Genomic DNA, 789,421 nt, shown 5'->3' on the forward strand with positions numbered 1-789,421 from the left:
TACCAGAGCCGCAGCCCCTCGCCGATCGGTACGCGGTAGTCCTTGTCGCCGTGCACCACGAGCATCGGCGTCACGATCTTCTCGACGTGCCGGTGCGGCGTGTTCTCGAGCGCCATCTGCTCGGTCATCTCGCGGCCCCAGTAGTACGCGACGTCCGTCGTCGGCCCGAACTGGTCGAGCGCCCACAGGCTCGCGTGCGTGACGATCGCGGAGAACCGGTCCGTGTGGCCGGCCACCCAGTTGGCCATGTAGCCGCCGAACGAGCCACCCATCGCGGCGGTGCGGGTCTCGTCGATGTCGTCGCGAAGCTCCACGGCGTCCGTGATCGCCAGGAGGTCCGTGTACGGCGCCGCGCCCCACGCACCCCAACCGTCCTGGACGAACTGCTGCCCGTAGCCGGTCGACAGGGCAGGGTCGGGAAGGAGCACCGCGTACCCGCGTGCGACGAGGATCCACGGGTTCCACCGCCAGGACCAGGCGTTCCACGAGCTCAGCGGACCGCCGTGGATCCACAGGACGAGCGGGGCCTTCTCGGTGCTGCTGCTCGACGTCGGCCTCGCCAGCCATCCGCGGACACGCCGACCCTCCGTCGTCGACTCGACCTCCTCCAGGACGCCGGGCAGCTCGAGCGGACCCACCGGACCCGGCAGCGGCGTGCTGGCGACCGGGGCGTCCTGGGTCAGGTCGATCCGGACGGGGTGCGAGGGCGCCTCGTAGGACGTCTTGAGCGCGTAGGCGGTGCGACCGTCAGGACTGATGCTCACATCCGTGAAGACGGCGTCATCGCTGGTCACCTTCGTCACGGACCCCGCCTCGAGGTCGATGCGGAAGATCGGCCCCCGACCGTCGTCGTCGGCCGTCACCAGCACGCCGTCCGATCCCGGCAGCCACACCGGGTCGTGCGGCCAGCGGTCCCACCCGTCAGCCAGGATCCTGGGTTCACCCCCGTGCAGCGGTACCACCGCCAACCGCACCACGGGCGCGACGTACGGGGTCGAGTGCGCCTCACGGGTGTACGCGACCCACCGCCCGTCGGGCGACACCACCGGGTTCCAGAGGTCCGCCGCGGGATCGTCGACCAGCACCCGGCGCTCGCCCGTCGAGACGTCGATCGCGACCAGCTGGCTGCGGCTCTCGCCGGCGCGCCCCGGCTCCAGCCAGCCGCTGACCACCGTCGCGCCGTCCGGACTGATCGCCGACGTCTGGTCCATCAGGTGCTGACGCGCGTCCGGCGTCATGTCCTTCACGCTCAGCCGCGGGTCACGAGCACCTGCGAGCGGCTGCGTGACGTCGTCGCTCAGCGTCGCCGTGAACAGGTGCGGGGCAGCAGGGCCGAGGTCGTGGTCCCAGTACCGCACAGGGAACCCGTCGTGCAGGATCGCCGAGACCAACTTGTCCTTGCGCACCTGCCGCAGCCTCGCGTCACCCTCGTCGTCGGCTGCGGACGGAAGCACCTCCGACCCGAGGAGCACGACCGGCGCATCACGGGCCACCCGGACGTCACCCAGACCCGCCGCCCGGTCCGCGACCACCCGAGCCTCGGCACCGTCCCGCGGGAGGAGCCACAGGGCGGGCACGGGGTCGTCGTCGTCGTCCTTGTCCGGGTCAGGTCGTGCGCTCGTGAACAGCAGGTCGCCGTCGTGGGTGAACGCGGCGCTCGCCTCACCCTTGGCGCTGCGGGTGAGCCGCCTGGGCGGGTTCTCACCGACCGGGTCCACCTCCCACAGCGCGGTGACGAACTTGGTGCTCTTGCCGTCCAGCGTCGCGACGCTCGTGACGAGCCTCGTCCCGTCCTTGCTGAGCACCAACCCGCTCAGGCGGGGGATCGCCACGTAGTCGTCGAGGTCATGGAACGAGGTCTCACCCATGGCCTTTGTCCTATCACGGTGGGTCGGCCGCCCGCCCGGAGACCGCGCCCTCAGTCTGGCCCCGCCGTGCAGACCCGCGCGGCGGCTCCGCGGACCCGACTCGTCGCCCGCGAACCAACTGGTCGACATGCACGGTCTTCGGCCGCTTGGCCCGCGCATCGACAGGTTCGGCGCCCGAGGGGGCTCGGATGAGCGCCGCGCGGACCAAGGCAGCCACGGTGCCTGGGCGGCCGATGTCGTGGGCAGTGACACGGATCAGGTCCACCTGGCCGGTCGCGAGCATCGCATTCTGTCGGCTGCGGTCACGCAGCAGTGCTGCCGGCGCCTCGTGGAACTCGTGCCCGTCGACCTCGACGATCAACCACCTGCCCGACGGCAGGCGCCAGCCCATGTCCCCACGGGCGACGAACACGCCCCGGGCATCCCGGATCTCCACCTGGAGCGCGTCCGGAGGGATTCCTGCGTCCACGCACTCCATGCGCGCGAAGGTCTCGAGCGGGGACTCGGCAAGCCGATCGGCCAGCCTGATCCAGCTCCGGACCCTGACTGCTCCGCGACGCCCGACGAGGCGGGCCTCGATCCCGGCCAGCGCCTCGTCGGAGAGCAGCCTGCGGTGGAGCACGTCGTCGAGCACAGCGACGGCGTTTCTCCTGGGCATGTCGGGCAGCGCCTGCACGAGCGCCGGCACCAGCGCCGCGATGTTCCGGGGCCCGTACCGCAGCAGCTCAACCGGATCGGCGTACCGGACACGCATCCCGTCGCGGGCCCGGACCGAGCGCCCCCGGGGCAGCGCGATCTCCGGGGTGACCTGCATCGGCAGGCCAGCGACCCCATGGAGGACGAGCGCGCACTGGCCGACCGCGACCGCCTCCGGTCCGTAGGCAAGCAGACCGAGCCACGCGGCCCGGCGCCGGCGACGATCGATGCCGTTCGGCAGGTGCTGCATCAGAGGGTCGACGTCCACGACGCCCTTCGTCGGGCGCTGCCAGACGCCGGACGCCACGAGGCGCGACCGCTGCCCGCGGGTCACCCCTGCCGCATCGCACTGCGCGGACGACAGCAGTTCGCCCTGCATGTGCGCGAGCGCGAGCAGTGAGGAGGGAACGGCTCGCGGCAGGCGCACAGCAGGAGTCTGCCGACGCCCGCTGCGCTGCCGCGGCACGCGCCGTGCCATCCCGACCCCGCGAGGGATGGGGTCACATCACGTGATCGGCGAACTCGTCCATATGCACGCGATGTGGCCGAGTCCGCTGCACAGAGGCAAGTTCGCGGCGCGTCAGGGAGAGGGAGGCTGGGCCGCGTCGCGGGCGGCCAGGTTCGCGAGCATCGCGTTGTACTCGTCCATCTCCACGTCGCCGTCGCGGTCGACCCGGCGGTCGCGGCGGCGGGCGACGCGCTCGTCGTCGCGCGACCACTGGATGGCGACCACGATCGCGAGCACCAGGGTGGGCAGCTCACCGATGCCCCAGGCGAACGCCCCACCGGCCTGCTGGTCCGCGATCGCCGACGCACCCCACGGGCGCCCCATCAACCCGAACCAGTCGGCGACGAACAGCGCCTCGCCGGTCACCAACGTGACCCCGAAGAAGGCGTGGAACACCATCGTGCCGAACAGCAGGAGCAGCCGCTGCGGGTAGCCCCAGCGGCGTGGACCGGGGTCGACCCCGATGAGGCCGTTGACGAACAGGTACCCGGCGAGCGTGAAGTGCACGACCATCGCGAGGTGCCCCACGTCGCTGCGCAGCGACCACTCGAAGAGCCCCGAGTAGTAGAAGAGCACCATCGAGCCGATGAAGTTCACGGCCGCGACCAGGGGGTTCGCCAGGAACGTGCCGGCATGGCTGTGGACGAGGACGAGGATCCACTCACGGGGCCCACGGGAGTCGTCGGACCGCAGGAGCGACGAGCGGACGGGCAGTGCGCGCAGCGCGAGGGTGACGGGTGCGGACAGCACGATGAACACCGGCACGAGCATCGCCAGCGTCATGTGCTGGATCATGTGCCCGCTGAACAGCACGTGCCCGTACAGGTTCGGGGCACCGTTCGTCGCCCACGCGAACAGGAGGACGCCCGCCGTCCACGACGCGGCGCGGACCCATGACCACTGGTCTCCGCGTCGGCGCAGCCGCAGCACCCAGCGCCAGTAGACGACCAGGCCCGCGCCGGCCGCGAACGCGAGCACCAGGTCCCAGCGCCACTCGGTGATCCAGCGGATCGGTGTCGGCTCGGGCGGCAGCGGGTGCCCGGTGATCAGGTACGCGGGTGACGGGTCGACGGGCGCCTCCTCGGGCACGGGCGGTGCGGTGGCACCGAGCGCGACCGCGACGCCTGAGACGGCACCCATGACGACGAGCTCGACCAGCACGAGACGCCAGAACAGCGCCCCTCCGAGCCGTCGCACCGACCCCGAGGCTCCACCGCCCAGACGCGGCAGGACGCGCCGGCGGTGCGCGAGACCGAGAAGCCCGAGCACCCCGAACAGCGCCGCCTTGGCGAGCAGCAGGACGCCGTAGGTCGTCGTCAGGTCCGACCACCCGCCGGTACGCAGGAGCCCGTTGACCAGGCCGGAGACACCGACGGCCACGAAGCACCAACCGGCGACGACCGAGTAGCGGGCGACCGCCGTCGACAGGTCGGTCCCGACGCGGGCGACCAGCAGGGCGAGCGCCGCGAGCGACCCGATCCACACGGCGGCGCCGACAAGGTGGACCACCATCGACGACGTGGCGATGCTGTGCCCGGACGCGCCCGCCGCGTGCCCGAGCTGTGCCTGCTGGTACAGCGCGACGAGGACGAGCGCCCCGGTCCAGGCGGCGCCGGTCGGCGTGGCGACGACGAGCGACAGGGCTGTGACGACGGCTGCGACGGTCGTGACCAGCAGGAGCGTGCGCCCGAGGTCGATCTCGGTCAGGAACACGCCGAGCTGCTGGCCGAAGTCGTCGGACAAGATCGCCTGCCCGGCGACGTCCGCGTAGGTGAGGACCAGGTGCGCGATCGACAGCAGGGTCCAGACACCCGCGGCGATCCCGGCGACCACGAGGCTGCGCGGGTAGGCCGAACCGTCCGCCGTGCCGACGCCCGCACGGGCGGCGCGGGCCGGACGGTCGCTGGACGTGACCCGCGGCAGGATGCCGACAGCCAGGAACAGCGCCCCGAGGGTCACCGACCCGGCGAGCTCCGAGAGGGTCGACGACGCCGGCAGCGCCCACCGGACGACCGGACCGGGGTCGCGCAGGACCGTCGCCAGGGCCGCGCCGGAGAACCAGATGCCGAGCAGCGCGAACGCCACGGCGGCGAGCGGGAGGACGACGACGCGCGACGGACCCAGGGATCTGGTGGCACCGGTTCCTCCGGCGCTCGTCGCCGGCGCGCTCACCTGCTCAGCCTAGGTTGCCGCGGTCAGTCGAGCGGACGGCGCCGCATCAGCAGCACGGCCGTCAGGCCACCTGCGGCGACGAGCACCGCAGCGATGCCGAGGAGCACTCCCCCCCGCACCTTTCGCGCGTCGGGGAGAGCCGAGCTCGGCTCGGCGGTCGCCGATGGGTTCACGACGGTCGCGCCCGACGCGTGGCCGCTGGTGGAGGCCAGCTCGCTGGGCGGTTCGGCCGGCGGCGACGCGGGCACCATGGTGCCGTTGTCCATGATCATCGGCTGCTCCGCCGCGGGGACACCGGCCACGTCGACCGGGGCGCCCTCACCGAGGATCGTCGTCGGACCCTGCGTGGTGAAGGTGTAAAGGCCGTCGATCGCGTGCCCGTCGTCGGACGTGACCCGGTACATGACCGTGTAGAGCCCCGCCGGCAGGTCACCGGCGATGGCCTGCGTGACCACCGCACCGTCCGTCGTCGGCACCCCGATGTTGACGACGGCCTGGTCCGGCCGGTGCACCATGAGCGCGACACCCACGGGCGAGACGTCCTCGGCGAACGTCAGCGTCAGGTGGTCGGGCATGACCGGCAGCACCGCGTCGGCAGGCGGGTCGGTGCTGAGGAGCTGGTTGTGGGCCTGGGCCGCCGGGGCGCCCAGCGGGACAAGTGCGCAGAGTCCGACGACGACCGCGACCACGCGCCGGACGGCCCTGCGCAGGGCCGTCGTTGGCTCGGACATGCCGGACACCGTAGCCGGTCCACGCGCAGCCGATCTCAAGCGACCGGGAACACATGCGCATCAGCTCGTCGTTGACGCTTGAATGGTTGTCCGGCACAACCCGGCGTGTGTCGTACCGCTCCCGTAGCGTCGTGCCCCGGCGCCCCCGGCCCTCCTCGACCCGTGACAAGAAGGCCCGATGTCCCAGCAGCGCAGCGACGCACCGCCCGCACCAGCCTCAGGTTTCCACGCACCGACGCACCGCGAGATCCTCACGATCCTCGGTGGGCTCATGCTCGGCATGTTCATGGCGGCCCTGGACCAGACGATCGTCGCGACGTCCATCAGGACGATCGGCGACGACCTCAACGGGCTCTCGCTGCAGGCCTGGGTCACCACCGCGTACCTGCTGACCGCCACGATCTCGACGCCCCTGTACGGCAAGCTGTCGGACGTCTACGGGCGCAAGCCGCTCTACATGATCGCGATCTCGCTGTTCGTGCTCGGCTCGCTGCTGTCCGGCACGGCCAACTCGATGTACGAGCTCGCGGGCTACCGCGCGCTGCAGGGCCTCGGCGCAGGCGGCCTCATGGCGTTGGCCATCACGATCCTGGGTGACCTGGTGGCCCCCCGCGAGCGTGCGCGGTACCAGGGGTACTTCCTCGCCGTCTTCGGCGTCTCGAGCGTGCTCGGCCCCGTGGTCGGCGGCTTCTTCGCCGGCACCGAGACCATCCTCGGCATCGCAGGCTGGCGCTGGGTGTTCCTGATCAACGTGCCGATCGGCATCATCGCCCTCATCGTGATCTCCCGGGTGCTGCACCTGCCACCGATGAAGAAGATCCAGCACCGCATCGACTGGCCGGGTGCGCTCCTGCTCATCGTCACGCTCGTGCCGCTGCTGCTCGTCGCCGAGCAGGGCCGCCAGTGGGGCTGGGACTCGCCCGACGCGATCGCCTGCTACGCGATCGGTGTGCTGGGGCTCGTCGGGTTCGTCTTCGCGGAGCGGTTCGCCAAGGGAGACGCGATCCTGCCGCTCTACCTGTTCTCCAACCGCACCTTCTCGATCGGTGCGGGTGCCAACGTCGTCATCGGCCTGGGCATGTTCGGCGGTCTGGCCACGCTTCCGCTCTACCTGCAGATCGTGAAGGGCCAGACGCCCACCTCGGCCGGCCTCACGCTCATCCCGTTCACGCTCGGGATCATGGCGGGCTCGATCATCGCCGGTCAGACGACCTCGCGCACCGGCCGCTACAAGGCGCTGCCCGTGTTCGGCACCATGCTGATGGCCGGCGGTTCGTTGATGTTCTCGCGGATCCAGACCGACACGTCGCTGAACTTCATCTTCGCCTCCTCGGTCGTCTTCGGGCTCGGGCTCGGCTTCACGATGCAGCCGCTCGTGCTCGCCGTGCAGAACGCGGTACCGGTGCGAGACATGGGCGTGGCGACGTCGTCGTCCCTGTTCTTCCGCCAGATGGGCGGCACGCTGGGGACGGCGGTCTTCCTGTCGATCCTGTTCTCGACGGTCGGCGACAACATCACGGCGGCGTTCCGTACGGCCGCCCAGACGCCGGCCTTCCGGGCCGCGGTCGCGGATCCCGCGGTCCAGGGCGACCCAGCCAACGCACCCGTGCTCGGACTGCTGCAGCCCGGTTCGTCGGCAACGCTTCCGTCACTGAACGACTCCTCGTTCATCAGCAACCTCGACCCCCGGCTGGCCAGGCCGTTCCTCGACGGCTTCTCGCAGTCGATCGACCTGGTCCTGCTCGTCGCCGCGTGCATCATCGCCGTCGGCATCGTCCTCACGGCGCTGCTCCCCGAGCTGCCGCTGCGCAACGTGTCCGGCATCCAGGGCCGCATGGACGCCGACGCAGCCGATGCAGCTGCTGCCGATGCGCCCGGCACAGCAGCCGGTGCGGCGGCAACAGCCCAGGCGCCCGTGGCGGCGGCCGGTGCGACCGCGGTGGGCGGTGTGGCGGCAATCGTGGCCGACCAGGCCGCTGTCGAACGTGCCGACTCCGAGCCGGCACAGGACTCCGTCGGCAGCTGATCGCTGCTGCGTGCCGCGGGGCGCGCCGCCCGCCCGGTCGGTCGGCGCTAGCGTCGTAGGAACTGGTGCCTTTGGCGGTGAACTTCCCGGGCCTCCGCCTCGTGTCAACGGGTGACCGCTCGTCCCGGCTCACGCACGGAGGTGCAGATGTCCTCGCTGCTGGATACCTCGAACACACTGGATCCGACGTCAGACCTGCACGCCGCGAGCTGCACCGGCTGTCTCGATCGCCGTCAGGTCCTGGCCCGCGCCGGGCTCGTCACCATGGGGGTCGCGGCGGCCGGCGTCCTCGCGGCGTGCGGCGGCGGTTCGTCAGGCGGCAGCGCGGACGGCGCAGGTGACGCAAGCAGCAGTGGGGCGTCGGGTGGTGCCCTGGCCAAGCTCTCGGACATCCCCGAGGGCGGCGCTCTGGCGGTCGAGGACGCCGACGGGAACCCGCTCATCCTGACCCAGCCGACCGCGGGGACGGTCGTCGCGCTGTCGGCGATCTGCACGCACCAGGGCTGCACGGTCGCCGCGGCCGGCGACCAGCTCGTCTGCCCGTGCCACGGATCGGTGTACGACATGTCAGGCGGCAACATCTCAGGGCCTGCCCCCGACCCGCTGCCCGAGGTCGACGTGCATGTCACCAACGGCGAAGTCCTCGCGGGGAAGGCCTGAACCGTGGAATGGCATCGCGGGCGGCAGGCGACGTCGGACGTGCTGCGCGCGCTCCTCAGCGCGTGCTTGATGATGTCGGCGGTCGTGCACCTGTTCCTGTGGACGGACTGGGCCCAGTCGTTCGACGTGGTCGGTCCGGCGTTCCTGCTCAACGGCTTCGGCGGGATCGTGCTCGGGGTCCTGGTCCTGGTGTGGCGCCACTGGCTGCCGCTGCTCGGGGCGATCGGGTTCGGCGTCGCGACGTTGACGGCCTTCATCATCTCGACGACGCCCGGCGGGTTCTTCCAGGTGCACGAGAAGTGGACGGGCTACCCGGTGTGGCTCGCCGCGATCTCCGAGATCGGCGCGATCGCCCTCGGAGTCGTCGCGATCGTCGTCGAACGGCAACCCGTGGCGGGTCTGCCCACGAGTGACACGACTGCCGAGCGGTCAGTCGTCGCTGAGTAGCCGACGCTCGTACGCCGCAACCACCTGCGCCGGCGTCCAGTCCTCGGTCCCGACCGCCTGTGACCGGCCGACGTACGCCCCGCGGCCACGCTCGGCGCCCAGCCAGCACGCCTCATCGAGGAACACGGCCCGGGCCTGCGCCATCGACCGGGACGCGAACAGCTCGGTTGCGACGCCAGCGTCTCGGTACGAGACGCGGAACCCTTCGCCGGCCGGCTCGAAGGCGATGCACTCGGCACCCACCGATCCGCTCACCCCGACCACTGCGAAGTCGACGCCGTCGAGCAGGTCGTTGTCCAAGGCGTCGTCCCGCAGGTCGCGGAGCTCCTGAGGCACTTTCGCCAGGTCAGGTCCCGACTCGCCGGTCGGCGGCTGGGGCGCTCGGGTCGTCGCCACCGGGGCTCCCGCACGGGCTGCCGCGGGACGGGCGTCGGCGACCTTGAGCAGGATGCGGAACCGACGCAGGTCGCGGACGGTCAACGCGAGCCCGTTGGTGTCGAGGAAGCGCAGACCGGCCTCGGTCGACTCAAGGAGGACGAGTCCGTCGACCACGAGGCTGCTGGACGTGTCGACCCGGTAGCGGTGCGCGAGCGGCCCGCCGTCGTCAGGCTGGAGCACCTCGCCGCGCTCGTACCCGATGCGGCTCAGCGTGAGGTCGTCGTCCACCGTCAGGGTGCGCACTGCGCTCATGCTCGGAGCCTGTCACACGCACACCACCGCAGGATCAGATGCTCCGGCCAGCAGTCCCCAGCGAACCCCTAATCCTGGCCTCAGGTTGACCGGGGACAATGGCGGCAGAAGCTTCGACCGGAAGGGGGGCGGGCCGGCGTGCGGATCATGATCGCGGATGACGACGCAGCCATCCGTGAGTCGCTCGAGCGGGTGCTCCAGGTCGAGGGCTACGACACCAGCACCGTCGCCAACGGTCTCGCCGTGCTCGACGGCGTCGGTGGGGCCGGCAGCGACGCGCTGGACCTGCTGATCCTCGACGTGATGATGCCCCGCCTCGGCGGGATCGAGACCTGCCGGCGGTTGCGGGCCGCAGGTCAGGAGCTGCCGGTGCTGATGCTGACCGCGCGTGACCAGGTCTCCGACCGGGTCGCGGGCCTCGACGCGGGTGCCGACGACTACCTGCCCAAGCCGTTCGCCACCGAGGAGCTGCTGGCCCGGGTGCGGGCCCTGCTGCGCCGGCACATGCCGACCGACGAGGAGTCGCAGATCCTGTCGTTCGCCGACGTCCGGGTGGATCCCGACCGGTTCGAGGCGTGGCGTGGCGAGCGGCCGCTGCACCTGACCCGGACCGAGTTCTCGCTCCTGCAGGTCCTCGTGGCCAACGCGACCCGGGTCCTGACCCGCGACATGCTGTTCGAGGCGATCTGGGGCTTCGACATGAGCGCCACCGCCAACAACCTCCAGGTATACGTGAGCTACCTGCGCCGCAAGATGGAGGCCGAGGGTGAGCCGCGACTGATCTACACGCTGCGCGGCATGGGATACACGTTGCGCGAGACTCCTCCGTGAGCAAGCCCGCCAGCCGGGAACCGCACCGGCTGACCCGATGGTGGCGCCGGTGGTCCCTGCGGACCAGGCTCACCGTGGTCGCGGCGACGGCCATCGCGGTCAGCGTGTTCGTGGCATTCCTGGGGGGCGCCGCCCTGCTGTACTGGCAGCTGCAGGGGACCGCCGAGAACGAGCTGCGCGCCGAGTCCCGCGTCCTCGCGACGAACGCCGAGCGGGCCGGTCTGGCGCAGGTCCAGCTCGCGCCGTATCCCGGATCCGGTCGGCTGGTGCGCGTCATCCTGCCCGACGGCTCTACCCGGACGCCGGCCGGCCAACCTGCGCTGCCCCCGGTCAGTGAGGACGCCGGGCGCGTGGCGGGTGGCGCCTCGGGCGACCTGATGGAGGACGACGACGGCGGCGGCGACGACTACTTCATCTACACGCTGCCGGTGGGCGACGGCGCGGTCCAGGTCGCCCGCGTCGCCGACCAGAGCCCGCTCACCCGGTTCGGGTTGGGCATGCTGCTGATCGGGCTGCTCTGCGTGGTCGGCGGCGCCCTGGCCGGGCGGACCGTGGCGCGGATCGGGCTGGCACCGATCGACCGGCTGACCGCCGCCGCCGTACGTGTCGCGCGCACCCGCGACCTCGCCGCCGACATCCCGGACGAGGGCGGAGGGGAGATCCGGCGGCTGATCCAGTCGATCAACGACATGCTCGCCGCGCTCCGGGACTCCCGGCGGGCTCAGCGGCTGCTCGCCGAGGACGCCGCCCACGAGCTCAAGACCCCGCTCACCAGCCTGCGCCTCAACGTCGAGCTGCTGATCCGGCTCGATCGGCGCGGCACCCTGGACAGCGCACTGCCCGCGGAGAGCAGGACCCGGCTGCTCAACGACCTCGGCGCGCAGGTGGCCGAGCTGAGCACCCTTGCCGCCGAGCTGACCGACCTGGCGCGGGGCGACGTCAGCGACGAGAGCACCGAGCTGCTCGACCTCGCCGACGTGGTGGTGGCAGCCGCGACCCGGGCGCGTTCCCGCGGGCCCGACATCGAGGTCGAGCTCGACGTGACCTCCGTCTGGGTGAGCGGGCGTCCCGCTGCGCTCCAGCGGGCCGTGCTCAACCTCATCGACAACGCCGGAACGTGGTCCCCCGTGGACCACCCGGTCCAGGTCCGGCTCCGAGCCGAGGGCGCGTCCGCAGTGCTCGAGGTCGATGACGCCGGGCCGGGCATCGACGCCGCCGACGTACCGCGCGTGTTCGACCGCTTCTACCGCGCGGACAGCGCCCGCGCGCTACCGGGATCCGGACTGGGGCTGTCGATCGTGCAGCGGGTCGTCGACGCCCACGACGGCCGGGTCACCGTCGCCCGCTCCGCACGCGGTGGCGCGCTGCTTCGGGTCGACCTTCCGGCCGCGGCCCCGCCCGCCCCGATCGCGCGGCTCACAGCCGGCGAGGACACCGCGGTCCGCTGACCCGCCCTGTCGGCGCCGTGCAGGACGAGCGAGACAGCCATCGAGCACGGCGCGCGGGCTGCGCACCTGATTCAGCCCACCGAGCTGAGCGGTGCTCTCACAGGTATCTAAGTTTCGCTCGTTAGGAAGGAGGCCTCAGACCAACGGTGCAACCCGCAGCAGGAGGCTAGTCATGGCAGTCAACGCAGCGCCGTCCGGTTCACGGCGGACACTCTGGGCGGCCACCATGGCGCTGGCGACGGTGATCGCCGTCGCGGCCTGCAGTGCGAACGCGGACAGCCCTGCGGCGCCCGCCGCGACCGGCTCGCACGGCGCGCACGAGCACGCGGGCGGGTTGCCGGCTCCCCAGCAGCCGCTGCGCGCCGGCGAGCGGTTCCTGGACCTGGAGACGGCCGAGGCCTACACGCCGAAGCCGCCGGCGGGCGGCGGCACGGACGAGTACCGGTGCCAGGTGATCGATCCGGGCCTGACCAAGACGGCGTTCCTGACCGGGACCCAGGTCATGCCGGAGAACGTCGCCATCGCGCACCACGGCATCGTGTACGCGGTGCCTCCGGGTGCTGCGGACCTGGTGCGCGCGCAGGACGCGAAGGTTCCCGGACCCGGTTGGCAGTGTTTCGGGGGGACCGGCGTGGCTGGCGCCGACGTGGAGAGCGGCGAGGACGAGGACGCCGACCCCGGCGCGACGTGGGTGGACACCTGGGCGCCCGGCGCCACGGAGGCTCTGTTCACGCAGGACGTCGGCTTCAAGCTGGAGCCGGGCACCCTGCTCATCCTCCAGATGCACTACAACCTGCTCGCGACCGACGGCGAGCCGGCCGGGTCGGACCAGACGGCGGTGCGGCTGCGACTGACGGACGGCACGCCGCAGACCCGGGAGCTCATCACGGTCCCGTTCGACGCGCCGACCGAGCTGCCCTGCACCGCCGACGAGTCCGGTCCGCTCTGCGACCGCGCGGCCTCGATCGCGGACGTCACGAAGCGGTTCGGGGAGGATGTCGGCGGCATGGCGGACGAGCAGGTGGAGGAGTGCAGCCAGGGCACGCCGAAGCCCGGCGACACCCAGACCTGCGATCACGAGGTGCCGGTGCCGATGACGCTGTTCGGCGGTTTCGGCCACATGCACCTGCTCGGGCGGGCGATCAAGGTCGAGCTCAACCCGGGCACGCCGAACGCCCAGGTGGTGCTGGACGTGCCGCAGTTCGACTTCGACAACCAGCGGCTGGTGACGTTGCCGTCGCCGGTGGACGTCGGTCCGGGAGACACGTTGCGGGTGACGTGCACGCACGACGCAGGGCTCCGCAAGGAGCTGCCGGAGCTGAGCAAGCTGCCGCCGCGCTACGTGGTGTGGGGCGACGGCACCAGCGACGAGATGTGCGCGGGCATCATGACGGTCTCCCTCCGCGAGCCCTGACGACGCGTCGGGTGTGACCTCACCAAGGTCAGCAGCCGAAGGCACCGCACGCACGACGCTCGCGTCTCGGCACACAGGTGGAGGTTGCGGTGAGCGTCCTCAACCTCCACCTCGTGACAACTGACAGCTCGTCCCGACGCGCCACGGAGGTGCCGATGTCCTCGCTGCTGGATACCCCGAACACACCGAACCCGAACAACCATGAGCACGCGTCCGGCTGCCTCGGCTGTCTCGATCGCCGCCAGATGCTCAAGCAGGCGGGACTGGTCACCGCCGGCGTTGCCGCAGCCGGCGTGCTCACCGCATGCGGTGGTGGTGGTTCGACAGGCGCCGGAACCCGGAGCGAGACCCCCGGCGGCGGGTCGGGAGCGCTCGCCAAGGTCTCGGATGTCCCCGAGGGTGGCGCGCTCTCCGTCAGGGACGCCGAGGGGAACGAGCTCCTCCTGACGCAGGCGTCGGGGACGATCGTCGCGCTCTCGGCGGTCTGCACGCACCAGGGCTGCACTGTCACGGGGGACGGCGGCGAGCTCGTCTGCCCGTGCCACGGCTCGGTGTTTGACCTGTCCGGCGCGAACGTCTCGGGTCCCGCATCGAAACCCCTGCCCAGGGTCGACGTGCACGTCGTCGATGGTGAAGTCCTCCCGGGCAAGGCCTGAGCCCGTGGAGCGCCGAGGCGGGCGGCAGGTGACGTCGACGTGCTGCGCCCACTCGTGCGTGCCTGCCTCAGGCTGTCCGCGGTGGTGCACCTCGACCTGTGGGCGACCAGCATGAAGCCGGTCGACATCGTGGTCCGGCGTTCCTGCTCGACGGCGTCGCCGGGATCGCGCTCGGCGCCGTCACGATCGTCATCGAACGCCGACCCACGACCCGCTAGCGCTCAGCCCCAGACGAGCCCTTGCGCGGGGTCGTGCAGGACGCGGGCGACGTCCGCGAGCACGCGCGACCCGAGCTCACCGTCGACGAGCCGGTGGTCGAAGCTGAGCGCGAGCTGCGTGACGTGGCGGATCTTGATCTTGCCCTTGTGCACCCACGGCTGCTCACGGATCGCCCCGAACGCGAGGATCGCGGCCTCGCCCGGGTTGAGGATCGGCGTACCGGTGTCGATGCCGAACACCCCGACGTTCGTGATCGTGATCGTCCCGTCGGACATGTCGGCGGGCGTCGTCCGGCCCGCACGCGCGGTGGAGGTCAGCTCCGACAGCGCGACCGCGAGCTCCTTGAGGCTCAGCCGGTGCGCGTCCTTCATGTTCGGCACGACGAGCCCGCGGGGCGTTGCGGCCGCGATCCCGAGGTTGATGTAGTGCTTGTAGACGATCTCCTGCGACTGCTCGTCCCAGGAGCCGTTGATCTCCGGGTGCCGCCGCACGGCGAGCATGAGCGCCTTCGCGGCGATGAGCAGCGGGGTCACCCGGACGTCCGCGAACTCGCGGTCGTTGCGGAGGCGTTCGACCAGCTTCATCGTGGCGGTGACGTCGATGGTCTGGAAGACGGTGACGTGCGGTGCGGTGAACGCGCTGGTCACCATGGCCTCGGCGGTCCGCTTGCGCACCGACTTCACCGGGACCCGGGTCTGCCTGCCGTCGGGCGAGACCGAGCCGCTGGCGAGCCAGGGCGCGTCGTCGCCGGGGTAGGTGGCCAGCGTCCGAGCCTCTGCCTGCGCCGCCCGCGCCAGCACGTCCTCGCGCGTGACGATGCCGCCGGGGCCGGTCGGCGAGATGGAGTCGAGGTCCACGCCCAGCTCACGGGCGAGCTTGCGGACCGGCGGCTTGGCCAGCGCGTGCGGTCGGTTGCCGTGCTCGGCACCGTTCGCTGCACGCTCGCGACGTGCGGTTCCTGCCTCGGCGACGCCGTAGCCGACGAGGACGGCCTCCCGCGCGGCGGGCGCCTGGGCGGGGGTGGTGGTGTCCGGTGAGGCATCCTCGGCGGGTTCCGCTGTCGCGGACCCGCCGGCCGTGCGCGGGGCGCTGACGCCACTGTCCGGGCGTCCTGCTCGACCCGCACGTGCGGCCGCGATCTCGTCGGACCCTCCGGGCTCGACTCCCTCGTGACGGTTGGGGCGTCCGCGGTGCCCGTGCTCGATCGCGCCGCCGCCCTCGTCGGAGATCCTGGCCTTCGACGCGGGGAACTCGGCGCCGTCGTCCGCCGGGGCGCCGGCAGGGTCGGTGTCGACCTCGATGATCGGGGTCCCGACGTCGACCGTCTGGCCGGGCTCGACGAGGATCCGCGTGACCACGCCGGACCACGGGCTCGGCAGGTCGACCAGCGACTTCGCAGTCTCGATCTCGACGATGGTCTGGTTGACCGTGACCTCGTCACCGACGGCCACGTGCCACGCGACGATCTCGGCCTCGGTCAGGCCCTCACCCGCGTCGGGGAGCGGGAACTGCTGGTACGTGGGCACGGCTAGGTCTCCTCGGCAGTTCGTCGAACAAGGCCAGACTAGAAGGCGAGCGAACGGTCCACGGCGTCGAGGACTCGGTCCAGCCCGGGCAGGTAGTCGTGCTCGATCTTGGCCACCGGGTAGGGGGCGTGGAACCCGCCGACGCGGAGCACGGGGGCGTGCAGGTGGTAGAAGCAGTCCTCCGCGATGCGGGCGGCGACCTCGGCGCCGGTGCCGTAGAGCACGGGCGCCTCGTGGACGACGACGCAGCGGCCCGTCTTCTTCACCGACGCCGCGACGGTCGCGGTGTCGAGCGGCGAGAGGGCGCGCAGGTCGACGACCTCGATGGACGTGCCTTCGGCGCCCGCGACCTCGGCGGCCTTGAGCGCCGTCTGGACCGTCGGACCGTAGGCGACGAGCGTGACGTCGGTGCCGGGACGCAGGACCTTCGCGGTGTCCAGGCCGGGGTGCGGTGCGCCGAGCGGGGCGTCGAGATCGACCGGACCCTTCTCCCAGTACCGACCCTTGGGCTCGAAGAACAGCACCGGGTCCGGCGAGGCGATGGCCTGCTGGATCATCGTGAACGCCTCGGCCGGGCTCGACGGGCTGACCACCCGCAGGCCTGCGGTGTGCGCGAAGAGGGCCTCGGGCGACTCGCTGTGGTGCTCGACCGCGCCGATCCCGCCGCCGTAGGGCACGCGGATGACGACGGGGAGGTTCAGCCGCCCCTTGGAGCGGTAGTGCATCTTGGCCAGCTGCGTCGTGATCTGGTCGAACGCCGGGAAGATGAACCCGTCGAACTGGATCTCGCACACCGGGCGGTAGCCGCGCAGCGCCAGGCCGATCGCCGTGCCGACGATGCCCGACTCCGCGAGCGGGGTGTCGACGACCCGGTCGCCGCCGAAGTCCTTCTGCAGCCCGTCGGTCACCCGGAACACTCCGCCGAGCGCGCCGATGTCCTCCCCCATGAGCAGCACCTTGGGGCTGGACTCCAGCGACCGGCGCAGCCCGAGGTTGATCGCCTTCGCGATCGTGAGCGTCTGCACGCCGGTGGTGGAGCTCGTCGTCTGTACGGGCGCGTTCATCGGTGGCTCCCCTCGCCGGACTGGCTGGCGTCCATGAACGACGCCTCGTACTGCTCGAACCAGGCGCGCTCGGACTCGACGACCGAGTGCGGTGCTGCGTACACGTGCTCGAACATCGATGCGGCCGACGGACGCCCCATGGCCTTGACCGTCGCGCGCAGGCGCTCGCCGAGCGCGTCGCCGTCGAACTCCAGCGTCGCGACGAAGTCTGCGGGAAGCTCCCCGCGCTCCTCGAGGTGTGTGCGGAGGCGGTCGATCGGGTCGCGCTGACGCCAGTGGTCCTCCTCGGCGGCCGAGCGGTACCGGCTCGGGTCGTCGGAGGTGGTGTGTGCGCCCATCCGGTAGGTGAACGCCTCGATGAACGTGGGTCCTCCGCCGTTGCGCGCCCGCTCGAGCGCCTCCGCCGTCACGGCGTAGGTGGCGAGGACGTCGTTGCCGTCGACGCGGACGCTCGGGACGCCGAAGCCCCGCCCACGCTCCGACAGGGGCACCCGGGACTGGCGGGTGGTCGGCTCGGAGATGGCCCACTGGTTGTTCTGGCAGAAGAAGACGACCGGGGCGTTGTTCACGGCGGCGAAGACGAGCGCCTCGTTGACGTCGCCCTGCGAGGTCGACCCGTCGCCGAAGTACGCGATGACCGCCGAGTCGCGGTCGGGGTCCCCGGTGCCGACGGCGCCGTCGCGCTGCAGGCCCATGGCGTAGCCGGTCGCGTGCAGGGTGTGCGAGCCGATGACCAGCGTGTACAGGTGGAAGCCGTGCTCCTCGGAGTCCCAGCCGCCGTGGTCGATGCCACGGAACAGGCGAAGGACGTCGGCGAGGTCGACCCCGCGCGTGTAGGCGACGCCGTGCTCGCGGTAGCTCGGGAACACGTGGTCGTGCCTGGCGAGCGCCCGGCCCGAGCCGATCTGCGCTGCTTCCTGACCGAGCCCCTGCGCGAAGAGGGCGAGCTCGCCCTGGCGCTGCAACGAGGTCGCCTCGTTGTCGAACCGGCGGACGAGCACCATGTCGCGGTAGAGGCCACGCAGAGCTTCGGCATCGAGGTGCGCCACACGGGCGTCGTAGTCAGGATGGGCCGTGCGCTGACCTGCGGGGGTCAGCAGCTGGACGAGTCCCTCTTCGGTGACTGGGCCGTTCGAGGCCACGCGGTTCTCCTTCGCGTGCAGCGGTCGGGGGCCGCTCGGGCAGGTCCGTCGCGAGCCACCGGCTCGCAACCTACGACACCGTAGCCTACGGAACCGTAGGTTGTGTCGACAGACTGTCACCAAGGCCCGCCGCGACGTTCCGCGACACGTTCAGGAGAACCGGTCGACCCACCGTCCAGGTGAGGTCCGGGACCGCTTACGGAGCGGGAGTGCTCGTGCCCGGCGCGACCGGGAGCTGCTCGCCATCGAGGATCATCTGGCCAGCACGCGCCTTCGTCTCGAACGGATCGATGCTCCACAGCTCGCTCAGCGCCCCGACGTCCTCGCTGGTGTAGCCGGCGTCCCAGAACGCGTCCCGCGCGTCCTGCTGGTCGTCCGACGGCGGCTCGGCAGGCGCCGACGGGGTCACCGGTGGGGTCTGCCCGTCGAGGATCATCTGCCCTGCGCGCGCCTTCGTCTCGGTGGCGCCGATGTTCCACAGCGCGGACAACGTCTCCATGTCGTCGACCGTGTAGGTGGCCCAGAAGGCCTCGTACTGCTCGCGCGTGTACCCGTCCGGCATCGCCGACCAGTCGATCCCGACGGCGTGCGCGACGTTCTCCACCGTCCGTGCGACCGGTGAGTACGGGTTGGCCGCCGCCGCAGCACCCGCACCCGCGACGACCAGCACGGAGGTAACGACGCCCGCGGCGACGACCTTCGCGCTGCGGCGCACCAGAAGGTTCACCGGTGCCTGCCCGAGCTGGGCGAGCTCCGCCTCGATGCGAGCCGTCACGACCGCCGGGTCGGGCTGCTCCGTAGCGCGCGAGCGCAGCGCTCGGTTGATCCGCTCGATGAGCTCGGCGTCGGCGGGGTCGTGCGCGTCGCGAGAGTGCTCGTTCATGACGTCTCCGGAGGGGTCGTGAGGTCGATCTGTCGCAAGGTCGCCAGCGCGCGGCTGGCATGGGAACGGACGGTGGCGCTCGACGTGCCCAGCACGTCGCCGATCTCCGAGTCGTCGAGCCCCTCGTAGTACCGCAGCACCAGGACGGCGCGCTGCCGCGGCGGCAGCTCGCTGAGGCGCTGCCACATCGCGTCGTCCTCGACCACGTGCTGGGCGTGGTCCGCCTGCGGGGCGATGCGGGCGTCGAGGACGTCGTCGGTCGTCGTGTGGATGGTGCGCACGTGCCACCGGCGACGCCACGACAGGTGCTCGTTGGTCACCATCCGCCGCAGGTACAGGTCGGGCCGCGCCATGAGCGAGATGCGCGTCCAGCGCACGTGCGCGCGCAGCAGAACCTCCTGGACGAGGTCTGCCGCGGTGTGCGGGTCGCCCGTGAGCACCGTCGCGTACCGCAGGAGCCCGGGAAGGTGGTCGCGGACCACGTCGTCGAGGTGTCGGGCGACGACCTCCGGCGCGGCGGCGACGTCGGGGTCGACAGGCGCCGGCCTGACCTGGGGGATCGCGGCACTGTTCGGCCCGCGCGCCGATGCCCACGTCGTCATCGGCGCACCACCGCCAGCAGCTCGTCCAGCGCGGCGTGCGGATCGAGGTCCGCTCCGGCACCGGGCCGGGGCAGCGGGCCATGCTCGAGGCAGCGCCGGAGCACGGCCTCGACCACCGCGGCCGACCCCACGATCGCATCGGTGTCGATCCCGCCGGGCAGGATCCGCACCTCCACCGTCTCCCGCAGGGGGCGCGCGCTGACGAGCTGCGTGAGGTTGACGTCGGCGTACTTGGTCAGCCCTGTGGCCCGTGCCGCGTCCCGCAGCGGTACCCAGCCGCCGTCCTCCCAGGGTTCCTCGACGAGCTCGACGAGTGCCTGCGGCAGCGGGGCGAGCCGCACGCACTCAGGGTTGGTGCCCAGAACCGACCACAGCACCCCACGCCAGTGGCCGAAGAGCCGGACGAGGTTCGCGAAGGCCTGCGGCGCGCGGAACGGAGCTGCGTCCAGGTGCACGTGCACCGCAGCCTCCTTCGGAACCGTGAAGCCGAGGTCCCGGGCCGGCGCGAGGAGCTGCTCCAGGGCGTCCCGGTGCCCGGCGGCCAACGGCGGCGTGATGATCTCGCACGGACGTTCGCGCCCTGGCGGCAGCGGCAGCGCGACGGCGACGGTCGCGCCGGCCGTGTCGTCGACGCGCGCCGCAGCGGGCAGCACGTCGACACCGACCCCGAACAGCTCGGCGACCGGTTCCAGCACGGTGCCCAGCGAGGCCTCCGGGTCCGCGTGCCGCTCGATCAGCCGCAGGAGCCGGGCGTCGTCGGACAGGACCCGGTACCAGCCGCGGTGCCCGGGACGTCCAGGCACCGCGGCGAGGTCGGCCGAGATCGTGATGTCGTCCACCACCCTCGCCACCGGGCGCCCGTCCACGTCGACCACGTCGAACGCCGGGGACAGGTGGCGGAAGACGCCCACGCCCGGCACCGTCGACGGCTCGCTGTCCGCGTGGAACGACCGGCGGACATGTCCGTGCACGCGTGCCGCGATCTCGTCAGCAAGAACCTGCCGGTCGGAACCGGCAGGCGCCAGCAGCTCGACCTCGAAGCCGGTGCGCATGGTCAGGGTGTCCACGTGGGTGCTCGTCTCGTCGGAGGCGTCGTGCGTCGGGGTGCCGGGGCGGTCTCGGGTCAGGACGAGGCGCTCGTGGGCGTGCTGCCCGGCGCCACCGGAGGAGTCTGCCCGTCCAGCAGCATCTGCCCGGCGCGCGCCTTGACCTCGGTGACGTCCGTGCTCCACAGCGTGCCCAACGCCTCCGCGTCCTCGATGGTGTAGCCGGCAGCCCAGAACGCGTCGGCCTGCGCCGGGGTGTAGCTGCCGGACGTCGACGCCGACGACTGCCCGTCGGCGGGTACGGCGCCCGGGTTCGCGGAGCCCGCGTCGGCGGCGCCCGGGTCGGACGGGGCCGACGCGGTGTCATCGACGTCCTGTGTGCCACTCGGAGCGATCGGCAGCGCTTCCCCTTCGATGAGCATCTGGCCTGCCTTGGCCTTGGTGTCGGTGGTGTCGGTGCTCCACAGCGCGCCGAGCGCCTCGACGTCCTCAGGGGTGTACCCGGCGCCCCAGAACGCCTCGTACTGGGCCTGCGTGTACCCCTCCGGCATCGACGACCAGTCGACGCCCGCGTCGTGGAGCGCGCCGGCGACCGCCTTCCCGACGGCGGAGGTCGGTGCGACGGCGAACGCAGCGCCCGAGCCGGCGACCGACAAGCCGGCGGCGAGCACGCCCACGGCGACCAGTCGTCGACGCGAGCGGCGGGCGGCGGGCGTGGTGGTGGTGGGGTTCATCGGGTTCCTCCTGGAGCGTGGCGGTGGTGCCTTGCCCTCTTAGAACGCGGCTCGACGCCCAGGTGTGGAGTCACCTCGCCCTGAAGTTGTGCCCTGGACCTCACAGCCCGACAGCGTCAGCGGGCGAGCCAGTCCGCTGTGACCTCCAGGAGAAGGTCGGTGGCCTCAGGCTCCCCCACGCTGACGCGGACCCCGTCGCCCGCGAACGGCCGGACCAGGACGCCCGCACGACCCGCGCGCTCCGCGAACGACGACGCCTGATCCCCCAGCGGGAGCCACACGAAGTTGGCCTCGCTGTCCGGGACCGACCAGCCCTGCTTGCGCAGGCCGGCGAGCATCCGGGTCCGGTCGACGACGATCTGGTCCACCCGGACCATCAGCTCGTTCGAGGCGCGCAGCGACGCGAGGGCGGCGAGCTGACCGATGTGCGACACCCCGAACGGCGTCGACGCCACCCGGATCCCGGCCGCCAGGCGTGGTCTCGCGACCGCGTAGCCGACGCGCAGCCCCGCCAGGCCGTAGGCCTTGGAGAACGTGCGGAGCAGCACGACGTTCGGGTGGTCCGCGAACACCGCGAGCCCGTCGGCGGCCTGCGCGTCACGGACGAACTCGACGTAGGCCTCGTCCAGCACGACGAGGACGTCGCTCGGCACGGCCGCCAGGAACGTGGCGAGCTCATCGGCGCGGACAGCAGGGCCGGTCGGGTTGTTCGGCGTGCACACGAGCACGGCCTTGGTCCGGCTGGTGACCGCGGCAGCCATCCCCTCCAGGTCGAGCCGCCCGTCCGAACCGACCGGCACGGGGACGCCGACACCCCCCGCGAGCGTGATCGCGATCGGATAGGCCTCGAACGAGCGCCACGGCAGGACGACCTCGTCACCCGGTTCGCACACCGCCGTGAGCACGTGCCCGAGCACCGCGACCGACCCGCACCCCGTGACGACGCTCTCCGACGCGACGCCGAGCGACTCAGCGATCGCGCCCACGAGCTCGGTCGCGTACATGTCGGGATAGCGGTTCACGTCCGCCGCCGCGTCCGAGATCGCCACCAGCACGGACGGCAGCGGGGGGAACGGGTTCTCGTTAGACGAGATCTTGTAGGCCGCCGAACCGACCGGGACGCGAGCCCCCGGCACGTACGGCGGAACGTCGGCGAGGGCCTGGCGAAGCGGGACGCGGCTCACGCGGACAGCATGCCATTGCCCGCCGACGTCACCGCGCCGACGCGGACCACCCGATCCGGGCGAGTTCGCAGCACGGCTCACCACGTGGAGGAACACCGCGCGCAAGGACGGTCACGGATGGCAGGATCGGCACATGGCCTTCGTGCTCCGCGTGATCATCAACGGCATCGCCATCTGGTTCGCGCAGCTGGTCCTGCCCGGCCTGTCGATCGACGGGGGCGACACCCCTCTCCAGCAGCTCCTGATCATCCTGGCGATCGCCCTGGTGTTCGGCATCGTCAACGCGTTCGTCAAGCCGATCGTCGCGTTCCTGTCGATCCCGCTGTACATCCTCACGCTGGGCCTGTTCCACATCATCGTGAACGCGCTCATGCTCATGCTCACCGCGTGGATCACGGAGGCGACCGGCTGGGGCCTGTCGATCGCGAACTTCGGCACGGCGTGCTGGGCCGCGATCATCGTCTCGATCGTCAGCCTGGTGCTCTCGGTGCTCATCCCGGGATCGCGTCCCCAGAGCCAGCAGGTCCAGACCAGCACGTACTACTACCGGAGCGACAGCTAGTCCTCGATGACGTCGAGGGCCTGCTCGCGCAGCTGCGCCAGGTTGTCCAGCATGCCCGCCAGCACCTCCGGGGCGTGGCCTTCCCACTCCTCGAGCTCGGCGAGCACGCGCAGCGGGTCGCGGGTCCGGTAGGACTGCGTGACGTTGCCGGGGAACCGCTTGTCGGTCACGTTCGGGTCGTCCTCGAACGGACCCAAGGGCTCCACCACGTAGATGTGCCCCCGATCCGGGCTGCCAGCCAGCGCGCTCGCCAGCTCCGCTCCCCAGGCCGCGGTCTCCACGAGCGCCGTGAAGTAGATGTTGTTCATCACCCGACCCGACTGGAAGTTCGACCCGAACCCCGGGACGAGCTCGGTGCCGGCCTGGAGCACCGCTTTCGTGCCGTGGTAGAACGGCCCGTCGATGTGGGCACAGTCGTCGAAGGTGACGCGTCGCCGGGTGCTGGCGTTCTCGTCCATCGTCGTGTCCTCCGGTTGGGCGTGGTCGCGCGCGCGGCGGTTCGCCGGGCGGACGGCTCGACTCAGGCTTCGTCGATGGTCATGTCGCCCGTGCCGGGGTCGGCACCCGTCGGGGCGTACCGCAGCTGCACCGCCCCGGAGCTTCCTGACACGGGCGGTTCGAGCAGCCTGAGCCCGGACGCCCGGGCACCGTCCCGGAAGACCTTCTTCCCCTGGCCGAGGACGATCGGGTACACCCACAAGGTCAGCACGTCGAACAACCGCTCGGCGAGCAGCGTCTGGACCAGGTCGACGCTGCCGATCACGTGGGTCCGCTCGTGCCGCTCCCGCACCGCCTGAACCTCCGCGACGAGATCCGGACCGAGCTGAGTGCTTCCTGACCAGTTGAGCTCAGGCGTCCCGCGGCTTGCCACGTACTTCGGGACGGCGTTGAGCTGTCGCCCGATGTCGTTCTCGTGCTGCGGCCAGTACGCGGCGAAGATGTCGTACGTCCGACGGCCGAGCAGCAGCGCATCCATCTCGGCGATGCCGGCACTGACCTCGCGACCGACGACGTCGTCGATCAGCGGTGCCTGCCACCCGCCGAACGGGAAGGCACCCGACGGATCTTCCTCGGGACCGCCCGGCGCCTGCGCGACGCCGTCCAGCGTGACGAACAGATCGATGTGCAGGCGGCCCATGGCTCCCCCTCGGACGGCCCTGGCGGCGGGCTACGACTCGAGCGTAGCCGCGTCGACCACGACACGGGTGTGCGTCCGCGAGCATCCGGTCTGGGACCGGCGAGGCAGCGGCGGGGATCGCGGCGACGCGGACGTCGGACGGGATGACGCCCGTACGACTCCTTGGGCGCCGATGTCATCCCCGCGGACCACACCGCCTGAGGCTCACGGATGACACGGGCTCGGATGACGGCCTCGACGGGTGGACGCGCAGGTCAGCGGTCTGCCGACAGGCTCGGATGCATGAGCGAGAAGCAGAAGGACACTTCCCGGCGGAGCCCGGTTCGACGTCGGTTGCGGTGGGTGCTCGGCGGGCTGCTCGCGTTCGTCGTGGTCGTCGTCGTCGGTGTCAAGGCGACCGACACGGTGATGACGGCCCGAGAACGTGACGCGCACCGGGCACCCGGCGAGCTGGTCGAGGTGGACGGGCACAGGATGCACCTCCTCGTGTCCGGGTCAGGTGACACGACGGTGGTGCTGCTGCCGGGTCTCGGCACCGCCGCACCGGTGCTCGACTTCGAGCCGTTGACCCGCGAGCTGTCGACCTGGGCCACGGTCGTGGTCGTCGAGCCGTTCGGCTACGGCTGGAGCGATGCGACGGACGACCCGATGCTGCCGAGCGATGTCGCGGCTGACGTCCAGCAGGCGCTCGACGCCGCCGGTATCGACGGGCCTGTGGTCATAGCCGCTCACTCGATCGGCAGCCTGTCCGCGCAGGCGTTCGCCGACGCGTACCCGGAGCGCACGGCGGCGGTGGTCGGCCTGGACCCGACGATGCCGCGCACCGACGACTTCCTGCCTGCCGCCGAGAAGGAGGAGGACCCGTTCGCCGACCCCGTCCCGGCGTCGTTCGAGGTGCTGGCCCGCGGCGGATGGGTCCGCGTGGTCCAGGCGATCGCGGGCGACGACCCACAGATGTTCAGCGGCGCGACGCGCGCCCAGGGGTACAGCGCGGAGAACCTCGCGCTGCAGTCGGCGATCGGGAACTGGACAGGGTTGAGCAGCAACGCGGTCTGGCAGGCCGCGCACCTGGAGGACGAGGTGGAGGAGGTGCGCGACCTGAGGTTCTCGCCTGACGTCCCCGCGCTCGTCTTCACGGCGGATCCCGTGCACGAGCGCCCCACGTGGCGCGACGCGGCGTCCGCGGACTACCTGGCCGGTTCAGGCTGTGCGCGCGATGTTCCGCTGGTCGGCGAGCACTACGTGCACCACGAGCACGCCGCGGAGATCTCCGCGCAGCTCGAGTCCTTCCTCGCCGAGTGCCTGCCGTGACACCGGCGCGAAGATCGCTGACGTGATGTCGGTCCCAGACGGTGCGCCAGGTCGAGGCCCTGCCTAGTGCTGTGGCCTGATCGTCGGGGGGATCGTGGCCACGATCGCCGGGTCCCGGGTCGCCTGGAACTGCAGCGTGACAGCGGTGGTGCCCGACGGACCGAGCACGGACGAGACGGCCTGGCTGTACTCGTCGTCGGGCACGGGAAGGGCGGCGGTCGTGATGTAGCGCCTGATGTCGTGTGCCTGGATCGCGTCGGGTGACCCCGGCAGGTCGTGGCGCAGGACCGTCACGTCCGGGCTGGTGACGTCCGGCACGCCATCGGTCTGGGGCACCACGTCCTCGTCGTGGCGGTAGTTGCGGACCTCGACCCCTCGCGGAGGTCGGTTGGGGATGTCCGGGGACCCGGCGGTCGCGACGGCACGCACCGTGTACGCGGTGCCGACCGCAGCCGCGACCGACGTCGCGACCATCCCGCCCTGGCTGTGCCCGGCGAGCATGACGGGCTCGTCGGGACCTATCCCGGCGCGTTCCATGGCCTCGACGACCGAGTCCGTCATGTCGTCCGGAAGGCCGGCCATCAGCCGCAGGTTCGTGGTCGAGTCCATCGGGTTGCTCGAGTTCACGGTCCACACCTCGGTGCCGGGGATCTCGACCACCCACGCGCGGGTGCCATCGGGATGGGTGAGCCGCTGGATCGACACGAGGCCGGGCGGAGTGCCGGGGCTCGCGGTGTCGTAGGACGCCGCGACATTCGCGAGGACGTCCGACGTGTTCCGGGGCGCACGCAGCTGCGGCGGGTTGGTGCGGGGGATCACGACCGTGGGGGCGGCCGCCGCAAGGGCGTCGGCCGCCATCTCGGCTGTGTCGCGCACGGCGTCGAGGGTCGGTGCCTGGTGCCCGGACCGCAGCGCGCGCGCAAAGGACGCCGCACCCAGCAGAGCCAGCTCGGCGCGACCGTCGGCACCTGAGGCGGCGAGTGCTCCGATCGGACCCTGTCGGTGCAGCGCGCGGCTGAGCAGCTCGAACCCGACGAGGGTCGGGGCCAGAGCGGCGAGGGTGGACGCTGCGGCCGCGGAGCCGAGCCCGACCACGGCAGCACCCACGACGGGCCGCTCCCCCAGCTCGTTCCCGCCCGCGCTGACCGCTTGCCGCAGCACCTTGTGCGCGGTGGACTCGGCACCGTCGTAGAGCCTGACGACGGTCCGTAGCTTGCGCACGATCCCCCGGACATCGTCGGCGGCGTGGCCGTGCATCGTGCGGGCCGCGATCAAGGCCCGTTGCGCCTTCACGGCCGCCGGGTCTCCCAGCGGCCGGACCGCACACGCGATCGACCCCCGGTCGAGTGCGGCTCCGGCAGCGTCGAGCCGGTCGGCCGCCCGTTCCAGCACCCGCTCGACGTGCGCGAGCTCCTCGAGGTCTGCCGACGTCGGACCCGTCCCGCCGACGAGCCGGTAGTCGTCGCCGGCGGTCACAGGTGGTCCACCGTGGCGACCGGACCGAGGGCCGACTCCGATGCGGCACGCGCCTGGCGGACGAGCCGGGCGGCGTCCTCCAGGGCTGCTCGGTAGAGGTTCGCGGCGCCCGAGGACCACGACACGTGCTGCGCGGCGGTGAGCGCGACAAGCGCGTCGTCCGCGTCCCAGATCGCCGACCGAACCGAAGGTCCTACCGCGTTGTCATCGAGCATGGGTTCGACGCTAGGTGCGCCTGCGGGAGGGCGGTCGGGGACCGATCAGACCATCGGCGCCGTGGGGCTGGGGGCGGCTCGCCGGCCCCGGACCGAGAGCTAGGACTGCGTGGCTCGCCTCGGCAGCACCAGGACCGTCGCCGCCATCGCACTCACGGCCGCCACCCCGCGCCAGAGGTCCGCCGTACCGAGCGGGCTGACCACCGCCACGGCGACGACCGCAAGTGCCAGCGCGAACACCTGGACGACGGCGACGTCGCGCAGCCCTCGCCCGATCACCGCCCACTCGATCGACGCGCGCCACGAGGTGCGGGCCGCGAGCGCGGCGGTCCACAGGGTCAGGTGGACGAGGACCACGAGCGCCACTACCACCGCCAACGGGGGCGGGTCGAACACGAGCACCCGCACCCCCGCGATGGCGACGACGAGCCCGGCGAGCCCGACCTCGGGGCGGAGCACGACTGCGACGACGAGCGCGAACAGCGCGGCCGCGAACAGGCGGTGCGGGCCAGGCCCTGGTCCGGAGAACGCGACGACGAGGGTCGACAGGCCGAGGGCTCCCAGGGCGAGCCGCACGGCAGCCGCCGGGACGCTCGGTCCGACGGGCACGACGACCTCCCGGTCCGACCGCGGTCGCAGGAACGGGATCCTGCTGTCGAAGAGCCTCATCGCGACGCCCCGGCGCGCCGCTGGACCCGCCGGGCGAGCCCAGCGAGGGCCACGGACGGCGCATCGCGCCACGCGACAAGCTCGACGTCCTGGTCCGTGAGACCCGCGAGGCGGTCCTCGCGCGCGATCCGGATGAGCCGCAGCGCGAGCCTCTCCCGATCCGCCAGGTGGGCCTCCCGGACGGTCGGCAGGACGTCGACCGCCACCACCCGGTGCCCGGCGCGGCGCCAGATCGCGGCCACCTGCGCGGCCTCGTCGTCGAGGAATGTCGAGAACACCAGGACGAGCGCGCCGGACGGGATCTGCGGCGGGCGCAGCCTGCGCAGCGGCTCGCCCTCGGGGTGCGTGAGCGCGAGCGCGTGCCGGATCCGGGACAGCTGCCGGCGCCCACCCCCGGGCGGCAGAGGCCTGCGCACGATGCCGAGGTCGTCCAGACCCACCCGGTCCCCCGCCCCGAGGAACCCTTCCGCGACCGACGCGGCCGCGTGGCGGGCGAGGTCCAGCGAGGTCGGGTCCTGCGGTCGGGGCGGAACCGAGCCGCGCCACGTCATCGGGTCGGGGCCGACCTCGTCGCGCGAGTCCACCACGAGCATCACGACGGCCTCCGCGAGCGCGTGCTCACGCCGGACGTACAGCTCGTGCAGGTCGGGGGCGCGGCGGGCGGTCACGCGCCAGTCGATCCGGCGCAGGCGGTCGCCCGGCGAGAAGGGGTGCACGTCGCGCAGACCGCCACCCTCGCCTGGTCGTCGGGACTCGTGCGCGCCGGTCAGCCCGCGCAGGCGCGGCGGCAGCGGCAGCTCACCGAGCGGGCGGGTCGAGGGCAGCACCAGCGCGGTCCGCGACGCGGGCGCCGACGCCTCCGACACGCTCGCCGCCCCCGGCCCGACGCCCTGGAGGTCGACGACTGCAACCTCCTGCGGGCCGGTGCGGACCGTGTGCACGGAGACCGTCAGGGCCCGGGAGCCGTCGACGGCCACGAGCACCTCGGCGAGGTCCCGGAGTCCTCGTCGGACCCCGACGAGCACGGCGCCGCTGGGCGAGGTGATCTGCGCCCGGACGGTGAGCGTGCCCGCGGCCGGTGGGTCCGGCGAGGCCTCGACGCGCACGCTCGGGCGGCGCGAGGGCCGTCGCTGCCAGTCCCAGAACCCCGCGACCACGGGAGCGGCGCCGAGCACCGCCACGTCCGGACGGCCGGCGAACCCGCCCACGACGACGAGCCCGAGGCCGACGACGACTCCCACGACCGCCGAGTTCGAGCGCTCCCAGGCCACGGTCAGGCCGAGCGTCGCGTCGTCGTCGGACCGGCGACGTGCCTGAGCACGTCGGTGACGACGCCCTCGGGCGCCGCACCCGTCGCCCAGGCCTGTGGCGTCAGGGACAGCCGGTGCGCGAGGGCCGGCACGGCGACCGCCTTGACGTCCTCGGGCGTCACGAAGTCCCGCCCGTTGAGCACCGCGAGCGACCGGGCGACGAGCACGAGCGCCTGCGACCCGCGCGGCGACGCCCCGACCTCGACGGCGTCGTGCGCGCGCGTGGCCGCAGCGAGGTCGACGCAGTACCGCAGGATGTCGCCCTCGACGTTCACGGCCTCGACGCCCGCCTGCATCGCCAGCAACGTCGACGCGTCGACGATCGTGCGGACCGAGCCCACCTCCGTGCGGCGCGCGAGCCTGCGCGACAGCACGTCGACCTCGTCGTTGCGCCCCGGGTAACCGACCGCCAGCCGCACCATGAACCGGTCGAGCTGCGCCTCGGGCAGCGGGTAGGTGCCCTCGTACTCGACAGGGTTGGACGTCGCGACCACGTGGAACGGCTCGGGCAGCGGGTACGTCGTCCCGTCGACCGTGACCTGCCGCTCGGCCATCGCCTCCAGCAGCGCGGACTGCGTCTTGGGGGCGGTCCGGTTGATCTCGTCGGCAAGCAGGAGGCCGGCGAACACCGGCCCGGGCCGGAACGTGAAGCTCGCCGACGAGGGGTCGAACACGCTCGACCCCGTGATGTCGGACGGCAGCAGGTCGGGCGTGCACTGCACCCGCCGGAACGTCAGCCCGAGCGCGGTGGCCAGGCTGCGCGCCGCGAGCGTCTTGCCCAGCCCCGGCACGTCCTCGAACAGCACGTGCCCGCCGGCCAGCACGGCCGCCAGCGCGGCCTTGAGCGGGTCGCGCATGCCCACGACGAGGGTCGCGACCTCGTCGAGGATCGCGCCGCCCTTCTCGGCCACCTGCGCGACGGTCAGGGTCTCGGTCATGTGTCCCCGCTCTTCCTCGTGGTGCCGATCCGCTCGAGCGCGTCGACCGCCTGTCTGACCTCGGACATCTTGGGGCGCGGCGACCTCGTGCGAGTGAGCGTACGGAACGCCTTGCTGCCGACGAGCTCCTGGATGGCGCTCTCGTCCGCGGGGTCCGCGAGGTCGAGCCCGTGGCGCGCCAGCCGGGCAGTCGCGACCTCGCGCACCCGCCGCAGCATCCGCTCGCTCACGCGTCCGTCACGCGCGACCATCGCCCACGCGAGCTCCTGGACCTCGCCACGCGCACCGTGCCGTCGGTCGAACGTCGGCCGGTCGAACCCCGGGTCGGGCCGCGGGTCGAGCCGGGTCAGGACGAGCAGTCCCGCCACCGCCGCGCCCCCGACGAGCGCAACAGTCACGTACGCCAGCCCGGCCACCAGCGCGAAGCCGACGGCGGCGACGAACACGACGTAGACGCGCCAGTCCCTCACGGCCCCAGCCCTTCGGCGATCGTCGTCAGGCTCGACCGCGCCCGGTCGACGTCGTCCTGCGTGAGCCGGTGCTCGCTGTACCGGGCAGCGAGGTAGAGGTCGAGCAGCTCCTGGGCCGCGTGCGGGTCGGCGTGCGTGGTCCGCAGGACGTCCATCGTGAACTCGGTCGCGGTCTGCGCGCGGTCGCGGTGGACGCCGGTCTTCTCGGCCGACGACTCCAGCGCCACCCACGCCGCGATCACCGCGTCCCCGGGGGGCACCTCGTGCTCGAGCACCTGCGCGGCCTGCTTCGCCCCGTCACGCATAGCCGCCGTCGCGGCGTCCACGACGTCACCCTCGAGGCCGATGTCCGGGTCGGCCGCGTCGACGTCCAGCCCCACCCTGTGCTCGCGCAGCTTCTGCGCCAGCTTCCGGAACACGAACGCGAGGACGACGACCACCAGCAGCCCCAGGACCGTGAGGATCACCAGGAGGATCCAGCGCTCCTGCTCGATCGGCATCATCTCGGCGGGCGGTGCGGTGCTGCCCGGCTTGGCAGCCGACGTCTGCGTCGGCAGCTCGACGTCCGGCAGGTCGACCGTCGGCACGAACCGCTGCCCGAACTCCCACGGTCCGGCCAGCGCGGCCATCAGCACCGCCACCGCCACGAGCCCACCGATCAGGAGCACGGGTCCGGGTCTGCGTGCGGACGTCACCTGGCTCCTCGCTGGATGCGGCCGGGTAGGGGGTGGAGCGGTGCCCACAGGCTACGACGACGACACTCCAGGCTGAACGGACCCCAAGAGTCAAGCCGTCCGAGAGCGGTGTAGCGGTCGCGACGACCCGCGGAGGACGATGGCGACATGGGGGGAACGCCCGAGCGATCCGACACCGTCGGCTCGTGGCTGCGTCGACACTGGTTCGCGCTCGTCGCCTGGAGCGGCCTCGTCGTCGTCTTTGGGCTCGAGGTCGCCTACCGCGGTTGGGACGTCTCCGAGTGGGGCTGGTTCTGGCTGTCGGGCATCGTGGCTTTCCTGGTCGCGGCGCAGATCTCCCGGCACCAGGGGGAGCGCGTCGATCGCACCGTCCGCCGACTCGTGGCTCGCGGCGTCCTGACGGGTTCGGATGCCGACGACGCCGTGACCCTCGTGCGGGCCGCGCTGGCGGCACGGGCGCGCTGGGTCCTGCCACCGTTCGTCCTCGGGTTCGCGATGCTCATGCTCGTGTTCTGGGTCAACACCTACGGCGGCCCGTGGGTCCTGGAGACCCTCGGCGTGTGGATCGAGGTGGCCCTCGCTGGGGTCGCCGGCGGGGTCGTCGGCATGCTCGTCACCTACGGCATGCTCAGCTCGGTGATCGGGCAGGTCCAGCTGCGCCTGGAGCCGATCCCCGAGCACGTGGACGGGGCGTCCGGTCTCGCGCCCGTCGGGCAGCTGTTCGGGCGGCAGGCGGCGGTCGTCGGCGTGCTCGTCGTGTACTCGGTCGTCTGGTGGTTCCTGCTCCCGCAGTCCGACTACTCGAGCTGGGCGGTGGCGTACGCGTGGATCATCCTGATCGCCGTGGTGTGCGAGGTGGCGGCGTTCGTCGCGCCCCTGTGGGGCTTCCACCTGTCGATGACCGCCTATCGCGCGCACCTCCTGGACGAGGCCGACGCGCTCGGCACCCGCATAGCCAGGCTGCGTCAGACCCCGTCGGGCGACGACGAGATCGACCGACTGGTGCAGCGGTGGACCGACATCGAGACCATGCCGACCTGGCCCGTGCCACCCAGCCTGCGCCGCCGGTTCACCTGGGTGAACGGGCTCGCGCTCGTCCCGGTCGCGCTCGACGCTCTTGGCGTGCCCGACGCGTGGGGCAGCCTGTTCGCCGCCACGCACTGAGTGTCACCTCTGGGATGATGACCCCATGGCCACCACGAACGTTCCCGTCGTCCCTGCGCGCGTGCGGCTCGCTGACGTCACCCCTGCCATCGCGCTCGGTCCGCTGGACGGGCGCTACCGCACGGCGGTCGCGCCACTGGTCGACCACCTGAGCGAGGCCGCACTCAACCGCGAGCGGGTGCACGTCGAGGTCGAGTGGCTGATCCACCTGGCGAGCCACGGCGTCGTCCCGGGCGCACCGACGCTGACCGACGACGACAAGGCGTACCTGCGGAACGTCGTCGCAACCTTCGGGCCGGACGAGGTCGCCGAGCTGGCCGAGATCGAGCGGGTCACCGTGCACGACGTCAAGGCGGTCGAGTACTTCCTCAAGAAGCGGCTCGCGAACGCACCGGCCGACTCCGCGCTGCAGAGCGTCGGCGAGCTCGTCCACTTCGCCTGCACCAGCGAGGACATCAACAACCTGTCCTACGCGCTCATGGTCCGTGGCGCGGTGACCCAGACGTGGCTGCCCGCCGCCCAGGCGCTCACCGACCAGGTCGCCGCGCTCGCGCACGAGGAGAAGGACCAGGCGCTGCTCGCCCTCACGCACGGGCAGCCCGCCACACCGACGACTCTCGGCAAGGAGCTTGCGGTCCTCGCGCACCGGTTGCAGCGCCAGCTGACCCGCATCGGCAACGACGAGTACCTGGGCAAGCTCAACGGTGCGACAGGCACCTTCGGCGCACACGTCGTCGCGGTCCCGGGAGCCGACTGGGCCGCGGTCTCGAAGGACTTCGTCGAGCACCTCGGCCTGACGTGGAACCCGCTGACCACGCAGATCGAGTCGCACGACTGGCAGGCCGAGCTGTACGCGGACGTCGCGCGGTTCAACCGGGTGCTGCACAACCTGGCCACCGACGTGTGGACGTACATCTCGCGCGGCGTCTTCATCCAGATCCCGGTGGCCGGCGCGACCGGGTCCTCGACCATGCCGCACAAGGTCAACCCGATCCGGTTCGAGAACGCCGAGGCCAACCTCGAGCTGTCGTCGGCCCTCCTGGACACCCTGGCCAGCACCCTGGTCACCAGCCGGCTCCAGCGCGACCTGACGGACTCCACGACGCAGCGCAACATCGGTCCCGCGTTCGGCCACTCGCTGCTCGCCATCGACAACGTCGCTCGGGGTCTGCGCGCGCTGTCCGTCGACCGCGACCTGCTGGCGCGGGAGCTCGATGAGAACTGGGAGGTGCTCGGCGAGCCCGTCCAGTCGGCGATGCGCGCGGCCTCCGTCGCGGGCGTCACCGGTATGGAGAACCCGTACGAGCGGCTCAAGGAGCTGACGCGCGGCCGTCGCCTCACGGCCGACGACATGCGCGAGTTCATCGGGGGCCTCGGGCTTCCCGACGATGTCGCCGCCCGGCTCGTCGAGCTCACGCCGGCGTCCTACACGGGCATCGCGGCGTCGCTCGTGGAGACCTACCTGAAGGCCTGACCGTCAGGGCGCGAGGTCGGCGATTCCCTCGACCACGTCGCCGAGGACCTCGACGCCTTTGCCGGCGACGTCGCCGAGCACGTCGACGCTCTTGCCTGCGACGTCGCCCATGACCCCGACCCCCTTGCCCGCGACCTGGACCACCTGGCCGGCGGCCGACACGACGTCGACGAGGCTGACGACGTTGCTGGCGGCGTCGACGGCGCTCCGAGTCACGTCGGCGACCCCTCGGCCGACCTTGGCCGCGCCGCGACCGACGCTCGACGCCACGTCACCGACCGGACTCAGCGGGGATCGGCGGGTCGGTTCGTCCTGGATCGGCTGATCGTGCACGGCATCGTCCATGGCGAGAACGGTACGGGTCGATGCGGCCGGGAGCTGCGCGATCGGCGGGAGGACCTGCATAGGCGGCGCCGGCCGGTTGTCGAGAGCCTCCCTGCGCATCGCCGCCTTTGTCCGGGTTTGACGGCCACTCGTCACTCTTTAGAGCGTGCGTCGGTGAGATGCGACCGGCGCTGTGGCCTGGTATGTCACCCGGATGCGCAACGCAACCTGGACACGCGCCCTGTTAGGGCTGCACAATCGTGCACGAACCGTCCTAATCATCCGGTTCATCCCCTCTTTCATCCTGTTCATCCCCTCATGGCAAGGATGCCCATCGTGACGCTCATGCAGAAGGCGGTCACGCCAGCGCTGACCCGCGCGCACCTCACGGCGGGCCACGATCGCCTGGCGGGGTACGTCGTGCGCGCCGAGGACGTCGCCTTCGCGACGACGCCGGCACAGCTGTTCGAGGTCCACGGCCTCGGCTACGAAGGCTCGCCGTTCAGCCCGTACGACCGGTCCATCGACGTCCTGCGGTTCGAGAGCTCACCGCAGCTCCAGTACCGGGACGTCCCGGGCTACATCCTTCCGCTGTGGTGGCTCCGCCATTCCCGGATGCCCCCGGGCGCAGAGCTCGTCCGGATCTACGACAACGGCACGTCCACGCTCCTGGCCCGCTACGGCGACGTCGGCGCGGGCTGGACGGTGACGCAGCTGGGCGCTCCACGGCCGTCGCTGGCATCGCTCTCACGCTGCGTGGGCCCCGTGGCCAAGTGGCACGGCGCCTACCTCGAGGCCGACGTGGTCGACAACGGGCACACCGTCGTCCTCGCGCTGGCGAACCCGCCACTCGCCGAGACGGGCTTCCACCAGTCGGCGTCGGGTCGCTGGTTCCGTCGCGTGGCTCGTGACGACGTCAGCGAGCTGTTCGAGCTGGACCTCACCGCCCGGTGGAACGGCCTGCACGTGCGCGTGGTCGACCAGTGGCAGGACGCGCAGCGTTACGTCGTCGCGCGGATCTCCCACCTGGGCGACGACATCGAGCGCGCCGAGCGCCTTCAGCTCAACCGGGTCGAGGCCGGCGTCTACGAGGGCATCGTCTACGCTGCCGAGCTGACCGACATCCAGACCAACCAGGTGGTCCCGCACACCTGGGCTCCGGGGCCTGCAGCGCAGCAGCAGGTCGTGCGCAGCAGCTGACGTATCCCCCTGATCCGGGGTCCCGACGACGACGTCGTGGCTCTGACAGGCGCGTGCCAGGCCAGACCCTCCCCCCCGTTCTGGCCTGGCACGCTCCATCTTCACCGCTCGTACGGGCGGACCTCACAGGGCATCGCGGGTCGGGAGCAGACTCCCGACCCGCGCCCGTGCTGCGTCAGTCCGCGCTCTGCTCGCGGCGGCGCAGCCACGCTCCGCCTGCGGCCATGGCGAACCCGACGGCTGCCAGTGCCGTCGAGACTGCGAGCAACGGCCTCGGGTCGTTCCCCGTCGCCGACAGCTGCCCGTCAGCAGCGAGCACCGCGTTGACCGGCGAGGTCAGGCAGGACGGGCTGGACGGCGGGTAGGCCACCGTGACCGTGGCCTCCGGGTTCACCTGGAACAGCACGTTCACGCTCGGGCGCACCCAGTCGAACTCATCTCCCTGGACCCAGGTCCCGTTCGACAGCTGCCGCCAGCCGGGCCAGTCCACGCCACGTCCGTTGACCGAGACGGCGCCCGGCCAGTTGACCGTGCCGGACAGCGGCTGGTTGGTGAGCACCACGTCCGCACCGCCCGGGTTGATCCACGTGATCGTCACCGTCGTGTTCGTCGTACCGGTCGCCGTGATCTCGTACCGCAGCTTCGGCACGTCGTTGTCGCAGATCGGCGCCAGCACTCCCACGTTCAGCACGGTCGGGGTGGGCGTCGGCGTGGGCGTGGGCGCCGGGGTGAACTGGGTCGGCGTCGGGGTAGGAGTCGACCCCGTGAAGCACGGGGCGGCCGGGTCGGTGGACTGGAAGCCCAACGCACCCTCGACCGTGATGATGCGCGTCTTCGTGGTGGTGCCGTCCGAGAACGTCGCACCGTTCTCCGCCGTGATGGTCAGCTGGTAGACACCTGGGCCGTCATACGCCGGGCTCACGGTCACGGAGACGTTCGGGAAGGTGTCCTCGAAGTCGAACGATCCTGCCGTCTCGCACGTCGGGGGCGTCGGCTCAGCGGCGAACAGCGCCGGGATCGGAATGACAGGCACGGTGGGTGTGGGGGTGGGCGTTGGTGTGGGTGTCGGCGTTGGTGTCGGAGTCGGCGTCGGCGTTGGCGTCGGTGTCGGCGTCGGTGTCGGTGTGTACGTCGGCGTCGGTGTGTACGTCGGTGTCGGCGTGTACGTCGGGGTGAACTGCGTGGGCGTCGGGGTCGGGGTGAACTGCGTCGGCGTCGGTCCGGGGTCGGACGGCGACTCGGTGGGCGGCGGCGGGTCGTACTCACCGGCAGCAGCCCATGACGCTCCACCGAAACCGAGCACGACCGTCGCGCTCGCTGCGATGCAGACCTTGTAGATCGACCTCATGACGTCCCCCCAGCTCTCAAGCCGGCGGGCCTCGACCCGCCGTCGCCCCCCGGGCCGGGTCGGATGCTGGAACTGAACGCACCGTCGACTCGACCGGCTGCGATCGTGTCGTACATGTCAGGGTCATTCACCCGAAAGTGTGACATAGGTCACAGGATGGCGCACCTACGGACATAACGGACGTCACGCGGGCGTCGGCCTGCTGGCGGCATGGGCCGTGAGTGAGGGTGCGACAGACGGGCCGGCGGAGCGTCTCAGCGCGCTCCGGCCGCGTCAGTCCTGTGCGTCGTGGACGTAGCGAGCCACCTGCACGCGGTTGGTGACGCGCAGCTTGGCGAACAGGCTGCCCACGTGGGTCTTGACCGTCGCGACGCCCATGTACAGGTCCCGCGCGATCTCCGAGTTCGTCTTGCCCTCGCTCACCGCGACCGCCACCTCACGCTCGCGGTCCGTCAGCCGCGCCATGGCGGCACGCGCGGTGCGCCGGCGATCGTCGTCCTGCGGCTTCGTCACGGCGGCGATGAGCTGCGTCGTGACGCTCGGCGAGAGGATCGGGTCACCGGCCGCGACGCGACGCACGGCGGCGATGAGCTCCACGGGCGGGGTGTCCTTGAGCAGGAACCCGGACGCTCCGTTCTGGAGCGCCGTGAGCACCATCTCGTCGGTGTCGAACGTGGTCAGGACGATCACACGGGTCGACGACGACCGCAGCGCCCGCGTGGCCTGCAGACCGTCCATCCGTGGCATCCGGATGTCCATCAGAGCCACGTCCGGTCTCACCTTCTCGACCAGCTCGATCCCCGCCTGCCCGTCGGACGCCTCACCGACGACCTCGAGGTCGGGGGCGCCGCCCAGGATCATCCGCAGACCGGCCAGCACCAGGCGGTCGTCGTCGACGAGCACGACACGGATCGCCGGCTCGGACTCGCTCGGGGTCAGTGGCTCCACGGCAACCTCGCTCTCACCAGGAACGACCCATCGGGCTGCTTCCCGTACGTCAGTGCACCACCGGCCAGCTCGGCGCGTTCGGTCATCCCCGTGAGCCCGACGCCGGCCGGCGCACGTGCGATCCCCGGGAGGAACGCCGGGACGCCCGCCCGGTTGCGCACCTCGAGCTCGAGGAAACCGCCGGCCTCGCCGGCAAGGACCACGGACACCGGCTCACCAGGTGCGTGCTTACGAGCATTCGTCAGGGCCTCCTGCACGATCCGGAACGACGTCCTCGACATCGTGGCCGGGATCCTCGCCAGGTCGCACTCCCGGAGCCCGAGCACGTCGAGCTCCACCTGGGAGCCCGTCTCGCGCACGTCGGCGAGCAGCGCGGGCAGCTCGGCGAGAGTCGGCTGGGGCGCTTCCACACCGTCGGCGACCTGCCGGGCGCGCAGGACACCGAGCACCTGCCGCAGCTCGGCGAGCGCCAGCTGCGCGTTCGCCTGGATCGTCGCGGCCGTCTCGGCCGTCTGCTCGCGGGTCAGGTCCTCACGGTAGGCGAGCGCTCCGGCGTGCATGGCGACCAACGAGATCCGGTGGGCGAGCACGTCGTGCATCTCCCGCGCGATGCGCGTCCGCTCGGCGTCCCGCGCCGCCTCCGTCGTCAGGGTCTGCTCCCGCTCCGCCGTCGCCAGCCGCTCGTTCAACGACGCGACGAGCTCACGCCGGGCCCGGACGTAGAAGCCGGTGACGATCACCAGGCCGAAGAGCACCAGGCCGAGGAGCTGGTTCGCCAGCTGGGCGTACAGGTTGTCCTCACCCGGAGCGGCGACGCCGCGGACCTTGATCACGAGCATCGAGGCGAGCCCCGCACCGACCCAGATGGCCCCGGTGACGATCACCCAGTTGCGGCGCCGCCACGTGGCCATCGAGACGACCGCGAGCGTCCCTGCGCCGGCAGCGGACGTCGACAGCACACCGAACGCGACCGTCAGGCAGGCGACGAGGAACGGGTACCGACGCCGCAGCGGCAGCAGCGCCACGGCGACCGCACCGAGAAGAAGGTCGAGCGCGAGCCAGAGTGCGATGACCTCCTGGTCGGACCCGTCGGGAAACGCGCTGAACTGGGTCAACGCGGTCCCCACCCACGCGGCCAGCCCGACGACAACCGCGACCAGGTACCGCCATACCCGCGACCACGGCTGGAGCGCCGGGTGCAGCAGCTCCTCGGGTACGGGGGTGACCCTGATCGGCGCTGCGGGACTGGTCACGTGAGCAGCCTAAGGACCTTCGCGCCGCCGCGGATCCGTCGAGAGGGCGCGGGGAGCCCACCCCACGGTGGAGCCGGGCCGACGTCGCGGGCAGCGCGTCGGGGTGTCGACCGCTACGGCGCACCACCGTGGTGTCGCGCCTGCGTGGCGATGCGGGAGGATCGGGCCAAGCACCGGTCCACGGCTGGGGTCGCGACCCGGCCGGACGGAGGAGCGTCATGAGCGAGGCGACCACCGAGGTCCGCGTCCCGGTGCGCGAGCTGCTGCGCCTGGGCGTGCCCGCGGTGGTGATCGGAGTCTTCTCTGCTCTGACGCTCGTCGCCCTCAGCGAGCTGGCCGCCCTGCTCGAGCACTGGCTGTGGGGCACTCTGCCCGACCGCGTCGGCGTCGACCCCGACTCGGCGCCGTGGATCATCGGCATCCTCACCACGACCGGTCTGGCCGTCGGACTCATCATCCGGTTCGCACCCGGGAACGCCGGTCCGGACCCGGCGACGCACGGCCTGGTCTCGGTCCCGCTCCCACCACGGGTGCTGCCCGGGCTCGCCGCGGCGATGGTCCTGACGCTCGCGGGCGGTGTCAGCCTCGGCCCCGAGAACCCGATCATGGCGATCAACGCGGCCCTCGTCGTCGCCGTCGGTGCGCGGCTCATGCCACGCGTCCACGTACCCGCATGGATCGTGCTGACCACCGCGGGGACCCTCGGGGCGATGTTCGGCACGCCCGTCGCGGCCGCGCTCATGCTCTCGGAGATCAACCCGGGCGACAGGCGGACCCCGCTGTGGGACCGACTGTTCGCGCCGCTCGTCGCCGCGATCGCGGGCGCCCTGACCTCGGCTCGGCTCGAGGACTTCACGTTCGACGTCGAGCTGCCCGCCTACGAGTGGGGCGGGGTGCGGGACGTCGGGCTGGCCGTCGTCATCTCGCTGGGCGCCACCGCGCTCGGGCTCGTCGCTTCCTACGCGTTCACCCCGATGCACCGGCTGGTCCACCGGATCGGGAGCCCGGTGCTGCTGCTCACGCTCGGCGGCCTGGCGCTCGGGGTCCTCGGCGTCGTGGGCGGCCCCGTCACCCTGTTCAAGGGTCTGGACCAGATGAAGGAGCTGCCGGAGCGAGCCGGCAGCACCACGGCTCTCGGGTTCCTCGCCCTGGCCGTCATCAAGCTCCTGGCGATGCTGGTCGCGAGCACGACGGCGTTCCGTGGGGGCCGCATCTTCCCCGTCGTGTTCGTCGGCGTCGCGCTCGGCTTCGCCATCGGCACCGCCTGGCCTGCGGTGCCCATGGCGCTCGCCGTCGGGGCGGCCACCACGGGGATCCTGGTCGCGGCGACCCGCAGCGGCTGGCTCAGCGTCTTCATCGCCGTCGCGATCGTCTCGGACGTCACGCTGCTGCCGGCGCTCATCGCCGCGATGCTCGCAGGGTGGGTGCTCGTCTCGAACCGGCCGGAGCTCGTCGCTCGCGACGAAGCCGTAAGCGACGAACCGGTGAGCGACGGACCGGTACGGGCCGCGCCGTCAGACGGGGGCGCCCCGCCGAACGATCCGCCGGCGACCTGAGGTCAGCCCGCGTCGGTGAGCGAGGGCACGGGGATCGACGCAAGCTCCGCCAGCGCCTGGGCGTACGTGGCGGCGTCTCCTGCCCGGGCCGCCTCGCGTGCGCGGACGGTAGGACCGTGCAGCGTGGCCCGGGTGCGGCGGCGCAGCGCTCTGACGGCCCGCTCGTCCGACAGGTCCACGATCGTGCTCTCGAGCCCGCCGAGCACCCGGGTGCGTTCCGCGACGACGGCCGGGTTCCAGTCGCGCACCCGACGGTCCGCCTCATAGGCCTCTGCCGCGGCCGTGACCACCTCGTGGGCGGCCGCGACGGCCGCGTGCTCGGCCGGGGCGTACTCGCTGACGGTGTGCAGGCTGACCAGGCGGACCCCGGGCAGCGTCCGCACACCGGGGTCGACGTCGTGCCTCAGCGCGAGGTCCACCACCGTCAGCGGGTGCGCCGCGTCCGCCCGGGCAGCGGCCAGGGCGTCGACGCCGAGCACGGCACCGGCGGCACCGCTGCACGCGACGACCAGGTCGACGTCGGACACCTCGGCGGCAAGGTCGGCACCCGTGGGCAGCGAGCGGACCCCGCGGGCCGCCGCGAACGCGCGGGCGCGACCCGTCGTCGAGTAGACCCGGACGTCGGTGCAGCCGCGGGCCTTGAGCTGCGCGAGCGAGGCGCCCGCGTAGGAACCCGTGCCGATGAGCACGCAGCGGACCGCGGACCAGTCCGGCAGCTCGGACTCGGCGATGTCGAGCGCGACCCCGACGACCGAACGGCCGGTCGCGCCCAGGCCGGTGCGTGCCTCGACGTCTCGCGAGACGCGGGACGCGGCCTGGAACAGCGACTCGAGGCCGCCCGTCGTGGTGCCGTCGCGACGGGCCGTGGTCAGTGCCCGACGGACCTGGCCGGCGATCTCGCGCTCACCGACGACCATCGAGTCGAGCCCGCTGGCGACGGAGAACAGGTGCGCCGCGGCGTCGGTGCCCGCACGCACGCGCAGGTGCGCGCTCACCTGGTCGGTGCCGTAGCCGGACCGCTCCGAGACCGTCCTCGCGACCAGCTCGCGGGCCCGTGGGGCGTCGGCCGCATCGTCGACCTCGAGGTACAGCTCGAACCGGTTGCACGTCGCAAGGACGACGGCACCGGTGACGGACGCGGCGGAGTGCACGAGCTCGGACGCGACGGCGTGGACGTCCGACGAGAGACGTTCCAGCACATCGAGGTCGAGGTCGTGGTGACTGGCGGCGAGGGACAGCAGCACCACGCGACCGATTCAATCATCTGTTCATTTGTCCGGCACAATCGCACCTGTGAACCTTCCTTCCTCGCACCCTCTGGTCGACGGACGAACGACGCATTCTTCGCTCGTTCGTGCATATTCCGGTGAGCGCTCCGACCGGCTCCCGGTGTGGTTCATGCGACAGGCCGGCAGGTCGTTGCCGGAGTACCGCGCCGCGCGCGAGGGGACGGCGATGCTCGACGCGTGCCTGACGCCGTCGCTTGCGAGCGAGATCACCCTGCAGCCCGTGCGCCGGCACGACGTCGACGCGGCGATCTTCTTCTCCGACATCGTGGTGCCGCTCAAGCTCGCGGGCGTCGACGTGGAGATCAAGCCGGGCGTCGGTCCCGTCATGGGCTCGGCCGTCCGTACCAAGGACGACGTCGCCCGGCTGCGTGACCTCGGTCCGCTGGCCCCGGAGTCCCTTGCCGCGGTGTCCGACGGCGTCGCGCTCACGGTCGCGGCCCTCGGCGGAACACCGCTGATCGGGTTCGCGGGCGCTCCCTTCACGCTGGCGGCCTACCTCGTCGAGGGCGGGCCGTCGCGGGATCACCTGGCGGCCCGGACGCTCATGCACTCCGACCCCGTCACCTGGGCCGAGCTGACCGACTGGGCGGCGGACGTCACAGGCGCGTTCCTGCGCGCGCAGGTGCTCGCCGGGGCCAGTGCGGCGCAGCTGTTCGACTCGTGGGCGGGGTCGCTCGGGCTCTCCGACTACACGGCGCACGTCGCCCCCGCCTCGGCTCGTGCGCTCGGCCACATCGCGGACCTGGGCGTCAAGAAGGTGCACTTCGGCACCGGCACGAGCGAGCTCCTCGGTGCGATGCGTGACGTGGGGGCGGACGTGATCGGCGTCGACTACCGCCTCCACCTCGACGAGGCGAACCGCCGGCTCGGTGGCACGACGCCGCTGCAGGGCAACATCGACCCGGCGCTGCTCGCCGCCCCGTGGCCGGTTCTGGAGGCGCACGTCCGCGACGTCGTCGCCCGGGGTTCGAGCGCCCCGGCGCACGTGGTGAACCTCGGGCACGGGGTACCCCCCGAGACCGACCCGACCGTGCTGACGCGCATCGTCGAGCTGGTCCACGGGCTCTGAGGTGGCCTGGGACGCGATCGTCGTCGGCGGTGGCGTCGCCGGTCTGGTCGCTGCTCGCACGCTGACCGCCCAGGGCCTGCGCACCCTCGTCCTCGAGGAGCGCGACGAGGCCGGCGGTGCGGTTCGCGGGCACACGGTCGCCGGTCTGCGGCTCGATGCGGGCGCCGAGTCGTTCGCCACCCGCGGAGGGGTCGTCGCCGCGCTCGCCGACGACCTGGGCCTGCGTCTGGAGATCCCCCAGCCCGTCGGCTCGTGGGTCCACCTGGAGTCCGGGGACGGGCCGCTGCCGCGCACAGGGCTGCTCGGCATCCCGTCGCAGCCCTGGTCCACCCGGCGCACCCTCGGTGTCCTGGGCGCGCTGCGCGCCTCGCTCGACCTCGTGATGCCGCCGTCCGACGACCCGGAGACGCTCGGCGCCCTGGTGCGTCGGCGCATGGGAAGCCGCGTGCTCGACCGGCTGGTGCGGCCCATCGTCGGCGGCGTGCACGCGGCCGACCCGGACGACCTGTCCGTCGACGCGGTCGCCCCGGGACTGTCGGCCGCGCGCAACCGCGGGTCGCTCGCACGTGCGGTCGGCTCGATGCGCGCGTCGGCGCCGGCCGGGAGCGCCGTGCAGGGCATCGACGGAGGCATGCACCTGCTCGTCGAGGCGCTCGTCGCTGACCTGGAGGCGCACGGGGGTGAGGTGCGCACGAGGAGCAAGGTGACCTCTGCGCGGCGCTCAGGCGACAGCTGGACCGTCGAGGCCGGCACAAAGCCCACAGGCACGACACCCGAGTCGGCGCCCGAGTCGGCGCCCCGGCTCGTTCTGGCCACGCCGCGAGCGCCGGAGATCCTCGGTCTCACCACGGGTTCGCCCGACCCCGGCGCCGAGGTCACGCTCGTCACGCTGGTCCTGCAGGCACCCGCGCTGGACCGCGCGCCACGCGGGACGGGTGTGCTGGTGGCACCGCAGGCCTCGGACGTCGTCGCCAAGGCCCTCACGCACGGCACCGCCAAGTGGGCGTGGCTGGCGCGGGAGGCGGGACCGAGCACGCACGTCGTGCGCCTCTCGTACGGGCGTGCAGGTGCCGCCGAGGCCGAGCCCGACGTCGCTCAGGCGCTCCGCGACGCGTCCCGGCTGCTGGGCGTCACCCTGGACGAGGGCCACCTGCGAGGTCAAGCGACGGTGCGCTGGACGCAGGCGCTGCCCCGCCCGAGCGCGGCGCATGGCGTGGTCGTGTCGGCGGTCAGGTCCGCTGTCGCGGAGCTCCCTGGCCTCGCTGTCTGCGGCGCGTGGGTGGCCGGCAACGGGCTCGCGTCCGTCGTGCCGGACGCGCAGGCGGCGGCCCGTTCCCTCGTCTGAGCAGGTGTTATCCGTCACGTATTCCTCGCGCATTTTCTGACAACGCGTCCGCAACCCCGGCAAGAATGTCGTGGACCACATTTTCCGCGCATTGTTCTGACAAGTTGTCACTACAACGCCGGGCTGCCTCAACAACACTTCGACATCCCCTCCGCGGAGGGGGAGACTGGTCGCCATGCCTGCGCACGTAGTGGTCGGGACGCGAGCGAGCGCGCTGGCCGTGACCCAGACAGGTCACGTCGCCGACGCCCTCGCCCGACTCGGCGACCTCACGATCGAGACCGTCCACATCCGGACCGACGGAGACCGTCTGACGGGTTCGCTAGCGACCCTCGGAGGCACCGGGCTGTTCGTCGCCGCGCTGCGCGACGCGCTCCTCGAGGGTCGCTGTGACGTGGCCGTCCACTCGCTCAAGGACCTGCCGACGGGCGATGCCGACGGCCTGGTGATCGGCGCCGTACCCGTCCGTGAGGACCCGGCCGACGCCCTGTGCGCGCGCGACGGGCTCAAGCTCTCCGACCTCCCACCGGGCGCACGGGTCGGCACGGGATCACCCCGCCGCAAGGCTCAGCTGCTCGCCGCCCGCCCGGACCTGGACGTCGTCGACATCCGGGGGAACGTCGACACCCGGCTCGGTCGCATCGCCGCCGACCTCGACGCGGTGGTGCTCGCACGCGCCGGCCTCGCGCGACTAGGACGCCTGGACGCCGTCACCGAGGCCTTCGGCACCGACGTCATGGCGCCCGCGCCCGGCCAGGGCGCGCTCGCGATCGAGGTCCGGGAGGGCGTCTCGGGACCCCTTGCGGATGCCCTCCGCGCCCTCGACCACCGCCCGACGCGCCTCGCGGTCGTCGCCGAGCGCGCGCTCCTCGAGCGGCTGGAGGCCGGATGCGCCGCACCGATCGGCGCGTGGGCCGTGCTCAACGGCGAGAACCTGCGACTCGACGCGGTCGTGGCCCGCCCGGATGGTTCGGCCACCCTCAGGCGCGGCGCGTCCGTCCGGGTGGACAGCGAGGACGACGCGCGCCACCTCGGGTCCGCGCTCGCCGACGAGCTCCTCGAGCACGGGGCCGCGGACCTGGCGGGTCTGCGATGACCCCGCTGCCGCTGACCGGCTGGCGCGTCCTGGTCCCCCGGCCCACCGCGGGACGCAGCCCGGCAGTCGTCGCGCTCGCGGCCGCCGGGGCCGAGGCCGTCGTCGTCCCGCTGATCGAGACCGTCCCGCCCGCCGACCTCACACCGCTCGACGACGCGCTGCTCGCGCTGGAGGCCGGCTGGTACTCCTGGCTGGTCGTGACGAGCTCCGCCGCCGTACCGATCCTGGTCGAGCGCGGGCTGCACCTGACCGACGCGCGGGTCGCCGCCGTCGGACCGGGAACCGCCCGCGCCCTGCGCGAGGCGGGGGTCCACGTGGACCTCGTGCCGCTGGGCGAGGCGACCGCACGCTCCCTGGTGGACGGGTTCCCGCCGCCCGGGCCACGACCGCGTGTCCTGTTCCCCCGTGGCGACCTCGCCGCCCCGACGCTCGCCGACGGTCTGCGCGCCCGCGGCTGGCAGGTCGACGACGTGGTCGCGTACCGCACCGTCTCGGCTGACGCCGTGTCGGCCGAGGTCCGCGAGGCGTGGGTGGAGGGGACGATCCGTGGCGCCCTGCTGACCTCGGCCAGCACCGTCCGCGAGCTCAACACGCAGCTCGGCCCGCCGCCCACCAGCACGCTCCTGGTCGGCATCGGCCCCACGACCGCCGCAGAGGCCGCGCGCCTCGGCCTGCCGCTCGCCGGCGTGGCCACCGAGCAGACGATGACCGGGCTCGTCGATGCGCTGGCCAAGGCGGCGAACACAGCGATGCCCGAGCAGATCCCCAGCCCCGAGGAGCTTCCGTGACCGACCGGCGCATCCGCCCCCGCCGCCTGCGCTCCACCCCCGCCCTGCGTCGCCTCACCGCCGAGATCCGTCTGCACCCCTCGCAGCTCGTCCTTCCCGTGTTCGTCAAGGAAGGGCTGACCGAGCCGCACCCGATCGCGTCCATGCCGGGCGTCTACCAGCACACGCGCGACTCGCTGCGCAAGGCTGTCGCCGAGGCCGCGGGTGCGGGACTGGGCGGCGTGATGCTCTTCGCGGTCCCGGCCGTGCGTGACGCGGTCGGCTCCCAGGCCACCGACCCGGCGGGGATCCTCAACGTCGCCATCGCGGACACGGTCGCCGAGGTGGGCGACGCGCTCGTCGTGCAGGCCGACCTGTGCCTCGACGAGTTCACCGACCACGGCCACTGCGGCGTGCTCACCCCTTCGGGTGCCGTCGACAACGACGCCACGCTGGTGCGCTACGCCGACATGGCCCTCGCCCAGGCGGCTGCCGGCGCCCACATGGTGGGCCTGTCCGGGATGATGGACGGCCAGGTCGGTCACGTGCGGGACGCACTGGACGGGGCGGGGCGCGACGACGTCGCGGTGCTGGCGTACGCGGCCAAGTACGCCTCGGCGTTCTACGGTCCCTTCCGGGACGCGGTCGAGTCCCAGCTCGAGGGCGACCGGCGGACGTACCAGATGGACCCCGCGAACCGTCGCGAAGCCGTCCGCGAGGTGACCATCGACATCGCCGAGGGTGCCGACGTCGTGATGGTCAAGCCCGCGCTGGCGTACCTGGACATCCTCGCGGACGTGGCCGCCGTGAGCTCCGTCCCGGTCGCGGCTTACCAGGTGTCGGGCGAGTACGCCATGATCGAGGCTGCCGCCGAACGGGGGTGGATCGAGCGCAGACGGGCGATCCTTGAGTCTGTGCTCAGCATCCGGCGCGCAGGTGCCGATCACGTGCTTACGTACTCTGCGACAGAGCTGGCCGGATGGCTGGCAGAGGAGATCTGATGAGTGTCCACACCACCACCCCGGACCTGACGACGAGCGCCGCGGCCTTCCAGCGCGCGCAGGCCGTCATCCCCGGCGGGGTGAACTCGCCGGTGCGCGCATTCGGCAACGTCGGTGGGACGCCCCTGTTCCTCACCTCGGCCCGGGGCGCGTACGTCACGGACGTCGACGGCAACGAGTACGTCGACCTGGTCGGCTCCTGGGGTCCGGCCCTCCTGGGCCACGCGCACCCCGCCGTGGTCGACGCGGTGCGTGAGGCCGCAGGACGCGGTCTGAGCTTCGGTGCACCGACCGTCACCGAGGTCGAGCTCGTCGACGAGATCCGGTACCGGGTGCCCCCGGCCGAGAAGGTCCGGCTGGTCTCGACCGGCACCGAGGCGACCATGACCGCGCTGCGCCTGGCGCGCGCCTTCACGGGTCGCGACCTGGTCATCAAGTTCGCCGGGCACTACCACGGGCACGTCGACGCGCTGCTGGCCTCGGCCGGCTCGGGCGTCGCGACCCTCGGCCTGCCCGACTCGGCCGGCGTCTCCGCCGCGGTCGCCGCCGAGACGATCGTGCTCCCGTACAACGACGTCGCCGCCGTCGAGGCCGCGTTCGCCTCCTTCGGTGACCGTGTCGCCGCGGTGATCACCGAGGCGTCGCCCGCGAACATGGGCGTCGTCCCGCCGCTGCCCGGGTTCAACGCCGCGCTGCGTCGCCTGACCATCGCCAACGGAGCGCTCCTCATCCAGGACGAGGTGCTCACCGGTTTCCGGGTCGGGTACTCCGGCTGGTGGGGGCTCGAGGGTCTGCGTGAGGGCTGGTCCGCGGACCTGTACACGTTCGGCAAGGTCATCGGCGGCGGCCTGCCCGTCGCTGCGGTCGGTGGTCGGCGCGACGTCATGGCACAGCTCGCCCCGGTCGGACCCGTCTACCAGGCCGGCACGCTGTCCGGGAACCCGGTGGCCACTGCCGCGGGCCTCGCGACGCTGCGGCTGGCCGACAAGGACGTGTACGCCCACGTCGACGCGGTCGCCGCACACCTGCGCAGCGAGCTCAGCAGCGCGCTCGCGCGCGAGGGCCTGCCGCACACCATCCAGTGGGGCGGCAACCTGTTCAGCACGTTCTTCGGGGCCGACTCCGCCCGCGAGGGTGCCCGCGACTACGCCGCCGTGCTGGCCACCGAGTCGTGGCGGTACGCGCCGTTCTTCCACTCGCTGCTGGAGTCCGGCGTCTACGCACCGCCGTCGCCGTTCGAGGCCTGGTTCGTCTCGGCCGCGCACGACGACGCAGCCCTCGACCGCGTGGTCAGCGCCTTCCCGGCCGCAGTCCGAGCCGCCGCGAGCGCCACGGCTCCGTGACCTCGGTCGTCGACCCGCCGCGCTCCCGGGCGTGGCTCCACCTCCTGTGGTCCGTCCCGGTGGCCGTGGGGCTGTCGGTCGTTCCGCTGTTCATGGCGTCGTTCATACTCTGCGGGATCAGCGGCTGCTCGGGCGGCGGATTCGGGGTCAGCGACGGCGGTCGTGAGGCGGTGCCTCTCTTGCTGCTGATCGCCGCGACGCTCGTCGCGGCACCGTTCGTCGCGGTGCCGTGGAGCCGCAGCCGGTGGCGCTGCAGGATTGTCGCCGGCCTGGTCTTCCTCGGCTGGCTCGTGCTGATCAGCGTGCCGATCTACGACCAGTGGCGCAACGCGGCCCCGCCCGTCTGACACCCGAGGACGGCCGCCCGTGGCATCGCCCTACGGGTTGACCCAGGCGTCGTGGCGGGCTGCGAGCTCGTGGACGGTCGGCGGGAGCTCGCCCGAGACCAGCCCCGCGAGGGTCACCCGATCCAGGACGTCGCGGACGCTCACGCGCAGCGCGACCCAGACCTCGAGCAGCGCCTGCGCCGAACCCTCGTACTCCATGGCGGTCGGGCGCTCGTCACGGACGGTGACCAGCGGGCCGTCGACGGCTCGGATGATGTCGGCGAGCGTGATCTCTTCCGCTGGGCGCGCGAGCCGGTAGCCGCCCGAACGCCCCCGCACCGAGACCACGACGTCGCCGCGGCGCAGGTCACCGAGGATCCGCTCCAGGAACGCGACAGGCAGCTGCTGCCCGACCGCCAGGTCGTCGGCACGCACCGGGTCGCCCTGCGGGGACGCCGCGAGCTCGGCGCACGCACGCACGGCATAGTCCGCCTTCGCTGAGACCCGCATGGAGTTGATTGTGCCGCCTGACCGGGTCGGGAATACCCCCTAGGGGTATCGTCGTTGTCAGCGATGAGCAACCTTCACCCACAGGAGACACCGATGCACGGGTACACCGACGCCAAGGACGACTACCTCAAGCGCCTGCGACGCGTCGAGGGCCAGGTCCGCGGCATCGCTCGGATGGTCGACGAGGACGTGTACTGCATCGACGTCCTCACCCAGATCGCGGCCGTGACCAAGGCGCTGCAGGCCGTCTCGATCGGACTGGTCGAGGACCACCTCGCGCACTGCGTCGTCGACGCCGCACGACAGTCCCCCGAGGAGGGCGCGGCCAAGGTCCGCGAGGCCTCCGACGCCATCGCGCGTCTCGTCCGTTCCTAGCAATCCCCCAAGGAGCCAGACCATGAGCACCACCACAACGTTCGGCGTCGACGGCATGACCTGCGGCCACTGCGTCTCCGCCGTCACCTCGGAGCTGTCCGCACTGCCCGGCGTGCAGGATGTCGCCGTTCAGCTGACCGTCGGCGGCTCGTCGACCGTCTCCGTCACGTCGGATGCACCCCTGTCCGACGCCGCCGTGAACGAGGCCGTCGTCGAGGCGGGGTACGCCGTCACGCCCAGGCGGTCCCTGCTGTGACGACCGAGCACACCGTCGAACGCACCGTCGACCTCGCGATCGAGGGCATGACCTGCGCGTCCTGCGTCGCCCGCGTCGAGAAGAAGCTCAACCGCCTCGCCGGCGTCGAGGCCACCGTGAACCTCCCGCTGGAGTCCGCGCACGTCCGGATCGACCTCTCCGACGAGAGCGCCGACACTCCTGACGCCGAGGCGCTCGTCGCCGCCGTCCGCTCGGCGGGCTACGACGCGACCGTCACGCGCACCTCCGCGCCGGCCCGCCCGGCGGACGCCGAGCACGCGCCGGCCGCCCCCACGCTCGACGCCCGCGGGCATGGCCCCACGGACCCCGGGATGTCGGGACACGAGATGTCCGGACCCGGCCACCACATGAGCTCCACCGAGCACGCGCTCTCCGGGCACTCGATGGCGCCGGGCCACGACATGGACCCCGACGAGGACACGTCCGCCCCGACCGACGCGCGCGGTACCGACCTGCGCCGACGCCTGCGGGTGTCCACGGTCCTGACCGTGCCGGTGCTGATGCTCTCGATGATCCCGGCGCTCCAGCTCACCGGCTGGCAGTGGGTCGTCGCAGCCCTCGCGCTGCCCGTCGCCACCTGGGCCGCCTGGCCGTTCCACCGAGCCGCAGCACGGGCCGCCCGGCACCGGGCGTCGACCATGGACACGCTCGTCTCGATCGGCATCATCGCCGCGACCGGCTGGTCGCTCTGGGCGCTGCTGCTGGGGGGCGCCGGCGAGCTCGGGCTCACCATGACACCGTCCCTGTGGCCTGCCGCCGAGACGCAGATGGCCGTCCCCGAGCTCTACTTCGAGGTCGCGGCCGTGGTCACCACGTTCCTGCTGGCCGGCCGGTACGCCGAGCACCGCTCGCGGCGACGGGCCGGTGACGCACTGCGCGCACTGCTCGACCTCGGGGCCAAGGACGTCGCGCTGCTCGTCGGCGGAGCCGAGCAGCGTGTGCCGATCGGACGCCTCGCGGTGGGTGACGAGTTCGTCGTGCGGCCGGGCGAGAAGGTCGCCACCGACGGCGTCGTGGTTCGCGGCACGTCCGCGCTCGACACCAGCCTGCTCACGGGCGAGCCCCTGCCGGTGGACGTCGGCCCCGGCGACGAGGTGACGGGCGCGACGATCAACAGCTCCGGCGCACTCGTGGTCCGGGCCACTCGCATCGGTGAGGAGACCCGCCTGTCGCAGATCGGCCGCCTGGTCGCCGCCGCGCAGACGGGCAAGGCTCCGGTCCAGCGGCTGGCCGACCGTATCTCCGCCGTGTTCGTGCCGGTCGTGCTCGTCCTCGCGTTCGCCACCCTGACCCTCTGGCTCCTGAGCGGCTCCAGCACGCAGGCCGCCTTCACCGCGGCCGTCGCCGTCCTGATCATCGCCTGCCCGTGCGCCCTCGGGCTCGCGACGCCGACCGCACTGCTGGTCGGCACCGGTCGCGGTGCGCAGCTGGGCATCCTCATCAAGGGCCCGGAGGTTCTCGAGCAGACGCGCACCGTGGACACGGTGGTGCTCGACAAGACCGGCACGGTGACCGAAGGTCGCATGAGCCTGGTGGAGGTCCTCGGCGGCGACGACGTGCTGCGCTACGCGGCCGCGGTCGAGCAGCTGGCCGAGCACCCGATCGGTCGCGCGATCGCGTCGGCCGTCACCCACCCGACCGGCGAGACCGGTGCCGACGGTGTGGTCATCGGGTCCGACCAGGTGCTCGAGTTCCGGGCGGAGGCCGGGCACGGCGTCTCCGGCGTCGTCCGCGTCGCCCACTCCGGTGTCGGGCTGGGCCGGCGCGTGCTCGTCGGAAAGCCGACGTGGCTGGAAGCCCAGGGGGTCACGACGACGGACTGGCGGCAGCCGTTCGACGTCGCGGAGGCCGACGGCGCCACCGCGGTCATGGTCGCGTGGGACGGAACCGCGCGCGGGCTCCTGATCCTGCGCGACCCGGTCAAGCGGACGTCCGCTCAGGCCGTCGCGGAGCTCCGGGCTCTCGGACTGCGACCGGTGCTGCTCACGGGCGACAGCCGGGGGGCGGCCCTGACCGCCGCGCGTGCGGTCGGTATCGACGAGTCCGACGTCTACGCGCAGGTGCTCCCGGCCGACAAGGTCGAGGTCGTCGCGCGGCTCCAGGAGCGGGGCGCTCGCGTCGCGATGGTCGGTGACGGGGTCAACGACGCAGCCGCGCTCGCCACCGCCGACCTCGGGTTGGCCATGGGGACGGGAACGGACGTGGCGATCGAGGCGTCCGACGTGACGCTCGTGCGTGGTGACCTGCGCGCTGCCGGGGACGCCATCCGGCTCTCACGCAGGACGCTGCGGGTCATCAAGCAGAACCTGTTCTGGGCGTTCGCGTACAACGTCGCGGCGATCCCGCTGGCCGCGCTCGGGCTGCTGAACCCGATGATCGCGGGGGCAGCGATGGCGTTCTCCTCGGTGCTGGTGGTCGGCAACTCACTGCGGCTGCGCTCGTTCCGGTGAGCCCGACCGTCCAGCGCCCACCCAGCGGACGTCCAGGGACCGGTCCTACCCTCGGACCATGACAGCGCCGTCGACGCCCCCGGGGCCGCCCCCCGCCGCCCGCGAGGACGACCGTGAAGCGTTCGGTTCCTCCCCCGGCACGCTGCTCGCACCACCCCCGGTCAGCGAGAAGGCCTACCGCCGACGCCTAACCACCGAGATCTGGATCGTCCTCGGCCTCTCGCTGGGCCGGTCGGGGATCTACGCACTCGTCGCCATCATCGACAAGGCGACGCGCCAGGAGTCGTTGTCGTCGCAGGTCACCACGCTGAACCCGAGCCGTTCGGCGCGCCCCTGGCTGGACCTGACGTACCAGCTGCTGCAGATCGGCTTCGCGCTCATCCCGGTCGCGCTCGCCTTGTACCTGCTGTCTGCCAACGGTCGCTCGGCGGTGCGACGCATCGGGCTGACGTTCACACGTCCCCTGAGGGACCTCGGGGTGGGCGTCGCGCTGGCGGCGTGCATCGGCATCCCCGGGCTCGCCCTGTACGCGGTCGCGCTCGCCGCCGGGGTGAACACCGAGGTGCACCCCGCCGCACTGAACGCCGCCTGGTGGACCGTCCCCGTCCTGCTGTTCGCGGCGGTCCAGAACGCCCTCCTGGAGGAGGTCATCGTCGTCGGCTACCTCATGGAGCGGCTCCGCGAGCTGCGCTGGAAGGTGCCGTTGATCATCGCAGCGAGCGCCCTGCTGCGCGGCTCCTACCACCTGTACCAGGGCTGGGGCGGCTTCGTCGGCAACGCGATCATGGGCGTGCTGTTCGCGTTCTACTACACGCGCAGGCGGCGGGTCATGCCGTTGGTCGTCGCGCACACGATCATGGACACGGTCGTGTTCGTCGGCTACTCCTTGGTACCCGCCGCCTGGCTGGCGGCGCTGCACTTCACCTAGGCCTCGATGATCTTGCCCTGCGCGCTGACCTGGTTGGCCGCGTTCTTCGCTGCAAACCCGCCGACCACCAGCAGCACGCCCGCGACGAACGCGAACAGACCCAGGATCACCACGACGACCTTGACGGACGTCTGGGGGTGCGTGATGAGCAGCAGGCCGATGAGGAACGACACGAGACCGGACGCGAGCAGCCACATCCACGCCGCGTCCCTCGCGCGGTAGCGCGCGACCGCCCCGATGATCTGCAGGATCCCCACGAGCAGGATCCAGATCGCGATCAACCAGAAGATGAAGGTGGCCGTCTTCTCGGTCCAGAACACGGCAACCAGACCGATCACCAGGCTGACCACGCCGGCGAGCAGCCACCACCCCGCACCCGCCTCTCTGCGGTTGCTGAACCACTCGGCGATCGCCACGATCCCGTCGATCACCGCGAAGATCCCGAAGATCCAGACGAGCGCGGTGACGGACCACAGCGGGTTGGCAAGCATGATCCCGCCGAGGATCAGCAGGAACACGCCGCGCACGACGGGCACCCACCAGATGCGCTTGATGGCGGCGGCGGTCTCGGCGGCAGACGGGTTGGACATCGGGGCCTCCAGTCGGAGCGGCAGCGCCCGTGCGCTGGCTCGTGCGCCACGCTAGTGGAACGTTCCCGACAATTCCCGCCTTCGGGCGTGCGATCCCAGGTCAGAGCAGACGTTCCGCCGGTGCGGACGGCGTCAGGACCTGGCCAACGGGGTCCGGCTGCCTAGACTCGCCCCTATGTCCGCGACGCCGTCCGCAAGTCGCGCGGCGGCCGTCGATCCTGCCGCCGCGGGCGTCGACGAGGCACCTGTCGACGTCGCTGCCCCGGCACGCACCCCCGTCGAGGTCATCGACATCCCGACTGCGCGCGTGCACCACCCGAGCGACCTTCTCGGCACGATCCTGTCGGGACTCGCGATCGTCCTGGTCATGGCCCTGGCGACGTACGCGCACAACACCACGACCGGGGTCGCCGAGGACGTCCAGGGCTTCGCGACGCTCCTGTCCCAGATCCTCTTCGTGCCCGTCCAGGTGCTCGAGGGCTTCGTGACCCTCGTCGTCCCGCTGGCCGTGATCACCGAGCTCGCCTTCCGGCGACTGGGACGGCAGCTGCTCGAGGGCCTGCTTGCGGCGCTCGTCGCAGTGCTGCTCAACGAGATCGTGCGGTACGCGGTGGAGCACCTCGCGCCGGACGCGCTTGCGGTCGGTCTGTCGATCCGGTCCGACGGCGAGTGGCTGGTGACGCTGCCTGGCTACCTCGCGATGCTCGTCGGGCTGCTCACCGTCGTCGGACCTCGCGCACGTCGGCGGACCGTGAAGTGGTCGTGGAACCTGCTCTGGGTCGCGACGGGCGTGCTGCTGATCACCGCGGGAGTCTCACTTCCGGGCCTCATGGTCTCGTTCCTCGTCGGCCGCGTCGCCGGCCTGGGGGTGCGGTACCTGTCCGGGGTCCTCTCGGAGCGCGCCTACGGCGAGAGCCTCGTGTCCGGGGTCCGGCGGGCCGGCTTCGAGCCGGTGCGCCTCGTGCGCGTCGCCGACCCGACCACCGACGCCGAGGCGGCCGACTCCAAGGCCTCGGTGCCGGACCTCGGTACCGACCCCGCTGCGCGTGCCCTGACCCGATCGACCCGCGACCGCGTGTACGCCCTCACCACCGACGCCGGCGACGACCTCGACCTCGTCGTGATCGACGGTGACCGGCAGGTGGTCGGCATGCTCACGCGACTGTGGCGGAGCCTGCGGATGCGAGGGATCGAGGGACGTTCTGTCGTCTCCCTGCGGCAGGCGTCCGAGCGCGCCGCCCTCCTCGCCTACGCCGCGCGAGCGTCCGGCGTGCGCACCCCCAAGCTGCTGAGCATGGCCGAGTCCGAGGACTCGATGCTGCTGGTCCAGGAGCGGCCCGGGCGTGCGGTGCCGCTGGCCGAGCTGCCGCCCGAGGCGTTCACCGACGAGCTGCTCGCGGAGATCTGGGCCCAGCTGCACCTTGCGCACGAGGCCGGGATCGCGCACCGCGCACTGACCAGCGACGTCATCCTCGTCGAGGACATCGTCGGCCGACCGGTCGTGTGGATCACCAGCTGGGAGCTCGGCGACGTGGCGTCGTCCGAGCTGGCCCGGCGCATGGACGTCACCCAGCTCGTCGCGCTCCTGGCCCTGCGGGTCGGAGCCGCCCGAGCGGTCGGATCGGCAGCCGACGTGCTGCCGGACCACGACATCGGCGCGATCGGTCCGCTGCTCCAGACGATCACGCTGCCGCGCCTCACCCGCGACGAGATGCGCGCGCACAAGCAGGTCCTCACCGAGCTGCGGACGGCCCTGATCGCCAGGCTGCCCGAGGCGGACGTGGAACCGCAGCAGCTCGTGAGGTTCGGCGCCCGGACCGTGCTGACCGTCGTCGTCCCGATCGTGGCCGTGCTGTTCGTCATCACGTCCATCAACATCGACGAGATCTCACTGGCCCTGTCGCAGAGCGACTCGCGCTGGACGGCGCTCGCGTTCGCGCTGGGCATGCTCACGCTCGTCGGTGCCGCTCTCGCGTTCGTCGCGTTCTCGCCCGTCAAGCTCCGGCTGTGGACGACGATCCTGGTCCAGACCGCCGCGGCCTTCGTCGCCCTCGCAGCCCCTGCCGGGCTCGGCCCAGCCGCGCTCAACCTGCGGATGCTGACCAAGCGGGGGGTCACCGCCAGCCTCTCGGCCGCGACCGTCGCGCTCGTCCAGGTCAGCCAGCTCATCGTGACGCTCGGGCTGCTTCTCGTCCTGACGCTCGTGTCCGGGAACAAGGAGTCGGCCCTGCCGATCTCGCCCGTGGTGCTCATCGTGATCGGCATCGTCGCCGGTCTCGTCGCCATGTCGCTGCTGATCCCGCGCGTCAGGCAGTGGGTGCTCGCAAAGACCCTTCCGACGCTGCGGCAGACGTGGCCGCGGCTCATCGAGGTCGTCGGTCAGCCGTGGCGGCTGGCCCTGGCGCTCGCGGGCAACCTGATCATGACGCTCGGGTTCATCTTCGCGTTCTACGCCTCGATGGAGGCCTTCGGGCAGCACGCCACCCTGATCCAGGTCGCCCTGGTCTACCTCGCCGGCAACACCGCCGGCGCGCTGATCCCCACCCCCGGCGGCATGGGCACGATCGAGCTGGGACTCGCGACGGCGCTCGCGAGCATCACCGGCATGAACGCCGGTATCGCGACGTCCGTCGCCATCGTGTTCCGCGTCGTGACCTACTGGTTGCGCATCCCCATCGGATGGGTGGCCATGCAGTACCTGCAGAAGCGGGGCGAGCTCTGAGCTCCCGAGCGGGACGCTCGCTCGCGCCGCCCGGACAGACCTCCGGGCCGGTACGACATGCGTACCGGCCCGGAGACTTACTGAGTCGAGCTGACGGTCAGGCGAGCGCCTTGGCCTTGAGTGCCTCGAACTCGGTCTGCGAGATCGTGCCGGCGTCGAGGAGTGCCTTGGCGTCGGTGATGTGCTCGGCGGGAGACTTCCCCGATCCGGCGACCGACCGGATGTAGCTGTCCGTGTTGGCCTGTGCCTCCTGGACCTGCTTGACCTGCCGCTCTGCCATGCTCCGACCGCGGGCGATGATGTAGATCAGCGCCACCAGGAACGGCAGGAAGATCAGGCCGATCATCCAGACGGCCTTCCACCAGCCGCTGAGGGCGTGGTCGCGGAAGAGGTCCCCGATGATCTGGAACAGGATGATCAGGTAGACGACGAACAGGAACCACCAGATCATCAGCCACAACCACTGCGAAAAGTTGTTCATGCGACCCTCTCTCCACCTGGACCAGCCCCGAGTGGCCGGTCCGCTGCCTGAGGCTAACCGACAAAACTCAAAATCTGCACGAGAGCGACACAATTAGTACGCATGGGCAATCAAACGGTCGGCGCCCCGGCCTGCAGTGACGGGTCCGATGGCTGCGGGGGCGGGACATCACGGGCCGACGTCAACGCTTCCGGGACCCGCGTCCGGACATGCCGACGTGCCGCGTCCGGACATGCCGACGTGCCGCGTCCGGACATGCCGACGTGCCGCGTCCGGACATGTCGACGTGCCGCCTCCGGACATGGCAAGACCCCCGGTCGATGTCGACCAGGGGCCTCGGGCGAAGCTGCGGTGATCAGGCGGTGGCGTGCTCGCGCTGCGCCGGGATCAGGTCCATCGCGTTGCCGCGGGCGGCGAGTCCGGCCCAGGCCTGCACGCGGGTGGCGGGAAGCTTGATGGGGAGCGATGCCTCGGACGGGTCGACTGAGTAACCACGCTGGTCCATGTGACTGTCCTGACTGTTCGGTAGCCCGGCTGACCCTGAAGGTCCCGTGGCTTTGCGTCCCCTCCTTGCAGAGGGTTTGCCTTTTCGCTGACAAGTCCGACATTAGACGACAGATGTCCGGGACGGAAGCGATCGGACCCGACCACGTTCGGACACTCGGCCATTTCACTCGTGTGGCGGTATCTGGACCGCTGCGCGAGGGTCGTCCTGGCCTCACCCGGTGCAATCCGGACGGTCGACCATCTCACCAGACGGACCCGCGGGTGTGAGACGCAGCACCTTGTGGGGTCGCCGGCACGGACGCCGGGATAGGCGCCGGTGTACCGCTAAGCCTCTGACCTGCACGAATGCGGTTGGCTGACTCGCCGTCCCGGGTGGTGAGACCGGCCCGTTGGAGTGAACGCCCACCCGGTGATGCTGCCCGAGACGACCGGGATGCGGTCCCTCGTCGGACGGCCCCTGAGACAGGTGCGGCACCCCAGAACAGGTCGTGGTGCACCTGCGGCCGGGCGGGCGGCACGCACCGAGTGCATTCGTGTCCGCTTCAGAAGCCGGCGCCCGCGCGCGTGGCGAGGGCCGTGTCGCGATGGGTCATGCGTCGGCGCTCGGCGGCCTCGAGCTCCGCGGCCTCGAGCTCCGTCCAGGCCCAGTCTGGACGGCGCAGGGCGGGTCGGCGCAGGGCGGGTCGAGGCACACGGCGCAGCCGTTCGCGGCCGGCACCGAGGACGACTCGGGGGACGGGGATGCGCACCGTGCGCACGTCGTACGTCAGCGCGACCATGTCACGCCTCCTCAGGCGAGTTGTGAGAGTTCAGCTTGGGGGCGTCGGACGCCTCCGGACCGGGTGCTTCGGGGTAGCCGAGATCGGGGTGGCTGGTCGAGAACCAGCGCATGAGCCGGGCGCCTGCGGGGCGGGACGACGGGTCCGACGAACGGGCGAGCAACGGTTCGATGAGGGCCGTCACCGCCTCGTTGATACGGTCCGCCTCGTCGGGTGTCGCCCAGTAGGACTCTCGGAGCATGGCGACCGCGGGACGCTGACCGGCGAGCTCGGTCCGGTCGGCTCGTGCGCGCAGGAAGTCCACGAACCGGTCCGCCTCCTGGCGGACCGCGATCTCCGCGAACTCGACCACCGCGTGCACCGAGCCCGGGACCGACTCGTCGGGCGTGAACAGCTGCCGCGCCTCGACGTGCCGCCAGGGACGCTCGCGACCGCGCCGCTCAGCGGGCTCGACGAAGCCGTAGCGCGCGAGCAGTCGCAGGTGGAACGAGCAGTTGGCCACGGTCTCGCCCGTGTGCTTGGCGCACTGGGTGGCCGTGGCCTCGCCGACGCTGTCCAGGTAGTCGAGCAGTGCGAGCCGCAGCGGGTGCGCCAGAGCGCGGATCCGCTCGGGGTCGCTGGTGCGCTCCTGCCCCGCGGGGGCGTGGGCTGCGGTGGTGTCGTCCGTGCTCATGACCCCACCGTAGAACGCGAAACGCACGTTGCGCAAGAGATGTTGCGCAACGTTTATTGCGCGTCAACCGGACTGGGCGACGCCGTCCACACAAGCGAAGGCCCCCACCTCTGGGGGTCCAGAGATGGGGGCCTTCGTGAGCGGGCAGCTCGTTACTTGAACGCGTCCTTGACCTTCTCGCCCGCCTGCTTGAGGTCTGCGCCGGCCTGGTCGGCCTTGCCCTCAGCCTCGAGCCGTTCGTCGTCGGTCGCCTTGCCGGCGGCCTCCTTGACCTTGCCCTTGGCGCTCTGCGCGGTATTGGAGACCTTGTCGTCGAGTCCCATGAGAATCGCTCCCTTCCGGGGGTTGGCAACATCTCGACGTTACGGCCGCCCCGAGGGGTGCGCATCTCGAGCGACCTCGCCCACGAGCGCGTCGGGCACCTGCCGCCGGAGCCCTGGTGCGTGCTCCGCCTCGTCGGTCGACCCTTGCCCGCTGCTCCAGCACGACATCCCTCGCGCCGTCTGTTCAGCCGCGCACGCCCACCCGGTACAGGTCTGTGAGCGTGCAGATCTCCGAGCCGTGATGGATCAGCTCGCGGTTCACGTGCAGCACGAGCTGGGCGAACGGCGCCTGCGCGTCGATGGACGTGGCCTGGCTGAGCCCGACGGTGAAGATGTCGTCGTCGGACATTTCCGAGATCCCCGACCTCCACGCATCTGCCGCTGCCGTCAGTGCGGCGATCGCAGGTCCGACCTCACCGGAGTACGTGAGATCCGGCCGGTGGAGACGGTGCCCACCGAACGTCCAGTCGTACCGCTCGGTGAGCACCTCCGTGAGATGCGCCACGAGCCACGCGACGGTGCGTGCACCGGGCTCGTCAGGTCCGTCCGGCCACTCGACCACCCACTCGCCGACCCCGAACCTGCGAGCAGCGACAGACTCGTTCCGCAGACGCACCGAGAGCGCGCCCGGGACGGGCTCCCATGCGAACTCCTCCTGCGTGATGGTGACGAGACGTGCGCGCAGCTCGAACCAGGAGAACTCGAGCTGGCTGCGGACCGCAGCACGCGTCGTCGGGATCTCCGTCAGCGACCAGTCGAACTCCTCGGAGGACGTCACCCGACCGACGGTAGTGACAGCCACCGACAGACGCAGGTCAGTCGGGCTCGCCTGTCAGGCGGACTCCTCCCGCAGCCGCGGCTCGGTCCGACGGGAAGGCGTGAACCCCGACTTGTCGGCGTAGAACGCACGGACGACGTCCATGTCCGCGGGGATGTCGCCCGTGAGCTCGATCGTCGGGCCGAGGCCCGCAGTCATCGTCGTACGGTCGACGTAGCCGAGCGTGACGGGCAGACCCGTGGCGCGCGCGATCCGGTAGAAGCCCGACTTCCACCCTTGCCCGCTGCGGGTGCCCTCCGGCGTCACGACCAGGTAGAACCGGTCGCCGTCCTGGATCCGTGCGATCAGCTCGTCGACCAGACCCGCAGGGTTGGAGCGGTCGACCGGGATGCCACCGAGGGCGCGCATGACCGGCCCCCCGATCCCGCGGAACAACCCGTTCTTGCCCAACCACCGGTACCGCAGCCCGGCCTCACCGGCGATCGCGAGCATCAGGATGAAGTCCCAGTTCGACGTGTGCGGCGCGCCGATCAGCAGCCCAGCACCGTCCGTCGGCACCCGCTCCGTCTTCAGCGACCAGCGGCTCACACGCCAGAACCCGCGCGCCAAGGCATGTTGCACCCTCATCGTTCGCTCACCCCGGAACGGTAGCCGACCGACCGGACGATCCCGATTCAGTGCACCGGAGCCCTGCCTGCCGGGCGCAGCCCGGGTCCTCGAAGGAGCGCGCCCGGCACCTGGAGGGCCCGCGAACGCGACGGCATGAAGCGCACGAAGAACCCGACCCGCAGGAGCCATGCCAGCCACCCCGTGATGGGCAGCCCGTAGAGGTCCGCGACCGCGTGGCCTACACCGAACGACGCCGCCTGGCCCAGGCCGAGGTAGCGGAACGGCCGGCCACGCCGTCCACGGAGGGCGTGCGCGACGTTCCGACCGATCTGGTCGCCCGCCTTGATCGCCCACAGCGCGTTCGCCGTCACGGGCGTGCCTGACCGCGGGTGCAGCACCCGTGCCGCGTCTCCGCCGGACCAGACGTCGGGTGCGACGAGCAGCTCCCGGGTGGTGACGAGCCGGCCCTGCGGGTCCCGAGGCAGATCGTCGAGGCCCGGCAGCGGCACCGCCCGCTGACCCGTGGTGGCCACGACCACCCGGGCGTCGACCTCCGTACCGTCCGACAGCAGAACGCCGTCCCCGGTCGTCGCGACGGCTCGCACGCCGGTGCGCACCAGCACGCCGAGCCGGTCCAGCTCGCGTTCGCAACGGACCGCGAGCCGCGGTTGCTCCGCTCGCAGCGCAGGCACGACCCGGTCGCCGGAGTGCACGAGCGTCACGGTGGCACCACGCGCGGCGAAGGCCGCTGCCAGCTCGACACCTGCCAGACCGCCGCCGATCACTGCGACCGGCCCGTCGACCGCGTCCTGCACGAGCGCCTCGAGGCCCCCCGGGCTGCGCAGGGTCGCCGCGCCCTCGAGCCGTGCCACAGGCTCCCGAGAACCGGTGCCGACCACGAGCGCGTCGTAGTCGAGGACCGAGCCGTCCCCGCACGTCACCTGGCGGTCATCGAGCGACACCCGGGTCACGGTCGAGTGGATGAACCTGGCCTTCGGCATCGCCTCGGTGAGCGGGGTCCGGGTCAGACCGACGGGCAGCAGTCCGGCGACCACCTCGCCCGTGAACCCGTGGAAGCTGTGGGCGTCGTCCGCGCTGACCACGACGATCTCGACCTCGCCGCGGCGCAGCTCGCCCCGCAGGCGACGGACCATCGCCCCGTACGCGTGCACACTGACGTACCCGCCGCCGAGCAGCACGACCCGCCTCATCGGACGGGCTCCACGCTCGCGACCCGCGCCCGCCCGAAGCTCGTGGACGACGCGGCACCGAAGCCAAGATGCGCGAACCGTCGCGCCAGGTCGCGCACGTGGTCCACCTGGTCGAGGGTCGGGACGCCGATCGAGAAGTGACCCCTGTGCCCGGACAGCCCGAGCAGGAACGTCTCGGCGAAGCACGCGTACGCCTGCCCGTGCGGGAGGCCGATGTCCGCGCCGCGGATCCGCATGGACGGGACGTCGACGACGCCGCCGTCGACCAGCGTGACGTCGGGGCGCTGGACCACGAGGTCCGGATGGGTGTTGCGGGGCTGGGTCGCGTCGAGCACCAGCGCCCCGGGGGCCAGGTGCTCCGCACCGAGCAGCGCGTCGGCGGACGCCGTCAGCAGGACAACGGCGTCGCAGTCCCGCACGTCGTACAGGTCGGTCGAGAACCTCGTCGGGACCCGGCCGCCGACCTCGCGTCCCAGGGCCGCGAGCCTGGGGGCTCCGCGCGCGACGAGGGTCAGCGAGTCCACCGTCCCCGCACGCGCGAGCAGGCGGACCAGGGTGGTCCCGACGCTCCCCGTGGCGCCGACCACCGCGACCCTGCGGTCGCCACGCAGCAGACCGGTGAGCTGGTCCTCGAGGATCGCCGCCGTGTACGCGTTGCCGTTGGTGACGCCGATGTCGGTACGGCCGCGCAGGCTGAGCCCACCCGCAGTGACCGTCGCGGTCAGTGCGCCGAGTCCGACGACCCCCGCACCGTGCGAGGCCGCGTGGTCCACCGCGCGGGACACCCGGACCTTCCCCTCGCCGGGCTGGCTGAGCAGGTGGCGCGCGCCGAAGGGCACGACGACGACCTCACCGACCGCTCGCTCCCCCAACGCCACCCGCGAGCTCGTGAACGGGCGCACCGGCAGCCTGCGCACCGCGGTGTCCCAGAGTCCCTCGGGCACGTGACCCAACGGCCGCCAGATCCTCGCGAGGTCCTCACCGATCCGCGCTCGCGGATGGACCAGGAACGCGAACGGTGCGGTGCCGTCCATGAGGTGGCTCCCCTCGGACCGTGAGAGAGCCGGCCCGCAGCGTCGGTGGAGGTGCGCGACTCTGTCGGCCGCACGCTCACTAGGGGTGCCGCGGCCGGTCCGGGGATACGCCGCCGAGGGTGAAAGGCGGGTCAGCCCGCGTGGTTGCGCCAGGTGTGGGCAGGGTCGAAGCCCAGCAGACGTCGCGCCTTGTCGATCGACAGGAGCGTCTCGGTGCCGCTGACGGGCCTCTTCAGGGGGACGTCCGGGAAGTAGCGCGCCAGCAGGTCGGCCGACGGGGTGCTCATGACCGAGTCCGGGGACGCGACGATGAACGCCTCGAAGCCCGTCAGGTCGGACTCCAGTGCACGCTGCACGGCGAGCGCGCCGTCACGCGCGTCGATGTAGCTCCACAGGTTCCAGATGCGGCGGCGCGGGTCCTGCTCGAACGACGGGAAGTCGGCGTAGTCGTCGACCTCCATCACGTTCGAGAACCGAAGCCCGACCAGCTTCGCGGTGGGGTCCCAGCGGGCGAAGTGCCGAGCCATCTCCTCCTCGACCGCCTTGCCGAGCGAGTACGTGCTCTCGGGCCGCACCGCGTACTCCTCGTCGACCGGTGCGTACGGCGGGGGCGTCTCGAACGGCAGCCCGAGCACGGTCTCGCTCGACGCCCAGACGACATTGCGGATGCCTGCCCGCCTCGCCGCCGAGAAGACGTTGTGGGTGCTCGGCACGTTGTTCGCGAAGGTCGCGCCGCTGGTGCGCAGACCCGGTGCCGGGATCGCCGCGAGGTGCACCACCGCGTCGACGCCGTCGTAGCGGTCGTCGATGCCGGTCAGCGCCTCGGTCACCTGCCCGAGGTCCCTCAGGTCGACCTGCGTGAACAGCGCCGGCTGACCCGCCGGTGGTGGCGCCGTGTCCACGTTGACCACGTCGTACCCCTGCTCGGCGAGGTGCGTGACGACTGCACGCCCGAGCTTCCCGCTGCCACCGGTGACCACGACCCGACTCATACGAGTGACGCTAGCTCGTCGAGCGCGACCATCGGGTCCGACCCGACCGGGATGAGGACCGCGCAGGTGACGCCCGCGGCGTGCAGCTCGGCGATCCGCCTGCGCGCATCCCGCGGGGTTCCGACGACGGCCAGCTGGTCCACCCAGTCCGCCGGCATCCGCTCCAGGAACTCCGCACGGCTGCTCGAGGCCAGCCGCATCGCATGGAAGTCGTCGGCGAAGGGCAGCGGCGCGATGTGGGCGTCCCAGTCGGGCTCCCCGATCCACTCGAGCGCGGGTCGGACGCGGGCGCGGGCCACGTCCGGGTCGTCGTCGACCGCGGCGACGCAGTAGGCGACGACCGGCAGCTGTCTGCCGACGTGCTCGAGCACCCCGGCGAGGTACTCCGGCGTCACAGGCTCGGCCAGCACGACACCGTCGGCGACCCTCCCCGCGAGCGCCAGCGACCTGGGCCCGCGCACACCCGCGAGCACGGGCGGGACGACCGACGGCGGCGAGTGCAGCTGCACGGCGTCCAGCTGCACGTAGCGCCCGTCCACGGTCACGGACGAACCGTGAAGAAGCGCCCGGACCGCGCTGACGTGCTCGTCGAGCATGGTCAGAGGGCTGGCCGGCCAGGCACCGACCTGCCGGACCCAGCCCGTCATGCCGTGGCCGACGCCCAGGACCAGGCGTCCCGGGTACAGCTCCGCGAGCGTCGAGGCCTCCATCGCGGCGAACGCCGGGTTGCGCACCGCAGCGGGCAGGATGCCGACGCCCACCCGGATGCGTTCGGTGCCGGCGAGCACCGCGCCCGCCTGGGCGATCCCGCCTCGGAACGGGAGGTCCTCGACCACCCAGATCTCCGCGAACCCGAGAGCCTCGGCACGCCGCGCGTACGGGACCAGCTGCGCGATCGGGAGGTCCCTGGGGAGCAGAATGCCGACGGTCACCGGGTGCACGATCCGCTGGATGCGGACGTCGGCAGCGAGGGTCCGTACGGCATCAGACCTCCTTGACCACGCGCGCCGGGTTCCCCACGGCGACCACGTTGGCCGGCAGGTCCTTCGTCACGACCGAACCGGCCCCGACCACGGTGTTGTCCCCGATCGTCACTCCTGGGCACACGATGACCCCACCTCCGAGCCACACGTTGTTGCCGATCGTGATCGGCTTGGCGGACTCGAGCTTCGCGCGGCGGCCCTCCGGCTCGACCGGGTGCACGGGCGTCAGGAGCTGGACGTTCGGACCCAGCAGGACGTCGTCACCGATGCGGATCGGGGCGACGTCCAGCGCCACGAGACCGAAGTTCACGAACGAGCGCGCGCCGATGTGGAGGTGCACGCCGTAGTCCACGTACAGCGGCGGGCGGATCATCGTGTCGTCGCCGAGCGAGCCCAGCAACGCGCGCAGCTCCACCTGGGCCGCGTCGGCGTCCCGACGGAACGCGTCCGCGAACCTGTGCGCGCGCTCCTGCGCGTCGTTGGTCATCGTCACGAGGTCCGGGGTCGCCTCGTACCAGTCGCCCGCGACCATGCGCTCGTACTGGCTTCGTGTGTCGTCGTCGCTCACGGTGAGACGCTCCCACAGAGCGGTGACACTCACGCGGGAGGGCGGTCCGTGTGTCGACCGCCGGCAGCGTCGGCCCTACGGCTGGGCAGCCTGCAGGAAGGACTCCAGCAGAGGACCGGCCGTCGTCGAGCCGTACTCGCCCACGTCGACGAAGACCGCGACGGCGAGATCACCCTGGACCGCGATCATCCACACGTGGTTCTGCAGGCTGCCGGCGTCACCGAACTGCGCGGTTCCCGTCTTGGCCGACACCTCAGCCCCCGGCACGTCCTGCAGGAACGTCGCGCCGCCCTCCGTCACGACGCTGCGCATGAGCGACGTGAGCGTCGCAGCCTCGTCCGCGGTCAGGGGCACCTGCGGTCGCTCGCTCGCCGTGGCCTCATCGCTCGGTCCCTCGCTCTCGCTGGGCTCGTCGGTCGGGCTGGGCTCCGGGGCGGACGCCCCCTCGGGGAGCACGACGATGCGCGGGACGACCGTCGACCCGTGCGCGACCGATGCCGCGACGGTGGCCATCCCGAGCGGGGACGCCAGGACGCGGCCCTGGCCGATCATCGAGGCCGCGTGGTCCGTGCCGTCCGAACCACCGGGCACCGCACCCAGGAACGCCGGGAACCCGAGCGACGCGTCCGGGAGGAGCCCGAGTGACCCGGCGGCGTCGATCAGGGCATCCTGCGTGGCGGAGTCGCGTGCCGAGATGAACGCGGTGTTGCAGGAGTTGGCGAACGCCGTCCGCAGCGGGACGTCGCCGAGCTTGTCGGCCGGGTAGCCCGGGAAGTTGTCGAACTCACGCCCGTCGACCGTCACGGTCGGCGGGCAGCTCACCGACGTGTCGGGCGTCAGGCCCGCCCTAAGCAGTGCGAGCGCGCTGACGACCTTGAACGTCGACCCGGGAGCGAACTGACCGAGGGTGGCCGTCGACATCCCCTCTCCCCCGGCACCGCTCGCGGCGGCGAGCACGTCGCCGGTCGACGGTCGGATCGCCACGACGGCGCTCGCCGGTCCGACTCCGACGAGCACGTTCTCGGCGACCAGCTGGAGGTTGATGTCGAGCGTCGTCTGCAGCGGGGTCCCGGGCACCGGTGCGTGCTCGTACAGCTTGCGCACCGCGGTGCCGTCGGGAGAGGTCGCCTCGACGGTCAGGCCCTTGAACCCGCGCAGCTGCGCGTCGTACTGCCGCTCCAGACCCGACAGACCGGCGAGGTCACCGGCCACGACCGCACCGCCGGACTTCTTGATGATCTCGGCGGTGGCCTCGCCGACCCCGCCGAGGATCGGGCGCGCGAACGCCCTGCTCGGCGCGAGCGGGAGCGTGTCGGGGATGGCACTGACGCCGTCGATCAGGTCCAGCTTGCCGACGTCGTACGTCGGGTCGCCGTCCCGCACGACGATCGCCTCGACGAAGGCCTTCGGTCCCGCGGCGGCGACCTTGGCCGCGTACTCGTCCGGGTTGATCTCGAGCGCTGCGGCGAGCTCGCGGGCTGCCGCGTCCTGCGCGGCGGGGTCCGTCACGTGCGTCTTGTCCACACCGATGCGGTAGACGGGGCGCGGCTCGATGATGGCCACACCACCAGCGCCGAGCACCTCCCCCCTCGGAGCCGGGATCCGGCTGACCTTGAGCACCTCGGTCGAGCTCAGGTCGGGTGCGAGGAGCGTCGGCGACCAGGCCGCCGTCCACGCGTCGTCCTCGCCGCGCGTCAGCCGCGCGTGGGTCTCGTACGTCCAGTCGTCGGTGCTGTCGTCGACGTCCCAGGTGAACCGCAGGACGGCTGTCGCGGAGTCCTTGTCCTTCTCGTCCACGGCGGTGGACTCGAGCGCGACGGCAGGCGTCCACGGATCGAGGCCCTCGTAGGCGGCGGCCCACTGTGCCTTCGCCGTGCCCGCGTCGGTGGTCGTCAGCGGCGCAGACGTGAACGTGCCCGACGCGAGCGCCGCCGCGAGCGCCTTGCTGGCCGCCTCGGGACCTGGCGGGTCCGCCGAGCACGCCGTGGCGCCGAGCATCACCCCCAGGGCAGCAGCCAACGTCCCCGCGACGCCCCGTGACGTCATGCCTCGTTCCCCTGCGAACGACATCCGACCTCTTGTCATGTCTCTTGTCATGTCCTGCCTGCCCGCCCGTGACCGGGACGGCCGGGCACAGCCTCGCAGAAGTTCCCGATCACCGGAGGGCGAATTCCGTCGATCGGACGGGCTTTCACACCTCCGCCTCGCCCGGCGACGCCACGGAGAACACCCCAGCGGGGTCGTACCGCCGCCGGACCTCACGGAGGCGGTCGGTCGTGGGCTCGCTCCAACGCGCCGCGCTCATCCCCGCGAAGTTCGGGTTCAGCTCCTCGCTCGTCCACGGCGCGAGCGCCTCGAGGATCGCTGCGGCGGCGCTCGGCAGCACGGTCTCGAACGTCGTGGGGTCCGCGCCTGCGACGCCGAACGTGAAGGCCGGACCGCGACCCGACACGGCCGAGCCGCCCGCCACGTCGTGCGCCGTGGCGCCCGAGACGTGGCGCAGCTCCACGGCCATGAACGGGTGGTCCGCGTCCGGGCCGGAGTGCTCGAGCACCGCGCTCGCCAGGTCGTCGTCAGCGCTCGTGAGCATCAGGCTTCGTCCCCAGCTCGGCCCGGGAACCGGTGCGCCCGCGCCATGGATCCGATCCGTCTGGGCCACCGGCAGCACCCCGACACCGTCCGTCATGACCGGCGCGAGCGCACGCAGAGGCGCAGCAGCGAGCGCGCCGGACTGTGCGTCGCCGGGCCGAGCGAACCGGAGCATCAGGACCGTGCGACCCCGCATGGGTGGCGGCACCGCGTCCACGGAAGGGAACCTGACGATCGCCGCGCTGGTCGTGGTCGACTCGTCCGCGGTCGGGGTCCAGGCCAGCCAGCCCCGCAGCACGGTGGAGACGTGCTCGGTGTCGAACAGGAGCGAGCCCGCGTACAGCTCCGGCACGGACACGAGCCGTACCCGCACCTCGGTGACGACGCCGAGCCCGCCGCGGCCACCCCTCAGCGCCCAGAACAGGTCGGCGTGATCGGTGGCGCTGGCCTCGACGACCTCGCCGGTGCCGGTCACCACCGTGAACGACTCGACCCGGTCCGAGCTGAACCCGTGGCTCCGCGCGAGCGGCCCGAGCCCACCGCCCAGCAGGTAGCCCACGACGCCCACGACCGTGGACGCCCCGGCCACCGCGGCCAGGCCGACGGCGTCGGCCATCGGGACGACGTCCGACCACAGCGCACCTGCGCCGATCGTCGCGACCCGCGACTCGCCGTCCACCACGACTCCCGAGATCCGACGCGTCGTGACGATCAGCCCTGACCGCACCGGGACCGTTGCCCCGTGGCCGGTGGCCAGCACCGTCAACGGCAGCCCGTGCTCAGACGCCCACCGGACGGCCGCCACGACGTCGGCGGTCGTCGTGGCGCCGACCACGAGCTCAGGTGTGTGGACGACGGCCCGGTTGAACGTGAGGACCTCGTCGGCGAACCCCTCGTCCCCCGGCGAGAGCACCGGACCGAGGACGTGTGCGGCAAGGGGGTGCGGGACCATGCGCTGCTCCGTTCCTGAGGTGGACGACAAGGACGAGCGGTGCCCGCCGACGCGGACACCGCCCGACCTTCCCACCAGCCTCCGACACGCGCACGCGGTTAACTCCGCCGGCCCTCACGCTGCCCGCGCGGATCCAGCGCCGGCCTCACCGGCGCGCGGCGAGCAGCTCACGGAGGTGTGATTGACCCATGAGCACCGTCCCTCACCTCACCCTGAACAACGGCGTCCAGATCCCGCAGGTCGGGTTCGGCGTGTTCCAGATCCCGCCGCAGGACACCAAGGACGCGGTGCTGCAGGCGTTCGACGTGGGGTACCGGCACATCGACACCGCGCAGAGCTACCGCAACGAGGAGGGCGTCGGCGAGGCGCTGCGGGAGTCAGGGCTCGAACGCGGCGACGTCTTCGTCACGACCAAGCTGAACAACGGCGCACACGCTCCCGAGGCAGCGCTCGAGGCGTTCGATCGGTCGCTCGAGCGCCTCGGCACCGACTACGTCGACCTGTTCCTCATCCACTGGCCGCTCGCGATGCTGAGCGACTTCGTGGACACCTGGAAGACCCTCGAGGACATCTACAGCTCGGGTCGGGCCCGGGCGATCGGGGTGTCCAACTTCCAGCTCGCCCACCTGAGCCGGTTGCAGGCGCAGACGACGATCCTTCCGGCGGTGAACCAGATCGAGGTGCACCCCTACCTGACACAGACCGCACTGACGCAGTTCGGGCGGGAGCACGGGATCCTCGTCGAGGCATGGTCGCCGCTCGGGCAGGGCGCCGTCCTCGGCGACCCGACGCTCGGTCGGATCGCCCGGAGCCACGACCGGTCCGTCGCCCAGGTGACCCTGCGCTGGCACGTGCAGCGCGGCCACGTCGTGTTCCCCAAGTCGGTCACCCGCGCCCGCGTCGAGGACAACTTCCACATCTTCGACTTCGAGCTGACGGACGTGGACCTCGCCGACATCGACGGCCTGAACCGCGACGAGCGCACGGGACCGGACCCGGACACGTTCGACCGGGTCCCGCCCGCCTGAGCGGACCTGTCGATCGGGCCGTTCCCCGTTCGTACAGGTGGTGAGACGCTGGCCGTCGGCCCGCGACACGCACCCGGGAGGACACCATGACCCACTACCTGCTGAGCGTCATCGAGCCGGACGGCCCGATGCCCTCGCCCGAGTTCCTCGACCCGATCATCAAGGCCGTCGGTGTCGTCGACGACGCCATGCGCGACGCCGGGATCTGGGTGTTCGCGGGAGGGCTGCACGACCCGAGCACATCCACCGTGCTGCGTGCCAAGGACGGGCAGGTGCTCACCACCGACGGTCCGTACCTCGAGGCCAAGGAGCACCTCGGCGGGTTCACCATCATCGACGTCCCGGACCTCGACGACGCCATGTCCTGGGGCGGGCGGCTGGCCCAGGCGACCACGCTCCCGATCGAGGTCCGGCCGTTCCGGGAATGATCTCCGACGACGAGATCGCGGCCGTGTTCCGCACGGAGCACGGCCGTGCGGTCGCGGTGCTGGCGCGGTCGTTCCGGTCGCTGGACGTCGCCGAGGAGGCCGTCCAGGACGCGTTCGTCGCCGCGGTCGCGCGCTGGCCCGTCGAGGGTCTGCCGTCCAGCCCCGCGGGCTGGATCATCACGACCGCCCGACGCAAGGCGATCGACCGTCTGCGACGGGAGGCGTCGCTGCACGACCGGCACGCCGAGGCGGCACTGCTGTACGCCCAGGAGCACGTGGAGGTGGGTCCCGTGCGCGACGACCAGCTCAGGCTCGTCTTCACCTGCTGCCACCCGGCCCTCGCGCCCGAGGCGCAGGTGGCACTCACGCTGCGGATGGTCGGCGGCCTGAGCACCGAGGAGATCGCGCACGCGTTCCTGGTCCCGCTCCCGACGATGCAGCAGCGGCTCGTGCGCGCCAAGGGCAAGATCCGCGACGCACGCATCCCCTACCGCGTGCCGTCGGACGCGGACCTGCCCGACCGGCTGAGCGCGGTCCTGGCGGTCGTCTACCTGGTGTTCACCGAGGGCCACCAGGCCTCGAGCGGGCGCTCGGTGGTCCGTGAGGACCTGTGCGCGGACGCGATCCGGCTGGGCCGGCTGCTGGTCGAGCTGATGCCCGACGAACCCGAGGCGGCGGGCCTGCTGGCACTGATGCTCCTGGTCGACGCACGCCGCCCCGCACGGTCGTCGCACGACCAGCTCGTCCTGCTCGCGGACCAGGACCGCTCGCTGTGGGACAACGCCATGATCGGCGGAGGACTCGCCCTGGTCCGGGAGTCGCTGCGACGCAACCAGCCCGGTCCGTACCAGCTGCAGGCCGCGATCCAGGCGGTGCACGCGTCCTCCCCGACCCTCGACCGGACGCCGTGGTGGCAGGTCGTGGCGCTGTACGACCAGCTGCTGAGCAGCTCGCCGAACCCGGTCGTCGCGCTGAACCGAGCGGTCGCCGTCGCCGAGCTCGACGGGCCGGCCGCCGGGCTCGCACTCGTCGACGACCTGCCGCTTCAGCCGTTCGCGCTGTTCCACTCCGTGCGCGCGGACTTCCTGCGACGGCTCGGCCGTCGCGCTGAGGCGGCCGCGGAGTACGCGTCCGCGCTCGCGCTCACCCAGAACGACGCCGAACGGGCGTTCCTGGAGTCCCGTCGTGACGCCGTGCGCGCCTAGAGGCGTGCTCGCAGGCCGAACGTCGGCGCGAGCGACGCGTCGAGGAACCGCGTGATCCCGCTGATCCCGGCCGGCGTGGTGGTGAGCACGACGACTCCGGTGAACGTCGCTGCGCCGGCCGCGTCCTGGCGGTAGCAGGCGAAGGCCGGCTGCCGGTTGGCCCGGGTGGCCACGAGCTGCTGCGTGGACCCCCGACCGGCAGCACTCGCTGCGAGGAACGCGTGGACCGCGTCCCGGCCCTCGTACACGTGGGCTGCGGGCGGCATCGCGAGCCACGCCTCGTCGGTGAGCAGCGCGACGACGCCCTCGACGTCGTCGGCCGCGTACGCACGGGCGAACCGCACGGCGAGGCCGTCGTCGTCCTGGACCGACCGGGCCGGCTGCGCGGTCGGCCGGGCGGTGACGGCACGCGCACGCTGGAGCACACCCTTGACCGCGGTCGGTGAGGCGTCGAGCATCTTGGCCACCTCACCGAGCGAGAAGCCCAGGACGTCGACGAGGAGCAGCGCCGCCACCTGCCGAGGTGGCATCGCCTGGAGGGCCGAGACGAACGCAAGCGCGATCGACTCGTCGGCAAGGTGACGCGCACCGGGCTCGTGCGTCTCGTCGAGCAGGACGTCCGGGTACGGCTGCAGCCACCGCAGGTCCGAGCGGCGGCTGGGCGGCGGCGGGTCGAAGGGCGGCAAGGGCTCAGTGACCGGGCGGCGGCCGCGCGTGCGCAGGAGGTTGAGGCAGCAGTTCGTCGCGATGCGGTAGAGCCACGTCCGCGCCGAGGACCTTCCGTCGAACCTGTCCAGCCCTCGCCATGCGGCGAGCAGCGTCTCCTGGAGCGCGTCGTCCGCGTCCGCGACCGAGCCCAGCATCCGGTAGCAGTGCACGTGCAGCTCGCGACGGTGCGCGTCGACCATCGCACGCAGGGCGTCGTCGGTCGAGCGTTCCACGACGTCGTCAGCCATCGATCCTCCGCGCACCGTTCCGATCGCCCCCCGATCGGTGTCTACCGGACGACACCGTCGAGGAGAAGGGTTGCACCGATGACTGAGCACGGGACGGCGCTGGAGACCCTGCTGGCCTACCACGACGCATGGAGCGGCGGCGACTTCGACGCCGCGATGACGCACGTGGCCGACGACGTGGTGTGCGACGCACCAGCGGGCCGATTCCAGGGCGCCGACGCGTTCCAGGGCTTCATGGCTCCGTTCGCCGCGATGGTCACCCGGTACGAGCGCCTGGCCGCGTTCGGCGACGACCGCATCGCGGTGATCGTCTACGACACCGACACGCGGGCCGTCGACGGCGCCCCCGGTGCCGAGGTCGTCACCGTGGCCGCCGGCCGCATCCGCACGATGCGGATCATCTTCGACCGACTCCCGTTCGAGGAGGCGCGTCGCGCGGCCGCGGCTCAGCGCGCGTAGGCGCCCAGGCGGGCCACGAGCTGGTCGCGCACGCCGGTCCACTCCGCCGCGACGATCGAGTAGTACGCCGAGTCACGCACGGTCCCGTCGGTCGCCATGGTGTGCGCGCGTCGCACGCCCTCGAACCGGCCACCGATGCGCTCGATCGCCGCGCGGGACGCCGCGTTGCGCGCATCCGTCTTGAGCGTCACGCGCAGCACGCGCCAGACCTCGAAGGCGTGCGTGAGGAGCAACAGCTTGGTCTCGGTGTTGACCGCGGACCGCTGAGCGCCCGCCGAGTACCAGGTGCTCCCTATCTCGGCGACGGACGGAGGCCGGTCGTCGCTCGGTTCGCTGCCGACCGCGACTCCCGGCGGCCACGGCGTCGGGGTCTCGAAGACCTCCAGGTCGAGGAACCGGGTGCTGCCGACGATGGTGTCGTCGGCCAGCCGGCGCACCGCGAACGGCACGGACCGCGCCTGTCGCAGGGCGCTGCGCACGTACGTCTCGGTGTCCTCCAGCCCGTCCGGTACCCAGGTGTAACCGAAGCTGCCGCGTTCGCCGCGGCCGGCAGCGGCCAGCCCGTCCACGTGGTCGAGACTGAGCGGTTCGAGGCGCACGTGGCGGCCCGAGATCGTCGACGGCGTGAGCACGGGCTCATCGTGCCGTGTGCGTGCGGACGATGCGACGCCATTCCCGCACACGCCGCAGAACGGTGCCGGGAACCGTCGCGGACCGGGCGGCCGGCACCCCGCGGTGCGGACCGTCGTCGGGGGGTCCTAGTCCGCAACCGCGGCGGCCGCCCTCTCCAGCAGCAGGTTCCGCTCGCGCTGCGTAGGCGCGAGGTCCGCGGCACGCTCCAGCTCGGCCGCGGCCTCGCCGTGCCGCCCGAGTCGCGTCAGGGCCTCTGCCCGGACCGCGCCGAGCAGGTGGTAGCGGGCCATGCGCGGGTCCGCGGCGATCGCGTCGAGGGCAGCCAGCGCAGCCTCGGGCCCGTCGGCGTGCATGACGGCGACCGCCCGGTTGAGCTCGACGACCGGGCTGGGGGCGAGCTGGGCGAGCGCGTCGTAGAGCGCGACGACGGCCTCCCAGTCGGTGTCCTCGAACGACGGGGCGCGGCTGTGGCACGCGGCGATCGCGGCCTGCACCGTGTACGGACCGAGTGGGCGGCCCAGCGTGATCGACGTCTCGAGCGCCTTGAGCCCGTGCTCGATCAGCGCCCTGTCCCAGAAGCGCCGGTCCTGGTCCTGCAGCAGCGTCCCCGAGCCGCGGGCGTCGAACCGTGAGGCCTGCAGCTCCATGAGCGCGACCAGGCCGTGCACCTCGGGCTCACGCGGCAGCAGTCCGGCGAGCACCCGGCCCAGCCGCGTCGCCTCGTCGGCCAGGTCCCGACGCACCCAGTCGTTTCCTGACGTGGCCGCGTGTCCCTCGGTGAAGACGAGGTAGACCACCTCGAGCACCGAGCCGAGGCGCGCAGGCATCTCATCCGCCTGCGGCACCTCGAACGGGACCCGGGCCTCGGCGAGCGTGCGCTTCGCCCTGGAGATCCGCTGGCCGATCGTCGCGCTCGGCGTGAGGTACGCGCGGGCGATCTCGTCGGTGGTCAGGCCGCCGAACAGGCGCAGGGTGAGCGCGATCCGCGACTCGCGGGGAAGCACCGGGTGGCACGTCAGGAACACCAGCGAGAGCAGGTCGTCGCCGACGGGGTCCTCCACGATCCCGTCGGCCGGCGGCTCGTCGGCCAGCTCGCGCGCGACGACCGCGTACTTGGTCTCGCGGTTCTGCTCGCGCCTGATCAGGTCGATAGCCCGGTGCCTGGCCGTCGTCATGAGCCAGGCGCCGGGCTTGTCCGGGACGCCGTTCGCGGGCCACTGCTCCAGTGCAGCGACGAACGCGTCCTGCGCGAGCTCCTCCGCCAGGCCGACGTCCCGGACGAGACGGGTGAGCGAGGCGACCAGCCGGGGCGCCTCGATCCGCCAGACGACCTCGACGGTCCGCCGTGCGTCAGCCATCGCCCGCCCCGCAGGTCGCCCGCTCAGGCCCTCTGGTTGGCCTTGGACCGCTCGATGATGTCCTTCTCCTTCTCGAGGATCTCCGGCGAGACGACCTGCGCGAAGTCCTCCATCTCGAAGAACGGCCGGATCTCGAGGACCGAATGCAGCTCCGGGGTCGACGGGCAGCGCTTGGCCCACTCGATCGCCTCGTCGAGCGACGTGACCTGCCAGATCCAGTAGCCGGCGATGATCTCCTTGGCCTCCGTGAACGGGCCGTCGACAACCGACGTGCGGCCGCCCTCGAACACCACCTTGGCGCCCTCGGAGCTCGGCTTGAGCCCTTCGCCGCCGAGCATGATGCCGGCGCTCACCAGCTGCTCGTTGTACGCGTTCATGACGGCGAACATCTCGTCGTTCGGGGCGGTCGCAGCCTCGTCCGCACCGTCGCCCTTGATCATGACCAGGACCTTCATGACGCAGCTCCTTCGTTGTGGATGCCCTCTCGACGCTAATGCCGGGACGGGGCCTTCACCACTACGTCGAACGGCTCGGGGACGTCTTCGACACGATCGTGCGACGAGATGTCCAGACACACGGTGACGCCCGGGCCCGCGGTCCTCGACCGCGGGCTCGGGCGTCACTGGTGGAGCAGCTCAGATCACGGCAGCGGCCACTCCTGGACCACGCTCGGACCCTGGTAGGTCGGGGTGACGGCGTCCCCGTACCCGTTGACCACGTGGTCGATCGTTCCGGCCGCGTTGAGCGAGATGGTCTCGATGTTGTGCAGCTTCACCCCGGGGGTCGTCGGGACCTCGAACGCCTGGGTGGCGTGCAGGGTCGGGTCGACGTTGGTGTAGATGTAGCTGCCCATGCCCCAGCCCTCGTGGGTCTTGACCTTGTCGCCGACCTTGTACGCCGCCCAGCCCAGGAGACCGTCGTGCTGCCACGCGGCCTGGTTCGGGGCGTCGTACGGGAGCTCGTTCTGGAAGAAGATCGTCTTGCCACGCTCGCCGTTCCAGACGACGTTGTACTTCTGGTAGTGCTCGGAGAACAGGCCCGTCGCGGTGACGTCGTTGCCGTTGACGAGCACGCCGGTGTCCGCCGTGTTCACCGTCCAGCCGACTCCGTCGCCGTGGTCGGCACGCCAGGCCCACGTGTGGTCGATCAGGGTCTGGTTCGTGTTGACGACGAGGCTCTGGGTCGTCTTGCCCACGTGCTCGCCGCCGATGCGGAAGTAGACGTCCTGCACGGCCGTCGGGTTGCTCGCGCTGCTGAGCAGCGGCTTCTTGAGCTTGCCGTCGAGCGTCGAGACCTTGGTGCCGAGCTGCAGGAGTGCGGGCGAGTTGACCGTGCCGGCGTCGAACATGATCCCGGCGATGTCGATACCCGGGACGTCGAGCGTCTGCATGGCGGTCACGCCGTTGTCCGGGACGATCGTCGCCAGACCCAGGCCGAGCACGACCGAGTTCGGGTACAGGACGTTGATCGTGCGGTTGACGTGGTAGACGCCGGGCGTGAGCAGCAGGTTCTTGCCGACGGCGAGCGCCGCGTTGATCTTCGACGCCGTGTCACCCGGCTTCGCGACGTAGAACGAGCTCAGCGGGAGGGCCTTGCCGGCCGTCGGGCCGTTCGCCCACGACGTGCCGGACGAGTTGGTCTGCGCTGACGGGACGAACACGTTGTACTTCCCGTCGGCCCCGAGGAAGAGGTACGGCTTCTCCTTGGACACCGGGGTGGTCGGCAGGACCGTGTACTTGTTGGTGAGCGGGGTGCCGGTGGGAACGCCCGGTCCGAAGTCGGCCGCCGGGACCGCCCCCGTGGCACCGGAGAACACCTGGTTCCAGACGCTGTTGCTCCAGCCCTCGAGCGAGCTGTTGCGCGTCAGCCACTGCTGCTGGCTACCGCTGACCACGAACGGGAGCTTCGAGTCCCCGATGTAGCCGCCGGACGCGTACTGCGGGCCGGCCGAGCAGTAGTCCATGAGAGACAGGTTGCCGCCCGAGATGGCGACGCGACGCAGCGAGACCGCCTGCGACGTCGCCCAGAAGTTGGCGCTGCCCTTGCAGCCGTCGGTGTCGGCCGCGTTGGTGTGGACGATGCTCAGGTTGGACATGCCGCGCCAGAAGTTGTTCAGGGCCGTGCAGTCCGTCGGGGCGCCGGGCGCCGTCGGGTAGCACCGGTTGAACACCTCGATGGCGCCGTTGATGACGACGTCCCCGGGGTCCTGGCCCAGACCGGCGACCTCGGTGTAGTAGCCCACCTGGAAGCGCAGCGGCTTCTCTGCCGTGCCGTAGGTGCCCGGCTTGAAGAGGATCGCGTAGCGGCCGTCCCCGAAGTGGGCGTCGACCTGCTGTGCGGCGATGGCGTCGACCGTGGCCTGGATCTCGTCGATCGGCTGGCTCGGGTCGAAGATGATCGTGTTCGCGCCGAGGTCTACGGGCGCGTTTCCACCGCCGTGGGCCCCGGCGGGTGCCGCGACCAGCGGGACGAGCACGAGCGCGATGGTGGCACTGACAGCCGCGAGGACCCGGGGACGATGCCGTGACATCGGGTTGGGAGCATTCTCGCGTGGACGCAGGTTCATGGGCGTACCTCTCTCCGCACAGGGGGCACGTCGTCCTGACGGGGGGCCCTGCGGACAGGGGGCACCGTCGTTGGCGCCGTGAACCGACACATGATGCCGGCCGGGACAAAACGTACCGAACGGGCGGCGGCTGTCAACCCTTACAGGGCAGTAACTCTTACCGCTAGGTAGGTGCCGGCGCGTCGGCTCTGCTCGATCCGCCAGGGCTCAGGTCGACCGGGTTCTCGCAAGCTCGTCGATCCAGCCGGGCGTCGCCAGATTCTGGGCCGCATCGGTCACCGAACGCAGGCGTGCTGCCGCGACCTCGTCCCGGCCGACCGTCACCCGGTGGCTCTGGCTCGAGACGCCCTCCACGGTCTGCGAGGCGTCCTCCAGCGAGAAGGGACCCTCACCTCGGGACTGCACGGCCGCCAGCGTGTCGAGCGTCAGGCCTCGAAGGAACTCGACGTCTCCCGCACGCGCGAGGGGCGACTGCGCGAGCAGCGCGAGCGCCTCGAACCCCACGGTCCGCCGTGACCGCTCCTCCTCGAACGACAGGTCGACGGCCCACTGGACCCGCGACCACCACTGCGCCCGTGCGTCGGACTCGGCACGCTGCCGGATCGTGAAGATGCCCACGACGATCGCGCCGATGGCCCCGAGCGCCGCGACGAGCGTGGCGACCGAGGTCACGACCTCGTACCAGGGCTGCGACGCCGCCATCGGCAGCACTGCGCCCGCGAAGCCGTGCACCGCGCCCGTCCCCTGGGCTGCCGCCGCGCCGGTCAGGCCTGCAGTCATCGTCATCACGCCTCTTCCGTCGACACCGCTGGCGAGCGTAATGGCTGCCGCCGACGGCCGGGCGGCGTCACGCCGAGGTGTCGAGCACCTCCGACAGGCGGCGGAGGATCATGCTGCGCCACCCGCCGCCCATGATCCGACGGGAGAGCTGGGCGATCTCGTCGTCCGGGTCGAAGCCCGCGTGCTCGAGGAACAGCCTCGTCCCGTGCCCCTCGGCCTCGAGCGTCCACGTGACCGTCGTCGGGACCAGGTCCTCGGCGGCCGCGTCGGTCCACGTGACCTGGAGCATCCGAGGCGCGTCGATCGCGAGAACGGTGCTCGCGACGGTGCCCGAGAAGCCGGTTGCCTCGACTCGTCGACCGGCCATGGTGAAACGGTGGCCTACCTCGAGCACGAAGTCGTTGGTCATCAGCCACTGCGCCAGCAGGTCCGGCGTGGTGAGGGCACGCCACACCTTCTCGGGCGGGTGCGGGAAGAACTGGTCGACGCGGATCGTCGTCGGGTCCGCCGTCTCGTCCTGCGCCGGCAGCTCCCAGCCCGTCGTTCCCTGCTCACTCATCGTTGCGGCCCTTCGTCGTGGGTTCGTCGTGCGTCGTGGGTTCGTCGTGGTCCATCTGGTCGAGCACCGTTCCGAGCGCCGCCAGCCGGCCGCGCCAGAACCGTTCGTACGGCGTCAGCCATCCGGCAAGGTCCGCCAACGGCTCCGCGGTGACGGTGTAGAACCGGTTGCGGCCTGCGGACCGCTCCGTGACGAGCCCGCTCTCCCGGAGCGCGGCGAGATGCTCGGAGACGCTCGGCCGCGACATCTCGAACGCTGCCGCGAGCTCCGTCACGGTCTTCTCGCCCGTCAGCAGCGCGTCCAGGACGTCGCGCCGGGTCGGGTTCGCCAGCGCGCCGAAGAGCCGGTCGAGGGTCGAGTCCTTGAGCCGTCGTGGCATCAGAGGTCGTCTCCGCTCGGTCGGTTCGGCACGCAGCCAGAATACGTAGGTTTTTTCCTACGCGTCAACCTGGCCCCGTGCCGCCGGCTCGGCCTGACACCGAGCGACCGGGGGCACCGGTGCCGCTCGAGGCTCAGAACGGGGCACTCACCCGAGGGTGTACTCGAACCGCATCCGGTGGGTGCCGTCCGGGTCGACCACGAGAGCTCCGTGCCCCGCGACGCCTGCCAGCTCACCGGTGCCGCTACCCGCCACGATGGTGAAGAACTCGCCGGACCGGTCGCTGCCGCTCGTCGTGGCCGCGTGCGCGAAGTTGAACGTGCCGGATCGCCCGTCCAGTGATCCGTCGAACGACTCCAGTGCGACGTAGGTACCGATGCCGCGCGCGGGATCGAAGGCCGACGTGAACAGGGTGGTCGAACGCCCCTCGACCGCACCCTCGAACCGCTTCTCCATCGTCGCGACTCCGACACCGAGCGCCGTCTGCACCGGATCGGGCACCTCGACCGGTACCCCGGTGAACCCGCTGACCGTGAACGTTCCCTCGGTGATCATCGGTGCACGCTATCGAGCACCACCGACATCGTCCGCGGCGAGCTCGACCTGGCTCCCGGACCGCCGCAGGCCTACTCCGGCAGCAGCGTCCCGACGACCGCGGTCGCCTCGCGGTCCACGTCGACCGCTACCCGGGCCGTGAGCCCTGCCGCCTCGAAGGCCGCGCACGCTTCGTCGGCCTGGCTCTCGCTCGTCTCGACGAACACGTGGCCTCCAGGGACGAGCCACCTCGGCGCCAGCTCGGCGACCCGGCGCAGCACGTCGAGCCCGTCCGGACCACCGTCGAGCGTCACCCGCGGCTCGTGCAGCCGCGCCTCCGGGGGCATGCTCCCGATCACACGGCTGGGCACGTACGGCACGTTGGCCAGGAGCACCTCGACGCGGCCCAGCAGGTGGTCGGGCAGCGGCGCGTCGAGGTCACCCTCGAACACCACCCCGTCGACCGGGGCGACGTTGCGGCGGGCGCACGCGACGGCCACGGGGTCGACATCCACGCTGTAGAGCTCGACGTCGGCATCGAGGGTCTCCGCGAGCGCGACGCCGAGCGCGCCCGACCCGCAGCACAGGTCGAGGACCACGACTGGCTCCTCGGACGGCAGGACGAGCCGCACGAGCTCGACCAGCCGCGCCGCCTCGTCGACCAGGAACTCGGTCCGCAGCCTCGGGACGAACACCCCGGCGTCGATCTCGATCCGCAGGCCGCAGAACGAGGCCCAGCCGACGACGACCTCGAGCGGCTCGCCGGCGACGCGGCGGTCGACCATCGCGGCGAGCTCGGCGGGCGACTGCGCCGACTGGAGGAGCAGTGCGGCCTCGTCCTCGGCGAACACGCAACCGGCCGTGCGCAGCAGCTGCACGACCGCTTCGTACGTCAGGTCCGTCACGGCGTCCTCTCTGGCTCGGGACCGCCCACCCTAGGCCGCAGACGAACGGCCGCACCCCTGGTGAGGTGCGGCCGTCGTGCGGGGACGCGGTCAGGCGGTGGCGTAGCCCAGCGGAGCGGGCAGCCTGGCGCCACCGGGACCTTCGTAGCGGCTCGAGTCGAACGCCAGGACGTACATGAAGATCAGACCGAGGAACACCAGGCCCACGGTGAACCCGGGTCCGTGCCCGAACGACAGCGACAGCCCGTTCAGCATGAAGATGTACAGAACCAGACCCAGGATGGGGACCCAGAAAAGCAGGATCCACCACATCGGCTTACCCGCGATCTTGAGAAGCACGAGGGTGTTCCAGATCGGGATGAGGGCCTGCCACCCGGCCTCGCCGGCCTTGGCGAAGACCACCCAGAGCGGCAGGACGCCGATGGCGTAGCCGATCAGAATGCCCAGGTAGATCGCGGCCCACGGGATGTCCGCGGAGGTCGTGGTCACGGCGACGTCATGGATGAGTGAGTGCATGCGGCGAACAGTAGCCAGAACGCGCGCGCTCGGTGGGCCAATTCATGGATGGATGTGTCGACGTCGCCGAGAATTCGCTTCCGCGCGCCTCCGGGCGTGAATGTGGACGGGTGTCCATATGTGATCGGCTTTATTCTCGGCGGATGTTCCCCGGCACCCGTGCGACGACGACCGCGCGCTCACCGTCCGAGCCGTCCTGCGCGTCCCGGGACGTCTCGTGACCGACCAGTGGGACACCGGCAGGCTCGATCTGGACGCCTACCTCGCCCGCATCGGGCAACCCGCTGCCGGCACGCTCGCCGAGATCCACCGCGCGCACCTGGCCGCCATCCCGTTCGAGAACCTCGACGTCCTGCTCGATCGGGGCGTCAGCGTCGACCTGCCCGACGTCGAGCGCAAGCTGGTCCACGGTCTGCGCGGCGGCTACTGCTACGAGCACGCCCTCCTGCTGGGAGCGGCCCTCGAACGCCTCGGGTACACCGTCCGCCGCAGGCTCGCGCGCATCGGCGACCCGTCCGTCACGCCCAGACCCCGTTCCCACCTTGTCCTCTTCGTGCTGGTCGACGACACCTGGCACCTGGCCGACACGGGATACGGCTCCGGCCTGCTGGTCCCTGTTCCGCTGGTCGACGGGGCAGAGTCGACGCAGGGCGGGTGGACCTTCCGCACCCTCCTGCTCGCTGACGGCGGCTGGCAGCTGCGCGAGAAGCGCTCCGGCCACTGGTTGACGCACTACACCGTCCCGCACGAAGACACGTTCCTCGTCGACGTCGCGGCCGCCAACTGGGTCACGTCCACGTCGCCGACATCCCGGTTCACACCGCAGCTCGTCGTCCAGCGCAAGGACGAGTCGCTGGCGCACATGCTCACGGGCCGGGAGCTGGTCGTCGAGTCGCCTGCCGGACGAGAGTCCGTCACCAAGGTCGCCGACGACGCCCTCGACGGAGTACTGCGAGACATGGGCCTGACCCTGTCTCCGGAGCAGCTCGCCGTATTGGCCGCGCGCTTCTAGGACTGGTCGACACAGACCCACAAGGCGCCCGGCCGCACCGTGACGTCCAGCGTGTCCGACGGCTCGATCACGTCGCCGTCAAGCTGCCGAGGGTGCTGGCGGTCGCTGGTCACGACGATCCGCGAGCCCCTGAGAATCTCCATGTTGGGCACCCGCTTCCTCCGAAGAAGGACCCCGAGGGCCAGCTGAACCCAGTGCCCGAGGTTCCGTGGCGCGAGAACGGCGACCTCCATCTGCCCGCTGTCCGGCTCGGCGTCCGGCAGCAGGTTCACGCCTCCCTGCAGCTGTCCGACGTTAGCGACGAGGACGCTGCTCGCACGTCGCCGCAGCACGGGGAGGTCGTCGACGCGGACCTCGACCCGCATCTCGTTGTCGGCCAGGTGCTTGAGGGCCGAGTAGACGTAGGCCAGGGCACCGACCCGCGCCTTGAGCGCCGTCGGAGCGTCGTCGACCATCGCCGCGTCGAGGCCCATCCCCGCCATGACCGCGAAAACCTGGCCGTCGACCTCCCCGACGTCCACCGCCTGGCGGCCGCCGTCGAGGGCGATCTGCACCCCGTCGGCGGTCTTGCTCGGGATGGCGAGATTGCCCGCCAGCAGGTTCCCCGTGCCGCCCGGCAGGACAGCGAGCGCGGCGTCCGTCCCGGCCAAGCCCTCGATGCACGCGCGGACCGTGCCGTCGCCGCCGGCGACGAACACCACCTCGGCGCCGTCGGCGACCGCCTGCCGCGCCTGGCCGGTGCCCGGGTCCTCGGCAGTCGTCTCGAGCCAGACGGGCACCGGCCAACCGGCGTCGATCACCTGCTGGTCGAGGGCCGCCCGGAGCTCGTCGACCCCTGTCACACGGTTCGGGTTCACGATCACGGCGGACCGCTGGGACTGGTTCGCGCGTGCGGCAGGCTCGGTGGTCACCGGGCGAGTCTGACGGTGAGCCACCGCCGCGGCCACCGGGGCGCGTGTGACGTTATCGCTCACGGCCACAGCGGGCGGGCGCGGGCCGCGGCGGCGCGGATGGACGTCGCGTCGAGGATCGAGCTGGTCTCCGCGACGCCCCGGTCCGGCCACGCGCACACGGCACGCAGGTCGCCCTCGGGTGGGAGCGGCCAGAGCCACACGTCACGCGCCCACCGCTCGGCGTAGTGCATCGGCTGGCTCGCACCGTCCATGATCGGTTCGGTCGGTGTCCAGTCCACCGGATCGGCGTCGGCGGGGACCGCCGACCACGGCGAGCTGTCGAGGGTGGTCACACGGCGCCCGTCTGCGTACTCGAAACCCCAGCGCAGGCCACCGGCCGGCAAGGCGAGATGGAACGAACCCCGCCCGTGCGTGATGTCGAGCTGGCCGAGGACGCGCGAGCGCTCACGCACCGTTGTCCGGCGGATCCGCACGGCGATGCGGAACACCACACCCTCGGAGTAGGCGCGCACATCCTCGAGGTGCACGGCCGTCGAGGCCGACCGGCCGAGCTCGACGACGATCGGGAGTGTCCCCGGAAGCTCGTCGACCGGGTGGCCCGCCCACGCCGGCTCGAGCACCAGGACGTCGTCGAGGTCTTCGGGATCGCCGTGGCGCGGGTCGACAGCTGGAAAGAACGACATCGCTCCATCATGTCGGACCTCGCGTGCCGAGGTGCAGGATGGGTACCGACCCGACCCGGCCCGACTCGAACGGTGGCGTCGTGACCCTCGCGTTCCTGCTGACCTCGCTCGTGATCGTCGCGACGCCCGGAACCGGCGTGATCTACACGCTGAGCGCCGGGCTCAGCCGCGGCACCCGCGCGAGCCTCGTAGCGGCGCTCGGCTGCACGCTGGGCATCGTCCCCCACATGGTCGCCGCGATCACCGGGCTGGCAGCGGTCCTCAACGCGAGCGCGGTCGCGTTCCAGACGCTCAAGCTGCTCGGCGTCGCGTACCTGCTGTTCATGGCAGTGCGGATGTGGCGGGACCGCAGCGAGATCACGGTCCACGAGGGCCCGAGGGAGAGGTCCGCCGGCCGGGTCATCTGGTCGGCGATCCTCCTCAACATCCTCAACCCGAAGCTGACCATCTTCTTCTTCGCGTTCCTGCCGCAGTTCGTGCACCCCGACGAGCCGGGCGCGCTGGCGCACATGGCGCTGCTCAGCGGTGTCTTCATGGCGGAGACGTTCGTCGTGTTCGGCGTGTACGGCGCGCTCGCGGCGGCCGTCCGGTCGCAGGTGGTCAGCCGGCCGCGCGTCGTCCTGTGGATGCGTCGCACGTTCGCCGGCGCCTTCGTCGCGCTCGGCACCAAGCTCGCTCTCACCGACCGCTGACACGGATCACGACCGTGCTTGATGCGGCTCGGGTGGAGCCTGCGACGCAGGTCCTCGGGCCACGCCTCGGCACATCACGTGACTCGCGCCCTTCCCGGGAAGGGCACCTTCACAGCCCCAGCGCGGGACACTCGCCGGGCAGCAGGCCGAAGCGGACGATGTCGTTCCCTGCGCCATCTCCGACCTGTTGGTGGAGCCGCCGGGAGTTCAGTCGCCGGTGCCGCTGGCGACGAAGCGGTATTCGAGGTTCTGCCGAGCCCCCGGACACACACGTCGCCACTCGGCCATCAGGTGGTCCATCTCGTCCTTGCTGACGAAGGGCGCAGCCCGCCCGTGCACGCGGCGCCCGCTGCGTGTCCGCAGGCGCAGCACGGCTTTTCGGTACTTCCGGCTGAAAATCGCCCGTTCCATCTCATCTGAGTCGGAGCCAAGGTCGAACGGAGTGCACACCAGGGTGACCGTCGCGATGGCATCCGGGGTGAACCGGTCCTGGCGACCACCGACCGTCCGGATCCAGATCACCGGCTCGGACTCCTCGACCACGCGAACCTCCACGGCGCTGGTGAGGTCATACACCCACAGAGGCACGGCGATCACCAGCAGCAGCACCGCCAGGCCGGTCAGCGTATAGCCGAGAACGCGCTCTTCTAGGCGGATCACAAGCAGACCGGCCGCACCGATCGCGGTGACGGCGATCAACCACTTAGCCCAGCGTCGCCAGTCTGGCCCCAGCGTGTCGGTTTTCCACAGCGTGCCTTCGGGCATGTCCACCCGCTCATCATCGTTGCCCCAGGTCGGCTTCGACGATCCGCTCCGGGCCGGCCGCGGCGCGGCGGTCGGGCGCCGCTGGGCGGGGACAGATTGTTCTCGGCAGACGCGCGCCCCGGTTTGTCGGCCGTCAACCGGTCACGGGTCCGCGAAGAGAGTGACGTCATGTCCGGCTCGACAGGGTTCGATGGGTGCGCCGTTGTTGCACCATCTGGTTCAGTGTCGTATGGTGAACCGCATGGTTCAGCAACAGCTGCTCGATCGGCTCTACTCGGCGCTGGCCGACTCGACGCGTCGCGACATCCTCGTCCGGCTGGGCGAGGGTCCCGCGACCATCGGCGAGCTCGCCGAACCGCACCAGATGAGCCTGACCGGCATGAAGAAGCACGTTCAGGTGCTCGAGGACGCCGGCCTGGTGAGCACCGAGAAGGTCGGCCGGTCCCGGCAGTGCCGTCTCGGCACCGAGCGACTGGACGACGCCATGGCGTGGATCACCTACTACCAGCGGCTCTGGGAGCGTCGACTCGACGGCCTGGACGCCTACTTCACACTGCAGAAGGGGACGGACGAATGACCACCACCGGATCGACCACAGACGAAGGCACGATCGAGCTGCGCCTCACGCGCGTGCTGCCCGCGACGCCCGCCGAGGTGTTCGACGCCTACACGGACGCAGAGAAGCAGAAGATCTGGTTCTCCATCCTCGACGAGACGCCCGGCATCGTGGAGATCGAGACCGACCTGCGCGTCGGCGGCGTGCAGACCGCCGTCTGGGGACCGGACCGCGACAACCTGTTCCGGGAGACGCAGACGTTCGTCGTGATCGACCGACCGGCGGCCGACGGTGTCGGACGGCTCGTCACCGAGTCGACCGGCAGCAGCCCCGACGGCATGACGATGTCGACGCACATCGACATCACGTTCGAGCCCGTCGACGGCGGCACGCTGATGACCGTCGTGCAGAGCGGCTTCCCGTCCGTCGAGGTGCGCGACTTCTTCGCCTCGATGGCATGGATCGGCGCCTTCGACCGGATCGCCGCGTTCCTGACGCGCTAGACGGGGCCTCATGGCTCGCCTGGAGCCGCACCGAGAGCTCCAGGCGCGCCAGGACCTCTAGGCGGGCGCTTCGGCAGCCGTCGGCGGGCTGTCGTCCGGCACCGCCGATGGACCGCCGTCGATGACCGGGACCGGTCCCTCAGGAACCGCGTCGTCCGGGCTGCTCGGCTCCTTGGGACCCGTCTCGCCGGAAATCCAGAAGTAGAACGCGTTCGTCCCGCTCTTCTGCAGCAGCATCGCGCGGGTCAGCAGCGTCATCGGGACGGCCAGGATCGCGCCCAGCGGACCGATGATGAAGGTCCAGAAGACGACCGAGACGAAGCTGAGCGTGAGGGTGATGTTCACCGCGTCGGACACGAACCGCGGCTGCACCATCACCTGGAGCGTGACGTTCACCAGGCAGTAGACGACCACGACCCCGAGTGCGAGCTGCCAACCGCCCACCACGAACGCCAGCAGCGCGGGCGGGATCAGGCCGATGACGAACCCGATGTTCGGGATGAAGTTGGTGACGAACGCGAGGATCGCCCACACCACCGCGGCGGGGACGCCGAGCCAGTACAGCGCCAGCCCGTCGATCACGGCAACGATCGCGCCGAAGGTCGCGCTGACGACGAAGTAGCTGCGCACCCCGCGGTTGAAGATGGTCGCCCGGTCGAGGATGTCGGACTTGGTCGCCAGGAATACCGGTCGGCCGCGGTCGTAACGGGCCGCGTCGACGCCCATGAAGATCACGTAGGCGAGGACGAAGAAGAACGACCCCGCGATGCTCAGCACGGTGCTCGCCACCGACGTCGCCGCGTCCACCACCTGCGACGGGTTGATCTCGCTGGTGATGGTCGACGCCGTGTCCTCGTTCACGCCGAGCGACGCGAGCCAGTCGGTGAGGTCCGCGAGCGACGTCTGCAGCTCGTCGCTGTAGTCGCCGATCAGGTCCGCGAACCGGATACCGGCGAACACGAGCATCGCGACGAGGATCGCGAGGATCAGGTAGACGGTGACGATGACCGCCGTCGTCGCCATCCAGGGCTTCCAGCCGCGGCGCTCGAGCGGGATCCGGAGCGGGTGGCAGATGATGACCAGCACCGCCGCGAGCATGATCGGCGCGAGGAAGCCACCGGCGGCGTGCAGCCCCGCGAGGGTGACGACGAACGCGGCCAGCGTGAGCAGCGTGCGGGTGGCGGGCGCGAGGCCCTGAGGCGAAGCCATCAGGCGCGCTCCTTCGCGTGGTGCGGGATGTTGACCGGACGGGTCGCTCGCAAGATACAAGATGTCCGGGCCGCGACGCGGGACCTTCCCCCGCGCTCGGCCGATGTCAGCGGCGCGTGGAAGCATGCGAGCGTGACGAGCGAGCACCTCTGGCAGCCCGGCACCGTCCGCGCCGCCGCCGGCGGCATCGTCGCCCTTGCGCTCGCAACCTTCGTCGCGATCACCACCGAGCTCGTCCCCATCGGCCTGCTGCCGCAGATGAGCGACGACCTCGGGGTGACGGAGTCGATCGCCGGCCTGCTCGTCACGGTGTACGCGTTCATGGTCGCGGCCCTCGCCGTCCCGCTCGTGCTGGCCACTCGGCGGCTCCCTCGCAAGGGACTGCTGATCGGCACGCTCGTCGCCTACACGCTGAGCAACGCGCTGGTCGCCGTCGCACCGTCGTTCGGGGTGGTCGCGGGTGCGCGCGCACTCGGGGGCATCGCGCACGCCATCTTCTTCTCCGTCGCCATCGGGTACGCCTCCCGCCTGGTGCGCGACCAGTTCACGGGTCGGGCCCTGGCGCTGGTCACCGCGGGCGCCTCCGCCGGGTTCGTGCTCGGCGTCCCGCTGTCCACCGCGCTCGGCGCCGCCGTCGGGTGGCGTACGGCGTTCGCGGTCCTCGGCGCGGCGTGCGGCGTCGCGATCGTCCTGGTGGCGCTCTTCCTGCCAGCGGTCGCGGGCGGTGGGGCTCCGGCCGCGGACGAGGCACGCAGCACCAACCGCGCACGGCTGGCCGTGGTCGTCTCGACCAACTCGCTGACCTACCTGGGGCACTACACCGTCTACACGTACATCGCGGTGCTCCTGCTTGCCGCGGGACTCGGCAAGGCGGCGGTCGGTCCCGTGCTGCTCGCCCTCGGCGCCCTCGGGCTCATCGGCACCGCCTATGCGGTGGCGGCGCTCGACAGGGACCTGCGGCGCAGCACCATCCTCGTCCTGTCCTCGGTGGCGCTGGGCCTGCTCGCGGTCGGTGTCGCGTATCCCTCCCTCGCCGGGGTGCTGGCCGCTGCGGCGGTCTGGTCCGCAGGCTTCGGAGCAGTCGCGTCGGTGTTCCAGACCGCCGCCATCCGCACCCACGGTGCCTCCCCGGACGTCATCGGAGCGCTCGTGAACAGCACGGCGAACGTCGGGATCGGCGGCGGTGCAGCACTCGGCGGGCTCGTGCTGGCCGGTCCGGGTCTCGGGTGGCTCCCCTACGTGGGGGCAGGCATCACCGCGACCGGGCTGGTCGTCGTCCTGGTGTCCCGGCGAGCCTTCTCGGCAGCCCCGACCCTCGAGCCCGCCGACCAGCCCTCCATCACCTGACGACGCATCGGCGGCGCGTGATGGCCGTGCCGCGACTGCGTCGGACCGCGGGCGTGCCCAGTCAGAGGCCCGAAGTCGCCCGGAGTGCTACGCCGACCCACGTCCGCCACGGCCGCCAGGCCTCGGCCACCTGCGCCAACCGGTCGGCGTCGAGCGGGGCGTCCTCTCCCAGAGCCGTCGCGGCAGCGCCACGGACCATGGGTTCGTTGACCGGGAGCACGTCGGTGTGGCCGAGCGCCCTGACCAGGACCAGCTCCGCGTAGAACGGCCCGATCCCCTCGAACGTCTGAAGCTGAGCCCGGGTCAGGTCGGGATCCTGGTCGCGCAGCGTCGTGGTGTCGAGCGCACCGTCGAGCGCGGCACGGGCGATCGCGTGCATCCGGCGCAGCTTGATCTCCGGGATCGCGTCGAACTCCCGCACGGCGAGCAGCTGCTCCGGCAGCGGGACGGCGGCAGCGTCCTGCCCGGCGACGGCGAACACCCGGCCGTGCGCCCGCGCGAGCTGGTCGCGGACCGCGGCCATCTGCCGCTGAGGCTTGCGCGCCGACAGGACGGACCACAGCAGGGCCTCGTACGCGGAGTGGAACAGCGGCGGGCGCAGTCCGGGGCGCTTGCGCTGCACTGCGCCGACGACCGGATCGCGGGCACCGAGCGCGTCGTACCCGGTGGCGTCGACGTCCACCGAGAGCACGCGTGCGACGTGGTCGGCGACGCGCCGCGGCTCCGCCTCACCGAGCACCTCGACGTGCAGCACCTGCGCCGACGGCTGCGTCACCGCCGCAGCGACCTGCTCGGTGTACCCGTCGAGGCAGAACGCGAGACGCATCACCGACCCTCCACCCGGTTCGCGACCGCCGAACCCGAAGCCGATGCTCTGCTCCAGGTCGAACCGGCCGTGCACGGGGATCTCGGTGCGGAGCGCTGACGACGACATGCTCGAACGCTAGGCCCGACGACCGACAGACCCGTCGGGGCACCCCCACTGTGGCCCGCCGACTCGCTGACCTGTGCTCCTATGGGCACATGACGAGCGAGAACATCGACCCGGATGTGGTCTCCACGGGCACGCTGCCGCGGCGTGAGCTGGTGGAACAGCTCATGCAAGAAGCGCACGACCGGTACGCCCTCGTCGAGGAGGGCGCCGTGGCGGACTACATCCCCGTCCTCGCGCAGGCCGACCCGAACCTGTTCGGACTGAGCATCGTCTCGGTCGCGGGCGCCTCGCACAGCGTCGGCGACGCGCTGCACGAGTTCTCGATCCAGTCGGTCTCCAAGGCCTTCGTGTTCGCTCTGGTGTGCGACGCGCTCGGACCGGAGGCCGTGCTCGAGGCCGTCGGCGTGAACAACACGGGCTTGCCCTTCAACTCTGTCATGGCGCTCGAGCTGAACGGTGGCAGTCCCATGAACCCCCTGGTCAACGCGGGTGCGCTGACCACGACCAGCCTCGCCCCGGGCGAGTCGGCCGACGACAAGTGGTCGTTCGTGCAGGCCGGCCTGTCGGCGTTCGCGGGCCGCCCGCTCGTGCTCGACGAGGACGTGTACGCCTCCGAGGCGGCCCACAACCGACGCAACCAGGCCATCGCCCGCCTGCTGGAGAGCTACGGCCGGATCGTCCACGACCCGCTCGAGGTCACCGACGTCTACACACGGCAGTGCTCACTGCGAGTCTCGGCGCAGGACCTTGCGGTCATGGGCGCGACGCTTGCCGACGGCGGCGTCAACCCGGTCACCGGCGAGCGAGTGGTCGACCCGTCGGTGTGCCGCTATGTGCTCGCCGCTCTGGCGACGAGCGGCCTGTACGAGCGTTCCGGCGAGTGGCTGTTCAGCATCGGCCTGCCGGGCAAGAGCGGGGTGTCAGGAGGCATCGTCACGGTGGTGCCCGGCAAGGGGTCGCTGGCCACGTTCTCGCCCCGCCTCGACGCCGCGGGGAACAGCGTCCGTGGCCAGCTGGCCACCCGGTACCTGTCGGGAGCCCTCGGTCTGAACCTGTTCGCATCGCGTCCAGAACCAGGTGCGGGCTCCCGCTGACCCCCCGGAGACCGCTAGCGTTCCCGGAATGCCCCCTTCGTCCTCGTCAGACGAGACACCGGCGCGAGTGCCGCTCTCGCAGGAGCCGCCTCGCCCGCGGTACGTGCTGCCGGGACCGCCGCCGGGCCCGCAGCACAGCCGGAGCACCGGCTCGACTGCCTGGTACGTCGCGCGGATCGTGTCGTTGTGCGTGCTCGCCGTCGCCCTGATCTCGGTGCCCGTGGCGTGGGTCCAGCGCTCCGAGGCGACGACCCGAGGCGACGGGTCTGAGGCCAGCGGGCCGAACGCGGACCTCACGGCCGACGAGCTCGGGTACTCGCCGGCGACAGCTTCACCCACGACGGAGGCGACCGCCGAGCCCAGCGCGAGCACACCGACTCCCACGGTCGCGACGGACCTCCCGACGACCGGCCCGACGGTGGGCGCGGCCCCCGCGCCGAGCACGTCGCCGACGCCGCAAGCGACCGCCACTGCGACCGCGCCCCCTGCGTCGGCGCCGACGCAGGCCGCCGCCCCACCGCCCGCCGCCGTGCCGGCTGCGCCGCCGGTGGTGGCCGCGCCCCCGCTGTCGCTCAGCGACGAGATCGTCCGGCTGACCAACGTCGAACGGGCCAACCGGGGGCTCCAGCCGCTGACCTCGAACCCGTGCCTCACGAGCCAGTCGGCCGGCCGCACCGCGGTGCTGGTCACCGAGGGACGGTTCGAGCACGACTCGCTCGACCCGGTGATCGCAGCCTGCGGGATGCCGCACTCGATCGGCGAGAACCTCATCCTCGGCTATCCCGACGCCGCGTCGGCGGTCGCGGGCTGGATGGGTTCCGAGGGGCACCGGGCCAACATCCTGAACCCCGGCTTCACCGAGATCGGTGTCGCGTGCACGCTCGGCCCGAAGGGTCAGCTCTGCGGACAGCTCTTCCTCGGCTGACCACCGCTCGACCGCGCTCTACCCCCCAGGCACGTCACGGGGGCGCCGCCGTCGCCACAGCAGCCAGGACGTCGTGACGGCGGCGATCACGACCAGGACGACGACGGGGGCGCCCGATCCACCACCCGAGTCCTGAGCCTCGGCGCCGGGCGGCGACGGTCGTGTCGTGTCGCCGAGGGTGGTCGCCGTGGTCGCCGTGAACGTCAGGTCGCCGGTGATCGGGTGGCCGTCCGCGGACGTGACCCGCCAGCTGACCGTGTAGCGCCCCGCCGGAAGTTCACCGCCGAGCTTCTGCGCGACCGTCACGTCGACGAGCACCGGGTCTCCGTCGCTCGCGAGCGTCCCGTCCGGGCTGCGCACCTCGACCTCAGTTCCGAGCGCGATCGCGGGCTCGTCGAACGTCAGCGTCACCTGCTCGGGCGCTGTCTGCACGGTCGAGCCGTCGGCGGGGTCGGAGCTGCGCAGCACGTCGTGCGCCTGCGCGCTCGAGGCACCCACGACGCCGAGCACCCCGCCGACCATGAGGCCGGTCAGGGCGACAGCGGTGGACCGCCGCGGCACGCCGAACCGCGCCCGTCGCCCGGGCTGGGCCTGCACCGACCCCGGCACCGTCACGCGTCGACCCTACGGCGGCGCGCCGAGACCAGGGCGACCACGAGTGCACCCGCCCCGAGCAGCACACCGGCGAGGCCGAACACGCGGGCCACGGGGTCCGAGGTCTCGGCACCGGCCGAGCCGCTGGACGGTTCCGTCGGGTGGCTCTGTCCCTGCGTCTCGGCGGCCGTCGTCGTGAACGCGGGGGCCGGGTGCCCGGGCTCCTCACCGGACGGCGGCGTCGCGTCAGCCCAATCAACCACCGTGCCGTCCGTGTACGTCTGATGCGTGGGAAGAACCAGCTCGGTGCCCGCCTCGGGCAGCGGACCGACAGAGATCTCGAACTGCTGGAACTGACCGTCCGCGATCTCGTTGCCGGGCTCTGCGGTCCAGGTGACGGTCGCGGGCGCCTCGGTGAGGGTCGTGCCGTAGAAGTCGACCGGCTCGGGCAGCGGCGCCGTGGCGACGCTCGCCGTCCAGCCGGGGACCGGCCGGGTCGAGACGGAGAGCAGGGGGGTGTCGGTGGGCAGGTCGACGACGACCTTGCTGGTGGCGGCGGCGACCGACTCGTTGGGGACGCGGACGGTCAGGACGGTGAACCCGCCCGCGGTCGTCTCGTCGGGATCGATGTGGACGTGGGCCGACGCAGCGGCCGCTGGGAGGACGACGAGGGCGAGGCCGGTGACCGCGATGGACGCGACTCGGGCACGGCGATGGATCGAAGACATGGGGTGCTCCAGGGTGGGTGGTCGGCGTGGCGCGTGTGCGCACGCACCGACCACCCCGTCCTCCGCGGAGGTCAGGCGGCCAGCGCGACGTGCGCGGGCGACGTCGGTGGCCCGCGGAGCGGAAGGACTCCGAGGTCGCGCCGGCCGACGGCGCGGTGCACGGTCGCGTCGCGCACCCGCAGGACCGCGGAGGCGGGCAGCGCCACGGGCGCGAGCAGGGCGACGAGCGGGCGCATCCAGGTACCGATCCAGGACAGCGCACGGTCGATCCCGGCGATCAGCGTGGCGGTGACCAGCGTCGCGACGACGTGCAGGACGAGCATCGGGACGCCATCGCTCGGACCGACCGCGTGCTGCGACGACGCCGTGCAGGCAACCTGCACGGCGTGCGCATGACTCCCCATGTCTGCCGCCGGCGCACAGCCCATGGCACCGGCGAGGCTGTCGAACGACTGGTGCAGCCCGAGCTGTCCGGCACCGAGGAGTGCGACCGCACCGGGAACCCCGATGCGTCGACCGCTGAACGGAACGGTGGCGGCGAGCGTGACGGCCGCCAGCGGCACGAGCACGGTCGTCGTCGGGACGTCACCACCGCCCAGCACGTGCGCGCCGAGGGCCAGAAGCACCGTGCTCACGGCGACGACGAACGCACGCGCGAGGCGCGCAGGTCCGGTCGTGGGTGCGGGCACGGGCGCAACGGTACCGGCGCGCGCCCGGACCCTCCGGACCGGGTCTCTCAGGCCAAGAAGTCCCCGCCGGCGGTCGCGAGGATGAACCGGGTGTCGATGTTGGTGTCGAACCCGATGTCGGACTGCAGGAAGAACGTCAGCCCCATGCCGAAGACGACCGAGTGCGGGGCGGACAGGTCGAACGTGTTGGACGCGTCGAGACCGGTCCGGTGCTCACCCCGGAGGCTGAGCCCGTTGAGCTCCTGCACCTTCCCCGACCCGTCGTACACGTGGACGTTGCGGATCTCGCAGCCCTCCGCGTTGAACAGGAGGAAGAACCGCTGCACGGACGTCCGGACGTCCCCTGTGATGACGGGCGTCGGGAGCGGCACGTGGAGCCAGCTCGCCTTGCCGGGCACCGGTGACACGTCTGCGCCCCAGCCGAAGTGGCCGACCCGGCGGAAGTTCTCCGGACTCTCCACGGTCATCGCGTTTCCGTGCACCCAGCTCGCATGCAGTGACATGGTCGTTCCTTCCCCTGGTCGGCGTCTCGCTCTCCGACTGAGGAACCCCCACCCACCCCGCGTGATACGCGGGCGGCAGGAGATCACCTGCGCTCGTTACGTGTTCGCGGGGTTCGTCGCCTTGCCGTCCAGCCAGAGCTCCTCGGACTCGTCGCGGTGAACGCCGTCCGTGCCGACGTGCTTGGTGCTGATCGTGGGACCCTTCTTGAGCACGTGCACCAGCGCCATGGCGTGGCCGCGGCCGAGGCCGTAGTCCTCCTTGAGCCAGTCGACGATCACGCCGGCCTTCACCGACGGGTCGTCGTAGCCGCGCGCCGTGCCGAGGTCGACGAGCTGTCGCGGGGTCAGGCCCGTCTTGCCCTCGATGGTGTCGAGGTACGCCTGGAACGACATGCGGTCTCCCCTCGGTGCTGCCCGACGACGTCGCCGGGCACGGTGGACGGTGATGGGCGCCTTCGAGGGTATCGGCCAGACCACCAGGAGGCGTCTCACGTTCCGAGACGTGAACCCGGGAGGAATCGCACCGCAGCATGGCGGACCCCGGACCGTCGTGAGACGCTCCGTCCTCGACCACCCCGAGGGAGCCACGACATGACCGCGCTCGCCACACGCCTGACGGCGGCACAGGCGTGAGTGAGACGCCGTCCGTGCCGGACGCCCAGTCCGAGCAGACGCCCGACGAGCACGAGTCCGGGCGGTTCGCCGCGGTGAACCGCACCCTGGACCGGCTCCCCCACCCCGTGCGCGTCGTCGGGGTCGCGCTGTTCGGTGGCGTGCTGGTCCTCGCCGGTCTGGCGATGCTCGTGCTGCCCGGGCCCGGCATCGTCGTCATCCTGGCGGGACTTGCCGTGCTGGCCTCCGAGTTCGTCTGGGCCCGCCGGATCCTCGACCGGACGAAGGCCGCAGCCAAGGCAGGCCTCGACAAGGGCAAAGCGGCGGTCAAGCGCAAGAGCTGATCGGGACGCCTACGGGACGATGTGCCCGGCGGCCCTGAAGAGCTCGTACCACTGCGCCCGGGTCAGCGGGATCTCGGAGCCCAGCGCCGCTGCGCGGACCCGGTCAGGGGTCGTCGTACCGAGCACGACCTGCATGCGCGCGGGGTGCCGGGTGATCCACGCGGTCGCGATCGCGATGGGCGGGACGTCGTACTCCGCGGCGAGACGCTCGATGACCGCGTTGAGCTCCGGGTACTCGGGCGAGTCCAGGAACACACCCGTGAAGAACCCTGCCTGGAACGGCGACCAGGCCTGGATGGTGATGTCGTGGAGCCGGCAGTAGTCGATGATGCCGACGTCACGGGAGACGGACTGGTCCTCGGCGAGCATGTTGGCCGCCACCCCCTGCGCGATCATCGGCGCGTGCGTGATCGACAGCTGCAGCTGGTTGGCGACGATCGGCTGCTGCACGTACTTGCGGAGCAGCTCGATCTGCCCGGGCGTCTGGTTCGAGACGCCGAACGCACGCACCTTGCCGGCCGACGAGAGGTCGTCGAACGCCCTCGCGACCTCCTCGGGCTCGACCAGGGCGTCGGGGCGGTGAAGCAGGAGGATGTCGAGGTAGTCGGTGTCCAGGGCCGCGAGCGAGCCGTCGACCGACTCGATCAGGTGCTCGTAGGAGAAGTCGAAGTACGGGCCGCTGCGCACGATGCCGGCCTTGGTCTGGATGACCAGCTCGGCGCGGTCCGCGGGCGTGAGCCGCAGCGCCTCGGCGAACCGGCGCTCGCACTCGTGCAGCTCCGTGCCGTACACGTCGGCGTGGTCGAGGAAGGCGATCCCCGAGTCGCGCGCGGCCCCGACGAGCGTCCGGATCTCGTCGTCCGACTTGTCCGCGATACGCATGAGGCCGAGCACGACGTTGGGGACGACCAGGTCGGTCCCCGGCAAGGTAAAGGTCTTCACGGCGGTGTGGTCCTCTCGATGGCGTCGTCCACCATCGACACTAGGCACCCGTGACGAGGTCTGCGCGCCCACGCCACCCGCTCAGCCGCGCAGCCGGTATCCCTGCAACCCGTCCGTCGTCGCGACGACCCAGATGCCGTTGCCAGCGTCGACGCCGGCATCCCGGACCGCTTGCGCCGTGACGTCCGCCGGCTCGACGCGAGTGCCGTCCGGGAGGCAGAACTCGGCCATCGTGCCGCCCGGGTACTCGACGCGAGCCCTCGACGGATCCGCGAACTCGGCGAACTGGAAACTCGTCTCCTCGGTGCACGCCAGCACCTCGTCGTCCCCGACGGGCGACACCGACCCGTCGTCGAGCTGCACCCGGACCGCACCCGTGCCGCTGGCGAACACCCCGGAGTCCGTGCCCGAGGCGTACTGCAACCCCGCGTAGAGCACACCCGGGGCGTCACCCAGCGGCGCGCTCCAGACCACCTCACCCGTCGCAGGGTCGAACTTCTCCAGATCGATGTCCGTCGCGCCGACCGGGACCGGTCCGGCCTCACCGGACCAGTCGATGGTCCCGGCCCGGACACGGCACCACAGGTGGGATACCTCGAAGTCGCCCGCAGGCTCGCAGAACGTCGTGGCACCGTCCGCTCGCCACAGGACGTTCCCCGTCGCTCCGTCCAGGGCGACCGTGGACTCCCTCGTGCGGTCACTCGTGTCGCTGATGCCCTGCCACGCGCGCACGGTTCCCAGGACCCGGTCTCCGTCGTCGATCGTCCAGTTCCAGCCGGCGTCGGACGACACGTCGGGGCCGAGCAGCTCGGCGTAGCCGTGGCTCCACACCACCTGGCCGTCCTGGGAGCGCCCCAGGACCTCGGTTCCACCCGGCGGCCGGTCGTTGCTGGACCAGAGATCGCTGACCTTGCGCGAGTTCGCCGGGATCTCGGCACCCTCGGAGTAGCCGACGACGGTCGCCGCACCGGGGTCGACCCGAAGTGTGACCAGACCGGCGCCTCCGGCCGTCACCGCGGCCTGCAGGCAGAAGGCCTGCTCGTCCTCGCACCTCCAGATCCGGGACTGCGAGAAGTAGGCGAGCTCGGGGGCCGTGCTGACCTGGTTCGCCAGCGTGACGGCCTGGCCCGTGGCCACGTCGAGGACCTTGAGGGTGTGCCTGCCGTCCGGAGCCATGCTCTGGACGGCCGTGTACGTGCGGTCGGCCACCGGCAGCGTGACCACGCTGAGCTGGACGCCCGGGGCTCCGCCACCTGGGGAGGCGGGCTCGTCCCAGAGCTGATCGCCGCTGGTGAGGTCCCACGCCCGCAGCCGGAGATCCTCCCCGTCCGTCACGTAGGTGACGGCGACGTCGCCGGCGAGCTTCGGCTCGCTCAGGATCGTGACGTCCTGCGCCGACCAGAGCAGCTCGGGTGCGGCTGGGGCAGCGCCGGCGGTCGGCGTCGCCGTCACGCTCGGAGAGCCGTCGTCGTCGGAGCCCGCCGTGCAGCCCGTCAGGATGATCAGACCGACCGCCAGTCCAGCGGCTCGCCCGTGCACTCTCGACACCGTGTTACCCCCCTCGGCCCGCCCCGGCGACGCGCCGGGCGTTACGGTAACCGCACGGACGCGATGCTGTCCGAGTCGCTCGCGATCCGGCTCCCGCGTGCGCCCGCACGAGTGACTTCGGCCCGTCAGGCTCGGAATCGGACGAACCGGACAGTAACTTTCGGGGATGACCAGCGCCGTTCTTCCCGTCCTCGGTGACCTCACGACGCAGGAGTGGCTGGAGTACCTGCCGCTGGCAGTCTCCGTCCTCACCTTGTTCGCCGCCCTGCTCGCGTGGCGTCAGGCCGCCAAGGCCGCGCGTCGCGCGTCGCGACAGGCCGACGCGACCTACCGGCACGCCGAGGCCACGGCCCGGCAGGCCCAGTCCTTCGAGGACCAGGTGGAGATCGCTCGTGAGGCGCTCGCCCTCGCGCGCAAGGAGGCCCAGGACGCCCGGGGCGACGCGGACCGCCAGCGCCTGGAGACGGGCCACACGCGGCGGATGCTCGAGGAGGTGCGCCTCGACGCGCTCGCACCCACGATCATCGCCCGGGCGCTCCCGAGCATCACGGAGGCAGCGGGACGACCCAGCCTCGAGGTGTCCAAGATCGTCGCCGGCAGGCTCGACCAGTGGCACCCCCTGGTCGGCCAGCTGCAGGTGGGCCGAGACGAGTCGTACGCGTTCCGCACCACGTTGACCTTGTGGTTCGAGAACGTGTCCGACTGCCCGGCCCAGATCGACATCCTGCAGCCGGCGGGTGGCGAGCTCGAGCTGCTGCCCGGGCACCCGCTGGTCATCCCCGCCCACGAGGCCCGCAGCATCGCGTGGGTGCGGATGTGGACGACGCGGGAGCTCGAGAGCGACAGCCAGATCCAGGACCCGTCGGCGTGGCTCTTCGACCTGGCCTTCACGGCGAGCGACCTGGGTCTGCAGGTCCGCGACACCTACGCGTTCGACGGGGACCTGCGGTTCTTCGACCGCGACGGCTCCTGGCTCGTCGTCACGCCCGAGCCGCCGCTGCCCTGGACGTCGGACGTCGCCTCCGTGCTTCCCGGCCGCACGTACCAGCAGCTCGACGTCCCGGTCTCCTGAGCCCGTTCGACGTCCCGCCCGCCGGGTCCGCCGTCACGGCCGCGGTCGCTCGTCGCTCCTGGCGCGCAGGATCGCCTCGTCCAGGGCTGTGCGCGCCCAGTCGTACTGCGACGGGTCGGTGTGGCCGCGGTAGACCGTCTCGATGGTCATGACCAGGAACAGGTACAGGTCGTAGAGGCGACGCCGTCGCGTCTCCGACGGCGTCAGCGGGCCCCGGCCGTACCCGCGCAGGAACGCTGTGCCAGCCGCGGTCCCCGCAGACGTGAAGCCGGACTCGATCAACGGGTCGCCGTAGAGCGCACGCTCGTGGTCGACGATGCCCGCGATCACGCCGTCGCGGACCAGCACGTTCCCGGTCCACAGGTCCCACTCGACGAACCGCGGCTCGACGACCTCGTCGAGGCAGTCGGCGTGCGCCGCGACCACGGCCCGAATGTCGTCGTAGGAGTGCCCGAGGTCCACGCCCAACCGTTCGCCGTCGACGAGGACGTCGTCCAGCATGCCCAGGAACACCGGGCGCCACTGGGTGCCGCCGGGTCCGCCGATCGGGCCGAAGTGGTCACCGACGATCGCGTTGAGCGTGCGGTTGGCCGCGCCGAGCAGATGGTCGTACGCGTCGCGTTCGTCGCGCGTCAGCGAGTCCTGCACGACGGACAGGTTGTCCCCGTCGACGAACGACATGACGAACCAGTCGGCGTCGCACAGCTCGCGGCTGTCGTCGACGAACAGGACGTCCGGCACCGGTACGTCCGTGTGCTCGCGGACGAGTCGAAGCGCGCGGACCTCGGTCGCGAGCATGTCGCGCTCGTAGGTCAGGACGTCCACGCCCGCCGGCGGGGCGACCTTGACCACCACGGTCCTGCCGCTTCGTAGCCGCACGCGGTACACCACGTTGAACCAGCCGTGCGTGATCTCGTGCGCGTCGTCGAGCACCGCGTCCGGCCCGAGCGCCCGCGTCAGCATGGCCTGCAGCACAGCCGTCGGCTGGCGGTTCTTCGTGATGCTCTCGGTCACCGCAGGCACGGGCGCGCTCTCCTTCGACACGGGGTTCTGTACCGCGCCAGGCTAGCGGCCGACCGTGCGGCCCGAGCTGCGGTTCCGGCAGGGGTCAACGCGGGGGGAGCACCGTGAGGCGCACGGTGATGGTGTCGCCGAGCTCGACGCCCTCGGCCTCGCGCACCCACTTCCTGAGCGGCACCACGTAGAGACCGTCCTTGGGCCAGAGCGCCGTCACCCACGACGTGCCGCCGGTGCTCACCTCGACCGGGATCATGCCCCAGCCGTAGGTGACGGCCGACGCGACGCCCTTGATCGCCGCACTCTCAGGCTCCGGGACGGTGACGAAGTGGTACGGCGCGGGCCCCCGCCAGTGCCAGATCTCCCCCGTGACCTCGAGCTGCATCGCGCCAGGATGCCGAGAACGACCGCCCCTGTCGACCGGCCGGCTGACGAAAATCGGCTTGTCCGGGCCGGGCCGGCGCTGCTCGACTGGACCGGTGGACCGCATGCACGTCGACGAGCTCGACATCCCCGTCGACCTCGTCGAGCGGCTGGTGGCCGACCAGCTTCCGCAGTGGTCCGGGCTGCCGCTTCGCCGGGTGGCGTCGACCGGCACCGACAACGCGATGTTCCGGTTGGGCGACGACCTCGTCGTCCGGATGCCGCGCATCCACTGGGCGGCGGGGACCGTGGACCATGAGGCGCGGTGGCTGCCGAAGATCGAGCTGCCCGTGACGATCCCGCGGCTGCTCGCGGTCGGCCGCCCCGGCCGGGGCTACCCGTGGACCTGGTCGGTCCTCACCTGGGTGCCGGGCGACAACCCGGTGCTCGGCGAGCTCGTGGACCCGGTCGGGCTCGCCCGCGACGCGGCGGCCCTCGTCCGCTCGGTGCGATCGCTGGAGCTCTCGGGGGGCGTGACAAAGGCCGGACCGCTCCGCGACCGCGATGTCCAGGTCAGGAAGGACATCGCGGCGCTCTCCCACGACATCGACGTCTCCCTCGTCACCTCGGTCTGGGAGGACGCGCTGGAGACCGCCGAGTGGACCGGCGAGCGGACCTGGGTGCACGGGGACATCGCGCCGGGGAACCTGCTGCTCGTCGACGACCGGCTCACAGGACTGATCGACTTCGCGGGGATCGGCGTCGGCGACCCGACCCTGGACCTGGGCATCGCGTGGAACCTGCTCCCGCCGCCCGCCCGTGCGGTCTTCCGCGACGAGCTCGCCGTCGACGACGTCGCCTGGAAGCGCGGCCGAGCGCGCGCCCTGGCCCAGGCGCTCGTGCAGCTGCCGTACTACCGCGACACCAACCCGGTTCTGGCCGCGAACGCCCGGCACGTCATCGCCGAGGTGACCGCCGACGCCGCCTGAGCGCGTCGAGCCGTCTCGACGCAGCACCGGGCGGGTCCGCAGCGTGACGTCAGGTCTCCAGCGACTCCGCGATGCGAGCGATCGCGGCCAGGCGACGGTCCCACTCGGCACCGATCGCCTCCAGCGCGTGCGCCGTCTGGCTCAGGCGTGAGCCCAGTGCCCGGTACCGGACCTCGCGGCCGACCCGGACGGACTCGACCAGCCCCGCCTCGGCGAGCACGTTGAGGTGCTTGGCGATCGCCTGCCGCGTGACCGGCACGACGGTGGCCAGTGCCGACGCCGACAGGTCGGCGCGTCCGAGCTCGGCCAGGATCGCCCAACGGGTGTCGTCCGCGAGGGCGGCGAACACCGGGACGAGCGTCTGGTTCATGCGGACCCCTCGAGGTAGGCGACCAGCTCGTCGAGCTCGTCGGTCCAGCCCTGCCGGTTGGACCGCATCGCCTCGACCGGGTCACGGCTGAGCAGCCCGAAGCCGGACTCGACGACGGACAGGATCGTCGAGTCGCCGTCAGGCACCAGCGTGTAGCGGACCTGCGTCGAGTTCTGCGGCGTCAGGACGGCCGGTTCTCCGTCACGCGGGGCAGGCGGTGTCCCCCAGGTGAACGCGAAGACGACCGGCTCGTCGTACTCGTCGATCCGGACGGGGAACTCGCCGTAGCCCTCGAACCCGAAGACCCCCATGGCGCCGACGCGCAGCTCGGGCAGGTCGGCCTTGGTGCCGAGCCACTGCGTGATCAGGTCCGGGCGCGTGATCGCGGCCCATACCCGGTCGGGTGTCGCCTTGATGTGGACGGTGCGGGTGACCGTGTAGTTCTCGCTGTCGATGACGGCGGCCGGCTGCTGGGTCATGAGTCGATCTCCTGACGCGGATTGGTTGTGCAATCACAGAGTTGCATAGCGGTCGGCCCGACGGCAACCTGCGGGTTGCACCTAAGGTGGTTCGATGCTCAACGCGATCCTGGCGGCAGCTCTGCACCCCACCTCCGCCACGCTCACCGTCCAGGGCACCGGCGACCTGCCCTCGGCCTTCGCGGTCACCGAGCTTGCGGTGGCGACCATCGGAGCGGCCGGTCTCGCGACGGCCGACCTCCTGGGGACGCACGCGGTCCAGGTGGACCGACGGCTGGCCTCGATGTGGTTCGGGATGTCGATCCGGCCCGACGGCTGGACCCCGCCGCCCCCGTGGGACCCGATCGCCGGCGACTACCGCACCGCTGAAGGCTGGATCAGGTTGCACACCAACGCGCCCGCGCACCGCGACGCCGCGCTCCGGGTGCTCGGGGTTCCGGGCGACCGTGAGGCCGTCGCCGACTCCGTCGCCGGATGGGCCGGAGACGCACTCGAGGACGCCGTCGTCGCGGCCGGAGGCTGCGCCGCGGTCATGCGGACGGCCGACGAATGGGCCGCGAGCCCGGCCGGGAGCAGCGTGCTCGCTGAACCGCTGATCGACTGGGATGTGTCGGGCGCAGCCCCGCTCGACCTCGCGTTGAGGCCCACGCGGCCTCTGGTCGGCCTGCGTGTGCTCGACCTGACGCGGGTGCTGGCAGGGCCGGTCGCGACGAGGTTCCTTGCGCTGCTCGGCGCAGACGTGCTGCGCATCGACCCACCCTGGTGGGACGAGCCTGGCGTCGTCCCGGAGGTCATGCTCGGCAAGCGCACAGCCAGGCTCGACCTCACCACCGACTCGCTCGTCGACCTACTGACCCGCACCGACGTCCTCGTGCACGGCTATCGGCCCGGCGCGCTGGACCGACTGGGTCTCGGAGCGGACGTCCGCCGGCAGCTCAGCCCCGGTCTCGTCGACATCACCCTCGACGCCTACGGGTGGACCGGTCCGTGGCGCGGTCGGCGCGGGTTCGACAGCCTGGTGCAGATGAGCACCGGAATCGCCGAGGCTGGCATGCGGCACTTCGGTCGTGACGTCCCGACACCGCTGCCGGTACAGGCGCTCGACCACGGCACCGGCTATCTCCTGGCGTTCGCCGCCCTCCAGGGAGTCGCGCGGCGGCTCGCGACCGGCGAAGGGACAGCCGCCCGCCTCTCGCTCGCGCGCACGGCCGCCCTCCTCACAGGCCCACCCGCGGTCGGTTCGCTCGACCCCGAACGACCCGACGACGTCGTGACCGACGTCGAGCACACGTCCTGGGGGCCGGCCCGGCGGCTGGTCCCGCCCCTGTCCGTCGAAGGCGTCCGGCTGGCGGCCGACCTACCCGCTCGCGCCTTGGGATCCGACCGACCGGCGTGGTGAGCGTCCCCGGCCGGGTTGGACAGGCGGGCGGGCTCGGCGCATCATCGATGGCGAAGCCGCAGGACGAGCCTGCCGCTCATGAGCTCGGAGCGCACTCGATGCAGCAGGGAAGCGGGGCGGCCGTCAGGGCCTCCTCGGGCACAGTCGCGAAGCCCGCGGCCTGATCAGACGGTCGGCGGGTCTGGTCGTGCTGCCCACTCGTCGTCCCACCCGGAAGATCCCCCATGCTCACCCTGACCGAACCCCAGATCCGCGCGTCCTTCGTGAACTGCTCACGGGGTGAGGCCTCGAAGCTGACGCTCCCCGCCGACCTCGACGAGACACGCTGGGACCGGCTCGACTACTACGGCTGGATCGACCGCAAGGCCCCGCTGCGCGCCTACGTGGTCCTGCCCGTCGACGACACCCTCGTCGGCATCGCCCTGCGGGCCCCGGAGAACTCGGCCAAGCGCAAGCGTGCCGTCTGCGCGTGGTGCGAGGACGTCTACGCCACCGACGAGGTCTCGCTCTACGTGGCCCGCCGTGCCGGGGCGTCCGGACGGAACGGCGACACGATCGGCACGCTGATCTGCACGACGTTCGGGTGCTCGCGCAACGTCCGCCGGATCCCGCGGATCGTCGAAGCGGGCGACGACCCCGAGGGCCTGGTCCTGCGACGCATCGAAGGCCTCCGCGAGCGATCCGCGCGGTTCGCCGACGAGGTCCTGCACGGCACCTGACGACGCTCGGCGCACAGGTGCGGAGGATCGCGCGGCACCGAGCCGGACCGGGGCGGCATGCGCGCACGTCGACCGCTAGCGTTCCTCGGATGGCTGACGAGAGTGACCGTCGTGACGACGTAACCCGCTCAACTGCCCTTCGACGCCGTCCCTCGACGGTGACGGTCCGGCGGGTGCGTGCCGACGAGTGGCCGGCCCTGCGGGGTCTGCGCCTGGACGCGCTGCGTGACCCGGACGCCCGGCTCGCGTTCCTCGACAGCTTCGCCGACGCGGTGCAGCGCCCGGACGAACACTGGCGGGGTCGCGCCGCGGCGTCGGCCGAGGGAGACGCGGCGGTGCAGCTCGTCGCGGTCGACGACCACGAGCTCGCCGGGTCGGTGACGGTGCTCGTGCAGGTCGCCGGCTCGCAGGACCACCATGGCCGGCGGGTCCGGCACAGCCGGGCCGTGCTCGTGGGGGTGTACGTGCGGCCCGCCTACCGCGGAACCGGCGTCACGGACGACCTCATCGACGCCGCCGCGACGTGGTCCCGAGCGCGTGGTTTCCGGGAGCTGACACTCGACGTCCACCGCGACAACGCCCGGGCGCAGGGCGCCTACCGCCGCGCCGGGTTCACGCCCTCGGGCGTGGCGTTCACCAGCGCGATCGGCCCCGAGATCGAGATGGTCCGCGCACTGTGACGCCTGTCTACCTGCCAGGCGCGCGAGGCAACATCGACTTCTGGGAACCGGTCGCCCAACGGCTCGTGGACCTCGGCCCGTCGATCCGGCTCGGCTGGCCGGGCTTCGCCGACGAGCCGCACGACCCCGAGGTCCGGTCGGTCCCCGACCTCGTCGACTGGACGCTCGCACGGATGCCTCCGGGCGCGAGCGACGTCGTCGCACAGTCGATGGGTGGCGTCGTCGCGACACTCCTGGCCCTCGACCACCCCACGCGGGTGCGGCGGCTCGTCCTCTGCGCGACGTCGGGCGGGGTCGACGTGGCGTCGCTCGGCGCCGCGGACTGGCGGCCCGGCTACGACTCGGCGCTGCCCGACTGGTTCGTCGTGGACCGCACCGACGTCACGGACCGTCTGAGCACCCTGACGGCACCGACCCTGGTGCTCTACGGCGACGCCGACCCGCTCGCCCCCGAAGCCGTGGCCCGTGCGCTCGTCGACCGGATCCCCCGTGCCCGCATCGCGTGCGTGCGCGACGGCCGGCACACCATGGCGCACGACCTGCCGGCCGTGGTGGCGCCACTCGTCCGAGAGCACCTCCTGGCCGACTGACTCGCGAGGCGTCAGTCGGTCGAGGTGGGCTCCGGCTCCTCGGGCGTCGGCGACGACGTCGGCTCCAGCACCGCGGCGAGCGCGGCCTCGAACGCGGCGACGGTAGCGGCGTCGACCACGCCCGTCGCCGGCACGCCGAGGTCCGTCTGAGCGGCCGCGACCGCGGCAGTCAGCTCGTCGGTCCACTCGCCGTCGACGGCACCGTCCCAGTAGCCGGCGAGCTTGAGCGTCTGCTGCAGGGCGCTCGTCGCCACCGACGAGGCCTGCGCTGCCGCGCCGCCGGCCGCCTCGAGCTCCGCCCGCAGTGCCGCCTCCGACGCCTTGTCGAGGGTTCCCGTCTGGGGAAGGTCGTTGGCGGCCTGCAGCGCCTCGATCGCCTCGACGGTCAGCGGACCGTAGATTCCGTCGACCGACCCCTTGTAGTAGCCGGCGTCGGTGAGCGACTGCTGCAGCGCCACGGTGTAGTCCCGGATCACGGCGGACGCCTGGGCCTGCCGCTCGTCGGACAGGCAGCCCGTCTGCGCGAACAGCGCGATCCAGCTCATCTCGAGCGCGACGACCGCGGCGTTGAACTGCTCGCTCGCCTGCACCAGCGGCGTCTCGTCGGTGATACCTGCCTTGGTCGAGTCGAAGTCGGTCTCCGCCTGGCGGACACGGTCGATCGTGGACGCGGGAATGGTGGGGGTAGGCGTCGGCTCGTCGGCCTCTACCGGCTCGGGCGGCTCGGACCCTGCCGCAGTGGCCTGCGCTGCCGCGAGCGCAGCCTCGGCGTCCGCGACGGCCTGCTCGGCCGCGACGACGTCCTCGCGAGCACCTGCCGCAGCCTCCGCGGCGGCCTCGGTCTCCTTGCTCGGCTCCTTGAGGTCCGCGCCACCGGTCGTGACGTCACCGACCGTGACGGCCGACTGGTCCAGGAGGTCGCCGTACCGGTCGAGGGCCGTGATGTACGACGAGGCGGACGTGCAGAACGCGGCCGACGCATCGGCCTCGGCCGCGTTCGCGGCGTCGAGCGCCTCCTGCTTCTTCGCCAGGTTGGCCTCGGCGACGGTCAGCGGCGAGTCGTCCTGGGTGTCGTTCCCGTTCGTGCACGCCGCGGTGAGGAGGAGGCTCACGGCGAGCACCACCCCGCCGAGTCGAGCGGATGACGGCAGCTTGTTCTGGGCGTCCACGGAGGCCCTCCCTCTCGCACGGCGTCGACTGGACTGGATGCACGTCCGGGACACGTCCCGGCTCGACAGTAGCGGGGGCCGGGTCCGAATGGCCGGATTTGGGCAACTCGTGCGAGATTCGCCGTTCTGCCTGGTCAGGTGCCCTGTTCGAGCACCGTGAGGTCACGCTCCGCGTACCTGCGGTGCCACCACTCCTCGTTGAGGACCACCCGGAGGCACTGCCGAGGGAGGTACGCCTCGCCCTCGTCGGGCCAGCCCGGACCCTGCAGCGGCTCCGAGCGGCGGTCGAGCTGCTCGTCGGTCAAACCGTCGACCACGCCACGCACCATCGCCATCGCACGCAGCCGGAGAGCCAGCGCCTCGTCGAGCGACGGTCGCGCGTCCCGGTCGTGCGGGACGCCCGACCGTGGCGCCATCTGGTCCCACGGGAGCGACAGGGAGTGCCACGGGTGCGGGTCCCCGAGGACGCCGCGGCCGACCCAGGACTCCGACGCGAACGCGAGATGGCGAAGGGTCTGGATGAACGACCACTCGTCGTCGACGGACTCGTGCAGCTTCTCCGCCGGCAGCCGACGTGCCCGCTCCACCGTCTGGGCCCAGAGCCGCTCGTTGATCGTCCACGCCTCGCGGAACCCGTCGGCGGTCGTCGGACGGAACAGCGGCCGCTCGGGGTGCCGGCGGTCCAGCTCGGCCTCGACGTACGGCGCGACGTCGACACCGTTGACGACGAGGTGCTCGATCTCGCCGTCGATCGTCGTGTTCGAGACCTCGACGTCGCGCATCACGACGCCGTGCAGCCCCACGGACCTGAAGACGGCGCCCGTCAGGTCGACCATCGAGAAGCGCGAGCCACTCAGGTCGACGTCCTCGAACACGGCACTCGCGATGACCTCGTCGTCACCCTGCGCATCAGCCATGCTGCCAGGCTAGGTCTGCAGGCATCGGCCCGTCGCCTGCCGGCCCGTTGTCGGCCCGACGGGTCTACGCTCGGACGATCCGCCGTAGCCGACGGCGCACGAACCGCGGGAGCACCCGTGACCGACCTGGCTGACCCTCTGGCGGACCTCGACGACTGTTTCGAGCGTCCGGTCGTCACCCGCCTGCCCCCGCTGCACCCCGTCGACGACGTGCCGCCCCTGTCCGCCACGGTGCAGTACCCGCCCGGGCGGGTGCCCGACCTCGAGGACGCGACCGCCCCGACACGGGTCCCGAGGCCGCGGCGCGAACCGCGGGTGTGGCTCAGGTCGCGCGTCGTGGCCGGTCTGCTGGGGGTGTTCCTGGGCGGCCTCGGCCTGCACCGGATGTACCTCGGGTACTGGCGACGCGGCCTGACGATGCTCGCGCTCTTCGTCGTCGGCGGGTTCTTCACGCTCGGTCTGGCGACGCTCGCCGTGTGCGTCGTCGGGTTCGCCGAAGGGCTGCTCTACCTGTCGGTGCGACGCGGTCGGTTCTCCCGCGACGCGCGCGGGCGCCCGTTGCGGGGCTGACGTCAGCCGCCGTAGACGCTCTTCAGCAGCTCGTAGACCAGGACACCCGGCCAGATCAGAGCCTTCGGGATGGCCAGGACGAACAGCCAGAACGTGTCCGCAGCCTGGAAGTAGTACACGGCTGCCCCGATGAACCCCAGCCCGTAGACGACCCCACCACCGGCGCCGCTCGCCGAGTCCTTCGCCATGCCCGCTCCCTTGGTCGTCCGCGCTGACACCGTCCCGCGGCCGTAGGGGCCCGGTCAAGGGAGAGGGTCGTCAGGTCGCGTTCGCGTCCATCTCGTCCTGAAGCGCAGTGAAGTCGGCGACGAGCGCGTCGATGCGTGCGCTCTCTGCGGCAGCCGCCGCCTCGGCCGCGGCGATACTCGCGTCCCGTGCGGGCAGGTCGACGTCGTCACGCGCGAGCAGGGCGGCGGCGGCCGCGAGCGTGGCGTCGGCCCGCGCCATCGGGAGCTCGGTGCCGTCCCACCAGACCCCACGACAACCGCAGCCGGGACCTCTGGTCGTCGGACATGGCGGCGACCTCGTCGACCTTGGCCTGGTAGTTCTGGCGATAGATGTCGCGCGACGTCACGTCCGCGACGAGCTGCGCGCGCTCGTGCGCGTTCGCGGCCTGGGCGTCGGCCAGCGCCTGCGACGCGGTGGTGATCGCCAGGGCCAGGCCGTCGACGAGGTCGGTGAGCCCGGTGTTCACCGCGACGAGCGCCACGCGGTCCGTGACGAACCGCGAGTACACCTGCTCGAGCCGCGGGTCGAGGCCGCCGACCTGCGTCCCCAGGTACGCGAACAGCTCGGTGGGCCGGTTCTCCTGGTGCGTTCCGGTCGAGCTGGCGATCTGCTCGTGGATGTCGTCGTCCACCGGGATCGCTGACTCCGCGGCGTCCAGGATCGGTGTGAGCTCGTCGCGCTCCGCCGCGGTGAGCCGCACCCAGGCCGCGTGCATCGTCTCGTGAGCCGCCGTGACCACCGCTTGCCCCGCGAGCCGCGGATCAGCGGGCCGGTACACGACGATCGAGTCCGCACCCGGCTGGTAGCACCCCACGAAGCCGCTCGTCCCGAGCCGCGGTGACACCTCACTGGTGTCGCACCGCCCGGCGAACGCGGCCGCATCGAGGATCTCCGGGCGGGTGGCGTAGAAGACCTCGCGGCCCTCGTCGGACAGGTAGGCGGCGTCCGCGAGCGTGACCACGTCCGCCGACGGGAGTGGCACCTTCACGGCCTGCCCGTCGAGCGCCGCGCGCGCGTCGTCCAGCGCCGTCGTGGCGACGTCCGTGGGGACGCCTCCGGTCAGGAACCAGGCCACGGCCAGGCTCACGACGACGAGCAGCGCCCAGACACCTCGGCCGCGTCGACGGTGGGGCGGGGGTGGCGGACTGGACGGCGGGAGGCTCTCATCGATCACCCACTGAGGAACACGCCCGCTCGGCGAGCGCCTCAGGTCGTCGGGAGCGGGGTGCACCTAGGAGTCATCGGTCGTTCGGGCCGGCGGCTGGAGGCGCAACGCCGCGCCTAGGTGAGCGTCAGGCGGTAGAAGGCGCTGTACGGGTCGGTGCGGTAGTCGGCGAACGGCGGGCACGCGACGAAGCCCGCGCGTTCGTACAGTCGACGGGCCGGCGCGAAGTAGTCCTGCGTGCCCGTCTCCAGGTGCAGCGTGCGGTAGCCACGGTCGCTCGCCTCGGCGACCACGCGCGCCAGCAACGCCGCACCGACGCCTTGCCCCCGCGCATGGGTCGCCGTGCGCATCGACTTGAGCTCGCCGTCCGCCGGTCCCAGCTCTTTGAGCGCCACGCAGCCGAGGAGCGAGCCGTCGTCGCGGCGCGCGGTCCAGAACGTGATCCCCGGCCTGGTCAGTGCGGTCGGGTCCAGGGCGTGCACCGACTCCGCCGGGGACTCGGCGAACATGTCCGTCAGGTGCTCACCGAGCAGGTCCAGGACGTCGGGGCGGTGCGGGTCGTCCTGGTGGATCGTCACGGACGTCCCTTCCAGCACGCGCTTGAGCAGTGCCAGGTCCGCCGAGACCAGCGCGGCGTCGCGGTCCAGGTCGGCATCGGTCATCCCGTCCGCGCGGCGCACCGTGAAGACGACCTCACAGCCGTCCGCGTCCGCGATGGCGCGCATCGGGACATGCACGGTCTCCCCCGACGGCGTCGTCACCTCGTGGTCCAGGACCCCGAAGGTGTTCGGCTGCGCCATCTCGACCCGCGCGCGTCCCTGGGACGTCTCGACGAACCAGCTGCCGTCCTCGTGCACCACCTGCGACCCCAGGCCGGGAGCCCACCGGGGAAGGTTCGCGAGGTCGGAGACGAACGCGTACACCTCCCAGACCGGCCGGTCGATGCGCACGCTGAGATGCCGAGAGCCCGTGTCCACGGCGCGATCGTGCCATGCGCGCCCGGCGCACCGGGGCTGCTGCGACCCACATCACTTCGACGTTCGCGTGCCGGTCGTCCTGCTCGGGTCACACGTCGGCAGCAGGGTTGAGCACCTGCCACATCACGTGGTCCTGCCAACGGCCTGCGATCTTGAGGTACCCGGGCGCCATCCCGAAACGGGTGAACCCGTTGCGTTGCAGGACCGCCTGAGACGCCGAGTTGTGCAGCAAGGTCTCGGCTTGAACTCGGTGCAGCCCGAGCGTCGTGAATGCGACCTGGAGCATCTCGCCGACGGCCGCCGTCGCGAGCCCCCGCCCGTTGTGGGCGCTGCCGACCCAGTAGCCCACCGCGCACGACTGCAGCGCCCCGCGCACGATCCCGCTCAGCGTGATCCGGCCGACCACCGACCCCTCGTCGTCGAGGATCACATGCGCTCGCCCGGAACCGGCGTGCTCCACCTCGACGAGGCCCCGGAGGACCTCACGCTGACCCTCCAGCGAGAAGTAGCCGTCGTCTCGTACGGACTCCCAGGGCGCGAGGAACTCGCGGTTCTCGGCCAGCAGCGCCGTGAGGGCCTCAGCGTCGTCGAGGGATATCGGGCGAGTCACGGGCACCTCGTCATCCTGCCCCAGCGGTGGCTGTGGCGACGCCGACAAGACGGGGGCACCGCGCTGTCGATTCCAGGTCTTCCCGTTCGACGCACCGGCAAGCCAGAGTTGAACCGGCCACCCGGGCCGGTTCTGGGCAGACATGGGGAGTCAGCGATGAGGGTCTTGGTTCTGGGCAAGGCGACCGAGCAGTCCGAGTCCGGCGAGCTCGGTTCCACGGAGGACTTCGTGGCGATGGGCGAGTTCAACGAGAAGCTCGTCGAGGCGGGCGTGGTCCTCGCCGCGGACGGTCTCCAGCCTTCGGGCAAGGGAAAGCGCGTGGCGTTCGACGGCGCGGGCAACGCGACAGTGATCGACGGGCCGTTCGCCGAGACGAAGGAGCTGATCGCCGGCTTCTCGATCTGGGAGGTCGCGTCCATGGACGAGGCGGTCGAGTGGGTCAAGCGCTCGCCGCTGCGCAGCGGCACGGTCGAGCTCCGCAAGATCCTCGACGCCGACGACTTCGGCGCCGAGTTCTCCGCCGAGCTCGCAGCGGCGGAGGACCAGGCGCGCGCGGACGTCGGTGCCGAGAAGTAGTGCCCTCAGCGACCCAGCAGGCGATCGACGCGGTCTGGCGGATCGAGTCCGCCAGGCTGATCGCCGGCCTGGCCCGGATCGTGCGCGATGTGGGGCTGGCCGAGGACCTCGCGCAGGACGCGCTGGTCGCAGCGCTCGAGCAGTGGCCCGAGTCGGGCGTCCCGGACAACCCGGGCGCCTGGCTCATGGCTGTCGCGCGTCGCCGTGGCGTGGACGCGATCCGTCGCGCGGTGACGCTCCAGAAGAAGGTCGAGCTGCTCGGGCGCGAGCTCGATGCGCACGGAAGCCCGGTGGACGACATCGACCTGGACCGCACCATCGACGACGACGTGCTGCGGCTGATGTTCACCGCCTGCCACCCGGTGCTCTCGGTCGACGCGCGGGTGGCGCTCACGTTGAAGATGGTGTCCGGGCTGTCGACCGACGAGATCGCGCGGGCGTTCCTGGTGCAGGCCACCACGATGGCGGCGCGCATCACCCGGGCGAAGAGGGCGCTCACCGCGGCGAAGGTGCCGTTCGAGGTCCCGGTCGGTGACGAGCTCGGCGACCGGTTGGGCTCGGTGCTCGAGGCCGTCTACCTGGTGTTCAACGAGGGCTACACCGCCACCGCCGGCGAGCGGTGGGCACGCGCCGAGCTGTGCCAGGAGGCGATGCGTCTGGGTCGCATGCTCGCGGCGCTGGCGGCCGACGAGTCCGAGGCGCACGCCCTGGTGGCGCTCATGGAGATCCAGGCGTCGCGACTGCGCGCCCGCACGGGTCCTGGCGGCGAGATGGTCACGCTCGACCAGCAGGACCGTGCGCGCTGGGACCGGTTGCTCATCACGCACGGTCTCGCCGCGCTCGCGCGGGCCGAGGAGCTCGACGGCACCGGTTCCTATGCGATCCAGGCGAAGATCGCGGCGTGCCACGCGCGGGCGCCGCACTCTCAGGACACCGACTGGGTCCGCATCGCAGCGCTGTACGGCGACCTCGTGGCGTTGACCGGGTCACCGATCGTCGAGCTGAACCGCGCGGTCGCGGTGGCGATGGCTGAGGGACCGGCCGCGGGGCTCGCCGTGACCGACGAGCTGGTTGACGTCGCCGCCCTGCGCACCTACCACCTGCTCCCGAGCGTGCGGGGCGACCTGCTGGCACGGCTGGGCCGGTCCGCGGAGGCACGAGCCGAGTTCCGGCGTGCTGCGGCACTCACCTCCAACGAGGTCGAACGCTCGCACCTGCTCGCCCGCGCCGACCTCTCCTGAGTCAGCTCCGGGCGCGCCGGCGTGACGCAAAACGCGCACCGGTTCTGATCACCTGTGCCCGCCGACCCCGGGGTTGCGCTAGACATTCCTCGACCGCGGTTGCTGGCCGGCGGAGACGTCGTGCCACGTCCGGGACGCCGAGGGGTGCCCCGGACGAGTGATGAACAGCGCCGCGAACCCCTCGATGGAGGTCCCGATGATTACCCATGTGCGACGCCTCACCGTCGCCGCCCTGAGCGGCGCGGTTCTCCTGGTCGGCGCGTTCGCGTCGGCCGGTTCGGCCGCGTCCTTCGCGCTGCCGCCCGCGAACGGGCAGTTCGACTACCAGATCGGCGGTGCGTACACGCCGTCGTCGAGCGTGCAGATCGTCGACCGCGACCGGCTCGAGGCACCCGCGGCCGGCAAGTACAACATCTGCTACGTCAACGCCTTCCAGACCCAGCCCGGCGATGCGGACTGGTGGAAGACGAACCACAACGACCTGCTGCTGAAGAAGGCGAACGGGTCCTACGTCGTCGACAGCGCCTGGAACGAGATGCTGCTCGACACGTCGACGGCCGCGAAGCGCACGGCGCTGCTGGCGATCGTCGGCGGCTGGATCGACGGCTGCAAGGCGAGCGGGTACAGCGCGATCGAGCCCGACAACCTCGACAGCTACGACCGCAGCGGCAAGCGGCTGACGAAGCAGAACAACATCGACTTCGCCAAGCTGCTGGCAACGCGGGCACACGCCGACGGCCTGGCCATCGCACAGAAGAACGACTCCTCCATGGCGGCGAACGGCAAGGCGATCGGGTTCGACTTCGCGGTCGTCGAGGAGTGCCAGGTCTACGGCGAGTGCGGCGAGTTCACCGACGTGTACGGCGCCCAGGTGTACGAGATCGAGTACACCGACAACGGTGGGACGTCGAACTTCAACAAAGCCTGCACGGCCCGCGGCGCGACGACGAGCGTGATCTACCGCGACCGGGACGTCGTGGCCAAGGGTGCGAGCGGGTACGTCTACAAGTTCTGCTGACGCACACCGAGGCGGGCGGGTCGTGATGACCCGCCCGCCTCTGCACTCGCGCGCCGCCGGTGAATTCGCGTGCACGCCACGTCGCGACGGTGTGTGATCGCGAACGTGGCCATCGAGCTGAGCACACCGCGTGAAGACGAGCTCGGCGACGTCGTACGGGTCCTTCGAGACTGGCAGAACGACGCCTCACCGATGCAGCTGCATCCTGGCGACCTGGGCTGGTACTGGCGGTTCGGTGCGGAGGCCGTGGCGGCGGCCGTTCGGACCTGGCGCCGGCGTGGACACATCGTGGCGATCGGGTTCCTCGATGGTCCCCGAACGTTGCGACTGACCGTCGCACCCCTCGTCTGGCGTGAGAAGGAGCTCGCCGGCCGGGTGCTCTCGGACCTGTCCGAGCCCCGACGTGGCGTCCTGCCCGCGGGAGGGGTTTCCGTCGAGTCCCCCAACGGCACCCGGCTGCAGGAGCTGCTGTCCGAGTCCGGATGGGGTCCCGGCGAGTCGTGGACGCCGCTTCGCCACGACCTCTCGACGGCGGTGCAGGACACGGGGGTGCGGACGGAGGTCGTCGGGTGGGGGCAGGAGCCCGAGTTCACAGCTGTCCACCGGTCCGCATGGGACAGGCCCGCGTTCACTGACGCGCTGTGGCGTGAGATGGCAGCCGGGTTGCCCTTCGCCGACGCCCGGTGCCTGCTCGCGCGTGATGAACACGGCGTTGCGGTGGCGGGCGTGACGGTGTGGTCCGCCGGCCCGGGGAGGCCCGGTCTGGTCGAGCCTCTGGGCGTCCACGCCGAGCATCGTGGGCGCGGCTACGGCCGGATGGTGGGCGTGGCCGCCGCGGCCGAGCTCAAGAAGCTCGGGTCGTCGTGCGCACTGGTCTGCACGCCGAGCGCACGTGCGTCCGCCGTCGCCACCTACGAGTCGGCCGGCTTCCAGCGGCTACCTGTACGGCTGGACAGGTCCCGGACCGGTTGACCTTCAGCACGAGGCCGCCGGTACGGCCGTACCCGTCAGGCCGTCGCCTGGCGGTCCCTCGTGCGAGCGAGGTGCTGCCGTTGCCCTTCGTGCGCATCGGCCACCCACTCCCAGCCGGCCTTGGCGGACGGGCCGATCCGCGGGTCGTCCGGGGTGCGGCCGTCGCGCAGGGCGTGCAGGTAGGCCCGGTCCTGGTCGATCCGTGCCCGGAGCTCGTCGGCGTCTCCGACGGAGCCGTGCCCGGGGACGAGGACCTCGACGCCCGTGGCCGCGGCCTCGATGAGCTGCAGCGCGGCGAGGTAGTCCCCGATCGGGTCCTCGGCGGCGAAGCTGAGCATGGGGACGAGCACGTCCGAGAGCATGTCGCCGCCGACGAGCACGCCGCGCTCCTCGATCAACAGCGCCGCATGACCCGGCGCATGCGCCGAGTGCTCGATGACCCGGACCACAGGACCGTGCCACGGAATCCGCGAGGCCCCCGCGGGCAGGCCGGTGATGCGGCCGAAGACGTCGTCCAGCGGCACCTGCCCCGCGATGTCCTCGGGCAGCATCGCTGCGACGTCGGCCTCCCAGCCCGGGTCCGACAGCTTGGCCTGGATCAGCGCCGCGCAGCGCGCCGTGCCGTACCGGGGTGCGGCACCGAACGCGGCGTGCCAGAGCAGGTGGTCCCAGTGCGGATGCGTCGAGAAACCCGCGGCCACCGGCCTGTCCAGGTCGGCCGAGATGCCGGCGAGCTCGTCGCTGAGCACACCCGGGTCGACCAGCAGGGCGCCTGAGTCGCCGTGCACGACGACGGCATTGCTCTGCAGGAACTCGCTCTCGTGGACGAGCACGCCTTCGGCGACCTGGGTGAGCATCAGCTGTCCTCTCTCTCGTCGCGGATGGAGTAGTGGCGGACCGTGACGCCCGAGTCGAACGACCGGTGCTCGAGCAGGTCGAGCCCGAGGGGCCGGTCGTAGTCGTCGAACAGCGGTCTGCCGAAGCCGAGGATCGCGGGATGGGTGGTGAGCAGCAGCTCGTCGAGGAGTCCCGCCCGGAGCAGCTGGGTGGCGAGCGTCGCGCCACCCACGCCGATGAAGCCGTCGGTCTCTGCCCGGAGCGTCGCGAGCTGTGCGATCGCGTCGTCCCCGGTGATGACCCGCGTGTTGTGGTCGGCAGCGTGCCGGGTGCGGGAGACGAGCACCTTGGGCTTGGCGGTCCAGATCTCGCCGTACTCGCGCAGCGCGTCCGGCAGGGAGGCGTCCTCGTGCGCGTGCGGCCAGAACTCCTCCATCGTCTCGTAGAAGACCCGGCCGTGGACGATCCGCGTGGCCGACTTTGCCCACGCGTTGAGCTCACGGTGCAGCTCCTCATCGATGCGCAGCCAGTCGCCGGCACCGTTGTCCCCGGGGACCTGCTCGATGCGCAGGTCGAGGGACACGTTCATCGCGTAGACGAAGCGGCCCATCATCGCCCTCTCTCGGTGATAGTGATTGCACTTTGCAACCACTATCATCGAGGTGCTATCGAGTGTCAAGGAGGAGTCGTGGAACCACGATCCGGGTGTCCGATCAACGCCGCCGTCGAGGTCTTAGGAGATCGCTGGTCGTTGCTCGTGCTGCGCGACGTCGTCTTCGGCGACCGCCGCTACTTCCGGGCGCTGCTCACCGGCTCGATCGAGGGCATCGCGTCGAACATCCTCGCCGACCGCCTCGTGCGCCTCGTCGAGGCCGGGATCCTCACCCGGGGGACGGCCGCCCGGGGGCAGCGCGCTCGCTACAGCCTCACCGAGGCCGGCATCCAGACGCTCCCGGTCCTCTACGCCCTGGGCAACTGGGGCCTCGACTGGCGGCCCGGGAGCGCCGAGCTCCGCAGCCGGCAGGAGCTGATGCGGGAACAGGGTCCAGCGTTCGTCGACGAGCTCATGGACGAGCTCCGCGTCCGCCACCTCGACGCCCCGCCGAAACCGCACGACGGACCGAGCCCGCTCGAGCGTCTCGACGCCGCCCGCGGCGGAAGTGACCAGGCCGGCACCACGGCTACGCCCTGACGATCCACACCATCTGGAGCATGACCGCCCACAGGCTCGCGGTCGGCCCAGCACGTGGGCCGGTGCGATGCCCGAGCAGGCTCGCCGCATCCCCATCCGGACCGCGACTCCTCACAGGTCCGGGTCGAGTGCCGATAGGCGTACAGACACGTACGGGCACACCCGTGCACCCATCCCTGGAGAACCCCGTGACCACTGAGCTCGTGGTGTGCGCGGAGTTCGACGTGTTCGACGAGCTCGCCGACCTTGCGCACTTCGAGGCGCTCCACGGGGACCCCGCGGGCGCACTCCTGCTGTGCGACGTGGCGTTGGCGGTCACCCGGGGCGTCGGTGCAGCCGGGCTGCAGACCACCCGCTACCTCGAGTTCACGCGCAGCCGGATCCTGGGCGAGCTCGGACGCGCGGCCGAGGCGCTCGAGAGCGCGGAGCGTCTCTACGCGATGTGTGCCGACGACCTGCGCCCGTACTGGCGCGCGAAGGCGCTGGCCATGCAGGCGAACGCCGCGGTCGCCTCGTCCGACGTGAACCGCGCGGTGGAGCTGCTCGGTGAGGCGTGGGTGCTCGTCGGCACCGTCGACGGGGCCTCCTACAACCAGGTCTCCGCGGCAGCGATCATCGCGAACACGCTCGCGCAGGTCGAGCTCTTCGAGAACGCCGACGAGCTGCTGCGGCACGTGCACCGGCTCTTCGGCCCCGAGCTCGCGTCGCAGGTCGTGGTCGACGCGCTGCGCTTCCTCGCCGAGTGGTCCCTGCGGCTGCTCGTCATGGGGGCCAACAAGGAGGCCGGTGAGCGCCTTGTGGAGCTGGCCTCGCGCGCCGCGCTCTTCCGTCGGCTGATGGACGGCTCCACGACCGACCGCAACTCCCACTTCGCGGACGTCGCGGAGGCGTTCGCCCTCAGCGGCCTGGGCGACACGGTCGGTGCGCGGGTGGTTCTCGAGCGGATCTGGCGAGGGCCCGGGATCGACCCCAGGCGCATCGAGTGGCTCATGATGGTCTGCGCGTACGGGTACGTGCTGCTCCGCGAGGGCCGGTACGACGAGGCCGAGGTGGAGTTCCAGCGCGTACGCGCCCAGGCGATCGAGTCACGCAGGGACCTCTGGCTGCAGACCGCCGACGCCGTCCTCGTGATGCTGGACCGCCTCCGGTTCGGGAAGCACCCGGCGCTCGCGCGGTTCGAGGACATGTTCCGACGCGTGGCGCGACAGCTCTGGGCCGAGAGGCAGGGCAGGTTCCTGGCGGTGCGGCGGCAGATGCGCATCCAGGAGCTCGTCGCGCAGTCGGAGCGCGCTGCCGTGCTGTCCACGCTCGACCCGCTCACCGGGGTCGGCAACCGACGCGCGATCCAGAACCTCATCGGCCGCTCCCGCGGGCCGCTCAGTGCCGTGTTCGTCGACGTCGACCTGTTCAAGGAAGTGAACGACGAGCACTCGCACGTGGTGGGGGACGACGTCCTGGTGCGGCTCGCGCGGCTGCTCGGCCGGCAGGTGCGAGGAGGCGACCTGCTGGCCCGGTTCGGCGGTGACGAGTTCATCGTCATCCTGGGCGGCGACGGGCTCGACCTCGAGTCGTCGGCCAGGGTCGCCAGCGGAGCGGAGCTCGTCGCGGAGCGGATCCTCGACGAGGTCCGAGCCGAGGACTGGTCCAGCTACGCGCCCGGGCTCGAGATCACCGTGTCCCTCGGGGTGGCCCACGTCGAGGACCCGCGGACGCTGCTCGACGTGGCGAGCAGGGCACTGCGTCAGGCCAAGCACACGGGACGTGACCGCGTCTCGGTCTCGCAGGCGGCCTGACCTCGACCCTGTGGAACGGCCGCCCTGTCTTACCGCCGGTCGGGCGATGGAGCCGACGCCGCCCACCTCGAGGGTCCCGTCGGAACCCGTGCCGGCACCGCGTACTGTTCCCGGGTGACGCTGGAACGCCGGACCGCACGCCTGCTGATGCGCGGGTGGACGGAAGCCGATCTGCAGCCGTTCGCCGCCATGAACGCCGACCCCGAGGTGATGAGGTATTTCCCGTCCACGCTCACGCGGGAAGCCAGCGACGCTCTCGCGGCACGTGCGCAGGCCGAGCTGGTGGAGAACGGGTGGGGCCGGTGGGCACTGGAGTCGACGGGCGTTTCGCCGGCTTCACGGGGCTTGCTCGACCCGCGTGGAACCCGGCGCTCGTCGAGGTGGGTTGGCGGCTCCCGCGATGGGCCTGGGGGCACGGCTATGCGACAGAAGCGGCGCGCGAGGCACTGGCCGTCGGCTTCGACGAGATCGGCCTGTCGGAGATCGTCTCGTTCACCGCGGTTGCCAACGAGCGGTCCCAGGCCGTGATGCGTCGGCTGGGCATGACGCGTGACCCGGCCGACGACTTCGACTACCCGACGATCGCCGAAGGCCACCCTCTGCGGCGAAGCGTCCTCTTTCGCATCGGTGCAGAGCACGTCGGCCGGGCGGGCGAGCTGAACTGACCCCGACCGTCACCGGTCGTGGAGGGCGGTCGGTGGTGCTTCGCGGTGTCGTTCGTCGTACTGCCGGACGTGCTGACACGCAGAACCGATCAGGCTCCACTGGGCACACATGCTGGCGGTTATCGCTACGGCGCCCCACCACGCTCCGTGGTCGCCGTACGCGACCGACTCGAACGTCGCGAGCGCGATGAAGGATGACGCGACGGCGACGAAGACCACCTTCGCGCGTCGCGGACTGCTCGCCATCCAGCGCTGGTAGCGCGTCGGAGGGAAATCACGGTCTGCGGTCACGAAGGTCATCGTCGCGCGGCATCCGGGAGCACGCACCCAGACGGGTTCGCCTGGAGATCACGACGTCGCCGGCGTGCCCGAGATCGGCGCGCCGCCTAGCGTGGGGACGTGCCCTGCCGACTGGTGGCCCTCGATGTGGACGCCCGTGATCCCGAAGCTCTGGCGGGTTTCTGGGGCGGTGTCCTGGCGCGCGAGCCCCGCAACGACTCCGAGGGTGGCGCACTGCTCCCCGGCTCACAGACCCAGCTGGGCCTGCGGTTCGTGCCGAACCCGACCGAGAAGGCGGGTCGCAACCGGATGCACCTCCACCTCACCAGCGAGAGCCCAGGCGACCAGGAGCGCACCGTCGAGGCGGCGCTCGGGCTCGGCGCGCACCACCTCGACGTCGGACAGCGTCCCGACGAAGGACACGTGGTGCTGGCCGATCCGGAGGGCAACGAGTACTGCGTGATCGAGCCCGGGAACGCCTACCTCGCCGGCTGCGGCCCGCTCGGCGAGCTCACGTGCGACGGCACACGGGACGTCGGCGCGTTCTGGGCCGAGGCGCTGGGGTGGCCGGTGGTCTGGGACGAGGGCCAACAGGTCGCGATCCAGTCGCCGCAGGGAGGCACCAAGCTCTCCTGGGACGCATGGGACGATCCCGCTCCGGCCCAGGCGAGCAGGGACCGGCTGCGGTTCGAGGTCGTCGTGACCACCGGCGACCTGTCCGACGAGATCGAGCGGCTGGTCTCGCTCGGTGCCGCACGCCTCGACGGTCCGAACGACCACGGTGTGACGCTGGCCGACCCCGACGGGAACCCGTTCCACCTGCGTGCTGGTGCGGTCACCGACCCTCACGTATGAGATCCGTGCAGCGGCGTTGCCCGGCGGCAGGTACCCGTCACGGTTGCGGTGCTTTCCGCCGAGGCAGGAGCAGCGCCAGCACAGCGGCGAGGGCTGTGAACCCGGTGGCCCACCAGAACGCGACGTCGAACGCACCGGCAAGGTCGTGCAGGCTCGCGGACCCGGCGACGGAGCTCACGAGGATCACCGCGAGCACCGCGGTGCCGAACGAGCCCCCGATCTGCTGGGCGACGCGCGTGATGATGCTGGCGTGCGGCACCTCGTCGCGCTCGAGACCCAGGAACGCGCCGGTCATGAGCGGGATGATCACAGCACCCAGCCCGAAGCCGCGCACGAGCAGCATCGCCATGAGGAACCAGGTGCTGGTGCGCTCGCTCGACAGGGCGAAGGGGACGGTCGCGATCGTCAGGACGGTGAACCCGGTGACGGCGACCCAGCGCCCGCCGATCGAGTCGGTCAGCCGTCCGGCGACGGTGCGGGAGGCCAGGGCTCCGATGCCCTGCGGGACGAGCAGCAGGCCGGCCCCCAGGGCGTCCTCCCCGCGCACCTGCTGCCAGTACAAGGGGAGCAGGAGCATGGCGCCGTAGAGGGCGAGACCGGTGAGGAACAGCAGCGTCGTCGACATGGCCAGGGCGCGGTGCCGCAGCAGCCGGATGTCGATCAGAGCCTGCGGTCCGCGTCGCAGCGCCCACCAGGTGAAGCCGCCCAGGAGTGCCAGGCCAACGAGCAGCGGTGCGAGGACTCGAGGGTGCCCGAACCCGCCGACGACACCCACCTGGCTCAGGCCGTAGATGACGCCCACCATGCCGGGCGAGGCGAGCAGGAGCCCGACGGCGTCGAGGGGCACCCGCCGCCCGGGCATGTCGGCGGGAAGAAGGCGCACAGCGAGGACGAGTCCGACGATCCCGAGCGGCAGGTTGATCAGGAACAGCCACTGCCACGACAGGACGTTCAGGATCAGGCCGCCGAGCACCGGGCCGAGGATCGGTCCCAGCGCGGCGGGCAGGCTGACGGTGGCCATGAGACGTCCGGTGTTCCGGCCCCGGGCCGCCTGCATGAGGATGGTCGTCATCAGCGGCATGAGGATGCCGCCGCCGAGCCCCTGGACGGCCCGGAACGCGATCAGGCTCTCGGCGTTCCAGGCGGTCGCGCAGAGCGTCGACCCCAGGACGAACGTGGTCAGCGCGAGGATCCACAGGCGCTTGCTGCCGAGCCGGGCCTGCGCCCAGCCGGTCAACGGGATCGTGACGAACATCGCGAGCAGGTAGGCGGTGCTGAACCACTGGATCGTCGAGACCGACGCGTCCAGCGAGGCGCCCAGCTCGTGGAGGCCGACGCTCACGATCGTGGTGTCGAGGATGACGGCGATCCCGCCGACGATGAGCGCGGTCGCGAGCCGCTTGAGCTGCGGGTCGATCTCCGGCTCGGTACGGCTGGGTGAGGCGGTGTCCTGGGCCATCGTCGGTGCTCCAAATAAGATGCGGGGCTGTCTCTTATCCGCACCGTACCGTCGTCGTAATAAGATGCGCAAGTGCATCTTGTGACCTCGCCGCCAGGCGACGACGACGTGGCGCTGCGCTCGAGGACGCGCACAGGCCGGTACGACGCGATCAGCGCCCGGCGTCTACGCCGGGCTGCCGGGTGCGGCCGGGTCGGACGGGCTCAGCGCACCCGCAGGACCTGGCCCAGCCGCTCGCGGCGGCGGGCAGAGGACTCGACCACGACGACCGCCAGCACGGTCGCCGCCAGGACCACGACCGGCGCCGCCGCCCACCACGGCAGCACGACCCCAGGATCCGTCGCCTGCCCGGTGACGAGGCGCAGCGCGAGCGGTGCCACGAGGGTGCCGACCAGCACCATGCCGAGCACGACGCCGCCTACCGCGGCAAGCAGCGTCGGCGGGAGCAGCTCGCCGGCAGCGAGTCGCACCGTGTCTCGCCCGCGCAGCCCTAGGACGCGGGCGGTCGCGAGCGACCGGGCGCGCTCGGGAGCGGACGCAGCCGCGCCCAGGACGACAAGGATGGACGCGAACCCTGCGCACACGACGGCGACCAGGCCGACGAGCGCCAACAGCCCACCCGCCAGCGGGTCCGACCGCCGGTCCGCGAGCCACTGCGTGCGAGGGAGCACGTTCGCCGTGACCGGCGCAGCCGCTGTTCGCGCAGCCGCGGGGGCACCGGGGCCGACCGCCCACACGGTGTCCGGGTCCACCGCCTGCGGCTCGGCGCCGAGCAGATCCGACCCGGTCTGCTCGGCCCGTGCAGCGGCAACGGCTCCGACCACCGCGGTCAGGGCCGCACGATCCACCACCACCGTGGGACCGGCGGGCGAGCCGTCGGGCAGCTGCGCGGGCAGCGCGGAGACCTCGCCCACAGGGTCGAGATCGACCGTCACACCTCCCCACCTGAGCGACGGTCGAGAACCCAGCATCGCGGCGGGCACGAGCGCGGGCACCGGACCGGGTGCGGTGCGGTCGACCGCGACGCCGGACGCGTCGGCCAACGTCGCGAGCGCAGGGTCGGCCCCGAACCGGGTGCGGGCGAGCATCTTTCCGTACGGCACCGGGTCGACCGCCAGCACCCGGACGGTGTCGACCCCGTCGACGTCGAAGAGGTCGGCGCGGTCCTGAACGCGGCCGAAGGCGACGGCGTCGACACCGTCGGCGGCGGCCAGATCGGCCGCGACGTCGGCCAGCGCCGCGTTCGGCGAGTCCGTGCGGACCACGACGTCGGCACCCACGCTGTCCCACGAACCGGCCGTCTGACCGGCGCGTGCTGTGCCCGCCAGCGCGCCGCACAGCGAGACGAGCATCGTGACGACGACGAGCGCGACGAACGGCAGCCCCGCTCCCGTGGAGCGGGCCCGTGCCACGGCGAGCAGCGGTCCGGCGCTGCGGGACCTGCGAGCGACGCGCAGCGCACCGCCCAGCAGAGCGGGGACGGCACGCCACAGCAGCAGCGCGCCGGCAGCGGCAACCAGCACCGGCGCGGCAGCGAGCACCAGGTCGGCAGAACCGGAGATCGACCTCACGCCGCGCCCGCGCAGGACCGCGAGCGCGGCGACTCCGAGCACGAGCAGCGCAGCCTCGAACGACACCCGTCGCACCACGCGTACGCGCTGCGCGAGGCGACGGCGGTGCCGGTCGGTCGGGACACGGCGGGCGTCGCTGCGTGCCGCGGTCACGGTCGCGAACGCGGGCGGTGCAAGGACGCCCACAGCGACCACGACGACCACCCACGGCCAGGTCACCGCGCCCCCCGCGGCGACCGCGCCGAGCGCCAGACCCGCCACGGCACCCACACCGACGACCACCCCCGACTCGGCTGCCGAAGCCGCGGCGATGCCGGCCAGAGAGGCGCCGCGGGCGCGCACGGTGCGCAGTGCGGTGAGACGCCGGCGCGCGAGAAGGTCGGCTGCGACCAGGAGCACCAGCACGGAGCCGCACGCCAGTCCGGCGAGCACCACCATGGCCTGCGTCCACGTGGCCGCCACGCGCGCCCGCACCTGCGTGAGCACGAGGTCGAGCCGAGACGTCACCGTCGGCCCGGGCCCGGGCGCCAGGAGCACCTCGGGCGAGGCCTCGAGCGCGGCGATCTGCGTGCCGAGCGCGCGCGAGTGCGTGTAGTCCACGGTCTGCGGGTCCACCGGGAACCGGAACGTGCGCGTCACGCCGTCCGGCTCGAGAGCGGCTCGGGCCGCGGGCAGCGATGCTGCGGTCAGCAGCCCGCCCACCACGGTCGACGGCTCGCTGCTCAACCCCACCACGCGCGGCCGCAGCACCTCGGGCCGCGCGGTCCACGCCGGGTCCTGCGGATCTGTCGCCTCGAACACGCCGGTGACCAGCACCGGCACGATCGTCCTGTCGGGCATGCGCGCCTGGAACGTGTCGCCTGCACCGACACCGAGGACGCGGGCGACGTCGCGGGACAGCCCGAGCTGCACCGCACCGTCCTCCCCCGGGTGCCCTGGGGCCGCGCCGGTGAGCCAGCGGACGGCAGGCTGGTGCCCCGCCCACAGGTAGGCCATCCACAGCACGCCCCCGGTCGGCAGCCCCGGCGTGCTCAGGGTGAGATCGGTGCTGGTCGCCGCGGCGACGGGCGGCCCGAGAACAGGTTGCAGCGACGGGGGCAGCGCATCGTCGATCCAGCGCGCCGCGTTGTCGACGCTGGCCGTGGTGTCCGAGGAACCGGCCGCGGCGTCCGACGCCCCGGGGCCGTACATGCTGGTGACCACGAGGTCCGTCGGCGGGTCGGCTGCAGCAAGGGCCGCGCGGACGGCGACGTCGGCTCGGCCGATGAGCAGCCGCGGCACCGCGTCGGTGAGCCCGACCGTGAGCGCGACGACCAGGAGGGTCACCAGCAGCGGCCACAGGTCGGCGCGGGCCCGGCGCCATGCGGCCCTCATCCGTTCGGCTCCATCCGCAGACGAGCGATCGTCGAGCGGCGCACCGCACGGGCTGCGAGGGGCACGACGAGCGCGGCGCAGCCGACCAGCAGCACGACGACCGTCGCCAGCTGCGCCTGCCAGGGCCAGCGCACGACGGCGGCCGGCACGGGCGGCAGACCGACGGCGGACACCGCCAGAAGGGGGCCGACGGCCCAGCAGGCGACGGCGCCCAGCAGCGCACCGGCCAGCACGGGTACCGCGATGAGGAAGGCCTGCTCGGTGAGCACCGACACGAGCACGGACCGCCGCGGTGCGCCCAGCCCACGCAGCCGGGCCACGTCGACCTCGCGTGCCTCCAGCGTCGCCGTCGAGTGCAGCGCGGTACCGACCAGCGTCAGCACGAGGGCGGCGACGACCAGGAGCGCGGCCGCTGCCCGCTGCGCAGCGCGCAGGGGACCTTCGGCGCTCTCGTTCGCCACGGCGGTGCGCTCGGTGACGGGGCCGATCCCCTGGGCCTCGAGGGTGGCGGCCGCGCGCGTGGGGATCGCGCCGCCCACCCACCAGGCGTCGGTGAGGGTGTCGAGGTTGCCGTGGCTGATGGCGGCGCGCGACAGCGTGTCCACATCGGCCAGCAGTGCCGCGTCGCGGGGGTGCGACGGCACGTAGGCGGTGACGCCGGCGACCTTCGCCTGCACGGGGGTCAGGCCGAGGGTGAACTGCACGCTGTCGCCTACCTGGAGACCGAGCTCGTCGGCCAGGCGCTCGGAGACCGCGACGGGCACGATGTCCACGGGCTCGAAGGCGAGCGCCGTCAGGACACCGTCCGACCAGAACATGCCGGGGAGGTCCGCCGTGCCCTCGAGCGTCAGCTTGACGCCGTCGGGTACGGCGTCGGCAGTGATGTGGTTGAGCGACGCGACGACGTAGTCCTCCGCAGGTGCGCGCGCCACCGACCACGCGGCACCGGGCGACAGGGTCGCGTCGCGCAGGACCAGGTCGATCCCGAACCCGACCGAGCTCGACTGGTCGGTGTCGGCGGCGTTGCCCGCAGCCGAGAGCCGCGTGTCCACGGCCACCACCTGCACGTCCGGGGGCACGGCCAGGGCCAGGTCGTGAGCAGCGCCGTCGAGCGGCACGACTCCCACGGGCAGAGCCGTACGAGCGCCGTCGGCGTCCTGGACGACCAGGCTGAGGGTTGCGGTGATCTCCACGTCGCCCGCGGCGTGCCCGGACGCGACCAGGTCGGCATTCGTCTGCGTCAGGCGCAGACCCCCGACCGGCCCCGCGGGCGCCAGGCCCGACGCGGCATCGGCCCAGGTTCCGGACGGCAGGCGGCCGCGCAGCAGCCCGTCCGCCTCCCGGGTGTCCGCCGCGACGAGGTGCACCGCTTCGTCGCCCGCCTGCGCTCGAGAGCCGAGCGTGATGACCCGGCTCGTGACCGGGCTGACCCGGCCGCCACCGGTGGCTGTGCGGAGGGCATCTCCCGCACCGAGCGCGTCGAGCTGCGCAGGCACCGACAGGTCGGTCCCGACCGCGGCCGCGGCCTGGTCGCGCTGGGACTGCGTCCAGGTCGCCGCGAACCCGACCCCGAACGTCGCGGACGCCGTCGCCAGCACCACCAGGAACGCCGCCGCCGCGCCCTGCGGTCGACGAGCCACCCCCCAGGCTGCGAGCGGGAGGGTCAGCGAGCGCGTCGACGCCGCGCGTGCGTCGGCCCGTCGCGCGAGCAGCGGGAGCGGGCGCAGGACCAGCGCCGCCCCGGCCACCAGGCACAGCACCGGGGCGACGACGAGCACCGGGTCGGCCGTCGCGCCACCTGCTACCCGGTGGGCCCTCAGCTGCAGGTACGCGAGAGCCGCGAGCGCCAGGAAGAGCAGGTCGGCGCCGGAGCGGGCCACCACTCCCACGCGGTCCTCACGGCCTCGCGGCGCCTCGGTGCGCAGCCACGGCAGCACGAGCAGGGCGCCGAGGGTGAGCGTGACGGCGGTGACGCTCGCGACGAGCGGGAGCAGGCCACCCTCGGGGACACCGACGGGGTCCAGGCCGACGGCGCCGGCGAGCACCCGGTACAGCGCGAGGGCGAGTGCCGTCGCCGGCACGACGGCGAGCACAGCGAGCGCACCGGCCTCGGCAGCGGCCTGGCCGACGAGACGCGTCCGGCCGGCACCGCGAGCGGACAGGAGTGCCGCCTCGGCCGCACGCCGGCCGGCGACCAGCCGTGCAGCCAGGACGACGGTGGTCCCGGCGAGCGCCCCGCCCAGCAGCGCCACCGCGAGCACCCCCGAGCCGGTCACGCCACGCTGCACGCCGGCCGAGTGCATCGTCCGCGCGAACGGCAGGTCCGTGACGACGTTCTGGGTCCGGTCGCCCAATGCGCTGCCGAGCGCACCGGGCAGGGCGTCGACAGCCGCGCCGGCACGAGCCAGCTCGGCGGCGGTGGCGCCCGTCAGGTCGGGCTGGGCACGCAACGTGACCCGGCGCAGCGGGATCTCGCTGGCGGCCAGCGCACCGGGCGCGACGAGCAACGGGCCGTAGGCCGTGATGTAGCCGCGGTAGTTCGGGCTCACCCCGGAACCGAGCAGCGGGTCTTCCTCCCACGCGTCACCGGGTCGCGGGACGAACGTGCCCACGACCGTCAGCCCGGCGCCGGCGCTGCGAGGGTCGGTGGCGAGCGACGTCGAGCTCCCGACGTCGAGACCCAGTGCTCGTGCCGTCGAGGTCGGCAGCGCGACCTCGTCCGCCGCGGCGGGCCAGTGCCCCGACACGATCGTCCCGCGGGAATCGAGGTCGTCGAGCTCGGCGAGGTAGGCCAGGCGCAGGGGGCCGCCGTCGGGAGGCAGGTACCCCATGACGGTCGACGTCCACACGGTCTCGGTCGTCGGGAGGTCACCGAAAGGGGACGTGAGCAGGTCCGACGCCTCGGCGACGGCCCCGGAGGCATCCCGTGCGGTCGCGGCGACGCGCTCGTCCACATCGGGGTCGTCGGGGTCCTCGGGGAAGCCCAGCGCGACGCCGACCTGGACGTCGCCGGCCGGGGCGTCGGCCATCGCGAGCTGCAGCGCACGTTGCGGGGAGGCCGTCATGAGCAGGACGCACGCACCCACCAGACCGGCGCCGGCGACCATGACCGCGAGCACCGCTGCCAGGACGGCGAGCTGGGCACGCCCGCGACGCCAGAGCAGCTCACCCACTCTCGGCTGCCCCGACGAGCCGACCGTCCACCAGGCGAACCGCGCGGTCCGCGAGCGCGATCATCACCGGGTCGTGCGTCGCGACCAGAGCCGTCATGCCCTCGGCCTCGACGACGCCCCGGATCAGCGCCATCACGGACAGTCCGGTCTCGGTGTCGAGCTGTCCGGTCGGCTCGTCGGCAACCAGCAACCGAGGCGAGGCCGCCAGGGCCCGGGCGATCGCGACCCTCTGCTGCTGGCCGCCGGACAGCTCGTCGGGCCGTTGCTGCCCGTGCGCGGACAGCCCGACGAGCTCGAGGAGCATCTCGACCCGGCGTTCGCGCTCGGCGACGGGTGCCTCACGCAGCCGCATCGGCACCCCGACGTTCTCCGCCGCCGTCAGCACCGGTATCAGGCCGAACGTCTGGAAGACGAACGCGACCCGGTCGCGGCGCAGCATGGCCTGCTCGTCCTCGGACAGCGCGGCCACGTCCACACCGTCGACGTGCACAGTTCCCTCGTCGGGCCGGTCCAGGCCGCCCACGACGTTGAGCAGGCTGGTCTTGCCGGAGCCGGAACGTCCGACGAGGGCCACGAGCTCACCGGGGGCGACGTCGAGGTCGACGCCACGCAGAGCGTGCACGGCCGACCGGCCGCTGCCGAACGTGCGGTGGACGTCGCGGACGTGGACCGTCGCACCGGGCTGCGCGCCCACCGCGGGGGCGCTCACCGCGCGCTGCCGTCGGGCCAGACGCTGACGTGGTCGGCCTCCAGCGCCAGGCGCACGCGGCGGGTCAGCGCGAGTGCGTCGCGGTACTCGCGCGGCACCTGCACCCGACCGGCCCGGTCCATCACCGCGTACTCCTCGTGCGTGACGTCCCCACCCGCGTCCCGCCGGAGCACCTCACTGCTCGTGCGCCCGTCCCGGATCGCGACGGTGCGCTCCACCAGCCCGCTGACCGCCGAGTCGTGCGTGACGACCACCACCGTGGTGCCGGCCTCGCGGTTCGCGGTGCGCAGGGCGTCGAACACCTCGCGCGCCGTCGTCGTGTCGAGCTCGCCCGTCGGCTCGTCGGCCAGCAGGAGCTGCGGCTCGTTGGCGAGGGCGGTCGCGATGGCGACACGCTGCTGCTCACCGCCGGACATCTCCTGCGGCCGCCGGTCGGCGACGTGCCCCACACCGACGAGGTCGAGCAGCTCACCCGCCCGCGCAACCCGGTGTCGACGCCCTCCCGCGGTCATCGGCATCGCCACGTTCTGCCGAGCACTCAGGTACGGAAGCAGGTTGCGCGAGGTCTGCTGCCACACGAAGCCGACCATCTGCCGGCGGTAGGCGACCCGGTCCCGCGCGTGCATGGCCATGAGGTCCCAGCGACCCACGCGCACCCGGCCCGCCGTCGGTGCGTCCATCCCGGACAGCACGGACAGGAGCGTGGACTTGCCGGACCCGCTCGCTCCGACGATCGCGACCATCTCGCCCTCGTCGACCAAGAGGTCGAGCCCTTGCAGTGCCTGCACCTCGACGCTTCCCGACTGGAAGATCCGCACGAGGTTGTCGCAGACGACGAGCGCGTCGTGACCGAACTGGGCGGGGGGCGTGGCAGCCCCGCCCAGGGCCTCGAGCGTGGTCTCGGACACCGGCGGCTCCCTTCGTCGACGAACCTCCACCCGGCAGGCTAGAGCCCATCGGCTCGCTCTGGTGGAAATCGTTATACAAGTCCCTTCCGCGGTGCAGAGCGTGAGCGGCGTGCGGCGCCGGTGGCGCCCATCTGTCGGCCGCTACGAGGCCTGGCGCGCGCCGCCGGAGGCTATCGTCGTCGTCTCGACCAGCGACGACGCGTGGAGGTGCGTGATGCGTGACACTGCCGCTCCGCACGTGGTCGTCGTCGGATCCGGGTTCGGTGGGTCCGTCGCGGCGCTGAGGCTCTCCGAGAAGGGCTATCGCGTCACGCTCCTGGAGGCGGGGCGGCGGTTCACCCCCGAGACCCTGCCGCGCACGTCGTGGGACGTGCGGAGGTTCCTGTGGGCGCCCCGCCTGCGGTGCCACGGGATCCAGCGCATCCATGTCCTGCCGGACGTCGTCCTGCTCGCCGGGGCGGGGGTGGGCGGCGGCTCGCTGGTGTACGCCAACACCCTGTACGAGCCTCGCTCGGACGACTTCTACCGCGACCCGCAGTGGGCGTCGATCACCGACTGGCGCAGCGAGCTCGCGCCGCACTACGACCAGGCGCGGCGCATGCTCGGCGTCGTCGACAACCCCACCGTCACGCCTGCCGACGAGGTGGTCCGTGCCGCGGCCCGCGACCTCGGCGTCGAGGACACGTACCGGCAGGCGCCGGTCGGGGTCGTGTTCGGACGCCCCGGCGAGGCGGTGCCGGACCCGTTCTTCGGCGGAGCCGGTCCCGAGCGCCGAGGTTGCCTGGAGTGCGGGGAGTGCATGACCGGCTGCCGGCACGGCGCCAAGAACACCCTCGAGACGAACTACCTGTGGCTCGCCGAGCGCGCGAGCACGACGATCGTCCCGGACACGACGGTGACGTCGCTCGCCCCGCGGCCCGACGGGCGCTGGGACGTCGTCACGGTCCCGACCGGCCGTCGGCGGCCGCCGACCACGCTGATCGCCGACCAGGTCGTGGTCGCGGCCGGCGCCTGGGGTACGCAGGAGCTGCTCCACCGGCTCAAGGCCGACGGCACGTTGCCTCACCTGTCCGACCGGCTCGGTCACCTGACCCGCACCAACTCCGAGGCGCTCGGCGGCGCGACCCGGAGGCCGCGCGCGGCGGGGCCGCGAGTCAACAGCGGCGTGGCGATCACCTCGTCGGTGTGGCTCGACGAGCGCACCCACCTCGAACCGGTGCGGTACGGCCACGGCTCCAACCTCATGGGCCTGCTCGGCACGGTCCTCACCGACGGCGGCGGTCGCGCGCCCCGCTGGGTCCGGTGGCTCGGGCAGATGGCCCGGCACCCGCGCAGGGCGCTCTCGATCCTGACCGGGCTGCGGTCCTTCTCCGACCGGGCGGTCATCGGGCTCGTCATGCAGACCGGCGGCGCGTCGATCACCGTGCGCCCACGCCGGACGTGGACCGGGCGCTGGCGGCTGACGTCGACGCGTGGCGGCGACGAGCCGAACCCCACGTGGATCCCCCAGGCGAACGCCGCCTACCGGCGGATGGCGCACCACCTGGACGGCTTCGCGATGAGCACGCTCTCTGAGGTCGCCGACGTCCCGATGACGGCGCACTTCCTCGGCGGCTGCACCATCGGCACGGACGCCTCGACGGGCGTCGTCGACCCCTATCACCGGGTCTTCGGCTACCGCGGCCTGCACGTCATGGACGGGTCGACCGTCTCCGCGAACCTCGGTGTCAACCCGTCCCTCACCATCACGGCGCAGGCCGAGCGGGCGTGCTCGATGTGGCCGAACGCAGGTCAGCACGATCCCCGACCCGCGCAGGGCCAGCCGTACCGGCGGGTCGCCGCCATCCCACCCTTGCGGCCGGCGGTCCCCGCCCATGCGCGGGCGGCGCTCCCGCTCACGGTGGTGCAGGGACCCCGCTGAGTTGCGTGCTCCCTGCTCAGGCGTCCTCGCGGTCGGGGTTCTCGAGCCGGAAGAAGTTGCTCGCCCGGCCGTCCTTGCGCTCCTCCTGGTAGATGAAGTTGAGCCGTCGGGCGTCGAAGGTGTCGAACCACTCGTCCCAGCTCACGTGTCGAAGACGCTCGTCGTCGCCACCGAAGTCGAAGCGCAGCACCCCGAGGTGATCCCCGTGCTCGGTGCCCTCGACGGTCGCCGGCACCGCGTCGCGTTCCTGGGCCCACTGCCGGATCACGTCGTGGTGCGTGGTGGCCAGGCTGCGGCCGGGGCGCTCCGGCTCGTCGTCCGGCGAGGTGATCTCCTGCGAGTACTTCAGCGAGCCTGACGTGTCCGGTCCTGTGCGCAGCCGTCCGCCGTCCGGGCCTGCTCCGTAGCTCGTGTCGTCGGCAGTCATGTCGGTCCTCCCGGTGTGCTCGTGCGCGCCGGACGGTTCCAGGCCCGGCGTCAGCCGCTGCCGCTGCGCTGGACAGGCTTCTTCGAGGGTGCATCGCCGTCGACGGCGCCGCATCCGGGAGCGCGCGGCCGGGCGACCTGGTCGACTGATCGGCCGCGTCCGGTGCCCGATCGTGCCGTCAGAGCGCGTGGGAGGCCGTCACCAGCGTCGGTCGGCTCCCGACGGTGCTCCGCGATGCCGTCTGCCGTACGCTCAGGAACGCTCGCCGGCGGCGCGCGGGGTGCCGAGCCCGCACAGAGCGGCGTCCAGACGAGCAACGACCTCGGGTCCGGGCGCGAGCAGCGGAGCGGGGAGGCGTCCGGTCCGCAGACCGAGGATCTCGCCGACGGCGTGCACGACTCGGGGGCCACCCTCCGTGAGGGCGATCTCCGCGATCGGTCGGACATCGGCAAGAAGCCTGTCCACGCTGTCACGGTCGCCGAGGACCGCCGCCCGTGCGATCGCGACGTAGGCGGACGGCAGCACCGACGCGAGGCCTGAGTGCCAGCTTCGCGCGCCCGCCAGAAGGCCCTCTACGCCGAGCAGGTCTCCGCTGTATCCCACCTCGATCGTCGGGGCGTCCGCACGGAGCCGACCAGCGCGCCTCTGGATCTCGGCCGCGTCGCTGCCCCGGTCCTTGACTCCGCCGATGCCCGGCAGGGCGGACACCCGCAGCAGAGTCTCGATGCTGAACGCGAATCTGGTGGTCACGGGGTTGTGGTAGACCCAGACCTGCCCGTCCACGGCACGCGTGACGTCCGCATAGAGCCCGACCACCTCGTCGTCCGACAGCGGCAGGTACGACACGGGCGCGAGGAGCAGCGCATCCGCGCCGGCCCGTGAGGCGTCGTCGGCGTGCGCGAGCACGGACTCGGTGGTGGCTGCGCTGATGCCCGCCACAAGCGGTACCCGCCCGGCGACGGCCTCGGCGGCGACCTCCACGACGCGACGGCGCTGGGCCCGGTCCAGGTAGGCCGCCCCACCGGTCGACCCGAGTACCGCGATGCCATCGACGCCCGCACCCACCGCCCTGTCGACCAGCGCTGCGAGCGCTGCCTCCGCCACCCTGCCGGCCGCGTCACGCGGAGTGGGCGGGTACGCCACCAGTGGGCCTAGGAGTGCCATGCGGGAAGATTAACGAGGGGCCGCATCGACGGCGATCACCCTCACCAGATCCTGGTCCGGGACTCGCCGGACGCCAGGGCGGCGACAGGGCCGGCGGCAACGACGGAACCGGCGGCCTTGGGCTCTCCGAGGAGATCGGTGTCCAGGACCAGCCGACTGCCGTCCCGCTCCTCGAAGTCGGCGTCGACGAAGCGCACCCGCTCGAGGTCCTCCCCGGTGACGACCGGGAGCCGCGCGTCGTCGAACCCGGCCGGGAGGCGGGTCTCCAGGAAGCACCCCTCGTCGTCCTCGACGATCGCGACGTGGACGTCACCCTCCGAGAGCACCACAGCGCCGGGCTCGCCGTCGACGGGCTCCGCGCCGCCCACGAAGACGTTGTCGCGCAGGTAGGCCGGCTGCAGCACGCCGGTGAACCGCTCGTGGTCGCCGCGGGACACGTCGTGGACCTGCGCGAGGTAGGCGGCGAGCGTCGGGGGGTGGCCCGTGTACCCGACGGTGCCGTGCCGTGCCGACCGCCCGGTGCCGGCGGTCGCGCTGTAGGCCTCGGTGCCGTCGCCGAGGAAGACGTTCCCGATGTACCGGTCGTCGGCGCCCAGGATCGCGGCATAGCCGGCCACCTGCGTGCTGTGCGGCACGTGGTACGGCGTCGGCCGCTCGACCACGGGTTGCCGCCAGACCGTGCCGCACACCAGGTTGTGCACGTAGGCGCCGCCCTGGCTGAAGTTCTCGAGCGACGCGGCCGAGCCGAAGACGTTGTGGTCCACGACATACGGACCGTGGGACACCTCGACGAACAGGTCCCGGGTGTTGCGGTAGAACACGTTGCGCGAGACGCGGGTGCCCTGGGTCTGCCAGTCCAGCCACGTTCCCAGCGTGCAGTCGTGGATGCGGTTGTGCCGGATCTCGACGTCGATGGCGGCGTGCAGCTTGATGCCGCCGATCTCGTACCCGTAGAACTCCCGCTTCACGGCGATGTTGTAGATGTGGTTGTCCTCGATGGTCGAGAACACGGCGCCGAGGTGACCGACGATCCCGTTCTGGCCGCAGTCGAAGATGGTGTTGCGACGCACGACGTGCGACCCGACGTGCTCCCGGTCCCAGCCGATCTGGCGCGCCGCGAACACCGACTCGAGCTGGTACTGGTACCCCGGCTTGTCCCGTCGCGACGTCGCGTAGTTGTGGCCCGTCGACGCCTCCTTGCCCAGGGAGATCGCCGAGCACTTCGCGTCGTGGATGACGTTGTCCTCGATGATCCAGCCCTTGGCCCAGTTCGGTCCGATGAGGCCCGGCTGGTCCGCGGTCGGCGGGGTCCAGGGGCACGCCGCGTGCGCCAGCTCGAACCCGCGCACGGTGATGTAGTCCAGGTGGTGCTCACTGGGGTAGAACACCGAGCGGCGGACGTTGATCTCGACGAGCTCGGCGTTGGGGTCCGCGCCCTGGAAGTTCGCCCACAGCGTCGTCTCGTCGGGGCCGGCCTCCGCGAACCAGACGTACCTCGTCTGCTCCGGGTCGCGGACCGTCTCGGTGGTCCCGGTCCAGAGGTCGAGGGTGGTCGTCCGCAACGGCGGGTCGGGCAGGGCGGAGCGGTCGAGCACCTCGTAGAAGCTCTTCCCGTTGAGGTACACGTCGCCCAGGTGCGTCCGGGCGGCGCCGGGTCCGTACACCGCCCAGTCGCCGTCGAGCTCCTCGGCGAAGGGGTTGAACGAGCCGAACAGGGCGTTGGGGATCGTCACCCGCCACACCGTCCCGCCCTCCGGAACCCACCCGGTGACCGGTTCGGAGCCCTTGATCACGACGTGCTCGCCGGGCGCGGCCTCGTAGGTGATCCTGCGCCGGTCGCTCAGACCGCCCCGCTGCGGGCGGACCCACTCCCGGTACTCACCGGCGTGCACGACGACGCGGTCGCCCGGTCGGGCGAGAGCGGCGGCCCTGGTGATCGTCCGCAGCGGTGCATCGGCTGAGCCGTCGGCGGCATCCGAGCCGGTGATCGCGACGTGGAGCGCAGCTGCCATGGTTCGTCGGCCTTCCCTGCGTGGTGCGGGGCGCTTACCGCGCCCATCCTCCGCCGCCGGCTCAGCTACCGCCCGGAGAACCGGCCTCCTACTGCGCGATGTCCGGACCGCGGCGCAACCGCCGAGCCTCCGCCAGGAACTCGTCGACCGACTGGTGGTACAGGCCCGGCTGGTCACGCCGGACGCAGTGGCCCGAGTCCGGGACGACGACCGTCCGGACGAGCGGGTTGTGGAGGAGCTCCGGGCTAGGCGCCATGTCCGACACCGGCGGTACGACGAGCAGCGTCGGCACGGTCAGCGCGTTGAACAGCTCCTCCCACGCGGCATCGCCCAGAGTCAGCCCGCGCCGCACGTACTCGAGGTCGACAGCCGGCTTGCAGGCGGCCCACGCCTCGATCTCGGTCCGGCTCCAGCTCGTCTCCGCGAGCATGCGCTCGACGTGCTCGGGGTGTCCGGCAACGTCGCGCATCGAGTGGAGGAAGTCCTCGGTCATGGCGACGAACACCGGGTCCGGCCCCCCTACAGGCGGCTTCGCGGGGTCTTCCAGCACCAACGCCCAGACCTTCTCCGGTCGCGCCAGCGCCGTGCGGAGCGCCAGGTTCCCGCCCAGCGAGTGCCCGATGAGCGCCACCGGCTCGGCGAGTGCATCGACGAGAGCCACGACGTCGGCGAGGTGAACCTCGGACGCGTTCGTGACCTCGTCGTCGGTCAGGTGCGGGGAACGTCCATGACCACGCAGGTCGGGCGCGTAGACGTCCCAGCGATCGCCCCAGTGCGCCACCAGGTCCGGCCACGTCGTCCCTGCGTCGGTCAGCCCGTGGACCAGCACCACCGGCTCGGCGTCCGGGTTGCCGTACCGATGGACGGTGAGTGCCTGCACCGATGCCTCCCTTGGCAGCGCGCCGTCCCACCGGTCCGGGGCAGGGTCGCATCGCGAGACTATCCGGGCCGGCCGGCCGGGACGTGCGGTCCGGCTGAGCGAACGTCACCTCGCGGGTGCGCACCCTGCTGGGCGGAATTGCCGTGAAACAGTCGGCACGCCCGACCTACGCTGCAGTGGATGACCGACCTTGCCGAACCTCAGATCACGGTCGACCTGGTTCGCCGCCTCCTCGCCGAGCAGCATCCCCAGTGGTCCGGGCTCCCGGTGTCACCGGTGCCACGCAGCGGCGTGGACAACCGCACCTTCCGCCTCGGCGACGAGCTGCTCGTCCGCCTGCCCAGTGCCGAGGGGTACGCGCACTCCGTGGTGAAGGAGCAGCGGTGGCTGCCCGTGCTGGCCCAGCACCTTCCGCTTCCCATCCCCGCTCCCGTGGCGCAGGGCGCGCCCGGTCACGGGTACCCGTGGCCCTGGTCCGTGTACCGGTGGCTGCCCGGCGACTCCGCCGACGAGGCCCCGCCTGGGGACCTGACGCGGTTCGCGGTCGATCTCGCGGCCTTCCTCAGGGCGCTGCGACGCGCACCCGGACCGGGCCCGGAGCCGGGTGCGCACAACTGGTGGCGTGGTGGCCCGGTCCGCCACTACGACGACGAGACACGTCAGGCGCTCGAGGTGCTCGCAGGTGAGGTCGACGTACCGGCTGCGACGGAGGTGTGGGAGGCCGCGCTGATGTCGGTCTGGCACGGGCCGGACGTCTGGTTCCACGGTGACATCGCCCCCGGGAACCTCCTGGTCAGCGGCGGCGCCCTGAGCGCCGTCATCGACTTCGGCACGTCCGGCTGGGGCGACCCCTCCTGCGACCTCGTCATCACCTGGACCGTTCTCGAGGGCTCGTCGCGAGACGCCTTCCGGGCAGGGGTCGACGCCGACTCCGGGATGTGGGCCCGAGCGCGGGGGTGGGCGCTGTGGAAGGCGCTGATCACGATGGACCGGCAGCGCGCCGACCCGGTCGCGCACGCGTCTGCTCGGCGCGTTCTGCAGACGGTGCTCGCGGACCACGCCGCACACGGCTGAGGCGCCGACCCGCAGCCGCGACCCGACCTCGGCCGCACTCACGGGTCCCGAACCCGAGCACGGAGGCCGGTGCAGGCCAAGGATGTGGTCGTGACTCTCTACGCACAGACCCCCGGCCGCCGTGCACGCCAGATGGTCGGCGACCTCCTGGTCCTCGGCTGGATCGTGTTCTGGGTGCGCGCAGGGCTGTGGGTGCACCAGGTCGTGGCACGGCTCGCCGCTCCCGGGCGCACCCTCGAAGACGCCGGCTCCTCGCTCTCCGAGAGCATGTCCTCCGCCGGGGACACCGTCGCGCACCTCCCGCTCGTGGGCGACGACGCACGCGCCCCGTTCACCACGGCCGGTGGCGCCGGGGACTCGATCGCACGCGCAGGCGTCGAGGTGCAGCACGGCGCCCTGCACCTCGCGCTGGTCCTCGGGCTCCTGATCGCCGCGGTCCCGATCGTGCTCGTCGCGGCGGGCTGGCTGTACTCCCGCGCGCGGTTCGTCAACCGCGCGCGGGCGGCGACACGCATCCTGGACTCCGCAGCCGACCTGGACCTGTTCGCTCTGCGGGCGCTCGCCACGCAGCCCGTCCGTGCGCTCGCCCGCGTGAGCGACGACCCGGCGAACGCGTGGCGCCGCGGAGATCCCGAGATCATGCGCGCGCTCGCGTCCCTCGAGCTGCACTCGCTCGGTCTCCGCGCTCCCGCGCCGTCGTCGGCGTGACCCGCGCACGCCGTCGCCGTGAGGGGTGCGGTCGGATCAGCGTCGCTCGTAGTCGCTGTCGGTGACGTGCTCGAGCCACGTGACGACCTGGCCGTGCTCGTCGGCCTCCTGGATGGCGACGTGGGCCATGAACCGGTCCTGCGTGGCGCCGTGCCAGTGCTCCTCGCCGGGCTCGATGTAGACGACGTCGCCGGGGCGGATCTCGCGGACCTCGCCGCTACGACTGGCCACATAGCCGATGCCGTCGGTCACGTACAGCGTCTGGCCCTTGGGGTGGTGGTGCCAGGCGGTACGTGCGCCGGGGGTGAACCGCACGTGCGCGCAGCCGACGGCCGACTGGTCGTCGGGGTTGCGGATGCCGTCGATGTATACGGTGCCGGTGAACCAGTCCTCAGGACCGGTGGCCGACTGGCCACCGCTGGTGGTGAGTCGCATGTGATCTCGTCCTTCCGTGGTGGTCAGAGGGTGAGCAGCACCTTGGTGGCGCGCCGCTCGTCCATCGCCCGGTATCCCTCGGCGGCCTGATCGAGGGGCAGGGTGAGGTCGAAGACCTTGCCGGGGTCGATCTGGCGGTCCCAGATCAGCTTGATCAGCTCGGGCAGGAAGCGGCGCACCGGTGCGGGTCCGCCGTGCAGGTGGACGCCGGAGAAGAACAGCTCCTGGCCGGGCAGCGCGACGTCGTGGGAGACGCCGACGTACCCGACGTGCCCGCCGGCCCGGGTGGCGCGGATGGCCTGCATCATCGACTCCTGGGTTCCGACAGCCTCGATCGTGGAGTGCGCGCCGAGGCCGCCCGTGAGCTCCTTGATCCGGGCCACACCGGCGTCGCCGCGCTCCTCGACGATGTCGGTCGCGCCGAAGTCCCGGGCCAGTGCCTGACGGTCGGCGTGCCGGGACATCGCGATGATCCGCTCGGCGCCGAGCTGCTTGGCGGCGAGCACCCCCAGCAGACCGACCGCCCCGTCACCGACGACAGCAACGGTCTTGCCGGGGCCGACCTCGGCGGCGACGGCGGCGAACCAGCCGGTGCCGAGCACGTCGGAAGCGGCCAGCAGCGAGGGGATCAGGTCGTCGTCGGGCATCCCGGGGGTCGCGACGAGGGTGCCGTCGGCGTGCGGGATCCGCGCGTACTCGGCCTGGGCACCGGGGACCGCTCCGGGACCCCGGTGCACGCAGTGGGTCTGGTAGCCCGCCTGGCAGATCTCGCACGTGTTGTCGGAGGAGAAGAACGTGCCGACGACGAAGTCGCCGACCTCGATGGCCGTGACGTCCGTGCCGATCTCCTCGACCACGCCGACGTACTCGTGGCCCATCGGCTGGTGGTCGACGTCGTCCGCGCCGCGGTACGGCCACAGGTCGGAGCCGCAGATGCAGGTCGCGGCCAGCTTGATGATCGCGTCGGTCGGCTCGACGATCGTCGGCCGCTCGGTCTGGTCGACCCGGACGTCGCCCGGGGCGTACATGATGACTGCGCGCATGGTGGTGGTGCCTCTCTGTCGGTGTGTCCACCAGCCAACCCCGGCCGTCGCGCGCCGGGGAGTCCCTGACGAGGGGTGTACCGGCAGTGCACCCCTTCGCACGGACTCCCACGTCGGCATGACCCGGCCTACGGTCGTTCACATGGACAACCGAGCAGACGTACGCGAGTTCCTGATGTCGCGGCGCGCGAAGGTCACCCCGGACACGGCGGGTGTCATCGGGGGGACCAACCGGCGCGTGCCAGGGCTGCGCCGCAGCGAGGTCGCCGCGCTGGCCGGCGTGAGCGTGGAGTACTACGCCAAGCTCGAGCGGGGCTCCATCGGCGGAGCGTCCGCGTCCGTGCTGGACTCCGTCGCCCGGGCGCTGCAGCTGGACGACACCGAGCGTGCGCACCTGTTCGACCTCGCCCGCGCCGCGGACGGCGTGCCCTCGTCGGGACGCGCGCGTCGTCGGAGCACCCGGCCCGCGACACCCCGACCGAGCCTCCAGTGGGCCCTGTCGGCGATCACCGACGGTGTCGCGTTCGTGCGCGACCAGCACCAGGACCTGCTGGCCACCAACGCGCTCGGCCGCGCGTTCTACTCCCCGGTGATCGGCGACGGCGGACGCACCCCGAACCTGGCCCGTTTCCAGTTCCTGGATCCCGCAGCCCACGACTTCTACCCCGACTGGGACCTGTTCGCGCAGATGTGCGTCGCGATCATGCGGGCCGAGGCCGGCCGGGACCCGCACGACAAGGGACTGCAGGACCTCGTCGGCGAGCTCTCCACGCGCAGCGAGACCTTCCGCCGGCTGTGGGGTGCGCACGACGTCCGCACCCACGGCGCCGGGACCAAGCGGTTCCACCACCCCGTGGTCGGCGACCTCACGCTCGCGTACGAGGAGCTGGCCATCACCGCCGAGCCGGGCCAGGTGCTGCTGGTCTACACCGCCGAGCCCGGCTCACCGTCGGCCGACCGGCTGCGCCTGCTCGCGTCGTGGGCCGCCGACGCCCCCGTCGAGTCCCAGGACAGGAGCACCCGGTGAAGCTCGAGGACTTCCTCGACCACGTGCGCAGCGGAGCCGCCATCGAGGGCGGCTCCGCTCACCACGCCTTCCTGCACGAGACGGCGCAGGACGCCCTGCGGACCACCGCCGAGCTCAACAGCGGCTACCGCACCCCGCAGGAGGTCCGGGATCTGCTGTCCCGGCTCACGGGCCGGCCGGTGGCGGAGTCGGTCACGGTCTTCCCGCCGTTCCACTGCGAGTTCGGCAAGAACCTCGTCATCGGCGACGACGTCTTCATCAACATCGGCTGCACCTTCCAGGACGCTGGCGGGATCACTATCGGGGACGGCACGCTCATCGGGCACGGCACCACGGTCGTCACCCTCAACCACGAGGCCGATCCGGAGCGACGCGCCGACATGGTTCCGGCGCCCGTCACCATCGGTCGCAAGGTCTGGATCGGCGCGGGTGTCGCGATCGTCCCCGGCGTGACCATCGGTGACGGCGCCATCGTGGGAGCGGGCGCGGTCGTCACCAGGGACGTCGCCGCGGACACGGTGGTAGCCGGTGTCCCAGCTCGGATGGTCCGAGCCACGGGTTTCGACACCTCCGCCGAGTAAGCCCACCCAGCGGGACCGCGTGCGAGTTCGTTCTCACCACCGGCAGGAAAGCGCGCTACCGCGGTCATCGGCGGAACCCGGGACCGGCGTGGGGGGCCATGACCACGGTGACTCCCTCTCCACTGTTGCGCTCGACCGCGGCCAGCACCATCGGCCCCGGTTCGCCGTAGACCTGGATCCGCACGGTGGGCGCGAGCGCCGTCCCGGCTCCGATCAGCTCGCCCGCCACGCGGACGTGCTCGTCGGCCGAGGCTGCGTCGCGGTGCAGCTGGACCAGCGTGAGCTCCAGGTTGTCCTCGTCGACGTAGCTGTAGTGGGCCATCAGACCCGGTTCGTTGGCTCGGACGTGCTCCGTGTACCGCTCGGTCGCGGCCTTCAGGGTGTCCCCCGCGCCGGGCAGGATCCGGTGGGTGGTGGCGATGATCAGTGCTGATTTCATGGGTACGGCTCCTGTCGGGTCGGGCGGCTGGGTTCGGTCAGTGGTGATGCGTGGGGGCGACGTCGGTACGGATCGTGCGGGGCACCAGGGCGGCCGCTCCCGCCGCGGCCAGCGCTGCCGCGACCGCGGCGACGCCGAACGCACGCGTCAGGTCGGCTTCGGTGGGCACCGCGGCCAACGACGCACCGACGACTGACGCCAGCACGGCCACGCCGAACGCTCCCCCGAGCTCATGGAAGGTGTTCACGAGGGCGGAGCGCAGCCCACCGGTCGTGGCCGTCGCGTCCGCGAGCGCTGCGGTGAACGCCGTGACGAACGTTCCGCCGATGCCGAACGCCGCGACCGTCAGGCCGAGGACGACGGCGACCGCGCTCGTGCCGAGCGCGGCGACCCCGTTCCCTGCGGCGGCGAGGAGCAGCCCGACGACGGCGACGCCGGTGGCGGGCACCCGGCCGAGAAGACGGCCGGCGAGGTGCGCACCGAGGACCACGGCCGCGGCGACCGGCAGGAACGCCAGGCCCACCTGGGCGGCGGTGAGCGAGTCGACGCGCTGGAGCGCGAACGAGCCCAGGAAGAAACCGCCGACCATCAGGGCGGTTCCGACCAGCATCAGGAAGGCGCCTGCGGCGACCGGCCGCCTGCGCAGCAGCGTGACCGTCAGCAGTGGGTCGGGCGTCCGGCGCTCCACCACGGCGAACACGGCGTAGAGCAGCAGCGCCACGGCGAGCGGGGCCGCCGTGCTCATCGACACCCACCCGTGCTGCGCCACCTGCGTGAGGCCGTAGATGGCCGAACCCGTGGCCGCCGTGACGAGGAGGCCTCCCGGCAGGTCCAGTCTCCGACCCCGGGGCGGTCGAGGCGCGTGCGGGACGACGAACGGCATCGAGACGAGGATGGCCACGCCGATGGGCACGTTGATGGTGAAGATCCAGCGCCAGCCTGCGGTGGAGGTGAGGACCCCGCCCACCACCACACCGAGCGCGCCCCCGAGGCCGCTCAAGGCGCCCCAGAGCCCCATGGCACGTGCCCGGTGCTCGCCCGGGTGGACCGAGAGCACGAGCGCGAGCGCCGCGGGCGACAGGATCGCGGCGCCTACCCCTTGCAACGCTCTGCCGGCGAGCAGCATCTCGGGGGTCTGGGCGGCCCCGCTGAGGATCGACGCCCCGACGAACACGAGCAGACCGGTGGTCACGCAGGGACGCGGGCCGACGAGATCGGCGACCCGTCCACCAAGGAGCATCAGTCCGCCGAACGTCACCGTGTAGCTGGTCAGCACCCACGCGATGGACGTCGTCGTGAGTCCGAGCTCTGAGCTGATCGCCGGCAGCGCGACGTTCACCACGGTCATGTCGAGGATCAGCATGAGCTGGGCGGTGGCGAGGAGGCCGAGGACCGTGGCCCGGCCCCTCGATGTCTGAGCGCGGCCCTCGAGCCGTGCGGCGGTCGTGGTGGTCATGCGCATCTCCTTATCTCGTACATTGCTGTACGAGATGTCTACGCTACGCTGATGTCGAACACAAGTGTTTGACTTAGGAGAGTGACGCGTGATGGCCCGACCGACGGACCGTGCACCGCGTGCCGATGCGGTGCGCAACGCCGCAGCGATCCTCGAGGCGGCGCAGACCTGCCTGGCCGAGGATCCCCACGCCACCATGTCGCGCATCGCCGAGGCCGCCGGGGTGGGCCGAGTGACGCTCTACGGGCACTTCGCCACGCGCGCGGAGCTCGTCGACGCGGTCTTCCGGAACGTGAGCGAGCGCTCGGTCGAGCTGCTCCATGATGTCGACACCGCAGGGGATCCCGTCGACGCTCTCGTCCGCATCGTGCGAGCGAGCTGGCGCGTCGTCCACCGGTACCGAGGGCTGCTCGCCGCGGCCGAGACCGAGCTGCCGCCCGAGCGCATCCGATCGCAGCACGACCCGCACCTGACGCGCATGACCGAGCTGATCCACCGAGGACAGGCCTCAGGCGACTTCCGGTCCGACCTGACCGCCGACTGGCTGGTCACCGTGACGTACAGCGTCATGCACGCAGCGGCCCGGGAGTTCAGCACCGGGAACATGGCACTCGAGGAAGGCGAGCGCGCGGTGGTGGCCACCGTGGTCGCCGCCGTCACGCCGACCGGTTCTGGAGGCTCCGTCCGGGTCTAGACACGGATCTGCAGGCAACCCGCCGGCATGACCGACGTGCAGCCCGATTCACCACGGGCCTCACGTTCCGCCCAGCCGGCGCGTCTCCTCGGTGAGGGCGACCTCTCGCCCGCTACGCCGGTCTCGGAGGCCCTGTGATGACGCCGCACGTCTCGATCGACCCGTCGATCCTCTACTTCGGCACACCCGTCGTGCTGGTCAGCACCATCGGTGCGGACGGCAGGCCCAACCTGGCACCGATCTCCTCGGTCTTCTGGCTCGGCCACACCGCGGTGATCGGTCTGGGCAGGCGGTCGCGCACCCTTGCGAACCTCGCCGAGACCGGGCAGTGCGTGCTCAACCTGCCGTCGGTGCACCAGGTCGGTGCTGTGGACCGGCTCGCTCTGACCACCGGGAACGACCCCGTCTCGGCCCGCAAGCGCGCGGTGGGCTACCGCTACGAGCCTGACAAGTTCGGCCGGGCCGGGGTCACCCCGGCGGAGTCCACCACGGTGGCACCGTCCCGCGTCGCCGAGTGCCCCGTGCACCTTGAGGCGACCGTCACCCACATCCATGCGCTCGGTGGCAGCGACGGCGGGACGGCGGCCGTCGAGCTCACGGTCACGCACGTGCACGTCGAGGAGTCCTTGAAGGTCGCCGGCACCGCCAACCGGATCGACCCCGATCGCTGGCGCCCTCTCATCATGAGCTTCCAGCAGTTCTACGGCCTGGGGGACCGTGTGCGGCCGTCCACGCTCTCGTCGATCGCCGAGGAGTGGTACCGCTGACCGCCAACTCCGGATCCTCCGTTGATAAGATCCGTACATGCATCTTGACACCGTCGCACCGGCATCCCGTCGACGCGGTGCGGCGCTCGAGGACGCGCTGCTCAGCTCCGCCTGGCAGGAGCTCGTCAAGCGCGGGTACGGAGCGCTGACCTTCGACTCCGTCGCACATAGTGCCGGGACCAGCCGTCCCGTGATCACCCGACGATGGGCCACCAAGCCCGAGCTCGTCCGCGCCGCCGTCGCGCACGAGCTGCTGCGCCACGTGATCGAGGTCCCGGACACCGGCAGCCTCCGCGACGACACCGTGGCGCTGCTGCGCGAGGCGAACGAGAAGCGCATCGCGATCACGGCGCTGATCACGTCGTACCTGGGTGACTACTTCCTGGAGACGGGAAGCACGCCGGCGGACCTGCGCGCATCGATCGTCGGGGAGCGACAGTCCTCGGTGGACACGATCGTGGACCGGGCCGTCGCCCGCGGCGAGGTGCGCGCCGACCGGCTCACACCGCGGACGCGCACCCTCGCGTTCGACCTGTTCCGGCACGAGGCCCTCATGAGGCTCGGGCGCGTGCCCGACGACGTCATCGACGAGATCGTCGACGACATCTACGTCCCGGTGCTCTGCGGGTGAGCCTGTCGCTGTGGCTCGCGCTCGTCGGCGCCTGCCTGGTGATCTCCTGCACGCCCGGCGCAGGGGCCGTCAACACGATGTCCAACTCGCTGGGTTCCGGGTGGACCCGCTCGATCTGGGGAATCCTCGGCCAGCAGGTCGCGCTCCTGGTGCACATCGCCATCGTCGCCGCGGGCGTGGGTGCACTGGTCAGCCGCTCGCAGCTGGCCTTCGACGCGATCCGCTACGTCGGCGCGGCCTACCTGATCTACCTCGGCGTGCGTCAGCTCCGGGCGTCGTCTGCTGTCGGCGCCGTCACCGAGCCGGTCCGCGAGCCCGCGTCGTCGATGTTCCGCCGCGGCCTCCTGGTGAACCTGACCAACCCCAAGGCGATCGTGTTCTTCCTTGCCTTCCTGCCGCAGTTCGTGCGGCTCGACCGGGCGCTCGTGCCGCAGTACGCCATCGTCGCGGCCACCGTCGTCGCGGTCGACGTCCTCGTCATGTGGTTCCTCTTCGCGAGCGCCGCGCGCGGGCTCGTCCGCCTCACCGCGGAGGAGTCGGGCCGGCGGACCGTGAACCGCGTGTTCGGCTGCTTGTTCATCGCCGTCGGCATCGTCCTCGCGGCCGTGCACTGAGTGGACCGGCCGCTGGTCTGAGGCGAGCGTCAGGTCGATCACGTGCGCGTACGGGTGACCGAGGGCTCGTTCAGCCGTTCCGACGTCGACCGCGACCTAGTCTCGCCCGGGACGGAGGTGATGCGGGTGGTGGATGCGACCGTCTTCTGGTTACTGGTCATCGTCGCGCCGTGGCTGACTGCGTACACGCTGCGGCGGCTCGCCCAGCAGCGGCGGCGGCTCACGGGACGCCCGACGATGTCGCTCCTCCAAGAGCTGCGCTGGCTCCTGGTCCTTCTGCTCCCGTGGGGGATGTTCCTGGCGGCCGGGGCGTACGCCATCGGCCGCAGCTGCTTCGAGGACGACGTCTACGACGCCGAGCTCGCGGCCGGCGTGACCGCGGATGCGTACTGCACCGCCCAGCTTCACCAGCAGTTCCCGGGCACGTTCGTCGCCGTCTCGTGCGCGTTCGTCGGTGCTGCGCTGGTCTGGACCGCGACGGTGCTCGTGGTCCGCGCCCGAGAACGGCGGCACACGCCCGCCGCTGAGGGGTCGCGCCGGCCGGTGGGACCACCTCGATAGGCTTTCGGCCGTGGCACACGGGGGTCTGACCGAGGCACGCGACGTCGCCTCCCGTGGGCGGATGCCGACCGCGCCGCGTCCCGGCGGCCGGAGGGTGTCATGACGCCGCACGAACCGCCCGCGGCGCTCACGGACGAGCTCGACTCCGAGCGGCAGTACCTGGCGGCAGCCCGGGACGCCCTGCGCCGCATGCGCGAACGCGCCGAGAACCTGCTGGACGTCGGCGCCGGGACAGGGGGCGACGCGTACGCCGCCGAGCGGCTCGGCTTCACCCTGACCCGCCGCGTCGCGCAGCTGTCGGACCAGGCGAGCACGCCGCTGTTCTTCGGCCGGCTGGACCTCACGGACGCGCTCGACGACGGCGCCACCCGGTACTACGTCGGTCGCCGGCACGTCACCGATGACGCGAGCCACCCGCTCGTGCTCGACTGGCGCGCACCCGTGTCGAGGGCGTTCTACCGCGCGAGCACCCGGGAGCCTCTCAACGTGGCGGTCCGACGCCGCTTCGGCTCCTCGGGCGGCGAGCTGACGAGCTTCGAGGACGACCACCTCGACCGAGGGCAGGAGTCGGGCCCGTCCAGCCGCATCCTCACGGACGAGATCGAGCGCCCCCGCGTCGGCCCCATGCGGGACATCGTCGCGACGATCCAGCCCGAGCAGGACGAGCTCGTGCGCGCCGACCTGGACGTCTCGTTGTGCGTGCAGGGCGGGCCGGGGACGGGCAAGACCGCCGTCGGGCTGCACCGCGCGGCCTACCTCCTCTTCACGCACCGTCAGCGGCTCGAGCGCGGTGGCGTCCTCGTCGTCGGGCCGAACCGCGCCCTGATCCAGTTCGTGAGCACCGTCCTGCCGGCCCTCGGTGAGCTCGACGTCGAGCAGATCAGCATCGACGAGCTGTACCCGGTCGACGCACGGCGCGTCGACGAGCCGGCCGTCGCCGCGCTCAAGCACGACGTGCGCATGGCGTCCCTGCTGCACCGCGCCCTCTGGAGCCAGGTGGTGCCGGCTCAGGAACCGGTGACCGTGACCTACGGTTCCTACCGCTACACGCTCGGCCCCGCGGCTCTGGACCGGGTGGTGCAGGAGGTGAGGGAGTCCTCCCCCACCTACTCCACGGGCCGCGACCGGCTCCGCGCGCGCGTGGTGGGCCGGCTGCAGCGCCAGATCGAGGTGCGCGACTCGCAGGCTCCCAGCGAGTCCTGGTTCCGCGCGACGAGCCGGAGCCGACCGGTGACGCGGTTCCTCGACGCGGTGTGGCCCGCGGTCACACCCGAGGAGCTCGTGCACCGGCTCCTGTCCGACCGTGCGTTGCTCGCCGAGTCCGCCGAGGCGATCCTGACCGACGCGGAACAAGAGCTGCTGCACCAGGTTCGGCCGGCGCGCTCGTACCGTGCCGCTCGGTGGAGCAGCAGCGACGCGTACCTGCTGGACGAGGTGGCCGGGCTCATCGACCAGCCGCGGCGCTACAGCCACATCGTCGTGGACGAGGCTCAGGACCTGTCGCCCATGCAGTGCCGTGCGCTCGCGCGGCGCAGCACGCACGGATCGCTCACCGTGCTCGGTGACCTGGCGCAGGGCACCACGCCGTGGGCGGCCCGCAGCTGGAGCGAGACGGCGACGCATCTGGGCCGGCCCGAGGCCGCGGTGGTTCACCTGACCACCGGCTTCCGCGTCCCGTCCGTGCTCATGGACTACGCCAACCGGCTCGTCCCCGCGCTGGACCTCGACGTCCCCGTCGCGTCGTCGCTGCGCCACGACGGCTCCCTGCGGGTGCGTCTCGTCCCGGACACCGTCGCGGCCGCGGTCGAGGAGTGCCGTGCTGCCCTCGAGCGAGAGGGATCGGTCGGACTGGTCGTACCCGACTCGCTCGTGGAGGCCGCCGCCCAGGGGCTGTCGCGGGCAGGCCTCGCGTGGGGCACCCCCGAGGACCTGGCCGTCCACCGCCTCACCGTCGTGCCGGCCACGGTGGTGAAGGGGCTGGAGTTCGACACGGTGGTCGCCCTCGAGCCGGCGCGCATCGTCGCAGAGGAGCCGCGAGGGTGGAACCGCCTCTACGTGGTCCTCACCCGAGCGGTGTCCGACCTGGTCGTGCTCCACCAGGAGCCGCTCCCGCGCGAGCTGCGGACCGAACCTGACGTGCCGTCGACCCAGCCGGCGGCGTGAGCGGCGCGCGAAGGGACCGTCTCCTCGCCGGCGCGCCCAGCCGGGGTCAGGGCATGCTGGCCCCGGCCTGGAACCCGGCCTCGAGCTGACCCTCGAGGCGCGCCGTCACGGCCTCGACCTGTGTGGCGCGCGACGTCGCATCCTCCGCGCCGGCCAGCGTGCTCCGGTCGACCGCGGCCGCGACGTCCGTCTCCGCGGTACTGACCTCAGCGTTGTCGTCCATCCACTCGCTCATGGCGTAGTGCGGTGCATCGGCGAAGAGCAGGCGCTGGTCCAGGCACTGGGGAAGGATCTGGAACTGACCGATGGACTTGCAGTACTGGGCCACCTCTTCGAGCTTCGGCACGAACTTGGCGTTCACCATGTCTTCCCAGCGGGTGTGCAGGGCATTCCACTTCACGATGCGGTCGACGAGGACAGCCTCGGCGGCGAGTGGCTCGAGGGCCGTGAAGGTCGCTTCGTCCGTGGCGGTCGCCTTCGCCAGCCGGGCAGCAGCCTCGGTGTTGGCGTCCGTGGCCTCGCGCAGCTCGGTCGTCGAGCCCTTGACGTCCTTGGGTGACTCGCTCGCGTCGGCCTCGACGAGCGTGGCGGGATCGGCGTCGTCGACGAGCGCCAGCTTGGCGTCCAACGCCGTCGCGATCGGGTCGTCGGCCGGGACGCTCGCCCGGGCCTCGGTGGCCGGAGCGACCAGGGCCGCGACCTTGGCGTGCGCCTCGTCGTAGGCCGCGCGCTTCGCCTGGAACTCGTCGACGGACGCGGTGTAGGCCGCCAGGGCCTCCTCGTGGTCCTTGCGGCCCCCGTCGCCGCACGCGGTCAGGCCCGCGACGAGTACGACGACACCGGCCGCCACTGCGAAACCCCTACGCCCGCGTGACGCTGCGTCCGGTCCCCGAGAGATTGTTGCCACGCTGAGCCCCCATCATGTCGGCGCAGCAGAGTCGCCACCCGGCTCTCGCTGCGCTGCTGTCGACGGTCAGAGGCCGCTCCCCTCAACGAGAGAAGGCCTCTGACCTGCTGCTTTCGCGTCGGCTGGACAGAACCCTCGGAGATCCTTCCCGGATCTTCGGGCCTGGATCTCAGTCACGAATGGCTCAAGGCGCCCGCCGACGCGGCAAAACGGTAGCACCGGCATCCGCGAGCACCTGGACCGCCCCGGGTCACTGCGTCACTGCGCACAACACCCGGATCTCGGAGGCCGCCACCGACCGGTGCCATCAGGCTCGGCCGACCGACCGTCAGGCGTTGACCGTGATGTACGACGTCAGGGAGGTCTCGATCGCGCGGAGCCGGGAGGCCTTGTCCCGGATGTCGTCCCGGAGCTGGGCGATCTGGCCGAGCAGCGCCGGGCACGCCGCCTCGGACCGCTCCCCCACGGTGCACGGCAGTGCCTGGGCGACGAGCGCAGTCGACAGACCGATGTCCAGCAGCGCCCGGATCGTCTCGACGGTCGCCACGGCGTTCGGCGGGTACTCCCGGTACCCGTTGGCGCGCCGGGTCGACTCCAGCAGACCCTGCTGCTCGTAGTACCGCAACGACCGCACGCTCGCGCCGGTGCGTTCGCTGAGCTCACCGATCTGCATGCTGCCCTCCTTGACCCTGACGCTGATGTCAGACTTTAACGTCGCCTCATGTCCACCACGAAGCGCATCCGTCTCCCGCATCCCTTCCCTGCCGACGTCGACCTCACGGGCCGACGCACCGTCGTCACCGGCGGCGGGAGCGGGCTCGGCCTGGTCACCGTCCGCACGCTCGCGCGGCTCGGGGCGGCCGTCGTCGTCGGCGTCCGTGACGTCCCCCGCGCGCAGCGCGCCATCCAGCAGGCGGTCAGCGACGACGAGATCCCGGCCGACCGGATCCGGGTCGCTCGTCTCGACCTGCTCGACCTCGACTCCGTGCGGGCGTTCGGGGCGACCGCGTCCGAGTCCGCGCTCGATCTGCTGGTCCTGAACGCCGGCATCAGCAGCGTGCCGCTCCGGCACGATCGCAACGGCATCGAGAGCCAGTTCGCGACGAACCACCTCGGGCACTTCGCGCTCACCGGGTGCGTCCTCGATGCACTGGGCCACGGGACCGACCCTCGTGTGGTGACCGTGTCGTCGGCGCTCTACACACGGGCACGGCTCGACCTGACCGACCTGTCCGACAGCCAGCACTACTCGCCCGGCGGCGCCTACAACCGGTCGAAGCTGGCCAACGTGCTCTTCGCCGTCGAGCTCCAGCACCGGCTCCGGGACAGCGGCAGCCCCATCCGCAGCTTCGCGGCACACCCGGGGATGGCGCGCACCCCGCTGCACGCGACCTACCCGTCCGCCGCGACCAGGGCCGTGACCGCGCTCGTCGCGCGCGCGATCGGCCGCGAACCTGAGCCGGCCGACGTGGGCGTCCTGGCAGCCGCGCTCTCACCGGACGTGTCGACGGACCGTTTCTGGGGCCCGACCGGCTCACGGTCCGCACCCGATGCCCTCGGAGTTCCCTTCGCACCCGTCGCCGCCGACCGCAGCCGTCGCGTCGCGCTGTGGGAGACGTCCGCACGCCTGACCGACGTGCGGGTCCTCGACGTGCCTGCCTGACGGACCGACGGCTGACCGGGACCGTCAGGTGAGCTGGGACGCCCGCGCAGCATCACGCAGATGTCGACGTCGCCTCACGCGATACGGTCGGCAGACGTCGACACGCACGAGTCCCCGGAGGACCGATGAAGCCGCGCACCACCAGCACGGACTCTCCCCGCCGCACGGCAGCCATCGGACTTGTCGCGGTGACCCTCACGGTCGGGGCGACCGGGGCCGCCTATGCGCTCGCAACCAACGAGCGGCCGGCGAAGCAGGTGACCGCGGGCGGCGTGGCCACCCCGGCGCCGGTGGTCCATGTGGTCCCGGCACCCGAACCAGCAACGGCAGACCCCCTCGCCGGGGCGGAGGAGTACACGCAGGAGCGGTCCGACGCGTTCTGGGGTGCCGGCTACTACATGGAGGACGCGTTCGCGCTCGCCGACCTGTGGCACGTCGAGCTCCTCGAGGCGAAGGGACGTGCGGGGCAGCTGCTGCTCGACGGGCAGACCGTGCCGATCGCGCCGGGCGCGTCGCTCGACCTGACGGATCCCGAGACCATCGGGATGTTGGAGTCGATGGCGTACTGGGACGCGGGCTACACGGGTGAGGACGGCATCACGCTCGCAGCGCTGTGGCACGTGGACGTCTTCGAGGCCAAGGCCACCGCCGGCAACATGCTCCGCGCCGGGCAGCCCCTCCCGATCGGCCCGAGCGGCACGCCGGCCCCCTGACCCGTCCGCCGCTGGTCGAGCGGCTGGGACCCACCGCCTACGTGCTCGCGAGCCCCGGTGACTTGCCTTTCGTGCGCGCAGCGTCGACCGACGGGCGGGCCGTTCGTCAGTCGTCGAGGGCGCCCCGGTCGGCGGCGGCCCAGTCTGCTGAGTCGATGGTGCACGCCCCCACCACCACACCGTCGGCGACGAGCCGTGCGTGCGCCGTCCACGCCGGCCCGGCCTCCGCGAGGTCCGCAGCCGGGACGGTCGCGTCGTCGAGGGAGACCCGATCGGACCAGCCGGTGACCACCGCCTGCTGGGTCTCAGCGATCGTCGTCCCGTCGACACGCTGGATCTCGGTCTCGAACCGCAGGTCGGCCGGCTGCGCTCCCGAGGGCTGCCAGAGCCACCGGACCCGGAGCTCCTTGTCCACCGCCTCGTCCGTCGTGCGCTTGACCCACCACCGCTGCTCGCTCCGGCTCCCGCCGGTGCGGCGGGCGTCACCTGAGGCGCTCGTGCCGGACACCGTGCCGTCCTCGTCGCACGGGACAGCGGACTCCCATGAGCTGCCCCACGAGCTCAGCGGCATCGAGAAGCCGACGCCCAGCACGCAGGCTGCCAGCGCCGCGACGCTCACCACGGTGGATCCGAGAGCGGACGGCGCCCGCCGGAAACGCGCGAACCACGGGTGCGGGGCGGGCTCCCGGGTCGTGACGACGATCGTCCCGACGATCGAGTCGGCGAAGGTCTGCCGCTTCGCGTGCCACAACGGGCGCAGGTAGCCGATGAGGAGGATGGCGTCGAGGAGATGGGCGACCCACCGCGCGACCGACGTCAGGAAGCCCGCCGGCAGCCGGTCCGTGGCCCGCAGGACAGCGACTCCGGCCACTCGTTTCCCCGGCGTCGCCCCCGTCCATCCCTGGAGCAGGAGCAGGCCGACCACGAGACCCACCAGCCAGGGGTTCGCGAACCACCAGACCGCGTCGTGCACCTGACCGGCGGGCTGCCTCTGACCGAGGAGGGCGTACGGCGTCAACGACGGCGCGTTCCCGTCGGCCCCGAGGACCAACCAGGTCGCGCCCGAGAGGATCGCACCGTCCAGCAGCGCAGCGACCACGCGCCGCGACCATGCGGCCGGCTCCGGGGCGCCGACGTGCTCGGCGACCTCCGTCGGCAGCGTCGCGGTGTCCGTCACGCCCCGATGCTGGCAGACCCGCGGTCCGCGCGCGGCAGTTTCGGTCCACGACGCGGGACGCCGATCACCGGTGCCGGGCTCGCCGCAGATCCACGACGAGCCAGGTGTCGACGACGACGGTGATGAGGGCGCTCCCGAGGAGGAGCGGCCACATGAACGCGTCACCGGCTTCGACGGCGAGTACCGCGCCGACGATCGTCAACGGTGTGAACATCACCGCGAGCAGCCAGAGGCCTTGCCTGCGGGTCAGCATGACCTGTGGGTTCTCACGTGGGCATTCCGGTGGTGATACCCCCCGGAGCCCGAGCTGGTTCCTACGCCGACCCGTGCGGGCGTCCGGATCCGGACGTGCACCATGGTTCGGTCTTGGACGTCGCTGTCAGTCAGTCGGCTCGAGCGCCGGCGGGTCCTCCACAGGCTCGCCGGGCGTCGGCCGGTCACTGCTGTCTTCGGGAGTCTCGGAACCGACGCCGGCCGAGTCGCCGGACCCGGAACCCGCCTCCAGCGCCTCCGGGGTGACCTCCTGCTCAAGGGTCGGGTAGCCGTAGCCGCCCTCCTGCGTCCCAGCGTCCGGGTCCTGCGGTGTCTCACTCATGCGCGCCCTCCCTGCCGTGCCCGGCCGGCGGACCGGGTCGTTCCCATCGTCGGCGCGTGAGCCGTGTGGCGCCATCCGGACGTCGGCGGACAGATCCTGCGAGCACGAGACGAGGCGCCCCTATCCGGAGAGCGAGGTCCTACGCGGTGCGAGTGAGCCCGTCGTCGATCAGCTTCTCCCACGCCTGCAGGAAGTCGGCGCTCAGCCGGTCGTTGGCGTCGAGCGCGCCCGACACGACCGCGCCCGTCCTGACCATCATGAGCTGCTGCGCGGCCGCGACGGGGTCCCGGTGGTCGAGCCGACGCAGGAGCTCCTCGATCCGCTCGACCACCCAGCGCCGGATCTCGGCGGCGTGCACCCGGGCAGGGTGCGACCCGGTGAACTCGGCGGACGCGTTGATGAACGGGCAGCCGCGACTGATCCCGGCGAAGTCGTCGCGGGTGAGAGCGGTAGCCAGCTCGGTGAGCGCGGTGCGAGGGTCGTCCGGGTGTGCCGCGATGATTCCGTCGACCTGTGCGTGGTCGTGGTCGGCTCGACGCGACAGGTACGCCGAGACGAGATCGTCCTTGGACGGGAAGTGCCGGTACAGGGTCACCCGCGTGACGGCGGCTTCCTCGACGATGCGCTGGATGCCGACGGCGTGGATGCCCTCGTCGTAGAACAGCCGGTCAGCGGTGGTGAGGATGCGCTCCCTGGCGTCGGAGGTGCGGCGGTCAGCCATGCGCCCACTCCTTCGCTCGGACCCCTTCCCCCGGACAGGGGGATGGTTCTACGGTAAGCGCCAGGTAGGTAGATCGATCGGTCTACCTACGACGCGAGGGAGGAACCCCCATGTCCGCGAGCGCTCCCGTCCTGTTCATCCACGGCCTCTGGCTGCACGCCCGGTCCTGGGACGACTGGATCGACCACTTCACCAGCGCGGGGTACGAAGCGTCCGCCGTCGGCTGGCCCGGCGACCCCGAGACGGTCGAGGAGGCGCGGGCACGCCCGGACGACATCGCCGACCACGGCATCGACGACGTCGTGGAGCACGTCGCGTCCGTCATCGCCGGGCTGGGGACCAAGCCGATCCTCGTCGGGCACTCCTTCGGCGGCATGATCGCGCAGAAGCTCCTGGGCGCCGACCTCGCCGCGGCCGCGGTCGCCATCGACGCCGCCCAGATCAAGGGCGTGCTCCCCCTGCCGCTGTCGGCCCTCAAGGCGACGCTTCCCGTGTTCAAGAACCCTGCCAACCGGCACCGCGCCGTCTCCTTGACCGCCGACCAGTTCCGGTTCGCCTTCGGGAACGCGATCCCACCCGAGGAGTCGGACGCGCTCCACGCTCGCTGGACCATCCCTGCCCCCGGCCGCCCGCTGTTCGAGGCCGCGGCCGCCAACTTCGACCCCCACTCGCCCGCCAAGGTCAACACCGGCAACGCGGGGCGCGGGCCGCTGCTGCTGATCTCGGGCGGTCGCGACCACACCGTCCCGGAAGCGGTCACCAAGGCCACGCTCAAGCAGTACCGCCACAGCGAGGCGACCACGGACCTCCTCGACTTCCCGGACCGCGGCCACTCGCTGACCATCGACCACGGCTGGCGCGACGTCGCCGATGCATCCTTGGCCTGGCTCAAGGACCAGGGCATCTGAGGGTGGACCTCCACCTCGAGGGCAGGACGGCCGTCGTCACCGGCGCGAGCAAGGGCATCGGGCTGGCCATCACCCGGGCCCTGGCCGCGGAGGGAGCGTCCGTCGTCGCGGGCGCGCTGCGCGGCAGCAGCGAGCTCGACGAGCTGAGCCGCACGGCCGACGTGCACGCGGTGTCGGTCGACCTGACCGCGCCCGACGGCCCGGCGCAGCTCGTCGCCGCCGCGGTCGACCGGTTCGGCGGCGTCGACCTCCTGGTCAACAACGTCGGCGCGGTCCGCCCCCGGCTCGGCGGCTTCGTGGCCCTCACCGACGACGACTGGGAGTGGGCCCTGACCATCAACTTCCTCGCGGCCGTCCGCACGATGCGCGCCGCCATCCCCGCCATGTCCGGCCGGCCCGGCGCGAACATCGTCACCATCAGCTCCGTGAACGCCTTCCTGCCCGATCCCGGGGTCATCGACTACAGCGCCGCCAAGGGGGCGCTCACCAACCTGTGCAAGTCGCTGTCCAAGGAGCTCGGCCCGGACATCCGCGTCAACACGATCAGCCCCGGCCCGGTGCGGACCGATCTGTGGCTCGGGGCCGGGGGCGTCGCGGCGACCGTCGGGGGCGCCGCCGGGACCGACCCGGCCGATGTCGTGCGTCAGCAGGAGGCCGCCGCGGCGTCCGGCCGGTTCACCACCCCCGCCGAGATCGCCGACCTGGTGCTCTACCTGGCCAGCGACCGGGCGGCGAACATCACGGGGAGCGACGTGGTCATCGACGGGGGGCTGATCACCACGCTGTGACCGTCGGCTGCGCTCTTCCCGCACGTCAGTCGGCGTGCGGGAAGGGCGGAGGCATGGATCGAGGTGAGCGCCGGCACGGAATCAGCCAGCGCGGGCCCCGGTTGAGCACAAGGACACGAAGGAGACCGCGGATGAGCACCACATGGATCGATCCTCGCGAGCAGATGGAGGCCGTCGTGATGATGGCCGACGGACGCCTCGCGCCGAGAGCGTTCGCCGACCGCGCAGCCGCCGAGGCGTGGGCGCAGCCGGAGCTCGGCGACCAGGTGCTCGAACGCAACCTCGTGTGCTCCTGCGACAGCTGAGGCGCGTCAGCTCGCGTCATCCGCTGCTAGCAGAGATAGGGCGGCTTCGCGCCACCCGTCGTCGATGGGTCAGCGAACCGCCGGCAACGGACGCGGTCGTCATGGTTCGACGGGTAACGAGGTGAGCCATGCGCTCCAGATGAACGACGACATCTGCGCCGTGTACGCGCGGCCCTGGTCTACCGGGACCGTCACGGAGGCCGACCCGAACCCGAACAACCTGGCCACCCTCGAGGCCCCTGACCCCGCGAGGCGGGCACGCCCGCTCAGCAGCGACCGGACGATGAGCACGGTGTCCGCACGCGGCACGTCGAAGTCGAGCGCGTCCTCGACCGTGACGACGTCCTTGCAGTCGTCGCCCAGCCGCACGGTGATCGACGGGGAGCCCGCGAAGACCACCACCGCGGCCACGCCGCCCGCCCGGTAGAGGTCGTCGTCGTCGTCCCACGGGTCTACCTCCGGCGTCGGCTCCGGTGGCCGCCCGTGCCGCGCACCCTCCTCCCACAGCTGGCGCACCACGTCACCGATCGTTGCCCGACTCATCGCTCACCCATGCGCCCAGTCTGTCGCTCGCGTCGGTAGCCGAGAGCCGCCGCGCACGGTCACCACCAGTAGTTGTCCTGGGCGGTGTACGGCTGCTCCAGCGTGGCCATCTCGTCGACCGTGAGCTCCAGGTCCAGCGACGCCACGGCGTCCTCGAGATGGTGGGGCTTGGTGGCGCCGACGATGGGGCACGCGACGACCGGCTTGGACAGGACCCAGGCCAGCGCCACCTGCGCCATGGGCACGCCACGGTCCGCGGCGATCTTCTGCACGGCCTCGACGACGGGCCGGTCGGCGTCCTCCCGGTCGAACGCCTTCGCGACCGCGTCGGTGGTAGAGCGAGCCGTCTGCTCACCCCACGGACGAGCGGCACGGCCCTTGGCGAGCGGGGAGTACGGGGTCAGTCCGACGCCCTCGTCCAGGCAGAGCGGGATCATGTCCCGCTCCTCCTCACGCTTGAGCACGTTGTACTGGTCCTCCATCGCGACGAACCGGGTCCAGCCGTGCAGCTCCGCGGTGTGCTGCAGCTTGGCGAACTGCCACGCCCACATGGAGGAGGCGCCGAGGTAGCGCACCTTCCCCGCCTTCACCACGTCGTGCAACGCCTCCATGGTCTCCTCCACGGGGACCGCGTCGTCGAACCGGTGGATGTAGTAGACGTCGACGTAGTCGGTGCCGAGCCGGCGCAGCGATGCGTCGAGCTGCTCGAGGATCGCCGACCGGGACAGCCCGCTGCCGCCCGGGCCGTCGTGCATGGTGCCGTGCACCTTGGTGGCAAGGACGATGTCCTCGCGACGCGAGTAGGTCCGCACGGCGCGGCCGACGAACTCCTCGGAGGTGCCGCCCTGGTAGACGTTGGCGGTGTCCCAGAAGGTGACGCCCGACTCGACCGCCTGCCGGAAGAACGGTGCGGCCTGGTCCTCGTCGAGGGTCCAGCGGTGCAGGCCGGTGGTGGCGCTTCCGTAGCTCATGCAGCCCAGTCCGATGCGGCTCACCCGCAGGCCAGAGCGTCCCAGTCGCGTGTACTCCATGACGTCTCCTCGTGTCGCTCGTCCAGCGTAGGTCGGTGGTGTGAGGCGGGCCCGGGGACGCCGGGCCCGCCTCTGGGCGTGCGTCAGCCGAGCGGCAGGCTCGCCCGGACGTCGCCGAGGCCGCGTGCGACGAGCAGGCGTCCGCCGTCGGCGATCCGCGACCACTGCGCCGACGCGGTGTCCCACGCCCGCCACAGCCGGGGGTCGGTGGTGACCCGCACGCTCGCGGAGCCACCCGCCGGGACCTCGACCGCCGCCCAGCCCACGAGCCGGACCGGCTCGTCCGCCTCCGCGGGCTCCAGGTAGACCTGGACGACCTCGCGGCTGTCGCGGCCCCCGGTGTTCGCCACCGTCACCGACACGACCGGCGAGGGCCCAGCGAGGGACACGGTCGCGTCCGTGTACTCCCAGGTGCCGTACCCGAGCCCGTGACCGAGCCAGAACGCCGGTTCCGGAGCCTGACCGGCCCAGTGCCCGCGGTACCCGATGAACGTGCCCTCGGTGTACTCGACCTTGCCGTCCACCGGAGTCACCGACCACGCCGGGGCCGCGCCCTCCTCCGCCGGGAACGTCGTGACCAGTCGACCCGTGGGCTCGAGGTCGCCGAGCAGCGTCGCGGCCACCGCGTGACCGCCTTCCTGTCCCGGCAGCCCGGCCCACAGGACGGCGTCGACCTCGTCGAGCCACGGCATGAGCACGGGCGTCGCCGCGTTGACGACGACGACCGTCTTGCGGGCTGCGGCCGCCACGGCGCTGACGAGGGCGTCCTGCTGGCCCGGCAGACGGATCGTCGACTTGTCGACCGACTCGGTCTCCTGCTCCTCCGTGAGCCCGACGACCACGACCGCGACCTCCGCGCGGGAGGCCGCCTCGACCGCCGCGGCGATGGTCTCGTCGTGCGCCCGGGGAGCCGGGCGTGCCACCAGCCCGAACAGCCCGACGCCGCCGAACGGCTCGGCCTCGGCGTCGAGCTCGCTGACGTCCTCGACGACCTCCGTGCGGGTCGGCGGGCGCAGCATGGCTACCCCGTCGACGATGTCGTCGCCGGTGACGTCGACCGTGCTCGTCTCGACGGGCGGAGCGAGCAGCTCCTCGCCGAACCCGGCACCCGACGTGCGCAGGTCGTAGCTCAGCGACGAGTCGCCGATGCGCAGGTCCCACGTGCCGGGGCCGATCACCCCGACCTCGACCGGACCCTCCGCAGCCACGCGGGCGCGGAACCGGACGCGCGCGACGGGCTGGTCGAAGTCGTCGTCGAACCCGACGACGACGGTGGCCGGGGCGTCGTGCTGCTCGTCCAGCACCGTCCCGTCGGCGGCCAGGAGCGTGAGGTGCACGCCGGGCCGGCCGGTGTCCGGGTCGAGCACGAAGCCGGGCCGCGCGGGGACGGGTCGCGTGCGGACCTCCACGCCGTCGACCACCTCGACGTCGTCCCCCAGCAGCGCCGTGAGTCCCTCGGCGACGCTCACCTGGTAGGGCGGGTTGACCTGGGCCGAGCCGCCACCCATGTCGATCGTCTCCAGGGCGTGCCGCCCGATGAGAGCGACGGACGTGCCGCGCGAGAGCGGGAGCGTCTCCTGCGCGTTGGTCAGCACGGTGATCCCGGCAGCGGCCAGCCGGGTCAGCTGCTCGCGGCGGACCGCGCTGTCGGGTGCCGGCAGGTCGGCCGGGAACTCCCGCAGCTCACCGAGTGCACCCACGCGGTCGGCCAGGACGAGGAGCCGGCGCAGGTGGTCGTCGATGACCGACTCGTCCAGCTCGCCGGCGCGGACGGCGGCGACCAGCGTCTCGCCCCAAGGGCCGGCCGGACCGGGCATGACGAGGTCGAGGCCACCGGCGGCTGCCGGTGCCGCGGTCTTGGTCGCGAACCAGTCGGACATGATCAGGCCGCTGTAGTCCCACTCACCCTTGACGACCTCGTTGATCACGTGGTCGTGCTCCGTGGCGGCCACACCGTTCACGTCGTTGTACGCGGCCATCATCGACCACGGGTCGGACTCGGCGGTCGCGATCTCGAAGGGCAGGAGGTACAGCTCCCGCAGGGTCTTCTCGTCGACCACGGAGCTCATCGAGTTCCGGTTCGTCTCGGACTCGTTGGCGACGAGGTGCTTGAGGCAGGCGCCCACGGCGAGGGACTGCAGGCCTCGCACGTAGGCCGCCGCGAGCTTCCCCGTGAGCAGCGGGTCCTCCGAGTAGGCCTCGAACAGCCGGCCGCCGAGCACCGAGCGGTGCAGGTTGATCGTCGGGCCGAGGACCACGTGGATCTCCTGCGCGAGCGCCTCCTCGGCGAGGAGCCGGCCCACCTCGGTGGTGGTCTCCTCGTCCCACGCCGAGGCGAGCAGGGTCGCGTTCGGGAACAGGGCGACCGTGCGACCGCCGCTGAACTTCAGGCCACGGACGCCGGTCGGGCCGTCCGACAGGCGGAGCTCGCCCAGCCCGATGGACTCCTCGGGGGCAAGCGTGAACGAGGTCGCGCCGGTGAGGAGCCGGACCTTGGTCTCGAGGTCGAGCGAACGGACCAGGGCAGTGGTGTCGATGTCGGTCTGGGTGGTCATCACTTCACCTTCTTCACAGGGACGATGGCAAGGGCGCCGAGGAACGTCAGCGCCGCAGCGGTCAGGTAGAGCAGGTCGTAGTTCTTCGCGGCACCGCCGATGAGGAATGCGCCGAGGAACGGGGCGAGCGACTGCGGGCCGGCGTTGGCGATGTTGAACACGCCCAGGTCCTTGGCCGCGTCGTCCGGGTTGGGCAGGACGCCGATGACGAGCGCGAGGTCGACGCCCATGTAGATGCCGTAGGCCGCACCGAGGATCGCCTCGACGACGTAGAAGCCGCCGACTGTGTTGACCTGCGTGAGCATCCCCAGGCCGATCGCGAACAGGGCGGTCGACGCGAACACGAACACCTTGCGGCGGGCGAGCTTGTCGGACAGGAACCCGGCCAGCTGCCCGATGACCACCAGGACGATGGTGTAGATGAGGACGCCGGTGAAGACGGTGGAGGTGGCCTCCTCGTTGGACAGACCCAGCTCGTCCTTCATCCAGAAGAACCGGAACGTCGAGAACATGAAGCTGCCGAGGATCAGCAGGAAGCGCGAGATCCACGCCCAGGCGAAGTCCGGGTAGCGGCGGGGGCTGAGCCAGAACGTGTCGAGCCAGGCCTTGAGGGTCATCGCGGGCGGCCGCTTGGGCAGCACCTGGTCCGGCAGGACCACCGCGTAGACGAGCATCCCGAGGACGCCGATCGCGGCCGGCACCATGAACAGCGGGATCATCTGCTCGGTGAACAGGCCGGCGATCCAGATGGACGCCAGGACGCCGACGTTCTGCATGACGCCACCGAGGGCGCTGATCTTCGCCGTCTGGCGGGGCGGCACCTGGTCGGCGATCGTCGCGAGGTAGGCGGCGAAGGCGGCGTTCGCCGCGAGCTGCGCGCAGAACCAGCCGATCAGCAGGGTCGGCACGTTGTTGCCGACCGCGATGACGAAGAGGAACGCCGCCATGGCCAGCGAACCGCCGACCAACCACGGCCGGCGTCGGCCCCACCGCGACATCGTGCGGTCCGAGAGCCGGCCGAAGACCGGGTTGGCGATGAGCGCCGCCAGGGCGCCGACGCCGAGGATCAAGCCCTGCGCGGTCGTGGCGTTGGCCTCGCCGACGACCTGGGTGACCTTGATGGCCATGCTCACCATGACCGGGCCGAGGAGCGCGATGAAGAGCGCGAGCTGGGCGAACGCGAAGGGGACGACGAACTTCGGGCCGACCGGTCGGGTCGGGCGCTCCAAGGTCGGTGGGGGTACTGGGCGCTCGTGGCCCGGGATGCCGGACGACACCAGCGATGCCGGCGACTCGGCGGCGTCCAGGGTGATGGGGCTGTGCTCGACCGCGTCCTTACGCATGGTCGTCTCCGTCCAGGTGAACAGTCACTGGGAGGTGCCGGTTCTCGACGTCCTACTGATGCGTTTCACTGATACGCGTCACTTGCGCGTGTCAGTAAGGTAGCGGCAGAGTTCTCCCGACGCAAGGCATGGATCATCGAGGAGGTCGTGAGCATGACGGTGGCCGGTCGGCCCAAGCGGATCACCAGCGCCGACGTCGCGCGCGAGGCCGGTGTCTCCCGCACCACGGTGAGCTACGTGCTGAACGAGACGCCTCACCAGAAGATCCCCGACGCGACCCGGCAGCGGGTCCTCGATGCGGTGGCGCGGCTCGAGTACGCGCCGTCGGCCGCGGCCCGCGCGCTGCAGAGCGGTCGCTCCGACGTCGTGCTGTGCCTGCTGCCGGACTGGCCCATCGGACCAGCGGTCGGCGCACTGCTCGAGCTCCTGTCGACGGCGCTGGCCAACCAGGGGCTGACGCTGATCGCGCACCCGCGCGCGGCCGGCCGCCCCGTGAACGAGGTCTGGAGAGTTCTGGGGCCGGCCGCCGTCATCGCCTGGGAGAGCCTGGACCCCGCCGACGTCGCCGCCATGCGGGCCGCCGGGGTCACCGTCGCTGTCGCGCTGCTCAGCGGGGACGACGCCCGCGCCGGCGAGCTGGGCATCTCCCAGGAGCGGGTCGGTCGCATGCAGGCCGAGCACCTCGCCGCGACCGGTCACCGCCGGCTCGGCTACGCCTACCCTGACGACGCGCGCGTCCAGGGGTTCGCCGTCCCTCGGCTCGCCGGGGCACGCTCGGCGTGCGCCGAGCTAGGACTCGACGCACCAGAGGTACGGACGATGCCGATGGTCCCCGAGGACGCCGCCACGGTCGTCAAGGCATGGGCGGCCGCCGGCGTCACCGGGGTCTGCGCCTACAACGACGACGTGGCCCTCGCGGTGCTGGCCGGGGCACGCCTCGCCGGGCTGGCCGTGCCGGCAGACCTCGCCGTGGTGGGCGTCGATGACATCCCCGCGGCCGCCCTCTCGGCTCCGCCCCTGACCACGGTGACCACCGAGCAGCGGGCCGTCGCCGAGCACATCGCGCGGCTGGTGGTCAGCGGGCTGGCGGGTGGGCCCTCACCGCGCCACCCCGGCTCGGACATCGTGCACCTGGTCGCGCGCGAGTCCGCCTGACCGTCGGGTCGCCCTCGTTCCCAGCGCGGAGGATGGCGTTCTCGTCAGCGGCGGCGCGCCGCGACGGAGATGACGACCGGCGCCAGCAGGGCGACCGCGGCCGCCACGAACGCAGCCGTCGCGACGGTCTCGTCCAGCAGAGGGCCGTTGGTGCGGCCGAGCCCGATCCACGCCAGACCCCAGGCCATGGCGAGGCCGACCGGGACGATGACCGAGGGACGGGTGCGGCCGAACACCGCATAGGCGACCGCGAGCGCGGCGGCGGCGCCGAGCACGACCACGGACCACGCCGTCGCGCCGAGCCCGAGCTCGCCGACGTCGGCGACGGAGAGGAACGCGGCGATGTTGGCGAGCGTCGCGACACTGACCCAGCCCAGGTACAGGCCCATGGTCGCGTCGGTGATCAGGGAGGTCGCGGACCCGGTGTGCGGGAGGCGGACCAGCCGGACGAAGACCACCGACAGGACCGCGAGCAGCGCGAGGATCACGACGACGCTGCCGCCGACCGAGCCGGCCTGCACGACGCCGATCCACAGTGCGTTGAGCAGCATCGACGCCAGCACCCACCACGACACCGCGCGCAGTCGCGGGTCGGCGCCCTGGCGAGGCAGGGCCTGCACGACGGCGAACGCGGCCAGGCCGAGGTAGATCAGCGACCAGATGGAGAAGGCGGGGGTGTCCGGAGCCAGCGGAGTCGCCGTCGCGGACAGGGCGCCGTCCGCGGCCTCGGCGATGGGCTGCCCGCCGAACGCTCCGGAGCCGACGGCAGCCCCGCCGATCGCGACGACCGCGCCGACGAGCACGGTGACCTGGCGAATCCGGTCGCGGGAGGTGGTCGTGGCGTAGGTGCCAAGTGCGGTCTCCATCCCGCAATCGTGCCAACACCCAGCGGATGAGCATCTTGAGGGACCCACGCGTTCCGCGAGAGGCACGCCGACCGGCACCCAGGCAGGCGACTTGCGGTTACGTTCCTGCGCTCGACGCCGTCATCTCTGCGACGGCCTGATGGGCCGAGATGAGCGAAGGAGCGAACCGTGAACACTGCACTGTGGGTCGTGGCCGGCGTCCTGGCAACGGCCTTCCTCGTGGGCGGAGTCGCCTTCGTCGTGATGCCCAAGGAGCGGTACCGCGCACTCGGCGGCGCGAACGCCCAATGGGTCGACGACTTCAGCGACGGTCAGATGAAGGTCATCGGGACGATCAAGATCGTCGGAGCGCTCGGCCTGGTCCTGCCCGCACTTGTCGACGTCGCTCCGGTGCTGGTTCCGCTGGCCGCGACGGGCCTGATGCTCTTCATGGCCGGCGCTGGCACCACGCGGTTCCGCCGGAAGGAATGGATCTTCCTGGCGGGCGACCTGACCTTCTTGTCCTTGTTCGCCTTCGTCGCCTGGGGACGCTTCATGGAACAGCCGTTCGCGTGATGCCTCAGCTCTCGCGCGGTGGCTCCGGGAGCTCCAGCTGCGCCAGTCGCCGGGGATCGAGGACCGAGACCATGGCGACGATCCTTCCCCCCACGACGGTGCAGGCCATCAGAGCGCGCGGACGCCCCTTCGTGTCCCAGAGCAGGAAACCCGGCTCACCGTTGACGCGGACGGTGCGTGCCCTCAACGCCCCAGCACCGCGCTGGGCGGCGGTCGCGACCTCGGTGGCACCGATCTTCACGAGCACACCGTGTGCGGTGTGGCTGTGCAGCGTGACGTCCGGGTCGAGCACCCGGAGCAGTGCCTCGAAGTCCCCATGGCGCGACGCCATCAGGAACGCGTCCACCACCGTCCGGCCCTGCTGCCGGTCGGTCTGCTGCGGCATGACCCGCACCTTGCGGCGAGCGCGGCTCGCGAGCATCTTCGTGGCATCGGTGGACTTGCCGACGATCTGGCCGATCTGCTCGAACGGCACCGCGAACACGTCGTGCAGCACGAACGCGAGTCGCTCGGTGGGCCGGAGCGTCTCGAGCACCATGAGCAGGGCCAGCCCTACCGAGTCGGCGAGGACGGCGTCGTCCTCGGGGGTCGGGGCGTCGTCCGCAACCACCACCAGGTCCTGCAGCGAGTCGTCGCGCGGGGACCGCGGTCGGCCCTTTCGGGAGCGCAGCATGTCCAGGCACACGCGACCGACGACGGTCGTGAGCCATCCCCGAAGGTTGTCGATCGAGTCCGGCTCCTGGTGCGCGAGCCGGAGCCACGTCTCCTGCACGGCGTCCTCGGCATCAGCCCATGACCCGAGGACTCGGTGCGCCAGCGCCAGGAGACGTGCGCGCTCACCCTCGAACGTCCGCGCCAAGGCGTCCGGTCGTGGATCTGGTTCGGTCACGTCGCCCTCCCGCTCGCGTGTGTGGTCACGGGGATGACGACCGAGAGGTGGCAGACGTAACGCGACGTGGCGCGCGACTCGCCGTCAGGCGAGTGAAGGTGTGATCCCGCGCAGCGTGCCGGTGAGAACCGCCGGAACTGCATGGCAGCCATTGCACCAGAACGAGCCGCCGCTCACTACGTGGCGACTCACTACGTGGCGACCCGGGCCGGCACGGCATGCGCACTGACATCGGCAGCGCGAAAATTCATCGTGACGACATGGCTGCCGTCTCTGGCCGGCGCGGTCGGAGCTGCCGTCGGCGGCCTCGGCGGACTTGTCCTGACCGCGGCCGCCGGACTCGATGGTGTCGCGGCGCTGGCGGTCATCGGCGTCCTGGCGCTGGTGGTCGGCTGCGCCGCGGGCGGCATCGTGAAGCATCGCGTCGCGCCGTGAAAGGCGAGCATCATGTCTCGTGACGTGTGGTGGAAGGTCCCGCTGACCCTGTTCGTCGCGGGCTTCGTCGCGAAGGTCGTTCTCAGCGTGACCATCAGCGACACAGTCGGTTCGTGGGTGGGCGGAGCTCTCGGGTTCCTTGCGTTTGTCACGACCGTGCTGGCGGCCCGAGCTGACCGGCGCAACCGCAGGCGTCACGGCGTAGCTCCGGCCTCGGAGCGCGACGTCTGAGCAGCCGGCCGTCTGGCTGGCGACCGTCGGAGTCGCTGCACAGTCCGATCAGCGACGCTCGTAGTCCCCGTCGGTGACGTGTTCCAGCCAGGCGACGACCTGGCCGTTCTCGTCAACCCCACACGAGGTAGCGAACGGCGAAGCTCACATGCGGGGCACGGTCGTCTCGACGTCTCGTGTCGACCTCCAGGCCCTTGCAGGGCTCAGGTGTGCGCTTGATCGGACTCCGGCTCGTCGTTGTCGGCGGTGGGGTCCTGCAGTTCGCGCACGAGCGCGAGCACGTCGTTCACCGCCGGGCGCAGCGGCCGCAGGCGCGAGAGCCGGACCAGCCGGTCGACCAGCGGGGCGGTCCGGTTCACCAGATGACGGGTCCTGCGCTGGCCGCGGCTCGGGTCGTGCACCCAGAAGAGGGTCACGCCCATGTGCGCGAGCCACAGCAGCTCGGGCAGCTCGGTGAGCAAGCGGGCGTCCGCCTTGATGTCACTGCCCTCGACGACGGCACGGTAGATCGCGATCGAGGCTTCCCGGGGCTTCCTGCTCTCCGCGCTGAACGGGTTGAGCGGGCTCGTGGGCTGGGCGGCGACGGCGAAGAACCGGCCGGCGAAGCGGTGGTACGGGGCGGCCACCTCGAGGAACGACTCCTCGGCGATCCTCAGCCGGGACGGGAAGTCGCGGACGCCCGCCAGGCGCGCGAGGGACCGGTCGCGGTGCTCGTCCTGAATCCGGTCGTAGAAACCCTGGACCAGGTGCTCCTTGGAGGCGAAGTAGTAGTACGCGTTGCCGAGGCTGACGCCCGCCTCCGTCGCGACGGCCCGCATCGTGGTCTTCTCGTAGCCGCGCTCCTGGAACAGCGCGAGCGCAGCCTCGACGATGCGAGCCCTGGTCTCCTCGCCGCGTCGAGACGGAGCAGCGTCTGTGGGGGCAGCGTCCGTCGGAGCGGCGTCCGTCGGAGCGGCATCGGTCGGAGCGGCGTCGGTCGGAGCGCCGCTCGTGGGGTCGGTCGGTGCGACGGTCATGCTCTCAGCACGACCCCTCGGGCCCCGGGTCGATTCGCTCGACCCGCCACTCGCCGTCGGGCCGGTCCTGCATCCTGACCTGCACGAGGCCCACTCCTCGGTACGGGGCGAGGTCGGCGACGGTGTCCATGCTCACGCCGGTCTCGACGAACACGAGGTCCGTGGCGGTGCGGTCCACGCAGGCCGTGAGCGTCACGATGCTGCCTCCGCTCCGGGACGGGTCCCCGACGTGCTCGATCGCCCGTACGGATCTCACCTGGGTGTCCCCGACTTTCGCGACACCATATCTCCGCATGGCAGCGATCCCGGCGACCTGGTGGTCGAGGTCGTCGGACGGCGTCAGCCGGAGCACGGCGTCGTTGAGCGCCGGATCGCTGAAGCCGGCCTGGAATGCCGCGTCGCTCGCTGCGATGAGGGCCTTGAAGCCGGCCTCCGCCGCCACGACCTCCGGGTCCTCGTCGGAGAGCGCGGGGTCCGACGTCGCCGTGGGGGCAGGTGCTTCGTCGCCGAGCGACACGGACGGTGACGACGTGGCAGGTTCGCCGCTGCGGGACGCGCAGCCGGTGAGGAGGAGAGCCGCCACGAGGAAGCCGGCGGCTGCACGGGTGCCGTTCATGTGTCGACTCCTGGATTCCTGCTGGAGAGGGCGTTCGGGATGCCGAGAGAGGCGAGCTCAGGCGCGAGGGGCGTACGGGCTTCCGTAGGCGGGTGGTGCCGGCGGCCGTCCCTGCCCAGGAACCGGGTAGGCGGCCTGCGGCTGGGCGGGGGCGACGCGGTGTCGGCGGACCTGGCTCAGGGCGAGGACGTTGGCCAGGTGCAGGACCCCGAGCAGGAGCGTGACGGCGCCGAGCTTCGAGGCCAGCGCCTCGATTGCCTGCTGGGCGGAGGTGATCGGCTCGCTCACGCGGAGCATGAGCGAGACGAATCCGAGGTTCACGAGGTAGAACCCGACGACGAGCAGCCGGTTGGTCGCGGCGGCGATCTTCTCGTCACCGTGGAAGACCTCGATGAGGAAGATCTCCCCGTTCCGCGTCAGGGTCCTGGCGACCCAGATCGTCAGCGCGACGCTGACCGCGATGTAGACGAGATAGGTGATGACGGTGAGATTCATCGATCGCTCCTCGGCAGGGATGTCAGCCGCGCCATGCACGTCGGCCGGTTGAACGTGTTCAACAATGCCCACGCTAGACGGGCAGTTGAACATGTTCAAGTGATGCCGATCACGGGCCGAGGGGGACATCGGCGCACACCGAAGCGGTCAGGACGTGCTGCGCAGCGCGTCGTCCGAGGTCAGCAGGACGACATGCCCATCGGGATCGTCGACCATCGCGGCGTAGGGCCCTGACGCCTGCTAGGGAGACATCCGCCCGTGGGACCCGGCGGCGGTCAGCTCCGCGTACATGGCGTCGACCGCGGCGTCGTCGCCCAGGAAGAACTCGAACAGCGATCCGTAGCCCGCACCCGTCGGCAGGCGGTGGTCGGCGTCGTACCTGGCGGCGAACACCGTGTCGAAGAAGATCGTCACGCCGCTGCCCATGCGGTGCAGGACGAACGGCTTGGCATCGTCGGACGACGGGATGTCGAGCCCGAGGAGCCGGTAGAAGCGCAGCGCTGTGGGCATGTCCCGCACGATCATCCCGACCATGCTCAGCTGGATCTCCACGGTCACGCCTCCCGGACGAGGGGAACGCGAGCGACCGCCTCGATCGTGACGACGTCGCTCACTGGTGCTACCGCGCGGAACCGATGCGCTGGAGCAGCTGGACGCCTGGCGTCGAGCCGAACCGACGCGTCACCCTGCATCATCCGACGTCCGCCATGGTCCGACCTTGACGGTCGCCCCAGCAAGCACGTCGAGCGGGTCCGTGAGGACGAGATCGACCACCGGGCCGTCCGCGATGGCGCGGACGGTGACCCGCACCGCGACATCCGGGTCCTGCGACGTCGACATCGCACCCCACCGCACCTGCGCCCCGGCGACTCCCCCAGGCTGAAGGAGGATCGCGGGCGGCACGTCAGGGGCGACGAGATCCGGGAGCTGGGTGACGTCCGGCGTGGGGGTTCCCGACCTGCGGGTGAACGCGAGCTCCGGAATCCCGGACAGGACGCACGGGGCGGCGCCGGTGTGCGTCGCGAGCAGTCCCAGGTAGCGCTGGCCGAGCGCCGCGTCGACGCCGGCCACCTCCACGCGAAGCTCGTCGCCCCGGCACGCTGCGACGCCGGCGAGGTCAGCCGGGGGGTCAGCGGCCGGCTCGGGGACAGGGCCGCCGAGCACCCCGTCCCGCGCGACCTGCTGTGCGAGCACGTGGTACGCCACCGGCGGACCGGTGCGCGCGGTCCCGGCCAGGCGGGACGCGACCTCCGCCCGGCGGGCGTCGTCGTCGGCCTCGACGGTCAGGTCCGGCGACGCGGGCTCGCCACCCCGGAGCACGACACGCCAGACCCCCTCCCACCGAGCCACCTCGGCGGCCAGCGCGACCGCGTCACCGTCGGGCCAGGTGCCGGTCTGCACCTGCTGCACCTCGAACCAGTCGTCGCGCGCCTCGACCGTGGTGACCGGCAGGTGCCGCCCGAGGGTCGCGGCCAGCAGGGGCGCGACGTCGTCCGCCGTGGCCACCGAGACGCGGCCGTCGTCGATGCCGAACCAGACCTCCACCACGCCCGGCACCCGGCGCAGTGCCACCGCGTCGTCGACCAGGGCCGTGTCGCCGCCCGGGGTCACGACGACCGCCAGGGTGCGCTCGGTGTCGTGCACCTCGAGGTGCCACCCGAACGGCTCCTCGGGTGCCGCGGCAGCGAGCACGGCGTCGGCAGCCGCAGCCACCGCATCGATGTCGGCCGCCTCGGCATCCACACCGACGACCCACTGAGCGGGGTCGTCCGCCGGGTCCTTCGCAGACGACGGGTCGGCCGGAGGGACCAGGCTGCAGGTCGCCGTCACTGTGGCCGCCGCCTCCGTTGCACGCTCGCGGACCCGAGCCGCGGCGTCCGTCACGGCAGCAGGTGGGCGCACGTCGCGCCCGTCCGCCACGACCGTGCACGCCGTCGACTCCGACCCGCCGCCGAAGAACGTCAGGCGCACGACCACGGCGCCCACGACGACGAGCAGGACCGCCACGACCGCTATCACGCGCCGACGGCGTGACGCCGCGACGTCACCTGCGGCGTCGGGTGCCGGGGCGTCCGGCGTCGCAAGGGTCACGGCGCGACCCTACGGCGCCGACGAGCGGACGGGGACCGCTAGGCGCAGGTATGAAGGGTGTTCGAGGAAACCCTGGTCACCGCACGGAAGGACGTCCCATGCGACTCGTGGTCACCGAGAACATCACTCTCGATGGCGTCGTCGACCTGTCCGACACGTGGTTCCGACCAGCCGGTGCCGGCGGTGCGCACGACGTCGAGCTCGAGGCAGAGCTGCGCCGGCAGGACGAGACCTGCGACGCGATGCTGCTCGGGCGGCGCACGTTCGAGGACTTCCGCGCCTACTGGCCCCGCCAGCTCGACGACACGACGGGCATCACCGCGCAGCTGAACCGGGTCACCAAGTACGTCGTGTCGTCGACGATGGACGACCCCGGCTGGGCCAACAGCGTCGTCCTGCGAGGCCCGCTCGCCGGTGACGTCTCCCGCCTGCGTGCCGCACCGGGTGCCGACGTGGTGGTCACGGGAAGCGTCAGCGTTGTGCGGGAGCTCGTCGGCTCCGGCGTCGTCGACGAGTACCGGCTGGTCGTCCACCCGGCCATCGCGGGGCACGGACGACGCCTGTTCGACGGGTCCGGTGCGCTCGGACTCGATCTCACGGAGTCCCGCCGTTTCGCCTCCGGCGTCCTCCTGCTCCGCTACGTCCCCGCCTGAGGTCCCGACCAGGGCTCACCCCGATGCTGTGCCCGCCGGGCGGGCCTCGTGCCCGGGGCGTCCGTTCGTCCGTTCGCGCTCCTTGAGCTGCGCCTCGAAGACGTGCCGGCGCCCGCCCAGGGTCGCGTCCCGGACGGACCTCTCCGCGTCGGCGAACGCCGTGTAGTACCCGGAGTCGAACTCCTCGACGAGCTGGAACGTCCAGCGCCCGTCGATCACGTTGCGGCCGACGACCTCGCTCCGCAGTGCCTCGGCCAGATCAGGACGCCCCGCCGACTCGAGCTGGTCGAGAGCCTCGGCGAGCTCCTTGTCGGCCCGGCCGACGAGCCGGTGGAACGCGTAGAGCATCCCGCGTGCGTGCTCGATGACCTCGAAGGCGGCGGTGACGCCTCCGACCGCCTCGACCAGCTGGTCCGAGACGCCCGCAGGGGCAGTGTGGCCCTCGTCCGGGACCTCCGTCGATGGAGTCATCGCCCCATCGTCACCTGGACCCGGCGACCTCGCCCGACCGACGAGCGAAGGGCCCGCCGCCGGGCTGCGCCGGGCAGAGGGTGGACGTACCGTCGAGCGGTGCCCCGTCCCGTGCCGGTCCGTCCCGCGCCCGGGCAGGAGTCCGTGTGGGACTACCCGCGCCCCCCGCGCGTCGAGCGCTGCACCGCCGAGCTCGTGATCCTGCTCGGCGGCGAGGTGGTCGCACGGACGTCGTCCGGGTGGCGGGTGCTCGAGACGAGCCACCCGCCGACCTACTACCTGCCCCGCTCGGCGTTCGCCGCGGGGTCGCTGCGCGCCGCCGACGGGGCCTCCTGGTGCGAGTGGAAGGGGCAGGCGGCGTACCTCGACATCGTCGGCGGGACGGCCGTCGCGCCCCGGGCAGGATGGACGTACCCCGAACCGGCGGCCGGCTACGAGGTGCTCGTCGACGCGATCGCCGTGATGCCCGGTGCCATGGACCGCTGCACCGTCGACGGCGAGGTCGTCCGGGCGCAGGACGGCGGCTTCTACGGTGGCTGGATCACCTCGAGCGTCGTCGGACCGTTCAAGGGCGGACCGGGTACCCGCGGCTGGTGAGCGCCTGCACCGGTCCGGCTCAGCGTCCCGGCTCGTCGACCGACCGCACGACCCGGCACGGCGACCCGACGGCGACCACGCGCGCCGGGATGTCGCGCGTGACGACGGAGCCTGCGCCGATCACGCTCCCCGCTCCGACGGTCACGCCGGGCAGGATCACCACGTTCGCGCCGATCCACACGTCGTCCTCGATCCGCACCGGCCGGGAGAACTGCCAGCCACCGACGCGCTCCTCAGGCACGGTCGGGTGGCCGGCGGTCGAGATCGTGACGTTGGGCGCGATCAACACGCGGTCGCCGATGTGGATGTCGGCGTCGTCGACGAGCACGAGGTTGAAGTTGGCGTAGAACCCGTCCCCGATGTGCACGTGCGAGCCGTACGACACGTGGAACGGGGGCTCGATCCAGATCCCGTCCCCCGCACTCGCGAGCAGCCGGTGCAGGATCTCGGTCCGCAGCGCCGCCTCGCCGGGGCGCGAGTGGTTGAAGTCGTAGGTCAGCTCCTTTCCGGCGACGCGCTCGGCTTCGAGCGCCTCAAGCCCAGGGCCGTAGTCCACGTAGAGCGATCCGTCGTTCAGCTTCGCCCGAACTGCGTCGTACTCGTCCGTCATCGCACGCTCCTCCTGAGGTGTCCGCAGACATGATCCTCGAGACGGCCGTCCGGGTGACGCGAGCGCCCGACGCGGGCGCGGCGTCGTGCCGCAGCGGTACGGTGCCGCGACGAGCGGGGGTGCGAGTGCAGATCGACGGCGACTTCACGCTCAACCTCGGCCCAGCCGTCGAGGTGATCTTCACGATCGTGCCGTGGGCTGTGGGCGCGTACGTCCTCCTCCGGGTCGTGCCCGCGTACCAGCGACGACACCCGTCCGTGCCTGCCGACGGTCCGGTGGTCGCCTATCCACCGGCGTCCACCACGTGGGCGGCGGTCGGGACGGACCCGGGCCTGATCGACCGGCTCGGACTCGGCTACGAGGGCTTGCCCGGGCGCATCGTCGCCACGGACGTCCGGACCCGGGTGTTCGAGGGGTACCTCGCTCTGGCTGCCGTCGTCCCCGAGCGCGTGTGGATCGACCGCCCGAAGAAGCCGTTCTTCCGGCTCATGGGGGTGAGCGTGGCAGGGACGCACACGCTGTGCGCACTGACGCTGCCTGGACCTCTGCCCACCTTCAACCTCCTGTCCGAAGGTCGCCTCGGCAAGCTGGCGTCCGGGGCCGGGATGCGGGACCTGGACACCGAGTCGGCCGCGTTCAATGACCGCCGCCGCGTCCTCGCCTATGACGACCGCACAGGTCACGCCCTGCTCGCACCGAACGTCGTGGCCCTCATGCTCGACGGTCCGTCGGACGCGACGTTGCAAATCATGGGCGACCAGCTGGTGAGCTTCCGGCGAGGCGAGCTCGATCCGGTCGAGGTCGAGGCGCGTCTGGAATGGATGGTCCGCATCGCACGCGCCATACCGTCCTTCGTCTACGCCGACTCGAATGCAGCAATCGCCCCGTGATGCTCAGTCCGGGAGCGTCGTCTGCTCTCCCGGACACCCGGTCGGATGCGCGTCCGAGTGCACCCGCTGGGATGGCTTGGAGGAACCGCCGCGGCGAACGCCGTCGACGGCTACCCCCGCTCCCGCTGCCGGCCACCAAACCTCTTGAGGAACCCCGGAGCCGAGAGGACGATCGAATGCTGTCAGGAAGGGAGTCGCGGCTAGGTAAGGGGGAGCCATGCAACCACCCGACATCCTCGGGTTCCGTGAACGTCTTGCCACGCTGACGCCGAGCGCACCCAGGAACGCGAAGAACGCGCGCGTCAAGGTGCCGCAGGTCGATGTGGAGCTCGACGGTGTGAAGGCCGATCCGCGCAAGATCGCGCTGCACCCCGGCCCCCTGGACTACGTCGTCTCCCGCGACGGCGAGACACTGCACGCCTTCTCCTCGTTCGAGCCGTACTCAGAGTTCCTGCTCGATCTCGTGTCGGACTTTCCCGAGGAGCTCGCGGCTGCCAAGCGAGCACCGGCTGTGAACCCGGCCGCGTCCAGCGGCGGCGCGTTCGGATACATGAACCTGTACGCGGATCCGAACCTGCGAGGCTCTCGCTGGCGGTTCGACACCCAGTGGGGCGCGATTCCCGACTTCCGCCGCGTGTTCCCGGTCTTGTGGTGGTACACGAACATCAACGACCAGGTGACCTCGGTCGACCTGAGCGAGCTGTCGTCGATCAACAACCCGTCAGCGTTCTGCGTCCTCTGCTCCGACATCAACATGGGGGGCTCCAGGCTGTCGTGCTGGAGCCTGCACGTCGAAGCCGACTCCCCCTGGCCCGGGTCCTACCCGGATCTTCGCCGGTACGGATGGGACGACATCGCCTCGTCCATGTTCTACATCGGGTGGGCGACATGACGGCCGCGCGCCGCTCGCACCGCCTCGCCCGTTGACCGCTGCGCGGACGTCCATGCCCGATCCCGGCTGACCTCGACGGGTAAGGTCACCGGCCGTGACGTACATCCTCAGCGACTCGCCGGGCCGCATCGACAGGGAGGCCGTCTGGCGCTTCCTGTCCACCGAGGCGTACTGGGGCCGATGGCGCACCCGGACGGACGTCGACCGCCAGATCGACGGCGCCTGGCGCGTCGTCGGCGTCTACCTCGAGACGACGGGAGAGCAGGTCGGGTTCGCCCGGGCGGTCTCCGACGGTGTGGGCATCGCCTACCTCGCCGACGTCTACATCGACGAGGGGCACCGAGGCCAGGGCCTCGGCCACCGGCTGGTCGCGACGATGGTCGACGACGGCCCCGGGGCTAACTTCCGCTGGATCCTGTTCACGGACGACGCCCACGGCGTCTACCGGGACCACGGCTTCGACGCTCCCGACCTGACCGCCATGGTGCGCCCGAGCCGGCTCGGCTAGTTCTCCGCACCCGGCGGCCGCCGAGCGGCGGAGGGCCCTCCCCCTCCACCGCCCGGCCGGTGGGTCAGCCGACCGTGTGCTCCGCGCTGTCCGTGACGTCGAGCCCGTCGGCGAACCTGGCGGCGATCTCGGGGGTCCAGTTGAGCGTCGCGGGAAGCTGGACCTCGAGGTAGTCCCCGCCGCCCTCGGGCACGTAGACCCCGAGCGTGCCGCTCGGGGTGCCGTCCTCGCCGAGGAGGTCGTACACGAGCGTCTCCTGGCCGTCGACGGTGACCGTCTCGGCCGTCAGTGAGGTCGGCATGAAGTCCTCGTTCACGAGGCTCGCCACGATCCGGCCGACGACCATGCTCGGGTCCGCCCCGTCGTCACCCGCGTCCGCCAGGATCAGGCTGCTCGCATCCGACGACAGGACGTGCCACCCCTCGGGAACCTCGGCGATGGTGAACCCGGGCGGCTGCTCGGCGGTGTACTCGACGAGCTCGGCGGCGGCCGCCGGGGACGCCGTGGGCACGAGCGACGCCCCGAGCGCGACCGTGGCGACGGCGACCACCGCCAGGCCGCTGCCGACGAAGCCCCGGCGGCGGCGACGGGCGTGCGCCCCGCGGGTGACGTCGTCGTCGAGGACGGCGGCCGTGGGCGTCGCGTCGATGTCGGCGGCGGCGCGGGACAGCAGGGTGTGGAGGTCGTTCATGACAGGCTCCCAAGGGTCGTGACGGGGTGGACGGAGGGGGTTGTCGCACCCGCAGGGGTACTGGCGCCCACCGGGCGGGGGTCGTCGTCGTGGAGCAGGGGTCCGAGCCGGCGCCCGAGCTTCTCGAGGCCCCGGGCGGTCTGGCTCTTGACGGTTCCCTGCGTGCACCGGAGCGCTCGCGCGGTGTCGGCGACGCTGAGGTCGTGGAAGTACCGGAGCACGACCGTGGCCCGCATGCGCTCGGGCAGCTCGGCCAGGGCCTCGAACACCAGCCGCGTGTCCTCGCCGACCGTCCCGCCGCCGACCGGGCGGTCCGGCAGCTCGGGGCGCAGGTGCTCGCGCTGCCGCCGGGTCGCACGCATCTCGTCGGTGAACGCGTTCACGAGGACCCGACGGGCGTACGCGGTGCGGTTGTCCGCCGCGCGCAGCCGGGGCCACGCGAGGTAGAGCTTGGTCAGGGCAGTCTGGACCACGTCCTCGGCGGTGTGCGGGTCACCCGCCGTCAGCAGGGTCGCGGTGCGGACCAGCATCGGGCGGTGCTGCGCCGCCCACGTCCGGAAGTCCTCGTCCGGTCTCATGTGCGTGCTCTCTGTGTGCTCATACCCGCTAGACGGGTCCGGCAGCGGGAATGGTTGCACGCCGGCAGGCCGTGACCGCGCAGGCTGTCTCACCCTCTGGCGCCAGCGGGTGAATTCACTTACTGTCCTGTTAGTAAGTCACCCAGGACGAGGCAGCGGAGCCTCTTCCTGATGAGTGACACCGGACTCACAAGGTCGTGATCGTCCCGTGCGCGCAGGTTGACCCCTGCGCGCGCATCCCCTCCCCGTCGCAGCAGCGGCGGTGCCTCCGCCAACCTTCTGCGAGCTCCCAAGGAGCATCACCTATGACCCGATCTGCTGGGACCGCCACCCTCATGGCGCCCACACCTCTGCCACGACGTCTGATCATCATTGTGTTGACCGCGGTCGCGATGCTGATGTCGTACGCGACCATCACCCCGCTCGTCCCCACCGCGCACGCCGCGAGCCCACTGGTCTCCCAGGGCAAGCCCGTGACCGCGTCCTCGGTGGAGAACGCAGGAACGGCCGCGGCGAACGCCGTCGACGGCAACGCCGGCACCCGCTGGGCGAGCGCGTTCTCCGACCCGCAGTGGATCCAGGTCGACCTGGGCGCGACGGTCACCATCGACCAGGTGGTTCTCAACTGGGAAGCGGCGTACGCACGCGCCTACCAGATCCAGGTCTCCACGTCGGCGACCGGACCGTGGACGAACGTCTACTCGACCACGACGGGTGACGGCGGCGTCGACACCCTCACGGTGGCCGGCTCCGGCCGCTACGTCCGCATGAACGGCACCCAGCGCGGGACGGCGTACGGCTACTCGCTGTGGGAGTTCCAGGTCTTCGGCGGCGCCGGCGACCCGCCGCCCACCACGTGCAACACGGGCGTGAACTCGGCGCTGAACAAGCCATCGTCGGCGTCGTCGACGGAGAACGCCGGCACGCCCGCCGCGAGCGCCTTCGACGCCAGCACCACGACGCGCTGGTCCAGCGCCGCCTCCGACCCGCAGTGGGTCCAGGTCGACCTCGGCAGCACGCAGAGCATCTGCCGCGTGGTGCTCAACTGGGAGGCGGCGTACGGCCGCTCCTACCAGGTCCAGTCGAGCGACTCCGCCACCGGCCCGTGGACCAACCTCTTCACCACGACGACCGGTGACGGCGGCATCGACACCCTGACCGTCAACGGCAGCGGGCGCTACGTGCGCATGACCGGCACCGTCCGCGGTACGGGCTACGGCTACTCGCTCTGGGACTTCCAGGTCAACCTAGGTGGCACCGTGACTCCTCCCACCACCTGCGCCGCCCAGCCGACCGTTCCCGACTTCGGCCCGAACGTGCGCATCTTCGAGGACAGCACGCCGGACGCCACGATCCAGACGTCGCTGAACGAGGTGTTCGAGGCCCAGAAGGACACGCAGAGCCACCAGTTCCACGACCGGCGTGACGCGCTCCTGTTCAAGCCCGGCTCGTACAACGTGTACGCGAACATCGGCTTCAACACCTCGATCCAGGGCCTCGCGCAGAACCCCGACGGCGTGACCATCAACGGCGCCGTCACGGTCGACGCGTTCAACGCGAGCGACGCCGGCAACGCGACGCAGAACTTCTGGCGCAGCGCCGAGAACATGACGATCAACACGAACGGTGGGCGCAACCGCTGGGGCGTGTCCCAGGCCGCACCGTTCCGCCGGATGAACGTCAACGGCGGCCTCGACCTGTTCCCGGCGTCGTACGGCTGGTCCTCGGGCGGCTACATCTCGGACACCCGCGTCTCGGGGTCCGTCGAGTCGGCGTCCCAGCAGCAGTGGTACAGCAAGGACAGCACGTTCGGCAGCTGGAGCGGTTCCAACTGGAACATGGTCTTCTCCGGCGTGAACGGCGCACCGGCGACGAACTTCTCCACCGCACCGAGCGGCGTGCACCACACGAACGTCGGCTCCACGCCGGCTACGCGTGACGTCCCGTACATCTACTTCGCCAACAACGAGTACCGCCTGTTCCTGCCGAGCCTGCGCACCAACGCGAACGGTCCTAGCTGGGCCGTCGGCGCGCCGACCCCCGGCACGTCCGTCAGCTTCAGCCAGGTGTTCGTGGCACGCCCGTCGGACAGCGTCGCGACGATCAACGACCGCATCGCCGGTGGCTGCCACGTCGTGTTCTCGCCGGGCGTCTACAACCTCACCGCGCCGATCGTCGTCAACCGGCCCGACACCGTCCTGCTCGGCATGGGCTACGCCACGCTGGTCCCGCAGGGGGGCGTCACCGCCATCTCGATCGGTGACGTCGACGGTGTCCGCGTCAAGGGCATGTTCATCGATGCCGGCACCACCAACAGCAGCTCCCTGATGACGGTCGGCACCACCGCGGGGATCGGCACCGACCGTGCCGCCAACCCGGTCACCGTGCAGGACGTCTTCTTCCGCATCGGCGGCCGCGTGGCCGGCAAGGCAACCAACTCGCTGGTCGTCAACAGCAGCAACACGATCGTCGACCACACGTGGATGTGGCGCGCCGACCACGGCAACGGCGGCACCGTCGGCTGGACGATCAACACTGCCGACACCGGTCTCGTCGTCAACGGCAACAACGTCCTGACGACCGGCCTGTTCGTCGAGCACTACCAGAAGAACGAGGTCATCTGGAACGGCCAGGGCGGGCGGATCATCTTCTTCCAGAACGAGAAGCCGTACGACCCGCCGAACCAGGCCGCGTGGATGAACGGCTCGACCCAGGGCTACCCGTCGATCAAGGTCGCGAACAACGTGACCTCGTTCCTGGGTCAGGGTCTCGGCAGCTACGTGTTCTTCCAGGCGGACCCGACGGTCAACCTCTTCAACACGTTCGAGGCGCCCGCGAACGCGAACGTGCGCTTCCAGAACATGGCCGTGGTCTCCCTCGGGGGCGTCGGGAGCATGTCCCACGTCATCAACGGCACCGGCCCGGGGGTGAACAGCGGCACGAACAACGCCTACATGCTGAGCTACCCGTGACGAGAGGCATCACTGTCGTCACGAGACGCAGCAGGTGACGTGCGCCGGCCGGCCCTGACGGGCCGGCCGGCGTTTCCTTGCGTCTGTGCGGAAGCCTCGGGCACAGTCGCATGAGGCGCGGTTCAGCGGCCCGCGCCGGATGCAGGCACCGACGCGGGCTGTGTCCCCCACACCAGGATGCAAGGCCGAGCTGGGCGCCAACTCGCCACGTCCGAGCGTGAACACATTTAGGGAGCGCTCTCTGAATCGGATCCCGACCGCAGACAATCGAGCGGGTGAGAGACCGCGGGTTTGTGCGGCAATCACCGTCTCAGCATTGAGAGAACGCTCCCTGAGCGAGTACGGTGCGCTATGCCCATTTCGTCCGATCTCGGAGGAATCGTGAACAGCACACCCCAGCGGACGGCAGCGTCGCCGGCTGCAACAGGACCCGGCCGGACGTTGCGCGGACGCCGTGCGGTGGCCGTCCTGACGCTCGCCGTTGCCGGCGCGCTCGCCGTGACCGTCGGACCGCTCAACGCAGCCTCCGCAGCGGAGACCGTCACGGTCCAGGCGGAGTCGTACAGCGCGCAGTCGGGCGCCCAGACCGAGGACACGGGCGACGCGGGCGGCGGCAGGAACGTCGGCTGGCTCGCCGACGGCGACTGGCTCCGGTACGACAACGTCAACCTCGGGCTGGCGGGCGCCCACAACGCCACCCTGCGCCTGGCCTCGGCGAGCAGCGCCGGCGGCACCGTGGAGCTGCGCGCGGACTCACAGACCGGCCCCCTGCTGGGCACGTTTGCCGTCTCGTCCACGGGCTCGTGGCAGACGTGGACGACCAAGACCGCGAGCTCGATGACGATGGCCACCGGTGCGCACACCGTCTACCTGGTCATGCACAGCCCGCAGGCCGGCGACTTCGTGAACCTCAACTGGTTCACGATCACTGCCGACGAGTCGCACACGATGCCCCCGATGCCGACGGCGGGCTGGATCTCCGTCGACCCGGTCAAGCAGGCCGCCGACACCAAGGCGTTCTTCGCGCTGACACCCAAGCCCATCACCAACAACCCGGTGCGGGTCCCCGAGTTCCACGCCCTGTGCCAGGTGAGCCACCACCTGAACGACGACCCGATCGTGTTCCCGAACCAGCCCGGCGCCTCGCACAACCACACCTTCCTCGGGGCCACGACGACCAATGCGGCCACGACGCTCGCCTCCCTCAAGGCCGGCGGCACCAACTGCAACCCGGTCGAGGACAAGTCGGCGTACTGGGTCCCGACGCTCTACTCGAACGGAACGGCCGTGGACCCCGTCGGTGGGGTCATCGTCTACTACGGGTCGAGCGTTCCGGACCCGAGCCGTGTGCAGCCCTTCCCTGAGGGCTTCCGGATGATCGTCGGCAACGCCAAGCAGCAGACGGACACCCCGGACAAGCAGGGCAACCACTTCTGGTGCGCGGGCATCGGCGGGGCCACCGGCCGGACCGCGGACGGTGTGATGCCGATCTGTGCGCCGACCGCCCAGCTCACCTACCAGCTGGTGTTCCCCCAGTGCTGGGACGGCATCCACCTCGACAGCCCCGACCACAAGGCCCATGTGGCGAACCCTGTTGCGGGAGGCTGCCCGACGACCCACCCCGTCGCGCTCCCGCACCTGTCGTTCGTGATGTCCTGGCCGCTCGGCATGGACACGACGAACGTCACTCTCGCCTCGGGATCGACGTTCTCGATGCACGGTGACTTCTTCAACGCCTGGGATCCGGCCGCCCTGGCCCAGCGGGTGCGGACCTGCATCAACCAGTCCGCGAAGTGCAACGCTGCGGGCGGCTTCTGACCCGTCGTGACCCTAGGGAGACCCGGTCCGGCCACTGGCCGGGCCGGGTCTTCCGGTGCCGGGCCTCCTCACCGCCCAGCTCATCCGAGGAAGGAGTCGATCGCCGCCCAGGTGGCCGCAGGTGCCTCGAGGTGGGGGAGGTGACCCGCCGCCGCGATCTCGACGAAGGTCGCCCCGGGCACCGCCGCGGCGACGGCCCGCCCGTAGGCCGGGGTGACGACACGGTCGCTGGCACCCCACACCACGAGGGTGGGGACCTTGACCACCACGAGGCGGTCGAGCAAGGTCGGGTCACTCATGCTCGTGCCCGCCACGGCGCGCATGGTCTTCCCGTTCTCCTGCTGCATCGCACGCTGCTCGTCGGTCAGGCGGGCCGGATCCATGAAGCCGCGCTCGGGGTCGTGCCACGCAACCTCTGCGAGACCGCGCGCGTCCAGGGCGAAGAAGTCGGCGATCGGCTCACCGTCGACCACGGCTCCCACGGTGTCGACCACCACGAGGGCGCCGATCACGCCGTCATACCGCTCGTGGGCTGCGGCCTGCACGGCCATCTCGAGGGCGATCCAGCCCCCGATCGACGAGCCCACCACGACGACGTCGCGCTCCCCACGGTCGACGAGCCGCGCCAGGTACGCGTGCGCGAGGTCGGCGACGGAGGCCACGGACTCCGGCCGGGGCGTTCCGTCCCAGCCGGGGTGCGTGGGTGCGAAGGCGTGCAGGGTCGCCGCGAGCTGCCCGACGATCGGCGCGACGGTCCGAGGTCCGCCGCCACCGTGGAGGACCAACGCAGGTCGCGCGCTGGGGTCGCCGGCCTCGAGGAGGGGGACGTCTGCAGGGAGGATGCTGGTCATGATCCGCCTAACTAAACATATTGATGTAAACGTGTTGATACCGTAGCACCATGACGACGGACCTCGCGCTTCTCGGGCACGCGCTCAAACGCGCGCAGTACCGGAACCACCGCACCATGGACGCCGCCCTCCGCGACGTCGGCGTCAGCCTCGTGCAGTGGGATGCCCTCCGGGCCATCGACCGGATGCCCGACGCGTCGAGCCACGACCTCGCCGTCGCCACGTTCCAGAGCGACCAGGCGTTCGGGACGCTCGCCACGCGGCTCGTGGAACGCGAGCTCATCCTGCGCTCGGCGGGACGCGGGCGCCGGCTCGTGCACACCCTCACCGACACCGGTCGGGCCGCACTCAAAGGTGGCCACGAGGTGGCAGCGGGTGTGCTCGAGGAGCTTTTCGCACCGCTGGACGAGGAACAGCGCAGCGATCTGATGCAGGCGCTCGCCGCTCTCACCGCGCAGGAGTAAGGCCCCGGTACGGGGCGGCCCGCTCGTCGTCCTGCCCAACGACACGCGCACGAGCGACCACGGTGCCGACGGAGCGGCGCGTCGTCGTCACGAGCAGGTTGACCTCGGCTACCCCTCGGACCACGGTGTCGGCGCCGGTTCGACGGAGTGTCGTCCTGGGCCGTCAGGGGCGGGGCGCAAGCGGATGGCGAGGATGGCGACGTCGTCCTGGGGGTACGGCGGCAGCATCTCGGTCAAGAGCTGGTCGCAGAGCGTCTCGAGCTCGAGCTCGGCGAGCGGGCCGAGGGTGGAGCTCAGTCGATCGAGGCCGCGCTGAAGTGGCTGGCTGCGGCTCTCGACGAGGCCGTCGGTGTACAGGAGCAACGTCGCCCCCTGGGTGAGCTCGAGGGTGGACTCCTGCCGGTCGGTGTCCGGCTGCACGCCGAGCAGAAGGTCCGAGCGGGCGTTCTCGATCGTTGTGACGGCACCGTCTGGGGCCACCAGCATGGGCGGGGGGTGACCGGCGTTGGACCACCGGATCGTGGCCGAGCCGGTGGGTGAGCCGGCGGCGCGCGGCTCGATCTGGGCGACCACGGCGGTGGCGATCGCGCGCGAGTTCAGGGTGCGCAACGTCTGGTCGACCCGAGTGAGCAGGTCGCCGGGTGCGGCGCCGGTGGCCACGGCGACGGCCCGCAGCTTGGAGCGCAGCTGACCCATGGCGGCGGTCGCGCGCAGGTCATGGCCGACGACGTCGCCGATGACGAGCACGGCGTGCCCGTCGGCCTGCATGAAGGCGTCGTACCAGTCGCCGCCGACGTGGGCGGCCTCGGCGGCGGGCACGTAGCGGACGGCGACCTGGACGTGGTCCGGGTGGGCCGGTGCGCTGAGCAGGGACAGCTGCAGGCCCTCGGCGACCCGGCGCTGCTGCTGGTAGAGGCGAATGTTGTCGAGCGCGAGACCGGCGCGGGTGGAGATCTCCTGGGCGAGGATCAGGTCCTCTGGGCTGATGCCTCCACGGCTGACCGAGTTGAACATGGTGACCAGGCCGGTCGTGCGGCCCCGTCCGCGCAGGCCGAACAGCAGCCCGCTGTCCGGGGCGAGCTCGGCGAGCAGGTCGCGCGCCTCCCCGGGAGGGAGGCTCGCACCGATGCTCTCGGCAGAGCCCGCGGGTACGGCCATGACCTCGCCGGACTGCAGCGCGCGCCTGACGTACGGGGTGTCGACGGCCGCCTCGCCACGAGCCTTGACGTACCGCTCGACGAGGGGCAGAGCGGCCGGGTCCGTGTGGGCGCAGGCCACCTCCTGAACCAGGCGCGCACGGCCGGTGTCGTGCTCGTCCACGGACGTCACCACGCACCAGTCCGCCAGCTCGGGCACCAGCAGCCGGGCCAGGCGCTTCAGGCCCTGCTCGGTGTCGAGAACCTCGGCCAGCTGGGCCGTGACCTCGCCGAGCAGAGCCGCACGTCGCGCCTCACGGGCGTCATGCAGCTGAGCCTGGCGGCGGGCGGTGACGTCCTGGAAGTACACGGCCAGCCCGTCCGGTCCGGGCCAGGCGCGCACCTCGTAGGCCGTCTCACCGTTCAAGGAGCCGGGCGCCTCGAACGTCACCGACTCACCGGTCGCGACCGCAGCGCGGTAGTTCCGCTCGAAGGCGGTTCCGACGACGGCCGGGTAGCGCTGCCACAGGCGCTGGCCCAGCAGTTCCGCGCGCGTCGCGCCCAGGAGCGCCTCCGCGGCGGCGTTGACGTAGCTGAACCGCCAGTCGGCGTCCACGAGGAACATCGCCGCGGGCATCGCCTCCAGCAGACGAGCGACCCGCCCGTCGTGCGCGTGATCGTGATGCACCGTCCACCTCCACCGCACGCCGCCCGAGGTCCGGTCCTGGCGAAAATGCTAGCCCGCGACCTGACTCCACGCCCGAATCGCGTGTGCGAGCCCGGTCAGCTCGACGGACGGCGTGATCGCCGCCGTCGCACGCGTCGCCCATCTCTCGAGAAGTCGTCGTGCGGCAAAGGGCTGAAGGGCTGGGCGCGCGACGAGGGCCGCTGAGAGCCAATGGCCTGGAGTGCTTCGTCGACGGCGGGGCCCGGACCGTCAGAGGCGGCGGATCCAGAGGAAGCCGAACCCGGCCAGCACGAGTGCGAGGCCGACGAACATGGACAGCTCGATCCACTGGAACGTCCAATACCGGTCCGCCGGTTGATGGGTGTACTCGAAGTGCAGGTCCTGCGCGACGACGCAGGCGTCGCCGGCCGCCATGTCCTCGGGAAGGAGGCAAGGCTTCGCGTCCTCGCCCGTGTAGGAGGAGCCGTCCGCCTTGGACAGCGGCGCCGAGAAGTCCAGCGACCAGCTGCCCTCGGCGACGTACCCCTGCAGGTCGAAGGTGTCGTCCTCATTCAGGCGCATCCCGACCCCGCTGTTCAGGACGGCGGCGTCAACGGCGACAGTCGTCGTGACGGCCGGTACGAGGTGCTGTCTCACGGCTGTCGGGACGAGGAGCTGGACGGCCGCGAAGACGACGAGGGTGACCGCCATGGCCGGCAGGGTGCGCCGAAGCACCATGCCGATCACGCTGCCCAGAACGAATGCGAACAGCGCGTACCCGATCGGCACGAGATTGCGCGACGCGAAGCCCAAGGCCGCGAAGCGCCCACCGACCACCTGGTCGTACCGGCTCACGCTCCAGGTCAGCAGGAGGCTGAAAAGGCCGCTCATCGCGGCACCGCACAGGCCGACGACCAGCAGCTTGACCGCCAGCCACCGGCGACGCGTGATGCTCTGGTTCCACACCAACCGCTCGGTGCGCTGCTCGAGCTCCTGGGCCACCAGCGGCGCACCCCAGAAGACGCCGATCAGGCCGGGGACCGCGAGGAGCAGCACCATCGCGACCGACACCCCGTCGTCGAAACCGGCCCGCAGGTCCCACCGTGCGAGGTAACAGGCCTGCCCCTCGCAACCGGCGATCCGCTCGTCGTAGAAGCGCCGGATCGAGCCGCCCAGGCTGACGAGGTAGACCGCGAGCGCTGCCAGCGCGACCGATGCGACGAGAAGCTGCGCACGGGCCTGCCGCCAGGTCAGCCAGGTCATCGGACCGCCCCCGTCACGGCTGCCGGGACCGCCGTCGTGGCCCGGGTCAGGTAGGCAAGGGTCACGTCCTCGAGGTCGACCGGCTCCGACCTCGCAGGCTCCTGCGCGGAGCGGACGATCATGACCGACTCGCCGCCGCTCGTCTCGGCATGGATCACCTCGGCCCCGGCCGGCAGCTGAAGATCCTCGCCCGGGCGACGGGTGATGCGGTGGTGGACGCCGAGCAGGTCGGCGACGTCGCCGGCGAGCTCGGTGCGGCCGCCGGCGAGCACGACGAGGTGGTCGCAGACCTGCTCCACGTCACCGAGCAGGTGCGACGAGAGCACGACACTCACCCCGAGCTCGTCGACGAAGTCGAGCAGGTCACGCAGGAAGGCGCGCCGCGCGAGCGGGTCCAACGCGGCCACCGGCTCGTCGAGCACCAGCAGCTCGCCCCGCTTGGCCGCGGCGATCGTCAGCGCCAGCTGGGCCCGCTGGCCGCCCGAGAGCGAGCCGGCCTTCTTCCCTGGGTCCAGCCCGCGCTCGCGCGTCCGCCGCACTGCGAACGCGTCGTCCCACCGCGGGTTCAACCGTGCGCCGAGCACGAGGTGCTCAGCCACGGTCAGCCGACCGTAGACCGGTGCGTCCTGGGCGACGAACCCGACCCTCGACAGCTGCTCGGCACCGGCGGCGGGCCTACGCCCGAGCACCTCGATGCTCCCGCTCGTCGGCGCGACCATGCCCGACATCAGCCCGAGGAGCGTCGACTTGCCCGCGCCGTTGGGGCCGACCAGGCCGACGATCCGGCCCTGCGGGATGGCCAACGTGCAGTCGTCAAGGGCCAGATGGCGGCCATAGCGCTTGGTGAGCGCGGTCGTACGGATTGCCACAGTCATTGGTCTCCCCGCCTTCTTTCCTGGGCTGGTGCTCTCAGTGACACTTCTTAGGCGGGGCACGGTCACAGCACGGTCCGCGCGGCTGTGACCCGACCGTGACCGGTCGATCGCTAGCGTCGGCCCGAGCAGCCGAGCGGTCACGCGGAGGAGGATTGTGATGCGGGTGCTCGTGGTGGAGGACCAGCCCGACCTGGCCGACTCCGTCGCGCGGGTGCTCCGGCGCGAAGGCATGGCCGTCGACGTGGCCTATGACGGCGGGGCGGCGCTGGAGCGGGTGACGGTGGTCCCGTACGACGTGGTCGTGCTGGACCGTGATCTGCCGGTGGTGCACGGGGATGACGTCTGTCGCACGCTCGTCGACCGCGGATCGACGAGCCGCGTGCTCATGCTGACCGCGTCGGGCACCATCGCGAGCCGGGTGGATGGGCTCGGACTGGGCGCCGACGACTACCTGCCCAAGCCGTTCGCGTACGCCGAGCTGGTCGCCCGGATCCGAGCGCTCGCCAGACGCTCGCAGCCGTCCGCGCCGCCGGTGCTGACCCGCGGTGACCTGCGCCTCGATCCGGCACAGCGGACCGCGTCACGCGCCGGGGCCCGTCTGCCCCTCAGTCCGAAGGAGTTCGCCGTGCTCGAATACCTGATGACCTGTGCCGGCCGGGTCGTGTCTGCCGAGGAGCTGCTCGACCGGGTCTGGGACGAGGCGACCGACCCGTTCACCACGACGGTGAAGGCCACGGTCAACAGGCTCCGAGCCAAGCTCGGCGACCCGCCGGTCATCGAGACGGCGCCCCGAGCCGGGTACCGGATCTGACCATGCGGGCCGAGGAGCGGAAGCGGTCGAGAACACGGTTCGGAAAGCATCCCCTGCGGCTCCGACTGACGCTCCTGTACTGCCTCGTCTCGGTCATGTCGAGCGCGGCCCTTCTGGGGATCATGTGGGCGCTGGCCGAGACCCTGGACGCCTGGGGTCCGCCCGAATCGGCCGACGACAGCCCGCTGCCGCTCCCGGAGCTCTCCGAGCTCGACGCGGGGGGTCAGCTCGCCGACCGGGTGGAGCAGCCCCTGATCGCGCTCGCCCTCATGGCCGTGATCTCGCTGCTGCTCGGTTGGCTGATCGCCGGCCGCGTGCTCCGTCCGGTGCTGACCATGACCCAGGTGCTGCGTCAGATCTCCTTCCGAAGCGTGCACGAGCGGCTGGCCCTTCCCGGTCGCCGCACTGAACTCACGGATCTGGCCGACACCGTCGACGGCCTTCTCGGAAGGCTGGAGACGGCGCTCGACGCGCAGCGCGGGTTCGTCGCCAATGCGGCGCACGAGATGAGGACCCCGCTCACTGTCGAGCGCGCGCTGCTCGAGGAACCGCTGATCGACCCTGCAGCGGGTCTGGAGTCGTTCCGGTCGAACTTTGCCCGGCTGCTGGTGATCAGCGAGCAGCGCGGACAGCTGCTGGAGTCGCTGCTCACGCTGTCCAGCAGCGCGCAGGGCCGCGGTGCCGACGAGCAGGTGGACCTCGCGGCCCTGGTCGAGCTCGCGCTGCGTGAGCGGGTGCCCGAGGCTGCGCTGCACGGCCTAGAGGTGACGACATCGCTGCGGCCGGTGCGGATACCCGGCGATCCGGTGCTGCTCAGCCGGCTGGTGGTCAACCTCTGCGACAACGCCATCCAGCACAACGTGCCAGGCGGCACCGTGGAGGTCGCCCTCCGCCGCACGATCGGCGCCGCGGTGCTCGTCGTCGCCAACACCGGCGAGGCCGTCCCCGCGGACCAGGTCGACCGTCTGTTCGAGCCGTTCCAGCGGCTGCACCGCAGCGTCCACGACGGCCACCACGGCCTCGGCCTGTCGATCGTGAGCGCGATCGCCCGTGCCCACGGTGCGACGGCCACCGCCTTCCCACGGCCCCAGGGCGGTCTTGTCGTGGAGGTGACGTTTCCTCTCGGGACGACGCCACCTGACACCTGAGCAAGCCCGTGAGAACACGTCGGCGGAAGCCTGATCGCCTCGGGGAGGGTCTACCTGACGACGAACTGCCAGATCGCCGGTCACGTTCGTGCAGGCGCCACGGTGACACTCGGTGCGTCGGCGAAGGTCGGCGGCAGGATCGAGTCCTCGGGGGCGGTCGAGCTGGCTGATCATCCCTGTGCTCGTCGCGGTCGCGGTCGACTCCGCGTTCTCCTGGGTCGCCCTGGTGGTCGCAGCCTGCGGCTTCGGCAACTGCCGATCTGACGTCTGGCGACGCCAGGGCCGTACATCAGCCTGCTCGCAGGGCTGGGTGCTGCAGCGGTGAGCGGAGGTCTCCTGGCGTTCGTCCCGTGGGCCGCACGCCGGACCCGGTTTCGTGGGCGGCGCGGTGGCGCTGGCCTGGATCTCCTACACGGTCTGGTTGGCGCTCGCGCAGACCTGATCGTTCGAACCTGACGATTGATGCCAGACGTCTCAGCGAGACGCCGACACCAGGTCCGCCCTCGTACGCGATCATGCCTGCCATGCTTCCCTCCTGGGTGACGTCTCGCCGCCGACGCATCGCGCTCCTCACTGTCGTCGTGCTGCTCGCCGCCTGCGGGGGCATCGCGCTGGTGCGTTCGTCCTCAGCTGCACCTGAGGTCGCATCGCCGGTTCCGCTGAGCCCCAGCGCGTCGGCACGGCCGGCAGCCGCCTCGTCCGGACCCAAGACGGCCCCACCGACGCCGACAGCGACCGCGTCCGAGACCCCTGTCGCGACTCCGGTCCCGTCGCCGACCGCGGGGGCGCCCGCAGCCGTCGGGACGCCCGCGCCGGCACCTCCGCAGCCCTCGACGGCCACGCAGCCCAAGGCTCCCGGCGCCGCCGCGCCCGCCCCCGCAGCGCCGCTGCCCCCCGCGACGCACACCGCGAAGAAGGGCGTCGCGACGTGGGAGTTCTCGGGTGCGACGGCGGCCCTGCAGGACGTCGGCGTCGGCTGGTACTACAACTGGTCGACGTCGAACACCTCGATGCCGGCGCCGCCCGGCGTCGAGTACGTGCCGATGATCTGGGGTGCGGCGAACGTGACGCCGGGCGCGCTCGCGGCACCCGGATCGACGCTGCTCGGCTTCAACGAGCCCGACATGGGTGGCCAGGCCGACATGACGGTCGACCGCGCGCTCGAGCTCTGGCCGCAGCTGCAGGCAACCGGCAAGCGGCTGGGCAGCCCGGCGGTCGCCTGGGGCGCGGACCGTGCGGGTGGTTGGCTGGATCAGTTCATGACCGGCGCCAAGACTCGTGGTCTGCGCGTCGACTTCATCACGTTGCACTGGTACGGCTCGGACTTCGGGCCGGATGCGGTCAACCAGCTGCAGCGGTACGTAGCCGCCGTCCATGCGCGCTACGGGCTGCCCATCTGGGTCACCGAGTACAGCCTGATCGACTTCTCGGGCAGTGGGAGGGTCGCCTCCGACGACCAGATGGTTGCCTTCATCGCCGCGTCCACGGCGATGTTCGAGTCCACCCCGTACGTCGAGCGCTACGCGTGGTTCGGGCTGCCGGCCCTCGAACCCGGGACGGGTCTGTACCGCGACGGGTCTACCCCGACTCCTGCGGGTGTCGCGTACCGCGCCGCGGGCAAGGGCTAGCGGAGCGAGGCGATGCCCAGATTCACTGTGCGGGCCCGGCGGAGCATCGAGGTCGTCGGCCGGCGCCGCTGACCGCTTGACATCGGGGCGCATGCTGAAAGGGTCGTCGGCTCCCTTGAGCCTGCTCCTTCTGAGCGGACCGGCTGCGATGAGCGGCACTACGCCGGGCGATCGCGGCCCGTCAGGAACGGTTCCATGCACACCGACACCCCCCCGGGCCGAACCGTCTCGCTTGGGCGGTGGGCCGCGATGCTTCTTCTTCCTGAGAGCCGACGCGTGCTCGACATGCTCGAGAGCAAGGGCAGCCCTGGGCTAGGCGATGCGTTGCTGGACCGCGCTCAGCTGATCGCCGAGCTCGTGCCCTCGTGCATCGCGATCTGCCTCACGGAGCCGTCATCGGGTGTGACCGTGGCCCTCGCCGACCCAGCCGCTGAGCTCGCGCCGCCTCCCCAGGAGCGCCGGTCGGCCGACCTCGGCGACGTCTTGTCCGAGCGGCGCTGGCGACACGAACGGGCCGCCGACTCCGACGCGCGCTGCGCCGCCAGCATCTCCATGGCGTTCTACGAGCACGAGCGGGTCACCGGGGAGCTGAGCGCCTACGCCACCCGGCCCGACGCCTTCACCTCGCACACCAACGTCCTGCTGGCACTGGTCGGCGCCTCAGCCCAGACCGCCGTGATGAATCACGACCTACCGATGCACGGCCTGCACGACGCCCGCGAAGGTCCTGCCCGTCTCGCCGGGCGTGAAGCTGTCGAGATCGCCGTCGGGTACCTCATGGCGCGCGACGGCATCGATCCCGACACCGCACGCCTCTACCTGACCAGGGCAGCAGCGCACGCCGGCATCGATCCGAGCGCCTACGCCCAAGCCCTTGTCGACGAGCGCTGACCCTCCTGGACACCGCTAGCCGGGTGAGCGGGTCCGGCGCCTCTCGCTCAGGATCACCGTGGTCAAGCACACGGCCCCGACGGCCAACGCCGCGATCACGATCCATCCAGGGCCACCGCCAGTGACGCGTAGCACGCCGATCACCAGGGCGGCCGCGACCAGACCCGCCATCGCGACCTTCCCGACGACGGTCATGTCCGAGGCCGCTCGGTCCGGCTCCCGAGTCGCATCGTCGCGCTGCCCGCTGCGGCGCGCGGGGTCCTTGGTGCTCTGCCGCCGTAGTGCCCACAACCCTGCGAGCAAGGGCAGGACCAGAAGAAGGAGCAGCGCCTCTGGCACGTAGCTCACCTCCCCCGGCGGATGGCTCGGGTTCAGGTTGGCACGCCACCACCCGGGCCGCAGCGGAGAGGTGCGTGGTGACGTCGGCTACCGGTCGACGTCCATCCGCGAGAGCCAGTCGTCGAGAAGAGCTGCGGTGAGCACCGGCTGGTCGAGGTGCACGTTGTGGCCGGCGCGGTCGAGAACCGCGGTCGTGGCGTGCGGGTAGTGCCGCTCGACGAGCGCAGCGGCCGAGCGGTGGCCGACGACGTGGTCCTGGCGCCCGGTGACCAGGAGCGTCGGGCGCAGGAACGGCGGAGAACCGGCCTCGGGCTCTTTCGTGAGCGCGTACCTGGCCTGGAGCCGATCGATGACCTCGGGCCGGAACGCACGCAGGCCCGGCAGTGCGTGGTCCCGGAACAGAGCCCAGCCCTCGGCTGACTGGACGACGGCCATGTCGGCGTATTCACGCGCGTCGTCCGGGTCGAGCGAGGACAGAAGTGTCGGATCCTCGACGAGAACGGTCCGCGGCGGCACGTCACGGGCGGCGGGCTCCGCCTCGACGAGCGGTGCGAGGAGCGCGAGGCCGAGAACCTGGTCACGCAGCTGCGCCACGAGGTCTCGCGCGATCATGCCTCCGTAGGAGCTGCCGAGCACCGCGAAGGGCTCGTCGCCAAGCTCCTCCTGCACGAAACGCACCAACGCCGCGGCGACGGCGTCCGAGCCGTCGATCTCTGGACCGGCATCGGAGCGACCCATCCCCGGAAGGTCGACGTAGATGCGTCGCCACCCCCCATGGGCACCGGCGGCACCATCAAGCGTGAGCAGCAGCCGGTGGTCGACGCAGAATCCGTGGACGAGCAGCAGCGGGGCCCCGGACCCCCTGGTGACGTGGAACATGCGCCGAGGCTAGAGCCGCCCACTGACGTCCGGGCGGTGCGCGAAGCCCGCCGGCTCGGCATCCCCATCCCCCGACTCGAGCGGTGACCCCGCACCTGGTGCGGGCCCAGCGTCCAGTTCCGTCACGACAGGTTCATTGACCGGCGCAGCCACGTCCTGCACAGTGACCGGGTGAACCGGGCGCTCGCCGTTCTCACCGTGATCGCCTACCTCACGCTGCCGTTCGGGTCCGAGCACCCCGCCGAGCTCGTACCGACGCTGCTGGTCGGACTCGCGTACGCCGCGCTCGCGATCCTCGGCTTCCGGGCCGTCGACGGCCGCGGGGTCTGGTGGGCGGCCGGGTACGTCGGCGTGCAGCTGGTGCTCGGATTCGCGGTCTTCTCCCTGTCCGGGGCCGCTGTGGGCGCCGTCCTGCTCCTGGTCGTCCTGGTCGCGCAATCGGTCCTGCTCCTGCCGCTGCCCGCCGCGGTCGCGGTGGCCGCCGTCCTCCCCCTCGTCCACCTCGGCATGCAGTGGCCGCGCGTGCTCGGCGAGGCCCTCGGCACGCTCGCAGTCAGCACGTTCACGCTCATCGTGACCGAGCTGCTGGTGCGAGAGCGCAGCGCGCGAGCAGAGCTCGCTGCCGCGAACGAGCGCCTGCGCGGATACGCCGCACAGGCGGAGCAGCTGGCCACCATTCAGGAGCGCAACCGTCTGGCACGCGACATCCACGACGGGGTGGGCCACCACCTGACGGTCGTGCAGATGCTGCTCGAGGCTGCTCGAGCCGTCATCCCCACGGCAGGTCCCGATCGTCTGGACGCCATGCTCGCGAACGCTCAGGACCAGTCGCGGCAGGCGCTTGCCGAGGTCCGGCGGTCCGTGGCGGCGCTGCGTGAGCACCGCCCCGTCCTTGCCGAGGCGCTGCGGCAGCTCGCCGCCGAGGCGACGGAGGCGGGCGTCCCGACCGAGCTGGACGTCCGGGGCCAGGCCCGCCCGCTGCGCGCCGACGTGGACGAGTCGCTCTTCCGTGCCGCGCAGGAGGGCCTGACGAACGTCAGGAAGCACGCGGACGCCACGCGCACCGCCGTCGTGCTCGACTTCCAGGACGACGACCACGTGCGACTCGAGGTCCGGGACGACGGTCGCGGCCTGGCCGGTCAGCAGGCCGACGGCTTCGGGCTCGCCGGTCTGCGGGAGCGCATGGCGAGCATCGGCGGGGAGCTGACCCTGCGCTCCGCCGCGACCGACGGCGTCACCACCCTCGTCGTGGAGGTGCCGGGATGACCGTCCGGGTCCTCCTCGCCGACGACCAGGCGCTCTTCCGCGAGGCGCTGACGACCCTCCTCGAGGTGCAGCCGGGCATCGAGGTCGTCGGCGAGGCGGCCAACGGGGACGACGCCGTCCGGATCAGTGCCGCGGCCCGACCCGACGTGGTCCTCATGGACCTGCGGATGCCGGTGCTCGACGGCATCGCCGCCACAGCGCGGCTGCGCGCCGAGCAGCCCGACGTCCGTGTGATCGCCCTGACGACCTTCGACGACGACGAGGACGTCTTTGCCGCCCTGCGGGCCGGTGCCGTCGGCTATCTGCTCAAGGACGTGACGTCGTCACGGCTCGTCGAGGCGCTCGTCGCAGCGGCGCGGGGGGAGACCGTCCTGCAGCCGTCGGTCACGGCGAAGCTCGTCGCGCGGGTCGTGCAGATGCCCGCGGACGCGGCACCGGCAGCACCGTCGGCGCATCCGCTGTCCGAGCGCGAGGTCGCCCTGGTGCGGCTGCTGGCCGACGGGCTCAGCAATCGAGAGATCGCCGGCGCCCTGTACCTCGCCGAGGGGACCGTGAAGAACCTCGTCAGCAGCGTGCTGTCGAAGCTCGGGGTGCGCGACCGGACGCAGGCGGCCCTGCGCGCCCGAGACCTTGGCATCCTCCGGCCGTGACCCTCACGGCCCGGGTCACTCCCGGGATGTGACCTCAGGCATGACGATCGGCACCTGACCGCGCCCCGCGGCCCGTCGAGGCTGTCGTGTGTCCAGACGTCGGATACGCGGAGGAGTCACGATGAACCACGACGAGCACACTGTTGGCCGGCACCCGCGGCTGCGTTTCGTGCAGCACGCGGTAGAGATGGTCGTCGCCATGGTGGCGGGCATGGTCCTGCTGGAGCCGGTCTGGTCGTTCGCCTGGCCGGGCCTGCATGAGAGCACCACGGCGCACGTCATGGTGATGGCGACGAACATGTCGCTCGGCATGGCGGTGTGGATGCGCGTCCGAGGGCACGGGCTGGCGTTGATCGCCGAGATGGTCGCCGCGATGTACGTGCCGTTCCTGCTGCTGCTGCCGGTCAGCCTCATGGGGTCCCTGACCACCATGGGGCTCATGACGGTCGGGCACGTGCTGATGGTGCTCGGGATGCTCGCCGTCATGCTGCGTCACCGTCACGCGTACGGGTGGTGAGCCGGGTGCGCGCGTTCCTGCGGATCGTCCTGCTCGTGCTCGCCGCCGTGGCGCTGCCGGTTGCTCTGGGCGCCCCGACCGCCGTCGACACCGTCCTCGGTCTCAATGACCCGCGCACCGACGGCGCGTCCCCGCCGCCGACCCCCGCCGTGTACGACCCGGCCCTGCGGACGGTCGCCGTCGTGGTCGGAGACGAGGGCGCCGTCGCGTCCGACACGCTGGCCCCCTTCGAGATCCTCGCGACCACCGGAGCGTTCAACGTCTACACCGTGGCGTCCGGGAGCGGGCCCGTGCCACTCACCGGCGGTCTCGACCTCGTACCGGACCTCACGTTCGACGGCCTCGAGGACCTGGTGGGAGGACCTGCTGACCTCGTCGTCGTGCCCGCGATGCCGGACGTCGGCCGGCCCAGCACGAAGCCCGTCACCACGTGGCTCACCGACCAGACCGACCGCGGCGCCGTGCTCCTCAGCGTCTGCAACGGCGCGGCCGTGGTCGCCTCGGCGGGGCTCCTCGACGGGCACGTGGCCACCGCTCACTGGCTGCGCCTCGGCGAGTGGGCACGCACCTACCCGGCCGTCGACTGGGTCGCCGGGACGCGCTACGTCGACGACGGCTCCGTCATCAGCACCGCCGGCGTCCTGTCGGGCATCGACGGCACCCTGCACGCCGTCCAACGGCTGGTCAGTGCGGACGCCGCCGTGCGGGCCGCGGAGGCGATCGGCTGGCCGTACGACGCGTCGGGCGGTGCGCCGCGGATGGAGAAGGCGCGGCTCGCGCCGTCGGACGCCGTCGCGGGCGTCAACGCCGCCTTCGGCTGGGACCGACCGCGGATCGGTGTCCCGCTCACCGACGGGGTCGGTGAGATCGAGCTCGCCTCGGTGTTCGACACGTACGCGCAGTCGCTGGCCGCGGACACGGTCGCCGTGGGCGACGGGCCGGTGACGTCCCGCCACGGACTGACGTTCGTGCCGCGCACCGCCTCCATCGCGGGGCTCGACCGGTTGGTCGAACCCGGCACGGCAGAGCACCACGCGATCCCGGGGCCGGCCACGGTGCACCCTCACCGGCGACCCGGCTTCGCGTACGACGCCGTGCTGCAGGACCTGGCGCGGACGACCGATGTGGCCACCGCTCGGTGGACGGCGAAGGTCCTCGAGTACCCCGTCGACGACCTCACGCTCGACGGCCCATCGTGGCCGTGGGCGCTGACACTGCGACCCCTCGCCCTCGCCGTCCTCGGCACGCTCGTCGCACTCGTGGTGCTGAGGCGGGTGCTCCCCAGGACACACGCTCGCGCCGCGCACGGTGACGTCGATGGGAGTGGGCGACGATGAGGGCACCGACCCGAGGAGCTGCCATGCCCGCCGTCATCGTCAGCGCGCCCGGGCCCACCGCGGTGGTGGAGGTCGTCGACGTCCCCGTCGTCGAACCCGGCCCCGGGCAGGTGCGCGTCCGGGTCGAGGCCGCCCCCGTGACCGCCACGGACGTGTCCGCCCTGCGTGGGCACCTTCCCCTACGGCCCGCGAAGCGGTACGTGCTGGGCTGGAGCCTTGCGGGTGTGGTCGACAAAGTCGGCGCGGACATCGAGGACCTTGCGATCGGCGACCCGGTGCTGGCGATGTCGGACTGGTTCGAGACGCTCACGGGCACTCAGGCCTCTTCGGTGGTCCTTCCCCGGGCGTCCGTCGGCCGGCGTCCGGCGTCCCTCGGGTCGGTCGAGGCCTCCGTGGTGGCCCTCAACGCGCTGAGCGCGGCGCGGGCGCTCGACCTCCTCGACCTGCCCGCAGGCTCGACGCTCGCCATCACCGGCGCCGCGGGGAGCGTCGGCGGGTTCGCGACGGAGCTGGCCCGGCACCGCGGTCTGAACGTCCTGGCCGTCGCGCGGGAGGCCGACCGCGCCTTCGTCGAACGGACGGGTGCCCAGCTCGTGGTCCGCGGAACCGACCTCGGGACCCTGCGGGCCGACGGCCTTCTCGACTCGGCGGTCCTCGGCGCGTCGTCCCTCGCCGCGGTGCGCGACGGGGGGACGTTCGTCGCGTTCACGCGCCCGTCGACCCCGGCACCCGAGCGTGGCATCCGCGTCGCCACCTTGGCCGTGGTCAGCGATGGCAGCGCCCTCGAGGCCCTCGCCCTGCTCGCAGCCGACGGCACCATCACCCCGCGCGTGGCCGCCACCTGTCCGCTCCGCCAGGCCTCCGCCGCGTACGCCGCGCTCGAGGCCGGCTCCGGCCGCCGCGGCGGCGTCGTGCTCGTGCCGTAAGACCCATGACTCGGGCGACGCATGAGGTGTGTTGTCGAGATGCAGGGACAGATCCACCACGCTGGAGCGTCTACCTTGGCCGCGGCCGGACCTGGCCCGTCGCCGGTCAAGATGTTCAGCGGGCTCAGCGATGGTCGCGCTTGGCTCCACCCGGCGCGAAACATGGGTCGGGCCACCTGAGAAGACTGCTCGAAGACCCACTCGGCAAGGTTCGGCTCGAAGCGGTCTACGCCTCGGCGGCAGCAGGCTCTACCGACTCAGGTGCCAGCCGAGAGCGTCAGCAACCGTGGTGGCCCGGTGTCTCGGCTCGCCGGCTCCTCAGCGCCGGATGACGATCGCCCAGTCGGCGGGGTCCTTCTGAGCTGAGATGAACTCCTGGACCACCACGAGCGTGCTGTCGAGGTCCGCCTTGAACGACTTCGGCACATCCTGGGTTGAGATCGCGCCCTGCCAGCCGACGGTGATCGGAGTGTCAATGCCCCAGGACATGCGAGCCCCGAACTGGTAGACGACCGCGATCTTCTTGCCCGTGTCGTGCGAGGCGGAGCCTGCGAAGGCGTACGCAGCGTGCAAAGTCGTCTCCGCGGTGTCGAAGCCACCGTCGGCGGTCAGAGGGATGGCCGCCAGGGCGCCCGCCTCGATGGCCGCCTGCACCGGAGCGGGAAGTGGCTGGTCCCTGACGACTGCGACGAACGTGCCGTCGGGCAGGGCGTACGCCGTCGTCCGCTCCGGCAGGACCTGGTCGGCCGTCACGGGCGCGCCAGCCTCGACCGCCATCGGTGGGACCGAGGTAGCGGGCGCGGACGCTGCGGGCTGTGCACCAGAGGCGTTGCCGTCGTGGGCCGAGGCGGTGCAACCGCTGAGGATGCCGATCGTCAGGCCGGCCATCGTCGCTGCGGTTGCGGTGGTCAGCACTGACCGCTTCGCGTCTGTGATCTTGAGCATGAGGTGTTTCCTTATCCGCGACGCCACCCGGTACGGGTGTGTGAACGCTGCGTCCGCTTGGGCCACAGGGGGTGCACACACCGCGAGGTCGACGACGCGCACGCACCACCGACGTGATCGGCATCTGCGGCATCGCTCGGGAGGTCACGTTCGTCACACGACGGAAGCGATGCACCTCGCGGCGTGGGGCGCCGGGCTCGGATATGTCGGGTAGTCAAGCTCGGTGGCTGTCGACATGCGCACCAGATCGACGGACGCTGAGCGTCGTACCTTGACCGCCGCGGCGCGGCCGGCGCCGACGGTCGCAGCACGTGGCCGACGGCTCGCGAGCCGCCCGCTCACCTTCCCTACACTCACCGCATGGGTCTCTTCTCGCGTCCGGCCCCTGTGCCGGACCCTTCGCTGCCAATGCTCTCGATCGACGATGCCGAGTGGCTCCGGGGCGCGGCTGTCGAGGCGTTCGCGCGTGCAGGTGCGCCCGAGCCGCGAGCGATGGCCGACCACCTCGTCGACACGGCCGGCGCCGTTTACGGCCTGGGGAATCTTGCGGCACTGGTCGCGGCGACCCCGAAGCGGCAGCGCGCCGCCCTGGTGCGGGAGCACGCGACGGTCATCGTCACGGCCCAGCACCGCGCCACACCGACGACGATCGAGGAGATCTCCGACATCGTGTACGCCCGCGTCATGAGCGACGAGGTGGTGGGCGATGGCCTCGACCTCGCTCCTGGACTCGTCGTACGGGCCTGTGTCGACTACCCCGACAGTGTCGCGACGCTGTCCAACCTCGAGTCGTTCGGCGGCTGGGCTGCGGTCGGCCCGACCGCTCTCGCGAACCTGCGCCGCCTGCCCCCGCCGGAGCATCGCACCATCACTGCGCGCGGTGGCGGCGTGATCCACCTGCTCACCTGCGAGGACCTGTTCGGCGCCAGCCGGCTGCTGCTGCTCGATGAGCTGTTCGGATCGCTCCTGGGCATCGAGCGCCCCGACTACGGCGTGCTGGTCGCCGTCCCGCACCGGCACACGGTCGCGGTGCACATCATCGAGGACGCGACCGTGGTGACCGCGCTGGACGCCATGGTCGGGCTGGCCCGCTCGGGCGAGGACGCAGCTGGCCCGGTCAGCCCTGACGTCTACTACCGGGACCCGTCGGGCGTGCTGCAGCGGGTGTCGCGGAACGAGCCGGACGGCTCCGTCCAGGTCGAGGTCAGCGGCCTGTTCGAGGTCGCGATGTCGAGGATCGCTCTCCCGGGGTAGCAGCAGCTCCCACGTCCCGATGGTCAGCCACCCGGGACGCCCCCGAGTACGAGGGCCATTCGACGGGGATGACGACGACGGTCGGCGGGGCTCAGATGCGGCACCGGCTCTGCCTGCGCCGATGAGCGCCGGGGGCCGCGGACCCCCGGCGCTGTGCAACCGTGAAGATCGACGACGGCTGGACCGCGCCGAAGGGGCGTCGCCGACCTTCGCTACCTGAGGGTCCGCAGCGCTCGCGCCCAGCCGATGACGTCGTCAAGGACGGTCGTCATGACCGCGCTGTGGTGCTCCCGCGGAGCGAACTCAGCGAAACCGACGAAGTCATCTCGCATGCTGAGGGCCACCTGCGGTCCGACGTCGGCGATCTTCAGGGTTGCCATCACCTGTCGCAGCTGTTCGACGGCGCGTGTGCCGCCGTCGACGCCGTACGAGACGAATCCGGCGGCCTTGGTGTTCCACTCGGCATAGACGCGGTCGAGTGCGTTCTTGAGGCTTCCGGGATAGCCGTGGTTGTACTCCGGGGTCACGAACACGTATCCGTCGAATCGGTCGACGGTGTCCGCCCACGCGCGGGTGTGCGCCTGGCTGTAGCGGCCCGTCGCGGGCGGGACGGGTTCATCCAGCGCAGGCAGGGCCACGTCGGCCAGGTCGACCAGCTCGAAGGTGGCGTCGGTCCGGGTCGATGCCTGGTCGAGGACCCATCGGGCGACACCTTCTCCCTTGCGCCCCGGTCGGGTGCTCGCCAGGACCACCGCGATCACGGGCACGCCCGCCGTCACGGCGCCACCACCTCGGCACCCTCCGCCTGAGCGTCGAAGGCCGCGAACATCTCCACCAGTGCGCGCGGCGAGCCCTCGCTGAACATCAGGTCCAGGCTGCTCGCCGACTCGCCCGCGGCCTCTGCCGAGCGCGGGAACAGCGCGGACTCGTAGGCCGCCACCGCCGCCTCGACGTCGCCGGGGTGCTCGACGAGGGCCAGGGCGAGAAGAGCACCGTCGTACATGGCGAGGTTCGCGCCCTCACCGGCGAACGGCGACATGACGTGCGCGGCGTCACCCAGCAGCGTCACGCCAGGCACCGGCTGCCACGAGTGGTCAGCGGGCAGGGCGTGGATGCGCCGAGGCTGCAGCGGACCGTCGGCGTGGGCGACCAGTCCACGCAGCTCGTCGGACCAACCGTCGAGCATCGCGAGGACGCTCGACCGGGACGCGGACGCATCCGTGAAATCGATCGTGTCGACCCAGTCTTCAGGGGCCCGCACGCCGAGGTAGAAGTGCAGGCTTCCGTCGCTCTCCTTGTGCCCCAGGATTCCAGTGTTGTCCCGGAACGCGAAGAGCATGCCGGCACCCATCACCTCGGCCTGGACGGAGTGCTGGCTGTCGGCGTCGTGCAGGTCACCCTCGATGAAGGAGATGCCCGTGTAGGCCGGCACCGCGTCCGACACCAGGCGACGCACCTTCGACCAGGCGCCGTCTGCGCCGATCAGCAGATCGGTCGTGATCGTCTCGCCGTCCGCGAACTGCACCTCGTGCCGCCCGGGCACGCCCTCGACCGGACGCACGGCCGTGACCTTGCAGCCCCAGCGGATCGCGTCGGCAGGAAGGGAGTCGATCAGCAGGTCGCGCAGCTGGCCGCGGTCGACCTCCGGGCGGCTGAGCTGCCCCTGGTCCTCTTCCTCGCGCAGGACGGCGCCGGTGTGGTCGAGGATGCGCATCGCCTCACCACCAGGGTGCACGATCGCGGTGAAGGGCTCCCACAGGCCGGCGGCACGGATGGCCTCCTGGCCGTTGTACTCGTGGATGTCGAGCATCCCGCCCTGGACGCGCGCCTGACGGCTCGGCTCCAGCTCGAAGATGGTGGCGGCGACGCCGTTGGCGTGCAGGACGCGCGCCGCGGTCAGGCCGCCCAGGCCACCGCCGATGATCGCGATCGGGTAGTGCGTGCTCATGGTGTGCTCCTCGTTCGTGATGTGGACGGTCGGTTCAGGACTGGGTAGGCGTAGTGGCGATGCCCTGGACCAGGGCGCGGATCGCCCAGGCCTGGCGTTGCGCCGGCGTGCCGGCCAGCAGGGCTTCGGCATGTGCGGCGACGTGCGGGTTCTCCACCGGGTCCGCGCCACGAAGCGCACCGCGGAGCACGTCCATCTGGGCCGCGCCGTCGGGTGGCGCGTCGACGTCGGCGCGCGCCGGAGCGCTGTGCTCAGCCGCGGTCGCGGTCACGTGCTGCAGCAGCAGGTCCACGCCCCACGCTGCTCGCTCGACGGCGATGCCCCCCTCCAGCAGCAGTCCAAGGACCTGGTCGTAGAGACGGAGAGCGTGGGGGCCTGTCGGGCGCAGCACGAGGGCGGAGCGCGCCAGTCCTGGGTAGGTGAAGAGCACGTCGGCATAGGAGCCCAGCACCGACTGCAGGCGTGCCATCCAGTCGCCCGGTTCCGGCTCGGTCGCCCCGATCAGCTCGTCGAGGACCGCCGCGTGCAGCTCGGCGGTGTTGGCGACGTAGACGTAGAGCGACGCAGGTCCCGTGTCGAGCGCCTGCGCGACGCGGCGCATCGTCGCTCTCTCCAGTCCTTCGGTACGGATGATCTTGATCGTCTCGGCGACGATCCACTGCAGCGAGAGCGCGGGCTTGGCGGGGCGGTCGCGGCGACTTCCTCCGGGGTTCGGCATACGTGGAACAGTACACCGAACATGTTCGTCACGAACATGTTCGTCACGTGATCTGGGTCACTAAACACGTGCAGACAGAGGGGATCGGGCCGCTCGTTGCCCGAGCGGTCTGAGCGCGCACCAGTCCTGCGCAGCCGCAACCCGCGGTCGGGTCACCTCACGAGGTGAGCCCTCCCCGGGGTGGCCGACGAGGGCCAAGGGTGGCGTCGGTCAGACCAGCCGCACCGGCCGGGCGTCGATGGGCGTACGAAAGAGCGCATAGGGCTTCTGACGCAGGTCCTTGCCGCGCTGGTACGTGGCCTGGCGGTGCAGCTGGTTCGCCGTCACGTACAGGTACCCGTCCGCGGCGACCGACATGGTGTCCGGCCACAGCAGCCGGGGGTCGTGCACGAGCGTCTCGTAGGACCCGTCGGGCAGGCGGCGCAGGACCGCGTCGTGCTCGTACGCGGTGACATAGACCCGGCCGGCGTCGTCCGTCTCGAGCCCGTCGGAGCCGGTCCCCTTGTCCCCCTCGTCGACGACCGTCGCCGCGACCGCGCCGTCGTCGAGCGTGCGGTCGGCGAGCGCGTCGACCGAGACGCTCCACAGGCGGCGCGAGGCGAGCGGGCAGTACAGCAGGCGCTCGCCGTCCGCGGAGATCGCGATGCCGTCGGCGCCCATCGCGACCGGCTGCGGCTCCTCGTCGGGCGACGGCTGCTGGACCATCGGGCGGCCCTCGACGACCGGCCGGAACTCGCTCCACGGCAGCGCCTTGGTGGACGGGTGCTCGTGCAGGCGGCGCCACGACTCCCCGGTCGCGAGGTCGACGACGATGATCCCGTTCGGCCCGGAGTCCGAGGAGTCCGTGATGAACGCCGTGCCGGCCTCGCCGCGGCGCAGGTCGAAGCGCACGTCGTTGAGGTAGGTGCTCGGCAGCGCGACGGCCGGGTCGAACGTGATGACCTGCACGACCTGGTCGGTCGTGAGGTCGACGCACACGAGCTTGGGGCCGCCGGGCTTCGTCGGCTGGAACAGCGGGCTGCCCGTGTCGAGGACCCAGAGCCGGTCCGCCGGGTCCACGACCACGCTCTGCACCGACACGAAGGCACCGGCGTCGTCGTCACCCGACGGGGAGTTCCACGCCTCGCCGGGGTACGGGACCGCCTCGCCGTCGCGGAGCTCGGTGACCGTCGCCGGGACGTCGTCGCCCCACAAGGGGTAGTTGACGAACACGCGTCCGGCCGCCGAGACGGTCACGCCCGTCGGCATCGGACCCTCGAAGGAGTGCACGAGCTCCAGCGTCGCCACCGGCTCGTCCGTCATCTGCTCGCGCGCGCCCGAGCCGTCGTCTCCCCGCCCGCTCACGGCGGCCGCACTCATGCCGATTGCCCCGGGTGCAGCAGCACCTTGGTCCAACCGTCGACACGCTTGTCGAACTGGTCGTACCCGTGCGCGGCGTCGTCGAGCCCGAGCTCGTGCGAGACGATGAAGGACGGCGTCGCGCGCCCGGCGACGATCAGGTCGCGCAGCTGACGGTTGTAGCGCATGACGGGCGCCTGGCCCGTACCCATGTGCTGACCCTTGGTGAAGAACGTGCCGTAGTCGAAGCCGATGCGGCCCTGCTGCGCGGCCTCGTCCTTCCCGCCCGGGTCCTGCGGCACGTAGACGCCGACGACACCGATGCCGCCCGTCGTCCGGACGGTCTTGACGAGGTTGTCGAGCACGAGCTCCGGGTGCTCCTCGCCGGACGGGTCGTGCGCCTGGTAGCCGACGGCCTCGACGCCGCGGTCGGTGCCGCGACCCTGCGTGGCGTCGAGCACCTGCTCGACCGGGTCGCCCGCCGAGAAGTCCACCGCCTCCGCGCCGATCTGCTTCGCGAGGGCGAGCCGGTCGGGCTCCTTGTCGACGACGAACACACGGGCCGCACCCCGGATCAGCGCGCTGTGCGCGGCCATGAGGCCGACGGGTCCCGCGCCGTACACCACGACGTCGTCCCCCGGCTGCGTCCCCGCGAGCACCGTGCCGTGCCAGCCGGTGGGGAAGATGTCGCTCAGCATCGTGAAGTCGTTCTCGTGCTCGGTGCCCGGCGGGAGCTCGAGCAGGTTCACGTCCGCGAACGGCACGCGCAGGTACTCCGCCTGGCCGCCGTCGTACGGGCCCATGTTCGCGTAGCCGTACGCCGCGCCGTCCATGCCCTCGGTCGGGTTGGTGCGCGTGCAGAACGACGTCCAGCCCTGCAGGCAGTTACGGCACGTGCCGCACGCGATGTTGAACGGCACGCTGACCCGGTCGCCGACCTTGATGCGCGTGACCGCCGGGCCGACCTCTTCGACGATCCCCATGTTCTCGTGGCCGAGGACCTTGCCCTCTTCGACGCTGGTCCGGCCCTCGTACATGTGCAGGTCGGACCCGCAGATGTTGGTGGTGGTGATCCGGACGACTGCGTCCGTCGGCGCCTGGATCGTCGGATCTGGGACCTCGGTGACCTCGACCTGACGGGGGCCTCGGTAGACGACTGCACGCATTGTTCTCCTCGGGGGTGCGGGCCGCCGGTGCGGCGGTCGGTCTCACCGCGCACGTGGTCACAAGCCCGCGTCCATCGTGGGCACAGGTCTTCGGACCCGCATCTCGGGGAGAGCCTGCTCCGGCGTCCCTCTCGCCCGGCCGTCCCGCGCGACCAAGACCATCTACAGCACGCCAACAGCCATGACGATCATGACGTCGCCCATGGAGAGGACGCCCCTCCGACGTCCCGGTCGCCGATGTCAGAGGGCGCCAGAACAATGGACGCCACGGGACCGCACCGACGAAGGAGACCCCCATGGCAGCCTTCACTCGCTCCGACGACCTGCAGGGGTCGACCTTTGTCGGCGCGAACCTCAGCGGCGCCCGGTTCGTCGAGTCGGACCTGTCCGGTGTCGTGATGCGCGGGGTCGAGGTGGCCCGAGCGGACGTCGACGCCCCCTGGCTGCCCCATGGCGACTACTTCCGCGTCAACGGGGTCGACGTCATCCCCTACGTCGAGGCGGAGCTCGACCGTCGTTTCCCCGGCCGGTCGCAGCGCCGGGCGGCGGACCCGGACGGGTTGCGCGCGGCGTGGGCCGTGCTCGAGCGCACCTGGGCGGCCACGCTGGACCGGGCTGCGGCGATGCCGGGAGGAACGGTGGACGTCTCCGTCGACGGTGAATGGACGTTCGCGCAGACGCTGCGGCACCTGGTCCTCGCCACGGACACCTGGCTGGGCAAGGCGATCCTGGGGCTCGACCAGCCGTTCCACCCGCTCGGTCAGCTGGACGTGGGCACGGCGGCCGACGACGTCGACCTCTCGGTCTTCACGACGGAGACGCCGTCCTACGACGAGGTGCTCGACGCCCGGGCGGACCGGGTCGCGATGGTCCGCGACTTCCTTGCGGACCTGACCGCGGAGCAGGTGGCCGAGGAGCGCAGGAACCCGCACGCGCCGCAGTACCCGGAGACCGTCCGCTCCTGCCTGCACACCATCCTCGAGGAGGAGTGGGAGCACCACCGGTTCGCCGTGCGCGACCTCGACATGATCCAGGCCGGCCCCGCCGACCCGGCTTCCGCCTGAGAGCGGCCGACCGAACGTCGAGGCGTCACCCTCGAACCGTCCGCTGCTTGGCGCGGCACGAGCAGGTCATCGACCCGGCCAGCCGCGCCCGCCGCCCGCTCACCGGGCGGTGAGCCTGCCCGTGCGAACCCGACGGTCTCCGGCTTCGACCACTACAGGTGGTTGGACCCGCCGAACGGGCCGGCGTAGAGCGCCAGGTCGTCCACCACGCGGCGCTCTTCGGGAGTCAGCGTCTCGGTGACTAGGCGTCGTCGGCCGTCGCACGTTTGACGGCAGCAAGGAGCAGGTCCACACCGGCGCGGATCTCGTCCAGGGTCGCTCGCGTCATCTGCAGGTCGGCGAGCATGGCCGACGGGATCCCGACCGCGTCCTGGCGCATGGCACGCCCTCTCTCAGTCAGTGCAATGACGAGGACTCGCTCGTCGGCGCTGCCACGTCTCCGGGACACGAGCCCGAGGGCCTCGAGCCGCTTGACGAGTGGGGACGCCGTGGCCGGTTCCAGCTCGAGGAGCGAGGCGAGCTCCTTCAGCGACAGCTCGCCGTGCTGCCACAGCGCGAGCATGGCCAGGTACTGGGGATGGGTCAGGCCGAGTGGCGCCAGCAGCGGTCGGTAGCGACCCACGAGTGCGCGAGAGGCGGCCGACACGGCCAGGCACAGCTGCGCCTCCACGGCGAGCGGATCGGTCTCGACGGCGTCGGGCGTCACAGTGTGCATGCTCCTATCCTATGGTAGCGTTTCGTGCACTAACCTTTGGTGCGCAAATGAAGGATCACGATGGGCTTCTCCGACCGGTTCGACGCGTTCAACGAGCACGTCACGCTGTTCCTGCTGCGCTTCGTGGGGCCGCCGACGGTCAGCGCCCCAGACAGCCACGGACGCGACGTCTCCGAGGACGAGCGCGAGCGCGAAGCAGAGATCCGCGGCGCCTTCGAACGAATGACAAGACCTGACGGAAGCCCGTACCTCCTCGAACGGTGACCCGAGGAGTGCGTCGGATTGCGCCCGGCGCGTGTACGCCGCCGCGGTGACTCGCGAGGGAGGATCCCGGGTCTCGACAAGCGCCACAGATCGATCGTCGTCGAGCGTCGTGCTTGACCGGGATGCGTCGCCTGGCGAGGTCAAGCCGACGTACGGAGCCCCCGCCCGCTCCGCCAGGAGGCTGGGCGGTGACGCGTCACCCAGGCGTGGCGAGGGGTCTCGCCAGGCGACGGAGCGTCGACGGGATGTGCCGGCGCTCGGTCAAGAGTCGAGACCTGCTGCTGCCCGAGCCGCGGTCTCGATCCTTGCGCGGTAGACGGCCCAGTCGGCGTCGTCGATGTCGATGCTCTTGGACAGGTTCGCGCCGACAACCCCGTCCAGCTGCTCGCGCAAGATGTCGGCGTGACCGGCATGGCGGTTGCTCTCCGAGAGGACATGGACCATCACGTTGAACAGCTTCACGTCGGGCTGCGGCCACCAGGGGACGTAGCCAGCCGCGTCGATGGGCAGCGCCTCGATCGTGGCATCCGCGTGATCGCACGCCCGCTTGTATCCGTCGACGATGTCCGCGCGCGACTGGTGCTCCTCCACCCACAAGCTGTCGCGGTTTGCATAGCCGGGATCGTCGAACCGCGGCAGCTGGCCGGAATAGGGCCGACCAAAGACCACGCCGAAGTACCACGCCTCCGACATGGTGACGTGCTTGATCAGGCCGAGTAGGTTGGTGCCGGTCCTGGTCAGCGGGCGTCGTGCGTCGTATTCGGAGACGCCGTCCAGCCTTCCGAGCAACGACTGGCGAGCCTCTCGAATGTCGTCGTGGAGGTAGGCCTTCGCGAAGTCGTCGATCATGCTGGCCAGCATCACACCGCGGACCGCGGTCACCTAGCGGCACTGGCACGTCCGTGTGCAAAGCCCGCACGTCACGTCGCGTCACGCCGTGCGCGGAACGTCCGCCAGCTGCCCGGGCAAGAGCCGAGCGGATAGACCGGGACAAGCCGGGTAGTTGAAGCAGGACGCCAGGGCGGCCACGCGAAGCGCGGGCATGCCAACCGCCGCCGCGGGGATGTCCGCCGTCTCGAAGGCTTTGGTTTCGGTGCTGGCGATCTGCACGACGCGTCGGTGTCAGGCACTGTCGTGGAAGCTCGGGCAAACGTACGCCGCCGGAGCGGCCGGCCGTGCAGGACTGCGCGGCCGTGCGACCCCAGGCTTCATGGCGGCAGCCGGGAGTCCGCGCCCGGCTCACCCGTCGACCGCGTGCTCCACGCCGACGCAGTACATCAGTTCCGACGCGTCGGACGTACCCGGCGGGTAGTGGTCGAACTCCCAGCCGCTGCACGTGGCGGTGCGGTCGGGGGGGTCGACGAAGCTCTGGTGCCGGTCCACCACCATCGGTGCGAGCACCCACGCGGCAACGACCACAGCTACGGCACATCCCACCCCAGCGCCGATGCTGCGCCGCGCGACGGCCGTCATGCCGACAAGCACGGCACCGGCGACGAGCACGGTGCCCACCACCGCGACGATCGCGGCCAGGAGAGCCGCGTTACCCATCGGGCCTGCCGTGTTCACCAGGAACGCCAGCAACACCGTGCCCGTCCACCACGCGACGGCGACGGCCGCGATCCCGGCCAGGAGGCGGCGGAACCCCCGCAGCGGGTCAGCAGCGTCCATAGCGGGAGTATGGCGACAGCGGGCGCCGGAACCGGGCATGACTCGCGCGACCGCGGCCTTGAACACCGCATCACCCCACTCGACTCAGGCCACGGCACCGGTGTGTGGGCCGAACAGGGACATACGAAGCTAACTCGTGCTGCTGAAAGGAGCCGCGTTGATTGTCGGCGGGCCTGGGCCAGCGGGACGGTGCGGCGCATCCCGGCTCGCGCAGCTGGTCACCCGAACACCGCAGGAAGCCCCGAACACCATCCGCGCCGGACCGCGTCAGAGCCAGCGGGCAAGCATGGCGTCGAACTTCGTCAGGTCTGACGGCTCAATGACGATCAGGTGGATTCCGTGCTGCTCGACGAACTGCCGCTTAGCGCGGCGTGGTACGCAGGACGGTGATGACTTCGGCGAAAGTCATCTGCTGGCTGCCACGGCAGTACCCAGCAAGGAGCTCGATCGCGGCCGTGTGCGTCGCGCTCTCGGCGAACAGGTCGTCGAGGACCGCGCTGTCAGCGGGTTGGCGCGTGACTTCCGAGATGAACATGCCGACGATCCGTCCCGGATCGGCGTTCGGCTCCGCCAACGCGGCGATGGCCGCGCCGGGAAGCCAGTCCATCTCGGCGGAGAGGTCCCAGTCGATCTCCTCGGGTCCCCAGAACGCCCCGTGAAGGACCCGAGCGACAGGCGACAGGCCGATCGTCATGGCGCAGGCCGACACGCCTTCGACCGCTCCGAGCGCGCAGTCCGCCGGATCCACCATCCGCCCCGAGGTCGCGTCGACGACGACGAGCTGCGGGTCCGACGTCAGGAGCGTCGAGAGCCGGTCACGTATCGCCGTCGCGGACATCGTCAACGGCGCCCCGTCGTGCGCGTAGAGGCTGCCGTCCGCATCACGCAGTGCGAGCTGGAGGCGCTGGAACCGCTCGGGTGCCCAGGTCCACGGCTCCTCGCCGTCGGCGAACCCGAAGACCCTGGCGTACTCGTTCCCGCCCTCCGTAGCGCACAGGAAGAATGTGAGCGTGGGCCAGCGCGCGCTGATGCGTCGAAGCGCGGACGTAGGCGGGGACCATGCGCTGTGCACCGAGAACGCGGCCACGGCGACGCCGCCGACGCTGAACAGGTGCCGGTCGACTGCGTCCACCCACGCTGCTCCCCACTGCTCGAGCTGTGCTTGGGGTCCGGCGGTGCCACGTCGAAGCGGGTCCAGCTTGCTCAACGAGAAGGTGCTGCCTCTGCGGGCGGCAGTCTTGACGAACGCCCGGACGTCCTTGGCGGGGCCACACACGATGACAACGTTCTCGCAGACGTTCGGCAACGAGGCTCCTCGGATCCTTTTGTGCGCCGGTGGTCCGCCGCACCGGTCGGTCATCGTAGGGGGCTGTTCGGGTGGGAGCCTGGGCAACGCGGACTTGCCGGAGCCGGGATCCGGAAACGTGCTGCGGGTGTCGTCTCGCGTCTGGATCGTCGTCTGTGCCGTCACCCTGCTGACCGCCGGGTGCCAGGGCGCCGGCCATCCGCACTCGGTCGTGGACGCTGAACGTCGTCCGTCGGTGCACGCCGGCTGTACCCGTCCGGCTTGACGTAGTACGTCCGGATCGCGAGGTTTCCCGCGTGGTGCGTGCGCGCGCCTCACCCGAATGCCCGGCGCCCGTCGGTCATCGAGCTGACAGATGCTGGCGGCCAGCTGCTCGGCCGCGCGAAGCCCGTCTCCGATGAGGCGCTCGGTCGTCTGCTGGGCGTGCCGCTCTCCGGGGCGGAGCCTGCGAGCTTCTCTCGATCGGTCAAGTCGTTGAGACGATCCGCAACGACGGGAAACGCGACCCCAGAACCAGGCGAACGAAAGTCCTGAGCCCCTGCAGCAACGGTGGTTCCCGCGTCGTCGGCTGGCTCGTAAGAGACGGGAGCGGGTCAGGGCGTTAGCTGGGCACGACGGGATGCGACTCCAGGAGCTTTGTCAATAACGCTCGCAGCTGCGCACCCTCGTCGGGCGTGAGGGCGGCGACCAGTTCGGCCTGCACGGCGTCGGTGGACGTCTGCAAGTCGTCCAGGTACCGCCGTCCGGCGTCGGTCAGGGACAACGTGTTGCGACGACGGTCGGCCAGATCCACATCACGCGTCAGGTGCCCACCCCCCTGGAGCCGGTTCACCACACCATTGACGTCGTTGCGGTCCAGCCCGAGCCGGCGGCCAAGCTCGGCTTGGCTCAGGGTGCCGTACTCCTCCAAGGCGGCCAGCACCGCGAAGTCGGCTCGCCCCGTCAGAGGCATGCGTGCCGAGGTGAGCCGAGACCCCACCGTATTGACCTTGCTCACCTGCCAGCTGACGAGGGCGCGAAGCCGGGCAGGAGGGCGGGTCACATCGTCGGCCATGCGGCCAGTCTAAACATTGACCATCCCAACGAACTGAGATACGTTGGGCAACCCAACGTTGCTCTGACCAATGAGCGCGTCTTCTGATGGAGGACTCATGAACGTTCCGACCACCCCCGACCTCGCGGGCCACCGCGCCTTGATCCCTGGCGGTACCGGCGCGGTCGGAGAGGGGGCCGTGCGAGCCTTCCTGGCCGCCGGCGCAGAGGTGATCGTTCCCACCCGCACCGAAGAGCGTGCGCAGGAGTTCCGCAGCCTGCTCGGCGAGACCGCCGATGAGCACCTGCACCTGGTCGTGCACGACTACACGACGTTCACCGGAGCCCAGGACCTCGTCGAACAGGTGGTGCACTTCCGTGGCGGCCTGGACTCGGTCTTCGCTGCGATCGGTGGTTGGTGGCAGGGCGGCACGCTCGCAGAGATCGCAGAGAGCGACTGGTCGGGCGCGTTCACGGAACTGGCGACTACCCACATGGCCGTTCTGCGCGCGGCCCTCCCGCACCTCAGCGACGCCGGTGCCTACACCGTCGTCGTCGGCGACTCGGCCACCTGGCCCGTCCCCCGCAGTGGTCTGGTCAGCATGCAGCAGGCGGCCCTGCTGATGATGCAGCGGGTCGCGGCCGCGGAGAGCGGCGAATCTCGACGGGTCTTCTCCCTGGTGCTCGGACCGGTGACCAGCCGGCTCGCCCAGGGCGCCGTCGCGGCCGGCGACATCGGGAAGGTCGCTGTCGCGATCGCGGCCGGGCGTGCCCGGAGCGCATCGATCGGCCTGCATGACGCAGACGAGGCCCGTGCCGCCCTCGCCGAGCTGCAAACGGGGGTACGGGTGTGACCCGCACGCGACGCCGCGTCCCACAACCACGGCGCGACGCTCGAGACGCTCATGGAAGACCGAGGCATCGAACTGCCCGAGTGGGATCCTGACGATGCCGGCGTGCAGCAGGTGTGGGCCGATGCGTCCGCGGCCTACGCCGAGGGCGTGTCCGGGGAGGTGCGGGCAGTCGTCGGCTCGTCGCTGCGACCCGGGAACGTGCGGCAGACCGTCGGGCTGCCACGGCTCAAGGACAACCCCGTTGTGACCCGCATCATCGAGATCGACGCCGAGACCGGCGTGGAGAGGCAGGTGTACCCGTGACCGAGATCGTGGACGAGGAGCTGAGCGCCGCCGTGGTGGCGTACTACAGCCGGGGCCGCCGGCCGTACCCGAAGGTCGACCGGGAGGCAGCCCGCGCGTGCGCGACGCAGCGGTCTCCGGATGAGCTGCTCGCGCTCGTCGAAGTCATCGTCGCCGAGGCGGGTCGCACCGTGGTCGACTGGTCGACCTCGAGCCTCGGCGATGCGGGCCGGCTGGTTTCCGCGCGCGCCCAGGAGCGTCACTCTGGTCTGTCGGAGCACGCGGCCGACACCCTGGGCTGGGCGTCCACGTACGAAAATCGATGACTCCGGCGTTCGGACGCCCGGGCTCGCGGTGGCACTGGCGCACGGTCTTGATCTCCGGCGGCTGGGTCCAGCCCGGTCGCACCGGTCAGGCGGCTCCAAGGCGTCGCGATGCAGGCAATCGCGCAGCTGCGTGCCGCCGAGCAGCGGTCGCAGGCGGACGACCTGGCTCGGGAGCTCGAACCCGACCGCTGATCCTGCGCGCGTGTGCATCGAGGACGCGACTCCGTGCTGCAACCGGCTTGGCTGCATCCTCGCTTCCAAAGTCGAGAGCCCTCCAACCAACCCAGGGCGGTTCAGATCGCCTCGGACCCCACGCCGTGAGGGCTCCGGCACGCCACCAGGGCACCGGACGCGATGAGCTCGGCTGCGGGCGCGAAACCATCCAGCGAGATCAGTCGGTCAGTACCAGCTGGGCAGCTCAGGCTGCCACTCTCGGGTGTACGTCCACATGCCGCCGTCCAGGGCCCAGTCGCCGCTGACCAGCAGTCTCGTCCAGGCGTCGAACCAGGAGAAGTCGTCCACCGCGCTCGCGATGCGCCACTACGGGACGTGGCGATCTGTGGCACCGCGGGTCGGGTCAGCGCTGAACGACGTCGTTGCACCGCGACGTACGGGAACTCGGGTCAGACGGCGCTCGGCCGGTACTCGCCGATGCGGTCCCAGTCACCCCACTCGAGCGGGTCGAGCCAGTGGTCGGAGACGTTCACCCCGGTGAACTCCTCGATCGTCGCCGCCGGGGCGGCCTTGACCTTGGTGCGTAGCCGGCTGTACCCGTCCGGCTTGAAGTAGTACGTCCGGGTCGCCAGGTAGCCAGGCGTGCCGTGGTACTGACCGTCGTCCGGGTAGAGCCGTTCGGTCACGTTGAAGAGAAACAGGCGCCCTTGCTGCGTGTCATAGGAGAGGGCCGAGACCTCCGACCCGTGCTCGTCGTAGAGGTGCACCGTGATGTCTTCGGCCCGCGCGCTCATGGTCAGCGTGTAGCGCGGGACGGACCCGACGCCGTCCACCGCCGCGACGCCCAGCTGAGGGCCCTTGTCGAAGACGCGCCGCGCCTCCTCCTCGGTGATCGGCTCGACGGGCTTTCGCTCGTCCGAGAACCACGAGCGGCCGTACAGGAACGTCATCTCGTCACTCCGGGGGCTTCGTGTAATAGGTGCCATTGACGTCGCGGATGAAGATCTGCTTGGACTCGGCATAGGCCACGATCGCGGGGTCGACCCTACCGCCGACCTGCGGGGGGACCTCGAGGACCATGGGGCCGTTCAGTCGGTCGCCGACGATACCGAGGTCGCGGTTCTTCTTCGTGTTCGCGATCTTGGTTCCTTCGGGGTATTTCTTCACGAACTCGTCGATGTACGTCTTCGCGGTAGCGACGCTCACGTCGTTGAGCTGGGTGAGCTTGCGGGACACGATCGCCTCATCCGGGGTGTATGCGTCGAGCCGGAAGCGGGATTTCCGGCCTGTCTCCAGCGCGATCTCGGAGTAGTCGTAGGCACGGTTGGCATAGGCGTTGAACCTGTTGCCGGCGATGATCTTGCGCATGAACGAGCTCATGCCGTTCCACCGCTTGAGCTCGGCGTCGCTGAGGAACTTCTCCGGCGCGAAGTTGGCCGGGTCGGCCAGGTCCGCAGCCTCGTCGAGCAGCCGACCGTCCCGCGCGAACACCCGCGACGCACCCGATGCCCGGTCGACGGCGGTGATCAGCTCGCCGGCCTCGGCCAGCCTCTCCAGCTCCAGGAGGTCCTCGGCCTTGAGGGCGGTCCTGACCCACTTCCCGCCGACGGCCGCATAGCCGAGCACGGGGATCGCCGAGCCCATCGACAGGGACCCGTTCACCCAGTCGCCGTCGGTGTAGTACCAGACACCGCTGAGCACGTCCGCCGGTTCGCCGAGGACCGGGACGAGGCCGACCACGTCGAGCAGGCCGTGCAGCAGCTGTTTCCACCACGGGCCGGCCTTCTCCTTGGCGACATCGGACTCCTCGTCCAGCGCCTTGGCCACCGCGCCGAGATCGCCCGCAAGCCGGGGCTGGAACGCGTCCTGGCCCTCCTTGGGTGGGCTGAGGATCGCGCTCTGCACGGCCAGCGCGAAGGCGCCGGCGGTGAGCTCGTCCAGGCCCGGGCGGCCGTGCAGGAACTCCCACATCGCGGCGTTCACGACTACGGAAGACTTTCCCGTGTCGACCGTGCGGGTCTCGGCCGTGCCGAACACCCGCCGCACCGCGTCCGGGTTGGACTGCATCGCTGTCAAGATCCCGTACAGCGGGTCCTGCATGAGGTCGCACTCCGGCGAGCGCTCCGGCCGTGGGTCGGTGACGAGCCACGGCCCGCCGACGGCCCACTGCTCGGCGCCACCGTCGCCCTCCGAGGTCCGGATCGTGTTGTACACGTCGACAAGGAAGTCGTCGGACCACAACCCGCGCTCGATCACGAGCGACACGAGGTTCAGCTGCCCGCCGTGGGCGAACCGGAGGCGCTCGTCGCCCGCGAAGTCCGTCCACGCCTTCGTCATACCGGGCACCGCGACGTCGCCCGTCCCTTGGCTGGCCAGGCCGAGCGTCATGCCCAGCCCGCGCAGCAGCGCGTCGTAGTCGCGGTCGAAAGCCGCCACCCCGTCGAGCCCCGCACCGACCCGTCCCCTGTTGACCAGGTCGAGGTAGGCCGCCAGCGCACCGGGGGTCACCCGGGACGCCAAGGCCTGGGCGAAGTACGGGTCGTTCTGGTTCTCCGCCAGGATGCGCAGCAGCTCCGGGTCGACGCCCCGCGGGTCGAAGTCGTCCTCGTCGACCTTGAGCTTGCCCAGCACCGTGTCCACCAGGCCGGCGATCTCGGCGTCCGACGTCGTGGACAGCACCGAGTCGCCGAAGGAGACGACCGCCAGACCTGGCGTGGCCTGCTCGATCATCCGGGCGATCGCCCGGCGCCGGTTCAGGTCCCGCAACGCCTCGCCGATCGCGTGCTCCACGCCACCGCCGTACCCCACCTGGGCCAGCGTGCCTGTCGAGAGCTCGACCCGCTCGAGCTGGCCGCGCAGCCGCCCCGCCGCCCCCGTGACGGTCTCGCGTGCGGTGTCGAGCGACGCGATCAGGTCGTCCATCGCGTCGAGGTCGATGCTCACCTCAGCCATGGCCGCCAGTGCGCCTGCCACGAGTTCGCCTCGACCATGTCCGGCTGCCCGCGCAGTGCGTGGTCGAACTCGTCGATTGCGCCGTTCGCCGCGTTCTGGCAGGTGGTGCGCCACGAGGTCAGCTGGTCCTCGAGGTCGCCCGCCCGGCCACCGACCCACGCACCGTTCGCCATCGCCTTGATCGCCTTGTCGATCGCCGTCGACAACGCGCTCGCCGACTCGACCGACGAGCTGCGCGCCGAGACCACCGCCGCACGGAAGAGGTTCGGCACCTGCGCCGGATCGGCGTCGCTCGCACTCATGTTCGCGTCGCCCCTTTCCTCGCCCCCACGACACCGGCAGTCACAGCCAAGCGCATCCGGCCGCAACGCGACAATCCAGACGGCTGTACTCGATTCGCGTCAGGCGGAGCGTTCCGCGTGTGGCGTGCCGAGTGTGTGCATCGAGACGCAGGACCGTTCGACTGCCCGGAGGCGGGCGACTTTGACGGATCTGTTCGCTCACGGGTGGGGTGTGCACACTGCGCGCGAGGATCTGTTCGATGGCACGTCGCTACCAGGCAGGGCAGCGATCGCGTTCGGAGGCATGGACACCGCCGAGAACATCGCCGTCCTGGTACCGGGCATGGGGTCGCACGTGACGGCCACCCGAACGTGATCGAGGGCGACGCGAGCCACCTACGGGGCCGTAGAGCGCAAGCTCGGCGGCGAGCTTTGCGACGGTCATCACGCCATCCCGGCCCTGTCCGCGGCACCGCGACCCGGAACGGGTTTTGGCGCGCCAAGCCCCCCGGGTGTCGTGGTGACGTCGACCGATCTTGTCCGCATTGAAGTTCGTACTGTCCATCGGTCGGACGTCCGCCGCCGTGTTCTGGGTAACGACGACCGTGGAGGCCTTCTCCAAGCGATTCCAGTGGTAGTTGACGACCGTGCTGCCGGCACCTCTCGGACTCACCGATCCCTCTCGAGGAGCAACCACAATCGCTTGGCCCCCGAGCTGGGTCCCGAGCGCCCAGTCGGACATCACACCGCACCACACCCTCGTATGGAACATGCGAGGGCATCTGTGCAAAGGAGGGCTCGTTGTCGAGATGCAGGACGGTTTGACCATCGCCGCGCGTCATCGTTGGACTGTCCACCCGCGCTGCACAGAAGTCGTCACGGCCCCGCGTCGCATTCGACCGTACGCTCGCCGGATGATCGTCAATGTTGGTGAGGTAGACGCCGACTACTCACAGATCGAGCTCGGACCGGGCTTCGGCGGCCACGCCTACGGGCTCGACAACCTCGGCTTGGCGAACGGCGAGCTCGGCGAGAACGTCGTCCTCACCACGGCGCGACAGCACGGCCGCGTCGCCGTGGAGGCACAGGTCCTCGAACGGCAGCCGCCGCTCGACCCGGCGTGGGACGCCGTCGTCGAGATGTCCCTCCGAACAGGTGAGGGTGCGCAGGTGTGCGGGTGGGCCGGCACGGGCGTGGTCGCGATCCCCGTGCCGCCAGGCATCGACGTCCGGGTCCGCTACGTGGTGCTCGACGGGCAGATCGGCAGTGAGCAGTTCAACAGACCTCATGAGTCGGACGAGAGTCCGGCCGAGCGGTACCTGCTGCAGATGTGGCCAGCTCCTCCGACCGCCGCGCGAACGCTCGCCGCCACGTCGCCGTGGAGTCAGTACTGGGCCTTCGGTCCTCCCGCGGTCGCAATCATCGCCGAGCTCGCCGACGTACCGGACCCGGACCGTGCCGTCGTCGTCATCGACCGAGCACTCGCCGCTCACCCGGACGTCACGGCACGTCTCCGCGCCGGCGACGACCGATTCCAGGCGGGTGTAGTCCGGTACCTCCAAGAGCTGTTCCGCGTGACGTACTTCGCCGACGTCTACGAGGGGCTCCGCAACGACCATGAACGTATCCGGCTGCTCATCGCGGAGCGCGCGCGCCGCCTGTCGCAGTGAGATGCCGAAGTCCTTCACGACCGGGCCTCGCCGCAGAGAAGAACGGGGCGCCGCTGTGCTACCGGCGACGCCCCACGTCTGCTTGGCCGCAACTTCCGCACCACCGGACTCAAAGCCGAGGTAGCTCGCGTGTCATGTTCGACCAGGCGGTTCAGGGCGCTGACGCGACGACTGCTCGTGCGGCGATAGCAGCGAATGCGGTGCGGAGTTCGGCTGGTTGGGCGTGGCTGATGGCCGCGGTGAAGCGGCAGAACTCTGCGGCCAGGCCTTCCCAAGACCACGCCCCAAGGTGTACTCGGCACTGGTCCGCGTCGAGGGCTTGCGCTGTGCCGTCGCCGATATAGGGGGCGATGTCGGCGAGAGGCGCATGCAGTGTCACTTCGCCGTGGCAGGGCCATCTGTCGGCTCCGGTCGATCCTTTGAACCGGGCGGCGAGATACGTGGCGGGGTTCCCACCCGGGACCAGTCGTGGCGTGAATCGTCGTCCGTTGGGGGTGCGCGGGGAGATGCGATCGGCGCGGTAGGTTCGCCAGTCCTCCCGTGCGGGAGAGTAGCCGAGCAGATACCACTTGCCGTTGTGGAGGAGGAGGTGGTGCGGTTCGATCGACCGCACGGGTGGGGCTGTCGAGCCTGCCGTCGCGCTGGGAAAGGCGTAGTCGAAGCGCAGTTCCTCGCGGCTGCGGATCGCTTCGCCGATACGTAGCAGCACCGCCGGGTCTGCCTGAACGACCGGGCCACCCGCCGTTGCGCTGAGCCCATCGACGAGGCTCGCTACGCGGTAGGACAGGCGAGCGGGCAGCAACCGGGTAACAGTGCTCAGGGCCCTTTCGGCGGCGTCCTCCACGCCGGCACCGAGTGTGCCCGCAGTGCGAAGAGCGAGGGTGAGGGCGATCACCTGCTCGTCATCGAATAGGAGCGGGGGCAGCTGGCTGCCAGCCTCTAGGCGGTAACCGCCGTCGGGGCCGCGTGTCGCGTCGATGGCGTAGTCGAGCTCGCGCAATCGGTCGATGTCACGACGCACGGTGCGCTCACTGACCGCGAGGCGCTGGGCGAGCACCGGTGCCGGCCAGTCGCGACGCGACTGCAACAGCGATAGCAGTGCGAGTAGGCGCTTCGAGGTCGATGACGAAGATGCAACCGGCATAGGTCAAGTGTGCGTGGAGAAGCGGACGTTCCCTGACCGGAACTGCTGAGACGGTCTTCGCAGCCCGATAGAGCGGCTGCCGCGATGACTTCGCATCGAATCAGGGAGAACACCATGTCTGCTACCCCCGTCGCCCACCTCAACTTCCACGGCGACGCCCGTGCCGCGCTCGAGTTCTACGCGACTGCCTTCGACGGTGAAACCTTTGTCCGCACCTACGGCGAGTTCGGAACGCCCGCCGGGCTCCCCGACTCCGACAAGGTCGTTTTCGGCCAGGTCTCTAGCCCCGCCGGCTTCACCCTGATGGCCTACGACATCCCCGGCGCATCAGACACCCCCCGCATCGCCGGGTCGGCACGCCGGGAGAACGGCACTACGGTCACCGACCAGTCGTTCTTCCTCGCCCTGAGCGCTGACACCCTCGACGAAGCCACCGGCTACTGGGAGGCCCTGGCCGCCGGGTCCACGATCGTGGAGCCGCTGGCGGCGTCGGCGTGGTCGGCCGGATTCGGGATGCTCACCGACCGATTCGGTGTCACCTGGGTGCTGAGCGTCACCGAACAGCAGTCCTAGCCCGTCTGGCCTGGGGCGGCCGGCTGCTCTCGTGCTCATCCGTTGACCATTCGCCGCGCATCGCGGGGAAGGACGAGGCAGAAGGCCATCACCCTGAAGAACATCGGGGTGATGGTCTTCTGCTCCACCGCGGCTCGGCACACGGACGTCATCGGGAGGACCGCGGCGAGTCTTCCGCCTTCGCGACCGATCGCGGTCTCCGAGATCGCGCCCTCGTTCGGGCGCCCCGGTGGCGCGCTCCAGGTGCGCTTCATGAAGAACGGCGAGGCCATACCCGTGAAGGATCTTCTGACAGACCGCGTGCTCACGAAATGACGCTACGTATCGACCCGCAGGTGATCGAGCTGATCGAGCAGAGCGGCCGATGGGTCGACGAACCGGGACCGGGAGAGGCTTTCCGGATCGGGGACTCCCAGGTCGAGGAGGTCGGCCGCGAGGACGCGGGCGTGGTGACGGTCGAGACGATCGAACGCGGCGCGTCGAACGGCGTGGACCTCGTCACCTCGGATGTCCGCGTCCTGCAGACGTACCTGGCGCTCCAGGCGGCCGGCGAGTGGCGCACCGGGCACGACCTGGAGTGGCTGACGAACGACCGCCTGGCCACTCCTGTCGAGTACACGGTCACGGACGAAGACCACGGCCGAAGCAGTGTGCGGCGCTCTGACGGCACCGTCGTCGCTCACCGAGTTCGGGCCTGGGTGCTGGCAACGACCCTGACCGCGCTTTCGACCTCGAGACGACCCATCGTGTGGCCGAGTCCAAGCTGTCCTCCTGGAAAGGTAACGACGGAATGCGGCAGCGCGGCCTATTCGCTGACGTGGTCGGACTGTCGCTCGACACCACCAGCCGCCGACGGCAGGTCTTCGTCGTGGGTGACTATCCGGTGCGGTCCCTCCGGACCAGCGCGCGCAAGGCGAGCAAGACCCTCTCGAAGGCCGCGCTCAAGCTGCGCACGCCCGAGGGCCTCTCTGAGGCGATGACCGTGGCGGAGTTCACCCTGGCTGCTCGGATCGAGGTCGTCGACCTCAAGGACCTCATCCCCAAGCTCAGATAGCAGGCACGGCCAGGGCCCCGCCAACCTGCGTGCGCCGGCTGTTCTCCCAAGTGCTCTCAGGAATTCGGTCGGAGCGACCAACTCAGCGCCGATGGCCGCGGGTCCGATTCCTTCACAGCGGCACTCAGCTCGTCGTCGACGTGCGCGATCACCGGTACACCCGTGCGGCTCGTCCGGGCGGCACGGTCACGGTGCTCGGGTGAGGGACTCCAGGAGCTCGCGACTGCGGCGGTACTTGTCCCCCAGGCGATGGGCGACGTGCGGAGGCAGTGCCGAGACCCGCTCCGGATCGGTGTTGTCGTCGAGGTCGGCATGCTTGACGACCACGGCGAGCGGATGTTCGGCCACCCTGCGCATGCTCTCGTCGAGGGTCTCGCCGGGCCGCTTGCTCAGGGCGTCGACAGCGGCGACGACGGCCGCCGGGCAGCCGAGGGCGAGCAGGTCCGCTGCTGTGACCGGGGTGTCCTCGAGGACGTCGTGGAGTACTGCGACCATCCGCGCATCGTCACCCTCGACGCGCGCCATCACCCGCAGGGGGTGTCCGATGTAGGCCTCCCCGCCCTTGTCGGTCTGTCCCTCGTGCGCTGTCGTCGCAAGTCTCACGGCTGCGTCGAGGTCGAACACCGAGCCGGTCACGAGTCGCTCCCCTCGTTGGTACGACGGGAGTTGACCGATCGTTCGAAGTCGAGTGCGGCTGCAATGCTGATCGGCTGTACCTCGTGCTCGTACATGTTGAGCCTCACCAGGGCGAGGACACCCGTGGAGTACCACGCACCGTCGCCACGGAGCATCTCTTCGATGGCGCCTTCGGGCGCTGGCCGCCGCCGCAGGATAGTGCGAGGTGCGGAGACGTCGTCGCCGTCCCACAGGAGCGCGAAGTACTCGGTCTCGGCCGTCATGGGATCTCCGGGGGTGTGATCGACTGGACACCGGGTGGCGTCGGGACGGTGCTGAACAGACGCTGCATCTCCGCCTCGAGCCGAGCCCTGTCCGCGGGGGTCACGTCCGGCAGGCGGATCTGCTCATAGAGGTCGTGTCCGCTCATCTTCACCTCGAAGCTGACCGGTGTTCGAGCTGCAGTTCCACACCCCGACCAGCTTCGAGGTCAAGATGAGCGGACACGACCTGTACGAACAAGCCCGCCTGCCAGGCGTGACTCCACAGGAGGCCGCGCGGCTCAAAGCCGAAATGCTGCAGCTCTTCCGCGCCGTCCCGACACCACCAGGTGTCCGATCGATAGCAGCACCGGAGGTCCGATGACAGTCGAAACAGAGTATTGGGCTCTCCTCTATGAGGGGGAGGACATCTCTCGAACCCACACGATCGTTCGGCGGACGGCAACGCCCGAAGGCTCTATCAGCGAGATCCTCCGCGGAGACGGTACGTGGGAGACCACGGGCATCGTCACGCTGGCGGAACTGAACATGTATGAGAAGGAGCTCCGGCCCATCAGCGCCACGGCCGCACTCGACTTCGAACGATGGGTCAACTCCCGTCGTACCAACGAGGGGAGCGACTCGTGACCGGCTCGGTGTTCGACCTCGACGCAGCCGTGAGACTTGCGACGACAGCGCACGAGGGACAGACCGACAAGGGCGGGGAGGCCTACATCGGACACCCCCTGCGGGTGATGGCGCGCGTCGAGGGTGACGATGCGCGGATGGTCGCAGTACTCCACGACGTCCTCGAGGACACCCCGGTCACAGCAGCGGACCTGCTCGCCCTCGGCTGCCCGGCGGCCGTCGTCGCCGCCGTCGACGCCCTGAGCAAGCGGCCCGGCGAGACCCTCGACGAGAGCATGCGCAGGGTGGCCGAACATCCGCTCGCCGTGGTCGTCAAGCATGCCGACCTCGACGACAACACCGATCCGGAGCGGGTCTCGGCACTGCCTCCGCACGTCGCCCATCGCCTGGGGGACAAGTACCGCCGCAGTCGCGAGCTCCTGGAGTCCCTCACCCGAGCAGCACCGTGACCGTGCCGCCGGGACGAGCCGTACGGGTGTACCGGTGATCGCGCACGTCGACGAAGGATGCGGGGCAGGACCTGCGTAATCAGGCACGACTGGCAACGAGCTGCCAGATCCTGGCTGTTCGTTGCCCGAGCGGTCTGAGCGTGCATCGGTCCGGCACTGCGGCGAGCTGGACTATGAGCCGGGCGCCGGGCCAGCGCTCCGAACTCGGACACATCGGGTAGTCAGACTATCGTCGCCGTTTAGTCAAAGAATCTTGCATCTCGACAGCTCGTCGACAATCAGCGGGCGTCAGGCCTGCATGTCCACGAAGCGTGAATAGTGCCCCTGGAACGCCACGACGAGGGTGTCGGTCGGCCCGTTTCGGTGCTTGGCCACGATGACGTCGGCCTCACCCGCCCGTGGCGACTCCTTCTCATAGGCGTCCTCGCGGTGCAGCAGGATGACGATGTCGGCGTCCTGCTCGATGGAGCCGGACTCACGCAGGTCGCTCATCTGGGGGCGCTTGTCGGTGCGCTGCTCGGCGCCACGGTTCAGCTGGCTGATCGCGATCACCGGAACCTCGAGCTCCTTGGCCAGCAGCTTGAGTGCACGGGAGAACTCCGAGACCTCCTGCTGGCGGGACTCGACGCGCTTTCCGGACGACATGAGCTGCAGGTAGTCGATGACGACGAGCTTGAGGTCGTGCTTCTGCTTGAGCCGCCGGCACTTCGCGCGGATCTCCATGAGCGACATGTTCGGGGAGTCGTCGATGAACAGCGGGGCCTCGGAGATCTTGCCCATGGTCGCGGCGATCTTGGCCCAGTCGTCCTCGCCCATCTGACCGTTGCGCAGCTTCTGCAGGTGCACGCGCGCCTCGGCGGAGAGCAGACGCATCGTGATCTCGTTGCGGCTCATCTCGAGGGAGAAGACCACAGACGTCATGTTGTGCTTGATCGACGCCGACCGGGCGATGTCGATGCCCATGGTCGAGTTGTGCGTGGGGATCATCGACCGGCTGGCGAGGTACAGGTGCGACTCGTGCTCGATCTGCACGCACCGCACGGGCACGCTGTCGATGGGCTCGACCGACACGATGAACCGCTGCGTCAGGCGGCCGGTGGAGGGCTTGCGCCGATCCTTGTGGACCAGGCGCTTGCGCTCGAGCGCGAAGACGTCGTCGTCCGTCGTGAAGGTCAGGGTGAACGCCGTCGAGGAAGCCTCGGTGCGACCGTTGACCCGCTTGGTCGACCAGCCCGTGCGGTAGCCGAGGGAGTGCACGAGCTCGCGGACGTCGTCGGCGAGCCGCCGGTTGGTCAGCGTGATCTGCACGCTTCCCGTGGGGCTCACCGTGCCGTCGGTGTCCAGCAGACCGGCCAGCAGATCGCGGCGCTGACCCTGTGACGCGCGCAGGTACGACGTCGGGATGTGCTTGTCACCGAGCACCCCGAGCGTCCGCAGGCGTCCGTGCACCGTGCCGTTCGCGTCATGACATGACTGGCACCGCAGCAGGCCGGTCGTCGCCACGCCACAGTTGGGGCAGGTCGGGACGGGAACGGGCGCGGTCAGCGTCTTGACCTTGCCGCCGCAGGAGCGACCGCAGGTGCGGACCTGCGACCCGCGAGGCACGAACGCGGTCCCGCACACCTCGCACGAGCGCTTGGGGACGACGTCGACGGGAAGCTGCACCTGGTAGAGCCGCGCCGGTCCTGCACCGGAAGGGCCCATGTCGCGGGCGACGAGCCCGCGGCCCTCGATCATCATCGCGATCTCTGGGTCGGCGCTGGTGAAGCGGGCCGAGGCCGAGTGGCCGCCGCCCAGCCAGACGCCGAGCGCGTAGGCGTCGATGGGCAGCTCGGCCGCGGGGAGGTCGAGGGGACGTGCCGTGACGACCGAATGGTTCGCACGGCCGTCGGCCGTCGCGCACCGGACGGTCGCGTAGATCTCCTCGGTCGTCCGCAGACCGGAGACCGGCCCGGAGATTCCGCGACGCTCCGCGCGGGTGCTCGTCTCCCACTCATGCCAGGCATCGGCGACGATCACCGTGCCGTCATCGAACGTCACGCGGTACGTCGGTCGATCCGTCATCACCCCGGTCGCGCCGACGACACGGGTCGGGGTGCCGTCTGCGGCGATCAGCAGGTCGCCGACCTGGACCGACCCCATCGTCGTCCACCCGGTGGGTGTGGGCAGCGGGGTGTCGAGGGCCAGGGCCTTGCCGATGGCCGGCCGGGCTGCGAGCACGATCATCTGACCCGGGTGCAGTCCGTTGGTCAGTCGGTCGAGGTCGGAGAAGCCCGTCGGAACCCCGATCATGCCCTCGCCGCGGTGTCCGGCCGCCTCGATCTCGTCGACCGCTCCCCCGATGATGTCGCCGAGGATCAGGTAGTCCTCCGACGACCGCCGCTCGGTCACCGCGTAGACCTCGGCCTGCGCGTTGTTCACGATCTCGTCGACGTCGCCGCCGTCCGTGCCGTAGCCGAGCTGCACGATGCGCGTGCCGGCCTCGACGAGCTTGCGGAGCACCGACCGCTCCCGCACGATCCGCGCGTAGTAGCCGGCGTTCGCGGCGGTGGGGACGGACGAGATCAGCGTGTGCAGGTACGGAGCTCCGCCGATGCGGCCGATCTCGCCGCGCTTGGTCAGCTCGTCCGCGACGGTGATCGCGTCGGCGGGCTCACCGCGGCCGTAGAGGTCGAGGATCGAGTCGTAGATGACCTCGTGCGCGGGCCGGTAGAAGTCGGTGCCGCGGATCTGCTCGACGACGTCGGCGATGGCGTCCTTCGAGATCATCATCCCGCCGAGCACCGAGCGCTCCGCGTCGAGATCCTGCGGAGGGGTCCTGTCGTAGCCGCCGCCACCGCGGCCCGCAGAGGCCGGCGCGCCGTACTCGAGCTCGTCGATCGTCATCGCTTCCCCATCGTCATCGTTCGAACATATGTACTCTGGGGTACTGACACTCAGGCCCGTGCGAGGCCCGTTCTCGACCTCGCTCTTGGACGGTAGGCGCCTTTGGGCGTGCGTCCAAACGAAGCCACGAATGCCTGTGAGCGGCCTTGTGGACGGGCGACCAAACCTGTCGATGGTCTGTGGATAACCTTGGCGAGTTGCCCACAGGCCGTGGACAGACATGTGGATGACGGGCAGGTTTCGCCCGCGCCCGACGCCGGGACCGGCGCAAACGCCGAGCGGTTCCTGTGGATCGAGGAAAGGTTGGCCGCGATTTCACCAGTCGGACACACACCTGCGGGCGTGGACAGGCAGATACTGGCCCTCGCCGTCCCAGCGCTCGGTGCACTCGTCGCCGAACCGCTGTTCGTCCTCGTGGACTCCGCCGTCGTCGGCCACCTCGGAACCGCCCCGCTGGCCGGCCTCGCACTCGCGTCGACCGTCCTCATCACCGTCATCGGCCTGTGCGTCTTCCTCGCCTACGCCACTACCGCGGCCGTCGCGCGGCGCCTCGGCAGCGGTGACCCCGCGGGCGCCCTGCAGCTCGGGGTCGACGGCATGTGGCTGGCGCTCGGTCTGGGCCTCGTGCTGGCCGTCGCCACCTGGCTGGCGGCGCCGTGGCTCATCGACGCTCTGGGAGCTTCCGACGAGGTCGCGACGCAGGCGGTGACCTACCTTCGGTGGTCGGCTCCCGGCCTGCCTGGCATGCTCCTCGTCCTCGCCTCGACCGGCGCCCTGCGCGGGCTCCTCGACACGCGGACGCCGCTGGTCGTCGCCAGCGTCGGCGCCGTCGGCAACGCGATCCTCAACATCGTGCTCGTCTACGGGGTCGGCATGGGCATCGCGGGCTCCGGGCTCGGGACGGCTCTCACACAGGTGGCGATGGGCATCGCGCTGAGCGTCGTCGTCGTCGGCGGCGCCCGGAAGGTCGGTGCGTCCCTGGGGCCCGCGGTCGGCGGCATCCTGGCCAACGCCCGCGCCGGCGTTCCTCTGTTCGTCCGCACGTTGTCGCTGCGGCTGGCCATCCTGCTCACGGTCGTCGTCGCGACGAGCCTCGGTCCCGTCCCGCTCGCCGCGCACCAGGTCGTGGGCGCCGTCTGGGGTCTGGCGGCGTTCGCGCTCGACGCGCTGGCCATCGCGGCCCAGGCCCTCGTCGGGCACGCGCTGGGCGCGTCCGACGTGAGACTGGTGCGCACCCTCCTGCGCCGAACCCTGCAGTGGGGTGTCGGGGCGGGTGCCGCGCTCGGTGTCGTCCTCGGAGGGCTGGCCTGGCTGTACGTCCCGGTGTTCACGTCGTCGGAGGCCGTGCAGCACGCGGCCGCCGGCGCCCTCGTCGTGGCCGGACTGACCATGCCGATGGCCGGCTGGACGTTCGTGCTCGACGGTGTCCTGATCGGCGCCGGCGACGGACGGTTCCTCGCCTGGGCCGGCATCGGCACGCTGACGGTCTACGTGCCCTGCGCCCTCGCCGTCCAGCATGCCTCCCCGCCCGATGCCGTCGCAGGGCTGGCCTGGCTGTGGGCGGCGTTCGCGGGCGTCTTCATGCTCGCGCGGGCCGTCTCCACAGGCCTGCGCGCCCGCGGTTCTCGATGGCTGGTCACCGGCGCCTGACGGCTCGGCGCTGGCGTTCGGAACGACAAAGCGTCAGACTGCGCGCGGCGGGGTACGCCAAGGCTGTCGTCCCCGAACACCGTCGACGACGGCATCGTTATCGTTCTGTGACCTGCGCGTTCTCGATTCGACACCAGGTTTCGGGGTGAATCGAAACGCCCCGGTAACCCCACTGGCTTACCTTTCCTTCAGCCCCGGCACCGTCGGGAAACGGACCGCCCTCAAGGGCGGCCACGCACATCCACGGAGGTATCACATGCGTAGATCGACTCCGCGCCTTGCGGGAACGGCGCTCGTCCTTGCAGTCGGCCTCGCCGTCGCCGGGTGTTCGTCCAAGTCCACGGACTCCGGATCGGACTCCAGCGCATCCTCGACCGGGGGTGGCTCCGCAGAGCTCTCGATCCAGCCCCTCGTCCAGGTCGACCAGGACGGTACGGAGGTCAAGGCCGACAGCAGCGGCACGCCCGCCAACCCGGCCGGCGACGGGAGCGCGACGTGCGCCCCGGTGACGATCGCCATGGCCGGTGCCCTCACGGGCCCGAACGCCGCGCTCGGCATCAACATCCTCAACGGCGCGACGCTCGCCATCGACGCGCACAACGCCGCTTCGCCCGACTGCCAGGTCTCCATCAAGCAGTTCGACACCGAGGGTGACCCGCAGAAGGCCACGCAGGTCGCGCCGACGATCGTCGCCGACACCTCGATCATCGGGCTCCTCGGCCCGGCGTTCTCCGGCGAGACCAAGGCCGTCGGCCCGGTCTTCAACCAGGCCGGTCTGCTCTCGCTGACCGCCTCGGCCACGAACCCGGACCTGACCAAGAACGGCTGGAACAACTTCTTCCGCGGTCTGGCCAACGACGCGGTCCAGGGCCCGTCCGTCGCGGCCTACCTGGTCAACACGCTCAAGTTCGAGAAGGTCTGCGTCGTCCAGGACGACTCCGACTACGGCGTGGGCCTCGCGGAGCAGATCACCACGGGACTCGGTGACGCAGCCGACTCCAGCTGCGCCGCGAAGGTGAAGACCGGCGACAAGGACTTCTCCGCCGCAGTCCAGGTCATCAAGGGTGAGGAGCCGGACGCGGTGTTCTACGCCGGCTACTACGCCGAGGGTGCACCGTTCGCCTCGCAGCTCAAGGAGAGCGGCGTCACGGCGGCCTTCGTCTCCGCTGACGGCAGCAACGACCCGCAGTTCGTCAAGCAGGCCGGCGACGCCGCCAAGGACGCCTACCTGTCCTGCCCGTGCGGCCCCGCGCCGGACCAGTTCGCCACCGACTACCAGGCCAAGTTCAACGCGGCCCCGGGCGTCTACTCGGTCGAGGCCTATGACCTGGCCACGATCATGCTCCTGGGCATCGACTCGGGCGTCACGGACCGTGCCGGTCTCGTCGACTTCGTGAAGAACTACGACGGTGACGGCCTGGCCCGCCACTACAAGTGGGAGTCGACGGGCGAGCTCGCCTCCGCCCTGATCTGGATCTACCAGGTCAAGTAGCGCGCACACGACGGCCGGGTCCACCTGGACCCGGCCGTCGTGACGTACTCTCGCCCGCACCCCCCGCTCAAGGAGTCCCATGAGTTCTGTCCTGCACGCAGGCGCGCAGGTCCTTGCCGACCCGATGATCGGGTTCGACCTCGGCGCACTAGCTCGGAACTTCTGGGCACTGACCATCGACGGCCTGACCTACGGCTCGATCTACGCGCTCGTCGCCGTCGGCTACACCCTCGTGTACGGCGTTCTGCGCCTCATCAACTTCGCACACTCCGAGATCTTCATGCTCGGCATGTTCGGCGTGTACGGGACCCTCCTGCTCCTCGGCTTCACGCCGAGCGGGAACGCGTACAACGAGGGCATCCCGATGACGATCCTCTACCTCGGCATCGCCCTGATCGGCGGCATGATCGTCGCCGGCGGATCGGCCGTCGGGCTCGAGCGGGTCGCGTACCGGCCGCTGCGCAAGCGCGGCGCACCCTCGCTCGTGTTCCTCATCACCGCCATCGGCGCCTCGTTCGTGATCCAGGAGTTCGTGCACTTCGTGCTCCCGAAGCTGACCAACGGGAAGCTCGGCGGCGTCAACGCCCAGCAGCCGATCCGGCTCGTCGAGCCGGTGGACGTCTTCAGCATCTTCGGCGCGACCGTCACCAACATCGAGATCGCGATCATCGTCTCGGCCCTGGTCCTGGCGTTCATCACGGACCGGTTCATCAACGCGACGAAGTTCGGCCGCGGTATCCGCGCCGTCGCCCAGGACCCCGTGACGGCAACGCTCATGGGCGTGTCCCGGGAGCGCGTCATCATGCTCACGTTCCTCATCGGCGGTGTCCTCGCCGGCGCTGCCGCCCTCTTCTACACGCTGCGCGTGCCGAGCGGGATCATCTACTCCGGGGGGTTCATCCTCGGCATCAAGGCCTTCAGCGCCGCCGTCCTCGGCGGGATCGGCAACCTGCGCGGTGCCCTGCTCGGTGGCCTCCTGCTGGGCGTCATGGAGCTCTACGGCCAGGCAGTCTTCGGGACCGAGTGGCGCGACGTCGTCGCGTTCGTCCTGCTGGTGCTGGTGCTCATGTTCCGACCTACCGGCATCCTGGGTGAGTCCCTCGGGAGGGCACGAGCATGAGCAGCGACGTCTCGACCAGCACCACCGCCGCCGACAGCCTGCACCTCGGCCTCGGTGACCGGCTACGCATGTGGTGGGACGCCCTGCCACGCCACACGCAGTGGCTGGTCGGCTCCCCGATCATCATCTTCATCGCACTCCTTCCCGTGCTGCGCCTGCCCGTCATCACGACGGTGGGCACCGACTTCGGTAGCGTCCTCGCGCAGTTCGGCATGTACGCGCTGCTCGCGATCGGCCTCAACGTGGTCGTCGGCCAGACCGGTCTGCTCGACCTCGGGTACGTCGGCTTCTACGCCATCGGCGCCTACACCGTCGGGCTGCTGACCAGCCCGGACAGCCCGTGGAACCTCACCGACGACTGGCTCTCCACGGACTGGGCCTGGATGGCTGTGGTCCCGATCGCGATCGCGGTGACCGCACTGTCCGGCCTGCTTCTGGGCTCGCCGACCCTGCGTCTGCGCGGCGACTACCTGGCCATCGTCACCCTCGGGTTCGGTGAGATCGTGCGGCTCCTCGCCGACAACCTCACCGAGCTGACCGGCGGTGGACGCGGTCTGTCGCAGATCGCCTACCCGGTCGCCGGCGTCAGCGAGGAACGACCCAACGGCGTCTTCTCGGCCGGCAACACCACGCCGCCGCTAAACTCCGGCGCGTTCTGGTTCTGGCTGTCGATGGTGCTGATCATCATCGTCCTGGTCATCGTCGGAAACCTGGAGCGGTCCCGCGTGGGACGGTCCTGGGTCGCCATCCGCGAGGACGAGGACGCCGCCGAGATCATGGGCGTGCCCACCTTCAAGTTCAAGCTGTGGGCGTTCGTGATCGGCGCCTCGATCGGTGGCCTCTCCGGAGCGCTCTACGCCGGGCAGGTCCAGTTCGTGGTCCCGTCCACGTTCAACGTCATCAACTCGATGCTCTTCCTCTGCGCCGTCGTGCTCGGCGGGCAGGGCAACAAGCTGGGCGTCATCGCAGGCGCGTTCATCATCGTGTACCTGCCGAACTTCTTCCTCGGGCGCACGCAGCTGTTCGGCATCCCGATCAACGGTGACGAGATCGCGAGCTACAAGTACCTGTTCTTCGGGATCGCCCTGATGGTCCTGATGATCTTCAGGCCACAGGGCCTGTTCCCGGCGCGGCAGAAGCTGCTGACCTACGGTCGCCAGGTCTACGTCGCGTCGCGGCGCGCCTACCTGGCTGCCGCGGCTCTCGCGGCCAAGACGCCGGTCCCGGCCACAGCCACGCCGTCGGGCGACGACACCAAGGGAGGCACCCGATGAGCACTCCCGGAGGCATGGGCGCGGGGTCGGAGGACGACGAGCAGTTCCGCGCGCCCGACGACACGATCACCACGCGCGCGGACCTGAACGAGATCTACCTGCCCGACGGGGAGGTCGAGCTCGCGGTAGGGGTCGACGTCGCGGACGTGAACCCCGATCTCGCCGACCCGACGAAGGTCGCCGAGATGATCGCGCCCGACCGCGCGATCCAGACCGAGGTCGGCCAGTCGCTGCTCTCGATGAACGACGTGACCGTGAAGTTCGGCGGCCTCACCGCGCTGGACGGCGTCTCGTTCGACATCCGCCGCGGCGAGATCCTCGGCCTGATCGGTCCCAACGGCGCCGGCAAGACCACGTGCTTCAACACCATGACGGGCATCTACCGGCCGTCGTCGGGAAGCGTCGTGTTCGACGGGAAGACGATCGGCGCGATCAAGCGCAACCAGATCACCCGGCTCGGCATCGCCCGCACGTTCCAGAACATCCGGCTGTTCAGCGACATGACGGCCCTGGAGAACGTGGTGGTCGGCACCGACGCACGGCACAGGACGTCGGTCCCCGGGGCCGTGTTCCGCAGCCGTCGCCACCGCGCCGAGGAGCGTGACGCGCTGGAGCGCGCGATGGCGCTGCTGGAGTTCGTCGGCATCGGCAAGCGCGCGACCCAGCAGGCCCGCAACCTCCCGTACGGTGACCAGCGCCGGCTTGAGATCGCGCGCGCGCTCGCCACGGAACCCAAGCTGCTCTGCCTCGACGAGCCCGCCGCAGGGTTCAACCCCGCCGAGAAGCAGCAGCTGATGGACCTCATCCGCAAGATCCGCGACGACGGGTTCACGGTCCTGCTCATCGAGCACGACATGCGCCTCGTGATGGGCGTGACCGACCGGGTCGTCGTCCTGGAGTTCGGCCGCAAGATCGCCGACGGCCTACCCGCGGACGTCTCCGCGGACCCGGCCGTCGTCGCCGCCTACCTGGGGGTGCCCGACGATGCCACTGCTTGAGCTGAAGGACCTGACCGTCGCCTACGGACGGATCGAGGCGGTGCGGGGGATCTCCCTGACCGTCGAGGAAGGTGAGCTGGTCACGCTCATCGGCGCCAACGGCGCGGGCAAGACGACCACGATGCGTGCCGTCTCCGGCATCCGGCCCTTGTCGACCGGGTCGATCTGGTTCGACGGCCAGGACATCACCAAGATGAAGGCGCACATGCGCGTCCTCGCCGGGATCGTCCAGGCCCCCGAGGGCCGTGGCGTCTTCCCGGGGATGACCGTCATGGAGAACCTCGAGATGGGCGCGTACGCCCGCACGTTCGACACCAAGGCCGAGCACGACTCGACGTTGGCGCGCGTGTTCGAGCTCTTCCCACGGCTCGAGGAGCGTCGGACGCAGGTCGGTGGAACGTTGTCGGGAGGCGAGCAGCAGATGCTCGCGATCGGCCGCGCGCTCATGGCCCGTCCACGGCTCCTGCTGCTCGACGAGCCGTCGATGGGCCTCGCCCCGCTGGTCATCCAGCAGATCTTCCGGATCATCACGGAGATCAACGCGACCGGAACCACGATCCTCCTGGTCGAGCAGAACGCTCAGCAGGCGCTGTCGCGATCGGACCGCGCCTACATCCTCGAGAGCGGCGAGGTGATCACGAGCGGCGGCGGCAAGGAGCTGCTCGCCGACCCGGCCGTCAAGCAGGCCTACCTCGGCGTCGCCTAGCCAGACCGTTCACCCGGTACGACGAAGCCCCGCCCTCCTGATGGAGGGCGGGGCTTCGTCGTGCGTGCTCAGCTCAGGCTGCGACGACCTTGACGGTCACCGTCGCGGCCACGTCTGCGTGCAGACGGACCGACACCTTGTACTCGCCGAGGGCCTTGATCGGCTGACCGATCTCGACCTTGCGCTTGTCGATCTGCGGTGCGCCGGACTTCTTGACCGCCTCGGCGATCTCGGCGGTCGTGACGGCACCGAACAGACGGCCCGACTCGCCGGCCTTGGCGGTGACGACGACAGCCTTCGACTGAAGGGAGTCGCGAATCGCCTTGGCGTCGTCGAGCGTGGCGATCTCGCGGGCCTTGCGGGCCTTGCGGATCGCGGTGACGTCCTTCTCGGCGCCCTTGGTCCAGGGCGTCGCAAGGTTGCGCGGGACGAGGAAGTTACGGGCGTACCCGTCCTTGACCTCGACCACGTCGCCGGGCTCACCGAGACCGGTGACCTCGTGGGTCAGGATGATCTTCGCCATGATGGTCTCCTCTCTCAGCGTGCCGACGACGAGTACGGCAGGAGTGCCATCTCGCGGGCGTTCTTGACGGCGCGCGCGATCGCGCGCTGCTCCTGGGTGGACACACCGGTCACTCGGCGAGCGCGGATCTTCCCGCGGTCAGAGATGAACTTGCGCAGCAGCGCAGTGTCCTTGTAGTCGACGACGTCGATCTTCGCCGCCTTGAGCGGGTTCAGCTTCTTCTTTGGCTTGCGGACCACGGCCTTGGCCATCGTGGTGCTCCTTGTCTGCTGGAGCCCTGGGCGTTGCCGTGCCCAGGGATGGGGAGTGTCGAAAAGTCAGGCGCCGATCAGAACGGAGGCTCGTCGGAGTAGCCGGCGCCGCCGGACCCACCGGTGGGCGTGGCCCACGGGTCGTCCTGCTGGCTGCCGCCACCACCGCTGGAGCCACCGCCGCCACCGTTGTAGCCGCCACCGCCGCCTCCGCCGAAGCCACCGCCGCCGCCACCCGAACGCTGAGTCCGGGTGACCTTGGCCGTGGCGTAGCGCAGGGACGGGCCGACCTCGTCGACCTGGAGCTCGTACACGGTGCGCTTCTCGCCCTCGCGGGTCTCATACGAGCGCTGCACGAGCCGGCCGGTCACGATGACGCGGGTGCCCTTGGTGAGTGACTCGGCGACCGACTCGGCCGCCTCCCGCCAGATGGAGCAGCGCAGGAACAGCGTGTCGCCGTCCTTCCACTCGTTGCTCTGGCGGTCGAACGTGCGGGGGGTGGACGCGACGGTGAAGTTCGCGACAGCAGCCCCCGAGGGGGTGAAGCGCAGCTCGGGATCCCCGGTCAGGTTCCCGATCACCGTGATGACGGTCTCACCGCTCATACCCAGCTCCTCGCTCGTTCGGAATCAGTCAGTTGACGTGGGAGCGGACGCTACGTGCGACCACCCACATGCAGAAGATCAGGCGTCGGCGCGCAGGACCTTGGTCCGCAGGACGACCTCGTTGAGGCCGAGCTGACGGTCGAGCTCCTTGGCGGTCGCGGGAGTCGCGTGGAAGTCGATGACGGCGTAGATGCCCTCGGACTTCTTCTGGATGTCGTACGCCAGACGGCGACGGCCCCAGATGTCGACCTTGTCGACAGTGCCACCGTCGGTCTTGACGACCGTCAGGTACTTGTCGAGCGACGGAGCAACGGTGCGCTCCTCGATCTCGGGGTCAAGGATGATCATGAGTTCGTACTGACGCAGGCTCATACCCACCTCCTCTGGTCTCAGCGGCCACGGTCGATCCGTGGCAGGAGGGTTCTTGTGCGTCGCTGCGCGTCGCCGGTGTCCGACGACGCCCGCACCTCCCGCCGATGGCGGCGGAACCTGCGGGCACAGCAGCCCCCAAGGCTACCCGGCGCAGGGCACCTGCCGAAATCGACTGTGCGCTGGCCGGGCGGCCCAGGAGCGGATCAGGGTGCGGCGGGTGCCGCGGGAAGGGCCGGGGCGGGCGGCGTCGGGGTCGGGGTCGGCGTCGGGGCAGGCTTCGGGCCCGTCGAGATGACGAGGGTGACGGTCGCGTTGCTGTCCAGCACCGTCCCGCCGCCCGGGTCGACACGGATGACGCGACCGGTGGTCACCGTGTCGGAGGACTCTGCCGTGATGGTCGGGACGAGACCCGCGTTCACGACCGTCGCCGTGGCGTCAGCCTCGAGCTTGCCCTCCATGCCCGAGGGCACGGCGACCTGCGTCGGCGCCTGCTGCGTCTCGACCGGCGCGGGAGCCGGTGTCGTCGTCTCGGGCGCCGCGGTCGGCTTCACCTTGCCGCCGACGTTCGCGCGCTCGGGGAACTCCATGACCGTCGCGTAGCTCGGCATGGCAAAGACGTTCTTCATGTACGACTGCCACAGGAACGCCGGGACGGAACCGCCGGTGACGCCCTGCTTCTTCGACGCCAGCTTGCTGACGTAGTCGATCGTGACGGTGCCGGCGTGCGGTTCCTCGTGGACCTGCTGGCTCAGGGAGACCTCGGTGACGACGTTCGGCGTGAAGCCGATGAACCATGCCGACTTCTGCTCCTGCTGGGTTCCGGTCTTGCCGGCGATCGGGCGGTCGAGCGGGCTGATCCACTGATGCGCCGTGCCGTGCTTGTCCTGCACCACCTGCTGCATCGCGAAGGCCACGTCCGCCATCACGTCCGGGGCGAACACCTCGACGCCCTTGGTGTCGGCGCTGAACACGACGTTCTTCTTCGAGTCGTTCACCGTGGCGACGATGTGCGCCGTGTGGTGCGTCCCGCCCGAGGCCAGCGTCCCGTACGCGTCGAGCATGTCGAGCGGGCGAACCGTCTCGGTGCCGAGCACGTTGGCGTTGTTGATCTCCGGGTCCGGCACACCGGCCCGCGCGGCCACGTCGGCGGTCTTGTCCGAGCCGACCTGCATGTTGAGCTGCGCGTACACGGTGTTGACCGACTCCGCGGTGGCCTTCACCAGGTCGATCGTCCCCAGCGACTCGTTGCCGAAGTTCCCGACGATGCTGTCGCCGTTCGGGTCCCAGCCGGGGATCTTCATGTCGTCGCGACCGCTGAACTTGGTGGTGAGCGGGACGCCCTGCTCCAGGGCGGCGGTCAGGGTGAACGGCTTGAACGTCGAGCCCGCCTGGATCTTGTCGTACGCGACCCGGTTGCGGGAGTCCACGAGGAAGTCAGGTCCGCCGTACAGGGCCAGGATCCCGCCGGTCGACGGGTCCATCGTGGAGATCGACGCGCGGATGTCCTCGTTCGGGACCGCACCGTCCTGGCCTTCGAGCGTGCCGGCGGCGAACTGGGTGGCCTGGTCGACAGCAGCGTTCTGCATGTCTTCCTTGATGGTCGTGACGATCGAGAAGCCCCTGCGCTTGAGCTCGTCGTCGGAGACGTCGTAGGTCTTGAGCATCTCCTTGCGCACCATGTCGAGCAGGTAGCCGTTCGTGCCGGCCATGGTGTTGGACTCGACGTACTGGATCGTCGGCGGGAAGACCATGGCGGCACGTGCCTCGCCGGTCACCCAGCCCTGCTCCACCATCGAGTCGAGGACGATGTTCCAGCGGGCCTCGGCCTTCTTCGGGTTGTTGGCCGGGTCCCAGTTGTTCGGCGACGGGATCACCGCGGCAAGGAGCGCGGCCTGCTCGACGGTCAGTGCCGAGGCGTCGACGCCGAAGTACGACTTTGCGGCGGCCTGGATCCCGTAGGAGTCGCGACCGTAGTAGATCGAGTTCAGGTAGTTGAGCATGATGTCGGGCTTGGTCTGCGTCTTGGCGATCTTGATCGCCATGAGCGTCTCCTTGGCCTTGCCCACGTAGTCGGTCGTCGTCGTGCCGACGTAGTACCGCTCGACGTACTGCTGCGTGATGGTGGAGCCGCCGCGCGAGGTGCCGTGCTTGAGGTTGTCGATCAGGGCACTGCCCATCCCGGTGATCGAGATGCCGTTGTTGTTCGTATAGAACGTCTTGTCCTCGGACGCCGCCGTCGCCTGCCCCACGTACACGGGGAGCGAGTTGTAGTCGTCGACGATCGTGCGCTTCTGGGTGGCGAACGTCCCCATGACGGAGCCAGGCGTGCCGTCGTCGTGCGGGGCGAAGTACACGGTGGTCGTCTGCATCTTGACGTCGTCCGCCGACGCGGAGGGCACCTCGATCAACGCGTACGCCGCGACGACGACACCGGCACCGAGGAATGCCACGCCGAGCATGGTCCCGACCAGGACGCGCCACGACGGAAGCCAGCGGTGCAGGCCGTGGAAGCCGGTGCGCGGGTAGTCGAAGAACTTCGTCTTCTGCGTGGGACCCGTACGGCGCTTCGACCCGCGCGGGGCGCTGCGCCTGCTGCGTGCGGGCGTGGCCCTTCGGTTCGTGCTTGCCAACGCGGTGCCTTCCGTCGATCAGTGTGGTCGCGGCGACGTGAGGCCCCGGTGATTCCGGGCAGGCCTCTGCCGACGGTGCCCAGTATGGAGGACTCTGCTGGGCGAACCCTGGGCCGTCGGGCCTGGGCGCCCACCCTTCACACGATCACTACCGCCTGCCCCGAGGCCCGCCGCAGACGGGCGGCCAGATGTGGCGCAGGTCACCTCACGGGAACGGGACTTGCCCTCTTCGCTCGACTCGACATACTCTCCAGATGTATCGAGTTGATACATCGAGAGTCGACAGCAAGCAGAGGAGGTGCCCGTGCGCGGTCGTTCCGACGTGCTCGAACCGGCAATCCTCGGGCTGCTGCACGAAGCTCCCATGCACGGCTACGAGCTGCGCAAGCGCCTCAACCTCGTGCTCGGCTCGTTCCGGGCACTGTCGTACGGCTCGCTCTACCCCTGCCTCAAGTCACTCGTGGACCGCGGCTGGATCCAGGGCACAGAGTCCGTCGTCGCACCCCACACCGTGGCGTCCAAGCGCGCACGTATCGTCTACCAGCTGACCGCCGACGGCAAGGAACACCTCCAGGAGATCCTTGCCTCGTCCGGGCCGGCCACCTGGGAGGACGAGAACTTCGACGTCCGGTTCGCGTTCTTCGCGCAGACCGACGCCGAGACCCGGCTCCGGATCCTCGAAGGTCGGCGCACGCGCCTGACCGAACGTCTCGAGACGGTCCGCCAGTCCTTCGCCCGCACCCGCGAGCGCATGGACGAGTACACCCTCGAGCTCCAGCGGCACGGCCTCGAACAGGTCGAGCGTGAGGTCCGCTGGCTCGACGGGTTGATCGACAACGAGCGCGGCGTACGTCGCACCCGTCCTGCAGGCACCGGCCATCCGGCCGTTGCTGACACCACCGCTGGTGACGACGACGTCGTACCACCGCGAACCACCGAGAAGGAGCGAGGATGACCTCCATCCGCGTCGCCATCGTCGGCGTCGGCAACTGCGCCGCGTCGCTTGTCCAGGGCGTGCACTACTACGCCGACGCAGACGCCAACAGCACCGTGCCGGGTCTCATGCACGTGCAGTTCGGCGACTACCACGTCCGCGACATCGAGTTCGTCGCCGCGTTCGACGTGGACGCGAAGAAGGTCGGCTTCGACCTCTCCGAGGCCATCGGCGCCTCCGAGAACAACACCATCAAGATCGCCGACGTCCCGCCGCTCGGCGTGACCGTGCAGCGTGGCGTGACCAACGACGGTCTCGGCAAGTACTACCGCGAGACCATCGAGGAGTCGGACGCCGAGCCGGTCGACATCGTCGCCGCCCTGCGCGAGGCCCGTGTCGACGTCCTGATCTGCTACCTGCCCGTCGGGTCCGAGATCGCCGCGAAGTACTACGCCCAGTGCGCGATCGACGCGAACGTCGCGTTCGTCAACGCCCTGCCCGTCTTCATCGCGTCCGACCCCGAGTGGGCCGCGAAGTTCGAGGCCGCCGGCGTCCCGATCGTCGGCGACGACATCAAGTCGCAGGTCGGCGCGACCATCACGCACCGCGTCCTCGCGAAGCTCTTCGAAGACCGTGGCGTCGTGCTGGACCGCACGTACCAGCTGAACGTCGGCGGCAACATGGACTTCAAGAACATGCTCGAGCGCGACCGCCTGGAGTCCAAGAAGCTCTCTAAGACGCAGGCCGTCACCTCCAACCTGACCGGCCCGCTGGGCGGCAAGAAGGAGGACCGCAACGTCCACATCGGCCCGTCGGACTACGTCGCCTGGCTCGACGACCGCAAGTGGGCCTACGTCCGCCTCGAGGGTCGCGCGTTCGGCGAGGTGCCCCTGAACCTCGAGTACAAGCTCGAGGTCTGGGACTCGCCCAACTCGGCCGGCATCATCATCGACGCCCTGCGCGCCGCGAAGATCGCCAAGGACCGCGGCGTCGGTGGCCCGATCCTGTCGGCGTCCACGTACTTCATGAAGTCCCCGCCGGTCCAGATGGAGGACACCCTCGGTCGCTCCGAGCTCGAGGCCTTCATCGCCGGCGAGCGCGACCGCTGACTGAGGTGCAGCTACCGGTGATCGCGCGTCAGCGCACTCGCTCGTAGCGCAACGGCGGCGCAGCGCTCACCCGAGCGCGACCTCCGTGAACGACACAGAAGGAGCGCACCCCGCACCGGGGTGCGCTCCTTTCGTCGTCGCATGACCGGCGCGCTCGGCGCAGGCGCCCGAACACGGCGGTGACGGCCGGTGGACGCACGGGCAGCGTTTTGAGGTACGCGCGGGGAGTCGGGTGCGAGGATGTCCGCGTGCAGGTGATCGCCGACCTCAAGGCCCTGTGGCCGTTGCGGGACTTCCGCAAGCTGTTCGCTGTCCGGCTGGTCAGCCAGGCGGCCGACGGCATGTTCCAGGTCGGGCTGGCCACCCTGTTCTTCTTCTCCCCCGAGAAGGCCAGCACGGCGTCCGGCGTCGCGATCGCGTTCGCTGTGCTGCTGCTCCCGTTCACGATCGTGGGACCGTGGGCCGGCGTCCTGCTGGACCGGTGGCGCCGCCGGCAGGTGCTGTTCGTCGGCAACCTCGTGCGGGTCGGTCTCACGACGCTGATCGCGACCATCATGCTGACGGCGGGCGTGACGCCTGCCGTGTACGTGCTGGCGCTGGCCAACCTCTCGGTCAACCGGTTCCTGCTGTCCGCCCTGTCCGCGTCCCTGCCGCGCACCGTCGACGGTCCGCTCCTGCTCACCGCCAACTCACTGACGCCGACGCTCGGCGCCGCCGCCGCTGGACTGGGAGGCGCGGTCGGGCTCGTCCTCGGGTTCGTGCTCCCCGAGGGACGTGGGCGTGACGCGACCGCACTCATCGTCGCGGCGTGCGTCATGGCGACCGCAGCGCTCCTGTCCACGCGGCTGGGCAAGAACCGGCTCGGTCCTGACGAGCGTGCCGATGCCGCCCAGCTCCGTGCCCAGCTCGGTCTCATCTTCCGTGGCTTCGTGGTCGGCGCCAGGTACCTGATCGCTCGCCGCACACCGGCCCGGGCGCTCGGGATCATGGCCGTGCACCGGTTCATCTACGGCGTGACCTTCATCGCGAGCATCCTCATCGCCCGCAACCTGCTCAGCGACCCGGCGGACACCAGTGACGGGCTGAAGACGTTCGCGACGATTCTCGGGGCGTCGGCGCTCGGGTTCTTCCTCTCCGTGATCGTCACACCGGTGGTCGCGCGACGCACCGGACCGCAGGTCTGGATCGTGTCCTGCCTGCTGCTCGCCGCGGCCAGCCAGCTGCTGCTCGCGACGTCGTCGTCGCGTGCCGTGGTGCTCGCCGCCGCCCTGCTGCTGGGGCTCGCGGCACAGGGCGCCAAGATCGCGGTGGACACGATCGTGCAGCGGGACACCGACGACCTCTACCGCGGCCGGGCGTTCGCGCTCTACGACGTCCTCTACAACGCGGCGTTCGTCGGAGCTGCCGCGCTCGGCGCGCTCACGCTGCCGGACACCGGCTACTCGCGAGGACTCTTCGTCATCCTGGCCGTGGGCTACGTGGTGAGCGCCCTGGTCTTCGGCCTGGCCTCACGCGGCGTCGGCTCGAAGGCCGTCGCCGAGGAACCGGTTGCCGCGTGACCGACGAGCTGCCGCTGCGGTCCGTCCTGGACAGCGACCTCGCACTGACCATCGCCGACGCCTGTGCGAAGGACCTCCCCCTGGTCTGGGTGAACGCGGCGTTCACGCGGCTGACGGGCTACCCCGAGGACGAGGTGCTCGGCCGGAACTGCCGCTTCCTCCAGGGCACCGAGACCGACCCGACTGAGGTCGCCCGCATCCGTACGGCGCTGGACGAGGGCCGCACGATCGCCACCGTCGTCCGCAACTACCGCCGTGACGGCTCGCCGTTCTGGAACCAGGTCGTGATCAGCCCGGTGAACGACGAGACGGGTGCGACTACGCACTTCATCGGTGTGCAGGCGGCCCTCAGCGCCGACCTGCCCGCCGAGCCTCTGCGCGACCTCGAGGTCAGCCTCGACGAGCGGGCGAGCGCGCGGCTCGACCTGCTCGCGCGCGTCAGCGACGAGCTCGCCCGCAACCTCGACTACGACGCCGCGGTCGACACGCTCGGTGACGTCGCCATCCCGGCGCTGGCGACCTGGGGGTTCGTCGCCATGACGGACGAGCGCGGACGCTTCTCCCGCGTGCACCTCGTGACCAGCGACCCGAAGGACCGCGACCTCGCCCTCCAGCTGGCAGGCGAGGGCCTCGGGTGGCTCTCGCGGTCTCCCAAGGTCCACGAGGCGCTGAACAGCCCACCAGGGTTCGTCGCGCGGCCCTACCTCATCGACCTCCCCAGGCTGCCCGGCCGCACCACACCGGTGCAGCTCGAGCTCCTGCACCGGCTCGGGCTCGGGTCGGCGATGCTCGTACCGCTGCGCGCCCGGGACCGCGTGATCGGCATCCTGTGCCTGGTCAACGTCGACGAGTTCAGCCCGGACGCGGTGGTCACCGCCGCGCACCTGGGACGCCGCGCCGGCCTGGCGCTCGACAACGTCCGCCTCCTCGTCGCGGAACGCTCCGCCGTCCTCACGCTGCAGCAGTCCCTGCTGCCGACGATCACCGCCATCCCGGGCGTCGACGTCGCGACCGCCTACGTCCCCTCTGCACGCCAGGCCCAGGTCGGTGGCGACTGGTTCGACGTGCTGCCCCTGCCCGACGGGACGGTGGGCCTCGCCGTGGGAGACGTGGTCGGCCACGACCTGCAAGCAGCCGCGGCGATGGGACAGCTGCGCTCGCTGCTGCGGTCCTACGCCTGGGAAGGCTCCTCGCCCGGTGCCGTGCTGGCCCGCGCCGACGAGCTGGTCCGCGGGCTCGACATCGCCGACATAGCCACATGCGTCTACCTGCGGTGGACTCCTGCCGACGACGGTGCACACGTCACCTACGCCAGGGCCGGCCACCCGCCGCCGTTGCTACGCCTGCCGGGCGGCACCGTGATCCCCCTCGACGGCGGTCTGTCCACCCCGATCGGCGTCAGCGGCCCGAGCGGTGCCGAGGCTGCGGTCGTCGTGCCGGCCGGTGCGGTCCTGGTCCTGTACACCGACGGGCTCGTCGAACGCCGTGACCGCGGCTTGCGCGAAGGAATCGTGGCCCTGTCCGACGAGCTCGCCGTCACGCCCGAGGGAGCCTCCGCGGCGACGATCCGCGACCAGCTCGTGGCCACCCTCGTGGGCACGCACCAGGAAGACGACGTGTGCCTGCTCGTCGTCAGGACCGACTAGCCCACCACGCCAGGAGCTCCTCGCCTGCGGCCTCCGGACCGAGCGGACCGCGTTCCATCCGCAGCTCGAGCAGGAACTTGTAGGCCTCGCCCACCTCGCGCCCCGGTGTGATGCCCAGGAGCTCCATGATCTGCGTGCCGTCCAGGTCAGGGCGGACCGCGTCGAGCTCCTCCTGCTCCTGCAGCACGACGATCCGGCGCTCGAGGTCGTCGTACGCCTCGGACAGCCTCGTCGCCTTGCGCACGTTGCGGGTGGTGCAGTCCGACCTCGTCAGCCGGTGCAGCCGTTCCAGCAGCGGCCCGGCGTCGGTGACGTAGCGCCGGACGGCCGAGTCGGTCCACGCACCCTCGCCGTAGCCGTGGAACCGCAGGTGCAGCTCGGTCAGCCGGGACACCGCCTGCACCGTCGCCTTGTCGAACCGCAGCTCCTTGAGCCGCTTCGCGACGAGCTTGGCGCCGACCATCTCGTGGTGGTGGAAGCTCACGCCCCCGCCCGCCTCGAACCTGCGCGTCCGCGGCTTGCCGATGTCGTGCAGCAGGGCGGCCAGCCGCAGGACCAGGTCCGGGCCGGGAACGGCGCCATCCGGGCCGGTCTCCAGGGCGATGGCCTTGTCCAGCACTGTCAGCGAGTGCTCGTAGACGTCCTTGTGCCGGTGGTGCTCGTCGATCTCGAGGCGCAGAGCGGGCAGCTCCGGCAGCACGTGGCCGGCCAGCCCGGTGTCGACGAGGACCTGCAGCCCGGTGCGTGGGCTCGAGGACACGAGCAGCTTGCTCAGCTCGTCGCGCACACGCTCCGCGCTGACGATCGCGATCCGGTCGGCCATGTCGACGATCGCAGCCCGGGCGGCAGGATCCACCGCGAACCCGAGCTGGGCGGCGAAGCGGGCTGCACGCATCATGCGCAAAGGGTCGTCGTCGAACGACTGCCGTGGGTCCACAGGCGTGCGCAGGACTCCCAGGGCCAGGTCCGACAGCCCGTCGAACGGGTCGACGAACGCAAGGTCAGGCAGCCGGACCGCCATGGAGTTGACCGTGAAGTCGCGACGCGACAGGTCCCCCTCGAGCGAGTCACCGAACGCGACCTGCGGTTTGCGGCTCGCCGGGTCGTACTCGTCGGTGCGGTACGTGGTGACCTCGACGACGACGTCGTGCGCACTGCGCGATCGCCGTCCCGCGAACCGTCGCGCACCGATCGTGCCGAACTCCTTGCCGATGTCCCAGTGCGCGTCGCCCCACCGCGCCAGCAGCGCGAGAGTCTCGTCGGGCGTCGCGGACGTCGTGAAGTCCAGGTCCGCCGAGGCCCGCCCGAGGAACGCGTCGCGCACCGGCCCACCGACGAGCGCGAGCTCGTGCCCGGCCGCGCGAAACACCTCGCCGAGCTCCAACGCGTCGGCTGGAAGACTGCTCAGGACGCCTAGCGCTCGACGACGCAGGGCGGCAAGCTCGGAGTCCTGGGGCGTGTCTGGTGTTTCGGGCTGTTCGGCGGGCACTCGTCCAAGCCTGCCAGACGCAGCGGTCGGCTCCACCGTCACGGTGGCCTCGGCCCGAGCGCCGAGTCGTTACAGTGGCGGGATGTCGAGCCCGGCGCGCCCACCGTTCCCCGGGGGCGTACCTGCGCCGCCGGGCGGCCACGCGCTGCGCATCGACCCGCACCTGACGCAGGCAAGACCTGCACCGGCACCGCTTCCCGTGGTCGACGAGACCTCCGCCGGCGGAATCGTGGTCAGCAGACGTGACGGCGTGGACCACGCTGCCGTGATCGCTCGACGCAACCGTGCGGGGCGCCTCGAGTGGTGCCTGCCCAAGGGGCACCTTGAAGGCGACGAGACGCCCGAGGAGGCGGCCGTCCGCGAGATCGCGGAGGAGACCGGCATCCAAGGAACGGTGCTGCGACAGCTCGGCGTCATCGACTACTGGTTCAGCGGGGACGACCGCCGGGTGCACAAGGTGGTCCACCACTTCCTGCTCGGCGCGGTCGGTGGCGACCTGTCCGTCGAGGGCGATCCGGACAGCGAGGCCGAGGAGGCCGCGTGGGTCCCTGTCGCCCAGCTGCACGACGTCCTGGCCTACCCCAACGAGCGGCGGCTCGCCGAGGCGGCCCTGCTGGTCCTCGTCGACGAGGCATGAGCGCGCGTTCGACGCTGCGCCGGGTGCTCTGCACGGCCCTGGCCCTGGGCGCTGCACTCACGGTCGCTGCCGCACCTGCCGGAGCCGCGCCCGACGACGACCTCCCGGTCACCGTGCACGTCGACCAGATCTCGCCGTCCGTCCTGCGACCCGGTCAGGAGCTCACCGTTCGGGCCACCCTGACGAACACCGGCACCGACGTCATCGAGGAGCCGACCGCGATCCTGCGGCTCAGCCGGTTCCTGATCAGCACGCGTGACGACGTCGAGGCGTGGTCGTCGGAAGCGAGCTGCACGTCGAAGCGCCCTTGCCCGCAGGTCGCCGAGTCCGCCGTGCCCGGCCCTCTCGCGGTCGGACAGTCCGCCTCCGTCGAGCTGCGAGTACCGGCGAAGAACATCCAGCTGACGAACCTGCCGGACACGTGGGGTCCGCGCGGACTGTCTGTCGAGGTGATGGACGGCCGCTCCCGGGTGGGCCTCGAACGCACCTTCCTGCTCTGGTACACCGACGACGCCGACGACACTCCCACCCCCGTCTCCGTGCTCGTGCCGGTCGTCGGCCCCGGCGCTGATCCGCTGACGACCCGCTCCACCTCCCTCGACGACCTCGTCGCGCCCGGCGGCCGCCTCGACGAGCTCGCGTCGGTGCTGGCGGCCAGCCCGGGGATCGGTGTCGCCGTCGACCCTGCCCTCCTGGCGTCGGCGGCGTCCGGGAGCGATCAGGCGCACACCTGGGGTGCGTCGTTCGACGCGGACCTCGCGCACCACGACGTCCTTACCCTGCCGTGGTCGGATCCCGACATCGGCGCGGCGGGCCAGGCGGACCAGGCCGGTCTCGTGCGGCTCGCGGTCGACGGTTCCGCCGCATCAGGGGTCGACGGAGCGGGGATCCTGTGGGCCCCGTCGACCGAGACCCTCGACCAGACGGCCATCGGTGTCACGGCACAGGTCGACCAGCCCGCGGTGGTCGTCGCGCCAGGGTCCGTCCAGGTCGACGAGCTCAAGGATGGCAGGACGACGTCGGCTCGCACCGCGGTGCGGACGCCGGCCGGCACCGTGCACGCGCTCGTCCCGGACGCCCGGCTCAGCGGCCTGCTCGCCGACCCCGCCTCCGTCGACCCGCAGGCGACGCCCGCGACGACCGCACAGCGGGCGCTCGCCGAGCTGGCCGTGGTGTCGCGAGAGACCGGGTCGGACCGGCCGCACCTGTTGATGACCGCAGGCCGCGAGTGGCTACCCGACGCGACGTCCGTCACCGCGCTCCTGGCGGCGCTCGGGAGCGCGCCGTGGGTGGACCTCGCCGATCCGTCGACGCTTCTGGACCCCGACGTCCCGACCGCGAAGGGGACGCTCCCGGCGAGCACCGACGACTCCGCCGAGCTCGCCCCCGAAAGTGTCGGGGCACTGGCCGAGGCACGGTCCCGGGCGATCGCCTTCGCTACCGTCACCGACGAGCCCGGCCAGCTGCTCGACGGTGTCGACGCCGAGGTCGTCGCACCCCTGGCGGTGGCGTGGCGCAGCCAGCCCGTCCCGCGCGCGGACCTGGTGGTTCGTGTGCTCGCCGACGTCAACGCCCGGACCAGCGGCCTGTCCATCGGCCGCCTGAGCGACGTCAACGTCATCAGCTCCACCGGTGACGTCCGGATGACCGTGGCCAACGACCTCACGGTGCCCGTCGCGGTGCAGCTCACCGTCGAGCCGAGCAAGCCGTGCCTCGAGGCGGAGGACGTCCCGACCGTCACCGTCGAGGCCCGGAGCACGAAGGTCGTGCCCGTGACGCTGCACGCCCGCGCCAACTGCGAGGTCGTCGTCGTCTCGCGCCTGACCTCGGCCGACGGGACACCGGTGTCCGAGCCGGTCGCGTTCACCGCCCGGGTGACACCGACGATCGAGGGGGTCGGCACCAAGGTGGTCGGTGTCCTGCTGGCCATCGGGATCGTGCTGGGCATCATCCGCACCATCCGGCGCGGTCAGAGCGGACGTCGCGGCAGCCGGGTCGACATCGACAAGCCGCCCGCGCCGGTGCCGGGCGACGGGGGAGACTCATGAGCGACACCTCGACCGGCGGGATGCGCCGCGGGGCCGCCGTCATGGCATCGGGAACAGCCGCGTCGCGAGCCCTCGGGTTCCTGCGCGCCACGGCCCTCGCGACTGCGATCGGTGGCACGGGCCAGGCCGTCGACGCGTTCGCCGTCGCCAACAAGCTGCCCAACATCCTCTACATGCTGCTCATCGGCGGTGTGCTGAACGCGATCCTCGTGCCGCAGGTGGTTCGCGCCTACAAGCGCAACGCCGGTCAGGAGTACGTCGACCGGCTGCTGACCTTCGGGTTCGCCGTCCTGCTCGGGATCACCCTCGCCCTCACGCTCGCCGCACCGCTCCTGGTGGACCTCTACTCCGACTTCCAGGACCCGGCACAGACGCAGCTCGCGGTGACGTTCGCGTTCTGGTGCATCCCGCAGCTGTTCTTCTACGGTGCGTACGGCCTGCTGGGCCAGGTGCTCAACGCCAGAGGATCGTTCGGGCCGTACATGTGGGCGCCTGTCGTCAACAACGTGGTGTCGATCGTCGGCTTCATCCTGTTCATCGTCCTGTTCCAGGGCGTCAAGAGGAACGGCGTGGTGCAGGCCGACGACCTGAGCTCAGGACAGGCCGCGTTCCTCGCACTGTCCGCGACGCTCGGCGTGGTCGCCCAGGCCGCTGTCCTCGTGCCGGCCCTGCGTCGGGCTGGCGTCCACTACCGGCCGCGCTGGGGTGTGCGCGGGTCGGGTCTGGGCACGGCGGGCAAGGTTGCGACCTGGACGCTGGCTGGGCTCAGCGTCGGACAGCTGGGCTACATCGTGGTGTCGAACGTGGCCTCTGCCGCGCCCGACTCCGCAGCCGGAGCAGCCCCGGGGTCCGTCGCCGGAAACAACGCCTACGACATGGCGTTCCTCATCTTCATGCTGCCGCACTCACTGGTGACGGTGTCGCTGGCCACCGCGATGTTCACGCGCCTCTCCGCGCACGCGCACGACAACGACACCGACGGCGTCCGCAGCAACCTGTCCAACAGCCTCCGGATCGTCGGCGTCTTCACGGTGTTCGCGACCGCCGCGATCGCCGTGCTCGCCCTTCCGCTGTGCCGCGTGCTGCTGTTCACGGCGGCGTCCCAGTCCGCAGAAGCCATCGCCCCCATCGCGCTGGCGATGATCGTCGGACTGCCGGCCTTCGGCGTGTGGTCGCTGTACCAGCGCGTGTTCTACGCCTACGAGGACGCCCGGTCGATGCTGCCCATCCAGATCGTCATGGCGGCGGTCGTGGCCCTGGGGTCCTTGGCGTCCGAGACCTTCCTGCCGGCCACGCACTGGGTGGTCGGCATCGGCCTGGCCATGAGCCTGTCCTACGTCGTCGGCATGCTGTACGCGCAGGTGCTCCTGCGCCGGCGGGTCGGTTCGCTCGACGGGTCGCGGGTCCTGCGGATGTACACCCGCGCAGGTGTGGCCGCCCTCGCGTCGGCCGCGGTCGGCCTCGCCGTGCTGTGGCTGCTCGCGCAGGTGCTGTCCGGTCGGTTCGTCGCCTCGGTGATCGAGTGCGCCGTCGTCGGGACCGTGATGGCGCTCGTCTACGTCGGCGTGCTGCGCGGCTTGCGGGTGCGTGAGCTCGACAGCCTGCTCGGGCCCATTCTTCGCAAGCTTCCCGGTCGGCGCGGCTAGCATGCAGGGGTCCCGCAGATCAACGTGGTGAAGAGCGTCGTTGTCGTGGTCGTCGAGCGGAGGTGCTGGTGAGCGAGGTCGTCGGTCGTGGCACGGTGCTGGCAGGTCGCTATCGCGTGCTCTCCCCCGTCGACTCCGACCTCGCGGGCGCCAGCGCCTGGCACGCCACGGACCAGATCCTCGACCGTGCCGTCCGCGTCCGCGTCCTGGAGTCCGGCGCCGTCGCACCTGCACTCGACGCCGCACGCAGGGCGGCACTCGTCACGGACCCCAGGCTCGTGCGGGTCCTCGACGTCGGCTCGCACGACGGCTACGGCTACGTCGTCTCCGAGCAGCTCGTCGGTCCGTCGCTCGCGGAGCTTGCCGGCCGTGCCCCGCTGACCGCCGACCAGGCCCGCGCCGTCGTCGGAGAGGCAGCGACCGCGCTCGAGGTCGCCCGGCGCCGCGGAGTCCACCACCTCGCCCTACGGCCGTCCGTCGTGCACGTGAGCCCCGACGGTCGTGTCCTGGTCGGTGGGCTCGCGCTCGACGCGGCACTGCTCGGAGACGCGGGCGGCGACGCCCGATCGACCACCCGTGCCGACGCCGTCGGGCTCGTGCGCCTGCTCTACGCCGCCCTGACCGGCTACTGGCCCGGTGACCCCGGTTCACGGCTCCCCACCGGCGGCGACACGCTTCCGCTCGCCCCGGTCGTCAACGGCTCGCCCGTGCCACCGGCTGACCTGGTGCCCAGCATCCCGAACGACCTCGACACGCTCTGCGTCGTGACGCTGGGCCCTCACGACGACGGACCGCACAGCCCAGGCGATCTCGTTCGTGAGCTCGAGCCGTGGGGCGAGATCCGCACCTCCGGGCTCGGTGAGGACGCCGCCCTGGCCACCACGACGGTCGACGGTCAGTTCCCGCCGACCGGCGCAGCCGCACCCGAGCCCGATGTCACGTTGGTCGAGGGTGCCGCCGTCGCTGCGGTCGTCCAGCGCCAGTCCGTGCGCAACGCGTTCCAGGCTCCCCAGACGCAGCCCCCCGGCGCCAACCGGCCGGGCACCCCGCCGCCGGCGGTGCCGTCCAAGGGCAACGCACTCGGTGCGGGAGCAGCTCCGCCCACCGGCGCGCCGGTCGCCGCTCCGGTCGTCGCACCACCCCCTGCCACCCCGCCGCGCCCAGAGTCGATCCCCCCTGCGGCGTCTGCACCGACCGTCTCACGCCGCCCGGTGGCACAGGCGACGACCGCAACCGGCTTCGACGAGGTCATGGGTGTCGGAACGCCCGAGGTGCCCATCGTCGCGCGTCGGTTCGACCCCACGGCACTCGTGCTCATCATCGTCGTCGTCGCCGTCGTCATCGGCGTGATCATCGCGATCCGCACGCTCTCCTCGGGCTTCGACCCCGGGTCCCCGGCCGCGGACGAGCCGCTCCCGTCCCAGAGCGCCGCCGCGTCGGCCCCCGCTGCCGCGGCTCCCTCGCAAGCACCGCAAGCCCCGGCGGCCGGCGGACCACCCGTCATCGCATCGGCGACGACCATCGACCCCTCGGACGCCGACGGCGAGCACCAGGAAGACGCAGCCAAGGCGTTCGACGGTGACCCAGCGACGTTCTGGTACACCCAGACGTACAAGCGCGCCGACTTCGCCGGGTTCAAGCCCGCAGTCGGCTACGCGATCACGCTCACCACGAAGACCACGGTGAACTCGGTGACCCTGCGCTCGAACAGCACGGGCGGCCACGTCGAGATCCGGGCGACCGATGCCGCGCACCCCACCGACGGTCCCGTCCTGGCATCCGGTTCCTTCGGCCCCGAGAGCACCTTCCCGCTCGTCCCGCCGGCGGACACGCAGTCGCTCGTCCTGTGGGTCACCGAGCTGCCGACCACCGCGGACGGGTCGTTCCGGCTCGAGCTCACCGAGGTCTCGCTGTCCTGACGCTGCTGTTCAGATCCGTTCTGGACGCGAATCGCACCGGTTCCTCGGGCGGTCCTCATGCCGCTCCCGCAGCGTCGTCACCGAGCACCGGCGCGGGTCGTTCCCCGGAACATCTGGCGCCTAGGATCTGTTGATCCCGACAGCCTCCACACCCGAGCTGCACCGTCGACACAAGGACCACATCGTGACCGACCAGTCCACCGCTGCGCCCGACTCCGTGCGCGACCTCGTCATCGTCGGATCGGGTCCTGCCGGGTACACCGCAGCCATCTACGCCGCGCGCGCGGGCCTCGCCCCGCTCGTCATCGCCGGGTCCGTCACCGCCGGTGGCGCCCTGATGAACACCACTGAGGTCGAGAACTTCCCCGGCTTCCCCGACGGCATCCAGGGCCCCGAGCTCATGGAGTCGCTGCAGAAGCAGGCCGAGCGGTTCGGCGCCGAGGTCCTCTGGGACGACGCGTCGTCGCTCGACCTCACGGGCGACATCAAGGTCATCGAGACGCTCAACGGCGACACGTTCCGTGCACGCGCGGTCATCCTCGCCACCGGTTCCGCATACCGCGAGCTCGGGCTCGAGGACGAGAAGCGGATGTCCGGCCGCGGCGTCTCGTGGTGCGCCACCTGCGACGGGTTCTTCTTCCGTGACCAGGACATCATCGTGGTCGGAGGTGGCGACTCCGCCGTCGAGGAGGCCACGTTCCTGACGCGGTTCGGCAAGCGCGTCACCCTCGTGCACCGCCGCGACCACCTGCGCGCCTCCAAGATCATGGCCGACCGTGCAGCGAACGACCCGAAGATCGAGTTCGCGTGGAACAGCGAGGTCGTCGGGATCCACGGCGACGCCAAGGTCACGGGTGTGACCCTGCGCGACACCCTCACCGGCGAGACCCGCGAGCACACCGCGACGGGCGTCTTCGTCGCGATCGGCCACGTCCCGCGCTCCGAGCTGCTCGTCGGTCAGGTCGACCTCGACGACGAGGGCTACGTGCAGGTCATCGGTCGTTCCACGGCGACCAACGTGACCGGGGTCTTCGCGTGCGGCGACCTCGTCGACCACACCTACCGGCAGGCGATCACCGCAGCCGGTTCCGGGTGCGCCGCGGCCCTCGACGCCCAGCACTTCCTGGCGTCGCTCGGCGACCTGGTCGCACCCGTCCCGCCCATCGAGGCCTATGTCGAGGAGATCGTATGAGCACCACCGTCGTCACCGATGCCACCTTCCAGGCGGAGGTGCTCGAGTCGAAGATCCCCGTGATCGTCGACTTCTGGGCCGAGTGGTGCGGCCCCTGCCGCATGGTGGCGCCCGTGCTCGAGGAGCTCTCGAACCAGTACGAGGGACGCATCAAGATCGTGAAGGTGGACTCCGACGCGAACCCGAAGCTCGTGGGCGACTACAACATCGTCTCCATCCCGACGTTGAACATCTACTTCGGCGGAGAGCTCGTGGCATCGCGGGTGGGTGCCCGCCCGAAGTCGATGATCGCCGCGGACATCGAGAGCGTGCTCACCTCCGTCTGATCACGTCCTGCGGAAAGGCCCTCGGCAGCCACGGTGCCGAGGGCCTTTCCGTGTCCGGATCGAGCTTCGTCCAGACGTCGTCGAAGTCCCTTGGCGTCCTCATTCCGCGTCCCCGTTGCGGAACGGTGCCGGGTCCTCGGTCCGCGCCGTGCGAAACTCGTCCGCATGAGCGAGATTCCCCTGCCCGCCGGCGAGACGTCGGGCCAGCACCCCACGTCCACCGCCGCCGGCACGGGAACGCGCCTCGACCGGTGGCTCGGCTCGTACGCGGAGCGCACCCACGGGATGCGATCCTCGGAGATCCGGGCCCTCTTCGCCGTGGCCAACCGTCCGGAGGTCGTCTCCCTGGCCGGGGGCATGCCGTTTCTCGAGGGCCTTCCGCTCGACGTCCTCGGTGACCTGGCCCAGCGCGTCGTCGCGACCCGCGGCCTGCAGGCCCTGCAGTACGGCTCGGGGCAGGGCGACGAGACGCTGCGCGAGCAGATCCTCGACGTCATGGCGCTCGAAGGGATCGACGCCCACCCCGACGACGTCGTCGTGACCACGGGATCGCAACAGGCCCTGGACCTCGTCACCCGCATCTTCGTCGACCCCGGTGACGTCGTCGTCGCCGAAGCCCCGTCGTACGTCGGTGCGCTCGGGGTGTTCCGTGCGTACCAGGCGGACGTCGTGCACGTTCCCATCGACGCAGACGGTCTAATCCCCGCTGCACTCGAGTCGTGCCTGTCGTCGCTCGCGGCCGACGGCCGCCGTGTGAAGTTCCTCTACACGGTGCCCAACTTCCACAACCCTGCCGGCGTCTCCATCTCCCTGGCCCGTCGGCCGCAGATCCTCGAGATCGCCCGGCGGTACGGAGTTCTCGTTCTCGAGGACAACCCGTACGGCCTGCTCGGGTTCTCAGGGGACCCGCTCCCGGCGATCAGGTCGCTCGACGACGAAGGCGTCCTCTACCTCGGGTCCTTCTCGAAGACGTTCGCGCCCGGCTACCGCGTGGGCTGGGTCGTCGCGCCCCACGCCGTGCGGGAGAAGCTCGTGCTCGCGAGCGAGTCCGCGATCCTGTGCCCGTCCAACGCCTCCCAGATCGCGATCTCCACCTACCTGTCGACGTGTGACTGGCGCGGACAGGTCAAGAGCTACCGCGAGCAGTACCGTGAGCGCCGCGACGCCATGATCTCCGCGCTCGCCGAGCACCTGCCCGACGCCTCGTGGAACGTGCCCGACGGCGGCTTCTACACCTGGGTCCGACTTCCGGACGGTCTCGACGCGAAGGACATGCTCCCGCGTGCGGTCACCGCCCGCGTCGCGTACGTACCCGGCACAGCCTTCTACTTCGACGGAACGGGCGCGAGCCACATGCGCCTCTCGTACTGCTACCCCACGCCCGATCGCATCCGTGAAGGCGTCCGGCGCCTGGCGGGAGTCGTCGCCGCGGAGCGGGAGCTGGTCGAGCTGTTCGGTACGAGCGGTTCCTCGCGTCCCGACGACGTCCAGTCGCCTGCACCTGACGTCGCCTGAACCGGGACGAATGCTCCTCACCTCGGCGTGCCGTCGCCGGCCACTCCCCCGACCGAACGACATGGACGTCCCGGACCTGACGTCATGACCCTGGAGCGCATCTCGTGACCATCACCTCAACGCCGAGGGTCGTCGTGCTCGCCGGGGGCCTGTCCCACGAGCGCGACGTCTCGCTCCGCTCGGGTCGGAGGGTCGCCGACGCGCTGCGGTCCGTCGGTGTGGACGTCAGCGTGCACGATGTCGACTCCGACCTGGTGCCCGCGCTCGCGCAGCTGCGACCCGATCTCGTCTGGCCGCTGCTGCACGGAACGAGCGGTGAGGACGGCTCCGTTCGAGACGTCGTGCAGATGCTCGGTCTGCGGCTTCTCGGCGCGGGGCCGCGGGAGAGCCGCGTCGCGTGGAGCAAGCCGATCGCCAAGACGGTGGTGTCACGCGCCGGCCTGTCGACGCCCGACTTCGTGACCTTGCCCCAGTCCTTGTTCCGCGAGCTCGGTGCACGGCATGTGCTCGAGGCGATCGTTGCCCGGCTCGGCCTGCCGCTGGTGGTGAAGCCGTCGCGAGGCGGGTCGGCACTCGGTGTCACGCTCGTCTCCAGCCCTGAGGCACTCCCGCAGGCGATGGTCGACTGCTTCGCCTACAGCGACACGGCGCTCGTGGAGCGGTGTGTCGTGGGGACCGAGGTCGCGGTGAGCGTCGTGGATCTGGGCAGCGGTCCCTTCGCTCTTCCCCCGGTCGAGATCGTCACCGACGGGCCCTACGACTATGACGCCCGCTACAACCCGGGGCGCACCGAGTACTTCGCACCCGCCAGGCTGTCCGAAGCCTCGACCCGTACGGCGATCGGAGCAGCGCTGACCGCCCATGACGCGCTCGGCCTCACCGGCGTCTCCCGGACCGACCTCATCATCGACGCGTCCGGCGAGGTCTGGTTCCTCGAGGTCAACGTGGCTCCCGGAATGACGGAGACATCGCTCCTCCCCCAGGCGGCCGAGGCGGCCGGCCTCGCGCTCGGCGAGCTCTACCGTTCCATGGTGAACGCTGCTCTAGCAGTGTGACCTGCGAAAACGTCCTGTCTGTACGGAACGCTGCACCAGACACGTACTGATCTCCGCGGTTGCGCCCTGCAGTAGCCCGCGCGGCTGCGGGCCGCACCGTCGATGGGCAAAGGAAGAGCCGCCGGCTCAACTACACCGGCGGCTCCCTGCTGAGAACGACGAACCCTGGGCCTCAGCCTCTGAGGAGACCCGGATCCTCTGGCGCGAGACTCGCGAGGATGCGGTTGAGATCCTGGACGGACGCGAACTCGACGGTCAACCGGCCACGCGACTTTCCGAGGCTCACCTTGACCCGCGTCTCGAACCGGTCCGACAAGCGGGCCGCCAGACCGTCGAGCGCCTCGTTGCGCTGACCGGCGACGGGCGCAGTGCGGCGAGCAGACTGTTCCGGGTCTCCACCGAGCGACACGATCTCCTCGACAGCGCGAACCGACAGCCCTTCTGCCACGATCCGCTGCGCGAGGCGCTCCTGAGCCGCCGCGTCGGGCAGGCCGAGCAGCGCTCGGGCGTGCCCGGCCGAGAGCACACCTGCCGCGACCCTGCGCTGGACCAGCGGTGGAAGCTTGAGCAGCCGCAGAGTGTTCGAGATCTGCGGACGTGACCGGGAGATGCGGGTAGCGAGCTCCTCGTGCGTGCACCCGAAGTCGTCGAGCAGTTGCTGATAGGCCGCCGCCTCCTCGAGCGCATTGAGCTGCGCACGGTGCAGGTTCTCCAGGAGCGCGTCCCGCAGAAGATCCTCGTCGTCGGTGTCCCGGATGATCGCCGGCACGGTCGCCAAGCCCGCGAGCTGGGTGGCCCGCCAGCGCCGTTCACCCATGATCAGCTCGTACCCGTCGCCCACGTCACGGACGACGATGGGCTGCAGGACGCCGATCTCCCGGATCGAGCCGACCAGCTCCTCCAGGGCGTCCTCGTCGAACACCGTGCGCGGCTGCCGCGGGTTCGGTCGGATCGACAGGACCGGCAGGTCGGCGAATCGGGCCCCAGGGACCGGGACAAGACCTGTGCCGTCGTCCACGACTGTGGATCCTGCACCAGAACCGGCCGGAGCCGATGGCACCGACGTCCCTGCCGAGCCGTCCTCGACCGCATCGAGCGACTCAGCAGCCGAGGGCCGCTCCTCGACGAGCGTCGCCGTCGCGGTCCCGCTCACGGCACTGGCGGCGTCACCCTGTGCCGCGTTGCTCGGCAGCTCCGCGCTCGTCGCAGGCGAACCGTTCGTGACGGCGTCCGTCGCGCCGGTTGAACCGTCAGGGACAGCTGCGTCATCTGGCAGCCCGGTCGCGCCGGTGGTCTCACGCTTCGGGTCGGGAAAGAACACGTCCACCGGGCGCTCGGCCCCCGTGGAACGCTGGCCGTCCAGGCCGGTCGGGATGAGGGCCCCAAGGCCCCGGCCCAGACCGCGTCGCTTCTCGCTCACTGCTCCTCCTGATGGGCGGCCAGCGCCGCCGACTGCTGGATGTTCTGGTCGGCAAGGCCGGACGCCTCGTGCCCATGATGCGGGACGTCTCCGTCGGGCGTTGTCCTGACGTCCCCGGGATGCGGCTCGGGCGAGAAAGTGTCGGACTCATCTCGCGCGCCACTGTCGGCTGCCGATGCGCCCCGCTCCGCGACCTCTCGGGCCGCCTCCAGATAGGCGAGCGCACCAGTCGATCCCGGGTCGTAGGACATCACGGTCTGCCCGTAGCTGGGTGCCTCGGATATCCGCACCGAGCGCGGTACCGATGTCCGCAAGGTGAGGTCAGGGAAGTGGGTCCGGACCTCGTTCGCCACCTGCTGAGCGAGGTTGGTCCGCGCGTCGTACATCGTCAACAGGATCGTCGAGACGTGCAGGGCGGGGTTGAGGTGGGCCTGGATGAGCTCGATGGTCTTGAGCAGCTGGCTCAGACCCTCGAGGGCGTAGTACTCGCACTGGATCGGGATGAGCACCTCGCGGGCGACGACGAACGCGTTGACCGTAAGGAGTCCCAGACTGGGCGGGCAGTCGACGAAGACGTAGTCGATCTGTTCCTTCCCGGTCTCCGCGCGCCACGTCAGGTACGCATCGAGCGCGTTCCGGAGGCGTGTCTCACGCGCGACCATGGACACGAGCTCGATCTCCGCACCTGAGAGGTCGATCGTCGCTGGCAGGCAGAACAAGTTCGGTACGTCGGGACTCTCCTGCACTGCCTCGTGCATCGGCGCGCCGTCCACCAGCACCTCGTAGATCGAGGGCGTTCCTGACCGGTGCTCGATGCCGAGTGCCGTTGACGCATTGCCCTGGGGGTCGTTGTCGAGGACCAGCACATTGAGCCCGGACTGCGCGAGTGCAGCAGCAAGGTTGACGGTGGTGGTCGTCTTGCCGACGCCACCCTTCTGGTTGGCGACGGTCACGACGCGGGTGCTCGGCGGGCGCGGGAACCGTCGGCCACGCAGCTCGATCCGGCGGCGCGCGTCTTGCTGGAGCTGCGCCATGAGCGGAGTGTCGTCCGAGGCCTCGGGAAGGCTCTCGACGAGAGCAGCCCGGCGCTTCTCATCCGAGTCGCCCTCCCCGAGCTCCACATCCGACGCTCGGTCGCTGGGCGTCGTCGTCGCTGGGGCATCCGCCGTCGTGGCAAGGACCGGTTCGGGTGCGGTCGCTCTGTTCTCTCCAGCGCCGATCGGGGCCGTTGGATCTTCGTGCCGACCAACCGACGTCCGGTCGTCCAACGTCCGCTCGGGCTCTATCACGCGCGATTCCTGTTCTGTTTCACGTGAAACGAGGGTGGACGCGTGGGCGGTCCCGTCAGTGAGATCGGCGGCAGCGGCGGTGCCGTCGTGGTTCCCCGTCTCCGTGCGCTGTATCGCTGTTTCACGTGAAACGGGCGCAGCACCGGTGAATGCCGCTTCGTGCGCGTCCCGGGCGACGGGTGCCGACCACATCGCTGCAGCCACCTTCGGCTCGTCGGTTTCACGTGAAACCGTCGTCACCGCGGTGAATGCAGCCGGCACCGGCACCGGTGCTTCCTGGGAGAACTGGGCTACAGGTGCGGCAGGCCGTGACGTGTCGCCTGTCCCCCGTGCCTCTCCGCTGGTCGCATCGGCATACCCATCTGTCGAGGGTCGCTGATCAACCGTGAGTGACCGGACCTGACTGGCCCACGCTCCGCCCACCGTCGACGAAGGACTCGCGCCATGGGGTTCCCTCGGGTCCGCCAGACCTGCGTCCGCGGGCGCGTGTGCCTCGGGGCTCGGCATCGGCGCAACCTCCACAACCGCATCTTCTGAGCGCGGGGACTGAGAGCTGGTCACATCCGGCACGCCGAGGTATGGCGTGCTGGGCGCCGTCGCAGCCCATCCCGATGCGATCGCGGGAGCAGCAGCCGGATCCCCGTCACCGTGGGTGGGGACCGACGCAGCCTCGTCGGGACGACTCTTCTTCCTACCGAACACCAGGCACAGCCTCCCGCACGACTCGGACGACTCTCGTCACGTCGACACCCTCGATCGTCGGCGCATCCAGCACCACTGCGGCCCCCGCCCCGTACTTGCGACCGATGTGCCGCGCTGCGTCGATCTCTTCTTCAGCCTTGCTGCCCTTGAGGGCAACCAGAGTGCCACCGCGCCCCAGGAGAGGCATCGACCATCGGTAGAGCTTCTCGAGGGCAGCGACCGCTCGCACCGTCACGGCGTCTGCGAACAGGTCCCCGTGCACATCCTGTGCACGGCCTCGTCGCACCACCACGTTGTCCAGGTTGAGCGAGCTAGCCACCTCGCTCAACCAGTCGGTGCGCCGCTCCATCGGCTCCAGGAGCACGACCTCCGCGTTCGGCACCATGGCGGCAACGACGATGCCGGGAAGCCCTGCACCGCTTCCGAGGTCGATGATCCGCCCCGTGGTGGGCAGGAAGGGAACGACCGCTGCGGAGTTCAGCAGGTGTCGCTCCCAAAGTCGCGCGAGCTCACGCGGGCCGATGAGGCCTCTCAGTTCACCTTCGGCGACGAGAAGGTCGTGGAAACCGACGATGGCCGGCCATGACGCCCCGAAATACTGCTCGACCCGCGGGTCGTCCTGCAGTGGGTCGGCTCCGTCGACACCCGTCGACTGAGCTTCCGTCACAGCCAGGTCTCCTCGGTTTCACGTGAAACGAACGTGTGCTCGACGGTTCGTTGTGGCGGTTGCAGCCTGCCGAGTGTGTCCACGGCGGTGCGGGTCGAGCGCGACGCCAACGGTACCGTGCTCAAGCCTCACGACCGGCCATCCACACAGGCGGAGTTACCTCCGGGACGGCTCGCATGTGCTGCTCGAACACGCCGATTTCTGGCGGACGACTCGTGACGCGTGTCAGAGCGCCACGCCTGAGGAACTAGTCCTTGCGCACGCCGATGGCGACCTTCACCCGTGAGACCCAACCCGTCCGTTCACCCCCGTAGCGACAGCACTGCGCTCCCGTGCCGTGCGGCCGCCACGGGTCTCGCATCGCGCTGATCCAACCAGCCGGTACCGACCACGTCCCACACGAGGGGTCACGATCAACCCGCACCCACGGGTTCCTCCACAGCGCCTGCAACTTGCGACAGCCCTCTCATGATCGTGCTGTGCTGGCCGGCTCGTCCGATCTGTCGTGACCACCCCTTAGGGTCGGCTCGTCTAGGCGTTGTAACCGAGGCTTAGTGATCGGGTCGACGACGCCTAGCCATCGAGTCGACTCGACACAGGCGCGTTGCACCGGTGCGATCGATTCACCACCGTCGCGCACGATCCCGTCCCTTGTGCAGGCTCCGGCGGCGGGTTCGACGATCTTCTTGGGCTTGTTGGGCCTGTCGACGCTGTCGAGCCCGTCAAGCCGCCTAACCCGGTCGAGCCTATCCAGCCCGTCGCGCGGTCGAACTGCCGAGCCGGCCTGGGCTCCCGAGCCAGCATGGGCGCGCGAGGTCGCCTGAACTCTCGCGCCACCCGGGGGCTCCCGAGCCAGCCTGGCGTCTTGCCGCTGACCCACCTGCCGAGCCTGCCGACCTGGCGAGCCCGCCGAGCCCACCGAGCCTGGCGAACCTGTCGAGCCTGCCTGACCTGCCGAGCCTGCCGACCTGGCGAGCCCGCCGAGCCTGCCGAGGCTGCCGAGCCCGCCTTTCCCTGCCGAGCCTGCCTGACCTGCCGAGCCTGCCGACCTGGCGAGCCCGCCGAGCCTGCCGAGCCTGCCAACCCCGCCGACCTAGGGAGCCCGCCAAGCCTGCCAAGCCTGCCAAGCCTGCCAAGCCTTGCTGACCTGCCGAGCCAGGCGAGCCCGTCCACCTCGCGAACCGTCGACTTGGCGGACCTGTCGAAGCTGGCGAGCGGCATGGACCTATACCCGGGGCACCTATACCCGGGGCGCAACTGGCGCCCGTCACAGCGAGCTGGCGCCGTTGATGGGCGCACTGTCCGACCATGCTGCTCGCCGGAGTCGCCCGGTCTTCGACGTCGCTCCAACCACTACCGGTCTCGCGCGCGGCGTCGTCATCCGGATACGCCGTCGGCCCGTGGTCGGCGGCGACACCGAGGTAGGCGCGTACCGGCGACAGTTGTCGTCCCGGTGCGCCAAGAACCTGCCGTGGGTGGCCATACGCGCGATACGGCATGGAGACGTCGATCGGCGCAGCAACTGTCGCCATCAGCACACACCGCTGCGCACCCGCACTCGGGAATCAGTGACACCTGGCGCTCGCCTCGAATGAGCCGGACAGGACAGGTCCACAGTGCCCGACGTTTCACGTGAAACGCGGGTGCAAGAGTCGGTCAGCATCAGTTGCAGGGTCGTGTCCACAGCCTTCGGTCCTGACGAGGACCAACGTCTGCAGCGTGCGGATGGGTCCACGGTTCCGCCTTCGGGCTCCACCCCCGCCCACCTGCCACGTGGACGCGTACGACCAGAGTTCCCTTCTTGCCAGGGCGCGACCACGTAGGCCGTATGAACAACGCGAATGGAACGCGTCGGAGCTGTCGTTCCAGTAGTGCGACATGAGCACTGGCCCTGCACCTCGCGACAACGAGCCCAGCCGCAGAATGGGCAACACGTCTCTGGCTACCAGGCTACGGTCCTGGCTCCGATCGCCGGTTCATTGCCAACGCGCCTGTGTCTATGCGCACAACCAGACACTCGCCCCTACCTGCCTGCACAGCCGGTCGCAGGCGAACGAGCCTAGGAACGGTCGTTGACGACCGCCCCTGTTTCACGTGAAACGGTCCCCCGATCCATCAGGAGATCGAGCCGAGGACGGAGGTGGAGGTACGAGGAACATCCCGGATATATGCCGGTGGCTCAGGCACTTCGACTATCCAGCTCCACGACCCACGTCCGCATTCGATCCACACATCGGACTGCGGTCGCCTACACGCGCCTACGCGCTTACGCGCACTCAATGCGAGCCGTGCGCCGCAGCGGGGTGCACCCCCCGCGCTCCGATCCACCGGCGGGGACCGCGCTTGTTTCACGTGAAACGCAGAAGGGCGAGCCATGTGACTCGCCCTTCTGTGTGCCACACCCCTCAGGGCATGTGGCGAAGATCAGTGATCACGCGGGTCGGATCACGACGTGACGCTCGGGCTCGACGCCATCGGAGTCGCTCGTCAGACCAGCCGCCGCGACGGCGTCGTGCACGACCTTGCGCTCGAAGGGGTTCATGGGCGCGAGCGCGACGGCCGTGCCACTCTCCTTCGCACGCTCGATCGCCTCGGTGGCAACCGTCACGAGCTCGGCCCGCCGAGCGGACCGGTACCCCGCGACGTCGAGCATCAAACGGCTGCGCTCACCAGTCTTGGCCTGAACGGCAAGACGTGTGAGCTCCTGCAGAGCGTCGAGGACCTCGCCGTCGGAGCCAGCAAGACGCCGAAGCGACTTGTCCGCCGGGTCCTCGGAAACGATCTCGACAGCAGCGCGGCCATGGTCGACGTCGATGTCGATGTCACCGTCAAGGTCTGCGATGTCGAGCAGCTCCTCGAGGTAGTCGGCAGCGATCTCCCCTTCTTCCTCGAGCCGCTTCGTGCTCGTGGTCTCGATGGGGGCTTCGGGTTCGGTTGAAGTCATGGAGGGCACTCCGATCAACGTCTACTTCTTGGGCTTGGTGGGCGGCTTGACGGGCGCTGCGTCCGACGGACCGGGATCTTCTTCGATACCGGACTTCATCGGGGCGGCGTCACCGGGCTTGGTGACGGGCTTGGCACGGTCCTTGCGCTTCGGCTGCTGGCGCTGGCCGGCGCGGGGCTTCTCTTCGATCTGAGGTGCGGGTGCATCCTCGATCACGCCCTTCGCGGCGGCCTTCTTCGCCTTGCGCTCCTTCATGGCGAGCTCGGCCTGCGACCCGGGGGCCGGCATGCGTCGGATCGTGTAGAACTGCTGCCCCATCGACCAGAGGTTCGTCGTGGTCCAGTAGATGAGGACACCGATCGGGAAGTTCACGCCGGAGAACGCGAAGATCAGCGGCAGGACGTAGAGCAGGATCTTCTGCTGCTGAGCCATCGGACCCTGCAGAGCAGCAGGCGGCATGTTCTTCATCGTGAGCTGGCGCTGCGTGAGGAACGTCGTGGCCGACATGGCGATGATCAGGACGACCGAGACGAGCCGGATCTGCAGCTCGGCCCCGGGGTGCTCGCTCGCCTTCATGAACGTGGCGGACAGCGGAGCGCCGAAGATCGTGGCGGCGTCGAACGACTGGGCCAGCGACTGGGTGAGCGGGCCGATCGGGTCCATGGCGCCGCTAGCGACCTGGGGCACCGAGTTCAGCACGCGGAACAGCGCGAAGAAGATGGGCGACTGGAGCAGGATCGGAAGGCAGGACGCGAACGGGTTGGTGCCGTGCTTGCGGTACAGCTCCATCGTCTCGCGGCTCATGGCTTCACGGGACGCGGGGTCGGACTTCCCCTTGTACTTCTTCTGGATCGCCTGCATCTCAGGCGCGAGCAGCTGCATCCCGCGCGACGCCTTGATCTGGCGGAAGAACAGGGGGATCAGCGCGATCCGGATCACGATCACGAGGCCGACGATCGACAGCGTCCAGGCCCAGCCGCTGTCCTCGCCGAGCCCCAGCGCCACGAACAGCGCATGGAACTGCACCATGATGAAGCTGACAACCACCATGATCGGGTGGAGCAGACCGTCAAACCAACTCATGCGGGAAGACTCCTCGGTGGTGAATCAGTGCGCGGTCGACGCCGCGTCGAGATGACGGTGACCACGGTGCGCAGGTGGAACGTCGTCCACGCCGCCGGGGTTCCAAGGATTGCAGCGAAGCACGCGCCAGACCGCCAGGTACGTACCTCGCAACGCACCGTGCCGCTGGAGTGCGACCACGGCGTACTGCGAGCAGGACGGGTAGAACCGGCAGCTCTGGGGCGTCATCGGTGAGATGAACAGCTGGTACCCGCGGACGGCCGCCATGAGGAGCCGGGCGGGAACCCGTGCGATGAGGTGCAGCACCGAAGGAACGCTCATGGGATGACTACGCACCGACCCGTCGCGACGAGCGCCGCAACGCTGTCTCGAGCGCCGCATCCAGGTCGGCGCCAAGTCGCGCATAGCTGCTGGTCGCCGCCGGCGGGAGTGCCCGAACCACGAGGCCTGCATCTGCCGGCAGAAGCGCCAGACGGGAACGGACCAGCTCCCTCAACCGACGCTTGACGAGGTTGCGTGTCACCGCCGTGCCGACGGCCTTGGACACGACAAGACCGACCACTGGCCCCACGGGGGTGTGATCGGTCCTGGTCGTCAGATGCACCACGAGGGTGTCCCGTCCGCCGCGCGCGCCTCGGCGCACCGCCTGCTCGAAGTCGGCAGCTCGGCGCATCCTGTGCGCGGCGGGCAGCACCGACGGTGATGTCAGGCCGAGAGCTCCGCGCGGCCCTTGCGGCGACGGCCCGCGAGGATCGCGCGGCCCGCGCGGGTGCGCATACGCAGACGGAAGCCATGGGTCTTGGCGCGACGCCGGTTGTTCGGCTGGAAGGTGCGCTTGGTCACGAGAGTCTCCAACTACATCGGGTGGGCCTCGCATGTACCGCGCGACCTAGGTTCGGGCTGCCCCACAACGACGCCTCCACGAACACGCAAAAGCGTTCGGCGTCTGGGCGCGCCAGCTGGAGGCCATCGATAAGGCTCCAATACCGTACTTCCCGCTGTACAGGCGGGTCAAATGCGCGTGAGTCGTCAACCCGAGCCCTCACCGGCCACGATGCCAGGACGAATCGGACGTCACCCGGTTGAGTCCTGCCCCACGCTGATCGTGCCCACTACGCTCGTACCTCGTTGCCGGTGCCGGTGGCCTGTGGATCACGCGCTCGACGGTGCGCTGGGGACGGGTGCCCACGGTGACACGCACGACGTCGGACGTTCCCCGTCCTCACCGCCGGAGACGGCAGTCGGAGCCGACCTGCTCAGCCGCTCACAGGTGTGGACAACTGTGTGGACAACGCACCGCCGTGCGAGACTCGACCACCCACGCGAACGAACAGCCGAGGTAGCACGTGTCACAGGACGAAGAGCTCGCACGGGTCTGGGGCCACGTCGTGTCGACTTTGGAGCAGAGCCCCGACATCACGCCGCGGCAGATCGCTTTCGTCCGCCTCGCCCGGCCGCTCGGGCTGCTCGACGGGACGTTGCTGCTTGCCGTCGGCAACGACCTGACGAAGGACTACCTCGAGTCCCGGGTGCGCGGTGAGGTGACCGACGCGCTGAGCACCGCCCTCGACCGTGAGGCCAGGTTCGCGATCACCGTCGACCCCGAGCTCGCCGAGGACGCACCGCCGGCGCTGCGGGTGGTCAGCACCGAGTCGCGCTACGACGACCAGCGATCGGAGCAGCGAGGCGACTACGACCGCGACACCAACGAGTCACGACGTGACTCGCGCGCCGACCTCTCCTTGGTCTCGAACGACGATGACGGTTCTCCGAACGCGCGTCGTGAGTCACAGCGCGAGGACCGGCCGTTCCCCGGCCGCAACGACGAACGCCAGACGGGCCGCAAGCAGGCGGCCGAGCCGGCGCGTTTGAACCCGAAGTACCTGTTCGAGACCTTCGTCATCGGCAGCTCCAACCGGTTCGCGCACGCCGCGGCGGTCGCCGTCGCGGAAGCGCCGGCGAAGGCCTACAACCCGCTGTTCATCTACGGCGACTCAGGGCTGGGCAAGACGCACCTGCTGCACGCGATCGGCCACTACGCCCAGAACCTCTATCCGAGCGTGCGCGTCAGGTACGTGAACTCGGAGGAGTTCACCAACGACTTCATCAACTCGATCTCCGAGGGCAAGGCAGGTGCGTTCCAGCGCCGCTACCGCGAGGTCGACGTGCTCCTCATCGACGACATCCAGTTCCTGCAGGGCAAGGAACAGACGATGGAGGAGTTCTTCCACACCTTCAACACGCTGCACAACGCGAACAAGCAGGTCGTGATCACGTCCGACCTGCCTCCCAAGCAGCTGAACGGCTTCGAGGACCGGATGCGGTCACGGTTCGAGTGGGGCCTGATCACCGACGTCCAGCCGCCCGACCTCGAGACCCGGATCGCGATCCTGCGCAAGAAGGCCGGCAGCGAGCGGCTGCAGGCACCGCCGGACGTGCTGGAGTACATCGCGTCGAAGATCTCCACCAACATCCGCGAGCTCGAGGGTGCCCTGATCCGGGTCACCGCGTTCGCCAACCTCAACCGCCAGCAGGTGGACCTGTCGCTCGCCGAGATCGTCCTCAAGGACCTGATCACCGACGACCAGACCACCGAGATCACCGCGACCCAGGTCATCGGGCAGACGGCCGCCTACTTCGGTCTGAGCATCGACGACCTGTGTGGCTCCAGCCGTTCGCGCGTCCTCGTCACGGCCCGCCAGATCGCGATGTACCTGTGCCGCGAGCTGACGGACCTGTCGCTGCCGAAGATCGGCCAGGCCTTCGGAGGCCGAGACCACACCACGGTGATGCACGCGAACCGCAAGATCCGCGAGCTGATGGCCGAGCGCCGCTCCATCTACAACCAGGTCACCGAGCTCACGAACCGGATCAAGCAGCAGAGTCGAGGCTGACGCCAGCTCGGCCGCGGTGGTCGCATCTGTCCCATGCGACCCAATTTGACCCACTCGCTCAACACGGTTATCCACAGCTATCCACAGGTACCTGGGGATGTTTGTGACGTGATTCACCCGTTCGGTCGACCGTGCCGTGTGGGCACCGCTCGCAACGCTCTGACCTGCAGGGACGTCCGAGACCACCACAACTCGGACATGCGAACGGGGCGAAACTGCGCCACCGTTGGGTGAACCTTCACGGCCGAGGACCCGCACAGCCGTGCTGCAGGCAACCTTCAGGCGCTTCCTGAAAGACCCATGGGACGAATCTCCACACCTGTGTGTTCACCTGTGGACAGCGGTGGACCAGACCCCACCTGGTGTGGACGACGCGGGCTCCGGCGGTGGACAGAACTTCGGCCTGTCGTGGGCGTGCACCGCCGTCCACCGCATGTCCGGATCGACGCACACGCGTCGTACACATGACATTTTGCTCGTGACCTGCGACGACGCGCTTCGTCCACACAATGCACAGCCCCGATGACGATGACGACAACTCTCAATGTCATGGATCCACACACCGCCAGAACGAGCCGGGCCGTTCCCGAACCACAGCCGTGTCGGCATCCGTACCGAGCGTCGGACCGAACGCGTAGTGTTCGCGTGATGCCTGTCCGGCCCCGTCTCTTTCGAACCCTCGAGGAGATGCGACGAGATGCCGACAGGCCCGCACGACGAGAGGTTGAGGCATGAGGTTCCGGGTCGACCGTGATGTTCTGGCGGACGCCGTCACGTGGACGGCGCGCAGCCTGCCCACCCGGCCGCCGGTTCCCGTCCTGGCCGGTGTGCGGCTCGAGGCCGACACCACCGGAACCGTGCAGCTCTCGAGCTTCGACTACGAGGTCTCCGCACGGTCGCAGATCCCCGCGGACGTCAGCGAGCCTGGATCCGTCCTGGTCAGTGGCCGTCTGCTGGCAGAGATCTCCCGCGCGCTGCCGGACAAGCCGGTCGATGTGGTCCTGGAGGGCACGAAGGTCATCGTGACCTGTGGTGCCAGCCGGTTCACGCTCCTGACGATGCCCGTCGAGGACTACCCGAACCTCCCGGTCATGCCGCCGACGACCGGCACGGTCGACGGTGACGAGCTCACGCACGCGGTCGCCCAGGTATCGATCGCCGCGAGCAGGGACGACACGTTGCCCCTGCTCACAGGCGTGCGCGTCGAGATCGAAGGCGAGAAGGTCACGCTCCTGGCCACCGACCGCTACCGTCTCGCGCTGCGTGAGCTCACGTGGAAGCCCTCGACACCCGACGTCTCCACGGTCGCGCTCGTGCGCGCACGGACCCTGCTCGACGCTGCGAAGTCGCTCGGCAGCGCGGGCTCTGTCACCGTGGCCCTGGCCACGGGCACGGGCGTCGACATGATCGGGTTCGAGGCTGCCGGCCGCCAGACGACGAGCCTCCTCGTCGACGGCGACTACCCGGCGGTCCGCCGGCTGTTCCCCGACGAGACGCCCATCCACGCCGTGGTGAGCACGCACGCGCTGGCAGATGCCGCCAAGCGCGTCAGCCTCGTCGCAGAGCGCAACACCCCGATCAGGCTGTCGTTCAGCGAGGGCCAGGTCGTGCTCGATGCCGGTCAGGGCGACGATGCGCAGGCCTCCGAGGCCATCGAGTCGGCGCTCGTCGGTGACGACATCTCCGTGGCGTTCAACCCGCAGTTCCTGCTGGACGGTCTCGGGGCCCTGAGCACGCCGTTCGTGCGGCTGTCGTTCACGCACCCGAACAAGCCCGTGGAGTTCACGGGCCAGCAGACGCTGGACGGCGAGGACAACCAGGAGTACCGCTACCTCCTGGTGCCCATCCGTTTCGCCAGCTGACAGCAACCACGCCAGCTGGTACCGAGAACCTGACACCAGCCAGTCGCCCGAACATGCGGCATGGTGAGAGGTCTGGAGGCGCGCGCTGAGGCGGCGCGTCGCGAACCGAAAGAGGCGCGATGCACATCGGTCTGGTGGGCTTGGGGAAGATGGGCGCGAACATGCGGCAACGCATCCGCGCCGCAGGGATCGACGTCACCGGGTACGACCGCAACCCGGACGTCACAGACGTGCCGTCGCTGGCGGCACTCGTGGACGCGCTGCCGGCGGGCGACCGAGTGGTCTGGGTGATGGTGCCTTCCGGCGAGATCACCGACGGCGTCATCACCGAGCTGGCAGGGCTGCTGACCGCCGGGGACATCCTGATCGACGGCGGGAACTCCTACTACCAGGACGACGTCCCGCATGCGGAGCTGCTGGCGACGGCCGGTATCGGTTTCATCGACGCGGGTGTCTCGGGCGGCGTCTGGGGACTGGCCAACGGATACGGCCTGATGGTGGGCGGCGATGCAGAGTCCGTCGCCCGGGTCATGCCCGTGTTCGACGCGCTGCGTCCCGAGGGTCCGCGTGAGGAAGGGTTCGTGCACGCCGGCACGGTGGGTGCAGGGCACTACTCGAAGATGGTGCACAACGGCATCGAGTACGGGCTGATGCAGGCCTACGCCGAGGGGTACGAGCTGCTGGCCGCGAAAGACCTGGTCACAGACGTGCACGGCACGATGAAGGCGTGGCAGCGGGGCACCGTCGTGCGCTCGTGGCTGCTGGACCTCCTGGTGCAGGCGTTGCAGCAGGATCCCGGGCTGGGAGCGATCGACGACTGGGTCGAGGACTCGGGCGAGGGTCGCTGGACGGTTGACGAGGCGATCGACCTGGCCGTTCCGGCGCCGGTGATCTCCGCTGCGCTGTTCGCGCGGTTCGCTTCTCGTCAGGGTGAGTCACCTGCGATGAAGGCCGTTGCCGCGCTGCGTCAGCAGTTCGGTGGCCACGCGGTGAAGCCGGCCGGGACCACGGGCCCGATCAGCAGCACCACGCCGGCCGCCGGCGCGGCCGTGCCACCGTCCGCCTGACCGGGGTCGCATGTACGTCGCACACCTCTCGCTGACCGACTTCCGCTCGTACGCGCAGGTCGAGCTGCCGCTCGAACCTGGGATCACGGCGCTCGTCGGACCCAACGGTCAGGGCAAGACCAACCTGGTCGAGGCCCTGGGCTATGTCGCGACGCTGGGCAGCCACCGCGTGCCGACCGATGCGGCACTCGTCCGGTCGGGTGCGAGCCGGGCCGTCGTGCGGGCGCGGGTCATCCGTGAGCGGGACGCGGGGCAGCCGCGTCCGACGCTCGTCGAGGTCGAGGTGACGCCGGGGAAGGCGAACCGGGCGAGGGTCAACGGCGGGTCACCGACGAGGGCGCGCGACATCTTGGGGATCTTGCGGACCGTGCTGTTCGCGCCCGAGGACCTGGCTCTGGTCAAGGGTGACCCGGACGGGCGCCGTCGTTTTCTCGACGACCTGCTCGTGCAGCTGACTCCTCGGATCGCGGGGGTCGTCGCCGACTACGACCGGGTCCTGCGTCAGCGCTCGGCGCTCCTGAAGTCGGCGGGTGCGGCGATGCGCGGCGGGCGCAGCGGTGCGGACCTGCGGACCCTCGACGTGTGGGACACGAAGCTCGCGCAGACGGGGGCGCAGATCATCGTGGCGAGGAGGTCGCTCGTGCGGGCCCTCGCACCGCACGTCGAGAAGGCGTATGCGCAGGTCAGCTCCGGTCAGGGCGATGCGGTGACCACGTACAAGGCCTCTCTGGACGCTGCGTTGGGGAACGACTCCGGCAGCGTGGGCGAGACCGCAGGGATCGATGACGGTGCCGGTGTCGAGCTGGTCGAGGCCCAGCTGCTCGAGGCGGTGGGACGGTTGCGCACCAAGGAGATCGAGCGGGGCGTGAGCCTCGTGGGTCCCCACCGCGACGACCTCGTCCTGAAGCTCGGTGGCCTGCCGGCAAAGGGGTACGCCAGCCACGGGGAGTCGTGGTCCTTCGCCCTCGCACTGAGGCTGGCCTCCTACGAGCTGCTCACCAACGGCTTCGACGATGCCGGCGACTGGGGCCCGGACGGCGAACCGGTCCTGGTCCTGGACGACGTGTTCGCGGAGCTCGACGGCCGGCGGCGCGAGCGTCTGGCGGAGCTTGTCGCGCCCGCTCGGCAGGTGCTGATCACCGCGGCAGTCCCGGGGGACGTCCCGGAGCTGCTCGCGGGGGCCCGCGTCGACGTCATGGCCGGTGAGGTGTCCCGTGTCCTCTGAGCGGCCGCTCAAGGACCTCGTCGACCTCACCGCTCCGCGACAGGTCGCGGCGGGCGCGCTCGCGCGCGCCAAGAAGGCGGCGGCACAGCGGGGATATCGGCCCGGGGACCCGGCGCGACGCAGGCCACTGGTGGACACCACAGGGTCGGCCGGCCCGGGCGCGCGAGACCCTCAGCTCGTCGGGTCGACGGTGAGCGGTCTGCTCGACCAGCTGGGCGGAACCTCGGACCAGGTGGCCGGCGTCCTCAAGCACAAGTGGGCACAGCTCGTCGGGCCGGAGGTCGCGGAGCACTGCGAGTACGTGTCGTTCTCGGGTGGTTGCCTGACGGTGCGTGCCAGCTCGACGTCCTGGGCAACGCAGCTCCGGTTCCTGGGCCCGTCGATGCTGGGGCGGTTGGCCGCCGACCTCGGTGACGGTGTCGTCGTGGAGATCACGGTCCTCAACCCTGGCGGTCCGCGGTTCCGGACAGGGCCGAAGCGGGTGCCCGGGCGTGGGGAGCGCGACACGTTCCGCTGAGAAGCGGAACCACGTCCTCGACAAAGGGCTGCGGAAGAGGGTCTGAGCCCTTCCACCAGGTAGACTGTGAAGGTCATTCCCGGCGCATGTGTGCCCGGAACTCCAGCGTCTTGGAGTGATCCGCCCTGATCTCCGGTGGCGGGCGCCCTCCTTCGCGTGTGAGAGCTTGAGGAGTACTACCGCCCGTGGCCGAGCAGAGCACGCACCCGTCCGGCACGACAAGCAGTGACAGCACGAACGGAAAGTCGTCGAACAACGGCGGGTACGACGCCTCCGCGATCACCGTCCTCGAAGGGCTCGAGGCGGTCCGCAAGCGCCCGGGCATGTACATCGGGTCGACCGGCGAACGCGGTCTGCACCACCTGGTCTACGAGGTCGTCGACAACTCCGTCGACGAGGCCCTCGCCGGCTACTGCGACCACATCGAGGTGACGCTGCGCGCCGACGGCGCGGTCAAGGTCGTGGACAACGGGCGTGGCATCCCGGTCGCGGTCCACCCCACCGAGGGCCGGCCGACGGTCGAGGTCGTGATGACGATCCTGCACGCCGGCGGAAAGTTCGGCGGCGGCGGCTACGCGGTCTCGGGCGGCCTTCACGGCGTCGGCATCTCCGTGGTGAACGCGCTCTCCACGCGCGTGGAGACCGTGGTGAAGCGGGACGGCTTCACGTGGCAGCAGAACTTCTCCGACGGCGGCAAGCCGCTCGGCGAGCTGCACAAGGGTGACCCGACCGACGACACCGGCACGTCACAGACGTTCTGGGCCGACCCGTCGATCTTCGAGACGACGGAGTACGACTTCGAGACGCTGCGCTCGCGCCTGCAGCAGTACGCGTTCCTGAACAAGGGACTGCGGATCTCGCTGACCGACGAGCGGCCCGCACACCTTGGCACGGGTGACGAGGTCGCCGGGTCGGCCGACGAGCAGGCCGAGGGCGATGCCGCACCGTTCCGCAGCGTCGTCTACAAGTACGACGAGGGCCTCGCGGACTACGTGCGGCACCTCAACGGAGCGAAGAAGGTCGAGGTCGTGCACCCCGACATCATCGACTTCGAGTCCGAGGACACCGAGCGTCGGCTCTCGCTCGAGATCGCGATGCAGTGGACGAACGCGTACTCGGAGTCCGTGCACACGTACGCCAACACGATCTCCACCACCGAGGGCGGCACGCACGAAGAGGGGTTCCGCGCGGCGATGACCTCGCTGATCAACCGCTACGCGCGCGACAAGGGCATCCTCAAGGAGAAGGACGAGAACCTCACGGGCGACGACATCCGCGAGGGCCTCACGGCCGTCATCTCCATCAAGCTCGGCGAGCCGCAGTTCGAGGGTCAGACGAAGACCAAGCTCGGCAACACCGAGGCCAAGACGTTCGTCCAGAAGGTGGTCAACGACCAGCTCGGCGACTGGCTCGACAGCCACCCGAACGAGGCGCGCGACGTCATCCGCAAGTCGATCCAGGCGTCCGCGGCCCGCATGGCGGCCCGCAAGGCCCGCGAGGCGACCCGGCGCAAGGGCCTGCTCGAGTCGGGCGGCATGCCCGGCAAGCTGCGCGACTGCCAGTCCAACCACCCGGACGAGTGCGAGGTGTTCATCGTCGAGGGTGACTCGGCCGGTGGCTCGGCCGTGCGTGGTCGCAACCCGCGGACCCAGGCGATCCTGCCGATCCGCGGAAAGATCCTCAACGTCGAACGCGCCCGGTTGGACCGCGCGCTGGGCAACCAGGAGGTCCAGGCGCTGATCACGGCCTTCGGGACCGGCATCGGCGAGGACTTCGACATCGCCAAGCTGAGGTACCACAAGATCATCCTGATGGCGGACGCCGACGTCGACGGCCAGCACATCCGCACGCTGCTGCTCACGCTCCTGTTCCGGTACATGCCAGAGCTGATCACGCACGGGCACGTCTACATGGCGCAGCCGCCGCTGTACCGGGTGAAGTGGACGAACGCCGACCACGACTACGTGTACTCGGACCGTGAGCGCGACGCCGTCGTGAAGGACGGGCTGGCCGGTTCCAAGCGCCTGCCCAAGGAGAACGCGATCCAGCGGTACAAGGGTCTCGGAGAGATGGACTACCAGGAGCTGTGGGAGACGACGATGTCCCCCGAGCACCGCACCCTGCTGCAGGTCACTCTCGACGAGGCCGCCGCGGCGGACGAGATCTTCTCGATCCTCATGGGCGAGGACGTCGAGTCGCGTCGCTCCTTCATCCAGCGCAACGCGAAGGACGTCCGCTTCCTCGACATCTGAGGAGGGAATGCGAGCTCCGACGGGAGCATCCGCTGCGCAGATACCAAGCACGTCGAGCCGAACCTAAGGAAACACCTTGAGCGAGACCCCCGGCAGAGAGATCGAGCACGGCCGCATCGAGCAGGTCGACCTGCAGCTCGAGATGCAGCGCTCCTATCTCGACTACGCCATGGCGGTCATCGTCGGCCGCGCGCTGCCCGACGTCCGCGACGGGTTGAAGCCGGTGCACCGGCGCGTTCTGTACGCCATGTACGACGGCGGCTACCGGCCGGACCGCCAGTTCTCCAAGTGCAGCCGCGTCGTCGGTGACGTCATGGGCAAGTTCCACCCGCACGGCGACTCGCCGATCTACGACGCCCTGGTCCGCCTGGTCCAGGACTGGTCGATGCGCTACCCGCTCATCTCCGGGCAGGGCAACTTCGGCTCCCCGGGCGACGACCCCGCGGCCGCCCCCCGGTACACCGAGTGCAAGATGGCTCCGCTGTCCATGGAGATGGTCCGGGACATCGACAAGGACACCGTCGACTTCCAGGACAACTACGACGGACGCACGCAGGAACCGACCGTCCTGCCGTCGCGCTTCCCGAACCTCCTGGTGAACGGCTCGGCGGGCATCGCCGTCGGCATGGCCACCAACATCCCGCCGCACAACCTGCGCGAGGTGGCCGACGGCGTCCAGTGGTACCTCAGCCACCCGGAGGCGTCGACCGAGGAGCTGCTCGACGCGCTCCTGCAGCGGATCAAGGGCCCGGACTTCCCGACGGGCGCGACGATCCTCGGTCATCGGGGCATCGAGGAGGCGTACCGCACGGGACGCGGCTCGATCACGATGCGCGCCATCGTCGAGGTCGAGGAGATCCAGAACCGGATCTGCCTCGTCGTCACCGAGCTGCCGTACCAGGTGAACCCCGACACGCTGGCCAAGAAGATCGCGGATCTCGTCCGGGAGAACAAGATCACCGGCATCGCGGACATCCGCGACGAGACGAGCGGTCGCGCGGGCCAGCGCCTCGTGATCGTGCTCAAGCGTGACGCCGTGGCCAAGGTCGTGCTGAACAACCTCTACAAGCACACCCAGCTGCAGGACACGTTCGGCGCCAACATGCTCGCGCTCGTCGACGACGTCCCGCGCACGCTGAGCATCGACGCGTTCGTGCGGCACTGGGTCACGCACCAGCTCGACGTCGTGGTGCGTCGGACCAAGTTCAAGCTGCGCGAGGCCGAGGCGGCCATCCACATCTACCGCGGCTACCTCAAGGCGCTCGACGCGCTCGACGAGGTCATCGCGCTCATCCGCCGCTCCCCGGACGCAGACCAGGCGCGCACCGCCCTGATGGAGCTGCTGGACATCGACGAGCTGCAGGCCAACGCGATCCTCAACCTGCAGCTGCGTCGTCTGGCCGCGCTGCAGCGCCAGGAGATCCTGGACAACTACGCGAAGCTCGAGGCGGAGATCGTGGAGTACCAGGCGATCCTCGAGAGCGAGCAGCGGCAGCGGGACATCGTCTCCGAGGAGCTCGCCGAGATCGTCACGAAGTACGGCGACGAGCGACGCACGACGATCCTGCCGTTCGACGGGGACGTCAGCATCGAGGACCTCATCGCCGAGGAGGAGATGGTCGTCACGATCACCCGCGGCGGATACGCCAAGCGGACGCGCTCGGACAACTACCGCGCCCAGCGCCGCGGTGGCAAGGGTGTGCGAGGCGCGCAGCTGCGCGAGGACGACATCGTCGACCACTTCTTCGTCACGACGACGCACCACTGGCTGCTGTTCTTCACGAACCTGGGACGCGTCTACAGGGCCAAGGCGTACGAGCTGCCCGAGGGAGGCCGTGACGCCAAGGGTCAGCACGTGGCGAACCTTCTGGCGTTCCAGCCGGGCGAGAAGATCGCCCAGGTGCTCGACATCCGCGACTACACCACCGTCGAGTACCTGGTGCTCGCGACGCAGCGCGGCCTCGTCAAGAAGACGCGCCTGACCGAGTACGACTCGAACCGCTCGGGCGGTGTGATCGCGATCAACCTGCGCGAGGACGAGGAGGGCAGGCCGGACGAGCTGGTCTCCGCTCGCCTCGTGGACTCGCACGAGGACCTCATCCTCGTGTCGCGCAAGGGCCAGTCGGTGCGGTTCACCGCGTCTGACGAGTCCCTGCGCCCCATGGGTCGAGCCACCTCGGGCGTCACGGGCATGAAGTTCCGCGACGACGACGAGCTGCTCGCCATGGATGTCGTGCGCGAGGACGCGTTCCTCTTCACGGTGACCGAGGGCGGCATCGCCAAGCGCACCGCGCTGACCGTGGAGAACTACCGGCAGCAGGGTCGCGGGGGTCTGGGCATCAAGGTCGCCAACCTGCCCGAGGCCAACGGCGACCTGGTCGGCGCGATCGTCGCGGACGCCGAGGACGAGGTCCTGGTCATCATGGAGCGCGGCAAGATCGTGCGGTCCGCCACCGCCGAGGTGAACGCGACCGGGCGCACGACGCAGGGTGTCATCTTTGCCAAGCCGGACAACGGTGACCGGATCATCGCCGTCGCAAGGAACACGGAGCGACACCTGGCAGACGATGCAGGTACCGTGGGCGGCGAGAATGCTCAGGTTTCGGACGAGCTCGGCGACTCACCCGTGGACACGGACGCGTCGACCGAAGCACCTGAGGCCGTGACCGATCCGTCTCCGGAGGACGCATGACCGATCCCACGCCACCCTCGATCCCGCCGCGCACAAAATCGACCTCACCGGCCTCCACGGGCCGGCAGACCACGTCGTCACCGGTGCGTCCTGGGACGAAGGCAGCGTGGAACGGGTCCGACGAGGCGCAGGGTGGGGACGCCACCGTGAAGAGCGGCTCGAAAGGGTCCACGGCCACGGTTCTTCCTCCCACCGTCGCTCCCCCGCCGCGCACGTCGACCTCGGCCGGGCGCAGCGCGAGCAGCTCGACCGGATCGGGCGGGACCTCTCGTCCGGCCGCGTCGAAGGGCAAGGCGAAGACGTCGACCGGTACCGCCGACGGGGTCACGCTGTCCCCCGAGACGGAACCCGATCAGGCGACATCCCCGCGTGACGTTCCCGAGGAGGACGTTCCGTCCCCGATGATGGTGGCAGTGGACGCCACCACGGCGTGGTTCAAGAAGGCCGGCGGCGCCACCACGGCGGCCTTCTCGAACTTGACCCGTCCCCGTTCCGAGGAACCCACCATGACTGCGACACCCGCAACTGCTGCTCCGGCGCCGTCCGCCGCTCCGCGGCCGGCCTCGTCGGGTGACCACCCGCGCCCGGCGACCGGCCGGACGCCGACGGTGCTCAGTCACTCAGGACCTCGTCGAGTGCGGCTGGCGATCTCCCGCGTGGACCCGTGGTCGGTGATGAAGCTGTCGTTGCTGCTCTCGGTGGCCGTCGGCATCATCTTCGTCGTGGCGGTCGTCGTCCTGTGGCTGACCCTGGACCGCATGCACGTGTTCGCCCAGGTGGACGATCTGGTCACCCAGATCACCGGCCAGGAGACCACGATCCATGTCCTGCAGTACGTGGAGTTCCGGCGGATCGTCTCCGGCTCCATGCTCATCGCCGTCGTGGACGTCTTCCTGCTCACCGCTCTCGCTACGATCGGTGCGTTCCTGTACAACATCGTCGCCGCGCTGGTGGGCGGTGTGCACGTGACCATGACCGACGACTGAGCACAGTCCAGACCGCCGGTTTGGGACTGACGCCAGCCCTGGGGTAGTCTCATCCGGCACTGCACGGGCCTATAGCTCAGACGGTTAGAGCGCTTCCCTGATAAGGAAGAGGTCACAGGTTCAAGTCCTGTTAGGCCCACTCCCGACCCGTGGGGGAACCCGATGAAGAAGCTCCTGCTCCTCGTGGCGGTTGCCGCCGCAGCGTTCGTCGTCTGGCAGAAGTACACCCAGGATCGCGACGAGCGCGACCTGTGGGCAGAGGTCACCGACACCTTCGAGTGACGGGAACCTGACCGGGGATCTTTCCTGGTCAGACGGGGCCATGGCGCAATTGGTAGCGCACCTGCTTTGCAAGCAGGGGGTTAGGGGTTCGAGTCCCCTTGGCTCCACATCGAGCGGTTCGCGTACGCGGACCGCGACGTGCACACCGAGGGTCGCATGACCGCGACGGCGACTGCGGGTGCGGCGACGGCTACGGCCTCGTTGGGCGAGATCGTTTGGGACATGGGCGACGGCAACGAGAAGGTCTGTGCGGGTGTGGCAGCGAAGGGCATCCCGTACGACGCAGGTTCGCACCGAGACGAGTCGCCGACGTGCGGGTACACCTACTCCCGGTCCTCGGCCCGCCAGGAGGACCTGGCGTACACGGTGACCGCGACGTCACGCCGGATGGTGCACTGGGCCTTGGGCGGTGCTGGGCAGGAGGGCGACATCCCCCTGGCCGAGTCCGTCGTCGGGGTCTACCGCGACCCGTGGGGAGTCATCGGGTGAGGCGCTACGCCGGTGGGGTGCTCTCGCGCTCACGATGGTCCTGGCGGTCTGTGTGGCCGGCTGCACCAAAGATAATCCCGTACCGGTGCAGACCGAGATCCCGTCCGTGCCTTCCGCCTCGGGGGACCTGGTCTGCGGGATGAACGCCGTCGACGTGGAGACGGCGACGGGTCAGAAGATCGACCACGTCGTCGGCGACATCGGTCCGGGTGCGACCGGCACGCAGGAATGCGAGATCTGGCCTGTGCACACCATGCTGGTCGACGGTGCGATGTTCTACGTCACGCTCGCGCCGGCCGACTCGCCGGACGGCATCGAGGAACGTGCCAAGGTCGACGGCATGGCACCGGGGACCCGCAAGCCCGACGTGAGCTACGAGGACGCCGACGGTGCAGTCTGGCGCACGGGACCCGACGGAAAGGGCAAGAGGACGACGCGCGGCGCGCTCTCCGCGGTGTTCGAGGACGACCACGTCATCAAGCTGCTGAGCTCGATCAACCCCGAAGAGCGGGATGGTGCGGTCGACCTGCTGCCGCTGTCGCAGCAGGTGGCGCGCTCGGCGGGTCTGACCACCGGGTCCTGACAGCGGTGACGGCTGGAGAACGTCAGGGGCGACCCACCGGCGTCGCGCGGGCGTGGTTCATCGGCGTTCGCCGACGATGCCCGGTCGTGACGGCCGACTTCTTAACCTGCGGTGGGCCGACACGGGCGCCATCTCGGTATGGCCGAGCCCCAGCTCCGGCTCGCGGAGCACGACTGATCACCCTCGGATCAGTTGTGTGTGAGGTCGATGCCGGCCGCGGCGACGTCCATACCGACCCGACCAGGAAGGTCGCCTACATCGAAACGACCTTTGGCTGCACTGGCGATCTGAACTCCGGTCGCGCCGCGTCCAGCGATGAGCGCCGCCTAGCGGCGGCGCGGGCTCAGCCGAGAGTGCTGCAAGGCAGCCGACGCTGACCCCGAACCGCGCGGTGGCCACCGTTCGGCGAACGGACGCCGCGAGGCGGCCCGATCACCACCCCGCGTTGTCGCTGCAGGTCAGTCGGTCAGGTCAACGAGGACCGCGCCAGGCGTCGCGTCGATGAACGGCTGCATCTCAGCAAGAGCGGCCTCCTTCGTTGCATGCGCCGAACCGCCGGCAATGGACTGGGCGTACGCCTTAGCGCCGGGGATGTCGGACGCCGGACGAACGATGTACTTGGCCGTGCCGTCGGAGCCAGTGCGCGCGAGGACCAGGACGTACAAGCCGGCAGAGGTCAGGTCGTCGCGACGCTCGGAGTAGCGAAGCTGCGGGGCGGTCGCTGGTCCGGCGGCGGCCTTGATGTCGGCAACAACGGCGTCCGGGAGGGGCTGGCCGACAGCAACGACCGTGCCAGCGTCGTTCGTGCCGACGTACACCTTGGCGCCAGCAGCGCGCAGTGCGTCGACCTGGTCGAGCGGGACCTCAGTGCCGACCGGAGCGTCCGCCGTGATGGCAACCGGAGCAGGTGACGAGGCGGCCCGGGTGGTGGCCGGCGCAGTCGGCTCGGAGACGACTGCGGATCCGTCCGAGCTGCACGCGCTGAGGGTCAGGCCGAGCGCGATGGTGGCGGTGATGCTGAGAACCTTGGACACCCTGTTCGGATCGGCTACTGGTCGGTCCGTCTTGACCGTCGTCGACCCGGACTCGGTCACAAGAGCTGCCCCGACAAGACGGCTCGTGCGCCACTGGCCCTGAACCTTGACCGATGCCGTCCTCACGCTCGGCGTGCTCCGCGTCGTCGGCCGCGGTCCGTGCAAGGTGGTGGCGGCGGCGGTGGTCGCTGCGGTGTGGGTCCAGGTGCGATCACGGGGCACCCGGGCGGCCGAGAGCGTTGCCGAGAACCGGGCCCGGTCGGATGTGACGGCTCCGGTAGCTCGATCTCACGGGACCGGGGACCTCGCGATCTCATCGCTCGTTGAGACGTCGTGCCAACGTGGCCCTCAACCGTGGCCAGCTCCGCAGGTAGGCGCCAAGTGCGAGAAGGAGCACCCCACTGACTGCGAGGGGCGGCTCGATCTGGGTCGGGTCTCGACGCATGCTCGCGCCGCCGTCGGTTGTCGCGACGTCGAGAACGAGGTACCACTGCAGGATGGCGAGGCCATACCAGAGGAGGCACATCGCACCGAGCACGAAGGGCTCCGTGGCGATCGACCGCACGCTCTCGCGTCGTCGCTGTCCTCGTGGCCGGGTTGCCGCTGCCGCGAGCAGTCCCAGCGAGCCGACGAGCATCAGTGCGTGATCGAGCGGCGTGAGGGGTCCGTAGCCCAACATCGTCATCAACCGGCCGTAGACGATGTAGGACTGGACCCGCGTCACCGCTGCAGCGGCGAACAGCGCAACGCCGACGACCACGCCGCCACGCCACAGCCAGGCGTGGACCGGGATGGACGGGCCGCGTGAGGGGTGCACCGAGCCAGTCTGCTTCACGGCCCCACACCGAGCGGGTGGCTTCACGGCATCGGCACAAAAGCCTTTGGGAGTAGACCTTCGTCGTTCGTGGATGCGGGGTCGACGACGGACGAACGGCCCAAACCACGGTCACCCGGCGGGCCAACGCTCTTGGCCGTCATCTGAGCGGGCTGCGCAAAGAACCCGGCGTCGGCAGCGACCACCCCGATCGGCCCGGGCAGAAAGTCACGGCCCCGCCCCGCCGTCTCGTGGCCCAGGAGTGGGCTGCGGACGATCACGGCCGTCGTGAAGCGGTAGACCGGGCAGCCGGCCGGGGTTGGGATCCCTCGCCCCCCGCGGGGTGCACCAGGGACGCCTATGTCCCGTGCCAAAGCTGGCGTCGGCCGATGACACGACCTCTGCTGAGAGACCTCGGCGACGGGCCGGGTTGCTAGCCGGATGGGTCGCACAAGCTACTGGGAATCGTGCCCTCTGCTCGCCGCCTTGAAAGTGAGTAGGCCAAGGTCGGCGTCTACCTGCCTGTCTTAGTGGCCGCAGGACCAGCTGTCAGCGCCGAGCAGCGGCCCGGGGGGCCGGCCGTGCGGCCAGGCGCCGCCTCAGCACGGGTCACCCGCGACGGTCGTCAGGACCACCCATCGGTCCTCGCCAGGCACCCGGCCCAGCGTGAACGGCACCAGCCGCTTGCTGAAGCCGGCCTCGTCTGGCGTGGCCGTGCCGTTCTTGTCCGCGAAAGTCGCCTGGGAGAAGTCTTCGCAGGCGGAACCCTGCGCGGTGTCGCCGGTGACGACCACGCTGCCGACGCTCGTGTGGAACACCCCTGCGATGTGCACCAGGTCGTTCGCGTTGTTCGTCGCTGCCTGCTGCATCCTGTCCTGGATCTCCACGGAGGCGATCACGGAGAACGCAGGGCTGACCGTGTTGGTGGTCAGGGTGCGCCAGTACTCCTTCTCGAAGGTCGCCAGCGTGTTGTAGACGTCGGCCTCGTCGCCGGTCAGCTCGGGGATGTCGGTGAAGACGATGCCCAGCGCCGGGTCGGACTGGTCCTGCACCTCGGACGACGGGGTCGGGGTCGGCGTCGGGGAGGGCTCGACGGCCGTCGTCGGTGTTGCGCTCAGCCCGGCCGGCTCGTCAGGCGTTCCCGAGCAGCCCGCGAGCACCCCGACGCACACAGCTGAGACCACAACCCAGACCGCACGACTCACGCGTGCCTCCCGTGCTCCCTGCGACCGCTGGCTCGCAGCACCCACGTGCCTCAGCACGGGTCGCCCGCGACGGTCGTCAGGACGATCCATCGGTCCTCGCCAGGCACCCGGCCCAGCGTGAACGACGACAGCCGCTTGTTGAAGCCGGCCTCGTCGGGCGTGTAGGTGCCGTCCTTGTCCGCGAACGTCGCCGCGGAGAAGTCTTCGCAGGCCGAACCCTGCGCCGTGTCGCCGGTGACGACCACGTTGCCGACGCTCGTGTGGAGCACCCCTCCGATCTGCCCGAGGTCGTTCGCGTTGCTCGTCGCTGCCTGCTGCATCCTCGCCTGGATCTCCGCGGAGGCGATCACCGAGTACGCGGGGCTGACCGTGTTGGACGTCAGCGTGCGCCAGTACTCCTTCTCCAGGGTCGCCAGCGTGTTGTAGACGTCGGCCTCGTCGCCGGTCATAACGGGGACGTCGGTGAAGACGATGCCCAGCTCCGCGTCGGACTGGTCCTGCACCTCGGAGGACGGCGTCGGGGTCGGGGTCGGGGAGGGCTCGACGGCCGTCGTCGGCGTTGCGCTCAGCCCGGCCGGCTCGTCAGGCGAACCCGAGCAGCCCGCCAGCACCCCGACGCACACAGCCGACACCACAACCCAGACCGCACGACTCATTTGTGTCCCCTACGCCCTCTGCCACGCCGACCGCTGCGGCCAGACCGACCGTGAGACTACCTAAGGCACCCTGTCGACGGGCCGCCGAGAGGTGTTCGTCACGCGAGCATCTGCCGGAGGTGGCCTCCGGACGAGCGGCTCGAGAGCGAGCATGACGAAGGGCCCGGCACTCGTGCCGGGCCCTTCGCCTTTCACCGGCGTCTTCTTCACCGGCGTCTTCTTCACCGGCGTGGCCGGCGAAGTCTCATTCCGCTCCGCGCATGGCCGCCCTCGTAGCAGTCAGGAACCCGTCACGACCCCTTCCCGGCGCTCAGAGCCGCCAGCAGGAGCGCCTGCGTGAGAAGGAACCCGGTCAGGAGGTTCAGCCACAGGAATCTGCGCCACCCGCGGTTCGCCTGTTCGCAGTCGCGGTCGTGCAGCTCGCGGAACGGTGCGATCGATCCGAGGTAGACGAGGGGCACGGCTGCCGCGAAGGCTGCGGGAGGGCCGGCGACAAGCAGCAGCGCGGCTGACCCGGCGTAGCCCCACATCGCGAGCCGAACGGTGCGACGGGCGCCGAGCGACGTCGCCACCGAGGCGATGCCGGCGCCGCGGTCGGCGGTGATGTCTTGCACCGCACCGAAGGCGTGCGATGCGGCGCCCCACAAGAAGAACGCGGCCAGCGTCGCGACGACCGGCACCGTGAACCGGCCGCCCACCAGGGCGATCGCGAACACCGCAGGGCTGACGAAGTGCGTGCTCGAAGTCAGAGAGTCGACGAACGGCCGTTCTTTGAGACGCAACCCGGGGGCGGAGTAGGCGACGACGGCGAAGACGCTGACGGCGAGCACGGCAGCGGACGCCGGTCCCCCGGCGGCGAGCAGCACGACGAGGAACGGGACGTTGGTGACGACGGCCGACCAGAGCGTGACACGGTGCCACCGCTCGGACAGGACCGCGCCCTCGATGCCGCCCTTGCGCGGGTTCGCGAGGTCCGACGCGTAGTCGAAGACGTCGTTCAGCCCGTACATGAGCAGGTTGTACGGAATGAGGAAGTACACGGTGCCGAGGGCCAGCAACCATCCGGGTTCGCCGCCCGCCAGCAGGTACGCGACCGCGAACGGGAAGGCGGTGTTGATCCAGCTCAGCGGCCGAGACGCGAGCACGAGCTGCCGGGCGCCGGTGAGCAGGTCGGGCGTCGTCGTGCTCGGCTGACGCGCAGAGGCGGTCGACGTGGTCATGTCCGGACCCGTTCACGGGACGGTACGGGTGCCAGGAGCACCCAGACCGACGGCAGTGCCAGTGCGGCAGCGACCGGCCAGGCGAGGTCCTCGACAGGGCTGAGCCAGACGGTCACGCCGAGGAGGGATGCCGCGTCGTACCGGAACAGGTCGGCGGCGATCATCAGGCTGTCGAACACGACGGTGAGCGCAACGAGGACGACGAGGGTCACGGCGACGGGACGCGCGAACGGCATCCCCCGCCGGCGTGCTGCCCGCGCTCCGGCCACGGCGAGCGCAGCAGCGCACGCGACGAACACGAGGTCCAGCTCCAGGTACGTCATGCGTCGACCTCCCGACGCGTCACGAGCCGGCCCGTCGCCGTGAAGACGACCATCGTGAGATAGCTGAAGAACGTGACGAAGACGAGCTCCTCGAGCGGAAGGTGCGGTGCGATGCTCACGCCGAGCAGGGCACTCCCCCACCCCCGCTCGAAGATGCCGCGAGTGATGGCCATGACGTCCCACGAGAGGAAGAGCGTCACACCGAGCGCCAGCACGACGGCGGCTCGTCGGGGCTCCGCCCACACGAACAGCCGGTGCCTGGCGTCGAGGAGCGCGACGCCGGTCAGGCTGAGCAGCAGTGCGGCCAGGTACGAGCCCTTCATCCCGCGCCTCCGGTGCGGACAGGAGTCGGTGTGGACGGGGCGAGAGGCGCTGTCAGCGGCCCCGACGACCGGTCGCCGCGGAGCCGCTTGATCACGAGCTCCGCGCTGATGAGACACATGGGCAGGCCGATGCCGGGGATGGTCGAGCCGCCCGCGTACAGCAGGCCGTCCACCTTCGCCGACGCGTTCCGACCACGCCACCAGGCACTCTGCCGCAGCACGTGCGCCGGTCCGAGCGCACCGCCGGACCACGCCGACAGGTCCCGGGCGAAGTCGGCCGGACCCACGGTGCGTCGCACGAGCACGCGGTCGGCGAGGTCCGGGATCCCCGCGACCGTCGCGAGCCGGCGGATGGCGTCGTCGGCCACCTGCTCGACCACAGGGTCGCCACTGCCGCCGATCGCGACGTCCGCCGGTACCGGGATCAGCAGGAACAGGTTCTCCGTGTCAGCCGGCGCGACGCTGGGATCCGTTCGCGACGGCGCGCACACGTACATCGACCCGGCGTCCGGGACGTGCCGGTCCCGCCCGAAGACGGCGTCGATGTTGGCGCGCCAGTCCGCCGCGAAGACCAGGGTGTGGTGCGTGAGCTCCGGCACGCGGCCGCGGACGCCCAGGTGGACGAGCACGGCACCCGGCCCGGGGTCACGACGGTCCCACCACTTCTCGGGGTACGTGCGCAGGTGGGGCGGGAGGATCTCGGTCTCCAGGTGGTGCAGGTCACCGGCGCCCACCACGACGTCCGCTGCCAGAACGTGCTCGCGATCGTGGTCGTCGCGGTAGCGCACGCCCGTGACCCGGGCACCCGGCGCATCCGTGGTCAGCACCTGAACCACCCGGGCGCCGGTGCGGATCGTCGCACCCTCGCGTACGGCGAGCCGCTCGAGCGCGTCGACGAGCGTGCCGAACCCGCCGCGCGGGTAGAGCACTCCTTCGACCAGGTCGGCGTGGCTCATGAGGTGGTACAGCGCGGGTGCCTGGTCCGGTGCCGTCCCGAGGAAGACCGCGGGGTACCCGAGCACCCGACGCAGCCGCTCGTCGCGGAACCTCCGGCCCACGTACGCGTCGAGCGTCTGCAGGACGAGAGGTAGCAGCCGACCGGCATGGCGCAGGACCGCCGGAGACAGCAGCCGGGGCAGCGACTCGAACGTCGAGTAGAGCAGGTGCTCGCGCGCCAGCTCGGTGGTCCGCCGAGCCGATGCGAGGTAGCGGCGCAGCTGTGCTCCGGCGCCCGCCTCCACGGCCTCGAACCGTGCCACGGCGTCCTCGAGCCCGGACCGGAGCTCGAGCGGGTCCGCGCCGCTCTCGAACCACGCGCGGTACGCGGGGTCGAGGCGCACCAGGTCCATCTCGGCGTCGGCGCTCGTGCCGAGAAGCGTGAAGAAGTGGTCGATGACCTCGGGCATGAGGTACCACGACGGTCCGGTGTCGAACCGGAAACCCTCGGACTCCCACGTCCCCGCGCGGCCTCCGAGCTGGTCGCGCTGCTCGAGCACGACCACGTCGTACCCGTCACGGGCGAGCAGTGCGGCGGTGCCCAGGCCCGCGACGCCAGCACCGATGACGACGGCCCTGGTCCCCCGCGTCGCGGTGGTCATGACCGAGCCGCCCGTGCCTGGGGCCGGCCGAGGAGGCTCCGCGTCAGGACGAGCGCCTTGACGGCGGTGGGCACGCGGACCCGACGGACCTCGATCTGCGCCGCTGGAGTCCCCCGGAGTCGAACGCTGAGCGCAGCGAACAGGTCGTGCGCGGCGCGGACCCCGCGCCGGCAGGAGGCGGGCAGGTCCTCGATCACGCGTGCGGCGGCCGCGAGGTCCGCGTCGATGTCGTCGAGCAGGACGTCCCGACGGGCGTCGGTGAGGTGTTCTGTACCGACGCCGGGGAAGTAGCTGCGCCCGAGGGCGTCCCGGTCGGCGGCGAGGTCCCGCAGGAAGTTGACCTTCTGGAACGCCGCCCCGAGCCGGCGAGCACCCTCGGCGAGCGCGTCGTACCGGGCTTCGTGCTCGGCAGGGGTGCCGGGCTCGCACGCCACGAAGATCCGCAGGCACATGAGCCCGACCACCTCGGCGGAGCCGTGGACGTAGCTGGCGAACGAGGTGTCGTCGTGCGTGGCTCGCTTCAGGTCCGTGCGCATGGACGCGAAGAACGGGTCGACGAGGTCGGGTCCGATCCCGCACTCGCGTGCCGTCAGCGCGAACGCGTGCACGACGAGGTTGGTGGAGAAGCCTCTGTCGGTCGCACGAGCGGTCTCCGCCTGGAGCTCGTCCAGCACCGCGGCCCGTTCAGCGGGCGACAGGGGAAGCGAGGGAGCGTCGACCACCTCGTCAGCGAGCCGCACGAGTCCGTAGACCGTGCGGACGTGCCCGCGGACCGGCTCGTCGAGCATCCGGGCAGCCCACGAGAAGGACGTCGAGTACCGGTCGATCACGAGGGCGGCGCTGGCCCTGGCGAGGTCGTCGTAGTCCTGTGATGACGTGGTCGCCTGGGTGGTGGTGGTCACGCGACCCGCCTCCGCACGACGAGCAGCGCCTGCGTGAGTCGTTCCACGACCTCGGCGACGGGCCCGATCTCGAGGGCGAGGACGAGGGCCTCCCGGACGTGCTGGTCGACGAGGTCCTCGACGAACGCGCGGGACCCGCAGCGGACGAGTGCGTCGCGGACGGTGTCTGCGGTGGCCTCAGTGAGATCGGGGTCGCCCAGGTGGGGCGCGATGGAGGGCCAGGCGCTCGTGGTGCGGGCGTGTGCGACGAGGGCGGTGACGGTCCCCTCGCGCAGGTCGGACAGGGTGCTCTTGCCGGTGAGGGTCTCGTCGCCGAACGTTCCGAGCAGGTCGTCCTGGAGCTGGAAGGCGATTCCGAGAAGACGACCCAGCCGATCGAGCCGTGGCAGCAGGAAGTCCGGTACGCCGGCCAGGAGGGCACCCGCCTGGAGCGGGAGCGAGAACGAGTAGACCGCAGTCTTGTGCTCCTCGACCGTCAGCACGTCCGTGAGCGTGGGCCAGTCCGTCTGCAGCCCGAGCCGGACGTCTCCGAGCTCGCCGCCCGCCGTGAGGCGGATCGTCTCGTCGAGCAGGTCGAGCAGGCGCGTGACGGTCCCCCGGTCGGTGTCCGCTGTCGCGACCAGGCGCGTGGCGCCGACGAGCGCGAGGTCACCCGCGAGGATTCCGGCAGCCTGGCCATACCGGTGCGCGCGGGTGACCTCTGCTCCCGCGGCGCGCCCGCGTGCCTCGAACGCGCCGGAGACGTTGAGCCGCCCTCGCCGGCTCAGGTCGTGGTCGATCACGTCGTCGTGCATGACGAAGGCCGTGTGCAACAGCTCGACGGCGTCGCCGACCTGCTGGGCGACCTCCGGCCTGTTCCCACCGAAGGCCCGGTAGGTCGCCTGCAGGAGGTCCGGCCGCAGCCGCTTGCCGCCGTCTGCCGCGTCGGACATCGCCTCCCAGAGAGCCCGCGCCTCGGCGCCGTCCGCCCGTTCGGCGCCCTTGACGAAGAAGGCACCGAACGCCTGGAGGTCGAGCAGCTCGGCGGTCATGACGCCCGTGCCAGGCGCTCAGGTTCGGCAGGGACGAGCTCGGCGAGCTGCCGCACCTGGTCGACCATCCACGGGCTGAAGGCCCAGCCGGCCGCGGCAACGGCCCGTCCGAGGTCGACCGTCGAGACCCAGCGGAGCTCGGCGACCTCGTCGGGGTTGGGTGTCGGCTCCTGGTGGGTGACGGCGAACCAGACGGGGCAGAACTCGTTCTCGACGACACCGCCGGCGTCGGTCGCGCGGTACCGGAAGTCCGGGAGCAGCGGCTCGACGTCCTCCACCTCGACGCCCAGCTCTGTCCAGGCGTGGCGCTCTATGGCGTCTGCCATCGGCTCCCCCGGGCGCGGGTGCCCGCAGAACGAGTTGGTCCACACGCCGGGCCAGGTGGTCTTGCTGAGCGCGCGACGCGTGACCAGGAGCAGTCCGGTGGGCGAGAACAGGTAGCAGGAGAACGCGAGGTGCAGCGGGGTGGTCGCGCTGTGGACCGTGCGGCGCGGCGCGGTGCCACACGGCGCACCGACCTCGTCCAGGAGGACGACGAGGTCGTCGGTGCTGGCGGTCGCGGTCATTGCTCGCTCCTCGGATCGGGTCGCTCGGACCACGGTAGATCTATTTTGCTAGCCTGGCTAGATATAAATCAGGCTAGCATTAGACCGTGAGCGAGGAGCCGGTCCCCGAGAGCCCGACGCACTACTGGTACGCCGACGACCGTTCGGTGGTGGAGGTGCTCGAGGCCGTCCGCCTGTTCCGCCGCGCCGACCAGGAGATGCGGCGGCGCATCAGCGCCGGCATGGACATGAACGAGACGGACCTCCAGGCCCTCCAGTTCGTGATCGCGGCCGAGTCCCGCGGCGGACAGGCCCACCCCCGCGAGATCGCCACGTACCTGCGGATCTCCACGGCGTCCACGACGAAGCTGCTCGACCGGCTCACTGCTTCTGGGCACCTGGTCAGGACCGAGCACCCGACGGACCGCAGGTCGGTCGTCGTCTCCAGCACCACGCACGCACATCACGAGATCCGCGAGCGGCTCGAGCGCATGCACGCCGCCATGGCGGCGATCGTCCGTGACGTGCCACCCGGGTCGCGACCACACCTGCGTGACTTCCTGCGGGCGATGGCGGCGCAGCTCGACACCGAGGACACGCCCGCGCCGCTGACCCGGGACCCGGCGATCTGACCGAGCAACCGTCCGGTGTGCCCGTGCGGGACGCCGGAGGAGGGGCAGGCCGGACGTACTCCTAGGCTGTCCGCCCGAGGGCCGCGGCCGCGGCCGCGACGAGCACCGGGTCGGTGGTCGTGCGGCCGGCCGGCCCCGCACCAGGGCCGCCCGTGCCGGTCTCCTGCCTTCCGGCGGACAGGTGCACCGCGGACACTCCCACGGCGACCAGTGCCGGGATGTCCTGAGGTCGCACTCCCCCACCGGCCATGACCTGCAGTCGCCCGGCGGCCTCCCGGACGGTGTCCCGGAGCCGGTCGACCCCGTCGATGCTCCGTGGTGCGCCCCCCGAGGTGAGTACCCGCACGACGCCGAGCGCGACCAGGTCCTCGACCGCAGGCTCGAGGTCGACGACGGTGTCGAGAGCCCGGTGGAAGGTCACCTCGCGACCGTCAGCGGCGGCCACGAGCGCGCGGACGGCGGACCCGTCGACCGCACCCGTCGTCGTCAGGGCCCCGACGACGACGCCGGCGGCACCGGCCGCAACCGCAGCCCGGACGTCACGTACCTGCACGTCGAGCTCATCCGCCGAGAACATGAACCCGCCCGGACGGGGCCGGACCAGCACGTGCACGCCGACGTGGCCGGGGACCGCGGCGACGACCGCGTCGAGCAGCCCGATGCTGGGCGTGAGCCCACCGGTCTCCGCGAGGGCCGCGCACAGCTCGAGACGGTCCGCGCCGCCGTCCACCGCGACCAGAGCGCCCGCGACGTCCTGCACGGCGATCTCGAGGAGCGTCACGTCCAGGACAGCAGCGGCTCGCCGGCGGTCACGGTGTCACCGGGCTGGACGAGCGGCGTGATCACGTCGGCGGGCGCCTCGAGGCCGACCACCGGGCAGACCGGCGACCGGCCGCCCGCGGCGACGTCCGAGGGATCCCACGTGACGACGACCTGCCCCGCGGTGACCACATCACCCTCGGAGACATGCAGCACGAAGCCCGCGCCGCCCAGCTCGACGGTGTCGATGCCGAGGTGCACGAGGACCGCGCGGCCGTCGTCGTGCTGCACCACGAACGCGTGCGGGTGCAGCTTGAGGATGGTCCCGGCGATCGGGGCGATCACCTGGGAGCCGGGCTCGTTCTCGGGATCGACCGCGACACCGGGGCCGACCAGCTCTGCGGAGAACACCGGGTCCGACACCTCGGCAAGCCCGAGGACCTGGCCCGTGACGGGGGCGAGAACGGTGAGGGTCGTCATCAGCGCAGGTCCTCGATGTCCGAGGCGAGCGTGTCAGCCTCGGGGCCGACGATCACCTGGACGGCGACGCCAGATCGCACGACGGCGATCGCTCCGGCGGCCTTGAGGCCTCGCTCGTCGACCAGCGACGGGTTCTCGACCTCGACCCGGAGCCGGGTGATGCAGGGCTCGAGGTCGAGGACGTTCGCGTCCCCGCCCAGCGCCGCCAGGATCTTCTCAGCCTTGGACATCTCCGTGCTCCTCACATCAGTTCTTCGAGGTCGGTTGCGATCAGGTCGACGTGCGGGCCGACGACGACCTGCACCACGCGTCCGGAGATCATCACGCCGAACGCGCCGGCGGCCCGCAGGCCCGCCGCGTCGACACGCCCGGCGTCACGCACGAGCGAGCGGAGCCGCGTGGTGCACGGCTCGATCTCGTCGATGTTGTCGACGCCTCCCAGCGCGGCGAGGATCGCGGCCGCCTGATCTCTGCCTTCGGGCTTCATTGCCGTCCTCCTGCAGTCGCTTCGGATTCATCGGACACGAGGGAGCCGGCGTCGACCGGTGGCCGCCGTCGGGGCACGAGGGCCGGCCGTGGCGCGCGCAGCGGGACCCACACGCTGTAGCGGTCGGCGCGGTAGCAGGCGCGCGAGAACATGGTCGCCGCGTCGACCGAGTAGGTTCGGCGCTCGGCGCGCAGCACGGCACGGGTGTCGCCCAGACCGAGCAAGGACGCCTCGGTGTCCGTCGCCTCGTCGGCGGACAGCGTGTCCTCACCCCACTCGGGCGCCAGGCCGATGCCACGGAGCGCCTCGTACATGCTCGCCGGCGGACCGGCGTCGAACAGTCCGGGCGCCAGGGCCACGGGCACCCAGGCCTGCTCGATGCAGATGGGCGTGCCGTCCGCACTGCGGACCCGGTAGAGGAAGTGCACCTTCTGGCGCGGCTCGATCTCGAGGGCGGTGGCCACGTCGGGCGGTGCTGCGACGACCTGCGCGGTGAGTACCGTGGTCGCCGGCTCCATGCCTCGGCGGCGCATCTCCTCACCGAAGGTGCTCAGGCGCATCTCGAAGTCCATGCGCTGGGGAGCGACGAATGTGCCCCGGCCCTGCTCTCGGACGAGCACGCCCTCGGTGACCAGGGTGTCGACGGCCTGCCGGACGGTCATCCGGGACAGGCCGAACTGCTGGCTCAGGTGGCGCTCGGACGGGATCGCATCGCCCACGCGCAGCTCCTGGGCGACGAGGCCGGCGAGGTGGTCGCGCACCACGAGGTACTTGTGCGCGGCGCCCTGCTCCGACTCGTCCACTGGCGGCCCACTCCCTTGTGCGGCGCGGTCCGGCGGCAGCCGGGACTCACGGGGCTGCCTTTCGACGTGACCCTTGACACATCATGAGGTCTAGACCAGTCTGCTCGCAACTGGTCCAGACCAGCGGCCCCCACGAACCTTCAGGACACCCAACGAGGAGTGCTCCATGACCACCGCCACACTCGAAGCAACCGAGAAGCGAGGCATCCCCGGCCTCGCACAGCTGCAACGCATCGGTCGCTCCCTCATGCTTCCCATCGCCTCGCTGCCCGCCGCGGCTCTGCTGCTGCGGCTCGGCCAGGACGACATGCTCGGAAAGGACGGGCTCGGCGCCAGCGTGGAGTGGATGCTCCCCGTCGCCGCCGTGCTCTCCGCGGCCGGCAACGCGCTGTTCGCGAACCTCGCGCTGCTGTTCGCGCTGGGCGTCGCCGTCGGGTACGCCCGCAAGTCCGACGGCTCGACCGGTCTCGCCGCCGTCATCGGCTATCTCGTGTTCAAGGGTGTCACCGACGCGCTGTCGCCCTACATCCTGGGCGAGGCGGCCGAAGGCGAGAAGCAGGAGCTCATCAACTACGGCGTGCTCGGCGGCGTCGTCATGGGCCTCGTCGCCGCGCTGCTCTACCAGAAGTACTACCGGATCAAGCTCCCGGCGTACCTGGCGTTCTTCGGCGGCCGGCGCTTCGTGCCGATCGTGACCGCGGGCGCGGCCATCGTCATCGCGGTGATCGCATCCCTCATCTACCCCGTGTTCGACGCGGGCTTCACGGCGGTCGGCGAGTGGGTGACCGGCTCGGCGATCCTCGGCGGGTTCGTCTACGGGACCGCGAACCGCCTGCTCGTGCCGATCGGCCTGCACCACCTGCTCAACTCGATGCCGTGGTTCCAGTTCGGCGAGTACACCGACCCGAGCGGCGAGGTCTGGCACGGTGACATCGCCCGCTTCCTGCACGGCGACCCGACCGCGGGAACCTTCATGACGGGCTTCTTCCCGATCATGATGTTCGCGCTGCCCGCCGCCGCGCTGGCGATCGTGCACACCTCGAAGTCCAAGAACCGCAAGGTCATCGCGGGCATCATGGGCTCGGCCGCTCTCGTCTCGTTCGTCACGGGCGTCACCGAGCCGCTCGAGTTCGCGTTCGTCTACGTGGCCTACCCGCTCTACGTCATCCACGCTGTCCTGACGGGAACGTCGCTCGCCCTGGTCAACGCGCTGGGAATCAAGGACGGGTTCGGCTTCTCGGCCGGAGCGATCGACTACGTGCTGAACTTCCGGATCGCGACGATGCCCTTGTGGCTGATCGTCATCGGGCTCGGCTACGCGGCGATCTACTACTTCCTGTTCCGGTTCGTGATCACTCGCTGGAACCTGCGCACGCCCGGTCGTGAGGACGACGACGACAGCCAGGTGCTGGCGGACGACGCGAAGCAGGACGCCAGCCAGACCCGGGAACGCTCGGTCGACACGAGCTCCACGGCGCGATGACCACCGAGGTCGCCATCACTCCCGTCACCCTGCGGGGGTTCGGGGTCAGCCCGGGCCGTCGGGTCGGCGTCGTGGCACGCATGCCCGACGCCCCACCGGCTCCGTCTCCGGAGCCCTCGGCACCGGGGACCGATCTCGAGGGGATGGCGACCGCGGTGGACGACGCGGCGGCGCAGGTCAGGGACTCCCTGGCCCGCGCCGCCGAGGCGGCGACCGGTGAGGCCGCAGACATCCTCACGGTCACCGCCGCGATGGCGGCAGACCCCTCGCTCGCCGACGAGGCCCGTCGCCGGGTGCTCGAGAACAGGTCCTCGCCCGCGCGGGCGGTCTGGGACGCAGCCGAGCTGGTCGCGGAGCAGCTGCGCGCGCTCGGGGGCATGTTCGCCGACCGAGCGACCGACGTGCAGGACGTGCGGGACCGCATCATCGCCGAGCTGCTCGGTCTGCGGCCCCCGGGCGTCCCCGACCCAGGGCACCCGTTCGTGCTGGTCGCCCGCGACCTGGCGCCCGCCGACACGGCGCGGCTGGATCCTGGGCACATCCTGGCCATCGTGACGGCCGGCGGCGGACCTACCGCGCACACCGCGATCCTCGCGCGTTCGCTCGGCATCCCCTGCGTGGTCGCGGTCGGCGGTGCGGAGGTCCTGGCCGACGGGGACACCGTCCTTGTCGACGGGTCGACCGGCGAGGTCGTGCGGCATCCCGACGCCGACGCGGTGGCGCGTGCGGCAGCGGTCCGGTCGCGGCCGACCCGTCTGGAGCGCGCGGGGAGCACCGCCGACGGTCACTCCGTCGCGCTGCTGGCCAACGTGGGTGACCCGGCCGGGTCTGTGGCGGCCGCTGAGGCCGGCGCCGAGGGAATCGGTCTGTTCCGGACCGAGTTCGGCTTCCTCGGCCGCACGACGCCGCCCGACATCGCCGAGCAGGTCGCGGCGTACTCACGCGTCTTCGCAGCGTTCCCCGGGAGACGTGTGGTCATCCGCACGCTCGACGCGGGCGCAGACAAGCCGCTGCCCTTCGTCACGGCCGACGACGAGCCCAACCCCGCACTGGGCGTCCGCGGTCTACGCACCTCGTGGTCGCACCCCCAGGTGCTGGAGGACCAGCTCGAGGCGATCGCCCGTGCCGCGGCCACGTCCTCGGCGGACGTCTGGGTCATGGCACCGATGGTGGCGACGGCGGACGAGGCCGACTCCTTCGTGGAGCGGTGCTCCGCCCACGGCCTGCGTCAGGCCGGGATCATGGTCGAGGTCCCCGCAGCGGCTCTGCGTGCCGGGGACCTGCTCCTGAACGCTCGCTTCGCGAGCCTGGGCACCAACGACCTCACGCAGTACGCGATGGCGGCCGACCGCGAGCTCGCCGGTCTGGCACAGCTGTCGACACCGTGGCAGCCCGCGGTGCTGTCGCTCGTGCAGCTCGCGTGCGCAGGCGGCGCGCTGCACGGCCGTCCGGTCGGGGTCTGCGGAGAGGCTGCCGCAGATCCGGTCCTGGCCCCGGTCCTCGTCGGGCTGGGCGCGTCGTCGCTGTCGATGACCGCCCGAGCGCTGCCGGACGTCGGCGCGGTGCTCGCCTCCGTCTCCCTCGACCAGTGCCGAGCGCTGGCCGGTCTCGCCCTCGCGCAGCGCACAGCCGACGAGGCCCGGTCCGCGGTGCGGGCCGGGCTGCCGGTGCTGGCCGAGCTCGGGCTCTGACGAGGTCAGGCCGACTGCAGCAGGAAGCTCTCCAGGGCGTCGAGCGAGGTTGCCGAGGCGTCGTCGTCGGCGTCCGTCGCCAGCACGACCTCGTCGCCGGGGCCGACCCCGAGCGTCATGATCGCGAGGATGGAACCTGCTGCCACGGGCGTGCCGCCGGCCTTGGCGATCGTGACCTTGGCCGGCTGCTGGCCGGCCGTGGCGACGAACTGGGCGGCTGGGCGTGCGTGCAGCCCTTCGGGAAGTGTGACGACGACGGAACGCTGCATGACATGCCTCCAAGGACGGGTCGACGATGACGTCACCACCATACTGGTCTAGACCAGCAAGCGATAGGACGCCTTGGTCGCCGATGGCTACGCGACCGGCCGGTCCGTCGAGAGCAGCTCCCCGGCCAGCTCGAGCAGCGCCAGACCGACGTCCCGCATCCTGTGGTGATAGTCGAGCGCGGGATCCCAGGATGCGAGGGTCAGCGACGCAAGGGGGAGGTGCTCGGCCGCGGCCCGGACCAGCGCCGTGACCTCGTCGGCGCCCAGCCCACCGGTCGCGGTCCACGCGTTCGCCCGCCCCACAGACACGTCGTGCACGTCGAGGTCCACGTGCACGTGCAGCCGGTCGACGTGGCGCGTCAGCCCCGTCAGCGCGTCGCCCGTGTGCTCCGACCGCACCGTGTCGGCGCTCAGGACCCTGATCGAGGACCCGGCCAGCAGCCGGACCTCGTCGTCGTCGAGCGCGTGCGCACCGAGGATCAGGACCCGCTCGTCGGGCACCGGGACGAAGCCCGGCACGCTCGCGGCGAGCGCCTCCCAGCAGCGGCCGGTGATCGCGCTCAGGCTCATGCCGTCCACGTAGCCGCTCGTCGTCGTCGAGGGGAGCTGTAGGTCGCCGTGTGCGTCCAGCCACAGCACGCCAGTGCGCTCCGGGAGGCCGGCAAGCACCCCCAGGGATGCGCCGCAGTTCCCGGCGAGCACCACGGGCGACGCTCCCGCGTCCCACGCCTCGCGAACACCTGCGGCGACCTCCCGGGCCACGGCGAACGCCGACGCCAGCTCGCCGAGGTGTGCCGGACACCGGACCTCCGCCGCGGAGACCGGACCTCCGGCGAGCCTCAGCCGGCGCTCCGCACCCGCCGCGAGCCACGCGTCGGGCCCCTTGCCCAGACCCTCCCGTCGGCGGCCCGAGTCGTACGGGACCGTGATGAGGCGACGCGCAGGGGCCATCGGCTCAGCGTAGGCAGTCCCCTTGGGTGTGCCTTTGCAGCATTGCGGGCGGTTCACGGTCGAGTCGTTGGCCGGGCAAGAAGCGAGCAGCTCGCACGCAGGAGGGCACGCACCCCGCCCGTCCCACATCGTGAAACGGCAAGCGGGCAATCGGCCGCAAACGGTAAGCCCGAAAAGGGGCCTGAGACAGGCGACTGACCAGCGAGAACAGCACAAACCGGACAAGTGTCCATGTCACTCCTGTGACTGTAGACACATGACTGGCGCTAGACAGCTCCGGGCGGCCCCCACCTACCGTGGAGTCATCCACCGAAGCCGGCGGTCTTGAAGAAGGCCTCCGGTGAAGTACCCGGCATCCGCGTCGTCGCGAGCGACGGACACGGCTGCGACCGGGTCCGGCGTCCATCGCATCTTGCGGCGATGCCGAAGGAGGATCCCCGTGGCTACCACGTTCGATCGGCTCCTGATGGAGCCCCGCAGTACCGAACTGCAGAGCACACCACCCGGCCGCAGCTCCGAGAACGAGTCTGCCCAGAGCCCGTCCCTGATGCTCCTGGTGCTCCTCGCGAGCACCGGCATCATCGTCTACGCAGCATTCCTGCTGAACCCGGCCAACCGCGGCGACTGGTTGCCGTACGTCATGGTCATCGTCGCCGAGACGGTGCTCGTCGTGCACGCCCTGCTGTCCATGTGGACCGTGCTGTCCAGCAGTCACGACCCACGCACCTTCGCCTTCCACCACGCCCAGGACGGTCTGTACGACCTGGCCGCGATCATCCGGGACCGCGCCGAGGACGTGCCGAACACCTGGACCATGTACCTCAACGACGCCCAGGTGAGCGTGGACGTCTTCATCACCACCTACGGCGAGGACCTCGAGACCATCCGCAAGACGGTGACCGCCGCCGTCGCGATGCAGGGCGCCCACGACACCTACGTGCTGGACGACGGACGCTCCGACGAGGTCCGCGGCCTGGCCGCCGAGCTCGGTGCCCGTTACATCCGCAGGCTGTCCACCAACGGCGCCAAGGCGGGGAACATCAACCACGCGCTGTCCCTGACGCACTCCGACCTGTTCGTGGTGTTCGACGCCGACTTCGTGCCGCGCCCGGAGTTCCTCCGGGAGACCGTGCCGTTCTTCGCGACCGCCGACGTCGCGTTCGTCCAGACGCCGCAGACGTACGGCAACCTGCACACCGTCGTCTCCAAGGGCGCGGGCTACATGCAGGCCGTGTTCTACCGGTTCATCCAGCCAGGCCGGAACCGCTTCAACGCGGCCTTCTGCGTCGGCACCAACGTGATCTTCCGGCGGGCCGCGATCGACTCCGTCGGTGGCATCTACTCGGACTCCAAGTCCGAGGACGTGTGGACGTCGCTGATGCTGCACGAGAAGGGCTGGAAGACGATCTACATCCCGACCACCCTGGCCGTCGGGGACACCCCCGAGACCGTCGAGGCGTACACCAAGCAGCAGCTCCGCTGGGCGACCGGCGGGTTCGAGATCATGCTCACGCACAACCCGCTGTCCCGGAAGCACAACCTGACCATGGACCAGCGGCTGCAGTACACGGTCACCGCGACGCACTACCTGACCGGCATCGCGCCGCTCCTGCTCCTGCTGGTGCCACCGCTGCAGATCTACTTCAACCTGACGCCGATGGACCTGACCATCACGCCGATGACCTGGGCGTTGTACTACGCCGGGTTCTACGTCCTGCAGGTCGTCCTGGCGTTCTACACGCTCGGATCGTTCCGCTGGCAGGTCCTGCTGCTGGCCAGCGTCTCGTTCCCGATCTACGTGCGGGCCCTCATGAACGCGATTTTCAAGCGTGAGCAGGTCTGGCACGTCACCGGGCGCAAGGGTGCCTACCGCTCACCCTTCGCGTTCGTGATGCCGCAGGTGCTCTTCTTCGAGTTCCTGCTCCTGACCACCGTGGTCGGCATCTGGAAGGACTCGAGCAACGGGTCCCCGAGCCTTGCCGTCGCCTGGAACGCGACCAACACCCTCATCTTGGGGAGCTTCCTCGTCGCAGCCTGGCGGGAAGGGCACCACGGGCGGCTCGAGGCCCGAGCCGCTCGTCGAACGGAGGTGACCGTATGACCTGGGGAAGCCGGATCAGGCTGGTCGTCGGCGTGCTGCTCGTGCTCGTCGTCGCCGCCATAGCCACTTTCAAGCTGAACGCCGAACGCGGGCACGTCGCAAGCGACTCCGCGCAGATCATGGCGCGCACCTACACGGTGGGTACGCCCTATGAAGGCCTCGTCGCCGACCAGCAGGTCGAGGTCGGGGACACCGTCCACAAGGGAGACCCTCTGTTCACCATCGACTCGAACTCGCTGGACTACGACCGGGCGCACGGACTCGTCGGTGACTCGATCGAGGGCACGAGCATCGACCCCGAGGGCCGTCTGGTGCTCCTGGCCACCGACGACGGGACCGTGACCGAGGTGTCCGCCGACGGTGGGACCTTCGTGCGGGCATCCGCAGACCTGGCCACCGTCGAGCGGACAGGCAGCCTGTACGTGCAGGCGCAGTACACGCTGACCCCCACGCAGTACGCCCGCGTGCCGGAGTCCGCGACCGTCACGATCAAGCTGCCCGACCAGCACACCGTCACGGGCCACGTGTCCCGCGTGCAGGTGCAGACGGACGGCGGCAAGGCGCAGGCGGTCATGACCGTCACCGCCAAGGGCCTCGTCGACGGATCCCGCAACGGGCTCGTCGTCGCCGGCGCGCCCGTCCAGGCAGATCTCCGGCTGCGCAACGACGGGGTGGTGACCACCGTTTCCGACCACGTCTCGGGCTACCTCGAGGGGGTGTTCGGATGAGGCGCGGACTCGTGGTGGCAGTTGCCCTGGTCGTGTCGCTCGTCGTGGCGGGTGCCGCCGTGATGGTCACCAAGCGGGAGCAGACCGCCCCGGGTGGGACCGCCGCGGCGCGGCCCTCCGTGGACACGGCGGCGCTGGTCAAGGCGGTGCCGGACGAGGCCGTCGCGAAGATCGACCCTGCGCGCCTGGCATCCGGCGTCGTGCCGCCGACCAACCGCTGGTACAGCGGGCTGGTCTTCGGTGACGAGCCGCAGCCTGTGTTCGCGCAGCCCTTGTCCTTCGCACTGACCGACTCGGGCTTCACGATCGGGCTGCCGGACCCGACGGTCACCGAGAAGACGATCGCCGCTCCCCACGTCCCGGCCTTGACCGTCGACGTGGGCGCGGCGAGCGCACAGGTGACCGAGGCCGACCCGGTGAGCGTGACCGTCGCGCTGCTCGATGGCTCGGGCAGCACGCTCGGGCACGTCGTGATCGCCGAGGGTTCGCCGTTCGTGAGCTTCACCGCGGCGACCGACGTCACCGCCCGCACGACCGGCGGCTCGTTCAAGGGCAGCCCCGCGACCGCTCAGGTCGGGGCCACCGACTGGGGCCTGGTGGGCGGGAGCACGAAGGGCGGTACGACGACACTGAAGAAGGGACAGGCCGCGAGCTGGTACGCACTGCCGCCCGAGGCGTCCTCGAAGGCGAAGTCGGCGCTGGCCGCCGCTGCCGAGCACCCTGTCACGGGCGTCGATGTCGCCTACGCGGTGGACGGGGACACCGCCCGGACAACCCTCACCTACCGCTCAGACGGGAAGACCGCGTACGTGCTCATGCCGCACCACCGTGAAGGCGACCAGCCGGAGCGCGAGGACTGCGGTCTGGGCACCTACCCCAGCATCTACGGCGACCTCGAGCTGTGCACCGGCTCGACGCTCACGTCCGATGCGCCGACCGTGACCCCGACGGGCACGTTCGACCTCGACGGCATCTCCGCCGACGAGCGCGACGCGATCAGCTCCGCGGTCGCAGCGGACGTCGCCGCAACCCCAGCGTTCCCGTCGGACACGTACTTCGGTGGCAAGGCGCTCAACCGCGCCGCGACGCTCGTCGTGCTGGGCGAGAAGCTCGGCGTCGACGTCGCCGACCTGCGCACGACAACCGAGAAGGCCCTGCGGGAGTGGGCCCAGCCGCAGGGGTGCGCCGACCGTGACGCCCGGTGCGTGGTGTACGACGACAAGGCACGGTCGGTCATCGGTCTCACCGCGTCCTTCGGGTCCGACGAGCTCAACGACCACCACTTCCACTACGGCTACCTGCTGTCCGCAGCCGGCCTGCTCGCCGAGGGCGACAAGGCGCTCGCGTCCGACCTCGCACCGGTGATGAACCTGCTCGCGCAGGACATCGCCGCCGCGAAGCCCTCCACGCAGCTGCCGCAGCTGCGGTCGTTCGACCCGTACGCCGGCCACTCGTGGGCGTCGGGCACGTCACCGTTCGCGGACGGCAACAACCAGGAGTCCTCGTCTGAGGCCGTCAATGCCTGGAACGGCCTGGGGCTGTGGGCCAAGGCGTCCGGGCAGGACGAGCTGGCGACGGAGGCGACCTGGCTCGCGTCCACCGAGTCGTCGACCGCGCGGGCCTACTGGACGGACCCGGACCTGCCGTCCGGCTTCGACCACCGCATCGTCTCCCTGAACTGGGGCGGCAAGCGCGACTACGCCACGTGGTTCAGCCCCGAGCCGGCTGCGATCCTCGGCATCCAGCTGATCCCCATGGGACCGGTGCAGCGCAACGTCGCCGAGGGCGTCGACCCTGAGCAGATCCGGGCCTCGGTGAAGGAGGCGTCGCCGGCAGGCTTCGGTGTCCAGTTCGGCGGCTACCTGCTCGAGTACCTGGCGCTCGCCGGTGCTGACGACGCCGCGACGGCGTGGAAGGACGCCCAGGCCCTTCCGGATGTCGCGATCGACGACGGGACGTCCCGGGCGGCGACGCTCGCGTTCATCGCCGCCGCCCGGGCGCATCCGGTCGGCTGACAGCTACAGGCCGAGCAGCTCGCGCACCGGCTCGACCCCGGACAGCGTGATCTCCGGACGCGGCACCCGTGCCCAGTCCGCCCGGCTCAGCACGAATCGACGGCTCTCGACCGCGGCGCCCTCACGGGCGACGCGGTCGAGGCCGTTGGGCGTGTAGCCGATGCGCCGCGTCACGGCCTGCGAGGCGGCGTTGTCGGCGAACGCGGCAGTCGTCGCGACCTGCGCACCCAGACCCTCGAACAGCAGGTGCAGCATCATCAGCCGCATGGGCGTCGCGAGGCCGTGGCCTTGGTGGCGACGGCCCAGCCATGATCCCGTCTCGGCAGTGCGGGTGACGGGGAAGTCGGAGGCGAAGGCACCCTGGACCCCCAGGACCTCCCCGTCCCGCACCAGAGCGAGCTCGAGGCGCCAGCTGTTCGGCTCGATGCTCCCGCGGACCGCCCACTGGTACGCCAGGACCCGACGCGCGACCTCCGTCGGCGTGCCTTTGGACCAGGGCGAGTTGAACGGAAGGACGTCGGGGTCGTGGATCCCCTCCCCGGCGAGTGCGGCGAGCTCGACGAGCCGTGCGTCGTCGAGGAACTCGAGCGACAGGTCACCGCAGGTCACGCGCAGGTCGGCCACCGGCCAGAGGTCCGTCAGGGCTGTCATGGCAGCAGGGTGTCGGCCCGTGCGGCGGGCCCGCAAGGGCAATCGTCCGTGGTGCATATCAACTCTGCGGTTGTGGGTGCGCCCGTCTAGGTTGGTTCGCTGTGATCGCTCCCGTCATCTCCGCCGCCGGTCTGACCAAGCGCTTCGGGGAGTTCACCGCTGTCGACGGCATCGACTTCGAGGTGCCGGCGGGAGAGTCGTTCGGACTGCTGGGGCCCAACGGGGCAGGCAAGTCGACCACCATGCGGATGATCGGGGCCGTCTCGGCGCGTACGGCCGGAGACCTGCGGGTGCTCGGCCGGGACCCTGACACGCACGGCCCCGAGATCCGGTCGCTGCTCGGCGTGGTGCCGCAGGAGGACAACCTCGACACCGAGCTCAGCGTGCGAGACAACCTCATCATCTACGGCCGCTACTTCGGGATCCCCCGCGCGACGTGCCGGTCCCGGGCGGACGAGCTGCTCACCTTCGCGCAGCTCGATGACAAGCGGACCGCCAAGGTCGACGACCTGTCGGGTGGGATGAAGCGGCGGCTGACCATCGCCCGCGCTCTGATCAACGAGCCGCGCATCCTCATGCTCGACGAGCCGACCACCGGCCTCGACCCGCAGGCGCGGCACGTGCTGTGGGACCGCCTGTTCCGGCTGAAGGAGCGCGGCACCACCCTTGTGCTCACCACGCACTACATGGACGAGGCCGAACAGCTCTGCGACCGGCTCGTCGTCGTGGACAAGGGCCGGATCATGGCCGAGGGAAGCCCTGCGCGGCTGATCCGTGAGTACTCGACCCGAGAGGTGGTGGAGCTGCGGTTCGGGTCGGAGCACAACGCGTCCGCCGCCGAGCGGATGACGGGACTGACCGAACGTATGGAGCTGCTGCCCGACCGCGTCCTGCTGTACGCCGACGACGGGGAGGCGGTGCTCGAGCGCGTGAACCACCTCGGTCTGCACCCGACCACCAGCCTGGTGCGCCGCGCGAGCCTCGAGGACGTGTTCCTGCGGTTGACGGGACGGAGCCTGATCGAATGACGGACCCTGACCTGACGACGATGACGCATGAGACCAGGGCCCGGCGGTTCGGTATCTGGTACGTCGCGGAGCACCAGCTGCGCGGCATGCGGGCCTACGCCTGGACCATCGTCATGACCGGCCTCGGCAGCCCGTTGCTCTACCTGCTCGGGATCGGGCTGGGCCTGGCGACGTTCCTGGACCAGTCGATCGCCGACGGCGCTGACGGGCCGGTCAGCTACCTGTTCTTCGTGGCGCCCGCACTTCTCGCGACGTCCGCCGTGACCGTCTCGACCGACGAGTTCACGTTCACGGTGATGGCCGGCTTCAAGTGGCGCCGCCTCTTCTGGGGCATGAACGCCTCCCCGGTGGAGCCGGGACAAATCGCGTCCGGTCTCATCCTTTCCGTGTTCTTCCGGATGATCTTCACGACCACCGCCTACTACGTGCTGATGGTCGCGTTCGGTGCTGTCGGGGACCCGTGGGGCGCCGCGTGGATGCCGCTGGTCGGTGTGCTGGGCGGGATGGCGTTCGGGCTGCCGCTCATGGCCTACTCGGCGTCGATCACGCAGGACAAGGGACAGTTCGCGCTGGTCAACCGGTTCATCTTCACGCCGCTGTTCCTGTTCTCGGGGACGTTCTTCCCGCTGGCCACGCTCCCGCTGTGGCTGCAGTGGATCGGCTGGATCTCGCCGCTGTGGCACGCATCGGAGATCGGACGGTCGCTCTCGTACGGGCTGCCGCCGGGGTCGTGGCCGGTCGTGTGGCACTACGCGGTGCTGGTCGCGTACGTGGTGACGGGTTGGGTGCTCGCACACCGGGTCTTCCGACGGAGGCTGCGCTGATGGCGGTCGACGTCGAGGTCCGTCGCCGGCCGGGCAGCGTAGGGGCGCTCTACGCCCGCAACGCGCGGTCGGTGGTGGCGCGCGGGATGCAGGCGACTCGCAGCACCAACTGGCCCGTGATGCTCTCCGGGTTCTTCGAGCCGGTGTTCTACCTGTTCGCCATGGGGATCGGTCTCGGCACGTACATCGGCGACGTCGAGCTGCCCTCGGGTGCGTCGGTCCCCTACGCCGCGTACATCGCGCCCGCGCTCATGGCGGTGAGCGCGATGAACGGTGCGGTGTACGACTCCACCTGGAACGTGTTCTTCAAGATGCACTACGGCAAGCTCTACGACGCGATGCTCACCACGTCGCTCGGGCCGCTGGACGTCGCGTTCGGCGAGATCACCATCGCGCTGATCCGCGGCGGTGCGTACGCGGTCGGGTTCCTCACTGTCATGCAGGTGATGGGCCTGAACCTGGCCTGGTCAGCCGTGCTGGCCGTCCCGGCCGTCCTGCTCGTGGCCTTCGGGTTCGCGAGCCTGGGGATGGCGGTGACGAGCTACCTGAAGACCTTCCAGCAGATGGACTGGATCAACTTCGTCATGCTCCCGATGTTCCTGTTCTCGGCCACGTTCTACCCGGTGACCGTTTACCCGGGCTGGTTGCAGGGCATCATCAAGGCGCTGCCGCTCTACCAGGCGGTCGAGCTGGTGCGAGGGCTGACGCTGGGCGTGCTCGACCAGGCGATGCTCGTGCACGTCGCGTACTTCGCCGTGCTGGTGGCGCTGGGGCTGACGTTCACGACCAGGCGCCTGCGCGCCCTGTTCCTCGGGTGATGTGCGACGGCAGATGGACTGCTCGGCCGGGCGCGGACCTGCACCGTTAGGATCGTGCAGTGATCGGGATCATCGACTACCGCACCGGGAACTCCCAGAGCGTCGCCTACGCACTCGGCCACCTCGGAGTCCCGCACAAGCTGGTGACCAAGCCGTCCGAGTGCGACGACATCGACAAGTACGTCCTCCCGGGTGTCGGCTCCGCGGGAGTGACCATGGAGTCCCTGGCGCACGACGGCTGGGTGGGTCACCTGACCGACAAGGTGCTGGGCGACGGTCAGGGCTTCCTCGGCGTGTGCGTCGGGTTGCAGGTGCTGTTCGAGCACAGCGCCGAGGACGACCAGGAGTGCCTCGGCTGGATCAAGGGCACGGTGCAGCAGTTCGACAACACCGAGGTCCGGGTCCCGCACATGGGCTGGAACACGGTCGACGTCCGCGGTGAGCACCCTTTCGCCCAGTCGTTCACTCCCGGCGGCTACTACTACTTCGTCAACTCCTACTACGCGGTCCCGACGGACTCCGCAGCGCTCGTCGGGGTGACCACCTACGGTCAGCCGTTCGCCGCCGCGGTCGCGCAGGGCAACATCATGGCGACGCAGTTCCACACCGAGAAGAGCGCGCGGGCCGGCCTGCAGGTGCTCAAGGCGTTCTGCGACCTGGAGGTTCCCGTTGCTGGCTAACCGGCTGATCGCCTGCTTCGACGTCAAGGACGGGCGCGTCACCAAGGCCCAGCAGTTCCAGGACAACATCGACGTCGGCGACCCCGCGGAGCTCGCCGACCGGCTCTACCGGGACGACGTCGACGAGATTGTCACGTACGACATCATGGCGAGCGCGCAGAAGCGCCAGATCGACCTCGACATGGTCCGCAGGATCGCGCACCGCACGTTCGTCCCGCTGACCGTGGGTGGGGGCATCCGCTCGCTCGAGGACATGCACCTGGTGCTGCGGGCCGGCGCCGAGAAGATCAGCATCGACTCGATGGCCGTGCGCAAGCCCGAGATCATCACGCAGGGCTCCAAGGAGTTCGGGCGGCAGTGCATCGTGCTGAGCATGCAGGTCAAGCGCGTGGAGAAGACCGCGAGCATCCCCAGCGGCTACGAGATCGCGATCGACGGCGCCCGCACCTTCACCGGCATGGACGCGGTCGAGTGGGCGCGGCGCGGCCAGGACCTCGGCGCCGGTGAGATCGTCGTGAACAGCATCGACCGTGACGGCACGGGTGAGGGCTACGACCTGGAGATCACCGGGCTGATCACCGAGGCGGTGTCCCTGCCGGTCATCGCGTCCGGGGGTGCCGGCCGGATCAGCCACGTGAGCGACGCGTTCGGGATCGGCGCCACCGGGGCCATCGTCAGCTCGATGCTGTACTCGCCGAGGGTCGAGCACAACCTGACCGTCGAGGAGATGAAGGAGCAGCTGGGCGAGCTCGGCGAGCGCGTCCGCCCGGTGCACAGCGCCTGAGCTGTCCCAGACGTAGGACGACCCCCGGTCCGACGGGCCCGGGGGTCGTTCCGCGTTCAGTGGTCAGACCTCGTCGGCCTTCTCCTGCACATCGTCCTCGGCGGCCGGCTCAGCGGGCTTGGCCGGGCGTCGCGTGACCTTCTTGGTGGTCTCGGCCACCTTCTCGGTCAGGTCCTCGGTGGCGTCGGCGACCTTCTCACCGAGCGCACCGGCGGCGTCGCTGACCTTGCCGGCAGCCTTGCGCGCACCCGCGACCGCAGTGCCCGCGGCCTCGCCGACGGCGTCCGCGGCGTCCGCGACCCGGCCGTGCACGTCGCTGGACTCGACGGGCTCCCAGGGCTCCGCCCACGGGTCGACGGTCGAGCGGGACCGGCTCCAGGCGACCACACCCGCGCCGATGGCGACGAGCGCGGTGACCAGCCAGAACACCTTGGCGCCGGTGTGGCGCTTCTTGGTCTTCTCCGCCGCGGCAGCGGAGACGGCCGCGCTGGCGACCGCTGCCTTGTCAGCCGCGATGTCCGCGGCCTTCTCGGCGAGCTCCCCCGCCTTGAACGCCGCCTGGTGCAGCGCCTCGACGACCTTGGGCAGCACGTCGTCGACAAGCTTGTCGTGCGCGTTGTCGATCGCCGGGCCCGCGGCGTCAGCGGCGGCCTCGACCTTGGGCGCTGCCGCCTTCAGCGACTCCTTGTAGGCGTGCTCGAGGCGCGGCACGAGCCAGTCGACGAACGCTTCCACACGCGGAGCGGTCCAGTCCTTGGCCTGCACCGCGGCCTCACCTGCCTTGCCGGCGGCCGCGCTCGCGGTCCCCTTCGCCTGGTTCGCGGCGTCGGCGATCGCGGCGCCCAGGTCGGCTGCCTGGTCCTTGATCTTCTCTGTGTCAACGTCGATCTTCGGGCGGCTCTTCGTGAAGGGCATGTCGGGCTCCGGCTCGTCGGCTGCAGTGAGACCACCACTCTGCCACCGCGCGGGCGCCTGCGCAGGACCGCTGGCCTGCGCATCTGCGGTTGACGGCCGACCGCCCGATGGCGCGTGCCAGACTGGTCGCATGTTCGCGACCTTGCACACGACCGCCGGCGACATCCGGATCGAGCTCTACCCAAACCACGCGCCCAAGACCGTGGCCAACTTCGTGGGTCTGTCCACAGGTACCCAGGCCTGGACGGACCCGAACACCGGCGCAGAGCGCACCGACCCGCTGTACGCGGGCGTCGTGTTCCACCGTGTGATCGAGGGCTTCATGATCCAGGGTGGCGACCCTCTGGGCACCGGCCGCGGTGGCCCGGGCTACAACTTCGACGATGAGATCCACCCCGAGCTCACGTTCAGCGAGCCGTACCTGCTCGCCATGGCCAATGCGGGCAAGCGCCTGGACCCGGTCACGGGCAAGGTCGGCGGCACCAACGGCTCCCAGTTCTTCATCTCCGTCGGGGCCACCGACTGGCTCAACGGCAAGCACACGATCTTCGGCAAGGTTGCCGACGACGCGAGCCGTGCCGTCGTGGACGCCATCGCGACCACGCGGGTGCGGCCGGGTGACCGTCCGGTCGAGGACATCGTCATCGAGTCCATCGCCATCGAGGACTGAGACCGCCATCAGCGAGAGCTCTCCGGCCGGCGCGCCGGCCGTGCCGCCCGTCTGCCCGCGCCATCCCGACCGGGTGTCGTACGTGCGGTGCCAGCGGTGCGGCCGGCCGACGTGCCCGGAGTGCCAGCGCCCGGCGGCCGTCGGGATCCAGTGCGTCGACTGCGTCGCGCAGGCTGCGCGCGCCCTCCCGACGCAGCGCTCGGCGCTCGGCGGGGTGATCCGGCCGGGACGGCCCGTGGTGACCCTCGCGCTCATCGGTGCGTGCGTCGCCAGCTTCGTGCTGCAGCTGGTGCTGCCCGACTGGACCGCGCGGTGGATCTTCTCTCCGATCGCCGGGTACCTGGAGCCCTGGCGGTTCGTGACCGTCGCGTTCCTGCACTCGACGACGAACTACCTGCACATCGTGTTCAACATGGTGGCGCTCTGGTTCGTCGGGCCGCTGCTCGAGCAGACGCTCGGGCGCGCGCGGTACCTGACGTTGTACCTGCTGAGCGCGGTCGGTGGCTCGGTCGGTTCCGTGCTGCTCGCCGGGGACCTGCCGGCCATGGCGCAGCTCAGCGTCGGTGCGTCGGGTGCGGTGTTCGGGCTGTTCGGGGCGGCCCTCGTGGTCACGCACCGTCTCGGCGGTGACTACCGGGGGATCATCGGTCTGATCGCCATCAACTTCGCGATCGGCTTCGTGGCCGCGGGCATCGCCTGGCAGGCGCACCTCGGCGGGCTCGTCACCGGTGTGGCGCTCGCCGCGGCCTACGCCTACGCACCCAAGGAGCGCCGGACGGTGGTCGCATTCGCCGCACCGGCCCTCGTGGCTGCCGTGCTCGTCATCGCCGCGGTGCTGAAGTACCGGTCCTTCGACGTCTTCTTCTGACGCGATCTGACGCCGACGGGCGAAGTTACACGGCTGTAGTTATCCACAGGCTTGTGCACTCCTGGGGACGACGAAGGCGCCGTCCACATGGACGGCGCCCCCGGAGAGCAGCTGGTCAGCGCCAGCGCGTTGTCATGCCGAAGCCCGCGATGATGAAGACGAAGCCGATGAGCAGGTTCCACTGCGAGATGCCCGGGATCGGGTACTGGGACTGCGTCAGGTAGGTGACGACGACCCAGAGGAGCCCCACGACCATCAGGGTGAGCATGACCGGGACGAACCACGGCGGGTTCACCTTCGGGCCGGATGACTTCGCGGGCGGCGGGATGTACGCCGCCTTCTTGCGTGAGCTCGACTCGGGCACGTCGGGGCCTCCTGTCCAACGGTGCGTGGCGTTCAGACCACGGGGAGACCGGGCGGTTCACGTCTCGGTCGGCGGGCGGGCGATCATTGGTACGCCGAGCCCCGCATCGTCACGGAGCCCGCGCATCGTGACCTAGCGTAGTGCGCGCCAGCGTGTGTCCCTCACGGGCGCTCTGGCGCCCGCCTTACCTGCCGTAGGAGCCGACGTGACCGAGCACCCGCACCGGGCCCGGCGCTTCATCGCGCGCGGAACCCTGTCGGTCGCGCTCGTGCTGGCGCTCTCGGGTGCGCTGTTCGCCGCGAACGCCAAGCTCGCGCACGGGTCGGGGGAGCGGCACCCGCAGGACCTGGCCGACCTGACGAGGGTCGAGGAGAAGCGCGTCGAGCGGCTCTCTGCCGAGGTCGACGGCCTGCACTCGGACGTGTTCGGGCTGACGACGCAGGAGAACGCGGAGTCGGGGAACGACGTCGGTGAACCCAGCGTCGGGTACGCGGTCGAGGGTGGGCTGGTGCCCGTGCAGGGCCCAGGTCTCACCATCCGGCTGAACGACGCGCCGGTCGACTCCCCTCGTCGCGGCGACGTCAGCCCGGACGTCCTCGTCGTGCACCAGCAGGACATCCAGGCCGTGATGAACGCGCTCTGGGCCGGTGGTGCCGAGGCGATGGAGATCATGGACCAGCGGATCATCTCGACGAGCGCGATCCACTGCGTCGGGAACGTCCTGCGCCTCAACGGCCGGATCTACTCGCCGCCCTACGACGTCCGGGCCATCGGAGACCCTTACCGGATGCGGCACGCGCTGGCGGTGTCGAGCGCCGTCCAGGCGTACGTCCGCGCCGCCGACGACGTCGGCCTGGGCTGGTCGGTCTCGGAGTCGAGCCCGTCGTCGCCGCTCAAGCTCTCGGCCTACTCGGGGTCGACGGACCTGCAGGCGGCCGAGGTGCCCGAAGGTACCGAGATCCTGCCCGGTCTCGACGAGGCCGAGTCGCGTGAGCGCGACGAGTCCAGCCGCGCACGGGCACGCGCGACGGAGACTCCGTGAGTCGGGCACGCAACGCGGTATACAGCACGGTCGGGGTGATCGGTGAGCTTCTCATCACCGTCGGCGTCCTGCTGTTCGCCTTCCTGGTCTGGCAGCTGTGGTGGACCGACGTCGTCGGCAACCGGGCGCAGGCGCAGATCGTCGCCGAGCTGCCGTTCGAACCCGTCCCGTCACCCACCCCGTCCGGGGGCACGACCGCCCCGGTGATCGCTCCACCGCGCCACGACGCGCCACCCGTGATGGCCGAGCCACCGCATGCGACCACCTTCGCGACGATCCAGGTCCCACGCTGGGACGGCGAGCCGGAACGCCCGATCAGCCAGGGCACCGACCGTGCCACCGTGCTCGACGACCTCGGCATCGGCCACTACGACGGCACCGCGATGCCGGGCGACGTGGGCAACTTCGCGATCGCGGGCCACCGCACCACCTACGCGAAGCCGTTCAACAGGATCGCCGAGCTGAAGGAAGGCGACCCGCTCGTCATCCGGACGACGGACAACATCTGGTACGTGTACCGCGTGACGTCGACGCAGATCGTCGACCCGTCCGACGTCCAGGTCATCGCACCCGTCCCCGGGGAACCCGGTGCGACGCCGACGGAGCGCATGATCACCTTGACCACGTGCCACCCGATGTTCTCGGCGCGCGAGCGCTACATCGTGCACGGTGTGCTGGACTACTGGGCACCGACGACGGACGGGATTCCCGCCGAGCTGATTTCCGCCCCCGCAGGTGGCGCATCATGATGGGAGGCCGCTGATGTACGGATGGCTCTGGCGGCACCTGCCGGGACCCGTCGTCGTGCGTGTGCTGATCCTCGCGGTCGCTGCGTTCGCCGTCCTGGTGGTCTGCTTCGCGTGGGTGTTCCCCGCGCTGTCACCGCACATGCCGTTCAACGACACGACCGTTGGGACCTGAGATGACGCGCATCCTCGTGATCGACAACTACGACTCGTTCGTCTACACGATCGTCGGATACCTGAACCAGCTGGGCGCCGACACCGTCGTCGTCCGCAACGACGCCGTGCCGCCCGCAGCGGAGCGCGCAGAGTTCGACGGCATCCTGGTCTCGCCCGGCCCCGGCACGCCCGCGGACGCCGGCTCGAGCATGCAGGTCATCCGCGACTGCGCGGCAGCCGGCACCCCGATGCTGGGCGTGTGCCTGGGACACCAGGCCCTGGGTGAGGTGTTCGGGGGCGTCGTCACGCACGCTCCCGAGCTCATGCACGGCAAGACCAGCCAGATCGAGCACAAGGGTGAGGGGGTGCTGGCCGGCCTGCCCGACCCGTTCACTGCGACCCGTTACCACTCGCTCGCCGTCGTCAACGACACCGTGTCCGACGACCTGGAGGTCACGGCCACGGCCCACGGGATCATCATGGGTCTGCAGCACCGCACGCTCCCGCTCCACGGGGTCCAGTTCCACCCTGAGTCGGTGCTCACCGAAGGCGGCCACCGTCTGCTGGCCAACTGGCTGCAGATCTGTGGCGACGACGACGCCGTCACACGCGCGACGGGGCTGCATCCGCTGGTCAGGCTGTAGGACGACCGGGTCCAGACGCGACGAAGGGGCCGTCCCGCGGTCGGGACGGCCCCTTCGCTGTGTCAGCTAGCCGCCGAGCTTCGGAGGGCTGGCGCTCGGAGAGGCGGACGGCCCCGAACCTTGGCCCTGGGGCGTCGTCGGGCCCTTCGAGACGTGGATGTCGATCTGCGCGTCGAACGGCACCTCGGTGCCCGCCGTCGGCTCGGTGCGCAGCACCTTGTCCTTCGGCTCGTCGGACGTGTCGTCGATCCTGTTGACGTTCTCCAGGCCGACGTTCTTCAGCTCGGCGACCGCCTGGTCGTAGGTCATGCCCGCGAGGTTGTCCGGGATCGTCGCGGTGGTGGGTGCCACGGCGATCTTCAGGTTGATCGTCCTGCCCTGCTTGACCAGGGTGCCGGGCGCCTGGTCCTGCTCGATGACCGTGCCCGGTGCCTGGTCGGAGGGGACCTCGGCGGTGTTGCCCGTGAGCTTCTGGGCGTTCAGCGTGTCCAGCGCCTGCTGTTTGGGCATGGTCCGGACGTCCGGCACGGGGACGTTGCCGGTCGACACGAACAACGTCACGGGCGTGGCGGCGGCGACCGTCGCGGCAGCAGCCGGGTCGGTCCTGGTCACCTGACCCTGCGGGAACTCCGGGACGTCCTCTGGCTGGCGGGTCGGATTCACCGTGAGCCCGAGACCCGTCAACGCCGTGACGGCCTCCTGCTCCGTCATGCCGGCGACGTCCGGCACGGTGACCGTGCCCTTGCCGGTGGAGATCGTGGGGATGACCGTGGAACCTGCGTCAGCCATCTTGTCCGCCGCGGGATCGGTCTTGATCACGGCACCCTCGGGCACCGTGTCACTGGCCTCCTGGACCGGGGTGCCCCAGACGAACCCCTCGCCCTCGACCACCGCCTTGGCGGCGGCCTCCTGCTGGTTCGTGACGTCGGGAACCGCAACCTGGTCGGGCGTCTTGTCGCCGTTCAGCACCAGGTACAGGATCGCGCCCACCGCGAGGAGCGCGAGCCCGATCAGGACCCAGAGCCAGACCTTGCTGCTGCGCGACTCCTCGAGGTCCTCGTCCGCAGTGGCCGGGGTGCCCGTCGACTGCCACGGCGTGGCCGGCGGGATGGTCTGCGTGGTGGCGACCGGGGGGCCCATCAGCTGCGTGGACTCGACGGCCGATGCCGCCGCGACCGCTGCGGCCGCGCCGATCGCCGGGGCCGTGACGACGCCGCCGCGGACCGCTGCCTCGAGGTCGGACCGGAACTCGGCAGCCGACGAGTAGCGCGAGTCGCGCTCCTTGGCGAGCGCCTTGAGCGTGATGCGGTCCAGCGTCTCGGGTACGTCGGACGCGAAGGAGCTGGGCACCGGCGCGGCCTCGCGGACGTGCTGGTAGGCGACGGCCACGGGGGAGTCGCCCTGGAACGGCGGACGCCCGGTGAGGAGCTCGAAGAGCAGGCAGCCCGTGGAGTAGAGGTCGGAGCGGGCGTCGACGGTCTCGCCGCGCGCCTGCTCGGGCGACAGGTACTGCGCGGTCCCGATGACCGCCTGGGTCTGCGTCATGGTCGCGGCGGAGTCGGCGACTGCGCGCGCGATGCCGAAGTCCATGACCTTGACCGCGCCCGTGGGCGTCAGCATCACGTTGGCGGGCTTGATGTCGCGGTGCACGATGCCCGCGTGGTGCGAGTACTCGAGGGCCGAGAGCACGCCCGCGGCGATGTCGACGGCCTCCTCGATGGGCACCGCGTGACCGTCGCGGAGGATGTCGCGGACCGTGTGGCCCTCGACGTACTCCATGACGATGAACGGCACGTGCGCGACGACTCCGGTCGGCTCCGTGAAGACGTCCTCGCCGGTGTCGTAGACGGAGACGATCGCCGGGTGGTTCAAGGACGCGGCCGACTGGGCCTCGCGGCGGAACCTGTTCTGGAAGCTCGGGTCACGGGCGAGGTCTGAGCGCAGGATCTTGATGGCGACCGTACGACCGAGCCGGGTGTCGTGACCGATGTGCACCTCGGCCATGCCGCCACGCCCGATGAGCTCGCCGACCTCGTACCGTCCGGCGAGGATCCGGGATCCGTCGTCCACCACTAGGCGTCCTCTGCTTCCGTTGATGCCGTGCCGGGTAGGGCTGGCGTGGCTGGGCCGTGCTCGGCACTGTTATACGGGCCGATCATCGCATCTCGCCCTCGCCTGAAGGGTATCCGTCGAGGATCGGGCGCGGGTCTGTACGGCCTGGTGGTCCGGCTGCGACCTGCGTGGTCGGCCATGCGGTGGGTCCGTCCGCCTTGAGCACCGTGCGGGCCGCAAGCGCTCCGAGCATCCCGACGAGCACGAGGATGAGGATGAGCACCGGCCATGACCACCGGTGGGCTGCCGGGCTCGGGGGAGGGGGCACGCGCGGCCGCCGGGGAGCCGCCGGTTCCTCCAGCCGCCGTGTCCGGCGCGGCGGGTACGACGGAGGCGGTGCCTCCGTGGCGATCGGCGTCGCGGCCGTCGCGAACGTGTCGGGCGTCCGCGTCGGCCGCTCGACGAGCATCGGCACCCCGCTCGGCGGCGTGCGCGGGACCAGCGTGTCGAGCAACGTGGCCAGGTCCTCGCCCGACTGCGGCCGTCGACCCGGCTCCTTCGAGAGCAGGCTCACGACGAGGTCCGCCAGCGACTTGTCCACGCTCGCGGGCAAGGGCGGCACGGGGTTGTTCACGTGCGCGACGGCGATGTCGACGGCCGTCGGACCCGTGAAGGGGCGATGCCCGACGAGCGCCTCGTACGCGATGATCCCGAGGGAGTACAGGTCCGAGAGCGGCGTCGCCAGATGCCCGACCGCCTGCTCGGGAGAGAGGTACTGCGCGGTCCCCATCACCATGCCCGTGGCGGTCATGGTGACCTGGTTGCGGGCCAGCGAGACGCCGAAGTCGGTGATCTTCACACGGCCTCCGCGGCCGAGCAGGATGTTGCCGGGCTTCACGTCGCGGTGGACGACCCCGGCGATGTGCGCCGCGTGCAGGCCTCGGGCCGTCTGCGCGAGGATCGGCAGCAGCTTCCTCGTCGGCAGCACCGGTTCGCGCTCGAGCAGGTCGGACAGCGGCTCGCCGACCACGAGCTCCATGACGAGGAACCCGGAGCCCTCCTGCTCGCCGTAGTCGAACAGCTGCGCGATGTTCGGGTGCGACAGGGACGCCGAGTTGCGGGCCTCGGTACGGAACCGCTCGAGGAACCCGCGGTCGCCCGCGAACTCCGACCGGAGCACCTTGACCGCGACCGGCCGCGCGAGGGCGTCGTCGTGCGCCTCCCACACCTCGCCCATGCCACCGACCGCGATCTGCCGGACCAGCCGGTACCGCTCGCCGAGGGCCACGCCCGCCGCCGTCTTCATGAGCCGAGCACCGCCTCGATGACCGCCTTGGCGATCGGTGCGGCGACGTGCCCACCCGTGGCCTCGTTGCCGAGGTTGCCCCCGTGCTCGACGAGCACCGCGACCGCGACCCGGGGGTTGTCGGCCGGTGCGAACGCGGTGAACCACGCGTGCGGAGGCTGGTCGGCGGTCGTCTGTGCGGTACCGGTCTTGCCCGCCACCTGCACACCGGGGATCTGCGCCGCCTTGCCGGTCCCGGAGTCGACCACCCCGAGCATCATCTGGGTCAGGGCCGCGGCCGTGGCAGGAGAGACGGCCGTCGAGTAGAGGCTCGGCTTGGTCGTCGTGACGGTGGTCAGGTCCGCGGACCGCACCGCGTCCACGACGTAGGGCGTCATCAGGCGCCCGCCGTTCGCGATCGCCGCCGAGACCATGGCCATCTGCATGGGCGTCGCCTGCACGTTGTGCTGTCCGATCGCCGACTGCGCGGTCTCGGGAGCGTTCAGGTTGCCGGGGAAGACGCTCGGGACCACGAGCATCGGGATGGTCTGGCCGGCGTCGTTGAACCCGAACTTCTCGGCCTGCGCCTGCAGGGCGTCTGCGCCGACGTCGAGACCCAGCTGCGCGAACGCCGTGTTGCAGGAGACGCGCAGGGCGTCGGCGAGCGTGACGGTCTCGCCACCGCACCCCTCGCCACCGAAGTTGCCGATCGTCGCCGTCGTCTGCGGGAGGTCGAGCTGGTCCGGGGCGGGCAGCGTGGACTCCGGCGTGTACGCGCCGCTCTCCAGGGCGGCAGCCGCCGTGACCAGCTTGAAGGTCGACCCGGGCGCGTACCGCTCCTTGATCGCGTTGCTGCGCAGGGGGTTGCCGGGTGCTGCGTCGAGCGCCTGGTACGCGGCGCTCGCGGCCACGGTGTCGTGCGTCGCCAGCGCGTTCGGGTCGAAGCCGGGGGTGCTGGCCAGCGCGAGGATCTTGCCCGTCGACGGCTCGATCGCGACGACCGCGCCCTGCTGGTCGCCCAGGCCGGCGACCGCGGCGGCCTGCGCTGCGGCGTTGATCGTCGTCTCGACCGCGGCACCCTCAGGCTTGCGTCCCGTGATGAGGTCGCGGATCCGGCTGAAGAAGAGCTGGTCCCCCCTGCCCGTGAGCTCGGCGTTGGCGGCGTTCTCCAGCTCGCTCTTGCCGTTGACGATCGAGTAGAAGCCCGTCACCGCCGAGTACGTGCTTCCGTCCGCGTACTGGCGCTGGTAGCCGTAGGGATCGTCGACCGGCGTCGACAGGGCGATCGCGTTGCCGCCGACGACGATCGGGCCCCGCGCGTTGCCGTACTCCCGGTAGAGGCCGCGCACGTTGCGGGTGTCGTTGTTGAGCTTGTCGGCCTGGAGGTACTGCACCCAGGTCGCACTGCCGATGAGGACGAGGAACATGGCCATGACCACGGTGGCGAGCCGGCGCAGCGGGGTGTTCACGGTGTCCTGCCGATGACCTCGGTGGGCTGGTCGCCGCCCGCGGGCCCGTCACCGTCGGTCCGTGCGCCGCCGGTGAGCACGGGCACTCCGGCGATCGGCGTCGGGATCCGCGAGCTCGAGGCCGGTCGACGAGCCTCGTCGGAGATCCGCAGCAGCAGCGCGACGATGACCCAGTTGGCGACGAGCGACGAGCCGCCGTACGCGATGAACGGCGTCACCAGCCCGGTCACGGGGATGACGCGCGTGACCCCGCCGACCACGACGAACGTCTGCAGCGCGACGATGAACGCAAGGCCTCCCGCGAGCAGCTTGCCGAACCCGTCGCGGACCCCGATCGCCGTCCGGAAGCCGCGCTGCGCCAGGATCAGGTAGAACATCAGGATCGCGATGAGCCCGGTCAGGCCGAGCTCCTCGCCGAGCGACGCGACGACGAAGTCCGACTCCGCGAACGGCACGAGGTCCGGACGGCCCTCGCCCCAGCCGGTTCCGAACAGGCCGCCGCTGCCCATCCCGAACAGGCCACGGACCAGCTGGCCGGAGCCGCCGTACGCCTTGTCGAACACCGCGGGGTCGAAGGCGTGCAGCCAGGCGTCGAACCGGGCGCCGACGTGCGAGAACGCCGTCGCGGCGAAACCCGCACCCACGACGAAGAGCAGCATGCCGATGATCACCCAGGACAGTCGCTCGGTGGCCAGGTACAGCATGGCGACGAAGAGGCCGAAGAAGAGCAGCGACGTGCCCAGGTCACGCTCGAGGACGAGGACGGCGACCGAGGCACCCCACACGATGAGGATCGGACCGAGGTCCCGCGCTCGCGGCAGGTGAAGGCCGAGCACCTTCGGCCCGGCGAGTGCGAGCGTGTCGCGGTGCGTCACGAGGTACCCGGCGAAGAAGATCGCGAACGCGATCTTGGCGAACTCGGCCGGCTGGAACCCGATCCCGCCGACCCGGACCCAGATGCGGGCGCCGTTGATGAGTACGCCGATGCCAGGAACCAGCGGGAGCAGGATCAGGGCGAGACCGACCACCCCGGCGGTGTACGTGTAGCGGCGCAGGGTGCGGTGGTCGCGCAGCAGGATCAGCACCACGGCCGCGAGGAGCACGGAGATCGCGGTCCACGCGAGCTGCCGGTCCGCGAACCCGTGGTCGCGTCCCCGTGCCTCGTACGCGAAGTCGATGCGGTAGATCATCGCCAGCCCGATGCCGTTCAGCGCCACGGTGATCGGCAGGATCACCGGGTCCGCGTACGGCGCACGCCAGCGCAGCACCAGGTGGACGGCGACGGCGAGCACCGCCATGCCGAACCCGTACTCGAGGACGTCAGGCGGGACCTTGTCCGTCGTCCCGATGCCGACCAGTACGTAGGACGCGACGCCGATGACGAGCGCCAGCACCAGGAGGCCGAGCTCGACGCCACGCCCTGCGCGCACGCGGTGCGGTTGGACCGTCGCCATCAGCGCCCGCCCACCTGCCTGATCACACGCACCCTCACGAGCTCGTGTCGTCCTGCAGCATGTCGACCTGCGCCCGGGCGTCGTCGAGCGAACCTGCCTGGATCGTCTGCAGGACCCGTTCGCGCAGGTAGGCGGACCGCAGGTCGTCGACCTGCGTGCCGGAGTGCTCGATGGGCGACGACAGGTCGATGGGGCCCAGGGTCTGCGGCACACCGCGGAAGATGGTGATCTCTCCGTCGTCGACACCCACGTAGTACTGGGTGTTGAGCCAGGCGACCGTCGCCCCGATGGCGCCGACGACCACGAGGACGCCCACCACCCACGCGACCAGGAGCCGCCACCTGCGCCGGGGCTCGGGTTCGTCCTCGAGCTCCTCCTCGAGCGGGCCGGGCTCCTCCTGCTTGGTCAGGTTGGCCGCGCGCGCGGCCGGGCTCTCGTCGGCCGAGGTGGGGTCGTTGCGCGTCAGGGCGGCGGCGCCCACCACGGACGCGTGCGTCGTCGGCCCGGCGCCGTCCGCGACGTCGTCCAGCTCGACGACGTCCGCGAGCACGACCGTGATGTTGTCTCCACCGCCGGCACGCAGGGCGAGCTGGACCAGACGGTCCGCGCACGTGTCCACGTCGTCGATCGTGGCCATGGTCTCTTCGATGGTCTCCGCGCTGACGAACCCGGACAGGCCGTCCGAGCAGAGCAGCCAACGGTCGCCCGGCCGCGCCTCGCGGACCGACAGGTCCGGCGCGACGTCCGGGTCGAAGTCGCCGAGCACGCGCATCACGACCGAACGCTGCGGGTGCACCTCCGCCTCGGCCGGGGTGATCCGGCCGATGTCGACCAGGTGCTGCACGAACGTGTGGTCGGTGGTGACCTGGGTCAGGACCTTGTCCCGCATGAGGTAGCCGCGCGAGTCGCCCAGGTGCACCATCGCGAGCTTGTTGCCCGCGCGCAGGATCGCCACGACCGTCGTGCCCATGCCCGCGAGCTCGGGGTCGGTCTCGCTGCGCTGGATGATCTCCTCGCGTGCGTCGGCGAGTGCGGCCTCGAGCTGGTCCAGGGCGTCGTCGGAGCCGTGCGACTCACCGTCCAGCGGCGCGAACGCGGCGACCGCCACGGACGACGCGACGTCACCGCCCGCGTGACCACCCATCCCGTCCGCGACCATGAGGAGGTGCGGCCCGGCGTAGGCCGAGTCCTGGTTGTTGGAGCGCACGAGCCCGACGTCGGACCGTGCCGCATATCTGAGTGCGACGGTCACCGGTTACCTCTGCAGCTCGAGCACGCTCTGTCCCACGCGGACCGGTGTACCGGTCGGCAGCGGAGTTGGGGCCTCGACGCGCTGGTCCGCCACGAATGTCCCGTTCGTCGATCCGAGGTCCTCGACGAACCACTGGCCACCCTGCGGGTAGATCCGTGCGTGCCTCGACGACGAGTAGTCGTCGTCCAGGACGAGCGTGCAGCTGGGAGCGCGACCGAGCAGGACCGCCGACGACCCGAGCGGGATGATCGTGCCACGCAGGGGGCCGTCGGTGACGACGAGCCGGCTGGGCCCCGAGGGCTTGGTCTGCCGGGGCGGGGCCGGGGACGCCGGGGCGGGCGTGACCCCGGCCGGCTGCGGAACCTTGCGACGACGACGGTCCGTGATGCGCGTGCCGTACAGGTCGCGCCGCAGCACCGCGATCGAGGTGAGCACCAGAACCCAGAGCAGAGCCAGGTACCCCAGCCGCAGCAGGGTGATCGTCAGCTCACTCATGCGCCGACGTCACTCGTCCGGGTCCGGCTCGCCGCCTGTCCAGAACAGGATCCGGGTGCGCCCGATGGTCAGCGTGTTGCCGTCCAGCAGAGTCGCAGCCGGGACCTGGTGGCCCTCGACGAAGAGCCCGTTGGTGGAGCCCATGTCACTCGCGACCACACCGTCCGGCGTCACCTTGATCTCCAGGTGCCGCCTCGAGACGCCTGGGTCGTCGACGATGATGTCGGCCTCAGAGCCGCGGCCGATGACCGTGACGGGGCCTGTGAGGATGTAGCGCTGGCCGTCGATGTCGACCAACGGGTGCCGCGCGCTGGGCGTCGCCGTCGGCGCCGCGGGTGCCACCGCACCGCGCACCGTCGCGCTCACCACCCGGAACCGGGCTTCCTCCAGGTCTGTGTCCTCGCTGAACCGCACCGTGACCGGCCCGACGAACGCGAACCGCTGGCTGGCCGCGTAGTCCGTGACGTTCGCCGCGAACTCGTCCGCGAGGGCCTCGGCGCCCCACGACTCGACCTGGTCGTAGTCCGCGGTGGCGAGCTCGATGGTGAACTCGTTGGGCACCACCGTGCGGTCACGTCCGACCACGGCCGCGCGGTCGTCCACCTCGCGCCGGAGGGCGCTCGAGAGGTCGAGCGGCTTGAGCTCGCTCTTGAAGGCCTTGGCGAACGCGTTGTTGACCACCCGCTCCACGCCGTTCTCGAACCTGTCGAGGATGCCCACGCCCACCTCCTTCACCGCTCGTCGCTGCTGACCCGGGCACGCTTGTGCTCGATGGTATCCGGGCCGCGCGCGTCCGGGACCCCGATGGGGGCGCGTCTCGGCGCGGCCCTCGCGCCCTACGCCCGTTCGGGTGGCGATCGCTACGTCCGCACCCAGGTTTTCGTGGTGTGCCGGCGTGCTCGGCCGTGTGCGAAGCGCCTGTCTCACCGTGCTAATGTTCTCCGGCGCGCGCGAGTGGCGGAACGGCAGACGCGCTGGCTTCAGGTGCCAGTGTCCGAAAGGGCGTGGGGGTTCAAATCCCCCCTCGCGCACACAGGGGTAGTTCCCGAAAGAACTGCTCACGTAGTACCGAAACTCCCGGTCAGGGTTCTCTGGCCGGGAGTTTCGTCGTTCCCGGGGCCGGGGAGGCGCACCTGACGCCGTCGGCGGACGAGCTGCCGTCGCGGCCTGTGCGCCGGGCAGGTCGGCTGTGGCTGCTGCCACGCTTTCGGGCAGGACGACTCAGCCCTCGAGCGGTCGTCCGACCCTCGCGCGTGGATGCGCGTCGCGGCCGATTGGCTGCGGCGGCGTCTCGACCCGCTGCTACCCTCGCGAACCGGGCGAAAAGGGGGCTTGGGTGGACGACGCTGAACGGGCGCGGCGGCTACGTGCGGTCGCCGCACGCCTGCGTGAGCTGGCAGTCACGGCGGGTCGCCAGGCCGAGGCCGTCGCGTGCCTGCTCGACAGCGTGACCAAGCTCGACGACGCACACACGTGGTCGGGCGGCTTCGCATGCGAAAGCCATGAGGCGTTCGGCACATGGGGCCGGCAGCTGGGCGACTCGGCGGGAGCGCTGCGCGACAAGGCTGGGCGGTGGAAGCACGCCGCCGACGTGATGGAACGGGAAGCGGCCACGCTGTCGGCTGCGGCGGCGAGGGCCAGCACGATGGCTTCCGCCCAGGGCGCGCGGGTACCGCAGTGACCTTCGCCGGGTTCGACCTCGACCGCACCGATGCCCTCGCCCGGGCGTTGCGCAGCGCATGCGACCACGCCTCGAGCTTGTCCGGGGCGATCGCTGCCACCTTGGACGAGGCCCACGAGCTGATCATGACGGCCGACGGTGGGTCGGCTGCCGACGGGCCCTGGTCCACCAGCTACGACGCACAACGCGTCGGGCTGACCACGGTGATGCGGGACGGGTCGCTGCGTGCCGATCAGCTCGAGCGCCGCTCGGCCCACCTGCGGGCGTGCGACGAGCTGTACCGCGACGGGTTCTGGGTCGACCAGACCCATGCTTTCGACGACGCACCGCCGCCGGACGAGGCGGCCATTCAGCGGGTGCTCCGGGAGCTGCGCGCCGCGAGCGGCGACGACACCGGCTGGAACGGCAACCACGACGACCTAACGACCGCCCTCGAGCGCCTGCGAGGGCTGCAGGGCGAGGAGCTGGACGCCGTCCTGATGGGCCTCACCGACGCCGAGTACGCGAAGCTCGACGCGGCCCTGCGTCGGGGAGACGGTCTGTTCGGCGAGAGCGGTCTGAGCAACGACGAGCTGATCCAGCTGGGGAATGCCATCCTCCCGCGGGCGTCGGCGCCCGCCGTCCGACGGATGTCGGCGGGCCTTCCCGTTCTCGAGCCCACGTTCAGCGATCTGGAGACGCCAGTGTCGGGCGACTACGCATGGGCGGGATCGGTCGGCACCGGCGGCGCCTCGCTCCTCGACATCAACCAGGGCGCGGTGGGCGACTGCTGGTTCCTCGCCGGGGTGGGCGCCGAGCTGCGCGCCGACCCGTCCTTCGTCAGCGATCACCTCAAGGACAACGGGAACGGCACCTGGACGGTCACCCTCTACCGCGACGGCAAGCCGGTCCCCGTCACGGTGGACGGCGCGATCCCCGGTGGGTCGTCCCCGATGTTCGCGCGCGGCCCGGGCGGCGCGCCCAACTGGGTCTCGATCTACGAGAAGGCCTTCGCCCGGTTCCACGGAAGCTACGGCGAGATCGAGGGCGGTTTCGGGGACCAGTCGATGGAGGCGATCACCGGCCGCGACGCCGACCGGGACATGGACGGGGTGTTCTCCGACCTTCCGTCGCTCGAGGAGGTGAAGGAGCACCTGGACGCCGGGCAACCGATCACGGTCGGGACGAAGGACGACGGGTCGATGTGGCCGTGGGGCGACGACGACGACCACCGCATCTTCGACAAGCAGCTGGTCAGTCATCACGAGTACATCGTCACGAGCGTCGAGGACACCGCTCAGGGGCTGCGGATCACCGTGCGAAACCCCTGGGGGAACACCGACCAGGCGCCGGGGCAGGTCGTCCTCGACGAGGACGAGTATCGCCGATGGTTCTCGGAGGTGTCGATCGGATGAGCGTGCCCGTGGACGACGGAGCAGAGCGGAACGGTCCCGGAGGCTCGCCGACCGGCGTGGCGGACGACCGCGGGAGGCGCCGGGGCAGGCGCCGGGTCGGTGTCGCCGTCGGAGTCGTCGTGGTTGTCGTGGCGAGCGTTGTCTTGGCCATCGTCCTGCTGGGCGGCGACGATTCCCAGCCAGCTCCTCCCATGACGGACGAGGCCCGGGCGGCGGGCGCCGTCAGGTTGACCTACCCGAACCGCGCGCTGCCCCCGCCGATCGCGTACTTCCCCTTCGAGGGCCAGGACCGCGTGCAGGTCGAGTTCGATGACGTCGAGTCTGGTGCTGATGGTCTGCTGGCCTCGTTCGCCGTGCGAACGGAAGGCGACGACGTCTGGCATCCCGTCGAGCTGCCATCCGGGGGCCAGACCGACGTCGACGGTGTTCGCGTGCGGGTCGTGGCGGTCCACGACGGCGAGCTGCCCAAGGACGACGCGGCTGACGTCGTGCTGGAGCCGCTGCCGTGAGCGCGGAGGTGACGACGATCGGCCGCGACGCGCAGTACGAGGTCGGCGGGCTGCTGGTCGGCATCGTCGTCGTCAAGCCGCTGGACCCCCAGGATCCCGATGACGCGGTGATGCTGGCGCTGACCGACCCCGCCCTGGGCGAGAGCGTGCAGGTGATCCTGCGGCCCGGTCGTGCGAGCGAGTGGCTCGGTCGCCGGGTCGAGGTCCTGAGTCTGCAGCGCGAGCCGGTCAAGGTGGAGCTGTCGGTGGAACCTGCGACTGTGCCCCTGCGCGACGCCGGGGCAGGCGGATCGCAGCCACCCCTCGAGCACTGATCGACGTCCGAGCCGCTGACGGGGCGGGCCGGTCGCCACTCGTGAGAGCGGCCAGAGAGAACATCCAAGCGGGTAGTTCCCCAAGGAACTGCTCACGTCGTACGGAAACTCCGGGTCAGGGTTCTCTGGCCGGGAGTTTCGTCGTTCGTGGGGTGCTGCGGGGCGAATGGAGGCGATGAGGGAGCGGGTGCGACGGTTCGCTGCGACATGCGCGCGGGTTCGTGACCGTCATTGTCCGCGGCTTGGACGCTGCGGCGACCTATCCGCGGTCCGCGCGCAGCACGGGTGCGCCGCCGCCTTCGGGCGTCGTGGTGAGGATCTCGCGGGCCTGCTCGGCTGCGCGGGCGATGCTCTCTCCGACGAAGTCCATGAAGCGGGCGACGTTCTCGAGACGGACGGCGGCCGGGGTGCCTGGGCCGAGGACACCGACGCCCTGCCGGGCGGTCGTGGCCAGCTCCGCGTTCGAACGCGCGCTGGCGATCATCGACTGGTACCAGACATCGGCGTCCGCGACATAGCGCTCACGGCGGCGGTCGTCGCGTTCTCGCACGACGAGGCCCTGGCTCTCGAGGAACGCGATCGACTTCGAGATGGACGCTGGACTGACCTGGAGCCGCGCGACGAGCTCGGATGCGGTGAGGCTGCCCGCGTCGGTGGTGTAGAGGCACGTCAGCACCCCAGCCGCGATGCGCGGCACCCCGGAGCGCATGAGAAGCGTGGTGAACGTCTCCTCGTACGCGCGGACGGCCTCGATGTCGCGTCCGTCTGCCTGTCTGGGCGGCTGCGGACCGTGGGGAGCCGCCGGCCGGCGACGGTGGGCCCGGTGCTCGGTTGCTCGGTGTGCGAGATCGGCGCGGTAGGCGGCGGGACCGCCGTTGCGCATGACCTCACGCGTGATGGTGGAGGTCGGGCGGTCCAGGCGCCGGGCGATCTCGGCGTAGGCGAGGTCGTCGGCAAGGCCGAGCGCGATCTGCTGGCGCTCCTGCTGAGTGAGCCTGCCTCCTGGCACCGCGACCTCCTCCATCCACGACGAGAGAGCGACCATAGCGTTCGCCCGCGTCCATTGCAACGCACCGAGAGCCATCCTGTTGCATTGAAAAGCACGCCGTTGCAACGATTTACGCACCGTGACCAGCGTTTACGTACCACCAACGCACATTGGCTGTTGCCCGAAGTGCGAACGCAACGTAGCGTTTCGAATGTCAGAAACACACCGGACCACCGACCACAGGAGTTGAGCACGATGCAGAACTTCGACACCCCCACCCCCGTCTTCGCCGTCCTCGACATTCCGGCAGGACGCGTCCAGCTCATCGCCGCCGACCGCACCGACACCGTCGTGGAGGTCCGGCCCGCGGACGCCACCAAGGGGCGTGACGTCACGGTTGCGGAGCAGACCACGATCGACTTCCGCAACGGCGTCCTGTCGGTCGAGGCGGAGGCGAAGAACCACGTCCTCGGCAGCGCAGGGTCGATCGAGGTGACGGTCCAGCTGCCTGCCGGCTCACGCGTCGAGGTGAAGGCCGCGAGCGTCGAGCTGCGCGGCGTGGGCCGGTTCGGCGAGGTCGCCGTCGAGGGAGCACAGGGCGACATCAAGGTCGACGAGGCCGCGAGCGTGCGAGTGCGCACGCACGCCGGTGACGTCTCGGTCGGCCGCCTGACCGGGCCCGCCGAGATCACGACCGACAAGGGCAACATCCTCATCGCCGAGGCGGTCCGCGGCACGGTCGTCCTGAGCACGCAGGCCGGCGACGTCTCGGTCGCGGCCGCAGCCGGATCCTCGGCCTTCCTGGACGCCGGCACCACGCTCGGCCGGATCCACAACGCACTCGTGAGCACCACGGCCGTCCCCGAGCTCAACATCCGCGCGACCACCGCGTACGGCGACATCACCGCACGCAGCCTGTGAGGCGATCGTGAGGGCAGGACCCGGCGCAGATGGGTTGTTCCCGGAGGACCTGCTCACGTAGTACCGAAACTCCCGGTCAGGGCTATCTGGCCGGGAGCTTCGTCGTTCATGGTGTCGCTCGTGGGCGGGTCGACGACGGCATGGCGGGGCCGCTTCCGCAGCCGACCGAGCGTGCGTCCAATGCTAATCTCGGGCCCCCGGCCGCAAGGCGGTGACCCGTCCGACGGCGGGCGCACCCCGGGCCGACCAGCTGGTGGGCTCCGCGAGCACGCGACGGCACCGTCCCGATGCGGACCTGAACCGACCCACAGGAGAAGTTTTGACCGAGCCACGACTGCCCGTCCTGCCGCGGATTGGCTTCGCGTTGCTGACCATCATCTTCCTGCTGACGCTGGCCGTGTTCGTGCTGCTGTTCTTCGTGGCGTCGGACGAACGCTGGAACTTCCTGGTGCCGATCGCGGGCATGCTGTTCGGGCTCAGCTGGGTGCGGGGCGCCCGCCGCAAGTGGATCGACCGGCGCCGAACGGCGGACGCCGTCCCGGCTGGCCCGGACGGCTCGACGCCCCTGTCTGCACCGGAGGCGTGATGAGCGCGGTCGGCGCTGCGCTCGACGAGGCTCGAGGACGTCTGCGCCTCACGGCGTACCAGCTCGACGCGCTGGCGCTCGCGGTCCGGTCGGCGCCGACGGAGACCCCGGAGCAGGAGCGGGCGGTCGGCGAGCTCCGGACCGCGGGCATCCTCGACGACGAGAACCGCGTGCACCCCCTGGCGGCGCAGTTCGCGCTGGCGATGACGACGCCGCTGATCCGCGTGCTCGTCGAGACCAGTGGTCCGCAGGGCACGAGCGCCGCGCACATGACGGTGGCCGGCGAGGACGTCTGGTACGGCGAGCCCTGGCCGGGCACGGGCCCGGACGACGCGGTGACCTACCAGCACTCCGAGCTGCCCACGATCATCTGGGACCTGGGCCGGCTGGCCGGCCTGCACCGCAGCAAGGTGCCATCGGGCGCCACCGCGCTGTCCGCGCCGCTCGGACTGGTCGACATCGTGCTGGAGCTGGCGTCGCTCGGGCCCCAGGAGTGGGACGCTGCACGCACGGTGGCTCTGGCCACCACCCACGACCGGTGGCCCGACCTCGACGACGACACCCGAAACCGGTGGCTGGCTCTGGTGGCGACGCTGCGCAGCTGGTGGCGCGTCACCGTGAGCTGGGGCGACGAGGGAGCGGGCACCGGGCGCTGGCTGTCGGTGCTGGACTGCGGCACGGAGGGCTACTGGCGTTGGGACGAGCCGGTCGACTCCGCCGACGACGGCGGCCCCTCGGTCACGCTGCACCCGGTCAGCGGCGGCCAGCTCTGGGAGTCCCTGCAGGGTCTTCTGCCGACGTCGGCAGAGCTTCGGGTCGCGGTCGAGAGCGGACAGAGCTGAGATGCGCGACTACGACGGGGGCTTCGACCCGGGAGCGACCGACGCTCGTCGTGCTGCGAAGCTGCGGGCCCTGGCGGACCGGGTGGAGACCGCCCTCGACGACACCCTGCGCGTAGCCCGCTCCGAGCAGTGGGCGTGCGCGAACGCCGACGACGTCCGCGGGCGGCTGACCAGCTATCAGGGCACGGCCCGGGCGGCGGCGCGGAACCTGCGCGAGGAGGCACTGAGCGCCGACAACGACGCACGGCGCAAGCGCACCGCTGCCGCGGCTGTGGGAGCTCACTGATGGCGGTCAAGATCGACCCGGCGGTGCTCGATGCCGTGGCCACCTCCGCCACGGTGATGTCCGACGAGCTGTCGCAGATGCTGACCGAGGCGCGACACCTCGATGCTGGGTGGGCCGTGAGCGGCCTGACCGAGGTCCCGTCCTGGGCCGAGGACACCACGGTGGACCTGCGTGCCCGGATTGGCATCGTCCGCACGATGGACGAGCAGTCAGTCAACGGCCTGGGGGCCGGCTGGTCCGAGATCGCCGGCGGCCGCAGTCCTGTCGCCGCGACGATGTCCCAGCTCGACGCGCTCCGGACGCAGCCCGACACGAACGCGACGTGGCTGCGCCGCCCGAACGAGACGCTGGACGACTGGGTCACCCGGCTCCGGGGCCTGGCGATCGACAAGCTGCCCTACCTCGACGGGGCGGGCCAGCCGATCGCGGAGGCCTACAGCTGGTACAGCGACTACGTCAGGATTCTCTACTCCGGTGGCATGAGTGCCCTCGCCGTGACGAACGTCGCCAAGGTCTCGATCACCCGGTCGGTGATCGTCCCCTTCATGGAACGCCAGACCATGTCCCCGGACTGGATCGCGAAAGCGATCGAACGCTTCGGCACCTACCGAGCGCCGGGCACCACAGCGCAGTCCCTCCTGATGCGGTTGGTCCCGCTGGAGCGGATCGAGTCTCTGCCGCCGTCCGTCCTTCAGTGGGCCGAGACCAATGCCACTCGGACGCTGCTCCCGGCGATCGAGGCCGGGCTCCCGAGCACCGGCGCCAAGGTGTACACCGGCATCTTCGGTGAGGCGCAGTACACCTTCCGGGCGCTCAACGCCGCGGGCGAGCAGGTCACCGTCGCACGAGGCGCCTCGAACCTGCTCTCGATCGCCCTGGACGCCGAGGCGGGCACCGTGCTCCGCACGGTGGGCGGGGCGGCGGGATTCCTGCGGGGGGCCGGCGTGGTCGGCAGTGCGGTCTCGGTGGGGTGGGACGTCGCCGAGGTGGCGTCCCAGGGCAACCCGGTCGAGGCGTTCAAGCGCGACGGGGCCGGATACGTCGCCGACATCGCCAAGACCGGGCTCGACATCAGCCTCACCGCCGCCATGATCGCCCCGAGCCCCATCACCTGGGGGGCGGTGGCCGTCACCGGGGCCGTCTACGCCGGCGCCGAGCTGGTGGACCACTGGGACGACGTGACCGCCGCGACGAAGAAGGTCGCGCGCTGGGAAGCCGAACACATCGCCGCCGCCGCCCATGTCGCGGGCGATGTGGTCGATGCCGTGGCGGACAGCAAGATCAACCCGATGAACTGGTTCTGACATGGACATGACGAGCGACGGACCCGACCTGGACACCCCGTTGGCTGCCGGGCAGGTGCGGGTGGTCCCGCGCATGGACGGCGAGACGAGCCGGAGGAAGGGCGCGAAGTACAACGCCCTCGACGACGACTACACCATGGCCGAGGTCGACGGTCCCTGGGGCGCGCTGCGGATCTCGATGGACGGGTTCCCGATCAGCTTTCGCGCGCAGATCGACGGGCAGATGGTCGCGACCTTGACCGCGGTTACAGCGACGTTCAACGAGGAGGGTCCGATAGCCACGTTCAAGGGCCGTGACGTGCCCGTCGTGCTGGGAACCGTCGACGGGGGCGTGCGGTTCGTCGCGCAGGGCAACCGGTTGCGTCCGGCCGGACGCAAACGGTTCCTACGCGTCACCTGCGAGGACCGCGTATGGACCTACGGCGCCACCGAGACCCACACCGACACCGACCATGCCCTGGGCAAGGTCCTGGGATCCGGCAACGCCGCGACCGAGCTGCGCCGCGGCCCGGAACCGGCCACGGGTCACCTGGTGACGTCCTGGGTCAACAACAGCGCCAAGGATGAGAAGGACCCGAGCGGCAAGAACTACATCAAGCTCTCCTGGGCAGATGGCACGACCCTCGCGGAGATCGTGCTCACCCTGCTGCTCAAGCTCGGCACCAACGACGTCAAGCTGACGCCCCTGTGGTGGCGTGCGGTCGACTTCGGCGGCGCGTTCTGACCCGGGACCCGCGCCGGCCCGTGCCGGGTGCGGCTCTGCCGACGAGACGGGCGATGTCGTCGGGGCCGTGGTGGACAGCACGATCAACTCGATGAACTGGTTCTGACATGGACGTCACGAACGATGGACCCGACCTGGACATCCCGTTGGCTGCCGGGCAGGTGCGGGTGGTCCCGCGCATGGACGGCGAGACGAGCCGGAGAATGGGCTCCAGGCACGACAACCCGAACGATTACACGATGGCCGAGGTCGACGGTCCTTGGGGCGTGCTGCGGATCTCGATGGACGGGTTCCCGATCAGCTTCCGCGTGCAGATCGACGGGCAGATGGTCGCGACCTTCACCTCCGTCACCCAGACGGTTAACGAGGAGGGTCCGATCGCCACGTTCACGAACCGTGACGTGCCCGTCGTGCTGGGAACCGTCCACGGGGGCGTGCGGTTCGTCGCGCAGGGCAGCCCGTTGCGTCCGGCCGGTCGCAAACGGTTCCTGCGCGTCACCTGCGAGGACCGGACGTGGACCTATGGCTCCACGGAGACCCACACGGACACCGACAACGCGCTGGGCAAGGTCCTGGGATCCATCAGCGCCGCGACGGAGCTGCGCCGCGGCCCCGAACCTGCCAAGGGGCACCTGGCGGTGTCCTGGGTCGGCAACAGCGCCAAGGATGAGAAGGACCCGAGCGGCAAGAACTACATCAAGCTCTCCTGGGCAGATGGCACGACGCTCGCGGAGATCGTGCTCACCCTGCTGCTCAAGCTCGGCACCAACTACGTCAAGCTCACGCCCCTGTGGTGGCGCGCGGTCGACCTCGGCGGCGCGTTCTGACCCGAGGAGCGGCATCGTCGCGTCCCGCGCAGCGCGCCTCGCGGGTTTCCGGCGCGGCGTATGACCCCCGACCACCCGCGGGTCATACGCCGCACCTCAAACAGAGAGGTCAACGGCGCACCCGATAGCGCAGGTGAAGCACCCGGTCGCCCTGAACGACGACGTCGGGGCCCTCCAGCAGGTGCAGCCCGTCGACCGACCCGAAGTAGCGCTTGCCGAAGCCCAGCACGACGGGCGCGACGTCCATGCGGACCTCGTCGACCAGTCCCGCCGCAAGGGCCTGGCCGCCGACGTCGCCGGCGGCGAACTCGACGACGCGGTCGCCTGCGAGCTCCTGCGCCTTGGTCACGGCTGCTTGGATGCTGCCGACGAAGTGGAACGGCGCCTCGAGGTCCCAGTCCTCGGGCGGCGGGCGGTGCGTCACGACGACGACGTGGTCGATCCCGCCCGGAGGCGTCCCGTCCCAGCCGTCCGTGATGTCGAAGACGTGGCGACCGGCGATCGTCACCCCGACCCGGTCCCAGTAGGCCCGGATGTGGTCGTAGGACGCCTGCGACACCTTCAGGACGCCGCCGTCGTCCAACGGGACATCACCGCTGACCAGCCACTCGCACAGTGGACTGGGATCGTCGTTGTCGGCCGCAATGAAGCCATCCACTGAGACCGACGCGTTCATGACCACTGTTCCCATGGGTTCCTCCTCTGGTGGATTTCCCAGCCTGGCGTTCCGTGAGCGGCCGCTCTTGTACGAAATCATTCGGCCGGCAGCGGCCAGCCCTCCAGCGCGTGGTCGGGATGGTCACGCAGAAATCGCCGCCGGACCTCGACGTACCGGGTCGGCGTGAGCCCGGTGAACTCCCGGAACTCGTGGACGAAGTGGGCCTGGTCGAAGTAGCCCGCGCGGGCGGCGACGTCGGCCCAGTCGATCGGTGCGGCGACGTCGATCGCCAGCACGGTCAAGGTGAAGCGGTAGCTGCGAGCCAGCCGCTTCGGCGTGACACCGACAATCGCCTTGAACCGCCTCGCCACATAGGTGCTGCTGGCGCGGCTGGCGACGCCGAGGTCGCTGATCGGTACCGCTCCACCGGTCGCCGCGATGGCACTGCTCATCTGGCGTACGAGGTCCAGGCCGTCGATCGGGCGCAGCCGCCGCACCAAGTCGTCTTCGAGCAGCGTCAGCATCTCGTGCGGTGTGTCCGCCGCAGCCAGCCGGTCGTGCAGCTCAGCCGTCGCCACCTGGCCCCACAGCTGCTCGACCGTCGCCGGCCGGTCGCACAGCTCGGCCGCGGGCATCGGCAGGAACGGGGCCAGCCCCCACGGCTTGAAGTGGACGCCGACGGACCGGGTCGGAGTGGGGTAGCTGAACTCCCAGGCGCGGGTGGGCGTGGTGACCACGCAGCCGTCGCTGTATTCCACGTCTTCTCGATCGGTGCCTGCCCGGATGAGAAACGGCGCCCCGAGGTTGACGATGAGCAGCGGCGCCGGCGCTGCGGGCAGCATCAGTCGGGAGTACGGCGGCGCACCCTCCAGGTAGTAGAGATCGTCGATCAGCCCGTCGAGCGGCGGACCGGGCACCCTGGACACGTACTCCACGCTGAACATCATCGTCCAGGCCCCATCGGGCCATCCGGCGCCGGCGCAAGCATCGACGGCGTCAACGTTGCGATAAGGCTTCCCGACGGCCCGTCAAGGATCCGTCAAGGCGTCCACCATCACGCCAGCGGAGGCGTAGACCAGCGAGTGCGGCTCCGGTGAGGGCCGTCGGGCGGCTCCTTCGGGTGGTGCTCGCACGACGTCGAAAGTGCTGTGAGACCCATGGCCGATGTGGCCTTCCTCGCCTTGACCGTGGTGTTCTTCACCGCCGTCGCGCTGCTCGCCCGCCGAGCGGACCGGTCATGAGCGGGTTCGACATCGCTGGGGGCGTGGTGGCTGCCGCGTTGCTGGTGTACCTGGTCGTCCAGCTGCTGCGTTCGGACAAGGTCCGATGAGCGCGGCGTGGGTCGCGATCGGGCAGATCGCGATCGTCGTCCTGGTCCTCGCCGCAGCGCACCGGCCGCTCGGCGACCACATGTTCCGCACCCTGACATCTCCCAAGCACCTCACGGTTGAGCGGTGGGGTTACCGGGTCATGCGGGTCGAACCCGACGCCGAGCAACGCTGGAGCACCTACCTGCTCTCGCTGCTCGGGTTCTCCATGGCGTCCGTACTGGTTCTGTTCGGACTCGGCAGGGTGCAGGACAGGCTCCCTCTCGACATCGGGATGCCCCGCTTGGACCCCGCCGGGGCGTGGAACACCGCCGTCTCGTTCGTGACGAACACCAACTGGCAGTGGTACTCGGGCGAGGCGACTGCCGGGCACCTGTTCCAGATGGCCGGTCTCGCGGTGCAGAACTTCGTCTCGGCGGCCGTCGGGATCGCCGTGGTCGCGGCACTGGCCCGGGGGTTTGCGCGCTCCGGGACCGACTCGCGTGTGGGCAACTTCTGGGCCGATCTGGTGCGGTTGACCGTCCGTGTGCTCCTCCCCCTCGCGTTCGTCGCCGCCCTCGTCCTGGTCGCCGCCGGCGTCATCCAGAACCTGGGCGCGCACACCGAGATCAGCACGCTGGCGGGCGGCAGCCAGTCGGTGCTCGGCGGGCCGGTCGCGTCGCAGGAGGCGATCAAGGAGCTCGGGACCAATGGCGGCGGCTTCTTCAACGCCAACTCCGCCCACCCGTTCGAGAACCCCGCGCCGTGGACCAACGCGTTCGAGGTCGTCCTGCTGCTGCTGATCCCGTTCAGCCTGCCGCGCACCTTCGGGCGGATGGTGGGTGACCGTCGGCAGGGCTGGGCGATCCTCGCCGCGATGTCGACGCTGTGGATCGCCGCCGTCGGCCTGCTCACCTGGGCCGAGATAGCTGCTCCCGGGCTGGCTCCGACGGCCGCCGGGGGAGCGATGGAGGGCAAGGAGGTTCGCTTCGGCGAGGCCGCGTCAGCGCTGTTCGCCGCGTCGACGACGATGACGTCGACCGGTGCGGTGAACTCGACGCACGACTCACTGACCGCCCCGGGCGGTGGGGTCGCACTGGTGGGGATGCTGCTCGGCGAGGTCTCGCCCGGCGGCGTCGGCAGCGGTCTGTACGGCATGGTCGTGCTGATCGTCGTCTCGGTGTTCCTCGCCGGGCTGATGGTCGGGCGGACGCCCGAGTACCTGGGCAAGAAGATCGGCCAGCGCGAGATCACCCTCGTCGCGCTGTACGTGCTGACGATGCCCGCGGTCGTCCTGATCGGTTCCGCCGTCGCGATCTCGGTCCCGGCCGGACTCGCCGGGCAGCTGCAAGGCGGTCCGCACGGCCTCACCGAGATCGTGTACGCGTTCGCGTCGGCCGGGAACAACAACGGCTCCGCCTTCGCGGGACTCACCGTGGGTACGCCGTTCTACAACACGCTGCTCGGGCTGGCGATGCTGATCGGCCGGTTCGTCCCGATCGCGCTGGTCCTGGCACTCGCCGGGAGGCTCGCGCAGCAGCGCAAGGTGCCCGAGGGTGCGGGCACGCTGCCGACCCACACGCCACTGTTCGTCGGGCTCCTCGTGACGGTGACGCTCGTCGTCGTCGGCCTCACGTTCATCCCGGTCCTGTCCCTCGGTCCTGTCGTGGAGTCGCTGTCATGAGCACCACTGTTCTCGAGAAGCCGCCGTCGAGGCCGCACAAGGTCGAGGCGGTACCGTCGACGCTGTCAGCACGTCAGCTCGCCGCGGCGCTGCCTGGCGCTCTGCGTGGGCTCGACCCCCGCCGGCTGTGGGACTCCCCGGTCATGTTCGTGGTGGAGGTCGGAGCCGCGTTCACCACGGTCCTCGCGGCCGCCCAGCCGAGTGTCTTCGCGTGGTCCGTCACCGTCTGGCTGTGGCTCACGGTCGTGTTCGCCACGCTCGCCGAGTCGGTTGCCGAGGGTCGCGGCAAGGCGCAGGCCGCGAGCCTGCGCGCCACGCAGCGCGAGACCAGCGCCCGCCGGGTGGACGGGTCGTACGACACCTCGTCGGTCGGCGAGCCGCACACCACGCAGGTGCCTTCGTCGTCCCTGAGGGTCGGTGACGTGGTCGTCGTCGCCGCCGGGGAGACCATTCCCGGTGACGGCGACGTGATCGAGGGCGTGGCGAGCGTCGACGAGTCCGCCATCACGGGCGAGTCCGCGCCGGTGATCCGCGAGTCCGGCGGTGACCGGTCCGCCGTCACAGGCGGCACGGTCGTCCTGTCCGACCGGATCGTCGTGCGCATCACAGCACCCGCAGGACAGACGTTCGTCGACCGCATGATCGCGCTGGTCGAAGGCTCACAGCGGCAGAAGACGCCCAACGAGGTCGCGCTCAACGTGCTGCTCACGACGCTGACGATCGTCTTCCTGCTGGCGGTCGTGACCCTCAGGCCGTTCGCCGACTACTCGGACGCACCCCAGACGCTGGTCGTCCTGGTCGCGTTGCTGGTCTGTCTCATCCCGACCACGATCGGCGCGCTGCTCTCCGCGATCGGCATCGCCGGCATGGACCGCCTCGTGCGACGCAACGTCCTCGCCATGTCGGGACGTGCGGTCGAGGCCGCCGGCGACGTCGACGTGCTGCTGCTCGACAAGACCGGAACGATCACGCTCGGCAACCGGCAGGCGGCCGACCTGCTCCCGGCGTCGGGCGTTGCGCCGACGCTTCTCGCCGACGCGGCGCAGCTGTCGTCGATGGCCGACGAGACGCCCGAGGGGCGTTCGGTGCTGGTGCTGGTGAAGGAGCGGTTCGGGCTGCGCGAGCGCCCCGAGGGTGACCTCGTGGGCGCAGAGCTGGTCCCGTTCCAGGCGCGAACCCGCATGAGCGGGGTCGACCTGCCGGCGACCGGGGACCGACCTGCGCGGCTCGTCCGCAAGGGCGCCGCTGCTGCCGTCTCACACTGGGTCCGGTCGACCGGTGGGAGCTCCCGGGACGATGTTGCTGCGACCGTCGACGCCATCTCGGCGTCTGGCGGGACGCCTCTCGTCGTCGCCGAGCAGCTCGGCGAGCAGCCGGCGCGAGTTCTCGGCGTCATCCACCTCAAGGACGTGGTCAAGGAAGGCATGCGCGAGCGGTTCGACGCGCTGCGGGCCATGGGCATCCGGACCGTGATGGTCACGGGCGACAACCCGCTGACCGCCCGAGCGATCGGGGCGGAGGCCGGGGTCGACGACGTGCTCGCCGAGGCCACGCCCGAGGACAAGCTCGCGCTGATCCGACGCGAGCAGGAGGGCGGCAGGCTCGTCGCGATGGCGGGCGACGGCACCAACGACGCACCCGCGCTCGCCCAGGCCGACGTCGGTGTCGCGATGAACACGGGGACGACCGCGGCGAAGGAGGCCGGCAACATGGTCGACCTCGACTCGAACCCGACCAAGCTCCTCGAGATCGTCGAGATCGGCAAGCAGCTGCTCATCACCCGTGGTGCGTTGACGACGTTCTCGGTGGCGAACGACGTCGCCAAGTACTTCGCGATCCTCCCCGCGATGTTCGTCGTCGCGTTCCCGCAGCTCGGCGTGCTGAACGTGATGCACCTGAGCAGCCCGCAGTCGGCCATCCTCTCGGCCGTCATCTTCAATGCGTTGATCATCATCGGGCTGCTCCCTCTTGCGCTGCGCGGGGTCCGGTACACCCCGTCGTCGGCGTCTGCCCTGCTGCGCCGCAACCTGCTGGTCTACGGGCTTGGCGGCGTCATTGCCCCCTTTCTCGGGATCAAGCTCATCGACCTGCTCGTCACTGCCCTCGGGATGTCCTGATGTCGACCGACCCTCGTCCGCGCTACTCCGCAGGTGCCGACACCCTCGCGTTCGTCCGCCAGTCGTGGGCCGGGCTGCGGGTGCTGCTCGTCCTGACCGTCGTCCTGGGACTCGTCTACCCCCTCGCGGTCACGGGAATCGCGCAGCTCGCGTTCCCTTGGCAGTCCCACGGGTCGCTCGTGTCTTTGACGGGCGAGCGCACCACCAGCCGGGACGACGCCGTGGGCTCAGCGCTCATCGGTCAGGGCTTCGACGGCCCGCAGTGGTTCCACCCCCGTCCGTCGGCGGCCGGTGACGGCTACGACACGTTGGCCTCGGCGGGCTCCAACCTCGGTCCGCTCAACTCGGGCCTCGTGCAGGCCATCGACGAGCGGCGCGCAGCCGTCGCGACGGAGGAAAGCGTCGACCCGTCCGAGGTACCGGTCGACGCGTTGACGGCATCGGCCTCAGGGCTCGACCCGGACATCTCACCGGCCTACGCGCGGCTGCAAGTCGCTCGGGTCGCGGCCCAGCGAGGGCTCACCCCGGATGACGTCCGGGTGCTCGTCGACGGCGCGACCGTCGGACGCGACCTCGGAGTCCTCGGCGAACCGCGAGTGAACGTGCTGCTTCTGAACCTCGCGCTGCAGACAATGGGCACATGAACCGACCCGGCGACGACGGCACCGCGGACCGTCCCCGTCGCGGCCGGCTGACCGTCTACCTCGGTGCCGCCCCCGGAGTCGGCAAGACGTACGCGATGCTCGACGAGGCCCACCGGCGCCAGGCCCGCGGGACGGACGTGGTGGTGGGCCTGGTCGAGGCCCACGGCCGGGCAGCGACGGCCGCGCAGCTGGACGGCCTCGAGGTGCTGCCGCGCCGCGTGCTCACCTACCGCGGCAGTGAGTTCACCGAGCTCGACCTGGACGCGGTCCTCGCGCGGGCGCCGCAGGTCGCGATGATCGACGAGCTCGCACACACCAACGTGCCCGGCACCGCGCACGCCAAGCGCTGGCAGGACGTCCAGGACATCCTCGCTGCCGGGATCGACGTGGTGACGACCGTGAACGTGCAGCACCTCGAGTCGCTGAACGACGACGTCGAGTCGATCACCGGTGTGAAACAGCGTGAGACGGTCCCCGACCACGTGGTGCGTGACGCGGACCAGATCCAGCTCGTGGACCTCGCACCGGAGGCCCTGCGACGTCGGCTCGCTCACGGAAACGTCTACCGCGCCGAGCAGATTGACGCCTCCCTGACGCAGTACTTCCGCGTCGGGAACCTGACCGCGCTACGCGAGCTGGCGCTGCTGTGGCTGGCCGACCGGGTCGACGACGCCCTCACGTCGTACCGGCGCGACCACCGGATCGAGTCGTCATGGCCGGCACGGGAACGTGTCGTCGTCGCGGTCACCGGCGGACCCGAGAGCGACACCCTGCTGCGCCGGGGGGCACGGATCGCCCAGCGGGCGGCCGGTTCGGAGCTCCTTGCCGTGCACGTGCTCGCCACTGACGGGTTGCCGAGCGCCGCGCCGGCACGGATCGCCGAGCAGCGCATCCTCGTCGAGTCGCTCGGCGGCTCGTTCCACACGGTCGTGGGGGAAGACGTCCCCACCGCGATCGTCGACTTCTCCCGCGGTGTCAACGCCACGATGATCGTCGTCGGCGTGTCCCGACGAAGCCGCTGGCGGGAGGCGCTGCGGGAGAGCAACGGCACGGAGATCGCACGGCTCGCCGACACGATCGACCTGCACCTGGTCACGCACGAACGCGCGCGAGCGGGAAGCCGTCGACCGGGCCGGTCGTCGGGGCTGTCCGGTCGCCGCCAGGTGGTCGGCTGGGTGATCGCGATTCTCGGGCCGGTGCTTCTGACCGTCGTCCTGAGCGACCTGCGGGACGTGATCAGCCTTCCTACCCAGCTGATGCTCTTCCTGGCGGCCACCGTGCTCGTGGCGCTCGTCGGTGGGCTCTGGCCGGCGATCGTCAGCGCCGTGGTCGGGTTCATCCTGCTCAACTGGTTCTTCACGATTCCGACAGGCCAGCTCACCATCTCGGAGCCCGAGAATGCGCTCGCGCTCACGGTCTTCGTCCTGGTCGCGGTGGGCGTCGCCTCCGTGGTCGACCTCGCCGCACGGCGCACCACCGAGGCGTTCCGGGCCCGCGCCGAGGCATCCGCCCTCGCCGCCGTGTCACGATCGGTCCTCTCGGCGGACGACACGGCGGCGGCCGTGGTCGCGCGTCTGCGCGAGACCTTCACCCTGGAGGCCGTCTCGTTGCTCACGAAGCACGGCTCCGGGTGGGACGTGCTCGCGAAGGACGGCATCCGTCCCGCGCTCGACCCGGAGGACGCCCAGGTGGTGCTCACGGTCGACGACGAGCGCGTCCTCGCCCTGACGGGCCGCGTCCTGCCGGCGAGCGACCGCCGGGTGCTCGAGGCGTTCGCCTCCCAGGTGGGCGTCGTGCTCGAGCAGGAGCGCCTTCGTGCGCAGGCCGAGCAGGCCCGCATCCTCGGACAGGCCGAGGCCACGCGTACAGCGCTGCTCGCGGCCGTCTCGCACGACCTGCGCACGCCGCTCGCCACGATCCGCGCCTCGGTGGACGGCCTGACATCGACCGACCTGGACCTCGACGAGGCGGACCGTGCCGCCCTGGTCCGGACCCTCGAGGAGTCCACGGCTCGGCTCGAGCGGCTGATCGACAACCTGCTGGACCTGTCCCGCCTGCAGACCGGGAGCGTGCGGCCGGTCATGCGGGCGACCAGCCTCGACGAGATCGTGCCCTTCGCGATCGAGGGGTACCTGCCCGGTGCGGTCATGCTCGACGTGCCGGACGACCTGCCGCTGGTGCACACGGACCCGGGCCTCCTGGAACGCGTCGTGGCGAACCTCGTCTCCAACGCCGTCCGGCATGCCCGGACCGGCAGCCCCGTGGTCGTCAATGCCGCAGTGGTCGGTGGCGACGTCGTCGTGCGGGTCGTGGATGACGGTCCGGGCGTGCCGGACGAGGTCAAGGCGCACATGTTCGAGGCGTTCCAGCGGTTGGGCGACACCACCGGGGCGGGGTTGGGTCTTGGGCTGGCCGTGGCCGACGGGCTCTCGACTGCCGTGGGCGCCGACCTGAGCGTCGAGGACACCCCGGGTGGCGGCCTGACGATGCTCGTTTCGGTACCTCTCGCGGAACAGGGTGCGTGATGGCGGCCGGCAACAAGATCCTCGTGGTCGACGACGAGCCGGGCCTGGCACACGCGCTGTCCATCACGCTGCGTGCCGCGGGTTGGGACGTGACGACGGCGGCGGACGGGGCATCGGCGATCTCTGCCGCGGCCCAGCACTCACCTGACGTCGTGCTGCTCGACCTCGGCCTGCCGGACATCAGCGGGCTCGACGTCATCACCGCGATCCGCGGTTGGAGTCGCGTCCCGATCGTGGTCCTGTCCGCACGCCAGCACGGCGAGGACAAGGTCGACGCACTCGACGCGGGAGCCGACGACTACGTGACCAAGCCGTTCGCCATGAACGAGCTGCTCGCGCGGCTGCGCGCCGCGATCCGTCGGGCGTCCGTCCCGTCCGAGACAGACGAGGCGGTCGTGACCGCGGGGGCGCTGAGCATCGACCTGGCCCGACGCCGTGTGCACCGCGACGGCGCCGAGGTCCGGCTCAGCCCCACCGAGTGGTCGATGCTCGAGGTCCTGGTGCGCAACCGTGGCCGCCTCGTCGGGCGCCGACAGCTGCTCCAAGAGGTGTGGGGTCCTGGGTACTCCGAGGAGACCCACTACCTGCGCGTGTACTCGGCACAGCTGCGTCGCAAGCTCGAGGTCGACCCTGCCCACCCGCGGCACATCCTGACGCAGCCGGGGATGGGCTACATCTTCGAACCCTGACGGTCTCTACGGCCGCACGCGCTCCGAGGACCGAGCACTCGACGAGCGAGGGCGTGCGGAGACCCGGTGTCTCAGCGGACGCGGGTGCCGCAGTCTGCGCAGAACTTCGCACCCGCGACGAGCTCGGCGGAGCAGCCCGAGCAGGTCGTCGTCGGGCTGAGCGACCCGCCGCAGTCGGTGCAGAACTTGCCGCCACCGGCGCGGGCTCCGCACGACGGGCAGCTGGCCTCAGGCTTCGCGGCGACATCGACACCCGAGAGCAGGTCCGCGGTCGAGAGCCGCTCGTTCGCCTGGTTCCGGCGGGCGTTGGCCTGGAGGCCGGCGATCTCGTCCTGCAGCCGGGGTGCGCACCGGGCGCACTGGCCGACCTCGTCGTTCCAGCAGATCTCGCGGCACATCCAGTCCCCGCACCCGCGGCACTGCGTGAACCGGTCCGCGATCTCCTCGACGGCCGCCGACAGCGCACTGTCCTTGGCGGGCGAGTTGGTCCCGCGGTTGAGCATCAGCTGGTCGGCCGCGTTCCCGAGGTCGCGCAGCGGCCCCCCGAAGAGGCTGCCGACCGAGCGCAGCACGCTCTGGCTGGTGCTGAGCTTGTCGCGCTGGAAGGCCGACCGGTATCCGTTGCCGCAGCGCTCGCAGCGGAAGTCGAACTGGTAGCCCTGCGAGTTCGAGAGGTCGGAGAAGTTGTCGGTGAAGGGGACGGCTTGAGTCACAGCGGTGAGAGTAGTGAGGCGGCGGGTCCCGGGGGCGGCGCTTCGGGGTGAAGTGTCTGCTTTGTCGGTGATCTCACAGGCTGCGAGGCCCCGGTCCCTCCGCGCCGCGAGGCGCTACGCGTCTACGCGGACCGCTTCGGCGACGCTCTGGTCCGCCGCACCGTCGCCGTCTGCCGGTGCCGTCGCCCCGCGGGGCACGAAGACGGCAGCGACGACAGCGATCAGCCCAGCGGCCGTGGCCGCCCAGAACAGCGCCGAGGACCCCGCGACCACGGCCCCGGAGACCACGGACCGCAGCGCCGCGGGCAGCCCGGCGAGCGCCTCGGGTGTGAGTGCGGTGACGTCGGGACGGGACTGCGCTGCCGGCACATGGTCGGCGACGTAGCCGGTCAGCGTGCTGGAGAACAGGGCGCCGAATGCGCCCACGCCCACGGCACCACCGATCATCCGCATGAACCCTGCGGCGCCGGTGGCCGCGCCCACCTCGTCGGCGGGAGCGCTGTTCTGCACCAGCACGGTCGGGGTCTGGAACAGCAGCCCCACCCCCACGCCGACCAGGGCCATGAAGGCGGCGGTCAGCCACGCGGACGTCCCGGCGTCCATGGTGGCCATCAGGGCGCTCCCGGCGGTGAGGAGCGCGGTGCCGGCGACCATCGCGGTGCGGAAGCGCTCGGGCCGGCTCGTCCAGGCACCGGTCACGACGGCTGTGGCGATCGCGGGCAGGAGCATCGGCAGCAGGAGCAACCCGCTGCTGCTCGCGGAACGTCCCTGGACGAGCTGCAGGAACAGGGGCAGGTAGTTCATCGTGCCGAGCATGATGGCCCCGGTGCCGAGGAAGACGACCACGAAGGACGCGACCACGGCACGGTTGCGGAACAGGGTGGGCGGCAGCACCGGGTTCTCGGCACGCCGCTCGACGACGACCAGCACGACGAGGGCGACGATCGCGACGATCACCGCACCGAGGACCTGCCATGACGCCCAGGCGTACTCGTGACCTCCCCAGGTCACCGCGAGCACCACACCGCTGCTCGCGACGGAGACGGCGAGCAGTCCCGCGAGGTCGATACGGCCGCCACGCGCACGCGCCGGCAGGTGCAGCAGCGTCGCCACGCCGACGATCGACAGCGCGACGAGCGGCAGGTTGAGCAGGAAGATCCAGCGCCAGCCGAGGCTCTCGGTGATCACGCCGCCGACCCACGGACCGATGATCATGGAGACCGGCGCGATCGCCCCCAGCAGCCCCATGACGCGCGACCTTCGCTCGGGGGGAACGACGTCGGCGATGACGGCGAGCAGCGTCGTGAACGTCATCCCGGCGCCCAGGCCCTGCACCGCACGGGAGCCGACGAGCTCACCCATCGACGTGCTGACGCCTGACCCGAGCGACCCCACGAAGAACGTGCCGAGGGCGACGAGCAGCATGGTCCGGCGGCCGAACATGTCGCCGAGGCGGCCGGCCAGCACGGTGCCGATCGCCATGGTGAGCAGGAAGGCGGTCGCGATCCAGGCGATGCGGTCGAAGCCACCGAGCTCGCCGGCGATCGTCGGGACGGCGGTGGCAGCCACGAGCCCGTCGAGCTGCACGGGGACGAGGGCGAGCACGAGGCTGACGATGATCAGGGGCAGTCGCGGTGCCGTCGGTTCGGCGGCGGCTGGGGGAGCCTCGGGGGCAGGTGCGTTGGACATCGTGAACCTCGCTTACTTGTCGACCGGCTAGTTACCTTGTCGGTCGGCAGGTAATCACTGTTCCTAGCCGGTCGTCAAGTAGGCTTCCTCAGCGGGACCACAGGACGGCGGAGGACGGAGGCGCTCGTGCCACGTGACGGCAGCGGCACCAGGGCGACGATCCTGCGCACCGCCATGCGGATGTTCGTCGAGCAGGGTTACGACCGCACCTCGCTCCGGGAGATCGCCGAGGACGTGGGCGTCACGAAGGCGGCGCTGTACTACCACTTCCGCACCAAGGAGGACATCGTCCGGGCCGGGGTGCAGGACTTCACGGAGCAGCTCGACCTGGTCGTCTCCCGGGTGGAGGACCTCCCGCCCGGCGCCGGCAGGAGCGCCGCGTTCGTCGACGGGCTCCTCGACCTTCTGCAGTCGGACGGCGCGTACGCCCTGCGCTTCGGCCAGGCGAACCCCACCGTCCTCGGCCGCGAGGGCCAGGGGCACGGACAGCTCGAGCTGCTCAAGCGGCTGATGTCCGCCCTCGCAGGGCCCGAACCCGCGCCGGAGGCCGCGTTGCGGGCCACGCTCGCCTACGGAGCACTCATGGTCGGAGCGCTCGGTGGCCCGCTCATCGAGATCACGGGGGACGAGGAAGGCCTGCGCACTGCCGGCCGCGCCGTCGCGCTGGACCTGCTCGCGCCCCTGGAGCGCGACGGGGTGCAGTGAGCGCGACCGAGAAGCTCGACGTCAAGAAGGACCTCGATGCCTACCGGGCACAGCGCGGTCGGTTCCGCGTGCTCGAGGTGCCGGACATGCAGTACCTGATGGTCGACGGCCACGGCGACCCCAACACGTCGCCCGCATTCACCGGGGCCCTCGAAGCGCTGTACCCCGTCGCTTACACGCTCAAGTTCGCCAGCAAGCGGGAGCTCGGGCGTGACTATGTCGTGCCTCCGCTGGAAGGGCTGTGGTCGGCGCAGGACATGGCGTCGTTCACGGCCGAGCGAGACAAGTCCCGGTGGGACTGGACCGTGATGCTGCTGGTTCCGGAATGGATCGCGCCGGAGACCGTCGCGGACGCGATCGAGACGGTACGCACCAGGTCGTCCCCGCCGCGGCTCGACGCCGTCCGGGTCGAGCGACTCTCCGAAGGGCTGTGCGTGCAGACGCTGCACATCGGCTCGTTCGACGACGAGGCGCCGGTGCTCGCACAGCTGCACGACGAGTTCATCCCCGCGAACGGCCTGCGCATGGTCGGGACGCACCACGAGATCTACCTGACCGACACCCGCCGGACCGCCCCGGACAAGCAGCGCACCATCCTGCGCCAGCCGGTCGCACCGATCTGACACCCCAGGCCTCTAGTCGTCGTCGCCGACCCGCGACCCCTCAGGCCCGACCGTGGTCGCGCGGAACTGTGTGGCGAGCGCTGCCTGGATCCGGACGTGACGCTCGAGGAACGCGCGCTCGTCGAGCCGCTTGCGTCGCAGCCAGCCGGTGACCTCGTCGTTGCACTTGCTCGCGTTGCACGAGCCGCACGCGGGCGCGATGTTGTCGAGCGTGTACCGGCCGCCCCGGGAGATCGGCAGCACGCAGTCGCGCTGCAACGCGACACCCGTGGCCCCGCAGTACGCGCAACCGCCCCACGCGGCGACCAGACCGGCCCACTGCTCGGCACTGAGGTCGTGCTCGACCGCGGCCATCCTGCGCTTGCGCCGTTGGGCGTAGCGCGCCTGACGGGTTCGAGGAGCGGGCATGGCGCCAGCGTAGGTAGGACGAGGGCGTTCGCCCTGGACCGAACCGCGACCTGGTTGACCCAGGTCGGCATCCGGTCAGACCAGTGCCCTGCGGGCGGACAGACTCGGTCAGCTCACCAGCGGTGGTTCGAGTTCTTCATGCAGCGGTGCCCCGTGCCACGGCAGTAGCTGCACTCGCCCGTCCAGCGCTTCCGCCCGGCGCCGTCGCATCGCTCGCAGATCTGCACAGCAGAGCTGCACTCGTCGCACTTCGTCATGTCTGCCTCCCGTTACGCCGTCGTAACTCACACACCTGATGCCCACGTACTCGGGACAACGGCACGTCGGAGGAAGGACTTGAGCCGATGTGTGGCTTACGTGGCGCTTCCCCGACAACGTCGGAGAGCGGCTTCAGTCGGTGGGTGCGTGCCGGTCCAGGAACCGGTACACCTCCGTGGTGTCGACGCCGGGGAACACCCCCACGGGAAGCGCGGCGAGCAGCGACGCGTGCGGACGGGCGCTCGGCCACGCCTTGTCGGACCACCGCTGTGCCAGCTCGGCGGGTGGCTGCCTGCAGCAGGTCGGTTCGGGGCAGCGCGACTGGGCGCGCTCGGTCGTCTCGCGGCCCCGGAACCAGCGCACGTGCGCGAACGGCACTCCGACGCTCACCGAGAACGCACCCTGGGAGGACGGCTGCACCCGAGAGGTGCACCAGTAGGTTCCCGACGACGTGTCGGTGTACTGGTAGTAGGGCGAGAAGCGGTCGGCCAGCGCGAAGACCGTTCGGGCCGTCCACTGCCGGCAGACGGGCTGACCCTCGATCGCCCCGAGCGCGTCGGACGGGAAGACCACACCGTCGTTCTCGTAGGCCTTGTGCAGGGTGCCGCCCTCGTGGACCTTCATGAAGTGCACCGGCACTCCCAGGTGCCGCGTCGCCAGGTTGGTGAACCGGTGGGCGGCGGTCTCGTACGGCACCGCGAACGCGTCGCGCAGGTCCTCCACCGACAGCCGGCGCTCGGCCTTGGCCTCCTGCAGGAACGCGGCGGCACCGTCCTCGGGGAGCATCAGGGCGGCGGCCAGGTAGTTGGCCTCGACGCGTTGGCGCAGGAAGTCGCCGTAGTCACGCGGCTCGGCGTGTCCGAGCACGTGGCTCGCGATGGCCTGCAGCAGCGGTGAACGGGCGTCGCTCGTGCCCGGGTTCCCCTGCGGCAGGTAGATGCGTCGGTGGGCCAGGTCCGTCACGGTGCGCGTCGAGTGGGGCAGGTCGGGCACGTAGTGCAGGCCGAAGCCCAGGTGGGCGGCGATGTCGGCCGTGCCGCGCTGCGACAGGGGTCCGCCGGGGTGGTCGATCGCGTCCAGGAGCCGTCGGGCGTGCTCCTCGAGCTCGGGGAAGTAGTTGTCCTGCGCGCGCATGCGTGCCCGCAGCTCGGCGTTGGCGCGTCGGGCCTCCTCCGGGGTCGCCGCGTTCTCGGTGAGCAGCCGCTGCACCTCCGCCTGGAGCCGGACGAGGGCCTCGAGCGCATCTGCCGGGAGCGTGCGACCGACCTTGACCGTGGGCACGTTCAGCGATGCGAAGAGGGGTCCGCGCTGCGCCCGCTCGAGCTCGACCTCGAGTGCGGCGCGCCTGGTGGGCGGGTCCGTGCGGAGCAGCTCGGCCAGCGGCACGTCGAGCGCCTCGGCCACCTGCGCGAGCAGCGAGAGCTTGGGCTCACGGTGGCCGTTCTCCAGCATGGAGACCTGGGACGGGGCCCGGCCGATGGCCGCGCCGAGGTCGTCGAGCGTCATGTTCCGGCCCGTGCGCAGGTGCCGGATCCGTCGTCCCAGCACCAGCGTGTCCAGGCCGCCGTTGGCCGTCGTCGTCATGTCGTCCACGGTCTCCCACCCGGAACCCTTCTGTCCATGAGAAGAACGCCGGATCTTCTTGGCCCGTACCGGGGAAAGAACGGCCGAAACCGCGTCAACGTAGGGGCCAGGCAGAACCGCCGAGAAGAACCACCAAAGATGGAGGATCACGATGAGCGCCACCGGCGACCAGACGCAGACCGCGAGCGAGCTTGAGGCCAGCTGGTCCCTCGACCCGCGTTGGGCGGGCATCGAGCGGGTCCACACCGCCGAGGACGTCGTGGCGCTGCGCGGGTCGGTCCGCGAGGAGAGCACCCTGGCCCGCCGTGGTGCCGAGCGGCTCTGGCAGCTCCTGCACTCCCGCACGCTGCTCCCGGCGCTCGGCGCGCTGACCGGCAACCAGGCCGTGCAGCAGATCCGCGCGGGCCTCGAGGCCATCTACCTCTCCGGCTGGCAGGTGGCCGCCGACGCGAACCTGTCGGGCCAGACCTACCCCGACCAGTCGCTGTACCCGGCCAACTCCGTGCCGGCCGTCGTGCGACGCATCAACAACGCGCTGCTGCGGGCCGACCAGATCGACTTCGCCGAGAACGGCCGGCGGACGCGTGAGTGGCTGGCGCCGATCGTCGCCGACGCCGAGGCCGGGTTCGGTGGTCCGCTCAACGCGTACGAGCTCATGCACCAGATGATCTCCGCGGGAGCGGCCGGTGTGCACTGGGAGGACCAGCTGGCCGCCGAGAAGAAGTGCGGCCACCTGGGCGGCAAGGTGCTCGTCCCCACGTCGCAGCACGTGCGGACGCTCTCCGCGGCGCGCCTCGCAGCGGACGTCGCCGGGGTCCCGACGATCATCGTCGCCCGCACCGATGCGCTCGGCGCGGACCTGCTGACGTCCGACATCGACGAGCGTGACGAGCCGTTCCTCACGGGGGAGCGGACCGTCGAGGGCTACTACCGCGTCACGAACGGGCTCGACCCGGTGGTCGCCCGCGCCGAGGCGTACGCGCCGCACGCCGACCTGATCTGGGTCGAGACGTCGACGCCGGACGTCGCGCAGGCCATCGAGTTCGCCGAGCGGATCCACGACCGGTTCCCCGGCAAGCTCCTGGCCTACAACTGCTCGCCGTCCTTCCACTGGCGCTCGCAGCTCGACGACGCGCAGATCGCCCGGTTCCAGCGGGAGCTCGCGGGCCACGGGTACGTCTTCCAGTTCATCACCCTGGCCGGCTTCCACGCCCTCAACCACTCGATGTTCACGCTCGCAGGCGGCTACGCCCAGCGCGGGATGAGCGCGTACGTCGAGCTCCAGGAGGCAGAGATCGCCTCCGAGAAGGACGGCTACACGGCCACGCGCCACCAGCGCGAGGTCGGTACCGGCTACTTCGACCGCGTCGCCACAGCGATCTCCCCGCAGAGCGCCACCCTCGCGCTCGCAGGCTCCACCGAGACCGCCCAGTTCACACACGCAGGAGCACTCCGATGACGATCACCCCGACCCTCACCCGCCCCCACCTGACGATCACCGGTCCCGCCGTCCCGGGCACGGACGAGGTCCTGACCGACGAGGCACTCGACTTCCTGACGGACCTGCACGCGCACTTCGCCGGTCGCCGGCACGACCTGCTGCTCGGCCGGCAGAACCGTCGGACCCGGTTCTCGAACGGTGCCGACCCGGACTTCCTGCCGCTCACCGCGCACATCCGCACCGACCGTTCCTGGCGCGTGGCCGGTCCCGGTCCGGGGCTGGAGGACCGCCGCGTGGAGATCACCGGTCCCACGGACCGCAAGATGACCGTCAACGCCCTCAACTCGGGCGCCAAGGTCTGGCTCGCGGACCTCGAGGACGCCACCAGCCCGACGTGGGCCAACATCGTCGCCGGCCAGCACTCCCTCTTCGACGCCATCCGCGGTCAGGTGGACTTCACCTCCCCGGAAGGCAAGGAGTACAAGGTCGGTCCGCAGACGCCGACCATCGTCATGCGCCCGCGCGGCTGGCACCTGACGGAGAAGCACCTGGAGTTCACCGACCGCACGGGGCAGAGCACCGCCTCGTCGGCAAGCCTGGTCGACGCCGGTCTGTACCTGTTCCACAACGCGCAGGCGCTGATCGACGCGGGCCGCGGACCGTACCTCTACCTGCCCAAGCTGGAAGGGCACCTCGAGGCCCGGCTGTGGGACGAGGTGTTCCGCTACACGGAGACCTACCTCGGGCTGCGGTACGGCACGATCCGCGCGACCGTCCTGATCGAGACCATCACGGCGGCGTTCGAGATGGAGGAGATCCTCTACGAGCTGCGCGACCACTGCGCAGGCCTGAACGCGGGGCGCTGGGACTACATCTTCAGCGTCATCAAGAACTTCCGCGCACGCGGACCGCGCTTCGTCCTGCCGGACCGCAAGGCCGTGACGATGTCCGTCCCGTTCATGAAGGCGTACACCGAGCTGCTCGTCGCCACCTGCCACAGGCGCGGAGCACAGGCGATCGGCGGCATGAGCGCGTTCATCCCGGACCGCCGGGATCCGGAGGTCACCGAGAAGGCGCTCGCGCAGGTCACTGCGGACAAGGAGCGGGAGGCAGGGCAGGGGTACGACGGGACCTGGGTGGCTCACCCGGACCTGGTGCCCGTCGCTCGTGCGGTGTTCGACGAGGCGCTCGGCGACCGCATCGACCAGCGGCACCGTCTGCGCGAGGACGTGCAGGTCACCGCCGCGCAGCTGCTCGACATCCCGTCGGCCGGCGGCGGCGAGCCGGGTGCTGTCACCGACGCAGGGCTGCGCGGCAACATCTCGGTCGGTGTCCGCTACCTCGAGGCGTGGCTTCGCGGCATCGGCGCCGTCGCGATCGACCACCTCATGGAGGATGCCGCGACCGCCGAGATCTCGCGCTCGCAGGTGTGGCAGTGGGTGCACCACGAGGTCGTCACGGCCGAGGGCACGCAGATCGACTTCGCGCGGGTCGAGCAGGTGCTCAAGGAGGTGCTCGCCGATCTGCCTCGCAGCGAGGGGGACCGGTTCGACGACGCAGCCGACCTCTTCCGGCAGGTCTCGCTCGCGGAGGACTTCCCGACGTTCCTGACGGTGCCGGCGTACACGCAGTTCCTGGTCACCCGCGCCTGAGCGCGACGAGCCCTCTCCGGGTCCGGGCCCACGCCTGACCCGGAGGGGGCTTCGCGCTGTGGCGCGCTCGGGCCGCTCGACGGCCAGGTGCTGGCCCCTTTTCAGCAGGCCCGCGCATCGATACGGTCGGCCCACGCCGTTCCGGGCCTCCGCGCGGCGGCACCTGCGGCGTCGCGTGTCGCCGGAAGAGTCGCCGAGAGGGGTGGGCGTGCCCGCACCGCAGAAGGTCGCCGTCCGACGTGTGCTGAGCGTGCTGGCGGCGTTCCTGACCCTGCTCCTGGTGGCGTCGTGCAGCGGCGTCGATCGGCCGAGCCCTACCCGTCCGGCGTCGACGCCTACCGTCACCCGGCCGGCTCGGCCCAGCCCCACCCCGACCTTCACGATCCCGGCTCGCCCCGCGCCGACGCCGACGGTCCCCACTCGTCCCAGCCCGACGCCTACGGTCCCCGCTCGTCCCGGCCCGACGCTGGAGCCGACGCCGACGCCGACGCCCGAACCAGTTCCCACTCCGACTCCTACCCCGACTCCGACGCCCACGCCGGTCCCGGTGCCGACGCAGACAGCCGTCGCTCCCGTGCCCACCCCGACCGCCACACCGACCCCGACGCCCACACCCACCCCGACGCCGACCGTGACGGCTACGCCTACGCCGACGGTCACGCCGTCGCCGTCGCCGTCGCCCTCGGCCGATGACGTGACCACAGGCGACGAGGGGGGAACCCCGGCATGGGTCTGGTGGGTGCTGGTGCTGATCGTCGTCGGAGCAGGTGTCGGCATCACGCTGATCGTCCGAGCACGTCGCAGAGCGGTCTGACCGGATCCCGATCGATACTGTGAGCGCGATCGGGTCGCTGGACCCGAACGCCGTCGTCGCCCGCGGCCTCGACCACCGTCGAGGTCGTCACGTTGAGGAGTGAGCGTCATGGCCAATGTGGCCCTGCGGTGCACGGACCCGGCCTGCGCCGCGGACGGCAAGGTCCAGACGACCAAGACGTGCGCGGTGTGCGGCAAGCCGACGACGTGGTCGGTCCTGCGCGTCCCGACGGCGGGTCAGACCGCGACCATCGGTCCGATCTACACGATGCCGATGCCGGTGAAGGACGCGCCCGCGCCCGTGGGCGCCCCCACCCGTACCTGCACCAACGCGAGCTGCGCGCGCTACCACCTCGCGCAGGAGGACCCGTTCTGCGGTGGCTGCGGCCACGCGACGGTCGTCGCCACGACGCTCTAGCCGCCACCGCCGACCTCGTCGCCGATCGGGTGAGCGCCGGCCGCGACCGATGCGCGGGTCGCCGCGGCCGTGCTTGAGTGCCGGACAGGCGCGCTCCCGTGGCGTCGACGGGTGAGCGTCCTGGCTGTTCCGAGGACGACATCGCTGGACCTGCGGGGCCGTGGGGGTCGCCGAGTCGGAAGGAACGTGCGCATGGGCTCGGAGTTGCCGCCGTGGCTGCTGCCGGACGACGGCTTTCGACTTCCGGCACTGTACGGCGGGCTGTCCGCTCCCGGCCGGGTGGACCGGGGCGCCGTCGTCGACGCGCTGCGGTCGGCGGTCGAGCTGGCGACTTCGTGGATCGGCATCGACATCACCTGGTCGACGTTCATGGTGGTTGACGGCGACGGCATCCGTACCCCGCTCTCGAAGACGAGTCGAACCGGACTCGACTGGGACTTCATCTCCTCGAAGGTGGGCACGCCGACGTGGATCACGCTCGAGGGCGTCTGTACGGCCCTGGCGCACGATCCGATGCACCCCAACCACACGGTCGCCGAGGTGGACGCCCACTTCCCGCTCCCCTCCCGTGGTGAGGAGCTGGGCAGGATGAGCGTCGCGCTCTCGGTGCAGCGGTGGGCGATGTACGGCTCCGGCGAGAACATGCCGTGGATCGCCGGTCCCTTGGTGCCGTGGCTGGTGACGAGCGCCGAGCGGCTGGGCGCCCACGAGGGCTACGCCATCCTCGACCGGGTTCGAGGGTCGGAGACGTCGAGCGCAGCGGAGCACCGCGGTGTCTTCCGCAACCACGATGGCCACCTGTGGGGCTACGGCTGGAGCACGTTGCTGTCGCCGTCGCACCTAGAACGCGTCGGAGGCGTCGAGCAGTTGGCCGAGCTACCGGACGCTCAGGTGGTGAACCTGTCGGGCGGTCGCGTCTGGTTGACGTTGGGCGACGACCCGTCGGCGGTGCCGGACGCGACGATGTGGCGGCTGCACGAGATCCTGACGCCGGTGCTCCCGCCCCCATACGAACCGGACGAGTCCGAGGTCGACCTCGACCCGCCCCTGCCGGCGACGGTCGAGGCGGTCCGGGCGGCCTGGGAGGCGAAGGCCGAGGCGGCCCGTGCCGGCGGCCGGGTCAGCGGCATGTTCGGGCCGGTCGGGTTCACGTTGGACGCGAAGGTGCCTGAGGCCGTGATGCCGGTGGCGGTCGGGCCGGGCGGCGACCTCGTGCAGTTCGAAGGGCTTGGCGCGCAGGCGGCGGCCTCGCTGCTGAACCGGCTCACGGCGCCGGTGCTCGATGCACGGCTCGGTCCGGGGCCGACGCTGCGTACGGCATTGCGTGCGGCCGTCGCCCACCCGGGCGTCGTTCTGCTGAAAGGACACGCGGTCGGGCCCGGTCGTGAGGACGAACGCGTGACGGTCGACGGGATGGACATCCAGGACGACCCCGTGCTGCGGCGCCTCGGTCAGCGCCAGGCGTCGAAGGCGTGGCAACGGGTGCTAGCGCTCGGCCTCGACGACGCCCTGGACCGACCCGACGAGCTGCGTGCGCCGGCCGAGAACGGTGGACCGTGGTCCGTCTGGTGGGACTGAACGTCCTACCCTCTGGTCCATGACGGAGCCCCTCACGGTCGACGACCTGACCCGCATCCGCCGGATCCCGGAGCGGCAGCGCACCGACCGCGCAGAGCTGTACGGCATCCTCGACGCCGGTCTGGTGGCGCACGTCGCGTTCGTCCGCGAAGGTCGACCGGTCGTCATCCCGTTCCTCTACGCGCGCGACGGTGACTCGCTGCTCCTGCACGGGTCCACCGGCGGCGGGCTGTTCCTTGCACCTGAGGGCGTCGAGGTGTCGGTCGGGATCACGCATGTCGACGGGCTCGTGTTCGCGCGGTCGGTGTTCGACAGCTCGGCCAACTACCGCAGCGTCGTCGTCCACGGCCGTGCCGTCGCCGTCCCGGCGGACGAGAAGGAGGCGGCGCTCCTCGTGGTCTCGGAGCACCTGATGCCTGGCCGGTGGGACGAGGTGCGCGCGTCGACGCGCAAGGAGCTCGCCGCGACCTCGATCCTGCGCGTCGGGCTGGAGCGCGCGAGCGTCAAGGTCCGGGCCTACGGCGCATCCGAGGCGCCCGACGACGGAGAGGACCGTGCGGTGTGGGCGGGCGTGCTGCCGCTCGCCCTGGTGGCCGGTGCGGCGGAGTCGTCCTCCGATGTCGACGTGCCCGCTTCCGTGAGGGCCGCAGCGGCGAGACACGTCGACTCCGGTACGGTCCGCCTGTGACCAAGCGCCGCTGGATCGTCCTGATCGCGATCCTCCTCGTCCTCCTCGTGGTCGGGCTCACCCTGACGGTCCCGAACGGCAACTACACGGCAGCCGCTCTGCTGATCGTGGCGTTCGTCGTGGGGCCGACCGTGCTGATCATGACGAGCCAGGGCATCGAGCGCGCCAACCGCAGGCGTGTGGGCGCCCTCGAGCCGACCCACCCGGGCTGGTCGTTCGTGCCGTGCGTCACGGGACCGACGCAGGAGCCCCTCTTGAAGGCGGCCGGCGAGCGGACGACCACGGGGGTCGCCGCGACGCTCACCTACGGACCGGGTGGCATCGAGGTCTGGGCGGGCAAGAGCTCCGACGTCAAGGTGTTCGCCTACCCGTGGTCCGACGTGACGGACGTCAGCACCGCCGCCGACATCCGCACCTGGCAGAAGCGGACGGTCATCGGGGTGCGGATCACGCTGGCCGACGACGCGTCCCAGGACATCGCGGTCCTGGTGAAGACCCCGCAGGTTCCCGCGCTCACGGACAGCATCCGGGCGGCCCGCCCGGTGTGAACCGAGGCGACCGGAGTGCGACCACGACCGGTCGCGTGGCCGGGTCAGGGATCCGACACGACCGGCTATGACTGATCATGCGTCCGCTCGTGCGTGGACGGCGGTCTGTGGCTTCGGGTCCTAGCTCTCGAAGAAGCAGAACGGGTGGCCGGCTGGGTCCAGGAGCACCCGGACGTCGTCCTGGGGCTGGTAGTCGGCCAGCCGGGCACCGGTCGCGAGCGCGTGCTCCACGGCGTCGCCGAGCGAGTCCACCCGGATGTCCAGGTGCAGCTGCATCTGGTTGTGGTCGGTCGTCGCGGGCCACACCGGTGGTCGGTAGAGCGGGTCGGAGCTGAAGGACAGCCCGCTGCCTCCGGCGGGCGGACGGAGCATCGCCCAGCCGGGCTCGTCGGTGATGACGGGCCAACCCAGCAGCCGGTGGTAGAAGTCGGCGAGCGCGTGCGCGTCCTGCGACTCCAGGACGGTCGCGGACAACGAGAAGCGGCGTCCCGCGTGCTCGTTCCAGGGTGCCGTCGGTGGGGTGCTCACTCATCCAGGCTCGTACGGGCGCCTCGTGTTCGCACGCGGAGAAATCGGTTGGCAGGTGCGCCGGATCGGACGTATTTTCGTAGTACACGGGAAGGAGGTGGTCCAAGACATGATTTCTCTTAGGACGCGTGAGGTGACTGTCCGCTAGTCGCCCGTCAGTACTCGGACGGATTGCCGTCCGCCCGCAGACCACCCGGTCGGCGAGCGAATCCAGGCAGTCACCGCAGCCCGTGGGAGCCACGACCTCGTCCGTCGTGGCGGGGCCCCTTGAAGGGGTCCGGCCCACGGGCTGTTGCCTGCCCGTGGCAAAGTTGGGCCGTGTCTCTCAAGAATCCCGCTCAGATCGACGCGATGCGTCCCGCCGGCAGGTTCGTCGCCGGTGTCCTGTCCTCCCTCCGTGACGTCGCGCGCGAGGGGATGACCCTCAAGCAGCTGGACACGCACGCGCACCAGATGATCGACGCGGCCGGCGCGCACTCGGTCTACCTGGGCTACCACCCCTCGTTCGGCGCCATGCCGTACCCGGGCGTCCTGTGCACGTCGGTCAACGACGCAGCGCTGCACGGTCTGCCGTCCGACTACGTGCTCGTCGACGGTGACGTGCTGTCGATCGACTTCGCCGCGCAGGTGCAGGGCTGGGTGGCCGACTCGGCGCTGACGTTCCAGATCGGGACGCAGGACCCGTCGGTGACCGCGCTCGTCGAGACGACCGACCGTGCGCTCGCCGCGGGCATCGCGCAGTGCGTGCCCGGTGCGCGGATGGGTGACATCTCGGCCGCGATCGGGACGATCGGGCGTGCCGGCGGGTACGGGATCAACGCCGACTTCGGGGGGCACGGCGTGGGGCGCACCATGCACGAGGACCCGCACGTCCCCAACCTCGGGCGCCCGGGCACAGGGCTCAAGCTCAAGGCGGGCCTGGTGATCGCGATCGAGCCGTGGTTCATGGTGGGCGGTGACGACTACACGATCGACCCGGACGGCTGGACCATCCGCACCGCGGACGGCTCGCTGGCGGCGCACGCCGAGCACACGGTGGCGATCACCCCGGACGGTCCCGTGGTGCTCACGGCCCGCGACTGATCTCCGGTCCGAGGGACGCGCCCGACGGGCCGGGGATAGATTGGATCGGTCCGGCGTACCCGTCGCCACCGCACGAAAGAGGGCACCGATGTCCGCGCTCGTCGACACTGCTCCACTGATCGGTCACGTCGTCGGGGGCAAGGTGAGCACACCTGACGGGTCCCGGACGCAGGACGTGCGCAACCCTGCGACAGGTGAGCTCTCGGGACGTGTCCTGCTGGCCGACCAGGCCGAGGTCGACGCGGTGGTCGCGGGTGCGGTCGAGGCTGCGGCGACGTGGGCGCAGGAGCCGATCGGGAAGCGCGCGGGCGTGCTGTTCGCGTTCCGCGAGCTGCTGGTGCAGCACACCGACGAGCTGGCCGCGACGATCACCGCGGAGCACGGCAAGGTCATCGCGGACTCCCTCGGCGAGGTGGGCCGCGGGCTCGAGGTCGTCGAGTACGCGTGCGGGATCCCGCAGCTGCTCAAGGGTGAGTACACGGACCAGGCGGCCACGGGTGTCGACGTGTTCTCGTTCCGCGAGCCCCTCGGCGTCGTCGCCGGCATCACGCCGTTCAACTTCCCGGCCATGGTCCCGCTCTGGATGGCGCCCATGGCCATCGCGACCGGCAACGCGTTCGTGCTCAAGCCGTCCGAGCGTGACCCGTCGTCATCGCTCCTGCTCGCGCGGCTGTGGAAGGACGCAGGCCTTCCCGACGGGGTCTTCTCGGTTCTGCAGGGCGACCGCGTGGCCGTCGACGGGCTGCTCACGCACCCCGACATCGCCGCCGTGTCGTTCGTCGGGTCCACCCCGATCGCCCAGCACGTCTATGCGACGGCGACCGCTCATCGCAAGCGCGTGCAGGCCCTCGGCGGCGCCAAGAACCACGCGGTCGTGCTGGCCGACGCCGACCTGGACCTCGCCGCGACGCACCTGACCGGTGCGGCGTTCGGTGCCGCGGGCGAGCGGTGCATGGCGATCTCGGTGGCGCTCGTCGTCGACGAGGTGGCCGACGCGCTGCTGGAACGGCTCAAGGCCGCGGCGCTCAAGGTGCGCGTGGCACCCGGCAACGACCCGGCGTCGGACATGGGTCCGGTCATCACCCAGGCCGCGAAGCTGCGGATCGAGGAGATCGTCACCTCCGCCGTCGACTCGGGAGCGCGTGCGCTCGTGGACGGTCGCGGGCACACGGTCGACGGGTTCGAGGGCGGCTTCTACGTCGGGCCGACCGTGCTCGACGGCGTGACGACCGACATGCGCGCGTACGCGGAGGAGATCTTCGGGCCGGTGCTGGTCGTCCTGCGGGTCGCCGACCTGTCCGAGGCGATCGGCCTGGTCAACGCGAACCCGTACGGCAACGGCACCGCACTGTTCACGTCCTCGGGTGACGCGGCCCGCACCTTCCAGCGGGCCGTGCACGTCGGAATGATCGGCATCAACGTGCCCATCCCGGTGCCGGTCGGCTGGCACTCGTTCGGTGGCTGGAAGGACTCGCTGTTCGGGGAGAGCCACATCTACGGTCCCGAGGCGGTCCGCTTCTACACGCGCAACAAGGTGGTCACCAGCCGCTGGCCCAGCTCCCCGGCCACAGCACGCTTCCACTTCGGCCGCACCACCAGCCACTGACGCGAGCCACTGACGCGACGTCCGCCCTGGTCAGGGCGGACGTCGCGACTGCTCAGAGGGAGCGCTGGTAGGTGCGCATGGCGCGGACCGACCACCATGCGACCACGGCGGCGAGCGCGGTGAGCCAGAGCGACCGGGTGGCCACGACGGACCAGTCCACCGACGGGGACATCGCGGTGCGGGCGATCTCGACCGCCCACGTGAGCGGGTTGTACTGGGAGACGGTCTCGACCCAGGACGGAACCAGCGACGCGGGCATCAGGGCCGTCGACAGGAACGTCGCAGGGAGCACGATGATCGTCGAGATGCCGATGAGGGCGGTCTGGTCGCGGGCGAGCAGCGCCACTGCCGAGGACAGCGAGCAGAACGCCGCCGCGAGCAGGAGCGACGCACCGAGCGCGACCAGCATCCCGAGGATCCCGCCGTCGTAGGACGCGCCTGCAAGCCACCCGATCCCCAGCACGCACAGGCCCTGGACGAAGCAGAGGCCGAGCTGTTGGACGAGCTGGCCGGCCACCAGCGACGATCGGTGCACCGGCGAGGTGAGCATGCGGTCCATGACGCCGCTCGTGATGTCGTCGATGAAGCCGGTGCCTGCCCAGGCGCCCGAGTAGAGGACCGTCATCATGAGGATGCCGGGCACCAGGAACGTCATGTAGTCGTCGGCGCCGAAGCCGGGAACGGTCGCTACGGACGAGAACACGTTCCCGAACAGGAGCAGCCAGATCACCGGCTGGATGATCGCGACGCCCAGGCCCCAGGGCTGGCGGATGCCGTCGGTGGTCCAACGGCGGGTGACCTGCGAGGTCTCGGTGATCCACGTGGTGCTCATCGGGCCAGCTCCTTCACTGCGACGTCCGACGAGGTCCACGAGCGGCCGGCGTGGGCCAGGTAGACGTCGTCCAGGGTGGGACGGGAGACGCCGACGGCGCCGTGCCGGATGCCCGCGGCCTGCAGGGCGGAGATGACGGCGCCCACCGCCGCGGGCCCGTCGGACGTGCGGGCGACGAGGCGACCGGTCGGTCCCTCGACGTGCACGGAGACGTCCCGCAGGAGTGCGACGGACCCCGCGACGCTGGAGACCAGGGACGCGTCCGGCTCGACCAGCTCGACCGACAGGGTGTCGCCTTCCAGCGTGGCCTTGAGCGACTCCGGCGATCCCGCGGCCACGACGCGCCCGCGGTCGACGATGGTCAGCCCGTCCGCCAGCCGGTCGGCCTCCTCCAGGTAGTGCGTGGTGAGCACGACGGTCAGCTCGTCCTCGCCGGCGAGCCGCCGGATCTCGGCCCACATCGCGGAGCGCGCCTCGGGGTCCAGGCCTGTGGTCGGCTCGTCGAGGAACAGCACGGACGGGGTCCCGACGAGGCCGAGGGCGACGTCGAGCTTGCGGCGCGTGCCACCCGAGAGCTTGCCGGCGCCGCGGTCCGCGAACTCGGTGAGCCCGAAGCGGTCGACGAGGTCGCCGGCCCGGGCTGTGGATGCCGAGCGCGACAGCCCGCGCAGGCGGGCGGCCATCACGAGGTTCTCGCGGGGCGTCAGCAGCGGGTCGGCGCCGGTGCCCTGCGAGACGTACCCGATGGAGCGTCGGACGGCCGCCGCCTCGCGCACGACGTCGTGGCCCGCGACCCGGGCCGTGCCCGACGTCGCCCGGGCCAGCGTGGTGAGCACCTTGGTGGTCGTCGACTTGCCCGCGCCGTTCGGGCCGAGCAGCCCGTGGACGGTGCCGGCGGCGATGGTGAGCGTGAGCCCGTCGAGGGCTCTCACGTCCGGTCGGCCGCGGCCGCCGGGGTAGGTCTTGACCAGGTCGAGCGCGTCGACCGCGTAGTCAGGTGAGGTGGGCATGGGACTGCCTTCGGTCGAGCCGTCTGACGACGGCGGGTGGGTCGACCGAGGTGCCACCTATGCTTGTGGGTGCAGCGGATCGCACAGGTGCCCTTGCGGGTCTCGGTCGGTTCGTGTGGTCGGCCCGGGTGTTCCAGCACCTGGGCCGACCGTTTTTCGCGCGGGTCGCGCGAAGCTCTAGGGCGGTGGTGGCACGTACGACGCCAAGGCCTCGGCCAGCTCGTCAGGGTCCAGGCGACCGCCGGCCATCGTCCGTTCGTGCAGCTCACGCCACAGGTGCACGCCGTCGAACGAGCCGTCCGCGATGCTCGTCGCCAGGCCGACGACGAAGTCGAGCTCGGCGCTCAGGATCGCGACCTCGTAAGCGCTCTCCAGCGTGAAGATCGCCGGCAGACCCATCGCCTGCGCGTCGGCGACTCCGCCGCGCACGGTCGCGAGGTTCCGCTCGAGCGTCGCCTGGCGAAGCCGCAGAAGCCGGACCACGTCGTCGGGGCCGAGGAGGGGCAGGAACGACAGCGCGGCCTCGAACTGCGGGAACTCTTTGGCGGGCGTGCGAACCAGGTCTGTCAGCCAGTCGATGGCCTCGGTGGCGCCCGCGTCGGTCAGCCGGTAGACGGTGCGCGTGGGCCGGTTGCCGTCACGCTCCGTGGACGACGCCTCGATCAGCCCGTGCTTCACCAGCGAGTCGACGACCGAGTAGAGCGAGCCGAAGTTCAGCTTCACCGACTCGTCCTTACGGCGCTCGCGCAGCGTCATGGACATCTCGTAGGGGTGCATGGGCCGCTCCCACAGGAGTGCGAGGACGGCGAGAGCCAAGGGGTTGCTCCGCGACCGTGCAGCCATGGCATCCTCCTCACGCGTATCGTCCGAACCCGAATGCTCGACTCAGAGTATATCGCGTTTATGTCGCGTCTCAAGCCCTGGCGCGTGCGACGATGCCAACGTGCCCCTGCCGTATGCCGTGATGGTCGTCTGCACCGGCAACATCTGCCGGTCGCCCATGGCGGAGGTCGTCCTGCGCGACCGGTTCGCCAAGGCCGGGCTCGCCGGCCAGGTGGTCGTGGACTCCAGCGGCATCAGCGACGAGGAGCACGGCCGGCCCATCGACCGGCGCGCCAGGGCAGTGCTGCTCGCACACGGCTACGACCCCGCCGACGGGCACCGCGCACGGCAGGCGCGCGCGTCCGACCTGCCGTCGCACGACCTCGTCCTGGCGATGACGTCGGCGCACGCGCGCGCCCTGCGACGCCTCGGGGACGGCGACGTCCGCATGTACCGGTCGTTCGACCCGGACGCCCCGGTCGGCCGAGCCGAGCACACGCTCGATGTCGACGACCCCTGGTACGGCGACTCCACGGACTTCGAGGCGTGCCTCGCGCAGGTCGAGGCCGCGGCAGACGGCGTCGTCGCCTTCGTGCGTAAGGCTCTCTAGAGCCAGCGGTTCCGCCGGAACGCGACGTACAGCCCCACGCACACCACGCCGATCACGGTCACCACGACCGAGAACCCGTGCGGCGCGTGCTGGAACGGGATCCGGTCGAAGTTCATGCCGTAGACGCCGGCGATCGAGGTGGGCACGATCGCGATCGCCGCCCACGCGGAGATCTTGCGCATGTCGGCGTTCTGCTGGACGCCGACCCGGTTCTGCTCGACGCTGACCTGCGCGAGGTTGGCCTGCATGATGTTGGCGAGCAGCGTGTCGGCGGCCTCCACGAGCTCCGCCGCGTGCAGCGCGTGGTCCTGCACGTCGCGGAAGTACGGCTGGGCGCCCGCCGGCACGTTCGGGACCACCGTGTCGGCGAGCCGCGTCAGGGGGCCGACGAGGGGCACCACGGCCCGGCGGAACTGCTGGACCTCGCGCTTGAGCTTGTAGATGCGTTCGGCGTGGTCGTGGCCGGGGTCCTCGCCGAACACCTGGTCCTCGATCTCATCGAGGTCGATGTCGATCGCGGCGGTGACCTCGAGGTACTGGTCGACGGCCTTGTCCAGGATGGCGTGCAGCACCGCGGCGGGACCGTGCTGGAGCATCTCGGGATCGGCGCCCAGTGCCTCACGTACCTGTGCGGGGATCGCCGTGATCCCGTGCCGCACGACGATCACGAACCGCCCGCCCACGAAGATCGCCAGCTCGCTGACCTCGACCACCTCGACGTGGTCGACGTAGAACACGGGCTTGACGACCGCGAACGTCAGGTTGCCGTAGCGCTCGAGCTTCGGGCGCTGGTGGGAGGCGATCGCGTCCTCGATGGCCAGCTCGGGGAGCTCGAACGCGTCGGCGATGGCGTCGAACTCGTCCTCCGTCGGGTCGTGCAGCCCGATCCAGACGAAGCCGTCCTCCTTCTCGGCCTCCCGCACCGCCACCTGGAGGTCGTCGAGCCGGTGCAGGCGCCGTCCGCCGGCGTACAGAGCGCAGTCCACGATCACGGGTCGAGGCTAGGCCCATCACGTGCACGGCGGGACCGGCGCACGACCGGACGGCTCGCGCGGAGCCGTCCGGTCATGGTCGTCAGTCGACGCGGACGACCACCTTGCCGCGGACGTGACCCGTCTGGCTGGCGCGGTGGGCGTCGGCCGCGTCCGCGAGCTCGAAGACCTCGGCGACGTCGACCGTCACCGTGCCCGCGTCGAGCAGCGCCGTCAGGGCGTCGAGGTCCTCGGTGCTCGGCCGTACCCAGACGTAGTGACCGCCCAGCTCGTCGCGAGCAGCCGCGTCGACGATCGAGGCGACCACGCCGTCCGCGGCCAGCACGCCCCGGGCGGTAGCCACCAGGTCGTCACCACCGAAGTCCAGCAGCACGTCCACGCCCTGCGGTGCGAGCGCACGGACGCGTTCGACGAGGCCCTCGCCGTAGGCGACCGGCTCGGCACCCAGACCGCGCAGGTGCTCGTGGTTCCGCTCGGAGGCGGTGCCGATCACGCGCGCGCCGAGCGACCGGGCGATCTGCACCGCGAAGGCACCGACCCCTCCGGCGGCGGCCTGGACGAGCACGGTCTGCCCCGACCGCACCCCGGCTCGTCGGATCGCCTGGTACGCCGTCAGGCCGGCGAGCGGGACCGCAGCGGCCTCCTCGAACGACAACGAGGCCGGCTTGCGTGCCAGGGTGCGCACGGGCGCCGCGACGAGCTCGGCGAACGTCCCGCCCTGCACCCAGTCGCGCCGGACATAGCCGTAGACCTCGTCGCCCACCTTGAGCTCGGGGGTGTCCAGGCCGACGCGCTCGACCACCCCGGCCACGTCCCAGCCGGGCACGGTCGGGAAGACGACGTCCATGACGGCGTCCAGGTAGCCGGCGCGGACCTTCCAGTCGACCGGGTTGACGGACGCCGCGCGCACACGGACCAGGACGCTGTCCGGGCCGACCTTCGGGGTCGGGAGCTCGGTGAGCTCGAGGACGTCGGCGTCGCCGTAACGGGAGTAGGTGATGGCTCTCATGCTTGTGGCAACCCGGCCCACGGCGCGCCTGTTTCCTCCGAGGACGTGATGTGCGTCGCTCGTGCGTCACCATGGGCCCATGAAGGTCGCTGCCCGTGCGCACGTCCCACCGTTCGCCGTCATGGAGATCCTGGCCGCCGCCAACGCCCGCAAGGCCGCCGGCGAGAACGTCCTCAACCTCTGCGCGGGCGAGCCGTCGACCGGTGCCTCAGACGTGGTCCGGCAGCGCGCGATCGACCTGCTGACCGCCGGCGACCTCGGGTACACCGAGTCCCTCGGTGCGCCGGGGATGCGCGCGGCGATCGCCGGGCACTACCGCAACTGGTACGGGATCGACGTCGACCCGGGCCGGATCGCCGTCACCACCGGATCCTCCGGCGCGTTCATGCTCGCGTTCTTGGCCGCGTTCGACGTGGGCGACCGGGTGGCTCTCGGCGTGCCCGGCTACCCCGCGTACGCGAACATCCTCGCGGCGCTCGGGTGCGAGGTCGTGACGCTGCCGTGCGGCCCCGAGACTCGCTACCAGCCCACCGTCGCGCAGCTGGAGGCGCTGACCACACCGATCGACGGGTTGGTCGTGGCGAGCCCCGCGAACCCGACGGGCACCATGATCGACCCCGCCGAGCTCGCCGCGCTCGCGGCCTGGTGCGGCGAGCGCGGCGTACGTCTCGTCAGCGACGAGATCTACCACGGCATCACCTACGACTCCTCGACGCCGCCGACCGCGGCGTCGTACCGGTCGCAGGGAGCGGTCGTCGTGAACTCGTTCTCCAAGTACTGGGCGATGACCGGATGGCGGCTCGGCTGGCTCGTGCTCCCCGACGACCTGGTGTCCGCCGTGGACGCGCTCGCGGGCAACGTCGCGCTGTGCCCGCCGGCGCTCGCCCAGCACGCAGGCATCGCCGCGTTCAGCCCGGCCGGGTACGCCGCGGCGCGGTCCAACGTCGAGCGCTACGCGGCCGCCCGGGCGCTCCTGCTGGAGCGGCTGCCGTCCCTGGGATGGACCCGCATCGCACCCGCCGACGGGGCGTTCTACCTGTACGCCGACATCTCCGCGAGCGGCCTCGACTCGATCACGTGGTGCGCGCGGCTGCTCGAGGAGGCCGGGGTGGCGCTCACCCCCGGGACCGACTTCGACCCGGTCGACGGGCACCGGTGGGTGCGGCTGTCCTTCGCGTCGTCGGTCGAGGTGGTCGGGGAGGCGGTCGACCGGATCGTCGCCTGGCAGTCGACGCTCTGACCGCAGACCTCACCGCCAGAAGGCGGTGAGCTGGTCGGCACGTGCGAGTCCCAGCTCGTATCCGGCTCGAGCGGCGGGCGGTCGAAGCGACGGGTCCATCGCACGGGCGCCGAACATGTGCTCGGAGGCGGTGTCCGGGAAGACCGTCTCGACCCTGCTTCCTCGTGCACGCAGCTCCTCGACCTGTGCGGCCAGGTGCGTGCCCCAGTGCGGCGGGTGCAGAGACCTGCCGCCGAACGGTGACAGCACCAGGACCCGCCCGAACCCGGCTGCCAGATCCGCGTTCTCGGCGTTGCCGCGGTAGCCACCGTCGATGTACCGGGTGTCCCCGATCCGGTACGGAAGGCGACTGGAGCAGCTTGCCGCGACGGCGTCCGCGAGGTCGACCCCGCTGTGGCGGTCGAAGACGACCGGTTCACCCGTCTCCGCCTCGACCGCGGTGATGAGGACCGTGCGGTCCGGCCAGTCCGGGCTGGGCAGGCGCGCGGCGACGATGGCCCGCCACTGTCCCTGCCAGGAACCGTCCGACGCCGCCTCCAGGTCGAGCGTCGCCGCGCCCAGCCTGCGACGCAGGTCCGCAGGATCCTGCGAGGCGGCGATGATCGCGTTGATCCAGTCCAGGTGGTTGGCCCCCGGGCTGGCCGGAGCGCGTCCTCGGTCCGGCCCGACCGGACCGGGCCGGTGCGCTGGCGCAGCCGCACCGGTGGCGGCGAACAGGTCGGCCGGGGTCGCGCCTACGATCTGGGCCGCAGCGGTCGAGCCCGCGGACGTCCCGATGGTCAGATCGGCCCCGGTGACGTCCAGCCCGGCCTCGAACAGCCCGGCGATCACGCCGATCAGCCACGCGTTGCCTGTCGATCCGCCGCCGCCGAGCACGAGTGCCCGCTCGCCGGAGGTGGGTACCCGCCCGGTGGCGTCGACGTGCGGCTGGGACTGGTCAGGCACGGGCAGATCGTGCGCCGTCGATGCAGAGAATGTGGTGTTCATGGGAGTCGCCTTTCACGAAGTGCCTGTCGGCGCTCCCGTGGCGACTAGCCCAGTCGCGCGATCGTGGATCGCGAGGGAGCACCCAGTACGGATACCGCGTTCATGGGTCTCACCTCCCTTCGGACGATCACAGCTCAGCGGACGCTAGCACCGCGGCGGCGCGGCAGCGAGGGCTTAATCGCGGGCGTAGCGCCGCACGAAGGCGTCCAGGATGCGCCGCGGCACCGTCACGTCGGCGGCCCGGACCCTCGCGACGACCTCGGTGAGCTCGGCCGGCGGGAAGTAGCCGTACTCGGAGTAGGCGCGCACCCGCCCCACGATGCCCTCGACGTCGAGCTCGGGGTGGAACTGGGTCGCGTAAAGGTTGCGCCGGACGCGGAACATCTGGACCGGGCAGGCGGGCGAGCTGGCCAGCAGCGTCGCCGTGGCGGGGAGCACCCGGCATGCCTCCTTGTGCCCGACGAACGCATCGAAAGTCGCGGGAAGCCCGACCAGCAGCGGGTCGGCCACACCGTCGTCGGTGAGCGAGATCGGTACGGCCCCGATCGGCTCTCCGTACGTCGTGTCGATGACCCCGCCCTGGTGCACACCGAGCGTGCCGACGCCGTAGCAGGCGCCGAGGAACGGCAGGTCGCGGTCGACGACCTCGTCGAGCAGCGCGGACACCTCCGCCTCGACGCGGACCTGGACCTCGGACTTCGAGGGCGCGCCGGCGTCGAAGGGGCTTCCCCCGACGAAGATGCCCGACAGGCCGTCGAGATCGAGCGCCGGCATGGGCGCGGCCTCCAGGCGCACGCGACGCAGGTCGTCGGGCGTCAGCCCGCCGAACCGCAGGAACGCCGCGTACTCCGCGTCGGCTGCGTCGTCCTGCGCCCGCGTCGCGAGCAGCACGAACGGCTTCATCCACGCAGGCTCTCAGCGGCTGGCGCCGCGCGCGACTCCGCCGAGCCACGCAGCGGCAGCAGACGCAGTTCACCCGGGTCGATGATGCGCCATCGATCCCGATGCTGCCAGGATTGTCCCGATTTGTCGGAGACTGGCCGCGGATGGACTCGCGGGGTGCCGGTCCACTCAGGGGGCTCAAGATGACGAACGTCCGGACAGGTCGCACGTCGCGGGGAGCGGCGCTCGTCGCCACTCTGTCAGCGTTCTTCGTCTTGCTGGGGCTCGGGTTCTCGCCCGCCTCGGCGGCTGGTGCGGAGAGCCAACCAGGCATCGACTCTGCGCTCGCGACGGGTTCCATCTCCGGGACCGTCACGGTGCCGGCAGGTCAGAGCCTTGCCGACGTCCTGGTCACCGCAGCCACGTCGGGCCTCTACCAGAGCACGCAGGTAAACACCGAGACGGGCGCGTGGTCGATCGCCGGGCTGCCCGCTGGTCAGTACTACGTCGCGGTATACCCGGCAGCGGGCTCCCCGCTCCTGAACGGTTACTACCCCGGCGACGTGACGGTCAGAGCCGGGGAGGAGACCGCAGGCATCGACGTCGAACTGAGCCTCAGCGGCACGCTCCGAGGAGTGGTGAGCGGGCCCGACGGACCGATCGCAGGGGTCAGCGTCCAGGTGATGTCGCCGAACCAGGACACACCGACGCTGCTCGACACCGACGCCAACGGGGCGTACGTCCTCGACGACCTCCGCCCTGACGACTACACCATCGTGTTTCTTCCACCGTCGGGCTCGCACGTGGTCTCCGCCTTCTACCCGGGCGTCGCCGCACCCGAGGACGCACAGCCGGTACACGTCGGGCCCGGTGCTGACGTCGTCGCCAACGTCGTGCTCTCCGAGAGCGCCTCCGTCTCCGGCACCGTGACCCAGCCGGACGGGACGCCGTTGACCGGCCTGGGGCGGGTGGAGATCCAGAGCGCTTCCGGCGCCGCCCAGGCCTTCGCAGCCATCGGTGCCGACGGCTCGTGGGAGGTGCAGGACGATCTGCCACCCGGCACGTACACGGCCAGCGCGACCGCCTTCGACACCGAGCTCGGCACCTGGTTCTACCCGAGCGCCCCGACCTGGGAGACGGCGACGCCGTTCACGGTGGTGCTCGGCGTGCAGACGACGGGTATCGACATCCGGCTCGGGGGGAGCGCGACCCTGAGGCTCGCTCTGACGACGCCCGCCGGCGACCCCGCAACACCGGTGGAGGTCCAGCTCATCCAGCCGGACGGGGCCTGGACGCCGTCTGAGCCCACGGGCGCAGACGGCTCGCTCCGGCTGACGACTCAGAAGCTGGGCGCGAGCAGGATCGTGTTCGGGGCCGGCCCTGCGGACACGCCGTTCGTGGCGCAGTACTTCAAGGCGCCGAACGGCACGACGCTGGACGAGGCCGATGCCTCGGCGATCATGCTGACGGGCGGGCAGACGACCGAGATCGCAGCACAGCTGCGGACCGGAGCCAAGATCACGGGTGCCCTCCGGAAGGCGGACGGTTCGCCGCTGGTCGGCCAGCAGGTCAAGGCGTACGTGGAGTCCGCCACCCCGCCGTCGACGGTTCCGCTGGCGGCGAGGTTCGCGACCACCGGAGCCGACGGCTCGTACACCATCCAGGGCCTCCTGCCGGGCGCGTACCTGGTGTCCACGGACTCCGCGCCTGGTGCCGTCTTCTACCGGACCGGTCTGGTGCACGGCGCCCCCAACGTGGTGGTCGTCGGCACCAGCACGACGCCGAAGATCGACATCACGGTCGGGACGACGTTCGGGGACGTGCAGCCGACCGCACCCTTCGCGGCGGACATCGAGTGGATCGCTGCCCAGGGGATCCTTGCGGGCGTCACGGCACCCGACGGCTCGGCGACCTTCGGGTCGACGGGGACCGAGACCCGCGCCGACCTGGCGGCGGCTTTGTTCCGGGCGGCCGGCTCGCCTGCGCAGAGGGCACCGAAGTCGTCGCCGTTCACGGACGTCCCTTCCACCCACCCGCAGTACGCGGCCATCGTGTGGGCGGCCTCGCACGGCTACGTGCTGGGCTCGAGGGTCCACGGAAAGACGGTGTTCCGGCCCGGGAACGTCGTGACCCGCTCGGAGGCGGCCGGCGCGATCTATCGGTTCGCCGGGTCGCCGCGCGTGGCTCGCTCGCAGCATGGGAAGTTCGCGGACGTCGGGTGGCGGACGCCGGAGCATGACGCGATCGTGTGGCTCGGCGAGCTCGGTGTGACCAGCGGAGGGACGAACGCCTACGGGAGACCGGTGTTCCGGCCCGCGGCGAACCTGGAGCGCGGCGCGTTCGCGGAGGCGCTGCACAAGGCGGTCGCGGTCAAGCACTGACCTGCGAGCGGCACCACGACCACCGAGCGTCGTCGTGCCGCTCGCGGCGAGCCATCGGGCGACGCGGTCTTGGCACGTAGATTTGTCGTCGTGCCGCTGCCTCCGCTGGTCTCCCCGGGTCTGCCGCTGACCCGTGAGCAGCTCGCGCGTGGGTCGCGGCATCTCCTGCTTGTGGAGATCGGCGTCGACGGGCAGCGGCGGCTGCGGAACGCTCGCGTCTGCGTCATCGGTGCCGGTGGGCTCGGGGCGCCCGTGCTGCAGTACCTGGCGGCGGCGGGTGTCGGGACGATCGGGATCGTCGACGACGACACGGTGGACGTGAGCAACCTGCAGCGCCAGGTCATCCACGGGACCGCCGACGTGGGACGCGCGAAGGTCGACAGCGCCGCGGACTCGATCGCAGCGCTCGATCCCGACATCCGCGTGATCGCGCACCGGGAGCGACTGACCGACGGGAACGTGGACGCGATCTTCAGCGGCTACGACGTCGTGGTCGACGGCACGGACAACTTCCCCACGCGTTACCTGATCAACGACGCGTGCGTGCGGCTCGGGCTCCCCGAGGTCTGGGGGTCTGTGCTGCGGTTCGACGCGCAGACGACGGTGTTCTGGGGGCGGGCAGGCGTCCAGCTGCGTGACCTGTTCCCCCACCCGCCGGCCGGGGACGAGGTCCCGTCCTGCGCCGAGGCGGGCGTGCTCGGCGCGCTGTGCGGGCAGGTCGGGTCCGTCATGGCTACCGAGGTGGTCAAGCTCGTCACCGGGAGCGGAGAATCACTGCTCGGCCGGGTGCTCGTCATCGACGCCCTGCGCGGCCGCTGGTCCGAGATCCCACTGGTCGGCAACGGCCGAACCGTCGTCCCCCGCGAGGAGATCCGCATGTCCGACGTCCCCGTCACGACCGCCCCTGAGCTCGTCGCGCGCCTGGCCGCGCGCGACGCCGGCACCGACGAGTTCCTGCTCATCGACGTGCGCGAGCCCGAGGAGTTCGAGGCCGGCGCCATTCCCGGCGCGGTCTTGGTCCCGTTGGGCTCGGTGCTCGACGGGTCGGCGCTGGACGCCCTGCCGCGCGACCAGGAGATCGTCGTGCAGTGCCAGGTGGGCGGCCGCTCGCTGACCGCCGCACGGGTGCTGCGCGGGCTGGGCTACGACGCGAGCAACCTCGACGGCGGGATCCTCGCCTGGTACGCAGCCAGCTGACCGTGCGACCACTCGACGAGCACCGCGCGGCCGCCCTCGCCCTGGCCGCGCCGCTCGCACCAGAAGAGCGCGGGCTCGACGAGCTCGACGGCATGGTTCTCGCACAGGACGTCCGCAGCGAGGACCTCCTGCCGCGTTGGGACAACTCCGCGATGGACGGATACGCCGCGCGGGCCGCCGACGTGACCCCGGGCGTCGTCCTGCAGGTCGTCGCAGACCTCGCAGCCGGGTCGGGTGACGAGCCGGTGGTCCGGCCCGGCACGGTCGCCCGCATCATGACCGGGGCGCCGCTGCCGCAAGGCGCGGACGCGGTCGTCCCGGTCGAGGACACCGACGGCGGCACCGAGACGGTGACGATCCACGAGGTCCCCGCCACCGGTGCGCACATCCGACGTGCCGGGGAGGACGCCGTCCCCGGCGACCTCGTCGTCGCGGCGGGCACCGCTCTGGGTCCGGCGCACATCGCTGCGATCGCGTCCGTGGGCCGTGCGACCGCCCTCGTGCACCGCCGTCCTCGGGTGGCTGTCGTGTCCACGGGCGACGAGCTCGTCCCGCCGGGCACGCCGCTGATGCGCGGCCAGCTGCCGGACTCGAACTCGTGGCTGCTCGCGGCCGCGGTCCGCGAGGCGGGCGGCGAGCCGAGAAGGCTGGGACCCGTCGCCGACGACCCGAAAGCGCTGCACGCCCTCCTTGTCGGGCTCGAGGACGTCGACCTGGTGCTCACCTCGGGCGGCGTGAGCATGGGCGCCTACGACGTGGTCAAGGCCGCGCTCGCAGACGAGGCGGGGGTCGAGTTCGTCAGGGTCGCCGTCCAGCCCGGTAAGCCGCAAGGTCTCGGACGCCTCCCGAACGGCACCCCGATCGTCACGCTGCCGGGCAACCCGGTCAGCTCGTTCGTGTCGTTCGAGCTGTTCGTGCGGCCCGCGCTGCGCAGGATGGCCGGACACGTCGACGTCGAGCGGCCGACTGTGACCGCGACCAGCGACGACGCCTGGAGCACCCCGCCCGAGCGTGCGCAGGTCATGCCCGTGCGGTTCGTGTCCGACGGCGGCGACCCTCATGTCGTCCGCGCCACAGGGCGCGGATCCGGCTCGCACCTCGTCGCGCGCCTCGCACTGGCCGAGGGGCTCGCCGTCATCCCCGCGTCCGTCGACTCCGTCTCCGCGGGTGACCGCATCAACGTCCTGAGGATCACGCCATGACCGACCAGCCGTTCACGCACCTCGACAGCGCCGGGCACGCCCGCATGGTCGACGTGACCGCCAAGCAGCCGACCGTCCGCTCCGCCACTGCGGCGGGCCGGGTGGTCTGCGGACCGGTCGTCGTCGACGCGCTGCGCTCCGGCGGGGTGCCGAAGGGTGACGTGCTCGCCGTCGCGCGCATCGCGGGCATCTCGGCGGCCAAGAGAACAGCCGAGCTCCTGCCGCTCGCGCACATCATCGGCGTTCACGGCGTGGTGGTGGACCTGACGATCGTCGACGACGGCGTCGAGATCACCGCGACCGTCCGCACCGCCGACCGCACCGGTGTCGAGATGGAGGCGCTCACCGCCGTGTCCGTCGCCGCGCTGGCGGTCGTGGACATGGTCAAGGGGATCGACAAGTCGGTGCGGATCGCGGACGTGCGGCTCGAGGCCAAGTCGGGCGGCAAGTCCGGCGACTGGCTGCGACCGAGCGATGCCTGACCCGGCGTTGCCGACGAGCTTCGACGCGGTCGTCCTGGCCGGCGGCCGAGGCTCGCGGCTGGGTGGGTCATCGAAGCCTGAGGTGGTCGTCGGCGGTCGGGCCCTTCTCGACCACGCACTCGACGCGGTGACTGACGCCGCCCGAACCGTCATCGTCGGGCCACCGTCTGTGGCACGGCCGGGGGTGCGCACAGTGCTCGAGGACCCGCCCGACGGCGGTCCGGTCGCCGGCCTCGCCGCCGGGCTGGCGGCCCTCGGCTCGTCGTCGTGCGAGCTCGTCGCCGTGCTCGCCTGCGACGTCCCGCGCGCGGGAGGTGCGCTTCGTGCCCTGCTCGACGCGGCTGCTGTCGACGGCGTGGACGGCGCGCGGCTGGTCAGCACCGAGGGACGTCCGCAGCACCTTGTCGCGGTGTACCGGTCGTCGGCCCTGGCCGCCGCCGTCGAGCGGCTGACGACGGTGCAGGGCGCCTCGATGCGTGCGCTGGTGTCCGAGCTCGTGCTGGTCGACGTGCTGGACGTCGACGACTCCGGAGCTGATGCGGACACGTGGGCCGACGTCGAGCGACTCGACGCACTGCTCTCCCGTGAGGCAACCGCGACTGAGAGGATCGAGCCATGACCGACGACCCGCGCCGCGCACCCGGCGCCGACCTTCCCGTATGGATCGACCAGCTGTGCGAAGCGCTCGGCGTGGACCGGTCGCTGGTCGACATCGACCGAATCCTCGAGGTGTCCAGCAGCGTCGCGCACCGGGTCGCGCGCCCGGCCGTTCCCGTCAGCATGTTCGTCGCCGGTCTCGCCGCGGCCGGAACGGACCCCGCCACGGTCGAGCGCCTGCTCGCGCAGATCGTCGAACGGACCGACGCGTGGCAGTGATCGACGTCCGCTACTTCGCCGCCGCGGCTGAGGCGGCGGGCGTCGATGGTGAACAGCTTGCCGCCGGCTCGGCCGACGAGGTGCGCGCGGCAATGATCACGGCCCATCCAGCACTCGCAGAGGTGCTCGGCCGGTGCGCGCTGCTGGCAGGCGGCGTCCGCGTCGACGGGACCGACCCGGTGCCCGCGGGCGTGACCCTCGACGTCCTGCCACCGTTCGCGGGCGGTTAGCCGCCGCCGGGCGGCGGGAGATCACCGCGCCCGGGGTGTGCAGAGCGGCGACGGTTGACCGCGACGTGCGCCTCACGGCTGGCGCCGGTGCACCGTCCATGCCGCGGGCGAGTCGAGGTCCCCGTCGGCGACCCGGGTGAACACCAGGCGATCGTGGAGCCGGTCGCGCCGTCCGGCCCACAGCTCCACCTCGTCGCAGTCGATCCGCCAGCCGCCCCAGCCGTCCGGCACCGGGACGTCGCCCGTCTCCGGGTAGAGCGCGGCGTACCGCTCGTACGAGGCGACCAGCGTCGCGCGGTCTGCGACGGGCCGGGACTGCTCGGACGCCCATGCGCTGATCCGGGAGCCCCATGGCCGGGACGCGAAGTAGTCGTCGACCTCGTCGCGACCCAGCGGGACGGCACGGCCCCGGAACCTGATCGCCCGGTGCATCGCCGCCCAGGTCAGGGATGCGGCGACCGCGTCGTGGGCGGTCAGCTCGCGGCTCTTCGCCGAGCCGAGGTCGGTGACGAACCCCGGACCTCGCGCGTCGAGGAACCGCATGAGCACGGTGCGGACGTTCGGGCGTCCGTCGGCATCGACCGTCGCGACCGACAGCGCCATGGGTTCGGCGACGTCCCCGCGGTCGGCCTGCCGCGCCTCCGCGTCCGCGACCCATGCGCGAACCTGCTGGAGCGGCGTCGGTGCCAGCTCACCCTCGTCGAGCCCATCGCTCAGGTACTCGCGGCGCACGGCGCTCCTCTGGTCGTCCGGGTCGGCCGTCGCGAGGCTACGCCGACCAGGACGCAACCGTCAGGCTCATGACAGCAGCGCGTGGACCCCGGCAAAGCCAACGGCTCCCAGCAGGACCGCCGCGGGGAGCCAGCGCAGCACCGCCCTGCCCTGCCGGCCGCGACTGGTCAGCGCGACGGTGAGCACCGCGGCGCCGGCGACCATGACGATCGCCTCGTCGAGCCGGTGCAGCACGAGCCCATACGTGACGATCGCCTCGGCCACCCAGCACCCGACGAGCGCCGCCACACCCGCACCTCGCCACCGTCCGGTCGCCGTCCGCCAGCTCCGTCCCGCTGCTCCGAACAATGGGCCGCCCACGACGCCGGCCACGACCCAGACGAGCAGCCCGGACCCGACCGCAAACCCGCGCAGGTCGGCGACGACGTAGTAGCCCGCGACCTCGCCGACGCAGACGAGCAGACCTGCCGACGTAGCGAGCCACCAGGTGCGCGCCAACGCTCCGAGGAGGAACGGGACGACCAGCCACGGGCTGACGGCATTGACCAGCGCCTGGAACGCCGTGTCTCCCAGCAGCGTCTGCCCGAACGACGTCGCTGCACCCACCACGAGCCCTGCGCCGGTCGCGGCGGCCAGGAGGGCCGGTGCGGGGAGCGTGGGCCGCACCCGGGTGACCTGGAGCTGCGTCTCGACGACCATGGGTCCATTCAACGAGGACGTTGGGTGTCGCCGCGTCAGCCCGCAGGACGGTGCCGGTGCGGTGGGGCTGCGACCGCGGGCTGACGTGAGGTGCTGCTCGGGGGGCCCTAGCCGCCGATCGCGCTCATCGGCCGGTCGGGCTGGTGGAAGGTCGGGTCGCCGATGTCGTGCCCGGCCTTCTTGCCGGCCAGGCAGCGGCGGAACGCCTCGGCGAGCGCCTCGTCGACGTCCGCCGGCGCAGGAGCGGCCCGCGGCGGGGCGACCGTTCCGATGCGCACCGCCTGCGAGGGCCCGACGCCGATGGCCGCGCCCTCCGGTGGCGGTGTGCCGCGCAGGAGCTCGCGCACGTCCGTCTCCGTCTGCGAGAACAAGCAGGCGCGCAGCTGGCCGTCGGCGGTGAGCCGCAGCCGGTCGCACGCGCCGCAGAAGGGGGCGGTCACCGACGCGATCACCCCGACGGTCGCGGGACCGCCGTCGACGGTCCAGAGCTCAGCGGGCGCGGCACCACGGCCGGGCACCTCCGTGAGCGTGAACGCGCTGGTCAGCTGCGCGAGGATCTCGGCCTGGGTCACCATCTCCGTGCGGTCCCAGGTGTGCCCGCCGTCGAGCGGCATCTGCTCGATGAACCGCATCTGGTACCCGTGGTCCACGGCGAAGCGGGTCAGTGCGACCACCTCGTCGTCGTTCACCCCGCGCATCGCGACCGCGTTGATCTTCACCGGGTGCAGCCCGGCGGCGTCGGCGGCTGCGATGCCGGCGAGCGTCTCGACGAGCTTGTCGCGGCGGGTCAGCTGCAGGAACTTCTGGCGGTCGAGGGTGTCGAGCGAGATGTTCACGCGCGACAGGCCGGCGTCCTTGAGCTGGGACGCCAGTCCGGGCAGGCGGAGCGCGTTCGTGGTCAACGAGACCTCGGGGCTGCCCGACGGGCCGTGCAGCGCGGTGAGCCGCCGGACCACGTCCACGATGTCGACGCGCAGCAGCGGCTCGCCGCCGGTGAGCCGGATCTCGGTGATGCCCAGGTCGACGCCGACGCGGGCCACGTGCACGATCTCGTCGGTGCTCAGCATGGTCGAGCGGGCGAGCCACGGGACGCCGTCGGCGGGCATGCAGTAGGTGCAGCGCAGCGAGCAGCGATCGGTCAGGGAGATGCGCAGATCGCGGTGCACGCGCCCGAACCGGTCGACCAAGACGCCGGCGCCATCCTTGTTCATCACTGCATCCCCACCCAGACGTGAGACCCGTCGGCCAGGACCTCACGCTTCCATACCGGCAGCTCGGCCTTGACCTTCTCGACGAGCGCACGGCAGACGTCGAAGGCCTCGGCCCTGTGCGACGTGGCCACAGCAGCGACGATCGCCGCCTCACCGACCGCGAGGTGCCCGACCCGGTGCGTGACCGCGACACCCAGCACGTCGTCGTCCTGGTCGAACGCGGAGGCGATCCCGGCCAGGACCAGCTCGGCGTCCGGATGTGCGGAGTAGTCCAGCCCGATGACACGTCCGCTCACCGACGGGTCGTGGTCCCGGACCAGCCCGACGAACGTCGCGACCGCCCCGGCACGTGGCCCGCTGACATGTTCCACGTGAAACCGCAGGTCGAGCGGCTCGTCGACAACCCGCGCGATCATCGGTGGTCACCCCCGCGCAGCTGGTCGAACAGGTGCGGCAGCAGGGGAAGCAGCACGTCGAGCCCGTCGGACACCCCGCCGGGCGACCCGGGCAGGTTGACGACGACGGCGCCTTCCTCGGTGACCCCGGCGAGCGCCCTCGACAGGACGGCCGTCGGGACCGTCGCGGCGCTCGTCCGGCGCAGCGCCTCAGGGATGCCCGGGAGCTCCCGGATGAGCAGAGCGCGCGTGCCCTCGGGCGTCCGGTCGCGCGGTCCGACGCCGGTGCCCCCAGACGTGATCACCAACCTCGCGCCCTCGTCGAGCACGGAGCGGAGCGCCGCACCGACCGACTCGGCGCCGTCGGGGACTACGACCACCGGTGCCACGGCGTACCCGCCGGCCTGCAGCCTGCCGGCTGCAAGGGGCCCCGACCGGTCGGCCCTCGACCCCGCGGCGGACCGGTCCGAGACCACGACGACGGCCGCACGGACACGGTCGGCCGACGAGGAGGTCACCGTGCCAGCGTACCGAGCGACAGGCCGTGAGCAGTCCGGGTGAAAGGCCCCGGACTGCGCCGACCGTGGCTCTCCACCGCGTGCGGCGGCTGGAGGAAGCGTGGCTCCGTGGCGACGCGATGGAGGTCGTCCGGACGGGCGGACGATCGTCGAAGTCGACAGGCCGTTGCTGGCGCCCGCGAACACGGTCAGCGAGATCAGTCCGGGCCTGATCGATGCGATCCGGGCGACCACGCGTGCGATCCGGGCGACCGGTCGCGAACGTGAGAACGCGCGTGAGCCGAGGCGTGGCGATGCTGCTCGGGGTTGCTGCCGGCGCTGCCCGAGTGCGTCACCATCGACGGCGGCCGGCGGGTACCGGCGCCAGGTACGCTGTGCCTACAACTTCACACGCTGCTCGAACCGCGGCGGGAGAGCTCCCGCAGACGTCGTGCGGGGCGCCGAAGGAGCAATCCTCCCCGGGAATCTCTCAGGCCCCTGTACCGCCGAGGCGAGGCAACTCTGGAAAGCGGAGCTCCTTCAGTTTTGAGGGAAGTTCCCACCGACGGTGCAAGCCGGCGCGCCCCGACAGGCGGACCGGCAAAACTCTCAGGTCGCGCATCCTTCTGCGCGGATGACAGAGCGGGGAGCCCACCCACCGTCCCGGTGCCCACCGGACGACCCTTGCGGAGCAGCCCGTGACCGACTTGCACAGTGCCGTCCTGAACGGCCCCGTCCTCCACCTCGACGCGACCGGTGACGTCGTCGCCTCGACCCGGGTCGAGCACACGCCCCCGGCGGAGAACTTCGCCGACCGGCACATCGGCCCGCGCGGCACCGAGACGGCGCACATGCTCTCGGTCGTCGGCTACGAGTCGCTGGACGCGCTGGTGGACGCGGCGGTTCCGGCGAGCATCCGCACCGACCGCCCGCTCGACCTGCCGGCGGCACGCTCCGAGGAGGAGGTGCTCGCGGCCCTGCGTGAGATCGCGGGCCGCAACCAGGTGCTCACGCCGATGATCGGTCAGGGGTACTCGGACACGATCACGCCCGCCGTCATCCGGCGCAACGTCCTCGAGGCGCCCGCCTGGTACACCGCGTACACGCCCTACCAGCCGGAGATCTCGCAGGGTCGGCTCGAGGCGCTGCTCAACTTCCAGACGATGGTCACGGACCTCACCGGGCTCGACATCGCAAACGCGTCGCTCCTCGACGAGGCCACGGCCGTCGCCGAGGCGGTGGCGCTCATGTGGCGCGTCGCCCGCGGCAAGGCAGGCACCGTCGTGCTCGACGCAGAGCTGTTCAGCCAGTCGCTCGCGGTGACCATCGGGCGCGCCGAGGCGGTGGGCCTTCCGGTGGTCGTGGCGGACCTGACCGACGGGCTGCCGGAGGTCGAGGGCGACCTGATCGGGGTCGTCCTCCAGCAGGTCGGCGCCTCCGGGCACGTGCGGGACCTCAGCGGCGTCATCGCGCAGACCAAGGAGCGTGGCGGTCTGGTCACGATCGCCGCCGACCTGCTTGCGCTCACGCTCCTGACGTCCCCGGGGACGCTCGGTGCCGACGTCTCGGTGGGCTCGGCGCAGCGCTTCGGCGTCCCGCTGTTCGGCGGAGGCCCGCACGCCGCGTTCATGGCGGTGCGCAACGGTCTGGAACGCAGCCTGCCGGGTCGGCTCGTCGGGGTGTCCATCGACGCCGACGGAGCGCGTGCCTACCGCCTCGCCCTGGCCACGCGTGAGCAGCACATCCGCCGCGAGAAGGCCACGAGCAACATCTGCACCGCGCAGGCGCTGCTGGCCATCACTGCGTCGATGTACGCCGTCTACCACGGTCCCGACGGTCTGCGGGCGATCGCCGAGGGCGTCCACGCGCACGCGTCGGGGCTGGCCGAGCTGCTCACCGGGGTCGGGGTCGGCGTCGAGCACGACACCTACTTCGACACGGTCCGCACGGTCGTCCCGGGCAAGGCCCGCGAGGTCGTCGCCAAGGCCGCGGACGCCGGAGTGAACCTGTGGGCGCCGGACGGCGACCACGTGCAGATCGCCTGCGACGAGCGCACCAACGCCGACCACCTGCTGCGGGTCGTCCTGGCGTTCGCGGCGGCAGGGACCACGACGCTGGAGTCCGACGACGACGGCACGTACTCGTTCGGGTTCACGGGCGTCGGTGCGCCGAGCGGCCGGCTCGAGGAGACACCCGCGCTGCCCGCAGCCCTGCGTCGCACCGACGGCTACCTCACGCACCCGGTCTTCCACCTGCACCGCTCCGAGACCGCGATGCTGCGCTACCTGCGTCGCCTCTCGGACAAGGACCTGGCCCTGGACCGCACGATGATCCCGCTGGGCTCGTGCACGATGAAGCTGAACGCGACGGCCGAGATGGAGCCCATCAGCTGGCCGGAGTTCGCGAGCATCCACCCGTACGCACCCCTGGACCAGACGACCGGCTACGCCGAGCTCGTGACGCAGCTGCAGGACTGGCTCGCTGAGATCACGGGCTACGCCGCGGTGTCGGTGCAGCCGAACGCGGGCTCGCAGGGCGAGCTGGCGGGGCTGCTCGCCATCCACGGCTACCACGCGGCGCGTGGCGAGAAGCGCGACGTCTGCCTGATCCCGGCGAGCGCGCACGGCACCAACGCCGCCTCTGCGGCGCTCGCGGGCATGCGCGTCGTCGTGGTCGCGACCGCGGACGACGGATCCATCGACCTGGACGACCTGCGCGCCAAGCTGGACCAGCACGGACCGCAGGTGGCCGCGATCATGATCACGTACCCCTCGACGCACGGCGTCTACGAGGAGGGCGTGCGCACGGTCTGCGACCTGGTGCACGAGGTCGGCGGGCAGGTCTACATCGACGGTGCGAACCTCAACGCGCTGGTCGGCCTCGCGCGGCCGGGTGAGCTGGGCGGCGACGTCTCCCACCTGAACCTGCACAAGACGTTCTGCATCCCGCACGGCGGTGGCGGTCCCGGCGTCGGGCCGGTGGCGGTCGCGGCGCACCTCGCGCCGTACCTGCCGGGGGACCCGACGCCGTCGGCCACGAACGAGGGCACGGCCCCGGTCAGCGCCGCCCCGTGGGGCTCGGCCGGCATCCTCCCGATCAGCTGGGCGTACGTCGCGCTGATGGGTCCCGACGGCCTGCGGGAAGCCACCGAGACAGCCGTGCTCGCCGCGAACTACCTGGCCACGCGCCTGTCCGGGCACTTCCCCGTGCTCTACACGGGCCCGAACGGGCTGGTCGCGCACGAGTGCATCCTCGACCTGCGCGACATCACCAAGGAGACCGGCGTGACCGCGGAGGACGTGGCCAAGCGGCTCATGGACTACGGGTTCCACGCGCCGACGCTGTCCTTCCCGGTGGCGGGCACCCTCATGGTCGAGCCGACCGAGTCCGAGGACCTCGCGGAGATCGACCGGTTCGTCGAGGCCATGGTCGCGATCCGCGGCGAGATCGACGCCGTCGCGGCGGGCCGCTGGGCGGTTGCCGACAGCCCGCTGCGCCATGCACCGCACACGGCCGCGAGCCTGACGGCCGACGAGTGGACGCACACGTACCCGCGCGAGCTCGCCGCCTTCCCGGTGGCCGCTCTGCGTGAGGGCAAGTACTGGCCGCCGGTCCGCCGGATCGACGGGGCGCACGGCGACCGGAACCTGGTCTGCAGCTGCCCGCCCATCGAGGCGTACGCCGAGTGAAGGACGAGACGATGACCGACACGCTCAGCCCCCTGCACGACGAGCACGTCGCGCTGGGCGCGGCACTCACGTCCTTCGCCGGCTGGCAGATGCCGCTGCGGTACACGTCCGACCTCGCGGAGCACGTCGCGGTGCGGACGGCCGCCGGGCTGTTCGACCTGTCGCACATGGGCGAGATCCGCGTCGGCGGTCCCGACGCCGCGGCGTTCCTCGACTACGCGCTCGTGGGCAACCTGTCCGCGCTGCGCTTCCAGGGCGCGCGCTACACGATGATCTGCGCGCCCGACGGTGGCGTGGTCGACGACCTGATCGTCTACCGGGATCTCGAGGACGCCTTCCTCGTCGTCGCCAACGCCTCCAACCACGCCGTGGTGCTCGGTGAGCTCCGCGCCCGCGCGGCGAAGTTCGAGGACGTCACCGTCGAGGACCGCTCCCCGCAGACCGCCCTCATCGCGGTCCAGGGCCCGAACGCGCTGGACATCGTGCACGCCACCGAGGGTCTCGAGGAGACGGGCGGTGACATCGGTGCGTCCAAGTACTACGCGTGCCTGCCCGCGACGTTCCAGGGCGAACCCGTTCTCGTCGCCCGCACCGGCTACACCGGTGAGGACGGTTTCGAGTTCTTCCTCGACGCGCCGCTCGCGCCCGCCCTGTGGCGTGCGTTCCTCGCGGCCGGTGCGGACCACGGGCTGGTTCCCGCCGGGCTGTCTGCGCGCGACAGCCTCCGCCTCGAGGCCGGGATGCCGCTCTACGGCAACGAGCTCGACCGGTCGACGACGCCCCACGACGCCGGCCTGGGCCGCGTCGTGAAGCTCGACAAGGCCACGGCCGACGGCGACCCGGTCGACTTCGTCGGGCGTGCGGCCCTCGAGGCGCGCGACGCCGCGACGCCCACCAAGACGCTCGTCGGCCTCGAAGGACTGGGTCGTCGGGCCGCTCGGCACGGCTACCCGGTGACCCTGCCGGACGGGACGGCGATCGGTGTCGTGACCTCCGGCGCCCCGTCGCCGACGCTCGGCCACCCCGTCGCGATGGCGTACGTGACCCCGGACCAGAGCGAGCCGGGCACCGAACTCGCGGTTGACGTGCGCGGACGCCTCGAACCAGTTCGGGTCGTGCCCCTTCCCTTCTACCGCCGGGCCCGGTAAACCAAGCACTAGGGTCCGACCCCCCTCGACAGGAGCACCTATGAGCACGGATCTGCCCACCGCCCTGCACTACACCGCCGAGCACGAGTGGCTGCAGGACGGATCCCCGTCGACCATCGGCATCACGGCCGTCGCGGCCGACGCCCTCGGCGACATCGTCTACCTCGAGCTGCCGGCAGTCGGAGCAGAGCTCGTGGCCGGCGCTGTGGTGGGTGAGATCGAGTCGACCAAGTCCGTCTCCGAGCTGTACTCCCCGGTTTCCGGGACCGTCATCGAGATCAACCAGTCGGCCGTCGACGACCCCTCGGTCGTCAACACCGACCCGTACGGCGCAGGCTGGCTCCTGAAGGTCGACGTCACGTCGACAGGTCCGCTCCTGACGTCGGACGAGTACGCCGCCCAGAGTGCGGGCTGACTCCGAAGTGCAACTCCCGAGTACCGGGTAATCCTTTTTGGGCGGCTTTGTGCTCGCCTGATCGGGTGAACCCAAGAACCGGTCACACGTTCGGCGTATCAGGGTGCCGATGTGACGTTCATTGTGGGTGGCTAGCGAGATCGGCATGTTCGGGGGGGAACCCAACATGAAGAGTTGGCGAAAGTGGCGTCATGGCTCACGTTTCGCCCTCTCTCATCCGGTACGCAGCCAAGAGCGTGACCCGGATGTCCCGGGCCATGCAGCACACCGGAGGACATCATGAGCATGCTGGAGACGAGCAGGACCCTCGGAATCTCGAACGACGCGCTGACGCGTCGCGAGCGGGTCGTCCTGGCTGAGCTGGCCGAAGACGTGACTCTCGAGGAGATCGCCACGCGACTCTTCGTGACCCGCAACACCGTGAAGTCGCAGGTGCGCAGCGTGTACCGCAAGATCGGTGTCTCCACCCGCGCCGAGGCCGTCGCCTGGGCTGTCGCACACGGCGTTCGCTGATCATCTGCGCGACGACTCGAGAACCGGGTCGTCGCACCCCATCCATGCCCCTGGACCGGGGGCCTGGCAGACTCACCGAATGACCTCACCCGTGCTCGTCGTAGCAGCCGCCATCGTGGACGACCTCGACGACCCGCGTGAGCTGTTGGCCGCGCGGCGTGCCGTACCAGCCCGACTGGCCGGCCGTTGGGAGTTTCCCGGCGGCAAGGTGGACGCCGACGAAGAGCCCGAAGCCGCCCTGCACCGCGAGATCCGCGAAGAGCTCGGTGCACGGATCGGTCTGGGCGACGAGCTGGTAGGCCCGGATGGAGGCCTGTGGCGCCTCTCCGACGAGTACGTGATGCGCATCTGGCTGGCCGAGGTCGTCGACGGCGCCCCGGAACCGCTCGAGGAGCACGACGAGCTCCGCTGGCTGCCGATGAGCCAGGTGCACGACGTGCCGTGGCTGGACGCCGACATCCGTATCGTCGACGCCCTGCAGGAGTTCATCAGCCGGGCCGCGCACCGCTGACGTCCGGCCCTCGCTCAGGCCCCGGCCCGCGCTGAGGCCCCGGCACATGGCCGTGCCCGGCGCCACCGAGCACCGTCGTCAGCCGCGACACGGCGTCCGTGAGGATCGCGGTGGACGTCGCGAAGTTCAGCCGGACATGACCTGCACCCTCGACGCCGAACGTTGCGCCGGGGTTGACGGCGAGTCTGCCGTCCTTCAGGAGTGACCGGGCCGGGTCGTCGCCGAACGCCCTCAGGTCGAGCCAGGCGAAGTAGGTGGACTGCGGCGGCTCCCAGACCATCACCGGCTCCAGCAGGCGCTGCAGGAGCTTCCCGTTGTGGTGGAGACCGGCCAGGACCTCGTCGAGGAACGCGCCACCGTCCGTGTAGGCGGCGGTCTGCGCCATGACTCCCAGGTGCATCACTCCGTCCGCGACCGGATCCGGCCAGTCCTCGAGATCGGTCGCCTCGGGACCCGGAACGGCGACGGCGGCCCGCAGCGCGGCCAGGTTGAACGCCTTCGAGGCGGAGTGCAGCGCGATGGCGTCGGGGATCACCGTGGTGGTCGGCACGAACTGCGCGTCCGGCGTCGGGACGAGCGGTGCGTGGATCTCGTCGGCCACGACCCGGACGCCGTGCTTGACGCTGAGTGCCCCGACCGCCGCGAGCTCGTCAGCGGTGTGCAGCGTACCCGTGGGGTTGTGCGGGTTGCAGAGCAGGTAGGCGGCACGACGACCGTGCAGGGAGGCGCGGCCGAACGCGTAGTCGAGGGCGTCGAGGTCGAGCCTGCGGTCCACGCCGAGGGGTGCGTGCACGATGTGCCGGCCGGCGTGCTGCAGGAACGTGGTGAACGGCGGGTAGACCGGCGGGCTGATGACCACCGCGTCGCCGGGACCGGTGAGCAGCCGGACCACCTCGACGACGCCGACCATGACGTCTGCGGCGAGGCGGCTGCGCTCCACCGGCACGGCCCAGTCCCACCGGGTGGCAGCGAATCCCGCCATCGCCTCGGCGAGGCCGTGACCGTTCGGGTACCCGGTGTCGCCTCGGACCATGGCGTCGTGCACCGCACGGATCACGGGTTCGGCCTGCGGCACGTCCATCTCGGCGACGAACAACGGCAGCACGTCAGCCGGGTAGTGACGCCACTTCTCACTGGTCCGGGTACGGAGCTGCTCGAGAGTCAGCGTGTCGAAGATCGTGCGCACGCAACGACCGTAGACGCAGGACGACTCCGACCGCTCTGGGACCTGCGCGTCCGTGCGACCTCGAACAGACGACGGCCCCGGTCACCGCTGGGGTGTCCGGGGCCGTCGTCGTCAGCGGATCAGAGGGTCGCGCGGACCTTCTTCGTCGCCTCGATGATGTGCGTCAGCGACGGGGCGACCTCCTCGTAGCGGCGGGTCTTCAGGCCGCAGTCGGGGTTGACCCAGAGCTGGTCGACCGCGATGGCCTTGACCGCCTCCGTGAGCAGCTCCTCGACCTCGGCCTCGCTGGGGACGCGCGGCGAGTGGATGTCGTAGACACCGGGACCGACCGCGCGGGGGTAGCCGGCCGCGGCGATGTCGCCGAGGATCTCCATCTTCGAGCGCGCAGCCTCGATGGACGTGACGTCGGCGTCCAGACCGTCGATCGCGCCCATGATCTGGCCGAACTCCGAGTAGCACAGGTGTGTGTGGATCTGGGTGTCCGCACGCACCCCGGCGGTCGAGAGACGGAACGAGCGCACCGACCAGTTGAGGTAGGCGGCGTGGTCCTCGACGCGCAGAGGCAGCAGCTCGCGCAGCGCCGGCTCGTCCACCTGGATCACGGCGATCCCGGCGGCCTCGAGGTCCGCGATCTCGTCGCGCAGGGCGAGGCCGACCTGGTTGGCCGTGTCACCGAGCGGCTGGTCGTCGCGCACGAACGACCACGCGAGGATCGTGACCGGACCGGTGAGCATGCCCTTGACCGGCTTCGTGGTCAGCGACTGCGTGTACGACGTCCAGTCGACCGTGATCGGCTTGGGTCGCGAGACGTCGCCCCACAGGATCGACGGACGCGTGCAGCGCGAGCCGTAGGACTGGACCCAGCCGTTCTGCGTGACCGCGAACCCGTCGAGGTTCTCCGCGAAGTACTGGACCATGTCGTTGCGCTCGGGCTCGCCGTGCACCAGAACGTCGAAGCCGATCTCCTCCTGGAGCTCGACGACGCGGCGGATCTCCGCCTTCATCTCGTCGTCGTACTGCGCCTCGGTCAGCTCGCCCTTGCCGAACGCGGCGCGGGCCTTGCGGATCTCACCGGTCTGGGGGAACGAGCCGATGGTCGTCGTCGGCAGCGGGGGGAGGTTGAGGCGCGAGGCCTGCGCGACCTTGCGCTCGTCGAACGGTCCGCGGTTGAACGCGTCCTCGGTGAGGGCGGCCGCGCGCTCGCGGACCGCGGGGACGACGACGCCGGGCGCCGTGCGGCGGCTGTTCACGGCGTCCGTCGCCGCCAGCAGCTGCTCGTGGATGGCCTCGCGACCCTCCGTCAGACCCTCGGCCAGCGTGACGACCTCCGCGACCTTCTCGTCCGCGAACGCGAGCCAGCTCTTGAGCGTCTCGTCCAGCAGGGGCTCGTCCGAGGTGGTGTGCGGGACGTGGAACAGGGACGTCGACGTGCCGACGGTGACCGCCTCGGCGCCCAGACCCTCGAGCTGCTCCAGGATCGCCAGCTTGGCGTCCAGGTCCGCACGCCAGATGTTGTGGCCGTCGATCACACCGGCGACGAGCGTCTTGGTCTCCAGCCCGGCGACCGTCTCGGTCGGCGCGCTGCCACGGACCAGGTCGATGCCGATCGCCTCGATGTCGGTGGCCGCGAGCACGGGGAACGCAGCACCCAGGTCGCCGTACGGGGCGGCGACGAGGATGGCCGGGCGCTCCGTCAGGTCGGTGGCGAGTGCCCGGTAGGCCTCGATGACCGCGGCGAGCAGCTGCTCGGCCGGCACCTCGATGGAGTCGGAGACGAGTGCGGGCTCCTCGAGCTGCACCCAGGTGGCACCGGCGGCCGCGAGGTCCGTGAGGAGCTCGGCGTAGACGGGCAGGAGGTCCTCGAGGCGGTCGATCGGAGCGAAGTCGTCGGGCGCGCCCTCGGTCGCCTTGGCGAGTGCGAGGTAGGTGACGGGTCCGACGATGACCGGGCGGGTCAGGACACCCTCGGCGAGGGCCTCCTTGAACTCGCGCACGGGTCGGTCGCTCGCGTAGCGGAAGGTCGTCTCGGGGCCGATCTCCGGCACCAGGTAGTGGTAGTTGGTGTCGAACCACTTGGTCATCTCGAGCGGCAGATCGTCGCCCCGGCCGCGCGCCACCGTGGAGTAGCCGGCGAGGTCGAGCGTGCCGTCCGCCGCGACGACGTCCGCGAAGCGTGCGGGCACGGCACCGACGACCGCGGTGGCGTCGAGCACGTGGTCGTAGAAGGAGAACGCGCTCGGGATGGCCGGGACGTCCGTGGCCAGGCCCAGCTCGGCCAGGCGGGTCCGGGTGCGACGACGCAGCTCGACGGCGACGGCCTCGACGTCGTCGGCGGTCGACTTGCCGGCCCAGAAGGACTCGATCGCCTTCTTGAGCTCACGGCGGGGGCCGATCCGGGGGTAGCCGAGCACGGAGCCGGCAGGGAACGTGGTCTTCGTCATGGTGTGTCAGTCCCTCGAGGGTCGGGCGGTTGCCGTGATCTGCGGCCCACTGGCCAGGTCGGGAGCTGTCCGAGCTCCGCCGTCGAGGTGTGCACCCTCGAGCAGGTCAAGTACGGCATGGTGCTGGTTGAACGTGTACAGGTGGACGCCGGGGGCACCGCCGTCCAGGACGCCGTTGACGAGGTCGACGCTCGCCCGGATGCCCCGGCGGTGCCGGTCGAGCTCGTCGTCTGCCGAGCCGAGCAGGTCGAACAGTCTCTCAGGCACGGGCACCCCGGTGAGCTCCTGCACACGCACGAGCCGGGCCGGGTCAGTGCTCGGGATGATGCCCGGGATGATCGGGATGGTGACCCCGGCGTCGCGCGCCTCAGCCACCATGCCGAGGTAGTCGTCGGCGTCGAAGAACACCTGAGTGATGGCGAAGTCCGCGCCGGCCTCCTGCTTGGCCAGCAGCGACGCCACGTCCTGGGCGCGCGTACCGCCCGTGGCGTGGTTGCCGCGGGGGAACGCCGCCACGGCGACCGAGAGCGGACGGACCCGTGCCCGCACGGCCTGTGACGGGCTCGTGGCGCACCGCTGCGCCTCGATCTGACGCAGGAGCTCGACGAGCTCACCGGCGGTCTGCAGCCCGTCGGGGTGCGCCACCCAGTCGGACTGGTCGACGGGCGGGTCGCCGCGCAGGGCGAGGAACGACCGGACGCCCTCGTCGAGGAACTCCTCGACGATCGTCGTGATCTCCTCACGAGAGGTGCCGACGCAGGTCAGGTGCGCGATGGGGTTGAGCGTGGTCTCCCGCAGCAGGCGTCGCACGAGCTGCCGTGTGGTGACGCGGGTCTTGCCGGAGGCCCCGTAGGTGACCGAGACGAAGTCGGGGTGGACCGCCTCGAGCGCCTGGACGGTCGCCCACAGACGCGGGGCGGCCGCAGGGTTGCGTGGCGGGAAGAGCTCGAACGAGATCGTTGGCCGGTCGTTCGCCGTCTGCGGTCGGGCCGCCGCGGCGACGTGCAGCCCTGGGGTGCGCGGTTCCACGGTCGCGGCGCTCATCGAGGCGCCCGCGGGGCGGATCGTGAGGTACAGAGGTGCTTCGGGGACATCTGGTTCACTCCATCGTCCCTGGCGGAAGCACCCACACCCTCGTCGGAGGGGGGTTGCTGCGGCGTCGTGGAGCCAGGTCTCTCGGCCGCTCTGGATGGTAGCCGCGATGATAGACCGCCGACCACATCGTGGGCAACCGTGCTCGATAGGTGAGACAGATGTGTCCCAGGACCCGATCAGATCCTGCGACGTCCGTCGAGCCTGTTGTCGTCACGCCCGGGGCGCTGGGAGGGCACGTCGAACCAGGCGGTCGGTGATCCTGCCGGCACGAGCCGCAGACCGTCCTTCACCGCGGCGAGGACCTCGACATCGGGTGCCGCAGTCTCGGTCAGCGCATCGGCCGCCACGCGCACGTCGTCGTGCCGCCTGCCGGGTTCGATCACGTCTGCCATTCGACGCATCGTAGTAGGCGGATTCTCACCTGCCGAGACCGCGTGGGGCGCGTCACTCGCCAGGAGTAGGGATCTCACCCGCACCAGATCGCCTCGGTCGTGCCGGACCGCCTGGGTTCCCGGGTGTTCGTGCTGGTCAGGCGTCCAACAGCCCTTGCCGGGGCGGCCTAGAGGCTGTGCACGGTCGGACAGGTGGCGAGGTGGTCGTCCACGACCCCGCAGGCCTGCATCGCCGCATAGGCGGTCGTGGGCCCGACGAACCGGAACCCGAGCGACTTGAGCTCCTTGGCGAGCGCAGTGGACTCGGGGGTCGTGGCCGGGACGTCGGTCCACGTGGCGGGCCGGGTCCACGCGGAGCGGTCCGGAGCGTGCGACCACAGGACCGAGTCGAGCGAGCGGCCGTCGGCGTGCAGCGCACGAAGTGCTCGGCCGTTCGCGATCGTCGCCTCGATCTTGGCGCGGTTGCGGACGATCCCCGCGTCCGACATCAGGCGCGCGACGTCGTCGTCGTCGAACTCGGCGACGAGCTCGGGGTCGAAGTCGGCGAACGCGATCCGGAAGGCCGGGCGCTTGCGCAGCACCGTGATCCACGCGAGGCCCGACTGGAAACCCTCCAGCGCGAAGCGCTCGAACAGTGCGTGCTCGTCGTGCACCGGCCGGCCCCACTCCTCGTCGTGGTACTGCGCGTAGAGGGGATTGCCGTCGCCGAAGCACCGGCCGGCGGTGACGGAAAGGGAGTCGAGGGTGGTCATGCGTCGAGTGTGGCCACCGGGTCGGACACCGCACCCGAGCCGTGCCCTGTGGTCAGGGCGAGCCGGGGCTGTGGTCGGCTCCGCGCGACGGCGATCAGCTTCTCGATCCCGTCGAGGATCAGCTGGGTCCCGAAGTCGAGGGCGTCCTCGTCCACCGCGCCCCAGCTGAACCCGCCTGCCTCGACGGCGCGCAGCAGCGCGGGATGCGCGCCCGGCGTCGCGAGCATGCCGATCAGCGCACCCAGGTCGGGTGCTTCGCCGTCCGCAGGCCCGAGCGCGGCGGTGCGCGCCTGTGTCGACAGCTGTTCGCTGACCCGGAGCTGGTCGAGCTGGTGCGTGGCGAGCACGCCGATCGCGCCGACCTTCTGAGCCTCGGTCAGGGGTGTGCCGTCCAGAGCGGCCAGCATGCCCTCCATCCAGGCGAGCCGACCGGGTCCGATCGCGTGCAGGACCGCGGTCGTGCGCGCGAGCCACGGGTGTGCCCGCAGGATCGGCTGCTGGATGGACAGGATGAGCTCGAGCCGTTCGCGCCAGTCGCCGAGCTCAGGGCCGATGGCCGGTGGCCTGCCGGACGCGCGGTCGGACATGAGGCTCAGCACCTCGTCCTTGGAGGAGACGTAGCGGTAGAGCGACATCGTCGTAAAACCCAGCGACTCGGCGAGGCGCGACATCGAGACAGCGTCCAGGCCCTCGGCGTCGGCCAGTGCGATCCCGGCGTCGGCGATCTGCTCGAGCGAGAGCCCGGGACGGGGCCCGGGTCTGCCGACCGCCGGTGCTCGCCACAGCACGGCGATGCCGGGCGGGAGGTCGGTGGGCAGGTCGTCGGACGGTCCTGTCGATGCTGCGACCCGGACCGCCTGCCGCCGGGCCTTCTCGGCGTCTCGTGCAGCGCGCTGCTGAGCGAGCGAGGCCGCACGCTCGGCGCGCTCCGCCTCGCGGAGCCTGTTCGCGGCCTCACGCGCGGCGTCGCGCGCCTCGCGCTCCTGCCGCTCGCGGTCCTCGCGCTCGGCCTTCTCCCGGTCGCGGATGCGCCTGTCGGCCTCGCGCTGGCGGCGCTCGGCGGCCTTGGTCGCGTCACGCTCGGCCCGCTCCTGGTCGCGCCGGGCCCGCTCTGCCTCCTTGGCCTCCGCGCGCTCAGCCTTCTCCCGGTCCCGACGGAGGGCCTCCGCCTCTCGGCGTGCGTCCTCCGCCTCGCGGGCTGTCTGCGTCTCCTGTGGTGCATCGACGTCGTCCACGACACCTCCTTGACTGGCGATCCTACAAGTGTGTATGAAGTACACACACAGTTTACGTCATACACAGAACAGGAGAAGCTGATGACTGCACCCGTCGTCGTCGCCAGGGGACTGCGCAAGTCCTACGGCGACCTCACCGTGCTGGACGGCGTCGACCTCGACGTCGCACCGGGCGGGGTCCTTGCCCTGCTCGGCCCGAACGGCGCCGGGAAGACCACCACCGTCCGCATCCTCGCCACGCTCCTGAAGCCCGACGCGGGCACCGCCCACGTCGCCGGGAAGGACGTGGTCACGCAGGCAGCCGACGTCCGGGCGTCGATCAGCCTCACCGGGCAGTTCGCGGCGGTCGACGAGCTCCTCACCGGCGTCGAGAACATGCGGCTCATGGCGCGCCTGGCGCACCTCGGCTCACGCGAGGTGCGCACCCGCAGCGACGAGCTGCTCGAGCTGTTCGACCTCACCGACGCCGGACGTCGCGTGGTCAAGACCTACTCGGGCGGCATGCGTCGGCGACTCGACCTCGCCGTCGGACTCCTGGGCCGCCCGCAGGTGGTGTTCCTGGACGAACCGACGACAGGCCTCGACCCGCGCAGCCGCAACGCCCTGTGGGACGTCATCCGGGACGTCGTCGCGGAGGGGACCACCGTGCTGCTGACCACGCAGTACCTCGAGGAGGCCGACCAGCTCGCCGACCGGATCGCGGTCATCGACCACGGGCGCATGATCGCCGACGGGACAGCCACGCAGCTCAAGCGGGCCGTCGGGTCGGCGCACGTGCAGCTCGTCCTGCGGGACGGCGAGACCGAGCGCATCGCGACCGACGGGACCGTGCCGGACGTCCGTCGGATCCTCGCCGACGTCGAACGCCGAGGGGTCGCCGTCGACACCTGGGAGGTCCGCTCCCCCACGCTCGACGACGTCTTCCTGACGCTCACCGGCCGGCCGGCCGAACCCACCGAAGAGCTCGTCCTCGCCACTCAGGAGTCCTGATGACCACGATCACCACGCCCCCGGCCCTGGGCTGGGGCGCCCACGACACCGCAGCGCTCATCTGGCGCTCGGTCCGCCGCTCCGTGCGGCAGCTCGACACCATCCTGCTCGCCGTCATGCTGCCGGTGATGCTCCTGCTGCTGTTCGTCTACGTGTTCGGCGGTGCGCTCGACACCGGCATGGACTACGTCGACTTCGTCGTGCCCGGCATCATCCTGCTGACCGCCGGGTACGGGTCCGCGAACACCGCGGTCGACGTCGCCACCGACATGACCGGCGGCATCATCGACCGGTTCAGGTCCCTGCCGATCCGCCCCACCGGCGTGCTGACCGGGCACGTCGTGGCATCGATGGTGCGCAACGCCGTCTCGACCGCGCTCGTGATCGGGATCGCGTTCGTCATCGGGTTCAGCCCGTCCGCGTCGGCCCTCGACTGGGTGGCCGCGCTCGGGCTCATCGCCCTGTTCGTGCTGGCGCTCACCTGGATCGCCGTGGCCATCGGCGTCGTCGCGTCCGGGCCGGAGGCGGCCAGCGGCTTCACGTTCATCATCTTGTTCATCCCGTACGTGTCCTCCGCGTTCGTACCGCCCGACTCGATGCCGTCGGTGCTGCAGAACATCGCCACCTACAACCCGATCACCCCGCTGGCCGACACGGTGCGCGGGCTGCTGCTGGGCCAGCCGGTCGGTGACACGTGGCAGGCCGCGGTGCTCTGGTGCGTCGGGATCTTCCTGGTGGGTCGCGTCGCAGCCGGGCTGCTCTTCCGCCGGTCGCGCTGACGGCTGTGCTCGAGCACGAGGATCCGCGCGGGCCGACCGCGGATCCTTCGTCTATCCGCCCGCGGCGAGCGCCTTCTTGATGCGGGTCGTCGAGACGGGCGCGGGCGTGCCGAGCTGCTGCGCGAACAGGCTGACGCGCAGCTCCTCGAGCTGCCAGCGCACGGCGTCGACCGGCAGGCCCTTCTCCACGGCGTCGTCGTAGGCGGCCTCGACGTCCTGCACCTGCCACGCGAGGTCGGCGTCGCGCTGCGGGTTCTCCGCCGCCTTCACCAGCCGGTGCCTGGCGGCCCTGAGGTAGCGCGCCAGGTGGGGGAGCCGGTCCGCACCCACCTCGCTGACGAAGCCGTCGTGCACGAGGCGCTGCATCTGGGAGCGGACGTCCTGCGCGGTGGCCAGCAGAGCGAGGCTCGATCGGGCGCGGATCTCGGCGTCGAGCTCACGCTCGGCGGTGAGCGCCGCGACGAGGTCACCGACGATCGCGTGCACCGCATCCTCGAGGCCGTTGCGGACCGTGGTGCGCAGCTCGGCGTACGTCGCGGCGTCGCGGACCTCACGCTCCTGGCCGATCAGCCGGTCGATGGCGGCGAGCTGCACGTCGGCGACCAAGGCGTCGGTCGTGCGGTAAGGGCTCGAGGCCAGGGTCAGTGCCTGCGTGCCGCTCCAGCGGCTCGTGACGCGGGCGGTGGCCAGCCCGAGGTCGAGCAGCAGGAGGCGTCGCAGCCCGCGGTGCGCGGCGGCGGGGCGCTGGGACTCGTCGGCCAGCGAACGGACCGCGACCGTGCCGCCCTTCTCCTCGATCAGCGTCGGGTAGGCGCGAACCGTGCCGGCCTCCAGGACCTCGGGGAGCTCGGGCAGGTCGGCGGGCCAGGTGCGCAGGCCGGTGCGGTCGAGCGAGACGAGCGGTTTGGCGACGGATGGGGCCGTGGGAGCGGGTGCGGCGGCCGTCGCGCTCGGGCTGGGGGCCTTCCCGGACGTGCGCGCTTCCTCCATCGCTGCCCGGACGGCCGTACGCACGGCGTCATCGACCGCCGACTGCGTCTGGCGCGCCAGCCGGCGCTGCAGCACCAGGAGGTCCTTGCCCTCGTCGACCACTCCCCCGCGATCGCCGACCACGCGGAACGTCATGCGCAGGTGCGCCGGCAGGCGGTCCTCGTCGAACGCGTCCTCGGGCACATCAACGTCGCGGAGCGCCTTCACAGCCCGTCGGAACACCTCCCGGAACGACGGCGCCGCATCCCCGGCCCGAACGGTGTCCTCCCAGTCCGCGGTGTTCGCGGTCATCCACTCCTGGACGGACCGCGCCACGTCCGGCGCGGGGACCAGCTGGACCCGCACCGGCTTGGGGAGCGAGCGGATCGTCGCCGTGACGAGCTCCTCGCGCAGGCCGGGGACCATCCAGTCGAACCCGTCGGGGGTCAGGCGCGCGAGCGTGGTCAGCGGGATGTGCACCGTGACGCCATCGGCCTCGGTGCCCGGCTCGAACTGGTAGGTCAGCGGCAGACGCAGGTCGCCCTGCGGCCAGCGGGACGGGAACGCGGACTCGTCGATCCCGCCGGCCTCACCGACCAGCAGCTCGCGGGTGAACGAGAGGAGGTCCGGGTCGTCACGGCGAGCGGTCTTCCACCACTGGTCGAAGTGCCGTGCGGAGACGACGTCGGAGGGGATGCGCTCGTCGTAGAAGGCGAACAGCGTGTCGTCGTCGACCACGAGGTCCCGTCGCCGGGCCCTCGCCTCCAGGCCTTCCGCCTCGGCCAGCAGACGCCGGTTCTCGTGGAAGAACTGGTGGTGCGTGGTCCACTCGCCCTGCACGAGCGCGTGCCGCACGAACAGCTCGCGGGCGTGCTCGGGGTCGACCTTGGCGTACAGGACGCGGCGGTTGGTGACGATCGGGACGCCGTACAGGAGCACGCGCTCGAACGCGGTGGCGGCGCCCTGCTTGGTGGACCACGCCGGCTCCGAGTACGTCCGCTTCACCAGGTGCGCGCCCAGGTCCTCGGCCCACTCCGGCTGGATGCGGGCGACGTCGCGGCCCCACAGGCGGCTCGTCTCGACCAGCTCGGCTGCCATGACCCACGCCGGGGGCTTGCGTGCCAGGCCGGAGCCGGGGAAGATCGCGAACCGCGCGCCGCGCGCGCCGAGGTACTCGTTGCGCGGGCGCTTGCTGGGCGGTCGCTTCCCGGCAGCGGGCGCCGCGACCTCCGTCGCCTCCTGCATGCCGATCTGGCTGAGCAGCCCGGCCAGGATCGCGACGTGGATGCGGTCGCCGTCCCAGGTGAGCCTGAGGCCGTCCTCCTCCATGAGCTTGCCCGGGGCGTTGACGACGATCCCCAGAGGCTTGGCCATCTCGCGCAGCTGCGTCACGACGTCCTGCCACTCGCGGATGCGCAGGTAGTTGAGGTACTCCGCGCGCACCTGGCGGCGGAACGCGGACCCGGACAGGTCCCGTTGCTGGTCCTTGAGGTACTGCCAGAGGTTCAGGTAGCTGAGCAGGTCGCTCGTCGGGTCGGCGAACCGGCTGTGCGACAGGTCGGCCTTCTCGCGTTCCTCGGCCGGGCGCTCGCGGGGGTCCTGGATCGACAGCGCGGCGGCGATGATCATGACCTCGCGCGCGACGCCCCGACGGCCACCCTCGACGATCATCCGTGCGAGGCGTGGGTCCATCGGGAGCTGGGCGAGCGCCTTGCCGGTCTCGGTCAGCCGGGCTCCGTCCAGCGCCCCGAGCTCGGTGAGCAGCTGCACGCCGTCGCGCACGGCGCGGGTGTCGGGAGGGTCGACGAACGGGAAGTCGCCGATCTCCTCGGGGGTCGCCGCGACGCCGACGGCGATCATCTGCAGGATCACCGACGCCAACGACGTGCGCAGGATCTCCGGCTCGGTGTACTCGGGGCGCGCGTCGAAGTCGTCCTGCGAGTACAAGCGGATCGCGATGCCGTCCGCGACGCGCCCGCAGCGGCCCGAGCGCTGGTTGGCCGACGCCTGCGAGATCGGCTCGATGGGCAGCCGCTGGACCTTCGTGGCCTTGGAGAACCGCGAGATGCGCGCGGTGCCGGGGTCGATCACGTACCGGATGCCGGGCACGGTCAGCGACGTCTCGGCGACGTTGGTCGACAGGACCACCCGCCGGTTCTGGTGGCGCTCGAACACCCGGTGCTGCTCCGCCGCGGACAGCCGGCTGTAGAGCGGGAGCAGCTCGACCGCCTGCGGGCTCCTGGGATCGGTGACCCTGGTTCCCAGGCTGCCCCTCAGCGCGTCCTCGGCATCGCGGATCTCCCGCTCCCCGGACAGGAACACGAGGATGTCGCCGGGCCCTTCGAGCATCAGCTCGTCGACCGCCTCGGCGATCGCGGTCATCGGGTCACGGTCCTCGGGCTTCTTGCGCTGACCCTCGACGGCCTCGGCGACGAGCGGCCGGTAGCGGATCTCCACGGGGAACGTGCGTCCGGTGACCTCGAGCACCGGGGCCGGTGTCCCGTCGGGCCCGGCGAAGTGCCTCGCGAACCGGTCGGAGTCGATCGTCGCCGAGGTGATGACGACCTTGAGGTCCGGGCGCTTGGGCAGCAGCTGCGTGAGGTACCCGAGGATGAAGTCGATGTTCAGCGACCGCTCGTGCGCCTCGTCGATGATCAGCGTGTCGTAGGCCCGCAGCATCGGGTCGCGCTGGATCTGTGCCAGCAGGATGCCGTCGGTCATGACCTTGACCAGCGTCTGCTCGGACGACGTGTCCGTGAACCGCACCTGGTAGCCGACGATCCCGCCCAGCGGCGCGTCGCCGGCGATCTCCTCGTTGATCCGCTCCGCGACGCTGCGGGCCGCGATCCGCCGAGGCTGCGTGTGCCCGATCTGCCCCTCGCGCCCACGCCCCAGCGAGAGCGCGATCTTCGGGATCTGCGTCGTCTTGCCGGACCCGGTCTCGCCCGCGATCACGACCACCTGGTGGTCGCGGACGGCCGCGGCGATCTCGTCGCGACGAGCGCTGACCGGCAGCTGCTCGGGGAACGTGATCGGGGGGACGACGACGGCCCTGCGGACCTCGGCGGCCCGCGCGCGGCGGGCTGCGGCGCGGGCGTCGTCGCTCGTCCCGGGCTGGTTGCCAGGTCGCTCGTTGCGAGGCTGCTCGTCTCGGCCCTGCCTGCCGCGAGCCCCCCGCCGTCTCGGGGGTCGCCGCCGCCCGGACCCGGACGGGTCGGCTGGGGCGGGTGGTGGCGTGCTCACGACCCCCCATCCTCCCAGGTGCGGCCCCGCGGCTGCGCCCTGATTCGCTCAGGGCGCGACGACGTTCTGGACGCCCTGGACAGGGTGCCGCCACCGCGCCGCCGCTGCAGGCCCGGCTCTACAGTGACCGCATGAGCGACGACGGTGGCAGCGAGGGTGAGCGCCGGGCGGTCGCCGCCCTCGAGGCGTCGGGGATCCCGTTCGAGATCACCCGGCACGGACCCGTGGCTTCCCTGCAGGAGGCCGCCGACGCCCGCGGTATCGACCCGGCCGGCATCGTCAAGACCATCGTGGTGCGGCGAGGCGACGACGACTTCCTGTTCGTGCTCGTGCCCGGCGACCGCACGATCTCCTGGCCCAAGCTGCGCGCACTGCTCGGGGTGACCCGGTTGTCGATGCCCGACGCCGAGACCGCGAAGGACGTCACCGGGTACGTCCGCGGCACGATCACGCCGTTCGGGTCGCTGGTCGGGTGGCCCGTGGTCGCGGACTCGCGCGTGCCGTCGCGGACCGTGTCGATCGGCGGTGGTGCCCACGGCGTCGCGGCGAGCGTGGACGGGGGCGAGCTGGTGCGCGCCCTTGACGCGACCGTCGCGGACGTCACGGATCCGGAGTAGCGCACCTCCGTGGAGGCGGCCTCTCCTTCGCCGGGGACGGACGAGTCCTACTTCGTCACGTAGCTCGTCGGTCGGACCGTGATGATCACGCGCTTGTGGGCGTCCGTGATCTCGTAGCTCTCCCCGTACCGCTTCTGCAGCGACTGGTAGAAGCTCGCCACCTCGTCGTCGGGCTCGACCTTCTCGACGACCCCGCGGACCTCCAGCATCCGGTACGGGTCGTCCGGGTCGGCGATGGAGACGGCGACGCGCGGCTCGTGCGCGATGTTCTTGAACTTCTGGCGGGTGTTCGTGTGCGTGAACCGCAGGACCTCGCCGTCCCAGACGAACCACATGACGCTGCTGTGCGGGGCCCCGTCGGGCGCAACCGTGGCAAGGTGTGCGAAGGTCGGCCGGTCGAGAAGGTCGGCGTGGCTGGCAGGGAGCTCGGTGGTGGCCATGCGACGACGCTAACGCGGACCCGGGAACCTCGCGCGCGACATTCACGTTGGACCGGTATGGTCAACGTTCTACAAATTCTTTCTAAGGGGCTCACCAGGCGATGGAGCTGATCGAGCGCTCAGCCGCGACCGGCGCGATCCGGGTCGAGGCCGTGGACGGCACCACGGTCGTCTCCCTGGTGGGCGAGGTCGACGCCGCGCTGCGTGACGACGCGAGCGCCTCGATGGCGCGGGCGCTGGTCACCGGGTCGCCCGTCGTCATCGACTCCACGGACGCCACCTTCATCGACTCCGCCGGTCTCGCGTTCGTGCTGCAGCTGTCCCGGGCCGCGTCCGAGGCCGGCATCGCCGTGTCGCTCCGCGACCCGCACCGGGTCGTGCACGACGTGCTCGACATGATCGGTCTGGGCGGCGAGCTGCCCGTCTGACCGTTCCCGGCGCGGGACGGCCGGGTCTGTCGGTGGGCTGGTTTACGTTCGCCGCATGCGGTTGTTGCACACGTCGGACTGGCACCTGGGCCGGACGCTGCACGGGGTCGATCTGATCGGCCACCAGGCGGCGTACCTCGCGCACCTGGTGGACGTCGTGCGCGCGGAGTCGGTCGATGCGGTGGTCGTCGCAGGTGACGTCTACGACCGCGCGATCCCGCCCGTCGAGGCGGTGACGCTCCTGTCGGACACGCTCGCACAGCTCGCCGAGCACACCACCGTGGTCATCACGTCCGGCAACCACGACTCGGCGACGCGCCTCGGGTTCGGCGCCGGCCTGATGAAGGAGTCCGTGCGTCTCCGCACCCGCATCGCGGGCCTGGCGGCGCCGGTGGTGTTGGGCGGCCCTCGTGCGCAGAACGTGCTCGTGTACGGGATCCCGTACCTCGACCCGGACTTCGCGCGGGTGGACCTGGCGGACTCCCCGGATGCGCTGCTCGCCCGGTCGCACGAGGCCGTGACGACCGCCGCCATGCGACGCGTGCGTGCCGACGCCGCCGCTCGCGGACCGGGCCGCGTGGTCGTCGCCGCCCACGCCTTCGTCGTGGGCGGGGAGGCGTCCGAGTCGGAGCGTGACATCCGCGTCGGAGGCGTCGACCAGGTGCCGGCCGGGGTGTTCGCGGGGGCCGACTACGTCGCGCTCGGTCACCTGCACGGCCCGCAGAACCTCACGGGCCCCGAGGGCACCGTGCTGCGGTACAGCGGCTCGCCGCTCGCGTACTCGTTCTCGGAACGGCACCACGCCAAGTCGACCGTGCTCGTGGACCTGTCCGGTCCCGAGGTGTCGACCGAGCTGATCGCCGCCCCGGTGCCGCGACGTCTCGCGGACGTGACCGGGACGCTCGAGAACCTGCTGGCAGACGACCAGCACGCCGACGACTGGGTGCGCGTCACGGTGACCGACGAGCACCGGCCGCTCGACCTGTTCCGCCGCGTCCGGGCGCGGTTCCCGCACGCCCTCGTGGTCCAGCACGTCCCCGCGACGGGCTCCGGACGCCGTCGCGCAGCGGCAGTGACCTCCGCGCACGACCCGCTCGAGGTCGCCGCCGACTTCCTCACCCACGCGACCGGACACGGCCCGACTCCCGCCGAGGTCGCGGTGCTGCGCCGCGCGTACGAGGACGTCGCCGACATCGAGAAGAGCGCCTGATGCACCTGCGCTCGCTGACCCTGCAGGCCATCGGCCCGTTCGCCGGCCGGCACTCGATCGACTTCGGCGCGCTCGCGCAGGGCGGGCTCTTCCTCCTCGAGGGTCCGACGGGGTCCGGCAAGTCGACGGTCATCGACGCGATCGTGTTCGCGCTCTACGGCAAGGTCGCGTCGGCCGAGGCCAGCGAGGAACGCCTGCGGTCGGCCTACGCCGCCGACGACGTCGAGAGCGTGGTGGACCTCGTGTTCGAGGTGCCGTCCGGGCTGTACCGAGTGCGGCGCACGCCCGCCTACCAGCGCGCCAAGCGTCGCGGCACCGGGACCACACCTGCGCAGGCCTCCGTCAAGGCCTGGCGGCTCCCGTCGGACGCCGACGTCGAGGCCGGCCCTGCGGCGCTCGACGGTGTCGGCGTGCCGCTGGGCTCGCGTCTGGACGAGATCGGCGCTGAGATCCAGCGCATCGTCGGCCTGGACCGGACGCAGTTCGTGCAGACGATCGTGCTGCCGCAGGGCGAGTTCGCGCACTTCCTGCGCGCCAAGCCCGAGGACCGCAAGGACCTGCTGCAGAAGATCTTCGGCACCGAGGTCTACGAGCGGCTCCAGAAGCGGCTGGCGGAGATGCGACGCGAGAGCGACCGCGGCACGGACGAGGCGCGCGTCGCGCTGCGGTCGGGTGCGGCGCAGCTCGTCGGGGCCGCCCGGCTCTCGCCCGAGGAGGGCACCGCCGTGCGGTCTGCGGTCGAGGACGCGATGACGTCGGTGACGCTCGTGCAGGGCGTGTCCGACGTCGTGGCGTCCACGACCTCGTCGCTCGGTGCCCTCGCTGCGTCGTCGACGGCGGTGGCCGCCGAGGCCGAGGGCGCGTGGCTGGAGGCGCGCAGGCTGCTCGACGAGGCGCGGTCGGCGGCAGACCTCGTCACCACCCGGGACCGGCTGCGCCGTCGCCGGGCCGAGCTCGAGGCGTCGGCTGACCTCAACCTGGAGGCGGTCGCACGGCTCACTCGTGCACGGACCGCTCAAGCCGTCCGGTCGCTCCTGACGGGGCTCGACCGCGCACTGACCGCGCTGGACGCCGCCGAGAAGGGCGTGGCGGCCGCCCTGGATACCGCACCCGCAGACATCGCCGACGCCCCTGACGGGTCGCTGCGGTCGCACGTGCGAGCTGCCGGCAAGGCCGCCGCGGCGGAGGCGGCAACGGTGCTGCGGCTCGTCGGCGTCGAGGCGGGACTCGCCCAGAGGCGGCGGTCGGTCCGTGACGCACGGGCCGCCCTGGACGACCTGGCGACCGCGATCGCGCTCGACGACGACTGGCTGGCCGGGCGACCGGCCGCACGTGACGCGCTGACCGCCGCCCTGGATGCCGCGCGGACGCTCGCGGGATCGCGTGGTGACCGTGCCGCCGCCGTGACCAGTGCGGCGGAGGTCGTGGCGGCGCACGGCGAGCTGGCCACCTGCGCGACCGCCCTCGCCCTCGCACTCGAGCAGCGCGCGGTGGCCGCATCGGCGGCGACGCAAGCGCACGAGCAGGAGGCGCAGCTGCGTCGTGCACGCATCGACGGCCTCGCCGGCGAGATCGCGTCAGCGCTGGCCGACGGCGACGCGTGCCCGGTCTGTGGGTCGGCGGAGCACCCTGCCAAGGCTGTGATGGGCGCCGGCCACGTCTCGGCGGCGCTGGTCGACCGCGCGGAGAGTGATCGCGCTCGGGCGGAGGCCGTCCTGGTCGCAGCAGCCGAGCGGGCGAGCGGGCTGCAGGAGCGCGTCGCGGTGCTGCAGGCCCGAGTCGGCTCCGGGGTGGCCGAACGAGCCGAGAGCGACCTGGTTGCGGCGCGCGCCGCGCTGGACGAGTCGTTGACCGCCGAGGCCGACGTGGCGCGGCTCGTGCCGGTGCTGGACGGATTCGACGAGGAGACCCGGGCGCGCGAGTCCAGACGATCGGCCGCGGTCGCGCAGCTGGCCGGTGACGCCGCGATCCTCGATGTCGCCCTGCTCGACCTCGACACCGCCGAGGCCGACGTCGTGACCGCCCGCTGCGGGCACCCCACGGTTGCGGCACGGCACTCGGAGCTGCTCGAGCGGTCCGCCGCCGCGGAAGCGGTGCTCGAGGCGCTCGGTGAGCGGGCGACCGCCCGGGACGACGTCCGTCGTCGGCAGGTCGAGCTCGCCGACGGGCTATCCGAGCACGGCTTCGAGACCGCGCAGGAGGCACGTGACGCGCTCGTCGAGCCGGCCGTCCTGGCTGAGCTCGAGGCGATGGTGACGGCCTACGCGACCGAGCAGGACCGGGTCGCTGCAGGACTGGCCGAGCCGGCGATCGCCGCGCTCCCGGAGGACCTTGTCGTGGACGTCGACGCAGCCAGGGCTGCCGAGTCGGTGGCCCGTGGGCTGAACGACGAGGCCGTCGGCGCGGCGAGGGTGGCGAGCGAGCGGGCTGTCGCCGCGGAGGCCGCCGGGACGGACGTGGTGTCCGCGGCCCGGACCCTCGCCGAGCGGATCGAGCAGGCCGGTCCGGTCTCACGGCTCGCCGAGCTCACGGCCGGCGGGGGCAGCGACAACGCACGCAGCCTGTCGCTGGCCACGTTCGTGCTCATGCGCCGTTTCGAGGACGTGGTCGCAGCCGCCAACGACCGGCTGCGTCTCGTGTCGGACGGCCGCTTCGAGCTCGAGCGCAGTGACGAGAAGGAGGACGTCCGAGCACGGAACACCGGACTGGCGATGCGCGTGCTCGACCATCGCACGGGCCGGCCTCAGGACCCCCGGCAGCTGTCGGGCGGGGAGACGTTCTATGTGTCGCTGTGCCTCGCGCTGGGCATGGCTGACGTCGTGACGGCGGAGGCTGGCGGGATCGACCTGGGCACCCTCTTCGTCGACGAAGGGTTCGGGTCGCTCGACGAGCACACGCTCGAGCAGGTCCTCGCGGAGCTCGCTCGGCTGCGCGCGGGTGGTCGCGTGGTCGGTGTGGTGTCCCACGTCGAGACGCTCAAGCGTTCGATCGCCGACCGGATCGAGATCCGGCCGACTCCCGAGGGCCCGAGCACCCTCACGGTGCGAGCGGGCTGAGCCACGGGCAGCCGAGCCGCTGCAGTCTGCGTCGTGATGGTCTAGCTCGCGCTGCAGGCTGCGCCTCGTTACCAGCCCCACCCGCGCGAGGCGAGCTCGACCTCCTCGCGGAAGCGCTCGGCGCCGTCCCCCTTCGGGTGGGGTTCGACCTCGACGCCCGCGAGCCTGCACGCCTCTGCGAGGAGCTGGTCGTAGGCGAGCTGTGACGCGATCAGCCGCTCGGCCCGGGCGAACGCGTGCGGATCCGCCTCGAGCTCGCGCACGTGCTCGGCGACCTTCGAGAGCCGCGACTGCACGTGCAGCGTCATGAACGGGTCGTAGACCGGCGGGCGCTCGTGGCGCAGGTGCGCGGAAGCGTGATCGAGCCTGCCGGCCAGCGCCCGGCGCCATCTCGGGGGCTCGTCGGGCGTGGCGATCAGCGCCCACGTCAGCCGGAAGACCACGGCCGGGACGAAGAAGAGGAAGACAAAGAGAACCAGCGTCATGGAGGGTCCTTCATCGCGCGCTTCCCGCCAGGCTATGTCGCAAAGTGTGACCTGCGCCACACGATTCCGCGCGCGATCCAGCGTCCTACGGGGGCGGTGCCATGCGTGACGAGGGCGGGTGGCGCCGCCCCCGCTAGTCGGCGTGCGTTGCGGCGCGCCGCGCGCCGATCTCGGACTCGACGAGCGCGCTGTTGACCTCGAGGTCAACGGTCGTCGGGCCGCGGTTCCACGATCGGCGCACCGCGATCAGCAGGAGCGCCGAGACGAGGATCGTGCCGGCCATGACCCCGGCCATCGACTCCGCGGTCGGGGTTCCGCCGATGCTGGTCAGCGGCGCGATCAGTGCACCGAGCCCGAACTGGAGTGCCCCGAGGAGCGCCGCCGCCGATCCCGCGCGGTGCGGGTTGTTGGCCAGGGCGATCGCCGGTGCGGACGGGAGCACAAAACCAGCCGTGCCGAGAGTGAGGATCAGGAGCGTCACCACGAGCCACAGCGGGCCGTCGGCGAGCGTCGTCGCGAACAGCGACATCGAGAGCACCAGGCCCGCCACGACCGTCCCGCTGAGCACCTGCTCCGGGGTGAACCGCCCGACCAGCGCACCGTTGACCTGTGACCCCGCGGTGATCGCGACCGCACCGCCCGCGAAGACCCAGCCGAACTGCTGCGCGGTCATGCCGAAGCCGTCCTGGAACACGAACGTCGAGGACGCGACGTAGGTGAACATCGCTCCCAGGTAGAACGCGGACATGAGCGCCAGGCCGAGGAAGGGCAGGTCCGCGAGCAGGTCGCGGTACGTCCGCAGGGCGCCGAGCGTTCCACCCGTGCGACGCATCGCCTGCGGCAGCGTCTCCTTCAGCGCGAACGTCGAGACCACGAGCAGGATCGCGCCGACGACCGCGAGGAACACGAAGATCAACCGCCACGAGCCGAAGCGCAGAAGCTGCGCGCCGATGGTCGGGGCGAGGATCGGCGCGACGCCGACGACGAGCATGAGCCGGGCCATCACCTTCGAGACCGCGAGCCCCTCGTAGCGGTCGCGGACGATCGCCATCGACAGGACCATCCCGGCCGCGGCGCTGAACCCCTGCACGAACCGCAGGCCGGTGAAGACGGTGATGTCGGTCGCCACGGCCAGGGCCACGGAGACGCAGACGTAGATCCCGAGCCCGGCTAGCAGCGGTCGGCGTCGGCCGAACGCGTCGGAGATCGACCCGATCGTCAGCTGCCCGACGGCGAGTCCGGCCAGCGAGGCCGCGATCGTCAGCTGCACGGCGCCCGCGGACGTGTTCAGGTCGGCGGCGATCTCAGGGAACGCCGCGAGGTAGGTGTCGAACGTCAGAGGGCCGACAGCGGTCAGCGCCGAGAGCAGGAGCACGAAGCCGACGCTCACGCGCGTCGCGGGAATGCGGGCCATGGGGACTGCAACCGTTGCGGACCCCGTGCATCATCCCGGCTGTCCAGCCCTCGGACCGACCTGTGGTCTGCTGGGTCCATGCGACTCACACGGTGCCCACGGATGCCGATGTGATGGCCATGGGACCCTCCGACTCCGACGCACCAGCTCGCCGCAGTGATCCCGGTTGGGGGCCCTGGCGCATCGCGGGTGCGGCCGGATTCGGCATCGTCTCTCTCAGCGGGCTCGTGAGCGGCTGGGGTGGCGCGGTGCTCGGGGCGTCGTTGTACCTGGGTGTGACGGCACTGTGGGCGCTGGTCCGGGAGAGGTCGTGGCTCGGCCCGATGCGTCGACGGAGTGCCGTCGTCCTTCTGGCGTGCGGCTTCGTGGGACTCCTCGTCGGGAGCGCAGCAGCGACACCCTCGGAGTCGGAGACGGCAACCGCCGCGACGAGCACGTCGGCTTCGCCCTCGACATCCCCGAAGCCCAGCAAGGCCCCCGCCCCGACACCGACGACCTCCGCCGTCCCGTCGCTCGAGGAGCAGGCGGCGGCACTGCCCGCCCCCGAACCTGCGCCGGACGCCGACGTGACCACGGTCGAGGCCGGCGCGGCCCCGCAGACGGCTCTGGGAACGGTGCTGCTGCTCGACGTCAAGGGTCGCGCGCCGAAGACCGGCTACGACCGTGACCTGTACGGGCCGGCGTGGAAGGACGTGGACCGCAACGGCTGCGACACCCGCAACGACGTCCTGCGCCGGGACCTGACGGCGATCGCGGTGAAGCCGAACACCCAGGGGTGCGTCGTCGCGAACGGGAGCCTGCAGGACCCGTACTCCGCTCGCACGATCAGCTTCGTGCGGGGCCAGGAGACGTCGTCGGCGGTGCAGATCGACCACGTCGTGGCACTGTCGGACTCCTGGCAGAAGGGCGCGCAGGCTTGGGACACGACGCGTCGCGAGGCGTTCGCCAACGACCCGTTGAACCTCCTGGCCGTCGACGGACCGCTCAACATGCAGAAGGGCGACGGTGATGCCGCGACGTGGTTGCCGCCGAACAAGGCGTTCCGCTGCACCTACGTCGCGCGGCAGGTCGGCGTGAAGTACACCTACGGTCTCTGGGTCACCCAGGCCGAGCGCGACGCCATCGTGCGCGTGCTGTCCACGTGCCCCGACGAGCCGCTGCCGGCCGGGTCGACCGTGCCGCCGCCGCCCGCCCCGGTCGCGACACCAGCGCCCGCTCCGGTGCCCGTGGCGCCCGTGGCCCCGGCTCCCGTCCAGCCGGCGCCCGCACCCGTCCAGCCGGCGCCCGCGCCGGTCGCCCCGGACCCGGCCCCACCGGTCGAGGCACCCTCGAGCGTCTTCTACAAGAACTGCGCCGCGGCACGCGCCGCCGGAGCCGCACCGGTGCACCGAGGTGACCCCGGCTACGCGTCGCACCTCGACCGGGACGACGACGGCATCGGCTGCGAATAGCAGACACGCCCGTCGTCGAGGCGCCCGGACATCACCGGACCAAGGCTGTGCCGCGTGGGAAGCGCGCCGCCGTGGCTCGGCCCGTGCCCTACGGTGAGCGCATGAGCAAGGGACCGGTGGTCGCCGGAGTCGTCGTCGGCGTCGTCGCACTGCTGGTCGGTGGGGCATTCATCGCGGACCGGGTCGTCGCCTCGACGGTCGAGACCCGAGCGGCGGAGGCGATCCAGCAGAACCTCGACGGCGTCGTCGGGACGCCGAAGGTCGACATCGGGAGATTTCCCTTCCTGACCCAGGTGCTCAAGGGCACGCTCGACGACGTCTCTGGACACGTCGACGGGGTCACCATCGAGGGCATCCCCGCGACCGACGTGACTCTGGACGCCACGGACGTCTCCACCACGGAGCCCTACGTCGCAGGCACCGCGACCATCTCGGCGACGTTGCCCACGGCGTCGATCGACAAGATCGTGGCCGACCGGACGACGCTCGATGTCGCCACGAGCGTCGACGGTGACACGCTGAAGGCGACCGGGAAGGTGCTCGGCCTGACGTTGTCGGCGGCGCTGGTCCCGCGCGTGCGGGACGGCAAGCTGCTGGTGGACGTGCAGCAGATCATGATCGGCGGCGTGTCCGTGGACGTGAGCTCGCTTCCGAGCTCGATCGGCAACAAGCTCGACGACATCGAGATACCCATCGAGGACGGCCTGCCGGAGGGCCTCGTGCTCTCCGACGCGCAGGTCGTCGACGCCGGTGTGCGCATCACCGCGACCGGCACGGACGTCACCGTCCCCACCGAGGCCCCGTGAGCTCGTGGATCGGCGACGCGTGGTCGGACATCACCACGCCTCAGCCTGTGCCGTCCACAGCGGTCGTCCTCGGCACCGCGGCCGTGGTTCTGGCGATCCTCGTCCTGCCCGTCGCCTGGCACGTGGCCCGGCACGGGCTGACGATCGTCCATGAGGCGTTCCACGCCGGGGTCGCGGTGCTCGTCGGCCGACGACTCTCCGGGATCAAGGTCCACTCGGACACCTCCGGCCTCACGGTGTCGTCGGGCAAACCTCGAGGTCCCGGCATGGTCGCGACAGCGGCTGCCGGGTACACCGGCCCCGCGGTCCTGGGTCTCGGCGCCGCGTTCCTCCTGTCCCAGGGGTACGCGGTCGCCCTGCTGTGGGTGCTGCTCGTGGTGCTCGTGCTGGTCCTGGTCCAGATCCGCAACTGGTACGGCCTGTGGTCGGTCCTCGTCACCGGGGCGCTCGTGGTGGCGGTGACTCTGTGGGGCTCGTCGCAGGTGCAGCTCCTGTTCGCCTACCTGGTCACGTGGTTCCTGCTCCTCGGGGCACCCCGAGCGGTGATCGAGATGCAGGCGCAGCGTCGCCGGCGTCGGGGCGCTGCCGACACCTCCGACGCCGGTCTGCTCGGACGCCTGACCCGCACCCCCGGCGGGCTGTGGGTGGGCATCCTCTTCCTCCTGTGTGTCGGCGCGCTGGCCCTAGGCGCCTCGTGGCTCCTGGATCTGCAGCTGTGAGCGTGCTCTAGCCCGCCATCCGGCTCACGACCCGAGGGTGGTCCCGCCACGCCGGCAGCGTGGCCATGTGGTCCAGGGTCTCGGCCTCCAACCGCTCGCGGCTCGCATCCGGCTCACGCCTCGCCTGCCAGCTGACCATGCGCTCGAACCGTTCCTCGAACGCCTGCAGGTTGCCCTCGGCGTCCGTGCAGTGTGCGCAGTAGCGGCCCGTCTCGACGGGCATCCCGCAGCTCTCGCAGCTCATGGTGTCGTCTCCTTCTCGTTCGCCTGGTTCAGTGCATGGAGTCCGCCGACGAGGGCGGCACGTTGTTCGGGCGTCATCCGCCGTCCCGCCCGGGCGAGCAGCTCGGTCGAGAGGACCTGGCGCTCGCGATCGAGCGCGTCGAACCCGCTCGGCGTGAGCCACACGAGGGTCCGCCGCCGGTCGTCAGGGTCGGTGTCCCGCTCGAGCAGGTTCTTGGACTCGAGCTGCGTCACGATGTCGCTCACCACCGACTGCGCCCGGTCCAGGTGCTGCGCCGCCTCCCCGACGGTCAGCGGGCCCGTGTGGGCGAGGTGCATGAGGACGGCCCGGGATGCGCCGGACATCTGCGCGCCCTTGCCGTCTCGCCGGTGGAACCGCAGGTACGCCTTCTGGAAGGCGTCCTCGAACTCCTTCGCAAACTCCTCGGCGCCTGTCATGACGCCACCGTCCCGCCAGCCTGATCCATCGTCAATCCCGATAGTTTTCGCGAGGGCGACCGATGGGATGAAAGCGTGGCCGCATCCCGAAGGCGGGGCGTACGCCGGGGCATGATCGTGTCCGGTACGAGGTGAGGACGACGATGAGCGGCGATACGGCGGGACCGGTGCTGATCCGTGGGGGCCTGGTGGCCGACGGCACCGCCGACGACCTGGTGCGCGCGGACGTGCGCGTGGCGGGTGACCGGATCGTCGAGATCGGCCCTGACCTGAAGCCGGACGGGTCCGACGTGATCGACGCGGGCTGGCAGATCGTGATGCCCGGGTTCGTCGACACGCACGTGCACGTCGACGCGCTGGTGCTGGACCCCGACACGCAGGCCGCGATGACGCACCAGGGCGTGACGACCGCTGTGCTCGGGCAGGACGGGGTCTCGTTCGCGCCGTCCCCGCAGGGTTCGGGCGCGACCGAGTACGCCGAGCGCTACTTCGCCGCGATCAACGGTCGGCACCCGACGTTCCGTGGCGGAAGCGTCGCTGAGCTGCTGGCCACCTACGACGGCGCCACGACGCTCAACACGGCCTACCTCGTGCCCCACGGCACCGTCCGGTTCGCGGTCATGGGGGCCGAGGACCGACCGGCGACCCCTGCCGAGGTGGACCAGATGGTGCGGCTGCTCGAGCAGGGCCTCGCCGACGGCGCGGTCGGGATGTCCACCGGCCTGGAGTACGCGCCGGCGATGTCCGCGGATCGTGACGAGCTGGTCGCGCTGTGCTCGGCGCTGGCGGCGAGGGGGAGGCCGCACGTCTCGCACATGCGCGGCTACGAGGACCAGGCGCCGGCGGCGCTCGCGGAGCTCCTGGACCTCGCGAGGGTCACCGGCGTCGGCACGCACGTCTCGCACTTCCACGGTCCGTCCGACGTCCTGGTGCCGATGGTCGACGCCGCCCTCGCCGAGGGTCTCGACGTCACGTTCGACTCCTATCCGTACCTCAAGGGCTCGTCGATCCTCGCGCTCGTCGCGCTGCCGCCGTGGCTCCCGCTCGCCGACGCGGAGCGCACCCTCGCGCTGCTGCGGGACCCGGCCGTCCGTGCGGAGCTGCCGCCGCGGGACGACGTGTGGGGGCGTGTGACCCTGTCGTGGGCGCCCGGCTTCGAGTGGGCGGAGGGTCTGCCCCTGCTGGAGGTCGCAGGGCGGCTCGGCATGAGCCCGACGGATGCCGCGCACCACCTGCTCATCGAGACGCGGTTGCAGGTCGGGTGCGTGTTCGGGTTCCCGCCGGGCGCCACCGAGCACTCGATGCGCGTGCTGGCACAGCACCCGGCGCACTGCGCAGGCTCCGACGGCCTCTACCTCGGTGGCCACCCGCACCCGCGCGGCTGGGGCACGTTCGCCCGGTACCTGGGCGAGCACACGCGCGAGCTGGCCGACTGGTCGTGGCCGGAGGCGTCTGCTCATCTCGCGACGACCGCGTCCCGGAGGTTCGGGCTCGTCGACCGCGGGAGGCTGACGGTCGGCGGACGCGCGGATGCCGTCGTGCTCGATCCGGCGAACGTCATCGACCTGGCCACCTACGACGCGCCCCGCACGCTGGCGACCGGCGTCCAGGCGGTGCTCGTCAACGGGGTGCCGGTCCTGCGGGACGGTCGGCTCACCGGGGCGCTGCCTGGCCGACCCAGGTGACAATGGCGTCATGACACGCGAGAAGATCAGGACGTCCGACGCCCCGCAGCCCGCCGGCAACTACTCCCAGGGGATCCGGCTGGGCAACCTGGTGTGGACCGCGGGCTTCGGTCCGCAGGACCCGGTCACCGGTGCGATCGCCTCGTCGGTCGCGGACCAGACGCGTCAGGTGCTCCGCAACGTGGCCGCGACGCTGGCCGCCGCCGACCTCACGCTCGACGACGTCGTCAAGACGACCGTGCACCTCGCGGACCTCGCTGACTTCGCCGAGTTCAACGAGGCGTACGGCGAGTTCTTCGGGGACCCCAAGCCGGCACGCACGACCGTCGGGTCGGTGCTCGCGGGGATCAAGGTCGAGATCGACGTGGTCGCCGGACGGGTGTAGCCCGTCAGAACCACGTCGTCACGACGTCGACCACACGCCGGTCCGCGTCCAGGACCGGGATGACCCGCCACTTGTCGAACGCCGTGCACGGGTGCGAGATGCCGAGCTCGAGCACGTCGCCCGGGTGGAGCGGGTCGGCCTCGGCGCCGGCCTCGAGGAACGCGTGCTGGTCGTTGGTGCGCGTGACCGTCCAACCGGCCTTGTCGAGCACGACCGGCAGACCGGCGTCGTAGGGGACGTCGCGCTTGCCGGCGCCGACGAGCGCCAGGCCGTCGGTCGGCGTCGACAGGACCTGCGCCCAGAGGCGCAGCGCGGGGTGCAGGCTCCCGGTGATCCTGGTGAAGGGCGTCGACGCGACGTAGGTGCCGTGGTCGTGCGTGACGTACGACCCGGACCGCAGGATCGTCCGACCGCCGGGGAACGGCCGGAGCTCGGCCGCGACCGCGTCGAAGTACGCCGACCCGCCCGCGGACAGGACGACCTCGCCGTCGATGAACGGCCGCAGCTCGTCGGCGAAGGCGCGGACCTCCGCCAGGAAGGCGCGAGCCTCGTTGAGGGTGGCGCAGCCGCCCTCGTAGGCGCTCACTCCTCGCAGCGACACCGTGTCGGTGGCGGCGATCGCCTGGGTGACCGCCATCGCCTGCTCGCGCGACCGCACCCCTGTCCGGTCGTACCCGACCTCGAGCAGCACCGTCACGGGACCGCCCGCAGCAGCCGCCAGGGCGACACCCTCGACCGAGTCGACGTAGAAGAGGATCTCGGCGTCGTCACATCCGGCGATCCAGCGCAGGACGGTCGGGTCGACGACCTCGTTGGCGACCAGGATCCGTCGGACCCCGAGCTCGTACGCGGTGAGCAGCTGGTTGCCGGTGGCGACCGTCATGCCCCACGCCCCGGCGGCGAGCTGCGCCGCGAAGATCTCGGGCGACATCGTCGTCTTGCCGTGCGGCGCGAAGTCGAGGCCGCGGTCGCGGGTCCAGCCGGCCATCTCCGCGATGTTGTGTGCGAGAGCGTCGGCGTCGAGGGTCAGTACCGGGAACGTCAGCGAGCCGTCCTCGAGGGTGTGACCTGCCGCCGTGAACGCGTCGGCCGTCACCGGCTCCGGCTGCCAGAAGCCCTTCGTCGTGGGGCCGATCAGCGTGGTCGGGACGTGGACGGTCATGCCTCAGAACCTAGCCTCGCCGCCCCTTGCCGCTCGAGGCTCACGGAGGCGTCGCCGTCGTGGCGACGACGCACCGGCCGAGCTCGCGATCGAGGGAGTCGTGCTCCGCCGCGGTGACCCACAGCCCGTACGCGGCCTTCACGCGGATCTGCCGCAGCGCGTAGATGCACCGGTACCCCTTGTTGGGCGGGAGCCACGTGGCCGCGTCGGCTGCACCCTTGTCCTGGTTGGCGGGTCCGTCGACCGCGAGGAGGTTGGCCGGGTCGTTCGCGAAGGCGAGGCGCTTCTGCGGCGACCACTGCTGTGCGCCCGTCTCCCAGGCGTCGGCGAGGGCGACGACGTGGTCGATCTGGACGTCGGCCGAGTCGGGGCCGCGGACGAACGTCTCGCGCGTCCCCGTGTACGGCTCGTCCAGCGTCCCGGCGAGGACCGTGCAGTCGTCGTCCTGCGTGCGTTGCGCGACGAGGTCGCGAGCGAGGACGTCGTTGCGGGTGTCGCAGCCGTTCCTGTCGACGTCCGCCCAGGCCTGACCGAAGGCCTCGCGCGAGTACCCGTCGCTCGACGCGCGCTCTCGCACCTGGAGCCGGCGCAGGTCCTCGCGTCCGTCGGCCAGATCCTTCGCAGCCACCGGATACCTGGCCGCGGTGCGCGCGTCGGTCCAGGCCGGAGCGCCGGCGCCGACCGCCACGCACAGCGCCAGCACGACGACCCACGGCCACACCCGTCTCATACGGCGACGGTGGCAGGTCCGCCGCGGCGCATCCTTGGCCGCGCACCGAGTCACGGTTCGGACGGGTTGTGGTCAGGTCGCTTGACTTAGAGCGCACTCTAAGGCGGACGGTAGGTGACATGACGATTTCCACACGCACCATAGGCAGCAGCTCGGCAGCGCTCACCGTCTCGGCCCTCGGGCTGGGCTGCATGGGCATGTCCGACTTCTACGGCACGCGCTCGGAGGCAGGATCGGCCGACGAGCGGGAGTCGATCGCGACCATCCGCAGGGCCCTCGACCTCGGGGTGACCTTCCTCGACACGGCGGACATGTACGGGCCGCACACCAACGAGCGCCTCGTCGGCCAGGCGATCGAGGGTCGTCGCGACGAGGTCGTGCTGGCGACCAAGTTCGGCGTCGTCCGGGATCCGGACAACCCGCAGGTGCGCGGCATCAACGGTCGACCGGAGTACGTGCGCCAGGCCGTGGACGGCAGCCTGAAGCGTCTCGGCACCGACCGCATCGACCTCTACTACCAGCACCGTGTCGACCCGTCCGTCCCGATCGAGGAGACGGTCGGTGCGATGGCCGAGCTCGTGGCCGCCGGAAAGGTGCGGTTCCTCGGCCTGTCCGAGGCAGGTCCGGACACCATCCGGCGCGCGCACGCGGTGCATCCGATCACGGCAGTGGAGACCGAGTACTCGCTCTGGACCCGAGATGTCGAAGCCGAGATCCTGCCGACCCTGCGAGAGCTCGGCATCGGTCTGGTGCCCTACTCGCCGCTCGGTCGTGGCTTCCTCACCGGGACGATCACCACGACCGACACGCTCGACGACGCCGACTTCCGGCGCGCGAACCCGCGGTTCGTGGGCGCGGCGCTGGATGCCAACCAGGTGATCGTCGAGAAGATCCGAGCGCTCGCGGAGGTCAAGCACGTCACGCCGGCGCAGCTCGCGCTCGCGTGGGTCCTGGCCCAGGGCGCTGACGTCGTGCCGATCCCCGGCACGCGCCGAGTCGCACGGATCGAGGAGAACGCCGCCGCGACGCAGGTCCCGCTGACCGACGAGGAGCTGGCGACCCTGAACGACCTCGGCACCGCGACGGGCGACCGGTACGCGGACATGTCGACGATCAACCGCTGAGGCATGATCGGACCATGAGCCTGCTTGCCGAACGGTGGAGCATCGCGGAGGCGGCGGAAGCCACCGGCCTGACCGCCCACACGCTGCGCTACTACGAGCGAGACGGCCTCCTTTTGGGGTCGGTGGACCGCGCGTCGTCGGGTCATCGTCAGTACTCGGACCAGGACCTCAGCTGGATCCGGATGGTGACGCGGCTGCGGTCGACCGGGATGTCGATCCGTGACGTGCGCATGTACGCGGACCTGGTGCGCGCGGGCGACGGGAACGAGGCTGCTCGTCTCGAGCTCCTGCGCGCGCACCGGGACCGCGTGCGCGAGCAGCTGCGCCAGGTGGCGGCACACCTCGACGCGATCGAGTTCAAGATCGACCTCTACGAGTCGAAGGTGGGCACCGACTCGGTAGCCGGTGCCTTGTCCGGCGACGTCACCGGAAGCGAACGGGTGAGGGCGCTCTGAGGCGCGATCGTCGGGTCGTCGCGGGTGCGGCGGTCCTCGTGGTGGTCGCGGGCCTCGCCGTGGGGAGCAACCCGGTGGGTGACGCGCTGTACGCGGTGCTCGTCTACGTGCTCGTGATCGGTGTGGTGCCGGCGGTGAGCAGCCGGGTGGCCGCGGCGGTCGCGTTCGCTGTCTGCGCGGCTCTCGAGCTGCTGCAGCTGACAGGTCTGTCGGCAACGGTCGTCGAGCAGGTGCCCGCTGCGCGCTACGTGCTCGGCACGACCTTCAACGCGCCGGACCTGCTCGCCTACGCGGCCGGGGTCCTCCTGGCAGCGGGCGTCGACGCGCTGGTCCGGCGGTCGGCCGGGCGACGAGCACCTAGTCCGTCGGTGTCAGGACGAACACCGGGATGAGACGGTCGGTCTTCTTCTGGTAGTCCGCGTACGCCGGCCACACCTCGAGCGCGTGACCCCACCACTCGTCGCGCTCGGCGCCCGACGCCTCGTGCGCGATGTAGTCGCGTTTGACCGCGCCGTCCTGCAGCTCGACATGCGGGTGCGCCACGAGGTTCCGGTACCAGGCGGGGTGCTCGGGCGCGCCGCCCTTCGAGGCGACGACCGCGTACCTGCCCTCATGCTCGACGCGCATGAGCGCGGTCTTGCGCAGCTTGCCGCTGCTCGCGCCGACCGACGTCAGGACGATCACGGGCTTGCCCTGCAGGAGGTTCCCCTTGCGACCGTCGGTGGACTCGAAGAGCTCGGCCTGCTTGCGGGCCCACGCGGAGGTGCTCGGGGCGTACTCACCAGAAAGAGGCATGACCACCGGAACGGCTCCGCGGGCTCTCAGATTCCCCAGGCCGACGAGCCCTACTCGGCTGGCTCGTCGGACGGGACGTGCTCGGTGGTGGTGCGAGGCATGGCGGCCGACGCGACGACCATCGCGACCGCGACGCCGAGGACCACGACGAACGCCAGGGTCACCGCCGAGCCGAACTGCTCCGGCGCCTGCTGAGGGTTCTGCCCGTTCATCTTGGCGTTGACCACGGCGCCGAGGACCGCGACGCCGACGGCGCTGCCCATCGACCGGGAGAACAGGTTGGCACCGGTCACCACCGCCCGGTCACCCCACCCGACGCTGGACTGCGCCGCGATCAGGGTGGGCGACGAGGTCAGGCCCAGACCCGCTCCGACGACGAAGCACGACAGGCCGACGCCGATGACGGTCGGGTCGGTGGACACCCAGACGAGCGCCGCGACGCCGAGGACCGCGATGCACGACCCGACGAGGGCGGTCGCGCGGAACCCGAACCGCAGGTACAGCCGTCCGGACTGGGAGGCGCTGATCGGCCAGCCGATGGTCAGGGCGGCTAGTGCCAGACCTGAGGTCAGGGGTGACACGTGCAGCAGCGCCTCCAGGAACGACGGCACGTAGGAGGTGAGGCCGATCAGGATCACGCCCACCGCGACGGCGATGAGCGAGGCGGCCAGCAGCAGCCGTCGGGTGAACACCCACAGGGGAAGGACGGGTTCCGCGGCCGTCTTCTCCACACGGACGAACGCCAGGAACAGCACGGTCCCGACGACGAACGCGCCGATGCTCTGCGGTGAGGACCACGCCCACGCGTTGCCACCCTCCAGCAGACCGAGGATCAGCAGGCTCATCGACACGGTGAGCAGCGCGCCGCCGGTCCAGTCGATGCGGTGCGGCTTGTGCTCGACCGTCTCGTGCAGGTGCCGGATCAGCAGCCACGCGGCCGCGGCGCACACGGGGACGTTGACGAAGAAGATCCACCGCCAGATGCCCAACGACGAGAACACGCCACCGAGGGTCGGCCCGACGACCGACGAGACCGCCCAGACGCTCGCGATGTACCCCTGCACCTTTGCGCGCTCGGCGACCGTGTAGATGTCACCGGCGATCGTGATCGCCATGGGCTGCACGGCGCCCGCGCCCAGACCCTGGACGGCCCGGAACGCGATGAGCGCCGGCATGCTCCACGCGAACCCGCAGAGGACGGAGCCCGCGAGGAACAGCGCGATGCCGAGCAGCACGACGGGTTTGCGCCCCACCGTGTCGGCGAGCTTGGAGTAGATGGGGACGCTCACGGCCTGGGTGAGCAGGTAGATCGAGAACAGCCACGGGAAGCTGCTGAACCCGCCGAGCTCGCCCACGATCGTCGGCACAGCCGTCGCGAGAATGGTCGCGTCGATCGCGACCAGGCCGGTGGTGACCATGATCGCGATGAGGATCGGGCCGCGGTCGGAGCGGAACCCGACCCCGGAGGCGGTGGCGGTGCTGGTCAGGGCGCTCTCCTCGTCGTCGGTCCACCTCAACACCACGCGCGGCGACGCATTCCGGCCGACCGGCTGGTGGACGTCCTCCTAGTCTGGTCCGCATGGCGACGGAGTACCCGATGACCGGCTTCCTCGTGCGTGACCACCGGGTGGAGGTGCCGGTCGACTGGTCGGCGCCGGAGCGGTTCGGGTCGATCGAGGTGTTCGCGCGCGAGCTCGTGGACCCGACCAAGGCGTCTGAGGACCTCCCGCTGCTCGTGTTCCTGCAGGGCGGACCCGGACACGCGGGCCCGCGGCCGCTCGCCGGCGGATGGACCGCAGGCCTCCTCGAGAGGTTCCGGGTGGTGCTGCTCGACCAGCGCGGCACAGGTCGTTCCTCGCGCGTCGACGGGCACGCGATCGAGCGTCTCGGTGACGCCGCCACGGCCGCCGAGTACCTCGCGTGCTTCCGGGGCGACGCCATCGTGGCGGACTCCGAGCACGTGCGCGCCACGGTCTTCGGTGGCCGCAGGTGGGCGACCCTGGGCCAGTCGTACGGCGGCTTCCTCACGCTGACCTACCTGTCGAAGCACCCCGAGGCGCTGACGATGTGCCTGGTCACCGGTGGTCTGCCGCCCGCGACGGCCACAGCCGCCCAGGTCTACGCGGCCACCTACCGTCGGCAGGTCGCGCGCAACCGGGAGTTCGCACGGCGGTTCCCGGACGACGTCGAGACGCTCGGGTCGATCGCGGACGTGCTGGCGGACGGCGACGTCGTGCTGCCCGACGGCGACCCGTTCACGGTCGGGCGACTGCAGATGCTCGGCATGCCGTTCGGCATGAGCACCGGGCTCGACCAGCTGCACTGGCAGCTCGACACGGCACTCGACCGCGACGGGTCGCTGTCGGCGGGGTTCCTGTCCGTCGTCGGCCACCAGACCGCGTTCGACGCCGACCCCTTGTACGCGGCACTGCACGAGGCGATCTACCACCAGGGGTCCGTCCCGGGCGGCTGGGCGGCCGCGCAGGAGCAGGCGAACCGGCCTGCGTTCGCCGCCGACGCGAGGCCGCTCCAGCTCACAGGGGAGGTGATCCTGCCGTGGATGTTCGACGAGATACGCGCGCTGCGGCCGTTCCGGGGCGCGGTCGACGCGCTCCTCGAGCGGACGGAGTGGCCCCTGCTCTACGACCTGAACCGGTTGGCGTCCAACGAGGTGCCTGTCGCAGCGGTCCAGTACTACGACGACCCGTACGTCGACCTGGACCTCGCGCTCGCCACCGAGATCGGCAGCTCACAGGTCTGGATCACCAACGAGTACCTGCACGACGGGCTGCGCGTGGCAGGCGACGAGATCCTGCCGAAGCTCGTCGACCTGGCCACGGGCAAGGCCGGCGTGACCGGCCGCTGACGCGTCAGGGGCGCTGGCCACCGCCGTCGCCCGCCGGCGGCGGGCCGCCCCGCATACCACCACCCGGGCCGCCCCCCATGCCGGAGACCGCCTCGCCGGCGACGCCGGTCGTCACGACCGTCGACCCGTCCGACGACCCCGCCGGGGCGAGACCGCCGACGGTCTCACCGCTGACCGAGCCGCCCGTCGCGGCGGAGTACGTCTGGCCGGACTCCAGCGATGCAGAGGAGTAGACCACCGAGCTGAACTCCTTGGTGGACTCGAACGCGGCGAGCGCGCTGCCGTCAGCGTCGAGGACGTGGACCACGGTCCCGGCGGGCTGGGCCGACTCGAAGGTGAACGCCACGAACGACTGCGCAGACGTGTCTGCGGGGGTCATCGCCATACCGGAGGCGCCCGCAGCGAGGATCGTCCCGCCCGAGACGTCGAAGGTGCTGTCCACGTCGAGAGCGCCGTTCCCGTCATTGGTCGGTCCGTTCACGACGGCCGTCCCGCCGGTCATGGTGAGGAAGCCGTTGGCGTCGAGGCCGTCGCCGCCGGAGTCCACGACGAGCGTGCCGCCGGTGATCGTGAGGCCGACCGACGCGTCGGCCGAGGCGGCGGCGCCAGGCTGCTGCTCACCACCGCCACCGTCCGAGGCGTTCACGCCGTCGTCCTGGGTGACCATGCTGACCGAGCCGCCGGAGACCGTGATCAGCGCGGACTCGAGACCCTCGTAGGCCTGCGTGATGTCGACCGTGCCGTCGGAGATGTCGAGGGTCGCGTCCGCGTGGATGCCGTCGTCGTCCGATGCCAACGTCAGCGTGCCCCCGCTGACGGACACCGCGCCCGTCGAGTGGATGGCGTCGTCCGCGGTGTCGACCCAGCTCGTGCCGCCGCCGATCACCACGGACACCTCGGCGCTCAGCCCCTTGGCGTCCTCGGATGCGGCGTCGCCCGTGGTGACGGACAGCGTGCCGTCGGCCACGATCACGTCCGTCGCGGCCGAGATGCCGTCGTCGCCTGCCGAGATCGTTACGTCGCCGCCGCCGACCGAGACGTAGCCGAGGGCCGCGTCGTCGACGTTGTCGGACGTGAGCCCGTCGCCACCCGCCGTGACCCGGAGCGTCCCTCCTTCGACGACCAGGTCGTCCTTGCCGCGGATGCCGTCGTCGACCGCATCTACCGTGATCGTGCCGCTGACGACGACCAGACCGTCCTTGCTGGCGATGCCGTCGTTCATGTTGCCGTCGACGCTCAGGGAGCCGTCGCCGGTGATCCACAGGTCGGCGGTGCTGAACAGCGCTGCGCTGGCCCCGTCGGTGTCCGCGTAGTCGGTGGCGTCGGACAGGTGGTTGTCCCCGGTGAGCTGCACCACGACCTGCTGGGCGTCGAGCACCTGCAGCGGTGACGTGGTCGAGGAGATGAGGGAGGCGTCGTCGAGAACCAGCGTCACGATGCCCTCGTCGGCCGTGTTCACCACGACGCTCCCGTCCGGCAGCGTCCCGGAGATCCGGTACGTCCCGGCCGCGGTGATGGTGATCGTGCTGCCGTCCGCCGAGTAACCGTCGCCGCTCGCCGGGTTGCCGAGGTCGATCTCGACCTCGTCACCGGTGGAGGTGGGCGTCTTGGCGGGAGCCGTGTTGGCGGCCATCGCCTCGGTGACGCTCTGGCCCGCGACGGCGACGGAGGTGCTGCCGTCGCCCGTCGACGGGTCAGCAGCGGCGTCGGCCGCGGATGAGCAACCGGCCAGCACGGCCGCCACGGCAGCGGCGGAGACGAGGAACGTGGGGTGTCGCATGGGAGGCTCCTAGCGGGTGACGTGCCGGTCGAGGACACGGCGCCACGGGGTCGAGGGGAGGTCGGGGTCGAGGGCAGCCATGCCGGTGCCGTACTTGGAGATCCGTACGGGTCGGTGGCCGTGCCGCCACAGGAGGCGATCCGTGGAGGAGGGGGTCGAGCCGGTCTTGGTCTCGACGACGACCACGCCCTCGACCGCCCGCGACAGGCCCGAACGTGCTGACGTCCACACCAGGCCGGTGTCGATCGTCGTCCGGCTGCCGGTGGTCGGCAGGTAGAGCGTCGTGCGTCGGTACGTGCTGGTCAGCGCCGGGGTCAGACCGTCGGGCGAGCCGTCGAGAACCTCGTCGGCGAACCGCAGACCCTCGTCGGTCAGGATCGAACGGTCCGACGGGTCGTACGGCAGACGGGTCTTGACGGTGCAGCCGCGCGGGCCACGGGTCTTGACCTCGACCCAGCACAGGTCCGAGTCGACGTAGGTGCGGGTGCGGACCTTGAACCGTCGCCGTCGGCGCCGGGCGGCCCCGAGGTAGCTGGCCAGGTCCTCGGTGTCGAAGTAGACGGACTCGTACGCGAAGTCGCGCTCGTCGCCGATCTGCAGGACGCGGGCGCCGCTCTCCATGCCGCGCAGGAGCGCGTCGAGCGCGGCCTCCGGGATCACGTACTTGCGGTCGAACCGCGTCTGCAGCGAAGCCCGCTCCGTCAGCTCGCCGAGGTCGATCGGGCTCAGGTGGTCCAGCGCGGCGGTCATCGGCCGGCCGGGCGGGTGAGGATCGCGTTGTCGGCGACCCGGTCGTCGCGTCCCGTCCAGCCGGCGCCCGGGACGTTCGGGGCGCGGTCGGTCAGCTCGTAGCGGACGTCCACCACCGTCGTGTCGTTGACCAGGTCGACCCGCTGCGTGATCACGGTGTGCACCCGCGCCCCGAGCAGCCGGTCGAGGTGGTCGACGAGTGCGACCTCGTCGGTGATCGCCGAGTCGAGCACCATCGTCTGCTGGCGGTAGCGCCGCAGCATCCGCGGGTGGTCGACGACCGCCATCACGCCGACGACCAGGGCCATCAGAGCGGAGGACAGCACGACCGACGTGGCGCCGAGTCCGCCCAGGAGCCCGATCGCGAGCGCCGAGAAGTAGTACGCGACCTCGTGCTGGCTCAGCTCGGTGGACCGTAGACGGATGATCGACAGGACGCCGAAGAGGCCCAGCCCGACCCCCGCACCGACCGTGCTGTTGGCCAGTGCCGCGGAGACCGCAACCACCCCGATGTTCACGCCGAGGTAGGCGACGACGAGGTCGCGGCGCCCGTGCCGCGGGAGGTAGACCCCGAACGCGAGGACGCCGATGGCGAGGAGATCGAGCGCAAGCAGCGCGTACTGAGACATGGGGAGCCTTCCCGTGGTTGGTGAGGGCTCCATTCAGGCGACTCGTGCTGTGTGGTCCCTGTGGGCAGGCTGAGCCGCGGGCGTGCAGCCTCACACCGGGAATCTCTCCGGGCGGTGGGCGGCTCGTGGGAAAGTACGTCAGTCGTTTCCTGCACCACACTCCTGGGGGCTCACATGCGCATGTCTCGTCGTCTTCTCGTCGTCCCGGTCGCACTGACGCTCGCGGGCTCTCTCGCAGCGTGCGGTGGGGAGTCGTCGCCGTCGCCGTCGTCGACAGCGGACCAGTCCGCTGCTCAGCAGTCCGTCGAGCCCGCACCCGTCGAGCAGGCGGCGTTCGTGCTCTCGGCCGACAACTTCGCCGAGCTCGGCGAGCAGGCGTCCGCCGCCAAGTCGTACACGCTGACCACCAGCATCGGCGCCGAGGGTCAGGCGCTCGAGATGTCCGGCGTGGTCAACGGCGCTGACGCGCAGATCACCGAGACCGTGCCGGGGCTCGACGCCCCGATCGAGATCCGCCTCGTGGACGGCGTCGTCTACGTCAACCTCGGACCGGCCACCGGTGGCCTGTTCTGGCAGGTCGACCCCAACGACACCAACCCGCTAGCCGCGTCGATGTCGGGGGCGACCGAGCAGACCAGCGTCGCCGAGAGCGTCGCCGCGTTGCAGCCCGCGATCGTGAGCGTGACGCCCGTCGGCGACCCCGAGCAGATCGACGGGGTCTCCGCGCAGGGGTACGAGGTGGTGGTCGACACCACGAAGGTGACCGGCCCGTCCGGTGCTCAGCTGGCCGAGGCCGAGGCCCAGGGTGTCGATGTACCGGACCAGATCACCTACACGTACTGGGTGGGCACCGACAAGCTGCCCCGCAAGATGTCGATGGACCTCATGGGCACCACGACCGAGATGCTGTTCTCCAACTGGGGCGGCGCGGTCACGGTCGAGGCGCCCGCAGCCGACCAGATCACGACGACGGGTCCGTCGCTCTGACCGTGGACCTTCACCTGGCCTGAGGGGCGCAGTCAGCTCCTCAGGCCGGGGACCAGCCCAGCGCCGGTGCGACGCTCGTCGCGACGTTCTCCAGGATCCGGCGGCTCATCGCGTGCGTCGCGTTCGCCGGCAGGACGATGTCGAGGCCCGTGGCCTCTGCCAGCGCTACGTCCCGGGACAGGCTCGCGACCACCTGGTCCGGGGTGCCGTGATGGGTGGGGCTGAACACGCCGAACCCGTTCGGCGGGCGACCGGTCGCGTCGAACCGTCCCGCGTACCAGGCGATGTACCCGGCGAACAGGTCGTCGTCCTGCGGCGTGACGCTCGGCAGCACGATGCGGCCCGCCACCGCACGCGGCGTCCGGCCGGGCACGTCGAACGCGGCCTTGTACGCAAGGATCTGGTCGCGCTGCGTCTCCTCGAACGACCGCCCGTCGTCCTCGCTGTTCAGCGTCGACACCAGCAGGTCCATCCCCTGCTCGGCGGTGCGCACCGCGGTCGCCCGCGAGCCCGGTCCGTACCAGACGCGGTCGCCAAGACCCGGGCTGTGCGGCCGCACGACGAGTGCCGTCCCGGGCGGTGCGATTGGGAACCCAGTGTCCGGCGCGACGGCCACGGGTTCCCCCGCGATCGCGGCACGAAGGCGTGCGATCCGGTGCTGGGACTCGTCGTCGAACGAGCGCTCGGTGGTCCCGTAGACACCGTCCAGGATCTCCGCCGCAGGCTTGATCCCACCCGCGACGCCGAGCTCCAGCCGCCCGCCGGACAGCAGGTCGACGGTCGCTGCGTCCTCCGCGACCGTGATCGGGTCCGCGTACCGCATGGGCAGCACGGCCGTCCCGAACCGGATGCGGTCCGTCGCCTGCGCGATCGCTGCGAACAGTGGGAACGGCGAGGAGAGGAACGGCTCCAGGTGCCGCACGCGCACCCAGCCGGTGTCGTAGCCCAGATCCTCTGCGAACCGGAACAGGTCGATCGCGTCCTTCAGGGACTGCGCGGCGTCGGCCGGGTCGTCGTAGGGGACGAACGTCAGGAAGCTCAGCTCGAGTCGGGGGCTCACGCGCGCAGGGTACGGCCAGTGCGCCCTGGAGATCACCTCGGTCCGATGCTGTCTCAGCGTGTGCGCGGCCGTCAGCCCACCGGGGTCGGGATCCAGGGCGTCCGCACCTCGGAGACGCGGGCCAGGATGCCGTCCAGCACCGCGACTCGGTCGAACTGGAGGGCGTGGGCGCGGGCGCGGTGCTCCCATGACGCGCGCTCGTCGGCGGACATCGACAGCACGCGGTCGAGGGCGTCGGCGATCGCGGACGGCGACTCGACGGGGACGATCACCGCGCAGTCCCCGACAGCCTCGCCGATGCCCCCGGTGTCGGTCGTGATGACGGGTCCGCCGCCGGCGAGCATCTTCTCGACGAGTGCGATCCCGAACGTCTCGACGAACTCGGGCCGCGGCTTGCTGGGCAGCACGTAGGCGGCGGAACCGGCCATGAGGTGCGACTTCTCGGCGTCGTCGACGTCGTCGAGGAACGTGATCCGGTCCGCAGCCGGCGAGGCCGCCGCCAACGAGCGCAGGCGGGCTGCGTCGGGTCCGTTCCCAGCGATCACGAGCCTCAAGGACGCGGCGCGCGCACTCGACGCGAAGCCCGCGATGAGGTCGTCGACCCCCTTGGCGTGCGCGAGCCGGGACAGGAACAGGACGTACCCGTCGCGTGTGAGCCCTCGCGACTCCAGCACCGTGGAGGGCGGGAGGTTCAGGTAGGAGCCGACGTCGACGGCCGGGTAGGAGACGGTGACGCGCTCGCGGCACTGGGCGGCGAACGTCGTCCCGTGCTTGGCGTCGATCGCGGCGGCCTCGCTGGTGATCAGGTGGCGCGTGTAGTCGGAGACTGCGAGGCACACGTCGTGCTCGAGGTAGCTCGACAGGACGTGAGCGGCCGCGCCGAACTGGTCGTTCTCGACGCAGGCTCGGACGACGTTGGTGACGTCGGAACCGACCGCCTCCGCCACGGACACCACGTTCACCGGCAGGCCCGTGCTCCGTGCGACGCGCACCGCGTCGGCGATCGCGAGCGAGTGCGGCGACAAGTACAACGACATGGCCACCGTCGGTACACCGTCGGTGAAGAGCTCGACGAGGCGCCCGGTGATGCCGGCGAGCCAGCGCCCGTCCGGCACCTTGTAGTCGCCGACGGGCTCGGGCCGCTCGACGGTGATGCCGGGGCTGTAGGGCAGGACCCCGTCGAGCGGCTTGAGCGGCAGACCGGTGGCCTGGAGGCGCTCGATGGTCCACGTGATGATGCGGACGTCATCGAAACCGCGGTCCAGCGCAGCCTCCGCGAGGTTACGGGCCTCGCCCGAGTGCCCGCAGATCACCGGGTCGGCGCGAACCACGATGACGAGCCTGCGCCGTGGTGTGGTCATCGGGGGCTCCTCAGCGTCGACAGGGTGGTGGGGCCGGTGGTCGGGTAGGACGGCAGGGTCGTGCTGACGGACGGCGGTCGGACCGTGGTGCCCCAGTCGGACGGTGTCGGCCCGAGAGCGATGAGCAGACGTCCGCCGCGGTGCAGCTCGGCGCCGGTGAGCCAGGTGCGCTCCAGCCGCTCGCCGTCGAGGTGAACGGACTGTACGTACTGGGTGGGGCCGCCGGGTGTCGGTTCGGTGAACCCTTGGGTCTCGATGTTCAGGGTCCGGTCGCCCACCTCGATGCTCGCCTCACGCCAGGCCGGGGCGTTGACCAGGCAGAGGTTCTGGCCGGCGACCGGGAACAGTCCGAGCGATGCCCACACGTACCAGGAGGACAGCCCGCCGGAGTCGTCGTTCCCGGGCAGACCGCCGCGGCCCACGGCGAACTGGTTCTGCACGATCGCCTGCACGACCTCGGCGGTGCGGTCGGGCCGGCCGGCGTACTGGTACGCCCAGGGGGCCTCCATGTCGGGCTCGTTGTTCAGACCTTCGAACCGGTTGAGCGCGTAGCCGGAGGCCATCTCCTCGACACCCGGCCGCCGCCCAGGTTGGACGACCGCCGGGGCTCCGTAGCCGAAGAACTGGTCGAGCTGCTCGACGAACGCGTCGTCGCCGCCCGAGAGCTTGATCCGCGCGGCCATGTCGTGGAGGAGCCGGAACGAGTAGTTCCAGCGCCCACCCTCGTAGAACGTCGAGTCCTGCAGGAGCCCGGTCGAGGTGTCGTAGGCGTTGACCCACTGCGCGGCGAGCGGTGCGAACTGCTCGACGAGAGCCTGGTCGCCCACGTGCGCCGCGACCTGCGAGGTGCACCAGTAGCCGAACGCGATGTCGAGCGTGTGGCTGATCGGGTGCGCGACGCCGTTGAACAAGAAGTCCTCGCCGTAGGTCCGGCGCAGGTCGTTGTGCATGTGGACGAGCGCCCCGTCCCAGTCCATCCCCGGGATCCCGAGCTGGCAGAGGTCGGACAGGAACGTGTGCGCGAGTGCGGAGGCCTGCCGGCTGAACCGGTCGGCACCGCGCGCCATCCGGTACCCGATGGGGAAGTTGCCCTCCTCCTCGGCGATCGACAGGAGTGCCTGCGCGAGCTCCATGGCCTTGTCCGGCAGGAGCATCGCGAGCAGCGGCAGCTGTGTCCGGTAGATGTCCCACATGGTCGCGATGTCGAACGCGAAGGGGCCGTCGGTCGGCCAGTACGGGCTCTCCCCAGGCGCCAGGCACGGCTTGATGAGGGAGTGGTAGAGGGCGGTCGAGAACACGGTCTGCTTGTCGGTTGACGGGGTGTCGATGCGGATCTTGCCCAGGGTCGAGCGCCAGACCTCGGCAGTCTCGACCCGCCTCGCCGCAAAGCTCGACGGACCCGGACCGCACTCGTTCTCCAGGTTGGCGCGGGCCTGGTCCACCCCGCGCAGCGAGAACCCGAACCGCAGCTCGACCACCTGCCCGGGCTCCGACGGACCGGCCCACATGAGCCCGAACGGGCGCAGCGTCGTCGGGCGGATGTGGTCGAAGTCCAGACGGGTGCCGCCGGGCATGAGCCGCCGGTCGTACCAGAGCATCTGGCGCCAGCGCGGGTCGTCGCACTCCACGTGCACCGCGAGCGGCGCACCCTCGACGACGATCTGGCCTTGCGCGACCCCGGGCCCGATCGAGTGCAGATGGGCCCGCAGGGGGACCGTGCGGCCGTAGGGGATCGCGAGTCCGCCCAGCGAGAAGTCGATGACCAGCCTCGCGTCGCGGTGCGCCGGGAACGTGTACCGGTGGACGGCCGACTTGGGCCCCACCGTGATCTCGGCGCGGATGCCGCTGTCGAGCGTCGCCGAGTAGTAGCCAGGCTCCGCCACCTCGTCGACGACGTCCCACAGCTGGCCCAGGTCGTCGAGGGGCTGCAGCATCGGGGTCACGCGGAAGTAGTTGTAGTACTTGCGGATCGCGCCCGTGCCGGACTGCTGGAAGTGCGTGAAGCCGCTGGCTCGGACGGTCTCGTGGATCGGGTTCGGCAGGCCCTCCGTGCCCAGGTCGTAGCGGCCGTACCCCGTGGGGTAGCCGCCCGAGTACGCGCACGCACTGACCATGCCGAGCGGGTAGGTGGCGCCCGGATGCGTGTTGCCGACCTGCGGCTTGGGCCACCACCACGTCGTCGCGAGGCCGTGCTGCTCGGGCAGGCTCGTGGCCTCCGTGCCGATGAACGGATCGACTCGCTCGAACATCGCAACCGCTCCCGTCACTCGTGCAGCCGCCTCTCGGCGGCCGGTGCGATGGTGCCTCGTTCTTCGGACGGTACGTCTGGTGCATTTCGGGCGGGTTTCGTGACGACACGACATGCCCATCCTGGGCGCTCAAGCGTCCCTGGAGCGCGTCGATAGGGTCGGCGGATGACGGTGCCGACGACCGCGCGCGAGGTGCTCGCTCGCCTTGACGCGCTACGGACAGACGAGCAGCTCGCCGCGTACGAGCGGTACTTCCCCCTCGATGAGCGCGGGGACGACGTCTTCATCGGCGTACGGATGGGCGACGTGTTCACGCTGGCCAAGACAGCCGAACTCCCTCTCGACGAGGTGGAGGTCCTGCTCGACAGCGACGTCCACGAGGCGCGCGTGTGCGCCGTGAGCATCCTGGACGCGCGGGCGCGACGGCCCCGGACCACCGACGACGACCGTCGTGCCCTCTATGACCTCTACCTGCGCCGGCACGACCGCATCAACACCTGGGACCTCGTCGACCGAGCCGCGCTGCACGTCGTCGGCCGGTACCTCGAGACGCGTGACCGCGCTCCCCTGTACGAGCTGGCCGCTTCCGCCGACCCGTACGAGCGGCGCACGGCCATCGTCGCGACGATGTACTACCTGCGTGCCGCGGCCGACGGCGCTGACACGGCGGACACGTTCGCGATCGCCGCGCTGCTCCTGGACGACGACGCGGACACCGTCCACAAGGGCGTGGGCTGGGCGCTGCGGACCGCTGGGGGCGAGGGGCTGACGTCGTTCCTCGACGAGCATGCGGCGAGGATGCCCCGCGTCATGCTTCGCGCGGCGGTCGAGCGGCTCCCGAAGGACGAACGAGCTCGCTACCTGTCGCATGGGCCGAACTGATCAGCTCGACGAGACGTCGCTGCAGGCGCACGCGGACGCGGACGGGTTCGCGTCGGTCTGCAGTGGTCGGAAGCACAGACGCACTGTCATCGTGAGTGGATGGGCTTCGAGGTCTCTGCGGTTGGCCGCGTCGAGTCGCCGCTGGTCGAGCGGGCGTCGGCGCCACGGCAGGGTGACGAGGGTGCGCCCGCTGCGTGGGTCGTCGTCGCGAACGAGTACGCCGATGCGGTGGCGGATGTCGCCGTCGGTGAGGCCCTCCTGCTGCTCACCTGGCTGGACCGAGCAGCGCGGGACGTGCTCGTCGTGCACCCACGGGGCGACGTCACTCGCGCGCCCCTCGGGGTGTTCAGCACGCGGTCGCCGGACCGGCCGAACCCGATCGGACTGCACAGGGTGACGGTGCTGGAGGTCGACGGGACACGACTGCTGGTCAGCGACCTGGAGGCACTCGACGGGACGCCGGTGCTCGACATCAAGCCGGTGCTCGGGGCGCTGGACGAGCGCTGACGGCGACTGACGCGGGCGCTACCTCGGGCGGCGAGGCCCGCTTACCGCCATGATCGAGGCGAGGAGCTTGCGGGCTCGTCGCGGACGAGAGGACGCGTGAGTCCATGACTGAGGCCACAGCGGCGCAGTGGACGGCGCCCAAGGTCCCGCGCAGCGCGTGGAACGCGCTGATCGTGCTGATGGCCGGCATGTTCATGGCGCTGCTCGACACGACGATCGTCAACGTCGCGCTGCCGACCATCCGCGAGGACCTGAGCGCGTCCGAGGCGACGCTGAGCTGGATCATCTCGGGGTACGCGCTGGCGTTCGGCATCGCGCTCATCCCGGCCGGCCGGGTGGGGGACCGGATCGGGCACAAGTGGGTGTTCTTCACCGGGTTGGCGCTGTTCACGCTGGCGAGCCTGCTGTGCGGGCTCTCGCAGACGAGCTTCGAGCTGATCGCCGCGCGAGTGCTTCAGGGCCTGGCCGGTGGCATGTTCGTGCCGGGGGTGACGGCCTTCATCCAGCTGCTGTTCCCTGGGCCGGTGCGCGGCAAGGCGTTCGCGATCATGGGGTCGGTGATCGGTGTGAGCACCGCGCTCGGTCCGATCCTCGGTGGCTTGATCATCGAGGCGTTCGGGGAGGCGAACGGCTGGCGGATCGTGTTCTTCGTGAACCTGCCGATCGGGATCGTCGCGCTGATCGCGGCGGCCGTGCTGCTGCCGGCGGGACGGCTGGGAACGACCGAGTCGAAGCCCGGGTACGACTTCGTCGGGCTCGCGCTGCTGACGCTCGGACTCGTGGCGATCCTCGTGCCGCTCATCGAGGGGCAGGACAAGGGCTGGCCCGCGTGGACCTGGATCACCTTGGCGGTCGGGGCGCTGCTGATCGTCGCGTTCGGGGCCTGGGAGGTCCGCATCCAGGACGCGAACCCGATGGTCCCGCCGCACCTGTTCAGCCACCCGCAGTTCACCGGCGGCACGATCCTCGCGATGGTGTACTTCGCGGCGTTCACCAGCATCTTCTTCACCATCTCGCTGCTCTGGCAGGCCGGGCTGGGTCACACCGCGCTGCAGTCCGGCGTGGTCGGGGTGCCGTTCGCCGTCGGCTCGATCATCGGCGCATCGCAGAGCAACCGGCTGGCGCAACGGCTCGGTCGTCGGGTCCTGGTGCTCGGCACGCTCCTCGTCGCCGTCGGCCTGGCGTGGGTGTGGCTCGTACTTCGTGGCGGAGCCGCGGCCGACCTCACCAACTGGGACCTGCTCGTGCCCCTGTTGCTGGCGGGCATCGGCAGCGGCATGTTCATCGCCCCGAACGTGCAGTTCATCGTCGCGACCGTGGACCGGTCCGAGGCCGGAGCGGCCAGCGGCGTCATCAGCGTGATGCAGCGGGTCGGCAGTGCGATCGGCATCGCCGTCATCGGCAGCGTCCTGTTCGGGCAGCTGCACGTCACGAGCCCGCAGAGCCTGCCGCAGGCGTTCACCGACGCAGCAGCGGCCGCCATGTTCGTCAGCACGGTCCTGGCCGTCGTCGCGTTCGCGCTCGTGTTCGTCCTGCCCAAGGAGGTTCCCTCGGGCCACGGGGCGGCCCCGCCACCGACCGAGTGAGTGTCAGTGCTCGGGTGGATCGTGTAGGTATGACGAGAGCCACAGCCATCGACCTGGCGACCCAGTGGACCGCGTTCTGGAACGGAGACCTCGCCCTCGCCGACGAGATCCTCGCTCCCGACTTCCGGATCGAGTTCGGGGCAGCAGCCGTCGAGCCCGACCCCACCCTGATCACGTCCCCCGGCGAGATGGCGGAGTTCGTCGAGGCCTTCCGGGCCCGGCGAGGTGACCTGAGGTTCGCGCTGCAGAGCGCCGCGCTCGTCGAGCAGAGCGGTGACTCGCCGTCCGGCGTGGCGTTCACCTGGACCGTGGAGCGGCCGGGCTCCCCGGTGCGAAGCGGGATCGACCTGTGCGGGCTGGTCGACGGAAAGATCGCCCGGGTCTGGTCGGTGACCGGCGAGCGAGCGTTCCCGAGCTGAGCGTCAGGGCGCCGTTCGCCCGCGTCCCGGTTCGCGGTCGTGGTCCCGGTTCGCGGTCGTGCGGTCGCGGACGACCACCTGCTCTGACTGCGGCAGATGGTCGTCCGCGGCTGACGTCAGGCCAGCTCGAGCTCGCGGCTCTTGGTCTCCCCGAAGAACTGGGAGACCTGCTGGAGCGTGGAGAAGCCGTCACCCGCGAGGTCCACGAGCAGGTCGTTGCTCCACATCATGAGGCGCCCGATCGTCCACTGGACGCGGGTGGCCTCAGGCAGCTCCAGCCCGTAGATCAGCTGAGCGATCTCACGCTTCCCGCCGGCCGGCGTGCTGTACGTGAGGATCGGCAGGTACCGGTCGGGCTCGGCGACGCAGAGGACCCGGGTCAGCAACGCCTCCTTGAACCCGGTCATCCCGAGTCCACCCTGCTCGTGCACGAGCCGCGTGAAGCGGTCCGCCAACGGGACGCTCGCCGGCCCGTACAGCAGGTACCGGATGGTGTTACGCGTCCGGGCCGTGGCCTCGTAGTCGCCCATCGTCTTCCACGCCCGGTTGAACACCGACATGTTGCCGGGGGCTGCGCCCACGGTGCTGTTGGCGAACTCGCGCAGGTCCTCAGGGTCGGCGTCGACGATGTTCTCGGCGCTGAACACCTCCTGGTACTTGGCCCAGTACGCCAGAACCTCAGGGTCGGGCGCCTGGTGCTCCAGGAGGAACTCCGTCTTGAGCGCCTCGACAGCGGACATCCGCGCGGGGTCGACGGAGGACCGGTCGGGGAACCGGTCACGCAGGCCCGCGTAGGACGCGGGCGTCTCGGTGACGCGCTTGGCTTCGCCGCGGATCCACGTGTGGTGGCACGACGAACAACGGATCTTGCGGCGATCGTCCGGCAGTCGCTCGACGAGCTCGAGCTCGTCCGACTGGCAGACCGGGCATTCCAGCATGAGTGCTCCTTCGCCTCTTAAAGGTTCAGTGTGCACGCTCCTGGACCACCAGCGGGCTGCGTCCTCGGTAGGTGGGCGTATCCATCTCGTTCGCAGAGGCCCTTCTGACCGGAAATCACACCGCTGCCAGCGTCTCCTTGATGGCCTGGTCCCACGGAGTCGCCGTTGTGCGCAGGGTCCGTTCGGACGCGGTCGTGTCCATCACGAAGGGCTCCGCGAAGTGGTCCGCGACCGTTGCGACCTCCCGCAGCAGGGGCGAGACCAGGCCCATCGCCCGCACGATCCGGCTGTCGACCGGTCGGATCCTCGGCTCCGGCGCACCCGCGGCAGTGGCGAACCGGGCAGCCAGCTCTCGGAAGGTCAGCGGCTCGGCGGTCGGGACGTGCCACGCCCTCCCCCATGCGGCGGGAGTCGCGCCGGCAGCGACGAGCGCCCGGGCGAAGTCCGGAAGGTAGGTCCAGCTGTGCGGCTGGTCGACGGCGACGACGGGTCGCACCACCTTGCCGGAGACGAGCGGCCGCAGGAACCGGGGGCCTGCGTGGGCCTGGGAGTCGGCGAGCGGGCCGAGGTAGTCGGCCGCGCGGACCTCGGTGGCGCGCAGGTCGGTGCGAGCGGCTGCGTCGCGCCACATCTGCGCCCGCACAGCACCCTTCGCTTCGGTCGCGCGCAGCGGGGTGTCCTCGAACATCAGCGCGCCGTGGGTTCCGTAGCCGTACAGGTTGCCGGCGGTGACCAGGACGGCACCCGTCCGGGCGGCGGAGTCGAGCATCGAGCCGAACAGCGGCGGCCAGTCGGCGGCCCATCGCCAGTAGGTCGGGCTGGCGCAGTTGTAGACGACGTCGGCTCCTGCGACGGCCGCAGTCAGTGCGGTCGCGTCGGTCGCATCGACGGCGACGTGGCGGATGCCTCGGACATCGGTCCCGCCTGAGCGGCTGAGCACGAGCACCTCGTTCCCCTGAGCGACGAGCTCCTGCGCAAGCGTGGAGCCGACGGCTCCCTTCCCGACGATCACGTGCTGGGCCATGTCTGCTCCTCGATCGGTGTTGCGAGAGCACCGCTCTCGTCTGCGAGCAATGCTCACACTTCGGATGAGGGAATGCAAGAGCGGTGCTCTCTGATGTGATCGGTGCTCTCTTTCTCGGCGTGAAGCAGGCACTATGGGTCCATGACAGCTCCCACCGCGCGCGAGCGCGCCCGCGCCGAGGTCATGACGGACCTGCTCGCTGCGGCTCGCGCACGACTCGTCACCGAAGGAGCGGCCGCCCTGTCGCTGCGCGCGGTCGCCCGCGACCTGGGAATGGCGTCGTCGGCGGTGTACCGGTACGTGGAGTCGCGAGACGCGCTCCTGACCCTGCTGATCATCGAGGCGTACGACGCGGTCGGCCTCGTGGCCGAGGAAGCAGTGGCGCGGGCGCCCGAGGATCCCGCCGCGGCATGGCTCGAAGTGGCCCGCTCGGTGCGTGGCTGGGCGCTCGAGCAGCCCTACTCGTTCGAGCTCATCTACGGCACACCCGTGCGTGGCTACCGCGCCCCCGAGGACACGGTCCTGCCCGCGGTCCGGATCTGGGGCGTGATCGTCGGCCTGGTCATGCGCGCGTGGTCCGAAGGCACCTTGACTTCGGCCGGACCGGACTTCGACCCCCGCGGCCGGCTCGCCCCGGAGGTGTTCGCTTTCGTCGGCATCCAGGACCCCGCCGAGGTCCCCGACGACATCGCGCGCAGCGCAGCCCGCTCGGCCACGCTGTTCACCTCGCTCATCGGCGCCATCTCCGTCGAGCTCTTCGGGCACCTGCACCGCGTCGCCGGTGACTTCCCCCGCCTGTTCGACGTCACGATCGCCACGGCCGCCGCGGGAGTGGGACTGCACGTCGAGCTCGACTGACGGCCTGCGAGGAGCCGATGTTGGCTCACTGTTCTCGTGCGGTCTACGGCAAAACCCTGGCGATCTGGGCGAACGTCCGGCACCCTGATCACGACCGCGACGTACGCGGCCCGACACTGACGCGAGCACCGAGAGGAGGGGCATCCGTGAAGGACCTGGGGATGACCCGACCTCGACCTCGGAAGCTACCCGACGTTGCCTGAGCACACGCTCGGTCGAACGATGGGTCGTCTCCGACATCCGGGGGCGGCCCATTGCCGTCTCACGACCCTCACCCACCCGCCCCGCTAGCTCAGCAGGACAGAGCGCCGGCCTTCGAGCCGGAGGTCGCTGGTTCAACTCCAGCGCGCGGCACCATGCAGAAGGGAACGACCATGACGGGAGTCCTGGTCCTCAACGCGGGCTACGAACCCCTCCAGCAGGTCAGCCTCGCGCACGCCGTCCGGATGCTGCACCGACAGGTGGCCGTCGTCGAGGAGGCCGTGGACGGCCGCACCTTCGGGCCGTACCCGCTGCCGAGGGTCCTGCGCCTGGTGCGCTACGTCCAGATGCGGTGGCGCAACCGGCGCGGTGTGCCTGCGTGGTCCCGCCTCGGCATGCTGGAACGCGATGACCACGTCTGCGCCTACTGCGGGAGCGGCGGTGCGACCACGGTCGACCACGTCCAGCCGCGTAGCCGCGGAGGGACGAGCTCGTGGCTCAACACGGTCGCCTCGTGCCTGCAGTGCAACAACCGCAAGCGAGACCGGACCCCGCAGGAGGCGGGCATGCGGCTGCGGTTCGAGCCGCACGTCCCTGCCTACCGGGAGCTGCTGGCCCGGTGACCGGGTCCTTGTCCGCTTTCGCGCCTGCCGAAGCCCGCCGGTAGGTCACCCGGCGGCACGGTCTTCGCCGGCCGGCGTCGTGCTCCTCGTCATGGGCTGACCGCGGGGGCGTGCAGCCACGGGGTGTACGTGACGCCCACGAGCAAGCCCTCCGGGCTGAGCAGGCGCGACGTCGTCTGCCCCCACGGTTCCTCGGTGGTGTCTCGCAGCAGCTGGTGTCCTTTGGCGACCAGCTCCGCGACACCCGCCACGACCGCGTCGGCGGACGCCACGTCGAACTCGATCCACGCCTGTGGCGTCGGAAGGTCCGCCGGCCACTGCGCACTGCCGAAGGTCGACTCCGCCGCCTGCGAGAGCGGCCAGAGCGCGAACGCCTTGACGCCCTCGAGCGAGTCGTTGGTCAGGTAGCCGGGCGCCGGCTCTTCCAGCGCGATGCCAAGGCCCTCCTCCCAGAATGCGCGGGCCGCGCCCGCGTCACGCGTGATCGGCCCGAACCCGGCGACGAACGAGATCTCCATCCGTCGACGCTAGCCGCGAGGTCCCACAAGCACCCGCGCACGTTCGAGGACCGCGTCGAGCATCGCGGGGGTGAGCCGGCCGGTGAAGGTGTTCTGCTGGCTGACGTGGAAGCAGCCCAGGAGCGTGAGCGACCCGAGGGACGCGTGCGTGATCACGACCTCCACACCGTGCCCGAACCTCGGGCGTGGCTTCGGGACGACCCAGCCCTGCTCGGCGAGCGTGCTCAGCAGCGCCTGCCAGCCGAACGCACCGAGGACGACCACGACGCTCGGGCGCACGAGCTCGAGCTCGCGGGCAAGGTACGGACCGCACGTACGTCGCTCGTCGGAGGTCGGGTCGTTGGCCGGTGGCGCGCAGCGGACCGGGGCGGTGACCCGGACGTCGGTGAGCGTCAGACCGTCGTCGCGAGTGGTGGAGGTCGCCTGAGACGCGAACCCGGTGCGGTGCATCGCCGCGAACAGGAAGTCGCCCGAGCGGTCTCCCGTGAACATCCTGCCGGTGCGGTTGGCACCGTGGGCGGCGGGGGCGAGGCCCACGACGAGGATGCGGGCCTGCGGGTCACCGAAGCCCGGAACTGGCCGTGCCCAGTAGGTCTCGTCCCGGAACGCCGCACGTTTCTCGGCTCCGACGAGCTCGCGCCACTCGACCAGTCGCGGGCACGCCCGGCACGTCGGCACGATCGTGTCGAGCGCCTGCAGGCTGTCGGCCGCGGCCGCAGCGCGGGAGACGTCGGCAGGCCCTGTCAGTGTCATCCCTGGCTCACCCGCCGTCCTGCACAACGCACAGGCCGCCGAGCCGGTCGGCCAGCTCCCGGGCCACGGCCAGCCCGACGCGTGCGTCGTCGGCCCTCCACGGGACGAGCGCCTCGATCCACCAGAGCGGCCGGCCGTCGCTCGCCCAGTCGGGCAGGGTGGTGACCTGCGGGAGCAGCCGGGGGATCTCGGCGGTGTTGGCCACGATCAACGGTTCGTGGAGGCTCAGCACGCTGCGGCCGACGTCGGGGTGGTCGTCGTCGATGCGGACGATCTGGTGGACGGTCTGACCGTCGAGGGTGCGCAGGCCGAGCGACGGGTCGACAGCTGCGCCGGCCTCGACCAGTCCGCGGAGGTCGAGGGCTGTCGGGGACACGATGACGACCTCACGGGGCATCGACGGCCTCCTGCAGGTGGGCGACGGGAGGTCGGTCGGCGCCGCCTTCACGGGCGGGCGCCACGCAGCACCTCCTCGAGCGGTGCGGCGCTGGTGCCGAGCGCGGCGAGGTTCTCGTGCCCGACCGCGTCGAGGACCGTGTCGAGAGCCGACCACCCGTCCTGCTCCAGCGTGCCGAGCGGGAAGTACAGCCCGGAGGCACCGGGCGGGCCGATGACGCGAGTGTCCAACCCCGCGACGAGGTCCTCGCGGGGCAGCCGCAGGTAGGGGACCGCGGGCGGGCCGACGAGCAGCCCGAGCGGCGTCGGGGGTGCCTCGCGCACCGACGGGAACGTGAGGTCGCGACGGCCGGCTCGGCCCAGGACCAGCGCGAGCAGGGGCGCCTCGTGTGCGCCGAGCCGTGCGAACACCGAGGGCAGGGCAGCGATCGCGGACCTCGCCTCGTCACCGCCCGGGGCGCCGACGCCGACCAGGAGCCGCGTGGTCTCCTCGAGGCCCTCGGCCGTCCACGCCGCCGTGATGGTGCCGACGAGCGGTCGTCCGGGAGCCCCCGCCACGACCGTCACCGTCTCGGACGGCATCCGCTGCCGGCTCAGCTCGGTCAGCCGGACGCGGTCCCACGCCGCCACCGCGGGCTCGTGAAGGCCCCAACCCGCGGGCGCCGCCCCGGTCAGCTCGAGCGCCAGCGCCTCGGCGGTCGCGCCCAGCAGGGTCGTCTCTTCGGCGCGGTGACGAGCGGAGTAGGTGATCACGAGCTGGACGGAGTCGGCGAACGCCGACCGCGCGTACCGGTCCGCGATCTCGTCGGCACTCGTCAGCGGACGATTGGTGCCGGCGTCGGCCAGGGCGCGCACGAGCCGACCGTCCAAGCCGTCGCGCAGCGTGCCGTCGAGGCCACGCACGACCCACCGACGGCCCGGCCGCCGCAGCGCCTCCCGCATCGGGAAGGTTAGCCGGGTCACCTCGTCGCTCACCAGGGCGACGGTCCGTCCGTGCCCTGACGCGGTAGCCAGCAGGTCGGAGCGTGACCGACTCAGGTAGGCGATCGTCGCGCGGGTCTCGGTGACGATCACGTCGCCGGCGCCGGAGTCGATCGCCGGGTGGGACACCGTCATGGGCGGACCACCATCGGGTGCGGCTCCGTCATCGGGACGCCTCTGCGAGCAGATCGTCCACGGCCGCGAGCGCCTCGGCTGCCGACGACACGGCGGTGGGCCCGGTCAGGTCGTCGTCGGAGATGCGCCACCCCCGCAGCGCGACGACCGGCACACCCGTGCGCACCGCCAGGGCGACCTCGCTCAGGGTGCCCCACGAGCCCCCGACGCTCACCACGACGTCGCTGGAGCGGACGAGCAGCCCGTTGCGGAGCTCGCCGAGGCCGGTCGGGATCGCGACGGTGACGTGCGGGTTGGCATCCGAGCGAGAGGCACCGGGCAGCAGCCCCACGACGACACCACCGGCCTGTGCTGCCCCACGGGACACCGCCGCCATGACACCGCCCAGCCCGCCGCAGACCACGACATGCCCGCGCTCCCCGAGCCCGCGACCCAGCGCGACAGCGTCCGCGACGTCGTCGGCAGATGCGACGGACGGCCCGACGACACCGATGTACGCCACCGCTACCTCCTCACCGGGCCGCCGCACCCAGGCCGACCTCGGCTCCTACTCGAACCGCGACGGGTCGCCTGCGCCGACGCGGACCACCTCGGGACCGCCCGAGGTCCAGTCGACCACCGTCGTGGGCTCCATGCCGCAGTCGCCCGCGTCGACGACCGCGTCGAGGACGAGGTCCAGCTCTTCCTTGATCTGCCAACCCTCGACCATCGGCCACTCGGCGCCCGGCATCAGCAAGGTGCTGGACAGCAGAGGCTCGCCGAGCTCGCGCAGGATCGCGGTGGCCACCGGGTGGTTCGGGATGCGTACGCCGACGGACCGCTTCTTCGGGTGCGCCAGCCGCTTGGGCACCTCGGGCGTGGCCGGGAGGATGAACGTGTACGGGCCCGGGGTGGACGCCTTGATCGCGCGGAAGGCGCTGTTGTCGAGCTGCACCAGCTGGCCGAGCTGGGCGAAGTCGGCGCACACGAGCGTGAAGTGGTGCTTGTCGTCGAGCTGCCTGATCTTGCGGATCCGGTCGGTTCCGTCGTGGTTGTCCATGCGTGCGCCCAGCGCGTAGCAGGAGTCCGTCGGGTAGGCGATCAGCGCGTCGTTGCGCAGCAGGTCGACCACCTGGGCGATCGATCGCGGTTGAGGGTTGTCGGGGTGGACGTCGAAGTAGCGCGCCATGGGCCCGACCCTAGTAGCGCACGCGCGTCACGCCTTGTCGGGCGCGACGCCCCGGACCTCGTCGGCCGCGAACCGGCGGTGCGAGTCGGCGAGCTTCGCCCGGGCTGCCGAGCCCAGGTCCACCCCGAGCACGTCGGCCAGGCAGACCAGGTACACGAGGATGTCTGCCATCTCCTCGGCTGCCCGTGCCTTGCGGTCGGGGGCTGCGAAGCGTTCCGCGGCCTGGGATGCAGGAACCCACTGGAACAGCTCGGCGAGCTCACCGACCTCACCGACGAGGGCCAGGATCACCGACTTCGGGTCGTGGAACTGCTGCCAGTCGCGTTCGGTGCTGAACTCCCGGACCAGGCGGGTCAGCTGGGCGATCTCGCGTTCCTCCGTCACGGGACCAAGCCTCTCAGAACGCGACGAACCCCTCGGGCAGGAGCCCGAGGGGTTCGTCGAACGATCGAGCGCCTAGGAGGCGGCGAGGATGTCGACCACGAACACCAGCGTCGAGTTGGGCGGGATGGTGCCCTTGTCCTGGTCGCCGTAGCCCTTGTCCGGCGGGATGACCAGGAGCACCTGGCTGCCGACGGTCTGGCCGACGAGACCCTCGTTCCAGCCGGCGATCACTGCGGCCTGCCCGACGTTCTGCACCGGGAACGGCTCACCGCGGTCCCAGGACGAGTCGAACGCCGTGCCGTCCCAGAGCCAGCCGGAGTAGTGGACCGTCACGGTCTGCCCGGCGGTCACCTCAGGGCCGGCGCCCTTGATCAGGGGCTGCACGACGAGCGTGGTGGGCGGCGTGCCCGTGGCCGGGGTCATCGAGGGCTTGCCGTCGGCGTCGAGCGTCACGGTCGGCAGGCCGGGGACCGGGGCCACCGCTTCGCCCGAGGCCCGCGTGGGGACGTCCTGGGCGTCGACGATCTCACCGGCGACGACCGTGGTGTCCTGACCCTCGGACTGCGGCGGGATGGCCAGGAGGAACCGAACTCCGACCTTCTCCCCGATGAGGTCACCGAGCGCCGACGTCGCGTTCATCGAGCCCGGCTCCGGACCCGTCGAGTACGAGTCGTGAGCGACCGAGCCGTCGGCGCCGGAGACCCCGACGTAGTTGATCGAGATCGACTGGCCGTCCTTGATCTCTGCGCCCGTACCGGGCTCGAGGACGTCGACGACGAGCGTGGTCACCGAGAACGGCGTGCTCGGCAGAGTGACCGTGGGCGCTGCGTCGTCCGACCACTCGACCTTGATCTTGTCGGCGGCGGCGTTGTCGGCGGCTGAGGCGGCGCTCTCGGCGTCCGATGCGCTCGGCGAGGGCGACGAGCCGTCGTCCGCGCTGCCGCTGCACGCGGCCAGGGACATGCCCAGGGTCAGGGTGAGTGCTACAGCGGCCATGCCGCGGCGGCCTGTGCGGAGTCGGCGCACGGGAAGTCCTCCGTCGATTCGGGTCCACGCCCAAGACGGCGCAACGGCTGGAACGGTACGCGACTTGTCTGGGAGCGCGCTGGGGCGGACCGGCCGCCGGACCGGTTCTTCGCAGGACGTTCGCCGGATCTACGCGGGAACGAGGTGGTCCGGGCACACCTCGAAGCGGTCCGGCTCCATCGACAGCTGACCGCGGCCGCCCGTCAGGGAGCGCAGGTCGAGCACGTACCGGGCGAGCTCTGCCTCCGGCACGGACGCCTCGATGAGCACGGTGCCGTCGTCGAGGGAGGTGGTCGCGCTGATGTGCCCGCGGCGGGCCGACAGGTCGCTCATCACGTCGCCCTGGGCGGTCATCGGCACGGTCACCGCGACACGGCTGATGGGTTCGAGGACCGTGGTGCCGCCCGAGACGAGCGCCTCGCGGACGCCCGACGCGGCGGCGGTACGGAAGGCCATCTCGGAGGAGTCCACCGAGTGCGACTTGCCGTCGTAGACCTCGACGCGCAGGTCCACCACGGGGTAGCCGTGCGGACCGCCCGACGCCATCGCCTCCGCGACGCCCTTGTGCACGGCCTGGACGTACGTGCGCGGGATGGCGCCGCCCACGACCGCGTCGACGAACTCGAAACCCGACCCGAGAGGCAGCGGCGAGACGCGCAGCTGGACGACCGCGTACTGCCCGTGGCCGCCGGACTGCTTCTTGACCTTGCCCTCGGTCTCGACCGCCCGGCGGATCGTCTCCCGGTAGCCGACGGGCACCGGTGAGGTCCTGACGTGCACGCCGAACACGCGGGCGAGCCGGTCGAGCGCCACCGCCAGGTGCAGGTCTCCGAGCCCGCGCAGGACGGTCCGGTCCCCGGAGCGCTCGATGCTCAAGGTCGGGTCCTCGGCGGTCAGGCGGGTCAGGGCGGCGGACAGCCGGTCGTCGTCGGACTGGCTGACGGGCTCCAGCGACAACCCGAAGACCGGTTCGCGGTGGTGCCGGGGGATCGTCGCGGAGGCGCCAGGGCCGGTGCGGTCGGCGAGGACCGAGCCGGACGGGGTGCCCGTGAGCTTGGCGACCGCCCCGATGTGCCCGGCCGGCACGGAGTCGAGCGGCAGGTGCTCCTTGCCGCGCAGCCGGAACAGCCCCGGCACACGCTCGTCGGTGTGTGTGGACGTGTTGACCAGCCGGTCGCCCGGGCGGACCGTGCCGCTGAGCACGCGGAACAGGGTGACCTGGCCGACGAACGGGTCCGCGAGCGTGCGGAAGCAGTGCACGAGCGTCGGACCGGCCGGGTCGGGCTTCACGGGCACCGTGCGGGAACCGATGACGACCGACCGGTCGCTCGCATCGGGGCCCAGGTCGCACAGCAGGTCGGCGAGCCGGTCGACTCCGACGCCGGTCACGCCGGAGACGACGAGCACCGGGAACGCCTCACGGGCGGCCACCTCCTGCGCCAGCGTCGTGAGCTGCTCGTCCGGGGTCGGCACGTCGCCCGACAGGTAGCGCTCGAGCTGGGCGTCGTCGTGCGTGACGATCTCCTCGGTGACCTCGTCGTGCAGCCGGTGCTCCTCGTCGAGCATCGAACCGGTCAGCGGCTCCTGGTGGTGGTGCCCGTCGGCGTCATAGGTGAGGCCTTCCTCGGTGAGCACGTCGGCGACTCCCGTGAACGCCGACTCCTCGCCGAGCGGCAGCTCCAGGGGGACGAGCCCGTCTCCGAAGGCGGTGCGCAGGTCCGCCAGCACGTGCCGGAAGTCGGCTCGCGACTTGTCCTCCTTGGTCACGACGACGATCCGTGGCAGGCCCTGCGCGGCGCGCCACGCGGCGTGGGTGCCTGCCTGGACGCCGTCGACCGCGCTCACGACCACGAGTGCGAGGTCCGCTGCTGCGACGGCGGCGTCCATCGCGCCGGCGAAGTCCGCCGAGCCCGGGGCGTCGAGGAGCGTGACGTCGAACTCGCCGTGCGGAGTCGTCCACGTGAACGGTGCCACGCCGAGGGCGAGGGACTGACCGCGCGCGATCTCCTCGGGCTCGTGGTCGGTCACGGTCGACCCGTCCTCGACCCGGCCGACGCGTGTCAGCACGCCCGCACGGTGCAGGAGGGCCTCGGTCAGGGTGGTCTTCCCGGATCCCGCGGCGCCCAGCAGCGCCACCGTGCGGATCCTCGGCGTCGTTGCCATGGGCATCTCCCGGTCAGGGGTGTGTGAGCCACCCTAGCCAGGGACGACGAAAGCCACGAGTGGGCGCCCGGACGCGGACGAGCCCGGGACGCGTGGCGCGTCCCGGGCTCGTCGTCGGTCGCCTGAGTCAGCTGGCCGCGAGGATGTCCACCACGTAGACGAGGGTCGAGTTGGCCGGGATCGTGTCCGATGCCTTGGCGCCGTAGCCCTTGTCCGGCGGGACGACGAGCAGCACCTGGCTTCCGACGGGCTGGCCGACCAGACCCTCCTGCCAGCCGGGGATGGTGCTGCTCAGCGCGAACTGCGCAGGCTTGCCGTCGTCCCACGTGGACGTCACGGCGGTCCCGTCCCAGAGGGAGAGGTCGTAGTTCACGGTGAGGGTCTGCTCGGCCGTCACCGGCGCGCCCGTGCCGGTGATCAGCGGCTGGACGACCAAGGTCGTCGGCGCGGCCCCCGTGGCGGCAGCCACGGTGGGCTTGCCGTCGGAGTCCAGGGTCACGGTCGGCAGGCCCGCAGGCGGCGTCACCGGCGTACCCGAGGCGCGTGAGGGAATCGTCGTGGCGGCGACGATCTCGCCGACCTGGACATAGCTCGTCGGGTCGTCGGCGGACTGCGGCGGGACGGTCCTGACGAAGCGCGCACCGACCTTCTCACCGACGAGCGTGTCGTGCAGGTCACCGAGGTCGGCATCGAGGATCACGATGTCGGGGGTGGTGGTGTAGGTCGACGCGGCGACGGAGCCGTCGACGCCCGAGACGACGACCGACTGGATGGTCAGCTGTTGACCGTCCTCGATGGTCTCGCCCGTGCCGGGCGTGAGGACCTTGACGACCGTGGTCGACACCTCGAACGGTGTGGTGGGCAGCGTCACGACGGGCTCGGCACCCGGGTCGCCGGTCACCGTGATCGCCGCGACCGCCGCTTCGTCGGCTTCGGCGGCCGGGTCGGCGGTGGAGGTCGCCGAGGGCGTCGGGCTCGCGTCGTCCTCGGAGTCGCCGGAGCACGCGGCAAGGGTGAGGCCGAGCGTCAGGGCGAGCGCAGTGGCTGCGATGCCACGGCGGGCGATGGTCGGTCGTCGCACGGTGTCTCCGTCAGTCAGGTCCGGCCCGGACGGCGTGGACGTCGGAACGCTACGCGACGTGTCTGGGAGCGCGCTGAGCCGTTCGCGTGCTGGAGGCCCGGGGGTGGGCACGGCCCCGCCGTCATGGATCAGCCGAGCCACTGCTCGCTCTCGCGCTGGTCGTCGGGAATCGGCCCCAGAAGGGTCCACCCCGGCCCCAGACTCCGGTACCCGTCGAACCCGCGGTCGTCGGCGAACCGCTGCGGGTCGGCGTCCTCGGGGGCGTACATGACGGTGTAGCTCGGGCCGGGGTCGTGGAAGAAGCGGAAGAAGGTGCGGTCGGGGTCCTTGGCCTGGTGCACCACCACGTACGCCTCGTGCGGCAGTCCGGCGAACAAGGCCTGGTCGGCGGCGCCGGCATCCTCGAAGACGTCGTCCCCGGCGCTGGAGCTGACACCCACGAGGGCGAGGCTCCAACCGACCCGGGTCGCCTCGGGATGCGCCGCCACGAGCTCCTGCATGCGTGCGGCTGCCGCGTCGAACGCCCCCGGATCGTGGTCGAACCCGGCCTCCAGCGCATCGAACCGGCTCTCGTCGACGCCACCGCCCAGGTTCGCATCGAGCGCGTACAAGGCGAGGGCGGCCCGGCCGATGAGCACCGCGACCACGAGAAGCATCGCGACGAGCGCGACCCGGACCGCCTGCCGGCGCCGGCCCGCGGCCCTCGGCGGGAGCGTCGTGGCGGTCACGGTCGCTCGAGAGCGACTCGGCCGTCGTAGACGACGACCGCCCGGTCGGGGCACACGGGCCCGGCGACGACGATCGTCTGCCCGGACGCGAACGTCACCGTGACGTCGCCGTCGCTGCAGCCCGCGCCAAGGACAGACACCCCGCCCCACGCGCTGACCTCGAGCTCCTCCTCACCGGTCCAGACGGTCACGTCGCTGCTGGTCTCGTTCTGGAACGTGAGGTCGCCGGGGTTCGAGCAGCCGGTCAGACCCGCCACCGAGATCACGGCCCCGATCGCCAAGCCCGTTCGAAGCCGGCTGCCTCTGCGCACCTGTGGTCCCGTCTGTGTCGTCCTGCTCTCACCCGGGACGTTACTGCCGGGTCGGGCCGTCGTGGCCGGTCTTCACCGACCGTGCACACGCTGCATCCCGCCGGAACACGCCGGGCCGCGTCAGAGCCCGACGGACCAGGCTGCGATGGTCGCGCTGTCGACGTCGATCCCGAACGGGCGCACCTCCGTTGCGGCGTCGAGCAGGTCCGCGAGGTGACCACCGTCGGGGTCCTCGACCGTGCCGCGGGCATACACGACCAGCAACGTGACGACCGCGTCCGACCGGTTGGGCCGCAGAGCGAGGTCCGCGCGCTCGACCAGCTCGCGTCCGGTGCGCGTTCCGGCGAGGAGCACCACCGTCGTCACGGGCGGGAGGTCCGCGGCCGACGAGAGCGGTCGGTGGGCGGTCAGCGCGCGCAGGTCGCCCCTGCGCAGGTCGCGGATCGTCGCGCGCCGGGCGTCCAGGGGGCCGCCGTGGGGGAACCGTTCGGCGTCGACACGGTTGTCCTGCAGGACGGTCGCAGCCGCTTCTGCGTCGTCCACGGACTGCGTGAACACGAGGCTGTGCTGGTGCCGACCGAGCGTCGGCGCGAGCCGGGGGAGCGCGTCGAGCTTGGCGACGGACCGCGCGGCGACCAGTCGGCGGGCGCTCACGGCACGCAGGTAGGCGCTCGCGGCGGTCGCGGCGTCCGGTCGTTGCGACCAGGCTGCCTGCAGGCGCGAGACGTCGTCGAGGAAGGTCTCGGGGTGGCACCCGTGCGTCGCGACGAGCTGTGCGCCGAGCCGGTCGATCCGCAGCCCGAGCTCATGGTCCTCGGCGCGCTCGTCAGGCAGGAGCTCCACCGGCACGAGACCGACGCGGTACCTGGCGATCTCGGAGTCCTCGCGACCGCGGCGCAGGTCGCACCCGTCGAGCACCGCGTCGAAGTAGGGCAGCAGCGCGCCGTCGGAGCCTTCCAGGGCGACCGAGAGCCCGAGTCGGGCCTCGAACCTGTCCGCGAGCGCCGGGGCGAGCGCGCTCGACCCGAAGCGGTGGACCTCGTCCGCGATGAGGAGCCCGGACGCACCCTCGGGCAGAAGGTCGTCGGGCACGGACGAGGCGAGCGAGACGAGCACGTCGCAGTCGTCGAAGGTGTGGCGCCCGTCGCCGGACCGGTCGCTGCGCCCCAGGGAGAGGCCCGGCAGCTGGAGCTCGAGAGTGCGCAGCCAGTGCTCCTGGGCGTCCGCGCTAGGGACGAGAACGAGGACCTTCTCGCCGCGCTCGACGCCGTCCCACGCGGCGAGCACCCCGACGCCGCATCGACCCACGGTCGCGACGGACTGCACGATGCCGCGACGCTTGTGCGCGAGCCACCGGTCGAGGGCGTCCGCCTGCCACGGGCGCAACGAGGGTCCGACGTAGCGCGGTGCGCTCCCCGGGGGAGACGGCGCGCGCCGGACGGCCGGTACGTCGGCGACGCTCACCGGCTCGCGCGCGACCTGCTCGGCGGCGACCACCAGCGACCGCCCCCAGAAGGCGGCGACCGGTGCGATGCGGGACGCGACGAGGCCGTGCTCCAGCGCCTGCAGCTCGCGGGCACCCTCGTCGTCCCGGGCGCGAAGGGTGCGCGGCGCCTTCCGCGGCGTCGGAGGCTCGGTCAGCGGCGGGGCCAGCCCGATCGGCAACGCACGCCAGCGCACCGGTCGGCCGCCGTCCTTGCGGATCCGTGGGTCCGCCGCGAGCAGTCGTTCGACGTCCGACGAGAGCAGCAGCCGGTGGCCGAGCCGGGCGAGCCCGCGGGTCAGCTCGCGCGTGGTCTGCGGCGAACGCGCGAAGAGCGCGGCGTACAGCGCGTCACTCGTGGTCGTCACAGCCCTCGTCCGTCCGGCTCGGGAGACGTCACGCTCGGCGTCTACGAGTTCTGTCGGCACGTCGGCGCTCGGAGTTCAGTACCGAGCGGGTGGTCTGTCACGAACTGTGCCGCCCAGCATCACGAGGCGACGATGTCGTCCGCGTTCTCGAGGATCCACTCCATGAGCGGCAGCAGCCGGCCCACCAGGTCCGTTCCGAGCGGGGTGAGCGAGTAGTCGACGCGCGGGGGCACCGTGGCCGTGACCTCGCGGTGCACCAGGCCGTCGCCTTCCAGCGTGCGCAACGTCTGGGCCAGCATCTTCTCGCTGATGCCTTCGACGTCCTTGCGCAGCTCGCCCCACCGACGGCTGGACTCCGAGAGGTCGATGAGCAGCAGCACGCCCCACTTGCTCGTCACGTGGTCCAGGACCGTGCGCGTCGGGCAGGCCGCAGCGAGAACGCCGTCCGTCTGGAGGCGCTGCAGCACGCTGACCTGGCTACTCACCGACACGTGGGTACCCTACCTGAAAGTGGGTACCGCCGACTGGGAAGGTAGCGCTCGACGGTCCGGTTGTGGCGAGCGTCAGCAGCACAGCCTTCTGGAGGAGCCACTCATGTCCGTCGTCGTCACCGGAGCAACCGGCCACCTGGGTCGCCTCGTCGTCGAGCACCTGCTCGCCGACGGCATGGAAGCCGACCAGATCGTCGCCACGGGGCGCCGGACCGAGGTCCTGGAGGACCTTGCCGAACGCGGGGTGCGCGTCGCCGTCGCCGACTTCGACGACCCCGCGACCCTGACCTCGGCGTTCGCAGGCGCCGACACCGTTCTCCTCGTCTCGGCCTCCGAGGCCGGCGGGCGGGTGGCGCAGCACACCCGGGCCATCGAGGCGGCCCGCGAGGCGGGCGTGCGCCGGGTCGTCTACACGAGCGCCCCACGTGCTGACACCACGGCGCTCGTCCTGGCGCCGGAGCACAAGGCGACCGAGGAGGTGCTGCGCGCCTCGGGGCTCACGTGGACCATCCTGCGCAACAACTGGTACGCCGAGAACTACGCCGGGACGCTCGCGCAGGCGCGCGACACCGGCGTGATCCTGTCCAGCACGGGCGGCGGCCGGGTCGGCATCGCGCCCCGCGACGACTACGCCGCAGCCGCCGCGGTGGTCGTAGCCGATCGCTCAGGTGCGCACGACGGCCGCGTCTACGAGCTCAACGGCGACGTGGCGGTGACGTTCGACGAGCTCGCGGAGGCAGCCTCGGTGGTGCTCGGTGTCCCCGTCGTGCACAAGAACGTCTCGACGTCCGAGCATGCCGACGTCCTGCGCGCCGCCGGGCTCGACGAGGGGACCATCGGCTTCGTCGTCACGCTCGACGCGGACATCGCCCGCGGCGATCTCGCCGACGTGACGAGCGACCTTCGCGACCTGATCGGTCGGCCGACCACGACTCTCGTCGACGCGCTACGCGGGCTCGACGGCTGACGTCCGTTCGGCGCCGTCCTCCCGTCGGGGGAGGATGGCGCTCATGAGCGCGACGGTGCAGGCGAAGGGTGTGGGCGCCGGGTTCGGGGACCGCGAGCTGTTCCACGGGGTCGACCTGGTCGTCGCGCCCGGTGACGTGATCGGGCTCGTCGGGCCGAACGGGGCGGGAAAGTCGACGCTCCTGCAGATCCTCGGTGGTCGTCGCGCGGCCGACCAGGGGTCCGTGTCGGTATCCCCGTCGCACGCCCAGCTCGGCTACCTGGCCCAGGAGATCGAGAGGCTCCCGGGCGAGTCGGTCCGCGCCCACCTGGAGCGGCGCACGGGCGTCACCCCCGCGCAGGAGGCGATGGACGCGGCCGCGGACGCGCTCGGTGCGCAGGTCGCGGGCGCGGAGGACGTGTACTCGAACGCCCTCGAGGCGTGGCTCGCCCTCGGCGGGGCGGACCTCGACGCGCGGCTGGGCACCGTGGCCGACGACCTCGGCCTGACCGTCGACCTCGACCAGACGATGGCGTCGCTGTCCGGCGGACAGGCGGCCCGCGTGGGCCTCGCCGCGCTCCTGCTCTCCCGGTACGACCTCTACCTTCTCGACGAGCCGACGAACGACCTCGACGCCGACGGTCTCGACCGGCTCGAGGAGTTCGTCGACCGCTCGGACGCCCCGATCGTCGTCGTGAGCCACGACCGCGAGTTCCTGAGCCGCACGGTCACGGCGGTCGTCGAGATCGACCGGAGCCTGCAGAGGGTCAGCCTGTACGGCGGGTCCTACGACTCCTACCTCGAGGAGCGTTCGGTTGCGCGCAGGCAGGCGCGGGAGGCCTACGAGGGGTACGCGTCGCGCCGGGACGCGCTGAACCAGCGGGCGCGGATGCAGCGCGCGTGGATGGAGAAGGGCGTGCGCAACGCGCGGCGCAAGGCCAGCGACAACGACAAGCACGTCAAGCACTTCCGGGGCGAGACGTCGGAGAAGCAGGCCGCCAAGGCGCGGCAGACGGACAAGATGATCGCTCGCCTCGAGGTGGTCGAGGAGCCGCGCAAGGAGTGGCAGCTGCAGATGACGATCGCCTCCGCGGGGCGGTCGGGGTCCGTGGTCGCTTCCCTGCGCGGTGCCGTGGCCACCCGTGGCGACTTCAGGCTCGGCCCCGTGACGCTGCAGCTCGACTGGCTCGACCGCGTCGCCGTCACCGGCCCGAACGGGTCGGGGAAGTCGACGCTGCTGGCGCTGATGCTCGGGAGGCTCGCACCGATCGAGGGTGCGGCCGACCTCGGTTCCGGCGTCCTGGTCGGCGAGATCGACCAGGCGAGGGCTGCGTTCGAGGGGTCCGAGTCGCTGGTGACGGCCTTCGCCCGTGAGGTGCCGTCCTGGACCACGGCCGACGTGCGCACCCTGCTGGCCAAGTTCGGGCTCGGCTCCCATCACGTCGACCGGCCCGCTGCGTCCCAGTCGCCCGGGGAGCGGACCCGGGCGGCGCTCGCCCTGCTGCAGGCGCGCGGCGTGAACCTGCTGGTCCTGGACGAGCCGACCAACCACCTCGACCTGCCGGCGATCGAGCAGCTGGAGGCTGCGCTCGACTCCTTCGAGGGCACGATCCTGCTGGTGACGCACGACAGGCGGATGCTGGAGACCGTCCGGCTCACGCGCCGTTGGCACGTCGAGGACGGTCAGGTCACCGAGGTCACCGCCGACTGAACGGCCGAGCCCTCCGAATCCGTCCTGCACGGCCCGGCTAGGCTCGCCTGGTCTGGGCAACGGTCGACGACGAGGACGGTCCGTGAACACGAGAGCACCCATCCGGTTCGGTGTCGTCGGCAGCGGTTGGCGGTCGGAGTTCTTCGTCCGGACGGCTCGGCTCCTTCCCGATCGCTTCGAGTGCGTGGGCGTGGTGACGCGGTCCGCCGAGCGAGGTGCGCAGGTCGAGGCCGCGTGGGGCGTCCCGACCGTCCGGACCGTCGAGGAGCTCGTCACCGGTGCGGTCGCCGGCTCGGGGGTGTCACCGGACCGTCCGGAGTTCGTCGTGGTGTCGGTGCCGTGGCCGGTGACGCCGGAGGTCATCCGTGAGGTCGTGGCGCTCGGCGTGCCGGTGCTCGCGGAGACCCCGCCTGCGCCGGACGCCGAGGGGCTGCGAGAGCTGTGGGCGGACGTCGGGTCGACCGGGCTGGTGCAGGTCGCCGAGCACAGCCCGTTCCTGCCGGTGCACTCCGCGCGTCTCGCCGCCCTGGCGCTGATCGGCCGGCCGACGAGCGTGCAGATCTCGTCCACGCACCTGTACCACGCGGTCGCACTGATCCGCCGCTTCCTCGGGGTGCCTCCGGGGGCGGCCACCGTCCGCGCCTCGTCGTTCACGGCGCCCCTGCTCGACCCGGTCTCGCGCGACGGCTGGACGGGCGAGACCGAACCCGCGCAGGCCGCGACGACGCTGGCGACGCTGGACTTCGGGGACGGCCGCAGCGCCCTGTACGACTTCACCGACAACCAGTGGCACAACCCGCTGCGGACGAACCGCCTCGTGGTCCGGGGGTCGCACGGCGAGCTGGTCGACCAGACGTTCACGCGCTGGGCGGGCGAACGCACCGTCCTGTCCTCGACCATCGAGCGGCGCGTCTCGGGCATCGAGCAGAACCTCGACGGCTTCGACCTCGAGCACCTGAGCCTCGACGGCAGGGTGCTCTACCGGAACGTGTACAACGGTGCGCGACTGTCGGACGAGGACCTCGCGGTGGCGGGTCTGCTCGATGCGACCGGGGCCTGGCTGCGCGGCGAGCAGGGGCCGCCGTACCCGCTGGCGGAAGGCTGCCAGGACCACCTGCTGGGCCTGGCGATCGACGAGGCTGCCCGTACCGGTGCCGTGGTGCAGGTGGCCGCCGAGGCCTGGGTCTGACGCCTCTCGGGCCGGTCAGCTCGTGGGGGCGTCGCCGTGACGCACCTCGAACCACACCGCCTTCGAACCGCTGTTCCGGGTGGTCCCCCAGCGGCTGGCCAGGCGGTCGACGAACATCACACCACGCCCACCGGTGGCCGTGGGTGGCGGGTCGAGCACGACCGGCAGCTCCTGACGGGCCCCGTCGGCCACCTCGACGCGCGTGCGCTCCTCGTCGACGTGCACCCGCAGGATCACCGGCGGGTCGGCGTGGGCGACCGCGTTGGTCACCAGCTCGCTGACCAGCAGGATCACCGTGTCCTGCGGACCGTCGGTGACGCCGGCCTCGGCCAGCCGGTCCCGCGTCCAGTGACGCGCAGGCGCGATGGACGACAGAGCGGGCGAGACGGCAGTCTCCGCGTACATGGGCAACCGCACCCCCTCCTGCCCGACGGCGGGCTCGCGTCGGCTGCGACCACGGTTGTTCACATCTGTTGTTTCGGCAACTCGAACATGGCCCTGGAGCCCGTTTCGAGTGATTGCGGCTGCGACCATGGTCCCGTGATCGACACCGGACCCACCCGTGGCCAGGTCAGACGTTGGCGGAAGTACCTCGCCGACGAGCGTGCCGAGGCGGCGGTGTACCGCGACATCGCGTCGCGTCGTACGGGTGAGGAGCGCGAGATCCTCCTGGCGCTCGCGGACGCCGAGGGCCGCCACGAGCAGCACTGGCTGGACCTGCTCGGCAACGACGTCGGCATGCCGCAGCGCGGGGACATCCGCACCCGGATCCTCGGGTTCCTCGCACGCCGGTTCGGGTCGGTGTTCGTGCTGGCGCTCGCACAGCGCGCCGAGGCGCGGGGGGCCTACGACGCCGACGACGACGCGACGCCCGCGATGGCCGCCGACGAGGCGATCCACGAAGAGGTCATCCGCGGGCTGGCGACGCGGGGCCGGACCAGCATGTCGGGCACGTTCCGCGCCGCCGTGTTCGGCGCCAACGACGGCCTCGTGAGCAACCTCGCGCTGATCATGGGCATCGGGGCGAGCGGTGCGTCCAACCGCGCGGTGCTGCTCGCCGGGCTGGCAGGACTGCTCGCCGGGGCGCTGTCGATGGGGGCGGGGGAGTACGTCTCGGTGCGGTCGCAGCGCGAGCTGCTGGAGGCGTCGCGACCCGGTCACGCCGCGGGCGAGGCCCTGCCGCACCTGGACGTCGACGCCAACGAGCTCGCCCTCGTCTACCGCGCGCGCGGGATGAGCCCGGACCAGGCGCAGCTCCGTGCCGACGAGGTGCTCGGGTCGGCGAGGCCGTCGTTGGTGGTTCCGGGCGAGCTGGTCGACGAGCACGAGGCGGTCGGGTCCGCGATCGGTGCGGCGTTGGCCAGCTTCTGCTTCTTCGCGTCCGGTGCCGCGATCCCGGTGCTCCCCTACCTGCTGGGTGCTCAGGGCTGGGTCGCGGTCGCGTGGGCGTCGGGCCTCGTCGGGCTGGCGCTCGTCGGCACGGGTGCCGCGGTCGGCGTGCTGTCGGGGGCGTCGCCTGGAAAGCGTGCACTGCGCCAGCTCGCGATCGGGTTCGGCGCCGCCGCGGCGACGTACCTCCTCGGACTGGCCTTCGGCGCCACGGTGTGAGCGCCCACTGCCCTCTGAATGCGGCGCTCCGGCCGGGAAATCCTCATAAGAAAGACTCTTGATAGTTAAGACAGTTGCCTGTTAGGTTCTCTCCATTCGGGGCCGGATGTGAGCCCCGACACACGGGAGACGACGATGGCGAGGACCACGACACCGGGCACGCCGGCGCTCATGCGCGCCATCAACGACCGTGCCGGGCTCGAGATCCTGCTCGACCGCCAGCCGCTGTCCCGGATCCAGCTCGCCGAGCTGTCGTCGGTCTCGAAGCCCACGGCCTCGCAGATGGTCCGCCGGCTCGAGAACGCCGGCCTCGTGACCACCGTCGGCAAGGTCTCGAGCACCAGTGGACCCGCCACGTCGCTCTACGGCGTGCGTGCCGACCGGGTGCTCGGCGTCGCGATCGACGTGCGTGCCGACCGGTCGCTCGCCCGCGTCGTGGACGCGGTCGGCGGCGACCACCCCACCGCCGAGACGGCACGGGCCGTGGGCACCGCCGCGACGGCCGGGGCCGAGCTGCGGGCTGCCGTCGAGGCCGCCTGCCAGGCCGCCGACGTCGACGTCGACTCCGTCCAGGCGATCAGCGTGGGTCTGCAGGCCTCGGTCTCACCGCGTGACGACAGGCTCTACCTCCCGCACAGGCTCGACTTCTGGCCGACCACCGGGACGCGCGCCCTGCTCGAGGCCGAGCTCGGCTGGGCGGTCGAGCTGCACAACGACGCGAACCTCGCCGCCGTCGCCGAACGGGCCGCGGGTGCCGGGCGGGGCGCCGAGAGCTTTGCGCTCCTGTGGCTCGGGGGTGGCCTGGGCTTCGCCGTGGACATCGGGGGCAGGATCCTCAACGGATCGCGTGGCGCGGCCGGTGAGATCGGGCAGCTCCGGCTGCCCGGCGAGGCCATCGGTCAGGGGGGCGCCGTGGTCCTCGACGACGCGCTCGACCGCTCGGTCCTGGTCGCGATGGCCGATCGCCACGGCATCCGCGCGGCGCCCGGCGAGCTCGCGGACGCCCTGCGCGACCATCCCGCACGCATCGGGCTGTTCGCCGAGCTCGCGCCCCGCGTGGCCCTGGCGATCCCGTCGGCACTCGCGGTGCTCGACCCCGAGCTGGTCATCCTCGGAGGTCCGATCGGGGCCGCCGGCGGAACCCTGCTGGCCTCACTCGTCGAGGAGTGCGTCGCGCGCGAGGTCGGTTCCACCCCCACCGTCGTATGCGCGGGCGTCACTGACGACCCCGTGCTCGCAGGCGCCCGCCACCTCCTGACGGGCGTCATCCGCAGCCGGCTGCTCGACGCAGCAGGCAGTCACGTCCCCGGCTGAACCGCACCTTCCCGCACCGACGCCACACCGCACCAGCACCCCCAGCCCCGGGGGTGATTCCGCCTGCCCTTGTCGTGGAATTGGAGAAGCCGTGAACTTCCGACGCGTACGTTCCAGCCTGCTGCTGACGGTCTCCGCGGGGGCCGCACTCGCCCTCGCGGGGTGTTCGACGGGGAGCGCCGACAGTGCGCCCGTCGCCTCCGCGGCCCCGACCGACCTGTCCGGGACCGTCTCGCTGTGGCACTTCTTCAGCGACCGGGAGGCGGGCGTCATCCAGACGGCCGTCGACGAGTTCGAGAAGGCCAACCCGGACGTCACGGTCGACATCCACAGCGGTCAGGACGACGCCAAGCTGCAGCAGGTCATCTCCTCGGGCGGTGACGTCGACGTCGCCGTCTCGTTCTCCTCGGACATCGTCGGGAACTTCTGCTCGACCGGAGCCTTCGTCGACCTCGAGCCGTACATCACGCGGGACAAGGTCGACCTCGAGCAGTTCCCGGAGGTGGTGCGCACCTACACCGAGTACGACGGGACGCGGTGCACGTTGCCGCTCCTCGCGGACGTGCCCGCGCTCTACATGAACAGCGCGGCCCTCGCGGCCGCCGGGATCACGGCTCCGCCGACGACGCTCGACCAGCTCGAGGCGGACGCGCTGAAGATGACCGAGTACAACCCGGACGGTTCCATCAAGACCCTGGGCTTCAACCCGCTGATGGGCTTCTACGAGAACACCCCGATGAACTTCGGGCCCACGGTCGAGGCGCAGTGGCTCGACGCCGACGGCCAGGCGGCCGTGGCCGACAGCACCTGGCCCGAGGTCATGAAGTGGCAGAAGGCGTTCGTCGACACGATCGGCTACGACAAGCTGCAGACGTTCACCGCGGGTCTCGGCCAGGAGTTCTCGGACTCCAACGCCTTCCAGACCGGCCAGGTCGCCATGCAGATCGACGGCGAGTGGCGCACCGCGTTCCTCGCCGACCAGGCGCCGGACCTCCAGTACACGACGGCCGCGTTCCCGGTCGGTATGGGCCATGACGACCTCTACGGCTCGGGGACCATCTCCGGCAACGTCGTCGGCATCGGCAAGGGCTCGAAGAACCCGGAGCTCGCGTGGGCGCTCATGAAGTACCTGACGACCGACACGGACTCGGTCGTGGGTCTGGCGAACGGCCTCAAGAACGTGCCGACTACGCTGCCCGCGCTCACCTCGCCCGACCTGGTGGTGAGCCCCCAGTTCCAGACCTTCATCGACATCGCCAAGGACCCGAAGACCACGACGCGTCCGTCGAGCCCGCTCGGGAGCGGGTACGGCCAGCCGCTGACGGACTTCTGGACCAAGTGGCAGGGGACCGACGGGAGCGGGCTCCAGGACGGGCTCGACGCGGCGGCCCAGCAGATGAACGACTCGCTCGCGCTGGTCGCTGCACCGTGACAGCCCTCGCCGCAACGGCTCTGCGGCGGCCACGACGACGGTTCCGCTGGAGCATCGCCGTGATGATCACGCCCGCGGTGATCGGTCTGCTGGTGTTCTTCGTCTACCCGCTCCTGGCCTCGCTCTGGTACTCGTTCACGAGCTACAACCTCATGAGCCCACCGCAGTGGATCGGTCTGCGGAACTACACCTACCTGTTCACGCAGGACCCGAAGGTGGGCAAGGCCGCGCTCAACACGCTGTGGTTCGTCGTCTTCATGGTGCCGATCCGGATCGTCTCGGCGCTCGCCGTGGCCGGGCTACTGGTGCGGGTGCGTCGGGCACGGGGGAGCTGGCGGTCAGTGTTCTACCTGCCGGCGCTCGTCCCGCCCGTCGCGTCGGTGGTGGCGTTCGTGTTCCTCTTCAACCCCGGCACCGGCCCGGTCAACCGGGTGCTGCACCTCTTCGGCGTCGACGGGCCGCTGTGGTTCAACGACCCGGCGCTGGCCAAGCCGTCGCTCGTCCTGCTGAGCGTCTGGGTGATGGGCGACATCATGATCATCTTCCTGGCGTCCCTGCTCGACGTGCCGCGCGAGCTGTACGAGGCGTCCTCGCTGGACGGCGCCAACGGCGCCCAGCAGGTGGTCCACGTGACGCTGCCGCACCTCGTGCCGGTCCTGCTGTTCGCCGGGGTGACGGGCGTGATCGCCGCCCTCCAGTACTTCACGGAGGCGGCCGTCGCGTCCGGCGTCGCGTCCGGCAAGGCGACCATCGGTGCCGGCGCCAGCGCGGCGATCGGCTATCCCGACGACTCCCTGCTCACCTACGCGCAGTGGATCTACGTGCGCGGGTTCGGAAACTTCCAGTTCGGGTACGCCTCGGCGCTCGCCATGGTCCTGTTCGTCGTCGCCTCGGTCCTGGTGGTCTTCATGATGCGCCGCGTCGGTGCGTACACGCCGTCGGAGGCATCGTGACCGCCACCGTCATCGAGGCGACCGCCCAGCCGTCGCCGTTGCGTCCCGAGGCTCGCGCACCCCGTCGGACGCGGTCGCTGGGCGTGTGGGTCGCCGAGCACGTCGCCCTCGTCACTCTCGCCGTGCTGTTCGTCGCGCCGGTCGTCTTCGTGGTGCTCACCTCGCTGATGCCGGCCGAGCAGACCCTCACCGCGACGATCTGGCCGACGAGCTGGCAGTGGTCGAACTACCTGGAGGTCTTCCGGACGGTTCCGCTGGCGCGCTGGTTCGGCAACTCGGCTCTGTACGCGTTCGGTGCGACCGCCTGCATGCTCGTCTCCAGCGTCCCGGCCGCGTACGTCCTGGCCAAGATCCGGTTCCGCGGAGCATCGCTGCTCTTCGGGGCGATCGTCGTCGCGATGCTGCTCCCACCGCAGGTCACGGTCATCCCGGTGTACGTGCTGTGGTCCAAGGTGCACCTCACCGGCTCGCTCCTGCCGCTGATCCTGCCGAACCTCTTCGGCGACGCGTTCTCGATCTTCCTGCTGCGGCAGTTCTTCCTCACCATCCCGCGGGAGTACACCGACGCGGCACGGGTGGACGGCTGCGGCGAGTGGCGGACGCTCCTGCGGATCGTCGTACCGATGGCGCGGCCCGGGATCGCGGCCGCCGCGCTGTTCTCGTTCTTCCGGGCGTGGAACGACTACTTCGGCCCCCTGCTCTACACGTCCGAGAACCAGGCCGCGTGGCCCGTCTCGTACGGGCTGGCGACGTTCCGTGGCGTCCACGGCACCGACTGGAGCATCACGATGGCGATGACCGTGCTGGTCACCGTGCCCGTGATCCTGCTCTTCCTGTTCGCACAACGCGTGTTCGTCGAGGGCATCACCCTCACGGGCGTGAAGGGATAGACGTGAAGATCACGATCGTCGGCGGTGGGTCCACCTACACACCGGAGCTCATCGACGGCTTCGCACGGCTGCGTGCCGACCTCCCGCTGGACGAGGTCTGGCTCGTGGACCCCGACACCGACCGACTCGCGGCGGTGGCAGCCGTGTCCGAGCGGATGTTCGCGCGGGCGGGCTACCCGGTCAAGGTCGTCGCGACGAGCGATCTCGTGGCCGGCGTGGCCGACGCGGACGCCGTGCTCCTCCAGCTCCGGATCGGCGGGCAGGCCGCCCGTCACGGTGACGAGTCGTGGCCGCACGACGCCGGCTGCCTCGGGCAGGAGACGACCGGCCCGGGCGGCCTCGCGAAGGCCTTGCGCACCGTGCCGGTCGTGCTCGACATCGCCGAGACGGTGCGCCGGCACGCGAAGGCCGACGCGTGGATCGTCGACTTCACCAACCCGGTCGGCATCGTGACGCGCGCCCTGCTGCAGGCCGGCCACCGCGCCGTGGGCCTGTGCAACGTCGCCATGGGCTTCCAGCGGCGGTTCGCCGGCGTGCTCGGCGTGGACCCGGAGCTGCTGGCGCTCGACCACGTCGGTCTCAACCACCTGACGTGGGAGCGGGGCGTCACCCTGACGACGCCCGACGGCCCCCGGGACGTCATGCCGCTCCTGCTCGGCGAGCACCTCGAGGTGGTCGCCGCCGACGTGCGCATGCCGGCATCGCTGCTGACCCTGCAGCGCGCGATCCCGTCCTACTACCTGCGGTACTACTACGCGGCCGACCGCGTCCTGCGCGAGCAGATCGGCGCGCCCACCCGCGCCCAGCAGGTGCTGGCGCTCGAGGCCGCACTGCTCGCGAAGTACCGCGACCCCGCCGTCGACCAGAAGCCCGCAGAGCTGGAGAAGCGTGGAGGCGCCTACTACTCCGACGCAGCCGTCGCGGTGATCGCCTCACTGGCCACCGACCGGGGCGACGTCCAGGCGCTGAACGTGCGCAACGACGGCACGTTCGCGTTCCTGCCCGACGACCACGTCATCGAGGTCCCCACCCAGGTGCACGCGGCGGGTCTGCGTCCGCAGCCGGTGGCGCCGCTGTCCGACGACATGGTCGCGATCGTCAGCCACGCCGCCGCCTACGAGCGGCTCGCGCTCGACGCGGCGCTGCACGGTGGCCGGGACCGGGTCGTGCGGGCCATGCTCGCCAACCCGGTCGTGGGTCAGTACGACACGGCGGAGCGGCTCACGGACCTCCTGCTGGCGGCGAACGCCCAGCACCTGGCGTGGGCCCGGTGACGGCGGTCGAGACCGTCGCGGCCGCACCCGGTGTCGACGAGGGCGGCTACGTGCTGGCCGTCGACGGCGGCGGCAGCAAGACGGACGTGGTGGCCGTCGCGCTCGACGGGCGTGTCCTGAGTCGGCGACGCGGACCGTCGAGCAGTCCCCAGCTGCTCGGCGTCACACGAGCGCTGGAGGTGCTGGACGATCTGGCCGGCGGCATCGTCGACGAGCTGGCTCCGCGGCGCCTCCTGCAGACCAACGTCTACCTGTCGGGCCTGGACACCCCGGAGGAGATTGACGCGCTCCTGCACGCGGCAGCGCACCGGACCTGGATGACCTCCGGGGCCGTCGTGGACAACGACCTGTTCGCGCTGCTCCGTGCGGGCACCAGCAGCCCCGACGCGGTCGCGGTCGTCGTCGGCACAGGGATCAACGCGGTCGGCGTGCGCTCCGACGGCATGACCGAACGCTTCCCCGCGATCGGCGAGATCTCGGGCGACTGGGGCGGCGGGGCGGTCCTGGGGGGCGCCGCCCTGTGGCACGCCGCCCGAGCAGAGGACGGCCGCGGTCCGGCGACGGCGCTCGAGCAGCTCGTCCCCGAGGCGCTCGGACGTCCCGACGTCCGCAGCGTGACGCTCGACCTCCACTTCGGCCGGCTCCCGCGGTCGTGCGTGCCGCAGCTGAGCCCGGTGCTGTTCGCCGCCGCGGCTGCGGGCGACGGGGTCGCCGCCGGGGTCGTGCGCAGGCAGGGGGACGAGGTCGTCGCGATGGTGCGCGCGCTGCTGACGCGCCTCGACCTGCTCCACGTGCCCTTGCCCGTCGTCCTGGGTGGCGGGGTCATGGCCGCCCAGCACCCGCTGCTCATGGGCAGGATCGGTGACGGCCTCGCCGCGGACGCGCCGTTCGCGACCGCGCAGGTCGTCACCGAGCGACCCATCGTCGGCAGCGCGCTGCTCGCGCTCGAGTCGGCGGGCGTCAGCTCGCCCACGGTTTTCCATCAGTTCCGCACGAACGAGGGAAAGGATCACAGCGAATGAGAGTCATGAACCGCACGATCGTTGTCGTGACCGGGGCGCTGGTCGCCCTGCCACTGATCACCACCGGCGCCGCGTCGGCTGCGTCACCTCTGCCTGTCGAGGGTTACCTCATGGCGAACGACGGGGCGCAGCAGTTCGTGGTCCGGGACGCACAAGCGCTCGCGCTCGTGGGCGTCGACGGGGTCAACCTGAACTCGAAGGGGTCGGCCCTGACCGCGGTCCCGTCGTCGGCAGCCCCGATCGTCTCGGCCGCGCACGCTCGTGGCCTGAAGGCCGAGCTGCTCGTGGGCAACTACGACGAGTCGATCGGCGACTTCTCGCCCGGTATCGCCACGAAGCTGCTGAGCAGCAGCAAGAACCGCAGCGCGGTCGTGTCCTCGCTCGTCTCGAAGGTGAGCAGCGGCGGCTACGACGGCGTGCAGGTCGACCTGGAGTCCCTCAACTCCTCGCACACCGCCGGCCTGACGACGTTCATCTCGTCGCTGCGTTCCGCGCTGCCCGCCGGCAAGTCGATCTCGATGGCGCTGATGGCGTCCGACACCGCGAACGGCTACAAGGCCGGGGGGTACGACGTCACTGCGCTCTCCGGCTCGGTCAACCGGTTCGTGCTGATGGCCTACGACCAGCACGGACCCACGTGGACCGAGGCCGGGCCGATCGGCGGCACACCGTGGGTCAAGAGCGTCCTGTCGGCCTTCATCGCCGCCGGGGCACCGAAGTCCAAGATCGACCTCGGTGTTGCCGAGTACGCCTACACCTGGCCCGGCAACGGCTCCGACGGCGAGCAGCTCAGCGTCGCGGACGCCCGATCCCGAGCGGGCTCCGCGGCCCGGTACGACGCCACGCAGCAGGAGTGGACCGCGAAGCTGTCCGACGGCACGGTGATCTGGTGGTCGGACGCCCGGACGCTCACCGCTCGCGAGTCACTCGCCGCGCAGCAGGGAGTGCACGGCCTGGCCGTCTGGGAGCTGAGCCTGTCCGACCCGATCTCCTGATCTGGGTGAGGTCACGGGGCCGGCGCAGGGCGGTGCCGGTCCCGTGACCTTCGGTACGCGTGCCGCCCTGGGAGTCGAGCTGCGCGGGCGCTGGCCCGTGTGACCCGGCTCACGCGCGGCAAGGGTTGGCAACCCTAAGTAAGCACAGGCTAACCTCACCCCTGTGAACAGTTCCGATGCGTTGCGTGGTGACGGCCTGCGGCTCGGCTACCACGGGAGCGTCGTCGTCGAGTCCGCCAGCGTGCGGCTGCTCCCGGGGCAGGTCACCGCCCTGGTCGGACCCAACGGCTCCGGGAAGTCGACCGTGCTGCGCGCGCTGGCCCGACTGCACCACCCGATCGCCGGGACGGTCAGCCTCCCGGACGTGCCCGACGCGCTGACCCTCAGCGCCAAGGACTTCGCGCGGCGCGTCACGCTGCTGTCGCAGTCCCGACCGACGCCGACCGGCGTCAGCGTGCGGGACGTCGTCGGCTACGGCCGGCACCCGTACCGCGGACGCTGGAGGCAGAACGACCTCGACGGCCCTCGAGCGATCGAGTGGGCCATGACCGTCACCGGTGTCGACACCATGTCCGAGCGCGGCGTCGACGAGCTGTCCGGCGGGGAGCTCCAGCGCGTCTGGCTGGCCACCTGCCTGGCCCAGGAGACCGGCGTGCTGCTGCTCGACGAGCCGACCACCTACCTCGACCTGCGCTACCAGGTGGAGATCCTCGACCTGGTACGCGACCTCGCCGACGAGCACCGCGTCGCGGTCGGCGTCGTCCTGCACGACCTGGACCAGGCGGCCGCCGTCGCCGACCACCTCGTCCTGCTGAGCCGCGGGGAGGTGGTGGGCTCCGGCCTCCCGCACGAGGTGCTCACCGCCGAGGCGCTCACCGAGACCTACGGGATCCGCGTGGACGTGGTGCGCGACGCGCGCACGGGCCGCGTGCACACCCGACCTGTCGGCCGGCACACGCATCGCCCGGCCGCCCGCGTCCGCGAGTGTGCGGACCTCCACCTAGCAGAGGACTCTCCCCGTGCGTAACCGTCTGACCCTGCCCGTCCTGCTGGCAGTCACTGCCCTCGTGCTGAGCGCCTGCGGCACCACCGAGCAAGCCGCAGACCCGGCCGCTGCGGCCACCACCCCCACAGGAGGGCCCGTCACGGTGACGGACGACCGCGGCACCGTGACGCTCGACGCGCCGGCCGCCAAGGTGGTCTCGCTCGAGTGGGGTCTGACCGAGAACCTGCTCACGCTCGGTGTGGCACCTGTCGGTGCGGCGGACGTCGACGGCTACAACACGTGGGACACCGTCATCGCCCTCGACGCGGCGACGCCCGACGTCGGCGAGCGCGGCGAGCCGAGCCTCGACGCGATCGCGGCGCTCGACCCCGACCTCGTCGTCACCACGACCGACCTCGCGCCGGAGGTCATCGCTCAGATCGAGAAGGACTACCCGGTGATCGCGCTGCGCGGCTCGGACGCCTCCGACCCGATCGGTCACATGCGTCGCACCGTCGAGATCCTGGGCGAGGCGACCGGTACGGGCGACCGGGCCACTGCCGCGCTCGCGGACTTCGACGCCGCAGTCGCCGACGGCAAGGACACGCTCGCCGCCGCCGGGGCCGACGGAGCGGCGTTCACCATGGCGGACGGCTGGCTCGCGGACGGGGCGGTCTCGATCCGCATGTACACGGCGGGCTCGTTCCTCGGGGGCATCGCCGGCGAGCTCGGCCTGACGAACGCCTGGACCGGCGAGGGCGACCCCGACTACGGCCTCTCGCAGACCGACGTCGAGGGACTGACCTCGTTGGGCGACATCCACTTCCTCTACGCCGCGAGCGACGACGACGGCGGGGACGCGTTCAAGGTCGGGCTCGCCGGGAACGCGATCTGGGAGCAGCTGCCGTTCGTCGTCGCCGGCAACACCGACCGTCTGCCGGACGGGATCTGGATGTTCGGCGGGCCCCTCGCGGCGGAGGCGTTCATCGACGCGGCCGTGGCGGCCGTGACGGCGTGACGACCTCGATGCTCCGCACGGCACGGGATGCGCCGAGGGGCGCCGCGTGAGCGTGCACACCCCGGTGGATGCAGGGTCCGACGTGTCACTCGCGACGGATCCTGCATCCGCGGCCACGCCCACCGGCACGCCCCCCAGGCGCACCACGTCGACGCTGCGGATACTCGCGGTCCTGACCGTCGCCCTGCTCGTCGTCGCGGTGCTGGCCGTCGTGGACCTGACGCTCGGGACCTCGCAGGTGGGTGCGCTCGACATCGTGCGACTGCTCCTCGGCACCGACGACGACCAGACGTTGGCCGTCCTTGTCGCGTCGCGTGCGCCACGGGTGCTCGCCGCGTTGCTCGTGGGAACCGCACTGGGCATGTCGGGTGCCGCGCTGCAGTCCGTGGCGCGCAACCCTCTGGCGTCGCCGGACACGCTGGCCGTCAACGCCGGCGCGTACCTGACGGTCGCCCTGGTCGCCGTGACCGGGTTCACGCTGCCGTTCGCCGTCGACGGCGCCTTCGCGTTCCTCGGCGGGCTCGCCGCGGCGGGCCTGGTGCTCGCGATCGCGCGAGGCGGAGCTGAGGGACCCACCCGGCTCGTCCTCGCGGGGTCCGCGACGATGCTCGCGCTGTCGTCGCTGACCATCGTGCTCATGCTCCTGTTCGAGCAGGAGACGGTCGGTCTGTTCGCGTGGGGCCAGGGCTCGATCGTGCAGACCGGCACGCAGAAGGTGCTCGACGCCGCGCCACTGGTGCTCGTCGCGTCCGTGGCGCTCGTCCTGTGGTCGCGACGGCTCGACGTGCTGGCGCTCGGCGACGACACCGCGTCCGTGCTGGGCCTCGACGTGCGACGCACCCGCCTCGTCACCGTCCTGCTGGCGGTGCTGCTCGCCGCGCTCGCGGTCACTGTGGCCGGACCGATCGGCTTCGTCGGCCTGTCCGCCCCGGTGATCGCGCGGCTGGTCGCGGGGCGGGTGCCCGGTCTCTCGCGGCACCGCCTCCTGCTTCCACTCGCGGCCCTGAGCGGCTGCGCGGTGATCCTCGCGGCCGACGTGCTGCTGCGGGTGCTCGTTCCCGGCACCACGAGCGTGGCCATCCCGACGGGCGTCGCGACAAGTCTGTTCGGCGCGGTCGTCATGGTCTGGCTGGCCCGTCGTCTGCGGGACAGCGGCCCGTCCCGGTCAACGGCGGCGGTCGGTGCGCGGCCCGCGTCCTCGGTACGCGTCACCGTCATCGTCGCGGTCCTCGTCGTCGTCGTCCTCGCCTGTGTCGTGGCCGCGTTCCTTGCCGGTGACCGGCTCCTGCTGCTCGGTGACGTCGCCAACTGGTTCGCCGGCGTGAGCGGCCAGCAGGTCTCGTTCGTCCTCGACCAGCGCACGCCGCGCGTGTGGGCAGCCCTGCTGGCCGGTGCCGCGCTCGGTCTGGCCGGGACGACCGTGCAGGCGGTCGCGCGCAACCCGCTGGCCGAGCCGGGGCTGCTCGGCATCACCGGCGGTGCTGGCGTCGGCGCGGTCCTCGCCCTCGTGCTGTTCCCGGGCGCGAGCATCTGGGTCGTGTCCGCAGCGGCCTGCGTCGGCGCCCTCGGGACGTTCGCCCTCGTCTACGCGCTCGCGTCGCGACGAGGACTGAGCTCCGACCGGCTGGTCCTGGTCGGTATCGGCGTCTCGGCGGCGGCAACCTCGCTGATCACGCTGCTCGTCGTCCTCAGCAACCCGTGGAACACCACCATGGCGCTGACCTGGCTGTCCGGGTCGACGTACGGGCGCACCGCGGCGCAGGTGTGGCCGGTCGCCGTCGCGCTCGTCGTGCTGACCCCGCTCGTCGTCCGCTGGCGCCGGGACCTCGACGTGCTGTCCGTCGACGACGACGTCGCCCGGGTGCTCGGTGTGCAGCTCGAGCGCACCCGGCTCGGCGTGCTGGTCGTGACGGCGATCCTCACAGCCGCATCGGTCTCGGCGATCGGCGTCGTCGGGTTCGTGGGTCTCGTGGCACCGCATCTCGCACGGTCGCTCGTCGGGTCGCGGCACTCCCGCGTGATCCCCGTGGCAGTTCTGCTGGGAGCCCTGCTGGTCAGCGTCGCCGACACCCTCGGCCGCACGATCATCGCGCCCGCGCAGATCCCCGCCGGCCTGCTGACCTCGCTGATCGGCGCCCCGTACTTCATCTACCTGTTGTGGCGCACCCGAAGGAGCACCTCATGACGACCGTCGCCGTAGCGCTGCCGTGGCGGATGTTCGCGGTCCGCGTGGCCCGCACGTCCTTCCTGAGCCCGAGCGTGCTGAGGATGACGTTCACGGGCGACGACCTCGACCAGTTCGCCGACAACGGGCTCGACCAGCGGATCAAGTTCTTCCTGCCGCTGCCCGGCGTGCCGTACGACGAGCTGCTCGAGGTGGGACGGTCCGGCGACTGGTTCGGCGGGTACCGGGCCGTGCCGCCCGAGCGTCGGCACCCGATGCGCACGTACACGGCCCGTGGTGTCCGCCCGGAGGTCCGGGAGCTCGACGTCGACGTCGTGCTGCACGGCGACCTCGGTCCGGCCACGCGCTGGGCGTCCGGCGCCACTGTCGGCGACGAGCTCGTCATCTTTGGCCCCAACGCCCTGGCAGACGGACCGCACGGAGGCGTGGACTTCGTCCCGCCCAGTCACGTGGACCGCCTCCTGCTGGCCGGCGACGAGACCGCGCTGCCGGCGATCGCGGGAATCCTCGAACGGCTGCCTGCCGATGCCGTCGGTGAGGCCCTGCTCGAGATGCCGCTGTCCGCGGACGTCATCGCCCTCGCCGCGCCCACCGGCGTCGCGGTGCGCTTCCTCGGCCGCGACGGGCGGCCGCACGGTTCGCTCCTGGTCCCGGCGGTGCAGGAGGCCTGCGGGCGCCTGCTGCCGTGCACGGGCGAGGGTGCGGAGCCCGAGGACGTCGACGACCTGCTCTGGGAGGTCCCCGTCGACGCGTCGGGTGCGCCCCTGCGGTCGTGGGTGGGGTTCTATGCCTGGCTCGCGGGCGAGGCGAGCGTGATCACGACCCTGCGCCGGCACCTGGTGCGCGAGTGCGGTGTCGACCGCAAGGCGGTCGCGTTCATGGGCTACTGGAAGGCCGGCCGCAGCGAGGGCGAGTGACGGCCGCCGCCTCTCCACCCCCTGAACGTCGGGTGCACGAGCCCCGGCCGGTGGCCGCGTCTCGCGGGATGTTCCGCAGTTCCTCTCACATTCACGAAGCCGCGGACGATCCGGAAGGGCGACACGCATCGACGCAGCTTCGCGCCGCGTGAGCGTGTCTGAGCTTCCCAGCGGGAACCCCCGCGCCCTCGCAGCCTCCACAGCAGGAGCACCACCACGATGAAGAACCGCACCTCAGGCATCGGCCGTCGCCTCGGCATCTCCTTCGCCGCCGTCGCCCTCACGGGTCTGGTCTCCGGCGCCGTCGGCCTGGCGTCCGTGGTGGAGCAGCGTGGGTTGAGCGCGGACATCACCGTCGCGCAGGAGGTGCTCCGGAGCGCCGAGACCGCCCGCTACCAGATCGCCGACCTCACGGGGTGGCAGGGGCTCGTCTTCGCCGACGCGAAGGTGTACGGCGCCGACGTGGCACTGGCCGCCGACGCGTACAACAAGTCGGGGATGACCGAGGCCAAGGACGGCGTCTACACGTGGCTCGAGGCGGTCGACACGACCGGGATGACCGCTGCCGAGAAGTCGGCCTGGGACGGGCTCCAGCCTGCGTGGGACAGCTTCTTCCAGTGGGACGAGCAGGTCGACGCCTGGCTGCGGGAAGGTGACGCCGGGGCGCTCAAGGCGATCGAGTCGATCAACGGTGGCGACGCCGGCGCGGCCTACAGCGAGATCTTCGGCATCGCCGACACGGTGACCGAGTCGGCCCAGAAGCGCGTCGACGCACTGAACGACAAGCAGCAGGGCGCCCAGTCGCGCACCACCGCGCTCCTCGTGGTGATCAGCCTGGTCGGTGCAGTCCTCGCACTCATCTTCGCGGTCGTGGCCACGCGCTCTGTCGTTCGCCCGCTGCGCAAGATCCAGGACGTCTCCGAGGCGATCGCGAACCGCGACCTCACCCACACGACCAACCTGACCGGCAAGGACGAGACCGGGATGGCCGGTGCTGCGGTCGACGCGGCCGTCAGCAGCATGCGCTCGCTGGTCGCGACGGCGGCCCAGTCGGCCGGCTCCGTGGCCGCGTCGGCCGAGGGTCTGAGCTCGGCGAACGCCGAGGTCGCCTCCGGTTCAGGTACCGCTTCGGAGCAGGCCGGCGCAGTCGCCGCCGCTGCCGGCGAGGTGTCCCGCAACGTGCAGGCCGTCGCTGCCGGCGCCGAGCAGATGGGCGCCTCGATCCGCGAGATCGCCCAGAACGCCACCAGGGCGGTCAAGGTCGCCGAGGAGGCGACCGCCGTGGCCGCGAGCACGAACGAGACCGTGGCCCGTCTGGGTGCGTCCTCGCAGGAGATCGGCAACGTCGTCAAGACCATCACGATGATCGCGGAGCAGACGAACCTGCTCGCGCTCAACGCCACGATCGAGGCGGCGCGTGCGGGCGAGGCCGGCAAGGGGTTCGCGGTCGTCGCGAGCGAGGTCAAGGACCTGGCCCAGGAGACCGCCAAGGCGACCGGTGACATCGCGCAGCGGGTCGAGGCCATCCAGGCGGACACCGCGGGTGCTGTCGAGGCCATCGGCCGGATCGGCGAGATCATCGCGTCCATCAACAGCTACCAGCTCACGATCGCGTCGGCCGTCGAGGAGCAGACCGCGACGACCAACGAGATGACCCGCGGTGTCACAGAAGCGGCGACCGGCGTGACCGACATCGCCGCGAAGGTCACCGCCGTGGCGACGACCTCCGAAGGCTCTGCCGACGTGCTCGAGCGCATGCAGGGCTCGACGCTGGAGCTGGCTCGCATGGCGGCCGAGCTGCGTGCCGAGATCGACCTGTACACGCACTGACGGCTCCGCGAGGACAGGCCCGTAGCATCGGCACGTGCCCCCCAGATCACCGCTGCCGGCGCGGCACGGCCTGAGTGCGGCATGGCTGCGGACCCCTGATCGCGACCGCTCGCGCGTCCAGGAGTGGGCGACGATGGGGGACTGGCTCCGCGACAGGCTGCCTGAGCACGTCGACGTGGCGCAGATGCTGGCGGCGCAGCGTTTCGTCGGCGAGGGCGGCCGGGTGGTGAGGGCGGAGGATCCGTACGCGCCGCATGTCTTCGTGTGGTTCCACCGTGACCTGCGTGACGAGCCCGAGGTCACCGCACCGATCCACGTGGTGCACCGCGACGACCGCCTCGTCGTCGTCGACAAGCCGCCCTTCCTGTCGTCCATCCCCCGTGGCCGGCACGTGATGCAGAGCGTCGTCGTCCGCCTGCGTGCGGAGCTGGGTCTGCCGGAGCTGTCCCCGTTGCACCGCCTGGACCGGGTCACGTCCGGCCTGCTGATGCTCGCGACGGAGGCCCGGTGGCGCGGGCCGTACCAGACGCTGTTCGAGCACCGCAGGGTGCGCAAGACGTACTGGGCCCTGGCGCCGCTGCGTGAGGACCTTGCCCTGCCGGTCGTCGTCCGCAACCACATCCGCAAGGAGCGTGGCTCCTGGCAGGCGGACGTGGTGCCGGGAGCCCCGGTCAACGCCGAGACCCGCGTCGAGCTCGAGTCCGTGCGCGACGGTCGCGGCGTCTACCGCCTGACCCCGCTCACCGGCCAGACGCACCAGCTCCGCGTCCACCTGTGCGGCCTCGGCATCCCGATCGTCGACGACCCGCTGTACCCCGACGTCCTGGACGTCGATGTCGACGACTTCAGCAGCCCGCTGCAGCTGCTCGCCGGGGAGATCGCGTTCACCGATCCCGTGGACGGCGTCGCGCGACTGTTCAGTAGCGTCCGGCGCCTCCCGCTGACCGCGGGCGGCTGACGTGCCGTGGCGCCACGCCCTGCGCGATCAGTGGACAGCCTGGGCCTGCTTCGCGACGACGAGCCGGTTGATCGCGTAGAGCACCACCCCGACGGCCAGCAGGATCCCTGCGCGCACGTACACGTCGGCCTCCCGCCCGGTGAGCGGTGACGCCAGCACCAGCGACACGACGGCCCCGAGCACGGGAGCCCAGGTCGGCGCGCGGAACGGTGTGCCGGTGTCGCCCTCGACGGGTTCGTCGTCGGGCTCCTTGCGCAGGACGAGCACCGCGACGTTCACCACCGCGAACACGAGCAGCAGCAGGAGCACGGTCGTGTCCGCGAGGCCTGCGAGGTCGCCGGTCGACGCGAGGGTCAGGGCGATCACCACGGTGAACGCGATCGCGACGTACGGGGTCTGACGTCGCCCGACCTTGCCGAGCACACCCGGCACGATGCCTTCGTTCGACATCCCGTAGACGAGCCGCGACGCCATGATCATGTTGATCAGCGCGGTGTTGGTCACGGCGAGCAGCGCGATCACCGCGAACAGCCCGGGCGGGAACGTCAGTCCGGCTACCTTGACCACCTCGAGCAGCGGGCCGGTGGAGTCGGCGAGGGTCTCGGTGTCGACGAGCATCGAGGTGGTGAACGCGACGCCCAGGTAGATCAGGCCGGCCACCGTCAGGCCACCGAACAGCGCCCGTGGGAAGTCGCGCCGCGGCTGCGTGGTCTCCTCCGCGAGGTTGACCGAGTCCTCGAACCCCAGCAGCGCGTAGAAGGCGAGCGCCGTGGCGCCGAGCACGGCGATCCACGGTGTGCCTTCGGTCTCGAGCTCCAGCGCACGGCCGGGGTCGCCGTCGCCGCTGACCAGCGCCCAGACGCCGATGGCCAGGATGACCAGCAGCCCGGTCGCCTCGATGATCGTCAGGACGACGTTGACCCGCACGGACTCCGAGATGCCGACGAGGTTGACGGCTGTGATGGCGAGCAGGAAGAACCAGGCGGCGGCGATCGTCGGAACGGTGACGAACTCCGCCAGGTAGTCGCCGCCGAACGCGCGTGCGGCGGCGGCCGCGCTCGTGATGCCGGACATCATCACGGCGAACGCGACGATGAAGGTGACGAAGGGCCGCTTGAACGCCCGGTTGGCGTAGAGAGCGGCGCCGGCCGCGAGGGGGAACCGCCCGACCAGCTCGGCGTACGCCGTCGCGGTGAGGGCGGCCAGGACGAACGCGCACAGGAACGGCAGCCAGATGGCCCCGCCCACCTCGGCGGCGACCTTCCCGGTGAGCGCGTAGATCCCCGCCCCGAGGATGTCGCCGATCACGAAGAGCAGCAGGACCTTGCGGCCGATCGAGCGCTTGAGGGTGGGCTCTTGCGTCTGCGTCATGGTCGCCTCCGGCACCAAGTCTGGCGACGGCCCACGTCCAGCGCGCGTCGAACGGCTCGGTCTTGGGGGGCGTGGCGCGCCGCGGAGGGCTGCCGGTGCGCGATATACAACGTTGTAGCCTTCGGGAGTGTCGATCACCCTGCACGACGTGGCCAAGCTCGCCGGGGTCTCCATCAAGACCGTCTCCAACGTCATCAACGACTATCCGCACATCCGGCCGGCGACGCGCACGCGGGTGCTGGAAGCGATCGACACGCTCGGCTACCGCCCGAACCTGCAGGCGCGCGGTCTGCGTTCAGGGCGCACCGGCGCCATCAGCCTGATCATCCCGGACCTGCGCAACGCCTACTTCGCCGAGCTGGCCGACGCCGTCATGACGTCCGCGCACGAACGCGGCCTGTACGTGCTCATCGAGCAGATGGGCAGCGGCGACAAGGCGTCCGAGCTCGCCGTGCTGCTCGGTCCCCGCATGCAGATGGTCGACGGCATCCTCTACAGCGTCCTGGAGCTCGGGCAGGAGGATGCGCACCTGCTCGACATCCCCACGCCGCTCGTCCTGCTCGGCGACCGCATCTTCGACGGCCCGACGGACCACGTCACCATGCAGAACGCGGCCGGCTCGCGGATCGCGACCGAGCACCTGCTGAGCCTGGGCCGGCGGAACATCGTGGCCCTGGGTGCCCACGAGAACGAGGTGATCGGTTCGGCCGGCCTTCGTCTGTCGGGCTACCGCGAGGCCCTCGACGCCGCGGGAGTGCCGTTCCGTCCGGAGCTCGTGGTGAACGTCGGCACGTGGCACCGCCTCGACGGTGCGCAGGCCATGCGCGCTCTGCTGGCGTCCGGGGTGCCGTTCGACGGCGTGGTCGCCTTCAACGACGCTCTGGCGCTGGGTGCCATGCGCGTCGTCCAGGAGGCCGGGCTCAGCGTGCCGCGCGACGTCGCGTTCATCGGTTTCGACGACATCGACGAGACGCGGTACTCGCTGCCGACACTCACGACCATCGATCCCCGGCAGGCAGAGATCGCCGACGTGGCCGTCGGCTGGCTCCTCGAGCGCATCGCGGCCGGACCTGCGGGTATCGCGCCTCGGGAGCACCTGACCACGCCGCGGCTGGTCCAGCGGGAGTCGACCCTGCCGTAGTCGGTCGCCGACGACCACGGTCCCTCGACGGGTGGTCACGAAACGGCCGTCATTGCCGGCCCGCGCTTGACAGCACGCGGTCGCCTCAGCAGGATGGCGTTTACAACGATTCCCTACAACGTTGTAATCGGATTAATGAGGATTCGATGGGCCGCCGCGGGAGCTCGATCACTCCCGCCGCGCGCGTTGTCTCCGCTCGTCCCGGCCGCGCAGCACCTGCCCGGCACGGCAGCTCACTCGTAAGCCCCCGGCGCGACCGCCGGCCGACCCAGCGAAGGGTAACCACCACCGTGAAGAGCCGAACCCCCAAGACCAAGGCAGTCATGGCGACGGTGAGCGCCGGTGCTCTCCTCGTCATGCTTGCCGCCTGCAGCGCCGACGGCAGCACCTCGACCGGCACCGAGAGCGCCGACGGCGGCGCAGACTCAGCCAGCGGCGACTGCAGCAACGAGATCGTGTACCCGGACGCCCCGCAGGTCTCCGTCTGGGCGTGGTACCCCAACATCAACACGGTCGTCGACATGTACAACAAGGAGCACAAGGACGTGCAGGTCTGCTGGTCCAACGCGGGCCAGGGCGGCGACGAGTACGCCAAGTTCTCCACGTCGATCGCCGCAGGCTCGGGTGCGCCCGACGTGATCATGCTGGAGGCCGAGGTGCTGCCCGGCTTCGAGCTGCAGAACGCGCTGGTCGACCTGTCCGAGCACGGTGCAGACGAGGTCAAGGGCAACTTCAGCGCCGGCGCCTGGAAGGACGTGTCGAGCGGCGACTCGGTCTACGCGATCCCCGTCGACGGTGGCCCGATGGCCATGATCTACCGGTCGGACATCTTCGCGAAGTACGGCATCGAGATCCCGACCACGTGGGACGACTACGCGGCAGCGGCGCAGAAGCTCAAGGACGCCGGCGGCCCCTTCATGGGCGACTTCGGCAGCAACGTGCCGGCGTGGTTCACGGCCCTGATGACCCAGAACGGCCAGGTGGCCTGGGACTACGACTCGGCCGACCCCCAGTCGATCGGCGTCGACCTGAACGACGAGGGCAGCAAGAAGGTCGCCGACTACTGGCAGGACCTGATCAAGAAGGGTCTAGTCGACACGCAGGACCAGTTCACCACCGACTACGTCGGCGGCCTGGCCAACGGCTCGTACGCGACGTACGTGTCCGCTGCCTGGGCGCCCGGCTACCTCACCGGCGCCGGCGGCGCCGCGACGGGTGACGGCGCCGAGTGGCAGGTAGCACCGCTGCCCCAGTGGGACGCCTCGGACCCGGTCTCCGTGAACTGGGGTGGTTCGACCTTCGCCGTGACCACCCAGGCCAAGGACGCCGACCTTGCGGCCACCGTGGCCAAGACGCTCTACGCCTCGGACGAGGCGCTCAAGGACGGCGTCGACACCCAGACGATCTTCCCGCTGAACCAGAAGGTGCTCACCAGCGAGGCGTTCGCCACCACACCGGTCGCCTTCTTCAACGGTCAGCAGGCCAACGGTGAGGTCTACATCCCGGCCGAGAACGCCTACCCGGGCTACACCTACAGCCCGTTCACCACGTACTACTACTCGGAGCTGACCAAGTCGATGCTCACCATCATCGACGGCAGCACGACGGGCTCGAAGGCACTCGACCAGCTGCAGGAGACCATGACCGACTACGCCAAGGCGCAGGGCTTCAAGGTCAAGTAGCGGTCACCCGTCGCCAGGCTCCGGCAGCCGACCCGTTGCCGGAGCCTGGTGAAGGGCACCACCCGTTCGTCCGCACAACCTGGAGACTCATGACTACTCCCGCTGCCGCGGTGCCCTCGACGGCGAGGCCGCACGGGCACGACCACGCACCCGCGGCGTCCGCCGCAGGTGGGCCGCACCGCCGCAAGCCGATGCGGCGCGGCTGGGTCGGCTGGCTCTTCATCGCACCGTTCGGTGTCGTCTTCACCGTCTTCCTCATCGCCCCGCTGGTCTACGCGTTCTACCTGAGCCTGTTCTCCAAGGGCCTGGCCACGGGGACGACGTTCAGCGGCCTGAGCAACTACGTCAAGGCGTTCAAGGACCCGGAGTTCCTCGGCGGGGTGGGATTCGTCATCCGTTTCGCCGTGGTGCTCATCCCGCTCCAGATGGCCGTCTCGCTGGCGGCCGCTCTCGTGCTTGATGCGCTCACCACCCGGCTGTCGAAGTTCGCACGGCTGTCCATCTTCATCCCGTACGCCATTCCCGCCGTGATCGGCACGATCATGTGGGGCTTCCTCTACAGCCCGATCTTCGGACCGCTCAAGACCCTGTTCGCCACCTTCAACCAGTCCGCTCCCGCGATCCTGAGCGCGGACAACATCTTCGGCGGGCTGCTCAACATCGTCGTCTGGCAGTGGGCCGGCTACTACATGATCATCATCTACGCGGCACTGCGGGGGATCGACCCGAGCATCTACGAGGCGGCCACCATCGACGGCGCCAACTCGCGCCAGATCGCCTTCCGCATCAAGGTCCCGATGATCGCGAGCGCCATGGTGCTCATCCTGGTCTTCGCCCTGATCGGCACCCTGCAGTTCTTCACGGAGCCGCAGGTGCTCAAACCGATCGCGAACGGTGCCATCACCTCGAGCTTCACGCCCAACATCTACGCCTACAACCTGGCGTTCCAGTTCGGCCAGTTCAACTACGCGTCGACCATCTCGTTCGCGCTCGGCATCGTCGTGTTCATCGCGGTGTACATCTTCCTGTTCAGCACCCGCAAGAGCCGCGGAGGGTTCGAGAAATGACCGCACAACCGATCACCTCGAGCCCCGTGCGGACGACGTCGCCGCGACGGACCCTCGCACAGCCGGCACGGCGACGGAACGTCACGGGCCACGTCTTCCTCGTCGTCCTGATCCTGTACTTCCTGCTCCCTCTGTGGTGGCTGTTCGTGGCCAGCACGAAGAGCGCCCAGGGACTGTTCACGGGTACGGGCGGTCCCCTCTGGTTCGATCAGAGCTGGAACCTGTGGGACAACCTGCGCGAGCTGTTCACCTACAAGGGCGGCCTCTACCTGAAGTGGCTCAGCAACTCCCTGCTCTACTCGGTCGTCGGCGGCATCGGAGCCACCGTGCTCGCCGTGCTGGCCGGGTACGGCTTCGCGAAGTACCGGTTCAGGGGCCGTGACTTCTCCTTCGCGATCCTGCTCGGCTCGGTCATGGTTCCGCTCACCGCGCTCGTCATCCCGACGTTCATGCTCATGTCGCAGCTGCACCTGACCAACACCATCTGGGCCGTCATCCTGCCGTCGCTGCTCAGCCCGTTCGGCGTCTACCTGATGCGCGTGTACGCCGCGGACGCGGTCCCGGACGAGCTGCTGGACGCCGCCCGCGTCGACGGGTCCGGGGAGCTCCGCACGTTCCTCACCGTCGCCCTGCCGCTGATGCGCCCGGCGGTGGTGACCGTGCTGCTGCTCTCGGTCGTCGGCACCTGGAACAACTACTTCCTGCCGCTGGCCATGCTGACCAACCAGAACCTCTACCCGATCACCGTCGGGCTCGGCGGGTGGCAGGCGCTCGCCGCGTCGAACAACGGTGGCGGCGCGAACCTCTACACGCTGATCATCGTCGGTTCCCTGGTCTCGATCATCCCGCTCATCATCGCGTTCCTCTGCCTGCAGAAGTACTGGCAGGGCGGCCTGTCGCTCGGTGCCCTCAAGTAGCCCACGCGCACCTCCAGCCGACGACGCGGCACCTCAGCCCGCCCAGCCCTTCCAAGGAGCATCGCAATGCTTACCGCACGCCTCACCATCGACCCCCACTTCACGGTCGGCACCGTCAACCGCCGCCTGTTCGGCTCCTTCGTCGAGCACCTCGGTCGGTGCGTGTACGACGGCATCTACGAGCCCGGGCACGAGACGGCCGACGACGAGGGCTTCCGGGGCGACGTCATCGAGCTGGTCAAGGAGCTCGGCGTCTCGGCCATCCGCTACCCGGGCGGCAACTTCGTCTCCGGCTTCCGGTGGGAGGACAGCGTCGGCCCGGTCGCCGAGCGCCCCCGACGGCTGGACCTGGCCTGGCACTCCACCGAGACCAACGAGGTGGGGCTGCACGAGTTCTCCAGCTGGCTGCGCAAGGTCGACAGCGAGCTGATGCTGGCGATCAACCTCGGCACCCGGGGCACGCTCGAGGCCCTCGACATCCTCGAGTACTGCAACATCACCTCGGGTACGGCCCTCAGCGACCAGCGGATCGCCAACGGCGCGACGGACCCGTTCGGGGTCGCGATGTGGTGCCTCGGCAACGAGATGGACGGACCGTGGCAGCTCGGGCACCGATCGGCCGAGGACTACGGCAAGATCGCCTCGCGCACGGCGAAGGCCATGCGACAGGTCGACCCGTCGCTCGAGCTCGTCGTCTGCGGCTCGTCCAGCGCGCACATGCCGACGTTCGGCGAGTGGGAGCGCGTCGTGCTCACGCACACCTACGAGGACGTCGACTACATCTCCTGCCACGCCTACTACGAGGAGAAGGACGGCGACCTCGCCAGCTTCCTGGCCTCGGCCGTGGACATGGACCGCTTCATCGAGAGCGTCGTCGCCACAGCCGACCACGTGAAGGCGGTGCTCGGGAGCGACAAGACGATCAACATCTCGTTCGACGAGTGGAACGTCTGGTACATCGAGCGCTACCACGGTGTCGACAAGATCGAGGGTCTCGACAACTGGCCCGTCGCTCCGCGCCTGCTCGAGGACGCCTACTCGGTGGCGGACGCCGTCGTCTTCGGCAGCCTCCTGATCTCCTTGCTGAAGCACGCCGACCGGGTCACGAGCGCCTCCCTGGCTCAGCTCGTGAACGTGATCGCGCCGATCATGACCGAGCCCGGCGGGCCCGCGTGGCGGCAGACCACGTTCTTCCCCTTCGCCGTGACCTCGAGGCTAGCGACGGGCAGGGCGCTCGAGGTCAAGCTCGAGACGCCGACCTATGCGACGACCGTCTACGGCGAGGTGCCCGTCGTCGACGCGGTCGCCACGTCCGACCCGGAGACCGGGCTCACCAGCGTGTTCCTGGTCAACCGCAGCCAGACCGACGAGGTCACGGTGACCATCAGCGTCCCCGCCCTCGGCGACGTCGCCGTGCGCGAGGCGCACACGCTCGCCGATGCCGACAGCACGGCTTCGAACACGCTGGCCGACCGTGAGCGGGTCGGTCTGGTCAAGAACACGTCCGTCTCGGTCGTGGGCGACGAGGTCACGGTGGTCCTGCCGCCGATCTCCTGGACCGCGATCTCGCTCGGCTGAGAGGGGCGTCGACGGTCAGGAGCCGTCGCGCCCGGACCGTCCGGTGGCCGCCGCCGTCAGGGGGACGGCGGCCGCTTCGCCCAGGGTCGACTCCCGGCCGACGATCTCGAAGTCCGCGATGACCCGGACGAACGGGCGGTCGGGCTCGGAGTCCTCGATGCGGGACAGCAGCAGGTCCACGGCCGTCGTGGCGATCTGCTCACGCCCGGGTGACACCGTGGACAGCGTCGGCGACGAGTAGCCGGTCTCCTCGATGTTGTCGAAGCCGATGACCGCGATGGACGCGGGCACGTCGATCCGGCGGGCGTGGAGCACGTGCAGGGCGCCGAGGGCCAGTGCGTCGTTCAGCCCGAAGACCGCGTCGATCTCGACGCCCGACTCGAGCAGGCGGTGCATCGCCTCTGCACCCGTGGCGCGGTGCCACAGACCTGCCTCACCGACGAGCGCAGGGTCGAACGGCACGCCGGCATCGTCCAGCGCGAGCCGGTAGCCCTGCACGCGCAGGGCGGCCGAGCCCATCGTCTCGCCCTCGTGGGCGCCGATGACGGCGATGCGACGGCGCCCCAGGTCCAGCAGGTGCTGCGTCGCGGCACGAGCCGCCTCGACGTTGTTCATGGTCACGTGGTCGGCGGGGCCGCCGAAGATGCGCTCGCCCAGCAGCACCATCGGGAAGTCCACCGCCAAGGCTGCGGAGTCGGCCGGCCCGAGGGCCAACGGCGAGAAGACGAGGCCGTCGGTGAGGTGCCGGCGCTGCCCGGTCAGCACGTCGAGCTCGCGCTCGCGCACCGCCCCGGTCTGCTCGATGAGCACGGTGAGCCCTCGGCTCTCGGCCGCGCGGATCACCGAGTCCGCGAGCTCCGCGAAGTACGGCAGCGACAGCTCGGGCACCGCGAGGCCGATGATGCCGGTCCGGCCGGTGCGCAGGGTCCGGGCGGACATGTTGACCTGGTACCCGAGGTCTGCGATCGCGGCCTCGACCCGCTGCCTCGTCTCGGCGCGGATGTGCTGGTACCCGTTGACCACGTTGGAGACCGTCTTGATCGAGACGCCGGCGCGCGCCGCGACGTCGTGCATGGTCACAGCGCCGCCGCGCTTGGCCGTACTCATCGCAGGCTCCTCGTCCGGGGTGGGTCGTCCAGGTGTCGGTGTTCGAGGGCAAGGGTCGCAGACGTCGGGCCGTCACGGCTGCTCCCGGACCAGGGCCCCACGTCGTCGCATCACCTCGCCCACCGTCGCGCGCCGAGGGGGTTCGGTGCCTAGGCTCGAGGTCGTCGACCGAATGCCAGGAGGATCGCCATGAAGAGGTTCGTGTTCATCGTCGGCGTCGCCGTCGGGTATCTCTTCGGCACTGCGTCGGGGCGCCGGTTGCTCGAGAGGCTGCGCGTCTGGGGTGCCGACGTCTGGGCCGACCCGCGCGTCCAGGAGTACGTGCAGGAGTACGAGGCCCAGGCCACCGCGTTCGCGAAGCAGCAGGGCACCGCGTTGTGGGAGAAGGCCGTCGACGCAGCGAAGAGCGCCACGACGGGGTCCACGGGGACGTACGACGCGGGCACGCTGGTCGAGCCCGTGCTGGACGCCGACGACGCGAACCCCGGGACGGCTGACATTCGCTGACCGGCACGCTGCGGGGCCGTTGACATGTGACTAATTGGTCACCTAACGTGGTCGGTATGGACGAGGACCGCGACGACCAGGTGTTCAAGGCACTGGCCGACGTCACCCGCCGCCACCTCCTGGACCAGCTCTTCGCGCGTGACGGCCGCACGCTCACGGAGCTCGTCGAGGGCCTCGACATGACCCGCTTCGGGGTCATGAAGCACCTGTCGGTGCTCGAGGAGGCGGGCCTCGTCGTCACCCGACGATCGGGGCGGGAGAAGCTGCACTTCCTCAACGCCGTCCCGATCCAGCTGATCCACGAGCGGTGGATCGACAAGTACGACCTCCTGGGGGCGGAGCGTCTGCACGCCCTCACCGACCTCAAGCTGGCACTGGAGACGACCATGGGCACCAACACCGAGACGGCCACCGTCCTCGTGAACCGCATCTGGATCAAGGCCGACGCCGCGACCGTCTGGCGCGCGATCACGTCGCCCGAGTGGAACGCCCGCTACGGGTACGGGTCGCCGTCGCACTACGACCTCGTTCCCGGCGGGTCGTTCCGGACCTTCCCGTCCGCCGAGATGGGCATGCCGCTCGACCAGCCGATCATCGACGGCGAGGTGGTCGAGGTGGTCGAGAACGAGCGCCTCGTGCAGACCTGGCGCACGCTCTGGGACGAGGAGGCTCGCGCGGAGGGGTTCCAGCGGCTGACCTACGAGCTGGAGGTCCGCGGCGACAACCTCACGCAGCTGACCCTGACGCACGACGTCACCGGTGCGCCCCGCAGTGCGGCGCTGCTCTCGGGGGACATGCCGCAGTTCGGTGGCGGCTGGCCGCAGATCCTCTCCGACCTGAAGACGCTCCTGGAGACGGGTGCGACGCTCGGGAGCTGAACCGTCCGCAGCGTCCGCGGTCGTGGGGCTTCGGCCCTGCGACCGCGGCCGCGCTTCAGCGCGGGACTCCAGCGCTGAGGGCCGCCTGATCGGTGGGTGGGACACCGACCGATCGGCTTGGGGCATCCCGACCGGAGGCACCTAAGATCCCGCGGTGCCTTCGCTCGCCATGGACCTGACCCCGCTGCGCGTCAGCCCTGCGTTCCGACGGCTCTGGCTGGGACTGACGATCTCGAACCTGGGCGCACAGCTCACCGTGGTCGCGGTCGGGCTCGAGGTCTACCACCTCACGGGGTCGACGGGGTCGGTCGGCCTGCTCGGGCTGTTCGCGCTCGTGCCGCTGGTGATCTTCGGGCTGTACGGCGGCGCGATCCTGGACCACTACGACCGCCGAACGGTCGCACTCGTGTCCGCGTTCGTCACGTGGTCGGTCACGCTGCTGCTCGCCGCGCAGGCGTGGGCGGGTGTCGAGCAGGTGTGGCTCTTGTTCGTGCTGGTGGCGATCCAGTCAGGGGCCTTCGCGGTCAACGCACCCGCGCGCTCGGCGATCATCCCGCGGCTGCTCGACGCCAGGCTGATGCCGGCCGCGAACGCGCTGCAGACGCTTGGCAACAGCATCTCGTTCACCGTCGGACCCCTGCTGGGGGCGGTGCTCGTCGCAACCTCCTCCTTCGCGAGCGCGTATGCCGTCGACGCCGCCCTGTTCACGGCCGCGCTGGTCGCGGTGTTCCGGCTGCCAGCGCAGCCGCCGCTGACGGCCGGTAGGGGCCGGGTCGGCATCAGCTCGGTGGTCGACGGGCTGCGCTACCTCGGCACCCAGAAGAACGTGCGGATGACGTTCGCCGTGGACCTGGTCGCGATGCTGACCTCGTCTCCGCGCGTGCTGTTCCCCGCGGTCGGGCTGGTCTACCTCGGTGGGGGCGCGACGACCACCGGGGTCATGACCGCCGCGGCGGCCGCCGGCGTGATGCTCGCGGCGCTGCTGTCCGGGCCGATCACGCGCATCCGCTGGCAGGGCCGGATCATCAGCGTGGCCATCGTGATCTGGGGTCTGGCCATCGCGGGCTTCGGCGTCGTGCTGGTGGCCAGCGGCGGGACCCACCCGTCGCATGTCCTGTGGCTCGCGACCGCACTCGCCGTCCTCACGCTCGTCGTCGCGGGCGGCGCCGACGCCATCAGCGCGGTGTTCCGTCAGACGATCCTGCAGACCGCCACGCCCGACGACATGCGGGGCCGGCTGCAGGGCGTGTTCATCGTGGTCGTCGCGGGCGGTCCGCGCCTCGGTGAGGCGATGCTCGGGGGCGCGGCCGCGCACATCGGGGAGGGGTGGGCCGCGGTGATCGGGGGGTCGCTGTGCGTCCTGCTCCTGATCCTGCTGGTCCGCTCGCAACGCTCGTTCTGGGACTACGACGCTCTCCACCCGGTCCCGTGAGCCGGATCTCGACGCTCCGCGCGGGATCGACCCGACGGTGCGATGCGCACCGAAGGGCCGACCCCGAGAGGAGCTCGGCTCAGGCGTAGACCTTCGCCACCCACTCCTGCCAGTCGGCCGTTGTCGTCTCGGAGGGCGCCGCGTCGGTCGCGAAGTCGTGGACCGCGATGCCGACAGGTGCGCCGTAGGCATTGCGGCCGAAGAACCGGATGAGCGCGGTGTCCGTTCTCAGGCCGAGGAAGTTCGGCTCGGCATAGTCGACGACGACCGCCGAGTCGCCACCGGGAAGGCTGACCGTCGCCTCGGTGCCGACGGCCGCCTCGTCCGGCAGGCCGAGCGCCGAGCGCAGCGTGGTGAACCCGCCGGGAGTGTTCGAGGCGGCAGGGGCGTCCGTCGAGGAGTAGGTGACGGGACGCCGCGAGAAGTGCGTGAGGTACGAGCGCAACGTGGCCAGGTAGAAGTCCGTGTGGGCGCCTGCGCCGTCGTACTGGTTGTCCCAGTCGTCGACGAAGACGCCGGAGTGCACGTACCGCAGGTGGGTGCGACCGTCCGGGAGCGGCGTCAGCACCTCCTCCACCTGGTTGAACCAGCCGTCCGGCCCGTCGTTTCGGCCCACGAGGTGGTGGGGCGGGTCCCAGGCGGCGACGACCCCGTCGAAGGGGGCCTTGCCGCCGGTGCGGGGCTCGTACTCCATCGGCCAGAGCCAGCCGCCGATGCCGGTGGTCAGGGCATCCCAGACCTCCTCCGGTGAGGCGTCGATGTCGTGCTCGCGGACGATCTCGAAGTCGCGGGACATGTCAGTTCTCCTTCTCGTTGGTCTCGATTGCTTGCCTGGAGGTGTCTGTGGACGGGGGCAGCCCGTCGCCCGTGGGCTTGAGGGCGGGGTGCAGCGCGACGACCAGCCGGTGCTCGCGACCGCCGGGTGCTGCGGGGTCGTCGTACTTCTCGACGAGGTCGCCGAGCGCGACGGACAGCTCGTCGGCGAACGACGCGCGCGAGGCCGCTGACGAGAAGCGGACCGTGCCGTCGACCGCGTACGTGGCGAGCCGCTGGCCCGCCTGCTGGGCGCCGGCGAGCATCGTGCCGACCTCGTGCACCAGCCGTGCGCCGAGCGCGAGCATCCACTGTGCGGACAGCTGGTCGCGGAGGCGTTCGGGGTCGGGCGCGACGGCGGGCAGTGCGACCGGTGAGATCACGTACGAGGCGGCCGTCGCCTGCAGCACGCGCTCCTTCATGTTGCCCTTGTGGCGCTCCTCGACCAGCACGACCAGTCCGTGCTTCTCGAGGGTGCGCAGGTGGTAGTTCGTCTGCTGGCGGGACAGTCCGAGCGGTCCGGCGAGCGAGGTCGCGGATCCGGGGGTGCTGAGTGCGGCCAGGATGCGCGCGCGGTTGGGGTCCAGTGCGACCTCCGCGACGGCGGCATCTTCGATGACGGTGACGTCCAACATGTCTCCACCGTCGCACCGAAAGAAACTGGTGTCAAGAAAGAAAGTCTTTTCGGTGAGCGTTAGCGCGAGCGAGGCTTCGAGGGGTCCACCGACTCCGCGATCTCGCAGGCGGCGACCGCGGCGCCGCCGGTCGACGACGGGGAGCCCGGTTCGACCGCGTCGTGCACGTGCTCGGAGGCGTCGCCACGCAGCGTCCGCAGCGCGGCCAGCGTCGCGATGACCGCCAGCACGGCCGCGACCACGACGACGAGGAACCCGGCGTGCGAGCCGGCAGCGTCGATGCGTGCACCCGCGATGGACGACCCGATCGACACTCCGACGCCCAGCGACGTCCCGACCCAGGTCAGCCCCTCGGTCAGTCGCGCCCGAGGCACCAGCTCCTGCACCAGGCCGTTGCCGTTGATGAGGGTCGGCGCGATCGTGAAGCCGACCACGAACATCACCGCAGCCAGCGCGACGAGCGACTGCACGAAGAAGAAGGCGCAGACGCCCACGGCGAGGAGCACCATCCCGTTGGCGAACCGCAGGTAAAGAGGCCGCTTCCACTGGCGGGTGCCGTACAGCAGCCCGGAGATCAGCGAGCCGAGGGCGAAGACCGCCAGGATCACGCCGGCCAGACCCTTCGAGCCGGACTCGTCGGCATAGGCGACCGTGGACACGTCCGTGGCGCCGAAGATCGTGCCCATCGCCACGAACACGATGGCGAGCACTGCCATGCCGGGGTTGGCCAGCACCGACCCCCGTGGACGTGGCGAGCCGACGGGCGCGGACGGCGGCTCGGTCGACCGCAGGGACAGGAACCAGTAGCCGCCCGCGATCATCGCGACCAGGGGCACGACCAGTCCCGCGGTGGGTGCGACGCCCGTCGCCAGAACCGTCGCGAGGACGGGGCCCACGACGAACACGAGCTCGTCGAGCGCGGATTCCAGCGAGTACGCGGTGTGCGTCCGGTGCGGGTCCTCGCCTAGCAGGGCGGTCCACCGGGCGCGGACGAGCGACCCGAACGACCCGATGGCCGCACCCGTGATGACCGCGCCGACGAACAGGAACGCGGAGGGCGCCTCGAGCAGCGCGGCCACGATGAGCCCCACGAGGCCGAACGCGGCGGTCGCGACGGCCGGGCTCATGATCCGGGCCTGCCCGTGCCGGTCGATGAGCCGCGCCAGCTGCGGCGAGCAGACCGCCTGCGACACCACGTAGACGGCGGAGACCGCCCCGGCGAGCCCGTAGGACCCGTACAGCGAGGAGACCATGAGCACGATCCCGATGCCCACCATCGACATGGGCAGCCGCGCGAGCACGCCGGATGCGGAGAATGCGAGCGCCCCGGGTCGCGTGAGGATGTCGCGGTAGGGCGAGAGCATGTGGTCAGTGTGGCACCGGGGCTATCGCGGGGCGCGCCCGATGCCCCACCATCGGGTCATGACGGATGTGCAGGTCAGGGATGCCCCCGGTGACCACCGCTTCGAGGCCGTGTCACCCGAGGGCGTCGTCGTCGCGTTCTCGATGTACGACGTGGTCGGCACGACGGTCGTGTTCACGCATACCGAGGTCGACCCGCGGTTCGAGGGTCAGGGTGTCGCGAGCACCCTGGTGAAGTCCGCCCTCGACGCGGTGCGCGCGAGCGGCCAGGACGTCGTGGCGTACTGCCCCTACGTCAAGGCGTGGCTTGCCAGGCACCCGGACTACCAGGACCTGGTCAGGGCCGCCACGAGCTGACGGAAGCGAGCTCGGGAGCCCGCCTGGTCAGGGAGCTAGCCGCCCAGGGCTGCCGAGACCACGTCCTTCGCCTCGGACTGCACCTGCGCCAGGTGCTCGGCGGAGATGAACGACTCCGCATAGATCTTGTACACGTCCTCGGTCCCGGACGGCCGGGCGGCGAACCACGCGTTCTCCGTGGTCACCTTCAGGCCGCCGATCGACGCGCCGTTGCCGGGCGCCTCGGTCAGCCGTGCCGTGATCTCCTCGCCTGCGAGCGTCGTCGCAGTGACCTGCTCGGGCGTGAGCTTCGCGAGCGTCGCCTTCTCCTCGCGCGACGCGGCTGCGTCGACGCGGGCGTACCAGGACTCGCCGAACTCCGCGACGAGGTCCCGGTGGTGGGCGGACGGCGACTTGCCGGTGGTTGCCAGGATCTCCGACGCCAGCAAGGCCGGCAGCATCCCGTCCTTGTCGGTGGTCCACACGGAGCCGTCCTTCCGCAGGAACGACGCTCCGGCCGACTCCTCGCCGCCGAACCCGACCGACCCGTCGACGAGCCCGGGCACGAACCACTTGAACCCGACGGGAACCTCCAGCAGCCGCGCGCCGAGCCTGGCGGCCACCCGGTCGATCAGGCTCGAGGAGACGAGCGTCTTGCCGATCGCGGTCCCCGCGCGCCAGCCCGGCCGCGCTCCGCCGTACAGGTAGGAGATCGCGACCGCGAGGTAGTGGTTCGGGTTCATCAGGCCGTCGGGTGTGACGATCCCGTGCCGGTCGGAGTCCGCGTCGTTGCCGGTCGCGATGTCGAACGGCGGCGGGTCGCCGGCCATGCGCTCGACGAGCGACGCCATGGCGTACGGCGACGAGCAGTCCATGCGGATCTTGCCGTCCCAGTCGAGCGTCATGAACGCCCACCGCGGGTCGACCGACGGGTTCACCACGGTCAGGTCGAGGCTGTAGTGCTCGCCGATCGCACCCCAGTACTCCACGGACGCGCCACCGAGCGGGTCGGCGCCGATCCGCACGCCGCCCACCCGGATCGCCTCGAGGTCGATGACGTTGGCCAGGTCGGCCACGTAGGAGGACAGGAAGTCGTGCCGCAGGGTCGTGTCCGCGGCGAGCGCCTCGCTGATCGAGACCCGCCGCACGTTGCGGAAACCGGACCGCAGGATCTCGTTGGCGCGGTCCGCGATCCAGCCCGTGGCATCGGAACCTGCAGGGCCACCGTCCGGCGGGTTGTACTTGAAGCCACCGTCGCGGGGCGGGTTGTGCGACGGGGTCACGACGATGCCGTCCGCGAGCCCCGGGCCCTGGGTCCGCACGCCCTCCGACGTACCGGCACCGTTGTGCCGCAGGATCGCGTGAGAGACGGCGGGGGTCGGCGTGAACGAGTCTCGGGCGTCGATGTGCACCTCGACGCCCGCCGCCGCGAGCACCTCGAGCGCCGACGTCCACGCGGGCTCGGACAGCGCATGCGTGTCACGGCCGATGAAGAGGGGACCGTCGGTGCCCTGGCTGCGTCGGTACTCGACGATCGCCGCGGTGATGGCGACGATGTGCGCCTCGTTGAACGCGGTGTCCAGGGCCGAGCCGCGGTGGCCGCTCGTGCCGAAGACGACGCGCTGCGCCGGATCGTCCAGGTCGGGCTCTCGGTCGTAGTACGCCGCGCCGAGCGCGTCCAGGTCAACGAGGTCGGACGGCTGGGCGAGTGTTCCGGCACGCGGGTCCATGCGTCGATCCTCCCCCACCTCGCGTGAGCACGCACCCCCCGACCTGCAGATACATCGAGCGCCCACGGTGCCCGGTAGCCTGGTGGGCATGGCCAAGAACACGTCCGACTTCGTGCTGCGTCCGTTCGAGGGTCTTCCCAGCGAGCCCGACTGGGTCGCTCTCAAGGAGCTCGTCCCCGCGGCGACCGCGACGGCGCGGACGACGAAGGAGTTCGGCGCGGTCGACGTGCTGGTCACCACGGTGCTGCCGACGAGCTGGCCGGCCCTGCACCGCGCGGACGGCACGATCCTGCTGGCCCTGCAGACCACGAGCAGCTCGGGCGACACGAGCCGTGACCTCGCGCACGCCCTTCTCGAGGCCATCGACTCCGAGCCAGGCACCGCCGTCGAGACGATCGGCCTCCCGGAGCCCGGCCCGCGTCTCCAGGACGTGCTGGACCTGTCCGTGCCCTTCGTCGTGACCATCGAGGAGTCCTTCGGCTACTGGCTGGACCCCGAGACGGAGCGCACGCCTGACCTGGTCGCGGCGATCGAGGAGGCCGATGCCGGGATCATCGACACGCGCAAGCTCGACGCCGCCGACGCCGCGTACTGGTGCCGGATGGGCGCCCGCGAGTTCCTGCGCTGGGCCCAGCCGCTCGAGGAGCAGGTGGTCCTGGACGGGCTGTCCCGCCTGCACGGCGCGCGTCAGTCCGGCTTCGAGGGCGCGAAGTTCGTCGGCTACTTCCGGTCCAGCGGGCTGGTCGTGCCCGTCTGGGAGCTGGCCAGGGGCTCCGAGGCCGAGGACATCGAGGCGCCGCTCGCCGCGTTCAAGGACGCGTTCCTCGCCGCGATCGCGGACACCTCGCCGCTGGACGCCAACGCCCGGCGCGCCCGCGCCGGACTCGTCGCCCGCCAGGTCACCCTCCGCTGACACCACCGGGTGAACGGGGCCGCACAGGGCCTCCGAGGCGGATTCCGGTGAGCGAGGATCGATAGGGTGAGTCGTGTGACACGCAAGGGCGGAAGGGCCGCCACCTCGAAGGCGGAAGCCGCTGTGCGGGCCGGGTCGAGCGACGAGGCCGCGGACGAACCAGCCGCCACCTCAAAGGCGGAAGCCGCTGTGCGGGCCGGGTCGAGCGACGAGGCCGCGGACGAACCAGCCGCCACCTCGAAGGCGGAAGCCGCTGTTGCGACGGGTTCGACCGACGAGGCGACGGACGAACCAGCCGATGGCTCCTCAGACCCCGCGACCGTGGCTCCGGCACCTGCGCCGGTCGTGAGCGAAGCCCGCAAGGCCGCGACGGACGCGCGCAAGGCGGCCGCGCACAAGGCCCGTCAGCGCGTGGCCGTCATCATCCCGGCGAAGGACGAGTCCCGACGGATCGCTGCGACGGTGCGCTCGGCGCGCGCGATCCCGCATGTGGACCTGGTTCTCGTCGTCGACGACGGCTCCGAGGACGACACGCAGCACGTCGCCCGGGAGGCCGGTGCGGTCGTCGTCCGGCACTCGCACAACCGAGGCAAGGCGGCGGCGATGGAGACGGGTGCGGCAGTGGTCGCGATGCGCGACGCGCCGGACCGCCAGCCGCGGATCCTGCTGTTCATCGACGGCGACCTCGGTGAGACGGCCGTGAACACCGCCCCGCTGGTACCGCCCGTCTTCGAGGGTCACGCGGACCTGGCCATCGCGTTGCTCCCGCCCCAGCCCGGGGCCGGTGGACGCGGCGTCGTGGTGGGCGCTGCACGTCGGGCGATCGCATCGATGACCGGCTGGACCCCGACGCAGCCGTTGTCGGGCATGCGCTGCCTGACGCGCGCCGCCTTCGAGGCTGCGACGCCGTTGGCCCGCGGGTGGGGTGTCGAGACAGGCATGACGATCGACCTGCTGCGCGCGGGCTTCCGGGTGATCGAGGTGCCGTGCGAGCTGCGCCACCGGCCGTCGGGCAGCGACCTCAAGGGTCAGATGCACCGTGCCGCGCAGTACCGCGACGTCCAGCTGGCGGTCAGCGCCCGGCGGGTCCGGCGCGCAGCCGGCGCCGTGAAGCGCACGGTCACGCCGAGCACGGGCCAGCCGCAGACGCACCGGTAGGCCGCCCGCGGGCGAACCGCGGCGGCGTCAGCGCGTCGGCGCGGGCGTCGGCTCGGCAGGAGCCTGCGCAAGCTCGTCGGGGACAGTGCCCTCGGGTGCGCCGAGCCGCCACTGCGCCGCGGCCGCGACGAGGCACGGCACCGCGAGGGCGATTCCCGTGGCCGGGACGACGATGCCGGAGTCGTTCATGAGGAACCCGAGACCCAGGGCGGCCGCGATCGAGGCGACCGCGGGACGCAGAAGAGGCACCGCCTGACGGAGCCCGGCCATCGAGCCGCCGGTGCCCATGAGTGCGCCGCGTCGCGGCCGGCCACCCGCGATCACGAGCCACGTCAGCGCGACGCCGCCAATCGCCAGCACGAGGTAGCGCCACGACGTCAGGACGCGCAGGTTCACGGCGATCTTGCGGCCCACCACGTCCGCCAGCCCACCGTCGAGCACGGTCGCGAAGAACCGCCCCAGGTGCGTGCGGTCCTCGGGCGGGCGGAGCCAGTCGAGCACCGCGAAACCACCCACCACGACCGCTCCGACGACGGCGATCAGCAGCAGCGCCTTCCAGTTCACCTTCCTGCCGCTCACGACGATCGTCAGCATCGCGAAGGCGAGGATCAGCGCCGGTGGGCCGCCGAAGTCGCTGCCGAGGCCGGGCGTGCCGTCGACGACGACGAGCAGCAGCCCGAGCAGGGCCACGAACCACGTCGCCAGCCCGCGCCGGCCCCGGCGCAGGAGTGGGTCCGCGACGGCGACCGCGAGGAGCAGACCTGCGGCGGTGAGGAGCGCGAACGCCTGGTTGCTCATCCCGTAGAACCGCGCCGCGAGGATGCGGTGCGCGCCCATGGGCGAGTCGATGACCAGCGTCGAGCCGGTGCACGCGTCGACGACGAGCACCGCGACGGTCACCCCGGAGACCAGGCCGGCCGGGCCGAGCAGGTTCTTGCGCCACGGTCCGACGAGCGCAGCGGCGGTGATCAGCGCGATCCAGCCGACGAGCGTCCACCAGAACGCGTTCACCGGCCGGTCGGCGCGCCACCACGGGACGACGTTCGTGAGGAACGACGCGACGGGGGCGGCGGCGAGGGCCAGCGAAGCGACCCACAGGATGCGGAGTGCCGGACGCAACGGCCGGGCGTCGGAGCGCCCCTTGCGGGTCAGGATGATCGCGGCGGCGAGGAAGAGGACCGCCTGGACGAGCACGAGGCGCGTCGAGTAGGAGGCGCTGACCCGAGCGATCAGCGAGGAGTGACGCTGCGTGTCGACGAGGTAGGCGAGCCGCCCGATCGCCGTGGCGGGTCCGGCGGTGGGCAGGATCTCCGCGCCGGTCAGCGACGCCGCCGCGTCGTCGAGCCCGATGCCGTCCAGGAGGGTCGGCGTGACGTCGACCGACTGCACGAGCCCCTTCTGCCGGGTCGACCCCGACGTCAGCAGGTCCTCCGAGTACTCGGTTCCGTTCGGGGCCAGGCCTGTGGCGGCGGCGAGCTGCAGGGTCGCGCGACCTGAGTCGGCCAACGAGACGACGAGCACCGTCGCGCCGGACCTGCGGGCCCCGACGAGCGCTGCGCCGATGCGTTCGTCCATCGCCTGCACCTGCGACCCGCGGGTCGGCTCCGTGATGGCGTCGGGCCCGGTGACCTCGGGCTGCGGATCGGTGATGGTGCCGTCGAGCCCGGGCTGCGGGGCGTCGGTCGCGGTCGGGTCCGCCCGGGTGGTCGTCGCGTAGCCCGGGTCGCGGATCGTGCCGGCGTCGAGCACGACCAGGGTCGAGGTTGCGAGCGAGTCGCGCACCGCCTTCGTGATCCCGGACTCGGTGGCGGGCAGGCTCGTGTGCGTGCCGACGACGTGCCCCGTGCTGTCGGCCAGAGCGATCGCGGCGCCCGGACCGAAGCCGGTGACCGGGGTGCCCGCACGGGCGAGGACGTCTCCCAGCATCCCGGGCTCGGCACCGTAGGACCCGGACCCGGCAGCGTCCACGAAGTCCGCCCAGCCAGGCACGACGCCGTCGGTGCTGGGCCCGCGCAGGGTCCGGCAGGTGCGGTCCGCGGCGGGCGCGTCTGCGGCGCGCGTGCCGGTCGAGACGACGAGCCAGCCGTCGACCGGGCAGGACCGGGTGGCCACGCTGCGGGCGGCCACCAGGCCGATTGCACCCTCTCGGGACAGGTTCCACAGCGCGGGCGTGGTCAGCGTCGTGACGTCGTCCCAGCGCAGACCTGTGACGCCGACGAGGAGGACCGGGGGTGGGCCGTCGCCGGGATCCGATGCGGCTTGGGCGGGAACAGCCAGCGTCAGCGCGGCGACGCCGCTGACCACGAGGAGCACCAGGGTGCGCAGGAGCCGACGCCGAGGCGCGCGAACGTGATCAGGGGTCGGCACCGTTCCAGCCTACGGGCGCACTACCCTCGGTCCGGGCGGGGCGCAGAGATCTGCGGCACACCGTCACCACATCGATGCAGGAGGACCCAGCGATGACGGACGCACTGCCGCGGTACGCCTACCTCGGCCCGGCCGGCACCTTCACGGAGGCGGCGCTGCGCCAGGTCGTCGGCGCTGACGAGAGTGTGGACCTGCCCGTCCCCGACGTCGCCTCGGCGATCGAGGCCGTGCGCACGGGGGCCGCCGACTTCGCCGTCGTCGCCATCGAGAGCACGGTCGAGGGCGGGGTCACGGCGACGCTGGACAGCCTGGCTGCGGGCAAGCCGCTGGTGATCCTGCGCGAGGTGCTGGTCCCGGTGCAGTTCACTCTTGCGGCCGCGCCGGGCGTCGCACTGGCGGACGTCCGGCGGATCTCCGCGCACCCGCACGCGTGGGTCCAGTGCCGGCACTGGCTGGCGGCGCACCTGCCCGGCGTGGTTCACGTGCCCGCAACCTCGAACACCGCTCCCGCGTCCCTGATCGCCTCCGGGGAGACGCCGCTCAGCTTCGACGCCGCCCTCGTACCGCCCGCAGCCGTCTCGTTGTACGACCTCGTGCCGCTCGCGGAGGGCATCGCCGACAACCCGTCGGCGCAGACCCGCTTCGTCGTCGTCGGAGCTCCCGGGACCGTGCCGCCGCCCAGCGGGGCCGACAAGACGACGCTCGTGGTGCACCTGCCCGACAACGAGGCCGGTGCGCTGCTCGCGATGCTCGAGCAGTTCGCGGTCCGCGGCGTCAACCTGTCGCGGATCGAGTCGCGTCCGATCGGCGACTCCCTCGGGCGGTACTCGTTCTCGATCGATGCGGAGGGCCACATCACGGACGAACGCGTCGGCGAGGCCGTCATGGGCCTGCGGCGGCGCTGCCCCTACGTCCTGTTCCTCGGCTCCTACGCGCGCGCCGACGCGGTCGCGCCGACCGTCCACCTGGGCACTGCGGACCAGGACTTCGTCGTGGCGCGGTCCTGGTTGGCGGCGCTGCGCAACGGTGAGGCGACCTAGACCGCAGCGACCCGCACCACGAGCGCCCCGGGGTCGACGCGGGCGCTGAGCTCGGCCACGCGACCCACCACGTCGCCGTCGACCTGGACGTGCTCCCCACCCTGGACGACGAGCCGGACCTCCTGCGCGCGGGTGTGGTCGATGCGGCCGATCTTGGCGGGCAGGTCGTTGCGGACGCCGACGCCCTGCATCATGACCTCGCCCCACAGCTGGGCCCATCCCGCGATCCCGGCGCGCGTGTCGATCGCGGCGATGTCGAGCCAGCCGTCGTCGAGGACCGCGTCCGGCAGGAGCGTGATGCCGCCCGGCAGCTTGCCGCAGTTGCCGATGAGCAGGCTGCGCAGCCGGGCGGACCGCATCGGCTGGTCGTCGAGGCGCAGGTACATGCGGGTGCGTCGGCCGTTGAGGTGCTTGAACCCGGCCACGAAGTACGCGATCCACCCGACCCGTCGCTTGAGCTGCTCGTCGGTGTCGGCGACCATCGCGGCGTCGAACCCGAGGCCGGCGATGACCAGGAACAGGTGGTCACGCTGTGCCTCGTGCTCGGGGTCGGCGGTGCCGCCGTCGACCTCGGACTCCCAGGTGATCACCTTGAGCCAGCCGACGTCGATGGTCCGGTCCCGCCCGTCGACGGCGATCCGCAGGGCCTCGATGGGGTCGCTCAGCGGAAGGTCGAGGTTGCGGGCCAGCAGGTTCCCGGTTCCGAGCGGCATGAGCCCCATCGGGATGCCCGTGCCGACGAGCCCTTCCGCGACGGCGCGCACCGTGCCGTCGCCGCCGATCGCCACGACGACGTCGGCGCCCTCCGCCACCGCCTTGCGGGCCTGCCCGACTCCCGGGTCCGCGACCGTGGTCTCGTACCAGAGCGGTTCGGGCAGGTTGCGCTCGCGGCGGCTGCGCTCGATCGCCGCCCGCAGCCGCGCCACGTCAGGCTTGGACGGGTTGGCGACGAAGGCGACGAGCTGCCCGGTGGCCTCGACGTCGCGCGCCAGCTGGAGCGCCCGCCGGCTCGCCCCGGACCGGGGCGACTCGATCCGTCGGCGGAGCTCGGTCGTGCGCAGCCACAGCACAAGCGCCAGCAGCGCAGCACAGACCAGCGCGATGCCGAGGCCCACCACGGCCCACGCCTCCCACGTCATGGGCCGAATCTACGGCCCCGCCGAGCGGATGCATCAGTCGATACCCGGCGTGGCCCATCGCTTTCGGGAGTCGCTATGTCGGTGTGAGCGGACCTGGGCCGGCGTCGCGGGGGCTCGCGTGGGACACGGTCGGGGTCCTTCGCCGGGGGTCGGTAGGGTCGGGGGGTGATCGATCTGCGGCTCCTGCGGGAGGATCCTGACGTTGTCCGGGCGAGCCAGGTGGCGCGTGGCGACGATCCGCACCTGGTCGACCAGGTGCTCGACGCCGACGCGCGACGGCGGTCCGCGTTGACCGACTTCGAGACGCTGCGCGCCGAGCAGAAGTCCCTGGGCAAGCAGGTCGCGCAGGCGCAGGGTGACGAGAAGCAGGCGCTGCTGACCCGCGGCAAGCACCTGGCCGAGCAGGTCAAGGCTCTGCAGGCCGACGCCGACGCGGCCGAGACGCTCGCCACGGAGCTGAGCCGTCGCATCTCCAACGTCGTCGAGGACGGGGTCCCTGCGGGCGGCGAGGACGACTACGTCGTGCTCAAGCACGTCGGTGAGCGCCGAAGCTTCCAGGACGAGTTCGGCGCTGACTTCGTCGTGAAGGACCACCTCGAGATCGGTGAGGGGCTGCGCGCCATCGACACCGCGCGCGGTGCCAAGGTGTCGGGGGCGCGGTTCTACTACCTGACCGGGATCGGCGCGCGGCTCGAGCTCGCGCTGCTGAACGCGGCCGTCGACAAGGCGCTGAGCGCCGGGTTCACACCCGTGATCACGCCCACGCTGGTCAAGCCCGAGATCATGGCGGGCACGGGGTTCCTCGGCGCACATGCGGACGAGATCTACCGCCTGGAGGCCGACGACCTCTACCTCGTCGGGACCAGCGAGGTGGCACTCGCCGGCTACCACTCGGGCGAGATCCTGGACCTGAGCGACGGCCCCAAGCGCTACGCAGGCTGGTCCGCCTGCTACCGGCGCGAGGCCGGCTCCTACGGCAAGGACACCCGCGGCATCATCCGCGTGCACCAGTTCCACAAGGTCGAGGCGTTCAGCTACACGACGATCGAGGACGCCGCCGACGAGCACCGCCGCATCCTCGCGTGGGAGGAGGAGATGCTCGCGCTCGCGGAGCTGCCCTACCGCGTCATCGACACGGCCGCGGGCGACCTGGGCTCCAGCGCAGCACGCAAGTTCGACTGCGAGGCGTGGCTGCCCAGCCAGGAGCGGTTCCTCGAGCTGACGTCGACGTCGAACTGCACGTCGTTCCAGGCGCGCCGGCTCGGCATCCGGGAACGCACCGCTGACGGGTCGATGAGGCCGGTGGCGACGCTCAACGGCACCTTGGCGACCACGCGCTGGCTGGTCGCCCTGCTCGAGAACCACCAGCTCGCGGACGGGTCGGTGCGCGTCCCGGTCGGTCTGCAGCCGTATCTCGGTGGCCTCGAGGTGCTGGAGCCGGTGCGATGACGCGGGCCGGCCTCCTCGCGCTCGACGTGGACGGCACGTTGATGACGTATGACGGGGTCATCTCGGCGGGTGTGGTCGACGCGGTCGGTCGGTTGAGGGATGCAGGCACCCACGTGGTGCTCGCGACCGGGCGTGGTGTGCACTCCGCGGTGCCGGTCGCGACGGAGCTGGGGCTCACCGAGGGCTGGATCGTCTGCTCGAACGGCGCGGTGAGCGCCCGGATCGACCCCTCCCGACAGCACGGCTACGAGGTGGTGCGCACGACGACGTTCGACCCTGGCCCCGCGCTGCGCGCGATCGTCATGGAGCTGCCGGACGCGCTGTACGCGGTCGAGGACCTCGGCGTCGGGTTTCGGGTCTCGGGCGACTTCCCCGACGGCGAGCTGTCCGGCGAGCTCGAGCGCGTCACGTTCGACGAGCTGGCCGAGACCCCGGCCACCCGCGTCATCATCCGGGCGCCCAACAGCAGCCCCGACGACTTCCACGCGGTCGTCGCGCGCGTCGGCCTGCACGAGGTCGAGTACGCGGTCGGCTGGAGCGCGTGGCTCGACCTGACCCCCGGCGGCGTCTCCAAGGCGAGCGCACTGGAGGAGATCCGCCGTGAGCTCGGCGTCGAGCCGCACGCGACCGTGGCGATCGGCGACGGGAGCAACGACGTGCAGATGCTGCGCTGGGCCGCGCGCGGCGTCGCCATGGGGCACGCCCCGGAGGGCACGCGGCTGGCCGCCGACGAGGTCACCGGTGGCATCGAGGACGACGGCGCGCTCCCGGTGCTGCTGAGCCTGCTCGTCTGAGGCGCGCCCGCGCGTGGCCACGACGTGGTCGCGTTGACCTAGCCTGAGCCGGTGCCCGCCCCGCTGCTGTTCGCCCTGTCCGGGTTGACGCAGTACCTCGGAGCGGCGGTGGCCGTGCGCGTGTTCGGCACGCTGGCTCCGGCCACGGTCGCGTGGTTGCGGATCACGATCGCTGCCCTCGTCCTGCTGCTGTGGCGTCGACCGTGGCGGGCGCGCGGGCTGTGGACCTGGCCCTCGCTGCGCACCGCGATCGTGTTCGGGATCGTCCTGGCGCTCATGAACGTCGCGTTCTACGTCGCGCTGGACCACCTGCCGCTGGGCACGGCCGTGTCCATCGAGTTCCTCGGCCCGGTGGCCGTCGCGGCAGTGACCGGGCACGGCTGGCGCGACCGTGTGGGCATCGGGGTGGCGGCGATCGGGGTGGTGCTGCTCGCGGGCGTCTCGCTGAGCGCGGGGCCGGACGCGACCGTGGGCCTCGTCGCGATCCTGGTGGCGGCCGCGTGCTGGGCGGCCTACATCCTGCTGGGTCGGCGGGTCGCGCACGGGCGTGCGGGGGGAGTCACGGGTCTGGCGGTGGCGATGTCGGCCGGTGCCGTGGTGTTCGCGCCGTTCCTGTCCACGGGTGCGCTACCGGTCCTGCACGACGGGCGTCTCGCGCTGCTCGTGGTCGCGATCGCCGTGTGCTCCTCGGTCGTCCCGTACGCCATCGAGCAGGTGGTGCTGCGACGCGTGCGGGCTGCGACGTTCGCGGTGCTCCTCGCGATGCTGCCGGCCATGGCGGGGCTCGTCGGGGCGGTCGTGCTGCGGCAGGTGCCGCACGGGCTGGAGGTGCTGGGTCTGCTCCTGGTCACGGGCGCGATCGTGCTCACGGGTCTGGACAGCGAGGACCAGCTCGCCGACGAGGCTCCGACCCCCGCCTGACGTGCCTACAGGTACTGGCCGGTCGAGCCCTGCCGGTCCTCCTCCGTCGGCAGAGCAGCGCCCGGGCCCGGGGGCAGGGCCCGTCGCTGACCGCCGACCTGGATCTGGGTGCCCATCTGCTGCACGACGAGCGCGGTCTGGATCCCGTGGAACAGCCCTTCGAGCCAGCCGACAAGCTGGGCCTGCGCGATCCGCAGCTCGGCGTCCGACGGCGCCTGGTCCTCGACGAACGGCAGCGTGATCCGGTGCAGCTCCGCGACGAGCTCGGGCGAGAGGCCCTCCTCGAGCTCGGCGAGCGAGCGCTCGTGGATCTCGGCCAGCCGGATGCGGGCGGCGTCGTCCAGGGGAGCGCTGCGCACCTCGTCGAGCAGCTGCTTGATCATCGTGCCGATCCGCATGACCTTGGCGGGCTGCTCGACGAGACCCGACACGTCCTCGACCTCGGCCTCTGGGTCGTCGGGCGGCTTGACGACGACCACGCGCGGTGCCTGCGGCTCGTTCTTGCTCATCTGGGCATTGTGTCCGACGCAGGAAGATCCGCCCACCGCTGCCCGTCGGAACCACCTCTACCGGCTCGTTAGGGTTGCAGCATGGCCTGGCTGACAACCCCCGCCCACGCTCGTTGGCTCGAAGCCGAGACCGACCGGCTCCTCGACTTCGGGCTGCGGAGCGTCGTCCCGGGCGGGTTCGCCCGGCAGGACGAGTCGGGTGAGCCGGTGGACGGCCCGCTCGAGCTGTGGATCGCGTGCCGGATGACGCACGTCTACGCGATCGGCCACCTTCTGGGGCGCCCCGGGTCGGCGGCTCTGGTCGACCACGGGCTCGACGCGTTGCGCGGCGCGTTCCACGACGACGAGCACGGTGGCTGGTTCGCGCAGGTCTCCCGTGACGGAACCCCGGTCGACCCGGACAAGGCGGCGTACCCGCACGCCTTCGTCATTCTCGCGACGTCCTCCGCGACCGCCGCGGGACGCCCCGGCGCCGGCGAGCTGCTCGACGAGGCGCTGGCCGTCTCGGCGCAGCACTTCTGGGACGACGAGGCCGGCATGTCCGTCGAGCAGTGGGACCGCACGTTCACCACGCTCGACGGCTACCGCGGCGTGAACGCCAACATGCACACGGTCGAGGCGTACCTGGCGGCGGCAGACGTGACGGGCGACAGGGTCTGGCTGACGCGGGCGCTGCGGATCATCGAGAAGGTCGTGCACGGCTTCGCCGCAGGGAACCACTGGCGCATCCCGGAGCACTTCGACACGCAGTGGAACCCGGACCTCGACTACAACATCGACGAGCCGGCGCACCCGTTCCGCCCGTACGGCGCCACGATCGGGCACTGGCTCGAGTGGTCGCGGCTCACGTTGCACGCCCGCGCGGCCATCACCGCCACGGGTGACGTCGCCCCGGCGTGGATGCTCACCGACGCGACCGCACTGTTCGACGCCTCCGTCGAGGAGGGCTGGGACGTCGACGGTGCTCCTGGGTTCGTCTACACCGTGGACTGGTCGGGCACGCCCGTCGTGCGTGAGCGCATGCACTGGGTCGCGGCCGAGGCCGTCGGAGCCGCCGCAGCACTGCACGCTGCGACCGGCGAGCAGCGGTTCGACGACCTCTACACGCAGTGGTGGGAGTACATCGGCGCGCACCACCTGGACCGCGTCGGCGGTTCCTGGTGGCACGAGCTGGGCACGACGAACGAGGTGTCACGCACCGTCTGGGCCGGCAAGGCGGACCTGTACCACGCCGTCCAGGCCACCCTCATCCCACGGCTGCCGCTCACCCCGGTGATCGTCCCCGCGCTCGCCGCCGGCCTCCTGGACTGAGACCGGTCCGCGTCACGGCAGCAGCAGCACCTTGCCGAAGGCCTCGCCCGACTCGAGGAGACGGTGCGCCTCGGGGGCGTCGTCGAAGGACAGCCGGGCGTGCACGACGGGACGCACCGAGCCGTCGGCGACGAACGGCCACACGTGCCGTCGTACGCCGTCCATGATCGCGACCTTCTGCTCGAGCGGTCGCGACCGCAGCGTCGTGCCGAGGACGGCAGCGCGCTTGGCCATGAGCGCAGACAGGTCGAGCTCCCCACGTCGTCCCTGCTGCAGACCGATGACCACGAGCCGGCCGTCGTCGGCGAGCATCGCAACGTTCTCCGCCAGCCCGCCCGCGCCGAGCACGTCGAGGATGACGTCGACCCCCTGACCGTCCGTCGCGGCGAGGACACGGTCGGACAGGCCAGGCAGACGGTGGTCGAACGAGTCAGCCGCACCCAGAGGCCCGAGGCGCGCCGTGCGCAGCGGCCCGCCTGCCGTCGCCAGGACGCGCGTGCCGAGCGCGTGCGCGATCTGGACCGCCAACGACCCGATCCCACCGGAACCTCCGCGGACCAGCAGCGTCTCGCCGGGCGAGAGCCGCGCCGCTCTCAGGTTCGACCAGACGGTGGCCACGGCCTCCGGAAGTGCTGCCGCGTCGATCGTCGCGACCCCGTCGGGGATCCGCAGGGCGAGACCGGCCGGGACGACGACGCGCTCGGCGTACCCACCCCCGGGCAGCAGGGCGGCGACCCGGTCACCGACCCGCCACCCCGACCCGGTCGCACCTGGACCGACGCGCAGGACCGTCCCGGACACCTCGAGCCCCGGCCACGGCGGTGCCTCCGGTGGTGGTGGGTAGTGGCCGAGCCGCTGCAGGAGGTCCGCACGGTTGACACCGGCTGCCGCGACCTCGACCGTCAGGTCCTGCGCCCCGGCCACGGGTTCGGGCACCTCTCGGACGTCCAGGACGTCGGGCCCCCCGGCCTCGGTGATCACGACCGCGCGCACGACGGCACAGTATCTGGCCTGTACATCCCTACACTTCGGCGTACCCCCGTGGGTTCCGATCGCCGTCTTGGCAGCCAGAACACACGTCCCGATAGCACACGTGGCCTCGATGTTGGGTTCAACTTCTCGTATCCCAGCGGGTGACGTCCATGGCAAACTCTGGCGGCGGGCTAATGGTCCGGTGTCCAACAGCCGATGACAGCCAACGGGACTCCTAGAGGGTCAACAGAAGGCTTGACCGGATCGACCTGGTGGAAACACCCGTTGTCGGAAGACGGAAAGGAACGACATGCTGCGACGGCTCGGCATTCGCGCCAAAGTGATGGCTGTCCTTGCCGTCCCCATGCTCGTGATCTTCGGATCCGGAGCGTTCATCTCGTACACCGCTCTCGCGGACCTCAAGAACGCCAACGCGGCCGAGGACGTCGTGCGGGTTCTCCAGCAGTACGCCCCCTTCGGTGTGGCGGTGGAGACCGAGCGTGTCCTCACGCTGAACGGCGGCTCGCCGGAGCGGATCGCCGAAGCGCGTGCAGCGACAGACGCCGCGCTCAACGCGGTGAAGCCGCTGACCGCGAAGATGGACCTCACCGAGTTCCCGCCGGCGGTGGTGAACCAGTTCCTGGAAGTCCAGAACGCTCACAACACACTGCTTCCCTCGGTCCGGACGCTCGCCGACATCGGTTCGGCACGTGCGCTGCTGCAGCGGAACTACTCGCAGATCATCCAGGGCCAGGTCGGGCTCGTGGAGCAGGTCGCCAACAGCTTCAGGAACCGCGACCTCGCGGCCTACATCACCGCGTACCGAGAGGTCTCGGACACCCAGGACAACCTGGTCGTCGAGCTCATCGACGGTGTGACCGTGCTGACCAGCAAGGGCGCGAACCCCTCAGTCATCCGCGCCTACGGCTCGCAGGCCGCGTCGACCGAGCTTGCCCGCTCCCGTGCTCGCGTCGCGCTGACCGGTCTCGGCATCGACTCGCTCGTCCTGCCGCCGAAGGACCCGACGTCCGCGTTCACACGTATGCGTTCGCTCCTCGTCGAGGGCGACCCGGCGACGTTCGGGCAGGTCGACCCGGCCACCTGGCTCTCCGAGGTCACGTCGCAGACGACGAACCTCAACGAGCTCAACGGCCGTGTGCTCGAGGCCGCCGCGACCGTCGCCGAGAAGGCCGCGACCGACGCCCGTAGCCGAGCGATCATCACGATCGGCCTCGCCATCGCGGCCGCCATCGTGTCCATGTTCTTCGCCTTCGTCATCGCCCGTGCCATCGTCGTCCCGCTGCGTCGCCTGACGGTCGCAGCCGGTGAGGTCCGCGAGCAGCTGCCGCGGCTCGTCGAGCAGGTGGCGGTCCCTGGTGAGGGACCGGAGATCACGCTCGCACCCATCCCGGTGACGTCACGTGACGAGGTCGGCCAGCTGGCCGCCGCGTTCAACTCGGTGAACCAGACGACCGTGCAGGTCGCCCAGGAGCAGGCCGCTCTGCGTGGCTCTATCGCGGAGATGTTCGTCAACGTCGCCCGCCGCGACCAGGTCCTCCTGAACCGGCAGCTGTCGTTCATCGACTCCCTCGAGCGCGCCGAGGAGGACCCCAGCACGCTGGCCAACCTCTTCCGCCTCGACCACCTCGCCACCCGTATGCGTCGTAACGCGGAGTCGCTGCTCGTGCTCGCCGGCATCGACTCGGGTCGTCGTCTTCGCGACTCGATGCCGCTGTCCGACGTCGTGCGTACCGCCTCCTCGGAGATCGAGCAGTACGACCGCGTCGAGCTCGACCTGCAGGTCGACCCGCACATGCACGGCTTCAACGCCCTCGGTGCGGCTCACCTTCTCGCCGAGCTCCTCGAGAACGCGACGGTCTTCTCCGAGCCGGAGACGCCCGTCACGGTCACCACCGGTGTCTCGGGCCAGTACGTGATCATCCGGGTCCTCGACCAGGGCCTGGGCATGAGCGACGCCGAGCTCGACGCCGCCAACGCGAAGATCGCGTCGACGTCCGCAAGCGACTCCCTGGGTAACCAGCGCCTCGGCCTCTTCGTGGTCGGCCGCATCGCCCAGCGCCTCGGCGCTGACGTGAAGCTGATGAAGGCGACGCACGGCACGGGTACCGAGTCGATCGTGCGCTTCCCGGCGACCTTGTTCGTCGCCAGCGAGTCCGCGATGTACAACAACGGTGCACCCGCCGCCCTGGCTGCCCCCCGCGTCGACCCGGGCATGCCCGAGATCGAGGCCCCGGTCGTCCAGGCCGTCGACCTCGCGGCGCTCACGGACGGTCAGACCTCGCTCGGTCTCCCGAAGCGCCGTGGCCGCGACGACGACGGGACGCACGACGAGGGCGCGATCCCCGTCACCGAGTTCCAGTCGTCTGCCGCTCTGCCGTCGCGCTCCAAGAAGACCTTCGACGAGGACAACCTCGTCCTGCCTGAGGCGCCCGACGGCCACATCGCACCGGAGATCTCCGCAGCCGCGCTGGGCTCCGACTGGGCCCCCAAGACCGCCGCCCCCGCGGGCGGTGGCCTGCCGAGCCGCAGCCGTGCCTCGACGCCGGCCTGGGCGACTCCTGAGGAGCCGACGCAGGCGCCCACCGCGGCCGCTCCGGCCCCCGCCGCGCGTGCCGGTCTGTTCTCCGGCTTCCGTGGTCGTACGCCCGAGCAGGTGGCTGAGGCTGCCGCGGCCGAGTCCGTCGACCCGACGCCCGTGCCGGCCGTCCGCGCCCCGTGGATGTCCGCTGGTGCGCACGCCGCTCCGGTCGAGGAGATCGTCGTCCCGGCGCTCGCCACCGAGGACGACTCGTGGGAGGCGCAGGAGGCCGAGCACCGTCAGGCCGCTTCGCAGGAGCCCGCAGCCGAGATCGTGGTCGAGGACTCCACCGAGCAGGGCGACGACGTCGCCGGCTTCGAGCCCGACCCGTCGTGGGCTCCGCCGAGCTCCGAGGACGCTCCCGCCTGGGAGCCGACTCCCGCGTGGGAGGCGCCTGCGGCCGAGTCCGTCGAGGCTCCTGCCGCGTGGCAGGCACCCACGGTCGAGGACGTCCCGGCGTGGGCACCTCCCGCAGCCGAGGAGACCGTCGCATGGCAGGCGCCCGTCGCCGAGCCGACCCCGGTCGCCGACGAGGCTGCCTGGGCACCGACCCCCGCCTGGGCGGCCCCTGCCGCCGAGACGGACGAGGCGCTCGAGGTCCGGCACTCCGGTGATGCGGTCTCCGCGGACACCGACGCCTGGGTTGCGCCGGTCGTGGACGTGAACGCCTGGGACCAGGCTGTTGCCGAGTCGCCCGCATGGGCGCCGGTCGAGGCGTCCGAGCCGGTCGAGGCGTCCGAGCCGGTCGAGCCCGTGGCCGAGGTCGCACCCGTCGTGGAGGCGCCTCGCAACGCGCCTGCCGCCGAGGTGGCGCCCGCTCAGACCTTCACGAGCTACAGCGGCTACGCGGGCTGGGCGGCACCTGCCGCCGAGACGCCCGCCGCCTACCAGCCCTTCGAGCGCACGCTCGACGAGGCACGCGCCTGGCACACCGGTGCGATGCCTGTGGTTCCTCAGCCGGTCGCGCAGGTCGAGCCTGTCGTGGCAGCAGCCTGGCCGGCCCCGTCCTGGGAAGAGGCTGCGGCGCCCGTCGCCGAGCCCGCGCTTCCCGAGCCGGTCGTCGTCGAGGCTGAGGAGCCCGCATGGGCCCCGGTCCAGCTCGAGGCGGACGAGGCTCCTGCCGACGTCGCCCCGGTCGCCGTCGAGGCACCCGCCTGGGCCGCGCCCGAGCAGGACGCACCGGCCTGGCCGGCGTTCGTCGAGGACCACCCGGAGGTCGAGCAGCCGACCCAGATGTTCACCCCGGTCGAGGCCGAGGCGGCCGTGACGGTCGACGAGCAGCCGGAGTTCGAGCCGACCTCGTTCGCACCGACCTACGAGCAGCCGTACGCGCCGTCGTTCGACCAGCAGCTGGCTCCTGTCGCACCGCAGGCCCCTGTCGCGCAGCCGGTTCAGGCCGCACCGCAGGCTCCTGTCGCGCAGCCGGCTCAGCCGCTGGCCGCAGCCCCCGGGTGGATCCACGACCCGTTCGCCACGGCGGCAGCGCCGGCAGCCCAGCCCGCCTTCGGCGAGCTGGTCCAGCCCACCGCTGCCGAAGAGGCGAAGGGTGGCCGTCGCTGGGGTCTGTTCGGCCGCAAGAAGGCCGACGCCGCAGACGCAGCCCCGGTCGCGCCCGTCGCCCCGGCCCCGGTCGCCTACGAGGCCCCGGCCAGCCAGGTCGCTCCGGTCCGCACGTCGGCCTGGACGGCTGAGGCTCAGGCCCAGGCCGCGCAGCCCGAGCCGCAGTCGTGGATGGCGTCGACCGACCAGTGGTCCGCTCCCGCGGCCCCGGTCCAGAACGCGTTCCCGGCGCCCACCGCGCCCCAGGCACCCGCCCAGGCGGCTGCCCCCGCGCACCCGTCGGCCGGCTCCTGGTCGCCGCCGGAGTGGAACGCCCGCGCAAACCCCGCCCCGCCGTCGACGGTCCCGCAGCCTGCGCTGCCGCCGTCGGTCGCACCGCGGATCGGCACGCTGGACGACGAGGTGGCGGCGATGCTCGCGCTACGCTCGGACATCCAGGAGCAGGCGCTCTCGGAGCTCTCCCAGCTGTCGGCCTACCGGCCGGCCGCGTCGGGTGGCTCTGCGGAGCGACTGACCAAGCGTGTCGCCCAAGCTGTCCCGGCGTCGACGATCGCCGAGGATGAAGGGAAGCCCGTCCAGCGAGACGCGGACCAGCTCCGCTCGCGCCTGTCTAGCTTCCAGTCCGGGACCAACCGTGGCCGTCAGGCCACCGATGACCCCACAAGCCAGAACGGCGCTAGCTGATGACAGACCTGTACCCCTCAACCGTCGTCCCAGCCCTGGTGACGTCCGACCCCGCAGTCATCGACTGCACCAGCAAGGAGGAAGTGTGACCGCGCTCAGCACCGAGGCAGCCAACTTCGGCTGGCTCCTGGACAACTTTGTCCGGACCGTGCCCGGCACTCGCCACACACTCGTGGTGTCTGCGGACGGTCTTCTCATGGCGATGTCCGAGCAGCTCGACCGCACCAGCGGCGACCAGCTCGCGGCCATCGTCTCCGGGATGTCATCCCTTACCCGTGGCGCAGCGCGCCAGCTCCGTGCGGGGGAGGTGCGTCAGGCCATCATCGAGATGGACTCACTCTTCCTCTTCCTCATGAGCGTCTCGAACGGCTCGGTTCTCGCCGTCGTCGCCGAGGCGTCCTGCGACGTGGGGCTCATCGGCTACGAGATGGCGATGCTCGTCTCCCGTACCGAGGCAACGCTCACCCCGCAGCTCATCTCCGAGATGCGCGGCCAGCTCCCCATTGACGGCGCCACGCGCGCTCCCGTGGCCTGAGCCGACAGGACCCGACGATGAGCGAGCACATCGAGTACGAGGCCAGAACGGTCCGGCCCTATGCCGTGACCGGTGGCCGCGTGCGCTCGGCGCGCTCCGACCTGCCTCTCGAGGCACTGGTCGAGGCGATGCCTGGCGCCGTCGCGAGTGTGGGGCTCCCGCCCGAGAAGCGGGCGATCCTGCAACACGCAGCGTCGAACTACATCTCGGTCGCCGAGCTGTCGGCCCTGCTCCACCTGCCTCTGGGCGTGATCCGGATCCTCGTGTCCGACCTCGCCGAGCAGAACATCGTGCGCGTGCACGCCTCACAGCCGGTCGAGGTCAACACCGGTGAGTCCCCTGCCTTGTCCCTCAGCGTGCTGGAGAGTGTTCTCAATGGCATTTCCGCCCTCTGACGCCGCTGTGGCCGCTCCGGCGGGCACGGCAGGAAGCGTCGCTCCCACAGTCGTCAAGATCGTCGTCGCCGGCGGCTTCGCCGTTGGCAAGACGACCTTCATCGGCTCCATCTCGGACATCGAGCCCCTCAACACCGAGGCCGCGATGACCGAGCACTCGGTCGGCGTCGACGACGCCGGCGGTGTGTCGGACCGCAAGACCACCACGACGGTGGCGATGGACTTCGGTCGCATCGCCCTGCCGGGTTCGCTCTGGCTCTACCTGTTCGGAACGCCTGGCCAGGACCGGTTCCTGTTCATGTGGGACGACCTGGTCCGCGGTGCCATCGGCGCCGTCGTCCTGGTCGACACCGACCGGCTCGACCAGTGCTTCCCGGCCGTCGACTACTTCGAGAGCCGCGGCATCCCGTTCGTCGTCGGCGTGAACTGCTTCGACGGCGTCGCCAAGCACCAGCTCGACGACGTCCGTGACGCCCTGGCGATCCCGGCGCACGTGCCGGTGCTCTACACGGACGCCCGGTCGCGTGCGGCCACGAAGCAGGCTCTGATCTCGCTCGTGCAGCTCGCGATGGAGCGTCTGCGGAGCCGATGAGCCTCTGAGCTCAGCTCGACCACGACAGCGGCCGGCCCTCCCGAGGGCCGGCCGTTGTTCGTGTCCGGGCGCCAGGGATCCGGATCTCGCGTAGGCCGCCGGTGCCGGGCCCAGGTAGGGAATCATGTGACGATGGCCGTCGACCCCGTCCCCTCACCGCGTTCGGGCGGTGACGACGACGAGGCGGTCGAGGTGCCACAGCCGCGGGCGGAGGCGGACGAGCCGGCGGTCGCAGAGGACGTGTCCGTTGCCGACGACGAGGCCACGGGGGAGCCCCCTGCGGCGCCCGATCCGGTGGCGGCGATGGCTGCGCTGACGACGCCGCGTCCCCCGCTCGACGACGCGCCAGAACCCGTGGCGGAGACGTTGACCGCCCCACGAGCGGCACCGGACGACCACCCTGAGAGGCTCGGGCTGGCACTACCGACCTCAGAACCCGCCCCGGGACGACGCGTCTACGCGGACGGTTCAGCGCTCGCACAGTACGTCGTCGGGTCGTCGAGCCACACGGACTGGCTGGCGTGGGCCGGGGACCACGAGCAGGAGCTGATCACGACGCCCTTGGGGCTCACCGAGCTGCACCAGGTCGCGTGGCCCGCCGGTGTCGAGGCGCGGGGTGTGGCTAGAGATGTCGAGGCCCGGGTCACGGTGGTCCGGTTCTCGGACCAGACGCTGCGCGCCGCGACGAAGGTCTCCGGGGTGCTGCCGCCGTTCACGGCGCTGCACATCGGGGCGGCGCTTGCGCATCCTGGGGTCGTCGCGGTGGCCACGTACGAGACACAGCTGGCTCGCGTCGCGGCGCTTCACGGCCTCCTGGTGGTCTCCCCGGGCATGGCTCCGTTCTGGTGGGAGGCGGACGACTGATGATGCGGTCCTTCCCTGCCGTGCGTCCTCGGCCTACGTTGCCCTAGTGAGCACACCGAAGGATCCGCAGCTGCTCGACTCGGCCGCCGTGCGTCTGGCGTCCCCGCTCCGTCCTTCGCGACGGCGTCCGACCGGCCACGTCGTCCACCTCACGCGGTCCGAGCGCAAGGCCAGGGGCGCGGCTGCACGCGTACTCACCCCGCGGGAGTCGCTCGCACTGGCCGGCGGTGCCGGCAAGCGGCCGGACCCGATCGACCTGCTTGTCGGCCAGGCGGCGACGCGGGTCCCCGAGCTGGTTCCGCTCCGCTACGGGCGCATGTCGACGTCGCCGTTCGCCTTCTTCCGTGGTGCGGCGCTGATCATGGCCTCCGACCTGGCCTCGACTCCCAGCAGCGGGCTCGAGGTCCAGCTGTGCGGTGACGCGCACATGTCGAACTTCGGTCTGTACGGGACGCCGGAGCGCCGGCTGCTGTTCGACCTGAACGACTTCGACGAGACCCTTCCCGGCCCCTTCGAGTGGGACGTCAAACGGCTCGTCGCGTCGGTCGAGGTGGCCGCGCGCGGAAACCGGATCCCGCGCAAGGAGCGGCGGGACATGGTCGTGGGCGCAGCCCGGAAGTACCGCGAGGCCATGCGGGAGTTCGCGACGAAGTCCGAGCTCGACGTCTGGTACGCCCGGGTCGACGTCGACGAGTTCATGGGCGAGTTCGTGGCACAGCTGAACAAGTCCCAGGCGAAGCGGACCCAGTCCACCATCGCCAAGGCGCGGTCCCGTGACCACCTGCAGTCCGTCAGCAAGCTGACCGAGATCGTCGACGGTCGTCGCCGCCTCATCTCGGACCCTCCGCTGGTCACGACGATGGACCAGCTCCTCGGCGTCGAGGGGGCCGCGGAGTTCGCCGACCGGCTCGCCGAGCTGGTCCGCGCCTACCGCTCGACGCTGCAGCCGGACCGGCGCCACCTGCTCGAGCAGTACCGCGTCATCGACATGGCCAGGAAGGTGGTCGGCGTCGGTAGCGTCGGGACGCGGGCCTGGATCCTGCTGCTGCAGGGGGTCGACGAGAACGACCTGATGATCCTGCAGGCCAAGGAGGCGCAGGCGTCGGTGCTCGAGCAGTTCCTCGGGTCCAGCGAGTACACGCAGGCCGGGCAGCGGGTCGTGGAGGGTCAGCGCCTCATGCAGGCAGCGAGCGACGTGATGCTCGGCTGGCAGCGGACCCACGGGATCGACGGCCTGGAACGCGACTTCTACCTGCGGCAGCTGCGCGACTGGAAGGGGTCGGCGTCGATCGAGACGATGGTCCCCAGCGGGATGGCCCGCTACGCGGAGCTCTGCGCCTGGACCCTGGCCCGCGCGCACGCCCGGTCCGGTGACCGCATCGCGATCGCGGCCTACCTCGGCAGCTCCAGGACGGCCGACGAGGCCTTCGCCACCTTCGCCACCGAGTACGCGGACCGCACGGAGCAGGACCATGCCGTGCTTCTGGACGCCATCGCGACGGGACGTCTGACGGCGATCCACGGCGTGTGAGCGCGCGGGCGGGCAGCCGCGCCCGCGGCCGCCTTCGCGCGTGTGCGTCGTGTGCGTCGACTTACGGCAGCAGAGCGAGCTTGCCGGTGGTGGCCCTCGACTCGAGCTCCGCGAGCACCTTCGGGCCCTCGGCGAGGTCGTAGACCGTGGGTCGGTGGCCGCCCAGAACGCCGGCGGCGACGAGGTGGAACAGCTCGGCCATGACCTCGCCGAAGAGGTGCGGCGCGGACCGGATGAGGGTGCCGATGTTGAGGCCGATGACGTGGACCTGGTTCGTGTAGATCAGGTCCCAGCCGGAGATCGAGGCGTCGCCGCCCGCCACGCCGTAGACCACGACTCGGCCCGTGACCCGGCGGGTCGCGGCCAGGCTCGCCTCGAGCGTGGCTCCGCCCACCGACTCGAGCACCAGGTCCGCCCCGTCGCCGCCCGTGAGCTGGAGCACCTCGTCGGCGATGCGGTTGCTGTGGCTGTCGAGGACGTGGTCGACGCCCAGGGCCCGGACGGCGTCGTGCTTGTCCGGCGATGCCGTGGCGATCACGGTCGCGCCGTAGTGCACGGCCATCCGGACCGCGGCCTGGCCTGTCGCGCCTGCGGCCGCGTGGATGAGGACGGTCTCGCCTCGGGTGAGGCATCCGAGCGGTCGGAGGGCCGCCAGAGCGGTGGGCCAGTTCACCAGGAGGCCCAGCGCGTCCTCGTCGGACCATCCCTCGGGCACCGGCACGGCACCGGCCGCCGGCAGCACCATGTACTCGGCGAAGGCGCCCCCGGTGATGCCGACCCCGACGACGCGCGTGCCGAGTGACGGCTCTGTCACCCCCTCGCCGACGGCGACGACGACTCCGACGCCCTCGATGCCGGCGACGTACGGCGGACACGGCCCGTGCGCGAACGTCCCACGGGCCTGGGAGATGTCCACGAAGTTCACGCCGGCGACGGCGACGTGGATGAGGACGTCACCGGGACCGGGGATCGGCACGGCGACGTCGGTGACCAGTCGGAGGTCCTGCGGTCCGGCGAGGGACGTCTGCTGCAGGGCGCGCATGGTTGCGGGGATGGTCATGACACCGGCCTCCGGTTCTTTGTTTGTCGATCGATCAAGAAAACGGTAAGGGCGTCGACGCCAGCAGGTCAAGGCATACTTGATCGAACGACAAACAACTGGGGGACGAATCCAGATGACCACGCGAGGCAGGCCGCGCACCTTCGACCCCGACGTCGCCCTGCGCCAGGCCCTCGACGTGTTCTGGGAGCGCGGCTACGAGGGCACCTCGATGAGCGATCTGGCCCAGGCGATGGGGATCGCATCGGCCAGCATCTACGCGTGCTTCGGCAGCAAGGAGCAGCTGTTCCGCCAGGTGATGGCCCTCTACGGGTCTACGGCGGGCGCGCCGCCAAGGATCGCGCTGCGTGAGCACTCCACCACGCGCGAGGCGATGCACGCGATGCTGCGGGCCACCGCCGACCAGGTCACCGGCGCCGAGACCCCGCACTACTGCATGCTCGTGCTCGCTGCTCCGACCGGTGCGCTGGAGAACGAGCCGGTGCGGGAGTTCCTTGCGGGACTGCGGCTCGGCGTACGCGCGACCATCAGGGACCGTCTCGCCCGCGGAGTCGCCGACGGCGACGTCGCCGCTCCCGAGACCAGCCTCGACGGCATCGCCCGCTACTACGACACCGTGGTCCAGGGCCTGTCCGTGCAAGCCCGGGACGGGGCCGATCGCAGCGAGCTCGAGGACGTCATCACCTGCGCCATGGCCGCGTGGGACACGCTCATGGCTGCATCCGGCCCAGCCCGCGAGAGCTAGCGGGCCCTGGGCGCCGGCCAGCACGGGCGGACGGGTCCCTTGTGGCAGACTCGTCGCGCGACGAGCGGCTCCTGGGAGCCGTCTCGCGCTGGAGGGCTGTCTGAGCGGCCGAAAGAGACGGTCTTGAAAACCGTTGGAGCGGGACAACCCCGTTCTCGTGGGTTCGAATCCCACGCCCTCCGCAGATGGTGCTCGTGCAGGTCCTTCGTCTTGCGCTAGTCGACGGCTGACGCTGCGCGTCGCCGGGCGCGACGTGCCAGCAAGGTCATGGTCAGCCAGTAGACGAGCCACGTGAGCGTCATCCAGCCGAGGACTGCAGGGATGGGCATGTCGCCCACGAGCAGCCAGATCGCTGCGCCGACCGCGAGGGGGGCCACCACGTCGATCCACCACCGGAACGTGCGGACCGGTGGTGCCGGAGGCCCCACGTACGACTCGGCCGGCACTGGCCTCATGGGCTCCACGCACTGATCCTCTCGGTCAGGAGGACCACTGCGGCCCACGAGGCACGCACGGACTCGTGCCCACGGCCTCCCAGGAGAGACCGTACCGGCCCCTCAGCGCAGCGAATTCGGGGCCGGCCGGGTGAGTTCGGCCAGCGGACGGGTGAACGGACGCCTGAACACACACCCGGCTCACAGCTCGGTTGACACGATGCGGACGCCGGGGGCGGCTCAGGGTCCCCCGCGTGCGTCGTGGAGGGCACAAAGTGAGACCGTTCGGACCCCGGATCGGGCGCCTCGTGGCTGCCACCGCAGTCGCAGTGAGCCTGGCGCTGGCAGGGCCGCTCGCGGGTAGCGCCTCGGCGCTCGAGCAGGTGGCCGCCTCGGCCGCGCCGGCGCCCACCGCGGGGGGCGCGTGGCAGCAGGTCCGCCCGGTCCCGGCGTGGGGTGGCCTGCTCGGCACCGTGGTGCGGGCCGACGAGCAGACGGACGTCTCCCTGGCGCTCGGGCACGACGTCCCCGCGGGTACCGGGTCTCTGGTCGTCCAGGTGCACGTGCTCACCGCGGTCACCGCCGGCACCGTGACGATGTGGTCGAAGGGCGCGACCGAGCCTGCCGCACCGACGGTCTCGTTCTCGCGAGGCATCTCGTCGGCGACGACGCTCGTGACCACAGATGCGAGCGGTGGCGTCTCGCTGCGTTCCTCGATCTCGGCGCGCATCGCGCTGACGGTCGTGGGGTACGTCAGCGGCAACGCGTCGACACCCGTCGGCATCGGCGGAACCGCCGTGACCTCGAGCCACACGGTCCTGGACCAGGCAACCGGCGCGGGCGGCACCGTTCCGGCGCTCGGGGCCGCCTCCACGGTCCCCGTCGCGGGACTGGGCGAAGTCCCGGTCGAGGGTGCGCGCGCCGTCTGGCTCTCGGTCCAGACGCAGGGCCTGGGGAACGGGACGCTCTCGTTCTCGGGCGCCGCCGTTGTCGCCTACACCCCGACCTGGTCGACGTCCCTGGTGCTGGCCGCCCTCGACCAGGACGGCTCGTTCACCTACACGCTGCGCGGTTCGGCCACCTCCGGGCTGCGGATCGCGGTGGTCGGCTGGCTCGCCGGTCAGTCCTCCGACGTGGTCCGCGCACCCCTCGACGGCGGCATCGTCGCCGTGCCCGCACGGTCCCTGACCAGCAGCTCCTCGGCCAACGGCACCCGCGCGCTGAGCGTGAGCGGCGCCGGCGTCCCGACGTCCGCCAAGGCGGCCCTCCTGCAGGTCTCGGTCCGCGCCGGGGCGCTGCCAGGGCTGCTGCTGTCCGGGTCGACCGCAGCCCGGACGCTGCTCGGCTCAGCCGGAGGCGCGTTCGTCCCGGGCCTCGCCACCACGACCTTCACCATCGTCGCCCCGCTGAACAAGGGGCAGACCTTCCTGCTGGCACCCGTGGGCGCCGCGATCACCGGGACCACCCTGACCGGCTACCAGTCCGGTCCCGTCGCTGCGTCCGCCGACACGGTCGCCCCGACCCTCACGGTCACGACCCCGAGCCAGGACGCCACGATCAACCAGGCCGACTTTCCCGAGCTCACGATCGCCGGGACCGCCGCGGACGCGGGCTCGGGCGTCAAGGAGGTGACCGTCAGCGTCGCGGGTGACGTGGTCGGCACGGCCGAGATGGCCGGGAACGGGCACTGGCAGATCACCACCCCGGCACCCGTCGGACACACCACCCTCGCCATCCGCGCTACCGACTGGGCCGGACGCACCACCACCGTGCCCCGCACGATCACGATCGAGGCGCCGCAGGCCGGCCGCGTCGTCGTGGCGCCCGAGACGCATGTGCTCGCCCCGGCCGAACAGGACGGCCTGCTCTCGCTCACAGAGGACACGGTCGTGTTCCAGGGCATCGCCCCTCTGGTCGCAGGCGACGTCGTCGCGAGCGGCATCACCGACGTCGCGCCCGACGGCATGCTGCGACGGGTCTTCTCCGTCGAGCGACTCGGCGACACGTCCATCGTGCACACCGCGCCCGCCGAGTTCACCGACGCGCTCCTCGACGCGCACGTGCACCTGACCGACATCGTGCTGGACGGGTCCCAGCAGACCATGCCGGACCAGGGCGGCTCCCCTGGGTCCAGCGGCAGGTTCGCCACGTCCGCACTCAGTGGACTCCTCGCCAGTCCGGGTGACGGCATGGCCACATTCACGGTGGCGCCCGAACCGCTCAGCAACGCCGAAGGGACCCTGACCGTCGGTATCGAGGCCACCCTCGGCGTGAGCTTCGAGTTCGAGCTCGACATCGACCTCGTCGCGAACTGGCACGAGCAGAGCGCGCACCTGAACACGGTGACCTTCGCGATGTCGACCATGACCCAGCTGTCGGTCGAGGCGAAGGCCATCGCCCCGATCGTCGACTTCCGCAAGGTGAAGAGCTTCCCGAAGCTGGCCATCCCGCTCGGCGGCGTCACGATCCCGATCGGACCGGTGCCGCTGGTCCTGAAGTTCGAGCTCCAGCCCGGCATCTACGCCAAGTTCGCAGCCGAAGCTGGCCTCGTCACCCGCTACGACGTGACCCTGATGAACCGCAGCGGCATGACGTACCACGACGACCACTGGACGGTGATCAACGAGCACTCGTCCTCCGGCACACCCACCGCAGCGATCCAGGTCGAGGTCGTCTACGGCGGCGGCTTGAACTTCCGCTTCCTGGTCAAGGTCTACGACGTGCTCGACGGGCCCTTCATCGACCTGGGCGTCGGTGTCGAACGGTGGGTGACGATCGACGTCACCAGGCGGACCGTCACGGACGTGAAGAACATCGTCCTCAACCTGGCGGTCGGGTACATCCTGTCGATCTACATCGAGGTCGGCCCCGTGCACTTCCCCCCGTACAAGCTGGTCAACTGGCGTCAAGAGCTCGGCGAGATCCTCATCCCCTTCGCGTCGGACACGTACCCGTTCGACCCGGCGAACACCGACCCCAGCGACGGCGGCGGTGACCCCGGCGATGGTGGGGGTGACCCCGGCGATGGTGGGGGTGACCCCGGCGACGGAGGCGGTGACCCCGGTGACGGCGGCACGGGTACGGGCTCGGACGGCACCCCGCTGACCGATGTCGCCCTGCAGGTGTGCCTCCCGGCGTACCAGTGGACGACGAGCGCGGCCGCGGTGTCGGAGACTGCGACGAACGAGGCTCAGACGGCCGTCGGTTACGAGGCGCTCGGCTTGTCCAGCATGGTGACCGACCCGGACTCCCGAGGGACCACGGTGTCCGCCGACATCTCGGGACTCTCGGGGGACGACTCGATCGACTCGATCTACCTCTTCTGGGACCTCGGCCCGGACACCCTCTGGCCGCAGGCCGCGTACGAGAAGATGGGCCAGGACGAGACCGGGCGGTGGCAGGTCACTCTGAACAGCCTGCAGGAAGCTGCGGCGGCTGAGGGGCGTGGGAACTTCTCCATCATCAGCCGTGTCGGGACGTTCATCCACTATCCGGGCGACCCGATCGACGTCCGAGGCGTGTCCGTGAAGGTCGACTTCCTGCGGCCGACGCACGCGAACGAGTCCAGGTGCGCGAACCGCACGGGGGAGAACGTCGCAGACGGGTTGCCCGGCACCCCGGGCCTGCACTGGGACGCCTTCGGCTGGGACTCGGTCCAGCTCTCGCTCGAGGCGAGCATGGTCCCGGTCGGCACCGCACGGGTGTCGGCGACCTGCAACGCGGCGGACTCGTCCTCGCCCGTCGAGGTCGCGATGGACGAGCAGGACACCTATGTGCGGTGGACGAGTCGGTTCGAGACGACGGAGCTGCCCACTCCAGCGTTCGTCGGGACGCTGCCGGTCACGTCAGCGGCGAGCCGTAGCTGCGTCGCGGTGGCGCACGGCGAGGACGACGAGGTCCTGGCCACCTTCCCGGTGGTCGGTGGCGTCATCAACGCCACCTACGAGGTGTGGGGCGCCAGCTGACCACGTTCCGTCTGGTCGGGGGCGCGGCGTGCGTCCCCGACCGCGGTGTGAGCGCGGCTGCCGTGCGACCGGGTCGCGCAGTGTTGCCGGTGAGGAACGAGCCGCAGGTGGGTCGCGCGCGCCCTCGCAGGACTCGCGAGGAGAATGGCGGCTTGTGACCGCCAGGCAGGACAGTGTGGGCGGCACGGTGTGGCCGTGACGGGCCCGGGTGCCTCCGGGCTTCCATGTGCAAGACCCCGACGGGCTGACGCATCGGGGCCATGATGCATGGATTGTGCGAGATCGTGTGAGAGGGAGCCTGAACATGCTTGCGGCGGAACGACGTGAGTTCCTGCTGGAACGGTTGGCCCGGGACGGCAAGCTGGTGGCCCGAGAGCTCGCGGCCGAGCTCGGGCTCTCCGAGGACAGTGTCCGGCGTGATCTGCGTGAGCTCTCGGCTGCGGGGCTCGCCCAGCGCGTCTACGGCGGAGCGCTCCCGGCGTCGCCTGCCGTCGGTGACCTGACGGTCCGCGCGGGCCTCTCGACGGCAGGCAAGGAGCGGATCGCTCGCGCGGCCGTCTCCCTCATCAGTCCCGGCATGACGGTCATCCTCGACGGCGGCACGACCACCCTGGCGGTCTGCGCCGCGCTTCCTGCGGACCTCGAGGCGACCGTCATCACGCACAGCCCGACCATCGCGTCCTCGCTCATCCCGCACCGGGGTGTCGACGTCGTCGTCATCGGAGGTCGGCAGTTCAAGCACTCCGGCGTCGCGATGGGCGCGGCCGCTGCGGAGGCCGCGGCGGGCATCTCTGCCGACCTGTTCCTGCTCGGCGTGACCGGGGTACAGGCGGATGCCGGACTCACCACGGGTGACTCCGACGAGGCCGCGATGAAGCGGCTCCTTGCCGGGCGGGCGGCCGAGACGTGGGTGCTCGCCAGCAGCGAGAAGGTCGGGGCGGCCTCGCCGTTCCGTGTCCTGCCGCTGACGTCGGTCGCCGGGATCGTCACGGACGCCGGGGCGGAGTCTCCGGCGATCACGGCACTGGTGGAGCGCGGGGTGACGGTCCGGTACGCCTGAGCGTCGCTGTCGGTGACTCGTGGCCCGACGCGCGACGACCGAGCGGTCTCGGTGCACGGAAGCGACGCGCACCGAGACCGTCGACTCAGGGGACCAGGACGAGCTTGCCACCTCCGCGTCCGGCGTCGTTGAGCTCTGCGGCTCGCGCGACGTCGTCCAGGGCGAACACGCCACCGACAGTGGTCGTGAGCTCACCGCGTGCCCGCCGCTCGAGCAGAGCCGAGAGCTCGGCGGCGGACCTCTGTGCGACCGAGCTGAAGGTGATGCCCAGGGCGAACGCCGCGGGGTCCGCGATCGTGACGATCCGGTCGGTGCCGCCGCGCAGCTCGATCGAGTCGGCAAGGACCCCACGGCCTGTGGTGTCGAGGACAGCGTCGACACCGTCGGGCGCCAGGGTGCGCACGCGGTCAACCAGGCCGGGACCGTACGTCGTCGGGCTTGCACCGAGCGCCGCGACCCGGTCCTGGTGACCCGCGGAGGCGGTTCCGACGACGCGGACGCCGCGGTCGACCGCGAGCTGGGTCACCAGCTCGCCGACCGAGCCGCTCGCGCCGTGCACCACGAGCGTCTCGCCGGGCTGGACGGCCAGCTCACGCAGCACGCGCAGTGCGGTCTCGCCGGCGACGGGGACGGTGACCGCGTCGATCGCGGTGAGCCCGGCCGGCACGACCGCGTACGTGCTCGCCAGGGCCAGCTCGGCGTAGCCGCCCGCGTCGGCAAAGCCCGCCACCACGTCGCCGAGGCGCACGTCGGTGACACCGGCGCCGAGCGCGTCGACCACGCCGGCGATCTCGATGCCGAGGGCGGCGGGCAGGTCGGCGCCGGGCAGGAAGCCGGCTCGGATCTTGCCGTCGATGCCGTTCACGCCGGCGGCCTGGACGCGTACGCGAACCTGACCGGGACCGGGCGCGGGGGTGGGGGACTCGGCGGTGCGCAGGACTTCCGGTCCGCCGAACGTGTCGATGACGATGCTCTTCATGGCAGTTCCTCTCGTGGTCAGCCGACGACGCTGGCGTCGTCGAGCGTCGGGTAGTCGGTGTAGCCGGCGTGGTCGCCGCCGTAGGCCGTGCTGTAGTCGGGTGCGGCGAAGGGGCCTCCGGCTGCGAGCCGGACCGGCAGGTCCGGGTTGGCCAGGTAGAGCGCCGCGAATGAGACGAGGTCCGCCGAGCCGTCCTCGAGCCGGTCGAGCGCGTCCGGCCCGGTCCAGCTCCCCGGCGTGAAGGGGTTGAGGATCAGCGGGCCGGACCACCGGGCTCGCAGGATGGCGGTCAGTCCGGCGTCAGGTCCCTCGGCGAGGTGCAGGTACGCCAGGCCCAGCGGGTCGAGCGCCTCCAGGAGCGCGGTGTAGGTCGCCTCGACGTCGTCCTCGGAGATGTCGTTGAACGGGTTGCCGGGGGAGATCCGTAGCCCCGTGCGATCCGCGCCGATCGCGTCCACGACGGCCCGGGCGACCTCGACCGTCAAACGGGTGCGTCCTGTGGTGTCACCGCCCCAGGCATCGGTCCGGGTGTTGACGTTGGTCGCGAGGAACTGGTGCAGGAGGTAGCCGTTGGCGCCGTGAAGCTCCACCCCGTCGAACCCGGCCTCGATGGCGTTGCGCGCCGCCTGCGCAAAGTCGGCGATCGTGCTGGCGATGCCTGCTTCGTCGAGAGCGTGCGGAGTGACGAGCTCTTGTGCGCCCGTCGGGGTGTACACGGTGCCGGCGGCGCGCACGGCGGAAGCGCTGACGGGCGCCAGCCCCGAGAGGCTCGGGTGCCCGATCCGTCCCGTGTGCATGAGCTGGGCGAAGATCAGGCCGCCGCGGGCGTGGACCGCGGACGTGACCCCGCGCCACGCCTCGACCTGGGTGCGGGTGTGGAGCCCGGGGGTGTTGGGGTATCCCTGGCCCTGGGCCGAGGGCTGGGTGCCTTCCGTGACGATCAGTCCTGCGCCGGCTCGCTGCGCGTAGTACTCCGCCATGAGCGGGGTCGCGCTAGCTCCTGGACCGTAAGCCCGGCTCCGGGTCATCGGGGCCATCACGATGCGGTTGCGGGTGGTGTACCGGCCGATCCGCGTCGGCTCGAATGCTGTGGTCATGATCCCTGCTCCTGTCCCGAACGGCGTTTGCTGTTCGGGACAGGTAACCGATCACTCCGCCGATCCATTCCCTCGGCACGAGCCGGTACCATCGCTGTATGCCGAGCAGCAAGGAACCAACGGAGATCCCTGGCGTGAACAGGGAACCGGGCGCCGCTGCCGGCGGGCCCGTCAGTCACGCGATCTTCCGGCTCGCGCGAACCCACCGAGCGGTCGCGGGTCAGCTGTTCCGGGAGCTCGGTCTCCGGCCGGGTCAGGAGCTGCTCCTCATGCACCTGTGGGAGTACGGACCGCAACGTCAGGCCGACCTCGCCGAGCTGTTCGACACCGACTCCGCATCGATGACGCGCACCGTCCAACGGCTCGAGCGGGCCGGCTTCGTCCGTCGACGGCCGAGTCCGCACGACGGACGCGTGACGCTCGTCGAGCCCACCGCAGCCAGCCAGGGGCTGCGTATCCGCATCGAGTCGCTATGGGCGGAGCTCGAGCGCCGGACGGTCGGCGACCTGGACCCGGACGAACGGGCCGCGGCCCTGGACATCCTCCGCAGGCTCGAGCACAACCTGCTCGACGCGCCGACGACGACGGTCGCGCAGCAGCGCCAGACCGGCGGGAGTTCCCCAGCGACCTGATCGCGTCCGGCCTAGGCTCTCGATGTGCCCCGTCGCCACGTCCAGCTGCAGCCGAGCCAGCGCGTCCCCGATGGTCCCGCGGTCGACGTGCTGGTCCGCGAGGGCCTTGCCGCGCTGCGCCACGAGCTGGACATCCCGGACGACTTCCCCGAGCCGGTGACGGCAGAGGCCACGGCCGCGCAGCCCCGTCAGGTCGGCGCCGACGCCACGGACATCTCGTTCGTCACCATCGACCCCGAGGGCTCGATGGACCTCGACCAGGCGGTGCACATCGAGCGCACGCCGGACGGGTACCGGGTGCACTACGCGATCGCGGACGTCGCGGCCTGGGTGGTGCCCGGCGGCGCGATCGACGACGAGGCCCGGGCCCGGGTCGAGACGCTGTACGCCCCCGACGGCCGGACCCCGCTGCACCCGCCGGAGCTGAGCGAGTCGCGAGCCAGCCTTCTCCCGGGCCAGGTCACCCCCGCGCTCCTGTGGACGATCGACCTCGACAGCACGGGCGAGCCGACGCAGGTAGACGTCGCCCGCAGCCGTGTACAAAGCCGAGCACAGCTGACGTACAGCGGCGCGCAGAACGCGCTCGACGACGGGTCCGCGGACGACGTCCTGCTCCTCCTGCAGACCGTGGGGACCCTGCGCCAAGAGGCGGAGAAGCGTCGCGGTGGCATCACGCTGCCCGCACCGGAGCAGGTCGTCGAGCAGCAGGAAGACGGTTCCTGGGCCTTGAGCAGTCGCGCGACCCTGCCCGTCGAGGAGTGGAACGCCCAGATCTCGCTGCTGACCGGGATGTGCGCGGCGCGGCTCATGCTCGACGGGGGCATCGGCATCCTGCGCACCCTTCCCGAGGCGGACCCGCGGGACGTCGAGCGCCTCAAGCGTTCCGCGCGGGCGCTCGGTGTCGACTGGCCGGACGGCGCGTCGCCCGGCGACGTCATCCGCGAGCTCGACGCGGCGAAACCCGCGCACGCCGCCCTGCTGACCGACGCGACGAGCCTGCTGCGTGGTGCCGCGTACGTCGCGTTCGACGGCGAGGTGCCGTCGTACACGCTGCACGCGGCGATCGCGGCGCCCTACGCGCACACGACCGCGCCGCTGCGGCGCCTCGTCGACCGGTTCGTCGGGGAGGTCTGCGTGGCACTGTGCGCCGGTGCGCCAGTGCCGGACTGGGCGCGTGCTGCGCTGCCCGAGCTGCCGGGGATCATGGCGACCGGGGACAAGCACGCCGGCGAGTACGAGCGGGGATGTCTCGACCTGGTCGAGGCGGCGCTGCTCACCGGCCGTGTCGGGGAGGTGTTCGAGGGCGCGATCGTCGACGTGCGCGCCGACCGGGCTGCGGGCGTGGTGCAGCTGCGCGACCCCGCCGTCCGCGGTCGCATCGAGGGCGCCGACCTTCCGCTCGGCACGGACGTGCGCGTCAGGGTGGTCCAGGCCGACGTCGCGACCCGCACGGTGCGGTTCGAGGTGGCGGCGCCTGGGACGGGCGGCGGAGCGACCTGATGTCCGAGCTCGACGACGTCGCGGACGAGCTGTACGGCGGGCCACCCGGGGTGTTCATCGAGCACCGCGACGCCGCCGCCAAGGCCGCACGGGCCGACGGTGACCGTGAGCTGGCCAAGCAGATCACGGAGCTGCGCAAACCGACCGTGTCCGCCTGGCTGATGAACCTCCTGGTACGCGACGACCCCGGCTTCGCCGACCAGGTGGTCGCCCTCGGCGAGGGCCTGCGCGATGCGGAGCGTTCCCTCGACGGACCCGCGCTCCGTGAGCTGAGCACCCAACGACGCGCCCTCGTCCGCTCGCTCACCGCGCGCGCCCGCAAGCTGGCCCAGCCGGCAGGCCAGCGCATCGGGGACTCGGTCACCCAGGAGCTCGACGCGACCCTTACCGCGGCCCTCGCGGACCCGGAGGTCGCCCGCGAGGTCACCTCCGGTCGGCTCACGGTGGCCCGCGAGTGGTCGGGATTCGGCAGCGCGGACCCGAGCGCCACGACGACGACGGGCTCGGGACCGAGATCCTCCGGGACGGCTACTGCGAGGACCGAACCGAAGACCCGCCAGAAGTCCGCGCCGGCCGGCCAGCCGGACTCCGGCGACGCACCCACGCAGCAACGCCCGAAGCTCACTCTGGTCAAGCCCGCGGTCGACCCGGAGGAGGCTCGGCGGGCCAGGGCGCACGAGCGCCAGCAACGGCTGCGGGACGAGGCCGACCGTGCCCTCGAGGCCGCGGACCAGGCGCTCGCGGACGCCCAGCGCAAGCACGACGCCGCCCAGCAGGTCCGAGACGAGAGCGCCGCCCTGCTCGAACGCGCCGAGCGCGCGGCACAGGACGCCCACGAGGAGGAGGACGACCTCGTGAAGACGCTCGCCGAGGTCCGACGCAGGCTCGCGGCCGCGGGCAAGGCGGCGACCATCGCGGACAAGGACGTGAGCCAGGCGCAGGCGAACCTCCGGCACGACGAGAAGGAGACGACCACCACCGAGCGGGAGCTGCAACGCGCGGAGCGGGCCCGGGAGGCTGCCGCCGCCAGGAGGGAAGGGCTGTGAAGGACGACGCCGAGAAGGTCCTGATCGAGTCAGCGCAGCAGTGGCGCGAGTGGCTCGCCGAGCACCACGCGACGTCACCGGGAATCTGGCTCGTCATGTGGCGGGCGTCGAGCGGGAAGCCTCACGTGACCTATGAACAGGCCATAGAGGAGGCGCTGTGCTTCGGCTGGATCGACGGCCAGTCCCAGACCCTCGACACCGAGCGGTCGGCCCTCTGGCTCACGCGTCGACGTCCGGGCAGCGGGTGGAGCCTGCTGTCGAAGGAGCGGGTCGCCCGGGTCGAGGCCGACGGGCGCATGACGGACGTGGGGCGCGCCGTTATCGACGCTGCCAAGGAGGACGGCTCGTGGTCCCGCTACGACGACGCCGACGCCCTCGTGCTGCCCCAGGACCTGCTCGACGCCTTCGGGTCACGGGGCGGCTCGCGCGAGCACTGGGACGCGTTCAGCGAGGCGGTCCGCCGGGGGATCCTCCGCTGGATCGTGGACGCGAGGCGCGACGTCACGCGTGCGGCCCGGATCGAGGAGACCGCGGACCTCGCCGAGCAGGGAGTACCCGCCCACCAGCAGGTTCGTCGCTAGGAGCTCTGGCAGGGAATGTCCCTTGTGTGGTCCACTTCCGGGGTGAACTCGTCCCAGTCAACAGCGCCCGTCCGCAACACCAAGACGCTGGGCTACATCTCGATCGGTCTTCTCGCCGTCTTCGTCGTGCTCGCGATCTTCCGGATCTCGGCCGTGTCCGACGGTGAGTCCCACCCCGCGATCGAGTACGTCCTCGTGGTGGGCATCATCTTCTCCTTGATCTTCTTCGCCACCCTTGCGGTGAAGTTCCTCTTCATCGGGGACGACAAGGACTGACGGCTCCTGAACGCACGAGAGCCGCGCCGCCCGAACAGGGTGGCGCGGCTCTCGTCGTTCACGAGCCGGGTCAGACGGCTGCCGCACCCTCCGTCGGCAGGTCGTCCTTCTTGGCCGAGATGAGCGTGGCCGCGGCGACCAGGCCGACGAACATCAGTACCGCTCCGCCCAGGTAGGCGACGTGGTAGCCGGCGACCTGAGCGGTCGCGACCATGGCCTGGGTCGGCTCGGCGCCGTTGGCCAGGTCCGTCAGCTTGGTCGCGGTGGCGCTGATCGCGAAGGTGCTGAGCAGCGCGAGGCCGAGCGAGCCGCCCACCTGCTGCGACGTGTTGAGCAGTGCGCTCGCGACGCCGGCGTCGTGCCCGCCCACACCGACGAGCGCGGTGCTCGACGCCGGGATGAACACCGCGGCCATGCCGAGGCTCATGACCGTGATCGCGGGGAGCACCGTGGACGCGTAGGACGAGTCCGGCGTGGTCCGCAGGAGCAGCAGCATCCCGGCGATCGCCAGGGTGATGCCGACGAGCATCAGCGGACGGGGCCCGATGCGGGGCAGGATCTGCGCGACGACGCCGGCACCGAGGATGATGCCGATGCTGAACGGCAGGAACGCGAAGCCGGCCTTGAGCGGGGTGTACCCGAGGATGTTCTGCAGGTAGAGCGTCATGAACAGGAACATCGAGAACAGCCCGGCGCCGATCATCAGGAAGATGATGTAGGAGCCGCCGCGGTTGCGGTCGAGCACGATGCGCATGGGCAGCAGCGGGTTCTTGACGCGGGTCTCCACGATCACGAACGCGACGAGCAGGGCCACAGCGACCGCGAGGAGCGTGACGACGGTCGGGTCGCCCCAGCCCACCGTGCCGCTCCCGTCGGCCTGCTGCTTGGAGGCCTCGGTGAAGCCGTACACGAGCGTCGCCAGGCCGATGCTCGACAGCACGGCGCCGGGGACGTCCAGGTGCCGGTCGCCGGGTGCCTTCGACTCGTTGACGAACCGGATCCCGAGGATGACCGCGATCAGCGCGATGGGCAGGTTGACGTAGAGGCACCAGCGCCAGCCGAGGTACTCGGTGAGGATGCCGCCGAGGATCAGGCCGATGGCGGCGCCGCCGCCGGAGATGGCACCGAAGACGCCGAACGCCTTGGCGCGGTCGCGACCCGAGGTGAAGGTCACGGTGATGATGGCCAGCGATGCCGGCGCGAGCAGTGCGCCGAACGCACCCTGCAGGGCGCGGGCACCGAAGAGGAGCGCCTCGGACTGCGCGGCACCGCCGAGCCCGGAGGCCACGGCGAACCCGACGAGTCCGATGAGGAACGCGCGCTTGCGGCCGATGTAGTCGGCGATGCGGCCACCCAGCAGCAGCAGGCCGCCGAACGCGAGCGTGTAGGCCGTGATGGCCCAGGAGATGTCCTGCGGCGGGATCCCGAGGTCGGTGGCGGCGGACGGCAGAGCGATGTTCATGATCGCCGAGTCGAGGATGATCATCAGCTGGGCGATCGCGACGACGCCGAGGATCAACCACCTGCGACGGTCGTGCGCGGCAGCGGCGAGGGCCGCGTCGTCTTGCGGGGAGTCGACCGTTTCGGCGGTCGGAATACTGGTTTCAGGCACGACGAACTCCGGGGGAGAGAAGGGTGGCGACGTCGCCGGAGGTGAGGACCAGGTAACGGTCCCGAGGGAGCTGACCCGAAATTCCTCGGCCGGGTACTTCGTCAGTGCATCAGCGGATGCCTACGACGGTCAAGGAGTTTTGTCTTCGCTCGGAGCGAATTTCTCAGGCTCCTCTCAGTGCCCGTAAGCCGTCCGAACGCGTGGTCGCTCGTAGGCCCCCAACGGCATCGGGTGGCCGAACATTCCGTGTCGCGTGGGCGGAAACACCCAGTGAACAGGCAGGTCAGGACTCGCTTTGGAGGTCGGGCGCTCGCACAGGTAGCCTGTGCTGGTCCTGGAGACGTCGCATAGCCCGGTCTAGTGCGCGACCCTGCTAAGGTCGTGAAGGCGTAAGCCTTCCGTGGGTTCAAATCCCACCGTCTCCGCCAGCCAGCATCAGTACAGAACGCGACTCAGGCCCGGTCCCGACGAGGATCGGGCCTTTCTCGTTCGCGAGCGGGACGTGAGCTCGTTGCCGAGCTGGACCTGAGCAGGGCGGTCAGGGCGAAGCGACGGTCGCGCTCGTTTGGCCCGCCGTGCGGCGTGCCACGACGACGTCGCCGACGATCACCGCGGCCAGCACGAGGTTGGACAGCCAGCTCAGGGTCAGCGGGGTGACGACGGGTCGCAGCAGGATCGCACCGAGCACCGCTACGACGCCGAGCAAGTGCGTCACGGACCAGGGGCCGCCGGTCGTTCGTCGGAACAACGCGTTGCCCAGCAGGTACACGGCCGAGGCGCCGCACACGAGCCCCGCCGTCCACACGTCGGTCGCCCCCTCGTGCCCTAGCGGGTGCAGGAGGACGAGCTCGTCGGCCACCGCGGTCAGCACGATGCCGACGACCAGCAGGTAGGGCACGTACGTGTATGCGGTCTGCGCCACCATCCCGGGGTTCTGCTGCGCTTCGAAGTACTCCGTCGCGCGCTGCTCGGACCGGTCGAAGAACAGGAGCCACATCAGCACCGTGCTGACGAACGCTGCGAGGAACGCGAGCGCCGTGGTGATCGACAGCTCGGTCGACGCGAACGCGGTGCCGGTGACGATGATCGACTCGCCCAGACTGATGATGAGGAACAGCGCGACCCTCTCGGCCATGTGAGTGCCGCGCACGGCCCAGGTGCTCGGGTCTGTGCGCCCCATGAACGGCACCCAGAACAGCGCGCGCGGCCCGGCGACGTCGATCAGGGCGGCGACGACCCACAGCGCCAGCCGCTGGTTCCCGTCCACGAGGGCTCCGGCGATCCAGAACGCGCCCGAGACCGCGAGCCAGACGGTGATCCGCCGGAAGTTGTAGGCGTTCTCCGGCCAGTGCCGTCCCATCGCCCAGACGGTGAAACCGGCCCGGCCGACCTGGATGAGCACGTAGGGGATCGCGAAGAGCAGCGCCTTGTCCCCGAACGCGTCGGGGATGGCCGACGACATGAGAAGGCCCAGGAGCATGAGCACGAGCAGCAGCGTGCGGACCGGGACCTTGTCCGGGTCCAGCCAGTTGGTGACCCAGGTGGTGTCGATCCACAGCCACCACACCGCCCAGCCGAGCACGAGCGTCTGGACGAGCGTCTGGGCGTCTGTGTGGTCGATGAGCATGTGCGACAGCTGGGTCACCGCGAACACGAAGACCAGGTCGAAGAACAGCTCCACATACCCGACCCGGCTCGAGTCGTGGCCGGCACCGTGCCGCAGCACGTCGGCCCGCATCCCCCACCGGCCCCCGCCGGTCCCCAGCCGTGTGACTTCCGTCATCTGCGGGATCCTGCCAGACCCTTGGTTTGGGCGGACGGCCTCCCGGCCTGTATCGTCGTCTCCGGTCCTGCGGGACCACGCGCCCGTAGCTCAATGGATAGAGCATCTGACTACGGATCAGAAGGTTGGGGGTTCGAGTCCCTTCGGGCGCACAGAGGTACTGACGGTCGGCCGGTCTCTGGCCGAAGGTTCGGACCTGACGAGCGCGACGAAGGACCCGGCACCTGTTCCTGGTGCCGGGTCCTTCGCACGTCAGCCCCCTGCGGGCCGGGTGCGATCGTCGGCACAGGGGTTCGGTTGTCCTGCGGCGAACGTCGATAGCCTTCGGAGCACCCCCCCACCTCCCGGGCGGTGTGCGCAGGCGAGCGCGTCGGACAGGACGGGTGACCGATGACCAGCGAGACCGAACCCACCGCCGCCGGCTGGGATGCGATCGAGGCCGCGTGCCAATCGCTGTACGGCGAGCAGGTCCCGCGGCACGTGGGCTACGCACCGGGCCGGGCGTTCGGGTCGGTGCTCCAGGGGTGCAGCGCCTATCGCGCGGAGGACCACTGGCACTACGTGACGTACGGGCTGAGCAACATCTTCGACGACGACGAAGGTGAGAACGACGGCTTCAGCGGATGGGGGTACGAGCTGACGTGGCGCGTACGCGACCTGGCCGGCGGTGAGCAGCCGCCGGGCTGGCCGTTCACGATCCTGCAGCGGCTCGCGAAGTGGGCAGCCGAGGCGCCCGTTCTCCTCGAGGAGGGCACGCGGCTGCGCATCGGCGGACCGGTCACCGGCTTCCCGCACACCGACGGCCCGGACACGGACCTCACCGGCATCCTGCTGGCGGCAGATCCACAGCTCGGCCAGATCTCGACCGTGAACGGGGCGTGTCACGTTCCTCCAGTTCGTCGCCGTCGATGCCGGCGGCGTCGCTCTGGCACAGCAGAACGGCTCGGCAACGGTGCTCGAGGGTCTGGTTCGGGAGGACCCGCTCCTCGTCACCGTCGTCGGGCGGTAGGTACGGCAGAAGGCCCCGAGCAGAAGCTCGGAGCCTTCCTGTGCTGACGGGAGGTCAGGTGCTCGCGCGGATCACACGAGGGCTGCGGGTGCCGTGACCTTCGCGGCGGCCGGGCACCTGGTGATGGCGTAGCCGACCATCCCGAACACGACGCCGAGGCCCATGACGAGGGCGGCGACACCGAACGCGATCACCGAGGTGAACAGCGACGCGCGCAGGAACGAGCCATTCATGACGACGGTGCGCAGCGCGGTCGCCTTGGCGTAGTCCGCGTTCTCCGCGAGCTCGGCCTTGGTTGCGTCGGGGTTCGCCGCCTCGATCGCGTGCAGGTCGTTGCCGATCTCGGAGTAGGTCTTGCCGTCGGTCGCCGTGAGCGCGTGGTGCTTGATGATGTCGGCCTGGGAGAACGCCTCCCACGGGGTGTCGACGAGCGAGCCACCGAAGTGAGCGGCGTCAGGCGAGACGGTGATCTTCTCGTCCTTGAGGTTCGAGGAGACGGCGCCCCAGGTGACGGCACCGGCGACGAGGAAGATCCCACCGGCGACCATGGTGAGGATGCCGAGAATACGAACCACTCCGTTGGGCTTGCGAACCGCAGTCATGTCGATGACCCCTTGGTCTCCGGGCGGGCGACACCTGTGTGCCGTCACGGTGGGGGGTGTCCCCACACCGTTCCCATCGGTCGCCGGTCTCGACGTGCGGATAGGACTTTGGACCCCAACCGCCGAGCGGGTGGTTGCCCGACCCGGCCGAGGGCACGCGTGTGTCAGAGTCCAGCGGACTCGTCGGCGGCCTCGATCGACGCGATGATGGCCTGGATCGGGATGCGGCCGTCGGCGACGAGCCGACCACCGGCACGGCGGGCCGCGGACGCGAACGGCGCCGCCCAGAGGTTCACGTAGATGAGAACCCCGGCGACGCTCCCGGGCGCCATGTCGGCGGCCAGCTTCTCGACGTCGCCCGCGGCGAGCAGCTCGGCGAGCTGGGCCTCGATGGTCTCCAGGATGCCGAGCTCGGGGCGGTCCGCCAGCTCTGTGGCGTCGACCGTGCCGTCGTCGTTCTTGGTGAGGATCAGGACGTCGATCACGCGGATGGTGCCGGCTTCGACGAGGTTGACGAGCTCCCGTGCCATCTCGCCCGAGAAGTTCTGCTCGCCGGCCGGGAACTCCACGACGACGAAGTCCACGGGGCCCAGCTCGTCTATCGAGGTCGCCGTCATCGTTCGTCCCTCTGGTTGAAGACCGGGCGCACTGGACGCGGACCGCACCCGGCGCAGACTCACCCTCGCACGCCGCGCGCCCGTCGACCAGCGGCGCCGCAGCCGCGTCTGGTGGACCACGGCGGGCCAGGGAGGTTTCGATTCCCCAGCGTGGACCCGCTGGTCAGACGGCCCGTCCGCATCGCCTGGGACCCGCCGCCCGAGCGCTCGGAAACGCACCTCGCGAATACCGAGGTGCGTTCTGCCCGCTCGTGAGTCGCAGGTGGCCCAGGCCCAGCACCGGGACGGGAGCACGCGGGAGATCCGGCAGCTGCTCGCGTCACGAGCAGTGCTCGGCGGGCCGTCGGCAGGGTGCGTTCGGTAGTGTGACGGTCGGTCTGGCCGCAGCGGTCGGCGTGGCAGAGGGCGTAGGGGACACAAATGAGTCGTGCGGTCTGGGTTGTGGTGTCGGCTGTGTGCGTCGGGGTGCTCGCGGGCTGCTCGGGATCGCCTGACGAGCCGGCCGGGCTGAGCGCAACGCCGACGACGGCCGTCGAGCCCTCCCCGACACCGACCCCGACCCCGACGCCGTCCTCCGAGGTGCAGGACCAGTCTGACCCGGCGCTGGGAATCGTCTTCACCGATATCCCCGACCTGACCGGCGACGAGGCCGACGTCTACAACACGCTGGCGACCTACCAGAAGGAATACTGGCGCACCCTGACCACCAACACGGTCAGCCCCGCATTCTCGGTTATCGCCGCCGCGGAGATCCAGGACAGGATGCAGCAGATTGCGACGACCAACGCGAACGACCTCGGGCAGATCGGACCCGTGTTCCACACGAGCATCGGCAACGTGGTCGTCACCGGCGACACTGCGCAAGGCGCGGTCTGCGAAGACTTCTCCGGGGCGACGTTCGCGGACAAGGACGGCACGTACACGCCCGACGAGGCCGGATTCGAGAAGCGGCTGAAGTCGGTCACTCTGAGCCGGGTAGGGGGCGAGAACCGATGGATCGTCCTGACGAGCGTCGTGGGCGACCCGTGCTGAGGCGGCCTGCGGCCGTACTGCTGACCGCTGGGCTGCTGGTCGCACTGACCGCTCTCCCTGCGGTCGCCCTCAACGGCGACGGGCGACCGATCGACCCCGGTTCCACGCAGCCGGTCTCGGGGGACGGGACGATCAGCGTCCAGGTGTCGGCGACCGGGCAGACGGCGGGGGGCGGGAGCTACCAGATCTCCGCTCCACCCGGGGCCAGGGTCAAGCTGATGTGCTGGTACGGCCAGGGGAAGACGGGCGCCGACTACTACGAGTACTGGAAGCTGGGCGGGGAAGCACGCAAGTCGAGGACGCTGAGCGACTTCGCGGACCAGGGCCTGCTGAACCCGGGCTGGGACACCCCGGAGATCGCCACGAACACCGAGGGTCACTGGTACGACGCGACGTGTGCGTTCGATGCGCCGGGGGACTTCAAGAACAACTACTACCGGTCCCATCCCGGCATCTTCGTGCTGCCTGGTGTAGAGCCCCCTGCGGCGAACATCGGGGTGGAACCGCGCGAGCTCGCGCAGATCGCCTACGACTCGATGGATCTGCTGACCGGCACGATCGAGTGGAACCCGAAGCTCAACGGGTCGGGTGCGGCGCTGGTCAACGCCGAGACGTCGATCTGGGCGGCCGACGCCCCGAGCACCGCCTCCGTCACGGCGTCGATCCCCGGAACGTCAGCGACGGTCACGGCGAACGTCACGGGGATCACGGTGACGTCGCAGACCGGTGACGTCGCGACGTGCCCGGCGGCCAACCGTCCGTGGGCGACGCCGGGTTCGTGCGCGATCAGGTTCGGGCGATCGACCGCGAACCTGCCCGTCAAGGCCGGCCAGGACCTGCCGACCGCCACCGTCACGGCGACGGCAACCTGGACGGTCTCCTGGGGTGTCGATGCCGGGGCTCCGCAGACCCCGTTGCCTGCTCAGCAGGTCGCGTCCTCGGTCGAGATCCCGATCGCGGAGATCCAGAACATCGTCACGCGCTGAGGTCGATCAGCCTTCGAGGTCGACCGTGCAGGCGACGTCGCCCAAGGTCAAGGTGGTGCCTGGTGCCACGACGACGGGCTCCCAGGCTGCCAAGCGGACCGCCTGCCCGGCGTGCACCACGGTGCCGTTGGTCGAGTTGCAGTCGGTGACGCGGATGAGCCCGTCGTCATCGAGGTCGATGAACGCGTGGGTCTTGGAGACGAGCATCCCAGGGCTGGTCAGCGGCACGGGCTGACGATCGGCGATCGCGGACGGCGCCCGACCGAGCGACGCGCTCCCGTCGAGGGTCACGCCCGGCTGGGAGTCGAAGGAGAGGCGGAGCAGGGGCCGGGCACGAAGAACAGGCAGCGACGTGGCCGACGTGCTGACGGGCCGTGCGGTGGCAATCGTCTGCAGGGCGGGCGGCGTGGTGAGCGGCAGAGCCGGCCCGACCGCGTCCAGCTGCTCGGCCAGGGCCTCGTCGGGCTGCGCGAGCGTCGCGGCGTCGAGGACAGCGACGGGCGACAGCTCCACCCGGTGCGGCTCGAGCGTCCCGCACGACGCGCAGGTAGCCGCGGCCAGCGGAGCATCGGTCCCGCACCGACGGCAGGGCGACCCGGGCACGGTCTGTGCGGCGTCGAGTCGGCCGTCGTCGAGGACCGCTTGCACTCGGCCGTCTGCGTGCACCGCGAGCAGCCGGGACCCTGTGGCGTCCGACACGTGGACCCGCACCGGGCGGCCCATCGTGCGGGCGATCACAGTCCCGCGCGCGAGGACGCCGACGTACAACCGATCGGGTGATGTCGCGGCGCACGCGTACTGCTGGTCGTTGACGCTCAGCGTGCCGGTACCGTCGGGTCGCACGGCGCCCGTGACCCGGGGCCACCGAGCGAGCGTGAGATGGGCGAGCGCGTCGCTCACCGGCGGCGTCCCGGGTTGCGTCCGGCCTGGTCGGAGCGCTGCGACGAGATGCGACTGGGCGGTGTCGGCACCCTCGGTGGCGCACTGGTCGACATGCTGGACTCCCCTGAGATGGGCCGTGGGCACCGCGAGAGCGGGTCGGCGCGAGACGTGCACGCCGACGGAACTGTAATCGGCCGCTCATGGTAACGAGCCGAGGATCCGAATTGTCCGGTTCCCTCCCGGACGAGAGCCGCCCGGCTGATGCCCTTATAGTCGTGGCGACCTAGGTCCTGGGACCTGAAGAACCTGACGCGCGGGGGGCACCGCCTACATGACCGTTGACACGACCGCGACCGGCGCAGACGGCGCACAGGACCGTCGCCGAGCGCGCGAGGACCGTGGACTGAAGCCCGCGGGAGCCGCAGCGCGCACGGACCGGCTGCCCCCGGCGCCCCGTGAGCGGCGCCCGCTGCTGGCCGCGTTCGCGGTCCTGCTGATCGTCGGCGGCGCCGCGGCGGCCGGCCTGCTCGCGCTCCGCGCGGACGAGCGTGTCCCGGTCCTCGTGGCCGTCAAGGACATCGCGGTAGGCCAGGAGATCACGAAGGATGCCGTGGGGACGACGCCGGTCGCGTCGGAGGGCCTGAAGCTCATCCCGAGCTCGCAGGAGGACCTGGTGGTCGGGCAGTTCGCGCGCGTGGGCGTCACCGAGGGCCAGCTCATCGACACGACCATGCTCACGAAGACGTCCACGCTGACGGCCGGCAAGGTCGCGGTCGGTGCGACGATCGCGGCGGGCCACGCACCGGCAACCGGGCTCCTGGAGGGCGACGTCGTCCAGCTCGTGCAGGTCAGTGACGGCCAGGGCACGGTGATCGTCCCCGACGCGTTCGTGAGCATGGGTGAGGTGCCCGAGAAGGGGAGCACCAAGGACGTCAAGGCCACGTTCATCGTCGACGAGAGCGACGGTGCCCGGATCGCCGCGATCGCGGCCGACGACGCGCTGTCGGTCGTCCTGGTCAGCCGCGGCTCCGCCGTCGACACGGGGAAGGGCTGACGTGCTGGTCGCCGTGGCGTCGGCCAAGGGCGCGCCGGGTGTCACGACGACCGCGCGCCTGCTGGCGAGCGTCTGGCCCACCGACGTCGTCCTGGTGGACGCCGACGGGGCCGGCGGTGACTTGTCGCTTCTGGCACGGACGGAGTCGCGCGCGCCGCTCGACCCCGACCGGGGCATCTTGTCGCTCGCTGCGGACGCGCGGCGCGGGCTGCACGTCGACGGGTTGGACGAGCACCTTCAGCGGACGGACGGTGGCCTCGACGTGCTCTGCGGGGTGAGCAGCCCTGAGCAGATGACCGGCATCGCACCGGTGTGGCCGACCGTGGCAACCGGCTTGGCCAACCTGCCCGGACGCGACGTGGTGGTGGACTGCGGCCGCATCGGCCCCGCGAGCCCGGTGCTGCCCGTGCTGACGGCCGCGGACGCCGTGCTCCTCGTCGTCAGACCGCGCCTCGAGGCGTTCGCGCACCTGCGCGAACGCGTGCGCTGGCTGTCCCAGCTGCACTCCAGCCGTGGTGGGCCGCTCGCGGTCGGTGTACTCCTGGTTGCCGAGGGCCGTGATCGTCGTTCGCTCGGAGAGCTGACCCAGCTGCTCGCTCACGAGCGGCTGCCCGCGACCGTGCTCGGTCAGGTCGCGGACGACCCGCGCGCTGCCGACGTCGTCGCCGGACGGCTGTCGCGGTCGATCCAGAGCTCGCTCCTCGTGCGCTCCGTACGCCAGATCGTCGAACCCGTCCGGACGCTCGCCGCCACCGGTGGCACCGTCCGAACCACCGTCTGACCGATGCGCGAAGGAGATTCCCATGGCCGTTGACCAGGCCCTCGTTCGTCGCCTGCGCGAAGAGGTGGCGGACATCCTCGCGCGCCAGCGCCGGGACGACGCGACCGCCGGGCTGCCGCAGATGTCCGCCCAGGACGAGCGGCAGTTCGCCCGCGCCGTCATCAACCGCGTGCTCGACTCCTATGCGCGCACGGAGATCGGGGCCGGGCGCACGCCGCCGGCACCGGCCGACGAGGAAGAGGTGTCGGCGGGCATCCACGCCGCGCTGTTCGGCGTGGGCCGGTTGCAGCCGCTGCTCGACGACCGCGACGTGGAGAACGTCGACATCAACGGCTGCGACAACGTGTTCGTGCAGTACGCCGACGGACGTGAGGCGCGGTTGCCGCCCGTCGCGGACTCCGACGACGAGCTGGTCGAGCTCATCCAGATCCTCGGGGCCTACTCCGGCCTGTCGAGCCGGCCGTTCGACTCCGCCAACCCGCAGCTCGACATGCGCCTCCCCGACGGCAGCCGGTTGTCCGCGGTCATGGACGTGTGCGCGCGGCCCTCGATCTCCATCCGCCGTGCGCGGCTGTCGCGCGTCCACCTCGACGACCTCGTCGGGTACGGGACCGTGACCAACGAGGTCGCCGCGTTCCTCTCGGCCGCCGTCGCGGCCCGCAAGAACATCATGATCGCCGGCGCGACGAACGCCGGGAAGACCACGATGCTGCGCGCGCTGGCCAACGAGATCCGGCCGCACGAGCGGATCGTCACCGTCGAGCGGGCGCTCGAGCTCGGGCTCGGGGAGTTCGCCGACCTGCACCCGAACGTGGTCGCGTTCGAGGAGCGCCTGCCGAACTCCGAGGGCAACGGCGCGATCACGATGGCGGAGCTGGTGCGCCGCAGCCTGCGCATGAACCCCAGCCGGGTCATCGTCGGTGAGGTCCTGGGCGACGAGATCGTCACCATGCTGAACGCGATGAGCCAGGGCAACGACGGGTCGCTGTCCACCATCCACGCCAACAGCTCGATCGAGGTGTTCAACCGCATCTCCACGTACGCCATCCAGTCCGCGGAGCGGCTCCCGGTCGACGCGACGATGATGCTGATCGCGGGTGCGATCGACTTCGTCGTCTTCGTGCAGAAGCAGAACGACTTCCTGCACGGCGGGCGGCTGCGGCGCTACGTCGCGAGCATCCGCGAGGTCAACGGCATCGACGGTCGCGTGCTGTCCAGCGAGGTGTTCGCGTCCGGTCCCGACGGGGTCGCCGTGGCGGCCGCGCCGATCGCGTGCATGGCGGACCTGGCGGCCGTCGGGTACGTGCCGGGCTACGCGTACTCGCAGGGGGTGTGATGACTCCGTCGACAGTGTTCATCGTCCTGCTCGGGGCGGCCGTGGGCGCGGGCGTCGTCCTGCTGGTCTACGCGCTTCGCCCACGCGACCCGGCACCGCACCGCGAGGTGCGTCGCGGTGGGCCGTCGCTCGGGGAGAAGTACGGGAAGCGCGTGCTCATCGCGGCGGCCGTGGCCCTGCTGGTGCTCGTCCTGACCAAGTGGCCGGTGGCCGCGGCGGGTGCCGCGGTTCTCGTCTTCGCCTGGTCGGCCCTGTTCGGCGGCGCCAAGGCCGAGCGCGAGTCCATGGCGCGGATCGAAGGGCTGGCGTCGTGGACGGAGTCCTTGCGGGACACCATCGCCGGTGCCGTGGGCCTCGAGCAGGCGATCCCCGCGACCGTCTACGCCGCGTCGCCCGCGATCCAGCCGCAGCTGCGCCTCCTCGTCGACCGGCTGCGCGTGCGGGTCCCGCTGCCGACGGCCCTGCAGCGGCTCGCCGACGACCTGGACGACCCGAGCGCCGACCTGGTGGTCGCCGCCCTGATCCTCAACGCCCGCCTGCGCGGTCCGGGTCTGCGGCAGGTGCTGACCTCGCTCTCGGAGGCGGCGCGTGCCGAGCTCGACATGCGCCAGCGCGTGGCCGCCGGCCGCGCCTCGACCCGTCGCTCGTCGCAGATCGTCATGGGGTTCTCGGTGTTCGTGGTGCTGGGCCTGTCGATCGTGAACCCGAAGTACGTGGCGCCCTACTCGACGCCCACCGGGCAGCTGGTTCTGCTGGTGATCATCGGACTGTTCGCGGCGGGCTTCTGGTGGATGAAGCGGCTCTCGGGCGTCGACGTCCCGGAGCGGTTCCTCGTCGCGACGGCCGACCGTACGTCGGCCACCTCGTCGGGGGTGCGCTCATGACGCTCATCCTGCTCAGCGGCGCGGTCGTGGGCCTCGGCATCCTGATCCTGGTCCTGGTCCTCGTACCGCCGCCCTCGCACGCCGGGAGCGCGCTGGCCCGCCTCGACGCCGAGCGTCGACAGAGCCGTGCGCAGGCCGCCGCGCTGACCCGTAACCCGCGTGGCGGTCACCTGCCGGCATGGCAGGTGACGATCGGACGCAGCGCCGCGAGCGGCGTGACGTCGACAGGTCTCGAGCTCGGCCCGTTGCGCGCCGACCTTGCCATGGTGGGCGTGACGCTCGACGCGTTCATGGCTCGCACCGTCCTCGCGGCGGTCGGAGGCTTCGTCGCCCCGCTGTTCGTCGGTGCGGTGCTCACGGCCGCCGGGGTCGGTGTCGACCTCTCCGTGCCGCTGCTGCTGTCGATCGTCACGGGTCTCGTCGGAGCGACGATCCCCTGGCTCGCGATCCGCTCGCAGGCCGCGCAGCGGCGGCGCGACTTCCGGCACGTCGTCGGATCGTTCCTCGACCTCGTGGCCATGAGCCTTGCGGGTGGGCGCGGCGTCCCCGAGGCGCTGCAGAGTGCGTCCGAGCTCAGCGACGGGTGGGCGATGGTCCGCATCCGCGACGCTCTGGGCTCAGCGCGGCTGCGTGGCGAGACACCGTGGTCGGCGCTCGGTCAGCTGGGTGACGAGTTGCGCGTCGACGAGCTGCGCGACCTCGCCGCGGCACTCGCACTGGTGGCCGAGGACGGCGCCAAGGTTCGGGACTCGCTGTCGGCGCGCGCCAGCTCGATGCGCCGCCGGGAGCTGGCCGACGCCGAGGGCAAGGCCGGCGAGAGCTCGGAGTCGATGCTCGTCGCGCAGCTGTTGCTGGCCGTCGGCTTCCTGATCTTCTTGATCTACCCCGCGATCATCTCGGTGACGCAGCCCAAGTAACGCTCCGTTCGACTTTGAGCACGACATCTGGCACGACGAGAGGACGACGACATGAACTATTCCGCGATTTGGGGATACCTCACGATGGAGCTGCGCCGCCGGTACGCGCGTGCGCAGGCATCCGACGACCTGGGCGCCTCGGCGATCGAGTGGGTCATCATCACCGGCATCCTGGTGGCGATCGCCGTCGCGGTCGGCGCGATCCTCTTCGGACTGATCAACGACGAGGCCGACTCCATTGTCATTCCCGACGCACCCGGCGGGCCGTGATCGCGCGACCGTCGTCGCTCCTGAACCCCCGGGCGCACGAGGAGCGTGACCGGGGGGCGAGCTCGATCGAGCTCGTGTTCTACACGCCCCTGCTCATGTTCGTCATCCTGGTGACGGTCCAGTTCGCGCTGACCTGGCACGGCAACCAGCTCGTGTCCGCGGTCGCCCGTGAGACGGCACGCGTGGTCCGGACCGGGGGCGGCGACCCGCAGTCGATCGAGGACGCTCGCGAGCGCGCAGTCGACTTCGGCGATGCGATCGGTGGCCAGTCGTTGCGGATCCAGTCCGTGGAGATCACCAAGCCGGACGCCGACACGGTCCGGGTGACCGTGACCGGTCGCTCGGTCGAGATCGTCACCGGGTTCGCGCCGAGCGTCTCCGCGACGGTCGAGGGACCCATCGAGTCGTTCCGCGCGGACGACTGAGGCCGGGGAGGAGGAGCAGGGTGAGGGTGCAGCAGCGCGTCGGAGACGAGCGTGGGTCGATGGCGGTCGAGGTCATCGTGCTCGTGCCCATCCTCCTGCTCATGCTCATGCTGATCGTCGCCTTCGGTCGCTACGTGTCGGCGCAGGGGGACGCGCAGGCGATCGCCAGGGACGCCGTCCGGGCGGCGACGCTCGAGCGGACGTCCGCCGACGCCCTGGACGCCGCACGACAGGTCGCGGAGGCCTCCGCGCCGTCGTCGATGACCTGCCGGCCGGCCGAGCTGAGCGGAACCTTCCAGGCCGGTGAGGTGATCGGCGTCGACCTCACGTGCACCGTCTCGTTCGCGGACCTGACGGTCCCGGGCCTGCCCGGCTCGACCACGATCACCGCCACGAGCTCGGCGCCCCTCGACGAGTACCGGAGGAGCGGATGACGCGGCGGTGGGTGGTATCGAGGGCAGAGGCTGATCAAGGCACAGCGTCGATCTTCGTCCTGGGTCTGATCGTGGTGCTCTTCGCCGTCGTCGGCCTCGTCGCGGACGGTGGACGGTCGGTCAACGCGCGCGTGGCCATCATGGACAACGCGGAGCAGGCAGCCCGAGTGGCCGCGAACCAGCTCGACGCGGCCGACCTCAGCGCTGGCGTCATCACCATCGACCAGGACGACGCAGCCGCGGCGGCGACGGCCTTCCTCGTGGCTGCCGGGTACGACGCGGGTCGCGCGAACGTGGAGGTGGACGGCAACCAGGTGACGGTCACGGTGGACGACCAGGTCCCCACCACCCTGTTGCAGCTCGCCGGGATCCGGAGCTTCACTGTCCATGGAGAGGCGAGCGCGCGCGCGGCCCTCGGTATCAATGACGAGCTAGGAGCACCATGAGCCGCGACCAGCACGAGGACGTCGCACCGCACGGCATCGGCCCGGGCCGGTTCCAGCAGGTCGACCACGAGCCTGAGCAGCGCTCCGTCGCGCGCTCGATCGGTGCTGCCGTCCTGCTCCTGCTGCTCGTCGTCGGCGTCCCCGTGGCCCTGCTGGCGCTCGGCGCCGCACCGGCTGTGCCGACGTCCCTGCCGACGCGCGAGGAGATCACCGGGTCGATCGGTGCCGAGCAGCTGCTCGCGGTCCTCGTCTGGGTCGTCTGGCTCGCGTGGCTGCAGTTCACGGTGTGCGTCGTCGTCGAGCTGCGGTCGGCGCTGTCCGGGGTCGGCATCCCGCGGCATGTCCCGCTCGCCGGGCCGAGCCAGCGCGTCGCACGGACGCTCGTCGTCGCGGTGCTGCTGCTGACCACAGCCGCGGGCCAGGCCTCTGCGGCGGTCAGCTCGGTGCTGCCGCAGCACGCGCCCGCGACCGTGAGCGTGTCCGCGTCGGTCGACGTCGAGGGCGTCCAGGCAGCGCCCGACATGGTGACCGAGACCCCGGCTGCGGCGCAGGGGGAGACGACCTACTGGCTGGGCGACACGCAGCTCGACGCCGATGAGGGGGCCGAGCTGGTCGGCAAGCTCGTGTACGTCGTCCAGCCGCCGGAAGGCCGGCACCACGACAACCTCTGGGACATCGCGGAGCGCACGCTCGGCGAGGGGCGCCGCTACGACGAGGTCTTCGCGCTCAACAAGGACCGTCCGCAGCCCGATGGCCACGCGCTGACCCTCGAGCGACTGATCTACCCGAACTGGCTGCTCGTCATGCCCGAGGGTGCCGCGGGGGTCGAGCGGGTCACCGCCGTGGTCACCCCGGTCGAGGTGCCGGTGGCCCCGGCGCCGGTGGAGAGCACGGTCGCGCCGGCGGCCGCCACGGGCGACACCGTCGTGACCGCGACCGACACGGTGGTCGCTCCTGTCGCCGACAGTGGCATCGGGACGACCGGGCTGGTGGGCGCTGGGCTGCTGGCGGCCGGGCTGCTCGTCGCGATCGACCGCCTGCGTCGCCGCAGCCGGACGCTGGAGCCGTCCCCGGACGCGATCGAGCTGGAGGTCGCGCTGCGGGTGGGCGCCGACCCGGTCCGTGCGCTGCTGCTCGACCAGGGCTTGCGCCAGCTCGCCGACGGCCTCGACGCGATGTCGCAGCCGCTGCCGGGCGTGGTCAGCGCGACGGTCGACGACGACGCTCTCGAGCTGCGTGTCACGCCGCCCGCCCACATCGCCCCGTCCTTCTGGTCGGTGCAGGAGGGGGGATCGGTCTGGCGGTTCGAGGCGCGTCACATCGACCCCGCGCGCAAGGGCGGAGTCGCGCCGTACCCGGGCCTGGTCTCGCTCGGTCGCGACGCCGCCGGGCGCGACGTCCTGGTCGACCTCGAGGCCGCGCAGGGTCCGGTCGCGATCGTCGGAGACCTGGCCGTGGGCGCCGAGATCGCCAGCGCGATCGCCGCTGAGCTGTCCACCAACCGCTGGTCCGACGCGCTGCGCGTCACGGGCGTCGACCTTCCGGCCGGGCTCGACGTGCTCCCGGGCGAGCGCTACACCTCGGCCGCGTCCGCGTCCCTGGTGCTCGAGCGCCTGCGCGGTCGTCGCGCCGACGTGCTCGGCGCCGACGTCCTGTCCGGTCGCGTGCAGGCGCGCGGCGCCGGGACCTGGGTACCCGAGTACGTGGTTCTGGGTGCAGTGCCTGCCGACGCCACGGCCCGCGAGGTCGTCGACGCCGCGGCGACGACCCAGCGGTCCCCGCTGGGCGTGGTGTGCGTGGGTGACCTCCCGGGTGCGCGCTGGCAGCTCGTGGCGCAGGCCGACGGCCGAGTCACCGCGCGGCTGCTCGGCATCGACGTCCAGGCCAACCGGCTGTCGGCCGCGCAGGTCGCCGGGCTGGCGGAGCTGCTCGCGGTGCCGTCCGAACCGGTCACGTCGGTCGACGAGCGCCGTGCCGCCGTCGAGAACGAGGGTTCCGTCGAGCGGCCCGCGGTGCCGGCTCCCGAACGGCGCGTCACGGAGGCGGACCTCCAATCCGCAGCGGTGCGCGTGCAGGTGCTCGGCGAGCCGCTCGTCGAGTGCTCGGGCCTGATCGACGAGAGCCGCCGCGCACTCGCGACCGAGCTGGTCGTGTTCATGGCCCTGCACCCGGGCGGCGTGCACGCCAACGTCCTCGGCGCCGCCCTGTGGCCTGGGGGCGTGACGGCCGAGGTGCGCGAGGCCACGATCGAGCGCACCGCTGCCTGGCTGGGCGACGACGCGTCGGGGCGGCCGCACCTGGCGCGCCGGGCGGACGGACGCCTCACGCTGGGACCGGGTGTCGTCGTCGACTGGGACGTCGTGTGCTCGCTGCTCGCGAGCTCCCGGGCCGCGGCCGGTCCGCAGGCCGAGCGTGCCGATCTCGAGGCGGCACTCACGCTCGCCCGCGGCGCCGTCCTCAGCGTGCGCCCCACGGGCCGGTACGCCTGGCTCGCGCGCATCCGCCTCGAGCGTGCGTCGCGGGCCCTGCTCGTCGATGCCGTGCACCGCCTGGTGGTCCTGTGCCGCGACGGCGACGACCCGGCCGCCGCCCAGACGGCCGCGTGGTCGGGCCTGCGGTTCGCGCCGGTCGAGGAGCTCCTGTGGCGCGACGTCCTGCGGGCGGCCGCTGCGCTCGACGGTCCGGACGCGGTCCGAGAGATCGCCGACGACCTCGCAGCGACCCTGCGCGCCGCTGGTGGCTCCAGCCCGTCGGCCGCGACCCTGGCACTCGTCGAGGAGCTCGCCCCGTCGTCTTCGGCAGCCGCCCAGGGCAGCGCGTGAACCGGCACCGGGGCGTTGAGCATCGTCCGACATGTCCGGCCCGTTACAGGTAAGGTCGGTCCGTTGCGACGCCGAAGGGGGCGACGCCCAAGACAAGGAGGCCATCCGTGGCTGTTGGTGCCGAGCTCAGTACTCTCCAGGCGTTGTACAAGACGTTCCAGTCGAACGCTCTGGCGGCTGCAGACATCAAGTCGAAGGTGGACTCCGGTCTGAACAGCACGGAGTGGACCGGCAAGTTCTCGGAGGACTTCCGGGCCGCGTGGCAGGACTACCGCGCCAACCTGGACCGTCTGCAGGAGGCGCTCGACGGCGCAGCCGCTGACGTGCGGACGAACCACAACAACATCGCATCGGCGACCGGCGAGGGCGACCGCATCTGATGCACTCATCCGACCGGCCCGCCCGTCTGGGCGGGCCGGTCGTGTGTGTGGGGACCGCCGCGAGGGGAGGCATGCCGTGCGACTGATCCTGAGCGCCGTCTCGCAGGGTGCGCCGGAGCCGGTGGACCTGGTGCTCGAGTGCGCCCCCGGCGCACGGGTCCGTGACGTGGCCCGGGCGCTCGCGCAGCGGTTGCCGTCGGAGCGCCAGCAGGTGGTTCCCCGAGGGTCCGGCCACCTCGGAGTCGTGCAGGTCGCCGCTGTCGAGAGCATCGGCGCTCCCACCCTCTGGTGGCGCGGGCACGAGCTCGACCCCGACGAGCACGTCGAGACCTGCCCGCTGCGGCACGGGGCGGTCGTCGGCCTCGACGGGGACCCGGGCGACCTGTGGTCCGAGCCGGTCGGCGCGTGCGACGTGCGCGTGGTGTCGGGTCGCGGCGCAGGCCGGGTGCAGCGGCTCACGCCCGGTCGCCACGAGATCGGCAGCGCCCCCACGGCGTCCGTCCAGGTCGAGGGCCCCGGCCTCGCCGCGGTCCTGGAGATCGGCGTCGACGGCTCGCGGACGCTCGAACCCGCGCCGGGCGTCATCGGGGTGCTGGTGCCCGCCCCGATCCGTCGTCGGGCGCTGGAGGGTCCCATCGTCGTGCGTCGCGGCGAGGCCGGTGCCGCGGTGCAGCGGCGGGGCTCGCGCCGGTACGCGGACAAGCTGCTCGAGGCTCGTCGCGGACTGGAGGCGATCGAGGAGATCGACCCCGAGGCGGACCGGCCGCTGGTCCACCTGAACCGCTCCGCACTGGTCGGCCGACGGCCGTGGCTGCCCGGCCAGGCGCTCGTCGTCGGGGACGTCGTGCTCGAGATCGCCGACGTCGAGCCGCCTGACGCGTCGCTGTCGCCCAGCCCGCTGGGCGCGACGCTCGACTACAACCGGCCGCCGCGGCTCCTGCCGCCCGCGCGCAGCACCGACTTCCGGCTGCCCAACGAGCCGCGAACGCCCGACAAGCAGCGCTTCCCGCTGGCGATGATGCTCCTGCCGCTCGCCATGGGCGCGGCGATGTTCTTCTTCACCAAGTCGCCGTACGCGGTGATCGTCATGGCGCTGTCGCCGGCGATGGCGGTGTCCAACTACGTGTCGTCCCGCGGGAGCCGTCGGTCGACGCACCTCGAGGCCGTGCGGACCTACGTGCAGCGTGCCGCCCGGATCGAGCAGCAGGCGCACGAGGCGCTCTCGGCGGAGAGCGTGGCCCGACGTCGCGACCTGCCGGACCCGGCGTCGGTCCTGCTCTTCGCGACAGGACCGCGCGCACGCCTGTGGGAGCGGCGCCGCACCGACCCGGACTGGATGCTCGCCCGGGTCGGCACGGCCGACGTTGCCAGCGAGGTGTCGCTGAGCGACCCCGGGCGCGAGGACCATGAGCGCGTCCAGCACTGGACCGCCGCAGACGTGCCCGTTGCGGTGCCGCTCGCGCGTGCCGGTGTGACCGGTGTCGCCGGTCCGACGGCCGACCGTCGGCGCGTGGCCGCGTGGATGCTCGCGCAGGTGGTCACGGGCCACTCGCCGGCCGACGTCTCCGTGGTGCTTCTGGCCGACGTGGACGGCGGCGATGCGTGGGGCTGGGTCCGCTGGCTGCCGCACGCACGCCGCGACGGCGCCGGCCCCGTGGTCGCGGTCGGGAACGACGACGAGACGACCGGACGACGCGTCGCCGAGCTGCTCGACCTGGTGGAGCGGCGTCGTGCGGTGACCCGCGCCGGGAGCATGGGCAGCATGAGCGCGAGCGCCGGGCCGGCGTTCGACCCGGTGCTCGTCGTGCTCGACGGAGCCCGCCGCATCCGCCTGTTGCCGGGCCTGGTCACGCTGCTGCGCGAGGGGCCGCCGGTCGGCATCACGTTCTTGTGCGTCGACGAGCACGAGCGCCAGCTGCCTGAGGAGTGCCAGGCCGTCGTGGTCCTGTCCGAGGACGCCGCCACGGTGACCGTGGCCGGTGAGCCGCCGGTCGACGGGGTGCGCCCGGACCTCGTGCCGGACGCGTGGTTCGAACGCCTCGGCCGGTCCCTCGCGCCCGTGCGGGACATCAGCACGGAGGACCTCTCGGCGTCGCTGACGTCGACGAGCCGGCTGCTGCAGGTGCTCGACCTCGACCCGCCGCACGCTCAGGCGATCGCTCTCGGCTGGGCACAAGGCGGGCGGACCACGCGCGCAGTCATCGGGGAGTCCACCGACGGACCGTTCAGCATCGACATCCGCTCCGACGGCCCTCACGGCCTCGTTGCCGGCACCACAGGCTCCGGCAAGTCCGAGCTGCTCCAAACCCTCATCGCGTCGCTCGCGGTGGGCAACCGCCCCGACGAGATGACGTTCGTCCTGGTCGACTACAAGGGCGGCGCCGCGTTCAAGGACTGCAACCGCCTCCCGCACACCGTCGGCATGGTGACCGACCTGGACGCGCACCTGACCACGCGTGCACTGGAGAGCCTGGCCGCTGAGCTTCGCCGCCGTGAGCACCAGCTCGCGGGGGCGGACGCGAAGGACATCGAGGACTACCTGGCCACGCGCGGGCCCGACGACGCGCCGATGCCCCGTCTGATGATCGTGATCGACGAGTTCGCGGCGCTGGTCGCCGAGCTGCCGGACTTCGTCACCGGTCTGGTGGACATCGCCCGGCGCGGACGGTCCCTCGGCGTGCACCTCCTGCTGGCCACGCAGCGGCCCGCAGGCGTGGTCAGCGCCGAGATCAAGTCGAACACCAACCTCCGCATCGCCCTGCGCGTCACCGACCGCAACGACAGCCAGGATGTCATCGAGTCGAGCGACGCGGCCGAGATCCCGCCAAGCCTGCCGGGCCGCGCGTACGCCCGGCTCGGCCACTCGAGCCTCGTCGCGTTCCAGTCCTCTCGCGTGGGCGGACGTCCGCCGACCGCGACGGACGACGGCGGCTCGGTGGCGGTCCTGCCGCTCACGTGGTCGGCGGTGGGGCGCCCTGTGGCGGTCCCGCGGGGCGAGGCGCAGGACGACATCGACGCGCCGACGGACCTCGGCGCGCTCGTCACGGCCGTGCAGGCGGCCGCCGAGCTGTCGGGCGTCGCGGCGCCACCCCCGCCGTGGCTGCCCGCCCTGAGCACCGCGGTGACGATGGTCGACGTCGTCGAGCAGGGTGGCCGGGCCCTCGCCTCGACCCCGTTCCGCCTGCCGTACGGTCTGGTGGACCTGCCCTCCGAGCAGCGCCGGGACGTCGCCGTGCACGACCTGGAGACCGCCGGCAACCTGGCTGTGGTCGGCGCCCCCCGCTCGGGCCGCTCGACCGTGCTCCGCGCGCTCGCCGCCGGCGTGGCCACCCGGTTGTCGCCACGGGACGTCCACCTGTACGGGCTCGACTTCGGCAACAACGCGCTCCTGCCCCTGGTGAGCCTGCCGCACACCGGCGCGATCGTGACGCGTGACCAGCCCGACCGGATCGCCCGCCTGACCCGACGCCTGCGCGCCGAGATCTCGCGCCGCCAGCAGCTGCTCGCTGAGCAGTCGTTCGCCGACGTCACCGAGCAGCGCGCGGGGAGCGCACCCGCCGACCGGCTGCCGTACCTGCTCGTCCTGCTGGACCGGTGGGAAGGTTTCATCCAGGCGTTCGAGGACTACGACGCGGGCGCACTGGTGGACCTGTGGACGCAGATCCTGCAAGAGGGTCCCGGCGCGGGCGTGAAGATCGTGCTGACGGGCGACCGGAGCCTGCTCGCGGGGCGCGTCTCGACGCTCACCGAGGACCGCGTGATGCTCCCGATGACCGACCCGGGGGACTACTCGTCCGTCGGAATGTCACCGCGCGACGTGCCGGGTTCGCTGCCGGACGGGCGCGCGTTCCGATCGCAGGGCAGCCAGGAGCTCCAGGTGTGCCTGCTCGACGCGGATGCGAGCGGACCAGCGCAGGTTGCCGCTCTGCAGCGGTTGGCACGCGTGGCCTCCGGGAATGCGGTCGTCGACGGCGGTGCGCCGTTCCGAGTCGACCCGCTGCCCACGCGTGTCACGCTGGCCGAGGCGATCGCGTACGGCGGCCCCCCGCTCGGCCCCACCGCGGTCCCGGTGGGCGTCGGCGGCGACTCCCTCTCGCTGTTCGGCGTCGACACCGACGAGAACGGCCCTGGCGTGCTCGTCGGCGGGCCGCGTCGCTCCGGCCGCAGCACCGCCCTGCTCACGATGGGGACCTCGGCGCTCGAGCGGGGCTGGGCCGTCGGCATCGTCACTCCCCGTCGCAGCCCGCTGCGCGACCTGACCGGGTTGGCGGGTGCACTGGACCTCGAGTCGACACGCGAGGAGATCGCCGAGCTGCTGGCCCGGCTGGTGCCCACCGACCGGTCCACGCTGCTGCTCGTCGACGACCTCGAGCTGGTCGGCACCGACGGTCCGCTGGCCGACGCGATCGTCGCGCACCTGGGCGAGCTGCGGGACAAGCCCGGACTCGTGGTCGGTGCGGGGACGACCGACGAGCTGTCGAGCGGTTACCGCGGCCCGGCAGCCACCATGAAGAAGTCGCGCAGCGGCGTGATCCTCGCCCCGTCCACCCCGAACGACGGCGACCTGTTCGGCGTGCGCCTTCCGCGGTCCGCGCTCGGCGGCGGCACCCCGGGTCGCGGCCTCCTCGTGGCCGGTGGCGCGTGGCAGCTCGTCCAGGTCCCGGTCCCGCGCTGAGCTCAGCGGAACGGCGTGAGCGCCTCATCAAGGGCAGCGCGCAGGGCGTCGGGGTTCTTCGACTGTACGCGGAAGCGCGTTCCGTTCCGGCGGTGCAGCTCCATGATGTTGGCGCCGAGCGTCGGGGCGAGCGCGCCGCCGGCCAGCGGCGCACGGCCCTGCTCCGCGTTCTCTGGCACGCCCCACGGGTAGAGGTCTGCGAGCGGGACGCGGCTCCGGCCGACGCGCAGCTCGCTGTCGGTGAGCCGGATGTTGCCGTACAGCCCGGTGCTCCACATGGTGATGGCGGCGATACCGCCGACGATGCCGACGAGGATCGTGGCGATCACCCAGCCGCCCTCGCCGAACGACAGTCCGACCCAGCCGACGACGCACACCACGAGCAGGATCAGCCAGCTGCGCCGGGTGGGAGAACGCTCTTCGTATCGGACCATCCGGGCATCCTAATGTGCGTCAGAACACGTCGCCGCGGGCGATCCGCTGGGCCTTCGGGAGCAGGTCCCCGTAGAGCCGGTCGAGCACCCAGAGGACGGGCAGCAGCACCTCGACCAGACTGGCGTCCCGCGTCCAGGCCACCAGCGGAGGGTCTGCCGACGGGCGAGGGCGCCCCGGCACGGGACGCAGCTCGTGGGTGACGACCGGCGTCGACTCGCCGTCGCGCGTCAGCTCCATCCGGTCGGCGAAGATCCGGCCGACGGGCCGCCACTGCCACGCGCGACCTTCCGGCCCGTGCACCTGCCAGAGCCAGCGATCGCGACCGTTGGTCTGCCGTTCCATCGTGACGGTGCCGCCCGGGACCTGCACGGGCATCAGGTGGACGTTCCAGAAGAACGTGTCCGTCGAGTCGGCGGTCTCGCGGCCGCCACGGGCGACCTCGACGCCGTCCTCCGTGGTCGCGACGAGGACTCGGTGCTCCCACACCACGGTGACGCGCCGCCCCACGACGTCGAGCATGGTGCGTGCCGCGAGCGGTGTACGCGCGGGCATCCGGTGGAAGTCGCCGATGCTGAGCTCGTCCACCACCGGGATGCTGGCGGCGGTCCCCAGCGGCTCCCAGAGGTGCGGCGAGGTCACCGCGGGGCCGTCTCGTCGTCCTCGCGGTCCGCGGCCCGGCGTGCCTCACCGCGGACCCGGGACGCCTCGTCCCGCAGGTTGCGCGCGGCACTGTGCGCGGCCGTGCGCCAGTGCCTGAGGGCGTCGCGGACGTCGGTCGCGTTGTCGCACTCCCAGTGGGGCGAGCTCGCGACGGTGCGAGCGGGGTCGATGCAGCTCTCGACGTCGTCGGCAAGGTCGTCGAGGGCCTTGGCCTTGGCGTACAGCTCGGTCGAGGTCATGCGGCGCCCCTAGAACCAGTTCATCGGGTTGAGGTCGGACTTCTTGATGTCGTCCACGCGGTCGCCCACCCACTTGTCGGCGTCCTCGGCGCGGTCGGCGGCCCAGTCGGCGGCGACGCCGGCGGCGTCCTCGATGTCGTCCCAGTGCTCGACCACCTTGGCACCGACCCACACCGTGCCCGAGATGACGACGAGACCGAGCGTCACGGGGTTGGGGGCGATGAGCGCGGCGGTCATCGAGGCGTTGAAGGCGAACTCGGCGTACTCGCCGACGACGTGCGCCTTGCCCTTTGTGCCGCCCTCGGCCCAGCGCTCGTTGTTCTCGGAGAAGTTGTTGTACAGCCCGATGCCGCTGTCGACGGTCGCGAACGCGCTGCCCGCCACCCCCGCCACGCGTAGCGCGCCCGCACTCGCGGCCATGGTGCGCACGCCGGAGGTGTTCGCCATCGTCAGCAGGTTCCCCGCCCCGCGCCCGAAGGCCTGCTCGGTGACGGGGTTGATCCACGGCTTGCCGAAGACGTTGTTGCCCCAGCGCGACAGCCTCGCAGCGAGCTTCCCGCCATCCGTGGAGCTGAGGATGTTCGACACCCACGCGGTCGCCTGGATGCCCGCCGGCCGCTGCAGCATCCCGGCCAGGAACGTGGGCGTGACCTCGCCCTCCACCGCGAAGGGCTTGGTTGCGGCAGACATCCGCGCCACCCACGCGTCGAAGTCCTCGAGGATCGGGGATGCGCGCAGCAGCACCTTGGCGGTGAGGTTGGGCACGAACGAGCCGGGGTAGGTGAAGGTGGTGCGCGCGCGCACGACGTTGCTGTCCACCAGGTTGAGCGCGCCCGAGAGCCAGTTGGCAGTGCGCGGCGACGTGGTGGCCAGCGACTCGAGCGCCGGGTTGATGATCTGGCTCTGCGCCAGCCACCGGGCCAGGGCCGGTCCGCCCTTGAGCAGCAGCTGCGACGCGGCGCCGACGGCTTTGCCGCTGGAGTGCCGCAGGTCCTGGATCTGGTGGTACGCGTCGACGAGCGCCGCGGCACGGGCCGCGTCGCTCATCCCGGGGAGCTTCTGGAGAGCCTTGGCCTCGAGCTCCTCGAACCAGTCGCTCAGGTTGGCGGGGTCGGTGCTCTCCCACGCGTCGGGCGTGGTGGCGGTCGCACTCAGCGCGATGAGCGCCTGCTCGACGTGCAGCTTCTGGCCCGCGACCTGCGTGGCCTGGTCGGCCGTCATCCGGACGCCGCCGAACGTCGGGCTGGCGAGCGCCATCTGCTCGAGGACACCGATGCGGTCCCGCAGGTCTCCGGCCGTTTCGGATGCCCACTGCTCGGCGGCGTTGAGCGGGGCCAGGTCCACCCGCGCGCCCAGGTTGCTCGCGCGCGAGAACAACCCGGGTAGGTCGGCGGCGAGGTCTTCCAGGGCGACGACGGTGGCGGCGAGAACGTCCTTGTCGACGCGGACGATCACGAGACCGTCACACGCTCGATCAGCGCCCGCAGCTCGGCGGACGACGGCAGCAGGTCGGACATCGCCTGCCAGACGTCAGCGGCGCTCACGGGGCGGAACGTCGCGAGCGTGTCGGGCGTGATGTCCTGCGCCAGTAGCGGCTCGGCCGGGGCGGTGCGCAGCCAGTAGCCGCCGTCCCCGCAGGCCCACAGGGCGAACCCTCGGGCGTCGGTCGTGACGTCCGGCCCCCACACCATCGTGACCCGGGCGGTGGCCTCCAGGTAGGACAGCGTGGCCATGAGCATCGTGCGGTCGGGGTCCTGGACGGTGCCGAAGAACTTCTCCAGGCTCGCGGTGGCCACCGTTCGGGCAGGCTCCCACTCGGCGTCCGAGAGGGACATCGTCTGAAGAACAGCGTCGACCGAGCGCAGCGGGACCGTGAACGGGACGGCGGCCGCGGGCACCTGGTGGCGGCGCAGCCCCACCAGCCGGGCCAGGATCCACAGCAGCTGCGGCAGCTCGTCCTGGCAGTAGGTGGTGGTGGAGCCGGGCTCGTCCTGGGGCCACGGGTCGGTGTACCAGACGCTCTCGCCGGCGACGGCGAGCATCGCCACGGCGGGACCCTGCGGACCGGCGGTCTCGACGGCGCACTCGATCATCGGGTCGGACACCGTACGCACCAGGTCCATGACGAGCCCGGCGATCTGGCCGTCTGCGTCGACCAGGCCGGCCGCCTGGAGGGCGCCCAGCTCGGTCTCGTCCACCGGCTCGGCGTTGTGCACGTGCCGCAGAGCCTCGAACTCCGCCTCGCTCAAGGTGATCCGCCCGCGGACCGTGTCCAGCCGTGCCATGGTGCCCCCTGTGCCTACGACGTGATCGTGCCTGCGAGAGATTACCGTGCGTGAACCGCCCGACAACGACCGGTCTCCAAGGACGGAGCTCGCCACCTACCGTGACCAGGGCAGGGCTCGCCATGTCGACGGCTCCCGTGCCTAGGCTAAGGTCCGACCGGGGGCAGATGGGCTGGTCAGACGGGTCACGGGCACGAGCCAGAGATCCGCAGCACGAGGGATCGGAACCGCACGTGGTGAGTACCGACGTCGTCCCGCCCACTCCCGAGTCGCAGGTGGCCCGGGGAGAGCTCCAGCCCGTCGACGACCGGTGGCCGGACCGGATCGCCGCCGCGATGTTCGTGGCGTTCGCTCTCGTCCTCGTCTCCGCGGCGATCCCGTCCGTGCGCGAGTACTTCTCGGCCGACGACGACATCGTCTCGACTCTCACCATCCCGATCATCCCGAACATCGTCTATGGCGCGCTGCTGGCGAGCATCGGTGTCGCACTGAACCGTCGCCTGCGCGCTGCGTGGTGGCTGCTGGTCGTCTGGTGGGTCCTGCTGCCGCAGCTCGCTCGGGTCATCGACCTGCTCGACGGTGGGTCGTGGCTGAACGCGGTCGGGTTCGTCCTCATGAGCGCGGTGCTCGTCCAGCTCTGGCTGTGCCGCCGTCAGTTCGGTGCCCGCACCAGGCGGGGGTCGTTCTGGGCCGCGCTCGCGTTCTTCCTCGTGGGCGGGACGGTGATCCTGTTCGTCGGCAGCGCGCTGGTGACACGGTTCGGGCGGATCAGCGATGGTGGCTCGGCGGTCTGGTTCGTGTGGGACACCATGATCGGCGACCTCGGTCTGGTGGACCAGTCCAACGGTGCGGCCGCCCCGTTCTGGGTCCGCGCCGTGATCAACCTGCTCGGCGCCGCGGTCGTCCTCGGCTCCGCGTACCTGCTCTTCCGGACGCCGCGGTACACGCGCACGCTCGATGCGGCCGACGAGGCCCGAGTCCGCACGCTGCTGCGCGACTTCGGCGGCGAGGACTCGCTCGGCTACTTCGCCACTCGCCGCGACAAGTCCGTGGTCTGGGACTCCGGTGTCGCGGCAGACGCCCGGGCCGGGATCTCCTACCGGGTCGTCGGCTCCGTGAGCCTGGCCAGTGGCAACCCGCTCGGCGACCCTCTGCGGTGGCCCGAGGCCATCGAGGCCTGGCGGCGCCAGGCGCGCACCAACGGATGGTCGCTGGCGGTCATGGGCGCGGGCAGCCGCGGAGCCGTCGCCTACACGGAAGCCGGCCTCAAGGCGTGGGAGATCGGCGACGAGGCGGTCCTCGACCTGCGGTCCTTCTCCTTGGCCGGCCCGGGCATGAAGGCCGTGCGGCAGTCGGTGGCCCGCCTGCAGCGTCGCGGCTACACCACCCGGGTGGAGCGTCACTCCGTGCTCGATGCGGCGCACTTCGCGTCGCTCGACGCCGCGGCCGCGCAGTGGCGCGGGGACGGTGGCGACGAACGCGGCTTCTCGATGGCCCTGGGCCGGCTCGGCGACGACCTGGACGACGACTGCGTGCTGATCCAGGCACTCGACGAGCAGGGTCGCCTGCGCGGGTTTCTCAGCTTCGTCCCCTGGGGCCGCAACGGGCTGTCTCTGGATCTGATGCGCCGCGACCCGACCGCCGACAACGGCCTTGTCGAGCTCATGGTGGCCTCGCTCGCCGAGCGCGCAGGCGCTTTCGGTGTCGCCCGGCTCTCGCTGAACTTCGCGATGTTCCGGGAGGCGTTCGAACGAGGTGAGGAGGTGGGTGCGGGCCCGATCGCGCGCCTGTGGCGGTCGTCGCTCCTCCTGGCGAGCCGGAACTGGCAGCTCGAGTCGCTCTACCGCTCGAACGCCAAGTACCAGCCCGACTGGCAGCCCCGGTTCATCTGCTTCGAGTACGCCTCCGACCTGCCCAGGGTCGGGACGGCCGCCGGTAACGCCGAGGGCTTCCTCACGCGTCCGAGCCTCGGCCTGCTCAACCGTCGCGGGAAGGGGTCCGGCTCGGGGGACCTCGACCGCGCCGCCAACGACTACGCCGCCCAGGTCGAGGCGCAGATCCCGCAGGCGCCCGACCCGGTCGCGCTCGCGCTCGCGGCCGACCACCTCCCGGAGCAGCAACGCGTCCGGCGGGACAAGGTCGACCGGATGCGGGCGCGCGGGATCGACCCGTACCCCGTGACCTACCCCCGCACGCACTCGCTCGCCGAGATCGTCGCGGAGCACCCGGACCTGCCCCCGGACACGTCGACGGGGGTGCAGGTGTCCGTGGCCGCGCGCGTGATCCGCAAGCGGGACGGCGGTCGGCTCGGCTTCGGCACGCTGCGTGACGGCAGCGGCGACCTGCAGGTGATGGTCGACGCGCAGGACGTGAGCCCGCAGGACCTCGAGCTGTGGCGGCACGACGTCGACCTGGGCGACCACATCGGCGTGACGGGCGAGGTCGTCACCACCAAGCGGGGGGAGCTGTCCGTTCGGGCGTCGTCGCTGGCCATGACGAGCAAGTCGTTGCGCCCGCTGCCTGACAAGCACCACGGCCTGACCGACCCGGAGGCTCGGGTCCGTTCGCGGTACGTCGACCTGATCGTCCGCCCGGCCGCGCGCGACATCGCCTACACGCGCGCGACGGTGGTGCGCAGCGTCCGGGACTCCCTGCATGCCCGCGGGTTCACCGAGGTGGAGACGCCGATCCTGCAGGTGATCCACGGCGGCGCCAACGCGAGGCCGTTCGAGACGCACATGAACGCGTTCGACATGGACCTCTACCTGCGCATCGCGACCGAGCTCCATCTCAAGCGGCTGCTCGTCGGCGGCATGGAGAAGGTGTTCGAGGTCGGTCGGCAGTTCCGCAACGAGGGCGTCGACTTCAAGCACAACCCGGAGTTCACGTCGCTCGAGGTGTACGAGACCTACGGTGACTACGACACGATGCGCGTCCTCACCCAGGAGCTCATCCAGGAGGCCGCGACCGCGGTCTACGGGTCGCCCGTGGCTCGTCGGACCGACGCCGAGGGCGTCGTGGAGGAGTTCGACCTGTCGGGTCAGTGGCCGGTCAAGACGATCTGCCAGGCGGTCTCGGAGAAGCTCGGCGACGAGATCACCGCGGACACTCCCGCGCACGCCCTGCACCGGCACGCCGCCGCGATCGGGCTCGAGCTCGACCAGGAGGCGTCCTGGGCGGTGGTGCTCGAGGAGATCTACGGCGAGCTGTGCGAGAAGACCACGACGACCCCGGTGTTCTACACCGACTTCCCCAAGGAGAACTCGCCGCTCACCCGGCAGCACCGCGTGGACCCCCGCCTGGCGGAGAAGTGGGACCTCGTGATCTTCGCGTCCGAGCAGGGCACGGCCTACTCGGAGCTCGTGGACCCGACGGACCAGCGCCGTCGGCTCGTCGAGCAGTCGCTGCTGGCCGCCGCGGGCGATGCCGAGGCCATGCAGGTGGACGAGGACTTCCTCACCGCTCTCGAGTACGGGATGCCCCCGACCGGTGGCATGGGCTTGGGCATCGACCGGCTGGTGATGAACCTCACGGGCCTGAGCATCCGGGACACCATCCTGTTTCCGCTGGTTCGTCCGACCTCCTGACCTGGCGGTTCACCCGGACGGCACACGCAGTCGGGGAGGACCCGCACGAAGCGGACGCCCCGGTGCCGCTCGCCGCCGCGGGATGCGGCAGAGTTGGCCCCGTGGCTCCCATCCGTGTCTTCCTCCTCGACGACCACGAGGTCGTCCGCCAGGGCCTGCTTCGCCTGATCGACGCCGATCCGGACATGACGGTGGTGGGTGAGGCATCCACTGTCGCCGAGGCCCTCGTGCGCGCACCGCTGGCCAAGGCCGACGTCGCGCTCCTGGACGTCCGGCTGCCCGACGGCAGCGGCGTCGAGGTGTGCCGCGAGCTCACCTCGTCGCAGGACGGGCTGCGCTGCCTGATGCTCACGTCCTACGAGGACGACGAGGCGCTGCTCGCCGCGATCACCGCGGGAGCCGCCGGGTACGTGCTCAAGGAGATCCGGGGGCCGCAGCTGCTCGACTCCATCCGGGCGGTCGCCGCCGGCCGCTCGCTCATCGACCCGGCCACCAAGGCGCGGGTGCTGGAGCGGGTCCGCGAGTCGCAGGGCCACGACGCGCGTCTCGACCTGCTCACGCCCCAGGAGAGCGCGGTGCTGGACCTCATCGGTGAGGGCCTGACCAACCGTGAGATCGCCAGCCGGATGTTCCTCGCCGAGAAGACCGTCAAGAACTACATCTCGAGTCTGCTGGCGAAGCTAGGGGTTCGGGGCCGCACGCAGGCGGCACTCTTCATCGCTGAGCAGCACCGAGCAACAGAGCGCTGAGGCTGACGCCCCACTCGTACGCGCGGTCCAGCTCACCGTCGCGCAGCGGTCCCCGCAGTCCCGTCACCCAGAAGCTCTCAGCCTCGGCGGTGAGCTCGAACCCGCCCTTGCTGAGCAGCCGCCAGGCACCCACGGCGGCAGAGCCGGGCACGTGCGGACTGTGGATCCGCGTGTCGAACGTCGCGGAGTAGACGGGACGGTTCGGCTGTTCCAGCTGGTGCAGCCACTCGCGGACACCCGTGGACACGCCCGTCACGGACGCGCCCGCCTTGGCCTCCGCATCCGCCCTCGTCGACGGCCGGCTCAGCCCGAACGCCTGCGTCGGCCCGCCCACGACGAGCAGCTGGACCGAGGGGTCGAGCCGCGTCGGGGCGACGTCGACCCGACGCAGCGCCGCGTCCTCGACATGGTCCGCGAGGCCGCGCCACACTGCCTCAGCCACCAAGCCGGTGTTGCCGAATGACGATTCGTAGACGACCAGTGCGCGCATCGCACCCACCTCCTCGTGTGTCAGTCCAGTGTTTTGCGCATACCGGACAGGGCACAGGGCCGAACGACCCTGATCGGCGGCACCCCGCCTATGCTCCGAGCATGGAGCGCGACGACAGCCTCGAGGAGCTCATGGGCGCGGTCGTCTCGCTGTCCTCCTCGCTCGACACCACGACCGTCCTGGAACGCCTCATCGAGGCCGGGTGCCACCTCACGGGAGCCCGCTACGGTGCGCTGGGCGTCGTGGGGGAGCACGGGGGTCTCGACGAGTTCGTGCACCGTGGCATCAGCGAGGCCGTGGCCGCGCGGATCGGTCCCCTGCCGACGGGCCGAGGCGTCCTGGGACATCTGAGCACGAGCCCGCACGCGATCCGCCTCAACGAGATCTCGAACCACCCGGCATCGGTCGGCTTCCCGAAGCACCACCCGCCCATGCACACGTTCCTCGGTGTACCGGTCCGGGCGCGGGGCGAGGTCTTCGGCAACCTCTACCTCACCGAGAAGCTCGACGCGGACGGCGAGTCCATCCCCTTCACCGCGCGAGACGAGCAGCTCGCGACCGCGCTCGCCGCGGCGGCCGGCGTCGCGGTCGGTCACGCACGTGCCTACCGACGCGCCCGCGAGCACGAGCTCTGGCTCGAGGCGGCCGCGGCCTGCAGCGAGGCGCTGACCAGCGGGATCCCGCGCACGGAGGCGCTGGCGATCGTCCGAGCGCGGGTCGCGGCGGTGGCTGAGGCCTCCGCCGTCATGCTGCACGACGACCTCCCCCCGGGCCTGGAGGACGAGCTCCTCGGCCATGCCCCGGTCCTGCGTCGGCTCGCGGACGGGATCGACCTGGGCCTCGCGGGACCCGTCTGGGTGCTCGCGGTACCGCTGCGCAGCGCCGAGCGCTGGGTCGCCGCGCTCACGGCGTGCTGGCCCGGACCCGAGGGTGACGCGGGTCCGCAGGTGGACCTGCCGAGCGTCGCGGGGTTCGCGGAGCAGCTCGCGCTGTCCCTGGACGTCTCCGAGGCGCAGGCGGACCGTGCCCGGCTCGCGGTGCTCGAGGAGCGTGAGCGCATCGCCCGTGACCTGCACGACATGGTGATCCAGCGGCTGTTCGCCATCGGTCTCGACGTGCAGGGCGCTGCCCAGGATGTCGACCGGCCCGATGTCGCGCGACGGCTCGGGGGTGCGGTCGACGACCTCGACGAGACGATCAAGGACGTGCGCACCACCATCTTCCGGCTCGGCGCGCGCGGCGGGGCGACCACCGGGCTCCGGCACTCGGTCGACGCCGAGGTGGTCCGGTCGCGGCAGGCGCTGGGCTTCCTCCCGCGGCTGCGGATCGAGGGCGTCACCGCCACCGTCCCCGACAACGTGAGCGCCGACGCGGTCGCCGTGGTCCGCGAGGCTCTGGCCAACATGGCGCGGCATGCGCGGGCCCGCGAGGGGGTCGTGCGGCTGTTCATCGGTGCCGACCTGCTGATCGAGGTCCAGGACGACGGCGTCGGGGTCCCGCCCCACGTCTCGCGGCGCAGCGGACTGGCCAACCTCGAGGAGCGCGCGCGGCGTCGCGGTGGCTCGATGACGGTCGAGCCGGTCGACGACGGTGGCACGCTCCTGACCTGGACGGTCCCGCTGCCGACGTCCTGACGGAGCCGCTCAGCCGTTGTCGTGCACCACGAGCACCGGGCACGAGGCGGAGCGGATCACCTCCGTGCTCACCGAGCCCAGCAGCATCCCGCGGAAGCTCCCGAGCCCGCGCGTCCCCACCACCAGCAGCGCCGAGCGACGCCCGAGCCGGACGAGCGCGGCGGCCGGGTTGTCGTCGAGGAGCTCGAGCCTCACGTCGAGTCCCGGGTTCTCGCCGGCCAACGAGCTCTGCACCCGGCGCGCTGCCTGGTGGGTGCGGTCGTCGACGTCCTGCGTCACGCCCGGGCGCAGGCTGCCCTCGCCGTACGGGTCGGCGAGGGTCGGGCGGGCGTGCGCCACGATCAGCGCTCGGCCACGCATCCAGGCCTCGCGCGCAGCCACGCGCGCCGCCTCGAGCGAGGCAGGGGACCCGTCGACCCCGACGACGATCGGGGCCTCGGGAGGCATCGGACCGTCCGGGTCGTGCCGCACGACTGCCACCGGGCAGTGGGCGTGCGCGGCCAGCTGCGCCCCCAGCACCCCGGTGCGGCCGCGCACGCTCGGCCCGCCCGCCCCCACGACGACCAGCTGGGCGGCGGTGCTCAGCTCACGCAGCTCGGGCACCACTGAGCCACGGCGCACGTCGATCGAGATGTCGAGCATCGGGTGGCGTGCTGCCTCACGGTGCTCCAGCCGCGTCAGGCTCTCCTTGGCCTCCACCTCGGCATCGACGGCGTCGATGACTGGGTAGGTGCCCCAGAACGTCGAGGTCCACGGGCTGGCGACGACCTGGGTCAGGACGACTGCGGCACGCCGCCGCACCGCCTCCGCGATCCCCCACGCGAGCGTGCTGGCGCTGGGTGCCCTCCCGTCGAGGGCGATGACTACAGGTCCGTCCGTACGCATGGGGAGCCTCCTCGATCCCGTGGTGCACGGCGGTCGTCGTCGACCCCGTGCCCACTCGGATCAACCCTGGTCCGCCGCCATCCGGTTCGTCCCGGGACCTCGGACCCTGATGGGGGTCGTGATAGCGCTCACACGGAGGACGTTCGGCCCTACGCGGACGTCACCCGCCGCCAGAGAGTTGAGGCACGGAACCACCACCCCGGGTCCTGGTCGGACCCACTCAATGAGGAGTAGACCCATGGCCGCCATCCACCCCGAGGTTTCGACATCGACACACCCAGCGGTGCTCGTCGAGGACGACAAGGTCACGTCGCTGGCCGGCCGCCGTGTGCTGGCGGCCACCCGGCTCGCGACCGGGTTCATCTTCCTGTGGGCGTTCCTGGACAAGACCTTCGGACTGCACTACAGCACCGGTGCCGCCGTCGCCGAGGGCGACCCCAGCCTCTCGTGGATCGACGGCGGGACGCCGAGCCAGGGCTTCCTCACCTACGCGGCGCAGGGTCCGTTCAAGGGGTTCTTCAACTCGATCGCGGGTCCGGCGTCGGACTGGCTGTTCATGCTGGGCATGCTGGGGATCGGCGTCGCGGTGATGCTCGGCATCGGCATGCGGGTCGCGGCCGTGTCGGGTGCGCTCATGATGGCGATGATGTGGCTGGCCGAGTGGCCTCTGATCGAGGGTTCGACGAACCCGCTGATCGACTACCACGTGATCTACGCGCTGACCCTGATCGCCGGCGCCATCCTCCTGACTGGTGACACCTGGGGCCTCGGCCGCTGGTGGGCCAAGCTCCCGATCGTTCGCCGCTGGGGCTGGCTGCGCTGATCGGACGAGCAGGAAGGGCGCGACACCATCCCCGGGTGTCGCGCCCTTCCGTTGTGCACTCAGGCCTGCGCGCGGTTCTTCTCGACGCGGTCCTTCACGAGCAGCACGGGCAGCAGCAACGTGGCAAGCATCGTGACGATCCAGACCAGGATCGTGCCGAAGAACCACGCCTGTGCGTCGTCGATCGTGATCGACCCGTTGATCGCCGTGGCGACCAGGAGCGCGACGAACGTGGAGATGAGCCCGACCGCGCCGGTGAGAGCGCTCGCGTTCTTGGCGGTGGTCTTGAGGAAGAAGGGCGACAGGATGCTCTGTAGGACGGCGAACACGAGCACCGCGACCAGGAACCCTTCCGCCTTGACGTGGAAGCCGTCGACGATCAGCGACGTGAGCCAGAGCCCGAGTGCGGACGAGCCGATGAAGATCGCCGTACGAATCAGGAACCTGATCATGGGTGGACCCCTCCGACGGTGAGGCACGCGGCGCTGCCTCTGCGATCACCCTAGGGACTGCCGGCCGCTCGCGGAATCCCGCCGAGGCTGTGACCAGTTCGATCACCACCAGTTCACCAAGGCCGGTGCCTCCGCCGCGGTCTGCGGCTAGCGTGGCTTGCGTGACGGACACAACGATCCCCATCGCCACCCGTGAGCACACCGTCGAAGGCTTCGTCCGCGAGTTCCTGCGAGAGCTGAACTTTGGGCAGGGCACCGACCTGACCAAGGCGTCGGTCAACGACAAGTACCTCGCCATGGCTCGAACGGTTCGGCACTACCTGATGGTGCGATGGCTCGCCACGCTGCGACGCCAGTACCAGCTGCAGGCCAAGTCGGTCGCGTACCTGTCGGCCGAGTTCCTGCTCGGACGCCAGCTCGACAACGCGCTGCTGGCCGCCGACCTCGAGGGCATCGTCGAGGAGGGCTTGGCGTCGCTGGGCATCGACCTCGCCGAGCTGCGCGACGCAGAGGTGGAACCCGGTCTGGGCAACGGCGGTCTGGGTCGCCTCGCCGCGTGCTTCATCGACTCCCTGGCGACGATGAACGTGCCGTGCATCGGGTACGGGATCCGGTACGAGTACGGCATCTTCCGCCAGACCTTCGTCGACGGGTGGCAGGTCGAGAAGCCCGACGACTGGCTGGCCCTCGGCTCGCCGTGGGAGTTCCCGCACCCCGAGTCGGCCGTCACCGTGGACTTCGGCGGCCACACCGAGCACTACGACGACGCGGGCGTCACACGCTCGCGCTGGGTGCCCGGCTGGAGCGTCCTGGGCATCCCGTACAACTACATGGTCCCGGGCTTCGAGAACGGCCGCGTCAACACCCTGCGCCTGTGGTCCGCGCAGGCGACGCGCGCGTTCGACCTGGAGATCTTCAACGCGGGCGACTACGCCCAGGCGGTGCGCGCGCAGACGTTCGCCGAGAACATCACGAAGGTCCTCTACCCCGAGGACTCGACGCCGCAGGGCAAGGAGCTGCGACTGCAGCAGCAGTACTTCTTCGTCGCGTGCTCGATCCGCAACTTCCTGGACGAGGTGCTGCCGCCCGACTTCGACCTGCGCAAGCTGCCGGAGCGCATCGTCTTCCAGCTCAACGACACGCACCCGGTGATCGCGATCCCCGAGCTCATGCGCGTCCTCGTCGACGAGAAGAAGTGGGACTGGGCCGACGCCTGGGCCGTCACGCAGAAGTGCTTCGCCTACACCTGCCACACGCTGCTGCCGGAGGCCCTGGAGGTCTGGTCCACCGACCTGCTGGGCAAGCTCCTGCCGCGGCACCTCGAGATCATCTACAAGATCAACGAGGACTTCATGGACGAGCTGCGTGCCGCGTACCCCGACGACGAGCTCCGGGTGCGCCGCATGTCGATCATCGCCGAGTACCCCGAGCGGGCCGTGCGCATGGCGTTCCTCGCGACGGTGGCCGGCTCGAAGGTCAACGGCGTCGCGGCCCTGCACTCGCAGCTGCTGCGCGACAAGGTGCTGCGCGACTTCTCGGACCACTACCCCGACAAGTTCACGAACGTCACCAACGGCGTCACGCCTCGTCGGTTCGTCCGGCTGGCCAACCCAGGGCTGTCGTCGCTCATCACGTCCGCGATCGGCGACGGCTGGGTCACCGACCTGGAGCGTCTGCGCGAGCTGGAGCCGCTGGCGGACGACGCCGACTTCCGTGAGGCGTTCCGGCAGGTCAAGCGCGCCAACAAGCTGCGACTGGTCGACGTGCTCGCCGAGCGCGACGGCATCACGCTCGACCCCGACACGATGCTCGACGTCATGGTCAAGCGCCTGCACGAGTACAAGCGCCAGACCCTCAAGCTCCTGCACGTCGTGACGCTGTACGACCAGGTGCGGTCCGGACAGCTCGCGATCGGGGACGTGACGCCTCGCACGTTCGCGTTCGGTGCCAAGGCGGCCCCCGGCTACAAGATGGCCAAGCAGACGATCGCCCTGATCAACGCGGTGGGCCGGACCATCAACTCCGACCCGCTGCTCGAGGGCCGGCTCACCATCGCGTTCCCCGCCAACTACAACGTCACGCTCGCGGAGAAGCTCATCCCCGCGGCCGACCTGTCCGAGCAGATCTCCTTGGCGGGCAAGGAGGCGTCCGGCACCGGGAACATGAAGTTCGCGCTCAACGGTGCGCTCACCATCGGCACCGACGACGGCGCGAACGTCGAGATCCGCGAGCTCGTCGGCGACGACAACTTCTTCCTGTTCGGGCTGCTGGAGCCCGAGGTGGCGGAGATCGTCGACCGCGGCTACCACCCGACGTCGTACTACGAGTCGAACCCCTCGCTGCGGCGGGCCCTGGACCTCATCGCGTCAGGGCACTTCTCGGGTGGCGACCGTGGCGTGTTCGAGCCGATCGTGTCGAACCTCCTCTCGGAGGACCGGTTCCTCGTGCTCGCCGACTACCAGGCCTACCTCGACGCGCAGGCCCGCGTCGACGCGGCCTACGCCGACACCGACCGCTGGACCCGGTCCGCGGTGCTCAACGTCGCCCGGTCGGGGTACTTCTCGTCCGACCGCAGCATGCGCGACTACATCGACCGCATCTGGCACACGGAGCCTGTGGCGCCCGAGAGCTGAGGTTTCGCGGGGTAGGCCCGGACCGTCACCGGTCCGGGCCTACCCTTGCTCTTGTGACACCGCCCAAGAAGTCCCAGGAGATGAAGGCGTCGACCGCCGCCGCCAAGCTCGACGTGTACCTGCCGGCCACGCCGGAGGAGTTCCAGCAGCGGGCGATCACGCGTGACGAGCTCACCGAGCTGCAGCGCACGCCGCCGCAGTGGCTGGTGGACCTTCGCCGCGACGGACCGCACCCCCGCAGCGTCATCGCCGGTCGCCTGCGCATCTCGATCTCCGGGCTGGCTCGCGGCGGCATCACCGACCCGCTGACGACCGCCGAGATCGACGCCCTGCAGGCCGACCCCCCGTCGTGGCTGGTCCGCGAGCGCGAGATCGCCGCCGAGGTCCGCCGCGAGGAGCGTCGCCAGGAGTCCCGCGAGGCGGACCGCCGCGCCGCCGCCGCGGCAGCCGCTGCCGCCGAGAAGCCCAAGTCCTGACAGCGCCGCTGGGTCGTCAGCGGGGGCGGCGAGGCTTCGGCTTGCCCTTGGTCGCCGGGCGGGGTTTCGACGATGACGCCCGGGGCGCGTGCGGCTTCTTCGTCTTCACCGGCGCCTCCGCGGGTGGTGCGCCCCGGCCGCGGCTCGATGACGCGGTGCGGCCACGGACGATGCCGATGAACTCCTCGGTCAGGTCGTCGTAGCGGTCGGTGACCCAGGCGAGCCCGATCGCGGAGCCCGGAGCGTCGCGCACCGTGCGCACAGTGAGCCCGCGGCGCTGGTGCAGGCGGCCGATCGACTGGGGGACCACGAGGACTCCGACGCCTGCCGCCACGAGGTCGACGGCGTCGGACGTCGTGTCCACGGTGCCGCCCGTGAACGGCGCGCCCGGGGGAGAGCCCCAGGCGAGCGTGTCGTCGAGCGGGACGATCAGGATCTCGTCGACCAGGTCGGCGGCATCGATCTCGACGTCGGCGGCCGTGACCAGGTGGTCCTTCGGCACGACGACGACCGTGGCCTCGGTGTACAGCGGGATCACGGAGAGCTCGTCACCGACGACCGGCAGGCGCACGAGCGCGACGTCGGCGGTCCCGGCCCGCAGGTGCGCCACCGCGTCGGCCGGGCTCGAGTGGACGAGCTCCACGGGGACGTCGGCCAGACGCTCCTGCCAGACCCGCAGCCACCGGTCGGGGTTCACGCCGGGCACCAGGGCGATGCGGAAGCTCATCGCACCCGCCGGAAGACCAGGTCGCGGACCTCGTGGCCGAGGTCGAGCCCACGCTGCTCGAACTTGGTGACCGGTCTGTGCGGGGGCCTGTCCAGGAAGCCCGTCGACGTGTTCTCCAAGAACGGGTCCGCCGAGAGGGCCTCCAGCATGGCGTCGGCGTAGTCGACCCAGTCGGTCGCGCAGTGCAGCACCCCGCCCACCACGAGGCGCGACCTCAGCAGCGCCACGTGGGACGGCTGCACGAGCCGGCGCTTGTGGTGGCGGGCCTTGGGCCAGGGGTCGGGGAAGAAGACGTGCACGGCGTCCAGCGACTCGGTCGGCAGGGCCCTGCGCACCAGGTCCAGGGCGTCACCGTGGCCGACGCGCACGTTGGTCAGGCCGCCCCGTGCGACGAGTCCCAGCAACGACGCGACGCCCGGCAGGTGCGCCTCGACAGCCAGGTAGTCCCGGTCCGGGTCGGCGGCGGCCATCACCGCGGTGGTCTCGCCCATGCCGGAGCCGATCTCCAGGACCAGCGGGGCGGACCTGCCGAACATCGACGTCGTGTCGAGCGGACCGTCGCCGGTGTCGTCGTGCACCGAGAAGCCGAGGAAGGGGAAGTGGACGCGCAGGTCCTCCTCCCGGTCGGGACCGAGCGAGGAGCGGCGCGGGTGGTAGGTGCGCAGCGGATCGTGCGGACGCGCGGCGACGAGGCGGAACGCATCGGACGGGAGGCTCACGTCCGCCAGCGTAGGCGCCCGGGGTCAGGCGGTGAGCCGGGGGCCCATCACCGCGAACACCTCACCGAACGGTCCGGCGGCGATCGCCATGCGGCCGAACGCGGTGTCGGTCGGGGGGCTGACGACGGTCCCGCCGAGGGACGCGATCGACGACGCCGCGGCGTCGGTGTCGGTCACGGCGAAGTAGAGCGTCCAGGCCGGCGGAGCAGCCGCCCCCGCTGACGGACCGTAGCGGCCGACACCGGCGAGCGGCCCCGCTCCGAGCGAGAGCGAGGCGTACGTGAAGCCCGGAGCGCTGAGATCCTCCACGTGGTAGCCGAAGACCTCCCGGTAGAACGCGAGGGCGCGCGGCTGGTCGTGGACCATGACCTCCGTCCACACGATCGAGCCCGGCTCCTGCTCGACGTCCCAGCCCGTGTGGGTGCCGGACTGCCACAGGCCGAAGACGGCGCCCGCGGGGTCGGCGTAGAGCCCCATCGTCCCGAAGCCGAGGATCCCCATGGGCGCCAGGACGAGGCGGCCGCCCGCGGACACCACCTGCTCGGCGGTCGCGAGCAGGTCGTCGGTGGCGAGGTACACGCACCATGCGGGCGGCTGTGCCGGAGCCGCCGGCATGGGCTCGGTCAGCCCGACGACGCGCCGGCCATCGAGGAACGCCTGCGTGTACCCGCCGGTCTCCGGGCCGCCCACCTCGAAGGTCCAGCCGAACAGCGCACCGTAGAACCGCGTCGCCACGGGCAGCGAAGGGACGGTGATGTCCGCCCAGGCGGGGGTGCCCGACGGCCAGGCGTCTCGATGGGTGGTCATACGCCCACCCAACACCCGGGCGTTGGCGACCGCAGCGCGGGCACGCGGTGCACAGGTCCGGCAGACAGCCTGGGGCGGCGTGTGCTAACCAGGGCACATGACCTCGAGCGAGCAGCCCGTCGTCCCGGTGGTCCGGGACGACCTCGAGGCCCCGCAGGACGAGAGCGTGCTGACCGTCGTCGTCGCGTTCGTGGCCAACGTCCTCATCGCGATCGCCAAGTCGGTGGCCGCCGTCGTCACCGGGTCGGCCTCGATGCTGGCGGAGGCGGCGCACTCGTGGGCGGACACCGGCAACGAGGTGTTCCTGCTCGTCGCGCAGCGGCGGGCAGCCAGGCCGGCGGACGCCACGCACCCGCTGGGCCACGGTCGCGAGGTGTACGTGTGGTCGCTGTTCGCCGCGATCGGCCTGTTCGCGGTGGGCGCCGGCGTCTCGATCACGCACGGCATCTCCGAGCTCGCCCACCCGGAGCCTGCGACCGACTTCGGCATCGCCTACGCCGTCCTGGCCGTCAGCGCGCTCCTCGAGGGTGCGTCGTTCTTCCAGGCGTCGCGGCAGGCCAAGCGGGCGGCCAGCACCCGCGACATGGACCTGGTCGAGCATGTGCTGGCGACGAGCGACCCGACGGTGCGCGCCGTGTTCTTCGAGGATGCCGCCGGCCTCGTGGGCATCGCCATCGCGTTCGTGGGGATCGGTCTGCACCAGGTGACGGGCTCCGGGACCCCCGACGCGGTCGGCTCGATCCTCGTCGGCATCCTGCTGGGCGTGGTCGCGATCGTGCTCATCGACCGCAACCGCCGGTTCCTCGTCGGCGAGAACGCGGACCCCGGTCTGCGGGATGCCGCACTGCGCGAGCTCCTGCGGCTGGCCGAGGTCGAACGCGTCACCGAGCTGCGCCTCGAGTACGTGGGCGCACGACAGCTGTTCCTGACCGGGGCTGTGGACCTCGTCGGCAACCTGCCCGAGGACCAGGCGTCGCACGTGCTCGCGTCGCTCGAACGCAGGATCGCCGCGAACCCGCACATCGTCGGAGCCCTGCTGTCGCTGTCCGAACCGCAGGACGTCCCGCTGGTGCCGCGGGTGCGCCCGTGATTGACCAGGGCGGGCCGGAAGGCAAGGACGCCGTCGCCGGGGTCACCCAGGCCGCACACCACGACCCGAGGAGCGACATCGTGAGCACAGTCGACGAGGCACCCTTCCACGTCCCGGTCGGAGCGCTCATCAAGCTGGCCGTGCCGGCGGCGGTGATGGGTGTGTTCTGCTCCCTGTCGCTGCTCGCGCTCAGCACCGTGGCCGAGCGGCTCTCGGGCTGGCTCTGGGACGACGTCTCCGCGGCATTCGGCTTCGAGGCCCACTCCGACGCGTGGACGATCATCATGCTCACGGGCACGGGCCTGCTGATCGGGCTCGTCGTCAGGTACGCGCCCGGTCACGCCGGGCCGGACCCCGCGACGGTCGAGCTCGTCGCCGAGCCCCTCAGGCCCGTCGTGCTGCCTGGCCTCGCGGCCGCGCTGATCCTCATGCTCGCGGGCGGCGTGAGCCTCGGGCCGGAGAACCCGATCATCGGGATCAACGTCGGGATCATCGTCTGGGTCGGTCTCAAGCTCTTCCCCCAGGTCAACGTGCCGGTCTGGCTCGCGATCGCGGTGTCGGGAACGCTCGGCGCAATGTTCGGCACTCCGGTCGCGGCCGCCCTGCTGCTGTCCGAGCTGAACGCGGGAGACAAGCGCATCCCGCTGTGGGACCGGCTGTTCGCGCCGCTCGTCGCGGCCACCACCGGAGCGCTGACGACGATGACGCTGGCCGACCTGGACCTCTCGGTGGACGTCGGCACGTACGTCGACGGCGGCCTCAAGGACCTCGGGCTCGGCATCCTGATCTCGCTGGGGGCCGCTGCGTTCGGGCTCGTCGCGGTCTACCTGTTCGTGCCGTTCCACAGGGTGTTCCAGAAGATCAAGCACCCGGTGCTCATGCTGACGGCCGGTGGTCTGCTCCTCGGGGTCCTGGGTGCGATCGGCGGCGAGGTCACGCTGTTCAAGGGCCTCAAGCAGATGCAGGAGCTGCCCGGCCTGGCTGCCAGCACCACCGCGCTCGGGTTCCTGGTGTTCGCGGTCGTCAAGCTCTTCGCTCTGCTCGTGGCGGCCACGTCGGGCTTCCGTGGCGGGCGGATCTTCCCGACGTTGTTCATCGGCGTGGCACTCGGGTTCGCGATCCATCAGGCGTGGCCCACCGTCTCGCTGCCGCTGGCGGTCGGGTGCGCGTGCGTCGGCATCCTCGTGGCTGCGACGCGCAGCGGGTGGCTGAGCATCTTCATGGCCGTCGCCGTGGTGCCGCAGATGGTCCTGCTGCCTGCGTTCCTTCTGGCGACGCTGGTCGCTTGGCTCCTCGTGACCAACCGTCCGGAGCTGATCGCGCGCCCGGCACCTCCCGGTCCGGTGGCGCCCCCGGCGTGACCGCGCTCGGGGTCAGTCGCCCAGCCCACCCCACCGACGCCAGGCGTCCGCGCTGAGGTTGGGCACGTTCGCGTCCTGCGCTGACGGACCGCGTACGAGCCGCCCCAGGATCCCCTCGTCCTGAGCGCACGCGCGTCCCACCACGGTCGCGCCGACGATCGCGAAGCTGAGCACGAACAGCCAGCTGATGTAGGCGAACACGAGTCCGAGCACGCCGAACTCCTCGGCCCCGGTCGTCAGGACGATCGGCAGGTAGATGCTGCCGAAGACCGCGAGGACGGTGAGCGCCACCGAGATGATGGCGCCGGTGAACGTGAGCGCGCGGACCGAGATCTCGGTGCGCATCAGGACCCACGGCACGTAGGTCCACACCACGGTCCAGACGACGAACCGGATCGCGGTCTCGACCACGTTGTCGAACGGGCCGTCGCCCAGGATCGCCTGGGTGAGCGAGAGCAGCGCGATCGCGACCATCACGGCCACGATCGTCGCGATCCACCGCCACGCCGTCCGCAACGGAGGCTTGCGCACGTCCCACACCTTGAGGAACATCCGTTCGAGCGCGCGCGAGTAGGCGGTCGCGCTGAAGAACGCGACGAGGAAACCGAAGAGCCCGACGCCGCTGGCCACCGTCGCGGTGCTCGGCAGACTGCCGGCCAGGGTCTGCTGGACGTCGTCGGACAGGCCGATCGCGTCGCCCATCGACGCGCCGAACCCCACCTTGTGCGGTCGGACAGCCGCGGCCACGATCATGATCGGGACGATCGAGACGAACGCCTGCGCTGCCAGGGTCATCGCCCGGTCGAACGGCTCGATCGCTGTGAACCCGCTGACGACCCGGTCGATCAGGGTGCCCAGGGGAGTTCCGCGCAGACTCTCCCAGTAGCGCTGACCGCGGATCTTCCAGCGCGCGACGAGGCGCAGCGTCCGCAGCTTCCAGCGCTCGTACCGTGCGCTCACGTCAGCCTTGCGTCGAGGAAGGCGACGACCTCCGCCGTGTAGTGCTCGCGCGCGGGCGCGGGGGACAGGGCGAGGTCGTGGGCGCCACCCGGGATCTCGACGAAGGTGACGTCCGGCCCCAGGAGCGGTGCCCGCTCACGGATGTGCGCGACGTCGAGGACGGAGTCGGTGGTCAGGATCTCCTCGTGCCACCGCGCGTCGGGCCCTGACCTGTCGGACGCGAGCACCAGGACGGGCACGTCGATCGCGAGGCCGCGTGCCACCTGCTTGTGTCCTCGGCGCACCGTGCGGCCGAACCCGGCACGTCCGGGGAACCCAGCGTGGGGCTTCCACATCAGCTCGTAGTCCCACTCGCCGCCGGTGTCGCGGTGCAGCGCCTCACCGTAGAACGGGGCGACCTTCCCGACCGGGACCATGGGTGCGAGCTTGCCGACGACGTCGAGCGCAGCCGTGAACGCGGTGCGCTCGAACCAGTTCCCTCGCAGCTCCAGCCACGGGCTGTTGAGCACCAGCGCGTCGATCTTCCCCGTGCCCGCCCGGGCGTCCGCCCACAGCGCACTGACCAGGCCTCCCATCGAGTGTCCGAGCAGCACGACCTGGTCGTGGTCGTGGCGCAGCAGCGCGATCGACGCGTCGATCTCCTCGCGGAAGGCGGCCAGGCTCGTCGTGAAGTTGGCCGGCCGACCCTCCTGGATGGACCGGCCGAAGTCGCGCAGGTCGAGGGCGAACAGGTCGTAACCAGCGCCCTCGAGCGCCGTGGCGAAGTCGGTGTGGAAGAAGTAGTCGACGAACCCGTGCACGTACAGCACGGCACGGCGTGACGCCGGCCGGTCGGGCGTGTGCTCGACCAGCGTGGCGACCGGTCCCGGCGTGCGACCGTCGGGCCGCAGCTCCAGGGTCCGGGCCGTCCAGCCCGCTCCGAGCACGTCCGGGTGCGCCTGCGGCTGCGTCATGGCGTGATCGTGCCACGTCCGTCACGTGAACCGCCTCACATCCGGGGTCGGCCCTGCCGATCAGGAACGTGTGGACGCGCGCACCGATCGAGACCTCTGGCTGTCAGAGGACCGAGACGACGCGCCCGCGTTCGGGACCCTCTTCGACCGGCACCACCAGGCGGTGCACCTCTACTGCTTCCGACTGACGGGATCGTGGACGGTCGCCGAGGAGCTGCTCACCGAGACGTTCCTGCAGGCGTGGCGGCGACGGACCGAGCTGACGCCCGCGGACGCCAGCGCGCTGCCGGTCCTGCTGCACCTGGCCACGGTCCGCGTGCAGCGGCGAAGGCGCATGGTCCCCACCCAACGGTCTGCGTCCGCACGGTCTGCACCGCGCGACGGTGAGGACGTGATGCGCGGCGTGCTGCGCCGGATCGCGCACGTGAAGGGCAGGCACCGGGAGATCCTCGAGCTGCACGCGTTCGGCGGGCTGTCCGACGAGGAGATCGCCGACGTGATCGGCATCCAGGTGACGTCGGTGCGTTGGTCGCTGGACCGTACTCGCGGGCCGCTGGAGGAGCCGGTGATCTCGGCATGATCGACCTTCCAGATCCTCGTCCGCTCAGTGCCGAGCGCAGCCGGGAGCTGCGCGAGCACCTCATGGACACCATGGTCGCGGACCCACGCCTGGTCGACCCGGGGGTGGCTGCCCGGCGGACCCGGCCCCTCGTCGTCGGATCGTTCCTGGTCGTCCTGCTGGTCGGCCTGGGTCTGGCCGCTGCGGTCGCGATCACCGTGGTGGCCGTCGGCCCGAACGGCCCTGAGGCGGTCGTGGTCAGCTCTGACGCGCTGGACGTCCTCTACGACGGGAACCGGATCACGCAGGATGACCTCGTGGAGCTCACGAAGGTCGGCAAGGGCACGTTCACCATGACGGACGTCGACACCGAGCGTGACCTGCGAGCCACCCGGGCGTTCGACACCCTGGAGGAGCTCGACGCGTACGCGGCCGCCTATCTCGCGTGGCAGAACGCCAAGGCCGACGGCCAGGATGTCGAGGCGTGGGGCACGGTCCGGCCGTAGCCACACCGCGCGAGCCACACCGCGCGAGCCACACCGCGCGCTAACAGAGTTGAGCGGAATAGACTCAACTTCGGTCGCGGTTGAGGAAGACGTCTCGACTCTTCAGGAGGTCATGTGGACGCCAAGTTCACCACTCGTTCCCAGGAGGCACTGGGCGACGCCATCCAGGCAGCCTCTGCTGCAGGCAACCCGCAGCTCGAGCCCGTGCACCTGCTCGCTGCGCTGCTCGCACAGCAGGGCGGCGTCGCCAACGGCCTGCTCGACGCGGTCGGAGCCGACCGTGCAGCCCTGGGCCGGTCCGTACGGGGGATGCTCGTCGGCCTGCCCACCGCCAGCGGCGCGTCCCTCGCCCAGCCGTCAGCCTCGCGCTCGTTGAGCACCGCCCTCGAGGCCGCCTCGTCCGAGGCTCGCGCCCTGGGCGACGACTTCGTCTCCACCGAGCACCTTCTGCTCGGCCTCGCCGCCGGGCAGTCCGGCATCGCCGACGCCCTGCGGGCGCAGGGGGCGTCGCGTGACGCGCTCGCGGCCGCGCTCCCGACGGTCCGCGGTTCCGCACGCGTCACGACCCCGGATCCGGAGGGCACCTACAAGGCGCTCGAGAAGTACGGTGTCGACCTGACGCAGCAGGCCCGCGACGGCAAGCTGGACCCGGTCATCGGCCGCGACTCCGAGATCCGCCGCGTCGTGCAGGTGCTCTCGCGGCGCACCAAGAACAACCCGGTCCTGATCGGCGAGCCCGGCGTCGGCAAGACCGCCGTCGTCGAGGGCCTTGCCCAGCGCATCGTCGCCGGGGACGTGCCCGAGAGCCTGCGCGGCAAGAAGCTCGTGGCGCTCGACCTGGCCGCGATGGTGGCCGGCGCCAAGTACCGCGGCGAGTTCGAGGAGCGCCTCAAGGCCGTCCTCGAGGAGATCACCGGCTCCAACGGCGAGGTCGTGACGTTCATCGACGAGATCCACACGGTCGTCGGTGCGGGCGCGGGTGGCGAGGGCGCGATGGACGCCGGCAACATGCTCAAGCCCATGCTGGCGCGCGGTGAGCTCCGCCTGGTGGGCGCGACGACGCTCGACGAGTACCGCCAGCGCATCGAGAAGGACCCCGCCCTCGAGCGTCGGTTCCAGCAGGTGTTCGTCGGCGAGCCGTCCGTCGAGGACACCGTCGCCATCCTGCGTGGGCTCAAGGAGCGCTACGAGGCGCACCACAAGGTCACGATCGCCGACTCCGCTCTCGTCGCGGCTGCCACGCTCTCGGACAGGTACATCACGGGCCGCCAGCTCCCCGACAAGGCGATCGACCTCGTCGACGAGGCCGCCTCGAGGCTTCGGATGGAGCTGGACTCGTCGCCGATCGAGGTCGATGAGCTCCAGCGTGCCGTGACGCGTCTGGAGATGGAGGAGGTCGTCCTGTCCGAGTCCGACGACCCCGCGTCGAAGGAACGGCTCGAGCGGCTCCGCAAGGACCTCGCCGACCGACGAGAGGACCTGGCCGCCCTGACCGGCAGGTGGGAGAAGGAGAAGGCAGGCCACAACCTGGTCGGTGACCTGAAGGCCCGCCTCGACGCTCTGCGCACGGACGCCGAGCGCCTCCTGCTCGAGGGGGAGACCGAGAAGGCGGCCCGGATCCTGTACGGGGAGATCCCCGCCCTGCAGCAGTCGATCAGCGCGGCGGAGGCCTCCGAGGAGGTGGAGGAGGTCGTCGACGACGGTCCCCCGATGATCGCCGAGAAGGTCGGGCCCGACGAGGTCGCCGACGTCGTCGCGCAGTGGACCGGCATCCCGGCGGGGCGGCTGCTCGAGGCCGAGACCGCCAAGCTCCTGCGCATGGAGGAGGTCCTGGGCGAGCGGCTGGTGGGACAGAAGATGGCTGTCGCCGCCGTGTCCGACGCCGTCCGGCGTGCCCGGGCGGGCATCTCCGACCCAGACCGGCCGACGGGCAGCTTCCTGTTCCTCGGCCCGACCGGCGTCGGCAAGACCGAGCTGGCCAAGGCGCTCGCGGACTTCCTGTTCGACGACGAGCGCGCCATGGTCCGCATCGACATGTCGGAGTACAGCGAGAAGCACTCGGTCGCACGGCTCGTCGGCGCCCCTCCCGGCTACGTCGGGTACGAGGAGGGTGGCCAGCTGACCGAGGCGGTCCGCCGGCGTCCGTACTCCGTCGTGCTCCTCGACGAGGTCGAGAAGGCCCACCCCGAGGTGTTCGACCTGCTCCTGCAGGTGCTCGACGACGGGCGCCTGACCGACGGGCAGGGCCGGACGGTCGACTTCCGCAACGTGATCCTCGTGATGACGTCGAACCTGGGCTCGCAGTACCTGGCTGACCCGAGGCTGAGCGACCGGGAGAAGCACGACGCCGTCATGGGTGCGGTGCGGACGGCATTCAAGCCCGAGCTGCTCAACCGGCTCGACGACGTGGTCCTGTTCGACCCGCTGTCGCTCGAGGAGATCGGGCACATCGTCAGCCTGCAGGTCGAGCTCCTGGGTCGACGGCTCTCCGACCGGCGGCTCACCCTCGAGGTGTCGCCCGCCGCGGCCGAGTGGCTGGCGCTCGAAGGCTACGACCCTGCCTACGGGGCCCGCCCGCTGCGCCGTCTGGTGCAGCGCGAGATCGGTGACCGCCTGGCCAGGAGACTGCTGGCCGGCGAGATCACCGACGGTGACACCGTGGTGGTCGAACGGGGTGACCAGGGCCTCGTGGTGAGCTCACGCCGGACCGCCGTCGGCTGACGCCGCGCACGGTTACCACGTGGTCGGCATTCGCGATCGGTGCCATCCTGTGACCCATGACGACCACGGCGGCCACCGACACTGCTCCCCCCGGGGATACCGGTCCAGGCCGTTCACGGGGTGGCTACGCCAAGGGCAGGGCCACGCGCCTGGAGCTCCTCGACTCCGCCATGCAACTGTTCGGGGAGGTCGGCTACCACACGGCCTCGCTGCGTGAGATCTCGGCACGCGTCGGCATCTCGCACCCCGGTCTGCTGCACCACTTCCCCAGCAAGGCGGCGCTGCTCGAGGCCGTGCTGGTCCGTCGCGACGAGATCGACGGCGCCGCGTTCCAGGCCGACCTCGACGCGGGGGTCGACTTCTTCGACGCCATCGTCCAGGTGGCCGAGCGCAACGCCGCCCGACCGGGCATCGTCGAGCTCTTCGCGACCCTGTCTGCCGAGGCGACGTCGCCCGACCACCCCGCGCACCGCTACTTCCAGGACCGCTACCGGACGACCGTCTCGGACGCGCTGACCGCGTTCGAGGGATGGCGCGTGCAGGGCAGGCTCCGTGAGGGTGTCGAGCCCGACATCGCGGCCCGGCTCCTGGTCGCGGTGATGGACGGCCTGCAGGTCCAGTTCCTCATGGACAGCGACACCCCGCAGACCCGCGTGGACATGGCGTCGGCGCTCCGACAGCAGATCGCGGCCTTCGCCGCCCCGCCGGCCCCGTCACGCTGAGGGGCCGGCCGCACCGTCGGCGAGGTCGGACCAGAACGGGATCCGTTGCCCGTCGGCAAGGGGTGGGACGCGGGACTGGATGAGGAACTCACGTCTCAGGTAGTCGCCGAGGTCCGCCCCGTAGTAGATGACGTCCGTGCCGTAGGCCGACAGGACCGGAGCGCCGGACGCCGCGCCGCTGACCTGGAAACGGTGCCCGAAGACGGGCACCAGGACCGGCACCGTGGCGAGGTGTGCGCGCGCGACGGTCTCGTCACCGCGGGCGGGCCCCCACGATTCGAGCCAGAAGTCGTCGCTCAGGACGTCGAGCACCACGCGGTCGACGGGTGCGGCCAACAGCTCGCGCAGCTCGTCGTCGCCCGCCAGCCAGTCCGGCCACCCCCGACCGACAGGCAGGACCCGGGACAGGAGGTCGCGGTGGTCCGCACCGAACGTGAAGCCGAGCTGCTGCTCGACGCTTCGCAGGTCGTCGTCGCTCAGCGCGTCCTCGAAGATGACGCCGGCGTCGTGCAGCTCGTCGAGGAGCGTCTCGGTCACCACACCCATCCGGCGAGTGTGCCATCCGGCCGGTCGTCAGCCCGCCGCGACCTTGGCCACCAGGTCGTCGAGGTCCGCCAGCGTGAAGCTGGACATCCCGAACGTCACGAGCACCTTGGCGGGCATCTGCGCGAGCATCGCTTGGTCCGCCTCGCTCATCGGCGGGATGTCGGCCGGGACGGTGAGCGCGGACTGCATGAGCGGTCCACCGACGGGGTGCTCGAGCCACTCGGCGATCGTGGACATCGCGGTGAGCTCACCCCACAACGGGTCGCCGGCGACCTGGATCGACACCGAACCCCTGATGTCGCGCGACGAGGCGCCGACCTCGATGACGAACTCGCCGCCCTCGACCACCCAGCGGTGCAGTCCGCAGTGCCAGTAGGACAGGTCGCGACGTGTGAGCTCGAACGTGAGGATGCGGGACTCGCCTGGGGCCAGCGACACCTTGCCGAAGGCCTTGAGCTCCCGGGTCGGACGGAGCACGGACGCCTCGGGGTCGCGGACGTAGACCTGCACCACCTCCGCGCCGGCCGATGAGCCCGTGTTGGTGACCGTGACGGTCGCCGACGTCTCGGTCGCCGCGACGTCGCTGTAGGAGAAGGTCGTGTACGACAGCCCGTGCCCGAACGGGAACGCCACGTCGAACGCGCGGGTGTCGTACCAGCGGTAGCCGACGAGAACACCCTCGCCGTAGCGGACGTGCCCGAGCTCGCCGGGGAAGCTGCCGAAGGCCGGGGTGTCCTCGAGGCGGTGCGGGATCGTCTCGGTGAGCTTGCCCGACGGGTTGCGGGCTCCCGTGAGCAGGTCCGCGACCGCCGATCCGCCGGCCTGCCCGCCCAGCCACGTCTCGAGGATCGCGGGGGCCAGGTGCTGCCACTCGCTCACCGCGACGGCGGAGCCGTTCGCGAGCACGACGACGACCCGGGGCGTCACCTCGGCGACGGCGCGGAGCGTCGCCACCTGGTTGTCGGGCAGGCCCAGGCGCGGACGGTCGTAGCCCTCGGACTCGTCGGGCCCGGGCAGACCGAGGAACGCGACGACCGTCTCCGCCGAACGCGCGACCTCGACCGCCTGTGCCCGCAGTGCGTCGTCGTCCCCCGACGGTCCGCCCGCGATGGTGAACCCCGGCGCGAACGGGACGTCGCCGCCGAGTGCCGTGAGTGCGTCGTCGAGGCGCGTCGGGTTGACCTGCGACGACCCGGCGCCCTGGTACCGCGGGGTCCGGGCGAACTCACCGATCACGGCGAAGGACCCCGTCAACGGCAGCAGGGGGGTGCCGTCGACCGGGTCGTTCTTGAGCAGGACCGAGCCGTCGCCGGCAGCCTCGCGGGCGAGCAGGTGGTGGTCGTCGACGTCGAAGGTGACCGCCCCGGCGAGGTCTGTGCGTGACTGCTGCGCCGACCGGGCGATCAGTGCCAGGACCCTGCGGACGGCCACGTCCAGCACGGCCTCGTCGAGCGAGCCGTCCCGGACGGCGGCCACGACCGCCTCGTCGGAACCCGCCGTGGACGCCGGCATCTGCAGGTCCAGTCCTGCGGCGAGGGCCGGGACACGGTCGTGCACGGCACCCCAGTCGGACATGACGAGCCCCTCGAACGCCCACTCGTCGCGCAGCACGTCGGTCAGGAGCCAGCGGTGCTCGGACGCGTAGGTGCCGTTGACCTTGTTGTACGCGCACATCACGGTCCACGGCTGGGCGGTGGTGACGACGCGCTCGAACGCCGGCAGGTAGATCTCGCGCAGCGTGCGCTCGTCGACGTCCGCGGAGACGCGCATCCGGTCGGTCTCCTGGTTGTTGGCCGCGAAGTGCTTGAGCGCCGTGCCGACGCCCTGGCTCTGGATGCCGCGGACGATCGCCGCCCCCAGCTCGCCCGCGACCACCGGGTCCTCGGAGACGTACTCGAAGTTGCGCCCGCACAGCGGGGTGCGCTTGATGTTGACGCCGGGACCCAGCAGCACGGTGACGTCGTTGGCGCGTGTCTCGCGGCCGAGCGCCTCACCCACGCGCCGGACCAGGTCGACGTCCCACGACGAGCCGAGGGCGGCCGCGGTCGGGAAGCAGGTGGCCGGCACGGAGATGCCGATGCCCAGGTGGTCGGGGTTGTGCGCCTGCTTGCGCAGCCCGTGCGGACCGTCGGTCACCATGATCGCGGGAACGCCTGCGCGCTCGACCGGCTGTGTGTGCCAGAAGTCGGAGCCGGACGTCAGCGACGCCTTCTCCTCGAGGGTCAGCTCAGCCAGGACGCGCTCGACGTCGAAGACTTGCGTCATCGCAAGCATCTCCTTGGGGTTTATCGGTACAGAACGACGGCACGACCGACACTAGCCCATTCCCTACCGAGCGGTAAGGGTAGGAATCACGGGATCTGGGCGCTGTCGTCGAGGAACGAGCCCGTGACGCCACCGCCCTCGACGACGGCCAGGCACAGCCCGGTCCGGTCTCCGCGGGACCACGACTGCTCCGTCGGCGCCCACGTCACGGCGGTGACGCCGGCGTCGAGCTCAGCCTGGTCCAGCACGCAGGAGCGTGCGACGCGGGCGTCCACGGCCCGCTGCCCGGGCCAGATCGAGTCCTCCAGGAACTCGTAGACCGTGACCACCTGTGCGGCGTGGGACTCCGCGCAGGGCGCGACCCGAACGGTGTCGACTCGACCGTCCGCCGGCAGGGAGGCCAGGCAGTTCCCGGTGACCAGCTGCTGGGCGTGCGCGTCGCGTGCTGACCCGACGTCCGAAGGCAGCGGCCGGGTGCCGGTCCACGTCAGCACGCCGACGACGCCTGCGGCGAGGAGGGCCACGGTCGAGATCGCGCCGAGCACGAGACCCGCGATCGCGAGACCCCTGCCGCGCGTCGACCGACGCCGGATCCGGCGCAGCGCCAGCACCGCCAGCACCACGGCGACCGGTCCGACCAGCAGGATCCCCGTGACGAGCGACCACACGGCCACGGGCTCGATCCGAGCGCGCGGCGCCTGCCAGCCCGGCGCGTAGTGCGGCTCGGGGTAGCTGTACGCCTCATCGCGAGAGCTCAGGTCGTGCTCCCCGCGGACGAGAGCGTCAGGGTGTGCTGGATCGCCGAGCCCGTGGCCGGGTTCTCGGTGAAGAACGCGCAGTACCCGCTCGTGGCGCCGCCCGCGAAGTCGTCCGGGTGCGGGGCGTACAGCACGACCTCGCCCAGGTCGACGCTGTCGTGCAGGAGGTCAGTGGCCTGCACCATGCACGCGTCCCACGCGGCGTTCCAGACCGGGTCGTCCGACGACAGGCTCGGGTTGGTCGGTCCCGACAGCGGGATCGTCGCGAGCACCTCGCCCTCGTGCGGCGCGTCGCAGCCCACCACGGCCGAGTCGGACATGTCCCACTGGTAGGCGTAGTAGTCGAGGCAGTCACCCACCACCAGGTCGGTGCGCAGCGTGTAGTCGGGGATCGTGTCGTCGGTCAGCTCGTCGTCGGTGTCGTCGTCGTCATTGCCGTAGTCGTAGTCGTCCTCGCCGCTTCCGTACGAGTACGAGTCCTCGTACGACTCCCAGTCGGCGTTGACGAGGGCGACCACCACAGCGGTCATGGCGAGCAGGAACAGGATGTCGAAGGCGCCGACCACGATCCCGGCGATCGCCATGCCGCGGCCGCGCTTGCCGTTCTTCCGGGTCCGCCGCAGGGCTGCGATCCCCAGACCCAGACCGACCGGGCCGGTCAGACCGGCCAGGAAGACCAGGCCCACGAGGCTGGTCACCAGCGACGCGATAGCCAGCGGCTCGGTGGGGACCTGCTGGGACGGGCCGCCGGGGTAGCCGTAGGGCGTGGCGCCGTACGGCGTTCCGTACCCAGGGGGAGGGGTCTGACCGTAGGCCGGGGGTTGCCCGTAGGCCGGCGCGACGCCGTAGGGATGCGCCTGGCCGGCCGGGTTGCCGTACGCAGGTGCTTGTCCGTAGGGCGCACCTGCCGGTGGCGGGCCGTAGGGCGACGACGGCGCGGGCGCCGGGCTCCCGTAGGGAGACGGTGCCGCAGCAGCCGGGGGCGCGAACGGGTTGGACTCGGCCGGCGGGTTGCCGGGCGCCGGGGCGGCGTAGCTCGCGTACGGGGCGCCGCCGCGCTGCCCGGGCGTCGTGTACGGCGCCGGGGGCGGCAGCACGGCCTCGTAGCCGCTCGGTGGTGGCGGGACAGGGCCGCGGTCGGCCTCGTTCCCGCTGGGTGTGGTGTACGGATCGGGCAGCGGAGCCGACCCCCCAGGCTCGTTGCTCATGCGGGAAACCTAGTCCAGACCAGGTCGGCCGTGAGTGATCTGCCCACAGATCACCCGTGAGCTGGTCATCAGGCGATCTCGAGAACCACGGGGACGTGGTCGGACGGCGCCTTGCCCTTGCGCTCGTTGCGTTCGATGCTCACGCCGGTCACCCGGGCCGCCAGCGCGGGGGTGGCGTACGTCAGGTCGATGCGCATGCCCTCGTTCCGGGGGAAGCGCAGCTGCTGGTAGTCCCAGTACGTGTAGGTGTGCTCCGCTGGCTGGTGGAGCCTGGAGACCTCCGTGTACCCGGCCTTGCCGATGGCCGTGAAGGCGTCCCGCTCGGCCGGGGTCACGTGGGTCCTGCCCGCGAACCGGGCCATGTCCCAGACGTCCGTGTCGAGCGGTGCGATGTTCCAGTCGCCCACGAGGGCGAGCTGCGCCTGCGGGTCCGCCTCGAGCCAGCCGTGCGCGGCGTCACGCAGCCGCGCGAGCCAGTCGAGCTTGTAGGCGAAGTGCGGGTCGTCCACCTCCCGGCCGTTGGGCACGTACAGGCTCCAGACCCGGACGCCCGCGCACGTCGCCCCGATCGCGCGGGCCTCCGCCGCCGCCGGATCGCCCCACGTCGGCATCCCGGGGAAGCCGACCTCGACGTCCTCGATCCCGACCTTGGAGACGATCGCGACGCCGTTCCACTGGCTGAAGCCGCTCGTGGCCACCTGGTAGCCGAGCGCCTCGAACGCCTCGCGCGGGAACTGGTCGTCCTTGCACTTCGTCTCCTGCAGTGCGAGGACGTCGACGCCCGTGCGTTCCAGGAACGCGACGGCCCGGTCGGTACGCGCACGGATCGAGTTGATGTTCCAGGTGGCCAGACGCATGGGGCAGGACGCTACCGGGCAGCACCGACGCCTGCGGCATCCGGATGAATCTCGCGGAGATGCGCCCAGATGGGACAAAGGATGACGAACCACTGTTGAGCGGGACGAACCGGTCCCGTACGGTGCGGACCGGAGGTCCCTGCGCAGCTGCCTGGGCCACGAGGAGCGGAGGTCTCGGTGTCGGAGGTACTCGCAGGGCGCCGCGCTCTGGTCACCGGCGGCGCGGTCGGGATCGGTCGGGCGATCGCGCTGAGCCTCGCGCGGGCGGGTGCGGACGTCGCCTTCACCCACTTGGCCCACGACGCCACCGACGTGCTGGTCAAGATCAAGGAGTACGGCCGGGTGGGCTCCGCGTTCCAGGTGGACCTGCGACGCAGCTGGGACGTCGACGAGTCGGTGGCGGCCGCGGCCCAGTCGCTCGGCGGCGGCATCGACATCCTCGTCAACAACGTCGGCGGCCTCGTCGAACGGCGAGGGCTCGCGACGATGGACGACGCCCACTGGCACGGCGTGCTCGACCTGAACCTGTCCTCCGCGTTCTACGCGAGCCGGGCTGCTCTGGGCTTCATGTCCGGCGGGGGCCGGATCATCTCGGTCGGCGCGCAGGCCGCCCACAGCGGTGGCGGCACGGGCATGGTTGCCTACACGACGGCCAAGGCCGCGCTCGAGGGCTTCTCCCGGGCGCTCGCCCGCGAGCTCGGCCCTCGTGGCATCACCGTCAACGTCGTGGCGCCGGGGTTCGTCGCCGGCACGCCGATGCACGCAGCGCACACCCCCGAGCCGGCGCAGCGGGCGGCGGTCGCTGCCACACCGACCGGCCGGGCGGGTGCGGCGGACGACGTCGCCGAGGCGGTCCTGTACCTCGCGTCGCCTGGTGCCGCCTTCGTGACCGGCGCGGTGCTCGACGTCAACGGCGGCGCCTGGTTCTCCTAGCGAGCGGAGCCGAGCCGAGCCGAGCCGAGCCGCGTCGAGCCGAGCGGCGCGGCCGGGTGCGTCAGCCGTACGCGTCGTGCCTGTGGTCGACCGGCGCGGACAGGGTGCGTCCGGTCACGGTCGACCAGGCCCACCGTGCCGCGTCCTGCGCTGGTGGTAGCGGGTCGAGCTGGATCCACGCGCCGAGCACGCCGATGATCGAGCCGGCCATGGCGGCCGCATGGAGCTCCGGCGGGATGTCCGTGACCGCGGGCGTCCCACCGATCTTCGCGATCGCGTCCAGGATCAGCTGACGGAACCGGGCGTGCAGACGAGCGACGGCCACCGCCGAGCCGTGCGGTCCGAGGGCGTCGCGGTACAGGGGGAGGTTCTCCGACATGAGGACCGCGTAACGCACCATGACGTCCGGGGGCTGGTCGGCGGGCGCGTCGGGAAGGATGCCCGCGAGGTCCACACCGAACTGCGACGCCTGCATGTCGAGCGCGTCAGCCAGGAGCGTGTCGGTGTCGGGATAGTGCTGGTAGAAGGTGCTCCGGTTCACCGTGGCGCGGTCCGTGACGTCGGCAACGGTGATCTCGGAGAACGGCTTCTGCCGCGCGAGCGTCAGGAGAGCCTCCTGGAGCAGTCGGCGGGTGCGCAGGACTCGAGGATCCATCCGCGCACGGTCACCCTCGCCCGTCATGCGTTCCACTGTAGCTTCGCAACGGGTGTCGGTTTACGTACTGCGGGTCAGGCCCCGGCCGACGACCGGCATGACGAGACCCGGCGCCCCCCTCCGGACGCCGGGCCTCGTCAGGACGGGCGGGCTCAGCAGCCCTGCTCCGTCCCCCCCGCCGTGGGCGTGCCCCCACGCACGACCGCAGCTCGGACTCAGACCACGTCGTCGTCCATCCAGTCGAAGGTCTTGGTGACCGCCTTCTTCCAGAGCCGGTACTGCCGGTCGCGCTCGTCGTCGGCCATGTTCGGCTCCCAGCGCTTGTCCTCGGCCCAGTTGTCGATGACGTCCTGCTCGCCGTTCCAGAAGCCGACTGCGATGCCGGCCGCGTAGGCGGCACCGAGCGCGGTCGTCTCGGCGACCTTGGGCCGGACCACGGTGACGCCGAGGATGTCCGCCTGGAACTGCATGAGCGCCTCGTTGGCGATCATGCCGCCGTCGACCTTGAGCTCGGTCAGGTTGACTCCCGAGTCGGCGTTCATCGCGTCGAGGACCTCACGCGTCTGGAACGCGGTCGCCTCGAGGGCCGCCCGCGCGATGTGACCCTTGTTGACGAAGCGCGTCAGGCCGACGATCGCGCCGCGGGCGTCCGAACGCCAGTAGGGCGCGAACAGACCCGAGAACGCCGGCACGATGTACACGCCGCCGTTGTCCTCGACGGAGCCGGCGAGCGTCTCGATCTCCGGTGCCGACGAGATCAGGCCGAGGTTGTCGCGGAGCCACTGGACCAGCGACCCGGTGACGGCGATCGAGCCCTCGAGCGCGTACACGGTCGGCTGCTGACCGATCTTGTAGCAGACTGTGGTCAGGAGCCCGTTCTTCGACGGGATCGGCGTCGTGCCCGTGTTGATGAGCATGAAGTTGCCGGTGCCGTACGTGTTCTTGGCCATGCCGACCTCGAAGCACGCCTGGCCGAACGTGGCCGCCTGCTGGTCACCGAGGATGCCGGCGATCGGCACGCCCGGAACCATGCCACCCTCGCGCCCCTTGCCGTAGACCTCGGACGACGAGCGGATCTCGGGGAGCATCGACAGCGGGATGCCCATGTCCTTGGCGATGTCCTCGTTCCACGTGAGCGTGTCGAGGTTCATCAGCATGGTCCGCGACGCGTTGGTCGGGTCCGTGGCGTGCACGCCGCCGTCGACGCCGCCGGTCATGTTCCACAGCACCCACGAGTCGGTGTTGCCGAACGCGAGGTCACCGGCCTCGGCCTTGGCGCGGGCACCCTCGACGTTGTCGAGGATCCACTTGATCTTCGGGCCGGAGAAGTAGGTGGCCAGCGGGAGGCCGACCTTGTCCTTGTAGCGTTCGGCGCCGCCGCCGAGCGCACCCAGCTCGTCGGCGATCTTCTGCGTGCGGGTGTCCTGCCAGACGATCGCGTTGTAGACGGGCTTGCCGGTGGTGCGGTCCCACACGACGGCGGTCTCGCGCTGGTTGGTGATGCCGACCGCTGCGATGTCCTTGTAGGTCAGGTTGGCGCGGGTGAGTGCGAGCCCCACCACCTCGCGGACGTTCTTCCAGATCTCCTCAGCGTCGTGCTCGACCCACCCGGCGCGCGGGAAGATCTGCTCGTGCTCGATCTGGCCGGACTCGACGATCTGCCCGGAGTGGTCGAAGACGATCGCGCGGGAGCTCGTGGTGCCCTGGTCGATGGCAAGGATGTACTGGGTGTCGGGCATGGTGCGAATTCCTCCGAGGTTGTGTGCTGAGGACCGAGCACAGCGTTGTGCGATCCGAGATGGGGTCCGGACGACGCCGACCAGGGGGCCAGCGGCGCCGTCCGGACGCGTGGGACGTGGTCAGACGGTCGTCAGACGACGTAGGCGCTGGCGACGAGACCGCCGATGACACCGCCGACCAGTGGGCCGGCGACGGGGACCCAGGAGTACGACCAGTCGCTCGAGCCCTTGCCCCTGATGGGCAGAAGTGCGTGGGCGATGCGCGGGCCGAGGTCGCGGGCCGGGTTGATGGCGTAGCCGGTGGGGCCACCGAGGCTGGCGCCGATGCCGACCACCAGGAACGCGACGGGTAGCGGCCCGAGTGCGGCGGGGCTCTTCGCGAAGCAGAGGATGACGAACACCAGGACGAACGTGCCGATGACCTCAGTGATGAAGTTCCAGCCGTAGGAGCGGATCGCCGGTCCGGTCGAGAAGACGGCGAGCTTGGTGGCGCCGTCGGCGTCCTCGTCGAAGTGCTTCTTGTAGGCGATGAAGCAGAGCAGGGCGCCCAGTGCTGCACCGAGCATCTGTGCAACCACGTAGTAGAACCCGTTCGCCGCCGTGACGGGGATGCCTGGTGCGAACTCGTCCGCACCGCTGGCCCAGATGCCGGCCGTCACCGCGGGGTTGAGGTGAGCGCCGGACTTGAACGAGGCGAAGACGCCCGCCATGACCGCAAAGCCCCATCCGAAGTTGATGAGGAGCCAGCCACCGTCGAAGCCCTTGTTCTTCGGGAGGATGACGTTCGCGACGACACCCGTACCCAGCAGCACCAGGAGCCCGGTTCCCATCACCTCGGACCAGAAGGCATCTGTCATTGTGTAAGTCACAGTCGACCCTTTCTCACGGACTTCGTTGTCACGTTCACCTCGCGGAGGATCGCGAGGAGTCTTAGGTGCCGGCCGGCCCGGAGGAGCCCTTGCCGGCCGGGGACTGCGGCTTGGTGCCGCCGCCGACCTTGTCCTGGGCGTCCTCGGCGCCGAGCATCGGCGCGACGTCGACCGCGCGGAGCCGAACCTTCTCGGCGGCGACGTCGTCGGGCTCCAGTGAGGCGGCGTCCTCTGCCTCGGCCCGCGCGACGTAGGCGGCGATCTCACGGCTGCGCGTGGCGTCGTCCCAGCCCAGGACCGGTCCGACGAGGTCCGCGATCTCCTCGAGGGCACCGACCCCCTTGTCGGCCTGCTCGTAGTTGAGCCGGGTCCTGTGCATGAGGACGTCGTCCAGGTGCAGCGCGCCCTCGTGGCTCGCCGCGTAGACGATCTCCGCGCCGATGTACGCGTCCGCGTTCTTGAGCGGCTCGGCCAGCGCCGGGTCGGCGTCGACCAGGTCGATCAGCTCACCGAGGAGCGACCCGTACCGGTGCAGCAGGTGGTCCATCCGGGGACGGCTCCAGCCGTACTTCTTGGCGATCGCCCGAGACTGCCGCTGGAACACCTGCAGCCCTTCCGCGCCGACGAGCGGGAGGTCATGGGTGATCGAGGGCAGCGTGGTGGCCCGTGAACCGATCGCGAAGTCGACCGCGTCCTTGGCCATCACCCGGTACGTGGTGAGCTTGCCGCCGGCGATCACGGTGAAGCCCGGTGCCGGTGAGGCGACGGTGTGCTCGCGCGACACCTTGGCGGACGTCGTTCCGGCCTTGACCTGCGGCTGCAGCAGAGGTCGCAGGCCCGCCCACGTCCCGATGATGTCCTCGCGGGTGAGCGGTCGGGACAGCACCGCGTTCGCGTGCTCGAGCACGTAGTCGATGTCGGCCTTGGTGGCCACGGGGTGCGTCAGCTCCTGCACCCACGGCGTGTCGGTCGTGCCGATCACCCAGTACCTCGACCACGGGATGATGAACAGCACCGACTTCTCGGTCTGCAGGATCAGCCCGACCTCGCCGGCGATCCGGCTGCGCGGCACCACGATGTGGATGCCCTTGCTGGCCAGCACGCGCAGGCCGCCCTCGGAGCCCGTGAGCGACTCGGTCTGCTCGGTCCAGACGCCGGTCGCGTTGATGATGTGCCGTGCACGAACGTCGATGCGCTCGCCGGTCTCGAGGTCGACGAGCTCCGCGCCCGTCACGGCGCCGCCGGTCGTCGTCTGGAGCGAATGCACCTGTGTGCGGCTCGCGGCTCGTGCGCCGTAGGAGACGGCGGTCCTGATCAGGGTCTCGACCAGGCGTGCGTCGTCGACCGCGGCGTCCCAGTACCGGACGGCTCCGATCGCGGCGTCGTGGCGCAGGTCGGGGAAGAGCCGCTCCATGCCCTTGCGGGTCAGGTGCCGGTGGATCGGGAGCGCGCGCTTGGCGCCGTTGACGGAGGCGAGCGTGTCGTAGAGCGCGACGCCCGCGCCCACGTAGGCCCGTTCCCAGACGCGGTTCTCGAGCGGGTACAGGAAGCTGACGGGCTTGACCAGGTGCGGCGCGAGCCGGTTGATCAGGAGGTCGCGCTCGGTGAGCGCCTCGCGCACCAGGTGGAAGTCGAGCATCTGCAGGTAGCGCAGGCCGCCGTGCACGAGCTTGCTGGACCGGCTCGACGTGCCGCTGGCCCAGTCCTGCGCCTCTACGACGGCTGTCGAGAGCCCTCTGCTGACGGCGTCGAGCGCGATCCCGGCGCCGGTGACACCGCCGCCGATGACGAGCACGTCGAACTCGTTCCCCCGCTCTGCGCTCGCGCGAAGTGCGTCGAGTGCGTCCTGTCGAGCCTGTGCCGTCAACGGCGCCGTTCGCATAAGCGTTGCCCCTTGTGTCAGTGCCGCGGATCTTCGTCGTCCCGTTCGCCTGGTTCAGGCCACGTGGCTATGGTCGTCACGAGGCGAACAAACGCGCAACCTGGTTGCACATATGTGCAACGGGTTCGGGACCGAGGCAGGCGGGGCGGGATGTACGTCGAACGAGAGCAGGACGTGCTGAGGGCCGCGTCCATGTACTACCTCCAGGACATCAAGATGGAGGTCATCGCCCGGCACCTGGGTACGTCGCGGTCCACGGTCTCGCGGTTGATCAAGCGCGCACGCGAGTCGGGCCTCGTCGAGATCACGCTGCGACCCGCGAGCACCCGTGCACCCGGACTGGGGCGCACGATCGCTGCAGCGTTCGGCATCGAGACGTACGTGGTCCCCGTGCCGGACTCCGCTAGCCACATCGAACGGCTGGACCAGGTCTCGATCACGGCGGCACGGCTGCTGTCGTCATGGTTCGACTCCGACATGGTGCTCGGGGTGGCCTGGGGAACCACCCTGGCCTCGGTGTCCCGGTACCTGGCGCCCAAACCCACACGCGGCTCGGCGGTGGTGCAGCTCAACGGTGCAGCCAACATGCGGACGAGCGGTATCGAGTACGCGAGCGACCTGATCTCGACGTTCGGGACCGCGTTCGCCGCAGCCGTGCACCACTTCTCGGTCCCGGCGTTCTTCGACTACCCCGACACGAAGGCCGCCATGTGGCGTGAGAGGTCGGTCCGGCGGGTGCTCGACATGCAGCGACGCGCCGACATCGCCGTGTTCTCGGTGGGGGCGGTCGCCGGTGCCGTTCCGTCGCACGTCTACTCGGCGGGCTACCTCGACGACGGCGACGTGAAGAACCTGCACGACGAGGGGGTCGTCGGCGATGTCTGCACGGTGTTCCTGCGCGCGGACGGGTCGTGGCAGGACGTGCACCTGAACGAGCGTGCCACCGGTCCGACGCCCGTCGAGCTCCAGCGCGTCCCCCGGCGGGTGTGCGTCGTCGCCGGGGACAACAAGGTCGCTCCGCTGCTCGCGGCGCTGCGTGCCGGGGTGGTCACGGACCTCGTCGTCGACGAGATCACCGCCACCGGCCTGCTCGAGGCGGCAGAGCCCCCGCACCGACGCCGGGTCCGGACCAAGTCGTAGCCTGGGTGGCGAGACGGGTCCCGGTGCGCGGACCCAAGGGCCGATGAGGGAGCGTGACCGAGGACAGGTCGACCGGATCCCCTCCGGGGCCGGCACCCACCGAGCTGCGCTACCTGATCCTCGCGGCGCAGCGGGAGGGCAACCGCGCCTTCGCCCGGCTGCTCGAGCCGACGGGGCTCACCCCGTCGCAAGCCGAGATCCTCGTGGTGCTGGGCGAGCTCGGACCGCTGAGCCTGCGTGCGCTGGGCACGATGATCGTCTGCGAGGCCGGCAGCCCGAGTCGTGTCGTCGACGCCCTGGTCAGGCGCGGGCTGGTCGAACGCCGCACCGATCCGAGCGACCGACGCGCCGTGCTGCTCGACCTCACGCAGACCGCCCGCGAGCTCGAGCCCACGCTGCACGCGATCGAGCGCCAGATCGACTCGACGACATCGGACCGTCTGGACGCAGCGCAGCGGACTCTGCTCGCCGACGTCCTGCGCGAGCTCCTGCACGGCACGCGCGAGGGCCTCGCACTCGACCGCAGGTTCGAACCGTGGCGGTCCACGCCGCCCGGGGAGTCGACAAGCATGTCCGGGACCTCCTGAGACGTCTACCCTCTCCCACGTGCCTTCCGACATCCGCGTGCGCTCTGCCCTGCCCGCCGACGTCCGTGTCATCCGTGAGCTCGTCGAGCCGTACGCGCAGCAGAGGATCCTGCTGGCCAAGGAGTGGGTCGGCTACTACGAGAGCGTGCAGGAGTTCCTCGTGGCCGAGGCGCCGGACGGGTCCGTCGTCGGGTGTGGCGCGCTGCACGTCATGTGGCAGGACCTCGCCGAGATCCGCACCCTCGCCGCCTCGCGGGACTGGCGCGGCGCAGGGGTCGGGCACGCGCTGCTCGACGGTCTGCTGGAGCGCGCCCGGGACCTCGGGCTGCGACGCGTGTTCTGCCTCACGTTCGAGGTCTCGTTCTTCGAGGCGCACGGATTTCACGCGATCGAGGGGACGCCGGTCACGCCCGAGGTCTACCTCGAGCTGCTGCGCTCGCACGACGACGGTGTCGCCGAGTTCCTCGACCTCGCGCGGGTGAAGCCGAACACGCTGGGCAACACCCGGATGCTCATCGAGCTCTGAGTTGGCCTGGCCGGTGTCTCGGTCAGGCGGGCAGACGGAACGTGGGTGGGTCGTCGTCGCTCACGGGCGCGTCGCGTGCGATCAGACCGTCGGCGAGCAGGGAGTCGACGCACCGCGACAGCTGGTGGGTGTCCGGCCAGACCGCGTCCAGGGCTGCAGCAGGTACCGGTGCGATGGCCTCGCGCAGTAGCGCCATGACCCGGCCGCGGACCTGACGGTCGGTGCCGACGAAGCGCTGGGTCCGACGTCGGCCGGCGAGCTCGTCAGCCGGCCGGCCAGCGGCGTACCAGGCGCAGACGCCGACCACGGGGCAGCCGCGGCACCGCGGTGCTCTCGCGGTGCACACGAGCGCACCCAGCTCCATCGACGCGGCGGCCCACCGCGCGGCTTCCGCGTCGTCGTCGGGCACGTACCCCGCCGCGAGGCGGACCTCGGCCGCCGTCTGGGTCGGGTGCGGGAGGGCCTGCGCCTGCACCGTTCGGGCCAGGACGCGCCGCACGTTGGTGTCCAGCACCACCGAGCGGCGGCCGAAGGCGAACGCGAGGACCGCCGCCGCGGTGTAGCTCCCGACGCCGGGCAGCGCCAGCAGGTCCGGTTCCGTCGAGGGGACGACCCCGCCGTGCCGGTCGACGACCGTTCGTGCACACTCCTGCAGCCGCAGCGCCCGGCGCGGGTAGCCCAAGCGGTCCCACGCGCGCAGCACGTCACCCGTGGGTGCTTCGGCGAGATCGGCCGGCGTCGGCCAGCGGAGCATCCACGCCCGCCAGGCCGGCTCGACCCGGGCGACCGGCGTCTGCTGGAGCATGACCTCGCTGACGAGGACCCCCCACGGCGTGCGGTCCGGTGCACGCCACGGCAGGTCACGGGCGTGCGCGTCGAACCAGGCGAGCACGGGCTCGCGCAGGTCGACGGGGGACGGCGGCACCGCGCCATCCTGCCTCACCCGGGCTGCAGCGGCTGAAGCCCCCGGCGTTCAGGTCGGAGACGTACCGCGGCCGGCTGTCGACGTTCCTTGCAGCTGGCTTCGCCGTCGTCGCGAAGCCCACAGCGGGTCGGCGGTCGTCCGGCACGGACTCTGAGCGCCTGACGTTCGGCACGAGACGGGGTCCGGAACGGTGTGCACCGCGCGTCGGGTCGGTCGTCGTGGGTACGGGCCAATACCGTTGTCGGGCTGCGGGCGGATCGCGGCGCGGACGAGACGTGAGAGCGGGTGGACTGATGGGTGCGCAGCAACCGCCGCCCCGGCTGCCTGCACGCGTCTACTGGGTCCGGCGTCTGGTGGTGCTAGGGATCCCGCTGCTCGTCATCGTCCTGCTGGTCGCGTGGATCGCAACCAGGGGCGATGGCGGCTCGACTCCGGCAGCTCAGACGACGACCACCACCGCGCCTCCGGCGAGCACCGACGCGCCCGCCTCCGCCCCGGCGGTCGTGCCCTCGACAGAACCGGGCGGCGTGGCCGACTGCGACGCGACCACTCTGGCGATCTCCATGACGGCGACGGCGGAGTCGTTCGGTCCGGGCGTGCCGCCGACCTTCAACGTCTCCATCACGAACATCGGTGGGGTGCCCTGCCTGGTGGACGCGGGCGAGGCCAGCCGCGAGATCGTCATCACCTCGGGCGCCGACCGCATCTGGTCCAACCGCGACTGCATCGCGGCTGGGTCGGAGACGCGGGACCTGCTGCTTCCCGAGGGCGGCTCAGACGCCACCCAGCTCGCCTGGAACCGCGTCAGGTCCGCGCCGGGCTGCCCGCCGGATCTCCCCGCACCCGGTGCAGGGACGTACTCCGCGCAGTTCACGCTTGCCGGTGCGGTCGCGGCGCCGGCCGTGTTCGGCCTCGGGTGACGCGCCCGGTGGGGGCGGCACGCCCTGGACGTCCTGGCTAGACGTACCGCTCGAGGATGCTGGACTCGGCCAGGCGGGAGAGGCCCTCACGGACCGTCCGAGCGCGCTGCTCACCGACGCCGTCGACGGCCATCAGGTCGTCGATGCCGGCAGCCAGGAGCTTCTGCAGGCCGCCGAAGTGCGAGACCAGTCGGTCGATGATGGCGATCGGCAGGCGGGGGACCTTGGACAGGAGCCGGTAGCCACGCGGACCTGCGGCAGCGTCGAGCGCGTCGCCTCCGCCCGGGAACCCGAGGACCGTGGCGATCCGACCGACATCGAGCAGCTCGGTCGAGTCGAGGTACGAGAGCTCGTCGAGGACCGACTCGACGTCGCGACGGCCCGTGTCGACGTAGTCACGGATCACGAGCGCGCGGTCGGCGCTGATGCCGCCGACGAGCTCGTCGAGCTGCAGCGTCAGCAGGCGTCCGTCCGTCCCCAGCTCGACGACGTAGCCCTCGATCTCCTCGGAGATGCGCCGCACCATCTCGAGCCGCTGGACCACTGCGGACACGTCGCGGACCGTCACCAGGTCCTCGATCTCCAGGGCGGACAGCGTGCCGCTCACCTCGTCGAGACGCGACTTGTACCGCTCGAGCGTGGCCAGCGCCTGGTTGGCGCGGGACAGGATCGTCGTCGAGTCCTCGATGACGTGCCGGTTGCCGCCGACGTACAGGGCGATGATCCGCATCGAGGCGGACACGGAGATGACGGGCAGGCCGGTCTGCTTGGCCACGCGCTCCGCCGTGCGGTGCCGGGTGCCGGACTCGGAGGTCTCGATCGTCACGTCGGGCAGCAGCTGGACGGCTGCGCGCACGATCCGCGAGATGTTGGCGTCCACCACGACCGCGCCGTCCATCTTGGCCAGCTCACGCAGGCGGGTCGCCGAGAACTCGACGTCCAGGACGAAGCCGCCCGAGCAGATGCTCTCGACCGTCGCGTCGAAACCGAGCACGATCAGCGCGCCGGTGCGGCCGCGCAGGATCCGCTCCAAGCCATCGCGAAGCTCACCGCCGGGGGCGACCGCGGCGAGCGTGGACCTGAGCAGGTCGTCTGGGGCGTGCGAGTGGGGCACGGGTGCATCGTAACGACGGTGGTTGGTCCCGGCCCCGTCGAAACGCCCCGCTGACCTTGTTCACCCGCCCCACCTCGGGTAACACCCTCGTTACCGGACCGATATGTGTGTGACGTCCGGATGCTGTTGTCTATTAGGAAACCTACCTGTTAGTTTTCTGTTGCCTGGAACGGCGCCCTGCGAGGCACCCGACGACGGGCGCGGTCAACGACGATCGGAGCGCACCACATGAGCGGCACGCCGAGCCAGCCGGGTACACCCGGCCTGCTGCGCGCCATGAACGACCGAGCCGCGCTGGCCCTGCTCCTCGAGCACGGGCCGCTCACGCGGGCACAGATCGGTGAGCTCACGGGCCTGTCGAAGCCGACCGCGTCGCAGGTGGTCGCACGGCTCGAGCAGCTCGAGCTGATCGACGTCGTCGGCTCGGTTCCCGCCGCGCGCGGGCCGAACGCCGTCACCTACGGCGTGCGCACCCACCGTGCGCACGCCGTCGCAGTCGACGTGCAGCCCTTTCGGGTCCTGTCGACGCTCGTGGATGCGACCGGCCACGAGCACCCGGTCGCCGAGGTGGCGCTGTCCCGCACAGCGTCCGAACGCTCCGCTGTCGGTGACATCGGCACCGCGATCCAGGCCGCGTGCCACGCCGCCGGAACGACGCCCGACACCGTCGTCGCCGCGGCCGTCGGGGTCCAGGGCGCCGTGGATCCGCGCACCGACGACCTTGCCTTCGTCGGCCTCATGCCCGGGTGGCCACGCAGGTCCGTCCGCGCACAGCTCGAGGACGGCCTCGGGATCAGCGTCCGCATCGACAACGACGTCAACCTGGCCGCAGTCGCCGAACGCGTCGAAGGCGCAGGTCACGAGGTTGAGGGCTTCGCACTGCTCTGGATCGGCGACGGCCTGGGCCTGGCCGTGGACCTCGCCGGAACCCTGCACCGGGGGGCCGCCGGGGGTGCCGGTGAGATCGGCTACCTGCCCGTGCCGCACGACGCGTCCGGCCGGCTGCCCGCCGTCAAGGACCTGCAGGAGCTGATCGGCGGGATCGCCATGGGCAAGCTTGCCCGCGCTCACGGCGTCCGCGGCCGCACCCTGGACGCCGTCCTGGCCGAGCTGGCCGGGCACCCCGAGCACGAGGCCGTGCTCGCAGAGCTCGCCGTCCGTGTGGCCGTCGGCGTCATCCCCGTGCTCGCCGTGCTCGACCCGCCCGTGGTCGTGCTCGGCGGACCGACCGGCGCCGCCGGTGGTCAGACCCTCGCCGACCTCGTGCGAGGGCACATCCGCAGGACCACCCGGTGGTCCCCGCACATCTGCGTGACCACCGTGGCTGATCACCCGGTGCTGCGCGGTGCTCGATCCGTCGTCGGCGCGGACCTGCGCGCACGACTCCTGGACCTCGTCCCCTAGAAGAACCCACCCGCACGACGACCCGCTCGGACGCACCGGTCCGGGGGGGCGGTCGGTCGTGCCCTGCACAAGGAGCCTCTGGTGAGAACACGAAAGACCTGGTTCGTCGTGCCTGCCGCGCTGGCGGTGGCCGCGTTGACCGCCTGCAGCGGCGGGTCCGGTGACGACGGGCCGACGGCCGCAGCCTCTGCACCCTCCGAGCTGTCCGGCACGGTCGAGTTCTGGCACTTCTTCACCGACCGTGAGGCCGACGTCATCCAGTCGGTCGTCGACGACTTCGAGAAGGCCAACCCCGGAGTCACCGTCGATGTGAAGTCCGGCCAGGACGACCAGAAGATGCGCCAGGCGATCTCGGCCGGCGAGGCCATCGACGTCGGCCTGTCCTACTCCACCGACCAGGTCGGGCCACTGTGCTCGTCGGGCGACTTTGCTGACCTGTCGAGCTTCATCGAGCGCGACAAGGTCGACCTGACGCAGATCCCCGACACCGTGCTCGGCTACACGTCGTACGACGGCGTGCGCTGCACGATGCCCGCGCTCGCGGACGTCTACGGCCTCTACTACAACACGGACCTGCTCGCTGCGGCCGGGTACAGCGAACCGCCGAAGACGCTGACGGAGCTGACGGACATGGCCGTCAAGCTCACCACGTTCAACGACGACGGCTCGATCAAGACGCTCGGCTTCATGCCGCTGCTCGGCTACTACGAGAACGCCGAGGCGCACTGGGCCCCGGCCGCGGACGCGCAGTGGCTCAACGACGACGGGACGTCGGCCATCGGCTCGTCGCCGGGCTGGAACGCGATCCTGGAGTGGCAGAAGGACCTGATCGACAAGCTGGGCGGCTACCAGAAGCTCGCCGACTTCCAAGCCGCCCTCGGGCAGGAGTTCTCGGCGGAGAACGACTTCCAGACCGGCAAGGTCGCCATGAACGTGGACGGCGAGTACCGCACCGCGTTCATCGCCGACCAGGCACCCGACCTGAGCTACGGCACGGCACCGATGCCGTCGGCGGAGGGCTACGAGGACAGCTACGGCGGGGGCTACATCACGGGCAACATCGTCGGCATCGGCAAGGGCGCCAAGAACCCCGAAGCCGGGTGGGCGCTCATCAAGTACCTGACGACCGACACCGACGCGCAGGTCAAGCTCTCCAACGGCCTGAAGAACGCACCGACGATGCACGACGCGATCGCCTCGCCCGACCTCGAGGTCTCCGAGCAGTTCCGGACGTTCCTCGACATCTTCGAGAACCCGGCGTCGTCGACCACCCCGCCCAGCGGGATCGGCGCGGAGTACCAGACGATCTTCGGCACCCACACGGCCAAGTGGCAGCAGGGCGACGTCACGGACCTGCCGGGCATGCTGACGACCGTCGACGACGAGATCGACGCCGCCGTCCAGCTCCAGGCGGGCTTACGCACATGGCCTCGACGATCCAACGCCGACGGAACAGGGCGGCGTTGCTGCTCCTGACCCCGGCACTGCTCGGCATGATGGTGTTCTTCGTCTTCCCGCTGGTCATGACGGTCTTCTACTCGTTCACGGCGTTCGACCTGTCGAACCCGCCACGGTGGAACGACTTCGCCAACTGGAAGTTCCTGGTCAGCGGTGACCCGCTGATCGGCACGGCGACCCGCAACACGCTGTGGTTCGTCGCGATCCTCGTGCCGGCCCGGATCGTCGGGGCCCTGTTCGTCGGCTGGGTGCTCACGCGGGCCCGGCGCTCGTCGGGTGCCCTGCGCACCCTCTACTACCTGCCGGCTCTGATCCCGCCGGTGGCGGCGACGATCGCGTTCGTCTTCGTGTTCAACCCCGCCACCGGGCCCGTGAACCAGATGCTCGGCTGGTTCGGCATCGACGGGCCCGGCTGGTTCACCGACCCGGCCTGGGCCAAGCCGTCGCTGGTACTCCTGGGGCTGTGGGTGCTGGGCGACATCATGGTGATCTTCCTGGCCAGCCTGCTGGACGTGCCGACCGAGCAGTACGAGGCCGCCGAGCTGGACGGTGCGAGCACGCGTCAGCAGTTCCGGTTCGTCACCGTGCCCAACATGGCGCCCGTCCTGCTGTTCGCGCTGATCACCGGCATCATCGGTGCGCTGCAGTACTTCACCGAGCCGGCTGTGGCCTCGTCGACCGCGATGGGCAAGTCGATGGTCGGGCAAGGCGCCTCGAGCACGCTCGGCTGGCCCGACCAGTCGACGCTCACCTACGGGCAGCTGCTGTACTCCAAGGCGTTCGGCGCCAACCTCATGGGGTACGCGTCCGCCATGGCGGTCGTCCTGTTCGTCGTCGCGGCGCTCGTCATGGCGGTCCTGCTGCGCCGCTTCCGGTCGTTCACGCCGGACGTGGCCAGTTGAACCGCCGCCGTTCGACCACGCTGGTCTGGGTGGCGGACCACGCGGTCTTCGTCGCGCTGGCACTCATGTTCCTGGCGCCGTTCGCGTTCATCCTGCTCACCTCGGTCATGTCGCCGGAGCAGGCCGGGACGTCGTTCAGCTGGCCCACGTCGTTCCACTGGGACAACTACGCCGAGGTGTTCGAGCGGCTCCCGATGCTCAAGTACACGGGCAACTCGCTCCTGTACGCGATCCTGGCGACGGCGTTCATGCTGCTCTCGTCGATCCCCGCGGCCTACGCCATGGCCCGGATCCAGTTCCGCGGCTCGGGCCTGCTGCTCGTGGCCGTGATCGGCATGATGCTGCTCCCGCCGCAGGTCACGAGCGTCCCGCTGTACGTCATGTGGTCCAAGGTGGGACTGACCGGGTCGCTGTGGCCCTTGATCCTGCCGAACCTGCTGGGCGACGCGTTCTCGATCTTCCTGCTGCGGCAGTTCTTCCTCACGATCCCCAGGGAGTACTCCGAGGCGGCCCGCCTGGACGGGTGCGGCGAGCTGCGCACCCTGTTGCGCGTGATCGTGCCGATGGCCAAGCCCGGCATCGCGGCGACGGCCATCTTCATGTTCTTCGCGTCCTGGAACGACTACTACGGGCCGCTGCTCTACACGTCCGAGAACGAGTCGGCCTGGCCCGTCTCCTACGCGCTCGCGCAGTTCCGCGGCGCCCACTCGGTCGACTGGAACCTCACGATGGCGGCCACCGTGATCGCGATGATCCCCGTGCTGATCATCTTCTTCCTCGCGCAGCGCATCTTCGTGCAGGGCGTCACGCTGACCGGGGTCAAGGGATGAAGCTCACCGTCCTCGGTGGAGGATCCACCTACACGCCCGAGCTCGTGGACGGGTTCGCGCGGCTGCGGTCGCTGCTCCCGCTCACCGAGCTGTGCCTCGTGGACCCGGCGGCCGATCGGCTCGCGCTGGTCGCCGGGGTCTCGCGGCGGATGTTCGCGAGGTACGGGTACGAGGTCAAGGTCACGGCCACGTCGGACGTCGTCTCCGGCGTCTCCGACGCCTCCGCCGTGCTGTTCCAGCTGCGGGTGGGCGGGCAGGCCGCCCGGCACACGGACGAGACGTTCCCGCATGCATGCGGGTGCATCGGCCAGGAGACCACCGGTCCGGGCGGGCTGGCCAAGGCGCTGCGGACGGTTCCCGTGGTGCTGTCGTTGGCTTCGCTCGTGCGCCGGTACGCACGGCCGGACGCGTGGATCGTCGACTTCACCAACCCGGTCGGGATCGTGACCCGGGCGCTGCTCGCAGAGGGGCACCGAGCCGTCGGGCTGTGCAACGTCGCGATCGGCTTCCAACGGCGGTTCGCGACGATGCTCGACGTCGACCCGTCGGCCGTCGCCCTGGATCACGTCGGGCTCAACCACCTGACCTGGGTGCGGGGAGCGTCCGTGGACGGTGTCGACCGGCTGCCTGGCCTGCTGTCCGCGCGCCTGAACGAGATCGCCGACGAGGTCGAGCTGCCCGCGTCCCTGGTCGCGCTGCTGGGCGTCGTGCCGTCCTACTACCTGCGGTACTACTACGCGCACGACGTCGTCCTGGCCGAGCAGACCGCGCGCGGGGCCGTGAGCCGCGCGCAGGCCGTGACCGCGGTCGAGGACGAGCTCCTCGCGCTGTACGCGGACCCGTCGGTGGACACGAAGCCCGCGGCGTTGGAACGGCGTGGCGGTGCCTTCTACTCCGAGGCCGCCGTCGACCTGCTCGCGTCGCTCACTGCCGACCGCGGCGACGTGCAGGTGGTCAACGTCCGCAACGACGGGACGCTGCCCTTCCTGCCGGACGACCACGTGGTCGAGGTCCCGGCGACCATCTCGGCGTCGGGCATCGCACCGTTGGCGGCGGCGCCGCTTCCCGATGACCTCGCGGGGCTCGTCTCGCACGTCGCCGGGTACGAGCGGCTGGCCCTCGATGCAGCCGTGCACGGCGGCCGGCAGCGGGTGGAGCGCGCTCTGCTCGCGCACCCGCTGGTGGGTCAGCACGACCGCGCGTCGCGGCTGACCGACCTCTTGCTCGCGGAGAACCGCCAACACCTCGCGTGGGCTCGGTGAGCCTCCTCATCGCCGTCGACGGCGGCGGCAGCAAGACCGACGTGCTGGTCCTGGAGACCGACGGGACGGTGCGCGCGCACAGGCGCGGTCCGGGCTCGTGCCCGCAGGTCATCGGGGTGCAGCCGGCGCTCGACGTCATCGACGGGCTGGTCCGGTCTGCGCTGGGCGACCGCCGGGACGTCGCACGCGTCGGCATCTACCTGTCGGGGCTCGACCTGCCGGTCGAGATCGCCACGTTCACGGACGCCCTGCGCTCCGTTCCGTGGTTCACGCCCGGGTCGGCGGTGGTCGACAACGACACGTTCGCACTCTTGCGGGCCGGGACCGCCTCCCACGAGGCGGTCGTCGTGGTGTGCGGTACCGGGATCAACTGCGTGGGCCGCCGGTCCGACGGTGCCACGGCGCGCTTCCCCGCTCTGGGCCGCATCTCGGGCGACTGGGGTGGTGGCTTCGAGCTCGGCGAGCAGGCGATCTGGCACGCGGCGCGATCCCTCGACGGTCGCGGGCGTGCCACCGCGCTCACGCAGCTCGTGCCCGAGGCCCTCGGCGGCGCGTCAATGGCTGCGGTCATCGAGGACCTGCACTTCGGGGTGATCGACCACGACGACGTCGCGGCGCTCGCGCCCACGGTGCTGGCGGCGGCGGCGCGCGGTGACAGGGTCGCGGCGGAGATCGTCGAACGGCAGGCCGAGGAGGTTGCGGCACTCGCCCTGGCCGCGCTGCGCCGGCTCGACCTCTCCACCAGCGCCGTGCCGGTCGTGCTCGGCGGTGGCGTGCTCGCAGCGCGCGACCCGGGGCTGACTGAGGCGATCCGTACCCAGATCGCGCTGGGCGCACCGAGGGCTCGAGTCACGTTCGTGAGCGAGCGACCGGTCCTCGGCGCCGCGTTCCTCGTGCTCGAGGCGCACGGCTCACCGCCCGAGGCGATCGAGCGCGCCCGTTCGACGGTGGAATCGGCGGCGGCCAGGTGGACCGGATCAGGCGCGTCGGTGTGAGCTCGTGTCGTCGGTTGCCAGGCCCGCGTTGAGGACAGCCTCCCCGAGGTCGGCGGCCGTGATGATCGTCAGCCCCGGCGGCGGGGCTGCGCCGTCGAGTGCACCGGCCGGCACGATGGCCCGCGTGAACCCGAGCCGTGCGGCCTCGGCGAGGCGCCGCCCGACGCCGGAGACGGTCCGGATCTCGCCGGCCAGACCGACCTCGCCGACCGCCACCAGGCCTCGCGGCAGGGGCACGTTCTCTCGTGAGCTGACCGCGGCCAGGGCGAGGGCCAGATCGGCGGCGGGCTCGATCACCCGGGCGCCGCCGATCGTCGAGACGTAGACGTCCTGGTCGGCCAGCCGTACACCGAGCCTTCGCTGCAGCACCGCCAGCACCATGGCCAGGCGGCTGCTGTCCACGCCGCTCGTGGTGCGCCGGGGGTTGGGCACGGAGCTCAGCGCCACCAACGACTGCACCTCGGCGACCAGCGGCCGCCGACCCTCCAGCGTCACCGTCAGGCACGTGCCCGGCACAGGGTGCGCCGCTTGCGAGATGAACAGACCGGAGGGGTCGGTCAGGCCGACGATGCCCGTCTCGGACAGGTCGAAGCAGCCGACCTCGTCGGTGGGGCCGTAGCGGTTCTTGGTGGCCCGCAGCATGCGCAGGCGCGAGTGCCGGTCGCCCTCGAACTGGCAGACGACGTCCACCAGGTGCTCGAGCGTGCGCGGGCCGGCGACCGAGCCGTCCTTGGTGACGTGGCCGATGAGGACGACCGGCATGTCGCGCGCCTTGGCCGCCTGGATGACCGCGGCGCTCACCTCGCGCACCTGCGACACCCCGCCCGCGGTGCCGTCCACCTGCGCGGACGCGATGGTCTGGACGCTGTCCACGACCAGGAGGTCGGGATCCTGCTGCTCGATGTGCCCGAGGACGGTGGCCAGGTCGGTCTCCGAGACAAGCATCAGCGTGGGGGCGAGCGCCTGGATGCGACCGGCCCGCAGGCGTACCTGCGCAGCAGACTCCTCACCGGTGACGTAGAGGACGCGACGCCCGGAGCGGGCCGCGCGGGCGGCGACGTCGAGCAGCAGGGTCGACTTGCCGACGCCCGGCTCGCCCGCGAGCAGCACCACCGCACCGGGAACGATGCCGCCACCGAGAACGCGGTCGAGCTCGTCGACGCCCGTGGACTGCGCTCGTGCGGTCTCGACGTCGATCTGGTCGATGGGCAGGGCCGTGGACCTCGTCGGGGCCGTGGCGACCGTCTTGGGTGCGCCGCCGCCCGGTCCCGTGTCCTCCAGCACAGAGCCCCACGTCTGGCACTCGCCGCAGCGACCGACCCACTTGGTCGCGGACCAGCCGCACTCGGAGCAGCGGAACCCGGGCCTGGTGGATCGATCGGGGCGCTTGACGCTGGTCGAGGTCACGGGCACGACGCTAGACGGAGGTACTGACACGGGCGTCCGGCGCGCCAACGGTGACCGGCAGATCCTTGTGCAGAACTGAACGCAGGTTTAGCATGGTGAACATGCGTTCAACCGACGACCTGACCGCCCGTGCCCGCATCAGGGACGCGGCCGTTGCGCGGTTCGGGCGCGACGGCTTCGGCGTGGGAGTGCGCCTGATCGCGGCCGACGCCGGAGTGAGCGCAGGACTCGTGATCCACCACTTCGGCTCCAAGGACGGGCTTCGCGCCGCGTGCGACGAGTTCGTGCTGGAGACGATCAGGCACGAGAAGTCCGACGCGATGGCGGACCAGTCGCCCGGCGAGGTCATCGGCCGGCTGGCCACGATCGACGCGTACGCGCCCCTGTTCGCCTACGTCGTGCAGAGCCTGATGGAGGGTGGAGCCCTCGCGGGCACGTTCGTCGACGGGCTGGTCGCCGACGCCGACGCGTACCTGGCGACCGGCGAGGAGGCAGGAACCGTCCGCCCGTCCGACGACCCGGCCGGACGGTCCCGGACCCTCGTCGCGACCCAGGTGGGGCTCATCGTCATGGCCCAGCTGGACGCTGCGGCGGGCCGCGGTACGGCGCCGACCGAGGACCCCGCTACGGCGATGAAGGAGCTCTACGCCGGCACGGTGCTCGCGACCCTGGAGCTCTACACGCACGGACTGTTCACGGACGGCGGCTATCTCAACGCCTATCGGGAGCTCAAGGAGAAGTCATGACCGACGCCATCCACATCCGCGGCCTGGTCAAGTCGTTCGGGCCCAAGCGTGCGCTCGACGAGTTCGATCTCAGCGTCGCCTCGGGCGAGGTGCACGGGTTCCTCGGCCCGAACGGCGCAGGCAAGTCGACGACCATCCGCGTCCTGCTCGGGCTTCTGCGGGCCGACTCCGGCGACGTGAGCCTCCTCGGCGGGGACCCCTGGAAGGACTCCGTCTCCCTGCACCGACGGCTCGCCTACGTGCCCGGCGACGTGAACCTGTGGCCGAACCTGTCGGGCGGCGAGGCGATCGACGTGCTCGGGCGTCTGCGCGGGGGCCTCGACCCGTCGAGGAGGAACGAGCTGATCGAGCGCTTCGAGCTCGACCCACGGGTCAAGGGCCGCGCCTACTCCAAGGGCAACCGCCAGAAGGTCGCGCTCGTCGCGGCGCTCGCCGCCGACACCGAGCTGTACCTCATGGACGAGCCGACCAGCGGTCTGGACCCGCTGATGGAGGCGGTGTTCCAGCAGGTCGTCCGCGAGATCGCCGACGAAGGGCGGACGGTGCTGCTGTCGAGCCACATCCTGGCTCAGGTCGAGGTGCTGTGCCGTCGCGTGACGATCATCCGGGCGGGCAAGGCGGTGCAGAGCGGGTCGCTCGAGGAGCTGCGCAGCCTGCGTCGGACCACCGTGACCGCTGCCCTGCGGGACACCGACGGTGCGATCGGCGCGCTGGAGGGCGCCGCCGGCGTGCACAACCTGCAGCGGCACGACGGGCACCTGACGCTCGACATCGACACCCCGTCGCTGGGCGACGTGCTCGCGCGGCTGACCACGTTCGGTGTGCACTCCCTGACCGCCCACCCGCCGACGCTCGAGGACCTGTTCCTGCGCGAGTACAGCGACGAGCTGGCAACCCTGGGCGTGGTGGAGGGGTCGCGGTGACTGCGCTCGCCGATGCCCCGAGCCGCGTCGAGCCGAGGTCCGGCGCGCTCTCCGGGACGCGGGCGCTGGTCCGCGTGGCGCTGCGGCTCGACCGGTTCCGCACCATCATCTGGGCCGCTTCGGTCGGACTGCTCGTGCTCATGTCGATGAACGCGCTGAACACCCGGTACGCCACGCCCGAGTCGCAGCAGGCCCGCGCCACGCTCATCTCGTCGCCCGCTGCGACCGCGCTCGCCGGACCCGGCTACGGGCTGGACGACTACACGATCGGCGCCATGACGGCGAACGAGATCGGCCTGTGGATCATGATCCCCGTGGCGATCATGGCCCTGCTCGCCGTCACCCGGCACCTGCGGGCCGCCGAGGAGGACGGGCGGCTCGAGCTTGTGCGCTCCGCACCCGTCGGCCGCGACGCCCCGGTCGTCGCGGGCCTCGTCGCGGCGTTCGTCGCGACGCTCGCCGTCGGGCTCGTGACGTTCGCCGGGCTCGTCGCGGGTGGACTGGAGGTGACCGGCTCCGCCGCACTCGCGGGCGGTGTCGTCATGGTCGGGTTCGTGTTCGCGGGGGTGTCGGCCGTCGCGTCACAGCTCACGGCCCAGGCCCGTGCAGCCAGCTCCCTGAGCATGGCGGTGCTCGGGGTCACCTTCCTCCTGCGGGCCGTCGGTGACGTGCGGGGTCCGCAGAGCACCAGCGTGCTGACCTGGTTGTCGCCGTTCGGCTGGGCGCAGGCGACGGCGGCGTACGTGGACACGCGGTTCTGGCCGTTGGCGATCGGTCTCGTCGTGACGGCTGTCCTGGTCGGCGTGGCCTTCGTGCTCGTCGGGCGTCGCGACGCCGGCACGGGTCTGCTCCCCGAGCGGCTCGGGCGGCCGTCGGCGAGCCCGCGGCTCACCGGCATGGTCGCGCTCACCTCCCGCCGGCAGCTCGGCGCGATCCTGTCCTGGGGTACCGGGATCGTCCTGATGGGCGGGTTCGTCGGGCTGCTCGCGGGTGCGCTCGTCGACTTCATCGCAGATGAGCCCTCGCTCGCCGACATGTTCCCGACCGGCCCGAACGGTGCCGCGGCCGGTGCCCTGGCGCTCTACACCGTGTTCCTCGCGGTGACGACCGGTGCGTACGCCGCGACCGCGCTCGGCGCCGCGCGCGCCGAGGAGGTGGCCACGCGTGGAGCAGCGGTGCTCGCCCTGCCGGTCTCCCGGTGGCGCTGGCTCGGGTCGCAGGCCGCCGTCGCCGGGGTCGCGTCCGTCCTGATCATGCTGGTGACCGGCCTGGTGATGGGCGTGACCGCGGCGAGCTCGCTGGACGGTGGCGTGGACGTCGCCGAGCTGGTCGGCGCCGCCGCCGTCACGCTCCCCGCGGTCGGCTGCATGCTCGGCCTTGCGGTCCTGCTCGTCGGCCTCGCACCTGGCGCGTTCGGCCTCATCTGGGCGTACGTGACCTACGTCTTCGTCGTCGGACTGTTCGGGGCGCTCCTGCCCGACGGCGCCGACGCGCTCTCGCCCTTCGCGTACACACCCCAGCTCCCGGCTGAGCCCATGGACTGGGCTCCCGTGATCGTCCTCACACTCGTCGCGTCGTCCCTGGTCGTGGCCGGTCTGGCGGCGTTCCGCCGGCGCGACGTGATCGGCTGAGGATCGCGGCACTCCGACGCCGTGATGTGGTCCTGGGCCGATGCCTCGGTAGGCTGCGGGCGTCCGGCAAGGGTTCGGGCACCACGGACCAAGGGGGACCCCGATGAGCGACACCGGCCCGTACGGCGGCGATCCGACCCAGCCCGGAGGCCGTCCTGCGTGGGGTCAGCCCGGCTCGACCCCGCCCACCACACCGCCGCCGGCCACCAGCTGGCAGGCGACGCCGCCCGCGGCGGCTCCGTTCCCGGGCGCGCCGACGGCTGCCGTTCCTGCGGCGGTCCCTGCGACCGCCGGCGACGAGCCGCCCGCCGACGAGCCGAGCGGCCGCCCCCGGTGGCTCATCCCCGTGATCATCGGCGTGGTGGTCGTCGTGCTCGTCGCGATCATCGTCGGGATCGTCGCGTCCCGGGGCTCCGACGACGAGGCTGCGACACCTGCGGTCGCGTCGACGGTGCTGCTGCCGTCGCCGACGCCCACGCTCGACGCGGTCCAGCGCCCGGCCACCACGGCGTTCGCGACCGCCCTGCCCCTGACCGTCCTGCAGTACGCGCTCGGGTCGTCGGCAGAGAACCCCGCGTGGGTCACGGCGGGGGCGATCGAGGCCTACACGGAGACGTACACCGACGGCGACACGGGCACGGTCACCGTGAGCGCCGGCCAGTGGGAGACGCCGGCCGAGGCGACGGCGTTCGCCGCGACCCTCGTCGCCGCCCTGCCGTCGGCACCGGCGCCGGACCCCACCGCTACCGCGACCGCCGCTGCCTCCACGCTGCCCCAGTCCGGTGAGGTGACCGCGGCCGGTGCTGCCGTCGGCAGCTACACGATCGCGGACAACGGCGACGGGACCGGTACGGCCGTGTGGACCAACGCGACCACCGTGTTCCAGGTGACCGCACCCGTAGCCGACATCGTGAACTTCTACTCGGCGTACCCGCTCTGACGGAGGCGGTCCAGGGGCTCAGCCGGCACGGGCGATGATCGACAGGATGTTGCCGGCCGGGTCCCTGAACCACGCGATCGGCGGGCCACCGCCACGGAACACGAAGTCGTCATCGGTCTGCACGGGCGTCCCTGCGTACTTCTCGAACTCGACGCCGCGACCGCGGAGCTCCGCTACGGTTCCGGGCACGTCGTCGACCGGGAAGTTGAGCACCGTGTACGTCGCGGGCGTGTGGGCCGGACCCTTCGGGTAGATCAGCACGTCCCTGCCGCTGAAGTGCAGGAAGAGCAGCTCGTGGTCCACGGACACGTCGAGCCCGAGCGTCCCGCCGTAGAACGCCTGCGCGGCCGCGACGTCGTCGGTCGAGAAGCCGCTGAACGCGTTGCTCAGATCCGCCATGGAAGCCTCCGTCGGGTAGGTCCTCACTCTCCCGCGCACACCGACGCGCTGCCACCGCGGGCGGACTCAGACGCGGGCCGGCGCCTTGCTGGTGGCCGGACGCTGCTCGGTCGTGGGTGGCGGGGGAGCCGGCGCAGCCGGCAGCGTGACGGTGAACGTGGTGCCGGTCGAGGAGCCCGGCGAGCCGGGACCGACGGCGATCGTGCCGCCGTGCGCCGTCACGACCGCGTCGACGATCGCGAGCCCGAGGCCGGTCGAGCCGGTGTTGCGGTTGCGGCTGGCGTCGCCGCGGGAGAACCGCTGGAAGAGGCTGTCGCGCAGGTTCGGCGGGATGCCGGGACCGTCGTCGGTGACCTCGAGGACCACGTGCGATCGGTCGCGGTGCAGCCTCACGGTCACGGAGGTCCCGGGCGGGGTGTGCAGCCGCGCGTTGGACAGCAGGTTGGCGAGCACCTGGCGCAGACGGTGGTCGTCGCCGACGACCAGGACGTCGTCCGGCGAGGTGTCCTTCGCGAGGTCGAGCGTCCAGGTGTGGTCGGGAGCGGCCACGTGGGCGTCGGTGAGCGCGTCGATCGAGAGCAGGGCGAGGTCGACGGGGTCGGCCGCCAGGGGGCGGCCCGCGTCGAGCCGGGCGAGCAGGAGCATGTCCTCGAGCAGCCCGGTCATCCGCAGCGACTCGGACTCGACGCGGGACATGGCCTGCAGGGCGCCGGCGGGCAGCTCCTCGGGAGAGCGGCGGACCAGCTCGGCGTAGCCGCGGATCGAGGCCAGCGGTGTGCGCAGCTCGTGCGAGGCGTCCGCGACGAACTGGCGCACCTGCGACTCGGACTCGTGCCGGGCAGCGAGGGCCTGCTCGACGTGCCCGAGCAGCTGGTTGAGCGCCGCACCGACCTGGCCGACCTCGGTCGCGGGGTCGGTGTCGGCGGCGGGAACACGGTCGGCGAGGACGACCTCGCCCCGGTCGAGGGGCAGCCGGGCGACGCGGTTGGCCGTCGTGACCACGCGGTCGAGCGGGCGTAGCTCGCGCCGCACGAGCACCGCTCCGACCGCTGCGGCGACCAGGAGGGCGAGTGCTGCCACGACGGCCTCGATCGCGACGTAGCTCGTGATGGTGCTGTTCACCGCCGCGAGAGGCATGGCCGTGGCCGCGACCGAGCCGTCGGAGGTGGTGCTCGAGACCGCCCGGTACTGGCCGAGGTCGGACAAGGTCATGGTGGTGACCGTGCCGTCGTCGGGGACGGCGAGCATCTGGTCGAGCTGCTCGGCAGTGAGCTTGGTGAACCCGGTTCCCGAGTCGTCACGGTAGCCGGCGTCCCGCGCCTCGAGGCTCTCGGGGTCCGTGCCCGCGGGCAGGAGCACGTTCACGGTCCCGAAGTCCTGGTAGGGCCGCGCGGTGTCGTCGGCGACGGCCAGGCCGCCGGTGCCGAACACGTCGGGCGACGGGACGGCCGGGAAGCCGCCGAAGGTCGCACCGGCCGCCGCCTGTGCGTGGACGTCCGTGGCGCGCCCGTGCGCCATCGTCAGCTTCTCGTCCAGCTGGTCGACCAGCGAGCTGCGCAGTGCGAGCGTGGTGACGGTGCCCATGACGGCCGCGACGACGGCGACGAGCGCGACGACGGTGGCGACCAGACGTCGGCGCAACGTCCACCGAGCACGCGAGGGAACCATCAGACGGTCGGCTTCAGCACGTACCCCACGCCTCGCAGGGTGTGCAGCATCGGGGCGCGACCCTTGTCGATCTTGCGCCGGAGGTAGGACACGTAGAGCTCGACGATGTTCGCCTGGCCGCCGAAGTCGTACTGCCACACGCGGTCGAGGATCTGCGCCTTGGACAGCACGCGCCGGGGGTTGCGCATGAAGTACCGCAGCAGCTCGAACTCGGTGGCGGTCAGGCGGATGTCCTCGCCGCCGCGGGTGACCTCGTGGCTGTCCTCGTCCATCTGCAGGTCGCCGACGACGAGCACGGCCTCCTCCCGGGAGGACACGGACCCGGTCCGCCGCAGCAGTGCACGCAGCCGGGCGACGACCTCCTCGAGGCTGAAGGGCTTGGTCACGTAGTCGTCGCCACCGGCGGTCAGACCGGCGATGCGGTCCTCGACGGCGTCCTTCGCCGTGAGGAACAGCACGGGGACGTCGGGGTGGGTGGCGCGGACGCGGCGCAGCACGTCGATGCCCGACAGGTCGGGGAGCATCACGTCGAGCACGATGACGTCGGGGTCGAGCGCCTTCGCCGCCTTGATCGCGGCATGGCCCGTCAGGGCGTGGTCCACCTTCCAGCCCTCGTAGCGCAGGGCGGTGGACAGCAGCTCGGCGAGGGTCGGCTCGTCGTCGACCACCAGTGCGCGAACGGGGGTCCCGTCAGGTCGGGTCAACACGTCCGGACGGCGGCTGGTCGTGGTCGTCATGGTCCGACCATCCGACGGTCACCTGAGGTGAGGCTGGGCCGAGCCTGTGAACAGTCTGAGAGGCGGCGTCAGCTCAAAGGGTGCGGTCGCTGCGCGCCCGCGAGCGTCGCGGTCAGGATCGCCTCGATGGCGAACTGGGTGGCCACGGGCAGGTCGACGTCCTCGTCGAGGAGCCACTGGACCTGCAGACCGTCCATGACGCCGATGATCGAGCTCGCGGCGCAGTCGGCGAGCTCCTCGGACACCTGGCCGTTCCCGACGGCGAGCAGGGCGGTGCGGATCTCTCCGCGCAGGACCCTGAACCGGTCGGTGACCCAGGTCCGTGCGGGGTGGTTCTCGGTGACGGACTCGCCGGTCAGGACGGTGTAGCCCTGCACGATGCCGCGCCGGTCGACGTTCGCCCGGGCGGTGCGTACGAGGTGGTGGAAGAGCTCGAGGCCACCGGGGATGTGCTGGCCCTCGAGGTCGCGCACGTCCTCCTTGTCGCGGTACTCGAGGACCTCGACGAGGAGCTGCTCCTTGGAGCCGAAGTGGTGCAGGACTCCTGCGTGCGTGATGCCGACCTGCTCGGCGACCTCCGTCAGGGAGCCGCTCAGGTAGCCCTTGGAGCCGAACGTGTTCGCCGCTGCACGCAGGATCTCGGCCCTGCGCTCCGCCGTGGCCTGGCGCGGCTGTCGGGCCTTGCGCGGGCCTGCCTTCTGGGGAACCTCGTCGTCCATGACCGAAACCATACTGTGATCTTCCAACTTACTGACAGGTCAGTAAGTTGTGCTTTGATTCTCGACAGAAGACAACGACGTCCTGATCGGAGATTGCCGCTGTGTCACTCGACACGGCCACCCAGCCGCCCACGGCTGAACGGCCCACCAACGCAGAAGCCGCGCTGAGCGATCTGCTGCCGCGCCTCTCGCTCGAGGAGAAGGTCCGCCTCGTCGTCGGTGCCGGCCTGTGGTCCACGACCGCCGTGCCGCACATCGGCCTGCGCGCCATGCACGTCTCGGACGGCCCGGCGGGCGTGCGCGGCATCTCCGACAGCGCCGACGAGACGTCGGCGTCGTTCCCCGCGCCGAGCGCACTCGCCGCCACCTGGGACGTGGACCTGGCCGACGAGGTGGGCGCGGTGTTCGCCGCCGAGGCGCGACGGCACGGTGTCGACGTGGTGCTCGCCCCGCAGGTCAACCTCCAGCGCACGCCCGTCGCCGGCCGGCACTTCGAGTGCTACTCCGAGGACCCGCTGCTCACCGGCGCGATCGCGGTGCACGTCGTGAGGTCCGCGCAGGACCGCGGCGTCGGCATGTGCATCAAGCACTTCGTCGCCAACGACTCCGAGACCCAGCGCACCAGCTACCTCGCGCGGGTCGACGAGCGCACCCTTCGCGAGGTCTACCTCGCACCGTTCGAGCAGCTCGTCCTCGAGGCTCAGGCCTGGTCGGTCATGGGCGCCTACTCGGGTGTCGACGACGGGGACACGGCTGCGCCCGTGCTGGAGCACCGCCCGCTGCTCACCGGAGTCCTGAAGGACGAGTGGGGCTTCGACGGCGTCGTGATCAGCGACTGGGTAGCCACGAAGTCGGTCGTCGGAGCGGCCGAGGGCGGCCTCGACCTGCAGATGCCCGGACCGGACGGCGTCTGGGGCGACGGCCTGCTCGACGCGGTGCGCTCCGGCGAGGTCGCCGAGTCGCTCCTCGACGACAAGGTCCTGCGTCTCCTGCGCATGGCGCAGCGGGTCGGTGCGCTCGAGAGCCTCGCGCCGTCCGGCGTGCTGCGGGACGAGGTCGGTGACGTCGACGTCCGCGAGGTGCTGCGGCGTCTGGTCTCCCGCTCGATGGTCGTGCTCCGCGACGACGAGCACGCGCTGCCCGTGGCGCCCCAGGAGGTCACGCGCATCGCGCTCCTGGGCCCCAACGCGGTCCACCCCTTCCAGCAGGGCGGTGGCTCCGGGTACGTGCGACCCGACCGTGCATCGACCCCGGCGGACGCTCTGAGCGCGGCCTTCGGCGATGCCGAGATCGACCTGCACCCCGGCGCGGTCTCCCGTCTGCTGCCTCCCGCTCTGGATCTCGCGGGTCGTTGCACCACTCCCGAGGGTCACGTCGGCGCCCAGGGCGAGCTGCTCGACGTGAATGGTGCCGTGCTGGCCACGGCCGACGTGACCGAGTGGAACGGCTGGCTGCGCGAGGTGCCCGGGCCGGCCGCTGCGCTCCGCATCCGCACGACCGTCCGGCTCGACGAGCCCGGCCGCCACGAGGTCGGTGTCGGCACCGTGGGCAAGCACGTCATCTCGATCGGGGGCCAGGTCCTCTCGACCAGCGACCTCGTCGTCGGCGCCGAGGTCATCCTGGACTCGAGCGTGAACCAGCCCGTCCCGGCCACGCTCGTGATCGAGGTGACCGAGCCGACGACCGTCGAGGTCGAGGCCCTCGTCCAGGCGGTGCACCCCGTCGGGTACCCGAGCTTCGCCCGCGCCGAGCTGGTGCACCGCACGCCGGGCACCTCGCCCGACGAGCTGCTGGCCGTCGCCGTCGAGGCCGCAGCCGCGGCCGACCTCGCGATCGTGGTCGTCGGGACCAACGAGGAGATCGAGTCCGAGGGCTACGACCGCACCAGCCTGGGACTGCCCGGCACCCAGGACCAGCTGGTCAAGGCCGTGGTGGCAGCGAACCCCAGCACGATCGTCGTCATCAACGCCGGTGCCCCGGTGCTCCTGCCCTGGCTCGACGAGGTTCCCTGCGTCGTGTGGGCGTGGCTGGGTGGCCAGGAGTGGCCCGAGGCGCTCGCGGACGTGCTGACCGGTGTCACCGAGCCGTCGGGTCGCCTGCCGTGGACGCTTCCGGCGCACGAGTCGGACGTCCCGGTCCCGGACGCGATCCCCGTCGACGGCGTCGTCGACTACGTCGACGGCGTGCACGTCGGCTACCGCTCCTGGCTCGCCCTCGGCCGCACCCCTGCCGCCCCGTTCGGGCACGGCCTGGGCTGGACCACGTGGGAGTACGAGTCCGCGGAGTCAGTCCTGGCCGACGACGGGGCGGTCGTGCTGGACGTCGTCGTCCACAACACGGGGACCCGCGCCGGGCGTGAGGTCGTCCAGGTCTACGTCGAGGCTCCCGAGGGTTCGCCTGAGGGCGAGCGCCCGGTGCGCTGGCTCGGCGGTTTCACTGTCGTGCACGCCGAGCCCGGCGCGCACGAACGGGTCCAGGTACGGGTGGACGCACGTGCGTTCCGCACCTGGGACGCAGCACGGCCCGGCTGGGTCACCCCAGCCGGTACCTACCCGATCCGCGTGGGCCGTTCGTCAGGCGACCTACGTCTTGCGGTGGACGTGGACCTTCCGGGGTCACCGTTCACCGGGCCCGATCCGCACCTGTAGTCCCGCACCAAGGACGATCCGCGGTCGTTCGGCAAGGCTCCCACGTCAGTCCATTCAGCGTACGAACCCCGTAAGTACCCCAGCAGTGCAAGGAGGCACTCCGTGAGAACGCGCAAGCTCGCAACGATGATGGCCGGTATGGCCACGGTGGCGCTGCTCGCCACAGCCTGCTCCTCAGGCAGCGGCAGCGACGACCCGTCCAGCACCGGCGGTGGCGGCTCGGCCGACGCCGTCCTGACCATCGGCATGCCCAACGGCGTGCAGACGAACAACCAGAACCCGTTCGCCACGAACTCGTCCATCTCGTCTCTCGGCTACGCCACCGTGATCTACGAGCCCCTCATGATGGTGAACGAGGCGGACCCGGCGGCCGACCCCGAGCCGTGGCTCGCCGAGTCGATCACCTGGAACGCGGACTACACCGAAGCGACCATCACGCCCCGCGCGGGCGTGAAGTGGTCCGACGGCGAGGACTTCACGGCCGAGGACGTCGCGTTCTCGATCAACCTGCGCAAGAACAACGAGGCGATCAACGCCGCTGCGCTTCCGTACGGCGACGTCGCGGTCCAGGACGACGGCACGGTCAAGGTCGCATTCACGACCGGCCAGTTCGTCAACCAGACCAAGCTGTACCAGCTGGTCCAGGTTCCGGAGCACATCTGGAAGGACATCGCCGACCCGACGACCGACGTCAACAAGGACCCGGTGGGCACCGGCCCGTTCACGCTGACGTCCTGGACGCCGCAGGCCGCGACCCTCGACCCGAACCCGAACTACTGGGGCGGCAAGTCGCAGGTCCACCAGCTCCGGTACTCGTCCTACACGGACAACACCGCGCTGACCACGGCCCTGACCACCGGTGAGGTGCAGTGGGGCTGGACGTTCATCGCGGACTACGAGAACGTCTACATCGCGAAGGACCCGGCCAACTACCACCAGTGGGGCGCCGCCGGCCTCGGCATCGACAACCTGTACCTCAACGTCGAGAAGAAGCCGTTCAGCAACAAGGCGTTCCGCCAGGCGCTGAACACCGCGCTGGACCGCACCAACATCACGAAGATCGCGACGTCCGGCGTCAACCCGGTCCTCACGAACGTCTCGGGCATGCCGCTCCCGGCCGGCCAGCCGTTCCTGAACCCGGACCTCGACGGCAAGGACTACGCGTCCAGCGTCGACGACGCCAAGGCGATCCTCAAGGACGCCGGCTACACCTGGGACGGCGACAAGCTGATCGACCCCGACGGTGAGGCCGTCTCGTTCGCGATCACGGACCCGACCGGCTGGAACGACTACAACACGGCCCAGGACCTCGTCGTCGCCACCGCGCAGGAGCTCGGCGCGGCGGCCACGGCCGAGAAGCCGCCGGCCGACAACTGGTTCGCCGACATCGAGCAGGGCAACTTCCAGGCGGCGTTCCACTGGACCGACGGCGGCGCGACGCCGTACGACATGTACTCGGACATCTTCGACGGTGCCCGGTACGTGCCGATCGGCCAGAAGGCCAACTGGAACTTCGGGCGCTACCAGAACGCCGAGGCCGCGGCCGCGTTCGAGACGTACGCCAGCAGCGCCAGCGAGGACGAGCGCACGGCGGCGATGAACACGATCCAGAAGATCTTCGTGGACGACGTCCCCGGCATCGCCCTCTGGTCGCGTCCGCAGACGGCGCAGTACTCCACGAAGAACTACGTCGGGTGGCCGTCCGAGGACGACCCGTACGCCGGCCCGCAGCCGACGCGTCCGGGTGCCGCCGAGATCGTCATGAAGCTCAAGCCCGCCAGCTGAGCCGATGATCGAGCGGGTTGTCGTCAGGTGCTCTGCACGACGGCCTGAGGACACCTGACCTGCGGGTGCGGTGGGGCTGTGCCCCACCGCACCCGCAGGAACCGCCCGGCATGAAGAACCGTTTCCCTAGGTGAGCTGATGACTGCCCCAACGCAAGGCCGGACCGAGCACGGTGAAGGCGCCGCGCAGGACGCTCCGGCGCAGACCCCCGTCCTGCAGGCCGTATCGATCCGCAAGCACTTCCCCGTCCGCGGGTTCCGCTCCAAGAAGGTCGTCCACGCCGTCGACGGTGTGGACCTCGAGCTCTACCGCGGTCGCGTCGTCGCCCTCGTCGGGGAGTCGGGTTCCGGCAAGTCGACGATCGCGCGGCTGCTCGCCCAGCTCATGCCCCTGACCGACGGCACGATCCTGCTCAACGGTGAGGACGCGAAGACCACGGGCCGCGCGGGCTTCCGGCGGTACGTCTCGAAGGTCCAGATGATCTTCCAGGACCCGTTCGCGTCGCTGAACCCGGTGCACACCGTCCGGTACACGCTGACGCGCAGCCTCAAGATCCACCGTGGCCGCCTGGGTGGCGACGAGCTCGAGAAGGCGCTCGCCGAGCTCCTGGACCGCGTGAACCTGCGGCCCGCCAGCCGGTACATCGACAAGTTCCCGCACGAGCTGTCCGGTGGCCAGCGGCAGCGCGTCGCGATCGCGCGCGCCCTCGCGGCCAACCCCCAGGTCCTGCTCGCCGACGAGCCGATCTCGATGCTCGACGTCTCGATCCGCCTCGGCATCCTCAACCTGCTGCGTGACCTGCGCGACCGCCTTCAGATCGCCATCCTCTACATCACCCACGACATCGCGTCCGCGCGCTACTTCGCCGACCGCACGATGGTGATGTACGCGGGCCGCGTGGTGGAGAGCGGTGACAGCGAGTCCGTCACGCAGGACCCCAAGCACCCGTACACGCAGCTGCTCGTGCGGTCGGCGCCGGACCCCGACGACCTCGACGCCCGTGCCCGTGGCGCGCGCGGTGAGGCCCCGAGCCTCGTCACGCCCCCCGACGGCTGCCGGTTCAACCCGCGCTGCCCGTTCGCCGTCGACGCGTGCCGCAGCGAGCTCCCGCCGCTCCTCGACGTCGGCGTGGGCCGCAAGGCCGCCTGCTGGGGCTACTCGGACCGTCCCGACCGTCCGCAGCTCGGCTCGGTGCTCGACGCGTACGGCCAGCGCCCGACGATCGACGTCGAGGTCGTGGTCCGCGCGGATGCCGACATCGCCGCTGCCGCTGGTCAGGAGGACCCCCGATGAGATTCATGGTCCGCCGGATCATCTTCTACGTCGTCACCGCCTGGGCGGCCGTGACGCTGAACTTCTTCATCCCGCGGATGATGCCGGGCGACCCGGTCACCGCGTTGATGGGCCGCCTGCAGGGTCAGATCGACTCGCACGCCGAGCAGGCGCTGCGGATCCTTCTCGGGCTCGACGAGGACAAGTCGCTCTGGCAGCAGTACGTCGAGTACTGGCGGCTGATCCTGCACGGCGACCTCGGCCGGTCGTTCACGTTCTTCCCGCAGCCGGTCGGCGAGATCGTGATGCAGGCACTGCCGTGGACCGTGGGCCTGGTGGGCGTCGCGACGATCATCGCGTTCACGCTCGGCACGCTCGTCGGACGGTCGATCGGCTGGCGGCGTGGCACGTGGGCCGACTCGGCTCTGCCGATCTCGGCGTTCTTCTCCGCGGTGCCCTACTTCTGGCTCGCCCTCATCGCGATCTCGGTCTTCTCGGTCCGGCTCGGCTGGTTCCCCTCGAGCGGCAGCTACGACCGTGCGATGGTGCCGAACTGGTCGTTCGAGTTCATCGGCTCCGTCATCTACTACGGCTTCCTGCCGGCGATGACGATCGTCGTCGCGTCGGTGTCGGGGTGGATCCTCGGGATGCGCAACATGATGGTCACGGTGTCCTCCGAGGACTACGTGACGGTCGCGCAGGCCAAGGGCCTCAAGGAGCGGACGGTCATGGGCGGCTACGCCTCGCGCAACGCGATCCTGCCGCAGGTGTCCAGCTTCGCCCTGTCGCTCGGGTTCGTGGTCGGCGGCACCCTGATCATGGAGATGGTCTTCTCCTACCAGGGCATCGGCTACGTCCTGTTCACCGCGGTGACGACGCACGACTACCCGCTCATGCAGGGCTGCTTCCTGGTGATCACCCTCGCCGTCCTCGTCGCCAACATCGTTGCCGACTTCGTCTACGCCGCGCTCGACCCGCGGACCCGGCAGGAGGGCTGACATGGCCATCGACCTGACGCTCCTGGCAGACACCCCGGACGTCGCGACCGACGACACCACCACGTCCGGCAAGCAGCGGTTCGTGTTCCTGCGCAACTCGAAGTCGCTCACCGGGTTCGTGATCATCGCGTTCTTCGGGATCCTCGCGATCTTCGGCCAGTGGCTGGCGCCGTACGACCCGGGCGCGTTGAGCGCCGACCTGTTGCAGGGCCCGTCCTCGGCCCACTGGCTGGGCACCAACCAGCTGGGCCAGGACATTCTGTCGCAGATCATCATCGGCGCCCGAAGCGTCATGATCGTCGGCCTGATCGCCGGCGTCGGTGCCACCGCGATCGGCGTTCTGGTCGGCGTGACCTCGGGCTACATCGGCGGGATCGGCGACGAGGGTCTGTCGATGCTCGCCAACATCTTCCTGGTCATCCCGCAGCTCCCGCTCATCATCATCATCGCCGGCCAGCTGCCGTCGGTGGGCGGTGTCACGGTCGCCGCGGTGATCGCCGTGACCGGCTGGGCCTGGGGTGCTCGTGTGCTGCGGGCTCAGACCCTGTCCCTGCGTCGGCGGGACTTCGTGGAGGCCGCACGCGCCAGCGGTGAGAGCACCTGGCGCATCATCACCGCGGAGATCATGCCGAACCTGACGGCCATCATCGCGTCGGGGTTCGTCGCCACCGTCGTGTTCGCGGTGCTCACGCAGACCACGCTGGCGTTCATCGGCATCGGTGACCCGAACGACTGGAACTGGGGGACCATCCTCTTCGGCGCCCAGAACAACCAGGCGCTGCAGCGTGGTGCCTGGTGGTGGTTCGTGCCGGCCGGTCTGTGCATCGCGCTCGTCGGGATGGCGCTGACGCTCATCAACTTCGGGATCGACGAGTTCGTCAACCCGCGTCTGCGCAGCGTCGGGATGAACGCCCGGAGCCTGCGCAAGCGCGGCATCCGTCCCCGCATCGGCTTCACCCCGGTCGTGTACGAGGCGCCGGGGGCGTCGGCACGGAAGTCCGAGCTGGTCACGCAGTCCGAGCTGATCGACGTGACCGAGCGTGCCCCACACCAGACCAAGGAGAACCGGTCATGAGCGCCGTCCCCACGCGGTCCGTCTGGACCCCGGGCGAGGTCGGCCGCGTCGCCGAGCCCGTGCTCGAGATCAAGAACCTGTCGGTCGACTACGGCTTCGACGCCAACCCGACGCACGTCCTGCGCGACGTCTCGCTGACGCTGAACCGCGGTGAGGTGCTCGGGCTGGCAGGGGAGTCCGGCTGCGGCAAGTCGACGCTGGCCTACGCGGCGACGCGTCTGCTGCCACCGCCGGGAATGATCACGGGCGGCGAGGTCATCTTCACCGACCGCTCCGGAGACCAGGTCGACGTCCTGGCCATGAGCGACCGTGACCTGCGGGCGTCGCGCTGGCAGGACATGGCGATCGTGTTCCAGGGGGCGATGAACTCGCTCAACCCGGTGCACCGCATCGGACGGCAGATCTCGGACGCGCTCCTGGCGCACCTGCCGAACATGACCAAGAAGGAGTCGTTGGAGCGCGCTGCGGACCTGCTCGACATGGTCGGTATCTCGCCGGACCGTCTGCGCTCGTTCCCGCACCAGCTCTCCGGCGGCATGCGCCAGCGCGTCATGATCGCGATGGCGCTCGCGCTGGACCCGCAGGTGCTGATCATGGACGAGCCGACGACCGCGCTCGACGTCGTCATGCAGCGCCAGATCGTCGAGCAGATCGCGGAGCTGCGCGACCGGCTCGGGTTCTCGGTCATCTTCATCACGCACGACGTCTCGTTGCTCATCGAGATCGCCGACCGCATCGCGATCATGTACGCCGGCGAGATCGTCGAGGAGGCCGCGGCACAGGATGTCTACCGGCGTCCGCGGCACCCGTACTCGGACGCCCTGCTGCACTCGTTCCCGCCGCTGCGCGGGCCACGTCGTGAGCTGGGCGGCATCCCCGGGTCGCCGCCGGACCTGGCCAAGCGCCCCAGCGGCTGCCCGTTCCGGGACCGCTGCGCCCACGCGTTCGACGCGTGCCCGACGGTCCACCCGGAGCTCGTGACCCCGGCGGTGCCTGGTGACGACCCGCGTCGTCAGGTGGCCTGCCTGCTGCATGACCCGGGGGCGGTCGCCGCGGCAGGGTTCACACCGGTCCCCGTTCCCGTGGAGCTGTCGGTCCGCTGAGCTCCCGCTGATCCCCGGCCCGTCCTCGGTGGCATCCGCCTCGGTCGTCGCTCGTCGGCGACCGTGTCGCCACCGAGGGCGGTCCGGTCAGGGGCGCTGTGTGACGAGGCCTCTCACAGGTCAAGAGACGCCCACGTCCAGGTGTTCCACAGGCCGGGCGAGTGAAGTGGTCAGCGAGCCCGTGGACGACCACGCGCTCGCCGACGCAGCCGGGAGGCACGCGATGAGCACCATGACCGCACCAGGGCTCGACCAGGTCCCCTGGCTGACCGCGAACGTGCGACCCGCCGGTTCCTTCGGCCGCGCGGAGGTGGGTCGGCTGCGGGCGCTGCTCGACGCGCTCTCGGGCACGGCCTCGATGGTCGTGCTCGACCTGGCGGCGGTCACCCTGCGCAGCCACCACGCCGCGGACGCGATCGACGAGGCCGCGGTCGAGCTCGAGCGCCGTGGTGGGTGCCTCCTGTGCATCAACGCCGACGACGAGGTCCGGGCGCAGCTGGGCACCTGCACGCACGCGGTCGTCGTCGCACGAGGTGGTCTCGCGCCGGCGCCCTGACCGGTTCGGGAGGTCGCCGGCGGTGACCTACCGTGGTGCGGTGAGCGACGCCCCAGCCCTGCCCGCACCGGTCATCCCGGCGCCGGTCGCCCGAGACCGGCGGCTCGGCGTGGTGGTGGTGGCGCTCCTGATCGCCGTGGCCTCGTTCGTGGGCGTCTGGATGCTGTGGCGCGGGTTCGTGCTCACGCTCGCCGGTCAGCAGGTGGAGAACGCGGCGTTCCAGGGTGCGGCCTACGGGCAGACGCAGCTGTGGCGCGTGGCGGAGCGGGTGCTCGACGTGGTGTCCGTCGGGTTCATCGCCGCGGTCCTCATCGGCGCGATGCTCATCGCCGCCCTGCGTCGTCGCTGGTCGCTGGCGGTGCAGGTGGCCGTGCTCATGGTCGGCGCCAACCTGACCACCCAGGTGCTCAAGCACGCGGTCTTCTACCGGCCGGACCTGGGGGTCGACGGCAGCTACGGCAACACGCTCCCGAGCGGGCACACGACCGCCGCGGCATCGGTGTCGGCGGCCCTGCTCATCGTCGTGCCCCCGCGGGTGCGACCGTGGGCGGCGGTGCTGGGTGCCGGGTACACCAGCGCGACCGGCATCTCGACGCTCATCGGCCAGTGGCACCGGCCCTCGGACGTCGTCGCAGCCGTGCTCGTGGTGCTCGCGTGGACCGCGATCGCCTGCGCCCTGGTCGCCCTGACGCCCCCACAGTTCCCGACGACCACCGGTGCCATGCGGTTGCCGTCGGACGCGGACCTCGACCCGACGCCCGCGACCATGCGCCTCGTGGTGTCCGGGCTGGTCATCCTCGGGGTGGCGGCGGGGGGCTGCGCCATGGTCGCGCTGACGCACACATGGAACCACCGTGGCGACCTGTCGACCCGCGCGGAGGAGGTCACGGCGTACCTCGGAGGAGCGGCCGGGGCGCTCATGGCGTCGTGCCTGGCGTTCGCGATCATGCTCGCCCTGAGGCAGGCTGCGGCGGCCCGTTCGTCGGTTCCCGGAACGTCTGCGTGATCTGCGGAGTTACCCACAGGTAGGGGCTCCCGCCTGTCGACCCGATTGCCGGAGGCTTGACGGAACGCCGTAGAGTCCCCAGCGGTGTACCACGTGCGGGCTCGTCCGAGCCGGCGCAGTCTGAGGAAGGCCGGACATGTCTGCAGGGCGCAAGCTCGTCATCGTGGAGTCGCCAGCGAAGGCGCGCACGATCGCGGGGTACCTGGGCGACGGGTACGACGTCGAGGCGAGCGTCGGGCACATCCGCGACCTCCCGCAGCCGTCGGAGCTGCCCGCGGACATGAAGAAGGGTCCCTTCGGCAAGTTCGCGGTCGACGTCGACAACGGCTTCGCGCCGTACTACGTGGTCGACTCGGACAAGAAGAAGAAGGTCAGCGAGCTCAAGAAGCTGCTCAAGGACTCCGACGAGCTCTTCCTGGCCACCGATGAGGACCGCGAGGGCGAGGCCATCGCCTGGCACCTGCTGCAGGAGCTCAAGCCCAAGGTCCCGGTCAAGCGCATGGTGTTCCACGAGATCACCCCCGAGGCGATCCAGCGGGCGCTCGCCAACACGCGTGAGCTCGACAACCGCCTGGTCGACGCGCAGGAGACCCGCCGCATCCTCGACCGGCTGTACGGGTACGAGGTCAGCCCGGTCCTGTGGCGCAAGGTCCGCCAGGGTCTGTCCGCCGGTCGGGTCCAGTCGGTGGCCACCCGCCTGGTCGTCGAGCGTGAGCGCGAGCGCATGGCGTTCGTCGCCGCCGACTACTGGGACATCACCGGCACCTTCGCGGTCGCGGACGCGTCCGAGCCCGCCTTCTCGGCCCGTCTCTCCTCCGTCAACGGACGCCGCGTGGCCTCCGGTCGCGACTTCGCGGACAACGGCACCCTGAAGTCCTCCGAGGTCGTGCACATCGACGAGGCGGTCGCGACGAGCCTCGTCGCCAACCTCGCATCGTCGTCGTTCAGCGTGGCCTCGCTCGAGACCAAGCCCTACACGCGCAAGCCCGCCGCGCCGTTCACCACCTCCACGTTGCAGCAGGAGGCCTCGCGCAAGCTGCGGATGGCCTCACGGCAGACGATGCGCACGGCACAGGGTCTGTACGAGAACGGCTACATCACCTACATGCGTACGGACTCCTCGTCGCTGAGCGCGCAGGCCATCGACGCCGCCCGCCGGCAGGCCTCGGAGCTGTACGGCCCCGAGTACGTGCCCGACGCTCCCCGCGTGTACACGAGCAAGGCCAAGGGCGCGCAGGAGGCGCACGAGGCCATCCGGCCCGCCGGTGACCACTTCCGGACGCCGGCCCAGGTGGCCAAGGAGCTGTCCGGCGACCAGTTCCGGCTGTACGAGCTGATCTGGAAGCGCACGGTCGCCTCCCAGATGGCCGACGCCAGGGGCCAGACCGCGTCCGTCCGCCTCGGCGCGACGGCGTCCGACGGCACGAACGTCCTGTTCTCCGCCTCGGGCACCGTCATCACGTTCCGCGGGTTCCTCGCGGCGTACGAGGAGGGCCGCGACGTCTCGCGGTACGACACGGACTCCTCGACCGCGGACACCGAGAAGGGTGACGCCCGGCTTCCCAAGATGGCCGAGGGCGACCCGCTCACGGCATCGGACCTGACCGCCGACGGGCACCGCACCTCGCCGCCGCCGCGGTACACGGAGGCCTCGCTGGTCAAGGCCATGGAGGAGCGGGGGATCGGGCGACCGTCGACGTACGCCGCGACGATCTCCGTGATCCAGGACCGTGGCTACGTGACCGGACGCGGGCAGGCGCTCGTGCCGTCGTGGCTCGCGTTCGCCGTCACCAGGTTGCTCGAGGAGAACTTCGACTGGCTGGTGGACTACGAGTTCACGGCCGAGATGGAAGAGGACCTCGACGCGATCGCGGCCGGCGACAAGGACCGCGTGGACTGGCTGTCGCGGTTCTACTTCGGCGACGGGTCGGGCAACGAGGAGGGCGAGGGTCTGCGCGACCTCGTCGCGAACCTGGGAGACATCGACGCGCGCGAGGTGAACTCGATCCCGATCGGCGACGGGATCGTCCTGCGCGTCGGCCGGTACGGGCCCTACCTCGAGGACTCTGCGGCCGAGCCGGCCGAGGACGGGACCACGCGTCGGACGTCGGTCCCCGAGGAGCTTGCGCCCGACGAGCTGACAGTCGAGAAGGCCCGCGAGCTCTTGGAGACGCAGCCCGACGGCGACCAGGTGCTCGGGACGGACCCGGTCACCGGCACGCCGATCGTGGCGCGCAGCGGACGCTACGGGCCGTACGTCACGGAGATCCTCCCGGACCCGGAGATCGACACGTCGCTCTCGCAGGCAGCGCAGAAGCGTGCGCTCGCTGCGGCGCCCAAGCCGCGGACCGCGTCCCTGTTCAAGTCGATGTCCTTGGCGTCGGTGACGCTCGACGACGCGCTCATGCTGCTGTCCCTGCCCCGCGTCGTCGGGGTGGACCCCGAGTCGGGTGCGGAGATCACCGCGCAGAACGGGCGCTACGGGCCGTACCTGAAGAAGGGCACGGACTCGCGGACGATCGCCTCGGAGGAGGCGCTGTTCACGACGACCCTCGAGGAGGCGTTGGCCATCTACGCGCAGCCGAAGCGTGGGCGGGGCGCGACGTCGGCGCCGCCGCTGCGCGAGCTGGGCGATGACCCGACGTCCGAGAAGCCGATCGTCGTGAAGGAGGGCCGCTTCGGCGCCTACGTCACGGACGGTGTCACCAACCGGACGCTGCCGCGCGACCTCACACCCGAGACGATCACGCGCGAGCAGGCGATCGAGCTGCTCGTCGAGAAGCGCGCGTCGGCCCCGGCCAAGAAGAAGGCTCCTGCCAAGCGGGCCACGACGACGCGCGCCAAGGCAAAGTCGACGTGATGCGGGGGGTTCCCCTGACGCGTCGGCACCGTCCGTCAGCGGCGCTGGGTGCGCTGCTGGGGCTGGGGCTCGTCCTGGTGGCCGGGTGCTCCTCGCAGCCCGAGGCCGAGCAGCCGACGCAGGCGGCGGTCACGCCGTCACCGACGCCGACGGTGGTCCCGGTGACCTTCGCCCAGGCGAGCACGGCCCTGAGCGACGGCCTCCTGCCGGGGCGCACGGTCGAGCGCTGCGACGAGCTCGAGCCGGGGACGCCGGAGGCCGCCGCATTGCTCGAGGAGCAGGCCGCCGCGTCCGCGGAGGAAGCCGCCGCCGCCGGGGTGGCACCGACCGCCCCGGCGCTGCCCCAGTGCGGAGAGTCGTTCGGCGACCTCCGTGCGACGGCCCTGACCGGGTCCTCGACGCCTGACCTCGCCGACGCCCAGATGCCCACCGCGGGTGGGGCCGTGCAGGTGGTGCAGGTCTACGAGCTCGCCGATGCCGCGGCTGCCCGGGCGGTCGTGGACCAGAAGGCCACGGACCCCGAGAAGTGGGCCGTGGACGGTGAGGTGCCGCGCCAGCAGCTCGAGGGGACCCAGTACATCCCCCGCGGGGTGATCTCCGGCGCGTCCGTGACCCCGGTCGACCAGGGCGGGTGGTCCGGAGTCGCGCTGGCCCGGGACGAGGCCTCGTTCCAGGACGACGGCTCACCCGCAACCGACCCGTTCTCGGTCGCCGACATCTGGCTGTCGCGCGACACGGTCGTGGTCCACGTCCAGGTGGTGGGTGACGTGCCGGGCGCCGCGGGCCCGACCGCCGCGGACGTCGCCGAGAGGTTCGCGGCCGCCGTCGTCTGACGCTCCGACGCGCTGGTGCGCCCTGAGCGCTAGGTTGTCGCCATGGCACGCACCGAGGACCCCCGTACCGCCCCTCCGATCCGCTGGGGCATCCTCGGCGCCGGTGGGATCGCCGCCGTGTTCGCCTCTGCGGTGAACGCTCACACCCGCGCACAGCTCGTCGCGGTCGGGTCCCGGAACCGGGACCGGGCCGAGCGGTTCGCCACGGCCCACGGTGTCCCGACGGTCCACACCGGCTACCGAGGTCTGGTCGAGGACGAGCGGGTCGACGCGGTCTACGTGGCCACGCCCCACTCGGAGCACCGCGAGCACGCGCTGCTCGCGATCGCCGCCGGCAAGCACGTGCTCGTCGAGAAGGCCTTCACGCGGAACGCCGCGGAGGCGGAGGAGATCTTCGCCGCGGCTCGGGCGGCCGGCGTGTTCGTCATGGAGGCGATGTGGACGCGGTTCCTGCCGCACGTCGACGCCCTCCACCAGGTGGTCGACGCGGGCGAGATCGGCGAGATCATCAACGTCTCCGCCGACCACGGGCAGTACTTCGCGTTCGACCCGAAGAGCCGCCTGTTCGACCCGAACCTGGCCGGTGGCGCCCTGCTCGACCTCGGCGTGTACCCGGTGTCGTTCGCGCACGACTTCCTCGGTGTGCCGGACTCGATCCAGGCGGTCGGGCAGCTCACCGAGACGGGTGTCGACGGGCAGATCTCGATCGCGATGACGTACGGCGAGCGCACCCAGGCGACCTTGATGACGACGCTGTGGGCCAAGTCGCCGACGACCGCCGAGATCACCGGCACCGAGGGGCGCATCAGCGTTGCCGGCGACTTCTACGGCACCACGTCGTTCCGGGTCCAGCGCCTCGACGGCCGGGTGTGGACCTTCGACAAGCCCGGCCAGAAGGGGCTTCAGTTCGAGGCCGCAGAGGTTGCTCGGCGCGTCGCGAACGGCGACGTCGAGAGCCCCCGCATGACGTGGGAGAACACTCTCGAGGTCATGCGGACCATGGACGCCATCCGGGCGCAGGTCGGGGTCGTCTACCCCGGTGAGTGACGGTGACGGCGTGCCGTCCGCTGCGGGCCCGGTGTCCCTGGTGGCGGATACCCTGACGCCGTGACCGACGCTGCCTCGACCTCCAGTCCGCACGGGCTGTTCGTGTCGTTCGAGGGCGGTGACGGGGCCGGGAAGTCGACGCAGGCCCGCCTGCTCGGGGACTGGCTGCGAGGGCTCGGGCGCGAGGTGGTCCTGACGCGCGAGCCTGGCGGCACGGAGCTTGGTGTCGAGCTGCGCAACGCGGTCCTGCACGGTGACCACGTCGACGCCCGGACCGAGGCGCTGATCTACGCGACCGACCGGGCGCACCACGTCGCCTCGCTCGTCCGGCCCGCGCTCGAGCGGGGAGCCGTCGTCGTCACGGACCGTTACCTCGACTCGTCGGTCGCGTACCAGGGCAGCGGACGCGACCTGGGGGCCGACGAGGTCGAACGTCTCTCCCTGTGGGCCGTCGACGGTCTGCTCCCTGCGCTGACCGTCCTGCTCGACCTCGACCCGGTCGCCGGGCGGGCGCGGCTCACGGGCGAGCCGGACCGGCTCGAACGAGCCGGCGACGAGTTCCACCGCCGGACCCGGGAGGCGTTCCTGGGACGCGCCGCGGCCGATCCGGGCCGCTGGCTCGTTCTCGACGCGACCCGCCCCGTCGAGGACCTCGCGCTGGCGGTGCGGGAGCGGGTCGGGCCGCTCGTCGCCGCGACGGCCCTCTCCGAGGGCGTGGCATGAGCAGCGTCTGGGACGACGTGGTCGGGCAGGAGCCCGCGGTCGAGGTGCTGCGCACCGCGATCACGGACCCGTCCGCCATGACGCACGCCTGGCTGCTGACCGGTCCCCCGGGGTCCGGTCGGTCCAACGCCGCCCGTGCGTTCGCGGCCGCGCTGCAGTGCGAGAGGGGCGGCTGCGGCGTGTGCCACGACTGCACGACCACCCTGCGCGGGCTGCACCCGGACGTCACGGTCGTCGCGACCGAGGGCGTCTTCATCCGTGCCGAGACGGCCCGTCCGCTCGTGGAGCTCGCGCAGCGCAGCCCGGCGCAGGGCCGCTTCCGCGTGATCATCATCGAGGACGCCGACCGCCTCAACGACACCAGCGGCAACGCACTCCTCAAGGCGATCGAGGAGCCGGCGGGCCGCACCGTGTGGCTGCTGTGCGCGCCCAGCCAGGAGGACGTCCTGGTCACCATCCGGTCGCGGTGCCGCTCCGTCGCGCTGCGCGTCCCACCGGTGGACGCCGTGGCGGCGCTGCTCATCTCACGGGACGGCGTCGACCCCGAGGTGGCTCAGATCGCGGCGCGCGCAGCACAGAGCCACGTCGGCATCGCGCGGCGGCTCGCGCGTGACCCGCAGGCCCGGTCCCGCCGGTCCGCGGTGCTGGGCATCGCCGCCAAGATCCGGGGCGTGGGCGACGCCGTCCTCGCGGCGGGGGAGCTGGTGGAGACCGCGCAGGCCGACGCCAAGGCGGCGACCGAGGAACGCGACGCGCAGGAACGCACCGAGCTGCTGCGCGCGATGGGCGCCGAAGGTGCCGCGACCCTGCCCCCGTCGCTGCGGACGCAGGTCAAGCAGCTCGAGGAGGACCAGAAGCGCCGCGCGACGCGTGCGCAGCGCGACGTCCTCGACCGGGCGATGGTGGACCTGCTGTCGCTGTACCGCGACGTTCTCGTCGTCCAGCTCGGTGCCGACGTCGACCTGGTGAACGTCGAGCACGAGGTGTCGGTGCGGGCCCTCGCCGAGTCGAGCACCGCTGAGCAGACGCTGCGCCGGATGGACGCGGTGGGGCAGGCGCGCACCCGGCTGGCCGGCAACGTCGCACCGTTGCTCGCTGTCGAGGCCATGGCCGTGGCTCTGCGACCGCAGGGCTGACCTGGCCGGCCTTCGCTGGTCCGACCGGGCGAATGTCACCGCTCGCCCAAGGACCTCCCGGCAATCTCCCCGAGACTCCCACGGACCGTCCAGCCTCGACGGTTACGGTGTGGGCATGCTGCCGTCGACCGATCACCCCGCCGCGCCCGGACGCGACGCCAGCGGCCGTCGGCGACACCGCTCCGCCGCCGCCGTCGCGTCACTCGTCGGCCTCGTCCTGATCCTCGCGGGCTGCGTGGCTCCGAAGAACCAGACGACCGTCGCGACACCCCGCGCGCACTCGTCGACCCCGGCAGGTCCTCTGTCGACGTACTACGACCAGATCCTCGAGTGGTCGTCGTGCGACGCGGGCGAGTGCGCGACAGCGCGGGTCCCGCTCGACTACGCCGACCCGTCGGGCGACTCCATCGAGCTCGCCCTCGCGCGTTCCCGGGCGACGAGCGGGGACCCGATCGGCTCGCTGCTGATCAACCCGGGCGGTCCGGGGGCGTCGGGCGTCGACTTCCTCGCGCAGGCGCAAGGGATGGTCAGCAAGGACGTGCAGAAGAAGTACGACCTCGTCGGGTTCGACCCGCGGGGCGTGCAGCGCTCGACGCCGGTGGAGTGCGTGAGCGACCAGGAGCTGGACGACCTGTTCGCGTTCGACGCCGACTACACGACGGACGCCGGGATCCAGCACGTCATCGACGTGTACGGCGAGTTCGGCGCCGCCTGCCTGAAGAACACCGGTCCGGTGCTCGGCCACATCGACACGGTGAGCGCCGCACGGGACCTCGACATCCTGCGCTCGGCCCTCGGCGACGACGAGCTGCACTACCTCGGGTACAGCTACGGCACCGAGCTCGGTGCCACGTACGCGGCGATCTTCCCGAAGACGGTCGGGCGTATGGTCCTCGACGGTGCACTGCCCCCGACGCTGACGACCGACGAGGTCTCGGAGGGTCAGGCCGTCGGGTTCGAGAACGCGCTCCGGGCCTACGTGGCGGACTGCCAGGCCGGCAAGGACTGTCCCCTGAGCGGCTCGGTCGACGACGGGCTCGGGCAGGTGGTCAAGCTGCTCGACGGGGCGCGCGCCAACCCGTTGCCCACCGAAACGGACCGTGAGCTCACCGGCAACCTGGCGTTCCTGGGCATCGCGATGCCGCTGTACTCCCAGGACCTGTGGAAGTACCTGACGATGGGGCTGGAGGGGGCGATCCACAAGAACGACGGCTCGGTCCTGCTCCAGCTCGCTGACGCCTACACGGACCGCGAGAGCGACGGCACCTACTCGACGAACATGATGGTCGCGTTCAACTCGATCAGCTGCGTGGACCAGCCGCGGGTCGCCGAGCCGGACTTCGACGCGATGCGTGCCCAGGCGGCCCAGATCGAGGAGGTGGCGCCGACGGTCGGGCGGTTCTTCGCGTACGGCGAGACCATCTGCGCCAAGTGGCCGGTCCCTGCCGCCGCCGAGCTCGCGGACTACACCGCACCGGGTGCGCCGCCGATCGTCGTGGTCGGTACGACGAACGACCCTGCGACCCCCTACCGGTGGGCCGAGGACCTCGCTGAGCTGCTGTCGACGGGCGTGCTCCTGACCTACGAGGGCGAGGGGCACACGGCGTACGGGTCGTCCAACGACTGCATCGCGGACGCGGTCGACACCTACCTGCTCGGCGGTGAGGCTCCCGCGGCCGGGACCCGCTGCTGACGGTCGACCGGCTCCCGGGTTGCTGACCGGGCTGTCACGAGCGAACGTGTCGGGATGACTCGTCTCACCAGAGGACTCAGCCCAGCGCTGGTCGTCCGCTCCCTCCTGATCGGCTGGGCCGCCGGCGCGCGATCGTCGCTCGGACCCGGCGCGGCGACCCTTGCGGGTCACGGGCGGCCCGCCGTCCGTGTCGGTGCCGCCGTCGGGATCGTCGGCGAGATGATCGGCGACAAGCTGCCGAACGCCCCGAGCCGGCTGGGCCACGGGGGCGCAGCGTTTCGCGCGGCCGCGGGCGCGATGGGGGCGTCCACCCTCGCGCGTCGTGCGTCGGCGAGCCCGGTGCTCCCCGCGGTGGCCGGTGCGCTCGCCGGGTTCGTCAGCGCGCACGCAGGCGCGTCGTGGCGGGCGTGGGCCGTGGGCCGGATGCCGGACGTTCAGGCCGCGCTCATCGAGGACGCGGTCGCGCTCGGAGCCGCTGCGCTTGCCTGCCTGCCCGGGCGTCCGCACGCCTGACCCTGCTCGCTTTGGAGCGAGCGGGGTCCTACGGGTACAGTTGGCGCGCTCGCCGAGGTCTCTGGACCGCGACGACGCCGCCTTAGCTCAGTCGGCAGAGCGTCTCACTCGTAATGAGAAGGTCAAGAGTTCGATTCTCTTAGGCGGCTCCACACCTGACCTGCGGCTTCACCTCTCGGGGTGGGGCCGCATCGTCGTTCCCGGCCGCTCGCCTAGGGAGCGGAGCGTGACTGCGCTGCACGAGGTCCGCAGCGGCCAGCCCTGGTGGCTGTGCGAGTGCGACCTGACGGCCAACTGGCTGTGCCTCGGCGCTTGCCACGACCGAGCTCTCGACGAACAGGCGTCAGGAGAGACCTTCGGTGGGCGCTCCAGTCCGAACCGCCTCGACGAAGCCGATCGGCGGCAGGTACGAGTGGGCGTCGATGTAGTGGGCGATGAGCACGGGCGCGGCATAGATGGTGCCGTCAGTCGCGGTGATCCAGATCTCACCGTTGCCGTGGGCGACATCGGGCGCCGCTCGCAGGAACTGCGGCGGTGGAGCGGCACGCCAGCAGAACTGGCAGTAGTGGTAGCCACGCATCAACCGCACGGGATGAGCGGCGAGCTCGACCAACCGCACCGTGACGTCCTCGGGGCAGGCTCCAGTCGCGAAGGGGGCACTCTCATCGAGCCAACCCACGGCTAGTGCGTCGGGCGCCTCACGGTCGTAGTCGTACGGTGCGAGATCCGCGATGTGAGCCACGGCTGATCATGGCAGCGCGCACGGCGGTGTCCAGGGGCGGCGCGCTCAAGTTGCTCGTCACGCTCCTGGTCAGCGGGGTGCACTACGGCGCCTGCTGCGCGGGGTCGTGCGCGGTGACCCATGCCTCCAGGATCGGGAGGAGCTGGGCGGGTCGTTCGGTGAACGAGGGAAGCTTGCGCCGCCCCGACGTCGTCTCGACGATGACATTCGCGCTCCACTCTGGCCGGCCGTCGATGTTTCCGTGCAGCCGCACCACGTCAGCTCGATGGATCCTGTACGGCCGCAGCCAGCGTTGAACGATCAGCTCATCGGTGGTGAGCCGCAGGCGCACGGTCGGCTCGACGATCCCGATGGTGATCCAGAGGATGCTGAACGTCCCGGCGACGATGCCGAACGCCACGTACATGCCTCGGTGCATCACCAGGCCTACGAGCAGGTAGAAGACCGTCATCGTCGACCACAAGGCCGTCTGGGTGAGTCTGAGCGTTCGCGACGGTGACGCCGTCGCGACGACCCGTCCCTCGTCGACCCGCTCCATCACAGGATCCTGGCACCGAGCACCTCGGGTCGCCCGCTGTGGGTGGTCGCCACCGGCCCAGGGTCGATAGGCCGACTTGAGATACCTAGAGGTCCTAGGGTTTGATACCTAGCACCACAAGGTAGAGGAGGCGTCGTGCACTTCGACAAGGACCTGGTTGCCGCGTCCGCAACACCGCTCGTGCTCGGGATCCTGGCCGACGGCGATCTCTACGGGTACGCGATCCTCAAACGGGTCGGCGAGCTGTCCGGCGGGCGCATGCAGTGGACTGACGGGATGCTCTACCCGCTGCTGCACCGGCTCGAACGGCTCGGTCACGTCTCGTCGTCCTGGGGCACGTCCGAGACCGGCCGCCGCCGCAAGCACTACGCGATCAGCCCGACTGGCCGGGCGGCACTCGCCGAGCGGCAGGCGCAGTGGAGCGTCGTCGCGGACGCGCTCCGGCAGGTGTGGGAGGCGGCGCCACGGCCCGCGACGGTCGTCGAAGGGTGGGCGTGATGGCGCACGACGACGAGCTCGAGGCTCAGGTCGACAGGTGGCGCGGCTACGTCCACAGCCGCCAGGTCATCTCCACGGCCGACGTCGACGAGCTCGAGGACCACCTTCGGGGCCAGGTCGCCGACCTGCGCGCTACCGGGCTCGACGACGACGAGGCGTTCCTCGTGGCGATCAAGCGCCTCGGCAACCTGGACGCCGTCTCCCGCGAGTACGCCCGAGAGCACTCCGACCGGCTGTGGAAGCAGCTGGCGCTCGTCCCTGACGACGCTGCCGACTCGAAGGTGCCCCGCTGGCGCGAGCTCGCGGTGGTGCTGGGACTCGCGTTCGGTGCGGGCGTCGCGGTGCGAGCCGGGATCTCCTGGTTCGGCGACGACGAGGTCGGGCTCGTGCGCAACGTCGGACTGCTCGTGCTGCCGTTCCTCGCCGCGTACCTCGGGTGGAAGCGCAAGGCCGGTCCGCGGACCGTGGCGGCGGTCGTCGTGCCGTTCGTGGTGCTCGCCGTCGTGCTCAACGTCTACCCGTTCCACCCCGAGGGGTCCACCGAGCTCCTCGCGATCCTGCACGCGCCCGTCGTCATGTGGCTGGTGGTGGGGCTCGCGTACGTCGCAGGCTCGTGGCGCTCCGACGGACGACGCATGGACTTCGTGCGGTTCACCGGCGAGCTCGCGATCTACTACACGCTGCTCGCGCTGGGGGGCGGGGTGCTGCTCGGTCTGACCGCCGGGATGCTGCAGATCGTCGGTCTGGACCCCGGTCCGGGGATAGCGGGCTGGGTCATGCCGTTCGCCGTTCCGGGCGCCCTCGTCGTCGCCGCCTGGCTCGTCGAGGCCAAGCAGGACGTCGTCGAGAACATCGCGCCCGTGCTGACCCGGATCTTCACGCCGCTGACCATCGCCATGCTCCTCGCGGTCCTCGTCGTGCTGATCGCGTCCGGGGGCATCGTCGAGGTCGACCGTGACCTGCTCATCGTGATGGACGCGATCCTCGTGCTGGTCCTGGCGCTGCTCGTCTACTCGATCTCGGCCCGTGACCCGTTCGCACCGCCCGGGCTGGCCGACTGGCTCCAGCTCGTCATGGTGGGGGCCGCACTGGCGGTCGACGCCGTCATGCTGACCGCGATGCTCACGCGGATCGCGCAGTTCGGCACCAGCCCCAACAAGATCGCCGCCCTCGGTCTGAACCTGCTGCTTCTCGTGCACCTCGGGGCGTCGGCATGGCGCAGCGCCCGGTTCCTGCGCGGTCGTGGGACGTTCGCGCAGCTTGAGCGGTGGCAGACGCGCTACCTGCCGGTCTACGGCGCCTGGGCGGCGGTCGTCGTGCTCGTGTTCCCGCCGCTGTTCGACTTCGTCTGACCCGCTGCACCCGAGCGCCCGACCACCCGGACCGGGACCACATGGCCGCTGCGAGGGTGTGGGCTGCCTAGGGTGCCGTCACGCTCGGAAGCGACGCTGCAGGTCGGCGTGGCTGACCACGTCGTCGAGGAAGCCGAGCGTGCCGGAGCCGAGCAGCTCCTGGCCGGCCCGCTCCAGACCGCTGTACGCCGCGCGGGCGAGGCTGCCGCCCAGGCTCACCCGCGTCACCCCGAGCGAGAAGAGGGTCGGCGCGTCGATCCTGTTCGCCAGCCCGGCCACCACGTTCAGCGGTCCGGGGATGGCTGCCGCGAGCCGACGGATGGCGTCCTCCTCGACGACGCCCGGCACGAAGACGCAGTCGGCCCCCGCCTCGACGTAGCGGACCGCCCGCTCGACCGTCTCGGCGAACGCGTCGCCGGCCGTGCCGACGAAGTAGGCGTCGGTTCGGGCGTTCAGCACGAAGGTTCCCTTCGGCGCCGCCGCCCGGGCGGCCGCGACGCGCTCGGTCGCCTCCTCGATGCCGAACAGCCCGCCCTGTCGCGCGTCCTCGATGTTTGCGCCCACCACCCCGGCCTCCACGGCCAGGCCCACGGTCCGTCCGACCTCGGCGGCGGTGTCGCCGTACCCGGCCTCGAGGTCCGCGGTCACCGGGACGCCCACCGCTGCCACGATCCGACCCACGTGCTCGAGCATCGTGGCGCGGTCCACCGCACCGCCGTCCGGGACCCCGCAGGACCACGCGATACCTGCGCTCGTCGTCGCCAGCGCGGGGAACCCGACCTGCTCGAGGATGCGCGCGGACCCGGGGTCCCAGGCGTTGGGCAGCACGAAGCCGCTACCCGTGTGCAGGGCCAGGAGAGCGGCCGCCTTGCCCGGCGAGGGGTCGTGTGCACCGAGCCGGTCCGCTGAGGGCGTTTGCATGAGGTGTCTCCGTGTCGCTCGAGTCCGGGTCGCAGACCCGACGGCGTGCGTCGTCGGGCGACCCTAGAGCTCGACCGGGTCGCGCACGATCGGGCAGGTCATGCAGTGGCCCCCGCCGCGGCCGCGGCCCAGCTCTGCGCCCACGATCGTGACCACCTCGATCCCGGCCTTGCGCAGCAGCGTGTTGGTCAACGTGTTGCGGTCGTAGGTGAACACCACACCGGGTTCCAGTGCGACGGCGTTGTTGCCGCTGTCCCACTGCTGGCGCTCCGACTGGTAGACGTCACCGCCGGTCTCGATGACGCGCAGCGACGGCAGTCCCAGAGCCCGTGCGACGACGTCGACGAACGGTGTCGAGCCCTCGTCGACGATCTGGACACCCGGAGCCGTGTCCGAGGGCAGCAGCGTGAACGTGTGCACGGCCGACATGATCAGCGGGTACAGCGTCACGACGTCGAGGTCGACGAACGTGAAGACGGTGTCCAGGTGCATGGCCGAGCGGAGCTTCGGCATCCCGGCGACGATGACCTTCGTCGCGGCACCCTGCGCGAAGAGGGCAGCGGCGACCTGGGTGATGGCCTGCCGCGAGGTCCGCTCGCTCATGCCCATCAGCACGACCCCGTTGCCGACCGGCATGATGTCGCCGCCCTCGAACGTCGCCTGCGCCCAGTCCTGCTCGGCGTCCCCCCACCAGACGGTGGAGCCGGCGAAGTCCGGGTGGAACTCGTAGATCGCCTTGTACAGCAGGGTCTCGTCCTGGCGGGCGGGCCAGTACAGCGGGTTCATGGTCAGGCCGTCGTACAGCCAGCACGTGGTGTCCCGGGTGTAGAGGGTGTTCGGCAGCGGCGGCATCAGGTACTCGCGCGCGCCGGTCGCTTCACGCGCCAACGCCAGGTACCCGCCCAGGAAGTCGTCCGGGACGTCGTGCGTGGACAACCCGCCGATGAGCAGCTCCGCCAGGAAGCGGTCGTCGACGCTCTCGAGGTAGGACCGTGTGCCGTCCATCAGGCCCAGACCGACGCGGTTGGCGACGACCTTGCGGTCCAGGAGCCAGTCGCGCGCGCCGGGGACCGCCAGCGTCTGCGCGAGGACGGCGTGCAGCTCGAGGACCTCGACACCACGCTGGACGAGCTTGTTGACGAAGTCGGCGTGGTCGCGCTGCGCGTTCTCAACCCACATCACGTCGTCGAAGAGCAGGTCGTCGGCGTTGGTGGGGGTCAGCCGCCGGTGAGCGAGACCCGGTGCGCAGACCAGGACCTTGCGCAGTCGCCCCACCTCGGAGTGCACGCCGAGCGTCGCAGGGACGGTCTGGCTCATGGTGTGTCCTTTCCGTTGACCGCGTGCAGAGGCTCAGATGGCGATGCGACCGGTCCACAGCCCGATCACGCCGATGCTCGCGGCCAGGACGATCACGGCGCAGAGCACGATCTCGGTGGGGGTGAAGAGGCGTCGGCCACGCTCGCTGCGGGCCTTGACGTACAGCAGCGTCAGCGGGGCGAGGATGACGGTCGAGAGCAGCAGGAACTTGAGTCCGGCCGCGACGAACAGGAACACCGTGTAGCCCGTCGCGATGCCGGCGATGATCGCTTCCTTGCGTTGCGCCCGTGGTGAGGCGGCCTCGTAGCTCTCCCCCGATAGTGCGAGCTTGAGGGCGTACGCCGCCGCGAGGAAGTACGGGATGAGCGCCAGGCTCGTGCACAGGTCGAGCATGAAGTTCAGCGCGTCGGACACGAACAGCGTCAGGATGAGCAGGGACTGGACCGCGATCGACGTCACCACCAGGGCCGTGATCGGCGTCTTGACCGCGTTCTCCCGGCCGAGGAACTCGGGGAGGTCCTCGTTGCGTGCCGGTTGGTACAGGACCTCCGCCGCCATGAGGGTCCACGCGAGGTACGCGCCGAGCACCGAGACGATGACGCCGACGCTGATGAACGTCTGCCCCCACGGCCCGACGACCGACTCGAAGACACCGATCATGGACGGCTGACGCGTCTCGGCGATCTCGGCGCGAGGCATGACCGCGTACGACGAGAGCGTGACGAGGGCGAACAGCGACAGCACCGACAGGAAGCCGAGGACGGTCGCCCGGCCGACGTCCTCTCGCTTCCTGGCGTAGCGGGAGTAGACGCTCGCGCCCTCGATGCCCAGGAACACGAACGTCGTGATGACCATCGTGTTCTTGACCTGCTCGCCCATCGATCCGAGGTCGTAGGCGTAGAAGTTGTCGCTGAACACCCCGGCGTCCCAGCTGAGGAGCAGGACGACGATGAACGTGGCGATCGGAAGGATCTTGAAGACCGTCACGATCCGGTTGATGATCGCGGCGTCGCGCACGCCGCGGGCGACGAAGTAGTGGAAGACCCATACGCCGACGGTGGACACGGCGACAGCCAGCACCGTGTCGCCATCGCCGAACGCGTGCACGAAGGTGCCCAGCGTCGCGGTGATGAACACCCAGTAGAAGGTGTTCCCGGCGATCGTCGAGGCCCAGAAGCCGATCGCCGAGTTGAAACCGGCGTAGTCGCCGAAGCCGGCCTTGGCGTAGATGAACACACCGGAGTCCAGGTTCGGCTTGCGGATCGCGAGGTTCTGGAACACGAAGGCCAGCATCAGCATGCCGGCGCCGGCGACCGCCCACGCGATCAGCGAACCCAGCACGCCGGTGGCGACCGCGAAGCGCGCAGGCAGCGAGAACACACCCGCACCGACCATCCCGCCGACGACCATCGCGGTCAGCGTGGGAAGGGTCATCTTCGCGACGGCGTTCCCACCACCGGTCGCGGTCTCGTGCTCGACGGCGGTCATGCGTCCGGGGGACAGGGGAGCCCCAGCACCCTGACGGCAGCTGACGGCAGACCCGCCATCGAGATCCGTCCGAGCTGCGCCATCGGTTTCTCCACGGCGTGCCCTCCGTCATCGGAAAGACGTTCCCGCCCACCGTACGACAGGCGCGACCGGGCTGGAACCGTCGGGTCGGTGGTCCTGCGCGACCGTCACGAGCCGGGCGTCGAGGCCCCAGTCGGTGCCGTCTGCTCGCCGGACCGGTCCGCCCACGCGGCCGGACGCAGGTACCACCACGATGCCGCCGCGAGCACTGCCGTCGACGCGGTCACGGCCGTGGCGACGGGACCCAGCCACGGCACGGGGATGAGGAAGAAGACGTCGGTGTCCAGCAGGCTCGTCGGCCACCCGGTGAGCACCCACAAGAAGAGGTAGTACGTGAGGTCCCAGACGGTGAACGCGATGAAGAACGCCGCGACGCCGTGCCACAGGCGGCGCCCCGCCAGAACCGCGACCCCGGCGAGCATGAGGATGGTGGCGGCCTCCCGCGCGGTCTCGGCGCGCGCCAGGTCCGGGTCGACGAGCATCGTGTGCACCGGGTCGACGAACCGGATCAGGCCCAGATCGAGGTAGACGCGCCGCACCGGCACCTCGTAGTCCAACTGCGAGCCCAGTGCCAGACGTAGGTAGTGGACCACCGCCGCCTCGACGTACCCGAACCCGATCCCGAACGCGACGAGGGCGCCGTAGCGCAGCCAGCGAACCCGCGACCTGCTCGTCGTCCCCATCCGCGCATCGTGCCGTCCCCGGCGTGGCGCCGTCGACGCCATAGCCCGAGATCACGCGCGTGACTGCACGGTGACCAGGGCTATCGGCGACGCGGGGCCGGCCGGCCCGGCCGACGAGTGGCTAGGGATCTCCCACCCCTCGGAGGGAAACACGAAGGCCCGGAACCGTGGCGGTTCCGGGCCTTCGTCGAGCGGGTCGGTCAGTGGTGCGCGTGCGGCAGGTGCAGCTCGACCGGCTCGGGCGGCAGGTCGTCGACCCCGGCCGTCAGGGCCGCCTGTCGACGGTGGCGTGCCGACGGGAGCGCGAGCGACGCGACGACCGCGAGGACCGCGACACCCGCGCAGACCCAGAAGCCGGCGGTGAACGCCTGGTTCGTGGGCAAACCCTCGGGCGTGCTCTGCGACGTGATGACGGCCGCGACGACCGCCGTGCCGATGCTGCTACCGATCGTTCGTGCGATGGCGTTGACGCCGGTTGCCTCGCCGGTCTGCGCGGCAGGGACGCTCTCGATGATCGCGTTCGCCATGGCGGCGAAGGCGAGTCCGATGCCGGCACCGGTAATCAGGCCGGACGCGACGATGTGCCAGAGCTGGTCGTGGGCGACGGCGGGGAGCGCGAAGCCGAGCACGACGAACGACGTGCCGAGGAACAGCGGCACCTTGGGGCCGAACTTGCGGTCGAGCATCCCGGACAGCGGACCGAACACGACCATCATCAGGACGGTCGGCAGCAGGAACAGGCCCGCCTGCGACACGGTCTTGCCAAAGCCGAAGCCCAGGGCGGTCGGCAGCTCGAGCAGGGTGGGGACGAGCAGGAACGTGCCGAACATCGCGAAACCGAGGGCGAGCGCGACGAGGTCGGTGGCCCACACGCCGCGGTTCTTCAGGAGCCGGACGTCGATCAGCGGCTGGCTGACGCGCAGCTCGACCAGGACGAATGCGACGAGCGCGACGACGCCGAGCAGGAAGAGCGTGGTGGTCTTCGTCTCGAACCAGCCCCAGGCCTGCCCCTTGCTGATGGCGAGCAGAAGGGACACGAGGCCGACGGTCAGGATGGACGCGCCGACGGTGTCGAGCCGGCCCGGCGTGCGCACGGGCGACTCCTTCATGCCGAAGATCGCACCGAGCAGCGCGATGACGACGAGGACCAGCGGCAGCCAGAAGAGCCAGTGCCAGGACAGGTTCTCGACGATGGGACCCGCCGCCACGATGCCGACGCCGGCGCCGACCCCGAAGATGGCGGACAACAGGCCGACGGTGACGCTGACCTTCTCGCGCGGGAGCTCGTCGCGGACCATGCCGATCGACAGCGGGAGGATGGCTCCGGCGGACCCCTGCAGCACGCGGGCGACGATCAGGACGCCGAGGTTCGGCGCCAGTGCGGCGACCAGGGTGCCGACGGCGAGCGCGGCGAGCACGCCGATGAGGACCCGGCGCTTGCCGACCATGTCGCCGAGGCGACCGAGGATCGGGGTGAGGACCGAGGCGGCCAGCAGGTAGGCCGTGAGGATCCAGCTCGCGTCGGCGGTCGAGACACCGAGATCGCTGGCGAGGACCGGAAGGGCTGGCGCGACGAGGGACTGCAGCACCGCGAACGCGAGGCCGCCCAGGGACAGGTAGAGGACCAGGAACCGGGTGCCGGGGCGCCCCGTGCCGGTGGTCGAGGCTGCGAGCGCGGCCTCCGTGGTGGTGTGCGGCATGACATCCCTGCAGCTCGATGTAAACGGTTGTTGACCTATTAGTACCCCAGGGCAACCGGCAAAGTCAACACGTGTTTACATCACACTGGCCGCCGACTATGGTGTCGCAGCGACCGGGAGGAACGAGATGAGTGACGACGACGCGCACACGTCGCCGAGGCGCCGCGACGCCGACGGCACCCGCCAGCTGCTGCTCGCTGCGGGCCGGCGGCGGTTCGCTACCGAGGGGTACGCCGCGACGACGGTCCGTCACATCGCCGACGACGCCGGCGTCAACGTCGCCCTCATCAACCGCTACTTCACCTCGAAGGAGGGTCTGTTCGAGGCCTGCCTCATGGGTGCCGCCGACGAGCTCGAGCGCTCGCTCGCAGAGGAGGTCACGCTCGACCAGGTGGCTGCACGGATGGTCCAGCAGATGACCGGGCCAGATCCTGCGGACCGGCCGAACCAGCTGCTGCTGCTCATGCGCACGTCGGGCGACGAACGCGCCGAGCTGATCCGGTCACGAACGCTCCAGTCGTTCGCCGAGCGTCTCGCGGCGATCGCGGGGGGCCGCCCGGAGGACGCCGGTCACGAGCGGTCGCTGCTCGGCGCACAGCTCGTCGTCGCGGCGGCCTTCGGGATCTCGATCGTGCGGACCTGGACAGCGATGGAGCCCCTGACCTCGGCCGGTGCGCCAGAGCTGGCCGGGCCGATGCGCGAGCTGCTCTCCGCCCTCCTGGCGCACTGATCGGCGCCTCGAGGCACCTACCCGTTCGCACTACCCGTGAAAGCGAGCCGCCATTCGCACGAGCCTCGCCCACGGGTACTCCTTGATCTCCGTGACCAGCGCAGCTTCGGGCGCCGCCGTGCGCACCTTGAGCTCGACGTCCTCGAGTGCCAGGTATGGCGCCACCGCCTTCGATTTGGATTCCTTGAAGGTCTCGTACGCCTTGGCGCACTTGGTGGTGCTCTTCGAGAGGCTGAACGCGGCCTTGAGCACGTCGTCGGCCGGTTGCGGGGTGGCGTTCGGCCGATTCTTGAGGGCTTGGGTGACGATGCCGTACGTGGTGCCCAAGCAGCCACCGATGAGCTTCAGGATGTCTGAGTTGGTCTTGACCAGGATGAGGGCGCTCAGCGAGATCCCTTTGGCGCGGGCGTTGGCCACCCAGCCGTCGTACTGGGTGAGCGCCGCGCTCGCGGCCGGATCGAGCCGCACCTGCAGCGCGGCGGGGGCAATGTTCAGGTACAGCGCGGCGCCGACCCGGATCGGGATGCCGGGAAGCCTCTGGGCGGCGGACACCGTCTGGTAGGCCAGCTCCTCGACGTCGGGTGTGCGCGCGAACCGGGCGTTCGGCGTGGTCAGCAGCCACAGGCGGTCCGTGTCGTTGCGGATGTAGACGCTGGCGCTGGCCTGGTCCCAGCAGACCGTCATCCCATCTGCCGCCCGGGCGCCGTCGTACGTGCCGAACAGCAGGTAGACGGGCACCCACGGCGCTGTGCATGACAGGCCAGGTGTCGCCGCGTACACCGGCGGTCCTGGGGGTGGCCATGGTGGCGATGGCGGGGTCGGTTCCCACGCCGCGACGGCCGCGGTCGTGTCCGCGACGGCTTCGGCTCGGACCGCGTGCCCGGGCGCGAGAGCCGCGTTCCCTTCAGCAGGGCCGGCGCAGCCGACCAGGAGCAGCGCCAGGATGAGAGGCGCGGCTGTGCGCTGCATGCGGCTCACGTTGACGTCCTCGTCTGAGCGTCGAAACGATGGCGCGGTGCCGTATCCAGCGTCGGCGCTTGGGGAAACCGGGTCAAGGATGACATTTCGGGCACCGTGGAGGGTCGTTGGCCTCGAGTTATAGCGCCTCTCGGGGCCAGAGGGGCGCAGCGTGATGGATCGGGGCCTCATCCGAGCCAGGCGCGCGGTCCGGTGGCACCCGGCCCGAGCGTGCTTGCTCGTTGCGTACCGTGCTCCCGTGCCGTCCTACCGTGTGAGCGCCGTCGTCGGGCTTCTGCAGCCTGGTGTGGACGCCCCGGACGTGCTCCCGCAGGCGGTGCTCGTGGCCGAGTCGTTCACCACGGTCGAGGCGTTCGACGTCAGCGTCGTACGTGGTCAGGCGCGTGTGACGGTCCGGTTCGAGGCCGCGGACGACCAGTACGCGCGGCGGATCGGCTGGGCGGTGCTGGCACGCCTCGACGAGCTCGCGGAGATCAGCGGGCGGTCCGTGACGAGACGGTTCGGGTCCCGCTGGTACCCCGTCCGGGCGCAGACGTAGCCAGTGGCGCAGCACGTAGGGTCGCCCTCGTGGAAGAGTCGGGTGGCGCGCTGGTCAAGACCGGCAGGTCCGAGTGGGCACGGGACGCGAGGACGGTCGGGTGGTGGTCGCTCGCCGGGCTGCTCCTGCCCGCCACGCTCTCGGCGGTGCTGCTGGCGCCGTCCTCCGTGCTCACCGACCCGGAGGCGCTCCCCCGGGTCGTGGTGATGCTGCTGGCGTTCACCGTCATCATCGGTGTCCCCGCCGCGCTCGTGGGTGCGGTGCTTGGTCTCGTCGCCGTCATGATCGCGCGTCGGCTCCGGAGTCCTGACGACCCTCGTCGTCGGTTGGCCGTCGTGCGCACGTGCTGGTCACCTGCCGGCGCTTCCGAGCCGTGCACGCTGCTCTGCTGCTCCGGACCACGTCGAGCCTCGGACGCGTTCTGACCCGGTTGATGGCTCCCGGGTCGGTCTCGCGCGACAGTCCCTGCGCCGTCGGCCTAGCCGAGCTCCTCGACGGCCTTCGCGATCCGGCGGGCCCGGGTCTCGGGCGTCTTGGCGGCCTCGATCGGTTCGATGATCGCGCGCTTGCGGCTGAACGACAGTGCCTCGAGCGCAGCCTTGCCGGTGTCCGAGAGGCCGGCGGCGAGATCGTCCGGGACGGCGATGGTGCGCGGCTCGTCGTCGAACTCGATGTCGACGTCGACCTCCTCGCCCGCCGCGATCCCGGCGCCCGCGCGGTTCTCTGCGCTGACCGGTAGGAGCGTCCGACCGCCGTACGGGGTGACCGTGCTGCGGTAGGAGTACCCGTTGATCGTCACGACGACCGGGAAGCGGGCGCCGCGGCCCATCGCCTCGACGACCTCCGCGGGCACTGGCATGCCGGTTGCCGTCTTGCCGCTCAGCTCGAGAACCGTCCGGAAGCGCATGCGCTGAGACTAGAGGCCGATCCGCCCGGACGCCGAGGCTGCGCCGAGCCAGGTGTGCGGGTTGCGGTCCCAGCACCAGCCGAGCTTGGCGCGGCGCTCGCTGATCCAGACCGCGGGGACCCGTTGGTTGGTCCCCGTGCGCGAGCCCATGAGCGAGAAGCACTTGTTCGGTCGGAGCATGTCCGGGCGCACCACCGTGAGCGCGACGCCTTCGTCGATGGTCAGCGGCGTCCGGCCGCGATGGGTGATCGCCGCCAGCGCGGACTCCGGCGTCACGTTGCAGAACTCGGACCCCGTGTCGATTCCCCACAGCAGGTACGGCCCGTCGGGCACCTCGACCAGCGGCCTGTAGGTGGGCGCCTCGTCCCGGTCGATCACGCTGACGCCGAGCCGGCCGCCCCGGCGCATCGCGGGAGCCACGTCGTTGACGTCGAGACCCGGCACCACCAGCACGAACGGCACCGCATCGCCTTCGACGGTCGACGGCTCGGCCTGCTGCGGAGGCGCCGCACGCAGCGCCTGCAGGCGTTCGCGGAACGTCGGCTCCTCGATCCCGAGCAGCCCCGGGATGCCGAGCTCGACGTACGAGGCGATCTGCCGGTCAAGCTCCTCCGTGAACGAGGAGTCCTGCGAGAAGGCCGTCGATGCCGGCGACGGGGGAGCGGTGACCGTCGGCAGCGACGGGTCGACTGTGGTGACGGGGACGCCCACGGTGCCTCCGGGGTCGAGTGACGTAGGTCTCGTTCAACGGGTGGTGCTGGTGCACCGTTCCCGGGGACTCGTCGCTGACCTCAGAGGAGCGCGTCGCCCTGACCGAGGATGATCGGCTCGCCGAGGGGTCGGGCAGGGCGCGCACGGCCTTGCCCTGCTGGTGTGGCGGGCGCGAAGCGATGTGCGACGACGAGGCTCGGCCTGTGCGCGTCGGAGGCCTCCACCAGGACCGCGGGCGCGTCGCCGGTCTCCGCGGTGCGCAGCGACCCGTACCAGGCGACGGCGCCCCGCGCGGCTCCCGAGGAGCGGACCCAGTCGCGCGCGGCCTGCTGGGCTTGCGCCGGGTCGCCGCCGAAGCCGCGGACCTGCGGACCTGAGCCGCCGTCGACCAGCCCGAACGGGTGCATGTCGGCCGGCGTGGTCAGGACGAGGTCGAGTGCGCGCTCGAGGGCACCCAGCGCGATGTCCTGGGCCGCGGACGACGGGGGGTGCGGCAGCTCGGCGGGACTGCGAGGCAGGTCGTCGGCGCCACGGCGCGGATGCGGGACCGCGTCCAGGTCCGCCGCGGCAGGTGTGGGAGGCACCGATGTGCCCGGCACACCCCCGACGACCAGGTGCGCCGCCGCGCTCGCGACGTACTCGCCGACCCACTCGGGTGTGCAGCCGGTCATCCAGCGCGCACGGACGTCCGTCAGGGGAAGTGCGGCGTCCAGCCCGGAGGCCGACACGACGGTCGGCGTGGGGTCGGCCGAGCCGGTGTGCAGCGCCCACCGGGCGCCTGGGACGCGCGCGATCAGCAGGTCGCCGACGCCTACGCCGAGAGCGAGGACCAGAGCCGTCGGAGGTGCCGCGGGTGGGGCCGAGGCCCACGCGGTCCGAGCGCGGTGCAGGAGCGCGCCGAGTGCAGCGGGGTCCTTCACGTCGATTCCGGCACCAGCGAGGTGGGCCCGCGCTCGCGCGAGGTAACCGAGCTCGGCCGGCAGCAGCGTGCGGATACCGGGTGCGATGTCGACGGAGCCGGACGCGGAGGTGGGCAGCGTCGGGCGTGCATCCGTCATGCGGGCGGGATCGACCACGCTGACCTGCTCCTTGAGTGGTGGTCGCGATTCCACCCGGTGCGTCACACCCCTGGTGGAAGGGCATGTCCGACGTGCACCCTATGTCCCGTCGCGCACCTCGCCGAGCACCCGCCACGGGACATCCCGAGGGGTGGCGCTCGCGGCCTTCGCGGTTAGCCTGTCCTGACGCGGGGACGTGCCTGTCTCGTCCCCTCCGGCCGTCCCCGGAGCACTGACATGCGCCGACCCTCGCGCAGCATCGTCGCCGTCGTGACCACCGTCCTGGTTGCCGGTGCCGCCGGTGGTGCCTGGGCGTGGGACTCGCACCAGGACGATGCCGCGGCCGCACACGCGCGAGCCGTGAACCGCACCGCCGCGGTCGTCGACGCGCAGGTGTCCGACGGTCATGCCGCCGTAGGACACGACGTCGAGGTCGAGCGTGCGCAGGCAGCCTCGGTGCTCGCCGGGGCTCGCGACGATCTGCAGGGCAGCGCCGACGCCGCCCGCAGCACCCTCGGGGCGACCGACGGGCAGGTCACCGACGGGACCGTCCGGGAGGCGCTCGCCGCACAGGTCGCCGCGGCAGATGCGTTGCTGGCAGCGGTTCCAGCGGCGGTCTCGTCGGTGAGCCCGGCACCGTCCTCCGCGACGGCTCCCTCGTCGGCCCCCACGCCTGGTGCTTCCACGCCCGTAGCCGTCAGTGCGGCGGCCCTGCGCGAGATGGCCGTCGCACTCGCCGCGGGGAGCGCAGCCGTCGTCGCCTCGCACGGCGCCTGGGCGCAGCAGCAAGCAGCCCTCGCTGCCGCGAAGGCCGCGAGCCCCAAGCCCCGGGCCACCAAGCCGGCGACCCCCACGCCTGCGACCGAGGCACCCTCGTGCGAGACCACGTACACCGGCCCGCCGTTCTACACGTCACCACCCACCGAAGGGGGCGACGGCTCGAACGGCAAGCTCCCGCCGAGCGCGCTGACCGCGATCTCCTGGGCCACCGACCCGCACGGCACCCCCTACTACCTGCGCAGCGCCGCCGCGGCAGCCCTCGAGCGGCTCGACCGGGCGTTCCGAGCGGCGTTCGGCCACCACCTCGCTCTCGACCTGACCTACCGCGACTACGACACCCAGGTTGCGATGCGGGCGGCGCTCGGGACGGTCGCGGCCACCCCAGGAACCTCGACCCACGGGACCGGCCTCGCGCTCGACGTGCCGGAGCTGCCCTGCGAGTACGGCTGGGACACCCCTCAACGCGACTGGCTGATCACGCACGGACCGGCATACGGATGGACGTCACCCTCCTGGGCTCACTCCAACGGGTCGAATCCCGAGTACTGGCACTTCGAGTTCGTCGGCTGACGCTCAGTCCGGGACGGATCGGACATCGATCGCCTAGGGTGGGCGGCCGACCGAGGGGGCTGATGTGAGCGGCAACAGGCGCGCGCTTGTACTGACAGGGACCGCGCTCGCGGCACTCGTGCTGCTGGGTGGGTGCACGGGCGACGACGGTGGCGGTGACGAGACACCGGCCGCGACAAGCTCCGCGGACTCGGGCGACTCGTCGGCGAAGGTCGACAAGGACGCCGGCGTCACCGTCGACAAGGCCGATCCCGACGATGTGATCGCGGAGACGACCTACGACGTCCCCGGTCGGCCGGGGGACACCGTCCGGGTCGGGATCGAGTCCCTCACGGTGCACGGGGAGACGATGGAGCTGCGGGCCGTCTTCACGCCGGACCTGCCCTCGAAGGCGGCCGAGAAGACGTGGAACCTCTCCGACGCGACCCCGGACTGGTGGACGCCGACGCTCACCGACCGCGAGCACCTCAAGGAGTACTTCGTCCTCAGCAACACGGGCCAGGACTGGGCGACGGACCGGGTGTACGCCTCCACCACGCCGGGTGGGTCGATCCGCTACCAGGCGTGGTTCGCGGCGCCGCAGGACGAGGTCGCGACGATGGACCTGCAGTTCCAGGACGGCTGGGCGTCGTTCGAGAACGTGCCGATCACCTATGAGGGCTGACGTGGTCCGAGCGCGGGTCGCACGTGTGGCCGGGCCGCTGCTCGGCGTCGTCGTCGGCACGCTCGCGGTGTGCGGTGCGTACCCGGCTGCGGCGGCAAGCCCGGCGGCACCCAGCGTGACGACCGACGACTGGCAGACCCTCGAGGATCTCGGGCGGCCGGCGCCGACCGCGGACCAGCTCGAGCGCTCGGTCAGGGAGTACGCCTCGACTCTCGACTCGTGGCTGGCGGTGCTTCCGTACTCGACCGAGGGCGCGGTCAAGTCGCTCGAGACGACCGAGAAGGTCGACGCCGGGACGGTCGTCACGCTGACCTCCGACATCCTGTTCACGCCGGACAGCGCCGAGATCGCCGCACCCGCCCAGGCGAGGATCGCCGAGCTCGTCGTAGGAATCGCGGCCGGTACGCAGGTCGACATCGGCGGGCACACCGATTCCGTCGACACCCCCGAGCACAACCTGGACCTCTCGACGCGCCGAGCCCAGTCCGTGGCCGCAGTCATCGCGGCGGCCCGCCCTGACCTGGTGCTGAACGCTCAGGGCTTCGGTGAGACGCAGCTGAAGGAGTCCGAGTCCGGCGAGAACCCTGGCCTGGCCCGCGCGGCGAACCGACGCGTGGAGCTGCACTACGCGGGTTGAGCGCCGTGCGCTGCCGGCGCGGTCGTCACTCCCTTCGCAGGATGGCGATGCGGAGGGGGCCCGATGCCGGTCAGGCACTTGATCCTGCTGTCGGCGAGGTCTCGGCGGGGGGCCGGACCGCGTCGGCGGTGCTCGGCACAGTGAGGAGCGAGATCACCGCTCCGCCCGCGAGCAGCCCGGCGCACGCCAGCATCGCGACCCGGTAGGCAGGTTCGAGGGTCGTCGGGTCGGTGAGTGAGGAGCCGACCCCCGCGGCCAGGGGGAGCACCGCGATCGCGAGCAGCCCGGCGACGCGCGCGACCGCGTTGTTGACGCCGCTGGCCGCGCCGGCCAGGTGGTCGGGGGCGGCTGCGAGGGCGGTCGTCGTCAGTGGCGCGACCGTCGCGGACAGCCCGAGGCCGAATACCACGATGCCGGGCAGCACGTGGGTGAGGTACGGGGTGTCGGGCCTGACGCCCAGCAGCAGCACGACGCCGGCGGCGCAGACCGCCGGTCCCACGGTCATCGGGATCTTCGGCCCCATGATCGTGCTCAGTGCGCCCGCGCGCGGCGAGAGCACGAGCATGAGCACGGTGACGGGCAGGGGTGCGAGCCCGGCTGCGAGCGGGGAGTAGCCGGCGACGACCTGCAGGGTCACGACGAGGAAGAAGAAGATGCCCGAGATCGCGGCGTAGATCAGCAGCGTGGCGGCATTGGTGCCGGCAAACGGCCGCCACCGGAACAGGCCCGGCGGCAGGATCGGGGCCGCCGCACGGGACTCGACCCAGGCGAACGCGACCAGCGCCAGGACCCCGAACGCCAACGTCCCGACGACGACTGCGTCAGGCGTGCCGGACTCGGTCCAGGCGGTGAACCCGTACGTCAGCCCGGCCAGGCCGAGGGCGCCGAGCACGGTACCGACGACGTCGAGCTTCTTGGAGGCGTTGGCGTCTGCGCTCTCGGGGACGTGCCGCATGGTGACCGCCACCACGACCACCGCGAGCGGCAGGTTGATCCCGAACACCCACCGCCACGACGTGACCTCGACGATCCAACCGCCCAGGAACGGCGCGATCGCACCCGCGATGCCCCCGAGCCCCGACCACGCCCCGATGGCGCGGCCACGGTCCGAGCCCGTGAAGGTGGACTGGATGATCGCCAAGGAGCCGGGTGTGAGCAGTGCGCCGCCGACACCCTGCAGCGCCCGCGCGGCGACCAGCAGACCGACCGTGGGCGCGACGGCGCAGAGGAGCGATGCGACCGCGAACCACACGACCCCGAACAGGAAGATGCGCCGACGACCGAACCGGTCGCCCAGCGACCCACCCAGCAGCAGGAACGCCGCGAGCGTCAGGCCGTAGGCGTTGACGGTCCACTGCAGGTCCGCCGTGGTGGCGCCGAGCTCGTCGGCGATGTTCGGCAGGGCGATCGTGACGACGGTGGCGTCGATGAACGCGATGGCCGAACCGAGCACCGTGGCGAGCAGGACCCATCGGCCCCGGGCAGACGCGTAGAGGATGCCGTCGGCGGCGCGCGCGTCAGACGTCGCGGGGCCGGTCACGGTCCTTGCTCGGTTGCACTCGCTTCGGCTCGCCCGGCATCTTCGGGTACTCCGGCGGGTAAGGCAGGTCGCCCAGGCCGTCCTCGGCCTCCTGCCGGTCTGCGAGCTCGAGCAGCGTCTCGATCGAGTACCTCGGGGCCGCGCGGGCGACGAGCGGCGCGAAGAGGTCTCCCACCTCGGCGAACCGCGCCGGCATCGTGGTGACGGTGAAGTCGTCGGGCGCGACGTCGCCGACCTCGTCCCAGCGCAAGGGCGCCGAGACGGTGGCGCGCGGGTTGGTGCGGATCGAGTACGCGGACGCGATCGTGCGGTCACGGGCCATCTGGTTGTAGTCGATGAAGATCTTCTGCCCGCGCTCCTCCTTCCACCACTTCATCGTGACGTCGGACGGCATGCGCCGCTCGAGCTCACGGCCGAAGGCGATGGTGGCTCGGCGGGCCTCGACGAACGACCAGCGCGGCTCGATGGGCACGAAGACGTGGATCCCGCGACCGCCCGACGTCTTGGGCGTCCCTTCCATGCCGTACTCCTGCAGGAGCTCACGGACACGCGGTGCCACCCTGGCCGCGTCGGTGAAGTCGGTGCCTGGCTGCGGGTCGAGGTCGATACGGATCTGGTCGGGGGAGTCGACGTCGTCGCCGAGCACCGGCCACGGGTGGAACGTCAGGGTGCCGAGGTTGGCGGCCCACGCGACCACGGCCAGCTCGCTCGGCGCGACCTCGTCGGCCGTGCGCCCGCTGGGGAACGCGATCCGAGCGGTCTTCACGTACTCCGGTGCGCCCTGTGGGACGCGCTTCTGGTAGAACGCGTCGCCCGTCGAGTCCATCCGGGTGGCCAGCTTGGCGCCCTCGAACACGCCCTTGGGCCAGCGCTCCAGGGTGGTCGGCCGATCGAGCAGCGCCCCGAGGATGCCGTCCCCTACCGAGACGAAGTACTGCACCACGTCGAGCTTGGTCAGCCCGCGCTCGGGGAAGTAGACCTTGTCCGGGCTGCTGACGCGCACCGTACGGCCGTTCACCTCGAGCTCGACCGCAGGAACCTTCGACGGGGGCATGCTGCTCAACCTAGGGCGTGGGTCCGACAGCCGCCCACGTATTCGACGCGCTCAGCGGGGTGGGCCGAGCGGCCCAGCCGGTCAGCCGACACCGATCAGGCCCCGCTGGTGCGCCACCGAGACGGCCTCGGCCCGACCCGAGACCCCGAGCTTGGCCAGCAGGTTCGAGATGTGCACGGAGACGGTCTTTCCCGAGATGTACAGCTTCTCGCCGATCTGCCGGTTGGACAGCCCTTGCGCCACGAGTGCGAGCACTTCGGCCTCCCGCGCGGTCAGCACGTCGGCCCCCGTGGTGCGGACGCCCGGCAGGTCCAGCCGACCGCGTCGCGCGAGCCCGCGCACCGCCGTGGCCAGCGGGACGGCCCCCATCGCGTCCGCCTCGCGGAGCGCGTTCCCCGCCTCGACGAGGGCTCCGTCGCGGTCACCCGTCTCGAGCAGCGCCTCGGCGAGCCGGAACCGGCTGCGGGCCAGCTCGTACCGGTAGCCGTAGTCGAACTCGACGATCGCCTCGCGCCAGAGCGCCGGGTCGTTGGTGCCGACGAGCCGCGAGTGCTCGGCGTGCACCCGGGCGAGCCACGCACGGCCCTCCGGGCCCATGCGGCCACCGCGGGGCCGGCCACGCTCGGCGGTCTCGACCGCCCGGGACAGCAGACGGCTCCCGGTGGCCAGCGCCCCGGACACGTCCTTGCCCAGCAACCGGTCCTGCTGGGCCTGGTCGGCCAGCGCGGCCAGCGCCAGCGCGACGAGCCAGATGCCGCCGAGGAAGTAGTCCGACCACGCACGCCACAGGTACTCCAGCAGGCGCACCGCGAGATCGAGGGCGCCCTGGAGGTCGCCCCGCCAGGTCAGCGCGTCCACCGTGCACCCGCCCGCGACCAGCGCGATGAACCCGTCGCGGTTCCACACCTGCTCCAGTGCGAGGCCCCGCTCGACGGCGTCCGAGTCGCCTCGCGCGACCGCTGCGTACAGCGCCTGGGACTTGAGGATGTCCGCGAGCTCGTCGGGGATCCCGCCCAGCCCTGCAGGGCTCAGGTCCCCGGACACGTACCGGATCAGGTTGACGAACATGTGCAGCTCGAGGCCGTAGGCGCTCCACGTCATGCCGAGGGCACCGGCGCGCTGCACACCCTCGGCCGCCTGGGCGGCGGCCCCGGGCAGGTCACCCGCGTAGTACCGGTTGGACGTGAGGTTGTAGAGCGTCCGCAGCTCGGTGGCGTAGTCGCACGCCTCCCGCGCCCGGGTCAGCGCGGTGTCGAGCAGCTCGGCCGCGCGGTCCGCGTCGTCGACCACGAGCACCGCGAGCGAGGTGAGTGCGTCGCTCTCGGCGTCGGCCGCACCTGCCGCACGAGCCACCTCGACGGCCTCCTGGGCCGCGGCCAGAGCCTGCTCGTCGAGGTCGGCGTTCATGGAGGCTCGGGCGTAGGCGGCAAGCGCCCAGGCGCGTGCTGAGGTGTTGCCGGTCGGGAGCGCCTCCAGTGCCAGCGACGCCTCGCGCAGCGAGGCGGGGATGTCATCCGTCTCGAGCAGGTGGCGCGAGAGCACGGTGCGGAGCATGGCCTGACGCTCGATGTCCGAGGCGGTCTCCTCTACCGCCGCGCGCGTCAGCTGGGCCGCGCGGTCCACCTGCCCGGCCCGGCTCGCAGCCGCCGCGGCCGCGCTCAGGGCGTCTGGATGGTCGTGGTCCAGGCCCGCCGTGACCTCGGGAACCGCGGCCCACAGGCGCAGCACGACCTCGAGGTGGCGCACCTCCTCAGCCGGCGCGAGCACCTCGCGCGCCTGGTGCGCGGCCTCCAGCGACGCGAGCAGGGCGGTGGGCAGGTCCGGGGCCCGCAGCGCGTGCGAGGCGAGCTGCGACCACGGTCCGAGCGTGCGGTCGTCGCGCAGCACCTGCAGGTAGGTGCGGTGCAGCGCCGACTGCTCGCCGGGCAGCAGGTCGGCGTAGACGGCCTCCGCGAGCAGCGCGTGCCGGAAGGCGATCCGCTCGTCCTCGCCGCCCAGGACGTGGTGGGCGACCGCTTCGCGCAGGGCGGCGTCGAAGGCGCCGGGCGCCGAGAGCAGCGGGTCGGCGTCTGCGGCCACGACGGCTCGCAGCAGCGGCTCGGAGACGCGTCGGCCCGCCGCGGACGCGATCCGGGCGAGGCGCTGAACGGACGGGTCGAGCTGTTCCAGCCGCGACCGCAGGACGTCCGCGAGCGACCACGGCAGCTCGTCCGCCTCGGCCCCCGCCTCGAGCAGCTCCTCCGCGAAGTAGGCGTTGCCCTCGGAACGGTCGATGACGCGCCGCAGCGTGCGCTCCTCCAGCGGAGCACCGGCGAGCACGGTCGTGAACTCACGCACCTCGTCGTCCGTGAACGGCGCCAGGTCGAGCCGCTCGACCCGCGGGTGCCGGGCCAGCTCCGCCGCTACCGGACGCCAGGGGTGCCTGCGGTGGAGGTCGTCCGTGCGGTAGCTGGCGACGACCACCAGGTGCTGGTCGCGCAGCCGCGAGATGAGGAAGCGCAGGACGTCGCGGCTGGATGCGTCGGCCCAGTGCAGGTCCTCCAGGACGAGCAGCAGGGGATGCTCCGGCACGCCGACAGCGCCGAGCGCCTCGACCAGGCCGTCGAACAGCTGCAACCGGCTCGACTGGTCGTCAGGGGGTCCGGCGGCGCTCGTCGGACCGGGGAGCAGGCGGGCCAGGGCGGGGCGGTCGGCGACGACCGCGTCCACCGCCTCAGGATCGAGGGCCCGCAGCTGGGCGAGCGCCTCCGCGAACGGCAGGTACGGCAGCCCGATCTCGCCCAGGTCCACGCAGTGCGCAACCACGACCCGTGCGCCCGAAGCCTCCGCGAGCTCTGCCACGTGCCGCAGCAGGCGGGTCTTCCCGACGCCCGCGTCCGCCGCGATGAGGACCGCGGTCGGCTGACCGGCATCGGCGCGCCGCAGGGCCTGCGTGAGCTGGGCGACCTGCGGCGCGCGTGCCACGAACGGGGTGCTCATCGAGCCACGTGCCATGCTCCTGATCCTCGCAGCAGCCACCCACGCGCCGCACTGATCCGAGGGTGCGCAGATCGCGCAGGACGAAGCGACCCGTCGACCCGGGAGACCTCGTCCGGTCGCGCAGGGCGTCGGAGCGCGGTCGACATCCGGTCACGGCGGTACGCAAGCTCGCCGTCGAGGGCGGTTCCCCAGAATTCAGCCATGGTCTTCCTCCTCGGTACCCGCCGGGAAGTTCCCGACGTCGTGATGACAACCACGACTTTCGTCGTGAGGGGTGGGGTGCCGGATCGGTCGGTCGACGGGTCCTGGGGCACGACGTCGCCTGGATCTGGTCTGAGGTGCGTCTGAGGTGCCCTGAGGTACCTCAGACAGGGCCACCATGGGGTCATGGATCTTGTGCAGGTCGCCCAGCGTGCGACCGACCTGGACCGGGCGGCCGCGTTCTACGCCGACCTCCTCGGGGCGCCACCGACGGCACGGTTCGACCCGCCGGGGCTCCTGTTCTTCGACCTCGACGGCGTCCGACTGCTGCTCGACGTCAACGCGCCGAGCGCGTTGCTCTACCTACGGGTGGCCGACATCGACGCCACGGTCGGGCGACTGCGCGCGGCGGGGGTCGTCGTCGAGTCCGAGCCGCACGCGATCTTCCGCCACGACGACGACACGCTCGGGCCCGCGGGGACCGACGAGCTGCAGGCGTTCGTGCGCGACTCGGAGGGCAACCTGCTGGGGCTGGTGAGCCACCGGTCGTGAGCCGGGACCGAGCCCCAGGCAGCGCTCGTGAAGCGGTTGAGCGGGTGCGCTTCACCCGGACGCGTCACGGCACCCCGGGCGCGAGACCCCGGACTCAGGCACCCTAGACGGGTGGGCGACGTCAGGGACCTCCGCAGCGCAGCGAGCGCGCGGCGACGAGACGCGCACGTGGTGGACGCAGAGCTCGTCGTCGAGGCGGAGCGATCCGCACCACGTGCCGCGCGGCACTGGGTCATGCGCGCCGTGGCCGACGCAGGCATCGGCGGCTCGACCAACCAGGTCGTCGAGCTGCTCACGGGTGAGCTCGTCGCCAACGCGGTCGTGCACGGCCCTCCGGACCGTGCCGTGACGGTGCGCGTACGGATCGACGGCTTGGCGGTCCGCGTCCTGGTCAGCGACGCCGGCGGCGGTGTCCCGGTGGTCGAGCACCCCGAGCCGACGGCCCCCAGCGGTCGTGGTCTCGCGCTCGTGGAGGCGCTCTCGTCGGACTGGGGCACCGTGAGCAGAGCGGACGGCAAGACCGTCTGGTTCGAGGTCGTAGCGGACGACTGAGGCCCCTTCGGTGCGGCACGATCGTGAACCCGACGAATCGGATGCGCCCTGGCCTGCGGTTCGACGGTGCACGCAACGCCGACGCGGCGTAGTTTCGGGGACGGATCACCGCCGACGAGGGGCATCATCACTATGAGCGACGAGGGCCAGAAGGGGTCGACGGCGACCCGTCTGCCCGAGATCAACGCCGAGGTCCGCGAGGACGGTACGGGCGAGATCTCGATCGACGGGGTCGTCGAGCGTGTCACCAAGGCCAACCTGGCCGAGGCTGGCGCCGCGATCACCGCCCGGATCGCCGAGCTGGCCGTGTCGGTGGGGCAGCCCGTGCCGGTGCAGGTGCGCGACCCCGAAGGGCTCTGGTCGCTGATGATCCACCCCGACGGCGTCGTCGACGAGGCACCCGCGGCTCCGTCGGACGCGGCAAGCGCGACGGGCGGCACGCCCGCCGTGCCGACCGCCGTGAGCGAGAAGGACTCCGTCGCCGCGGTCGCCGGCCTGCCCGTGCCCCCGCCGCCCGTCGAGGCCCCTGCCGCGTCCGCAGCACGCGGGCCGGCGGCCAAACGTGCCGACGTGCCGACCACCCCGGCACCAGCACCGGCACCGGCGCCCACGGCTCCCAGCGGACCGCTCCCGACGCTCGACGACCTGCTCGCCGCCCGGCACCCCATCGAGACGGGCGGCCCCGCGGAGCACGGCTGGCGGCGCGGTGTGCGACGCGTGACGTTCGGGGCGGTCAAGCCTGGTCCCGGCAAGGTCGAGAGGCGTCGTCGGGCGGCGTCCGCGTCGGTCCGGCGGACGTTCGAGGGGCCCAGGACGATCGTCGTCGTGAACCCCAAGGGCGGCGCGCACAAGACCACCGCGACGATGCTCCTGGCCGCGACGTTCGGCCTGCAGCGCGGCGGGTACACGCTCGCGTGGGACAACAACGAGACGCGCGGGACGCTCGGCTGGCGGTCGTCGCACGCCGACCACACGCGCACCGCGGTCGACCTGCTGGAGGCGCTGCCGCGACTCTCGGCGCAGGGCACCGTGCGGATCGGGGACCTGGACGGGTTCGTCCGCAGCCAGCACAACGAGCAGTTCGACGTGCTCGCGTCCGACGAGAACTCGGCGTCGGCCTCCTCGGTGGATGCCAAGTCGTTCACGGACCTGCACCAGGTCCTGTCGAGGTTCTACCGGGTCATCCTGATCGACACGGGCAACAACATGCGCGCCTCGAACTGGCAGGCCGCGGTCGACGCCGCCGACCAGATCGTCGTCGTGTCCACCATCCGTGAGGACACCGCCCAGTCCGCCGCATGGGCCCTGGACGCGCTCCGCTCGAGCGGGCACGAGGAGGCCGTCCGCCGCGCCGTCACGGTGCTGTCCGCGCCCGAGCCCAGGGTCGACAAGGACCTCCACAAGCGGCTCCGTGCCCACTTCGGTGCGCTGACGCGGACCGTCGTCGACGTCCCGCACGACCGGGCTCTGGTAGCCGGAGGACCGATCGACTACGAGGCGCTGGAGCAGCGGACCCGTGACGCCTGGTTGCACGTGACCTCGGTCGTCGCCGACGGGCTCTGACGGAGGCCGTTCCAGCTCGTCGGCCTCAGGCCGTTCCAGCTCGTCGGCGAGCGCGTGCAAGATCACGCGTGCTCGGGACAGAGGGGAGATGTAGGCCATCGTCGACCCTGGGAGCACAGTGCCACCGCACAGCACGTCCACGTCCGAGGACGCGAACACGAACGCGCGTGGCGACGCCGTGCCCGGTGACGAACCGGACGACGGGCCCAGGCTCGTCGCCCGGACTCGTGCCGCTGACGCCGTGCCGCACGACGCGCCCTGGTTCGAGGCGCTCGTGGGGGAGCACGCGGCCGCCGTGCACCGGTTCCTCGCCCGCCGCACGGGCCGGGACGAGGCCGACGACCTCGCGGCCGACGTGCTGACGACGGCGTGGCGCCGGCGTGACGACATCCCGGACGGTGGCGAGCTGCCGTGGCTGTACCGGACGGCCGGCTTCGTCCTCGCGAACCACCGGCGCAAGGGCCGTCCGGTGCCGGTCGAGGAGGTCCCGGACGAGGTCGGCCCACTGGGCTCGGGCGACCCGGCGGCACTCTTCATCCAGGACGAGCAGGTGCGCACGGTGCTCGGCGCGCTGGCCGCGCGCGACCGGCAGATCCTGCTGCTCAACGCCTGGGAAGGGCTGGTCGGCGACGGGCTCGCCGCGGTTCTGGGCGTCTCCCGGGGAGGCGCCGACGCTGCCCTGAGCCGCGCCCGCTCCCGTCTGCGCGAGGCCTGGGCCGCGGCCGACGACTGACCGCTGCGGGCCCGCTGCAAGGTCAGGGCTCGCCGCGACACATACGGGGCAGACGACCACCCGCACAGGAGGCGCACGATGAGCGACGACCCGACCCAGCCGCACGACGACGACGCCGAGGGTATGGCGCAGGACACCGCGTTCGCGCGGCTGCAGGCTGCCGACCCGGCACGCGGCACGACTGCGGACCTCACGTCCGTCTACCAGGCCGTGTCGGCGGCGACGGGCGTCGCGGTGACCGAGGAGACCATCCCGGTCGACGAGCTGTCCGCCCGCCGGGCACGTCGCGCGCCGCGGTGGCTGCAGGCCGCAGCCGTCGTCGCGGGGATCGCGGTCATCGGCGGCGGAAGCTACGCGCTCGGCGGTGCGAACGCGGAACCGGCTCAGCTGGCCGAGCCCGCGATCAACCTGAGCAACGGCAACGGCAACGGCAGCGGCTCCAGCCAGGCCGGTCCGGCCCTTGCCCCTGAGGCCGCTCGGGACATGGCGTCGGGCGCCGACTCGAAGCTCGCCGGTTGGGGCTTCGGTCGGACCGTGTTCGCGTCCGAGGGGCTCTCGACCGACGGGGGCAGCGCACCGGCGTACGGCTTCGACGCTGCCGCCACCTTCTCGCAGGCGACGATCGAGCGGGTCGCGGCAGCGCTCGGTGTGACCGGTACGCCGCAGCAGCAGTACGGCCAGTGGACGGTCGGCCCGAACGACGGCTCGGGCGCGACCGTCTCGATCTCGCCGGACGGGTTGACGAGCATCTCCTACTACGACCCGGCCCGGGATCCCTGGACCTGCCTCAAGTACGAGATCCAGCCGGTCGAGCCGCCCACGGGCGCAGACCCGGCACAGAGCACGGAGGGGTCCGCGCAGACCGAGCCGTTCGCACCCGACCCCGCACCGGACACGTGCCAGACGAGCACCGACCCCGCGCCGACGGGGGACGCGGCAGTCGCCCTCGCGAAGGACACGATGTCCGCCCTGGGGGTCGACCCTGCCGGGTTCGAGCTCGAGGCGTCGACCGAACCGTCAGGCCCCCAGCTCACCACGGTGTCGGCCTACCAGGTGGTGGACGGCCAGCGCTCCGGGCTGTCGTGGAGCTTCTCGGTCGTGGCGACGGGAGTCCAGTCGGTCTACGGCGCGCTCGCGCCGACCGTCCCGCTCGGGGACTACGACGTGGTCAGCCCGTCCGAGGCCGCGGCCCGCCTCAGCGACCCCCGGTTCGGCCCGTCGTACGGCGGCGTGATGCCGATGTCGATGGCCGACGGCACGGCCCGGGCCGACGTGGAGGGAATGACCGCGGACGTCGCTCCGGCGCCCTCGGACGCCCCGACCGTCCCGGCGACCCCGAGCGCGGGCAGCCCGCTCGCGTGGCCCGTCCAGCACGTGACACTCGTGTCCTCGCGCCTCGGCCTCGCGTTGACCACTCTGCCCGGCGGTGCGTCCGTCCTGGCCCCGACCTACGAGCTCACCGACGCTGACGGCAGCATCTGGACCGTCATCGCGGTCGCCGACCACGACCTCGACTTCTCGGCCTGAGGCCTGCGGGGCCTGAGGCTGCCGGGACGGCCGGACTGACAGACTGGCCGCATGTCTGAACGCCCGGAGAAGCTGCTGCTGCTCGACACCGCCTCTCTGTACTTCCGCGCCTACTTCGGCGTCCCGGAGTCGACGACCGCGCCCGACGGCACGCCCGTGAACGCGGTGCGGGGGCTGCTGGACATGATCGCGCGGCTGGTCACGGACCTGCGCCCGACGCGGCTGGTCTGCTGCTGGGACGACGACTGGCGGCCGGCGTTCCGCGTCGACGCGATCCCGTCGTACAAGGCGCACCGCGTCGCCGTCGAGGTACCGGGGACCACGGGCATCGAGGTGGTCCCGGACACCCTCTCGCCGCAGGTCCCGGTCATCGTGGACGTGCTCGCGGCGCTCGGGATCGCCCGGGTCGGGGTGCCGGGATACGAGGCCGACGACGTCATCGGGACGCTCGTCGCCCGAGAGGTGGCGCGGCCGACGGACCGCGCGGTCGTCGAGATCGTCACGGGCGACCGGGACCTCTTCCAGCTCGTCGACGACGAGGTCCCGGTGCGGGTGCTCTACACGGCGCGCGGCATCCGCGATCTCGAGGTCGTGAACCAGGCCCGCCTCCAGGAGAAGTACGGCGTCGCCACCGGCTCGGGGTACGCCGACATGGCGGTGCTGCGGGGCGACCCGAGCGACGGGCTCCCGGGTGTGCCGGGGATCGGGGAGAAGACGGCGGCGGCGCTCGTGAAGCGCTACGGGTCGCTGGTGGAGGTCCTCGTGGCGCGTGACGACGGGGACGGCGGTCTGAGCCCGACGCAGCGGCGGCGGCTCACCGAGTCGGCGGCCTATCTCGCGGTGGCTCCGGCCGTGGTGCGGGTGGCCCCGGACGCCCCGCTCGGCGACGTCGACGACCGGCTGCCTTCGGTCGTGGCGGACGCCGGGGCGTTGGTCGCGCTCGCGGAGCGGTGGGGGCTGTCGTCGAGCGTCAAGCGCGTGGTCGAGGCCCTCGCTCGAGGCTGAGGCCGACGCTGAGCCGCAGGGCTGGGCCGGCGTTGGACCTGGACGGTCGGGCACCCGTCCGAGGGTGAATCCGCGGCGTACATCCACCAGCGCGCGCGAACCGGACGTATCAGACATAGCGGCATGTCCTCCTGTCGGGACGTGTTCACCAAGAGGTGGACGCATCCACGCCGGAGGCCTCCGGCGATCCGACCCCGAACGACGGGGTCTCGACCGGAAAGGCGCGTTCCATGTCTGCTGTCCCCACGTCGGCCGTGAAGTCCACGACCCCGGCGAACGTCCCGGACAACACCCTCGTCAGCCCCGCCAACGCCGGCCCCGTCGCCGGACGCGGAACCGTGGCGCGTGACGGCCTCGTCACGCGGCTCGTCGAGGGCCTGGCCCAGGTGCTCACCCGCTACTCGGTCACCGCGTTGCGGATCAGCCTCGGGCTGGTGTTCCTCGGGTTCGGCGTGCTGAAGTTCTTCCCCGGGATGAGCCCGGCCGCCGAGCTGGCCGAGCGCACGATCGGCGAGCTGACCTTCGGGCTCGTCGGACCGACGGCCGCGCTGTTGATCACCGCGATCCTGGAGACCTTCGTCGGTCTCACGCTGCTCACGGGCTGGTTCCTGCGGACCGGTCTGGTCGTGCTCGCGGGCGCGCTGGTCGGGATCATGTCGCCGCTCGTGCTCTTCTTCGACGAGCTCTTCCCCGCGGGCGGGCCCACCTTGACGGCTCAGTACGTGCTCAAGGACGTCGTCCTCGCCTGCGCCGCCGCCGTCATCGGAGCCGCAGCACTGGGTGCGCGGCTGCGCCTGACCGACCGTTCGTGACCGTCGCGTCAGCTCTTGACGAAGACGTTCGCCGCCGCCTCGTGCCATCCGGTCGGGGCGGTGGCGCCCGTCGGGACCAGTGCGACGTCGTCGATCCGCAGGGCGCTCCGGGCGCCCGCGGTGGAGCCGCACGCAGTCCGCGCAAGGTCGCCGACGGGGATGGCCACCAGGCAGATCTGGTCACCGGTCGTCGTGGCGACGTAGTAGGACACGGTCTCGCCGGCCAGCAGGAGGCGCGTGCTCTCCGAGTAGACGTGCGCGTCCGCACGCTCGCTCACGGCGATGACGTCTGCAGCGCGCTGCTGCTGCGCGAGGACGGGAACCAGGGTCACCGGGTCGGCGGCGGCTGACGCAAAGGTCTGCTGACCCAGGCGGACCCAGGCGAGCGCGCCGACGACGAGCATGAGGGCGGTGGCCAACGCCAGCCCGGAGACGGTCCTGGAGCGGCGGCGCGAGGGCGTCACCCCGCGAAAGCCGGTGAACGCGTCGCTGAACAGGTCTGCGTCGTCGAACGTCGTCGTCATACTCACCGTCATCGGTCCGTCGGACCCTGGACCTTGAGGGGGCGGGCGCACCGACTTCCCGATTCGTCCCCCGTTCGGGCGATGCGCTCACGGGGTCGGCCCCGGCGGGACGGCAGAATGCTCCTGTGATCACGGTCAGCACGGACGGCTCCTGCCTGCGCAACCCGGGCGGAGCCATCGGCTGGGCGTGGGCCAACCACGACGGCACCCATGACAGCGGCGGCCACGCCTCGGGCACCAACCAGATCGCCGAGCTCATGGCCGTGCTCGAGGCGGTCAGGGCGCACCCCGGTGACGAGCCCCTGACCATCCAGGCCGACTCGCAGTACGCGATCAAGTGCTCGTCCGAGTGGATCCACGGCTGGCGACGCAAGGGCTGGCGGACGGCGTCGGGCGGTCCGGTGCAGAACCTCGAGCTCATCAAGGCGATCGACGCGGCCATCGCGTCGCGGCCCGGCGGTGTGCGGTTCGAGTGGGTGCGTGGGCACCGCGGTGACCAGTTCAACGAGCGGGCCGACGAGCTCGCGGGGATCGCCGCCAGGGCCGTGCGTGACGGGGTCGAGCCGGTCGCGCCGTCGTTCGCAGGCCGTCCCGTCGTGGACCTCAGCCCGGTCGCGGTCTCGGTCGCGGTCATCGAGAGCCGCTACGAGGAGCCTGACGTCCTGTTCTGAGCAGGCGTCCTGGTCTGAGCAGGCGGCTCGACGCATCGGGCGCGGACGGTATCGGGACCGCGAGCCGGCCCGGTCGAGCAGGTGCGCGGTCCCTCAGCACAGAGGAGGGCCGCGCGTCGTGCTGACCGCGCGGCCCTCCTCCGCGAACCCTCAGCTGCGGGGCGTCACCTTCAGGGTGTGGCTGGCCACGGAGGCCCTGTAGCCACGGTCGCCGCCGTAGGTCGCGACGACGAGCGCCGACTTCTGGACCGCGGGCAGGGTGATCGTGCCGACGCCGTCGGTCAGGTGGGCGGTGCCGACGCGCTTGTGGTCGAGCATGACCACGACCGTGCCGGTCGGGGTCGGTGCCCCGCTGAGCCCGGTGACCTTGACGGTGATCGTCGGGGTGCTGCCCTTCGGAACCGACCAGCTCGTCGCCGACAGCGCGACGGACGACCGCACCGACGTCACCCGGTAGGACCTCTGCGTGTGCGACCCGGAGACGTCCGCACTGCCCGCGAAGACCGCGGTCAGCTGGTGCGTCCCGGCGGCCAGATCGGTCGGCAGGGCGATCGTCGCAGTGCCGACGAGTCCCGTGACGGCGAGCGTTCCCGTGCCGATCACGTGGCCGTGGTCCTTGATCGTCACCTCGCCGGCGGGGGCTGCCGAGGCGCCCGTGACCTTGACGGTCGCGGTCGTCGCGGACCCGTACGGCGCGCTGTTGTCGGACAGCTTGAGCGTCGTCGTGGACGTCGACTTCTTGATCGTGACGGTCACGGCTTCCGAGGTGGACGCGGCGTAGGTGCTGTCGCTCGGGGCGAACGACGCCGTGAGCGAGTGCTCACCGGCACCGAGCTTCACCGTGACGCTCGCCTTGCCCTTGACCACCTCAGCGGTCCCGACCGGCGTGGCGCCGTCCAGGAACGTGACGGTGCCCGCGGCCTCCTTCGGCTCGACGGTGGCCTTGAGCGTGAGCTCCTTGCCGGCCGTCTTCGGGCCCGAGACCTTGAGCGTCGTGGTCGTCGGCGTCGCCGGGATACCCGACTCGACCTGCACGACGGTGAACACTCCGGTGTCGGCGTAGTTCACCAGACCGACGTAGGTGCTCTGCGGCGTCAGCCCGGTCCACGACGCCGTGTACGTCACCGGCACGCCCTGCACCCCGGGGAGCACGGCCGGGTCCAGGACGAGAGGGGCCCCGCCGGCGACGACGGACGTGGCCGTCACATCCCAGGTGACGCCGTCGTTGGCACTGAACACGTCGACGACGACCCGGTACGTAGCCGCATCGGGAGCGACGATGTCCACGTGCTCGTCGGCCGAGCCCGTCGCGGAGGTCCACAGCGCGATCGGAGCGCCCTTGGCGTCGAGCTCGTACACGAGAAGGTCGAGGTCGGTCGTGTCGTCGACCGCGTCGAGGTCGAACCTCGCCAGCTCGGCGTCCGCCGGGACGTCGACCAGGTACTGGACCCGGTCGCCCGTGGCTCCGGACCCGCTGTGCTCGGTCTCGGTCCCGGTCGGGTCAGCGAGGTGCTGACCCAGGGTGAGACCCGACGTCGTGAGCGGGATGTCGCCGGTGCCGCCGGGAGTCACCTCGACGTCCACGGAACCGCTGGTCCCCACGCCTTCCACCGAGGCGGGCGCGACGATCGTGACGGGCTGCACGGCCACGGGGCTGCGCACCGTCGTGGTCCCCGAGGTCCAGGTCACTGCGCCGGTCGCGAACTCGTCGAGCGCCGCGTCCGTGCGCGAGAACGTCACGGTGTACGACTGCGACTCGCCGGCAGCCCCGAAGACGAGCTGGGACGGCTCGACCGTCACGTCGATCCCCGCGAGGCCCGACACCGAGGCGTCGAAGGTGCCCGCCTGTGTCGAGGTGACGGTGCGCGTCACCGTCTCGGGCGCCGTGAGGGTTCCGATGGCGATCGACGCGAGGTTGAGGTTGCTCGCGTCGATCGGCTCGACCCCTACGTCGACGCCGATGCCCTGCAGGTAGGCGAGCCAGTCGGGCGTGTCGTTGAGGTAGACCAGTCCCGGCTCGAAGAACCGGGTCGGGTCGACGTGGCCCGCGCCCTGTGCGAACGGGTCGGTGACCGCGGCGCCCGCAGCGTCCACCGTGTCGTAGGCGGTCGTCATCATGACCGACTTGATCTCGGCGGGGGTCGCGTTCGGGCGCTCACCCAGGTACAGGGCCGCCAGCCCGGTGATGTGCGGGGCAGCCATCGACGTCCCGCTCAGGAACTCGAACGTGGGCTCGGTGGTCTCCTGGTTGGGCCCGGCGGCCAGGATCGACACGCCAGGTGCGGAGATGTCGGGCTTGAGCAGGTCGCTGCCGTCGGCCAGGACCGGACCGCGCGACGAGAAGCCCGCGACCTGGGGAACCGTCGGGGTAGTACCCAGCTGGTTGCCCGTGGTGAAGGTCGCCGTCGCGCCCGGCGTGGCCGCGTAGGCGACGACCGCGTCGTGGTAGACGGCGTCCAGGTGGACGGTCGGGACCGCGTGGTAGTCGGTGTCGATCGATCCCGGTCCGACGTTCACCAGCACCATGCCGATGCCGCCGACGCGTGCCACCTCGTCGGACTTCTCGGTGCGGGCGTAGACGCCGCGCTCGCACACGATGATGGTGCCCGGCTGGACCAGGGCAGGGTCGAGGGAGCCGGGTGCGCAGAGCCTGGCGTCAGTGCCTCCGGCCAGCGCGACCGCGGGAGCGTTCACGAGCGCCCCGGTGAGCGGCGGAGCCGCCGGGTCCATGTCGACCGTGATCGACGCACCCGCGAAGGCCTGTCCGTCGCCGAGGGTGACTGTCGCCTCGTAGCTGGGGATCGTGGAGGCAGCGACCGTCGTGATCCAGGGGGAGGCGTTGTCCAAAGTGGAGGCCCCGGGTCCGGCGTTGCCCGCGGACGCGGACACGAAGATGCCGGCCGCGGCGGCGCCGAGGAAGGCGTCATCGGTCGCCGAGTACGTGGTCTGGGCGGCGCTGCCGCCGATCGAGTAGTTGAGGACGTCGACACCGTCGGCGATCGCCTGGTTGACGGCGGACAGGATGTCGCTGGTGGTGCAGCCGTCGTCGTCCTGCGATGCGGGGTCGGGTCCGGACCAGCAGACCTTGTAGACCGCGATCCGCGCCCCGGGCGCCACGCCGGAGATGGGGCCGAAGTCGTTGCCGCCGATCGAGGTGGGGGTCGCGACGTTGCCGGCTGCGGTGCTGGCGGTGTGCGAGCCGTGCCCGTCCCCGTCGCGCGGGGACACGAACTCGCCGGTTCCCGTCGAGGCGTTGCCGAGGTTGGCCGTGCCGAAGCCCGTGACGTAGTACCGGGCGCTGATGATCTTGGTGGAGCAGTCGTCCGTGGTGAACTGCTCACCCGTCGTGCAGGTGCCGTGGAAGACGCCGCCGTCTGCCTTGTCGTAGACGATCGTGCTGCCGTCGAGGTGCGGCTCGGGCGCTGCGGAACCGGCGAGCGGGCTCCCCGCGAAGGCGGGGTTCTCGGGCGCGATGCCGGTGTCGAGCACACCGACCACGACGCCGTCTCCGGCCTGCTCGGCACCGCCGATCGACTCCCACACGCCACCCGGTCCGTCGAGTCCGAGGAAGGTGGTCGACGGGACGGCGGTGATGTGCTTGAGCTCGTCCGGCGTCACGGCGACAACGTCGCGGTTGGCGAGGAGCTCGGCGGCCTGCTGCGACGTGAGGTCCGCGGAGAACGCGTTGAGGGCCAGCGTGTAGGACGTGTCGATGTCGACGCCGGCCGCGTCTGCCACGGCCTCCTGCTTGTCCACCAGGTAGTCGCTGTAGCTCTTCGCCGGGGCCTTGCGGGCGTCGAGCTGGTCGCCGGCGTCCGGCTGGGTTGCCGCGTATCCCGAGACTCCGCCCTGGTACGTCGCGACGGAGCTGTCGGCGAGCGTGACGATGTAGCGGCCCGGCTCCAGTGGCGTCTTGGGGGTGCCGCCCGAGGTGCTCCCCACGATCGGACCGGTGGTCGGCGGCGGTGCGGCAACAGCCGTTCCGGCCCCGAGCGTCACGGTGGCGGCCGTGAGCGTCAAGGCGGCGAGTGTGGCGACGACGGATCTACGTGACATGTGCGCATCCCTGGTTCGCGGCGGGCCGACGGACAAACACTCGGCATGACGCAAGTCACACCGAGTGCCTGACTCGTGCACGTTACTGACCCGTTTCCCCATTTGCCATAGGGCGGGCGTTTCCTCCGGTTGCCGGCGACCGGTCGCGCGGCGGCCGACCGTCTCACCGCAGAGGTACGAAGCGGTAGGAGCCGTGCGACGTCACGGTCGTGCGACCCCCGGACCGGACGACGACCTGGAGGGTCGAGCGCACCGGGATCACCATGCGCCCGCCGTCCTCGTCGAGCTGTCCGACCAGCTCCTCAGGCATGGACACCGGTGCGGCGGAGACGAGGATCCTCGGCCATCCGCCGTCGACCCGGCGCCCGAGGACGCCTGGCTCGGCGGGCTCCAGCACGGCCCACGGCATCCGGTGCGCTGCGAGGTTGGCCGAGCCCCAGCGCGCGAGCTCGAGGTCGAGCTCCAGGCCGAGCACGCGCCCGTCCGGCCCGACGAGCCGCGCGAGCAGAGCCGTGGTCCAGCCCGACCCAGCGCCGACGTCGAGCACGCGCGCGCCCACCGGAACCTCGAGCAGCCGGAGCATCGTGGCCACTGTGCTCGGCTGTGAGCTCGTCTGGCCGTGCCACAGCGGCAGGGGGCGGTCCTGCGAGGCGTAGGCGCGTTGCTCCTCTGGGAGGAAACCCGAGCGAGCGAGCGCGCGCATCGCGTCGGCGACGTCGGCGGCGCGTTGCGGGTCGGCGCCCGTGCGCATCGTCCGAGCCTACGAGCAGGATCCGCTTCGGGATCCGTCGCCGGTGCGCCCGTCAGCCGACGCGCTGCTCGCGCTCGTCGTCGGCGGGTGGCGTGATCGACGCGATCATGCCGGTGCGCGGCACCTCGGCGGCGGCCGGTGCGGGCACGAACTTCGGCTTGCGGCCCGGGCGACCACGCTCGCGTCGGGTCTCGATGCCCTCCAGGGTGGTCGCGCGCCAGACGGCGCCGCCGTTGAGCCGCCCGTCCGGCTGGGGGAGCCACGGCACCTTGCGCGACAGCCACACGCGGATCGTCGCGTGCTCCACCCCGAGCCGGTCGGCCAGGCGCGCGATGTCGTACAGGTCGTCCAGGCCGGTGGTGGTCGGCGGCACGGGGTTGGCGTCGGAGACGTCGTGAGGAGGCACGGCGGCAGCCTAGCGGTCCGATCCTATGAATTGTGTGACGACACCGTGACGGGATGCTCACGAGATCTCCCCCGCAGCCGGGCTCAAGTTGACCTGGGCGATCGTCCGAAGCATTTAACGTGTCACGCGTGAGTAACAAATATCTGCGACGAGGTCGGCCACAGGGTGGTCGGCACGCTGCGGCGAGCCCCGCGCCGGTCGCGGCGGGACTCGTGGTGCGCCCTGCGCGCCTCGCCCAGTTCGGCGTCGTCACCGTCCTCGCGATGAGCCTCTGCGGAACCATGGCGGCGACCGCGAACGCACACGGTGGCGAAGGCCTGACGCTCGGTGTCTCCCACACCGCCCGTGCAGCGGCAGAGGTCGCCGCGGCTCGTGACGGAGCCGTCGGTGTCGCGGCCGACGCGATCGCCGTCGCCCATGCCGTCCAGGCCGAAGGGAGCGAGGCGGCCGTCGACGCCGCTCAGCTCGCGGCCCTCGAGGCTGCCACCTCAAAGCTGAACGACCTCGTCGCGTCCGTCGACCCGACCGTCGCGGCCGCCGTCGCCGCGTCCGTGGCTGCCGCCCCCGCGGTCACGGCCCCCGTCGTGCCCGCGGACGTGACCCCTGCCGCCGCGCCCGTCGTCCCCGCGGCACCGACCGAGGCGCGACTCCCGGTCGACGAGCCGGCGCCGGTCGCGACAGCTGCCCCGGTCGCGACGCCGGCACCCACGCCTTCAGCCACGACCATCCCCGTCATCCCGCCCACCGACGGCCGCGAGGACGAAGCGACCGCGAAGCTCCGCGACGCGGTCGCCGCCGTCGCCGTGCTGACCGCCGACGTGCGCGACAAGGCCGAGGCCAACCGCGTGGCGGCCGCCGCTGCCGCGCAGGCCGAGGCGGACGCCGCCGCGCAGGCCGCCGCTGCCGCTGCCGCTCAGGCCCAGGCGGACGCTGCCGCGCAGGCCGCCGCCGAGGCCGCCGCTGCCCAGCGTGCCGCGTGGAAGCAGTCCTTGCAGGGCTACTCGAACGGGAAGATCCCGGACTCGGCTCTCTGCGGCGTCAGCTTCGACGGGTCCGTGCGGCTCCGCTGCGACGCCGCCGAGCAGCTCGACATCCTGAACACCGCGTACCGCGAGCACTTCGGCACGGACCTCACCATCTCGGACTCGTACCGCTCGTACTCCGGTCAGGTCTCGTGCGTCCGCACCAAGGGCTACCTGTGCGCCACGCCGGGCACCTCCAACCACGGCAACGGCATCGCGATCGACTTCGGTGGCGGCGTCGAGACGTTCGGCACCAAGCAGCATGCCTGGATGGTCGCCAACGCCCCCGACCTTCAGTGGGTGCACCCGAGCTGGGCCGCTGCACGCGGATCCAAGCCGGAGGCGTGGCACTGGGAGTACTCCGGCTGACGGGTCCTACGATCGGCCCATGAGCTCCTCCGGGCACGGACGGACCTGGCCGCTGGTCGGCCGGGCGGCCGAGCTGGACGACCTGGACGAGCTCCTCGCCACAGCGGCGGGTGGCCAGGGCGTCACGGTGCTCCTCGAGGGCGCTGCCGGTGTGGGCAAGTCCAGCCTGGTCGAGGCCCTGCGCGGCTCGGCGCGGCTCCTCGACGTCCGGCTGAGCACCGCGCGTGCGTCGAGCATGCGGCCGTGGCCGTTCGCGCTGCTGTCCGACGCGCTCCTGCAGGGCGCGTCCCGGAGCCCGCTCGAGCTCGAGCTCGCGGGCATCCTGGCCACCCTCTACGCGGCGCCCACGGTGCCGGACGACGAGATCGCGCGGGTGGGTGCCATGTTCGCCGACCTGCTGCGCAGCCGCGGCGCGTCTCGCCCGTGGGCGCTCGTGCTCGAGGACGTGCACGAGTCCGACGCGGCGTCCCTCGACGTGCTGCACGAGCTCGCCCACGAGGGTGCGCTGCACCACGCGCTCGTCATCCTCACCATGCGACCCGTGCCGTACCGGGCCGATCTCGCCGCGGTCGTCGCCGCCTGGACGCGTGCCGGGGCGCGGCACGTCGAGCTGCGCCCGCTGAGCAGTCGCGCCAGTGTCGAGCTGGCGGAGCACCTGGTCGGCGGGGACGTGGGGCCGTCGTTGCGGGGCACGCTCGCGATGGCCGGCGGCAACCCGAGGTTCGTCACGGACGTGGTGCGAACAGCTCGCTCGACGGGCGCGCTGGTCACGGAGGGCGGGGTGCACGACGTGTCGGGCTCGGCCTGGCAGGTCGCGCTGGACGACGTGGTCCGGCGACGGATCTACTACCTCGGCAGCGAGGTGCTGGAGCTGCTCGGGCGCGCCTCCGTGCTGGGGACGTCGTTCGTCATGACCGATCTCGCCCTGCTCGCCGAGGAACCCGTGGCCGACTGCTGGCGCACGCTTCGGCACGGCCTGGCGGCGGGTGTCGTCCGCGCCCGAGGCGACCGGCTCGTCTTCGGGCACGACCTGGTGCGCTCGGCCCTGTACGACGGACTGGATCCCGACGACCGGCGCGCCCTGCACGCACGGGCCGCGAAGGCGTTGCAGGAAGCAGGCGCGCCCGCGCAGATCGTGGCGAACCACCTCGACCGCGCGCGCTGATCGTCGAGTCCTCCTAGCGTGGGCCCTGTCCGCCACCCGACGAAGGAGAACCATGGCTACCCGTACCGCTCGCACAGCCTGGAACGGCACGTTGCAGGAAGGGGCCGGGCAGGTCGAGCTGACGAGCTCCGGATCCGGCACCTTCGACGTGTCCTTCCCGAGGCGTACCGCCGACAAGGCTGAGGGCACCAGCCCGGAGGAGCTCATCGCCGCCGCGCACTCGTCGTGCTACTCGATGGCCCTGTCCGGCGAGATCGCCGGTGCCGGGGGAACACCGATCGCGCTCGAGGTGACTGCCGACGTCACCCTCGCGCCCGACCCGGTCGGCGGGCTGCACATCAGCCTCATCCATCTGACCGTGCGCGGTGAGGTGGAAGGCCTGGACGCTGCCGGTTTCGAGGCGGCTGCCCAGGCCGCCAAGGTCGGGTGCCCGGTGAGCAAGGCGCTCGCCGCGACCACGATCACGCTCGACGCCTCCCTCGCCTGACGGGCCGTCCGCACTCGCCGGGCCAGTGGCTCGGCGACGGCGGACGGTGCGCGACGCGTGGATACCCACGACAGGCGGTCGGCGTCCGGTGCGACACTGCGCGGGTGGCGGCAGTGACCGAGAACGTGGCAGGAGACGTGGACAGCGCGCAGGTCGTGGCGGCGCTGCGGTCCGCGATGGGCGGGGCGGTCGACGACTCGAGCCGCCGGCGCGCCGAGTACTCCACGGACGCGTCCAACTACCGCGTGGTGCCGCAGGTGGTGGCGTTCCCGCGCGACACGGACGACGTCGAGGCTGTCCTTGAGGTGTCCCGTGCCCTGGGCGTCCCGCTGACGGCGCGCGGTGGTGGCACGAGCGTGGCCGGCAACGCGGTCGGCACCGGGATCGTGCTCGACTTCTCGCGGCACGTGAACCGGATCCTGGAGATCGACCCCGCCGCTCGGACGGCGCGCATCGAGCCGGGCGTCGTCATGGCCGCGCTGCAGAAGGCAGCCGCACCGCACGGCCTGCGGTTCGGTCCGGACCCGTCGACGCAGGCGAGAGCGACGCTCGGCGGGATGATCGGCAACAACGCGTGCGGGCCGCGTGCCGTGGCCTACGGGCGGACCGCCGACAACGTGCTCGCCCTCGACATGGTCGACGGGACCGGCCGGCGGTTCTCGGCGTCGTCCGGTGCCGGTGCGCTCGACGTGATCCCAGGTCTCGGCGGCCTCGTCCGCTCGCACCTGGATGTCATCCGGACCGAGCTGGGCCGATTCGGCCGGCAGGTCTCCGGCTACTCGCTCGAGCACCTGCTGCCGGAGAAGGGGACCGACCTGGCCAAGGCGCTCGTCGGCACGGAGGGAACGGTCGGCACGCTGCTGGGTGCGACGGTCAGGCTCGTCCCGGTCGCGGCCGCCCCCGTGCTCGTCGTCCTGGGGTACCCGGACATGCCGACGGCAGCCGACGCGGTGCCGGCTCTGCTCGCGCACGCACCGCTCGCGATCGAGGGCATGGACTCCCGGCTCGTCGACGTGGTCCGTCGCGTCCGCGGCGCGGCCGCCGTCCCGACGCTGCCGCCCGGCGGCGGCTGGCTGATGGTCGAGGTCGGTGGCGCGGACCTCGACGACGCCTTGCGCAACGCCCGCGCTCTCGCTGCGGACGCGGGTACCAGCGCGGTCGGGCTCTTCCCACCCGGTCCGGACGCCGCCCGCATGTGGCGCATCCGCGAGGACGGTGCGGGCCTGGGTGGACGGACGCCGTCCGGGGCGCAGGCCTGGCCGGGGTTCGAGGACTCCGCGGTGCCCCCCGCACAGCTCGGGGCCTACCTGCGCGAGCTCGAGGCGCTCATGGCGTCGCACCAGGTGGACGGCCTGGCCTACGGGCACTTCGGCGACGGCTGCGTGCACCTGCGACTCGACATCCCGCTCGGGAGGTCGGGCAACCCGTTGCGCGCCTTCATGGAAGACGCGGCAGCGTTGGTGGCCTCGCACGGTGGGTCGTTGTCCGGGGAGCACGGTGACGGCCGCGCCCGCTCGGAGCTGCTCTCGGTCATGTACACCCCGAAGGCGATCGACCTCTTCGGGGCGTTCAAGGACCTGTTCGACCCGCGCGACCTGCTCAACCCGGGCGTGCTCGTGCGACCGCGCCCGCTGGACGCCGACCTGCGCCGCCCGTGGGCCCGCCCCTTGCTGGCAGACGGGCACGGGTTCTCGTTCCGGCACGACGACGGCGACCTGACGACGGCCGTGCACCGCTGCGTCGGCGTGGGCAAGTGCCGTGCCGACAGCACCGCGGCCGGTGGGTTCATGTGCCCGTCGTACCTGGCGACGAAGGACGAGAAGGACTCGACCCGCGGCCGGGCGCGCGTGCTGCAGGAGATGGCGAACGGCACGCTCGTCTCCGGTGGGTGGTCGTCACCGGAGGTGCACGAGGCCCTGGACCTGTGCCTGAGCTGCAAGGCCTGCTCGTCGGACTGCCCCGCGGGCGTCGACATGGCTCAGTACAAGTCGGAGGTGCTGCACCGTACATATCGCGGCCGGCTCCGCCCGCCGTCGCACTACGCGCTCGGCTGGCTGCCCAGGTGGGCCCGGCTGGTGACCCGCGTCCCCGGTCTGGCGGCGCTCACCAACGCGGTCCTCGGCATCAGGCCGGTTGCCAAGGCGGTGCTGGCGGGCGGTGGGATGGACACGCGTCGCAAGATGGTCACCTTTGCTCGCGAGCCCTTCCGTGCCTGGGCGCGGGGCAAGGGCCGCGACGAGGTGACGCTGGCACGCCGGGGCGACGACCACGCCGGGCGCCGGCCCCGGGTGGTGCTCTGGACGGACTCGTTCTCCGACACCCTCTCGCCCACGGTCGCGCACGCCGCGGTCGCCGTGCTGCGGGACGCCGGGTACGAGGTCCTCGTGCCGGAGGACGACGCGTGCTGCGGGCTCACCTGGATCAGCACGGGTCAGCTGGACGGCGCGCGCCGTCAGCTGGCCAACCTGCTCGGCGTCCTCGGGCCGTTCGCCGTCAACGGCATCCCTATCGTCGGCCTCGAGCCGTCATGCACCGCCGTCCTGCGCTCGGACCTGCTCGACCTCTTCCCGGACGACCCGCGCGCGGCGGCCGTGGCGCGCGAGACCCGCACGCTCGCCGAGCTGCTCACCGCGCCCGAGCCGGTCGGGCCCGGGGACCGGTGGCAGGTCCCGGACCTGTCGGGCGTCACCGCCGTGGTCCAGCCGCACTGCCACCACCACTCGGTGATGACGTGGAACCCGGACCGTCAGCTGCTCACCGACGCCGGTGCGCAGTTCTCCGCGATGGCCGGCTGCTGCGGCCTTGCGGGGAACTTCGGCATGGAGAAGGGGCACTACGACGTCTCGGTCGCGGTCGCCGAGACCTCGTTGCTCCCGGCGCTGCGTGACGCGGCCCCGGGTGACGTCTACCTGGCCGACGGCTTCTCGTGCCGCACCCAGGCCGAGCAGCTCGCCGGTGTCCAGGGCATCCACCTCGCGGAGCTCCTTGCGGCGCACCTGTGCGCGCGGCAGCCGACCACCTGAGGCACGCGGCGGGCCGGCGTCAGGCTGTCGCCGGCTCGCTGACCGGGCCAGGGTTGAGCCACAGCTGGCCACCATCTCGGATGGTCCAGCCGTTCGGGTCCGAGGTGACCGCGTTCTGCCGGAAGTCGGTGGGGCGTTCGCGGACCAGAGCCCACCCCAGCCGGGAGAGCTCGCGGAGCGCGATCCCTTCGATCAACCTCGACTGGGTGGCCAGGAAGAGCACCTCCACCTTCTCGTGCAGGACGCTCAGGAAGTCGGGATCCTCCAGGAGCGACTGCTCGGTGCCCTGCAGGTCCATGTGCAGGAAGTCGATCCGGTCCAGGTGCTCGACCAGCGAGCGCAGGCTCAGCCCGTCGACCGGGTCGTGCTCGAGGGCGTGCCCTCGGTAGTCCACGTCCGCCTGGGTGCTGCTCATCTGGGCCCCGTTGTCGCTCCTCGGGTCGACCCGTGGGAACCACACGGTCTCATCGCGCACGTGGACGGCAGCATGCACGACGCGCACGTCCACGGACGCATCCTGCGTGAGCCCGTTGCGTTCGGCGTGCTCGAGGATCTCCACCTCGGCGGCAGCGGCGGCCTCGACGGCGAGGAGCGATACGCGGTCGAACCCTGAGCGCAGGGCGGTCACCCCTGCTGCCGTCACCCAGGGCCCGTAGGACGCGCCGAGCTCGACGCAGGAGAACGTGCCCCTGCTCGCCTGGACCGCTCGTTCGACCGCAGTGAGCAGCGCGACGTACTCGATGGCCTCCGCGTGGAAGCCGTCGTCGGGGATCGGCAGGTCCACGAACTCGACGCCGGGCAGGCCCGGCCCACTCAGGCCCGGGAACCGCGAGGCCTTGGTGCCGATGCCCAGCCAGTCCACGATCTCGCCCAGTCCCGGCTCGTTGCGCTGGTCGAGCCGGAACCGGGCCAGCAGGTCGACGTCCTCGGGCGCCCATCCACCGAAGAAGTCTGGTGGGCTCACCCACTCTCGCGCCGTGAGCGCCCGTTGGAGCCTGGTCTGCGGCATCGTCGCACCGGAGCCGTGGTCGACCTGCGTGCGGGTCTCCGCCAAGGCCGCCACCTGACCCTGCAGGGCAAGCGACTGTTCTCGAAGCCCTTCCAGCTGCACGAGCACGGGAGTCATCCAGCGAGCACGCAGGTCATGCGCGATGCGAGGCCATGGCACAACTGTTCCCCCGTCGACGAAAGCGGAGACACTGCCAGAATCCAACGGATCGCGCCGGACCTGGTGGACAGGGCCAGCGCTGGTGGTCACCCTAGCCTCGATCACTCCTCGCGCGCCGGGATGGCAGCTTGTGGGCACTGGTGGACACCCACCGCCCGAGGGACCAGGGTGGGCGCATGCTCGTTGCCTTCTCCGTCGCCCCGCTCGGTGCGGGCGAGTCCGTGACCGCCGCGGTCGCAGATGCCGTGCGCATCGTCCGCGAGTCGGGTCTGCCCAACCGGACCGACGCCATGTTCACCACCCTCGAAGGGGAGTGGGACGAGGTGATGGACGTGGTGAAGCGGGCCACGGAAGCCGTCGGCCGGCACGGCCACCGGGTCAGCCTGGTCCTCAAGGCCGACATCCGCCCGGGCCGCACGGGCGAGCTCACCGGGAAGGTCGCGCGGGTGGAGAAGGCGCTCGAGCAGCACTGAGCGGACCGCCACCCGGGTGTGCGATCGACCACGATCGGGGTGTGGGAATTGTCGCATCCGGGTGATCGTGCGCACCTGGTGCCGACAGGCCGCCCCGACCGGCTGACGCGTCCGGTCCGCTGTGGGACAGTGTGCTCGCACGCGTGAGCAGGACGGGCTCCGCGGGCGACCAGAACTGATCGTGGGTGGGCGGCGGCGCGCCCAGGAAGGCCGGGACCGATGCCCATCTTCGAGCTCGACGAGGGCAGACCGCGCCTTGTCCAGCCGATGCAGCCCCTGGCCGGGTCGTTCGCTCAGGAGACTGCCGCACTCCTCACGGACCACCTCGCTGCGATCGCCGGTGAGCCCCTGTTCGCCGTCCGCTCCCGGACCTCGTCACCCGACCACGCGGACCTCCCGGCGCTCCTCGCGCTCGATGCGACGGGCCGTGCGGTCGTGCTGGACGTGGTCCAGGTCGTCGACGACGACGCGATCGTCTCGTCCCTGCGGCACGCGGGTGCGGCGGCGCGGATGACGACGACGGACCTGGCCCGCGCCTACCACCCGGACCCGTCGCGCTTCGCCGTCGACTTCGCGGCGTTCCGTGAGCAGGCCGCCTACGGTGCGCAGTCGACGCGCCGCGAGGGCGTCCGACTGATCGTGCTGTGCTCCGAGGTTGCGGCCGAGGCGGGCGACACCTTGTCGTTCCTGCGCGGTCCGGGTCGGCACGTCGACGTGCTCCAGGTCGGCGTCGTCCGCGGTGAGGACGAGCGCCGCCTGCTGGACGTGTCGCCGCTGGCCACGCACGAGGGCGGCCGGCGGTCCGTAGAACCGACCGCGTTGAGGCTCGTGCGCGCGAGCGAGGGCTTTGCCGGACCGGCAGCCTCCGCGCCACGCAAGCCGTCATCCGGCGAGCTCCGCTCGGTGGCTCCGCCTCCTCCCGCGCCGTCGAACCTGACCGAGCCGACGCCGATCGTCCGCCGCGCGGTGCCGGTGGAGGCACCGGCAGACGACCCGACGCTCACGCAGCGGACGGGACGCGACGAAGCGCCCCGCGCGAAGGACCCGGTCCCGTCGCCCCAGCCGGTCTGGAAGTACGAGCCCGAGCGCATCGCGCCCCAGGCTCCCCGCACCCAGGAGACCGCCCGGTCGACGCACGAGGCGCCGACCACCTTGACGCCGGTCGTCGGCCTGCGCGCGGCTCAGCAGCAGCGACCCCCTCGTGACCGGGCGACCGCGGACCACGTGCCCGCCGAGAGCGCATCGTGGGACCTGTCCAACGACGTCCCGGGCCCGCGCCCGTTCCTGACGGAGCACAGCAGCAACCACGCCGACGCGCCCGCCAACGACCAGGTCACCCGCTCCGCACAGCCCACCGAGACGTCCGACGTCGCCGAGGCGTCCGACCTCGAGCAGGAGGTCGAGCAGGGACTTCCCGAGCTCGACCGCTCGGCGCCCGGGACGCAGCCGCTGCGCCCCACGCGCCCGGTCACCCGCCCGTCCACGCTGCCCGTCGAGCACTACGGCGGTCCGGAACGGTTCTCCGCGGCAGGCCTCCCGCTGGCGCTGCCCGAGCTCGCGACGCTCGCGAAGAGCCGCCGTGCGGTCACCACGCTGGTCTGGGTCCGTGCGCGTCGGGGGCAGCGGATCGAGGCGATGCTCCGCTCGGACGGCCTGATCGAGCTGCCGACGGGTGAGGTCTACTCCGACCCCGACACGGCCGCGTCCGTGGCCGTCGCGTCCGAGAACGCGGTCGACGGCTGGCGTGCGTGGCGCCTGGGCGAGGGCGGTCCGACGCTCGCAGAGGCGACGGGCGTCATCCACCCCTGACGCCTTGACCCGGCGAACCACCGGGGAGTGATGGCGGTCAGCGCGAGCGGGGGCGACGGATCCTCGTCGACCTGGTCGCGCCGACCCGCGGAGCACCGCGCACGAGGGTGCTGTGGCGTCCCTCACCGCACGCGAGCGGGACGTCCTCGCGTGCCTCGGCGCCGGGATGTCGAACGCCGACGTCGCCGTTGCGCTCGGCATCACCGAGGCGACCGCGAAGACGCACGTCAGCCGCGTGCTCGCCAAGCTCGGGCGCTCGTCACGGATGCAGGCGGCCGTCGTCGCCGTGGAGGCGGGCGTGACGCTCGGCTGAGCCGGCAGCCGTGTCGAGCAGTGCTGCGGAAGTGGTCGGACCGGGGAACTTTGCGATCCGTCGCACCGGCCGATGAGAGGGGCACCGTCCCCTCCGAACGAAAGGCCCGACCGATGGCTGTCACGACGCGGCACGAGAGCGTGCTCGTCGAGCTCAGTGCGCTGCGTGCGACGGGGACCCGTCCCGACGGGCACCCCTTGAGCGAGGCGACCCTGCGTGCGCTCGACCACGACATCGCCCTCCTCGAGGCGCTCCTCGCGCAGGCCCGCTGAGCGTCAGCCCCAGCCGTACGCGGACACCCACCGGTCGATCTCGGCGTAGAACCGCATCCGCACCGGAGGCGGCGACAGCGCCAGGTCGTGCAGGCCGTCCCGTACGCGGACGACCGTCACGTGCGACCCGAGCTGCACCGCACGGCGGGCCAGCAGCTCGACGTCCAGGACGATGTCGGCGGCACGCATGTCCTCGTTCCACCGTGGGCTGATGATCGTGCGGCTCGAGCACAGCATGAGGATGGGCACGTCGATGGACAAGCCCCGGGCGACGCGTGCGTGGCCGATCGTCACGGCCCGCAACCAGCCGGCGCGCACCGGGAAGGACGGTGTCGGCCGCCAGGTCGTGTTGTACGTCCACTCGCCTCCCGAGCCCGCGTCGAGCGTGCGGGCGTAGTAGCCCGGGTCGATGTTCGGCAGTGCCGTCTTGGGCTGGAAGCGGGCGAGGCGCGCGACGGTCGGTCCGGACAGGTGGCGCAGCACCGACGACCCCTGCAGCTCGAGCCACGGGCTGTTCAGCACGAGCCCGCTCAGGGCGCCCGGATGCCGGTGTGCCCACAGGGACGCGACCAGGCCGCCGGTCGAGTGGCCCATGACCATGACCCGCGCGCGCACCCCCAGCTCGGTGCGGATGACGTCGAGAGATGCTTCGAGCTCCTCGTCGTACGTGTCCAGGTCGTCGACGTAGCCCGGGGTCTGGTGCGGGCGCAGGCTGCGACCGAACTTGCGCAGGTCCAGCGCGTAGAACGCGGCGCCGCGGGCGTTCCAGTGCTCCGCGAGTCCCGTCTGGAAGAAGTAGTCCGACCAGCCGTGGACGTAGAGGATCGCGCGTGACGGTCGCAGCGGCACCGGCGTGGGCGGGGAGTACCTGACGAGCGTGGCGACGACCGCCCCCTCGTCGTCCGGGCGCAGCTCGAGCGTCCGGGCCTCGTAGTCCGGCCCGAGGACGTCGGGCTCCCAGGTCACACGCCGACCTCGAGGACGACCTTGCCGGTCTGGGTGCCCTCCCACAGCCGGCTCAGCGCCGTGCCCGCCTCCAGGAGGGGGAACGTCGAGTCCACCAGCGGCCGCACACCCGTGCGCGCCAGGAACGCGAGCAGGTGCTCGAGGTCGTTCCGCGATCCCATGGTCGTGCCCGCCACGGTGATCTCCTGGAAGAAGATCCGGGTCAGCTCGGCGGGTGCCGCGTCGCCGCTCGTCGCCCCGGCGACCACGATGATCCCGCCCGGCTTCACGGACCGTACCGAGTGCGACCAGGTCGCCTTGCCGACCGACTCCAGGACCACGTCGACCCGGGGGACGCGTGCCCCGGGTTCCACCGCGGCGGCGGCCCCGAGGGCCAACGCCCTGTCGCGGCGCTCCGGGTCGCGACCCGTCACGACCACCTCGAGCCCGGCCGCGTTCCCGAGCAGGATCGCCGCCGTGGCGAGCCCGCCCCCGGAGCCCTGCACGAGCACCCGCTGGCCGGGGGTGGCGCGGCCCGTCACGAACAGCATCCGGTAGGCCGTGAGCCACGCGGTGGGCAGGCAGGCCGCCTCGACGAAGGACAGCTGTGACGGCTTGTCGACGAGGTTCGAGGTCGGGACGAGGACCTGCTCGGCGAGGGTCCCGTCGTAGCGCTCGGACAGCAGGGAGCGTGGCTCGTCGCCGAGCTGGACCACCCCGTGCACGACGACTTCACGACCGTCCGCGGTGACACCTGAGGCATCGGTGCCCAGGATCATCGGCAGCTGCTCGGCGCGCAGACCGACACCGCGCAGGGACCAGAGGTCGTGGTGGTTGAGCGCGGCCGCTCGGACGTCGACGACCGTCCAGCCCTCCCGGGGCGTCGGGGCGGGGCGTTCCCCCACCACCAGCCCGTTCAACGGCGTGGTCGGGTCGAAGCTGGCGGCGTAGGCGGCGATCACGGCCCCAACGTAGCCGGAGGTTCCCCCGCACCGCCCGGACCTGTGATCCTGGGCGGATGACCAGCGGATCGGAGAAGATCGGGCGCGTCGTCGCCGACATGGACAGGGTCCGCGCAGGGCTTCCTCGCACGGACGGGATCGGAGTCTTCCTCGACGTCTACCGTCGCGTGACCGCGCTCGTCGCGCTCAGGGTCACCGACGGCACGTTCCAGGACCCGGCGTTCACCGAGGACCTGGACGTGCGTTTCGCGGACCTGTTCCTCGACGTGCCGGCGGACCTCGTCGCCCGGCGCCCGGTGTCGAAGGCATGGGAGCCGTTGGTCGAGCGCCGGGCCGTGCGCCGGATCCTGCCCATCCAGTTCGCGCTGGCCGGGATGAACGCCCACATCAACCACGACCTCGCGCTCGCGGTCGTCGCCACCTGCACGGCGCGATCGTGCGAGCCCGACGACGGGTCCATCCACAGGGACTTCGAGGAGGTCAACGCGGTGCTCGCCGAGATCGTGCGCCCGATCCGCGACTCGTTCCTCGACCAGGCGATCGTCACGCACGGCGCGGCCGTCGCACCGCTGGCGGACCTGGTGAGCAACTTCTCGATCGACAAGGCACGCGACGCCGCCTGGGTCTCCGCGCTGACGCTGTGGCACCTGCGCGACATCCCGTTCCTGGAGCGGGCGGCGCGCGACACGTTGGCGCGGACCGTCGGGCTGGTGAGCCGTCAGCTCCTGACGGTGGTCGTGCTCTAGAGAAGGGGCAGCATCCGACCCAGGTCCGGGACGGCCTCGCTGGTGTAGCGCGCGTGCAGCGCCGCGGCCAGCTCGTCGACGTCGTAGGGCTGGCGGCCCGCGGCGAGGCGGACCCAGCGGCGTGCGTCGCTGACCTCGAGGTCCCAGCCGCCGCGCGCGACGACGATCCGCAGCAGCGCGTCGGCGACGAGCCGCAGGGCACCGGCGTCCACGGGGTCCACCCCGCGTGGCACCGACCGCGCGAGGTCGTCGGCGTGCACGACGAGCTCCAGGACCCGCGACACGGTCATCGTGCTCAGCAGCACCGGTCCGCGCCGGGCCTGCACCACGCGGTCCTCTGCACCCAGCTCGTCGAGCCGGTCGAACGCCGCCTGCGCGCGCTGGTCGACCGCACCGAGCGGGTCGTCGGCGATCTCGATCGCGAGGTCTCGCGTGACCTGTGCGATGTTCGCCGCACGCTCGGCGTAGGTGCCCACGTACTCGCCGAGCGTGAGGGGCACCGTGCCGTCGGGCAGCGGTACGCACACGGCGAGCGCCTCCATCGCACGGCCGAGGTGCGCGACGAGCTCCGAGACGGTCCAGCCGTCCAGCACCGACGGCTCGTCGGCCACCTGGTCGTCGACGACCTCACCCACCCAGCGACGCAGCCGGATCCACTGGTCGTGCAGGGCGGCGGTTGCGTCGGCGAGCTCACCGGAGGGCGTAGACATGCCGCCCATCCTGGCGGTCGGTGCGCGATGCGTCGAGGTCGTCGCGCGCGACGCGCCGCGGGTGCCCATACGCGATGAGCGAGCTCACGGACGGTGGCGGGCGCCGGTCTCCAGGAACTCGTTGACCAGCGAGCCGACGAGCTGCTCCTCGATCAGGAACCCGTCGTGGCCGTAGTCCGAGTGGACCGTGCGCAGCACCGCCCCGGGGATGCCGTCGGCGATCCGCTGGGACTGCGCGGGGGGGAAGAGCCGGTCGCTGTCGACCGCGATCACGAGGGTGCGGGCCGTCACGGCGGCGAGGGCCTCGCGCACGCCCCCGCGGTCACGGCCCAGGTCGTGCGTGATCATCGTGCGCGTGAGGATCACGTAGGTGTTGGCGTCGAACCGACGCGCGAGCTTGTCGCCGTGGTGGTCGAGGTAGGACTGCACGGCGAACCGACCGCCCTCGAGCGGCTCCTCGGCGCCCTGCGGGATGCGCCCGAACCTCTGGTCCAGCTCGACCGCGCTGCGGTAGGTCTGGTGTGCGATCTGCCGGGCCAGCCCGAGACCGATGTGCGGGCCCTCGCCGTCGGGCGCGTCGTAGTAGTCGCCCTCGCGGTAGTGCGGGTCGGCGCGGATCGCGGCGATCTGGGTGTGGAAGCCGGCGATCTGGTCGCCCGAGGTCTGCGCGGCCGTGGCGATCGCCGCGATGGCGTCGACCCGGTCGGGTGCGGTGGCGGCCCATTCCAGGACGCGCAGCCCGCCGAGCGAGGCGCCGATGACCAGCGCCCAGGAGTCGATGCCGAGCAGGTCCGCGAGGCGGATCTCGGCGGCCACCTGGTCACGGACGGTCAGCAACGGGAAGCGGCCACCCCAGGGGCGGCCGTCGGGGGAGACCGAGGCTGGACCCGTGGAGCCCTGACAACCACCGAGCACGTTGGGCGCGACCACGAACCAGCGGTCGGTGTCGATCGGCGCACCCGGCCCGATCATGGACTGCCACCAGCCGGGGGTCGGGTGACCGTCGCCGGCCGGACCGGTCACGTGGGAGTCACCTGTCAGTGCGTGCAGGACGAGGACCGCGTTGCTGCCGTCCTCGTTCAGGGTGCCCCACGTCTCGTAGGCCAGCCGCACGGCCGGCAGCCGCCCGCCGGACTCCAGGGCGAAGGGACCGAGGTCGGCGAACTGCCGACGGCCCACCGGGTCGCCGTCGCGCCACGCGCTGCTCGCCCGGACGGGCGGCTCGCCGGATGGCTGGGGACGCGACGCGAGCGTCGAGGGACGGGCGCGCGGGCCCTGGAAGAGCGGGCGCGCGGCCGAGCCGCCCGTGCCTTCAGTGGTGGACGACCCAGAAGGCACAGGCGGCGTCGGCTGCGTACCAGAACTCATGCGGTGATCAGGCTCCCTTGGCGGCGCGGAAACCCGCGTCCAGGTCAGCAAGGATGTCATCGATGTGCTCGATCCCCACAGAGAGGCGCACGAGACCCGGGGTGACGCCCGACAGGGCCTGCTCCTGCGGCGTGAGCTGGCTGTGGGTCGTGGACGCCGGGTGGATGACGAGCGAACGCACGTCACCGATGTTGGCGACGTTCGAGTGCAGCTCGAGCGCGGACACGAACGCCTGACCCGCTTCGGTCCCACCGTCGATCTCGAACGCGATGATCGCGCCGGCGCCGCGGGGGGCGTACTTGAGCTGTGCCGCGTGCCACGGGCTCGACTCCAGGCCCGCGTAGTGCACCCCGAGGACGTCCTCGCGTGCCTCGAGCCATGCGGCGACCTTGACGGCGTTCTCGACGTGCCGCTCTACCCGCAGCGACAGGGTCTCGATGCCTTGCGCGATGAGGAACGCGTTGAACGGCGACAACGACGAGCCGAGGTCCCGGAGCAGCTGCACACGGGCCTTGAGGATGAACGACAGGTTGATGCCGAAGAGGCCGCCGACGCCCAGGTCCCGCGCGAACACGAGGCCGTTGTAGGACGGGTCGGGGGTGTTGTAGTTGGGGAACCGCTCCGGGTGCTGCAGGTAGTCGAACGAGCCGCCGTCGACGATCACGCCGCCGATCGCCGAGCCGTGGCCACCGAGGTACTTGGTCGCGGAGTGCACGACGACGTCGGCGCCCCACTTCAGGGGGTTGATCAGGTAGGGCGTCGCCACGGTGTTGTCGACGACCAGGGGCACGCCGTACTCGTGCGCGACACCCGCCACGAGCTCGATGTCGAGGATGTCGGACTTGGGGTTGGGGATCGTCTCCGCGAAGAACAGCTTGGTGTTGGGACGGATCGCGTCCTTCCAGGCCTGCGCGTCGTGCGGGTCGGTGACGAACGTGGTCTCGATGCCGAGCTTGGGCAGCGTGTAGTGCAGCAGGTTGTACGTGCCGCCGTACAGCGACGGGCTGGCGACGATGTGGTCACCGGCCTCGGCGATGTTGAGGATCGCGAGGGTCTCGGCGGCCTGGCCCGAGGACACGAGGAGCGCGCCGACGCCACCCTCGAGGGACGCGATGCGGTTCTCGACGACCTCCTGGGTGGGGTTGCCGATGCGCGTGTAGATCGGACCGAGGTCCTGCAGCGCGAACCGCGCCGCCGCGACCTGGGCGTCCGGGAAGACGAAGGACGTCGTCTGGTAGATCGGCAGTGCGCGGGCGCCCGTGGCCGGGTCGGGCGTCTGGCCGGCGTGGATCTGGCGGGTCTCGAAGTTCCAGCTCTCGTTGCTCATGGTCGATGCTCCTGATCGTGATGGTCTGAGGGATCCGCAGGAGGCACCGGCAGCCGACATCCGTCCCGCGAAGGGTGGGTTGGGGCGCACGGTTCGAGCCATGGCTCGGGCGGGTCTCAGGACCGTCGATCAACCGACGACAACCTGCCCGCGGGCACAGCCGAGCGTGCGCTGGTCAGCGACACATTCGGCGGGACATGACGCGACTGTAGGACGCCATGTCCGCCTGCCGGAACCAACGTCTCACATGTCAAGACCGTTTCACCCGACCGGACGAGACGTCGTCAGAACGTCAACCACTGGCCCCCGGCTGTTCGTCCTGCGGTTCCGCACAGGCCGCTCACAGATGCCTGACATGCGCTCAACTTCATCGGACGCACCGGGGAGTCGAACCCGGTGCCGCGACGAAAGGACGGGATGCGGACGGTGGCGCCCGTGTTCCAGCTCTACCGGTTCTCCGACGACGACGTCGTCTGGTGGCGGCTCGTGAGCCCCAACGGGCGCGGGCTCGCCCGGAGCGCGCTCGCGCTCCCCAGCGTCGAGGCAGCGCGCGCCTCGGTCGAGGACGTGCGGGCGGCCGTCGGGTCGCTCATGCCCGTTCTCCGGCTCACCGGCGCGTACCGATGGCAGTGGTTGCTCACGCACGACGAGGTGCCGGTCGTGCAGGGCATCGGGGACCAGGACCGCCGTATCCGGTGCGCCCACGCCTGCCGCAGCTTCGTCGAGCTGGCGCCCGTCACGCCGCTCGACGCCGCCGTGGCGACGTTCCGCCGGTCGTCCGCGCCGCCTGTCAGCGCCCGGCGCACCGCGACGTGAAGGGCGCGTGGGTGCTCGCCGGAGGGGTGATCGCCGCGAACGTCGTCGTGCTCGCAGCGCTCGCGGTGAACGAGAGCGGCCCTGGCCAGGCCGACCGGGTGGTGGTCGAGGACGTGGTGGCGCAGGACCCGGCGGCGCCGGTCGTGCCCCTGCCGACGACTCCGCCCGCCTCCACCGGCCAGACGGCCCCAGACGGCCCTATCGGCCCGGCCGAGCTCGCCGACTCGCGTCCGCCGCCGCTGCGCGCATCGCCCGAGTGGGTGGCCAAGGTCTCCGCCGAGACGGGGATCGGGTCGGTTGCGGTCCGGGCCTACGGCACGGCGACACTGACGCTCGCCCGGGACGTTCCGGGCTGCCGGCTCGGCTGGCCCACCCTGGCCGGTATCGGCGCGATCGAGTCGGGCCACGGCACGCACGCGGGCGCCGTGCTGCTCGACGACGGCCACCCGAGCCTGCCGGTGCTCGGCCCCGCGCTGGATGGGACGAACGGGACGGCGGCGATCCACGCGAGGCCCGACGACACCGCGTGGACGCAGGACCCTGACTGGGCGCACGCGGTCGGACCCATGCAGTTCCTGCCGTCGACCTGGCGGCGCTGGGCGTCAGACGGCGACGGCGACGGCGTGCAGGACCCCAACGACCTCGACGATGCCGCCGTCGCTGCGGGCCGGTACCTGTGTGCCGCAGGCGGGGACCTGTCCACGGGCGCCGGCTGGTGGGCCGCGGTCCGTTCCTACAACCACGACGACGCGTACGTCGCCCAGGTGCTCGCGACGGCCGACGGCTACGCCGCACGGACGTGACCGTCGTCGGCGGTCGCTACCGGTTGGGGCGGCTGCTCGGGAGCGGCGGCTCGGCCGACGTGCACGCGGCGGTCGACGAGCTGCTCGACCGGCCCGTAGCGGTCAAGGTCATGCGCGTGGTCGGTGGGGAGGTCGCCGATCCGGGCGTACGCGCCGCTGCGCGTCTGAGGCACCCGAACATCGCGGCCATCCTCGATGCGGGCCGCACAGCGGAGGGCCGAGCGTTCGTGGTGCTCGAGCTCGTGGACGGGATGACCATCGACGCGATCCTCGGGCGCGCCGGGGCCATGACCACCGACGACGCGCTCACCGTCGTCGGCGCCGTCCTGGACGCGCTCGCCCACGCGCACGCGCACGGGGTCCTTCACCTGGACCTGTCGCCGTCGAACGTGATGGTCGCGGTGGTGGACGGCGAGCCGCAGCCCGCGCAGACGTTCGTGCTCGACCTGGCCGGGAGCCGCGCGCCGGCCCCGGGCGACGCCTTCGTGATCGTCAGCCCGGAGTACGCGGCGCCCGAGATCGCCACGGCCACGGCCGCCGACGAGCGGTCGGACGTCTACTCGGCGGGCGCGCTCCTGTACCTGCTGCTGACCGGGCACCCACCCTTCGAACGGTCGGACCCGGCGGATGTGCTGCGTGCGCAGGTGGGGGAGACCGCTCCTCGACCGTCGGACCGAGCGCCGGCCGTACCGGCGGCGGTCGACCGGATCGTGGCCCGCGCCCTCGCGAAGGACCCCGCGACTCGCTTCGCGTCCGCACGGGCGATGCGCGCAGCAGTCGGTGACGCCCGGTCGGTGCTGCCCATACCGTCACCACGTCCTGCGTCCGATGGGCGGAGGGTCCCTGCGCCGTCCTCCACCAAGCGCCTCCCGGTCGTGGCCGCCCGGTCCGTCCCACCGCCGACGGTTGCCCCGCGGCGCAGCGTGGGCTCCCTCGTGCTCGCGGTGCTGCTGGGGAGTGCGGTCGTCGCTGGTCTCGCCCTGTTGCGGCCCGTGGCCGACGACGCGCAGGGTGCGCAGGTCGTTGCCACGAGCGCGTCGACGACGGCACCGGTGGTCGTGCCCACCCAGACCGCGACCGAGGTGCCGACGGGCCCCGCGCGTGAGCAGCCGAGGGGGCTGGAGGTGCCCGCGCTCGTCGGTCTCGACGTAGACGGCGCGCAGGGCGCGGTCGAGGCTCTGGGACTGCTGCTCGCCGTCGCCGCAGAGGTGGATGCGTCCGCGCCCCGTGGAACGGTGCTCGGGGCCGAGCCCTCCCCAGGGTCGACCGTCCCCCCAGGATCGATGGTTCACGTGACGGTCGCCTCTGGGCTCACCACGGTTCCCTCCGTCCAGGGTGAGCCGGCGGACACGGTCTCCGCAGCGCTCGATGCTGCAGGCCTCGTGAGGGACCCGAGCGTGCTGACGGACGTCCAGCCCGCAGCAACCGCCGGCACGGTCCTGCGCTCGGTGCCGCCCGCGGGCGCACGGGTCCCGGTCGGTTCGCCGGTCAGGCTGGTGGTCGCGGCGCAGGTCGAGCCGGACCCGACCCCGACGCCCACCCGGAGCCCTGTCCCGAGTGCCGCAGCCACGGCGGATCCGTCCGCGTCGCCGACGCCGGGCGGGGCCCCGGCGCCGTGAACCACGGCACGCCGTCCCGCGTTCACCCGCCGTCAGTCCATTCGACGCCGACGGAGGCTCTACTGGCGTCGCGTCGCGACCGGCGACCGCCGACCCGGTACGTCCGGCCGCAGCGCGAAGGGAGTACAACCACGTGAGCACCGAGGTGCGCGAGGTCACGCCCCGGGCAGAGCCCGCGCGTCCGCGCCCCATCTCGTCCAAGGCGACCGGCTCAGATGCCGTGTTCGTCAAGGGCACGCGGACGGTCGCGGCCACCGTGCTGGTCATCACGGGCGGCATAGGGGTGTTCCTGGCGAGCCAGTCGATCCCGACGCTTCGCCACTACGGGTGGAGCTTCTTCACCGAGACCCAGTGGGCGCCCGAGACGGACACGATCGGCATCGCCGCCGTGCTCGTGGGGACGTTCACGGTCGCGCTCGTGGCGATGAGCATCGCGTTCCCGCTCTCGTTGGCCACCGCCCTCTACATCAGCGAGTTCGCGCCCCCGCGGGTACGCAGCACGCTGGTCTCGATGGTCGACCTCATGGCTGCGGTGCCGAGCATCATCTACGGGCTGTGGGGGTTCTTCCTCCTGCAGCCGCACGCCAGTGCGGTCGCCCGGTTCCTGCACGCCAACCTCGGCTGGATCCCGATCTTCGACGTGGACGCAGATGCGGACGCGGCCCAGTGGGAGCAGACCAGGTACACCGCATCCGCATTCATCGCGGGACTCGCCGTCGCGATGATGGTCATGCCGATGGCGTCGTCCGTCATGCGTGAGGTCTTCTCCTCGGCACCGCTCGGCGAGCGCGAGGGTGCGCTCGCCCTCGGGTCCACGCGCTGGGGAGTGATCCGGTCGGTCGTCCTGCCGTTCGGCCGGGGCGGGATCATCGGCGGCACGATGCTCGGTCTGGGCCGTGCGCTGGGAGAGACGATCGCGGTCCTGATCATCGTCTCGCCCAGGTTCGACCTGAAGTTCAAGCCGCTGGAGATCGGCACCAACACGGTCTCCGCGCTCATCGCCGGCCGGTTCGGCGAGGCCTCGGTCGCACAGCTCTCGGCACTGCTCACGGCGGGCTTCGTGCTCTTCTGCCTGACGCTGCTCATCAACACTCTCGCGGCGATCGTGGTGTCGCGGTCGCGCTCCGGTGCGGGGACGGACATCTGATGGCGACCGACCTCGAGCTCACCGGGACCACGGCGGTCCCCACCCGGCAGACGTCGTCGACACCCGAGCTGCGCACGTTCGTCGTCGCGCGGCGCGACCCGACGCCAGGCCCGGACCGGACGGTTCGGCGCCGCGTGGCGAGCACCACCCCGGCCGACCGGCTTGCCTCCGCCGCGTGCATCGTCTCGGCGCTGGCGCTGGCCTGGCTCACGTGCTTCCGGCTGCTGCCCTGGGGGACGCCGCTGGCCTTCGTCCTGACGTCGTTCGTCTGCTACCTGGTGATCGTGACGACCGTGACGCACATCGTCGCGCCCGGACCGGCCGTCGCCGACCGCCTTGCGACGTCCATCATCACCGGGGGAGCGATCGTCGTCGGGATCGCACTGGTCAGCACCGTCGTGTTCACGTTCGTGCGCGGGTTCCCGGCGCTCATCCACCCCAACATGTGGGTCGACGACATGGCAGGCGTCGGCCCGCGCGACCCCTTGACCAAGGGCGGGGTCGCGCACGCGATCGTGGGCTCGGTCATCGAGATCTCGATCGCGATCCTCGTCACGGTCCCGCTCGCGCTGGGCACCGCCGTCTACATGGTCGAGGTCGGTGGCCGGTTCGCCAGGATCGTCCGCACCGTCGTCGAAGCGATGACCGCACTCCCGTCGATCATCGCCGGCCTGTTCATCTACACCGTCTTCATCCTGCTGCTCGGTGTCCCGCGCTCGGGCTTCGCGGCGGCGCTCGCGCTCTCCGTGATGATGCTCCCGATCATCGCCCGCGCCGCCGACGTGGTGCTGCGGGTGGTCTCCTCGGGACTGCGCGAAGCGAGCCTGGCTCTCGGCGCCTCGCGCTGGCGCACCGTGTGGCACGTGGTCCTTCCGACGGCCCGGCCCGGCCTGGCGACGGCCCTGATCCTCGGCGTCTCCCGCGCCGTCGGCGAGACGTCGCCCGTCCTGCTCACGTCCGGTGCAGCGAGCTTCTTCGTCTTCAACCCGTTCGTCGGAGTCATGAACTCCCTGCCGCTGTTCGTCTTCAGCACCGTGCGCACCGGCGAGGAGCTGTACGTGCAGCGCGGTTTCGCCGGCGCCTCGATCTTGCTGCTGCTCGTCCTCATCCTGTTCGTCGTCACCCGCCTGCTCGCGCGCCCGCGGCGCGGGCGCTGATCGCCTCGGAGTCCCGATGCCACACTCCCTCGTCGCGACCCGCCGACACCGGCGGGCCCGATGGAAGCGCGCCGCGTCCGCAGCGCTCGCCGCGGTCGTCGTCGCGATCCTCGGTCTGCTCGCCGCGTCCCCCGCGTCGGCTGCCTACGGCCAGATCGAGGGGACCGGGTCCACCTGGAGCCAGGTGATCGTCGACCAGTGGATCGCCGACGTCTCCGCCAACGGCATGCAGGTGGTGTACACCGGCGGCGGCTCGTCCAAGGGGCGCAAGGACTTCGCGCAGGGCTCGACCGATTTCGCCATCTCGGAGATCCCCTACCAGGGCGCAGCCGAGCAGGACACGTCAGGGGGCCGAGAGTTCGCGTACCTGCCGATCGTCGCCGGCGGGACGTCGTTCACCTACCACCTGGAGGCGGGCGGGAAGCTCGTCCGGGACATCCGGCTGTCCGGGGAGACGATCGCAAAGATCTTCACGGGCGCGATCACGAAGTGGAACGACCCGCAGATCTCGTCCGACAACAACGGGCGCACGTTCCCGGACACCGCGATCATCCCCGTCGTCCGCTCGGACGGCTCGGGCACGACGGCGCAGTTCACGACCTGGCTGGACAAGCAGTACCCGAGCCTGTGGCGGAGCGTCTACGCCAAGGGTGGGCTCACGTCGTACTACCCGCAGATCCCGTCGGCGGTCGGCGCGTCCAGCTCGGACCAGGTCATGAACTCGATCTCGGCCCCGTCGGGCAACGGGACGATCGGCTACGTCGAGTACTCCTACCCCGTGAACAAGGGCTACCCCGTGGTCAAGGTGCTCAACGCCGGCGGCTTCTACGTCGAGCCCACCCAGTACAACGTCGCCGTCGCGCTGACCACGGCGAAGATCAACACCGCGGACCCGACGGCGGAGAACTACCTCACGCAGGACCTTTCCGAGGTGTACACGAACGGTGACCCCCGGGCCTACCCGCTGTCGTCCTACTCGTACATGCTCATCCCCACCGCCTCGGACGACTCCCGGATGAAGGGGCAGACCAACAAGCGGCAGACCTTGGTCGACTTCCTCTTCTACTCGCTCTGCGAAGGACAAGGGAAGGCCGGCGCATACGGCTACTCCCCGCTGCCGCTCAACCTGGTGCAGGCCGGGTTCGAGCAGATCGGCAAGCTGGGGGCGGCTGACGGCGACGTCGACATCGCGGGGCGAGAGCCGACCAGGTGCAACAACCCGACCTTCGTCCCCGGTGACCTGAGCAAGAACCACCTGGCTGAGGTTGCACCCCAGCCCGCGGCCTGCGACAAGTCCGGTGCCGGACCGTGCCTGGGCTCCGACCAGTCCCAGACCGCGGGCGGCGCGCCGGTGGCCGCCGGAGCTGGTGCTGGGGGCGCAGTGACGACGGCCGGAGGTGCGGCGAACGGTACGAAGGGAGGGACCGCCTCCGCTGCTTCCGGCGGAGCGCTACCCACCGCGGGTGGCGCTGCCGACACCGCGGGACAGGTGGACCCCGAGACAGGGCTGCCGGTCTCGTCGGGCGACGGCACCATGAGCGTCGCGAGCGCGTCGGTGTCCACGGTGCTGCCGCCCAGACCGGTGGGCGGCAGCCTGCTGTTCGGCGTGCTCGCAGCCATCGAGCTGCTCGCACTGGTGCTCCTGCCTGCGCTCCTGATCGTCCTGTGGCGCCGAAACCGGACCCGAGCCATCACACCGACCACCGAGGACCCGTGGCTCGACGGGGGTGCGTCATGATCGGCCGGCGGCCCGCGGCGCTGACCCGGCCCCTGCTGGTCCGGGCCGTCGCGCTCGCTGCGGTCCCGTCGATCGCTCTCGCGGCACTTCTCGCCGGACCGACCGCCACGTCGGCGCAGGCCGCCGACACGGACCCGGTGACCGCGGCGGAGTACGCGCAGACCAAGACGCTGACCCGTGCGCACCTCGAGCCTGACGGGAGCGAGAGCCTCGTCGACCAGCGCACCGTGACGGTGAGCGTCGACCACACGAACCACCTGCGCGGTCGGCAGAAGATCGGGGTGAGCTGGTCGGGCGCGCATCCGTCAGCCGCTCGGTCGAGCTCCCCCTACGGCGTCCTCGGGTTCAACTCCCAGGAGTACCCCGTGGTGATCCTGGAGTGCCGTGGCCTCGACGACCCGAGCCTGCCGGCTGCGCAGCAGCTGAGCCCTGAGACCTGCTGGACGTCGAACGCCTTCCAGCGCACCCAGTCCGCTCCGCCCCCCGTCCGGGCCGACCCGAACGACAGAGCGTGGGTCCACGACCGGTACGCGGCCGAGAGCGACCGCGCCGCCCAGCAGCTCCTGCCCGGGTGGCCGGCGGAATGCAACGCCCAGGCCGCCGGTGGTGTCGACCACCTCGTGCCGTTCATCGACGCCAAGGGCAAGGTGTGGCCGGCGTGCGACACGGCGACGATGCCGGCGGACGCGTCAGGTGAAGGGGGTGCGCTGCCGCCCGCGGAGGTCGCGGTGTACACGGCACCGGACGGCACGGGGAACTGGCAGTTCGAGGTGCGCTCGACCCAGGAGACGGAGTCGTTGGGCTGCTCGTCGTCGGTGCGGTGCTCGCTCGTGGTCATCCCGATCATGGGAATCAGCTGCGAGGGCACGAACGCCGGGTGCCGGGCCTCGGGCACGTCGATGCCGGGATCGACCTGGGACAAGCAGACCGACCCGACCGTCGGGGCCAACCTGTGGTGGTCGGAGTCCAACTGGCGCGGCCGGTTCTCCGTGCCGCTGACGTTCGGCCTGACCGCCGACGCGTGCGACGTGCTCGACTCGCGGCCTCCGGTGGACTTCTGGGGCTCGGAGCTGATCGCCCAGGCGTCGCTGCAGTGGGCGCCTGCGTACTGCCTGCGCGCGGACCGGTTCAAGTTCCGGGGCAACGCGAAGTCGGAGTCCTCCTCCGTGCGGCTCGTGGACTCCGGGCAGGGCGTGGCGGCGTTCGTGTCCTACCCGGCAGCCGCCGCCAAGAAGCAGCTCGCGTACGCGCCGGTCGCGGTGACGGGGTTCGGCATCTCGTTCGTCGTCGACCAGCCGGACAACACGGGCGAGCGGACTGAGCTCAAGCTGACCGCACGGCTGCTGGCCAAGCTGCTCAGCCAGTCCTACCGCGTGATCCTCGGTTCACCGGGACATCCCGGCATGCAGGACAACCCGCAGTCGCTCAACCGTGACCCCGAGTTCAAGGAGCTCAACCCCGGCCTGAGCGAGACGGCGACGGAGGCACGCGCCACCCTGCTGTCGTTGTCCGAGAGTGCGGACACCATGCGGGCGCTGACCTCCTACATCGCGGCCGACGCCGACGCGATGGCGTTCCTGCACGGGACGCCCGACCCGTGGGGCATGGTGGTCAACCCGGACTTCCAGTCCTCGGTCGATGCCAACGGCCTGGTGCACGGCCTCCAGCTGCCGCTCGACGAGTGGCCGCTGCTCGACACCTGGGTCCTCCCGTCGCAGAGCTGCATGAAGAAGATCACGACGCCCTACTACTCCCTGATCGCTGCACCCGTGAACAGCCTGCGAAAGATCGCCACCGCGATGATCGACGCGTGGCCCAACGCGCAGACGAAGTGCACGGACCTCCCGGACCTGCCCGTCAAGGTCAGCCGCGGTGACCCCCAGAACTACGGTTCGCGGTTCATGCTCGGCGTGGTCTCGCTCGGTGACGCCGAGCGGTACGGCCTGCATCTCGCGTCCCTGCAGACGGCCGGCACCGGGACCGGTGCGACGTTCGTCGCGCCCGACAACGCGAGCATGGCCGCGGCCGTCGCCGGTGCGACGAGCGCCGGTCCGGCGCAGGCGTTCACGCTCGACGCGGCGACGCTCCCGGACGACGCCTACCCCGGCACGATGATCGTTCAGGCAGCGGTCCCGACGACCGGGCTGTCGAGCGCTGACGCCGGCCACGTCGCACAGTTCGTCACGACGGCCACCACGGAGGGCCAGGTCCCCGGACCCGGGAACGGCCAGCTGCCGGAGGGGTTCCTGCCGATCACGGAGTTCGGAGCGACCGCGAAGCTCTTCGCGGCCGCGCAGGCCTCCGCGGCCGTCATCGCCGCGCAGAAGGGGATCCCGGCGAGCACCCCGACCACAGCGACGAGCACGGGTACCACGACCACCTCCTCCACCCTGTCGCCGGGAGCGTCGACGGGGGACGCCGCCGCTGTCGGGTCGGTGACGGGGACCGGGGACCCGAGCGAGCTGGGTGGTGCGGACATGGTGACGGTCGACGGAGAGCCCGCGCCGAGCGCGCCGGCGAGCGCCCGCACGACGGCGTCCGGTGTCGCGACGCCGGCGACGCCGGTGTCGGCCGCCCGGATCGCCATCCCGGTGGCCGCCGGGGTCGGACTGTGCGGAGCGCTCGCCCTCCCGTTCGCCTTCGGCCTCGGAGCGCGGAGGCCAGGACCGTGACCGCGACGCTGGAGAACCCGTACGCGCCGCCCAGCGACGAGCGTGTCCAGGCGGGACCGCCGCGGGGCTGGAAGCCGCCGAAGGGGCTGCGTCCGCGGGAGCCGCGTAGTGCACGCCTGCCGTTCACCGACGGTGCCCGGGCGCTGCAGATCGCGCTGGTCACCGCGGTGGCGCTCGTCGTCGGCGTGTTCGCGTACCTCGCGGTGCTGACGCCGCTGCAGGAGGCGCGCGCGCAGCGGGAGCTCGGCTCGCAGCTGCGTCAGGAGCTCGCGGCGCAGACGGCTCCGATCGGTGGCGTGATCGATCCCGGCACCCCCGTGCTGCTGCTCGAGATCCCGACCCTGGGCCTGCGCCAGGTGGTGGTCGAAGGAACGGCCGCGCAGGACCTGATGTCCGGCCCTGGGCACCGTCGCGACACGCCTCTGCCCGGACAACGGGGCGTCTCCCTCGTGTACGGCCGGTCCGGCGCGTACGGCGGCCCGTTCAAGGCGGTCCCCACCCTGAAGAAGGGCGACGGGATCATCGTGACGAACGGTCAGGGTGAGTTCACGTACCGCGTCGACGGGGTCCGGTACGCCGGCGACCCGTTCCCGGCGCCGCCGGCCGCCGACGGGTCGAGGCTGACCCTGGTCACGGGTGAGGGCCCGGGCGGCTCGGCCGGCACGCTCCTGCCCGTGCGGGTGGCGTACGTCGACGCGACGCTCGTCGGTAAGGCGGCCGTCGCGCCACCGGGTCGTGCCGGCGGGGTACCCGAGTCCGAGAAGGCGATGCAGGTGGACCCCTCCGTGTGGCCGATCGTCGTGCTCGCGCTGCAGCTGCTGCTCCTCGTGGTCCTGGTGACCGCGTTCCTCGTCCGGAAGCTGCCTGGTCGGGCGGTGTGGGTGCTGGCCGTCCCGGTCGTGGTCGCGGCGGCGTGGGTCGTGGGGGACACCTCGGCCCGGCTGCTGCCCAATCTCCTCTAGGCACGTCGCGAGCGTCGTCCCTCGGTGACGAGCCGGCAGTCCTGCGTTCACAGAAGACGCACAGCCCGTTCGCCCGGTATCGGGAGGTTGAGTCACGGGCCGGCGTCGCCGGTCCGGACAGTCGATCTCACGAAGGGTGCTTCTCCAGTGAAGCGTTCGACGATCTCGGCCATGGTGGCCACCGTTCTCCTCGGAGCGCTGGGTGTGGCCTCGGCCACGTCCGCCTCCGCCGACCCGAGCGCCCAGGGGCGCGACATCGTCGGTGTCGGGTCCGACACGACGCAGTACGCACTCAACTACCTGGCCGACGGTGCCCTCGTGGGTGCGTCCGCGCGTGCAGGCTTCAACGCCGCGTCCAACTCGCGCATCGTCTCCTACGACGCACAGCTCGACGGTGTGGCTGCCGGCGTCGTCACCCAGATCCAGGTCAAGACCGGTACGGCCCTCATCAACCGCCCGAACGGCTCCGGTGCCGGCAAGGCGCTGCTGTTCGGCGGCAACAACAACCCCAACATCAACTTCGCGCGCGCCTCGAGCACGCTCAACGCCGCGGAGATCGCCGGCAACCTCCGTCAGGTGCCGTTCGCGGTCGACGGGCTCAAGCTGGCCGTGCGCGCTGCGGGCACCAACGCCCCGACCATCATCACCGGCGCTGACCTGGTCAACATCTACAACGGCACCTACGCGAACTGGAGCCAGGTCCCGGCCGGCGCCGCCCAGGGCAAGAGCGGCGTGATCGTCCCGCAGATCCCGCAGTCGGGCTCGGGCACGTACACCACCTTCATCGCCCAGCTCACGAGCCTCAACGGCGGGACCCCCGTCGTCCTGGCGCCGACCGTCGTCACGGTGCAGGAGCACGACGCTGCCCCCATCGCGGCCAACGCCAACGCTGTCGCGCCCTTCTCGACCGGCCGCGCGGCCTCCGAGCCCACCGTCGCCCTCGTCTCCGGCACGGGTTCCTACAGCTTCCAGCGGGCGCTGTACAACGTCGTCCGCGCCGCCGACCTGGGTACGCCCTGGTTCACCAACATCTTCGGCCCGGACGGTTTCATCTGCTCCGGTGGCGGTAAGGCCCTCATCGGCAAGGCCGGCTTCCAGCAGCTCGCCGGCGAGATCGACGGCGGCGCCTGCGGCGTGGCCGGTACCGCAGCGGTGACCAACTTCACGCTCTCCTGATGCCCGCGTGATGCCGGCGCACGGCGACGTGCGCCGGCATCACGAGTACCGCACGGACCAGCACGGACCAGCACGGACATCCATCCCAGCTCGTTCCTGTCCCGAAAGGACACTCTTCCCATGCGCGTCAAGAAGATCGTGGCCGGCGTCATCGCCGCCACCCTCGTAGGTGGGGCCGGCGCTGTCGCCCTGGCCACCTCCGCCTCGGCCGCCGACTTCGGCCCGACCCTTCCCGGTCCCATCTACTGGTTCAGCGCACCGTCGACGGGTCTGTCCGACCCGGCGCTCGTCGGCACCCAGGTCAACGGCTCGCTGCAGCCGGACTCGGTCGCCCGCCCGTGGCAGACGCTGGCACTCGGCGCGAACTGCCCCGCGGGGACCCTGTCGATCCAGCCCTACGTGCACATCCCGGCGCCCGGTCCCGCGATCGACTGGGACGCTGTGTCGATGGCCGCTGCGGTCAGCACCCAGGACGCGTCGGGTCGCTTCTACGACTCGGACCCGACCCAGCTGGCCGACCGGATGAACAAGCCGCAGATCCGCGCGTACGCCACGGCGCAGGGCGGCACCGCCACCCTCCCGTACATCGTCGTGTGCCAGGGCACGGCCGGCGCGCCGCTCGGTAACTTCACCACACCGCTGACCGTGACCGTCACGGCGGCGACGCCCACCACCGCGATGACGTACTCCATCCCGACGGCGGCGCTGCCCAAGATCGCCAGCACCACGACCCTGGCCGCAACGCCCACCACGGTCGAGTCCGGTTCGCCGGTCGCCCTGTCCGCGACGGTCTCGCCCGCCGCCGCGACCGGCTCGGTCGAGTTCTTCGCCGGTGCCACCTCGCTCGGTCTGGGCACCATCGCCGGCGGGGTCGCCACCCTGTCGACCTCGGCCATCCCGGTCGGCGCCGCCAACGCGATCACCGCCGTCTACGCGGGCAACGCCGCGTACGACCCGTCCACGTCGGCCCCGGTGAACGTCGCGGTGACGGCCGTGGCCGCTCGGGACACCACCACCACGCTGGCCGTCTCGCCCACCTCGGGCCCGGCCTACTCCGCCGTGAGCTTCGCCACGACGGTCACGGCCGCCACCGGCCTGCCGAACGGCACCGTGTCGTTCTACAACGGTGCGGCCCTCCTCGGCTCCGTGCCCTGCGTCGGCGGCGTCGTCCCGAGCTTCACGACGAACGCTCTCGGTGCCGGCGCTGCGTCGCTGACCGCCCAGTTCGTGGGCACGGCCCCGTACAACAACTCGACGTCCGCCGCTGTGTCCGCGACCTACGAGCTGCAGGGTGCCGTCGACCTGCAGTCGGTCGACGTCCAGATCCCGGTCGGCGCGATCACCATCACCACGCCGTACCACGCGGAGATCCCGGCCACGCCCACCACGCCGGCGATCCCGGCGACGACGCTGCACCTGGGCCAGGCGCTGCTGGACACGACCGACTCGACGTTCTCGGCCTCGGCGCCGTTCGAGGACATCGTCATCACGGACACGCGTGCCGCGACCACCGGCTTCACCGCCAAGGTCGTCTCGGGTCCGTTCACCAACGGTGTCAACACGTTCGGTGGCCAGTACGCCGGTCTGTGGAACGTCGCCGCACACCAGGTGCTCGGCAACGCGCTGCAGGCGGCCGACGTGGCCGTCTCGCAGAACCCGGCGCCCAGCGTCGCGACCGTCCTGGCGACGGACGGCCTCGGCGTGGCGAAGACCTTCGCCACCTACGCGGGCGGCGTCGGCGGCCCGAAGAACGGCTCGGTCACGCTCAACGGGACGTTCGGTGTCGACGAGGTCCCCTCGTCGGTGCAGCAGGGCACGTACACGGCGACGGTGACCTTCACGGCCATCTGATCACCTGATCGACACCGTCCCGGCCCAGGCCGACGACGGAGAGGGGCGGGGCGCTCAGGCGCCCCGCCCCTCGCGTCGTCTCGCGGCGACCGAGTCGGGTCAGGCGTTCACCGCACGTTCGTCCGTCGTGCGTTGTCGCCATCCGCGGCCGTGCGCGAGGGTTCCGGCGGGCGTGCAGACTCCAGCGCGCCTCGCGCCCTTCGGACGACCCCGGGAACCCCACTCATGCTGCAATCCGCCCGCCGCCTGCTCTCTGGCGCGCTCGCCGTGGCCGCCCTGCTGACCACGCTGGCGCTGCCCGCAGCGGCTGCAGACGAGCCTGCCCCCACCCAGGGCGCATCGGACGCCGATGCGACGACGACCCCGAAAGAGCGAGTGACGTTCGGCGTCGCACCGGCTGGTCCGCAGAGGCCGGACCAGCGGCCCTACCTGGCGTACACCGTCGCGCCGGGGTCGGTGATCCGGGACAACATCGCGGTGATCAACCAGGCGGACCACGCGCTCGAGCTCGACGTCTACCCGAGCGACGTCGAGCCGGGCTCCGAAGGCGGCCTCGAGGTGCCCGCCCGGGCCGTGGTGCCGGTCGGCGCGGGGTCCTGGGTGAGCTCCGACGTCGCGCACGTCCAGGCTCCTGCTCAGACGGCGCAGGACGGCTTCGGCTTCGTGGTCGTGCCGTTCACGGTGACGATCCCGACGAACGCGGAGCCGGGTGACCACGTCGCGGCGGTCGTCGCCGCACTGACCGCCAAGGGGGAGGCCGGTGCAGGGACCCCGGCGCTCGATCTCGAGCAGCGGGTGGCCGCACGGCTGTACATCACCGTCGACGGCGCCCTCGCACCTGGCCTCGTGATCAAGAACCTCGGAGCGTCCTTCGAGCCCGGTGGCCTCGTCTCGGCCGGGTCGGTCAAGGTCGCGTACACGCTCGAGAACACGGGCAACGTCCGGATGAAGGTCTCGCCGACCGTCCGGGTCGTCGGGCCGTTCGGGCTGCTCCCACGGAGCGCCGACGGCGAACGGATAGGCGAGCTGCTGCCCGGCGGCGAGGTGGACCAGACCGTGACCGTCTCGGACGTCTGGCCGCTCGTCCGGCTCACGACGACCGTGACGGCCGTGGCGGAGGCTCCGACAGGCGGTACGGACCCGGGCATCGACCCTGTGGGCTCCAGCACGTCCACGTGGGCCTGGCCGTGGCTTCTGGTGGGACTGGCCGCCCTGCTGATCCTCCTGGCTGCATGGCGGGCCGTGCGCAGCCGTCGCCGTCGCCGTCGTTCGACGTCACCGGGGCCCGACTCGCGTCGCGGCCGACGCGGCGCGCCGGCCCCCGCGGCGCCCGTCGCACCGCGGGACCCGGCGTCGGTCGGCTGAGCCCCGGACTCGCGCGGGCGCGCCGGTCGTCCCTCGGTCGCCTGCCAGGGGCCGAGCGTTCACCTGCGCCCAGCAGGCTCGGCCCCAGACCGTGCGCGACCGCGCCGGCCCTGAGACGAAGGATCCTCGATGAAGCTCACGAAGGTGCTGGCGACAGGCGTCGCCGGTGCACTCCTGGCCGGGATCGCTGGTGTCGCGATGGCGACGTCGGCGTCCGCCGCCGACTTCGGTCCGGCGGTCACCGGTGACATCCTGTGGTTTGACGCCCAGTCGACGGGTCTGCTCGACTCGACGCTGACCTCGGCGAACCAGGTGGACGGCTCGCTGCAGCCGGACGCTGTCGCCCGCCCGTGGAAGACGCTGGCCCTCAGCGCCAGCTGCCCGGCCGGCACCCTGACGATCCAGCCGTACGTGCACATCCCGGCGCCCGGTCCTGAGATCGACTGGGACGCGGTGTCCATGGCCGCCTCGGTCGACACCAAGGACGCGCAGGGCCGCTTCTACGACTCGGACCCTGACCAGCTGGCCGACCGGATGAACAAGCCGCAGATCCGCGCGTACGCCACGGCACAGGGCGGCACCGCCACCCTCCCGTACGTCGTCGTGTGCCAGGGCACGGCCGGCGCGCCGCTCGGCCACTTCACCACCCCGCTGACCGTGCACGTCACGGCGCCGTCGCCCACCACGGCGATCACCTACTCGATCCCGAAGGCCTCGCTGCCGACGCGCGACGGCGGCTGGGACTCCACCGGTCCGGTCGTGACGGCGACGACGACGGACCTCATGGCCGCCGCCTCCGGCGCCGACCTCGTGCTCACCGCCAACGTCGCCCCGTCTGCGGCGGCCGGGACGGTGACCTTCAAGGAGGGTGCGACCGTCCTGGGCTCCGGCTCGGTCTCGAGCGGCGTCGCCACCCAGACGGTCACCGCGCCCAGTGCGGGTGACCACGCCTACACGGCGTCCTTCGAACCGAGCGACACCGCAGCCTTCGGCCCGTCGTCGGGTTCCCAGACCTACACCGTCGTCGTCGGACCGAACGGTCAGCTGACCGTCACGCTCACCGTTCCGGCGGCTCCGGTCGTGGACGGCGCGCTGACCTTCTCGGTCCCGACCGCAGCCGTCGCCCTGTCGGGTCAGCGGGACACGGGCAACACGCGCATCACCGCCACCGCCCAGCTGGGTGGAATCACGGTCAACGACACCCGCCGTGACGGACTGCTCGCCGGCTGGAAGGTCAACGTCCAGGCGTCCGACTTCACCGGTGCCAAGGGCACGCTGAACGCCAAGTACCTCGGGTGGACCCCGGCGTTGCCGACCATCACCAAGGAGACCGCAGGCACGCTGGCCGTCCAGGCGGGGTCCGGCGTGACCTCGGCGCTCGACGACGCGAAGAGCACCGGCCTCGGGGCGAGCAAGACGCTCGCAGCGACGACCGGCACCGGTCGTGGGACCACCGCACTGGCGGCGGCGCTGAACCTGGCGATCCCCGCCGCGACCGCCGAGGGTTCGTACACCTCGACGATCACCGTGACGCTCGTCAGCAACTGAGCAAGAGAGGTGGTGGGGCGCGGGCGACCGCGCCCCACCACCTCGCCGTCGTCACACCCCACCGCGCTTCGAGGAGCAGTTCATGTTCGTTGCCTCCCGACCCGGCACACGTGTCGTGGTCCCGCTGCTCGTCGCGCTGGCCGCGCTCGTGCTGGGGCCGCTCGCGGGAACGGCCACGGCCGAGGAGGGCACGGCCGCCTGGTCAGTGACCCCGACGACCGCCGACGGCGCCGCCGACACCCGGACGCGGATCGACATCCAGCTCGACCCAGGCGGGACCACGCATGACCAGGTGCTCGTCGCCAACGCCTCGACCGCCGAGCAGACGTTCACCGTGTACGCGGCCGACGCCTTCAACACGGCGGACGGCGGGTACGACCTGCTGGCTGCTGCGACGCCGTCCACGGACGTCGGGACCTGGGTCACGGTGGCCGCGCCGACCGTGACCGTCCCCGCACTGGGCACTGCCGTCGTCGGGTTCGACGTGACCGCGCCGGCAGGTGCGACACCGGGCGACCACGCCGGAGGGATCGTCGTGTCGCTGGCCAGCGTGGCCACGGGGAACGACGGGGTCGTGATCGACTCGCGGGTCGCCGTGCGGCTCGCCGTGCGCATCTCGGGTGAGCTGACTCCCGCCCTCGAGGTCCGCAACGTGTCGGCGTCGTCCGCCGGCAGCCTGGTGCCTTTCGGCGCGAGCGCCAGCACCGTGACGTACGACCTCGTCAACACGGGGAACGTCAAGATCGTCGGCACGCCGCGTGTGCGGGTCACCGGGCCGTTCGGTGTCGGGACGACCGAGGTGGAGTCGGCGAACAGCGCCGAGGTCCTTCCCGGGCAGTCGTTCGCCGTCAAGACCGAGGTGCCCGGGGTCGCCCCGCTCGTCGTCATGACCGCGACGGTGGACGTCGACATGGTCGCAGCACCGGGGCCTGAGACGGAGATCCCACTGACCAGCAGCACCGCGCGCGGCGTCTTCCCCTCCGTTCCGTGGACCGGCCTGCTGGTCGTGCTCCTTGTCCTGGGCGCTGTGGCGCTCGTCGTGTGGCGGCGCAGGAAGCGCCGCGAGGAGGCGGAGCGGCTCTGGGCCCAGATGGTGGCCGAGTCGGGGCGTCGGGGAGCTCCGGTCGGCACGCCTCCGCAGCCGTCGACTCTCGCTGTCTCGCTGATCGCCGCCCTCGTGCTCGCCGGTCCTCTCGTGGGGCTGGGATCCGGCTTGCACGCCGAGGACAACCACGACGGCTCCGTGACGTTGCAGGTACCGCAGGCGCCCGGTCCGAAGGGGTCGACCACCGGGTCCTTGTCCGGGGCGTCGGGCGCGCACCACCGTGGCGGCACCTCCGCCGGCTCGACGCAGCCGGTGGACCAGCTCGAGGACGCCGGTGGCGCCGGCGTCGCTGAGAGCGCCGGCGGACCGACGAGCGCGCCGACGGCGCAGGCCTCGGCTCCCGACACCGTCTGGAACCCGGCGCGCGGCTGGAGCCCTGTGCAGTGGCTGCTGGTCATCATGGCCGGCGTCGGAGCCGCAGTCGCCGGTGGGCTCGCGCTCAGGGCTCGCTCGGCGCGCGTCCGGACCGCCAGCGCCGCAGCCACCGTCAACGCAGGCGCGGTCGCCGGGGGTGTCGCATGAACCGGCTGACCGGCCAGACGCCGGACCAGGGGCCGGAGTCCGAGCCGACGCACCAGGCGACCCAGACGGTCGTCCTGGCACCGGTCGACGCGGAGGCGTGGACTGCGCCGACCCCGATCCCGAGCGCGGAACCTTCTCAGGACTACGACCGGGAGCCGAACCGCCGCGTCTCGCGGAGGGCCGCTGCGCCCCAGGCCATCGAGCCGCGAGGGCTGGCAGACCTGCGTGGTCAGGAGATCTCGGCGTGGTTCGGTGACCATCTCGTCCTCGACTCGGTGTCCCTGACGATGCCTGCCGGAGCGGTCACCGCGTTGATCGGACCCTCCGGCTGTGGCAAGTCGACGTTCCTGCGCATCCTCAACCGGATGCACGAGCTGGTGCCGAGTGCGGCCATGGCCGGCAAGGTGCTGCTGGACGGCCAGGACATCTACGACCCTGCGCGCAGGCTGGTGGATGCCCGACGGCAGATCGGGATGGTCTTCCAGAAGCCGAACCCGTTCCCGGCGATGTCGATCTACGACAACGTCGTCGCCGGTCTGAAGCTGACCGGCGTGAAGGTGTCGCGGAGCGAGAAGGACCACCTGGTCGAGAGCAGCCTGACCAAGGCGGGGCTCTGGTCGGAGGTCCGCAGCCGGCTCCAGTCCCCGGGGGGCGGGCTCTCGGGCGGTCAGCAGCAGCGGCTGTGCATCGCACGCTCGCTGGCCGTGCAGCCGCGCGTGCTTCTCATGGACGAGCCGTGCTCCGCACTCGACCCCACGTCCACGCGCGTGATCGAGGAGACGATGATGTCGCTGCAGAAGGAGGTGACGATCGTCATCGTCACGCACAACATGCAGCAGGCGGCGCGGGTCTCGCAGCAGTGCGCGTTCTTCCTCGCCTCGCAGGGGACGCCGGGCGTCATCGTCGAGCATGGGGACACGCGCGCGATCTTCGAGTCGCCGCAGGACGAGCGCACGGAGGCGTACGTGAACGGCCACTTCGGCTGACGCGGCACAGGAGAGCCGTCGCGCGCGGTAGCGGTCCTCCGACGAGGACGTGCCCGAGCGGCCCCCGACAGCTCGCCGCCCGGGCAATCGGGTGATCCCGCCCGTGGATGTCCGGTTCGTCCGCATGTGCGGGCCTGTGACGCCTGGGACTCGTGTGACAGGTGTTCACTTCTGAGGTTGTGCCCGGTAACGTCCCCGAGGGCGGCCACCTGGTCGCGCTCGAGGAATCGTGGCCGGACTGCCGGCCGTCCGGCTGGAGGAACGTGAGCCCGCACGCCGCATCCCGATACCGACGTTCGTCGGTCGTCGTGACGGCCGCGCTCGTCGGGGCTCTCCTCATCGGCGCTGCCTCGGACGTCGCCGCCGCACCCCCGCAGCCCTCCCCGCCGTCGGCGCAGGACGTGCAGGACGCCAAGGGTGCGGTCGCCGCGGCGTCGCGGTCCGTCGCCGGGATGGAGGTCCGCCTCGCGCAGCTGAGCGCGACCACCGACGCGGCGAACCTCAAGGTCCAGCAGGCCGGTGAGGCCTACACGCAGGCCGTCACGGACGCCGACGCGGCAGCGCAGGCGTCGGCCGCGGCCGCGCAGGCGTCCGAGGACGCCGACGCCGCCGCGGAGGTCGCACGTCGACAGCTCGTCGCGATCGTGCGGGAGATCGCGCGCTCCGGTGGCTCCACCGACATGCTCCAGGCGCTGCTGTCGGCGGACGGCTTCCAGGACGTCGCCAGCCGCAGCTCGGCCCTGGACCGGATCAGCGGCAAGACCGACGAGGCCGTGCAGCAGTACCGCGCCTCGCAGCTCGTCTCGACCACGCTCGCCGAGCGCGCCACCACGGCCGCCGACGTCGCAGCGGCCGCGAAGACTGCCGCCGAGGACGCGCTGAAGGGTGCCCAGCAGGCCCAGGCCGACGCGGAGCAGGCGCAGGACGACGCCGCCGCGGAGCGGGACACCCTGATCGACCAGCTCGCCGCGGCCCGCGAGACGAGCGCGGACGTCGAGCGCGCCCGCCAGGACTACCTCGACCAGCAGCGTCGAGAGCGTGAGGACGCAGCAGCCCAGGCGGCCGCGCTCCGGGCGGCACCGGTGGCCGCGGCGCCCGTCGTTGCTCCCGTGGCGCCCGTCGCGCCGCCCGTGAGTGGTGGCGGTGCGGCGGCAACGAGCCCGCCGGCCACGACCCCTCCCGCGGTGACGACGCCACCGGTCAGCGCTCCTCCAGTCACGGCACCGCCGACCACGGCCCCTCCGGTGGTGGCACCGCCGAGCACGGCCTACGGCCTCGGAACGGGGACGTCGCGCGGCTCAGCGGGGGGCGGCGCGGACGCGCTCGCGTGGGCCCAGACGAAGATCGGCCTCCCGTACGTCTGGGCGGCCGCCGGCCCGGACGCCTTCGACTGCTCCGGCCTGACCATGACCGCTTGGAAGGCGGCGGGTGGCGTCAACCTCGCACGCACGTCGCGCGACCAGTACAAGCAGGTGCTGAAGATCAGCTACAACGACCTGCGTCCCGGAGACCTCGTCTTCTGGTCCACCGACGCAGGCGACCCCAACGAGATCTACCACGTGGCGATGTGGGCGGGCGGCGGCTCGATCATGGAGGCCCCGCAGCCGGGGACCCCGCTGCGGGTGACCAAGATGCGCTGGGGCTCGACCATGCCGTTCGCCGGCCGTCCGTAGCAGCAGGCACGTACCGCAACGCCCGCACCTACGGACGCTGCGGTACGACGGGCTCAGTGGCCGTAGTAGTTGGTGTCGATGGCGCGCTGGCGGCTGCGCTCGATCTCGGCCTCGGCCTCGATGCGGTCCGTCCAGTGGGCGCCCTCGACCGACTTGCCGGGCTCCAGGTCCTTGTACACCTCGAAGAAGTGCTGGATCTCGAGCCGGTGGAAGTCCGAGACGTCGTCGATGTCCTGGCGCCACGCGGCACGCTGGTCACCGGTGGGCACGCACAGGACCTTGTCGTCGCCGCCGGCCTCGTCGCGCATGCGGAACATGCCCAGGGCGCGGCAGCGGATCAGGCAGCCGGGGAACGTGGGCTCCTCCAGCAGCACCAGTGCGTCCAACGGGTCGCCGTCCTCACCGAGGGTGCCCTCGATGAAGCCGTAGTCGTCGGGGTAGCGCGTCGAGGTGAACAGCATCCTGTCGAGCCGGATACGCCCCGTCGCGTGGTCCACCTCGTACTTGTTGCGCTGACCCTTGGGGATCTCGATCGTGACGTCGAACTCCACAGCTCTCCTCCGCCCCGCGTCCGCGCCCGGGGTTCCGGGACCGGCGGTCGCAGCGACACTCGTCAGTGCGGCGCGCCGGGTGTCAGGGGCGCCATCGTCTCGGACAGTAGTCTGTCGCACCGAACGGCTGGGAACGAGCGGGACGGGGTGATCATGGCCACAGCGGGCAGAGTCGTCGGCTCGGCCCTGCTCGTCGTGGTCCTCGCCGCAGGCGCCTACGCGACGGCGGACGCCTACGACGTGGTTCCGGGTCTGGTCACCCTGGCACCCGAGCCGGCGCCGCCGAGCCCGTTCCCGACCGCACCGGGTGCCGTCGAGCCGGCGGCGCTCCAGCCAGCACTGACCGCCCTGGACCCGCAGGCGCCGGTGCCGGGCGCAGCTCAGCTCCAGCTCGTCGTCAACGGGCTCGTCGCCGATGCCCGCATGGGTGCCAGCGTCGGCGTCCTCGTGCAGGACCAGCTGACAGGGGAGACGCTCGCAGGCCATCTTCCCGACGACGGCCGCACGCCCGCGTCCACGGCGAAGCTGGTCACCGCCATCGCGAGCCTGAGCACCCTCAGCCCCGACACGACCCTGCCGACGACGGTCGTGCGGGGCGACGGCAACCGGATCGTCCTGGTCGGCGGTGGCGACATGATGCTCGCGGCCGGCGAGGGTGACCCTGCGGCGACAGAGGGCCACGCCGGCTTGGCGGACCTGGCCGCGCAGACCGCCAAGGCCCTGCAGCTCGAGGGGGCCACGACCGTCGAGCTCGGCGTCGACGACACCTTGTTCGCGGCCCCGACCCTGAACCCGGCCTGGGCCGTCCCCGACATCGCCGCAGGGTTCGTCGCGCCGGTGACGGCGCTCGCGGTGGACACCGCGAAGATCAGGTCCGGCGAGTACCCGCCGCGCTACGCGGACCCCTCGATTGCGGCTGCCAAGACGTTCGCGGCACGGCTCGGCGAGAACGGGATCACGGTCGCCGGGCTCCCGTTCCGGGCGGACAAGCCGTCCGAGGGCCGCGAGATCGGCAGGGTGGAGTCGGCGACGCTCGACAAGGTCGTGCACCACTTCCTCGACACGTCCGACAACACGATCACCGAGGTCGTCTCGCGGCTGGTGGCGATCCACGAGGGCCTGCCCGCGACGTTCGACGGAGCGGCGGCGGCGGTGCTGCACGCCGTCGACGTGGCGGGCGTCGACACGTCGGGTGCGCACCTGGTCGACGCGTCGGGCCTCGGGGCCGGCTCCGTCCTGCCGCCCAGCCTGCTCACCGGGCTGGTGCGGCTCTCCACGGACCCGGCCCACCCGAACCTCAGGGACGTCGCGACGGGTATGCCGATCGGGGGCCTGACGGGCACGCTCTCCGACCGCTACTCGCAGTCGCAGGCCCGCGGCCTGGTCCGGGCCAAGACCGGGAGCCTGCCGCACGTGACCGCACTGTCCGGGACGGTCCTCGACGCCGACTCGCGCCAGCTCGTCTTCGCGGTGCTCGCCGACGCGACGCCGGACGGCGGGCAGTGGGCTCCGCGCGCGGCGATCGACGAGTTCGTCAGCACGCTCGCGGCGTGCGGTTGCCACTGACGTCTGCTCGGGGCGGTCAGGGGTCGTCGTGGCGGCCGGGTTGCGCCGACGGCTGAACGCGCGCTGAGCGCGCGAGACCGGCGGATACCGTGGCGCTGTGGAGCCCTCGTCCAACGACCCGAGCGCCGGCCTCGTCGACTGGCCGCGCGCCGCGTCGATCGCGGGGCGGCTGGCCAAGCCTGGGCCCACCGCGGAGCGCGGACAGCTCGACGGCCTGGTGGAGGAGCTGCGCGACGCGGCGGGACGCGCGGCCGGCCACGTCGCCGCGATCACCAAGCTCACGGCCGCCGACGGTGCGGACCCGAAGGACGTGTCGAGGGTCCTCGTGGTGGACCGGCCGCACTGGGCGCGCGCGAACGCGGAGATGTTCGCCGTGATGACGGGCGGTGTGGAGGCGCCTTCGGGCCAGGGCGCGCGCATGGGCGGCGCGGTCCAGGTGGGCGGTGTGCTCGCGCTGCTGTCCAGCAAGGTGCTCGGCCAGTTCGACCCGTTCACGCCCCAGCCCGGGTTCCACGGCCGTCTGCTGCTGGTCGCCCCCAACGTGCTGCACCACGAGCGCAAGCTCAAGGTCGACTCGACGGACTTCCGGCTGTGGGTGGCGCTCCACGAGCAGACGCACGCCATGCAGTTCGCCGCCGCGCCCTGGCTCGCCGAGCACCTGCGCTCGCGCGCGGCCGAGCTCCTCGCGGACCTCACCGGAGACGCCGCACGCTCGGATCTCTTCGGGTCGGTCGCGCGTGCGTTCGGTGACGGCGGTGGCGGGATCCTCGATGCACTCTCGCCGCACCAGCGCACGGTCTTCGATGAGGTGGGAGCGGTGATGGCCGTCCTCGAGGGCCACGCGGACGTGACGATGGACGAGGTGGGCCGTTCGGTCGTCCCGACGGTCCGCACGATCCGCAAGGCCTTCGACGCGCGCCGGGACGAGGCGTCCAAGGGCAAGGGTCTGGACCAGGTCCTGCGCCGGGTGCTCGGCCTCGACGTCAAGCTCGCCCAGTACCGCGACGGCGCGAAGTTCGTCCGCGAGGTGCGCCGGTCGGTGGGGACCGTCGGGTTCAACGCGGTCTTCGAGTCGCCCGAGAACCTGCCGTTGCCGCAGGAGATCGCGGACCCGCGCGCGTGGGTGCGCCGGGTGCACGCGTGAGCCGGGGGCCCGGGTGACCGGTCCGGCCCCCGCGGTCGCGGCGATCCGGTCGGCGGTCGCCGCGGCGCTGGCCGACGTCGGTCCGGGCGAGCTGGTCCTCGTCGCGTGCTCGGGCGGCCCGGACTCGCTCGCCCTCGCGGCGGGTGCGGCGTTCGTCGGGAGGACCGCGGGCTGGCGAGTCGGGGCGGTCGTCGTCGACCACGGCCTGCAGGACGGGTCCGCCGAGATCGCCGCGAGCGCCGCGGCCACGTGCGTGGAGCTCGGGCTCGACCCGGTCGAGGTGGTTCGCGTCGACGTGGGCGGAACCGGCGGACCTGAGGCCGCCGCGCGCGCCGCGCGGTACACGGCGCTCGAGGCGTCCGACGCGACCGCGATCCTGCTCGGCCACACCCTGGACGACCAGGCCGAGACCGTCCTGCTGGGCCTCGCGCGCGGTTCCGGCGCCCGCGCGCTCGCCGGGATGCCGGCGGTCCGGGGCCGGTTCAGGCGCCCACTGCTCGGGCTCCGGCGCGCGGACACGGAGGCGGCGTGCGCTGCCCAGGGCCTGACGCCGTGGCAGGACCCGACGAACGACGGCGCGCACGCGGACGCCCGGCTGAGGAGCCGCGTCCGCTCCGAGGTGCTGCCCACCCTGGAACGCGTGCTGGGCCCGGGGGTTGCGCAGTCGCTGGCGCGCACGGCGGCCCAGCTTCGCGAGGACGCGGACGTGCTGGACGCGCTCGCGGACCAGCTCGTCACCGAGCTGACGCACGACCTGACGCACGACGCCGCCGGGCTGGACGTCGACGTGCTGGCGAACGCCCCCGACGCGGTCCGCCGGCGCGCGCTGCGCATGGCGCTGGTCGCCGCGGGCAGCCCGGCGGGCGCCTTGACCAGGGCCCACGTGCTGGCCGTCGACGCGCTCGTGACGGACTGGCACGGACAGGGCCCGGTGGCGCTCCCGGGCCGGGTCGCCGCACGCCGCGCGTATGGCAGGCTTGCACTCGGCCCGGCGGACACGAGCGCCTAGCCGCAGCACAACGACGAGGAGCGACTTCGGTGGACCCCCAGGACATGGGTGACGACCTCGAGCGGGTGCTCCTCACGGAAGAGCAGCTGCACGGCCGTCTCGACGAGATCGCGGCGCAGATCGACGCCGACTACGCCGGCAAGGACCTCCTCCTGGTGGGCGTGCTGAAGGGCGCCGTGATGGTCATGGCCGACCTCGCGCGGCGGCTGCACTCGACCGTCCAGATGGACTGGATGGCCGTGTCTTCCTACGGGTCCGGCACCAAGTCCTCGGGCGTGGTCCGCATCCTCAAGGACCTCGACGCGGACCTCACGGGCCGGCACGTCCTGATCGTCGAGGACATCATCGACTCGGGCCTGACGCTCTCCTGGCTGCTGTCCAACCTGCGCTCGCGCGGTCCGGCCACCGTCGAGGTCGCGACGATGCTCCGCAAGCCCGATGCGGCGAAGGTGGACGTCGACGTGCGGTATGTCGGGTTCGAGATCCCGAACGAGTTCGTCGTGGGCTACGGCCTCGACTATGCCGAGAGGTACCGCAACCTGCCCTTCGTCGGCACGCTCGCGCCGAGGGTCTACGGGGCCTGAGCAGCGACGCGACGGCCGCCGGCTCGTGTGCGCCCTCGGTGAACACGGTCGGTGCCTGCAGGTTCATCGGGTAACTTCGAGCAACCACACCCGCGAGCGGAGGATGAGGGGCTCGGCCCCGATCACCCATGAACGTCAAGCGTCTTTCTCGTAGCTTCCTCCCGTGGATCGCGCTCGCGATCGTCCTCGCGATCTTCGGCTTCAGCTCCATCAACCAGCCCAAGGTCAGCAGCATCGACACGTCGGACGGCATGGCCCTCATCGCAGCGGGCAAGGTCGACCAGGCGAAGATCACCGAGGGTGTCCAGCGGGTCAACCTCACGTTGGCCGACGACTTCACCAAGGGTGAGAAGAACTTCGGCAAGCTCGTCCAGTTCAACTACGTGGTGCCGCAGGGCGAGTCCGTGGTGGACGCGATCGCCGAGGCGAACCCGAAGGACGGCTACACCTCGGACGTCCCGCAGACCCCGTGGTGGATCAGCGTCCTGACGTTCCTCATCCCGCTGATCGTCATCATCGGCCTGTTCTTCTTCCTCAGCTCGCAGATGCAGGGCGGCGGGTCGCGGGTGATGAGCTTCGGCAAGTCGCGCGCCAAGCTGGTCAACAAGGAGTCCCCGCAGGTCACCTTCGCGGACGTCGCCGGTGTCGACGAGGCCGTGGAAGAGCTCGAGGAGATCAAGGACTTCCTCGCCGATCCCGCGAAGTTCCAGGCGGTCGGCGCCAAGATCCCCAAGGGTGTGCTGCTCTACGGGCAGCCGGGTACCGGCAAGACCCTGCTCGCGCGCGCCGTCGCCGGTGAGGCCGGGGTGCCGTTCTACTCGATCTCCGGCTCGGACTTCGTCGAGATGTTCGTCGGCGTCGGCGCGAGCCGTGTGCGTGACCTGTTCGACCAGGCCAAGCAGAACGCCCCGGCGATCATCTTCATCGACGAGATCGACGCCGTCGGCCGGCACCGTGGCGCCGGCATGGGCGGCGGCCACGACGAGCGTGAGCAGACGCTCAACCAGATGCTCGTCGAGATGGACGGGTTCGACGCGAACGCGAACGTCATCCTCATCGCGGCGACCAACCGTCCCGACATCCTGGACCCGGCGCTTCTGCGCCCGGGGCGCTTCGACCGTCAGGTCGCCGTCGACGCACCCGACCTGAAGGGTCGCGAGCAGATCCTCAAGGTGCACTCGCAGGGCAAGCCGATGGCGCCGCACGTCGACCTCAACGTGGTCGCCCGCCGCACGCCCGGTTTCACGGGTGCTGACCTGGCCAACGTGCTCAACGAGGCGGCGCTGCTGACCGCGCGCACGGGACAGCAGATCATCACGGACCACACGCTCGACGAGGCGATCGACCGCGTCATCGCCGGTCCGCAGAAGCGCACTCGGGTGATGAACTCCAAGGAGATCAAGATCACCGCGTACCACGAGGGCGGGCACGCCCTGGTGGCGACCGCGCTGCGGTACACGGACCCCGTCACGAAGGTGACGATCCTGCCGCGCGGCCGGGCCCTCGGGTACACGATGGTCATGCCGACCGAGGACAAGTACTCGACCACCCGCAACGAGCTGCTGGACACGCTGGCCTACGCCATGGGCGGTCGCGTCGCGGAGGAGCTCGTCTTCCACGACCCGACGACGGGCGCCAGCAACGACATCGAGAAGGCGTCGGCCACGGCCCGCAAGATGGTCACGCAGTTCGGCATGAGCGCGCGGCTCGGAGCGATCCAGCTGGGCCAGGCGTCCGGCGAGGTCTTCATGGGCCGCGACATGGGCCACCAGCGCGACTACTCCGAAGACGTCGCCGCGTCGATCGACCTCGAGGTGCGCTCCCTGATCGAGCGGGCGCACGACGAGGCCTGGGAGATCCTCGTCGAGTACCGCGACGTGCTCGACGCGCTGGTCCTCGAGCTGCTCGACAAGGAGACGCTCAACCAGGAGCAGCTGGCCAAGATCTTCGAGCCGATCACCAAGCGCCCGCCGCGGCAGATCTGGCTCTCGAGCGACCAGCGCGCCGTCTCGGACCGCCCGCCGGTCATGACGGCCGCCGAGCTCGCCGAGCGCAACGGCAAGCCGATCATCCCCGAGGACGAGGCTGCCGAGGCCTTCGGGTTCCCTGGCGAGCACATCGTGCAGGTCCCGCCGGGCCAGACGCCGGACAAGAGCTGACGTGGGCGACATCGGGCCGGCCACCGCGCACAGGGGTGCAGCGGTCGCCGCATACGACCAGGCTCGTGTCGAGGCGGCGATCCGTGAGCTGCTCCTCGCCGTCGGTGAGGACCCCGACCGCGAAGGTCTGCGCGAGACACCCGCCCGGGTGGCCCGCTCGTACAAGGAGATCTTCGCCGGGCTGTTCCAGGAGCCGGCCGACGTCCTGACCACCACCTTCGACCTCGGCCACGACGAGATGGTGCTGGTCAAGGACATCGAGGTGTACTCCACCTGCGAGCACCACCTCGTCCCGTTCCACGGCGTCGCGCACGTCGGGTACATCCCCGGTGCCGACGGCCGGATCACCGGCCTGAGCAAGGTGGCGCGGCTGGTCGACGTGTTCGCGCGCCGACCGCAGGTGCAGGAGCGCCTGACGGCTCAGATCGCCGACGCGATGGTGGCCGAGCTCGAACCGCGCGGCGTCCTCGTCGTCGTGGAGTGCGAGCACCTGTGCATGTCGATGCGCGGCGTGCGGAAGCCGGGCTCCCGGACGGTGACGTCCGCGGTGCGTGGGCAGATGCGCGACGTCGCGACGCGGGCTGAGGCCATGAGTCTCGTGCTCGGTCGCTGACACCTGCCGACCGCCCATGGCCGGCACCCCTAGGCTCGGCAGCGTGACGGGGATTCCTGACGCCGGCCGGACCCTCGTCATGGGGGTCGTCAACGTCACGCCGGACTCCTTCTCGGACGGCGGCCGCTGGTTCACGCCGTCGGCGGCCGTCGCGCACGGCCTGGAGCTCCTCGCCCAGGGTGCCGACCTCCTCGACGTCGGCGGAGAGTCCACCCGTCCCGGCGCCCGCCGGGTCCCCGTGCAGGACGAGCTGGACCGCGTGCTCCCCGTGATCGACGGGCTCGTCGCGCGCGGCGCGGCTGTCAGCGTCGACACGACCCGTGCGGTCGTCGCCCGCGAGGCCGTCGCGCGTGGCGCCGTGCTGGTGAACGACGTCTCTGGCGGGCTCGCCGACGACGACATGTACGAGGTCGTCGCCGAGACCGGGACCGCCTACGTCGCCATGCACTGGCGCGGTCACGCGGACGTGATGGACGAGCTGGACGACTACGACGACGTGGTCACGGACGTGAGGCGCGAGCTCGCCGCCCGGGTCGCGGCGCTGCGGGCTGCCGGGGTGCGTGACGAGCAGGTCGTGCTCGACCCGGGCCTGGGGTTCGCCAAGGCGGGCGCGAGCAACTGGCCGCTGCTGGCGCGCCTGCCCGAGCTGGTCGCCGACGGGTTCCCCGTGCTCGTCGGGGCGAGCCGCAAGCGCTTCCTCGGGCACCTCCTCGCCGGCGCCGACGGGGAGCCCGCGCCCCCGCTGGCGCGTGACCGTGCCACGGCAGCCGTGTCGGCGCTGGCCGCGGCCGCAGGAGCTTGGTGCGTGCGGGTGCACGAGGTGGCAGGCTCTGCCGATGCGGTCCGCGTGGCAGCGGCCTGGCACGCAGGGCAGGCCGGCAGCGCCGGGCGTTCCGTCCTGGACCTGGCCGAGGACGAGCTCGCCGTCGACGAGGACGCACGAACCGGAGGGAGCACGCGGTGACCACCGACGAGCAGTGGGAGGGTGGCGTCCTCGACGGAGGCGGCCGGCTCCTGGACCAGATCCGGCTCACGGGCATCACGGCCACGGGCTACCACGGCGTCTTCGAGTTCGAGCGTCGTGAGGGGCAGACGTTCGTCGCAGACGTCATCGTGCACCTCGACACGCGGCGGGCGGCGGCTCGCGACGACCTCGCGCACACGCTGCACTACGGCGAGCTCGCCGAGCAGGTGTCGGCGGTGCTCTCCGGCGAACCCGTGGACCTGATCGAGACCGTCGCGGAGCGCATCGCGGCCACGGTGCTGTCCCACGCGATCGTGCAGGCGGTCGACGTCAGCGTGCACAAGCCCCAGGCGCCCATCGAGGTGCCGTTCGGCGACGTCGTCGTGCGCATCCGACGCGACCGCGCGAAGCTGCCTGCCGCGGAGCCGTACGTGCCGCGGGCGCAGGCCGAGGCCGCGGCCGCGGTGCGTCAGGGTCCCACGCCGACGGCGTCGTTCCCCGTGACGCCGGCGCCGGGTGCTCCGGTGGTCGTCGGCACCGCGGCGGCGGAGCTCGCCGCCGCGGAACCCCCTGCACCGCCTGCCGCCGCACCGGTCGCGCCAGCTGCCGTCGCAGCGGCCGCACCGGTCATCCCGCCGACCGTCCCGTGGTCGGACATCGTCCAGCCGATCACGGCAGGACCCCCGCCGGCTCCGGGTGAGCTGTCGAGCCAGGGTCCGGACGGTGCCCCCGCGTTCGCCGCACCGCTGGCGTTCGAGCCCACCGGGCTCGCGCACGCGGGCGCTCCCGGGGTCAGCGGCGCGCCCGAGGCGCCGACGGGCGAGGTTCCCTCGGTGCGTGCCGAGCTGGTCGAGACGAGCACCGGCGTCGTCGTCGGGGAGGTCGTGTCGGACGCGCTGGACGTCACCCCGCCTGCGGTCGTGGACGTGGTGCTCGCGCTGGGCGCCAACCTCGGCGCCGCACAGGACACGCTGCGCTCCGCGGTCGACCTCCTGGCCCACACGACGGGTCTCGAGGTCGTCCAGGTCTCGCCGCTCGCCCGGACCGCCTCGGTCGGTGGACCGGAGCAGCCCGACTACCTCAACGCCGTGGTGCTGGCGCGCACCATGCTCTCGCCGCGCGAGCTGCTGCGCGTCGTGCAGGGGATCGAGCAGCGCCACGGCCGGGTCCGCGAGGAGCACTGGGGTCCGCGCACGCTGGACATCGACATCGTGGTGTACGGCTCGGTGACGGCGGTGACCGACGACCTGGAGCTGCCGCACCCGCGGGCGCACGAGCGCGCGTTCGTCCTGGAGCCGTGGGCGCAGGTGGACCCGCAGGCGGTGCTTCCCGGCTTGGGAGGTGGGCCGGTCGCTGCGCTGGCGGCGACGGCGCCCGATCGTGAGGGCATCCGCTGGCTCGCGCTCGACTGGCTGTCGGCCCCTCCGGCACCGGTCTCGGACGGTGGCGCGCCGGAGGGTGACGCGACGGAAGGCACCCCGTTCCACGACGGCACGGAGGCACCGGGCTCGTGATGCACAGCACCCGCTGGCAGACCCTGCTGCTCGTGGCGGCCGGGGTCGCGGTCGGCACCTGGATCGTGCTGCGGACGATGGCCTCGCGTGGTGCGCTGCCGCCGAACGTGCCCTGGCTCGTGGTCGTCGTCGAGCTCGGGATCGCTGTCGTCGTCTTCGTGCTCGGGTGGCACGTGCGCGAGTACCTGCAGGGCAAGAGGCCCAACCTGGATGCCCTGCGGGCCGCGCGCACGGTCGTTCTCGCCAAGGCGTCGTGCTACACGGGCGCGCTGCTCGCCGGATGGTACGGCGGCCACGTCCTCGCGCTGCTGACGGGCACCGACGAGCCGGGCAACGGCGGGCGGATCGTGTCGGCGGCGATCGCCGCGGGCGGTGGTGTCGTGCTCTCGGTGGTCGGGCTCGTCGTGGAACGCTTCTGCCGCATCCCGCCGCCCGAGGCGGGTGCGGAGGCGACCCGCGAGCGTCCGGCGCCGGACCCGACCACGCCCTGACCCTGACGCGGCGGTGAGCGTGCGTGCGGTGACAGGATGGACACATGACCTCTGACGCGCTGCCTGCCATCCGGGAGCCCTTCGATCCGAGCGACGTGACGTGGACCCCCGTGTCCCGCAAGCTGGTCGGCGCTCGGCTCACGGTGGCGGCGTTCTTCGTCGTCCCGCTCCTGCTCCTCGCGGTCGCCGGCGCGATCGCCGGGGGTGACGCGTGGCTCTGGTCTCTGCCTGCGCTCGTGGTCCTGCTCGGGCTGTGGATCGTGTGGCTGGTCCCGCGGCAGGTCGGCGCCATGGCCTACGCGGAGCGCGCGGACGACCTTCTGGTGCGCCACGGCATCATGGTCCGCTCGCTGGTCGTGGTTCCGTACGGGCGCATGCAGTACGTCGACGTCAACGCAGGGCCCCTGGCACGCAAGTTCGGCATCGCGACGGTGCAGCTGCACACGGCCGCGCCCGCGACGAGCGCGGCGATCGACGGTCTGCCCCCGCACGAGGCCGCGCGCCTGCGCGACCGGATGGCCTCTCGGGGCGAGGCCCGGCTGGCGGGACTGTGACCGAGCAGCTCCCCGGTACCCACGTGCCGCCCGTCGAGCACGAGCCGGTCGGAGGTCCGGACGCGATCACCGGCTGGCGGCGGATGCACCCGGTCACCCCTGCGCTCAAGGGCTGGCGCATCCTCGCCGTGGTCGTCGGTGTCGTCGTGATCCAGTCGGAGAACCTGCGCGACGCGATCGACCTGAGGCACGGCAAGACCTGGCTCGCGCTGATAGGTGCGATCGTGGTGGTCGCCATCGTCGGGTTCGCGTACTCGTCGCTGGCGTGGCGGGTCACGCGGTTCGCCGTGACCGACGAGGCCGTGCACCTGCGCACGGGGCTGCTGTTCCGGCAGCAGCGGCAGGCGCGCCTCGACCGGCTCCAGGCGGTCGACGTGGTGCAGCCCTTGCTCGCACGCCTGGTCGGCCTGTCCGAGCTGAAGATCGAGACTGCCGGCGGGGACGGTTCCGGCGTCTCGTTGGCATTCCTGCGTGAGGCCGACGCCGAGGTGCTGCGCTCCGAGCTCCTCGCGCTGGCTGCCGGGCTACGCCGCCCGACGGGCGCGCCCGCGGCACCTCTGTCCGGACAGGGCGCGGTAGCCGATGTCGACCCCGGTTCGTCGACGCTGCCGGACGCCCTGCCCGCACATGCACCGTTCGACGCCGCACCGGAGCGCGAGGTGTACGAGCTCCCGATGCCCCGGCTCGTCGTCGCGACGCTGCGCTCCGGAGCGGTACCCGTGCTGGTGCTGGTCGCCGCCGGCCTCGTCACCGCGGCGGCCCTGTCGGGCGACATCGGCGTGATCTTCGTGATGCTCCCCGCCGTGTTCGGTGGCGCGGCCTTCGTGTGGAACCGGGTCAACCAGGGCGCAAACTTCCGGGCGGCCATCTCGCCCGACGGCATCCGGCTCAGGCACGGTCTCACGGAGAACCGTGCCCAGACCGTGCCGCCGGGCCGGGTGCAGGCCATCCGGCTCTCGCAGACCCCGCTGTGGCGTGGCAAGGACTGGTGGCGTGTCGAGATCAACGTCGCCGGGTACGGCCAGGGCAACGAAGCGCAGCGCGACACCGTCCTGCACCCCGTGGCCACGAGAGGCGAGGCGATGACGGCCCTGTGGCTCGTCCTGCCCGACCTCGGCGTCGAGGACCCGGTGGCGCTGGTCGACGCCGCCCTCGACAGCTCGGGCAACGACGCGGGGTTCACCGGTGCACCACGGAGCGCCCGCTGGGTGGACCCCGTCGGTTGGCGCCGGCACGGCTTCCGCGTGACCGACCGCGCGCTGGTGACCCGCTCCGGCAGGTTCTGGCGGCAGATCGACGTGGTGCCGCACGAGCGCACCCAGTCGCTCGCGATCGAGCAGGGCGCCCTCCAGCGCAGGCTCGGGCTGGCGTCGTTCGTCCTGCACTCGACGCCCGGACCCGTGGCGCCGCGCGTGCGGCACCTCGCCGCGGAGGTCGCCGCGGAGCTCCTCGACGAGCAGTCCGCCCGTGCCCGGACGGCGCGCGCGACGGCAACGCCGGAGCAGTGGATGCGCGCCGTGGGCGTCCCGACGCCCGCGGACCGGAGCGGGTCCGCGCCCCCGGCCGGTCCCGTCGAGCCCGGCCCGCCGGGACCGTCCGCGTGAGCGACCCGGGCAGCCGCCCGGGGCGGCTCGGGGTCGGTGTCGTCGGTGCCGGACGCGTCGGCGCGGTCCTCGGAAGTGCGCTGCGCGCGGCCGGTCACCCGGTGGTCGCCGTCTCGGCCATCTCGGAGGCGTCCAAGGAGCGTGCCGCCGCGTTGCTGCCCGGGGTACCCGTGCTGGACGTACCGGAGGTGGTCCGTCGCGCGGAGCTGGTCCTGCTCGCGGTCCCGGACGACGCGCTCGGTGACCTGGTGAAGGGCATGGCGGACGTCGGAGCGTGGCAGGCCGGGCAGATCGTCGTGCACACGTCGGGAAGGTTCGGCGTCGACGTCCTCGCACCGGCGCGCTCGGCGGGCGTGATCCCGCTGGCGTTGCACCCCGCGATGACGTTCACCGGCACGTCCTTGGACCTCGCGCGTCTGGTCGGCTGCTCGTTCGCGGTCACAGCGCCCGGCCCGGTGCTCCCGATCGGGCAGGCGCTCGTCGTGGAGATCGGCGGCGAGCCCGTGGTCCTCGACGAGTCCGCTCGCGGGCTGTACCACGCGGCCCTCGCGCACGGCGCGAACCACCTCGTCGTCCTGGTGGCGCAGGCCGCGCAGGCCCTCGCGGACGCGGGCGTCGCCGACCCCGGCCGGATGCTCGCGCCGCTGCTGGAGGCTGCGCTCGACGGCGCCCTGCGCGCGGAGTCGCCCACGGATCCCGTGACGGGCAGCCGAGGTCCCGGTGCGATCACCGCCCTGACCGGACCCGTCCGCCGCGGCGACGCGGGCACAGTTCGTCAGCACGGGGCCGCGCTGGCCGGCTTCGCAGCCCGCACTGGCGCCGTCGACGTGGTCGAGGGGTACCGTTCTCTGGCCCGTTCGGCAGCCGGACGTGCGCTCGCCGCGGGTCTGATCTCCGCGTCGACGGCGCAGGACGTGCTCGACGGCATCAACGAGGGCTCCCCGACGTTAGGGAACGTGAGCCTCCAGACGGACCCGCAGGAGGATCCGGAATGACCACGCAGACCACGACGCCGACACTGGTGCACACGCGCCAGGAGCTCGCCGCGGCCCTTGCGGTGCAGGACGTGCAGGCCGTCCCGCGCGCGGAGGGGCGAGCGGCCCACACCGCGCGGCCGCACCGCCGCGCGGTCGTCATGACCATGGGCGCGCTGCACGCGGGTCACCTGTCCCTCGTCGCGAAGGCCCGTGAGCTCGCGGACGCCGTCGTGGTGACGATCTTCGTGAACCCTCTGCAGTTCGGTGCCGGCGAGGACCTGTCCCGCTACCCGCGGGACCTGCACGGCGACCTCGCGCTGCTGTCCGGTCCGGGTCTGCTGGGTCCGGACGACATCGTCTTCGCGCCGGGGCCTGACGTCGTGTACCCCGACGGGGACCCGGTCGTCCGGGTGAGCGCGGGCGCGATCGGCGAGGTCCTCGAGGGCGTGTCCCGTCCCGGCCACCTGGACGGCGTCCTGACCGTCGTCCTGAAGCTGCTGCACCTGACGCGCCCCGACGTGGCGCTGTTCGGCCGCAAGGACGCCCAGCAGCTGGCAGCGGTCCGGCGCATGGTCCGTGACCTCGACGTCCCGGTCGTGGTGCACGGCGCGCCGCTGGTCCGCGACGACGACGGTCTGGCGCTGTCCAGCCGGAACGCGTACCTGTCCGCAGACGAGCACAGGCGCGCACTCGGCCTGTCGCAGGCGCTGCGGCTGGCGGCCCAGGAGCGGGAGGCTGACGGCATCAGGTCGACGGCCCTGGACACCCTGCGCGCCGCGGGGGTCGACGCGGTGGACTACGTCGCGCTCGTCGACCCGGAGACGTTCGCGGAGGTCCCGTCCTCGTACGTGGGCGACGCGCTGCTGCTCGTCGCCGCCCAGGTCGGCGCGACACGCCTGATCGACAACGACACCGTCACCGTGGGAGGACCTGCGTGACGACTCTCGTGCGCACGATGATGACCGGCAAGATCCACCGCGCGACCGTCACGCAGGCCGACCTGCACTACGTCGGCTCCATCACGGTCGACGCGGACCTGCTCGCGGCTGCGGACCTGCTGCCCGGGCAGCAGGTCGACGTGGTGGACGTGACCAACGGTGCGCGCCTCACCACGTACGCCATCGCGGGCGAGCCGGGCAGCGGCCAGGTGTGCGTCAACGGTGCGGCGGCGCACCTGATCCACCCCGGCGACATCGTCATCCTCATCGCGTACGGCCAGCTCGCCGACCACGAGGCTCGGACCTACGAGCCTCGCGTGGTGCTCGTCGACGCGGAGAACCGGATCGCCGCGCTCGGCGACGACCCCGGTCAGGTGCCGCCAGGCTGGCCGGATCTCGAACCGAGCGGCCTGCCGTTGGCCGAGGGTCGCGCGCTCGTCGGGCCGACAAGGTGACCGCCCTCCTCGGTGATCTCGTCCAGGTCAGCAGTACGGGGGCCACGCTGGCCACCCGGCTGGCGGCTCCGGCTCCGGGGTGGACCGTCCAGGCGGACGCGGTGGTCGTCGGCTCGGGGATCGCCGGCCTGACCGCCGCCCTCGAGCTGCGCACGCGGGTGCCCCGGGTCCTGCTCGTCACCAAGGACGCGCTGGCCTCCGGCTCGACGGTCTGGGCGCAGGGCGGCATCGCTGCAGCGCTCGACCCGTCGGACTCCCCGAGCGCGCACCTGCAGGACACGCTCGTGGCCGGCGCGGGACTGTGCGACCCTCGCGCGGTCGAGGTGCTGGTGACCGAGGGCCCGGCACGCGTCCGGGAGCTCGTCGCACGCGGTGCGGTGTTCGACCGCGCACCGGACGGCTCCATCTCCCTGACGCGCGAGGGCGGCCACCACGCCGACCGGATCGCGCATGCCGGGGGCGACGCGACCGGCGCGGAGATCTCGCGCGCGCTCGTCGCCCAGATCGAGGCGGTGCGCAACGACCCCGGCATCGAGGTCATCGAGCACGCGCTCGTACTGGACGTGCTCACCGGCCCGCCCACCGCGGACGGCCGCCCGGGCCGGGCGTGCGGCGTGACCCTGCACGTGATCGGCGAGGGCCAGCGCGACGGTGTCGGCGCCGCGCTCGGCAGTGCGGTGGTGCTCGCCACGGGCGGCATCGGTCAGGTGTTCCGTTCGTCGACGAACCCCTCGCAGGCCACCGGCGACGGCATCGCCGCGGCACTGCGCGCGGGCGCGGTGCTCGGGGACGTCGAGTTCGTGCAGTTCCACCCGACGGTCCTGTGGCTGGGCGCGGGCGTGAAGGGCCAGCTGACGCTCATCTCGGAGGCCGTCCGCGGCGAGGGTGCGCTGCTGCTCGACACCGACGGTGTGCGGTTCATGCCGGACGTCCACCCGATGGCCGAGCTCGCGCCACGGGACATCGTCGCGCACGCGATCGTGCGCCGGATGGCTGCCACGGGCGCGGACCACGTGTGGCTCGACGCGCGGCACCTGGGGCCCGAGTTCCTGCGCCGCCGTTTCCCGACGATCAATGACAGGCTGCTCGAGCACGGCATCGACATGACCACCGACCTGGTCCCGGTTGCGCCCGCGCAGCACTACCACTCGGGTGGCGTGGTGACCGACCTGGTCGGACGGACCAGCGTCCGGGGTCTGTACGCGGTCGGCGAGGTCGCGTGCACGGGCGTGCACGGGGCCAACCGGCTCGCGTCGAACTCGCTGCTCGAGGGGCTGGTCTTCGCGACGCGCGCAGCCCGGCACATCGCGGCACAGGAACGCCTGCCGCTCGTCGACCCTGTGGAGCGTCCCGGTGCTGCGGCGCTGGTCGCCGCGGCGTCCCGTTCCCGGGTGCAGCGCATCGCCTCGGACGGGCCGGGCGTCCTGCGGTCGGCCGAGGGCCTGGGCCGCGCGGCGGCGGCGCTGTCCGCCGTCCCGACCGATGCGCACCTGCGCAGCGACGAGGGCCGTCGCCTGGCCGCGCCGCAGGTGGCCGAGTGGGAGACCACCAACGTGCACCAGGTGGCGACCGTGCTGACGGCGACGGCGCTCGAGCGTGAGGAGAGTCGCGGTGGTCACTCCCGCAGCGACTTCCCGTCGCAGGTCGACGCGTGGCGCCTCAGGCTCGAGGTCCGGCTGGACGCCGAGGGAGCTCTGGTGACGCGCCGCGCTCCGCTGACGTGACGGTCCTGCTGCGGCTCGCCCGCCGTGAGGACCTCGCGCGGATCGTGGAGCTCATCGCCGACGACTCGATAGCGGCCGCGCGCACGGGCAGCCTCGGCGCCGCGCACGTCGCAGGGTTCGAGGCCATCGAGGCGGACCCGAACAACGAGCTGGTGGTCGCCGAGCTGGACGGCGAGGTCGTCGGCACGATGCAGCTCACCTACGTCCCGGGGATCTCCCGGAACGGCGCGACGCGGCTCCTGGTCGAGGCTGTGCGGGTGGACGTGCGGCTGCGCGGCGGCGGCGTGGGTCGGCAGATGATGCTGTGGGCGCACGAGCGGGGTCGCGCGCGCGGTGCCGTCGTCGCGCAGCTCACCTCCGACAAGAGGCGGTCCGACGCGCACCGGTTCTACCGGAACCTCGACTACGAGCAGTCGCACGAGGGATTCAAGCTCGCTCTCTAGGCGGCACGAGTCCTGGGGCGGTATGTGAACGCCGGCAGGAGTCGCCGACGAACCGGTCTACCGTGGCGCCGTGAGCGCACTCGACCCCGACTGGATCGCCAGGACCGTCGCGACAGCCCTCGACGAGGACCTCGGTCCGGAACCTGGCCGAGACGTGACGACGCAGGCGACCATCTCGCCGGACGCGACGGGCACCGCCGATCTCGTCGCACGTGAGTCCGGTGTCGTGGCTGGTCTCGTGCTCGCACAGGCGGTGGTCGAGCAGGTGGCGCGGCGACTCGGGCTGCCGACGCCGACGGTCGACCAGCGCGTCCCCGACGGGACCCGCGTGGAGCCCGGCGACGTGCTCGTCGTCCTCGAAGGACGCGTGCAGGTGCTGCTCGTGGCGGAGCGGACGCTCCTCAACCTGGCGAGTCGCGCCTCGGGCGTCGCGACGCACACGCGGAGGTGGGCGGATGCGCTCGAGGGCACCGGCGCCCAGGTGCTCGACACCCGCAAGACCACGCCCGGGCTGCGTGCGCTCGACAAGTACGCCGTGCGCTGCGGCGGGGGGACGAACAAGCGGATGGGCCTGTACGACGTCGCGATGGTCAAGGACAACCACGTGGTGGCAGCGGGTTCGGTGACCGCGGCGATCGACGCGATCCGGGGCAGGTACCCCGAGGTGCTCATCCAGGTGGAGGCCGACACCCTGGCCCAGGCGCTGGAGGCGGTCGCCGCCGGGGCGCGGTTCCTGCTCCTGGACAACATGGCGACGGCGCTGCTGCGTCAGGTGGTCGAGGCGGTCCGAGCCACGGGGGAGAGCGTGGAGCTCGAGGCCACGGGCAACCTCACGCTGGACCGTGCGCGGGAGGTCGCGTCGACCGGTGTCGACTACCTGTCGGTCGGTGGCCTCACGCACTCGTCGCCGATCCTCGACCTCGCACTGGACCTGGAGCCGGCGGCCGGGCGCGTCTGAGGACGAGCGGTCGGCAGGAGGCCTGAAGAGCCGCTCAGGAGGCGCCGGTATCCTTGCCCGGTGACTGACGCACCGACCGACGACGCCCCCGAGCAGATCCGCGTCCGGCGGGAGAAGCGCGAACGCCTGCTGGCCACCGGCCAGGAGGCCTACCCGGTCGGCGTCCCGCGCACGCACACCATCGCGCAGGTCCGGGCGGCGTACCCCGACCTCGACGCCGGCACCGAGACCGACGACGAGGTCGGCATCGCCGGTCGGGTGGTCTTCGTCCGCATCGGCGGCAAGCTGTGCTTCGCCACGCTGCAGGACGGCGAGGGCAACCGGCTGCAGGCCATGTTCAGCCTCGACGCGGTCGGCGAGGAGCGTCTCGCGGCGTTCAAGACGGACGTCGACCTGGGCGACCACCTGTTCGTGCACGGCCGCGTGATCTCCTCACGGCGGGGCGAGCTGTCGGTCCTGGCCGACTCCTGGCAGATCGCCGCCAAGTCCTTGCGGCCGCTGCCCAACCTCTACGAGGGCGTCGAGCTGTCGGAGGAGGCACGCGTCCGGCAGCGCTACGTCGACCTGATCGTGCGCCCGAGCGCGCGCCAGACGGCCCGCCTGCGTCCGGCGATGATCCGCTCGCTGCGTGACAACTTCCACGCGCGGGACTTCATCGAGATCGAGACGCCGATGCTGCAGACGCAGCCCGGCGGTGCGGCCGCGCGCCCATTCATCACGCACATGAATGCGTTCGACATCGACCTGTACATGCGGATCGCGCCCGAGCTGTTTCTCAAGCGGGCGGTCGTGGGCGGGATCGAGCGCGTCTTCGAGATCAACCGCAACTTCCGCAACGAGGGCGCCGACTCGACGCACTCACCCGAATTCGCGATGCTCGAGGCGTACGAGGCCTATGGCGACTACGACACGATGGCGGAATTGACCCGGGACCTGGTGAAGACCGCGGCGCGCGACGTTCTGGGCACGACCACGGTGACACTGCCCGACGGAACTGAGTACGAGCTGGGCGGGCAGTGGGAACAGCTGTCGATGTATGACTCGTTGTCGGCGTCCCTGGGTATTGAGATCACGCCCGGGACGGCGTTGGAGGACCTTCTGGTTCTTGCGCAGAAGTTCGAGATCGACGCCGACCCCAAGAAGGTCAGCCACGGCAAGCTCGTCGAGCTGCTGTGGGAGGACCGGGTCGGGGACGCGCTGCACGCTCCGACCTTCGTGCGCGACTTCCCGGTCGAGACGAGCCCGCTGGTCCGTCAGCACCGCTCGCGTCCCGGCGTGGTCGAGAAGTGGGACCTGTACGTACGCGGGGTCGAGCTGGCGACCGGGTACTCCGAGCTCGTGGACCCTGTGATCCAGCGTCAGCGCTTCGAGGCGCAGGCTCTGCTCGCGGCCGCCGGGGACGACGAGGCCATGCGGGTCGACGAGGACTTCCTCACGGCGGTCGAGTACGCGTTGCCGCCCAGCGGAGGCATCGGCCTCGGCATCGACCGACTTCTGATGACGCTGACCGGCCTGGGCATCCGCGAGACGATCCTCTTTCCTCTCGTGAAACCGCAGGCGTGACATGAATCCCCTGTTCACCGCCCTGGCGGCTCTGCTTCCGTCGATCGGCGTCGGTGTGCTGTTCTGGCTTGCCATCCGCGCACTCGTCAATGCTGACCGCACGGAGCGGCAGGCTTTGGCAAAAATGGATGCCGAGGAACGCGTCGCCGACGCGGCCAAGGCGCGAAACGCAAATACGGAAACTCCGCCCACGGGCGTTTGACGTTGAAATGTTGCAGTGTCATAGTGACCGCGTCAGCATTGCAACATCAGCCAGACGGAGCGAACAATGGCGCAGAAGGTCCAGGTTCTCCTGGTCGATGACATCGACGGTGGTACCGCCGACGAGACCGTGACGTTCGGCCTCGACGGCGTCACCTATGAGATCGACCTGACGGCAGGCCACGCGAGCGAGCTGCGTGACGCTCTGGCGCAGTGGGTCGGGCACGCGCGCAAGGTCGGTGGCCGCACGGCGAGCAAGGGCGCCCCTCGCGCTCGTCGTTCGTCGTCCAGCGACGCGCAGGCCATCCGTGAGTGGGCCAAGGAGCACGGGCACCAGGTGTCCGAGCGTGGGCGCATCTCGGCCGAGGTCAAGGCCGCGTACGACGCGTCGCACTGACGCGAGAACGACATCGGCCGGCGCCGCCGGCCGACGCAGAGCCCGGCGCCCCCGCGCCGGGCTCTCGTGCGTTCAGCGGGTGGTCAGAGCGGGCGGGTGCCCGTGAGCTCGCGAACGGCGGCGTACTGCGACCGGACCTCGGGTCGCGGCTCGGCGCGGTGCACGGCGGCCTCCGCGGCGGAGCTCCATGCGGGCGCCTCCCCGGTCAGCACCCAGGCGGCCTGCCGAGCGGCGCCGTCGGCGACGTACTCGCCGGGCGTCGGGACGTGGACGTCGAGCCCCAGGACGGTCGGTGCGATCTCGCGCACCGCCGCGGACTGAGCACCGCCGCCGATCAGGAACAGCCGCTGCACGGGGACGCCCTGCGCCCGGAGCGCGTCGATGCCGTCGGCCAGCGCGCACAGCATGCCCTCGACGGCGGCGCGGGCCAGGTGCGCAGGCGTGGTGTTGGCCAGGCGCATCCCGTGCAGGGCGCCCGTGGCGTCGGGCTTGTTGGGCGTGCGCTCGCCCTCGAGGTACGGCACCAGGACCAGCCCGTCGGCGCCGGCGGGGGCGGCCAGGGCGAGGTCGGACAGGCCGCGGTGGTCGACTCCGAGCATGCGGGCTGTGGCGTCGAGCACTCGCGAGGCGTTGAGCGTGCACGCGAGCGGCAGGAACGCGCCGGTGGCATCCGCGAATCCGGTGACCAGCCCCGAGGCGTCGGCCGTCGGGATGCTCGAGACGGCCGAGACGACGCCGGACGTACCGATCGACACCGCGACGTCCCCGGGGCCGAGGCTGAGCGCGAGCGCTGCTGCTGCGTTGTCGCCGGCTCCCGGGCCGAGCACCTGGCCGCCGTGACTGCGGTAGCCCGCCTCCGACGGGCCCAGCACCCGGGGGAGCAGTGCGTCGTGGCCGAGGGCCAGCTCGAGCAGGTCGTGCCGGTAGACGCCGCTCGACGGCGACCAGTAGCCCGTGCCGGAGGCGTCGGACCGGTCGGTGACGAGGGTGTCCAGCCCTGCGGCGCCCGAGAGCTGCCAGGTGACCCAGTCGTGGGGCAGCGCGACGGCCGCGACCCGCTCGGCGATCGACGGCTCGGCGTCCCGCAGCCAGCGCACCTTGGAGACGGTCAGCGAGGCGACGGGGACGGAGCCGACGGCCGAAGCCCACGCCTCGGCGCCCAGCTCGTCGGTCAGGGCCGCGGCGGCGGGCGCGGACCGCGTGTCGTTCCACAGCAGCGCGTCACGGAGCACCTCGCCTGACGCGTCGAGCGCGACGAGCCCGTGCTGCTGACCGCCGACCGAGATCGCGGCGACGTCGTCGAGGCCCCCGGCCTGGGCGAGCGCAGACTGCAGGGCGTCCCACCAGTGCCTCGGGTGCACCGACGTCCCCTCGGGGTGCGGCGCCCGGCCGCTGCGCACGAGCGCACCGGTCTGCGCGTCCCGAACCACGACCTTGCAGGCCTGCGTCGAGGAGTCCACCCCGGCCACGAGCGTCATGACGATCCCCTTACGCGACGTCCGAACAGATGAGCCCCCAGCAACGGGGGAGGGCCGCGACGTCCGCACTCACGTGGGGTCAGGGGCCACGGAGTGCGGACGTCGCGGGGTTCAGCAGGGCAGAGCCCTCTCGAGAGCCCGAGGGCCGACGGTCAGCGAGCGCCGATCGCGTGCTCGAGCGCGAGCTGGTTGAGGCGGACGAAGCCGAAGCCACGGGCGGCGACGGCGTCCACGTCCAGGTCCTCGAACACCGACCGGTCGGCAAGGAGGTCGCTGAGCGTCTCGCCCTCGGCGAGCGTCGGCTGTGCGAGCTCGAGGACGCCGGACTCCTCGAGCGCCGCCTGGACCTCGGGGTCGGCGCGGAACGCCTGCGCCCGCTCCTTGAGCAGGAGGTAGGTGGACATGTTCGCGGCGGCCGAGTCCCAGACGCCCTGCATGTCCTCGGTGCGCGACGGCTTGTAGTCGAAGTGCCGCGGGCCGTCGTAGCGGGGCCCGCCCGAGGGGAAGCCGTTCTCGATGAGGTCCACCGTGGCGAACGCGGAGAACAGGTCTCCGTGCCCGAACACCAGGTCCTGGTCGTACTTGATCGACTTCTGGCCGTTGAGGTCGATGTGGAAGAGCTTGCCGGCCCAGAGCGCCTGCGCGATGCCCTGCGTGTAGTTCAGACCGGCCATCTGCTCGTGACCGACCTCGGGGTTGAGGCCCACGATGTCGCCGTGCTCGAGCTTGGCGATGAGTGCCAGGGCGTGCCCGATCGTCGGCAGGAGGATGTCGCCGCGGGGCTCGTTGGGCTTGGGCTCGATCGCGATGCGCAGGCCGTAGCCCTTCTCCTTGATGTACGCGGCGACGGTGTCGATGCCCTCGGCGTAGCGGTCGTGCGCGGCGTTGAGGTCCTTGGCCGAGTCGTACTCGGCGCCCTCGCGGCCGCCCCACATGACGAACGTGTCGGCGCCGAGCGAGGCGGCGAGGTCGACGTTGCGGACGACCTTGCGCAGGCCGTAGCGGCGGACGCGTCGGTCGTTCGACGTGAACGCCCCGTCCTTGAAGATCGGGTGGCTGAACGTGTTCGTGGTGACCATCTCGACCGTGATGCCCGTCTCGGCGAGCGCGCCACGGAAGCGGTCGAGGATCTTGTCGCGCTCGGCATCGGACGAACCGAAGGGGACCACGTCGTCGTCGTGGAAGGTCACGTGCGCGGCGCCGAGCTCGGCGAGCCGATGCACGGACTCGACCGGGTCGAGCGCCGGCCGGGACGCGCTTCCGAACTGGTCCTGCGCGTTCCAGCCGACGGTCCAGAGGCCGAAGGAGAACTTGTCCTCGGGGGTGGGCTGCGCTGCCATGGTTTTTTCTCCTCGTCGAGATTGATTTACGCGGTGAAATTATCTTGTCCGGCCGCTAAGGTCAACCCATGGCCCGTCAGGAGCAGATGCGAGACCAGAACCTCGCCATAGCGCTGCGGACCATCGTCGACGCCATCGCGCCCGTGTCCCGGGCGCAGGTCGCCGCGCAGGCCGGGCTCGCCCGAGGAACGGTCACCGGGCTCGTCGACCAGCTCGTCGACGCGGGCCTCGTCCGCGAGCTCGAGCCGACCCTGACGCAGCGCGCCGGTCGACCCGCCGTCCCGCTCGTCGCGCAGCGCGGGGCCGTCGCCGGGCTCGGCATGGAGGTCAACGTCGACTACCTCGGAGTCCTCGTCCTCGACCTGTCGGGCGAGGTCCTCGCCCAGCACGTGGAGTTCGACGACCTGCGCGGATCGGACCCGCAGGTCGTGCTCCCGCGGCTCCTGCAGATCGCCGACGACACCGTGGCGACGCTCGACCAGGTGACGGTGACCGGTTCCGTGCTCGCGCTGCCCGGACTCGTCGACCGCGTGACAGGGCCGCTGCGGTTCGCCCCTCGCCTGGGCTGGCGTGACGTCGACGTCGTCGGCCTGCTCGGTGCCGTCGCTCCCCGGCTAGCCAACGAGGCCAACCTCGCGGCACGTGCCGAGGCGCACGCCCGACGAGGCGGCTCGTTCGTGTACGTCTCCGGCGAGGTCGGCATCGGTGGGGCGATCGTGCTCGACGGAGAGCTGTTCCGCGGCAGCCGCGGGTGGAGCGGCGAGATCGGGCACATCCGCGTGGACGGGATCGCGCTCGAGGAGCTCGCCGGTCAGGACGCCATGCTGCGCACCGCGGGCCTCGACCCGACCAGCCGGCTCGAGGTCCTCCTGGAGGCGCTCGGCGCGGGCGACTCGGACGCCCTGCAGTCGGTAGCCCAGGCGGGCCGTGCGCTCGGCGTCGCGCTCTCCGCCGCGGTCAACGTCGTCGACGTCGACGAGGTGGTGCTCGGTGGCTCGTTCGGCCGGCTGTTCGACCACGTCCGCGTCCCCGTCCAGGAGCAGCTGGACTCGTCGGTGATCTTCGCTCCGTGGGCACCGCTGACCGTCTCCCGGGCCCGGGCGGGCGCCTACCCCGCCATGGGTGGCGCGGCGCTCGCAGCGCTGAGGACGGTGCTCGCCGACCCGGCGCGGTGGCTGAGGGGCTCGCGCACGTAGGCTCGTCCCCCGTGAGCAGCCTCTGGATCGGTACCTATCCCGTCGCCGGCGCCGGCACCCCGGTCGGCCTGGGGGAGGGGATCTGGCGGGTCGAGCTGGTCGACGGGGCCGTGCACGACGCGCGCCAGGTGGTCGAGACGCCGTCGCCGTCGTTCCTCGCGCTGCACCCGAGCGGCACCGTGCTGTACGCAGCGAATGAGCAGGCGGACGGCACCGTGACCGCGTTCGACGTCGTCGGCGACTCGCTCGTGCACAGGGCGACCGTCCCGAGCGGCGGGGCCGACCCGTGCCACCTGCTCCTCGACACCGACGGCCGAGCGCTCCTGGTCGCCAACTACAGCAGCGGCGCGCTCGCGGTCCTCCCCCTGGACGCGACGGGCGGGTTCGTCGACGAGGTCCACGTCCTCGGCCACGTCGGTGCGGGTCCCCACCCGCAACGGCAGGAGGGTCCGCACGCGCACTTCGTGGCCCACGCACCCGGCGGCTGGGTGCTCGTGGTCGACCTCGGCACCGACGAGATCCGGCGCTACCGCCGGACGGCAGACAGCCTGCGCGATGACGGCATTGCCGTGACGCTCCCGCCCGGAACCGGCCCGCGGCACCTCACGTTCAGCGCGGACGGCCGGTTCGCCTATGTGGTCGGGGAGCTCGACGTGACCGTCCGCGTGCTGGCCTGGGACGCCGGCTCGGGGACTGCGGAACCGGTACAGGTGGTTCCCGCGACGCTCGACGGCACCAGCGGCGCGCTCCCGTCGCACATCCTGCTCGACGGGCGTCGGCTCCTCGTCGGAACGCGCATCGCCGACGTGGTCGCCGAGTTCGAGACGGGTGACGACGGGCGGCTCACTCACGTCGCGGACCACGCCCTCCCGGGGCGCTGGCCGCGTCACTTCGAGGTCGTGGACGGCTGGACGGTCGTCGCGGACCAGGTCTCGGGCGACCTCGCGGTGCTGGCCCGTGACGGCTCCGTCCGTGGCTCCTGGCCGTTGCCGGCGCCCGCGTGCGTCCTTCGGGTGCGGCCGTGATCGTTCTGTGATTCGCTGACAGCAGCCGCCTGGGTGGCTCGAGCGGTGGGTGACGGAGCCCGCCCGGAACCCCCCGCGGGCAGTGGCTGCGCACGGATGCCCGGCCGCGTGCGAGGGAGCGACCGTGCGACGAGCAGCGCACCTGTCCCGACTCCTCGTGAGCGTGTCCGCCATCGTGCTGGCCGTTCCGCTCGCGCTGGCCGGCCTCGCGCCGACGGTCGCGAGGGCGGAGCCGCAGGCGTCCGGCACGACGATTTCGCTCTCGTCGGGCATCACGGTCTTCGGGCTCCCGGTCTCGGCGCAGGTCGCGGTGCCCTCCTCGGGCGTGACGCCGACCGGTCGGGTGCACGTGCTCGTCGACGGGACGTCCGTGGCGAGCGGCAGGCCGGCGGCGGACGGCACGGTCCGGGTGCCGCTTCCTGCGACGGTCGCGGTCGGTCGGCACGCGGTCACCGCGGTGTACGCGCGGACGACGGACCCGAGGGCGCTCGTCCTGTCTGCCGAGGCACCGACGCGCGCGCTCACCGTCACCAGGACGCTCCCCAGGGTGCTGACCGACGGCACGGACTGGTCCGTCGGTCGCTCCGACCCGAAGGTCGTCCATGCGCAGCTCACGAGGGTCGCGGGCGTCGAGCCGACGGGAACGGTCGTCGTGTGGGTCAACGGGATGCGCAAGGGCACCGCAACCCTCGACGCGGCGGGCGAGGCCGTCGTGCACCTGGCCACGTCCACCAGGACCGCGCTGGTCGCCGTGACCTACAGCGGCGACCGGACGTTCCTGCCCTGGCTCGCGTCACCCCATCTGCTCACCGTGAGGTGAGACCGCGGCGCTTCGGGGAGAATGGGCTCCGGAATCGTCCGCCGACAGGAGCCCTCGTGACCCTCGCCCCCCGAGTCGCCATGCTCTCGGTGCACACCTCGCCGCTCGAGCAGCCCGGCACGGGCGACGCCGGTGGCATGAACGTCTACGTCCTCGAGCTCTCCCGGGCGCTCGCCGCACGGGGTGCGCGCGTCGAGATCTTCACGCGCGCCACGTCGTCGGACCAGGCGGAGACCGTGTCGTTGCCCGGGTTCGATGCCACCGGCCGACCGCTCACGCCGCAGGAGACGCGCGACGTCCTGCTGTCCAGCGAGGTCGACGCGGGCGTGGTCCCCCCGATCCTGGTGCACCACGTGCCGGCGGGACCGTTCGAGCGTCTCGACAAGAACGACCTCCCGGGGGTGCTCTGCGGGATGGCAGCGGGCGTCCTGCGCTCAGAGGCCGCGCGCCGGCCGGGTTGGTACGACGTCGTGCACTCGCACTACTGGCTCTCGGGACAGGTGGGCGCCATCGCGGCGGACCGCTGGGAGGCCCCGCTGGTGCACACGGCGCACACCTTGGCCCGCGTGAAGAACGCGTCGCTCGCGCCGGGCGACGAACCCGAGCCGAACGTGCGCGTGATCGGCGAGGAGCAGGTGGTCCAGGACGCGCACGCGCTCGTGGCCAGCACGCCCGTCGAGGCCGAGGAGCTGGTCGAGCTCTACGGCGCGGACCCGTCGCGGGTGCATGTCGTGGAGCCTGGCGTGGACCTCGACAGGTTCGTCCCCGGTGACCGCGACGAGGCCCGGCGGATGCTCGGCCTGCCGGTCGACCGACAGGTCGTGCTCTTCGCCGGACGGGTGCAGGCGCTCAAGGCCCCGGACGTCCTGGTGAGCGCGCTGGGCGTTCTCAAGGCGACCGGGCGGCCCGTCCCGCTGCTCGTGATCCTCGGCGGTCCGTCGGGCCGGACGACGGCCGTGCGTGAGCTGCTCGCGCTCGCGTCGATGACCGGGGTCGCCGACGACGTGATCGTGCACCCGCCCGCCGACCGCGACACCCTCGCCCGCTGGTACCACGCGGCCGACGTCGTGGCGATGCCGTCCCGCAGCGAGTCCTTCGGGCTGGTCGCCGCCGAGGCGCAGGCCAGCGGCATCCCGGTCGTGGCGGCGTGCGTCGGCGGCCTGCGCACGATCGTCGACCACGACGTCTCCGGCCGCCTGGTGCGCGGTCACGACCCCGCCGTCTGGGCCGATGTGCTGTCCGAGGTGCTGGCCTCCGAGGCCCTGCGGTCCACCTACGCGGTGGGTGCCCGCCGCGTCGCGGAGCGGTTCGGCTGGTCGACGACCGCGGACCAGATGCTCAAGGTCTACTCGGTGGCCGGCGAGATCAGGGCGTCCAGGGACTGACGGCCCTGCTCACGACGGAGCACTGTGCGGCAGGATTGCCACCATGACCTACACCCTCGTGCTGCTCCGCCACGGCGAGAGCGAGTGGAACGCCAAGAACCTGTTCACCGGCTGGGTCGATGTGGCCCTCTCCGAGAAGGGCATCGAGGAGGCGAAGCGGGGCGGGACGCTGCTCACGGACGCCGGCGTGCTGCCGGACGTCGTGCACACGTCGCTCCTGCGCCGCGCCATCACGACAGCCAACCTGGCGCTCGACGCCGCAGACCGTCACTGGATCCCGGTCAAGCGGTCCTGGCGCCTGAACGAGCGGCACTACGGCGCTCTGCAGGGCAAGGACAAGAAGCAGACGCTCGACGAGTACGGCGAGGAGCAGTTCATGCTCTGGCGCCGCTCGTACGACTTCCCGCCGCCGGACATCGAGCTGGGCTCGGAGTTCTCGCAGGACACCGACCCGCGCTACGCGGGGGAGCCGATCCCGCGCGCCGAGGCGCTCGACCAGGTGCTCAGCCGCGCGCTCCCGTACTGGGAGTCCGACATTGTCCCGGACCTCAAGACCGGCAAGACGGTGCTCGTCGCGGCCCACGGCAACTCGATCCGCGCACTCGTGAAGCACCTGGACGACGTCGACAGCGGCACGATCGCGGGGATCAACATCCCCACCGGCATCCCGCTGCTGTACACCCTGGACGAGACGACGCTCAAGCCCACCAACCCGGGCGGCACGTACCTCGACCCGGAAGCCGCCGCCGAGGCGATCAAGGCCGTGGCCAACCAGGGCCGCTAGGTCCGCTCACGACGTCCGAGCGGATGCGGGCCCGACCTGCATCCGCTCGGACGTCGCTGTCTGCGCGACTCCCCGGTTCGCAACGCGCGCCTCGCCGGGTCGGGGAGCTCGGCCGCCGTCGGCGGGCGCGCGACGAGGGCGGCAGTCCTGCGGCGGGGCGCCTCACCAGCCGCGCGCATGAGGGACTGCCGCCCTCGCTGCCGATCGCCGCTCCCCTCAGAGCCGCGCTCAGCCCACCCGTGACGGGGTGGCGGGCAACCGATCGGCCAGCGCAGCCATGGCGCAGACCGACCGGAAGTCTCAGCCGACGTTGCTGTCGAGCTGCTCCTGGCGCCCGACGCCGGTCACCAGGTAGGTCACCCGGCGTGCGACGGACACGCCGTGGTCGCCGAAGCGCTCGTAGTACCGACCCAGCAGGGTGACGTCGATGGTCTCCTGCGTGGTCCCGCCCCACGAGCCGCCCAGCAGCGCGGCGAACGTGTCCTCGTGCAGCTCGTCGAGAAGGTCGTCGTCCTGCTCGATGCTCTCCGCCAGGAGGATCTCCCGGCTGTTTAGCAGCGTCGTGGTGCGGCGGGCCACCCGGACGGCGGCGTCGTGCATCTCGGCGAACGTGCCGGACAGCGCGTGCGGCACGGCGTGCCGTGGGTAGCGGCCCCGGGCGATCTGCGCGACGTGGCGAGCCAGGTCACCCATGCGCTCCAGCGTGGCGCTCATGCGCAGGGCCGAGACGACGATCCGCAGATCGGTCGCGACCGGCTGCTGCTGTGCCAGGAGCAGCACGCAGCGCTCGTCGAGGTCGCGCTCCATGGCGTCGATCTCGAGGTCGTCGACGATGACCGACTCAGCCAGCGCGAGGTCGGCGGTGAGGAGCGCGAGTCCTGCGTTCGTGATGGCGTGCTCGACCTTGCCGCTCATGGCTGCAAGGTCCTCGCCGAGCTGGTGCAGCTCAGCATCGAAGATGTCCCGCATGTGATCCCTCTCGTGCCGCGTCGGCAGGTGCCCCGCGGGGGTCAGGTTCGCATCGGTAGATGAACGAAGGGTCCCACCCAGGTGAACGGGCGACGGCCGTTGCGTGGGGGTGAGTGCCGTGCGCGATTCGTCCCGAACGAGCGAGAGAGGCGTTAGCGTCGGCGGGGTCGTCCGTCGTGGGTGGTCGGCACGAGGTCGAGAGAGCAACCTGCTGACTCAGCGGGGACGGAACCGCAGTTCGGAACAAGGGAAGGGAACACCGATGACCACGTTCACCGCCTGGAAGTTCGAGACCGCCGACGGGGCGCAGAAAGCCGCACTGGCGCTGCAGAGCGCCGCCAACGACCACCTGGTCAAGATCGTCGACCATGCCGTGATCACGTGGCCGGACGGCGCAGCGAAGCCCGACATGCACCACTCGCACGACGACAAGTGGCGTGGCACCGGCTGGGGCGCGTTCTGGGGGATCCTCTTCGGCGGGCTCTTCTTCGTCCCGCTGCTCGGTGCCGCCGTGGGTGCCGCGGCGGGCGCGATCAGCAAGGCGGTCGCCGCGGTCGGCATCGACGAGGCGCAGCTGGCCCGGATCCGTGAGCAGATCACCCCGGGCACGTCGCTGCTCTGCGCCGTGACGGAGGAGGGCAACCTGGACCGGCTCGGTGAGCGGATGCACGGACTGCACTCGACCCTGGTGGAGACGAACCTGACCGAGGCGGAGCGGTCCGTGCTGATGGAGACGTTCGGCTGACGCGCGTGAACGCACGGTGAACGCTCGACGGCAGGAGGAGCGCAGGGCGGGCCTGCGGCCCTGTGCATCCCGGAACCCACCCTAGGGTTGGCGCTGTGGATGGACTCGATGGGCTCACCGTGCTGCTCGCCGGCGCGCTCGGCATCGTGGTGGGCGCCGTGGCGACGTTGGCGTTCCGCTGGAGCGAGCGCGCCCAGAAGGGACCGACCCCGCTCGGCGCCGGACCTGACCTCGACGAGGGGCTGATCCGGACGCTCGCCGTGCTGCGCTCTGCCGCTGTGGTCCTCGACGAGGACGACAACGTGGTGCGTGCGAGCGCGCCGGCGCACGCGCTCGGCATCGTGCGGGACGGTCGCATCGCCCCGGCAGCGATCCGTGACCTGATCGTCGGGGTGCGTCGGGACGGCGTGATCCGCGACGAGGAGCTCGAGGTCCCGCGCGGCCCTGTCGGTCCGGGTGTGCTCCTGGTCCAGGTGCGCGTCGCCCAGGTCAGCGCGAAGCACCTCGTGGTCCTCGCTGAGGACCTGACGCAGGCACGTCGGCTCGAGGCGATCCGACGGGACTTCGTCGTGAACATCTCGCACGAGCTCAAGACGCCGGTCGGTGCGCTGTCGCTGCTCGCCGAGACGGTGCAGGACGCCGCCGACGACCCCGAGGCCGTGCGCCGCTTCGCCGGGCGGATGCAGTCGGAGGCGACGCGGCTCTCGGCGCTCGTGCACGAGATCATCGAGCTGTCCCGCCTGCAGGTGGCCGGTGCGTTGGGCCAGGCAGCGCTCGTGGACGTCGACTCGGTGCTGTCCGAGGCCGTCGACCGGGCGCGGACCACCGCGGAGGCCAAGCACGTCCGGCTCGACATCGGCGGCGTCCGCGGCACGTCCGTGATGGGACAGCACGAGCTGCTGGTCACTGCGGTGCGCAACCTGCTCGACAACGCGGTCGCGTACTCGGGCGAGGCGTCGCACGTCGGCGTGGGGGTGCGCCTGGTCGACGGGCTCGTGGAGATCGCCGTCGTCGACGAGGGCATCGGGATCAGCGCCGCGGAGCAGGAGCGCGTGTTCGAGCGGTTCTACCGCGTCGACCCGGCGCGGTCGCGGGACACCGGCGGCACCGGCCTGGGCCTGTCCATCGTCAAGCACGTCGCGGCCGACCACGGGGGAGACGTCTCGGTCTGGTCCCAGCCGGGCCGGGGGTCCACCTTCACGTTGCGCCTCCCGCGAGCAGAGAACGCGGGCGCGCCGGCCATCCCCGCCCAACCTGTCAGCCCTGAAGGAGCACCTGTGCGTCGGAGTGCGTCATGACCCGGATCCTGCTCGTCGAGGACGAGGAGTCCTACCGCGACCCTCTGGCGTACCAGCTCGAGCGTGAGGGTTTCGACGTCGTCACCGCCGCTACCGGCACGGACGCCCTGCTCCGGTTCGACGAGCTCGGCGCGGACCTCGTGCTGCTCGACCTCATGCTCCCCGGCCTGCCGGGTACCGAGGTGTGCCGCCGGCTGCGCCTGGTCAGCGACGTCCCGGTCATCATGCTCACGGCCAAGGACGACGAGATCGACAAGGTGGTCGGTCTCGAGCTGGGTGCCGACGACTACGTGACCAAGCCGTATTCCTCCCGCGAGCTGCTCGCCCGCGTGCGCGCGGTCCTGCGCCGCCGCGAGACCGCAGCGGTCGCCGTCGGTGCGCCGGCCGTGGCGTCGCCGCCGGAGGTCGAGGACGACGACCTGCTCGTCGCCGGCCCGATCCGGATGGATGTCGAGCGGCACACGGTCCGGGTCCGAGGGGACCTGGTGGCCTTCCCGCTCAAGGAGTTCGAGCTGCTCGAGATGCTCCTGCGGAACGCCGGTCGTGTGCTGACGCGCGGCCAGCTCATCGACCGCATCTGGGGCTCGGACTACGTGGGTGACACCAAGACCCTCGACGTCCATGTGAAGCGGATCCGCGCCCGCATCGAGCTCGACCCCGGCAACCCGCTGCTCGTGCTCACGGTGCGCGGCCTCGGCTACAAGCTCGCCGACGACGTCGACGACTGAGCCCCGGCGGCGAGTACTCGTCGGCCACCGTTCACCCGGGGTTCACCCGATCCAGTCCGACCGGTCACGTGCGCTTCCTACCGTCAACCTCGCCGCGCACACACCGGTGCGCACAGGATCGACAGGACGGACCACAGTGAAGCTTCCCCTCCTCGGCCGCATCGGGGCGGTTGCCCTCGTCGGCACGCTCGCCCTCACGCTGTCGGCCTGCGGATCGGACAACGCCGTTGACTCCGACTCCTCTGCTGGAACCGGCTCCTCCGAGGCCCCCGCCTCGACGCTGAGCGGCTCCCTGAACGGCGGTGGCTCCAGCGCGCAGGAGAAGGCGCAGCAGGCCTGGGTCGCCGGGTTCCAGACCGCGAACCCCAGCGTCACCGTGAACTACACGACGTCCGACTCGGGCGCCGGCCGCAAGGGCTTCCTCGACGCCTCGCTCGACTTCGCCGGCTCGGACAGCGCGCTGAACGACGAGGAGCTCGCGTCGTCGACGGAGCGTTGCTACGGCGGCGCCGGCATCGACGTGCCGGTCTACGTCAGCCCGATCGCCGTCGCGTTCAACATCGACGGCGTGACCGAGCTCGACCTGTCGGCCGACGTCGTCGCCAAGATCTTCTCCGGCGCGATCACCACGTGGGACGACGCGGCGATCACCGCCCTCAACCCGGACGCCAAGCTGTCCGGCCCGATCGTCGTCGTGCACCGCTCGGACGACTCGGGCACGTCCAAGAACTTCCAGGACTACCTGTCCAAGACCGCTCCTGACGTCTGGACGTACGAGGTCTCGAACACGTGGCCCGTGCAGGTCGGCCAGGGCGCCAACGGCACCTCGGGTGTCGTCCAGACCATCCAGGCCGCACCCGGAACCATCGGCTACGCGGACGCGTCGGCCGTCGGCTCGCTCGGCAAGGTCTCGCTCGGTGTCGGCACCGAGTTCAACGCGCCGACCGCCGAGGGTGCCGCAGCGACCGTGGACGCCTCGCCCCGCGACGACGCCCGCGCTGAGGGCGACGTCGTGATCAAGGTGGACCGCACCACCACGGCCGCGGGCGCCTACCCGGCGATCCTGGTGTCGTACCTGGTCGTCTGCAACACCTACGACACGCAGGACAAGGTCGACCTGATCAAGGGCTACGCGAGCTACGTGGCGAGCGCCGAGGGCCAGGAGAAGGCTGCTGGCGCGGCCGGCTCCGCCCCGATCTCGGAGACGCTGCGTACGGACGTCCTCGCCTCGATCGACGCGATCGCCGTCAAGTAGTCGCCCAGATCGCACTCGTCATCGTCCGGCGGCCGCTCAGCGGTCGCCGGACGGCGGCGCTCTAGGACAGGAGAGATCCGTTGGCCTCGCCCACGACAGCGATGACCCCCCCGGTCGCGCCGGTCCGCACGCCTCGACGCAGACGCACCATCGACCGTGGGCTCGACCGCGGGTTCCGCTACCTGGCGGTGTGGTCAGGGATCCTCATCCTCGCCGTCCTCGCCTCGGTCGCGATCTTCCTGGTGATCGAGGCGCTGCCCGCGCTGAAGAACCCGGACCTGGCCTCCGAGGTCCCCTGGATCCCGGCGGACGGCAACCTGTGGTCCGTGGTCGGACCCTTGATCTTCGGCACGGTGCTCGCTGCGATCGTCTCGCTGGCCCTCGCGGTGCCGGTTGCGGTCGGGGTCGCGCTGTTCATCTCGCACTACGCACCCCGCCGCATGGCGTCCGCACTGGGCTACGTGGTCGACCTGCTCGCCGCGATCCCGTCGGTCGTGTACGGCCTGTGGGGCGTCCTGGTGCTGGCGCCCAAGGTGCAGCCCGTGTGGCAGTTCGTCGTGGACTACTTCGGCTGGATCCCGCTGTTCGCGGGGGACGAGCACGGGAACGCGTCCAACCCGCCGCGCGTCCTCATGACCACCTCCCTGGTGCTCGCCGTGATGATCCTGCCGATCATCACCGCGGTCAGCCGCGAGGTGTTCCTGCAGACGCCGCGACTGCACGAGGAGGCCGCGCTCGCGCTCGGTGCGACCCGCTGGGAGCTCGTCCAGATGGCCGTCCTGCCGTTCGGTCGCTCGGGCGTGACGTCTGCCGCGATGCTCGGCCTCGGCCGCGCGCTGGGCGAGACGATGGCCGTCCTGATGATCCTGTCGCCGGGACTGCTCTACTCGTTCAAGCTCCTGGTCGCGAGCCAGCAGCAGACGATCGCCGGCAACATCGCGGCGAGGTTCAACGACGCGAACGACATCGGCCGCTCGACCCTCATCGCGACGGGCCTCGCCCTGTTCGTCATCACCGTGCTCGTCAACCTGGCGGCCCGCGCGATCATCGCGCGCAACAAGGACTTCTCGGGGGCGAACTGACATGGCCACTGTGCAGCTGACGCCTGAGGCGTCCTCGCTACGAGACGACCTGACGCGCGTCGACGGCGCGCGCCGTCGCAAGGACCGGTTCATGCAGTGGCTGATCTACGGCGCCTTCGGGCTCGCGATCATCCCGCTGGTCTCGCTCGTCTGGAGCGTCCTCGCCAACGGCCTCGCCCGGCTCGACCTGTACTTCCTCACGCACTCGATGCGCAACGTGTACGGCGGCATGGACGCCGGTGGCGTGTACCACGCACTGCTCGGCACGGTCCTGATCACGGTGATGACGGTGATCATCTCGGTGCCGATCGGCATCATCACCTCGATCTACCTCGTCGAGTACGGCAAGGGCGCGCTCGCCAGGGCCGTGACGTTCTTCGTGGACGTCATGACGGGCATCCCGTCGATCGTCGCTGGCCTGTTCGCGTTCTCGCTCTTCTACCTGGTCGTGGGTCCGCAGTCGATGAGCGGGCTGACCGGCGCCGTCGCGCTGTCGGTGCTCATGATCCCGGTGGTCATCCGGTCCACCGAGGAGATGCTGCGGCTCGTCCCCAACGAGCTGCGCGAGGCCTCGTTCGCGCTCGGTGTCCCGAAGTGGCTGACGATCATCCGCGTGGTTCTCCGCACGGCCGTCGCGGGCATCACGACCGGCGTGATGATCGCGATCGCCCGTGTCATCGGCGAGACCGCACCTCTGCTGATCACCGTCGGTGCGACGGACTCGATCAACCGCGACCCGTTCCACGGCAACATGATGACGCTCCCGGTGTACGTCTACCGGCAGTACGCGGCGGGCCTCGTGCCCTGCGCACCCGGGGCCGAGGACTGCATCCCGACGATCAACTACGACCGGGCATGGAGCGCAGCACTCGTGCTGATCCTGTTCGTCATGCTGCTCAACCTTCTGGCGCGCGGCGTGAGCCGCTGGTTCGCGCCCAAGACCCGGGCATGAGCCCCACAAGGAGATCGACCATGGCACAGCGCATCGACGTCAAGGACCTGAACATCTACTACAGCGACTTCCTCGCCGTGGCCGGCGTGGAGATGTCGGTGGAGCCCCGATCGGTGACCGCGTTCATCGGCCCGTCGGGCTGCGGGAAGTCGACCTTCCTGCGCACGCTCAACCGCATGCACGAGGTCATCCCGGGTGCCCACGTGCAGGGTTCGGTCGCGATGGACGGCATCGACCTGTACGGCGACGACGTCGACCCGGTCGCGGTGCGTCGCCAGGTGGGGATGGTGTTCCAGCGCCCCAACCCGTTCCCGACGATGTCGATCGCGGACAACGTGCTGGCCGGCATCAAGCTCAACAACAAGCGCATCTCGAAGGGTGACGCCGCTGACGTGGTCGAACGCTCGCTGCGCAGCGCGAACCTCTGGAACGAGGTCAAGGACCGCCTGAACCGGCCCGGCTCCGGGCTCTCCGGCGGTCAGCAGCAGCGTCTGTGCATCGCGCGCGCCATCGCGGTGAAGCCGCAGGTGCTCCTCATGGACGAGCCGTGCTCGGCACTGGACCCGATCTCGACGCTCGCCATCGAGGACCTCATCTCGGAGCTGAAGAACGACTACACGATTGTCATCGTCACGCACAACATGCAGCAGGCTGCGCGCGTGTCCGACCGGACCGCGTTCTTCAACCTCAAGGCGACCGGGCAGCCGGGCCGCCTGGTCGAGATCGACGAGACGTCCACGATCTTCTCCTCGCCTCGCGAGCAGGCCACGGAGGACTACATCTCGGGCCGCTTCGGCTGAGCAGTCCTGACACGACGAAGGGGCCGGTCCACGTGGACCGGCCCCTTCGTTGGTTCGTCAGCTCGTGGCGGACGGCACCGCGTCGGCGTACTCCGGCAGCGTCCCGTCGACCACGGGGACGTCGAGGCTGACGCTGCCCGCGTCCTTGGTCGCGACGGTCACCTCGACGACGGCGCCCGGGGGCTCGGGGACCGACTCGAAGACGATCTTCTCGTTCGTGTCGGAGTTGCCCCCGGGTGCGCCGAGCAGGACGGTCTGCCCGGGCGGGACGTTCACGGTCTGGTCGTCGCTCCCCAGGGTGACCGTGACGACCTGCCTGTCGTCGCCCGTGTTCTGGAGCGCACCGAGCAGCGCACCGGGCTCGTCCTTGGCCTCGGAGGCGACCAGGAAGTTGTGCGCTTTGATGTCGCCCACCTGGGCGCTGACGCCGTCGGAGGAGTTGTAGTCCTGCTCCGTGGTCATCTGGTTGGTGGCCGAGCAGCCCGCGAGCGTCAGGGCGGCTGCGAGACCGGCGACGGCGAGGCCGGTCGCTGGACGGAGCCGGCGGGTGCGGGGACGGGGCGAGGTCACGGTGACTCCTGGGGGCGTCGGGCTGCGGTGCAGCGCCCATGGGCTCAGGCGGGTGGTGCGCCAAGCGTAGCCCGCGCCGACGGCCGCCGGCGCTGGGGCCGCCCTGCGAACGCGGCCGACGGCGGGCGCGTGACCTGCGGTGACGGGCCGCGGCGGCGGGCTACTGCCCGGTAGATGGGCATTTTTACCGTGATAAGATGACCCTCTGCGAAAGGGGACACCTGCAGATGACTTTCACTGTTGGGGAGACCGTTGTCTACCCGCACCACGGTGCGGCATTGATCGAAGAGATCAAGACCAGGACCATCCGCGGAGAGGACAAGCTCTACCTCAAGCTCAAGGTCGCTCAGGGAGATCTCACCATCGAGGTGCCCGCTGAGAACGTCGATCTGGTGGGCGTACGTGATGTTGTCGGGCAGGAAGGTCTGGACCGCGTGTTCGAGGTGCTCCGCGCCCCGTACACCGAGGAGCCGACCAACTGGTCCCGCCGCTACAAGGCAAACCTCGAGAAGCTCGCGTCGGGCGACGTCATCAAGGTGGCCGAGGTCGTCCGCGACCTGTCCCGCCGGGACGCCGACCGTGGCCTGTCCGCGGGCGAGAAGCGCATGCTCGCCAAGGCCCGTCAGATCCTCGTCTCGGAGCTCGCACTTGCCGAGCACACCGAGGAGGAGAAGGCCGAAGCGATCCTCGACGAGGTCCTGGCGTCCTGACGCCAGGTGACAGTCGCTGCTGTCCTGACTGCCGCCGGGAGCGGTAGCAGGTTGGGTCATTCCCTCCCGAAGGCACTGGTGTCGCTGGGGGGACAGTCGCTCGTCGCGCACGCCGCCCGGAACCTTCTGGCGGCGCGCACGGCGGGCGATCGGCATGTCCAGACGCTGGTGGTCACCGCACCCGCGGAGCACGTGGCTGCGGTGTCGGACGCGCTCGCGCACCTTGACGTGCTCGTCGTGCCGGGTGGCCCGACGCGTCAGGCCTCGGTCGCGGCCGGACTCGCAGCGCTGCGCTCCGCGCCGGGTTCCGAGGACATCTCCGTGGTCCTCGTGCACGACGCAGCGCGGCCGCTCGCGCCGCCGTCGCTGATCGCCCGGGTCGTCGACGCGGTGCTCTCCGGCCACCACGCCGTCGTGCCCGGACTGCCGGTGACCGACACGGTCAAGCAGGTCGAGCCGGGCGGCCCGGTGGAGCTCGTGGTGGCGACGGTGCCGCGCGCAGACCTGCGGGCCGTGCAGACGCCCCAGGGATTCTCGTGGGAGCTGCTGAGCCGGGCGCACGCGACCTTCGCCGCGGACGCGGACCACGAGTCGAGCGCGGCGTCCGACGATGCCGGCCTCGTCGAGCGACTCGGCGAGCGCGTCTGGGTCGTCGCAGGCGACGAACGCGCCGCCAAGATCACCACGCCGCGCGATCTCGCGGTGGCCACGCTGCTGCTGGAGGCTGACGGATGAGCACCGGACCTGCGTCGTCGGGCGGTCTGCCTCGCACCGGCATCGGGATCGACGTGCACGCCTACGCGGTGGATCCGGCGCCCGACGCGGTGCTGCACCTCGCGGGTCTCGAGTGGCCCGGGGAGCGGCCGCTCGACGGTCACTCCGACGCCGACGTCGCGGCCCATGCCTGCGCGGACGCCCTCCTGTCCGCCGCGGGGCTGGGGGACCTCGGGTCGAACTTCGGGACGGCCGAGCCGCAGTGGGCCGGCGCGGCTGGTGCGGTCCTGCTCGCCGAGGCGGCGCGGCGGGTTCGGGATGCCGGGTTCGTCGTCGGGAACGTCGCCGTCCAGGTGATCGGGAACCGTCCCCGACTCGGTCAGCGCAGGGCAGAGGCCGAGTCGGCGCTCTCGTCGGCCGCGGGGGCGCCCGTGAGCGTGTCCGCGACGACGACCGACGGTCTCGGGCTGACCGGTCGCGGCGAGGGTGTTGCGGCGATCGCTACCGCGCTCGTCGTCGCGGTGTCGGGCTGAGCCGAGGCCGTCGTCGCGACGACCACCCGACCGGTGGCTGTGGACCTGCCTGCCGGGCGGCGGGCGCGGGTGCTTCCGAGCAGGACGCCCGCGAGCACGAGTGAACCCCAGGCGAGCTCGGTCACGCTGGTGTGCTCCCGGAGCAGGAGCCAGGACGCGGCGATACCGACGACGGGGACGAGCATCGAGAACGGCGCGACCGTGCTCGACGGGTGCCGGCCCATCAGGCCGGTCCAGAGCATGCCGCCGCAGAGCGTCGCGATGAGGACGGTGTAAGCCAGGCCGGCGAGGGCGAGCAGGCCCTGCGTCGTCGTCAGGCCGGTGAACGAGTCGGCGATCTGCGCCGGACCCTCGACCGCCAGCGAGAGCGCGAGCATCGGCAGAGGCGGGATGACCGACATCCACAGCAGCAGCCGGATCGGCTCGTGCGGACTGGCCTGCATCGCCTTGCGGCTGCCCAGGTTGCCGATCGCCCAGCCGAGGCCGCCGGCCAGGGTCAGCAGCACGGGGACCAGCGTCGCGCCGCCGGCCAGACCCGCACGGTGCGCCGCGATCCCCCCGAGCCCCGCGACCGCGAGGAGGATGCCGAGACCTTGCCGGACGGTGAGCCGTTCGCGCAGGAAGGCCGCCGCGAGGACGACCGTGAAGGGTGCCGACGACTGCAGGACCAGGGAGGCGAGCCCGGTCGGCATCCCGTTCGCCATCGCCAGGTAGAGGAACACGAACTGCAGGACGCCGAACCCCAGGCCGTAGAGCACGATCCAGCGCCAGGGCGCGGAGGGCTTGGGGACCAGCAGCAGGGTCGGGACCGCGAGCAGCGCGAACCGCAGGGCGACGAGGAAGAACGGGGGGAACTGCTCGAGCGACAGGTGGATGGCGGTGAAGTTGAGCCCCCAGATGACGGCGACGAGCACGGCGAGCAGTCGGTCGCGGGAGGTCATGGGCACGAGTGTGTTTCCGCGGCCTTCTACAGCACCAGCGCATGATTCTTATCCGACGATGTAGCGTTCCTACATGGACGCTCGCGCGCTCGAGACGCTCCGCACCATCGGGTCGCAGGGCGGGGTGACCGCCGCCGCAGCCGTCCTGCACCTGACGCCGTCCGCCGTCTCGCAGCAGGTTGCCGTGCTGCAGCGTGCTGCGGGAGTCCCCCTGACCGAGCGCGTGGGCCGCGGCCTGCGGCTCACGCCCGCCGGGGAGGCGCTGGCCGCGGCTGCTGTCGACGTCGCTGTGGCGCTGGAGCGTGCTCAGGCCGCGTGTGACGCCTTTCTCGAGCGCCCGGTGGGCATCGTGCGGGTCTCCGCGTTCCAGAGCGGTGCGGAGCTGCTCCTGCCCGGCCTGATGACGCGCGTCGGGCGCCTGGACGGGATCACGCTCGAGTGCACGGATGAGGACGTCGCGCAGGAGGACTTCGCCGCTCTGACCGACCGGATCGATATCGTCGTCGCCCACCGGCCCGAAGACGCGCCCGACTGGTCAGGGGTGAGGGTGTTCCCGCTCCTGCGCGAGCCGCTCGACGTCGCCGTGCCGCTCGACCATCCCCTCGCGTCACGGGCCGCCGTCCACCCGTCCGACCTCACCGACGCGTCCTGGATCTCCGTCCGGGAGGGCTTCCCGATCGCCTCGCTCGTCGCCGAGGTCGCCGCCAGGTCCGGCGCCGCACCGCGCATCGTGCACCGGGTCAACGACTTCCACGTGATCGAGGCGCTGGTCGGTGCCGGCCACGGCATCTCCCTGCTGCCGCGGTACACGTTCGGCGGGAGCGCCCGGATCCGGCTCGTGCCGCTCGAAGGCGTCCGCGCAGGTCGCCGGATCGACGCGCTGCTTCGCCGCGACCGTGCGGAACGCCTGGTCGTCCGCAGGGTCCTGCACGAGCTGGAGTCCCTGGCCCTCGAGATCGCCCCACCGACCTGACCGGCGTCGTTCAGCCGCGTCCGGCCTGTTCTCGTGTCCCGGACCGACGTGCGTTCGACGCTGTCCGAGTTGGGGGCTGGCATCCCATTTCGCCAGCCGGTACGGTCCTGCCGTGACCCACTCGTCGGACGCCCCCACGCTGCAGCTTCCCGCCTTGCGATCCGCGGGCAGCACGGGCCGGCGGCGTGCCGACGACCACCGCGGATCCGTGCCGATCGAGGTGCTCGAGGCGACGCGCTCGGGTCTCGTGGACCTCGACGACCACGCACCGCGCCAGCTCACCGGCACGGCACCTCCGGTCCCGGTCTTGAGCATCAGCTTCTGAGCTCCCGGCCCGCCTCGGGCCGACATCGACGCGCTGCGCTCGGAGTCGACCGCGCACCTCAGGGCAGCAAGATGAGCTTGCCGTGGGAGTGGCCCGTGAGCCCGTCGGCGTGCGCCTTGGCGGCGTCCTCGAGGGCGTAGGTCTGCGCGACGCGCACGTCGAGACTCCCGTCGGATGCGAGCTCGGCCAGCTGCGCGCGCGCGGCCTCCCGCACGAGCGTCCCCGGGTCGGCGCCCGGGCCGCCGCCCAGCGCGCGGATGCCCAGCTCGCCCGCGCGTGCGAAACCGGCGATCGTGGCCACACGCTGCCGGTCGGCGACGACGGCGACCGACGTGTCGAGGGCCTCGTCCGTGCCGACCGTGTCGATGGCGACCGTGACAGGTCCGGTCGTCCGGACGGCGTCGCGCAGGTCGTCGAGCAGTCCGTCGCCGTAGGCCACAGGGACGGCGCCGAGGGCCCGCAGGTCGTCGTGCTGGCGCGGGGACGCGGTGGCGATCACGCGAGCGCCGCGCAGGATGGCCAGCTGCACGACCATGCGCCCGACGCCCCCCGACCCGCCGTGCACGAGGACGACGTCGCCGTCGCGGGTGCCCGTCGCGGACAGGGTGTGGACGGCGGTCGCTCCCGCGAGCAGCAGTCCCGCGGCGGGGGACCAGTCGAGGTTCGGTGGCCGGCGGACCGTCACCTGCTCGGACGCCACGATCCGGTCGGCGTACCCGCCGTCGACCCGCCACGCGATGACCTCGTCACCGGGGGAGAGCCATCGCACGGACGGCCCCGTCGCGGAGACGACGCCCGAGACCTCGTACCCGAGACGCATCGGGAGCTGGGCCGGGTCGGCGTTGCGGCCGCCCGAGTACCGTTTCCAGTCGATGGCGTTGACGCCGGCCGCGCGGACGTCGATCAAGATGTTTCCCAGTCCGGGGTCCGCCAGGTCGACGTCGACGATGCGAAGGACCTCTGGCCCGCCGAACGCGGACGCGACGACGGCTCTGCTGCTGACTGCCACGCGCCCAGAGTGCACCTGTGGGCGGCCGTTGACCAGGGTCGAGGCCTGTGAGGTGGCTACGCCCCGAACAGCCTGGCGAGGTACGGGGAGCTGAAGACGCCGTCCGGGTCCGCCTGCTGACGGACCCGCTGGGCGTCCGCGAAGCGCGGGTAGAGCTCGCCGAGCCGTTCGGCCTGGAGCCAGTGGATCTTGCCCCAGTGCGGCCGGCCGTCGACCGCGGCGACGATCTTCTCGACCGCGCGGAAGTACGCCTCGAACGGCCGACGGATGTACTGGTGCACCGCGATGTAGGCCGTCTCGCGCCCGTGCGCGGTGGACAGCCACACGTCGTCGGCGGCGGCGAAGCGGACCTCGACCGGGAACGGCACGTGCTCGCCGGACGCCTCGAGCCAGCGGTCGATCTCCGACAGGACCGGGACGAGCTGGTCGCGAGGGACCGCGTACTCCATCTCGCGGAACCGGACGCGGCGAGGACTGACGAACACCTCGGGTGCGGGTGCGACGAAGCGCCGCGAGCTCAGCGCGCGGGACGCGAGCCCGTTGATGCGGGCGGTGGTGTGGGGGGCGAGCGTGGCCAGCGTGTTCGTGACGGCGAAGACGCCGTTGGACAGCAGCTCGTCGTCGACCCAGCCGCGCACCCGGTGCAACGGCCGCTCGACGTCATCCGGAACCCTGTTGTTCCGCTTGGTGAGGGCGCGCCGCGTGTGCGGGAACCAGTAGAACTCGAAGTGGTCGTTCCCTTCGACGAGCCCGTCGGGGCCGTCGAGCCGCTCGAGGACGCGGTCGAGGTGCCACGGCTCCTCGACGGCCTCCAGCTTGAACGCAGGCACGACCTCGAGGGTGACCGCCGACAGGACGCCGACGGTGCCGAGGCCGAGGCGTGCGAGCTCGAAGTGCTCAGGGTTGGTCTCGGGGCACGTCTCGAGAACTTCACCCTTCGCGGTCACGATGCGGGCACCGACGACCTGGGTCGCCAGGCCGCCGAGCCGCGCTCCGGTGCCGTGCGTGCCGGTCGAGATCGCACCGGCGATCGACTGCTTGTCGATGTCACCGAGGTTGCGCATGCCCAGCCCGTGCGCCGCGAGCTGTGCGTTCAAGGCCCCGAGCCGGATGCCCGCGCCGACCGTGACGTGCGTGGTGCCGTCCGGCTGGGGAACGACACGCTCGAACGCGTTCAGCCGATCGAGGTGCAGGTGAACGCCCTCTGAGGCTGCCACGGGGGTGAAAGAGTGACCCGCTCCGACCGCCCGTACCTGCAGCCCGGCCTCCATCCCGCTACGCACCGTTTCGACCAGTTCGTCCTGGTCAGCGGGGTGCGCGACACGCTGAGGCGTCGCGGAGGCGGTGCGGGCCCAGTTGCGCCATGGCCCGGCGGCGGACAGTCGTCCCATAAAACAGAGGGTCCTATTGGGCAACTGTCCAAGTCAAGTGCGCCAGAGCCTTGACTATCGTCACGAGGGACATTGAACTGTGTACTGGGGAGGCGTCGGCCTCGACCACCGGTCCCGCAACGGCTGGTGGGGCCGCCGTTCGAGGGAGGGGACCTTCGTGAACCGACTGCCTGTCGCCGAAAGACGCGAACAGCTCATCGAGGCAGCGCTCGCTGTCGCGAGCCGGGACGGCATCGACGCCGCCACCGTGCGCGCGGTCGCGGCCGAGGCCGGGGTCTCACTGGGCGTCGTGCACTACTGCTTCCAGGACAAGGACGAGCTGCTGCGTGCGATGGCCCACGCCATCACCGCGCAGAACCTCGAGCGCAGCACGGGTGACGCGTTCCCGCCCGGGACCAGCGTCGAGGACGTCGTGGCCGGCTCCGTCGACGCACTGTGGGACGGCATCAGGGAGTCGAGGGGGGCGCAGCTGCTGAGCTACGAGCTGACCACGTCCTCGCTGCGCCACCCCGAGCTGAACCAGGTCGCCATCGAGCAGTACCGCGGCCAGTGGGCCGCCGCCGAGCAGGTCCTGCGGGGTATCGAGGCGGCTGCCGGCGTGACGTTCACGGTGCCGCTGGACCTGCTCGCGCGCACCGTCGTCGCCGTGATCGACGGCTACTCCCTCGCGTGGCTCGTCGACGGAGACGAGGAGCGGGCGCGCGAGGGCATGCACGGCTTCGGCCAGTTCCTCACGACGGTCACCAGCGCATCCGGGAGCCTCGGCGACCTGCTCGACACCGGCGACGAGGCTCTGCCCGCGTGAGCGAGGTCGTCCCGGCGGCGCCAGCCGATCCGGCTCGGCGTGCGCGCGTCGCCGTGTCCCTCGGCTTCGCAGCGCAGGGCTTCGTCTTCGCGATGATCTTGACCAGCCTTGACGTGTTCAAGGACCGGTACGGGATCGGCGACGCGACCATCACGCTCGTCATCCTGGGCGTCTGCATCATGGCCGGCGTGGGGACAGTGATCTCCGACCGGGTCGCCCGATCGGCCGGCGGCTCACGCGCGGTCCTCGGGCAGGGCCTCGTCGTCGTCGCGACTGCCGTGGTGATCGTGGCCGTGTCACCCTCGTTCCCCGTGCTCGCCGCAGGGTTCGCGGTGTACGGGGTCGGCCTCGGCATGGTCGACTCCGGCACCAACATGCAGGCCGTCACGATCCAGCGGCTCTACGGCCGCTCGCTGCTCACCGGCTTCTACGCTGCGTGGTCCGTCGGGGGGATTCTCGGCACCGTCATGGTCGCCGTGGCCACCGGGCGGGTCCCTGCGGAGCCGGTCGGCTGGACGCTTCTCGCCGGCGTGGTCGTCGCGCTGAGCGCATGCCTCGCCGTGCGACGCTCCGCCTGGAGCGACGCCGCCGCCCCTGCCCAGGTCGACGGGCCCGTCGGGGCGTCGGACGAGGAGAGCGCAGGCAAGCCGGTCATACCGTGGGGACCGCTCCTGGTCCTGGGACTGGGGGTCGTGGCGTACTACGTCAACGACCAGGCGATCTCGACGTGGAGCCCGATCTTCATGCACGAGGTCCTGGACTCGACGGGCACGCTGACCAAGCTGGGCTACGCCGCCTACCTGGCGATGACGCTGGTGTCCCGCCTCGCCGGCGACCCCTGCGTCCGGCGCTGGGGCCGGATCCGGGTCGTCCGCGTCGCGTCTCTGGTCGGTGCCGGCGGCCTGCTGCTCGTGCTGACCTCGCACACCCCGGCGCAGGCGGTCCTCGGCTTCGCCGTCGCCGGCGCCGGCCTGGGCCTGATCGCCCCGCTGTGCTTCTCGTCTGCCGGCCTGCTCGCCCCCGGTCACGCCGACGCCGTCATCGCGCGGCTCAACGGTTTCAACTACGTCGGCGCCGTGCTCGGCGGAGTGTTTGTGGGATTCATCGGCACCGCATCCAGCCTGCGCTGGGGCTTCCTGGTGCCGGTCGTCCTCGTCCTCGCGGTCGCCGTGCTCGCCGGTCGGTTCGGTGTGGTGCGGCGTGACCGGGTCCCTCTGTCGGCAGGAGCCGGTGCATGACCCTCACGATCGGCGCACGCCTCGACCAGGCGACGCAAGGACTCCCTGCCCCGCTGGCCGTCGTCGACCTCGACGCGGTCGACCTCAACGCGACGGACCTCGTCCGGCGAGCGGCCGGCACACCCATCAGGGTGGCCAGCAAGTCCGTGCGCGTCCGGGCGGTGCTGCAGCGGGTGCTCGCGCGCGACGGGTTCGCCGGTGTCATGGCGTACTCGCTGCGCGAGGCGCTCTGGCTGGTCTCGCAGGGTGTCGACGACGTCCTGCTGGGCTACCCGACCGTCGACACCGACGCGCTCGACAAGCTCGCCGCCGACCCGGCCGCGGTCGCTGCCGTGACGCTCATGGTCGACGACGTCGCGCAGGTCGACCTCGCAGCCCGCTCGGCCGCCGCACACGGCGTCACGGTGCGCCTCTGCCTGGACGTCGACGCGTCCCTGCGCGTGAGGATCGGTCCGCTCGCCGCGCACCTGGGCGTCCGGCGCTCTCCCGTGCACAGGGCCGCCGACGCCGGTGCCCTCGCCGCCGCGATCAGGTCCCGCCCGGGCGTCGACGTCGTCGGAGTCATGTTCTACGAGGCCCAGGTGGCGGGGCTGCCCGACTCCAGCGCTGCAGTGCGCGCGGTCAAGCGGTTCTCGATCGCGGACCTTGCGTCCCGCCGCGCGGCGGTCGTCAAGGCTGTCGAGGACGCCGTCGGGCACCCGCTGTCGCTCGTGAACTCGGGCGGCTCCGGCTCCATCGCGTCCAGCGCGGCAGACCCGGTCGTCACGGAGGTCACGGCCGGCTCAGGCCTCTTCGTGCCGACCCTCTTCGACGGCTACCGCTCGTTCACGCCTCGGCCGGCCGCGTACTTCGGTCTCGACGTGGTGCGCATCCCTGGCCCGGGCTTCGCGACCGCGTTCGGCGGCGGCTACATCGCGTCCGGCCCGGCGACGAAGTCCCGCCAGCCGCGACCGGTCTGGCCCGGCGGCCTGGCGCTGACCAGCCGTGAGGGTGCGGGCGAGGTGCAGACGCCCCTACGTCTGTCCGGTGGCTCCGACCTGCGCATCGGTGACCGCGTCTGGTTCCGGCACGCCAAGTCCGGCGAGGTCATGGAGCGCTTCGAGTCCGTGCACCTGGTCCGCGGCACGACGATCGAGGCCACGGTCCCCACCTACCGGGGCGAGTCGCACACCTTCGGCTGAGGGCGGCAGCCCGGCGGGCGCGGCGCGTGGCGCCGCCCCGGTAGCCTTGCCGCGTGACCCTGCGCCTCTTCGACACCGCGACCCGGACGGTGCGCGACTTCGTGCCGCTCGTCCCCGGCGAGGTCGGCGTGTACCTGTGTGGTGCCACGGTCCAGTCGGCGCCGCACATCGGGCACCTGCGGTCAGCCGTCGCGTTCGACGTGCTGGTCCGCTGGCTGCGCCGGTCCGGCAGCAAGGTCACGCTGGTGCGCAACGTCACCGACATCGACGACAAGATCCTGGCCAAGGCCCTCGATGCGGGCGAGCCCTGGTGGGCCTGGGCGATGCTCAACGAGCGGGCGTTCACGGCCGCCTACGACGCGCTCGGCGTCCTGCCGCCCAGCTACGAGCCACGGGCGACAGGTCATGTGCCCGCGATGGTCGAGCTGATGTCGCGGCTCGTCGAGAAGGGCCATGCCTACACGACGGGCGCCGGCGACGTGTGGTTCGACGTGCGCAGCTACGGCGAGTACGGCGCGCTCACCAACCAGCGGGTCGAGGACATGATCCCGGCGCCGGACGGCACGGTCGACGACGACGCCAAGCGCGACCCGCGCGACTTCGCTCTCTGGAAGGCCGCCAAGCCGGGGGAGCCTGAGACCGCGAGCTGGGACACCCCGTTCGGTCGCGGCCGGCCCGGCTGGCACCTGGAGTGCTCGGCGATGGCGCAGCGCTACCTGGGCGACACGTTCGACATCCACGGCGGAGGCTTGGACCTGCGGTTCCCGCACCACGAGAACGAGCAGGCGCAGTCGCGTGCGGCGGGGTACGGCTTCGCGCAGTACTGGCTGCACAACGGGTGGGTGACGCAGGGCGGCGCCAAGATGAGCAAGTCGCTCGGCAACGGGCTGCTCGTCACAGCGGTGCTCGCCAAGGAGCGCGCGTCCGTGCTGCGGTACGCGATGACCGCCGTGCAGTACAGCTCGATGCTCGAGTGGACCGACGACACCCTGCGCGAGGCCGAGGCGACGTGGGACCGGCTCGCGGGCTTCGTGGAGCGGGCCACCGAGAAGGTCGGGGTCGCCGACGATGCCGAGGTGGCCGCTGTCGAGCTGCCCGACGACTTCGTGGCCGCGATGGACGACGACCTCAACGTCCCGGCCGCTCTCGCGGTGGTGCACGAGCACCTGCGCACGGGCAACTCCGCGCTGGCGCGCGGTGACGGTGCCGAGGCCCGCGAGTCAATGGTCGTGCTGCGGGCGATGCTCGACGTGCTCGGCCTGGACCCTGCGGGAGCGCACTGGCGTGCGACCGCGGGAGACGAACGCTACGTCCGCGCCCTCGAGTCGGTGGTCGCCGCCGAGCTGGAGGCCCGGGCACAAGCCCGTGCCGCCCGCGACTTCGCCACGTCCGACGCGATCCGGGACCGCCTCGCAGCGGCCGGCATCGTCGTCGAGGACTCGTCGGACGGGGCGCGATGGACACTCGCCGCCCGCGCAGAGACCGGGGACTGAGCCGCAAGCGCGCCGGATCAGCCCCATACGAGCATCAGAACAAAGGAACACAGCATGGCTGGCAACTCCTCCCGCCGCGGGGCAACCCGCAAGGCCGGGTCCAAGAAGGTCGCGTCCGCGGGCACCGGCGGCAAGAACCGCCGCAGCCTCGAGGGTCGCGGCCCGACGCCCAAGGCCGAGGACCGTGAGTACCACCCGGCCCACAAGGCGAAGGTCGCGGCCGAACGTCGCGCCGTCGCCGGTACGCGCGGCACGTCCGGCCGGCAGTCGGCCGGCGCGTCGCGCAGCGCAGCCGGCTCCAAGGGGGGCCGCAAGAGCTCGACCCACGAGATCGTCTCGGGTCGCAACAGCGTGGTCGAGGCCCTGCGAGCCGGCATCCCCGTGTCGACCGTGTACATCGCGTCGCGCCTCGAGGCCGACGACCGCACGCGCGAGATCATCGCGGCGGCGGGCAACTCGAACTACCCGCTGCTCGAGGTCAGCCGCAGCGAGCTCGACCGGCTCACCGACGGCTCCGTCCACCAGGGCGTCGCCATCCAGGTCCCGCCGTACGAGTACGTCGACGACGAGGACCTCCTCGACGCGGCCGCCGAGTCGGACCGTGCCGCGCTGATCGTGGCGCTGGACGGCGTGACCGACCCGCGCAACCTCGGTGCGGTCCTGCGGTCGGCAGGCGCGTTCGGTGCCCACGGCGTGCTCGTGCCCGAGCGACGTGCCGCGGGAGTCACCGCATCGGCGTGGAAGGTGTCCGCGGGAGCTGCGGCACGCGTCCCGGTCGCACGCGTGACCAACCTGGTGCGCACCCTGCAGGGCCTCAAGCAGGCGGGTGTGTTCGTGGTCGGTCTCGACGGAGGCGGCGACACCACGATCACCGAGCTGCCCTACGCCACCGACCCGCTGGTGCTCGTGGTCGGCTCGGAGGGCAAGGGCCTCTCGCGGCTCGTGCGCGAGCAGTGCGACGCGATCGCGTCGATCCCGATCGCGTCAGCGGTCGAGTCCCTCAACGCCGGCGTCGCCGCCGGCATCGCCCTGTACGAGGTCGCCCGCCAGCGCGCCGTGTGACGACTCAGCCGAGCAGGAGGTCGTCCGGGTCGTCGACGCGCGGCGTCATACCCGTCTCAGGGATCTCGCCCGCCTGCACGCCGAGGATCGAGTGCTCGTCAGGCCGGCTGGGCAGGATGTCCCTGAGGTAGGACTTCACGGCCTTCTTCATCGACACGTCGTGGCCGGCCTGCTCGGACATGTACCACCGGTGGTCGAGCAGCTCGTGATAGATCTGCGCGGGCTCGAGCTTGCCGCGCAGGTCCCGTGGGACGGCGCGGACGGCCGGTTCGAACACCTCGGTCAGCCAGTCGTGCGCGACGAAGGACTCGTCGTCGCGCTGCCGGTCTGTGGCGGCACGGAACTCGTCGAGGTCGTTGAGCAGGCGACGGGCCTGGTTCTCCTGAACGTCCAGGCCCGTGAGGCGCATGAGGCGCCGCGAGTGGTGCCCGGCGTCCACGACCTTCGGCTGGATCACCACGCGGGTGCCGTCGACGTCGGTCGTGATGTCGAGCTCACCCACGTCGAAGCCCAGGTCGTTGAGCCGGTCGATCCGGGCCTGCACGCGCCAGCGGTCGCCGTAGCCGAACGTCTCGGGCTCGGTCAGGGCTCGCCACAGGTCCTCGTACCGCTCGACCAGCGCCTCGCCGATGGCCACGGCGTCGACGTCCTCCTCGAGGAACTCCCCAGCCTGCAGGTCCATGAGCTCGCCGATGATGTTCACGCGTGCGATCTCGAGGTCGTACCCGCGCTGGCCGTTGGTGAGGCGGTCGTGCAGGTCGCCCGTCTCGGCGTCGACCAGGTACGCGGCGAAGGTCTCGGCGTCACGCCGGAACAGCGTGTTGGACAGCGACACGTCGCCCCAGTAGAAGCCGACCAGGTGGAGGCGGACCAGCAGCACGGCGAGGGCGTCGATCAGGCGGGTCGCCGTGTCCGGCCGCAGCACCTGGCTGAACAGCGCGCGGTACGGCAAGGAGAAGGACAGGTGCTGCGTGATGAGCACCGCCTCGAGCCGCTCGCCCTGCGCGTCCGACCGTCCGGTGATCACCCCGACGGGCTCCACCCCGGGGACGTCGAGGCGGCGCAGCTGGCGCAGCAGCTCGTACTCGCGGTACGCGACGGTCTCGCCGATCTCCTTGACCGCGATGACCCGGCCGGAGAGCTTCACGAACCGCACGATGTGCCGGGAGATGCCTCGGGGCAGCGCAGCCAGCGTCTCGTCGGGCCAGTCCTCCAGAGGGAGGTGCCAGGGGAGGTCGAGCAGCGCCGGGTCCGGCGAGGCCGCGGTGATCTGCAGGGCGTTCATGGAGACATCCTCCCAGCACTCACCAACAGCACAGGGCGGTCCCGGTGTGAACCGGGACCGCCCTGTGCGGTGAGGATCAGAACGGGATGCGCTCGCCCGAGCCTGCGTGGAAAAGGTGCGTCTCGCCGGTGCGGATCCGGATGTAGATGGTCTCGCCCTTGGCGGGCACCTGGCGCGGGTCGACGCGCACGATGACCTGCGCGTCACCGGCACCGGAGTGGACGTCCGCCGCGTGGCCGAACTCGTTGGTCAGCGAGCCGTAGACGAACGCGTCCGAGCCGAGCTCCTCGACGATGTTCACGATGACGGGGATGCCGTCCGGTGTGCCGGCAGGCAGGACGTCGACCGACTCGGGGCGGAAACCGACCGTGATGTGGTTCTTGTCGTCGCCGGTGAGCTGACCGACGGCGTCGCGGGGGATCGCGACGCGGGCGCGGCCGAGGTTCGCCTGGCCGTCGAGCACCGGGAACGTGCCGATGTTCATGGCAGGCGAGCCGATGAAGCCGGCGACGAACACGTTGGCCGGGGTGTCGTACATGTCGCGCGGCGTGCCGACCTGCTGCAGGAGACCGTCCTTGAGGACCGCGATGCGGTCACCCATGGTCAGGGCCTCGGTCTGGTCGTGCGTGACGTAGACGGTGGTGACACCGAGACGGCGCTGCAGCGACGCGATCTGCGTACGGGTCTGGACGCGGAGCTTGGCGTCGAGGTTCGACAGCGGCTCGTCCATGAGGAACACCTGCGGCGAACGCACGATCGCGCGGCCCATGGCGACACGCTGACGCTGGCCACCCGAGAGGGCCTTCGGCTTGCGGTCGAGGTACTGCGACAGGTCGAGGATCTTGGCAGCCTCCTCGACGCGCTGGCGGATCTCCGCCTTCGGGGTGCCGGCGATCTTGAGCGCGAAGCCCATGTTGTCGGCCACCGTCATGTGCGGGTACAGCGCGTAGTTCTGGAACACCATCGCGATGTCCCGGTCCTTGGGCTGGACGTCCGTGACGTCGCGGTCCCCGATGAGGATCCGGCCCGCGTTGACGTCCTCGAGGCCCGCGAGCATGCGGAGCGAGGTGGACTTTCCGCAGCCGGAGGGGCCGACGAGGACGAGGAACTCGCCGTCCTCGATGTGCAGGTCGAGCGCGTCGACCGCGGGGCGTTCGGTGCCCGGATAGACCCGGGTGGCCTTGTCGAAAGTGACCGTTGCCATGGCTGATCAATCCCTTCACCGGCAGGTACGTGCCGGACGATCCGTTGTGAAAGGTGTCAAAGGTGTCCTCGATGACACGGACCGGACGCAGGATGTACGTCGCGACCCGCCGTCATCTTGCCACACGAGGTACGTCGTCCACCCCGAGAGGTGACGTCGGTCACACGTAAGGCCCAGTGCTGCGCGGTCAGCCGATGGCCATGGCGGAGCCGCTCCGGAACATGACCAGCAGGCGCCCACCGACCTCCTCTGCGTGGTCGAGGTCCCCCGGGTCGGCGCCGAACAGGGCGCCGACGTCTGCGGTGCCCGCGACGTGCCCGTCGCCCAGGTCCAGCACCCGCAGCTTCTCGTCGCCGGTGAGCACGACGACGTGGCGCGGATCGGCACCGAGGTAGACAGGTTCGGCGTCGAGCCGGGTGCGCCAGCGCACCTCCCCGGTCCTGGCGTCGCGCGCCACCACCGCGGACGGGCCTGCGGCCACGACGCTGCCGTCGAGCACGATCACCGGGCCGACGCTGCCTCCCGCGCGCCAGAGCTCTCTGCCGGTACCGGCGTCGCGCGCAACGAGGGCGGCACCCTCCGCGCGCGTGCGGAGCAGCACGACCCCGGGTGCGCTGCCGTCGTCGATCGTGAGCTCTGCCTGGACGCCGTCGATCGGCACCTGCCGACCGCCGTCCGTGACGAGCACGCCGACGGAGAGGCCGAGGCTCTGGAACGGTGTCCACACGAGCGTGCCCCCCCGACCGAGCCGCGTCACACCCTCCGGGCTGATCTGCACGTCCCGGTGCCCGGTCCCGTCGGGGGACCACAACCAGGCGTGCCCGCCGGCGGCGAGCAGGATGCGGTCGCCGTCGTTCGTCAGAGCTGCCTCAGGGTCGATCGTGACGCCCCCGACGCGCACCGGCCCGGTGAGCCTCACAGGTCGGGTGCTGCTGTCCCAGACGCCCGCCCCGGTGGCGGGATCGGTTGCACGCACCTCCCAGTGGGTGCGGGTGACGTCGTCGGCGACCGGTCGGGCGACCAGGAGGTGGCCACCGTCGACGGTCCACAGGGATCCGGCGGTGAGCACCTGGCGTGCCAGTACGGCACCGTCGGTCGGGTCGAGGACGAGGAGGGGCACCCCGACCACCTCACCGGGGCCGGCGAGGTCAGCGCCACACACCGTCTGGGCTCGGGGCGCCGGGGACACGGTCGCGCACCGCACCCACACCGACGGGAACCCGCCCCGGTCCTCCACGGGCAACGCGTCGTCGATCGGGAACGGCGTTGTCCACAGGACCGCCCCCGTGTCCGGGTCGGTTCCGCGCAGCTCGACGACGCCCTGCTGGTACCGGGCCCCGATCGCCCACCGGCTCGCGGTGTCCCCCGCGACGAGCGAGGCCGACGTGACCGGTGTCCACCGCCACACGGCGTGGACGCGCTCGGGCAGCGGCTGCAGCACGCCGGGAACCGCGGCCAGGTCGGCGAGCCGGTGCCGGTCACGCAGGTCGAGCGCGGCCTGCGCACCGACCAGCGCAAGCACGGCGAGCACGGTGGCGGCGACGAGCCACGGTGTGCGCCGCCGGATCCACGCCCGGGGAGCCGCGACCACGTCCGGCGCATCGGTCGGCGCCTCCGCCTCCTCGACTGCGAGGAGTCGCAGGTGGTCGGTCGTCCTCGGCCCGCCGCTCATGTCGCCGGGGTCATCCCAGGACGGCAACGGCGCCGTCGTCCATCCAGACGTACAGCCGGGGATCGTGCCACATCGTCTGGAAGCCCTGGATGTAGACCGGGTCGCGGTCGCCGGCCACCTCGTCGCGCAGGTCCGTGGTCCACTCGAGCGCACCGTCACCCATCGCGAACGCGCTCAGCGTGACGCCGAGACCGGGAACCAGCAGGTACCGGCCGTCGGTGGACAGCTGCTGCGGCTGCACAGCGAGCGCGGTGGACCACCGGGTGCGACCCGTGCCGGCGTCGAGGGCCAGCAGCTCCTGGCCTGTCAGCACGTACAGCACGCCGTCGAGCAGGAGCCCGGCCGTCACCGGCTCGTCGCGGTGCCACACGACGTCGCCGTTCGTCGTGGAGCGCCCGGTGAACCCTGTCGCGCCGGTAGGTCCCTGGCCGAAGGTGAGGACGATCTCCGGTGCTGAGCCGTCGTCGACCGACAGCCAGCCCGCGGCCTCACTGATCGGGACGGCGGCGCCGTCGGGCAGCAGGAGCGTCCCGTCGTACGTGTCCGGCGAGGCGTAGGAGGCCGCGATGAAGGTGCCGCTGCGCGAGCCCTGGATCCACGTGCCGGGGGGCAGCTCCACGTCCCGGAGCAGGCGTCCGTCGTCAGCCAGGATCCATGCCCGGTCCGCTGCGCCGAGGACGAGCGAGTCGCCGAACGACTCCACAGACGCGCCGTCCGTGGCGTCGGGCGCCGCCAGGTCCTCCTGCGGGTTCGACGCATCGACCACGGGGGTCGTGTAGGTCCAGAGCGTCTCGCCCGAGCCGACGTCGGTAGCGGTGGCCCGCCAGCGGACCGACGCGGCGTCAGCCGGGGCCGGCCCGGACCCGTCCGCGGCCACCCGGTCAGTCACCACCAGGGCGTGGCTCGTGAAAGCCGCACCCGTGCCCCCGGGCACCACGACCTGCGAGATGATCGAGCCGTCGGCGGGGTCCACGACCCAGGCGGCCGAGTCGGGCAGACCCACGATGTCCTCGCCGTACCGCTCGGACCGGCAGCCCGCCAGCTCGCGGTCGTCGTGCTCGACCGGCACGCAGCTCACCGACGACCTGGCCTGGCTCCCCCCGGACGTCAGGTGCACCGGGGGCAGCTCGACGGGTGTGGTCCAGCGGACGGAACCCGTGTCGGGGTCCAGCGCCACCAGGTCGACGTCGCTCGTGCCGGACGGTACGCCGCCCACCAGCAGGCCGCCGACGGACGTCCCGCCCTGCAGCACGGTGGCGAGCGTGGGGTCGGCGCGCCAGATCACACCGATGTCCGGTCCCGTGGGTGGGACGACGCCCGGGATCTCGCCGAGCGCAGCGACCCGCGAGCGCTCGCGTGCGTCGGCGACGAGCTGGGTCCCGACGAGGACGAGCACCGCGACCGCAGCCGTGGGCAGGAGCCAGCGTGCGTTGCGCCGTGCCCAGGACCGCGCGACGAGGACGTCCTCGCCGCCGTCGGCGTCCGCCAGGGTCGCGCCGTCGGTCGCGTGACGCCGCGGATGCAGGGAGACGGGCTCATCGACGCCTTCGACGAGCTCGACCTCACGCATCCGATCGGTCATGAGGCGGACGGTACGCCTCGCCCGGGGCGCGAGCCAGCGGTCTAGATCGCGTCCGCGAACGTCCCGAGGGCCGCGATCAGGTCCTGTGGGGTGTCGACCCGGAAGCCGGCGACCGTCGCGCCCTCGCCCACCTTGACGGCGACGTCGCCCGGGCGCAGTGCCTCGAACGCGTGCTCGTCCGTCACGTCGTCACCCGCGTAGAGCACCACGGACGAGCCCAGCTCGTCGCGGAGCGCGACCAGCGCGTCACCCTTGCTGGCCGGCAGCACGGAGATCTCCACGACGTCCTTGCCGTGCAGCACCCCTGACCCGAGCTGCTCCCCGAGGGCGACCGCCTCCTCCTCGGCCGGGCCAGCCACGTCGTCCTGCGCCAGGCGGGTGTGCACGACCACCGCCGTGGGCTTGGTCTCCACCCAGACGCCGTCGCGGCCACGAGCGATACGCAGCGCCTGGGCTCCCAGGCTCGCGAGCCGGTCGGCCTGCTCGTCCGAGAGCTGGACCACGTCGCGGTCCAGCCCGAACGTCGTGACGCGTGCCCGCTCGGCGCCGTGGCTTCCGATCAGGAAGGTTCCGGCGGGTACCTCGGCGAGGGTGTGCAGGTCGTTCATCGCCCGCCCTGAGACCAGGGCGAGCGAGACCCCGTCGGAGGCGGCGAGCCTGGCCAGTGCCTCGACGCCCTCGGGCAGGATCCGCGAGGCTGCCGGGTCGTCCTGCAGGGGAGCGAGCGTGCCGTCGAAGTCGAGCGCGACGAGCACGGGACGCCGGTCACCGTCTGCGGCGAGGGTTCTCAGAGCGTCATCCAGAGACACCGGGACCTCCGATCGGCACGGCGTTCAGGGCGGAGAGGAAGTCCTGCGACCACGCCACGACATCGTGCCCGAGCACACGCCGCCGTAGGCTCCGCATCCGCTTGCGCGAGTCGCGCGCGTCCATGTGCACGGCGTACGTGATCGCGTCCTTCATCCCGTCGATGTCGTGCGGGTTGACCAGCACGGCCCCGGTCAGCTCGTCGGCGGCGCCCGTGAACTCCGACAGCACGAGCGCACCGCGGTCGTCGGAACGCGCGGCGACGTACTCCTTGGCGACGAGGTTCATCCCGTCCCGCAGCGCCGTCACCAGCATGACGTCGGCGGCGAGGTAGAGGGCCGCCATCTCCTCCATCGGGAACGACTGGTGCAGGTACTGGACGGGCGCGTGACCCACCTGCCCGTAGTCCCCGTTGATGCGACCCACCAGCAGCTCCACGTCGTCGCGCAGCTGCTGGTACGCACCCACGTTCTCCCGGCTCGGGCTTGCGACCTGCACCAACGTGGTGCTCTGCGGTGAGAGTCGCTCCTCGCTGAGCAGCTCGCCGTACGCCTTGATCCGGTGCCGGATGCCCTTGGTGTAGTCGAGGCGGTCCACACCGAGCAGCAGGAACTCGGGGTCACCCAGCTCGTGACGGATCTGCCGGGCGCGCTCCTTGACCTCGTCGGTGCGGGCGAGGTCGTCGAAACCGTGCGAGTCGATCGAGATGGGGAAGGCGGCGGCACGCACGTGCCGGTCCACGGCACCGTTCGCGTCCGTGAGCGTGATGACCTGGCCGCGCGTGGTGAGATCCGTGAAACGACGCACCACGCGCACGAAGTTCGCTGCGTCGCCGGCGCGCTGGAAGCCGACGAGGTCTGCACCGAGCAGACCCTCGACCACCTGCTTGCGCCAGGGCAGCTGCGCGAAGATCTCGAGCGGAGGGAACGGGATGTGGTGGAAGTAGCCGATCCGCAGGTCCGGCCGGAGCTCGCGCAACATCCTCGGGACGAGCTGCAGCTGGTAGTCGTGCACCCAGACGGTCGCACCCTGCGCGGCCTGGTCCGCGGCAGCCTGGGCGAACCGCCGGTTGACCCGCTGGTACGCGTCCCACCACGGGCGGTGGAACGCCGGTGACGCGATGACGTCGTGGTACAGCGGCCAGAGCGTGTCGTTCGAGAAGCCCTCGTAGAACTGCTCGAGGTCGTCCTCGCTGAGCACCACTGGTATGAGCTCGGTGCCGTCCACGTCGAACGGGTCCAGCTCGAGGTCCGCGGCGCCGCCCCAGCCCACCCAGGCGCCCGACGTGCTCGCCATGACCGGTGCGAGCGCCGTGACCAGTCCGCCGGGGGATCGGGTCCAGGTGGGTTCGCCTGCGTCGTCGAGCGAGACGTCAACCGGCAGTCGGTTCGCGATGACCACAAAGTCGTAGCCGGGCACGTCGGATGGCACCTCATCAACTCCTCGGATTCCGGTCGACCTTATCGGTGCACGTCGACCACGCGCCGCTCGGCGTGGGCTAGGGCGCGGTCGCGTCGAGGCGCAATGCGTCCCGGATGGTTCCGAACAGCTCCGTCTGATCCGTGAGCCCGACGACGTTGCCTGCGTAAGGGCCGTAAGCGGCGATACGCACCTGGGTGCCGGTGTGGTCCTGCGCTTCGCCGGTGTCGGCCGTGCCGTAGGCGACCGTCATCGGCTTCCCGTCCGCGGTGAGCAGCGTTCTGGTCAGACCCGGGGTCGTGGTGTTCGGGTAGACGATCTGGCTCGACTGACCGTGGTCCGCGGCCAGGACGACGAGCGTGTTGCCGTCCTGCTTCGCGAAGGCGAGGGCGACCTGCACCGCCTCGTCCAGGTCGACGGTCTCGCCGATCTGTCCGCACGGGTTCGCGGCATGGTCCTGCTTGTCGATGCTCGCGCCTTCGACCTGGAGGAAGAACCCCGTGTCGCCCTCCTTGAGGAGATCGATCGCCTTGGTCGTCATCGCAGCCAGGCTTGGCGACGAGGCGACGTAGTCCGGGTTGATCGAGCACGTGACCGGTGGTTCCGTGCCGCCCGTGTGCGTCGCGAGCGGGCCGACCCAGTGGGTCGCCATGGTGCCTGGCGCAAAGAGGCCGAGAAGCGGGGCAGACGGGTCGGCGTGGGTGACACGGGCAAGGCCGGCGGCATCTGTGACGACCTGGAACCCGCGGTCCTTCGCTTGCTGGAGCAAGGACTTGCCGGCCCACGGCCCGGCGACGGCGGGCTCGTCGAACGAGGTCGCACCGCCCCCGAGCGCGACGTCGGGGCGGTTGCTGATCAGCTGCTCCGTGATGGAGCCGAGGCCGCCGTTCTCGAGAGCATTCGTCGGGCACGCCGTCGTGGTGATCGCCGGGGCGTAGCAGCCGCGGTAGGTCACGTGCGCGACCAGAACCGCAGGCGTCGCGTCCTGGAGCTCGGCGGTGCTCACATCGCCGGTGCGCAGGCCGTTCGCCCGGGCGATCTCCAGGAGCGTGCGCTGAGGGGTTCCCTCGATGTCGACCGAGACAGCTCCGTTGTACGTCTTGGTCCCGGTGGCCCAACCGGTGCCTGAGGCGGCTGAGTCGGTCGCGTAGTCCGGTTTGCCGTCTGTCTTGTCGAGCGAGTAGGTCGTGTACTGCCCCGTCAGCGGCAGTGCGTCGATGCCCTCGAACCGTCCAGCCGCCCCGAGCGCGTAGTTGCGCGCGATGGTGATCTCCGAGTCGCCCATGCCGTCGCCGATCAGGAGGATCGCGTTCTTCGCAGGACCGTCCCGGAGCTCGCGACGGACGGCGCCGGTTCGGTCACCTGGAGGGCCAGCGGAGTCCTCCGCATCGCTGAGACTGCTCGCCACGACCCAGATGGCGACGAGCCCCAGGACGAGCGCGCCGGCGATCACGGCCGCCCCCCGCGGGCCCAGCGCTCGTGCAGCCATGGTCCGCTCCTTCGCCCTCTACTCGCTTGGTGACCTTGCACTCCGCTTGGTGACCACGCACTCCGCTGGGTGATGCGCTCCGCGCACAGGCCGACCCAGTCAAGGATGCCATCGGCCGGGAGGCGGTGACCTCACGCAGCAGACCGTCGGACGCGTGGCCCCCGGTCGGCAGCGCGTCGCGGTGCCCGCGGCGTGCGCTCGCCGTACCGTGCACGGATGGAGCGGATCGGACTGGCACCGGGTTCGGAGATCGGTGGATACACCGTCGTGGCGCCGCTCGGGCAAGGTGGCATGGGGACCGTGTACCGGGCCGTCGACGGAGCCGGTGACGCAGTCGCCCTGAAGCTGCTGCACACGAACATCGGTACGGATGCCGCTGCGAGGGCGCGTCTGCGTCGTGAGGTCGTGGCACTGCAGAAGCTCCGTCACCCCGGCGTCGCGGCGATCCTCGATGCCGAGGCCGACTCCACCGAGGCGTTCCTGGTGACCCAGCTCATCCACGGCGACAACCTCGAGGAGCACGTCCGCGAGCGGGGGCCGCTGGACGCCGAGGACCTGCTCGATCTCGCCGAAGGGCTGCGCGACACGCTCGTCGCCGTGCACGGTGCGGGCGTCGTCCACCGGGACCTCAAACCGTCCAACGTGCTCGTCACCGACGACGGCCCGGTGCTGATCGACTTCGGCATCGCGCAGGCCACCGGTGACTCGCCGATGACGGCGACGGGTCTGGTCATCGGGACTCCCGGGTACCTGGCCCCCGAGCTGCTCGACGGTGAGGAGCCGAGCGCCGCATCCGACTTCTGGGGCTGGGCCGCCGTGCTCGCGTTCGCGGCCACAGGTCGTCCGCCGTTCGGCACCCGCCCGCTCGAGGCTGTGCTCGCACGGGCACGCTCCGGCGAGGTGGACGTCGACGGTGTCGGGCCGCTGACGGCCGCCGCGCTGAGGAGGGCACTGGCCCCGGACGCCGGGCAGCGGACCAGCCCGGACGACGTCGTCGCGGCTCTGACCCTGGTGGTGGCAGAGGGCGAGCCGGTGCTCGACGACGACGCGACGACCGCAGTCGCCCCGCAGGACGCTGCAGCAACGGCTCTGCTGGGCGTCGAGCCGGCCACCGTCGTCCTTGCCGCCGGTGCTGTGGGTCCTGGTGCTGCGGCGTCCGGAGTCTCGGCCGGCGCCGCGGCGAGCGACGGGCTGACGCGCCCGTTCGACCCTGGTGCGGGTGTCGCGCCGGACGAGCAGGACCTCTACGACGGCGAGGAGCTGGACGACGGCGAGGAGCTGGACGACGGCGAGGAGCTGGACGAGGAAGGCGTCGACTGGATCGAGGAGGACCTCGACGCGTCCGAGGGGGTCGGGCCTGAGGGGTCGGGGTACGTCCGCCCGCCGGCACGGCGTCGCTGGGGGACGCTCCTCGCGTTCGCGGTGCTGATCGGTTCTGCCGGCGCGATCTACCCAGGCATCACCCTGATCGCGTTCCTGGTGATCGTCGTCGCCATCCGGACCATCGGGTCGAGCGTCGAGTCGATGCACGCCCATCGCGAGCGTGTCGGCGTCCGTCGCTCCGACCACGCGCGAGCGGTCGCCACCGGACCGTGGCACCTCGTGCGCTCGCTGCTGGGCCTCCTGCCCTCACTCCTGGTCGCCAGCAGCGTCGTGGTGATCCTGCTGGGCGTCTCGGGATGGCTCATCGGCGAGGGGCACTGGACGATCTCGGGGTCCGCGTCGGGCGAGGAGCCGCAGGGCACCACCGCGACGCTGCTGGTCGCCGCGATCCTGATGGTGGGGGTGTGCCTGATCTGGTGGGGGCCGCTCTCGCGCATGACCCGACTCGGTGCCCGCCGGGTGCTCGCCGTCGTCGCGCCGGGGCGCAAGGGTGCTCTCATCGCGATCGCGGTCCTGCTCGGCGTCTCGGCGATCTTCGTCACACTGATCCTCACAGGCTCCGACATCGTCTGGGCGCCGCTCCCGGCGCCGACCCTGCCCTGAGCCCGGATTCACGCCGATCCCGGGCCCCGGCGGCCTCGCTGACGTCCGACCCGTCGAAGTCTCGCGATGCGGGACCGCCCTGGCGTCCGGGCGGCTCACCCCTTTGGGTGAGTGCCTGACCGGGTGGCTGGCGGACGGGAACATGGGTGACGCAGCAGGAGCATGGTGGTGAGCAGGTCGTCGAGGGTCGCCGCAGCAACGGCGACGTGGTCCGGTTCGACCACCGCACCGGGACGCTCGGAGTGCATCGCGGTGACGTGATCATCGCGTGGTTCCGGCCCGACGAGGGGTACGAGTTCTTCGTGCGCGAGGTTGCCAAGTGATCGCACCGCCGGGAGCGTTCGACACGGAGTTCACCGCGTACGTGCGCAGCCGGGGCCTGTGGCGCGACGACACCGCCGGGGCACTGCTCGAGCGGTGGTCCAGCTTCGTCGAGGAGTGCGAGCACGGGTACCGGGAGGACGAGTTCGCCTACGCCAACGAGGTGATGTCCCGCACCACGCTGGAGGCGGCGATGCGGGCCCCGTCCCTGGCGCGCTTCCCCGAGACGGCGGTGCTGCGCGGGCAGGTCGCGGCGATCGACGCGCGGTTCAGGAGGCTGCTCGTCGAGGACGCGCACCGCGGCATCGACGTGGAGGAGTGGTGGCTCCGCGGCGTCGTCCGGTACGCCGGGCACCGGCTCGCCCGGGAGTGGAAGCAGTCGTTCGGCTTCGACGTCGAGGTGGTCCGCCGCTCGCGCGCCTGACGGTTCCTCAGGCGCTGGCCCTACGCTGTGCGGCATGACGGCTCAGGGACGCGCGCTCGACGCGTTCCCGCGTGCACGCCGGTCGGTTCTTCCGCTGGCCGCCCTGGGCGTGCTCTCGCTGTTCACCGCCACCGTCGCAGCCCAGGGGCGGGTGGTCCTGCACGACTGCGTGAGCCCCGGTGGCACGTTCGGTGCGCTCGGCCTGCGGCTCGCGGTGCTGCAGGACGTCACAGACTGCCCCGAGGGCTCGTACGGGCTCGGCGGGGTGTCACGGGGCGCGGTCCTGCTGCTCAGCGTCGCGCTGCCGGTGCTCGTCGGGTACGCGCTCCTCACCGCGGGCGGCGTGGGTGTGTCGGCACTGCTCGTGAGAGCGGTGCTGCAGGCGCGGGCGATTCTGGTTGCCGTCCTGCCGCAGCTCATGACGGACGCGTCGCCGGTGCCCGGCGGCCTCCGGGCGACCGTCCCCGCCGGACGGCCGCCCGTGCCGCGAACTCGGGTGATGGTCGGGTGCATCGCGCGGCGGGGGCCTCCGCCTGCCGCCGCCTGACCTCCCCGAACCCCATCCACAGCACTGGAGTGCACCATGCCCACGAACGAACCACGTCCCACCAAGGCGGTCCGGCGCGACGAAGCCCGTGCCAAGGCAGCGCAGATGCGCAAGGAGCAGGAGCGCAAGGCCAAGCGCACCCGCTTGATCGGCATCGCGGTCCTCGTCCTCGCCGTTCTCGCGCTCGGCTTCATCGTCTGGAAGATCGTCACGGAGCAGAACGCGAACGAGAGCGCCAACTCCGAGGTCGTCTACGGCGGCACCGCCGCGGACGTGATCCCTCCCGCGCTCGCCGACGTCAGCGCGCCCGCACCCGCAGCCGACAACGGCGGCATCCCGGTGAGCGGGAACGGTGCCGACGCGGTCGGTGACGTCGGCGACGGCGACGTCGTCCTCACGATCTACTTCGACTTCATGTGCCCGGTCTGCGGCACGTTCGAGCAGATCAACGGCGAGGACCTCGACACCCTGCTGGCGGACGGCGGCACGACGATCGAGTACCACCCGATCTCGTTCCTCGACTCCAAGTCGTCCGGCACGAGCTACTCGACCCGGGCCGCGAACGCCACGGCGATCGTGGCCGACAAGGACCCCGAGCACTTCGCCGAGTTCGTGAGCGCGATGTACGTGGACCAGCCCGCCGAGGGTTCGGCCGGCCGGACGGACGCGGAGATCGCCAAGATCGCGACGGACGTCGGCGTGCCGCAGGACGTGGCCGACTCGTTCACGGACACCGTGAGCGGCACCTTCGAGACCGGCTCGGCCGACGACCCGACCTCGAACGAGGGCACGTGGCGGACCTTCGCACCGTGGGTCACGGCCGCGACCGCCCAGATGCAGACCGACATCGGTGAGATCGGGACGCCGACCGTCCTGATCGACGGGAAGAAGTTCACGAACTGGCAGACGCCTGGCGCGCTGCTGGACGCGGTCAACGCCGCGAAGTCCTGACCTGACGGGAACGTGGGCGCGCCTCCCGCGGGAGAGGCGCCCACGTTCGTCCAGGGGCCCGGGCTGGGTATCCTTGGGCCGCCCGCCTCCTTAGCTCAGCTGGCCAGAGCACCTGTCTTGTAAACAGGGGGTCACCGGTTCGAATCCGGTAGGGGGCTCCGTACGGCGAAGGGCCCTTCGGGGCCCTTTCGTCGTCAGTGCGGCGTCCTCCCTGGGGCGACGGCCTGCGCACGCGCTTCGCGGACGCCACGAGGCGGACGCCACGAGGCGGACGCCACGAGCAGGCCACCGTTCGCCGGTCGACCGCCGTGGCCGACGGCCTCGACGCCGTGACGTGGTGCAGGCCGAGGCGGTGACCGCCCGTCCCCTCCCGGTCAGGCCTTGCGGTGCTCGGGGTCGAGCAGGTCGACGAGCTCCTGGAGCTGCTCCCGATACTGCGGCACCCGCGGGTAGTCGTAGTGGGTCTCGACCGAGAAGAGGTAGGAGATCGGGTTCTCCTCAGCCGCGACGCGGTCGATGGGCGACTCGGAGTAGTTGTCGACCGGGAAGCCGATGAAGTCCGTCCGCCGCCACAGGCTGCGCCAGCGCGGGTTCTCCTCACCGGTGGCGGTCAGCGCACCGGCGATCGTCAGGGGGCCTCGGTGAGCGGGCGCCAGCTGGGGCGTCTTGCCCGCCTTGTACGCCCAGGGGTCGATGAACCACGGTCGGCTGGCCCTGGCCCCTTGGGTGCCCAGGACGTCAGGGCCGAACAGCTCCGGGAAGAACCGCCCGAAGTAGGCCCGAAGCTGGGTGCCGTAGGTGATCAGGGCGATGCGTGGGTCGGTGGGCCCTTTGCCGCCGACGGCGTCCCACCGCGCCAGCAGGGCGCCGACAGCAAGCACGCCGCCGAGGCTGTGGGCCGACAGGACGACCCGCCGGTGCGGCGTGACCGTGGGGCGGACGGTCTCGTCCTCGACGTCGAGAGCGTTGAGCCAGCTGTCCATGCGGGAGCGCAGCTCGGGGACTGCGCGCTCGGCGTAGCACGGCGGAGCGAACGGGTGAGCGGCTCGGGGCAGGAAGCACATGAGGTCCCAGAGCAGGCCCCACGGGCGCGTCAACGACCGCTTCGAACCCGCGAGCACGACGCTGGCGACGATCAGGGCTGCCGCGAGCCCGATCGCAGGACCGGACCACTGCTCGACAGTGCCCCACACGCTCCGGGTGACGCCTTCGAGCCGGATTTCGCTGCGCAGGGCTCGTAGCGCCAGTGTCGCGGCGAGCTCGAGGACGAAGACGACGGCCAGGACGCCGACGATCCGCTCGGCGCGGTGGGCGAGGGCCGCGGTGTGCCGGGCAGGCTGGATCTTGAGGTCGACCGAATTCTCGGCGAAGGGAACGTCGGGGATCGTCTTGTGAGCCAGGAAAGCCGCGTGCACCAGCAGCACGACGACGAAGACGATGAAGGCGGTCAGGCCGAGCACGGAGATGACCTGGAAGTCCTTCAGCGCAGGTGAGGGGTCGAGCGTGACCGGGTCCGTCAGGTGGACCTGGACAGGCCTGCGCAGAGCGTCCGCGGCGTCGAGCGTGGCCTGCTGGGTGCTGTCGATCGCCACGTTCTCGGGCGCACCCGGCTTGTTGAGCCAGGCGCTGACCAGCGCGACGGTCGCGGCGCTGAGAACCATCGCGATGCCCGCCGCCAGGCTCAGGAACACGAAGGGCGCGCGTCCCATCCAGCCTTCCGCTCTGCGGTTTGCCTGCTTGCGGTTCTTGTACAAGGACCGGCCGACCAGTGCGGCGAGCGCTATAGAACCCACCACCCACATGGCCGGCGCGAACGTCGTGCCCTGCCACCAGATCGCGAGCACCGTGGCAAGTCCGGCGACCGCGGTGAGCGGGCCCCAGTAGAGCGCGGGCAGGTGTCCACGCAGCCCGATCGCACACAGGCTCAGCAGGAAGAGGATGCCCACGAGCACCGTCGGGACGGCATCGAGACCGACGATGGCGATCGACGGGTCGTCGAGGGTCGGCCGGACCGGGACGGTGTGGGTGCCCACCACCGCCAGCTCGCAGAGGGCGAACACCACGACGGAGGCGATCAGCAGGAGGGCGTCGCGCCAGCGACGGACGTTGCTGTCTGTGTCCTCCGGATGATCGCGGACGCCGGCGGGGTCGATCCGCACCACGGCGACCCGTATACCCACGACGACGAGCAGGACTGCCGCGGCGACGACGAGAGCGGCCCAGGTCTTCGGGTCGCCCGAGATCGGGGTCGAGTCGCCTCCGATCGACCTCCAGGCGCTCGGGCTCAGACAACCGTTCGCGCCGAAGCCGGGACCCTTCCAGCACGCCGACGTCCCGTAGAAGAGGTAGTGCCAGGCGAGCACCAGGCTGAGCAGCGCAAAGGCGGCAGCCAGGTGGCTCAGCCACAGGACGCTGGACCGCTTCGAGTGCGACCAGAAGCCGTGGCGTGCCAGGACCGGCCAGCTCAGCCCGTAGGGCTTCTCGGTGTCGCCGTTCGAGCTGCCGTTGGCGGCGGTCACGGAGCGACGACGTTCGTACTTCACGTTGCCCGTCGACCCGACCGCCCCGAGGGTCGCGACACCGAGCGCGACGACCAGGGAGAGAACGGCGGCCCGCGACCCGGGGGTCCAGCGCGCCCAGGAGTCGATCGCGGACGGCAGCGCTGAGCACACCTGGACGTACCGGACGGGCGTGCCGTCGACAGCGGCAGGTACGGGGATGTAGCACTGTGCGGCGACGAACCACAGCGTGACCGTCGCGGCGGTGGCCACCCAGAGCAACGTGAGGGTCAGCCCGAACAGGCGGACCAGGGCGCCGGCGCCTGATCCTCGGCGGGTCCCCAGCGGTTCCTTGAGGTCGGCGGTCCAGTACGCCACGTTGGCGAGACCGAACGGGATGATGACCACCCAGAGGGCGCGGATGACGCCGGCGATCGTGCCGCTGACTGCGCCGAACCCGGGGACGACCGAGAGCCGCGACATCGCACCCCAGGAGTACGCCTCCCGCCGAACGCACGGGTGAACCCTTCGGTGGTCGTCCTTCGGGTACGTCTCGGTCGCGGCAGCGGCCGCCGCCGTCGGCACCCAGAAGCTGCCGAGCTCGTCGCCGTCCACCTGCTCGACCTGGCCGGCGGTGAGGCCGAGCATCACGGCGGGAGCGGTGTTGTTGATCCCGTGGATGCGCAGCTCGAGCACGTGCGGTGCGATCGGCGCAGCTGGCTCGGGCTCCGGCTCGGGCTCAGGCTCCGGCGGTGTCGTGGTCTGGCGGCGTCTGCGCAGTCCCATGGTCCGGCCCCCTGGCGGACCGTCCGTGCGGTCCTGCCGGACGACGCTATAGGCCCCAGCCCGCGTGCGGAATGTCCGGAATGCCCATTTCACCCGCCATCGCGGCTACTCGGTGCGCAGGTCCAGGCCCATCGCCTCGATGATCACGACAGCCTGCTCGAGAGTGATGATGGCGCGGTCGAGGTTCACTGTCGCGGGGTCGATCCCCCCGAGCTGGCTCCCACGCAGGTCGCACCCGGACAGGTCGGACCGGTGCAGCCAGGCTGACGTGAGGTCGCAGTCCCGCAGCGTGCCGCCCGGTGCACGCACACCGGTGAGGTCGGCCTCGCGCAACGTGACGCCGGTGAACGTCGCGGAGTGCAGGTCTGCCCCGGGCAGGCCGACGAAGGACCAGTTGCCGCCCTCGACCTTCGTGATGTCGAACGTGCAGCCGTCGAACATCGAGCCGATCAGCTTGCACCGCTCGAACCTCGCGTCGAAGAACGTCGACCGCGAGAACGTGCAGCTGACGAAGGCGGCGTCGGTGTGCACGGAGGCGTTGAACTTCGCGTGCCGGAAGGTGCACTCCTCGAAGACCGCGCCGGACCCGAAGGCCTCCGTGAGATCGAGGTCGACGAACTCGACCCGCGAGAACGTCTGGCCCGTGAGGTCACGTGCGTACCAGTCCTCGCCGCGGACGGTGCTGGTGGTCAGAGGTGCGGGTTCGCCGCCCCGGCGTTCGGCCATGCCACGATCATGGCCCACCCGGCCTGGTCGCGAGCGGCCCGGTTCAGCCGGTGGGGCCGGTCTGCTCCAGCAGGCGCAGCGCGGCACTCACCCGAGGGTTCCGCTGGGGGTCGCTGTCGATGCCCAGCGTCGCGTACATGCCGTTCACGTGGTTCTGTACAGACTTCTCGGTGATGCCCAATCGGTCGCCGATGCCTGCGTTGCTCAGGCCCGCGGCGAGCAGACGCAGCACCTCGTACTGGCGGTCCGTCAGTCGGGCCACCGCAGACCCCGCCCGAGGCGTCATCCGCGCCAGCAGCGCAGGGTCCAGCACCGTCTTGCCGACGGCTGCCGCCCTCACGGCACCGATGAGCACCTCCTCGCTGGTGGAGGAGTTCTTCGACAGGTAGCACCACCCTGCCGCGACGTCGGGTGGAAGGTCGAGCAGCAGGTCCATGGCGTCGTGCGCGGACAGCAGCAGCACCCCGAGCTCCGGCATCCGCCGACGCAGCGTCACGCCCAGAGCGATGCCGTTCCCGTCGGGCAGGTCGATGTCCAGGATCACCACGTCGACGAGCCCCGGGCGGATCATCCGCGCTGCGTCGGTCGCCGTGCCGGTCGCGACCACGACATCCAGCCCCAGGCTAGAAGCGAGCGTGTGCTCGAGCATCGACCGGAACAGCGGTTGGTCCTCGACGACGGCGACGCGGATCGGTTGGTGGCTGGGTGTGATCATCGGCACCAGTATCGTCGGGAATCGGGTTCCGTGGAGTTCCACGCGCCCCACTCACCCGGACGTGTCGGTTGTCGCCGCAGCCGCCCCACCGGCGGGGACAGGAGCGCGCGATGACGATGACGCCGACCGACTCGGCGGCCGCCGTCGCAGCGCGCCACCGCGACAGCGGGCGGGACCGGACCACTCTGCTTCGTGCCACCGCCGGGGTCGCGCTCGGCTACGGCATCGGCGCAGCGCTGCAGGCGACCTACGTCTACTCCGTCTACGTCACCGAGTGGGCGGTGGCACCCTTCTGGAGCCGGATCGCGGCGAACGTTGCGGCGGTCGCCGCTCTCGTCGGTTGTCTCGCCCTGATCCAGGCGCACCGCGCACGGACGCTCGCCTGGATGCTCGGTGCCGTCCTCCTCGCCGCGACCGTGGGAGCGTCGACGCGGTACGGGGCGCAGGTGGTCCTGGGCATCTACGACCAGCCGCAGGGCTCGGTGCGTGACGCGGAGCTGCTCAGCGGCCTGCTCATGGGCACGATCTCCGGGTTGATCGGCATGTGGGCCATGGTCTCGCGGCGCGCGATGCGCGAGCGGATCCGTGCGGCGACCCGCGACGCCGTGCACATCGAGGTCGCGGTCAAGGCGCTCGAGCAGGAGGAGATCAGGGTGCGTCGGGCGGTGGCCGAGGGCCTGCACGGCACGCTGCAGTCGAAGCTCGTGCTCGTCGACGCGCGTCTCGCCTCCTTGCTCTCGCGTCGTGGCGAGGAGGCCCTGGACGAGGAGAGTCGTACCAGCGTGGAGTGGATCCGCGCAGAGCTCGACGCGGCCCGGGAGATCGACGTGCGCGAGATGAGCCGGTTGCTGTACCCGGACCGCCTCGAGCTCGGGCTCGTGCCGGCGTTGCGTGGCCTGCTGGGCAGGATCCCGGCGAGCGTCGCGACCCAGCTCGTGGTCAGCGACGCCGTGCGGGCGCTCGACGACCCCGCGAGCGGGTCTCTCACGGTGAGCGAGCGGCTGCTCGCCGTACGCGTGGTCGAGGAGGGCATCACCAACGCCCTCAAGCACGGGCCGCCCGGGTCCGTGCGGGTGGTGCTGGATGTGTCCGACCGGTTGCTGCACGTGGGTGTCGAGAACGACGGCGAGCTGTACGACCCTGCGTCCGCGGGTGATCCGTCGGGAACCGCCCGGCTCGGCACCCGGCTGTCGCTCGTCGGCGGGCGCCTGGAGCTGAGCCCCGGAAGTGATAAAGGCGCCCACCTCGACGCGTGGTTGCCGCTCGGAAATGGGCCACTCTAAGAATTCCTGAATGCCTTTCGTCGCATTCACCCGAAATGCACAGGGTGAAAGAATCGGGCATCTCTGGCCCCCGAGGTGCTGCCACCCAGGGCCGAACGAGTGAAGTTGCCGAAGACACCTACGTTCACGAAACAGCCGTTCATCGGTCGTCTCTGAGCGGGTGTCGGCGTCGTCGACTCCCGGCCGCGTCCCTCGTCAGGAGTTCACCACCATGGCTTCCTCCACGTCCAAGAAGTCTCGCAAGGGCCTCGCCATCGGCCTGGCCATCCTCGGTCTCGCCGGGCTGTCGCTCGCCTCGGCGTCCGCGCTGAACCTCGCAGGTACCCCGCAGCTTCAGGCGGGCGTCAAGGATGTCGCGGGCTGCCAGACGACGGACATCGCCGTCGCCTTCACGGCCCCCCAGATCGTCAGTGGCGCGTACACCTCGACCAGCGTCACGCTGACCAAGTTCGATGGCCCGTGCTTCACCGCCGGCGCTCAGTACCAGGTCGCCTTCCTGGACTCGAACGGCGCGAAGGTGCAGGAGACGATCGCGACGACCGTTCCCAACAACGCCGCCGCGACCGTCAACCTGACGACCGCCACGGCTGCGAACATCGCCAAGGTCGCCGTCACCATCTACAAGTGACCGAGCTCTAGGACCAGCGGTGACCGAGACGGCCCAACACGCCGCACCTGACGCCCCAGCGGGGCGACGGGTGCGGCGTGCCGCCGTCACGGTCGTGTTCTGGTCCCTGGTCGTCGGGGCGGCGGTGCTCTTGTGGCCCGCGAGACTCGGCGGCTGCACGCAGATGATCGTCGTCACGGGCGACTCCATGGAGCCCACCTACTCCACCGGCGACCTCGTCGTCGCGCGGTGCGGCACGCCAGAGGTCGGTGACGTCGCCGTGTACCGGCCCGAGGGCCTGCGCGGGCACATCATCCACCGCCTGGTCGGGGGCGACGGGGCCGACGGGTGGCAGGTCAAGGGCGACAACAACTCCTGGGTCGACCCGTTCACGCCGACGGACGCCGACGTCGTCGGCATCGCGCAGTTCCACGTCCCCCGGGTCGGGCTGGCCACCACGGTGCTCGAGTCGCCCATCGTCTGGGCCTCGCTGCTCCTGATCGCGCTCGCGATGTTCCTCTGGCCGCGCGACGAGGACGAGGAGTCGTCCGAGGATGACGATGCCGAGCCGACCGGCCGGAGCGTCGAGCTCACCGAGGACCCGGAGGCCCGCCCGTGAGAACCCCCGGGACGAGCGCGCGGGTCGCGGGGCTGTGCCTGGTCATCGCCATGCTCATGGTGGCGCTCGTCGGCGGGTCGGCGGCAAGTGCCTCGAAGCTGACGCTCAGCTCGGCGCTCAGACCGTCCAGCACGAGCGTGAGCCGCTGCACCGGGCAGGCCGTCGCCGTCACGACACCCGTGACGTCGAACGCGACGAACCAGCTGCTCGTCACGAACCTCGACGCGACCAGGTGCGCCGGCAAGACCGTCACCGTCGCCGTGTACGACCCGGCCGTGACCACGTGGGCGGCCGCCCAGAAGGCGTCGAGCACGGCGAACCTCGCCACGGCGGCGCAGACGTTCACCTCGACCTCGAGCGTTACCCCCAACGCGACGCTCAAGGCCTACGTGACGATCGACGGGTGGCCGGTCACCGCGACGTTCACGTCGGTGGTCACGCGGCTCACGCAGCTCACCGACCGCAACGGCAAGTGCCTCGACGTGCGGAACCGGACCTGGGCCGCCGGCAACGTCGTGCAGATCTACACCTGCAACAAGACGCCGGCGCAGAAGTGGTCGCTCATGGCCAACGGCACGCTGCGCGCGAACGACTTCTGCCTCCAGGTGCCGAGCGCCACGAACGGCGTGGGCCTCGTGATCGCGACGTGCACCACGGCGGCGAACCAGCGGTGGACGGTCGACGCGACGCGCACGGTGAACCCGTACGTGCAGCTCGTCTCGGCTCTGACGTGGACGCCGAACCAGACCCAGGGCGGCTGCCTCACCGTGCCGAACGGGACCACGACGGACACGACGCAGCTGGTCGTCGAGACGTGCGGGAACCGGAACCAGAACCAGTACTGGCAGTTCACCGACTGGACGTGGGCCGACGCGCCGTAGGCCCCGAGGGCCTGGGTCGACGAGAGCGACCTCAGTCCAGAGGGCTCAGCTGAGGTCGCTTGGGAGTCAGCAGGTCTCCGCTCGAGCGTCCGCGCAGACGTCGCGTGGCCCACGGGTAGACGTGCACCCGAACCCAGGCGGCGTCCTGCCGGGCGCGCATCAGGCGGGGCGTCGGGGGCAGTGCGGTCAGAGGGTCGTCCCACGCGGCGTCGTCGGGCTCGAGACCGAGTCCGACGAGTGCCGCCTGGGCGACCCGGGCGTGGCCCTCGCTGGTGAGGTGGATGCGGTCCTCGGACCACATCCGTCCGTCGGTGAGCGAGCGCATGCCCCAGACGTCCAGCACGTACGCACCGTGCCGCCTGGCCATCGACCAGATGAGGGAGTTGTAGATGCCGACACGGTTGCGTGTAGCGCTGAACAGCGCGCTGCCGTACGCGTCGTAGCCGGTTCCCAGCAGCACGTCGATCCCGGCCGCCCGCAGGCGCACGACCCGGGCCTCGAGGTTGCGTGCCATGCGGTCGATGTCCGACGTCGGTCGCAGGATGTCGTTCCCGCCCCCGATCAGGCTCACCAGGTCCGGCTTCATCGACAGCGCGACGGGCACCTGGTCCACGAGGATCGACCGGAGCAGCTTCCCGCGGATCGCGAGGTTCGCGTACTGGAGCGTCGGCTCACCGGCGGCCTTGCGACGTTCGGAGAGGTGCGACGCCAGCAGGTCGGCCCATCCCCGCTGGGGGGCCTCGACGCCGTCCGGGGCGTCCCAGAGGCCCTCCGTGAAGGAGTCGCCGATGGCGACGTAGCGGGACCAGCGGGGTACGGGGGAGTGCTCAGTCACGACGCCAGTCTGCCCGTCGACCACCGTGCTCGGGCAACCCGTCAGGTGAGCGACCAGTCGACCGGCTCGCCACCCTGCGCCGTCAGCAGCGCGTTCACCCGGGAGAACGGTCGTGAGCCGAAGAACCCCCGGCTGGCGGACAACGGGCTCGGGTGGACGCTCTCGACGGTCGGGACCGAGCCGAGCGCCGGCTTGAGCGACTGGGCGTCCCGGCCCCACAGGAGCGCGACGAGCGGGCCGCCGCGGTCGACGAGCGCGGCGATCGCGCAGTCGGTGACCCGTTCCCAGCCCTTGCCCCGGTGCGAGGCGGAGCTTCCCGGGCTCACCGTCAGCACCCGGTTCAGCAGCATGACTCCCTGGTCGGCCCACGGGCTCAGGTCGCCGTTGACGGGCGGGGCGACGCCGACGTCGGCGATCAGCTCACGGAAGATGTTGTTCAGCGACCGCGGCAGCGGGCGCACGTCCGGCTGCACCGAGAACGACAGTCCCATGGGGTGGCCGGGTGTCGGGTAGGGGTCCTGGCCGACGACGAGGACCCGTACCTCGGCCAACGGCCGCTGGAACGCCCGCAGGACGTCTGCACCGGCCGGGAGGTAGCCCCGCCCGGCGGCCAGCTCGTCGCGCAGGAACCGCCCCACGGCTCGGATCTCGGGCTCCACCGGAGCCAGGGCGGCCGCCCAGTCGGGTGCCATGAGCTGGTCGAGGGGTGCTGCGTCCACGCCGCGAGAATAGGTGGCCGGCCCGCGGACGACGAGGTTCGTGCGGATCGCCGGGTGAGGTCCTGCCGTGTCGTCGCGGGACGCGCGGGCAGGAATGACACGCATGTCATTACGTCCTACGATGACGAGGTCGGTCGGCACGCCTCGACCGCGAACCGAATCCCGAGCACGACCCGCACCTGAGGAGGACGCATGGACGCCGCGACGATCTCTCTCGACTCGCAGCCGTCGTTGTCGTCCGTCCCGGCGGAACAGGCGGACCGGAGCCACGGTCAGCTGTCGGAGCGCGACGAGCAGGTCCTCGCGTTCGAGCGGCAGTGGTGGAAGTACGCGGGCGCCAAGGAGCAGGCCGTCCGCGAGCTGTTCGACATGTCGGCCACGCGGTACTACCAGGTGCTCAACGCGCTGATCGACGACCCGGCCGCGCTCGCGCACGACCCGATGCTGATCAAGCGGCTGCGCCGCATGCGCTCTTCGCGCCAACGTGCTCGCACGAGCGCCCGCCGCGTCGGCGACGCCTGACCTCCGTCGACGCCTCCAGGCCGCCGGGAGTGGTCGCGCCGTCGATCCTGCCGCTCACGCCACGTGACGTGCGCGACGATGAGGCGCGCTTGGCACCCTGCGCACCGTTCGAGCCGTTAGCCTGTCCGGCGTGACCAAGGCGGACACCCACTACCCCGAGGACGAGTTCGACGTCCCCAATCCCGATGCGGCCCGTGGCGTGCACCGGGCCCCGCGGTCGTTGTGGAGCCGCTGGTGGCCGTTCGTGGCCGTGCTCGTCATCGCTCCGATCGTCGCCTACGGGCTGGTGACGCTGGCCGCCAACCAGGGCGACCTGCCGACCGGCGACAGCTCGCAGGGTGCGGATCCCGCAGCCAGCGACGCCGCCACCGAGCCCGCGGACGGCGCCCCGGCCGACGGTGCCGCGGCCCCGCCCGACGAGCCGGCCGCGCCCCCGGTCAACATGGCCGCACCTGTCGTGGTGCTCAACGCCGCCAAGATCTCCGGCCTCGCGGGCGCCCAGGCGCAGAAGCTCACCCAAGCAGGCTTCACCGCCGTGGCGCCCGGGAACTTCACCGGCACGGCGCCCGCGGACTCCGTGGTGCTCTACGCGACGGAGGACCTCGCGCCCACCGCGCAGCTGGTGGCATCGACGCTCGGCATCCCGACCGTGACGCTCTCGGCGGACGCGGGCACGGGAATCTCGGTGGTCCTGGCGAGCGATCCGTCCGCCTGACGGCCCGAGTCACCGCTGGTCATGCGTGTGTCACCCGTCGTTCGACAGCCCTGGTCGGGGTGCGACCGCCGCTACTAGGCTCTGGGCACCGGGCGCCGGCGGAGCGCCCGGAACAGCCGAGCTGCGTCGAGGAGCACCGGATGGCTCAAGGCACTGTGAAGTGGTTCAACGCGGAGAAGGGCTACGGCTTCATCACGCCCGCGAGCGGAGGGCCGGACCTGTTCGTGCATTTCAGCGCGATTCTCATCGACGGCTACAGGTCCCTCGACGAGGGCCAGGACGTCGAGTTCGAGGTCGGTCAGGGCACCAAGGGCCCGCAGGCCGAGCAGGTCCGAGCGCTCTGAGCCTGCCTTCGTCCGACGACGGGCCGTCCACCTCCGGGTGGGCGGCCCGTCGTCGCGTCGGGGGACACCGGTCGTGACCGAGGTCGACGCGGTCGTCGTCGGCTCGGGCCCGAACGGGCTCGCGGCCGCCGTGACGCTCGCGCGTGCGGGTCTTTCGGTGCAGGTGCTCGAGGCGCAGGCCGTCGCGGGCGGCGGCGCACGGACGCTCGAGCTGGGGCTCGCTGACGGGGTGGTGCACGACATCTGCTCGGCGGTCCACCCGATGGCCGTCGCGTCCCCGTTCCTGCGCGAGTTCGACCTCCCTGCCCGTGGCGTCGAGCTCCTGCAGCCCGAGGTGGCCTACGCCAACCCTCTGGACGGCGGGCGCGCCGCTCTGGCCTACCGGTCGCTCGACCGCACGGCCTCGGCCCTCGGCGTGGACGGGTCCGCCTGGCGTCAGCTCCTCAGACCGCTGGTCGACGACCCCGACGGCGTCGTCGCTGTGGCGCTCGGGGACCATCGGCGGGTCCCGCGGCAGCTCGGCACGGCGGCCGCCTTCGGTGTGCGGCTCGCGGAGCAGGGCACCTTCGCCTGGGCTGCGCGGTTCCGCGACCAGGAGGCGGCGGCGTTGCTCACCGGTGTCGGAGCCCATGCGATCACGCGCCTGCCCTCCCTGAGCGCCGCGGGCACGGCGTTGCTGCTGGCGTCGTTGGCGCACGCCGGTGGCTGGCCGGTCCCGCGTGGGGGCAGCGGCGCGATCGTCGGGGCGCTGCTGGCCGACGTGCAGATGCACGGCGGCACGGTCGTCACCGGGACGCGGGTGGACAGGGCCGAGGACCTGCCGCCCGCCCGCGCGTACCTGTTCGACACGTCACCGCGCACGGCGGTCCGCGTGCTGGGGCAGCGTCTGGCCGGCCGGGTCGCACGCGGGCTGGTGGCTTTCCCGCGTGGCCGTGGCGCTGCCGCGAAGGTGGACCTGGTCCTGTCCGGCCCGGTGCCGTGGGCGCATCCCGAGGTCGCCCTCGCGGGAACCGTGCACCTGGGGGGGAGCCGGGTGCAGACTGCCGCCGCCGAGGCCGCCGTCGCGTCGGGCGGGCATGCCGAGCGTCCGACCGTCCTCGTCAGCGATCCCGGCGTCGTCGACCCGTCGCGCGTCACGCCGGCCGGGTTGCGGCCGTTCTGGGCGTACGCGCACGTCCCGGCGGGTTCGACCCTCGATGTGACGGAAGCCGTGCTCGCCCAGGTCGAGCGGTTCGCGCCCGGGTTCCGTGACCTCGTCGTGGCGTCGCGCTGCATCCCGGCGGCACGCCTGGCCGAGCACGACGCCAACCTCGTCGGCGGGGACATCTCGGGTGGTGGGGCGTCGATGTACCGGATGCTCGCGCGACCCCGGCTCGCGTGGGACCCGTACGTCCTCGTCCCGCCGCGCGGTGGGTCGCGTGCCACAGGCGCTGCCGGTGCATGGCTGTGCTCGTCGTCGACACCTCCGGGCCCGGGGGTGCACGGACTGCCCGGCTGGTACGCCGCTCGCCGGGCGCTGCGAGACGGCTTCGGCCTGCCCTCGGACCCGTCGCTCGCCCCCTGGGACTGACCGCTGGGGAACGGGTGACACGCGCCATTCGGTGCCGCTGTGGGTGAACGCTGCTTGCACTCTCGGGGGTCGAGTGCTAACCATTGGACTTAGCACTCTCCGGTGGAGAGTGACAGAACCACCACGGCCGTCCGGTGAGGGCCGTCGCACGCGGGACAAGACCGCAGGCGGCGTGCTCGTCCGTCGCGGGCACCTTCGGCCGACCAGCAACCAGTGAAGGATCACAGCCCCATGGCCAAGATCATTGCCTTCAACGAGGAGGCCCGCCGCGGCATCGAGCGGGGACTCAACATCCTCGCCGACACCGTCAAGGTCACCCTCGGCCCGAAGGGCCGCAACGTCGTCCTGGACAAGAAGTGGGGCGCCCCCACGATCACCAACGACGGCGTCTCCATCGCCAAGGAGATCGACCTCGAGGACCCCTTCGAGAAGATCGGTGCCGAGCTCGTCAAGGAGGTCGCCAAGAAGACGGACGACGTCGCTGGCGACGGCACCACCACCGCCACCGTGCTCGCCCAGGCGCTCGTGCGTGAGGGCCTGCGCAACGTCGCGGCCGGCGCCAACCCGATCGCCCTGAAGAAGGGCATCGAGAAGGCCGTCGAGGCCGTCACCGCTGCTCTGCTCGCGCAGGCCAAGGACGTCGAGACGAAGGAGGAGATCGCTGCCACGGCCGCCATCTCCGCCGGCGACCAGGCGATCGGCGACCTGATCGCCGAGGCGCTCGACAAGGTCGGCAAGGAAGGCGTCATCACCGTCGAGGAGTCCAGCGCGCTGGGCCTCGAGCTCGAGCTCACCGAGGGCATGCGCTTCGACAAGGGCTTCTTGTCGGCGTACTTCGTGACCGACCCCGAGCGTCAGGAGGCCGTCCTCGAGGATGGCTACGTCCTGCTCGTCGAGGGCAAGATCTCGAACGTCAAGGACCTGCTGCCGCTGCTGGAGAAGGTCATCCAGTCCGGCAAGCCGCTGTTCATCGTCGCCGAGGACGTCGAGGGCGAGGCCCTGGCCACGCTCGTCGTCAACAAGATCCGTGGCACGTTCAAGTCGGTCGCCGTCAAGGCCCCCGGCTTCGGCGACCGCCGCAAGGCGATCCTCCAGGACATCGCCATCCTCACGGGTGGTCAGGTCGTCTCGGAGACCGTCGGTCTCAAGCTCGACACGGTGGGCCTCGAGGTCCTCGGTACGGCGCGCAAGATCGTCGTCACCAAGGACGAGACCACGGTCGTCGAGGGTGGCGGCGACGCTGCTCAGATCACGGGCCGCGTCACGCAGATCCGTGCCGAGATCGAGAACTCCGACTCGGACTACGACCGCGAGAAGCTGCAGGAGCGCCTGGCCAAGCTGGCCGGTGGCGTTGCTGTCATCAAGGCAGGCGCGGCCACCGAGGTCGAGCTCAAGGAGCGCAAGCACCGCATCGAGGACGCCGTTCGCAACGCGAAGGCAGCCGTCGAGGAGGGCATCGTCGCCGGTGGTGGCGTCGCGCTGATCCAGGCCGGCAAGACCGCGTTCGAGGGCCTCAAGCTCGAGGGCGACGAGGCGACCGGTGCTGCGATCGTCAAGCTCGCCATCGAGGCTCCGCTCAAGCAGATCGCGATCAACGCCGGTCTCGAGGGTGGCGTCGTCGCCGAGAAGGTGCGTAACCTCCCCGTCGGTCACGGCCTGAACGCCGCGACCAACACGTACGAGGACCTGCTCGCCGCGGGCGTCAACGACCCGGTGAAGGTCACGCGCTCCGCCCTGCAGAACGCGGCGTCCATCGCCGCGCTGTTCCTCACCACCGAGGCCGTCGTGGCCGACAAGCCGGAGAAGGCCGCCCCGGCCGGCCCCGGCGGTGGCGGGGACGACTTCGGCGGCGGGTTCTGATCCGCTGAAGCACCTCTGAACGACACCAGGACGGGTCGGTCGCCTTCGGGTGACCGGCCCGTCTTGTGTTCCTCTGGTCCGACGTCCGACGTCCGACGTCCGACGCCCGACGCGGTCTACTGCCGGTAGCTGGCCAGGAAGTTGCCCATGCGCTCGACGGCCTCCGCCAGCACACGGGCCTCGGGGAGCGTGACGATGCGCAGGTGGTCGGGCGTGGGCCAGTTGAAGCCCGTGCCCTGCACGAGCAGGATGTGCTCGCTCACCAGCAGGTCGTACACGAGCAACGAGTCGTCGTGGATGTCGTGCACCTCGGGGTCGAGCCGCGGGAACAGGTACAGCGCTCCGGCAGGACGGACGCACGAGACGCCGGGGATCGAGGTCAGTCCCTTGTACGCGACGTCGCGCTGCTCGTGCAGACGTCCGCCGGGGGCGATCAGGGCGTCGATGCTCTGCACCCCGCCGAGAGCCGCCTGCACCGCGTGCTGTGCCGGGACGTTCGGGCACAGGCGCGTGGACGCGAGCAGGGTGATGCCCTCCAGGAAGCCCTTGGCGTGGTCGCGTGGCCCGGTGACCACCATCCAGCCCGAGCGGTAGCCCGCGACCCGGTACGTCTTGGACAGGCCGTTGAACGTCAGGCAGAGCAGGTCGGGGGCCACGGAGGCCATCGGGATGTGCAACGCGTCGTCGAACAGGATGCGGTCGTAGATCTCGTCGGACAGCACGAGCAGGCTGTGCTTGCGAGCGATCGCCGCGATGCCCTCGAGCACCTCGCGCGAGTACACGGCGCCCGTGGGGTTGTTCGGGTTGATGACGACGATCGCCTTGGTGCGCGGTGAGACGAGTGACTCGATGTGCTCGAGGTCGGGTTCCCACCCGGACTCCTCGTCGCACCGGTAGTGCACCGGATGGCCGTCCGACAGCGAGGTCATGGCCGTCCACAGCGGGTAGTCCGGCGACGGGATGAGCACCTCGTCGCCCTCGTCGAGAAGCGCCTGCATGACCATCGTGATGAGCTCGGAGACGCCGTTGCCCAGGTAGACGTCGTCGACGTCGATCAGGGGGAAGCCTGGCTCGGTCTCGTACCGGGTCACCACGGCGCGGCGTGCGCTGAGGATGCCGCGGGAGTCGGTGTACCCATGTGCGTGCGGGATGGCGGCGATGACGTCCCTCACGATCTGGTGCGGAGCCTCGAACCCGAACGCTGCCGGGTTGCCCGTGTGCAGCTTGAGCACGGTGTGGCCCTCCGCCTCGAGCCGGGCGGCCTCGTCGAGGGCGGAGCCGCGGATCTCGTACAGGACGTTGCGGAGCTTGGACGACTGGTCGAGCTTGCGCAGAGGGGGCACAGATCGAGCGTAGTGCGCGACCTTCGAGCGCCCAGAACGGGGCACGCGTGCGCGCCCCGTTCCCCACGGTCTCGTCCCGAGGACAACGACTGGTCCACCCGTTCGGGTGCGACGGACACGCCCGCGGCCGGCGGCTGGGATGCTCCTTCGCCGCCGGCCAGTGGGCCTCGGGCTGTACCTGCGGGCAGGGGGTCAGCCGTCGAGGTGGTGCCCGCGGTCGCGTGCGGGGACGCGAAGCCCTGAGGCGCGCAGCCGGCGGATCAGCTCCTTGGCACTGACCAGCTCGGCGCCCAGGTCGACGAGCTCGTCGATGCGCCGGTCCGGGACGTCGTAGTGGTCGTGGTCGAACCCTCGTGCGGGGATGCCCGCCCGGGACGCGAACGCGTGCAGCTCCTCCAGCGACGAGTCGCTCACGAGGTGCCCCCAGAGCATGCCGTGGTTCGGCCACATCGGCGGGTCGACGAGTATCACGTGAGCCATGTTCCCCGTCGGGAGCGCCAGACGCGTCCGGGACGCGCGATCGTCACGCGGTGAACAAGCGGCTCGCCTGGGTCTCCGCGTCGGCGTAGGCGCGTGCCGCCGTGTGCATCGCCGCGACGATCTGGTCCAGAGACGTCTCGAGCCGCGCCTCGGTGGTGGACCAGTCGGCGAGCACCCCGGAGAACGCCGTGGCTGCGGCACCACGCCATGACCCCTGGAGCTCGGCCAGCTGGCGGTGCATGGCCGCGACCTCCGACCTGATCGTCGCTGCGCGCGACTGGACACTCGCAGCCGCCTGGGACACCTGCGCGCTGTCGACCTCGAACCTGGTCACGGGACCTCCGTCGTCGTGGGGCCTCCTCCTGCGCCGGGGATCGGCGAGGACGGTGGGCCCGTCGACGACGACGCTACGAACTCCGGCGCGCCTGTGGGGCGGTGCGGCCGAGGTCGGTGAGCGTGCGCCCGGGACAGGGGCTGAGGTCGCATCGAGACCGCGGGCCGGTCCGGTCGGCAGCGCCCCTCATCTCGTCGAACGTGGAGAGGACGACGTGGACGGAAGAGCCGCCGCAGGGCGAAGGGGCGGAGCGGTCGGCTCAGGCGTCCGCCGACGCCTCGATGCTCTTCAGCTCCTTCTCCAGCCGCTGCAGCTCACCCGACAGGTTCTGCCGCGCAGGCTCCTCCCAGGCGGCACCGAGCGGGCTGACGAACAGCGACGGCCGGGCGAGGAGCTTGTGCAGGATGCGGACCCGCGCTCGCAGGTAGTCCTCGATCGGGAGGTGCGCGTACTCGGCGCGCACGTCCTGCAGGTACGACTTGTACTTCTGCGGCTCCGCGGCGAGCATCGCGAGGTCCGCGTCGCACAGCACGGCGCAGTCGAAGTCGGCGGGGTTGGGAGCGTGCCGGACCAGGGCGACCACGAGGTCGTGCACCCTCTCGGCGCGGGCCGCCGGGACGCCGAGCGCCAGCAGCTCGGCGCGGGCCAGGCCGGCAGAGGCGATCTCGTCCTCGCCGCCGCGGTTGGCGTACGCCTTGCGGTCAGCGGCGTCGAAGATCGCGCCGTGGTACCAGGCCGCGAGCCGGACGACGTCGGGCTCGTGGGTCTCCTCGACGAGCTGGTCGACGCGGATCAGCACGTCGACGAGGTGCTTCAGGTTGTGGAACGACCGGCCGGGGGACCCCCAGCGGTCGACGAGCGCTTGTCCCGCGTCACGGATCTGCTCGGTGGACGCGGTCGCGCCGACCGAGACGACGCTGCGTACATACGCGGACAACAGCCACTGCGGTGCGTCATGGACGCCCATGTAGTCCAGCCTCACGCCGACGGTAGGAACCCGCCATGGTAGCCCTCAGACCTGTGCCTCGCGGCCCGAACCGGGCTCCTCCTGGACAGATGACTGACTCGCCTGGCCGACCCGTGGCTCGACCGACGGCGACGGAGGTGTCTCGGGCGCTGACGAGGGCGGCGGCTTGGGGAGGGTGACCCTCACGGTGGTCCCGCCGCCCGGGGTCTGCTCCAGGGTGACCGTGCCATGGTGGGCGTTGACGATGGCGGCGACGATCGCCATGCCCAGACCCGCGCCGCCGGAGTCCCGACCGCGCGAGGCATCTACCCGGTAGAACCGCTCGAACACGCGCGCGGCGTGCTCGGGGTCGATTCCCGGCCCGTGGTCGCGCACCTCGATCACGCCCGCGTCGGCCACGTGCCCGACGGCGATCTCGACGGCCGTTCCTGGTGGGGTGTGGGTCACCGCGTTGCCGACGAGGTTGGCGAGCACCTGGCGCAGCCGCGACTCCTCCCCGAGCACCTCGCAGACGCCGCCGGGCTCCCCGGCTCGGAGGGGCTCGAGCCGCACGGGCCGCGACGGGTCGAGGGCGTGCAGGTCGCTCACGGCATCGGCCGCGAGGACGGTCAGGTCGACCGGCATCAGGCGCATCGGGCGACCGTCGTCCATCCGGGCAAGGGCCAGCAGATCCTCGACGAGCGCACCCATCCGGGTGGCCGACGACTCGATCCTGCGCATGGTGTCGTCGACCTGCTCGGTCGTCGTCAGGGCGCCCATCCGGTAGAGCTCGCCGTACCCGCGGACCGTGGCCAGCGGGGTGCGCAGCTCGTGCGACGCGTCGGCGACGAACCGCCGCATGCGTGCCTCGGACGCGGTCTGGACGCCGAACGCGCGCTCGATCTGGGTGAGCATCCCGTTGAGAGCAGCGCTCAGGCGGCCGACCTCGGTGTGCTCGGAGGCGGCCGGCACGCGCTGCGACAGGTCGCCCGCGGCGATGGCCGCCGCGGTGGTCTCGATCTCGCGCAAGGGCCGCAGCGACCGGCGGACCGCCCAGGTGCCGGCGACCGCGCCGAGCAGCACGATGCCGAGTCCCGAGAGCAGGAGGACCAGGCTCATGTGCCGGACGGTGCTCTCGATGTCGCCGAGCGGGAGCGCGACGACCACCGACCCGGCCACCGAGCCGTCGCCGGTGTACACGGGGTAGGCGACGACGCGCCAGGGTGAGTCGTGCTGCGTCGAGCTCACGGTGTACGGCTCGCCGGACCTCACCTCCGCCTGCGCACCGGTCAGGTCGGGGACCTGCGGGATGCCGTACTCGGTGGCCGCGGAGCGCGAGATGTTCTCGCCGTTGAGATTCTGGACATCGTCGAGCTGGACCCGGACGTAGTAGTCGGTGGGCGCCATGTCGCTCCCGAACCCACGGCTCAGGGCCGCGACGGTGCTCTGGGCCAGAGCCTCGCCACCGCTGCGGAGCTTGCTGTCCACCTGACCGACGAGCGTGCCCTCCAGCAGCGCCGCACTCGTGGCGCCCGCGAGGACGAGGCCGACCGCGAGCAGCACGGTGACGATGCCGACGAGCCGCGAGACGAGGGTCGTGGCCGCCCACCGTTCCCGCAGCGCGCCGAAGCGGCGGACGCGAGGTGCGGGCGTGGCCTCGGGCGGACCGTCGGTGGGCTGCTCGACCACGACGTCAGCCGTCACGGCGACTCGCGCAGCAGGTACCCGACGCCGCGCTTGGTGTGGATGAGCGGACGCAGACGGGTGCCGTCGGGCCCGTCGACCTGGTCGATCTTGCGACGCAGGTACGAGATGTAGGACTCGACGATGTTCGCGTCGCCACCCCAGTCGTACTGCCAGACGTGGTCGAGGATCTGCGACTTCGACAGCACGCGGCCAGGGTTGAGCATGAGGTAGCGCAGCAGCTTGAACTCGGTGGGCGACAGGTCGATCAGGGTCCCGCTGCGCAGCACCTCGTGCGAGTCCTCGTCGAGCTCCAGGTCGGCGTACCGCAGCACGCTGCTGTCGTCGTCGAGCTCGGGCCTGGTCCGACGAAGGACGGCGCGGATGCGCGCGACCACCTCTTCGAGGCTGAACGGCTTGGTCACGTAGTCGTCCCCGCCGACCGTCAGGCCCTGGACCTTGTCCGCGGTGTCGTCGCGCGCCGTGAGGAACAGCACGGGCACGTGCTGACCCTTCTCACGCAGACGCCGGGTCACGGTGAACCCGTCCATGTCCGGGAGCATCACGTCGAGCACGACCAGGTCCGGCTCGACCTCGCGCGCGAGCCGCAGCGCTGCGGCTCCGTCCGCGGCGGCGTGGACCTCGAACCCGGCGAACCGGAGCGAGGTTGCCAGGAGCTCCCGGATGTTCGGTTCGTCGTCGACGACGAGGAGACGTGCCTCGGGGGGAACCTGGCCGGCGGCGTGAGCCGCGGAGTTCGGGGAGTCAGCACGCATGTGCCGAGTCTGGCCCTGGACCCTGGGAGTTGTCTGGATGTAGACAGAGTGTTCGTGCGGTGATCGAGCGGCACAGATCCGCGGGACGGACATGGACGAATGTCCACGGAGCGGGCGCGAGGCCCGTGATCGCCTTGCAGAGGGGCGTGGCGCGGGGGGTACCGTCTTCGCGTGACATCCCCCTCCCTCGGCGCCCCCCGCCCGGTCATCACCGTCATCCAGAGCTCTCCCGACGTTCAGCTCGACCGTTTCGCCGACTGGCTCGGCGACGTCGAGGTGCGCGTGGTCGCGGCATTCTCCGGCGAGCCCGTTCCGCTGGCCGAGGAGGCCGGTGACGGGCTCATCGTCCTCGGCGGCCGCATGTCGGCGCACGACGACACGATCGCGCCCTGGCTGCCCGAGGTGCGCGCGCTGCTCTCCGACGCGAGCACCCGCGGCGTCCCCACGCTCGGGATCTGCCTGGGCGCCCAGCTCCTGGCCGTCGCCCGCGGAGGACGCGTCCAGGTCGCCGCCCCTCCCGGACGCGAGGCTGGGCTCGCCGACGTGCGCTGGCGGCCCGAGGCGGTCGGTGACGTGGTCGTCGGAGCCGTCGCCGCCCTCGCAGACGATCGGCACCGCACACCGCAGCCCAGCATGCACGCGGACGCCGTGGTCGACCTGCCGCGTGGCGCCGTGTGGCTGGCGTCCTCGCAGATGTACCCGTACCAGGCGTTCCGGGTCGGGTCCGCGTGGGGTGTGCAGTTCCACCCCGAGGCGTCCTCCGAGACGCTGCGCACCTGGGCGGACACCCACGACGACGTCGACACCGAGGCCGTGGTCGCTGCGTACGACGCACGCGTCGACGAGGTGACGGTCGTCGGTCGTGCGCTCGCCGAGTCGTTCGCCGCACATGTCACGGCCGTCGCGCAGGAGCCGGAGCGCGTCACCGCCTGACCGGGACCGGCTCGCTTACGAGCCGGCGACACAACGCGAACGGCCGCCTCCAGAAAAGGAGGCGGCCGTTGCTGCGTGTCCCGCTGCACCCCAGGGTGCAGCGGGACATGACGTCATCAGGCGTTCGGGCGAGCGTTCCCCAGGACCCGACGGCGGACGAGCACGAGTGACGCGCCCGCCAGCACGAGCGTCGTGGCGACGGCGGCGAGCGATCGACCGTTCGATCCGGTGACGGGCAGCGTGCTGCTGGCGGTGGGCGTCGCGGCCGCGAGCGTGACCGCGATCTGCGACTGCGTCCCGCTCGTTGCTCCGATCGTGACCACGTGGTGCTCACCGGCAGGTACGTCCGCGGGGAGCGTCACCGTCAGGCGGGCGACACCCTGGACGTCGGCGACTGCGGTGCCGAGCAGGATCGGGTCCGAGTGCAGGTAGAACGACACGGTCTCACCGGGCAGGTTGCCGCTGGAGACCAGCGTCGTGGTCGCACCCGGGCTCAGTGCCTTCCCGCTGCTGGTAACGCTGGCGGTCGGCGCGGAGGTGGAAGGTGCTTCGCCCGCAACGACGAGCGTGATGGTGTTCTCGGTCGCCTCGACGCCGTCGGAAGCCGGCGTCGACACAGTCAGGACGTGGGTCCCGGGTGCGAGAACGGGAAGCGTCACGGTGACGAACTCGTAGTCGCCGATGGACTCCGCGGTGGCGAGGACCGTCGAGCCCTCACGGACCGTCAGCGGCGCGACCGGCCAGAGCGGGCCGGGGAACGAGACCTGGAACGAGGCCTGTGCGCCGGCGGCCGCGGTCAGCTCGGTCGGGACCACGATCTGCGGAGTCCCCGTCAGTCCGGGCGACACGATCGGGGGGAGACCGGTCTCTCCGCCCCGGGGCTCCACGACGTACTGGGGGAGCGGCGTTCGCGTGCTGATGCTCGGATAGGTCGAGTCGCCCGAGTACGACGCGAACATCGTGTAGGTACCCGCCTCGAGCGTCTTGGTGACCGAGGCGTTCCCGTCGGCGTCCAACGCGACGTCCTCGAGCCATGTCTCGTTCGTGTCGGCGTTCACCAGCCGCACGGTTCCGGTCACCGGTCCGGCCTGCCCGGAGACGTGGACGGTGATCTTGAGCGGCTCGCCGGCGAACGAGAACTCCGGGAACTGCACCTCCAGGCCGACCGCGACCAGAACCGGCGTGCGGACCTGCGAGCCGACCGCCGCCGGCGCCTCGGCGGCTGCGCTGGTGGCGAGGAACATCCCTGTGCCCAGCAGAAGGGCAAGGGCGGCGGCCGCGCGACCCGTCGAGGCGAGGCGTGTCATGAGAACTCCTATGTGTCATGGATCCGATTGCTCGGGCGCACGATCCAGGGTTCTCCCAGGGACTTCAAGGACGACTCGACGGGTTCCGCCTCGGGAGTCGGCAATGTCCGCAAGGTCGCTACGTGACCTGTGTCACTGCTCGATGACGAGGTCCTCCGCGTCGACGATCGAGTACGCGTAGCCCTGCTCCGCCAGGAAGCGCTGGCGGTGTGCCGCGAAGTCCTGGTCGACCGTGTCGCGCGCGACCACCGTGTAGAAGTGTGCCGTCCGGCCGTCGGCCTTGGGCCGCATGATCCGACCGAGCCGCTGCGCTTCCTCCTGGCGGGAGCCGAAGGAGCCGGACACCTGGATGGCGACGGCCGCCTCCGGCAGGTCGATCGAGAAGTTGGCGACCTTGCTCACGACGAGCTTGGTGATCTCGCCCGACCGGAACGCGTCGAACAGCCGCTGCCGCTCGCTCACGCGGGTCTCGCCCGTGATCAGGTCCGCGCCGATGTGCTCCGCGAGGGTGTGCAGCTGATCCAGGTACTGGCCGATGACCAGGGTCGGCTCGCCCTCGTGCTTGGCGACGAGCTGCTCGACGACGCGGTTCTTGCCCTTCGCGGTCGCGGCGAGGCGGTACTTCTCCTCGGGCTCCGCGGTCGCGTAGGCCATGCGGTCGGCGTCGGGAAGCGTCAGACGCACCTCCACGCAGTCGGCCGGGGCGATGTAGCCCTGGGCCTCGATGTCCTTCCAGGGCGCGTCGAACCGCTTGGGGCCGATGAGGCTGAACACCTCGTCCTCGCGGCCGTCCTCACGCACGAGCGTTGCGGTCAGGCCGAGGCGCCGGCGCGCCTGCAGGTCCGCCGTCATGCGGAAGATCGGCGCCGGGAGCAGGTGGACCTCGTCGTAGACCACGAGGCCCCAGTCGCGGGCGTCGAGGAGCTCGAGGTGCGTGTAGACGCCCTTCCGCTTCGTCGTGAGGACCTGGTAGGTGGCGATGGTGACCGGGCGGATCTCCTTGCGGGCTCCGGAGTACTCGCCGATCTCGTCCTCGGTCAGCGATGTCCGCTTGATCAGCTCGTCGCGCCACTGGCGCGCGCTGACGGTGTTGGTCACCAGGATCAGGGTCGTCGTCGACGAACGGGCCATGGCACCGGCGCCGACGAGGGTCTTGCCGGCGCCGCACGGCAGGACGACGACGCCCGAGCCGCCGTGGAAGAAGCCGTCGACCGCCTGCTTCTGGTACGGGCGCAGGTGCCAGCCGTCCTCGAGGAGGTCGATCTGGTGCGCCTCGCCGTCGACGTACCCCGCGAGGTCCTCGGCGGGCCAGCCCAGCTTGAGCAGCACCTGCTTGAGGTGACCGCGCTCGGACGGGTGGACGATGACGTCGGTCGCGTCGATGCGCGCACCGAGCAGCCCGGCGGTGCGCTTGGAACGGACCACCTCGACCAGCACGGCCGGGTCCAGCGCGTGCAGGATCAGGCCGTGCACCGGGTCCTGGACCAGCTGGAGGCGGCCGTACCGGGACATCGTGTCGGCGACGTCGACGAGGAGTGCGTGCGGGACCGGGTAGCGCGAGTACTGGAGCAGCACGTCGACCACCTGCTCGGCATCGTGCCCAGCAGCGCGCGCGTTCCACAGGCCCAGCGGGGTCAGGCGGTAGGTGTGCACGTGCTCGGGCGCGCGCTCGAGCTCGGCGAACGGGGCGATCGCGCGACGGCACGCCTCGGCCTGGTCGTGGTCGACCTCCAGCAGGAGGGTCTTGTCGCTCTGCACGATCAGGGGACCGTCGGTCACGTGGACTCCTCGTGGTGGGTCGTTGTGGGCAGGGCGGCGGCTGGGACGTCTCGGGTCACCGAGGCGATGCGGTGCACCGCGACGGTCAGCTCGGACTCGCGTGCCGGGTCGATCGCACGAAGTCGGCCTCCTTCGACGAGCACCGGCCGCAGGAGTCGCCGGTCGGGGACGCCGCTGGATCCGACGAGCTCGACCCACACCGCAACCTTCTCGGCTGCCGCCTCACGCAGGAGCACCAACGCGTCGACGGGATCTGCTGTTCCCGTGGACCCGGGCGCGAGCGGTTCGGCGTCCGCGGCCGGAGGCTGCGACGCACCGTCCGCTCGCACGCCCTCGTGGGTCGAGCCCAGGTCGGATGGCGTGTCCTCCGCGGCGGCGCCGGCGTCCCCCAGGGCCGGTGCGGTCGGCGACCCGTGCGTGGACTGCCTGGACGCGGTCAGGAGGCTGCCCGGGAGTCGCTCGGACTCGTCGAGACGTCGCTCCTCCTCGGCGCGGCGCAGCGCAGGGACGAGGGCGAGCAACCGCTCGTCGCTCAGCTGCTCGCGCGGAGAAGCCGTTTCACGCCGGCGCGCAGCGACGGCGGCGCGACGGCCCACCCGTCGCGCGGACGCCGCGATGTGCAGCACCTGACCGTCCGGACCCTCGACCACGGGCGCGAGACCGTGGGCCCGCAACATGTCGACGAGCTCGCTCGCAGGCGCCTGCGAGGCCAGGACGGTCGGCGCGAGGCGCACCAGGCCCAGTGACGCCAACCGGCTGTCCTCGGTGAGACCGGCCAGCAGCGACGGGTCGTCGGCGCGCAGGTAGCTGGAGGCGGATCCCGCGCGCAGGCGGCCGTGCCTCCGGGCGGCGTCGCGCACCAGGTACTCCAGCGGCTGCGGCACGGGTCCACGCGAGTGCCCGGCGAGCTCGGCGAGGAGCCCGTCGGCGGTCGCCCCGGCATCGAGCGCCCGGCGCACCGACTCCGGCGTGAACCGCACCGTGAGCGCTCCACCGCGTGACTCGACGTGCGTGACCCGGTCCAGGAGGTCCTCGAGCGCCGCGCTCGGACGCCCCGGGACGACGCCCGTCAGATCGCCCTGCAGGAGGATCTCGTCGACCGCGCGGGGGAGGGCGGCCGCGAGGGCGTCCGCGGGGTCGGCGGTGTCGGACTTCCTGCTCACGGGTGGCGCCGACTCGGCCAGCAGCGCCCGGCCTGCGTCGGACAGCGCGCCGGCGCCGAGGATGCCCAGTCGTCCCGCCTCCGCCAGGACCGCCGCGACGGCAGCGACCGGTGGCACAGAGCGCGGGGTACGCCAGCGCAGGACCGCGAGCACGCCCGGCGCGTCGAGCGCGGTTCCGGGCTTCGTCTGGGCCAGCGCGTCGAGGACCGACCTGCGCAGCCGTGGAGCCCAGGCCCGTTGCAGCTCGGGGTCGAGGGCCGCGCGGACCCCGCCGCGGTCGTCGCGCCCGCCGACCAGCCACGGGGTGCGCAGCATCGTCGTCCACGTCCGCGCCAGGGCGGCCCAGCGGTCCGGGACGTCGCGCGACGACCACTCGTCCACCGCGACCGTGGGAGCGAACGACGCGGGCTCCTCACCGTCGTCGGCGATGAACCCGGCAGCACCGGCCAGCTCGATGACGAACGCGGCCTCCGCCTCGTCCACCTCGAGAAGCTGGGCGGCGCGACGCAGCTCGCGCACACCGAGGCCACCTCCGCGCAGCACCGCGGGCGGGGTCTGCTCCCACAGGCGGATGAGGCGCGCGACCAGCAGGGTCGCACGTTCACCCGCCGCTGCCGACTCCGCAGCCACCAGCCCCGGGGCACGGTGCGGTGCATCTGCCGGGATGGGCGGCGACGTCGCGGGCGCGGCGTGCGTGCGACCCCCGCGCAGCGTCAGGGCGACGGTCCTCGGCAGGACGACGTGCCTTGCGTCGCCGGGTGCCAGCAGGCGGCGACGGATGAGCCAGTCGACCGCGGCCGCGGCGGCGGTGTTGTTGGAGGGCGCAAGCCCGACCGGCGGACCCCACAGGAGCGCGTCGAGCACGGGCTTCGCGCCGGTCGGAGCCGCCTCCAGCAGCCCGGGGATCTCCTCGGGCGTCGGTTGGTCCATCGGAGCCACCGCGGCCCTGCGGTTCCCGGCGTCCGGGCCCGCAAGACCAGCGGGGTACGGCCCGAGGACCTCGGCGAGCCCTGGAGACGCGAGCAGCGCGGCGGTCGCTCCGTCCGGGCGGTCCGAAGCCGCGCCGCCCGTTGTCGCGTGCTCGCCGTCGGGGGCCTCGTCGTCCGGGTAGACCAGTGCGGCGACGATCGCGAGCCGGAGCGCGCGTTCGACGGCGGCCACCTCGGCCTCGTCCTTCGCTCCGACCGCCGCAGGAAGGTCGCTCGCGCGAACGGTCCCCCCGTCGCTCAGCGCGGTCACCGCCTCAAGGACCTGCAGGACGCTCGCGTCGGACCCTGCGAGTGCCCTTTCGAGGCTCGACCGACTCGTCGCGCGCACCGCCAGCGACGAGAGCGTGGCCGGGGAGGGCGACGCCAGGTCCGGCCGGCTGCGCAGCAGCGCGACGAGCTCGTCGTCGCTGCGATCACGCAGATAGCCGATGAAGGAGGACATCCGGTCAACGATACGTGGGTGCGCCATCCGACACGTCGGTTGAGCGCACGCAGCACGGCAGGTTGGGGAGCGCCCGGGACCTGGCGGCGGCGGCCGATGGCCGTCTAGGGTCCGGACGTACGAGCCGTGTCCGAGGGGGAGCCTTTGGTAGGCAAGGAGATCGTCACCCGGCATCACGACCTCGCGCTGGTCGAGGGCAGGTCCAGGAGCACGGCCACGCTCGGGTTCTCGGGTCGTGTCCTCACGTGGGCGGACCTTCCTGAGGAGTCGCGTCTCGCAGCACGCCATCGGGGTCCGGTGCTCGCGGAACAGGTCGGAGCGGATCCGGGCTTCGAGCAACGGGGCCACGTGCTCCTCCAGCTGATGCGAGGCTGGCGCGCACACAGGGACCGTCTGTGCGTCGTGGTGGCTCGTCGTCCGGTGCTCGTCGGCGCGGGCGGTCCACGCGCCGCCGGCCCCTGGGAGCACCACGCGGTTCATCGCTACGACGTGGACGGGGAGCCCCGACGGCGGGTGGGCAGGGTGCCACCCGGGCTCGCCGACGACGACCGACCGGGCGCCGTCCCCGGAGGTGGTCCCAGCACACCGGCGCACCGCCCCGAGCATGAGGGTGCTGCGCACGCCTGGACGCGTCTGCCCGCGCCGGTCCGGGAGGGTGCCGAACGTGCCGTCCCTGTCCCCGTGGACTGGCTCGGGCACCTGACCCAGGTGTCCACGGACGGGGTCGGCACCGGTCACAGCATCGTCGTCCTCCGGCGTGACGAGCGCCGTGCGCTCGTCATCCGAGCCACGCGGGAAAGGGCACCGACCCCCGGGTTCTCCGTTGACGACCAGAACGATGCGCTCGCGCGGACCGACTGGATGGTGGAGCAGCTCTCCTTCGACCTGGGTGCCGCGAACGTCCTGCCACCCCCGGGCCCTCGCGTACGTCTGCCGTGGCAGTGACCCACTACGAGCTCCTCGGGGTGGAGCCGGACGCGGACGTCGCGACGATCCGCTCCGCCTATCTGCGCCGTGCCCGTGAGACCCACCCCGATACCGGCGGGACCAGCGCGCTGTTCGCGCAGGTCTCGACCGCCTGGGCCGTCCTGTCCGACCCTGACGCTCGCGTCCTGTACGACGAAGGGCTTCGCCCTGGCTCCGCCGGGGCCGACTGGGGCGAGGACGTCGCACTCGGTGCGTCGATGCCCTCGGCGCCCAGGCCGGCACCGCAGGCCCCACGGGCCGAGCCTGCGCCTGGACCAGGGCTGGACCGCGAAACCGATCGCGACGTGCTCGATCCGTTCAGCTCACCGCCGCGTGTGCTGCCGTCTCTCGACGAGGAGCTGGCGCCCTTCCCGCGACCGGCGATGTCACCACCACGGGCCGGCAGGCTGGTGTACCTCGGGATCGCCGGAGTCGTGGGCGTGGCAGCGGCGACCGGTGCGACGTCCTCGCCCACCGGAGAGCCGTCGACGTGGAGTCACGTGGTCACGCTGTACGCCGTGGTGCTCTACGTGGCGGTCCGCGGCCGCAAGATGCTGGCGCTCGACGTGACGTCTCGACGCAGGACCGCTGCGGGGGTGCTCTGGGCGATCGTCGTGCTCTTCCCTGCGATCGCGTTCGTGGGCGTGAGCCAGGGTGAGGTGGCGCCCTGGTCGGCCGTGACCCAGCTGGTCGGCGGTGTGCTCGTCGGGGTGCTCGCCGAGCGTCACGTGCGACGGGATCGACGGTGGTCCGGGGCCGTCGCGGCGATACGCGACCGACGCGCGCTCGCGGTGCAGTGGAACCGGTTGCTCCGGTTGCGGGAGGAGGTCGGCGAGACGGCCCGCGTCGAGCGCAGAGTGCTCGAGGTGCACGGCGAGCCACGCGTTATGTGGGCACTCCTGGCGCCCACGCAGGGCCGGGTGCTGGCCAGCGCCCCCGAGGAGGCGCCCCTGGCGTGGGTGGCCACACTCCGTGCCCGGGTCCCAGCCCAGTCGCGTACCGCGAGCCGGCCCCGCTGAACGACAGGGGGCGCGCGCCGACCAAGGTCAGGGTGCGACGCAGTCCACGCACGTCGTCGCAGTCGGCCGGGCCTCGAGCCGCCCCTCAGGGATCGGCCGCTCGCACACCAGGCAGGTCCCGTAGGTCCCCGCATCGACCCGTCGCAACGCGGCGTCGATCGAGGCGATCCGTGACGCGGTCTCGCGGGCGAGCGCCTCGACCTGCGCGCGTTCGAAGGCGATGGTCGCGCCCTCGGGGTCGTGCTCGTCGTCGGCGTTGCTGTCCCGGGAGGCGTCGACGACGGAACGGTGCGTGCTCTCGAGCGCAGCCAGCGTCTCGACCGTCGAGGCGCGCAACGCCGTGAGGCGAGCCCGCGCGTGTGTCAGGTCTGAGGGTGGGTCGTCGCGAGGCATCGCCCCTCCCGTCGTCGTCGGGCCAGGTCCCAGCATCGAGCAGAGGAGCGGCGCCCGCCCGTCCGGTCCGCGAAGGGGAGTGCGGGAGGTGTCCAGCCCGGTAGCCTTGGTCGGTACGTCTCTTACTGAGGACAGGGGTTCACCGTGCCTACCGGCAAGGTCAAGTGGTTCGACACCGAGCGCGGCTTCGGGTTCATCGCCAGCGACGACGGCGGCGAGGTGTTCCTGCACGCCTCCGCGCTGCCCGAGGGTGTCACGGCACCGAAGCCCGGCGCCAAGGTCGACTTCGGCGTGGCAGACGGCCGCCGCGGTCCGCAGGCCCTCTCGGTGAAGCTCCTCGACCCGGTTCCGTCGGTTGCCAAGGCGGCGCGCAAGCCCGCCGACGACATGGCCGTCATCATCGAGGATCTCATCAAGGTGCTCGACAAGATCGGTAACGACCTGCGTCGGGGCCGCTACCCGGAGAAGGCCCGCGGCACCCAGTACGCGACCTTGCTGCGCGCCGTCGCCGACGACATCGAGGCCTGAGCATGGCCGCGGCGACGAAGGACGCAGTCCTGGGCTCGGCGGTCGACCTGGCCCGTGAGGTAGCGATCGAGCTCGCCGAGGACCCGGCCGACGTCGGTGAGTACCTGGGCATGGTCGTCGAGGGCGAGCGTCTGGTCACCCACCGCTTCGCCTCTGCCGCCCGCGGCTACCGCGGGTGGGAGTGGACCGTCACCGTCGCGCGCGTGCCCCGTGGGCGCACCGCGACCGTGTGCGAGGCCGAGCTCCTGCCCGGCCCCGACGCGGTCCTCGGGCAGACCTGGCTGCCGTGGTCGGAGCGGATCCGTCCCGGCGACATCGGCCCTGGTGACGTCCTGCCCTTCCGTGCCGACGACCCGCGGCTCGAGCCCGGCTGGACGCCGTCCGGCGACCCCGAGCTCGACTCCGTGGCGATCGACGAGCTCGCGCTGGCTCGTGTGCGGGTGCTCTCGCCCGTCGGTCGCGACGAGGCTGCCGAGCGCTGGTACCGCGGGCCGCACGGCCCGACGAGCGCGGGGGCCGTCGCCTCGGCCGCTGCCTGCTACAGCTGCGCGTTCCTCGTTCCGCTGCAGGGTTCGCTCGGGACGGTCTTCGGCGTCTGCGCCAACGAGTGGTCCCCCGACGACGGTGTGGTGGTCAGCCTGGACCACGGCTGCGGTGCCCACTCCGAGACCGATGTCGAGCCCGCGGCGACGGACTGGCCGGCGCCCGACCCGTTGATCGACGAGCTGAAGCTCGAGCTCGTCCCCGCGACGGTCCGCGCCGAGCCGGCGCCCGCACCGGTCGAGGAGGTCGTCGCCGAGTCGGTGGACGAGGTCGTCGGCGAGACGGCTGAGGCTGTAACCGAGACGGCTGAGGGCGTCGCCCAGACGGCCGACGAGGTCGTCGCAGAGCCGGCTGAGGCTGTTGCCGAAACGGCCGAGACGACCGATGAGGTCGTCGCCGAGCCGGCTGAGGGTGGTGCCGAAACGACCGAGACGGCCGATGAGGTCGTCGCCGAGCCGGCTGAGGGTGGTGCCGAAACGGCCGAGACGGCCGATGAGGTCGTCGCCGAGCCGGCTGACGGCGTCGCCGAGACCGCCGACGAGCCGGTGCACGAGCCTGTTGTCGGCTCCGACGAGACGGACGCCGCGACCTCACCCGAGTCGTGACCGTCGACGCCTTCGGCACGGCAGCCCTCCGAGCTGCCGTGCTGGGGGCCTGGCGGGCCTCTCCCGCACGGCTGCGCGAGGACGCCAACACCGAGGAGGACCACGCCCGCGGCTACTACCGCGACCGGGTCGTGGTCGAGCTCGCGCAGAACGCCGCCGACGCCGCGGTACGCGCCGGTACGTCCGGCAGGCTCCTGCTGCGGCTCGACCGCTCCGACGACGGCACCCTCGTCCTCGTCGCGGCCAACACCGGGCACCCGCTCGACGCCGACGGCGTGGCGTCGCTGTCCTCGATGCGCACGTCGTCCAAGCGCGGGGACGAGCGCGTGGTCGGCCGGTTCGGGGTCGGGTTCGCCGCGGTCCGGGCCGTCTCGGACGAGCTCTCGTTGCTGTCGACCACCGGAGGGGTGCGGTTCTCGGCGCGTGACACGGCCGGTCTGCTCGCGGAGGCGTCGCAGGGCTACGCCGGACTGGACGACGAGGTGAGGCGTCGCGACGGGTCGCTGCCTGCGCTGCGCCTGCCGTTCCCCACGGCCGGACGCCCACCTGCCGGCTACGACACCGCGGTCGTGCTGGAGCTGCGCGACGAGGTCGCCGCTGACGAGGTCCGGGGGCTGCTGCGCGACGTCGGTGACGCGCTCCTGCTGGCGCTGCCGGGGCTGGTCGAGATCCTGGTCGAGGACAACACCTCGGACGCACCGAACCGCCGGATCACGGACGTGGCCCACCGCTGGGTGGTGCTGTCCGCACAGGGTGAGCTCGGGCTGGACCTGCTGGCGGACCGACCGGTCGAGGAGCGCGGCGCCCGGACCTGGCGCGTGACGTGGGCGGTGCCCCGCGACCAGACGTCCTCGGACTGGGCGCGTGTGGTCCATGCCCCGACCCCGACCGACGAACCGTGCACGGTCCCCGCGCTGCTCGTCGCGACGCTGCCGCTCGACCCGACCCGGCGGCACGTGGCCGTCGGCCCGCTCACCGATGCCGTGCTCGACCACGCCGCCGACGCGTATGCCCGCCTCGCGCACGAGCGCGCTGCCGCGGGCGAACCCGGCGACGCCCTCGCCCTGGTGCCGATGGGTCTGGCGTCCGGCGCCCTCGACGGAGCGCTGCGTGCGCGGATCGTCGCGCGGCTGTCGCACACCCCGCTGGTCGTGCCCGCGGCAGCAGCGGCCGGCGGCGCACGTGACACGGACAGGGCCGCCCCCGTTCCCGTGCTGCTCGAGCCGCGGCGCGCCGTGATGCTCGAAGGTCGAGCCGGTCACGACGTGGCGGTCGTCGCGGCGCTCGGTCGTCGGATCGGGGGGCTCGTCGTCGTGCCCTCCGGCAAGGAGGCGCAGGCGCGCGCCCTGGGTGTCGAGGCGCGTGGTCTGGCAGACGTGGTCGAGGAGCTCCCCGCGGTGAGCGGTGGTGACTGGGTGGCCCTGTACGACGCCGTGGCGCCACTCGCGGACGACGCACGGGACCGGGAGGCCCTCGGCGCGCTGCCGGTCCCGCTCGCGGACGGTCGCGTGATGCGGGGTGCACGAGGCCTGGTGGTGCTGGACGCCGACCTGGCCGACGCGGTCGGCACGGACGCGCTCCGGGACCTCGGACGCTGGGGCCTGCGCGTCGTCGACCCGGCGGCCGCGCACCCGCTCCTGGCGCGTCTGGGTGCCGACGCGCCCGACGCCCGCGGGCTGCTGCAGCACCCCGCACTGCGGGCGGCCGTCCTCGAGCAGGCGGACGACGACGACCTCCAGCTGGCAGACGAGGTCACCGAGGCCGTCCTGGCCGTGGTGCGGGCGGTCGTCGGTGATGCCCATCCCCGGGACGCGGCCGGCGCGGTCGCCGACGCGGCAGCGTGGCTCGGGCTCCTCACGCTCCCGGCAGCGGACGGCGAGCCCACCCCTGCGCACGGGCTCGTCCTGCCGGGCGGGCCCGCGTCCGAGCTGCTCGACCCCAGGGTCCTCGCGCCGGTGACGCTGGAGGCGGTGGAGCGCTGGGGCACGACGACCTTGGTGGCCGCGGGCGTGCGCGACGACCTTGCGGTCATGCGTCTCACCGAGGTCGTCGCCGAGCCGGCGTCCGTGGACCCGGACGGGAGGGACGATGCGAGCCTCGCCGCCCAGTCGCTGGACGGCTGGCCCGACTACCTCGAGCACCTGTCCAGCACGCTCGGCGCAGGCGAGTACGTGGGCGACGCGGTCGCGGTGGCGGACCTCGACGCCGTCGACCCGGACCGTTGGGAAGGGCTCCTGGCGAGGCTCGCCGCCGAGCCCGGTCTGCGGCGGGCCCTGCTCGAACCCGTGCGCGGGGAGCGGGGGGCGAGCGCACCGTCGTACACCGCGTGGTGGCTGCGCGACCGTGGACCCGAGGAGCTGGGCGGGATCTTCGCGGTCGACGCCCCAGACGCCGGTCCCGAGGAGGATCCGTTCGGGTCAGGTGCCGGCGCCGTGCACCCGTCCGACCCAGCCGCGGCAGCCGGCCTGCGCGCCGTGCTCCCACCGGTCCCCGAGGTGCTGCGCGGGCTTGACGAGGCCGTGCAGATCGCTCTGGGGGGAGTCGCGGCTCTCGACGACCTCGGGCCCGCCGCGTGGGCACAGCTGCTGGATGCGCTCGGAGCGGCAGGGACCCCTGTCGAGCCTGCGACCGCGGTCGCGCTCTGGCGCGGCATCTCCGCGGCCGCCGACCGGCTCGGCGGGGCGGGTGGGCCGCTCGAGGACGGCCCCGAGCGGCTCCCGGCGATCGTCGCGCCCGGGCGGGTGGCCATGGTGCACGCCGACGACGCGGCCGTCGCGGAGGAGCCGATGTGGTGGCAGCGCACCGACCTGGCGGCGCTCGTGCCGGCGACACCGGCACGTGCGGACGCCGTGGCGCGGCTCCTGGACGTGCGGGCCGTCACGGAGCTCGCCACCGGGGACGTCGACCGGCCGCAGGAGGGTGTGGTCACCCCCGTGCCCGCCGAGGTGGCAGGAATCCTTCCCGGAGCGCCGACCACCTGGGTCGAGCACGACGAGCTCACCGTCGACGGCACGCCCGTGGACTGGTGGGTGACGGGGTCCGGTCCTGACGCCGTGGTCCGGACGGTGCACGTCGCAGGGCTCGCCGCCGGGCTCGCCCAGGCTGCCGGTCGATGGTGGGCGCGCAGCGCGGTCGAGTCTGTGCTGCTGGCGCCGGAGCGTGCGCCCGAGCTGACGCTGGACCGCGCGCTCGAGGACTGACCGCGTCAGGGCGCGGAAGGCCCGGGGGTCTCGGCGTCGACGGGCGGGTGCCTGCGTGCCCAGCGGGTGCCGAGCAGACCGAGCACGATCCCGACCCCGCAGACCCACGACGCGTACCAGTCGATCGACCCGACGGCCGCCAGCACGACGACCACGACGAGCGCGACCGCCCACCCGAGCGTGCCGACGCGCATGACCCGGCCGAAGTTGACGGGGACGGGAGGCGGTGGGGTACGTCGAGGGTTCAGCATCGACGAGCGGGACGACGGCACGGCACGAGGGTAGCCCGGCGCGGATCGGCGTCAGGACACGGAGCCTCGCCCGGCCCGGACGTCGGGTGTGGGGCTGCTCAGCGCGTCGCGACCGACATCGACGTCGCAGCGGCAAGGGCCTCGGGCACGGCGGCGAGGTAGGCGTGGGCGACGTCCCAGGGCTCGAGGCCCGTGGCGGCGACGCCCTCGATGTCGTTCTCCTCGTGCGCCATCACGGCCGCGAGCACGGCACCGTACGGCCCGGTCTGGTCGCGCAGGGCGCTGCCGATGTCCTCGGAGACCCCGGACCGGCTGACGAGCGTCTCCGCCGAGACGTTCTGCTGCTGGGCGACGGCGGAGAGCAGACCGACGGTGTACGCGGAGGCAGAGCCGGACAGGTTCATGCAGGCGATGGCGCGCGCGAGGATCGACCACAGGGTGCCGACCGTCGCGGGCCGGGCGTTGATGAGCGACGCCATGGCGAGGGTGATCAGCTGGCGCGGGCCCAGGAGCACGATCGCCTGCTGGACCGAGTCGATCTGGCGGCGGACGCCCATCGCCGACGAGTTCACCAGGTGCAGGACGCGCATGGTGAGCTCGGGGTCGGACGCGATGGTGCGCACGACGGCGTCGGGGTCCGGCTGATCCGCGGAGAGGATGGTGACGAGGTTGAGGCACTGCGCCTCGCCGACGGTGAAGTCACGCGGCGGAGCGGTCTGGCGGCGCTCGAACATCGGGCCCTGCAGCAGGTCGACACCGAGCTCGAGTGCGCGGGCGACGGTCTCGGACGTGTCGGCGCGCTCCCCGATGACGCTGGCGCCGGCCGCGTGCGCGCGGTGCACGAGCTCCGCGACGTCCAGGCTGCGGGAGAGGTCGATCTTGACGAGGTCGATCAACGGCAGGAGGACGTCCTGGCTGGGGGTGCCGGTGTAGTCACCGATGGCCAGGCCGACGTTCTGCGCCCGCAGTGCCTCGAGCCGGCCGGCGAGGTCGCCGTACGACGTCAGCCACAGGGGCAGCTCGATGATGACGCCACCCGGCACGGCCGGCAGAGGTATCGACCCGAGCAGCAGCCCGCTGGTCGCGCGCACCATGAGCGGGAACTCGCCGGCGACCGTCTTCGGGTCGAGCGTCGCGTAACCGGCGTCGAGGGCACCCTCGAGCAGCTGGAAGTCGGGGAGACCGTCCGCGCCGGGAACCTCACCGCGCACGGCGTAGCCGAAGACGGACCGGTCGGGGTTGACGATCGGCTGCCGGTGCATCGTGGCGCGCTGCAGCCTGTGATCTGTCTGGAACTCGTTACCAAGCACTGTGTCTCCCGTTGCCCTTGCGTCTTCTCAGTACATCGGCCACGCAGGCCCGAACGTGAGGGTTGGCGACAAGTGACGTGTGTGAGATCGCCCGTCAGCCGACGGGTGCGCGCACGGGCCAGTCGCCGTCGAGCACGACCTGAGCCGCGGCGCCGGTCCGGATGTCGACGACGATCGGTGCGAGCAGGTTGGCCGTCGGGCTGTCCTGCTCGGTACGACCCGGGTGGACCACCACGAGCGCCACGGTCGACTCCGTGACGGCGTCCCACGCGAGCTCGTCGGCGTCGATGGTCGGCGAGTAGTCAGGAAAGTGAACCGCCGGGCTGACGACGAACAGCCGGATCGGCGTGTCCTTCTCGTCGGTCGGGATGCTGCGCAGCGCGAAGAGCGCGCCGCTGGCGTCCAGGGGCTCGAGTGCGTAGCGCAGGTGACCCGGCAGGCCGGGCAGGGGCGCGACGAGCTCCAGCAGCGCGGGCACGTCGACGTCGTCGCCGGGTCCGGGGCCGGCGACGACGCGAACGGTGGTGCCAGATCCAGAAATGGTGCTCATCGAAGGAAGTCTGACAGGGAAGGCTGGATCACCTTGGCTGCCGCACCGAGAGCGCCCTGGTAGGCGACCTGCTGCATCTGCAGCTCCATGATGGTCTTCGCGATGTCGATGTCCTCGACGCCCGAGATGAGTGACTTCACGTCCAGGTCCTTGCTCGCGAGCGTCGACGTCGCCCCGAGCACCTGGTTGTGGCGCGCTCCGACCGAGGAGACCTCGGTGAGGATCGCGTCCATGCGGGTGTCGATCGCCTTCAGGTGGGTCGTGGGGTTGCCCCCTGCACGCAGCGTGGCGGACACCTGGTCGAGCAGGGCGAACACCGAACCGGGGCCGTCACCGAAGACGGCGGCTCCGTCCGAGTCGACGCGCACGGTGGCCGTCTCGCCGATCCGCCGCTCGACCGGCATGGCCGTGGGGCTGCCGGTGAACGTGTAGGACGGCGGGCTGGTGGTCTTGTCGCTGGCGAAGGCGACGCCCGCGTTGGACGTCCCGGCGAAGACCGAGCGACCGACGTAGGTGGTGTTCGCCTGCTGGAGCATCGCGTCGCGAAGGCCGTCGATCTCGGTGGCGAGGGCGTCGCGTGCCACCTGGTTGAGGGCGCCGTTCCCGCCCTGGACGGTGAGGTCCCGGACGCGCCGCAGCTGCTCGAGGGAGCCCTGCATCGCCGTGTCGATCGTCGAGAGCCACGAGGCGCCGTCGGCCGCGTTGCGGCCCTGCTGCGCGATCGTGCGCTGCTCGCCGCGCAGGCGGAGCAGGTCCGAGGCAGCCGCCGGGTCGTCTGACGGTGCGTTGATCTTCTTGCCGCTGGACATCTGCCCCTGAAGGGCTGCCATCGCCGACAGGTTGCCCTGAAGGTTGGACAACGTCTGGCGCTGGACCGTCTGCTGAGTCACGCGAGGAATCATGATCTCTACCTCCCGACCATTCCGGTGCGGTTGATGAGGGTGTCGAGCATCGCGTCGATGGCCGTGAGCACGCGTGCGGCACCTTCGTACGCGCGCTGGTAGGCCAACATGTTGACGGTCTCTTCGTCGACGTCGACGCTGGCCTGGGAGAGCTGGCCAGCCTCGGCGGTCGACCGGGACGACTCTGCCACTGCGGCGCGGGATGCGGCAGAGGCGGTGCGAGATCCGATCTCGACGACGGACTTGTTCCACTGGGCGTTGGGGCCGGACGTGGCGTTGGCCAGGTCGGCGAGCCGCGAACCGATCGAGCCGTCCAGCGCACCGCCGCCCGCTGCTGCCACCGCGATGTCGGCGGGGTCGGTGATCGCGACCTTGATGCCGAGAGCGGCGGGCCGACCGGCGGTGAACGTGAAGAAGTCGCCCCCGGGGCTGCCGACCGTGGCGGGCGGAGTGGGAAGGGTCTGGGCCGAGCTGTGCAGCGCGTTGACCTGGGAGGCCAACGTGGTGGCGAGCTCGTCGTACCGGGCAGCCGCCTCCGTGAGGATGCCGCCGGTGCCGGTCGAGTCAGGAGCAGCGAGCACCGAGAGCAGGCCGGCGACGCGGCCGCCGTCCAGCGCGGCAGAGCGCTCGGGGTGCTCTGCCCAGACGACCTTGACGCCGGTGCCCGGCGTCGTTGCGTCACCGGTCGCCTCGCTGAACACCTTGGCGCCCGCGACGGCGAGGCCGTGCGTGCGGGTGCCGGAGACGAGGGCGTTCCCGCCGACGAGCACGTCCATCTGGCCGTTGGGCTGCACGACGACCGACGCACCGACGGTGGCGGACAGCTGCGTGACCAGCAGGTCCCGCTGGTCCATGAGCTCGGCGGCCGTGCCGCCGCTGTTCGTGATCTCCAGGATGCGGCCGTTGAGGTCGGCGACGCTCGCGGCGGTCGTGTTGACCTGGTCCACGAGCGAGACGGTGGTGTTCCGCGCCTGGTCCCACTGCGTGCTGGCCGCTGAGTACAGGGTCGCGATGCGGTCGGTGACCGCGCCCGCCTGGTTGAGCAGGACCGCGCGTGCCGAGTTCTTGTCGGGCGAGTTCGCGACGTCCGCGAACGCTCCCCACATGGTGGAGAGCTGGTTGGCCAGGCCGTCCGCGCCGGGCTCGCCGATGCTGCCCTCGAGCGTCACGTAGGCGTCCGAGCGGGCCTTGAGGTAGGAGGCGCCCGACGTCTGCGTCCGCACGCGGGCGTCGAGGAAGGCGTCGCCCAGCCGGTCGATGCCGGTGACGCGGACGCCCTGGCCCGGGCCGTTGTTCGTCGAGAACATCGACGGGACGGTGGACGCAGGCTGGGAGGCCATGGTGGCGCGCTGGCGGGTGTAGCCGACCGTGTTGGCGTTGGCCACGTTCTGGCCGGCGACGTCGAGGCCCTGGCGCTGCGCGATCAGCGAGCTGAGGGCGGTGCCGAGTCCGGAGAAGGTGCTCACAGTTGTTTTCCTTACCTCAGAACGAGCGGTCGACCAGCTGGGCCGACGCTCGGGACGGGGCGGCGTGGCCGGATCCGTCGTAGGTGTGGACGTCCTGGAGGGACATCAGGGTCTCCTGGGTGGCGCGGTGCGACATCGCGAGGAGCTCGCGGTTGCCGTCGGCCAGCTGGGAGATCTCCATGGTCAAGGTGGCGAACGCGTCGCGGTGCGCGCGGAGAAGCTCGTTCCACGGCTCGGGGGCGGCGTCGGCGAGCTCGGCGAGGCTTGCGCCCGGCGAGAGGTTGAGCGTGCGGGCGACCTCGTCGGCCTCCACGGCGCGCCCCAGGTCGGCGTCACGGATCTCCTCGAGCACGGCTTCCACCTCGCGGGTGGCATGGCCGAGCCATCGTGTGCGTCCGCTGGTGAGGATCATCTGCTCCTCCTCCAGCTTGAACAGCAGGAGCTCCAGCAGATTCCGCTCGCGCCACAGCACGTCGGACAGCTGCGTCAGTGACATGGTCCGGTTCCTTTCCGCCTCGGGTCCGGTCGGTCTCGAGGTGCGTCTCCAGCCACCTATCGGGCGAGTCTCTCGGATTCTGACGAATCTGGGCCGACGACTTGCGTCATGAACATCCGATTTGAGGTGACACGGGCTGTAACGCGTCTCAGCAAGCGCTTGCCCGCAGGCTGCATGCTGGCAATCGCGCGGAAGTCCGACTTCTCCGGTTGGTGTCTAGTGATCTGCATCACACCCTCTCGGGCGAGGTGCTAGCACCTACCCCCGAAGTTCCGCGTGATCATCGGCCAAACCCGGGATTGCGCCTTCCCGAGCCGCGATCGGGTATTGATGCGAGTTTCGAACTAAACCTCAAGCCCGGCGCCAGACCTACCGAGCGACTATGTGTGACCACGCAGACTCCCTCCACCGATGACCTTGTCCTCGCCAACATGCCCCTCGTCGGGTACGCAGTGAGTGAGCTCCTTCACCGGGTGCCGCCGTCTGTCTCCCGCGACGAGCTGATCTCCGCCGGGAGCCTCGCTCTCGTGCTCGCGGCTCGCGCCTACGACCCCACCACAGGGGTGCCGTTCGCGCGGTACGCATCGCTGCGGATCCGCGGCGCGCTCGTCGACGAGCTGCGCTCCATGGACTGGGCGACGCGCGGTGCGCGCCAGAAGGTCCGCGAGCTCGCCCAGACGTCGGAGCGGCTCACCGCCACCCTGCGTCGTGCGCCGAGCCGCGAAGAGCTCGCCGGTGCCCTGGGCACCGACGTGGCCGCGGTCGACAAGGCGAGCCAGGACGCCGCACGCCGGGTCCTGTCGATGGACTCCAGCGACGTGCCCGTCGCCGAGCTCGTCCGCGACGGCGCCCCGAACCCGGAGGAGGCATTGCTCTCGAGCGAGCGTCTTCGCTGGCTCCGCGCCGCCGTGCACACCCTCCCCGAGAAGCTCCGCGTGGTCGTCGAAGGCATCTTCCTCGAGGACCGTTCCGTCGCCGAGCTGGCCGACGAGCTGGGAGTCACCCAGTCCCGTATCAGCCAGCTGCGCACCGAGGCACTCTCACTTCTGAAGGACGGGCTCAACGCCGGCCTGGACCCCGACATGCTCCCCGAGGCCGAGCGCCCCGACGGGGTGGCCGAGCGTCGTCGCCAGAAGTACTTCGCGGCCGTCGCCGCACGCGCGGCGATGGCGCCCATGGCGCCCCGCGGCATCATCCCCTCCCCGCACACCGCCAACCGGGAAGAGGTCCTGCGCGAGGGCCTCGCAGCCGGCCAGCGGGCCGCAGGAGCGCACGCCTACAGTGCTTGACCGGCCCGTATCCGCGCGCTGACCTGCGCGCGGATACGCCGGAACCTGGATCGCGGAGCCGGAAAAAACTTCCTCTCCGAAATCCTTTGCAACTGGTCGGCCCTGCCGATCAGAGGGACATGCCCACGGATGGGCTGTCCGACCCCACTCAAGGAAGAAGATCATCATGGGTCTCTCGATCAACCAGAACATTGCGGCCGTCAACTCCTACCGCAACCTGTCCAACACGCAGAACGACCTGAGCAAGTCGCTGGAGAAGCTCTCGTCCGGCTTCCGCATCAACCGTGCGGCGGACGACGCGGCCGGTCTGGCGATCTCCGAGGGCCTGCGCTCGCAGGTCGGTGGCCTGAAGGTCGCCGCCCGCAACGCTCAGGACGGCATCTCGGTCGTGCAGACCGCTGAGGGCGCCCTGACCGAGGTCCACTCCATCCTGCAGCGTGTTCGTGACCTGTCCGTCCAGGCCGGTAACGACTCCAACAACGCCGCAGCGCGCTCCAACATCAAGACCGAGATCGACTCCCTCGGTGACGAGCTCACCCGCATCGGTGGCTCGACGAACTTCAACGGCACCAAGCTGCTCGACGGCTCCA

Annotated in this window: 769 protein-coding genes, 9 tRNA genes, 4 pseudogenes and 3 riboswitches (1 of these 785 running past the window's edge); of the genes and pseudogenes, 431 read left to right on the forward strand and 351 right to left on the reverse strand. The window is 71.3% G+C overall.

What is annotated here, in order from left to right; all coding sequences use genetic code 11:
- From N553_RS0105185 to N553_RS0105200, 4 genes are all read right to left on the reverse strand, one after another.
- Positions 1-1,868 carry the 5' portion of a prolyl oligopeptidase family serine peptidase gene (locus N553_RS0105185; RefSeq protein WP_028045644.1) on the reverse strand. The gene continues 193 nt to the left of window position 1, outside the view, so 1,868 of the gene's 2,061 nt are visible here — the first part of the coding sequence; it begins with the start codon at positions 1,866-1,868; its stop codon lies beyond the left edge, outside the window.
- Positions 1,869-1,881: 13 nt separating this feature from the next.
- Complete coding sequence (locus tag N553_RS24135; RefSeq protein WP_051639842.1) at positions 1,882-2,991, reverse strand: type IV toxin-antitoxin system AbiEi family antitoxin domain-containing protein; 1,110 nt, start codon at positions 2,989-2,991, stop codon at positions 1,882-1,884.
- Between the two features lie 153 nt (positions 2,992-3,144).
- Positions 3,145-5,244, reverse strand: coding sequence for a cytochrome c oxidase assembly protein (locus tag N553_RS0105195; protein ID WP_034620675.1), 2,100 nt, complete (start codon positions 5,242-5,244; stop codon positions 3,145-3,147).
- Between the two features lie 23 nt (positions 5,245-5,267).
- On the reverse strand, positions 5,268-5,975 hold the full coding sequence (locus N553_RS0105200) for a copper resistance CopC family protein (RefSeq protein ID WP_081844369.1): 708 nt from the start codon (positions 5,973-5,975) through the stop codon (positions 5,268-5,270).
- Positions 5,976-6,153: 178 nt separating this feature from the next.
- Here N553_RS0105200 and N553_RS21230 point away from each other — a divergent pair, with 178 nt between their 5' ends.
- From N553_RS21230 to N553_RS21235, 3 genes are all read left to right on the forward strand, one after another.
- Positions 6,154-8,001 carry an MDR family MFS transporter gene (locus N553_RS21230; RefSeq protein ID WP_051639843.1) on the forward strand — a complete coding sequence of 616 codons (1,848 nt, stop codon included), beginning with the start codon at positions 6,154-6,156 and terminating at the stop codon, positions 7,999-8,001.
- A 147-nt stretch (positions 8,002-8,148) separates the two neighbouring features.
- On the forward strand, positions 8,149-8,661 hold the full coding sequence (locus tag N553_RS0105210; protein WP_081844466.1) for a ubiquinol-cytochrome c reductase iron-sulfur subunit: 513 nt from the start codon (positions 8,149-8,151) through the stop codon (positions 8,659-8,661).
- Positions 8,662-8,664: 3 nt separating this feature from the next.
- Positions 8,665-9,108, forward strand: coding sequence for a hypothetical protein (locus N553_RS21235; protein ID WP_197029906.1), 444 nt, complete (start codon positions 8,665-8,667; stop codon positions 9,106-9,108).
- Here N553_RS21235 and N553_RS0105220 read toward each other — a convergent pair.
- Positions 9,091-9,798 (reverse strand): hypothetical protein, encoded by a 708-nt coding sequence (locus tag N553_RS0105220; protein WP_034620678.1) that lies wholly within the window; start codon positions 9,796-9,798, stop codon positions 9,091-9,093. The two genes, N553_RS21235 and N553_RS0105220, sit on opposite strands and share 18 nt — an antisense overlap.
- Positions 9,799-9,945: 147 nt before the next feature.
- Between N553_RS0105220 and N553_RS0105225 the strand changes: the two genes are divergently transcribed.
- The 4 genes from N553_RS0105225 (at position 9,946) to N553_RS0105240 (ending at position 14,147) form a co-directional block, all read left to right on the forward strand.
- Positions 9,946-10,629, forward strand: coding sequence for a response regulator transcription factor (locus tag N553_RS0105225; protein ID WP_231505169.1), 684 nt, complete (start codon positions 9,946-9,948; stop codon positions 10,627-10,629).
- The gene (locus tag N553_RS0105230; protein ID WP_028045650.1) at positions 10,626-12,077 is read left to right on the forward strand and encodes a HAMP domain-containing sensor histidine kinase; all 1,452 of its coding nucleotides are present in this window, start codon (positions 10,626-10,628) and stop codon (positions 12,075-12,077) included. Before N553_RS0105225 ends, N553_RS0105230 begins: the two co-directional genes overlap by 4 nt.
- A 172-nt stretch (positions 12,078-12,249) precedes the next feature.
- The gene (locus N553_RS0105235) at positions 12,250-13,491 is read left to right on the forward strand and encodes a hypothetical protein (protein ID WP_197029907.1); all 1,242 of its coding nucleotides are present in this window, start codon (positions 12,250-12,252) and stop codon (positions 13,489-13,491) included.
- 89 nt (positions 13,492-13,580) lie between these two features.
- Positions 13,581-14,147 (forward strand): ubiquinol-cytochrome c reductase iron-sulfur subunit, encoded by a 567-nt coding sequence (locus tag N553_RS0105240; RefSeq protein WP_231505170.1) that lies wholly within the window; start codon positions 13,581-13,583, stop codon positions 14,145-14,147.
- A 221-nt stretch (positions 14,148-14,368) separates the two neighbouring features.
- Here N553_RS0105240 and N553_RS0105250 read toward each other — a convergent pair whose 3' ends face one another.
- The 8 genes from N553_RS0105250 to hisC form a co-directional block, all read right to left on the reverse strand.
- Entirely contained in the window at positions 14,369-15,892 is a 1,524-nt protein-coding gene (locus tag N553_RS0105250) for a dihydrolipoamide acetyltransferase family protein (protein ID WP_028045653.1), read from the reverse strand.
- Between the two features lie 38 nt (positions 15,893-15,930).
- Positions 15,931-16,956, reverse strand: a complete 1,026-nt coding sequence (locus tag N553_RS0105255) for an alpha-ketoacid dehydrogenase subunit beta (RefSeq protein WP_028045654.1) — start codon at positions 16,954-16,956, stop codon at positions 15,931-15,933.
- Complete coding sequence (pdhA, locus tag N553_RS0105260) at positions 16,953-18,098, reverse strand: pyruvate dehydrogenase (acetyl-transferring) E1 component subunit alpha (RefSeq protein ID WP_028045655.1); 1,146 nt, start codon at positions 18,096-18,098, stop codon at positions 16,953-16,955. The genes N553_RS0105255 and pdhA overlap by 4 nt, the downstream gene beginning before the upstream one ends.
- 196 nt (positions 18,099-18,294) lie before the next feature.
- Complete coding sequence (locus tag N553_RS0105265) at positions 18,295-18,981, reverse strand: hypothetical protein (protein ID WP_028045656.1); 687 nt, start codon at positions 18,979-18,981, stop codon at positions 18,295-18,297.
- The gene (locus N553_RS0105270; protein WP_081844370.1) at positions 18,978-19,583 is read right to left on the reverse strand and encodes a SigE family RNA polymerase sigma factor; all 606 of its coding nucleotides are present in this window, start codon (positions 19,581-19,583) and stop codon (positions 18,978-18,980) included. Before N553_RS0105270 ends, N553_RS0105265 begins: the two co-directional genes overlap by 4 nt.
- The gene (locus tag N553_RS0105275) at positions 19,580-20,650 is read right to left on the reverse strand and encodes an amidoligase family protein (protein ID WP_028045658.1); all 1,071 of its coding nucleotides are present in this window, start codon (positions 20,648-20,650) and stop codon (positions 19,580-19,582) included. Before N553_RS0105275 ends, N553_RS0105270 begins: the two co-directional genes overlap by 4 nt.
- A 56-nt stretch (positions 20,651-20,706) precedes the next feature.
- Complete coding sequence (locus N553_RS0105280; RefSeq protein WP_028045659.1) at positions 20,707-21,363, reverse strand: hypothetical protein; 657 nt, start codon at positions 21,361-21,363, stop codon at positions 20,707-20,709.
- A gap of 116 nt (positions 21,364-21,479) precedes the next feature.
- Positions 21,480-22,547, reverse strand: coding sequence for a histidinol-phosphate transaminase (gene hisC, locus N553_RS0105285; RefSeq protein WP_028045660.1), 1,068 nt, complete (start codon positions 22,545-22,547; stop codon positions 21,480-21,482).
- Between the two features lie 133 nt (positions 22,548-22,680).
- On the opposite strand from hisC, the gene N553_RS21240 reads away from it, so the two are divergent.
- On the forward strand, positions 22,681-23,109 hold the full coding sequence (locus tag N553_RS21240; RefSeq protein WP_034620680.1) for a phage holin family protein: 429 nt from the start codon (positions 22,681-22,683) through the stop codon (positions 23,107-23,109).
- On the opposite strand, the gene arr is transcribed toward N553_RS21240, so the two are convergent.
- Together arr and N553_RS0105300 are read right to left on the reverse strand one after the other, a co-directional pair.
- Positions 23,106-23,567 (reverse strand): NAD(+)--rifampin ADP-ribosyltransferase, encoded by a 462-nt coding sequence (gene arr / locus N553_RS0105295; RefSeq protein WP_028045661.1) that lies wholly within the window; start codon positions 23,565-23,567, stop codon positions 23,106-23,108. The two genes, N553_RS21240 and arr, sit on opposite strands and share 4 nt — an antisense overlap.
- Positions 23,568-23,629: 62 nt before the next feature.
- Entirely contained in the window at positions 23,630-24,247 is a 618-nt protein-coding gene (locus N553_RS0105300; protein WP_028045662.1) for a dihydrofolate reductase family protein, read from the reverse strand.
- A 282-nt stretch (positions 24,248-24,529) separates the two neighbouring features.
- On the opposite strand from N553_RS0105300, the gene N553_RS24140 reads away from it, so the two are divergent.
- Positions 24,530-25,558, forward strand: a complete 1,029-nt coding sequence (locus N553_RS24140) for an alpha/beta fold hydrolase (RefSeq protein ID WP_197029908.1) — start codon at positions 24,530-24,532, stop codon at positions 25,556-25,558.
- Between the two features lie 63 nt (positions 25,559-25,621).
- Here the strand turns inward: N553_RS24140 and N553_RS0105310 are convergent, their stop codons facing one another.
- The 7 genes from N553_RS0105310 to N553_RS0105345 all read right to left on the reverse strand — a co-directional run bounded on the left by N553_RS0105310 (position 25,622) and on the right by N553_RS0105345 (position 31,331).
- Positions 25,622-27,034, reverse strand: a complete 1,413-nt coding sequence (locus N553_RS0105310; RefSeq protein ID WP_028045663.1) for a hypothetical protein — start codon at positions 27,032-27,034, stop codon at positions 25,622-25,624.
- Positions 27,031-27,249, reverse strand: a complete 219-nt coding sequence (locus N553_RS0105315) for a hypothetical protein (protein ID WP_028045664.1) — start codon at positions 27,247-27,249, stop codon at positions 27,031-27,033. The genes N553_RS0105310 and N553_RS0105315 overlap by 4 nt, the downstream gene beginning before the upstream one ends.
- Before the next feature lie 99 nt (positions 27,250-27,348).
- Positions 27,349-27,918, reverse strand: coding sequence for a hypothetical protein (locus tag N553_RS0105320; protein ID WP_034620683.1), 570 nt, complete (start codon positions 27,916-27,918; stop codon positions 27,349-27,351).
- The gene (locus N553_RS21250; RefSeq protein WP_231505171.1) at positions 27,915-29,189 is read right to left on the reverse strand and encodes a DUF58 domain-containing protein; all 1,275 of its coding nucleotides are present in this window, start codon (positions 29,187-29,189) and stop codon (positions 27,915-27,917) included. The genes N553_RS0105320 and N553_RS21250 overlap by 4 nt, the downstream gene beginning before the upstream one ends.
- Before the next feature lie 2 nt (positions 29,190-29,191).
- Entirely contained in the window at positions 29,192-30,166 is a 975-nt protein-coding gene (locus N553_RS0105335) for a MoxR family ATPase (RefSeq protein WP_028045666.1), read from the reverse strand.
- The gene (locus tag N553_RS0105340) at positions 30,163-30,636 is read right to left on the reverse strand and encodes a hypothetical protein (protein WP_028045667.1); all 474 of its coding nucleotides are present in this window, start codon (positions 30,634-30,636) and stop codon (positions 30,163-30,165) included. The genes N553_RS0105335 and N553_RS0105340 overlap by 4 nt, the downstream gene beginning before the upstream one ends.
- Positions 30,633-31,331, reverse strand: coding sequence for a DUF4129 domain-containing protein (locus N553_RS0105345; protein ID WP_156043704.1), 699 nt, complete (start codon positions 31,329-31,331; stop codon positions 30,633-30,635). Before N553_RS0105345 ends, N553_RS0105340 begins: the two co-directional genes overlap by 4 nt.
- A 147-nt stretch (positions 31,332-31,478) precedes the next feature.
- Here N553_RS0105345 and N553_RS0105350 point away from each other — a divergent pair, with 147 nt between their 5' ends.
- Together N553_RS0105350 and purB are read left to right on the forward strand one after the other, a co-directional pair.
- The gene (locus tag N553_RS0105350; RefSeq protein WP_028045669.1) at positions 31,479-32,495 is read left to right on the forward strand and encodes a hypothetical protein; all 1,017 of its coding nucleotides are present in this window, start codon (positions 31,479-31,481) and stop codon (positions 32,493-32,495) included.
- 25 nt (positions 32,496-32,520) lie between these two features.
- Positions 32,521-33,969 (forward strand): adenylosuccinate lyase, encoded by a 1,449-nt coding sequence (gene purB, locus N553_RS0105355; RefSeq protein ID WP_028045670.1) that lies wholly within the window; start codon positions 32,521-32,523, stop codon positions 33,967-33,969.
- Between the two features lie 3 nt (positions 33,970-33,972).
- Here the strand turns inward: purB and N553_RS0105360 are convergent, their stop codons facing one another.
- The gene (locus N553_RS0105360; RefSeq protein ID WP_156043705.1) at positions 33,973-34,314 is read right to left on the reverse strand and encodes a hypothetical protein; all 342 of its coding nucleotides are present in this window, start codon (positions 34,312-34,314) and stop codon (positions 33,973-33,975) included.
- Between the two features lie 324 nt (positions 34,315-34,638).
- Here N553_RS0105360 and N553_RS0105365 point away from each other — a divergent pair, with 324 nt between their 5' ends.
- Positions 34,639-35,493, forward strand: coding sequence for a hypothetical protein (locus N553_RS0105365; RefSeq protein ID WP_231505216.1), 855 nt, complete (start codon positions 34,639-34,641; stop codon positions 35,491-35,493).
- 175 nt (positions 35,494-35,668) lie between these two features.
- Here N553_RS0105365 and N553_RS25305 read toward each other — a convergent pair whose 3' ends face one another.
- Positions 35,669-36,526 carry a hypothetical protein gene (locus tag N553_RS25305; protein WP_051639845.1) on the reverse strand — a complete coding sequence of 286 codons (858 nt, stop codon included), beginning with the start codon at positions 36,524-36,526 and terminating at the stop codon, positions 35,669-35,671.
- A 25-nt stretch (positions 36,527-36,551) separates the two neighbouring features.
- Between N553_RS25305 and N553_RS25310 the strand changes: the two genes are divergently transcribed.
- Positions 36,552-36,830, forward strand: a complete 279-nt coding sequence (locus tag N553_RS25310) for a hypothetical protein (protein ID WP_197029909.1) — start codon at positions 36,552-36,554, stop codon at positions 36,828-36,830.
- A 284-nt stretch (positions 36,831-37,114) separates the two neighbouring features.
- Here N553_RS25310 and N553_RS0105380 read toward each other — a convergent pair whose 3' ends face one another.
- Both N553_RS0105380 and N553_RS0105385 read right to left on the reverse strand, forming a co-directional pair.
- Positions 37,115-37,780 (reverse strand): response regulator transcription factor, encoded by a 666-nt coding sequence (locus N553_RS0105380; protein WP_028045673.1) that lies wholly within the window; start codon positions 37,778-37,780, stop codon positions 37,115-37,117.
- Positions 37,777-39,042, reverse strand: coding sequence for a sensor histidine kinase (locus tag N553_RS0105385; RefSeq protein ID WP_051639846.1), 1,266 nt, complete (start codon positions 39,040-39,042; stop codon positions 37,777-37,779). The genes N553_RS0105380 and N553_RS0105385 overlap by 4 nt, the downstream gene beginning before the upstream one ends.
- A gap of 218 nt (positions 39,043-39,260) precedes the next feature.
- Between N553_RS0105385 and N553_RS21265 the strand changes: the two genes are divergently transcribed.
- Complete coding sequence (locus N553_RS21265; RefSeq protein ID WP_081844372.1) at positions 39,261-40,598, forward strand: ion channel protein; 1,338 nt, start codon at positions 39,261-39,263, stop codon at positions 40,596-40,598.
- A 2-nt stretch (positions 40,599-40,600) separates the two neighbouring features.
- Here N553_RS21265 and N553_RS0105395 read toward each other — a convergent pair whose 3' ends face one another.
- Positions 40,601-41,845, reverse strand: coding sequence for a glutamyl-tRNA reductase (locus tag N553_RS0105395; protein ID WP_028045675.1), 1,245 nt, complete (start codon positions 41,843-41,845; stop codon positions 40,601-40,603).
- 46 nt (positions 41,846-41,891) lie between these two features.
- On the opposite strand from N553_RS0105395, the gene hemE reads away from it, so the two are divergent.
- The 7 genes from hemE (at position 41,892) to N553_RS0105430 (ending at position 48,855) form a co-directional block, all read left to right on the forward strand.
- Positions 41,892-42,956 (forward strand): uroporphyrinogen decarboxylase, encoded by a 1,065-nt coding sequence (gene hemE / locus N553_RS0105400; protein ID WP_028045676.1) that lies wholly within the window; start codon positions 41,892-41,894, stop codon positions 42,954-42,956.
- Position 42,957: 1 nt separating this feature from the next.
- Positions 42,958-44,301, forward strand: a complete 1,344-nt coding sequence (locus tag N553_RS0105405; protein WP_028045677.1) for an NAD(P)/FAD-dependent oxidoreductase — start codon at positions 42,958-42,960, stop codon at positions 44,299-44,301.
- Positions 44,302-44,476: 175 nt separating this feature from the next.
- On the forward strand, positions 44,477-45,397 hold the full coding sequence (gene hemC / locus N553_RS0105410; RefSeq protein ID WP_028045678.1) for a hydroxymethylbilane synthase: 921 nt from the start codon (positions 44,477-44,479) through the stop codon (positions 45,395-45,397).
- A complete protein-coding gene (locus tag N553_RS21270; protein ID WP_051639847.1) occupies positions 45,394-46,185 on the forward strand; it encodes a uroporphyrinogen-III synthase in 792 nt (263 codons plus the stop codon). Before hemC ends, N553_RS21270 begins: the two co-directional genes overlap by 4 nt.
- Positions 46,182-47,165, forward strand: coding sequence for a porphobilinogen synthase (gene hemB / locus N553_RS0105420; RefSeq protein ID WP_028045679.1), 984 nt, complete (start codon positions 46,182-46,184; stop codon positions 47,163-47,165). The genes N553_RS21270 and hemB overlap by 4 nt, the downstream gene beginning before the upstream one ends.
- On the forward strand, positions 47,165-48,508 hold the full coding sequence (hemL, locus tag N553_RS0105425) for a glutamate-1-semialdehyde 2,1-aminomutase (protein ID WP_051639848.1): 1,344 nt from the start codon (positions 47,165-47,167) through the stop codon (positions 48,506-48,508). Before hemB ends, hemL begins: the two co-directional genes overlap by 1 nt.
- On the forward strand, positions 48,505-48,855 hold the full coding sequence (locus N553_RS0105430; RefSeq protein WP_028045681.1) for a hypothetical protein: 351 nt from the start codon (positions 48,505-48,507) through the stop codon (positions 48,853-48,855). Before hemL ends, N553_RS0105430 begins: the two co-directional genes overlap by 4 nt.
- A 30-nt stretch (positions 48,856-48,885) precedes the next feature.
- Here N553_RS0105430 and N553_RS0105435 read toward each other — a convergent pair whose 3' ends face one another.
- Positions 48,886-49,344 (reverse strand): Rrf2 family transcriptional regulator, encoded by a 459-nt coding sequence (locus N553_RS0105435; RefSeq protein WP_028045682.1) that lies wholly within the window; start codon positions 49,342-49,344, stop codon positions 48,886-48,888.
- Between the two features lie 93 nt (positions 49,345-49,437).
- Here N553_RS0105435 and N553_RS0105440 point away from each other — a divergent pair, with 93 nt between their 5' ends.
- Genes N553_RS0105440 through N553_RS21275 form a run of 4 tightly spaced genes read left to right on the forward strand, consistent with a single transcriptional unit; the run spans position 49,438 to position 53,374 of the window.
- Positions 49,438-49,719, forward strand: coding sequence for a metal-sensitive transcriptional regulator (locus tag N553_RS0105440; protein WP_028045683.1), 282 nt, complete (start codon positions 49,438-49,440; stop codon positions 49,717-49,719).
- Positions 49,720-49,741: 22 nt separating this feature from the next.
- Positions 49,742-49,975: a heavy-metal-associated domain-containing protein gene (locus tag N553_RS0105445; RefSeq protein ID WP_028045684.1), complete on the forward strand. Its 234-nt coding sequence runs from the start codon at positions 49,742-49,744 to the stop codon at positions 49,973-49,975.
- A 47-nt stretch (positions 49,976-50,022) separates the two neighbouring features.
- Positions 50,023-52,446 (forward strand): heavy metal translocating P-type ATPase, encoded by a 2,424-nt coding sequence (locus N553_RS0105450; RefSeq protein WP_081844467.1) that lies wholly within the window; start codon positions 50,023-50,025, stop codon positions 52,444-52,446.
- A 58-nt stretch (positions 52,447-52,504) separates the two neighbouring features.
- Positions 52,505-53,374, forward strand: a complete 870-nt coding sequence (locus N553_RS21275; protein ID WP_081844373.1) for a CPBP family intramembrane glutamic endopeptidase — start codon at positions 52,505-52,507, stop codon at positions 53,372-53,374.
- On the opposite strand, the gene N553_RS21280 is transcribed toward N553_RS21275, so the two are convergent.
- Positions 53,371-53,964 carry an HdeD family acid-resistance protein gene (locus tag N553_RS21280; protein ID WP_051639849.1) on the reverse strand — a complete coding sequence of 198 codons (594 nt, stop codon included), beginning with the start codon at positions 53,962-53,964 and terminating at the stop codon, positions 53,371-53,373. The genes N553_RS21275 and N553_RS21280 overlap by 4 nt on opposite strands.
- Before the next feature lie 175 nt (positions 53,965-54,139).
- Here N553_RS21280 and N553_RS0105465 point away from each other — a divergent pair, with 175 nt between their 5' ends.
- Positions 54,140-56,686: a lysylphosphatidylglycerol synthase transmembrane domain-containing protein gene (locus N553_RS0105465; RefSeq protein WP_028045686.1), complete on the forward strand. Its 2,547-nt coding sequence runs from the start codon at positions 54,140-54,142 to the stop codon at positions 56,684-56,686.
- 97 nt (positions 56,687-56,783) lie between these two features.
- Here N553_RS0105465 and N553_RS0105470 read toward each other — a convergent pair whose 3' ends face one another.
- The 14 genes from N553_RS0105470 to N553_RS0105535 form a co-directional block, all read right to left on the reverse strand.
- Positions 56,784-57,167 carry an SHOCT domain-containing protein gene (locus N553_RS0105470; RefSeq protein ID WP_028045687.1) on the reverse strand — a complete coding sequence of 128 codons (384 nt, stop codon included), beginning with the start codon at positions 57,165-57,167 and terminating at the stop codon, positions 56,784-56,786.
- A gap of 355 nt (positions 57,168-57,522) precedes the next feature.
- Positions 57,523-57,672, reverse strand: coding sequence for a hypothetical protein (locus N553_RS24980; protein ID WP_156043706.1), 150 nt, complete (start codon positions 57,670-57,672; stop codon positions 57,523-57,525).
- 16 nt (positions 57,673-57,688) lie between these two features.
- Positions 57,689-57,763, reverse strand: a riboswitch (cyclic di-GMP riboswitch).
- A 453-nt stretch (positions 57,764-58,216) separates the two neighbouring features.
- Complete coding sequence (locus tag N553_RS0105480; RefSeq protein WP_028045688.1) at positions 58,217-58,453, reverse strand: hypothetical protein; 237 nt, start codon at positions 58,451-58,453, stop codon at positions 58,217-58,219.
- 1 nt (position 58,454) lies between these two features.
- Positions 58,455-59,126: a helix-turn-helix domain-containing protein gene (locus tag N553_RS21285; RefSeq protein WP_156043707.1), complete on the reverse strand. Its 672-nt coding sequence runs from the start codon at positions 59,124-59,126 to the stop codon at positions 58,455-58,457.
- Positions 59,127-59,278: 152 nt separating this feature from the next.
- On the reverse strand, positions 59,279-59,449 hold the full coding sequence (locus N553_RS21290) for a CsbD family protein (protein WP_034620686.1): 171 nt from the start codon (positions 59,447-59,449) through the stop codon (positions 59,279-59,281).
- 184 nt (positions 59,450-59,633) lie between these two features.
- Positions 59,634-60,227, reverse strand: a complete 594-nt coding sequence (locus N553_RS0105495; protein ID WP_034620687.1) for a DinB family protein — start codon at positions 60,225-60,227, stop codon at positions 59,634-59,636.
- A gap of 54 nt (positions 60,228-60,281) precedes the next feature.
- Positions 60,282-60,854 carry a 1-acyl-sn-glycerol-3-phosphate acyltransferase gene (locus N553_RS0105500; RefSeq protein WP_028045690.1) on the reverse strand — a complete coding sequence of 191 codons (573 nt, stop codon included), beginning with the start codon at positions 60,852-60,854 and terminating at the stop codon, positions 60,282-60,284.
- A 47-nt stretch (positions 60,855-60,901) separates the two neighbouring features.
- Entirely contained in the window at positions 60,902-62,047 is a 1,146-nt protein-coding gene (locus N553_RS0105505; RefSeq protein WP_028045691.1) for an NAD(P)/FAD-dependent oxidoreductase, read from the reverse strand.
- Positions 62,044-63,081: a semialdehyde dehydrogenase gene (locus N553_RS0105510; protein ID WP_028045692.1), complete on the reverse strand. Its 1,038-nt coding sequence runs from the start codon at positions 63,079-63,081 to the stop codon at positions 62,044-62,046. The genes N553_RS0105505 and N553_RS0105510 overlap by 4 nt, the downstream gene beginning before the upstream one ends.
- Positions 63,082-63,212: 131 nt before the next feature.
- Positions 63,213-64,073, reverse strand: coding sequence for an NAD(P)-dependent oxidoreductase (locus tag N553_RS0105515; RefSeq protein WP_028045693.1), 861 nt, complete (start codon positions 64,071-64,073; stop codon positions 63,213-63,215).
- Entirely contained in the window at positions 64,070-65,005 is a 936-nt protein-coding gene (locus tag N553_RS0105520; protein WP_231505173.1) for an LLM class flavin-dependent oxidoreductase, read from the reverse strand. The genes N553_RS0105515 and N553_RS0105520 overlap by 4 nt, the downstream gene beginning before the upstream one ends.
- Before the next feature lie 52 nt (positions 65,006-65,057).
- Complete coding sequence (locus N553_RS0105525; RefSeq protein ID WP_051640012.1) at positions 65,058-65,588, reverse strand: sugar O-acetyltransferase; 531 nt, start codon at positions 65,586-65,588, stop codon at positions 65,058-65,060.
- Between the two features lie 111 nt (positions 65,589-65,699).
- On the reverse strand, positions 65,700-67,670 hold the full coding sequence (locus N553_RS0105530) for a penicillin-binding transpeptidase domain-containing protein (RefSeq protein WP_051640013.1): 1,971 nt from the start codon (positions 67,668-67,670) through the stop codon (positions 65,700-65,702).
- A gap of 145 nt (positions 67,671-67,815) precedes the next feature.
- Positions 67,816-69,165, reverse strand: a complete 1,350-nt coding sequence (locus tag N553_RS0105535) for an FAD-dependent oxidoreductase (RefSeq protein ID WP_028045697.1) — start codon at positions 69,163-69,165, stop codon at positions 67,816-67,818.
- Between the two features lie 188 nt (positions 69,166-69,353).
- On the opposite strand from N553_RS0105535, the gene N553_RS0105540 reads away from it, so the two are divergent.
- From N553_RS0105540 to N553_RS0105550, 3 genes are all read left to right on the forward strand, one after another.
- Entirely contained in the window at positions 69,354-70,193 is an 840-nt protein-coding gene (locus N553_RS0105540) for an aldo/keto reductase (RefSeq protein ID WP_028045698.1), read from the forward strand.
- A gap of 86 nt (positions 70,194-70,279) precedes the next feature.
- Positions 70,280-70,621 carry a YciI family protein gene (locus N553_RS0105545; protein WP_028045699.1) on the forward strand — a complete coding sequence of 114 codons (342 nt, stop codon included), beginning with the start codon at positions 70,280-70,282 and terminating at the stop codon, positions 70,619-70,621.
- Positions 70,618-71,826, forward strand: a complete 1,209-nt coding sequence (locus N553_RS0105550) for an RNA polymerase sigma factor (RefSeq protein WP_028045700.1) — start codon at positions 70,618-70,620, stop codon at positions 71,824-71,826. Before N553_RS0105545 ends, N553_RS0105550 begins: the two co-directional genes overlap by 4 nt.
- Here N553_RS0105550 and N553_RS0105555 read toward each other — a convergent pair.
- Positions 71,823-72,782: an RNA polymerase subunit sigma-70 gene (locus N553_RS0105555; protein WP_028045701.1), complete on the reverse strand. Its 960-nt coding sequence runs from the start codon at positions 72,780-72,782 to the stop codon at positions 71,823-71,825. The genes N553_RS0105550 and N553_RS0105555 overlap by 4 nt on opposite strands.
- A 78-nt stretch (positions 72,783-72,860) precedes the next feature.
- Between N553_RS0105555 and N553_RS0105560 the strand changes: the two genes are divergently transcribed.
- On the forward strand, positions 72,861-73,241 hold the full coding sequence (locus N553_RS0105560) for a nuclear transport factor 2 family protein (protein ID WP_028045702.1): 381 nt from the start codon (positions 72,861-72,863) through the stop codon (positions 73,239-73,241).
- Here N553_RS0105560 and N553_RS0105565 read toward each other — a convergent pair.
- The 10 genes from N553_RS0105565 to N553_RS21295 form a co-directional block, all read right to left on the reverse strand.
- On the reverse strand, positions 73,229-73,873 hold the full coding sequence (locus N553_RS0105565) for a GNAT family N-acetyltransferase (protein ID WP_028045703.1): 645 nt from the start codon (positions 73,871-73,873) through the stop codon (positions 73,229-73,231). The two genes, N553_RS0105560 and N553_RS0105565, sit on opposite strands and share 13 nt — an antisense overlap.
- Before the next feature lie 126 nt (positions 73,874-73,999).
- Positions 74,000-75,232, reverse strand: coding sequence for an RNA polymerase sigma factor (locus tag N553_RS0105570; RefSeq protein WP_028045704.1), 1,233 nt, complete (start codon positions 75,230-75,232; stop codon positions 74,000-74,002).
- A gap of 23 nt (positions 75,233-75,255) precedes the next feature.
- Positions 75,256-75,687 (reverse strand): YciI family protein, encoded by a 432-nt coding sequence (locus tag N553_RS0105575; RefSeq protein ID WP_028045705.1) that lies wholly within the window; start codon positions 75,685-75,687, stop codon positions 75,256-75,258.
- Between the two features lie 185 nt (positions 75,688-75,872).
- The gene (locus tag N553_RS0105580) at positions 75,873-77,798 is read right to left on the reverse strand and encodes a hypothetical protein (protein ID WP_028045706.1); all 1,926 of its coding nucleotides are present in this window, start codon (positions 77,796-77,798) and stop codon (positions 75,873-75,875) included.
- A gap of 207 nt (positions 77,799-78,005) precedes the next feature.
- Positions 78,006-78,584, reverse strand: a complete 579-nt coding sequence (locus N553_RS0105585; RefSeq protein WP_028045707.1) for a hypothetical protein — start codon at positions 78,582-78,584, stop codon at positions 78,006-78,008.
- A gap of 61 nt (positions 78,585-78,645) precedes the next feature.
- Positions 78,646-79,137, reverse strand: coding sequence for an SRPBCC domain-containing protein (locus tag N553_RS0105590; protein ID WP_051639851.1), 492 nt, complete (start codon positions 79,135-79,137; stop codon positions 78,646-78,648).
- Entirely contained in the window at positions 79,130-79,516 is a 387-nt protein-coding gene (locus tag N553_RS0105595) for a helix-turn-helix transcriptional regulator (RefSeq protein ID WP_028045709.1), read from the reverse strand. The genes N553_RS0105590 and N553_RS0105595 overlap by 8 nt, the downstream gene beginning before the upstream one ends.
- A 147-nt stretch (positions 79,517-79,663) precedes the next feature.
- Entirely contained in the window at positions 79,664-80,071 is a 408-nt protein-coding gene (locus N553_RS0105600; protein WP_028045710.1) for a DUF3224 domain-containing protein, read from the reverse strand.
- A gap of 71 nt (positions 80,072-80,142) precedes the next feature.
- Positions 80,143-80,955 carry a putative protein N(5)-glutamine methyltransferase gene (locus tag N553_RS0105605; protein WP_028045711.1) on the reverse strand — a complete coding sequence of 271 codons (813 nt, stop codon included), beginning with the start codon at positions 80,953-80,955 and terminating at the stop codon, positions 80,143-80,145.
- 90 nt (positions 80,956-81,045) lie between these two features.
- The gene (locus N553_RS21295; protein ID WP_051639852.1) at positions 81,046-81,471 is read right to left on the reverse strand and encodes a DUF5684 domain-containing protein; all 426 of its coding nucleotides are present in this window, start codon (positions 81,469-81,471) and stop codon (positions 81,046-81,048) included.
- A 217-nt stretch (positions 81,472-81,688) separates the two neighbouring features.
- Here N553_RS21295 and N553_RS0105615 point away from each other — a divergent pair, with 217 nt between their 5' ends.
- A complete protein-coding gene (locus N553_RS0105615; protein ID WP_051639853.1) occupies positions 81,689-82,483 on the forward strand; it encodes an arylamine N-acetyltransferase in 795 nt (264 codons plus the stop codon).
- Here N553_RS0105615 and N553_RS21300 read toward each other — a convergent pair.
- Positions 82,480-83,394 (reverse strand): diacylglycerol kinase family protein, encoded by a 915-nt coding sequence (locus tag N553_RS21300; RefSeq protein WP_231505174.1) that lies wholly within the window; start codon positions 83,392-83,394, stop codon positions 82,480-82,482. The genes N553_RS0105615 and N553_RS21300 overlap by 4 nt on opposite strands.
- A 59-nt stretch (positions 83,395-83,453) precedes the next feature.
- The gene (locus N553_RS0105625; protein ID WP_028045713.1) at positions 83,454-84,080 is read right to left on the reverse strand and encodes a hypothetical protein; all 627 of its coding nucleotides are present in this window, start codon (positions 84,078-84,080) and stop codon (positions 83,454-83,456) included.
- Between the two features lie 38 nt (positions 84,081-84,118).
- On the opposite strand from N553_RS0105625, the gene N553_RS0105630 reads away from it, so the two are divergent.
- Complete coding sequence (locus N553_RS0105630; RefSeq protein ID WP_231505175.1) at positions 84,119-84,772, forward strand: LysE family translocator; 654 nt, start codon at positions 84,119-84,121, stop codon at positions 84,770-84,772.
- A 207-nt stretch (positions 84,773-84,979) separates the two neighbouring features.
- On the opposite strand, the gene N553_RS0105635 is transcribed toward N553_RS0105630, so the two are convergent.
- Positions 84,980-85,543 carry a hypothetical protein gene (locus N553_RS0105635; RefSeq protein ID WP_028045715.1) on the reverse strand — a complete coding sequence of 188 codons (564 nt, stop codon included), beginning with the start codon at positions 85,541-85,543 and terminating at the stop codon, positions 84,980-84,982.
- A 235-nt stretch (positions 85,544-85,778) separates the two neighbouring features.
- Here N553_RS0105635 and N553_RS0105640 point away from each other — a divergent pair, with 235 nt between their 5' ends.
- A complete protein-coding gene (locus N553_RS0105640) occupies positions 85,779-86,114 on the forward strand; it encodes a metalloregulator ArsR/SmtB family transcription factor (RefSeq protein WP_028045716.1) in 336 nt (111 codons plus the stop codon).
- The gene (locus N553_RS0105645; RefSeq protein WP_034620691.1) at positions 86,111-86,596 is read left to right on the forward strand and encodes an SRPBCC domain-containing protein; all 486 of its coding nucleotides are present in this window, start codon (positions 86,111-86,113) and stop codon (positions 86,594-86,596) included. The genes N553_RS0105640 and N553_RS0105645 overlap by 4 nt, the downstream gene beginning before the upstream one ends.
- A gap of 57 nt (positions 86,597-86,653) precedes the next feature.
- Here N553_RS0105645 and N553_RS21305 read toward each other — a convergent pair whose 3' ends face one another.
- The gene (locus tag N553_RS21305) at positions 86,654-87,805 is read right to left on the reverse strand and encodes an AI-2E family transporter (protein WP_081844376.1); all 1,152 of its coding nucleotides are present in this window, start codon (positions 87,803-87,805) and stop codon (positions 86,654-86,656) included.
- Between the two features lie 132 nt (positions 87,806-87,937).
- On the opposite strand from N553_RS21305, the gene N553_RS21310 reads away from it, so the two are divergent.
- Positions 87,938-89,152: an MFS transporter gene (locus N553_RS21310; protein WP_051639855.1), complete on the forward strand. Its 1,215-nt coding sequence runs from the start codon at positions 87,938-87,940 to the stop codon at positions 89,150-89,152.
- Between the two features lie 61 nt (positions 89,153-89,213).
- Here N553_RS21310 and N553_RS21315 read toward each other — a convergent pair whose 3' ends face one another.
- A complete protein-coding gene (locus N553_RS21315) occupies positions 89,214-90,086 on the reverse strand; it encodes a DNA-3-methyladenine glycosylase (RefSeq protein WP_034620693.1) in 873 nt (290 codons plus the stop codon).
- Positions 90,087-90,175: 89 nt separating this feature from the next.
- On the opposite strand from N553_RS21315, the gene glsA reads away from it, so the two are divergent.
- Both glsA and N553_RS24150 read left to right on the forward strand, forming a co-directional pair.
- On the forward strand, positions 90,176-91,180 hold the full coding sequence (gene glsA / locus N553_RS0105665) for a glutaminase A (protein ID WP_028045718.1): 1,005 nt from the start codon (positions 90,176-90,178) through the stop codon (positions 91,178-91,180).
- Positions 91,181-91,208: 28 nt separating this feature from the next.
- A complete protein-coding gene (locus N553_RS24150) occupies positions 91,209-92,105 on the forward strand; it encodes a CAP domain-containing protein (protein ID WP_156043711.1) in 897 nt (298 codons plus the stop codon).
- Between the two features lie 18 nt (positions 92,106-92,123).
- Here the strand turns inward: N553_RS24150 and N553_RS24155 are convergent, their stop codons facing one another.
- The 5 genes from N553_RS24155 to N553_RS0105695 form a co-directional block, all read right to left on the reverse strand.
- Complete coding sequence (locus N553_RS24155; RefSeq protein ID WP_051639857.1) at positions 92,124-92,720, reverse strand: copper resistance CopC family protein; 597 nt, start codon at positions 92,718-92,720, stop codon at positions 92,124-92,126.
- The gene (locus N553_RS0105680) at positions 92,717-93,427 is read right to left on the reverse strand and encodes a YcnI family protein (protein ID WP_028045720.1); all 711 of its coding nucleotides are present in this window, start codon (positions 93,425-93,427) and stop codon (positions 92,717-92,719) included. The genes N553_RS24155 and N553_RS0105680 overlap by 4 nt, the downstream gene beginning before the upstream one ends.
- Positions 93,428-93,498: 71 nt before the next feature.
- The gene (locus N553_RS0105685; RefSeq protein ID WP_028045721.1) at positions 93,499-94,116 is read right to left on the reverse strand and encodes a hypothetical protein; all 618 of its coding nucleotides are present in this window, start codon (positions 94,114-94,116) and stop codon (positions 93,499-93,501) included.
- 47 nt (positions 94,117-94,163) lie between these two features.
- Positions 94,164-94,619 carry a DUF6623 family protein gene (locus tag N553_RS0105690; protein WP_028045722.1) on the reverse strand — a complete coding sequence of 152 codons (456 nt, stop codon included), beginning with the start codon at positions 94,617-94,619 and terminating at the stop codon, positions 94,164-94,166.
- A 96-nt stretch (positions 94,620-94,715) separates the two neighbouring features.
- Positions 94,716-95,012 (reverse strand): DUF4287 domain-containing protein, encoded by a 297-nt coding sequence (locus N553_RS0105695; protein WP_028045723.1) that lies wholly within the window; start codon positions 95,010-95,012, stop codon positions 94,716-94,718.
- Positions 95,013-95,248: 236 nt separating this feature from the next.
- Here N553_RS0105695 and N553_RS21330 point away from each other — a divergent pair, with 236 nt between their 5' ends.
- A complete protein-coding gene (locus N553_RS21330; RefSeq protein ID WP_081844378.1) occupies positions 95,249-95,575 on the forward strand; it encodes a PGPGW domain-containing protein in 327 nt (108 codons plus the stop codon).
- A 9-nt stretch (positions 95,576-95,584) separates the two neighbouring features.
- On the opposite strand, the gene N553_RS0105705 is transcribed toward N553_RS21330, so the two are convergent.
- Together N553_RS0105705 and N553_RS0105710 are read right to left on the reverse strand one after the other, a co-directional pair.
- A complete protein-coding gene (locus tag N553_RS0105705) occupies positions 95,585-96,517 on the reverse strand; it encodes an aldo/keto reductase family oxidoreductase (RefSeq protein ID WP_028045724.1) in 933 nt (310 codons plus the stop codon).
- An 81-nt stretch (positions 96,518-96,598) separates the two neighbouring features.
- Positions 96,599-98,056, reverse strand: coding sequence for a hypothetical protein (locus N553_RS0105710; RefSeq protein ID WP_028045725.1), 1,458 nt, complete (start codon positions 98,054-98,056; stop codon positions 96,599-96,601).
- A gap of 175 nt (positions 98,057-98,231) precedes the next feature.
- On the opposite strand from N553_RS0105710, the gene N553_RS0105715 reads away from it, so the two are divergent.
- Positions 98,232-99,137 carry a hypothetical protein gene (locus N553_RS0105715; RefSeq protein WP_028045726.1) on the forward strand — a complete coding sequence of 302 codons (906 nt, stop codon included), beginning with the start codon at positions 98,232-98,234 and terminating at the stop codon, positions 99,135-99,137.
- A 33-nt stretch (positions 99,138-99,170) separates the two neighbouring features.
- On the opposite strand, the gene N553_RS0105720 is transcribed toward N553_RS0105715, so the two are convergent.
- Positions 99,171-100,160 (reverse strand): phosphotransferase family protein, encoded by a 990-nt coding sequence (locus tag N553_RS0105720; RefSeq protein WP_028045727.1) that lies wholly within the window; start codon positions 100,158-100,160, stop codon positions 99,171-99,173.
- Between the two features lie 85 nt (positions 100,161-100,245).
- Entirely contained in the window at positions 100,246-100,539 is a 294-nt protein-coding gene (locus tag N553_RS0105725; protein WP_028045728.1) for a DUF1905 domain-containing protein, read from the reverse strand.
- Between the two features lie 103 nt (positions 100,540-100,642).
- Here N553_RS0105725 and N553_RS0105730 point away from each other — a divergent pair, with 103 nt between their 5' ends.
- Positions 100,643-101,506 (forward strand): aminoglycoside phosphotransferase family protein, encoded by an 864-nt coding sequence (locus tag N553_RS0105730; RefSeq protein ID WP_028045729.1) that lies wholly within the window; start codon positions 100,643-100,645, stop codon positions 101,504-101,506.
- A gap of 49 nt (positions 101,507-101,555) precedes the next feature.
- Here N553_RS0105730 and N553_RS0105735 read toward each other — a convergent pair whose 3' ends face one another.
- Positions 101,556-101,876, reverse strand: coding sequence for a helix-turn-helix transcriptional regulator (locus N553_RS0105735; RefSeq protein ID WP_028045730.1), 321 nt, complete (start codon positions 101,874-101,876; stop codon positions 101,556-101,558).
- Complete coding sequence (locus N553_RS0105740; protein ID WP_051639858.1) at positions 101,873-102,355, reverse strand: SRPBCC domain-containing protein; 483 nt, start codon at positions 102,353-102,355, stop codon at positions 101,873-101,875. The genes N553_RS0105735 and N553_RS0105740 overlap by 4 nt, the downstream gene beginning before the upstream one ends.
- Positions 102,356-102,449: 94 nt before the next feature.
- On the opposite strand from N553_RS0105740, the gene N553_RS25810 reads away from it, so the two are divergent.
- From N553_RS25810 to N553_RS0105760, 4 genes are all read left to right on the forward strand, one after another.
- Positions 102,450-103,754, forward strand: coding sequence for a CoA transferase (locus tag N553_RS25810; RefSeq protein WP_028045732.1), 1,305 nt, complete (start codon positions 102,450-102,452; stop codon positions 103,752-103,754).
- 224 nt (positions 103,755-103,978) lie between these two features.
- Positions 103,979-104,473: an FBP domain-containing protein gene (locus N553_RS0105750; RefSeq protein WP_028045733.1), complete on the forward strand. Its 495-nt coding sequence runs from the start codon at positions 103,979-103,981 to the stop codon at positions 104,471-104,473.
- A 173-nt stretch (positions 104,474-104,646) separates the two neighbouring features.
- Positions 104,647-105,153 (forward strand): GNAT family N-acetyltransferase, encoded by a 507-nt coding sequence (locus N553_RS0105755; protein ID WP_231505176.1) that lies wholly within the window; start codon positions 104,647-104,649, stop codon positions 105,151-105,153.
- Positions 105,150-105,743: an alpha/beta fold hydrolase gene (locus tag N553_RS0105760; protein ID WP_028045735.1), complete on the forward strand. Its 594-nt coding sequence runs from the start codon at positions 105,150-105,152 to the stop codon at positions 105,741-105,743. The genes N553_RS0105755 and N553_RS0105760 overlap by 4 nt, the downstream gene beginning before the upstream one ends.
- 11 nt (positions 105,744-105,754) lie before the next feature.
- Here N553_RS0105760 and N553_RS0105765 read toward each other — a convergent pair whose 3' ends face one another.
- The gene (locus tag N553_RS0105765) at positions 105,755-106,912 is read right to left on the reverse strand and encodes a peptidoglycan-binding protein (RefSeq protein ID WP_197029912.1); all 1,158 of its coding nucleotides are present in this window, start codon (positions 106,910-106,912) and stop codon (positions 105,755-105,757) included.
- Between the two features lie 134 nt (positions 106,913-107,046).
- Positions 107,047-107,829, reverse strand: a complete 783-nt coding sequence (locus N553_RS0105770; protein WP_028045737.1) for a DinB family protein — start codon at positions 107,827-107,829, stop codon at positions 107,047-107,049.
- Between the two features lie 117 nt (positions 107,830-107,946).
- On the opposite strand from N553_RS0105770, the gene N553_RS24650 reads away from it, so the two are divergent.
- Positions 107,947-108,399, forward strand: a complete 453-nt coding sequence (locus N553_RS24650) for an NINE protein (protein ID WP_051639859.1) — start codon at positions 107,947-107,949, stop codon at positions 108,397-108,399.
- Positions 108,400-108,401: 2 nt separating this feature from the next.
- Here the strand turns inward: N553_RS24650 and N553_RS0105780 are convergent, their stop codons facing one another.
- From N553_RS0105780 to N553_RS0105805, 6 genes and pseudogenes are all read right to left on the reverse strand, one after another.
- Positions 108,402-108,587, reverse strand: coding sequence for a hypothetical protein (locus N553_RS0105780; protein ID WP_028045738.1), 186 nt, complete (start codon positions 108,585-108,587; stop codon positions 108,402-108,404).
- A gap of 70 nt (positions 108,588-108,657) precedes the next feature.
- On the reverse strand, positions 108,658-108,846 hold the full coding sequence (locus tag N553_RS0105785) for a hypothetical protein (protein WP_028045739.1): 189 nt from the start codon (positions 108,844-108,846) through the stop codon (positions 108,658-108,660).
- Positions 108,794-109,801: a hypothetical protein gene (locus tag N553_RS0105790; RefSeq protein ID WP_197029914.1), complete on the reverse strand. Its 1,008-nt coding sequence runs from the start codon at positions 109,799-109,801 to the stop codon at positions 108,794-108,796. The genes N553_RS0105785 and N553_RS0105790 overlap by 53 nt, the downstream gene beginning before the upstream one ends.
- A 107-nt stretch (positions 109,802-109,908) precedes the next feature.
- On the reverse strand, positions 109,909-110,370 hold the full coding sequence (locus N553_RS25565) for a GNAT family N-acetyltransferase (protein ID WP_028046265.1): 462 nt from the start codon (positions 110,368-110,370) through the stop codon (positions 109,909-109,911).
- A gap of 108 nt (positions 110,371-110,478) precedes the next feature.
- A pseudogene (locus tag N553_RS25570) lies at positions 110,479-110,769 on the reverse strand (SRPBCC family protein); the annotation flags it as partial.
- A gap of 88 nt (positions 110,770-110,857) precedes the next feature.
- Positions 110,858-111,379 (reverse strand): GNAT family N-acetyltransferase, encoded by a 522-nt coding sequence (locus N553_RS0105805; protein WP_034621195.1) that lies wholly within the window; start codon positions 111,377-111,379, stop codon positions 110,858-110,860.
- Between the two features lie 156 nt (positions 111,380-111,535).
- Between N553_RS0105805 and N553_RS0105810 the strand changes: the two genes are divergently transcribed.
- The 4 genes from N553_RS0105810 to N553_RS0105825 all read left to right on the forward strand — a co-directional run bounded on the left by N553_RS0105810 (position 111,536) and on the right by N553_RS0105825 (position 115,186).
- Positions 111,536-111,955, forward strand: a complete 420-nt coding sequence (locus tag N553_RS0105810) for a YciI family protein (protein ID WP_028045742.1) — start codon at positions 111,536-111,538, stop codon at positions 111,953-111,955.
- Positions 111,955-113,196: an RNA polymerase sigma factor gene (locus tag N553_RS0105815; protein WP_028045743.1), complete on the forward strand. Its 1,242-nt coding sequence runs from the start codon at positions 111,955-111,957 to the stop codon at positions 113,194-113,196. Before N553_RS0105810 ends, N553_RS0105815 begins: the two co-directional genes overlap by 1 nt.
- 196 nt (positions 113,197-113,392) lie before the next feature.
- Positions 113,393-114,214: an endo alpha-1,4 polygalactosaminidase gene (locus N553_RS0105820; protein ID WP_028045744.1), complete on the forward strand. Its 822-nt coding sequence runs from the start codon at positions 113,393-113,395 to the stop codon at positions 114,212-114,214.
- Positions 114,215-114,319: 105 nt separating this feature from the next.
- Positions 114,320-115,186 carry a GNAT family N-acetyltransferase gene (locus N553_RS0105825; protein WP_028045745.1) on the forward strand — a complete coding sequence of 289 codons (867 nt, stop codon included), beginning with the start codon at positions 114,320-114,322 and terminating at the stop codon, positions 115,184-115,186.
- A gap of 35 nt (positions 115,187-115,221) precedes the next feature.
- Here N553_RS0105825 and N553_RS0105830 read toward each other — a convergent pair whose 3' ends face one another.
- Together N553_RS0105830 and N553_RS0105835 are read right to left on the reverse strand one after the other, a co-directional pair.
- On the reverse strand, positions 115,222-116,043 hold the full coding sequence (locus tag N553_RS0105830) for an MBL fold metallo-hydrolase (protein ID WP_028045746.1): 822 nt from the start codon (positions 116,041-116,043) through the stop codon (positions 115,222-115,224).
- Positions 116,043-116,633, reverse strand: coding sequence for a dihydrofolate reductase family protein (locus N553_RS0105835; protein ID WP_034621198.1), 591 nt, complete (start codon positions 116,631-116,633; stop codon positions 116,043-116,045). The genes N553_RS0105830 and N553_RS0105835 overlap by 1 nt, the downstream gene beginning before the upstream one ends.
- A gap of 78 nt (positions 116,634-116,711) precedes the next feature.
- Between N553_RS0105835 and N553_RS21345 the strand changes: the two genes are divergently transcribed.
- The 6 genes and pseudogenes from N553_RS21345 to N553_RS0105860 all read left to right on the forward strand — a co-directional run bounded on the left by N553_RS21345 (position 116,712) and on the right by N553_RS0105860 (position 120,807).
- Positions 116,712-117,215 (forward strand): helix-turn-helix domain-containing protein, encoded by a 504-nt coding sequence (locus N553_RS21345; protein WP_034620697.1) that lies wholly within the window; start codon positions 116,712-116,714, stop codon positions 117,213-117,215.
- A gap of 188 nt (positions 117,216-117,403) precedes the next feature.
- Positions 117,404-119,008, forward strand: a complete 1,605-nt coding sequence (locus N553_RS24165; RefSeq protein WP_051639860.1) for a diguanylate cyclase — start codon at positions 117,404-117,406, stop codon at positions 119,006-119,008.
- Between the two features lie 189 nt (positions 119,009-119,197).
- Positions 119,198-119,266, forward strand: a pseudogene (locus N553_RS25905) (hypothetical protein); the annotation flags it as partial.
- Between the two features lie 44 nt (positions 119,267-119,310).
- Positions 119,311-119,673: a GNAT family N-acetyltransferase gene (locus tag N553_RS21355; RefSeq protein WP_255346999.1), complete on the forward strand. Its 363-nt coding sequence runs from the start codon at positions 119,311-119,313 to the stop codon at positions 119,671-119,673.
- Positions 119,674-119,782: 109 nt separating this feature from the next.
- Positions 119,783-119,932, forward strand: a complete 150-nt coding sequence (locus tag N553_RS24985; RefSeq protein WP_156043713.1) for a hypothetical protein — start codon at positions 119,783-119,785, stop codon at positions 119,930-119,932.
- Between the two features lie 140 nt (positions 119,933-120,072).
- The gene (locus N553_RS0105860; protein ID WP_028045749.1) at positions 120,073-120,807 is read left to right on the forward strand and encodes a VOC family protein; all 735 of its coding nucleotides are present in this window, start codon (positions 120,073-120,075) and stop codon (positions 120,805-120,807) included.
- Between the two features lie 37 nt (positions 120,808-120,844).
- Here N553_RS0105860 and N553_RS0105865 read toward each other — a convergent pair whose 3' ends face one another.
- The 5 genes from N553_RS0105865 to N553_RS0105890 form a co-directional block, all read right to left on the reverse strand.
- Entirely contained in the window at positions 120,845-122,266 is a 1,422-nt protein-coding gene (locus N553_RS0105865; protein ID WP_028045750.1) for an MDR family MFS transporter, read from the reverse strand.
- 203 nt (positions 122,267-122,469) lie between these two features.
- Complete coding sequence (locus tag N553_RS24990) at positions 122,470-125,211, reverse strand: FtsX-like permease family protein (RefSeq protein ID WP_028045751.1); 2,742 nt, start codon at positions 125,209-125,211, stop codon at positions 122,470-122,472.
- On the reverse strand, positions 125,208-128,384 hold the full coding sequence (locus N553_RS0105875) for an FtsX-like permease family protein (RefSeq protein ID WP_034620700.1): 3,177 nt from the start codon (positions 128,382-128,384) through the stop codon (positions 125,208-125,210). Before N553_RS0105875 ends, N553_RS24990 begins: the two co-directional genes overlap by 4 nt.
- Complete coding sequence (locus N553_RS0105885) at positions 128,377-129,093, reverse strand: ABC transporter ATP-binding protein (protein WP_231505177.1); 717 nt, start codon at positions 129,091-129,093, stop codon at positions 128,377-128,379. Before N553_RS0105885 ends, N553_RS0105875 begins: the two co-directional genes overlap by 8 nt.
- Positions 129,090-130,001, reverse strand: coding sequence for an ABC transporter ATP-binding protein (locus tag N553_RS0105890; RefSeq protein WP_028045754.1), 912 nt, complete (start codon positions 129,999-130,001; stop codon positions 129,090-129,092). The genes N553_RS0105885 and N553_RS0105890 overlap by 4 nt, the downstream gene beginning before the upstream one ends.
- A gap of 214 nt (positions 130,002-130,215) precedes the next feature.
- Between N553_RS0105890 and N553_RS0105895 the strand changes: the two genes are divergently transcribed.
- Positions 130,216-131,922: a GMC family oxidoreductase gene (locus N553_RS0105895; protein WP_034621209.1), complete on the forward strand. Its 1,707-nt coding sequence runs from the start codon at positions 130,216-130,218 to the stop codon at positions 131,920-131,922.
- 16 nt (positions 131,923-131,938) lie between these two features.
- On the opposite strand, the gene N553_RS21360 is transcribed toward N553_RS0105895, so the two are convergent.
- From N553_RS21360 to N553_RS21365, 4 genes are all read right to left on the reverse strand, one after another.
- Positions 131,939-132,349 carry a hypothetical protein gene (locus tag N553_RS21360; RefSeq protein ID WP_197029919.1) on the reverse strand — a complete coding sequence of 137 codons (411 nt, stop codon included), beginning with the start codon at positions 132,347-132,349 and terminating at the stop codon, positions 131,939-131,941.
- A 252-nt stretch (positions 132,350-132,601) separates the two neighbouring features.
- On the reverse strand, positions 132,602-133,513 hold the full coding sequence (locus N553_RS0105905) for a dihydrodipicolinate synthase family protein (RefSeq protein ID WP_028045756.1): 912 nt from the start codon (positions 133,511-133,513) through the stop codon (positions 132,602-132,604).
- Between the two features lie 41 nt (positions 133,514-133,554).
- The gene (locus N553_RS0105910) at positions 133,555-135,525 is read right to left on the reverse strand and encodes a right-handed parallel beta-helix repeat-containing protein (protein WP_028045757.1); all 1,971 of its coding nucleotides are present in this window, start codon (positions 135,523-135,525) and stop codon (positions 133,555-133,557) included.
- Between the two features lie 88 nt (positions 135,526-135,613).
- Positions 135,614-136,405 carry an alpha/beta fold hydrolase gene (locus tag N553_RS21365; protein WP_051639861.1) on the reverse strand — a complete coding sequence of 264 codons (792 nt, stop codon included), beginning with the start codon at positions 136,403-136,405 and terminating at the stop codon, positions 135,614-135,616.
- Between the two features lie 180 nt (positions 136,406-136,585).
- Between N553_RS21365 and N553_RS0105920 the strand changes: the two genes are divergently transcribed.
- On the forward strand, positions 136,586-137,479 hold the full coding sequence (locus N553_RS0105920; protein ID WP_028045758.1) for an aminoglycoside phosphotransferase family protein: 894 nt from the start codon (positions 136,586-136,588) through the stop codon (positions 137,477-137,479).
- A gap of 90 nt (positions 137,480-137,569) precedes the next feature.
- On the forward strand, positions 137,570-138,187 hold the full coding sequence (locus N553_RS0105925) for a hypothetical protein (RefSeq protein WP_034621217.1): 618 nt from the start codon (positions 137,570-137,572) through the stop codon (positions 138,185-138,187).
- A gap of 36 nt (positions 138,188-138,223) precedes the next feature.
- On the opposite strand, the gene N553_RS0105930 is transcribed toward N553_RS0105925, so the two are convergent.
- Complete coding sequence (locus tag N553_RS0105930; RefSeq protein WP_028045760.1) at positions 138,224-138,622, reverse strand: cupin domain-containing protein; 399 nt, start codon at positions 138,620-138,622, stop codon at positions 138,224-138,226.
- 23 nt (positions 138,623-138,645) lie between these two features.
- Positions 138,646-139,665, reverse strand: coding sequence for a zinc-dependent alcohol dehydrogenase family protein (locus N553_RS0105935; protein ID WP_028045761.1), 1,020 nt, complete (start codon positions 139,663-139,665; stop codon positions 138,646-138,648).
- 142 nt (positions 139,666-139,807) lie between these two features.
- Here N553_RS0105935 and N553_RS0105940 point away from each other — a divergent pair, with 142 nt between their 5' ends.
- Together N553_RS0105940 and N553_RS0105945 are read left to right on the forward strand one after the other, a co-directional pair.
- On the forward strand, positions 139,808-140,692 hold the full coding sequence (locus N553_RS0105940) for a helix-turn-helix transcriptional regulator (protein WP_028045762.1): 885 nt from the start codon (positions 139,808-139,810) through the stop codon (positions 140,690-140,692).
- Entirely contained in the window at positions 140,689-141,273 is a 585-nt protein-coding gene (locus N553_RS0105945) for a sugar O-acetyltransferase (protein ID WP_028045763.1), read from the forward strand. The genes N553_RS0105940 and N553_RS0105945 overlap by 4 nt, the downstream gene beginning before the upstream one ends.
- Positions 141,274-141,337: 64 nt before the next feature.
- On the opposite strand, the gene N553_RS0105950 is transcribed toward N553_RS0105945, so the two are convergent.
- On the reverse strand, positions 141,338-141,712 hold the full coding sequence (locus N553_RS0105950) for a hypothetical protein (RefSeq protein WP_028045764.1): 375 nt from the start codon (positions 141,710-141,712) through the stop codon (positions 141,338-141,340).
- 37 nt (positions 141,713-141,749) lie between these two features.
- Positions 141,750-143,168, reverse strand: coding sequence for an MFS transporter (locus N553_RS21370; protein WP_051640016.1), 1,419 nt, complete (start codon positions 143,166-143,168; stop codon positions 141,750-141,752).
- Between the two features lie 91 nt (positions 143,169-143,259).
- Between N553_RS21370 and N553_RS0105960 the strand changes: the two genes are divergently transcribed.
- The 6 genes from N553_RS0105960 (at position 143,260) to N553_RS0105985 (ending at position 148,598) form a co-directional block, all read left to right on the forward strand.
- Positions 143,260-143,862 (forward strand): TetR/AcrR family transcriptional regulator, encoded by a 603-nt coding sequence (locus N553_RS0105960; protein ID WP_034620702.1) that lies wholly within the window; start codon positions 143,260-143,262, stop codon positions 143,860-143,862.
- Positions 143,863-143,999: 137 nt separating this feature from the next.
- Positions 144,000-144,629: a flavin reductase family protein gene (locus N553_RS0105965; protein WP_034620704.1), complete on the forward strand. Its 630-nt coding sequence runs from the start codon at positions 144,000-144,002 to the stop codon at positions 144,627-144,629.
- A gap of 37 nt (positions 144,630-144,666) precedes the next feature.
- A complete protein-coding gene (locus N553_RS0105970; RefSeq protein ID WP_028045767.1) occupies positions 144,667-145,260 on the forward strand; it encodes a TetR/AcrR family transcriptional regulator in 594 nt (197 codons plus the stop codon).
- Positions 145,257-145,874 (forward strand): LysE family transporter, encoded by a 618-nt coding sequence (locus tag N553_RS0105975; RefSeq protein ID WP_028045768.1) that lies wholly within the window; start codon positions 145,257-145,259, stop codon positions 145,872-145,874. Before N553_RS0105970 ends, N553_RS0105975 begins: the two co-directional genes overlap by 4 nt.
- Before the next feature lie 42 nt (positions 145,875-145,916).
- Complete coding sequence (locus tag N553_RS0105980; protein WP_156043714.1) at positions 145,917-146,435, forward strand: hypothetical protein; 519 nt, start codon at positions 145,917-145,919, stop codon at positions 146,433-146,435.
- A 99-nt stretch (positions 146,436-146,534) separates the two neighbouring features.
- Complete coding sequence (locus N553_RS0105985) at positions 146,535-148,598, forward strand: AAA family ATPase (RefSeq protein ID WP_028045770.1); 2,064 nt, start codon at positions 146,535-146,537, stop codon at positions 148,596-148,598.
- Between the two features lie 46 nt (positions 148,599-148,644).
- Here the strand turns inward: N553_RS0105985 and N553_RS0105990 are convergent, their stop codons facing one another.
- A complete protein-coding gene (locus N553_RS0105990) occupies positions 148,645-149,448 on the reverse strand; it encodes a hypothetical protein (RefSeq protein WP_028045771.1) in 804 nt (267 codons plus the stop codon).
- 385 nt (positions 149,449-149,833) lie between these two features.
- Positions 149,834-150,178 (reverse strand): MerR family transcriptional regulator, encoded by a 345-nt coding sequence (locus N553_RS0105995; RefSeq protein ID WP_028045772.1) that lies wholly within the window; start codon positions 150,176-150,178, stop codon positions 149,834-149,836.
- A gap of 48 nt (positions 150,179-150,226) precedes the next feature.
- On the opposite strand from N553_RS0105995, the gene N553_RS21375 reads away from it, so the two are divergent.
- Both N553_RS21375 and N553_RS0106005 read left to right on the forward strand, forming a co-directional pair.
- Positions 150,227-151,168, forward strand: a complete 942-nt coding sequence (locus N553_RS21375; RefSeq protein WP_051639862.1) for an SDR family NAD(P)-dependent oxidoreductase — start codon at positions 150,227-150,229, stop codon at positions 151,166-151,168.
- Positions 151,169-151,293: 125 nt separating this feature from the next.
- Positions 151,294-151,881: a hypothetical protein gene (locus N553_RS0106005; protein ID WP_028045773.1), complete on the forward strand. Its 588-nt coding sequence runs from the start codon at positions 151,294-151,296 to the stop codon at positions 151,879-151,881.
- A 106-nt stretch (positions 151,882-151,987) separates the two neighbouring features.
- Here N553_RS0106005 and N553_RS24170 read toward each other — a convergent pair whose 3' ends face one another.
- From N553_RS24170 to N553_RS0106025, 4 genes are all read right to left on the reverse strand, one after another.
- Positions 151,988-153,058, reverse strand: coding sequence for an RDD family protein (locus tag N553_RS24170; RefSeq protein WP_028045774.1), 1,071 nt, complete (start codon positions 153,056-153,058; stop codon positions 151,988-151,990).
- Between the two features lie 64 nt (positions 153,059-153,122).
- Complete coding sequence (locus tag N553_RS25320; RefSeq protein ID WP_028045775.1) at positions 153,123-153,311, reverse strand: hypothetical protein; 189 nt, start codon at positions 153,309-153,311, stop codon at positions 153,123-153,125.
- 126 nt (positions 153,312-153,437) lie between these two features.
- Positions 153,438-153,653 carry a hypothetical protein gene (locus N553_RS0106020; RefSeq protein WP_156043715.1) on the reverse strand — a complete coding sequence of 72 codons (216 nt, stop codon included), beginning with the start codon at positions 153,651-153,653 and terminating at the stop codon, positions 153,438-153,440.
- Between the two features lie 139 nt (positions 153,654-153,792).
- Positions 153,793-154,374, reverse strand: coding sequence for a TetR/AcrR family transcriptional regulator (locus tag N553_RS0106025; protein WP_028045777.1), 582 nt, complete (start codon positions 154,372-154,374; stop codon positions 153,793-153,795).
- A 110-nt stretch (positions 154,375-154,484) separates the two neighbouring features.
- On the opposite strand from N553_RS0106025, the gene N553_RS0106030 reads away from it, so the two are divergent.
- The 3 genes from N553_RS0106030 (at position 154,485) to N553_RS25325 (ending at position 156,375) form a co-directional block, all read left to right on the forward strand.
- Positions 154,485-155,282 carry an alpha/beta hydrolase gene (locus N553_RS0106030; RefSeq protein ID WP_028045778.1) on the forward strand — a complete coding sequence of 266 codons (798 nt, stop codon included), beginning with the start codon at positions 154,485-154,487 and terminating at the stop codon, positions 155,280-155,282.
- 2 nt (positions 155,283-155,284) lie between these two features.
- A complete protein-coding gene (locus N553_RS0106035; RefSeq protein WP_028045779.1) occupies positions 155,285-156,070 on the forward strand; it encodes an SDR family NAD(P)-dependent oxidoreductase in 786 nt (261 codons plus the stop codon).
- 131 nt (positions 156,071-156,201) lie between these two features.
- Entirely contained in the window at positions 156,202-156,375 is a 174-nt protein-coding gene (locus N553_RS25325; protein WP_197029920.1) for a hypothetical protein, read from the forward strand.
- A 99-nt stretch (positions 156,376-156,474) separates the two neighbouring features.
- Here the strand turns inward: N553_RS25325 and N553_RS0106045 are convergent, their stop codons facing one another.
- The 4 genes from N553_RS0106045 to N553_RS21385 form a co-directional block, all read right to left on the reverse strand.
- A complete protein-coding gene (locus N553_RS0106045) occupies positions 156,475-156,918 on the reverse strand; it encodes a hypothetical protein (RefSeq protein WP_034620707.1) in 444 nt (147 codons plus the stop codon).
- A gap of 59 nt (positions 156,919-156,977) precedes the next feature.
- Positions 156,978-157,949: an aldo/keto reductase gene (locus N553_RS0106050; protein WP_028045781.1), complete on the reverse strand. Its 972-nt coding sequence runs from the start codon at positions 157,947-157,949 to the stop codon at positions 156,978-156,980.
- A gap of 83 nt (positions 157,950-158,032) precedes the next feature.
- Positions 158,033-160,504: a beta-glucosidase gene (locus N553_RS0106055; protein WP_034620709.1), complete on the reverse strand. Its 2,472-nt coding sequence runs from the start codon at positions 160,502-160,504 to the stop codon at positions 158,033-158,035.
- Positions 160,504-161,847 (reverse strand): MFS transporter, encoded by a 1,344-nt coding sequence (locus tag N553_RS21385; protein ID WP_081844388.1) that lies wholly within the window; start codon positions 161,845-161,847, stop codon positions 160,504-160,506. The genes N553_RS0106055 and N553_RS21385 overlap by 1 nt, the downstream gene beginning before the upstream one ends.
- Positions 161,848-162,000: 153 nt before the next feature.
- Between N553_RS21385 and N553_RS0106070 the strand changes: the two genes are divergently transcribed.
- Positions 162,001-163,002 (forward strand): LacI family DNA-binding transcriptional regulator, encoded by a 1,002-nt coding sequence (locus tag N553_RS0106070; RefSeq protein WP_034621224.1) that lies wholly within the window; start codon positions 162,001-162,003, stop codon positions 163,000-163,002.
- A 44-nt stretch (positions 163,003-163,046) separates the two neighbouring features.
- On the opposite strand, the gene N553_RS0106075 is transcribed toward N553_RS0106070, so the two are convergent.
- Positions 163,047-163,868 carry a TspO/MBR family protein gene (locus tag N553_RS0106075; RefSeq protein WP_028045785.1) on the reverse strand — a complete coding sequence of 274 codons (822 nt, stop codon included), beginning with the start codon at positions 163,866-163,868 and terminating at the stop codon, positions 163,047-163,049.
- 168 nt (positions 163,869-164,036) lie between these two features.
- Here N553_RS0106075 and N553_RS0106080 point away from each other — a divergent pair, with 168 nt between their 5' ends.
- Positions 164,037-164,423, forward strand: a complete 387-nt coding sequence (locus tag N553_RS0106080; protein WP_028045786.1) for a DoxX family protein — start codon at positions 164,037-164,039, stop codon at positions 164,421-164,423.
- Positions 164,424-164,427: 4 nt separating this feature from the next.
- On the opposite strand, the gene N553_RS0106085 is transcribed toward N553_RS0106080, so the two are convergent.
- Positions 164,428-165,312, reverse strand: a complete 885-nt coding sequence (locus tag N553_RS0106085) for a sigma-70 family RNA polymerase sigma factor (protein WP_034620711.1) — start codon at positions 165,310-165,312, stop codon at positions 164,428-164,430.
- Between the two features lie 252 nt (positions 165,313-165,564).
- On the opposite strand from N553_RS0106085, the gene N553_RS0106090 reads away from it, so the two are divergent.
- A complete protein-coding gene (locus N553_RS0106090; RefSeq protein WP_028045788.1) occupies positions 165,565-165,747 on the forward strand; it encodes a hypothetical protein in 183 nt (60 codons plus the stop codon).
- Positions 165,748-165,759: 12 nt separating this feature from the next.
- Positions 165,760-165,978, forward strand: a complete 219-nt coding sequence (locus N553_RS0106095; RefSeq protein WP_028045789.1) for a hypothetical protein — start codon at positions 165,760-165,762, stop codon at positions 165,976-165,978.
- 203 nt (positions 165,979-166,181) lie between these two features.
- Here the strand turns inward: N553_RS0106095 and N553_RS0106100 are convergent, their stop codons facing one another.
- From N553_RS0106100 to N553_RS0106120, 5 genes are all read right to left on the reverse strand, one after another.
- A complete protein-coding gene (locus tag N553_RS0106100) occupies positions 166,182-166,994 on the reverse strand; it encodes a TetR/AcrR family transcriptional regulator (protein WP_081844389.1) in 813 nt (270 codons plus the stop codon).
- Between the two features lie 4 nt (positions 166,995-166,998).
- On the reverse strand, positions 166,999-167,610 hold the full coding sequence (locus tag N553_RS0106105) for a hypothetical protein (protein WP_028045791.1): 612 nt from the start codon (positions 167,608-167,610) through the stop codon (positions 166,999-167,001).
- Positions 167,611-167,667: 57 nt separating this feature from the next.
- Positions 167,668-168,105 (reverse strand): hypothetical protein, encoded by a 438-nt coding sequence (locus N553_RS0106110; RefSeq protein ID WP_028045792.1) that lies wholly within the window; start codon positions 168,103-168,105, stop codon positions 167,668-167,670.
- A 240-nt stretch (positions 168,106-168,345) separates the two neighbouring features.
- Complete coding sequence (locus N553_RS21390; protein WP_051639864.1) at positions 168,346-168,663, reverse strand: VOC family protein; 318 nt, start codon at positions 168,661-168,663, stop codon at positions 168,346-168,348.
- Between the two features lie 123 nt (positions 168,664-168,786).
- A complete protein-coding gene (locus N553_RS0106120; RefSeq protein WP_028045793.1) occupies positions 168,787-170,196 on the reverse strand; it encodes a DUF4232 domain-containing protein in 1,410 nt (469 codons plus the stop codon).
- 98 nt (positions 170,197-170,294) lie between these two features.
- Here N553_RS0106120 and N553_RS0106125 point away from each other — a divergent pair, with 98 nt between their 5' ends.
- Positions 170,295-170,849, forward strand: coding sequence for a dihydrofolate reductase family protein (locus N553_RS0106125; RefSeq protein ID WP_028045794.1), 555 nt, complete (start codon positions 170,295-170,297; stop codon positions 170,847-170,849).
- Between the two features lie 15 nt (positions 170,850-170,864).
- On the opposite strand, the gene N553_RS0106130 is transcribed toward N553_RS0106125, so the two are convergent.
- The gene (locus N553_RS0106130; protein WP_028045795.1) at positions 170,865-171,320 is read right to left on the reverse strand and encodes a hypothetical protein; all 456 of its coding nucleotides are present in this window, start codon (positions 171,318-171,320) and stop codon (positions 170,865-170,867) included.
- 99 nt (positions 171,321-171,419) lie between these two features.
- Here N553_RS0106130 and N553_RS0106135 point away from each other — a divergent pair, with 99 nt between their 5' ends.
- On the forward strand, positions 171,420-171,917 hold the full coding sequence (locus tag N553_RS0106135) for a DUF427 domain-containing protein (protein ID WP_028045796.1): 498 nt from the start codon (positions 171,420-171,422) through the stop codon (positions 171,915-171,917).
- Positions 171,918-171,936: 19 nt separating this feature from the next.
- Here the strand turns inward: N553_RS0106135 and N553_RS0106140 are convergent, their stop codons facing one another.
- Positions 171,937-172,527: a sugar O-acetyltransferase gene (locus tag N553_RS0106140; protein ID WP_028045797.1), complete on the reverse strand. Its 591-nt coding sequence runs from the start codon at positions 172,525-172,527 to the stop codon at positions 171,937-171,939.
- Between the two features lie 29 nt (positions 172,528-172,556).
- Between N553_RS0106140 and N553_RS0106145 the strand changes: the two genes are divergently transcribed.
- The 3 genes from N553_RS0106145 to N553_RS0106155 all read left to right on the forward strand — a co-directional run bounded on the left by N553_RS0106145 (position 172,557) and on the right by N553_RS0106155 (position 174,817).
- Complete coding sequence (locus N553_RS0106145; protein WP_028045798.1) at positions 172,557-173,417, forward strand: hypothetical protein; 861 nt, start codon at positions 172,557-172,559, stop codon at positions 173,415-173,417.
- Between the two features lie 217 nt (positions 173,418-173,634).
- On the forward strand, positions 173,635-174,309 hold the full coding sequence (locus tag N553_RS0106150; RefSeq protein WP_028045799.1) for a hypothetical protein: 675 nt from the start codon (positions 173,635-173,637) through the stop codon (positions 174,307-174,309).
- A 94-nt stretch (positions 174,310-174,403) separates the two neighbouring features.
- Positions 174,404-174,817, forward strand: coding sequence for a GNAT family N-acetyltransferase (locus tag N553_RS0106155; RefSeq protein ID WP_028045800.1), 414 nt, complete (start codon positions 174,404-174,406; stop codon positions 174,815-174,817).
- Positions 174,818-174,881: 64 nt separating this feature from the next.
- On the opposite strand, the gene N553_RS0106160 is transcribed toward N553_RS0106155, so the two are convergent.
- Together N553_RS0106160 and N553_RS21395 are read right to left on the reverse strand one after the other, a co-directional pair.
- Positions 174,882-175,508 carry a hypothetical protein gene (locus tag N553_RS0106160; protein WP_028045801.1) on the reverse strand — a complete coding sequence of 209 codons (627 nt, stop codon included), beginning with the start codon at positions 175,506-175,508 and terminating at the stop codon, positions 174,882-174,884.
- The gene (locus N553_RS21395) at positions 175,505-176,086 is read right to left on the reverse strand and encodes a SigE family RNA polymerase sigma factor (protein ID WP_051639865.1); all 582 of its coding nucleotides are present in this window, start codon (positions 176,084-176,086) and stop codon (positions 175,505-175,507) included. Before N553_RS21395 ends, N553_RS0106160 begins: the two co-directional genes overlap by 4 nt.
- A gap of 305 nt (positions 176,087-176,391) precedes the next feature.
- Between N553_RS21395 and N553_RS0106170 the strand changes: the two genes are divergently transcribed.
- On the forward strand, positions 176,392-179,058 hold the full coding sequence (locus N553_RS0106170; protein WP_156043716.1) for a discoidin domain-containing protein: 2,667 nt from the start codon (positions 176,392-176,394) through the stop codon (positions 179,056-179,058).
- 381 nt (positions 179,059-179,439) lie between these two features.
- Positions 179,440-180,876: a DUF1996 domain-containing protein gene (locus N553_RS0106175; protein WP_197029922.1), complete on the forward strand. Its 1,437-nt coding sequence runs from the start codon at positions 179,440-179,442 to the stop codon at positions 180,874-180,876.
- An 80-nt stretch (positions 180,877-180,956) separates the two neighbouring features.
- Here the strand turns inward: N553_RS0106175 and N553_RS0106180 are convergent, their stop codons facing one another.
- A complete protein-coding gene (locus N553_RS0106180; protein WP_028045804.1) occupies positions 180,957-181,727 on the reverse strand; it encodes an alpha/beta fold hydrolase in 771 nt (256 codons plus the stop codon).
- A gap of 50 nt (positions 181,728-181,777) precedes the next feature.
- Here N553_RS0106180 and N553_RS0106185 point away from each other — a divergent pair, with 50 nt between their 5' ends.
- Entirely contained in the window at positions 181,778-182,191 is a 414-nt protein-coding gene (locus N553_RS0106185) for a MarR family winged helix-turn-helix transcriptional regulator (protein ID WP_028045805.1), read from the forward strand.
- A gap of 108 nt (positions 182,192-182,299) precedes the next feature.
- Here N553_RS0106185 and N553_RS21400 read toward each other — a convergent pair whose 3' ends face one another.
- The 3 genes from N553_RS21400 to N553_RS0106200 all read right to left on the reverse strand — a co-directional run bounded on the left by N553_RS21400 (position 182,300) and on the right by N553_RS0106200 (position 186,132).
- Complete coding sequence (locus N553_RS21400) at positions 182,300-184,015, reverse strand: SpoIIE family protein phosphatase (protein WP_051639867.1); 1,716 nt, start codon at positions 184,013-184,015, stop codon at positions 182,300-182,302.
- Positions 184,016-184,264: 249 nt separating this feature from the next.
- Entirely contained in the window at positions 184,265-185,257 is a 993-nt protein-coding gene (locus tag N553_RS0106195; protein ID WP_028045806.1) for an ABC transporter permease, read from the reverse strand.
- Positions 185,254-186,132, reverse strand: coding sequence for an ABC transporter ATP-binding protein (locus N553_RS0106200; RefSeq protein WP_028045807.1), 879 nt, complete (start codon positions 186,130-186,132; stop codon positions 185,254-185,256). Before N553_RS0106200 ends, N553_RS0106195 begins: the two co-directional genes overlap by 4 nt.
- 157 nt (positions 186,133-186,289) lie before the next feature.
- Here N553_RS0106200 and N553_RS0106205 point away from each other — a divergent pair, with 157 nt between their 5' ends.
- The 4 genes from N553_RS0106205 (at position 186,290) to N553_RS0106225 (ending at position 190,610) form a co-directional block, all read left to right on the forward strand.
- Positions 186,290-186,943 carry a response regulator transcription factor gene (locus tag N553_RS0106205; protein ID WP_028045808.1) on the forward strand — a complete coding sequence of 218 codons (654 nt, stop codon included), beginning with the start codon at positions 186,290-186,292 and terminating at the stop codon, positions 186,941-186,943.
- Between the two features lie 2 nt (positions 186,944-186,945).
- On the forward strand, positions 186,946-188,091 hold the full coding sequence (locus N553_RS21405; protein ID WP_051639868.1) for a HAMP domain-containing sensor histidine kinase: 1,146 nt from the start codon (positions 186,946-186,948) through the stop codon (positions 188,089-188,091).
- A gap of 524 nt (positions 188,092-188,615) precedes the next feature.
- Positions 188,616-189,719: a glycoside hydrolase family protein gene (locus N553_RS25815; protein ID WP_051639869.1), complete on the forward strand. Its 1,104-nt coding sequence runs from the start codon at positions 188,616-188,618 to the stop codon at positions 189,717-189,719.
- A gap of 249 nt (positions 189,720-189,968) precedes the next feature.
- The gene (locus N553_RS0106225; protein WP_197029924.1) at positions 189,969-190,610 is read left to right on the forward strand and encodes an ANTAR domain-containing protein; all 642 of its coding nucleotides are present in this window, start codon (positions 189,969-189,971) and stop codon (positions 190,608-190,610) included.
- Between the two features lie 15 nt (positions 190,611-190,625).
- On the opposite strand, the gene N553_RS0106230 is transcribed toward N553_RS0106225, so the two are convergent.
- Complete coding sequence (locus N553_RS0106230) at positions 190,626-190,949, reverse strand: hypothetical protein (protein WP_156043717.1); 324 nt, start codon at positions 190,947-190,949, stop codon at positions 190,626-190,628.
- An 87-nt stretch (positions 190,950-191,036) separates the two neighbouring features.
- A complete protein-coding gene (locus N553_RS0106235) occupies positions 191,037-191,828 on the reverse strand; it encodes an alpha/beta fold hydrolase (RefSeq protein WP_028045811.1) in 792 nt (263 codons plus the stop codon).
- Positions 191,829-191,999: 171 nt separating this feature from the next.
- On the opposite strand from N553_RS0106235, the gene N553_RS0106240 reads away from it, so the two are divergent.
- The 5 genes from N553_RS0106240 to N553_RS0106260 all read left to right on the forward strand — a co-directional run bounded on the left by N553_RS0106240 (position 192,000) and on the right by N553_RS0106260 (position 196,524).
- Positions 192,000-193,094 (forward strand): sensor histidine kinase, encoded by a 1,095-nt coding sequence (locus tag N553_RS0106240; protein ID WP_028045812.1) that lies wholly within the window; start codon positions 192,000-192,002, stop codon positions 193,092-193,094.
- Positions 193,091-193,744 carry a response regulator transcription factor gene (locus tag N553_RS0106245; protein ID WP_028045813.1) on the forward strand — a complete coding sequence of 218 codons (654 nt, stop codon included), beginning with the start codon at positions 193,091-193,093 and terminating at the stop codon, positions 193,742-193,744. The genes N553_RS0106240 and N553_RS0106245 overlap by 4 nt, the downstream gene beginning before the upstream one ends.
- Before the next feature lie 121 nt (positions 193,745-193,865).
- Positions 193,866-194,261 carry a hypothetical protein gene (locus N553_RS0106250; protein ID WP_028045814.1) on the forward strand — a complete coding sequence of 132 codons (396 nt, stop codon included), beginning with the start codon at positions 193,866-193,868 and terminating at the stop codon, positions 194,259-194,261.
- On the forward strand, positions 194,258-195,598 hold the full coding sequence (locus tag N553_RS21415; protein WP_197029926.1) for a DJ-1/PfpI family protein: 1,341 nt from the start codon (positions 194,258-194,260) through the stop codon (positions 195,596-195,598). The genes N553_RS0106250 and N553_RS21415 overlap by 4 nt, the downstream gene beginning before the upstream one ends.
- A gap of 23 nt (positions 195,599-195,621) precedes the next feature.
- A complete protein-coding gene (locus N553_RS0106260; protein WP_028045815.1) occupies positions 195,622-196,524 on the forward strand; it encodes a zinc-binding dehydrogenase in 903 nt (300 codons plus the stop codon).
- Between the two features lie 318 nt (positions 196,525-196,842).
- On the opposite strand, the gene N553_RS0106265 is transcribed toward N553_RS0106260, so the two are convergent.
- Positions 196,843-197,469: a hypothetical protein gene (locus tag N553_RS0106265; protein ID WP_028045816.1), complete on the reverse strand. Its 627-nt coding sequence runs from the start codon at positions 197,467-197,469 to the stop codon at positions 196,843-196,845.
- 360 nt (positions 197,470-197,829) lie between these two features.
- Here N553_RS0106265 and N553_RS0106270 point away from each other — a divergent pair, with 360 nt between their 5' ends.
- Positions 197,830-198,723: a hypothetical protein gene (locus N553_RS0106270; RefSeq protein ID WP_156043718.1), complete on the forward strand. Its 894-nt coding sequence runs from the start codon at positions 197,830-197,832 to the stop codon at positions 198,721-198,723.
- A gap of 212 nt (positions 198,724-198,935) precedes the next feature.
- Here N553_RS0106270 and N553_RS0106275 read toward each other — a convergent pair whose 3' ends face one another.
- The 5 genes from N553_RS0106275 to N553_RS0106295 all read right to left on the reverse strand — a co-directional run bounded on the left by N553_RS0106275 (position 198,936) and on the right by N553_RS0106295 (position 203,893).
- Positions 198,936-199,502, reverse strand: coding sequence for an NADPH-dependent FMN reductase (locus N553_RS0106275; protein ID WP_231505178.1), 567 nt, complete (start codon positions 199,500-199,502; stop codon positions 198,936-198,938).
- Positions 199,499-200,671 carry an NAD(P)/FAD-dependent oxidoreductase gene (locus N553_RS0106280; RefSeq protein WP_028045819.1) on the reverse strand — a complete coding sequence of 391 codons (1,173 nt, stop codon included), beginning with the start codon at positions 200,669-200,671 and terminating at the stop codon, positions 199,499-199,501. The genes N553_RS0106275 and N553_RS0106280 overlap by 4 nt, the downstream gene beginning before the upstream one ends.
- Positions 200,672-200,705: 34 nt before the next feature.
- The gene (locus tag N553_RS0106285; protein ID WP_028045820.1) at positions 200,706-201,389 is read right to left on the reverse strand and encodes a TetR/AcrR family transcriptional regulator; all 684 of its coding nucleotides are present in this window, start codon (positions 201,387-201,389) and stop codon (positions 200,706-200,708) included.
- Between the two features lie 210 nt (positions 201,390-201,599).
- Entirely contained in the window at positions 201,600-202,748 is a 1,149-nt protein-coding gene (locus N553_RS0106290) for an L-dopachrome tautomerase-related protein (protein WP_081844394.1), read from the reverse strand.
- Positions 202,745-203,893 (reverse strand): glutathione-independent formaldehyde dehydrogenase, encoded by a 1,149-nt coding sequence (locus tag N553_RS0106295; protein WP_028045822.1) that lies wholly within the window; start codon positions 203,891-203,893, stop codon positions 202,745-202,747. Before N553_RS0106295 ends, N553_RS0106290 begins: the two co-directional genes overlap by 4 nt.
- Positions 203,894-204,189: 296 nt before the next feature.
- Between N553_RS0106295 and N553_RS0106300 the strand changes: the two genes are divergently transcribed.
- Positions 204,190-204,957 (forward strand): DinB family protein, encoded by a 768-nt coding sequence (locus tag N553_RS0106300; RefSeq protein WP_028045823.1) that lies wholly within the window; start codon positions 204,190-204,192, stop codon positions 204,955-204,957.
- A 241-nt stretch (positions 204,958-205,198) separates the two neighbouring features.
- Here N553_RS0106300 and N553_RS0106305 read toward each other — a convergent pair whose 3' ends face one another.
- The gene (locus N553_RS0106305) at positions 205,199-205,672 is read right to left on the reverse strand and encodes a MarR family winged helix-turn-helix transcriptional regulator (protein ID WP_028045824.1); all 474 of its coding nucleotides are present in this window, start codon (positions 205,670-205,672) and stop codon (positions 205,199-205,201) included.
- Positions 205,673-205,732: 60 nt separating this feature from the next.
- On the opposite strand from N553_RS0106305, the gene N553_RS0106310 reads away from it, so the two are divergent.
- Positions 205,733-205,936, forward strand: coding sequence for a hypothetical protein (locus N553_RS0106310; RefSeq protein ID WP_028045825.1), 204 nt, complete (start codon positions 205,733-205,735; stop codon positions 205,934-205,936).
- Positions 205,937-206,197: 261 nt separating this feature from the next.
- Here N553_RS0106310 and N553_RS0106315 read toward each other — a convergent pair whose 3' ends face one another.
- The 4 genes from N553_RS0106315 to N553_RS0106335 form a co-directional block, all read right to left on the reverse strand.
- Entirely contained in the window at positions 206,198-206,785 is a 588-nt protein-coding gene (locus N553_RS0106315) for a DinB family protein (protein WP_028045826.1), read from the reverse strand.
- 390 nt (positions 206,786-207,175) lie between these two features.
- Positions 207,176-207,607: a hypothetical protein gene (locus tag N553_RS0106325; RefSeq protein WP_028045828.1), complete on the reverse strand. Its 432-nt coding sequence runs from the start codon at positions 207,605-207,607 to the stop codon at positions 207,176-207,178.
- 361 nt (positions 207,608-207,968) lie between these two features.
- Positions 207,969-208,913 (reverse strand): hypothetical protein, encoded by a 945-nt coding sequence (locus tag N553_RS0106330; RefSeq protein ID WP_028045829.1) that lies wholly within the window; start codon positions 208,911-208,913, stop codon positions 207,969-207,971.
- Positions 208,914-209,514: 601 nt separating this feature from the next.
- A complete protein-coding gene (locus N553_RS0106335; RefSeq protein WP_028045830.1) occupies positions 209,515-209,967 on the reverse strand; it encodes a MarR family winged helix-turn-helix transcriptional regulator in 453 nt (150 codons plus the stop codon).
- A 97-nt stretch (positions 209,968-210,064) separates the two neighbouring features.
- On the opposite strand from N553_RS0106335, the gene N553_RS0106340 reads away from it, so the two are divergent.
- From N553_RS0106340 to N553_RS0106350, 3 genes are all read left to right on the forward strand, one after another.
- Entirely contained in the window at positions 210,065-210,799 is a 735-nt protein-coding gene (locus N553_RS0106340) for an SDR family oxidoreductase (protein ID WP_028045831.1), read from the forward strand.
- Positions 210,800-210,901: 102 nt separating this feature from the next.
- On the forward strand, positions 210,902-211,102 hold the full coding sequence (locus N553_RS0106345; RefSeq protein ID WP_197029928.1) for a hypothetical protein: 201 nt from the start codon (positions 210,902-210,904) through the stop codon (positions 211,100-211,102).
- Positions 211,099-211,407: a hypothetical protein gene (locus N553_RS0106350; protein WP_028045833.1), complete on the forward strand. Its 309-nt coding sequence runs from the start codon at positions 211,099-211,101 to the stop codon at positions 211,405-211,407. The genes N553_RS0106345 and N553_RS0106350 overlap by 4 nt, the downstream gene beginning before the upstream one ends.
- Positions 211,408-211,806: 399 nt before the next feature.
- Here N553_RS0106350 and N553_RS25775 read toward each other — a convergent pair whose 3' ends face one another.
- The 4 genes from N553_RS25775 to N553_RS0106375 form a co-directional block, all read right to left on the reverse strand.
- Positions 211,807-211,929 (reverse strand): hypothetical protein, encoded by a 123-nt coding sequence (locus N553_RS25775; protein ID WP_255347001.1) that lies wholly within the window; start codon positions 211,927-211,929, stop codon positions 211,807-211,809.
- Positions 211,930-212,030: 101 nt separating this feature from the next.
- The gene (locus N553_RS0106365; RefSeq protein ID WP_028045834.1) at positions 212,031-212,531 is read right to left on the reverse strand and encodes a hypothetical protein; all 501 of its coding nucleotides are present in this window, start codon (positions 212,529-212,531) and stop codon (positions 212,031-212,033) included.
- 4 nt (positions 212,532-212,535) lie between these two features.
- Complete coding sequence (locus N553_RS24175; protein WP_156043719.1) at positions 212,536-214,533, reverse strand: hypothetical protein; 1,998 nt, start codon at positions 214,531-214,533, stop codon at positions 212,536-212,538.
- Entirely contained in the window at positions 214,521-214,835 is a 315-nt protein-coding gene (locus tag N553_RS0106375; RefSeq protein ID WP_028045836.1) for a hypothetical protein, read from the reverse strand. The genes N553_RS24175 and N553_RS0106375 overlap by 13 nt, the downstream gene beginning before the upstream one ends.
- Before the next feature lie 893 nt (positions 214,836-215,728).
- Between N553_RS0106375 and N553_RS0106385 the strand changes: the two genes are divergently transcribed.
- The gene (locus N553_RS0106385; protein ID WP_028045838.1) at positions 215,729-216,484 is read left to right on the forward strand and encodes a hypothetical protein; all 756 of its coding nucleotides are present in this window, start codon (positions 215,729-215,731) and stop codon (positions 216,482-216,484) included.
- Positions 216,485-216,635: 151 nt separating this feature from the next.
- On the opposite strand, the gene N553_RS0106390 is transcribed toward N553_RS0106385, so the two are convergent.
- Positions 216,636-217,628 (reverse strand): YafY family protein, encoded by a 993-nt coding sequence (locus tag N553_RS0106390; RefSeq protein WP_028045839.1) that lies wholly within the window; start codon positions 217,626-217,628, stop codon positions 216,636-216,638.
- A gap of 114 nt (positions 217,629-217,742) precedes the next feature.
- Here N553_RS0106390 and N553_RS0106395 point away from each other — a divergent pair, with 114 nt between their 5' ends.
- Entirely contained in the window at positions 217,743-218,201 is a 459-nt protein-coding gene (locus N553_RS0106395) for a VOC family protein (RefSeq protein WP_028045840.1), read from the forward strand.
- A gap of 35 nt (positions 218,202-218,236) precedes the next feature.
- Here the strand turns inward: N553_RS0106395 and N553_RS0106400 are convergent, their stop codons facing one another.
- Together N553_RS0106400 and N553_RS25580 are read right to left on the reverse strand one after the other, a co-directional pair.
- Positions 218,237-218,509: a hypothetical protein gene (locus N553_RS0106400; RefSeq protein WP_156043720.1), complete on the reverse strand. Its 273-nt coding sequence runs from the start codon at positions 218,507-218,509 to the stop codon at positions 218,237-218,239.
- A 9-nt stretch (positions 218,510-218,518) separates the two neighbouring features.
- Entirely contained in the window at positions 218,519-218,884 is a 366-nt protein-coding gene (locus N553_RS25580) for a hypothetical protein (RefSeq protein WP_156043721.1), read from the reverse strand.
- A gap of 107 nt (positions 218,885-218,991) precedes the next feature.
- On the opposite strand from N553_RS25580, the gene N553_RS21420 reads away from it, so the two are divergent.
- A complete protein-coding gene (locus N553_RS21420; RefSeq protein WP_156043722.1) occupies positions 218,992-219,255 on the forward strand; it encodes a hypothetical protein in 264 nt (87 codons plus the stop codon).
- Between the two features lie 186 nt (positions 219,256-219,441).
- On the opposite strand, the gene N553_RS21425 is transcribed toward N553_RS21420, so the two are convergent.
- Genes N553_RS21425 through N553_RS24995 form a run of 3 tightly spaced genes read right to left on the reverse strand, consistent with a single transcriptional unit; the run spans position 219,442 to position 220,300 of the window.
- Positions 219,442-219,891, reverse strand: coding sequence for an HD domain-containing protein (locus N553_RS21425; RefSeq protein WP_034620724.1), 450 nt, complete (start codon positions 219,889-219,891; stop codon positions 219,442-219,444).
- Complete coding sequence (locus N553_RS0106420) at positions 219,888-220,154, reverse strand: hypothetical protein (protein ID WP_028045844.1); 267 nt, start codon at positions 220,152-220,154, stop codon at positions 219,888-219,890. Before N553_RS0106420 ends, N553_RS21425 begins: the two co-directional genes overlap by 4 nt.
- Complete coding sequence (locus N553_RS24995) at positions 220,151-220,300, reverse strand: hypothetical protein (RefSeq protein ID WP_156043723.1); 150 nt, start codon at positions 220,298-220,300, stop codon at positions 220,151-220,153. The genes N553_RS0106420 and N553_RS24995 overlap by 4 nt, the downstream gene beginning before the upstream one ends.
- Positions 220,301-220,320: 20 nt before the next feature.
- Between N553_RS24995 and N553_RS25000 the strand changes: the two genes are divergently transcribed.
- Genes N553_RS25000 through N553_RS0106435 form a run of 3 tightly spaced genes read left to right on the forward strand, consistent with a single transcriptional unit; the run spans position 220,321 to position 221,227 of the window.
- Positions 220,321-220,515 carry a hypothetical protein gene (locus tag N553_RS25000; RefSeq protein WP_156043724.1) on the forward strand — a complete coding sequence of 65 codons (195 nt, stop codon included), beginning with the start codon at positions 220,321-220,323 and terminating at the stop codon, positions 220,513-220,515.
- A complete protein-coding gene (locus tag N553_RS0106430) occupies positions 220,512-220,778 on the forward strand; it encodes a hypothetical protein (protein WP_028045845.1) in 267 nt (88 codons plus the stop codon). Before N553_RS25000 ends, N553_RS0106430 begins: the two co-directional genes overlap by 4 nt.
- A complete protein-coding gene (locus N553_RS0106435) occupies positions 220,775-221,227 on the forward strand; it encodes an HD domain-containing protein (RefSeq protein ID WP_028045846.1) in 453 nt (150 codons plus the stop codon). Before N553_RS0106430 ends, N553_RS0106435 begins: the two co-directional genes overlap by 4 nt.
- A 288-nt stretch (positions 221,228-221,515) precedes the next feature.
- Here the strand turns inward: N553_RS0106435 and dnaB are convergent, their stop codons facing one another.
- Positions 221,516-224,113, reverse strand: a complete 2,598-nt coding sequence (gene dnaB, locus N553_RS0106440) for a replicative DNA helicase (RefSeq protein WP_028045847.1) — start codon at positions 224,111-224,113, stop codon at positions 221,516-221,518.
- Between the two features lie 285 nt (positions 224,114-224,398).
- Between dnaB and N553_RS0106445 the strand changes: the two genes are divergently transcribed.
- From N553_RS0106445 to N553_RS0106470, 6 genes are all read left to right on the forward strand, one after another.
- Positions 224,399-225,763: an MATE family efflux transporter gene (locus N553_RS0106445; protein WP_051640018.1), complete on the forward strand. Its 1,365-nt coding sequence runs from the start codon at positions 224,399-224,401 to the stop codon at positions 225,761-225,763.
- A 256-nt stretch (positions 225,764-226,019) separates the two neighbouring features.
- The gene (locus tag N553_RS0106450; RefSeq protein WP_028045849.1) at positions 226,020-227,255 is read left to right on the forward strand and encodes a branched-chain amino acid ABC transporter substrate-binding protein; all 1,236 of its coding nucleotides are present in this window, start codon (positions 226,020-226,022) and stop codon (positions 227,253-227,255) included.
- A 79-nt stretch (positions 227,256-227,334) separates the two neighbouring features.
- Complete coding sequence (locus tag N553_RS0106455) at positions 227,335-228,375, forward strand: branched-chain amino acid ABC transporter permease (protein WP_028045850.1); 1,041 nt, start codon at positions 227,335-227,337, stop codon at positions 228,373-228,375.
- Entirely contained in the window at positions 228,372-229,649 is a 1,278-nt protein-coding gene (locus N553_RS21430; protein ID WP_081844397.1) for a branched-chain amino acid ABC transporter permease, read from the forward strand. The genes N553_RS0106455 and N553_RS21430 overlap by 4 nt, the downstream gene beginning before the upstream one ends.
- Entirely contained in the window at positions 229,646-230,647 is a 1,002-nt protein-coding gene (locus N553_RS0106465) for an ABC transporter ATP-binding protein (protein ID WP_081844398.1), read from the forward strand. Before N553_RS21430 ends, N553_RS0106465 begins: the two co-directional genes overlap by 4 nt.
- Positions 230,634-231,353, forward strand: a complete 720-nt coding sequence (locus tag N553_RS0106470) for an ABC transporter ATP-binding protein (RefSeq protein WP_028045852.1) — start codon at positions 230,634-230,636, stop codon at positions 231,351-231,353. The genes N553_RS0106465 and N553_RS0106470 overlap by 14 nt, the downstream gene beginning before the upstream one ends.
- Positions 231,354-231,426: 73 nt before the next feature.
- On the opposite strand, the gene rplI is transcribed toward N553_RS0106470, so the two are convergent.
- The 5 genes from rplI to N553_RS21435 form a co-directional block, all read right to left on the reverse strand.
- Positions 231,427-231,876: a 50S ribosomal protein L9 gene (gene rplI / locus N553_RS0106475; protein WP_028045853.1), complete on the reverse strand. Its 450-nt coding sequence runs from the start codon at positions 231,874-231,876 to the stop codon at positions 231,427-231,429.
- Positions 231,877-231,890: 14 nt separating this feature from the next.
- On the reverse strand, positions 231,891-232,127 hold the full coding sequence (gene rpsR, locus N553_RS0106480) for a 30S ribosomal protein S18 (RefSeq protein ID WP_028045854.1): 237 nt from the start codon (positions 232,125-232,127) through the stop codon (positions 231,891-231,893).
- Between the two features lie 77 nt (positions 232,128-232,204).
- Positions 232,205-232,732 (reverse strand): single-stranded DNA-binding protein, encoded by a 528-nt coding sequence (locus tag N553_RS0106485; RefSeq protein ID WP_028045855.1) that lies wholly within the window; start codon positions 232,730-232,732, stop codon positions 232,205-232,207.
- 78 nt (positions 232,733-232,810) lie between these two features.
- Positions 232,811-233,104: a 30S ribosomal protein S6 gene (gene rpsF / locus N553_RS0106490; protein ID WP_034611334.1), complete on the reverse strand. Its 294-nt coding sequence runs from the start codon at positions 233,102-233,104 to the stop codon at positions 232,811-232,813.
- A 203-nt stretch (positions 233,105-233,307) separates the two neighbouring features.
- Positions 233,308-235,734, reverse strand: a complete 2,427-nt coding sequence (locus N553_RS21435; RefSeq protein ID WP_034620727.1) for a transglycosylase domain-containing protein — start codon at positions 235,732-235,734, stop codon at positions 233,308-233,310.
- Positions 235,735-236,038: 304 nt separating this feature from the next.
- Between N553_RS21435 and N553_RS0106500 the strand changes: the two genes are divergently transcribed.
- From N553_RS0106500 to N553_RS21440, 4 genes are all read left to right on the forward strand, one after another.
- Complete coding sequence (locus N553_RS0106500) at positions 236,039-236,689, forward strand: PadR family transcriptional regulator (RefSeq protein WP_028045857.1); 651 nt, start codon at positions 236,039-236,041, stop codon at positions 236,687-236,689.
- Positions 236,686-237,777: an inositol-3-phosphate synthase gene (locus N553_RS0106505; RefSeq protein ID WP_028045858.1), complete on the forward strand. Its 1,092-nt coding sequence runs from the start codon at positions 236,686-236,688 to the stop codon at positions 237,775-237,777. The genes N553_RS0106500 and N553_RS0106505 overlap by 4 nt, the downstream gene beginning before the upstream one ends.
- Before the next feature lie 248 nt (positions 237,778-238,025).
- A complete protein-coding gene (locus N553_RS0106510) occupies positions 238,026-239,336 on the forward strand; it encodes an MFS transporter (RefSeq protein ID WP_028045859.1) in 1,311 nt (436 codons plus the stop codon).
- Positions 239,333-240,982 (forward strand): SpoIIE family protein phosphatase, encoded by a 1,650-nt coding sequence (locus N553_RS21440; RefSeq protein ID WP_034620731.1) that lies wholly within the window; start codon positions 239,333-239,335, stop codon positions 240,980-240,982. Before N553_RS0106510 ends, N553_RS21440 begins: the two co-directional genes overlap by 4 nt.
- On the opposite strand, the gene N553_RS0106520 is transcribed toward N553_RS21440, so the two are convergent.
- A complete protein-coding gene (locus N553_RS0106520) occupies positions 240,969-242,471 on the reverse strand; it encodes a CCA tRNA nucleotidyltransferase (protein WP_028045860.1) in 1,503 nt (500 codons plus the stop codon). The two genes, N553_RS21440 and N553_RS0106520, sit on opposite strands and share 14 nt — an antisense overlap.
- Before the next feature lie 82 nt (positions 242,472-242,553).
- Between N553_RS0106520 and N553_RS0106525 the strand changes: the two genes are divergently transcribed.
- The 8 genes from N553_RS0106525 to N553_RS0106560 all read left to right on the forward strand — a co-directional run bounded on the left by N553_RS0106525 (position 242,554) and on the right by N553_RS0106560 (position 252,809).
- Positions 242,554-243,108: an NUDIX hydrolase gene (locus N553_RS0106525; protein ID WP_081844399.1), complete on the forward strand. Its 555-nt coding sequence runs from the start codon at positions 242,554-242,556 to the stop codon at positions 243,106-243,108.
- Positions 243,105-245,156, forward strand: coding sequence for a DUF6049 family protein (locus tag N553_RS0106530; RefSeq protein WP_028045862.1), 2,052 nt, complete (start codon positions 243,105-243,107; stop codon positions 245,154-245,156). The genes N553_RS0106525 and N553_RS0106530 overlap by 4 nt, the downstream gene beginning before the upstream one ends.
- Positions 245,153-246,802 (forward strand): murein biosynthesis integral membrane protein MurJ, encoded by a 1,650-nt coding sequence (murJ, locus tag N553_RS0106535; protein WP_028045863.1) that lies wholly within the window; start codon positions 245,153-245,155, stop codon positions 246,800-246,802. The genes N553_RS0106530 and murJ overlap by 4 nt, the downstream gene beginning before the upstream one ends.
- 68 nt (positions 246,803-246,870) lie before the next feature.
- Positions 246,871-248,721 (forward strand): protein kinase family protein, encoded by a 1,851-nt coding sequence (locus tag N553_RS0106540; RefSeq protein WP_156043725.1) that lies wholly within the window; start codon positions 246,871-246,873, stop codon positions 248,719-248,721.
- 184 nt (positions 248,722-248,905) lie between these two features.
- Positions 248,906-249,913 (forward strand): thioredoxin-disulfide reductase, encoded by a 1,008-nt coding sequence (trxB, locus tag N553_RS0106545; RefSeq protein ID WP_028045865.1) that lies wholly within the window; start codon positions 248,906-248,908, stop codon positions 249,911-249,913.
- The gene (trxA, locus tag N553_RS0106550; protein ID WP_028045866.1) at positions 249,910-250,239 is read left to right on the forward strand and encodes a thioredoxin; all 330 of its coding nucleotides are present in this window, start codon (positions 249,910-249,912) and stop codon (positions 250,237-250,239) included. The genes trxB and trxA overlap by 4 nt, the downstream gene beginning before the upstream one ends.
- Positions 250,240-250,404: 165 nt before the next feature.
- Positions 250,405-251,754: a PLP-dependent aminotransferase family protein gene (locus N553_RS0106555; RefSeq protein WP_028045867.1), complete on the forward strand. Its 1,350-nt coding sequence runs from the start codon at positions 250,405-250,407 to the stop codon at positions 251,752-251,754.
- Between the two features lie 104 nt (positions 251,755-251,858).
- On the forward strand, positions 251,859-252,809 hold the full coding sequence (locus N553_RS0106560; protein WP_028045868.1) for a D-alanine--D-alanine ligase: 951 nt from the start codon (positions 251,859-251,861) through the stop codon (positions 252,807-252,809).
- A 172-nt stretch (positions 252,810-252,981) separates the two neighbouring features.
- Here N553_RS0106560 and N553_RS0106565 read toward each other — a convergent pair whose 3' ends face one another.
- The 8 genes from N553_RS0106565 to rpmH all read right to left on the reverse strand — a co-directional run bounded on the left by N553_RS0106565 (position 252,982) and on the right by rpmH (position 261,757).
- Positions 252,982-254,229 (reverse strand): ParB/RepB/Spo0J family partition protein, encoded by a 1,248-nt coding sequence (locus tag N553_RS0106565; RefSeq protein WP_028045869.1) that lies wholly within the window; start codon positions 254,227-254,229, stop codon positions 252,982-252,984.
- The gene (locus tag N553_RS21445; protein WP_156043782.1) at positions 254,226-255,263 is read right to left on the reverse strand and encodes a ParA family protein; all 1,038 of its coding nucleotides are present in this window, start codon (positions 255,261-255,263) and stop codon (positions 254,226-254,228) included. The genes N553_RS0106565 and N553_RS21445 overlap by 4 nt, the downstream gene beginning before the upstream one ends.
- 946 nt (positions 255,264-256,209) lie before the next feature.
- Entirely contained in the window at positions 256,210-256,887 is a 678-nt protein-coding gene (gene rsmG, locus N553_RS0106575) for a 16S rRNA (guanine(527)-N(7))-methyltransferase RsmG (RefSeq protein ID WP_028045870.1), read from the reverse strand.
- Between the two features lie 2,431 nt (positions 256,888-259,318).
- Positions 259,319-259,831, reverse strand: coding sequence for a R3H domain-containing nucleic acid-binding protein (locus N553_RS0106580; RefSeq protein ID WP_028045871.1), 513 nt, complete (start codon positions 259,829-259,831; stop codon positions 259,319-259,321).
- A 21-nt stretch (positions 259,832-259,852) separates the two neighbouring features.
- A complete protein-coding gene (gene yidC, locus N553_RS21450; protein WP_081844400.1) occupies positions 259,853-260,914 on the reverse strand; it encodes a membrane protein insertase YidC in 1,062 nt (353 codons plus the stop codon).
- 24 nt (positions 260,915-260,938) lie between these two features.
- Positions 260,939-261,235, reverse strand: a complete 297-nt coding sequence (gene yidD / locus N553_RS0106590) for a membrane protein insertion efficiency factor YidD (protein WP_028045872.1) — start codon at positions 261,233-261,235, stop codon at positions 260,939-260,941.
- Between the two features lie 7 nt (positions 261,236-261,242).
- Complete coding sequence (gene rnpA, locus N553_RS0106595) at positions 261,243-261,608, reverse strand: ribonuclease P protein component (protein WP_028045873.1); 366 nt, start codon at positions 261,606-261,608, stop codon at positions 261,243-261,245.
- An 11-nt stretch (positions 261,609-261,619) separates the two neighbouring features.
- Positions 261,620-261,757, reverse strand: coding sequence for a 50S ribosomal protein L34 (gene rpmH, locus N553_RS21455; protein WP_034620737.1), 138 nt, complete (start codon positions 261,755-261,757; stop codon positions 261,620-261,622).
- 503 nt (positions 261,758-262,260) lie between these two features.
- Here rpmH and dnaA point away from each other — a divergent pair.
- The 13 genes from dnaA (at position 262,261) to N553_RS0106660 (ending at position 275,763) form a co-directional block, all read left to right on the forward strand.
- Positions 262,261-263,808: a chromosomal replication initiator protein DnaA gene (gene dnaA / locus N553_RS0106600; protein ID WP_028045874.1), complete on the forward strand. Its 1,548-nt coding sequence runs from the start codon at positions 262,261-262,263 to the stop codon at positions 263,806-263,808.
- A gap of 731 nt (positions 263,809-264,539) precedes the next feature.
- Entirely contained in the window at positions 264,540-265,670 is a 1,131-nt protein-coding gene (gene dnaN / locus N553_RS0106605) for a DNA polymerase III subunit beta (RefSeq protein WP_028045875.1), read from the forward strand.
- Positions 265,671-265,789: 119 nt separating this feature from the next.
- A complete protein-coding gene (gnd, locus tag N553_RS0106610; protein ID WP_028045876.1) occupies positions 265,790-266,737 on the forward strand; it encodes a phosphogluconate dehydrogenase (NAD(+)-dependent, decarboxylating) in 948 nt (315 codons plus the stop codon).
- 10 nt (positions 266,738-266,747) lie between these two features.
- Complete coding sequence (recF, locus tag N553_RS0106615; protein ID WP_028045877.1) at positions 266,748-267,962, forward strand: DNA replication/repair protein RecF; 1,215 nt, start codon at positions 266,748-266,750, stop codon at positions 267,960-267,962.
- On the forward strand, positions 267,952-268,479 hold the full coding sequence (locus N553_RS0106620) for a DUF721 domain-containing protein (protein WP_028045878.1): 528 nt from the start codon (positions 267,952-267,954) through the stop codon (positions 268,477-268,479). The genes recF and N553_RS0106620 overlap by 11 nt, the downstream gene beginning before the upstream one ends.
- 278 nt (positions 268,480-268,757) lie before the next feature.
- Positions 268,758-270,731 carry a DNA topoisomerase (ATP-hydrolyzing) subunit B gene (gene gyrB / locus N553_RS0106625; RefSeq protein ID WP_231505219.1) on the forward strand — a complete coding sequence of 658 codons (1,974 nt, stop codon included), beginning with the start codon at positions 268,758-268,760 and terminating at the stop codon, positions 270,729-270,731.
- Between the two features lie 76 nt (positions 270,732-270,807).
- A complete protein-coding gene (gene gyrA / locus N553_RS0106630; protein ID WP_028045880.1) occupies positions 270,808-273,423 on the forward strand; it encodes a DNA gyrase subunit A in 2,616 nt (871 codons plus the stop codon).
- A gap of 413 nt (positions 273,424-273,836) precedes the next feature.
- Positions 273,837-274,409, forward strand: coding sequence for a DUF3566 domain-containing protein (locus tag N553_RS25585; RefSeq protein ID WP_231505180.1), 573 nt, complete (start codon positions 273,837-273,839; stop codon positions 274,407-274,409).
- A gap of 65 nt (positions 274,410-274,474) precedes the next feature.
- A tRNA-Ile gene (locus tag N553_RS0106640) sits at positions 274,475-274,548 on the forward strand.
- Between the two features lie 23 nt (positions 274,549-274,571).
- Complete coding sequence (locus N553_RS25590) at positions 274,572-274,691, forward strand: DLW-39 family protein (RefSeq protein ID WP_231505181.1); 120 nt, start codon at positions 274,572-274,574, stop codon at positions 274,689-274,691.
- A gap of 34 nt (positions 274,692-274,725) precedes the next feature.
- Positions 274,726-274,798: transfer RNA gene (locus N553_RS0106650), tRNA-Ala, on the forward strand.
- A gap of 49 nt (positions 274,799-274,847) precedes the next feature.
- On the forward strand, positions 274,848-275,180 hold the full coding sequence (locus N553_RS24685; RefSeq protein WP_156043726.1) for a hypothetical protein: 333 nt from the start codon (positions 274,848-274,850) through the stop codon (positions 275,178-275,180).
- 106 nt (positions 275,181-275,286) lie between these two features.
- Positions 275,287-275,763, forward strand: a complete 477-nt coding sequence (locus tag N553_RS0106660) for a hypothetical protein (protein WP_156043727.1) — start codon at positions 275,287-275,289, stop codon at positions 275,761-275,763.
- A gap of 458 nt (positions 275,764-276,221) precedes the next feature.
- On the opposite strand, the gene N553_RS0106665 is transcribed toward N553_RS0106660, so the two are convergent.
- The 11 genes from N553_RS0106665 to idi form a co-directional block, all read right to left on the reverse strand.
- The gene (locus tag N553_RS0106665) at positions 276,222-276,797 is read right to left on the reverse strand and encodes a hypothetical protein (protein ID WP_156043728.1); all 576 of its coding nucleotides are present in this window, start codon (positions 276,795-276,797) and stop codon (positions 276,222-276,224) included.
- A gap of 313 nt (positions 276,798-277,110) precedes the next feature.
- Entirely contained in the window at positions 277,111-277,614 is a 504-nt protein-coding gene (locus N553_RS0106670) for a hypothetical protein (protein ID WP_156043729.1), read from the reverse strand.
- A 596-nt stretch (positions 277,615-278,210) separates the two neighbouring features.
- Positions 278,211-278,816 carry a hypothetical protein gene (locus N553_RS0106680; protein ID WP_156043730.1) on the reverse strand — a complete coding sequence of 202 codons (606 nt, stop codon included), beginning with the start codon at positions 278,814-278,816 and terminating at the stop codon, positions 278,211-278,213.
- 50 nt (positions 278,817-278,866) lie between these two features.
- Positions 278,867-279,472 carry a hypothetical protein gene (locus N553_RS0106685; RefSeq protein WP_156043731.1) on the reverse strand — a complete coding sequence of 202 codons (606 nt, stop codon included), beginning with the start codon at positions 279,470-279,472 and terminating at the stop codon, positions 278,867-278,869.
- A gap of 290 nt (positions 279,473-279,762) precedes the next feature.
- Positions 279,763-280,692: a prenyltransferase gene (locus tag N553_RS0106690; RefSeq protein ID WP_081844402.1), complete on the reverse strand. Its 930-nt coding sequence runs from the start codon at positions 280,690-280,692 to the stop codon at positions 279,763-279,765.
- Positions 280,689-281,015 (reverse strand): lycopene cyclase domain-containing protein, encoded by a 327-nt coding sequence (locus N553_RS0106695; RefSeq protein ID WP_028045889.1) that lies wholly within the window; start codon positions 281,013-281,015, stop codon positions 280,689-280,691. The genes N553_RS0106690 and N553_RS0106695 overlap by 4 nt, the downstream gene beginning before the upstream one ends.
- Positions 281,012-281,338: a lycopene cyclase domain-containing protein gene (locus tag N553_RS0106700; RefSeq protein WP_028045890.1), complete on the reverse strand. Its 327-nt coding sequence runs from the start codon at positions 281,336-281,338 to the stop codon at positions 281,012-281,014. Before N553_RS0106700 ends, N553_RS0106695 begins: the two co-directional genes overlap by 4 nt.
- Positions 281,335-282,936 carry a phytoene desaturase family protein gene (crtI, locus tag N553_RS0106705; protein WP_028045891.1) on the reverse strand — a complete coding sequence of 534 codons (1,602 nt, stop codon included), beginning with the start codon at positions 282,934-282,936 and terminating at the stop codon, positions 281,335-281,337. Before crtI ends, N553_RS0106700 begins: the two co-directional genes overlap by 4 nt.
- A complete protein-coding gene (locus tag N553_RS21470) occupies positions 282,933-283,838 on the reverse strand; it encodes a squalene/phytoene synthase family protein (protein WP_034620743.1) in 906 nt (301 codons plus the stop codon). The genes crtI and N553_RS21470 overlap by 4 nt, the downstream gene beginning before the upstream one ends.
- Entirely contained in the window at positions 283,835-284,869 is a 1,035-nt protein-coding gene (locus tag N553_RS21475; RefSeq protein ID WP_051639873.1) for a polyprenyl synthetase family protein, read from the reverse strand. The genes N553_RS21470 and N553_RS21475 overlap by 4 nt, the downstream gene beginning before the upstream one ends.
- Positions 284,866-285,435: an isopentenyl-diphosphate Delta-isomerase gene (idi, locus tag N553_RS0106720; RefSeq protein ID WP_028045892.1), complete on the reverse strand. Its 570-nt coding sequence runs from the start codon at positions 285,433-285,435 to the stop codon at positions 284,866-284,868. Before idi ends, N553_RS21475 begins: the two co-directional genes overlap by 4 nt.
- Positions 285,436-285,521: 86 nt before the next feature.
- On the opposite strand from idi, the gene N553_RS21480 reads away from it, so the two are divergent.
- The gene (locus N553_RS21480; protein WP_034620746.1) at positions 285,522-286,046 is read left to right on the forward strand and encodes a MarR family winged helix-turn-helix transcriptional regulator; all 525 of its coding nucleotides are present in this window, start codon (positions 285,522-285,524) and stop codon (positions 286,044-286,046) included.
- Positions 286,047-286,107: 61 nt separating this feature from the next.
- On the opposite strand, the gene N553_RS0106740 is transcribed toward N553_RS21480, so the two are convergent.
- From N553_RS0106740 to N553_RS21485, 5 genes are read right to left on the reverse strand one after another with little or no spacing between them, the layout of a single operon-like run.
- Positions 286,108-286,833: a copper homeostasis protein CutC gene (locus N553_RS0106740; protein WP_081844403.1), complete on the reverse strand. Its 726-nt coding sequence runs from the start codon at positions 286,831-286,833 to the stop codon at positions 286,108-286,110.
- Positions 286,824-287,285, reverse strand: coding sequence for a PTS glucose transporter subunit IIA (locus tag N553_RS0106745; RefSeq protein ID WP_028045895.1), 462 nt, complete (start codon positions 287,283-287,285; stop codon positions 286,824-286,826). Before N553_RS0106745 ends, N553_RS0106740 begins: the two co-directional genes overlap by 10 nt.
- A complete protein-coding gene (locus tag N553_RS0106750; protein WP_028045896.1) occupies positions 287,285-287,515 on the reverse strand; it encodes a glucose PTS transporter subunit EIIB in 231 nt (76 codons plus the stop codon). Before N553_RS0106750 ends, N553_RS0106745 begins: the two co-directional genes overlap by 1 nt.
- A gap of 11 nt (positions 287,516-287,526) precedes the next feature.
- A complete protein-coding gene (locus N553_RS0106755) occupies positions 287,527-287,772 on the reverse strand; it encodes a glucose PTS transporter subunit EIIB (RefSeq protein ID WP_028045897.1) in 246 nt (81 codons plus the stop codon).
- On the reverse strand, positions 287,769-288,575 hold the full coding sequence (locus tag N553_RS21485; RefSeq protein WP_231505182.1) for a GntR family transcriptional regulator: 807 nt from the start codon (positions 288,573-288,575) through the stop codon (positions 287,769-287,771). The genes N553_RS0106755 and N553_RS21485 overlap by 4 nt, the downstream gene beginning before the upstream one ends.
- A gap of 166 nt (positions 288,576-288,741) precedes the next feature.
- Between N553_RS21485 and N553_RS0106765 the strand changes: the two genes are divergently transcribed.
- Entirely contained in the window at positions 288,742-290,058 is a 1,317-nt protein-coding gene (locus N553_RS0106765) for a PTS transporter subunit EIIC (RefSeq protein WP_028045898.1), read from the forward strand.
- Positions 290,055-291,749 (forward strand): phosphoenolpyruvate--protein phosphotransferase, encoded by a 1,695-nt coding sequence (gene ptsP, locus N553_RS0106770; RefSeq protein WP_028045899.1) that lies wholly within the window; start codon positions 290,055-290,057, stop codon positions 291,747-291,749. Before N553_RS0106765 ends, ptsP begins: the two co-directional genes overlap by 4 nt.
- Before the next feature lie 5 nt (positions 291,750-291,754).
- Here the strand turns inward: ptsP and N553_RS0106775 are convergent, their stop codons facing one another.
- Together N553_RS0106775 and N553_RS0106780 are read right to left on the reverse strand one after the other, a co-directional pair.
- Positions 291,755-292,018, reverse strand: coding sequence for an HPr family phosphocarrier protein (locus N553_RS0106775; protein ID WP_028045900.1), 264 nt, complete (start codon positions 292,016-292,018; stop codon positions 291,755-291,757).
- A gap of 87 nt (positions 292,019-292,105) precedes the next feature.
- Complete coding sequence (locus N553_RS0106780; protein ID WP_028045901.1) at positions 292,106-292,969, reverse strand: arginase family protein; 864 nt, start codon at positions 292,967-292,969, stop codon at positions 292,106-292,108.
- Positions 292,970-293,408: 439 nt separating this feature from the next.
- On the opposite strand from N553_RS0106780, the gene N553_RS21490 reads away from it, so the two are divergent.
- From N553_RS21490 to N553_RS21495, 3 genes are read left to right on the forward strand one after another with little or no spacing between them, the layout of a single operon-like run.
- The gene (locus tag N553_RS21490; RefSeq protein WP_051639876.1) at positions 293,409-295,070 is read left to right on the forward strand and encodes a glycosyltransferase; all 1,662 of its coding nucleotides are present in this window, start codon (positions 293,409-293,411) and stop codon (positions 295,068-295,070) included.
- Positions 295,067-295,798, forward strand: coding sequence for an HlyD family efflux transporter periplasmic adaptor subunit (locus tag N553_RS0106790; protein WP_028045902.1), 732 nt, complete (start codon positions 295,067-295,069; stop codon positions 295,796-295,798). The genes N553_RS21490 and N553_RS0106790 overlap by 4 nt, the downstream gene beginning before the upstream one ends.
- Complete coding sequence (locus N553_RS21495; RefSeq protein ID WP_034620748.1) at positions 295,795-297,813, forward strand: glycosyl hydrolase; 2,019 nt, start codon at positions 295,795-295,797, stop codon at positions 297,811-297,813. The genes N553_RS0106790 and N553_RS21495 overlap by 4 nt, the downstream gene beginning before the upstream one ends.
- A gap of 3 nt (positions 297,814-297,816) precedes the next feature.
- On the opposite strand, the gene N553_RS0106800 is transcribed toward N553_RS21495, so the two are convergent.
- Entirely contained in the window at positions 297,817-298,464 is a 648-nt protein-coding gene (locus N553_RS0106800) for a GNAT family N-acetyltransferase (protein ID WP_028045903.1), read from the reverse strand.
- A gap of 101 nt (positions 298,465-298,565) precedes the next feature.
- On the opposite strand from N553_RS0106800, the gene N553_RS0106805 reads away from it, so the two are divergent.
- Genes N553_RS0106805 through hisF form a run of 5 tightly spaced genes read left to right on the forward strand, consistent with a single transcriptional unit; the run spans position 298,566 to position 302,598 of the window.
- Positions 298,566-299,492 carry an ABC transporter ATP-binding protein gene (locus N553_RS0106805; protein WP_156043733.1) on the forward strand — a complete coding sequence of 309 codons (927 nt, stop codon included), beginning with the start codon at positions 298,566-298,568 and terminating at the stop codon, positions 299,490-299,492.
- On the forward strand, positions 299,489-300,316 hold the full coding sequence (locus N553_RS0106810; RefSeq protein WP_028045905.1) for an ABC transporter permease: 828 nt from the start codon (positions 299,489-299,491) through the stop codon (positions 300,314-300,316). The genes N553_RS0106805 and N553_RS0106810 overlap by 4 nt, the downstream gene beginning before the upstream one ends.
- Entirely contained in the window at positions 300,316-301,134 is an 819-nt protein-coding gene (locus N553_RS0106815) for an ABC transporter permease (RefSeq protein WP_028045906.1), read from the forward strand. Before N553_RS0106810 ends, N553_RS0106815 begins: the two co-directional genes overlap by 1 nt.
- Before the next feature lie 59 nt (positions 301,135-301,193).
- Positions 301,194-301,814: an imidazole glycerol phosphate synthase subunit HisH gene (hisH, locus tag N553_RS0106820; protein WP_028045907.1), complete on the forward strand. Its 621-nt coding sequence runs from the start codon at positions 301,194-301,196 to the stop codon at positions 301,812-301,814.
- On the forward strand, positions 301,804-302,598 hold the full coding sequence (hisF, locus tag N553_RS0106825) for an imidazole glycerol phosphate synthase subunit HisF (protein WP_028045908.1): 795 nt from the start codon (positions 301,804-301,806) through the stop codon (positions 302,596-302,598). The genes hisH and hisF overlap by 11 nt, the downstream gene beginning before the upstream one ends.
- Before the next feature lie 63 nt (positions 302,599-302,661).
- Here the strand turns inward: hisF and N553_RS0106830 are convergent, their stop codons facing one another.
- The gene (locus N553_RS0106830; RefSeq protein WP_028045909.1) at positions 302,662-303,513 is read right to left on the reverse strand and encodes a hypothetical protein; all 852 of its coding nucleotides are present in this window, start codon (positions 303,511-303,513) and stop codon (positions 302,662-302,664) included.
- Between the two features lie 130 nt (positions 303,514-303,643).
- On the opposite strand from N553_RS0106830, the gene N553_RS0106835 reads away from it, so the two are divergent.
- Positions 303,644-304,183: a peptidylprolyl isomerase gene (locus N553_RS0106835; RefSeq protein ID WP_028045910.1), complete on the forward strand. Its 540-nt coding sequence runs from the start codon at positions 303,644-303,646 to the stop codon at positions 304,181-304,183.
- Between the two features lie 73 nt (positions 304,184-304,256).
- A complete protein-coding gene (locus N553_RS0106840) occupies positions 304,257-305,051 on the forward strand; it encodes a rhomboid family intramembrane serine protease (protein ID WP_231505183.1) in 795 nt (264 codons plus the stop codon).
- 115 nt (positions 305,052-305,166) lie between these two features.
- Here N553_RS0106840 and N553_RS0106845 read toward each other — a convergent pair whose 3' ends face one another.
- Positions 305,167-305,415, reverse strand: coding sequence for a cell division protein CrgA (locus tag N553_RS0106845; protein ID WP_028045912.1), 249 nt, complete (start codon positions 305,413-305,415; stop codon positions 305,167-305,169).
- Between the two features lie 205 nt (positions 305,416-305,620).
- Here N553_RS0106845 and N553_RS21500 point away from each other — a divergent pair, with 205 nt between their 5' ends.
- Genes N553_RS21500 through N553_RS0106865 form a run of 4 tightly spaced genes read left to right on the forward strand, consistent with a single transcriptional unit; the run spans position 305,621 to position 308,003 of the window.
- Positions 305,621-306,457: a DUF881 domain-containing protein gene (locus N553_RS21500; protein ID WP_034620750.1), complete on the forward strand. Its 837-nt coding sequence runs from the start codon at positions 305,621-305,623 to the stop codon at positions 306,455-306,457.
- Entirely contained in the window at positions 306,454-307,206 is a 753-nt protein-coding gene (locus N553_RS0106855; RefSeq protein WP_028045913.1) for a class E sortase, read from the forward strand. The genes N553_RS21500 and N553_RS0106855 overlap by 4 nt, the downstream gene beginning before the upstream one ends.
- 13 nt (positions 307,207-307,219) lie before the next feature.
- Complete coding sequence (locus N553_RS25330; protein ID WP_034620753.1) at positions 307,220-307,378, forward strand: hypothetical protein; 159 nt, start codon at positions 307,220-307,222, stop codon at positions 307,376-307,378.
- 1 nt (position 307,379) lies between these two features.
- Positions 307,380-308,003, forward strand: coding sequence for an aminodeoxychorismate/anthranilate synthase component II (locus N553_RS0106865; protein WP_028045914.1), 624 nt, complete (start codon positions 307,380-307,382; stop codon positions 308,001-308,003).
- 66 nt (positions 308,004-308,069) lie between these two features.
- Here N553_RS0106865 and pknB read toward each other — a convergent pair whose 3' ends face one another.
- The 7 genes from pknB to N553_RS25335 form a co-directional block, all read right to left on the reverse strand.
- On the reverse strand, positions 308,070-310,076 hold the full coding sequence (gene pknB / locus N553_RS0106870) for a Stk1 family PASTA domain-containing Ser/Thr kinase (protein WP_028045915.1): 2,007 nt from the start codon (positions 310,074-310,076) through the stop codon (positions 308,070-308,072).
- Positions 310,077-310,158: 82 nt separating this feature from the next.
- Positions 310,159-311,361 (reverse strand): serine/threonine-protein kinase, encoded by a 1,203-nt coding sequence (locus N553_RS21510; protein ID WP_081844404.1) that lies wholly within the window; start codon positions 311,359-311,361, stop codon positions 310,159-310,161.
- Complete coding sequence (locus tag N553_RS0106880; protein WP_028045916.1) at positions 311,358-312,809, reverse strand: penicillin-binding protein 2; 1,452 nt, start codon at positions 312,807-312,809, stop codon at positions 311,358-311,360. Before N553_RS0106880 ends, N553_RS21510 begins: the two co-directional genes overlap by 4 nt.
- A complete protein-coding gene (locus N553_RS0106885) occupies positions 312,806-314,263 on the reverse strand; it encodes an FtsW/RodA/SpoVE family cell cycle protein (RefSeq protein ID WP_028045917.1) in 1,458 nt (485 codons plus the stop codon). Before N553_RS0106885 ends, N553_RS0106880 begins: the two co-directional genes overlap by 4 nt.
- Positions 314,264-314,297: 34 nt before the next feature.
- Entirely contained in the window at positions 314,298-315,515 is a 1,218-nt protein-coding gene (locus N553_RS21515) for a Stp1/IreP family PP2C-type Ser/Thr phosphatase (protein ID WP_081844405.1), read from the reverse strand.
- Between the two features lie 3 nt (positions 315,516-315,518).
- Positions 315,519-316,010, reverse strand: coding sequence for an FHA domain-containing protein (locus N553_RS0106895; protein ID WP_028045918.1), 492 nt, complete (start codon positions 316,008-316,010; stop codon positions 315,519-315,521).
- 9 nt (positions 316,011-316,019) lie between these two features.
- Positions 316,020-316,730, reverse strand: a complete 711-nt coding sequence (locus tag N553_RS25335; protein WP_028045919.1) for a DUF3662 and FHA domain-containing protein — start codon at positions 316,728-316,730, stop codon at positions 316,020-316,022.
- 228 nt (positions 316,731-316,958) lie between these two features.
- On the opposite strand from N553_RS25335, the gene N553_RS0106905 reads away from it, so the two are divergent.
- The 5 genes from N553_RS0106905 to N553_RS0106925 all read left to right on the forward strand — a co-directional run bounded on the left by N553_RS0106905 (position 316,959) and on the right by N553_RS0106925 (position 319,908).
- Positions 316,959-317,041: transfer RNA gene (locus N553_RS0106905), tRNA-Leu, on the forward strand.
- Positions 317,042-317,346: 305 nt separating this feature from the next.
- The gene (locus N553_RS25340; RefSeq protein WP_028045920.1) at positions 317,347-317,691 is read left to right on the forward strand and encodes a hypothetical protein; all 345 of its coding nucleotides are present in this window, start codon (positions 317,347-317,349) and stop codon (positions 317,689-317,691) included.
- Complete coding sequence (locus tag N553_RS0106915; RefSeq protein WP_028045921.1) at positions 317,688-319,085, forward strand: C2 family cysteine protease; 1,398 nt, start codon at positions 317,688-317,690, stop codon at positions 319,083-319,085. The genes N553_RS25340 and N553_RS0106915 overlap by 4 nt, the downstream gene beginning before the upstream one ends.
- Positions 319,082-319,594, forward strand: a complete 513-nt coding sequence (locus N553_RS0106920) for a hypothetical protein (protein WP_028045922.1) — start codon at positions 319,082-319,084, stop codon at positions 319,592-319,594. Before N553_RS0106915 ends, N553_RS0106920 begins: the two co-directional genes overlap by 4 nt.
- The gene (locus N553_RS0106925; RefSeq protein ID WP_028045923.1) at positions 319,591-319,908 is read left to right on the forward strand and encodes a hypothetical protein; all 318 of its coding nucleotides are present in this window, start codon (positions 319,591-319,593) and stop codon (positions 319,906-319,908) included. The genes N553_RS0106920 and N553_RS0106925 overlap by 4 nt, the downstream gene beginning before the upstream one ends.
- Positions 319,909-320,167: 259 nt before the next feature.
- On the opposite strand, the gene N553_RS25910 is transcribed toward N553_RS0106925, so the two are convergent.
- A complete protein-coding gene (locus tag N553_RS25910) occupies positions 320,168-320,917 on the reverse strand; it encodes a helix-turn-helix domain-containing protein (RefSeq protein ID WP_028045924.1) in 750 nt (249 codons plus the stop codon).
- Positions 320,918-321,151: 234 nt separating this feature from the next.
- On the opposite strand from N553_RS25910, the gene N553_RS0106935 reads away from it, so the two are divergent.
- The 7 genes from N553_RS0106935 (at position 321,152) to N553_RS0106965 (ending at position 326,386) form a co-directional block, all read left to right on the forward strand.
- Positions 321,152-321,817 (forward strand): DUF4097 family beta strand repeat-containing protein, encoded by a 666-nt coding sequence (locus N553_RS0106935; protein WP_028045925.1) that lies wholly within the window; start codon positions 321,152-321,154, stop codon positions 321,815-321,817.
- 319 nt (positions 321,818-322,136) lie between these two features.
- Complete coding sequence (locus N553_RS0106940; RefSeq protein ID WP_034620764.1) at positions 322,137-322,403, forward strand: hypothetical protein; 267 nt, start codon at positions 322,137-322,139, stop codon at positions 322,401-322,403.
- The gene (locus N553_RS0106945; protein WP_028045927.1) at positions 322,403-323,245 is read left to right on the forward strand and encodes a hypothetical protein; all 843 of its coding nucleotides are present in this window, start codon (positions 322,403-322,405) and stop codon (positions 323,243-323,245) included. Before N553_RS0106940 ends, N553_RS0106945 begins: the two co-directional genes overlap by 1 nt.
- A gap of 1 nt (position 323,246) precedes the next feature.
- Positions 323,247-323,531 (forward strand): hypothetical protein, encoded by a 285-nt coding sequence (locus N553_RS0106950; protein WP_028045928.1) that lies wholly within the window; start codon positions 323,247-323,249, stop codon positions 323,529-323,531.
- A complete protein-coding gene (locus N553_RS0106955) occupies positions 323,531-324,835 on the forward strand; it encodes a hypothetical protein (RefSeq protein WP_028045929.1) in 1,305 nt (434 codons plus the stop codon). The genes N553_RS0106950 and N553_RS0106955 overlap by 1 nt, the downstream gene beginning before the upstream one ends.
- Before the next feature lies 1 nt (position 324,836).
- Positions 324,837-325,559, forward strand: coding sequence for a hypothetical protein (locus N553_RS0106960; RefSeq protein ID WP_028045930.1), 723 nt, complete (start codon positions 324,837-324,839; stop codon positions 325,557-325,559).
- Positions 325,560-325,666: 107 nt separating this feature from the next.
- Positions 325,667-326,386 carry a hypothetical protein gene (locus N553_RS0106965; RefSeq protein WP_028045931.1) on the forward strand — a complete coding sequence of 240 codons (720 nt, stop codon included), beginning with the start codon at positions 325,667-325,669 and terminating at the stop codon, positions 326,384-326,386.
- 109 nt (positions 326,387-326,495) lie between these two features.
- Here N553_RS0106965 and N553_RS0106970 read toward each other — a convergent pair whose 3' ends face one another.
- A complete protein-coding gene (locus N553_RS0106970; protein ID WP_028045932.1) occupies positions 326,496-327,077 on the reverse strand; it encodes a dihydrofolate reductase family protein in 582 nt (193 codons plus the stop codon).
- 62 nt (positions 327,078-327,139) lie between these two features.
- A complete protein-coding gene (locus N553_RS0106975) occupies positions 327,140-327,970 on the reverse strand; it encodes an AraC family transcriptional regulator (protein WP_197029932.1) in 831 nt (276 codons plus the stop codon).
- 311 nt (positions 327,971-328,281) lie between these two features.
- Between N553_RS0106975 and N553_RS25010 the strand changes: the two genes are divergently transcribed.
- The 6 genes from N553_RS25010 to N553_RS0107010 are packed head-to-tail and all read left to right on the forward strand — an operon-like array spanning position 328,282 to position 336,010.
- A complete protein-coding gene (locus tag N553_RS25010) occupies positions 328,282-328,374 on the forward strand; it encodes a potassium-transporting ATPase subunit F (protein WP_156043734.1) in 93 nt (30 codons plus the stop codon).
- Positions 328,371-330,035, forward strand: coding sequence for a potassium-transporting ATPase subunit KdpA (gene kdpA, locus N553_RS0106990; protein WP_028045934.1), 1,665 nt, complete (start codon positions 328,371-328,373; stop codon positions 330,033-330,035). Before N553_RS25010 ends, kdpA begins: the two co-directional genes overlap by 4 nt.
- Positions 330,032-332,152: a potassium-transporting ATPase subunit KdpB gene (gene kdpB, locus N553_RS0106995; protein WP_028045935.1), complete on the forward strand. Its 2,121-nt coding sequence runs from the start codon at positions 330,032-330,034 to the stop codon at positions 332,150-332,152. The genes kdpA and kdpB overlap by 4 nt, the downstream gene beginning before the upstream one ends.
- On the forward strand, positions 332,152-332,796 hold the full coding sequence (kdpC, locus tag N553_RS0107000) for a potassium-transporting ATPase subunit KdpC (RefSeq protein WP_028045936.1): 645 nt from the start codon (positions 332,152-332,154) through the stop codon (positions 332,794-332,796). Before kdpB ends, kdpC begins: the two co-directional genes overlap by 1 nt.
- Positions 332,793-335,321: a DUF4118 domain-containing protein gene (locus N553_RS0107005; protein WP_028045937.1), complete on the forward strand. Its 2,529-nt coding sequence runs from the start codon at positions 332,793-332,795 to the stop codon at positions 335,319-335,321. Before kdpC ends, N553_RS0107005 begins: the two co-directional genes overlap by 4 nt.
- The gene (locus N553_RS0107010; protein ID WP_034621280.1) at positions 335,321-336,010 is read left to right on the forward strand and encodes a response regulator; all 690 of its coding nucleotides are present in this window, start codon (positions 335,321-335,323) and stop codon (positions 336,008-336,010) included. The genes N553_RS0107005 and N553_RS0107010 overlap by 1 nt, the downstream gene beginning before the upstream one ends.
- A gap of 71 nt (positions 336,011-336,081) precedes the next feature.
- Here N553_RS0107010 and N553_RS0107015 read toward each other — a convergent pair whose 3' ends face one another.
- Positions 336,082-336,723, reverse strand: a complete 642-nt coding sequence (locus tag N553_RS0107015; RefSeq protein ID WP_028045939.1) for a zinc ribbon domain-containing protein — start codon at positions 336,721-336,723, stop codon at positions 336,082-336,084.
- Positions 336,724-336,837: 114 nt separating this feature from the next.
- Positions 336,838-338,412: an MFS transporter gene (locus tag N553_RS0107020; protein ID WP_051639877.1), complete on the reverse strand. Its 1,575-nt coding sequence runs from the start codon at positions 338,410-338,412 to the stop codon at positions 336,838-336,840.
- Positions 338,413-338,538: 126 nt separating this feature from the next.
- Between N553_RS0107020 and N553_RS25345 the strand changes: the two genes are divergently transcribed.
- Together N553_RS25345 and N553_RS0107030 are read left to right on the forward strand one after the other, a co-directional pair.
- Entirely contained in the window at positions 338,539-339,117 is a 579-nt protein-coding gene (locus tag N553_RS25345) for a TetR/AcrR family transcriptional regulator (RefSeq protein ID WP_051639878.1), read from the forward strand.
- Complete coding sequence (locus N553_RS0107030) at positions 339,114-339,740, forward strand: GyrI-like domain-containing protein (RefSeq protein ID WP_028045941.1); 627 nt, start codon at positions 339,114-339,116, stop codon at positions 339,738-339,740. The genes N553_RS25345 and N553_RS0107030 overlap by 4 nt, the downstream gene beginning before the upstream one ends.
- Positions 339,741-339,752: 12 nt before the next feature.
- On the opposite strand, the gene N553_RS21525 is transcribed toward N553_RS0107030, so the two are convergent.
- Positions 339,753-340,148, reverse strand: coding sequence for an HNH endonuclease (locus N553_RS21525; RefSeq protein ID WP_081844408.1), 396 nt, complete (start codon positions 340,146-340,148; stop codon positions 339,753-339,755).
- 390 nt (positions 340,149-340,538) lie between these two features.
- A complete protein-coding gene (locus N553_RS0107040) occupies positions 340,539-341,990 on the reverse strand; it encodes a helix-turn-helix transcriptional regulator (protein WP_028045942.1) in 1,452 nt (483 codons plus the stop codon).
- A 151-nt stretch (positions 341,991-342,141) separates the two neighbouring features.
- Here N553_RS0107040 and aceA point away from each other — a divergent pair, with 151 nt between their 5' ends.
- The 7 genes from aceA to N553_RS0107085 all read left to right on the forward strand — a co-directional run bounded on the left by aceA (position 342,142) and on the right by N553_RS0107085 (position 349,128).
- Positions 342,142-343,449 (forward strand): isocitrate lyase, encoded by a 1,308-nt coding sequence (aceA, locus tag N553_RS0107045; RefSeq protein ID WP_034620771.1) that lies wholly within the window; start codon positions 342,142-342,144, stop codon positions 343,447-343,449.
- On the forward strand, positions 343,446-345,083 hold the full coding sequence (aceB, locus tag N553_RS0107050) for a malate synthase A (RefSeq protein WP_028045944.1): 1,638 nt from the start codon (positions 343,446-343,448) through the stop codon (positions 345,081-345,083). The genes aceA and aceB overlap by 4 nt, the downstream gene beginning before the upstream one ends.
- 288 nt (positions 345,084-345,371) lie before the next feature.
- Positions 345,372-345,776: a hypothetical protein gene (locus tag N553_RS25020; RefSeq protein ID WP_051639880.1), complete on the forward strand. Its 405-nt coding sequence runs from the start codon at positions 345,372-345,374 to the stop codon at positions 345,774-345,776.
- Positions 345,777-346,005: 229 nt separating this feature from the next.
- The gene (locus N553_RS0107070) at positions 346,006-346,314 is read left to right on the forward strand and encodes a hypothetical protein (protein WP_156043735.1); all 309 of its coding nucleotides are present in this window, start codon (positions 346,006-346,008) and stop codon (positions 346,312-346,314) included.
- Positions 346,315-346,506: 192 nt separating this feature from the next.
- Positions 346,507-347,892 (forward strand): hypothetical protein, encoded by a 1,386-nt coding sequence (locus N553_RS24185; RefSeq protein WP_051639881.1) that lies wholly within the window; start codon positions 346,507-346,509, stop codon positions 347,890-347,892.
- Positions 347,893-347,911: 19 nt separating this feature from the next.
- Positions 347,912-348,580 carry a pyridoxamine 5'-phosphate oxidase family protein gene (locus N553_RS21540; protein ID WP_034620774.1) on the forward strand — a complete coding sequence of 223 codons (669 nt, stop codon included), beginning with the start codon at positions 347,912-347,914 and terminating at the stop codon, positions 348,578-348,580.
- Complete coding sequence (locus N553_RS0107085; protein WP_028045946.1) at positions 348,577-349,128, forward strand: hypothetical protein; 552 nt, start codon at positions 348,577-348,579, stop codon at positions 349,126-349,128. Before N553_RS21540 ends, N553_RS0107085 begins: the two co-directional genes overlap by 4 nt.
- A gap of 120 nt (positions 349,129-349,248) precedes the next feature.
- Here the strand turns inward: N553_RS0107085 and N553_RS0107090 are convergent, their stop codons facing one another.
- Positions 349,249-349,656 (reverse strand): VOC family protein, encoded by a 408-nt coding sequence (locus N553_RS0107090; protein WP_051639882.1) that lies wholly within the window; start codon positions 349,654-349,656, stop codon positions 349,249-349,251.
- A 318-nt stretch (positions 349,657-349,974) separates the two neighbouring features.
- Between N553_RS0107090 and map the strand changes: the two genes are divergently transcribed.
- Positions 349,975-350,739 carry a type I methionyl aminopeptidase gene (gene map, locus N553_RS0107095; RefSeq protein ID WP_028045948.1) on the forward strand — a complete coding sequence of 255 codons (765 nt, stop codon included), beginning with the start codon at positions 349,975-349,977 and terminating at the stop codon, positions 350,737-350,739.
- 88 nt (positions 350,740-350,827) lie between these two features.
- Complete coding sequence (locus N553_RS0107100; RefSeq protein ID WP_028045949.1) at positions 350,828-352,345, forward strand: CoA-acylating methylmalonate-semialdehyde dehydrogenase; 1,518 nt, start codon at positions 350,828-350,830, stop codon at positions 352,343-352,345.
- 52 nt (positions 352,346-352,397) lie between these two features.
- Here N553_RS0107100 and N553_RS0107105 read toward each other — a convergent pair whose 3' ends face one another.
- The 3 genes from N553_RS0107105 to N553_RS0107115 form a co-directional block, all read right to left on the reverse strand.
- On the reverse strand, positions 352,398-353,177 hold the full coding sequence (locus N553_RS0107105; protein ID WP_028045950.1) for an ABC transporter permease: 780 nt from the start codon (positions 353,175-353,177) through the stop codon (positions 352,398-352,400).
- Complete coding sequence (locus tag N553_RS0107110; RefSeq protein ID WP_028045951.1) at positions 353,174-354,187, reverse strand: ABC transporter ATP-binding protein; 1,014 nt, start codon at positions 354,185-354,187, stop codon at positions 353,174-353,176. The genes N553_RS0107105 and N553_RS0107110 overlap by 4 nt, the downstream gene beginning before the upstream one ends.
- Positions 354,188-354,364: 177 nt before the next feature.
- On the reverse strand, positions 354,365-355,030 hold the full coding sequence (locus N553_RS0107115; protein ID WP_028045952.1) for a PadR family transcriptional regulator: 666 nt from the start codon (positions 355,028-355,030) through the stop codon (positions 354,365-354,367).
- A 106-nt stretch (positions 355,031-355,136) separates the two neighbouring features.
- Here N553_RS0107115 and N553_RS0107120 point away from each other — a divergent pair, with 106 nt between their 5' ends.
- Positions 355,137-355,619, forward strand: a complete 483-nt coding sequence (locus tag N553_RS0107120) for a low molecular weight protein-tyrosine-phosphatase (RefSeq protein ID WP_369796690.1) — start codon at positions 355,137-355,139, stop codon at positions 355,617-355,619.
- Here N553_RS0107120 and N553_RS0107125 read toward each other — a convergent pair.
- The gene (locus tag N553_RS0107125) at positions 355,616-356,611 is read right to left on the reverse strand and encodes a magnesium and cobalt transport protein CorA (protein ID WP_028045954.1); all 996 of its coding nucleotides are present in this window, start codon (positions 356,609-356,611) and stop codon (positions 355,616-355,618) included. The two genes, N553_RS0107120 and N553_RS0107125, sit on opposite strands and share 4 nt — an antisense overlap.
- Before the next feature lie 82 nt (positions 356,612-356,693).
- The gene (locus tag N553_RS0107130; RefSeq protein ID WP_028045955.1) at positions 356,694-357,620 is read right to left on the reverse strand and encodes an NADP-dependent oxidoreductase; all 927 of its coding nucleotides are present in this window, start codon (positions 357,618-357,620) and stop codon (positions 356,694-356,696) included.
- A 79-nt stretch (positions 357,621-357,699) separates the two neighbouring features.
- Between N553_RS0107130 and N553_RS0107135 the strand changes: the two genes are divergently transcribed.
- Positions 357,700-358,860 carry a pyridoxal phosphate-dependent aminotransferase gene (locus N553_RS0107135; protein WP_028045956.1) on the forward strand — a complete coding sequence of 387 codons (1,161 nt, stop codon included), beginning with the start codon at positions 357,700-357,702 and terminating at the stop codon, positions 358,858-358,860.
- A 9-nt stretch (positions 358,861-358,869) separates the two neighbouring features.
- On the opposite strand, the gene N553_RS0107140 is transcribed toward N553_RS0107135, so the two are convergent.
- Both N553_RS0107140 and N553_RS0107145 read right to left on the reverse strand, forming a co-directional pair.
- Positions 358,870-359,847, reverse strand: coding sequence for a patatin-like phospholipase family protein (locus N553_RS0107140; RefSeq protein ID WP_028045957.1), 978 nt, complete (start codon positions 359,845-359,847; stop codon positions 358,870-358,872).
- 174 nt (positions 359,848-360,021) lie between these two features.
- Positions 360,022-360,750, reverse strand: coding sequence for a glutamine amidotransferase (locus N553_RS0107145; protein WP_028045958.1), 729 nt, complete (start codon positions 360,748-360,750; stop codon positions 360,022-360,024).
- Between the two features lie 182 nt (positions 360,751-360,932).
- Here N553_RS0107145 and N553_RS0107150 point away from each other — a divergent pair, with 182 nt between their 5' ends.
- The 7 genes from N553_RS0107150 to N553_RS0107180 all read left to right on the forward strand — a co-directional run bounded on the left by N553_RS0107150 (position 360,933) and on the right by N553_RS0107180 (position 367,097).
- A complete protein-coding gene (locus tag N553_RS0107150) occupies positions 360,933-363,110 on the forward strand; it encodes an S-layer homology domain-containing protein (RefSeq protein WP_197029934.1) in 2,178 nt (725 codons plus the stop codon).
- A gap of 90 nt (positions 363,111-363,200) precedes the next feature.
- Complete coding sequence (locus N553_RS0107155; protein WP_028045960.1) at positions 363,201-364,307, forward strand: ThiF family adenylyltransferase; 1,107 nt, start codon at positions 363,201-363,203, stop codon at positions 364,305-364,307.
- Positions 364,308-364,309: 2 nt separating this feature from the next.
- The gene (gene glp / locus N553_RS0107160) at positions 364,310-365,509 is read left to right on the forward strand and encodes a gephyrin-like molybdotransferase Glp (RefSeq protein WP_028045961.1); all 1,200 of its coding nucleotides are present in this window, start codon (positions 364,310-364,312) and stop codon (positions 365,507-365,509) included.
- The gene (gene moaC / locus N553_RS0107165) at positions 365,506-365,991 is read left to right on the forward strand and encodes a cyclic pyranopterin monophosphate synthase MoaC (RefSeq protein ID WP_028045962.1); all 486 of its coding nucleotides are present in this window, start codon (positions 365,506-365,508) and stop codon (positions 365,989-365,991) included. Before glp ends, moaC begins: the two co-directional genes overlap by 4 nt.
- Complete coding sequence (locus N553_RS21545; RefSeq protein ID WP_034620782.1) at positions 365,984-366,610, forward strand: molybdenum cofactor guanylyltransferase; 627 nt, start codon at positions 365,984-365,986, stop codon at positions 366,608-366,610. Before moaC ends, N553_RS21545 begins: the two co-directional genes overlap by 8 nt.
- Complete coding sequence (locus tag N553_RS0107175; RefSeq protein ID WP_028045963.1) at positions 366,607-366,867, forward strand: DUF6457 domain-containing protein; 261 nt, start codon at positions 366,607-366,609, stop codon at positions 366,865-366,867. Before N553_RS21545 ends, N553_RS0107175 begins: the two co-directional genes overlap by 4 nt.
- Positions 366,864-367,097 carry a MoaD/ThiS family protein gene (locus N553_RS0107180; RefSeq protein ID WP_028045964.1) on the forward strand — a complete coding sequence of 78 codons (234 nt, stop codon included), beginning with the start codon at positions 366,864-366,866 and terminating at the stop codon, positions 367,095-367,097. Before N553_RS0107175 ends, N553_RS0107180 begins: the two co-directional genes overlap by 4 nt.
- Positions 367,098-367,169: 72 nt before the next feature.
- Here the strand turns inward: N553_RS0107180 and pdxH are convergent, their stop codons facing one another.
- From pdxH to N553_RS0107205, 5 genes are all read right to left on the reverse strand, one after another.
- Positions 367,170-367,829 (reverse strand): pyridoxamine 5'-phosphate oxidase, encoded by a 660-nt coding sequence (pdxH, locus tag N553_RS0107185; RefSeq protein WP_028045965.1) that lies wholly within the window; start codon positions 367,827-367,829, stop codon positions 367,170-367,172.
- A 66-nt stretch (positions 367,830-367,895) separates the two neighbouring features.
- Entirely contained in the window at positions 367,896-368,528 is a 633-nt protein-coding gene (locus tag N553_RS24190; protein ID WP_051639884.1) for a DUF6518 family protein, read from the reverse strand.
- A 107-nt stretch (positions 368,529-368,635) separates the two neighbouring features.
- Positions 368,636-369,739, reverse strand: a complete 1,104-nt coding sequence (gene moaA, locus N553_RS0107195) for a GTP 3',8-cyclase MoaA (protein ID WP_034620786.1) — start codon at positions 369,737-369,739, stop codon at positions 368,636-368,638.
- The gene (locus N553_RS0107200) at positions 369,739-370,155 is read right to left on the reverse strand and encodes a molybdenum cofactor biosynthesis protein MoaE (protein WP_028045967.1); all 417 of its coding nucleotides are present in this window, start codon (positions 370,153-370,155) and stop codon (positions 369,739-369,741) included. Before N553_RS0107200 ends, moaA begins: the two co-directional genes overlap by 1 nt.
- On the reverse strand, positions 370,152-370,652 hold the full coding sequence (locus N553_RS0107205) for a molybdenum cofactor biosynthesis protein B (RefSeq protein ID WP_028045968.1): 501 nt from the start codon (positions 370,650-370,652) through the stop codon (positions 370,152-370,154). The genes N553_RS0107200 and N553_RS0107205 overlap by 4 nt, the downstream gene beginning before the upstream one ends.
- 398 nt (positions 370,653-371,050) lie before the next feature.
- Positions 371,051-371,147: riboswitch (glycine riboswitch) on the forward strand.
- A gap of 335 nt (positions 371,148-371,482) precedes the next feature.
- Between N553_RS0107205 and gcvP the strand changes: the two genes are divergently transcribed.
- The 5 genes from gcvP (at position 371,483) to N553_RS0107230 (ending at position 376,907) form a co-directional block, all read left to right on the forward strand.
- Positions 371,483-374,320, forward strand: coding sequence for an aminomethyl-transferring glycine dehydrogenase (gene gcvP, locus N553_RS21555; protein WP_369796691.1), 2,838 nt, complete (start codon positions 371,483-371,485; stop codon positions 374,318-374,320).
- A gap of 11 nt (positions 374,321-374,331) precedes the next feature.
- Positions 374,332-375,468: a glycine cleavage system aminomethyltransferase GcvT gene (gcvT, locus tag N553_RS0107215; RefSeq protein ID WP_028045969.1), complete on the forward strand. Its 1,137-nt coding sequence runs from the start codon at positions 374,332-374,334 to the stop codon at positions 375,466-375,468.
- 40 nt (positions 375,469-375,508) lie between these two features.
- Entirely contained in the window at positions 375,509-375,883 is a 375-nt protein-coding gene (gene gcvH / locus N553_RS0107220; protein ID WP_028045970.1) for a glycine cleavage system protein GcvH, read from the forward strand.
- 279 nt (positions 375,884-376,162) lie between these two features.
- The gene (locus tag N553_RS0107225; RefSeq protein ID WP_028045971.1) at positions 376,163-376,396 is read left to right on the forward strand and encodes a helix-turn-helix transcriptional regulator; all 234 of its coding nucleotides are present in this window, start codon (positions 376,163-376,165) and stop codon (positions 376,394-376,396) included.
- Between the two features lie 79 nt (positions 376,397-376,475).
- Positions 376,476-376,907: a (deoxy)nucleoside triphosphate pyrophosphohydrolase gene (locus N553_RS0107230; protein ID WP_028045972.1), complete on the forward strand. Its 432-nt coding sequence runs from the start codon at positions 376,476-376,478 to the stop codon at positions 376,905-376,907.
- Here the strand turns inward: N553_RS0107230 and N553_RS21560 are convergent.
- The 6 genes from N553_RS21560 to N553_RS24195 form a co-directional block, all read right to left on the reverse strand.
- Positions 376,885-378,093: a MalY/PatB family protein gene (locus N553_RS21560; RefSeq protein ID WP_231505184.1), complete on the reverse strand. Its 1,209-nt coding sequence runs from the start codon at positions 378,091-378,093 to the stop codon at positions 376,885-376,887. The two genes, N553_RS0107230 and N553_RS21560, sit on opposite strands and share 23 nt — an antisense overlap.
- Positions 378,094-378,212: 119 nt before the next feature.
- Positions 378,213-380,534 (reverse strand): 5-methyltetrahydropteroyltriglutamate--homocysteine S-methyltransferase, encoded by a 2,322-nt coding sequence (metE, locus tag N553_RS0107240; RefSeq protein ID WP_028045973.1) that lies wholly within the window; start codon positions 380,532-380,534, stop codon positions 378,213-378,215.
- A gap of 6 nt (positions 380,535-380,540) precedes the next feature.
- Complete coding sequence (locus tag N553_RS0107245; RefSeq protein ID WP_028045974.1) at positions 380,541-381,578, reverse strand: methylenetetrahydrofolate reductase; 1,038 nt, start codon at positions 381,576-381,578, stop codon at positions 380,541-380,543.
- Between the two features lie 57 nt (positions 381,579-381,635).
- Positions 381,636-381,730: riboswitch (SAM riboswitch) on the reverse strand.
- Between the two features lie 75 nt (positions 381,731-381,805).
- The gene (locus N553_RS0107250; RefSeq protein WP_028045975.1) at positions 381,806-382,021 is read right to left on the reverse strand and encodes a hypothetical protein; all 216 of its coding nucleotides are present in this window, start codon (positions 382,019-382,021) and stop codon (positions 381,806-381,808) included.
- A 167-nt stretch (positions 382,022-382,188) separates the two neighbouring features.
- On the reverse strand, positions 382,189-382,773 hold the full coding sequence (locus tag N553_RS0107255) for a DNA-3-methyladenine glycosylase I (protein ID WP_028045976.1): 585 nt from the start codon (positions 382,771-382,773) through the stop codon (positions 382,189-382,191).
- Positions 382,770-384,008 (reverse strand): TetR/AcrR family transcriptional regulator, encoded by a 1,239-nt coding sequence (locus N553_RS24195; protein WP_051639885.1) that lies wholly within the window; start codon positions 384,006-384,008, stop codon positions 382,770-382,772. The genes N553_RS0107255 and N553_RS24195 overlap by 4 nt, the downstream gene beginning before the upstream one ends.
- Before the next feature lie 81 nt (positions 384,009-384,089).
- Here N553_RS24195 and N553_RS21570 point away from each other — a divergent pair, with 81 nt between their 5' ends.
- Positions 384,090-384,998, forward strand: a complete 909-nt coding sequence (locus N553_RS21570; protein ID WP_034620790.1) for a daunorubicin resistance protein DrrA family ABC transporter ATP-binding protein — start codon at positions 384,090-384,092, stop codon at positions 384,996-384,998.
- The gene (locus N553_RS0107270; RefSeq protein WP_028045977.1) at positions 384,998-385,777 is read left to right on the forward strand and encodes an ABC transporter permease; all 780 of its coding nucleotides are present in this window, start codon (positions 384,998-385,000) and stop codon (positions 385,775-385,777) included. The genes N553_RS21570 and N553_RS0107270 overlap by 1 nt, the downstream gene beginning before the upstream one ends.
- Positions 385,778-385,828: 51 nt before the next feature.
- On the opposite strand, the gene hrpA is transcribed toward N553_RS0107270, so the two are convergent.
- Positions 385,829-389,989 (reverse strand): ATP-dependent RNA helicase HrpA, encoded by a 4,161-nt coding sequence (gene hrpA, locus N553_RS21575; RefSeq protein ID WP_034620794.1) that lies wholly within the window; start codon positions 389,987-389,989, stop codon positions 385,829-385,831.
- 131 nt (positions 389,990-390,120) lie between these two features.
- Here hrpA and N553_RS0107280 point away from each other — a divergent pair, with 131 nt between their 5' ends.
- A complete protein-coding gene (locus N553_RS0107280) occupies positions 390,121-390,606 on the forward strand; it encodes an aminoacyl-tRNA deacylase (RefSeq protein ID WP_028045978.1) in 486 nt (161 codons plus the stop codon).
- Between the two features lie 47 nt (positions 390,607-390,653).
- Here the strand turns inward: N553_RS0107280 and N553_RS0107285 are convergent, their stop codons facing one another.
- On the reverse strand, positions 390,654-391,046 hold the full coding sequence (locus N553_RS0107285) for a PPOX class F420-dependent oxidoreductase (protein WP_028045979.1): 393 nt from the start codon (positions 391,044-391,046) through the stop codon (positions 390,654-390,656).
- A gap of 101 nt (positions 391,047-391,147) precedes the next feature.
- On the opposite strand from N553_RS0107285, the gene N553_RS0107290 reads away from it, so the two are divergent.
- Genes N553_RS0107290 through N553_RS0107300 form a run of 3 tightly spaced genes read left to right on the forward strand, consistent with a single transcriptional unit; the run spans position 391,148 to position 395,740 of the window.
- The gene (locus N553_RS0107290; RefSeq protein ID WP_028045980.1) at positions 391,148-391,474 is read left to right on the forward strand and encodes an STAS domain-containing protein; all 327 of its coding nucleotides are present in this window, start codon (positions 391,148-391,150) and stop codon (positions 391,472-391,474) included.
- A gap of 55 nt (positions 391,475-391,529) precedes the next feature.
- Complete coding sequence (locus N553_RS0107295) at positions 391,530-392,684, forward strand: exonuclease SbcCD subunit D (protein ID WP_028045981.1); 1,155 nt, start codon at positions 391,530-391,532, stop codon at positions 392,682-392,684.
- Positions 392,684-395,740, forward strand: coding sequence for an AAA family ATPase (locus N553_RS0107300; protein WP_028045982.1), 3,057 nt, complete (start codon positions 392,684-392,686; stop codon positions 395,738-395,740). Before N553_RS0107295 ends, N553_RS0107300 begins: the two co-directional genes overlap by 1 nt.
- A gap of 68 nt (positions 395,741-395,808) precedes the next feature.
- On the opposite strand, the gene N553_RS0107305 is transcribed toward N553_RS0107300, so the two are convergent.
- Together N553_RS0107305 and N553_RS21580 are read right to left on the reverse strand one after the other, a co-directional pair.
- Entirely contained in the window at positions 395,809-396,225 is a 417-nt protein-coding gene (locus N553_RS0107305; RefSeq protein WP_028045983.1) for a hypothetical protein, read from the reverse strand.
- Positions 396,226-396,358: 133 nt separating this feature from the next.
- Positions 396,359-397,639: a multidrug effflux MFS transporter gene (locus N553_RS21580; RefSeq protein ID WP_051639887.1), complete on the reverse strand. Its 1,281-nt coding sequence runs from the start codon at positions 397,637-397,639 to the stop codon at positions 396,359-396,361.
- Between the two features lie 119 nt (positions 397,640-397,758).
- Between N553_RS21580 and N553_RS0107315 the strand changes: the two genes are divergently transcribed.
- From N553_RS0107315 to N553_RS0107325, 3 genes are all read left to right on the forward strand, one after another.
- Positions 397,759-399,090: a DUF1524 domain-containing protein gene (locus tag N553_RS0107315; RefSeq protein ID WP_081844477.1), complete on the forward strand. Its 1,332-nt coding sequence runs from the start codon at positions 397,759-397,761 to the stop codon at positions 399,088-399,090.
- Positions 399,091-399,191: 101 nt separating this feature from the next.
- Positions 399,192-399,896 (forward strand): DUF2993 domain-containing protein, encoded by a 705-nt coding sequence (locus N553_RS0107320; protein ID WP_028045985.1) that lies wholly within the window; start codon positions 399,192-399,194, stop codon positions 399,894-399,896.
- The gene (locus N553_RS0107325) at positions 399,893-400,615 is read left to right on the forward strand and encodes a M50 family metallopeptidase (RefSeq protein ID WP_197029937.1); all 723 of its coding nucleotides are present in this window, start codon (positions 399,893-399,895) and stop codon (positions 400,613-400,615) included. The genes N553_RS0107320 and N553_RS0107325 overlap by 4 nt, the downstream gene beginning before the upstream one ends.
- A 7-nt stretch (positions 400,616-400,622) precedes the next feature.
- Here N553_RS0107325 and N553_RS0107330 read toward each other — a convergent pair whose 3' ends face one another.
- Positions 400,623-400,859 (reverse strand): hypothetical protein, encoded by a 237-nt coding sequence (locus tag N553_RS0107330; protein ID WP_028045987.1) that lies wholly within the window; start codon positions 400,857-400,859, stop codon positions 400,623-400,625.
- On the reverse strand, positions 400,856-401,296 hold the full coding sequence (locus N553_RS24200) for a MarR family winged helix-turn-helix transcriptional regulator (RefSeq protein WP_051639888.1): 441 nt from the start codon (positions 401,294-401,296) through the stop codon (positions 400,856-400,858). Before N553_RS24200 ends, N553_RS0107330 begins: the two co-directional genes overlap by 4 nt.
- Before the next feature lie 143 nt (positions 401,297-401,439).
- Here N553_RS24200 and N553_RS0107340 point away from each other — a divergent pair, with 143 nt between their 5' ends.
- Positions 401,440-402,981 carry an amidohydrolase family protein gene (locus N553_RS0107340; RefSeq protein WP_028045988.1) on the forward strand — a complete coding sequence of 514 codons (1,542 nt, stop codon included), beginning with the start codon at positions 401,440-401,442 and terminating at the stop codon, positions 402,979-402,981.
- 10 nt (positions 402,982-402,991) lie between these two features.
- The gene (locus N553_RS0107345; RefSeq protein WP_028045989.1) at positions 402,992-403,366 is read left to right on the forward strand and encodes a RidA family protein; all 375 of its coding nucleotides are present in this window, start codon (positions 402,992-402,994) and stop codon (positions 403,364-403,366) included.
- 4 nt (positions 403,367-403,370) lie between these two features.
- Here the strand turns inward: N553_RS0107345 and N553_RS0107350 are convergent, their stop codons facing one another.
- Together N553_RS0107350 and N553_RS21590 are read right to left on the reverse strand one after the other, a co-directional pair.
- Positions 403,371-404,528 carry an alanine racemase gene (locus N553_RS0107350; RefSeq protein WP_034620801.1) on the reverse strand — a complete coding sequence of 386 codons (1,158 nt, stop codon included), beginning with the start codon at positions 404,526-404,528 and terminating at the stop codon, positions 403,371-403,373.
- 40 nt (positions 404,529-404,568) lie between these two features.
- Positions 404,569-405,258, reverse strand: a complete 690-nt coding sequence (locus N553_RS21590) for an HNH endonuclease family protein (protein WP_051639889.1) — start codon at positions 405,256-405,258, stop codon at positions 404,569-404,571.
- A 125-nt stretch (positions 405,259-405,383) separates the two neighbouring features.
- On the opposite strand from N553_RS21590, the gene N553_RS0107360 reads away from it, so the two are divergent.
- The 3 genes from N553_RS0107360 (at position 405,384) to N553_RS21600 (ending at position 407,229) form a co-directional block, all read left to right on the forward strand.
- Positions 405,384-406,382 (forward strand): aldo/keto reductase, encoded by a 999-nt coding sequence (locus N553_RS0107360; protein ID WP_369796692.1) that lies wholly within the window; start codon positions 405,384-405,386, stop codon positions 406,380-406,382.
- Between the two features lie 14 nt (positions 406,383-406,396).
- On the forward strand, positions 406,397-406,837 hold the full coding sequence (locus tag N553_RS21595; protein WP_051639890.1) for a MerR family transcriptional regulator: 441 nt from the start codon (positions 406,397-406,399) through the stop codon (positions 406,835-406,837).
- 74 nt (positions 406,838-406,911) lie between these two features.
- On the forward strand, positions 406,912-407,229 hold the full coding sequence (locus N553_RS21600) for a DUF2809 domain-containing protein (protein ID WP_197029939.1): 318 nt from the start codon (positions 406,912-406,914) through the stop codon (positions 407,227-407,229).
- Here the strand turns inward: N553_RS21600 and N553_RS0107375 are convergent.
- Complete coding sequence (locus tag N553_RS0107375) at positions 407,195-407,632, reverse strand: nitroreductase family deazaflavin-dependent oxidoreductase (RefSeq protein ID WP_028045992.1); 438 nt, start codon at positions 407,630-407,632, stop codon at positions 407,195-407,197. The two genes, N553_RS21600 and N553_RS0107375, sit on opposite strands and share 35 nt — an antisense overlap.
- A 50-nt stretch (positions 407,633-407,682) precedes the next feature.
- Entirely contained in the window at positions 407,683-409,050 is a 1,368-nt protein-coding gene (locus tag N553_RS0107380; RefSeq protein ID WP_081844478.1) for an MFS transporter, read from the reverse strand.
- A 161-nt stretch (positions 409,051-409,211) separates the two neighbouring features.
- On the opposite strand from N553_RS0107380, the gene N553_RS0107385 reads away from it, so the two are divergent.
- Entirely contained in the window at positions 409,212-410,498 is a 1,287-nt protein-coding gene (locus N553_RS0107385) for an alpha/beta fold hydrolase (RefSeq protein WP_028045994.1), read from the forward strand.
- A gap of 4 nt (positions 410,499-410,502) precedes the next feature.
- Here the strand turns inward: N553_RS0107385 and N553_RS0107390 are convergent, their stop codons facing one another.
- From N553_RS0107390 to N553_RS21605, 3 genes are read right to left on the reverse strand one after another with little or no spacing between them, the layout of a single operon-like run.
- Positions 410,503-412,278 carry a carbohydrate-binding domain-containing protein gene (locus N553_RS0107390; RefSeq protein ID WP_028045995.1) on the reverse strand — a complete coding sequence of 592 codons (1,776 nt, stop codon included), beginning with the start codon at positions 412,276-412,278 and terminating at the stop codon, positions 410,503-410,505.
- A gap of 9 nt (positions 412,279-412,287) precedes the next feature.
- Complete coding sequence (locus N553_RS0107395) at positions 412,288-413,028, reverse strand: polyphosphate polymerase domain-containing protein (RefSeq protein ID WP_028045996.1); 741 nt, start codon at positions 413,026-413,028, stop codon at positions 412,288-412,290.
- A complete protein-coding gene (locus N553_RS21605; protein ID WP_051639891.1) occupies positions 413,025-413,657 on the reverse strand; it encodes a DUF4956 domain-containing protein in 633 nt (210 codons plus the stop codon). Before N553_RS21605 ends, N553_RS0107395 begins: the two co-directional genes overlap by 4 nt.
- A gap of 180 nt (positions 413,658-413,837) precedes the next feature.
- Between N553_RS21605 and N553_RS0107405 the strand changes: the two genes are divergently transcribed.
- Positions 413,838-414,644 carry a hypothetical protein gene (locus N553_RS0107405; RefSeq protein ID WP_231505185.1) on the forward strand — a complete coding sequence of 269 codons (807 nt, stop codon included), beginning with the start codon at positions 413,838-413,840 and terminating at the stop codon, positions 414,642-414,644.
- A 40-nt stretch (positions 414,645-414,684) separates the two neighbouring features.
- Here N553_RS0107405 and N553_RS21610 read toward each other — a convergent pair whose 3' ends face one another.
- The 3 genes from N553_RS21610 to N553_RS0107420 all read right to left on the reverse strand — a co-directional run bounded on the left by N553_RS21610 (position 414,685) and on the right by N553_RS0107420 (position 419,314).
- Positions 414,685-415,704 carry an LLM class flavin-dependent oxidoreductase gene (locus N553_RS21610; RefSeq protein ID WP_197029941.1) on the reverse strand — a complete coding sequence of 340 codons (1,020 nt, stop codon included), beginning with the start codon at positions 415,702-415,704 and terminating at the stop codon, positions 414,685-414,687.
- Positions 415,705-415,775: 71 nt separating this feature from the next.
- Entirely contained in the window at positions 415,776-417,065 is a 1,290-nt protein-coding gene (locus N553_RS0107415; protein WP_028045998.1) for a glycosyltransferase, read from the reverse strand.
- The gene (locus N553_RS0107420) at positions 417,062-419,314 is read right to left on the reverse strand and encodes a glycoside hydrolase domain-containing protein (protein ID WP_028045999.1); all 2,253 of its coding nucleotides are present in this window, start codon (positions 419,312-419,314) and stop codon (positions 417,062-417,064) included. Before N553_RS0107420 ends, N553_RS0107415 begins: the two co-directional genes overlap by 4 nt.
- 165 nt (positions 419,315-419,479) lie before the next feature.
- Between N553_RS0107420 and N553_RS0107425 the strand changes: the two genes are divergently transcribed.
- From N553_RS0107425 to N553_RS0107440, 4 genes are all read left to right on the forward strand, one after another.
- Positions 419,480-420,196 carry a DNA alkylation repair protein gene (locus N553_RS0107425; RefSeq protein ID WP_034620811.1) on the forward strand — a complete coding sequence of 239 codons (717 nt, stop codon included), beginning with the start codon at positions 419,480-419,482 and terminating at the stop codon, positions 420,194-420,196.
- A gap of 99 nt (positions 420,197-420,295) precedes the next feature.
- Positions 420,296-420,703: a tRNA (N6-threonylcarbamoyladenosine(37)-N6)-methyltransferase TrmO gene (gene tsaA, locus N553_RS0107430; protein WP_028046001.1), complete on the forward strand. Its 408-nt coding sequence runs from the start codon at positions 420,296-420,298 to the stop codon at positions 420,701-420,703.
- 104 nt (positions 420,704-420,807) lie between these two features.
- Positions 420,808-422,289 (forward strand): MFS transporter, encoded by a 1,482-nt coding sequence (locus N553_RS21615; RefSeq protein WP_034620814.1) that lies wholly within the window; start codon positions 420,808-420,810, stop codon positions 422,287-422,289.
- Positions 422,290-422,318: 29 nt separating this feature from the next.
- Positions 422,319-422,708: a nuclear transport factor 2 family protein gene (locus N553_RS0107440; RefSeq protein ID WP_028046002.1), complete on the forward strand. Its 390-nt coding sequence runs from the start codon at positions 422,319-422,321 to the stop codon at positions 422,706-422,708.
- A 116-nt stretch (positions 422,709-422,824) separates the two neighbouring features.
- On the opposite strand, the gene N553_RS21620 is transcribed toward N553_RS0107440, so the two are convergent.
- Together N553_RS21620 and N553_RS0107450 are read right to left on the reverse strand one after the other, a co-directional pair.
- On the reverse strand, positions 422,825-423,646 hold the full coding sequence (locus tag N553_RS21620; protein ID WP_051639893.1) for a hypothetical protein: 822 nt from the start codon (positions 423,644-423,646) through the stop codon (positions 422,825-422,827).
- Between the two features lie 115 nt (positions 423,647-423,761).
- On the reverse strand, positions 423,762-424,670 hold the full coding sequence (locus N553_RS0107450) for an NAD-dependent epimerase/dehydratase family protein (RefSeq protein WP_028046003.1): 909 nt from the start codon (positions 424,668-424,670) through the stop codon (positions 423,762-423,764).
- Positions 424,671-424,811: 141 nt separating this feature from the next.
- Here N553_RS0107450 and N553_RS0107455 point away from each other — a divergent pair, with 141 nt between their 5' ends.
- The 3 genes from N553_RS0107455 (at position 424,812) to N553_RS0107465 (ending at position 426,352) form a co-directional block, all read left to right on the forward strand.
- A complete protein-coding gene (locus tag N553_RS0107455; protein WP_028046004.1) occupies positions 424,812-425,528 on the forward strand; it encodes a TetR/AcrR family transcriptional regulator in 717 nt (238 codons plus the stop codon).
- Positions 425,529-425,809: 281 nt separating this feature from the next.
- Positions 425,810-425,885 (forward strand) — tRNA-OTHER (locus N553_RS0107460).
- Positions 425,886-425,902: 17 nt separating this feature from the next.
- Positions 425,903-426,352, forward strand: coding sequence for an HNH endonuclease (locus N553_RS0107465; RefSeq protein WP_028046005.1), 450 nt, complete (start codon positions 425,903-425,905; stop codon positions 426,350-426,352).
- Positions 426,353-426,441: 89 nt separating this feature from the next.
- Here N553_RS0107465 and N553_RS0107470 read toward each other — a convergent pair whose 3' ends face one another.
- From N553_RS0107470 to N553_RS0107535, 14 genes are all read right to left on the reverse strand, one after another.
- Positions 426,442-426,870 carry a glyoxalase/bleomycin resistance/dioxygenase family protein gene (locus N553_RS0107470; RefSeq protein WP_028046006.1) on the reverse strand — a complete coding sequence of 143 codons (429 nt, stop codon included), beginning with the start codon at positions 426,868-426,870 and terminating at the stop codon, positions 426,442-426,444.
- 9 nt (positions 426,871-426,879) lie between these two features.
- On the reverse strand, positions 426,880-427,623 hold the full coding sequence (locus tag N553_RS21625; protein WP_034620823.1) for a uracil-DNA glycosylase: 744 nt from the start codon (positions 427,621-427,623) through the stop codon (positions 426,880-426,882).
- A gap of 7 nt (positions 427,624-427,630) precedes the next feature.
- Positions 427,631-428,020 carry a hypothetical protein gene (locus N553_RS0107480; RefSeq protein WP_028046007.1) on the reverse strand — a complete coding sequence of 130 codons (390 nt, stop codon included), beginning with the start codon at positions 428,018-428,020 and terminating at the stop codon, positions 427,631-427,633.
- Between the two features lie 47 nt (positions 428,021-428,067).
- Complete coding sequence (locus N553_RS0107485) at positions 428,068-429,135, reverse strand: DUF6177 family protein (protein WP_028046008.1); 1,068 nt, start codon at positions 429,133-429,135, stop codon at positions 428,068-428,070.
- A gap of 28 nt (positions 429,136-429,163) precedes the next feature.
- Positions 429,164-429,637 carry a TIGR00725 family protein gene (locus N553_RS0107490; protein WP_028046009.1) on the reverse strand — a complete coding sequence of 158 codons (474 nt, stop codon included), beginning with the start codon at positions 429,635-429,637 and terminating at the stop codon, positions 429,164-429,166.
- 45 nt (positions 429,638-429,682) lie between these two features.
- Positions 429,683-430,303, reverse strand: a complete 621-nt coding sequence (locus N553_RS0107495; protein WP_028046010.1) for an L-threonylcarbamoyladenylate synthase — start codon at positions 430,301-430,303, stop codon at positions 429,683-429,685.
- Positions 430,304-430,330: 27 nt separating this feature from the next.
- Complete coding sequence (locus N553_RS0107500) at positions 430,331-430,687, reverse strand: nucleotide pyrophosphohydrolase (protein WP_028046011.1); 357 nt, start codon at positions 430,685-430,687, stop codon at positions 430,331-430,333.
- 72 nt (positions 430,688-430,759) lie between these two features.
- Positions 430,760-431,713, reverse strand: a complete 954-nt coding sequence (locus tag N553_RS0107505; RefSeq protein WP_051639894.1) for an FKBP-type peptidyl-prolyl cis-trans isomerase — start codon at positions 431,711-431,713, stop codon at positions 430,760-430,762.
- Positions 431,714-431,842: 129 nt separating this feature from the next.
- Positions 431,843-433,882: a translation factor GTPase family protein gene (locus N553_RS0107510; protein WP_028046013.1), complete on the reverse strand. Its 2,040-nt coding sequence runs from the start codon at positions 433,880-433,882 to the stop codon at positions 431,843-431,845.
- A 121-nt stretch (positions 433,883-434,003) separates the two neighbouring features.
- Positions 434,004-434,957: an FKBP-type peptidyl-prolyl cis-trans isomerase gene (locus N553_RS0107515; RefSeq protein WP_051640024.1), complete on the reverse strand. Its 954-nt coding sequence runs from the start codon at positions 434,955-434,957 to the stop codon at positions 434,004-434,006.
- Between the two features lie 128 nt (positions 434,958-435,085).
- Positions 435,086-435,685, reverse strand: a complete 600-nt coding sequence (locus N553_RS0107520; protein WP_028046015.1) for a hypothetical protein — start codon at positions 435,683-435,685, stop codon at positions 435,086-435,088.
- Positions 435,682-435,951: a hypothetical protein gene (locus tag N553_RS0107525; RefSeq protein WP_197029944.1), complete on the reverse strand. Its 270-nt coding sequence runs from the start codon at positions 435,949-435,951 to the stop codon at positions 435,682-435,684. The genes N553_RS0107520 and N553_RS0107525 overlap by 4 nt, the downstream gene beginning before the upstream one ends.
- A gap of 165 nt (positions 435,952-436,116) precedes the next feature.
- Positions 436,117-437,847: a DEAD/DEAH box helicase gene (locus N553_RS0107530; RefSeq protein WP_028046017.1), complete on the reverse strand. Its 1,731-nt coding sequence runs from the start codon at positions 437,845-437,847 to the stop codon at positions 436,117-436,119.
- 119 nt (positions 437,848-437,966) lie between these two features.
- Positions 437,967-438,338, reverse strand: coding sequence for a helix-turn-helix domain-containing protein (locus N553_RS0107535; RefSeq protein WP_081844411.1), 372 nt, complete (start codon positions 438,336-438,338; stop codon positions 437,967-437,969).
- 103 nt (positions 438,339-438,441) lie between these two features.
- On the opposite strand from N553_RS0107535, the gene N553_RS0107540 reads away from it, so the two are divergent.
- The 3 genes from N553_RS0107540 (at position 438,442) to N553_RS0107550 (ending at position 442,184) form a co-directional block, all read left to right on the forward strand.
- The gene (locus N553_RS0107540; RefSeq protein ID WP_028046019.1) at positions 438,442-439,305 is read left to right on the forward strand and encodes an SDR family oxidoreductase; all 864 of its coding nucleotides are present in this window, start codon (positions 438,442-438,444) and stop codon (positions 439,303-439,305) included.
- 43 nt (positions 439,306-439,348) lie between these two features.
- The gene (locus N553_RS0107545) at positions 439,349-440,995 is read left to right on the forward strand and encodes an ABC-F family ATP-binding cassette domain-containing protein (protein ID WP_028046020.1); all 1,647 of its coding nucleotides are present in this window, start codon (positions 439,349-439,351) and stop codon (positions 440,993-440,995) included.
- An 82-nt stretch (positions 440,996-441,077) separates the two neighbouring features.
- Complete coding sequence (locus tag N553_RS0107550; RefSeq protein ID WP_028046021.1) at positions 441,078-442,184, forward strand: Gfo/Idh/MocA family protein; 1,107 nt, start codon at positions 441,078-441,080, stop codon at positions 442,182-442,184.
- A 15-nt stretch (positions 442,185-442,199) separates the two neighbouring features.
- Here the strand turns inward: N553_RS0107550 and N553_RS21630 are convergent, their stop codons facing one another.
- Positions 442,200-442,589: an ATP-binding protein gene (locus N553_RS21630; protein ID WP_034620833.1), complete on the reverse strand. Its 390-nt coding sequence runs from the start codon at positions 442,587-442,589 to the stop codon at positions 442,200-442,202.
- A gap of 87 nt (positions 442,590-442,676) precedes the next feature.
- Here N553_RS21630 and N553_RS0107560 point away from each other — a divergent pair, with 87 nt between their 5' ends.
- The 14 genes from N553_RS0107560 to N553_RS0107625 all read left to right on the forward strand — a co-directional run bounded on the left by N553_RS0107560 (position 442,677) and on the right by N553_RS0107625 (position 459,565).
- Positions 442,677-443,792: a VIT1/CCC1 family protein gene (locus N553_RS0107560; protein ID WP_081844412.1), complete on the forward strand. Its 1,116-nt coding sequence runs from the start codon at positions 442,677-442,679 to the stop codon at positions 443,790-443,792.
- Between the two features lie 135 nt (positions 443,793-443,927).
- Entirely contained in the window at positions 443,928-445,106 is a 1,179-nt protein-coding gene (locus N553_RS21635) for an ROK family protein (RefSeq protein ID WP_034620836.1), read from the forward strand.
- Positions 445,107-445,197: 91 nt separating this feature from the next.
- Positions 445,198-446,538 carry an extracellular solute-binding protein gene (locus N553_RS0107570; protein ID WP_034620839.1) on the forward strand — a complete coding sequence of 447 codons (1,341 nt, stop codon included), beginning with the start codon at positions 445,198-445,200 and terminating at the stop codon, positions 446,536-446,538.
- Positions 446,539-446,600: 62 nt separating this feature from the next.
- Positions 446,601-447,491 carry a carbohydrate ABC transporter permease gene (locus N553_RS0107575; RefSeq protein ID WP_028046024.1) on the forward strand — a complete coding sequence of 297 codons (891 nt, stop codon included), beginning with the start codon at positions 446,601-446,603 and terminating at the stop codon, positions 447,489-447,491.
- The gene (locus tag N553_RS0107580) at positions 447,488-448,381 is read left to right on the forward strand and encodes a carbohydrate ABC transporter permease (protein WP_034620843.1); all 894 of its coding nucleotides are present in this window, start codon (positions 447,488-447,490) and stop codon (positions 448,379-448,381) included. Before N553_RS0107575 ends, N553_RS0107580 begins: the two co-directional genes overlap by 4 nt.
- Before the next feature lie 2 nt (positions 448,382-448,383).
- The gene (locus tag N553_RS0107585; RefSeq protein ID WP_028046026.1) at positions 448,384-449,655 is read left to right on the forward strand and encodes a 6-phospho-beta-glucosidase; all 1,272 of its coding nucleotides are present in this window, start codon (positions 448,384-448,386) and stop codon (positions 449,653-449,655) included.
- The gene (locus N553_RS21640) at positions 449,652-450,677 is read left to right on the forward strand and encodes an N-acetylglucosamine kinase (protein WP_081844479.1); all 1,026 of its coding nucleotides are present in this window, start codon (positions 449,652-449,654) and stop codon (positions 450,675-450,677) included. Before N553_RS0107585 ends, N553_RS21640 begins: the two co-directional genes overlap by 4 nt.
- Before the next feature lie 5 nt (positions 450,678-450,682).
- The gene (locus N553_RS0107595) at positions 450,683-451,672 is read left to right on the forward strand and encodes a glycosyl hydrolase family 18 protein (RefSeq protein WP_028046027.1); all 990 of its coding nucleotides are present in this window, start codon (positions 450,683-450,685) and stop codon (positions 451,670-451,672) included.
- Between the two features lie 163 nt (positions 451,673-451,835).
- Positions 451,836-452,699, forward strand: coding sequence for an ABC transporter ATP-binding protein (locus N553_RS21645; protein ID WP_051639895.1), 864 nt, complete (start codon positions 451,836-451,838; stop codon positions 452,697-452,699).
- Positions 452,692-453,675 (forward strand): iron-siderophore ABC transporter substrate-binding protein, encoded by a 984-nt coding sequence (locus N553_RS0107605; RefSeq protein WP_051639896.1) that lies wholly within the window; start codon positions 452,692-452,694, stop codon positions 453,673-453,675. Before N553_RS21645 ends, N553_RS0107605 begins: the two co-directional genes overlap by 8 nt.
- 46 nt (positions 453,676-453,721) lie before the next feature.
- A complete protein-coding gene (locus tag N553_RS0107610) occupies positions 453,722-455,860 on the forward strand; it encodes an iron ABC transporter permease (RefSeq protein WP_231505186.1) in 2,139 nt (712 codons plus the stop codon).
- Positions 455,857-456,777, forward strand: coding sequence for a siderophore-interacting protein (locus tag N553_RS0107615; protein WP_028046030.1), 921 nt, complete (start codon positions 455,857-455,859; stop codon positions 456,775-456,777). The genes N553_RS0107610 and N553_RS0107615 overlap by 4 nt, the downstream gene beginning before the upstream one ends.
- A 219-nt stretch (positions 456,778-456,996) precedes the next feature.
- On the forward strand, positions 456,997-458,607 hold the full coding sequence (locus N553_RS0107620) for a methyl-accepting chemotaxis protein (protein ID WP_028046031.1): 1,611 nt from the start codon (positions 456,997-456,999) through the stop codon (positions 458,605-458,607).
- 34 nt (positions 458,608-458,641) lie between these two features.
- Positions 458,642-459,565, forward strand: coding sequence for a pseudouridine synthase (locus N553_RS0107625; RefSeq protein ID WP_028046032.1), 924 nt, complete (start codon positions 458,642-458,644; stop codon positions 459,563-459,565).
- Positions 459,566-459,592: 27 nt separating this feature from the next.
- On the opposite strand, the gene N553_RS0107630 is transcribed toward N553_RS0107625, so the two are convergent.
- On the reverse strand, positions 459,593-460,936 hold the full coding sequence (locus N553_RS0107630; protein WP_051640026.1) for an APC family permease: 1,344 nt from the start codon (positions 460,934-460,936) through the stop codon (positions 459,593-459,595).
- Between the two features lie 127 nt (positions 460,937-461,063).
- Between N553_RS0107630 and N553_RS0107635 the strand changes: the two genes are divergently transcribed.
- From N553_RS0107635 to N553_RS0107655, 5 genes are all read left to right on the forward strand, one after another.
- Positions 461,064-462,077 carry a LacI family DNA-binding transcriptional regulator gene (locus tag N553_RS0107635; protein WP_028046034.1) on the forward strand — a complete coding sequence of 338 codons (1,014 nt, stop codon included), beginning with the start codon at positions 461,064-461,066 and terminating at the stop codon, positions 462,075-462,077.
- A gap of 290 nt (positions 462,078-462,367) precedes the next feature.
- Entirely contained in the window at positions 462,368-463,759 is a 1,392-nt protein-coding gene (locus tag N553_RS0107640) for an ABC transporter substrate-binding protein (protein WP_231505187.1), read from the forward strand.
- 89 nt (positions 463,760-463,848) lie between these two features.
- A complete protein-coding gene (locus tag N553_RS21650) occupies positions 463,849-464,826 on the forward strand; it encodes a carbohydrate ABC transporter permease (protein WP_081844413.1) in 978 nt (325 codons plus the stop codon).
- Positions 464,823-465,743 carry a carbohydrate ABC transporter permease gene (locus N553_RS0107650; protein ID WP_081844414.1) on the forward strand — a complete coding sequence of 307 codons (921 nt, stop codon included), beginning with the start codon at positions 464,823-464,825 and terminating at the stop codon, positions 465,741-465,743. The genes N553_RS21650 and N553_RS0107650 overlap by 4 nt, the downstream gene beginning before the upstream one ends.
- 66 nt (positions 465,744-465,809) lie before the next feature.
- Positions 465,810-467,321, forward strand: coding sequence for an alpha-N-arabinofuranosidase (locus N553_RS0107655; RefSeq protein ID WP_028046037.1), 1,512 nt, complete (start codon positions 465,810-465,812; stop codon positions 467,319-467,321).
- Positions 467,322-467,336: 15 nt separating this feature from the next.
- Here N553_RS0107655 and N553_RS21655 read toward each other — a convergent pair whose 3' ends face one another.
- Complete coding sequence (locus N553_RS21655; RefSeq protein ID WP_231505188.1) at positions 467,337-468,428, reverse strand: LacI family DNA-binding transcriptional regulator; 1,092 nt, start codon at positions 468,426-468,428, stop codon at positions 467,337-467,339.
- Between the two features lie 189 nt (positions 468,429-468,617).
- Here N553_RS21655 and N553_RS0107665 point away from each other — a divergent pair, with 189 nt between their 5' ends.
- The 3 genes from N553_RS0107665 (at position 468,618) to N553_RS0107675 (ending at position 471,245) form a co-directional block, all read left to right on the forward strand.
- Entirely contained in the window at positions 468,618-468,935 is a 318-nt protein-coding gene (locus tag N553_RS0107665) for a hypothetical protein (protein ID WP_028046038.1), read from the forward strand.
- Between the two features lie 56 nt (positions 468,936-468,991).
- Positions 468,992-469,813 (forward strand): SRPBCC domain-containing protein, encoded by an 822-nt coding sequence (locus N553_RS0107670; RefSeq protein ID WP_034620847.1) that lies wholly within the window; start codon positions 468,992-468,994, stop codon positions 469,811-469,813.
- Between the two features lie 154 nt (positions 469,814-469,967).
- A complete protein-coding gene (locus N553_RS0107675; RefSeq protein WP_028046040.1) occupies positions 469,968-471,245 on the forward strand; it encodes an MFS transporter in 1,278 nt (425 codons plus the stop codon).
- Positions 471,246-471,324: 79 nt separating this feature from the next.
- Here the strand turns inward: N553_RS0107675 and N553_RS0107680 are convergent, their stop codons facing one another.
- Genes N553_RS0107680 through N553_RS21665 form a run of 3 tightly spaced genes read right to left on the reverse strand, consistent with a single transcriptional unit; the run spans position 471,325 to position 474,057 of the window.
- The gene (locus tag N553_RS0107680) at positions 471,325-472,041 is read right to left on the reverse strand and encodes an SRPBCC domain-containing protein (RefSeq protein ID WP_028046041.1); all 717 of its coding nucleotides are present in this window, start codon (positions 472,039-472,041) and stop codon (positions 471,325-471,327) included.
- A gap of 1 nt (position 472,042) precedes the next feature.
- Positions 472,043-472,693, reverse strand: a complete 651-nt coding sequence (locus tag N553_RS21660) for a helix-turn-helix domain-containing protein (protein ID WP_034620849.1) — start codon at positions 472,691-472,693, stop codon at positions 472,043-472,045.
- 59 nt (positions 472,694-472,752) lie between these two features.
- A complete protein-coding gene (locus N553_RS21665) occupies positions 472,753-474,057 on the reverse strand; it encodes an MFS transporter (RefSeq protein ID WP_051639897.1) in 1,305 nt (434 codons plus the stop codon).
- Between N553_RS21665 and N553_RS0107695 the strand changes: the two genes are divergently transcribed.
- Complete coding sequence (locus tag N553_RS0107695) at positions 474,056-474,412, forward strand: GNAT family N-acetyltransferase (protein ID WP_369796681.1); 357 nt, start codon at positions 474,056-474,058, stop codon at positions 474,410-474,412. The two genes, N553_RS21665 and N553_RS0107695, sit on opposite strands and share 2 nt — an antisense overlap.
- 35 nt (positions 474,413-474,447) lie before the next feature.
- On the opposite strand, the gene pgm is transcribed toward N553_RS0107695, so the two are convergent.
- Positions 474,448-476,121, reverse strand: coding sequence for a phosphoglucomutase (alpha-D-glucose-1,6-bisphosphate-dependent) (pgm, locus tag N553_RS0107700; RefSeq protein WP_028046043.1), 1,674 nt, complete (start codon positions 476,119-476,121; stop codon positions 474,448-474,450).
- 88 nt (positions 476,122-476,209) lie between these two features.
- On the opposite strand from pgm, the gene N553_RS0107705 reads away from it, so the two are divergent.
- Together N553_RS0107705 and N553_RS21670 are read left to right on the forward strand one after the other, a co-directional pair.
- Positions 476,210-477,034: a DUF5926 family protein gene (locus N553_RS0107705; protein ID WP_028046044.1), complete on the forward strand. Its 825-nt coding sequence runs from the start codon at positions 476,210-476,212 to the stop codon at positions 477,032-477,034.
- A gap of 345 nt (positions 477,035-477,379) precedes the next feature.
- The gene (locus N553_RS21670) at positions 477,380-478,192 is read left to right on the forward strand and encodes a glycosyltransferase (protein ID WP_051640030.1); all 813 of its coding nucleotides are present in this window, start codon (positions 477,380-477,382) and stop codon (positions 478,190-478,192) included.
- Positions 478,193-478,219: 27 nt separating this feature from the next.
- Here the strand turns inward: N553_RS21670 and N553_RS21675 are convergent, their stop codons facing one another.
- Positions 478,220-480,559 (reverse strand): hypothetical protein, encoded by a 2,340-nt coding sequence (locus N553_RS21675; RefSeq protein WP_197029946.1) that lies wholly within the window; start codon positions 480,557-480,559, stop codon positions 478,220-478,222.
- A 92-nt stretch (positions 480,560-480,651) separates the two neighbouring features.
- On the opposite strand from N553_RS21675, the gene pheA reads away from it, so the two are divergent.
- Entirely contained in the window at positions 480,652-481,599 is a 948-nt protein-coding gene (gene pheA / locus N553_RS0107720; RefSeq protein WP_028046045.1) for a prephenate dehydratase, read from the forward strand.
- Here the strand turns inward: pheA and N553_RS0107725 are convergent.
- Positions 481,596-482,738, reverse strand: coding sequence for a diacylglycerol kinase family protein (locus N553_RS0107725; RefSeq protein ID WP_028046046.1), 1,143 nt, complete (start codon positions 482,736-482,738; stop codon positions 481,596-481,598). The genes pheA and N553_RS0107725 overlap by 4 nt on opposite strands.
- 165 nt (positions 482,739-482,903) lie before the next feature.
- Between N553_RS0107725 and serS the strand changes: the two genes are divergently transcribed.
- Genes serS through N553_RS21680 form a run of 3 tightly spaced genes read left to right on the forward strand, consistent with a single transcriptional unit; the run spans position 482,904 to position 485,902 of the window.
- The gene (serS, locus tag N553_RS0107730; protein ID WP_028046047.1) at positions 482,904-484,187 is read left to right on the forward strand and encodes a serine--tRNA ligase; all 1,284 of its coding nucleotides are present in this window, start codon (positions 482,904-482,906) and stop codon (positions 484,185-484,187) included.
- Positions 484,184-484,981, forward strand: a complete 798-nt coding sequence (locus tag N553_RS0107735; protein ID WP_028046048.1) for an HAD family hydrolase — start codon at positions 484,184-484,186, stop codon at positions 484,979-484,981. Before serS ends, N553_RS0107735 begins: the two co-directional genes overlap by 4 nt.
- Positions 484,982-485,032: 51 nt before the next feature.
- Positions 485,033-485,902, forward strand: a complete 870-nt coding sequence (locus N553_RS21680) for a DMT family transporter (protein ID WP_034620850.1) — start codon at positions 485,033-485,035, stop codon at positions 485,900-485,902.
- A 5-nt stretch (positions 485,903-485,907) separates the two neighbouring features.
- On the opposite strand, the gene N553_RS0107745 is transcribed toward N553_RS21680, so the two are convergent.
- Positions 485,908-486,411, reverse strand: a complete 504-nt coding sequence (locus tag N553_RS0107745; protein WP_051639899.1) for a bacterial proteasome activator family protein — start codon at positions 486,409-486,411, stop codon at positions 485,908-485,910.
- Between the two features lie 81 nt (positions 486,412-486,492).
- Here N553_RS0107745 and N553_RS0107750 point away from each other — a divergent pair, with 81 nt between their 5' ends.
- Complete coding sequence (locus tag N553_RS0107750; RefSeq protein ID WP_028046050.1) at positions 486,493-487,722, forward strand: AGE family epimerase/isomerase; 1,230 nt, start codon at positions 486,493-486,495, stop codon at positions 487,720-487,722.
- Positions 487,723-487,734: 12 nt separating this feature from the next.
- Here N553_RS0107750 and N553_RS0107755 read toward each other — a convergent pair whose 3' ends face one another.
- Positions 487,735-488,715 carry an NAD(P)H-quinone oxidoreductase gene (locus N553_RS0107755; RefSeq protein WP_028046051.1) on the reverse strand — a complete coding sequence of 327 codons (981 nt, stop codon included), beginning with the start codon at positions 488,713-488,715 and terminating at the stop codon, positions 487,735-487,737.
- Positions 488,716-489,004: 289 nt separating this feature from the next.
- On the opposite strand from N553_RS0107755, the gene N553_RS0107760 reads away from it, so the two are divergent.
- The 6 genes from N553_RS0107760 (at position 489,005) to N553_RS0107790 (ending at position 497,454) form a co-directional block, all read left to right on the forward strand.
- Positions 489,005-493,537, forward strand: coding sequence for an ATP-binding protein (locus tag N553_RS0107760; RefSeq protein ID WP_081844415.1), 4,533 nt, complete (start codon positions 489,005-489,007; stop codon positions 493,535-493,537).
- An 85-nt stretch (positions 493,538-493,622) separates the two neighbouring features.
- Positions 493,623-494,072 (forward strand): roadblock/LC7 domain-containing protein, encoded by a 450-nt coding sequence (locus N553_RS0107770; RefSeq protein WP_028046053.1) that lies wholly within the window; start codon positions 493,623-493,625, stop codon positions 494,070-494,072.
- A gap of 17 nt (positions 494,073-494,089) precedes the next feature.
- Positions 494,090-494,467, forward strand: a complete 378-nt coding sequence (locus tag N553_RS0107775; RefSeq protein WP_028046054.1) for a DUF742 domain-containing protein — start codon at positions 494,090-494,092, stop codon at positions 494,465-494,467.
- Positions 494,448-495,059, forward strand: a complete 612-nt coding sequence (locus N553_RS0107780; RefSeq protein ID WP_028046055.1) for an ATP/GTP-binding protein — start codon at positions 494,448-494,450, stop codon at positions 495,057-495,059. The genes N553_RS0107775 and N553_RS0107780 overlap by 20 nt, the downstream gene beginning before the upstream one ends.
- 132 nt (positions 495,060-495,191) lie before the next feature.
- The gene (locus tag N553_RS25605) at positions 495,192-495,923 is read left to right on the forward strand and encodes a hypothetical protein (RefSeq protein ID WP_231505189.1); all 732 of its coding nucleotides are present in this window, start codon (positions 495,192-495,194) and stop codon (positions 495,921-495,923) included.
- Positions 495,924-495,969: 46 nt separating this feature from the next.
- Positions 495,970-497,454, forward strand: a complete 1,485-nt coding sequence (locus N553_RS0107790; protein ID WP_231505190.1) for a DUF2252 domain-containing protein — start codon at positions 495,970-495,972, stop codon at positions 497,452-497,454.
- A 61-nt stretch (positions 497,455-497,515) separates the two neighbouring features.
- On the opposite strand, the gene N553_RS0107795 is transcribed toward N553_RS0107790, so the two are convergent.
- The gene (locus tag N553_RS0107795; RefSeq protein ID WP_028046058.1) at positions 497,516-498,514 is read right to left on the reverse strand and encodes a zinc-binding dehydrogenase; all 999 of its coding nucleotides are present in this window, start codon (positions 498,512-498,514) and stop codon (positions 497,516-497,518) included.
- Positions 498,515-498,629: 115 nt separating this feature from the next.
- Between N553_RS0107795 and N553_RS0107800 the strand changes: the two genes are divergently transcribed.
- Together N553_RS0107800 and N553_RS0107805 are read left to right on the forward strand one after the other, a co-directional pair.
- Complete coding sequence (locus tag N553_RS0107800; protein WP_028046059.1) at positions 498,630-499,259, forward strand: TetR/AcrR family transcriptional regulator; 630 nt, start codon at positions 498,630-498,632, stop codon at positions 499,257-499,259.
- A gap of 90 nt (positions 499,260-499,349) precedes the next feature.
- A tRNA-Ser gene (locus N553_RS0107805) sits at positions 499,350-499,441 on the forward strand.
- Positions 499,442-499,474: 33 nt separating this feature from the next.
- Here the strand turns inward: N553_RS0107805 and N553_RS0107810 are convergent.
- Positions 499,475-499,714, reverse strand: a complete 240-nt coding sequence (locus N553_RS0107810) for a hypothetical protein (protein WP_231505191.1) — start codon at positions 499,712-499,714, stop codon at positions 499,475-499,477.
- 287 nt (positions 499,715-500,001) lie between these two features.
- Between N553_RS0107810 and N553_RS0107815 the strand changes: the two genes are divergently transcribed.
- Together N553_RS0107815 and N553_RS0107820 are read left to right on the forward strand one after the other, a co-directional pair.
- The gene (locus tag N553_RS0107815; RefSeq protein ID WP_156043738.1) at positions 500,002-503,658 is read left to right on the forward strand and encodes a hypothetical protein; all 3,657 of its coding nucleotides are present in this window, start codon (positions 500,002-500,004) and stop codon (positions 503,656-503,658) included.
- Positions 503,659-503,962: 304 nt separating this feature from the next.
- On the forward strand, positions 503,963-504,718 hold the full coding sequence (locus tag N553_RS0107820; protein ID WP_028046062.1) for a DeoR/GlpR family DNA-binding transcription regulator: 756 nt from the start codon (positions 503,963-503,965) through the stop codon (positions 504,716-504,718).
- Between the two features lie 85 nt (positions 504,719-504,803).
- On the opposite strand, the gene N553_RS0107825 is transcribed toward N553_RS0107820, so the two are convergent.
- Positions 504,804-505,697: an NADP-dependent oxidoreductase gene (locus N553_RS0107825; protein WP_028046063.1), complete on the reverse strand. Its 894-nt coding sequence runs from the start codon at positions 505,695-505,697 to the stop codon at positions 504,804-504,806.
- A 17-nt stretch (positions 505,698-505,714) separates the two neighbouring features.
- Positions 505,715-506,794 carry an alkene reductase gene (locus tag N553_RS0107830; protein ID WP_028046064.1) on the reverse strand — a complete coding sequence of 360 codons (1,080 nt, stop codon included), beginning with the start codon at positions 506,792-506,794 and terminating at the stop codon, positions 505,715-505,717.
- Between the two features lie 98 nt (positions 506,795-506,892).
- Between N553_RS0107830 and N553_RS21685 the strand changes: the two genes are divergently transcribed.
- Genes N553_RS21685 through N553_RS0107855 form a run of 5 tightly spaced genes read left to right on the forward strand, consistent with a single transcriptional unit; the run spans position 506,893 to position 510,829 of the window.
- Positions 506,893-507,426 carry a MarR family winged helix-turn-helix transcriptional regulator gene (locus tag N553_RS21685; protein ID WP_051639900.1) on the forward strand — a complete coding sequence of 178 codons (534 nt, stop codon included), beginning with the start codon at positions 506,893-506,895 and terminating at the stop codon, positions 507,424-507,426.
- Positions 507,427-507,450: 24 nt separating this feature from the next.
- Complete coding sequence (locus N553_RS0107840) at positions 507,451-508,926, forward strand: RNB domain-containing ribonuclease (RefSeq protein ID WP_028046065.1); 1,476 nt, start codon at positions 507,451-507,453, stop codon at positions 508,924-508,926.
- The gene (locus N553_RS21690; RefSeq protein WP_051639901.1) at positions 508,926-509,972 is read left to right on the forward strand and encodes a hypothetical protein; all 1,047 of its coding nucleotides are present in this window, start codon (positions 508,926-508,928) and stop codon (positions 509,970-509,972) included. Before N553_RS0107840 ends, N553_RS21690 begins: the two co-directional genes overlap by 1 nt.
- Positions 509,969-510,553 (forward strand): YdeI family protein, encoded by a 585-nt coding sequence (locus tag N553_RS0107850; protein ID WP_028046066.1) that lies wholly within the window; start codon positions 509,969-509,971, stop codon positions 510,551-510,553. Before N553_RS21690 ends, N553_RS0107850 begins: the two co-directional genes overlap by 4 nt.
- A gap of 42 nt (positions 510,554-510,595) precedes the next feature.
- Positions 510,596-510,829 carry a hypothetical protein gene (locus tag N553_RS0107855; RefSeq protein ID WP_028046067.1) on the forward strand — a complete coding sequence of 78 codons (234 nt, stop codon included), beginning with the start codon at positions 510,596-510,598 and terminating at the stop codon, positions 510,827-510,829.
- 70 nt (positions 510,830-510,899) lie between these two features.
- Here the strand turns inward: N553_RS0107855 and N553_RS21695 are convergent, their stop codons facing one another.
- Complete coding sequence (locus N553_RS21695; RefSeq protein ID WP_231505192.1) at positions 510,900-512,441, reverse strand: MFS transporter; 1,542 nt, start codon at positions 512,439-512,441, stop codon at positions 510,900-510,902.
- A gap of 336 nt (positions 512,442-512,777) precedes the next feature.
- Here N553_RS21695 and N553_RS0107865 point away from each other — a divergent pair.
- Positions 512,778-512,869 (forward strand) — tRNA-Ser (locus N553_RS0107865).
- Between the two features lie 110 nt (positions 512,870-512,979).
- On the opposite strand, the gene N553_RS21700 is transcribed toward N553_RS0107865, so the two are convergent.
- Positions 512,980-514,224, reverse strand: a complete 1,245-nt coding sequence (locus N553_RS21700) for a low temperature requirement protein A (protein WP_051639902.1) — start codon at positions 514,222-514,224, stop codon at positions 512,980-512,982.
- A 79-nt stretch (positions 514,225-514,303) separates the two neighbouring features.
- On the opposite strand from N553_RS21700, the gene N553_RS0107875 reads away from it, so the two are divergent.
- Both N553_RS0107875 and N553_RS0107880 read left to right on the forward strand, forming a co-directional pair.
- Positions 514,304-514,376 (forward strand) — tRNA-Arg (locus tag N553_RS0107875).
- A gap of 238 nt (positions 514,377-514,614) precedes the next feature.
- Positions 514,615-515,280 carry a suppressor of fused domain protein gene (locus tag N553_RS0107880; protein ID WP_028046068.1) on the forward strand — a complete coding sequence of 222 codons (666 nt, stop codon included), beginning with the start codon at positions 514,615-514,617 and terminating at the stop codon, positions 515,278-515,280.
- 24 nt (positions 515,281-515,304) lie between these two features.
- Here N553_RS0107880 and N553_RS0107885 read toward each other — a convergent pair whose 3' ends face one another.
- Positions 515,305-515,835, reverse strand: coding sequence for a hypothetical protein (locus N553_RS0107885; protein WP_028046069.1), 531 nt, complete (start codon positions 515,833-515,835; stop codon positions 515,305-515,307).
- Positions 515,836-515,999: 164 nt separating this feature from the next.
- Complete coding sequence (locus tag N553_RS0107890) at positions 516,000-516,452, reverse strand: DUF6325 family protein (RefSeq protein WP_028046070.1); 453 nt, start codon at positions 516,450-516,452, stop codon at positions 516,000-516,002.
- Positions 516,453-516,872: 420 nt separating this feature from the next.
- On the opposite strand from N553_RS0107890, the gene N553_RS0107895 reads away from it, so the two are divergent.
- Together N553_RS0107895 and N553_RS0107900 are read left to right on the forward strand one after the other, a co-directional pair.
- Complete coding sequence (locus N553_RS0107895; RefSeq protein ID WP_156043739.1) at positions 516,873-517,484, forward strand: hypothetical protein; 612 nt, start codon at positions 516,873-516,875, stop codon at positions 517,482-517,484.
- A complete protein-coding gene (locus tag N553_RS0107900; protein ID WP_156043740.1) occupies positions 517,445-518,470 on the forward strand; it encodes a hypothetical protein in 1,026 nt (341 codons plus the stop codon). Before N553_RS0107895 ends, N553_RS0107900 begins: the two co-directional genes overlap by 40 nt.
- A 6-nt stretch (positions 518,471-518,476) precedes the next feature.
- Here the strand turns inward: N553_RS0107900 and N553_RS0107905 are convergent, their stop codons facing one another.
- Complete coding sequence (locus N553_RS0107905) at positions 518,477-519,370, reverse strand: FHA domain-containing protein (protein WP_034620858.1); 894 nt, start codon at positions 519,368-519,370, stop codon at positions 518,477-518,479.
- 313 nt (positions 519,371-519,683) lie between these two features.
- On the opposite strand from N553_RS0107905, the gene N553_RS21705 reads away from it, so the two are divergent.
- From N553_RS21705 to N553_RS0107965, 12 genes are all read left to right on the forward strand, one after another.
- The gene (locus N553_RS21705) at positions 519,684-520,406 is read left to right on the forward strand and encodes an SAF domain-containing protein (protein WP_051639903.1); all 723 of its coding nucleotides are present in this window, start codon (positions 519,684-519,686) and stop codon (positions 520,404-520,406) included.
- 1 nt (position 520,407) lies between these two features.
- Positions 520,408-521,187, forward strand: a complete 780-nt coding sequence (locus N553_RS0107915) for a hypothetical protein (protein ID WP_028046074.1) — start codon at positions 520,408-520,410, stop codon at positions 521,185-521,187.
- 22 nt (positions 521,188-521,209) lie between these two features.
- Entirely contained in the window at positions 521,210-522,523 is a 1,314-nt protein-coding gene (locus N553_RS0107920) for a CpaF family protein (protein ID WP_028046075.1), read from the forward strand.
- Entirely contained in the window at positions 522,523-523,407 is an 885-nt protein-coding gene (locus N553_RS0107925; RefSeq protein WP_034620859.1) for a type II secretion system F family protein, read from the forward strand. Before N553_RS0107920 ends, N553_RS0107925 begins: the two co-directional genes overlap by 1 nt.
- A complete protein-coding gene (locus N553_RS0107930; RefSeq protein ID WP_028046077.1) occupies positions 523,404-524,324 on the forward strand; it encodes a type II secretion system F family protein in 921 nt (306 codons plus the stop codon). The genes N553_RS0107925 and N553_RS0107930 overlap by 4 nt, the downstream gene beginning before the upstream one ends.
- 51 nt (positions 524,325-524,375) lie before the next feature.
- The gene (locus N553_RS0107935; protein ID WP_028046078.1) at positions 524,376-524,594 is read left to right on the forward strand and encodes a hypothetical protein; all 219 of its coding nucleotides are present in this window, start codon (positions 524,376-524,378) and stop codon (positions 524,592-524,594) included.
- Entirely contained in the window at positions 524,591-525,019 is a 429-nt protein-coding gene (locus N553_RS0107940; protein WP_231505193.1) for a TadE/TadG family type IV pilus assembly protein, read from the forward strand. Before N553_RS0107935 ends, N553_RS0107940 begins: the two co-directional genes overlap by 4 nt.
- A 20-nt stretch (positions 525,020-525,039) precedes the next feature.
- Positions 525,040-525,453, forward strand: coding sequence for a TadE/TadG family type IV pilus assembly protein (locus tag N553_RS0107945; protein ID WP_028046080.1), 414 nt, complete (start codon positions 525,040-525,042; stop codon positions 525,451-525,453).
- Positions 525,450-525,899, forward strand: a complete 450-nt coding sequence (locus N553_RS21710) for a pilus assembly protein TadG-related protein (RefSeq protein WP_051639904.1) — start codon at positions 525,450-525,452, stop codon at positions 525,897-525,899. The genes N553_RS0107945 and N553_RS21710 overlap by 4 nt, the downstream gene beginning before the upstream one ends.
- Positions 525,896-528,721 carry a hypothetical protein gene (locus N553_RS21715; RefSeq protein WP_051639905.1) on the forward strand — a complete coding sequence of 942 codons (2,826 nt, stop codon included), beginning with the start codon at positions 525,896-525,898 and terminating at the stop codon, positions 528,719-528,721. The genes N553_RS21710 and N553_RS21715 overlap by 4 nt, the downstream gene beginning before the upstream one ends.
- A gap of 107 nt (positions 528,722-528,828) precedes the next feature.
- Entirely contained in the window at positions 528,829-529,101 is a 273-nt protein-coding gene (locus tag N553_RS21720; RefSeq protein WP_156043741.1) for a WXG100 family type VII secretion target, read from the forward strand.
- Positions 529,102-529,177: 76 nt separating this feature from the next.
- Positions 529,178-533,776 (forward strand): FtsK/SpoIIIE domain-containing protein, encoded by a 4,599-nt coding sequence (locus N553_RS0107965; protein WP_028046081.1) that lies wholly within the window; start codon positions 529,178-529,180, stop codon positions 533,774-533,776.
- Between the two features lie 2 nt (positions 533,777-533,778).
- Here the strand turns inward: N553_RS0107965 and N553_RS0107970 are convergent, their stop codons facing one another.
- From N553_RS0107970 to N553_RS0107990, 5 genes are read right to left on the reverse strand one after another with little or no spacing between them, the layout of a single operon-like run.
- On the reverse strand, positions 533,779-534,210 hold the full coding sequence (locus tag N553_RS0107970; protein WP_028046082.1) for a DUF3093 family protein: 432 nt from the start codon (positions 534,208-534,210) through the stop codon (positions 533,779-533,781).
- 19 nt (positions 534,211-534,229) lie between these two features.
- Entirely contained in the window at positions 534,230-534,850 is a 621-nt protein-coding gene (locus N553_RS0107975; RefSeq protein ID WP_028046083.1) for a hypothetical protein, read from the reverse strand.
- On the reverse strand, positions 534,847-535,110 hold the full coding sequence (locus N553_RS21725) for a hypothetical protein (protein WP_034620864.1): 264 nt from the start codon (positions 535,108-535,110) through the stop codon (positions 534,847-534,849). The genes N553_RS0107975 and N553_RS21725 overlap by 4 nt, the downstream gene beginning before the upstream one ends.
- Positions 535,111-535,119: 9 nt before the next feature.
- Positions 535,120-536,565, reverse strand: coding sequence for a hypothetical protein (locus N553_RS0107985; RefSeq protein WP_028046084.1), 1,446 nt, complete (start codon positions 536,563-536,565; stop codon positions 535,120-535,122).
- Positions 536,562-537,395 (reverse strand): hypothetical protein, encoded by an 834-nt coding sequence (locus N553_RS0107990; protein WP_028046085.1) that lies wholly within the window; start codon positions 537,393-537,395, stop codon positions 536,562-536,564. Before N553_RS0107990 ends, N553_RS0107985 begins: the two co-directional genes overlap by 4 nt.
- A gap of 236 nt (positions 537,396-537,631) precedes the next feature.
- On the opposite strand from N553_RS0107990, the gene lysX reads away from it, so the two are divergent.
- Together lysX and N553_RS0108005 are read left to right on the forward strand one after the other, a co-directional pair.
- Positions 537,632-540,982 (forward strand): bifunctional lysylphosphatidylglycerol synthetase/lysine--tRNA ligase LysX, encoded by a 3,351-nt coding sequence (lysX, locus tag N553_RS21730; RefSeq protein ID WP_197029950.1) that lies wholly within the window; start codon positions 537,632-537,634, stop codon positions 540,980-540,982.
- A gap of 101 nt (positions 540,983-541,083) precedes the next feature.
- Positions 541,084-541,731 (forward strand): response regulator transcription factor, encoded by a 648-nt coding sequence (locus N553_RS0108005; RefSeq protein WP_028046086.1) that lies wholly within the window; start codon positions 541,084-541,086, stop codon positions 541,729-541,731.
- Here the strand turns inward: N553_RS0108005 and N553_RS21735 are convergent.
- Positions 541,697-542,221: a hypothetical protein gene (locus N553_RS21735; protein ID WP_034621399.1), complete on the reverse strand. Its 525-nt coding sequence runs from the start codon at positions 542,219-542,221 to the stop codon at positions 541,697-541,699. The genes N553_RS0108005 and N553_RS21735 overlap by 35 nt on opposite strands.
- A gap of 101 nt (positions 542,222-542,322) precedes the next feature.
- Between N553_RS21735 and N553_RS21740 the strand changes: the two genes are divergently transcribed.
- A complete protein-coding gene (locus N553_RS21740) occupies positions 542,323-543,855 on the forward strand; it encodes a GAF domain-containing sensor histidine kinase (protein ID WP_051639907.1) in 1,533 nt (510 codons plus the stop codon).
- A 9-nt stretch (positions 543,856-543,864) separates the two neighbouring features.
- Here N553_RS21740 and N553_RS21745 read toward each other — a convergent pair whose 3' ends face one another.
- On the reverse strand, positions 543,865-544,740 hold the full coding sequence (locus N553_RS21745; protein WP_051639908.1) for a universal stress protein: 876 nt from the start codon (positions 544,738-544,740) through the stop codon (positions 543,865-543,867).
- 238 nt (positions 544,741-544,978) lie between these two features.
- Here N553_RS21745 and N553_RS0108030 point away from each other — a divergent pair, with 238 nt between their 5' ends.
- Positions 544,979-545,563, forward strand: coding sequence for a hypothetical protein (locus N553_RS0108030; protein ID WP_028046087.1), 585 nt, complete (start codon positions 544,979-544,981; stop codon positions 545,561-545,563).
- Positions 545,564-545,622: 59 nt separating this feature from the next.
- Here N553_RS0108030 and N553_RS0108035 read toward each other — a convergent pair whose 3' ends face one another.
- Positions 545,623-546,015, reverse strand: coding sequence for a phage holin family protein (locus N553_RS0108035; protein ID WP_028046088.1), 393 nt, complete (start codon positions 546,013-546,015; stop codon positions 545,623-545,625).
- A 161-nt stretch (positions 546,016-546,176) separates the two neighbouring features.
- Between N553_RS0108035 and N553_RS0108040 the strand changes: the two genes are divergently transcribed.
- On the forward strand, positions 546,177-548,648 hold the full coding sequence (locus tag N553_RS0108040; RefSeq protein ID WP_028046089.1) for a glycogen/starch/alpha-glucan phosphorylase: 2,472 nt from the start codon (positions 546,177-546,179) through the stop codon (positions 548,646-548,648).
- A gap of 80 nt (positions 548,649-548,728) precedes the next feature.
- Entirely contained in the window at positions 548,729-549,124 is a 396-nt protein-coding gene (locus tag N553_RS21750; protein WP_034621407.1) for a DUF5997 family protein, read from the forward strand.
- 16 nt (positions 549,125-549,140) lie between these two features.
- Here the strand turns inward: N553_RS21750 and N553_RS21755 are convergent, their stop codons facing one another.
- From N553_RS21755 to N553_RS0108060, 3 genes are read right to left on the reverse strand one after another with little or no spacing between them, the layout of a single operon-like run.
- The gene (locus tag N553_RS21755) at positions 549,141-549,851 is read right to left on the reverse strand and encodes a LysR family transcriptional regulator substrate-binding protein (RefSeq protein WP_034620868.1); all 711 of its coding nucleotides are present in this window, start codon (positions 549,849-549,851) and stop codon (positions 549,141-549,143) included.
- A complete protein-coding gene (gene trmB / locus N553_RS0108055; protein WP_028046090.1) occupies positions 549,848-550,570 on the reverse strand; it encodes a tRNA (guanosine(46)-N7)-methyltransferase TrmB in 723 nt (240 codons plus the stop codon). Before trmB ends, N553_RS21755 begins: the two co-directional genes overlap by 4 nt.
- A 24-nt stretch (positions 550,571-550,594) precedes the next feature.
- On the reverse strand, positions 550,595-551,377 hold the full coding sequence (locus N553_RS0108060; protein ID WP_028046091.1) for a VOC family protein: 783 nt from the start codon (positions 551,375-551,377) through the stop codon (positions 550,595-550,597).
- A 97-nt stretch (positions 551,378-551,474) separates the two neighbouring features.
- Between N553_RS0108060 and N553_RS0108065 the strand changes: the two genes are divergently transcribed.
- Positions 551,475-552,467: a cation diffusion facilitator family transporter gene (locus N553_RS0108065; RefSeq protein ID WP_051639909.1), complete on the forward strand. Its 993-nt coding sequence runs from the start codon at positions 551,475-551,477 to the stop codon at positions 552,465-552,467.
- Positions 552,468-552,547: 80 nt separating this feature from the next.
- Positions 552,548-553,828 (forward strand): ion channel protein, encoded by a 1,281-nt coding sequence (locus N553_RS21760; RefSeq protein ID WP_231505194.1) that lies wholly within the window; start codon positions 552,548-552,550, stop codon positions 553,826-553,828.
- A gap of 12 nt (positions 553,829-553,840) precedes the next feature.
- Here the strand turns inward: N553_RS21760 and N553_RS0108075 are convergent, their stop codons facing one another.
- Complete coding sequence (locus N553_RS0108075; RefSeq protein ID WP_028046093.1) at positions 553,841-554,788, reverse strand: YhjD/YihY/BrkB family envelope integrity protein; 948 nt, start codon at positions 554,786-554,788, stop codon at positions 553,841-553,843.
- Positions 554,785-555,741 carry an alpha/beta hydrolase gene (locus N553_RS0108080; protein ID WP_028046094.1) on the reverse strand — a complete coding sequence of 319 codons (957 nt, stop codon included), beginning with the start codon at positions 555,739-555,741 and terminating at the stop codon, positions 554,785-554,787. The genes N553_RS0108075 and N553_RS0108080 overlap by 4 nt, the downstream gene beginning before the upstream one ends.
- 25 nt (positions 555,742-555,766) lie before the next feature.
- Here N553_RS0108080 and N553_RS21765 point away from each other — a divergent pair, with 25 nt between their 5' ends.
- From N553_RS21765 to N553_RS21770, 4 genes are all read left to right on the forward strand, one after another.
- Positions 555,767-556,321 (forward strand): RNA polymerase sigma factor, encoded by a 555-nt coding sequence (locus N553_RS21765; RefSeq protein WP_051639910.1) that lies wholly within the window; start codon positions 555,767-555,769, stop codon positions 556,319-556,321.
- Positions 556,318-556,806 (forward strand): hypothetical protein, encoded by a 489-nt coding sequence (locus N553_RS0108090; RefSeq protein ID WP_028046095.1) that lies wholly within the window; start codon positions 556,318-556,320, stop codon positions 556,804-556,806. Before N553_RS21765 ends, N553_RS0108090 begins: the two co-directional genes overlap by 4 nt.
- A 114-nt stretch (positions 556,807-556,920) precedes the next feature.
- Positions 556,921-559,527 carry an ATP-dependent chaperone ClpB gene (gene clpB / locus N553_RS0108095; RefSeq protein ID WP_028046096.1) on the forward strand — a complete coding sequence of 869 codons (2,607 nt, stop codon included), beginning with the start codon at positions 556,921-556,923 and terminating at the stop codon, positions 559,525-559,527.
- A gap of 56 nt (positions 559,528-559,583) precedes the next feature.
- A complete protein-coding gene (locus N553_RS21770) occupies positions 559,584-560,249 on the forward strand; it encodes a TetR/AcrR family transcriptional regulator (RefSeq protein ID WP_051639911.1) in 666 nt (221 codons plus the stop codon).
- Here the strand turns inward: N553_RS21770 and N553_RS21775 are convergent.
- The 5 genes from N553_RS21775 to N553_RS0108125 all read right to left on the reverse strand — a co-directional run bounded on the left by N553_RS21775 (position 560,241) and on the right by N553_RS0108125 (position 565,883).
- Positions 560,241-560,795 carry a hypothetical protein gene (locus N553_RS21775; RefSeq protein ID WP_156043742.1) on the reverse strand — a complete coding sequence of 185 codons (555 nt, stop codon included), beginning with the start codon at positions 560,793-560,795 and terminating at the stop codon, positions 560,241-560,243. The genes N553_RS21770 and N553_RS21775 overlap by 9 nt on opposite strands.
- A gap of 27 nt (positions 560,796-560,822) precedes the next feature.
- On the reverse strand, positions 560,823-563,060 hold the full coding sequence (locus N553_RS0108110) for a glycoside hydrolase family 3 C-terminal domain-containing protein (protein ID WP_034621421.1): 2,238 nt from the start codon (positions 563,058-563,060) through the stop codon (positions 560,823-560,825).
- Between the two features lie 86 nt (positions 563,061-563,146).
- Positions 563,147-563,734, reverse strand: coding sequence for a DUF4190 domain-containing protein (locus tag N553_RS0108115; protein WP_231505195.1), 588 nt, complete (start codon positions 563,732-563,734; stop codon positions 563,147-563,149).
- An 80-nt stretch (positions 563,735-563,814) separates the two neighbouring features.
- Positions 563,815-565,026: a DUF4190 domain-containing protein gene (locus N553_RS25610; protein ID WP_051639912.1), complete on the reverse strand. Its 1,212-nt coding sequence runs from the start codon at positions 565,024-565,026 to the stop codon at positions 563,815-563,817.
- A 68-nt stretch (positions 565,027-565,094) separates the two neighbouring features.
- Positions 565,095-565,883, reverse strand: coding sequence for an exodeoxyribonuclease III (locus tag N553_RS0108125; RefSeq protein WP_028046099.1), 789 nt, complete (start codon positions 565,881-565,883; stop codon positions 565,095-565,097).
- Positions 565,884-566,060: 177 nt separating this feature from the next.
- On the opposite strand from N553_RS0108125, the gene N553_RS0108130 reads away from it, so the two are divergent.
- On the forward strand, positions 566,061-566,816 hold the full coding sequence (locus tag N553_RS0108130; RefSeq protein WP_028046100.1) for an SDR family NAD(P)-dependent oxidoreductase: 756 nt from the start codon (positions 566,061-566,063) through the stop codon (positions 566,814-566,816).
- 61 nt (positions 566,817-566,877) lie between these two features.
- Here the strand turns inward: N553_RS0108130 and N553_RS21790 are convergent, their stop codons facing one another.
- The 4 genes from N553_RS21790 to N553_RS0108150 all read right to left on the reverse strand — a co-directional run bounded on the left by N553_RS21790 (position 566,878) and on the right by N553_RS0108150 (position 571,961).
- Complete coding sequence (locus N553_RS21790) at positions 566,878-567,498, reverse strand: TetR/AcrR family transcriptional regulator (RefSeq protein ID WP_051639913.1); 621 nt, start codon at positions 567,496-567,498, stop codon at positions 566,878-566,880.
- Positions 567,499-567,686: 188 nt separating this feature from the next.
- Positions 567,687-569,210, reverse strand: coding sequence for a glycerol kinase GlpK (glpK, locus tag N553_RS0108140; protein WP_028046101.1), 1,524 nt, complete (start codon positions 569,208-569,210; stop codon positions 567,687-567,689).
- 131 nt (positions 569,211-569,341) lie between these two features.
- On the reverse strand, positions 569,342-570,067 hold the full coding sequence (locus N553_RS0108145; protein WP_034620873.1) for an MIP/aquaporin family protein: 726 nt from the start codon (positions 570,065-570,067) through the stop codon (positions 569,342-569,344).
- 73 nt (positions 570,068-570,140) lie between these two features.
- Complete coding sequence (locus tag N553_RS0108150; RefSeq protein ID WP_028046103.1) at positions 570,141-571,961, reverse strand: glycerol-3-phosphate dehydrogenase/oxidase; 1,821 nt, start codon at positions 571,959-571,961, stop codon at positions 570,141-570,143.
- Positions 571,962-572,111: 150 nt separating this feature from the next.
- Here N553_RS0108150 and N553_RS21795 point away from each other — a divergent pair, with 150 nt between their 5' ends.
- The 3 genes from N553_RS21795 to N553_RS0108165 are packed head-to-tail and all read left to right on the forward strand — an operon-like array spanning position 572,112 to position 574,214.
- Positions 572,112-573,101, forward strand: coding sequence for a sugar-binding transcriptional regulator (locus N553_RS21795; RefSeq protein WP_034620875.1), 990 nt, complete (start codon positions 572,112-572,114; stop codon positions 573,099-573,101).
- Positions 573,102-573,154: 53 nt separating this feature from the next.
- Complete coding sequence (locus tag N553_RS24210) at positions 573,155-573,688, forward strand: MarR family winged helix-turn-helix transcriptional regulator (protein ID WP_051639914.1); 534 nt, start codon at positions 573,155-573,157, stop codon at positions 573,686-573,688.
- 19 nt (positions 573,689-573,707) lie between these two features.
- Positions 573,708-574,214: an amino-acid N-acetyltransferase gene (locus N553_RS0108165; RefSeq protein ID WP_028046104.1), complete on the forward strand. Its 507-nt coding sequence runs from the start codon at positions 573,708-573,710 to the stop codon at positions 574,212-574,214.
- A 22-nt stretch (positions 574,215-574,236) separates the two neighbouring features.
- On the opposite strand, the gene N553_RS0108170 is transcribed toward N553_RS0108165, so the two are convergent.
- Entirely contained in the window at positions 574,237-575,139 is a 903-nt protein-coding gene (locus tag N553_RS0108170) for an A/G-specific adenine glycosylase (protein WP_197029954.1), read from the reverse strand.
- Positions 575,140-575,432: 293 nt separating this feature from the next.
- Here N553_RS0108170 and N553_RS0108175 point away from each other — a divergent pair, with 293 nt between their 5' ends.
- Entirely contained in the window at positions 575,433-576,059 is a 627-nt protein-coding gene (locus N553_RS0108175; protein ID WP_028046106.1) for a hypothetical protein, read from the forward strand.
- Between the two features lie 37 nt (positions 576,060-576,096).
- Here the strand turns inward: N553_RS0108175 and disA are convergent, their stop codons facing one another.
- The gene (gene disA, locus N553_RS0108180; protein WP_028046107.1) at positions 576,097-577,173 is read right to left on the reverse strand and encodes a DNA integrity scanning diadenylate cyclase DisA; all 1,077 of its coding nucleotides are present in this window, start codon (positions 577,171-577,173) and stop codon (positions 576,097-576,099) included.
- Positions 577,174-577,401: 228 nt separating this feature from the next.
- On the opposite strand from disA, the gene N553_RS0108185 reads away from it, so the two are divergent.
- From N553_RS0108185 to N553_RS21810, 6 genes are all read left to right on the forward strand, one after another.
- Entirely contained in the window at positions 577,402-578,577 is a 1,176-nt protein-coding gene (locus N553_RS0108185) for an ROK family transcriptional regulator (protein ID WP_028046108.1), read from the forward strand.
- Positions 578,578-578,658: 81 nt separating this feature from the next.
- A complete protein-coding gene (locus N553_RS21805; protein WP_231505196.1) occupies positions 578,659-580,053 on the forward strand; it encodes an ABC transporter substrate-binding protein in 1,395 nt (464 codons plus the stop codon).
- Complete coding sequence (locus N553_RS0108195; RefSeq protein ID WP_028046109.1) at positions 580,002-580,937, forward strand: carbohydrate ABC transporter permease; 936 nt, start codon at positions 580,002-580,004, stop codon at positions 580,935-580,937. The genes N553_RS21805 and N553_RS0108195 overlap by 52 nt, the downstream gene beginning before the upstream one ends.
- 29 nt (positions 580,938-580,966) lie before the next feature.
- Positions 580,967-581,767, forward strand: coding sequence for a carbohydrate ABC transporter permease (locus N553_RS0108200; RefSeq protein ID WP_231505197.1), 801 nt, complete (start codon positions 580,967-580,969; stop codon positions 581,765-581,767).
- Positions 581,764-583,029: a 6-phospho-beta-glucosidase gene (locus N553_RS0108205; RefSeq protein WP_028046111.1), complete on the forward strand. Its 1,266-nt coding sequence runs from the start codon at positions 581,764-581,766 to the stop codon at positions 583,027-583,029. Before N553_RS0108200 ends, N553_RS0108205 begins: the two co-directional genes overlap by 4 nt.
- On the forward strand, positions 583,026-584,024 hold the full coding sequence (locus N553_RS21810; protein ID WP_231505198.1) for an N-acetylglucosamine kinase: 999 nt from the start codon (positions 583,026-583,028) through the stop codon (positions 584,022-584,024). The genes N553_RS0108205 and N553_RS21810 overlap by 4 nt, the downstream gene beginning before the upstream one ends.
- Here the strand turns inward: N553_RS21810 and radA are convergent.
- Positions 584,007-585,437 carry a DNA repair protein RadA gene (radA, locus tag N553_RS0108215; protein WP_369796683.1) on the reverse strand — a complete coding sequence of 477 codons (1,431 nt, stop codon included), beginning with the start codon at positions 585,435-585,437 and terminating at the stop codon, positions 584,007-584,009. The genes N553_RS21810 and radA overlap by 18 nt on opposite strands.
- Positions 585,438-585,532: 95 nt before the next feature.
- Between radA and N553_RS0108220 the strand changes: the two genes are divergently transcribed.
- The 4 genes from N553_RS0108220 (at position 585,533) to N553_RS0108235 (ending at position 589,671) form a co-directional block, all read left to right on the forward strand.
- Positions 585,533-586,177, forward strand: coding sequence for a TetR/AcrR family transcriptional regulator (locus tag N553_RS0108220; RefSeq protein ID WP_028046113.1), 645 nt, complete (start codon positions 585,533-585,535; stop codon positions 586,175-586,177).
- Positions 586,174-587,100 (forward strand): ABC transporter ATP-binding protein, encoded by a 927-nt coding sequence (locus N553_RS0108225; protein WP_028046114.1) that lies wholly within the window; start codon positions 586,174-586,176, stop codon positions 587,098-587,100. Before N553_RS0108220 ends, N553_RS0108225 begins: the two co-directional genes overlap by 4 nt.
- Entirely contained in the window at positions 587,097-588,731 is a 1,635-nt protein-coding gene (locus N553_RS0108230) for an ABC transporter permease (RefSeq protein WP_028046115.1), read from the forward strand. The genes N553_RS0108225 and N553_RS0108230 overlap by 4 nt, the downstream gene beginning before the upstream one ends.
- A gap of 103 nt (positions 588,732-588,834) precedes the next feature.
- Positions 588,835-589,671: a hypothetical protein gene (locus tag N553_RS0108235; protein ID WP_028046116.1), complete on the forward strand. Its 837-nt coding sequence runs from the start codon at positions 588,835-588,837 to the stop codon at positions 589,669-589,671.
- Between the two features lie 18 nt (positions 589,672-589,689).
- Here the strand turns inward: N553_RS0108235 and N553_RS0108240 are convergent, their stop codons facing one another.
- The 4 genes from N553_RS0108240 to N553_RS0108255 form a co-directional block, all read right to left on the reverse strand.
- Positions 589,690-590,070: a VOC family protein gene (locus N553_RS0108240; protein WP_028046117.1), complete on the reverse strand. Its 381-nt coding sequence runs from the start codon at positions 590,068-590,070 to the stop codon at positions 589,690-589,692.
- A 66-nt stretch (positions 590,071-590,136) separates the two neighbouring features.
- Positions 590,137-591,738, reverse strand: a complete 1,602-nt coding sequence (locus tag N553_RS21815; RefSeq protein ID WP_051639917.1) for a cell wall metabolism sensor histidine kinase WalK — start codon at positions 591,736-591,738, stop codon at positions 590,137-590,139.
- The gene (locus N553_RS0108250) at positions 591,738-592,475 is read right to left on the reverse strand and encodes a response regulator transcription factor (RefSeq protein WP_028046118.1); all 738 of its coding nucleotides are present in this window, start codon (positions 592,473-592,475) and stop codon (positions 591,738-591,740) included. Before N553_RS0108250 ends, N553_RS21815 begins: the two co-directional genes overlap by 1 nt.
- A gap of 68 nt (positions 592,476-592,543) precedes the next feature.
- Entirely contained in the window at positions 592,544-593,194 is a 651-nt protein-coding gene (locus N553_RS0108255) for a TetR/AcrR family transcriptional regulator (protein WP_051639918.1), read from the reverse strand.
- A 101-nt stretch (positions 593,195-593,295) separates the two neighbouring features.
- Here N553_RS0108255 and N553_RS0108260 point away from each other — a divergent pair, with 101 nt between their 5' ends.
- From N553_RS0108260 to N553_RS0108340, 16 genes are all read left to right on the forward strand, one after another.
- Positions 593,296-595,842 carry a beta-glucosidase gene (locus N553_RS0108260; protein WP_028046120.1) on the forward strand — a complete coding sequence of 849 codons (2,547 nt, stop codon included), beginning with the start codon at positions 593,296-593,298 and terminating at the stop codon, positions 595,840-595,842.
- 102 nt (positions 595,843-595,944) lie between these two features.
- Positions 595,945-597,627, forward strand: a complete 1,683-nt coding sequence (locus N553_RS0108265; protein ID WP_028046121.1) for an ABC transporter substrate-binding protein — start codon at positions 595,945-595,947, stop codon at positions 597,625-597,627.
- A gap of 138 nt (positions 597,628-597,765) precedes the next feature.
- The gene (locus tag N553_RS21820; protein ID WP_081844419.1) at positions 597,766-598,920 is read left to right on the forward strand and encodes an ABC transporter ATP-binding protein; all 1,155 of its coding nucleotides are present in this window, start codon (positions 597,766-597,768) and stop codon (positions 598,918-598,920) included.
- Positions 598,917-599,897: an ABC transporter permease gene (locus N553_RS0108275; RefSeq protein ID WP_028046122.1), complete on the forward strand. Its 981-nt coding sequence runs from the start codon at positions 598,917-598,919 to the stop codon at positions 599,895-599,897. The genes N553_RS21820 and N553_RS0108275 overlap by 4 nt, the downstream gene beginning before the upstream one ends.
- Position 599,898: 1 nt before the next feature.
- Positions 599,899-600,972: an ABC transporter permease gene (locus N553_RS21825; RefSeq protein WP_051639919.1), complete on the forward strand. Its 1,074-nt coding sequence runs from the start codon at positions 599,899-599,901 to the stop codon at positions 600,970-600,972.
- Positions 600,969-602,075 carry an ABC transporter ATP-binding protein gene (locus N553_RS21830; RefSeq protein WP_034620878.1) on the forward strand — a complete coding sequence of 369 codons (1,107 nt, stop codon included), beginning with the start codon at positions 600,969-600,971 and terminating at the stop codon, positions 602,073-602,075. Before N553_RS21825 ends, N553_RS21830 begins: the two co-directional genes overlap by 4 nt.
- A 223-nt stretch (positions 602,076-602,298) precedes the next feature.
- On the forward strand, positions 602,299-602,631 hold the full coding sequence (locus N553_RS0108295) for a hypothetical protein (RefSeq protein WP_156043744.1): 333 nt from the start codon (positions 602,299-602,301) through the stop codon (positions 602,629-602,631).
- Positions 602,632-602,671: 40 nt separating this feature from the next.
- Positions 602,672-603,637, forward strand: a complete 966-nt coding sequence (locus tag N553_RS0108300; protein ID WP_231505199.1) for a phosphatase PAP2 family protein — start codon at positions 602,672-602,674, stop codon at positions 603,635-603,637.
- A 136-nt stretch (positions 603,638-603,773) separates the two neighbouring features.
- The gene (gene topA, locus N553_RS0108305; protein ID WP_028046126.1) at positions 603,774-606,497 is read left to right on the forward strand and encodes a type I DNA topoisomerase; all 2,724 of its coding nucleotides are present in this window, start codon (positions 603,774-603,776) and stop codon (positions 606,495-606,497) included.
- On the forward strand, positions 606,497-607,330 hold the full coding sequence (locus N553_RS0108310; RefSeq protein WP_028046127.1) for a hypothetical protein: 834 nt from the start codon (positions 606,497-606,499) through the stop codon (positions 607,328-607,330). The genes topA and N553_RS0108310 overlap by 1 nt, the downstream gene beginning before the upstream one ends.
- Positions 607,331-607,372: 42 nt before the next feature.
- A complete protein-coding gene (locus tag N553_RS0108315) occupies positions 607,373-608,377 on the forward strand; it encodes a Gfo/Idh/MocA family protein (RefSeq protein WP_028046128.1) in 1,005 nt (334 codons plus the stop codon).
- Between the two features lie 60 nt (positions 608,378-608,437).
- On the forward strand, positions 608,438-609,100 hold the full coding sequence (gene tmk / locus N553_RS0108320) for a dTMP kinase (protein WP_028046129.1): 663 nt from the start codon (positions 608,438-608,440) through the stop codon (positions 609,098-609,100).
- A complete protein-coding gene (locus N553_RS0108325) occupies positions 609,097-610,236 on the forward strand; it encodes a DNA polymerase III subunit delta' (RefSeq protein ID WP_028046130.1) in 1,140 nt (379 codons plus the stop codon). Before tmk ends, N553_RS0108325 begins: the two co-directional genes overlap by 4 nt.
- A 115-nt stretch (positions 610,237-610,351) precedes the next feature.
- Positions 610,352-611,929 carry an alpha/beta hydrolase gene (locus N553_RS21835; RefSeq protein ID WP_081844487.1) on the forward strand — a complete coding sequence of 526 codons (1,578 nt, stop codon included), beginning with the start codon at positions 610,352-610,354 and terminating at the stop codon, positions 611,927-611,929.
- A 54-nt stretch (positions 611,930-611,983) separates the two neighbouring features.
- Positions 611,984-612,442, forward strand: coding sequence for a hypothetical protein (locus tag N553_RS21840; protein ID WP_051639920.1), 459 nt, complete (start codon positions 611,984-611,986; stop codon positions 612,440-612,442).
- A 76-nt stretch (positions 612,443-612,518) separates the two neighbouring features.
- Positions 612,519-612,594: transfer RNA gene (locus tag N553_RS0108340), tRNA-Thr, on the forward strand.
- A 191-nt stretch (positions 612,595-612,785) separates the two neighbouring features.
- Here N553_RS0108340 and N553_RS0108345 read toward each other — a convergent pair.
- Both N553_RS0108345 and N553_RS0108350 read right to left on the reverse strand, forming a co-directional pair.
- The gene (locus tag N553_RS0108345) at positions 612,786-613,184 is read right to left on the reverse strand and encodes a hypothetical protein (RefSeq protein ID WP_028046131.1); all 399 of its coding nucleotides are present in this window, start codon (positions 613,182-613,184) and stop codon (positions 612,786-612,788) included.
- An 82-nt stretch (positions 613,185-613,266) separates the two neighbouring features.
- A complete protein-coding gene (locus N553_RS0108350) occupies positions 613,267-613,722 on the reverse strand; it encodes a hypothetical protein (protein WP_028046132.1) in 456 nt (151 codons plus the stop codon).
- A 135-nt stretch (positions 613,723-613,857) separates the two neighbouring features.
- On the opposite strand from N553_RS0108350, the gene N553_RS0108355 reads away from it, so the two are divergent.
- Both N553_RS0108355 and N553_RS0108360 read left to right on the forward strand, forming a co-directional pair.
- A complete protein-coding gene (locus tag N553_RS0108355) occupies positions 613,858-614,220 on the forward strand; it encodes a PadR family transcriptional regulator (RefSeq protein WP_028046133.1) in 363 nt (120 codons plus the stop codon).
- Positions 614,220-615,572 carry a permease prefix domain 1-containing protein gene (locus tag N553_RS0108360; protein ID WP_034621450.1) on the forward strand — a complete coding sequence of 451 codons (1,353 nt, stop codon included), beginning with the start codon at positions 614,220-614,222 and terminating at the stop codon, positions 615,570-615,572. Before N553_RS0108355 ends, N553_RS0108360 begins: the two co-directional genes overlap by 1 nt.
- A 78-nt stretch (positions 615,573-615,650) precedes the next feature.
- On the opposite strand, the gene N553_RS0108365 is transcribed toward N553_RS0108360, so the two are convergent.
- The 5 genes from N553_RS0108365 to N553_RS0108385 form a co-directional block, all read right to left on the reverse strand.
- Positions 615,651-616,493, reverse strand: coding sequence for an isocitrate lyase/phosphoenolpyruvate mutase family protein (locus tag N553_RS0108365; RefSeq protein ID WP_081844420.1), 843 nt, complete (start codon positions 616,491-616,493; stop codon positions 615,651-615,653).
- Positions 616,494-616,556: 63 nt separating this feature from the next.
- Complete coding sequence (locus N553_RS0108370) at positions 616,557-617,810, reverse strand: arginine deiminase (RefSeq protein ID WP_028046136.1); 1,254 nt, start codon at positions 617,808-617,810, stop codon at positions 616,557-616,559.
- A 33-nt stretch (positions 617,811-617,843) separates the two neighbouring features.
- Positions 617,844-619,298, reverse strand: a complete 1,455-nt coding sequence (locus N553_RS0108375; RefSeq protein ID WP_028046137.1) for a basic amino acid/polyamine antiporter — start codon at positions 619,296-619,298, stop codon at positions 617,844-617,846.
- A gap of 188 nt (positions 619,299-619,486) precedes the next feature.
- Positions 619,487-620,062 carry a hypothetical protein gene (locus N553_RS21845; RefSeq protein WP_051639921.1) on the reverse strand — a complete coding sequence of 192 codons (576 nt, stop codon included), beginning with the start codon at positions 620,060-620,062 and terminating at the stop codon, positions 619,487-619,489.
- A gap of 200 nt (positions 620,063-620,262) precedes the next feature.
- Positions 620,263-621,762 carry an MFS transporter gene (locus tag N553_RS0108385; protein WP_028046138.1) on the reverse strand — a complete coding sequence of 500 codons (1,500 nt, stop codon included), beginning with the start codon at positions 621,760-621,762 and terminating at the stop codon, positions 620,263-620,265.
- A 127-nt stretch (positions 621,763-621,889) separates the two neighbouring features.
- On the opposite strand from N553_RS0108385, the gene N553_RS0108390 reads away from it, so the two are divergent.
- Positions 621,890-622,492 (forward strand): TetR/AcrR family transcriptional regulator, encoded by a 603-nt coding sequence (locus N553_RS0108390; RefSeq protein WP_081844421.1) that lies wholly within the window; start codon positions 621,890-621,892, stop codon positions 622,490-622,492.
- Between the two features lie 30 nt (positions 622,493-622,522).
- On the opposite strand, the gene N553_RS0108395 is transcribed toward N553_RS0108390, so the two are convergent.
- Positions 622,523-623,230, reverse strand: a complete 708-nt coding sequence (locus N553_RS0108395) for a hypothetical protein (RefSeq protein ID WP_034620879.1) — start codon at positions 623,228-623,230, stop codon at positions 622,523-622,525.
- Between the two features lie 478 nt (positions 623,231-623,708).
- Here N553_RS0108395 and N553_RS0108400 point away from each other — a divergent pair, with 478 nt between their 5' ends.
- Complete coding sequence (locus N553_RS0108400; RefSeq protein WP_028046141.1) at positions 623,709-624,008, forward strand: hypothetical protein; 300 nt, start codon at positions 623,709-623,711, stop codon at positions 624,006-624,008.
- A 29-nt stretch (positions 624,009-624,037) separates the two neighbouring features.
- Positions 624,038-624,433 carry a hypothetical protein gene (locus N553_RS0108405; RefSeq protein WP_028046142.1) on the forward strand — a complete coding sequence of 132 codons (396 nt, stop codon included), beginning with the start codon at positions 624,038-624,040 and terminating at the stop codon, positions 624,431-624,433.
- Positions 624,434-624,486: 53 nt separating this feature from the next.
- Here the strand turns inward: N553_RS0108405 and N553_RS0108410 are convergent, their stop codons facing one another.
- From N553_RS0108410 to N553_RS0108420, 3 genes are all read right to left on the reverse strand, one after another.
- Positions 624,487-624,915 carry a YdeI/OmpD-associated family protein gene (locus tag N553_RS0108410; RefSeq protein WP_028046143.1) on the reverse strand — a complete coding sequence of 143 codons (429 nt, stop codon included), beginning with the start codon at positions 624,913-624,915 and terminating at the stop codon, positions 624,487-624,489.
- A 9-nt stretch (positions 624,916-624,924) separates the two neighbouring features.
- Entirely contained in the window at positions 624,925-625,626 is a 702-nt protein-coding gene (locus N553_RS25355) for a DUF5701 family protein (RefSeq protein WP_051639922.1), read from the reverse strand.
- A gap of 80 nt (positions 625,627-625,706) precedes the next feature.
- Positions 625,707-626,702, reverse strand: coding sequence for a DUF3806 domain-containing protein (locus tag N553_RS0108420; protein ID WP_028046145.1), 996 nt, complete (start codon positions 626,700-626,702; stop codon positions 625,707-625,709).
- 219 nt (positions 626,703-626,921) lie between these two features.
- On the opposite strand from N553_RS0108420, the gene N553_RS24215 reads away from it, so the two are divergent.
- The 3 genes from N553_RS24215 (at position 626,922) to N553_RS24220 (ending at position 629,335) form a co-directional block, all read left to right on the forward strand.
- Positions 626,922-628,034, forward strand: a complete 1,113-nt coding sequence (locus N553_RS24215; RefSeq protein WP_051639923.1) for a D-alanyl-D-alanine carboxypeptidase family protein — start codon at positions 626,922-626,924, stop codon at positions 628,032-628,034.
- 64 nt (positions 628,035-628,098) lie between these two features.
- Complete coding sequence (locus N553_RS0108430; RefSeq protein WP_028046146.1) at positions 628,099-628,698, forward strand: hypothetical protein; 600 nt, start codon at positions 628,099-628,101, stop codon at positions 628,696-628,698.
- Entirely contained in the window at positions 628,688-629,335 is a 648-nt protein-coding gene (locus tag N553_RS24220) for an OmpA family protein (RefSeq protein WP_081844424.1), read from the forward strand. Before N553_RS0108430 ends, N553_RS24220 begins: the two co-directional genes overlap by 11 nt.
- A 70-nt stretch (positions 629,336-629,405) precedes the next feature.
- On the opposite strand, the gene N553_RS21860 is transcribed toward N553_RS24220, so the two are convergent.
- The 3 genes from N553_RS21860 to N553_RS25820 form a co-directional block, all read right to left on the reverse strand.
- Entirely contained in the window at positions 629,406-630,875 is a 1,470-nt protein-coding gene (locus N553_RS21860) for an MFS transporter (protein ID WP_051639925.1), read from the reverse strand.
- Positions 630,853-631,929: a non-homologous end-joining DNA ligase gene (ligD, locus tag N553_RS0108445; protein WP_028046147.1), complete on the reverse strand. Its 1,077-nt coding sequence runs from the start codon at positions 631,927-631,929 to the stop codon at positions 630,853-630,855. Before ligD ends, N553_RS21860 begins: the two co-directional genes overlap by 23 nt.
- A gap of 81 nt (positions 631,930-632,010) precedes the next feature.
- A complete protein-coding gene (locus N553_RS25820; RefSeq protein WP_028046148.1) occupies positions 632,011-634,908 on the reverse strand; it encodes a helix-turn-helix transcriptional regulator in 2,898 nt (965 codons plus the stop codon).
- A gap of 387 nt (positions 634,909-635,295) precedes the next feature.
- Between N553_RS25820 and N553_RS0108455 the strand changes: the two genes are divergently transcribed.
- The 7 genes from N553_RS0108455 to N553_RS0108485 all read left to right on the forward strand — a co-directional run bounded on the left by N553_RS0108455 (position 635,296) and on the right by N553_RS0108485 (position 641,853).
- Positions 635,296-635,661 carry a VOC family protein gene (locus N553_RS0108455; RefSeq protein WP_028046149.1) on the forward strand — a complete coding sequence of 122 codons (366 nt, stop codon included), beginning with the start codon at positions 635,296-635,298 and terminating at the stop codon, positions 635,659-635,661.
- Between the two features lie 111 nt (positions 635,662-635,772).
- Positions 635,773-636,213 (forward strand): ATP-binding protein, encoded by a 441-nt coding sequence (locus N553_RS0108460; RefSeq protein WP_028046150.1) that lies wholly within the window; start codon positions 635,773-635,775, stop codon positions 636,211-636,213.
- Positions 636,214-636,345: 132 nt separating this feature from the next.
- Positions 636,346-637,776 (forward strand): chromosome partitioning protein, encoded by a 1,431-nt coding sequence (locus N553_RS0108465; RefSeq protein ID WP_028046151.1) that lies wholly within the window; start codon positions 636,346-636,348, stop codon positions 637,774-637,776.
- 118 nt (positions 637,777-637,894) lie between these two features.
- Positions 637,895-638,509, forward strand: a complete 615-nt coding sequence (locus N553_RS0108470) for an RNA polymerase sigma factor (protein WP_369796684.1) — start codon at positions 637,895-637,897, stop codon at positions 638,507-638,509.
- Between the two features lie 78 nt (positions 638,510-638,587).
- Positions 638,588-640,036: a hypothetical protein gene (locus tag N553_RS0108475; protein WP_028046153.1), complete on the forward strand. Its 1,449-nt coding sequence runs from the start codon at positions 638,588-638,590 to the stop codon at positions 640,034-640,036.
- Between the two features lie 51 nt (positions 640,037-640,087).
- A complete protein-coding gene (locus N553_RS0108480) occupies positions 640,088-641,041 on the forward strand; it encodes a 5'-3' exonuclease (RefSeq protein WP_081844425.1) in 954 nt (317 codons plus the stop codon).
- 230 nt (positions 641,042-641,271) lie between these two features.
- A complete protein-coding gene (locus N553_RS0108485; protein ID WP_028046155.1) occupies positions 641,272-641,853 on the forward strand; it encodes a DoxX family protein in 582 nt (193 codons plus the stop codon).
- Positions 641,854-641,861: 8 nt separating this feature from the next.
- Here N553_RS0108485 and N553_RS0108490 read toward each other — a convergent pair whose 3' ends face one another.
- Positions 641,862-642,383, reverse strand: coding sequence for a hypothetical protein (locus N553_RS0108490; protein WP_156043745.1), 522 nt, complete (start codon positions 642,381-642,383; stop codon positions 641,862-641,864).
- 119 nt (positions 642,384-642,502) lie between these two features.
- Between N553_RS0108490 and N553_RS0108495 the strand changes: the two genes are divergently transcribed.
- Positions 642,503-643,048, forward strand: a complete 546-nt coding sequence (locus N553_RS0108495) for a ribonuclease H (protein ID WP_028046157.1) — start codon at positions 642,503-642,505, stop codon at positions 643,046-643,048.
- Between the two features lie 150 nt (positions 643,049-643,198).
- Here the strand turns inward: N553_RS0108495 and N553_RS21865 are convergent, their stop codons facing one another.
- The 3 genes from N553_RS21865 to N553_RS0108510 all read right to left on the reverse strand — a co-directional run bounded on the left by N553_RS21865 (position 643,199) and on the right by N553_RS0108510 (position 648,261).
- Complete coding sequence (locus N553_RS21865) at positions 643,199-647,104, reverse strand: S8 family serine peptidase (protein WP_081844426.1); 3,906 nt, start codon at positions 647,102-647,104, stop codon at positions 643,199-643,201.
- A gap of 163 nt (positions 647,105-647,267) precedes the next feature.
- Positions 647,268-647,855: a protein-L-isoaspartate O-methyltransferase gene (locus N553_RS0108505; RefSeq protein WP_028046158.1), complete on the reverse strand. Its 588-nt coding sequence runs from the start codon at positions 647,853-647,855 to the stop codon at positions 647,268-647,270.
- A 52-nt stretch (positions 647,856-647,907) separates the two neighbouring features.
- Positions 647,908-648,261 (reverse strand): hypothetical protein, encoded by a 354-nt coding sequence (locus tag N553_RS0108510; protein ID WP_028046159.1) that lies wholly within the window; start codon positions 648,259-648,261, stop codon positions 647,908-647,910.
- A 128-nt stretch (positions 648,262-648,389) separates the two neighbouring features.
- On the opposite strand from N553_RS0108510, the gene N553_RS24225 reads away from it, so the two are divergent.
- The 4 genes from N553_RS24225 to N553_RS21880 all read left to right on the forward strand — a co-directional run bounded on the left by N553_RS24225 (position 648,390) and on the right by N553_RS21880 (position 654,327).
- A complete protein-coding gene (locus N553_RS24225) occupies positions 648,390-649,652 on the forward strand; it encodes a D-alanyl-D-alanine carboxypeptidase family protein (protein WP_156043746.1) in 1,263 nt (420 codons plus the stop codon).
- 19 nt (positions 649,653-649,671) lie between these two features.
- Positions 649,672-650,817 (forward strand): AAA family ATPase, encoded by a 1,146-nt coding sequence (locus N553_RS0108520; protein ID WP_028046160.1) that lies wholly within the window; start codon positions 649,672-649,674, stop codon positions 650,815-650,817.
- Between the two features lie 52 nt (positions 650,818-650,869).
- Entirely contained in the window at positions 650,870-651,304 is a 435-nt protein-coding gene (locus N553_RS0108525; protein WP_028046161.1) for an OsmC family peroxiredoxin, read from the forward strand.
- A gap of 176 nt (positions 651,305-651,480) precedes the next feature.
- A complete protein-coding gene (locus N553_RS21880) occupies positions 651,481-654,327 on the forward strand; it encodes an FAD-binding and (Fe-S)-binding domain-containing protein (protein ID WP_051640038.1) in 2,847 nt (948 codons plus the stop codon).
- A gap of 19 nt (positions 654,328-654,346) precedes the next feature.
- On the opposite strand, the gene N553_RS0108535 is transcribed toward N553_RS21880, so the two are convergent.
- The gene (locus N553_RS0108535; protein ID WP_028046162.1) at positions 654,347-655,453 is read right to left on the reverse strand and encodes a hypothetical protein; all 1,107 of its coding nucleotides are present in this window, start codon (positions 655,451-655,453) and stop codon (positions 654,347-654,349) included.
- A 218-nt stretch (positions 655,454-655,671) separates the two neighbouring features.
- Between N553_RS0108535 and N553_RS0108540 the strand changes: the two genes are divergently transcribed.
- From N553_RS0108540 to N553_RS25030, 4 genes are all read left to right on the forward strand, one after another.
- Positions 655,672-655,968, forward strand: coding sequence for an MTH1187 family thiamine-binding protein (locus tag N553_RS0108540; RefSeq protein WP_028046163.1), 297 nt, complete (start codon positions 655,672-655,674; stop codon positions 655,966-655,968).
- A gap of 219 nt (positions 655,969-656,187) precedes the next feature.
- Positions 656,188-657,777: a hypothetical protein gene (locus N553_RS0108545; RefSeq protein WP_028046164.1), complete on the forward strand. Its 1,590-nt coding sequence runs from the start codon at positions 656,188-656,190 to the stop codon at positions 657,775-657,777.
- A 112-nt stretch (positions 657,778-657,889) separates the two neighbouring features.
- Positions 657,890-658,090 (forward strand): helix-turn-helix transcriptional regulator, encoded by a 201-nt coding sequence (locus N553_RS0108550; RefSeq protein WP_028046165.1) that lies wholly within the window; start codon positions 657,890-657,892, stop codon positions 658,088-658,090.
- Between the two features lie 113 nt (positions 658,091-658,203).
- Positions 658,204-658,362: a hypothetical protein gene (locus tag N553_RS25030; protein WP_156043747.1), complete on the forward strand. Its 159-nt coding sequence runs from the start codon at positions 658,204-658,206 to the stop codon at positions 658,360-658,362.
- Positions 658,363-658,365: 3 nt separating this feature from the next.
- Here N553_RS25030 and N553_RS0108560 read toward each other — a convergent pair whose 3' ends face one another.
- Complete coding sequence (locus tag N553_RS0108560) at positions 658,366-659,328, reverse strand: alpha/beta hydrolase (RefSeq protein ID WP_028046166.1); 963 nt, start codon at positions 659,326-659,328, stop codon at positions 658,366-658,368.
- Entirely contained in the window at positions 659,325-660,269 is a 945-nt protein-coding gene (locus N553_RS0108565) for a quinone oxidoreductase (protein WP_028046167.1), read from the reverse strand. The genes N553_RS0108560 and N553_RS0108565 overlap by 4 nt, the downstream gene beginning before the upstream one ends.
- Before the next feature lie 56 nt (positions 660,270-660,325).
- On the opposite strand from N553_RS0108565, the gene N553_RS0108570 reads away from it, so the two are divergent.
- Entirely contained in the window at positions 660,326-661,015 is a 690-nt protein-coding gene (locus N553_RS0108570; protein ID WP_028046168.1) for a DUF5995 family protein, read from the forward strand.
- On the opposite strand, the gene N553_RS0108575 is transcribed toward N553_RS0108570, so the two are convergent.
- From N553_RS0108575 to N553_RS0108585, 3 genes are all read right to left on the reverse strand, one after another.
- Positions 661,012-661,725, reverse strand: coding sequence for a maleylpyruvate isomerase N-terminal domain-containing protein (locus N553_RS0108575; protein ID WP_034621499.1), 714 nt, complete (start codon positions 661,723-661,725; stop codon positions 661,012-661,014). The two genes, N553_RS0108570 and N553_RS0108575, sit on opposite strands and share 4 nt — an antisense overlap.
- Positions 661,726-661,809: 84 nt before the next feature.
- The gene (locus tag N553_RS21885) at positions 661,810-663,093 is read right to left on the reverse strand and encodes a homoserine O-acetyltransferase (RefSeq protein WP_051639927.1); all 1,284 of its coding nucleotides are present in this window, start codon (positions 663,091-663,093) and stop codon (positions 661,810-661,812) included.
- Between the two features lie 7 nt (positions 663,094-663,100).
- Entirely contained in the window at positions 663,101-664,420 is a 1,320-nt protein-coding gene (locus N553_RS0108585) for a bifunctional o-acetylhomoserine/o-acetylserine sulfhydrylase (protein WP_028046170.1), read from the reverse strand.
- Between the two features lie 396 nt (positions 664,421-664,816).
- Here N553_RS0108585 and N553_RS25360 point away from each other — a divergent pair, with 396 nt between their 5' ends.
- The 15 genes from N553_RS25360 (at position 664,817) to N553_RS21915 (ending at position 685,560) form a co-directional block, all read left to right on the forward strand.
- Positions 664,817-665,236, forward strand: a complete 420-nt coding sequence (locus tag N553_RS25360; protein ID WP_197029958.1) for a hypothetical protein — start codon at positions 664,817-664,819, stop codon at positions 665,234-665,236.
- Entirely contained in the window at positions 665,233-666,039 is an 807-nt protein-coding gene (locus tag N553_RS25365) for a lytic transglycosylase domain-containing protein (protein ID WP_051639928.1), read from the forward strand. Before N553_RS25360 ends, N553_RS25365 begins: the two co-directional genes overlap by 4 nt.
- Positions 666,036-667,658 (forward strand): PASTA domain-containing protein, encoded by a 1,623-nt coding sequence (locus N553_RS0108600; RefSeq protein WP_028046172.1) that lies wholly within the window; start codon positions 666,036-666,038, stop codon positions 667,656-667,658. Before N553_RS25365 ends, N553_RS0108600 begins: the two co-directional genes overlap by 4 nt.
- A gap of 133 nt (positions 667,659-667,791) precedes the next feature.
- Positions 667,792-668,805 (forward strand): phosphate ABC transporter permease subunit PstC, encoded by a 1,014-nt coding sequence (pstC, locus tag N553_RS0108605; RefSeq protein WP_197029960.1) that lies wholly within the window; start codon positions 667,792-667,794, stop codon positions 668,803-668,805.
- Positions 668,805-669,962, forward strand: coding sequence for a phosphate ABC transporter permease PstA (pstA, locus tag N553_RS21895; protein WP_081844428.1), 1,158 nt, complete (start codon positions 668,805-668,807; stop codon positions 669,960-669,962). The genes pstC (N553_RS0108605) and pstA (N553_RS21895) overlap by 1 nt, the downstream gene beginning before the upstream one ends.
- 16 nt (positions 669,963-669,978) lie before the next feature.
- The gene (locus N553_RS21900) at positions 669,979-671,700 is read left to right on the forward strand and encodes a phosphate ABC transporter substrate-binding protein PstS (RefSeq protein ID WP_081844429.1); all 1,722 of its coding nucleotides are present in this window, start codon (positions 669,979-669,981) and stop codon (positions 671,698-671,700) included.
- Entirely contained in the window at positions 671,697-674,372 is a 2,676-nt protein-coding gene (locus N553_RS0108620; RefSeq protein ID WP_028046174.1) for a hypothetical protein, read from the forward strand. The genes N553_RS21900 and N553_RS0108620 overlap by 4 nt, the downstream gene beginning before the upstream one ends.
- Positions 674,369-675,334: a class E sortase gene (locus N553_RS0108625; protein WP_051639929.1), complete on the forward strand. Its 966-nt coding sequence runs from the start codon at positions 674,369-674,371 to the stop codon at positions 675,332-675,334. The genes N553_RS0108620 and N553_RS0108625 overlap by 4 nt, the downstream gene beginning before the upstream one ends.
- Before the next feature lie 171 nt (positions 675,335-675,505).
- Positions 675,506-676,510: a substrate-binding domain-containing protein gene (locus N553_RS0108630; RefSeq protein ID WP_231505200.1), complete on the forward strand. Its 1,005-nt coding sequence runs from the start codon at positions 675,506-675,508 to the stop codon at positions 676,508-676,510.
- A 120-nt stretch (positions 676,511-676,630) separates the two neighbouring features.
- Positions 676,631-678,361, forward strand: coding sequence for an Ig-like domain-containing protein (locus tag N553_RS0108635; RefSeq protein WP_028046177.1), 1,731 nt, complete (start codon positions 676,631-676,633; stop codon positions 678,359-678,361).
- 225 nt (positions 678,362-678,586) lie between these two features.
- On the forward strand, positions 678,587-679,726 hold the full coding sequence (locus N553_RS0108640) for a hypothetical protein (protein WP_028046178.1): 1,140 nt from the start codon (positions 678,587-678,589) through the stop codon (positions 679,724-679,726).
- Positions 679,727-679,855: 129 nt separating this feature from the next.
- A complete protein-coding gene (locus N553_RS24230) occupies positions 679,856-681,274 on the forward strand; it encodes an Ig-like domain-containing protein (RefSeq protein WP_028046179.1) in 1,419 nt (472 codons plus the stop codon).
- Positions 681,275-681,356: 82 nt separating this feature from the next.
- Positions 681,357-682,901 (forward strand): WxL protein peptidoglycan domain-containing protein, encoded by a 1,545-nt coding sequence (locus tag N553_RS24235; protein WP_051639930.1) that lies wholly within the window; start codon positions 681,357-681,359, stop codon positions 682,899-682,901.
- Positions 682,902-683,113: 212 nt separating this feature from the next.
- The gene (locus tag N553_RS0108655; RefSeq protein WP_231505224.1) at positions 683,114-683,887 is read left to right on the forward strand and encodes a phosphate ABC transporter ATP-binding protein; all 774 of its coding nucleotides are present in this window, start codon (positions 683,114-683,116) and stop codon (positions 683,885-683,887) included.
- A gap of 263 nt (positions 683,888-684,150) precedes the next feature.
- Positions 684,151-685,560, forward strand: a complete 1,410-nt coding sequence (locus N553_RS21915; protein ID WP_081844490.1) for an NlpC/P60 family protein — start codon at positions 684,151-684,153, stop codon at positions 685,558-685,560.
- A gap of 53 nt (positions 685,561-685,613) precedes the next feature.
- Here the strand turns inward: N553_RS21915 and N553_RS0108665 are convergent, their stop codons facing one another.
- Entirely contained in the window at positions 685,614-686,111 is a 498-nt protein-coding gene (locus N553_RS0108665; RefSeq protein WP_028046181.1) for an inorganic diphosphatase, read from the reverse strand.
- 153 nt (positions 686,112-686,264) lie between these two features.
- Between N553_RS0108665 and N553_RS0108670 the strand changes: the two genes are divergently transcribed.
- From N553_RS0108670 to N553_RS0108760, 20 genes are all read left to right on the forward strand, one after another.
- The gene (locus N553_RS0108670) at positions 686,265-687,677 is read left to right on the forward strand and encodes a D-alanyl-D-alanine carboxypeptidase/D-alanyl-D-alanine-endopeptidase (protein ID WP_028046182.1); all 1,413 of its coding nucleotides are present in this window, start codon (positions 686,265-686,267) and stop codon (positions 687,675-687,677) included.
- A gap of 97 nt (positions 687,678-687,774) precedes the next feature.
- Complete coding sequence (locus tag N553_RS0108675; protein WP_028046183.1) at positions 687,775-688,821, forward strand: zinc-dependent metalloprotease; 1,047 nt, start codon at positions 687,775-687,777, stop codon at positions 688,819-688,821.
- A 13-nt stretch (positions 688,822-688,834) separates the two neighbouring features.
- Positions 688,835-689,830: a tRNA lysidine(34) synthetase TilS gene (gene tilS, locus N553_RS0108680; RefSeq protein ID WP_028046184.1), complete on the forward strand. Its 996-nt coding sequence runs from the start codon at positions 688,835-688,837 to the stop codon at positions 689,828-689,830.
- 29 nt (positions 689,831-689,859) lie between these two features.
- Entirely contained in the window at positions 689,860-690,414 is a 555-nt protein-coding gene (gene hpt / locus N553_RS0108685; protein WP_028046185.1) for a hypoxanthine phosphoribosyltransferase, read from the forward strand.
- Between the two features lie 128 nt (positions 690,415-690,542).
- Complete coding sequence (gene ftsH / locus N553_RS0108690; protein WP_028046186.1) at positions 690,543-692,573, forward strand: ATP-dependent zinc metalloprotease FtsH; 2,031 nt, start codon at positions 690,543-690,545, stop codon at positions 692,571-692,573.
- 10 nt (positions 692,574-692,583) lie between these two features.
- A complete protein-coding gene (folE, locus tag N553_RS0108695; RefSeq protein WP_028046187.1) occupies positions 692,584-693,186 on the forward strand; it encodes a GTP cyclohydrolase I FolE in 603 nt (200 codons plus the stop codon).
- Positions 693,187-693,202: 16 nt separating this feature from the next.
- Positions 693,203-694,150: a dihydropteroate synthase gene (folP, locus tag N553_RS21920; protein ID WP_051639932.1), complete on the forward strand. Its 948-nt coding sequence runs from the start codon at positions 693,203-693,205 to the stop codon at positions 694,148-694,150.
- Positions 694,147-695,664: a 2-amino-4-hydroxy-6-hydroxymethyldihydropteridine diphosphokinase gene (gene folK / locus N553_RS21925; protein WP_051639933.1), complete on the forward strand. Its 1,518-nt coding sequence runs from the start codon at positions 694,147-694,149 to the stop codon at positions 695,662-695,664. Before folP ends, folK begins: the two co-directional genes overlap by 4 nt.
- The gene (locus tag N553_RS0108710) at positions 695,664-696,155 is read left to right on the forward strand and encodes a DUF3180 domain-containing protein (RefSeq protein ID WP_034621514.1); all 492 of its coding nucleotides are present in this window, start codon (positions 695,664-695,666) and stop codon (positions 696,153-696,155) included. The genes folK and N553_RS0108710 overlap by 1 nt, the downstream gene beginning before the upstream one ends.
- Before the next feature lie 44 nt (positions 696,156-696,199).
- The gene (locus N553_RS0108715; RefSeq protein WP_028046189.1) at positions 696,200-696,709 is read left to right on the forward strand and encodes a PH domain-containing protein; all 510 of its coding nucleotides are present in this window, start codon (positions 696,200-696,202) and stop codon (positions 696,707-696,709) included.
- A complete protein-coding gene (locus N553_RS21930; RefSeq protein ID WP_231505201.1) occupies positions 696,706-698,313 on the forward strand; it encodes a PH domain-containing protein in 1,608 nt (535 codons plus the stop codon). The genes N553_RS0108715 and N553_RS21930 overlap by 4 nt, the downstream gene beginning before the upstream one ends.
- A complete protein-coding gene (locus tag N553_RS21935) occupies positions 698,310-699,308 on the forward strand; it encodes a Rossmann-like and DUF2520 domain-containing protein (RefSeq protein WP_051640041.1) in 999 nt (332 codons plus the stop codon). Before N553_RS21930 ends, N553_RS21935 begins: the two co-directional genes overlap by 4 nt.
- Positions 699,305-700,228: a pantoate--beta-alanine ligase gene (gene panC / locus N553_RS0108730; protein WP_028046190.1), complete on the forward strand. Its 924-nt coding sequence runs from the start codon at positions 699,305-699,307 to the stop codon at positions 700,226-700,228. The genes N553_RS21935 and panC overlap by 4 nt, the downstream gene beginning before the upstream one ends.
- Positions 700,225-700,683, forward strand: a complete 459-nt coding sequence (gene panD, locus N553_RS0108735; protein WP_028046191.1) for an aspartate 1-decarboxylase — start codon at positions 700,225-700,227, stop codon at positions 700,681-700,683. Before panC ends, panD begins: the two co-directional genes overlap by 4 nt.
- Positions 700,680-702,407 carry an L-aspartate oxidase gene (locus N553_RS0108740; RefSeq protein ID WP_028046192.1) on the forward strand — a complete coding sequence of 576 codons (1,728 nt, stop codon included), beginning with the start codon at positions 700,680-700,682 and terminating at the stop codon, positions 702,405-702,407. Before panD ends, N553_RS0108740 begins: the two co-directional genes overlap by 4 nt.
- Positions 702,404-702,850, forward strand: coding sequence for a GNAT family N-acetyltransferase (locus N553_RS0108745; protein ID WP_028046193.1), 447 nt, complete (start codon positions 702,404-702,406; stop codon positions 702,848-702,850). Before N553_RS0108740 ends, N553_RS0108745 begins: the two co-directional genes overlap by 4 nt.
- A 70-nt stretch (positions 702,851-702,920) precedes the next feature.
- Positions 702,921-703,808 carry a carboxylating nicotinate-nucleotide diphosphorylase gene (gene nadC / locus N553_RS0108750; protein WP_028046194.1) on the forward strand — a complete coding sequence of 296 codons (888 nt, stop codon included), beginning with the start codon at positions 702,921-702,923 and terminating at the stop codon, positions 703,806-703,808.
- A 60-nt stretch (positions 703,809-703,868) separates the two neighbouring features.
- Positions 703,869-705,371: a lysine--tRNA ligase gene (gene lysS / locus N553_RS0108755; protein WP_028046195.1), complete on the forward strand. Its 1,503-nt coding sequence runs from the start codon at positions 703,869-703,871 to the stop codon at positions 705,369-705,371.
- Between the two features lies 1 nt (position 705,372).
- A complete protein-coding gene (locus N553_RS21940) occupies positions 705,373-705,573 on the forward strand; it encodes a hypothetical protein (protein WP_034620884.1) in 201 nt (66 codons plus the stop codon).
- 66 nt (positions 705,574-705,639) lie between these two features.
- Positions 705,640-705,969 carry an Lsr2 family protein gene (locus N553_RS0108760; RefSeq protein ID WP_028046196.1) on the forward strand — a complete coding sequence of 110 codons (330 nt, stop codon included), beginning with the start codon at positions 705,640-705,642 and terminating at the stop codon, positions 705,967-705,969.
- An 83-nt stretch (positions 705,970-706,052) separates the two neighbouring features.
- Here the strand turns inward: N553_RS0108760 and xylB are convergent, their stop codons facing one another.
- Positions 706,053-707,447, reverse strand: a complete 1,395-nt coding sequence (gene xylB, locus N553_RS0108765; protein ID WP_028046197.1) for a xylulokinase — start codon at positions 707,445-707,447, stop codon at positions 706,053-706,055.
- Positions 707,448-707,599: 152 nt separating this feature from the next.
- Positions 707,600-708,787: a xylose isomerase gene (gene xylA, locus N553_RS0108770; protein ID WP_028046198.1), complete on the reverse strand. Its 1,188-nt coding sequence runs from the start codon at positions 708,785-708,787 to the stop codon at positions 707,600-707,602.
- 68 nt (positions 708,788-708,855) lie between these two features.
- Between xylA and N553_RS0108775 the strand changes: the two genes are divergently transcribed.
- From N553_RS0108775 to N553_RS0108795, 5 genes are all read left to right on the forward strand, one after another.
- Positions 708,856-709,983, forward strand: coding sequence for an ROK family protein (locus N553_RS0108775; protein ID WP_028046199.1), 1,128 nt, complete (start codon positions 708,856-708,858; stop codon positions 709,981-709,983).
- 11 nt (positions 709,984-709,994) lie between these two features.
- Positions 709,995-711,008: a lactonase family protein gene (locus N553_RS21945; RefSeq protein WP_034621525.1), complete on the forward strand. Its 1,014-nt coding sequence runs from the start codon at positions 709,995-709,997 to the stop codon at positions 711,006-711,008.
- Between the two features lie 124 nt (positions 711,009-711,132).
- Positions 711,133-711,828, forward strand: coding sequence for an Ig-like domain repeat protein (locus N553_RS0108785; RefSeq protein WP_156043749.1), 696 nt, complete (start codon positions 711,133-711,135; stop codon positions 711,826-711,828).
- Positions 711,829-711,908: 80 nt separating this feature from the next.
- Positions 711,909-713,213, forward strand: coding sequence for a glycosyltransferase (locus tag N553_RS0108790; RefSeq protein WP_034620887.1), 1,305 nt, complete (start codon positions 711,909-711,911; stop codon positions 713,211-713,213).
- Between the two features lie 43 nt (positions 713,214-713,256).
- On the forward strand, positions 713,257-713,997 hold the full coding sequence (locus N553_RS0108795; RefSeq protein ID WP_028046202.1) for a phosphoglyceromutase: 741 nt from the start codon (positions 713,257-713,259) through the stop codon (positions 713,995-713,997).
- A 300-nt stretch (positions 713,998-714,297) separates the two neighbouring features.
- Here N553_RS0108795 and phoU read toward each other — a convergent pair whose 3' ends face one another.
- Positions 714,298-714,966, reverse strand: coding sequence for a phosphate signaling complex protein PhoU (gene phoU / locus N553_RS0108800; protein ID WP_028046203.1), 669 nt, complete (start codon positions 714,964-714,966; stop codon positions 714,298-714,300).
- Positions 714,967-715,228: 262 nt separating this feature from the next.
- Here phoU and N553_RS0108805 point away from each other — a divergent pair, with 262 nt between their 5' ends.
- The 7 genes from N553_RS0108805 to pstB all read left to right on the forward strand — a co-directional run bounded on the left by N553_RS0108805 (position 715,229) and on the right by pstB (position 721,826).
- The gene (locus N553_RS0108805; RefSeq protein ID WP_028046204.1) at positions 715,229-715,711 is read left to right on the forward strand and encodes a DUF1269 domain-containing protein; all 483 of its coding nucleotides are present in this window, start codon (positions 715,229-715,231) and stop codon (positions 715,709-715,711) included.
- A gap of 95 nt (positions 715,712-715,806) precedes the next feature.
- Entirely contained in the window at positions 715,807-717,009 is a 1,203-nt protein-coding gene (locus tag N553_RS21950) for a cell wall metabolism sensor histidine kinase WalK (RefSeq protein WP_034620890.1), read from the forward strand.
- Positions 717,006-717,737: a response regulator transcription factor gene (locus N553_RS0108815; protein WP_028046205.1), complete on the forward strand. Its 732-nt coding sequence runs from the start codon at positions 717,006-717,008 to the stop codon at positions 717,735-717,737. The genes N553_RS21950 and N553_RS0108815 overlap by 4 nt, the downstream gene beginning before the upstream one ends.
- A gap of 136 nt (positions 717,738-717,873) precedes the next feature.
- On the forward strand, positions 717,874-718,992 hold the full coding sequence (locus tag N553_RS0108820; protein ID WP_028046206.1) for a phosphate ABC transporter substrate-binding protein PstS: 1,119 nt from the start codon (positions 717,874-717,876) through the stop codon (positions 718,990-718,992).
- A 101-nt stretch (positions 718,993-719,093) separates the two neighbouring features.
- Positions 719,094-720,074, forward strand: coding sequence for a phosphate ABC transporter permease subunit PstC (pstC, locus tag N553_RS0108825; protein ID WP_028046207.1), 981 nt, complete (start codon positions 719,094-719,096; stop codon positions 720,072-720,074).
- 1 nt (position 720,075) lies between these two features.
- Positions 720,076-721,026 carry a phosphate ABC transporter permease PstA gene (gene pstA, locus N553_RS0108830; protein WP_028046208.1) on the forward strand — a complete coding sequence of 317 codons (951 nt, stop codon included), beginning with the start codon at positions 720,076-720,078 and terminating at the stop codon, positions 721,024-721,026.
- A 20-nt stretch (positions 721,027-721,046) separates the two neighbouring features.
- Positions 721,047-721,826 carry a phosphate ABC transporter ATP-binding protein PstB gene (pstB, locus tag N553_RS0108835; protein WP_028046209.1) on the forward strand — a complete coding sequence of 260 codons (780 nt, stop codon included), beginning with the start codon at positions 721,047-721,049 and terminating at the stop codon, positions 721,824-721,826.
- Positions 721,827-721,883: 57 nt separating this feature from the next.
- Here pstB and N553_RS21955 read toward each other — a convergent pair whose 3' ends face one another.
- Positions 721,884-722,396 carry a hypothetical protein gene (locus tag N553_RS21955; RefSeq protein ID WP_034620892.1) on the reverse strand — a complete coding sequence of 171 codons (513 nt, stop codon included), beginning with the start codon at positions 722,394-722,396 and terminating at the stop codon, positions 721,884-721,886.
- A 227-nt stretch (positions 722,397-722,623) separates the two neighbouring features.
- On the opposite strand from N553_RS21955, the gene N553_RS0108845 reads away from it, so the two are divergent.
- Genes N553_RS0108845 through ispF form a run of 3 tightly spaced genes read left to right on the forward strand, consistent with a single transcriptional unit; the run spans position 722,624 to position 724,353 of the window.
- The gene (locus N553_RS0108845; protein WP_028046210.1) at positions 722,624-723,106 is read left to right on the forward strand and encodes a CarD family transcriptional regulator; all 483 of its coding nucleotides are present in this window, start codon (positions 722,624-722,626) and stop codon (positions 723,104-723,106) included.
- A gap of 6 nt (positions 723,107-723,112) precedes the next feature.
- Positions 723,113-723,841: a 2-C-methyl-D-erythritol 4-phosphate cytidylyltransferase gene (ispD, locus tag N553_RS0108850; protein ID WP_028046211.1), complete on the forward strand. Its 729-nt coding sequence runs from the start codon at positions 723,113-723,115 to the stop codon at positions 723,839-723,841.
- A complete protein-coding gene (gene ispF, locus N553_RS24700; protein WP_028046212.1) occupies positions 723,838-724,353 on the forward strand; it encodes a 2-C-methyl-D-erythritol 2,4-cyclodiphosphate synthase in 516 nt (171 codons plus the stop codon). Before ispD ends, ispF begins: the two co-directional genes overlap by 4 nt.
- Before the next feature lie 89 nt (positions 724,354-724,442).
- Here the strand turns inward: ispF and N553_RS0108860 are convergent.
- Positions 724,443-725,294: pseudogene (locus tag N553_RS0108860) on the reverse strand (EamA family transporter); the annotation flags it as partial.
- A 73-nt stretch (positions 725,295-725,367) separates the two neighbouring features.
- Between N553_RS0108860 and N553_RS0108865 the strand changes: the two are divergent.
- Positions 725,368-726,267, forward strand: coding sequence for a LysR family transcriptional regulator (locus N553_RS0108865; RefSeq protein WP_028046214.1), 900 nt, complete (start codon positions 725,368-725,370; stop codon positions 726,265-726,267).
- 112 nt (positions 726,268-726,379) lie between these two features.
- Positions 726,380-726,592 (forward strand): hypothetical protein, encoded by a 213-nt coding sequence (locus N553_RS0108870; protein WP_028046215.1) that lies wholly within the window; start codon positions 726,380-726,382, stop codon positions 726,590-726,592.
- 58 nt (positions 726,593-726,650) lie between these two features.
- Here N553_RS0108870 and N553_RS0108875 read toward each other — a convergent pair whose 3' ends face one another.
- Positions 726,651-727,601, reverse strand: coding sequence for an NADP-dependent oxidoreductase (locus N553_RS0108875; protein ID WP_028046216.1), 951 nt, complete (start codon positions 727,599-727,601; stop codon positions 726,651-726,653).
- 56 nt (positions 727,602-727,657) lie between these two features.
- Positions 727,658-728,992 (reverse strand): D-arabinono-1,4-lactone oxidase, encoded by a 1,335-nt coding sequence (locus N553_RS0108880; protein WP_028046217.1) that lies wholly within the window; start codon positions 728,990-728,992, stop codon positions 727,658-727,660.
- Positions 728,993-729,149: 157 nt separating this feature from the next.
- On the opposite strand from N553_RS0108880, the gene N553_RS0108885 reads away from it, so the two are divergent.
- Genes N553_RS0108885 through rlmB form a run of 5 tightly spaced genes read left to right on the forward strand, consistent with a single transcriptional unit; the run spans position 729,150 to position 734,771 of the window.
- Positions 729,150-729,797: a TetR/AcrR family transcriptional regulator gene (locus N553_RS0108885; protein ID WP_028046218.1), complete on the forward strand. Its 648-nt coding sequence runs from the start codon at positions 729,150-729,152 to the stop codon at positions 729,795-729,797.
- Entirely contained in the window at positions 729,794-731,035 is a 1,242-nt protein-coding gene (locus N553_RS21960; protein ID WP_051639934.1) for an MFS transporter, read from the forward strand. Before N553_RS0108885 ends, N553_RS21960 begins: the two co-directional genes overlap by 4 nt.
- Positions 731,032-732,216 carry an alanine racemase gene (locus N553_RS0108895; RefSeq protein ID WP_028046219.1) on the forward strand — a complete coding sequence of 395 codons (1,185 nt, stop codon included), beginning with the start codon at positions 731,032-731,034 and terminating at the stop codon, positions 732,214-732,216. The genes N553_RS21960 and N553_RS0108895 overlap by 4 nt, the downstream gene beginning before the upstream one ends.
- Positions 732,217-732,269: 53 nt before the next feature.
- The gene (gene cysS / locus N553_RS0108900) at positions 732,270-733,709 is read left to right on the forward strand and encodes a cysteine--tRNA ligase (RefSeq protein WP_028046220.1); all 1,440 of its coding nucleotides are present in this window, start codon (positions 732,270-732,272) and stop codon (positions 733,707-733,709) included.
- 54 nt (positions 733,710-733,763) lie between these two features.
- A complete protein-coding gene (gene rlmB, locus N553_RS0108905) occupies positions 733,764-734,771 on the forward strand; it encodes a 23S rRNA (guanosine(2251)-2'-O)-methyltransferase RlmB (RefSeq protein ID WP_028046221.1) in 1,008 nt (335 codons plus the stop codon).
- A gap of 4 nt (positions 734,772-734,775) precedes the next feature.
- Here the strand turns inward: rlmB and N553_RS0108910 are convergent, their stop codons facing one another.
- The 7 genes from N553_RS0108910 to phoA all read right to left on the reverse strand — a co-directional run bounded on the left by N553_RS0108910 (position 734,776) and on the right by phoA (position 744,229).
- Entirely contained in the window at positions 734,776-736,056 is a 1,281-nt protein-coding gene (locus N553_RS0108910; RefSeq protein ID WP_028046222.1) for a DUF4032 domain-containing protein, read from the reverse strand.
- A gap of 76 nt (positions 736,057-736,132) precedes the next feature.
- Positions 736,133-737,260, reverse strand: coding sequence for an ABC transporter ATP-binding protein (locus N553_RS0108915; protein WP_028046223.1), 1,128 nt, complete (start codon positions 737,258-737,260; stop codon positions 736,133-736,135).
- Between the two features lie 187 nt (positions 737,261-737,447).
- Entirely contained in the window at positions 737,448-738,932 is a 1,485-nt protein-coding gene (locus tag N553_RS0108920) for a PQQ-binding-like beta-propeller repeat protein (protein ID WP_028046224.1), read from the reverse strand.
- Between the two features lie 10 nt (positions 738,933-738,942).
- A complete protein-coding gene (locus N553_RS0108925; RefSeq protein ID WP_028046225.1) occupies positions 738,943-740,514 on the reverse strand; it encodes a PQQ-binding-like beta-propeller repeat protein in 1,572 nt (523 codons plus the stop codon).
- 41 nt (positions 740,515-740,555) lie between these two features.
- Positions 740,556-741,323: a trehalose-phosphatase gene (otsB, locus tag N553_RS0108930; protein ID WP_028046226.1), complete on the reverse strand. Its 768-nt coding sequence runs from the start codon at positions 741,321-741,323 to the stop codon at positions 740,556-740,558.
- Entirely contained in the window at positions 741,310-742,752 is a 1,443-nt protein-coding gene (locus N553_RS0108935) for a trehalose-6-phosphate synthase (protein ID WP_028046227.1), read from the reverse strand. Before N553_RS0108935 ends, otsB begins: the two co-directional genes overlap by 14 nt.
- Positions 742,753-742,819: 67 nt before the next feature.
- Positions 742,820-744,229, reverse strand: a complete 1,410-nt coding sequence (gene phoA / locus N553_RS0108940; RefSeq protein ID WP_051639935.1) for an alkaline phosphatase — start codon at positions 744,227-744,229, stop codon at positions 742,820-742,822.
- A 216-nt stretch (positions 744,230-744,445) separates the two neighbouring features.
- On the opposite strand from phoA, the gene N553_RS0108945 reads away from it, so the two are divergent.
- The 6 genes from N553_RS0108945 to N553_RS0108970 all read left to right on the forward strand — a co-directional run bounded on the left by N553_RS0108945 (position 744,446) and on the right by N553_RS0108970 (position 748,616).
- Positions 744,446-746,215: a serine/threonine-protein kinase gene (locus N553_RS0108945; RefSeq protein WP_028046229.1), complete on the forward strand. Its 1,770-nt coding sequence runs from the start codon at positions 744,446-744,448 to the stop codon at positions 746,213-746,215.
- A 146-nt stretch (positions 746,216-746,361) separates the two neighbouring features.
- Positions 746,362-746,538 (forward strand): hypothetical protein, encoded by a 177-nt coding sequence (locus N553_RS25040; RefSeq protein ID WP_156043750.1) that lies wholly within the window; start codon positions 746,362-746,364, stop codon positions 746,536-746,538.
- Entirely contained in the window at positions 746,535-746,960 is a 426-nt protein-coding gene (locus N553_RS0108955; RefSeq protein WP_051639937.1) for a hypothetical protein, read from the forward strand. Before N553_RS25040 ends, N553_RS0108955 begins: the two co-directional genes overlap by 4 nt.
- A 34-nt stretch (positions 746,961-746,994) precedes the next feature.
- Positions 746,995-747,507 (forward strand): hypothetical protein, encoded by a 513-nt coding sequence (locus N553_RS0108960; protein WP_028046231.1) that lies wholly within the window; start codon positions 746,995-746,997, stop codon positions 747,505-747,507.
- A gap of 36 nt (positions 747,508-747,543) precedes the next feature.
- Positions 747,544-748,458, forward strand: a complete 915-nt coding sequence (locus N553_RS0108965) for a thioredoxin domain-containing protein (protein ID WP_028046232.1) — start codon at positions 747,544-747,546, stop codon at positions 748,456-748,458.
- Between the two features lie 84 nt (positions 748,459-748,542).
- Positions 748,543-748,616: transfer RNA gene (locus tag N553_RS0108970), tRNA-Thr, on the forward strand.
- A gap of 216 nt (positions 748,617-748,832) precedes the next feature.
- On the opposite strand, the gene N553_RS0108975 is transcribed toward N553_RS0108970, so the two are convergent.
- The 3 genes from N553_RS0108975 to N553_RS0108985 form a co-directional block, all read right to left on the reverse strand.
- A complete protein-coding gene (locus N553_RS0108975) occupies positions 748,833-751,742 on the reverse strand; it encodes a hypothetical protein (protein ID WP_028046233.1) in 2,910 nt (969 codons plus the stop codon).
- A gap of 105 nt (positions 751,743-751,847) precedes the next feature.
- Positions 751,848-752,468: a pentapeptide repeat-containing protein gene (locus tag N553_RS0108980; protein ID WP_028046234.1), complete on the reverse strand. Its 621-nt coding sequence runs from the start codon at positions 752,466-752,468 to the stop codon at positions 751,848-751,850.
- A 43-nt stretch (positions 752,469-752,511) separates the two neighbouring features.
- Positions 752,512-753,183: a response regulator transcription factor gene (locus N553_RS0108985; RefSeq protein ID WP_028046235.1), complete on the reverse strand. Its 672-nt coding sequence runs from the start codon at positions 753,181-753,183 to the stop codon at positions 752,512-752,514.
- 110 nt (positions 753,184-753,293) lie between these two features.
- Between N553_RS0108985 and N553_RS0108990 the strand changes: the two genes are divergently transcribed.
- The 4 genes from N553_RS0108990 (at position 753,294) to N553_RS0109010 (ending at position 756,573) form a co-directional block, all read left to right on the forward strand.
- Complete coding sequence (locus tag N553_RS0108990; protein ID WP_028046236.1) at positions 753,294-754,466, forward strand: sensor histidine kinase; 1,173 nt, start codon at positions 753,294-753,296, stop codon at positions 754,464-754,466.
- Positions 754,467-754,677: 211 nt separating this feature from the next.
- Positions 754,678-755,094, forward strand: coding sequence for a hypothetical protein (locus N553_RS0108995; RefSeq protein WP_156043751.1), 417 nt, complete (start codon positions 754,678-754,680; stop codon positions 755,092-755,094).
- A 19-nt stretch (positions 755,095-755,113) separates the two neighbouring features.
- Positions 755,114-755,692 (forward strand): signal peptidase I, encoded by a 579-nt coding sequence (locus N553_RS0109000; RefSeq protein ID WP_197029961.1) that lies wholly within the window; start codon positions 755,114-755,116, stop codon positions 755,690-755,692.
- A complete protein-coding gene (locus N553_RS0109010) occupies positions 755,689-756,573 on the forward strand; it encodes an RICIN domain-containing protein (protein ID WP_081844432.1) in 885 nt (294 codons plus the stop codon). The genes N553_RS0109000 and N553_RS0109010 overlap by 4 nt, the downstream gene beginning before the upstream one ends.
- A 31-nt stretch (positions 756,574-756,604) precedes the next feature.
- On the opposite strand, the gene N553_RS0109015 is transcribed toward N553_RS0109010, so the two are convergent.
- Entirely contained in the window at positions 756,605-757,408 is an 804-nt protein-coding gene (locus N553_RS0109015) for an SGNH/GDSL hydrolase family protein (protein ID WP_028046241.1), read from the reverse strand.
- Positions 757,409-757,449: 41 nt separating this feature from the next.
- Positions 757,450-758,127 (reverse strand): uracil-DNA glycosylase, encoded by a 678-nt coding sequence (locus N553_RS0109020; RefSeq protein WP_028046242.1) that lies wholly within the window; start codon positions 758,125-758,127, stop codon positions 757,450-757,452.
- Positions 758,128-758,319: 192 nt separating this feature from the next.
- Between N553_RS0109020 and N553_RS0109025 the strand changes: the two genes are divergently transcribed.
- The 5 genes from N553_RS0109025 (at position 758,320) to groL (ending at position 763,138) form a co-directional block, all read left to right on the forward strand.
- On the forward strand, positions 758,320-758,649 hold the full coding sequence (locus N553_RS0109025; RefSeq protein WP_028046243.1) for a DUF3263 domain-containing protein: 330 nt from the start codon (positions 758,320-758,322) through the stop codon (positions 758,647-758,649).
- 130 nt (positions 758,650-758,779) lie between these two features.
- Positions 758,780-759,364: a LytR C-terminal domain-containing protein gene (locus N553_RS0109030; RefSeq protein WP_028046244.1), complete on the forward strand. Its 585-nt coding sequence runs from the start codon at positions 758,780-758,782 to the stop codon at positions 759,362-759,364.
- A gap of 140 nt (positions 759,365-759,504) precedes the next feature.
- The gene (locus N553_RS0109035; protein ID WP_028046245.1) at positions 759,505-759,708 is read left to right on the forward strand and encodes a cold-shock protein; all 204 of its coding nucleotides are present in this window, start codon (positions 759,505-759,507) and stop codon (positions 759,706-759,708) included.
- A gap of 73 nt (positions 759,709-759,781) precedes the next feature.
- Positions 759,782-761,278, forward strand: coding sequence for an NAD(P)/FAD-dependent oxidoreductase (locus N553_RS0109040; RefSeq protein ID WP_028046246.1), 1,497 nt, complete (start codon positions 759,782-759,784; stop codon positions 761,276-761,278).
- A gap of 231 nt (positions 761,279-761,509) precedes the next feature.
- Positions 761,510-763,138 (forward strand): chaperonin GroEL, encoded by a 1,629-nt coding sequence (gene groL, locus N553_RS0109045; RefSeq protein WP_028046247.1) that lies wholly within the window; start codon positions 761,510-761,512, stop codon positions 763,136-763,138.
- A 116-nt stretch (positions 763,139-763,254) separates the two neighbouring features.
- Here the strand turns inward: groL and N553_RS0109050 are convergent, their stop codons facing one another.
- The 6 genes from N553_RS0109050 to N553_RS21975 form a co-directional block, all read right to left on the reverse strand.
- Complete coding sequence (locus N553_RS0109050) at positions 763,255-764,481, reverse strand: pyridoxal phosphate-dependent aminotransferase (RefSeq protein WP_028046248.1); 1,227 nt, start codon at positions 764,479-764,481, stop codon at positions 763,255-763,257.
- A 192-nt stretch (positions 764,482-764,673) separates the two neighbouring features.
- Positions 764,674-764,961 carry a DUF4031 domain-containing protein gene (locus tag N553_RS0109055; protein WP_034620898.1) on the reverse strand — a complete coding sequence of 96 codons (288 nt, stop codon included), beginning with the start codon at positions 764,959-764,961 and terminating at the stop codon, positions 764,674-764,676.
- Positions 764,962-765,004: 43 nt separating this feature from the next.
- The gene (locus tag N553_RS0109060; RefSeq protein ID WP_028046250.1) at positions 765,005-765,295 is read right to left on the reverse strand and encodes a WXG100 family type VII secretion target; all 291 of its coding nucleotides are present in this window, start codon (positions 765,293-765,295) and stop codon (positions 765,005-765,007) included.
- A 259-nt stretch (positions 765,296-765,554) separates the two neighbouring features.
- Positions 765,555-766,262, reverse strand: a complete 708-nt coding sequence (locus N553_RS21965) for a hypothetical protein (RefSeq protein WP_034621530.1) — start codon at positions 766,260-766,262, stop codon at positions 765,555-765,557.
- Between the two features lie 45 nt (positions 766,263-766,307).
- Positions 766,308-767,945 carry a HAMP domain-containing sensor histidine kinase gene (locus N553_RS21970; protein ID WP_081844434.1) on the reverse strand — a complete coding sequence of 546 codons (1,638 nt, stop codon included), beginning with the start codon at positions 767,943-767,945 and terminating at the stop codon, positions 766,308-766,310.
- Positions 767,942-768,700, reverse strand: coding sequence for a response regulator transcription factor (locus N553_RS21975; protein ID WP_051639939.1), 759 nt, complete (start codon positions 768,698-768,700; stop codon positions 767,942-767,944). The genes N553_RS21970 and N553_RS21975 overlap by 4 nt, the downstream gene beginning before the upstream one ends.
- Before the next feature lie 171 nt (positions 768,701-768,871).
- Here N553_RS21975 and N553_RS0109080 point away from each other — a divergent pair, with 171 nt between their 5' ends.
- Positions 768,872-769,633 (forward strand): type 1 glutamine amidotransferase, encoded by a 762-nt coding sequence (locus N553_RS0109080; protein ID WP_028046251.1) that lies wholly within the window; start codon positions 768,872-768,874, stop codon positions 769,631-769,633.
- 116 nt (positions 769,634-769,749) lie between these two features.
- Here N553_RS0109080 and N553_RS0109085 read toward each other — a convergent pair whose 3' ends face one another.
- From N553_RS0109085 to N553_RS21980, 3 genes are all read right to left on the reverse strand, one after another.
- On the reverse strand, positions 769,750-770,940 hold the full coding sequence (locus N553_RS0109085; RefSeq protein WP_028046252.1) for an LPXTG cell wall anchor domain-containing protein: 1,191 nt from the start codon (positions 770,938-770,940) through the stop codon (positions 769,750-769,752).
- Between the two features lie 132 nt (positions 770,941-771,072).
- Entirely contained in the window at positions 771,073-772,719 is a 1,647-nt protein-coding gene (locus N553_RS0109090) for a DNA repair helicase XPB (RefSeq protein WP_028046253.1), read from the reverse strand.
- On the reverse strand, positions 772,716-775,313 hold the full coding sequence (locus N553_RS21980) for a helicase-associated domain-containing protein (RefSeq protein WP_051639941.1): 2,598 nt from the start codon (positions 775,311-775,313) through the stop codon (positions 772,716-772,718). The genes N553_RS0109090 and N553_RS21980 overlap by 4 nt, the downstream gene beginning before the upstream one ends.
- Positions 775,314-775,439: 126 nt before the next feature.
- On the opposite strand from N553_RS21980, the gene N553_RS0109100 reads away from it, so the two are divergent.
- Positions 775,440-776,258: a hypothetical protein gene (locus N553_RS0109100; RefSeq protein ID WP_156043752.1), complete on the forward strand. Its 819-nt coding sequence runs from the start codon at positions 775,440-775,442 to the stop codon at positions 776,256-776,258.
- A complete protein-coding gene (locus N553_RS24240) occupies positions 776,249-777,298 on the forward strand; it encodes a J domain-containing protein (protein WP_051639943.1) in 1,050 nt (349 codons plus the stop codon). Before N553_RS0109100 ends, N553_RS24240 begins: the two co-directional genes overlap by 10 nt.
- 27 nt (positions 777,299-777,325) lie before the next feature.
- Here the strand turns inward: N553_RS24240 and N553_RS0109110 are convergent, their stop codons facing one another.
- Positions 777,326-777,691, reverse strand: coding sequence for a TraR/DksA C4-type zinc finger protein (locus N553_RS0109110; protein WP_051639945.1), 366 nt, complete (start codon positions 777,689-777,691; stop codon positions 777,326-777,328).
- A 144-nt stretch (positions 777,692-777,835) separates the two neighbouring features.
- Here N553_RS0109110 and N553_RS0109115 point away from each other — a divergent pair, with 144 nt between their 5' ends.
- From N553_RS0109115 to N553_RS0109125, 3 genes are read left to right on the forward strand one after another with little or no spacing between them, the layout of a single operon-like run.
- Positions 777,836-778,219, forward strand: a complete 384-nt coding sequence (locus N553_RS0109115) for a cold-shock protein (RefSeq protein ID WP_028046256.1) — start codon at positions 777,836-777,838, stop codon at positions 778,217-778,219.
- Between the two features lie 2 nt (positions 778,220-778,221).
- The gene (locus tag N553_RS21990) at positions 778,222-779,367 is read left to right on the forward strand and encodes a DUF3027 domain-containing protein (protein ID WP_081844436.1); all 1,146 of its coding nucleotides are present in this window, start codon (positions 778,222-778,224) and stop codon (positions 779,365-779,367) included.
- Positions 779,364-782,567, forward strand: coding sequence for a sacsin N-terminal ATP-binding-like domain-containing protein (locus N553_RS0109125; RefSeq protein ID WP_028046257.1), 3,204 nt, complete (start codon positions 779,364-779,366; stop codon positions 782,565-782,567). Before N553_RS21990 ends, N553_RS0109125 begins: the two co-directional genes overlap by 4 nt.
- A 5-nt stretch (positions 782,568-782,572) precedes the next feature.
- Here N553_RS0109125 and N553_RS21995 read toward each other — a convergent pair whose 3' ends face one another.
- From N553_RS21995 to flgN, 6 genes are all read right to left on the reverse strand, one after another.
- A complete protein-coding gene (locus tag N553_RS21995; RefSeq protein WP_231505202.1) occupies positions 782,573-782,839 on the reverse strand; it encodes a DUF2530 domain-containing protein in 267 nt (88 codons plus the stop codon).
- A gap of 77 nt (positions 782,840-782,916) precedes the next feature.
- Positions 782,917-784,128: an EAL and HDOD domain-containing protein gene (locus N553_RS0109135; RefSeq protein WP_156043754.1), complete on the reverse strand. Its 1,212-nt coding sequence runs from the start codon at positions 784,126-784,128 to the stop codon at positions 782,917-782,919.
- A gap of 94 nt (positions 784,129-784,222) precedes the next feature.
- A complete protein-coding gene (locus N553_RS0109140; protein WP_051639947.1) occupies positions 784,223-784,678 on the reverse strand; it encodes a flagellar assembly protein FliW in 456 nt (151 codons plus the stop codon).
- The gene (gene flgL / locus N553_RS0109145; protein WP_231505203.1) at positions 784,675-785,568 is read right to left on the reverse strand and encodes a flagellar hook-associated protein FlgL; all 894 of its coding nucleotides are present in this window, start codon (positions 785,566-785,568) and stop codon (positions 784,675-784,677) included. The genes N553_RS0109140 and flgL overlap by 4 nt, the downstream gene beginning before the upstream one ends.
- A 17-nt stretch (positions 785,569-785,585) precedes the next feature.
- Positions 785,586-787,046: a flagellar hook-associated protein FlgK gene (gene flgK, locus N553_RS0109150; RefSeq protein ID WP_028046261.1), complete on the reverse strand. Its 1,461-nt coding sequence runs from the start codon at positions 787,044-787,046 to the stop codon at positions 785,586-785,588.
- Between the two features lie 16 nt (positions 787,047-787,062).
- Positions 787,063-787,542, reverse strand: a complete 480-nt coding sequence (gene flgN / locus N553_RS0109155) for a flagellar export chaperone FlgN (RefSeq protein ID WP_028046262.1) — start codon at positions 787,540-787,542, stop codon at positions 787,063-787,065.
- 386 nt (positions 787,543-787,928) lie between these two features.
- Here flgN and N553_RS22000 point away from each other — a divergent pair, with 386 nt between their 5' ends.
- The gene (locus N553_RS22000) at positions 787,929-788,831 is read left to right on the forward strand and encodes a sigma-70 family RNA polymerase sigma factor (RefSeq protein ID WP_081844437.1); all 903 of its coding nucleotides are present in this window, start codon (positions 787,929-787,931) and stop codon (positions 788,829-788,831) included.
- Positions 788,832-788,997: 166 nt separating this feature from the next.
- A pseudogene (locus N553_RS0109165) lies at positions 788,998-789,421 on the forward strand (flagellin); the annotation flags it as partial.

It is taken from the genome of Cellulomonas sp. URHE0023 (assembly GCF_000688475.1).
GTDB lineage: Bacteria > Actinomycetota > Actinomycetes > Actinomycetales > Cellulomonadaceae > Cellulomonas.

Coding starts and splice junctions, on each gene's coding strand:
- N553_RS0108255 (WP_051639918.1), bottom strand. CDS start 593,194: ATGGACGACGAGGTTCCCCAGAAGGCAGGCCCGCGCAAGGCCCGACAG.
- N553_RS0107395 (WP_028045996.1), bottom strand. CDS start 413,028: ATGACCGCCGCGCTGGACCACCTGAGCCCGATCGACCTCGGCGAGCTG.
- N553_RS0108225 (WP_028046114.1), top strand. CDS start 586,174: ATGACCGACGCCATCCACATCCGCGGCCTGGTCAAGTCGTTCGGGCCC.
- N553_RS0106185 (WP_028045805.1), top strand. CDS start 181,778: ATGACGACGGACCTCGCGCTTCTCGGGCACGCGCTCAAACGCGCGCAG.
- N553_RS21295 (WP_051639852.1), bottom strand. CDS start 81,471: ATGCACTCACTCATCCATGACGTCGCCGTGACCACGACCTCCGCGGAC.
- N553_RS0108035 (WP_028046088.1), bottom strand. CDS start 546,015: ATGATCAGGTTCCTGATTCGTACGGCGATCTTCATCGGCTCGTCCGCA.
- N553_RS0106690 (WP_081844402.1), bottom strand. CDS start 280,692: ATGACCACGTCGACCGCCTCTGCGCGTCAGCCGAGCACGACGACGCCC.
- N553_RS0107620 (WP_028046031.1), top strand. CDS start 456,997: ATGAAGAACCGCACCTCAGGCATCGGCCGTCGCCTCGGCATCTCCTTC.
- N553_RS0108880 (WP_028046217.1), bottom strand. CDS start 728,992: ATGGGACGACTGTCCGCCGCCGGGCCATGGCGCAACTGGGCCCGCACC.
- N553_RS0108585 (WP_028046170.1), bottom strand. CDS start 664,420: ATGAGCAACGAGAGCTGGAACTTCGAGACCCGCCAGATCCACGCCGGC.
- N553_RS0108805 (WP_028046204.1), top strand. CDS start 715,229: ATGACCACGTTCACCGCCTGGAAGTTCGAGACCGCCGACGGGGCGCAG.
- N553_RS0107280 (WP_028045978.1), top strand. CDS start 390,121: ATGAGCGACGACGGTGGCAGCGAGGGTGAGCGCCGGGCGGTCGCCGCC.
- N553_RS0107105 (WP_028045950.1), bottom strand. CDS start 353,177: ATGAGCACCACGTGGATCACCGAGACCTCGCAGGTCACCCGCCGTTGG.
- crtI (WP_028045891.1), bottom strand. CDS start 282,936: ATGACCACCGCGACGCGGGGGACCAGGGCCGTCGTCATCGGTGCTGGC.
- N553_RS0108535 (WP_028046162.1), bottom strand. CDS start 655,453: ATGACTCCCGTGCTCGTGCAGCTGGAAGGGCTTCGAGAACAGTCGCTT.
- N553_RS0107705 (WP_028046044.1), top strand. CDS start 476,210: ATGGCCAAGAACACGTCCGACTTCGTGCTGCGTCCGTTCGAGGGTCTT.
- pstA (WP_028046208.1), top strand. CDS start 720,076: ATGGCCACTGTGCAGCTGACGCCTGAGGCGTCCTCGCTACGAGACGAC.
- N553_RS0106960 (WP_028045930.1), top strand. CDS start 324,837: ATGGACATGACGAGCGACGGACCCGACCTGGACACCCCGTTGGCTGCC.
- N553_RS0105360 (WP_156043705.1), bottom strand. CDS start 34,314: ATGGACGATGCCGTGCACGATCAGCCGATCCAGGACGAACCGACCCGC.
- N553_RS0106265 (WP_028045816.1), bottom strand. CDS start 197,469: ATGCTCAAGATCACAGACGCGAAGCGGTCAGTGCTGACCACCGCAACC.
- N553_RS21835 (WP_081844487.1), top strand. CDS start 610,352: ATGCTGCCGTCGACCGATCACCCCGCCGCGCCCGGACGCGACGCCAGC.
- N553_RS0108715 (WP_028046189.1), top strand. CDS start 696,200: ATGACCTCTGACGCGCTGCCTGCCATCCGGGAGCCCTTCGATCCGAGC.
- N553_RS21285 (WP_156043707.1), bottom strand. CDS start 59,126: ATGAGCACGGACGACACCACCGCAGCCCACGCCCCCGCGGGGCAGGAG.
- N553_RS0106260 (WP_028045815.1), top strand. CDS start 195,622: ATGCCCGCCGTCATCGTCAGCGCGCCCGGGCCCACCGCGGTGGTGGAG.
- N553_RS0107110 (WP_028045951.1), bottom strand. CDS start 354,187: ATGCCCACCTCACCTGACTACGCGGTCGACGCGCTCGACCTGGTCAAG.
- N553_RS0107545 (WP_028046020.1), top strand. CDS start 439,349: ATGAGCGCGACGGTGCAGGCGAAGGGTGTGGGCGCCGGGTTCGGGGAC.
- N553_RS21840 (WP_051639920.1), top strand. CDS start 611,984: ATGACTCGTCTCACCAGAGGACTCAGCCCAGCGCTGGTCGTCCGCTCC.
- N553_RS0108845 (WP_028046210.1), top strand. CDS start 722,624: ATGACTTTCACTGTTGGGGAGACCGTTGTCTACCCGCACCACGGTGCG.
- N553_RS21845 (WP_051639921.1), bottom strand. CDS start 620,062: ATGGGGACGACGAGCAGGTCGCGGGTTCGCTGGCTGCGCTACGGCGCC.
- N553_RS0105820 (WP_028045744.1), top strand. CDS start 113,393: ATGATTACCCATGTGCGACGCCTCACCGTCGCCGCCCTGAGCGGCGCG.
- N553_RS0106005 (WP_028045773.1), top strand. CDS start 151,294: ATGAAGCCGCGCACCACCAGCACGGACTCTCCCCGCCGCACGGCAGCC.
- N553_RS0106140 (WP_028045797.1), bottom strand. CDS start 172,527: ATGACGGACGAGTACGACGCAGTTCGGGCGAAGCTGAACGACGGATCG.
- N553_RS0105500 (WP_028045690.1), bottom strand. CDS start 60,854: ATGAGGGTGCAACATGCCTTGGCGCGCGGGTTCTGGCGTGTGAGCCGC.
- N553_RS0107225 (WP_028045971.1), top strand. CDS start 376,163: ATGAGCATGCTGGAGACGAGCAGGACCCTCGGAATCTCGAACGACGCG.
- N553_RS0107320 (WP_028045985.1), top strand. CDS start 399,192: ATGAGCAAGGGACCGGTGGTCGCCGGAGTCGTCGTCGGCGTCGTCGCA.
- N553_RS0108185 (WP_028046108.1), top strand. CDS start 577,402: ATGAGCGGCACGCCGAGCCAGCCGGGTACACCCGGCCTGCTGCGCGCC.
- N553_RS0109055 (WP_034620898.1), bottom strand. CDS start 764,961: ATGGCTCACGTGATACTCGTCGACCCGCCGATGTGGCCGAACCACGGC.
- N553_RS0107200 (WP_028045967.1), bottom strand. CDS start 370,155: ATGATCGCGCGGGTTGTCGACGAGCCGCTCGACCTGCGGTTTCACGTG.
- N553_RS0105920 (WP_028045758.1), top strand. CDS start 136,586: ATGACCGACCTTGCCGAACCTCAGATCACGGTCGACCTGGTTCGCCGC.
- N553_RS0105735 (WP_028045730.1), bottom strand. CDS start 101,876: ATGAACCAGACGCTCGTCCCGGTGTTCGCCGCCCTCGCGGACGACACC.
- N553_RS0108175 (WP_028046106.1), top strand. CDS start 575,433: ATGGGTGCGCAGCAACCGCCGCCCCGGCTGCCTGCACGCGTCTACTGG.
- N553_RS21900 (WP_081844429.1), top strand. CDS start 669,979: ATGCCACACTCCCTCGTCGCGACCCGCCGACACCGGCGGGCCCGATGG.
- N553_RS0106310 (WP_028045825.1), top strand. CDS start 205,733: ATGGGCTTCTCCGACCGGTTCGACGCGTTCAACGAGCACGTCACGCTG.
- N553_RS0107735 (WP_028046048.1), top strand. CDS start 484,184: ATGACGCGGGCCGGCCTCCTCGCGCTCGACGTGGACGGCACGTTGATG.
- N553_RS21745 (WP_051639908.1), bottom strand. CDS start 544,740: ATGCGTACGGACGGACCTGTAGTCATCGCCCTCGACGGGAGGGCACCC.
- N553_RS21715 (WP_051639905.1), top strand. CDS start 525,896: ATGAGCCGCGACCAGCACGAGGACGTCGCACCGCACGGCATCGGCCCG.
- N553_RS0106395 (WP_028045840.1), top strand. CDS start 217,743: ATGTCTGCTACCCCCGTCGCCCACCTCAACTTCCACGGCGACGCCCGT.
- N553_RS21980 (WP_051639941.1), bottom strand. CDS start 775,313: ATGTCCTCCTTCATCGGCTATCTGCGTGATCGCAGCGACGACGAGCTC.
- N553_RS21290 (WP_034620686.1), bottom strand. CDS start 59,449: ATGGGACTCGACGACAAGGTCTCCAATACCGCGCAGAGCGCCAAGGGC.
- N553_RS0108485 (WP_028046155.1), top strand. CDS start 641,272: ATGTCTGCTGTCCCCACGTCGGCCGTGAAGTCCACGACCCCGGCGAAC.
- N553_RS0108250 (WP_028046118.1), bottom strand. CDS start 592,475: ATGACGACCACGACCAGCCGCCGTCCGGACGTGTTGACCCGACCTGAC.
- N553_RS0105580 (WP_028045706.1), bottom strand. CDS start 77,798: ATGAACCTGCGTCCACGCGAGAATGCTCCCAACCCGATGTCACGGCAT.
- N553_RS0107795 (WP_028046058.1), bottom strand. CDS start 498,514: ATGACCATCCCCGCAACCATGCGCGCCCTGCAGCAGACGTCCCTCGCC.
- N553_RS24215 (WP_051639923.1), top strand. CDS start 626,922: ATGCGCCGACCCTCGCGCAGCATCGTCGCCGTCGTGACCACCGTCCTG.
- N553_RS0106525 (WP_081844399.1), top strand. CDS start 242,554: ATGTCGAGCCCGGCGCGCCCACCGTTCCCCGGGGGCGTACCTGCGCCG.
- N553_RS0108295 (WP_156043744.1), top strand. CDS start 602,299: ATGAGCACCATGACCGCACCAGGGCTCGACCAGGTCCCCTGGCTGACC.
- N553_RS0106105 (WP_028045791.1), bottom strand. CDS start 167,610: ATGAACGGCACCCGTGCAGCCGCCGGCTTCCTCGTGGCGGCTCTCCTC.
- N553_RS0105725 (WP_028045728.1), bottom strand. CDS start 100,539: ATGCAGCTCGAGGTCACGGGGGAGATCTGGCACTGGCGGGGGCCCGCG.
- N553_RS0108670 (WP_028046182.1), top strand. CDS start 686,265: ATGGCCACAGCGGGCAGAGTCGTCGGCTCGGCCCTGCTCGTCGTGGTC.
- N553_RS0106745 (WP_028045895.1), bottom strand. CDS start 287,285: ATGACGACCCTCACCGTTCTCGCCCCCGTCACGGGCCAGGTCCTCGGG.
- N553_RS0108505 (WP_028046158.1), bottom strand. CDS start 647,855: ATGCGCACGGGCGCCGACCCGCAACGCGCCGCCGACGTCGCCGACGCG.
- N553_RS0107175 (WP_028045963.1), top strand. CDS start 366,607: ATGACCGACGACCCGCGCCGCGCACCCGGCGCCGACCTTCCCGTATGG.
- N553_RS0107305 (WP_028045983.1), bottom strand. CDS start 396,225: ATGACGCTGGTTCTCTTTGTCTTCCTCTTCTTCGTCCCGGCCGTGGTC.
- N553_RS21965 (WP_034621530.1), bottom strand. CDS start 766,262: ATGGGCGTCCATGACGCACCGCAGTGGCTGTTGTCCGCGTATGTACGC.
- glpK (WP_028046101.1), bottom strand. CDS start 569,210: ATGCCCGACACCCAGTACATCCTTGCCATCGACCAGGGCACCACGAGC.
- N553_RS21755 (WP_034620868.1), bottom strand. CDS start 549,851: ATGAGCTTCCGCATCGCCCTGGTGCCCGGCGTGAACCCCGACCGGTGG.
- N553_RS0107100 (WP_028045949.1), top strand. CDS start 350,828: ATGTCCGCGCTCGTCGACACTGCTCCACTGATCGGTCACGTCGTCGGG.
- N553_RS21865 (WP_081844426.1), bottom strand. CDS start 647,104: ATGTCACGTAGATCCGTCGTCGCCACACTCGCCGCCTTGACGCTCACG.
- N553_RS0108570 (WP_028046168.1), top strand. CDS start 660,326: ATGACCAGCGGATCGGAGAAGATCGGGCGCGTCGTCGCCGACATGGAC.
- N553_RS25590 (WP_231505181.1), top strand. CDS start 274,572: ATGAAGAAGCTCCTGCTCCTCGTGGCGGTTGCCGCCGCAGCGTTCGTC.
- N553_RS0107970 (WP_028046082.1), bottom strand. CDS start 534,210: ATGGTCCGATACGAAGAGCGTTCTCCCACCCGGCGCAGCTGGCTGATC.
- N553_RS24995 (WP_156043723.1), bottom strand. CDS start 220,300: ATGAGCGGACACGACCTCTATGAGCAGATCCGCCTGCCGGACGTGACC.
- N553_RS0105985 (WP_028045770.1), top strand. CDS start 146,535: ATGACGCCGCACGAACCGCCCGCGGCGCTCACGGACGAGCTCGACTCC.
- N553_RS0107800 (WP_028046059.1), top strand. CDS start 498,630: ATGACCACGCGAGGCAGGCCGCGCACCTTCGACCCCGACGTCGCCCTG.
- N553_RS0107820 (WP_028046062.1), top strand. CDS start 503,963: ATGCTTGCGGCGGAACGACGTGAGTTCCTGCTGGAACGGTTGGCCCGG.
- N553_RS0106195 (WP_028045806.1), bottom strand. CDS start 185,257: ATGACCTGGCTGACCTGGCGGCAGGCCCGTGCGCAGCTTCTCGTCGCA.
- N553_RS0105785 (WP_028045739.1), bottom strand. CDS start 108,846: ATGGCGCGGGCCGACGCCACGCTCGCGGCCGCCGCCGCCCTGCTCGCG.
- N553_RS0106895 (WP_028045918.1), bottom strand. CDS start 316,010: ATGAGTGAGCTGACGATCACCCTGCTGCGGCTGGGGTACCTGGCTCTG.
- metE (WP_028045973.1), bottom strand. CDS start 380,534: ATGACGAAGACCACGTTCCCTGCCGGCTCCGTGCTCGGCTACCCCCGG.
- N553_RS0105965 (WP_034620704.1), top strand. CDS start 144,000: ATGACGCCGCACGTCTCGATCGACCCGTCGATCCTCTACTTCGGCACA.
- N553_RS0108975 (WP_028046233.1), bottom strand. CDS start 751,742: ATGGGACTGCGCAGACGCCGCCAGACCACGACACCGCCGGAGCCTGAG.
- rplI (WP_028045853.1), bottom strand. CDS start 231,876: ATGGCGAAGATCATCCTGACCCACGAGGTCACCGGTCTCGGTGAGCCC.
- N553_RS0106200 (WP_028045807.1), bottom strand. CDS start 186,132: ATGACTGTGGCAATCCGTACGACCGCGCTCACCAAGCGCTATGGCCGC.
- N553_RS0108325 (WP_028046130.1), top strand. CDS start 609,097: ATGAGCAGCGTCTGGGACGACGTGGTCGGGCAGGAGCCCGCGGTCGAG.
- N553_RS21885 (WP_051639927.1), bottom strand. CDS start 663,093: ATGAGTTCTGGTACGCAGCCGACGCCGCCTGTGCCTTCTGGGTCGTCC.
- N553_RS0107385 (WP_028045994.1), top strand. CDS start 409,212: ATGGCGACGGAGTACCCGATGACCGGCTTCCTCGTGCGTGACCACCGG.
- xylB (WP_028046197.1), bottom strand. CDS start 707,447: ATGACGCTCGTGGCCGGGGTGGACTCCTCGACGCAGGCCTGCAAGGTC.
- N553_RS0106235 (WP_028045811.1), bottom strand. CDS start 191,828: ATGTTCCACGTCACCAGGGGGTCCGGGGCCCCGCTGCTGCTCGTCCAC.
- N553_RS21495 (WP_034620748.1), top strand. CDS start 295,795: ATGAGGCGCGGACTCGTGGTGGCAGTTGCCCTGGTCGTGTCGCTCGTC.
- N553_RS24235 (WP_051639930.1), top strand. CDS start 681,357: ATGTTCGTTGCCTCCCGACCCGGCACACGTGTCGTGGTCCCGCTGCTC.
- yidC (WP_081844400.1), bottom strand. CDS start 260,914: ATGAGTTGGTTTGACGGTCTGCTCCACCCGATCATGGTGGTTGTCAGC.
- N553_RS0107340 (WP_028045988.1), top strand. CDS start 401,440: ATGAGCGGCGATACGGCGGGACCGGTGCTGATCCGTGGGGGCCTGGTG.
- N553_RS0106055 (WP_034620709.1), bottom strand. CDS start 160,504: ATGACCACCCAGACCGACATCGACACCACTGCCCTGGTCCGTTCGCTC.
- N553_RS0105540 (WP_028045698.1), top strand. CDS start 69,354: ATGAGCACCGTCCCTCACCTCACCCTGAACAACGGCGTCCAGATCCCG.
- N553_RS0107420 (WP_028045999.1), bottom strand. CDS start 419,314: ATGTTCGAGCGAGTCGATCCGTTCATCGGCACGGAGGCCACGAGCCTG.
- N553_RS0106325 (WP_028045828.1), bottom strand. CDS start 207,607: ATGGACGCTGCTGACCCGCTGCGGGGGTTCCGCCGCCTCCTGGCCGGG.
- N553_RS0106160 (WP_028045801.1), bottom strand. CDS start 175,508: ATGAACGACCTCCACACCCTGCTGTCCCGCGCCGCCGCCGACATCGAC.
- N553_RS0106955 (WP_028045929.1), top strand. CDS start 323,531: ATGGCGGTCAAGATCGACCCGGCGGTGCTCGATGCCGTGGCCACCTCC.
- N553_RS0107895 (WP_156043739.1), top strand. CDS start 516,873: ATGAGTCGTGCGGTCTGGGTTGTGGTGTCGGCTGTGTGCGTCGGGGTG.
- N553_RS0108080 (WP_028046094.1), bottom strand. CDS start 555,741: ATGACGCAGCCGCAGGCGCACCCGGACGTGCTCGGAGCGGGCTGGACG.
- N553_RS0105600 (WP_028045710.1), bottom strand. CDS start 80,071: ATGATCACCGAGGGAACGTTCACGGTCAGCGGGTTCACCGGGGTACCG.
- N553_RS0105225 (WP_231505169.1), top strand. CDS start 9,946: ATGATCGCGGATGACGACGCAGCCATCCGTGAGTCGCTCGAGCGGGTG.
- murJ (WP_028045863.1), top strand. CDS start 245,153: ATGAGCGACACCTCGACCGGCGGGATGCGCCGCGGGGCCGCCGTCATG.
- N553_RS0106555 (WP_028045867.1), top strand. CDS start 250,405: ATGAGCGAGATTCCCCTGCCCGCCGGCGAGACGTCGGGCCAGCACCCC.
- N553_RS0107380 (WP_081844478.1), bottom strand. CDS start 409,050: ATGGTCACCACCGGCCTGGTCGCGATCGACGCGACCATTCTCGCGACG.
- N553_RS21360 (WP_197029919.1), bottom strand. CDS start 132,349: ATGACTGCCGACGACACGAGCTACGGAGCAGGCCCGGACGGCGGACGG.
- N553_RS0105450 (WP_081844467.1), top strand. CDS start 50,023: ATGACCTGCGCGTCCTGCGTCGCCCGCGTCGAGAAGAAGCTCAACCGC.
- N553_RS21710 (WP_051639904.1), top strand. CDS start 525,450: ATGACGCGGCGGTGGGTGGTATCGAGGGCAGAGGCTGATCAAGGCACA.
- N553_RS0106340 (WP_028045831.1), top strand. CDS start 210,065: ATGAACGTTCCGACCACCCCCGACCTCGCGGGCCACCGCGCCTTGATC.
- folP (WP_051639932.1), top strand. CDS start 693,203: ATGGCCGGCACCCCTAGGCTCGGCAGCGTGACGGGGATTCCTGACGCC.
- N553_RS0107665 (WP_028046038.1), top strand. CDS start 468,618: ATGAAGAGGTTCGTGTTCATCGTCGGCGTCGCCGTCGGGTATCTCTTC.
- N553_RS0106775 (WP_028045900.1), bottom strand. CDS start 292,018: ATGCAGCGTTCCGTCGTCGTCACACTTCCCGAAGGGCTGCACGCACGC.
- N553_RS0105950 (WP_028045764.1), bottom strand. CDS start 141,712: ATGAAATCAGCACTGATCATCGCCACCACCCACCGGATCCTGCCCGGC.
- N553_RS0108315 (WP_028046128.1), top strand. CDS start 607,373: ATGGCACGCACCGAGGACCCCCGTACCGCCCCTCCGATCCGCTGGGGC.
- N553_RS0108275 (WP_028046122.1), top strand. CDS start 598,917: ATGAGATTCATGGTCCGCCGGATCATCTTCTACGTCGTCACCGCCTGG.
- N553_RS0105910 (WP_028045757.1), bottom strand. CDS start 135,525: ATGGCAGCTGCGCTCCACGTCGCGATCACCGGCTCGGATGCCGCCGAC.
- dnaN (WP_028045875.1), top strand. CDS start 264,540: ATGAGGTTCCGGGTCGACCGTGATGTTCTGGCGGACGCCGTCACGTGG.
- N553_RS0106245 (WP_028045813.1), top strand. CDS start 193,091: ATGACCGTCCGGGTCCTCCTCGCCGACGACCAGGCGCTCTTCCGCGAG.
- N553_RS0105625 (WP_028045713.1), bottom strand. CDS start 84,080: ATGTCGTTCTTTCCAGCTGTCGACCCGCGCCACGGCGATCCCGAAGAC.
- N553_RS21725 (WP_034620864.1), bottom strand. CDS start 535,110: ATGACCTCGACCGAGCTGTACGCCAAGGCCAAGGCCCTCGACGACCTT.
- N553_RS25030 (WP_156043747.1), top strand. CDS start 658,204: ATGGCTGTCACGACGCGGCACGAGAGCGTGCTCGTCGAGCTCAGTGCG.
- N553_RS21975 (WP_051639939.1), bottom strand. CDS start 768,700: ATGCGTGCTGACTCCCCGAACTCCGCGGCTCACGCCGCCGGCCAGGTT.
- N553_RS0107040 (WP_028045942.1), bottom strand. CDS start 341,990: ATGACGACGACGGCCAACGGCGGCCTGGACACGCTGGTGCTGGGACGA.
- N553_RS0106830 (WP_028045909.1), bottom strand. CDS start 303,513: ATGCCCTTCACGAAGAGCCGCCCGAAGATCGACGTTGACACAGAGAAG.
- N553_RS21510 (WP_081844404.1), bottom strand. CDS start 311,361: ATGAAGACGGCGGCGGGCGTGGCCCTCGGCGAGCGGTACCGGCTGGTC.
- N553_RS0105510 (WP_028045692.1), bottom strand. CDS start 63,081: ATGGACGGCACCGCACCGTTCGCGTTCCTGGTCCATCCGCGAGCGCGG.
- N553_RS21525 (WP_081844408.1), bottom strand. CDS start 340,148: ATGCCCGCTCCTCGAACCCGTCAGGCGCGCTACGCCCAACGGCGCAAG.
- N553_RS0108060 (WP_028046091.1), bottom strand. CDS start 551,377: ATGACCACCCATCGAGACGCCTGGCCGTCGGGCACCCCCGCCTGGGCG.
- N553_RS0106295 (WP_028045822.1), bottom strand. CDS start 203,893: ATGCGTGCAGTCGTCTACCGAGGCCCCCGTCAGGTCGAGGTCACCGAG.
- N553_RS0105505 (WP_028045691.1), bottom strand. CDS start 62,047: ATGAGGCGGGTCGTGCTGCTCGGCGGCGGGTACGTCAGTGTGCACGCG.
- N553_RS0105905 (WP_028045756.1), bottom strand. CDS start 133,513: ATGGCACTCCTAGGCCCACTGGTGGCGTACCCGCCCACTCCGCGTGAC.
- N553_RS0109025 (WP_028046243.1), top strand. CDS start 758,320: ATGGACGCCGCGACGATCTCTCTCGACTCGCAGCCGTCGTTGTCGTCC.
- N553_RS0108925 (WP_028046225.1), bottom strand. CDS start 740,514: ATGACCGATCGGATGCGTGAGGTCGAGCTCGTCGAAGGCGTCGATGAG.
- N553_RS0107575 (WP_028046024.1), top strand. CDS start 446,601: ATGATCACGCCCGCGGTGATCGGTCTGCTGGTGTTCTTCGTCTACCCG.
- N553_RS0105695 (WP_028045723.1), bottom strand. CDS start 95,012: ATGTCGTTCCAGGCGTACCTCGACACCATCGAGGGCAAGACGGGCCTG.
- N553_RS0106750 (WP_028045896.1), bottom strand. CDS start 287,515: ATGTCCAAGGCTGAGAAGATCCTGGCGGCGCTGGGCGGGGACGCGAAC.
- rpsR (WP_028045854.1), bottom strand. CDS start 232,127: ATGGCCAAGGCCGTGGTCCGCAAGCCAAAGAAGAAGCTGAACCCGCTC.
- N553_RS0107375 (WP_028045992.1), bottom strand. CDS start 407,632: ATGCCTCTTTCTGGTGAGTACGCCCCGAGCACCTCCGCGTGGGCCCGC.
- N553_RS0107150 (WP_197029934.1), top strand. CDS start 360,933: ATGACGAACGTCCGGACAGGTCGCACGTCGCGGGGAGCGGCGCTCGTC.
- N553_RS0106530 (WP_028045862.1), top strand. CDS start 243,105: ATGAGCGCGCGTTCGACGCTGCGCCGGGTGCTCTGCACGGCCCTGGCC.
- N553_RS21270 (WP_051639847.1), top strand. CDS start 45,394: ATGACCCCGCTGCCGCTGACCGGCTGGCGCGTCCTGGTCCCCCGGCCC.
- N553_RS0107405 (WP_231505185.1), top strand. CDS start 413,838: ATGTCTCGTCGTCTTCTCGTCGTCCCGGTCGCACTGACGCTCGCGGGC.
- N553_RS0106685 (WP_156043731.1), bottom strand. CDS start 279,472: ATGAGTCGTGCGGTCTGGGTTGTGGTGTCGGCTGTGTGCGTCGGGGTG.
- N553_RS21430 (WP_081844397.1), top strand. CDS start 228,372: ATGAGCAGCGACGTCTCGACCAGCACCACCGCCGCCGACAGCCTGCAC.
- N553_RS0106045 (WP_034620707.1), bottom strand. CDS start 156,918: ATGAGTCGGGCAACGATCGGTGACGTGGTGCGCCAGCTGTGGGAGGAG.
- N553_RS0107925 (WP_034620859.1), top strand. CDS start 522,523: ATGACTCCGTCGACAGTGTTCATCGTCCTGCTCGGGGCGGCCGTGGGC.
- N553_RS0105265 (WP_028045656.1), bottom strand. CDS start 18,981: ATGAACGAGCACTCTCGCGACGCGCACGACCCCGCCGACGCCGAGCTC.
- N553_RS21280 (WP_051639849.1), bottom strand. CDS start 53,964: ATGTCCAACCCGTCTGCCGCCGAGACCGCCGCCGCCATCAAGCGCATC.
- N553_RS0106100 (WP_081844389.1), bottom strand. CDS start 166,994: ATGACCGTCGCACCGACCGACCCCACGAGCGGCGCTCCGACCGACGCC.
- N553_RS0105320 (WP_034620683.1), bottom strand. CDS start 27,918: ATGAGGCTCTTCGACAGCAGGATCCCGTTCCTGCGACCGCGGTCGGAC.
- N553_RS0108790 (WP_034620887.1), top strand. CDS start 711,909: ATGCTCTCGGTGCACACCTCGCCGCTCGAGCAGCCCGGCACGGGCGAC.
- N553_RS0105525 (WP_051640012.1), bottom strand. CDS start 65,588: ATGGTCGCGGGCGACTGGTACGAGGCGACCCCGGACCTCGTGACGATG.
- N553_RS0108945 (WP_028046229.1), top strand. CDS start 744,446: ATGGAGCGGATCGGACTGGCACCGGGTTCGGAGATCGGTGGATACACC.
- N553_RS0107330 (WP_028045987.1), bottom strand. CDS start 400,859: ATGAGCTGCGAGAGCTGCGGGATGCCCGTCGAGACGGGCCGCTACTGC.
- N553_RS0108980 (WP_028046234.1), bottom strand. CDS start 752,468: ATGGCCGAACGCCGGGGCGGCGAACCCGCACCTCTGACCACCAGCACC.
- phoA (WP_051639935.1), bottom strand. CDS start 744,229: ATGGCTGCACGAGCGCTGGGCCCGCGGGGGGCGGCCGTGATCGCCGGC.
- N553_RS0106865 (WP_028045914.1), top strand. CDS start 307,380: ATGACGCGCATCCTCGTGATCGACAACTACGACTCGTTCGTCTACACG.
- N553_RS0105780 (WP_028045738.1), bottom strand. CDS start 108,587: ATGGCGAAGGACTCGGCGAGCGGCGCCGGTGGTGGGGTCGTCTACGGG.
- N553_RS21305 (WP_081844376.1), bottom strand. CDS start 87,805: ATGGCTTCGCCTCAGGGCCTCGCGCCCGCCACCCGCACGCTGCTCACG.
- N553_RS24685 (WP_156043726.1), top strand. CDS start 274,848: ATGACCGCGACGGCGACTGCGGGTGCGGCGACGGCTACGGCCTCGTTG.
- N553_RS21580 (WP_051639887.1), bottom strand. CDS start 397,639: ATGGCCCGCATTCCCGCGACGCGCGTGAGCGTCGGCTTCGTGCTCCTG.
- topA (WP_028046126.1), top strand. CDS start 603,774: ATGTCTGCAGGGCGCAAGCTCGTCATCGTGGAGTCGCCAGCGAAGGCG.
- N553_RS0107140 (WP_028045957.1), bottom strand. CDS start 359,847: ATGAACACCACATTCTCTGCATCGACGGCGCACGATCTGCCCGTGCCT.
- N553_RS21590 (WP_051639889.1), bottom strand. CDS start 405,258: ATGAGACGGGTGTGGCCGTGGGTCGTCGTGCTGGCGCTGTGCGTGGCG.
- N553_RS0107450 (WP_028046003.1), bottom strand. CDS start 424,670: ATGGCCCAGCACGTGATCGTCGGGAAGGGAGCCGTCGGCTCCACGCTT.
- N553_RS0106290 (WP_081844394.1), bottom strand. CDS start 202,748: ATGAGTGCGGCCGCCGTGAGCGGGCGGGGAGACGACGGCTCGGGCGCG.
- moaA (WP_034620786.1), bottom strand. CDS start 369,739: ATGAACAAGGATGGCGCCGGCGTCTTGGTCGACCGGTTCGGGCGCGTG.
- hemL (WP_051639848.1), top strand. CDS start 47,165: ATGAGTGTCCACACCACCACCCCGGACCTGACGACGAGCGCCGCGGCC.
- N553_RS25820 (WP_028046148.1), bottom strand. CDS start 634,908: ATGAGCACCCCGTTCGTGGCACGCGCGCCGCAGGTCGCCCAGCTCACG.
- N553_RS0105235 (WP_197029907.1), top strand. CDS start 12,250: ATGGCAGTCAACGCAGCGCCGTCCGGTTCACGGCGGACACTCTGGGCG.
- N553_RS0106285 (WP_028045820.1), bottom strand. CDS start 201,389: ATGCCGAACCCCGGAGGAAGTCGCCGCGACCGCCCCGCCAAGCCCGCG.
- N553_RS0108640 (WP_028046178.1), top strand. CDS start 678,587: ATGCTGCAATCCGCCCGCCGCCTGCTCTCTGGCGCGCTCGCCGTGGCC.
- N553_RS0105560 (WP_028045702.1), top strand. CDS start 72,861: ATGACTGAGCACGGGACGGCGCTGGAGACCCTGCTGGCCTACCACGAC.
- N553_RS0107595 (WP_028046027.1), top strand. CDS start 450,683: ATGAACCGCACGATCGTTGTCGTGACCGGGGCGCTGGTCGCCCTGCCA.
- N553_RS0106695 (WP_028045889.1), bottom strand. CDS start 281,015: ATGACGTACCTGGAGCTGGACCTCGTGTTCGTCGCGTGCGCTGCTGCG.
- N553_RS21770 (WP_051639911.1), top strand. CDS start 559,584: ATGACGACCACGGCGGCCACCGACACTGCTCCCCCCGGGGATACCGGT.
- N553_RS0107510 (WP_028046013.1), bottom strand. CDS start 433,882: ATGCCCATGGCAACGACGCCGAGGATCCGCACGGTGGCGCTGCTGGGC.
- N553_RS21630 (WP_034620833.1), bottom strand. CDS start 442,589: ATGTACGCGGAGACTGCCGTCTCGCCCGCTCTGTCGTCCATCGCGCCT.
- N553_RS0105730 (WP_028045729.1), top strand. CDS start 100,643: ATGCACGTCGACGAGCTCGACATCCCCGTCGACCTCGTCGAGCGGCTG.
- N553_RS21655 (WP_231505188.1), bottom strand. CDS start 468,428: ATGAGTACGGCCAAGCGCGGCGGCGCTGTGACCATGCACGACGTCGCG.
- N553_RS0107270 (WP_028045977.1), top strand. CDS start 384,998: ATGACCACGATCACCACGCCCCCGGCCCTGGGCTGGGGCGCCCACGAC.
- N553_RS21370 (WP_051640016.1), bottom strand. CDS start 143,168: ATGACCACCACGACCGCCGCACGGCTCGAGGGCCGCGCTCAGACATCG.
- N553_RS0108775 (WP_028046199.1), top strand. CDS start 708,856: ATGGCCCGTCAGGAGCAGATGCGAGACCAGAACCTCGCCATAGCGCTG.
- N553_RS0108235 (WP_028046116.1), top strand. CDS start 588,835: ATGAGCGACACCGGCCCGTACGGCGGCGATCCGACCCAGCCCGGAGGC.
- N553_RS0107890 (WP_028046070.1), bottom strand. CDS start 516,452: ATGACGGCGACCTCGATAGACGAGCTGGGCCCCGTGGACTTCGTCGTC.
- N553_RS0106270 (WP_156043718.1), top strand. CDS start 197,830: ATGGGTCTCTTCTCGCGTCCGGCCCCTGTGCCGGACCCTTCGCTGCCA.
- N553_RS0105595 (WP_028045709.1), bottom strand. CDS start 79,516: ATGCCACGACGGCTCAAGGACTCGACCCTCGACCGGCTCTTCGGCGCG.
- gcvP (WP_369796691.1), top strand. CDS start 371,483: ATGCTCTCGGTCGTCGGCTACGAGTCGCTGGACGCGCTGGTGGACGCG.
- N553_RS0107495 (WP_028046010.1), bottom strand. CDS start 430,303: ATGGCGCGCTACTTCGACGTCCACCCCGACAACCCTCAACCGCGATCG.
- N553_RS0108960 (WP_028046231.1), top strand. CDS start 746,995: ATGACGGCTCAGGGACGCGCGCTCGACGCGTTCCCGCGTGCACGCCGG.
- N553_RS25320 (WP_028045775.1), bottom strand. CDS start 153,311: ATGCTGACCCGCAGGCAAGGCCTCTGGCTGCTCGCGGTGATGTTCACA.
- N553_RS0108630 (WP_231505200.1), top strand. CDS start 675,506: ATGGTGGCCACCGTTCTCCTCGGAGCGCTGGGTGTGGCCTCGGCCACG.
- N553_RS0105435 (WP_028045682.1), bottom strand. CDS start 49,344: ATGCGGGTCTCAGCGAAGGCGGACTATGCCGTGCGTGCGTGCGCCGAG.
- N553_RS0106700 (WP_028045890.1), bottom strand. CDS start 281,338: ATGAAGGGCTCGTACCTGGCCGCACTGCTGCTCAGCCTGACCGGCGTC.
- ptsP (WP_028045899.1), top strand. CDS start 290,055: ATGACCACCGAGGTCGCCATCACTCCCGTCACCCTGCGGGGGTTCGGG.
- N553_RS0106935 (WP_028045925.1), top strand. CDS start 321,152: ATGCAGAACTTCGACACCCCCACCCCCGTCTTCGCCGTCCTCGACATT.
- N553_RS0107005 (WP_028045937.1), top strand. CDS start 332,793: ATGAACCGACCCGGCGACGACGGCACCGCGGACCGTCCCCGTCGCGGC.
- N553_RS21570 (WP_034620790.1), top strand. CDS start 384,090: ATGACTGCACCCGTCGTCGTCGCCAGGGGACTGCGCAAGTCCTACGGC.
- N553_RS21540 (WP_034620774.1), top strand. CDS start 347,912: ATGACGGAGCCCCTCACGGTCGACGACCTGACCCGCATCCGCCGGATC.
- N553_RS0106450 (WP_028045849.1), top strand. CDS start 226,020: ATGCGTAGATCGACTCCGCGCCTTGCGGGAACGGCGCTCGTCCTTGCA.
- N553_RS21240 (WP_034620680.1), top strand. CDS start 22,681: ATGGCCTTCGTGCTCCGCGTGATCATCAACGGCATCGCCATCTGGTTC.
- dnaB (WP_028045847.1), bottom strand. CDS start 224,113: ATGACGATCGACGAGCTCGAGTACGGCGCGCCGGCCTCTGCGGGCCGC.
- N553_RS0107990 (WP_028046085.1), bottom strand. CDS start 537,395: ATGGCACGGCTGGACACGGTCCGCGGGCGGATCACCTTGAGCGAGGCG.
- ftsH (WP_028046186.1), top strand. CDS start 690,543: ATGAACGTCAAGCGTCTTTCTCGTAGCTTCCTCCCGTGGATCGCGCTC.
- N553_RS0108815 (WP_028046205.1), top strand. CDS start 717,006: ATGACCCGGATCCTGCTCGTCGAGGACGAGGAGTCCTACCGCGACCCT.
- N553_RS0107465 (WP_028046005.1), top strand. CDS start 425,903: ATGACGGGAGTCCTGGTCCTCAACGCGGGCTACGAACCCCTCCAGCAG.
- N553_RS0105740 (WP_051639858.1), bottom strand. CDS start 102,355: ATGACCCAGCAGCCGGCCGCCGTCATCGACAGCGAGAACTACACGGTC.
- N553_RS0107780 (WP_028046055.1), top strand. CDS start 494,448: ATGGCATTTCCGCCCTCTGACGCCGCTGTGGCCGCTCCGGCGGGCACG.
- N553_RS0106170 (WP_156043716.1), top strand. CDS start 176,392: ATGACCCGATCTGCTGGGACCGCCACCCTCATGGCGCCCACACCTCTG.
- N553_RS0108385 (WP_028046138.1), bottom strand. CDS start 621,762: ATGCCGCACACCACCACGGAGGCCGCGCTCGCAGCCTCGACCACCGGC.
- phoU (WP_028046203.1), bottom strand. CDS start 714,966: ATGCGGGACATCTTCGATGCTGAGCTGCACCAGCTCGGCGAGGACCTT.
- N553_RS21750 (WP_034621407.1), top strand. CDS start 548,729: ATGAAGGCGTCGACCGCCGCCGCCAAGCTCGACGTGTACCTGCCGGCC.
- trxA (WP_028045866.1), top strand. CDS start 249,910: ATGAGCACCACCGTCGTCACCGATGCCACCTTCCAGGCGGAGGTGCTC.
- N553_RS0105645 (WP_034620691.1), top strand. CDS start 86,111: ATGACCACCACCGGATCGACCACAGACGAAGGCACGATCGAGCTGCGC.
- N553_RS25610 (WP_051639912.1), bottom strand. CDS start 565,026: ATGAGCAACGAGCCTGGGGGGTCGGCTCCGCTGCCCGATCCGTACACC.
- N553_RS0106145 (WP_028045798.1), top strand. CDS start 172,557: ATGATCCTCGAGACGGCCGTCCGGGTGACGCGAGCGCCCGACGCGGGC.
- purB (WP_028045670.1), top strand. CDS start 32,521: ATGGCCACCACGAACGTTCCCGTCGTCCCTGCGCGCGTGCGGCTCGCT.
- N553_RS21820 (WP_081844419.1), top strand. CDS start 597,766: ATGACTGCCCCAACGCAAGGCCGGACCGAGCACGGTGAAGGCGCCGCG.
- groL (WP_028046247.1), top strand. CDS start 761,510: ATGGCCAAGATCATTGCCTTCAACGAGGAGGCCCGCCGCGGCATCGAG.
- N553_RS0105480 (WP_028045688.1), bottom strand. CDS start 58,453: ATGGTCGCGCTGACGTACGACGTGCGCACGGTGCGCATCCCCGTCCCC.
- N553_RS0108195 (WP_028046109.1), top strand. CDS start 580,002: ATGGCCTCGACGATCCAACGCCGACGGAACAGGGCGGCGTTGCTGCTC.
- N553_RS0106280 (WP_028045819.1), bottom strand. CDS start 200,671: ATGAGCACGCACTACCCGATCGCGATCATCGGCGGTGGCCTGGGCGGC.
- N553_RS21990 (WP_081844436.1), top strand. CDS start 778,222: ATGGCCGCGGCGACGAAGGACGCAGTCCTGGGCTCGGCGGTCGACCTG.
- N553_RS0105220 (WP_034620678.1), bottom strand. CDS start 9,798: ATGAGCGCAGTGCGCACCCTGACGGTGGACGACGACCTCACGCTGAGC.
- N553_RS0106300 (WP_028045823.1), top strand. CDS start 204,190: ATGGCAGCCTTCACTCGCTCCGACGACCTGCAGGGGTCGACCTTTGTC.
- N553_RS0105280 (WP_028045659.1), bottom strand. CDS start 21,363: ATGAACCCCACCACCACCACGCCCGCCGCCCGCCGCTCGCGTCGACGA.
- N553_RS0106420 (WP_028045844.1), bottom strand. CDS start 220,154: ATGACGGCCGAGACCGAGTACTTCGCGCTCCTGTGGGACGGCGACGAC.
- N553_RS0107135 (WP_028045956.1), top strand. CDS start 357,700: ATGAAGGTCGCTGCCCGTGCGCACGTCCCACCGTTCGCCGTCATGGAG.
- pstB (WP_028046209.1), top strand. CDS start 721,047: ATGGCACAGCGCATCGACGTCAAGGACCTGAACATCTACTACAGCGAC.
- N553_RS0106150 (WP_028045799.1), top strand. CDS start 173,635: ATGCAACCACCCGACATCCTCGGGTTCCGTGAACGTCTTGCCACGCTG.
- N553_RS0107440 (WP_028046002.1), top strand. CDS start 422,319: ATGACGAGAGCCACAGCCATCGACCTGGCGACCCAGTGGACCGCGTTC.
- N553_RS0106375 (WP_028045836.1), bottom strand. CDS start 214,835: ATGAGTGCGAGCGACGCCGATCCGGCGCAGGTGCCGAACCTCTTCCGT.
- N553_RS21395 (WP_051639865.1), bottom strand. CDS start 176,086: ATGAGACCGGACGAGGACTTCCGGACGTGGGCGGCGCAGCACCGCCCG.
- N553_RS0106505 (WP_028045858.1), top strand. CDS start 236,686: ATGACCTCCATCCGCGTCGCCATCGTCGGCGTCGGCAACTGCGCCGCG.
- N553_RS0106050 (WP_028045781.1), bottom strand. CDS start 157,949: ATGGAGTACACGCGACTGGGACGCTCTGGCCTGCGGGTGAGCCGCATC.
- N553_RS0106315 (WP_028045826.1), bottom strand. CDS start 206,785: ATGATCGACGACTTCGCGAAGGCCTACCTCCACGACGACATTCGAGAG.
- N553_RS0108795 (WP_028046202.1), top strand. CDS start 713,257: ATGACCTACACCCTCGTGCTGCTCCGCCACGGCGAGAGCGAGTGGAAC.
- N553_RS0106250 (WP_028045814.1), top strand. CDS start 193,866: ATGAACCACGACGAGCACACTGTTGGCCGGCACCCGCGGCTGCGTTTC.
- N553_RS24220 (WP_081844424.1), top strand. CDS start 628,688: ATGAGGGCTGACGTGGTCCGAGCGCGGGTCGCACGTGTGGCCGGGCCG.
- N553_RS0108545 (WP_028046164.1), top strand. CDS start 656,188: ATGCCCATCTTCGAGCTCGACGAGGGCAGACCGCGCCTTGTCCAGCCG.
- N553_RS0107020 (WP_051639877.1), bottom strand. CDS start 338,412: ATGTCCAACGCACCTGCCCCCGAGGCTCCCCCAGCCGCCGCCGAACCG.
- N553_RS0107920 (WP_028046075.1), top strand. CDS start 521,210: ATGGCCGTTGACCAGGCCCTCGTTCGTCGCCTGCGCGAAGAGGTGGCG.
- N553_RS0108520 (WP_028046160.1), top strand. CDS start 649,672: ATGAGCTCCTCCGGGCACGGACGGACCTGGCCGCTGGTCGGCCGGGCG.
- N553_RS0107285 (WP_028045979.1), bottom strand. CDS start 391,046: ATGGCCACCACCGAGCTCCCTGCCAGCCACGCCGACCTTCTCGACCGG.
- N553_RS0105590 (WP_051639851.1), bottom strand. CDS start 79,137: ATGAGTGAGCAGGGAACGACGGGCTGGGAGCTGCCGGCGCAGGACGAG.
- N553_RS21615 (WP_034620814.1), top strand. CDS start 420,808: ATGACTGAGGCCACAGCGGCGCAGTGGACGGCGCCCAAGGTCCCGCGC.
- N553_RS0108540 (WP_028046163.1), top strand. CDS start 655,672: ATGCTCGTTGCCTTCTCCGTCGCCCCGCTCGGTGCGGGCGAGTCCGTG.
- N553_RS0106810 (WP_028045905.1), top strand. CDS start 299,489: ATGACGGACCCTGACCTGACGACGATGACGCATGAGACCAGGGCCCGG.
- N553_RS0107390 (WP_028045995.1), bottom strand. CDS start 412,278: ATGCGACACCCCACGTTCCTCGTCTCCGCCGCTGCCGTGGCGGCCGTG.
- N553_RS24230 (WP_028046179.1), top strand. CDS start 679,856: ATGAAGCTCACGAAGGTGCTGGCGACAGGCGTCGCCGGTGCACTCCTG.
- N553_RS0105200 (WP_081844369.1), bottom strand. CDS start 5,975: ATGTCCGAGCCAACGACGGCCCTGCGCAGGGCCGTCCGGCGCGTGGTC.
- N553_RS0105895 (WP_034621209.1), top strand. CDS start 130,216: ATGCGTGACACTGCCGCTCCGCACGTGGTCGTCGTCGGATCCGGGTTC.
- N553_RS0107070 (WP_156043735.1), top strand. CDS start 346,006: ATGGCCAATGTGGCCCTGCGGTGCACGGACCCGGCCTGCGCCGCGGAC.
- N553_RS0105535 (WP_028045697.1), bottom strand. CDS start 69,165: ATGGTCCCGCACCCCCTTGCCGCACACGTCCTCGGTCCGGTGCTCTCG.
- N553_RS24190 (WP_051639884.1), bottom strand. CDS start 368,528: ATGGTCGTCGAGACGCAGCTCCAGGTCACCCGGGTGCGGCCCACGCTC.
- N553_RS0105545 (WP_028045699.1), top strand. CDS start 70,280: ATGACCCACTACCTGCTGAGCGTCATCGAGCCGGACGGCCCGATGCCC.
- N553_RS0107295 (WP_028045981.1), top strand. CDS start 391,530: ATGCGGTTGTTGCACACGTCGGACTGGCACCTGGGCCGGACGCTGCAC.
- N553_RS0107900 (WP_156043740.1), top strand. CDS start 517,445: ATGGATCGTCCTGACGAGCGTCGTGGGCGACCCGTGCTGAGGCGGCCT.
- N553_RS0108030 (WP_028046087.1), top strand. CDS start 544,979: ATGGCCGCCATCCACCCCGAGGTTTCGACATCGACACACCCAGCGGTG.
- N553_RS0105830 (WP_028045746.1), bottom strand. CDS start 116,043: ATGCTCACCCAGGTCGCCGAAGGCGTGCTCGTCCACGAGAGCGAGTTC.
- N553_RS0106305 (WP_028045824.1), bottom strand. CDS start 205,672: ATGCACACTGTGACGCCCGACGCCGTCGAGACCGATCCGCTCGCCGTG.
- N553_RS0107350 (WP_034620801.1), bottom strand. CDS start 404,528: ATGACCGTCCACGTCCCGACCACGCTGATCGGCCCCACGACGAAGGGC.
- N553_RS0105750 (WP_028045733.1), top strand. CDS start 103,979: ATGCTCACCCTGACCGAACCCCAGATCCGCGCGTCCTTCGTGAACTGC.
- N553_RS0108635 (WP_028046177.1), top strand. CDS start 676,631: ATGCGCGTCAAGAAGATCGTGGCCGGCGTCATCGCCGCCACCCTCGTA.
- ispF (WP_028046212.1), top strand. CDS start 723,838: ATGAGCACCGGACCTGCGTCGTCGGGCGGTCTGCCTCGCACCGGCATC.
- N553_RS25810 (WP_028045732.1), top strand. CDS start 102,450: ATGCTCAACGCGATCCTGGCGGCAGCTCTGCACCCCACCTCCGCCACG.
- N553_RS0105210 (WP_081844466.1), top strand. CDS start 8,149: ATGTCCTCGCTGCTGGATACCTCGAACACACTGGATCCGACGTCAGAC.
- N553_RS0105970 (WP_028045767.1), top strand. CDS start 144,667: ATGCATCTTGACACCGTCGCACCGGCATCCCGTCGACGCGGTGCGGCG.
- N553_RS0108090 (WP_028046095.1), top strand. CDS start 556,318: ATGATCGACCTTCCAGATCCTCGTCCGCTCAGTGCCGAGCGCAGCCGG.
- N553_RS0106110 (WP_028045792.1), bottom strand. CDS start 168,105: ATGAATCTCACCGTCATCACCTATCTCGTCTACATCGCGGTCAGCGTC.
- N553_RS21625 (WP_034620823.1), bottom strand. CDS start 427,623: ATGACACTGACAGGGCCTGCCGACGTCTCCCGCGCTGCGGCCGCGGCC.
- N553_RS0106950 (WP_028045928.1), top strand. CDS start 323,247: ATGCGCGACTACGACGGGGGCTTCGACCCGGGAGCGACCGACGCTCGT.
- N553_RS21705 (WP_051639903.1), top strand. CDS start 519,684: ATGACCGTTGACACGACCGCGACCGGCGCAGACGGCGCACAGGACCGT.
- N553_RS0106075 (WP_028045785.1), bottom strand. CDS start 163,868: ATGGAGACCGCACTTGGCACCTACGCCACGACCACCTCCCGCGACCGG.
- N553_RS0106125 (WP_028045794.1), top strand. CDS start 170,295: ATGCGACTCGTGGTCACCGAGAACATCACTCTCGATGGCGTCGTCGAC.
- pheA (WP_028046045.1), top strand. CDS start 480,652: ATGACGGACGCACTGCCGCGGTACGCCTACCTCGGCCCGGCCGGCACC.
- N553_RS24150 (WP_156043711.1), top strand. CDS start 91,209: ATGCCCCCTTCGTCCTCGTCAGACGAGACACCGGCGCGAGTGCCGCTC.
- panC (WP_028046190.1), top strand. CDS start 699,305: ATGACCACGCAGACCACGACGCCGACACTGGTGCACACGCGCCAGGAG.
- N553_RS0106205 (WP_028045808.1), top strand. CDS start 186,290: ATGCGGGTGCTCGTGGTGGAGGACCAGCCCGACCTGGCCGACTCCGTC.
- N553_RS21620 (WP_051639893.1), bottom strand. CDS start 423,646: ATGCTGGAATGCCCGGTCTGCCAGTCGGACGAGCTCGAGCTCGTCGAG.
- pstC (WP_028046207.1), top strand. CDS start 719,094: ATGACCCCCCCGGTCGCGCCGGTCCGCACGCCTCGACGCAGACGCACC.
- N553_RS0109085 (WP_028046252.1), bottom strand. CDS start 770,940: ATGACACGCCTCGCCTCGACGGGTCGCGCGGCCGCCGCCCTTGCCCTT.
- N553_RS0106095 (WP_028045789.1), top strand. CDS start 165,760: ATGTCTCGTGACGTGTGGTGGAAGGTCCCGCTGACCCTGTTCGTCGCG.
- N553_RS0105445 (WP_028045684.1), top strand. CDS start 49,742: ATGAGCACCACCACAACGTTCGGCGTCGACGGCATGACCTGCGGCCAC.
- N553_RS0108240 (WP_028046117.1), bottom strand. CDS start 590,070: ATGGCGGATCTGAGCAACGCGTTCAGCGGCTTCTCGACCGACGACGTC.
- N553_RS0106815 (WP_028045906.1), top strand. CDS start 300,316: ATGGCGGTCGACGTCGAGGTCCGTCGCCGGCCGGGCAGCGTAGGGGCG.
- N553_RS21650 (WP_081844413.1), top strand. CDS start 463,849: ATGACTACTCCCGCTGCCGCGGTGCCCTCGACGGCGAGGCCGCACGGG.
- N553_RS0107745 (WP_051639899.1), bottom strand. CDS start 486,411: ATGAGCAAGAACGAGCCGCAGGCACCGCGCGTGGTCGTCGTCAAGCCG.
- N553_RS0107680 (WP_028046041.1), bottom strand. CDS start 472,041: ATGTCCCGCGACTTCGAGATCGTCCGCGAGCACGACATCGACGCCTCA.
- N553_RS0105315 (WP_028045664.1), bottom strand. CDS start 27,249: ATGCTCGATGACAACGCGGTAGGACCTTCGGTTCGGTCGGCGATCTGG.
- N553_RS0108370 (WP_028046136.1), bottom strand. CDS start 617,810: ATGAGCCAGACCGTCCCTGCGACGCTCGGCGTGCACTCCGAGGTGGGG.
- N553_RS0107455 (WP_028046004.1), top strand. CDS start 424,812: ATGACAGCTCCCACCGCGCGCGAGCGCGCCCGCGCCGAGGTCATGACG.
- N553_RS0107130 (WP_028045955.1), bottom strand. CDS start 357,620: ATGAGAGCCATCACCTACTCCCGTTACGGCGACGCCGACGTCCTCGAG.
- xylA (WP_028046198.1), bottom strand. CDS start 708,787: ATGGCAGCGCAGCCCACCCCCGAGGACAAGTTCTCCTTCGGCCTCTGG.
- N553_RS0107750 (WP_028046050.1), top strand. CDS start 486,493: ATGGCCTGGCTGACAACCCCCGCCCACGCTCGTTGGCTCGAAGCCGAG.
- N553_RS0106920 (WP_028045922.1), top strand. CDS start 319,082: ATGAGCGTGCCCGTGGACGACGGAGCAGAGCGGAACGGTCCCGGAGGC.
- idi (WP_028045892.1), bottom strand. CDS start 285,435: ATGACCGCGACCGCCAGCACCGACGACCTCGTCGTCCTCCTGGACGAG.
- N553_RS0108475 (WP_028046153.1), top strand. CDS start 638,588: ATGAGCGACGACCCGACCCAGCCGCACGACGACGACGCCGAGGGTATG.
- N553_RS0105570 (WP_028045704.1), bottom strand. CDS start 75,232: ATGGCTGACGCACGGCGGACCGTCGAGGTCGTCTGGCGGATCGAGGCG.
- N553_RS0106580 (WP_028045871.1), bottom strand. CDS start 259,831: ATGACTTCAACCGAACCCGAAGCCCCCATCGAGACCACGAGCACGAAG.
- N553_RS0107695 (WP_369796681.1), top strand. CDS start 474,056: ATGTGGTCAGTGTGGCACCGGGGCTATCGCGGGGCGCGCCCGATGCCC.
- aceA (WP_034620771.1), top strand. CDS start 342,142: ATGAGCGCCACCGGCGACCAGACGCAGACCGCGAGCGAGCTTGAGGCC.
- N553_RS0107300 (WP_028045982.1), top strand. CDS start 392,684: ATGCACCTGCGCTCGCTGACCCTGCAGGCCATCGGCCCGTTCGCCGGC.
- N553_RS0107650 (WP_081844414.1), top strand. CDS start 464,823: ATGACCGCACAACCGATCACCTCGAGCCCCGTGCGGACGACGTCGCCG.
- N553_RS21605 (WP_051639891.1), bottom strand. CDS start 413,657: ATGTCTCAGTACGCGCTGCTTGCGCTCGATCTCCTCGCCATCGGCGTC.
- N553_RS0105465 (WP_028045686.1), top strand. CDS start 54,140: ATGTCCGCGACGCCGTCCGCAAGTCGCGCGGCGGCCGTCGATCCTGCC.
- N553_RS0106225 (WP_197029924.1), top strand. CDS start 189,969: ATGCTTCTTCTTCCTGAGAGCCGACGCGTGCTCGACATGCTCGAGAGC.
- N553_RS0107615 (WP_028046030.1), top strand. CDS start 455,857: ATGACGACCGTCGCCGTAGCGCTGCCGTGGCGGATGTTCGCGGTCCGC.
- N553_RS24185 (WP_051639881.1), top strand. CDS start 346,507: ATGGGCTCGGAGTTGCCGCCGTGGCTGCTGCCGGACGACGGCTTTCGA.
- N553_RS0106385 (WP_028045838.1), top strand. CDS start 215,729: ATGATCGTCAATGTTGGTGAGGTAGACGCCGACTACTCACAGATCGAG.
- N553_RS21790 (WP_051639913.1), bottom strand. CDS start 567,498: ATGACGGGCGAGGGTGACCGTGCGCGGATGGATCCTCGAGTCCTGCGC.
- N553_RS24175 (WP_156043719.1), bottom strand. CDS start 214,533: ATGGCTGAGGTGAGCATCGACCTCGACGCGATGGACGACCTGATCGCG.
- N553_RS0106970 (WP_028045932.1), bottom strand. CDS start 327,077: ATGGGAACAGTGGTCATGAACGCGTCGGTCTCAGTGGATGGCTTCATT.
- rlmB (WP_028046221.1), top strand. CDS start 733,764: ATGGCTGGCAACTCCTCCCGCCGCGGGGCAACCCGCAAGGCCGGGTCC.
- N553_RS0106455 (WP_028045850.1), top strand. CDS start 227,335: ATGAGTTCTGTCCTGCACGCAGGCGCGCAGGTCCTTGCCGACCCGATG.
- N553_RS0108480 (WP_081844425.1), top strand. CDS start 640,088: ATGTCTGAACGCCCGGAGAAGCTGCTGCTGCTCGACACCGCCTCTCTG.
- N553_RS0108760 (WP_028046196.1), top strand. CDS start 705,640: ATGGCGCAGAAGGTCCAGGTTCTCCTGGTCGATGACATCGACGGTGGT.
- N553_RS0106485 (WP_028045855.1), bottom strand. CDS start 232,732: ATGAGCGGTGAGACCGTCATCACGGTGATCGGGAACCTGACCGGGGAT.
- N553_RS0107935 (WP_028046078.1), top strand. CDS start 524,376: ATGAACTATTCCGCGATTTGGGGATACCTCACGATGGAGCTGCGCCGC.
- N553_RS0109140 (WP_051639947.1), bottom strand. CDS start 784,678: ATGAGCACCATTTCTGGATCTGGCACCACCGTTCGCGTCGTCGCCGGC.
- N553_RS25815 (WP_051639869.1), top strand. CDS start 188,616: ATGCTTCCCTCCTGGGTGACGTCTCGCCGCCGACGCATCGCGCTCCTC.
- N553_RS0105930 (WP_028045760.1), bottom strand. CDS start 138,622: ATGCGACTCACCACCAGCGGTGGCCAGTCGGCCACCGGTCCTGAGGAC.
- N553_RS0107010 (WP_034621280.1), top strand. CDS start 335,321: ATGGCGGCCGGCAACAAGATCCTCGTGGTCGACGACGAGCCGGGCCTG.
- N553_RS0108375 (WP_028046137.1), bottom strand. CDS start 619,298: ATGACCGCCGTCGAGCACGAGACCGCGACCGGTGGTGGGAACGCCGTC.
- hemC (WP_028045678.1), top strand. CDS start 44,477: ATGCCTGCGCACGTAGTGGTCGGGACGCGAGCGAGCGCGCTGGCCGTG.
- N553_RS0107930 (WP_028046077.1), top strand. CDS start 523,404: ATGACGCTCATCCTGCTCAGCGGCGCGGTCGTGGGCCTCGGCATCCTG.
- N553_RS0107670 (WP_034620847.1), top strand. CDS start 468,992: ATGGACGAGGACCGCGACGACCAGGTGTTCAAGGCACTGGCCGACGTC.
- N553_RS21315 (WP_034620693.1), bottom strand. CDS start 90,086: ATGTCGTCGTCAGCGCTCCGCACCGAGATCCCCGTGCACGGCCGGTTC.
- N553_RS0105680 (WP_028045720.1), bottom strand. CDS start 93,427: ATGTCTTCGATCCATCGCCGTGCCCGAGTCGCGTCCATCGCGGTCACC.
- N553_RS0105865 (WP_028045750.1), bottom strand. CDS start 122,266: ATGGCCCAGGACACCGCCTCACCCAGCCGTACCGAGCCGGAGATCGAC.
- N553_RS0108150 (WP_028046103.1), bottom strand. CDS start 571,961: ATGCGAACGGCGCCGTTGACGGCACAGGCTCGACAGGACGCACTCGAC.
- ligD (WP_028046147.1), bottom strand. CDS start 631,929: ATGCCCCCGTCGAAGGTTCCTGCGGTCGAGCTCGAGGTGAACGGCCGT.
- N553_RS0106180 (WP_028045804.1), bottom strand. CDS start 181,727: ATGACCAGCATCCTCCCTGCAGACGTCCCCCTCCTCGAGGCCGGCGAC.
- N553_RS0105575 (WP_028045705.1), bottom strand. CDS start 75,687: ATGAAGGTCCTGGTCATGATCAAGGGCGACGGTGCGGACGAGGCTGCG.
- N553_RS21795 (WP_034620875.1), top strand. CDS start 572,112: ATGTACGTCGAACGAGAGCAGGACGTGCTGAGGGCCGCGTCCATGTAC.
- N553_RS24200 (WP_051639888.1), bottom strand. CDS start 401,296: ATGACAGGCGCCGAGGAGTTTGCGAAGGAGTTCGAGGACGCCTTCCAG.
- N553_RS0107485 (WP_028046008.1), bottom strand. CDS start 429,135: ATGACGGTGTCCCACCCGGCGATCGACTCCGGCGCCGGCGACGTGATC.
- flgN (WP_028046262.1), bottom strand. CDS start 787,542: ATGTCACTGACGCAGCTGTCCGACGTGCTGTGGCGCGAGCGGAATCTG.
- N553_RS0105365 (WP_231505216.1), top strand. CDS start 34,639: ATGCAGAAGGCGGTCACGCCAGCGCTGACCCGCGCGCACCTCACGGCG.
- N553_RS0108065 (WP_051639909.1), top strand. CDS start 551,475: ATGACCTCGAGCGAGCAGCCCGTCGTCCCGGTGGTCCGGGACGACCTC.
- N553_RS0107290 (WP_028045980.1), top strand. CDS start 391,148: ATGGAGCTGATCGAGCGCTCAGCCGCGACCGGCGCGATCCGGGTCGAG.
- N553_RS0106070 (WP_034621224.1), top strand. CDS start 162,001: ATGACGGTGGCCGGTCGGCCCAAGCGGATCACCAGCGCCGACGTCGCG.
- N553_RS0107145 (WP_028045958.1), bottom strand. CDS start 360,750: ATGAAGCCGTTCGTGCTGCTCGCGACGCGGGCGCAGGACGACGCAGCC.
- N553_RS0108985 (WP_028046235.1), bottom strand. CDS start 753,183: ATGATCACACCCAGCCACCAACCGATCCGCGTCGCCGTCGTCGAGGAC.
- N553_RS0108865 (WP_028046214.1), top strand. CDS start 725,368: ATGGACGCTCGCGCGCTCGAGACGCTCCGCACCATCGGGTCGCAGGGC.
- N553_RS21545 (WP_034620782.1), top strand. CDS start 365,984: ATGCCTGACCCGGCGTTGCCGACGAGCTTCGACGCGGTCGTCCTGGCC.
- N553_RS0105335 (WP_028045666.1), bottom strand. CDS start 30,166: ATGACCGAGACCCTGACCGTCGCGCAGGTGGCCGAGAAGGGCGGCGCG.
- N553_RS0105585 (WP_028045707.1), bottom strand. CDS start 78,584: ATGACGATGACTGCAGGCCTGACCGGCGCGGCGGCAGCCCAGGGGACG.
- N553_RS0106765 (WP_028045898.1), top strand. CDS start 288,742: ATGACCACCGCCACACTCGAAGCAACCGAGAAGCGAGGCATCCCCGGC.
- N553_RS24985 (WP_156043713.1), top strand. CDS start 119,783: ATGCTGGCGGTTATCGCTACGGCGCCCCACCACGCTCCGTGGTCGCCG.
- N553_RS0108525 (WP_028046161.1), top strand. CDS start 650,870: ATGGCTACCCGTACCGCTCGCACAGCCTGGAACGGCACGTTGCAGGAA.
- N553_RS0106430 (WP_028045845.1), top strand. CDS start 220,512: ATGACAGTCGAAACAGAGTATTGGGCTCTCCTCTATGAGGGGGAGGAC.
- N553_RS0107415 (WP_028045998.1), bottom strand. CDS start 417,065: ATGACCACACCACGGCGCAGGCTCGTCATCGTGGTTCGCGCCGACCCG.
- N553_RS0106965 (WP_028045931.1), top strand. CDS start 325,667: ATGGACGTCACGAACGATGGACCCGACCTGGACATCCCGTTGGCTGCC.
- N553_RS0108915 (WP_028046223.1), bottom strand. CDS start 737,260: ATGGCAACGGTCACTTTCGACAAGGCCACCCGGGTCTATCCGGGCACC.
- N553_RS0107345 (WP_028045989.1), top strand. CDS start 402,992: ATGACACGCGAGAAGATCAGGACGTCCGACGCCCCGCAGCCCGCCGGC.
- N553_RS0107560 (WP_081844412.1), top strand. CDS start 442,677: ATGGCCCTGGAGCCCGTTTCGAGTGATTGCGGCTGCGACCATGGTCCC.
- N553_RS21385 (WP_081844388.1), bottom strand. CDS start 161,847: ATGCGTAAGGACGCGGTCGAGCACAGCCCCATCACCCTGGACGCCGCC.
- N553_RS0107760 (WP_081844415.1), top strand. CDS start 489,005: ATGCTGCGACGGCTCGGCATTCGCGCCAAAGTGATGGCTGTCCTTGCC.
- N553_RS0106335 (WP_028045830.1), bottom strand. CDS start 209,967: ATGGCCGACGATGTGACCCGCCCTCCTGCCCGGCTTCGCGCCCTCGTC.
- N553_RS0105940 (WP_028045762.1), top strand. CDS start 139,808: ATGGACAACCGAGCAGACGTACGCGAGTTCCTGATGTCGCGGCGCGCG.
- N553_RS0108125 (WP_028046099.1), bottom strand. CDS start 565,883: ATGCGTCTGGCCACCTGGAACATCAACTCGATCCGTGCGCGTACCGAC.
- N553_RS0106390 (WP_028045839.1), bottom strand. CDS start 217,628: ATGCCGGTTGCATCTTCGTCATCGACCTCGAAGCGCCTACTCGCACTG.
- N553_RS0106885 (WP_028045917.1), bottom strand. CDS start 314,263: ATGGCGACGGTCCAACCGCACCGCGTGCGCGCAGGGCGTGGCGTCGAG.
- N553_RS25010 (WP_156043734.1), top strand. CDS start 328,282: ATGAGCGGGTTCGACATCGCTGGGGGCGTGGTGGCTGCCGCGTTGCTG.
- rpsF (WP_034611334.1), bottom strand. CDS start 233,104: ATGAGCCTGCGTCAGTACGAACTCATGATCATCCTTGACCCCGAGATC.
- N553_RS0108455 (WP_028046149.1), top strand. CDS start 635,296: ATGGATCTTGTGCAGGTCGCCCAGCGTGCGACCGACCTGGACCGGGCG.
- N553_RS21700 (WP_051639902.1), bottom strand. CDS start 514,224: ATGACGGAAGTCACACGGCTGGGGACCGGCGGGGGCCGGTGGGGGATG.
- kdpA (WP_028045934.1), top strand. CDS start 328,371: ATGAGCGCGGCGTGGGTCGCGATCGGGCAGATCGCGATCGTCGTCCTG.
- N553_RS21230 (WP_051639843.1), top strand. CDS start 6,154: ATGTCCCAGCAGCGCAGCGACGCACCGCCCGCACCAGCCTCAGGTTTC.
- N553_RS0108145 (WP_034620873.1), bottom strand. CDS start 570,067: ATGACAGATGCCTTCTGGTCCGAGGTGATGGGAACCGGGCTCCTGGTG.
- N553_RS0107630 (WP_051640026.1), bottom strand. CDS start 460,936: ATGACGCAGACGCAAGAGCCCACCCTCAAGCGCTCGATCGGCCGCAAG.
- N553_RS21775 (WP_156043742.1), bottom strand. CDS start 560,795: ATGGGTGTGGTGACCGAGACGCTCCTCGACGAGCTGCACGACGCCGGC.
- N553_RS0109110 (WP_051639945.1), bottom strand. CDS start 777,691: ATGCCTCGCGACGACCCACCCTCAGACCTGACACACGCGCGGGCTCGC.
- N553_RS0105350 (WP_028045669.1), top strand. CDS start 31,479: ATGGGGGGAACGCCCGAGCGATCCGACACCGTCGGCTCGTGGCTGCGT.
- recF (WP_028045877.1), top strand. CDS start 266,748: ATGTACGTCGCACACCTCTCGCTGACCGACTTCCGCTCGTACGCGCAG.
- N553_RS0108365 (WP_081844420.1), bottom strand. CDS start 616,493: ATGCAAACGCCCTCAGCGGACCGGCTCGGTGCACACGACCCCTCGCCG.
- N553_RS0108620 (WP_028046174.1), top strand. CDS start 671,697: ATGATCGGCCGGCGGCCCGCGGCGCTGACCCGGCCCCTGCTGGTCCGG.
- N553_RS0106470 (WP_028045852.1), top strand. CDS start 230,634: ATGCCACTGCTTGAGCTGAAGGACCTGACCGTCGCCTACGGACGGATC.
- N553_RS0105960 (WP_034620702.1), top strand. CDS start 143,260: ATGGCCCGACCGACGGACCGTGCACCGCGTGCCGATGCGGTGCGCAAC.
- N553_RS0106025 (WP_028045777.1), bottom strand. CDS start 154,374: ATGGCTGACCGCCGCACCTCCGACGCCAGGGAGCGCATCCTCACCACC.
- N553_RS0107480 (WP_028046007.1), bottom strand. CDS start 428,020: ATGCCCCGTGAGGTCGTCATCGTGTCCCCGACAGCCCTCGACCTCCGC.
- N553_RS21830 (WP_034620878.1), top strand. CDS start 600,969: ATGAGCGCCGTCCCCACGCGGTCCGTCTGGACCCCGGGCGAGGTCGGC.
- N553_RS21685 (WP_051639900.1), top strand. CDS start 506,893: ATGCCGAGCAGCAAGGAACCAACGGAGATCCCTGGCGTGAACAGGGAA.
- N553_RS21375 (WP_051639862.1), top strand. CDS start 150,227: ATGTCCACCACGAAGCGCATCCGTCTCCCGCATCCCTTCCCTGCCGAC.
- gcvH (WP_028045970.1), top strand. CDS start 375,509: ATGAGCACGGATCTGCCCACCGCCCTGCACTACACCGCCGAGCACGAG.
- N553_RS0107470 (WP_028046006.1), bottom strand. CDS start 426,870: ATGGAGATCTCGTTCGTCGCCGGGTTCGGGCCGATCACGCGTGACGCG.
- N553_RS0107825 (WP_028046063.1), bottom strand. CDS start 505,697: ATGAAGAGCATCGTCATCGACACGTTCGGCGGACCGGAAGTCCTGCGC.
- N553_RS0107250 (WP_028045975.1), bottom strand. CDS start 382,021: ATGGCAGACGTGATCGAACCCGGCAGGCGGCACGACGACGTGCGCGTG.
- N553_RS0108310 (WP_028046127.1), top strand. CDS start 606,497: ATGCGGGGGGTTCCCCTGACGCGTCGGCACCGTCCGTCAGCGGCGCTG.
- N553_RS0106020 (WP_156043715.1), bottom strand. CDS start 153,653: ATGAGTGAGACACCGCAGGACCCGGACGCTGGGACGCAGGAGGGCGGC.
- N553_RS21445 (WP_156043782.1), bottom strand. CDS start 255,263: ATGGCGCAGCTCCAGCAAGACGCGCGCCGCCGGATCGAGCTGCGTGGC.
- N553_RS0107655 (WP_028046037.1), top strand. CDS start 465,810: ATGCTTACCGCACGCCTCACCATCGACCCCCACTTCACGGTCGGCACC.
- N553_RS0105550 (WP_028045700.1), top strand. CDS start 70,618: ATGATCTCCGACGACGAGATCGCGGCCGTGTTCCGCACGGAGCACGGC.
- N553_RS0108990 (WP_028046236.1), top strand. CDS start 753,294: ATGACGATGACGCCGACCGACTCGGCGGCCGCCGTCGCAGCGCGCCAC.
- N553_RS21940 (WP_034620884.1), top strand. CDS start 705,373: ATGAATCCCCTGTTCACCGCCCTGGCGGCTCTGCTTCCGTCGATCGGC.
- N553_RS21880 (WP_051640038.1), top strand. CDS start 651,481: ATGGGCGGGGCGGTCGACGACTCGAGCCGCCGGCGCGCCGAGTACTCC.
- N553_RS21815 (WP_051639917.1), bottom strand. CDS start 591,738: ATGGTTCCCTCGCGTGCTCGGTGGACGTTGCGCCGACGTCTGGTCGCC.
- N553_RS0108350 (WP_028046132.1), bottom strand. CDS start 613,722: ATGGAGCGGGTCGACGAGGGACGGGTCGTCGCGACGGCGTCACCGTCG.
- N553_RS0107880 (WP_028046068.1), top strand. CDS start 514,615: ATGACCAGCGAGACCGAACCCACCGCCGCCGGCTGGGATGCGATCGAG.
- N553_RS0105690 (WP_028045722.1), bottom strand. CDS start 94,619: ATGTCACTGCATGCGAGCTGGGTGCACGGAAACGCGATGACCGTGGAG.
- N553_RS0109035 (WP_028046245.1), top strand. CDS start 759,505: ATGGCTCAAGGCACTGTGAAGTGGTTCAACGCGGAGAAGGGCTACGGC.
- N553_RS0106465 (WP_081844398.1), top strand. CDS start 229,646: ATGAGCACTCCCGGAGGCATGGGCGCGGGGTCGGAGGACGACGAGCAG.
- N553_RS24990 (WP_028045751.1), bottom strand. CDS start 125,211: ATGAGGGCCGCATGGCGCCGGGCCCGCGCCGACCTGTGGCCGCTGCTG.
- N553_RS0106780 (WP_028045901.1), bottom strand. CDS start 292,969: ATGGCCCCTGCGCGTCGCCTCATCACGGTCCCGTACGACTCGGGCCGC.
- N553_RS0106790 (WP_028045902.1), top strand. CDS start 295,067: ATGACCTGGGGAAGCCGGATCAGGCTGGTCGTCGGCGTGCTGCTCGTG.
- N553_RS0108910 (WP_028046222.1), bottom strand. CDS start 736,056: ATGAACGCCCTGCAGATCACCGCGGCCTCGCCGGACCCGGCGCTGCTC.
- pstA (WP_081844428.1), top strand. CDS start 668,805: ATGGCGACCGACCTCGAGCTCACCGGGACCACGGCGGTCCCCACCCGG.
- N553_RS0107810 (WP_231505191.1), bottom strand. CDS start 499,714: ATGAGGCCAGTGCCGGCCGAGTCGTACGTGGGGCCTCCGGCACCACCG.
- kdpB (WP_028045935.1), top strand. CDS start 330,032: ATGAGCACCACTGTTCTCGAGAAGCCGCCGTCGAGGCCGCACAAGGTC.
- N553_RS21595 (WP_051639890.1), top strand. CDS start 406,397: ATGAGCCTGCTTGCCGAACGGTGGAGCATCGCGGAGGCGGCGGAAGCC.
- N553_RS21825 (WP_051639919.1), top strand. CDS start 599,899: ATGGCCATCGACCTGACGCTCCTGGCAGACACCCCGGACGTCGCGACC.
- N553_RS0106755 (WP_028045897.1), bottom strand. CDS start 287,772: ATGAAGCCCGAAGGCAGAGATCAGGCGGCCGCGATCCTCGCCGCGCTG.
- N553_RS25325 (WP_197029920.1), top strand. CDS start 156,202: ATGAGCACCACATGGATCGATCCTCGCGAGCAGATGGAGGCCGTCGTG.
- N553_RS21660 (WP_034620849.1), bottom strand. CDS start 472,693: ATGTTGGACGTCACCGTCATCGAAGATGCCGCCGTCGCGGAGGTCGCA.
- N553_RS0108895 (WP_028046219.1), top strand. CDS start 731,032: ATGACCCTCACGATCGGCGCACGCCTCGACCAGGCGACGCAAGGACTC.
- N553_RS0107775 (WP_028046054.1), top strand. CDS start 494,090: ATGAGCGAGCACATCGAGTACGAGGCCAGAACGGTCCGGCCCTATGCC.
- glsA (WP_028045718.1), top strand. CDS start 90,176: ATGACGAGCGAGAACATCGACCCGGATGTGGTCTCCACGGGCACGCTG.
- arr (WP_028045661.1), bottom strand. CDS start 23,567: ATGGACGAGAACGCCAGCACCCGGCGACGCGTCACCTTCGACGACTGT.
- N553_RS21635 (WP_034620836.1), top strand. CDS start 443,928: ATGGCGAGGACCACGACACCGGGCACGCCGGCGCTCATGCGCGCCATC.
- N553_RS0105810 (WP_028045742.1), top strand. CDS start 111,536: ATGAGGGTCTTGGTTCTGGGCAAGGCGACCGAGCAGTCCGAGTCCGGC.
- tsaA (WP_028046001.1), top strand. CDS start 420,296: ATGGGCTTCGAGGTCTCTGCGGTTGGCCGCGTCGAGTCGCCGCTGGTC.
- N553_RS24980 (WP_156043706.1), bottom strand. CDS start 57,672: ATGGACCAGCGTGGTTACTCAGTCGACCCGTCCGAGGCATCGCTCCCC.
- N553_RS25605 (WP_231505189.1), top strand. CDS start 495,192: ATGGCCGTCGACCCCGTCCCCTCACCGCGTTCGGGCGGTGACGACGAC.
- N553_RS0107885 (WP_028046069.1), bottom strand. CDS start 515,835: ATGACTGCGGTTCGCAAGCCCAACGGAGTGGTTCGTATTCTCGGCATC.
- N553_RS0108995 (WP_156043751.1), top strand. CDS start 754,678: ATGGCTTCCTCCACGTCCAAGAAGTCTCGCAAGGGCCTCGCCATCGGC.
- N553_RS21265 (WP_081844372.1), top strand. CDS start 39,261: ATGAGCGAGGCGACCACCGAGGTCCGCGTCCCGGTGCGCGAGCTGCTG.
- N553_RS21740 (WP_051639907.1), top strand. CDS start 542,323: ATGGAGCGCGACGACAGCCTCGAGGAGCTCATGGGCGCGGTCGTCTCG.
- N553_RS0105995 (WP_028045772.1), bottom strand. CDS start 150,178: ATGCAGATCGGTGAGCTCAGCGAACGCACCGGCGCGAGCGTGCGGTCG.
- aceB (WP_028045944.1), top strand. CDS start 343,446: ATGACGATCACCCCGACCCTCACCCGCCCCCACCTGACGATCACCGGT.
- N553_RS0108575 (WP_034621499.1), bottom strand. CDS start 661,725: ATGTCTACGCCCTCCGGTGAGCTCGCCGACGCAACCGCCGCCCTGCAC.
- N553_RS0107115 (WP_028045952.1), bottom strand. CDS start 355,030: ATGGCTGCACGGTCGCGGAGCAACCCCTTGGCTCTCGCCGTCCTCGCA.
- N553_RS0105255 (WP_028045654.1), bottom strand. CDS start 16,956: ATGAACGCGCCCGTACAGACGACGAGCTCCACCACCGGCGTGCAGACG.
- N553_RS0108110 (WP_034621421.1), bottom strand. CDS start 563,060: ATGACGCAAGTCTTCGACGTCGAGCGCGTCCTGGCTGAGCTGACCCTC.
- N553_RS0106800 (WP_028045903.1), bottom strand. CDS start 298,464: ATGACAGCCCTGACGGACCTCTGGCCGGTGGCCGACCTGCGCGTGACC.
- N553_RS0108220 (WP_028046113.1), top strand. CDS start 585,533: ATGCGTTCAACCGACGACCTGACCGCCCGTGCCCGCATCAGGGACGCG.
- N553_RS21475 (WP_051639873.1), bottom strand. CDS start 284,869: ATGACCGCCGAGCTGCTCGACCTCCAGGCGTTCGGTGCCTTCTTCGTC.
- moaC (WP_028045962.1), top strand. CDS start 365,506: ATGACCGACCAGCCGTTCACGCACCTCGACAGCGCCGGGCACGCCCGC.
- N553_RS24140 (WP_197029908.1), top strand. CDS start 24,530: ATGAGCGAGAAGCAGAAGGACACTTCCCGGCGGAGCCCGGTTCGACGT.
- N553_RS0105440 (WP_028045683.1), top strand. CDS start 49,438: ATGCACGGGTACACCGACGCCAAGGACGACTACCTCAAGCGCCTGCGA.
- N553_RS0108360 (WP_034621450.1), top strand. CDS start 614,220: ATGGCGCACGACGACGAGCTCGAGGCTCAGGTCGACAGGTGGCGCGGC.
- N553_RS0107725 (WP_028046046.1), bottom strand. CDS start 482,738: ATGACGTGGGAGGCGTGGGCCGTGGTGGGCCTCGGCATCGCGCTGGTC.
- N553_RS0108465 (WP_028046151.1), top strand. CDS start 636,346: ATGAGCGACGAGGGCCAGAAGGGGTCGACGGCGACCCGTCTGCCCGAG.
- N553_RS0105555 (WP_028045701.1), bottom strand. CDS start 72,782: ATGGCTGACGACGTCGTGGAACGCTCGACCGACGACGCCCTGCGTGCG.
- kdpC (WP_028045936.1), top strand. CDS start 332,152: ATGTCGACCGACCCTCGTCCGCGCTACTCCGCAGGTGCCGACACCCTC.
- N553_RS0107255 (WP_028045976.1), bottom strand. CDS start 382,773: ATGACCACCCTCGACTCCCTTTCCGTCACCGCCGGCCGGTGCTTCGGC.
- N553_RS21665 (WP_051639897.1), bottom strand. CDS start 474,057: ATGCTCTCGCCCTACCGCGACATCCTCACGCGACCCGGGGCGCTCGCA.
- N553_RS21420 (WP_156043722.1), top strand. CDS start 218,992: ATGCGGCAGCGCGGCCTATTCGCTGACGTGGTCGGACTGTCGCTCGAC.
- N553_RS21690 (WP_051639901.1), top strand. CDS start 508,926: ATGTCCGAGCTCGACGACGTCGCGGACGAGCTGTACGGCGGGCCACCC.
- N553_RS0105715 (WP_028045726.1), top strand. CDS start 98,232: ATGACCAGCGCCGTTCTTCCCGTCCTCGGTGACCTCACGACGCAGGAG.
- N553_RS0106030 (WP_028045778.1), top strand. CDS start 154,485: ATGTCCGCGAGCGCTCCCGTCCTGTTCATCCACGGCCTCTGGCTGCAC.
- N553_RS0105300 (WP_028045662.1), bottom strand. CDS start 24,247: ATGGGCCGCCTGCACATCGATCTGTTCGTCACGCTGGACGGCGTCGCG.
- N553_RS0106365 (WP_028045834.1), bottom strand. CDS start 212,531: ATGACGTTCCTGTACGGCCGCTCGTGGTTCTCGGACGAGCGAAAGCCC.
- N553_RS21275 (WP_081844373.1), top strand. CDS start 52,505: ATGACAGCGCCGTCGACGCCCCCGGGGCCGCCCCCCGCCGCCCGCGAG.
- N553_RS0105835 (WP_034621198.1), bottom strand. CDS start 116,633: ATGGGCCGCTTCGTCTACGCGATGAACGTGTCCCTCGACCTGCGCATC.
- N553_RS0105270 (WP_081844370.1), bottom strand. CDS start 19,583: ATGACGACGTGGGCATCGGCGCGCGGGCCGAACAGTGCCGCGATCCCC.
- N553_RS21405 (WP_051639868.1), top strand. CDS start 186,946: ATGCGGGCCGAGGAGCGGAAGCGGTCGAGAACACGGTTCGGAAAGCAT.
- N553_RS0108710 (WP_034621514.1), top strand. CDS start 695,664: ATGCACAGCACCCGCTGGCAGACCCTGCTGCTCGTGGCGGCCGGGGTC.
- N553_RS0105470 (WP_028045687.1), bottom strand. CDS start 57,167: ATGAACAACTTTTCGCAGTGGTTGTGGCTGATGATCTGGTGGTTCCTG.
- N553_RS0105530 (WP_051640013.1), bottom strand. CDS start 67,670: ATGACGTCACGGGGCGTCGCGGGGACGTTGGCTGCTGCCCTGGGGGTG.
- N553_RS0107540 (WP_028046019.1), top strand. CDS start 438,442: ATGTCCGTCGTCGTCACCGGAGCAACCGGCCACCTGGGTCGCCTCGTC.
- yidD (WP_028045872.1), bottom strand. CDS start 261,235: ATGAGCGTTCCTTCGGTGCTGCACCTCATCGCACGGGTTCCCGCCCGG.
- pgm (WP_028046043.1), bottom strand. CDS start 476,121: ATGGACCCGCGTGCCGGAACACTCGCCCAGCCGTCCGACCTCGTTGAC.
- N553_RS0105935 (WP_028045761.1), bottom strand. CDS start 139,665: ATGCGCGCAGTCATCATGTACGCCCCGGGCGACGTCCGGGTCGACCAG.
- N553_RS0107425 (WP_034620811.1), top strand. CDS start 419,480: ATGACGGTGCCGACGACCGCGCGCGAGGTGCTCGCTCGCCTTGACGCG.
- N553_RS0105640 (WP_028045716.1), top strand. CDS start 85,779: ATGGTTCAGCAACAGCTGCTCGATCGGCTCTACTCGGCGCTGGCCGAC.
- N553_RS0107830 (WP_028046064.1), bottom strand. CDS start 506,794: ATGACCACAGCATTCGAGCCGACGCGGATCGGCCGGTACACCACCCGC.
- gcvT (WP_028045969.1), top strand. CDS start 374,332: ATGACCGACACGCTCAGCCCCCTGCACGACGAGCACGTCGCGCTGGGC.
- gnd (WP_028045876.1), top strand. CDS start 265,790: ATGCACATCGGTCTGGTGGGCTTGGGGAAGATGGGCGCGAACATGCGG.
- N553_RS0105630 (WP_231505175.1), top strand. CDS start 84,119: ATGGGTACCGACCCGACCCGGCCCGACTCGAACGGTGGCGTCGTGACC.
- N553_RS0107230 (WP_028045972.1), top strand. CDS start 376,476: ATGACCTCACCCGTGCTCGTCGTAGCAGCCGCCATCGTGGACGACCTC.
- N553_RS0106945 (WP_028045927.1), top strand. CDS start 322,403: ATGAGCGCGGTCGGCGCTGCGCTCGACGAGGCTCGAGGACGTCTGCGC.
- N553_RS25330 (WP_034620753.1), top strand. CDS start 307,220: ATGTACGGATGGCTCTGGCGGCACCTGCCGGGACCCGTCGTCGTGCGT.
- N553_RS0108205 (WP_028046111.1), top strand. CDS start 581,764: ATGAAGCTCACCGTCCTCGGTGGAGGATCCACCTACACGCCCGAGCTC.
- N553_RS0106130 (WP_028045795.1), bottom strand. CDS start 171,320: ATGACTCCATCGACGGAGGTCCCGGACGAGGGCCACACTGCCCCTGCG.
- N553_RS0107245 (WP_028045974.1), bottom strand. CDS start 381,578: ATGAGCGCCGCGACCGTGGAACCGCGCACCCCAGGGCTGCACGTCGCC.
- N553_RS0105770 (WP_028045737.1), bottom strand. CDS start 107,829: ATGGCTGATGCGCAGGGTGACGACGAGGTCATCGCGAGTGCCGTGTTC.
- N553_RS0108390 (WP_081844421.1), top strand. CDS start 621,890: ATGAGTGACGACGACGCGCACACGTCGCCGAGGCGCCGCGACGCCGAC.
- N553_RS0108410 (WP_028046143.1), bottom strand. CDS start 624,915: ATGCGCTTCCGGACGGTTCTCGAGCTGAGCGGCAAGACGGCAACCGGC.
- N553_RS21735 (WP_034621399.1), bottom strand. CDS start 542,221: ATGCGCGCACTGGTCGTCTACGAATCGTCATTCGGCAACACCGGCTTG.
- N553_RS0107315 (WP_081844477.1), top strand. CDS start 397,759: ATGGGACCCTCCGACTCCGACGCACCAGCTCGCCGCAGTGATCCCGGT.
- N553_RS0105515 (WP_028045693.1), bottom strand. CDS start 64,073: ATGAGTCGGGTCGTGGTCACCGGTGGCAGCGGGAAGCTCGGGCGTGCA.
- N553_RS0108965 (WP_028046232.1), top strand. CDS start 747,544: ATGCCCACGAACGAACCACGTCCCACCAAGGCGGTCCGGCGCGACGAA.
- N553_RS0108920 (WP_028046224.1), bottom strand. CDS start 738,932: ATGAGCGGCGGGCCGAGGACGACCGACCACCTGCGACTCCTCGCAGTC.
- N553_RS0106835 (WP_028045910.1), top strand. CDS start 303,644: ATGTTCGCGACCTTGCACACGACCGCCGGCGACATCCGGATCGAGCTC.